Origin of the sequence: Streptomyces sp. NBC_00045 (genome assembly GCF_045041095.1) — a bacterium.
Classification (GTDB): domain Bacteria; phylum Actinomycetota; class Actinomycetes; order Streptomycetales; family Streptomycetaceae; genus Streptomyces.
Map to the genome: position 1 here is coordinate 224236 of NZ_CP108271.1, position 911876 is coordinate 1136111.

The 911876-nt window shown below is 72.1% G+C and carries 795 protein-coding genes, 1 tRNA gene and 42 pseudogenes (2 of these 838 only partly in view); 408 read left to right on the forward strand and 430 right to left on the reverse strand.

Going from position 1 to position 911876, the window contains the following annotated elements; genetic code table 11:
* Both OHA65_RS01260 and OHA65_RS01265 read right to left on the reverse strand, forming a co-directional pair.
* A protein-coding gene (locus OHA65_RS01260) for a hypothetical protein (RefSeq protein ID WP_327281177.1) crosses the window boundary here: on the reverse strand, positions 1 to 332 show its 5' portion. It extends 67 nt beyond the left edge of the window; the window shows 332 of its 399 coding nt (coding positions 1-332); the start codon lies at positions 330 to 332; the stop codon falls past the left edge of the window.
* Between the two features lie 312 nt (positions 333 to 644).
* Positions 645 to 1484, reverse strand: coding sequence for an SDR family oxidoreductase (locus tag OHA65_RS01265; RefSeq protein WP_405760807.1), 840 nt, complete (start codon positions 1482 to 1484; stop codon positions 645 to 647).
* A 92-nt stretch (positions 1485 to 1576) separates the two neighbouring features.
* Between OHA65_RS01265 and OHA65_RS01270 the strand changes: the two genes are divergently transcribed.
* Entirely contained in the window at positions 1577 to 1960 is a 384-nt protein-coding gene (locus tag OHA65_RS01270; RefSeq protein WP_405760810.1) for a winged helix-turn-helix transcriptional regulator, read from the forward strand.
* A gap of 762 nt (positions 1961 to 2722) precedes the next feature.
* Positions 2723 to 4168, forward strand: a complete 1446-nt coding sequence (locus tag OHA65_RS01275) for an RICIN domain-containing protein (protein ID WP_405760812.1) — start codon at positions 2723 to 2725, stop codon at positions 4166 to 4168.
* 220 nt (positions 4169 to 4388) lie between these two features.
* Here OHA65_RS01275 and OHA65_RS01280 read toward each other — a convergent pair whose 3' ends face one another.
* The 4 genes and pseudogenes from OHA65_RS01280 to OHA65_RS01295 all read right to left on the reverse strand — a co-directional run bounded on the left by OHA65_RS01280 (position 4389) and on the right by OHA65_RS01295 (position 6357).
* Positions 4389 to 4571, reverse strand: coding sequence for a hypothetical protein (locus OHA65_RS01280; RefSeq protein ID WP_405763491.1), 183 nt, complete (start codon positions 4569 to 4571; stop codon positions 4389 to 4391).
* A 49-nt stretch (positions 4572 to 4620) separates the two neighbouring features.
* Positions 4621 to 5051: pseudogene (locus OHA65_RS01285) on the reverse strand (GNAT family N-acetyltransferase); the annotation flags it as partial.
* Between the two features lie 62 nt (positions 5052 to 5113).
* The gene (locus OHA65_RS01290; RefSeq protein WP_405760815.1) at positions 5114 to 5872 is read right to left on the reverse strand and encodes a hypothetical protein; all 759 of its coding nucleotides are present in this window, start codon (positions 5870 to 5872) and stop codon (positions 5114 to 5116) included.
* Positions 5869 to 6357 (reverse strand): GNAT family N-acetyltransferase, encoded by a 489-nt coding sequence (locus OHA65_RS01295; protein WP_328761157.1) that lies wholly within the window; start codon positions 6355 to 6357, stop codon positions 5869 to 5871. Before OHA65_RS01295 ends, OHA65_RS01290 begins: the two co-directional genes overlap by 4 nt.
* A 148-nt stretch (positions 6358 to 6505) precedes the next feature.
* On the opposite strand from OHA65_RS01295, the pseudogene OHA65_RS01300 reads away from it, so the two are divergent.
* Positions 6506 to 7006 (forward strand): annotated as a pseudogene (locus tag OHA65_RS01300) (transposase); the annotation flags it as partial.
* 42 nt (positions 7007 to 7048) lie between these two features.
* A complete protein-coding gene (locus OHA65_RS01305; RefSeq protein WP_405760817.1) occupies positions 7049 to 8032 on the forward strand; it encodes a GNAT family N-acetyltransferase in 984 nt (327 codons plus the stop codon).
* A gap of 388 nt (positions 8033 to 8420) precedes the next feature.
* Here the strand turns inward: OHA65_RS01305 and OHA65_RS01310 are convergent, their stop codons facing one another.
* A complete protein-coding gene (locus OHA65_RS01310; RefSeq protein ID WP_405760819.1) occupies positions 8421 to 9578 on the reverse strand; it encodes a magnesium and cobalt transport protein CorA in 1158 nt (385 codons plus the stop codon).
* A gap of 278 nt (positions 9579 to 9856) precedes the next feature.
* Between OHA65_RS01310 and OHA65_RS01315 the strand changes: the two genes are divergently transcribed.
* On the forward strand, positions 9857 to 11353 hold the full coding sequence (locus OHA65_RS01315) for an IMP dehydrogenase (RefSeq protein ID WP_405760822.1): 1497 nt from the start codon (positions 9857 to 9859) through the stop codon (positions 11351 to 11353).
* 1092 nt (positions 11354 to 12445) lie between these two features.
* Here OHA65_RS01315 and OHA65_RS01320 read toward each other — a convergent pair.
* The 7 genes from OHA65_RS01320 to OHA65_RS01350 form a co-directional block, all read right to left on the reverse strand.
* On the reverse strand, positions 12446 to 15511 hold the full coding sequence (locus OHA65_RS01320) for a condensation domain-containing protein (protein WP_405760824.1): 3066 nt from the start codon (positions 15509 to 15511) through the stop codon (positions 12446 to 12448).
* Positions 15501 to 17405 carry a non-ribosomal peptide synthetase gene (locus OHA65_RS01325; protein WP_328761163.1) on the reverse strand — a complete coding sequence of 635 codons (1905 nt, stop codon included), beginning with the start codon at positions 17403 to 17405 and terminating at the stop codon, positions 15501 to 15503. Before OHA65_RS01325 ends, OHA65_RS01320 begins: the two co-directional genes overlap by 11 nt.
* A 1-nt stretch (position 17406) precedes the next feature.
* Positions 17407 to 19443, reverse strand: a complete 2037-nt coding sequence (locus tag OHA65_RS01330) for a non-ribosomal peptide synthetase (RefSeq protein ID WP_405760826.1) — start codon at positions 19441 to 19443, stop codon at positions 17407 to 17409.
* Positions 19443 to 22649 (reverse strand): non-ribosomal peptide synthetase, encoded by a 3207-nt coding sequence (locus tag OHA65_RS01335; RefSeq protein WP_405760828.1) that lies wholly within the window; start codon positions 22647 to 22649, stop codon positions 19443 to 19445. The genes OHA65_RS01330 and OHA65_RS01335 overlap by 1 nt, the downstream gene beginning before the upstream one ends.
* A gap of 335 nt (positions 22650 to 22984) precedes the next feature.
* The gene (locus tag OHA65_RS01340; RefSeq protein ID WP_327281191.1) at positions 22985 to 24277 is read right to left on the reverse strand and encodes a condensation domain-containing protein; all 1293 of its coding nucleotides are present in this window, start codon (positions 24275 to 24277) and stop codon (positions 22985 to 22987) included.
* A gap of 108 nt (positions 24278 to 24385) precedes the next feature.
* Positions 24386 to 25723 carry an MFS transporter gene (locus tag OHA65_RS01345; protein ID WP_327281192.1) on the reverse strand — a complete coding sequence of 446 codons (1338 nt, stop codon included), beginning with the start codon at positions 25721 to 25723 and terminating at the stop codon, positions 24386 to 24388.
* A gap of 444 nt (positions 25724 to 26167) precedes the next feature.
* A complete protein-coding gene (locus OHA65_RS01350) occupies positions 26168 to 26308 on the reverse strand; it encodes a hypothetical protein (RefSeq protein WP_405760831.1) in 141 nt (46 codons plus the stop codon).
* A gap of 106 nt (positions 26309 to 26414) precedes the next feature.
* Here OHA65_RS01350 and OHA65_RS01355 point away from each other — a divergent pair.
* Together OHA65_RS01355 and OHA65_RS01360 are read left to right on the forward strand one after the other, a co-directional pair.
* Positions 26415 to 27123, forward strand: a pseudogene (locus tag OHA65_RS01355) (DDE-type integrase/transposase/recombinase); the annotation flags it as partial.
* 178 nt (positions 27124 to 27301) lie between these two features.
* A complete protein-coding gene (locus OHA65_RS01360; protein ID WP_405760834.1) occupies positions 27302 to 29071 on the forward strand; it encodes a serine/threonine-protein kinase in 1770 nt (589 codons plus the stop codon).
* 323 nt (positions 29072 to 29394) lie between these two features.
* On the opposite strand, the gene OHA65_RS01365 is transcribed toward OHA65_RS01360, so the two are convergent.
* The gene (locus OHA65_RS01365; protein ID WP_327281194.1) at positions 29395 to 29928 is read right to left on the reverse strand and encodes a GNAT family N-acetyltransferase; all 534 of its coding nucleotides are present in this window, start codon (positions 29926 to 29928) and stop codon (positions 29395 to 29397) included.
* Between the two features lie 179 nt (positions 29929 to 30107).
* Positions 30108 to 30482 carry a hypothetical protein gene (locus tag OHA65_RS01370; protein WP_329312290.1) on the reverse strand — a complete coding sequence of 125 codons (375 nt, stop codon included), beginning with the start codon at positions 30480 to 30482 and terminating at the stop codon, positions 30108 to 30110.
* Between the two features lie 719 nt (positions 30483 to 31201).
* On the opposite strand from OHA65_RS01370, the gene OHA65_RS01375 reads away from it, so the two are divergent.
* On the forward strand, positions 31202 to 32452 hold the full coding sequence (locus OHA65_RS01375; protein ID WP_327281196.1) for a hypothetical protein: 1251 nt from the start codon (positions 31202 to 31204) through the stop codon (positions 32450 to 32452).
* 344 nt (positions 32453 to 32796) lie between these two features.
* Here OHA65_RS01375 and OHA65_RS01380 read toward each other — a convergent pair whose 3' ends face one another.
* Positions 32797 to 33303: a TspO/MBR family protein gene (locus OHA65_RS01380; protein WP_327281197.1), complete on the reverse strand. Its 507-nt coding sequence runs from the start codon at positions 33301 to 33303 to the stop codon at positions 32797 to 32799.
* Positions 33304 to 34326: 1023 nt separating this feature from the next.
* The gene (locus OHA65_RS01385; protein ID WP_327281198.1) at positions 34327 to 34716 is read right to left on the reverse strand and encodes a helix-turn-helix domain-containing protein; all 390 of its coding nucleotides are present in this window, start codon (positions 34714 to 34716) and stop codon (positions 34327 to 34329) included.
* 122 nt (positions 34717 to 34838) lie between these two features.
* Between OHA65_RS01385 and OHA65_RS01390 the strand changes: the two genes are divergently transcribed.
* The 3 genes from OHA65_RS01390 to OHA65_RS01400 all read left to right on the forward strand — a co-directional run bounded on the left by OHA65_RS01390 (position 34839) and on the right by OHA65_RS01400 (position 37190).
* On the forward strand, positions 34839 to 35672 hold the full coding sequence (locus OHA65_RS01390; RefSeq protein ID WP_405760839.1) for an enoyl-CoA hydratase/isomerase family protein: 834 nt from the start codon (positions 34839 to 34841) through the stop codon (positions 35670 to 35672).
* A 709-nt stretch (positions 35673 to 36381) separates the two neighbouring features.
* Positions 36382 to 36606 (forward strand): UBP-type zinc finger domain-containing protein, encoded by a 225-nt coding sequence (locus OHA65_RS01395; protein WP_327285961.1) that lies wholly within the window; start codon positions 36382 to 36384, stop codon positions 36604 to 36606.
* A gap of 86 nt (positions 36607 to 36692) precedes the next feature.
* Positions 36693 to 37190: a DUF427 domain-containing protein gene (locus tag OHA65_RS01400; protein ID WP_405760842.1), complete on the forward strand. Its 498-nt coding sequence runs from the start codon at positions 36693 to 36695 to the stop codon at positions 37188 to 37190.
* 160 nt (positions 37191 to 37350) lie between these two features.
* Here the strand turns inward: OHA65_RS01400 and OHA65_RS01405 are convergent, their stop codons facing one another.
* The gene (locus tag OHA65_RS01405) at positions 37351 to 39471 is read right to left on the reverse strand and encodes an MMPL family transporter (protein ID WP_329312291.1); all 2121 of its coding nucleotides are present in this window, start codon (positions 39469 to 39471) and stop codon (positions 37351 to 37353) included.
* Positions 39472 to 39535: 64 nt separating this feature from the next.
* Here OHA65_RS01405 and OHA65_RS01410 point away from each other — a divergent pair, with 64 nt between their 5' ends.
* Together OHA65_RS01410 and OHA65_RS01415 are read left to right on the forward strand one after the other, a co-directional pair.
* Entirely contained in the window at positions 39536 to 40033 is a 498-nt protein-coding gene (locus tag OHA65_RS01410; protein ID WP_405760845.1) for a MarR family winged helix-turn-helix transcriptional regulator, read from the forward strand.
* A gap of 73 nt (positions 40034 to 40106) precedes the next feature.
* Positions 40107 to 40193 (forward strand): annotated as a pseudogene (locus OHA65_RS01415) (carbonic anhydrase); the annotation flags it as partial.
* Positions 40194 to 40373: 180 nt separating this feature from the next.
* Here OHA65_RS01415 and OHA65_RS01420 read toward each other — a convergent pair.
* Positions 40374 to 40803, reverse strand: a pseudogene (locus OHA65_RS01420) (Sua5 family C-terminal domain-containing protein); the annotation flags it as partial.
* A gap of 34 nt (positions 40804 to 40837) precedes the next feature.
* Here OHA65_RS01420 and OHA65_RS01425 point away from each other — a divergent pair.
* Entirely contained in the window at positions 40838 to 40984 is a 147-nt protein-coding gene (locus tag OHA65_RS01425; RefSeq protein WP_405760848.1) for a hypothetical protein, read from the forward strand.
* Between the two features lie 415 nt (positions 40985 to 41399).
* On the opposite strand, the gene OHA65_RS01430 is transcribed toward OHA65_RS01425, so the two are convergent.
* A complete protein-coding gene (locus tag OHA65_RS01430; RefSeq protein WP_405760851.1) occupies positions 41400 to 42215 on the reverse strand; it encodes a hypothetical protein in 816 nt (271 codons plus the stop codon).
* Positions 42216 to 42650: 435 nt separating this feature from the next.
* On the opposite strand from OHA65_RS01430, the gene OHA65_RS01435 reads away from it, so the two are divergent.
* Positions 42651 to 42917, forward strand: coding sequence for a hypothetical protein (locus OHA65_RS01435; RefSeq protein WP_327281206.1), 267 nt, complete (start codon positions 42651 to 42653; stop codon positions 42915 to 42917).
* Here OHA65_RS01435 and OHA65_RS01440 read toward each other — a convergent pair.
* From OHA65_RS01440 to OHA65_RS01470, 7 genes and pseudogenes are all read right to left on the reverse strand, one after another.
* Positions 42877 to 43293: a nuclear transport factor 2 family protein gene (locus OHA65_RS01440; protein WP_405760854.1), complete on the reverse strand. Its 417-nt coding sequence runs from the start codon at positions 43291 to 43293 to the stop codon at positions 42877 to 42879. The two genes, OHA65_RS01435 and OHA65_RS01440, sit on opposite strands and share 41 nt — an antisense overlap.
* Positions 43294 to 44129: 836 nt before the next feature.
* Complete coding sequence (locus tag OHA65_RS01445) at positions 44130 to 44774, reverse strand: fasciclin domain-containing protein (RefSeq protein WP_405760856.1); 645 nt, start codon at positions 44772 to 44774, stop codon at positions 44130 to 44132.
* A 90-nt stretch (positions 44775 to 44864) separates the two neighbouring features.
* The gene (locus tag OHA65_RS01450) at positions 44865 to 46445 is read right to left on the reverse strand and encodes a molybdopterin-dependent oxidoreductase (RefSeq protein ID WP_405760859.1); all 1581 of its coding nucleotides are present in this window, start codon (positions 46443 to 46445) and stop codon (positions 44865 to 44867) included.
* A gap of 266 nt (positions 46446 to 46711) precedes the next feature.
* Positions 46712 to 47190, reverse strand: a pseudogene (locus OHA65_RS01455) (sigma factor-like helix-turn-helix DNA-binding protein); the annotation flags it as partial.
* 372 nt (positions 47191 to 47562) lie between these two features.
* A complete protein-coding gene (locus tag OHA65_RS01460) occupies positions 47563 to 47955 on the reverse strand; it encodes a hypothetical protein (protein WP_327281212.1) in 393 nt (130 codons plus the stop codon).
* A 120-nt stretch (positions 47956 to 48075) separates the two neighbouring features.
* Entirely contained in the window at positions 48076 to 48489 is a 414-nt protein-coding gene (locus tag OHA65_RS01465; protein ID WP_405760863.1) for a hypothetical protein, read from the reverse strand.
* Between the two features lie 111 nt (positions 48490 to 48600).
* Positions 48601 to 49044 (reverse strand): transglycosylase SLT domain-containing protein, encoded by a 444-nt coding sequence (locus tag OHA65_RS01470; protein ID WP_329312305.1) that lies wholly within the window; start codon positions 49042 to 49044, stop codon positions 48601 to 48603.
* Positions 49045 to 49586: 542 nt separating this feature from the next.
* On the opposite strand from OHA65_RS01470, the gene OHA65_RS01475 reads away from it, so the two are divergent.
* Positions 49587 to 50246, forward strand: a complete 660-nt coding sequence (locus tag OHA65_RS01475; RefSeq protein WP_327281215.1) for an MSMEG_1061 family FMN-dependent PPOX-type flavoprotein — start codon at positions 49587 to 49589, stop codon at positions 50244 to 50246.
* Between the two features lie 516 nt (positions 50247 to 50762).
* Here the strand turns inward: OHA65_RS01475 and OHA65_RS01480 are convergent.
* Positions 50763 to 52127, reverse strand: coding sequence for a glycosyl hydrolase family 28-related protein (locus tag OHA65_RS01480; RefSeq protein ID WP_405760867.1), 1365 nt, complete (start codon positions 52125 to 52127; stop codon positions 50763 to 50765).
* Between the two features lie 358 nt (positions 52128 to 52485).
* Here OHA65_RS01480 and OHA65_RS01485 point away from each other — a divergent pair, with 358 nt between their 5' ends.
* On the forward strand, positions 52486 to 52836 hold the full coding sequence (locus OHA65_RS01485; protein ID WP_327281218.1) for a VOC family protein: 351 nt from the start codon (positions 52486 to 52488) through the stop codon (positions 52834 to 52836).
* Between the two features lie 317 nt (positions 52837 to 53153).
* Here the strand turns inward: OHA65_RS01485 and OHA65_RS01490 are convergent, their stop codons facing one another.
* Complete coding sequence (locus OHA65_RS01490; RefSeq protein ID WP_405760870.1) at positions 53154 to 55337, reverse strand: hypothetical protein; 2184 nt, start codon at positions 55335 to 55337, stop codon at positions 53154 to 53156.
* 367 nt (positions 55338 to 55704) lie between these two features.
* Here OHA65_RS01490 and OHA65_RS01495 point away from each other — a divergent pair, with 367 nt between their 5' ends.
* Together OHA65_RS01495 and OHA65_RS01500 are read left to right on the forward strand one after the other, a co-directional pair.
* The gene (locus tag OHA65_RS01495; protein WP_327281220.1) at positions 55705 to 56349 is read left to right on the forward strand and encodes a lysophospholipid acyltransferase family protein; all 645 of its coding nucleotides are present in this window, start codon (positions 55705 to 55707) and stop codon (positions 56347 to 56349) included.
* Positions 56350 to 56467: 118 nt separating this feature from the next.
* On the forward strand, positions 56468 to 56746 hold the full coding sequence (locus tag OHA65_RS01500; protein ID WP_327281221.1) for a hypothetical protein: 279 nt from the start codon (positions 56468 to 56470) through the stop codon (positions 56744 to 56746).
* A gap of 133 nt (positions 56747 to 56879) precedes the next feature.
* Here OHA65_RS01500 and OHA65_RS01505 read toward each other — a convergent pair whose 3' ends face one another.
* On the reverse strand, positions 56880 to 58544 hold the full coding sequence (locus tag OHA65_RS01505; RefSeq protein WP_328761200.1) for a M4 family metallopeptidase: 1665 nt from the start codon (positions 58542 to 58544) through the stop codon (positions 56880 to 56882).
* 575 nt (positions 58545 to 59119) lie between these two features.
* Here OHA65_RS01505 and OHA65_RS01510 point away from each other — a divergent pair.
* The gene (locus OHA65_RS01510; protein ID WP_328761201.1) at positions 59120 to 60232 is read left to right on the forward strand and encodes a C40 family peptidase; all 1113 of its coding nucleotides are present in this window, start codon (positions 59120 to 59122) and stop codon (positions 60230 to 60232) included.
* Between the two features lie 346 nt (positions 60233 to 60578).
* A pseudogene (locus tag OHA65_RS01515) lies at positions 60579 to 61182 on the forward strand (TOPRIM nucleotidyl transferase/hydrolase domain-containing protein); the annotation flags it as partial.
* Here the strand turns inward: OHA65_RS01515 and OHA65_RS01520 are convergent.
* From OHA65_RS01520 to OHA65_RS01530, 3 genes are all read right to left on the reverse strand, one after another.
* Complete coding sequence (locus tag OHA65_RS01520; protein WP_327281224.1) at positions 61172 to 61471, reverse strand: STAS domain-containing protein; 300 nt, start codon at positions 61469 to 61471, stop codon at positions 61172 to 61174. The pseudogene OHA65_RS01515 and the gene OHA65_RS01520 overlap by 11 nt on opposite strands.
* A 78-nt stretch (positions 61472 to 61549) precedes the next feature.
* The gene (locus OHA65_RS01525; protein WP_328761205.1) at positions 61550 to 61990 is read right to left on the reverse strand and encodes a VOC family protein; all 441 of its coding nucleotides are present in this window, start codon (positions 61988 to 61990) and stop codon (positions 61550 to 61552) included.
* Positions 61991 to 62724: 734 nt separating this feature from the next.
* Positions 62725 to 63093 (reverse strand): hypothetical protein, encoded by a 369-nt coding sequence (locus OHA65_RS01530; protein WP_329312315.1) that lies wholly within the window; start codon positions 63091 to 63093, stop codon positions 62725 to 62727.
* 808 nt (positions 63094 to 63901) lie between these two features.
* Between OHA65_RS01530 and OHA65_RS01535 the strand changes: the two are divergent.
* Positions 63902 to 64531, forward strand: a pseudogene (locus OHA65_RS01535) (transposase); the annotation flags it as partial.
* On the opposite strand, the gene OHA65_RS01540 reads toward OHA65_RS01535, so the two are convergent.
* From OHA65_RS01540 to OHA65_RS01550, 3 genes are read right to left on the reverse strand one after another with little or no spacing between them, the layout of a single operon-like run.
* Positions 64488 to 66140, reverse strand: a complete 1653-nt coding sequence (locus OHA65_RS01540; RefSeq protein WP_328761209.1) for a glycosyltransferase family 39 protein — start codon at positions 66138 to 66140, stop codon at positions 64488 to 64490. The pseudogene OHA65_RS01535 and the gene OHA65_RS01540 sit on opposite strands and share 44 nt — an antisense overlap.
* Positions 66137 to 67141 carry a glycosyl hydrolase gene (locus OHA65_RS01545; RefSeq protein WP_327281229.1) on the reverse strand — a complete coding sequence of 335 codons (1005 nt, stop codon included), beginning with the start codon at positions 67139 to 67141 and terminating at the stop codon, positions 66137 to 66139. The genes OHA65_RS01540 and OHA65_RS01545 overlap by 4 nt, the downstream gene beginning before the upstream one ends.
* A complete protein-coding gene (locus OHA65_RS01550; RefSeq protein WP_327285963.1) occupies positions 67141 to 68568 on the reverse strand; it encodes a cellulose synthase catalytic subunit in 1428 nt (475 codons plus the stop codon). The genes OHA65_RS01545 and OHA65_RS01550 overlap by 1 nt, the downstream gene beginning before the upstream one ends.
* A gap of 481 nt (positions 68569 to 69049) precedes the next feature.
* Here OHA65_RS01550 and OHA65_RS01555 point away from each other — a divergent pair.
* Positions 69050 to 69771 (forward strand): annotated as a pseudogene (locus OHA65_RS01555) (alkene reductase); the annotation flags it as partial.
* Positions 69772 to 70239: 468 nt separating this feature from the next.
* Here OHA65_RS01555 and OHA65_RS01560 read toward each other — a convergent pair.
* From OHA65_RS01560 to OHA65_RS01570, 3 genes are all read right to left on the reverse strand, one after another.
* On the reverse strand, positions 70240 to 71271 hold the full coding sequence (locus OHA65_RS01560; protein ID WP_329312317.1) for a hypothetical protein: 1032 nt from the start codon (positions 71269 to 71271) through the stop codon (positions 70240 to 70242).
* A 271-nt stretch (positions 71272 to 71542) separates the two neighbouring features.
* Complete coding sequence (locus OHA65_RS01565; RefSeq protein WP_328765109.1) at positions 71543 to 72112, reverse strand: GNAT family N-acetyltransferase; 570 nt, start codon at positions 72110 to 72112, stop codon at positions 71543 to 71545.
* A 522-nt stretch (positions 72113 to 72634) separates the two neighbouring features.
* A complete protein-coding gene (locus OHA65_RS01570; RefSeq protein ID WP_328761214.1) occupies positions 72635 to 73264 on the reverse strand; it encodes a hypothetical protein in 630 nt (209 codons plus the stop codon).
* A gap of 183 nt (positions 73265 to 73447) precedes the next feature.
* On the opposite strand from OHA65_RS01570, the gene OHA65_RS01575 reads away from it, so the two are divergent.
* The 4 genes from OHA65_RS01575 to OHA65_RS01590 all read left to right on the forward strand — a co-directional run bounded on the left by OHA65_RS01575 (position 73448) and on the right by OHA65_RS01590 (position 76968).
* Entirely contained in the window at positions 73448 to 74731 is a 1284-nt protein-coding gene (locus tag OHA65_RS01575) for a histidine kinase (protein ID WP_328761215.1), read from the forward strand.
* Entirely contained in the window at positions 74728 to 75426 is a 699-nt protein-coding gene (locus OHA65_RS01580; RefSeq protein WP_405760879.1) for a response regulator, read from the forward strand. The genes OHA65_RS01575 and OHA65_RS01580 overlap by 4 nt, the downstream gene beginning before the upstream one ends.
* A gap of 416 nt (positions 75427 to 75842) precedes the next feature.
* Positions 75843 to 76277 (forward strand): CU044_2847 family protein, encoded by a 435-nt coding sequence (locus OHA65_RS01585; protein WP_405760881.1) that lies wholly within the window; start codon positions 75843 to 75845, stop codon positions 76275 to 76277.
* 415 nt (positions 76278 to 76692) lie between these two features.
* On the forward strand, positions 76693 to 76968 hold the full coding sequence (locus OHA65_RS01590; RefSeq protein WP_327281235.1) for a hypothetical protein: 276 nt from the start codon (positions 76693 to 76695) through the stop codon (positions 76966 to 76968).
* Between the two features lie 110 nt (positions 76969 to 77078).
* On the opposite strand, the gene OHA65_RS01595 is transcribed toward OHA65_RS01590, so the two are convergent.
* Positions 77079 to 78230: an ISAs1 family transposase gene (locus tag OHA65_RS01595; protein ID WP_327286055.1), complete on the reverse strand. Its 1152-nt coding sequence runs from the start codon at positions 78228 to 78230 to the stop codon at positions 77079 to 77081.
* A 543-nt stretch (positions 78231 to 78773) separates the two neighbouring features.
* On the opposite strand from OHA65_RS01595, the gene OHA65_RS01600 reads away from it, so the two are divergent.
* The 3 genes and pseudogenes from OHA65_RS01600 to OHA65_RS01610 all read left to right on the forward strand — a co-directional run.
* Complete coding sequence (locus OHA65_RS01600) at positions 78774 to 79988, forward strand: M4 family metallopeptidase (protein WP_405760883.1); 1215 nt, start codon at positions 78774 to 78776, stop codon at positions 79986 to 79988.
* A 16-nt stretch (positions 79989 to 80004) separates the two neighbouring features.
* Complete coding sequence (locus OHA65_RS01605) at positions 80005 to 80310, forward strand: protealysin inhibitor emfourin (RefSeq protein ID WP_327281237.1); 306 nt, start codon at positions 80005 to 80007, stop codon at positions 80308 to 80310.
* 168 nt (positions 80311 to 80478) lie between these two features.
* A pseudogene (locus OHA65_RS01610) lies at positions 80479 to 80861 on the forward strand (transposase); the annotation flags it as partial.
* A gap of 728 nt (positions 80862 to 81589) precedes the next feature.
* Here the strand turns inward: OHA65_RS01610 and OHA65_RS01615 are convergent.
* The 5 genes from OHA65_RS01615 to OHA65_RS01635 all read right to left on the reverse strand — a co-directional run bounded on the left by OHA65_RS01615 (position 81590) and on the right by OHA65_RS01635 (position 85955).
* The gene (locus OHA65_RS01615) at positions 81590 to 81973 is read right to left on the reverse strand and encodes a hypothetical protein (RefSeq protein ID WP_327281238.1); all 384 of its coding nucleotides are present in this window, start codon (positions 81971 to 81973) and stop codon (positions 81590 to 81592) included.
* 272 nt (positions 81974 to 82245) lie between these two features.
* On the reverse strand, positions 82246 to 83205 hold the full coding sequence (locus OHA65_RS01620) for an NAD-dependent epimerase/dehydratase family protein (RefSeq protein ID WP_327281239.1): 960 nt from the start codon (positions 83203 to 83205) through the stop codon (positions 82246 to 82248).
* Complete coding sequence (locus OHA65_RS01625; protein WP_327281240.1) at positions 83205 to 83780, reverse strand: TIGR00730 family Rossman fold protein; 576 nt, start codon at positions 83778 to 83780, stop codon at positions 83205 to 83207. The genes OHA65_RS01620 and OHA65_RS01625 overlap by 1 nt, the downstream gene beginning before the upstream one ends.
* Before the next feature lie 25 nt (positions 83781 to 83805).
* Entirely contained in the window at positions 83806 to 84978 is a 1173-nt protein-coding gene (locus tag OHA65_RS01630) for a glycosyltransferase family 4 protein (RefSeq protein ID WP_327281241.1), read from the reverse strand.
* Entirely contained in the window at positions 84975 to 85955 is a 981-nt protein-coding gene (locus OHA65_RS01635; protein WP_327281242.1) for a glycosyltransferase, read from the reverse strand. The genes OHA65_RS01630 and OHA65_RS01635 overlap by 4 nt, the downstream gene beginning before the upstream one ends.
* A 220-nt stretch (positions 85956 to 86175) precedes the next feature.
* On the opposite strand from OHA65_RS01635, the gene OHA65_RS01640 reads away from it, so the two are divergent.
* The 5 genes from OHA65_RS01640 (at position 86176) to OHA65_RS01660 (ending at position 90818) form a co-directional block, all read left to right on the forward strand.
* Positions 86176 to 86934 (forward strand): class I SAM-dependent methyltransferase, encoded by a 759-nt coding sequence (locus OHA65_RS01640; RefSeq protein ID WP_328761222.1) that lies wholly within the window; start codon positions 86176 to 86178, stop codon positions 86932 to 86934.
* Positions 86931 to 87629, forward strand: a complete 699-nt coding sequence (locus OHA65_RS01645; RefSeq protein ID WP_327281244.1) for a hypothetical protein — start codon at positions 86931 to 86933, stop codon at positions 87627 to 87629. The genes OHA65_RS01640 and OHA65_RS01645 overlap by 4 nt, the downstream gene beginning before the upstream one ends.
* 80 nt (positions 87630 to 87709) lie before the next feature.
* Complete coding sequence (locus OHA65_RS01650; protein ID WP_405760889.1) at positions 87710 to 88798, forward strand: pentapeptide repeat-containing protein; 1089 nt, start codon at positions 87710 to 87712, stop codon at positions 88796 to 88798.
* Positions 88799 to 88810: 12 nt separating this feature from the next.
* Complete coding sequence (locus tag OHA65_RS01655; protein WP_328761225.1) at positions 88811 to 89923, forward strand: radical SAM protein; 1113 nt, start codon at positions 88811 to 88813, stop codon at positions 89921 to 89923.
* Between the two features lie 13 nt (positions 89924 to 89936).
* Entirely contained in the window at positions 89937 to 90818 is an 882-nt protein-coding gene (locus OHA65_RS01660) for an NAD(P)-dependent oxidoreductase (RefSeq protein ID WP_327281247.1), read from the forward strand.
* Between the two features lie 481 nt (positions 90819 to 91299).
* Here OHA65_RS01660 and OHA65_RS01665 read toward each other — a convergent pair whose 3' ends face one another.
* Complete coding sequence (locus OHA65_RS01665; RefSeq protein ID WP_328761227.1) at positions 91300 to 92154, reverse strand: hypothetical protein; 855 nt, start codon at positions 92152 to 92154, stop codon at positions 91300 to 91302.
* A 593-nt stretch (positions 92155 to 92747) separates the two neighbouring features.
* Positions 92748 to 93059, reverse strand: a complete 312-nt coding sequence (locus OHA65_RS01670) for a hypothetical protein (RefSeq protein WP_327281249.1) — start codon at positions 93057 to 93059, stop codon at positions 92748 to 92750.
* A gap of 306 nt (positions 93060 to 93365) precedes the next feature.
* Between OHA65_RS01670 and OHA65_RS01675 the strand changes: the two genes are divergently transcribed.
* The 3 genes from OHA65_RS01675 to OHA65_RS01685 all read left to right on the forward strand — a co-directional run bounded on the left by OHA65_RS01675 (position 93366) and on the right by OHA65_RS01685 (position 96680).
* A complete protein-coding gene (locus tag OHA65_RS01675; RefSeq protein ID WP_328761229.1) occupies positions 93366 to 93743 on the forward strand; it encodes a hypothetical protein in 378 nt (125 codons plus the stop codon).
* 1557 nt (positions 93744 to 95300) lie between these two features.
* The gene (locus OHA65_RS01680; protein ID WP_327281251.1) at positions 95301 to 95807 is read left to right on the forward strand and encodes a SigE family RNA polymerase sigma factor; all 507 of its coding nucleotides are present in this window, start codon (positions 95301 to 95303) and stop codon (positions 95805 to 95807) included.
* Between the two features lie 66 nt (positions 95808 to 95873).
* A complete protein-coding gene (locus OHA65_RS01685; RefSeq protein WP_327281252.1) occupies positions 95874 to 96680 on the forward strand; it encodes a hypothetical protein in 807 nt (268 codons plus the stop codon).
* 15 nt (positions 96681 to 96695) lie between these two features.
* Here OHA65_RS01685 and OHA65_RS01690 read toward each other — a convergent pair whose 3' ends face one another.
* Positions 96696 to 96872 carry a hypothetical protein gene (locus OHA65_RS01690; RefSeq protein ID WP_329312333.1) on the reverse strand — a complete coding sequence of 59 codons (177 nt, stop codon included), beginning with the start codon at positions 96870 to 96872 and terminating at the stop codon, positions 96696 to 96698.
* Positions 96873 to 96978: 106 nt separating this feature from the next.
* On the opposite strand from OHA65_RS01690, the gene OHA65_RS01695 reads away from it, so the two are divergent.
* The gene (locus OHA65_RS01695) at positions 96979 to 99849 is read left to right on the forward strand and encodes an AAA family ATPase (RefSeq protein WP_329312335.1); all 2871 of its coding nucleotides are present in this window, start codon (positions 96979 to 96981) and stop codon (positions 99847 to 99849) included.
* Between the two features lie 22 nt (positions 99850 to 99871).
* Here the strand turns inward: OHA65_RS01695 and OHA65_RS01700 are convergent, their stop codons facing one another.
* A complete protein-coding gene (locus tag OHA65_RS01700; RefSeq protein ID WP_329312337.1) occupies positions 99872 to 101527 on the reverse strand; it encodes a hypothetical protein in 1656 nt (551 codons plus the stop codon).
* 727 nt (positions 101528 to 102254) lie between these two features.
* Between OHA65_RS01700 and OHA65_RS01705 the strand changes: the two genes are divergently transcribed.
* The 5 genes from OHA65_RS01705 to OHA65_RS01725 all read left to right on the forward strand — a co-directional run bounded on the left by OHA65_RS01705 (position 102255) and on the right by OHA65_RS01725 (position 105949).
* The gene (locus OHA65_RS01705; protein ID WP_285341619.1) at positions 102255 to 102458 is read left to right on the forward strand and encodes a cold-shock protein; all 204 of its coding nucleotides are present in this window, start codon (positions 102255 to 102257) and stop codon (positions 102456 to 102458) included.
* 302 nt (positions 102459 to 102760) lie between these two features.
* A complete protein-coding gene (locus OHA65_RS01710) occupies positions 102761 to 104278 on the forward strand; it encodes a DEAD/DEAH box helicase (protein ID WP_327281256.1) in 1518 nt (505 codons plus the stop codon).
* 46 nt (positions 104279 to 104324) lie between these two features.
* The gene (locus tag OHA65_RS01715; protein ID WP_405754246.1) at positions 104325 to 104669 is read left to right on the forward strand and encodes a CBS domain-containing protein; all 345 of its coding nucleotides are present in this window, start codon (positions 104325 to 104327) and stop codon (positions 104667 to 104669) included.
* A 57-nt stretch (positions 104670 to 104726) separates the two neighbouring features.
* A complete protein-coding gene (locus OHA65_RS01720; protein ID WP_327281258.1) occupies positions 104727 to 105038 on the forward strand; it encodes an SCO5918 family protein in 312 nt (103 codons plus the stop codon).
* A 572-nt stretch (positions 105039 to 105610) separates the two neighbouring features.
* The gene (locus tag OHA65_RS01725) at positions 105611 to 105949 is read left to right on the forward strand and encodes a MerR family transcriptional regulator (RefSeq protein ID WP_328761236.1); all 339 of its coding nucleotides are present in this window, start codon (positions 105611 to 105613) and stop codon (positions 105947 to 105949) included.
* A 624-nt stretch (positions 105950 to 106573) separates the two neighbouring features.
* Here OHA65_RS01725 and eno read toward each other — a convergent pair.
* Positions 106574 to 106875: pseudogene (eno, locus tag OHA65_RS01730) on the reverse strand (phosphopyruvate hydratase); the annotation flags it as partial.
* Between the two features lie 154 nt (positions 106876 to 107029).
* Positions 107030 to 108325, reverse strand: a complete 1296-nt coding sequence (locus OHA65_RS01735; RefSeq protein WP_405760893.1) for a lipase — start codon at positions 108323 to 108325, stop codon at positions 107030 to 107032.
* A gap of 244 nt (positions 108326 to 108569) precedes the next feature.
* Between OHA65_RS01735 and OHA65_RS01740 the strand changes: the two genes are divergently transcribed.
* Positions 108570 to 109307: a VOC family protein gene (locus tag OHA65_RS01740; RefSeq protein ID WP_405760895.1), complete on the forward strand. Its 738-nt coding sequence runs from the start codon at positions 108570 to 108572 to the stop codon at positions 109305 to 109307.
* 809 nt (positions 109308 to 110116) lie between these two features.
* Here the strand turns inward: OHA65_RS01740 and OHA65_RS01745 are convergent.
* The gene (locus OHA65_RS01745; protein WP_328761239.1) at positions 110117 to 110713 is read right to left on the reverse strand and encodes a TetR/AcrR family transcriptional regulator; all 597 of its coding nucleotides are present in this window, start codon (positions 110711 to 110713) and stop codon (positions 110117 to 110119) included.
* 68 nt (positions 110714 to 110781) lie between these two features.
* On the opposite strand from OHA65_RS01745, the gene OHA65_RS01750 reads away from it, so the two are divergent.
* Positions 110782 to 111954: an FAD-dependent monooxygenase gene (locus OHA65_RS01750; protein ID WP_328761240.1), complete on the forward strand. Its 1173-nt coding sequence runs from the start codon at positions 110782 to 110784 to the stop codon at positions 111952 to 111954.
* 260 nt (positions 111955 to 112214) lie between these two features.
* Positions 112215 to 112467: pseudogene (locus OHA65_RS01755) on the forward strand (IS481 family transposase); the annotation flags it as partial.
* A 77-nt stretch (positions 112468 to 112544) separates the two neighbouring features.
* Here the strand turns inward: OHA65_RS01755 and OHA65_RS01760 are convergent.
* The 6 genes from OHA65_RS01760 to OHA65_RS01785 all read right to left on the reverse strand — a co-directional run bounded on the left by OHA65_RS01760 (position 112545) and on the right by OHA65_RS01785 (position 118931).
* Complete coding sequence (locus OHA65_RS01760; RefSeq protein WP_328761241.1) at positions 112545 to 113195, reverse strand: HAD family hydrolase; 651 nt, start codon at positions 113193 to 113195, stop codon at positions 112545 to 112547.
* Between the two features lie 172 nt (positions 113196 to 113367).
* Positions 113368 to 113529: a hydrophobic protein gene (locus OHA65_RS01765; protein ID WP_327281265.1), complete on the reverse strand. Its 162-nt coding sequence runs from the start codon at positions 113527 to 113529 to the stop codon at positions 113368 to 113370.
* Positions 113530 to 113710: 181 nt separating this feature from the next.
* Positions 113711 to 114697: a helix-turn-helix domain-containing protein gene (locus OHA65_RS01770; protein ID WP_327281266.1), complete on the reverse strand. Its 987-nt coding sequence runs from the start codon at positions 114695 to 114697 to the stop codon at positions 113711 to 113713.
* Positions 114697 to 115278, reverse strand: coding sequence for a hypothetical protein (locus OHA65_RS01775; protein ID WP_405760898.1), 582 nt, complete (start codon positions 115276 to 115278; stop codon positions 114697 to 114699). Before OHA65_RS01775 ends, OHA65_RS01770 begins: the two co-directional genes overlap by 1 nt.
* Positions 115279 to 117133: 1855 nt before the next feature.
* Entirely contained in the window at positions 117134 to 117538 is a 405-nt protein-coding gene (locus tag OHA65_RS01780; RefSeq protein WP_405763356.1) for a carboxymuconolactone decarboxylase family protein, read from the reverse strand.
* 16 nt (positions 117539 to 117554) lie between these two features.
* Entirely contained in the window at positions 117555 to 118931 is a 1377-nt protein-coding gene (locus tag OHA65_RS01785; RefSeq protein ID WP_329312345.1) for an MFS transporter, read from the reverse strand.
* A 56-nt stretch (positions 118932 to 118987) separates the two neighbouring features.
* On the opposite strand from OHA65_RS01785, the gene OHA65_RS01790 reads away from it, so the two are divergent.
* Both OHA65_RS01790 and OHA65_RS01795 read left to right on the forward strand, forming a co-directional pair.
* The gene (locus OHA65_RS01790) at positions 118988 to 120028 is read left to right on the forward strand and encodes an ArsR/SmtB family transcription factor (protein WP_405760901.1); all 1041 of its coding nucleotides are present in this window, start codon (positions 118988 to 118990) and stop codon (positions 120026 to 120028) included.
* Positions 120029 to 120355: 327 nt separating this feature from the next.
* Positions 120356 to 120688, forward strand: a pseudogene (locus OHA65_RS01795) (glycosyltransferase); the annotation flags it as partial.
* A 205-nt stretch (positions 120689 to 120893) separates the two neighbouring features.
* On the opposite strand, the gene OHA65_RS01800 reads toward OHA65_RS01795, so the two are convergent.
* Positions 120894 to 121037 carry a hypothetical protein gene (locus OHA65_RS01800; protein WP_327281270.1) on the reverse strand — a complete coding sequence of 48 codons (144 nt, stop codon included), beginning with the start codon at positions 121035 to 121037 and terminating at the stop codon, positions 120894 to 120896.
* A gap of 52 nt (positions 121038 to 121089) precedes the next feature.
* Between OHA65_RS01800 and OHA65_RS01805 the strand changes: the two genes are divergently transcribed.
* Positions 121090 to 121356, forward strand: coding sequence for a pentapeptide repeat-containing protein (locus OHA65_RS01805; protein WP_327281271.1), 267 nt, complete (start codon positions 121090 to 121092; stop codon positions 121354 to 121356).
* A gap of 160 nt (positions 121357 to 121516) precedes the next feature.
* Here OHA65_RS01805 and OHA65_RS01810 read toward each other — a convergent pair whose 3' ends face one another.
* Complete coding sequence (locus OHA65_RS01810) at positions 121517 to 123217, reverse strand: carboxylesterase family protein (RefSeq protein ID WP_327281272.1); 1701 nt, start codon at positions 123215 to 123217, stop codon at positions 121517 to 121519.
* A gap of 140 nt (positions 123218 to 123357) precedes the next feature.
* Here OHA65_RS01810 and OHA65_RS01815 point away from each other — a divergent pair, with 140 nt between their 5' ends.
* Positions 123358 to 124290 (forward strand): MerR family transcriptional regulator, encoded by a 933-nt coding sequence (locus OHA65_RS01815; protein ID WP_327281273.1) that lies wholly within the window; start codon positions 123358 to 123360, stop codon positions 124288 to 124290.
* Between the two features lie 468 nt (positions 124291 to 124758).
* Positions 124759 to 125277: a hypothetical protein gene (locus tag OHA65_RS01820; RefSeq protein ID WP_327281274.1), complete on the forward strand. Its 519-nt coding sequence runs from the start codon at positions 124759 to 124761 to the stop codon at positions 125275 to 125277.
* Between the two features lie 256 nt (positions 125278 to 125533).
* Here OHA65_RS01820 and OHA65_RS01825 read toward each other — a convergent pair whose 3' ends face one another.
* A complete protein-coding gene (locus OHA65_RS01825; protein WP_327281275.1) occupies positions 125534 to 126916 on the reverse strand; it encodes a S53 family peptidase in 1383 nt (460 codons plus the stop codon).
* 393 nt (positions 126917 to 127309) lie between these two features.
* On the opposite strand from OHA65_RS01825, the gene OHA65_RS01830 reads away from it, so the two are divergent.
* On the forward strand, positions 127310 to 129349 hold the full coding sequence (locus OHA65_RS01830) for a M4 family metallopeptidase (RefSeq protein WP_327281276.1): 2040 nt from the start codon (positions 127310 to 127312) through the stop codon (positions 129347 to 129349).
* A 263-nt stretch (positions 129350 to 129612) separates the two neighbouring features.
* Here OHA65_RS01830 and OHA65_RS01835 read toward each other — a convergent pair whose 3' ends face one another.
* Positions 129613 to 130932 carry a hypothetical protein gene (locus OHA65_RS01835; RefSeq protein WP_327281277.1) on the reverse strand — a complete coding sequence of 440 codons (1320 nt, stop codon included), beginning with the start codon at positions 130930 to 130932 and terminating at the stop codon, positions 129613 to 129615.
* A 620-nt stretch (positions 130933 to 131552) separates the two neighbouring features.
* Here OHA65_RS01835 and OHA65_RS01840 point away from each other — a divergent pair.
* From OHA65_RS01840 to OHA65_RS01860, 5 genes are all read left to right on the forward strand, one after another.
* Positions 131553 to 133817, forward strand: coding sequence for a nitrate- and nitrite sensing domain-containing protein (locus tag OHA65_RS01840; protein ID WP_327281278.1), 2265 nt, complete (start codon positions 131553 to 131555; stop codon positions 133815 to 133817).
* Positions 133814 to 134236, forward strand: a complete 423-nt coding sequence (locus OHA65_RS01845) for a roadblock/LC7 domain-containing protein (RefSeq protein WP_327281279.1) — start codon at positions 133814 to 133816, stop codon at positions 134234 to 134236. Before OHA65_RS01840 ends, OHA65_RS01845 begins: the two co-directional genes overlap by 4 nt.
* On the forward strand, positions 134236 to 134610 hold the full coding sequence (locus OHA65_RS01850; protein ID WP_327281280.1) for a DUF742 domain-containing protein: 375 nt from the start codon (positions 134236 to 134238) through the stop codon (positions 134608 to 134610). The genes OHA65_RS01845 and OHA65_RS01850 overlap by 1 nt, the downstream gene beginning before the upstream one ends.
* Positions 134597 to 135196 carry an ATP/GTP-binding protein gene (locus tag OHA65_RS01855; RefSeq protein ID WP_327281281.1) on the forward strand — a complete coding sequence of 200 codons (600 nt, stop codon included), beginning with the start codon at positions 134597 to 134599 and terminating at the stop codon, positions 135194 to 135196. Before OHA65_RS01850 ends, OHA65_RS01855 begins: the two co-directional genes overlap by 14 nt.
* A 140-nt stretch (positions 135197 to 135336) precedes the next feature.
* Positions 135337 to 137049: a protein kinase domain-containing protein gene (locus tag OHA65_RS01860; RefSeq protein WP_405760909.1), complete on the forward strand. Its 1713-nt coding sequence runs from the start codon at positions 135337 to 135339 to the stop codon at positions 137047 to 137049.
* A gap of 210 nt (positions 137050 to 137259) precedes the next feature.
* On the opposite strand, the gene OHA65_RS01865 is transcribed toward OHA65_RS01860, so the two are convergent.
* Positions 137260 to 137481 carry a hypothetical protein gene (locus OHA65_RS01865; protein ID WP_328761258.1) on the reverse strand — a complete coding sequence of 74 codons (222 nt, stop codon included), beginning with the start codon at positions 137479 to 137481 and terminating at the stop codon, positions 137260 to 137262.
* An 831-nt stretch (positions 137482 to 138312) separates the two neighbouring features.
* On the opposite strand from OHA65_RS01865, the gene OHA65_RS01870 reads away from it, so the two are divergent.
* From OHA65_RS01870 to OHA65_RS01880, 3 genes are all read left to right on the forward strand, one after another.
* Entirely contained in the window at positions 138313 to 138774 is a 462-nt protein-coding gene (locus OHA65_RS01870) for a hypothetical protein (RefSeq protein ID WP_328761260.1), read from the forward strand.
* Positions 138775 to 138855: 81 nt separating this feature from the next.
* Complete coding sequence (locus OHA65_RS01875) at positions 138856 to 140796, forward strand: S41 family peptidase (RefSeq protein ID WP_327281286.1); 1941 nt, start codon at positions 138856 to 138858, stop codon at positions 140794 to 140796.
* Positions 140797 to 141176: 380 nt separating this feature from the next.
* Positions 141177 to 141812 carry a hypothetical protein gene (locus OHA65_RS01880; RefSeq protein WP_405754270.1) on the forward strand — a complete coding sequence of 212 codons (636 nt, stop codon included), beginning with the start codon at positions 141177 to 141179 and terminating at the stop codon, positions 141810 to 141812.
* A gap of 81 nt (positions 141813 to 141893) precedes the next feature.
* On the opposite strand, the gene OHA65_RS01885 is transcribed toward OHA65_RS01880, so the two are convergent.
* Positions 141894 to 142724: a helix-turn-helix transcriptional regulator gene (locus OHA65_RS01885; RefSeq protein ID WP_405760913.1), complete on the reverse strand. Its 831-nt coding sequence runs from the start codon at positions 142722 to 142724 to the stop codon at positions 141894 to 141896.
* Between the two features lie 165 nt (positions 142725 to 142889).
* Between OHA65_RS01885 and OHA65_RS01890 the strand changes: the two genes are divergently transcribed.
* The 4 genes from OHA65_RS01890 to OHA65_RS01905 all read left to right on the forward strand — a co-directional run bounded on the left by OHA65_RS01890 (position 142890) and on the right by OHA65_RS01905 (position 145733).
* Positions 142890 to 143624, forward strand: coding sequence for an SDR family oxidoreductase (locus OHA65_RS01890; RefSeq protein WP_405760915.1), 735 nt, complete (start codon positions 142890 to 142892; stop codon positions 143622 to 143624).
* A gap of 104 nt (positions 143625 to 143728) precedes the next feature.
* Positions 143729 to 144361, forward strand: a complete 633-nt coding sequence (locus OHA65_RS01895) for a GNAT family N-acetyltransferase (RefSeq protein WP_405754272.1) — start codon at positions 143729 to 143731, stop codon at positions 144359 to 144361.
* Between the two features lie 196 nt (positions 144362 to 144557).
* Positions 144558 to 144779, forward strand: coding sequence for a hypothetical protein (locus tag OHA65_RS01900; protein WP_405760919.1), 222 nt, complete (start codon positions 144558 to 144560; stop codon positions 144777 to 144779).
* Positions 144780 to 145403: 624 nt separating this feature from the next.
* On the forward strand, positions 145404 to 145733 hold the full coding sequence (locus tag OHA65_RS01905; RefSeq protein ID WP_327281292.1) for a peptidase inhibitor family I36 protein: 330 nt from the start codon (positions 145404 to 145406) through the stop codon (positions 145731 to 145733).
* Between the two features lie 1009 nt (positions 145734 to 146742).
* Here OHA65_RS01905 and OHA65_RS01910 read toward each other — a convergent pair.
* Entirely contained in the window at positions 146743 to 146985 is a 243-nt protein-coding gene (locus OHA65_RS01910; RefSeq protein WP_327281293.1) for a hypothetical protein, read from the reverse strand.
* Between OHA65_RS01910 and OHA65_RS01915 the strand changes: the two genes are divergently transcribed.
* From OHA65_RS01915 to OHA65_RS01935, 5 genes are all read left to right on the forward strand, one after another.
* The gene (locus OHA65_RS01915; protein WP_329312373.1) at positions 146984 to 147352 is read left to right on the forward strand and encodes a hypothetical protein; all 369 of its coding nucleotides are present in this window, start codon (positions 146984 to 146986) and stop codon (positions 147350 to 147352) included. The two genes, OHA65_RS01910 and OHA65_RS01915, sit on opposite strands and share 2 nt — an antisense overlap.
* 746 nt (positions 147353 to 148098) lie before the next feature.
* Positions 148099 to 149610: a xanthine dehydrogenase small subunit gene (locus tag OHA65_RS01920; RefSeq protein ID WP_405760922.1), complete on the forward strand. Its 1512-nt coding sequence runs from the start codon at positions 148099 to 148101 to the stop codon at positions 149608 to 149610.
* Positions 149607 to 152006, forward strand: a complete 2400-nt coding sequence (gene xdhB / locus OHA65_RS01925; protein WP_405754276.1) for a xanthine dehydrogenase molybdopterin binding subunit — start codon at positions 149607 to 149609, stop codon at positions 152004 to 152006. Before OHA65_RS01920 ends, xdhB begins: the two co-directional genes overlap by 4 nt.
* A 1-nt stretch (position 152007) precedes the next feature.
* Complete coding sequence (gene xdhC / locus OHA65_RS01930; RefSeq protein ID WP_327285967.1) at positions 152008 to 152817, forward strand: xanthine dehydrogenase accessory protein XdhC; 810 nt, start codon at positions 152008 to 152010, stop codon at positions 152815 to 152817.
* Between the two features lie 201 nt (positions 152818 to 153018).
* Positions 153019 to 154434 (forward strand): amidase, encoded by a 1416-nt coding sequence (locus OHA65_RS01935; RefSeq protein ID WP_328761267.1) that lies wholly within the window; start codon positions 153019 to 153021, stop codon positions 154432 to 154434.
* An 87-nt stretch (positions 154435 to 154521) separates the two neighbouring features.
* Here OHA65_RS01935 and leuE read toward each other — a convergent pair whose 3' ends face one another.
* The 4 genes from leuE to OHA65_RS01955 form a co-directional block, all read right to left on the reverse strand.
* Entirely contained in the window at positions 154522 to 155178 is a 657-nt protein-coding gene (leuE, locus tag OHA65_RS01940; RefSeq protein WP_327281298.1) for a leucine efflux protein LeuE, read from the reverse strand.
* A gap of 61 nt (positions 155179 to 155239) precedes the next feature.
* A complete protein-coding gene (locus OHA65_RS01945) occupies positions 155240 to 156805 on the reverse strand; it encodes a B12-binding domain-containing radical SAM protein (RefSeq protein ID WP_405760924.1) in 1566 nt (521 codons plus the stop codon).
* 866 nt (positions 156806 to 157671) lie between these two features.
* Positions 157672 to 157803 carry a hypothetical protein gene (locus OHA65_RS01950; RefSeq protein WP_405760927.1) on the reverse strand — a complete coding sequence of 44 codons (132 nt, stop codon included), beginning with the start codon at positions 157801 to 157803 and terminating at the stop codon, positions 157672 to 157674.
* Positions 157800 to 158408 carry a TetR family transcriptional regulator gene (locus tag OHA65_RS01955; protein ID WP_329312379.1) on the reverse strand — a complete coding sequence of 203 codons (609 nt, stop codon included), beginning with the start codon at positions 158406 to 158408 and terminating at the stop codon, positions 157800 to 157802. Before OHA65_RS01955 ends, OHA65_RS01950 begins: the two co-directional genes overlap by 4 nt.
* Before the next feature lie 82 nt (positions 158409 to 158490).
* Here OHA65_RS01955 and OHA65_RS01960 point away from each other — a divergent pair, with 82 nt between their 5' ends.
* Positions 158491 to 159009, forward strand: a complete 519-nt coding sequence (locus OHA65_RS01960; protein WP_405760930.1) for a cupin domain-containing protein — start codon at positions 158491 to 158493, stop codon at positions 159007 to 159009.
* Between the two features lie 1064 nt (positions 159010 to 160073).
* Complete coding sequence (locus OHA65_RS01965) at positions 160074 to 161468, forward strand: alpha/beta hydrolase family protein (RefSeq protein WP_405760932.1); 1395 nt, start codon at positions 160074 to 160076, stop codon at positions 161466 to 161468.
* Here OHA65_RS01965 and OHA65_RS01970 read toward each other — a convergent pair.
* The 5 genes and pseudogenes from OHA65_RS01970 to OHA65_RS01990 form a co-directional block, all read right to left on the reverse strand.
* Positions 161465 to 162586, reverse strand: coding sequence for an IS630 family transposase (locus OHA65_RS01970; RefSeq protein ID WP_327280728.1), 1122 nt, complete (start codon positions 162584 to 162586; stop codon positions 161465 to 161467). The genes OHA65_RS01965 and OHA65_RS01970 overlap by 4 nt on opposite strands.
* A gap of 236 nt (positions 162587 to 162822) precedes the next feature.
* Positions 162823 to 163911, reverse strand: coding sequence for a chitinase (locus OHA65_RS01975; RefSeq protein ID WP_405763358.1), 1089 nt, complete (start codon positions 163909 to 163911; stop codon positions 162823 to 162825).
* Between the two features lie 42 nt (positions 163912 to 163953).
* Positions 163954 to 164571 (reverse strand): annotated as a pseudogene (locus OHA65_RS01980) (carbohydrate binding domain-containing protein); the annotation flags it as partial.
* 582 nt (positions 164572 to 165153) lie between these two features.
* Complete coding sequence (locus tag OHA65_RS01985; protein ID WP_327281304.1) at positions 165154 to 165801, reverse strand: DUF6082 family protein; 648 nt, start codon at positions 165799 to 165801, stop codon at positions 165154 to 165156.
* Between the two features lie 661 nt (positions 165802 to 166462).
* Positions 166463 to 167086, reverse strand: a complete 624-nt coding sequence (locus tag OHA65_RS01990) for a hypothetical protein (RefSeq protein ID WP_405760935.1) — start codon at positions 167084 to 167086, stop codon at positions 166463 to 166465.
* A gap of 645 nt (positions 167087 to 167731) precedes the next feature.
* Here OHA65_RS01990 and OHA65_RS01995 point away from each other — a divergent pair.
* A complete protein-coding gene (locus OHA65_RS01995; RefSeq protein WP_327281306.1) occupies positions 167732 to 169237 on the forward strand; it encodes a lipase family protein in 1506 nt (501 codons plus the stop codon).
* A 190-nt stretch (positions 169238 to 169427) separates the two neighbouring features.
* Here OHA65_RS01995 and OHA65_RS02000 read toward each other — a convergent pair whose 3' ends face one another.
* Positions 169428 to 172028 carry an NACHT domain-containing protein gene (locus tag OHA65_RS02000; protein WP_405760937.1) on the reverse strand — a complete coding sequence of 867 codons (2601 nt, stop codon included), beginning with the start codon at positions 172026 to 172028 and terminating at the stop codon, positions 169428 to 169430.
* 143 nt (positions 172029 to 172171) lie between these two features.
* On the opposite strand from OHA65_RS02000, the gene OHA65_RS02005 reads away from it, so the two are divergent.
* The gene (locus tag OHA65_RS02005; RefSeq protein ID WP_328761276.1) at positions 172172 to 172417 is read left to right on the forward strand and encodes a hypothetical protein; all 246 of its coding nucleotides are present in this window, start codon (positions 172172 to 172174) and stop codon (positions 172415 to 172417) included.
* Positions 172418 to 172589: 172 nt separating this feature from the next.
* Positions 172590 to 173642, forward strand: a complete 1053-nt coding sequence (locus tag OHA65_RS02010; RefSeq protein WP_405754283.1) for a serine/threonine-protein kinase — start codon at positions 172590 to 172592, stop codon at positions 173640 to 173642.
* Between the two features lie 44 nt (positions 173643 to 173686).
* On the opposite strand, the gene OHA65_RS02015 is transcribed toward OHA65_RS02010, so the two are convergent.
* The 8 genes from OHA65_RS02015 to OHA65_RS02050 form a co-directional block, all read right to left on the reverse strand.
* The gene (locus OHA65_RS02015; protein WP_327281310.1) at positions 173687 to 174265 is read right to left on the reverse strand and encodes a PspA-associated protein PspAB; all 579 of its coding nucleotides are present in this window, start codon (positions 174263 to 174265) and stop codon (positions 173687 to 173689) included.
* Between the two features lie 16 nt (positions 174266 to 174281).
* Positions 174282 to 175196: a zinc metalloprotease HtpX gene (gene htpX / locus OHA65_RS02020; RefSeq protein ID WP_327281311.1), complete on the reverse strand. Its 915-nt coding sequence runs from the start codon at positions 175194 to 175196 to the stop codon at positions 174282 to 174284.
* A 334-nt stretch (positions 175197 to 175530) separates the two neighbouring features.
* The gene (locus OHA65_RS02025) at positions 175531 to 175797 is read right to left on the reverse strand and encodes a metal-sensitive transcriptional regulator (RefSeq protein ID WP_327281312.1); all 267 of its coding nucleotides are present in this window, start codon (positions 175795 to 175797) and stop codon (positions 175531 to 175533) included.
* Between the two features lie 68 nt (positions 175798 to 175865).
* Positions 175866 to 176438, reverse strand: coding sequence for a rhodanese-like domain-containing protein (locus OHA65_RS02030; RefSeq protein ID WP_327281313.1), 573 nt, complete (start codon positions 176436 to 176438; stop codon positions 175866 to 175868).
* A gap of 95 nt (positions 176439 to 176533) precedes the next feature.
* Positions 176534 to 177280 carry a sulfite exporter TauE/SafE family protein gene (locus tag OHA65_RS02035; protein WP_327281314.1) on the reverse strand — a complete coding sequence of 249 codons (747 nt, stop codon included), beginning with the start codon at positions 177278 to 177280 and terminating at the stop codon, positions 176534 to 176536.
* Complete coding sequence (locus tag OHA65_RS02040; protein ID WP_405754289.1) at positions 177277 to 177636, reverse strand: rhodanese-like domain-containing protein; 360 nt, start codon at positions 177634 to 177636, stop codon at positions 177277 to 177279. The genes OHA65_RS02035 and OHA65_RS02040 overlap by 4 nt, the downstream gene beginning before the upstream one ends.
* A 45-nt stretch (positions 177637 to 177681) precedes the next feature.
* Positions 177682 to 179049 (reverse strand): rhodanese-like domain-containing protein, encoded by a 1368-nt coding sequence (locus OHA65_RS02045; RefSeq protein ID WP_405760940.1) that lies wholly within the window; start codon positions 179047 to 179049, stop codon positions 177682 to 177684.
* A 269-nt stretch (positions 179050 to 179318) separates the two neighbouring features.
* A complete protein-coding gene (locus tag OHA65_RS02050) occupies positions 179319 to 179756 on the reverse strand; it encodes an SDR family NAD(P)-dependent oxidoreductase (RefSeq protein WP_405760942.1) in 438 nt (145 codons plus the stop codon).
* A 45-nt stretch (positions 179757 to 179801) separates the two neighbouring features.
* Between OHA65_RS02050 and OHA65_RS02055 the strand changes: the two genes are divergently transcribed.
* From OHA65_RS02055 to OHA65_RS02095, 9 genes are all read left to right on the forward strand, one after another.
* On the forward strand, positions 179802 to 180410 hold the full coding sequence (locus OHA65_RS02055; protein ID WP_405760944.1) for a TetR/AcrR family transcriptional regulator: 609 nt from the start codon (positions 179802 to 179804) through the stop codon (positions 180408 to 180410).
* A gap of 1197 nt (positions 180411 to 181607) precedes the next feature.
* Entirely contained in the window at positions 181608 to 182459 is an 852-nt protein-coding gene (locus OHA65_RS02060) for a CAP domain-containing protein (RefSeq protein WP_405760946.1), read from the forward strand.
* 498 nt (positions 182460 to 182957) lie between these two features.
* A complete protein-coding gene (locus OHA65_RS02065; protein WP_405760949.1) occupies positions 182958 to 183206 on the forward strand; it encodes a hypothetical protein in 249 nt (82 codons plus the stop codon).
* 337 nt (positions 183207 to 183543) lie between these two features.
* On the forward strand, positions 183544 to 184305 hold the full coding sequence (locus OHA65_RS02070; protein ID WP_405754297.1) for a thioredoxin family protein: 762 nt from the start codon (positions 183544 to 183546) through the stop codon (positions 184303 to 184305).
* Positions 184302 to 184916: a TlpA disulfide reductase family protein gene (locus tag OHA65_RS02075; protein WP_327281322.1), complete on the forward strand. Its 615-nt coding sequence runs from the start codon at positions 184302 to 184304 to the stop codon at positions 184914 to 184916. Before OHA65_RS02070 ends, OHA65_RS02075 begins: the two co-directional genes overlap by 4 nt.
* Positions 184913 to 185677 (forward strand): cytochrome c biogenesis protein CcdA, encoded by a 765-nt coding sequence (locus OHA65_RS02080; RefSeq protein WP_327281323.1) that lies wholly within the window; start codon positions 184913 to 184915, stop codon positions 185675 to 185677. The genes OHA65_RS02075 and OHA65_RS02080 overlap by 4 nt, the downstream gene beginning before the upstream one ends.
* A 65-nt stretch (positions 185678 to 185742) precedes the next feature.
* On the forward strand, positions 185743 to 186309 hold the full coding sequence (locus OHA65_RS02085) for a hypothetical protein (protein ID WP_405760952.1): 567 nt from the start codon (positions 185743 to 185745) through the stop codon (positions 186307 to 186309).
* A 35-nt stretch (positions 186310 to 186344) separates the two neighbouring features.
* Positions 186345 to 187085, forward strand: coding sequence for a response regulator transcription factor (locus OHA65_RS02090; RefSeq protein ID WP_327281325.1), 741 nt, complete (start codon positions 186345 to 186347; stop codon positions 187083 to 187085).
* Positions 187082 to 188488, forward strand: a complete 1407-nt coding sequence (locus OHA65_RS02095) for an ATP-binding protein (RefSeq protein WP_405760954.1) — start codon at positions 187082 to 187084, stop codon at positions 188486 to 188488. Before OHA65_RS02090 ends, OHA65_RS02095 begins: the two co-directional genes overlap by 4 nt.
* A gap of 66 nt (positions 188489 to 188554) precedes the next feature.
* Here OHA65_RS02095 and OHA65_RS02100 read toward each other — a convergent pair whose 3' ends face one another.
* A complete protein-coding gene (locus OHA65_RS02100) occupies positions 188555 to 188989 on the reverse strand; it encodes a hypothetical protein (protein ID WP_327281327.1) in 435 nt (144 codons plus the stop codon).
* A 332-nt stretch (positions 188990 to 189321) separates the two neighbouring features.
* Here OHA65_RS02100 and OHA65_RS02105 point away from each other — a divergent pair, with 332 nt between their 5' ends.
* Together OHA65_RS02105 and OHA65_RS02110 are read left to right on the forward strand one after the other, a co-directional pair.
* A complete protein-coding gene (locus OHA65_RS02105) occupies positions 189322 to 189666 on the forward strand; it encodes an STAS domain-containing protein (protein WP_405760956.1) in 345 nt (114 codons plus the stop codon).
* A 5-nt stretch (positions 189667 to 189671) separates the two neighbouring features.
* A complete protein-coding gene (locus tag OHA65_RS02110) occupies positions 189672 to 189893 on the forward strand; it encodes a hypothetical protein (RefSeq protein ID WP_327281329.1) in 222 nt (73 codons plus the stop codon).
* A 61-nt stretch (positions 189894 to 189954) separates the two neighbouring features.
* On the opposite strand, the gene OHA65_RS02115 is transcribed toward OHA65_RS02110, so the two are convergent.
* Positions 189955 to 190566 (reverse strand): hypothetical protein, encoded by a 612-nt coding sequence (locus OHA65_RS02115; RefSeq protein ID WP_405760959.1) that lies wholly within the window; start codon positions 190564 to 190566, stop codon positions 189955 to 189957.
* Positions 190567 to 190868: 302 nt separating this feature from the next.
* On the opposite strand from OHA65_RS02115, the gene OHA65_RS02120 reads away from it, so the two are divergent.
* Both OHA65_RS02120 and OHA65_RS02125 read left to right on the forward strand, forming a co-directional pair.
* A complete protein-coding gene (locus OHA65_RS02120; protein WP_329312390.1) occupies positions 190869 to 191135 on the forward strand; it encodes a GlsB/YeaQ/YmgE family stress response membrane protein in 267 nt (88 codons plus the stop codon).
* A gap of 285 nt (positions 191136 to 191420) precedes the next feature.
* The gene (locus OHA65_RS02125; RefSeq protein ID WP_405760961.1) at positions 191421 to 191594 is read left to right on the forward strand and encodes a hypothetical protein; all 174 of its coding nucleotides are present in this window, start codon (positions 191421 to 191423) and stop codon (positions 191592 to 191594) included.
* A gap of 80 nt (positions 191595 to 191674) precedes the next feature.
* Here the strand turns inward: OHA65_RS02125 and OHA65_RS02130 are convergent, their stop codons facing one another.
* The 8 genes from OHA65_RS02130 to OHA65_RS02165 form a co-directional block, all read right to left on the reverse strand.
* Positions 191675 to 192079 (reverse strand): gas vesicle protein K, encoded by a 405-nt coding sequence (locus tag OHA65_RS02130; protein ID WP_327281333.1) that lies wholly within the window; start codon positions 192077 to 192079, stop codon positions 191675 to 191677.
* The gene (locus OHA65_RS02135; protein WP_327281334.1) at positions 192069 to 192290 is read right to left on the reverse strand and encodes a gas vesicle protein; all 222 of its coding nucleotides are present in this window, start codon (positions 192288 to 192290) and stop codon (positions 192069 to 192071) included. Before OHA65_RS02135 ends, OHA65_RS02130 begins: the two co-directional genes overlap by 11 nt.
* Entirely contained in the window at positions 192287 to 193159 is an 873-nt protein-coding gene (locus OHA65_RS02140; protein ID WP_405760964.1) for a GvpL/GvpF family gas vesicle protein, read from the reverse strand. Before OHA65_RS02140 ends, OHA65_RS02135 begins: the two co-directional genes overlap by 4 nt.
* Complete coding sequence (locus tag OHA65_RS02145; protein WP_327285969.1) at positions 193156 to 193524, reverse strand: gas vesicle protein; 369 nt, start codon at positions 193522 to 193524, stop codon at positions 193156 to 193158. Before OHA65_RS02145 ends, OHA65_RS02140 begins: the two co-directional genes overlap by 4 nt.
* Positions 193525 to 193597: 73 nt before the next feature.
* A complete protein-coding gene (locus OHA65_RS02150) occupies positions 193598 to 193843 on the reverse strand; it encodes a gas vesicle protein GvpG (protein ID WP_327281336.1) in 246 nt (81 codons plus the stop codon).
* 41 nt (positions 193844 to 193884) lie between these two features.
* The gene (locus OHA65_RS02155; RefSeq protein ID WP_327281337.1) at positions 193885 to 194604 is read right to left on the reverse strand and encodes a GvpL/GvpF family gas vesicle protein; all 720 of its coding nucleotides are present in this window, start codon (positions 194602 to 194604) and stop codon (positions 193885 to 193887) included.
* 3 nt (positions 194605 to 194607) lie between these two features.
* On the reverse strand, positions 194608 to 195075 hold the full coding sequence (locus OHA65_RS02160; RefSeq protein WP_327281338.1) for a gas vesicle structural protein GvpA: 468 nt from the start codon (positions 195073 to 195075) through the stop codon (positions 194608 to 194610).
* Between the two features lie 29 nt (positions 195076 to 195104).
* Positions 195105 to 195479 (reverse strand): gas vesicle protein, encoded by a 375-nt coding sequence (locus tag OHA65_RS02165; protein WP_329312394.1) that lies wholly within the window; start codon positions 195477 to 195479, stop codon positions 195105 to 195107.
* Between the two features lie 196 nt (positions 195480 to 195675).
* On the opposite strand from OHA65_RS02165, the gene OHA65_RS02170 reads away from it, so the two are divergent.
* Together OHA65_RS02170 and OHA65_RS02175 are read left to right on the forward strand one after the other, a co-directional pair.
* Complete coding sequence (locus OHA65_RS02170; RefSeq protein ID WP_328761290.1) at positions 195676 to 196704, forward strand: histone protein; 1029 nt, start codon at positions 195676 to 195678, stop codon at positions 196702 to 196704.
* A 3-nt stretch (positions 196705 to 196707) separates the two neighbouring features.
* Entirely contained in the window at positions 196708 to 197802 is a 1095-nt protein-coding gene (locus OHA65_RS02175) for an SRPBCC family protein (protein ID WP_327281341.1), read from the forward strand.
* 479 nt (positions 197803 to 198281) lie between these two features.
* Here OHA65_RS02175 and OHA65_RS02180 read toward each other — a convergent pair whose 3' ends face one another.
* On the reverse strand, positions 198282 to 198644 hold the full coding sequence (locus OHA65_RS02180) for a histidine phosphatase family protein (RefSeq protein WP_327281342.1): 363 nt from the start codon (positions 198642 to 198644) through the stop codon (positions 198282 to 198284).
* A 272-nt stretch (positions 198645 to 198916) separates the two neighbouring features.
* Here OHA65_RS02180 and OHA65_RS02185 point away from each other — a divergent pair, with 272 nt between their 5' ends.
* Positions 198917 to 199282, forward strand: coding sequence for a hypothetical protein (locus OHA65_RS02185; RefSeq protein ID WP_327281343.1), 366 nt, complete (start codon positions 198917 to 198919; stop codon positions 199280 to 199282).
* 338 nt (positions 199283 to 199620) lie between these two features.
* Complete coding sequence (locus OHA65_RS02190) at positions 199621 to 199896, forward strand: hypothetical protein (RefSeq protein WP_327281344.1); 276 nt, start codon at positions 199621 to 199623, stop codon at positions 199894 to 199896.
* A 268-nt stretch (positions 199897 to 200164) separates the two neighbouring features.
* Here the strand turns inward: OHA65_RS02190 and OHA65_RS02195 are convergent, their stop codons facing one another.
* Both OHA65_RS02195 and OHA65_RS02200 read right to left on the reverse strand, forming a co-directional pair.
* Positions 200165 to 200638, reverse strand: coding sequence for a lamin tail domain-containing protein (locus OHA65_RS02195; protein WP_327281345.1), 474 nt, complete (start codon positions 200636 to 200638; stop codon positions 200165 to 200167).
* 470 nt (positions 200639 to 201108) lie between these two features.
* The gene (locus tag OHA65_RS02200; RefSeq protein ID WP_328761291.1) at positions 201109 to 202344 is read right to left on the reverse strand and encodes an MFS transporter; all 1236 of its coding nucleotides are present in this window, start codon (positions 202342 to 202344) and stop codon (positions 201109 to 201111) included.
* Positions 202345 to 202577: 233 nt separating this feature from the next.
* Between OHA65_RS02200 and OHA65_RS02205 the strand changes: the two genes are divergently transcribed.
* Positions 202578 to 202961, forward strand: a complete 384-nt coding sequence (locus OHA65_RS02205) for a hypothetical protein (protein ID WP_329312400.1) — start codon at positions 202578 to 202580, stop codon at positions 202959 to 202961.
* Positions 202962 to 203119: 158 nt separating this feature from the next.
* Positions 203120 to 203425: a hypothetical protein gene (locus tag OHA65_RS02210; protein WP_329312402.1), complete on the forward strand. Its 306-nt coding sequence runs from the start codon at positions 203120 to 203122 to the stop codon at positions 203423 to 203425.
* A gap of 141 nt (positions 203426 to 203566) precedes the next feature.
* Here OHA65_RS02210 and OHA65_RS02215 read toward each other — a convergent pair whose 3' ends face one another.
* The 9 genes from OHA65_RS02215 to OHA65_RS02255 form a co-directional block, all read right to left on the reverse strand.
* Positions 203567 to 204211 (reverse strand): GAP family protein, encoded by a 645-nt coding sequence (locus OHA65_RS02215; RefSeq protein ID WP_405763359.1) that lies wholly within the window; start codon positions 204209 to 204211, stop codon positions 203567 to 203569.
* Positions 204212 to 204457: 246 nt separating this feature from the next.
* On the reverse strand, positions 204458 to 205834 hold the full coding sequence (locus OHA65_RS02220) for a chloride channel protein (RefSeq protein WP_328761296.1): 1377 nt from the start codon (positions 205832 to 205834) through the stop codon (positions 204458 to 204460).
* Positions 205835 to 206023: 189 nt separating this feature from the next.
* Entirely contained in the window at positions 206024 to 206170 is a 147-nt protein-coding gene (locus OHA65_RS02225) for a hypothetical protein (RefSeq protein WP_327281350.1), read from the reverse strand.
* A gap of 228 nt (positions 206171 to 206398) precedes the next feature.
* Entirely contained in the window at positions 206399 to 206767 is a 369-nt protein-coding gene (locus OHA65_RS02230; RefSeq protein WP_328761297.1) for a hypothetical protein, read from the reverse strand.
* Positions 206768 to 207975: 1208 nt separating this feature from the next.
* Positions 207976 to 208386 (reverse strand): hypothetical protein, encoded by a 411-nt coding sequence (locus OHA65_RS02235; protein WP_327281352.1) that lies wholly within the window; start codon positions 208384 to 208386, stop codon positions 207976 to 207978.
* A 143-nt stretch (positions 208387 to 208529) separates the two neighbouring features.
* Positions 208530 to 208814: a hypothetical protein gene (locus OHA65_RS02240; RefSeq protein WP_327281353.1), complete on the reverse strand. Its 285-nt coding sequence runs from the start codon at positions 208812 to 208814 to the stop codon at positions 208530 to 208532.
* Between the two features lie 209 nt (positions 208815 to 209023).
* Positions 209024 to 209371 (reverse strand): hypothetical protein, encoded by a 348-nt coding sequence (locus OHA65_RS02245; RefSeq protein ID WP_405754312.1) that lies wholly within the window; start codon positions 209369 to 209371, stop codon positions 209024 to 209026.
* Entirely contained in the window at positions 209323 to 210063 is a 741-nt protein-coding gene (locus OHA65_RS02250) for an esterase/lipase family protein (protein ID WP_405754314.1), read from the reverse strand. The genes OHA65_RS02245 and OHA65_RS02250 overlap by 49 nt, the downstream gene beginning before the upstream one ends.
* 116 nt (positions 210064 to 210179) lie before the next feature.
* Positions 210180 to 211529 (reverse strand): DUF2254 domain-containing protein, encoded by a 1350-nt coding sequence (locus tag OHA65_RS02255; protein WP_329312409.1) that lies wholly within the window; start codon positions 211527 to 211529, stop codon positions 210180 to 210182.
* Positions 211530 to 211633: 104 nt separating this feature from the next.
* On the opposite strand from OHA65_RS02255, the gene OHA65_RS02260 reads away from it, so the two are divergent.
* Complete coding sequence (locus OHA65_RS02260; RefSeq protein ID WP_327281356.1) at positions 211634 to 213475, forward strand: glycoside hydrolase family 15 protein; 1842 nt, start codon at positions 211634 to 211636, stop codon at positions 213473 to 213475.
* A 90-nt stretch (positions 213476 to 213565) separates the two neighbouring features.
* Here the strand turns inward: OHA65_RS02260 and OHA65_RS02265 are convergent, their stop codons facing one another.
* The 7 genes and pseudogenes from OHA65_RS02265 to OHA65_RS02295 all read right to left on the reverse strand — a co-directional run bounded on the left by OHA65_RS02265 (position 213566) and on the right by OHA65_RS02295 (position 219893).
* Positions 213566 to 214330, reverse strand: coding sequence for an SDR family oxidoreductase (locus OHA65_RS02265; protein WP_328765113.1), 765 nt, complete (start codon positions 214328 to 214330; stop codon positions 213566 to 213568).
* Positions 214307 to 215221: pseudogene (locus OHA65_RS02270) on the reverse strand (GMC oxidoreductase); the annotation flags it as partial. The gene OHA65_RS02265 and the pseudogene OHA65_RS02270, both read right to left, overlap by 24 nt.
* Positions 215222 to 215524: 303 nt before the next feature.
* Positions 215525 to 215830 (reverse strand): NAD(P)-binding protein, encoded by a 306-nt coding sequence (locus OHA65_RS02275; protein WP_328761305.1) that lies wholly within the window; start codon positions 215828 to 215830, stop codon positions 215525 to 215527.
* A 145-nt stretch (positions 215831 to 215975) separates the two neighbouring features.
* Positions 215976 to 216890, reverse strand: coding sequence for a cyclase family protein (locus OHA65_RS02280; RefSeq protein ID WP_327281357.1), 915 nt, complete (start codon positions 216888 to 216890; stop codon positions 215976 to 215978).
* 32 nt (positions 216891 to 216922) lie between these two features.
* Positions 216923 to 218518 carry a gluconokinase, GntK/IdnK-type gene (locus OHA65_RS02285; protein ID WP_327281358.1) on the reverse strand — a complete coding sequence of 532 codons (1596 nt, stop codon included), beginning with the start codon at positions 218516 to 218518 and terminating at the stop codon, positions 216923 to 216925.
* A gap of 216 nt (positions 218519 to 218734) precedes the next feature.
* Positions 218735 to 219019 (reverse strand): hypothetical protein, encoded by a 285-nt coding sequence (locus OHA65_RS02290; protein ID WP_327281359.1) that lies wholly within the window; start codon positions 219017 to 219019, stop codon positions 218735 to 218737.
* Positions 219020 to 219311: 292 nt separating this feature from the next.
* A complete protein-coding gene (locus OHA65_RS02295) occupies positions 219312 to 219893 on the reverse strand; it encodes a Tat pathway signal protein (RefSeq protein WP_327281360.1) in 582 nt (193 codons plus the stop codon).
* A gap of 190 nt (positions 219894 to 220083) precedes the next feature.
* Between OHA65_RS02295 and OHA65_RS02300 the strand changes: the two genes are divergently transcribed.
* The 4 genes from OHA65_RS02300 (at position 220084) to OHA65_RS02315 (ending at position 223077) form a co-directional block, all read left to right on the forward strand.
* Positions 220084 to 221286, forward strand: a complete 1203-nt coding sequence (locus OHA65_RS02300; RefSeq protein ID WP_405760970.1) for a hypothetical protein — start codon at positions 220084 to 220086, stop codon at positions 221284 to 221286.
* A gap of 132 nt (positions 221287 to 221418) precedes the next feature.
* Positions 221419 to 221889 (forward strand): hypothetical protein, encoded by a 471-nt coding sequence (locus tag OHA65_RS02305; RefSeq protein ID WP_405760973.1) that lies wholly within the window; start codon positions 221419 to 221421, stop codon positions 221887 to 221889.
* Between the two features lie 51 nt (positions 221890 to 221940).
* Complete coding sequence (locus OHA65_RS02310) at positions 221941 to 222465, forward strand: VOC family protein (protein ID WP_328761316.1); 525 nt, start codon at positions 221941 to 221943, stop codon at positions 222463 to 222465.
* A gap of 165 nt (positions 222466 to 222630) precedes the next feature.
* Positions 222631 to 223077: a hypothetical protein gene (locus OHA65_RS02315; RefSeq protein ID WP_327281364.1), complete on the forward strand. Its 447-nt coding sequence runs from the start codon at positions 222631 to 222633 to the stop codon at positions 223075 to 223077.
* Between the two features lie 86 nt (positions 223078 to 223163).
* Here OHA65_RS02315 and OHA65_RS02320 read toward each other — a convergent pair whose 3' ends face one another.
* Genes OHA65_RS02320 through OHA65_RS02345 form a run of 6 tightly spaced genes read right to left on the reverse strand, consistent with a single transcriptional unit; the run spans position 223164 to position 232147 of the window.
* Positions 223164 to 223853 (reverse strand): formyltransferase family protein, encoded by a 690-nt coding sequence (locus OHA65_RS02320; RefSeq protein WP_327281365.1) that lies wholly within the window; start codon positions 223851 to 223853, stop codon positions 223164 to 223166.
* On the reverse strand, positions 223850 to 227152 hold the full coding sequence (locus tag OHA65_RS02325; RefSeq protein WP_405760976.1) for an amino acid adenylation domain-containing protein: 3303 nt from the start codon (positions 227150 to 227152) through the stop codon (positions 223850 to 223852). The genes OHA65_RS02320 and OHA65_RS02325 overlap by 4 nt, the downstream gene beginning before the upstream one ends.
* A complete protein-coding gene (locus OHA65_RS02330) occupies positions 227149 to 228291 on the reverse strand; it encodes an NAD-dependent epimerase/dehydratase family protein (protein ID WP_405760978.1) in 1143 nt (380 codons plus the stop codon). Before OHA65_RS02330 ends, OHA65_RS02325 begins: the two co-directional genes overlap by 4 nt.
* Positions 228288 to 230156: a fatty acid CoA ligase family protein gene (locus OHA65_RS02335; RefSeq protein ID WP_405760981.1), complete on the reverse strand. Its 1869-nt coding sequence runs from the start codon at positions 230154 to 230156 to the stop codon at positions 228288 to 228290. The genes OHA65_RS02330 and OHA65_RS02335 overlap by 4 nt, the downstream gene beginning before the upstream one ends.
* 5 nt (positions 230157 to 230161) lie before the next feature.
* Complete coding sequence (locus OHA65_RS02340) at positions 230162 to 231085, reverse strand: hypothetical protein (protein ID WP_329312422.1); 924 nt, start codon at positions 231083 to 231085, stop codon at positions 230162 to 230164.
* Between the two features lie 3 nt (positions 231086 to 231088).
* The gene (locus OHA65_RS02345; RefSeq protein WP_327281370.1) at positions 231089 to 232147 is read right to left on the reverse strand and encodes a 3-oxoacyl-[acyl-carrier-protein] synthase III C-terminal domain-containing protein; all 1059 of its coding nucleotides are present in this window, start codon (positions 232145 to 232147) and stop codon (positions 231089 to 231091) included.
* Positions 232148 to 232590: 443 nt separating this feature from the next.
* Between OHA65_RS02345 and OHA65_RS02350 the strand changes: the two genes are divergently transcribed.
* Positions 232591 to 233151 carry an SUKH-4 family immunity protein gene (locus tag OHA65_RS02350; protein ID WP_327281371.1) on the forward strand — a complete coding sequence of 187 codons (561 nt, stop codon included), beginning with the start codon at positions 232591 to 232593 and terminating at the stop codon, positions 233149 to 233151.
* 85 nt (positions 233152 to 233236) lie between these two features.
* Here the strand turns inward: OHA65_RS02350 and OHA65_RS02355 are convergent, their stop codons facing one another.
* Positions 233237 to 233929, reverse strand: a complete 693-nt coding sequence (locus tag OHA65_RS02355; protein WP_328761325.1) for a hypothetical protein — start codon at positions 233927 to 233929, stop codon at positions 233237 to 233239.
* Positions 233930 to 234091: 162 nt separating this feature from the next.
* Between OHA65_RS02355 and OHA65_RS02360 the strand changes: the two genes are divergently transcribed.
* Positions 234092 to 234628, forward strand: a complete 537-nt coding sequence (locus OHA65_RS02360) for an NUDIX hydrolase family protein (RefSeq protein ID WP_327281373.1) — start codon at positions 234092 to 234094, stop codon at positions 234626 to 234628.
* Between the two features lie 83 nt (positions 234629 to 234711).
* On the opposite strand, the gene OHA65_RS02365 is transcribed toward OHA65_RS02360, so the two are convergent.
* The 4 genes from OHA65_RS02365 to OHA65_RS02380 all read right to left on the reverse strand — a co-directional run bounded on the left by OHA65_RS02365 (position 234712) and on the right by OHA65_RS02380 (position 239750).
* On the reverse strand, positions 234712 to 236052 hold the full coding sequence (locus OHA65_RS02365) for a phosphatase PAP2 family protein (RefSeq protein ID WP_327281374.1): 1341 nt from the start codon (positions 236050 to 236052) through the stop codon (positions 234712 to 234714).
* 210 nt (positions 236053 to 236262) lie between these two features.
* Positions 236263 to 238236: a WD40 repeat domain-containing protein gene (locus tag OHA65_RS02370; RefSeq protein WP_405760985.1), complete on the reverse strand. Its 1974-nt coding sequence runs from the start codon at positions 238234 to 238236 to the stop codon at positions 236263 to 236265.
* A 109-nt stretch (positions 238237 to 238345) separates the two neighbouring features.
* Positions 238346 to 238894 carry a hypothetical protein gene (locus OHA65_RS02375; protein WP_328761328.1) on the reverse strand — a complete coding sequence of 183 codons (549 nt, stop codon included), beginning with the start codon at positions 238892 to 238894 and terminating at the stop codon, positions 238346 to 238348.
* A 157-nt stretch (positions 238895 to 239051) separates the two neighbouring features.
* Complete coding sequence (locus OHA65_RS02380) at positions 239052 to 239750, reverse strand: nucleotidyltransferase domain-containing protein (protein WP_328761329.1); 699 nt, start codon at positions 239748 to 239750, stop codon at positions 239052 to 239054.
* A gap of 42 nt (positions 239751 to 239792) precedes the next feature.
* On the opposite strand from OHA65_RS02380, the pseudogene OHA65_RS02385 reads away from it, so the two are divergent.
* The 7 genes and pseudogenes from OHA65_RS02385 to OHA65_RS02415 form a co-directional block, all read left to right on the forward strand.
* Positions 239793 to 239993 (forward strand): annotated as a pseudogene (locus tag OHA65_RS02385) (TetR/AcrR family transcriptional regulator C-terminal domain-containing protein); the annotation flags it as partial.
* Positions 239906 to 240160, forward strand: a pseudogene (locus OHA65_RS02390) (DUF6204 family protein); the annotation flags it as partial. The pseudogenes OHA65_RS02385 and OHA65_RS02390, both read left to right, overlap by 88 nt.
* A gap of 146 nt (positions 240161 to 240306) precedes the next feature.
* Positions 240307 to 240627 (forward strand): CU044_2847 family protein, encoded by a 321-nt coding sequence (locus OHA65_RS02395; protein ID WP_327281378.1) that lies wholly within the window; start codon positions 240307 to 240309, stop codon positions 240625 to 240627.
* Positions 240628 to 240638: 11 nt separating this feature from the next.
* Positions 240639 to 244094: an ATP-binding protein gene (locus OHA65_RS02400; RefSeq protein WP_328761331.1), complete on the forward strand. Its 3456-nt coding sequence runs from the start codon at positions 240639 to 240641 to the stop codon at positions 244092 to 244094.
* A gap of 115 nt (positions 244095 to 244209) precedes the next feature.
* A complete protein-coding gene (locus tag OHA65_RS02405; protein WP_327281380.1) occupies positions 244210 to 244845 on the forward strand; it encodes a hypothetical protein in 636 nt (211 codons plus the stop codon).
* Positions 244846 to 244915: 70 nt separating this feature from the next.
* Complete coding sequence (locus tag OHA65_RS02410) at positions 244916 to 245134, forward strand: hypothetical protein (RefSeq protein ID WP_327281381.1); 219 nt, start codon at positions 244916 to 244918, stop codon at positions 245132 to 245134.
* A gap of 140 nt (positions 245135 to 245274) precedes the next feature.
* Positions 245275 to 245667 (forward strand): annotated as a pseudogene (locus OHA65_RS02415) (DUF4279 domain-containing protein); the annotation flags it as partial.
* 699 nt (positions 245668 to 246366) lie between these two features.
* Here OHA65_RS02415 and OHA65_RS02420 read toward each other — a convergent pair.
* The 3 genes from OHA65_RS02420 to OHA65_RS02430 all read right to left on the reverse strand — a co-directional run bounded on the left by OHA65_RS02420 (position 246367) and on the right by OHA65_RS02430 (position 249963).
* Entirely contained in the window at positions 246367 to 248013 is a 1647-nt protein-coding gene (locus tag OHA65_RS02420; RefSeq protein WP_327281383.1) for a sigma-70 family RNA polymerase sigma factor, read from the reverse strand.
* A 781-nt stretch (positions 248014 to 248794) separates the two neighbouring features.
* Positions 248795 to 249022 (reverse strand): hypothetical protein, encoded by a 228-nt coding sequence (locus OHA65_RS02425; RefSeq protein ID WP_327281384.1) that lies wholly within the window; start codon positions 249020 to 249022, stop codon positions 248795 to 248797.
* A gap of 494 nt (positions 249023 to 249516) precedes the next feature.
* Positions 249517 to 249963 (reverse strand): hypothetical protein, encoded by a 447-nt coding sequence (locus OHA65_RS02430; RefSeq protein WP_328761334.1) that lies wholly within the window; start codon positions 249961 to 249963, stop codon positions 249517 to 249519.
* 700 nt (positions 249964 to 250663) lie between these two features.
* Between OHA65_RS02430 and OHA65_RS02435 the strand changes: the two are divergent.
* Positions 250664 to 250980 (forward strand): annotated as a pseudogene (locus OHA65_RS02435) (IS5/IS1182 family transposase); the annotation flags it as partial.
* Here the strand turns inward: OHA65_RS02435 and OHA65_RS02440 are convergent.
* Complete coding sequence (locus tag OHA65_RS02440) at positions 250945 to 251316, reverse strand: helix-turn-helix domain-containing protein (RefSeq protein ID WP_328761335.1); 372 nt, start codon at positions 251314 to 251316, stop codon at positions 250945 to 250947. The pseudogene OHA65_RS02435 and the gene OHA65_RS02440 overlap by 36 nt on opposite strands.
* Positions 251317 to 251421: 105 nt before the next feature.
* Here OHA65_RS02440 and OHA65_RS02445 point away from each other — a divergent pair, with 105 nt between their 5' ends.
* The 6 genes from OHA65_RS02445 to OHA65_RS02470 all read left to right on the forward strand — a co-directional run bounded on the left by OHA65_RS02445 (position 251422) and on the right by OHA65_RS02470 (position 255725).
* On the forward strand, positions 251422 to 252303 hold the full coding sequence (locus OHA65_RS02445; protein ID WP_328761337.1) for an NAD(P)-binding domain-containing protein: 882 nt from the start codon (positions 251422 to 251424) through the stop codon (positions 252301 to 252303).
* A gap of 104 nt (positions 252304 to 252407) precedes the next feature.
* Positions 252408 to 253781, forward strand: coding sequence for a hypothetical protein (locus OHA65_RS02450; protein ID WP_328761338.1), 1374 nt, complete (start codon positions 252408 to 252410; stop codon positions 253779 to 253781).
* 68 nt (positions 253782 to 253849) lie between these two features.
* Positions 253850 to 253922, forward strand: a tRNA-Gln gene (locus tag OHA65_RS02455).
* Positions 253923 to 254087: 165 nt separating this feature from the next.
* Positions 254088 to 254345, forward strand: a complete 258-nt coding sequence (locus OHA65_RS02460) for a hypothetical protein (protein WP_328761339.1) — start codon at positions 254088 to 254090, stop codon at positions 254343 to 254345.
* Between the two features lie 175 nt (positions 254346 to 254520).
* Positions 254521 to 255225 carry a CPCC family cysteine-rich protein gene (locus tag OHA65_RS02465; RefSeq protein WP_327281390.1) on the forward strand — a complete coding sequence of 235 codons (705 nt, stop codon included), beginning with the start codon at positions 254521 to 254523 and terminating at the stop codon, positions 255223 to 255225.
* A complete protein-coding gene (locus tag OHA65_RS02470) occupies positions 255222 to 255725 on the forward strand; it encodes a hypothetical protein (RefSeq protein ID WP_328761340.1) in 504 nt (167 codons plus the stop codon). The genes OHA65_RS02465 and OHA65_RS02470 overlap by 4 nt, the downstream gene beginning before the upstream one ends.
* Before the next feature lie 250 nt (positions 255726 to 255975).
* Here OHA65_RS02470 and OHA65_RS02475 read toward each other — a convergent pair whose 3' ends face one another.
* On the reverse strand, positions 255976 to 257826 hold the full coding sequence (locus OHA65_RS02475) for an ABC transporter substrate-binding protein (RefSeq protein WP_405760993.1): 1851 nt from the start codon (positions 257824 to 257826) through the stop codon (positions 255976 to 255978).
* 17 nt (positions 257827 to 257843) lie between these two features.
* Positions 257844 to 258098, reverse strand: a complete 255-nt coding sequence (locus tag OHA65_RS02480) for a hypothetical protein (RefSeq protein WP_329312442.1) — start codon at positions 258096 to 258098, stop codon at positions 257844 to 257846.
* Positions 258099 to 259279: 1181 nt separating this feature from the next.
* On the opposite strand from OHA65_RS02480, the gene OHA65_RS02485 reads away from it, so the two are divergent.
* Positions 259280 to 259915, forward strand: coding sequence for a hypothetical protein (locus OHA65_RS02485; protein ID WP_405760996.1), 636 nt, complete (start codon positions 259280 to 259282; stop codon positions 259913 to 259915).
* Here the strand turns inward: OHA65_RS02485 and OHA65_RS02490 are convergent.
* Positions 259912 to 261033 carry an IS630 family transposase gene (locus OHA65_RS02490; protein ID WP_327280728.1) on the reverse strand — a complete coding sequence of 374 codons (1122 nt, stop codon included), beginning with the start codon at positions 261031 to 261033 and terminating at the stop codon, positions 259912 to 259914. The genes OHA65_RS02485 and OHA65_RS02490 overlap by 4 nt on opposite strands.
* A gap of 93 nt (positions 261034 to 261126) precedes the next feature.
* On the opposite strand from OHA65_RS02490, the pseudogene OHA65_RS02495 reads away from it, so the two are divergent.
* The 3 genes and pseudogenes from OHA65_RS02495 to OHA65_RS02505 all read left to right on the forward strand — a co-directional run.
* Positions 261127 to 262241, forward strand: a pseudogene (locus tag OHA65_RS02495) (IS701 family transposase).
* 199 nt (positions 262242 to 262440) lie between these two features.
* Entirely contained in the window at positions 262441 to 263421 is a 981-nt protein-coding gene (pip, locus tag OHA65_RS02500; RefSeq protein ID WP_327281396.1) for a prolyl aminopeptidase, read from the forward strand.
* Positions 263422 to 263503: 82 nt separating this feature from the next.
* A pseudogene (locus OHA65_RS02505) lies at positions 263504 to 263629 on the forward strand (N-acetyltransferase); the annotation flags it as partial.
* 109 nt (positions 263630 to 263738) lie between these two features.
* On the opposite strand, the gene OHA65_RS02510 reads toward OHA65_RS02505, so the two are convergent.
* Complete coding sequence (locus OHA65_RS02510; RefSeq protein WP_328761345.1) at positions 263739 to 264446, reverse strand: BTAD domain-containing putative transcriptional regulator; 708 nt, start codon at positions 264444 to 264446, stop codon at positions 263739 to 263741.
* Between the two features lie 319 nt (positions 264447 to 264765).
* Here OHA65_RS02510 and OHA65_RS02515 point away from each other — a divergent pair, with 319 nt between their 5' ends.
* The 9 genes from OHA65_RS02515 (at position 264766) to OHA65_RS02555 (ending at position 271682) form a co-directional block, all read left to right on the forward strand.
* Positions 264766 to 267339 (forward strand): S8 family serine peptidase, encoded by a 2574-nt coding sequence (locus OHA65_RS02515; protein ID WP_405760999.1) that lies wholly within the window; start codon positions 264766 to 264768, stop codon positions 267337 to 267339.
* 26 nt (positions 267340 to 267365) lie between these two features.
* Entirely contained in the window at positions 267366 to 267554 is a 189-nt protein-coding gene (locus OHA65_RS02520) for a hypothetical protein (RefSeq protein WP_327281399.1), read from the forward strand.
* 86 nt (positions 267555 to 267640) lie between these two features.
* Entirely contained in the window at positions 267641 to 267829 is a 189-nt protein-coding gene (locus OHA65_RS02525) for a hypothetical protein (RefSeq protein ID WP_327281400.1), read from the forward strand.
* A gap of 83 nt (positions 267830 to 267912) precedes the next feature.
* The gene (locus OHA65_RS02530) at positions 267913 to 268119 is read left to right on the forward strand and encodes a hypothetical protein (RefSeq protein WP_327281401.1); all 207 of its coding nucleotides are present in this window, start codon (positions 267913 to 267915) and stop codon (positions 268117 to 268119) included.
* Positions 268120 to 268150: 31 nt separating this feature from the next.
* Positions 268151 to 268336, forward strand: a complete 186-nt coding sequence (locus OHA65_RS02535) for a hypothetical protein (protein ID WP_327281402.1) — start codon at positions 268151 to 268153, stop codon at positions 268334 to 268336.
* Positions 268337 to 268393: 57 nt separating this feature from the next.
* On the forward strand, positions 268394 to 268681 hold the full coding sequence (locus OHA65_RS02540) for a hypothetical protein (protein WP_327281403.1): 288 nt from the start codon (positions 268394 to 268396) through the stop codon (positions 268679 to 268681).
* 426 nt (positions 268682 to 269107) lie between these two features.
* Complete coding sequence (locus OHA65_RS02545) at positions 269108 to 269719, forward strand: hypothetical protein (protein ID WP_405761002.1); 612 nt, start codon at positions 269108 to 269110, stop codon at positions 269717 to 269719.
* Positions 269720 to 270227: 508 nt separating this feature from the next.
* The gene (locus OHA65_RS02550; protein ID WP_327281405.1) at positions 270228 to 270569 is read left to right on the forward strand and encodes a hypothetical protein; all 342 of its coding nucleotides are present in this window, start codon (positions 270228 to 270230) and stop codon (positions 270567 to 270569) included.
* A gap of 324 nt (positions 270570 to 270893) precedes the next feature.
* The gene (locus OHA65_RS02555) at positions 270894 to 271682 is read left to right on the forward strand and encodes a VOC family protein (protein WP_329312452.1); all 789 of its coding nucleotides are present in this window, start codon (positions 270894 to 270896) and stop codon (positions 271680 to 271682) included.
* A 1932-nt stretch (positions 271683 to 273614) separates the two neighbouring features.
* On the opposite strand, the pseudogene OHA65_RS02560 reads toward OHA65_RS02555, so the two are convergent.
* Positions 273615 to 274527: pseudogene (locus OHA65_RS02560) on the reverse strand (helix-turn-helix domain-containing protein).
* 341 nt (positions 274528 to 274868) lie between these two features.
* Here OHA65_RS02560 and OHA65_RS02565 point away from each other — a divergent pair.
* The 8 genes from OHA65_RS02565 to OHA65_RS02600 all read left to right on the forward strand — a co-directional run bounded on the left by OHA65_RS02565 (position 274869) and on the right by OHA65_RS02600 (position 279257).
* Positions 274869 to 275702: a S1 RNA-binding domain-containing protein gene (locus OHA65_RS02565; protein ID WP_327281410.1), complete on the forward strand. Its 834-nt coding sequence runs from the start codon at positions 274869 to 274871 to the stop codon at positions 275700 to 275702.
* 167 nt (positions 275703 to 275869) lie between these two features.
* The gene (locus tag OHA65_RS02570) at positions 275870 to 276472 is read left to right on the forward strand and encodes a hypothetical protein (protein ID WP_327281411.1); all 603 of its coding nucleotides are present in this window, start codon (positions 275870 to 275872) and stop codon (positions 276470 to 276472) included.
* Positions 276473 to 276651: 179 nt separating this feature from the next.
* Entirely contained in the window at positions 276652 to 276846 is a 195-nt protein-coding gene (locus OHA65_RS02575) for a hypothetical protein (RefSeq protein WP_327281412.1), read from the forward strand.
* Positions 276847 to 276878: 32 nt separating this feature from the next.
* Positions 276879 to 277028, forward strand: coding sequence for a hypothetical protein (locus OHA65_RS02580; RefSeq protein WP_327281413.1), 150 nt, complete (start codon positions 276879 to 276881; stop codon positions 277026 to 277028).
* A gap of 91 nt (positions 277029 to 277119) precedes the next feature.
* Positions 277120 to 277341 (forward strand): hypothetical protein, encoded by a 222-nt coding sequence (locus tag OHA65_RS02585; RefSeq protein WP_327281414.1) that lies wholly within the window; start codon positions 277120 to 277122, stop codon positions 277339 to 277341.
* 12 nt (positions 277342 to 277353) lie between these two features.
* Complete coding sequence (locus OHA65_RS02590) at positions 277354 to 277578, forward strand: hypothetical protein (RefSeq protein WP_327281415.1); 225 nt, start codon at positions 277354 to 277356, stop codon at positions 277576 to 277578.
* Between the two features lie 135 nt (positions 277579 to 277713).
* Positions 277714 to 278631, forward strand: coding sequence for a DUF6891 domain-containing protein (locus OHA65_RS02595; protein WP_327281416.1), 918 nt, complete (start codon positions 277714 to 277716; stop codon positions 278629 to 278631).
* 176 nt (positions 278632 to 278807) lie between these two features.
* A complete protein-coding gene (locus tag OHA65_RS02600) occupies positions 278808 to 279257 on the forward strand; it encodes a hypothetical protein (RefSeq protein WP_327281417.1) in 450 nt (149 codons plus the stop codon).
* An 8-nt stretch (positions 279258 to 279265) separates the two neighbouring features.
* Here OHA65_RS02600 and OHA65_RS02605 read toward each other — a convergent pair whose 3' ends face one another.
* A complete protein-coding gene (locus tag OHA65_RS02605; protein ID WP_327281418.1) occupies positions 279266 to 280177 on the reverse strand; it encodes a LysR family transcriptional regulator in 912 nt (303 codons plus the stop codon).
* Between the two features lie 121 nt (positions 280178 to 280298).
* Between OHA65_RS02605 and OHA65_RS02610 the strand changes: the two genes are divergently transcribed.
* Positions 280299 to 280799 (forward strand): cupin domain-containing protein, encoded by a 501-nt coding sequence (locus OHA65_RS02610; RefSeq protein WP_327281419.1) that lies wholly within the window; start codon positions 280299 to 280301, stop codon positions 280797 to 280799.
* Positions 280800 to 280947: 148 nt separating this feature from the next.
* Here the strand turns inward: OHA65_RS02610 and OHA65_RS02615 are convergent, their stop codons facing one another.
* The 12 genes and pseudogenes from OHA65_RS02615 to puuE form a co-directional block, all read right to left on the reverse strand.
* The gene (locus tag OHA65_RS02615; RefSeq protein ID WP_327281420.1) at positions 280948 to 281169 is read right to left on the reverse strand and encodes a helix-turn-helix transcriptional regulator; all 222 of its coding nucleotides are present in this window, start codon (positions 281167 to 281169) and stop codon (positions 280948 to 280950) included.
* Positions 281169 to 281654, reverse strand: coding sequence for a DUF2975 domain-containing protein (locus OHA65_RS02620; protein WP_327281421.1), 486 nt, complete (start codon positions 281652 to 281654; stop codon positions 281169 to 281171). Before OHA65_RS02620 ends, OHA65_RS02615 begins: the two co-directional genes overlap by 1 nt.
* Before the next feature lie 74 nt (positions 281655 to 281728).
* Positions 281729 to 282187, reverse strand: coding sequence for a hypothetical protein (locus OHA65_RS02625; protein ID WP_405761009.1), 459 nt, complete (start codon positions 282185 to 282187; stop codon positions 281729 to 281731).
* Positions 282188 to 282306: 119 nt separating this feature from the next.
* Entirely contained in the window at positions 282307 to 282951 is a 645-nt protein-coding gene (locus tag OHA65_RS02630) for a response regulator transcription factor (protein ID WP_327281423.1), read from the reverse strand.
* On the reverse strand, positions 282915 to 284243 hold the full coding sequence (locus OHA65_RS02635; RefSeq protein ID WP_327281424.1) for a histidine kinase: 1329 nt from the start codon (positions 284241 to 284243) through the stop codon (positions 282915 to 282917). Before OHA65_RS02635 ends, OHA65_RS02630 begins: the two co-directional genes overlap by 37 nt.
* Entirely contained in the window at positions 284240 to 285148 is a 909-nt protein-coding gene (locus tag OHA65_RS02640; protein WP_327281425.1) for a CPBP family intramembrane glutamic endopeptidase, read from the reverse strand. Before OHA65_RS02640 ends, OHA65_RS02635 begins: the two co-directional genes overlap by 4 nt.
* A 149-nt stretch (positions 285149 to 285297) precedes the next feature.
* Entirely contained in the window at positions 285298 to 285873 is a 576-nt protein-coding gene (locus OHA65_RS02645; RefSeq protein WP_327281426.1) for an SMI1/KNR4 family protein, read from the reverse strand.
* A gap of 163 nt (positions 285874 to 286036) precedes the next feature.
* Entirely contained in the window at positions 286037 to 286582 is a 546-nt protein-coding gene (locus tag OHA65_RS02650) for a hypothetical protein (protein ID WP_405761014.1), read from the reverse strand.
* Between the two features lie 2 nt (positions 286583 to 286584).
* Positions 286585 to 287148, reverse strand: a complete 564-nt coding sequence (locus tag OHA65_RS02655) for a matrixin family metalloprotease (RefSeq protein WP_405761017.1) — start codon at positions 287146 to 287148, stop codon at positions 286585 to 286587.
* A gap of 91 nt (positions 287149 to 287239) precedes the next feature.
* Positions 287240 to 287641 (reverse strand): annotated as a pseudogene (locus tag OHA65_RS02660) (RNA polymerase subunit sigma-24); the annotation flags it as partial.
* Between the two features lie 10 nt (positions 287642 to 287651).
* Complete coding sequence (locus OHA65_RS02665) at positions 287652 to 288059, reverse strand: YciI family protein (RefSeq protein ID WP_327281429.1); 408 nt, start codon at positions 288057 to 288059, stop codon at positions 287652 to 287654.
* Between the two features lie 206 nt (positions 288060 to 288265).
* Positions 288266 to 289174 carry an allantoinase PuuE gene (gene puuE, locus OHA65_RS02670; protein WP_327281430.1) on the reverse strand — a complete coding sequence of 303 codons (909 nt, stop codon included), beginning with the start codon at positions 289172 to 289174 and terminating at the stop codon, positions 288266 to 288268.
* A 189-nt stretch (positions 289175 to 289363) separates the two neighbouring features.
* On the opposite strand from puuE, the gene OHA65_RS02675 reads away from it, so the two are divergent.
* Entirely contained in the window at positions 289364 to 290374 is a 1011-nt protein-coding gene (locus OHA65_RS02675) for a polysaccharide deacetylase family protein (protein ID WP_405761019.1), read from the forward strand.
* Here the strand turns inward: OHA65_RS02675 and OHA65_RS02680 are convergent.
* A complete protein-coding gene (locus OHA65_RS02680; protein ID WP_327281432.1) occupies positions 290315 to 291658 on the reverse strand; it encodes a DUF3533 domain-containing protein in 1344 nt (447 codons plus the stop codon). The genes OHA65_RS02675 and OHA65_RS02680 overlap by 60 nt on opposite strands.
* 134 nt (positions 291659 to 291792) lie before the next feature.
* Between OHA65_RS02680 and OHA65_RS02685 the strand changes: the two genes are divergently transcribed.
* Positions 291793 to 292464, forward strand: a complete 672-nt coding sequence (locus OHA65_RS02685) for a MerR family transcriptional regulator (protein WP_327281433.1) — start codon at positions 291793 to 291795, stop codon at positions 292462 to 292464.
* A gap of 38 nt (positions 292465 to 292502) precedes the next feature.
* Here OHA65_RS02685 and OHA65_RS02690 read toward each other — a convergent pair whose 3' ends face one another.
* Positions 292503 to 293096, reverse strand: a complete 594-nt coding sequence (locus OHA65_RS02690; protein WP_327281434.1) for a hypothetical protein — start codon at positions 293094 to 293096, stop codon at positions 292503 to 292505.
* Positions 293097 to 293443: 347 nt separating this feature from the next.
* Here OHA65_RS02690 and OHA65_RS02695 point away from each other — a divergent pair, with 347 nt between their 5' ends.
* Genes OHA65_RS02695 through OHA65_RS02710 form a run of 4 tightly spaced genes read left to right on the forward strand, consistent with a single transcriptional unit; the run spans position 293444 to position 306330 of the window.
* Positions 293444 to 294658 (forward strand): kelch repeat-containing protein, encoded by a 1215-nt coding sequence (locus OHA65_RS02695; RefSeq protein WP_327281435.1) that lies wholly within the window; start codon positions 293444 to 293446, stop codon positions 294656 to 294658.
* 39 nt (positions 294659 to 294697) lie between these two features.
* On the forward strand, positions 294698 to 295909 hold the full coding sequence (locus tag OHA65_RS02700) for a Kelch repeat-containing protein (RefSeq protein ID WP_405761022.1): 1212 nt from the start codon (positions 294698 to 294700) through the stop codon (positions 295907 to 295909).
* The gene (locus OHA65_RS02705) at positions 295906 to 297051 is read left to right on the forward strand and encodes a Kelch repeat-containing protein (RefSeq protein WP_405761025.1); all 1146 of its coding nucleotides are present in this window, start codon (positions 295906 to 295908) and stop codon (positions 297049 to 297051) included. The genes OHA65_RS02700 and OHA65_RS02705 overlap by 4 nt, the downstream gene beginning before the upstream one ends.
* A gap of 36 nt (positions 297052 to 297087) precedes the next feature.
* Entirely contained in the window at positions 297088 to 306330 is a 9243-nt protein-coding gene (locus OHA65_RS02710; RefSeq protein WP_405761028.1) for a neuraminidase-like domain-containing protein, read from the forward strand.
* A 45-nt stretch (positions 306331 to 306375) separates the two neighbouring features.
* Here the strand turns inward: OHA65_RS02710 and OHA65_RS02715 are convergent, their stop codons facing one another.
* The gene (locus OHA65_RS02715; RefSeq protein WP_405761031.1) at positions 306376 to 313998 is read right to left on the reverse strand and encodes a SpvB/TcaC N-terminal domain-containing protein; all 7623 of its coding nucleotides are present in this window, start codon (positions 313996 to 313998) and stop codon (positions 306376 to 306378) included.
* Between the two features lie 343 nt (positions 313999 to 314341).
* On the opposite strand from OHA65_RS02715, the gene OHA65_RS02720 reads away from it, so the two are divergent.
* Positions 314342 to 315157 (forward strand): DUF1826 domain-containing protein, encoded by an 816-nt coding sequence (locus OHA65_RS02720; RefSeq protein WP_328761376.1) that lies wholly within the window; start codon positions 314342 to 314344, stop codon positions 315155 to 315157.
* Here the strand turns inward: OHA65_RS02720 and OHA65_RS02725 are convergent.
* Positions 315108 to 316040, reverse strand: a complete 933-nt coding sequence (locus tag OHA65_RS02725) for a hypothetical protein (protein WP_328761377.1) — start codon at positions 316038 to 316040, stop codon at positions 315108 to 315110. The genes OHA65_RS02720 and OHA65_RS02725 overlap by 50 nt on opposite strands.
* A gap of 67 nt (positions 316041 to 316107) precedes the next feature.
* Here OHA65_RS02725 and OHA65_RS02730 point away from each other — a divergent pair, with 67 nt between their 5' ends.
* Both OHA65_RS02730 and OHA65_RS02735 read left to right on the forward strand, forming a co-directional pair.
* The gene (locus OHA65_RS02730) at positions 316108 to 317475 is read left to right on the forward strand and encodes a 2OG-Fe(II) oxygenase (protein ID WP_327281442.1); all 1368 of its coding nucleotides are present in this window, start codon (positions 316108 to 316110) and stop codon (positions 317473 to 317475) included.
* Complete coding sequence (locus OHA65_RS02735) at positions 317457 to 319628, forward strand: sulfotransferase (protein WP_327281443.1); 2172 nt, start codon at positions 317457 to 317459, stop codon at positions 319626 to 319628. Before OHA65_RS02730 ends, OHA65_RS02735 begins: the two co-directional genes overlap by 19 nt.
* Before the next feature lie 44 nt (positions 319629 to 319672).
* Here the strand turns inward: OHA65_RS02735 and OHA65_RS02740 are convergent, their stop codons facing one another.
* Positions 319673 to 320557, reverse strand: a complete 885-nt coding sequence (locus OHA65_RS02740) for an aspartyl/asparaginyl beta-hydroxylase domain-containing protein (RefSeq protein ID WP_328761381.1) — start codon at positions 320555 to 320557, stop codon at positions 319673 to 319675.
* A complete protein-coding gene (locus tag OHA65_RS02745; RefSeq protein WP_327281445.1) occupies positions 320554 to 321318 on the reverse strand; it encodes a polysaccharide pyruvyl transferase family protein in 765 nt (254 codons plus the stop codon). Before OHA65_RS02745 ends, OHA65_RS02740 begins: the two co-directional genes overlap by 4 nt.
* Positions 321319 to 321441: 123 nt before the next feature.
* On the opposite strand from OHA65_RS02745, the gene OHA65_RS02750 reads away from it, so the two are divergent.
* The gene (locus tag OHA65_RS02750) at positions 321442 to 322131 is read left to right on the forward strand and encodes a hypothetical protein (protein ID WP_327281446.1); all 690 of its coding nucleotides are present in this window, start codon (positions 321442 to 321444) and stop codon (positions 322129 to 322131) included.
* Positions 322132 to 322263: 132 nt separating this feature from the next.
* Here OHA65_RS02750 and OHA65_RS02755 read toward each other — a convergent pair whose 3' ends face one another.
* A complete protein-coding gene (locus tag OHA65_RS02755) occupies positions 322264 to 325149 on the reverse strand; it encodes an AAA family ATPase (protein WP_405754379.1) in 2886 nt (961 codons plus the stop codon).
* 326 nt (positions 325150 to 325475) lie between these two features.
* On the opposite strand from OHA65_RS02755, the gene OHA65_RS02760 reads away from it, so the two are divergent.
* From OHA65_RS02760 to OHA65_RS02770, 3 genes are all read left to right on the forward strand, one after another.
* Positions 325476 to 326135: a response regulator transcription factor gene (locus OHA65_RS02760; RefSeq protein WP_328765114.1), complete on the forward strand. Its 660-nt coding sequence runs from the start codon at positions 325476 to 325478 to the stop codon at positions 326133 to 326135.
* 165 nt (positions 326136 to 326300) lie between these two features.
* Positions 326301 to 327002 (forward strand): DUF4255 domain-containing protein, encoded by a 702-nt coding sequence (locus tag OHA65_RS02765; RefSeq protein ID WP_327281448.1) that lies wholly within the window; start codon positions 326301 to 326303, stop codon positions 327000 to 327002.
* Positions 326999 to 329074, forward strand: coding sequence for an ATP-binding protein (locus OHA65_RS02770; RefSeq protein WP_405754380.1), 2076 nt, complete (start codon positions 326999 to 327001; stop codon positions 329072 to 329074). The genes OHA65_RS02765 and OHA65_RS02770 overlap by 4 nt, the downstream gene beginning before the upstream one ends.
* 42 nt (positions 329075 to 329116) lie before the next feature.
* On the opposite strand, the gene OHA65_RS02775 is transcribed toward OHA65_RS02770, so the two are convergent.
* Positions 329117 to 330514, reverse strand: coding sequence for an RICIN domain-containing protein (locus OHA65_RS02775; protein WP_405761034.1), 1398 nt, complete (start codon positions 330512 to 330514; stop codon positions 329117 to 329119).
* Between the two features lie 113 nt (positions 330515 to 330627).
* Positions 330628 to 332295: a DUF4157 domain-containing protein gene (locus OHA65_RS02780; RefSeq protein ID WP_405761037.1), complete on the reverse strand. Its 1668-nt coding sequence runs from the start codon at positions 332293 to 332295 to the stop codon at positions 330628 to 330630.
* A gap of 237 nt (positions 332296 to 332532) precedes the next feature.
* Here OHA65_RS02780 and OHA65_RS02785 point away from each other — a divergent pair, with 237 nt between their 5' ends.
* The 12 genes from OHA65_RS02785 to OHA65_RS02840 all read left to right on the forward strand — a co-directional run bounded on the left by OHA65_RS02785 (position 332533) and on the right by OHA65_RS02840 (position 346563).
* Positions 332533 to 334137: a phage tail sheath subtilisin-like domain-containing protein gene (locus OHA65_RS02785; RefSeq protein WP_327281452.1), complete on the forward strand. Its 1605-nt coding sequence runs from the start codon at positions 332533 to 332535 to the stop codon at positions 334135 to 334137.
* Between the two features lie 72 nt (positions 334138 to 334209).
* Positions 334210 to 334653 carry a phage tail protein gene (locus OHA65_RS02790; protein ID WP_327281453.1) on the forward strand — a complete coding sequence of 148 codons (444 nt, stop codon included), beginning with the start codon at positions 334210 to 334212 and terminating at the stop codon, positions 334651 to 334653.
* Complete coding sequence (locus tag OHA65_RS02795; protein ID WP_327281454.1) at positions 334653 to 335165, forward strand: hypothetical protein; 513 nt, start codon at positions 334653 to 334655, stop codon at positions 335163 to 335165. The genes OHA65_RS02790 and OHA65_RS02795 overlap by 1 nt, the downstream gene beginning before the upstream one ends.
* Positions 335162 to 335320 (forward strand): DUF6760 family protein, encoded by a 159-nt coding sequence (locus OHA65_RS02800; protein WP_187743631.1) that lies wholly within the window; start codon positions 335162 to 335164, stop codon positions 335318 to 335320. The genes OHA65_RS02795 and OHA65_RS02800 overlap by 4 nt, the downstream gene beginning before the upstream one ends.
* A 3061-nt stretch (positions 335321 to 338381) precedes the next feature.
* Positions 338382 to 338798 (forward strand): hypothetical protein, encoded by a 417-nt coding sequence (locus tag OHA65_RS02805; protein ID WP_327281455.1) that lies wholly within the window; start codon positions 338382 to 338384, stop codon positions 338796 to 338798.
* 60 nt (positions 338799 to 338858) lie between these two features.
* Complete coding sequence (locus OHA65_RS02810) at positions 338859 to 339281, forward strand: phage tail protein (RefSeq protein WP_327281456.1); 423 nt, start codon at positions 338859 to 338861, stop codon at positions 339279 to 339281.
* 31 nt (positions 339282 to 339312) lie between these two features.
* Positions 339313 to 340035, forward strand: coding sequence for a LysM peptidoglycan-binding domain-containing protein (locus OHA65_RS02815; RefSeq protein ID WP_327281457.1), 723 nt, complete (start codon positions 339313 to 339315; stop codon positions 340033 to 340035).
* Positions 340035 to 341948 carry a VgrG-related protein gene (locus OHA65_RS02820; protein ID WP_327281458.1) on the forward strand — a complete coding sequence of 638 codons (1914 nt, stop codon included), beginning with the start codon at positions 340035 to 340037 and terminating at the stop codon, positions 341946 to 341948. The genes OHA65_RS02815 and OHA65_RS02820 overlap by 1 nt, the downstream gene beginning before the upstream one ends.
* 61 nt (positions 341949 to 342009) lie before the next feature.
* Positions 342010 to 342441: a GPW/gp25 family protein gene (locus tag OHA65_RS02825; protein ID WP_327281459.1), complete on the forward strand. Its 432-nt coding sequence runs from the start codon at positions 342010 to 342012 to the stop codon at positions 342439 to 342441.
* Complete coding sequence (locus tag OHA65_RS02830) at positions 342441 to 344399, forward strand: putative baseplate assembly protein (protein ID WP_405761039.1); 1959 nt, start codon at positions 342441 to 342443, stop codon at positions 344397 to 344399. Before OHA65_RS02825 ends, OHA65_RS02830 begins: the two co-directional genes overlap by 1 nt.
* Positions 344396 to 344968: a phage tail protein gene (locus tag OHA65_RS02835; protein WP_327281461.1), complete on the forward strand. Its 573-nt coding sequence runs from the start codon at positions 344396 to 344398 to the stop codon at positions 344966 to 344968. The genes OHA65_RS02830 and OHA65_RS02835 overlap by 4 nt, the downstream gene beginning before the upstream one ends.
* A complete protein-coding gene (locus OHA65_RS02840) occupies positions 344965 to 346563 on the forward strand; it encodes an NADase-type glycan-binding domain-containing protein (RefSeq protein ID WP_405761042.1) in 1599 nt (532 codons plus the stop codon). The genes OHA65_RS02835 and OHA65_RS02840 overlap by 4 nt, the downstream gene beginning before the upstream one ends.
* Positions 346564 to 346848: 285 nt before the next feature.
* On the opposite strand, the gene OHA65_RS02845 is transcribed toward OHA65_RS02840, so the two are convergent.
* The 8 genes from OHA65_RS02845 to OHA65_RS02880 all read right to left on the reverse strand — a co-directional run bounded on the left by OHA65_RS02845 (position 346849) and on the right by OHA65_RS02880 (position 354157).
* On the reverse strand, positions 346849 to 347094 hold the full coding sequence (locus tag OHA65_RS02845; protein ID WP_327281463.1) for a hypothetical protein: 246 nt from the start codon (positions 347092 to 347094) through the stop codon (positions 346849 to 346851).
* A gap of 193 nt (positions 347095 to 347287) precedes the next feature.
* The gene (locus OHA65_RS02850; RefSeq protein WP_328761398.1) at positions 347288 to 349072 is read right to left on the reverse strand and encodes a methyltransferase; all 1785 of its coding nucleotides are present in this window, start codon (positions 349070 to 349072) and stop codon (positions 347288 to 347290) included.
* Positions 349073 to 349214: 142 nt separating this feature from the next.
* Positions 349215 to 350384 carry a 4-hydroxybenzoate 3-monooxygenase gene (locus tag OHA65_RS02855; RefSeq protein ID WP_405754386.1) on the reverse strand — a complete coding sequence of 390 codons (1170 nt, stop codon included), beginning with the start codon at positions 350382 to 350384 and terminating at the stop codon, positions 349215 to 349217.
* Positions 350385 to 350621: 237 nt separating this feature from the next.
* A complete protein-coding gene (locus tag OHA65_RS02860) occupies positions 350622 to 350783 on the reverse strand; it encodes a hypothetical protein (RefSeq protein WP_327281466.1) in 162 nt (53 codons plus the stop codon).
* Between the two features lie 52 nt (positions 350784 to 350835).
* Positions 350836 to 351858: an alcohol dehydrogenase gene (locus tag OHA65_RS02865; protein ID WP_327281467.1), complete on the reverse strand. Its 1023-nt coding sequence runs from the start codon at positions 351856 to 351858 to the stop codon at positions 350836 to 350838.
* A 150-nt stretch (positions 351859 to 352008) separates the two neighbouring features.
* A complete protein-coding gene (locus OHA65_RS02870) occupies positions 352009 to 352650 on the reverse strand; it encodes an SRPBCC family protein (protein ID WP_327281468.1) in 642 nt (213 codons plus the stop codon).
* 214 nt (positions 352651 to 352864) lie between these two features.
* Entirely contained in the window at positions 352865 to 353215 is a 351-nt protein-coding gene (locus OHA65_RS02875) for a beta/gamma crystallin domain-containing protein (protein WP_327281469.1), read from the reverse strand.
* A 261-nt stretch (positions 353216 to 353476) separates the two neighbouring features.
* Entirely contained in the window at positions 353477 to 354157 is a 681-nt protein-coding gene (locus OHA65_RS02880; RefSeq protein WP_327281470.1) for a DUF4232 domain-containing protein, read from the reverse strand.
* A gap of 401 nt (positions 354158 to 354558) precedes the next feature.
* Between OHA65_RS02880 and OHA65_RS02885 the strand changes: the two genes are divergently transcribed.
* The 9 genes and pseudogenes from OHA65_RS02885 to OHA65_RS02925 all read left to right on the forward strand — a co-directional run.
* Entirely contained in the window at positions 354559 to 355446 is an 888-nt protein-coding gene (locus OHA65_RS02885; protein ID WP_327281471.1) for a DUF4436 family protein, read from the forward strand.
* Between the two features lie 278 nt (positions 355447 to 355724).
* A pseudogene (locus OHA65_RS02890) lies at positions 355725 to 356676 on the forward strand (amino acid ABC transporter permease).
* Positions 356673 to 357500, forward strand: a complete 828-nt coding sequence (locus OHA65_RS02895) for an amino acid ABC transporter ATP-binding protein (protein ID WP_405761045.1) — start codon at positions 356673 to 356675, stop codon at positions 357498 to 357500. The pseudogene OHA65_RS02890 and the gene OHA65_RS02895 overlap by 4 nt, the downstream one beginning before the upstream one ends.
* Positions 357501 to 357575: 75 nt before the next feature.
* Positions 357576 to 358592 carry a transporter substrate-binding domain-containing protein gene (locus OHA65_RS02900; RefSeq protein WP_405761048.1) on the forward strand — a complete coding sequence of 339 codons (1017 nt, stop codon included), beginning with the start codon at positions 357576 to 357578 and terminating at the stop codon, positions 358590 to 358592.
* 114 nt (positions 358593 to 358706) lie between these two features.
* Positions 358707 to 359891 (forward strand): LLM class flavin-dependent oxidoreductase, encoded by a 1185-nt coding sequence (locus tag OHA65_RS02905; protein ID WP_405761050.1) that lies wholly within the window; start codon positions 358707 to 358709, stop codon positions 359889 to 359891.
* A gap of 74 nt (positions 359892 to 359965) precedes the next feature.
* Positions 359966 to 361345 (forward strand): NtaA/DmoA family FMN-dependent monooxygenase, encoded by a 1380-nt coding sequence (locus OHA65_RS02910; protein WP_327281476.1) that lies wholly within the window; start codon positions 359966 to 359968, stop codon positions 361343 to 361345.
* On the forward strand, positions 361342 to 362388 hold the full coding sequence (locus OHA65_RS02915) for an LLM class flavin-dependent oxidoreductase (RefSeq protein ID WP_327281477.1): 1047 nt from the start codon (positions 361342 to 361344) through the stop codon (positions 362386 to 362388). Before OHA65_RS02910 ends, OHA65_RS02915 begins: the two co-directional genes overlap by 4 nt.
* Positions 362389 to 362398: 10 nt before the next feature.
* Positions 362399 to 363580 carry an LLM class flavin-dependent oxidoreductase gene (locus OHA65_RS02920; RefSeq protein WP_405761055.1) on the forward strand — a complete coding sequence of 394 codons (1182 nt, stop codon included), beginning with the start codon at positions 362399 to 362401 and terminating at the stop codon, positions 363578 to 363580.
* 190 nt (positions 363581 to 363770) lie between these two features.
* A pseudogene (locus OHA65_RS02925) lies at positions 363771 to 364097 on the forward strand (hypothetical protein); the annotation flags it as partial.
* Here the strand turns inward: OHA65_RS02925 and OHA65_RS02930 are convergent.
* Both OHA65_RS02930 and OHA65_RS02935 read right to left on the reverse strand, forming a co-directional pair.
* On the reverse strand, positions 364037 to 364312 hold the full coding sequence (locus OHA65_RS02930) for a hypothetical protein (RefSeq protein ID WP_329312503.1): 276 nt from the start codon (positions 364310 to 364312) through the stop codon (positions 364037 to 364039). The pseudogene OHA65_RS02925 and the gene OHA65_RS02930 sit on opposite strands and share 61 nt — an antisense overlap.
* 151 nt (positions 364313 to 364463) lie before the next feature.
* On the reverse strand, positions 364464 to 365261 hold the full coding sequence (locus tag OHA65_RS02935) for a hypothetical protein (protein WP_327281480.1): 798 nt from the start codon (positions 365259 to 365261) through the stop codon (positions 364464 to 364466).
* 174 nt (positions 365262 to 365435) lie between these two features.
* On the opposite strand from OHA65_RS02935, the gene OHA65_RS02940 reads away from it, so the two are divergent.
* Positions 365436 to 366047: a hypothetical protein gene (locus OHA65_RS02940; protein ID WP_327281481.1), complete on the forward strand. Its 612-nt coding sequence runs from the start codon at positions 365436 to 365438 to the stop codon at positions 366045 to 366047.
* A gap of 194 nt (positions 366048 to 366241) precedes the next feature.
* On the opposite strand, the gene OHA65_RS02945 is transcribed toward OHA65_RS02940, so the two are convergent.
* The gene (locus OHA65_RS02945; protein ID WP_327281483.1) at positions 366242 to 366745 is read right to left on the reverse strand and encodes a DUF4232 domain-containing protein; all 504 of its coding nucleotides are present in this window, start codon (positions 366743 to 366745) and stop codon (positions 366242 to 366244) included.
* A gap of 146 nt (positions 366746 to 366891) precedes the next feature.
* Here OHA65_RS02945 and OHA65_RS02950 point away from each other — a divergent pair, with 146 nt between their 5' ends.
* Positions 366892 to 367104: a hypothetical protein gene (locus tag OHA65_RS02950; RefSeq protein WP_327281484.1), complete on the forward strand. Its 213-nt coding sequence runs from the start codon at positions 366892 to 366894 to the stop codon at positions 367102 to 367104.
* A 142-nt stretch (positions 367105 to 367246) separates the two neighbouring features.
* Here OHA65_RS02950 and OHA65_RS02955 read toward each other — a convergent pair whose 3' ends face one another.
* Entirely contained in the window at positions 367247 to 367699 is a 453-nt protein-coding gene (locus OHA65_RS02955; RefSeq protein ID WP_327281485.1) for a transglycosylase SLT domain-containing protein, read from the reverse strand.
* Positions 367700 to 368118: 419 nt separating this feature from the next.
* Positions 368119 to 368565, reverse strand: coding sequence for a hypothetical protein (locus OHA65_RS02960; RefSeq protein WP_405754399.1), 447 nt, complete (start codon positions 368563 to 368565; stop codon positions 368119 to 368121).
* A gap of 155 nt (positions 368566 to 368720) precedes the next feature.
* On the opposite strand from OHA65_RS02960, the gene OHA65_RS02965 reads away from it, so the two are divergent.
* Complete coding sequence (locus OHA65_RS02965; protein ID WP_327281487.1) at positions 368721 to 369323, forward strand: TetR/AcrR family transcriptional regulator; 603 nt, start codon at positions 368721 to 368723, stop codon at positions 369321 to 369323.
* A 151-nt stretch (positions 369324 to 369474) separates the two neighbouring features.
* Here OHA65_RS02965 and OHA65_RS02970 read toward each other — a convergent pair whose 3' ends face one another.
* Both OHA65_RS02970 and OHA65_RS02975 read right to left on the reverse strand, forming a co-directional pair.
* Entirely contained in the window at positions 369475 to 370311 is an 837-nt protein-coding gene (locus OHA65_RS02970) for a hypothetical protein (protein WP_327281488.1), read from the reverse strand.
* Between the two features lie 94 nt (positions 370312 to 370405).
* Positions 370406 to 370852: an Lrp/AsnC family transcriptional regulator gene (locus tag OHA65_RS02975; RefSeq protein ID WP_327281489.1), complete on the reverse strand. Its 447-nt coding sequence runs from the start codon at positions 370850 to 370852 to the stop codon at positions 370406 to 370408.
* 93 nt (positions 370853 to 370945) lie between these two features.
* Between OHA65_RS02975 and OHA65_RS02980 the strand changes: the two genes are divergently transcribed.
* From OHA65_RS02980 to OHA65_RS02990, 3 genes are all read left to right on the forward strand, one after another.
* Entirely contained in the window at positions 370946 to 371764 is an 819-nt protein-coding gene (locus tag OHA65_RS02980) for an LLM class flavin-dependent oxidoreductase (protein WP_327281490.1), read from the forward strand.
* Positions 371761 to 372195 (forward strand): nucleoside deaminase, encoded by a 435-nt coding sequence (locus OHA65_RS02985; protein WP_328761415.1) that lies wholly within the window; start codon positions 371761 to 371763, stop codon positions 372193 to 372195. The genes OHA65_RS02980 and OHA65_RS02985 overlap by 4 nt, the downstream gene beginning before the upstream one ends.
* Positions 372196 to 372318: 123 nt before the next feature.
* Positions 372319 to 373266, forward strand: coding sequence for a nucleoside hydrolase (locus tag OHA65_RS02990; protein WP_405754402.1), 948 nt, complete (start codon positions 372319 to 372321; stop codon positions 373264 to 373266).
* Here the strand turns inward: OHA65_RS02990 and OHA65_RS02995 are convergent.
* Together OHA65_RS02995 and OHA65_RS03000 are read right to left on the reverse strand one after the other, a co-directional pair.
* Positions 373258 to 374097: a class II glutamine amidotransferase gene (locus OHA65_RS02995; RefSeq protein WP_327281493.1), complete on the reverse strand. Its 840-nt coding sequence runs from the start codon at positions 374095 to 374097 to the stop codon at positions 373258 to 373260. The genes OHA65_RS02990 and OHA65_RS02995 overlap by 9 nt on opposite strands.
* Positions 374098 to 374218: 121 nt before the next feature.
* Positions 374219 to 374608 (reverse strand): hypothetical protein, encoded by a 390-nt coding sequence (locus OHA65_RS03000; protein WP_327281494.1) that lies wholly within the window; start codon positions 374606 to 374608, stop codon positions 374219 to 374221.
* A 126-nt stretch (positions 374609 to 374734) separates the two neighbouring features.
* On the opposite strand from OHA65_RS03000, the gene sigJ reads away from it, so the two are divergent.
* Complete coding sequence (gene sigJ / locus OHA65_RS03005) at positions 374735 to 375709, forward strand: RNA polymerase sigma factor SigJ (RefSeq protein WP_327281495.1); 975 nt, start codon at positions 374735 to 374737, stop codon at positions 375707 to 375709.
* A 28-nt stretch (positions 375710 to 375737) separates the two neighbouring features.
* Here the strand turns inward: sigJ and OHA65_RS03010 are convergent, their stop codons facing one another.
* Both OHA65_RS03010 and OHA65_RS03015 read right to left on the reverse strand, forming a co-directional pair.
* Complete coding sequence (locus tag OHA65_RS03010; protein ID WP_405761059.1) at positions 375738 to 377234, reverse strand: class I adenylate-forming enzyme family protein; 1497 nt, start codon at positions 377232 to 377234, stop codon at positions 375738 to 375740.
* 51 nt (positions 377235 to 377285) lie between these two features.
* Complete coding sequence (locus OHA65_RS03015) at positions 377286 to 377879, reverse strand: helix-turn-helix domain-containing protein (protein ID WP_327281497.1); 594 nt, start codon at positions 377877 to 377879, stop codon at positions 377286 to 377288.
* A gap of 87 nt (positions 377880 to 377966) precedes the next feature.
* Between OHA65_RS03015 and OHA65_RS03020 the strand changes: the two genes are divergently transcribed.
* The 9 genes from OHA65_RS03020 to OHA65_RS03060 all read left to right on the forward strand — a co-directional run bounded on the left by OHA65_RS03020 (position 377967) and on the right by OHA65_RS03060 (position 389045).
* On the forward strand, positions 377967 to 378404 hold the full coding sequence (locus tag OHA65_RS03020) for a nuclear transport factor 2 family protein (protein ID WP_405754406.1): 438 nt from the start codon (positions 377967 to 377969) through the stop codon (positions 378402 to 378404).
* Entirely contained in the window at positions 378401 to 379261 is an 861-nt protein-coding gene (locus OHA65_RS03025; protein ID WP_327281499.1) for an NmrA family NAD(P)-binding protein, read from the forward strand. The genes OHA65_RS03020 and OHA65_RS03025 overlap by 4 nt, the downstream gene beginning before the upstream one ends.
* Positions 379262 to 379484: 223 nt before the next feature.
* Positions 379485 to 380327, forward strand: coding sequence for a class I SAM-dependent methyltransferase (locus OHA65_RS03030; protein ID WP_328761418.1), 843 nt, complete (start codon positions 379485 to 379487; stop codon positions 380325 to 380327).
* A gap of 244 nt (positions 380328 to 380571) precedes the next feature.
* Complete coding sequence (locus OHA65_RS03035; RefSeq protein WP_405761063.1) at positions 380572 to 381498, forward strand: DUF4344 domain-containing metallopeptidase; 927 nt, start codon at positions 380572 to 380574, stop codon at positions 381496 to 381498.
* A 178-nt stretch (positions 381499 to 381676) separates the two neighbouring features.
* Positions 381677 to 383161: an aldehyde dehydrogenase family protein gene (locus OHA65_RS03040; protein ID WP_327281502.1), complete on the forward strand. Its 1485-nt coding sequence runs from the start codon at positions 381677 to 381679 to the stop codon at positions 383159 to 383161.
* Between the two features lie 27 nt (positions 383162 to 383188).
* Positions 383189 to 384721, forward strand: a complete 1533-nt coding sequence (locus tag OHA65_RS03045) for a GMC oxidoreductase (protein ID WP_327281503.1) — start codon at positions 383189 to 383191, stop codon at positions 384719 to 384721.
* 5 nt (positions 384722 to 384726) lie between these two features.
* On the forward strand, positions 384727 to 385827 hold the full coding sequence (locus tag OHA65_RS03050) for a glycine betaine/L-proline ABC transporter ATP-binding protein (protein ID WP_405763362.1): 1101 nt from the start codon (positions 384727 to 384729) through the stop codon (positions 385825 to 385827).
* A gap of 52 nt (positions 385828 to 385879) precedes the next feature.
* On the forward strand, positions 385880 to 388006 hold the full coding sequence (locus tag OHA65_RS03055) for an ABC transporter permease subunit (protein ID WP_405761066.1): 2127 nt from the start codon (positions 385880 to 385882) through the stop codon (positions 388004 to 388006).
* A 157-nt stretch (positions 388007 to 388163) separates the two neighbouring features.
* On the forward strand, positions 388164 to 389045 hold the full coding sequence (locus OHA65_RS03060; RefSeq protein WP_327285974.1) for an ABC transporter substrate-binding protein: 882 nt from the start codon (positions 388164 to 388166) through the stop codon (positions 389043 to 389045).
* A gap of 77 nt (positions 389046 to 389122) precedes the next feature.
* Here OHA65_RS03060 and OHA65_RS03065 read toward each other — a convergent pair whose 3' ends face one another.
* Positions 389123 to 390244, reverse strand: coding sequence for an IS30 family transposase (locus tag OHA65_RS03065; protein WP_405759197.1), 1122 nt, complete (start codon positions 390242 to 390244; stop codon positions 389123 to 389125).
* A 222-nt stretch (positions 390245 to 390466) separates the two neighbouring features.
* Here OHA65_RS03065 and OHA65_RS03070 point away from each other — a divergent pair, with 222 nt between their 5' ends.
* A complete protein-coding gene (locus OHA65_RS03070) occupies positions 390467 to 391018 on the forward strand; it encodes a YciI family protein (RefSeq protein ID WP_327281505.1) in 552 nt (183 codons plus the stop codon).
* Positions 391019 to 391387: 369 nt separating this feature from the next.
* Complete coding sequence (locus tag OHA65_RS03075) at positions 391388 to 391717, forward strand: hypothetical protein (protein ID WP_327281506.1); 330 nt, start codon at positions 391388 to 391390, stop codon at positions 391715 to 391717.
* A gap of 67 nt (positions 391718 to 391784) precedes the next feature.
* On the opposite strand, the gene OHA65_RS03080 is transcribed toward OHA65_RS03075, so the two are convergent.
* Positions 391785 to 392906 (reverse strand): nucleotide disphospho-sugar-binding domain-containing protein, encoded by a 1122-nt coding sequence (locus OHA65_RS03080; RefSeq protein WP_405761070.1) that lies wholly within the window; start codon positions 392904 to 392906, stop codon positions 391785 to 391787.
* A gap of 278 nt (positions 392907 to 393184) precedes the next feature.
* Between OHA65_RS03080 and OHA65_RS03085 the strand changes: the two genes are divergently transcribed.
* The 4 genes from OHA65_RS03085 to OHA65_RS03100 all read left to right on the forward strand — a co-directional run bounded on the left by OHA65_RS03085 (position 393185) and on the right by OHA65_RS03100 (position 397952).
* A complete protein-coding gene (locus tag OHA65_RS03085) occupies positions 393185 to 394033 on the forward strand; it encodes a hypothetical protein (RefSeq protein WP_327281508.1) in 849 nt (282 codons plus the stop codon).
* Between the two features lie 258 nt (positions 394034 to 394291).
* Positions 394292 to 396187, forward strand: a complete 1896-nt coding sequence (locus OHA65_RS03090) for a multicopper oxidase domain-containing protein (protein WP_327281509.1) — start codon at positions 394292 to 394294, stop codon at positions 396185 to 396187.
* A 107-nt stretch (positions 396188 to 396294) separates the two neighbouring features.
* Entirely contained in the window at positions 396295 to 396729 is a 435-nt protein-coding gene (locus tag OHA65_RS03095) for a YciI family protein (protein WP_327281510.1), read from the forward strand.
* On the forward strand, positions 396726 to 397952 hold the full coding sequence (locus OHA65_RS03100; protein WP_328761428.1) for a sigma-70 family RNA polymerase sigma factor: 1227 nt from the start codon (positions 396726 to 396728) through the stop codon (positions 397950 to 397952). The genes OHA65_RS03095 and OHA65_RS03100 overlap by 4 nt, the downstream gene beginning before the upstream one ends.
* A gap of 166 nt (positions 397953 to 398118) precedes the next feature.
* Here OHA65_RS03100 and OHA65_RS03105 read toward each other — a convergent pair whose 3' ends face one another.
* Positions 398119 to 398703 (reverse strand): hypothetical protein, encoded by a 585-nt coding sequence (locus OHA65_RS03105; RefSeq protein WP_327281512.1) that lies wholly within the window; start codon positions 398701 to 398703, stop codon positions 398119 to 398121.
* Positions 398704 to 398886: 183 nt separating this feature from the next.
* Positions 398887 to 399090, reverse strand: a complete 204-nt coding sequence (locus OHA65_RS03110) for a cold-shock protein (protein ID WP_327281513.1) — start codon at positions 399088 to 399090, stop codon at positions 398887 to 398889.
* A 396-nt stretch (positions 399091 to 399486) separates the two neighbouring features.
* Here OHA65_RS03110 and OHA65_RS03115 point away from each other — a divergent pair, with 396 nt between their 5' ends.
* Positions 399487 to 400719, forward strand: coding sequence for a M20 family metallopeptidase (locus OHA65_RS03115; protein ID WP_329312516.1), 1233 nt, complete (start codon positions 399487 to 399489; stop codon positions 400717 to 400719).
* A gap of 23 nt (positions 400720 to 400742) precedes the next feature.
* On the opposite strand, the gene OHA65_RS03120 is transcribed toward OHA65_RS03115, so the two are convergent.
* Positions 400743 to 401306 carry a hypothetical protein gene (locus OHA65_RS03120; protein ID WP_405761073.1) on the reverse strand — a complete coding sequence of 188 codons (564 nt, stop codon included), beginning with the start codon at positions 401304 to 401306 and terminating at the stop codon, positions 400743 to 400745.
* 137 nt (positions 401307 to 401443) lie between these two features.
* Complete coding sequence (locus OHA65_RS03125; RefSeq protein ID WP_328761429.1) at positions 401444 to 401995, reverse strand: hypothetical protein; 552 nt, start codon at positions 401993 to 401995, stop codon at positions 401444 to 401446.
* A gap of 156 nt (positions 401996 to 402151) precedes the next feature.
* Here OHA65_RS03125 and OHA65_RS03130 point away from each other — a divergent pair, with 156 nt between their 5' ends.
* On the forward strand, positions 402152 to 402715 hold the full coding sequence (locus OHA65_RS03130) for a hemerythrin domain-containing protein (RefSeq protein WP_327281517.1): 564 nt from the start codon (positions 402152 to 402154) through the stop codon (positions 402713 to 402715).
* 60 nt (positions 402716 to 402775) lie between these two features.
* On the opposite strand, the gene OHA65_RS03135 is transcribed toward OHA65_RS03130, so the two are convergent.
* Both OHA65_RS03135 and OHA65_RS03140 read right to left on the reverse strand, forming a co-directional pair.
* Positions 402776 to 403792: an NAD-dependent epimerase/dehydratase family protein gene (locus tag OHA65_RS03135; RefSeq protein ID WP_328761431.1), complete on the reverse strand. Its 1017-nt coding sequence runs from the start codon at positions 403790 to 403792 to the stop codon at positions 402776 to 402778.
* Positions 403793 to 403817: 25 nt separating this feature from the next.
* Positions 403818 to 404498 carry an HAD family hydrolase gene (locus OHA65_RS03140; protein ID WP_327281518.1) on the reverse strand — a complete coding sequence of 227 codons (681 nt, stop codon included), beginning with the start codon at positions 404496 to 404498 and terminating at the stop codon, positions 403818 to 403820.
* 342 nt (positions 404499 to 404840) lie between these two features.
* On the opposite strand from OHA65_RS03140, the gene OHA65_RS03145 reads away from it, so the two are divergent.
* On the forward strand, positions 404841 to 405299 hold the full coding sequence (locus OHA65_RS03145; protein ID WP_405761077.1) for a subtilase-type protease inhibitor: 459 nt from the start codon (positions 404841 to 404843) through the stop codon (positions 405297 to 405299).
* Between the two features lie 27 nt (positions 405300 to 405326).
* On the opposite strand, the gene OHA65_RS03150 is transcribed toward OHA65_RS03145, so the two are convergent.
* Positions 405327 to 406967, reverse strand: a complete 1641-nt coding sequence (locus OHA65_RS03150) for an FAD-binding oxidoreductase (RefSeq protein WP_329312519.1) — start codon at positions 406965 to 406967, stop codon at positions 405327 to 405329.
* Between the two features lie 61 nt (positions 406968 to 407028).
* Between OHA65_RS03150 and OHA65_RS03155 the strand changes: the two genes are divergently transcribed.
* Positions 407029 to 407709, forward strand: a complete 681-nt coding sequence (locus OHA65_RS03155; protein WP_328761433.1) for a TetR/AcrR family transcriptional regulator — start codon at positions 407029 to 407031, stop codon at positions 407707 to 407709.
* 22 nt (positions 407710 to 407731) lie between these two features.
* On the opposite strand, the gene OHA65_RS03160 is transcribed toward OHA65_RS03155, so the two are convergent.
* Positions 407732 to 408766, reverse strand: a complete 1035-nt coding sequence (locus OHA65_RS03160) for an aldo/keto reductase (RefSeq protein ID WP_405761080.1) — start codon at positions 408764 to 408766, stop codon at positions 407732 to 407734.
* A 102-nt stretch (positions 408767 to 408868) separates the two neighbouring features.
* Between OHA65_RS03160 and OHA65_RS03165 the strand changes: the two genes are divergently transcribed.
* Positions 408869 to 409498, forward strand: coding sequence for a TetR/AcrR family transcriptional regulator (locus tag OHA65_RS03165; RefSeq protein ID WP_328761437.1), 630 nt, complete (start codon positions 408869 to 408871; stop codon positions 409496 to 409498).
* A 22-nt stretch (positions 409499 to 409520) separates the two neighbouring features.
* Here OHA65_RS03165 and OHA65_RS03170 read toward each other — a convergent pair whose 3' ends face one another.
* From OHA65_RS03170 to OHA65_RS03210, 9 genes and pseudogenes are all read right to left on the reverse strand, one after another.
* A complete protein-coding gene (locus OHA65_RS03170; RefSeq protein WP_327281526.1) occupies positions 409521 to 410297 on the reverse strand; it encodes a polysaccharide deacetylase family protein in 777 nt (258 codons plus the stop codon).
* 174 nt (positions 410298 to 410471) lie between these two features.
* Complete coding sequence (locus tag OHA65_RS03175; protein ID WP_405761083.1) at positions 410472 to 411251, reverse strand: hypothetical protein; 780 nt, start codon at positions 411249 to 411251, stop codon at positions 410472 to 410474.
* Positions 411252 to 411352: 101 nt separating this feature from the next.
* Complete coding sequence (locus OHA65_RS03180; RefSeq protein ID WP_405761086.1) at positions 411353 to 411571, reverse strand: SRPBCC domain-containing protein; 219 nt, start codon at positions 411569 to 411571, stop codon at positions 411353 to 411355.
* A gap of 116 nt (positions 411572 to 411687) precedes the next feature.
* Positions 411688 to 411855: pseudogene (locus OHA65_RS03185) on the reverse strand (hypothetical protein); the annotation flags it as partial.
* Positions 411852 to 412192 (reverse strand): annotated as a pseudogene (locus OHA65_RS03190) (ArsR/SmtB family transcription factor). The pseudogenes OHA65_RS03190 and OHA65_RS03185, both read right to left, overlap by 4 nt.
* Before the next feature lie 181 nt (positions 412193 to 412373).
* Positions 412374 to 413201: a class I SAM-dependent methyltransferase gene (locus OHA65_RS03195; RefSeq protein ID WP_328761444.1), complete on the reverse strand. Its 828-nt coding sequence runs from the start codon at positions 413199 to 413201 to the stop codon at positions 412374 to 412376.
* 144 nt (positions 413202 to 413345) lie between these two features.
* Entirely contained in the window at positions 413346 to 414263 is a 918-nt protein-coding gene (locus OHA65_RS03200) for a WD40 repeat domain-containing protein (protein ID WP_405761089.1), read from the reverse strand.
* Between the two features lie 83 nt (positions 414264 to 414346).
* Positions 414347 to 415789, reverse strand: coding sequence for a hypothetical protein (locus OHA65_RS03205; RefSeq protein ID WP_405761091.1), 1443 nt, complete (start codon positions 415787 to 415789; stop codon positions 414347 to 414349).
* Positions 415711 to 416325, reverse strand: a complete 615-nt coding sequence (locus OHA65_RS03210) for a serine/threonine-protein kinase (protein WP_405761094.1) — start codon at positions 416323 to 416325, stop codon at positions 415711 to 415713. Before OHA65_RS03210 ends, OHA65_RS03205 begins: the two co-directional genes overlap by 79 nt.
* 230 nt (positions 416326 to 416555) lie before the next feature.
* Here OHA65_RS03210 and OHA65_RS03215 point away from each other — a divergent pair, with 230 nt between their 5' ends.
* Both OHA65_RS03215 and OHA65_RS03220 read left to right on the forward strand, forming a co-directional pair.
* Positions 416556 to 417056: a VOC family protein gene (locus OHA65_RS03215; protein WP_327281533.1), complete on the forward strand. Its 501-nt coding sequence runs from the start codon at positions 416556 to 416558 to the stop codon at positions 417054 to 417056.
* A gap of 59 nt (positions 417057 to 417115) precedes the next feature.
* Positions 417116 to 418162, forward strand: coding sequence for a substrate-binding domain-containing protein (locus tag OHA65_RS03220; protein ID WP_327281534.1), 1047 nt, complete (start codon positions 417116 to 417118; stop codon positions 418160 to 418162).
* Here OHA65_RS03220 and OHA65_RS03225 read toward each other — a convergent pair.
* From OHA65_RS03225 to OHA65_RS03235, 3 genes are read right to left on the reverse strand one after another with little or no spacing between them, the layout of a single operon-like run.
* A complete protein-coding gene (locus OHA65_RS03225) occupies positions 418146 to 418856 on the reverse strand; it encodes a TSUP family transporter (RefSeq protein WP_405761097.1) in 711 nt (236 codons plus the stop codon). The two genes, OHA65_RS03220 and OHA65_RS03225, sit on opposite strands and share 17 nt — an antisense overlap.
* Entirely contained in the window at positions 418853 to 420253 is a 1401-nt protein-coding gene (locus OHA65_RS03230) for an amidohydrolase family protein (RefSeq protein WP_405761100.1), read from the reverse strand. The genes OHA65_RS03225 and OHA65_RS03230 overlap by 4 nt, the downstream gene beginning before the upstream one ends.
* On the reverse strand, positions 420250 to 421698 hold the full coding sequence (locus tag OHA65_RS03235) for a uracil-xanthine permease family protein (protein ID WP_405761102.1): 1449 nt from the start codon (positions 421696 to 421698) through the stop codon (positions 420250 to 420252). Before OHA65_RS03235 ends, OHA65_RS03230 begins: the two co-directional genes overlap by 4 nt.
* A 196-nt stretch (positions 421699 to 421894) precedes the next feature.
* Here OHA65_RS03235 and OHA65_RS03240 point away from each other — a divergent pair, with 196 nt between their 5' ends.
* Together OHA65_RS03240 and OHA65_RS03245 are read left to right on the forward strand one after the other, a co-directional pair.
* Positions 421895 to 424024, forward strand: a complete 2130-nt coding sequence (locus OHA65_RS03240; RefSeq protein WP_405761104.1) for a DUF4139 domain-containing protein — start codon at positions 421895 to 421897, stop codon at positions 424022 to 424024.
* Positions 424025 to 424030: 6 nt separating this feature from the next.
* Positions 424031 to 425590 (forward strand): mucoidy inhibitor MuiA family protein, encoded by a 1560-nt coding sequence (locus OHA65_RS03245; protein ID WP_405754433.1) that lies wholly within the window; start codon positions 424031 to 424033, stop codon positions 425588 to 425590.
* Positions 425591 to 425618: 28 nt separating this feature from the next.
* Here the strand turns inward: OHA65_RS03245 and OHA65_RS03250 are convergent, their stop codons facing one another.
* Together OHA65_RS03250 and OHA65_RS03255 are read right to left on the reverse strand one after the other, a co-directional pair.
* Positions 425619 to 428042, reverse strand: coding sequence for a SpoIIE family protein phosphatase (locus OHA65_RS03250; RefSeq protein ID WP_327281541.1), 2424 nt, complete (start codon positions 428040 to 428042; stop codon positions 425619 to 425621).
* A gap of 103 nt (positions 428043 to 428145) precedes the next feature.
* Complete coding sequence (locus OHA65_RS03255) at positions 428146 to 431613, reverse strand: HAMP domain-containing protein (protein ID WP_405761106.1); 3468 nt, start codon at positions 431611 to 431613, stop codon at positions 428146 to 428148.
* A gap of 181 nt (positions 431614 to 431794) precedes the next feature.
* On the opposite strand from OHA65_RS03255, the gene OHA65_RS03260 reads away from it, so the two are divergent.
* Positions 431795 to 432259: an ATP-binding protein gene (locus OHA65_RS03260; protein ID WP_327281543.1), complete on the forward strand. Its 465-nt coding sequence runs from the start codon at positions 431795 to 431797 to the stop codon at positions 432257 to 432259.
* Here OHA65_RS03260 and OHA65_RS03265 read toward each other — a convergent pair.
* Positions 432254 to 432601 (reverse strand): STAS domain-containing protein, encoded by a 348-nt coding sequence (locus tag OHA65_RS03265; protein ID WP_327281544.1) that lies wholly within the window; start codon positions 432599 to 432601, stop codon positions 432254 to 432256. The two genes, OHA65_RS03260 and OHA65_RS03265, sit on opposite strands and share 6 nt — an antisense overlap.
* A gap of 222 nt (positions 432602 to 432823) precedes the next feature.
* Between OHA65_RS03265 and OHA65_RS03270 the strand changes: the two genes are divergently transcribed.
* The 7 genes from OHA65_RS03270 (at position 432824) to OHA65_RS03300 (ending at position 438171) form a co-directional block, all read left to right on the forward strand.
* A complete protein-coding gene (locus OHA65_RS03270; protein WP_327281545.1) occupies positions 432824 to 433759 on the forward strand; it encodes a SigB/SigF/SigG family RNA polymerase sigma factor in 936 nt (311 codons plus the stop codon).
* Between the two features lie 8 nt (positions 433760 to 433767).
* A complete protein-coding gene (locus OHA65_RS03275) occupies positions 433768 to 434223 on the forward strand; it encodes an STAS domain-containing protein (protein WP_327281546.1) in 456 nt (151 codons plus the stop codon).
* A complete protein-coding gene (locus tag OHA65_RS03280) occupies positions 434220 to 435170 on the forward strand; it encodes a sensor histidine kinase (protein WP_327281547.1) in 951 nt (316 codons plus the stop codon). The genes OHA65_RS03275 and OHA65_RS03280 overlap by 4 nt, the downstream gene beginning before the upstream one ends.
* A gap of 173 nt (positions 435171 to 435343) precedes the next feature.
* The gene (locus OHA65_RS03285; RefSeq protein WP_327281548.1) at positions 435344 to 435808 is read left to right on the forward strand and encodes an ATP-binding protein; all 465 of its coding nucleotides are present in this window, start codon (positions 435344 to 435346) and stop codon (positions 435806 to 435808) included.
* A 64-nt stretch (positions 435809 to 435872) separates the two neighbouring features.
* Complete coding sequence (locus tag OHA65_RS03290) at positions 435873 to 435995, forward strand: hypothetical protein (RefSeq protein WP_327281549.1); 123 nt, start codon at positions 435873 to 435875, stop codon at positions 435993 to 435995.
* Positions 435996 to 436062: 67 nt separating this feature from the next.
* Positions 436063 to 437451: an NAD(P)/FAD-dependent oxidoreductase gene (locus OHA65_RS03295; RefSeq protein ID WP_405761109.1), complete on the forward strand. Its 1389-nt coding sequence runs from the start codon at positions 436063 to 436065 to the stop codon at positions 437449 to 437451.
* 123 nt (positions 437452 to 437574) lie between these two features.
* Positions 437575 to 438171 carry a DUF4230 domain-containing protein gene (locus tag OHA65_RS03300; RefSeq protein ID WP_405763364.1) on the forward strand — a complete coding sequence of 199 codons (597 nt, stop codon included), beginning with the start codon at positions 437575 to 437577 and terminating at the stop codon, positions 438169 to 438171.
* 34 nt (positions 438172 to 438205) lie between these two features.
* Here OHA65_RS03300 and OHA65_RS03305 read toward each other — a convergent pair whose 3' ends face one another.
* From OHA65_RS03305 to OHA65_RS03315, 3 genes are all read right to left on the reverse strand, one after another.
* Positions 438206 to 438631: a VOC family protein gene (locus OHA65_RS03305; RefSeq protein ID WP_405761111.1), complete on the reverse strand. Its 426-nt coding sequence runs from the start codon at positions 438629 to 438631 to the stop codon at positions 438206 to 438208.
* Positions 438632 to 438691: 60 nt separating this feature from the next.
* The gene (locus OHA65_RS03310; protein ID WP_405761114.1) at positions 438692 to 439822 is read right to left on the reverse strand and encodes a mechanosensitive ion channel family protein; all 1131 of its coding nucleotides are present in this window, start codon (positions 439820 to 439822) and stop codon (positions 438692 to 438694) included.
* Between the two features lie 188 nt (positions 439823 to 440010).
* Complete coding sequence (locus OHA65_RS03315; RefSeq protein ID WP_328761470.1) at positions 440011 to 440565, reverse strand: hemerythrin domain-containing protein; 555 nt, start codon at positions 440563 to 440565, stop codon at positions 440011 to 440013.
* A 211-nt stretch (positions 440566 to 440776) separates the two neighbouring features.
* Between OHA65_RS03315 and OHA65_RS03320 the strand changes: the two genes are divergently transcribed.
* From OHA65_RS03320 to OHA65_RS03330, 3 genes are all read left to right on the forward strand, one after another.
* Entirely contained in the window at positions 440777 to 441226 is a 450-nt protein-coding gene (locus tag OHA65_RS03320; protein WP_327281554.1) for an SRPBCC family protein, read from the forward strand.
* Between the two features lie 5 nt (positions 441227 to 441231).
* Positions 441232 to 442056, forward strand: coding sequence for a DUF1206 domain-containing protein (locus tag OHA65_RS03325; protein ID WP_329312534.1), 825 nt, complete (start codon positions 441232 to 441234; stop codon positions 442054 to 442056).
* Between the two features lie 195 nt (positions 442057 to 442251).
* Complete coding sequence (locus OHA65_RS03330; RefSeq protein ID WP_327281556.1) at positions 442252 to 442860, forward strand: response regulator transcription factor; 609 nt, start codon at positions 442252 to 442254, stop codon at positions 442858 to 442860.
* A 34-nt stretch (positions 442861 to 442894) separates the two neighbouring features.
* Here the strand turns inward: OHA65_RS03330 and OHA65_RS03335 are convergent, their stop codons facing one another.
* From OHA65_RS03335 to OHA65_RS03360, 6 genes are all read right to left on the reverse strand, one after another.
* The gene (locus OHA65_RS03335; protein ID WP_405761117.1) at positions 442895 to 444706 is read right to left on the reverse strand and encodes an ATP-binding cassette domain-containing protein; all 1812 of its coding nucleotides are present in this window, start codon (positions 444704 to 444706) and stop codon (positions 442895 to 442897) included.
* Positions 444703 to 446475 carry an ABC transporter ATP-binding protein gene (locus tag OHA65_RS03340; protein ID WP_327281558.1) on the reverse strand — a complete coding sequence of 591 codons (1773 nt, stop codon included), beginning with the start codon at positions 446473 to 446475 and terminating at the stop codon, positions 444703 to 444705. The genes OHA65_RS03335 and OHA65_RS03340 overlap by 4 nt, the downstream gene beginning before the upstream one ends.
* A 67-nt stretch (positions 446476 to 446542) precedes the next feature.
* A complete protein-coding gene (locus OHA65_RS03345; protein ID WP_328761476.1) occupies positions 446543 to 446677 on the reverse strand; it encodes a SapB/AmfS family lanthipeptide in 135 nt (44 codons plus the stop codon).
* Positions 446674 to 449307, reverse strand: coding sequence for a class III lanthionine synthetase LanKC (lanKC, locus tag OHA65_RS03350; protein WP_328765117.1), 2634 nt, complete (start codon positions 449305 to 449307; stop codon positions 446674 to 446676). The genes OHA65_RS03345 and lanKC overlap by 4 nt, the downstream gene beginning before the upstream one ends.
* Before the next feature lie 90 nt (positions 449308 to 449397).
* Entirely contained in the window at positions 449398 to 450048 is a 651-nt protein-coding gene (locus tag OHA65_RS03355; protein ID WP_405761119.1) for a VanZ family protein, read from the reverse strand.
* A 197-nt stretch (positions 450049 to 450245) separates the two neighbouring features.
* Complete coding sequence (locus OHA65_RS03360; protein ID WP_328761478.1) at positions 450246 to 450725, reverse strand: ATP-binding protein; 480 nt, start codon at positions 450723 to 450725, stop codon at positions 450246 to 450248.
* Between the two features lie 177 nt (positions 450726 to 450902).
* Here OHA65_RS03360 and OHA65_RS03365 point away from each other — a divergent pair, with 177 nt between their 5' ends.
* Positions 450903 to 451262, forward strand: coding sequence for an STAS domain-containing protein (locus tag OHA65_RS03365; protein WP_327281562.1), 360 nt, complete (start codon positions 450903 to 450905; stop codon positions 451260 to 451262).
* A gap of 22 nt (positions 451263 to 451284) precedes the next feature.
* Positions 451285 to 451746: an ATP-binding protein gene (locus OHA65_RS03370; RefSeq protein ID WP_327281563.1), complete on the forward strand. Its 462-nt coding sequence runs from the start codon at positions 451285 to 451287 to the stop codon at positions 451744 to 451746.
* A gap of 69 nt (positions 451747 to 451815) precedes the next feature.
* On the opposite strand, the gene OHA65_RS03375 is transcribed toward OHA65_RS03370, so the two are convergent.
* Positions 451816 to 451971: a DUF6131 family protein gene (locus tag OHA65_RS03375; protein ID WP_327281564.1), complete on the reverse strand. Its 156-nt coding sequence runs from the start codon at positions 451969 to 451971 to the stop codon at positions 451816 to 451818.
* Positions 451972 to 452157: 186 nt separating this feature from the next.
* On the opposite strand from OHA65_RS03375, the gene OHA65_RS03380 reads away from it, so the two are divergent.
* Both OHA65_RS03380 and OHA65_RS03385 read left to right on the forward strand, forming a co-directional pair.
* A complete protein-coding gene (locus tag OHA65_RS03380) occupies positions 452158 to 454011 on the forward strand; it encodes a SpoIIE family protein phosphatase (protein WP_405754444.1) in 1854 nt (617 codons plus the stop codon).
* Positions 454012 to 454118: 107 nt separating this feature from the next.
* Entirely contained in the window at positions 454119 to 454541 is a 423-nt protein-coding gene (locus OHA65_RS03385) for a YjbQ family protein (RefSeq protein ID WP_327281566.1), read from the forward strand.
* A 14-nt stretch (positions 454542 to 454555) separates the two neighbouring features.
* Here OHA65_RS03385 and OHA65_RS03390 read toward each other — a convergent pair whose 3' ends face one another.
* The 3 genes and pseudogenes from OHA65_RS03390 to OHA65_RS03400 form a co-directional block, all read right to left on the reverse strand.
* On the reverse strand, positions 454556 to 455701 hold the full coding sequence (locus OHA65_RS03390) for a glutamate--cysteine ligase (protein WP_327281567.1): 1146 nt from the start codon (positions 455699 to 455701) through the stop codon (positions 454556 to 454558).
* Between the two features lie 73 nt (positions 455702 to 455774).
* The gene (locus OHA65_RS03395; RefSeq protein WP_327281568.1) at positions 455775 to 456164 is read right to left on the reverse strand and encodes a respiratory nitrate reductase subunit gamma; all 390 of its coding nucleotides are present in this window, start codon (positions 456162 to 456164) and stop codon (positions 455775 to 455777) included.
* Between the two features lie 10 nt (positions 456165 to 456174).
* A pseudogene (locus OHA65_RS03400) lies at positions 456175 to 456819 on the reverse strand (molybdopterin-dependent oxidoreductase); the annotation flags it as partial.
* A 341-nt stretch (positions 456820 to 457160) separates the two neighbouring features.
* On the opposite strand from OHA65_RS03400, the gene OHA65_RS03405 reads away from it, so the two are divergent.
* The 3 genes from OHA65_RS03405 to OHA65_RS03415 all read left to right on the forward strand — a co-directional run bounded on the left by OHA65_RS03405 (position 457161) and on the right by OHA65_RS03415 (position 458360).
* The gene (locus OHA65_RS03405) at positions 457161 to 457400 is read left to right on the forward strand and encodes a DUF6213 family protein (protein WP_327281569.1); all 240 of its coding nucleotides are present in this window, start codon (positions 457161 to 457163) and stop codon (positions 457398 to 457400) included.
* Positions 457401 to 457453: 53 nt separating this feature from the next.
* Complete coding sequence (locus OHA65_RS03410) at positions 457454 to 457849, forward strand: TraR/DksA family transcriptional regulator (protein ID WP_405754447.1); 396 nt, start codon at positions 457454 to 457456, stop codon at positions 457847 to 457849.
* A 244-nt stretch (positions 457850 to 458093) separates the two neighbouring features.
* Positions 458094 to 458360 carry a protealysin inhibitor emfourin gene (locus OHA65_RS03415; protein ID WP_327281570.1) on the forward strand — a complete coding sequence of 89 codons (267 nt, stop codon included), beginning with the start codon at positions 458094 to 458096 and terminating at the stop codon, positions 458358 to 458360.
* A gap of 91 nt (positions 458361 to 458451) precedes the next feature.
* Here OHA65_RS03415 and OHA65_RS03420 read toward each other — a convergent pair whose 3' ends face one another.
* Both OHA65_RS03420 and OHA65_RS03425 read right to left on the reverse strand, forming a co-directional pair.
* Positions 458452 to 458679, reverse strand: a complete 228-nt coding sequence (locus OHA65_RS03420) for a DUF5133 domain-containing protein (protein ID WP_327285978.1) — start codon at positions 458677 to 458679, stop codon at positions 458452 to 458454.
* Between the two features lie 135 nt (positions 458680 to 458814).
* Positions 458815 to 459711: a patatin-like phospholipase family protein gene (locus tag OHA65_RS03425; protein ID WP_405754449.1), complete on the reverse strand. Its 897-nt coding sequence runs from the start codon at positions 459709 to 459711 to the stop codon at positions 458815 to 458817.
* 202 nt (positions 459712 to 459913) lie between these two features.
* Between OHA65_RS03425 and OHA65_RS03430 the strand changes: the two genes are divergently transcribed.
* Positions 459914 to 461098, forward strand: a complete 1185-nt coding sequence (locus OHA65_RS03430) for a zinc-dependent alcohol dehydrogenase (RefSeq protein WP_327281572.1) — start codon at positions 459914 to 459916, stop codon at positions 461096 to 461098.
* Positions 461099 to 461129: 31 nt separating this feature from the next.
* Here the strand turns inward: OHA65_RS03430 and OHA65_RS03435 are convergent, their stop codons facing one another.
* The 6 genes from OHA65_RS03435 to OHA65_RS03460 form a co-directional block, all read right to left on the reverse strand.
* Positions 461130 to 461396, reverse strand: a complete 267-nt coding sequence (locus tag OHA65_RS03435) for a DUF4235 domain-containing protein (RefSeq protein ID WP_327281573.1) — start codon at positions 461394 to 461396, stop codon at positions 461130 to 461132.
* Positions 461397 to 461500: 104 nt separating this feature from the next.
* Positions 461501 to 461707 carry a hypothetical protein gene (locus tag OHA65_RS03440; protein WP_405754451.1) on the reverse strand — a complete coding sequence of 69 codons (207 nt, stop codon included), beginning with the start codon at positions 461705 to 461707 and terminating at the stop codon, positions 461501 to 461503.
* A 55-nt stretch (positions 461708 to 461762) separates the two neighbouring features.
* Positions 461763 to 462131 (reverse strand): PRC-barrel domain-containing protein, encoded by a 369-nt coding sequence (locus OHA65_RS03445; protein WP_327281575.1) that lies wholly within the window; start codon positions 462129 to 462131, stop codon positions 461763 to 461765.
* Between the two features lie 240 nt (positions 462132 to 462371).
* On the reverse strand, positions 462372 to 463070 hold the full coding sequence (locus OHA65_RS03450; protein WP_327281576.1) for a ribonuclease H: 699 nt from the start codon (positions 463068 to 463070) through the stop codon (positions 462372 to 462374).
* Between the two features lie 40 nt (positions 463071 to 463110).
* Entirely contained in the window at positions 463111 to 464025 is a 915-nt protein-coding gene (locus OHA65_RS03455) for a Rieske (2Fe-2S) protein (protein WP_328761488.1), read from the reverse strand.
* A gap of 79 nt (positions 464026 to 464104) precedes the next feature.
* Positions 464105 to 464341, reverse strand: a complete 237-nt coding sequence (locus tag OHA65_RS03460) for a hypothetical protein (protein WP_327281578.1) — start codon at positions 464339 to 464341, stop codon at positions 464105 to 464107.
* Here OHA65_RS03460 and OHA65_RS03465 point away from each other — a divergent pair.
* From OHA65_RS03465 to OHA65_RS03485, 5 genes are all read left to right on the forward strand, one after another.
* The gene (locus OHA65_RS03465) at positions 464340 to 465026 is read left to right on the forward strand and encodes a hypothetical protein (RefSeq protein WP_327281579.1); all 687 of its coding nucleotides are present in this window, start codon (positions 464340 to 464342) and stop codon (positions 465024 to 465026) included. The two genes, OHA65_RS03460 and OHA65_RS03465, sit on opposite strands and share 2 nt — an antisense overlap.
* A gap of 69 nt (positions 465027 to 465095) precedes the next feature.
* On the forward strand, positions 465096 to 466460 hold the full coding sequence (locus OHA65_RS03470) for a pyridoxal phosphate-dependent decarboxylase family protein (protein ID WP_405761123.1): 1365 nt from the start codon (positions 465096 to 465098) through the stop codon (positions 466458 to 466460).
* 129 nt (positions 466461 to 466589) lie between these two features.
* Positions 466590 to 467810, forward strand: a complete 1221-nt coding sequence (locus OHA65_RS03475; RefSeq protein WP_405761126.1) for a hypothetical protein — start codon at positions 466590 to 466592, stop codon at positions 467808 to 467810.
* Between the two features lie 259 nt (positions 467811 to 468069).
* Positions 468070 to 469374, forward strand: a complete 1305-nt coding sequence (locus OHA65_RS03480; protein ID WP_327281582.1) for a ferredoxin reductase family protein — start codon at positions 468070 to 468072, stop codon at positions 469372 to 469374.
* 17 nt (positions 469375 to 469391) lie between these two features.
* On the forward strand, positions 469392 to 469622 hold the full coding sequence (locus OHA65_RS03485) for a hypothetical protein (RefSeq protein WP_405761129.1): 231 nt from the start codon (positions 469392 to 469394) through the stop codon (positions 469620 to 469622).
* A 134-nt stretch (positions 469623 to 469756) separates the two neighbouring features.
* On the opposite strand, the gene OHA65_RS03490 is transcribed toward OHA65_RS03485, so the two are convergent.
* From OHA65_RS03490 to OHA65_RS03500, 3 genes are read right to left on the reverse strand one after another with little or no spacing between them, the layout of a single operon-like run.
* A complete protein-coding gene (locus OHA65_RS03490) occupies positions 469757 to 472093 on the reverse strand; it encodes an FtsX-like permease family protein (RefSeq protein ID WP_327281584.1) in 2337 nt (778 codons plus the stop codon).
* Positions 472094 to 472095: 2 nt separating this feature from the next.
* Positions 472096 to 472875, reverse strand: coding sequence for an ABC transporter ATP-binding protein (locus tag OHA65_RS03495; RefSeq protein WP_327281585.1), 780 nt, complete (start codon positions 472873 to 472875; stop codon positions 472096 to 472098).
* Complete coding sequence (locus OHA65_RS03500; protein WP_030869259.1) at positions 472872 to 473378, reverse strand: PadR family transcriptional regulator; 507 nt, start codon at positions 473376 to 473378, stop codon at positions 472872 to 472874. The genes OHA65_RS03495 and OHA65_RS03500 overlap by 4 nt, the downstream gene beginning before the upstream one ends.
* A 195-nt stretch (positions 473379 to 473573) precedes the next feature.
* On the opposite strand from OHA65_RS03500, the gene OHA65_RS03505 reads away from it, so the two are divergent.
* The 7 genes from OHA65_RS03505 to helR all read left to right on the forward strand — a co-directional run bounded on the left by OHA65_RS03505 (position 473574) and on the right by helR (position 484494).
* Entirely contained in the window at positions 473574 to 474848 is a 1275-nt protein-coding gene (locus OHA65_RS03505) for an ABC transporter substrate-binding protein (protein WP_327281586.1), read from the forward strand.
* 219 nt (positions 474849 to 475067) lie between these two features.
* Positions 475068 to 476750 carry a glycoside hydrolase family 13 protein gene (locus OHA65_RS03510; protein ID WP_327281587.1) on the forward strand — a complete coding sequence of 561 codons (1683 nt, stop codon included), beginning with the start codon at positions 475068 to 475070 and terminating at the stop codon, positions 476748 to 476750.
* A 71-nt stretch (positions 476751 to 476821) separates the two neighbouring features.
* On the forward strand, positions 476822 to 478153 hold the full coding sequence (locus OHA65_RS03515; protein WP_327281588.1) for an ABC transporter substrate-binding protein: 1332 nt from the start codon (positions 476822 to 476824) through the stop codon (positions 478151 to 478153).
* Positions 478154 to 478164: 11 nt separating this feature from the next.
* Entirely contained in the window at positions 478165 to 479478 is a 1314-nt protein-coding gene (locus OHA65_RS03520; protein ID WP_327281589.1) for an ABC transporter permease subunit, read from the forward strand.
* A complete protein-coding gene (locus OHA65_RS03525) occupies positions 479475 to 480338 on the forward strand; it encodes a carbohydrate ABC transporter permease (protein WP_327281590.1) in 864 nt (287 codons plus the stop codon). The genes OHA65_RS03520 and OHA65_RS03525 overlap by 4 nt, the downstream gene beginning before the upstream one ends.
* A gap of 528 nt (positions 480339 to 480866) precedes the next feature.
* Entirely contained in the window at positions 480867 to 482078 is a 1212-nt protein-coding gene (locus OHA65_RS03530) for a serine hydrolase domain-containing protein (RefSeq protein ID WP_405761133.1), read from the forward strand.
* Between the two features lie 232 nt (positions 482079 to 482310).
* Complete coding sequence (gene helR / locus OHA65_RS03535; protein ID WP_327281593.1) at positions 482311 to 484494, forward strand: RNA polymerase recycling motor ATPase HelR; 2184 nt, start codon at positions 482311 to 482313, stop codon at positions 484492 to 484494.
* Positions 484495 to 484559: 65 nt separating this feature from the next.
* Here helR and OHA65_RS03540 read toward each other — a convergent pair whose 3' ends face one another.
* Positions 484560 to 485261: a hypothetical protein gene (locus OHA65_RS03540; protein WP_405761135.1), complete on the reverse strand. Its 702-nt coding sequence runs from the start codon at positions 485259 to 485261 to the stop codon at positions 484560 to 484562.
* 311 nt (positions 485262 to 485572) lie between these two features.
* Here OHA65_RS03540 and OHA65_RS03545 point away from each other — a divergent pair, with 311 nt between their 5' ends.
* On the forward strand, positions 485573 to 485809 hold the full coding sequence (locus OHA65_RS03545; RefSeq protein WP_405761138.1) for a hypothetical protein: 237 nt from the start codon (positions 485573 to 485575) through the stop codon (positions 485807 to 485809).
* An 8-nt stretch (positions 485810 to 485817) separates the two neighbouring features.
* Here the strand turns inward: OHA65_RS03545 and OHA65_RS03550 are convergent.
* A pseudogene (locus OHA65_RS03550) lies at positions 485818 to 486366 on the reverse strand (hypothetical protein); the annotation flags it as partial.
* Here OHA65_RS03550 and OHA65_RS03555 point away from each other — a divergent pair.
* Positions 486365 to 487531 carry a hypothetical protein gene (locus OHA65_RS03555; RefSeq protein WP_327281595.1) on the forward strand — a complete coding sequence of 389 codons (1167 nt, stop codon included), beginning with the start codon at positions 486365 to 486367 and terminating at the stop codon, positions 487529 to 487531. The pseudogene OHA65_RS03550 and the gene OHA65_RS03555 sit on opposite strands and share 2 nt — an antisense overlap.
* Here the strand turns inward: OHA65_RS03555 and OHA65_RS03560 are convergent.
* Together OHA65_RS03560 and OHA65_RS03565 are read right to left on the reverse strand one after the other, a co-directional pair.
* The gene (locus tag OHA65_RS03560; RefSeq protein WP_327281596.1) at positions 487528 to 488310 is read right to left on the reverse strand and encodes an ATP-grasp domain-containing protein; all 783 of its coding nucleotides are present in this window, start codon (positions 488308 to 488310) and stop codon (positions 487528 to 487530) included. The genes OHA65_RS03555 and OHA65_RS03560 overlap by 4 nt on opposite strands.
* Positions 488311 to 488368: 58 nt before the next feature.
* Entirely contained in the window at positions 488369 to 488716 is a 348-nt protein-coding gene (locus OHA65_RS03565; protein WP_405761141.1) for a hypothetical protein, read from the reverse strand.
* A gap of 162 nt (positions 488717 to 488878) precedes the next feature.
* Between OHA65_RS03565 and OHA65_RS03570 the strand changes: the two genes are divergently transcribed.
* A complete protein-coding gene (locus OHA65_RS03570; RefSeq protein WP_328761510.1) occupies positions 488879 to 489274 on the forward strand; it encodes a hypothetical protein in 396 nt (131 codons plus the stop codon).
* A gap of 407 nt (positions 489275 to 489681) precedes the next feature.
* A complete protein-coding gene (locus OHA65_RS03575) occupies positions 489682 to 490164 on the forward strand; it encodes a lamin tail domain-containing protein (RefSeq protein ID WP_329312562.1) in 483 nt (160 codons plus the stop codon).
* Positions 490165 to 490323: 159 nt separating this feature from the next.
* Here OHA65_RS03575 and OHA65_RS03580 read toward each other — a convergent pair whose 3' ends face one another.
* The gene (locus OHA65_RS03580) at positions 490324 to 491994 is read right to left on the reverse strand and encodes an alpha/beta hydrolase (protein WP_405761144.1); all 1671 of its coding nucleotides are present in this window, start codon (positions 491992 to 491994) and stop codon (positions 490324 to 490326) included.
* Positions 491995 to 492224: 230 nt separating this feature from the next.
* Entirely contained in the window at positions 492225 to 492860 is a 636-nt protein-coding gene (locus tag OHA65_RS03585; RefSeq protein ID WP_405761146.1) for a hypothetical protein, read from the reverse strand.
* Between the two features lie 266 nt (positions 492861 to 493126).
* Between OHA65_RS03585 and OHA65_RS03590 the strand changes: the two genes are divergently transcribed.
* The 6 genes from OHA65_RS03590 (at position 493127) to OHA65_RS03615 (ending at position 499731) form a co-directional block, all read left to right on the forward strand.
* Positions 493127 to 494500, forward strand: a complete 1374-nt coding sequence (locus tag OHA65_RS03590) for an HlyD family efflux transporter periplasmic adaptor subunit (RefSeq protein ID WP_328761514.1) — start codon at positions 493127 to 493129, stop codon at positions 494498 to 494500.
* Complete coding sequence (locus tag OHA65_RS03595) at positions 494497 to 495387, forward strand: ABC transporter ATP-binding protein (RefSeq protein WP_329312568.1); 891 nt, start codon at positions 494497 to 494499, stop codon at positions 495385 to 495387. Before OHA65_RS03590 ends, OHA65_RS03595 begins: the two co-directional genes overlap by 4 nt.
* Positions 495384 to 496601, forward strand: a complete 1218-nt coding sequence (locus OHA65_RS03600; protein ID WP_328761516.1) for an ABC transporter permease — start codon at positions 495384 to 495386, stop codon at positions 496599 to 496601. The genes OHA65_RS03595 and OHA65_RS03600 overlap by 4 nt, the downstream gene beginning before the upstream one ends.
* A gap of 32 nt (positions 496602 to 496633) precedes the next feature.
* Positions 496634 to 497458 (forward strand): DUF5666 domain-containing protein, encoded by an 825-nt coding sequence (locus tag OHA65_RS03605; protein ID WP_405761148.1) that lies wholly within the window; start codon positions 496634 to 496636, stop codon positions 497456 to 497458.
* A gap of 19 nt (positions 497459 to 497477) precedes the next feature.
* A complete protein-coding gene (locus tag OHA65_RS03610; protein ID WP_329312572.1) occupies positions 497478 to 498203 on the forward strand; it encodes a response regulator transcription factor in 726 nt (241 codons plus the stop codon).
* 118 nt (positions 498204 to 498321) lie between these two features.
* Entirely contained in the window at positions 498322 to 499731 is a 1410-nt protein-coding gene (locus OHA65_RS03615) for a sensor histidine kinase (protein WP_405759133.1), read from the forward strand.
* Between the two features lie 31 nt (positions 499732 to 499762).
* On the opposite strand, the gene OHA65_RS03620 is transcribed toward OHA65_RS03615, so the two are convergent.
* Together OHA65_RS03620 and OHA65_RS03625 are read right to left on the reverse strand one after the other, a co-directional pair.
* Positions 499763 to 500866 (reverse strand): substrate-binding domain-containing protein, encoded by a 1104-nt coding sequence (locus OHA65_RS03620; RefSeq protein ID WP_327281608.1) that lies wholly within the window; start codon positions 500864 to 500866, stop codon positions 499763 to 499765.
* A gap of 266 nt (positions 500867 to 501132) precedes the next feature.
* Entirely contained in the window at positions 501133 to 501750 is a 618-nt protein-coding gene (locus OHA65_RS03625) for a GNAT family N-acetyltransferase (protein WP_327281609.1), read from the reverse strand.
* 127 nt (positions 501751 to 501877) lie between these two features.
* On the opposite strand from OHA65_RS03625, the gene OHA65_RS03630 reads away from it, so the two are divergent.
* The 3 genes from OHA65_RS03630 to OHA65_RS03640 are packed head-to-tail and all read left to right on the forward strand — an operon-like array spanning position 501878 to position 504366.
* The gene (locus OHA65_RS03630; protein WP_329312574.1) at positions 501878 to 502744 is read left to right on the forward strand and encodes a class II aldolase/adducin family protein; all 867 of its coding nucleotides are present in this window, start codon (positions 501878 to 501880) and stop codon (positions 502742 to 502744) included.
* Positions 502745 to 502756: 12 nt separating this feature from the next.
* On the forward strand, positions 502757 to 503494 hold the full coding sequence (locus OHA65_RS03635; protein ID WP_328761519.1) for a TetR/AcrR family transcriptional regulator: 738 nt from the start codon (positions 502757 to 502759) through the stop codon (positions 503492 to 503494).
* The gene (locus OHA65_RS03640; protein ID WP_328761521.1) at positions 503491 to 504366 is read left to right on the forward strand and encodes an alpha/beta hydrolase; all 876 of its coding nucleotides are present in this window, start codon (positions 503491 to 503493) and stop codon (positions 504364 to 504366) included. Before OHA65_RS03635 ends, OHA65_RS03640 begins: the two co-directional genes overlap by 4 nt.
* A gap of 3 nt (positions 504367 to 504369) precedes the next feature.
* Here OHA65_RS03640 and OHA65_RS03645 read toward each other — a convergent pair whose 3' ends face one another.
* On the reverse strand, positions 504370 to 505950 hold the full coding sequence (locus tag OHA65_RS03645) for a serine/threonine-protein kinase (RefSeq protein WP_405761152.1): 1581 nt from the start codon (positions 505948 to 505950) through the stop codon (positions 504370 to 504372).
* 144 nt (positions 505951 to 506094) lie between these two features.
* Entirely contained in the window at positions 506095 to 508650 is a 2556-nt protein-coding gene (locus OHA65_RS03650) for a discoidin domain-containing protein (RefSeq protein ID WP_327281614.1), read from the reverse strand.
* A 238-nt stretch (positions 508651 to 508888) separates the two neighbouring features.
* Between OHA65_RS03650 and OHA65_RS03655 the strand changes: the two genes are divergently transcribed.
* From OHA65_RS03655 to OHA65_RS03675, 5 genes are all read left to right on the forward strand, one after another.
* Complete coding sequence (locus OHA65_RS03655) at positions 508889 to 509503, forward strand: hypothetical protein (RefSeq protein WP_327281615.1); 615 nt, start codon at positions 508889 to 508891, stop codon at positions 509501 to 509503.
* A gap of 124 nt (positions 509504 to 509627) precedes the next feature.
* A complete protein-coding gene (locus tag OHA65_RS03660; RefSeq protein WP_329312582.1) occupies positions 509628 to 510461 on the forward strand; it encodes a hypothetical protein in 834 nt (277 codons plus the stop codon).
* Positions 510458 to 511174, forward strand: a complete 717-nt coding sequence (locus tag OHA65_RS03665) for a class F sortase (RefSeq protein WP_327281617.1) — start codon at positions 510458 to 510460, stop codon at positions 511172 to 511174. The genes OHA65_RS03660 and OHA65_RS03665 overlap by 4 nt, the downstream gene beginning before the upstream one ends.
* A gap of 65 nt (positions 511175 to 511239) precedes the next feature.
* Positions 511240 to 511737, forward strand: a complete 498-nt coding sequence (locus OHA65_RS03670) for a pyridoxamine 5'-phosphate oxidase family protein (RefSeq protein WP_327285979.1) — start codon at positions 511240 to 511242, stop codon at positions 511735 to 511737.
* Positions 511738 to 511806: 69 nt separating this feature from the next.
* Positions 511807 to 512604, forward strand: coding sequence for a hypothetical protein (locus OHA65_RS03675; protein WP_327281618.1), 798 nt, complete (start codon positions 511807 to 511809; stop codon positions 512602 to 512604).
* 164 nt (positions 512605 to 512768) lie between these two features.
* Here OHA65_RS03675 and OHA65_RS03680 read toward each other — a convergent pair whose 3' ends face one another.
* From OHA65_RS03680 to OHA65_RS03695, 4 genes are all read right to left on the reverse strand, one after another.
* Complete coding sequence (locus OHA65_RS03680) at positions 512769 to 513989, reverse strand: cytochrome P450 (protein WP_327281619.1); 1221 nt, start codon at positions 513987 to 513989, stop codon at positions 512769 to 512771.
* An 85-nt stretch (positions 513990 to 514074) separates the two neighbouring features.
* Positions 514075 to 515307: an FAD-dependent oxidoreductase gene (locus OHA65_RS03685; protein WP_327281620.1), complete on the reverse strand. Its 1233-nt coding sequence runs from the start codon at positions 515305 to 515307 to the stop codon at positions 514075 to 514077.
* Between the two features lie 91 nt (positions 515308 to 515398).
* Positions 515399 to 516139 (reverse strand): class I SAM-dependent methyltransferase, encoded by a 741-nt coding sequence (locus tag OHA65_RS03690; protein ID WP_327281621.1) that lies wholly within the window; start codon positions 516137 to 516139, stop codon positions 515399 to 515401.
* A 62-nt stretch (positions 516140 to 516201) separates the two neighbouring features.
* Positions 516202 to 516540 carry a hypothetical protein gene (locus OHA65_RS03695; protein ID WP_327281622.1) on the reverse strand — a complete coding sequence of 113 codons (339 nt, stop codon included), beginning with the start codon at positions 516538 to 516540 and terminating at the stop codon, positions 516202 to 516204.
* Positions 516541 to 516689: 149 nt separating this feature from the next.
* Between OHA65_RS03695 and OHA65_RS03700 the strand changes: the two genes are divergently transcribed.
* Complete coding sequence (locus tag OHA65_RS03700; RefSeq protein WP_328765119.1) at positions 516690 to 517913, forward strand: glycosyltransferase; 1224 nt, start codon at positions 516690 to 516692, stop codon at positions 517911 to 517913.
* Positions 517914 to 517917: 4 nt separating this feature from the next.
* Here the strand turns inward: OHA65_RS03700 and OHA65_RS03705 are convergent, their stop codons facing one another.
* Positions 517918 to 518598, reverse strand: a complete 681-nt coding sequence (locus OHA65_RS03705) for a class I SAM-dependent methyltransferase (RefSeq protein ID WP_405761156.1) — start codon at positions 518596 to 518598, stop codon at positions 517918 to 517920.
* Positions 518599 to 518680: 82 nt separating this feature from the next.
* Here OHA65_RS03705 and thpR point away from each other — a divergent pair, with 82 nt between their 5' ends.
* The 6 genes from thpR to OHA65_RS03735 all read left to right on the forward strand — a co-directional run bounded on the left by thpR (position 518681) and on the right by OHA65_RS03735 (position 528013).
* Positions 518681 to 519289, forward strand: coding sequence for an RNA 2',3'-cyclic phosphodiesterase (gene thpR / locus OHA65_RS03710; RefSeq protein ID WP_405761159.1), 609 nt, complete (start codon positions 518681 to 518683; stop codon positions 519287 to 519289).
* 424 nt (positions 519290 to 519713) lie between these two features.
* Complete coding sequence (locus tag OHA65_RS03715; RefSeq protein WP_405759135.1) at positions 519714 to 520139, forward strand: C40 family peptidase; 426 nt, start codon at positions 519714 to 519716, stop codon at positions 520137 to 520139.
* Between the two features lie 98 nt (positions 520140 to 520237).
* Positions 520238 to 520786 carry a DinB family protein gene (locus tag OHA65_RS03720; protein WP_328761530.1) on the forward strand — a complete coding sequence of 183 codons (549 nt, stop codon included), beginning with the start codon at positions 520238 to 520240 and terminating at the stop codon, positions 520784 to 520786.
* 118 nt (positions 520787 to 520904) lie between these two features.
* The gene (locus tag OHA65_RS03725) at positions 520905 to 522467 is read left to right on the forward strand and encodes an FAD-dependent monooxygenase (RefSeq protein ID WP_328761532.1); all 1563 of its coding nucleotides are present in this window, start codon (positions 520905 to 520907) and stop codon (positions 522465 to 522467) included.
* Positions 522468 to 522659: 192 nt separating this feature from the next.
* Entirely contained in the window at positions 522660 to 526568 is a 3909-nt protein-coding gene (locus OHA65_RS03730; RefSeq protein ID WP_327281629.1) for a Pls/PosA family non-ribosomal peptide synthetase, read from the forward strand.
* A gap of 38 nt (positions 526569 to 526606) precedes the next feature.
* Positions 526607 to 528013 (forward strand): M1 family metallopeptidase, encoded by a 1407-nt coding sequence (locus OHA65_RS03735; RefSeq protein ID WP_328761535.1) that lies wholly within the window; start codon positions 526607 to 526609, stop codon positions 528011 to 528013.
* 33 nt (positions 528014 to 528046) lie between these two features.
* On the opposite strand, the gene OHA65_RS03740 is transcribed toward OHA65_RS03735, so the two are convergent.
* From OHA65_RS03740 to argG, 3 genes are all read right to left on the reverse strand, one after another.
* Positions 528047 to 529228 carry an epoxide hydrolase family protein gene (locus tag OHA65_RS03740; protein ID WP_405761164.1) on the reverse strand — a complete coding sequence of 394 codons (1182 nt, stop codon included), beginning with the start codon at positions 529226 to 529228 and terminating at the stop codon, positions 528047 to 528049.
* Between the two features lie 62 nt (positions 529229 to 529290).
* Entirely contained in the window at positions 529291 to 530937 is a 1647-nt protein-coding gene (locus tag OHA65_RS03745; protein ID WP_405761167.1) for a protein kinase domain-containing protein, read from the reverse strand.
* Between the two features lie 178 nt (positions 530938 to 531115).
* The gene (argG, locus tag OHA65_RS03750) at positions 531116 to 532564 is read right to left on the reverse strand and encodes an argininosuccinate synthase (RefSeq protein WP_327281632.1); all 1449 of its coding nucleotides are present in this window, start codon (positions 532562 to 532564) and stop codon (positions 531116 to 531118) included.
* 147 nt (positions 532565 to 532711) lie between these two features.
* On the opposite strand from argG, the gene OHA65_RS03755 reads away from it, so the two are divergent.
* From OHA65_RS03755 to OHA65_RS03770, 4 genes are all read left to right on the forward strand, one after another.
* Positions 532712 to 533443: a WHG domain-containing protein gene (locus OHA65_RS03755; RefSeq protein ID WP_327281633.1), complete on the forward strand. Its 732-nt coding sequence runs from the start codon at positions 532712 to 532714 to the stop codon at positions 533441 to 533443.
* Entirely contained in the window at positions 533440 to 534591 is a 1152-nt protein-coding gene (locus OHA65_RS03760) for an MAB_1171c family putative transporter (protein WP_405754486.1), read from the forward strand. The genes OHA65_RS03755 and OHA65_RS03760 overlap by 4 nt, the downstream gene beginning before the upstream one ends.
* A gap of 214 nt (positions 534592 to 534805) precedes the next feature.
* Complete coding sequence (locus OHA65_RS03765; RefSeq protein WP_405754488.1) at positions 534806 to 535282, forward strand: XRE family transcriptional regulator; 477 nt, start codon at positions 534806 to 534808, stop codon at positions 535280 to 535282.
* Positions 535279 to 535866, forward strand: a complete 588-nt coding sequence (locus OHA65_RS03770) for a toxin (RefSeq protein WP_327281636.1) — start codon at positions 535279 to 535281, stop codon at positions 535864 to 535866. The genes OHA65_RS03765 and OHA65_RS03770 overlap by 4 nt, the downstream gene beginning before the upstream one ends.
* Before the next feature lie 11 nt (positions 535867 to 535877).
* On the opposite strand, the gene OHA65_RS03775 is transcribed toward OHA65_RS03770, so the two are convergent.
* Both OHA65_RS03775 and OHA65_RS03780 read right to left on the reverse strand, forming a co-directional pair.
* The gene (locus OHA65_RS03775) at positions 535878 to 539360 is read right to left on the reverse strand and encodes an aminotransferase class I/II-fold pyridoxal phosphate-dependent enzyme (RefSeq protein ID WP_405761171.1); all 3483 of its coding nucleotides are present in this window, start codon (positions 539358 to 539360) and stop codon (positions 535878 to 535880) included.
* Complete coding sequence (locus OHA65_RS03780; protein ID WP_327281637.1) at positions 539330 to 540271, reverse strand: NAD-dependent epimerase/dehydratase family protein; 942 nt, start codon at positions 540269 to 540271, stop codon at positions 539330 to 539332. The genes OHA65_RS03775 and OHA65_RS03780 overlap by 31 nt, the downstream gene beginning before the upstream one ends.
* Positions 540272 to 540466: 195 nt before the next feature.
* Here OHA65_RS03780 and OHA65_RS03785 point away from each other — a divergent pair, with 195 nt between their 5' ends.
* Positions 540467 to 541258, forward strand: coding sequence for an SDR family NAD(P)-dependent oxidoreductase (locus tag OHA65_RS03785; protein WP_327281638.1), 792 nt, complete (start codon positions 540467 to 540469; stop codon positions 541256 to 541258).
* A 24-nt stretch (positions 541259 to 541282) separates the two neighbouring features.
* Here OHA65_RS03785 and OHA65_RS03790 read toward each other — a convergent pair whose 3' ends face one another.
* Positions 541283 to 542020, reverse strand: a complete 738-nt coding sequence (locus OHA65_RS03790; RefSeq protein WP_327281639.1) for a DUF2993 domain-containing protein — start codon at positions 542018 to 542020, stop codon at positions 541283 to 541285.
* Positions 542017 to 544245, reverse strand: coding sequence for an MMPL family transporter (locus tag OHA65_RS03795; protein ID WP_405761174.1), 2229 nt, complete (start codon positions 544243 to 544245; stop codon positions 542017 to 542019). The genes OHA65_RS03790 and OHA65_RS03795 overlap by 4 nt, the downstream gene beginning before the upstream one ends.
* Before the next feature lie 121 nt (positions 544246 to 544366).
* Between OHA65_RS03795 and OHA65_RS03800 the strand changes: the two genes are divergently transcribed.
* Entirely contained in the window at positions 544367 to 544987 is a 621-nt protein-coding gene (locus OHA65_RS03800) for a TetR/AcrR family transcriptional regulator (protein WP_327281641.1), read from the forward strand.
* Here the strand turns inward: OHA65_RS03800 and OHA65_RS03805 are convergent.
* Complete coding sequence (locus tag OHA65_RS03805; protein WP_327281642.1) at positions 544984 to 545466, reverse strand: hypothetical protein; 483 nt, start codon at positions 545464 to 545466, stop codon at positions 544984 to 544986. The genes OHA65_RS03800 and OHA65_RS03805 overlap by 4 nt on opposite strands.
* A 286-nt stretch (positions 545467 to 545752) precedes the next feature.
* Here OHA65_RS03805 and nadE point away from each other — a divergent pair, with 286 nt between their 5' ends.
* The 4 genes from nadE to OHA65_RS03825 all read left to right on the forward strand — a co-directional run bounded on the left by nadE (position 545753) and on the right by OHA65_RS03825 (position 549469).
* A complete protein-coding gene (gene nadE, locus OHA65_RS03810) occupies positions 545753 to 546589 on the forward strand; it encodes an ammonia-dependent NAD(+) synthetase (RefSeq protein ID WP_327281643.1) in 837 nt (278 codons plus the stop codon).
* Positions 546590 to 546853: 264 nt separating this feature from the next.
* Entirely contained in the window at positions 546854 to 548056 is a 1203-nt protein-coding gene (locus tag OHA65_RS03815; RefSeq protein ID WP_405761177.1) for a serine hydrolase domain-containing protein, read from the forward strand.
* Positions 548057 to 548156: 100 nt separating this feature from the next.
* The gene (locus OHA65_RS03820; RefSeq protein WP_327281645.1) at positions 548157 to 548873 is read left to right on the forward strand and encodes a hypothetical protein; all 717 of its coding nucleotides are present in this window, start codon (positions 548157 to 548159) and stop codon (positions 548871 to 548873) included.
* A gap of 116 nt (positions 548874 to 548989) precedes the next feature.
* The gene (locus OHA65_RS03825) at positions 548990 to 549469 is read left to right on the forward strand and encodes a hypothetical protein (protein WP_327281646.1); all 480 of its coding nucleotides are present in this window, start codon (positions 548990 to 548992) and stop codon (positions 549467 to 549469) included.
* Between the two features lie 67 nt (positions 549470 to 549536).
* Here OHA65_RS03825 and OHA65_RS03830 read toward each other — a convergent pair whose 3' ends face one another.
* Together OHA65_RS03830 and OHA65_RS03835 are read right to left on the reverse strand one after the other, a co-directional pair.
* Complete coding sequence (locus tag OHA65_RS03830) at positions 549537 to 549809, reverse strand: hypothetical protein (protein WP_328761551.1); 273 nt, start codon at positions 549807 to 549809, stop codon at positions 549537 to 549539.
* 75 nt (positions 549810 to 549884) lie between these two features.
* The gene (locus OHA65_RS03835) at positions 549885 to 550328 is read right to left on the reverse strand and encodes a MarR family transcriptional regulator (protein WP_327281648.1); all 444 of its coding nucleotides are present in this window, start codon (positions 550326 to 550328) and stop codon (positions 549885 to 549887) included.
* A 133-nt stretch (positions 550329 to 550461) separates the two neighbouring features.
* On the opposite strand from OHA65_RS03835, the gene OHA65_RS03840 reads away from it, so the two are divergent.
* Entirely contained in the window at positions 550462 to 552060 is a 1599-nt protein-coding gene (locus tag OHA65_RS03840; RefSeq protein ID WP_328761553.1) for an MFS transporter, read from the forward strand.
* A 105-nt stretch (positions 552061 to 552165) separates the two neighbouring features.
* Positions 552166 to 552690, forward strand: coding sequence for a hypothetical protein (locus tag OHA65_RS03845; RefSeq protein ID WP_327281650.1), 525 nt, complete (start codon positions 552166 to 552168; stop codon positions 552688 to 552690).
* Between the two features lie 57 nt (positions 552691 to 552747).
* On the opposite strand, the gene OHA65_RS03850 is transcribed toward OHA65_RS03845, so the two are convergent.
* The 3 genes from OHA65_RS03850 to OHA65_RS03860 all read right to left on the reverse strand — a co-directional run bounded on the left by OHA65_RS03850 (position 552748) and on the right by OHA65_RS03860 (position 557469).
* Positions 552748 to 553308, reverse strand: coding sequence for a hypothetical protein (locus OHA65_RS03850; protein WP_327281651.1), 561 nt, complete (start codon positions 553306 to 553308; stop codon positions 552748 to 552750).
* A 101-nt stretch (positions 553309 to 553409) separates the two neighbouring features.
* Positions 553410 to 553961 carry a DUF4232 domain-containing protein gene (locus OHA65_RS03855; protein WP_327281652.1) on the reverse strand — a complete coding sequence of 184 codons (552 nt, stop codon included), beginning with the start codon at positions 553959 to 553961 and terminating at the stop codon, positions 553410 to 553412.
* 163 nt (positions 553962 to 554124) lie between these two features.
* The gene (locus tag OHA65_RS03860) at positions 554125 to 557469 is read right to left on the reverse strand and encodes a CHAT domain-containing protein (RefSeq protein ID WP_405761181.1); all 3345 of its coding nucleotides are present in this window, start codon (positions 557467 to 557469) and stop codon (positions 554125 to 554127) included.
* 502 nt (positions 557470 to 557971) lie between these two features.
* Here OHA65_RS03860 and OHA65_RS03865 point away from each other — a divergent pair.
* Entirely contained in the window at positions 557972 to 558184 is a 213-nt protein-coding gene (locus OHA65_RS03865; RefSeq protein ID WP_405761184.1) for a hypothetical protein, read from the forward strand.
* Positions 558185 to 558556: 372 nt separating this feature from the next.
* Here OHA65_RS03865 and OHA65_RS03870 read toward each other — a convergent pair whose 3' ends face one another.
* The 3 genes from OHA65_RS03870 to OHA65_RS03880 form a co-directional block, all read right to left on the reverse strand.
* Positions 558557 to 559573 (reverse strand): zinc-binding alcohol dehydrogenase family protein, encoded by a 1017-nt coding sequence (locus OHA65_RS03870; RefSeq protein ID WP_327281654.1) that lies wholly within the window; start codon positions 559571 to 559573, stop codon positions 558557 to 558559.
* A 96-nt stretch (positions 559574 to 559669) separates the two neighbouring features.
* Positions 559670 to 560650, reverse strand: a complete 981-nt coding sequence (locus OHA65_RS03875; RefSeq protein WP_328761558.1) for a hypothetical protein — start codon at positions 560648 to 560650, stop codon at positions 559670 to 559672.
* Positions 560647 to 561942: a flavin-dependent oxidoreductase gene (locus OHA65_RS03880; RefSeq protein ID WP_371645735.1), complete on the reverse strand. Its 1296-nt coding sequence runs from the start codon at positions 561940 to 561942 to the stop codon at positions 560647 to 560649. The genes OHA65_RS03875 and OHA65_RS03880 overlap by 4 nt, the downstream gene beginning before the upstream one ends.
* A 374-nt stretch (positions 561943 to 562316) precedes the next feature.
* Here OHA65_RS03880 and OHA65_RS03885 point away from each other — a divergent pair, with 374 nt between their 5' ends.
* From OHA65_RS03885 to OHA65_RS03895, 3 genes are all read left to right on the forward strand, one after another.
* Positions 562317 to 562910, forward strand: coding sequence for a hypothetical protein (locus tag OHA65_RS03885; RefSeq protein WP_327281657.1), 594 nt, complete (start codon positions 562317 to 562319; stop codon positions 562908 to 562910).
* 163 nt (positions 562911 to 563073) lie between these two features.
* Complete coding sequence (locus OHA65_RS03890) at positions 563074 to 563502, forward strand: apotyrosinase chaperone MelC1 (RefSeq protein WP_327281658.1); 429 nt, start codon at positions 563074 to 563076, stop codon at positions 563500 to 563502.
* Positions 563499 to 564326 (forward strand): tyrosinase MelC2, encoded by an 828-nt coding sequence (locus OHA65_RS03895; RefSeq protein WP_327281659.1) that lies wholly within the window; start codon positions 563499 to 563501, stop codon positions 564324 to 564326. The genes OHA65_RS03890 and OHA65_RS03895 overlap by 4 nt, the downstream gene beginning before the upstream one ends.
* Positions 564327 to 564396: 70 nt before the next feature.
* Here OHA65_RS03895 and OHA65_RS03900 read toward each other — a convergent pair whose 3' ends face one another.
* On the reverse strand, positions 564397 to 566211 hold the full coding sequence (locus OHA65_RS03900) for a protein kinase domain-containing protein (protein ID WP_405761187.1): 1815 nt from the start codon (positions 566209 to 566211) through the stop codon (positions 564397 to 564399).
* Between the two features lie 100 nt (positions 566212 to 566311).
* Positions 566312 to 566950: a TetR family transcriptional regulator gene (locus OHA65_RS03905; RefSeq protein WP_327281661.1), complete on the reverse strand. Its 639-nt coding sequence runs from the start codon at positions 566948 to 566950 to the stop codon at positions 566312 to 566314.
* 93 nt (positions 566951 to 567043) lie between these two features.
* Between OHA65_RS03905 and OHA65_RS03910 the strand changes: the two genes are divergently transcribed.
* Both OHA65_RS03910 and OHA65_RS03915 read left to right on the forward strand, forming a co-directional pair.
* Positions 567044 to 567220: a hypothetical protein gene (locus OHA65_RS03910; RefSeq protein WP_327281662.1), complete on the forward strand. Its 177-nt coding sequence runs from the start codon at positions 567044 to 567046 to the stop codon at positions 567218 to 567220.
* A complete protein-coding gene (locus tag OHA65_RS03915; RefSeq protein WP_405761189.1) occupies positions 567217 to 567546 on the forward strand; it encodes a hypothetical protein in 330 nt (109 codons plus the stop codon). The genes OHA65_RS03910 and OHA65_RS03915 overlap by 4 nt, the downstream gene beginning before the upstream one ends.
* A gap of 36 nt (positions 567547 to 567582) precedes the next feature.
* Here OHA65_RS03915 and OHA65_RS03920 read toward each other — a convergent pair whose 3' ends face one another.
* From OHA65_RS03920 to OHA65_RS03935, 4 genes are all read right to left on the reverse strand, one after another.
* Complete coding sequence (locus tag OHA65_RS03920) at positions 567583 to 568542, reverse strand: aldo/keto reductase (protein WP_328761565.1); 960 nt, start codon at positions 568540 to 568542, stop codon at positions 567583 to 567585.
* Between the two features lie 9 nt (positions 568543 to 568551).
* A complete protein-coding gene (locus OHA65_RS03925; RefSeq protein ID WP_327281665.1) occupies positions 568552 to 568728 on the reverse strand; it encodes a hypothetical protein in 177 nt (58 codons plus the stop codon).
* Between the two features lie 121 nt (positions 568729 to 568849).
* Positions 568850 to 570571: an acyl-CoA dehydrogenase family protein gene (locus OHA65_RS03930; RefSeq protein ID WP_327281666.1), complete on the reverse strand. Its 1722-nt coding sequence runs from the start codon at positions 570569 to 570571 to the stop codon at positions 568850 to 568852.
* Positions 570572 to 570641: 70 nt separating this feature from the next.
* Positions 570642 to 571211, reverse strand: a complete 570-nt coding sequence (locus OHA65_RS03935) for a PadR family transcriptional regulator (RefSeq protein WP_327281667.1) — start codon at positions 571209 to 571211, stop codon at positions 570642 to 570644.
* Between the two features lie 248 nt (positions 571212 to 571459).
* Here OHA65_RS03935 and OHA65_RS03940 point away from each other — a divergent pair, with 248 nt between their 5' ends.
* From OHA65_RS03940 to OHA65_RS03950, 3 genes are all read left to right on the forward strand, one after another.
* Positions 571460 to 573484, forward strand: coding sequence for a CASTOR/POLLUX-related putative ion channel (locus OHA65_RS03940; protein ID WP_405761192.1), 2025 nt, complete (start codon positions 571460 to 571462; stop codon positions 573482 to 573484).
* A gap of 222 nt (positions 573485 to 573706) precedes the next feature.
* Positions 573707 to 575569 (forward strand): M1 family aminopeptidase, encoded by a 1863-nt coding sequence (locus OHA65_RS03945; protein ID WP_405761194.1) that lies wholly within the window; start codon positions 573707 to 573709, stop codon positions 575567 to 575569.
* A gap of 185 nt (positions 575570 to 575754) precedes the next feature.
* Complete coding sequence (locus OHA65_RS03950; protein WP_405761196.1) at positions 575755 to 578031, forward strand: immune inhibitor A domain-containing protein; 2277 nt, start codon at positions 575755 to 575757, stop codon at positions 578029 to 578031.
* Positions 578032 to 578087: 56 nt separating this feature from the next.
* On the opposite strand, the pseudogene OHA65_RS03955 reads toward OHA65_RS03950, so the two are convergent.
* The 10 genes and pseudogenes from OHA65_RS03955 to OHA65_RS04000 all read right to left on the reverse strand — a co-directional run.
* Positions 578088 to 578582, reverse strand: a pseudogene (locus tag OHA65_RS03955) (sensor histidine kinase); the annotation flags it as partial.
* Positions 578583 to 578590: 8 nt separating this feature from the next.
* Positions 578591 to 578686, reverse strand: a pseudogene (locus OHA65_RS03960) (response regulator transcription factor); the annotation flags it as partial.
* 144 nt (positions 578687 to 578830) lie between these two features.
* Positions 578831 to 580051, reverse strand: coding sequence for a GDSL-type esterase/lipase family protein (locus OHA65_RS03965; RefSeq protein ID WP_327281671.1), 1221 nt, complete (start codon positions 580049 to 580051; stop codon positions 578831 to 578833).
* A 58-nt stretch (positions 580052 to 580109) separates the two neighbouring features.
* Positions 580110 to 580952 (reverse strand): iron uptake transporter permease EfeU, encoded by an 843-nt coding sequence (efeU, locus tag OHA65_RS03970; RefSeq protein ID WP_327281672.1) that lies wholly within the window; start codon positions 580950 to 580952, stop codon positions 580110 to 580112.
* Positions 580953 to 580975: 23 nt separating this feature from the next.
* A complete protein-coding gene (efeB, locus tag OHA65_RS03975) occupies positions 580976 to 582295 on the reverse strand; it encodes an iron uptake transporter deferrochelatase/peroxidase subunit (RefSeq protein ID WP_328761571.1) in 1320 nt (439 codons plus the stop codon).
* Between the two features lie 76 nt (positions 582296 to 582371).
* The gene (locus OHA65_RS03980) at positions 582372 to 583091 is read right to left on the reverse strand and encodes a phosphatase PAP2 family protein (RefSeq protein ID WP_327281674.1); all 720 of its coding nucleotides are present in this window, start codon (positions 583089 to 583091) and stop codon (positions 582372 to 582374) included.
* Between the two features lie 49 nt (positions 583092 to 583140).
* Positions 583141 to 583830, reverse strand: coding sequence for a DedA family protein (locus tag OHA65_RS03985; protein ID WP_327281675.1), 690 nt, complete (start codon positions 583828 to 583830; stop codon positions 583141 to 583143).
* 182 nt (positions 583831 to 584012) lie between these two features.
* Positions 584013 to 585254, reverse strand: a complete 1242-nt coding sequence (locus OHA65_RS03990) for a DUF2201 family putative metallopeptidase (RefSeq protein WP_327281676.1) — start codon at positions 585252 to 585254, stop codon at positions 584013 to 584015.
* A complete protein-coding gene (locus tag OHA65_RS03995; protein WP_329312611.1) occupies positions 585251 to 586540 on the reverse strand; it encodes a MoxR family ATPase in 1290 nt (429 codons plus the stop codon). Before OHA65_RS03995 ends, OHA65_RS03990 begins: the two co-directional genes overlap by 4 nt.
* 38 nt (positions 586541 to 586578) lie before the next feature.
* On the reverse strand, positions 586579 to 588003 hold the full coding sequence (locus OHA65_RS04000; protein WP_405761202.1) for a hypothetical protein: 1425 nt from the start codon (positions 588001 to 588003) through the stop codon (positions 586579 to 586581).
* 298 nt (positions 588004 to 588301) lie between these two features.
* Between OHA65_RS04000 and OHA65_RS04005 the strand changes: the two genes are divergently transcribed.
* The 11 genes from OHA65_RS04005 to OHA65_RS04055 all read left to right on the forward strand — a co-directional run bounded on the left by OHA65_RS04005 (position 588302) and on the right by OHA65_RS04055 (position 600823).
* Entirely contained in the window at positions 588302 to 589423 is a 1122-nt protein-coding gene (locus OHA65_RS04005; protein WP_405759197.1) for an IS30 family transposase, read from the forward strand.
* 212 nt (positions 589424 to 589635) lie between these two features.
* A complete protein-coding gene (locus OHA65_RS04010) occupies positions 589636 to 591069 on the forward strand; it encodes a hypothetical protein (protein ID WP_327285983.1) in 1434 nt (477 codons plus the stop codon).
* A gap of 89 nt (positions 591070 to 591158) precedes the next feature.
* Complete coding sequence (locus OHA65_RS04015; RefSeq protein WP_327281679.1) at positions 591159 to 591758, forward strand: acyltransferase; 600 nt, start codon at positions 591159 to 591161, stop codon at positions 591756 to 591758.
* Positions 591759 to 592186: 428 nt separating this feature from the next.
* Positions 592187 to 593356, forward strand: coding sequence for a hypothetical protein (locus OHA65_RS04020; protein ID WP_327281680.1), 1170 nt, complete (start codon positions 592187 to 592189; stop codon positions 593354 to 593356).
* Positions 593353 to 594135: a WecB/TagA/CpsF family glycosyltransferase gene (locus tag OHA65_RS04025; RefSeq protein ID WP_371645750.1), complete on the forward strand. Its 783-nt coding sequence runs from the start codon at positions 593353 to 593355 to the stop codon at positions 594133 to 594135. Before OHA65_RS04020 ends, OHA65_RS04025 begins: the two co-directional genes overlap by 4 nt.
* Positions 594135 to 595391: a nucleotide sugar dehydrogenase gene (locus OHA65_RS04030; protein ID WP_327281682.1), complete on the forward strand. Its 1257-nt coding sequence runs from the start codon at positions 594135 to 594137 to the stop codon at positions 595389 to 595391. The genes OHA65_RS04025 and OHA65_RS04030 overlap by 1 nt, the downstream gene beginning before the upstream one ends.
* A 4-nt stretch (positions 595392 to 595395) precedes the next feature.
* Entirely contained in the window at positions 595396 to 596505 is a 1110-nt protein-coding gene (wecB, locus tag OHA65_RS04035; protein WP_329312614.1) for a non-hydrolyzing UDP-N-acetylglucosamine 2-epimerase, read from the forward strand.
* Between the two features lie 123 nt (positions 596506 to 596628).
* Positions 596629 to 597366, forward strand: a complete 738-nt coding sequence (locus tag OHA65_RS04040) for a chain length determinant protein (protein ID WP_327281684.1) — start codon at positions 596629 to 596631, stop codon at positions 597364 to 597366.
* Positions 597363 to 598859: an oligosaccharide flippase family protein gene (locus OHA65_RS04045; RefSeq protein ID WP_327281685.1), complete on the forward strand. Its 1497-nt coding sequence runs from the start codon at positions 597363 to 597365 to the stop codon at positions 598857 to 598859. Before OHA65_RS04040 ends, OHA65_RS04045 begins: the two co-directional genes overlap by 4 nt.
* Before the next feature lie 5 nt (positions 598860 to 598864).
* Positions 598865 to 599986: a hypothetical protein gene (locus OHA65_RS04050; protein ID WP_327281687.1), complete on the forward strand. Its 1122-nt coding sequence runs from the start codon at positions 598865 to 598867 to the stop codon at positions 599984 to 599986.
* 30 nt (positions 599987 to 600016) lie between these two features.
* A complete protein-coding gene (locus tag OHA65_RS04055) occupies positions 600017 to 600823 on the forward strand; it encodes a glycosyltransferase family A protein (RefSeq protein WP_328761581.1) in 807 nt (268 codons plus the stop codon).
* Positions 600824 to 600847: 24 nt separating this feature from the next.
* Here the strand turns inward: OHA65_RS04055 and OHA65_RS04060 are convergent, their stop codons facing one another.
* Together OHA65_RS04060 and OHA65_RS04065 are read right to left on the reverse strand one after the other, a co-directional pair.
* Positions 600848 to 601819: a glycosyltransferase family 2 protein gene (locus OHA65_RS04060; RefSeq protein ID WP_328761583.1), complete on the reverse strand. Its 972-nt coding sequence runs from the start codon at positions 601817 to 601819 to the stop codon at positions 600848 to 600850.
* On the reverse strand, positions 601762 to 603786 hold the full coding sequence (locus OHA65_RS04065; protein ID WP_405761206.1) for an O-antigen ligase family protein: 2025 nt from the start codon (positions 603784 to 603786) through the stop codon (positions 601762 to 601764). The genes OHA65_RS04060 and OHA65_RS04065 overlap by 58 nt, the downstream gene beginning before the upstream one ends.
* Before the next feature lie 95 nt (positions 603787 to 603881).
* Between OHA65_RS04065 and OHA65_RS04070 the strand changes: the two genes are divergently transcribed.
* Positions 603882 to 604568, forward strand: coding sequence for a hypothetical protein (locus OHA65_RS04070; RefSeq protein WP_405761208.1), 687 nt, complete (start codon positions 603882 to 603884; stop codon positions 604566 to 604568).
* A 68-nt stretch (positions 604569 to 604636) separates the two neighbouring features.
* On the opposite strand, the gene OHA65_RS04075 is transcribed toward OHA65_RS04070, so the two are convergent.
* The 7 genes from OHA65_RS04075 to OHA65_RS04105 form a co-directional block, all read right to left on the reverse strand.
* Positions 604637 to 605683, reverse strand: a complete 1047-nt coding sequence (locus tag OHA65_RS04075) for a glycosyltransferase (RefSeq protein ID WP_327281694.1) — start codon at positions 605681 to 605683, stop codon at positions 604637 to 604639.
* Positions 605680 to 608973 carry a DUF4082 domain-containing protein gene (locus tag OHA65_RS04080; protein WP_405761211.1) on the reverse strand — a complete coding sequence of 1098 codons (3294 nt, stop codon included), beginning with the start codon at positions 608971 to 608973 and terminating at the stop codon, positions 605680 to 605682. The genes OHA65_RS04075 and OHA65_RS04080 overlap by 4 nt, the downstream gene beginning before the upstream one ends.
* A gap of 21 nt (positions 608974 to 608994) precedes the next feature.
* Positions 608995 to 610110: a DegT/DnrJ/EryC1/StrS family aminotransferase gene (locus tag OHA65_RS04085; protein ID WP_327281696.1), complete on the reverse strand. Its 1116-nt coding sequence runs from the start codon at positions 610108 to 610110 to the stop codon at positions 608995 to 608997.
* A complete protein-coding gene (locus OHA65_RS04090; protein ID WP_405754532.1) occupies positions 610107 to 610895 on the reverse strand; it encodes a NeuD/PglB/VioB family sugar acetyltransferase in 789 nt (262 codons plus the stop codon). The genes OHA65_RS04085 and OHA65_RS04090 overlap by 4 nt, the downstream gene beginning before the upstream one ends.
* Positions 610892 to 612064 (reverse strand): DegT/DnrJ/EryC1/StrS family aminotransferase, encoded by a 1173-nt coding sequence (locus OHA65_RS04095; RefSeq protein WP_328761591.1) that lies wholly within the window; start codon positions 612062 to 612064, stop codon positions 610892 to 610894. Before OHA65_RS04095 ends, OHA65_RS04090 begins: the two co-directional genes overlap by 4 nt.
* Positions 612061 to 613065: an NAD-dependent epimerase/dehydratase family protein gene (locus tag OHA65_RS04100; RefSeq protein ID WP_327281699.1), complete on the reverse strand. Its 1005-nt coding sequence runs from the start codon at positions 613063 to 613065 to the stop codon at positions 612061 to 612063. Before OHA65_RS04100 ends, OHA65_RS04095 begins: the two co-directional genes overlap by 4 nt.
* 88 nt (positions 613066 to 613153) lie before the next feature.
* Positions 613154 to 614287, reverse strand: coding sequence for a Gfo/Idh/MocA family oxidoreductase (locus OHA65_RS04105; protein ID WP_327281700.1), 1134 nt, complete (start codon positions 614285 to 614287; stop codon positions 613154 to 613156).
* Positions 614288 to 614694: 407 nt separating this feature from the next.
* Here OHA65_RS04105 and OHA65_RS04110 point away from each other — a divergent pair, with 407 nt between their 5' ends.
* The 4 genes from OHA65_RS04110 to OHA65_RS04125 all read left to right on the forward strand — a co-directional run bounded on the left by OHA65_RS04110 (position 614695) and on the right by OHA65_RS04125 (position 619079).
* Positions 614695 to 615603 carry a glycosyltransferase gene (locus OHA65_RS04110; protein ID WP_405761214.1) on the forward strand — a complete coding sequence of 303 codons (909 nt, stop codon included), beginning with the start codon at positions 614695 to 614697 and terminating at the stop codon, positions 615601 to 615603.
* Positions 615604 to 615716: 113 nt separating this feature from the next.
* Positions 615717 to 617054, forward strand: a complete 1338-nt coding sequence (locus tag OHA65_RS04115) for an MFS transporter (RefSeq protein WP_327281702.1) — start codon at positions 615717 to 615719, stop codon at positions 617052 to 617054.
* Positions 617051 to 618064: a TolB-like translocation protein gene (locus tag OHA65_RS04120; RefSeq protein ID WP_327281703.1), complete on the forward strand. Its 1014-nt coding sequence runs from the start codon at positions 617051 to 617053 to the stop codon at positions 618062 to 618064. The genes OHA65_RS04115 and OHA65_RS04120 overlap by 4 nt, the downstream gene beginning before the upstream one ends.
* A gap of 196 nt (positions 618065 to 618260) precedes the next feature.
* Entirely contained in the window at positions 618261 to 619079 is an 819-nt protein-coding gene (locus OHA65_RS04125; RefSeq protein WP_327281704.1) for a hypothetical protein, read from the forward strand.
* Here OHA65_RS04125 and OHA65_RS04130 read toward each other — a convergent pair.
* The 4 genes from OHA65_RS04130 to OHA65_RS04145 form a co-directional block, all read right to left on the reverse strand.
* Positions 619072 to 623079, reverse strand: coding sequence for a tetratricopeptide repeat protein (locus OHA65_RS04130; RefSeq protein WP_405761218.1), 4008 nt, complete (start codon positions 623077 to 623079; stop codon positions 619072 to 619074). The genes OHA65_RS04125 and OHA65_RS04130 overlap by 8 nt on opposite strands.
* 34 nt (positions 623080 to 623113) lie before the next feature.
* Positions 623114 to 623443, reverse strand: a complete 330-nt coding sequence (locus OHA65_RS04135; protein ID WP_327281706.1) for a trypco2 family protein — start codon at positions 623441 to 623443, stop codon at positions 623114 to 623116.
* A gap of 178 nt (positions 623444 to 623621) precedes the next feature.
* Positions 623622 to 624170, reverse strand: a complete 549-nt coding sequence (locus OHA65_RS04140) for a TIGR04222 domain-containing membrane protein (protein ID WP_405761221.1) — start codon at positions 624168 to 624170, stop codon at positions 623622 to 623624.
* A 261-nt stretch (positions 624171 to 624431) separates the two neighbouring features.
* Positions 624432 to 624830, reverse strand: a complete 399-nt coding sequence (locus tag OHA65_RS04145) for an SHOCT domain-containing protein (protein ID WP_327281708.1) — start codon at positions 624828 to 624830, stop codon at positions 624432 to 624434.
* A 218-nt stretch (positions 624831 to 625048) separates the two neighbouring features.
* Between OHA65_RS04145 and OHA65_RS04150 the strand changes: the two genes are divergently transcribed.
* Positions 625049 to 626407, forward strand: coding sequence for a hypothetical protein (locus OHA65_RS04150; RefSeq protein WP_405754542.1), 1359 nt, complete (start codon positions 625049 to 625051; stop codon positions 626405 to 626407).
* A gap of 10 nt (positions 626408 to 626417) precedes the next feature.
* Here OHA65_RS04150 and OHA65_RS04155 read toward each other — a convergent pair whose 3' ends face one another.
* From OHA65_RS04155 to OHA65_RS04165, 3 genes are all read right to left on the reverse strand, one after another.
* Positions 626418 to 628043, reverse strand: a complete 1626-nt coding sequence (locus tag OHA65_RS04155; RefSeq protein WP_327281710.1) for an MFS transporter — start codon at positions 628041 to 628043, stop codon at positions 626418 to 626420.
* A 132-nt stretch (positions 628044 to 628175) separates the two neighbouring features.
* A complete protein-coding gene (locus OHA65_RS04160) occupies positions 628176 to 629597 on the reverse strand; it encodes a DUF2252 domain-containing protein (protein ID WP_405754544.1) in 1422 nt (473 codons plus the stop codon).
* A 96-nt stretch (positions 629598 to 629693) separates the two neighbouring features.
* Positions 629694 to 630611: a YhjD/YihY/BrkB family envelope integrity protein gene (locus OHA65_RS04165; RefSeq protein WP_327281712.1), complete on the reverse strand. Its 918-nt coding sequence runs from the start codon at positions 630609 to 630611 to the stop codon at positions 629694 to 629696.
* Positions 630612 to 630842: 231 nt separating this feature from the next.
* On the opposite strand from OHA65_RS04165, the gene OHA65_RS04170 reads away from it, so the two are divergent.
* The 5 genes from OHA65_RS04170 to OHA65_RS04190 all read left to right on the forward strand — a co-directional run bounded on the left by OHA65_RS04170 (position 630843) and on the right by OHA65_RS04190 (position 634879).
* Positions 630843 to 631550 carry a GAP family protein gene (locus OHA65_RS04170; protein WP_327281713.1) on the forward strand — a complete coding sequence of 236 codons (708 nt, stop codon included), beginning with the start codon at positions 630843 to 630845 and terminating at the stop codon, positions 631548 to 631550.
* 208 nt (positions 631551 to 631758) lie between these two features.
* Positions 631759 to 632232: a DUF6325 family protein gene (locus OHA65_RS04175; RefSeq protein ID WP_327281714.1), complete on the forward strand. Its 474-nt coding sequence runs from the start codon at positions 631759 to 631761 to the stop codon at positions 632230 to 632232.
* A gap of 55 nt (positions 632233 to 632287) precedes the next feature.
* Complete coding sequence (locus tag OHA65_RS04180) at positions 632288 to 632578, forward strand: SHOCT domain-containing protein (RefSeq protein ID WP_327281715.1); 291 nt, start codon at positions 632288 to 632290, stop codon at positions 632576 to 632578.
* Between the two features lie 58 nt (positions 632579 to 632636).
* A complete protein-coding gene (locus tag OHA65_RS04185; protein ID WP_405754547.1) occupies positions 632637 to 634064 on the forward strand; it encodes a chloride channel protein in 1428 nt (475 codons plus the stop codon).
* A 26-nt stretch (positions 634065 to 634090) separates the two neighbouring features.
* Entirely contained in the window at positions 634091 to 634879 is a 789-nt protein-coding gene (locus OHA65_RS04190) for an aminotransferase class IV (protein WP_328761608.1), read from the forward strand.
* Here the strand turns inward: OHA65_RS04190 and OHA65_RS04195 are convergent.
* Complete coding sequence (locus OHA65_RS04195; RefSeq protein WP_405761224.1) at positions 634849 to 635466, reverse strand: universal stress protein; 618 nt, start codon at positions 635464 to 635466, stop codon at positions 634849 to 634851. The genes OHA65_RS04190 and OHA65_RS04195 overlap by 31 nt on opposite strands.
* Positions 635467 to 635667: 201 nt before the next feature.
* On the opposite strand from OHA65_RS04195, the gene OHA65_RS04200 reads away from it, so the two are divergent.
* The 3 genes and pseudogenes from OHA65_RS04200 to OHA65_RS04210 all read left to right on the forward strand — a co-directional run bounded on the left by OHA65_RS04200 (position 635668) and on the right by OHA65_RS04210 (position 638743).
* The gene (locus tag OHA65_RS04200) at positions 635668 to 636321 is read left to right on the forward strand and encodes a histidine kinase (protein ID WP_327281719.1); all 654 of its coding nucleotides are present in this window, start codon (positions 635668 to 635670) and stop codon (positions 636319 to 636321) included.
* A gap of 18 nt (positions 636322 to 636339) precedes the next feature.
* A pseudogene (gene kdpB, locus OHA65_RS04205) lies at positions 636340 to 638058 on the forward strand (potassium-transporting ATPase subunit KdpB); the annotation flags it as partial.
* 6 nt (positions 638059 to 638064) lie between these two features.
* Positions 638065 to 638743: pseudogene (locus OHA65_RS04210) on the forward strand (potassium-transporting ATPase subunit C).
* Here the strand turns inward: OHA65_RS04210 and OHA65_RS04215 are convergent.
* From OHA65_RS04215 to OHA65_RS04235, 5 genes and pseudogenes are all read right to left on the reverse strand, one after another.
* Positions 638736 to 639027: pseudogene (locus OHA65_RS04215) on the reverse strand (cytochrome P450); the annotation flags it as partial. The pseudogenes OHA65_RS04210 and OHA65_RS04215 overlap by 8 nt on opposite strands.
* A 49-nt stretch (positions 639028 to 639076) precedes the next feature.
* Positions 639077 to 639457 (reverse strand): VOC family protein, encoded by a 381-nt coding sequence (locus OHA65_RS04220; protein ID WP_327281720.1) that lies wholly within the window; start codon positions 639455 to 639457, stop codon positions 639077 to 639079.
* A gap of 9 nt (positions 639458 to 639466) precedes the next feature.
* Positions 639467 to 640672, reverse strand: a complete 1206-nt coding sequence (locus OHA65_RS04225) for a PP2C family protein-serine/threonine phosphatase (RefSeq protein WP_327281721.1) — start codon at positions 640670 to 640672, stop codon at positions 639467 to 639469.
* A gap of 132 nt (positions 640673 to 640804) precedes the next feature.
* On the reverse strand, positions 640805 to 641194 hold the full coding sequence (locus OHA65_RS04230; protein ID WP_405761227.1) for a hypothetical protein: 390 nt from the start codon (positions 641192 to 641194) through the stop codon (positions 640805 to 640807).
* Between the two features lie 65 nt (positions 641195 to 641259).
* A complete protein-coding gene (locus tag OHA65_RS04235; protein WP_327281723.1) occupies positions 641260 to 641550 on the reverse strand; it encodes a hypothetical protein in 291 nt (96 codons plus the stop codon).
* A gap of 194 nt (positions 641551 to 641744) precedes the next feature.
* Between OHA65_RS04235 and OHA65_RS04240 the strand changes: the two genes are divergently transcribed.
* The gene (locus tag OHA65_RS04240) at positions 641745 to 642731 is read left to right on the forward strand and encodes an NAD-dependent epimerase/dehydratase family protein (RefSeq protein WP_329312643.1); all 987 of its coding nucleotides are present in this window, start codon (positions 641745 to 641747) and stop codon (positions 642729 to 642731) included.
* Between the two features lie 9 nt (positions 642732 to 642740).
* Here OHA65_RS04240 and OHA65_RS04245 read toward each other — a convergent pair whose 3' ends face one another.
* The 4 genes from OHA65_RS04245 to OHA65_RS04260 all read right to left on the reverse strand — a co-directional run bounded on the left by OHA65_RS04245 (position 642741) and on the right by OHA65_RS04260 (position 646624).
* Positions 642741 to 643106, reverse strand: coding sequence for an ArsR/SmtB family transcription factor (locus OHA65_RS04245; protein WP_371646750.1), 366 nt, complete (start codon positions 643104 to 643106; stop codon positions 642741 to 642743).
* Positions 643107 to 643334: 228 nt separating this feature from the next.
* Positions 643335 to 643709 (reverse strand): hypothetical protein, encoded by a 375-nt coding sequence (locus OHA65_RS04250; RefSeq protein WP_327281726.1) that lies wholly within the window; start codon positions 643707 to 643709, stop codon positions 643335 to 643337.
* A gap of 231 nt (positions 643710 to 643940) precedes the next feature.
* Positions 643941 to 644879, reverse strand: a complete 939-nt coding sequence (locus OHA65_RS04255; protein WP_327281727.1) for a virginiamycin B lyase — start codon at positions 644877 to 644879, stop codon at positions 643941 to 643943.
* 44 nt (positions 644880 to 644923) lie between these two features.
* Positions 644924 to 646624 (reverse strand): ABC-F family ATP-binding cassette domain-containing protein, encoded by a 1701-nt coding sequence (locus tag OHA65_RS04260; protein WP_405761230.1) that lies wholly within the window; start codon positions 646622 to 646624, stop codon positions 644924 to 644926.
* 118 nt (positions 646625 to 646742) lie between these two features.
* Here OHA65_RS04260 and OHA65_RS04265 point away from each other — a divergent pair, with 118 nt between their 5' ends.
* On the forward strand, positions 646743 to 647384 hold the full coding sequence (locus OHA65_RS04265; protein ID WP_327281729.1) for a TetR/AcrR family transcriptional regulator: 642 nt from the start codon (positions 646743 to 646745) through the stop codon (positions 647382 to 647384).
* 26 nt (positions 647385 to 647410) lie between these two features.
* Here OHA65_RS04265 and OHA65_RS04270 read toward each other — a convergent pair whose 3' ends face one another.
* Genes OHA65_RS04270 through OHA65_RS04290 form a run of 5 tightly spaced genes read right to left on the reverse strand, consistent with a single transcriptional unit; the run spans position 647411 to position 654870 of the window.
* The gene (locus OHA65_RS04270) at positions 647411 to 649951 is read right to left on the reverse strand and encodes an acyl-CoA reductase (RefSeq protein ID WP_328761620.1); all 2541 of its coding nucleotides are present in this window, start codon (positions 649949 to 649951) and stop codon (positions 647411 to 647413) included.
* On the reverse strand, positions 649948 to 651141 hold the full coding sequence (locus OHA65_RS04275) for an acyl-protein synthase (protein WP_327281731.1): 1194 nt from the start codon (positions 651139 to 651141) through the stop codon (positions 649948 to 649950). Before OHA65_RS04275 ends, OHA65_RS04270 begins: the two co-directional genes overlap by 4 nt.
* Positions 651138 to 652274 (reverse strand): GNAT family N-acetyltransferase, encoded by a 1137-nt coding sequence (locus OHA65_RS04280; RefSeq protein ID WP_405754555.1) that lies wholly within the window; start codon positions 652272 to 652274, stop codon positions 651138 to 651140. Before OHA65_RS04280 ends, OHA65_RS04275 begins: the two co-directional genes overlap by 4 nt.
* Complete coding sequence (locus OHA65_RS04285) at positions 652271 to 653605, reverse strand: MFS transporter (protein ID WP_405754556.1); 1335 nt, start codon at positions 653603 to 653605, stop codon at positions 652271 to 652273. The genes OHA65_RS04280 and OHA65_RS04285 overlap by 4 nt, the downstream gene beginning before the upstream one ends.
* The gene (locus tag OHA65_RS04290) at positions 653602 to 654870 is read right to left on the reverse strand and encodes an AMP-binding protein (protein ID WP_327281734.1); all 1269 of its coding nucleotides are present in this window, start codon (positions 654868 to 654870) and stop codon (positions 653602 to 653604) included. Before OHA65_RS04290 ends, OHA65_RS04285 begins: the two co-directional genes overlap by 4 nt.
* Before the next feature lie 655 nt (positions 654871 to 655525).
* Here OHA65_RS04290 and OHA65_RS04295 point away from each other — a divergent pair.
* A complete protein-coding gene (locus tag OHA65_RS04295; protein ID WP_327281735.1) occupies positions 655526 to 655843 on the forward strand; it encodes a hypothetical protein in 318 nt (105 codons plus the stop codon).
* 23 nt (positions 655844 to 655866) lie between these two features.
* Here the strand turns inward: OHA65_RS04295 and OHA65_RS04300 are convergent, their stop codons facing one another.
* Together OHA65_RS04300 and OHA65_RS04305 are read right to left on the reverse strand one after the other, a co-directional pair.
* Positions 655867 to 656856: an alpha/beta hydrolase gene (locus OHA65_RS04300; RefSeq protein WP_327281736.1), complete on the reverse strand. Its 990-nt coding sequence runs from the start codon at positions 656854 to 656856 to the stop codon at positions 655867 to 655869.
* A 210-nt stretch (positions 656857 to 657066) separates the two neighbouring features.
* Positions 657067 to 658518, reverse strand: a complete 1452-nt coding sequence (locus OHA65_RS04305) for an MFS transporter (RefSeq protein ID WP_405761234.1) — start codon at positions 658516 to 658518, stop codon at positions 657067 to 657069.
* A 140-nt stretch (positions 658519 to 658658) separates the two neighbouring features.
* Here OHA65_RS04305 and OHA65_RS04310 point away from each other — a divergent pair, with 140 nt between their 5' ends.
* The 3 genes from OHA65_RS04310 to OHA65_RS04320 all read left to right on the forward strand — a co-directional run bounded on the left by OHA65_RS04310 (position 658659) and on the right by OHA65_RS04320 (position 661954).
* A complete protein-coding gene (locus tag OHA65_RS04310) occupies positions 658659 to 659480 on the forward strand; it encodes a helix-turn-helix transcriptional regulator (RefSeq protein ID WP_405763366.1) in 822 nt (273 codons plus the stop codon).
* Between the two features lie 158 nt (positions 659481 to 659638).
* Positions 659639 to 661084, forward strand: coding sequence for a glyceraldehyde-3-phosphate dehydrogenase (locus OHA65_RS04315; protein WP_327281738.1), 1446 nt, complete (start codon positions 659639 to 659641; stop codon positions 661082 to 661084).
* Positions 661085 to 661222: 138 nt separating this feature from the next.
* Positions 661223 to 661954, forward strand: a complete 732-nt coding sequence (locus OHA65_RS04320) for a hypothetical protein (protein ID WP_327281739.1) — start codon at positions 661223 to 661225, stop codon at positions 661952 to 661954.
* Between the two features lie 423 nt (positions 661955 to 662377).
* Here OHA65_RS04320 and OHA65_RS04325 read toward each other — a convergent pair whose 3' ends face one another.
* The 12 genes and pseudogenes from OHA65_RS04325 to betA form a co-directional block, all read right to left on the reverse strand.
* Positions 662378 to 664627 carry a SpoIIE family protein phosphatase gene (locus OHA65_RS04325; RefSeq protein WP_405761237.1) on the reverse strand — a complete coding sequence of 750 codons (2250 nt, stop codon included), beginning with the start codon at positions 664625 to 664627 and terminating at the stop codon, positions 662378 to 662380.
* A 95-nt stretch (positions 664628 to 664722) separates the two neighbouring features.
* The gene (locus OHA65_RS04330; RefSeq protein WP_371646752.1) at positions 664723 to 665424 is read right to left on the reverse strand and encodes an NPP1 family protein; all 702 of its coding nucleotides are present in this window, start codon (positions 665422 to 665424) and stop codon (positions 664723 to 664725) included.
* 221 nt (positions 665425 to 665645) lie between these two features.
* Complete coding sequence (locus OHA65_RS04335; protein WP_405761240.1) at positions 665646 to 666272, reverse strand: sarcosine oxidase subunit gamma; 627 nt, start codon at positions 666270 to 666272, stop codon at positions 665646 to 665648.
* A pseudogene (locus OHA65_RS04340) lies at positions 666265 to 669383 on the reverse strand (sarcosine oxidase subunit delta family protein). Before OHA65_RS04340 ends, OHA65_RS04335 begins: the two are co-directional and overlap by 8 nt.
* A gap of 12 nt (positions 669384 to 669395) precedes the next feature.
* Positions 669396 to 670628 carry a sarcosine oxidase subunit beta family protein gene (locus tag OHA65_RS04345; RefSeq protein WP_327281742.1) on the reverse strand — a complete coding sequence of 411 codons (1233 nt, stop codon included), beginning with the start codon at positions 670626 to 670628 and terminating at the stop codon, positions 669396 to 669398.
* Positions 670625 to 673099 carry an FAD-dependent oxidoreductase gene (locus OHA65_RS04350; RefSeq protein WP_405761242.1) on the reverse strand — a complete coding sequence of 825 codons (2475 nt, stop codon included), beginning with the start codon at positions 673097 to 673099 and terminating at the stop codon, positions 670625 to 670627. Before OHA65_RS04350 ends, OHA65_RS04345 begins: the two co-directional genes overlap by 4 nt.
* A 248-nt stretch (positions 673100 to 673347) precedes the next feature.
* Positions 673348 to 674385 carry an ABC transporter substrate-binding protein gene (locus OHA65_RS04355; RefSeq protein WP_327281744.1) on the reverse strand — a complete coding sequence of 346 codons (1038 nt, stop codon included), beginning with the start codon at positions 674383 to 674385 and terminating at the stop codon, positions 673348 to 673350.
* A 22-nt stretch (positions 674386 to 674407) separates the two neighbouring features.
* Positions 674408 to 676387, reverse strand: coding sequence for an ABC transporter permease (locus OHA65_RS04360; RefSeq protein ID WP_405761245.1), 1980 nt, complete (start codon positions 676385 to 676387; stop codon positions 674408 to 674410).
* Positions 676387 to 677469: a glycine betaine/L-proline ABC transporter ATP-binding protein gene (locus OHA65_RS04365; protein WP_327281746.1), complete on the reverse strand. Its 1083-nt coding sequence runs from the start codon at positions 677467 to 677469 to the stop codon at positions 676387 to 676389. Before OHA65_RS04365 ends, OHA65_RS04360 begins: the two co-directional genes overlap by 1 nt.
* A 28-nt stretch (positions 677470 to 677497) precedes the next feature.
* Entirely contained in the window at positions 677498 to 678967 is a 1470-nt protein-coding gene (locus OHA65_RS04370; protein WP_329312662.1) for an aldehyde dehydrogenase family protein, read from the reverse strand.
* Positions 678968 to 679121: 154 nt separating this feature from the next.
* On the reverse strand, positions 679122 to 680009 hold the full coding sequence (locus tag OHA65_RS04375; protein WP_327281748.1) for a methylenetetrahydrofolate reductase: 888 nt from the start codon (positions 680007 to 680009) through the stop codon (positions 679122 to 679124).
* Positions 680010 to 680020: 11 nt separating this feature from the next.
* Entirely contained in the window at positions 680021 to 681715 is a 1695-nt protein-coding gene (betA, locus tag OHA65_RS04380) for a choline dehydrogenase (RefSeq protein WP_327281749.1), read from the reverse strand.
* A 168-nt stretch (positions 681716 to 681883) separates the two neighbouring features.
* On the opposite strand from betA, the gene OHA65_RS04385 reads away from it, so the two are divergent.
* Positions 681884 to 682681 carry an IclR family transcriptional regulator gene (locus tag OHA65_RS04385; RefSeq protein ID WP_329312664.1) on the forward strand — a complete coding sequence of 266 codons (798 nt, stop codon included), beginning with the start codon at positions 681884 to 681886 and terminating at the stop codon, positions 682679 to 682681.
* Here the strand turns inward: OHA65_RS04385 and OHA65_RS04390 are convergent.
* Genes OHA65_RS04390 through OHA65_RS04400 form a run of 3 tightly spaced genes read right to left on the reverse strand, consistent with a single transcriptional unit; the run spans position 682653 to position 685382 of the window.
* Complete coding sequence (locus OHA65_RS04390) at positions 682653 to 683792, reverse strand: aromatic ring-hydroxylating dioxygenase subunit alpha (protein ID WP_329312665.1); 1140 nt, start codon at positions 683790 to 683792, stop codon at positions 682653 to 682655. The two genes, OHA65_RS04385 and OHA65_RS04390, sit on opposite strands and share 29 nt — an antisense overlap.
* A 37-nt stretch (positions 683793 to 683829) precedes the next feature.
* On the reverse strand, positions 683830 to 685014 hold the full coding sequence (locus tag OHA65_RS04395; RefSeq protein WP_329312667.1) for an FAD-dependent oxidoreductase: 1185 nt from the start codon (positions 685012 to 685014) through the stop codon (positions 683830 to 683832).
* A complete protein-coding gene (locus tag OHA65_RS04400) occupies positions 685011 to 685382 on the reverse strand; it encodes a bifunctional 3-phenylpropionate/cinnamic acid dioxygenase ferredoxin subunit (RefSeq protein WP_327281753.1) in 372 nt (123 codons plus the stop codon). Before OHA65_RS04400 ends, OHA65_RS04395 begins: the two co-directional genes overlap by 4 nt.
* Positions 685383 to 685519: 137 nt before the next feature.
* Between OHA65_RS04400 and OHA65_RS04405 the strand changes: the two genes are divergently transcribed.
* From OHA65_RS04405 to OHA65_RS04425, 5 genes are all read left to right on the forward strand, one after another.
* Positions 685520 to 686437 (forward strand): DNA-binding protein, encoded by a 918-nt coding sequence (locus OHA65_RS04405; protein ID WP_329312669.1) that lies wholly within the window; start codon positions 685520 to 685522, stop codon positions 686435 to 686437.
* Positions 686438 to 686521: 84 nt separating this feature from the next.
* Entirely contained in the window at positions 686522 to 687235 is a 714-nt protein-coding gene (locus OHA65_RS04410) for a response regulator transcription factor (protein ID WP_327281755.1), read from the forward strand.
* A complete protein-coding gene (locus tag OHA65_RS04415) occupies positions 687232 to 688677 on the forward strand; it encodes a sensor histidine kinase (protein ID WP_405761250.1) in 1446 nt (481 codons plus the stop codon). Before OHA65_RS04410 ends, OHA65_RS04415 begins: the two co-directional genes overlap by 4 nt.
* 110 nt (positions 688678 to 688787) lie before the next feature.
* A complete protein-coding gene (locus OHA65_RS04420) occupies positions 688788 to 689201 on the forward strand; it encodes a hypothetical protein (protein ID WP_405761253.1) in 414 nt (137 codons plus the stop codon).
* Positions 689198 to 689416: a hypothetical protein gene (locus OHA65_RS04425; protein WP_327281758.1), complete on the forward strand. Its 219-nt coding sequence runs from the start codon at positions 689198 to 689200 to the stop codon at positions 689414 to 689416. Before OHA65_RS04420 ends, OHA65_RS04425 begins: the two co-directional genes overlap by 4 nt.
* A 59-nt stretch (positions 689417 to 689475) precedes the next feature.
* On the opposite strand, the gene OHA65_RS04430 is transcribed toward OHA65_RS04425, so the two are convergent.
* Positions 689476 to 690174 carry a TetR/AcrR family transcriptional regulator C-terminal domain-containing protein gene (locus OHA65_RS04430; protein ID WP_405761256.1) on the reverse strand — a complete coding sequence of 233 codons (699 nt, stop codon included), beginning with the start codon at positions 690172 to 690174 and terminating at the stop codon, positions 689476 to 689478.
* A gap of 63 nt (positions 690175 to 690237) precedes the next feature.
* On the opposite strand from OHA65_RS04430, the gene OHA65_RS04435 reads away from it, so the two are divergent.
* Complete coding sequence (locus OHA65_RS04435) at positions 690238 to 691785, forward strand: monooxygenase (protein WP_328761634.1); 1548 nt, start codon at positions 690238 to 690240, stop codon at positions 691783 to 691785.
* Positions 691786 to 691794: 9 nt separating this feature from the next.
* On the opposite strand, the gene polX is transcribed toward OHA65_RS04435, so the two are convergent.
* Entirely contained in the window at positions 691795 to 693528 is a 1734-nt protein-coding gene (polX, locus tag OHA65_RS04440; protein ID WP_329312672.1) for a DNA polymerase/3'-5' exonuclease PolX, read from the reverse strand.
* A gap of 177 nt (positions 693529 to 693705) precedes the next feature.
* Between polX and OHA65_RS04445 the strand changes: the two genes are divergently transcribed.
* Together OHA65_RS04445 and OHA65_RS04450 are read left to right on the forward strand one after the other, a co-directional pair.
* Complete coding sequence (locus tag OHA65_RS04445) at positions 693706 to 695079, forward strand: GH1 family beta-glucosidase (protein ID WP_327281762.1); 1374 nt, start codon at positions 693706 to 693708, stop codon at positions 695077 to 695079.
* The gene (locus tag OHA65_RS04450) at positions 695076 to 696329 is read left to right on the forward strand and encodes an MFS transporter (protein ID WP_328761636.1); all 1254 of its coding nucleotides are present in this window, start codon (positions 695076 to 695078) and stop codon (positions 696327 to 696329) included. The genes OHA65_RS04445 and OHA65_RS04450 overlap by 4 nt, the downstream gene beginning before the upstream one ends.
* A 76-nt stretch (positions 696330 to 696405) precedes the next feature.
* Here OHA65_RS04450 and OHA65_RS04455 read toward each other — a convergent pair whose 3' ends face one another.
* Positions 696406 to 696642 (reverse strand): chaplin, encoded by a 237-nt coding sequence (locus tag OHA65_RS04455; protein ID WP_327281764.1) that lies wholly within the window; start codon positions 696640 to 696642, stop codon positions 696406 to 696408.
* Positions 696643 to 697082: 440 nt separating this feature from the next.
* Between OHA65_RS04455 and OHA65_RS04460 the strand changes: the two genes are divergently transcribed.
* The 3 genes from OHA65_RS04460 (at position 697083) to OHA65_RS04470 (ending at position 701243) form a co-directional block, all read left to right on the forward strand.
* Positions 697083 to 698951, forward strand: a complete 1869-nt coding sequence (locus OHA65_RS04460) for an ABC transporter ATP-binding protein (protein ID WP_405761261.1) — start codon at positions 697083 to 697085, stop codon at positions 698949 to 698951.
* A complete protein-coding gene (locus tag OHA65_RS04465; protein WP_405761264.1) occupies positions 698948 to 699865 on the forward strand; it encodes a serine/threonine-protein kinase in 918 nt (305 codons plus the stop codon). Before OHA65_RS04460 ends, OHA65_RS04465 begins: the two co-directional genes overlap by 4 nt.
* Before the next feature lie 91 nt (positions 699866 to 699956).
* Positions 699957 to 701243 (forward strand): pyroglutamyl peptidase, encoded by a 1287-nt coding sequence (locus OHA65_RS04470; protein WP_328761640.1) that lies wholly within the window; start codon positions 699957 to 699959, stop codon positions 701241 to 701243.
* Here the strand turns inward: OHA65_RS04470 and OHA65_RS04475 are convergent.
* Positions 701194 to 701703, reverse strand: a pseudogene (locus tag OHA65_RS04475) (DUF885 family protein); the annotation flags it as partial. The gene OHA65_RS04470 and the pseudogene OHA65_RS04475 sit on opposite strands and share 50 nt — an antisense overlap.
* 63 nt (positions 701704 to 701766) lie before the next feature.
* Positions 701767 to 702018 (reverse strand): annotated as a pseudogene (locus tag OHA65_RS04480) (DUF885 family protein); the annotation flags it as partial.
* Between the two features lie 369 nt (positions 702019 to 702387).
* On the opposite strand from OHA65_RS04480, the gene OHA65_RS04485 reads away from it, so the two are divergent.
* The 3 genes from OHA65_RS04485 (at position 702388) to OHA65_RS04495 (ending at position 703840) form a co-directional block, all read left to right on the forward strand.
* A complete protein-coding gene (locus OHA65_RS04485; RefSeq protein ID WP_327281768.1) occupies positions 702388 to 702807 on the forward strand; it encodes a hypothetical protein in 420 nt (139 codons plus the stop codon).
* An 81-nt stretch (positions 702808 to 702888) separates the two neighbouring features.
* On the forward strand, positions 702889 to 703551 hold the full coding sequence (locus OHA65_RS04490; protein ID WP_327281769.1) for a hypothetical protein: 663 nt from the start codon (positions 702889 to 702891) through the stop codon (positions 703549 to 703551).
* A gap of 91 nt (positions 703552 to 703642) precedes the next feature.
* Positions 703643 to 703840, forward strand: a complete 198-nt coding sequence (locus tag OHA65_RS04495; protein ID WP_327281770.1) for a hypothetical protein — start codon at positions 703643 to 703645, stop codon at positions 703838 to 703840.
* Between the two features lie 29 nt (positions 703841 to 703869).
* Here OHA65_RS04495 and OHA65_RS04500 read toward each other — a convergent pair whose 3' ends face one another.
* The 8 genes from OHA65_RS04500 to OHA65_RS04535 form a co-directional block, all read right to left on the reverse strand.
* A complete protein-coding gene (locus tag OHA65_RS04500; RefSeq protein WP_328761648.1) occupies positions 703870 to 705174 on the reverse strand; it encodes an MFS transporter in 1305 nt (434 codons plus the stop codon).
* A 74-nt stretch (positions 705175 to 705248) separates the two neighbouring features.
* A complete protein-coding gene (locus tag OHA65_RS04505) occupies positions 705249 to 707264 on the reverse strand; it encodes a prolyl oligopeptidase family protein (RefSeq protein ID WP_405761268.1) in 2016 nt (671 codons plus the stop codon).
* 84 nt (positions 707265 to 707348) lie between these two features.
* Positions 707349 to 708971, reverse strand: coding sequence for a glutamate synthase small subunit (gltD, locus tag OHA65_RS04510; protein ID WP_329312678.1), 1623 nt, complete (start codon positions 708969 to 708971; stop codon positions 707349 to 707351).
* Between the two features lie 99 nt (positions 708972 to 709070).
* Positions 709071 to 709910 (reverse strand): alpha/beta hydrolase, encoded by an 840-nt coding sequence (locus OHA65_RS04515; RefSeq protein WP_327281774.1) that lies wholly within the window; start codon positions 709908 to 709910, stop codon positions 709071 to 709073.
* A gap of 139 nt (positions 709911 to 710049) precedes the next feature.
* Positions 710050 to 710826 (reverse strand): DUF4037 domain-containing protein, encoded by a 777-nt coding sequence (locus tag OHA65_RS04520; protein WP_327285986.1) that lies wholly within the window; start codon positions 710824 to 710826, stop codon positions 710050 to 710052.
* Entirely contained in the window at positions 710784 to 711536 is a 753-nt protein-coding gene (locus tag OHA65_RS04525; protein WP_371645830.1) for a MarR family transcriptional regulator, read from the reverse strand. The genes OHA65_RS04520 and OHA65_RS04525 overlap by 43 nt, the downstream gene beginning before the upstream one ends.
* Positions 711537 to 711668: 132 nt before the next feature.
* Positions 711669 to 711956 (reverse strand): DUF6225 family protein, encoded by a 288-nt coding sequence (locus OHA65_RS04530; RefSeq protein WP_327281775.1) that lies wholly within the window; start codon positions 711954 to 711956, stop codon positions 711669 to 711671.
* A gap of 74 nt (positions 711957 to 712030) precedes the next feature.
* Positions 712031 to 712633, reverse strand: a complete 603-nt coding sequence (locus OHA65_RS04535) for a TetR/AcrR family transcriptional regulator (RefSeq protein ID WP_327281776.1) — start codon at positions 712631 to 712633, stop codon at positions 712031 to 712033.
* A gap of 130 nt (positions 712634 to 712763) precedes the next feature.
* On the opposite strand from OHA65_RS04535, the gene OHA65_RS04540 reads away from it, so the two are divergent.
* Positions 712764 to 714179: an amidase gene (locus tag OHA65_RS04540; protein ID WP_405761272.1), complete on the forward strand. Its 1416-nt coding sequence runs from the start codon at positions 712764 to 712766 to the stop codon at positions 714177 to 714179.
* Positions 714180 to 714414: 235 nt separating this feature from the next.
* Here the strand turns inward: OHA65_RS04540 and OHA65_RS04545 are convergent, their stop codons facing one another.
* Together OHA65_RS04545 and OHA65_RS04550 are read right to left on the reverse strand one after the other, a co-directional pair.
* Positions 714415 to 715365 carry a S8 family peptidase gene (locus OHA65_RS04545; protein WP_327281778.1) on the reverse strand — a complete coding sequence of 317 codons (951 nt, stop codon included), beginning with the start codon at positions 715363 to 715365 and terminating at the stop codon, positions 714415 to 714417.
* Between the two features lie 289 nt (positions 715366 to 715654).
* On the reverse strand, positions 715655 to 716638 hold the full coding sequence (locus tag OHA65_RS04550) for an aldo/keto reductase (protein ID WP_327281779.1): 984 nt from the start codon (positions 716636 to 716638) through the stop codon (positions 715655 to 715657).
* Positions 716639 to 716738: 100 nt separating this feature from the next.
* Between OHA65_RS04550 and OHA65_RS04555 the strand changes: the two genes are divergently transcribed.
* Positions 716739 to 717329 (forward strand): TetR family transcriptional regulator, encoded by a 591-nt coding sequence (locus OHA65_RS04555; RefSeq protein ID WP_327281780.1) that lies wholly within the window; start codon positions 716739 to 716741, stop codon positions 717327 to 717329.
* Between the two features lie 43 nt (positions 717330 to 717372).
* Here OHA65_RS04555 and OHA65_RS04560 read toward each other — a convergent pair.
* The 3 genes and pseudogenes from OHA65_RS04560 to OHA65_RS04570 all read right to left on the reverse strand — a co-directional run.
* Positions 717373 to 717862, reverse strand: a pseudogene (locus OHA65_RS04560) (IS5 family transposase); the annotation flags it as partial.
* Between the two features lie 486 nt (positions 717863 to 718348).
* Entirely contained in the window at positions 718349 to 719104 is a 756-nt protein-coding gene (locus tag OHA65_RS04565; protein ID WP_329312681.1) for a class I SAM-dependent methyltransferase, read from the reverse strand.
* Between the two features lie 4 nt (positions 719105 to 719108).
* Positions 719109 to 719933: a DUF2182 domain-containing protein gene (locus OHA65_RS04570; RefSeq protein WP_327281783.1), complete on the reverse strand. Its 825-nt coding sequence runs from the start codon at positions 719931 to 719933 to the stop codon at positions 719109 to 719111.
* 188 nt (positions 719934 to 720121) lie between these two features.
* Here OHA65_RS04570 and OHA65_RS04575 point away from each other — a divergent pair, with 188 nt between their 5' ends.
* A complete protein-coding gene (locus OHA65_RS04575; RefSeq protein WP_327281784.1) occupies positions 720122 to 720775 on the forward strand; it encodes a DUF1326 domain-containing protein in 654 nt (217 codons plus the stop codon).
* A 60-nt stretch (positions 720776 to 720835) separates the two neighbouring features.
* Here the strand turns inward: OHA65_RS04575 and OHA65_RS04580 are convergent, their stop codons facing one another.
* The gene (locus OHA65_RS04580) at positions 720836 to 721423 is read right to left on the reverse strand and encodes a TetR/AcrR family transcriptional regulator (protein WP_327281785.1); all 588 of its coding nucleotides are present in this window, start codon (positions 721421 to 721423) and stop codon (positions 720836 to 720838) included.
* Between the two features lie 66 nt (positions 721424 to 721489).
* Between OHA65_RS04580 and OHA65_RS04585 the strand changes: the two genes are divergently transcribed.
* A complete protein-coding gene (locus tag OHA65_RS04585) occupies positions 721490 to 722014 on the forward strand; it encodes a DUF3995 domain-containing protein (RefSeq protein ID WP_327281786.1) in 525 nt (174 codons plus the stop codon).
* 40 nt (positions 722015 to 722054) lie between these two features.
* Here OHA65_RS04585 and OHA65_RS04590 read toward each other — a convergent pair whose 3' ends face one another.
* The 4 genes from OHA65_RS04590 to OHA65_RS04605 form a co-directional block, all read right to left on the reverse strand.
* The gene (locus OHA65_RS04590; protein WP_405761276.1) at positions 722055 to 723698 is read right to left on the reverse strand and encodes an isovaleryl-CoA dehydrogenase; all 1644 of its coding nucleotides are present in this window, start codon (positions 723696 to 723698) and stop codon (positions 722055 to 722057) included.
* Positions 723682 to 724296, reverse strand: a complete 615-nt coding sequence (locus OHA65_RS04595; RefSeq protein ID WP_405761279.1) for a TetR/AcrR family transcriptional regulator — start codon at positions 724294 to 724296, stop codon at positions 723682 to 723684. The genes OHA65_RS04590 and OHA65_RS04595 overlap by 17 nt, the downstream gene beginning before the upstream one ends.
* A gap of 89 nt (positions 724297 to 724385) precedes the next feature.
* Positions 724386 to 725708: a cytochrome P450 gene (locus OHA65_RS04600; protein WP_327281789.1), complete on the reverse strand. Its 1323-nt coding sequence runs from the start codon at positions 725706 to 725708 to the stop codon at positions 724386 to 724388.
* A 203-nt stretch (positions 725709 to 725911) separates the two neighbouring features.
* Positions 725912 to 727390: an MFS transporter gene (locus tag OHA65_RS04605; RefSeq protein ID WP_327281790.1), complete on the reverse strand. Its 1479-nt coding sequence runs from the start codon at positions 727388 to 727390 to the stop codon at positions 725912 to 725914.
* Positions 727391 to 727491: 101 nt separating this feature from the next.
* Here OHA65_RS04605 and OHA65_RS04610 point away from each other — a divergent pair, with 101 nt between their 5' ends.
* On the forward strand, positions 727492 to 728451 hold the full coding sequence (locus OHA65_RS04610; RefSeq protein ID WP_329312687.1) for a helix-turn-helix domain-containing protein: 960 nt from the start codon (positions 727492 to 727494) through the stop codon (positions 728449 to 728451).
* A 31-nt stretch (positions 728452 to 728482) separates the two neighbouring features.
* On the opposite strand, the gene OHA65_RS04615 is transcribed toward OHA65_RS04610, so the two are convergent.
* Positions 728483 to 730762 carry an ATP-binding domain-containing protein gene (locus OHA65_RS04615; protein ID WP_329316301.1) on the reverse strand — a complete coding sequence of 760 codons (2280 nt, stop codon included), beginning with the start codon at positions 730760 to 730762 and terminating at the stop codon, positions 728483 to 728485.
* Positions 730763 to 730920: 158 nt separating this feature from the next.
* Positions 730921 to 732057, reverse strand: a complete 1137-nt coding sequence (locus tag OHA65_RS04620; RefSeq protein ID WP_328761669.1) for a permease — start codon at positions 732055 to 732057, stop codon at positions 730921 to 730923.
* Positions 732058 to 732546: 489 nt separating this feature from the next.
* On the opposite strand from OHA65_RS04620, the gene OHA65_RS04625 reads away from it, so the two are divergent.
* Positions 732547 to 733242, forward strand: a complete 696-nt coding sequence (locus OHA65_RS04625; RefSeq protein WP_327281794.1) for an aspartate/glutamate racemase family protein — start codon at positions 732547 to 732549, stop codon at positions 733240 to 733242.
* Positions 733243 to 733414: 172 nt separating this feature from the next.
* Positions 733415 to 734686, forward strand: a complete 1272-nt coding sequence (locus tag OHA65_RS04630; RefSeq protein ID WP_327281795.1) for a low temperature requirement protein A — start codon at positions 733415 to 733417, stop codon at positions 734684 to 734686.
* A gap of 28 nt (positions 734687 to 734714) precedes the next feature.
* On the opposite strand, the gene OHA65_RS04635 is transcribed toward OHA65_RS04630, so the two are convergent.
* Positions 734715 to 735506, reverse strand: coding sequence for an SGNH/GDSL hydrolase family protein (locus OHA65_RS04635; protein WP_327281796.1), 792 nt, complete (start codon positions 735504 to 735506; stop codon positions 734715 to 734717).
* Positions 735493 to 736062 (reverse strand): PadR family transcriptional regulator, encoded by a 570-nt coding sequence (locus OHA65_RS04640; protein WP_327281797.1) that lies wholly within the window; start codon positions 736060 to 736062, stop codon positions 735493 to 735495. The genes OHA65_RS04635 and OHA65_RS04640 overlap by 14 nt, the downstream gene beginning before the upstream one ends.
* 116 nt (positions 736063 to 736178) lie before the next feature.
* On the opposite strand from OHA65_RS04640, the gene OHA65_RS04645 reads away from it, so the two are divergent.
* Together OHA65_RS04645 and OHA65_RS04650 are read left to right on the forward strand one after the other, a co-directional pair.
* Complete coding sequence (locus tag OHA65_RS04645; RefSeq protein ID WP_405754606.1) at positions 736179 to 736622, forward strand: nuclear transport factor 2 family protein; 444 nt, start codon at positions 736179 to 736181, stop codon at positions 736620 to 736622.
* 85 nt (positions 736623 to 736707) lie between these two features.
* Positions 736708 to 737583, forward strand: coding sequence for a RimK family alpha-L-glutamate ligase (locus tag OHA65_RS04650; RefSeq protein ID WP_405754607.1), 876 nt, complete (start codon positions 736708 to 736710; stop codon positions 737581 to 737583).
* A 2-nt stretch (positions 737584 to 737585) separates the two neighbouring features.
* On the opposite strand, the gene OHA65_RS04655 is transcribed toward OHA65_RS04650, so the two are convergent.
* Both OHA65_RS04655 and OHA65_RS04660 read right to left on the reverse strand, forming a co-directional pair.
* The gene (locus OHA65_RS04655; RefSeq protein WP_405754609.1) at positions 737586 to 738602 is read right to left on the reverse strand and encodes an endonuclease/exonuclease/phosphatase family protein; all 1017 of its coding nucleotides are present in this window, start codon (positions 738600 to 738602) and stop codon (positions 737586 to 737588) included.
* Between the two features lie 70 nt (positions 738603 to 738672).
* Positions 738673 to 740775 carry a SpoIIE family protein phosphatase gene (locus OHA65_RS04660; RefSeq protein ID WP_327281801.1) on the reverse strand — a complete coding sequence of 701 codons (2103 nt, stop codon included), beginning with the start codon at positions 740773 to 740775 and terminating at the stop codon, positions 738673 to 738675.
* A 348-nt stretch (positions 740776 to 741123) separates the two neighbouring features.
* On the opposite strand from OHA65_RS04660, the gene OHA65_RS04665 reads away from it, so the two are divergent.
* The 4 genes from OHA65_RS04665 to OHA65_RS04680 all read left to right on the forward strand — a co-directional run bounded on the left by OHA65_RS04665 (position 741124) and on the right by OHA65_RS04680 (position 747990).
* The gene (locus OHA65_RS04665; RefSeq protein WP_327285987.1) at positions 741124 to 741489 is read left to right on the forward strand and encodes a hypothetical protein; all 366 of its coding nucleotides are present in this window, start codon (positions 741124 to 741126) and stop codon (positions 741487 to 741489) included.
* 176 nt (positions 741490 to 741665) lie between these two features.
* Positions 741666 to 745550, forward strand: coding sequence for a helix-turn-helix domain-containing protein (locus OHA65_RS04670; protein WP_328761673.1), 3885 nt, complete (start codon positions 741666 to 741668; stop codon positions 745548 to 745550).
* Positions 745551 to 745728: 178 nt separating this feature from the next.
* The gene (locus tag OHA65_RS04675; RefSeq protein ID WP_371645852.1) at positions 745729 to 746571 is read left to right on the forward strand and encodes an NlpC/P60 family protein; all 843 of its coding nucleotides are present in this window, start codon (positions 745729 to 745731) and stop codon (positions 746569 to 746571) included.
* Positions 746572 to 746685: 114 nt separating this feature from the next.
* Entirely contained in the window at positions 746686 to 747990 is a 1305-nt protein-coding gene (locus tag OHA65_RS04680) for a serine hydrolase domain-containing protein (protein ID WP_328761677.1), read from the forward strand.
* A 48-nt stretch (positions 747991 to 748038) separates the two neighbouring features.
* Here OHA65_RS04680 and OHA65_RS04685 read toward each other — a convergent pair whose 3' ends face one another.
* Genes OHA65_RS04685 through OHA65_RS04700 form a run of 4 tightly spaced genes read right to left on the reverse strand, consistent with a single transcriptional unit; the run spans position 748039 to position 751181 of the window.
* Positions 748039 to 748812, reverse strand: coding sequence for a class I SAM-dependent methyltransferase (locus OHA65_RS04685; protein WP_328761678.1), 774 nt, complete (start codon positions 748810 to 748812; stop codon positions 748039 to 748041).
* A gap of 34 nt (positions 748813 to 748846) precedes the next feature.
* On the reverse strand, positions 748847 to 749791 hold the full coding sequence (locus tag OHA65_RS04690; RefSeq protein WP_371645854.1) for an ABC transporter permease subunit: 945 nt from the start codon (positions 749789 to 749791) through the stop codon (positions 748847 to 748849).
* Positions 749788 to 750747 carry an ABC transporter ATP-binding protein gene (locus tag OHA65_RS04695; protein ID WP_328761680.1) on the reverse strand — a complete coding sequence of 320 codons (960 nt, stop codon included), beginning with the start codon at positions 750745 to 750747 and terminating at the stop codon, positions 749788 to 749790. Before OHA65_RS04695 ends, OHA65_RS04690 begins: the two co-directional genes overlap by 4 nt.
* Complete coding sequence (locus tag OHA65_RS04700) at positions 750744 to 751181, reverse strand: GntR family transcriptional regulator (protein ID WP_327281808.1); 438 nt, start codon at positions 751179 to 751181, stop codon at positions 750744 to 750746. Before OHA65_RS04700 ends, OHA65_RS04695 begins: the two co-directional genes overlap by 4 nt.
* 148 nt (positions 751182 to 751329) lie before the next feature.
* On the opposite strand from OHA65_RS04700, the gene OHA65_RS04705 reads away from it, so the two are divergent.
* Positions 751330 to 751806 (forward strand): hypothetical protein, encoded by a 477-nt coding sequence (locus tag OHA65_RS04705; protein WP_328761682.1) that lies wholly within the window; start codon positions 751330 to 751332, stop codon positions 751804 to 751806.
* Here OHA65_RS04705 and OHA65_RS04710 read toward each other — a convergent pair.
* The 5 genes from OHA65_RS04710 to OHA65_RS04730 all read right to left on the reverse strand — a co-directional run bounded on the left by OHA65_RS04710 (position 751799) and on the right by OHA65_RS04730 (position 756029).
* Positions 751799 to 752617 (reverse strand): hypothetical protein, encoded by an 819-nt coding sequence (locus OHA65_RS04710; RefSeq protein WP_328761684.1) that lies wholly within the window; start codon positions 752615 to 752617, stop codon positions 751799 to 751801. The genes OHA65_RS04705 and OHA65_RS04710 overlap by 8 nt on opposite strands.
* Positions 752601 to 753527 carry a sigma-70 family RNA polymerase sigma factor gene (locus tag OHA65_RS04715; RefSeq protein WP_327281811.1) on the reverse strand — a complete coding sequence of 309 codons (927 nt, stop codon included), beginning with the start codon at positions 753525 to 753527 and terminating at the stop codon, positions 752601 to 752603. The genes OHA65_RS04710 and OHA65_RS04715 overlap by 17 nt, the downstream gene beginning before the upstream one ends.
* Positions 753524 to 753751 (reverse strand): hypothetical protein, encoded by a 228-nt coding sequence (locus tag OHA65_RS04720; RefSeq protein WP_327281812.1) that lies wholly within the window; start codon positions 753749 to 753751, stop codon positions 753524 to 753526. The genes OHA65_RS04715 and OHA65_RS04720 overlap by 4 nt, the downstream gene beginning before the upstream one ends.
* A 144-nt stretch (positions 753752 to 753895) precedes the next feature.
* Positions 753896 to 755269 (reverse strand): ATP-binding protein, encoded by a 1374-nt coding sequence (locus OHA65_RS04725; RefSeq protein WP_371646755.1) that lies wholly within the window; start codon positions 755267 to 755269, stop codon positions 753896 to 753898.
* Positions 755270 to 755351: 82 nt separating this feature from the next.
* Positions 755352 to 756029 carry a response regulator transcription factor gene (locus OHA65_RS04730; protein ID WP_327281814.1) on the reverse strand — a complete coding sequence of 226 codons (678 nt, stop codon included), beginning with the start codon at positions 756027 to 756029 and terminating at the stop codon, positions 755352 to 755354.
* Positions 756030 to 756162: 133 nt separating this feature from the next.
* Between OHA65_RS04730 and OHA65_RS04735 the strand changes: the two genes are divergently transcribed.
* Entirely contained in the window at positions 756163 to 756792 is a 630-nt protein-coding gene (locus OHA65_RS04735) for a hypothetical protein (RefSeq protein ID WP_328761687.1), read from the forward strand.
* Between the two features lie 84 nt (positions 756793 to 756876).
* Here the strand turns inward: OHA65_RS04735 and OHA65_RS04740 are convergent, their stop codons facing one another.
* Positions 756877 to 757782 (reverse strand): aldo/keto reductase, encoded by a 906-nt coding sequence (locus OHA65_RS04740; RefSeq protein WP_328761688.1) that lies wholly within the window; start codon positions 757780 to 757782, stop codon positions 756877 to 756879.
* A 112-nt stretch (positions 757783 to 757894) separates the two neighbouring features.
* Here OHA65_RS04740 and OHA65_RS04745 point away from each other — a divergent pair, with 112 nt between their 5' ends.
* On the forward strand, positions 757895 to 758842 hold the full coding sequence (locus OHA65_RS04745) for a DUF5937 family protein (RefSeq protein WP_327285989.1): 948 nt from the start codon (positions 757895 to 757897) through the stop codon (positions 758840 to 758842).
* 41 nt (positions 758843 to 758883) lie between these two features.
* On the opposite strand, the gene dnaN is transcribed toward OHA65_RS04745, so the two are convergent.
* The 3 genes from dnaN to OHA65_RS04760 all read right to left on the reverse strand — a co-directional run bounded on the left by dnaN (position 758884) and on the right by OHA65_RS04760 (position 761249).
* Complete coding sequence (dnaN, locus tag OHA65_RS04750) at positions 758884 to 760056, reverse strand: DNA polymerase III subunit beta (RefSeq protein ID WP_328761690.1); 1173 nt, start codon at positions 760054 to 760056, stop codon at positions 758884 to 758886.
* A 70-nt stretch (positions 760057 to 760126) separates the two neighbouring features.
* Positions 760127 to 760597 (reverse strand): cyanase, encoded by a 471-nt coding sequence (gene cynS, locus OHA65_RS04755; RefSeq protein WP_327281818.1) that lies wholly within the window; start codon positions 760595 to 760597, stop codon positions 760127 to 760129.
* A gap of 43 nt (positions 760598 to 760640) precedes the next feature.
* On the reverse strand, positions 760641 to 761249 hold the full coding sequence (locus tag OHA65_RS04760) for a carbonic anhydrase (RefSeq protein ID WP_327281819.1): 609 nt from the start codon (positions 761247 to 761249) through the stop codon (positions 760641 to 760643).
* 123 nt (positions 761250 to 761372) lie between these two features.
* Here OHA65_RS04760 and cynR point away from each other — a divergent pair, with 123 nt between their 5' ends.
* Positions 761373 to 762260: a transcriptional regulator CynR gene (cynR, locus tag OHA65_RS04765; RefSeq protein ID WP_328761691.1), complete on the forward strand. Its 888-nt coding sequence runs from the start codon at positions 761373 to 761375 to the stop codon at positions 762258 to 762260.
* A gap of 8 nt (positions 762261 to 762268) precedes the next feature.
* On the opposite strand, the gene OHA65_RS04770 is transcribed toward cynR, so the two are convergent.
* Positions 762269 to 762967, reverse strand: coding sequence for a hemerythrin domain-containing protein (locus tag OHA65_RS04770; RefSeq protein WP_328761692.1), 699 nt, complete (start codon positions 762965 to 762967; stop codon positions 762269 to 762271).
* A 128-nt stretch (positions 762968 to 763095) separates the two neighbouring features.
* Between OHA65_RS04770 and OHA65_RS04775 the strand changes: the two genes are divergently transcribed.
* A complete protein-coding gene (locus OHA65_RS04775; RefSeq protein ID WP_327281822.1) occupies positions 763096 to 763839 on the forward strand; it encodes an IclR family transcriptional regulator in 744 nt (247 codons plus the stop codon).
* A 94-nt stretch (positions 763840 to 763933) separates the two neighbouring features.
* Complete coding sequence (locus tag OHA65_RS04780) at positions 763934 to 764260, forward strand: putative quinol monooxygenase (RefSeq protein ID WP_327281823.1); 327 nt, start codon at positions 763934 to 763936, stop codon at positions 764258 to 764260.
* A 25-nt stretch (positions 764261 to 764285) separates the two neighbouring features.
* Here the strand turns inward: OHA65_RS04780 and OHA65_RS04785 are convergent, their stop codons facing one another.
* Together OHA65_RS04785 and OHA65_RS04790 are read right to left on the reverse strand one after the other, a co-directional pair.
* Entirely contained in the window at positions 764286 to 765998 is a 1713-nt protein-coding gene (locus OHA65_RS04785; protein ID WP_328761694.1) for an AMP-binding protein, read from the reverse strand.
* A gap of 57 nt (positions 765999 to 766055) precedes the next feature.
* The gene (locus OHA65_RS04790) at positions 766056 to 767879 is read right to left on the reverse strand and encodes a hypothetical protein (RefSeq protein WP_327281825.1); all 1824 of its coding nucleotides are present in this window, start codon (positions 767877 to 767879) and stop codon (positions 766056 to 766058) included.
* Positions 767880 to 768087: 208 nt separating this feature from the next.
* Here OHA65_RS04790 and OHA65_RS04795 point away from each other — a divergent pair, with 208 nt between their 5' ends.
* Together OHA65_RS04795 and OHA65_RS04800 are read left to right on the forward strand one after the other, a co-directional pair.
* The gene (locus OHA65_RS04795) at positions 768088 to 769302 is read left to right on the forward strand and encodes a serine hydrolase domain-containing protein (protein WP_328761695.1); all 1215 of its coding nucleotides are present in this window, start codon (positions 768088 to 768090) and stop codon (positions 769300 to 769302) included.
* 114 nt (positions 769303 to 769416) lie between these two features.
* Positions 769417 to 770964, forward strand: coding sequence for an alpha/beta hydrolase (locus tag OHA65_RS04800; RefSeq protein ID WP_328761696.1), 1548 nt, complete (start codon positions 769417 to 769419; stop codon positions 770962 to 770964).
* Between the two features lie 33 nt (positions 770965 to 770997).
* On the opposite strand, the gene OHA65_RS04805 is transcribed toward OHA65_RS04800, so the two are convergent.
* From OHA65_RS04805 to OHA65_RS04820, 4 genes are all read right to left on the reverse strand, one after another.
* Positions 770998 to 771690, reverse strand: a complete 693-nt coding sequence (locus OHA65_RS04805) for an RraA family protein (RefSeq protein ID WP_327281828.1) — start codon at positions 771688 to 771690, stop codon at positions 770998 to 771000.
* 107 nt (positions 771691 to 771797) lie between these two features.
* Complete coding sequence (locus OHA65_RS04810; protein WP_405761291.1) at positions 771798 to 772046, reverse strand: hypothetical protein; 249 nt, start codon at positions 772044 to 772046, stop codon at positions 771798 to 771800.
* Positions 772047 to 772268: 222 nt separating this feature from the next.
* Positions 772269 to 773501, reverse strand: coding sequence for a cytochrome P450 (locus OHA65_RS04815; RefSeq protein WP_405761294.1), 1233 nt, complete (start codon positions 773499 to 773501; stop codon positions 772269 to 772271).
* A gap of 81 nt (positions 773502 to 773582) precedes the next feature.
* A complete protein-coding gene (locus tag OHA65_RS04820) occupies positions 773583 to 774695 on the reverse strand; it encodes an alpha/beta hydrolase-fold protein (RefSeq protein ID WP_327281831.1) in 1113 nt (370 codons plus the stop codon).
* A 337-nt stretch (positions 774696 to 775032) separates the two neighbouring features.
* Here OHA65_RS04820 and OHA65_RS04825 point away from each other — a divergent pair, with 337 nt between their 5' ends.
* Positions 775033 to 775533 carry a hypothetical protein gene (locus OHA65_RS04825; protein WP_327281833.1) on the forward strand — a complete coding sequence of 167 codons (501 nt, stop codon included), beginning with the start codon at positions 775033 to 775035 and terminating at the stop codon, positions 775531 to 775533.
* 55 nt (positions 775534 to 775588) lie between these two features.
* Here the strand turns inward: OHA65_RS04825 and OHA65_RS04830 are convergent, their stop codons facing one another.
* On the reverse strand, positions 775589 to 777232 hold the full coding sequence (locus tag OHA65_RS04830; RefSeq protein WP_405761297.1) for a phospholipase: 1644 nt from the start codon (positions 777230 to 777232) through the stop codon (positions 775589 to 775591).
* Positions 777233 to 777561: 329 nt separating this feature from the next.
* Between OHA65_RS04830 and OHA65_RS04835 the strand changes: the two genes are divergently transcribed.
* On the forward strand, positions 777562 to 778203 hold the full coding sequence (locus OHA65_RS04835) for an RDD family protein (RefSeq protein WP_328761702.1): 642 nt from the start codon (positions 777562 to 777564) through the stop codon (positions 778201 to 778203).
* Between the two features lie 84 nt (positions 778204 to 778287).
* Here the strand turns inward: OHA65_RS04835 and OHA65_RS04840 are convergent, their stop codons facing one another.
* On the reverse strand, positions 778288 to 778809 hold the full coding sequence (locus tag OHA65_RS04840) for a DUF4188 domain-containing protein (protein WP_327281837.1): 522 nt from the start codon (positions 778807 to 778809) through the stop codon (positions 778288 to 778290).
* A gap of 82 nt (positions 778810 to 778891) precedes the next feature.
* On the opposite strand from OHA65_RS04840, the gene OHA65_RS04845 reads away from it, so the two are divergent.
* Positions 778892 to 779533: a MerR family transcriptional regulator gene (locus OHA65_RS04845; protein ID WP_405754630.1), complete on the forward strand. Its 642-nt coding sequence runs from the start codon at positions 778892 to 778894 to the stop codon at positions 779531 to 779533.
* Between the two features lie 28 nt (positions 779534 to 779561).
* Here the strand turns inward: OHA65_RS04845 and OHA65_RS04850 are convergent, their stop codons facing one another.
* From OHA65_RS04850 to OHA65_RS04860, 3 genes are all read right to left on the reverse strand, one after another.
* Positions 779562 to 782339 (reverse strand): DUF6493 family protein, encoded by a 2778-nt coding sequence (locus tag OHA65_RS04850; protein ID WP_405761300.1) that lies wholly within the window; start codon positions 782337 to 782339, stop codon positions 779562 to 779564.
* 427 nt (positions 782340 to 782766) lie between these two features.
* Positions 782767 to 783765 (reverse strand): MASE1 domain-containing protein, encoded by a 999-nt coding sequence (locus OHA65_RS04855; protein ID WP_328765121.1) that lies wholly within the window; start codon positions 783763 to 783765, stop codon positions 782767 to 782769.
* Positions 783766 to 783810: 45 nt separating this feature from the next.
* Positions 783811 to 784644: a PP2C family protein-serine/threonine phosphatase gene (locus tag OHA65_RS04860; RefSeq protein WP_328761706.1), complete on the reverse strand. Its 834-nt coding sequence runs from the start codon at positions 784642 to 784644 to the stop codon at positions 783811 to 783813.
* Positions 784645 to 784855: 211 nt separating this feature from the next.
* Here OHA65_RS04860 and OHA65_RS04865 point away from each other — a divergent pair, with 211 nt between their 5' ends.
* Both OHA65_RS04865 and OHA65_RS04870 read left to right on the forward strand, forming a co-directional pair.
* Positions 784856 to 785773 carry a MurR/RpiR family transcriptional regulator gene (locus tag OHA65_RS04865; protein ID WP_327281844.1) on the forward strand — a complete coding sequence of 306 codons (918 nt, stop codon included), beginning with the start codon at positions 784856 to 784858 and terminating at the stop codon, positions 785771 to 785773.
* Between the two features lie 325 nt (positions 785774 to 786098).
* Positions 786099 to 786461 carry a hypothetical protein gene (locus OHA65_RS04870; protein ID WP_327281845.1) on the forward strand — a complete coding sequence of 121 codons (363 nt, stop codon included), beginning with the start codon at positions 786099 to 786101 and terminating at the stop codon, positions 786459 to 786461.
* Positions 786462 to 786465: 4 nt separating this feature from the next.
* Here the strand turns inward: OHA65_RS04870 and OHA65_RS04875 are convergent, their stop codons facing one another.
* From OHA65_RS04875 to OHA65_RS04890, 4 genes are all read right to left on the reverse strand, one after another.
* A complete protein-coding gene (locus OHA65_RS04875) occupies positions 786466 to 787536 on the reverse strand; it encodes a serine protease (protein WP_327281846.1) in 1071 nt (356 codons plus the stop codon).
* 2 nt (positions 787537 to 787538) lie between these two features.
* The gene (locus tag OHA65_RS04880; protein WP_327281847.1) at positions 787539 to 788696 is read right to left on the reverse strand and encodes a trypsin-like peptidase domain-containing protein; all 1158 of its coding nucleotides are present in this window, start codon (positions 788694 to 788696) and stop codon (positions 787539 to 787541) included.
* Positions 788697 to 788702: 6 nt separating this feature from the next.
* The gene (locus tag OHA65_RS04885) at positions 788703 to 792821 is read right to left on the reverse strand and encodes an AAA family ATPase (RefSeq protein ID WP_405761303.1); all 4119 of its coding nucleotides are present in this window, start codon (positions 792819 to 792821) and stop codon (positions 788703 to 788705) included.
* 66 nt (positions 792822 to 792887) lie between these two features.
* Positions 792888 to 793877: a hypothetical protein gene (locus OHA65_RS04890; protein WP_328761709.1), complete on the reverse strand. Its 990-nt coding sequence runs from the start codon at positions 793875 to 793877 to the stop codon at positions 792888 to 792890.
* Positions 793878 to 794084: 207 nt separating this feature from the next.
* Here OHA65_RS04890 and OHA65_RS04895 point away from each other — a divergent pair, with 207 nt between their 5' ends.
* Together OHA65_RS04895 and OHA65_RS04900 are read left to right on the forward strand one after the other, a co-directional pair.
* Positions 794085 to 794885, forward strand: coding sequence for a caspase family protein (locus tag OHA65_RS04895; protein WP_327281851.1), 801 nt, complete (start codon positions 794085 to 794087; stop codon positions 794883 to 794885).
* Between the two features lie 36 nt (positions 794886 to 794921).
* Entirely contained in the window at positions 794922 to 795857 is a 936-nt protein-coding gene (locus tag OHA65_RS04900; protein WP_371645881.1) for a ketopantoate reductase family protein, read from the forward strand.
* A gap of 32 nt (positions 795858 to 795889) precedes the next feature.
* Here the strand turns inward: OHA65_RS04900 and OHA65_RS04905 are convergent, their stop codons facing one another.
* Positions 795890 to 796930 (reverse strand): LysR family transcriptional regulator, encoded by a 1041-nt coding sequence (locus OHA65_RS04905; protein ID WP_328761712.1) that lies wholly within the window; start codon positions 796928 to 796930, stop codon positions 795890 to 795892.
* A 107-nt stretch (positions 796931 to 797037) separates the two neighbouring features.
* Between OHA65_RS04905 and OHA65_RS04910 the strand changes: the two genes are divergently transcribed.
* From OHA65_RS04910 to OHA65_RS04930, 5 genes are all read left to right on the forward strand, one after another.
* Positions 797038 to 797931, forward strand: coding sequence for an NAD(P)H-binding protein (locus OHA65_RS04910; RefSeq protein WP_327281855.1), 894 nt, complete (start codon positions 797038 to 797040; stop codon positions 797929 to 797931).
* Positions 797932 to 798000: 69 nt separating this feature from the next.
* Entirely contained in the window at positions 798001 to 798366 is a 366-nt protein-coding gene (locus OHA65_RS04915) for a darcynin family protein (RefSeq protein ID WP_328761714.1), read from the forward strand.
* A gap of 135 nt (positions 798367 to 798501) precedes the next feature.
* Positions 798502 to 798693: a DUF5302 domain-containing protein gene (locus OHA65_RS04920; RefSeq protein ID WP_327281858.1), complete on the forward strand. Its 192-nt coding sequence runs from the start codon at positions 798502 to 798504 to the stop codon at positions 798691 to 798693.
* 224 nt (positions 798694 to 798917) lie between these two features.
* Positions 798918 to 799331, forward strand: a complete 414-nt coding sequence (locus tag OHA65_RS04925; protein WP_327281859.1) for a rodlin — start codon at positions 798918 to 798920, stop codon at positions 799329 to 799331.
* A gap of 172 nt (positions 799332 to 799503) precedes the next feature.
* Positions 799504 to 800418 carry a glycoside hydrolase family 19 protein gene (locus OHA65_RS04930; protein ID WP_328765122.1) on the forward strand — a complete coding sequence of 305 codons (915 nt, stop codon included), beginning with the start codon at positions 799504 to 799506 and terminating at the stop codon, positions 800416 to 800418.
* 27 nt (positions 800419 to 800445) lie between these two features.
* Here the strand turns inward: OHA65_RS04930 and OHA65_RS04935 are convergent, their stop codons facing one another.
* The 6 genes from OHA65_RS04935 to OHA65_RS04960 all read right to left on the reverse strand — a co-directional run bounded on the left by OHA65_RS04935 (position 800446) and on the right by OHA65_RS04960 (position 807548).
* On the reverse strand, positions 800446 to 803220 hold the full coding sequence (locus OHA65_RS04935) for an AAA family ATPase (protein WP_405761307.1): 2775 nt from the start codon (positions 803218 to 803220) through the stop codon (positions 800446 to 800448).
* Between the two features lie 189 nt (positions 803221 to 803409).
* Positions 803410 to 805191, reverse strand: a complete 1782-nt coding sequence (locus OHA65_RS04940; RefSeq protein WP_327285991.1) for a S8 family serine peptidase — start codon at positions 805189 to 805191, stop codon at positions 803410 to 803412.
* A 579-nt stretch (positions 805192 to 805770) separates the two neighbouring features.
* Complete coding sequence (locus tag OHA65_RS04945; RefSeq protein ID WP_329312716.1) at positions 805771 to 806268, reverse strand: hypothetical protein; 498 nt, start codon at positions 806266 to 806268, stop codon at positions 805771 to 805773.
* 5 nt (positions 806269 to 806273) lie between these two features.
* On the reverse strand, positions 806274 to 806441 hold the full coding sequence (locus tag OHA65_RS04950; protein ID WP_327281862.1) for a CU044_2847 family protein: 168 nt from the start codon (positions 806439 to 806441) through the stop codon (positions 806274 to 806276).
* Between the two features lie 47 nt (positions 806442 to 806488).
* Entirely contained in the window at positions 806489 to 806620 is a 132-nt protein-coding gene (locus tag OHA65_RS04955; protein WP_327281863.1) for a hypothetical protein, read from the reverse strand.
* Between the two features lie 178 nt (positions 806621 to 806798).
* Positions 806799 to 807548 carry a DUF1838 family protein gene (locus OHA65_RS04960; RefSeq protein ID WP_327281864.1) on the reverse strand — a complete coding sequence of 250 codons (750 nt, stop codon included), beginning with the start codon at positions 807546 to 807548 and terminating at the stop codon, positions 806799 to 806801.
* Positions 807549 to 807660: 112 nt separating this feature from the next.
* On the opposite strand from OHA65_RS04960, the gene OHA65_RS04965 reads away from it, so the two are divergent.
* The 10 genes from OHA65_RS04965 to OHA65_RS05010 all read left to right on the forward strand — a co-directional run bounded on the left by OHA65_RS04965 (position 807661) and on the right by OHA65_RS05010 (position 819262).
* Positions 807661 to 808653, forward strand: coding sequence for a DUF1996 domain-containing protein (locus OHA65_RS04965; RefSeq protein WP_405761310.1), 993 nt, complete (start codon positions 807661 to 807663; stop codon positions 808651 to 808653).
* 98 nt (positions 808654 to 808751) lie between these two features.
* Positions 808752 to 809348, forward strand: a complete 597-nt coding sequence (locus OHA65_RS04970; protein WP_054221182.1) for a sigma-70 family RNA polymerase sigma factor — start codon at positions 808752 to 808754, stop codon at positions 809346 to 809348.
* Complete coding sequence (locus OHA65_RS04975; RefSeq protein WP_327281867.1) at positions 809345 to 810073, forward strand: zf-HC2 domain-containing protein; 729 nt, start codon at positions 809345 to 809347, stop codon at positions 810071 to 810073. The genes OHA65_RS04970 and OHA65_RS04975 overlap by 4 nt, the downstream gene beginning before the upstream one ends.
* 119 nt (positions 810074 to 810192) lie before the next feature.
* Positions 810193 to 813564, forward strand: a complete 3372-nt coding sequence (locus OHA65_RS04980) for a hypothetical protein (RefSeq protein WP_405761313.1) — start codon at positions 810193 to 810195, stop codon at positions 813562 to 813564.
* Positions 813565 to 813694: 130 nt separating this feature from the next.
* Positions 813695 to 814684: a RimK family alpha-L-glutamate ligase gene (locus OHA65_RS04985; RefSeq protein ID WP_405761316.1), complete on the forward strand. Its 990-nt coding sequence runs from the start codon at positions 813695 to 813697 to the stop codon at positions 814682 to 814684.
* Positions 814681 to 815493, forward strand: a complete 813-nt coding sequence (locus tag OHA65_RS04990) for an alpha-L-glutamate ligase (RefSeq protein WP_327281870.1) — start codon at positions 814681 to 814683, stop codon at positions 815491 to 815493. The genes OHA65_RS04985 and OHA65_RS04990 overlap by 4 nt, the downstream gene beginning before the upstream one ends.
* Positions 815494 to 815844: 351 nt before the next feature.
* Positions 815845 to 816699: a DMT family transporter gene (locus OHA65_RS04995; RefSeq protein ID WP_327281871.1), complete on the forward strand. Its 855-nt coding sequence runs from the start codon at positions 815845 to 815847 to the stop codon at positions 816697 to 816699.
* Positions 816700 to 816748: 49 nt separating this feature from the next.
* Positions 816749 to 817801 carry a zinc-dependent alcohol dehydrogenase family protein gene (locus OHA65_RS05000; protein WP_328761722.1) on the forward strand — a complete coding sequence of 351 codons (1053 nt, stop codon included), beginning with the start codon at positions 816749 to 816751 and terminating at the stop codon, positions 817799 to 817801.
* 51 nt (positions 817802 to 817852) lie between these two features.
* Positions 817853 to 818263, forward strand: a complete 411-nt coding sequence (locus OHA65_RS05005; protein WP_327281873.1) for a hypothetical protein — start codon at positions 817853 to 817855, stop codon at positions 818261 to 818263.
* A 60-nt stretch (positions 818264 to 818323) separates the two neighbouring features.
* Positions 818324 to 819262: an NADP-dependent oxidoreductase gene (locus OHA65_RS05010; protein WP_405761320.1), complete on the forward strand. Its 939-nt coding sequence runs from the start codon at positions 818324 to 818326 to the stop codon at positions 819260 to 819262.
* Here OHA65_RS05010 and OHA65_RS05015 read toward each other — a convergent pair.
* From OHA65_RS05015 to OHA65_RS05055, 9 genes and pseudogenes are all read right to left on the reverse strand, one after another.
* Positions 819259 to 820092 carry a PaaX family transcriptional regulator C-terminal domain-containing protein gene (locus tag OHA65_RS05015; protein ID WP_328761724.1) on the reverse strand — a complete coding sequence of 278 codons (834 nt, stop codon included), beginning with the start codon at positions 820090 to 820092 and terminating at the stop codon, positions 819259 to 819261. The two genes, OHA65_RS05010 and OHA65_RS05015, sit on opposite strands and share 4 nt — an antisense overlap.
* A 102-nt stretch (positions 820093 to 820194) precedes the next feature.
* Positions 820195 to 820920, reverse strand: a complete 726-nt coding sequence (locus tag OHA65_RS05020) for an Asp/Glu racemase (protein ID WP_328765123.1) — start codon at positions 820918 to 820920, stop codon at positions 820195 to 820197.
* Positions 820921 to 821025: 105 nt separating this feature from the next.
* Positions 821026 to 821937 carry a fumarylacetoacetate hydrolase family protein gene (locus OHA65_RS05025; RefSeq protein WP_327281876.1) on the reverse strand — a complete coding sequence of 304 codons (912 nt, stop codon included), beginning with the start codon at positions 821935 to 821937 and terminating at the stop codon, positions 821026 to 821028.
* Between the two features lie 17 nt (positions 821938 to 821954).
* Complete coding sequence (locus tag OHA65_RS05030) at positions 821955 to 823091, reverse strand: cupin domain-containing protein (RefSeq protein WP_405761322.1); 1137 nt, start codon at positions 823089 to 823091, stop codon at positions 821955 to 821957.
* A complete protein-coding gene (locus tag OHA65_RS05035) occupies positions 823088 to 824107 on the reverse strand; it encodes a carbon-nitrogen hydrolase family protein (RefSeq protein ID WP_405754657.1) in 1020 nt (339 codons plus the stop codon). The genes OHA65_RS05030 and OHA65_RS05035 overlap by 4 nt, the downstream gene beginning before the upstream one ends.
* A gap of 8 nt (positions 824108 to 824115) precedes the next feature.
* Entirely contained in the window at positions 824116 to 826416 is a 2301-nt protein-coding gene (locus OHA65_RS05040; RefSeq protein ID WP_405761325.1) for an FAD-dependent monooxygenase, read from the reverse strand.
* A 52-nt stretch (positions 826417 to 826468) separates the two neighbouring features.
* Complete coding sequence (locus OHA65_RS05045; RefSeq protein ID WP_328765124.1) at positions 826469 to 827032, reverse strand: acyl-CoA thioesterase; 564 nt, start codon at positions 827030 to 827032, stop codon at positions 826469 to 826471.
* A gap of 27 nt (positions 827033 to 827059) precedes the next feature.
* Positions 827060 to 828691, reverse strand: a pseudogene (locus OHA65_RS05050) (AMP-binding protein); the annotation flags it as partial.
* A 138-nt stretch (positions 828692 to 828829) separates the two neighbouring features.
* Positions 828830 to 829381, reverse strand: a complete 552-nt coding sequence (locus OHA65_RS05055; protein ID WP_405761327.1) for an ATP-binding protein — start codon at positions 829379 to 829381, stop codon at positions 828830 to 828832.
* 244 nt (positions 829382 to 829625) lie between these two features.
* Between OHA65_RS05055 and OHA65_RS05060 the strand changes: the two genes are divergently transcribed.
* Entirely contained in the window at positions 829626 to 830588 is a 963-nt protein-coding gene (locus OHA65_RS05060) for an alpha/beta hydrolase (RefSeq protein WP_328761733.1), read from the forward strand.
* A gap of 87 nt (positions 830589 to 830675) precedes the next feature.
* On the forward strand, positions 830676 to 831389 hold the full coding sequence (locus tag OHA65_RS05065; RefSeq protein ID WP_405761330.1) for a phosphatase PAP2 family protein: 714 nt from the start codon (positions 830676 to 830678) through the stop codon (positions 831387 to 831389).
* A 46-nt stretch (positions 831390 to 831435) separates the two neighbouring features.
* On the opposite strand, the pseudogene OHA65_RS05070 reads toward OHA65_RS05065, so the two are convergent.
* The 4 genes and pseudogenes from OHA65_RS05070 to OHA65_RS05085 all read right to left on the reverse strand — a co-directional run bounded on the left by OHA65_RS05070 (position 831436) and on the right by OHA65_RS05085 (position 835679).
* Positions 831436 to 831915, reverse strand: a pseudogene (locus tag OHA65_RS05070) (hypothetical protein).
* Positions 831916 to 832204: 289 nt separating this feature from the next.
* Entirely contained in the window at positions 832205 to 833230 is a 1026-nt protein-coding gene (locus OHA65_RS05075) for a LacI family DNA-binding transcriptional regulator (RefSeq protein ID WP_327281886.1), read from the reverse strand.
* A gap of 58 nt (positions 833231 to 833288) precedes the next feature.
* Entirely contained in the window at positions 833289 to 834833 is a 1545-nt protein-coding gene (locus OHA65_RS05080) for a carboxylesterase family protein (protein ID WP_327281887.1), read from the reverse strand.
* 114 nt (positions 834834 to 834947) lie between these two features.
* Entirely contained in the window at positions 834948 to 835679 is a 732-nt protein-coding gene (locus OHA65_RS05085) for a phosphatase PAP2 family protein (protein ID WP_405761332.1), read from the reverse strand.
* Between the two features lie 259 nt (positions 835680 to 835938).
* Between OHA65_RS05085 and OHA65_RS05090 the strand changes: the two genes are divergently transcribed.
* From OHA65_RS05090 to OHA65_RS05100, 3 genes are all read left to right on the forward strand, one after another.
* Positions 835939 to 837186, forward strand: coding sequence for an MFS transporter (locus tag OHA65_RS05090; RefSeq protein ID WP_405761335.1), 1248 nt, complete (start codon positions 835939 to 835941; stop codon positions 837184 to 837186).
* A gap of 172 nt (positions 837187 to 837358) precedes the next feature.
* Positions 837359 to 838300: a 5'/3'-nucleotidase SurE gene (gene surE, locus OHA65_RS05095; RefSeq protein WP_405761337.1), complete on the forward strand. Its 942-nt coding sequence runs from the start codon at positions 837359 to 837361 to the stop codon at positions 838298 to 838300.
* On the forward strand, positions 838297 to 839907 hold the full coding sequence (locus tag OHA65_RS05100; RefSeq protein WP_405761339.1) for a carboxylesterase/lipase family protein: 1611 nt from the start codon (positions 838297 to 838299) through the stop codon (positions 839905 to 839907). Before surE ends, OHA65_RS05100 begins: the two co-directional genes overlap by 4 nt.
* A gap of 52 nt (positions 839908 to 839959) precedes the next feature.
* Here OHA65_RS05100 and OHA65_RS05105 read toward each other — a convergent pair whose 3' ends face one another.
* Positions 839960 to 841033 carry a DUF2330 domain-containing protein gene (locus OHA65_RS05105; RefSeq protein WP_371645897.1) on the reverse strand — a complete coding sequence of 358 codons (1074 nt, stop codon included), beginning with the start codon at positions 841031 to 841033 and terminating at the stop codon, positions 839960 to 839962.
* Between the two features lie 115 nt (positions 841034 to 841148).
* Here OHA65_RS05105 and OHA65_RS05110 point away from each other — a divergent pair, with 115 nt between their 5' ends.
* The gene (locus OHA65_RS05110) at positions 841149 to 841628 is read left to right on the forward strand and encodes a hypothetical protein (RefSeq protein WP_371645899.1); all 480 of its coding nucleotides are present in this window, start codon (positions 841149 to 841151) and stop codon (positions 841626 to 841628) included.
* Here the strand turns inward: OHA65_RS05110 and OHA65_RS05115 are convergent.
* Genes OHA65_RS05115 through OHA65_RS05135 form a run of 5 tightly spaced genes read right to left on the reverse strand, consistent with a single transcriptional unit; the run spans position 841586 to position 846417 of the window.
* On the reverse strand, positions 841586 to 842299 hold the full coding sequence (locus tag OHA65_RS05115) for an HAD family hydrolase (protein WP_371645901.1): 714 nt from the start codon (positions 842297 to 842299) through the stop codon (positions 841586 to 841588). The two genes, OHA65_RS05110 and OHA65_RS05115, sit on opposite strands and share 43 nt — an antisense overlap.
* Positions 842296 to 843402 (reverse strand): ABC transporter ATP-binding protein, encoded by a 1107-nt coding sequence (locus tag OHA65_RS05120; protein WP_371645903.1) that lies wholly within the window; start codon positions 843400 to 843402, stop codon positions 842296 to 842298. Before OHA65_RS05120 ends, OHA65_RS05115 begins: the two co-directional genes overlap by 4 nt.
* A 5-nt stretch (positions 843403 to 843407) precedes the next feature.
* Positions 843408 to 844358: an ABC transporter permease subunit gene (locus OHA65_RS05125; protein ID WP_328761743.1), complete on the reverse strand. Its 951-nt coding sequence runs from the start codon at positions 844356 to 844358 to the stop codon at positions 843408 to 843410.
* Positions 844346 to 845254, reverse strand: a complete 909-nt coding sequence (locus OHA65_RS05130) for an ABC transporter permease subunit (RefSeq protein WP_327281898.1) — start codon at positions 845252 to 845254, stop codon at positions 844346 to 844348. Before OHA65_RS05130 ends, OHA65_RS05125 begins: the two co-directional genes overlap by 13 nt.
* On the reverse strand, positions 845254 to 846417 hold the full coding sequence (locus OHA65_RS05135; protein ID WP_371645906.1) for an ABC transporter substrate-binding protein: 1164 nt from the start codon (positions 846415 to 846417) through the stop codon (positions 845254 to 845256). The genes OHA65_RS05130 and OHA65_RS05135 overlap by 1 nt, the downstream gene beginning before the upstream one ends.
* A 232-nt stretch (positions 846418 to 846649) precedes the next feature.
* On the opposite strand from OHA65_RS05135, the gene OHA65_RS05140 reads away from it, so the two are divergent.
* The 3 genes from OHA65_RS05140 to OHA65_RS05150 all read left to right on the forward strand — a co-directional run bounded on the left by OHA65_RS05140 (position 846650) and on the right by OHA65_RS05150 (position 849949).
* The gene (locus tag OHA65_RS05140) at positions 846650 to 847396 is read left to right on the forward strand and encodes a GntR family transcriptional regulator (protein ID WP_329316307.1); all 747 of its coding nucleotides are present in this window, start codon (positions 846650 to 846652) and stop codon (positions 847394 to 847396) included.
* A gap of 130 nt (positions 847397 to 847526) precedes the next feature.
* Complete coding sequence (locus OHA65_RS05145; RefSeq protein WP_327281901.1) at positions 847527 to 848411, forward strand: LysR family transcriptional regulator; 885 nt, start codon at positions 847527 to 847529, stop codon at positions 848409 to 848411.
* Positions 848408 to 849949: a hypothetical protein gene (locus OHA65_RS05150; protein ID WP_405761344.1), complete on the forward strand. Its 1542-nt coding sequence runs from the start codon at positions 848408 to 848410 to the stop codon at positions 849947 to 849949. Before OHA65_RS05145 ends, OHA65_RS05150 begins: the two co-directional genes overlap by 4 nt.
* Here OHA65_RS05150 and OHA65_RS05155 read toward each other — a convergent pair.
* Positions 849939 to 850748, reverse strand: a complete 810-nt coding sequence (locus tag OHA65_RS05155; RefSeq protein WP_405761347.1) for an ABC transporter ATP-binding protein — start codon at positions 850746 to 850748, stop codon at positions 849939 to 849941. The two genes, OHA65_RS05150 and OHA65_RS05155, sit on opposite strands and share 11 nt — an antisense overlap.
* 152 nt (positions 850749 to 850900) lie before the next feature.
* On the opposite strand from OHA65_RS05155, the gene OHA65_RS05160 reads away from it, so the two are divergent.
* The 4 genes from OHA65_RS05160 (at position 850901) to OHA65_RS05175 (ending at position 859578) form a co-directional block, all read left to right on the forward strand.
* On the forward strand, positions 850901 to 854203 hold the full coding sequence (locus tag OHA65_RS05160) for an FtsX-like permease family protein (protein ID WP_405761349.1): 3303 nt from the start codon (positions 850901 to 850903) through the stop codon (positions 854201 to 854203).
* Entirely contained in the window at positions 854200 to 857004 is a 2805-nt protein-coding gene (locus OHA65_RS05165) for a hypothetical protein (protein ID WP_371645913.1), read from the forward strand. Before OHA65_RS05160 ends, OHA65_RS05165 begins: the two co-directional genes overlap by 4 nt.
* Positions 857001 to 857966, forward strand: coding sequence for an ABC transporter ATP-binding protein (locus OHA65_RS05170; RefSeq protein ID WP_371645915.1), 966 nt, complete (start codon positions 857001 to 857003; stop codon positions 857964 to 857966). Before OHA65_RS05165 ends, OHA65_RS05170 begins: the two co-directional genes overlap by 4 nt.
* A 121-nt stretch (positions 857967 to 858087) precedes the next feature.
* Entirely contained in the window at positions 858088 to 859578 is a 1491-nt protein-coding gene (locus tag OHA65_RS05175; protein ID WP_327281908.1) for a condensation domain-containing protein, read from the forward strand.
* Positions 859579 to 859597: 19 nt separating this feature from the next.
* Here OHA65_RS05175 and OHA65_RS05180 read toward each other — a convergent pair whose 3' ends face one another.
* On the reverse strand, positions 859598 to 860818 hold the full coding sequence (locus OHA65_RS05180; protein WP_327285996.1) for an RNA polymerase sigma factor: 1221 nt from the start codon (positions 860816 to 860818) through the stop codon (positions 859598 to 859600).
* A gap of 57 nt (positions 860819 to 860875) precedes the next feature.
* Entirely contained in the window at positions 860876 to 861235 is a 360-nt protein-coding gene (locus OHA65_RS05185; protein WP_327281909.1) for a YciI family protein, read from the reverse strand.
* Positions 861236 to 861405: 170 nt separating this feature from the next.
* On the opposite strand from OHA65_RS05185, the gene OHA65_RS05190 reads away from it, so the two are divergent.
* Entirely contained in the window at positions 861406 to 861780 is a 375-nt protein-coding gene (locus OHA65_RS05190; protein WP_327281910.1) for a hypothetical protein, read from the forward strand.
* Between the two features lie 22 nt (positions 861781 to 861802).
* Here OHA65_RS05190 and OHA65_RS05195 read toward each other — a convergent pair whose 3' ends face one another.
* On the reverse strand, positions 861803 to 862072 hold the full coding sequence (locus OHA65_RS05195) for a hypothetical protein (RefSeq protein ID WP_327281911.1): 270 nt from the start codon (positions 862070 to 862072) through the stop codon (positions 861803 to 861805).
* 162 nt (positions 862073 to 862234) lie between these two features.
* On the opposite strand from OHA65_RS05195, the gene OHA65_RS05200 reads away from it, so the two are divergent.
* The 3 genes from OHA65_RS05200 to OHA65_RS05210 all read left to right on the forward strand — a co-directional run bounded on the left by OHA65_RS05200 (position 862235) and on the right by OHA65_RS05210 (position 864123).
* Positions 862235 to 862573, forward strand: a complete 339-nt coding sequence (locus OHA65_RS05200; protein WP_327281912.1) for a thioredoxin domain-containing protein — start codon at positions 862235 to 862237, stop codon at positions 862571 to 862573.
* Positions 862574 to 862708: 135 nt separating this feature from the next.
* Positions 862709 to 863896, forward strand: coding sequence for a cytochrome P450 (locus OHA65_RS05205; RefSeq protein WP_327281913.1), 1188 nt, complete (start codon positions 862709 to 862711; stop codon positions 863894 to 863896).
* 5 nt (positions 863897 to 863901) lie between these two features.
* The gene (locus tag OHA65_RS05210) at positions 863902 to 864123 is read left to right on the forward strand and encodes a ferredoxin (RefSeq protein ID WP_327281914.1); all 222 of its coding nucleotides are present in this window, start codon (positions 863902 to 863904) and stop codon (positions 864121 to 864123) included.
* 22 nt (positions 864124 to 864145) lie between these two features.
* On the opposite strand, the gene OHA65_RS05215 is transcribed toward OHA65_RS05210, so the two are convergent.
* Positions 864146 to 865150, reverse strand: a complete 1005-nt coding sequence (locus tag OHA65_RS05215; RefSeq protein WP_371645921.1) for a BtrH N-terminal domain-containing protein — start codon at positions 865148 to 865150, stop codon at positions 864146 to 864148.
* Between the two features lie 87 nt (positions 865151 to 865237).
* Here OHA65_RS05215 and OHA65_RS05220 point away from each other — a divergent pair, with 87 nt between their 5' ends.
* Both OHA65_RS05220 and OHA65_RS05225 read left to right on the forward strand, forming a co-directional pair.
* A complete protein-coding gene (locus tag OHA65_RS05220; protein ID WP_327281917.1) occupies positions 865238 to 865591 on the forward strand; it encodes a DUF1304 domain-containing protein in 354 nt (117 codons plus the stop codon).
* Positions 865588 to 866190, forward strand: a complete 603-nt coding sequence (locus tag OHA65_RS05225; RefSeq protein WP_327281918.1) for a TetR/AcrR family transcriptional regulator — start codon at positions 865588 to 865590, stop codon at positions 866188 to 866190. Before OHA65_RS05220 ends, OHA65_RS05225 begins: the two co-directional genes overlap by 4 nt.
* A gap of 67 nt (positions 866191 to 866257) precedes the next feature.
* On the opposite strand, the gene OHA65_RS05230 is transcribed toward OHA65_RS05225, so the two are convergent.
* Together OHA65_RS05230 and OHA65_RS05235 are read right to left on the reverse strand one after the other, a co-directional pair.
* Positions 866258 to 866464, reverse strand: coding sequence for a cold-shock protein (locus tag OHA65_RS05230; protein WP_327281919.1), 207 nt, complete (start codon positions 866462 to 866464; stop codon positions 866258 to 866260).
* Between the two features lie 117 nt (positions 866465 to 866581).
* Positions 866582 to 866935, reverse strand: a complete 354-nt coding sequence (locus OHA65_RS05235) for an HGxxPAAW family protein (protein ID WP_327281921.1) — start codon at positions 866933 to 866935, stop codon at positions 866582 to 866584.
* Positions 866936 to 867042: 107 nt separating this feature from the next.
* Between OHA65_RS05235 and OHA65_RS05240 the strand changes: the two genes are divergently transcribed.
* Both OHA65_RS05240 and OHA65_RS05245 read left to right on the forward strand, forming a co-directional pair.
* Positions 867043 to 867537 carry a MarR family transcriptional regulator gene (locus OHA65_RS05240; protein ID WP_327281922.1) on the forward strand — a complete coding sequence of 165 codons (495 nt, stop codon included), beginning with the start codon at positions 867043 to 867045 and terminating at the stop codon, positions 867535 to 867537.
* Positions 867538 to 867584: 47 nt separating this feature from the next.
* Positions 867585 to 869084 (forward strand): DEAD/DEAH box helicase, encoded by a 1500-nt coding sequence (locus tag OHA65_RS05245; RefSeq protein WP_371645924.1) that lies wholly within the window; start codon positions 867585 to 867587, stop codon positions 869082 to 869084.
* A 108-nt stretch (positions 869085 to 869192) separates the two neighbouring features.
* Here OHA65_RS05245 and OHA65_RS05250 read toward each other — a convergent pair whose 3' ends face one another.
* From OHA65_RS05250 to OHA65_RS05280, 7 genes are all read right to left on the reverse strand, one after another.
* Positions 869193 to 870137, reverse strand: a complete 945-nt coding sequence (locus OHA65_RS05250) for a class I SAM-dependent methyltransferase (protein WP_405754687.1) — start codon at positions 870135 to 870137, stop codon at positions 869193 to 869195.
* Between the two features lie 205 nt (positions 870138 to 870342).
* On the reverse strand, positions 870343 to 870867 hold the full coding sequence (locus OHA65_RS05255) for a hypothetical protein (protein WP_327281923.1): 525 nt from the start codon (positions 870865 to 870867) through the stop codon (positions 870343 to 870345).
* Positions 870868 to 870926: 59 nt separating this feature from the next.
* Complete coding sequence (locus OHA65_RS05260; RefSeq protein WP_327281924.1) at positions 870927 to 871598, reverse strand: GNAT family N-acetyltransferase; 672 nt, start codon at positions 871596 to 871598, stop codon at positions 870927 to 870929.
* Positions 871599 to 871617: 19 nt separating this feature from the next.
* Positions 871618 to 872352, reverse strand: coding sequence for an SDR family oxidoreductase (locus tag OHA65_RS05265; RefSeq protein ID WP_327281925.1), 735 nt, complete (start codon positions 872350 to 872352; stop codon positions 871618 to 871620).
* Positions 872353 to 872457: 105 nt separating this feature from the next.
* On the reverse strand, positions 872458 to 872988 hold the full coding sequence (locus OHA65_RS05270; RefSeq protein WP_327281926.1) for an SRPBCC family protein: 531 nt from the start codon (positions 872986 to 872988) through the stop codon (positions 872458 to 872460).
* Between the two features lie 149 nt (positions 872989 to 873137).
* Complete coding sequence (locus OHA65_RS05275) at positions 873138 to 873764, reverse strand: hypothetical protein (RefSeq protein ID WP_405761354.1); 627 nt, start codon at positions 873762 to 873764, stop codon at positions 873138 to 873140.
* Positions 873765 to 873811: 47 nt separating this feature from the next.
* Positions 873812 to 874825, reverse strand: a complete 1014-nt coding sequence (locus OHA65_RS05280; RefSeq protein WP_328761761.1) for an NUDIX domain-containing protein — start codon at positions 874823 to 874825, stop codon at positions 873812 to 873814.
* Between the two features lie 340 nt (positions 874826 to 875165).
* Here OHA65_RS05280 and OHA65_RS05285 point away from each other — a divergent pair, with 340 nt between their 5' ends.
* From OHA65_RS05285 to OHA65_RS05295, 3 genes are all read left to right on the forward strand, one after another.
* The gene (locus OHA65_RS05285; protein WP_327281929.1) at positions 875166 to 875426 is read left to right on the forward strand and encodes a hypothetical protein; all 261 of its coding nucleotides are present in this window, start codon (positions 875166 to 875168) and stop codon (positions 875424 to 875426) included.
* Positions 875427 to 875504: 78 nt separating this feature from the next.
* On the forward strand, positions 875505 to 875957 hold the full coding sequence (locus tag OHA65_RS05290; RefSeq protein WP_327281930.1) for a hypothetical protein: 453 nt from the start codon (positions 875505 to 875507) through the stop codon (positions 875955 to 875957).
* A 175-nt stretch (positions 875958 to 876132) separates the two neighbouring features.
* Complete coding sequence (locus OHA65_RS05295; RefSeq protein ID WP_327281931.1) at positions 876133 to 876783, forward strand: NAD(P)H-binding protein; 651 nt, start codon at positions 876133 to 876135, stop codon at positions 876781 to 876783.
* Here OHA65_RS05295 and OHA65_RS05300 read toward each other — a convergent pair.
* On the reverse strand, positions 876777 to 877739 hold the full coding sequence (locus tag OHA65_RS05300; RefSeq protein ID WP_327281932.1) for a WYL domain-containing protein: 963 nt from the start codon (positions 877737 to 877739) through the stop codon (positions 876777 to 876779). The genes OHA65_RS05295 and OHA65_RS05300 overlap by 7 nt on opposite strands.
* Before the next feature lie 115 nt (positions 877740 to 877854).
* On the opposite strand from OHA65_RS05300, the gene OHA65_RS05305 reads away from it, so the two are divergent.
* From OHA65_RS05305 to OHA65_RS05330, 6 genes and pseudogenes are all read left to right on the forward strand, one after another.
* A complete protein-coding gene (locus tag OHA65_RS05305) occupies positions 877855 to 878508 on the forward strand; it encodes a TIGR03086 family metal-binding protein (protein ID WP_327281933.1) in 654 nt (217 codons plus the stop codon).
* A 135-nt stretch (positions 878509 to 878643) separates the two neighbouring features.
* Entirely contained in the window at positions 878644 to 880437 is a 1794-nt protein-coding gene (locus OHA65_RS05310) for an RNA ligase family protein (protein WP_405763368.1), read from the forward strand.
* Complete coding sequence (locus tag OHA65_RS05315) at positions 880437 to 883361, forward strand: poly(A) polymerase (protein WP_405761357.1); 2925 nt, start codon at positions 880437 to 880439, stop codon at positions 883359 to 883361. The genes OHA65_RS05310 and OHA65_RS05315 overlap by 1 nt, the downstream gene beginning before the upstream one ends.
* Before the next feature lie 312 nt (positions 883362 to 883673).
* Complete coding sequence (locus OHA65_RS05320) at positions 883674 to 885830, forward strand: discoidin domain-containing protein (RefSeq protein WP_328761765.1); 2157 nt, start codon at positions 883674 to 883676, stop codon at positions 885828 to 885830.
* A gap of 135 nt (positions 885831 to 885965) precedes the next feature.
* Positions 885966 to 886658: pseudogene (locus OHA65_RS05325) on the forward strand (SPFH domain-containing protein); the annotation flags it as partial.
* Positions 886659 to 886784: 126 nt separating this feature from the next.
* A pseudogene (locus tag OHA65_RS05330) lies at positions 886785 to 887537 on the forward strand (serine/threonine-protein kinase); the annotation flags it as partial.
* 7 nt (positions 887538 to 887544) lie between these two features.
* Here OHA65_RS05330 and OHA65_RS05335 read toward each other — a convergent pair.
* The 5 genes from OHA65_RS05335 to OHA65_RS05355 form a co-directional block, all read right to left on the reverse strand.
* Positions 887545 to 888462: an NADP-dependent oxidoreductase gene (locus tag OHA65_RS05335; RefSeq protein ID WP_327286001.1), complete on the reverse strand. Its 918-nt coding sequence runs from the start codon at positions 888460 to 888462 to the stop codon at positions 887545 to 887547.
* A gap of 141 nt (positions 888463 to 888603) precedes the next feature.
* Positions 888604 to 889995 (reverse strand): GH1 family beta-glucosidase, encoded by a 1392-nt coding sequence (locus tag OHA65_RS05340; RefSeq protein ID WP_327281936.1) that lies wholly within the window; start codon positions 889993 to 889995, stop codon positions 888604 to 888606.
* Positions 889992 to 890852: a carbohydrate ABC transporter permease gene (locus tag OHA65_RS05345; protein WP_405761360.1), complete on the reverse strand. Its 861-nt coding sequence runs from the start codon at positions 890850 to 890852 to the stop codon at positions 889992 to 889994. Before OHA65_RS05345 ends, OHA65_RS05340 begins: the two co-directional genes overlap by 4 nt.
* A complete protein-coding gene (locus OHA65_RS05350) occupies positions 890845 to 891774 on the reverse strand; it encodes a carbohydrate ABC transporter permease (RefSeq protein ID WP_405761363.1) in 930 nt (309 codons plus the stop codon). The genes OHA65_RS05345 and OHA65_RS05350 overlap by 8 nt, the downstream gene beginning before the upstream one ends.
* A 10-nt stretch (positions 891775 to 891784) precedes the next feature.
* Positions 891785 to 893107, reverse strand: coding sequence for a sugar ABC transporter substrate-binding protein (locus OHA65_RS05355; protein ID WP_327281939.1), 1323 nt, complete (start codon positions 893105 to 893107; stop codon positions 891785 to 891787).
* Positions 893108 to 893289: 182 nt separating this feature from the next.
* On the opposite strand from OHA65_RS05355, the gene OHA65_RS05360 reads away from it, so the two are divergent.
* Positions 893290 to 894582, forward strand: coding sequence for an ROK family transcriptional regulator (locus tag OHA65_RS05360; RefSeq protein ID WP_328761766.1), 1293 nt, complete (start codon positions 893290 to 893292; stop codon positions 894580 to 894582).
* A 233-nt stretch (positions 894583 to 894815) separates the two neighbouring features.
* Here the strand turns inward: OHA65_RS05360 and OHA65_RS05365 are convergent, their stop codons facing one another.
* Complete coding sequence (locus tag OHA65_RS05365) at positions 894816 to 895892, reverse strand: RNA ligase (ATP) (RefSeq protein WP_327281941.1); 1077 nt, start codon at positions 895890 to 895892, stop codon at positions 894816 to 894818.
* Positions 895893 to 896041: 149 nt separating this feature from the next.
* Between OHA65_RS05365 and OHA65_RS05370 the strand changes: the two genes are divergently transcribed.
* Positions 896042 to 896785, forward strand: coding sequence for an SDR family oxidoreductase (locus OHA65_RS05370; RefSeq protein ID WP_327281942.1), 744 nt, complete (start codon positions 896042 to 896044; stop codon positions 896783 to 896785).
* Between the two features lie 35 nt (positions 896786 to 896820).
* On the opposite strand, the gene OHA65_RS05375 is transcribed toward OHA65_RS05370, so the two are convergent.
* Both OHA65_RS05375 and OHA65_RS05380 read right to left on the reverse strand, forming a co-directional pair.
* Entirely contained in the window at positions 896821 to 897630 is an 810-nt protein-coding gene (locus OHA65_RS05375; protein WP_327281943.1) for a peptidoglycan-binding domain-containing protein, read from the reverse strand.
* Positions 897631 to 897920: 290 nt separating this feature from the next.
* Complete coding sequence (locus tag OHA65_RS05380) at positions 897921 to 899153, reverse strand: MFS transporter (protein ID WP_405761368.1); 1233 nt, start codon at positions 899151 to 899153, stop codon at positions 897921 to 897923.
* Positions 899154 to 899448: 295 nt separating this feature from the next.
* Between OHA65_RS05380 and OHA65_RS05385 the strand changes: the two genes are divergently transcribed.
* Positions 899449 to 899796 carry a hypothetical protein gene (locus tag OHA65_RS05385; RefSeq protein WP_405761370.1) on the forward strand — a complete coding sequence of 116 codons (348 nt, stop codon included), beginning with the start codon at positions 899449 to 899451 and terminating at the stop codon, positions 899794 to 899796.
* Between the two features lie 226 nt (positions 899797 to 900022).
* Positions 900023 to 900862 (forward strand): MerR family transcriptional regulator, encoded by an 840-nt coding sequence (locus tag OHA65_RS05390; RefSeq protein ID WP_327281946.1) that lies wholly within the window; start codon positions 900023 to 900025, stop codon positions 900860 to 900862.
* Positions 900863 to 900872: 10 nt separating this feature from the next.
* Here OHA65_RS05390 and OHA65_RS05395 read toward each other — a convergent pair whose 3' ends face one another.
* Both OHA65_RS05395 and OHA65_RS05400 read right to left on the reverse strand, forming a co-directional pair.
* On the reverse strand, positions 900873 to 901439 hold the full coding sequence (locus OHA65_RS05395; RefSeq protein ID WP_327281947.1) for a DinB family protein: 567 nt from the start codon (positions 901437 to 901439) through the stop codon (positions 900873 to 900875).
* 39 nt (positions 901440 to 901478) lie between these two features.
* Positions 901479 to 901787 (reverse strand): hypothetical protein, encoded by a 309-nt coding sequence (locus tag OHA65_RS05400; protein ID WP_328761775.1) that lies wholly within the window; start codon positions 901785 to 901787, stop codon positions 901479 to 901481.
* Between the two features lie 62 nt (positions 901788 to 901849).
* Between OHA65_RS05400 and OHA65_RS05405 the strand changes: the two genes are divergently transcribed.
* The 3 genes from OHA65_RS05405 (at position 901850) to OHA65_RS05415 (ending at position 904445) form a co-directional block, all read left to right on the forward strand.
* A complete protein-coding gene (locus tag OHA65_RS05405; protein ID WP_327281949.1) occupies positions 901850 to 902341 on the forward strand; it encodes a hypothetical protein in 492 nt (163 codons plus the stop codon).
* A gap of 77 nt (positions 902342 to 902418) precedes the next feature.
* On the forward strand, positions 902419 to 902925 hold the full coding sequence (locus tag OHA65_RS05410) for a GNAT family N-acetyltransferase (RefSeq protein ID WP_405763372.1): 507 nt from the start codon (positions 902419 to 902421) through the stop codon (positions 902923 to 902925).
* A 131-nt stretch (positions 902926 to 903056) separates the two neighbouring features.
* Positions 903057 to 904445 carry an AMP-binding protein gene (locus tag OHA65_RS05415; RefSeq protein ID WP_328761776.1) on the forward strand — a complete coding sequence of 463 codons (1389 nt, stop codon included), beginning with the start codon at positions 903057 to 903059 and terminating at the stop codon, positions 904443 to 904445.
* 15 nt (positions 904446 to 904460) lie between these two features.
* On the opposite strand, the gene OHA65_RS05420 is transcribed toward OHA65_RS05415, so the two are convergent.
* A complete protein-coding gene (locus OHA65_RS05420) occupies positions 904461 to 905441 on the reverse strand; it encodes a transcriptional regulator (protein WP_327281951.1) in 981 nt (326 codons plus the stop codon).
* Between the two features lie 104 nt (positions 905442 to 905545).
* Here OHA65_RS05420 and OHA65_RS05425 point away from each other — a divergent pair, with 104 nt between their 5' ends.
* Positions 905546 to 905986, forward strand: a complete 441-nt coding sequence (locus OHA65_RS05425; protein ID WP_327281952.1) for a DUF3224 domain-containing protein — start codon at positions 905546 to 905548, stop codon at positions 905984 to 905986.
* A gap of 81 nt (positions 905987 to 906067) precedes the next feature.
* Here the strand turns inward: OHA65_RS05425 and OHA65_RS05430 are convergent, their stop codons facing one another.
* Positions 906068 to 908800, reverse strand: a complete 2733-nt coding sequence (locus OHA65_RS05430) for a DNRLRE domain-containing protein (protein WP_405761375.1) — start codon at positions 908798 to 908800, stop codon at positions 906068 to 906070.
* A gap of 167 nt (positions 908801 to 908967) precedes the next feature.
* Between OHA65_RS05430 and OHA65_RS05435 the strand changes: the two genes are divergently transcribed.
* Together OHA65_RS05435 and OHA65_RS05440 are read left to right on the forward strand one after the other, a co-directional pair.
* Positions 908968 to 909645, forward strand: coding sequence for an HAD family hydrolase (locus OHA65_RS05435; RefSeq protein WP_328761782.1), 678 nt, complete (start codon positions 908968 to 908970; stop codon positions 909643 to 909645).
* A 42-nt stretch (positions 909646 to 909687) separates the two neighbouring features.
* Positions 909688 to 910113 carry a hypothetical protein gene (locus OHA65_RS05440; protein WP_328761784.1) on the forward strand — a complete coding sequence of 142 codons (426 nt, stop codon included), beginning with the start codon at positions 909688 to 909690 and terminating at the stop codon, positions 910111 to 910113.
* Positions 910114 to 910192: 79 nt separating this feature from the next.
* Here the strand turns inward: OHA65_RS05440 and OHA65_RS05445 are convergent, their stop codons facing one another.
* On the reverse strand, positions 910193 to 911876 hold the 3' portion of the coding sequence (locus tag OHA65_RS05445) for a cellulase family glycosylhydrolase (protein WP_327281957.1). 227 nt of this gene lie beyond the right edge of the window; 1684 of the gene's 1911 nt are visible here — the last part of the coding sequence; the start codon falls outside the window, past its right edge — the gene reads right to left on this strand; the stop codon is at positions 910193 to 910195.

Here is a 911876-nt window from a genome sequence, read left to right on the forward strand (position 1 = left end):
GTGAGACGGAACCGGAACCTGCTCCAGTACTCCGCCCGCCGACCATCGGGAGTGTCGGTGCGCCAGACCGACGGGATGTCGACGCGACCTTCGGCGATAGCCGTCGCGGCCCGCCGCACGTCCCCGGGGTGATAGGAGTAATAGGTCGGCGCCGCCCCATAAGTGCCCCGGCTCTCCCCGCCGAACTGGCGGACGCGGACGTCGGCACGACCAGCGGCGCCCGGCAGCCAGTCCTCACGCACCGGCCACAGCTCGGCGACCTCCCGACCGTTCAGCCAGGGCTCCTCCTCGTGCGCTGGCTCGGGTGCTCCCGGATCTGGCGTGTGCGGCATGCTTCCCCCTCGATGCGGCAAGCCCCCAGTACACACCCGCCGACCCGCACGCCGACAGGGCACCTCCAGCGCAGCCACGCGCGCCATCGATGCAGCCCTCCGGGCCGGCAGGCGGCGCCCGACGCCGGCGCACCGCAGGACAGGAGGACTCCTCCGACCCGCCGCAAGGCGGTCGGCCGCGGCCGGCGGCCGATCGCCTTCGACTCACCCGAGCGAGGGGGACGCGAGTGGCACGCCGACCCCGCCCCCGTGACCCGGATCCTGCAGTCACTGTCGCGCGAGGCTGCCCGGCCGATTCAGCCGAGTTGTGGCTCAGCGAAAGGCAGCGATGCTACGGGCTACCCAGCTGTTGAAGGGGCGCGGGCCGCGGCCGAGGACCCGTTCCACGTCCGGGCTGATCCGCAGTTCGGCGGCGTTCGGGGCGGCGATGATGTCCAGGGTGTCGTCGGCGAGCTCCGGCAGAACGAACTGGGTCATCGCGGCCTTGGCCTCCTCGCGGGTGAGTTCGTGGAAGCGCACCGGCGCTCCGAGCGAGGCGGCGATGGCTTCCGCCTGCTGGCGCGGCGTGATCACCTCGGGCCCGGTCAGCTCGAAGACTCCGGCGGTATGCCGGTCGTCCAGCAGGCAGGCCGCCGCGACCTCGGCGATATCCGCCGGATCTACGATCGGAACCCCGACATCGCCGAAGGGCGCGGCGACCGTCCCTTGCGTGCGGACGGACTCCGCCCAGGCCAGTGCGTTGGAGGCGAAGCCACCCGGTCGCAGGACAGCCCAGTCCAGGCCTGACTCCCTCAACGCGTCCTCCACCGCACGCATCGCGATCCGCGACGGGCCGAGCGGCCTGGTGGCCACGCCCTGCGAGGACAGGAGGACGACCCGGCGGACCCCGCTGGCCACAGCCAGGTCGATCACTTCGGTCGGCCTGGCTTCGGGGGCGTGCAGGTCGCCGGACAGCAGGAGGAACAGCGCCTTCGCGCCCTCCAATACGGCGGCGAGAGCATGCGGCTCGGCCAAGTCGGCCGGCACGTGCCGGACCCCGTCCGGTACCGCCGCCGCGTGCCGCGACACCGCTGTCACCTGTTCGCCCGCCTCTGCCAGGGCCTGCGTCAAAGGCCGGCCCACATTCCCGGTAGCCCCGGTCACCACGATCATGTTCAACTCCTGGTCAGTAGTGCGCTGTGACAACTGACGCTAGGAGACGGACTTACTTTCCGTAAGGACATACCCAGAGGTAAGCTCCGGACATGAAGGAAGGCGCGCAGCTGACGCAGGCCGAAGCAACCAAACCGTATGAGGTGTTTCACACCGACTGCCCCGCACGCGACATGGTCGACCACGTGACCAGCAGGTGGGGCATCTGGGTTCTGATCTCCTTGCGGAGCAACAACCTTCGCTTTTTCGAGCTGCGCGACAGCATTCAGGGCATCAGCGAGAAGATGCTCGCTCAGACACTGCGCGCACTGGTCCAGGACGGCCTGGTCTGGCGGGAGGTCGAGCCGACGACGCCTCCCCAAGTCACCTACGGGGTGACCGAGTTCGGCCAGGACGTCGCCGAGCCATTGACGGACTTGTTCGACCGGATCACACAGCGGCTGCCGCCCAGCCAACGTCCGCCACGGACCGGCTGAGCGCAACAGGTCGGCGGAACGGCTGCCCGGAGCAATGAGCGTGGGTCGCGCCGGCTGCGCCCCACCCACACGCCCGCGGTTCTGATCACCCGCGGACCGCCCGGCCCTCAACCGGGCAAGATCGCGAGCCTTACCCCTGTCGACGAACGCCGCGAGGCGTTCCGGCCACTGGCGCGGTACTCGCAGCCGCGGACGAGCGGCTCCGCGCACTGTTCTGCTCTGACGGGTGCGGTCGCGGGTGGCACGGACTGCCCGTCGCCGACAGGCTCCCCGAACCGCTGGTGCAAGAAGCGCACGTCGCCACGGCCGGTGACCGCCCCGCCCCGCTCGCCGCGGACGGTCGCCGGATAGCGCCCCACCGTCTCCTCGGCGCCGGACTTTCGCCTGGTACGAACGCTGGCTCGACCACATGCGGGACGGCAGGGACAACCACGCCCTGGGTCTGACCTCCCAGCCGGTCGTCGCGAGCGCCCCCTGGGGCCCCGGGCCGGCCTCTCGTACGGGCGCCGGGCAGGGCCCCGGGGCTGCGGCCCCGTCCGGCAGAAGTTGGCCGGGGCCTACTTCTGCCGGTGGAACCGCATGGTCCTGCCCCGTGTCCGCCGTGTTGGCTCGACGTGGAACGGACGGCGGCGGCCGGTCCGCCGGGCATCACGGTGCCCCGGGCCGCCCACACCGCCGTCCGGCAACCGGTGCCGCACGCCCGCTCCGGTTCCAACGACCGTCTTGACCCTGGGGAACGACATGCTTGCAAGAGGCTTCCGCGTGCTGCGAAGGCTGTCCCTACCCGTCCTTTCGCTGCTCTTCCTGGCCGCGATGCTGCCCACCCCGACGCCCGCGGTGGCGGCGTCCGGGAGCAAGTACGGAGACGCCCGCCTCGACCAGTGGTCTTCGCTGACCACCCACAACTCCTACGCCAACTCGGGGGCGTTGCCGCCGCGGAACCAGTCGCGCAACATCTCCCGGCAGCTCGACGACGGCGTGCGCGGGCTGATGCTCGACACCTACGACATCGCCTACGACCAGGAGGGCAACGTCGACCTGATGATGTGCCACTCCACGTTCGCCTGCTTCGAAAGCTTTCGCAGCGGGCTCGGCACGGTGGTGGACTTCCTCAAGGCCCACCCGGACGAAGTGGTCACGGTCTTCCTGGAGAACTACGCCAGCCGCGCGTCGCTCACGGAGGCGGTCTCCGACGTGCTGGAGGCCAAGAACGCGAAGAACCTGCTGTTCTCACCCAACCAGTACGACATCGACAAGCGGAACTGGCCGCGGCTGCGCGACATGGTCTCCGACAACCGCCGCCTCGTGGTCTTCCAGGACAAGTGGGGAGATGACGTCCCGATCAAGTCCAGTGACGGGAGCAAGGAATACGGGCGCCTCATGTACACCTGGAACCGTACGGTGGAGACGCTCTACGACTACGACGGCCGGCCCAGCGGCTGCGCATCGCGCAACAGCAACCCGGTGGGGCAGAACCCCATGCCCGGCACGGCCCTGACGCCGCTGTTCACCATGAACCAGTTCGACTCCAGCGTGTTGAACCCCGAGGCCAAGGCGCCGGGCGACAACGGCTCGGCCCTGAAGAACCGCATCGACAAGGACTGCCGTCCCGCCGCGGGCCGTAACCCGAACTACGTCGCGGTGAACTTCTACGAGCAGAGCGACACCGGTGGCGTCACCCCGATGTCCGTGGTCAACGAGCTCAACCGCAACGCCCACATCTTCCCGCCGCACCCGGCACTGTGGACCGTCACCTCGAACAAGCAGTTCATCGGGCAGACCTACGAGACCACCGCCCCGAACCGCTGCATGGTGCGCGGCGAGGACTTCCCCGACGGCTCGGGCGGCGTGGTGACGCAGCGGGCCTGTGCGAGCCCGGCGCCCAGCAGCCAGCAGTGGGCGGGCACCCTGCCGCCCTACGACGGCAAGGGCTACTACTGGATCAAGGCGGGCAACGGCTACTGCCTCACCATGCCGTGGAACGGCGGCACGCCACCCGCCAACGGCACGCAGCTGTTTTGGTGGCCGTGCGAGGGCCGGTGGTTCTCGGGCAACCAGCTCTGGGAGATCATGCCGGCAGACCAGTACGGCGGCAGGCGCGCCTACTACTTCATCAACCAGTGGACCGGCAAGTGCCTGACCCTGGACCCCGCGACGACCGGCGGCAAGGCCGGCAAGGTCACCCAGGACGTCTGCCCGACCCGCTGACGGAACCCGACACCACCCGGCCGATCAATCTCCCGGATGGTGTCGTGCTTTCCGCATGGACATGCAGGCGGCGGAGCGGGAGACCGAGGCCGCCACCTACTCGCTCTGGGTGACCGCTCCGTCGGAGGCTCTGGTGCGGCGGGTGCGGCGGGTACGGCGGGTCCTGGAGGGCTCGGGGCCGGTGCGCGCGTCCGTGAAGGAACCGGCGTACCGGACCGCGCTACGGCTCCCGCCTGCACCCGGCACTCTTGCGCGGCCTCCGGCGAACTTCCACGACGTCTACGGCGACTTGGATCCGGCCGCCGTCCTGGCCCTCCTCGACCGGCTCGAACACCGCGCCGAACTGCGCCACGTCCTGGCCGCCGGCCACCGCGACCACCACCGCAGCCCCGGCGCCTGGCACCGCGCGGTCCGCGCACGTTCCCGGGGGGGCGGGACAGGTCAGGTGACGCGGGGCTGCGGCGTTCGACGAGGACGACGTCGCGCCGGGTGCCGTGGTGGCGGCCGATGCGTCCGCGGGTGCCGACGACGCGGAAGCCGGCCCGCCGGTGCAGGGCCAGACCGGTGGTGTTCTCGGGGAAGACGCCGGACTGCACCGCCCAGATGCCGGCGGCCTCGGTGGAGGCGAGCGCGTCGGTCGGCAGCGCGAGGCCGACGCCGCGGCTGCGGGCGTCGGGGGGGACGTAGACGGAGTGTTCGACGGCGCCGGCGTACGCGCACCGGCCGGAGACCGCGGTCACGGCGGCCCAGCCGAGCACGCGGCCGGCTCGGTCCAGGGCGACCAGGCGGTGGGCGGCCAGCCGGGCTGCGTCGAACGCCCGCCGGGCGGTGGTCTCGAAGGTGGCGTTGCTTCGTCGATGCCCGACTGGTCGATCGCCCGCACGAGAACGAGATGGTCTCAGAGGGCTTCTGAGCCGCTTTGCCTGATTCGAGTGTTGGCCCGGGTCAGGAGGGCTGGTGGGCCGGGGAGTCCGGGTGGGGCCGCATCAGTCGCAGGTCCTCGCCCCAGGCGTCCAGCACCGCCGCGTGGCCGGCGGCCCGGGCAGCTGCCTCGACCCGGGCGAAGAGCCCCTGCTGTGGGGCCACTTCGCCGGTCGCGGTGATCCGGGCGACGATGTCCAGCAGCGCGGCGCTGTCCCAGCCGGGCAGCGGAAAGCGGTCCAGCTCCCAGGCCAGGTACTTGTTGTAGGGGCGCGGTCGGCGGTCCAGGGCAAAGAGCAGGTCGAGCAGGAATCCGACACCGGCGGCTGCGTCGAGGTGGCCGGCGAGCGGGTTGCCATCGCGGTGGTTCTTGACCGAGCGGTAGAGGGAGTTGGCGTAGGCGTCCAGCAGGGCGGCGACGGACCGGAAGGCGTCCTCGGCGCCGAGCCGGCCCATCGCGGCGACGATCCGGGTGACCTCCCCGTCGCGGCGGTCGACGAGGACCCGGGAGCGGGCGATGGCGTACCGCTCCCAGTCGGCGGGCCGGCGGAAGCGTTCGAGCGTGGTGACGACCAGGTCGAGCCGCGCGGAGCGGTAGCCGTCGAGCGCAGCCAGCTCGCTCGCCGCGTCGTCGTCGGCGTCGTCGGCGAGGATGACGTAGAGGTCGTGGTCGGAGTGAGGGGTGGTCATGCCGTCGTGGGCCCGGGAGCCCTTGAGGACGAGTCCGGCGACGGCCGGGTCGGCCGTCGCCTCGGCGACGAACGCCGCGAAATCCAGCGTCACGCCAGGTCCTTGCACATCAGCGTGCACATCGTCTCGTACCGCTGGAGCGAGCCGTCCTCGGCCTCCACGTCCCAGGAGTCGAGCTCGCGACTGAAGGCCCGGTAGCCCAGACGTTCGTAGAGGGCGCGGGCGCGCGGGTTGCTCTCCTCGACGCCGAGTTCTGCGCGGGTCAGGCCCCGGGCGCCGATCCGCTGCTCGGCGGAGCGGATCAGCAGCGTGCCGATCCCGCAGGACTGCAGGGCTGGGTGGACGCCGAGTTGCCAGAGCGTGCCGGCGCCGGGCTTGACCGTGTAGTCGACGCCGCCGACCGCCACCGGGAGCCCGACCGGCGTGCACACCGCCAGGTAGTCGATCTCGCCCGCCTCGGCGCGGCGGATCTGGTGGACGAGCTCGCGCACGTGCTTGGCGGAGCCGGCCCAACTGCAGGACGGCAGGTCCGCTTCGGTGAGGCCGCGCACCGACAGGTGCAGCCTGATCTCGGTCATCGCCGCATCCCTTCGACTCCAACAGCGACCGTCTCCCATTTCAGCAAGCCGGTCCCCGTGCCGTCCAAGGGGTTTCGGACCGGCCCCGACGTCAGCCGCAAGGGGCTCGCGCTCGCTACCGAGGCCGCCGGCCTGTCGGCGGCGACCCCGTCTGACCCAGCAATGGCAGTCTGACCACGCCGCGTTCGGCGAGCGCGACCTGTACGGCAGCGACTACGTCTACGTCTGGGCCGACGCCATCCACCTGCGCATCCGCTTGCGCGAGGCCAAGTCCTGCGTGCTCGTGCTGATGGGCGTGCGCGCGGACGGCACCGAGGAGCTGATCACGATGAACGACGGCTACCGCGAATCATCCGACTCCTGTGCTGACCTGCTGCGCGACTGCCGGCGCCGCGGCATGCGCGCGCCCGTCCTGACCACCGGCGACGGCGACATCGAATCCACCTTCGCCTCGGTCCGCTTGCGGACCGAGGTGACCAAGGACGCCGGCAGCGCGGCGGCCGCGCTCGCCATGGTCTTCGAGCTCGTCGAGTCCGCCCAGGAGTGGTGGCGGGCCGTGAACGCACCCCACCTCGTCCCCCTGGTCCGGACCGGAGCCCGCTTCGAAGGAGGCCAGCTCGTCGAACGGCCGCAGACGACCGCGGCATGAATGGGGTGGCGAACCCGTCTCGAAGTTCGAGATGATCCGGCCATGTCGGATGGCGCACCAGGACAGGACCTTCCGGTCGGCTTCGGGTTCCGGCCGTATCGCGGCGACGAAGACCACGGCCCCATGGCCGCGGTGCGGCTGGGGTGTGCCGAACGGGACCGGGTCGACGCCCGTTCCGTTGTGGAAGGGCTCCCGACAGCGGCTGAGGTCGCCGAAGCCTCCGCCGAGCTGGAGGAGCCGTCCAAGAACCAGATCCTGGTGGTGCACGACGGGAGCGTCGTCGGCTACACGACGATCCGGTGGTGGCTAGAGCGGGACGACACGTGGCTGTACCTGCACCGCGGCTACCTCTTGCCCGAGCATCGCGGCCAGGGCATCGGCTCAGCCATGCTGAGCTGGGCCGAAGAGCGGATCGGCCAGCTCGCCGAACAGCATGGAACGGCGCGGACGGCAGTGATCGGCGCGAACGCCATGGCCTCCGAGCAGGACGCCACCGCGCTTCTGCTCGCAGCTGGCTACCGACGCGTCTTCAGCCTGGTCGAGCTGGAGCTGGGCGATCTGCAGCAGGTGCCCGAGCCGGGCAGCGAACTGCCGGCCGGGATACGGACCGGGCCGATCGGGCCAAGCCACTACCGCGCAGCCTGGAGGATGGTCGTCGATTCCTATGCAGACACCGGTCTCCATCAGAACTGGCCTTTCCAGGACTTCGTCGACACCGCCGACCCGGCCTGCTGGAGGGCTGCATGGCACGGGCAGGACATGGTCGGCGTCGCCCTCTGCTCCATCCGCCGTCACGACCACACCGTGGGCGAGGTCGAAGAGCTGAGTGTCCGGACGGACCAGCGCCGCCTCGGAATCGGTCGGGCCCTGCTGCTGGACGGGCTGCGAAGCCTGCGCGAGCAGGGGGCAACGACCGCCCGGCTGTTCACAGGCACGGCGAATCCGCACCGGTCCTACGATCTTTACGAGAGTGTGGGGTTCCGGCGGCAGAACGAGTACGTCCGATACCGCAAGCCGCTTGCTTGACCGACCGGTCATTGGGCTGTCCGGGCAGTCCACAGAACGTGACAATGCCGCGGTCAGCGCACGCAGTTGACAGAGCGTTGCATGGGATGGGCGTGATCCCGCCCCGGGGGTGGGGAACGTGCGGCGCCGGTCTTCGTCACACGTCGATGGGCGGGTCGCGGGCAGCGGGCCGGTGTGCGCCGGTGTGCGCCGGTGGCATGCTCCCGTCGTCAGCAGCGCGGAGCCCGCGGCCACCGGGCTCGCGCTCGTGTGCCCGTTCAGAACGGAGGGGCTGGTTCGATGGTGAACAGATCCGGAGGGTTGCCTGCCTGCGAGCCGGCGGCGGCTTGCCGCAACGCGACGTCAGGGCAGAGGGCGGCGCGGCTGGGGCGGCTCCTGGTGCCGGCTTCTACAGCCAGCCGTTGCGGCGGAAGGCGCGGTAGAGGGCGCCTGCCGCAAGTGCCATGAGGCCCAAGGCGAGCGGGTAGCCGTAGGCCCAGCCGAGTTCCGGCATGTGCTCGAAGTTCATGCCGTAGACGCCGGCGACCATCGTGGGGATCGCGAAGATCGCCGCCCACGCGGAGATGCGTCGCATGTCGTCGTTCTGCCAGGTGCCCACGCGAGCCTGCTGCGCACCGAGTGCCGAGTCCAGCAGTTCGTCCAGGGTCCGCACCTCGATGTCCGTGCGGTGCAGGTGATCGGCGACGTCACGGATGTACGGTGCGATCTTCGGCTGGCGGTCCTTCTCGGCCGGGCCGCCGGACAGCAGGCCTTGGACCACCGGAACGAGCGGCTGAACGGCGTCACGGAACTCGCGTACTTCCCGCTTGAGGGAGTAGATGCTCTCGGTGTGGTCGACGCGGGACGTCGAGAACACCTCGTCCTCAAGCCGGTTGAGCGTGGCGCGCACCCTTCGGGCGGCGTCGCTGTACGCGTCGACGGCGACATCCAGCACGGCGTGCAGCACCCCCCAGGGGCCATGGCTCAGCATGTCCGGATCGGCGTCCAGCCGGCGGGCGGCCTCGGTGCAGGGATCGATCGTTCCGTGGCTCACGGTGAGAACGCTGCGGGGTCCTACGAACATCATGATGTCGCCGGTCTCCACCGCCGTTTCTTCCTCCACATACCGGAGGGTCTTCAGCGCGACGGCCATCACGTCGCCAAAGCGCTCGTACTTCGGACGCTGGCGTCCATGGAGCGCGTCCTCGACGGCCAACGGGTGCAGGCCCAGCTCCTCGGCCAGCTGGAGCAGTGCGCCTTCGGAGGGGTCTGCCAGCCGGACCCAGGCGAACTCACCGTCGCCCAAGCTCCGCAACCGCTTGAGGGCATACTGACAGGCGTCGTCCGGCAGCTCGCACTCCACATGCTCCGACCGGCCCGAGCCCTGGTGGTAGATGACACATTCCATCTCCCGCGCATGCTTCACCAGCCCCATTTCATGCGCCCGCAGCCGGCTCTCGTCGTCCTGCGCCCTCCGTGTGGCGGGAGACACCGCAGTCGGCCAGCTGGTGTAGGCGCTGATCGGATGGTTGGTGCACGTCGTCGAGGCGTGCGGCGCACTGATCACTGGGCCGAGTACCTCGCAGCTCGGACCGAGGACCAGGAGGAGCCACCCGCGACCGGCGATCGCCGATGAAGTGGACGAGATTCGTGCAGCGGCGGGGCAATCGATAGGGTGTCAGGTCACGACCGCACCCGGTTCGACACGGGCTGGTCAGGGCTCTGCCGCAGTTCGTGGCACCTCCACAGCTGCAATGCCGGCACCTTCCTGCCCGGGGCCTTGGGACACGGGGCGGTCTTCACGGCCGGGCAGTCGGGCCCCGGTCGACGGGCCAGGAGGAACGAGTGGCACAGGTCATCGCCGAAGTCTCAAGGACGTTCAACGAGTTTCTGCTCTTGCCGAACCGGACCCGGACCGACTGCTCGCCCGCGACGGTCGACCTGCGCACGCCCCTGGTGCGGCACGTCGTCGGTGAGCGGTCGGCGATCGAACTCGGCTCCCCGTTCACGTCCGCGATCATGCAGGCCGTCAGCACACCGGAACTCGCGATCACGCTCGCGCGCAACGGCGGCCTGAGCTTCCTGCACCACAACCAGTCGATCCAGGACCAGGCCGCAGCCGTCCGCCAGGTGAAGAACTTCAAGGCCGGGTTCGTCACCAGCGACACCAACGTCCGCCCCGACGACAGCCTGAGCCATCTGGTCGCCGTCATGCAGCGCACCGGTCACAGCACCGCCGCGGTCACCCACGACGGCACCGCCACCGGCCGGCTGCTCGGTCTGGTGACCTCCCGTGACTTCCACCCCCAGCGCCACGACCTCGACGGGCCGGTGAGCGGTCGTATGACCGCCGTCGCCGACCTGCCCCACGCAGGGGCCGACACCACGCTCTCCGAGGCCAACGCTCGGCTGTGGGACCAGCGGCTGGACTGCCTCCCGGTGCTGGACGCCGAGGGCCACCTGCAGTATCTGGTGTTCCGGTCCGACTACGCGGACACCAAGCGCTTCCCGAACCAGGCCGTGGACACCGCCAAGCGCCTGCGCGTGGGCGCGGGCATCAACACCCACGACTACCAAGAGCGCGTCCCCGCGCTGCTGGAGGCAGGCGCGGACGCCCTGTGCTTCGACTCCTCCGACGGCTACAGCGACTGGCAGGCGCAAGCCCTGACCTGGGTGAAGAAGCACTACCCGGAGATCCCGACCGGCGGCGGCAACGTGGTCGACGGAGAGGCGTTCGCCTTCCTCGCCGAGGCCGGCGCGGACTTCGTCAAGGTCGGCGTGGGAGGCGGCTCCATCTGCATCACCCGCGATCAGAAGGGCATCGGCCGCGGCCAGGCCAGCGCGGTACTGGACGTCGCCGCGGCCCGGGACGCGTTCCGCGATCGCACCGGCGAGTACGTGCCGATCTGCTCCGACGGCGGCCTGGTGCACGATTACCACGTGGCCCTAGCGCTGGCGATGGGAGCCGACTTCGTCATGATGGGGCGTTACTTCGCCCGGTTCGACCAGGCGGCCGGCGCGAAGCTCCCCACCCGGGACGGCTTCGTGAAGGAGTACTGGGGCGAGGGCTCGAACCGTGCCCGCAACTGGCAACGCTACGGACAGGGCGGCCAGGGGCTGATCTTCGAGGAAGGCGTCGACGGCTACGTCCCCTACGCCGGCGACCTCAACGAAGGGCTCGCCCTGACCATCGCCAAGCTCAAGACCACGATGGTGTCCTGCGGCTCCACCACTCTTCCGGAGTTCCAGTCCACGGCCAGGCTGACCCTGGTCTCCGACCAGAGCTTCCAAGAGAGCCACGCCAACGTCACCGTGCGGGACACCCCGGCGACCGTCGTCTGAGAGGCTGCATAGAGCCACCGGCTACTGGCTACTGGCTGGAGGGGGAATGGTGCACGGTCGGAATATCCCCTCCGCCAGTAACCGAGCACCTGCGCCGCGCCGGCGTCACCGTCCAGCGCGACCCCATCGGGCGCATCTACCGCCACCACCCGCACGGCCTGGCCTTCAAGGGCGAGGCCCCGAAGGGACACCAGCGACCGGTCGTCACCGCCCCGGTGGCCCGCGCCGTCGCCGTCCTGGAGCGGCTTCAGCCGCCCGGGCAGGACTTCCTGTTCGCACCGCTTCCCAGCGCCGCCCGGCACCAGGTTGCCGAGCAGACCGACCGCGTCGCCGGGTACTACACCACCAACAAGCACTTGGCCGCGTACGTCACCTGGACCAACGACTACTGCACCACCCGGGGCCGGCACGACCTCGTGCCGGACGTCGGCGGGCGCCGCTTCCGCCTGACCACCCGGCAGTCCGCCGCAGGCTCGCCTGGTTCATCGCGCGCCGCCCCGGCGGAGCCATCGTCGGGCCCTGCAGCACCGCCGCCAGTCCATTCACCTGTTCGAAGGCTACGCGGGCACCAGCGACGCCGGATTCCGATGAAGTTGAAACCGAACAGGCCCTGGCCCGGCGCCGCTTCCTCGCCGACCTGGCCACCGGCGAGGACCGCATCGCCCTGACCGGGCCGGCAGCGGCGCCGACGCCGTTACGGGTGGTCGCGAGACCCGCCGCACACGGGCGCTGTGGGTTGCTGTGCCGACAGCCAGCCACAGCCGAACCGTCCGGCACGGCCCGATCACGCCGAAGGCGCGCCCCGAGCCGTGCGGCCGGCGGGTCACCGGGTGGGCAGGCCGGAACGGCTGGCGAAACGACCTCCCGAGGACTGGCATGCGATGCGATGGACACGCTCCCCCGCCACGGCCGGCGGGGGCGTTGCCGATGAGTCAGCCTGTACCCTTCGGCCCCGGACGCCCCGCCGGCCCCGGCCGCAGTGACCTCGCCTCGGTCTACAGGGGGTCGCCCACGTCGACGTACAGGCCTTCGCCGTCCTCTACGACGCCCCCGCGCCCACAGTCTTCGGGGGCTCCAGGCGCAGCCGGGGAGTCAGCCGGGGTCGGAGGTCATCGGGCCGATCATGTCTGCCAGTACGGTCCGCCGGTCCTCTCCGGGGCGCGCCCGGAGAGGACCGGCCAGGCGGGTGCTGCCGTAGTGCCAGCGGTGATCGAGGTCCTGCGGGACGGCTTCGGTCTCGTGCAAGTCCGCGCGGGTGCCGAGCAATTCCGTGAGGTCGCGTGCGAGGTCGTGCCACGACACGTGGCCGCTGCACGCGTTGGCGACTCCGTGTACGGGCTGGTCCAGGCACTCGACCACCGCGCGGGCCAAGGCGGCCGCGTGCACCCAGGCCGCTCCGTACCATGCGTGGCCGCCCGTACCGGGACGTGGCACTGCGATCGGCCGGCCCTGGCGGGCGGACTGGTAGAGGGTGCCGATGGCACCCCAGCGCAGCTGTTCGCGCAGCCGGTCGTGCGCGCCCCAGACGATCGGTGACCGCACGGCGCTCGCACCCCCGCGTCCCCCGGTCCCCGCCGCGCTCAGCACCATGGCCTCGCAGTCGAGTTTGGCCTTCCCGTACGGGTTGACGGGCTCGTGGGGCGGGGTCCTTTCGGTGACGTCGTCCGTACCGGGATGCCCGTAGGCGTCAACGCTGCTGACGAAGACGAACGGCCCTCGCCGCCAGGCGTCGACCATCGTCTCCATCGCGGCCAGGTCCACGTCGTGGCGGGTGAAGGTGCAGGCGGCGTGGACGACCGCGTCGGCCTGCGCGACGGCTGCCCGCAGCCCGGCCAGGTCGGCGAGGCCGCCTTCGATGACGTCGACGCCCTCGGTGGTGATCAGGTGGGCGGACTCGGGCCGGGCCAGTGCCAATACCGGGCGTCCCCGGGCGGCGAGTTCACGGAGGACGAACGCGCCCACGCCGCCCGTCGCGCCGGTGACCAGCACCGTGCCCGGGCGGACGTCCCGGGAGCGGGGGGCCGGCCGGCTCACGGCCTTCGCGGCGCTCTGCAGTGCCGCTCGTTCGTCGAGGAGCGCGGTCAGGGCCCTGGGCGTACGGGCCTGGAGCACGTCGAGGCCCGTGAGGGGCAGTCCGAGGTCCGTCCGCAGCCGTTCGGCGAGCTGCACGGCCTTGAGGGAGTGGCCGCCGAGGGCGAAGAAGTCGTCGTCCGGCGATGGGGCGGAACCGAGTACTCCGATGAAGGCCTCCCGGACCGCTTCGGCCCGGGGGCCGGACGGTGCGCTCGGCCTAGACGCTCCGGGCAGCCGCGCCCGGTCGAGCGACCCGCCAGCAGTACGCGGCAGCGCGTCGAGGAGCGTGACCGCAGCGGGTACGGACTCGGTCGCGAGCGATCGGCGCAGTAGGCCGAGCAGTTCGTGACCGGACGGACCGATGCTTTCGTTCAGGACGGCGTAGGCCACGGGCGGCCCCTGCGCGGGCTGGACCACGACGGCGTCGGCGACCTCCCGGTGGGACCGCAGGGCAAGCGCAGCCGGGTGGCGGTCGCCGGGATCCGGACTGCCGCTCACGTCGGCCGGCGTGGGCCCGGTGGCCGTGGGGGTCCGGTCCTCGGGCCCGGCCGGCGCTTCGGGCGCGCCGCCCGTGCCCTCCCGAAGGCCCTGGTCGTGGTGCGGTGACGGCAAGGGCAGGTCGGCCAGGACGAGTTCCGGGTCGGCCGCCACCGCGTGCAGCAGGGCCGCGTAGTCCCGTACGGCCGCTTCCGCCACGGTGTCGTCCAGCGTGTTCGCGTCGTACTGGACGAGAGCCTGGGGCTGTACGGCGGCGTCACCCGGACCCAGGCCGTACGACAGCGTGAACTTCGCTGCGTCGGAGGGGATGTCGACGTACTCGGCAGACGTACCGGGCAGCCGGAGTACCGTCGGCTCGCCGAGGAGGGTGGAGGTAACCCGTATCAGCGCGCTGCCGTCGGCACCGCGTGCCCGATGGCCGAGACGTTCGAGAACCAGGTCGAAGGGGATGTGCCGGTGGCGCTGGGCTTCGAGGAGGGCTTCGTTCACCCGTCGCAACAGTTGGGAGAAGGTCGGGGCGCCGGAGACGTCGACGCGTACGGGCAGGGTGTTGACGCACAGGCCGACCAGCGCGCGCATGGCGCTTCCGCTGCGGTGGGTGCTCGCCACGCCGATGACGAGGTCGTCGTCGCCGGTGAGGCGGTGCAGTGCGGCGAAGGCGGCGGTGAGCGACACGGCGAAGGGGGTGGCTTTGTGCTGTGCGCCCAGCGTCCGCAGGGCATCGGGCACGTCGGGCGCGAGGGGCGCGCTGCGTGCGGCCGCGGCGCGAGCGGAGGTGCGCGGCGCGGTCGCCGCCGGCTGGGGCAGGCGTGGCGGGGCCGCGCCGGCCAGCAGGTCGCTCCACCGTTTCAGTTCCGTCTCGTAGCCGGGCAGCGCGTCGTGTTCGCGGCGCGCGTGCTCGGCGTACTGCGGCGGTGGGGCGAGCGCGTGCGGGCTCGTTCCCTCGGCGACCTCGGCGTAGAGGACCGCGAGTTCGCCGGCCACCGTCTCCAGCGAGGCGCCGTCCATGGCGATGTGGTGGAACGTCAGCAGCAGGGTGTGGTCCTGTGGGCCGTGGCGCAGGACGAGCGCCCGTACGGCCTCGCCCGCCGCCAGGTCGAACGGCCGGGCCGTCTCGCGCCGCAGCAGCTCCGGGGTGTGTGTCGGGTCGGCATCGACGACCTGGACGGGGACCGTCAACGGCGTCGGGAGCACCTCCTGACAGGGCTCGCCGTCGCGCTCCAGGTAGCGGGTGCGGAGGATGCCGTGCCGGGCCACCAGCGAGGTGAGGGCGGCGGCGAAGGCGGCCACGTCGTACGGACCGCGAATGCGGGTGGCGAACGGTACGTGGTAGGAGTCGCCCGCGCCGCCGAGCCGCTCCATCAACCACATGCGGCGCTGAGCTCGGGAGAGGGGGACGCTTGCGGTCCGCGCGGCGGCGTCCTGGGGTGCGTCGCGGCCGTCGTGGCCGACACCCGCGTCTGCACCGGTGCGTGCGACGGGCTCGGCCTTCGCACGGTGGGCGGTTCCGGCGCGGGCCCGGCGCAGCAGTTCCCGCTGGAGTCGGTCGCGGCGGTCGTGGGCCGCGGAGTCGGCGTCAGTGGACATCGCTGTGCTCCAGGGTCTCGGGGTGCAGGTCTCGGTGGGCGTCCAGGAGGGCCCGTTCGACCAGCGCGGCCTGTGCGGCGACGCTCGCAGCGGCGAAGAAGTCCGCGAGGGAGATCTCCACGCCCAGTTCCTCGCGCAGGTCCTCGGTGACGACGAGGGCGAGGAGCGAATGGCCGCCGAGGAGGAAGAACTCGGCGTCGGCGCTGGTGACCTCGACGCCCAGTGCCTGGCTCCACACCTCGGCGACGGCCTGTTCCAGCGGCGTCATCAGCGCAGCGGGCTCGCCGGCGGGCCGCTTCTCGGCGGCCTGCGCGCGACCGGTGAGGGCGCGCCGGTCGACCTTGCCGGCCGGGGTGAGGGGCAGCCGCTCCAGCAGGGTGACCGTGTCGGGAACCAGATGGGCGGGCAGTACCGCGGCGAGCCGCTCGCGCAGCGCCGCGCCGGACTGCTCGGAGCCGTGGCCCGCAGCGACGACGAACGCGACCAAGCGCGCCTCGGGGGTGCCGACGCCGTCGACGGTGACGGCTGCGTCGTCCACGTGCGGCTGCTCGCGGAGGGCGTGTTCGACCTCGGCGGGTTCGATGCGGAAGCCGCGTACCTTCACCTGGTCGTCGTTGCGGCCGTGGAACTGGAGGATGCCGTCGGATCGGAGGGAGACGATGTCGCCCGTGCGGTAGAGCCGCCGGCCGTCGGCATGCTCGACGAACCGTTCGGCGGTGAGTTCGGGCAGGCCGGTGTACCCGTGGGCGAGCCTGCTGCCGCCGATCCACAGTTCGCCCCGGTCGCCGTCGGCCACCGCGCGGCCTTCGGCGTCCAGGACGTGCGCGGTGGCCCCGGCGATGGGCCTGCCGATCGGTATCTGCTCCCGGCAGTCCCGCTCGGTGACCCGGTGGGTGGTCGCGAAGGTGGTCGTCTCGGTCGGCCCGTAGCCGTTGACGAGCTCCAGCCAGGGGAAGGCGCTGAGCACCTCACGCGCCTGCACGGCGGCCATCGCCTCGCCTCCCACGACGACCGAGCGGAGCTGCGCGAAAACGCGGGAGCGGCGGGCGGCGAGCTGGTGGAAGAGGGCGGTGGTGAAGAACGCCACCGTCACGCCGTGCCGCTCGACGTGCCGGGCGAGGTCCTCCAGGGAGGGCCGTTGCTCGGTGCAGACGACGACCGCGGCGCCGTTGGCGAGCGCGACCCAGACTTCGAACGTCGAGGCGTCGAAGGTCATGGGCGAGTGGAACAGGACGCGGTCACGGCCGGTGAGGGTGACGTAGTCGGGCGCGGTGACCAGCTCGGCGATGGCGCGGTGCGGTACGAGGACGCCCTTGGGGCGGCCGGTCGAGCCGGAGGTGAACATGATGAACGCCGGGCTGTCCGGGTCGGACTCGTCGCCCGGTCGGCCGCTCGTGAGCGGCTCCTCGGGCAGGGCGAGGACGGGGCCGGGGAGTGTGGCCGCGTCCAGCAGCTTCGCGTCGCCGACGGTGAACGTCACCTGCGCGTCGGCAATCATCGCCTCGGTTCGCGGCCGGGGCTGGGCCGGATCGAGGGGCACGCACACGGCTCCGGCCAGCCAGAGCCCGAGCTGCGCCACGACGGTGCGGTACGACCGCGCCGTCAGCAGCGCCACTCGGTCGCCGCGGACCACTTCGTGTTCGCGCAGGCGAGCGGCGAGGGCGCGGCCGGACCGGAGGAGTTGCCCGTAGGTGAGGGTGGTGTCGCCGTCCACGACGGCGAGCGCGTCGGGAGTGTGTTCGGCGTGCCGGGCGACGAGTGCCGGCAAGGTGGTCGCTGGCGCCGGTGCGGGTGCGGTGTTGCGGGTGCTACGGGAGCCGGGAACCGGTTCCGGGGTGCCGTGGGCCGGGTCGGTGGGCTGCGGGGTGGTGGGCTGCGGGGTGGTGGACGTCATGTCAGGCTCCTTCCGGTCGCGGGGTACGGCGGCCGTCGATGAGGGCGGCGAGGACACGCAGGTCGGTGCTGCGCAGCACCTCCGGGGCGCGCAGGCGTACTCCGGTCTCGCCTTCGACGACGGCCAGCAATCGTGCGACGACGATGGAGGTGCCGCCGGCGTCGGTGAAGTTGTCGCCGAGGCCGATGCCGGACCGGCCGAGGAGGTCGCGCACGGTCGTCAGTACGAGCCGCTCGGTGGCTGTGGTGGCGGCGTCGGCGAGGTCGTCCGTGCCGGCGGCCCGCAGCGCCCCGGACGCCGGAGCCTGGTCCTGGTCCTGATCCTGGTCCTGATCCTGGTCCTGGTCCTGGGCGGCCAGGGCGGGCCGGTCCACCTTGCCGTTGGCGTCGAGCGGGAAGCCGTCGACGATCCGTACGGCGGTGGGAACGGCCTGCTCGGGGAGCCAGGAGCGGACGGCGTCGAGGAGCTCCGCGGGCGCGGGTTCGGCGCCGTTGGCGGTCCTTACGTGTGCGACGAGGCGCCCGTGGCCACTGCTGTCGCGCAGCACGGTGACGACGGCGGTACGCACGCGGGGGTCCTGCTCGAAGGCGGCTTCCACCTCGGCCGGTTCGATCCGCACGCCGCTGATCTTCACCTGGTCGTCGAGGCGGCCGAGGAAGTCCAGGCTGCCGTCGGGGTTCATCCGTACCCGGTCGCCGGTGCGGTAGAGGCGGTCGACGGCGGGCATCGCCAGGTTCGGCGGAGGCGGGGTGAACCGGCGTGCGGTGAGTTCGGCGTCGAGGTAGCCGAGCGCCAGGCAGTGGCCGCCGACGCGCAGTTCGCCGTCCTCCCCCCGGGCGACGGGGTGGCCTTCGGCGTCCGTGACGAGGAGGGTGACGCCCGGCAGCGCGGTGCCGATGGGCGGCGGGACCTGGTCGCCGGCTTCCGGGTCCGTGGCCCGCATGGCGTGGGCGGTGGTGAGGACGGTGGCTTCCGCGGGGCCGTAGGCGTTGTGGACGGTGGCGGTGACGTCGGCGCCGGGGCGGATGCGCATGCGGTCGCCGCCGACGACGAGGTGGCGCAGCTTCAGGCCCTGCGGCCACGGCCGGTCCAGCAGCGGTTCGACGGTGGGAGTGGCCGCCACGGCGTGGGTGAGGGCGGTGTCGCGCCACCAGTCGGTGAGTACCTGCGAGTCCCAGCGGGTGTCGTCCGGGGCCGGGACGAGGGCGGCTCCCGAAGTCAGGGCGGCCCACAGTTCCAGCAGATGCGGGTCGAAGGCGACACCGATGAGCAGGGACTGGCGGTCGCCCGGGGCAAGGCCGGTCTCGGCGCGATACCAGTCCAGGGCGACGGAGAGCGAGGGCTCCGCCACGGCCACCGCCTTGGGGCGGCCGGTGGAACCGGAGGTGAGGACGGCGTACAGGGCGCCTTCGGGTGTGCGCCGGGTGCCGCGGACGGAGTCGGCGAAAGCCGCGACTGCGGCAGCGGGCGCGTTGACGCCCTCGGTGGGCAGCAGCAGTGGCACGTGCTCCCCTCCCCGGTAGTCCTCGGGCAGGACACCGGGGTCGCCGATGAGGCAGGCGACATCGAGGTCTTCGGTGACGGCGCGGATACGGCGTTCGCCGGGGCGGGTGCCGAGCGGCAGGTAGACGGCGCCCAGCCGGGCGAGTGCGACGGCGGTCACCACCAGGGCGGTGGAACGGTCGAGGCAGACGCCGACCAGGTCACCGGGCCGGACGCGGTCGGCCAAGTCCTTGGCGGCCAGGGCGGCCGCCGCGTCGAGGTCCTGGTACGTCCAGATCCCCGTGTCGTCGATCACTGCCGGGGCCTTCGGGGTGCGCCGGGCCCAGTCCTCGAAGCGGGCGAGCACTCGCGTCGGTTCGGCGGCGGGGCCGTGGGCGACGCTCAGGGCGGTGCCGGTACCGGTGCCGGTGTTGTTGCTGGAGCTGGAGCTGGAGCCGGTACGGGTTGCGGTACGGGTGCTGCGCGCGGAGTCGGCGGCGGGGCCGGTGCCGAGGGGCGTGGCGGGGACGACGGGCGCGGTCGGGGGCTGGGTCATCACGACTCCGTGGAGGTGGAGGTTGAGGCGGCGGTGGTGGCGAGGGCCTCGGCCTGGTCGGCGAGGACGGGGTTGCGGAAGAGCACCCTCAACGGCGGGCGCGTGCCCAGCCGGGGCTCCAGCCAGGCAGCCAGCTCGGCGGCCAGCAGGGAATGGCCCCCGCTGTGGAAGAAGTGCGAGTGGGCGTCGAACCGGCTGTGGCCGAGGACCTTGCGCCAGCCTTGCGTGAGCAGAGCCGTCATCGGGTCGTCGGACACCGGGGTGGCCTCGGAACCGGCCTCGGAACCGGTCCCGGTGCCGTATTCGGGCTCGGTGCCGGTCCCGGTCTTTGGCCTCGCAGTGCCGTCGGGGTCGAGCGCCGCGGCTCGCTCGGACAGCGCCGCGCGGTCGGGCTTACCGCCGGCGAGGGTCGGCATGCTGTCCAGCCGTGCCCACCGGGCTGGCACGAGGGGGGCGGGCAGGCGGAGGCCCAGCTCGGCGTGCAGCGCCTTCTCGTCGAAGGCCGCGCCGCCGGGTCCGTCTTCGAGGAAGCCGACGAGCCGGGGCCCGCCGGGGCCCTCCCGGTCAAGGACGACGGCGCAGGAGCGGCCGCCCAGCACCGCGGACGCCGCCGCCTCGATCTCCTCCAGCTCGATGCGGTGACCGCGCAGCTTGATCTGGTTGTCGCGCCGGCCGAGGAAGTACAGCAGGCCGTCCAGCCCGCGGTAGCCGAGGTCGCCGGTGAGGTAGACCCGCTGCCCGTCAAGTGCGTCGACGGTGACGAACCGGGCGGCCGTCGCATCGGCGTTGCCCGCGTACCCTTCGGCGAGGCCGGGCCCGGCGACGGCGAGTTCACCGACCGCACCGGCCGGCAGGGGGCGGTGGTGGGCGTCCAGGACGAGGATCCGCTCGCCCGGGAACTCGGTGCCCAGGGGGACCTCGGTGCTTTCGGCGAGGGCGCTGCGGACGACCTCGTGAACGGTCGAGCTGATGGTGGCCTCCGTGACGCCGTACACGTTGAGCACGGTGGCGTCGGTGTCGGCGAGGACGCCGCGCAGGGCGTGGGCGGGAAGACGCTCGCCGCCGAGGACCAGGAGCCTGGGCGCCCAGCTCCCGTCACGCAGCGCGGGCCGCAGGTCCTCGCGGGTGGCGAGGAAGTAACTGGTGGGCAGGTTGGCGACGGTGACCCGGGCGGACACCAACAGTTCGGCGAGCTCCGCGCCCGTGGGCACCTCGTACGCCGGCAGGACCAGGCACGCGCCGGCGTGCAGGGTCGGCAGCACTTCTTCCAGCGCCACGTCGAAGGACGGCTGGGCGAACATCAGGACCCGGTCCGAGGCGGTGAGGCCGAACCGGTCGGCGGCCGACGTCATGTGGTGCACCAGCGCCGCGGGGCCGACGGCGACCGACTTCGGCGTCCCGGTGGATCCGGAGGTGTGGATGACGTACGCCGTGCCGGGAAGTACGGCGGTTCCGTGCGCGGGGGGCAGTACCGGGGCATCGATCAGGGCGGTCGGCAGCGCTTCCGGGAGTTCCGGTGCGCCGTCACCGGTGAGGACCAGCGCCGGGGAGAGCCGTTCCAGCAACAGAGCGAGCCGGGCCGGCGGATCCGACGGGGACAGCGGGCAGTAGACGGCGCCGATGCGCAGGCAGGCGAGCAGGGCGACGACCGAGTCGGACCCCCGGGGCAGTACTGCGGCCACCGGCCGGCCGGGTGTCACACCGGCAGTGCGCAGTCGCCGGGCGAGCGCGCCCACCTGCTCGTCGAGTTCGCCATGGGTGAGGTGGCGGGCGCCGCACTGCAGTGCGGGCAGCGACGGGTGGTGCGCGGCGACGGGGTCCAGCGGATCGCGGTCGGCCGGGACGGGCAGCGGCGCGGCGGCGGGCTCCACGGCGGTCGGTTCCAGATCGGCGAGCGGCATCTCGGGGTTGTCGAGGTAGGCGCGCAGCAGGTCCAGGAAGCGGCCGGCGAGCAGGCGTGCAACGTCTTCTCCGAAGAGGTCGGCGTCGTAGTCCCACACCAGGGTCATGCCGGGCGCGCCGTGGCGCGGGGTGACGCCGCGGCGGTCGTCCGGGAGCAGGACGACGTCGAGGTCGAAGCGGGTGGTGCCGGTGTTGAAGCCCTCGAAGAGGGTGACGTCGAGGCCGGGTATGTCGATCTCGGGCAGCGGTGCGTCGTGGGCGCTGAACATGACGGAGAAGAGGGGGTTGTCGGCGCCGGAAGTATGCATGCCGAGCGCCCGGGTCAGTTCCTGGACCGGCACGTCCTGGTGCGGCAGGGCCCGGATGAGGGTGTCGGTGACCTCGTCCATGGTGTCCTGGGCGGGGGCGGCTCCGTCCAGGGCGAGCGGAAGCGGGATGGTGTTGACGAACATGCCCACGGCGTTCTCGTAGCCGCGGGGGCGGTTGCCGACGGCGGTGCCGATGACCATCCGGGAGCGGCCGCTGTGCCGGCGCAGGAGCTCGGCGAACAGCCCGAGGAGCGTGGCGAAGGGCGTGAGGCCACGTGAACGGGTGTGCCCGCGCAGGCGGTCGGCGAGATCGGCGCCGATCGTCTGGCGCAGCTGGCCGCCGTTGTGCCTTCGGCGGGCACCGGGGCGGGCCAGGCCCGGCAGTGGCAGGTCGTGCTGCTGGTCGCGTAGTTCGGCCCGCCAGAAGTCGAGCGATTCGGGGGCGTACGCGGCCTCTGCCCGGGCCTGGGCCCGGACGTGGTCCGCGTACGACGGGGCGGGCGGGAGCTCCAGGGTCTCGCCGAGGACGTGGGCGCGGTAGACGCGGAAGACGTCGTCCAGCAGGATCGCGAACGAGTGTCCGTCGTGGATCAGGTGGTGCTCCACGTGGATCAGCCGGTGGTGTCGCTCGGCCAGTCGCACGAGCGTCCACCGGATCAGCGGTGCCTCGAAGGTGTCGAGCGCGCTCTCGGCTTCGGTCCGCAGGAGCCGGGCGAAAGCCGCCTCGGGGTCCTCCTCCGTGCTGAGGTCGACCGTGTGCAGTCTCGGCGCACACTGCGGCGCGACCCGCTGCGCCGGTACGGATCCGGTGGAGGCGACGAGTTCGAGCCGCAGACCGGGGTGGCGTGCCAAGGTGGCGGCGAGTCCGCGGCGGAGCGCATCGGTGTCGAGCGTGCCCCACAGGTCCAGTGAGGCGGTGAAGTTGTAGGCGCGACTGCCGGGCTGCATCTGCTCGTGCAGCCAGACGATCTCCTGCGAGGAGGAGAGGGGGAGCATGGGCGATCCCTGGGGTTGTCGGGTCGGTCTCTGTGCCGGTCACGGTCGTGTCGTGTCCGGTGGTCGTGCGGGCGGCTTCGCGGGTCGCGCGGTGCCGTGTTCTGCGTGGGGATGCCGTGGGGAGGCCGGTGTGCGCGGCGGGGCGGCGTGGGGCGCGCCGGCTCCGCGCGGTACGGGGAGACGTGGGTGCCGGTGCGCGCGGGGTCGCGGTCGGGCCCCTGACGCGCCGGGGGCGCCACGATCGGATCGGGTGCCGGGGGCGCAGGCGTCGTCGTCGCGGCATGCGGGTGGAGCCGCCCTGGGACTCGGGCCTGTGACGGCGTCCGGCTGCGGGGTCACTGCACGGCGTGGTCCCCGGCGCGCAGGGCGCGGGTGAGGGCGTCGAACGCACGGTGCGCGCTCTCGTCGTCGAATACCGCCCGGTCCCACACCATCCGCAGGCGGATCTCCGCTCCCTGGGTGACGGAGACGGCGAAGGGACCGCGGACCGGTCTTCCGTCGACGTGGACCTCCCGTCCCTCGACACCGGCCAGCCGCAGGGGCGGGCAACGCGTGTCGTCGTCCACGGTGAGCAGTCCGTCGAGGCCTCCGGTCCAGCCCGAGCCGGCGGCCCGCACGGCGGCCACGACCGCGTCGAACGGTACGTCGGCCCGGTCGAGGTCGTCCCACCACCCGTCGGCCGTCACCTGCGAGCCCGACCCGTGGCCGGTGTCGACCGGGCAGACGAGGGTGTTGAGGAAGCAGCCGACGACCGGCTCCGCTCCCGCGGGGCGCCCGCCCCACGGGTAGCCGAGCGGGACCGCGCGGTCGGGACCGTACAGCTCGCGGGCCGCGGAGCGGCAGGCGTCGAGCAGTCCGGGGAAGGACACGCCGCCGTCGTGCGCGGGCAGCCGGGCCTGCGCGGCGCCACTGGGCCTCGCCCCTTCGGGTACGCGTGCGGGGAGGGGTGCCGGAGCGTGGGCGTGCACCGCGTGCAGACGGCCCGTCCAGTACGCGGCGGCTTCGGGCGTCTCCGCCTTCTCCTCGGTGGCGAGTTGGCCGAGGACCGCGTCCCGGTAGGCGGCGAGTTCGGCTTCCGTCTCCTCGGGCGCGGGGCGGTCGTCGATGGCCTCCTCGCCGTAGGCGGCGCCGAGTTCGTCGACGATCCGCGCCAGTGAACGTCCGTCGCAGACGGCGTGGTCCAGGACGACGGCGAGGACGTCCTCCTTGCGCTCTTCGTCGTGTACGAGGAAGAGCCTCAGGGAGGGACCCTGCGCGTCCCAGGAGGCCAGTGCGCGACGGAGTGCTTCGGCGGGCGACTCCCCCGGTACGAGGGCGGGCCGGGTCACGCTGACGTCCGGGTCGGTGGTGACGGACAGGACGGGAGTGCCGCGGATGACGGTGGGGCGCGAGCGCAGGGCGGTGTGGCGCGCGGCGAGCCTGCGGGCGGCGGCCCGAAGGCGTTCGGGGTCGATGGTTCCGTGCGGGAACGCGAAGAACATCGGCACCAGGTCGGGGCGTCCCGACGGGTCCAGCGAACGCACCAGCACGAAGCGGCGCTGTGCTCCGGTGACCGGCAGCAGGCTGCCGGACCGGTCGCCGGCCAAACGTCGGTAGCGGGCCAGGTACTGACTGGTGATGCTGAGCACGTGGTCCTCTCTGTCATGGCCTTGGTAGGGGCCGTTGTCGCGCGAGGCGGTGTGCCGATGGGCGGTGCCCTCGCAGGGTTCGTCCCTGCGGCGCGCGTCGTGAGCTGATCAGCTGTTGAGTGCGGAGGCCGGGCGTTCGTCGCCGCCGGAGGATGCCGTCTCCCGCGGTGTTCCGTGGGCGGCGCCGTCGTCATCCTGCGGAGCGGGCAGGTCCCGCATCCGGCGCAGCGGCGAGAGCAGCAGCGGCAGCGGTACGGCGAGGATGCCCACGGCGCACCAGGCGAGCGCCGTACGCGACCCGTAGGACTCGGCGAGCGCTCCGCCCAGAAGCGCGCCGAGCGGCAGGGTGCCCCACATGAGGAAGCGCAGGGTGGCGTTCATCCGGCCGAGCAGTCGTGGCGGGCACATGCCTTGGCGGAAGCTGACCTGAGCGACGTTGTAGACGACGGCGCCGAAGGAGACGACCGCCGATCCGGCGGCGAAGAGGAGCGCCCCGGCGACACCGTGCCCGGACAGGGGCCACAGCAGCGCGAACGGGCCGGTGACCAGGGGGGACAGGAGTATGACCCTCGCCTGCCCCAGCCGGGCGGCGATGCGCCCGGCGCACAGCGCGCCCAGGAGCCCTCCCACGGCCGACGCGGACAGCACCAGCCCGAGGCCGCCCGCCTCCAGTCCGACGACGCGGACGAGGTGCACGGTCTGCGTCGCCATGAGGACGGCCGTACAGAAGTTGGCGAGGCCGGTGGTGAGGGCGATGACGCGGAGCAGCGGGTGGCCGAAGATGAAGCGGACGCCCTCGCCGATCTCCTTGCGCAGGGATCCCCCGGGGACGCGTTCGGGTGCCTCCTCGGTCTTCTCGACGCGCTGGAGGAACAGGGCGGAGAGTACGTAGCCGATGGCGTCGACGATGACCGCGAAGTGCGCTCCGACGAGCTGGACCAGGCCTCCGCCAAGACCGGGGCCGGTCACCTGGGCGGTGGACCGAACCGTCTCCAACGCTCCGTTGCCGGAGACGAGTTGCTCACGGGGCAGGATCTGCGGCAGGTAGCTCTGGTGGGCGACGTCGAAGAACACGGTCGCCACGCCGGTCACGAGCGCGACCGCGTAGAGCTGGGCCATGGTCAGGACGTCGGCGAGCGCGGCGGCGGGGATGCTCGCCATGGCCACGGCGCGCACCAGGTCCGCGCGGATCATCAGGGGCCGTTTGCGCATGCGGTCGGTGAGGGCCCCGGCGGGGAGCCCCACGAGTAGGAAGGCGGCGGTCTCCGCGGCCGTCAGGAGGCCCACCTGGAAGGCGGGCGCGTCGAGTTCGAGGACGGCCACGAGGGGCAACGCCACGAGCGTCACCTGGGCACCGAACTGCCCGGCGGCGGCTCCCGCGAGTAACAGTCGGAAGTCGCGTAAGCGCAGAAGGCTCCCGGTGACGACCTGGGATGTGTCGGACATGTGAAGAACCTTCACCGATCCGTCGATCAAGGTCAAAGCAAACCTGTCACTTTCGGACTTTATTTGCGGCTCTGTGGGCAGAGATCGGGAAATTCTTCGTGCTACCCGGGGTACGTCCGCGTGAATTCCTGCCGATGACGCACGCAGCGCGGGGCAGGTGAGGCAAGGGAGGACAGGGGGAACACGGAGGCGCCGAGCGACGTCCCTCACCCTGAGCAACCGCTTCCACCCTGACCGAAAACGGGCACGATCCCCGTCGTCCAACTCGGTGCGGTCTCGGCGAACGTCCGTGCGCGCACCGTCCCGCCCGGCTGTCGCACCTGCACGGAGCGCACCGCTCGTTGTGCGTCCTCCTTGGCGGCTCCCGCCCGCGGCGGGAGCCGCCAAGGACTGGAGCGAGGAACCACACCCGTGCGGGTGACCCGGTGGGTCGAGTCTCCGCGGTCAGAGCCCGGGCGGGGGCGTCAGATGGAACCGGGAGATGACGTCGGGCAGCCAGGTGGGCCGCCCGAGCGCGAGACCGCACTTGGCGGCGAGCACGGGCGAGGCGGCGCAATGTCCAGAGTCGGCTACCACGTGAGACACGCACTCGGCGGTGCCGGGCCGGGGGTGGCGGTGGCGGTGGCTGCAGTGCGGCGCAGGGTGTGGCTTTTCGCGTTGCAGGGGTGGCGGTTGGGGCGTCGGGTGGTTTGAGGAGCAGGTCCGGCCGCTGCGGCGCGAACACCGCATCGAACCACTACGACTGGCCGCCCGCGCCGGGATCGCACCCTCGACAGCCCACCGGATCCTCGTCCGCCACGGCCTGCCCTCGCTCGCGGCACTGGACCGGACCACCGGTACGCCAGTGCGCCGATACGAATGGGAACGGCCCGGCGAACTCGTCCACTTTGACGTCAAGAAACTCGGCCGGATCCCCGACGGCGGCGGCCACAAGGCCCTCGGCCGGGCTGAGGGCTGCCGCAACAAGACCGGCGCCGGCTGGCCCTACCTCCACGCCGCCCTCGACGACCGCACCCGCCTCGCCTACACCGAAGACCTCCCCGACGAGACCGCCCCCACCTGCGCCGACTTCCTGGCCCAGGCGACCGTCTGGTTTGCCGAACGAGGCATCACTGTCGAACGCGCGTCCTGACCGACAACGCCTGGGCCTACGCCAAGAACACCCGGCGCCAGACCTACCGCGATCGGGGCAACAGCCCACGCTGGACCAGGCCCTGGCGCCCCCAGACCAACGGCAAAATCGAACGCTTCCACCGCACCCTGCTCGAAGAACCTACACCTCAGACCGGCAACGCCAGGAAGCGTTCACCGACTGGATCGACTGCTACAGACCCCACACCGGCATCCGGGGCCAGACATCCGCCAGCCGCGTCACCAATCTCCCCGGACAACAAACCTAGGACGGAAAGGGACCTGCCCCGTGCCCGGGGTCACGACCCGGGGCGCGGGGCAGGCGACCGCCTCCGGACCGTCTCCCCGTCGACCTCCTTCCCGAAAGCCCGGCCGGTGGGAAGAGCTCCCGGGTGGCATACCGCAGAGGCCGAGGCACCGAGTCCACCGCTGCCCTAGCCTTGCGCCATGGGTGCGCCAGGGGACGTGATCGACGGACGGTTCGAGCTGGTTGACCGGCTCGGCAGCGGGGGGATGGGAACGGTCTGGCGAGCGCTGGACCTCGTCCTTCATCGTGAAGTGGCCGTCAAGGAAGTACGATCGGCGGCCGGGCGGGACGACCCGGAATTCCGGCGGGTGTTGCGCGAGCGGGTGTTGCGCGAGGCCCGCGCCCAGGCCCGGATCAGTCATCCGAACGTGGTCACCATCCACCACATCGTCGACGAGGGCGAGCACCCCTGGCTGGTGATGGAGCTGCTGCCCGGCCACTCCCTCGCCCGGCGACTGGAGCAGGGACCGCTGCCGCCCACCGAGGCGGCCCGGACCGGCCGCGAGGTGCTCGCCGGACTGCGGGCCGCGCACGCGGTCGGCATCCGTCACCGGGACGTCAAACCCGCCAACGTGCTGATGCGGGCCGATGGTTCGGCCGTGCTCACCGACTTCGGCATCGCCGCCCTCCAGGACGCCGCTTCGCTCACCATGACCGGGGAGGTCATCGGGACCCCCGAATACCTGGCGCCCGAGCGGATCCGCGGCGCCGACCTGCCCGCCTCCGACCTGTGGTCGCTGGGCATGATGCTGTACGTGTGCGTGGAAGGTGTCAGCCCGATGCGCCGCTCCACCACCTTGGCCACCCTGGCCGCAGTCCTCGACGAGCCGGTGCCGGTACCGCACCGGGCCGGACCGCTGGCCGCCGTACTGGCCGCGCTGCTGGTCCGCGACCCGGCCGAGCGGCCCTCGGCGGAGCGACTGGACCGGCTGCTGGCCGCCGTTGCCCGGGACACCGGCAGCGCCGTACCGCCGGACCCCACCCGCCTCGACCGGGCGCCCGCGTCCCCTCCCGATCTTTCCCCCGTGTCCGACCGACCGCCGTCCGCCGACCGGTTCGGCACGCCGCCGCCCCCGCCCCCGCCCCCGCTGCCGCCCGGCCCGGCCCCTCGCCCGGACCTGCCCGCGCCCACACCACTGCCCACTCCCGTGCCCTTCCCGCCGCACGCGGCGACGCCCCGGGACGCACTGCCCACCATCGGCCCCCTGAACGGCAGCGGCCCGCACGGGATCGGACCGGACCGCCGACGGAAGGCCACCGCGCTCGCCGCAGCGGCCGCCGTGACGGCCCTGGCGCTGCTCGGTATCGGCAGGTACGCCCTGTTCAAGCCGGGCACGGACGGACACAGCGACGGTAGGGGCACGGCCTCACCGACGGTCTTCGTGGTATCCACGGGCCCCGGTTCGCCCTCCGCGACTCCCCCACCCGGCCCCACTGGCACATCGCAGACGGACCCCGCCCCCACTCCCGGCACAACCGCGGGTACCACCGGCGCACCGGGCGCGACGGACACCCCGGCCGGTACGCAGCCGAGCACCCCGGCGGCCATCGTGCCCGGTGGTGACGATCCGGCACCCGGCGTCGGCCGCTGGATCGCCCAGCTCTACTCCGAGCCGGAGAGCACCGGCATCGCCGCCCGCGACCGGCGGTTGGCGGCGATCCACGCCGAGGTCCCGGAAGCCCAGGTGCTGCGCAGCGGGGACTACGCCTCCCTCAACCCCGGCTACTGGGTGGTCTACGCCCCCGGCCCGTTCGCCGACGGCCGGGCGGCCATCACCTTCTGCGCACAGAAGGGCCGGACCACCGCCAACGAGTGCATCGGCCGCTACCTCAGTGCCGACCAGGGCGACTACGGGTACCAGTGCACCCCGCCAGCCGACTCCCCCGGCGGCCGCTGCCGGCATACATGACCGGAGCGACCGCAGCGAGTCCGTGAAGCCCGGCCGTCCCATCGAGGAGACGCGTCCTGGCAGGCGGTTCGCTGCTGGTCGGTGCGGTGGGCGAAGGCGTGGTCGGCGCGGCGGCGAAAGATTTGAACCCGAACGGACCACTCAGTTCTGGTAGAGCGCTACTGACCTGGCCTCTTCCAAGGAGGACAGGTCGGCGCCGGCCGGCCAGCGGGCCACCACCAGCCGACCGGCGTCAAGTGGTCGCGCGCCTCGCGGTCCAAGGCCAGCGGGATGCCAGGGGCGGTGGCAGGGCCGGCGGCGGTGGACCGCCGCCGGCCCGGTGACTACTGCGCCATATGGTCCGGCAAGACGGTGAGCCTGAAGCGGACCACGCCCTCGACGGGACCGGCAGGGGTGTCCTCCCGCTCGAAGCCCGCCTTCTCCAGGACGCGGATGGAAGCCGGGTTGGATGATTCCGCGGCGGCGGCCACTGTGTGGACGCCGGGCACGGTGAGGGCCAAGGCGGAGAGCGCGCGGGTGGCCTCGGCGGCGTAGTCGCGGCCGCGCCGGGAGGCGACGACGCCGTACCCGATCTCCAGGACTCCCTCGGTGGGCGGCCAGAATAGGCCGATCGAGCCGACGAGGAGCCCGCTGTCGCGTTCGACGATCAGTCGGTGGCCGTACGGGCCGTACCAGGCCGGGTTGTCATCGAGGAGACCTGCGATGACGCGGTCGCCTTCCGCGGGGAAATCCTCGGCCCAGTCGGCCGGCCGGCTGCCGTCGCTGACTACTGCGGCGACCTCGGCGGCCGTCCAGCTGCGGAGCACGAGCCGCTCGGTGATCAGCTCGCCGAGCTCTTTCGAAGTGGTGGAATGCACGGATGTCTCCTGGTCATGGTGAACGACCCGGGCCGCATCGCGTCAGCGCGCGGACCGGAAAAGGGCATGATCAAGCGAGCCGTTGACGGGCATATTCATCAACCTCCCCGATCCGTCTCCGCGTTCACGCGACCACCGCGCTCGTGCGACGGTAACAGACGACCGCCGGAGCGCCCCGATCATGTGCGGCGGGCGGTCAACAGGGCGAACGAAAGGAACTCGCCGCGGCCCTCCGTCAGCATGTCGATCACCGACTGATTGGCCTTCGCGCCGTCCGGCCCCTGCTCGGCGCAGGCACGCACCCACAGCAGCCAGTCCCGCCAGGCATCCTTCTGGAGCCGCGCGGACGAGGCGATGGTCAGTTCACGGTGGCCGTCGCCGTCGAACTGGAGGGAGCCGGTGCCGCGGTGGAGGAGGATGTCCAGGTCGTGCGGGGTGAAGGCGAAGGCGCGTACGCAGGACGGGTCATCGTGGTTGCGGAAGAACTGCATAAGCCAGATGCCCGGCTTCAGCGCCTCCCAGGCGTACCCGATCAGGTCGGTTCCCGGTAGCAAGGCCGATGATGTCCGTAGAGGCCGGCGTCGTCGCCGCGCACCTGGCGGTCGCGGTCGACAACGCCGGTGATCTCTGCCATCGGCACCCGCTGGGGATGGCGGTCTCGTCGTTCGCCAGCAGCCAGGCGACCACCGCGCGCTGGTCGAACCCGGGATGCAGCTCCGTACCGCCCGCCGGGTCGGGGAAGTCGAAGTGCCGACGGCGCCAACACGCCACCGCGGCCGGCCCACCTGAGCAATCCGGGTCGCCTCGGCCAGGGTGCCGGTGACGGCGCCAATGATCGCTCCGGTGGTGTCTCAGCGGCGGATCTTGGTCCAGCCACGACACCCGGCCAGGTACCGGGTCGACATGTCCTTGACCACTACGACTTGGGCGAAAACGATCACCGACCGCTAAAACCCCCGCGCTGCCGGTCCTTCTGTACCGACGCGCACGACTGGCCGCCATGTGCCGGTAATGCCCGGGCGCGCAAAGCCGTCTCTCAGCCGTACTTCACGCCCCGCCGAATGCTCCCGGGTCTCGGGCCCGCATCATCGTTTCTTCCCTGCCAGCCCTGTGACCTGCATAGAAAGAGCACCGGGTCGAAAGAGTGACGTGGTCTGGATTCTCTGGCAGCGGGTTCTGAGCCTCGCCATCATTGGGTCCGCTTTCGACCTGAAAGTGGCGGCCTCACGGGTGGCGTAGCCCGGCCGCACCACGAGACGAAGGAGCTGGATTGATGTCCATGCCTGTTGTGAGCATCTGGGACAACGCCATGCCGGGCGCTCAGCCCGCATATCCGAGGACTTCCGCGTGGGACGCCACGTGGCCCCTAGAAGGGGGAACCGCCTGGGTGTTCTACAGCACGCCCGGCCAGAGCCGGGTCAGGAAGCCGGTGATCCTCTCTGACGGCTTCTCCGCCGGAAAGAGCGATCCCGACGCCCTGTGGAACGCCCTGGAGAACGGCGAATACCCCTTCGTCTCCCAGCTGCGGGAGGCCGGCTTCGACCTGGTTCTCCTCGGCTTCGACGAGCGGTCCGCTTCCATCATCGACAATGCCGGCGTGGCGATCCAGTGCATCCAGAAGGCGATCGCCGACCGCGAGGGAACCGCCCAGCTGACGGTCGGCGGTTTCAGCATGGGCGGGCTGGTCACGCGCTACGCCCTCGCCAAGATGCAGCACGACGGTGACGACCCCCAGACCTCGACCTACCTCTCCTACGACACCCCGCACCGCGGCGCCTGGCTGCCCATCGGGGTACAGGCGTTCGCGCACTGGGTGAAGGACAACTGGGGCTCGATGCCGGGGTTCGGCGAACTCCTCGGCAGTTTCTCCGTGCTGATCAACAGCTCGGCCGCCCGAGAACTGCTGCGCTGGCACATCGGTACCGTGGGCGCCGAAGCCCGCCAGGACCGTGCCCGATTCGACTTCCTCGCCGAACTCGAACGGGTTGGCGGGTGGCCCGAGGGCGTACGCCTGCTCGGTGTCGGAAACGGTACGGGAACCGGTGCCGGAAACAACATCCCGGCCGGCGTGACGGCGATGCGCACCGCCGGTCAGGAGCTGACGGGCACTTATCTGGACACGCAGAACACGGGAGAACAGATCGTCGCCGTCCTGAAGAAGGCCGGAGTCGCCGAGATCCCGATCACCACCAGCGGCCTGCCCGACATCGACGGCGCTCCCGGCGGCCTGTTCCCCGAAGCGCACAACCTCCCGGGCCGGCCCGGCAACTTCGGAACCGCCGCCTTCCTGGCCGGGCTCCTTGAAGGCGAGCCGGCAGAGCTCACCTACAACACGAGCACGTTCGTCCCGAGCGTCAGCGCCGTGGCGGCCGGCGACATCGACGACCGCGACACGCTCTACAGCAAGATCGACCCCGCCGACAGCGAGCTCGACGCCTTCATGTGCGCCAGTGACAACGAGGGGCACACGCTGATGACCGAGGAACTCGGCGAGTGGATCCTGACCAAGCTCCAGGGCGAATAGCCCACTGCCGCGACGATGACCGGATCCCGTTCCTGGCACGACCGGGCCCGGGATCCGGTCACCGAGCCGTCCGCTTGCCGTCACAACCACGCGGCCGTGCACACCAGTCCGGTGAGGGCTTGTTCTGGGGGCCGAGGATGGCGCGTTCCACGTGGGCCGGTACCAGACGTGTTACGGCCAGTCAGGACGTGATCCAGTTCGAGGGGACTGAGCCGCCAGCCGTCCTGACATTGCCCCAAGGGTCGCGTGTCGTGCGCTGAAGTGGCCACGTGGCCGGTCCGGCGCTGTCCGAGAACGACGTCGTTCGTCGGTGAGCAACGCCACCGGGAGGCGGCGGCCACCGCTCAGCCGTTCGCCCGCCAGATGGCGGCGTTGAGAACCGTCGCGAAGCAGACCCAGGCCAGGTAGGGCACAAGGAGAAATGCAGCGGCCCGGTACTCACGGTGGAAGAGGCGCATGGCGATGACCAGGGCCGTGACCAGCAGAAGGATGACCAGCAGGGCCAGGCCGTACTGGCGCGCCCCGAAGAACAGCGGGGTCCAGGCGAGATTGAAGGCCAGCTGGACGCCCCACCACGTCAGCGCCCGCCGCCTCGCACGGCCCGCAGCATGCCGCCACACGAGCCAGCCGGAGACGGCGATGGTGCCGTAGAGGACGGTCCAGACGGGGCCGAAGAGCCAGGCGGGCGGGGCCCACACAGGTCGCTCCAAGGCCGCGTAGACCTCGGGCGCGTCGGACGAGGCGAGCGCACCCACCCCCGCCACCGCGTAGGTGAGGACCACGAATCCCGCCAGGGCTACCCACGCCCAGACACCGCGTTCATTCGTGCTGCGTGCTACCGGTCCTGGCATCAGGGACTCCGAGGAAACAGGGACGTACGGACACACCGACTTCTGCACCGGACGCCTGCCCAGATGCACCCCGCCTCCATCCGGAGGCGCAGTCTGGTTCTCCGGCCTTCGAGGGCCCGCTCGCCGCCGCGGCCGGGGCCGTGGGGGACTAAGGGGAAAGATGTGCCGATAAGCCGGTTGAACAATCAAGGTACTGTTCCGCCGGGCCGGCAAGCCCGGGCGGGGAACGACTCACATGCAACCGGCCCACGAAATCCCGGCATACCGAGGCGGCAGCGGCAAGCCCGGGCGTCAGTGGGCGAGCCCCGCTCGCGAACGGCCCGGACAGCGGCCTGTTGTCCGCCGTTCAGGGCGGCATCTGCTGGTTGCCGCGCCGGTCCTGGCCGCACCTGCCCACGCCGCACCGTCGAACGTGACGGTGGGGTGTGCCAATACCGCGGCGCTCATCACAGCGGTCCGAAAACGGTGGCCGGCAACAGGGCCGGAAGGGCGGCGGCGGCATCGTCAACAACCAGCAGCAGATCGGTTCCCCCATCGCCCCGGTGCTGACGCTCAAGAGCGCGGTCGTCAAGGAGAACCTGGCCGGCGACGAAGGCGGCGGTATCAACAACGTGGCCCCGGCACTGTGCAGAGCGACAAGAGCGAGAGCACCGGGAACCGGCCCGGCAACTGCTCGGGCCACGTGCCGGGCTGCAACAGCCACTGACCCGACGGACCCCGAGCCGTCCCATGCGGGCAACCGTTGCTGGCTATGCTCCGCGACGACTCCCCAAGATCTGTGCCAGAACCGAGAAGTGATGGCACTGCCGGTCGCTCCCCGGCACCTACGCAACCCGGGAAACGACGGTACGGCCGGACGCATTCGACCCGCACCTGGGCGTCGAGTTCGTGGCCGCAGGGGAAGCGTCGGCCGCAACGTGAGATGCCCGCATCGGGGCCGCCAGCTTGGACGACCGGATACGCCAAAGCGGCGGCGGCCGGAGCGAGTCAGCTCAGGACAATGGGGTTCTTGGGCACGCCTTCTCAGCTCTGAACGCGTCGGTCGTAGTCCATTTGGTGCGCCCGGATTTCGTCCGCGTTGTTGACCGTCCAGTCGTACAACCGGCCGAACGGCTCCCGCAGGGATTCGCCGAGCGGGGTGAGGGAGTACTCGACCCCGACCGGCGAGGTTGGCAGCACGCGGCGCACCACCATCCCGTTGCGTTCCAGGCGGCGCAGGGTCTGGGTCAAGACCCGCTGGGTCACGCCCTCAAGGCGACGCCTGATCTCGTTGAACCGACGGGGCTCGTCAAGGACTGCCATCACCATCATCGACCACTTGTCAGCGATCTGGTCGAGGATCGGGCGGCTGGGGCAATCGGCCCGGTAGACGAGGTCGGTGCCAGCGCCAGTGCCGGTTTCAGAAAAGGCCATGTCGGTATCCTTCGCGATCCTTGAGATGCCGAAAGTGCGTTATTGACGCCGGTCGCCCACCACCGCACTGTAAGTATGCATCAGGAACCTAGATGCATACCGGGTACCGATCGGAGATCTCCATGAACCACGACGCCTACGCGACCCTGCGGGTGAGTCGCGAGGACGGCATCGCCCGCGTCACCCTCGACAACCCACCCGTCAACGTCCTGAACGTCGCCCTGATGGCCGACCTCCGGCACCTGCTGACCGCGCTGAGGGACGACGGATCGGTCCGGGTGATCGTGTTCGACAGCGCCAACCCGGAGTTCTTCATAGCCCACGTCGACATGTCGCTCGTCGACACGCCGGACGCCTTCGACCACCTCGCGGCAGACCTTCCCGACGGCGTCAACGTCTTCCAGGCTCTGGGGGAGTTGCTCCGGCACCAGCCCCAGGTGACCATCGTCAAGCTCGCCGGGATGGCGCGCGGCGGAGGGGCGGAGTTCGTCACGGCCGCGGACATGGCGTTCGCGGCGATCGGTCGCGCCGGGATCGGCCAAATCGAGGCTCTCATGGGCATCGTCCCCGGTGGAGGAGGCACGCAGTACCTCGCCAGCCGGGTCGGCCGCAGTCGCGCCCTGGAGGTGGTGCTGAGTGCCGACCTGTACGACGCCGAAACCGCAGAGCGCTACGGCTGGGTCAACCGGGCCGTCCCTGCAGACGAGCTCGACGACGTCGTCGACCGCCTCGCCCGTAACATCGCCGCCCTGCCCGAAGGTGTGATCGCGGCGGCCAAACGCGCCATCGTCCCCGATGACCTGGCCGAAGGTCTCCTGCGGGAGCACGACGCCTGGTCGGCCCAGATCATTCGCCCCGCGGCCGAGCAGGTCATCCGCGGCGGACTGGCCTACGGTGCCCAGACCCCCGACGGCGAGCGCGATCTGGAAGGACTGCTCCGGGGACTGGCGGGATAGGACCCAAACGAGGGCGCCGCGTACCCACCCGGTGTCCTGTCGATCGCGACCGCGTGCGGCTCGCTAGCCTCAGCGTCGAGCAGGCCCGCTCCCCCAAGGACACCGCCCCGAAAGCCTCCATCACCAGCCGACACCGCGTCGAGGCTCGCAGCCAGTGCGGCGACGACGACGTCCTGTCCGTTCCGCAACCGGCCGAAGAGCGTCGCACGACTCAGCGGGACGGGACGGTCAGCGAGAGGCGGCACGGGGCAGCGCTTCGCCCGCGTCGTCCGCAGGCCGGTCGACGTCCTTGCACAGGAACGGAGCGGCTGGCCGGGCCGTCCCCTTGAGACGGAAGGTCGCGCTGTGGGCCGGCCGGGGCGATCCTTCGGGTGGCGGCGTGAAGCGGAGGTCGTCCGTGACGACGACCACTGCACGGGCTGTACGTAGATCACCGGCTCACGCGCCGTCAGTGGCAAAGGCCCGCCCACCCCGCCCTGTCGATGCGCAGCCGCGGCTGGTGCCGGGCGGACCGTGACCGTTTCGGCCATAGACTGGACGGCAACACGGGACCACCGTCCCGAGCCGGAAGGAGCCCCTGATGGCACGTGCCGGCCGCGATGTCGAGGGCTTGCGGGGGCAGCCCTCCTCTTGGGCGGTGTCGCCTGATGGAGGGCGCCCCGAAGGTCGCGCCTGTTCCCACCTGGCGGCGCTGCCCGACTCGCCGGAGATGCCGGACGAGGTGTGCGGGTCATGCCATGCCCTCGGATCGTCCTGGGTTCGACTGCAGTGGTGCTCCACGTGCGGGCACGTCGGATGCTGCGACAGCTCCCGAGGTCGGCACGCCTACGCCCACCACGTTCGGACCGGACACCCCGTGGTCCTGTCGCTGGCCCCTGATGAGTCGTGGGCTTGGTGCTTCGTCGACGAGGTCTTCCTCGTCCGGGTGCCGTAGGGCACGGGCAGGTCTCCGGCCCCACAGGACGGTCCGCTGCATCCGCCACCGCGGGAATCACGGAAGGGCAGAGGGAGGTGCCTGCGATGAGTGATACCCCGCGCCCGCACGGACCGGTACCGACGGAATCCGTCTGGGACTATCCGCGACCGCCGCGTGTGGAGCCTGATGCCCGACGCGTGGTGGTCCGGCACCGGGGAGTGACGCTCGCCGACTCCTGGGCGTGCCAACGCGTCCTGGAGACGAGCCATCCTCCTGTCTTCTACGTGCCGCGCAACGACGTGCGCTTCGACTTGTTGTCACGGGCGCAGGGGGCGACCGTCTGCGAGTGGAAGGGCACGGCCTCCTACTGGACGCTGGTCATGGACGGGCACACCGTGCGCAACGTGGCTTGGAGCTACGAGGATCCCTCGCGGGAGTATCGGAGCATTGCCCACCACTTCGCCTTCTACCCGGGTCGAGTCGACCTCTGCCTGGTCGACGGGGAGCGCGTACGGGCTCAGCCCGGTGATTTCTACGGTGGCTGGATCACCGGCGAAATCCTGGGGCCCTTCAAAGGCGGTCCGGGCTCCAGCGGCTGGTGAGGATGGGCGGCCGCGAGACCGGTCGCCTGGACATGACGCTCAGGTCACGCTGGTGCGGCGAGGGAGGCGGGCTCGACGTGCGTCAGACGTCAGACCCCGCACGCCGGGCTTCCTCGCCGCCACCACGACCGGCGCGTCCGGCGCGTCCGGCCGGTTCTCGTCAGCGATCCTGCGGTACGGATACGGTCCGCAGCCCGGTACCCGTGCCGGTTCGGGACAGGGCGCTGGGCCACCAGGCCCGGGGGCCGATGTCGATGACCAGGGCCGGCACGAGCAGGGACCGTACGACGAGGGTGTCCAGCAGGACGCCGAAGGCGACGATGAAGGCGATCTGGACGAGGAAGGCCAGCGGGATCACCATCAGCGCGGCGAAGGTCGCCGCGAGCACCACGCCCGCGGAGGTGATCACGCCTCCCGTGGTGACCAGACCGCGCAGCACACCCTCCCTGGTGCCGTGGGAGAGGGATTCCTCGCGTACGCGTGACATGAGGAAGATGTTGTAGTCGACGCCCAAGGCGACCAGGAACACGAACCCGTACAGGGGCACGGAGGCGTCCGTGCCGCTGAAGCCCAGCAGGTGTTCGAAGACCAACGCGGACACCCCCAAGGTCGCCAGGAAGTTGAGGGCGACCGTCGCCACCAGCAGGACCGGCACGAGCACGGAACGCAGCAGCGCCACCAGGATCAGCAGGATGATGCCGAGGACGATCGGCACGATCACGGTGCGGTCGCGGGCCGCGGTCTGCTGGGTGTCGAACTGCTGCGCCGTGTACCCGCCGACGAGCGCATCGGCGCCCGGGACCGCGTGCACCCGTTCCCGCAGCCGCTGGACCGTCCCCTTCGCGGCGTCGCTGTCGGCCGCCGCATCGAGCGTGGCGTCCAGGCGTGTCCTTCCCTCGACGACGAGCGGCTCTCCGGCACCCGGCCGACCATCCGACGTGGCGGCGGTGACCGAGGCGACCCCGTCCGTTCCCTCGGCTGCCGCCCGCACCTCCGCCGCCCGGCCGGCATCGGTGATGATGACGGCCGGGTTTCCGGAGCCGCCGGGGAAGTGCCGGGCCAGGGTCTGCTGCGCGCCGACCGAAGGGGCGTCGTTGACGAAGATCTCGTCGAGCGGAACGCCCTTGGACGACAGGCCGGGCGAGAATGCGGCCAGGATCAGGAGCATCAGGGCTGAGGAAGCCCATACGCGCCGCGGTGACCGGTCGATCAGGCCGGCGATGCGGCGCCACACCGCGTGGCCGTCGTCGGTGGCGTCGGCGGGTTTGGGGGTGGCGGGCCAGTAGGCCGCCCGGCCGAGCAGGACCAGTGCGGCCGGCAGGAAGGTCAGGGCGGTCAGTGCCGCGCAGGCGATGCCGATCGCGCCGACCGGACCGAGGGCCCGGTTGTTGGTGAGGTCGCTGGCGAGCAGCGCGATGAGGCCGAGGGCCACGGTGGCCGCGCTGGCGGTGACGGCGCCCGCCGACCGGCGTACGGCGGCCAGCGCGGCTCCCGCTCGGTCGCCCCGGGCGGCGAGTTCCTCGCGGAAGCGGGCCGCGAGGAGCAGGGCGTAGTCGGTCGCGGCGCCGATCACCAGGATCGACAGAATTCCCTGGACCTGGCCGTCCACGCGGACCGCGCCCCGGTCGGCCAGCGCGTAGACCACCGCGCAGGCGAGGCCGAGGGCGAGGACGGCACTGAAGATGATCACCAGGGGCAGCAGGACGCTGCGGTAGACGAGCAGCAGGATCAGCAGGACCGCCCCGAGCGCGACCCCGAGCAGCAGGCCGTCGATGCCGCCGAACGCGTCAAGGAGGTCCGCCTGGGCTGCGGCGGGGCCGGCGATCTGCAGCGTGGTGCCCGGCACCTGCCCTGCCGCCTGCCGTACCTCGTCGAGTACGGCAGGGAGTTCCTTTCCGAGATCGGGTGCGAGGGGTACCACGGCCTGGACGGCCTGGCCGTCGTCGGAGAGGAGCGCCGGGGAGGGCGTCGCGGCGATCCCGGGCCGGCCGGCGAGAGCCCCTACCGACCGCGTGGCGGCCTCCTGCTGCGCACCGGTCACCCTTTCCCCGTCGGCCGTCCACACGAGGACGGCCGGGACGGAGGCCGAGGTCTCGAACGGCTTCCGGGCATCGACCACCCTCGTCGACTCGGCGCTGCGCGGCAGGAAGGCGGCCTGGTCGTTCGTGGCTACCTCGCCCAGCCGGCCGGCGTAAGGGCCGAGGGTCGCGCCCACTCCGAGCCAGACGAACAGAAGCAGGAGCGGCACGGCCCAAAAGGCCCAGCGCGGCGTCTTCCTCACTGCGGATCCCCATTTAGGTCAATGGTAAAGAATGTCAACGATCAAGATATCTTATGCTGAAGCCATGCGTGAGACGACCGAAGGCTGCACACCCGTACTTCCGGCAGACGACCCCATCGGGTTGCAGTCCTTCGCCGTTTTGCTGCGCCGCATGAACGCGGAGTTCAACCGCATTGCGCAGGAGTTCGCCGAGTCACAGGGACTCCACCTCACCGATGTACATGCACTGATCGCCGTACTGGACGCGGACAGCGACGACGACGCGGGGCCGATGACGCCCGGCAGGCTGCGAAAGCAGATGAACCTCACCTCCGGCGCGATGACCGCATGCCTGGACCGGCTGGAGAAGAGCGGACACATCCGCCGGGTCCGTGCGGCAGACGACCGGCGCGTGGTCCATCTGCACTACGAAGAGCGGGCCCGGCTGGTGGCACGGGAGTACTTCCGCCCGCTGGCCCACGGCACGGACGCCGCCCGCGCCGGTTTCAGTGACGGCGAACTGGCAGTGGTCGTCCGCTTCCTCAACGAGATGAATCACCAGCTGGCCCTCGTCAGACGATGAGGGCCCGATCATCCCGACCGGCGCCCAACCGGGAAGGTGCGGTCGAGGCGATGACGCCTGCCGGGGAAGAAGAATCCGTGACGTCGTCGAGCGGGTGACGCCGAGCGTCCTGGCTGCCCGGGCAGCCCGACGCGAAAGCACCGAGGAGATACTGGCCGAGGCCGAGCGGGTGCCGATGACAATGCCCCGCTGGTCGCCTCCCGCCATCTGAGCGGGGCCCTTCGCCTCCGCACGGTGAAATGCGCCGGCCGACCCGACCGGTGTGCAGCGTTGCCGCGAGCCGGAGACACCCGCCGGGGCCCGTACGGACGCCCCGACAGCAGATGACCGCGTCAGCGAGTCACGGCCGGGGCCCCGCGGCGCGGCGGAGCCGGTTCGCGACCGCCGGTCCAAGCCCCTCCCCCGCCGACAGGGAGGCGACCGGGAGCCCGGCGCAGGAGGCATGCAGAAGGACGCCCACCCGGTGCCCAGTTCCTGCGCGCGCTCCGCTTCGCCGACGATCCTCTCGGGTGCTACGAGGACCACGCGCGCACGCGACACGTAATGGGACCGACGCTGACCCGGCACCCGGACGTGGCTGCTCGATCGCGGGAACGGCACAGCTCCGGGGCTTCACGCAGCACCCCATCGGGCCGCAGGACGGTCGGGGCCTCGCCGGTGACGTCGACGATGGTGGACTCGGCACCGACCTCGCAGGGGTCGCCGTCCGGCACACGGTCGACAGCGTCACCGAGCTCCGCACTCACGTTGTTCGCGGTGGGGGGACTGACTCCATTCACCACGAGTGTGGTCATCCTGGCCGCTGTGCTGGCTGCTGCTGGCGCGGGCAAACTCGCCCGCCTGGAGGGCGCCACGTACCCCGCCGCGCTCAAGCAGGCCGCGATCGCGTTCACTGCGACGGTCACCCCTGCGGCCGCGCTGTCTGCCGCGCTCGCCGGGGTCCGTTCCTGATCGCGAGCTGCGACCGGCTGACCCTACTGCGCTTCCTCGACGGCCCTATCGGCCTACCGGTTCCCGACAGCCGCCTGACTGGCTGGCCGTCGGCAGAGCTGCTTCGGCGCCGCGCAGGTCCCGAAGACTTGGGCAGACGGCATGACGGTGGCCGGATGATCCACGACCCTTCCCAGTTCCCCGCCTGCGGCGGCCTCCGAACGGTCGGATCGGAACGCCACCCGTACGTGCCGGCCAGCGTCGGCAACAGGGCCACTGCTGTCGCCTTGGCTCCCGGTCCAGCCTCATGGGCCAAATCAGACCAGCACGCCGCGTTCGCACAGCCGAGACCCCCATCCCCTACGATTGAACTCACCGTTCCCCGGCCAAATTCCGTGAAGAGGACATCGGCCCATCCCACATGGAGAGACGCCAGTCAGACAGCGCCGGCTCCATCCCCTGCACCGCTGTCCCCTGCCGCATCACCTGTCACGTCGTCTGGATCTCGGGTGAGGCCGTGACCCCGGCGATGGAGGAGCACCAGTTCGACCGCGCTGAGGACGATGACCACAGCGAGCCCGGTGACTGCTAGGGGGTCCTTGAGGTTCTCAGGGGTGGCGATGACGCCACCGACGAACCGGTCGCCGACCACCGCCGCCCCCGCGACGAACGGGGCGGCCAGCGATGGCAAGGCCGGGTGCGCGTTGGCGGCGTTGAAAACGGTACCGCTGACGCTGAAGGGAACGAGCAGCAGGAACGCCCCGGCGGGCAGCAACACGATGCCGAAACTCACGACCCGGACGAAGCCGTTCTCGTACGCCTCAACGGCCTGCATGACCCAGACGAGGAATCCGGTGCTGGCGAGGACGAACAGCATCACCGCGAGAGGCCCAGGGACCTTGCAGCCGTCGGTCCGTACGACAACGAGGCGCCGGAGGCGGGCCCTTCGGGCGCCGAGGCGCCCGACTGCCACGTAGACCGCGCCCAGTAGCAGCAGGACGACGGTGGCGACAGCGCCCATGACGAGGTACTTGCGGATGATGCCGTCCGTTAAGGAAGAGAGACCGTCGGCGGCAAAGCCGTATCGGTAGGCGAGGGCAAGCACCACCCCGGCGATGGCGAGGGAACGGGCCAGGGCGAACGTGGAGAAGGAAGTGCGGAGAAAGAGCAGGATGAGACCGGTCCCGGCCAGGACCCAGGTTCCCACCATCTGCACCAGCCAGACCACTGTGGTCCCCAGGAAATCGAGCATGCGTCTCTTCACCCTCCGGACGGGCCCTGAAGGCTTCCGAGGACCTCCTGAGCCGGCGGACGCTTCCAGCAGCTCCGCCTGGATCGACTTCTATCACCGTGCCCGCCTCTCCGCGGACGCCGCCGGAATCTTCCACGACCTGACGAACCCCTCCTCGCTGCCAACCGGCAACGCCCAGCGCGAGACCGCCTGGAGCGCGTCGTGCCGGGGCAGCTCCTGCGACAGGCATGAGCGTGTCCGGGGTGACTACCGAGGCGCCGTCGGCGGGTACCTGGCGGACGGGTAGACCTGATAGCCGGGGCTGTGGGCAACCTGCGGGGCGGCCTCCGCCAGATCCAGTACTGCAGCCACGTCATCGACGGATGCCTCATCCCTCACCGGAAGAAGTCTCACGCTGACGACAGCACGGCTACGGACGCAGTAGCCTCGGCGACCGTGAACCAACGCCGCCGGAAGAAGCTTTCCCGTCACCTGTCTACAGCGATCATGCAGAGCAATGCCCTGCGGGTGCGTGCGGCGCTGCGCACCGGTGCCGACCCGCAAGGGGCTGACGCCGACGGCACCACCCCGCCGTACGAGGCGGCCGTATCCGGCAGGGCGGAGATCGTCCGTCTGCTGCTGGAGGCCGGCGCACCCCCGGACGGTGAAAGCCGGGGCGTGGTCAGGCGGACACGCCTCGGGCGGCTTCTGCCATCCGGATGAGGGGAGTGATGTCCTTGTCGAAGGTGAACTCGCGCACGAGAGTGGTCCAACCGCCGTCCTCCCACCGCCAGACGAAGTTGTAGAGCACCGGTACCCCCTCATTGATTCGGTGCATGACGATCGTTCCCTGGCCGCCGTACACCGTGGTTGCCAGGAACCGGACGTCGTCGACCCTCTCACCGATCCTCTGCCCCTGCTCCCGCAGGGCGCGAAAGCGCGCCATGAACTGGCCCTTGGTCAAGATCACCACCTGGCCGGCCTCGTCGCACCGGATGTTCTCGAAGTCCGGGTCGTACAGAGCATCCAGGGCTTCCACATCCATCGCCAGCCCAGCGTTCAGGTACTCCCGCATACGTTCCACGAGTGACTGATCCACGACCAACTCTCCCTTGATTCCGGTGCCCTACACAGGCGTCGAGGGCGGGCAAGCACACTTACTGGGCGCTGCCGACCACGTCTTCACCTCAAGGTCGCAACACCTGCCGACAGACCACCGACAGATGGCCGTCACCCGCCGACGGCCGTCCGACAACGCTGTGTCCGGCCACGGAAAGTAACTTCGTAACCGGCCGTACCGGGGGAAATCACCTACCGTTACTGCCGACCGGACGCCTCGGTGGGTGTCGCGGTCGACTCAACCATCGTCTGGAACGACGCGGCCCTCGCCGCGGCTTCCCGCACCGTGATCCTGGAGGCCGTCGGCAATCTCGCCAGGCAGTACGACTGCGAGGCATGAGGCCGGCGGCAGCGGGGGCAGTCGTCGTCCACCGGCCCCGCTGCACGCAGGCACTGCGGGAGGGCAAGGAAGCGCTGGGCCAGTTCTTCGGCGTTGCGCGGCGCAGCGAGACGTTCACTCCGCTCGCTGACAGCATGGACGGCGGCGGCCCCACCAGTAGAAGTGGAACCGCCGCCATTTCCGCTGGCAACGCTCCAGCCGGCCGGGTCAACCAGCAGCGACAGCCTGACGTTCTCGGTGTTTGGGGCCCGGCGGTGCTGAGCACTGGCCTGCGGCGGGCTCTCGCCGCGCACGGCCTTGCCGGGCGCCGGGTCCACCAGCTAGGCGCCCGACCGCGAGCTGCTGGCGGAGGAGCCCCTCGGCGCACCGTACGGGGCTGGTTCTGCTTCTGGTGCGGCGAGGGGCCTGGCGGGTTCTGTGCCGGCGGGCCGAAGCTGATGGCCCGCCGGCACGGAGGTCGAGGGAGACGGTGGCGGCTACTTCGGCATCAGGACGGTGTCGATGATGTAGACGTTGGCGTTGGAGGTGTTGACGTTGCCGCACACCACTGAGGCGGTGTCGTTGACGTTGTAGGACTGGTCCGAGCCCTGTGTGGTGACCTTGCTCTTTTGAAGGGTTTCGAAGGAGCCGTTCTCCAGCTGCTGGGGGGCGAGCTTCTGGCCGACGACGTGGTAGGTGAGGATCTTCGTCAGGGTGGCCTTGTCGGCCAGGACCTTGTCGAGATCGGCCTTCGGGATCTTGGCGAAGGCGTCGTTGGTGGGTGCGAAGACGGTGATGTCCTTGGCGCTGTTCAGGGTGTCGACGAGGCCGGCCTGCTTGACGGCGGCAACGAGGGTGGACAGGGCGGGGTTGTTGGAGGCGGCGGTGGCGACGGGGTCCTTGGCCATGCCGTCGAAGGAACCGGCGCCCTCCTTCGGGACACCCGCGCAGGCCGGCCCGAAGGGCTTGTCGCCCGTCATCGAGTCGTCCGTCGAGGTGCTGTCGCCGGACTTGTCCGTGCCGGCGGCGGGGGGTGCGGCCTTGGTGTCGCTTCCGGCATCGGAGCACGCGGCGAGGGAGAAGGGCATCAGGACGGCTGCTGTGACGGCGATCGCGGTGCGGCGGGCGTTCATGCTGTTCATGATCAATTGCTCCTTGAGTGTCTGACAGTGCTTTTGAAGGGGCGGGGCGGGGGTGGTGCTGCCGGGCCTGCCTGTGGGCGGACCGGTGGTCTAGGGGACGGTGACGAAGACGCTGTGCCAGCCGCTCGCGCCGTCGGGGATGGTTCCGGTGCGCCGTTCGGTCTGTACCTGGCCGGTGGCGTCGGTGGCGCGGACGGTGATCGTGTGTCCGCCGGGGGTTGCCTGCCAGGGGTGTGACCACTGGCGCCAGGTGTCGACGGTGTCCTGGGCGGCGAGGTCGGCGTCCTGCCAGGGCCCGTCGTCGACACGTACCTCGACGCGGGTGATACCGCGGTGCTGGGCCCAGGCGACGCCCGCGATCGTGACGGTGCCGGCGACGGGGCGGGCGAAGGGTTTGGGGGTGTCGATCCGGGACTGGGTCTTGATCGGCGCCCGCTTCGCCCACTTGCGCTTCACCCAGTAGGGGTCGTAGGTGTCGAAGGTGGTCAGTTCGATGTCGGTGATCCATTTACAGGCGGAGACGTACCCGTACAGGCCGGGGACGAGCATGCGGACGGGGAAGCCGTGCTCGAAGGGCAAGGCCTCGCCGTTCATGCCGACGGCGAGCATCGCGTCGCGTCCGTCCATCAGGTCCTCGACCGGGGAGCCCAGGGTCATGCCGTCCACGGACCGGGCCACCAGCTGGTCGGCCTGGCCGCCTTCCGAGGGAGGCCGGACACCGGCCTCGCGCAGCAGGTCGGCCAACAGCACGCCGAGCCAGCGGGCGGTGCCCAGGTAGGGGCCCCCGACCTCGTTGGACACGCAGGTCAAGGTGATGTCGCGTTCGATCAGCGGTCGGGCCAGGAGCTGGTCGAGGGTGTAGGTGCGGGGTCGGATTACACCCTTGCCGTGGATGCGCAGCCGCCAGGATCCGGCATCGACCTTGGGAGCGGTCAGGGCTGTGTCGACGCGGTAGAAGTCGCGGTTTGGTGTGGTGAAAGGGCTGATGGCGGGCGCTTTCAAGGAGGCACCGGCCAGGACTGGCTGGGCTGGGGAAGCAGGCTTGGGCAGGACGAGGCTCTCGCGGGAGGCGACCGCGCCCTGGCCCTGCCGGCCTGAGAGGAAGCGGCCGAGTACGCCTGCCGAGGTCGCCGCGGCAGCGCTCACCCCCGCCGCGGTGAGAAAGCCCCGCCTGGTCCAACCGCTTGCGCTGCTCTTGCGACCTTCAGGTGCCGGTGCGCCGGAAGGTGCTTGGGAGGCCAGGAAATAGAGGGTGAGAGCGCCTGCGACCGCTCCGGCGATTGAGGGGAGTGCGTCACCGGCGCCGGTGGAATCGGGCCGGCTCAGGGCAGCGGCCGCGCCGACGATCCCCAACAGCAGGACTCCTGCGGCGGCGGAACGCCGGTGGCGCAGACCGAGCCCGCCCAGGCCGATGGCCATGCCCGCCAGGACGGCGAGGATCCCGAGCTGCAGGATGCTCTTGTCGTCTTCCCCGAAGGTGCGGACCGCAAAGTCCTTCACCGCCGCCGGGGTCCGGTCGATCAACGCTCCACCCACCACCGCCACCGGCCCGGCGGCCGATCGGCTCAGACCAGCAACCAGCTCGGCCACAGCGAGCGCCGTCACAGCGGCCACAAGTCCGGCCAGGGCGCCCAGCCCGGCGCGGGAGGAGGTGTTGCGGAAGTTGCTCACACCCCGGCTTCGGCAGCCCCTACTCAGCGGATTGCTCCGCCACCCGGACGAGTGACCCGCTGGACCTTCGTACGCTCAAGGGGGCCACGCAGGCGGCAGCCCGGTCATCGTCGGCCGCCGGACCGGGGGCTGCACGTCGGACCCGGTCCGCCGAAACGCGGGTGGGCCAACGGGTGTGGTGGCCGACGTCGAGGGTCAGCGCGGCGGCGAGGAAGGGCCGCGACGAACCTCGACATCACGCCCAGTGGGCGAAGGTGGACGCCAACGAAGTCACCGCCCAGTGCGGCCGCGCACAACTGTTCGCGGCCGGGGCCCACCGGCCGGTGCGTGGCTTGGACCTTGCGGCGGGCACGGCTGGCGACCATTTTGGTGGCATCGGTGGTTTTGCCCAGGATCTGGCCGATCTCGCGGAACGGGACCGCGAACACGTCGTGCAGGACGAACGCCAGGCGCTCGCTCGGGGTGAGCGAGTCGAGCACGACGAGCAGGGCGAGACCGACCGAACCGGCCAGCACCACCTGCTCGTCGGGCGCGGCGTCGGCAGCAGGCGTCACCACGAGATCAGCAGCCTCTTGCCCGTAGGCGATTTCGCGGTGGCTCGGCGGGATCTCAGGACATCCAGACTGATTCGACCGACCAATGTGGTTGGCCAACCGGACAGGTTGTCGATGGCCGCTTCGTCGGCGTCGGCGTCGGCGTCGGCGTCGGCGTGCGAGCCCAACACGCGGTACGCGACGACGCGCAGCCGATCGGTCGGTCACGGTTTTCGCTGCTGACGGAGCGACGTCCGGTCGCCGTCCGGGTCCATCGCCTCGATACGCACCCCGAACGGATGGTCCACGGGTTGGGACTCTTCGAAGATGACGCCGCGCTGGCGCAGGAGGAGCGGAGCTCGTCGGGCAGCGCCGGATGCGTCATCCACGGCGCGTGACAGGCCAGCGCCCGGGTCAGCATTTCCCGTACGTAGAACTCAGGTTCGATGGCGCACCGCTCCACGAGCTTGTCGATGGCGCCCGGGTCGGGAGCATGCCGACCGCCACCGCCGGCGACTGCGTTGGTGAAGGCGGTACGAACTCCGCGCCCAACTGCGAAGCCTGACCTGCCGGATCGTCCGCCGTCATGCCCCTCGGCCTCGACCGTCGCGTATCACGTGCGCGACCAGGGCGGTAAGGGCGGAGCTCCCCGCGAGGGTGCCCACCGCGATCATGCCCACGCCGAGCGCGAAGAGACCGCTGGCATCGTCCGACCAGTCGTAGTACGAGGCGGCGGTCAGCCCGACCGTGGTGCCGAGCACCGCGCTTGCCGGGTGGCCCCGGAACGCCCCCCAAGCGACGAAGGCCGACAGGGTCAGCATCAGCCCGATCACCTGCCATGCCTCGTACGGGCCCGTCACCGAACCGTCGGGGTGCACGTCGCGGTGCTGGTCCCAGCCCAGCCAGGCGGCCCATGCCGCGGCCGCGACGAGGAAGTGGAGCAGAACAGGGATGACATCCAGTGGCTTCCGGCTCATGGTCCAAGCATCCGGACCGGCTCCGCCTCGGGGCAGAGCGCAGGTACTCACCTTTCCGTGAGTAGCTTCGGGATGTCGTCCAGGGCGGACATCGCCCGGGCAAGCCGCTCGGCTTGGCGGTCAGGGCATCTCGTCGGGGTCACAGCTCGCCCGGCGCAGCCCGATCGTGCGCAGGACCCGCATCAGGGCATCGGAGTCTCCCGCGCGCACGACGTGGACGGCTCCCTCGACCGCAAGGCCGGACAGCGAGCGGGGCACGCGGGCGGCAGCCGTACGCAGCACCACCCCGCTCGGAGGGTCCAGGGCGCGCACCCCGTGGAACACACGCAGGAGATCCGGGTCCGCATCGAGGCTTTCGAGCCCGGCCGGCAGGGACAGGACGGTGATGTCGGGCAAAAGGATACGGGCGTGCGCGAGAGCGACCACGGGATCGTGGGCATGCGACAGGACCCGGAAGTGTGGATTGCGCTGGATGCCCGAGCGCAGCAGCTCCAGCTGCTCACCTTCCGGCACTCCGACCACCAATACCGTCATCACCTCCACCATCCTGCGTTCCGGCACGCCCAGAGGCGACCCGGAACGCGAAAACGCCCGGCCGGGAGGTCCCGGTCGGGCGTTTTCGCGCGCCTGATGCCCGCTGATGGCTCAGTACCAGTGGTGGGTCTGCCAGAAGTTCCAGGCACCGACCGGGCTGCCGTAGCGGGAGTTCATGTAGTCCAGACCCCACTTGATCTGGGTGCGGGGGTTGGTCTTCCAGTCCGCGCCGGCCGAGGCCATCTTCGAGCCCGGCAGGGCCTGGACCAGGCCGTACGCACCCGAGGAAGCGTTGGTGGCGGTGTGGTTCCAGCCGCTCTCGCGGGAAACGATGTTGTTGAAGGCCGCGAACTGCGCCGGGTCCTTGATCATCTGCTGGGCGATCGCCTTGGCGCTCGTCGGGGCCGCCTGGGCGGGGACCGTGGCGAGCATGGAGCCGGCAACACCGAGGGCGACGACAGCGCCCGCGAGCGTCTTCTTCGAGGCGGCGATGCGGCGGATGACGGGGTTCGACACGGTCTGACCTTCCGAAGGGAACCAGGACGGTCGCGGCATGCCGAGGCATACGTGAGCCACTCACGCGACGGAGAGGGGTTCGTCGGCGGCGGGGTGTGCACCCGCACCGCCCGGCGACTGACCCAGTTCTACAGACGCCCGGGCCCCCGTGACAATGCCCGGTCCTACTACCGGCCCTCGCAGACGCGGGGTTGCGATCGCCGGCAAGCCCGGTGCGGTATTGGCCGTACGTCCCTACTAGCCGGGTTCGTATGTGATCTGCACCCTATGGGACGAGTCACCCCGGAGGTGCCGGAATCTCACCGTATGTAGCGAGTCGTCACGCTCGAAGCGTCGACCGGATGCCGGGAATGCCCTGGAATCTGGCTAAATGATCCCGACTGCCGTCCCTGTGGCCCACCACGGGGACGACAGCACCGGTTCTACGGGCTGCGGGGCGGACGCCCGCCACGAGCGCTGTGCGCAGGGCGGCCGCGCGGGACTGCTTGATCCTCACACACCCAACAACTCGCGAGGCTGTCTCCATGTCCCCCCACTTACCGACCAAGATCGATCGCAGGTCCGCACATTAGGGTCGGGGCATGACGCCACCCCTCGTGAGAAGCGCCTTCGACTCGCTCCGCCTCGACGCCGTGCCCGACCAGGAGGCGCTGCGCCGGGTCTACGAACTCCCCAGCGACGCAGCCGTGCGCAAGGAGATGACCGAACTCACCGAACAGACCCGGCGGCTGATCGAATGCTCATCGCTCGTCCTCGTCGCCAGCGCGGACACCGAGGGCAATTGTGACGTCTCCCCGCGCGGCGGTCCCGCCGGGTTCGTCGCAGTCCTGGACCCACGGACGTTGGCGATACCGGACGCTACCGGCAACAAGCGTCTGGACACCCTGCAGAACGTCATCGCCACCGGACGGGCCGGGCTGCTGTTCCTCATCCCGGGGCGCACCACGACGCTCAGGGTGAACGGCCGGGCCTGCGTCTCCACCCGCCCGGAGCTGCTGTCGCAGCTGACCTCCGTGGGCAAGCCGCCGGCCAGTGCGCTGGTGCTGGGGATCGAGGAGGTCTACCCCCACTGCCCCAAGTCGCTCCTGCGCAGCGCGGCCTGGAAGCCGGAGCAGTGGCTACCGGCGGACGCACAGCCGACCTCCGCCGAGGTGACGCTGGCTCAACTGCGGATGCCGGAGCTGACGATCGCCGACATCGAGCAGGCCGAGGCGGACTCGCTGAAGTACCGGTACGAGTAACGAGACGACCGCGATTGCTGGACCGCCGGCCGTCCGAACCCCCACAGCAGCACGCTCCGAGATCACTCGCGGCGTAGCTCGTAAGGTCTCCCCCGCCGCGGACCCGGCCGGCCCCACGCCACCAGCCAGCACCCCGTACGGCCCGGCAGGCGGGCGCTGCCGCTCGCCCGCCCACCCGAGCCGGCCTCCCGCCCCGCAGGCAGCCCGCGCTCCGGCCCCGCGCGCCCGCCGCTCACGGCATCCCGCCAGGACCAGCATGCCCGGCCGGCATCGCAGCGGCGGGCCGAAGGGCAGTACCGGCCGCGACGGGCCACCTCGTCGAAGCCTGCCGTACGCCCCGCCACGAAGCCAAAGGCCATGCCCCGGAAGGCAAGGCCCGGCCCCTGCCATGGCTGTGAGAGTGACGAGCCGTCCTGCCGGACTCCACCCCACGTCCCGCCATCGCATCCGGCTGGTGGACCCACACGTTCCGACTGTCCTGGGAGACGGCACGGCCAGTCGGTCAGCGGTTTCTGGTTACGCGTTGAGCGCCGACCAGAGCCACTGGCCGCCGACCCGGACGTAGAGCCGCTTGTTCGCCGAGTCCACGGCCATGGTGCCGTCCAGAGGCTGACGGGTGAAGGAGGCGTCGGAGACCGGGCCGGGCACCAGACGCAGGGGCGGGTTCGGCGCGTTCTTGACGGGAATCGTTCCGGTCGCCTGGGCGCCGAGGGTGCCGTAGCTGTTCTCCACCCGGAAGTCGCCGCTCGAAGACTGCTCGTAGTAGATGTGGGTGCCGGTGGGTGCGGTGCCGTAGAGCCCGACGACGTTGCGCAACACGGCGGTGGAGCCCTGGCCCGAGTAGAGCGCGACGCCCGCGTTGACGGTGGCCTTGTCCCGGTTGGCGATGACCACGTTCTCCAGCGCACTGGAGCTCGCCGCCCAGCTGATGATGTTCCGCGCGGTGGCCGGTGTCCCCGCCGCAAAGTCGCCGGCGTAACAGTAGATGTTGGTGGCGTAGACGTGCTTGCAGCCCGCGTCGGTCTTCAGGTGCGGGCCGCCCTGCATGCGGGAGGTCTCGAACTTGCAGTCGGTGATGTAGACGCCGTTGGGGTTGTTGGTCGTGACGGCGCCTTGGCCGACCCACAGCGCGCCGGTGCCGAAGGCCTCCAGGCGGCAGCCGGTGAAGTGGATCTGATTGATGTTGTCCTTGCTGTGGCCCCAGGCGCCGTCGGTGGCGGAGGAGGCATTGCGCAGCCAGATGTTGGGCTGGGTCGTGCTGGCGGTGGTGCCGGTGCAGTCCTCGATGACCAGGTTGTAGAAGCGGGAGTCCCAGAACTCCACGGCGTCGATGCACATGTCCTTGTTCGAGGTCATGAAGACGTCGCGGAAGTAGGAGTTGTTGTTGTAGTAGAGCTCCAGCAGCAGGCCGGTCTTGCCGTTGCCGTTGAAGCCGAGGTTCTCGACGGAGCAGTAGCGGCGGTGGGTGGAGCCGGTGGAATAGGCCGCTCCCGTGCCGGACATCCGGAGCAGGATGCCGTCTCCGCCCTTGATCAGCATGGAGGCCTTTGCCCCGGCGCCGGCCAGGCGGATGCCGTCGGCCTTGACGGCCAGCGCAGGTGCGCCGGCTGCGGGCTTGACCAGGTACTTCCCGACGGGGAGGTACACGGTGCCGCCGCCCGCCGCGGCCGCCGCGTCGAGTGCGCGCTGGATGGCGGCGGTGTCGTCGGCGTAGCCATCGCCGACCGCGCCGTGACTCTTGACGTCGAACCAGTCCGGCGTTACCGCGGCCGTGGCCGCCGCGGCGGCCGTACCGCCGCCGGATATCAGCGCGGTCCCAGTGAGCCCGGCCACTGCTCCGGTCAGCAATGCACGGCGGGCTGTCTTCAACTGTTCGGTCATGGTCTCCCCCTTGTGATGACGGACAACAGAGATGATCTTGTCACCCGGTGCCGACAGTTGAGGGGTTCCGCCCTCGTGGACGTGAAGGGCGCTCTCCGTCTGTTCCGGCATGCGTTCAGCCCGCAGGGCTTCGCTCGCTCCAGCATTCCGGACGGTCCGTCCGCGTGGCGGTACGGGACGCCGTCGGCGCGAGCTCCAGCACGCCGCGCGAACGCCGGAAGATCGTCGAGCCGGTACGCAACCCGCTGTCCGCTGGCCCGCTGGACGCGAAGCCCCGGGGAGTCGAGTCCGCCTTACCCGTGCGGATGCAGGCGTGTTCCCCTGATCTGCGGGACGCGGGGACGTAGAGTCGGGAGACGTGATCAACGGAGCGCACGTCATCCTCCACAGCCGCGATGCAGAAGCGGACCGCGCCTTCCTGCGGGACGTTCTCGGTGCGAAGAGCGTCGACGCCGGCGGTGGCTGGCTCATCCTCCAGCTGCCGCCCGCCGAGGTGGCCGTCCATCCGACAGACGCGGACCAGAAGCACGAGCTCTACTTCATGTGCGACGACGTCGAGGCGACCGTTGCCGAGCTGAAGGAGAAGGGCGTGGAGTTCACCACGCCGCTCAGCGAGCATCGGTGGGGCAGGCTCATCACCTTCAGGCTGCCCGGCGGCGGTGAGGTCGGGCTGTACGAGCCTCTACATCCGACCGCGTACGACCTCTAGAGGCGACCGTCCACCTTCACCGGGTTGTGCGATCGGCTACGCGCAGCGAGGCCGGTTCCGGCTGCCTGCCACGCCCGTGACGAAGTCGGCGAACGCCTGACCGTGGTCGACGAGATGGTGCTCCAAGGCGCCCGGAGCCGGGGCCCGCTGCCCAACCCGAGCCGGCTGGCCGGCCGTAGACGCGGGACGCGATGAAGCCGGGGTGCCCTGACGGCATCCCGGCTTCGTCGTCGACGGCGAGGAAAGCGGGGGGACTAGTTCAGTGGAGTGGTGAGAAGGAAGTCCGCCCATGGCCTCGCCGTGATCAACAGTAGCAGTCAGGCCGGGATCAGCGCGCGCAGATTCTCCGGCGTGATGACCAGCGAGTCCGGGTGGAGCCCTTCCGGGCGTTCCAAGCCGATGTACGTGACCGGGCCGTCCGGGACCCGGGCCTGGCTGCCGTCCCACGACGTGATGGCCGTGGCCTGATCGGCCATCAGGCTGACGAGGTGCCGCACCGTCAACTGGTCGCGTTCGACGATGCCCCGCACCAGCGTGGCGACCGACACCCGGTTCCCTTCGACCCGGTTGGCGTTCGGGTTGCCCTTCAGGTACAGGTGCAGCCACTTTGCTCGCCACCCGCCGTCGTCCCCACGCAGGAACACCAGCGGCAGGGCGACCCTGCCCGTCCCCCGCATCTCCGACTTCATGCGCACCGTACGCGGCTCGAAGGGGCGGCCCTGCTGCTCGGCGTCGCGCACCATGAAACCGAAGAACGACTCCGCGACCTCCTCGAACCCCTCCCCGGAGAAGATGTTGACCTGCGGGACGATGAAATCGCCGCGTACGACGCCCAGGCGCAGGTTGATGAACTCCGAGGCGCCATCGGGTGCGGGAGCATCGGTGATGTCGCCCGAATGCTCGCCCTCAAGGTCCTGGAGGGCCGTGTACGACAGCCACGTCACGGTCTCGTACGACCCGTCCAGTATCAGCGCCGACAAGTCGAAGTCGGTGGTTCGCTGCGCCTGCCGCCAGTGGACGAAGAACCGCAGCAGCTCCCCGTCGACGGTGGAGAGGGACCCACGGGGCAGTACGCCGAACCCCGCGGCCGTCGCCTTGCCGCTGAGCGGAAGCGCGACGTCGAGGACCGCGGGGTCGACCAGTAGGTGCCCCGGCTCCGGGAGCCGGCGCCGCGTCTCCGCGTCCAGGGCTGCGACCAGCCGCTTGATGTCGGGTTCCGGTACGGGCGGACGGGTGTCGGTGGCGACCCAGGCACGGCCCCCACGGTTGACGAAGAAGCGGCGCCGCACCGCCTCCTGCGTCCGGTTGTGGAAGTGCTCGCGCAACGACAGCAGGACCCGGCCGGAAACGTGGGGGGCGGCCTCCTCAGCAGCGGCCGCGACCTCGTCGCGCCCCTCCTGATCGGGGCACGCGCGCAGCAGCCGGTCCAGCGAGCGCAGCAGCTTGCCCGGGGCGGCGGCCGCCAGCAGCCGCGCCGCGCCCGTGACGTCGTCGGAGCCGAGCAGTTCCTCGACGCGGCTGTCGAGGGTCCGGGCCGCCTTCTCACCGCGGGCGACGGCGAACACGTCGGCGGCATGCGGCCAGCGCGGGTACTCGTGCGGGTGGAGGCGCTCGCCGAGGCGCTTGAACGCCTCGCGGTGGGAGGCGACATCGGCCAGCTTGGCGGGGGACGCGGCGACCGCGTCGAGGCCGGCGAGGAGGGCACGGCGGACCGGCCGGGACAGCGAACGGAAACGGGTCGGCTCGGCGAGGGTCACGTCGCCGTCCGACAGGGCGCAGGCCAGGCGCAGGACGTCGGTGACGGTGTCCAGCAGCAGGTCCGCGCCGCGGTCGAGGCGGGCGCGGTTGACGACGGCGCGGTTCTCCCGGACCGGGATATCCTCGGGCTGGGGGCCGTCGGCGCAGTGCCCGGCGAGCACGGCGAGGTCGCGCAGGCCGTCCTCGCCCAGTGGTGTGGCACTGCCCGCCAGGGCCAGGTACAGGGCGGTGACCTCGTCGTCCGGGGTGCCGCCCGCGTGCAGGACGGTCATGCGGTCGCCTGCGGCGGCGATCAGCTCGTCGTGCGCGGCGAGCATCTCCTCGTACGTGTGCTGGTAGGTGCCGTACGTCGGGAGGGTGAGCAGGTCAACGATGCCGGACCGGAGCTGGTCGACGATCCCCGCGCGCGAAACGTCGTCGACGAGCGCCTCGCGGATGCACTGCATCCAGAACTCAAGCGTGTCCGGCACGTTGGCCGGGAAGTCGACGAAGTAGACGTTGTGCTGGACGTGATCGCCGACCATCGCGCGCACGGTTTCCAGCGTGCGCGACGCGGTGTCGAGGACGACCCCTTCGGCCAGGCCCGAGAGGTGCTCCAGCAGTTCCCCGGAGAGCTTGAAGCCCACGGACAGCAGTGCGGCGTCGAACTGCCGTGCCGCGGCTCCGCCTTGCCCAGCGGGCCCGGAAGGGTTGGGAAGGCGGTGGGTGTGCCTGATGACCAGGGGTTCAAGAGGATGGGCCATCGGGACATGATCCCAGAACACCCGAACGGCCCGCACCCGAGTTTACGACTACCGAGGCGAACCGGCCCAGCTGCCCGAGTCTGGCCTGTCCGGCTCGGAGTGGTGCTCCAGGGCGGCGGTGCTCAGCATGATGCAGCAGGTCCGAGCAGCCTCCACCGTCGCCCGCTCCCACTCGTGCTGCCGCTGAGGCCGCGCGCACCCAACGGTCGGCGCGCACGCCCGCAGGGGCGTCCTTCGGCACGTCCGGTCCTACCCATCAGCTCTGGGGACGGCAGCGCTGAGGGATGAGTACGGCAACTCATGACCGACACTCGGCAGCGGCCGACGATGAGGGCGTCAGCTCAGCGCCAGAAGAACGAGGCCGTCCATGCTCAGCCGAATCGCCGCGGCAGTCGTCCCCATTGCCGGGAGCCTGACCGTCAGCTCCGAAGCCGCATCGGGTCCCGGCGTCGGCAGCATCCTGGTGGCCAACCACACCTCGCTCGCCGATCCGGCCGTCGTGATCGCAGCGCTACGACGGTACGGAATCGAGCCCGTCGTCATGGCCACTGCCGGGCTGTGGCGGCTGCCGCTGCTCGGAGCGGCGCTGCGCCGCGAGGGGCACATCCCGGTCCGGCGCGGCACCGCCCGCGCCGGCGAATGCCTTGACGCCGCAGCCGCCGCCCTTGCGGCCGGGCGCTGCGTGCTGCTCTACGGCGAAGGCCGTTTGCCCGAACGCACCGATGCGGGCGAAGCCCCGCCGGGGCCCTTCCGCAGCGGCCCGGCTCGGCTGGCCGGTATGACCGGAGCGCCGCTCGTGCCGGTGGGCCAGGCCGGCGCCCGCCGCCTGTGCTCAGGCGGGGCGGTCAAACAACTCGCCGGAGCCGTGACCGCGCCGCTACGACGGCCGGACCTGCACGTGCACATCGGCGCACCGCTGCACCTTCGCGGCGCCGTCCCGGAAACGACGCTGCACATCCAGGCCGCCGTCAACGCCGCATGGAAGAACGCGAGCCGCGCCCTGAGCCGGTAACACCGCGTCCGGGGCCGCGGTGGGAGCCCATCAGGCGGCCTCGTGACAGAGCTGGAGCGGTATCCCGGTCCCCCGCGCCTGCCGGTACGGGGCCGCAGGGCGGACGGAGGTCACCCAGGTGGCTGCGAACCGTCCGCCGCCGGGCCGCCGGGGCTGCTGGGGCCGCCGTACGGGCGTCGACGAAGTTCGCAGCGTCTTCGACACGCTCGGCAGGGCCGGCTTCCAGGCCGAGCCGATCTTCTTCGGCAGCAACGACGACTACGTCGTGGACATCCACTGCGGCTCGACGACCAAGGGCACCGGCAAGGTCGACGACCTGAGTGGTGACCAGCACCAGATGGACGGCTTCATCTGGGACGACTCCACCCTCGCACCGCTGCCCGACCGCCTCGCCTGATCCCCACAGCGAGCCCCTGCTCCGCCCGAGCGACGGGCCGGCGGAGCAGACGAGGTCACCAGGATCGCGACCGGCGCAAGCGCGGCAGCGCCGCACCGGCTTCACTCCGGTGCGGCGCTGCGTGCTTCAGGGATCAGGCCTTGACGTTGACTCCGGCCCAGGCGGCGTTCACCGCCTTGGCTTCGGCACTGTTCGCGCCGTAGAGGTCGGTGGCCGCCTTCAAGGTGCCCTCACGGGCACCGTGGTAGTCGGTGGTGGACGTGAAGTACGCGGTCAGTGCCTTGTACCAGATCTGAACCGCCTTGTCGCGGCCGATGCCGGTGACAGCGGAGCCGTCCGCGGTCGGGCTGTCGTAGTGCACGCCGTTGATGTCCTTCGCGCCGCTGCCCTCGGACAGCAGGTAGAAGAAGTGGTTGGCGACGCCGGAGGAGTAGTGCACGTCGAGATCGCCGACGCCGGCGCTCCAGTAGTCGGCCGAACCCCGTCCGTCCTTGCTCGGCTTGTCCTGGTAGCGCAGCGGCTTGCCGTTGCCGAAGATGTCGATCTTCTCGCCGAGCAGGTAGTCGCCCCGGTCCTGGGCATTGTTCGCGTTCCACTCCACCGCGGTGCCCAAGATGTCCGAGGTGGCCTCGTTCAGACCACCGGACTCGCCGGAGTACTGCAGGTTCGCGGTGGCGGAGGTGACGCCGTGGCTGAACTCGTGGCCGGCCACGTCGAGCTGGGTGAGTGGGCGCTGGTTGTTCGCCCCGTCACCGTAGGTGATGGCGAAGGACTGGTCGTCCCAGAAGGCGTTCTGGTAGGCGTTGCCGTAGTGGACCCGGGACACCGGAGCCCGCCCGTCGTTCTTGATGCCGTTGCGGTGCAGGACGTTCTTGTAGAAGTCCCAGGTCTGGGCGGCCCCGTAGGCGGCGTCGACGGCGGCGGTCTGGTTGTTGGCCGGGCTGCCGTTGCCCCATGCGTTGTCCGCGTCGGCAAAGACGGTGCCCGTGCCGCCCGTGCGGTGCTTGAGGTCGACGGTGCTGGATCCGCCGCGCACGCTGTCGACGAGGTCGTAGCCCTTCGACGACTTGGTGGTGTTGAGGCTGACGCTGCCGCTGTACTGGCTTGCGCCGGTGCCGACCGCCCCGGCCTGGGCGCCGGCCGGCTTGGCGGCCTCGGAACCGCCGTTGGCGGTGATGCCGTCGGCTATGTCGTCGATCAACTGGATCTCGTACAGCTTCTCGCCCGTGTCGGCGTCGGTGATGACGCGCAGTCGGCTCGGGGTGACCCCGTCGTGCTGGGTACCGGTGACGACCGTCTCGTAGGCGAGGACGGGCTTGCCGTCGGCGGCCCAGATGACCTTGCGCGGGGCGTCACCGGTGGCGGCACCCGTGGTCTGCGCGGCCTCGGCAGCCTGGACCGCAGCGGACTTGGCGGCGGTCGGGGTCTGCTTCGGGGTGAGTGAGGCGACCTTGATGCTGGTCTGGATGGCCTTGGTGACGGCCTTGACGGCGCCGTCGGCGCCGCGGTGGACGACGAGGTCTCCGCCGAGGACGGGAAGACCGGCGTAGGTGCGGTCGTAGCGGGTGTGGACAGTGCCGTCGGCATCCTTGATGACGTCCTTGACGACCAGCTCCTCCTCGGAACCGAGGCCGAGCGAAAGAGCGGTAGCCGCGACGGAGGTGTCGTCATGCTGCGGAACAGCACCCGCTGATGCACCGGAGGCACCGGCAGCGAGCAGGGTGCCGGTGAGGACGGCGGCGCCGGACACGATGGCGACACGGCGTGCCCTACCGCCGGCGGGGGAAGACGAAAACATGCGTTTCTCCAGAGAGTCGTGGGGAGTTGGACGGGATCGCCGTCCACCTCTGCAAGGAGGAATGCCTTGATGGGTAGGGAGACTCTCAGTAAGCCGTGGACATGTCATGGGGCGCAAAGGGTGGTTCGACCGCTCATGTCGGATTCGCCGCCCGCCTCTTCACGGGAAGGACAAGGCTCCGAAACACGCCGACACAGATGACACGGGAATCCGCAACACGGATGACAAGAAGTCCCCACGGTCCCTACGAGAGCCCCGCGCCGATCGTCCCCTGCAGCGGCATCCCACGGGGCCCGCGCCACCCCCGTCGGTTGGGCCCTCGAAGCCGACCGAAGCGCAGGTGGGCCGGCCAGGCGTCCCGCCGGCGATCGCCCGGCACCCAGTTGAGCGCGCAGGAAACAGCCGCACGGTCCAGGAGTCGTCGAGGCGACGTCGTCGATGACCCGGACGGCTCGACGGAGCATGCGGCCCACGACGCCGGGGACCGGTTGGCGAGGTCAAGTCGATCCCCCGCCCCCGGGGGCCGGCCGGGCCGGAAGGGTTCGCAGGGGCGCTGCCGTGGACAGGATCGACGCATGTATTCCGTGAAGACCGTCCTGACGGCCACCGCCACAGCGCTCCTCGCCCTCGCCGCTCCGGCAGCCGCGGTCTCCGCGGCTCCGACCGCCCCGGCCCGCCCCTCCGTGTCCGCCGCGCCACGTCCCTGCGGGGGCGCCGCGACCTGCTACGTCAGCGTGACGGTCGCTCAGGTTTGGGTGAGCCCCGAACAGGTCCGGCCCGTGGACGCTCCCGCGACCACCAATCCCGCTGACATCCGCGGCTGGTTGACGACCATGTCCCTGGACGAGCGGCGTGAGGTCGCCGGGGAGACGCAGGCTCTCCACGGCGTCCGGGTGAGCATCGACCGCACCGAGTGGCACGGCGGTCTGCTTTGGGACCACGTATGGGTGCACGGCCAGCCCACCCCCAGGGACCAGGCAGGACGGGGCGCCTACCCCGGCTGGATTCCCGACCGGCAGCTGACCACGGAGCACCGGCGCCCGCCCGGCGGCACCCACGAGGAACGCGTTGCCCGCCCCACGGCCCGCGGCTTCGCCACTGCCCGGGCCGCGCTCGCCGGCCGCGAATCCGGGCCGGCGGGCGAGTACTCGTACAACACTTCCTTCCCGGTGGAGGCAGGTCCGCTGCCCGGAGTCGTCACCGCCTACTCTGGCAGCGGTGGCCGGCTGTTCTTCCGGGCTGACGACCTGGCGAAGGTGTCGGACGCAGCGAGCGGCGCGGACGTGGTCGCCGCCGCACGCGCCTTCCTGGGTCTGCCCTACCTGTGGTCGGGCACCTCCGGATTCGGCTACGACTGCTCCGGCCTCACCAGCCAGGTCTACTCCGCCCTCGGCGTGACGATCCCCCGGGACGCGCAGCCGCAGTTCGACGCGGGCGGCGGGCAGGTACCCGCCGGCTCGGCCGCGGGGGTGCGGATCACCGGTACGCAGGACCTCAGGCCCGGCGACATCGTCGCCTTCCGCCCTGCCACCGGCACCGAAGTCACCCACGTCGGCATCTATTCGGGGACGAGGAACGGCGAACCCATGATGATCAACTCGCCTCGGACCGGCGACCCGGTCAAGGAAGAGCCCATCGGTTCCACCGGCCGCGTCTACGTGGGCGCCACCCGCTTCCTCACCCGCTGACATGCGTGGGCACTGCCGTGCGGCGACCCCCCGCCACCACTCCGCCGTCGGGGACGGGTAGGGAGCCTGTGGTACCCGTGCTCGGACGGCGAGGGAGCGGTTGGTGCCGCGCAGCATGCGGAGCGCTGGGCGCTGGGCGAGGCGGGTTCGCTTTGCCGAACGCACTGCGCTTGAGGGCATGCAGGTCGTTGACGTGGCCTGCGAGGGGCCTGGAGCACCATGTGGTGTTGATGCCGAAGACGATGGCGGCAACAGACCACCCCTCCCGAGATGCGTACCGGCCGGGGCCGGTTCGACCGCGGGGTAGGTGCCCGAATGCTCGCGGACGGGCAGACTCGCCCTCGTGTTGGACGGTGATACGCAGGCGCTTCGGAACGCAATCGGAGACCGGGTGACGGGTGGTCCGGACGGCCCGGCCCGCGATCTGGCCGCCCGAACGGGGGTGCGGACGGCGGTGCTGCTGGAAGGGCCGAGCGACCTCGCCGCCGTGCAGGCCCTGGCCGAGCGGCGGCGTCGGGACCTGCCCGCCGAGGGAGTGTGCGTCCTACTGATGGGCGGGACGATGAACATCGGCCGCTTCGCAGCCCTCCTCGGACCGCCCGGCCTCGGGCTGCGCCCGGCAGTTTTGTGCGACGAGCGCGAGCGGCCGTTCTACGAGCGCGGCCTGCAGCAAGCAGGGGCGCCGAACCACCACTTCTTCGTGTGCCTGTGGGACCTGGAGGACGAACTGATCCGCGCGCCGGGCACCACGGAGGTCGAAGAGATCATCCGGGCGGACGGCGATCCCCACCCGGGCAGACGTTCCTGCGGCAACCCGCACAGCACGGCCGGGCCCGACGGGAGCAACTGCGGCGCTTCCTCGCCGCAAGATCCGCTACGCCCGCCTCCTCACCGAGGCGCTCGGCCCCCAAACAGGCACCGCCCCCCTCGACGGCCTCATCACGAACCTGTGGCTCCCGGCGGTGCGGCGCCGTGCCGGCCGCGACGGTGGTTCGGCAAAGGCCCCGCCAGCACCATCGGGCGGGAGTTGCGTAGGCGGATCAGCACGCTCAGGAACGCCGAGTCGGCGAACGCGACGCCGGCAACGTCCAGGGCGAGAAGCTTCGCGCCCGCGGCCTCGGTCCGGCAGGCCTCCGAAAGGCTGCCGACCGAGTCCCGGTCGAACTCGCCCGTACACACGACCACCACCGCGCCCCGGCCGCCGAGCGCGGGCGCGGTGCACAGCGGCGCGCGGTGCACAGCGGCGCGCGGTGACTGTCGTTCTCCAGACTTCGCCGTGCCTCGTGAGACACGGCGGTGGGTGGCCGCGAAGGGCCGTCAGTTGATCTGTTCGGCCAGGGCGAGGATGATGCCTGAGGGGCCGCGGAGGTAGCAGAGGCGGTAGATGTCCTCGTACTGCGCCACCTCGCCGATGAGTTCGGCGCCATGGGGGCGCAGGCGGGCGATGGTGTCGTCGATGTCGTCGACGGCGAACATGACCCGGTGCAGGCCCAGCGTGTTCGGCGGCGCGTTGTGCGATCCGTCCCCGATCGCCGCGGGCGTGTGGTACTGGGCGAGCTCCAGCTTGCCGTGGCCGTCCGGGGTCCGCATCATCGCGATGTCGCTGCGGACTCCGTCGAGTCCGACGGCCTGATCCGCGAAGAGGCCCTCGATCTGCGCCTTGCCTTCGACCTCCATGCCCAGTTCGGTGAAGAAGGCGATGGCGGCGTCCAGGTCTTCGACGACGATGCCGACGTTGTCCATCCGCTGAAGCGTCATGACGGCTCTCCCTCTGCGTTGCGCGGCCCTTTGAGGCCACCGGTATACCCAGGACGGAGCCAGCGGCCCGTTCTCGACACCCGCAAAACGGGCTGAGTTCCGCAGGCCCGCTCCTGGCCCCGCCCCGGGTGCCCCGATCGCCGAACGAGCACCCGCCCATAGGGCGTCCGAATGAAACACCCCGAGGGGTCCGGAGGACCGTGAACTTCGGCTCATGCGCCACCCCGGCACGCAGCGCAGCCTTGCCCGGCACGGCTTCCGCGGCCTGCGCCAGCATCGGCTCGACCGGTGGTCTGAGCACCGTCCCCGGAGCCGCTTTCACGGCTGGTCCCTCTTCCGAGGTCGGCCGGTCCGGCTCCACGCGGCCCGGCAAGGCAGCCGTGGATCATCCATCCGAGGGGCCCGGCGGGGACGTCAGGAGCGGTGCCGGCAGCGACTGCGGCACGGTGGCGGCACACGCCGCTGCTCCCCTGCCCCTCCCCCGCCTGCCCGAGCCACCCACCGCGCCCGAGGACGACCGCGCTCCCGCCCTGCGCGCGGCGGGGCCCGCGAGGCATCCGACGAAAGCCGACACAACAGGCCGGCACCGCTTGAACGATCTCGAAAACCGTCGGGGAAGCGATGTCACCGAGGGTTCGAATCCCACCGCCTCCGTTCTCACGCCCAGCGACCGTGACCGTCCGGTGTTCCCCACAGGTTCCCGTCCTGTCGGGCACGGATGAGGCACGGGGTTTTCAGCAGTTGGTTGCGCCGGGCTGTCCGCGGCTGGGGTTCATGCAGGCGTTGTGGCCCGGGCCGCCGTCGGCGGCGTTCCCGTTGATGGCATCGTTGCCGCCGAGACCGAAGATCGCGTCGGGTCCGGGGGTTCCGTTGAGGATGTCGGAGCGGCTGGTGCCAACGATGACGTTGAGCCCTTGTGGGTTGGCCGGGGTGGCGTTCGCGCACGTCGACACGGGCAGTCCGGAGGTGACGGTCGCCCGAGCCGGGTCGGCGGCGGATCCGGAGGTGCCACCGGGCGGGACGTGGTTCGAACCGCCACCGCCGGAGCCTCCGATAGGCCCCTGCTGGATGCGGTCGGGCGCCGTCCGGGCAGACGTGGCCAAGGGCACCACCACGGCCACGGGCAGCGCCGCCGTAGCCAGCAGGGCAGCGGCACGCCGGGCAGGCCCTCGCAGGCACTCACCCCGCACTGCGGTACCAGGTCGGTCGGAAAGCGCAGGGCGCCGGGTCAGTCTCACGGTCAGGCTGCTCGGCAACGGCCACGGGCGCCCCTGGCGCTCAAGCCTTCGATGGATGCTCCGGTCCCGATTGGGGTCACTTGTCTCATCGACCACGCCCACGCCGTGCGTCCGCTCCAGACACACCGTCAACCGCACTGCGATCCGCCGTCCGCCGTATGCCCGCGTGGGCCGTTCGGGCGCGGCCTGACCTTCACACGTCCACCGATCCCATCCCTGCTTTCTTCTCTGGCGCAGCCGTTGGGGATCGGCTCCCAGCCATGCTCCACCCACCCCTGACCCCGGCGCCCCGCCGGAGGCACCGTTTGGGCCGCCGCGTACGCGGTGATCGCTCACGGCCTCCAGCCCCATCCCCCCAGTGGCCGCGCGTCGGCGCAGCGCGGGCGGAGCGGGCCGCAGGCAGGAGCATCCTCAGCGGAATGCGGAAGCGCTGAATCCCTGAAGCGCGCCCAGTGGAGCGGAGCACAGCCGGGGCTTGATCCGCGCGGCCGTCGCGGGCCCGCCGAACGCATCCTCGGCCGCTCCCGCACCGGCGGCAGGCCCTCCCCCGAGTTCCTCGCACCAGCGGACCGGGACGACGCCGCCTGCACACTCCCTGCGCCCGGGCCGGCCGGCTCAGATCCCGGGTCTCTGAGACGGAAGGACGGAAGGACGGAAGACGGAGCCGACGGCCGCGGTCATCGACTCGCAGTCGCTTCGGGCGGCCGACAAGGTCGCCGCTGGTTCACGGGGCTGGGACGGCGGGAAGAAGGTCGGCGGCCGCAAACGCCACCTGGCGGTGGACTGCGCAGCGCTGCTCCTGGTCGTTCACGTCACCCCGGCGGCCGTCCAGGACCGCGGTGCGGCCGTTCCAGTTTTGAGCCGGCTTCGTGAACTCCACCGCAAAACCGCTCCGGTCTGGGCCGACGGCGGTTACGCCGGCGGACTCGGCGTCTGGGCGAGGAACGCTCCCGACCTCGCGCTCACGGTCGTCAAACGCAGCGACGGCCGGCCCGGGGTCGTGGTCCTGCCCCGCCGGTGGGTCGTCGAGCGGACACTGGCCCGGCTGATGCACCGCCGACGCCTGGTCCGCGACTACGAACGCGTGCCCGCACACCCACGAGGCGTGGTCGTGGGACGGCGCCTCGCACGGCGGCCGGGCTCACTCTGCAGCCGCAGGCGTCCCCTGACCCGATTGGCCCTGTGGGGCGGGCTGCTCAGCGGGTCCGCCCGTAGGTGTCGTCCGGTGCGGGCGGCGGCGTCCGGAGCCGGCGGTGGGGTCATTGCTTCACCCAGATCCGGTAGCGGCCGCCGTACTCGCTGAACAGCGCAGATCGCAGGAGGCTGTCCGCACGGTCGTGGCTGGGGTTGCCGAACGGCAGGTGGGCAAGGAGCCGGTAGTGCGGGTTCCCCTTCAGCGCCCTCGAAATGACACGGTCTACCTGCGGGTTGGTGAACCCGTCGAGGACGATCAGGTCGAACTCGCCGTCGCGCAGGGCCGCGCGGTAGGCCGCGTCGCCGGTGTGGCGGATGTGGTTCCGGTCGGTGTAAGCCATACCGAAGACGCTCCGCCACTGCCAGTGCGCGGTTCTTTCCCGCAGGTAATAGGCGGGTACTTCGGGGGTCGAGCTGAGGTAGTGGCCGTTGCCGTTCACGTCGGAGGAGATCGTCCGGATCATCCGGGAGGAATCCGGCCAGCTGCCGAACCTTCCGTCCGCCTGCGCGATGCCCAGGCACAGCGCCGCCGCCCACAGCGCGATGCCCAGGTGGGGGTGGCGGAAGTGTGCACCCACAAGCCGGGTCAGGCCGACGCCCGCCAGGGGCGCGGCAAAGAGCAGACCGTAGCCGATGTGCTTGAACAGCGACACCATGGTCCCCAGGTGCACCTGGTAAGCGGGCGCGAACAGCGCCGTGGTGCACAGCAGCGAGCCCAGCAGCACCCGCGTGCGGCGGCTCGGATCGCGGAGCCGCCACGTGAGCGGCGACTCCCCCATGCGGCTTCGCCGGACGTACGAGATCGCGCCGCCGACGGCGGTGAGGAACATCAGGCCGCCCCACTGGGCCGACTGCCAGAGCAGGAACCCGGCCCCGTCGGAACCGTGATCCCGATGGGTCGTGGTCCGTCGCACACCGGCCAGTAGATCGGTGCCGTGCATGCCGAGCGCGAGGAGCCCGGCCGTGCCGAGGGCGAGCAGCAGGGCCCGCGCGATTGCCTTGGCGCCCTGGTGGGGCCACGCGGTGAGCAGTGCGAGCCCGACCAGGGTCGGCAGGTAGAGGCCGGCCGCGTACTTGACGCCGACCGCGAGGACCGCGACGGGCACGGCGACGAGCACGGCGGTCGCGGGTGCGCGGTCGGTGCGCACGATGATCCAGGTGGCCAGCGCGAGGAGGAACAGGGCGGGCGCGTCGTGGGTGGCGAAGTACCCCATGACCACGGTCGACTGCATGACGGCGAACAGCGCGGCGGCCGCCAGCCCGGCGCGCTCGTTGAACAGACGCCGGGTGAAGGAGTACAGCAGCCCGGTGGTGCCCAGCATGAAGAGCAGGCTCAGCGTTCGAGCGCCGGAGAGCCCGAAGCGGCTGTCCACGGCGGCGGCGAGCACCGGGTACAGATGCGGCGAGCCGGAGAAGTACGCGGCGTAGTCGACCGCCGATGGAGTGCCCTGCAGCAGGTGGGCCAGTTCGGCGTGGCCGGCCGTCAAGTACAGGGCCTCGTCCTGGAAGGCCGTGTTGGACAGCCGCAGGGACAGCGCGGATTGGAGGGCCAGCAGCAGCAGGAGGACCGCCCGGCTGACCCAGGTGCGGCGTCGACAACCGGCAGGACTCCACGCCGCCGGAGGCGTCTTCGGCAGGCGGTAGGTCGGCGCCCGCTGCTCTCCCGGCCGGGTCGGAGCCGGGGGGACGGTCCGGGTGGCGCGCTCCGTCGATGTCATCGGGCACTCCGCACGTCGAAACCGTAGAGGTCGTTGGCGGAGAGGCGCCGGAACTCGGCGACGCCCTCCGGGTTCGCGGCAAGCCGCCAGTCGGCTCGCGCCTTGTGGTCGAACCAGGCGAATCCAATGATGTCGCGGGCGGCCGTGACGCCGTCGAAAAGGGTGCGCACGTCTTCCTTGCGATGTCGGCCGGGCATCGCGCCCGTTTCCAGGATGAGCCGCGGCTTCTGGGTGAACCGCTTGATCTCGCTCAGGGTCGACCCGAACAGTCCGGTGAACGAGTGCGGGTCCCAGTCGGTGAAGTAGCCGACCAGCCCGACCCAGTCGACGTAGCTGTCGCCGGGGTAGTAGGCGCTCAAGTCCTGGTGGGTGCCCGGTCGGAGGATGTTGGGGGACCAGGTCCAGATCACGTTGGTGGCGCCGGCGTCCTGGAAGGCGTCGTGGATGTGTCGCCAGGCCCTGACGTACTCCTTGGGCGTGGTCCCGGTGGTCCCCCACTGCTCCCAGTCGCCGTTCATCTCGTCGGCGAAGCTGATCGCCAGGGGGAAGCTCAGGGCGCGGACCGCTTTCGCGCACCCCCGGATGTACTCGTCGAAGGCTCCGTCGGCGATCCGGGTGAGGGTGGTGTCGTGCGGCTCCCAGGACATCACGGTCAGTGCGCCCGAGTTCCAGGCGTCGCGCATCCCCTTCGCGTCGAAACCGTCGCCCCAGCCCGCGTAATAGGCGATCAGGTTCGGCCGCTTGCCGACCATCCTGGCCCAGTCGTGCACCGGCTCCATGGAGTGCGGGGCTCCGGGGCGGAAGACGCCGAAGTACTTCTTCGGCGGGTGCAGCAGCGGGCGTACGTCGTAGGGTCGGTGCGGGGCGGTGGCTGCGGTGCGGTAGGCCGTGAAGGAGGGCGCGCAGGCGGTCAACGCGAGGGTGAGGGCGGCGAGCGGCAGGAGCACGGCCGCCGTGACACGTGTGACGTGCGTGATGCGTGGACCGCGTGTGGCGTGCATCAGTGGGCTCCCATCGCACGGGGCGGCAGCAGGACCCGCGCGACGATCAGCGCGTAGAAGAGTCCGGAGGAGAGGAGGAGGAAGAAGTCGGCGGGGTCGAGCGTGAGCGCGCGCCATGCCGCGGCGCCCACCCAGAGCAGCGCGGTGCCACCGCCCCACAGCCCCACACCGGCCAGGCGCCCCTTGGTGCCGCTCCGCTTCGCCGCGGAGGAACCGGTGGCCTGCCAACCCAGGCTCCGGCCGTGCAGGATGTCGCGGATCGCGAAGGCGTGCGCCCAGCCGTACATCATGCGCGCGGCCCAGGCCTCCAGACGGTAGGGCACCCGGTGCCACATCGAGAACACCGTGGTGGTGTAGAGGATGCTGGGGAGGACCAGCCACAGGTTCTCGACAGCGACCTTGTCGGGGAGGAAAAGCAGCAGGAGGATCGGTACCAGGGGCGCGGCGAAGGTGAACAGGGCCGTGTGGGCGTAGTAAAGGAAGCCCGACAGGTAGCAGAGCCTGCTGGAGATCCGGAGCCTGGCCTGCCAGAACTTGGCGCTGCCCAGCAAGCTCATCGACCCGGCGCACCAGCGGTACTGCTGGTTGAAGAAGGCGTCGGCGTCGTCAGGGCACACGCCCGTCGACAGCGCCAGCGGTACGTAGCGCAGGTCCCAGCCCAGGCAGCGCAGGTCGAAGCCGGTGTGCACGTCCTCCGAGTGCTCGATGAGGGTCGTTCCGCCGTTCTCCTCCAGCGCGGTGCGCCGGTACACGGCGCAGCTGCCGACGCAGATCGCCGCGTTCCTGTGCTGCCGGGAGACCTGGACGGTCCGGTAGAAGAGCTCCTGGACGGCGCCGGCGCCGCGCTCGATCCAGTTCTGTGCGTCGAGCACCCGGAAGAACTGCGGTGACTGGACGATGGCGAGCCGCTCGTCCGCCTCCAGGTACGGGAGCAGTTCGTGGAGCAGATCCGGGCGGGGAGCGAAGTCGGCGTCGAGGACGAGGATGTACGTACCGTCGGTGCGGTCGAAGCCGTAGTGCAGATTGCCGGCCTTCTTGAACCAGCCGCGGTTGGGGCGGGTGGCGTAGCGGAAGCCGAAGTCGGCCGCCATCGCGCATAGTTCGGGGTTGGCGGAGTCGTCCAGGACGAACGGCACGCAGCGGCCCGGGTAGTGGTCGGCGAGGGCGCGCACGTGCGTCCAGGTGTTGTGCAGCACCTGGATCGGCTCGCCACACACCGGCAGGAAGATGTCGACCCGGGGGTGGACTCCGGGGCGCCAGTCCAGCACGAGCTGCCGGTGCCGCGCGAGATCGAAGTCATGGGTGAACAGGTTCACCCAGAGCGAGGTCAGGTAGTAGAACACGGTGAACGCGAGCAACGGGGCGCACAGCCACAGCAGGGGTGCGGAGGAGATCAGCCGGTACTGACTCACCAGCAGGCAGCCCATGCTCAGGAGCGAAGCGGTGGTCAGCACCCACTGGCGGCGTTCGGTGTAGGCGTATTTCTCGGCGTCCGAGGGTGGTGCCGGCAGCAGGCCGGGGGCGACGGGCCCGGCCTGCTGCTGCCCGGGCCCTCGCTTTCGTGTACCTGGACGCACCACACGGGCGGCCTCAACTGAACTCACAAGGATCTCCCGGGCCACCTGCCCCGCGCGGATCGAGGCGACATGCGAGGAAACATAGAACGGAGTCCAGGAGCCGGTGCGCTGACGCGATCAACTATCGCCACATTTAACCCGAAATAACGCATCTCCGGCACGAATTACCACATCAGAGCATTTATCGTATGCATGGTTCTCTCGGAGCGTGGAGTGGTGACCCGCTAAGGATTTGAAGGTGGGGAAGCGGCCTCGTTACGACGCCGAGTTCCCGCAATGGGGGCCGTGCGGCCGGACAGGCTGGGCGGCGGAGTCCGGCGCGGGCCTGTTGGAGGACGCCGCCGTCCCGCGCGAGATGACCCTCGACGAGATCCGGTCCACCGTGGCCGACTTCGCCGCCGCCGCCCGTCACGCCGTTGCCGCGGGCTTCGCCGGAGTGGAGGTGCACGCCGCAAACGGCTTCCTGCTCCACCAATTCCTGGCCCAGGGCAGCAACCGGCGCACGGACGCCTACGGCGGCCCGGTGCCCACCGCATCCGGTTCGTCGTCGAGGTGGTCCAGGCCGTAGCGGAGGCGATCGGCCCCGGGCGGGTGGGCGTGCGCATCGCGCCGGGGCTCACCGTCAACGGCATCGAGGAGGGCGATACCGAGGACATCTACCCGACGCTGATCGACGCCCTGGCGGACTGGAGCCTCGCCTACGTCCACGTCGTCTTCGCCGACCCGGACCAGCCCCTCTTCCAGCGGATCCGCAAGATGTGGCCCGGCACGCTCATCGCCAACCCGGTGCTCGGTTGGGGGCAGCCGCTGCCCGCCGACGGCGGCCGGGAAGCGGCCGAGCGGCTCCTCACCGCGGGAGCAGACCTGATCTCCCTGGGCCGGCCGTTCCTCGCCAACCCGGACCTGGTCGAGCGGCTCCGTACCGGCGCACCGGTCAACCAAGTGCGCGACGAGGCCCTCTTCTACACGGGCGGGGCGGACGGGTACACCGACTACCCCACGCTCGACACCGCCGGCCGGGGAACAGAGGCCTCCACGCGGGTCGTACGGTGATCGCGCGACGCCAGTGTGCACCGCCTCGATGTGGCGGGCGGACGCTGGCGTCATGCACCGCCTGGACGAAGGCGCGCAGCCGGGCACTCTCGCCCGAAGTGGGCCAGCCGAGCGACCACTCCGTGTCCGGGGCGTCCGATCGTCAGAGCGCGGTGTTCAGCGCCACCGGACGCCTGAGGGACCTGCCCGTTCAGTGGGAAGCTGGAAGCACCGCCCTGAGCAGCCTGGCTCGCCGGGACTGCGGCGCACCGGGACGATGTCCGAGGTCGCCCACCGCTCCTCCAGCGCGGCCGTGGCGGCCCGGACGGTGTCCATGTCCCCGCCGGAGCCCTTCGCGGCCGTACTGCTCGCAGGCGGGCACCCACGACCTGTGGCCTCCCGCACCGGCGGCGCGGCGGCGGGAACGGCGTGCCAGAAGCCGAGGGCAGCGTCACCGACGGCGAGGACGGGCGCACGGATCCCGCGCCATTACTTGGGCCTCTCCGTTGCCGTGGCGCTGGCACAGACGGGGTGGGTGCGGGCGGCATAGGAGCGGGCGGCCACAAGGAGGCCGATGCCCAGACCGGCGAATGCCAGGCCGCCGAACTCGACCATCCAAGTGATCCCCGAGCGGGTGGTGAACGGCGGGGACGGCTTGGTCTTGGGCAGCACCCCGACGGCCATGAGCGGGGCCGTGACGACGAGGACGGCCCCGTACATCGTCAGGGGGATGCCGGTCAGCCAGGCCGGGATCAACGGCAGCAGGCGCGGGACCCGCCGTCCGGACAGGACCACCGTCCAGCGGGGGAACACCTGCCCCCACGCGTACAGCAACCCCAGCAGCAGGAAGACCCCGACCATCGCGGCCAACACGGTCACGTCGATCCCCGCCGTTGCGGCCGCCTGCGACGGCCCCGACGCGCCGACGCGCGTCGTCCTCTGCCAGTCATCGCCCGCGACGCCGAGCGCGTTGCCGCCCAGCGTCCAGATGGTCTTGGCTCCCGCCCACGGCAGAAGTCCGCCCATGAGCAGGTACACCGCGACGCAGGTCCGCCTCGGGGCTCGGGACGCGGCCGGGTGCGCAAGCGGGCCGTCGGCTGCGCCGGCGTGCGGCCGCCCGCATCGAGGGCAGTTTCCACGCAGCCGTCGGCGGTACGACAAACCGACGAGGAGCAGGATGGCCGCACCGGCCGTGTTCAACAGCACCTGAGCCAGCCCGGTGGCGCTCTCCACCCCCGAGAGCGTCGCAATTGCCACGAAATGGATCGGCAGCCCGACCATTCCCAGGACGAACACCGGGAGCGCCACGATCAGCGCCGTCGCCACCGCAACCCCGCCTAGCTTGGAGAGAGTTCGGGTGCTGGCCAGACAGGCGCCGCCGGCCAGGAGCGCGAGGGCCGCGAGGAAGAGCTGGACTCCCGGCGCGTACGCGGAGTGCGCCTTCCATTGCACGATGGTGCCCGTCACCGCCCAGGTGACCTCGACAGCGGCGTACAACACACCCCACACTGCGGCGACCATGGGCGCCCACACAGGCCACCGCCGCCACCACAACACCCGCCCCGGGCTTGCGGTCGGCGGCTTGGGAACGCCGCCTACCTCCGAGTTCGCAGGAACAACCACCGTGACCCCCGTATATCCGCATTGCCGACGCTCCAAGATTCCGCGTCACCCGCGCCGATCACATCCATCCCACGGATCATCCGGCTTCCCCCGCACAGGGGAAGCCGGATAGTGAGTGTCAGCCCGGCCGGAGGATTACGGTGCGGGGCGCCGACCGTTGTCGTAACGATCAGGGCCCTTTCACCGGTCGCGTGGTGTAGGCCGCATGCTTCTCAGCGGTGGTTCGGTACAGCACGCACTGGCGCAGCGGACCCGCGGGCACGCTCGGATCCTCGAAGTCGTCAGCTCCGTCCCGGGTCATGCCGATCCGGCGCATCACTGCCTGGGAACGAACGTTGGTGATGGTCGTCGACGCGACGACCTCCGGCAGTCCCAGAACCTCGAATCCGAAGGCCAGACAGGCCGAGGCGGCCTCGGTGGCGTAACCGTGCCCCCACGCCGAACGGACCAACCGCCAACCGATGTCCACTCCCTCGAAGGGCAGGTCCTCGTGGACCTCGTCCAAGCCGGCACGGCCGATGAACTCGCCGGTCTGCCGTGCTTCCAGCGCCCACCATCCGAAACCTCGGTTGTCGAACTCCGCCTGCATGAGTGCCGCCGCGGCATCGCTTTGATCGCGTGTCAGCAGCTCCCCCAGGTGTTCTCGAACCTCAGGGTCCGCATTCATCGCCGCCCACGGCTCAAGGTCGGACTCCCGCCACGGTCGGAGGAGGAGACGGTCGGTAAGCAGTTCTGACATGCGGCCAGCCAACCTGATCCAGATCAGGGTGTCGATCGGTTAGCGAGGCGTACAACTGCGCAACTGCATCGGGTCGACCGGCGACGGGTACACCTTCGACCCGGCCGTCACCTCCGACTGGGACCACTTCCCACAACTGGCCCCGCGCGGTCAGGCTGCCGGCCCCGCCGGCGTTACAGATCTGGAAACGGCGAGGGGGCTGGTCCGCGGCCCACCGTTCGACGGCCGGACTCTGGCCTCCGCCGACCTCGTCATCCAAGACATGCTGTCCCGGATCACCGACACCTCCCACACCCTAGCCCGCTGACACGCCGACGGCCCGCCCCCGACCTCGACCCCGCCCGCCACACCGTCGGTCAAGCCCTGGACATCCGGGAGCGGCTGGCCTGATTGGCATACGGCGCCGAAACGGGAGCAACGGGGCGCCAGATCCTGGTCGTTCTATCGGGCGAGGCGGTCCCGGGTGATGGCGGCGAAGAGCAAGCCGAAGTCGCGCAGGGCCGTGCTGTCCGTTTTGCGCCGTCATCGGCCCTCGCCGGACTGCCATCCGGTCGGCAGCGCGGGCAGGTCCCCGTGCGTGACCTTGAATCCTCCTTCGGTGACCGGGGCGAAGGGAGCAGGGGCCATGCACGTGCCGACCCTGGGCGCGATGAGCTTGCCATCGACGACGTCCACGTTGGAGACGCCCCAGCTGAAGGCGAACCGGCCGCGGCCCGGGCCCCCGCTCTTGACGCTGAACCCGTAACGCGTGCCGATCTCTTCGGGGTCGGCCGATTTGGTGATCACGGCGGTGAGCGTTGCGGTGTCGCCTCCGGTGACCAGGCAGTCCACGGCGGCCTCCGCCGTCCGGGTCTCCTTCGTCCTGGCGACCCAGTGGGAGAAGGTGACCTTGCCGCGGGCGTCGGTGGGCATTCCCTTCGGCAACTGGTCAAGGGGACGACTGAAGGGCGCCGCGGTCGCGTCGACGGTGAAGCGGATCTCGTCGTCGGGCGAGTAGGCGTAGAAGATCCGTCCCTGTCCGCTGACCTTGGCGGGGCCGCTCGGCCTGTTCGCGGAGGCGGAGGACGGTCCGCTCAGCGTGGCGAGGACCGTCGTGGCGGCTATCGCCCCGACGGCGATCCGGCGGCGCGGGGTGGAGGGGATGCCGGACATGCGTGCTCCTTCGGTCGGTGGACCGCCGTCTCGGCGGCCGTGGTCTCGGTGACGGGCTCCACCCTCGCTCGGCAGCGGGGCTGGGGCCATCTGCCGATCAGCGGATCTCCCGCTCCGCCAGGCCGTTGTCCCTCTGCCGGTCGGCAGAGGGAGCGCGGCGGCACCTGCCCGTAGGATCAAGGAGTGGGAAAGATCGAGCACTTCGGGCGCAAAGATGTCGTCCTGGCCGCAGCCGCTGTTGTCGCCGGGTGTACGGCGCTCAGCGCCGTCGCCGCCGTGCACGGGGGCGTGTCGAAGCCCTACGGGGCGCCGTCGGCGGTCGCCGCCGCGACGACGCTGCTGTGGGCCCTGGCCTGTTGGCCCCGCTCACGCGAACGTCTCGCCCTGCCGCTCTCGTTCGCCGGAGCCCTGTCCATGGCCACCACTGCCCTCGCGACCCCGCCCACCGTTCCCAGTGCTTCATGGGCGCGACTCGTGGAAGTGGTCGTTCTGCTGGTACTGCTCGTCGTCGTGGCCCGCTGGTCTCCCCTGCGGCCAGCAGCGGGGACGGTCGTGCTGGTGGGTTCGGCGGTGGCGGCGTGGACACTGCCGCTGGTGCCTGAGGCCTCGCTGCTGTCGCTCGCGGGCGCGGCGGCGTTCTGGTCCCTGCCCGTACTGGGTGCAGCCGTCATTGGGGGCTACCCGCGGCTGATGGAACACCGCAGGCAGCGCCTGGTCGTCGAGACCCGGCGCTCCCAGCAGCTCGAACTCGCCCGCGACCTGCATGACTTCGTCGCCCACGACGTCAGCGGCATGGTGGCTCAGGCGCAGGCCGCGCGCTTCGTCGCGAAAACGGACCCCGGGCAGGCCCTGTCGGCCCTGGAACGCATCGAGGCGGCCGGGCTCAACGCGTTGGCGTCGATGGACCGGATGGTGAAGACGCTTCATGACGCGGACGGCGGCGACGCCCGGCCACCGGGAGCCGACGGTGTCGAGCCACTGCCCGGCGTGGACGCGCTGGCCCCTCTCGTCGCACGGTTCTCCTCTGCGGGGCCGGCCCCGGCGGCGAATCTGTACGTGACGCCCGGCGCCACGGACGGCCTCTCGCGGGCCGCCGGTTCGACGGCCTACCGGGTCGTCGTCGAAGCCCTCACCAACGTCCGCCGTCATGCCCCGGAGGCCTCTCAGGTCGAGGTGTCCCTCACCCCGACCCGTACGCCTGACGGCGCGCCCGCGCTCCGGGTCGAGGTGGCCGACGACGGCGCCGGTGGCCGTCCCGCCGACCGGGCTAACCCGCGTACGGCCGTGCGTCGGCTGGGGGACGGTCACGGCGGTCGGGGCCTGATCGGCCTGCACGAGCGCGTACGGGCCACGGGCGGCACGTTGACCTACGGGCGACGCAGCGAAGGCGGCTGGCGGCTCGTTGCGGTGCTGCCCGTGGCGTCGAAGTCGGCAGGCGCCCCCATTGCAATGGAGCGCTCCTCGTGAACCACGCACCCACCCGCATCCTGCTGGCCGACGACCAGGACGACGTCCGCAGCGGCTTCCGTCTCGTCCTGGACTCACAGCCCGACATGACCGTGGTCGGCGAAGCCGCCGACGGAGCCACGGCACTCGAACTGGCCCGGAGCCTGCGGCCCGACGTCGTCCTTGCCGACATCCGTATGCCGCGACTCGACGGCCTCGAACTCACGCGCCGCCTCGCCGGACCGGAGGCCGCGCCTCCCACCCGGGTCATCGTCGTAACCACCTTCGACCTCGACGAGTACGTGCACACCGCCCTCCACAACGGCGCCAGCGGTTTCCTCCTCAAGCGCTCCGGCCCCACCCTGCTGATCGAGGGCGTCCGAGCGGCCATGGCCGGCGACGCGCTCATCAGTCCGCAGATAACCGTCCGCCTCCTGCGCCGGCTCGCGTCGACGCCGTCGACGCCGTCGCCGTCGTCCGGCGCCTGCCCGCCGGCCGAGGCACGCGCGGCGGATCCGCTGACCGACCGCGAGCGCGAGATCGTGCGTCTCATAGCCCGCGGCCATACCAATGCTCGGATAGCCGCCGAACTCTTCATCTCGCCGGGAACGGCGAAGACCCACGTCGCCAACATCCAGACCAAGCTGAAGACCGCGAACCGGGTCGGCATCGCAGCATGGGCCTGGAAGACGGGGCTGGCCACCCCGGAGCCTTGAACCGGCCCGCACCACTGGTCTGCAAGGTTCTTGATTCGACCACCGCCGTCGTCTCACGGCAGACGCAGCAGGCGTCAACTCACCACCCGCATCTGTGACGGCGTGGCACTCCGAGCAGGACCAGATCTGCTCTTCCCCGGAACGAGAATCCAGTGGCGGATCAAGGCCCCTATGACGACCGCTGCTACCGCATTACTTCCAGGGCGAAGCGTCAGGGGCAGCGCGCGGCGCACGCCCTGCCGAACGGACCGAGGAGGCGCTGGCCGCGGGGCGCAGGCGCTGCGCGGGGTTCGTACCGGAGACTTCTGGCTCACCGGTGCTGAAGCCTCGCGTCATCACCCCGACTGGCGGCCCCGCTCGTGCATGCGGCCTATCCGAGGTTGCAGCGGCGTGCACCGTTGGCGACGCTGGCCAAGGTGCCTGAGCAGAACGGCTTGTCCTCACTGCCCGTCGGCATCTGCGGGGACGAATGCAGCAACCACAAGGAGGTCGTCTTGGCATCGGTGACCCGAATTCCGCTGGATGGCGGGGGCTGCATTCTGGTCGAGGACCCAGCGGGCGTGTTGGAGGGACCGGTTAAGGCCAGCCGCATCGGCGAGGCCATTGGCGAGCTGCCCAGGACGCTGCAAGAGGCACTTGTACCCGTCACGGAGGCGGCGCGCGCCACTCTCGACCAACTACGCAAGGCCCGTCCCGACGATATCGCGGTCGAGTTCGGTGTCGACCTCGCCGTCGCGGCCGGGGCAGTGATCACGAAGACCCAAGCGGCCTGCCACCTCAGAGTGACCATGTCGTGGAAGATGAAGGACGACACGGATCGTCCTCCTCGTACGGACGCAGGCGAAGGCTGAGGCGATGGCCAACGCAGCGAAGACACCGACAGCGGCTTGGCGTAGGGCCTGACCGCTGCGGTAGCACAGGCCCTCGGACCGGCAGCCGTCGGACATCTGGCAGGTGCTGGTCGACCTGCACGACGCTGTGGCTGGCTCGCCCGGACGGTGGGTGCCCCTGCCTCCCACCGTCATCCTCGCCCTGGGGCCAGCCCTGCGGGGAGCCCGGGGCAGGCCGCGGCCCCGTACGGCAGAGGCCGTTCCGCCTGCGCCCGCCGCACTGCCGGTGCCCAGCTGAACAGTCCTGGATCTGCGCCATCCGAGGATCGCCGACACGGCGCAGCGGGCCGTCACCCTTGCGGGGAAGAGCGAGGCCCTGCGCCGTGCCCATACCGCCCGTGCTGTCGTGCACGTACTGGAGAGACACCGGGTCGGCGTGCACAATGCACGGTCCGACGGTGAGGCCGAGCTCGCGGAGAAGGCGCTGGCGCCGGTGCTGGCGCTGTGCGAGGAAGAACGTGCCGCCATTCTCGCCGAGGGCACCTACGGCCCGGCCCCGCCCTCGACGGCCTTGCCTCCCTTCCCCCAGCTGGAAGGGACCCTCGCGCCGGCCCCTGACACCGTCCGTGCCGCGGTCTACGTCGCCCGCCACAGCGACAGCACCAGCACCTCCCCGTACCTGTTCGCCTCAACCCCGGAGCCTCTTCCGTGACGGGATGACCGAGGCCCACCGAATGCACTACCGATAATGGCGCGGACTTCCCTGATCAAGGTGCTGTGCCAGGGGCATTGCAAAGTCTGATGATCTTGTGAGCGGGCTGGTCAGGCGATGCCCAGGAGGTCAAGTGGGCGGGTGAACGGTTCGTAGGAGGCGTGTCGGAGGCCGGCGGCGACGTTTTGGTGCCCGGCTGTGCGGACGGTGTTGATCGCCAGGTTGCGCAGGGTTGCCATGTTCTCGGGGGCGTGGCCGGTTCGGATCTTCGAGGCGTCCTCGCGGAAGGTGGTGTCACGAACGAAGTGAAGCCGGTTCTCGATGGTCCACTGCGAGCGGGCGAGCCGGCCGAGCCGTTGCGGCGATGCCTGATGTGAGGTCAGGTCCGTGACCGCGTAAACGGTCTCGCGGCTGACCTTGCCGGTCGTCAGGTCGGTGCGGTGGCGCAGGATGCGCACGGCCTGGGCTGCGTGGGGGAAGTCCAGGCCGAGGTCGGTGACGGTGAGTGCCCTGGTCGCCCGGGTCTCCCGGCGGCCGTGGCCGGTCTCGCGGTCGTAGCGGCGCGAGGTGACGTCCTTCCATGGCAATGACCGCAGCCGGCGGTGCAGTTCGGGCTGGTTGGCCTTGACCACGAACAGGTAGTGGGCCTTCTTCTCCTCGACGAGGAAGCGGACGTGGCCGCGCTGGGTGTGGAGCGCGTCCGCTGTGATAGTGACCCCGGTCAGGTCGAAGGGCTCCAGCAGCGCCGCGAAGCAGGTGATCTCATTCGTCTTGTCGGGGACGCGTAGTTGGGTGACGGTCCGGCCGTCGCCGGTCATCGCGGCCAGGAGGTGGGCGGCGGGCGAGGTGCCGTGCCGGGAGCCGCGGGCGGCCTTGCCGTCGATGGCCAGTGATTCCGAGCCGGCGGGGTCAGCGCCGGTCAGATCGGCCAGGCCGCCGGGGCAGGCCATGCCGACGACCCGGCGGATTGTCGCGACACTCGGCGTGACCCGTACGCCGAGTGCCCCAACGACGCGGGCGCCCAGCCGGGCCAGGGCGTGCTGCGGGGCGTTCGCGGCCCACTGGCCGATGGCCGCGAACGACTGCGCGCCGCCGACGACGGCGGAGGCGGCAACCAGCAGCACGGCCACGAACGGGTGACGCACCCCTCGGCGCCGACGCGGATCGGGAAGCAGCCGCAGCCGCTCCACCAGCGACAGTCCCGCCACGTTGTCCAGGACCGGCGACTTGATCAGGCAGACGGTGGCAGACTTGCGGCACATCGAAGCTCCGGTGGTTCGAGGCGACTTGGAGGTCACCCCGTCCAACCGGAGCTTCGTTGCGTTCGTGACGGGCCAGTCCCGCCCCCTGCACAGCCGCGACCTGCGGACTCAAGCGCTTGCGGGGACTTTGAAACGCCCCTGGGTGCTGTGCCGCGTCGGGTGAGCGCCAGGTTCCACGGCTCCGGTGGGGTGTCAGTGCAACCGACGGCCCGTCACGAAGGATTGAGGTTGGCCCGCCGGATGGCCACGAGCCGCCCATTTTCTTGGCGTCCGGCGGTCCTCCGGGATAGATCTCCGCAAGCCTTCTTTACGCTTGCCAGTCGCTACGGACGGCAGGAGACTGGTGGTATCGGCGTGGCCCCGGGCTGGAATACGGACCGGCCGGGTCAAAACGCTGCTCCCGCTGCTGTCTCATCAGCCGGTACCGGCTGTTTCCTTGGCCTCTCCATGGCCGGGAACGAACTCGAAGCAGCGATCTGAGAACTTCCAAACATCAACTGATGAATGGTTGACCATTGGTCCTCTCGTCCAGTGAGGTGTCACATGAGCAGGACCCGCCCAATCAACTGCATCATTCCCCCGTACATCCTCGACAAGATGCTGGAGAGCGAAGACCGAGAGGTGCGCCAAGCCGCCATGGACACCCTGCTGACCACTGCGCGCCTGCGGGGCGAGCGAGCGGTCCGGGCCTCCCTCGCCGGCGCGGCCGCAACCGCAGGCAACGGCCTGCGCACCATCTTCGACTGCGAGCAGGGGGTTGCCCTCCCCAACGCCGTCCTGGCCAGACCGGAAGACGGACCGCAGTCCGAGGACCCGGCCGTCAACCAGGCGTTCGACAAACTCGGCCTGACGCGCGATTTCTACAAGGAGGTGTTCCAGCGCAATTCGATCGATGACCGGGGGATGCGGCTGGACGGATACGTCCACTTCGACGCGCAATTCAACAACGCATTCTGGGACGGAGGCCAGATGGTCTTCGGCGACGGGGACGGCAGGGAGTTCAGCAACCTCACGGGATCGCTGGACGTGATCGCCCACGAGCTGACGCACGGGGTCACCGAGAACACATCGGAATTCGAGTACCACAATCAGTCCGGGGCCCTGAACGAGTCGATTTCTGACGTCTTCGGGTCGCTGGTCAAGCAATGGTCGCTGAAGCAGACGGCCGAGGACGCGGACTGGCTGATCGGGTCTGATGTGTGGACCCCGGGAATCGCCGGTGACGCCCTGCGCTCGATGAAGTCGCCGGGGCAGGCGTACAACAATCCGCAGTTCGGAAAAGATCCCCAGCCCGACCGCATGAGCAAATTCATGCACCTGCCCGACACCCCAAGAGGCGACTTCGGCGGGGTGCACTTCAACTCCGGCATTCCGAACAAGGCGTTCTTCCTGGCGGCCGTGGGCATCGGCGGGTTCGCGTGGGAAAGCGCCGGAGCCATCTGGTACGAAGCGCTCAAATCCTCCAGCAGGGACGCCACTTTCCAGAATTTCGCGGACACCACCTTCCAGAAGGCCGGGGAACTCTTCGGCACCGGAAGCCCCGAGCAGTCGGCCGTGCTGGCGGCGTGGCAGGGCGTGGAGATCCAGGTCAGCGGGGTCCCAGCGGGGCTCGGCAGGGCGCGGAGCATGCCGATCAACGGGAACGGCAGCCTGGGCCGACAGGATGGCCTGGCGGCCCTGACCAGGCAGATCGGGGAACTGAACACTAAGGTGTCCGCGCTGGCCCAGGAAGTGGCCACACTGAGGGGAGCCAAGTGAACACCGGTCGCGCACGATGAGGGTGACCCTGGAGTCATACGGCGGCCTGGCGGCGGTGATCCGCCGCCGGCCCGAGGTGCTGGACACAGCGGCCATGCCCGAGAACGCCGCAGCGGAGCTGACCCAGCTGGTGGCGGCGGCCATCGCGATGTCCGTGGAGGACCAGGCTGACCGCGCCCGGGACGCGATGACCTACACCATCACGGTGGAGGACCACGACCGCGCTACGGTACTCGAACAGTCGGACGCCACCATGTCCCCGGCGTTCGCGACCCTGCTCACCTCACTCAAGGAGCACCTCGCACAACGGGACCAGCCCTAAAGAGGTCGTTTTAGCCTGGATCGCCGCGACATCAGGTGCTTCTTAGGGTGGGGTGGAATGCGCCTCGTCCCTGTCTCATCCCACGATGTCCGGTCTTCGGGGCCGCGTGCTTCCTTCGTCGCGGCTGTGCGCCTGGGCGCACTCGGTCGGTGGCGGTATGCCGGAAGCATGGCGAAGCGACGTCCCTATCCGAGCGATCTGTCCGACGCCCGCTGGGAGTTGATCGAGCCGGTGCTCTCGGCCTGGCGTTTCGAGCGTCGCGGCAGGGCCCTGGATTTCGGTCGGCCGCCCGAGCGCGATCTGCGCGAGATCATGGACGCGGTCTTGTACGTGGCCCGGACCGGGGTCCAGTGGCGCTACCTACCACACGACTTCCCCCCTGGAACACGGTCTACGGATACTTCGCCAAGTGGGCGGACGAGGGCGTGTTCGCCCAGCTCAACGGCCTGCTCAGGCAGCTCCTGCGGGAGGAAGAAGGCCGAGATGCCGAGCCGTCGGCCTGTGTGATCGACGCTCAGAGCGTCAAGACCTCCACCAGCGTCCCGGCCTCCAGTACGAGTACGCCGACACCCCTCGCCCTGGGCATCGCGTCAGGCGGCAACGGCGACTCAATGAAGGGCAGGACCTTCTCTACCAGCCCATGACCGAGGCTCTGGAGGCGTTCGGATCGAGTCCCGTCGTGAACGGAATGACCTGAGTGACGGCGTGGGCCGGGCCGCGGGCCCCTCTCGCTCCTCCATGTCCGGCCCGGCCCGGAGATGTCCGGTCCGGGTGGAGGTCCTCCCCGCCGTCTTCCACGGAGCCGGAAGCCTCCTTGGCCGGATCACAGCCGGCGCAAGGCTGAGCGCCTGCTGCCCATTTGCTCCTGCGCTGCCTCAGCGGGGCACTCGCAGGTGGTTTCACCATGCAGGTACTTGCTCTGTGGAGGCGTCTTCAGGCACCTCCGGGCTTCCGGCCGGCGGCTGGTGCCCTTCGATGATGCGTTCCCGGCTGGTGCGGCGCTGCTGGAACCCGCAGCTGCAGAGGCTTCGGTGTACCGGGGGCACTTGGCTTCGCTCACGGCCTCGCGCACCAGTCATCGTGGTCACACCGCACCTCTGACCCCGGCTCCGGGGAGGCCAGCCCTCCTCCCCCGCCTTCACCAGCCGCGACCGGACCCGCCTCGGCATCGAGCTGCCACGTCCACGTCACGCAGAGCTCTCCGGTCGGCCAGCCGCCGGAGTGGTGTCCCAAGTGTCCTCAGCTGTCCCGCGAACACGTTCTGCTGCCAACGCGGCCTTCAGCCGAAGAGCAGCGGCACTCGCACATCAACGCAAAACTGCAGGACTTCGGCCAGGTTGGAGGCGTCCTCAATGTGCTGGTGAAGAAGCGGGTCGTCGCTGCCCGTCGCCCACTCCTCGGCGATCGCTTCCATCCGGGGCAGCATCACCTTGCACTTGGCGGGCGAGAGTTCGTCACCTCCGACATCGGGATGATCGAGCAGGGGCTCCAGCACGGTGGACACATCGCTCCACGGCCGCTCGCCGCCGAAGCCCCACATCTCGCAGAGGTCGAACCCTTCGGATCGGGCCAGGCGCTGCCGAAACGAGTGGAAGCGCACGCAGGACCAAGTGGCGTCCGGACTGCTGTTGTCCCCATCACCCGGGAAGAGAATCAGCCCCATGCGCTCCCCCTGTTCTGCGTGCTGAACACACAGGATCGACGGGAAGGGCCCCCTCGGCAACTGAGTTGATCCCCAAGCTCCGTCAACACGATGTCGGAGCCCTCCTGGAACATGCGCGGCCCTCCAAGGCCCGACGCAACGCGGCCAAGGTGATCCAAGCGAGGGGGAGCTGTTAGCGTGCCCGCCCCCGCGAGTTGGTGGCCCAGGTCCTGGACGGTCATCGCGGTTGGGGCGTTCTCGGCAGGAGCGGCGCATGGACCACCCCTGCGCCCTCAGCACGGTCCGGGTCCGTGGCGCGAGCCGCCGGAGAAGCGTTCCCGCGCCACCATCTCGGCCAGCCCTTCGCTCAGGGTCACCTGCGGGGCGAAGCCGAACGCGTCGGCGGCGACCGAGATGTCTGCGCCCGTGTGCCGGATGTCTCCCGGCTGCGAGGCCGTCCGCCGGAGGTCGACCCGGCCGGTCATGGATTCCACGATGGCGATGGCCTCGTTCATGGAAGCGCGGCTCCCTCCACCGATGTTGGCGACTCCGGTGAACTCCGCGCGGGCGGCTGCGCGCATCGCGGTCACCGTGTCCGCCACGTACGTGAAGTCCCTGGTCTGCCCGCCGTCCCCGTACAGCGCGAAGGGCTCGTCGCGCACCGCGGCGGCCACGAGCCGGGCGAAGGCCATGTCGGGTCGCTGCCGGGGCCCGTAGACGGTGAAGAGGCGCAGTGACACGGTGGGCACGCCGAAGGCGGTGCGGTACAGCTCGCACAGGTGCTCGGCCGCCAGCTTGGTCACCCCGTAGGGGGAGACCGGCCGTGGGCAGAGGGTTTCGGTCGTGGGGAGGTGCGATGTGTGTCCGTACACGGACGAGCTGGAGGCGTAGACGAGCTTGCGCAACGGCATCCCTCGCGCGGCTTCCAGGAGAGCCTGAGTGGTCAGCACGTTGCGGCTGGTGTAGCGCGGGAACTCCCGTCCCCATGAAGGGCGTACGCCGGGCTCCCCGGCCAGGTGGTAGACCGCCTCGGCGCCGTCGAGAGCCCGGGCCAGGTCCGTTTCCAGGAGGTCGGCGAACCGGAAGTCGAAGCCGTCCGAGCGTCTCAGCACGTCCAGGTTGCGTTCCTTCAGTTTCGGATCGTAGGTGTCCGTGACCGCGTCGATGCCCACCACCTCGTCCCCGGCCGCGAGCAGGTGCGCGCAGAGGTGGGAGCCGATGAATCCGGCAGCGCCTGTGACGACGGCCCGCATCAGGCCGTGCCTCCGTGGGGGCGGGACCGCCGCGCCCATTCCCGCTCCGCCGTCTCCACCGCGGCCGGCGCGTCATCGGCGATCGAGAACAGGTCGCGCGCCTGCCCGTCGGCGAACCCGCGGTCGCGCATGTCGCGCACCAGCCGGACGAACTGCCGCCAGGCCCCGTCGACGTCGAGAAGGACCAGAGGCTTGTTCATGCGTCCCAGGTACGTCAAGGACATGACCTCGATGACCTCGTCGAGGGTCCCGTAGCCACCGGGCAGCGCGACGAAGGCATCCGAGCGTTCGAACATCTCGTGCTTGCGGTCGTGCATCGTGTCGGTCACGGTGAAGTCCTGGGGCGGCGCCTCGCCGGGCGCCTCCCGGCCGAAGAGGAAGCGGGGCATGACCCCTTCGATACGGGCGCCCGCGCGCGAAGCCGCCCAGGCGACCTCGCCCATGAGTCCGGAACCCGCCCCGCCGTAGACCAGCGTGTGTCCGCGCTCCGCCACGATGCGTCCGACCTGCCGCGCCGCACGCGCGTGCGCGGGTGAGCTGCCGGCCCGGGATCCGCAGAAGACACAGATGCGCATGCGGGGTCCTGGTGGCACCGTCACGTCAAGCCTCCTCGTCCCGGCGGCCGGGGCGAAGCTCGGTCGCGGCCACACCGTCGCTCTTTGCGTCCCACACGTTTCGGTACAGCTGGAGGTATCGCTCCGTCACGGTGGTGAGTGAGAACTCCGTCTCGGCGCGCTGCCGGGACTCCTCGCCCATGGCTTCCAGTTGTTCCCGCGCGGGCAGTTCCGCGAGAGCCGTGGCGAAGTCCGTGACGGCTGGCCGGACGAGCCACCCGTTCCGGCCGGCTTCGACGATTTCCCGGTGCCCGGGGATGTCCGACAGGAGCAGGGGCAGCCCGCTCGCCATGGCTTCGAGCCCGGAGTTGGGCATCCCCTCGGCGAGCGAGGTGGAGACGTAGACGTCGGCCAGGGCGTAGTGCCGCTCGGGATGCTTGGTGGTACCCAGCCAGGTGACCCCGGCGGGCAGCCCCCGGGGGTCGAACGCCGGTCCGTACGTCGCGTCGCTCGGGCCGACCAACAGCAGCCTCAGCCTTTCGGCGTTCGCCGCGGAAACGGCGTCGACCAGGAGGTCGACGCGTTTCTGCGAGGTCAGCCGCCCGACGAACAGGGCCACGGTCTCGTCGGGGCCCACGCCGTGGCGCGCCCGTGCGGCCGCGCGGGCCGCCCTGTCGCTGACGCGGAAACGTCGTGTGTCCACACCGTTGGGCAGGGAGACGACCCGGTGCGCTGGCACTCCCCCGTCCCTGATCTCCCGGTACGTGCCCGAGTTCAGGCAGATGAAGGCCGAGATGCTCGCCCGCGCGGCACTGAACTCTGCGGTCAGGTACCGCTGCGCATGGCCGCTGGTGGGCACCTTCAGAACGACCGGGCACCCCGTGCGGTGCGCCACCTCCTGGACCAGCCGTGCCTGTGCCTCGGGCCAGAAGTACGAGAAGCCCATCACGTGGAGGACGAAGGGGCCTTGCCCACGGGCCGCCAGCAGGTGGTCCCTGACGCCCTCGTAGTAGCCCGCGTCCCCGGCGACCGGAAATCGTCTGACGGGCACCGCCGGGTTGCCGTGGTCCTCGGTGTTGGACTCGGAGGTCAGGATCTCGACGGGAACGGTGGCGGACAACCGGTCGGTCAGCGCCGCCGTGTGGTTCTCCAGACCCCCCACACCGGGAAGCCAGTTGTCACCGAGGACGTACACGCGGGTGCCGGATCCGGTGGTCACGCCGACCTGGCTATGCCGATCCAGTAGGCCGTGTGCGCGACGAGCGCGTACCAGGCCGTGCCCGGGGAGGCGAGGGCGGGCCGGACGAAGTGACCCATGAGGTAGCGGCGCCCCAGCGCGGAAACGAGGCTGCCGTGTGGCGCGTAGAGGGAGCGGTAGGTCCCGTCCCGGCCGCGCAGGTAGTAGGTCGCGACCGTCTCCTTCACGGAACTGACCGGCTTGTGCCTGGCGGTCATGGCGTCGGAGTACCCCAGGGTCCGGCCCGCGCCGGACAGAGCCGCCCTCATCCGGTGGGAGGTCTGGCCGCTGACGCTCGGACCGCGCCCTTCGGTGAAGAACCGGTCACCGAGGAGGGACGCCGCGCCCGCCACCTCCAGCGACAGGTTCCGGCAGTCCAGGCGGGAGGAGGAGCCGGCCCGGCGGTCGACGTACCGGGTGAAGCTGTACCGCATCAGCTCCGATTCGCACAGGGTGACGTACCTGCTCCACAGCTTCTCGGACCGCCCGAACAGCCAACTGGGGCCTGCGACTCCGATGTGGTCCGGGTGCAGGGAGTAATGGTGCGCGATCGAGGAGAGCCAGTCGGGCGCCACGGTGCAGTCGGAGTCGGTGAACGCCACGTGGCTGGCCGGAGTGCGGCTGAGCGCGTGGTTCAAGGCGCCCGCCTGACCCGCCGTACCGCGGTTCGGTAAGATCACCAGCTGTTCCCGCAGGTCCCGTGGCAATTGCTCCACGAGCGGCGGCTCGGAATGGTCGTCCACCACCGTCAAAGTTGCCTTGTGCCAGCGATCGACGCCCTCCACCTCGTCCTGGTTGTGGCGAATGGCGCGCAGGACTGACTCTATGCAGGCTTTGAGTTCGGTCAGCCTGTCGAGCCGCAGCCCGGGCGGACCGGTGTGGCTGAGACGTACCGGAACGACGACTTCGATCGTGGGGTGGATCGTGCTTTCGGCGGGAGAGCTCGAATTTTCGTCCACCTGTTCACTCCTCGTCGTCCGTGGCGGCAGGCGGTGACAGGGCAAGAAGGTCATGCGGCTCGGCGGTCATTCTCACCGGCTTTCCGGAGCCGTGTCTACACCGCGTCCCGTCCCCCCGCTCTCGTTCACGGTGCCCTTCCCAACCCCCGTGGCAGCGGATACTGTCCGCAGCATGTCGCGGCCCGTCACGTTACGACGATGCAGACAGTGGACGTCCTTGGTGTCCGACCGGATCTTCGATCTGCGATCGGTGAACATCCCCATGGCTCCTGCGGAATTGCGCTCGCGCGTATCCGGGACCTCAAGAAAAGCCTGGTTCGACAAGTCCGGGAGGAATATCGCGGCGATCGTGCAGGATGAAGTCCCTCGACATCACCGTCCCGCGCGGGTACTCGACTTCGGGTGCGGATGCGGTCGGGTCCTGCGCCATCTCGCCACGTCCCCCGGTCTCGAACTGCATGCCGCGGAGATCCAGACCGACCTGCTGACCTGGTGCCGTGGGAACCTGCAACCCGTGCGGTACGTGAACAACCGCGTCGAGCCGCCCCTGCCCTACGAGGACGACACCTTCGACCTGATCTACGCCATCAGCGTCTTCACCCACCTCCCCGCACCGCTGCACACGCGCTGGCTCTGCGAACTGTCCAGGATCCTCGGACCGGACGGCCGCATCGTGATGACGGAGAGAGGAGAGGCGTACACGGGTCAGCTGAACCCGGAGGAGCTCCACCGGCTCGGGTCGGACGGGATCGCCGTACGCAACGAGCGGCTGCCGGGCACGAACGCGTGCGACACCTTCGTCACCCGGCCATGGATCGAACAGGAGATGCGCCGCGCCGGACTCCGTCTGGTGAGGAGCTACGCCGCGGATCCCCGGATCCGCCCCCGAGGACGCTCACGGCGGGACCACCCCGGCCAGGACCTGTTGATCGCAGAGGTGAACCAGCACCGCCAGGGCGCAACGGAGCGAAGCCGATGACGACGGACGCACCGGGGCTCGTGCCGTTGACGGACAGCGCCACGGCCGAACGCTGGGCGTCCGAGGTGCTTGCCGCGCGCGGACTCTGGCGGCGGCGCCATCCGCAACTGCCCTATTACTCACTCGGCTCGGCGGTCTTCCTCGACAGTGTCGGCGCCGACGGGACGCCCTACCGCGATGAGCTGCCGGCGGCCAACGCGTTCCTGATGGGACGGTTCGCGGGTCTGTACGAGCTGCTGTTCTCCCGTCTCGCCGAACTCCTGGGGTCCCCCACCGTACCCGCCGAGGGCCTGGCACTCCCGGGGTTCCAGATCATGGAGCCGCATGCCGACTTCACACGTCCTGTGGCAGCCATGCACCACGACCTGCAGTACCGCAAGCTGCGCTGGTGGAACGCGGCTGTGGACCGCCCTTGCGAGCAGGCGTCGTTCACGGTTCCGCTCCTCGTCCCCACCGGGGGCGCGGGCGTCGTCTTCTGGCTGCACTCCACCGGCCCTACGGGCGACCACCGGCTCGACGCGCTGCGCAGGGAGGCGATCGACTACGCCCCGGGGGCGATGCTGCTGCACTCGGGGCACGAGCTCCACCAGATCGCCCCGCTGCACCCGTCCTCGCTCCTCTCCCCCGACAGACCCCGGATCACGCTGCAAGGCCACGCCCTGAAGATCGACGACGTCTGGCAGTGCTACTGGTAGCGAAGGGAGCAAGCGTGCCGGAACCACCACGAGAATCACGCCGACAGTGGGCCGTCGACGGCCCCGCGTCGGCTCCGGGCGTGCTCCGCGGTGCGAACGCCGCGGGCTTGGACCTGTCCTACGCCAATCTGAGCGGCGGGAACCTCCGCGATGGTGAGGGCACGGCCGACCTGCGTGGCACCGACTTCTCCGGTGCCCGGCTGGTCGGTGCCAACCTGCGCGGGGCGCGGCTCAATGGAGCGAGGCTGGCCGGCGCCGACCTGCGGCGCACCGATCTGCGCTGGGCGGACCTGCGCCATGCCGACTTGCGGGAGGCGGACCTGCGCCACGCGGACCTGCGGGAGGCGGACGTCCGGGACTCGGTGCTGACCGGCGCGGTCCTCGCCGCCGCCGACCTGCGCGGAGCCCGTCTGCCGGACGACCTGTCGGCGACGGCGGAGCCTTCCCACCTGATCGGCCGGCTGGACCGGCAGCCGGACCAGGACGAGGTGGAGCGGTTCGCGGCGGAGGGGTTGCTGCGCTGGTCGGCGACGTCCGCCGGTGCGCGGCTCGCCGAGCTCGCTGCACTGGCCTGCCAGGGTCTTTTCGCGCTTCCCGCCGCCGAGAAGGAGGAGTGCTGGTCGGGTCTCGTCCGCAATCACGACCCCGGGTGGAGCGTCACACCCGGGGCGCCCCACACCCAGCGGTGGCACGTCAGCGCCGCGGAGCCCGATCTGAACTGGCCGCGCTCGCTGCGCAACGAACTCGCCGCAATGACCGAACTCATCACCCTCGCGTGCACCATGGTGGTGCCGCTCCTGGACGCGGTCGCTGCGCACCTGTCGCTCACCGGGGGAAGGGAACCGGGCATCGGCCTCGCTCGCGGCAGCATCACCGTCCGGCTGCTGCACTACACCGGCTCCGGACCGGGTGACCGTTTCCCCGAGCACCAGGACAGCGGGGTGGCCACCCTCCACATGTACGAGGATCCGCCGGGCCTGGACGTACGCGAAGGTGGCGGGTGGCGTGCGGCGGATCTACAGTCGGCGCCGCTCCTCGGTGCGGGACGGGCCCTCGGCCGGGTGTCCACCGTACGACCGCTGACCCATCGGGTGGGCCCTGGTGAGCGATCGAGGAACGCCGCCGCGATCTTCTTCCACGCGAGCACGGGTGTGCTCCGGACCGACTGAGCAGGTGATCTGATGAACAGGCCCGTACCCACGCTGAAGTACCTCACGATCAAGCCCAACATCCATTGCACCAGCGACTGTCCCTACTGCTCTTCCCGGCAGATGCTCTTCCAGGCGTCGAAGGACGTCCGGCTCGGCGTGGACGACTGGGCGAGGGTGATCAGAGAAGCGGACGAGCTGGGCGCGAGCTATCTCGACATCAGTGGCGGGGAACCCACCATCTACGCGGGCCTGCCCGCCGTCGTCTGGGAGGCGAAGCGTCTGGGCTGGTTCGTCTCGATCAATACCACCGGTTTCCAATTGGAGCAGCAGACAGACGAGTTGGCTGCGGCCGGGCTCGACCAGGCGTGCATATCGATCATGAGCCTCGATCCGGAAACCCACAACCGGCTCCGTGCATCCAGGGACGGATGGCAGCGGATGTTCGCCGGAATGCGAGCGGTCGCGGAAAGCCCGCTGCGGCTGGTGCTGCACTTCATCTTGAGCAGGCAGAACTTCCGCGAGTTACCGGAAGTGATCTCTTTCGCCTTCGATAACGGGGCGAACTCGCTGGCCTTCGTGTATCCGGAAAACGATCACATCGACCGGTCCCTGCTGATGACGCGGGACGACATATCCGAGTTCCGGGAAAAGGTTCTTCCGGAAGCCACCGAAAGGTACCGGGAACTGGGCCGGTTCGGTGAGGAGTTCCCGGTCATGTTCCCCGACGACCTCGTCGGGGCGGACTACGCGCTCGGCAAGTACTGGGCGTCCGTCGAGGAAGCACACGAGCGGTGCGACAAGCCCGACACCTTTCTCCTCGTCTACCCGAACGGATCCGTCCTGCCCTGCAACGGCATCGAGTACGCGCACGAGCCCATCATCGGCAACGTGTTGCGGCAGAGCCTGCGCGAGGTGTGGTCCGGGGAGAGCATGGAGGGGTTCCGGGACGGCCGCATCCCCTACTGCGAGCACTGCCCCATCAAACGGCACTGCTCAGTCTCGGTGGCGACCACGAACAACCCGCCCTACTACGCGGACGTGGTGAAGCGGGTTCCCGATCTCCTGGCGCCGACCCGCCCCGCGGTCCGCCGGGGCACCGGGGAGCGGCTGGTCCTTCCGATCGTCACTCGGGACCAGGTCTGACGGGAGGCGACGCATGGCTCGCGTATTCGTCACGGGCAGTCACGGGCTCATCGGTTCCGCCCTGTCCGAAAGGCTGCGTGCGGACGGCCACGAGGTCGTCGGCTACGACATCGCTGCCGACAGGCGTCACGACGTCGTCGATCCGCACGCCCTGGCATCCGCCATGGCGGGCTGCTCCGGCGTCGTGCACCTCGCCGCGGTCTCCCGGGTCATCTGGGGAGAACACGATCCCGGTGCGTGCCACGCGGTCAACGTCATCGGTACCCGCAACGTCCTCGCCGCCGCGTCCTCGCTCCGCGAGGTCCGCCCCTGGTTCCTCTTCGGCAGCAGTCGCGAGGTGTACGGACAGGCTCGACACCTTCCGGTCAGCGAGTCGGCGGGACTCGCGCCGCTGAACTGCTACGCACGGTCGAAACTGGACGCGGAACTCCTCGTCGAGCAGGCCCGGGCCGGCGGACTCAACACGGCCATCGTGCGGTTCTCCAGCGTGTACGGTTCCGTGGCCGACCACCCCGACCGGGTGGCGCCCGCCTTCGCCCGGCTCGCGGCAGAAGGCGGTGTGCTGCGTATCGACGGTGGCGACACCACACTCGACTTCACCCATGTGAGCGATGTCGCCGAGGCCCTCAGCCGGATGGTGGAGCGGCTGTCGTCGGGCAGCCGACTACCCGCGCTCCACCTGGTCTCGGGCCGCGCGACCTCCCTGTCCCGACTGGCGGACCTGGCCGTCCGCTGCGCTTCCGGTGGCACGATCAGGATGGCCGCGCCACGGCACTACGACGTGGGACGGTTCGTCGGCGACCCGGCACGCGCGGCGCGCGTCCTCGGGTGGCGGGCCACGACGGGCATCCAGGAAGGCATCGAACGCCTCGTCGAGGACTTCGCCAAGCGCTAGTGGGCTTGGGTCAGGTGGACAGATCGGCGGCGTGTCCGGATGTGCTTCGCGCGCGTTCCAAGCCGGCGACTGCCACTGCGGCAACTCTTCGGCTGCCCGTTCATAGCCGGGGGTGCCGGCGGCGGACGCGGGCCCGGCCGGCCGGGCCGATGCCGGTGGACGGGCCCGCGCCGTGGTGCTGCGCGACCGGGCGGCCGCGGGACTCGGATGATGTTCTTGTAGAGGTTCCAACCGGTGCCGAAATTCACCCGGGCGGCGAAGGTCGCGGTGCCGGCGTCGCCCGTCGAGGTGTACCGGGCGAGCAGGTCGGCCCGCCCGTCGCGGAGTAGTCGCCCGCGCCGACGAGCGCGTCGTAGCCGTTCCATCAGGTGCTGACCTTGATGCGCGCGGGCCCACACCGGCCTCGCTGGGCCCAACCGCGAGCCCTCCCGAAACCGTCGGCACACCGACCGCCCATGCAGGGCACGGGGCGTGATGGCACCTACGGTTGGGGCGGGGTGATGCGGGACAGCAGTGCGCGGATCGCCGCGGTGCGGGGGTGCTCCGGGTGGAGGTACCGCTCGCAGGCGGCCAGTGCCCGGCCGGCTTCCGCCCGGGCCTCGTCACTGCGTCCGAGGGCGTGCAGGGCGGTTGCCCTGTGGAGCTCCAGGTGCCCGGCGGCTTGGGGCAGCGGCTCGGGGAGGGTCTCCAGCGACTCTGCCAGTGCCTCCTCGTAGCGCCCCAGCCCTGACAGGCTGCGGCTCAGCAGGGTTCGAAGGGGGGGCACGACACCCTTGTCGGCCCGTGGCAGGTGTGCGCGGGCGATCGTCTCCGCCTCCTCGTGGTGTCCCTGCTCGCACAAGGCGTGTCCGAGACAGATCAGGGCGGACAGTTCGAACTTCTTGTCCGCAACGGGCTGTGCCCGCCGCGCCAGGGCACGCAAGACGTCTCGGGCTTCGGCCTCCGCTTCGGCGGGCCGTTCCTCGTCGATCAGCACCCACGCGCGGTTCAAGCGGGCGGGCAACAGGAGGTTGTGGTGGATGTCGTACGTCTGCTCGGCCTCTGTGATCAGTGCCTCGAACTCGGCCAGAAGTGACGGCTCTTGTCGTCCGTGGGCGCGTGCCGCGCGGGCGGCGACGTAGGCGGCCAGCCAGAGGGTGCCCGGCCGGCGGTCCCGTCCCCTCCGGCTCTTCCGGGCCGTGACGAGGGCGCCTGCCCGCGCCTCCGCTTCTTCGAACCGGCCCTCGTCCATCAGCGCGTAGGCCTCGTCGAGAGCAGCGAGATGCCACGGAGCCGGGGCCCCGCCCTTCCACGCCAGCCAGGATGTCGCCTGCCACATACGCCTGCGGTACGTCATGGCAGGTGAGGGTACGTGCCCACCGGGAATGCCCGATCGGCGGGCCCGCCGGCTCGCCTCCGGGCTCCAGCGAGAGTCCGGAACACGCACCGGAGGGGCCGGGCAGTTCTCCCCCCGAGTGCACGGCTTGCAGCCGCGCACTCGGGGCCACCGAAACACCCGAACGGCGTGGAGCTGCGTGGTTCATGCCCCGGGCGGCTCAGCTGGTCGATGCTGCGGTCAGCGGCGCCGCACGGGCCTGCTGCGCGATGGAACGCCTCCCTGCTGCCCGCAAACGCGTCGCCTCAAGGAGCACGTGAGCGGCACGACGTTGCTCATGTTCGTCGCGTCGGACCGTCATGGCCCCATGAGTCGGTCGCGGCGGTCGGATACTTCCCATCCAGCCCCGGCGGCAACCGGGGGGCATGGGCATCGGGCAGTTGATCCGCGAACTACGTAGCGTGGCACGGTTGGTCCCAGGCCGCCTGACCGACTAGATCAACACCCGTCACGAGACGACGCCGACCCGGGAGTACGCGGCCCGGTGGGAACTCAGGAAGATCACCCCGCGCCGGTTTTACCTAGGCGCTCCATCGCGGGCGCAGTACGTGCCGCTAGCCGTCCTGGAGGGTCCCGGGTCGGTCAAGGCCGCGGATGTTGCACCCGTGCCGCGCCGCTTCCTTCGTCCATGCGGGGACGGGGTCGACGAAGTACTGGACCTCACCGCGGCGGTAGGCGTCGAGGTCGCGCTGCAGGGCGGCGCACCGGCACGCATCGGGAGGTGCGGCAGTTGCCGCGGCAGGGGTGAGCAGAAGTCCGCCGAGGGCAGTGACGGTGGCGGTGGCGATGGCGGCGACACGAAGGCCACCACGGGGAGTGCGCTTCATCGAGTACGACATGTCGTCCGGGCCGGCCTCAGCCGGCACCGGCCTCCTTTCCGCAAGGCTGTGAGCGGGTGGCCACCGTACTCCGAGCCGGCCCTCTGCCTCCGCGGATGGGACACGAATGGCCGACTTGGGCCCCTCGTGCAGGGGAAGGCGCTCCCGTATCCCGGCGGGGCGATCAGAACTCCGCGGCCTTGTGAAATGCGTCCCGGGGGCCAGGTGGGTGGCCTCGCTCCCGGTTGGCCGATACCGGGTCGGCGTTGCGGCCGCGTCGTACAGAGGAGTCGGTGAGGGTGGTGGGATGGTTCGCGGCCCGCTGTGGGGCCACCGTCGCCGGGAGTGTGAGTCATGCACCGTTCTGTGCCCGTCCTGCTTGTTGCCGTCGCCGTTACCGGATCATTCGCTGCTCCTGCTGCCGCGGACGGCCCGACGCCGATCACCTCGCCCTACGTCCAGGCCGCCGCTGACGTCTCCGCCGACGGTGCACTGAAGCGGGCGAAGAACATCGACTGGGTACGCCACGTCGACACCGGCCGGTACTGCGTGAACGTCAGCGACCAGGTGAACGTTGCGTTCAGCGTGGTTCAGGTCGAGCTGCCCAACTCCAACCGGCGCAGCTTCAGCACTGCGCCCAATCCGGTCTGCGGCGCGAACACGGTCACGGTCTACACGTACGACCTCAAGGGGAGCTACGTCGACAACCCCTTCACGGTCGCGGTCCTGTGAGCGGGTCGCACGGGCACTCCCAGCCGGGTCGGTCCCAGCCACGGACGCCCCGCCCAGAGCACGGGCTGCGGGCGGGGCGGATGCGAGAGGCGTAAGAGCTCAAGCTCTCATGTTCCTCAAGTAGCGGGGCCCTCCTCCTCATGTTGATGACAATGGTGAGGAAACGGGGGTGGAAACATGGGATATCTCGTGGTCTTGGCGATCGCCTTGATCGTGATAGCCATCGCAGCGGTCCGCGGCAGGGGCAAGCCGTCGCGGAGGCGGAGCAACAGTTCTTGGGGCGACGGCGGAGGATTCGGCTGCGGCGGCGACTCGTCCTGCGGTGGCGGCTCGTCTTGCGGTGGCGGCGGAGGCGACTGACACCACGGGCCGCACTGCCCAGGTTGCCGCACGAACAGGGCCGACCTTCATACGGTCGGCTCTGTTTCACTTCTTGCCTGCGCCCGGTGCTCGCGCTGGAGCCGGCGCGGAAGCCGGTGGCGGATGCCGACCGGTTGTGGATCGTGGACGGCACCCTGGCCACGGTCCGCGACCGAACAGTCGGGGCCTCGTCGCGGAGCGCCAGGTGTCCCGGCTCCATCAGGGGTGGCTCCGGGGCGTCTCGGGGTCGGTCCCTGATGGCTGGTCAGTCATCCTTCGTCAGAGTCAGGGCATGACTTCAGAGAACACCCCGGCCGACCGCGCGACCGCCACCGTGAGGGGCCGTAGGAAGCGGTTGTCGCTGGCGGGGCTGGCCTGCACGGCCCTGACTGCAGTGGTCCTCAGCGCCGCCACCCCCGCTCTCGCCGCGCCGACCGCCAGCTCCGCAGCCGTCGTGGCGGCCTCCAAGACGGACCTCCCCAAGCTGAACGAGGCTGCCCTCCAAGCGGCGGTCGAAGGTTCCTCCGTCAGCGCGACGGCGATGCTGGCCCGGGTCAGCAGGATGGCTGGACAATGGACGGGAACCTCCGGGGTCGCCCGGCCCGGGCGGACTGCGGACGGTCCGCGTCAGCGGCCGACGATCCCGCTGTCACGGGCCGATGGCGGCCGACGCCGTGGGACTGAAGTCACGGTGAGGCCGCCAGCCACCGACTGGAGGGCGCGGCCTGCTCGGCGGGCTGGTCCCGCTGCCGCTGGCGGCGACGCTGTGCGTTGTGGTGGTCTTCGACGCACCGGGTGAACAACTTCGGGGGCCGTGACCTCCTCGGCATCGCCGAATTCGCCGTAGAGGCCGGCACCGGGCGAGACGGCATCGGCCTCCTACTTGATGGCGTCCGCGGGCTGCCGGGAGGAAGTGAGCCCAGGAGCCCGGCCCAGACACCAGCCGAGGAGTGCTGGCCCTTCTGCGCAGGCCGTGGGGACGCGGCTGAGGTCAGGCTGGGTGAGGTGGTTGGGAGGTATGGACAACGCGCCGCAGTCGGCCCCCACCGGGCCGGGCGTCGCTCCTCCGGCCACGAGGGGACCTGTTGACGCGGCGGTGGAAAAGAAGGTGCCTCTGCCGCGCGACATCCTGACGTCTCACGTAGTCAAGAAAGGTATGCACAGGGATCACAGAACAAGAGAACAGGCGGGGGCCGAGTGAAATCAGCACAGGAGGATGAGTACCTGGAGTTCGTGGCAGCGAGGGCGAAGGAGCTGTACCGCTCGGCGTACGTCCTCGCGGCCGGTGATACGCATCTTGCCGAAGACCTGGTCCAGGAAACCCTCGCCCGGGTGTACGTGCACTGGAAGCGGGTAGCCGGTGCGGACAGCCCGGCGGCCTACGCCCGGACGGTTCTGGTCCGCACCTTCCTCAGCCTGCGACGTCGGCGGAGCACCGGCGAGCGCCCCCTCGGGAACATGCCCGACAGCGCGACGTCCGGCCCGGACACTGCACTGCGGCTCGCCCTGATGGACGCGCTCGGCCAACTTCCGCCCCGCGACCGGGCGGTGCTTCTGCTGCGCTACTGGGAGGACCGCAGCATCGAGGAGACCGCGCAGATGCTCAGGCTGAGCAGGAGCGCGGTCCGCTCCCAGGGCACCCGGGCACTCGGCAGGCTGCGGGCGTTGCTCGGCGACAGCCTGCCCGACCTGGTTCCGCACTGAGCACCGGTGCTACCAGGTCGAACCCGCCGCAAAGCCCCCATCAGCAACAGAAAAGGTGACGCCAGCATGCCGTTCGAAGCAGACCTCGCACATGCCCTGGACCGCACGACCGACTCCCTCGAACCCGATCTCACCGCCCTTCTGAGCGGAGCCGTCGAGCGCGGACGACGCAGCCGTCGGCGCCGACGCAGTGTCGCCGTCATCACCGGGGTCGGCGCCTGCGCCGTGATTGCCGTAGCCGGCCTGGTCATCCCCGGCGCGCTCGCCGGAGCCCGACCCGCAGGATCTGACATCGAGGCGGTGGCGCTGGCGATGCCCCGTTCCGCGATCACCGGCACCCAGATGGTCGAGGCTCTGGAGAAGACGTTCCCCGGGAGCCGGTTCAGTGAAGCCGCCGGACAGAGCAACGACCCCTCGGACCCGTCCAGTGGGAAGGTTGCCAACGGTCGACTGCTCGTCGACGACGGCCAGGGCGCCGCCATGGTCGGTGTCTCGGCCGTGCGGCTCAAGCTGCCGCTCAGGGACGGCGACGGGTTGAGCTGCGAGCGTACGCCCGCCCGTGCCAAAGGCGACACGTGCAAACTGAGCGAGCTGCCGAGCAGCGCCGCGGTTCCCGGAGGGGCCGTGGTGATGTCGGAACGGAACGCGGCCGAGCACCCGGCCCGTACCGACACCGCTCACCGCTGGACGGTGACGGTGACCCTGAAGGCGACCGGCGCCCAGCTTCAAATGGTGCAGTGGAACAGCGCCGGCGGCGGCAGTGACGCCGACACACCGAAGCCGACCCGTACGGCTCCCCCGCTCTCCGAACAGCAGGTGGTGGCCGCACTCACCGGTGCCGTCTGGTCGCCGATCCTCGGTGCCGTTGGCTGACCCATTGCCATGCCGTCACAGGGGCGGAACGGGTGTCGGCCCAGCGCCGACCGCTGCGGAGGCCGGTGAGGCAGTCATCGACCGGATCGTCCTCACGGTCAAGTCGGTGACCACCCGGCCCTGCGGCACCTGTTGACCCGCATTGCCGATGTCGCGGTGCACAATGCGGCATTTACGGATGTCGATCAGCACGTCATCTGTCCAATGTGGTCCGAGGAGGTGATCGGCTGGGCGCCTGACGACGCGTGAGCCTCGATACCATCGCCTGGTCGCGGATGGAAAGTGAGTCGACGCCAGGATGACTGAAGAGGCAAAAGGGGAACCCCGCGGCGGATTTCCCGGCCGGGCGCGAGAAGTCGCGATCCTGCGCACGGTGCTGGCGGGCCAAGGCGGCACCTGGTGCGTCGCGGTCACCGGCGAACCGGGGATCGGCAAGAGCCGGCTGCTGACGGAGCTGGGGAAGCTCGCAGACGCAGCAGGACGAACGGTCCGCAGCGCACGCGCGGCGGAGTTCGAGACCCACATTCCGTTCGGTCTGTTCGTCACCGCGCTCGACGACCGGCTCGCCGAGCTGGGCCCGGAGCGTCTCGCCGCCCTCGGGCAACAGCAGCTCGCCCTTCTCGCGACCGTGTTCCCGGCGATACCCGCCCCCGGTCCCGCCGACCTGGTCGACGCCGAGCGGTACCGTTTGCACCGCGCGGTGCGCGCCTTGCTGGAGCTGGTCGCCGAGCCCTCCGGGCTGGTGCTCGTCTTCGACGATCTGCACTGGGCGGACGAGGGTTCGGTCGAGCTGCTCGACCACCTTTTGCGGCACCCGCCCCAGGCGCGGCTGACCCTGGCATTGGCGAGCAGGCCCCGGCAGACGTCGCTGCGGCTGTGGCACACGCTGTCCCGCGCCGCGTCCGACGGGGTGGCCGAGCTGCTGGAACTCGCGCCGCTGAGCCGAGCCGATGCCGGCCACGTCATGCCGGAAGGTCTGAGCCGTTCCCGGCGGGAAGAGCTTTACCGGGCCAGTGGCGGAAACCCGTTCTACCTGGAAGCCCTGGTGCGGGCCGATGAGCGGAGCATCGCCGTGGGCGATGCGGCGCTCCACCCCGACGCGGCGATCCCGGTGGCGGTCCACGCCGTGCTCGCTGCCGAGTTGGCCGCGTTGACACCGCAAGAGCGGGTCGTCGCGCACGCCGCCGCGGTCGTGGGTGACGACTTCGAGTCTGATTCGCTCGCCGAAACGGCGGCAATGGACGCCGGGGCCGTGCTCGCCGCGCTCGACCGGCTCGCCGAGCGTGACCTGGTGCGACTGGACGGCGCGAGCGGCCGGTTCCGGTACCGGCATCCGCTGGTGCGCAGCGTCGCCTACCAGGACGCCGGCCCTGGCTGGCGGCTGCAGGCGCACGGCCGGGCCGCGTCGGCACTCCGGAGCCGGGGCGCGCCGCCCGCCGAGTTCGCCCGGCACGTGGAGCGATCCGCCGTCCGTGGTGACCACGAGGCGGTCGCGGCGCTCACCGAGGCGGCCGAGGCGACGATGCACACCACGCCGGCGACCGCCGGGCACTTCCTGCGGGCGGCCATCCGGTTGCTCCCCGACTCGCAGTCGGCCACGCCGCAGCGCCTGACCCTGCTCGGCCGGCTGGCACACGCACTGGGCGCTACTGGCGATCTGCGGCAGGCCAGGGAAGCCATGCACGAGGTGCTGCGGCTCCTGCCTGCCGAACTCACCCAGATCCGGGCACAGACGGCGCGGGCCTGTGCGACGGTGGAGCAGATCCTCGGGCGCTACACCGAGGCCAGGGCGATGCTGCACAGCGAGTGGAAACGCGTCGAGGGCGTTGACGCACACTCGGCGGCCGTCCTGCTCGTCGCGCTCGTTGCCGGTGAAAGCGTCGAGCACGAGCGCGGACAGGACCGGGTGGCCGAGGCGATCGCCGCCGCGCGGGACGTCGGGGACCCGATGCTGCTGGTGACGGCATTGTCGGCCGCAACGCTCATCGACCGGCGGGCGGACCGGCTGGACGAGGCGGCCGCACTCCTGGACGCGCTGCCCGACAGCGACCTGGTCCGCGACATCGATGCGGCGTTCTGGCTGAGCTGGTCGGAAGTCTCCGCCGACCGGCTCACGGCGGCGAGCCGGCACATGAGCCGTGGCCTGCAACTGGCCCGCGTGAGCGGGCAGTCCCACAAGATCGCGCTGCTGACCGCGGTCCGCGGCATGGTGCATGCCTACCTCGGCGAGCTGGCGGCGGCGACGACCTGCTTCGACGACAGCCTGGATTCGGCGGAACTGACCGGCAGCGAGGAGCTGCGCGTCATGGCGTTGACCTTCGGGTGCTGGATCACCACCTGGCGCGGCGACCTGGCCGAGGCCATCCGCCTGGGTAAGGAGGCCATCGTCGTCAACAACCAGGCGACGGCGATGAGTTCCTGGCGCAGTGGCCAGGCCGAGGCGATGCTAGCGCAGGCGATGTTGCACTCGGGTGATCCGCACGCCTGCATCAAGCTGCTGCTCACCAGTAGCGGTGGGGCCGAACTGCCCGCAGTGGGCCTCCGGACCAGGCCATTGGTCTACCTGATGCTCACGGAGGCGGAGGTCGCGGCCGGCCGCGTTGCCGCGGCCACGGCATGGGCGGCCCGAGCGGAGGAAGTGGCCGGTCAGCTCCAGCTTCCGCTGCGCACCGCCATGGCGCAGCAGGCCCGCGCGATCGCCACGCTGCCAACGGATCCGGCGGCAGCCGCACTGCTCGCTGTCGCCGCTGCCAGCACGTTCGGCCGGATCGGGGCGGCCGTGGAGGCCGGGCGGGCGCACTTGCTCGCCGCGACGGCGTTCGGCGGCGGCGGGGCCATCGACCAGGCCCGTGCGCACCTCTTGTCCGCCCGCGCGCTGTTCACGCGGTGTGACGCGCAACTGTTCCTGCCGCAGGTCGCGCGCGAGGAGCGGCGTCTGAACGCGCGCGGCCCCCGGCCCGAAAGCGGCGCCGAACGGTTCGACTTGACCGCCCGTGAGGTCGAGATCGTCAACCTGGTCTCGGACGGCCTGACCAACCGTGACATCGGTCTGCGGCTGCACTTGAGTCCCAAGACCGTGGAAGTCCACCTGGGCCGGGTCTACGCGAAGGTCGGAGTCTCCGGCCGTGCTGCTCTGGCCGGCGTGTGGGCCGCCGCGGCGCGCGATTGAGGACGCCACGGCAGCCGACAACTCAGTTGCCGAGGTCGCGCACGTACAGGTTGAACTTCCGGCTGGTGCCGTCACCGCCCAGGGTCGTCGCGCTGGTCGTGAAGGCGACGTGGTGGCCGTCGGCCGAAATCGAGGGGCTGTAGCTGTACCCGTCGCTCTGCGAGCCGTCATTGGCGACGCTGACCCTGGTCGTGGTGGCCGTCACCCGGTCGCGCACGAACACGTCCCAGCTTGAGTTGGTGTCGCCCGTCACCAGCTTGTCCTCGCCGGACACGAACGCGATGTAGCGGCCGTCGGCGGAGAGCGTCGTCCGCTCCTGGCCGGGGGTTCTGCTGTCGCTCAGGCCGTCGGGGCCGAGGTTCACCTGCGTCGTCGTCCGGGTAACCCGGTCGTACAGGAAGAGGTCGGTGTCGTTCGGACCGCCGGTGTCACCCGCCACCAGATTCGACGCCGTGGATTCGAACGCGACGTAGCGGCCGTCGGCCGAGATGGTCGCCGTGCGACTGGCGGAATTGCCTTCGCCGCCGTCGGGACCGACGCTGATCCGGTCAGTGGACCCGGTCAGCTGATCGTGCACGAACACGTCGTCCGCATGGTTGGTGTCGGGGAACAGGGACAGCGTCTTCGCCCCGGAAGAGAAGGCGACGTAGCGCCCGTCTGCCGAAATCGACGGGAGTTGGCTGATGTCGTCGCCCTGTCGACCGTTCGAATCGACACTGGCCCTGGTGGTCTCACCGGTCTGCCGGTCGCGCACGAACACGTCGTGGATGTCGTTGGTGTCGCCGAACACGAGGTTCGATGCGAAGGAGTCGAACGCGACGAACCGGCCGTCGGCGGAGATCGACGGATGGGAACTCTCACTGTCGCTCTGCTCGCCGTGCCTTCCGACGCTGACCCTGGTCGTCTCACCGGTCTGCAGGTCGTGCACGAAAATGTCGCGGTAGCGGTTCGTGTCACCGTCCACCAGGTTCGTCGCGAAGGACTCGAAGGCGACGTAGCGGCCGTCCGCGGAGATCGACGGATTCCGGCTCACGTTGTTGGCCTGGATGCCTGCGGAGTCGACGCTGACCCTGGTGATGACACCGGTCTGCCGGTCGCGCACGAACACGTCGTCCGCTCGGTTGGTGTCCCCGGCGACCAAGTCCCGTGCCGGCGAAGCGAAAGCCACGTAGCGGCCGTCGGCGGAGATCGACGGCCCGCTGGCGGAGTTGCTGATCGGTGCCGTGCCTGCCGGCCCCGGCTCGGCATCCGAGGCGTGTGCGACGCCGACCGGTAGCAGCGCTGCGACGATGCCCGACACGAGCACTGCGTGCCTTGCGTTGCGGATTACGGAGAGACGTCTCATGGGTGTCCTTCTGTTCGGTTCGCCGCCACGGCGGCGTGTTGCCCGGATCAGCGTTCCGTGTCGGGCCGGCCGAAGCATGAGGGAACCCCCTACACCTTCGGCGTCGCGTTCTCCGCCCCGCTGTGGATGACGGGCGCCTCGTTCAGCTCCGGGCCGCGCCCTCAGCAGCCGGGAGCTCTGGTTCGACGCCGCCCACATGGTCGAACGCCTCCGGCTGTTCTTCGTCATCCTGCTCGGCGAAACCGTCCTCTGGCATGCCTGTGGGTGGCGTACCTCGGCGGCGGCGGTGACGTCACCTCCGCCGGCGCCGCCGGTCAGGGTGATGTTGCGCATGGAATCCGGACGGGCCGATCGGCCCCTGCTCGTACGGGGAGACGCCCGGGCGGTTGATGGTGCCGCCGTCCCGCACGGCGCTCAGGGCGGGGCCGAGGGCCTGGCGGGTGCCGACGGTCCATCGCGACGGCCTGCTGACCTGCCCGTACGCGCAGCACCGCCCGGCCGAGCACCCGCGCACCCGCGCACCCGGAACACACCGCCCAGCGCGACCGGCCCCCAGGCCCGGGGCTGGGGCCGCGGACATGAGCCAGCTTCACCGCGCTGCCCACGGTGTGACCAGCCCCGCCGTCAACGCGCTGTGCCACCAGACCTACGACCGCTGACACAGCACGCGCCCCGGCCCCTGGTCAGACCGGATGGCCCGCGGTCGTCCCGGGACAACTTCACGGCGCGCGGATGCACGCAGGCCCTCTTTCGAAACCCCTGCACTTGCGTTGCACAAATACCTGTGTTCGCGGCCTGAGAATTTAACAGCCCCGGCAGGGAGGGTTTTTGCCGGTAACACGCAGGGCTAAATATTCGACGTACACGATCCGCGACGGCGTGCTACTGTCGAAGTCGGTTGCAGTTTTGGTACCCAAAAAAACTTCAAGCGTCTCCAGTAGGCCTCCCGCCGCATGGAAGCGCTTCGTATTTCCGGTCATTTTTCCGGGCAGGGCATCATCGCGGCGACGCGGTATCCGTAAAATGCGGATACCGGTGTACTGCCCAAAGGAGATACAACATGGCTGCTGGCACCGTGAAGTGGTTCAACGCGGAAAAGGGCTTCGGCTTCATCGAGCAGGACGGTGGCGGCGCTGACGTGTTCGCCCACTTCTCGAACATCGCTGCCCAGGGCTTCCGCGAACTGCAGGAGGGCCAGAAGGTCACCTTCGACATCGCGCAGGGCCAGAAGGGCCCGACGGCCGAGAACATCGTTCCCGCCTGACGCTGACGCGCACATAGTAGCTGGGGCCCGCATCCCTCGGGGGTGCGGGCCCCAGCTGCACGCATTTCCGCAGAGTCTCACCTCAGGAAGCACGACTTTGAGGGACGCAGCCTCCTCGGAACCGGACCCATCGATGCCCCGGAATCATTCCAGGCATCATCCACCATTCTCGCCCGCGTCGCCACGGATTCCCCGTCGTCCACGCTCGCGTTCGCATTTCATTCGGTCCGTTCCAGTGATTCCTCGCGCTGCTCTTCGCCTGCGGAATTCCTCGATACGTGCCGTATCGAGGAAGGTTCTGCATGAACCCCGCCCGTACGAACAGCCGCTCCTCCCGCACCCGCCGCATCGGTGGCCCCGCTACCGGCTCCAGCACTGGTTCCGCTCGGGGCAATGGCTTCGGTCCGTCATCCACTCCGAGCCGCTCGGGTGCACCGAACCGCTCGGGCGGCTACCGCCGGCTGCCGACCGCGGTGCAGGGCGACTTCGCCCTGCCGAAGACGATCACTGCGGCGCTGCCTGCTGTCGAGGCGTTCGCCGACCTGGGCATGCCCGCCGAGCTTCTGGCCGAGCTCACCGCGCAGGGCGTATCCGTGCCGTTCCCCATCCAGGGTGCGACGCTGCCGAACTCCCTGGCTGGCCGCGACGTCCTGGGCCGCGGCCGGACCGGCTCCGGCAAAACCCTCGCATTCGGCTTGGCCCTGCTGGCCCGCACCGCCGGACAGCGCGCCGAGCCCCGCCAACCGCTGGCCCTGGTCCTGGTCCCCACCCGGGAACTCGCCCAGCAGGTAACCGACGCCCTCACCCCCTACGCGCGCGCCGTGAAGCTGCGCCTGGCAGCCGTCGTCGGCGGGATGCCGATCGGCAGGCAGGCGAGCGCCCTGCGGGGTGGTGCTGAAGTCGTCGTGGCCACCCCCGGACGGCTCAAGGACCTCATCGACCGCGGTGACTGCCGGCTGGACCAGGTCGCGATCACCGTCCTGGACGAGGCCGACCAGATGGCCGACATGGGCTTCATGCCGCAGGTCACCACGCTCCTGGACCAGGTCCGTACTGGGGGCCAGTGCCTGCTCTTCTCCGCGACCCTGGACCGCAACGTCGACCTCCTGGTCCGCCGCTACCTCGCCGACCCCGTCGTTCACTCCGTGGACCCCGCCCAGGGGGCGGTCACCACCATGGAACACCACGTCCTGCACGTGCACGGCGCGGACAAGCACCGGCTGACGACGGAGATCGCGGCACGCGAAGGCCGGGTGATCATGTTCCTGGACACCAAGCATGCCGTGGACCGCCTCACACAGGACCTCCTCGCAAGTGGCGTCCGGGCCGCCGCCCTGCACGGCGGGAAGTCACAGCCGCAGCGCACCCGCACCCTCGCCCACTTCAAGGCCGGGCACGTCGCCGTCCTCGTGGCGACGAACGTGGCGGCACGGGGCATCCACGTCGACGACCTCGACCTCGTCGTGAACGTCGACCCTCCGGCCGACCACAAGGACTACCTCCACCGTGGCGGCCGCACCGCGCGGGCCGGCGAGTCCGGCCGTGTCGTCACCCTGGTGACCTCCAACCAGCGCCGCGGCATGATCCACCTCATGGCCGCCGCCGGCATCACCCCCCAGACCACCCAGGTCCGCTCCGGCGAGGAAGCCCTCAGCCGGATCACCGGTGCCCGGACCCCCTCAGGCGTCCCAGTGACCATCACCGCTCCGGTCTCGGAGCGGTCCAAGCGCGAAGCCGCTTCCCGCGGTCGGCGCAGGTCTGTTCCGGCCGGCCGGCGCCTGAGCGTGCGGCCCCGGTCCTCCTTCGATGCGGCGGCCTGAGAGCTGCGTGGTCCGGACCCTGATCCATCTCCGCAGGAGGCACGTTGTGACGCTGGTCCACATGCAGTCCCACTCGGCAGACGCCAACCCTGCGCACCGGACGGCGGACGACGCGCTGGACGCGGCCGTCCCACAGGTCTGTGACGACATGACGGTCGAAGTGGCCCTGGCCGTCATGGCCAGCGCCCGCGCAGGTCATCTGCTCGTCAGTGACGAAGACGGCTCGTGCACCGGGCTGATCACCGAGGGTCGGCTCATCGCCATCCGCGACAGCGCGGCGTACACGGACCGGATCCGTCTTCGCGCTGTTCTCGGCGATCATGGGCCGTTCACCCTGCCCGTCGTCCATGAGCCGGGAAGCGCTCCGGGTGTCCTCGCCCATGCACGCTGATCCGCCTCACCGTGGCACTACCCTCCCCTACTCCTTTACTCCTTGCTGTGAGGCATCATGCGCTGTGTCATCGCTCGTTTCCCGTTCGACCTGACCAAGAGCGGTGTCCTGGAATCGATGAAGGGCGTCAAGCCCGAGCAGGTCGTCGGCGAATCCGTGATCATCGGGCGCCGTGCCTACCCCGTCAAGCAGGTGGGTCAGATCGTCACTCGCCAGGACCGCCGGGACTTCAGTGCCGGCGAAGTCCTGCGGGCCATGACCCGCCTCGGCTTCACTTGCCGTGGCCTTCCCGGAGCCGCCGCGCCCACGCGCGTCCTCGACCCGCTCCAGCACGCCTCCGCGATGCTCGGTACTTCGGTGGCCATCTGACCGACGGCTCGGCGCCAGTTGGCGCGAGTGGCACCCGAACAGCGAGAAGGGCCCGACCGGCAGGCGCCGGTCGGGCCCTTTCGCGTCCCCGCGTCCCCGCGTCCCGGGGGTGAGACCAGGGCAGGTGCGTCGGTGGCCGGCCGTCCCGCGGGCTCCGGTGGTCGCGCTACCGGGCGCGCAAGGCACTCACCGGCTTCCCGCCGGAGGCCCCCGTTGTGACCGCGGTCGCTCGGGCGAGGTGGTTGACCATGGGCCGGCCGAACGAACCGGCCGCCCTCCATCTCAAGGGTGCGTACACGCAGCGCGCGTGGGCGCGAGTCGTGGACGGCCACCTCAAGCCCTCCACGTGGGCCGTCACCTGCAGGGTGCAGGTCCCTCTGACGCGGTGCTTTCGCCGCGGGCTCGGAGACGACCCCATCGCGACCCCCGCACTCCGACAACATCTTGGTCGGGGCAGCGGAAACAGAAGGCCGGCGCAGTACCAGGGTCGGCGGATGGTGTAGTAGTTCCTTCGGGGGCCTTGGTGCCGTACGGCACCAAGGCCCCTCCACGCGTTCCATGAGAGAGGTTCAATGACAGCAGACGACTCGTTCGGCCGTCTCGACGACGACGACTATCCCGCCTACACCATGGGCCGGGCCGCCGAAATGCTCGGCACCAGCCAGGGGTTTCTGCGCGCCATCGGCGAAGCTCGTCTGATCACCCCGCTCCGCTCCGAGGGCGGCCACCGCCGTTACTCCCGCTACCAGCTGCGCATCGCCGCCCGCGCCCGCGAACTCGTCGATCAGGGCACCCCCATCGAGGCCGCCTGCCGCATCATCATCCTCGAAGACCAGCTTGAGGAAGCCCAGCGCATCAACGCCGAATACCGCCGCGCCGCCGAATCACCCACTCCGCCACCCTCGCCCTGAAACGAGCATCCCGTCGGTGTCGGCGGGCTCACGACGTTGAATCGCCGCGGGTGGCGGAAGCGTCCGCGCGAAGCAACTCGACGGCGTCCGGCCGAACCCAGCGCGGCGCGTGGAAGCCCACGGGTCAAGGTCAGCCGGCGATTTGGAGGGCACGGGGCACGTGCTGAGCTCGGCCAGGGGGCGGACAGGATGGGCCGCGTCGTTGTCGGCGAGCACCGGGTTCAGTTCGTCGACCGCGCCCTGGGCGCCGGCCGGCAGGCCGGTGAGGGCGGTGATCCGACCGGCCAGTCGACGCAAGTCGGCTGCGCTATCGCGGACCAGGAGGTCACCGTGCGGTCGACGGTGCGTGTGTCGCGGGTGGGTCGTACGCGCGGTTCACCGGCCACGAAAGGGAGGCCTTACACGCGGCGTCCTTGCCGGTGCTGGGCGTTCTCGGTCTCGCGCTGGCGGTGGCGGTGGCGAGGCGCACTGGCCAGGATCTTGCGGCTGCCGCCCACCCGGGTGCGAGTGATCCGGCAACCAGAGCTCGACGAGCTCGGTGATCGGTTCCGTGCGGCCACCGACGGGCGGCCGAATCGGGACGACGAGGCGCACCAGTGGCGGTGCAACGCATTCCACGGATTCTCGAATCTGCCCACACCCCGTGGCGACGGCCAGATCCGCAACGGTCGTGTCCTGCGTCTCACCGGAACGGTGGGCCATGCGCCGCCCATCCGGCCCGCCGCGCAGCGCCAACCGTTCCGCGCGCCTCGGTGAGCGTCCCGATCTGGTTGCCCTTGATCAGGACGGCGTTCCCCACCCCCGTACGCATGCGCTTCCGTACGAGTGCCTCGTCGGTGCAACGCGTCGTCTCCAGTCAGCTGGCCCCCGCCCCCGACCCGCGCCGTTGGCTCGCGCCATCCGTCGAGTTCGTCCTCGGCCCCCGGCCGAGCACTCCGGGGGCTGGGATTCGGTCCTCCACCGCACACATCAGCCGGCAACGCCTCGACGCGGTGTGTGGGGGGGAACCCGACACCACAGGTCGGTCGGTCAGGAACCATGACCCCGAGAAGCAGAGTTCGCGAAGCCGAGTCGTTCGCCTCACTGCTTGCGCAACTCACCGAACCACCGGACGATCGCCGAGGTGGCGGCGACATTGGACCCGAGGTGACGGGATCCGTGATGGTCGACTTCGGCGAGATCGACGATCGAAGCGTGCACGCCGTTCCTGAGCAGAGCCGCCCGGCAGTGTTCGGTGTTGGCGGTGACGGCCTGTTCGTCCCCGGTCGCCATGTAGAGCCGGACCGGAGCACGGGGAGCCCAGTCGGTGCATACGGCGTCGGTCGTGCGCAGCGCCGCTGCCAGCGGCCCCGTCGGGTGCGCGAGCATCTCGCGGCCCTGCTCGGTCAGCAGCTCCTCCAGAGTGCCCGGGGTCCCCCGCATCAGCTGCTCACCCGTGTGGGTGCCGTCGAAGAGCGCCTCGACGGTGCTGTCATAAGGGGCTCGGAAGACCTCGCCAGGGCTGTCGTAGATGTGGTGGAGCCGGTGGAAGGCCACCAGGGTGTACGCCGCGTACAGCACGCTGGACTTGGCTTCCAGCCTGCCGTCGAGCAGCGCGGGAAGCTCCGCGCCGCCGAAGTCGTACGCGCCGCTGACCGGTGCCAGCGCCCCCAGCCTGAACCACCGGTCCTCACCCGCCTCCAGAGCGCGGCCGAGACCCAGTGCGGCCGAGGCGCCCTGCGAGAAGCCGGTGACCATGACCTCGCGCTCCAGCAAGTGTCCCGTGCGGGGCGCGAAGGCGCGGGCCGCCCGCAGCATGTCCAGGGATGCCGTGGTCTCGGAGCCGATGTCCATCCAGGGGTGTAAGCCGGGCCCCTTCCCCATCCCCAGATAGTCGGGCGCGACCCCGGCGGCGCCGGCCGCCGCGTGCGCGATCACCGGAGCGGACACGAACTTGCCGCGCTGCATGGACGGGGAATCATCCTTGTGGCTGCCCGTTCCGTGCGTAAAGGAGACCGCCCGCAATCGTCCGCTGCTGTTGAGCGGCACTACGAACAGCCCACTCGCCGTGGTGGGCCGTCCGTACGCATCGACGGTCCGGTAGACCAGTCGGTACGCGACCACGCCGTGCCGGACGGTGTCGACTTCGAACCCGGCTGCGCCGAGCTCGACGGACACGGCCTGCGGGGTCGCGAGCGTGTACAGCTTCTCGGCGGAGACCAGCGTGCCCCGGCCGCGTTCATCTTGCTGCGCCTGGACTCCGCCGGCGGGCGAAGTGGCGGCGGCGGTGGCGACGGCGGGCGCGAACAGCAGCAGGCCGCAGCAGATGGCTGCCACTTTGAGACCGCCGCGGTACAGGGGCCTGCCGCGCGAGGATGAGGAGACGAAGACGGCCATGAGTTCCCCCAAATGTGTCTCGGCGAATGCCGGTTGAGCCTGTCAGTTCAGCCTCATGCGTTGCGATCTTCGGCACACTGGGGCAGACCCCCTGAAGCTTTCTGGTGGTTGCCCCCGTTCCGCGTTCATCGCCCGAAGACGGCCACCGCCACATCGGGTCCGGAAGTGCCGCTGCCCGGGTCGGCCATGCCGTTCGGGGCCGAAGCGGTCTGACCAGCAAACATCGAGCCCTAGGATCTGCGGCATGGCAACGCGACTTGTGCAGATCAACATGAAGGCCCAGGACGACTCCGTACTCGGCCGGTTCTGGGCGGAGGCACTCGGCTGGGGTGTCGACAGCGAGGGCCCCGGCGTGACCAACCTCGAACCGGTGGGGTTCGACTACCCCGACCCGGTGGCCGTCTGCATCGACATCGTCGCCCGCCCGGAACCAAAAACGGTCAAGAACCGGGTGCACCTTGATCTGGCCACCACTTCGACCGCCCATCAGGCGGAGTTGGTCACGCGCCTGAAGGACCTCGGTGCGACGCTCACCGACGTGGGTCAGGGCAACGTCCCCTGGACGGTCATGGCCGACCCGGAGGGCAACGAGTTCTGCGTCCTGGAGCCCCGCCCGATCTACCGGGACACCGGGCCGATCGCCGCGGTGGTGGTCGACTGCACCGACCCACGAGAGATGGCCCGGTTCTGGGGCGGCGCGATGGACTGGACCCTGCACGAGGTCACCGACGACCACGCGACCATGCGCTCCGCCAAAGGCGTCGGCCCCTACCTGGAATTCGTCCGCACCCCCGACGGCAAGAGCGTGTGGAACCGCGTCCACCTCGACGTCTGCCCCTACCCCGATGACGACCTGGCAGCAGAGGCAGCTCGACTGCGCGCCTTGGGAGCCACCGACCCCGGTATCGACCAGTCCGCCATCTCCTGGACGGTTCTGGCCGACCCGGAGGGCAACGAGTTCTGCCTCCTCACCCCTCGCTGACCCTGAGCAACGGCCCCGGCCGGTTTCGGGTCAGCGGCGCGGACCACGTGGCGTCAGCGCATGTCGCCGAAGGCGGGGATCGCCCCCGGAACGGGCTGTCCATCGGGCGGGCGCCCCTGTGACGCCTGGTCAGGTCAGGCCCGGCAATCACCGGGTTGCCGCAGGGCCCGACGCGCGGCGGCAACCCGTGCGACCCCGGACAGGGCAGGCCGGTATCCGACGTCCGGTCGAGTGCGAGGCCCGCTCCGCGGGCGTGTACCAATCCCGGACACGGCCGCCGCGACAAGAACGCTGGGGTCCGTTGCTCCTCTTCCCGGCTGGAGCCGCTCGTTTGCTCGAACGCCAGCGGCTCAAGCTCCGACCGGACCAGCCAGGGTGGGGCGTTGGCCCCCGCGCCGTGTGATGTCCGGCGGGGGCCAGCCCGGCGTGCGTCTCGCCACTCCTAGGCTCGCCGTGCTGACCAGCTCCAGCTTCCACGTCGGCGATCACTCCCGACCGGGCACCCGGCCCGTACGAAGCCGTCATCCGCCAGAGCGCCACCGCCCTCTACGGTGGCCTGCGCGACGTCAACGTCCGCCAGAGGGCGCCCACCCACGGGACTGCGGTTTGCTCCGGCACGGCTCAAATGGCGGGCCCTGCCAGGACGATGGTCACTGCCGCGGTAGCGCCGGACAGTTGTTCGACCGCCTCACCCCATCGACTACGCCCCGCGGAATCTGGTCGGGTCACGGCGGCGCCGACAACGCCGTCGAGGCGCTCTCGTGGGCCGGTCGGTTTGGGGCGCCAGCTGGGCCGCCTGCCTTGGTGTGTCAGGTGGAGGGAGGTGGGGTGAGACCGTCCAGTAGGACGGTGAGGTAAGCGTGGACGAGGTCAGGCGAGGACGGCTCGGCGCGGGCGACGGCCAAGGCCGTGGCGGCGATGAGGGCGGTGATCACTGTGGGGTCGAGGTCGGCGCGGACCTGCCCGTCACGGCGTGCGCCGTCGATCATTTCCTCGACGGCGCCGACCAGGCCGGCGCGCAGTGCGGTGGTGGCGGGCAGGTCCAGGCCGGTGAGCTGGTCGTTGATGGCGTGGTGTGCGCTCTGGAAGGCAATCAGCTCGCGCAGGAAGGTGCGCAAGGCCTGATAGGGCGTGGTCGCGGCGAGAAGATCGCGGGCGCGTTGGACGACGGGTTCGAGCAGCCGGGCGACAGCGGCGTCCAGCAGGGCGTCCTTGCCGCCGAACGCGCGCACGACGGTGGCGGCACCCAGTCCGGCGCGCTTCGCGATGACCTCGACGGTGAGGGACACACCGGGTTCGGCCAGTAGTGCCGTGGCGGCGTCCAGGACGAGGTCCCGGTTGCGCACGGCATCGGCGCGGCGTTTCTGGGTGGGCGTGGGGCCCGGCTGCTCCGAAGGCGTTGACAACTGAAATGCCCCTTCCACATAATCATCTGGAACGTGCGTTTCACTTAAGTCTAGCGGGAGGCGCATCCATGAACGAGCGGATCCTGATCTCCGGAGCCAGCATCGCCGGACTCACCTTGGCCCATTGGCTGGCCCGGCACGGCCTGCGGCCCACCATCGTCGAGCGCGCCCCCGAACTGCGCGCCGGCGGCAACGGGGTGGACGTGCGCGCCGACGCGGTCACCGTGGCCGAGCGGATGGGCCTCATGGACCGCATCCGCGAACTGGCCACCGACGTGCACGGCATGAAGTTCGTCGACGCCGCCAACCGCGCCGTCGCCCGGATCGACACCCGCGACGACGCTTCGGTCGAGATCATGCGGGGCGACCTGGTCGCACTGCTTCAGGAGACAGCCGGGGAAGCGGAGATCCTGTTCGGTGACTCGATCCGGGCCCTCAAGCAGGACGACCACGGCGTGACGGTCACCTTCGAGCACGCTCCCGCCCGCCGCTTCGACCTGGTGGTCGGCGCCGACGGAATGCACTCCCACCTGCGGCGGCTCGCCTTCGGCCCCGAGGACCGGTTCGTCCAGCACAAGGACCACTACTTCGCCTTCGCCAACGCCGACGGCAGGCTGGGCGAGGACCGCTGGGTGACGATGTTCAACACTCCGGGCAAGATGATCGGGATCTACCGGTCGGGCAACCACACCCAGGCCAAGGCGTACTTCATCTTCCGCTCCGAGCGGCTGAACTACGACCACCGCGACGTCGCCGAGCACAAGAGGCTGGTCACCGAAGCATTCGCCGACCAGCCGTGGCAGCCCGCCCGGGGCCTGTTGGAAGCGGCCCTGGCGGACCCCGACTTCTATTTCGACGCCCTCGGCCAGGTACAGATGGGCTCCTGGTCCAACGGCCGCATGGCGCTGGTCGGTGACGCGGCATGGTGCGCTTCCCCGGCCTCGGGCGCCGGCGCCGAACTGGCCATGGTCGGGGCGTACCGGCTGGCGGGAGAGCTGGCTGCGGCAGGCGGCAACCACCGGGGCGCCTTCGCCCGCTACGACGCCGTCCACCGGCCTCTGGTCGACCGCAAACAGCAGATCGGCCCGAACGTGCGCCTCATGGTGCCCAAGACCGAGGGCGGCCGCTGCGTGCGCGATGCGCTGGTCCGGCTGCCACTCATGAAGGCCGCGGGAGCGATCGAGCGCCGCCTGCAGGCCCGCGCCGCCGAGCCCCTGCCCCTCTACCACCGCGCCGCCTGAAGGAACCCCCACGGTCTCGGCCGATGACCTCCCCGGGAACACCCAGAGCGAGCCACGGCTCGCGGTACGGCGCAAGGGGCCCGACGTCGGCCCTGACACCGTGGATCGAAACGAAGGACCGTGCTCGCCGGGACAGTCCCTCGGGTATCGCGTCGCCGTGCAGGTTCAGATTCACGATCAGGACGGTACCGCCGCACGACCGGGACGCGTCCCGCGCCCGGTGTGGACTGCGACATCTCCACCTAGCCGAGGAGGCCCTCATGGTCCACCGCAGCGCCCCGCTGACCGAGACCGGTCGGCTTCGCCTGGCGCGCTGCGTCGTGGACGACGGCTGGCCGGTGCGGCAGGCCGCTGCCACTGGCCGCCCACACCGCGATCCCAGCCTCGACCGCCCACCGCGTCCTGGCCCGCCACCGGCTACCGCCGCTGGCCGTACTCGACCGGGCCACTGGCGAGCCCATCCGCCGGTACGAACGCGCCCGCCCGGGCGCACCGGTCCACATCGGCGTCAAAGACTCGGCCTGACCATCGAGCTCGGTGGTGACCTGTTCTGGTGGATGCTCAGCTAGAAGGGGCAGGGGACGGTGGATCTACTGATCGCCGATCAGGTGGGGGAGTTTGCGCATGTCGTGGAAGACGATGGTGCCCGGGCCTTCGAGTCGTTCGGCCTGGGTAAGCCCGCCTGCGTAGCCGAAGGCGCGCATCCCGGCGGCTCGGGCGGCCTGGACACCGGGGCGGCTGTCCTCGACCACGGCGCAGGCCGCGGGGTCGACGCCCATCTGCCGTGCCGCGTGCAGGAAGAGGTCAGGTGCCGGCTTGCCCCGGGAGACCTCGGTAGAACTGAAAATGTGGCCGGCGAACCGCTCGTAGAGTTCGGTGACACCCAGAGTGTGACGCATCTTCTCGTGGGAGCCGCTGGAGGCGACGCAGACCGGCAAGGTGATCTCGGCCAGCGCCTCGGGCAGCCCGTCCACGGCCTGGAGCCCGGCGTCAACCTCCTCCCGGTGGCGCTGAATCAGCTGCTTCCACCAGAAGGCGGCCGTCTCATCGCCCAGTCGCTGGGCGATCTGTTCACAGATGGATTCCCTGGAGCGCCCGATGAACCGGTCGATGACATCCGCCTGGGACAGCGGCCAGCCGAGTTCTGCCCCCAGCGCGATCTGGATGCGCACGGCGATGCGTTCGCTGTCGACCAGTACACCGTCGCAGTCGAATATGACGAGCTCGATCGGCTTGATCATTCCCGCAGCATACGGGCTTGCTCGGTCATGTGGCTGTGCCCCCGGCCGGGACGACCGTCGATCGTTGGAGGTGAGCAGGTTCCCTGCTGCGTCACGGCGACCGCCCCGGCTGTTGCCCCGGATACCCCCGGCGTCCGCTGTCACCCGGTACAGGCCCGCGCTGCGTGTACGGCTACCAGCGGTACCAGCGGCCACTGCTGCCCTTCGGGCGGGCAACGAAGCCGATCAGCCACAGGACCAGAACCGCGATGGCAACCCACCAAAGGACCTTCACCGCGAAACCGGCACCGAAAAGGACCAGGGCGAGTAGAAGAACAAGAAGCAGGGGAACCATAGTTGTCAACCTCCAAAGCGGCTTCTGCCCGGCCGCCTCCCGGCCATGCGTTCGATCTTTACGCGTTTCTTATCCGGCATGGTGGGCAGCAGATTTGGGCGCCGAGTGCCACGAGGGTCCTCAAGCCTGTGGGACCCGAGACCGGTGGCCTCGGGTCCCACAGGTGTGCGCAGCGGGTGGTTTATCGCAGGAGGAGGGGGAGGACTGCGACGAGGAGACTGACTGCGGCGATCATCAGGGGGACGACGCGGGCGTAGCCGTAGGGGATGGGCTGGAGCGCCGTCATGCGCGGTCGTCTGCTGGTCTTGCTGGGCGGGGTGTGCCGGCCTGCGTGTCGGACGTCGGCGATCTCCAGGCGGGCGCGGTGGTAGAGCCAGACGTCGATCTTGTCCTGGGGAACGGAAAGGGCGTCCAGGACGGCCGCGAGAACGTTGGGCGGGGGGAGCTGGTCGCTGCTCATGAGCCGGGACAGGGTCGTGCGGGAGAGGGACACGCCGTAGCCCTGGACGTCGCGTTCCATCCGGTCGAAGGTGGCGCCGGCGGTACTGCGGAGGGTGCGCAGGAGCTCCATGAGGTCGCGGGGCATGGTGCACAGCGAGAGAGCGCCCGTGACGGGGTCGACGTGGATGGGTGCGCTGGTGCGCTCGGCCGCCTCCACCGCTTCCAGGACGAGGCTGGCCATGTGGGTGTTGCCTGCACTGGGGGCGGCCGTGTGCGCGGTCGTGTCGGCTTCGCGGCGTGCGGTGCGGATCCGGGCGATCGACGGCAGCAGGGCTAGGGTGCGCCCGCTGTCAGGGGTGGCGGGGCTGTTGGGCGCGGGGCGTGTCAGTGATGCGGTTCCCGCTGGGCTGTTGCCGTCATCGTCGATGGTGGTCTTTCCGGCCTTCTTCTCGTTGATGGCGGCCTGGCGCAGGGCCAGCCAGCGGTCGGTGTCGTCGCTACGGCCGGTGGCCTGGGCGTATGCGGCGATGAGGTCGGCGGTGGGGATGTTGACGCCGGAAGTGACGCCGGACAGTGCGCTGACCGAGTAGTGGGAGCGCTTGGAGACCTCGGCGAGTGTCAGGCCGTCGCGGGCGGCGGCCATTTCGCCCACGAGCTGGGCCAGGCTCGGGGCGATTCGTTTCGGTAGCTGGCTGCGGGTCGGCCGGCCGGGTGGGCGGGTAGCCATCACCGCGCCCCGGCCTTGAGTGCGGATGTGCCGCCGAAGCCACCGAAGCCACCGAAGTGTCGCTCGCGAAGGTCGCGGAGGGCTTGTGCCGCGCGGAGGGTGGCATGCCGGGCTGAGCGGTGCAGGCGGAATGCGTAAGTGCTCACCTCGGCCTTGGCGCGGCGCATCGGTGCGGACAAGGCATGGACGAGGGTGACGGCGAGGTGGAGGGTGATCGCCATCGAGGTGACGCCGACGGCCACTGCCTCGGACAGGTGGCCGAACAGGAGGTGGAACGAAGCGCCGGCAGCGGCGCCGAGGGTGACGGCGAGCAGGGCAGGTGTGATGCGGTGGGTCAGGACACGGGCGGTGTGGGGGGTGGCGCGGACAAGGGGGGTGACCTCCATCGCCAGCTCGCCGAGGTGGAGGGCGATCTCGGTGGTGGTGACGGCAATGCCGACCGCCTGGGCGGGCTCGGCGAAGGCGTGCTGGAACAGCAGGCCGGCAGCGGTACCGAGGGCGAGAGCCGTGATCCCCCAGATCAGGCGCCACGGGCGGGTAGGGAGGCACAGCGATGCCTCGCGCGGGGCGTGCAACTGCATGACGATGAATCCGTTTCACTCGTGCTGTACGGCAGGTGATGTCTTGCGCCGGTCCCCCCGCACCGTGCGGTGCGGGGGTCCGAGCAGGCGGACCTGCTGTTTTGGCTGGACATCAGGTTTGGGAGTTCCGTCGCTCGGCCTGCAATGCCTCAAGCGCGACGGTTCCTTTTGCCTGGCCCAAACGAAAGCATGGCACCTAGCACGCCTCCAGGGAACATGACAGGGAGACCGCGAAAAACCCTCACACTTAAGCTGACTAACGGCTTACAAGGGGGCGCACGGCGGCGTGAACTGACTACCGCACATGTGTTCTTGGGGTGATGCAGATATATGCACGCGGCAGTTATGCATCCCGGTGGATCGAGTAGTTGCGGAGCCCCTGAAGCCGCCAGCCATGGCGGCCTGTTCCCGTCGCGAAGGCGTGCGGGACACCGCTCGGCGGGAACCGGGAGCGGGCAACGGCTAGCGGCCCTGGACGCGTTTCGCTACCGGGCGGCAGGCGGGCGCACGCCGGGGCGGAGGGAAAGGGCGCGAGGTGGCCTGCACCGGCGCACACAAGCGGAGGGGACGAATCCGCTACTTAACCGGAATCAAACTTCCCACGTTAGCGGCACCTCCAGGAAAGGCGTGAGGCGCGGGACAATGGGCACTCATGCACGATAACTCCTGGGGCTTATGCGCCGTTTGAGCTATGACTCACGTCACAATCGGGAGTCCGTTCGGGTGTGAAAAAACAGGTCTCTCCTCGTCATTGCTCCTGGCGGCGTGGCCGAATTCGCAGGTCAGGCCCGAATTGGCGGTTTTTCAGTTTTCCGAGACTCGTCTTGCGGAGCGCGTACCATAGACGGTGCGTCCATAGGCTCGTTTCATGGACGCAGGAGCCCGCTCGCCGGGCTCGGCATCCGAGCACTCGTCAGGCTGGACGTGCCCCTCGGATAAGGGATCCCCCGCGCTGCAATCGCGGGGGATCTTGCTTTGCCGAGGCCGCCCTCACACGGTCTCCACCCTTCAGAGCTCCGGCCCCTTCGCGCCGTCCTCTGCATACCTGCATCAACGATGTAAGCACGCGGGCTACGAGGCACGAACTCCGCCCCGACGCCCACGCGTTCGTCTTTCAGGCTGCCGCCCGTGGTAGCGCTTGGCGGCCGGGGAAACAGGCTGGTGGGAGACCGGGCCACGGTTGCCGCGGCGCGACAGCGGGCCGTGCCGATGCCGCCGCCCGTGACCTGAGCAGCGTCGCCGGGGCCGTAACCGAGGAGGCGGTGCAGGACCTCCACGTCGTAGGCCGGGCCGAGTTCCGCCCCGACCGGCAGCGGGTTCTCGGGCAAGCCGTCCCTCTTGACGTCGACGACGGCGACCCCGACGAGGTCGGTGCTCACGAGCTCGAACGAGCCCGGCGAGACTTCCGTCAGGGAGCAGCTGACGGCGGGAGCAGCTGGGGCGGGCGCGGTCGCGGACGCTGCGAAGGCGCCGGTGGCGGGTCCCAGGGCCAGCGCCGCGCAGACCGGTGCGGCCAGGAAAAGGGAGTGGCGACCCTTCATGACGGCCTCCAGAGGGGGAGCGGAGGAAGAACGTCGCCTCATTTCGAGGCTAGGCTCCCGTCCCGGGACCCGAACGCGCACGCGCACCGGGCAGGCGTATGGATCACTCGATAGGCTGTTCCGATGGGCACGGCGCCGAACCTGGGCCTGCCTGCGGGAGTGCCCTCGGGCCTCATCGGGACGCAGATCGGCGGCTACCGGATCGACCGGCACGGCCGCCTCTGTGACAGGGAAGTGTTCCTCGGTGGCCCGCGCCCCAGGCCGAGCCCCGACCCCCCGCCAAGTGACGTTCTTACAAGCGGGGTTTCAGCAGATCAAGATCGAGCTCCAGCTGATCGGTAGGCGGCAGGGGCGGCGAGCCGTCGAGTACCCGCGACCGTGAGGGTGGCCAGCACCTTCTCCGAGTAGTGCTCGGCCACCCGCCCGTACGCTCGCGTCACTGACCCGCTCCCCGGCCCCGGCCCCGGCCCGGCCGCGAACGGCAGCAGGCAGCATCGTCTCGACCAGCTCCAGCGCGATCCGCTCGGAGGCGCGCTGTGCCGCCGGGAGGCGGCCGCCGTCATGCGCTCCTCGGAGGCACCAGCCTTGCGCAGCAGGGTGGAGTGCATGACCGTCAGGTCGGTGTTACCGACGATCTGCGCGGCGCGGAGCTGGACCAGGTCGATCGTGGTCCGCGGTACGGGCCGGTTCCCGGTCGCCCGGGAGAGCAGCCCGGCCAGCTCCTTGAACTCGGGATCAGCGCGACCGGGTGGGACATCCGAGTCCGCGGGGCCCGGTGCCGGCGGGGATGTCGATGGCGGTCGGGGTGGCGGCTGTCTTCGCGCTCAGGAGGCGCTCGTCGGTCGTCTTCGCGTCATCCGGATCGGCTTCCTGTTTCTCTGACGGAGCCCCCGCACGAGTGTGACCGTTGCGGGAAGGGATCTCTGCCGGTCCGCTCCCGCGCCGCAGCCGCACGAGGGCCGCCCCCGCCATCAGCGCGATCAGTCCGCACACCGACCCCCACCCGAAAGCGGCGTACAACTGCACCGCCGCCCACGAACCCGCCGTCCCGCCCAGGTACGCGCACGTCATGTACGCGGTGCCCAGCCGGCTGCGCGCGTCCGGCCGCACTGCGTAAACCCGCGCCTGGTTGGCGACGCTCCCGCACTGCATCGCCACGTCCAGCAGCAGCGTCCCCGCGCCCAGCGCGACCAGCCCTCCGGTCCCGCCCGTCCCGCCCCCCGCCAGCACCGCGGCCGCGGCGAGGACCCCGAGCAGGCAGACCCCGTTCACCGGGCCCGGGCCGTGGCGGTCGACCAGCCGCCCCGCGTACGGGGTGCACAGCATCGTGACCGCCCCCACCAGCGCCAGCAGCCCCACCGCCGACGCCCCCAATCCGTACGCCGGCCCCGTCAGCAGCAGCGCCGCACCGGTCCACGCCGCCGAGAAGGCGCCGAAGGCCATGGCTTGGCAGAAGGACGACCGGCGCAGTTCCGGTTCCGTGCGCAGCAGCCGCAGCGGCTCCAGCAGGAACAGCCGGTACGGGACCCGCCCCGCCTGCGGCGACGGCCGCGTGACCGGCACCGCGTACGCCAACACCCCAGCAAGCAGCAGGGCCAGGGCCGCCGCCACCAGGTACGGGGCCCGCCACCCCAACCGGTCCCCCAGCACCCCGCCGAGCGTCCGGGACAGCAGCATTCCCCCGGTCGACCCGCTCAGCAGCGTCCCGAGGACCGCCCCGCGCCGCTCGGGCGCCACCATCCCGGCGGCCATCGGTGCGACGACCTGCGCGGCCACGGTGGTCAGCCCGACCAGCCCGCTCGCGGCGAGCAACGGCCCCAGCGCCGGTGCGCACCCCGCGGCCAGCAGCGCCAGCCCGGACAGCGACAGGAACACCACCAGCAGGGTCCGGTGCCGGATCCGGTCCCCGAGCGGCACCAGCAACACCATCCCCGCGGTGTAGCCGATCTGGGTGGCCGTCACCACGGACGCGGCCGCGGCCGCGTCCGTGCCGAGCCCCTCGGCGACCAGCGGCCCGACGGCCTGCGGAAAGTACAGGTTGCCCACGGCCACGGCGCAGGTCACCGCCAGGAGCAGCACCAGCCCCCGGCCCGGCTCACTTCGGGATGTCATGGCAGGCAGTCCACGACACGCCCAGCGCCGTGCCAATCGATGTAGTGTGCGGCTTAATGATCAGCTTCGAGCTCGGCGTCGAGGACCTCGCCGATACCCGGTTCGCCCTCTCGCCGCTCGGCGAGACCGTGTTGAGCCTGCGCATCCTGCGGGACCCGGGCATCTCGGCCCTCCACCTGCCCTGGTACCGCTCGGTCCTGCCCCGCCTCGGCGCACTCGATCGGGAGCTGCTGCGCGCCCTGGTCGCAGACCGGCTGACCCTCCCGGACTTCCTCACCCCGCGGCCCACCGTCTTCGAGCCGTCCTTCGCTGACGAACTCGCCGTCGTCCGCCGGACCCCGCCCTCGACCGTCACCCGCGACCTGCTCGCCGCCCACTCCCCGAACCCCCTCCCGCACACCCTGCTCACCGAGGAGCCGGCCGCCCTGCGCGACCGGATCTGCGCGCTCCTGGCGGCCTACTGGGAGCTCGCGGTCCGGCCCTTCTGGCCGCAGATTCGCCTGGTCGCCGAGGCCGACATGACCTACCGAGCCCGACAACTGGCCCGCGGCGGCGCCCGGATGCTCTTCGCCGACATGCATCCCCAGCTGCGCTGGGAGGACGACGGCTCCCGCGGCGTCCTGCGCATCCACCGCACGATCGGCGGCTACCACACCAAGGCTTCCGGCCGGGGACTCCTGCTCGCCCCCTCGGTCTTCTGTCACAAGCCAGCGCCGCCCGTCGGCCCGGACGAACCCCCCTGGCTGCTCTATCCGAGCCGCGGGGTCGCCACCCTGTGGAGCCCGACCCCCGACCCCACCGACGCGGCCCTCGTCCGGCTCCTCGGCGCACCCCGGGCTCGGCTGCTCACCCTCCTGGCGGAACCCCGGTCCACCGCCGAACTGGCCCGTCGACTGCGGGTCACGCCGAGCGCGGTCTCCCAGCACCTGCGCGTCCTGTACGACGCGGGCCTGGCCACCCGTGCCCGCCAGGGCCGCCATGTCCTCTACCGCCGCACCCCGTCGGCCGACGCTCTCACCGGCACCGGCACCGGCACCGGGCCCGGCGGCCCGGCCGGTCAGGGGGCTCCGAAGTCCCAGGCCTCGACGTCGCGGTAGCGGATCGGGCCCGGGCCGCGGCCGACACGGCGGCTCTGCGACCGCCGCTCTGCGGCTTCCCGACAGCCGCTTGGTCCGGGCCGTGGACGTCCCGCCGTGGTTACGGTCGGACTCGGCTGCGGTCGGACGCGGCTGCGGTGGGACGCGGTTTCGGTCGGACGCGCCGTGCTCGCCGGAACGGCTCTTCTGCCATGTCTGCGGCCGCGCGAAAACGCACGGCCTCGCCGTTCATCCACGGCTGGCCATACCCGTTGGTGGCCGTACTGAACACCAGCGCTGCGACGGTCCGGGACCGGCGCACCGCTCGCGCTCCCGGCCGAGTTGACCCTCCCCTTTGCCCTGCTGTTCCCGCGGCTCGCCGCCGTCGTTCACCACGCCGTCGCCGGGACCACGGCGGCAGCCCTGCGCGCCGGGATCCCGTCGGTCACCGTGCCCGTGGCCGCGGACCAGCCCTTCTGGGCCGCGCGGCTCGCCGCAACCGGCGCGGCTCCGGCCCCGATCCCCTTCCGCTCCCTGACGGCGGAACGCCTCGCCGACGCCCTCACGGCCGCCGTAAGGGAACCGTCGTACACAAAGGCGGCCATGGCCTGCGCGGGCCACATGGCCACCGATGACGGGGCAGCCGCCGTCGTGCGGGCCGTGCGACGGCTGGCGGACTGAGCACAGGGACGCGGGGTAGCCGTCGTCCGGTCCGGCGCGCCGATTTCTTCCGCCACACCCACCACACCGTCACCGCCGACCGCTTCGTGCGTGTCAGAACGGAGGCACCAGATCAATGCCGAACACCTCCCCCGCGCCGGTGATCTCCAGCAACGGAGTGAACTGCTCCCCTCTGCGCGGCGGGGAGAAATTCTGGAGTTTCGAGTCAGTCGGCGATGGCGACTCGGGCGTCCATGACCAGGGCGCCTGTGGCGGCCACGCCCTGGACGGCGTGCCCGGCCAGCGGATCGGATCCAAGGCCGACCGACGGCGGCATGTCCACCTTTGGCCTATACGCCGTGTATGTCATGACCTAAGTGCTATTGATGTATTTCAGTCACATCTCACCTTGGAGGTATGCAATGCGTACACGTCTTCTCCGTTTCACCGTCGTCCTGAGTGCCGCCGCGGCGCTCGGCCTGGCCGGAGCCGCGGCGGCCAGTGCCGACGGCGTCGGCAACTCGGGCATCGGGAACTCCGGAGTGGGGAACTCCGGTATCGGGAACACCGGTGTTGGGAACTCGGGCTTCGCCAACCTGGGCCTGGGCAACTCCGGCATCGCCAACTCCGGAATCGGCAGCTCGGGCATCGGCAACTCCGGGGTCGGCAGCTCGGGCATCGGCAACTAGCCCTCCAACGGACCTTCGCGGCGAGTCGCCCCCTCTTCGGCGGGGCACGGCCGGGCCACCGCCCCGCCGTGCCCGCGCCAGCTGGGACGACGAGACGGCCCCCGGAAGGGGGCGGGGACGGCCGGCTTCCTCCTTCCTCCTTCCTCCTCGGGCGACGCTCTCAACGGGGTTGGCGGTCCCAGAACTGGCAGTGATGCGCAGAGTCCGGGTCCACGGTGTGGATCGCACCCGGTCCGGGAGCCAGCGACTGCACCGGCTGCTGGCTCCGAGGCGACTCGGAGCGCAGGACAGGCCAGAGCGGGGCGTCAGGGGCATTCGGGGTGCCGGTGTGCGCGAAGTTCGTCCAGTAGTCGACCATCTGGTCGGACAAGGCATGCTGAGCGTCGGTCAACGGCTCCTCGGTCTGGACCGAGGAGAACAGGAACGGCAGCTCGAAGCCGTGAGCCGCTCCGTACGGGAAGTCCGGGTTCGCCGGCAGACCGGCGAGGGTCGGAGGATCCGGATCGCTGAACTCGTACCCGTAGAGAGGGAGGCCGGGGGCGTGGGCGGCGATGGCCCGGTCGGCCGCTAGCGTGGTGCAGGCAAGGGACCGGTCGGTCAGCACCGCGGCCCAGGCCAGTGCGGGCGTGGGGTGGTCTGCCACCGGGTACTGCGCCTCGACGGCAGGGGCGGTGGCCCCGAAGGCGTCCGCCAGGCGGCCACGGTAGTCCTCCTCGGTGCGGATCGGGAACGCAGCGAGCGACAGTCCGACGAACATCCGCATTTCATCGTGGTTGGTGCCCTGGATGAGCGGTACGTGGTGGAAGCGCCCCGTCCTCAGCGCCTCCTCCGGCGCCAGGGGCAGCAGTGCGTTACCGAAGGCGGGCCGGTTGAAGGACTGCATCAGCTGCGCGGTGGCGAGGTGATCCGTGCTTTCTCTGCGCAGGCACGCCAGCACCTCACTGGCGCCACCCGTCGTGCAACCCAGCTGCCGAGCGGCTTGCGCACCGGTCATCTCGACATCGCGCTGTGAGGCGAACGGCTCATATGCCGGTGTTGCGGGTCCAAGGGCGCCTTGCGGGAAGGACATGAAACAGGAACCGCTCTGGAGCACGGCCCGCTGGAAGAGCCCGGCTGCCGTCGGTGAGGTGAGGTGCGCACAGATGCTGAGGGCGCCCGCGGACTCGCCGAACAACGTGACGTTGTCCGGATCACCCCCGAAGTGTTCCGCGTTGGCCCGCACCCAGCGCAGGGCTGACTGCTGGTCTGCCAGACCGAACGGTGGGGCGGACCCCAGACCGGCATGGGCGAAGTAGCCGAAGATTCCCAGCCGGTAGTTGACGGTCACGACAACCGTGTCGCCCCTGACCGCGAGCTTTTCGGCGCTGTAGTCATTGCCGGAACCGCCGAGGAACGCTCCGCCATGCATCCACACCAGCACGGGCCGCTTGCCGCCGGCCCGCTTGGGAGTCGGCGTCGGCGTCGTGACGTTGAGGTAGAGACAGTCCTCCGCGCCGACTACGGTGACCGCGCCGGGCGCCGGCATCTGCACACAGCGCTCCCCCTTGACCGTCGCGTCCCGGACGCCACGCCACGTGGCGACGGGCCCCGGTGGCCGCCAGCGCAGCGATCCCGTCGGCGGCGCCGCGTAGGGGATACCGTCATAGGTGCTGTACGAGCCGTGTGAAACGCCACGTACCAGGCCATGGTCGGTACGTACGACGGAGCCGCCCTGTCCCGGCGGATGCGCGGAGTCGGACGGTGCGCCGGCCGCCGGTACGGCAGCGGCTGCAAGGACTGCGACCGCGCAGAACAAGGGGAAGAGCACCCCACGGATCCTGTTTCTTTGGCGTGTGGACCATGCGGTCAGGGCTGAAGACATACGGACAACACCCTTCTTCGTCGAATGGGGCCGCACGAGGCCGGTCAGGCCGCATCGAGCCATGACCTGCAGCACCGACATGGACCCGCGCGGTCAGCTCGTACGCTAAGAGCTCCCGCGCACTGGAGGTTCAAGAGTCTGTGACGCAAACCACGTGGAGCATCGGTGAACTCGCGGACGGAACGGGGGTACCGGTGAAGACCCTCCGCTACTACTCCGACAGCGGTCTGCTGCCCGTGGCCAGCCGTAGCACCGGCGGCCACCGGCGCTACGGCACTGACGCATGGGAGCGAATCCGTCTCATACGACGGCTACGCTCGCTGGACACTCCGATCGCGGCCATCACGCAGGTGGTCACCGGCGAGTCCTCCCTCGGCGAACTGGTGACGACCGAGCTCCAAGTGGTGCAGGAACGACTGACCGAACTGCGTTGGCGCCAGGCCACGCTCAAGGCCCTGGACGACTGCCCGAGCGAGGAGCGCCTCCGGCGTCTGGAGATCCTCGCTCGCGTGCAGGAGCTCCCGCAGGCGCATCGCACGCTCACCGATCACTGGAGTCGTGAGCTGTCCTCGAACATGCCCAAGCGACGCCTCGACATCATGGTCGCCATGCTGTCCCCCGAACCGCCGCAGGACCCCGCTCCCGGTACGGTCCTGGCCTACGCCGAGCTTCATCTGCTCATCAACACGCCCAGTTTCACTCGCTGGACCCAGGACCACGAGGAGGAGATGCGGAGCGCCCCGGCCTTCTACGGGGAGATAGACGAAGCTGCCGTCCTCACGGCCGCCGCGGTGTCCCAGGGTCTGCCGCCCCACGCCGGGGATGCGGTGGACGCCTTCGTATCCGCCCACGCGCGAGCTCGACGGGAGCCCGACACAACCGCCTTCCGCGCATTCCTGCACGGGCTGGTGTCGCGGTCGTCCGGCTTCGATCCCCGCCTGGAGCACTACTGGGCCCTGGTTGGCACGGTCACAGGGGGACGCGTGCTGAACATGACAGTGGCTCATAGATGGCTGACGGAGGGACTGTCGATTTCGATGGCCCACACTGCTCGGCCGAAGAAGCTGTTCTGAGCTGGTTGCTGCCCGGACCGTGGCGACCAGCCACCGCCCCTGCGCAGCGACATCACCACGCACCGCGTCACGCCCCTGACCTTCACCGGCGTACCGCGCGAACAGCCAGCCCAGGGCATGCGCGTACGCGGGGTGCGTCATGCGGCAGGTGCGGCATTCCCGGCTCATGCGGCGGCGGGGTCCCGAGTGCCCACGGAGGGTGAAAGGGCGCTCCCGAGGGCCGCAGCCGCAGCGCGTCGAACCGATCTCGCCCGCGGCGGCTTGCGGTCGGGACGTGCGCACCCGCGAGGAGAGCGTCGTATCGCCGTTGGACGTCGTGCTGACCAGTGTCGATCGAGTACGTGCCCGACGGTCCCCGGTTCCTCACGCTCCGCTGGCAGGCATGCGACGGCACCGCCGCACCCGACATCCCGTACGCCTGCGGGACATGGGACCAGGAACGTGGCCTGAGCACCGGGCGGCGCGGGCATGACCAGGGCGGTCGCGACGCTCACCGCGGGGGCCGAGGTGTGGAGCGGCTCCGCGGGTCAGGCCGCGCCGTCGGTCGCCGCGGTGGCGTCTCGCTTCGACGTGGCCGACGCGCCGCTCGCGCCCGGCACGCTCACGCTCACGCTGCGTCCGGCCGCGACCGACCCTCACGCCGTCTCCTCCGGGCCCGCCGCGGCGTACACGCACCCGCCCGCCGCCCTGGCGGCGGCGTACGACTCGGGCGACGCCGCGACCGGTCTCGGCTACACCGCCGTGCGCGCCCCGGTGGGCACCACCGGCCTCCGGTCCGCGGTCACCGTCCTCGCAGGCCGCTCACGCCTGGCCGGGTTCGAACGCGCCGACGTACCGGTGCCGCTGCACGCGTACCCGGTACCGCCGGTACTGCTCGGACAGGCGGCCGGCGCGACGTTCGTGCCGTTGCTGGCTGTGGGCATGCCGGTCGTGTGTCGCCCAGCAGGACGACACACGATCTCGGCCGGCTCATACCCAAGCCGGTGATCCGTCCCCCGGAAGAGTGACGGGACAGGCAGAGCAGCCCGGGTCAGGTCAGGTCAGGCAGGCAGGCAGGCAGGCAGGCAGGCAGGCAGGCAGGCAGGCAGGCAGGCAGGCAGGCCAAGCGAGTCATGAGCAACTCAACTGGTGCGGGTGAACCGCCGGTCACTTTCGCCCTGGTTCACGGATCGGACAGCAACGCCTACGGTTGGTCCCCCGTGGTGGCCGAACCGGACACGGCGACCGACGGCCCCGCCCTCCGTCAGCCGCGTCCTTCGCGGGCGAGGGCAGGCACGAAGCGGGCTGCGTCCAGGGTGCCGACGCCGGTGGCCATGTCGTAGCCGTTCACCGCCGTGTAGCCAGTGACGCCCTGGTAGCTGTTGTTCGTGCCGTCATTGACGTCGACGAGGCCGGTGGAACGGTCGTGCGCGGAGCGCCCGTACAGGCAGTACAGCGCCTCGTTGATGTTTCCCAGGCGCTTGCCCGCAGCCTGGTCGGCCAGGGCCACGATGCCGGAGAACAGCGGGCTGGACTCGCTGGTGCCGCCTGAGACGTCCCAGCCCGTGGCCGCCGGGTCGTAGCTGGAGTAGAGCCACGCACCGCCGTCGACCGCGGCGGCCATCGAGATGTCCGGGGTGCCGCGCTGCGCGCCAACGATGCCCTTGACCCCGTTCTGGAAGGCTGGACGCTTGAACACGTGCGACTGGCCTCCGCCGCCCGCGCCGTTGTCGTTGTAAACGCTTTCGGGGGCGGTCCGCTTGCCCGCGTCGTCCAGGTGCAGCTGGGTGCCGCCGATGGAGGTCACCAGCGGGTCCGAGGAGGGCCAGGAGTTGACGGGGTGGTCGTAGTAGGCACTGCCGTCGGCGTTGTAGTCGGTGGCTCCGCCGTCGCCGGAGGAGGCGAGCACGGTGACGTGGTTGCGCGCCGCGGCCTCGAAGGCGTAACGCAGCTTCCCGATGCTGGAGAAGTCACCCTTGTCGAAGCCGGGGAAGGTGTTCTCGGTCGCGCCGAAGCTCTGCGTGATCACATCGCCGATGCCGTGGTCGATCAGGGCCTTCTCGGCGTCCATCATCTCCGGCAGCCCGGTGGTGCCTTCGGTTTCCGCGACCGCGGTCTCCACCAGGACGATCTTCGCGTCCGGTGCCACCGCGTGCGCCATCTCCACGTCGAGGGTCGTCTCGCCGGCCCAGCCCAGCATGTCCTCGTTCTTGGGGTCCCACTTCGGGACGTTGCCCCACTTGACGACCTGCACCTTGGTGCTGGGTATCCCGAACTGCCTGCTGTAGACGTCCAGGTCGTGCTGGACGGTCGGCGAGCCGAAGGAGTCCACGATCACGATCGTGCGGCCCTTGCCGGTGATGCCCGCCTTGTACAGCGGGTTCAGGTCGTACGCCTCGCGGTACTGCAACGGGGTGTAGCACGCGATCTTCCACTTGGTCCGGCACTCCTCGATGGAGAGCGGGCTTCCCACGGCGCGGACCAGCTGGTGCCCGGCGACGGCCGGACGGGCCACGGTGCGCGGGACCGCCGAGGTGTGCGCGGAAGCGGTCACGGTCACGGGGGCGGCCGCCATCGCGGTGAGCGCGAGGCCGGCGGCGGCCGTGGTGGCCGCGGCGCGCGGCCACGTGCGACGAACTGAATGCATTGCGGACTCCCTTGGGGGGTGGCGCCGTTCGAAACGGCTCTCGCGATCACACCCGCCAAGTCATGTGCAGGACAAGACTGTTTGACGCTTGATGTCGAACGCTTTACCTGAATGCGCAAGACGGAGCCAAGTACCGGGTTCTGGTCAAATCCCGTCCCCTATATGACGTGTTGGGAGCATTCCAACGCATCTGCTCCGCCCTGCCGCGTCCGCTCATCGGACGCGACCCGATGAAATCCGGACGCGTTTCGGCCAATTCCTGACGCGTCCATGGCGATCACGGAGATCGCTGGCAACCTCTCCCCATCCCCAGCACTACCAGCTCCACACGCTCTACCCGGCCGGCCTCGTCCAGGCCGCCGGTTCAACCCCCCACACGCAGAAGGAGTCCGCGTGAAGTCCACGCACCGGCGCAATGCCACCGCCACCGGGGCCCTGCTCGCCGCCGCCCTGCTCGCCGTAGGCGTCCAGGCGGGTAGCGCCAGCGCGCAACCCGAAGCCCCTGCGAACGCAAACGCTCCCAAGGGCGAGCCCGTTCGCAACCCGGGCGCGCTGCCCGCCCAGCTCTCGCCGTCCCAGCGCGCCGAGCTCATAGCCAAGGCCCAGAGCACCACGGCCGCCACGGCCAAGGAACTCGGCCTCAGTCCCCAGGAGAAGCTCCTCGTCCACGATGTGGCCAAGGACCAGGACGGTACAACCCACACCCGGTACGAGCGGACGTACGAGGGACTCCCCGTCCTCGGTGGCGACCTGGTCGTCAACCGGACCGCGGCCGACCGGACGCAGAGCGTGAGCAAGGCGTCCACCGCCCAGCTGCAGGGCGTCTCCACCTCGGCCCCGACCGACGCTCCGGCCGCCGCCTCCGCGAAGGCCCTCGACGCCGCGAAGGCGATCGACTCCAAGGCCGACAAGGCCGACGCCGCGCCCCGCAAGGTCGTGTGGATGGCGAAGGGCGTGCCGACCCTGGCCTACGAGACCGTCATCGGCGGGCTCCAGGACGACGGCACCCCCAACCAGCTCCACGTCATCACCGATGCCAAGACCGGCGCGAAGCTCCACCAGTGGCAGGGCATCGAGACCGGTGTCGGCAACACCCACTACAGCGGCCAGGTCACCCTCGGCACGTCGAATTCCGGTTCGAACTTCACCCTGAACGACGCGGGCCGCGGCGGCCACAAGACGTACAACCTCAACCGCGGCACGTCCGGCACGGGCTCGCTCTTCACACAGTCCACCGACACCTGGGGCAACGGGGCCAACTCCAACGCCGCCACCGCGGGCGCCGACGCCGCCTACGGCGCCGGGGTCACCTGGGACTTCTACAAGAACGTCCTCGGCCGATCCGGAATCCGTGGCGACGGCGTCGCCGCCTACTCCCGGGTCCACTACGGGAACGCGTACGTCAACGCGTTCTGGGACGACGGCTGCTTCTGCATGACGTACGGCGACGGAACGGGCAACAACGACCCGCTGACCTCGCTGGACGTCGCCGGACACGAGATGACGCACGGCGTCACCTCCGCCACCGCCGGCCTCAACTACAGCGACGAGTCGGGCGGCCTGAACGAGGCGACCTCCGACATCATGGGCACGTCCGTCGAGTTCTACGCGAACAACCCCAGCGCGCCGGGCAACTACCTCATCGGCGAGCAGATCAACATCAACGGCGACGGTACCCCGCTGCGCTACATGGACAAGCCGAGCAAGGACGGCGGCTCCGCGGACGCGTGGTACTCCGGCGTCGGCAACCTCGACGTCCACTACTCCTCGGGCCCGGCCAACCACTGGTTCTACCTGGCCTCCGAGGGCTCCGGCGCGAAGACGGTCAACGGGGTCAGCTACGACTCGCCGACCTCCGACGGCCTGCCCGTCACCGGCATCGGCCGGGACAAGGCGCAGCTCATCTGGTACAAGGCGCTCACCACCAAGTTCAACTCCAGCACGGACTACGCGGGTGCCCGCGCCGGCACGATCGCCGCGGCGACCGAGCTGTACGGGGCCGGCAGCCCCGAGGTCAACGCGATCACCGACGCCTGGGCCGCCGTCAACGTGGGCGTCCGTTCCAACGGCGGCACCCCGACCCCGGGGAAGACGTTCGAGAGCACGTCCCGGGTGGCCATTCCGGACTCCCCCGGGCCCGCGGTCACCTCGTCGGTCGCCGTCAGCGGAATCACCGGTAACGCGCCGAGCGCCCTCAAGGTCGGTGTGAAGATCACCCACACCTACATCGGTGACCTCCAGATCGACCTGGTGGCCCCCAACGGGACCTCGTTCCGCCTGCAGAACTCCTCGTCCGACTCTACGGCGAACCTGGACAAGACCTACACGGTGAACGCCTCGGCCGTATCGGCCAACGGCACCTGGAAGCTGAAGGTCCAGGACAAGGGCGCCGCTGACGTCGGCACCATCACCGACTTCAAGCTCACCTTCTGACCAGCTGACCTTCTGATCAGCTGACCGGAAAGAGGGTGCCCGGAGCCTTGGAGGCTCCGGGCACCTTTGCATGCGCGTGCCGGAGGAGGTCGGGCGCCTCATCCGGCAGCGGTGTCGTCCGGGACCGAGGCCAGCCGGCTCGCCCCCAGACGGGATGGCGAGGGTGAGCAGGAGGCTCACGCAGCACGATGCATCGATCCGTCGCCAGAACCCAGACCTTCGTGCCTCCCCCGCCGGAGCCGAGGGATCGAGGTGGCGGATCGTCAGAGGTGGTTCACGGTAGCCGCGCTGTCCGACCAGAGCCAGTTCACGGGCGCGTACTGCTTCTTCAGTGCGGTGCGCTCGCGCCCGTATCCCTTCAGTGCGGCCTCCACCGCTACCCCCAGGTCGTCCAGGTCCTGCGGCACGGGCACGCGCAGCATCAGGTGCTGCTTGCGGTGCGCGAGGAGCAGCTCTCCTGCGGGTGTGCATTCCAGCAGGGCGAAGTGGACGAGGGGTTTGAACGGCTTCTCCGCAGTGGACATCCGGGCGCGGAGCTGGCCGTCGGCGCTCCAGGCGTACAGGCCGTAGCGGTTGAGATGGAACGCGCGGGCACGGTGCGGGTCGGCAACCACGGTGAAGTCGAAGCCGGTGAACGGGCTGTCCTCGCGCAGGTGCAAGCCTCCCAGCCTGCCTCGCACCGCCCCGCGTTCGTCGACGAGGGCGAAGCTGAACTCCTGCCCCCGGTTGGTCGAACGGTAGATCTTCCCGAAGACGGGGATGACGAACAGGTCGTCGCCGAGCGCTACCGGGCGGGTCATCTTGGAGTCCTGGTAGCCGTAGAGGCTGCCGCTGGTCCCGGTGAGCTCCGACAGGGCCTCGGTCAACGAGGGCGAGGGACGGTTGCCGCGCCCCACAGGCTCGTCGCCGTACCTCACATGCGCGTACGAGTCGGCGTCACTCTGGCGGTCGGTGCGCGCGTCCAGGGTCGCGATGGCGCGCAGCACGGGCTTGGAGCCCGGGCCGAGGCGGGTGCCGGGTTCGGAGACGGCGACGATGTTGGGGTGGGCGCCGGCCCAGTTGCTGAGCCCGTACTCGGAGGTCATGCACAGCAGCCGACCCGCGGGGGTGACGACGATCGACGCGGCGAACGGTTCGTCCCCGGGGCCCTGCTGCTTTTCCCAGACCCAGGACATCGGCCAGGAAGCGAGGACCTCGTCCAGGTCCGGGGACAGGAGGTGGGTGCTGCCGGGCTTGGAGCTGACGGCGATCGCGCCGTCCGGGAGGACGGCCAGGGTCGTCGTGTCGCCCTCCGGTATGGCCGACGGGCCACCGCCCGGCACCGCCTGTCCGAACACGGCGGTGGCGGTGGGCTTTCCGTCCGAGCCGTAGCGGGTGATCATCTGGTAGCCGAAATCCTGCTCGGCGGGGTCGGCCGAGCCGGCCGCCTGCGCGCGGTAGCGTCGCAGGCCGGTCAGCACGTAGGTGTCGCCGGCCGCCGTCGCCACGGCATGGTCAGCCCTGAAGCCCCATCCGGGGGCTTCGGGGTCGATGCGGTGGACGTCCAGCAGAGACGCGGGCGCGGTGATCGGCAGCAGTGTCATACCGGCATCCTCTCCCCCGCCGCTGACAGCGCCGCACGCCGGTGAGAGGGCGGGTGAACGGGCGGGGCGGGATCGAGGTCGTCGGACAGCGCCTCTCCGCAATGCTGTTGTTGCGACCGCTTCCGTCCACTGAGAGCCCCCGGCCCCCGCCGGCTACTCCACAGCCATCTCGCCCTCGACCCCGGTACCGGCACGGTGCACGCCTCCGACGCCGACGCCGACGAGGACCAGGACGAGGAGACGGTTTCAGGTACTGCGTACGGCAGCCGCTGCACGTCCGGAACCGACTTCGCCCCAACAACTGACCTGCCGGATTGCTCGCGGGTCGGTCGCGGCCGGCCGGACCGACGCGCCCGCAGCAGATGTGGTGGCCGGAGAGGTCGACACCCATACCACGCATGAGCAGCGAAGTAAGCTCTGCGTTTATTCGGAATGGCTGGATATGATCGATCGGCACCCTCACCCCACGGGGTCGCGCCTGCAGTTCCCCCATGCCCTCTCCCGAGGACTGCGCTCAGCCGTCAGTGGGACCCTCCCTGTTGCACCGCTCCCGAGGACCGATGTCTCCGATGGAACCCGAAGGTCCACCAAGCCCGCCGCCCCGTCGGCGGCGCCGCACCGTGCGCCTGCGTACGATGCTGGTCTGCCTGGCCGTCGTCCCGACCGTGGCGATGACCGCCCAGGTGACCGTGACCGCCCAGCGGTTGCTGGCCCAGGCCGAGCACCTGCGCTCCGATGTGGAAGCCGGCAAGCGCATCGGCGTACCGCTGGTCGGGCTCTTGACCCGGCTACAGGCAGAACGGGCGACGACGGCGGCGCGGTGGTCGGGCACCTCCGCCGTCGACGACGACCTCCGTGAGGAGCGGGCGGCAACGGATCGCGCGGCGGCGGCGCTCCGGCAGGTCTCGGGCAACGACGGCAGCGCTGCGCGGCCTGCCGGGGAGGCCGACGGGAGCCTCGACGAGGTGAGCGCCCGGCTTGACCAGCTGGCCGCGTTCCGCAAACGCGCGGACGCCCACAGCGGCAGCGCCGAACAGGTGGTCGACTACTACACCGGTGTGATCGGCGACATCATCCGGGCGTACCAGTATGAATTCAGCCACGCGGAGGACGCGGAACTCGCCCAAGAGAGCAGGCCCGCCATCGCGATGTTCTCCGCGGCGGAGATGGTCGCGCGCGAGGACACCTTCCTCGCTCTGGCCGGGCCGTCCAAGGAGCTGGCGTCCACCGGTTTCTCCGGGTTGCTCGATGCTCTCGGCACCCACCGGTACCTGTACGACACCTGGATCGTGCCGTACCTGTCACCCGCGGAACAGGCCTCGTACGACGAGCTCACCGCCTCGGACGCCTGGCGCACCAAGACCCGCATCGAAAATGCGGTCGTCAGCAGCCACCAGGACACCGCGTCCGGAGTGAAGCTGCCGGCCGATGTCTCCGGCTGGCGTGCCGCGCACGACGCGTTCGCACCGCAGTTGGCCGCCCTCAACGCGGACCGGTCGCGGAGCGTGCTCGCGCACGCCGATGCGAAGGCCTCCGAGCTGGAGACCGAGGTGTACTGGCTGGTCGGGGGGAGCGGCATCACCCTCCTTCTGGTCACCGGCGTCGTCGTCCTCACCACGCGGTCGGTGCTGCGCAGGCTGAGCCGCCTGCACACCCGTACGGTCGCCATCGCCGAGGAGACGCTGCCCGAGGTGGTGGCCCGGCTCCAACGCGATCAAGCCGTCGACACCCAAGCGTTGCCGGCCGTGGGCGGACACCAGGACGAGATCGGGCGGATCAGCGACGCCTTCGCCCGGGTCGTCGCCGTGTCCGTCGACGGACACCGGCAGCTCGCGGCCGAGCGGCACGGGTTCGGCCTCTTCGCCTCGGGCATCGCTTCACGCACCGGAAACCTCGTCACTCGCCAGCTGAGCCTGACCGAGGACCTCCAGGACGCCTTCGGCCACGACGAGGCGCTCCTGGCCCAGTTGATGCGGTCCGACCAGTTGACGGTGGGAATGCGGCGCCAGATCGAGAACCTCCTCATCCTCGCCGGAGGCGAGGTCCCGGACCCGCACACCGAGCCCATGCGCCTGGCCGACCTACTGCGAGAAGCCGCCGCGGAGGTCGAGGACTTCCGGCGGATCGAACGCCATGCGCTGGACGAGGCGAGCGTGCAGCCGCACGTGATCAGTCAGATCAGCCACCTCCTGGCCGAGCTGCTGGACAATGCGACCCGGTTCTCGCCGCCGCGCTCGAAGGTGGTCGTGCGCGCCGAACTGGCGGCGGACGGGCTCTCGATCGAGATCGAGGACCGCGGACCACGCGTGGCGGCCGACGGGTACGAGGAGATGAACCGGCGACTGCACACCGCGCCGCCGTACTCCGTCCTCGCAGAGAACGCGCACCGGCTCGGCCTCTTCGTGGTGGGCCACCTGGCCGACCAGCTCCAGGCCCAAGTGACGCTGCGGCGCTCGGTGTACGGGGGAACGGCGGCCGTGGTCATCCTGCCGAGCGAGCTGCTCGTACCGACCGAACGGGAGGGCGAGCGGGTGCCGGTTCCGGAGCCCGGGCAGGCATCCGACCGGGATCCGGAGCCCGCCACCGTAGTCACCCCCGTACGGGCACCCGCCCTCGAAGTCCGGCCGGCCTCCGCAGCCATGCCCGTGCGGCTGGGAACCGAGCGGGCGCTGCCCGCTCGCACCGGACACGGGGACGGCGCGCGGCCGCCCCTCCCCGAGCGCGTCCCGCAGACCCACCTCACCCGGCAACTCCGCGGGCCCCGCGCCCCGGAGCCGGACGCCGGCCAGGACACGGCGACACCCGAAGAGGTGGCCGACGCCTGGGCGGACTACGAAGAGGGGACCCAGAAAGTGGAAGCAGAGCTCAGACAGGATCAGCCATGACGACGACAGCCAACGACATGATCTACAGCGTCCTGGACAACAACCTGAGCAGGATCGCCGGCATCCAGGGGGCCGTGCTCCTGTCCAACGACGGGATCAAGCTCAGCGCCTACCTGCTCGAACGCGACCAGGCGGAGCGCATCGCGGCCGCGTCATCCGGGATCGCCGCCACGATGAAGGCGATATCGAGGGAGGTCAGCGGCGGCGGGGTCATCCGCCAGCTGGTGGAGATGAGCGACCGGTACCTCTGCATCGTCGGGTGCGGGGAGGGCAGCACGCTCATCGTCGTGACGTCCCGCAAGGCGCGGCTCGGGGAGTTGGGAGGCGAGGCGGTGCGAACCGCCCAGGCGCTCGGCGAGTGGCTGGGCACCTCCGACCGGACCCCGCTGTCGACGTCAACACCGACGTCGACGTCGTAATGCGGGACGAGCCGCAGCACCGCCGAAGCCTGCGCCGGACCCGGTTGTACGCATTGACCGACGGACGCACTGCCGCCGCTCCGCAGACCGTCCTCACCATGGACACCACGATCGCGGCGGCGGTCACGGACGACGACGCCCTCAGCGGGCTGCCCACCGAATGGCGCGCCATCCTTGCCATGTGCGCGCCATCGGGGGGACTGGCGGTCGCCGAGATCGCCGCGCGGATGCAGATGCGCCTCACTCCGATGACGCTTCTCCTCGGCGAACTCGCGGACCGGGGGCTCATCCGCCATCGGCCGCCCCTGGAGAGGGCCGAGACCACCAATGTCCACCTGCTCATGAAAATCAGGGACAACCTTGCCCGGATATGACACCTCCGACGCTCCTTCCCAAGAAGCGTCCCCCGTCAAGATCCTCGTTGCCGGCGGGTTCGGCGTCGGCAAGACGACTCTGGTCGAAGCGGTCTCCGAGATCGAGCCGCTGCGTACGGAGGAGCGTCTCACGAGTGCGGGAGTCGGTGTCGACGACCTCGACGGCATCGAGTCCAAGACACTGACCACCGTCGCGATGGACTTCGGCCGGATCACCCTCGCCGACGCCGGAGTCGTCCTCTACCTGTTCGGCACACCCGGCCAGGAGCGGTTCTGGTTCGTGTGGGACGACCTGTTGAACGGGGCCCTCGGTGCCCTCGTACTCGTCGATACGCGGCGCTTGGACCGCGGCTTCCCGGCCATCGACTTCTTCGAGAGCCGGGGACTGCCGTTCGTCGTCGGCGCGAACTGCTTCCACGGCGAACAGCCGTACACCGCAGAGGAGATCGCCGCCGCACTGCACCTGCGCGACCCGGCCACGCCCGTTCTCCTGCTCGACGCCCGCTCCCGTTCCGACGCCCGCGACGCCCTGCTGACGCTGCTCGACGTAGTCATCGCCGAGGCGCGGACCGCGGCGAGTGCCTGATCGGGCGTCAGGAGGAGCGCAGCCGAATCGCGGACCAGCCGGGCGCCGGCGCCGGCCGCGCGGCCGACCCGCCGATCATGCATCTACGCTTGTGCCCGGTCACATCGTCGCGAGTGACCGGTCGTGGAACGGAGCATGTGGTGCCAGCGGGGCAAGAGGGACAAGACAACGACGGGGACCTCGTCGGCAAGGTACTCGGCGGGCGCTACCGGGTGACCTCCGTGATCGGCCGCGGCGGCATGGGAGTAGTCGCGCGGGCCGTCGACGAACTGCTGGCCCGGGAGGTCGCCGTCAAGGTCCTGCGGGCCTTCACCGACGCGAGCGAGTCCGAACTGGCCGGCCTGCGCACCCGGATGGAGCGCGAGGCGCAGGCCGCCGCCCGGATCCGGCACGGCGGGGTGGTCACCGTGCACGACGTGACCCAGGAGCGGGGCCTCCCGGTCATCGTCATGGAACTCGTCGACGGATCCTCGCTCGACGACGTGGTGGCGCAGCGCGGCGCGCTCGACCCGTACGAGGCCGCCGCGATCGGGGCCAAGCTGATGGACGCGCTCGACGCCGCGCACCGGGCGGGCGTACTGCACCGGGACGTGAAGCCGGGCAACGTGCTGCTGGAGCCGGGCGGCCGGGTCGTGCTCACCGACTTCGGCATCGCCACCATGGAGGCCTCCGACGACGAGGCCATGGCGAAACTGACCCGCAGCGGTCAGCTGGTCGGCTCGCTCGACTACCTGCCGCCGGAGCGCGCGCAGGGAAGGGAGCCCGGCCCGGCATCGGACATCTGGTCGCTCGGGATGACCCTGTACGCGGCGGTGGAGGGCGTCTCGCCGTTCCGCCGCACTTCGGTGTGGTCCACGCTGGCCGCGATCGTCGCCGAACCACTCCCCGAGCCCCGGCGGGCGGGGCCGCTCGCCCCGGTATTGCTGGCCCTGATGGCGAAGGAGCCGGAGAGTCGGCCCACCGCCGACCAGGCCCGCGCGATGCTGGAGCGGGTGGCGGCGGGCGGGGCCGGAGCGCGGCTCGTGCAGCCGGGCCCCGCTGCCGTGGTGGCGCCGCCCGTCCAGCCGGTTCCTGCCGCCGAGGTGCCGACCCCGACGGGGCCGTCCGTCGTCGGACCGCCTGTCGGTTTCGGGCCGCCTCCGGTCATCAGTGGTGGGGTTGATGGCGGTGCGGGCGCCGTATCGTTCCTGCAACCCCATGTCCCATCTCCCTACGACGGATTCTCCCCGCCGGGCCGGCCGCCGGCCGCCGCGGGGAACCCCGGGGCCACGGACCGGGCGCGCCGCCGTAGCCGCGTCGTGATGACCGCGGCGGCCGTCGCAGTACTCGCAGCCGCCGGTGTCACCTACGCCGTGACCACAGGGGGCGGCGGGGGCGACCGGGTGCGGGCGGTGGCTCCGACGCCGGTTCCCGGTAGCGACTCCCCAGTGGCCGGCGGCCAGCCGGGCACGGACACCCCTGGGCCCTCTCCCTCCGGCTCCGGGTCCCGGGCCAAGCCGTCCGCCGCTGCGTCGAAGAAGCCGGCCACGGCGCCGCCCTCCTCGACGGCGTCCTCCCCCGCGCCGGCCCATCCGGGCCCCGTACCGACGGGGTGCGCAGGCTGGACCCACAAGGACCCGCAGCCGGGCACCTACGGCTACATTTCCGGCGACCACCACCTGCTTTCCGCGCCGTACCAGAACTGCCCCGCCGGTGCCCTGGTCAAGAGCGGTACGAAGCTCTGGTACCAGTGCTACGTCGTCAACTCGTACGGCAACCAATGGACGTACGTGCGTGTGGACGGGACGAACACCACCGGCTGGCTGTACAACCGCGACCTCACCGGCCAGAAGGGCTCGTCCCCCGCGTGTTAGCGTCGATCGCACAACGCCCCTCCCGCATCTCCACCGGTCATGCGCCCCGGCACCGCTGACCGATGAATCCTCGCCCAGCCCCGGACAACCCGAACGCGTCCGCTGGCGGTGGAACTCGATGACCCATCCGCCGACGAACAAATTCGAGCGGTTTGAACTCGCCTTTCCAGCAACGATTTCAAACGTGGAGCCGCTCGGCCGGTTCCGCGGCTATGCGGCCCGGATCGCGTCCGTCGGGATCTCGAAGACGAGAGCGATTCCAGGCGCGAAGCCCGGGACGCCGACGAGCTGGATTCCCAGCGCCTGCGGGCCGCCGAGGCCCGGGCTTTCGTCGAACGCCCCGGCGCCGGCACGATGCTCGTCCCCTGCCCGCTGCTGGGCTCGATCGCGTACCCGCGGTGAGGAGGGCCGGACCGGCGCGGTGGCCCACACCTACGATCACCACCGCGGCACACCACGCTCGCCGCACGACACCCGCCGGCCGCCTCGCCAACCTCACCGGTCAGAACACCTCAAGGGTGCTGCAGAAGGTCCGGCTCGGGGGGGGAGGGGTAGATCGGAGTCGCGCCGGACGCGGGCGTGGGCCTTGTCGCCCGGCGCGGGCCGTGCCGAGGCCATGACCAGGCCGGCGTCGTCGGCGTCGGCGCAGGCGCTGGCGCTGGCGCTGGCCTGCACGTTCACCGAGGACTGGTGGTGGTTGCCGCCGCTTCCGGTGGTCTCTGCCTCGGCCGCCGCACGCGCGGGTGCACCGTTCATCAGCACGGGTGCTTCAGCTCGGTGCCAGTTCTCCCCCCTCAGTCAACGCCCGCTTTGACGTACGTCGCCTGGCGGGGTCCCACGGAGTCGTGCGTGTGCGCCAGGCCGGTTCACCCGATGAGTCGACGGGTTCCGTCGGGGTGCCGATCGTTCCCAGAGTGCGCCGCGGCGGGTGACTCCTCCACGCCCGCCGGGGTCGAATCGCTCCACTGCGACCCTCCAGCAACTCGCGGAAACGTTCGATGGTCCGATCGGCCGTTCGGTCGCTCCCCACACATTCTCGCGCGCGCGTAACGCAAAGTATCGACACCGCACCCTATCGTCACGTTGAGCGACATCAACTCTGTTCCAGCGTGCGGGGAGCCGTACCGTCATGCCCATGCTGTTGATCAAGGGTTCGTACGAGATCGTGGGAACCCGACCCGACGGACCCGGGGTGCGGACCCCGACAACCGCTGCATCGCCTTCGCCGGGCTCGGCGCCCACCCCGCGGCCAGCGGTATCCATGTGCACGTCGACAGCACCCTGCTGCAGAGCAGCCTCAACTACCACCAGATCAGCACCGGGCTGGCCTACCCCATGTACTACCAGACGCTCTTCCACGAGCTGCGGGACGAACTGACGGTCGCGGTCCAGCAGGCGAAGAGGGCATCCGCCAAGGGCGTGTGGGCCGTCGACCAGAGCATGACCGGGGTTACCGTCACGGGACTGGACTCGATAGCCGAGACGGGCCCAGTCGCCGGCGGCGCAGTCATCCATCCCAAGCTGTTCCGCCGGCTGGTGGAGTACCTCAATCTCGGCGGTACGGACCTGTCCGGCTTTCCCGCCTTCCTCGCCCAGAAGGCCGACGAGTTCCTGGTCCTGTCCACCGGACAGTTCACCACCGGCCTCGACGCGGTCGTCGAGGTCTCCGGCACCACCGTGAAGATGACGCGCCCGCCCGAGGACCCGGTCTTCCAAGAGGCCTGAGAACGACTGACCGCAGTCGACGTCTGCCGCACCGCCGCCGGCCAGCCCTACCCCGACCCGATCCCGCCCGGGAGGCACACCATGGCACACCCCACCGACCGCTCCGCCCCGGATTTCGTCCCCCGCGCCGCCGAACCCGTACGGGCGCATCTGGCCGCGGCCACCGCGCTGCCCGCCTTCCTCGCGGGCGCCGGCACCCTGACGCTGGCCGAGCGCCGCCTCATCGTCGACCAGGCCCTGACCATGCTGGACCAGAACTACGTCCACCTGCCCCTCAAGTCCGCCATGTACGCGGTCAACCCGGTGCAGCGCCTACGGGTGCTGCACCGCCGGCTGGAGCGCCAGACCGAGGCGACCAAACCCCTGGAATGGCTGTTCCACGCCGAGCTGTCGGAGATCTTCCACTCGGTGCGGGACCTCCATACCAACTACCTGCTCCCGGCCCCCTACGCAGGCAAGATCGCCTTCCTGCCGTTCCTCATCGAGCGGTACGAGGACGCGCAGGGGGAACACTTCATGGTCACCCACGTGGCCGAGGGATTCTCCGCCCCGGGTTTCGCGCCCGGCGTCGAGATCACCCATTGGAGCGGGGTCCCCATCGCCAAGGCCGTCGACCTCAACGCAGCCCGCTTCGCCGGCAGCAACGCGGCCGCCCGCCGCAGCCGCGGCATCCAGTCGCTGACCCTGCGGCCGCTCGTCATGCACCTTCCCCCCTTCGAGGAGTGGGTGACCGTCAGCTACATCGACACCGACGGCACCGCACGCGAACTGCGCGAGAGCTGGCGGATCGTGGAGAACAACCTCCTCCCGACGTTCGTCCACGCGGCGGCGCCGACGGGAGCCGCGTTGGCCATGGGCCTGGACCTCGACATGGACGAGGCCAACCGTGCCAAGGTCATGCTGTTCGCGCCGAAGGTCGTCGCCCGGCAGCGAGCCCTCGATGCGGGCGAGGCCGCCCCCGAGGTGCGGGCCGGCGAGATCTCCTCCTCGATGCCCAAGGTGTTCCGGGCGCAGGAGGTGCAGACGGCCGCCGGCGCCTTCGGCTACATCCGGATCTTCACCTTCAACGAAACCAATGTGGAAGGGTTCATCAACGAATTCATCAGACTGCTCCGCCAGATGCCGGACCGTGGTCTCATCCTGGACGTCCGGGACAACGGCGGCGGCGTCATCTGGAACTCCGAACTCGCGCTGCAGACCCTCACCCCGCACCGCATCACCCCCGAGCCGACGCAGTTCATCAACAGCCCGCTCAACCTGCGGATCTGCCGCAAGAACCAGGAAGCCCTGGGCGCCTGGCTTCCCTCCATGGAGCAGGCCGTGGAGATCGGGGCCACCTACTCCAGCGCCGTGGCCCTCACACCCGGGGACGACGCCAACGCGATCGGCCAGCAGTACGTCGGCCCGGTCGTCCTCATCACCAGCGCCCGCTGCTACTCGGCCACCGACATCTTCGCCGCCGGCTTCCAGGACCACCAGATCGGCCCCGTCCTCGGCACCGACGAGAACACCGGTGCTGGAGGCGCCAACGTCTGGGAGCACAAGCACCTCGTCGAGCTCCTCACGGGCGATCCCGAGACGCCGTACCGGTCCCTACCGAAGGGCGCCGGCATGCGGGTGGCGATCCGCCGCAGCCTGCGGGTCGGCGCGAACTCCGGCACGCCGGTGGAGGACCTCGGCATCACCCCGGACGTCCCCTACCGGATGACCCGCCGGGACCTGATGGAAGGCAACACCGACCTGTTCGAGCGCGCCGGGGAGATCCTCAAGGGCCTCACGCCGCACGCCGTGAGCATCACGGACGCGGCCGCCGCTGCCGGCGGCGCACTGCGGATCAAGGTCAAGGCCACCAACATCGACAGGCTGGACGTCTACCTCGACCAGCGCCCACGTGCCTCCGTCGACCTGTCCGACGGCCAGGCCGACGTCACCGTCCCCGACGCGGCCGCCGCCCATTCGGCGCGTGTGGAGGGCTTCGCCGGCGGAGAACTCGTCGCCAGCAACACCGCGCAGCTCAACTGACGCTCCGGGCGCGGCCCGCCGCGTGTGCGGGGCCGCAGCACCGGTGCTCGATGCACCAGGCCCGCGCGGTCCGTGACCGTACTGGCCGACCCGGATCCCGCGCCGGACGGGCAGCAGTGGCTTCGCTCTGCGCAGCGTCCGCCCGGCTCGGGGAAGTCGCCGGGCCGTCCTGGTACCGGTCCCTCGTACCGGTCGCGCTGGATGCCGCCGAAGAGGCGGGAGACGGTGGCGGCCGGGGTGTCGGGCCGGTCCCGTTCGGCGACCAGTCACCGGTGGTGGCCGGCCGGCCGGCCGGGCCCCGGGCAGGACCAGGTGGGGTTCTCCGTCACAGACTGGTCACTGTGGCCACACCGTCACCCAGACCCGGCCACCATGACTCGATGCGCACACACCACGCCCAGACCGTCCTGCTCGCGGCCGCCGCAGCCCTCACCCTCACCGCCTGCAACCCGCAGACCGCCGACACCGGCAAGCCCCCGGCTCCCAGCACCGCCGCACCGAACACCCCGGCCCCCTCCGGCCCGGCGCGCGCCGCGAAGACCGCCACCCTTCCCAACCTCGTCGGAAAGGGACTCCAGACCGCTCAGGACGAGGCTCAGGCTGCCGGGTTCTTCCTCCTCAAGTCCCATGACGCACTCGGACGCGACCGGCTCCAGGCCCTGGACCGGAACTGGAAGGTGTGCTCGCAGCAGCCTGCCGCCGGTACGAGCATCGAAACCAGCACCACGGTCGACTTCGGAGCGGTGAAGCTCGAAGAGACCTGCCCTGCCGCGGACGCACCCGCGCCGAAGCCTGCCGGCGACACCATGCCGAGCTTCGTCGGGCAGGGCATGAAGGCAGTCCGTGCTGCCCTTCCCGGCAACGCCTCGATCACGGTGAAGGACGCGGTGCAGAGCCGCATGGTCCTGCAAGAGTCGAACTGGAAGGTGTGCACCCAGAACCCGGCCGCCGGAACCCCGCTCACCGGCCAGCCCGTCAGCTTCACCGTCGCCAAGACCGAAGAGACCTGCCCGTAGCCTTCTGCACCTCGTCGCAAAACCGGGACCTGCGCCGCATGCCTCATCCGCCGGTGGCCTTCGCGCCGGAGCGCCTCGGTGTCAGCGCCATCGGGTGGTGGCGTGGAGGGTACCGAGGAGGGTGAGGGCCTCGGAACTGGGCGAGGCGGGTTCGGCCTGGTAGACGACGAGTTGCTGGCCCGGTGTCTCCCGTACGTCGAAGGTCTGCGACCTGAGGGTCAGGGGGCCGACGTCCGGGTGGTGAAAGTCTTTCGCGTCCGAGGTCTTGCCCCGGACGGTGTGGGTGTTCCAGAGGCGGCTGAAGTCCGCGCTGTGCTCGTCGAGGTCACGGACGAGGCCGTGCAAGCGCGAGTTGTCGGGGTCGAGGCCGGCCGCCTGGCGCAGGTGGCCGACGACGGCTCGTGCCGTGTGGAGCCACCGGGTGTGGAATCGGGGCCCCGCGGAGTCCAGGAACACCATGCGGGCGAGGTTGTCCGCCGGCTCGAAGGGCGAGTACAGGGCTTCGGCGAGGGCGTTCGTCGCGAGAAGGTCCAGGGCCCGGTTGATGACGAACACCGGGGCGCCCGGAAAACCGTCCAGCAGTTGCCGCAGGGCGGGGCTCGTCTGGTCCAGGGGGGTGGGGGTGAGCGGGCGGGGTGGGGTCGTCCCTGCCAGTCGGTGCAAGTGCGCATGGGCGTCGGGATCAAGACGCAGGGCGCGGGCGAGCGCATCGAGGAGCTGCGCCGAGGGACGGCGTTCGCGTCCCTGTTCGAGGCGCGTGTAGTAGTCGGCGTTCATGCCGACCAGGACAGCGACTTCTTCCCGGCGCAGTCCGCTGACCCTGCGCATCCCATGGGTGGGCAGGGCGACGTCTTGGGGGTGCAAGCCCGCTCGGCGGGCACGGAGGAACTCTCCCAGCTGGTTGTCGGGCATGGGGTCAGGCTAGGCAACGACGACGGGCTGCTGCCTGGGTGCGGTGCACCCAGGCAGCAGCCGTCCTGGTCGGCGGCCTGCGGGGTGCGCAGACTCGCTGCTGCGAGCGGGGCCGACGTTCCTCGGCTCCGCTCGCCTTGCCCATCGCGGAGAGGATGAACGGGAATGACGAACGCAGCCAAGGTCGTGGCGATCACCGGAGCGAGCAGCGGCATAGGGGAGGCGACCGCCCGCCAGCTCGCCGCCGACGGGCACCACGTGTTCCTCGGTGCGCGCCGCACCGACCGCCTCGAAGCACTGACCCGCGACATCGCCACCGTCGGCGGCTGCGCGGCGTTCCGCCGCCTGGACGTGACGGACAGCGCGGACGTGCGCGAGTTCGTAGCCGCTGCCCGCGAGCGATACGGCCGCCTGGACGTGCTGGTCAACAACGCCGGCGTGATGCCCCTCTCGCCGCTGGACGCGCTGAAGGTCGACGAGTGGGACCAGACGATCGACGTGAACGTGCGCGGTGTCCTGCACGGAATCGCGGCCGCCTTGCCGGTGATGCGGGCCCAGGGCGGCGGGCACTTCGTGAACATCGCCTCGGTCGGCGCGTACGAGGTCTGTGCGACGGCCGCTGTGTACTGCGCCAGCAAGTTCGCCGTCCGCGCGATCTCCGAAGGGCTGCGCCAGGAGTCCCCGGACGGCAGCATCCGCGTCACCCTCGTCTCCCCCGGCGTGACCGAGTCCGAACTCGCCGACACCATCAGCGACCCGGTAGCCCGGGAAGCCATGAAGACGTACCGGGCCGTGGCGCTGCCCGCCTCCGCCGTCGCCCGGGCGATCGCGTACGCCATATCCCAGCCGGCACAGGTCGACGTCAACGAACTCGTGGTCAGGCCCACAGCCAGTGCCTAGTGACCTGCCCCCCCGTGACGTGTGTGCCGATCCGTCGATGGCCGTCACCATGCTTGTGTAATATCCGAATGCGGATATCGGTCATTACGCGAAGGGGTGTCTGAATGTGGGAGCTGGCGCGCTCGTGGGTCGACGGATGGACCGTCTCACGGCGGGTACCGAAGCCGGTGGACGTGCCGTGGGGGCTGAGCATCCAGGTCGGACTGCCGACCCAGGCGGTGCGTCACGTCCTCCTCGACGCCGATGTCGAGACCGCCCGCGGGCTCGTCGGCGCGATCACCGAGCCGACCACCTGTATCAAGGCCTTCCTGGAACCAGACGTCATGGCGCCGTGGTTCGGGCCCGAGTGGGAACCGACCGATCCCGGCTTCCTGATGGCCGTCGACCTGCGTCCGTCGGTCGTGCGCGCACCTGGCGGTTACACGGCCACCGTCGAGACCGCCGACGATGTCATCAGCGTGCGCATTCTGGCTGCCGCCGGGGAGCTCGCCGCGCGCGGTCAGATCGGTCTGACCGGTGCCGCCTGCGTCTTCGACCAGATCATCACCGAGCAGGCTCACCAGCGCCTCGGCCTCGGGACGGTCGTGATGGGCGCACTCACCAACGCGGCCATCGAGAACGGTGCGGCGACCGGCATCCTGGGCGCGACCGTCCAAGGCCGAGCGCTCTACGAAACGCTCGACTGGAAGGTCCTCGCACCGCTGACCGGCTTCATCTACGAACCCGTCGCTCCCTGAACCGCAACCCGGGTACCGAAACGGCGCCAAGCGCTGGGGACGCGGGGTGCGGCGGGGCGTTGGAGCCGCCGTTGATGTCCCGCGGGTGCCCGCACACCACGACGACGGCCCCGACCCGGACGCGGACCCCGGTCGGGGCCGTTGCGTCAGTGGCGGCGCCCGGCCAGGGCCGACACCGGCCTCGGGGCGGGGCCCGGTGGCACTGCGCCGGGTGTTCCGCGTGGACCCCGATGTCACCACGGCCGAGGCCGACCCCGCGCAGACGCATCACCGCGGGACCGTGCGACAGATCTGCGACCACCTCAAGGTGATGTGCGCGGCGGGGACCGGCGAGGTGCTCGTGGATCTCCAGTTGACGACGGACTCGCCCGAGGAGTTCCTCGACCTCGCGGCGGAGTTCATGGCCGAATTGGCCTAGACGCGCACGAGGATCTCTGCCGGGGAGCCGTCGAAGGCGGGCAGGACCGACGAGGTCTTGCGCGACGGCGCCGACGGTGGTGAGGGCGCCCGGAGCGGCTTCGGCCGCGTCTTCCGTCCACATCGGCGTGCGACATCACGTCCGGGCAGGCAGAGGGTGCGCTGGGGAGGTCGCTCGCCGCGCCGCCGCCGTCGGCCGGGTCCCCGTACGCGTACAGGCGGGGACGGCGGCGAGCTGTCGGCGCGGGGAACGTGCGGGCGGGAGCGTGTCACCGGCCATCGGCCCTCCCCCGGTGCGGCTCTGGGCCGCTCGTGCACCGCGGTCTGCTGTCGGGGGCTTCGAGCGGCTCGGTGATGAGCGGGTCGTCGTCGCCCACGGGCCTTCGTGGCGGGGTGTCGGCGATCTGCTCGTTGATCATGAGTGCGGCGGTACCGAGGGGCAGGGCGGCCTCCTGCCGTTCCGCACGACCGGGCACGGGGACGGCGGGCGGCGTTGCGCCGGACGAGTGGTCAGGTGCACGGCAGAAACGATCAAGCATGTGCCATCGTCATAGTCCGGCCGTCAAGGTGGGACGTTGGGGGTGCCCCGCCGGAACTGCCGGCGGGCGAGAGAGCGGAGTGAGTCGTGAGCAGCACCAAGGGACTGCCGCCGGGCGTCGTCGAGATCGCCCCCGAGGGATCGCCGTGCCCGCCGCAGACGCTGGGCCTCTGGCGCCATTACAACTGTGGGGGCGAGGGGTACGGCATCGGGGCCGGATTCGACGTCGACCTCAGCATGCTGCCCCTCCACGACGGCGGCAGCATGTCCAAGAACGTGTCGTCGTGGATCAACAACACGGACAGCGACGCGAAGCTGATCAGCAGAGCCGGTACGCGGATCCTGCGGGCCGGCGACAAGCTGGAGGAGCCCAAGCAGCACAACGACACCGTGGAGCAGGTCAGCTGGGAGCTCTGACGTGGCCGGCTGATCCGGGGGACAGCCGGTAACACCAAAGCGGGCGCCGGCGGCAGGCCGGCAAGGCCGGTCTGCGCGGCGTCCGCCCAGAGGGGCGAGTCCCATGCGGCCGCCACCCTCGCGGCTTCCAGGTAGTGGCGGCGGGCCCGTTCGGGGCGGTCCAGGAACCGGGCGAGTTCGCCCGGGGTCTGCGCGACGGGCCGGAAGACGAGGCTGAGGCTGCTCGCCCCGCCCGCCAGCCCCTGCAGCGGCAGCAGGTCCTCGTACAGCTCGACGGCCGCCTCCCCGTCGCGCAAGACGATGGCGGCCGCGCAGCCCGGCCAGGACGGGGAAGGCGAAGTCGCGCCGCAGCCGCACGCGCTGGCCGAAGATCTCCCGGGCCTCTTCGCAGCGGCCGCCGGCCAGCAGCGCGAGCGCGGTGAGGGCTTCGCTGTGCGGCTTGACTGTTCCCACACCGCGAGCAGTACGGGCAGCATCTCGGCGAGCCGACCCTGCTGCAGACGGATGCAGCCGACGCTCAGGGCGGCCAGCCCGCTGAGGTCCACCGCCCCGCGGGCCCGCAGTTCCGCCACCGCCGTCCCCAGGGCCTGCTCCGCCTCATCGAAACGGCCCTGTGCCATGGCGAGCACGGGATGGCGCAGCCGGGCCACCGCGCACGCGCCCTGGAGCTCGTACCTGCGGGCGATCTCGTCCGCCCGCACGAGGCACCGCCGGGTCGTTGTGGCCGGCGGCGATCCGGGCGGCGACGTAGGCGCTCGTCCAGGAGCACTCGGGGCTGTCCTGGCCGTCACCCAACTCGGCGAGTCCCGGTGGAGTTCCAGGTAGGCAGCGGGTTCGAGTTCGCCGTCGACCTTGCGTAGCAGCGACGTGAGGGTCAGGCCCAACAGACGGGGCTCGCCCACGACGCGGGCGAGTTCCACTGCCCGGCGCGCCTCGGCGACGGCGCGGGGATCGGTGTCGTCGAGCGCGTCGGACAGCTGGTCGAGGAGCAGGCAGCGCTGCCGGTCGGTCAGCCCCGGGTCCCCAACAGCCGACCGAGCTCCTCGACGGCCTCGGGGTCGGACGCCGCGTACGGGCGCACGCGCCAGGGCGTCGGCTCGGTCCACGTCGTGTAGGCGGCGGTCAGCAGGTCGGCCCGGCCCTCCACACGGGCCACCCGTACGGCCTGTTCCTGTGCCTCGCGGGCGGGTACCACGGCCCCCATCCGGATCCGGCCCTCCACCAGCTGCCCCAGCAGCATCACCCGCAACATGGGCCGCATCCTGGTCGGCGAAGGCGGCCGGATGGTCGGCGAGGAGGCCGAGGGCGGCGTTCAGCAGGGCCTCGGCGTTCTGCGGGGCGTAGCGGCGCACCGCCTGCTCGCACGCCAGCCGGGCGTGCCGGACCGCCGGCCCGCCGTCGGCGGTCACGACCGCGGCCGCCTGCAGGAGGTGGTGGGCGAAGGCGGCGACGTCGTCCGAGCCGAGGGCGATCAGGCCCCGGCCCAGGCGGGAATGCATGCGGGCCAGCCGCAGCCGCGTGAGGTCGCCCTCCAGGGCGTCCCGAACGAGCGCGTGGGTGAAGCGGACCGTACCTGGCGTCCGGCTCCAGGGCGAGGGCGTAGCCGTAGGGCGCGCTGATCAGCAGCCGCGCAGGCGTGCGCGGCGCGCGTTCCGGTTCGAGGACGCGCCGCAGACGCGCGATGTAGGCGTGCAGCGATGCCTGGGCACTCGACGGGATGCGGGTGGCCACAGCCGTTCGATTATCCGCTCCGTGGGCGCGGCCGCCCCACGGGCGACCAGCAGTTGGACCAGTACCATCCGGGCGAGCCGACCGCCCGCATCGACCGCGCGGCCGTCGATTTCGACCCGGAGCGAGCCGAGTACCTTCAATGTGACCATGACAAGAACATCGTAAGCGGCACACCACGACCGGCCCGGGGCGCTCCCGCCCCCTCTGTAGAGGCAGCTGGCAGCATCGCCGTCGTGAACGTGATGTCCTTCGCTCCTGAGCCGAATGGGTTCGGGGTCCGGTAACAGCAGCTTCTACCAGCTTGACCGATGGACCTGCAGCGACGTAACTTCTGGCAGACCGACTCGTGAGCTGATGGAAGGAGGCGAAACCGGATGTCGACCATCTCCGAAATTCGCCTCGCCCACCAGGTCGCCTGGACTCCGGGTCGTGTGGCACACGGCTGCTAGCAGCCCCCCTTCCGGTGTGCCCGATCGTGGCCCCGGCACCTTTCCATTTCTGTCACCGCCTGCGGCACGTGGTTGCGTGCTGACGTGCGCGCTCCGGGTTCTAGAGCTGCGCCACTGAAACAGAAAGCTCCTGAGATGGCGACTAGGACAATCAGTTCCACCGCGCACCGAAATGAGGATGCGCCATGGTAGCGGCGCGGATCACGATCAACGGGAAAGAAGCACCGATCGCACCCGCGAAGCCCCACACCACGGTGCTGGACTTTCTGCGCGAGCGTGGCCTCACCGGCACCAAGGAGGGGTGCGCCGAGGGTGAATGCGGGGCCTGTTCGGTCCTGGTGGCCCGTCCCGGGGTCAACAAGCCCACCGACTGGGTGGCGGTCAACGCCTGCCTCGTCCCGGTAGCGGCGCTCGACGGTCAGGAGATCGTCACCTCCGAAGGTCTCACCACTGCCGGCGAGCCCGGCACACCGCCCACGCTGCACCCGGTGCAGGAGGAGATGGCGGTCCGCGGGGGCTCCCAATGCGGTTACTGCACACCGGGATTCATCTGCAGCATGGCCGCCGAGTACTACCGACCCGACCGCTGCGCACAAGCGCACGCGGACCCGGACCCGGACCCGGACCTGGACCTGGACCTGGACCTGGACCCGGCCGACGGCAGTGACCCCGAGCACGGTCCGAACGGTTTCGACCTGCACGCGCTGAGCGGAAACCTGTGCCGCTGCACCGGCTACCGCCCGATCCGCGATGCCGCGTTCGCCGTCGGTACGCCCACCGAAGACGACCCCCTGGCGCAGCGTCGTGAGCAGTCCGCGCCCGCACCGGTCGCCACCGCATACACCCGGGACGACAGCGTGTTCCTGCGGCCGAGCACCCTGGCCGAGGCGCTGCGGCGGCTGGGCGAGCGTCCCGACGCGGTGGTGGTCGCGGGCAGCACCGACTGGGGCGTGGAGGTGAACATCCGTGCCCGCAGGGCGAATTGCGTGATCGCCATCGACCGGCTGCCCGAACTGCGTGAGCTGCACGTCGGATCCGACCGCATCGAGATCGGGGCGGCGATGACCTTCACCGAGATCGAACGCCGCCTCGACGGCAGCGTCCCGCTGCTGGCAAAGCTGTTCCCGCAGTTCGCGTCCCGGCTCATCCGCAACAGTGCCACCTTCGGCGGCAACCTCGGTACCGGCTCCCCCATCGGTGACAGCCCGCCCGTGCTGCTCGCGCTGGAGGCGTCGGTGGTACTCGCCGGCGAGGACGGAGAGCGGGAGGTACCCCTGTCCGACTACTTCACCGGCTACCGGCAGAGCGTACGCCGTCCCGGCGAGCTGATCCGCGCGGTGCGCATCCCGCTGCCGCTGTCGCCGGTCGCGGCCTTCCACAAGATCGCCAAGCGGCGCTTCGACGACATCTCCAGCGTGGCAGTCGCATTCGCGCTCGACGTCGAGGGCGGGATCGTCCGCAAGGCACGCATCGGCCTGGGCGGCGTGGCCGCCACTCCGATCCGCGCCCTCGCCACCGAGAAGGCCCTGGAGGGCAAGCCGTGGGCGGCGGAGACCGTCGAGGCCGCGGCCCGGGTGCTCAAGGCCGAGGGCACGCCGATGGACGACCACCGCGCCAGCGCCGAGTACCGCTCCGCGATGCTCGGGCAGAGCCTGTTGAAGCTGTACGCACAGACCACCGAGGCGGTGCCGTCATGAGCCATTTGTCCCAGCGCCCCGAAAAGCCCGTCGTCGGCGTTCCGTTGCCGCACGAGAGCGCCGGCCAGCACGTCACCGGCTCTGCGCTCTACACCGACGACCTGGTCCACCGCACCAAGGACGTGCTGCACGCGTACCCGGTCCAGGTCATGAAGGCCCACGGCAGGATCATCGCGCTGCGCACCGAGCCCGCCCTCGCCGTGCCCGGTGTGGTGCGCGTGCTGACCGGTGCCGACGTGCCCGGTGTCAACGACGCCGGAATGAAGCACGACGAACCGCTGTTCCCCGACGAGGTCATGTTCCACGGCCACGCTGTCGCCTGGGTGCTCGGCGAGACCTTGGAGGCGGCCCGTCTCGGTGCGGCGGCCGTCGAGGTGGAACTCGACGAACGACCCTCCCTGATCACGCTGCAGGAGGCGATCGCGGCCGGTAGTTTCCACGGCGCCCGGCCCGTGATGCTGACCGGTGATGTCGACGCCGGCTTCGCCGACTCCGCGCACGTGTTCACCGGCGAGTTCCAGTTCTCCGATCAGGAGCACTTCTACCTGGAGACGCATGCGGCGCTGGCCCTTGTCGACGAGGCCGAGCAGGTCTTCGTCCAGAGCAGCACCCAGCATCCTTCGGAGACGCAGGAGATCGTCGCGCACGTGCTCGGTCTGCACAGCCACGAGGTGACCGTGCAGTGCCTGCGGATGGGTGGCGGCTTCGGCGGCAAGGAGATGCAGCCGCACGGATTCGCGGCGGTCGCCGCGCTCGGCGCGAAGCTGACCGGTCGGCCGGTCCGGTTGCGGCTCAACCGGACTCAGGACCTGACCATGTCGGGCAAGCGGCACGGGTTCCACGCCACGTGGAAGATCGGCTTCGACGCCGAGGGCCGCATCCAGGCCTTGGACGCCACCTTGACCGCGGACGGTGGCTGGAGCCTGGACCTGTCCGAGCCGGTGGTGGCCCGCGCTCTGTGCCACATCGACAACACCTACTGGATTCCCCACGCGCGCGTCGCCGGCCGCGTCGCCAAGACCAACAAGGTCTCCAACACCGCCTTCCGCGGGTTCGGCGGACCGCAGGGCATGCTGGTGATCGAGGACATCATGGGCCGGTGCGCGCCGCTGCTCGGCCTGGATCCGACGGAATTGCGGGAGCGCAACTTCTACCGGCGGGGCCAGTTCACACCGTACGGACAGCAGGTCGCCCAGCCCGAACGGATCTCCGCCGTCTGGCAGCAGGTCAAGGACAACGGCCGTCTCGCCGATCGCCAGCGCGAGATCGCGGCCTTCAACGCCGCGCACCCGAACACCAAACGGGCCCTTGCGGTCACCGGTATCAAGTTCGGGATCTCGTTCAACCTCACCGCCTTCAACCAGGGCGGCGCGCTGGTGCTGATCTACAAGGACGGCTCGGTCCTGATCAACCACGGCGGCACCGAGATGGGCCAGGGCCTGCACACCAAGATGCTGCAGGTGGCCGCGACCACGCTGGGCATCCCGCTGCACAAGGTGCGTCTGGCCCCGACGCGCACCGACAAGGTGCCCAACACCTCTGCCACCGCCGCCAGTGCCGGCGCGGACCTCAACGGTGCGGCGGTGAAGAACGCCTGCGAGCAGTTGCGCGAGCGGCTGCTGCAGGTGGCCGGTACCCAGCTGGGCGCGAACGCCTCGGACGTGCGCATCGTCGAGGGCGTCGCGCGCGTCGTCGGCAACGACGAGGAGCTGGCCTGGGACGACCTGGTGCGCACCGCGTACTTGCAGCGGGTTCAGCTGTCGGCGGCCGGTTTCTACCGGACCGAGGGCCTGCACTGGGACGCGAAGGCGTTCAGGGGCTCGCCGTTCAAGTACTTCTCCTACGGCGCCGCCGCGACCGAGGTGGAGGTGGACGGCTTCACCGGGGCATACCGCATTCGGCGCGTGGACATCGTGCACGATGTCGGTGACAGCCTCTCCCCGTTGATCGACATCGGTCAGGTCGAGGGCGGCTTCGTACAGGGCGCGGGCTGGCTTACGCTTGAGGACATGCGCTGGGACAGCGGGGACGGGCCGAGCCGCGGTCGGCTGCTGACCCAGGCGGCGAGCACCTACAAGCTGCCGAGCTTCTCGGAGATGCCCGAGGAATTCAACGTCACCTTGCTGCAGAACGCCACCGAAGAGGGCGCGGTCTACGGGTCCAAGGCGGTGGGTGAGCCTCCGTTGATGCTGGCGTTCTCGGTGCGAGAAGCGTTGCGGCAGGGCGCAGCGGCCTTCGGGCCAGCCGGAGTCAGCGTGCAGCTGGCCTCGCCCGCGACGCCGGAGGCGGTGTACTGGGCGATCGAAGCAGCCCGCAGCGGCGACGTGCAGCACGACGGCCACGCCCGCAGGGGCAGCGATGTCCCCACCGACACAAACGCTTTGAGCAATGTCTGACATGAGCTGGATGGCCGCGGTCGCGCGGTTGCGGGCCCGCCGGGAACCCGGCGCGCTCGTGACCGTCGCGACCGTGCGCGGCCACGCGCCCCGCCGGGCCGGTGCCAAACTCGTCGTGGGGCGGACCGGGACCTGGGGTTCGATCGGCGGCGGCAACATCGAGGCCGTCGCCATCGACCGTGCCCGCGAGGTGATCGGGATGCCCGATCCGCAACCGGAGCTGATGGAGTTCGCCCTCAATGACAAGGTCACCGGCCGACACGGCGTGCAGTGCTGCGGCGGAACCGTCAGCGTACTGCTCGAACCGCTCCCGGTGGTCCCGGCGGTGGCGATCTTCGGCGTCGGGCACGTCGGCTGGGAGCTGGCACGCATCCTGGCCCGCCACGACCTCGATCTGCACCTGATCGACACCCGCCCCGACCAACTCACCGACGAACGGCTCGGTGTGCTCGCCGATGCGGTGGCGCAGATCCACGTGCACCACACACCGCTGCTTCCGGAGGACGCGCTCGCGGAGCTGGCACCCGGCACCCACGTCCTGATCATGACCCACGACCACGCCGAGGACGCCGCACTGTGCGACGCCGCGTTGCGCACCGCCGGGCTCGGCTCGATCGGATTGATCGGCTCGGCCGCCAAGGGTGCGCGGTTCCGGCAACGCCTGACCACCGAGGGTGGGCATGAGGCCGCAGCCATCGACCGGATCAAGACCCCGATCGGGATGACCGAGATCACCGGCAAGGAACCCGCCACGATCGCCGTGAGCGTCGCAGCGGACCTGCTGCGGACCTTCGAACGCGACAAACGATGAACGGTGGCGACCGCGGTAGCGCCGGAGCACGTACCCTCCCGTAGCCGAGGGCGCCTACGCGACCCACCGCGCTCCTCCGGCCGGCTCCGGAGCCGGCCGGAGGAGCGCGGTGTGATGATCGGGTGGCGAGACCCTCGCGTGTTACCCGGTGGTAAGGAATGATGGCGGCGACCATCCACGAGGCCGGGGGCTGAGACAGCGGTGACGACTTTCGACGAACGGGCCATCGTGCACGCCTTCTCGGACGACGCCCTGGGAGAGCACGACGCCGTCGGTCTCGCAGCGGCGATCCGGCGGGGCGAGGTTTCCGCCACCGAGGCCGCCCGGGCCGCCGGGGAGCGGGTACGGGCGGTCGAGGCACGGCTGGGCGCGGTCCAAGCGCACGCCGACGTCCCGGCGCACACCGGCGCAACGGGCGGTGCCTTCGCCGGGGTGCCGACCTTCGTCAAGGACAACACCGATTACCTCGGCCTGCCCACCGGCCACGGCAGCGCGGCGTTCCGCCCGAGGGCGGCGCGGCGGCACGCACCGTTCACCCGACAGTTCCTGAGCAGCGGCGTCACGGTGCTGGGCAAGAGCCGGCTGCCCGAGTTCGGCTTCAGTCCGACCACCGAGTACGAAGGCGCCGAACCGGTTCGCAACCCGTGGCACACGGGGTATTCGGCCGGCGGTTCGTCGGGCGGTAGCGCGGCGCTCGTCGCGGCCGGAGCGGTGCCGATCGCGCACGCCAACGACGGCGGTGGTTCGATCCGAATACCGGCCGCCTGCTGCGGACTGGTCGGCCTCAAGCCGACCCGGGGCCGGGTCGTCGCGAACGCCCAGAGCCGTCAACTGCCCCTCGACCTCGTCTCCGACGCGATCGTGAGCCGTTCCGTGCGGGACGCCGCCGCGTTCCTGGCCGCCGCCGAGAAGTACTGGCGGAGCCCCGAGCTGGCGCCCCTGGGCCTGGTCGAAGGACCTTCGACCAAACGGCTGCGCATCGGTTTCCTACTGGACTCGCCGAACGGAGTCCGCTCCGACGCCGCAACCCGCGCGGCGGTCACGCAGACCGTGACCACGCTCGAACGGCTCGGCCACACGGTGGAGCCCGTGGAGTTGGCCATCGATCCCAGCTTCACCGACGACTTCCTCGCGTACTGGGGGATGCTGTCCTTCCTCGTCGGCGTCACGGGCCGGACCCTCGGCGCGGACTTCGACCGGCGTCGCATGGACGGCCTCAGCCGGGGGCTGCGCGAGGAGTACCTGCGCAACTGGCGGCGCACTCCCGGCGTGCTGCGGAGGTTGAAGCGTACGAGAGAGGCGTACGCGGCCTCGTTCCGGGGGGTCGACCTCCTGCTGTCGCCCGTGCTCGCCCACACCACGCCGCCGATCGGTCACCTCAGCCCGACCGTTCCCTACCCGACCCTGATCGAACGGATCCTCGCCTACGTGGCGTTCACACCCGTCGACAACGTCGTCGGCACGCCCTCGATCTCGGTGCCCTCGGCGAGCGCCGCAGGGGGCGGGCTGCCCATCGGCGTCATGTTCTCCGGCCGCCCCGGTGGTGAGCGGAAGCTGCTGGAGGTCGCGTTCGAGCTGGAGGCCGACCGCCCGTTCCGGCGCATCCAGGACCTCTGACCTCGTTGTCCTCCACGCCCGCGCCGCCGCGAAGTTCACTGTCGCGCCGAGTGAGGGGGCGCGGGCGTGAGGACACCGCCGCCACGCTCAGTTGCTCGTCGTGGCCAGCTTCGCCGCGAAACCGAGGAACACCGCTCCGGCCGCCGTCGTGAGTCCCGCCGACAGCTTTCGGCGGCGGCGGAACTGCGAGGCGAGGTACGTACCACTGAAGATCAACACGGTGACGTACGCGATGCTGATGACCTGGTAGACGACTGCGAGCAGCGCGAAGGACAACCCCGGGTACGCGTACTGGGGATCGACGAACTGCACGAAGAACGAGATGAAGAACAAGATCGCCTTCGGGTTCAGAACGGTGATCACCAGGGACCGGCGGAACAGCTTTCCGCCCGTCGACGGGTCAGACACGGCTGCGGCATCCTCCGCGGTCCTCTCGTTGCGGCGTCGCCACATCGCCCACGCCCCGCGGATCATGCCGACCGCGATCCAGGTCAGGTAGCCGGCGCCGGCGTACTTCACGACGGCGAACACCAGCTCGTTGGCCTGCAGCAGCGAAGCGAGCCCGGCAGCCGTCGCGACCATCAGCAGGGTTTCACCCAGGAACATCCCGGCCGCGGCGCGATAGCCGGACCTGACCCCGAGTCGCGCGGCGACCGACAGCGTGAACAAAGAACTCGGCCCCGGGAGCAGAATGATCAGCAACGCCCCCAAGGCATAGGTCAGTAGATTCTGCACTCCTAGCATTCCGGCACCCTTCTACTCGCCCACCGGAGTCCGGCGGGCGACCGCACTCCAGGCGGCACAGCTATCCGACATTGTTTCCCGTGCGCACGTTGTGCGCGCTCACCATCTCATCGACCTCACCGATGCGCTCAAGGGCGTACCTCTCAGTGATGTGAGTGAAATTGTCCGCCCAGAAAGCGCCCAGCTCGTCGATGTCGAGCAAATCCTTTTCACCGAACCTGGCGAACATCTCCTCCCGGTCCTGCCGTGTCACGGTGATTCCCAGAGCGGTCAGGTAGCTGTCGATCTCTTCGCTGCTCTTGAAGAAGTTCGGCTGCTCGTAGTCGACCAGCAGATCCCACGCGGGACTGTTCGGCAATGGAATGAACCGTGAGAACTCCACCGAGGAGAGCTCCACCTCGCCGAGCATCTGCCGGATCCCGGCGATGGTGCGGTCCAGCGTCTCCGGCCGCTCCCCCGGAGCTCCGGCAATGTACGAGGCGTGAACCGAGATGCCCGCTTTGTTCAGCATGCGGATGGCTTCGAGGTTGGTTTCGCCGGTCGTCTTGTTCTTCCGTTGCGCCTCCAGCATTTCGGGGTCGGCGGCGTCCAGCCCGATGTTGGCCCGCGTGACGCCGAGCCGTCGGAGCTTGTCGACGTTGTTCCGCTTGGTCAGTCCGAGGGCGCGCGCGTAGACCATGACCTGCAGCTCGCCGTCGTCAATGCGACGCTTCAGGTGCGGTGGCGTGGAGTCGATGAGGGCGTCGACGTACCGGGGACTGGCGGTGAAGCTGTCGTAGACCTCGAAGAAGAGGTTGATGCCGTGCTCGCGGTTGTACTGGTCGATCGTCTTCCAGAACCCTCGGGGATCGCCCGTATTGACGGTCAGGTCCGCGATGGAGCAGTAGGTGCAGCGCTTGTAGCCGTTCTCGCAGCCGCGTGCGTTGTTCACCGTCACCGGCCGCACTTGGTGGCCGTGGAGGTGGCCGAACTGCTGGCGGTAATTGTCTGCGTAGACGTCGAGCACGTCGTCGATGAAGGACAGATCCGGAATCGTGTTGCGTAGCGAGAGCGCATACTTCGGCGCCGGATTGACATGGATCCTGCCATCCCGCCGGTAGGCGAGCGAGGAGACCTCGGATAATGATCCAGTGTCGTCGAGCAGCATGCGGATCAGTTCCACGAAGGGGATCTCGCCGCCGTCGTTGGCTATGACGTAGTCGATCTGCGGCCGGTTGCGCAGGATCATCTCGGGAAAGAAGATCGCATGGTCGTCACCGAGGACCACCTTGGCCCCGCACGCCTTGGCCGTCTCAGCTATTTTCAGAGCCTCCGAATAGGTCGGTGTCAGCGCGCTGATACCGACGACATCGGGCGCGAAATCCCGAACGGCCTGCTGGACGGTCTCGGTGTTGCTGATGCCTCCGTCGACGACTTGGATGTCAACGCGGTCGCCCAGCGCTTCTCGTGTCGCCGTGGCGAGCTGGACGATGCCTATGTGCGGGTAGCAAGCGTAGTTCGAGGCGTTCCTGTTGTCGGTGGGGTTCGGGGCATTCGCGAGCAGTACCTTCAACATCATTCCTTTGCCTGGCGCAGGGGGAGCCAAGCGGACGGCTGGCGGCAGCACATCCGCACGGATCATGAACATTTGCATACGGGATATGCATGTACCAGGCACCAATCGGCCAGCGTGGCACCTGAAACCGGACATCCTGATTCCGTTCGGCTGGAACACGCCCGGCTGATCGTCCGGCAGCCCTGACCGGGTCATCGATGTGGACGTGGGGCGGGGTGCGCTGAGTGGTGCCGAGAGGGCACGGCTGCGGCCGTTCCCTGCCGGCCCAGCAGCCGGCGTCGCGGCAGGCGGCGGAGCCACGGTCACGTGATCGACCGGCTTCGGCACCGTCTGCGGGACCGGCATGCGGTGGCAGGACCCGCCTGGACCGATCGGCTGCGGAAGACGGCCTGCGAACCGCACGACTGGAGTCGACTGATGGAGCCTCAGAACGCCTGCTCCGGGAGGTCCAGACCGACATCGATCAGACGGCCTCCTCCCCGACATCGAACCTGACGTCCGGTGCGAACCTGACGTCCGATGCGAACTTGGCGTCCGATGCAAACTTGGCGTCCCATGCGAAGGCGACGCCCTTGGACGACGGCACCGACCCGCGCCCCGCCACCGAGCGCCGGGCCCGGGACGGGCGTCATCGGCCTTCCAGCGGGGCGCGGTGCCGGCCGTCCAGCGGATCGCCAGGGAACGAGCACCGCTTCTCCCGCGTCTACCCAGAAGGGTTCACCCGTCGCGGGCGAACGCGCACCGGAGTCGATGAAGCTCGGCGCATGCGCGATGGGCCCGAAGGCCGCCCCCGCAGCGACCTCAACCCTGGTCAGTGCTCCGCGCTCAACGAGCTCAGTGGGAGAAGGCCAGCATTCGGAGGAATGCCTAGCCCGGACGTGATCGACATGCAGAGCGTCCACGCGGCGGTCAACACACGACCGGCGACCACTACTCGGCTACGGGAGCAGGCTGAAGTCTTCCCAGCCCAGGGTGCGCTGGGCCATGATCGACGTCATGGCGCGCCGGCTCACCGGCCGCTCCTGGAGCGGATCGACGCACAGAAGGGGGCCGTCCGGCAGGTCGTTCATGACCGTGTGCCGACCGCTTCCACCAACGTGACCATGACCTCGACTGCCTCGCGGTCCGTGAGCCCTTGCTCCCGACACAGGGAGTGCCACGTCGAAAAGGCCGCGGCATGGCCGATCACCGCCCGCCGGAGGGGGGCATCGTCCTCAGGCCAGGCACCGGCCAGCACCTCGACGTACTTCCGGGTCATCTCCTCCCGGGCCTCGCGGGTCGGCTCGGGTACGACGTGCTGGTCACGGATGACCAGAGCCAGCATCTGCTCGCCCGCGCGATAGAAGCGGTATATGTCAGCGAGCCCGGCCGTCAGCCGCTCGCGGGGGTCTTCGTTCGCGCCCCACCCCTCGGGCCGGGGCAGCCTCTGCCGCGAGAGCCAGTGTCCCGAGCACGCCTCGAACAACGCCGCCTCATCCGGAAAGTGCCGGTACACGGTCAAACGTGTGACGCCGGCGCGCTCGGCGATCGCTGCGATGCTCGTCGACGCCGGGCCCGCGGTGCCGTGCAGATGCACGGCGGCCTCGATGATGCGCTGCCGCGTCCGCCCCACGTCCTCCGCGCGTTTGCGCATCTCGTAGCCACGCGATTTCGTCGCACGCTTCTGTTCACTCACAACTTGACGCCCCGAGGTCTGCGGCGGAGACTTTTTAAGAGAACGCCAGTGTATCTCCAAATCCTGTCGAGGAGTGATCGCCATGACAGAGCCGCTGGCCCCGCCACTCACCATCGTTCGCCTCGGCGAGGGGACCGAGGGCTTCCTCGGCTCGATCGGGGTCGTCTTCAAGCTGTGGGGCGAGGACACCGGTGGCGCAGTCTCCGTCGTCGAGCACCCCTTCCCGGTGGGGGCATTGGTGCCGCCGCACCTGCACACCCGAGAGGACGAGTACTCGATCGTCACCGAGGGCGAGATCGGATTCCGTTCCGGCGACCGTGAAACCGTTCTGGGCTCCGGCGGCTACATCACCAAGCCGCGCGGGGAACTTCACACGATGTGGAACGCCGGCCCCGTCCCGGCCCGGATGATCGAAATCATCAGTCCGGCCGGATTCGAGCACTTCTTCCGCGAGCTGGCCGAGATGCTCGCCGACGGGCCGCCGCCGACAGAGGATGCCCTACCAGTGCTCGCCGCCAAGTACGGGCTTGAGTTCGGGCGGCCCACCTGGCTGCCCGACGTCATCTCCCGGTTCCATCTGACGCCCCCGCCCGGCCTCTGACCGAGCCCGGCCCAGCCCAGGCCGGCGGCGCCCAGGCCATTGCTGCCGAGGGCGCAGCCACGACCCTGCATGCCGAGCCGGGACGTCCGCAGTGCCGGACGCACCGAGCGGGAGCCGGCCAGCGTGCCCGATCCAGCGGCGATGTCACTGGGATGTTGCGCCCCGCTCACGTACATCGACTTCGCGAAGGCCGCGGTGGACCTGGGCAGCACCCGACGGACGGTCGCAGGGGCGCGCTGACGGGCGGGGCGGGGAACGGATCACCGATCGCGGCCGGGACCCGGTACGGGGCGGGGAGGCGCAGGGCCATCCCGAGGTCGCGCCGACAGAGTTCGCTCGCCTCAGCCGCGCCGATGGCCTCCCGTTGGCGGCCGGCCGCCTCAGCCCGGCCCGGGGCGGCAAGCCACTGGGCCCGCTCGGCCTCCGGCCCGGCTGCGGGCCTGTTCGTTGTTCCCGCGGTGGTCGTCGGTTCCGGCGGGTACAGCGCCGCCCACGATGCCCAGGGCGTGCAGCAACCGGGCAGACGCGTCACGCGGGAGAAGTCGGCCGCGGGTCCATGCCGCGCACGTCGACGGCGGACTACCCGTCCCGGAAGTTACGGCGCCAAGGTGTGGGCGGCGCGCACGGCCAAGGCGGTCTTGCGGTCTTGCCCAGGCCGGGCTGCCCGGAGACCAGGGCGATTGGGGGGCCGAAGCAACTGGCGGCCTCCGCCCGCCTCCCTGACGTGCCGATACTGCTCGGCCCCCTTGGCCGGACCAGGCCATCTCCTGCGCCTACGACCGTCCGCGTCGTCCGCGTACACCGCCCGCGCAGCGGTCCGTGACCGGTCGGAGGCGATGGAACGGGGCCGTGGTGGTGCCCGTGGGCCGGGCCCGGGCCTCGGGGGGCTCATGCGTGGCCCGGGGCGGATTCGCGCCGGGTCGCACGAACGGCGCAAGGCAGGTGGGGCGGGGTGTGGGGCTGCGATCCCCCTGTTCAGGGGCAGGTCGCAGGGGTGGTCGGCTCGCTCTGCGCGGGGCGGGCCGGGGTGCCGGGGTGCCGGGCCGGCTCTACGCTCCGGTGCCATGAGTCCCGTACACGGCGATCGGCACTCCGGACCCACGCGTCGCACCCTGTTCACCGCCGGGGTGGGAGCCGCGCTCCTGGCGGGCTGCGCCCGCGGCGGCGCCCCCGGCGCCCCGGCCGCGGCCTCCAGCAGCTCGGCCGCCGCTGCGGCTGGCGGCCTCACCCCGGGTGCCATGACGTTGTTCAAGGACCCCGCGTACAACTTCAACGGACTCCTCGCGCTCGGCGCCTCGGGTGCCGGCGCCGCGGAGGTCGGTGAGGTCCTGACGGCCGTGAACGCGATCAACGGAGCGGGTCTGACTGCGCAGTCGTACGTCAAGACGTTCCGCAGCCTCGGTGACCGGCTGGTGGCGGCGCCTCCGGGCGCCCCCGCCGACAGCCAGACCAGGCGGTTCCGCGCCCTGCGCGCTGCCCAGTACTACGGCCAGGCACTGTTCTTCGTCCTGGGTTCGAACGACCCCGGTAGCGAGGAACAGCTCTACAGGGCCGGACGCGCCGCCTGGGACATCTTCTGCAACCTGTGCGAGCCCGCCCCGGTGAAGGCGAACGTGCCCTACGGAACCACGCCGCTGCCCGTGTGGTTCTTCCGGCCAGACACGTCCGGCACTCCGCGCCCGACGGTGATCCTGACCAACGGCAGCGACGGCCAGAACGTCGACATGTGGACGTACGGGGTCGCCGCCGCGCTGGAACGGGGCTGGAACGCCCTCGTCTACGACGGACCGGGCCAGGGACAACTGCTCTTCGTGGACCGTGTGGTGTTCACTCCCACCTGGGAGCGGGTGGTAACGCCCCTCGTCGACTGGCTGACGGCCCGCTCGGATGTGAACTCCAGCAAGATCGCCCTGACGGGTCTGAGCATGGGCGGCGACCTCGCACCGCGGGCCGCGGCGTTCGAGACGCGCATCGCCGCGCTGGTGGCGATGCCGGGTTGCGTCGAGCCGTGGCTGGGCTTCCCGCCCGAGATACGGAAGATCCTCACGCCGGACGAGCAGCAGACGAACGACATCTGGAACAAGGAGGTCGTCCCCGAACTGCCCCCGGAGGCGGCGGCTGTGTTGAAGAAACGGTTCGAGCCGTTCTCGGCGGCCGCGATGCTCCAAGCACGCCAGGGCAAGCTGTTCACCGACTTCTACACCCCGGCCAGCCGCATCCAGGCCATGTCCATCACCAATGTCGTCGGCCGCATCAAGGCGCCGACCCTGGTGCTGGATTACGAGGGCGAGCAGTTCTACCCCGGCCAGCCGCGCCGTCTGTACGACGCCCTCACCTCCCCCAAGGACTACCTGAAGCTGACGGCGGCCCAGGGAGCGCAACTGCACTGCTCCCCCATGGCCCCACAACTGCACTGCGAGGTCGTCTTCGACTGGCTCGACAAGACGCTGGGTTCCTAGTGTCCTGCGCCGGAGATCCGTTGGCAGAAGCGGGCGAGTGAGTCGAGGATCTCTTCGGCTGTCTTGGTCCAGGTGAACGGGGTCGGGTTTTCGTTCCACTGCTTGACCCAGGCTCGGATGTCGGCTTCCAGGGAGCGCACACTCTTGTGGGCGCCACGGCGGATCTTCTGGTCCGCGAGGAAGCCGAACCATCGCTCAACCTGGTTGATCCAGGAGGAGCCGGTGGGTGTGAAGTGCAGGTGGAACCGTGGGTGTTTGGCCAGCCACGTCTTGATGGCCGGGGTTTTGTGGGTGCCGTAGTTGTCGCAGATCAGGTGGACCTGAAGGTGTTCGGGGACCTCTTTGTCGATCTTGATGAGGAACTTCTTGAACTCCGCGGCCCGGTGGCGACGGTGCAGTGAGGTGATGACTTCACCGGTCGCGACGTCGAAGGCCGCGAACAAGGTGGTCAGCCCGTTGCGAACATAGTCGTGAGTGCGGCGCTCGGGCATGCCGGGCATCATCGGCAGCACTGGCTGAGAGCGGTCAAGAGCCTGGATCTGGGACTTCTCGTCCACCGACAGCACCACCGCTCCTTCGGGCGGGTTGAAATACAGCCCCACCACGTCGTAGAGCTTCTCCACGAACAGCGGGTCCGTCGACAGCTTGAACGTGTCGCTCAAATGGGGCTTGAGCTGGAACTTCCGCCAGATCCGGCCCACTGTCGACTTCGACAGGCCACTGCGGGCGGCCATCGATGAACGCGACCAGTGAGTGGCGTTCTTCGGGATCTCCTCCAGCGTGCCGACCACTACCGCCTCCACCTGATCAACGCTGATGGTGGGTGGCCGGCCAGGCCGGGGCTCGTCGACCAGCCCGTCCAGCCGGGCCGCCAGGAACCGGCGACGCCACTTGCGGACCGTGTCGGCCGCGATATGCAACTCCCGTGCCACCACGACAATCGGCGGCACATCAGCACCGGCACACGCCAACACGATGCGGGCCCGCAAGGCCACCGCCTGCGCAGATGACGCCCTGCGGACCCAACGCTCCAACACCACACGCTCATCGGAAGACAACAACAACGGTTCCAACTTCGGACCACGACGAGGCACCGGCACATCCGCAGAAGCAGTCATACATAAACTAACGACGGATCTCCGGCGCAGGACACTAGCTCGCCGTAGCCGCGGCCGGCGGGCGGGTCCGCCGCTCCACCGTGACCGGCAGGCCGACGGACCCCGAACGGAACGGTCGATCACCCGCACCTCCCCCCGCACCCCGAGGGGGCCCGCACCCGGGGGTCAGGCAGCGCGGCCCGCGCCTCGAATCGAGCCCGAAGCGGTGCACCGGGGCGCGGGAAGTCAGCCGGACGTCATCGTCCCTGCGAGGACTTGACGTTGTCGCCGAAGGTCCAGCCCTTTGAGCCGTCCCAGTTGACCGACCAGGTCATGAGCCCCTTCAACGATCCGCCGAAGGCGTTCCACGACTGGCTGACCAGGGTCGGCGCCATGTAACCACCGCCCGCGCCGGGTTGGGCGGGCAGACCGGGCACCTGCTTGTCGTAGGGCACCTTGATGGTGGTGCCCTGGATGTTCAAGCCATTGTTCAGGCACGTGGTCTGCGCGGTGAAGCCCTGGACGGTGCCGGCCTGGTAGGAGTCGCCGGAGCAGCCGTACATGCTGCCGTTGTAGTACTGCATGTTCAGCCACCACAGGCGGCCGTTGTCGACGTACTTCTTGATGATCGGCAGGTAAGCGCCCCAGATCGACCCGTAGGTGACGCTTCCACCGGTGACGTACGCGGTTTCGGGGGCCATGGTGAGGCCGAAGCCGACCGGCATCTGCGCGAGGACGCCGTCGATGATGCGGATCAGGTTGGACTGGGAGGCGGACAACGTGTTGATGTTGCCGCTTCCGGTCAGGCCGGTCTCGATGTCTATGTCCATGCCGTCGAAGTTGTACTTCTTGAGGATCGGGACGACGGTCGCCACGAACGTGTCGGCGACGGTACTGGAGCTCAGGTCGATGCCGGCGGTGGCGCCGCCGATCGACATCAGCAGCGTCGCACCGGCCGCCTTGGCCCGGCACATCTCGGCGGGGGTGGAGACTTTGACGCCGGCGTCCATGCCGTCCTGCCACAGGACGGTGCCGTCGGAGAGGATCACCGGGAAGGCGGCATTGATGACGTTGTACCCGTGCGCGGCAATCCGGCTGTCCGTGATGGGGACCCAACCCATTCCGGGGTGGACACCGTTGGAGGCGCCGTCCCAGTTCTCCCAGTAGCCCTGGAGGACCTTGCCTGACGGCCTGGGCTTGGTCGGGCAGGTGTCGCCCGGCGGGGCGGTGGTCGGCGGGGCCGTGGTGGGCGGGGCGGTGGTCGGTGGGGCCGTGGTGGGCGGGGCGGTGGTCGGTGGGGTGGTCGTCGGCGGGGGGTCGGTGTCGCCGGAGCCGCTGAGCGACACGTCGTCCGCGTAGTACGCGGGCTGCCCGTACCAGCCGTGCAGGTAGATCGTCACCGAGGTGGTGTCCGGACCGGTCGTGAAGCCGACGCCGAGCTGGCTGTACGACGGGCTGTTCGGCGTCCACGTGGACGGGGCACCGGTGATGCCGGTACCGGTGACGCCGATGTAGACGTAGCTGCCTTGGACGTAGGCGCTCAGGGTGTACTGGGAGTTGGGCTGCACGCTGATGGTCTGGGTGCACCGGGCGTCGTCCTGACCGGTCGGTGCCGCCTTGAGCGCGGAGATGCCGGAGCGGACCGGACCCCCGACGGCTTCGGCGGTACCGCTGGGGCACGTCCAGTCGGACAGCCCCTTCTCGAAGCCGGAGTTGGCCACCAGGTTGGCGGTGGCGGCCCCGGCCGTGAAGGAGCCGGCCACCGCGAGTCCGGTAGCGATGACGGCGGCGGCGCTGACTCCGGCGAGGAGGCGCCTCAGGGCAGCCGGTCTGTGCTGGGTCCGGCCGGTCCGGATCACCCGCAACGCGTGCTCCACGCCCTCCCCGTACTGGCCGGGAGCCCCGAGCGGCCGGCTCCCGACCTCGCCGCCCTCAGGTAGGCCGGGATCGGGGCTGGGGTGGAGATCGCCCGACGGACGTGGAGTACGCGACCTTCGACGGAACATGCTGCGCTCCCTTCCCGCCGAGCGTCATGGGCATGACCGATGCGTGGGGATGTGAGGCCCGGCCTGGGTGAGATGGGGACATGTGGGGCTGTGCCGGACCGGATCGTAGGAGCGCCGACACGCCTCGTCAATAGGTCTGGACCATTGACCTGGGAGCCGTCGCCGACGCACACGGAGCGCACCTGGTCGACGGCGAGGATGCCGGCGTCGACTCCCGCGACGGACCGCGGCCAGGACCCGCACCCCGGTGCACGGCCCGTCCAAAGGATCTCGGTCCCACCAGAGACGGCTCACTGACCGAGGCGAGCCCCAGGCCCGATCTGCCGGAACGTCCCAACGTCGCAACGTCCCAAGCCGAACCAGGAGGGCGGGGGCGCAGGGCCTGTGTCAACGCGTCGTAGAAAGCCAGTGGCCTACAAGAGTCACCGGCACGCCCCCACCGCGTAAGCCAAGCCGAGGAGTGCCCGCCTGGCCAGCGCCCTCCCCCTCGGCCACCGCCGGCGACGCTTCCCCGCTTCGCCCGTGCGAGACTCCCCCGCTCACGGTTGCGGTCTACGGGTGGCTGCGCCTCCTCGACGGACCTCAGTCACCAGGAATGAAGAACTCTCGATCCATGACTGGTGGTCCTGTCTCCCCCGCATGGTGATACACCTCGTCCACTATCTCCACGAATCGGAGGCGACGCGGTTCTTCCAGCGCAGCCATGTGGTCACGCCACATGGAACCGCTGTTCTCCCAATGAGCTCGTGCCACCTCTCCTCGGAAATGTGCTCCGAGCACCACCCGCAGCGCGCCGTCGTTCAGACGTCCCAGGTGATGGTCACTGGCCCACATGCTCACGATCAAGTTCGTGACGATGAGCTGCTTCCACCTTGCTTCCGTCATCGGAATCCTCGGCGGTTCCCAACAACGCAGCAATGCCGAGTCCGTCAAGGTCAGCATCGTCAGCTCCCGATGGGCTGCACGGAACGTCTGCTCGCCTTCCAGTCGAGCCTGCTTGGCCTGGAATGCGATGGAAGTGACGACCCCCAGAAGGGCTGCAGCAGAGATCACAAGCGACACGGCACCGTAAGACTGACTTATGTCACTCAGGCGATTCCAGTCCAGGGTGTTGGGTGCGACGAGGTTCAGAACGAACGGGGTCACCGCTACTGCGCCGATGAAAGCGAGAAACCCCCCGCTCCATGCAAGAGCACGGAGAATCCTGCGTAACCTGGGATCCTCTGCCATCCAACGCCCCTTCACATGCTCCCGGCCGGCCTGCTCACTGAACTCCTCCAAACCTCCTTGAACCCAACTGGCTTGGCAAGAGGCTGGGTAAGAGATCGTCTCGCCGCCGACGTTCACCGATTGATCAAGTTGGGGAACACCGTGCCGGTGTGAGCTCCAGGCGTTCCCCGCATCGCAGGAACGGGCACCGGCAGCCGGTCGTGCCCTTCGACGTCGCCGGGTCATCCAGCCGGAAGTGCTGCGCACCGCCTCCCGGTGGCCGCGACCAACGGGGGCGGCGGGCGCCGCGGTGCATGTCCACCAGACAACAGTCGGAGGCAAGGCCCCGCGCGGAACCGTCAGGCTCGTGCGAGACGAGGGGAGAGGGACTCGGCGTTGCCTCGGTGGATCAAGTGGAGCTGCCCGTCAGCGGGCTACGCCGGGTGGTCTCGGCGGCAGCACACCGGGGGCGGCCCGGCGTGCGGGCCCGGCGTGCGGGCCCGGCGTGCGTGCCCGGCGTGCGGGCCCGGCGTGCGGGCCCGGCCCAGTCGCAGCCGTTGGGGCGACCCGTACCGGCCTCGGGCTCCGGCGGCCGAAGTCCCCTCGGCAGCCGGCCGACCGTTCGCCCTGCACGCCTCCACTGTCGGGGCATCCGAACCCCGGTGCAGCTGCGGCGTTCGAGTCAGCTGCGGCTGTGCGGCGCACCGTACCAGCGCCAGTCGGTCCGGCGGGGGCGATCGGGCGTCTCGATGCGGCCCGTCGCCCACAACAAGGTCGACCAGGGGGTGTCGAGGACGGCCACGTCGGGGAACAAGCGCGCGAGAGCCCGCTCGCTCAGTTCCTGTGCGGGCTCCCGGACCCGGTCCAGGCCCTGGGTGATGTCGTGGGTGTGGACCAGCGTCTCGACGACACCCATGGCTGCGAAACCCTCCGCGTCGGAGGCTCCGAACACGTGTGGGGCCAGAGTGGTTGCGGGCGCGGTGTCCACGGCGGCTGCGAGCAGTCCGCCGCAAGCCTCCACGATGGTCATGAGTCCCTCCGGCCCTGCCTCGTGGTCCCCGAAGATCACGTTGGCCGGGCCCTCGGGTCGATCGCTGGTTACGCGCAGCGGGACGCGCGCCACGCCCATGGGCTTCGCCAGTCCGAACCGCAGCGCGTAGGTGAGCAGGTCGTCCGCGAGGTGTTCGAGGGTTTCCCAGCGGGTCCACTCCAAGTCCCCGGCCCGGTCGTACCATTGGGCGGCTGGGACTCCTTCGAGGGCGTCGAGGCAGTGGGCGACGGCCTGGCGTACGTGTTTACCCGACACCGGCGTGCGGGGTTCTCTGGGCTGTGGCATACGAGGAGCCTACGCAACCGGGCCGAGCGTCTGAGCAGCGTGTAGCTCATGGCGGTTTCCCTCGTGGCCGCGTTCACGGTGGTCGGGGCCGCGCGTCGGGCGCCGTCCGGGCTCGGCCGCCGGCGCCAGGGCAAGGGCAGGGCACGGGCACGGGAATCGTCCGTGACGAGCTCGGTCCGGTCCGTCACCGGCCGGTCCAAAGACACGTCGGGCAGCGTGCCGTCGGTCCTGCGGACCCATGTGTGTGCCGGCCGGGCGCGGCGCGGTGGCGTGGTCCCTCAGCCGGGCGCGGTGACAGACCTGATCGAAGCAGCCGCGAACGCCGTGGCCGGCCAATAGCCCCCCGGTGCGGTGTCCACACCGGGCCCCGCACCCCCACGTACCCCACCAAGGCGTTGAGGGGAAGCGGACATTCGTTTACGCCGATACGGACCCGGGACACCTGCCCGGACTTCCGCCTTCAGCTGCGCAAGCCGCCGAGCAGGAACAGCCCCGGGGCCGGCTGGACCGATCGCGTGACCTCGGGCGGCGCCTCCCGCCGGGGTGACCCGGCGAAACCTACGTTGGACGCGAACCTGCTCCGGCCGGACCGGGTGATCCCCAGGAGGAGCGAGCATGGCGACCGACTCGAACCAGCCGACCGTCCCGCAGGTGACGATGACGCTCTCCGCGATCGCGGCGACCGCCGCCACCCCACGCCCCTCGGGCGAAACCCTCGCGGAACACAGCACCCGGATCATCCTCGGCATCAACCAGCAGCTGGCCGATGTCTCGCTCGCGACCGGGGGCAGCTGGGTCCTGTCCTGGCTCGGGGTGAGTCCGGGCAACGCCAACATGGCCTACCTCGCCAAGAACACCGACGGCTCCAACTCGTTCGCCGTGGTGATCCGCGGCACCGTCGGCAGCGAGACCGATCTGATGGAGGACCTCGACGTCGGCACGGTGGTCCCGTTCAACCTCGTCGGGATGCCGTCCCCGGTTCCGGTTGCCAAGGGTGCGATGAAGGCCTTCACCGAGGTCGTCACCATGAGCACGGCGGGTGTCACCCTCGCGCAGGCGCTCACCACCGCCCTGGGCCGGGCGCAGCCGAACCCGACGGTCTACGTGACCGGCCACAGCCTGGGCGGCTGCATCGCGACCATGGTCGCCCCTTACCTCCAGACGCTCACCTGGCCCAACGTGAAGCCGAACTTCGAGCTGCACACGTTCGCCGCCCCCACCGCCGGCGGAGCGGACTTCGCCGCCTACGTCGACTCCCTGGACTGGCAGGCGAACGAGCGCCACTACAACACCAACGACATGGTGCCGCAGGCCTGGAACAACCTGGAGGCGACCAAGCAGTGGTACCCCAGTCCGGGCCCGGCGGCGAACACCGACGTCAAAGCCGTCATCGGGACGCTCATCGGCCTCCCCGGTCCCAACGTCTACGTCCAGCCGGGCAAGGACGACCCGCTGAACGACGGCTACCAACCATTTGACCCGAACTTGGTGAAGGCGTCGGTCCAGGACTTCATGGGCCAGGTGGCGTTCCAGCACGCCAACTCCACCTATCTGGGCCTCCTCGGCGCGCCCGACGTGCCGTCGGGTCCGGTGGTGACCGTCGTGACCCCCGTCGGCACGGCCGGCGCCCCGGTCGAGATCGTCGGCAGCGGGTTCAGCCAGGGCGTAATGATCGACTTCGGCACGGCGCCGGCCTCCCGACAGCACGTCCTGCGCGACGACGTGATGGTCGCCTGGGCGCCCGAGGGCGTCGGCGTGGTCGACGTCCGGGCCACCAGCAATCTGGGCACCTCCCCGGCCGTCCCGCGCGGCCAGTTCGCCTACGGCGGGCCCGCCGCCGTGGTGGTCACCGGCATCAGCCCCGACAGCGGCCGGGCCATCGACAAGGTCCAAGTCCAAGTCAACGGGATCAACTTCGCCGCGGACGCCCAGGTCTACTTCGGCGACAATCTCGCCGAGCTCCTCGACTACGCCCCCGAACAACTGCTCGTCCAGGCACCCAGCCCAACCCTCGGATTGAACAAGTCCGCGACCATCAACGTCGCCGTCCTCTCGAACGGCTACTCGTCCCCCGCGAGCCCGGCGGACGAGTTCACCTACCTGGAGTGGCACCAGGACTGAACGACGAACGAGTGGTCCGGTCGTGCCGCATCCCGACGACCAGCAGGGGCTTCACGCTGCCCCCGAAACGCTGAGCGGTCGAACGGACCCGCGCATGGTGGATGCTCCACCGCCGCCTCACCAGTGAGAACACCACCTCCTGGCGCGCCCCGGTCGCTCCGGTCTTCTCCGCTGAGCCGAGGTCTCCCCTTCAGAAGGATTCTCGTTGCTCGGGCTCCTGTTGGGTCTGCCTGATCACTTCACGGCGCGCTCGTCTGCGGTGCCAGGGCTTCAGGGTGGGGTCGCCTGCCAGTTCCGAGTAGGTGCCGCTGGCGCGGTCGTCACGGAGTACCTTCAACAACTCTGCGGCCCCGAGCCGGTGAGTACCACGCCACGACGTGTCGCCGGCAAAGGAAACCAGCAGGTCTGCACCGTTCTCGCCGACCGCTGCAGTTACCCGGGCGGCGCTCTGCCGGGCTGCCGCGTCGGCCGCGCGGCGTTCGACGTCGGTCAGCCATGCCGCGGCCTCTGCTCGAAGCGTGCGTCGCGTGCCGGGGTCGCGGGCCAATTCCATCAGCAGTCGTGCGCCACGCTCATCGCCGTGCTCTGCCAAGAACCCGGCGGCCCTGACACGCTCGGCACCCTTCAGGCGTGGGTTCTGGGCCAAGTCGGCGAGCAGTTCTACGCCCCCTCGGTCACCGGATCTCGCGAGCCTGAAGGCGGCCCGTGCTCCGCACACGCCATCGGCATAGGGGGTACGGGCCAGTTCGTTCAGGGCTGCTCTACTACGGCCGTCGTCAAAGAGGTCCAAGAGCAAGGCCGCATTGACTCGATCGTCGATGGCGATCACCTCCGCCGAACGCCAGAGGATCCAATCGGGGCCCAGGGAGGCTTCCCCGTCGATTCCCAGGAGCTGCTGCGCTCTGGCCGCCCACCGTGCCGGATGGCTGAGGCGGGAGAGTTTGGCGAGCGTGTCGGCAGCCGCACGGGGCACCGACTGCGGAAGGGCGGTCCCGAGAAGGTGCTGAACGGCGAGGAAGGCGCACCCGTCCGCTCCGCACCGAGTGGCCAGGGCTCGCAGCTCCGATTCCACCTCAGAGGCGTCGCGGACGCCGTCGTCCAGGAGAAAGCTGTAGTAGGACGCCTCCTCCACCATGCGTGGCGGCCCGCCGCCCCACTGCCAAGTGACGAGGCGTGGGTCCGGCGGCCACTTCCAGCGCTGCCACCAGCGCTTCACCAGGAAGCGCAGTACCTGTGTCCGTTCCTGCTGGTTCGCATTGCGGGCAGCGCAGTACTCCAGCAGCGTCTGGTGCACGAAGTCGAAGTCGCCTTCGCGAAGCGTCAGGAGACCGCTGCGGAGCAGGGCCTCTTCCAGGAACGCCCTCCACTCGTCCGGCAGGACCGGCGTCGGCCGCTGGGCTGCGGGATGCGACTCCAGTGCCTTGAGAGCGGTCACGTGCTGGTTTCGGCGGCGCTCTGTGGCGAAGTGGGCAAGGAGCTCCGGAAGCTGCTCCAAGGTGCGTTCGGCATGGGCAAGAACATTGGCGCCGTAGGTGCGGTCCAAGCCGGCGAAGTGATCCCGGTGCGCTCCCGGAGGTACGGCGTATTGGCGTCTATGCAGGTGTTCAGTGAACTTTCGATAGATCTGCCCACGGCTGCCCGGAACATCCTCATCCGGTGCTTCGGCATGGAGCTGACAGAGCATCGCCGTCATCAGCGGGGTGCGAGCGAGTTCGGTGATCCGCGTGGACGCCAGGGTCCGGGCGAAGCGCTCGGCCATCTGCTCCGGATCGGGCAGTTCCAGATGTTCGAACCAGTTGCGGGCCAAACTCTGCACGTTCTCCGGGCTGAACGGCAGCAGTTCGTACCGCCGAACTCCGGCTCCTAGAACGTCCAGTGTGCCGGTGAGTAGCGGCCGGGTGGTGACGACGAACCGGTACAGGTGTGCGTGCTGGCCCTTCGCCAAGGACTCCAGGGTCTCAAGGACGTGCTCGCGGCCGGCGGGGTCGGCGACTTCGTCCAATCCGTCGACGAGGACGAGCCATCGCGTTCCCGACCGCGGTGCATCGGCGAAGAACTCGGCGGGGATGCTGCCGACGAGGCCGTGGGAGTGCAGTCGCGTGGTCACCGCTGCGGCCAGAGCTTCGCTGAAAGGACGCCCGGTCAGGGCCGGGGCGGGTACGAGTACCGGCACCTCTGTGGTGCGGCCTTCTGACCAACGGCTGAGCCCTTCGGTGAGGCAGGTACGGAAGAGACTGGATTTCCCACCGCCCGGACCGGCTACGACGATGCACGTCCGCTCCTCAGCCAGGATTTCCTCAACGGCCGGCCGTCCCCCTCCGGCACCTTCTGATTCCGTCGCAGCATGCCTGCCGAGTGCGTCCGGGTGGAGCGGGACGATGCGTTGCGGTCGGTAGATCTTGTCCAGCGGCGGCGCTACTGCGGGCGAGAATCCCGGGTACGGGTGCAGGCGCGCGGCCTTGTGGGCGGCGGCCACGTAGCCGTCGAGCTGCCGCCTGCGCGCTTCGTCCCGCGTCTGCGCGCGGTGGGAACGGGGGTCCGCCTGGTCGCGCAGCCGAGACCACTCCCGCCACTCCTCTTCCGGAACGTCCAGGGCATCGGCGATCTGTTGGACGGTGAGGAAGTTGGGCACCGCGTGGCCGCTCAGGGCATTGCTGAGGGCGCCGGCGGAGATGCCCGCCTTCGTCGCCAGTGCTGCGCGGGTCCCCTTTCGTGCAGCGACGGCCTCGTTCATGAGGTCCACCAGCCGCCTGTGCGCTTCCTGCGGCGCCGAACGATCCTGAGCCGCCATTCGCCACTCCGCGCTTCACTCTCGTTCACACCCACTGATGAACGCCCCCCGCAAAGCTACTAAGTCTCTGGCAGGCATCGCTCGGCCTTCCAGGAATTGGCGGGGCGAAGCGGTGCGCGATGCAGAACCAGAGGAGAACCGCCATGCACCTTTCACATGACAGCGCCTTGGCTCTCGGCCTCAGCGCACCGTTGGTCATCGCACTGCTGGGTCGTCTCGTCCGGCGCGGGACCAGGGGTCAGGTACTGCGTGACCTGCCCAGGGGACTGCGCGACCTACTGACGCTGCGCATGGTCTTGCGGGACACCAGTCCCGAGCAGCGTGCCGGACTGCTCGATGCGCACCGTGCCTGGCGCTGCGGCACCACCGACCGGCCCAGCAGCCGGTAGCAGGCGGGGAACCCGTCGGTGGCCTGCACCCGCTTGTCGGGTAGGTGCAGGCCACCGACGTGCGCACCGGATCTTTGGTGCGTCGCGGAAACCGAACTCCGCGAGAGCGGCGCGCCGAGAACTCCGGCGCTCTACGCTCTCGGGCATACGGACGCGCTGAGCGGGGGTCGCAGTGACGCAGCAGGCACGGGCGGGCGATGTCATCGGGGGCCGGTACCAGCTGATCGAATCGATTGGCACGGGCGGCATGGGCCGTGTCTGGAAGGCGTACGACGAGCGCCTGCGAACCGGTGTGGCCCTCAAGGAACTGTGGCTGACCGGGCCGATGGAGCCCAGGCAACGGGCTGCGCTCATCAGGCGTGCGGAGTTGGAGGCGATCAGCGCCGTCCGGCTACGCGACCACCCGAACATCGTCACGGTCCACGACGTGGTCGTCGAGCGCAACGTCCCCTGGATCGTGATGCAATTGGTCTCCGGCGGTACGCTCCAACAGCTGCTGAGGAACGGGCCGTTGAAGGTCTTCGAGGCCGGGCGTCTCGCCGCGGCGCTGCTGGGCGCGCTCAGCGCCGCGCACGCGCAGGGCATCGTGCACCGCGACATCAAGCCCGCCAACGTCATGATCACCGACGTCGGTGATGTCCTCCTCGCGGACTTCGGCATCGCCGCTCCCGAGACCGGCACCGGGCTCACCTCGACCGGGGTCGTCGTCGGCTCGGCCGCCTACCTCGCCCCGGAGCGGGTCGACGGCAAGCCCGGCAAGGCCAGCAGTGACCTGTTCTCACTGGGCGTGACGCTGTACGAGGCGGTGGAGGGCCTCTCTCCGTTCCAGCGAGACTCCTGGCTGGCCTCCGCTCACGCAGTCCGCTACGACCAGGCCCCACCGATGCGTCGCGCGGGCCACCTGGTCCCCCTGATCACGGCCCTCATGGCCAAGGACCCGGCGGCCCGTCCGACGATCGGTCGGGCACTCGCCATGGTTGACGCGTCCGCAGCACATGACGGCGACATGCCTCGTGACAAGGCGCCCGCGTCCAAGAACGCTCCGCTCGTGCGCAGGATGGCCGTGTATCTCGGCCTGATCGAAGGCGACCTCCGGCCCGCGTCAGGTGCCGGAGCTGAGTCTTACAGGCGGGACGACGGCACGTCACCCATGCGCAAGGTCGCCGTCTACCTGGGCCTGATCGAAGACGAAGGCCGGCGGCCGGATCCGCGGACGCGGGGTTGAAGCCAACTCGAAGGGCCGCGGGTCGCAGACGTCGTCGGCCCCCATCACAGGCCGGGGGCTCCCCACAGCGGGAACCAACGGCTCAGGTCCTCCTCGATGCGCAGTTCGTCCTTGATCACGGCCTTGACCTGGAGCTCCAGGGGGTTGTCCCGCATCTGTCCGGGGAGCGGTGCGAACGGGTAGAAGGTGCCTCGCTTGTAGAGGTAGACCAGGGCGAGGGGGCGCATCTCGGCGTCACGGAACGGGACGAGGGAGCACAGGAGCTGTGGTCCGAAGCCGCCGTCCTGCAAAGCGGTGTTCACGGCGTGCAGGTCGCCCACCAGCGCGGGCAGGTCGTCGGCGCCGCGGCGGGAGAGCAGCCACGAGTATCCGTATGCGTCACGGCTGAACTCCACGGACGCATGGGCCCGTTCGGAGTCGGCGTCCAGCAGGGCCCTCACCTCCTGCTGGACTTGTGTGAAGGCCCCTCCTTCGATGGAGGCGAAGCAGACCGATCCTGCTCCGGTCGGGGTGAAGGAGATGGCCGCCTGGAGGGTGAGGGCCGCCGAGGGCAGGCCGAAGAGTTGGTCCAGGTCGGGCTCGACCGGCTTGGACCGCCCGAGCAGCGAATCCCAGAAGCCCACGGAGCTCAGCTCCCTCTCACGGTGTCTCGCTGCCCGGCCCGCCGAGCTCGGCGGCGATCGCGGCGAGGGCGTCGAGGCGACGTTCGAGGGTGGGGTGGGTGGCGAACAGGTTGGCGACCACGGTGCCGGGGCCGCTGGCGGGGGTGAAGAAGAACGCGTTGAACGCCTGTGCGGTGCGCAGGTCCTGGGTCGGGATGCGGGCGATGTCCCCGCTGACCTTGGTCAGGGCGGAGGCGAGGGCGGAGGGCTTGCCCGTGAGCATGGCGCCGGCACGGTCGGCAGCCAGTTCGCGGTAGCGGGACAGGGTGCGGATCAGCAGGAAGCTGATCGCATAGACGAGGGCGGAGACGGCCATCACGGCCATGAAGACGACAGCGGTGTTCTGGTCGCGTCCCCGCCCGCCGAACAGCCCCGAGTAGAACGCGAACCGGACGGTGAGACCGGCTATCACGCCCAGGAACGAGGCGATGGTGATCACCGCGACGTCCCGGTGCGCGACGTGGGACAGCTCGTGTGCGAGGACGCCTTCGAGTTCTTCCACGGTCAGGCGGCGCTGCAGTCCGGTGGTGACGCACACCACGGCATGATCGGCGTTGCGGCCGGTGGCGAACGCATTGGGCAGGTCCATGTGCGAGACGGCGACCCGGGGCTTGGGCATGTCGGCCGTGGCGCACAGCCGGTCAATGACACCGTGCAGTTCCGGCTGCTCCTCGGGCGTGACGAGCTGGCCGTGCATGGCGTACAGGGCGACCCGGTCCGAGTACCAGTACTGCGCGCCCAGTAGTGCGGCAGCAATGACGAGCACCAGCACGGTGGACTTCAGCAGTACGATCAGCGCGGCGATGAACGCCACGTACACCAGCCCCAGCAGGAACATCGTCACCGCCATGCGGGCGGTCAGCTGCCGGTCGGGCTCGAAACGGTTGCGCACCGCCATCACCTCGCAATCGTGCCCTCGTCGGACGTCCGACGGCCCCTTCGACCCTCGGGCCCGCCCTTTCCCCGGTGCCCGACCAGACGCCCACCCATGACGCGCCTTGCGTATGCGGGACGTCTCCGCAGCAGGTCACAGAACCCATCGCGCTGGTTCCATTGTCCGCCCGTGACGGTTGACGAGGGCGGCTGCGGTGGCCACGGTCGCGACCGGACCAGCCCGGCCACCCAGCGGCGCGGCTCACGGCGGGTCGCGACGCCATGCCGTGGCCGGCGCGGGTACGCGTACGGCCCGGCTCGTGGTGGCGGCCGGGCCGTACGGGGTGCGGGCGTCAGGCGAGGGCGAGGAAGAGCTTTTCCAGTTCTTCCTCGGTCATGGGGGCCTGGTTCTGGTCCGCGCCGGTCATGCACTGGCGCATCCCGCTGGCGACGATCTTGAAGCCTGCGCGGTCCAGGGCTTTGGAGACGGCGGCGAGCTGGGTGACGACGTCCTTGCAGTCGCGGCCGGCCTCGATCATGGCGATCACGCCGGCGAGCTGTCCTTGGGCGCGGCGCAGGCGGTTGAGGACTGCCTTCACTGCGTCGTCGTCGACTTTCACCGGTTGCCTCCTGGCCTCGCGTGCTCTCCCACCCATGGTACCCCAGGGGGTATCAGGTCGGTTGATGGTCACCCGGCCCGGAGAGCGGCGAAGGTGGCGTCGAGGTCGCCCTGGTGAGGGCGGTTGTGAGGGAGTTTGGCAAGGAGGGCCGCCATGCCGCAGGTGTTGGTGAGGGAGGAGTAGACCAGCCCTCCGGCGATGCCTGCGGCGGCGAGGCGGAAGGCGGGGCGCAGACGGCCCAGCGCGAGGCCGCTCAGGACGACGGTGCCCGCGGTAAGGCGGACCTGGCGTTCCATGTTCCACGCGGTGCGCCGGGCGCCGTCGGGGTGGTGGAGGGAGTGGCCGTCCGCTGCCCAGGCTGCCGTGCCGCCGGTGAGGGTGGCGGTGGTGATGCCGTGGGCGGCGAGGATGCGGCCGGCGTTCTCGGAGCGTGCGCCGGAGGCGCAGACGACGAGGAGGTCGCCGCGCCGGGCTGCGCGGCGGATGTCGGGGAGGGCCCGTTCGAACTGGTCCAGGGGGATGTTCAGGGCGCCGGGGAGGTGGCCGGTGGCGTATTCGCCCGGGGTGCGGACGTCCAGGACGATCAGTTCGTGCAGGCGGGTGCGGGCCTGCGCCGTGTCGAGGGCGTGGGGGGTGGCCATGAGGCGGTGTTCCGTCCTTCTTGTCGACGGTGCCCGGTGGTGGACGCCTCGCCATTGACTGGCTGTGGGTCCCGATGCGGGCCATGGGCGGGTGGTCAGCGGAGGGCGTCGGTGAGCATGAGGGCGGCGACGGCCAGGAGCAAGATCGCGAAGATCCGCTGGAGGGTGGGGCCGGAGACTTTGGAGGCGAGGCGTTTGCCGTCCCAGGCTCCGAGCATCGCGGCGCCGGCGAAGGGGGCGATGACCGCCCAGTGCAAGGGCGTGGAGGTGCCCGCTCGGGCGGCGAGCGCGGCGAGGGAATTGATGGTGATGACCAGGAGGCTGGTGCCGACCGCGGCCCGCATGCGCAGTCCGAGGACGGAGACGAGGGCGGGGACGGCGAGGAAGCCTCCGCCGACGCCGAGGAGGCCGGTGACCGCGCCGAGTCCGGCGCCGACGCCGGCGGCCCTCGTCGGCCGGGCGGCCCTGGGCCGCTGGTGGGGGTCGGAGGGCCCCAGCATCCTGAGGGCGGCTAGGGCCGCGATCACGGCGAACGCGGCGGTCAGTACCGCCCCGGGCAGGCGTGCGGCGAGGGTGCCCGCGGCGATCGCGGGCACGATCCCTGCGGCCGCGAACAGCGCGCCGGTCTTCCAGCGGACGTTGCCCGAGGTCGCGTGGGTGTAGAGGGCGGTCGCGGAGGTGGCGGTGACGATGACCAGTGAGGCGGTGGTGGCGTCGGCCGGGGTGAAGCCGAGGAGGTAGATCAGGGAGGGGACGGCCAGTACGCTGCCACCGCCGCCGAGCGTCCCGAGGGCCAGGCCGATGACGGCCCCCGCGATGAGGGCGAGGAGGAGGGCACTCACGTTATCCCGCCGCTGTTTCCTCGTTCGTCGACGACTGCCAGCCCGGCCGACGCCCAGGCGTTCATGCCGCCCTTGACGTCGACGGCCTCGACCCCGCGGCCGGCCAGGAGTTCGACGGCCTGCCGGGAGCGGTGCCCGGAGCGGCAGATCACCACCAGCGGCCGGCCCTCGGCCGTGGCGGGCAGGCCGGCACCGGCGACCAGCCGGGAGAGCGGCAGGTGTACGGCGCCGGGAGCGTGGCCGACGTTCCACTCGGCCTTCTCCCGCACGTCGAGGAGGACGGCTTCGCCCTCGGTGGTGCGCCGGCGGGCCCGGTCGGGGGTGATGCGGGCGGTGAAGCGGCGGAAGAGGGACATCCGTGTTCCTTCCATGCTCGGGTGACAGGAGGCAGGGGCCGCAGGTCAGCTGCCGGTGCCCGCGGTGAGGGGCAGCCCGGCGTCGGTCGCCGCGTCGAAGGAGTCGTCGACGGCGACGACGTCGCGGCCTGCGGCGTCCAGCAGGGAGGCGGCGATACCCGCGCGCATTCCGCCCGCGCAGTGCACCCAGACCGTCCCGTCCGGTACGTCGGCCAGGCGGCGGTGGAGATGGTGGATCGGAATGTGTACGGAGCCGTCGATCCAGCCCGTGGCGCGCTCGGACTCCCGACGCACGTCGAGGACCACGTCCGGGCCGGGTTCCTGGGCGGCGAGGTCGGCGAAGGTCGCCCGGGGGAAGGCGCGCGGGGTGTGGCCGTCGGGTATCCAATCGCCGACGGTGCCGGTGGCCGCGGCGGCCGGGCGATCGATGCCGACGCGGGCCAGTTCGCGCTGGGCGGCGGCGAGCTGGGCGGATGACTCGGCGAGGAGGGTGACGGGCTTGCCCCAGGGGATCATCCAGGCGAGGTAGGTGGCGATCTTCCCCTCCGCCTCGAAGTTGAACGATCCCGCGACGTGGCCGTCGGCGAACGCGATCCGGTTGCGCAGGTCCACCACCCACTCGCCGGCGGCCAGCCGCTCCGCGATCTCAGCGGCGTCGGCCAGCGGGGGCGCGGTCAGGTCCACCGGCGCGGGGCCGTCGGAGTTGGCCGGGCCCATGTGGGCGTAGTAGGCGGGCACGTCCTCCAGGCCGCCCAGCAGGGCGGCGACGAAGGAGTCGACGTCCTTGAGCAGAGCGTCGTTGACCGTCCTTTCCTTACCGATGGTGGTGGCGCCGCCCTCGGACTGGGAGGAGGAACAGAAGCTCCCGAACCCGTGAGTGGGCAGCACCGGCGTCTCGTCGGGGAGCTGGGCGGCCAGCCGGTGCGCGGATGCGTGCTGGGCACGGGCCAGCTGCTCGGTCAGCCGCGGCTCGACCAGGTCGGGGCGGCCGACCGAGCCGATCAGAAGCGACCCGCCAGTGAACACCGCGGTCACCCTCCCCCGCTCGTGCAGGACGTAGGAAGTGTGGTGGGGGGTGTGTCCGGGTGTGGCCATCGCCCGCAGGGCGATCCCCTCGTCCACGCGCACCGTGTCGCCGTCGGCGACCGGTGTGCGGGCGAAGGCAACGCGGGCGGCGGCGGGCACGAGGTAGGCGGCGCCGGTGATGCGGGCCAGGTCCAGGCCGCCGGTGACGTAGTCGTTGTGGACGTGGGTCTCCACCACGTGCGATATGCGCACGCCCCGCGCGGCCGCCGCCACCAGGACCCGGTCGACGTCGCGGGGCGGGTCCACCACCACCGCGGTGTCCGCCCCGCCCGCCAGGTAGCTGCGGTTTCCGAGGCTCTCGGTCTCGATGGTGTCGATGAAGAACACGACGGCTCCTTTCGGCTCACGTTTACCCCCGGGGGTATATTTCGAGCCTAACATAGGTACCCCCGGGGGTATTTTTGGCCGCGTGGGGACCCGCTCGCCGCTCGCACGAGGCGGCCACAGCCGCCCGTCCACACATCCCCGACGGGGATGACGCCACCCGCTACGGGCGGCCCGCGACACCTGCGCGCCCGGCAGTCGCCGCCCGTGTCGACGCGGCCGGGCTACGGAACCGCATCACGGACGGGACGGTACGGGGGCGACATCCGGCGTCACCGTGCGCCTTCACCGGTCTCGGTGGCCCGGCGCCGGCGCGGTGAAGCGGACCTGGGTGAGCTGCTCGGAGAGGTCCCACAGCGCGCCTCGGGGATGGCCATGACGCCCGCGTTGTTGACGAGGACGTCCAGGGGGCGGTCCCAGGCTCGGGCGAAGGCCCGGACGGAGGACAGGTCGGCCAGGTCCAGGGGACGGACCTCGGTGCTGCCGGTCAGAGTGGCCGCGAGTCGTTCGCCGCGGGCCGGGTCGCGGACGGCGAGGACTACGCGTGCTCCGACACGCGCCAGTTCCTTGGCGGTGACGGCGCCCAGGCCGCTGGCGGCTCCGGTGACGACGACGGTTCGGCCGGCCAGGGAGGGGAGGTCGGCGGCGGTCCAGGGGGTGTGGTTCTTTGCGCTCAGATTCAGGCTGACAACCCTCCTCGATGTTGTCAATGGACACATAGTTTCCAGTGGAAACATTTGGGTAGGATGGGCGGCATGCAGGAGCGCGGCTATCACCACGGCAATCTAAGGACGGCCCTACTGGAGGAGGCGGAACGCTCTGTCATCGAGAACGGCGTCGCCGCCTTGTCCTTGCGCGAGCTCTCCCGAGGGCTCGGAGTCAGTCACACCGCGCCGCGGAGGCACTTCCCCGACCGGGCGGCCCTGCTGGACGCACTGGCGCAGCGGGGGTTCGACACCCTCACAGCGCGTCTGGCCGAGGCGATCTCCGGCGCCGGCCCGTCGTTCGAGGACAGGCTCCGGGCGATCGCCCACACCTACATCGCCTACACCGGGAAGCGGATGCCGCTCGTGGAGCTGATGTACGCGAGCAAGCACGGCGCGGAGACCCTGGCGGCACCGGGTGCCGCACGTGCCGCGTACGCGGTCCCCTACGCGGTGATCGAGGAAGCCCACCGTGCGGGCGAGCTTGCCGACGGACTGGACGCACAGGACGCGGCCCGTCTCGTCTTCTCCACGGTCCACGGACTCGCCGTCCTGCTCAGCACCGGCATGATTCCCTCCACCCATGCCCCGAAGACCGTGGACACCTCGATCGACGGCCTCCTCAAGGGCCTGGGCTCCCGCTCCGCACGGAACGCCTGACCGACCGGTACGGACTCGCCCGCACGCCGACCGGCGGTGCCGGCACCGAGGCGCTCGATCCGGTCGGACCTCCGAGCCGATCATGTAGGCATGACGCACACCTCCCGCCGCGCTCCGCTGTCGGCCATCGCTGCCGCCTCCGCCGTCGCTCCGCTCCCTGCGCTCGCCGCCGCCCCCGGCGCCCGGGCTAGCGAGGCCGCAGGCAGCTCGGGCGCGGGGGTCGCCGGAGGCGCCGCCACTACGGTGCCCCCCAACGGGCTCGCCGGACCCACGTCGTCCGTGACCATCGCACCCCTGGACGCCTCCTGGTTCACGCACGTCAACCTCGCCTCCCCGCCCGCCGCAACCGTCCGGCCCGGCACCCCGGCCCGCACCGAGGTCCGACGGCCGGCAAGAAGGTCCTCGGCAAGGCGTACTACAGCCCCGCCGACGCCTACGGCGAACGCAGGATCGGAGCCGACTTCCACGAGTTCATGGGCGTCGACCGACTCTTCCCGACCGGCAAGGTCACGGCGGACGCGTCCTTCGTGAACTCGCTCGACTGCTCCGGGTTCACGCGCATGGTGTACGGCCATCACACGGGTGTCACGTGGCCGAGCTCCACGACACCTCGCCGGCCCGGCTGCCGCGCACCTCGGCCCAGATGGCCGACCGCGCACCCGGAGTCCGCCTCGCCCGCACCACCGGCTCGACCGCCCAGGTCATCGCGATGCTCCACCCGGGCGATCTACTGCTCTGGGACACGGACAAGGACGAGGAAGTGGACCACGTCGGCATCCACTTGGGCACTGACGCGCTGGGCAAGGCACGCTTCGTATCCAGCCGCAAGACGGTCAACGGCACACGGTGCACCGCCTCTGACACCCCGCCGGCAGGCCGATCCACGTGGCGGCGACGACGTCGGGCAGGGTACGGCGCTCGGTGGCCGGAAGGGTGCCGGTGGGTCAGCAGGCGTACGGGTCGAGGCTCTTGGCCTGCCCGCGCGCCGGTGCGCGGGGCGGATGCGCCACGGCCACTTTCGGGGCCTTGCGCACTTTGTCATAGGTTGGCGTGATTGCCCGGATCGCCCCTGCGTCGATCCTGCGGGCTTCCTTAAGGGAAGCTGAAGAACCCCTCCAGAGCGCTCTTTTCACCTGGTCACCAGCCTAGGGTCGGACGGAGTCCCTTCCTCCCCTTGTCTTATGAGGTGTTACCGGCATGAGCCGCAGCCGAACTCCCGAAACCCCGTCCCGTGTTGAGGCGCGCCGGAGGAAGACGGTCCGCACCCGTATCGTGCTGTCCGTCACCGCGGCGGCCGCAGCGGTGGCGGTCGGGGTCGCGGTGGCCGACTCCGACGGCAGTGCGCACGGGGGCGGACGCGCCGACGGCGCCGCCGGTCCGACGTCCGGGAAGGCGGCCGACGGCGTCGGGACGCCGATCCCTGCCAGTTCCCTCCCCACCGGCGAGGCCTCGGCCACGGCGAGCCCGAGCCCGTCCGGTACGCCCGAGGCGTCGGCATCGGCCACTCCCACGCAGCCCGCGACGGCGGAGAGCAGCATTGCGGCCAAGTCCGCTTCGACCCAGGCGGACAAGCCCACCCGCAAGCCCACGACCACGGGCGGCAAATCCAACGGGTCGGGTGGCTCCGGTGGCTCCGGTGGCTCCAGTGGCTCCGGCACCGTCAACAGCGATGCCGAATCCGCTGTCCTCGCCCTGGTCAACAAGGAGCGGGCCGCTGCCGGGTGCGGCCCCCTGGCCTCGAACGGCAAGCTGAGCGCAGCGGCGCGGGCCTACAGCGACACGATGGCTCGAAGCGGCGTCATGTCGCACACCGGGCCCGACGGGTCCACCATGACCAGCCGGGTCGAAGCCGCCGGATACTCCTGGTCCAACCTGGGCGAGAACATAGCCCGCGGTCAGGCCGACCCCGACGCGGTGATGAACGCGTGGATGAACAGCCCCGGCCACCGTGCCAACATCCTCAACTGCGCCTTCAAGGAGATCGGCATAGGCGTGCACAAGGGCGACGGCGGCCCGTGGTGGACGCAGGACTTCGGCGCCTCAAGGTAGCGGACCCGGGCGGCAACCTCCCCCTGCCCGGCCTCCCCGCCCCTCCCCCACGTCCTCCGAACCCGTCCGCGGGTGCGGGGGACGTCGGCGTTCGCCCGCTCGGACCGGCTCCTCCGGTCACCGGCCCCCGGCCCCCGGGTAGCGCGGGGAGGGAGGCGGTGACGGGAGCGTCGGCGCGTCGGTCACTATGGGGCCGTGCCCCGACTTCCGCGTTACCTGCTCATATGGCTGTCGTGCACGGCTGCCAGCGTGACGGCCGTGCTCCTCACGGTCCAGTTCGTGGTGGGCTCTACCAGGCACACGCCGCCGGTCGCGCGGTCCGCCCCTACGGTCATCGAGACTCCGCCGGCATGGCAGGCGGGGACCCCGTCTCCGAGCGCGCCGTCCCCGACCGAGACCGCGAGCCCCTCGCCGACGCAACGGCCCTCTCCCTCGGCCGCGTCCCGCGCGCCCGTCAAGGCCTCGCCGGAAACCCCCCGGGTCGCGGCTCCGAAGACCGTGGACTGTGAGGGAGGCGGGGCGGGCCTGTACACCGTCCCCTCGCAGGGCGGCAAGGTCACGGTGCGGTACGGGAGCCGCGGCGTGTGCCTGATCTCCGCGGTCCCGGACCGCGGCTTCAAGACCAGCACCTCGCAGACCTCGGACGACACCATCACGGTCACGTTCAACAGTGCCGACCACCGGTCGGTCGTCACGGCGACGATCGAGCCGACGGCGAAGGCCACCGTCCACGAGTCGTCGTTCTGAGGCCCGCTCACGCCGGTTGCCGATCCCGGCCGGTTCACTCCGATCGATCACCCTTTACCCGTTCGTCCGATCGGATCCGCCAAGTCCCCTTCATCCGCAACTGGGCGGGGTCCGGCGAAGCGGAAGGTGAGCTGTTCCTTAGGGCATTCTCAAGATCGGGCGGAGCCGGTTCCGGCGGCCCGGAGCGGTCCTATGCTCGCCTCAGCCGAGCGGCCTTCGGCGCCGGGGCCTGACCCCCGGCGATCCGTCGTACCGCCGGATTCACCGTTCCGGGGGGCGCCCTGCCCTTCCCGTGTTCCGATCCGTGCCTTGGGGTGTCTTCGCCATGAGTTCTCGCATGCTCCGACCCGTTCGCGCCGACCTCCGTACGCAGCCTCCCCGCCCCGGCGCGCCCCGCGGGATGCGGTTGCCCCTGGTCGCCGCGGCCGTGGTGGCGGCGGGGCTGACCGCCGCCTGCGGGCCGTCCACCCAGCCCGTCGGATCCGCCGCGCCGTCGGCGGCCTCGCTGTCCCCGGAGTCCCTGCCCTCCGCAGCCTCCGCCACCGAGTCCGCCACCGCGTCACCCGCGGCGTCCCCGACCGCATCGGCCTCCGTGTCCGCTTCCAACACCCCCCGGCCCGGCTCCTCGCCCACCCGGACCGGGGCCGCCGCGGCCGGAGCGTCGACGAAGCCGTCCCGTACGGATACCGCGGCCAAGCCGGTCGCCGTACCCGGGCCCGGCTACGACAGTTCGGCCGACGCGCAGAAGCTCATCGACGCGGCCTTGCGCACGGCCAAGTCCGAGGGGCGGATGGTGCTGCTCGACTTCGGAGCGAACTGGTGCGGCAACTGCAAGGCCGCCGACAAGGTGTTCGCCCAGCCCCAGACCGCCGCGATCCTCGGGAACTCCTACCAGCTGGTCAAGATCGACATCGGCGGCAACAGCTCCGCCAACTCCGCGCTCCTGCGCAAGTACAGCCCGTCCGGCGGCACCTACACGATGCCCGTGCTGGTCGTCGTCTCCCCGTCCGGCACCGTACGCACCGACACCCACGTCACCGGCAACCCGTCCCTGACCGCGGAGGGCATCAACTCCTTCCTGCACCAGTGGGCGTCATGAGAGGACCGGTCCGGCGGTCCGCCCTCGCCCCGGCCGGGGTCGGACTCGCGGTCGCGGCCGCCCTGGTCCTCGCCGGCCTCGCCACGGACGGCGGCGGGGGCGGAGCCTCGGACGGGCAGGCGGGCACGGTCGTGGGAACCGCGGCCCGGGCCAGGGTCATGGACCCCGGCTCCAGACCGGACGCGCCCGTGCTGACCGGCGACGACCTGGACGGCAATCCGGTCAGCCTCGCCGGGCTGCGGGGCCACGTCGTCGTCCTCAACGTCTGGGGTTCCTGGTGCGGACCCTGCCGGGCGGAGGCCGACGACCTGGAGCGGCTCAGCCGCCAGACCAGGGCCGAGGGGGTCCGGTTCCTCGGGATCAACACCCGCGACCGGGACCCGGCCGCCGCCCGGTCCTTCGTACGCGCACACGCTCTGAGCTTCCCCAGCCTGCCCGACCCCACCGGCGAACTGCTGCTCCGCTTCCCGCCCGCGCTGCTGAACCCGCAGGCGGTCCCCGCGACCCTCGTGATCGACCGCCGCGGACGCATTGCCGCTGGCATCGGGGGCGCCGTCACCGAGGAGCAGCTGCGGCCCGTGCTCGCGCACGTCGTGGAGGAGGAGTCATGACGCCTGCCGCCGCGGACGCCCCCGCCCTCGTCAACGGAACGCTCCTGATCGCAGCCCCGGTGGCGCTCATCGCGGGACTCGTCTCCTTCCTCTCGCCGTGCGTGCTGCCGCTCGTACCGGGCTACCTCAGCTACGTGACCAGTCTGTCGGTCTCCGACCTGACGGACGCGCGCGGCGGGCGCCGCAGCCGCATGGCGACGGGAGCACTGCTGTTCGTCCTGGGCTTCACGGCGGTCCTGGTCTCCGGAGGCGCCCTGTTCGGCCACTTCGGCCGCGTCCTCCTCGCCCACCAGGAGGCGGTCACCCAGGTGGTCGGCGGGTTCACCGTGCTGATGGGGCTGTCCTTCATGGGGTTCCTGCCGGGCTTCGCACAGCGGGAGTTCCGCATCCACCGGCGCCCCGCGCTGGGGCTCGCCGGAGCCCCCGTGCTGGGGGCCGTGTTCGCGGTCGGCTGGACCCCGTGCATCGGCCCGACGCTGGCCGCCGTCCAGGCGCTGGCATGGACCGAGGCGAGTGCGGCCCGCGGAGCCCTGCTGATGGCCGCCTACTGCCTCGGGCTGGGCCTGCCGTTCGTCCTGGCCGCGCTGGCCTTCCGTCGCGCCCTGGACGCCTTCGGCCTGGTCAAACGCCACTACCCGTGGGTCCTGCGGACGGGCGGAGGTCTGCTCGTCCTCGTCGGCGTCCTGTTGGCCACCGGGGTGTGGAACGAGCTGGTGTACACGCTGCAGCTGTGGAGCGCGGACTTCACCACCGCCGTCTAGACCCCATCCGCCTGTTCCGATCCGCACACGCACAGACACACACATCCAGAGATGCAGAGACGCTCATGAACGTTTCGCTACACGTACGGCATTCCCGGACTGCCCGGATCGCGGCCGTCCTTGTCTCCTCCGTCGCCCTCGCGGCCTGCGGCGGTCAGCACTCCGAGGGCGCCCGCGACTTCGCACCCACGACGAGCTTCACCGAGCAAGGGGTCACGGTCACGCTCTCGGTGTCCGACTGGCACGCCTCGACGGGCACGCTCACCGCGGTCTTCACCCCCGAGCGCGCGGGTTTCCACCTCTACAGCACCGATCTGCCGGCCGGCGGCGTCGAGGGCGTGGGCAGGCCGACGGCGATGGCCGTCACCGGGGCCCTGGCGGCGGACGGCAGGCTGGCGGCCTCCGCGGAGGTACGGTCGATCACCGTGCCCGGTGTCGAAACCCCGGTGCCCGTCTACCCGGACGGCCCGGTCACCACCGCGCTGCCCGTCCGCGCCGACGGAAACGGGGACGCGACGGTGCTGATCGGTTACGCGAGCTGCAGCACCAGGGACGGCTGTACCATTCCGGTCTCCGACCGCCCCGTGCACCTGCATGTCGCCGGCGGCCGCACTACGTTCAGCCCCCACTAGCCGCAACTCACCCGGTCGAGCCTAAGGTGTCCCCCATGCCCAGCGTCCTGGTCGTGGAAGACGACCCCAGCATCCGCCAGTCACTGATCGAGGTCCTGGTGGAACACGGGTACGCCGTACGCAGCTCGGCCGACGGGTTCGGAGCCCTGCGGGAGGTCACCCAGACGCCCCTCGACGCGGTGGTCCTCGACCTGGGCCTGCCCGATCTGGACGGAGGAGACGCACTGCGCATGATCCGGGGCATCTCCTCCGTACCCGTCCTGGTCGCCACCGCCCGCGACGACGAGCGGGAGATCATCAGCCTCCTCAACGCGGGCGCCGACGACTACCTGGTCAAGCCCTTCTCCGGCGGCCAGCTCGTCGCCCGCCTCTCGGCCGTCCTGCGACGCACCACGCACGTTCCCGCCGCCGGACCCGCGCCGGGAGCACGGGGAGCACCGGTGGCACGGGTCGCTCCGGCGACCGACGCGCTGCGCCCCACCACCGTGGGCGAACTCGCGGTGGACCCGGGCGCGCGCACCGCGTACCTGGCCGGGGTGGAGCTGCGCCTCACCCGCCGGGAGTTCGACCTGCTCGCGTTCCTCGCCCGCCACCCCGGCCAGGTCGTCTCCAAGCGCCGTCTGCTGACCGAGGTCTGGCGCGAGCCGTACGTCGACGACCAGACCGTGGACGTCCACCTGTCGTCCCTGCGCCGCAAGCTCGGCGAACGGGCGGCGGCCCCGCGCTACCTGCTGACCGTCCGCGGCGTCGGCATCAAACTGGTGGCACCGCGTTGAGACGTTCCCTGGCCGGAGTGGCGCTCGCCGTGACCTCCATGGTCGCCCTCTCCTTCCTCATACCGTTGGCCGCGCTGGTGATGTCGCTGGTCAAGGCGCAGGCCGTCACCGCGGCCGAACAGCGCGCCGCCGCCCTGGCGCCCATCCTCACGCTGACCACGGATCCCTCCGCCCTACGGGAATCCGCCGCCAGCCTGGACCCGGCCCAGCAGCTGGTGGTGCACCTGCCGGCGGACGCCGGGGCCCTCGGCAGTTCCAAGGCGCCCGCCGCGCTGCTCGAACGGGCGCAGCAGGGGCGGGAGTCCATCTCCCAGGAGATCCCGGACGGCTGGATCTGCCTGCAGCCGGTGGTGCTCCCCGGCGACCGGGTCGCCGTGATCGAGAACTTCGTGCCCGAGGAGGAACTGACTCACGGGGTGACGGAATCGTGGGCGGTCATGTCCTTCCTCGCGGTGGCACTGATCGGCGGTTCCGTCCTGGTCGCCGACCGTCTCGGCGCGAAGGTCGTCAGGTCCTCGAAGAAACTCGCCCAGGCCTCGCGCGCACTCGGTCAGGGCGACCTGGACACCCGCGTGGATCCCGTGGGCCCCAAGGAACTGCGGGACGCGGGCGTGGCCTTCAATGCGATGGCGCACCGGATGACCGAGCTGCTCGCCGTCGAACGCGAACTCGTGGCCGATCTGTCCCACCGCCTGCGCACGCCGCTGACCGCACTGCACCTCGCTTCGGAGCGCATGGCGGGGACGCCCGAATCGGCCAGGGTCGAGGCGGCCGTCGGTGAACTGGAGGCGGAGCTGCAGGCCATCATCGCCGCGGCGCGCACCCCGCTCGCCGTCGGCCCCATGGGCCAGGGCATGCTCGGCACGGAAGCGCCCGCGGGCCACGAGGCCGTGGGGGGCGGGGCGTCCGGCCCTCGTTGCGAGGCCGCCGACGTGGTCCGGCGCCGTACCTCCTTCTGGTCGGTCCTGGCGGAGCAGCAGAACCGGTCCTGCTGCCTCGACCTGACCCAGGAACCGACGACCGTGGGCCTCTCCGACGACGACGTCGCCGCCGTGGTGGACGCGCTCATCGGCAACATCTTCCGCCACACGGCGCCCGGGACCGCGTTCGGCGTCGAGGTGGTGCGCACGGCCCAGGCCGTGGAGCTCGTCGTGGAGGACGGCGGGCCGGGCATCCCCGAACCGGACCTGGCCCTCTCCCGCGGGAGCAGCACCGGTTCCACCGGACTGGGTCTCGACATCGCGGGGCGGGCCGCGACCGCGACGGGCGGCTCGGTGCACATCGGACGCAGCTCCCTGGGAGGCGCCCGCATCACGGTGTCGTTCGCCCTCGCCCCGCAGGCCCCGTCCGGACGCAGGCCGCGCATCTCCCGCCGTCGGCCGGCCTGGCCGCACAAACGGTAGGGCCGAGGGCCGCACGCGTTCGACGGTACTGGCGTCACACGGCCGCGCTGCCCGTCGGCTGCCGCGTCACTCGCCGCTGGCGGGGCCGTCGGGGTCGTCGGGGTCGTTGGGGCCGGAGCCTTCCCCCTCGTCGGGCTCCTCGATGATGTGCATGGCCGCCTCTTCCGCCGGGGCCAGCCGCCCGGCCCGTACGGGACCGGGCTGCGGGCCCCCGCCGCCTTCGTCGGCGAACTCCGCCCACGCCGGTTCGTCGGGGTCGGGCTCGGGAACCTCGCGGGCGAGACGCTGGTCGAGGTTCTCCCCTGCGAGGCGGCCCTCCGCGGTGGTCGCGGGATCGTCGATCGCCAGCGGTCGCTCGGGCGGCGAGTACCCGGAATCGAGCGTCTCGTCGAGGTCGGGCTCGTCCAAGGCGTTGTCCATGTCGGGCCGCGTCTCGGCCGGGTCGTCGCTCTCTTGCGGTTGGTAGACCTCGTCACCGTACGACTCGGTGCTGCTGCTCATGGCGGCTCCCAGGTCAAAGGATCAGCACGAGGGCGCATGTGGGCGTCACACGAAGTTCGGGGTCCGGGTTGCTTACGAGACCGTTTCTCATCATATCTGGCGAATCCCCCTGATCGGCGATGTCATGCCCGCCCGAGCCCTTCCCCTGCACCGGGTGCACCGGGTGCACCGGGGTCACCGTCGAGCACGCGTCTTCCCGGAAGCCCGGCCCGCCAGGCATGCCCCGGGGGAACCCGGGCAGGATCGGTGCGTCCGATCCTGGTGCGTGCAACGGCAGCGGCGATCAATCCGCCGATCGCCATCGTTGCGTGCAGGGGCCAAGGAGGCTTGTCATGCCTGCCGAACGCGACGCGCGGCCCTCCCGGCCGGCCGACGAGGGCATCACCGGACGGAACGTCGTCCGCGTGGTCGGTGAGCTCGGCCTCGACCACGTCCGCGCCGTCGACGAAGCGCTCCTGGCCGTCCTCGCCGACGCTGACGGGCCGACCGAGATCGTCGTCGACCTGAGCAATTCCTCGTTCTGCGACTCGTCCGGGCTCAACGCCCTGCTGCGGGCACGTGAGCTCGGCCTCCGAGCCGGCCACACCCTCGTCGTCCTCGCGGCGCCCAGCCACCAGCTGCTGCGACTGCTCCACCTGACGGGCTCGGCGGACCTCTTCCCCGTCCGCTCCGCGTAGCGGTCATGGACACCTCCGACGAAGAGACCCGCCGCAACATCCATCTCGCCGAGGTCTCACTCGCCTCCAACGTCTACCCCCTCTCGACCGTTGCCGCCGCGCGGGCCGCCCTGGACACAGCTGGCCAGGCGCGGGCAGACGGTGACGGCGCAGCTGCTCTGGCGGCCTCGGAACTGGCTTTGCGCATCCTGGCGGACACCCTGCGTCAACCCCTCCCTCCGCCGTGACGCGAGAGGCGAGAGGCGAGAGGCGAGACGGACGACCGGAGGCTGGGGTGCAGGAATGGGGCTACGCGGCCCCCGACACGTACCGCCAGACGGCATGCTCCAACCCGCCCCGTTCGTGTCCGAGAAGTGCGGCGGCTTCCTCGTACACGGCTCGCAGTTGCTCGTACCCGAGGCCCGGGACACCGGCATCCGCGGCGAAGGTGCGCAGGTGTACGTCGACGGCGACCTGTGAACGGCCGACGAGGTTGCCGATGTAGTCGATGCTCTTCGGTCCCACTCCTTTCACTCCGCGCAGAGCGGCGCGATTGGCCTCGTGGTCGAGCCACGCGTGGAGATCGTCCCGGGTGTCGACTCCGTCGGCAGCCAGCAGATCGGTGATGGCGTGGGCCGTGGCGACCTTGCGCGAGTCGTTGAAGTCCATGGCCACGGCAAGGTCTTCCGAGGCGAGCCGTCGTTGGAAGCCGCGGACGGTCACCGCATCGGGCCAATGTGCTTGAAGTCGCAGGAGCCGCGGGCGGAGGGTCGCCTCGTACTTGCAGCGCGCGTGGAAGCTCCCGTCGCAGATGACAGCGCCCATGTGGGTCCATCCGCCGGGCTGGGGAAACGGGCCGTCGCCAAGGAGGCGCTGAATGCGGCCTGCGAGCCGCTGGGCAACGCTGTCTGCGGTCATCATGAAGGAATGATGGCGTTCCGGTCTGATGATCCGGGCGGAAAAGCTCGAAGCGCTTCGAACGGCGACTGCGCGAGGGACCGCCCGGCGGGACGGGGGCGCGCTGACAGCCGTCGATACCGCGCTCCTCCACCTCCCGACGTAGGCCATCTCGGTGGCGTGGCGCCCGGGACGTCGGCCAGGCAGACCTTTTCGTCGAAAGATTCTCTGTCCCGATATTCGGCATCCTAAATCTCGGCGTTTAAAATCCACCGAATGACGCAGAAGCCGTAACACAGGGTTCAAACGCTGGCGAAGGGCGCTCCATGAGCATCATCGGCTGGATTCTTCTCGGTCTGCTCGCCGGCATCATCGCGAAGACCTTGATGCCGGGCCGGGACCCCGGAGGATTCATTATCACGATATTGATCGGCATTGCTGGCGGCCTTCTGGGCGGATGGCTCGGAAAGGTGATTTTCGATGTCGACTCCATTGACGGCTTCTTCGATCTTTCCACGTGGATCGCGGCCGTTGTCGGTTCCCTCATCCTCCTGGCGATCTATCGCCTTGTGGCTGGCCGGCGACATTCGTGAAGTGCACCGTGGGCCGGCGTAGGCGCAGAAAGTGGGTCAGCAGCCGGGCATTTGCGCACTGGACGCCCCGGGCCGTCGTCCGCCGCATTCTGGTGCGGGCGGCGATAGGGGGCATGAAGCTGATGGCGGTGGGCGCGCTCGCGGCGTTCCGGCATGTGCTGCGCAATGCATTCCGGGCGACGACACCCAACGGACTTCACAGGCACCGCGGTTGGTGAACACGGGTTGGAGCGCGTGCCGGATCTGGCCCTCACCTCCGCGGACCCGACCGAAGGAGAGGTCACCGTGAGTACGAGCGAGAAGATCAAGGCCAGGGCCGAGCAACTCGTCGGGAAGGCGGTGAGGAAGACGGCTCATGCCGTGGGCAACAAGACCACCAAGGCCAAGGGGGCTGCCCTGGAGGCCCGCGGGAAGGCCCGGGCGGTGAAGGAGCACGGAAAGGACTACTTCGCGCACTGACTTCGTCGAGCGCGGCGGACGACCGCGGCGAGTCGGTACCGGGTTGCCGCGGTCCCCGGTCTCCCTGCCGATGTGGGAAGTCAGTCAGCGGGTGGGAGGAGAGGGCCGAGGGGGCCGAGGTCCAGGTTGAGGTCTTCGAGGGCGTAGCCGTGTTCGGCACACAGATCGGCGAGGGTGTCGTGGAGGGCCAGGAGCGTGGCGCCTAGCTCCTCTTCTTGCTCGTCGGTGAGATCGCCGGCGTCGACGCGGCGCAGGGCTTGACGTTCTATCAGCTGGCGCAGCAGCTCGACGAGGGTGAGGACGAGCTTGAGGAGGTCCTCGCCGACGGCTTCGGGGTTGGTGTGGATGCGCTGTGCGGGCCGGGAGGGCTGGTCGTGGCGGGCTGGGGGCGCCTGGATGAGGCGGAAGGCGCGGGAGAGGCTGTCGCCGACGTCTTGGAGATGGCCGCGGCCTGGTTGCGGGAGCGGATCTGGTTCATGGTTCATCGGAACCTCCGCCGTACACCCCGGTGGCAGTGGTCTCTGAGCTGACGGAGACGATGAGGGCGCGCAGCGAGATGCGGACGAGATCGATGTCGGCGATCGACAGGACTATGTCGCCGGTCAGGACGACTCCACCGCTCAGGAGCCGGTCGAGGAGGTCGACGAGGGCGACCTGGCGATCGGGCAGGGGCTCGTCGTGTCCGCTGAGGGTCATGGCGGCGGCTGGCGGGCGTCGGTGTCGTGGTGGGGACCGGGCGGGCCGTGGGGGTCGGGTGGTGGGGTGGCGAACGAGTACGGCGCCCAGGGGCCGGTGACCTCGATGCGGAGGTCGGGGAAGTCGCGGGCGGCGTCGGCGATCGCGGTCCGGAATTGGTCGGCCTGGTCGTCGGGGATGAGGTAGGCGTCGTTGAGGACGTTCTCCTGCGTGCCGGTGAGCGCGCCGCGCTGGGGCGCGTGGCGGACGCGCTGGGTGGTGTGGCGTGCGGCGATGGATTCGATCGTCCGGGCGGCGTGCTGGGCCTGTTGGTAGACGGCTTCGCGTGTGTGGTGCTGAACTCTGCGGGCGCGCAGGTAGGCCTTGCCCGGGCTGGTGGGCTGCCCGGGGCCGTCGGCGTCCGGCGGGTCGGCATCGGGGGCGGCGGAGGGCGTGAGGTAGATCTTGATCCCGTACTCGGTGTGGGCGCGGAGCTGGTCGATTCGCTGGGCGAAGGCGTGGCGCTGGGTGGTGAGGGCTTGGCCGGCGCGGTGGTCGTCCTGGTAGACGGTGGCCATGCGCAGCGGGATGACAGGGGCGTGGGCGGCGACGGCCTGGACGACGTCGTGGTGGGTGCGGGCCACGTATTCGAGCCACTCCAGTTCCTCGAAGTGGTTCTTGAGGGCAGTCTCGTTGAAGTCGCGTTCGGGTACGTCGCCGACGACGAACGCGAGCGCGACGCCCGTGGCGTCCGAGGCGGTGCCCGCGGTGGGAGACAGGAGCCGCAGAGGGGTTCCGCCGATGCCGTGAAGGGTGGGAAGGGCCTGCTGGAGGGAGCCGGTCGGCTGGGTCACGGCGTAGACGTAGGTGAGGGCGGCAGGGGTGCTCACGGTGCGCTCCGCCGGCGTCGGTCGGACGGCCGACCGCTCGACTCCTCGCCCGGTTCGGCTTCTTCGTCCTGCCCGGCGTGTCCGAGTTCTCCGCGGAGGGATTCGAGTTCGGCGCGCAGGCGGCGGTTTTCCACTTCCAGAGGACTGCCGGAGTGACGGGAGGACAGGGACGGGTCGTGTTCCCACCAGTCGATGCCCATCTCTTTGGCCTTGTCGACCGAGGCGATCAGGATGCGGAGCTTGATGGTCAACAGCTCGATGTCGAGGAGGTTGATCCGGATGTCGCCGGCGATGACGATGCCCTTGTCCAGGACCCGCTCAAGGATGTCGGCGAGGCTGGAGGTGGACGTCTGCCCGTACGGCATCGGCGCACGGGAGGCGAAGGATCCGGGTCTGCCGGGCAGGTTGTCGCTCACGGTGGCGTACCCCTCCTCACGGTCACGGCTGCTGGTGGAACTCGTTGATTTCCGCCAGCCTGTCGAGAAGTTCGTCTTCCTCGCGGTCGAAGGTCTCCTCGTCGATCTCGCCGCTCAGCAGCTGCTGCTCCAGTTCTGCGAGGCGATGCCACACGGGTGCGGGGTCGTAGTACAGCTCTTCGGCCTCGTCGACGACCCTTTGGGCGACCCAGGTGACAGCGCGTACCGGCGCCACGGGAAGCGTCAGCAGGTACGTCAGGAGTCCCATGGGACTGTCCTCCCTTCCCGCCTGGTGGACGGCGGTGCCGGTCAGTTAACGAAGCTGTAGGGGGGCAGGGGGCCGGAGAAGCGCATGTCGATGCCGCTGCCGATCTCGCGGGCGATCTGGCCCTCCGCGGTGCGCAGGCCCTCCTCGTCCTCCTCGGGTACGAGGAGGGAAAGGTTGAGGAAGTCGCTTCCCGAGGACGGGTGGGCAACGTGCTCCCGGGAGAAGCCGATGAGCGCCTCGATCAGGCCGGCTGCGAGGGCTTCCTGGCGGGCCTGTACCTCGTGGGCGACCATCTCGCCCAGGGCGAGCGGCAGGCTCGGGTCGCGGTCTCCGCCGAGGATCCGGTCGTTGAGGTCCCTCGCCTCGGGCAGATCCTGGAGGATCTGCTGGAGCAGGGGGGCGTCGTCCGCCTGGGAGACCCTCACGTGGTACTCGGCGCAGCCCTCCAGACGCTTCAGGGCCGACAGGTAGCCGTCCGCGTTGGACTCAAGGACCTGGCGGACCGCGAGGTCGTCGGAGGCGATGTAACCGAACTGCAGCGGCAGGACGGCACCGTCGGCCATCAGTCGCTCTTGGACCTCCTGGTGCGCGGTGAGGTCGCGGCGCTTGGGCCGGATCTCCTCGGAGATGTCGCTGACCACTGCACACAGTATCCCCTCGGTGACCGTACGCAGCGGGACCGTCTCGGAGCCCACGCCACGGACGCCGTCCAGGCGGCGGGGGTGGTCCTTGGCCGTGATCGAGTACACGTAGAGCGGCATCGGTTACTCCCTCTCCCGCCGTGCGGGGCGCCGGGCAGCGGGGCGACGCTTGCGGGGTGCTTCCTCCGCCTCTTCCTCGTCCGCATACTCCGGTTCCTGGGTCTCTGACGATTTCCCCGTAAGGCTTTCGGTCACGGCCTCGACGGCTCCGCTGAGGGCTCCCTTGCTCTTTCCGCGAGCACCGCCCTCCATGACCTTCCCCATGACGTCGGGCAGCTGGGCAGGGGCTTTGCGGCCGGCTTCGAGGTCGAGTCGATTGCAGGCTTCGGCGAAGCGGAGGTAGGTGTCGACGCTGGCCACCACGATCCGGGCATCGATCTTGATGAGTTCGATGCCCACCAGGGAAACCCGGACGAAGACGTCGATGACCAGCCCGCGGTCGAGGATGAGTTCCAGGACGTCGTAGAGGCTGCTCGTACCGCCCCCCTGCCCCCGCGCGACGGGGCTGCCGCCCTGCGGCACCATGGTCATGGCGCCTCCTTCCGCCGGCATGACCTTGCTCAGGTCAGCCGGTCGATCATGCCGCGACTGTAGCGGCGGGTTCGTTCGTAGGAGATCAGGTCACCCTGCTCGTCCAGCGCGACCCGGTAGCTGGCCATCACGCTCGTGGTGTCCGGTATGCGTTCCAGCTCCACCACCTCCACCTGCGCCACCCAGCCGTCCTCCGTCGGCTTGAGCGAGGAGACCGAATCGGGGAAGCGGCCGAGCAGCTCAGCGAGCTGCTCGGCCGCGGCCCGCATCGCATCCGCCGCTCCCTGCGCCCTGGGGCGGCGCCGGGGAGCTGCCCGCCGGGGCGCCTTCCTGTCCTGCTCTCCGTCCTCGCCACCGGCCCGCGAAGGGCGCCGGCGGGGGTGTGCAGGTTCCGCTGCGGCCATATACCGCTCCCTTGGAGAGACGGCTTCACGGAAACTAGAATGTCACCAAATGGGGGTATTAGTCCCGCGCTAGGGGCAGAAGCTTTTCGAGGCGGCCCCCACAGGACCCCCTTTCGCTCGGGCAGCACGTCTGTCGTGACCCGCTGTCCGCGGGCGGCACCACCCGACCCCGAAGCGCCCCGCAAAGGGGATGATCATGGACGACACCACCAAGATTGCGCTGGCCGCCGCCGTAGCCGGAGGCTACGTACTCGGCCGAACCAAGAAGGGCCGCCTCGCGTTCACCGTGGCGACCTACCTCGCCGGCCGCAGGTTCGGCCTCGAACCCGGGCAGTTGCTGAAGGAGGGCGCCTCGCGGCTCCAGGAGATGCCCCAGTTCGCCGAACTCGGCGAACAATTGCGTGGAGAAGCCCTCGACGCCGGCCGCCAGGCGCTGGCCATGGCGGCCAACCGCAAGCTCGCCGACCTCGCCGACGCCCTCCACGAGCGCACCCTCGAACTCACTCGCGGCAACGCAGGCCGCCGGGACGCAGACGACGAGGAGCAAGAGCCCTACGAGGACGAGGAATCCGAGGACTACGCGGACGAGGACGAGGAGGGCTACGCCGAGCCGGAAGGCGAAGAAGAAGGCGAAGAGGAGGAGGAAGCCGAGGAGGAGCCGGAGGAGGAAGCCGAGGAAGAGCCTGAAGAAGCCGAGGAGGAGCCGGAAGAGGGCGAGGAAGAGGAAGAAGAAGAGGAAGAGCCTCCCCCGCCGCCGCGCAGGACCCGCACGTCGACCCGCTCTCGCAGCGCCGCCCCCGCCCGGAGGGCAGAACGTCCGGCTGCTGCACGCAAGGCGCCACCAGCGAAGAGGACGGCGTCGAAGAAATCCGCGGCGCCCGCCAAACGGGCCCCGGCGAAAAAGGCTGCCCCTGCGAAGAAGGCACCGGCCAAGAAGGCCGCCCCGGCCAAGAAGACGGCGAAGAAGACTGCCAGTAGGCCTGCAGCCAAGGCCCCGTCGTCGGCGAAGAAGACGTCCGCGCCCAGGAGAGCTCCGTCCAAGGCGACCGCCAAGAAGACCAGCGCCCCGGGGCGCAAGAGCCCTGCCTCGGCCTCCCCCGCCAAGAAGTCCACCGGCCGCAGCCCGACCCGCAAGACGGACACCAAGAAGACCACCAGTCGCAGCTCGGCCCGCGGGACGGGCGCCAAGAAGACTGCGGCCCGCAAGCCGTCCTCGCGGAGGTAGGCCATGGCAACCTCAGACCGATCCAGCTCCTCACCAGCCCCGTCAGGGCTGGACCAGCTGATGAAGGAAGTGACCGGGTACCTCGGCGCCCAAGCCGACCAGCTCGCCGACAAGGCCACGGACAAACTCTCCGACCTCACCGGACAGCTCTACGACGTCGCCGACAACGGCGGCAGCCTCTCCGACGTCGCCGGCATCGGCGGCCGTCTCCTTCAGGGCGACTCCCCCCTGAAAGCGATCGCCGGCCAGAAACTCGGCGACCTCAAGGACAAGGTCACCGATGCCTTCGGTGGCGGCAAGGGCCGCGGCCGCAAGAGCAGCGGCGGAAAGATCGTCAACATCGTCGAGGCCCTGGACGTCGGCCTGCCTCTGCGTACGGTCTACGACCACTGGACGCAGTACGAGGACTTCAGCGGATTCACCAAAGGCGTCCGCGACGTCTCCCGCGACGACGACACCACCAGCGACTGGAAGGTCAAGGTAGGTCCCTCCACCCGGAGCTGGAAGGCAACCGTCCAGGAGCAGATCCCCGACGACCGCATCGTGTGGACCTCCGAAGGAGCCAAAGGCACTACCCGCGGCTGCGTCACCTTCCACGAACTCGCCCCGTCGCTGACCCGCATCGTCATGATCGTGGAGTACTACCCCTCCGGACTGTTCGAAAAGACCGGCAACCTGTGGCGGGCCCAGGGCCGCCGCCTGCGCCTGGACCTCAAGAACTTCCTGCGCCACGCGATGCTCACCACGGACGAACCGGAAGGCTGGCGCGGCGAGATCCGCGACGGCGAAGTCGTCCGAACCCACGAGGAAGCCCTGGAAGAGGAACAGGCCGAGCAGGGCGAGGAGGAGGACTACGAAGGCGAAGACGAAGCCGAAGACGGCGTCGCCGAGGAAGACGGGGAGGAGTACGCGGACTCGGACGAAGAACAAGGCGGAGAAGGAGACGAGGAGGCCGAGGAGGGCGAGGAGGAGGCTCAGTACGACGACGAGGAACCCGAAGAAGCGGAAGGAGAAGAGGAGCAATACGAAGAGGACGAGGAGGAGGACGAGGAGGAGCCTGCCCCACCGCGCCGACGTCGGCGCCGCCAGCCCGCGTAGTGCCGCGCCACCGCACTCGGTGCCGCAACGAATGACGCATGCACGAGAGCTGACGGTCCATCCCTTACCAGCCGTGTCCACGATGTCCGCAGACTCGACCACCTGGCCGAGCATGGTCGCCGTTCAGCGGGTAGTCGCCCAGAGCACCGGGTTGCGTGCAACGTCGCAATGGCCGGAAGGTGCCCGTGTACGACGTCCCGAGCACGTCGGCCCATACGGAAGACGACCGCGGAAGTCTCCCCAAGGACCACACCCAAGCCATCCTGGAGACGACCAAACGGGTCGCCTCGCTACTCAAGGCGTCCGGCCGCCCGTTCGCGCTCGCCGCGAGGTCGCCGACGAGATCGCCTCCTCCCTGGAGCACGGGGGGATCCGGATGCGGCAGGCCACCGAGGACTGGCTCGTCAAAGGGCATTCCGGGGGCGAGGAGATCAACCTGATCTTCGAACTGGCCCGCCGCCCCGTCGACGCCTCGATCCTCAACCGCGCCGAGGTACGGCTCGTGGACTCCGTACGGATGCCCGTGTTGGCCCCCACCGACCTGATGGACAGCCGCCTCGCGGCCCTGTGCGAGCACTACTGCGATTTCGGGGACCTACTGCCGATGGCCCGGATGCTGCGCGAGCGCATCGACCGGGACCGCCTGCGCGACCGGTACGGCCAGGAGCCCATGCCCGCTCGTCGTACACGACGGGCGGCGGGTCCTGCAGTGCCGGGACGGCGAGCTGCCAGGTCTGCCGCGTCCTGCGGGCCGGGGAACACAGCACCAGGTCGGGCTCGAAACCGGAGTCCGCGAGCCAGCGGCGCGTCCGGGGTGCGTCAGCCCTTCCGCGCTCGCTCAAAGGGGCGGTCGAAGTCGTCGATCGCCTCGTCCTTCCGCACGGATTTGGCGTGCCTCACCAGCAGCAGTCGGCATCCGGCCGCCCTGTCGGGGGCCGGGGAAGCCGGCCGGGCCCCGGGGTCGGGGAACACGGCCGTCTCCTTCCGGGTGGGTCGGTGGTCGGGGACCGCCTGCGGCCGGGGCCGGGTACACCGCCATGCTGCGGTCGGTCCACGGAGTGCGCATCCCCGTTCCCGGCGGCGCTACACGGCGCGCGGCGCTACGCTCCCGAAGATGGAACGCTCAGAGATACTCAAGCGGGTGATCGGCATCCTCACCGAGGCACAGGACATCCGCCGGGCCGTGGAGACCGGGCAGGACGACGCGGGCCCGGATGCCACGGCCGGAGTGGCCACGCTGCTGCTGAACGAGATGCTGCCACCGATCAAGGTCCCGGCCGACGCCTCGCCCCAGCAGGTGGCGACGGTGGTGGCGGAGGCGCTCGGCCCGGCCCTCCACACGATGGTCTCCGGATTCAGCCTGGCGTTCACCAGCCTCGCCATCGCACACGACAACGGGCACACGGAGATCTCCTCGGTCGAGGTCCTTCAGCAACTCGCCCTGGAAGTCGAGGCGGGCACCTACGACGAAGGTTCCTAGGCCGGCGGGGCGGCCCGCGGGATGTGGGAGCTTCCCAGCCGTCGGCCGCGCAGATAGTCCTGGTCGACGCGCCCCGTGCGGATGTCCTCGTGCTTCAGGGGCGTTCACCAACGTGATGTTCGTCCCTGCCCGTGGTGCCAGAGGGGCCGCGGCCCGGCGGCACCCGGGTCGGCCGGGGATCCGCACGGACCAACAGCGACGGGGCGGCACCTTCCACGGACGGCGGCTTCCGCGCCGCGGGGATCCGCGGCCCGCCACCTCGGCCGATCGCGGTGCACGGCAGCGCGGGACCGTCGGGAAGGGTTTGCGCAGCGCCGGTGCGGTGAAAACGCGAAGACGTGACCACTTCCGAGGGATCCCACCACCGCGCACCCGCGGAGCCCGCCGCCCCCGACCGGGCCGCGCGGCCCCGTGACCGGGTGCCACGGAGCCTGACGCTGCTGCCCGCCCCGCTCGCTGAAGGGGCGAGAGGCGTCACCCAGGCCGTACGCGGCAGCCTGAGCCGCCGGAATTGGACCGGGCTCCGCTCGCACGGAGCCCGGGCCGTAGGCGCCGCCGCCGGCGCTGCCGCGGTGGTGGCACTGGCCCGTGCCCGCCGCCGACGGGCGGCGTGACCACACGGCGGATCGTCCGCTCGTTCACCGGGGGCCCGCCGCTGACCGGTTCACCGGTGGTGGGGCCGGGTTGTCCCCCACTTCCCGCGCGTGTGGTTCCCGTTCCATCCGGTGACCGGCGACGAGCCTGCCGCCTCGTCGATCGCCTTCAGTGGCCGTCTCGACCACTTGCGCCGCCCGACCGGCCCTCACGATCTCCGAGAGCTCCCGCGCCTGAGGCGATCGGCGGCCACCCGCCGTCCAGGTGGCCGCCGGTACATTGCACCGGTCAGTGGTGGCGCCTGCCCCAGGACTCGGTGTCGACCGTGCGGCCACGGTCATCGCGCAGCGTCGCGGTGTCGGTGCGGTTGTCCCAGACGTAGTCGCGGCGGCCCTGGAACAGGTCGGTGCGGGTGTTGTGCCCGGTTCCGGTGTGGATGCGGATCGTGGCACGGCCGCCGATGCGGACGTTGTCGAAGCGGTAGCGGTTGCCGTCGGCGTTGCGCAGGGTCCAGCCGCGGAGGTTGACGGCGTCGCGGGTGGTGTTGGTGATCTCCACCCACTCCGCGTTCAGGGACCGGTTCGATCGGTCGTCGTGTCCGGGGCTGTCAGCCTGGACCCGGCTGATCTCCACCCGCGGGTGCTGCTGCTGGTGACGGGCACCGTCCTGCGCGGCTGCCGGCAACGCGGCAGCCCCGACCACGGCCCCGGCGGCCAGGACGGTGGCGGCGACACGACGGACGGAGGAAGAAACAGACGACATGGGTGACGCTCCTTCAAGAACGGCCCCCGCCAGTCGAACAAGCGGCGGTGACGGGTCTCGGATTCCCGGCCCGGAGTGGGCCGAGAGCCACACTCTCGACCCGACGCCCCGCCCCACCACAGCCCTTGCCGAGGCCGGTTACAAGACACGGACATTCCCGTCACACTCGCCTGCACACCCCACACACACCTGTCGGGCGTGGTCCTGACATCCGCTGACCGCTACACCCACCCGCCCTACGAGCGGCACTCGGGAACAGCATGCTCCGGCGCACCACCAGGCGCACTCCCGCGTCGCCTCACCCAACCGGAGCAGTTGGTCAGGTAACAACTGTTCTCCGGAATTCTTCGTACCCACGCTTGTAGCTCGAAGAGTTCTTCGCGCCCTACGACGGGCCGGAACGTCCGGTGACCGCGGTATCCACCGGCCGACCCGGCGGTTCGGGTCGGCCGGAGGAACGAGTCGCCCCTTCAGGCGGCCACCTGCTTCTGCGTGCTCTCGGGCTGCGGCTGCCTCCCGTACCGTTGGCGCTCCGCCCAGCGGACGGCGAGCGGGGCGGCCAGGCCCGTGAGGGCGAACAGGGCTCCCACGAGGTACCAACCGGGGCGTCCCCACGTGATGCACAGGGAGATGAGCAGCGCGGGCCCGACGGCCTCGGCCAGGCCGGCGCCGAGGCCGAAGACTCCCAGGTACTGGCCGGTGGCCCGCTGGGGCGCGAGGGCGAAGGAGATCTCGAACCCGGCGGCGGAATGCCAGAGTTCGCCGATCGTGTGGACGGCGACCGCGGCCAGCAGGAGCGTCACGGCCGCCCGGGTCGGAATGTCCGCGGACAGCGAGATCAGCACGCATGCCAGGAGGAAGGCGAACCCGGAACGGCGGTAGGCGAGCGCGCCGGCGGTGGGGGTGTCGATGCTGCGGCTGGCTCGCACCTGGCAGGCGACGACGACGACGGTGTTCAGCAGCATGGTGCCCGAGATGAGCCAGCGCGGGGCGGAGGTGGCTGCGATCAGCCAGAGGGGTACGGCGACGGTGAGCACCTTGAACTGGATGGCCATGATGCCGTCCAAGACGGTGAGGGCGAGGTAGGGCCGGTCCCGCAGGGCGATCCAGCGAGGACCGCTCACGACCGGCTCGGGCTTGACCGGGCGCAGGCGGAACACGATGGCCGCGGAGGCGGCGAAGGCTACCGCGTTCCCGATGACGAGGAGTTGGTAGGCACTGTGGGTGCCGACCTGTACGGCCCAGCCCGCCAGCACTGCGCCCAGGGAGATGCCGATGTTGGTCACGGCGCGCAGATGGGCGCGGAACTCCTGCGGTCGGTCCCCTCCGTGGTACCGGATGATCGGGCTGCGTGCGGCCAGCCCGGCCCCTTTCGCCGCGGTGGCCGCACACACCGCGAACACGAACGGCCAGAAGCTGTCCGCCAACAGGAAGCCTGCCGTGGCGAGCGCCTGGACGATGAGGGTGGCCACGTAAACCCCCCTTGCACCCAGCCTGTCGGCGAGGTGCCCGCCCGCGATGCCCGCCGCGAGCGCGAGAGCGCCCGCGATTCCGAGCCCGAGACCCACCTGCGGTGCCGGCAAGCGGACCGCCTGGGTGAAGTAGAGCACCCCCGCGGTCAGGTAGAGGCCACTGCCGACGGTGTAGACGAAGTTCGAGGCGGCGATGGTGCGCTGCGGACCGGAGTCCGGTAGCAGATGGGGCATGGTGTGCTCCGCATCCTGGGCAGGCGAGGGATAAGGGCCGACCAAAAATTATTGCAACTCATATGCAATAGCAAGAGACTTGCGAGTGATGCGGTCTCGGTCCCGAGCGTCGAATCCTTTCGGCCATGCCCGATGTCCCTTGCCGGGGCGGTCGAAGTCACCGACGATGCTCTGGGGCTCCCACCGCCCGGCCTCCACCGGACCCGGTCGAGACATCGCAGAACAGGGGAAACATGAAGAGGCACCATGCTGTGAAGACGTTCCCGATACCAGCGGCGGCGTCGGCGCTCTTGCCGGTCCTCGTACTGGCCGGATTGCTGCTGGGTCCTGCGGCGACCGCCTCGGCGGCCGCACCGGTCGTGCGGCAGGCGCCCGCGGCCTCGACGGCGCTCACGCCGGGCGGGCTCCCGGCAGCAGGTACCCACTCGACTGCGCTCGCCCGTACATCGGTGTCGTCCCCGGTAGAGGTCACCACCGGGGACAAGAAGCCCAAGAAGAAGAGCAAGAAGAAGAGCGGCGGGTTCGTCAAGAAGCTCGTGATCTTCGTGGTCGTCGCCATCCTGGTGCTCGTGGTCGTCTACGGTGTCGTCCGCTTCCTCCGCCGCAGGTCCGCGTAGCCGCGTGAGCGGTGGAGGGCCGCAGGGGGCGCGCGGGGCATCCGCACCGGCGCGCGCCGGTGACCGGCCGAGCGCGGAGTTGCCGTACCGGTCGGCCGGTGCTTGCTTGGACGGGGAGAGCTCCCGGCCTGCGGGGGCGCCCTGAACCAGGAGGACCCATGAAGTTCGCGCAGATCATCGACTTCGAGACCGAGCGCGCCGACGAGATGCGCGAACTCATCCGCCAGTACGAGAAGTCGGCACGGGCGGAAGGCCGCAAGCCGAGCCCCACGCACCGTACGCTGCTGCGCGACCGGGCCAATCCGAACCGCTACCTGGCCGTGGTCGAGTTCGACTCGTACGAGGACGCCATGGCCAACAGCAACGCGCCGGAGACGACCGAGCTCGCCAAGCAGCTCGCGGCCCTCTCCAAGCGGCCGCCCGTCTTCACGGACTGCGACGTGGCGGAGTCCGAGAAGCTGTGAAGCCGTAGCGGACAGCGCCTGCGGAGGGGCCCGCCGGTTCTGCGGGCCCCTCCGCGGCGCTCACCGCGGCGCGCAGGCGCGCGGCAACACGGCAACGCGGCACCCACAGGAGTCCACCCGCCCACGGGCACCGGCGAGCCGTCAGGCGACGAGTGCATAGATGCTGCTGCTGGTCAGCCACAGTCCGGCCAGCAGCGAGAGGGTGACGATCAGCTGGTCCTGGTGATGCTCAAGCCAGCTCCGCAGAGCGTTCAGCCGAGCCTGTGCGGCGCCCGGCGCCCAGACGGTGTAGAGCTCCATGACCAGAAGGCTGAGGGTGGCCAGCAGGCAGTAGCCAGTCAGGGCGAGCCAGTCGGCGACGGTGGAGAGGTCTGCGTCGACGGCTGTCGCGGCGCCGGCAGCGACCAGGGCCCACGGCTGGAGCAGCCAGGCGAGTGCGGCGGCGGTGCCGAGCGAGGCGCTGTCGATGCGGGCGGTCCAGCTCGGTGGCCGGTGCGGGCGGGGCGGCTGCCGGATCCGGTAGCTGCCGAACAGCACCAGGCCGACGCCGATCGCGAGCTTGGCGGCGACCGCGGCGGTCGACGGCGTGCTGAGGTGGACGGGCGGCGTCCCGCCGGTCAGCAGTACGACACAGGCGATCACGGCGACCAGGTCGGCCAGCCAGGACAGCAGGAAGGCGAGCCCCTTGCGCACACCGCGGCGCGACGCCAGCAGCAGGATGAAGGCGCTGTTGTGCAGCGGTCCGAGGGTGATGGCCGTACCGATCACGACCAGGTCGACGACCATCGGCACGACCACTCCCGGGGGTCAGAGCCGCCCGGCGTCCCCGGACGGGCGTGGTGCACGGGCGTGCCCGGCGGGCAGGGGTGCCGGCGCCGGCGTGGCGCCGCGGTCCGACTCTGCGGCTCCCGGCCCGACGGGTCAAGCGGGCCACGCCGACGCCCCCGAACGCCCCCGAAGCGAGGCCCTCTCCGCGCGGGGCGTTCCCCGGGCCCGGGTACAGCAGCAGCTCGGCGACCGCCGGGGCGGCGGCTACGCGGCGGGCGCTGTCGGCCGGGGTCGCGCTCCGGGCGGCGGCCCCGCGGGGAGCCGGGTGAGCCGGAGCGTGCCGACGTAGGCGACCACGACGGCGACGATCACCAGCGGCATCACGGTCAGACCGTCCGCGCCGAGGAGCAGGGTGGCCAGCATGACGGAGGTCAGCGGCAGTTTCAGCATCGCCACCGCCATCGCGCCGATCCCGAGGGCGAAACCGGCTGTGGTTCCCAGGCCGGGCAGGTGGGAGAGCGCGAGGCCGCCGACCGCGCCCGTGAACAGGGCGGGGAAGACCGGGCCGCCGCGGAAGGCGCTCATCGAGGCGCAGTAGGCCAGTGACTTGCACACCAGCAGGGCGATCAGGGTCGCCGCGGTGTAGCCGGCGCTGTCCGCCAGCAGCGGGGCGAGTGCGTCTTGCCCGGAGAACAGCACCCCGGTGGCCGGCTGCTCGGTGATCACCGCGTACAGCAGCGCGATCACGCCGACGGCGAGGCCCATCAGGACGGTGAGCGGCAGCCGGTGGCGCTCGACCCGGCCTTGCAGGGCGACCGAGGAACGGCGGATCGCTTCGCCGAGGAGTGCAGCGATGGCGCCCGCCACGATCGCCCAGGCGAACTCCGCGAGGGAGGGCCGGCCGGCGGCCGGCACATGGGTCAACGCCAGCGAGTAGGTGCCGAGACCGGTCCAGGCGCCGAGGCCGGTGAAGATCAGCGAGCCGACGCCCGCGGCGAGCAGGCCCGGCACCAGCACCACGCCCATCATCGGGCCGCCGATTCCTGTTGCCTCCATCAGCAGGAAGGCGCCGACCAGCGGTGAACCCAGCAGTTCGCTGATGGCCGCGAAGCTGCCGGCCGCGCCGATCAGGGCGGCGGCACTGGGCTGGGCATTGCGTTTGAGGAGTCTGACGGCGCCGACGGCGAGCCCGCCGCCGAGCGCGATCAGCGGGGCCTCCGGGCCGAGGACGACACCCAGGCTGAGCGAGGCGATCGCGGCGATCGCAACACCCGGCACCGCCGCGAACGATGGCGTGCCGCCGGTTTTGAGGCCCTCGGCCGGCTTGTGGCCGCCGCCGCCGGGCAGGTACCGGATCGTCAGTGCGACCAGTACACCGGCCACTCCGAGCAGCGGAATCGCCCACCAGTCGGGGGTGCCGTGGAAGCCGAAGCCCTTGGGCAGGTCTTTGTAGAGCAGCGACTGGAGTTCGGAGACCAGGGCGAGGAAGCCGAACGCGCAGGCCGAAATCGGGATGCCGAGCAGGGCCGAGATCACCAACACCGACACGTAACCGCGGCTGCGGACGATCGCCAGCGGGTCCTTCGGCGCTGTAGCGCCCTCGGCGCCTTCGGCGGGCTCGGCGGGCTGTCCGGCTGGCATGTGCATCGTCTCCTCGGAGTCCGGCCCGATCGGACCACCGGTCGCACGGGCTGGGGCTGGTGGTGGCACGGGCATCGGGCGGTCCATCCCCACCGACCGGACCACGACGTGGCACGTCCGACCTCAACGACCCACCCCTTCCGGCGGGGCAGGTCCGCGTCACCGCCTTGCCCCGGTGCCCGGCGGGCGCTACTCGGCTGCGCCGGTGCGCGGCGGGAAGGCGAGGCCGGTGAGGGCGGCGAGGCGCCGGGGAAGCCGCCGGGTCAGCCGCTGCCGGATCCGGCCGACAGGGGCCGGGGGCTCGGCTGCGTGCGACTCGGTCGTGGTGCGTTCCACGATTCACCCACCTGTTCCGGACCGGCCGGCCGTGTCTCGTGCCGGCCTGCTCCAGCCGACCTTAGGCAGTGGATGCGGGCGTCACGAGAGCCACGCCATCAACGGCGCCGCAGGCCACTCCGATGCACGGCTCAAGGCAGTGTGCGGAATCGATCGGTCCCGTCGGACGGCCGCGCCAGCCCCGGTCGCGCGACGACCGACCGCAGGGCGGGCGCGGCGAGTCGAGGGTCAGGAGACGCGCTTCAGGGTCCAGGCGTTGTTGTTGAAGCCGGAGTTCGGGAAGGCGACGCAGCTGTTGCTGTAGTACGAGGCGGTCTGGACCCAGCCGGCGGGGTAGTAGGTGGAGCCGCACGCCTGGACGACGGTGCCCACGGGCAGGCCGGTGAGCTGCTTGATCTGCTTGATGTTCGGGGAGAAGTTCTGGGTGCCGCAGCTCGCGCTGTAGCCCCAGTTGACATCGACGTAGCCGGCGGGGGTGGCGGTGTTCGCGCAGGTCGTGGTCACGTCTCCGGGGGCGGCCTGGGCGGGAGCGGCTGTGAATGCGAACATCGCCGCGGCACCGGCGAGAGCCATGGTGGTGGTACGCAAACGGGTCATAGTGGTCTCCTTGGTTCTGAAAACTGCATGTCGGGAACGGCAGCTCATTCCTACGGCTTGATCGAGGCCCCGTGACAGCGGGTTTCCGGCCGGGAAGATCACGCCACGCCGAACTCCGAAGTGCCGTCCGCCTCACCCCGCGTCGGTGCTCTCCGCGGCGGCGTGCGCGGTGGCCCGGCGGCCTTCGGCCCCCGCTGCGGACTCGCGGTCCCCGGTTGCGCCGAACAGCTCGGCGAGCCGGTAGGCCGTGCCGAGGGTGTTCGGAACAGGGCGGTGGCCTCCCTGGCCTCCCCGTGGCGGTGGTGCTGCCCCCGGCAGATCTCCACGTCCCCGGTGTGGGCCTCGACGGTCCGCTCGTACCGTCCCGTCGGGCTGAGCAACCTTCGTTCGTAGGCGCGGACGGCTGCCTCGGAGCGGTCCGCAGCGGCCGGCACCCGGCCGGGGTTGGTCGGCGCCGTGCCCTCCGAGCCGGGGTCGTCCGCGCAAGGTTCCGCGGCCTCGGTCAGTACCCCGACGACCCCGTCGAACCGGCGCAGGTCCGGCAGGGCCGGCCCGAGGGCGTTGAAGGCGTTTCCGCCGACGGGATGCTCCGGCAGCAGGCTGTGGGCGGCCAGCCCGGCCAGGGCCCGGCGGGCTCGCGGAGCGTGTACCCGGTCAGGACGGCAGCCGTCCCGGTGGAGAAGCCGGAGCCGGGGTTGACCGTGAGCGGAAGGAGCTTGCGGGCGAGGTCGGGGCGCGGCCGCCGGTAGGAGAGCTCGAAGGTCGCCCGTACGCCAGCGAGTCGCCCGCCCCACCCCCGTCCCTCCCGCCGTCCCCATCATTCCCGCCGTCGAAGACGAGCTGCGACAGCCGGCCGCGGTCATCGGCAAGCCCGGCTCGGAGGCAAGTAGCGCGGCGGCCACCCGCAGCGCCAGTGGCAGCCGCCCGTAGGCCGCCACGAGCGCGTCCACGCCCTCCGGCTCGGCGGCCGGCCGCGGATCGCCGGGCCGGGCCAGCCGGAGCACGCCCGTGATCAACCCGGGGTTCCAGGCGGCATCGAGTTCCGCGAGGGACGCAGCCAGGGCCTGCGGTGCCGGTCGGGGCGCCCCGCTGACCACGCAGAGGTCACCCGCCGGTACACCGAACTTCCTCCGGACGCCTGGGCCTTCTGCGGCACCTTCCGCCGCAGGGCCGGCGGTTCGCCCTGCCGGTCGCCAGCCTCGTCCCGGCTAGGGAATCCGATCGCCGCCCACCTGCCTGATCTTCGCCTGATCGGAGGCCTTCGCCTTCTGCGACACCTTCTTCCGGCCTGGGCGCCGATGCTGCGCGGCCTGCCGGCCCAGCGTGCCCGCGACCTGCTCCACCTCGGCTTCCCCGCCAGCCCGGGCCTGCTGCCGCACCGTTCCCTCGTCGGGGCCTGCGCCGGCCCCGCCCTGGGTTCCGCGGCCGGCCCACCACGCCGTCAGCCCGCCCACGGCTGCGGCCATGGCCCCCGCGAAGGCCCCGGCCACTGCCCAGCGGTCCGCTTCCGCCTTGGGCAGCCAGCCGAAGGACACGGCCCGGACCAGCCACAGGCACAGCCAGAACACGACGAACGCGGACCCGATTCCGACCGCCCAACGGCGAGCAGTTCCCCCCATGTCAACCTCCCCCTCGTCCCTTCCAACGGTTCCACCCGGGCGCGTGCCTCAACCCCCGGTACCGGCATTCCGCGAAGGCGCTCGCGTTCCGACGGGTCAGCGGAAGCCGTGCAGGCGGTGCGCTGCGCACGGGAGCCCGGGGGCTACGCGGCGGCCACGACCTCCCCGGCCAGGACCTGAGGAGGGGTCGGGAGCAGTGACGCGAGGTTGTCCCGCACGAAGTCCGCAGCCGTCGCGATCGACCCCTCGGCCCCGGCCCGGTCCTGGAAGACGCTGGTCGAGACCATCACGCCGTCGCCCGCATCGAGCCAGTAGTAGGCCACGAAGCCGGGGACCTCGCGCATGAGCGGCACGAAGCCCTCCCGCACGATGCGTGCCGCCTCGGCGGGATCGGTCACCCCTTCGTACCGCCGGACTGCTGCGTACATGCCTGACTCCTCTGTGGCTGCCGGGGGCGGTCGTTGCCGGGACGATCTACCCCCGCGGCGACCGCCACGATCGCAAGCAGCCCGACTTTCACCACCACGCGCGCCCGTCCCTGACCCGAACGGCGCCTTCCGGCACGCAGGCCCGGGGTGGGCGGGCCCGTCGGTGCGGCCCGCCCACCCCTACGGTCACCCGGTCGCGATGATCTCGTTCACATGTTCGCGGCGGCGACGGCGCTGATGCTGGGGATGAAGCAGGACGTGCGGATGACGTCCGGGTCCACGGTGTTGCCGAGAAGGGCCATGAGGAGACCGGCCGGGCCGAAGCTGCCCGGGTCGCCCTCAGGGGACGGCATGGTGAACAGGCCCCCGGGAGCGCCGTCGATGTCGGGCAGCCCGCTGGTGCGCACCGAGGTCGGGTCTTCGCCCGTCTTCTGCAGGTTGGCGACGACCTGCGCCCCGACCGCTTGGGTCTTGAGCCACGTGTCGTGCAGCGTTCCGCCTTCGCACTTCACCGCGGTCGCGCCGACCTGGACGCCGCTGCCGGCGCCGGTGGCCACTCCGTTGGCGACACCGATCTCGCGGACGTCGCGCGGCCATCCCCCCAGCTCGTCGAGCTTCTGGAGGAACTCCACCCGCTCCGGCGCCGCTGCGGGGCGTCGTCGGCCTTCTCGATGTGCCACCGGGCCATCTGCTTCGCGGCGGGGCTGTTGAGCAGTCCGGACAACACGCGGGTGGAGAAGTAGAGGGACGTCTCGTGGTCAGGGAGCCCGGGGTCGTGCTCCATCTTGGCGAGCGCGTAACGGGTGACCATTCCGCCCACGCTGAAGCCGCCCACGGCCAGCTTCGCCCGGCCCACCCGCTCGGCGACGGCCCGGCGGATGCAATCGACGGCGGTGTCGGCGTCGTCCGCGATCGACGCCGTCCGGTCGGCGTAGCCGAGGATGATCACGTCCCAGCCCGTCGCGTGGAGTTCGGAGACGAAGCGGTAGTCGCCGTTCTCCTCCAGGCCGTGCCACGGCTGGTCAAGGTTGCACGACCCGGCCGAGAAGCCGTCGGAGACGATGACGGGCCTGATGGGCTGCCTGCGGTTCAGCGGGCTGTAGTAGACGCAGGCGGTACCGCCTGCGAGGTTCCACTCGTCGTGCGGTTCCGGCGCGGGCGGGTACGAGGAGCGGGCCCCGGGGGCGACCGGGCCCCAGACGTCGACGACAGGGGTGGACGTGATCAGCTGACTCCTTGCGCAGTTCACGGGTTCACCGAACGGCCGGCGAGATCACGACCGCCCGAACACCCGTGGTTGCATAACGCGCGCACTCGTCTACTCAACGTACGCAGTGTTGCCCAACACCTTGCGCACCACTGCGATCAAGGGCCGGGGTGCCGCCCGCCGCCGAGGCCCTGCCGGTCGGTCGTGTTCGCCGCGGCGCGGCGCGCGGGGTCGGCGAACGTCCGCCGGACGGAATCGTCCAGGAGGGCGAGCTCCGCACGTAGCGCCGGCAGGTGTTCGGGCGGCTGGGATTCGAGCAGGCCCTCCAGCATCGCGCGGAGCCGCCTGCACACCTGCGGGGAGGTAGCCCCGTACTCACGGATCTCGGTGACCGCGAGCTGCAGGTAGTCCTCCCAGCCACGGCCCGGCACCACCAGCCGCGGCCGACCCTGGCTGTCGGCGAGGACGTACCGGGCACCGAGTCGGGCCTGTCCGACCACGTGCAGGAACGTGTCGATGTGGTTGAGCACTTGCACCGCGGTCGTGGGGTCGTTGACGGCGGGCGAGAGGGCCCGGATGGCGATGTCGACGAGGATGCGCAGGGCGAAGGCGGGGTCCTGTTCGATGGTGCGCTCGGTTCCGAGGGCGAACAGGCCCGCCACGCGCCGCGGGTCGGGCCGCGTGGGGCCGTGGACCTCCACGAGGGTGGTGCCGGGCGGAACGAAGTCGCCGACCTGGTGGGCCGTGACGAGGACGCAGTCGTGGCGCACGGCAGCGGCGACCAACCCCGCCACGTCGAACGCCTGGAGGACTCCGCCGGGTTCGCACCGGATGCGGGTCACCGGTCCACCGGACGGCAGCGAGGCCCCTTCGGCTGCCGCGGAGCGACGGATGCGTTCCGTCCCTTGGAGCACCACCTTCGCGCCCAGGCGTCCCACCAGGTCGGCGATGGCCACGGGCCGGAGGTTGTGGGTGAACCGGTTGAGGTAGATGAGCAGGAGCATGAGGCTGACGGAGACGGCCACGCCGGACAGGGTCACCCCGAGATCGGGTACGGAGTCCGATTCGATCTTCCGCAGCAGGGAGAAGGAGTAGGCGAAGGTTCCCGTGAACGTGGCCAGCACGGCCTTCTGCAGCCGGTCGCGGTACCACAGGCGCATGTAGCGCGGGGACAACGTGCCCGTCGCCTGCTGGATGACGAGGACACCGATGGTGACGACGAAACCCAGGAGCGCGATCATGGCTCCGACGACGGAACTGAGCACATTGCTCGCGGTCGTCGCTGAGTACTGCCAGTCGCCCGGCAGCCCGTCCGTTCCGTCCACGCCGGCGGCCCATTCGGCGAGCAACGCCCCCAGGAGGAGTCCGATGAGGGGGACGATCCACAGGCTGGCCTTGGCGTGCTGCCTCAACCGGAACCGTGCCGCCCAGGACATCATCATCGGCTCCCATGATTTCCCGGTGCGAAGCGGCTCAGCGGCCTGACCGTGCAGTTCACGCTTTCCCATGATAGAGCCGCTCCCCGGTGCCCGCAGGTGCGGCGGGGCGATCGACGGGCTCGGGAGGAATCCCGCACTTAAGCTGACTGGGTGGCGTCTGAAAGGGTTCTCCCATGACTGACTATCCGCTGATCGAAAACCATGGCCTGATCGGTGACCTGCAGACCGCGGCGCTGGTGACCACGGACGGAACGATCGACTGGTTCTGCTGTCCTCGTTTCGACTCCCCCAGCGTGTTCGGGGCTCTTCTCGACTGGGAGAAGGGCGGGCATTTCAGTGTCAGACCAACGGGAAGCGCTTATACCACGAAGCAGTTGTATTTGCCTGATACCGCAATTCTCGTGACGCGCTTCATGACCGAGTCCGGTGCGGGCGAGGTCGTCGACTTCATGCCGGTGACCGGGGAGACGGCCACCGACCGTCATTGCCTGGTCCGCATGCTCCGATGCGTTCGCGGCACCATCACCTTCCAGGTCGAGATCGCTCCGCGGTTCGATTACGGCCGCAAACAGCACTCCCTGAACATCACCGAGAACGGGGCGGTGTTCGCCTCGGACGACCTGCAACTCACTCTCAGCGTGGTGCGGGAGCCGCAGGACGAACACTTGGCGCACTCCGTCACCGGAGATCACGACCTGCGGCTGGACCTGTCACTGGAGGCGGGTCAACAGCGGGGCGTGGTCATGGAGTCGGCCGCAGTGGGGCCGCCGCGCGAAATCCGCGTCGCCGAGTTCCAGGAGCTGTTCGACGAGACCCGGCGCTACTGGCGGACGTGGCTGCGACAGTCCCGGTACACGGGTCGGTGGCGCGAAACGGTGGAGCGCTCGGCCGTGACGCTGAAGCTGATGACGTACGCCCCCAGCGGCGCCCTGGTGGCGGCTCCCACGGCCGGCCTGCCGGAGCAGTTGGGCGGCGAGCGGAACTGGGACTACCGGTTCACCTGGATCCGTGACGCGTCCTTCTCCGTGTACGCCCTGCTGGGCCTGGGATTCACGGAGGAGGCGAGGGCGTTCATCAACTGGCTGGGTGATCGCGTGAAGGAGCAGGCCGGCCGGGACACGGACACCGGGCCGCTCAACATCATGTACCGGGTGGACGGTTCCTCCGACCTCTACGAAGAGACGTTGGACCACTGGGAGGGCTACCAGGGGTCCGCCCCGGTCCGCATAGGCAACGGCGCGGCGACCCAGTTGCAGCTTGACATCTACGGCGAGGCGTTGGACAGCATGTCCTTCGCCCACCAGCACGGCATCCACCTCGACGTCCGGGGCTGGTCGGAACTGCGCACCCTGCTTGAGTGGCTCGTGGACCACTGGGACCAGGCCGACGAGGGGCTGTGGGAGACCCGCGGCGGGCGCCAGCACTTCACCTACGGCCGCGTGATGTCCTGGGTCGCGTTCGACCGGGCGCTGCGCCTGTCGGTCGCCCACGGCCGACCGGCGGAGAGCGATCGCTGGGCCGCCGAACGCGACAGCATCTACGAGCAGATCCTCGCCGAGGGGTGGGACCCCGAGCGCAAGGCCTTCGTCCAGCACTATGGGAGCGAGGTGCTCGACTCGGCGTTGTTGCGCATGCCGACGGTGGGTTTCATCACCCCCGACGACCCGATGTGGTCATCCACCTTGGACGCCATGGACCGGGAGTTGGTCACCGACAGCCTGGTCTACCGCTACAACCCCGAAGCTTCGCCCGACGGTCTGCGCGGCTCGGAAGGGACCTTCTCCCTGTGCACCTTCATGTACGTCGACGCCCTGGCCCGAGCCGGGCGGACCGACCAGGCCAGGCTCGTGCTGGAGAAGATGATGACGTACGCCAACCACTTGGGGTTGTACTCGGAGGAGATCGCGCTGACGGGAAGGCAACTCGGCAATTTCCCGCAGGCGTTCACCCATCTGGCGTTCATCGATGCGGCCATCACCCTGGACGACACCTTGAACCGTACGCAGCAGGACTGAGGCCGCCCGGACGCTTCGGTAAACGCCCAGGCCTCGACGCCGAACCCGATGCCGAAGACGTCACGCTCGGGGCGACGGGCCGGCGCAGGGTCAGCCGCCGGTGGCGAAGCCGGGGAACAGGGTCATCCCGCCGTCCACGAAGAGCGTGGTGCCCACCACGTAGTCCATGAGGTCCGAGGCGAGCAGCACGGCTGCGTGGGAGATGTCCTCGGGCTCGCCGATGCGGTCGTACGGGATCAGCCGGAGGAGGTCCGTGCGGGCCTCCGGCGCCTCCCAGGCGTTGCGGTTGATCGGCGTCTTGATGGCTCCGGGAGCGATCGCGTTCACGCGGATCTTCTTGGGGGCGAGTTCCTGGGCCAGGGCCTCCATCAACATCTGCACGCCGCCCTTGGAGGAGGCGTAGTTCACGTGACCCGCCCAGGGAATGACCTGGTGGACGGAGCTCATGCAGATGATCTTCCCCGCCGCGCGGGACACCTCCGGGACGACACCGCGCCGCACGAACTCCTTCGTCGCTTCCCTCGCGCAGAGGAACTGGCCGGTGAGGTTGACGTCCAGCACCTTCTGCCACTGGGCGAGCGTCATTTCCTCGAACGGGGCGTCCCGCTGCAGTCCTGCGTTGGCGACCAGGATGTCGATCGTGCCGAATTCCCGGACCATCCGGTCCATCATGGCCACGACCTGGTCTTCTTGGGAGACGTCCGACTCGTACGCGGCGGCTCGGACGCCGAACGAGGCGATCTCCTCGACCACCTTCGCCGCTTCGTCCGCGTCGGCAACGTAGTTCACGACCACGTCGGCCCCGGCCCGGCCCAGGTTCGCGATCGCTGTGAGGGACGGATTGACGGCGCCGATGCTCGGGAAGAAGCTCGTGTCGACCACGTACAGGTTGTCGAGATCGTGGGCCTTGCAGTTCACGTCCAGGGCGGAGGTGGCCGGGTCGTCACCGAACCGGACGGTGCCCGCCGTGTGTGCGGTGGCACCGATCGGCATGCCCTTGTGGAGGTAGATGCTGTGCGAGAGGAGCTGGTGCTCGTTCATGCCCAGGTGGCCCAGCATGTGCTGGAGCTTGTGCCGCAGCCGCTTCAGCCCCTCGATGTTGTTGCTCTCGTCGAGGACGAGTCGGATGCTGCCGTCGCCGTCGACGGTGACCCGGTTGTCGGGGAGCGGAAGGTCCTCGCCGCAGAGCCAGAAGTCGACGGCGTGGTGGGCCAGGACCTCGAAGGGCATGTCCGGGGTCACGGCGCCCGCCCAGCGGGGGGCTTCGCCGTGGATCTGTTCGGCGTCCGACTTGCCGAGCATCTGGATGCCGCCCAGGGGGTAGTCCCAGTCGTCGGCGCCCAGGTACCAGTCGTGCAGGGCCAGGGTCTTCTGGAACCTGGTGGGGTTGGGTTCCTTCGAGACCGCCATCAGGGCGAGATTGTTGTGCCGCATGTAGTGCCGGCCGACCACGTCGGAGCTGTTCGCCAGTCCGCGGGGATGGTGGTCGTCGGCCGAGGCCAAGAGGAGCGCCGCCGAGTTGACGGCGCCGCAGGCGACGACCACGATGTCCGCGGAGTAGGAGTCCTCGACCCCGTCCTCACCGCGGGTCACCACCCTGCTGACGCTGCGTCCGGTCGGGTCGGTCTCCAGTCGGACCACCCGGGCGTTGGTGATCATTTCGACGTTGGGGTGCTGCAGCGCCGGCTCCACGCAGATGACCTGGGCGTCCGACTTGCCGCGCACCAGGCAGGGGAAGCCGTCCACGCGGTCGCAGCGGATGCAGACGCTGGAATTGGTGGCCCGTCCGTCCTCGTCCTGCAACAGGTCGACGCCGATGGGCAGGTGGAACGGGTGCAGGCCCCGCTTTTCGAGGTCGTCGCTCAGTTGCTGGATCCGCGGCTCGTGCTTGACCGGAGGGTGGGCGTACTGGGCGCTCCACGGCCCCTCCCACGGGTCCTCGCCGTGGCGGCCGTGGACCTTGTAGAGGTGCTCGGCCTCGGTGTAGTACGGCTCCAGGTCCTCGTAGCGGATCGGCCAGGCCGGCGACAGCCCGCCGTGGTGGCGCAGCTACCCGAAGTCCTCGGGCCGCAGCCGGAAGAGGGCGGCGCCGTAGAACTTGGTGTTCCCGCCGACGTAGTAGTTCACCTCGGGCGGGAATTGGTTGCCGTGCTCGTCCAGCCAGAACTCCGGGGCACGGTACTTGGCCTTCACGAATACGGCGGTGGACTCCCAGTTGTCCCGCTCACGGGGGAGGTAGTCGCCCCGTTCGAGGATCAGCACCCGTTTGCCGGACGGAGCGAGCCGGTGCGCGAGCGTGCCGCCGCCGGCGCCGGAACCGATGGTGACGACGTCGTAGTGCGGGGAGTCGCCCACCGCGACCACCGTCCTTGCGCTCGTGGGCCGCGCCCCTTCGGCGGGCCTCTCTCTGCGCGCCGCCGCGACACGGCAGCCACCCCACCGTTTCGAACGTATCCTTCCTCGCCTCGAACGGCGACCGGACGGGGCTCCCGCACGGCCGTCACAGAACGGCAACCGGGTTCACGGGAGAGCCGGTGGCCGCCGGGAGCCTGAGCGGCGCGACCACGCACAGGAACGACCATCGGCCTGCACGGGCGCATGCCCGGGTCAGCTCCTCGAACTGCAGGTAGTCCATCAGGGGCAGTCCCATGGCGTGCATCGTCAGGACGTGCACGGGAAAGCCGATCCCCGCCACCGGGCTGGGGGCGGTGTCGTTGTTGCCGTCCGATCCCAGGACCGAGACCTGCCGCTCGGCGAGGTACCGTACGGCCGTGGGGTGGAGTCCGGCCCGGGCCCGGGCCGCCTCCCACGCGCCGCGCTCCTCGCGCCGAGGGCGGTGCCCCACCCTCACGAACAGCATGTCCCCCGACCGCACCCGCACCCCTTGGGCCTCCTCCGCCGCGGTCAGGTCACCGGCGCCCACGTGTTCCCCCGGCTCCAGCCACGGCACGCCCCGTAGCCGTGGGACGTCCAGGAGCACGCCACGGCCGACGACACCGTTCCGGAGGACTTCGACGGAGAGCTCGCGGGCGCCCTCGGGCGTCACGCTGCCGGCCGGCACGCCGTTGTAGAGCTCCCCGTCGAAGAGCACGTGGCACAACGCGTCGAGGTGACTGTCCGCGTCCCCGTGCACGTTCATCGCGAACCGGTCGCGTGCGAAGTGCAGCCCGTCGGCGGTGGCCCCACCGGCCACGGGGGCGATCATCGTATGGCGGGCGGGGTCGGGGTTGTCCGGTCCGGGCAGCGTTTCGATGGGCGCGGCCAGCGACACCGTGAGCCCGGAGCGGACTTCGGCGGTGGCGGCCACCACGCACTCGGGGGTCAGGTGGCCGAGCGTGCCGCGCCGGTCGTCGGGAGCGCGCGGGGTCCGCTCGCGCAGCTCCTCGTACAGGGCACGGAACTCGTCACCGGTCATGGGCCCGGGCGTCGACGGCCCTCCGCCCGGGCTCACCGGATGCCCCACGGGGCCAGGCCCCAGCGGAAGACGTGGGTGCCGCCCGGTTCCAGGACGGTGAGCGCCGTACCGCTGCGGAAGGCGTCGGCCGGGCAGGACATCGGCTCGATCGCGATGCCGCGCCGGCGCCGCCCGGGCTCCGCCAACGTGTCCCCGGTGTAGAGCTGCACGTACCGGACGCCCTCGACGAGGCGTACGTCGATGCCGTGCTGCCCGGACGGGTGCGCCAGGCGGACGACGCAGTGGCCGGCGGAGTCCCGGTCGAGGCCCGTGTACGCGGTGTCCAGTCGTTCCCCGCCGATGGGCCGGGCCTCTCGGAAGTCGTACGCCGTCCCTTCGACCGGCTCCTCCCCCGCCGGCAGTCCGTGCTCGTCGGTGCGCAGGCGCGAGCGGGCCGGCACGGTCACCAGCGCGGTGTCCACCACGTCGGTGCCCACGGTCAGGTAGGGGTGCTGGCCCACGCCGTAGGGCGCGGCCGTGTCCCCCGTGTTGGTGGCGGTGACGGTGGTTTCGAGCCCGTCCGGGCCGAGCCGGTACTCGGCGGTGACCTCCAGCCGGTACGGGTATCCGGGCTGCGGGAAGAGGGTGGTGCCCACCATGACCGCATCCTCGCCGCGGGCGAGCAGCCGCCATGGTACCCATCTCAGGAGTCCGTGGATCGCGTTGCCGTTCTCCGGCTCGGTCAGCGGGAGTTGCAGGTCCTCGCCCCCGAAGACGTAGCGTCCGGCTCCCACCCGGTTCGGCCAGGGCACGAGAAGCTGTCCCCGGCCTCCGGTGATGTGTTCGTGGGCGGCGAACCCGTCGAGCAGCGGCCACCCGCCCACTTCGTAGAGGCGCAGCGCGCCGCCCAGTTCGACCACCACCGCCTCGTGGGCGCCGTGGCGCAGCCGCCACTGTTCTCCGGACGCTGTGGGGGGCATGTACGGCTCCTCGGTGAGTGCGGTGGGGGCGACCTCCGTGCCGGCGGCGAGCCGGGCCACGACGGCGGAGACCAGGGTTTGGGGCGGCCGGTCGACGTCCACCACGCAGGCGTGTTCGTCGGGCTCCGGCTCCTGGAGATCGGCGAACTGGCTGTCGAGCAGCCGCGCGGGAAAGAAGTGGCCGTGTCTCGCCAGCAGCCGGGAGCGGATGAGCTCCCGTGAACCGTGCAGGTACACCAGCAGTACGTCGGTGCGCCCGTGGACCAGCTGGTCGCGGTAGGCGCGCTTGAGCGCGGAGCACGCGACGACGGCCGGTTTCCCCGCAGCGGTCCGCCGGTCGATCCATGCCGCGACCGCGGTGAGCCAGGGGCGTCTTTCCTCGTCCGTCAGGGCCTCCCCCGCCGCCATCCTGGCAAGGTCGGCCGGGGCGTGGAAGTCATCGGCGTCCTGGTAGGCCCAGCCGAGCCGGTCGGCCAGCAGGCGCGCCACCGTGGACTTGCCCGACCCCGCCACGCCCGTCACGAGGACCACGGTCGCGGGCACGGTCGCGGGCACGCCCGGCGAGGGGATCTCCGGCGCGCCACGACCGGAGGGGGCCGAGCGGCTCCCACCGTGCCGGTCGCCGCCCGATGGTCCCCGCCCGGCCTCCCCCGGCTGGTGTCGCGCCATGTGGCCTCCTTCGCGCGGTACCGCCGGCCCGCCGGTTCTACACTCGGTCCCTCCACTCTCGGCGCAGGCGATCCGCGGCGCACGTCGGCGCCGCGTGCCCGGAGGAACGGCGGCGCGCGCCCGACCCGCCCGGCGGCGGAGGTATGGACCATGCCGACCCCCTCGTACGACCGGCCGTGATGCCGGCGTACGAGGGGCACGGCAGTACGGGACTGCTCAGGGACGTATCTGCTCGACGAGCCGGATGTTGCAGGAAGCGTGGACCTTGCCGTTCGCGTTCCTCGGCAGGATCCAGAAGGACCCGTCCGCGTCACGCCAGGCCATGCGCGCGGTGGACCGCAAGGAGTCGGGTACGTGGCTCCGGGCCGCCTTGAACAGCTCGACGAGCGCCTCCTCCCTGGTCCTGTTTCCGCTGAGCGGGCGAACGGTCGTGACCTGCCGCGTCGTTGCCGACCCGTCGGTCGTGACCGTTTCCTCCATGAGGATCAGCCAGGTGGACATCGATGAACCTCCTTGTCGAGGGTGTGCAGGGGTGTCAGCAGGGGTGTGGGGGCGGGAAGGAGCCGGAGCGCCCTCCCGCCCGGTCGGCTGCGCTCAGCCGCGGCCGTCGCACGCCTTGCAGTCGCCGCTGCCCCGGCAGCTGTCACACTTGGCCCCGCTCCAGCCCCGGAATCCGGAGCCGCCGCAGGTGGTGCACTTGCCGTCGCCCTTGCATCGCTGGCACATGCCGGTCGTTCCTCTCGTGGTGGTCGTACGCACTGGTCGGTGGATGGACGGGTAGCGGCCGGGCGGCTCAGTAGGAGCGGACGGCCTCCCAGCCCCGCGCACCGTCCAGCGAGTTCTCGAAGTAGTCGTTGGGCGTGGTCCTGCCCTCGGGCAGCGAGGACCCGGTGAGTGCGGGCGCGAAGCTGCGGAAGATCTCCAGGGACTTGGTGAGGCAGTTGTTCGTCAACACGGCGTAGCCGTTGGCCTTCATCCGTCCGTACGTCTGCTGCGCGGCCTTGAGGTTCCCGCCGGCGGTGTTGGTGCACCGGTAGTTGTCGTAGCGGGCCAGGCTGATGCTGGCGCGCAACTGCTTCCAGGTACCGCCCTTGATCCAGCTGCCGTTCGAGGAGCCGGCCGGCACGTACGTGCCGTTGGCGGGCCCTTCGGTGGCGCCCCAGATCCAGTGGCCGGAGTCCTTCGGGTCACGGATGGCCCAGGCCACGTGGCCCGCTCCCCCGGCGCCCTCCCGGTCCTGGAACAGGCACACACGGCCGGGCGGCGCGGCCTCTGCCTGCGTGGCGGGCAGCAGAGCGGGGGTCAGGGCGCCGAGCAGCGCTGCAGCCAGGAAGGCCGAGCACGTGCGTCGATCGTGGATGCTCGATCCGATCATGACGTGTTCCTCTCTCGTGACTAAGGGAGTTGGGGATCACGGCGGGGTGGTCGCGCCGTCAGAATCACAGTGCCGGGCCCGATGAACGGGAGGCCAGGCGATCGGGGCGGGTGCATGTTGCAGGGCAACTTGCACCCGCCTGACCTGCGCGATCCGGCGTCGACGTGCAAGTGGGAGAGGGATCTACAGGGTGGGAAGCACGAACGAGGAACTCATCGCGGAGTTCGGGGACGCGCTGGACGAGTGGGCCGGGGCGGTCAGGGAGGCCTGCCGCGCCGCGGGAGTTCAGCACCAGCAGCTCGCCGGCAGGATGACCGAGCTGACGCGGCGGGGGACGGTTACCCCGTCCCGGGTCTCCAAGTGGCTGAGCGGCCGCAGGATCGTCACGAGCGGCGGTGCGGGCCTGCCGGGCCGGGGCGTCTCCCGCGACATCGTCCGGGCCCTGGGCCTGGAAGGCGCACGCGCCCAGCGGCTGATGCGCCTCGGTGAGCGGATCGATCTGGTTCAGGCCCAGTTGGAGCGGAGGTTTCCCGGCGGGTGGAGGGTCGCTGCCCAAGCACACCTGCTCGGGCAGTCCACAGCGGCCGCGACCGGTCGGGGGGTGAACGGAGCGGAGGCCGCGCTGCCCGAGACGGCGCTACCCGATGCCGCCTTGGCGGATGCCGCCCTACCGGATGCCGCCTTGGCGGATGCCGCCCTACCGGATGCCGCCTTGGCAGATGCCGCCTTACCCGAGGGCTCGCGGCCTGAGCGGCACGGGCCTTCGTGGCGCGGGCAGCCGGTGTGGGCGAAAGCCCTGGGTGGCGCGGCTGCCGTGGCCGCCACGGCGACCGTGCTCGCCACCGCAGCCCTGCTGCTCCCGGCCGACGAGCAGGGAGGTCCTGCGGCAGGATCCCGTTCCGGGACCGAACGCGCGTCCTCGAACGCTGCCGCTGTGGGTGGTCCGCCGGCAAGGCCGGAGGCGACCAAGATCCTGGACCTGGAGAAGGGGACCCTCGGGGAGGACAGCCGGTGCAGCTCCCCCTTCCCCGGCCCGGAGGCGATCACCTGGCGGGTGTGCACGCGGGTGGGACCGGAACGCATCTCCTTCGCCCTCAAGATCACGAATGGAGGCGGCACGGCATCCGCCGTCAGGATCCGCCTGGAGTACGCACGACTGTCCGCGTTCCACCCCTGTCCGCAGCAGCCGGGCACCCGCTCCCTGGACGTCCCGGCCGGAGGGGCCGTCATCACGGATCCCGAAGAGTGCACCGTCCCCCGGGACAAGACGCCCTTCGCGTACCAGGCGGTGGGTTGGGTGGTGGCGCAGGAGTCGAACGGGGGCTCGTACGAGCTCTCCCCCACGGCCCACGTCTATCCCGACCGCGTCATCTGGAAGCCGGACCTGGTGTAGGAGCGGGCCGCGACACCGCGCCGTCGCCCGCGGCGCGCCCGGCCCGACCACCGCGCCCGCTCGCCAGCGTGCGCCCTGTCGTCCTTGGTGCCGGGTTCGTCGGCGTTCCTGCAGAGCACGGCCGGAGCGGACGTGCCCGCTGCCTCGTGCAGCGTGTCGCAGAGCGCCAACGGGGTGTCGTTCGACGTCAAGGGGCGGGGCTTCAAGCCGGGAGAACCCTTGACGCTCTCGGTCAAGAGCGGCTCGGCCACGACAGTAGTGGGCGCGCAGGGCACGTTCACGGCCATAGCGAACTCCAACATCGGCCCGATCACCGCGAAGCAGGAGGGAGAGCCCCCGGTCACCTGTGGCACGGTCAAGGAGGCCGAGCAGAAGGACGCCCAGGCCCAGTACCGCAAGGGCTTCCGGCAGGGACTCGCCGACGCGAAGGAGGACTGCAAGAAGGAACCTCCGAAGCCGGGTGTCGCCGCCCCCTGGACCCGGAGTGCGAGAGGGGCTACAACGCCGGCGCGGCAGCCACCCTGGCATCGCAGCTCTGCAAGTCGGGCACGTGAGGCAGGGGCACCCCAGCTGATGGAGGAACTAGGACGGTACCTGACCTAGTCCGGTCGTACTGTGGCCACGTCAGCAAGAGCCGGCAGAGGGGACGTACTGATGAAGCACACCGCGCCCGAGGGCTACACCAGCGTTGCACCGTGGGTCGTCACCGACGACACCGGCGCACTGCTCGACTTCATCACCGCGGCGTTCGACGGCGAAGAGCTCGCCCGGGTGCCCGTCGAAGACGGCACCATCGGCCACGGCGAGATCCGCATCGGTGACACGGTCGTCCTGGCCTTCGACCGTCGGCCCGACTGGCCCGTGATGCCCGCGCTGCTGCGCCTCTACGTCCCCGACGCGGACGCCGCCATGGCCGCCGCCGTGGCGCACGGGGCGACGGTCGTCACCGAGGCCGCCGACAGTGCGTGGGGTGACCGGGGTGGGAGGGTGCGCGACCCGTTCGGCAACATCTGGTGGGTGATGAGCCGGGTCGAGGACATCGCGGCGGACCGCGCCTGGCAGCGGATGTCCCAGCCGAAGTACGCGGAATCGATGCGCATCGCCCAGGAAACCCTGGACTGCGAGCTCAGCGGGCGGGAGTCCGGGGTGGCCAGCGCCCCACGACACCCGACCCCCTGACCCCCTGACCCCCTTGCGCCACCGGGGCCGGCCGGGCTGGTGATCGCCGGCGGGCACCGGTCGTGCAGCCATTCGGGGGAAAAGGTCGACGGGACGTCGAATCCCGGAGCGAGCCGTGGTCTGTTCAAGGGAGACGGGCTCGAAGAGAGGTGTGGAACGTTGCACATGAGGCGTACGGGAACGGTCCTGGGAGCAGCCGTGCTGACCGTGCTGACGGTCCCGACCAACGCACACGCTGCAGCAGTCGCTTGTGGCGGAGGCGTGTCGACCGGCCGTGTGGCCATCAACGGCTGCATCAGTGCCCAGCGTGGATCCGTCGGCGAGTTCCCGACCCGGGAGATCACGGCGTACATCAAGGCGCGGAACACGGGACCGAAGGGACTGAACGTCTCTTACGAGGCGTTCTTCCGCGTGGTCGACGGGGGTCACTGGGAGAAAGTGGGCAGCGGTCGCTCCTACGTCCGGGCCGGCGAGGCCATCGGCCCCGTCGAGGTGGGGAGCACGACGAGGGTGTGCGGCCCCGTGAAGGTCGAAGTCCGCGTGCACGCTCGCGCCGACGGCGCTGCCTGGAGCGGCTGGTCCCCCGCATCCACGAGGCAATGCCAGACCTGAACGGCTGGGCGTTGCGGACCGACGGGTGGGGGCCCCGGATCCACCCCGGGGCCCCCACCGGAGTCACGCCCGCGGGCCGGAGTCCGTCAGGGTGACCGGGACGGCCGTAGCGCTCGGGCGAGCTCGTGGGCGTGGGCGGCGAAGGGGCCGAGGTCGGTGGCCCGGGCGTAGGCGGGGTGGTCTCGGTAGGCCGTGATCCGGTCCAGGGCGCGCCGGCCGTAGTAGGCGGACGGTCCCGCTCCCGCACCGGGTGCGGGTTGCGTCGTTCCGGCGGCTACGGCCGGGAGGATCTGCTCGAACAGCGTGTGGCAGGCCCGGATTCCGCGGAGCATGACCTGGTGGTAGCGGTCCTCGGGCCCGACGGGGAAGCGGTGTTCGGCCAGGACCGGACCGGTGTCGATGCCGGCGTCGACCTCGTGGGCGGTGGCACCGTACTCCGTGTCGCCGTTCAGCAGGGCGAACAGGACGGCTACGGACGGCAGGCCGCGGTGCCGGGGCAGCAGCCCGTTGTGGATGTTGAGGATGCGGAGGCCTTCGGCGCGGAGCAGCGGCTCCCGGAAGATCTGCCGGTTGTTGAGCGACCAGACGATTCCGTCGGTGCAGGCGCGGGCCAGCACGGCGGCGTGGGCGTTGATGTCCGCCACCGCCAGGTGGGGCGCGTCGGCGGCAGCGGCATCCAGCGGATCGGCGGAGCAGACCAGGTCGACCGGGTGGCCGCGCGTGGCGCAGTGGGTGACGGCGCGGCGCAGCAGGGCCCCCTCTCCGACGAAGATCATGCGGCGGCCCCCTCGCGGGCGACGGCCAGGTGGTCGCAGACCTGTTCGAGCGTCAGGTTCCGCACCAGGCAGTCCAGGCGGCGCGTGAACAGCTGGGCCTGGTCGGGGGTCAGCAGGTCCGAGGAGACGGCGGCGAGCATCTCGACGAGGGCCAGGGAATCGCCGCCGAGGGCGTGGAAGTCGGAGTCCGCCCTCAGCCGCGCTGCGTCGACGCCGAGGATCTCCGCCCAGTGGTGCCTGACGCGCCCCTCCAGAGTGACCGCCCAGGGTTCGACGGGAGAGGGTTCGTCGACGGGAGAGGGGTCGTCGACCGGGGAGGGTGCGCTCGACGTCGTGTGGGTGAAGGGGTCGGGGAGGGCGTCGAGATCCGTCTTCCCGCTGACCGTGCCGGGCAGCGCGTCGACCACGACGACGTGGGCGGGGACGAGGTGGACGGGCAGGTTCCGGGCGAGTTCGGCCCGCAGGGCACGGGCCAGGTCTGCGCCTGCTCCAAGGTGGCCGGGGTGCGGCACCACGTACGCGCACAGCACGGCCGACGCGGAGTGCGGGCGCCGGCGGGGCACGACGACGGCCCGGTGGACGGCGGTGTTGCCCTCCAGGGCGGCGACGACTTCGGCCGGTTCGACGCGGTGCCCGGCGATCTTGACCTGGTCGTCGATGCGCCCGGCGAACTCGATCGCGCCGTCGGCCAGCCGACGGCCGAGGTCACCTGTGCGATAGGCGCGGACGCCGTCGGGGCCGGTGGTGAAGGAAGAAGGCCGGCCGACGGATGGGGTGTCGACGGGGTCGAGGTAGCCGCGGGCCACTTGGATCCCGCGCACGACGATCTCGCCGGTGCGGCCGGTGTCGCCCGGACGACTGCCGATGGTCTCGCCGTCTTCGCCGACGAGGTCGACCCGGGCGTACGGCCCGGGGAGGCCGATCGGGACGGTGGCGCCACTCTCGCTGCCGTCCACGGTGTGGGCCAGTACGGCGACGGTCGCTTCGGTGGGCCCGTACACGTTGATCACACGGCATCCGGTCCCGAAGGCGGTGCGTGCGGACCGTACGGCGGCGGGGGTGAGCGGCTCGCCGCCCAGCAGGAGGGTGCGCAGGGAGCGCGCGGGGTGGCTGCTCGCAGACCCGAGGAGGGCGAGGTGGGAGGGCGTGAGCGCGAGGGTGTCCGCCCGGTGTTCGGTGACGAGCTCCCGCAGGACGGCGGGCGAGGGGGTGCCGGGCGCGAGGACGGTCGTACCGCCGGCCAGCAACGGTAGGAAGAGGGGGAAGCAGGAGATGTCGAAGGCGTAGGAGGAGGCGAAGCCGAAACGGGTGCGGTCGGTGACCCGGCCGACGCCGGTCATCCACCGGACGAAGCCCATGAGGCTGCCGTGCTCGATCTGCACGCCCTTGGGGCGACCGGTGGAACCGGAGGTGTGGATCACGTACGCCAGGTCCCCGGCGGTGGGCCGCACGTCCGCCGGCGCAGTGGGTCCCGCTTCACCGGCTGCGGCGGCGTCCAGCACGTCCGCGTCCGGGCCGGGACCGTCGAGGAGGTCGTCGACGGCGAGCAGGGGCCCGGGCACGAACGGGGCGAGTTCCTCGGCCAGGTGTCGCCGGGTCAGGCACAGCCCGGCGGCGCAGCTCTGGAGGATCTCCCTGATCCGGGCGCCGGGATGGGCCGGGTCGAGCGGTACGTAGGCGGCGCCCGCCTTGAGGACGCCCCACAGGGCGCACACTCCGGCGGGAGAGCGGTCGACGACCAGGCCGACCAGGTCCCCGCGTCCGATGCCGCGCCGCCCGAGCGCGACCGCGACCGCTTCGGAGCGCTGGTCGAGTTCGGCGTACGTGACCACGCCCTCGGGCCCGTCGAGAGCGGGCGCACCGGGGGTACGGGCGGCCCGGGCACGGAAGGCGTCCACGACGGTGGGCTCCGCGACGGCCGCATCCGATGGGGCCGCTGGCGGTGCGGGGCGGAGGGCCGCCACGTCCGGCCGGGCCCGGCGGGCCCCCGCCGGGGCTTCGAGGCCGGCCAGCGTCGCGTCCAGCAGCTCCGCCGCACGAGCCGCGAGGTCCGGGCCCGTGCCGCGGACGCCGAGCGTGATCTCGGTCGCCGTTGCGGTCTCCGTCGACGTTCCGGTCTCGGCGGCGACCAGGGAGAGCGGCACCAGCGGGGCGTGCACCGGCAGAGCGAAGGCCGCGGACGCCGTGAAACCACCGCCGGAGAACTCGGCGAGGTCCAGGCGGCCCAGGTGCGAGACGACCGCCGAGGCGAGGTGCCGGTCGGTGCGGAACGCCACGGCCTGGGCCGTGCGCAGCACACCGGCGGTGACGGCCGACGGTAGCCGCGCCAGGATCGTCTCGAATCCGGCGGCGAGCTCGCGGCCTTCGGCCAGGTCGGTCAGCAGGCGGGTGTGCGCGGCCGTCCAGTCGGCCCCGGGGCGCAGGTCCAGGAACAGCGGCAAGCTCAGGTTGCCCGTCGCCGCGATCCCGGGTCGGTGCCGGCGCAGGTCGACCGGCACCATGACGCGGGTGTCGAGCCGTGCGGCGTCGGTCAGGGCCTGGGCGAGGCGGGCGGTGAGCGCGGAATGACGCCCGGGCAGGGTACGGCGCAGCCACAGCGTCCGGGTCGGGCCGCTGCCGCCCACCGTGCCGAGCGGGGAACGCCGGGCGGGCCTCGGCGTGGCCCGCGGCCCGGTGCTGCCGAGCCGGCGCAGCAGCGCGGCGTCGGTGTCCGCATCGAGCGCGGCACGTGGGGCCTCGCCCCGCAGGGCGCGGAAGACCTCCCGTACCCAGGTCAGGGCGCCGTGACCGTCCATCACGGCGTGCGAGGCGCTGAAGACGACAGTGGTCGCGGTCCCGTCCGCGCCGGTGCCGGTGCCGGTGCCGCTGCCGCTGCTGCTGCTGCTGCCGGGCACGATCAGTACCTCGCAGCCGGGCGGCTCTGCTCGCTGCGAGGGCCCGGTGGGCAACACGACCGTCCGCCGCTTCGAGTCGGCGGGCCCACCGGCCCGTGGGTCGGCGTACCGCACCCGCGGCGGCGGCCCCTCGGCGCTCCACATCGAGCCGACGCGCGCGAGCGAGGACCCCGGGCATGCCTCGGCGGCCTGTGCCAGGGCTGCCTGGAACCGTCCGCGGTCGGGTATGCCGTCGCCCTCGACGACGATGCGCAGGGCCATGGCCCCCCGCGCGTCCCCGGCGGCGAGGTAGAGGCGCTCGGTGGGCGACACCGGGCGCCGGTAGCGGGTGGCGGAATCGGCCGCATTGGCCTCATGGGCCTCATGGGCCTCATGGGCCTCATTGACGGCCTGACGGGATGTCATGACGGGGTGTCCCCTTGTCCGGTGTGGTCGGGTGCGGTGCGCGGCGCGGGGCGGGCCGGCGCGAGGGAGCCGGTGGGGGCCGGCGGGCCGGCGGTCCAGGCGGCGACCCCGCCCCCCGCCGTCACCCACTCGTGCAGCGCGCGCAGTCCTTCGGCCCGGGTGCGCGGAGCCGTGTAACCGAGGTCGTACCGGGCGGCAGTGGTGTCGTACGTCGCCGACCGGGTCAGCAGCGCCAGCATGTAGCGGCTCAGCGGCGGCCCCGTGTCCGGCTCCCTGCCCCTGCCGACTGACCGGTGGTGCAGGTGCCAGCCCGCTTCGACCGCCGCGGCAACTCCGCGGCCGAGGCGGAGCGGGATGCGCGGGGAGGGCGGCCTGCAGCCGAAGAGGGCGCCGACCCGGGCCAAGAAGGGCCACAGGTCCGTCTCCTCGCGGTCCACGATGAAGTAGGCCTTGCCGCCGACCCGCCCGGCGGGGGCGACGGCGGCCCGCAGGCAGGCGTCCACCGCATTGTCGACGTGGCACAGCGACACCAGGACCCGCTTGCCGCCCGACAGGTCGGGCAGTCGGCCGCAGCGCATGGCGTCGACCATGCGCGGCAGGAATCCGGCGTGGTCGCGCGGCCCCCAGATGCCGCGCGGACGCACCGCGCAGGTGGTGAACTCCGGGCCGTCGGCCGCCCGTACGTACTGCTCGGCGATCGCCTTCGTCTCGCAGTAGTGGTTGAACCACCGCTGCGGGTACGGGGTGCTCTCGTCGATGCCGAGGCGATCGCCCTCCCGCACCCGCATCAGCGCGCTCGGGCTGGAGACGAACACGAACCGCCGCGCCCCCGCCGACCGCGCCACCGCCAGCAGCCGCAGCGTGCCGGTGACGTTGGCGGCCTCGAACTGCGCGCGGCTGCCGTGGTCGACGACACGTGCCGCGCTGTGCAGCACCGCCTCGCAGCCCTCTGCCGCCCGCCCCAGTGAGACGACGTCGGCGAGATCGCCGGTGACGACCTCGACACCGGCCAAGGAGCGCAGCCGTACGGCATCGCTGCCGGGCCGCACGAGGGCGCGGACCTGATGGCCTTGGCGCAGCGCGCCGTCGACCAAGTGCCCGCCCAGGAATCCGGATGCTCCGGTGACCAGGACCTTCACAGCGCCCGCCCCCGGCTCCCGAGCCCCGCGCGTGAGAACAGGGGGGCGGTCCCGACCTGCTGGCGCTCGGCCCAGCGGGCCAGCTCCTCGCGGCCGATCTTGGCGTTGTGCCGGATGTCCACGGGGAAACCGGGGTGGCGCAGGAACTCCCGGAGGCCGGTCGTCGCGGCGTGCGCCTCGGCCATCGCGCGCAGCTCGGCCACCAGCGCTCGCCACCCGCTGTCGTCGAGCGCTGCCTCCTGCGTCCCGGTCTCGATCTCCACGCAGACGATCGGCCGTTGTGCACCGGCCTGCCCTATGCCCACCAAGGCGGCGCGCCGGACGAGGGGATGGGCGTTGAAGACCCCCTCGCAGCGCACGGTGTGCAGGTCCCGGAAATCGGTGCGCACCCGCTGCGCGGCGCGGCCGCAGAACCACAGCCGCCCCTGGTCGTCGAGGCGACCGAGGTCACCGGTTCGGTGCCAGATGCGCGGGGCTTCGCCTCCGGGGCGCTCCTCGGCCGCCTTGTGCATGGCGTCGCACTGCGGTGCGCGGTGGTAACGCCGGCTGACGGAGTCGCCGTGGACCAGGATCTCGCCGACGCGCCCGGCCGGCAGGCCGTGTGCGGGGTCCAGGCGGGCGAGCGGGCCGTCGGTGACGGGGACGATGGTCACACGGGTGCCGGGGACCGGCCGGCCGACGCACGTTCCGTCGCCCGCGGCGGCCCGGGCCGCGGTACCGCCGCGTTCGCGGTCGCGGCCGTCGCCTTCGCCGAGGATCTCGGCCGCCTCGATCGAGGTGATCGGCAGCACCTCCGTGGCCCCGTACGTCACGTGGATCCGTGCCTCCTCTCGAAGTACCCGGCGCAGCGCGGCCACGACCGCGTCGGGCACCGGGGCCCCGCCGGATACGACGCAGCGCAGGTCGGGCAGCGGATGGCGACCCCGGGCGGCGCCGGTGAGGTGCCCGGCCAGGTTCCGCAGCAGAGCGGGCGAGGCGAACATGGTGGTGACGCGGAACCTTTCCAGCGCATCGACGAGCCGCACCGGGTCCGCCTGCGCGACCCGGCCGGGGGCCAGCGGCGCGAGCACCAGGGTGGAGCCGTAGACCAGGTCGAGCACCCCGTAGAAGGGCTGCGTGATCAAGGAGACGTCGTCACGGGTGCGGCCGTGGACCGCCTCGATCTGGCGGGCGATGGACAGAGCCATCCGATGGGTGTACTCGACTCCCTTGGCCGGGCCCGTGCTTCCGGTGGTGAAGCCGATCATCAGCAGGTCGTCCCCGCCCGTCGGCGCCCCGTCCGGGCGCGTGCCGCTCCCGGTGCCGGCTCCGGGCGCGGCGCGCAGTGCGGCCAGCGTGTGACCGCGGCCGAGCCGGAACCGTCCCAGGGTGACGGGGACCCGTACTCCGGCGAAGGTACGGCGGCCCAGGACGCGCACGAGCTGGGCGAGGGGCGGCCCGATGAACGCCTCGGCGCCCACGGCCCGGTAGCAGTGCAGCATGCGCCGCACACCCATGCCGGGATCCACGACGACGGGCACGGCCCCGACCCGGAACAGCGCGAAGACGAGCGCGAACAGCTCCGGGCCGGGTGGAGCCATCAGCACCGTCTTGGTGCCCCTGGTGATCCCGGCGCGCTCGAATCCGAGGGCCAGTTCCTCGGCCGTCTCCTGCAACTGCCCGTAGGAGACGGTGCCGTACCGGGAGCCGCGGCCGACGGGGTGGATCACGGCCGGCTTGTCGGGAAAGGCGCGGGCGTTGCGCTCCAGCCACCCGGGCACGCTGTCCGTGGCGCCGGCCGGGTGCTCCCCGGACCGGTCCGCGGGCTGCCCGGTCGGCTCCTCGCCCGTGTCGGTCCGTCCGGCGGACCGCCCCGTACGCCTCACCGGACTCACCACCCCTCGGGCCGGTAGACGGCGCACGCCGCGCTGGGTCCGGCGCCGACCGACACGAACAGGAACTGGTCGTAGTCGTCCCGGCGTACGCCGTCCATCGCCCGGAGGTAGCCGAGGACGGGCGCCGCGGTGTGCGGCTCTCCCCCGGCCCGGGCAGCATCCCCGGCCGTGTCCGCGGCAGTGGTCGCGGACGGGCCGATCACCAGGGTCCGGTCGAGGTCGACGCCGAACTCCTCCGCGTACTCGGTGACGACGCGCGCCGCGAGCTCGCTCAGCCGCGCCCGGTGGCCCGGCTCGTGCCTGACGGTGATCGCGGTCCGCCCCTGCGTGCCCATGGCGGCGGTGTCGAGGTAGCCCTCGACACCGGTGGGCCCGTCTGCGGTGTAGTGGCGCACGGGCCCGAACCCGGCACCGGGATCGGCACTGCGCTCCAGCAGGAAGGCGCCGGCAAGGTCCGCGTACGGGTAGCCGGGATCGCGGTCCGCGTCGCCCCCCGGGTGGACGTCGGCGGCCGTGATCAGCAGGCGCTCGGTGCTTCCGGTCGCCAGCAGTGCCTGCCCCACCTGGACCGCGTTGAGTACGCCGCAGGCCCCGTTCATCAGGTCGAACGAGAAGCCTGCGGCCGGCTCGGGGTCGGCGATGTAGTCGAGGTTGATGCCGATCTCCTTCTGTACCAGGGCCGCCATGGCCGGTTCGAAGGTGTTGTGCTCCCGGTAGACGCCGACGTTGACGAGCACGCCGATCGACGAGGCCGACACCCGGGCCCGGGCCAGACAACCTCGGGCGGCCCGGCCGGCGAGGTCCACGACGGACGCCGGGGCCTGGGCGGGCGCTCCCGGAACGGTGGTCGGGGCGGTCGCGGTGGTCGGGGCGGTCGGGGCGGGGACGGCTGTTTCGGCGGCGGTGATGACCATGCCCATGGCTCACACCCCCACGTTCGTGAAGGTCGCGGACAGGGCGCCGGTGACCACACCGGAGGCCGCGGGCACCAGCAGGAACCGGGCCCCCCGGCGGGCGGTCCCCGCCCTGAGGTGTTCGCGCAGCGTCAGGAAGTGCGACGTCGTGGCGGTGTTTCCGTAGCGTTCCACCACGGAGAGGGAGGTGGGCATGGGGGTGCCGAACTCGTCCTCGGCCATCTCGTTGGCGTAGTCGATGAAACGGGTGCCGACCTGGTGCTGGATGACGTAGTCGAACTCCTCGCCCGCGAACGACCGCCCGCTCTTGGCCAGAAGGTCCCCGTGGAACCGCGGCCACAGCCTGAGCCGGTCGCGGTTGTGCATCTTCTTGTTGTCCGTGTAGAGGGCGATGCCCCGGGTGCGGTCGCTCGGCATGCCCATGCACAGGTGGGAGTACTCCGAGCAGGTCATCAGCTCGACGTAGTGAACGCGGTCGCCCGGATCGGTGGACTCGTCCATGACGACCGCGGCCGCCGAGTCCCCGACGGAGAGCGAGGCGAACTGCGGGTCGTAGGAATCCGTCATCTCCCGTGCAGCGGTCTGCGCCACGCGGGTGGCCTGCTCGCCGCTGACGACCAGGCCCCGCCGCACGGTGCCGGAGCGGATCATCCGGTCGAGCAGCCAGACGCCGGTCATCATTCCGGCACAGGCGTTGGAGACGTCGAAATGGATGGCGGAGCGTGCGCCCAGCTCTCTCGCCAGCATGGCCGCGAAGGACGGCTCGAAGGTGAAGCGATCGCCCTGCTTGAAGCGGGTGATCGAAGCGGAGATGACGATGTCGAGGTCGGCGGCCCGGTAACGGGAGGACGCCAGCGCATCCTCGGCGGCGGCCAGGGCCATCCCGAACGAGTCCTCGCCGGCGGCCGGGTCGGGGTCGCACACGCGCCGCTCGGCGATCCCGGTGATCTTCTCGATGTCCACGTCGCCCAGACCCGGTACCTGGGCGGCGAGTTCGGCGTTGGTCTGGACTGCTGCGGGGAGCCGGACGCCTAAGGAGGCTATTCGGCTGTATGCGGTCGTGCTCATGTGTGTCGCTCTCCGTGGCGATCCGCCTTGGGGCATGGGGGTGCCGGGGCGGTGGATGGCAGAGGGATGCAGGGTGCGTCCGGGAATAACGGACAGCGAAGTTACCGTAACGTACGGACATCTCACCGACTGCGCCGAGATCCGCACATACGGGAGATACGGTCGAATACCGGCCAGCCGACCTCGCCGCGACACCGGGCAGGAGCAAGGCCTCCGCCCCTTCCGAGGCCGCACACGCGCTCGAAAACCTGTCCGGAAGCACCCGGTCCGCTCGGACCGCCCCCGCCCCCTCCCCCGTCGTCGAGACCGTCGCGCCCGCCCTCACAGCCCGACCCCGGCCGGGCACGGAGGACATCCGTGTTCTCCGGAACCGCTGGCCGGTTAGGATTCCGGCGATGTCAACGGATGGACCCGTGCGGGTGAATCCCGAAGGATGGTGACCGATGCTGGTCCGGGTTGACTGGCGCGTGATCACGGCGGAGGCCGTGCCGGGTGATCTTCTGAAGTTCCGACCTGAGACGGCAGCACGGATATGGCCGGACGGGGACGGCGCGAACTTCGCTACGGAGGTCGGAATCCCGCACTCGGGAGGGCTCTTCCGGATTCTGGAGGAGCTGGCGGACCGGGATCCGGCCACCCCCGACAGGGCCTTTGCCGAAGGGGTGACCTCCGAGCCGGTCGACACCCCGCACGGCAGACTGCAGCCGCTGGGGAAGCTCTTTCAAGCGGACGTCTTCGTCAGTCTCGACGACGGGACGATCTGGGTTTCGGATCCGGACTCCGAGATCGAGTACGAGCTGATCCACCAGGACCTCTCCTCGCTCAGCTACCTCGTCTACAAGTTCGCCGTGGAGCGGCCCGGCCCGGAGGAGGACCCGGACCCCTACGACTGGGCCGACGTCGAGGAGATCGTCCGCGAGGGCATGTCCCGTTGGGATCCTCTGCCGTTCGAGCGTGGGGCGCAGTTCTGGGAGTCGTTCCTCGACTCCTACCCCATGCTGTGAAGAGGCGGCGGCCGCCCGGCGCCGACGGCCGGCCCCGGTTCAAGGGGCCGGCGGTGCAGTCCTCCGCGTCCGCCACCCGCCTGCGTCAGCCGCGCGGGTGGCCCTGGTCGTAGCCGGGCTGGACGGGGGCGTACCCCTGCCAGGGCTGGTACCCCGGAGTGCCTTGTGCGGGCTGCTGGTAGGGGGCCGGCGCCGTGTGGTGGCGGCGCAGCAGCGCGTCGAAGCGGTCGTACACGTCGCGGGCCCGGTCGGGCGGGGGAACGTAGGCGGTGACGGATCCGTCGGTCTGCCGGACCGTCACCACCGTGCCGACGCGGGGGTCCGCGTGGTGCCAGACTCCGGAGAGGGCGGTACCGGGCACCCAGCCCGACTCGGCCTCCGCGCCGCCACCGCGCCACCGGCGCAGCACTGTTCGTCGGTAGCCCGGGATCAGCAGGGCCGGGAGTGAAATCACGACGAGCAGGAAGAGCACGGCGTTCGCGACCACTCCGGCGGTCCAGTGCAACAGTGCGAGGAGCGCCCCGTAGCAGACCGCGGCAATGAACACCCACATGCAGGCCGTGAGGGCGGCATCCGGCGCTCCGACCTTGCGGAGCAGACTGAAGACGCCCACCGACGCGAGCAGCACCAGTGCGGTGACGCACCCGGCTTCCTCACCGAGGAGTCTGTCGGCGACGCGGCCACCGCGCCGGTCCGGCTTGACGGCGAAGCCGTGCTCGTGGAACCGGAGGCTTATGCGTCCGCCTGGCGTGGCTCTCACGCCTTTGATCTCGTACATAACGATCACGCTAGCGTCGAGGTTCCCGCCCCGAGGGACTGCCCCCTCGTTTCAGGACCGTACGAACGCGCGCGTCGAAGCCGTCGTCGGTCTGCCCGCTCTCCCCCGGGCCGTCAGACACATGATCTGGGCGCGGGCCGCCCCGGACCGTATGATCAAGCGATGTCTGACATGACCGAAACCACGCCCGGTTGGCTGACCAGCGACGAGCTGGACATGGCCAGGGCACGGATGCCAATCCTGTATGTCGAGGCCGTCCCCGTACGCGTGGACGACACCGGCGAAGTCACCCGTATCGGGCTGCTCCTGCGGATCGGCACTGACGGAACGATCAGTCGCACTCTGGTGTCCGGCCGTGTCATGCACCACGAACGGGTCCGTGACGCGCTGCTGCGCCACTTGGAGAAGGACCTGGGGCCGGTGGCCCTGCCCCGCGTGCCCACTTCCCTACAGCCCTTCACGGTCGCCGAGTACTTCCCCACGGCCGGCATCACCGCCTACCACGACCCTCGCCAGCACGCGGTGTCACTGGCCTACGTCGTGCCGGTGGCGGGTGATTGCCGTCCCCGGCAGGACGCCCTGGACCTCGTCTGGTTCAGCCCTCAGGAGGCGGTCTCACCGGCCGTGCAGAACGAGATGCCGGGCGGCCATGCGGTGCTGCTGAAGCAGGCCCTCGCACATGTGGGACACGTGTACTGAGGCCGTGGCCGTCGGGGCCGGGCGCCTTGGCGGTGGGCCGTGCGGGCATGTCGACCGGGTCGGCACGCCCGCACGCACACGGCTCACACCAGTTCGGGCTCCCGCGCCCCACGCGGTTGCGGTACGTGCACCGGCGCGGCATCGCGTTCCCACTGCTTGGTGGTCCGGACGTAGCCGTAGACCACGGACGCCGTCGCCAGGACGAGCAGCGGTCCGAAGACCCACGGGTACGTGGCCATCTCCAGCGACAGGTAGCGGTACGACGCCAAGAGCCCGGCGAAGACCGCGGCGCCGTAGACGACCAGCCGGACTCCCGACCGGTCCCAGCCGCGGTCGAACGAGCGCAGCGCCGTCTCGATCGTGACGGTGAACACCACCCCGGCGATGATGTCCGCGCCGTAGTGGTAGCCGAAGCCGAGCGTCGCGCCGAGCGTCGCGATCAGCCACAACACGCCCGCGATGCGCAGGGCCCGCGGGCCCTTGCGGGAGTGGATGAAGATCGCGGTGGCCCACGCCGTGTGCAGACTGGGCATGCAATTGCGCGGGGTGACCCCGTCGAAGAGCATCGGGTGCGGGGTAGCGACCTGCGGGGGCGTGTGGGGCCACAGGTCGGCCACTGCCCACTGCCCCCCGTCTCCGCCGAAGGCGAAGATCGGTCCGACGACCGGGAAGAGCATGTAGATGCCGGGCCCGAGCAGGCCGATGACCAGGAAGGTGCGCACTAGGTGATGGCGCGGGAGGCGGCGCTCGACCGCCACGTTGCGCAGCTGGTAGAGCGCGACGACGACGGCCATCACCGCGAGCTGGATGTAGACGAACTCCAGGACGCGGAAGCCGACCGTGCCGGTGGCCTCGACGATCCGGCCCACCACCCACGACGGGTTGCCCAAGGCGTGATCGGCGGTCGCCACGTACTGGTCGAGCACCATCGGCCGCGTCTTCGACGTGATCAGCAGCCAGGTGTAGCCGGTCTTGCGGCCGGCCACCAGCAGGAGGGCCAGGGCGACGCCCTTCAGCAGCAGGACGCGCTCATTGCCGGTGCGGCGCGTGACGGCGATGACGGCGCAGGCCAAAGTCACCCACAACGCGCCGTTGCCGAACATCATCTCCGCGCCGACCAACCACCGCACGAGCCAGAAGACGAGGTCGATGCCGATCGCGGCACCGACCGCGATGAACCGTTGCCTCCAGCTGAGCACTACCATCATCAACGCCATGCCGGCGTACAGCACCGTCCCCGAGCGCGGCGCGAAGATCACCTCTCGCGCCTGACTGGTGACCGGTCCCGGAACCCCGTAGCGGCTGGCGGCGATCTCCAGTGCGACGAGGAACGCGAGGGCCAGCACGCTCACCGCAGCCCACAGCACGACCCTTGGTTGACGCCACGCAGCGGACTTGATGCCGCCGCCTATCCTCGAAAACACTCGCGATACCGTAGATGCCACTTCTTCAGCCGATATTCATATTTACACCTGATAACTGTTTGATCGAACATGGTATCGGAGCTGATTCGTTCCACTGGTCACGGGTGCCTCGAATCACAGCGATCGGCTCACCTGCGGCAGCGGCCGCGCGGGCACGAAGTACAGCGCCGCCTGCGCGGCCCCCGCATCACCGGTTCCCGAGCCCACTGCTCACTCCTCCCCCGGCCTCGGCGCACAGTGCTTCTCCAGCTCCGCTGCCGCCCAACGGATCGACGACAGCGGATCGTCGTGCAGGTGGCGGAGCATCGGCAGCACCGCCCGCACCGCTGCCCTGTTCTCCGCGCTGCTGCAGTCGGCTATGTCCGCGATGAGCAGCAGCAGGGTGGGACGGGCCTGGTTGGCGGGGTCGGTCATCAGCTCTGCCAGGAACGGCACCGCGGGTGCCGCCGCGGTCAGCGAAGAGCCCTTGGAGACCAGCAGCCGGTAGAGGTCGTGGACCGCACCCAGGGCGGTCTCCTTGTGGTCCGACGCCACCTTGCCGATCAGACCGCGCACCGCGTGGGCGGGACCACGTGCGGACCAGTAGGACCCCCAGTCGACGTCGTGCAGACGCAGCTGGAGCTCGCGGTGCGGCCAAAGCCCCTCCGCATCGAGGCGCAGCGCCACCTGGCCGGCCGGTCCCGTGACGTACAGCGTGCCGTCGCCCTCCAGGACCAGGTCCTCGATGCCCGTGCCGAGCCGCAGCCGGGCGACCGAGCCGGAGTCCAGGTCCCAGATGCGGACCAGCCCGTCCGCCCAGGCGCAGGCCAGCGCCGGGCCGGTGGCCAGTCCGGCGGCCGTGAGCGCGGTGACCGCAGTGCGCCGTCGGTCGAACGGCTGCGGTCGCGGGTCGCAGTCCGTCCGCCAGTAGCGCAGCACGCCGTGGGCGTCGCCGCTGACCACGGCCCGGTGGGCATCGTCGGGACGGAAACAGGCGAGGGCGGTCACCGGCGCCCGGTGCAGCGGCTTGCTGACGGCCTCGGCGGGCCCGTCGGCGGCGGCCTCGGCGGTGGATTCCCACAGGTGGACGCGGCCTTCGGCGTCGCCCGCGGCGGCCAGCGAGGCCTCCTCGTCGAGGGCGACGGCGGTGCGGTCCGGCAGGGCCCGCAGGGCGGAGGGGACCGTGACGGCGGCGGGGACGGTGCCGGTGGAGTCCACCCGCCAGCGCCCGTGGTCGTCGGCGTCGCCGTCGGTGAGTGCGAACGCGCCGAGCTCCTCCAGGGGCTCGGGGACCTCGCCGGGCGGCTGTACGTCCTCCTCGGTGCAGGCGAGCCCCAGCGTCTCGACGACCTGGAGCAGTGCCTCGCGGGTCCGGCCGTAGATCACCAGGTCGAAGCCGGCGCCCGACCCGCAGGCCCGGGATATGAGCGCGTCCGGCCCGCCGTACATCAGCGCATCGCACGCCAGCTCCTGCCACGGCAGCAGTCCCAGTTCCCCGTACGAGGCCGTCAGCCGATCCAGGACCGCCGGGGCGTCCTGGATGTCCGCGCCGCGCACCTTGAGGGTCCAGCCGTAGGTCCCGGGCAGCCGTTCCAGGGCCAGTTGGAGGAAGAACTCCGACAGCGACCGGCTCTGCAACTGCCAGCCACCGCCGGTGCTGACCAGCACCCGGGGGTCGGGGTGCGACGCTTCGGCAGCGAGATAGCCCCACTGGTTGCAGTACTGGTACTCGGACATGAAGATGCAGATCCGCCGGTCGGGGGCATCCGGCGGCAGGAGCGGGTGGCCCTCGGGCAGTCCGTCGGCCCGCGCCGGGTCCAGGCTCGCATCGTCCTCGACGTCCTCAGCGTCCTCGACGTCCTCGGCGTACGAGTCGTCGTAGGCGTCCTCGTCGGCGTCCTGCTCGCCGTACTCGTCGACCCAGATGCTCGGCGGCCACTGGGTGTGCGTCCAGTACAGCCGCGGCCGGAAGGAAAAGGAGTTGACCGGGGAGTCCCACCATTCGGCGAGCGCCGCGGGGACGGGCAGGCTCTCGTCGATGCCGTAACCCAGATTCTCCCCGTCCCAGCGGGAAGCGACCGGCTCGCCTCCCGGGTCCTCGTAGCCCCACTCGCGCTGTACCGCGTCGAGCAACTCCCAACGGGGCCGACCCTCTTGGCGCCGGAGCCGCTCTGCGAACTGTCCATAGTCGATGATCTCTGCCACGCAGGCATCGTACGGGTGTTCCCCGACGAGGCAGCCGGTCGTGCTCGGCGGCTCGGCAGGGGGGAGCCGGGGGCTGCCCGCCGCCCGGCGCCGGGCGCGTCTCGCCGCCTCAGTCCTCGTCCGTGGCGACGATGACCACGGCACGGCCATTGCCGATACCCACCACGGCCGCGTCGAAGGTGGCTTCGGTGACCGGCATCCAGGACACGTTCCCGTCCGCGCCCTCCCGGTACGCGGCACTGCCATTGGCGCGCCAGTCGGCCTCGGGCCCGAGCAGCGCCGCCAGTCCTTCGCCGATGGCGTCGGCCACGGGGCGCATCGGGCCGTCCACAGCGCCGTTCGTATGGGCGAGGGTGCGTATGAGCGTGGCGGCCGTCCAGGACGACACCTGGTGAGGAGGGATCCGCCTGTGCAGGGCGGAGTCCATCTGCCGTGGGCTCCGCGGGCCACCGTGTCCGTGCTCGCAGTGGCCACAGTGCGGTGCGAGCAACCCGGTGGACGCCAGTACGTCCCAGCACAGTTGCCCGTGGCTGCGGCCGTCGTCCGGGCCGAGGTGGACGATGCGGTCTGCGTACTCGCCCCACTCCGCCAGCCACATACCGAGGTCCGCATCCGGCCCCAGGTCGTACGCCGGGGGCGCCTCGAACGAAAGTCTCATGGTTCTCCCAACTACCGGACACGGCCGGCGAACACGCACGAACAGCAGGTCGCGACAGTACGTGGAGCAGATCCGCCAGCACAGGAACGGTCGCAGGAAGTTCAGTTGGCCCTGGATCGGGGGGGCGCTCCGACGGGCGTGATGCGCCCCGCCCGACTCATCGGATGGCGTACCCGTCCCACAGCGGGCCGCCGGCCAGTTCCAGGACCTCTCCCACGACTGCGGCGAAGACCTCCGTGTCCCCCGCGATCGCCTGCGCGGCAGCTTCGGACAACGCACGATGGACCCCGGGGTCGGCCGCGGCCAGCCGCCGCGACAGCCATTTGCCTCCGCCGAGCCACCGCCCGCCGACCAAGAGGACCAGCTCCGAGGCACGCTGCAGCAGGTGCGAGACCAAGTACAGCCGCTCTGCCGGGTCCGTACAGCCGCGCAGGTCATCGAGCAAGTCGGTCAGGACGTACCGCTGGTAGTCACGCTCATGGTCCGAGAGGGGCGGCGGGCCGGCAGCCCAACGCTTTCGCGCCTCGTCCTGGAGCGAAGCACCCAGCCCGTCCGTGTCCACCAGGAGCATGCCCTGGGCACACATGGCGAGCAGCGGCGAACTCCGCTTCGCGGTCTCCCGGTCGGCGAAGTCGCGCCAGACGGCCTCTGTCTGCACGAACAGCTCCACCGGCCAGCCGCGGTACACGAGGTTCTCCCGGCAGGGGGCGGGCGGCCCGTCCAGCAGGACCACGATGTCCAGATCGGATGTCGGCGTCCGGCGGTCGGTCAGCACGCTGCCGGCGAGGAAGGCCGCCCGGGCGGCGGGAAATCGGTCCCGCACCAGTGCGCGGGCGGTGAGCACGGGGTCGTCCATGATCGCAGCCTACGTGCCGACGCCGGTCGCCGCCGACACCTACTGGCCAGGCGCGACGCCGCCAAAGTCGTCACGGGCCGGCTCACCCCGGGCCCCTACCTGCTGCGCCTGATGGAGGACCAGCTCGGTCGCCTGCGGGAGGCCGGCTTCTCCGATTCCGACGCCGCCATGACCAATTACCTGCTCGGCGCGTTCGTCCAGGGCTTCGTGCTTACGACCGCGGGCTGCGCAACTTCACCTTCCGCTGCGTGGTCCGGCAGGCAGCCGACCTCGACGGTGCGGCGGCGGGCGGTGCGGCCTGCGACCGAGCGGCCGCGGCTCTCGCCGAACGCGGCATCCGCCACGGTGCGTTGCGCACCCAGGTCACCAGCGTGGACGACATGAAGATCCGGCGGCCCCGACGAGCGTGATCGTGCGGGGCGACGGAGCCGTCCTCGCCGCCGGCGCCGTGCGCCTGACGGATCCGTGCCGGTTCGCCTGCACGGAGGAGGACGCCTGTCCCAGAATGGAGCCTTCGGTGCGGGCCGTACCTTGCTGCCCGGCGGAGGGGGATTCGATGGACCATCTCGTCAGCATTCCACTGGACCACCAGGACGGTGGGGTCGCCGTCTTCGAAGTCTCGGGCGACCGTCAGGGTTCGGATCTCGAACTGGCTTCGGGAGGAGACCTGACCACCCGCGCACGCATCACGCTCCAGGAGGCGCTGGACCAGGTCAGGCCCACCCTGACGCGGGTGTCCGACATGGTGCGCGACCTCGGACCGCAGGAAGCCGAGATCGAGTTCGGCCTGAAGATCGGCGGCGAGACCGGGGTGGTGATCGCGAAGGGAACCACGGAGGTCAATTTCGCCGTCCGCCTCGTCTGGACCCGCAGCTGACCACCCGGGCCGTGCGACGCGAGGGCTTCGTCGTCAAGGTGCGCAGCAAGGCGTCGGAAGTCCCCGCCGGCGTGGGTTTCATGGTGGGCCCGAACCAGCTCGTGACATGTGCCCACGTGGTCAACGTCGCGTTGGGCCGTACGAAGGAAGACCGCACCAAACCGTCTGACCGGGCACGGATCCAGGTGGAGTTCGTACTGCTCGGGGACGCCGAGGGAGGGCCGCTCCGGAACTGTCGCATCGACGCCTGGGATCCACCGCCGGGCGGCGGATCGGCCGGCCGGGACGTCGCCGGCCTCACGATCGTGGGCGGTGACCTGGTTCCCGTCGGAGCGGGTGCGGCCCGGCTGCTCGACTCGCGGCTCGGGGACGCGGGTGGAGGCGAAGTAGCGATCTTCGGGTACCCGGGCGTTCCGCCCCGCGAGGTCAACGGCGCGTGGACCGCGTGTTTACTGCGGGGTGCGGTCGGCGGTGGTCTGATCCAGCTGGATTCCGGGGGCGAGTCCGCCCTGCGGGCCCAGCCCGGGTACAGCGGGACTCCGGTCATCACCTCCGACCGTTGGGGAGACGCCGTCGTGGGGATGCTGGCCGTGGCGAGCCACGACGGCGCCGAAGGCGACGCCTACGCAGTTCCGGTGGCCGAGGTGGTTGCGGCCTGGCCGGAGGTACTCGGTCGTAGCGCGCTGCCGGCCTGCCCGTACCGGGGATTGCAGGCGTTCACGGCGCAGGACGCCGAAGCCGGGTACTTCGTGGGCCGGGAACGAGAGGTCGACCGCCTGCGGGACATGGTGCGCGTTCAGCCCCTCGTGGTGGTGACCGGCCCTTCGGGAGTGGGAAAATCCTCCCTCGTGGCGGCCGGCCTCCAGCCCGCCCTGGCCGGCGACGGCTGGTCGGTCGCCACGTTCCGGCCGGGCAGCTCCGCCTTCGCGGCCGTGGCCCGGGCACTGCTCGTACTCGAACAGCCGGACACCGAGCACTCCCTCGACCAGTTGGAACAGCGCATCCGGGCGTTGCGTGTCGAAGGGTTCTGGGCGGTCGCCAACAAGGTCGCCCTCCTGGCCGGTCGTCGTATCGCCTTGGTCTGCGACCAGTTCGAGGAGGTGCTCAACGGCGGTCCCGCGAGCCACGAGCCCCTGGAGTTCCTCCAGGCGATGTTCCCGCCACCCGACACGGCGCAGAGCGAGCACGTACGCCTCGTCTGCACGCTACGGGCCGACTTCCTGCCCGACCTGCTCTCGATGCCCGATGTCGGACCGCGGCTCCAGGACCGGCAACTGAACGTGTCGCCCCTCGACGAAGAGGCATTGAGCCGTGTGATCATCGAGCCCGCTGCGATGAGCCGTGTCACCTTCACGCCGGGCCTCGCGGCGGCCATTGCCGCCGAGGCCGGCAGGTCCTCGGGAAGCCTTCCCTTGTTGGAGTTCGCCCTCACGGAGCTGTGGCCCCTGCAAGAGGACCGGCGGATCAGCTTCGACAGCTACTACAGCCTCGGAGGTGTCTCCGGAGCACTGAACCAGCATGCGGAGAAGGCGTACCACCTCCTGTCGGAACACGTGCCCGCGGCGCGCATCCGCCGCGTGCTGCTCGCGATGGTCCGGGCCCGCGGCGGGGCCAAGAGTGCCGTCCGGGTCACCGCGCAGCGTTCCCACCTGGGTGAGGACTGGTACGTGGCCCAGCTTCTGGCCGCTCCGGATATCCGGCTCGTCGTGATCGGGCCCGGCGGGCCGGCCACGGCCGAGATCGCGCACGAAGCACTGATCCGAGAGTGGCGGCGGCTTGCGACGTGGGTCGACGAGGACGCGGACTTCCAACAGTGGCTCGCCGTGCTGGAAGAGCGCGCCTCCGAAGGCGATCTGCTCTCCGCCACTCGGGTCGCCGAGGCGCAGCGCTGGCTCGGGGAGCGCAGACCCGACATCCCTCAGGCGGTCGTGAACCTCATCGAGCACAGCAGTTCAGTGATCCTGGAACAGCAGAAGACCCGCCGGCTCCTGAGCGAGTCACAAGAGATCACCGAGCAGCTGCGCGAGCGCTCCGCGGAGCTGGAGAGGCGGCAGCGGGACCTCCAAGTGGCCAACTCGACGCTTGAGGAGAAGGCCGAGCTGCTGGCGCAGGAGAACCGGAACATTGAGAGCCGGATCGAGCGGATCGAGGAAGCACGGCAGGTGTTGGAAGAGCGGGCGGAACAGCTTGCCGTGTCCATGAGGCACAAGAGCAATTTCGTGGCGACGATGTCGCACGAGCTGCGTACGCCTCTCAATTCGCTCCTGATCCTGGCGAGGTTGCTGGCCGAAAACCGAGAGGGCAACCTCTCGCCGAGGGAGGTGGACTTCTCCAAGACCATCCATCGGGCGGGGTCGGACCTGCTGCAACTGGTGAGCGACATTCTGGACCAGTCACGCATCGAGACCGGCCGCATGGACGTGACACCCACCCGGACGACGTTCGCCGAGGTCGTCGACTACGTGGTGTCCACCTTCGATCCGTTGGCCATGGAGAAGGGACTGAAGCTCTCCGCGCGGGTCACCCCCGGCACCCCCGCCGGTTTGTACACGGACGAAGGTCGACTGCTGCAGGTTCTGCGCAATTTGCTATCGAACGCGGTGACGTTCACCCCCGAGGGCTCCGTGGAACTGGTGATCCACACGGCTGCCGGGGACGTGCCGCCGGAAGTCAAACAGATGATGCTCGCGGCCGGATCGCTACGGGACGCCGATGAAGAGGTGATCGCATTCTCCGTCATCGACACCGGCATCGGGGTCGCGGAGGAACACATGGAAGCGATCTTCGAGGCTTTCAGGCAGGCCGACCGAACCGTCAGCCGGACGCACGGAGGCACGGGCTTGGGTCTCACACTGAGCAGGGAGATCGCCCGGCTCCTCGGCGGAGAGATCCACGCCGTGAGCCGACTCGGCGCCGGTTCCGCCTTCACGCTGTACCTGCCCTTCGGCTCGCTACCGGAAGAAGGGCGGTCGGCAGCCTCGACCACGGCGCTCCCGGCACCCGACGCTTCCCGTCCCCGTCGCCCGGAGCAGGCGGGTCGACACGTCGCAGACCCGCCGAGCACACCAACGGCGGCACCAGGAGCGGCACCAGGAGCGGCACGTACTCGCGCCGTACTCCTCGTCGACGACGACGTCCGGACCGCTTTCGCCCTGGTCTATCTGTTGGAGACCAGCGGGTACACCGTCCTCTTCGCGGAGAACGCCAAAGAGTGCATCCAGCTGCTGAACGACGGTCACGAGGTCGACGTCATCCTCATGGACGACTCCATACTGGCCATGGACGGGTACGCAACCATGAGCGCGATCCGGCAAACGCCCCACCTCTGCGCCACGCCCGTCGTTGCGCTCAGCAGCAAGTCCCTGCCGGGCGACCGGGAGAAGGCCCTGTCCGCCGGCGCAGCCGACTACCTCACCAAGCCGGTTGACGGCGGCCGCATCTTGTCGATCCTCGCTCGATCTCACTGAAGCCTGCCGCGTACATCGACGCCGAGGGGCGTCCGCCCCGGCAGCGCGAAGCCACTCCACCGAGGCCACCCGCCGTACGCCCCGCTACGCCCAGCTCATCGCCGGTTCCCTGCCGGTGTTCGACCCCTACGGTTGGCACCCGGAGGCAGGACTCGACGCCGCGATCGCGCTGTTGGGCTGGAGCTGTGAGCGCAGCGACGGCGGTACGCCGGCCGAGGCGCTGGAACGGTTGCAGACCGCCTGCTCGCCGGGGCCGGTCCTCGTCGGGCCGGTGGACATGGGCCTGCTGCTGTACCAGCCCGGCACACCGAACGCCGATGGCGGTGACCACTACGTCGTGGTGCTCGCGGTCGACCAGGACGGCATCGAACTCCACGACCCCCACGGCCACCCGGCTTCGTGCGCCATCGACGGGTCACTCCTGCCGACGCCCGTGCCGCCCGGCTCACTGCGTGGAGCCGCCGCCGAGGAACTCTCCGACATGGTCGCCCGGGGCACACCCCCCGGCATCCGCACGCTGCTCACCGCATTCGGCGTCCGCACGGGAGCACACCGTCTGAACGACGCGGCGACCTGCCTCGAACAGCTGGGACTGTCGCACGCGGCCTCCGTCGCGCAGCGCCGGGCCCGGATCCTGGGCGGTCTGCAATATCCGCTGGTGCACGATGACGACCGGGCCGCAGCAGCAGTAGCAAACGGCCGAGGTGGTCCGGACACCGGGCAGTCGCGTGATCAGCCGGACGAGTCATAGCCCATTTCAACGACCACACGCATACTTGAATCACGGCGATCGTTTCACGTCGATACGGGGAGGCAACACCATGGCGTTCATAGTGCTGTTCGGCGTTCTGGGGGGCACGGCGCTGCTGTTGATCATCACGCTCCTGCGTCGGAACGGGAAGCAGACGGAGACGGCTGAGGGACTTCGCATCGAAGAGCAGGCACGCGTGCAAGCGGCACTCGACCGCACCTCCTTCAACGCCATGTCCATGTACAACACACCGCCCACATCCAGCGACGCCCACCACCGCCGCCGCTAGGAGCGTCGTCAAAGCAGCGTCGGCCGCCCGAAGGGCGGGGCTGGCGGGGCCTGGTGCGTGCGATCGCAAGGCGGAGGAGGCGCACGGCCCCGGCTGGCGGCTCTGACCGGCCAGAGCCCCGCCGCGCTGCTCCACGCTCTGCCGTCCGCGGCAGCCGTTTCACGGAACCCGCGGTGAGACCCGTGAGCCACTCCTGGAAGATCGTGTGCCGAGAGCCGGGTTTGTGTGTCGACGAGCAGATCACCCGCGTCCTGGACAGGCTTCGGCCCCACACGGCACGGATCGCCGAACTCGCCGGTCGGCTGGCCGCAGAGGAAGGCCAACACGGCGGCGCAGTCCTGGAGGTCGTGCGCTACTTCAACGACACCGATCAGGAACAGCAGTCCCTCCAACCGGGGAGTCCGGATTGCCCGGATGGCCCCAACTTGTTCGGCTGGCATCTGGACCGCGACGTACTGGACTTCCTCACTGCTACCGGAGCCGTTCTCGATGTCGACGAGTACGGCATGACCCCGCATGAAGCGGGCGAGTGACCTGTGGTCAGCAGGTATTCGGTCCCCGAGCCGTCAGCCGTGCCGGTTCCCGAGGCCCCGGCCTGAAGTCCCGGCCCTTCAAGTCCCGCGCCCTCACCGGCAAGGAGCACGTGTCCCGCTTGCGAGTGGCGCTCTTTCGGCGCGCGGGCGTCCCTGGACGACCTCGTGGCCGGGCCAGACCGCCGTACGCAGACCCGCTCCGGGCCCGCCCCCGCGCCTGGGCCGGGCGCTGGGCTCCGCGCGGCTCAGCGCACTGTGGAGCGACCCGGACGGAGGTGAAGGCAATCCTGTCGCTGAACGTCGAGGACCTGGACCTGGACGACCGCCGGGCCCGCTCCGGCCGTACCCGGGTGAGCTGGCGCTCCGGCACCGCCGGCCTCCTGCCCCGGCTGCCGGCCTCCTGCCCCGGCTGCTGGCCGGCCGGACCCGTGGCCCGGATTCCTCTCCGCCCGGCGGCCCGGCCCGGCCCGGACGCCCGCGCCGGGCGACCTGCGCCCGGAAACGGGCCGGCGCCGGCTGTCGTACGAGCGGGCCGATTACCCCTTCGAGTCGACCACCGAACCCCTGGACCCGGCAGGCAACGGCTACACGCTGCGTCAGCTCAAGCCGCGTGCCGACCCCGGCCAAGACCCAGCCCCACGCCACAGGTGACGGCCTCTCACCAGCGGTGTGTCGCAGGGCACCGGCTCGCCCGTGCGCTCATCCCAGGGTGAAGAGGAAATTGACGGAGTTGTAATAGTTGGGCAGCTGTACCAGGTCCGAACCTCGGCGCGGAGGATCGGTCTTCGGCCAGTTCCGCGGGCCCAGCAGGTGGTCGCTGTAGTCGCTCTTCGAGACCGGCGGCACGAACCACAGCCGGAAGGCACCGGATCCTCCGACCGGCTCGGACCTCCACAGCTGCGTCGTACGGCCGGCGCCGGAGCGGCAGGTGCGCAAAGCGACGTCGACGGTGTTTCCGCCGGCGCTGGTTCCGTCGAGGCAGGTGCCGGTGCCCGTGTTCCGGAACTGGTACGCGCCCTGGCCGGCCGGCAGCCGCTGCCAGCCCTGGGAAGCGTCGCCGGTGCACGGCTGGAGCTCCAACGGCCCCTCGGACCCGCTGCCGGCGAAGCCGACGCACAGCCCCGAGCCAGTGTTGACGAAGCGCAGGCCGGTGGAGGTAGGGGTCGGCGAAGTCGACGCGGTCGACGCGGAGGACGGCTTGGGCGTGACGGGGGCCGACGGGGCGACGACGGCCGACATGGGGGCGCCGATGGACACGATCGGTGGCGACGCCGATTCCGTCGGGTAGGGAAGCAGGTACGGGTTCGGCTCCTCGCTCGGGCCGGGGATCGGGCTCGTGACCGTGGGCGCCGGTGCGGCTCGCTCGGGCCGGTCCTCGGCCGGCAGCAGGACGAACGCGGTCAACGTCGTACCCGCGACGGCCGCCGCCGCGGTCCACTTCCCCGCGCCGAACCGCGCCGCGGCCAGCTTGAGCCCCACCGCCTTGCCCGCCGCCAGGTGGTGGGCACCGTGCACGCCGGCGGACAGCGCAGAGGAGGCGGGGTGCCACAGTAGGACTCCGGCCGGCAGCACCGCGCCCAACCGGTTGTTGACGGCCCGCAAGTCACGCTCGGCCCGTCCGCAGCCATGGCACGCCTGTAGATGCCGTCCCAGGTCCTGGGTGACGCGCTTGCCCGGTCGGCGGAGCGCGGCGGCGAGCAGGCCGCCGTAGTGCCGGCACTCGTCGCTCGCGCTCTGGTCCAGGTGGGCGCGCAGGTACGCCTCGCGCAACCCCTCCCGGGCCCGCGCCGCCAAGGAGTTGACGCCTCCCGACGAGATCCCGAGGCGCCGGGCGGTCTCGGCTGCGGGCTCGGGATCGACGACCGCGTGCCACAGCACGGACTGCCAGCGCTCCGGCAGCGACCGGTACGCCCGCAGGATCAGCGAGCCCTCCTCCGCCGACAGGGCGGCGCCTTCGACGTCCTGGTCGCCGGACAGCTCAGCGGCCCACGTGTCGAAGTCGGCCGACAGCTGTGTGCGGGCGCCGCGGCGCGCCCATTCGGTTGCGACACGACGCACACAGGTCAGCAGGTACGGCCGCCAGGCGTACTCGGGGCCGGCTCCCCAGGCGACCGCCCGGTAGGTGCGGGCGAAGGCCTCTGCCGCGAGGTCACTGGCGGTGGCCAGGTCGCGGCAGCAGGTGCGGGCGTACGCACGTACGGCGTCGTGGTGACGGGCGAACACCTCGCCCATCACGTCGCTGACATCGGCACCCGATGCCGAGTCGCGCTCGCGGAGCAGCGCGCAGAGCTGTGCGTCGCTGAGGTCGTGGAGGTCCTGCTGGTGGGCAGTTCCCGATGTGCTCAACCTTGCTCCCGTTGACGTGCTGATGGCCGGCACGGCGAATGCCGCGCAGGTGGGCAGTGGGGTGCGACGCTGCGCCCGGCCGGAATTCGCGCAAGTGTGCACGTTCTCGGGGCTTGTGAGCAACCGGACTCCGCATCGCTGCGCGGTCTGATAGAACTTCGGTAAAGGCCTGGCAAAGTCGCGTGACCGCGCCGCGGTCACGCCCTCTCCCACGTGCGCAAGTACTGACGACAGACCAGGAGGCACGCGTGCCGCACCGTGGGACCCGACCATTGCGCCCGGCACGGCCATCGCCATCGCGGGGCAGCGAGGCGGCGGCAACGACCGGAGTGGCGCTGGGCGTTCCCGCTGACGGTCGTGCTGACTGTCAGCGGCTGTGCGCTGGAGCACGGTTGAGGTTGACCTCGGAGCAGGGTGGAAGGCCGGGTGAACGACGAGCAGGGCGAGAACGGGTCGACAGCGCAGGAATGCGCGAGCTGGGTCAGCGCGCCGAACCGCTCGTGAACACAGCCACGCGTCCGCGCTTGCTCCGGCGCTGCTGACGTCCACCTCAACCACGGCGGCGACCAGGTCGGCCCCTGGCAAGCCCTCGGCCGCGTCACGACTGGCTCCACCACCGACCGCAACCGGGTCCGGTTCGCCGACAACGACGGCGACGGCGACGGCAAAGCCGACTGCACGACCATCAACCCCGGAGCGGATGAGGAGCCGGGCACGGGGACCCGCAACTGTAGTCACGATCCCCGACGGTCGATTCGTCCAGGTCAGGGCTGGCTAGGGCTCACTCGTCGTTCAGGTACCACGGGGACCAGGGGCCGAAGGTCGTGCCCGCCACGATCTGCCACCGCAGCCTGCTGCCCCGGGACCCCCACTTGTTGGTGCTGGTGTTCTCGTAGAAGTCCTTGTTGCACGCTCCCCACTGGCCAGTGCGCAGTTTGTAGGCGCTGCAACTACCCAGGCGGTAGGTCTGCCACCGGTTGCCGTCCCACAGATCGTTCTCCCACCGCACCTCAAGACCGACCCTGGGAGAGTCCCAGTTCCGGACCCAGAACTGGTCGCCGTATTTCCTGAAGCATCCGTTCCCACTCGTAACGGACATGCATATGGCGTCTGGGGGAAAGGACCCCGGTACGGCGTATTCGAGGGGGTCCTCGGCCGGGGAGGCCCCGAGGGCCACGGGCAGAAGCGCGGCCGCGGCAACGAGGAGTGCGCGGGATTTCCTCAACGTGTCATCTCCTGTCCGGGGGCGACCGACCGTGCTAGGGGAGTGTGTCCGGCAGACGCCAGGCTGTCCACGACGAGGAGCCCTTTCCAGCCTGCCAAGGCTGAGGGAGAGGGTGCGGAACGGCTCGCACGAGGGCGGTGGTGCCTGCTCGCTCCCGTGTTGCCAACGCGCCTGTCGGTGCGCCTTGGGCGTTCCCGAACGCGATCAGGTCAACGGCGCAGCGACCACGGGATCTGCTCAGTCGGACCGGACCGGACCGAGCCGAGCCGGCCGGAGATCTACCCGATCCGCTCCAAGACCTTCTGCAGGTCTTCGAAGGCATACGCCCAGTTGTGACACTTGAAGCTGCGCAGATCCGTGATCGGATTGCGGCAACCGTGGCAGAGCAACCCGGCGATCGCCTCCGGGGCCTCGGTGTTCACGTATTTGTGCTCGCCCAAGATCACTTCTGCAATCATGGCGCGCTCGTGCGTGCTGTCCAGCGCCGAGGAAACGATGTCGAGCCAGCTCGGTTCCCGCCCGCATGCCCGGCACTGCCGCGAGTCGCCACTCACCCAGAGGGGGGCTCCGATCGTGCCCGCCTCCATGCCCAGGAGCTCCTCGACTTTCCGTACGTCCTCCTCCGGAGTGACCCACCGGTAGCAGCCGGGCAGCGAGGCAGGCGAGTCGTAGACGGCGCGGAAGACGGCATCGCTCACTTTGCGCGTCTCGCGTTGTGAGGTCATGGTGACTACCTTTCGCACGGGTCGTTCTGGCGGACTTGACGTACGACCGACGTGGTCCGGCGATGGACCGGTCCTTCGGTCGGTGTGTGCACTTGAGCTGTATGTGACCGGTGCATGGCCGGGCTGCACGTACTCGCCCCGGAGATCCACCGAGAGGATGGCCCCGGAGCACCACCTGGCGGACCCGGCCGCCAGACGAGGGGGCGTGAGCCCGTATCCCCTGGCCGAACTCAATCGAGGACGACCTACACGATCCGGACGCACGTGCCGAACGTCCGTACGTGGATGCCGGAGGACCAGCGGCCCGGCACCACCGAGGCGCGCGGGATGCTCGCCGCGTACCGCAACGGTGGGGCAAACGGAACCGTGTCCGCTGGGCCCTACCGATCACGGAGCCGATACTGCGCGCCATGGTCGACACCCGCGACCTGCGCACACCCGCTGGACTGCGGGACCGGTGCGCGCTCCCGGTGGGCCAGGTCGACCTCTGGATCGCCCACTCCAAAACGGCCCCAGAGGCAAAGGGCGAGAGCACGTTCATCCCGGCCGACCCGGCCGCCCAACCCTCTACGACCCGGTGTCGGCCGTACGGGACTGGCTGAGCTGCCTCCACCGGAGGGCATCCACGAATCCCCACTGGGAAGTCATCTCATACGGCGGTGACGAGTGGGCTGTTGCTCATCGTAGGGATCGTTGAGCGTCCGGTGCCCTCCAGCCCCTCGTCCGCGGCATCCCGCCGCTCCGGTCCCGCCGCGGACACGACGCCGCCGGCCCGGCAAACCCCACGGCGACAACGACTACGACCACCTCCACCTCCGCCTGCGGAGACGGCTGCGTGAACGCGGTATCCGCCACCGCATCGCCCGGACGGGTATCGAGCCGTCGAACCGACCCGGCCGGCACCGATGCGTTGTGGGGCGGACGGTGTCATGGCTCTCCGACTTCCGCAGACTCCGCCGCCACGAACCTCGGCGTCCCCGCTCAACAGGTCACGCCACGGCCCGGGCCCGGCGGCTCAGTGGTCGACTGCTCGCGTCCCCAGGCGGCCAGCGGCTGGAGTGCCTCGTTGAGGCGCGTGCCGTTCTCGGTCAGCGAGTACTCGACCCGGGGCGGCACCTCGTCGTAGGACACGCGGCGCACGACGCCGTCCGCTTCCATCTCGCGCAGGTGGGAGGCCAGCACCTTCTCGGTGATCCCCGGGAGGAGCCGCCGCAGCTCGCCGAAGCGCCGGCAGGGGTGCTCGTGCAGTGCCCAGAGAATCAGCACCTTCCACTTGCCGCCGATCACTTCCATCGCGGTGTCGATCCCGCAGACGTGTCCGTCTGGTGCGGCCGGCCGGTTCAGCGTCGTCATGCCCCACCCTTCGAACCCTGCTGACGTGCTTGCTCACCCCAGGGTAACCACCCACTCCGAAGTACGTACTTGATCACCTTTGGGCCGGTGGCCAGCATGTTCCACATGACACAGCACACTGTTGAGAAGATCCCCGTCACCCTGCTGGGCCTCGGCACGATGGGTACCGCGCTGGCCCGCACCTGGCTCGCCGCGGGCCACCCGCTCACCGTCTGGAACCGCACACCGGCACGCGCCGCCGTGCTCGCCGCCGAGGGCGCAAGGGTCGCGGACAGCGCCGCTGAGGCGGTCGCAGCGAACACGCTGATCGTTGCTTGCCTGTTGGACGACTCCTCGGTCGAGGAGGTGCTGGCCGGCACCGACCTGGCCGGCAAGGACCTGGTCAACCTGACCACGAGCACCCCGGCCCAGGCACGTGCCCGCGCCGAATGGGCCCGCGCGCGCCACGCTCGCTACCTGGACGGCGGGATCATGGCCGTCCCTCCGATGATCGGCGTCCCGGAAGCCGGTGGTTACGTCTTCTACAGCGGCTCGCCGCAGCTGTTCGAGCGGCACCGGAAGACCCTGGGCGTCCCGGTCGGCACCACCTACGTCGGCGAGGACGCGGGCTTCGCGGCCCTGCACGACGTGGCCCTGCTCAGCGCCATGTACGGAATGTTCGCCGGGGCCGCGCACGCCTTCGCCCTGATCCGCAAGGAGAACATCGACCCCATGTCGCTGGCCCCGCTGCTCGCCGACTGGCTCGTCGCGATGGCCCCGTCGGTCCACCAGACCGCTGAGCAACTGCGGAGCGACGACTACACCAAGGGGGTCGTCTCCCCTCTCGCCATGCAGGTGGCCGGTACGCCGACCTTCCTGAGCACCGCCGAACACCAGGGCGTCAGCACGGAACTGCTCAGCCCCTACTTCGATCTGATGCGCCGCCGCCTGGCCGAAGGCAAAGGCGAGGAGGACCTGACAGGGGTGATCGACCTGCTGGTGCACTGACCGGCCGCGTGCCCGCCTCGGTGGAGCCGGCCCGGCCCGGTCCCTGGCTGCGGCCCCTAGATATCCAGTTGGGCACGCGGTCGGGGAATGACAAGGTGAGGCTCATGCTGTCGCCCACCGTCGAAGAAATCCTCCGGGAACTGCACGCCTCGCTCGCACTGCGCAAGCGTCCGGAGGATGTGGCCCGGCTCATCCAGGATCTGTATGCGGCACGGGGCACCGAACTCGACGAGGTCACCGAGGCGGCCCTCGGCAAGGCCGCCGAACACTCGCTCCGCAACCTTTGGCACGGCTACACCTCCATGCGGGAGGAATTTGCCCGCCCGGTCGGCGCACAGCGCCAGCTCGCCCGAGTGGCAAGCCTGTTCACGGATGTGCCAGCGCTTCCGGACGGCGCCGGAGACGATCCGGACCAGATCGAGGCCGTGATCCGGCGTGCAGGTGAGTCCATCGGACGCGTGTACGGCCAGAACGACTTCGGCCTGGACCGTCTCGACCGGGCCGAGCGAACTGCTGCCGGCCTCGGCGAGGTCTCCAAGCGCCAGTACAACAAGCGCTTCCGCCTCCTGCGCCGCATGGAGGCCAAACTGGCGCGGCTGATCCACGAGCAACGCCGACGCGAGGTGACGATGACGGGCAAAGGAGCGTTCGCGCACGTTCTGCCGTACGGTCTCTTCGCCGCGGACCCGGACACGGCGGCCTTCATCGCGTACATCACGGCGCGGGGCTACATGCGCAGCGTTTTTACCAACGGCCGCCAGCGCCAGGCCTACGACGAGGTCGCCGAGGCGCTGTTCCGGCGCTTGCGCGCGCAGCCCGAGCGGACCTGCTGGTCTGCGGTCGCGCATGTGCATCCCACGTCGGAAGTGCTGGCCTCAGTCTCCGACGGGGACCTCACTCAACTACTGCTCCGATGGAACGGTTTCCTGCGCCAGGTCGCGGACCTGTTGGAGGACGCCTGGAACCGGCACCCTCTGGAACGCGAAACGATGATCGTGCGCCGCGGCGACGACTCGTCGACGTGGAACCAGGCCGCGCAGGCGTGGAACACGGCCCGGGCCCACTGGTTCGCGATCCTGTCCGAACTGGGCCAGGAGACGATTCTGGACCGGTTCTGCCCGGGCAAGGTTCCCCGCCTGATGGCTGCCGATGTGGCGTACTGGCACCGCATGAGCGGCGGCGGACTACACCCCGACACCTACATATGGGCAGAGCTGCCGCTGCCCTGGGAAGTGCTCCGGGGGGAGAAGGAATGCCCACGCTCGTTGGTCGAGGCAGTCTGCGCCCGGCATCGAAGGGATCCCGTCGCCAGCGCCTGGACCGCCTCCAGGCCGACGGCTGAGGCCGTCGCCTTCCGTCGGACGCCCGAACTCGTACACGGTGTGGCCGTGGCGGACCCTCTCATGGCCAGTGCGCTCCGGTCGGCAGGAGTGTTCTCCGGCAATGGCAAGCGCGCAGCAGCGAGGGAGTGGCTGTGACTGTTCGCCCCGGATCCCTGGGGAAATCGGTTGCCCGAGACGGCAGCCGCAGCCATGATCGACGTGGCGACGAGGAAGCTCTGCGGAGGAGCGCCCGGCTCTGCTCCCGGGTGGACGTAGGTTCGAATCCTGCCCTCGTCGCCGCTTCACTTGCCATCGCTCTTGTCAGACCTGCTCGCGGCCGCCGATGTGGTCGAGCCGCCTCGGAGACGGTACGTGCGCGAGCAAGGGAAGTCTGCACGATCGCGCCCCCCTGACCGGTGCTAATCTCCAGCGATCATCACACTGACCCGGGGGGGGAACTTCATGAGCCTGGCCTTCTTGCTGTTGACCATGGGGCTCGTCTGCCTCGTGGCGGGCGGCGCCCTCGCACTGAACGTTCGGGGATGTGCCCATGCCCTGGAACGGAAGGCCGCCGGCAACGCGGAGCTCGCCATGCACGCCCGAGGGGAACTCGGGCAGCCCCAGCTGATCATGTCAGCTCGGCTCTACCGTTGCCTGGGCACGGTCTTCGTCCTCTGTGGGATCGTCCTCACCCCCTACGGCTTCCTGGAACTCGCCTGACACACGACCGGAGCTCCGCCGCGGTCTTCCTTCCGGCACACGCCCCCGGAGCGGGGCCCTACGCCGGCGCGTGCCTCGACTCCGGTGGGGCGGAATCCCCTTCGCGGGGGCGGAACATCCATGCACGCCCATGCCCAGCACGATGGGGGTACGACGAACCACGTCTGGAGCAACAGTGGCCACAGGAGCCTTCCCCTGCATCGTCTGCGTGAGCCTGACCGTCCAGGTGGAGGGGCACCACGAGATCTGCCCCGTCTGCGGATGGCAGGACGACGGCGGGGACTATCGAGACCCCGATGACTACGTGGGCGGCCCCAACCACGTCACCCTGCGCATGGCCCGGGAGAACTACCGGGCTTTCGGTGCCAGTGAGCGGCGGCGCGTAGGCAGGGTCAGGCCCCCGCTCCCCGACGAGGTCCCGCCTCCGGTGCAGAAAGGGGCCGACGCGGTTGCGAGCTGGCTCGACTTCGTCGACAACCCGGAAGCGGTCCGGTTGGTCTACGGGGAGCAATCCGTGCCCGAACTCGACGGCGTCGTCGTGCGGGAGCTGCGCTGGCTCTGGGAGCACGGCCCGGAAATCCTGATCCGGTTCGATCTGCCGACCTATCCGGCCGACCCGTCGCAGGCGTGGTGCGAAGGCGGCTTCGACACGGTCCAGGTGCAGCTCCGACTCACCGGAGTGGCAGCGGCACTTGAGGCGGCCCACGACTGCCGTCCGACCGGCAGCATCACGCTCGGCGCAGGGGCTCGAACGCCGGTCGGCGCGAGGCTGGACGCCGGACGGTTCCGCGCCCGGGTGGATGCCGATCGCGCGGCCATCCACGAAGTGACCGCCTACGCCCGGGGAAGCCGGGACGACGAACTGGAGAATTGGCCGTGACCGGCATCGAATCCCTCTCCTCCTTCATCACGACCGGGCGCCTGCACGGCATCGGCATCGGTTCCACCCTCGGCGAGGTTGACCGCGCCCTGCGGCACCGCTGCGTCGACGTCGTCGACGAGGGCGGCGCCTCGCTGCGCCGCGACTACGGGTTCGTCGAGCTCTACTTCAACCCCGGGGAGGAGTGGGTGATGTCCGGCGGCTCGATCGAGCTGCAACGCCTCGCGCACGCCCCCGAGCTCGCGACGCGGTGGAGCGAGAGCACGGGCGTCGAGTTCGCCCGGTACACCGCCTGGGCGGACGTGCGAGAGGCGCTCTCCGGCGTCCCTTCGGCCCCGGAGTTCACCGTCACCGACCAGGGCGGCTTCCGGGACTACCGGGCGGAGAGGTCCTGCGTGTCCGTACTCGTCGTTGACGACGATGAGGAGGAGAGGGGCTACCGCGTGGGGCACGGGGACGTGTGGAGCGTCAGCCTCTGGGCGCCCGTACGTGTGAACTGACCCCGGTGCCCACCCGAGATGAAGGTGCCCGCGCCGGCTGACCTCCTTCGGTCGCTCGGAACGAGGCCACCGTCGGCACGGGATGGCGACCGCGGCGCCCGTGCCCCTGCCCATGGGGACGGGTGCCGCTGCATCGAGGGGCAGTGACGGCCCCGGTCGCCCCGGCCGTGCTGGACGGGGAGGGTATCGAACGCCGCTCGGCAAGCCGCCGCAGGAGCCGACAGGACCCCACAGGATCTACCAGGGCTGCTCAGCCACGGCCAGGGGTTCCCCTCCGAACGACCCGGGGGTCGTTGGTGCTTTGGCGGTTGCCGGTCTGCGGGTCGATGCGGAAGACACCGCCGGCCCCCTTGATGACGTTGGTGCTGGCGAACAGATAGAGCTGGTCTCCCACCGCGCGCAGGTTGGGCGGGGTCCGGGACGTTCCGGTGGCTTTGCGGACGGCCTGCTTCGCCGTGAGCACGGCGTCGTGCGCCATGACCGCCCAGCCGCTGGCCAGGTGGCTCTTGTCGAACTGCTGCCCGTAGTGGGTGGTGCTGAACTCGGTGGCGAAGTCCTGGTACAGGGTTTGGTCGGGGTTGGTGCTGTCTGCGAGCTGGTCGGGGTCGGCGAGCGGGACGTAGAGCACGGAGATGGGGGCGCCGGGGTCGTTCAGTTGCTTGAGCTCGGGGTTCAGGGTGGCTGCGTCGGAGCCGGTGACCACCGTGATCGGCGTGGTGCGGCACTGGCGGTCGTGCAGCTTCTCGATGAACTGCTGCAGGTACGTCGCGCGGCCCGCGTAGAACACCACGTCGGGGAAGACTTTGCCGCACAGGTTGTCGGCAATGGTGTTCAGGCTGCTGTCCTCGGCGCCCTGCTGGACCGTGAAGTTGAACGAGAGGCCGCCCGCCTGCAGGTAGGGCAGAAGTCCGATGTCCGGGTTGCGGATGGCAGCTTCCTGGGACTGCGTGTAGAAGTCGGGCTTTTCGTTCGGGGTGTACGGCGCGCTGACCAGGGCCGCGGTCTTCATCTCGGGATGCTTGCGCAGTTCCTGGGCAAGCGCCTTGAACTGCGTGCTGACGTTGGGCGCCACGCGCACCAGGCCTCGAATCTCGGCGCCGCGGTCGATCGCACCGCTCTTGTCGAAACCGTCCGCGGTGATCAGGTCACCGACCATCGGAATGTGCGCCTGCGACAGCGAGCGAGCGGCGTCGATCGACTCCTGCTGGCTCAGGCCCATCCCGGTCACCGCCACGAGCCGGTCGCTTCCGCCGGTCATCGTCTTGAGCCGGTCGACGACGTCGCGCCAACTCGACTCGTCGCTGCCCATGTTGGCCAGCACCAACCGGATCCTGGGGTAGGCCTTGTCCTTGTTCGCCTCGTGCTGGGCGATGAAGGCCCCCTCGACCTGATGCACGGCACGGTCGCCCGTCAGGCTCTTGCCGCCCTTGGTCAGCGGCGCCATCAGCGCCACCGTGACGTAGCCGCCGTCCTTCACCACCGCCCGGTTCTCGGCATCGATCGCGGCGAGGGCCGGCTGGAGACCCGGGCCGAAGACACCGTGCCCGTCGCCGCCGTCGGTAACCCCCGAACACTCACCGCCCGGCACGCTGAGCAGCGCCGGGTTCGTGGTGCCGCAGTGGGCGCTGTACCACCACAGCCCGCCGCCGCCGGCGGCGGCCGGGACGACGATCGCGGCCGCGGTCAGCGTGACCAGCCAGCGCCGGTGCATGAGCCGGGGAAGCCAATCACGCACGAACTGGGGAAGTCGAGCCGAACCCGAGGACCCGCCGGCTCCGGAGTCCTCCTCCTCGGTCAGAACCGGAGTGTAGGGCTTGGGGGGCTCGGCGTCCTGCGGCTCCCCGAGGGGGGCCCGGCCGTCTGCCACGGCTCGCCAGACCTCCTTCCACAGGACCTGGTCGACTGCGGTCACGCCACAGGCGGTCAAGTACCGTCCCACGAAATTGAGAGTCGGTAGCGTGTCCAGGCGCAATATCATCGCGACGGTGTCGGCCGTAAGGTCTCCCCCGGAAGCGATTTCGACTTCTTCGTACGACATGGGCACCTTGAGAGCCATCAGCTGCGCGCGGAACTGTCTCTGGTCGGCCACCGCACGGAGCACGTCCCCCCATTCGTGCATTACGCCGGCCCCCCGGAGAGAGAAGCGTCGGACTGGCCCGGCCACGAACTGATCCGGACGGCCGCGCCAGCTGCGACCGTCACGAGCCCGAACGCATCGAGCATCGAGGGGCCGGACTTCAGAAAGGCGACGACGACCGCCATCACGACCAGTAAGCCGACCACCCGAAGGCCGCCGGAGAGCACGCCCGTTGTACAGAACGGGGCGTCGGCAGCGGACCGGCTGTGACGCCGGGAAAATCGATGAACGGACACGAGAACGGCCTCCTGGGCGACGTGGCATGCGGATCAGGCCCGGGCGGTGCTTTACCGGAGCGCCGGGTCACGGGCCGTGATGGAGTCCAAGCCTGCTGTGATCGGCCAGCGCCTGGCAAGCATTTGGTCCCACCAGAACACGCAGCCTTCAAATCCGTTCGGGTAACGATCCGTTCCGTGCCCGAGCGACCAGGATTCCGGCCCGAATCGCCAGCACCCGACCGGTTCCGCGACCGGTCTGCCGGCATTCCGGACAGGGCACCACCGCCGTTCCGTCGAGGGACGCTGACCTGGCCATTCGGCATTCAGAACGCAGCGGAACGGTCATTCGATCTTGCCATTGGCAGCCGAACGCGGTGAGACTGAACGTAAGCAGCCGCCCCTCCGGGGTGGCCGTGACCGTGAACCCCCGTCAAGTCCTCCTGGGCCGGGCGCGGACACCCCCACGGAATGAGAGGGCCCCTGTTACCGGCGGGGGCCCTCTTCCGGACACAGGGAACAGGGGTACACACGGCCGTCCTCCCTCCCTGGGCGCACCCGGACCGGCGTCCTCCATGGCTTCCGGACTCCTGTGGGCCGCCTTCTTCTTCCGCTCGCGCGGGCGTCCTCGCCGGCCTGCTGATCCCGCAGCCCGTCGTCGATGCCGGCGAGCCCCCACGCCCCGGCGGTCGCGGACCGCTCGAAGCGGGCCCCGTACGACTCGGTCTGGCGGGCCCGGAGCCGGCCTTCGGCGATCTCGTCAACGAGGTGGGCGTAGCGGTGGAGGTCCTCACCGCCGGCCGCGATCGTGCGCCACACGCCGTCCGCGCACTTCGTGTCCGCCGATCGGGCCGAACGTCTCCACCTGCTCGGCCTGCCGGCCGTCCCCGTGTCGGCAGCGGTGCAGGACGCGCTCGCGGGTCGGGACGGGAGGCCTTCGCGCTGGCGGACGGGGCGGCGCAGTGCGACAGGTTCGGAGGAGCTTCCTCGCTCCTCCCGGAGAGGGAAGGCGCTCATGCTCATCACCTCTGACCTGGTGAAACTCTTGCCGGAGGACAAGTGCGCTGCTAGCTTCGAGCGATTTGATCACGCGGGGTGGGAGGCGCTCAGAGGTGACCAGTTCCGGGATCCGGTACGTGGCCGGGTTCGTGTTGCTCGTGTCGGTCGCAGGGTGTGGAAGTGCGACGGAGCCGCGCCCTTCGGTGGCGGCAACGCGGTCGGCACCGCTGTCGGCCGCCGAGTTGCGGACGCACCTCCTGCCCGCGGTCTTGCCGGGCGGCTGGACCTCCGTGGCCGAACCCCAGGACGAGAGCCCGAAGGGCGCCTCGGGCGCGCCGGCGACGCCCTCGTCCTGCGCGGAGCTGCTGGACGGGCAGAGTGTCGTGGACGCGAGTACGAAAGCGGCGTCCGCGTACGCGACAGCCATGTTCAGCGGTGGCCACTCCGTCGGGAACGGCGTGATCCCCGGTATGGAGAAGCTCTACTCGTTCCCGGACGACGGTGCACACCGGGCCATGGAGGACATGCGCGCCCTGGTGGCCCGGTGCCGGAGCCTGGAGTTGCCGCACGCGGCGTGGGAAGCCACCGAGACCGCCGGTTTCGCCATCGCCGAGGGTCCCCGGCTCGGGGATGAGAGCCTGGTCGTCCAGGCGATGGTGACGACGGGGGGTGAGGGCGGCACGGAACGCGCGGACGCGACCGTTGTCCGCGTGGGAAGTTCACTCGTCGTCATCAGCAGCGTCCTCTCGCTGACCCAGGCGGAGGCCGGTACCGTCGCGGGGTTCATGTCGACCGCCGTAGCGCAGGTCGCGTCGGACCATCCCGAGCCGGTCGGCTAGTGTCCTGCGCCGGAGATCCGTTGGCAGAAGCGGGCGAGTGAGTCGAGGATCTCTTCGGCTGTCTTGGTCCAGGTGAACGGGGTCGGGTTTTCGTTCCACTGCTTGACCCAGGCTCGGATGTCGGCTTCCAGGGAGCGCACACTCTTGTGGGCGCCACGGCGGATCTTCTGGTCCGCGAGGAAGCCGAACCATCGCTCAACCTGGTTGATCCAGGAGGAGCCGGTGGGTGTGAAGTGCAGGTGGAACCGTGGGTGTTTGGCCAGCCACGTCTTGATGGCCGGGGTTTTGTGGGTGCCGTAGTTGTCGCAGATCAGGTGGACCTGAAGGTGTTCGGGGACCTCTTTGTCGATCTTGATGAGGAACTTCTTGAACTCCGCGGCCCGGTGGCGACGGTGCAGTGAGGTGATGACTTCACCGGTCGCGACGTCGAAGGCCGCGAACAAGGTGGTCAGCCCGTTGCGAACATAGTCGTGAGTGCGGCGCTCGGGCATGCCGGGCATCATCGGCAGCACTGGCTGAGAGCGGTCAAGAGCCTGGATCTGGGACTTCTCGTCCACCGACAGCACCACCGCTCCTTCGGGCGGGTTGAAATACAGCCCCACCACGTCGTAGAGCTTCTCCACGAACAGCGGGTCCGTCGACAGCTTGAACGTGTCGCTCAAATGGGGCTTGAGCTGGAACTTCCGCCAGATCCGGCCCACTGTCGACTTCGACAGGCCACTGCGGGCGGCCATCGATGAACGCGACCAGTGAGTGGCGTTCTTCGGGATCTCCTCCAGCGTGCCGACCACTACCGCCTCCACCTGATCAACGCTGATGGTGGGTGGCCGGCCAGGCCGGGGCTCGTCGACCAGCCCGTCCAGCCGGGCCGCCAGGAACCGGCGACGCCACTTGCGGACCGTGTCGGCCGCGATATGCAACTCCCGTGCCACCACGACAATCGGCGGCACATCAGCACCGGCACACGCCAACACGATGCGGGCCCGCAAGGCCACCGCCTGCGCAGATGACGCCCTGCGGACCCAACGCTCCAACACCACACGCTCATCGGAAGACAACAACAACGGTTCCAACTTCGGACCACGACGAGGCACCGGCACATCCGCAGAAGCAGTCATACATAAACTAACGACGGATCTCCGGCGCAGGACACTAGTAGTGCTTTGTTAGCTGGTCTTGTCACGTTGGGTACCTGGTAGTTCGCTGCTCGTATGAGGGCTGGGGACCTTGCTGAGTGTCGGGTTCGGTTGGAGGAGTTCACCTCCGAGGTGTTCGCGCCGTTGGTGCGGCGGGACCGGCGTGAAAAGGGCGCCCTGTATTGCGGGCGCTACTGCTTGAAGGTCGGCGCAAGGCGATGCAGCCGATGGCCGAGCGGCTCGGTGTCGACCATCAGCAGTTGCAGCAGTTCATGACCTCCTCGACCTGGCCCATCGAGGAGGTCCGGGCCCGGCTCGCATGGCGGGCCGTGCGGGCGGTCCGCCCGCAGGTGTGGGTGGTCGACAACACCGGCTTCCGCAAGGACGGCAAGGCGTCCGCGGGGGTGGCCCGCCAGTACTCCGGCACTTGGGCAAGGTGGGCAACTGTCAGATCGGCGTCAGCGTCCACGCCGCTTCCGATACCGCTTCGTGCCCGCTGGCCTGGCGTTTGTTCCTGCCCGCAGCCTGGGACGGCCCGGAGGCGGCCGGCCGCCGGAAGGCCTGCCGGATCCCCGAGAACGAGCATCACCAGCCGAAATGGCGGCTCGCGCTGGACATGCTCGACGAACTCGCCGGCACCGGGCTTCGGCCCACAGCCCTGGTCGCGGACGCCGGCTACGGCGCGAACGCGGATTTCCGCCACGGCCTGGAAGACCGCTGACTGGGCTACGTCCTTCAGGTGAAGGGCGAGATGACCGCCCACGCACTGAGCGCCGAACCGCACCAGCCCGCCTATGGCGGTCTGGGGCCACGGCCGCTGCCGCGCTACCGCACCCGCCCGATCTCCTTACGCGAGCACGTGCTGGCCGCCGGACGGCAGCGAGGGCGATCCGTGGTTTTTTGGCGCAAGGACCTGGCTCATCGCCCAGTGGCTCGAAGGCGAGGACGAGCCGACCAAGTACTGGATCTCGAACCTGCCCGCCCACATCCCCGCGAAGGACCTGGTGCGTCTGGCGAAGTCACGCTGGCGGATCGAACACGACCACCGAGAGCTGAAGACGGCCCTGGGTCTCGACCACTTCGAGGGCCGCTCGTTCACCGGCTGGCACCGCCACGTCACCCTCGCCACCGCCGCCCACCTGTTCCTCACCGAGCAACGGAGGAACCCAAAAGTCCCTGCCAGGGCCTGACTCCCTACCAGGCCCTGGACCTCCTCCAACACCTCATCGCCACCTGGACCGGCACCTGCCCCGCCTGCCGACGAGCCGTGGTGCTCGGTAGTGCCAGTCCGCGCTCGGAGAGCATCCGCAGGCTGTACCGCGACATGGTCGGGCAGGATGTCGATGGTGTCCTCGTGTCTCAAGCATCCGGTTCTCAGGAGGTTTGGAAATGGGCGAGCTGTACCCGCCGATCGAGCCGTACGAGAAGGGCATGCTCGACGTTGGCGACGGTAACCTCGTGTACTGGGAGGCTTGCGGCAACCCGGACGGCAAACCGGCGCTCGTCGTTCACGGCGGCCCGGGATCGGGGTGCGGGCCCGGGGCGCGCCAGTACTTCGACCCGGACCGGTACCGGGTGGTCCTGTTCGACCAGCGCGGCTGCGGCCGCAGCACACCGCACGCCGGCGACCCCGAGACCGACATGCGGCACAACACCACCCGGCACCTCATCGCCGATGTGGAACGACTGCGGGAGCACCTGGGGATCGACCGCTGGCTGCTGTACGGCGGCTCGTGGGGCTCCACGCTGATCCTGGCCTACGCCGAGACCCACCCGGAGCGGGTTTCGGAGATCGTCATCGCCGCCGTCACGACCACTCGGCGCTCCGAGATCGACTGGCTCTACCGAGGTGCCGGTCGGTTCTTCCCCGAGCAGTGGGGACGCTTCCTCGAAGGAGCCGGCGGCACACCACGGGACGGTGACATCGTCGCGGCCTACGCGCGCCTCACGGAACACCCGGACCACGCAGTACGGGAGAAGGCCACGGCAGACTGGTGCGCCTGGGAGGACGCGGTCCTGTCCGGGGAAACGAACGGCGCCTCCAACCCGTACGGCGACCGCCCCGCAGCCGCGCAACTGGCCCTGGTCCGCATCTGCTCGCACTACTTCTCCCACGGCGCTTGGCTGGAGGAGGGCGCGCTCCTGCGCGATGCGCACCGCCTGGCCGGTATCCCGGGGGTGCTGGTCCACGGCAGGCTCGACCTGGCCGGCCCGCTCGATACCGCATGGGATCTTGCCCGCGTCTGGCCTGATGCCGAGCTGAGCGTCGTCGACGACGCAGGTCATCTGGGCAGCGACACGACCCGCGCCCGTGTACTCCAGGCCCTCGACCGATTCGCTCGCCGGGGACGAGGTCAGGCCGCCCGGTAGTCCAGAGAGTCACTGAAACCCCATGTGTCGCCGACCGCTGGCACAGCCATGTCGCCCGACATCGATGTCCCCCGTGCTCCCGGTCTCCGACCGGTGCGCGTACGCCGGCGTCGTCGAACACTTCGTCTCCGTCCACCCTCGCGCCCGCGGCCGCCTCGGGCTGGTACTGCTGACCGCGTTGCTCGCCCCCACCGAAGCGGCAGGCGTCGCCGAGGCCCCGAGACGCAGGAGTACCTCCGCTTCGACGCGCTGGATCGGGCCGCACGTACGCAGATCGAGTGGTCGGCGGCCCGCTGCATCTGTCTGATCGCCTACGCCTACGTTCGCGTCAGGTCACGGACGAGACGGGTCAGCTGGGGCGACGGGGCAACCTTCAACTCCATCTGCAGCAAACGCCGGTAGGCCTGGTACCGCTTGACCGCGCAGGCCACGTTGCCCTCGGCCAGATGGACCTCGACGGCAATCCGGTGGGGGGTTTCGCGGAACGGGTCGATGGAGACGGCTGCGAGCGACGCCTGCAACGCGGACAGATGGCGGCCCTCGGCCTGGAAGTGCTGGGCCAGTGCCTCCAGGGCGTACAGCCTTAGCTGGTCCCAGCGTTCGCGTGGGAGGAGCAGCCATTCGTCGTCCCAGCCGGGGAGCAGGACCTGGCTCAGGTCTGCCATCAATCGGTCCCCGTCTGGGAGCTTGCCGTCACCGGACACGAGGCGGTCGGCCGCGCCCCACGCCTCGTGGAAGTCGACCGAGCAGGAGGGTGCGAGCGCGAGGCTGTGATCGACGCTGTCGATGGCGGGGACCGGGCCGAGCCTTCTGCCCTGGCAGAGCGCGGATCGCAAATTGGCGGCAGCCCGGCAGGGGGTGCCGTCGGGCCACAACTGCTCGGCGACCGAACGCCTGTGCGCGCCCTCGCGGTGCAGGGCCAGGAAGGCCAGCAGCCGCTGAGCTGCGTGGGAGACGGCGACCTGCCGCCCTCCGCAGGTAACTTGGAAGGGCCGCAGGATTTCGAGATGGGCTCCTTGCGACACGATTCTCACTCTGCGCGACGGCAAATACGGCTGCAACCGGGCGGAGCGTATCGGCCGGCTGCCACTTGTGCCGAGCGTGAGCGGCCCCGAGGCCACCCATGTGCGCCAAACACGATGCAGGAACGTTTCTCCAACGTGTGCCGAGACCCTCCGAACGCCTCCACGACGCCCGTCGAACGCTTTCCACCGGACGGGGGAACGATCCCGAAATGCGCCCGTGGGACACCCTTCTCATGGCCCGGCGCGTCATACGCGACGGCCGGGCCGCATCGGACCGAATCAGTGCACGTCGAGATACTGCGGTACGCGGAGGTTCAGCATGGACATCCGGTCGGTGGTGCGCGGGATAGCCGGAGAGCGGGAGCTCCTCGGCAGCCCTGAGGTGCGCGTGGCGGTCCTCGACGGCCCGGTGGACCTGGCGCATCCCTGTTTCGCGGGATCGCACCTCACCCGGCTGCCCACCTTGGTGTCGGGCCCGGCCGGTCCGGGACCGATGTCGCTGCACGGCACACATGTCACGAGCCTGCTCTTCGGTCACGGTTCGTCGGTGTCCGGTCTCGTGCCGCGCTGCACGGGACTGCTGCTTCCGGTGTTCCGGGAGTCCCCGGACGGCCTGGTGACGCGCGTGCCGCAGCTGGACCTGGCCCGTGCCGTGGAACAGGCCGTGGAGGCGGGGGCCCACGTCATCAACATCAGCGGTGGGGAGCGGACCCCCGAGGGTGCGCCGGACAGCATGCTGGAGCGGGCGCTCCGCCTGTGCGAGGAGAACGGCGTGCTGGTGGTCGCAGCCGTCGGGAACGACGGGTGCGACTGCCTGCAGGCCCCTGCTGCCACGGCGTCCGTGCTCGCCGTGGGGGCGGCCGACGCCGCCGGAGCGCCGCTCGACATCAACAACTGGGGCGCCGCGTACCGGCTGAACGGAGTTCTGGCCCCCGGACAGAACATCCAGGGCGCCGCGCCCGGCGGCTTGCTCGCCTCGCTGACCGGCAGCAGCTTCGCCGCCCCGGCGGTGACCGGGGTCGTTGCGCTGCTGGTGGCACGGCAGCTGGCCGATGGTCGCAAGGCCGACCCGCTTGCCGCGGGCAGCGCCGTACGTGAGTCCGCGATCCGGCCGCCCTGCGGCCCGGACGACGCACCCGAGTGCCGCAGGCTGCTCGGCGGCCGGCTGAACGCCGCCGGCGCCTTCGCGTTGGTCAGCGGGATGGGAAGCACACCATCCGGCGCTCACGGCACGACGCACACCGAAGAGAAAGAGAGAGCCATCGTCATGGACACGCACGCCGTAAACGCGCAGGTCGAGGAACCGTACGAGCCCGTACCCGCAGCCATGTCCCAGGCGCCCGCGGGCGCTGGAACCCCGCTGCCCGCAGCGCAGACCGCGCCCGCACAGGTCGCACCGGCGCAGGCACCGGTCCCCGGTGAGGCGCCGGTTCCCGTGGCCCCGTCCTCGGACCCGTGGCCCGCGCCGCCTCCCCTGCCGCCCGCGCCTCCGGCGATGCAGCCCGGGGTGCAGGCCGGGGTGCAGGCCGGGGTCCAACCCGCCGCCGCACCTCCCGTCTACGCACCTCCCGCCTACGCGGCCCCCGCCGCACCTCCGGTCTACGCGGCACCCGCCGCACCCCCGGTCTACGCGGCACCCGCCGCGCCCGTCGCCTATGCGACGCCCGTGACCCATACGGCACCTGCCGCCTACCCGGCGAACACCGGCGTCTGCCCGTCGTGCGCCGGCTGCGGCGGTACCTGTGGGCATCCAGGCGCAGGCGGTGCCACACCGTCCGCCCCGGTGCCCTCCCCCGGGAAGCAGTTGATCTACGCGATCGGCACCATCGGGTTCGACTTCCAGACCGAGGCCCGCCGGGACAGTTTCCGCCAGCAGATGCCGAACATCGTCATTCCGGCGACGAAGGGTCAGGCTGAACAGGAAGTCCAGCCGAACATCTACGACCCCAAGCAACTGCACGCCTACCTGAGCAAGAACCCGTGGGCCTCGGACAAACTGACCTGGACGCTCAACGCGGACGCGACCCCGCTCTACGCCCTTGAGGCGGAGATGCCGGTCGGCATGGACTGGACCCGGCCGATCATCACGGACCCCAAGGCGTCAGCGGAGCAGGTGCACGGTCTCGCGGCCGGCGCTGCGGGTGATGCCAAGCAGCTCAGCGAACTCCTCGAAACCCTCTCGTACCCGCCGGTCTCCTTCGTCTACCGGACCTTCCGGGACGCGCTCCTCGGACAGGCCAAGGACAAGGAAGACCTCGACTTCGTCTCCCGGGTCTCGATTCCCGGAGTCCTCACGGACCGTACCGTCCGGCTGTTCTCGGGCCAGGTCGTCCCTGTGGTCGAGGTCAAGAGCCGCGGCCTGTTCACCTGGAACGAGGCGCTGCTGGTCAACGCCGTCTTCGCAGCAGTGGTCACCATCAAGGTGAGGGAGGCGCGCAAGGAGGCCGGTGGCAACGATCAGGCACAGGACGCTGCCGAGAAGCGGGTCCGCGATGAGTTCGCCGGGGAGAAGGGGAAGTTCCTCAAGAACACCGTGCGCGCCATGCTGGACAAGATCTACTGGAAGTTCCGCAACCTCGGCCAGAGTTCCGGCGACCGCGCGCTGAACGCAGCGGGCACCAACGCGTTCCTGGTCGGCGCGGAGATCCAGGACGGCATCCTCTCCGCGGAGCACGTCCCCGGCAAGAACGCCAACTTCTACGCGCTGGACACCGTCACCGTCACCAAGAGCCCCTTCTGCCGTCCCGGTTCGGACTGCCAGGACGTCACCCTGACCTTCTTCGACCCGGAGAACGACCAGCGGGCGCCGGTGTCGTACCTGTTCACGTTCGACGTGAGCGACGACCTGCCCGTAAGCCTCGCTCCGGTCCACACGTTCATCGGCAGCGTATGACTGCCGGCCCGAACCAAGGAGCCCCCATGGACAAGACCAGAACCCCGGTACCCCACTCGCTCCCCCTTCAGGCACCGCCGGTCTCCCGCGAACCGTCACAAGAGCCGCAGGAGCGGCACAACGGCTACGGCGTGGAGGCGGCCCGCTCGGGCTGCGCGGAGCTGTGGGGACCTGCACGGCAGATGTGTTACGCGCAGCGGGCGCAAGCGCTCTGAGTGCACCTCAGAGGGAGCAGTACGACGAGACGAGCCTCCGGCGGGAAACCGCCCGCCGGCCAGTCACCAGGTGAAAGGTGAGAAAGATGAACGAGCCATTTGCGCGGCGTGAGGAGAGGTCGGCTCCGTCCGGCACTCCGCTGACGCCGTTCCAGACCCCCGCCATCGACCGCGACCCGACCGGGCCCAAGGGCTCCGGCGAAGGCGTCGACGGTGTCGAGGCCAACTTCGGCCTGGGTGACATCTGGAACATCGCGAAGAAGGTCCTCTTCTAGGGACCGCCATGCAGCATCCGTCGCAGCGGTGGCGGGCGCGTGGGTCCCCCGCCACCGCTGCACCGTCCTGAGAGGACGCCGGGATGAACAGAGAGATCCGGCAGAGTGCAGCGTCGTCCGCCACCCCGCGGACGCCGTTCCAGGCGCCCGCGGTCGACCGGAGCCCCACCGCTCCGGCTCGCGCCGCCGCCGACACACCGGGTGCCGAGGCCAACTGGGAAGTTCCCTGGACACTCATCGGCCATGGAGCCAAGGGAATGTTGGACGCCTGGCTCTCCCGCAAGGACTAGTGCCTCCGCACCGCAAGGAAAGGACACGGACATGAACGAAGACTTCTCACCCCGAGCCGGCCCGCCGGCCGTCCTCCAGACACCCTTCCAGGCGCCCGCGGTCGACCGCACCGCCGCTGCCGCGCGTGCCGCGGGCACCGAGAGCGGCGGCGTCGAGGCGGACTTCGCCTGGCTGATCCCTCTGGCCGCGAAGGCCATCGGCTCCCTGTTCGGGTGAGGGCCTCGTGTCGGCGGCGGGTTCCACTGCCGCTGTCGGCGAGGGAAAGGAGGCAGCATGTACCACAAGTCCGAAGCGGGCGCCGCGGATCGCGGAACCCGGCTCAACCTCCCCGTGCTGGGGACGGTGGAGCGCCGTTGGGACACGTACCAGCCCTTCCTGAAGGCGGTGGGTGTCTACCACCTTGAGGAGGACCCCGACGAAGTGGGCTACCTGATGGAGGAGCCCCCGCCCAAGTCCATCTTCGGCTCCGCCGTTGCGGACCCGTCCGCCTCGGACGGTCTGGACGACCGGGGCTGGAGCTGCCCGCCGGCTGAACCCTGTACATGGTTCGGCCCGGTCTAGGGGGTTCCCCTCCCCGGCCGCCGCCCACTCGGCAGCGGCCGGGGAGACCGATGCCCGGACTGCTCCGCCCTCGGCGGGCCGGATGGCGCCGCGGATGTGGGAGCGGGGTCGTCCGTCCGGGCAGATTCCCCGAGGCCCGGGCCCGAGGTGCCACCGCAGTCACGGCGCTGCAGCCGGGCCGGGTGCGAGTCTCCTCTGACTCGGTTCAACGTCCACCGCCCTTCGCCACCTGGTCGACGACGCCCCTCGCGGTCACGGAAGGCAGTCCGTCGGGGCGGACGGCGCCACGCCACTCAACTGACTACGTGACGCAGCACACAGTCACGCGCTGGACCCCAACGGGGGTGGACACGGCATGGCCTTGGCGCGCCCGGTCTACGGATCGGCACCGGCCCCCGCAGCCGTCATGTCAGGAAGGTTCGGAACGTGCTTAAGCGACTCACATACCTGAAGGTGCTCGGCCAGCCACCAACGGACCTGAGCCCAGCGGCTCTGGTCCAGTGGCAGAAGGTCGAGCCGCACGAGCAGGCCTACCGCTTCCGGGTCAACGCGATGGTCGGCGCCCCCCACGTCGACGACGTCATGGCGAAGTCCCGGATCAACTGGCACCGGCACCTGCGCGCCCACGGGCCGGTCGCGGGCAGCCCGCTCGCCTACTTCGCCAAGATCTGCCACCACGAGGCACTGGACCACCTCGCCTCCATCAGGAAGCTCGCGCAGGACTACATCGAGGACAACAGCAAGGCCCTCGAAGACGCGTCCCAGCACGTGCACATCGCCACGAACGGCCTGTCGCTCGTCGAGGTCCGCGACGAGGTCGAGCGCGCCATGAAGGTCCTCCAGGAGGAATTCACCCCGCGCGAGCTGACGACGTGGCTCCTCACGGAGAAGTACCAGCTCGACAGCCGGACGATCGCGAACTTGACGAACTCCACGTCGAGCTCGGTCCGGCAGTCGGTGAAACGAGCCAGGGACAAGCTGGACAGCCCGCTTGTACAGAGCAGGCTCCGCGGCAACTTGGGGCTCGCGCCCGAGTAGTGGTACCTGCCCACGGTGCACGGGCAGGCCGCCGTCGTCTCCAGCCGGCCCGCGCACCCAAGGGAGGGACTACCTGCCTTCCGGTTCCGACTCGAAATGGAGAACTATCGAATGTCCAAGCTTTGGGGGGCACCGAACAACAGCCTGACGCTGTGGTTGACGTCGACGCTGCTCATCTTCATCGCCACGTTTCACCGCGCTCTCGATCACGTAGTGATGTCGGTCATCTCCGACCGGCGCAGCCGCGCCGTGCCGGACACTCTCGCTCGCACCGTCCGCCAGGCGCTCACGGGGTTGCTCCCGGGACACGACAGGCACACGCCCCTAATGGAGCGGCCGTCGCGTAACTAAGGAGTGAAACAGAACACACCAACTGGGCCGGGGCTCTCCTCACGGGAAGAGCCCCGGCCTAGGTGTTTCTTGATACCGGTTCAGACAGCCGGTCTCGCCCGCTCGTCCTCGGCTACCAACCGCGAGCGGGGAGTCCTTCGGCATCAAGGAAACCCTAATGAACAGCTTGCCGTCCAACGGCTTCAACCGCGAGACGAACCCCGACTTCGACACGATGAACACGACGTACGTCGAGATGCTCGACCAGTTCGAAGCCGACATCGACCTGCTGCGCCGCGCCGCGCGCCGCCGGCGAAAGGCCCTGCGCCGTCAGACCCGCCGCGAGGCCGTGGCGACCCTGGCCGTCTACGGCAAGCCGGCCATGGTGATGCTCGGCACCACCTTGTTCATGACCGGCATCGCCATGCTGATGGCCGGCCAGCCCGCGACCGCGATGGACATGTTCAACCTCGCCCTCACGGCCTGGAGCGGCGCCTTCTCCGTACCGTCGCAGCCGTAACGTCGGGCTCGTCACGCAAGGCCCCGCAGGGTGAGGACGGTGATCACCTCCTCGTCCCAGGCGGGGGCACTGGCAGCACCCGGAACGCAAGGAGCCCCTGCTCCAGCTCGACCATCGGTCGGCGGGAGCGGGGCCCTTTTGTCGTTCGCGTCGCCCAACACGGAGCCGGGCTGCGGCGGTGCTGGTCACGGCGGCGAGCGAATTCTCGCCGAATGGCTGAACCAAATCGTCCGGTGCGCCCCTCGGGGTGGCGTCCGCTGCCAGGCTGACGTCAGGCTGCCGGGCCGCCGGCCCGGAGAACGCCCCACGCGACAGGAGCACCTCATGCTGACCTCTACACAGGTTCCGGGCGGACTGAACTGGCTCGACCTGGGAACCCCCGACATCGACGCGGCCGTCGCCTTCTACCGGGGCGTGTTCGGCTGGGAGTTCGTCTCCGCGGGACCGGAGGCCGGGGGCTACGGGTTCCTGCGCAAGGACGGCCGGACGGTGGCGGCCGTCGGCCCGCTGGCCGAGGAGGGCACGAGCTCCACGTGGACGGTGTACTTCCGCACCGTGGACGCCGACGCCACCGCCAAGGCTGTCGAGCAGGCGGGCGGCTCGGTCCGCTTCCCGCCGACGGACGTCTTCACGGCAGGGCGGATGGCCGGCTTCACCGACCCGGAGGGCGGCGAGTTCGCCGTGTGGCAGGCAGGGGACACGGACGGCCTGGAGCTCGTCAACGAGCCCGGCAGCGTCAGCTGGATCGAGCTGTACACCACCGACGCTGCGGCGGCGAAGGAGTTCTACGGCAGCGTCCTGTCGTGGGAGACCCGGGACATGTCCATGGGCGAAGGCATCGTCTACACCATCGCCGGTCCCGCCGGCGGCGGCGCGCAGACCATGCACGGCGGCCTCATGCAGCTGCCCCAGGAGAACCTGGACGCCGGATCGACCTCCGAGTGGCACCCGTACTTCGAGGTCGAGGATTGCGACGCGACGCTCTCGCGGGCCTCGGAACTGGGCGCCACCGTCATCATCCCCACCATGGACGCCGAGGGCGTGGGACGCTTCGCGATGGTGCTCGACCCGTTCGGAGCCCCTTTCGCGATCATCACGAGCCCCACGGCCTAACCCGCCGACAGCCTGCCGGACCCACCCGGCAGGTCGCGTTCGACAGGTCGACGTTGGCGCCGTTACCCGTTGCCGACGGAGGCGCGGTGCCTCTCCTCAACCGAATGGTGACCCAAGTCCCGGCGGCAGAACCACCCTGTACCACTGACACCTGCCCGGCGCCCTGGCCAGCAGCGCGCTGGGGCTCCCGCCCCCTTGTCAGTCCCGCGTGAAAGGCTGGCAGCGATACCAGGACGTGGATCGGAGAGCAGCCGGGTGGGTTTCGAGGGTGAGGTCTGGCGACGAGCTGGCTCTGCTTCTGGCGCGGTACCGGCAGGCGCCGGGTGACGCGAGGCGCCTGGTGGGCGAGCTGCGGTTCAGCGCCGGGGCTCGCTACCGGGTTGAAGGCCTGGACTACTGGTTCCGATGGCGTCCGTGCGGGTGAGGCCGCCGTTGATCACTAGATTTTGGGTGGACAACCAATGATCATGCGGCGGCTTCGGACGCCCGTGTCGCACCTGCGCACTGGCGGGAGGCATAAGAGGGTGAGGCGGATTGCGGACCGGTTCGCCCGAGTTGAACCCCGCCGCCGGGTGCGGCGATTGGCTTCCGAGCTGCTGTCGGACCGCTGGTAAGTGCCTGACCGGGCTGGACGAGCACCAGCGCCGAGTGCTGCAAAGCAACCGTCGGTCTCGCCCCATTCCTGATGCGGACGTACAAGCCCCACCCTAGAAGGGTCGCTCTACGGAGTACCCGTCCTCGCGGAGCGGGGGACTCGGTCTTTGCGCCGGCAGCTCGCTGTTGGGAACGGCAGGTTCTCCTGTAGATGAGGCGCCGAGTCGAAGCGGTCCCAGGCCGTGGTGCGCTTGCGCAGGAGCATCAAGCGGGTCGGCCGGCACCGGGGAGGGCGGGCGGAGCGGGTTCTGCAGGATCGGGAGCCGGCTCACCCCATGCCACCGAAACGGGTCGGGCGAGCCTTGCGTAGGCCGATCACCGAAAGGTACTGGTCACCAACCTCGGCAAACAGGTCCTTGGAGGCCGCCAGCTCTTCCAGGATCCGCCTCCGCCGTAACTCCTGCTGCGGCGTACACGCGGGCAGCCGGCCCGATTCCTCCACAGGGGGGCGCTGCCGCGGCACCGGGACGCAGTCGACGACGCCATCGGCGGTGTGGGGGTTGTCCGGCGGCTATGTCGTTTCGAGCACCATGCACTTCAAGCAAAGCCTGGCCCGGCGCCTGCTCACAGGGGCACCTTCTGGATGTCCCGTATCAGGGCCTGCCTCTCACGCCCGGAGCCGAGCCGGACCCTACGTATGCCTGATCGGCATCGACTCCGGTCCACCCCGAACCCACCTGCGCCACACGGCCGGTGATCGGCTCCGGCATCTCGCGCCCGCGGTCCTGCGGGTCCACGTACGACGTACCCGAGACCAGATCGCCGACCCGGTACGGCGCGGTCCGACGCGGTCCGACCATGGTGATCACCGCCCCCCTCTGTGGCCTGGCGACCGGCGCACACCGGATGTCCTCGTGCGCTTGCACACTGGCCAGGAACCGGATCAAGCCTTCCACCTCCCGGGCCTGGAGTTCCCGGCTGGGCCCTCCCTGCGGGGACGGGAGCGAGGGGCTCCCGGTGTCATTCGCGCGGCTCACCCCGCCACCTCTCTGCCAGGGGCCTCTGTAGCGGGAGCAAGACTGGTCCGGTGAGCCGTCCAGTCCGCGCCGCCGCCTTGGGGCCTCAGGAGGTAGACGCGGGTGGCGGTTTCCTCTGGGAGGGACACCACCACTCCGGTGCGTCCGCAGGTGGTGTCGATGGCAAGGCCGCCGCGCTGGGGCCTCCAGTCGCCCGCCGCAGGTAAGGAGCGGCGTGACGCGGCCTGGTCGATGGTCGGTCGCTCAGGCATGAGCAGACCGTAAGGGCCCGTATGTGGGCCGATATGAATCCGGCGTATACCTACAGGTCATCCAGCGAAAATCGCTCCGCCATGCCCCGCAGCTTCTGCCGGGTCAGTTGCCGCTCTGCGTATACGAGCTGCCGGAGGGTGGCACGGGCAATGGGATGGTTGCGCACCAGTTGCGGGGCCAGAGTCTCCGCCCTCTCCAGCTCGACCAGGGCCTTGCGGCGGTTGCCGTCCCACAGCCATGCGTGGGCCAGGTCCATGTGGTGATGCCCCTGCCGGGATTTCGGCAGAGCGGCGATGTGGACCGGATGGGTGTCCCGGTTCAGGCGCAGGGCTTCGCGTTGGTTGGACATCTCCAATGCCACGCTGATCTCGTGGATCTGCACGTTCCCATGGAGAACGTGAGCGAGTGCCGGTCAAAGGGGGTGGGGCCCACGTGGGCATGGACCCGGTCGGCGGCCTCGACAGCGTGCCGCATCCGTATCCGGGTCTCCCCCGCATTCCCGTCCCGCGCGGCGGACACCGCCGACCGCAGCTGCAGCGAACCCCTCACCCGCAGGGCCAGCGGCTGCCCGTCGTCGTAGAGTTCCTGGATACCCGCCAAAGCCTTGTCCGCCAGAGCGAGGGCGTCGCCGTAGTCGGCAGTGGCCCACATGTCCCACACCCGCATCCAGTCCGCCACGGCCGGCAGGAGCGGATCCCCGGAACGCTGGGCCGCCCATACGACCCGCTCGCATGCCAGAGCCACCAACTCGGGCTGACCGAGGGCGTGCGCGGCGGTGTGAGTGAACTTGCAGGCCACGGCGTACACCGCGTGGCGCGGTCGAGCTCGATCTGACCCTTTTCGACTCGGGAAACCCAGGCCTGGGTCTTCCCGACCGCGGCTGCCAGATCGGCCTGTGTCTGGCCCACGCTCAAGCGCTGCCGGCGAATCCGCTGCCCGATGGCCTCTTGCTCCTCAAGCATCCGGAACTCCCTTCTCGGGTCGACACCTTGGACGGTACTCGCACGACTCCCTTGGCGGAGCATCACTTGGTGGAACGCGGCTTGGCAGCCTGCTGGCGTCCGACACCGCTACAAGACGATGGTTTCAGCTCCCCGGGCGGCCCGGAGACGGGGTCAGATTGAGTCCGCGGACAAAAGTCGGCCTCTTCAGGAAGCAGCGGCAGAGGCCTGGCCTGCAAGCGTTGCTCTTGCCCCACATCGCCGCCAGAAGGCTCCGCCTGTCAATCGCTGCCAGCCGATGCCTCCCGACCATGGCGATCTCCCGTACACGGGGCCGTGGCCCTCGTGAGAGGTTGGGCAGCATGAGCGCTGGGCTGGACGATCAGGCTGCACGGGAGTTCTTGGCATCGATCCGCGTCGGTGACCTCTACCGCGGGACGGTTGCAGAGGTCGGCCGATCGCGAGGGGTGGCGGTGACCCTGGACGGGTTCTCCACGCGCCCGCTGGGAAGGGTCAGCCCCTTGGAGGTGTCGTGGCGGCCGTACCCGGCCAGTCCTCTGCAGGCCGGTCAGAGGGTCACGGCAGAGGTGACCTCCGTTGATCTGGAGGAGAGGGTCGCCTGGTTGTCGATGGCGTCCGCCGAGAACCCTGAGCTCTGGGCTTTTCTGAAACCCCTTCGCCCTGGCGAGATCCTTTGCGGCACGGTCGCTGCCATCGAGCGGTTCGGAGTGTTCGTGGCGATGGACGAGGGCCCCGATCACCCGGTCTTCCCGGGCGTCGGATTCATCTCGATCCCCGAACTCTCCTGGCAGCGCTTCGAGGCGATATCGGACGTCATCCAGGTCGGGGAACGCGTCTCGTGCGAGTTCCTCTACTTCGACACGTGGAACGGGGAAGCCAGGCTGTCCCTGCGAGCGATGCAGCCGGACCCCTTCCAGACCTTCGCAGACAGCCACTCGGTGGGTCAGACGGTGCGCGGCCGGGTCACCAAGCTGGTCCCGTTCGGTGCTTTCGTTCGGGTCGCCGACGGCATTGAGGGACTGGTCGATCTCCGAGAGCTGGCGTCGACACCTGTGGAAGCTCCGGAGGAACTGGTTCAAGTTGGCGACGAGGTCTCGGTCGCCGTCATCGATGTCGACCGAGAACGGCGCAGGCTGTCCCTGTCCCGACGCCAGGCCGCGGCCGACCTCCGCTGAACCGGGCTCACGGGGACCGGCTCGACTTCCGCAACGGGTACTTTCGCGGCCGGCTTCGGGAGGACCTCGGGGATCCGACTTTTGTCCGCGGACAAGAGTCGGGCTGCAGCACGTGCGCGCCGGATCTCGTTCGACCGGGGTGGGCCGGGGCTGGCAGGGTGTCGACCATGTCTTCCGAGCCTCCGCGATCCCGACCGGTCCGCCACCACGACCACGGCCAGTGGCTCGGCCGGTTCACCGATCGGGTGCTTGTCGTCTGCCCGCGGTGCGGGGGCCGAGCGGTCGTCCTGCCCCTGCCCCATCTGGAGAACCCGAAGTACTTCAGCTCCCTCTCCTTTCAGCCCGGCCGCCTGACCTGTGCTGGTTGCGGCGCAATCGCCGCATGGGCGGCCGGCGAGCGGGGTGGCGCTCTGGCCGGTGTCGTCCCCGGCGGTACCAAGGATTCCTTCGTCCGGCAGCCGCTCTGGCTACAGACGCGATGCGCGGGACGGATCTTGTGGGCCTACAACGAGGAGCACGTCGAGGCCCTCGCTGCGTATGTGGGCGCCCAGCTCCGTGAGCGTTGCGCCTCCCCCACGATGGCGATGTTCGCCCGGCTTCCGGCCTGGATGAAGTCTGCGCAGCGCCGTGACGAGGTACTGGCTGGCCTCGCCGCCCTTGGGAACCTCGCCCAGCTCTCGGCCCCCGCCGACCGCTCCGACGCGGCCCACGAACGCGGTGGCCGCCCGCGCCACCACGGCGCTGCGCTCTTCCGCGGCGGCCCGTACTGAGGCGCTCCCCCGTACCGCCGCCGCGGGATTGGAGGACCGCCTTGCAGGTGTCGTGCCTGAGAAGGCTGCTCCCCCAACGACCTGAGCGCGGCGGCCACGGCTCGTGCTGTGCGAGATCATCCGCCAGGGTGGCCACACGGCAACAGCCCGGTGGACCGAGGGCATGGAGGTGGGGGATTGTGCGGTTCTTGCTGGCCGAGCTGGACCGAGATGCCGTCGACCGGTTCCTGTCGGCTGTCGACGTGGCGATGAACAGCAACACGTTGTTGTTGAAGGTCGACGCCGGCCATTCGCTGACTGGCGGCAATCGGCAGGAACTGCTGGACGCGTACCTACGAAGCGACCTGTTCGAGCAGATGATGCGCGAGGCGTGATGGGGCCCGAGCGGGGGTGGGCGTTCGCCTCTGTGGAGCCTGACTTCCTGCGCTCTACGGAGTACTACACGGAAGAGATTCCCCTGTACCCCGTGTACTTCGACGGCTCCGTGAGCGATACCGCCACGCTCTTCCACTGCGGGCCGGTCTTCTACCTGCTGCTGACGAACGGCTCACCTTAGCCATGGTCCGACTCTTGTCCGCGGACAAAGTCTGCCCGTCGTCGTTCACGGCATGGCAGCATGTGCCGCATGACTACGACTAGAAAGGTCCATGCCACGTAGACGGCCGGGACACCTCCGGGTGGCGTTCCCGCAGCAGCGCCGGACACACGCTTCGAGGCCGGGCATCGATGGTCTCTCCGGGCGGGCGGTGGCGGAGGTCGCACGCCTCGAACACACGCGGAACTACCTGGAGCCAGGAGACGTCATCCTGGCCCTGGACCGGTGGAAGCAGTACGTGCGCGGCCCCGAGCGCCGGCTGTGGGACGAATGAGAGTGGGGCAACGTGCACTGGTACTGCTGCGGCAACCCCCTGGAAGGCCGTGCGCTCCTCGACCGGGTGCTCCTGGCCATGACACCTCGGAGCGCCCGCGAACTCCGGGCAGTCCTCATCAAGTACGACGCGCTCTGGATCACCCCGTACCCCGGGCTCGTGGCCGGTGGCGCGATCACCGCCCACGCAGTGTCAGAAATCTCCCCATCCCTCACGACCGGAACGCCGATCCGATGATCGGAACCCCCAGAAGCTGCCGTCAGACCTCGGCCGCTGACCACCCGTGAACAGGGCTGGTCGAGCTGTCGCAGCAGCAGTTGCGTGCCTGGTCCTGGGACGTCCGCTGTCAGAAGGGTGTGTCAGAGTCTGCACATGCTGGAGATCGTGGTGAAGACGGAGAACTGGGAGCGGCACGTCCGTGTGTCCGCCGAGGAGCTGGCCGGGCTGGTCCGCCGGATCGGTGGTGATGGTGACCGGTTCTTGGTGGTTCAGCGGATACCCGACCTGCCTGACGTCTTCGCGCAGGTCTGGCACGAGGCCGGCGGCGACTACACGCTGGAGTACCGCGACGGTGCCCCTGACCGGCACTTCCAGGCGATGGCCGACGGTCCCGAGGCCGTGATTGCGGCGCTTACCGGATGGGCCCGCCAGGGGGCCGGATGGGACGGCGGTCTGGCCTGGTCGCTGCTGGACATGGGTCCCGCCCTTGAGGTGCCGCCGCTCGGCGTCGGTGAAGACGAGCGCGCGGAGTTGGAGAGGCGCGTCCGCGAAGCGCTGGCAGGCGGGTACGCCTCGCGCGCCGAACTGGCGGAGCTTGCTGAGGAGTACCTGGTCACCGAGGACCGTCGGCCCGTTTCGCGCGAGCAGGCTGTGGCGCTGGCCGACCGGTTGTGGCTGGAGATGGTCGCGGAGCAGGCCACGTGGGAGGGCGAGACCGACCCTGAGCGGCTGACCCGCGCGTTCACTGCCCTGCAGGATGCCGGGATCACCGCCCGTGAGAACTTCACCTGTTGCCGTAGCTGCGGCCAGTCCGAGATCGGTGGCGAAGGCGGTTCCGGCGCCCGGGGCTTCGTCTACTTCCACACCCAGTGCACGGACTCCGCCGCAGCCGGCCACGGACTGATGCTCCTCTACGGAGGGTTCGACGACTCGGCCGAGACCACTGCAGCCATCGGGCACGAGGTCGTGGCCGCCCTCGAAGTAGCCGGTCTCCACGCCGAGTGGGACCATGACCCCGCCCGGGCCATCACGATCACTCCCCTGGACTGGCGCCGCCGCCTGGTCGGCTAGGGACCTCCCCAGACAGCGCCGTGCAGACGACGGACTTCGATGAGACCGGCCAGGGGAGTGCGCTGAGGGCTCCTGAAACAGTTCGGCTGCCCAACAAGCTTGGAGTGCAGGACCGACCGCGGCTGCCAGTCCCTTCAGGCGTTGATCCGGCAGGCTCGCCCGGCCATGATCTAGGGGTGTTCGACGTGCTGCCGGGAACGGGTCTCGCTCTGCCGCATCGTGCCGGCGTGCTGCGGTTCGGCATGTCCGGGCAGGACGCCCAGTGGGCCGTTTCGACACTGGCGGATGTGCGCGAGACCTGGGTCTGCCGAGCCGGCTGGGCCTTCACGGCCGACTACGAAGGTCTGGAACTCCTCGTCTACGGCGACTGCACGGACCGCCTCGGCCGGACCGACCGTGACGACCACGGTCTCGCAGCCGTACACCTGCGCCGGTACGATTCGAAGCCGACCGGGCCGACCGGGCCGTCCGCCGTGCCCGTGGTCCTCCACGACGTCGACCTGTTCGGGTACCCGGCCGCCGAAGTGCTGGCAGCCCTGGATCCGGGCCCGTACGCCGGTGTGAGCCTGGCGCCCGCCCTGTCTCCGAGCGGCTACCTGCCGAAAGTGCGGCTCGCGGTCAGGTAGGAGCCGGGTCAAGGCCCGGGTGACCCCGTGGCGTCCCCGGGGTGGCCGGTGTCGGTCTGGGCGAGTGCCTGGAGCAGGTGGCGCAGTGGGGGTGCGGGTGGTCCGGGGAGTACGGCCAGGGACGTGGTGAGCGCGAGACCGGTCAACGGTCGTAGGGCTACTCGTGGGACCGGGGGCAGGCCGGCCACCTCGTAGAAGACCGTCCAGGAGGGCGGGCTGGTCCCGATCGCGGTGAGGGTCTCCTGGAAGGTGGTGAACGGCGGACCCAGGAGGGGTTCGCTTCCGGCGGCACGGAGGGCGTCGGTGATCAGGTCGTGGAACGGGGGATTTTTCTCCCGCGGCGCGAGCCTCAGCGGGAGGTGCGCCAGCTGTTCCAGGCTCAGGGCCGACTCGGTCGCCAGCGGATGGCCGTCAGGTAGGGCCACGTACAGCGGGTCGGTCCACACCGGCAGGAGTTCCAGCTCCGGCGCGGTGGGAAGGGCCCGTACGAGGGCGGCGTCCAGGTCGCCGGAACGTACGGCGACCAGCCGCTCGGCGAGGGGCAGGCGCCGAAGTCGGACGTGGAGCCGTGGGGCCGAGCCGGCGAGCGCGTCCAGGAGGCGGTAGATGCGGTCGCCGGGCCCCTGTACGGTGCCCAGGCGCAGGAGGCCCTCGTTGCCGGAGACGATGTCGGCGGCCACCTGCCGGGTGCGGTTGACCGCCCCGAGGACGGCGTGCGCTTCAGGGAGCAGCAGCCCGCCGGCACCGGACAGGTGCACGTGGCGGGTGGAGCGTTCGAACAGGGATACCCCGAGTTCCCGTTCCAGGCGGCGGATCTGCTGGCTCACCGCCGAGGGGACGATGCCGAGCCTCGCTGCGGCCCGGCCGAAGCCGCCCTCTTCTGCAACGGCCACGAAGTACTGGAGCTGCCGCAGTTCCATGCGCCCCCTCGATTGATCACGACTGGTGATTTCTGTAGGCGACAACTGCTTCTGGTCCGCGGCTTCTTCCCGGGCTGGAATGGAACCCGGCCCAGGAGACTCGAAAGACAGGAGCCAGAACATGATGCGGGACAGCGGTGAGGGTGCGGGGGCACTGATCGTTCGGGCCGAGGAGGCCGAGCACGTCCCCTTGCCGCACGGCGGCGGCTTCCGGTTGCTGGCCGACGCCGGCGCGACCGGCGGCGCGCTGGGCGCGAACAGCCTGGTCCTCGGCGAGGGCGCCGACGGTGCCGGGCCGCACTACCACGCACAGTCGTCGGAGCTGTTCTACGTACTGGGCGGCACGGTCCAGTTCTTCCTCGACGGTGAGATGGAGACGGTGGGGCCGGGTGGGCTGGTGGTCGTCCCGCCCCGGATGCCGCACGCCTTCGGCGCCGCTCCCGGTTCCACCGCTGAGCTGCTCGTGGTGCTGACTCCGGGGGTCGACCGGTTCGGCTACTTCCGTGCGCTGGGGCGCGTCCAGTACGGCCTGGACTCCTTCGACGGTCTCCGTGCCGAGCAGGACCGCTACGACGTGCACTTCCTCGATGCCTCGGCCTGGCGGTCGGCACGGACCGGCTGAAGGGGCCCGCCTCCTGTCCGAGGACGACGCGGGAGACGTCGGGGGCGCCGACCGTACCGTCCGGAAGCGGCCGGCGGGCAGGTGATCCGGTCGGTCTTCTCGCCAACGTCGAGTTGGGCCAGGACCGTGCCCGCCGGCCGGCGTGGGTTCATTCCTCCACGGTGTCGTCGGTCTCCCAGCGCAGCAGGTCGCCCGGCTGGCACTGGAGCACCTCGCAGAGCGCGGCGAGCGTCGCGAAGCGCACCGCCTTGGCGCGGCCGTTCTTGAGTACCGCCAGGTTGGCGGGCGTGATCCCTACGCGGTCCGCGAGCTCGCCCACGGACATCTTCCGCCTGGCCAGCATCACGTCGATGTCGACGGCGATCGGCATCAGATCACCTCGTCCAGTTCGGCCTTCATCTGCGCCGCTTCGACGTCGCGCGCGACGGCCTGGGCGAGCAGCATCCGCAGGACGAGCACGATGAGCGCGACCCCCAGGATGGCCAGGCCGATCCCGCCCATGATGACGGAGACGCCCGGGTCCTCCCGCTGGCCGGGCGCATTCAGGGCCGTGACCGTGAACCACAGGAGGGCGACCGCCACGATCGCGCCGATCACGCGGTCCACGTACCGGAAGGCTGCGTGGGAGAACACGGTTCCCCGGCGCACCATCGCCACCAGGCGCCATACGGAGACCAGGGCGACCTGGGCCGCCACCATGCCCAGGACCACGATCACGCGCATCGGGGTCAGCGGGAGCGACTCGTCTTTCGGGTGGGTGACCAACGCCCACACCATCGCTGCCTGTACCAACACGGTGCCGGTGAGCACCACCACGAGCACGGCTCGCAGCGCACCCACTGTCAGCTTTCCCATGACCCATCCCTCCATCGATCTACGATGGAAATCTATTGAATTTCGATAGGTATGGCAAGGAGTGGGTTCGCGCCCTAGCCGTACGGGTTGAGTGCACGGAAGCGGGCGGTGTCGCTGCGGCGATCGAACCACAGATGGGTGGAGTGGCCGCCGCCGTCGCGGTCCAGCTCCCGCGACCGGACCCACTGCGGGTTCTGCGGCCCCTCGCCCTTGAGCGACTTCTCGAACCACGAGGAGAAGTCGTCGGTCGGCCCCTCGGAGACGAAGGTGTGGGCCGCCGTCAGCTCGGCGAGTTTCCCCGGGGCCAGCCGGGCGAAGCCCGAGATCACCAGCTCCGGCGACGGGATGCCGCCCCGGTCGTTATCCCGGCTGCTCACCCACTTGGCGTCGCTGAGCGGGCCGAGCAGCGGGAACGCCTGCTCCAGCGGTGCGGTGTCGGTGTGCCAGTCCCCCTTGCCCCCGCTCGCCACCCGTTGCAGGAGCCACCAGGCGGGTAGGACCGCCAGCCCCAGCCCCATCCCCGTCCCGATCACCGTCCGTCGCTCCAACGCGATCCCCTCCCCTGCCCGACTTCGAGGGCACCCTATCCGGGTCGGGCGCACAAGGGGGTGGTGCCCGCTGGTCACCTCGGCCGGCCGAGACCGGCAAAGGCCTAGCGGCGCAGGTACGCGAGGACGGCCAGGACCCGGCGGTTGTCCTCGGTGGAGGGGGCGATGCCGAGTTTGGCGAAGATGCTCGCGGTGTGCTTGGCGACCGCGCTCTCGCTGAAGTGGAGGGTGGCCGCGACGGCGGCGTTCGAGCGGCCCTCCGCCATCAGTTCCAGGACGTCGCGTTCCCGTGGGGTGAGGGCGGCGATGGTGCCGCGGGCGTCGCCGCGCGACAGGAGCCGGCCGATCACCTGCGGGTCCAGGACGGTGCCGCCCGCGGCGACGCGCCGTACGGCGTCGACGAACTGGCCGGTGTCGGTGACCCGGTCCTTGAGCAGGTAGCCCACGCCTCCGTCGTCGCTCGCCAGGAGCTCGTTCGCGTAGAGCTGGTCGACGTACTGGGACAGGACGAGGACGGGCAGGCCGCGATGGTGCCGGCGGGCTTCGAGTGCGGCTTGGAGGCCCTCGTCGGTGAAGGTCGGAGGCAGGCGTACGTCGACGACCGCGACGTCGGGCTCCTCCTCCACCAGGGCGCGCAGCAGGGAGGGGCCGTTGTCGACGGCGGCGACGACGTCGAAGCCGTGCTCCCGCAGCGTGCGGACCAGGCCGTCCCTCAGGAGGAAGAGGTCTTCGGCAAGGACGACGCGCACGGGATCTCCAGGGTCACAGTGGTCGGTCCGCCCGGCGGGCTGTGCAGGGCGAGGCTCCCGTCGAAGGTAGCCAATCGGGCCCGGACGCCGAGCAGTCCGGTCCCCCGGGCGGGGTCCGCCCCGCCGCGTCCGTCGTCGGTGACGGTGACGCGCAGCCGGCCGCCGCCGTGTCCCGCGCCGTCACCGTGGTCGCGGCCGTGGGTGTGGGCAGGGGTGTGGGTGTGGGCAGGGGTGTGGGTGAGGACGATGTCGACGCGGTCGGCGCCGGAGTGTTTCGCCGCGTTGGCCAGCAGCTCGTTGACCGCGAAGTAGGCGGCGGACTCGACCGCGGCCGGCAGCCGTGCGGCCAGGCGGACCTCGACGTGCACGTCGAGGAAACTGTCGAGGGCCAGGGAGCGCACGGCGTCGCCCAGGCCCCGGTCGGTGAGGATCGGCGGCTGGATGCCCCGGACCAGATCGCGCAGGTCCTCCAGGGCCCGCGCGGACAGTTCGCGCACCTCCAGCAGGGCGGCGCGGGCGGCCGGCGGATCGTGCAGCAGGCGCGTCGCACTGTCGAGCCGCATCCCGAGGGCGACGAGCCGGGCCTGGGCCCCGTCGTGCAAATCCCGTTCGATGCGCCGGAGTTCGTCCGCCCGGCCGTCCAGGGCGACGGCCCGGGTGTCCGTCAGCTGCTCGATGCGGCGGACGAGCTCGGTGGTGCGGGGCGCGGCGAGGAGCAGCCGACTCAAGCGGGCGTGCAGACGCAGCACCGGAGCGGCCAGGAGGAGACCGGCGGCCGTGAACGCGAGGCCCAGGACCAAAGCCCCGACCGTGGCGGCGGTGCCGTCCACGAGGACGAACGCGTACCAGTTGCCGTCGCCCAGCAGCCGCCACACGAACGGTTGGACGAACGCCCCGAACGCCCCGTACACCACGAGCGACGGGGGTAGGGCGACCAGCAGACCACCGGCCAGCGGCTCCAGCCACGCCCAGCCCAGGTCCCGCCAGAACCCCGCGTCGGCCAGGACCGCGCGGGCGCCCGCCGCCCGCGGGAGCGGGGCGGGCGGGCTGACCGGCACCCCCGACGAGCGCGCTGCCCGTTCCCGGGCCAAGTCGGCGCAACGGCGCAGCACCCCCGCGGCGGGCGGCAGCAGCCGGTGGCCGAGGCCGACGGGCAGCAACAGCAACGCGCCCACGACGGCCGGCCCGACGAAGGCCACCACCAGACCCAGGAGTCCGGCCAGCTGGCAGCGGCCGACGGCGGTCAGGGCGCGCGCGGTCCCCGCTCTGGAGCGGGCGATGATCGAACTCATGTCCCGTGCAGGGTAGTCGGCGCGGATCCGGCCTCCGACGCGGGTACCGGTTCCGCTGCCCGGGCCGGTTTCGGGGCCGGTGCCGGTACCAGTGCCGGTGCCGGTGCCGACGCGCTGCGCGCCGCCCACGCCAGGGCCACCACCAGGCAGGAGAGCCCGAAGCAGAGCATCGGCGTGACCGCCCCCGACTCCTCGTCCATGAAGAGGAGCAGTCCGAGGTTGACGAGCGTGTGGAATCCGCCCGCGAGCAACAGCCGATGAGGACCGCCCGTACCGTCGAGAGCCACGCCCAGGACGACCGACATGGCCACGGTGGCGACGAGGAAGCCCGCGGCGTAGGCCGGGGCCTGCGCGAAGACCGGTACGTGCCAAGCCCCCCACGCCGAGCCCACCAACACTGACGAGATGATGGTCCCGAACCGGGTCCGCAGCAGCGGCTGGAGGAAGCAGCGCCAGCCGATCTCCTCCCCGCACGCCCCCACCAGCTGCGCAGCCGCGATCAGGACGAAGGGGTGGTGCAGGGCCCCCGGCGGCGTGAAGCCGACGCCCCCGCGGAACGCCCCGTACGCGATCACGGTGAGCGCGACGATCAAGACGGCCGAACCGAGGAGAGCCGCCGCACGCCCGCCGCCCCGGCCCCGACCCCGGCCCTCGCGCCCTCCCCCGCCCCGCAGCAGTTCGCGGGTCCGCCTCCACCGGTACAGGGCGACCGCACCCACCCCGGCAGCCGGCCCGAACTGGGTCAGCTGCACCACCTCGGCGGGCACACCGGTGGCCGGCTGCACCGCCCCCAGTGCCCCGGCCGCCACGAAGGCCACCGCGGTGAACACCCCCGCCGCACCCCACGGCCCGCCGCGCCCCGCGCGCTCCACCCGTTCCACCCCGTGCACCCGTGTCATGACCATCCCGCCCGTCCGTTCGTATCCCTACGCGGACGACGATGCCGGGCGGGGCGGCTCCGGGCACTGCACCCGGCCCCCGGGTCGGGGTGTACCCAGGTCCACCCCGACCGGTCACGGCCGGGGCCCCCGTCAACGAGAGCATCCGGACGGTGTCAGCGCCGGGACGCTCCGAGGATCTGGTCGGCCGTCGCGAAGCGGTGCTCCGTTGGCTTCAGCACTTCGTAGAGGTGGCCGAAATACGCCGTTTCGGCCGTTCCTGTGAGCACCGCCAGCAGGAAGGCCGAGCACCCCGTGTCGTGGTGCTCCCACATCGGGCCGCGCCCCTCGTTGTAGAGCACGGTCCACTCGTCGGGCTGCTGACCGGGTCGCGCCAGCCAGTACAGGAACGCTCCCGTTCCCTCCTCGAACGCCCACGGCAGGACCCGCGCCCCCGCCTCCAGCAGGCCGGCGGGCTTCTCCTCGCCCATCTCCCACAGGTCCGCCAGGATCTCGTCCCGTTCCGTCGTCTGCGCGTGCAGGTCGCACTCTCCGTAGGCGGAGTCGGGGACGAGCAGCCAGATCGTGTCGTCGAAGATGCCGTCGCCGTACGTCTCGACGAGCTGCTTGTAGTCGGCGGGCAGCGCCGCGCCCAGGACACGCTCGGCTCGCGTCCAGTCCACCGCCGGCGGTGGACCGGTGGGCGGCGGGCAGAGGCGGACGAGGGCGTCGACGGCACCGGGGGCGATCATGGAAGGGACGGTACGGGAACCCCGGCCGGTGCCCATGGGCGGGTCGGTGGGCAGGCAAAGACCCGCATCGGCTCCGGCCCGGCCCGGCCCGGCCCGGCCCGGACGGCTGACCCGGACCACCGCCCGCTCCCGCATGGCCTCCGGTAGAGGACGTGCTCCGGGATCAGCCCGCATACACCTCCTCGCAGCCGCTGTTCACAGCGGCCTCGGGCGCCTCGGCCAAGGCCTCCTGCCAGTGCGCCCGTTCCCCGGCGACGCCGCGCTGCACCGGCCGGGCGTACCACGCCCAGGCTTCCGTGTCCGCGGTTCCTGCCGTCGATCCGGACTGGACCGCGATGACGTACTGGCGGCCGGGCTCCAGCACCGCGTAGCGGTCCGGGTCCTCGGTGGCGTACCGGTGCGGGGTGCCACCGTTCTTCACGCCCTGCGTGACATGGAAGACGTCGCCGAATTCCCCCTTGAGCGTCTCCAGCGTCTTCACCCGGGTCGTGAGGTAGGCGCTCCCGCCGTCCTCCCGGTAGCGGGTGTTCTCGACGGCCTCGACGACGGCCATGCTCTGGGACTTCGCCGCGACGACGTCGTCGCGGCTCAGGTCAGGTCCGCAGACGGCGTGCGTGTCGGTCTCCTCGGGAGGGACGGTGAACCAGGCCGCACCGACCGCCAGCAGGCCGGCCGCGAGGCACCCTCCCACCCATGCCTTCGCGCTCATGATCAGCCCCACAGCCTCTTGTAGTTGGCTTTGTCAACGGCGGTCGGCGCATCGGGGTACCGGGCGACCTCCGGCCACATCACGGACTGCACGGCGTCCTTGCCGCTGCCCGATTTGTGGCACAGGCCGAGCGCGTGGCCGAGCTCGTGGGCGGCGACCATCCGACGGGTGGCCGCGTCGAAGGTGTCCATCCGCGCCTTGTTGAAGCGGATCAGGTCCGTCGCCGCCGGCCCTGGATGACGGGACCACACCCCCGCGGCTGCGCTCTTCGCGTCGGAGAAGTCCTCGTAGTTGAGGTCGTTGACGGTCGTCGCCGCATCCGGCGCAATCTTGACCTTCGCGCCGGAGTACGACCAGGCCCTGTTCGCGTGTTGGTACTCGGCCTTGTACTTCGTGCTCGCGGTCCACCGGATCTCACCGTCGTCGACCGAGCTGTCCTGCCGCGTCTCGGTGGCATCACTCCCGGACTTCGCGATGCACGGTGCCGCGCCGGCGGCACGGGTCGGGGCCGGCGCGATGACCAGTACGGCGGCAAAGGCCGCAAGTCCTGCGAGCAGATCCTGCACCCCATCAACGGTAGGGGAGCCGCGGGCGGGGACGATCGTTTCAGCGCGGCCGGCCGGCTGGAACGGGACCCGGTGCGCCTCGGGACCGGCTTCACGAGGGGCCGGCCGCCTCGGCGTTGAGGCGGGCCGCCTGCCGGGTGAGGTGGGTCCGCTCGGCCAGCGTCGGAGCCCGGTGGGCGGCCTCCGCGTAGAGCCGGGCAGCGCCGGCCCGGTCGCCGTCCCGGTCGTGCAGCCAGGCGGCGACGGCGGTGTACCGGGGCAGCTCCGGGTCGAGCCGGGCCAGCGCGGCGAGGCCTGCGCGCGGCCCGTCGGCCTCCCCGACGGCCACCGCCCGGTTCAGGCGGGCGACGGGGCTGTCGGTGAGGCCGACGAGTTCGTCGTACCACTCCACGATCTGCGGCCAGTCGGTCGCCTCGGCGGTGCGGGCGTCGGCGTGCGGGGCGGCGATGGCTGCCTGGGCCTGGTACTCGCCGAGCCGGTCGCGGGCCAGCGCGCCGTGCCGGTCACTCCGTGATCGTGGGCGGCTCGGCCATGAAGGGACGCAGTTCCAGCCACTCGTGGATGGGCCGGCCGCCGGCGCCGGGAGCCGCCGAAAGCTCGGCCGCGAGCTCCAGGGCCCGGTCGTAGGTGTCCACGTCGATCACCATCCAGCCGGCGATCAGGTCCTTGGTCTCGGCGAACGGGCCGTCGGTGACGGGCGGGCGCCCCTCGCCGTCGTACCGGACGAACGTGCCCTCCGGCGCCAGGGCCTGGGCGTCGACGAATTCGCCGGTCTGCTCCAGTTTCGCGGCGAAGTCTCGCATGTACTGGATGTGGGCCGAGACCTCCTGCGGGGTCCAGTGGTCCATGGGGACGTCGCTGCACGGGGCCGGGGCGCCGCGGTAGTGCTTGAGCAGCAGGTACTTGGCCATGACGGTTCTCCTCGATCCGGTCCGACGCGTCCATTCTGGCCGCGCTCACCCCTGGGACGGAGCCGACGCCGGATTCTCGACATCCCCGCAGAAAAATTCTTTGCGGGGCCGGATGAGCGCGCGGGTGGGAGCCGGGACGGCTCCATGGACGTAGCCGCGGATCCCCCAGCGGATCCGGAGGCGGCGGTACTCGTCGTGGGAACGGATCAGGACAGGGGCGGGTGCGTGGCGAGCCAGTGGCGTGCGATGGCTTCGCGGGTGGTGACCCACCCGCCACCGAGCTGCGCCACGTGCCTCAGGAAGCCGTCGAGCGCGCGGATCCGGCCGGGCCGGCCGGTGATCCGGCAGTGCAGGCCGACGCTCATCATGCGCGGGCGGTCGGCGCCTTCGGCGTGGAGGGTGTCGAAGGTGTCCACGAGGTACGTGAGCATGTCGTCGGCCGTCGTGAACCCGTGCACGATCAGGAACTTGAAATCGTTCGCGTCGAGGCTGTACGGGAGCACGAGGTGTGGGCGGCCTGCTGCCTCCACGTAGAACGGCAAGTCGTCCGAGTAGTCGTCGGAGTCGTAGAGGAAGCCCCCTTCCTCGGCCACCAGGCGCCGCGTGTGGGGACTCGTGCGGCCGGTGTACCAGCCCACCGGCCGGCGCCCGACGAGCCGTTCGATCGTCGCGGTCGCACGCGCGATGTCGGCGCGCTCCACGTCCTCGGGCACGTGCCGGTAGTCGATCCACCGCCGGCCGTGGCTCGCCACCTCCCACCCGGCGGCGCCCATCGCCCGCGCGGCGTCGGGGTTGCGCTCCAGCGCCTGCGCGACCGCGTACACGGTCAGCGGTGCCCCGTGCGCCGCGAGCGTGCGGTGGATGCGCCAGAACCCGGCGCGCGAACCGTAGGCGAACAGCGACTCGACGTTCAGGTCGCGCCCGCCCACCACCGGCGGTGCGCCCACGATCTCGTGGAGGTAGCCCTCCGACGTCGGGTCGCCTTCCAGAACGTTCCGCTCGCCGCCCTCCTCGTAGTTGAGGACGAGGCTCACGGCGACCCGGGCACCACCGGGCCAAGCGGCATGCGGTGGCTCGGCACCGTATCCGACGAGATCACGCTGCAGCTCAGACACGGGCCGGACACTACCGGCGGCCCGACGCCCGCCCCCGCAGGCCACGCCCCGCCGGATCTTCGTACACGTCGACGAGCGGGACCCCGGCTCCGCGCCGCCGTTCCGTCTTCCGGGCCGGTCCGGGAGGCCGGTGCGCCCTCCTGGTGGTACGGGCCCAAGGAGAGGCGCCGTCGGGCCGATGGCAGTGCCATGGAAACGCGTTCCCTCGCCGTCGTACGCGCTCTCGTCCACCGCCGGCTCCGCGGAGGGCTTGCCGGGCTGTGCGCCGCCCTTTGGGTGGTGGCGCCCGGGCCCACGGCCATGACGGCCGAGGCCGCCCCGCCGCGTCCGGCGGCGGCTGTGGAAGAGGAGGGCCTGCGGTCGCTGTTCGCATCGGAGAACGGCGGGATCCGCACGTCCGAGCGGGTGGTCGCGGTGCCGTTCAACGCGGCCTGGAACGACGCCGGGCTGGACGGCGTCCTCGACGAGCTCGCCCGCCGGCACGCGCCCGCCACGTTCTTCCTGACCGGCGACTTCGCCGACCGTTTCCCCGAGGTGGTCAAGCGCATCGCGGCTGCGGGAGACGGGCTGGGCAACCACTCCTACAGCCACCCCTCGTTCAAGGACCTGACCGCTGCTGGACGGAGCGGTGAAGTCCGGGCAGCGAACCGGGCCTTGCGGACGGCCGGTGCGGGAGAGGCCCTCACCCCCTACTTCCGGTTCCCTTACGGCAAGACCAGCCCCGCACACATCGCGGGAGTCAACGCACTCGGCTTCGCGGACATCGAGTTCACCACGGACACCAACGGATGGATGGGCACCGAGGGTGGCATGACCGTGGACCGGGCCGTGAGCAGGGCGCTCGACGCGCTGCGGCCGGGAGCGATCCTCCAGATGCACGTCGGCGCGTCCAGGACCGTACCGAGGTGCTCGACGCCCAGGCCCTGCCACACGTCCTCGAAGCGATCAGCGCCCGCGGCCACCGCCTCATCGACCTCCGCGCCCTCCTCACCACGCCACCGGGCCGCCCCGCACCGCTCAGCCCCGTGCCGTGACGGAGACGGCCCCGGTCCGCAGCCACGCGCTGCGGACCGGGGCCGTTCACCCAGTCGTCGTCTCCGCCCGCCTGGACGTCCCGGGCGGACGTCTCGGGCGGACGTCTCAGGCCGTGGCGTTCGCTGCGGCCCCGGAGGACTCGGGGGCTTCGGCCGGGTCCCCTGACTCGGCGGCCGGCCGCGGGATGCGGTGGAGCCCGCGGCGGTCATAGAGGCGGGTGACGGCGAAGCCGAAGACCAGCGCGGCGACGAGGGCCACCCCCATCGCGACCCACGCCCGGGTCAGGCCCGCGTCGGCCTGGGCGCCGTAGTAGAGGATGGCACGCATGCCCTCGGTGATCTGGCGCAGCGGCTCGAAGTGGGCGAGGGCGCGGAAGAACCCGGGCAGCGCCTGGAGCGGCACGGTCGCACCGGAGGAGGGGACGGCCATCGCGACGAAGACGATGGTGGCCAGCAGCATGCCGGGGGTGCCGAAGGCGGCGAACAGGGCGAGGCCGCCGATGCCGACGACGGCGATGGTGGCGACGGAGTAGAGCCACAGCAGGCCGAGGTGGGAGGCGTCCATGTCGAGGATCGTGACGGTGGCGACCTCGACCAGGGTGCCCATCACGAGCGACATGCCGAGCATGAGCGCGATGCCGATGGCCAGCGTACGGACGCGGCTGGTGTGCTGGACGGGCTCGCGCTTGCGGACCGGGCCGTAGTCGGTGTGCAGGTAGCCGAGGGCCGTGTCGACCTGGGAATTGACCAGGTTGGCGCCGAGCATGCCGCAGACGACGAGGACCAGCGCGTAGTAGAAGGCGCTCAGGCCCATGGCGCTGCGGGAGCCGACGGGGTGGCCGTCGGCGACGGTGACGGTCACGGGGTCGGCCAGCTTGAGCTGGGCGGCCGTCGGGAGCGGGGTCTTCTGGGCCGCGGCCTGCTTGAGGAGCTCCTGGCCGAGCTGGGCGGAGGCGGCGTGGGCGGCCTTCTGGGCGGCCTGGGAGGCCATGGAGGAGCCGATGCTGCCGGCGGACTGGTTGGTCAGCACGGTCAGCGTCGGCGGGGCGGCGGCCTTGCCCTGCGGAGTGGGCTGCGGGGCGGCGAGCGCGGTCACCGTGGCACTGAAGTCCCGGGGTATGACGAGGGCGCCGAAGAGCTTGCCCCGGCCCAGCCGCTCGTCGGCCTCCTCGCGGCTGATGACCTGCCAGTCGATGCTCTTGTCGCCCTTGGCGGCCTTCTGCATGCCCGCGACGATCTGCCCGCCCATGTTGACGTGGCGGCCGCCCGCGTCGGCGCCGGCGTCGGTGTTGACCAGGGCCACGGGCAGGTCACGCAGGTTGCCCTTGGGGTTGACGTTGCCGCCGACGTAGAGCAGGGCGAACAGCATCGAGACGACTGCGGCGATGAGTCCCGTTCCGATCCACAACTGGGGTCGGCGGAGCACGGAGGGGTGTGTGGACTGGGGCATCGATTCTCCGGTGCGGCGGCGTGTACTAGCTGGATACTGAAAGTATCCAGTCACTGGATAGTGGCAGTATCTTGTTGTGGTGTCCAATCGCCGATGACGGGTACCGGACCCCGTAACCAGCAGGGAAGCCGTAAATGAAGATCTCGGAGCTCAGCCGGCGGACCGGCGTCCCGGTCGCCAGCATCAAGTACTTTCGAAGGCAGGGCCTGCTGCCCGCGGGGCGGGCGACCGCTGCGACCCTGGCCGAGTACGGCGAGGAGCACGCGGAGCGGCTGCGGCTGATCAAGGCACTGACCACGCTCGGCGGCCTGTCGATCGCCGCCACCCGCGAGGTGCTCGGGGCCGTCGACCAGGCCGACACCTCGGAGGGCGCCCTCGGAGCGGTCAGCTACGCCCTTCCCGTGCCAGTGGCTGCCCAGAGCGCCACCGGCACCGAGGAGGAGGCCGAGGCCGAAGCAGCCGCCGGGACCGAGGTGGCGGAGCTGCTCGCGGCCCTGGACTGGCATGCACCCGACACCTCACCGCACGTGCAGGGGCTGGCGTCGGCGCTGAAGGAACTGCGACGGCTGGACGCCCGGTACGCCCCGGGAGAGCTCGCCGCTTACGCGAGGCTGGCCGAGTCGGTGGCCCGGCTCGACCTGGAGCGGGCAGCGGGCGTCGACGACCCGGTGGCCCTCGCCGAGCGGGCGGTCATCGTCTTCGCGATCTGCGCGCCCGTGTTCGAACTGCTGCGCCGCCTCGCCCAGGAGAACCAGGTGCGGCGCCGCGTCGCCGACGGCGGCGCCGAGTCCGCAGCGCCCCGGTAGCCCGCGCGGAGCCGCCGGATGCGCGCGAGCCCGGCGGATCAGGACGCGGTGTCCCCGTAGTGGTCCGCGTACGCCTGGAGGTGCGGAGGGAGGGGGCCGTCAGCGCCCGCGGAGTTCACCTGCGCCCACAGTTCGTTCTCGACGACGAAGCGGTACGCGAACTCCTCGAAGGTGTCGGCGCACCTCATCAACGAGGACGCCACCGCGACCCGGACCTCCTCCGCCGGCTCCCCGTCCGACCACCACCCGGCGGACTCCAGTTCCACGGGCGAGCAGACCACGAACGCCTCACCGGAGGGGCGCAGGTACAGGTACCAGATGACGCAGTCCTGCTGGTCCCGCAGGAACCGCACGAGACGGGCACCGTGCTCGGCCGGGCTGCGCAGCGGACGGGAGAGGTCACTCCAGCAGGCCGTCACCGAGACCTCGTCGAAGGACTGGCAGACGCGCTGACTGGCGTAGAAGGCGGCGAAGTCCGCGGGGAGCGTCAGCCCGACCGCCGCCAGGTCCCGCTCCACGGCCGCGAGGTGTTCGCCGTGCTCCGACCGCGGACCGTCGACCCCGCCCAGCCAGCCGAACGTGCCGTCGAACTGCACGGCGTCCAGCGGCGGCAGGCTGCCCAACGGGTACACCTCGTAAGTGGACGCGCACGACCGGAAACGCCCGAGGTCCGTAGCGCACCAGCCGGTGGGAAACCGGACGGACGCAACATCTGCTCCAGGATCAGAAACGACTACGGACACGGGAACCCCTCGAAGACATGGCCGGCTCATCGGTACGCCTCCATCCTCCCGACCACCACTGACAACAGCCCTCCGCGCCGTCCCCGACCACGCCGTCCCCGACCACGCCCGCCGCGCCTGCCGCGCGGGCGCCGTCGGCCGGGGTGATCGTTTCTTCCTACTCCGCATGGATGACGCCCCGTGTTCGCGCCCAACTCCTAGGGGAGTAAGGCCCCGACGAGATGAGGTGCGGCATCGTGTGGGAACGGATGCGCCCGCCGCGGGTCCGCGGCGTCCCCGAGGCGGCGGCGCGCGCCGCGACGGCAGTCACACCCGGCGAGTGGCGTCCGGCAACGGACATGCCGTACGCGGGGTTCTGGGCGCAGCCGGCCGATGCCGCGGCCGTACTCGGCGAGGACGCCGTGCTGATCGCGGGCGGTGAGGACGGGCGGCGGCTGCCGACCGACAGGAGCACGCTCCTCACCCCGTCGACCGGTGTCTGGAGGCCCACGCCACCGCTCGGGCAGGCCCGCCGGCTGCACACCGTGACGCGTCTGTTGAACGGCCAGGTGCTGGTGGTCGGCGGTATCGGCGCGGGCCCCGGCGCTCCCCCGACAGGGCTCGCCTCGGCCGAGCTGTACGACCCCGGAAGTGGTGGCTGGACGCCCGTCGGCGGGCTCGGCGAGGGCAGGTTCTCGCATTCGGCGACGACTCTCAAGGACGGGCGCGTTCTCGTCGCGGGCGGCTGCACGGCCCGCGACGACCACTCCCTGCGCACCCTGCGCACCGCCGAGTTGTACGACCCGGACAGGCGGCGGTGGACGCCGGTGCGCGCCCCGATGACGGACGCCCGGTTCGGACACCCGGCGGTGCGGACCGAGGACGGCCGCGTGCTCCTGGTCGGCGGGGCGCTCGCGGTGGGGCGGGGCAGCTACGCCGCACTCGGTCACTGCGAGCTGTTCCACCCCGCGGATTCGACCTGGACGCCCACCGGCACCCTGGCCACGGCCCGCAAGGGCCACCAGGCGACCCTGCTCCTAGACGGCGGCGTACTCGTCACGGGCGGGGACATGCGGGGCTTCCGGGACGAAGACTGGGCCTACGACCCGTACAGCCAGTGGACCACCGAGCGCTACGACCCGGCCGCGGGCAGCTGGAGCGCCGACGCCGACATGCCGTGGGGCCGCAGCCACCACCGGGCGCTGCGGCTGAAGTCGGGCGCCGTGCTCGTGCTCGGCGGCACGGACGACTCCTCGCTCGCCGTCGGCTACCAGAACGCCGTGCTGTACGACCCGGACGCCCGCTCCTGGTCGGCGGGGTTCCCGATGGCCGAGGGCCGCTGGGCTCCCGCGGCGCTCGCCCTGCCCGACGGGCGGGTCCTGGTCATGGGGGGTCTCACGTACTCCGGCGCGGCGGCCCCGGTGCCGGGCGAGGATCAGGTCACCGCCACCACCGAGACGTACACGCCCTGACCGGCCGCGCGGCCGGCGCACGGTGAGAAAGGAGTGGAATTGCGTGACCTACTCGCCGGCGGAGCGGGGGCCGGGGCGGAACCGGACCGGCACGCCGTGACCGTACGGGCCGCCGGGGGCGGCTGGACGGCCGTCGGGGAGCCACCGGTGCCCCTGGTCTACTGGCACGGCCAGTACGAGGGTCCGGTCACCCTCAAGGACGGCCGGGCCCTCGCCGCGGGCGGCGCGGGCCCCCTGCTGCTCTCCCTGGACGACTCCGCCGTGTACGACCCCGGTCCGGGCACGTGGACGGTGACCGGCCCCCTGCTCCAGGACCGGCGCCTGCACTCCCTGACCGCCCTCCGCGACGGCCGCGCGCTGGCTGCCGGAGGCACCCCGGGACGGCAGGCCTTTCCGCAGCCGACGCTCGGCCACGCCGAGCTGTTCGACCCCGGCAGCGGGACCTGGCGGGCCACGACGGAGATGACCGAGACCCGTAACGGGCACTCGGCTTCGGTGCTCGGCGACGGGCGGGTCCTCGTGGCGGGCGGTCAGCGTCCCCGCTCGCTCCAGGACATGCTCACCCTCACCACCGCCGAGATCTTCGATCCGGCCCGCGAGACCTGGATGACGACGGGCGCCATGACCGTGGCCCGTTGGGGCCATCTGGCGGTCCCGCTGCCCGGCGGCCGCGTCCTCGCCGTGGGCGGGCTGGTCAGCACCAAGCGGTACGGAGCCGGCACGGCGGTCGGCTCGTGCGAGGTGTACGACCCGGGGAGCGGGACCTGGGCGCAGACCGGCTCGCTGGGCGCCGCCCGTGCCGTGCACCAGGCCGTGCCCCTGCCCGACGGCTCCGTGCTCGCGATCGGCGGCGAACCCGGGATCGCCGCGGACGACGCACGCTTGCGCCTGCGGAGCCTGGCGAGCACGGAGATCTACGACGTCACGAGCGGCGAGTGGCGCCCGGGTCCTCCCCTGCCGTGGGGCCGCGCCTACCATCGCGCGGTGCCGACCGCGGACGGAGCGCTGGTCTTCGGCGGAACCGAAAGCGCCTGCCTGGACGTGGGGTTCGCGAGCACGCTGCGCTGGACGGTCGGTGCCCGGCACTGGTCGCCCGAGGGTCCGCTGGTCACCGGCCGCTGGGCGTTCGGGGCGACCGCCCTCGGCGACGGGCGGGTGCTCGCGACGGGAGGCGTCTCGCGCGCCGGCGCGGCCGCCGCGACGACCGGGGAGGGCGTCCCGTCCGGCGCGGCGGAGGTGTTCACGCCATGAGCCGAGGTCAGTGGGCACCGGCCGGCAAACTGCCGTGGGCACGGAACCTGTTCGGGTCGGTGAGCTCCGCCGTGCGGCTCGCGGACGGCCGCGTCATGATCGCGGGCGGTAGCGACGACCGGCTCACCGCCCAGGACGGGGCCGCGCTCTTCGACCCGCGCGTCGGGGCGTGGACCGGGGCCGCGCCGCTGCGGGAGGCCCGTGGGATGCACTCGACGACGGTGCTCGCCGACGGGCGCGTGCTGGTCGTCGGCGGCTGCGGCGGTCCGGTGAGCTATCCGGCCCGGGCGCTGGACAGCGCCGAGGTGTACGACCCGGTGGAGCGGAGCTGGTCGGACGCGGGGCGGATGGGGCAGGCACGGTGCGGACACTCCGCAACCCGGTTGCCCGACGGCCGGGTGCTCGTGGCCGGCGGAACCGCGACCCGCTCCCCGGACAGCGAGCGGTCCCTCACCTCGGCCGAGGTCTTCGACCCGGTGTCGGGGCGCTGGACCCCGACCGGCCCGATGTCCGACGCCCGCTCCTTCCACCCGGCGGTCGCACTGACCGGCGGCGGGGTGCTCGTCGCGGGCGGCTGGGCGGCGACGGGCCGCAACTGGCGGGGCGGCGTCGGACTCGCGTACTGCGAGCGGTACGACCCCGCGACCGGCCGCTGGACCCCGACGGGTGACTTCGTCGAGGCGCGTGCCGGGCACAGGCTGACGGCCCTGGCCGACGGAACGGTGCTCGCCACCGGCGGCGGCGACCCGGACGGGGGCACCCAGGGCCGCCTGGACCCCTACAGCCGCGCCACCACCGAGCGCTACGACCCCGCGACCGGTGCCTGGAGTCGGGAGGCGGACATGCCCCGTGGCCGGTCGCTGCACCACGCCGTGCGCCTGCCCACCGGGGAGGTTCTGGTCATGGGCGGCACGAACGACATCTTCGGGGAAGCCGGATACCGCAGCGCCGCGCGCTACGACCCGCGCTTCGGAACCTGGTCCGAGTGGCCGGGGATGGCGGTGGGGCGGATCTCCTTCGCCGCGACCCTCCTCGCCGACGGCCGGGTCCTGGTCGCGGGCGGCGCCGTACGGACCGGACCCGCGACGTCCTCGGCCTCTCCCTTCCAACTCACCGACACCAGTGAGCTGTTCACCGCCTAGCCCGTCACCACCCGCACCGCACAGAGGAGTTCCGTCATGACCCAAGCGACCGCGGGCCCGCCCGACTCCGCCCCACCACCGGTGCGGCACCTCGCCACCGGCACCGTCACCGACGACGGGCGGCCGGCCGCCGGAACCCGGGTCGAGCTCGTCTCCCGGCGGCTGCGGTCCACGAACCGGCTCGGGGAGACCCGGACGGGCAGCGACGGCCGCTACCGGCTGGAGTACGAGCCGCCGGCCGAGCCCGCCGCGCTGGTGGTGCGGGTGTCGTCCCCCGACGACAGGTCGGCCGAGGTCACCTGTCCGGTGCCCCGCGCCGAGGAGGTCCTGGACCTCGCCCTGCCCACCGACCCGCGCAGTGAGTACGCCCGGCTCCTCGCGGCGGTGACACCGCTGCTCGACGGTGCCGATCCGGCCGAACTGACCTCCGAGGAGGCGGGGTTCCTCGGCCACTCCGCCGGCAGTGACCCGGGGCGCGTCCGTCATCTCGCCGCGGCAGCCCGGCTCGCCGCCGCCACGGGGCGGTCGCCCGAGCCGTTCTACGGTCTGCTGCGCCGCGGCCTGCCGGAGGATCTCGGGGCCCTCGCCGTGCGGCGCACCAGTGCCGTACGGGACGCGCTCGCGGCGGCCGTCGAAGCCCGCCTGATCGACTCGGCGGACGGCGGCGAGGAGCTGGTCGCGTCCCTCCGCGCCCGCCATCTCGCCTCCGAAGGCAGCGACGGGAACGACGGGAACGACGGGAACGACCCCACCAACCGGTTCGGGGGCGGGACACCGCCGCCCGCCCTCGCCCGCCTCTTCACGATCACGATCGCGGACCCGGAGGTGCGGCAGCGGCTGTTCTCCGCCCACCTCGACCACGACGGCCCCGAGGACACCGCCCACGATGCCCTCCTCCTCGTCGACGCGCCGCCCGATGCGACCGCACGCCTGCGCCTCGCCCTTGAGCTGAGCCAGATCACCGACGGGCACCCCGAGCTGGTGGGCGCCCTCCTGGACCGCTTCGACAGCGGCGAGCTCGCCCATCCGCGCGAGCTCGCACGGCTCGACGGCCATTGGGAGGGTCTCGTCGCGGAGGCGGGCGGCCCGCCCCACGCCGGTCCGGCAGCGTTCTCCCCCGCCGAGTACGCCGACGAGCTGCGCTCCCGGGTCGAGCGGACCTACCCGACCGCGTACGTGGCCCACCGGCTCTCCGTCACGCCGGATCCGGCTGTCGCCCCGGCCGCCCGCTTCCTCAACGCGAACCCGGACTTCGACCTGGTGAGCACCCCGGTAGACGCCCGCAGCGTGCCCGACGAGGAGGCACGGCCCGAACTGGCCGCCCTCCAGAGGGTGTACCGGGTCGCCCCGCGCTTCGACGCGGTGCGGGCGCTGCGGGACCAGGGGTTCGACTCCTCCGCCTCCATCGCCGGGCTGGCCCGGGACACCTTCGCCGCGCGGATGGCGGAACACCTCGGCGAGGCGGAAGCGCACGCGGTGCACACGCGGGCGCTGCGGGTGCACGCCGCAGCCGTGAACCTGGTGGCGGACGTGCGGACGGCCGCGCAGTTCGACGTCCCGTGGCTGCCCCGGGTGGAGGCGCAGGCCGATCTGGTCCCGGACTGGGGGGAGCTGTTCGGCTCCGCCGACCAGTGCGCCTGCAAGGAGTGCCGCACCCTCTACAGTCAGCCCGCCTACCTGGTGGACCTGCTCTACTTCCTCAAGCGGGCCCACAGTTCGGGGACGATGGGCGAGCTGGGCGAGAGCCCGATGGCGGACACGCTGTACGCTCGGCGGCCCGACCTGTGGCACCTGAAGCTCAGCTGCGACAACACCAACCTCGTGCTCCCGTACATCGACCTCGTCAACGAGGTGCTGGAGAACGCCGTCGTCCAGAACCCCGCCACCGGGGACCAACTGCGACAGAGCAGCGGCGACTCGGCGCATCTGCGGATCCAGCCGCAGTGGACGAACCACAACGCCTACAACCGGCTGGCCAACGCCTCGTACCCGTGGACGCTGCCGTACGACCTCTGGGCCGACCGTGCCCGAACCTACCTCGGGCTGCTCGGAGTGCCGCGGGCGGAGCTCATGGCCACGCTGCACCCGGCCGGTGCGGACTCCATCGAGGTGGTCGCGGAGAGCCTGGGCATCACCATGGGCGGCCTGCGGATGATCACGCGGGAGACCACCGAGCCCGGCTATACGCTGCCCGCCTTCTACGGCAAGCCCTCCAGCATGCCGCCGGCCCAGCTCCTCGACTCCGTTTCGACGGTGCGAGCCATGCTCGACACCGCTCAACTGGACTATCCGGAGCTGGAGTCGGTGCTCGACACCCGCTTCGTCGACCCGGGCCGCACCCTGGTGATCGAGCCGACCGATCCCGACCACCCCTGCGACACACGGCTGCTGCGGATCAACGGCCTGAGCACGGACACCCTCGACCGGCTGCACCGCTTCGAGCGTTTGCGCAGGCTGCTCGACTGGCCGGCGCACCGGCTCGACCGGGTCATCGCCACCTGCACCCCGGGCGAGCTGACCGCCGCGACCCTGTTCTGCGTGGTCGCCGTACGACGCCTCTGCGACCGGCTCGGCCTGCCCGTGGAGCGGCTCCTGTGCCTGTACGGCCCGCTGGACACGCATGTGTACCGCACGGGCGACGACCTTCCGCTGTACGACCGCCTGTTCCTCGACGACGCGGTGATCGCCCCCGTGCCGGGCGGCCGCAACCCCTTCGTGCTGAACGCGTCCCGCACCGAGGTCGAGGCCACGGGTGATCTGCGGTCCTATCCCGTGTCGGCCGCCCTGCTCGGGAGCCTGGAGGTCACGGACGCCGAGCTGAACGCGCTCGTCCGTGGGCCGAGGGCCGTCGTGGCGGACTCGCAGCTGACGCTGGCCAACCTCGGAGCCCTGGTGCGGACGGTGACGCTGGCCCGCGCCGTCCGGCTGCCGATCGCCGACCTGCTCAGGCTGTTCGAACTGCGCGGCGGCGCTCCCTTGCGCCCCGGCACGGGGCCGGCGGGCGGTGACGGGACGGCGGCGCGGGACTGCGAGACGGAGCTGCCCGCCGGCCGGACCGTACGGCTCAGCCCCTCGCCGGCCGAGGACCCCGGACGCCGGGGGTCGTCGACCGGCGCCGGGGGTGCGCTGGGTGAGCCGCCGACGGCAGGGGGCTCCGCCGCCTCGGTGCGCGCGTCGCTCACGGAGACGGCCCGGTTCGCCGACGAGGTGGAGTCGATCCTGGCCGGCGGCCTGACCGTGGCCGAGGTTGACGCCGTACTGACCGCGACGACCGGCGCCGAGGGCTCGACCGTGCCGTCCGATTCCGCCCTCGGCTCGGTGCTCACCGGTCTGCGCTCGGCCCTGCGGGCCGTGTACGAGCAGACTGCGCAGACCGGCGACGACAAGGGTGTACTGACGAGCCGTCAACTGTCGCTGCTCGGCTGGGAACCGGCCCGGGTGGAGCAGGCGGTCGCCACCTTGCTCGGCTCCGCCGTGTACGGCGCCCCGGTCTCCAACGACGTCGGCTCCCGCCCGTACCCCGCGGATCTGCCGCTGCGCTTCGAGCCCGGTCCGGGCGGGCAGGGCATGCTCCGGTTCACCGGGCCGATGACGCTCGCCCAGAAGGAGCGGATGTACGGCCTGGGCTCCGGTGAGCTCTGGGGCGACACCGTACGAAGGCTGTTCTCGGCCCCTCGGCAGTTCGTGGCCACCCAGATGAACGCCTTCCGGATCCCGGTGTACCGGACGCCCCTGACGGCCATGCCGGCCGATCTCGTCCTGCCGCCCGAGCTCGCCGGCAAGGTGTTCCACGACCCGTCGGCCCAGACGCTGTGCTCCCACGGCTACTGCCGTCAGGACGAGATCGACGCGCTGATCGCCGCGTCCGGCGACAGCACCTTCCAGCAGGCGGTGCTCCTGCTCCAGGGTGCGCAGAACGAACCGGTGGAGAAGGAGAACCGGTTCCTGGACGAGTCGCACGCCGCCACCTTGTTCGACCAACCGTCGCCGCCCTCCGACCGCTTCCGCCTCGTGCTGTCGGTCCTTCTGCCGGAGCTGCGCCGGCGGCTCAGCGAGACGACCGTGAAGCTCCAGCTCGGCCAGGCGGCCGGTCTCGACGCCGCCGCGGCGGACGCCCTGCTCGGGACGTGGCTGCGGTCCCTGTCCGAGAGCGGTCCGCTCGTCCTGGACTTCCTCACGCCCGCGTTCGTCGGCAGCGACCAGGCGGTGTCCATCACCCGCACGGGTTTCCCCGTCCAGTTCACCGCCCTGGCGCTGCTGCACCGCGTCACCCTGGCCCTCTCGCGGCTGCGGGTCACGGGTGAGGAACTGCCCTGGGTGATCGGATGTGCTGCGGGCGCCGGCTGGCTGGATCTGGCGGCGGTGCCGCCGTCACGGATCGAGGGCGCTTCCCCGCTGTACCGGCCGTTCGTCCGGCTGCTCGATCTTCTCGCCCTGCGCGACACCGTACCCGGCGGCTCGGGCACTCTCGGGGCGGTACTCGCCGCGGGCCGCGGCCCGGGAGCCTCCGGGTACCGGGTGTTCGACACGTTGAGCGAGCGGACCGGGTGGAACAGGGACGACCTCGAAGTGCTGTGCGCGGGCGGCATGCTGGAGATCACCGTGCCCGGCGAACTCGCGGACGAGCGGGGCCTCGGCAAACTACGGGCGGGCGTCTCGCTGCTGCGCCGGCTGGGAGTGTCGGCGGCGCGCGCGGCCGCCTGGATCCCTTCGCTGCTGGCGATGGACATCGTGCAGTCGGTCATGATGGCCGCGAGGGCGCGGTTCTCGCCCGAGGACTGGCTGACCGCCGCCGTTCCGGTGGCGGACGCACTGCGCGAGCGGCAGCGGGCCGCACTGGTGTCCTATCTCGTTGCGTATCCGATGACCACCTCCGTCGGATTCCCGTTCTGGAAGGACGTCAACGGCCTGTTCGACCACTTCCTGCTCGACGTCGAGACGGGCGGCTGCCGGCTCACCACCCGGATGGCGCAGGCGATCAACACCGTCCAGCTCTTCGTCCAGCGGGTACTGCTCGGCCTGGAGGTCCGGGTGGTGCCCACTGACGACGAGACCTGGGAGCAGTGGGAGTGGATGAAGCGCTACCGGCTGTGGGAGGCGAACCAGAAGGTCTTCCTGTACCCGGAGAACTACTTCCAGCCCGATCTGCGTGCCGGCGCCTCCCCGTTCTTCACCAGTCTGCGCAACGAGCTGATGCAGAGGGAGGTGGTCGGCGACAACATGGAGGAGGTCTACCGCAACTACGTCGACCGGCTCGACTCGGTGGCCCGGCTCCACCCGTGCGGCATCTACCACGACTGGTCCACGGGCACGGAGGTGGCGCATCTGTTCGCGTGCACGGAGTCGGCGCCGCGCACCTTCCACCACCGCCGCTGGATCAAGAACCGGACCACCTGGACGCCCTGGGAGAAGATCGACCTCGACATCGACACCCCGGCGCTCGTTCCCGTGGTGTGGAACAGGCGCCTCCTCCTGATGTGGCCGACGTTCGTCAAGGTGGGCGACGCCAAGGCGATCACGACGCTGCCCGTCGAGGGCAGGGACGACACGGCGATCGATGCACCGTCCGCGTACTGGAAGATCCAGCTCAACTGGACCCAGTACGCCGGCGGTGCGTGGCAGCCGAAGCGGATCACGCAGGACACCATCACGACACTGAAGTGGCCGCAGAAGATCGTGGAGGACGAGACCGACCCCTTCCACGCCACGGGCCCCTACCGCTTCTACCCGCAGATCGACCCCGCCGGCGGGGAGCTGACGGTGTGGTGCGTCCACAACTTCGCCAGCTACGTCAACCCCGATCCCGCCCGCGGCACCGTGTCCGGGGCCTTCCGGTTCGGCCCGCGCACCGGCGCGGTGAGCACCGTGCCGACGCTCTTCGTCCACGAGGACGACCCGCAGCACAACACCAGGGGCCAGAGGTTCATCGCGCCGACGGACACCCAGAACATCAACAACGAGTTCGTCCAGCACCGTCTTTCGAACAGCCCGGACGGCTACCGCGAACGGGTCCACCTCCCCGAGCTGACCCAGTTCTGGGGCAGCGAGCTGGTCCTGGACAATCCGCTGGGCGGCCATCTCTTCCGGATCCAGCTGCCGGTCAGCTTCGCCTCGGCGACGGGCTGGTTCAAGGACTCCGCCACCGTCACCGACGGTGCCCGCAGTTACCACGTCACGGCGGACGTGCGGACCACTCAGCCCCGGTTCCGGTTCACGCCGATGTACCACCCGCAGGTCGATCTGTTCCTGAGCCTCCTCAACCAGGGCGGCACGAAAGCGCTGTTCGACCGGTCGGTCCAGCTCAACCCCGGCGCGCAGTGGCCCCTGTTCGACTTCGCCTCGTACGGCCCGCAGGTCAACGTGTCGCCGGAGCGCCCGTCCGAGGGCGACGTGGACTTCACGCCGGAGGGCACGTACGCCGACTACAACTGGGAGCTGTTCTTCCACATCCCGCTCCTCATGGCACAGCGGCTGAGCGCGAACCAGCGTTTCGCCGAGGCCCAGCAGTGGTTCCACAAGATCTTCGATCCGACCGCGCGGTCCGGCGGCGAGTCTCCCGCGCGCTACTGGATCACCAAGCCGTTCCGGCTGCAGAAGGACTACCAGCAGCAGCGGATCGAGGACATCCTGCAGCGCCTGGCGCAGGGCAATACGGACGAACAGCGCCGGGTCGAGGAGTGGCTGGCGAACCCGTTCCAGCCGGACGTGGTCGCCAAGTTCCGCACGACCGCCTACCAGAAGGCGGTGGTCATGCGGTACCTGGACAATCTGATCTCCTGGGGCGACCAACTCTTCCGCGAGGGGACCCTGGAGTCCGTCAACCTGGCGACCCAGATGTACGTGCTCGCCGTCGAACTCCTCGGGCCGCGCCCCGTGTCCGTACCGCCGCCGAACGAACCCGCGCCGCTCAGTTACGCCGAGCTGCGCGCGCTCAACGCGGCGGCGCCGGATCCGGTGACGGCGGCCGAGCACCTGGTCCCGGCGGGCGGGACGCAACCGCCGCCGACGCGGATCGCGCCCGGTCTCGGCCTCGGCTGGCTGACCTACTTCCGCATCCCGCCCAACGACAAGCTGCTCGGCTACTGGGACACGGTCGAGGACCGGCTGTACAAGATCCGGCACTGCCAGGACATCGAGGGAGTCCAGCGCGCGTTCGAGCTGTTCGGCGCACCGATCGATCCCGGTCTGCTCGTCGGAGCCGTGGCAGCGGGAGCCGACCTGGAGTCCGTACCCGAGGACCTGGGCGGGCCGCTCCCCCACTACCGCTTCACCACCATGGTCGCGAAGGCCCGGGAGTACACCGCCGAGGTCAAGTCCTTCGGCGCGCTGCTGCTCGCCGCACTGGAGAAGCGGGACACGGAAGCGCTCGCCCGGCTGCGCTCCAGCCACGAGACCGCGCTGCTCGACGCGGTACGGGAGGTGCGCAACGCCCAGGTCACCGAGGCCGCCCACACGGTGGCGGGGCTGCGGCAGGCGCGCGCCGGAGCGCAGAAGAAGCAGGAGTACTACGCGACGCGCGAGAAGATGAACGCCGGGGAGAAGGTGCACGAGGTCCTCAGCGGCATGGGCATCGGCACCCAGTTCATCGCGGCGGCCATCGACATGACGGTCAGCGTGATGCGGCTGCTGCCCGAGCTCAAGCTCGGTTCGCCGACCACGATCGGCGCGACCTGGGGCGGCACCAACCTCGGCGAGGCGCTCAAGGGGCTGTCGGGCTCGCTGTCGCAGATCGCCGGCACCTTCCACTCCGGGGCGGCGCTGGCCGCGACGCTCGCCGGATATGAACGGCGCACGCAGGAGTGGGAGTTCCAGAAGGGCCAGGCCGACTTTGAGATCGCGAGCCATGACGCCCAGATCGGGGCCGCGGTCGTCCGCCACGAGATCGCCCGGCGGGAACTCACCAATCACGACCTCCAGGCCGCCCACACCCGGGAGGCGGACCGCTTCCTGCACGACAAGTACACCGGCCAGGAGCTATTCGACTGGATGGTGGGGCAGCTGTCCACGTCCTACTTCCAGGCGTACCAGCTCGCGTACGAGACGGCGAAGCGGGCCGAGCAGGCCATGCGGTACGAGTTGGGCGCCGACGGACCGCCCCTCGTGCGTTTCGGCCACTGGGACACCCTCCGCAAGGGCCTCCTCGCGGGCGAGCGGCTCGCCGGCGACCTGAACCGGCTCGACGCCACGTATCTCGCCGCCAACGCACGGGAGTTCGAAATGTCGAAGTCGGTGTCGCTCGCCCAGCTGGACCCGACCGCCCTGTTGGCGCTCAAGGAGACCGGCAGCTGCTACGTGTCGCTGCCGGAGGCTCTGTTCGACCTGGACACGCCGGGCCACTATCTGCGGCGGATCAAGACGGTGGGCTTCACGGTGCCGTGCGTCAGCGGGCCTTACGGCAGCGTGAACCTGACGGCCACGCTGATGCGGAGCAGCGTGCGGACGGACCCCCGACTGCCCGGCAACCGCTATGCGCGGCAGACGCCGGACGCCCGCTTCCGGGACTACTCGGGGCCGGTCCAGTCGGTCGTGACCAGCACCGGGCAGGACGACAGCGGACTGTTCGAGACCAATCTGCGTGACGAGCGCTTCCTGCCCTTCGAGGGTGCGGGCGTGATCGGCGAGTGGCGGCTCAGTCTGCCGCAGGAGTTCCGGCAGTTCGACTACGAGTCGATCGCCGACGTCGTCATGCACCTGCGGTACACGGCGCGCGATGGCGGGGCCGAGTTCGCCGACCGGGCGGCCTTCGAGCTCCGCGACGGCTTGAACGGTTGGCTCCACGCGCACGGCGGCAAGGGCCTGCTGCGGGCGTTCAGCGCCCGGCGCGAGCTCGGCGACCAGTGGTACCGGTTCATGAGCGGGACGACCCCGGCGCTGAAGTTCGCGGTGTCCAAGCGTTGGTTCCCGCGCCTCTTCGGCGATGACGGCATCACCCTCGCGGATCCGCAGATCGTCCTGGTGCTCTCCACGGACCTCGCCCCGGACGGGACCAAGCGGTACGTGGACTGCTATGCGGGCGGGGCCGCCGATCTGACCGTGACGCTGACCTCCCCCCAGGGTCAGGCCACACCGGCCCCGCTCACCGCCGACCCGCAGCTCAAGGGCCAACCGCGGGCACGCTTCGACACCGACGGGCGGGTCGCCGAGCACGACGAGGACTGGCTGGTGACGATCCCGCTGGAGGGCATCGACCCGCGGCTGCGGAAGGACGGAGGCCTGAATCCGGACGCGGTGGTGGACCTGCTGCTGGTGTGGCAGTACGAGGTGACGCGGGTGTCGTGACGTCGCGGGCGGGGCGGCACCTCGGGAGGCGCCGCCCGGCCCGACTCACTTCCGGGTCACGAGCCTGTTCAGATACGTGTCCTTCTTCTGCACGTCCTTCTTCAGCAACTTCAGCGCGTCCGTGAGCGCCTTACGGTATTCGGGGGTGCACGTCGGTTTCCCGGCGACGGCGTCCTTGAGCCGAGTGAGGACGGCGTTGTGGTAGTCCACGCCGTGCGGCCCCTGGTGACCTTCGACCCTGACGATGTTTTCCTCGCTGTCGAGCGTCAAGTCGGGCAGTCCGGGAACACCGGCTCCTTCGAAGATCTCCTCGAACTGTGGCCTGAACGTCTTGTCCTTGTTCGTGGCCACGTGGTGCAACTCCGTCTCTGTCGAGATGTGTTGGACCGCACCGCCCGCGTCCAAGTACGTCCGGACGGCGTCATCGTCCGCCTCCTGCCGCTTCTCCTTCTCCCGGCGGCACTGGTCCAGCCAGCGGTTCGAAGGCTGGGGAGGGGATTTGCGCGCCGCACCAGACCGCTCGCCGGTACCGGAACCGGTCCGCTTTCCCGCGCCGCCGCTGGAGGTCTGGGGCTTCCCGGCCTGCGAGTCCTTCGGGACGGCGGGCACGAACTTCCCGTCCACCACCTTGCCGTGGATCCGCTCGACGCCGGGGTCCGGCTGTGTGGGCGGTGGCGGGACGACGACCGGCTTCGCCGGCGGCGGAGCGGGCGGAGGCGGTGCCCCGGGCGGGGTCACGGGCGGTGCGGGCGCCGGCGTGTTGGGCGCGCTCGGCTTCCCGTCTCCGAGCATGGAGAGGCCGATACCGAGCGCACCGACTGCGACGAGGACGGCGGCCCACGGCTTGAGGAACGGGGGAGCCGCCCCGACCGCGGGCGCGCCGTTCCGGAGTGCGGCGGCCGTGGCCGCCGCGGCCGCCGCGAACTTCCCGCCCTCGTCCACCAGCCGGCCGTCCGGATCGTGGAACCGGACCGGCCCGCACCGCGCGTAGGCGTAGCGGCACGGGCCGTCCGCGAGGCCCGCCGGGTCGCAGCTCGCCCAACGGCCTAGCCAGGGGGCGTAGTAGCGGGCGCCGTGGTAGGAGAGGCCGGTCTCGTCGTCGCGCTCCTTGCCGGTGTAGCGGTAGCGCTTGAGGCCGGTCTCGGCAGCGGTGCGGCCGGCCTGGAAGGCGCTGGTGCCGTAGGGGTGGTATTCCTCGTACCCCACCAGGGCGCCGTTCTCGTCGAGTTCGACGCAGGCCGACTCCTGGTGGTCGGCGAACCGGTAGCGGATCGCGGGCCGAGCCGCGGGGAGCGTGGTCGTCTCGACGAGGGCCACGCGCTCGCCGTCGTCACCGATGTGCAGGGTCTCACGTTCGAGGACGGTGCCGCCCGCGCCGTACTCGCGGTAGAGCTCGAAGCCACCGAGGTACCGGCGCTCGTTCTTGAGGGCCCCGTTCGCGGTGACGGTCACCTTGCGGACCCGCTCGCCGGTGGAGTCGTAGACGTAGTAGGTCGTCTCGGGCGTGCCGTCGTTCACCACCTGCCGTGCGGTGGCTGCCAGCCGGTCGCCGTGGTCCCAGCGCATCAGCGGCAGGTGCGGCATGCGTGTGATGCTGCCGTGCGCGTCGTGGCCGTACCGGGCGCCGTAGCCGCCCTCCGCCGCGTAGTCGGGCAGGCCGCCGCCCTCGCCGGGCAGGCTGGTGGCCAGGAGCCGGTTGCTGTCGAGGGCGTACTGGTGGTGACGCCGCCACACGACGGGGCCCGGTGCCTCGACGTCGGCGCCCGCGTGGTGGGCCAGGTGCATGAGGTTGCTGACCGCGTCGTACCGGAAGCGTTCGACGTAGCCTCGCAAGCCCTGGAGGTCGTTCGGGTGGACGCGGGCTCCGGCGAAGGGGTAGTCCCGGCGGCCGGCATCGGGCGGATCCAACAGGAAGCCCGTCTGGCCGGTGTGCTCGCGGCCGCTCGCCGCGACGAGGCGGTAGAGCGCGTCATGGGTGTGGTCACGGGCGGTTGCGGCGCCGGCGATCGTGGCGAGCGCGGTGTCCTCGATACGGGTGATGTTTCCGACCGGGTCGTAGGTGTAGTGCAGGTCCTGCACCACGGACGCGTTCGCGAACAACAGCGAGGCGTTGGTGTCGGGGTCGGCCGGCCGGGTCGTGCGCACGCCGGTCAGGCGGAAGGTGGAGGGGTCGTAGGTGTACGCGGTGCGAGCGCCGTTGCCGTGGGCGACGCGCGTGCGCCGGCCGTGGGCGTCGTAGTCGACGTCGGTGACGAACGCCGTGGCCGTCGCCGCCCCCCGCAGCCGCACCTCGATGCGCTCCGGCAGGCCCGCCTCGTTGTACGACCACCGGGTTTCGCTGCCGTCGGGGGCGGCGGCCCCGACCGGGCGGTCGAGGGCGTCGTACGCGGTGCTCGTCGTCAGCGCGGGGCCCGGTTCGAGCAGGGGTTCGGCGGCTTCGGCGATGTGGTCCGGGTCGGTGAGGGAGCCGAGGGCGGACCAGTCCGGTGCGCCGGTGTGGTCGTGCGCGAAGCGGCGGGCGGTGGCGAGCAGGTTGCCCTTGAAATCGTAGCGCTCGCTGGTCGTCACTCCGGCGCCGTCGTACACGCGGAAGGGCCGGCCGCGCAGGTTCCGGTCCGGCTCGGGATGCGTCTCGCCGTACACGCGGTACTCGACCAGTACCTCGGGTTGCGGTGGTGCCCCGGGGTCGCGCGGGGTACCGGAGAGCGTCGTGTCGCCGGTCGCGGTGACGTACGTGCCGACGGGGCGGCGCAGGGCGTCGTACGTCGTGCGGGTACGGAACCCGCGGCCGTTCCAGGTGAACATCAGCCCGTCCGCCGCGTCCCGGAGGGTCCAGCGGTCGCCGGAGTCGGGGCCGTGCTCGTACAGCGCGTGCCCGGTCAGGTCGTAGCCGGGACTGAACCCGCGCGGAGTCAGGTTCAGCGCGTCGTCGAAGGGGAACGCGCCGGGCGGCAGGGGCGGAACGGCGTGCTGGAGCACCCGGTTGCCGCGTGGGTCCTGGATCCACAGCGGGTTGCCCTCCACGTCCCGCCGGGTGAAGGTGATGTGCTTCTCGTCGACGCCGTCGACCCGGTTGTGGGCGATCGCCACGGCGGTGCGCCCGAGGCTGTCGAGCAGTGCGCGTGCGGGGGTGCCCGCGTGGGCGGCGGCCTGGCTCGCCGCACGGCGTTCGGCGGGCAGGGCGGAGGTGCTCATCCGCGCGTACCAGCCGTTGCCCGGTTCGAGGACGGTGTCGTTCGGGTCGTGGTCGGTGACGTGCCAGGGCGAGAAGTCGACACGGTGGTGGCTGCCGTCGGGCAAGTCGGTGCGGATCAGCCGCCCGATCGCGTCGTAGAAGAGCAGCGGGGTGACGCCGTGCTCGCCGGGCTCCTCGAAGCGGTGGCCGCTCTCGGGCGGGCTGAAGTACGGCTCGTACCGCTTGACCGGGTTCCCCTTGTTGTTGACCACGGTCTTGCCGTTGGCGACCCAGCGCGACGGGCCGCCCGGCTGGTCGGGTTCGGCCAGGACTTTGCTGACCAGGGCGTTGCCGAGGCCGTCCGCGTAGAGGAAAGCGGCCTGGAGGGGGCTGTCGGCCTGCTCGTCAGCGTGCCGTTCGCGGGTGAGTGCGGCGGTGCAGGGCGGATGCCGGGCCCAGACGACCTCACCGTCGCGCAGCTCCTCGCCGAAGTGGAGCAGCCATCGGCTGCTCGCGCCGACGAGCATCGTGCGGGCGCGCGCCCGGTCGTAGTCGTCGGTGACGAAGAAGGCGGTGAGGGCGGGGAGTTCGGGGTTGAGCGCAGCCGCGTCGAGGCCGCTGAGGTGATCGCCGGTGCCGTCCTTGCCGCTGCGCGCGGCGGCGGCCGGGAAGCCCAGGGCGTCGAAGCGGACCTCGTCATGGTTGCCGTTGATGTCGCGCGTCTTGCGGGGCGCCATGACCCGGTAGTCGTGGGCGAGCACCTCGGTGCGGTTGCCGAGGGCGTCGGTGCTCGCCTTCAGGAAAAGGCCGTACGGGTCGTGTTCGAGGCTGGTGGAGTTGCCGAACGGATCGGTCCACGTGGCGGGCAGGAAGAAGCGGCGCGGTGCGTCGGGGTCGTACTCCGGGCCTCCCGCACACCGCCAGTACCGGCCGGCGGCGTCCTCGCCGAGGAGCCGGACGGCGGCCGGCCCTCCGAGGTGGCCGCTGACCGCGCGGTCCGCCGCCGCGGCCCTGACCTCGGGGGTCGCCTTGTCTCCCAGGACGTCCGTCAGCATCGCGTCGGACCGTGCCATGGTGTACGTCCCGTACGGCAGGGCGCGGGCGGTCAGGCCGCCGAGGGGCAGGGCCGCTGCGAGCGCCTCGTCGTAGTAGAGCGTGCGGACGAGTCCGAGGAGGCGCTTCTGCGGTGTCGTCCGGTCGGGCAGCTGGTGGTGGTCGAGTTCGGCCACCGGTGTCCCGCCGGTCTGGTACCGCTCACCGAGCCGGAACCGGCGCAGCCCGGCCAGGGTCACCCACCGACCGTCGCCCGCCTCGGCGGGGCCGACCCCGGTCAGTTCGTACGTCCGCGTCTCGCAGGGCAGCGGGAGGCGGTGGTGGTCGGGGTCGGGAGGGAGCGGGTCGGTGGTGCGGATCTCGGTGTAGACGGCGTGGAACTCGCCCTGGACGGAGGCGACGAGGGTCTCGGTCCCGGGTGGCAGGAGGGGGTCGGCGAGGGGAGCCGGCCGGGTGCGCGGGTATGCGACGGCGACGGACTGGACGACGCTTCCGTAGGCGTCGACGGTGACGTTGAGGGTGTGGACGATCCTCGGGTCGGGCACGGTCGGCGGCACCGGAGGTGCGGGTGGTGCGGGAGGTGCGGATGCCGGGGTGCGCAGGTCGAGTTCGTAGTGGTGGGCGACGCTCTCGCTCTCGAAGGTGTGGAAGACGGCGTGTTGTCGCCCGGCTCGGGGCTGGACGATGCGGATGCGGTGGGCGTGCGAGGTGGCCGTGAGGACGCGGACCGGGGCCGGCGGGCGCTCGTCGCCCGTCGCGACGGTGAGGTCGAGTTCGTAGGTCTCCTCGCGGAGCAGTGCGCCGCTGAACGCGCGTACGGCCTCGCGGCGTTCGCCGGAATCCAGCGGCAGGGTGTCGAGGTCCGGACTCGGCGGGGCGTACTCGTCGGACGCTCGGAAGTATTCGTCCCGGAACGGGTGCAGCGGGTCCCGGCCCTCGACGGGCACCCCGGTGTGGTGCCAGGTGACCGTGCGCACGGGCGGCTGGTAGAGCCGGTGGTCGGCGGTGACGTAGGGGCTGTCCGCGTTGGCCGCCGTGAACGTGCCGTAGTCCTCGACGTCCGTCCGCTCCACGCGGGCGAAGCCGCGGAACTCGCGCTCGGTCCCGTCGAAGCAGCCGTGGTGGTAGTCGTAGCGGCTGGTGAAGGCCGTGCCGCGCCACTTGTCGCGGGAGGTGGTCCGCTCGACGACATGGACGGGGAAGGGCAGTTTCGTCGCCCAGGGGGTGCCGGACCGCCGGTCGCGCAGGCAGAAGGCGGTGGAGGGTGCGTAACCGATGTCGGTCTCGGCGCCGAGGTTGTTGCGCACCCGGGTGAGGAGGTGGGGCTTCACCCCGCCCATCAGGTCGAGGTAGCGCAGGGGGCGGCGGTCGTCCGCCGGCAGGGGTGAGGACCACACCAGGCAGGCCGTGCCGTTGCCGAGCAGGTCGAGGGCGAAGACGTCGCTGAGGGCATCCACCGGAGGGAGCGTCGACAGCGGTACGGACGGCGCGAAGTCGTTGCCGGACCGGTTGAAGTGGATCCGCGCGCCGTCGGGGTGCAGGTGGAGGACGTCGGTGGTGCCGGAGCCGTCGACGTCGGCGAGGAGGATGCGTCGTTGGTCGAACCGATCGGGGCGGTCGGACGGGGCACCCGCCATCACGATCTTCGGGCCGAAGCGGCCGTGGCCCAGGCTCGGCCAGTAGCAGAGCTCGCCGTTGCGGATGCGCACGAGGTCGGTGAGACCGTCCCCGCTCATGTCGGCGAGATGGACCGACTGCTCGGCGTCGGCGAAGACGAGCACCGGCCCGCGTTCCTCGTCCCGGGCGCGGGTCTCGCGCCGCTCTGGTCCGAAGCCGTCCTCGCCGAGCGAGGGATGCCAGACCAGGGCGTCGTCCTCGGTGACGAGGACATCGGCGAGCCCGTCGCCGTCGAGGTCGACGAACCGCAGGTTCGGATCCGCCCAGTCGCGGTCGGGCAGCGAGACGAAGGAGGTGTACGGCGCCCAGGTCCCATCGGCCGCGCGTTCCTGGAACCCGGGGTCGGGCCCTGCGAAGCGCACGAGGTCGGGACTCCCGTCTCCCGCGAGGTCGAGGAACCGGGCCCCGGTGGCCAGGGCGAGCGACGGACGGGACGGGACGGTCTCGGCCGGACCGAACCGGGCCTGGGTGGCCGGGGTGACGGCGAGCGGGCTGAGATTGCGCTTGTAGAACCAGCCGCCGCCCTGTTCGGTGAGGATGCCCGGCAGTCCGTCGCCGTCCAGGTCGACCCACTGGTGGCGGGTGCCGTCCAGGCCGGCGGGCAGTCCGTCCAGGCTCTCTTCCCGGAGCTCGCGGACGGTGTGGTCGACGACCGCCGCGGAGTAGCCGAACTCGACCGGGGGCAGGGAGCGGGCGCGATGGCCGTCGCCGTCGCGCTGGTAGCCGCGGTGGGTGACCGCCGTGAGGGTCGCGTGCACCCCGTACGCGTACCGCAGGTCCGTGGAGCGGACGAGGGCGTCGGCACCGACCTCCGGCTCGTCGGGGAAGTGATGGAACATCAGGATGCGTTGGCAGAGCCGGTGGGTCCGCACCTCGAAACCGGAGCGGAACGTGGAGAAGGGGTCGGGGCGGGCGCTCCAGGCTCCGGCGTCCCGTGGAGTGGGAGCGACCGGGTCGTGCTCGCCGTAGTCGAGGACGAGTTCGAAGTGCCACTGGTCGTCGGCGGGCAGCGGCCGCATGCCGGTGGCGGCGTCCAGGGAGGACGGCCAGGGCGTGCGGTTGCCGTAGCGGATCCGCTTGAGGTGGCGATTCGCGGCGCGCTGCCGGTGCCGCTCGTGGCCGGCGGTGGTGTCCACGCCCTCGTCGTCCTCGGGCTTGTAGCCGTACGCGACGAGATTGCCCCGGTCGTCGTGGCTCTCGCAGATCAGCCAGCCGAACACGCGTGAGGCGTCGGCCGGGTCGGCGATCCGGGACTCCGGGGTGCGCCCGTACCAGGTGGTGACGTCGTCACGGGAGATCGAGCGCCAGAACACGTCGGTCGGGTCCAGGGTGTTCGTCCAGCGCTCGATGCGGGCGAAGAGGCCCTCGACGCGGGGCCGGTAGCGCCGGACGGCGTAGCGGGCGGAGCCGATCGTGCGCGGCGCGAGCACCTCCGGTACCCAGCGGTCTCCGTCACGGACCAGTACGGGTACGAGGTCCTCGGCGCCGGAGAGGATGAACACGTCGGAATCGGCCGCGTCGTCGTACCGGGGTACGCCCCTGTCGGTCCTGCGGGTGATCGCGGGCAGCCCGAGGCTCCAGCCGAGCCCGAACGGGCCGTTGCCCGAGCCCGAGCCGTAGCCGAGCACCGGGTCGGGTCCGAAGCCCGACCGTCCGGGGGTGGCCGCGACCGGCACGGTCATGGCGCCGGCGCCGGTCACCGGGTTGGCCGCGAACTTCTCGCCGATGCCCTTGATCGCCCCGCCGCCCTTCGGCACGCTCACGGCGGGCGGATGCTGCGGCGCGGGTGCGGGTGCGGGTGTGCTCGTCGGGCCGGGGCCGCCGCCGTCCGCACTCGTCCAGGATTCGCTGCTGACGGCCACCACAACCCCCACGCGATCATCGGCCCGGGCATACAGAAGCTAGTACACCGATACCTTCCGGCGTATCCACGACATACACACCGTTCGAAGCACGCCCCTGGTCCCGCACGCCGAAGTGCGCCGCACGCGCCCCTCCGCGGTCCGGATCGTCGGGCCGGACGGACGGTGGGCCGAACGGGTTCTGCGGCCGTCGGCGCCGCCTGTCGGGGCGGGGATCGGCCGAGCACCGAGTACGTTGCGGTCCGTGGCCCCCGACTCCCGGAACACCGCGGTCGCCGGTGTCCTGCACGGGGCGACGGCAGACGACGTCGCCCGGTTCGCGGACGATCCCTCGCTGAGCGCGGTCGTCGTCCCCGACGGCCGGCCCGAAGCGTGGCTGCGGGGGCTGGCCGAGCTCGTCGTCGGGGGGCGGCTGGTCATCCCCCGCACCACCCTGGCGTCGGTCACCCGGGACGAGTTCACCGACTGGGCGCACACGGCGCTGGCTCATGCACCCGCCGCCGTCGCCGGCCCCCTCGTCGACGACATGGCCGCCGTCTTGACGCGGGTGGTGGACACGACGCGGACGGGCCGGGTGATGGTGCGCTTGTTCACCGAGGCTCCTACCCGGCGGTGCGGCTTCCACGTGGACACCGTGCCGCCGCAGAGCACGACGATCGGGGCCGTTCGGGTCTACAACGGTCCGACCACCGAGTACGTGGACGGCAAAGACGTCCTGGGCATGGGCGAGTTCTACGCCCATCTCGCGCGCCGCGAGCGGCTGTCGCGCCGGGCCCGGAGCACTGCTGGCGCGGGCGAGGCGGGCGGGCCCGGCGAGGGCGCGCTCGACGAGTTGTGCAGCATGGACGAGAAACCGTCGTTCCTGCGCCCGGGCGCCGTCGTCCGGCGGGTGCCGTCCGACGCGACCGTCTTCTTCCGCCACCTCGACGTACGCCGGCACTGGTCCGCGCATCCGGTGGCCGACGTCTGGATCCACCGCTCCCCCATGCACGGCCCGGCCCGGCTGGTCCTCAACGTGTCACCGGCACCGCGCGTGGCGGCGAGCCCCGGTCGGGGGTGAGCAGGACGTGGGTGAGGTGGTCGGGGAGGGAGCCGTCGAGGGTGCGCAGCAGGCCGAGGACCCGGGCCCCGGCCCGGGCCGGCCCGTGGTGCGCGCGGAACCAGGCGCGGGGCCGGAGCCGGGCGTCGAGCACGGCCCGTACCGCCGCCACCGCGTCGTCCTCCCCGTCGAAGAACGTCCCGGTGAAGGGGTTGACGTACTGCCATCCGCCGAGGATCGCCCGGTTGACGACGACCGGCACGTCGAGGCAGAGCGCTTCGGCCAGCACGCGCGGCGAGGCGTCGAGCACGGCCGGTACGAACAGGGCGCGCGCACCGGCGATGACGGCGAGCAGCTGCCGCCACGGCAGCGGTCCGACCAGTCGTACGCCGTGGATCGGATCGGCGCCGGCGGGCGCGTCGACCACGAGGATCCGCAGTCCGGTCTCCCGGGCCAGCTTGCGCAGGCAGCGCGCGGCGAGCGGCCAGTTCTTCGCCTGCTGCCGCCAAGGCTCCCGGCCGGACACGTGCACCACGTCGGCCCGGTGGACCTCGTTCGGGGCGGCTCCGCGCGCCGGATCCACACGCAGCGGATCCGTGAAGTCGGACTCGCTCGCCAGGAGTCGGGGACCGTTCGGCGGCAGGAAGCGGTCCGGATCGCGGAAGCAGTGCAGCCACGCCTCGCACAGCAGCCCGTAGTCGCGCTCGTCCCGCCACGGCCCGCTCGGAAACCCCAAGTAGCTGGTGGCGCCGGCGAACCGGGCCCCCGTACGGGTCAGTTCCGTCAGCCGCAGGTGGTGTGCGCGCGTCACGATCGGCGCACGGACCAGGACCCACGGCAGGTGTTCCCCGCCCGGCCCGGTCACCCGCAGGAAGGGCGAGTCGGCGGCAGGATCCGCGTCCATCACCCTCGTCCACCCACCCGAATCGGCACGGCGCCACGGCGCCACGGCGAGCAGCGAAGGAGAGGCCATGACCTTGACCCCGACCATCAGACGCGACTTCTACACGGATGGCAACGGCGGCACGCGGATCGAGATCTTCGACGAGCTGAGCGAGACCGCCAAGGCGGCCCTGTACACCTTCTTCCGGCGGGCCGGTGCACCCCACCTCATGGACGAGGTGGTGCTGCCGCTGTTCTGCGAGGGTGATTCGCAGATGTTCGTCGGGGTCCGTGACCGGCCGTGGCCGCCGTGGGGGCTGGGTGCCCGCAACATCGTCGCCGTCGTGCAGACCCACATGGTCGCCGACGGGTGCTGGGGGCTGAGCCCCGTGCACGTCGCCGACGAGGACCTGACGAACGTCGGCCTGTGCGCCGCCGTGTACAAGGAGGCCCTGGAGACCCTGGCCGTCGACCCCAACGCCGAGGTGCACTACCTCGTCGCCGAGGGGTCGCGGCTGGCGGACCTGACGCTGCGCCGCGTCGGCTTCGAGCGCACGGAGGACGTCTTCCTCACCGAGGCCGCGCGCTACCTCACGTACCGCGCCCCGGTCGGCGAGCTGCTGGACCGGCTGGGGCTGGCCGAGGCCGACACGGTCGACGTCCTCTCGGGCGCCCTCGACGACGAGACGTTCGGGCTCAACGCCGCGTTCCACAACACCGTGTACCTGGGTTCGCGCGCCGAATGGGTCGTGGACCGGCCCTCCGTCCCCTCCGAGATCGCCCGGCTGGTGCGCGGCGGCCACTACAGCAAGCCGGCCGGCGTGCCGACCGGCACCGGCCGGTACGAACGGGATCCGATCGCCGAGGTGGCGCAGGGCGTGAGGGAATTCCTCACCGATGCGGAACACGACGAGTTCCGCACGTACGTGTTGGGGCGGGAGTCCGACTTCAAACCGGCCACGGTCCGGATGTCCGGGACCACCGGGCCGGTGGTCGACGAACGGGTGCGCCGCAGTCTCGTCCTCCACGAACTGGGACCGTACGAGGCCCTGTTCACGGAGCGGATCAAGGAACACCTGCAGCAGATGTGCAGCCGTCTGAGCCTTCCGGCGTTCCCCCTGGGCCGCATCGAACTCCAGGTGACCGCCAACGGCGACCGGGACTACTTCGGGATGCACCGCGACAGCGACAACGGGGACGGCCGAGAGCTGACCTTCGTGTACTTCTTCTCCGGAGAACCCCGCCGCTTCTCCGGCGGAGAACTGAGGGTGTTCGAGACGGTGCTGGAGAACGGGCAGGTGGTACCCACCGACCGCAGCCAGACCATCGTGCCGCGCGCCAACCTCGCGATGTTCTTCCCCAGCCGGCACGACCACGAGGTGCTCCCGATCCGGGTGCCGAGCAAGGCGTTCGCGGACGGCCGCTTCAGCGTCACCGGATGGGTCCACCGTCAGTGAGCGGGAACGGTGACGGGAACGGGCGGGAGGCCGGGGCGACCGCCGCCGCCTGGGCCGTGATCGGTCACGTCGCACTCCCCTGCGAACTGGCCCGGCCCGCGGCGCGCGCCCTGCACCACACCACGTTCCCTGAGGTCGCGGGTCTGGTCGCGCGGGGCGTCCGGCCCGACGCCCACGGCGTACGCGCCCGGTACCTCTTCGAATCCGCGGCGTCGGCGTCGGCGTTCCGGGCCGCACAGGATCCGGGGCTGGCCCGTCTCGGTCCACCCGTCACCGGTGCCGTACGGGCCGTCCCGGCGGCGGCCGGCGCCGGCGCGGGCACCGCGCCCGTGATCATCATCTCGCCGCCGCGCTCGGGCAGCACGGCCCTGTTCGACGCCCTGGCCCGGCATCCCGGGCTGTGGACGGTCGGCGGGGAGAGCGAGAGCGTGATCGAAGGCGTACCCGGACTCCACCCGGCAGCCGGCGGTTACGCCTCGCACGCACTGGAGGCCGAGCACGCCGACCGGCACGGCGCGGCCGTACGCGCGGGATTCCTCGCCGAACTGCGCGACGCGCGGGGACGGAGCTGGCTGGACCTCGGCGGTCCGCAGGCCCCGCCCCCGAGACTGCTGGAGAAGACCCCGGAGAACTGCCTGAGGCTGCCCTTCCTGCTGCGGCTGTTCCCGGACGCCACCGTCGTCCACCTGCACCGCGACGCCCGCGACACCGTCGCCAGCATGGTGCGGGCCTGGACCCATCCGGCCTTCGTCAACATCCCTGACCTGCCCGGCTGGCCCCGACGGTCCTGGCATCTGCTGCTGCCGGCGGACTGGCGGCGGCTGTGCGGCGACGACCTGTCGCGGATCGCGGTCCACCAGTGGGCGGCCGCCGTGGACGCGGTACTGGACTGCCGTGCCGCTCGGCCGGCCGGCCGCTGGGTGGACGTCGACTACGCCGCGCTCAGTGCGGCACCGGCCCGGACGATCCGGTGGCTGGAGCGGGAACTCGGTCTGCCCGCCGGGCCGACCGGCCGGGACCTGCCGCTCTCGGCCACCACGATCACCCCGCCGAGGCCCGGCAAGTGGCGCAGCACACCCGGATTCGACCCGTCGGCGCTGGATGCCGTGTCGAGGACCCTGCGACGCGTCACGAAGGGACGCACCACGCCCGTGCCCCGACCACCCCGACCCACGTCATCCGATGCCCGCCGGCGCCCTTCCTTCGTGTGCTGGCTCGACGACGGCGGCGGCGTCGACGACGGCGGCCCGGACACCGACGGTGCTGCGAGCACCGGTCGCCTGCCCGACCCGGCCACGGCCCCGGTCCTCGACCCGGCCGTCGTCCTCCAAGGCGGTGTCACCATCCCCTTGGGCCTTCAACGCCGGGCCCGGTTCCGGGACCGGTTCCTGCCCGACCATCCGATCCTGTGGGCCGACGACCCCGGCACCGGTGCCCTCGCGCCGTTCTGGGTCTCCCCCGGGGACTTCCCGGCGCTGCGCGCGCTGGTCCCCGGGCGGCCCCTCCCGCCGGACCTGCCCCCACGTCTGTGCACCGCGCTCGCCCGGGCAGGCGCGCTGGGACCGGCCGGGGCGCGCGCCCTGGCGGCCGCCCGGGCCGACGCCACCGCGGCGGCCGCGACCGCGGACTTCGAGCGCACCGAGGTGTGCCGGATCGACCGCATGGTGCACCCACGCCACCGTGAGGCCCTGCTCGACTACTACGAACGGCTCATCGCCTCCGGCTCCTGGCCACTGGGAGACGCCCAGGTGGCCGGCCGCTACGGCTGGTACAACGAGTCGCTGGCCCGCTTCTTCCACCACCAGTTCCGCACCCTCGTGGGGCGCACCGTGGGCCGGCCGGTACGCCCGTCGTACGCGTACGTGTCGGCGTACCGGGGCGGCGCGGTCCTCGACCGCCACGTGGACCGCGAACAGTGCGAGTACACCGTCTCCCTGCTGCTCGGGGAGTCCGGCCCGGGAATCGAGGGCGGGTGGCCGCTGCACCTGGGCACCGCGCAAGGCGAGGTCTCCCTGGTCCAGCAGCCCGGGCAGGCCGTCCTGTTCAGGGGGACGCGCGTGCCCCACGGTCGCCCGCCGCTGCCCGACGGCAGCACCCACACCTCACTGCTGTTCCACTACGTCCCGGCCGAGTTCCGCAGGACCCTGTACTGAACGGGCTGCTGCTGGAGGAGCTGCCGCGCAACGGGCCGCTGGCCCTACTGCGCCGCGAGCAGGCCGACGCTCCGCGCCTCGGCTTCGCTGACGTGCGGTGCGATGCGCTCCCACCGCACCGCCCTACGCCGTCCTACGGGCGGTTCGGCGCGGTTGGCGGGACCGAGCCGGGTGAAACCGGCCGGCGCCCGGCCCCGTCCGAACATGGCGGCCGCGGCATCGGCCGTCAGCAGCATGTCCCACACGAGGTGGATGCGCTCGGCGGGTGCACGGTTCTCGGCTGCGTGCACACAACCGTGGTTGACGAGGTACACCGCGCCGGCCTCCAGGTGGTACACGTCCCCGTCGAGCGTCAGGGTCGCCTCCGGACGGGTGACCAGCGGCAGGTGGAAGCGGGCGCGGATGCCCACCTCTCCCGAACGCGCCCGTACCACGCTGTGCTCCTCGTGCGGGGACAGCGAGGCGCCCGGCCCCAGGACGTTGACCCGAAAGTTGACCAGGTGTGGCAGGGACCCGATCAGCTCGGCCAGGGCCGGGTGGCGGGCCGCGTGGTGGAAGCGCTTGCCGAAGCAGGACAGGTCGTGGTCGCGGGAGAAGTCCTCGCAGCGGCCGGAGGCGTTGAGCAGGCTGAACTGCTCGACCTGGCCGCGGGGGCCGGTCCATGCGGTCACATGACCGGGGTCGCCCGCCAGGGAAGGGCGCTGCCGGTCCCGCAGCGACGCCACCTCGGCGGCCAGTCGCGCGGCGGTTTCGGGACCTGCCTGCATCAGTCGCAGGCAACGGATGCCGGGGCGGTGGTAGTTGGCGTCGCGGATGCCGTCGAGGATCCGTTGCAGGGCGAGGGGCGGGTCCGGGTGGGGGCGCCGGCCGGGTTCCGCGTCGCGTTCGGGGCCGTGTTGCGGGGCGGTCGGCGGCTCGTGGGCTGTCAACGGAACGGGCACCTCTCCAGGAGCAGGTCGACGTCCGGGAGCCGCGAGGGGAGCGTCGCGAAGTCGGCGAGCCCCGCCGAATCCAGCCCCGCACCGGTCGGGCCGACGGAGACGGGCGGGGGAACCGGTACCCCGACCGAAAGGAAGTAGTCGTGGAACTTGCTCCCGTCGCCGCTGGGCAGGTCCCGGAAGCGGATCCACACCGCGGGGATCCCGTACGCGTGGCCGAGGATGATCCCGTGCAGGCTCGACGACGCGACCAGCGGGGCCCGTACGAGCTGCTCGACGACGTCCTCGACCGGCCGCTGCACGTCGACGAGCCGCCAGCCGGCCGGAGTGCCGAGCTGCGCCCGGGCCTTGTCGGCGAAGTGCGGGACGACCGCGGGCTGCCGCCCGGTGGCCCGGCCGCCGCGCGGCAGGAACCTGGGCACCAGCAGGGCGGGATCCCCGTACACGGGGGGACATGCCGCGCCGGAGCGCAGCGCCGCCTCCCGGGTGAGGGGGCCGCGTACGGCGACCAGCTCGGCACGGGGATCGATGTACTCGCCGGCGTGCATCACGCCGGCGCCCCAGACGACGGCCCCCGGCCCCGCGAGGGAGATCACGCTGCCGGTGACGAAGTGCTTGCGCTGCGGGGCGTGCGGCGCGGTCCACCGTGCCGGGGCGCCGCAGATCCGCCGGACCAGCCAGGGGGTGAGCCGGTCGCCGACGTTGCCCTGGCTGGGGGCCCGGCACCAGAAGGCGGGCACGGCCTCGACCACGCCGCCCACTGTAGTGAGCCGACGGCCCTGTTCATCCGCACCTACCACCGTGATGTCGCCTGGTTGCACTACGCGCTGGCCTCCGTCCGGCGGTGGTGCCGGGGCTTCGCGGAGGTGGTCGTCGTGACGCCGGGCACCGGGGCGGCCGCCGTGCGCCGGGCCGTGGGCGGGAGCGTTCGGCTGGAGGTGGGCCCCGACTACCCCGACGACTACCTGGGACAGCAGGTGAGCAAGCTGTACGCGGACGAGCTCACCGACGCCGGCCTCATCTGCCACGTCGACTCCGACATGGTCTTCTTCCGCCCCGTCTCCCCCGCCGACCTGCTCGTCGGAGGTCGGCCGTGGATCGTCCGCCGGGCCGTCGCCGAGCTCGGACGGCACCGACCGTGGATCGCCCCGACGGAAGGCTTCCTCGGGCGTGCGGTCGCGTACGACTTCATGCAGCAGCCTCCGTTCACGTACCCGCGCTGGTTGTACGGGGAGCTGCGCGCCCTGTGCCTGGAGCGCCACGGGATGTCGATGGAGCGGTACGTGGCGGGGCGGCCGCCGCGCGGGTTCTCCGAGTTCAACGTGCTCGGCGCACACGCGCACGCGCTTCACCGGACCTCGTTCGCCTGGCACGACGCAGGGGCCGGGGCGGTCCCGCCGCTGCTCTGCCGCTGGTACTGGAGCCGGGGCGGCATCGACGCCCGGCTGCGGCAGGAGCTGGACCTCGCGGTGGGCGGGACGGCTGCGGACCGGTCGGCCGCGCAGAAGCGGTCCGGGGGCGGACCGGCCGTGGCTGCGCCCTTCGGCCGGGGCCGGCCGGGGTAGCCGAGTGCTGGGGGTCGGCCACCGGTGCGAACGTGCCGGACGCGCGGCGCCCCGGGCCCGTGGGCGGTCGAGCGCGTACGCGTACGCCCGATCCCCCTCCCGGCAGGATGACGGTGGGTGCCCGGCCCGGTGTCAGGCCCGTTCCTGGGGCCGCGGGCGGCCCAGGGTGGCGGGGAGTTCAGCCCTGCGGCGTATGCCCAGTTTCCGGTAGGTGCTCGTCAGGTGGGTCTCCACGGTGCGGCGGGCCAAGTGCAGCAGGTCCGCGATCTCGGTGTTCGTCCGCCCCGCCGCGGCCAGTTCCGCGATGCGGCGCTCGCTGCCGGTCAAGGCCCCCGAGCCGGTCCGCGCCGCGGCCGGGACCCGGGCGCCGCCTTCGCGCAGGGCCTGCTCGGCCAGGGCGAGCAGCCGCAGGCCGCCCTTGCGTTCGGCCAGCTCCGCCGCCTCGCGCAGCCGGTCACGGGCACGTCCGCGTTCACCGGCGGCGAGGAGCTGGCGGCCCTGGGCGAGGAGGGCCTCGACCAGTTCCATTCCGGCATCGGCCGGCGCGTCCCTGAGGGTCTCCACCGCCTCCTCGGCGAGGAGCAGTCCGTGGCGGCCGCCCGTCGCGGTGCCGAGGACGCGCAGCGCGCGTCCCACCGTGCGCGGGGTGTTCCACACCCGGGCCAGCCGCAGCTCCTCGGTGGCCAGAACCAGGGCCTCCTGGCCGCCGCCGAGCGCAAGGCGGCACTGGGCGACCGCCGTCCGCCAGGGGGTGACGATCGGGCTGAGCACCTCCCGGGCGGTCTGGCGGCGGCCGCACTCCAGGAAGTCGTGGAGCGCGCCCGCCGGGTCGCCGGCGGCCAGGCGCTGCACTCCCCGCGCGTAGAGGAAGCGGTTCAGCTCCCACGATTCCGGGGCCCGGCTCAGGTCGAAGGCCTCGGCGAGCCGGCCGGCCTCCTCGGCGCGCCCCGTGTGGACGAGTGCCATCAGCACGTGGGCGTCCCGGTTGGAGGGGCCGCTGTGGGCGCGCGCGGCGACGGCGGCGCCGTCACCCCGCACGGCGATCAGCCGGGCGACGTCTCCGCGGGCCGCGGCGATGTCGGCGCGGGTGTTGAGCAGCGCGTGCTCCATGGGATGGAGCAGGGCGGGGTGCTGGCCGGCCAGACCGCGGTCCACGAGCCGCTCGGCCTCGTCGAGTTCGCCGGCCCATTCGGCGACCGCCGCCGCCGTCCCCAGCAGGAACGGCTCGGCCAGCGGGTCGGAGGGCTGTGCCAGCAGGGCCCGTACGCGGGTCATGGCCTCGCCGGCCGAGATCAGCCCGGCCGTCGCCTCGTACCGCACCAGCAGGGCCCGGCTGGCGGTGCCGACGAGTTCCGGCGCGCGGGCACCGCTCTCGGAGAGCTTGCGGTAGGTCTCCTGGCGGGTCGCGAGGTCGGCGTCGGCCAGGAGCGCGGTGGCGGTCTGCACGGTGCGGGTGAGTCCCGGATGTCCGTCCAGGCTGCCCTCGGTGCGCCGCAGCACCTCCAGCGCCGTGGTGACTTCGCCGCGGCCGACGAGGGCCGTGCCGAGGGCGACGGCCGCACTCACCCGGTCGCGGGGTGCGGCCGCCAGGTGCTGCGCCTCCGCCAGGCGCGCGATCGCCACCGCACCGTCGGCCGAGGCGTACTCCAGCGAGCCCAGCTCGGTCAGCAGCCGCTGGCGCCGGTCGTCGGAGAGCGGTTCGTCCAGGGCGCGGCGCAGATAGCCGGCGGCGTCGCCGGGGCGGGCGTCGTGCACCGCGACCGTCGCCGCGTCCCGCAACACGCGCAATGCCCAGGGCAGGCCGACGCCCCTGGCGCGCAGCAGATGGGCGGCGACCGCTTCGGCTCCTTCGCCGCGCCGCAGCATCGTCTCCGCCGCCACCCGGTGCGCCGTCTCCCGTCGTACCGTCGGCCAGCCGGTCAGCACGGCGTCCCGTAGCAGTCGGTGGGCGAAGCGGGGCCGGCCGGCGGAGTCCGGGCGCAGGAGTCCGATGCGGGTCATCGCGGTGAGCCAGCCCGCGACCCGTGCGGGATCCGCGCCGGCCGCCTCGGCCAGCAGCCCGGCCGTGTCCGCACCCACCGGGTCACCCGCGCCGACCCGGGTCCGCTGTTCCCCCGTCTGCCTCGTCTTCCCCGTCTCCCCCGTCTGCCTCGTCTCCCTCAGGTCCCTCGTCTCCTCCGGCCAGGCCTCCTCCAGGGCCGCCAGGCAGCGGGCCACCTCGGCCGTCGCCTCACCCGCGCTGCTCAGCCACCACGAGACGGCCGCCGGATAGCTCCCGGGATACAGCGCGGCGCAGGTGTCCGGGAGCGGCGGAACCCCGTCCGGTGCGGGGCCGGCCGGCCGCGCGCCGCCGAGGTCGTCGAGCAGGGCGTGGAGCAGCATCGGGCTGCCCGCGCCCGCCCGTGCGCACTCCGCCGTCCAGTCAGCGCCGGCCGCCGGGAAGGCGGAGCGGACGAGTTCCGCAGCGGCCCCGTCGCCGAGCGGGTCGATCGTGTGGGTGCGGACGAGGGACGGGGACAGGGACTGGGCGAGCCCGGCGCGGCGTGGGTCGATGTCGTACTGGCTGCGTTCGCTCGCCACGAGCAGTACCGGTAATTGGTCGATGTGGCGCACCGCCTCCCGCAGCCACCGGCGTGACGGGGCGTCGGCCAGGTGGACGTCGTCGACCGCGAGCAGGAGCGGGCCGTGGGCGGCGTACGCGCGCAGCAACCGCCACAGCCGGGCGGCGCTCCCCCGGTCGTCGTGGTCGGGAGCCAGTTCGGTGAAGTCCGAGACGGGTCCGAGGAGTTGCAGCACCGTGGCGAACGGCACCCCGGTGTCCTCCGGCGAGCACCGCACCTGCAGGACCCGCAGGCCCCGGCCCTCGGCGTCCCGGACGGCGGTCTCCAGCACGGAGGTGCGGCCGGTGCCGGTGGCCCCCTGGAGCAGCACCAGACGGCCGGAACCGGAGCGGGCCCGCTCCGTCTCGGCCGCGAGCAGCGCCCGGGCGCCGTCGCGTTCGCGGAGCGGTCCGGTCATCAGTGCCTCCTGTGGTGAGCGGGGTGGTTCCCCGCCGGTTGAGACGACGGGATCCGTGTCGGGGTGGTGGGAAGTGGCGTACCTCACTACGGTCCCCGCGCCCGCCCCAGATGCCGTGGGGACCCGCTGTGACCTGCGGTGACGCGCGCTGCGGCGGCCGGCCTCGTGGTGGTCGGCGCCACGGTCTCGTGGTGCGGCTCGTGGTGCTCCACGATTGCGGTCCCCACAGCGCCCGCAGAAGGGTTGAGCGTGCTCATCCGCCACCGGCCCGCGCTTCGCTGCGGGCCGCTGAACAGGGGAAACGGTTGTTCAACTCACCCCGGACCATGACCATGTCCTCGCCCGGCACGGGCCGCAGCCCCGGCCCCGTGGACCGACGCGTCCCCGTGGCGGTGTCCGCCCCGGACCCGATCAGCCACGAGGGCGCGGTCAGCCAGTTGCGCAGACACCCGGAGATCGAGCTGCGCGAGGAGTCCGGTCCGGGCACGGTGGCGTTGCTCGTGGAGGACGCGCTCGACGAGGCGGCTCTGACCCGGCTGCGCCGGATCGTGCGCAGCGAGGGGGCGCGCGCCGTGCTCGTGGTGGGCGCGATGCGGGAGAACGAACTGCTGGACGTGGTGGAGTGCGGTGTCGGCGCGATCGTCTGGCGCCACGAGGCCACCGCCGACCGGCTGGTGCAGGCGGTGCTGGCCGCGTCCCGCGGTGACGGCGATCTGCCCGCCGACCTGCTCGGCCGGCTCATCCACCAGGTGGGCTCGCTGCACCGGGGCGCGGCGGGCCGGACCGGCACGCCCCTCGGGCTCACGCCCCGCGAGGTGGACGTCCTGCGCCTGGTCTCCGAGGGCCTCGACACCGGTGAGATCGCGGGCAAGCTGTCCTACTCCGAACGGACCGTCAAGAACGTCATGCACGGACTCACCACACGCCTCCACCTGCGCAATCGCGCGCACGCCGTGGCATTTGCCCTTCGGGAAGGCTACATCTGACCGTCCGGGCAACCGAAGGCGGCCCGACGTGCCCGCGGGGGCAGGGCGCAGTGCCCGGCGGCCGTCCCCCGTGCCCCTGCTGCCGGGGTGGCCGCCCGGGGGACGATCGACGGTGGACGACGGACCGGGCGGAAACGGCCGTGCGGGCAGAGCGGGAGCGCAGGCGTGATCCACGAGGTGGACGAGATACTCAAGGGCCTCCTCGGCGGCGGGGCGTTGACGGGTTCGGGCATCGAGGTGTCCTTCGAGGCACCGACCCGTGACTGGGCGGCCCGGCGCAACGCCCCGGTGATCAACACCTATTTGTACGACATCCGGGAGGACGTGGCCCGGCGTCAGCGCGGCCACGTGGCGGTGCGGGACGAGCGCGACGTGGTCGTGCGGCGGAGCCAACCGCCGCGCTGGTTCCGGCTGTCGTACCTGGTGACGGCGTGGACGAAGACCCCGCAGGACGAGCACCGGCTGCTGTCCGCCGTGCTCGCGACACTGCTGCCCCGGGAGGTGCTGGCGCCGGACGAACTGCCGGGTTCGCTGCGGACACTGGGGCTTTCCGTGCCCCTGACGGTGGCCGGCATCCAGACGGAAGCACGGTCGCTCGCCGAGATCTGGTCCGCGCTCGGCGGCGAACTGAAGCCGTCCCTCGACCTGGTGGTGACCGCCCCCTTCCCGGCCTTCCCGGAGTACGACGCGGGGCCGCCGGTCACCGAGGGCGCGACGCTCCGGGTGGGCGGTCTGGACGGCGACCCCGCGGCGTCCGAGGGCCGTTCGCACCGTCCCCACCAGGTGGCGGCCGCCCGGGCGGCGCGGGCCGCCCACAAGGACGCGGCCCCCCGCAAGGAGACCTCCCGCGGCTCGGACGCCCGATGAGCGCCCCGTACGCCGGCTCGGCGCCGGGTCCGGACGCGGTCGGCGCCGGATCGCCGCCCGACGCCTCCGATGCCCCGGCCCGCGCGCTGCTCGCCCGTCTTCGCGAGCTGCGCGGGCGGGTGTCGACGCTGGTCGAACGGCGGGCCGTCGGCGATCCCACGGCCGATGACCCCCTGCGCGGCCTCTACCTGTCCGAGGAGGCGGTGCGCCATCTCCTCGTCACCTGGCCGGAGACGGCGGAGGGCCATGACGGTTCCGGGTCCGGCACCGGCGCCGGTCGGGCCGTCGGTGAGGAGCACGCGCCCGGGCCCGCCGACCGGCTGGCCCGGCTCGCCGGACGGGCGGGCCTGACCGCGCTCGACGTCGCCGTCGTGCTCATCGCCCTCGCTCCCGACGTCGACCGGGCCTTCGAACCGCTCTACGGCTATCTCAACGACGACGTGAGCAGGCGCCGGGCCACCGTCGGCCTCGCCCTCGACCTGTGCGGGGTGCCCGTGCAGTCCGCCGCGGCCCGGGCCCGGCTGCACGCCTCCGCGCCCCTTGCGGCCCTCGGGCTGCTGGAGGTCGAGGAGCCCGAACGTCCCTTCCTGACACGTTCGCTGCGCGTGCCCGACCGGCTGGTCGCACATCTCCTCGGCGACGACACGCCGGACGCGGCGCTGCTCGACCTGCTGCGCCCGATGCCGGACCCCCTGCCCTGCGACACGGCCGCCGAGCAGTTCTCCCACCAGCTCGCCGCCCTCCTGGAGTCCGGCCCCGCCACCGTCTACCTGCGGGAACAGCGCGAGGGCGACGGCCTGGCCGCGTACGCCGCCGCCCTGCGCGCCGCAGGCCTGGACGGGCTGTGCTGCGCCGTACCCGGTGAGCACGTCACCGAGCTGCTGCGCGAGGCCCGCCTCAGCGGCCGGGCCGTCGTCGTACCCGCGCTGCCCGAGCGGCCCGGCCCGCTGGTGCGGGCGCTCGCTGCCGCGCCGGACGTGACCGTGCTGCTGGCCGATCCCCGCCCGTACGATCCCCGCTGGTGCCCCGAGGACCCCCTGGTCCTGGACGCGCCGGGCCGCCGGGACGGGGGGACGGCCGCCTGGCGGGCCGCGTTGGGCCCGGACGCCGACGGCTTCGACCTGGCCGCGACGGTCGCCCCGTACCGCCTCGGCGGGGACCGCTTGGGGCGGGCCGCGCAGGCCGCACGGGCGCTGGCCGCCTTCGACGGCGGTCCGGTCACCGCCGCCCACGTGCGGCGCGCCGCGCGCCACCAGTCGGCCTCGGGGCTGGAGAGCCATACCCGCCGCATCCGGCCGGCCGTGGACTGGGGGGACCTGGTCCTGCCCGACGGGCCCCTCGGGCAACTGCGCGAACTGGCGCTGCGGGCCCGCCACCGCAACCGTGTGCTCGGCGACTGGCGGCTCAGCGCGGGCGGTGGGCGCGGCCGGGGCGTCCTCGGCCTGTTCGCCGGGGAGTCCGGCACCGGCAAGACGCTGTCGGCGGAGGTCGTCGCGGCCGACCTCGGTCTCGATCTGTACGTGGTCCAGCTGTCGTCCGTCGTGGACAAGTACGTCGGCGAGACCGAGAAGAACCTGGAGCGGATCTTCACGGAGGCGGACCGCACCGACGCGGTGCTGCTCTTCGACGAGGCCGACGCCGTCTTCGGCAAGCGCTCCGAGGTCAAGGGCGCGCACGACCGCTACGCCAACATGGAGAGCTCCTATCTGCTCCAGCGGCTGGAGTCGTTCGACGGCATCGCGCTGCTCACCACCAACCTGCGCGGGAACATCGACGCGGCGTTCACCCGGCGGCTGGACCTGGTGGTCGACTTCCCGTTCCCGGATGCCGGGCAGCGCCTCGCGCTGTGGCGGCACGGCCTGGCGCACGTGCCGTCCGCCGACGGCATCGACGCGGCCGCGCTGGCCCGGGACTTCGAGCTGGCGGGCGGTTCCATCCGCAGCGCGGTGGTCACCGCCGCCTATCTCGCCGCCGGGCGCGGCGGCGAGGTGACGGCGGACGACCTCCTGGAGGGCGCCCGGCGGGAGTACCGCAAGGCGGGACGGCTGGTGCCGGGCGAGGGCGGCTGGTGATCCGGCTGGGGACCGCGGTGACCGGACCGGCCGCCGCGGGCCTCAGTCGGCCTTGGGGTGGACGATCTTCCACTCCTGGTTGCCGGTGTTGCTGCAGTCGGAGATGTTCAGCCGGTCGCCGACGCTCGCCCCGCCGTTCACGTTCAGGCACTTGTTGTTGCTGGCGTAGTTGCGGATCCAGTAGTCGCCGCTCTCCTGCTTGGCGATCCACCACAGCTGGTTGTCCGCGGTGGTCCCGTCGCAGTGGAACTCGCCGATGCCGGTGCCCACGGGCCGGCCGCCGTACTCGCCGAGGTCCATGCAGAACTGGTCCTTGACGTTGCGGATCTGGAAGAGCGGCTGTCCGCCGGGGCCGAGCTTCGGGTACTTCACCTCCAGGTTCCACAGCTGGTTGTCCCCGTCGGTGCCGTCGCAGTCGCTCTGCTGGACGGCCATGTTGATCTGGCCCTTGTCGCGGCCCGGTAGTTCGGCGCACATGCGGGTGGCCGCGTTGCGCAGCAGGATCCTCTCGGCGGGGACCACGGGCGGCGGTCCCGCGGGCTTCGAGGGCTGCCCTCCGCCGCCGCCGGCGTCCTTGGGCTTCTCGGACTTCGACGGTTCGGGTTCGGGCGTCGGTGACGGCGGCGGGGCCAGCGGCGAGGGGGGCGGGCTGTTCGGCAGGACCGCTCCCGCCTGCTCGGTCTGTTCGGTGGCCGCGGTGCGGACCTGCGGCTTGTAGGCGATCCAGATCATCACGAACGCCACCGCGAGCGCCACGAAGATCCCGAAGGACGTCGCGAGCCACCGGGGCAGGAAGCCGCGCTGGACGTACTTCCCCTCGACCTCCAGCGGCTCGGTGCCGGAACGTCGCACCGCGAGGGTGTAGGGCCGCTCCTCCTTCGAGCCGAACCAGATGACCTGCCGGGGCCGCAGGGTCGTGTCGACGAACGCCGCGCGCCCGGGCTCGATCTGGACGTTCGCCGGCCGTATCTCGTAGGTGAGGTGGTCCCCGTTGTCGGAGCCCGTGATCGACGCCGTCACCCTGGTGTTGCCGAGGTTGTCGACCGCCAGTTTGGGGCGTCCGCGGAAACGGCCCTTGACGATCGGCGGCACGATCTCCGCGCGCACTTCGACGAAGGGGGTGATCGTCAGGTTCCCCTCCGGAACCGTCACGGCCTCGGGATGCTCGGTCGGCGTGATCCGCACCGCGTACGGGTTGGGCCCGGCCGTGGCGTCAGGGGTCCGGGGCGGCGCGAACGTCAGCTCGACCGTCCCGGTGGTGCCCGGGTACAACCGCAACGTCGCCGGCTCCACCGTCGTCCAGGGCGCCACGTCACCAACGGGCTCGAAGCGGTATTCGTCGACCACGTCACCGGTGTTGCGCACGCGCAGACGCACGCGGGTGCTGCTGCCGGGATCGACGGTGACGGAGGCGGGTTCCAGGGAAGTCCAGAGGCTCACCCCGGAACGCTAACCGCGCCCGCGCACCCGGACAGGAGCCACGGGGGCAGGGTCCGTTGCCCCGGGAGCCCCTCGGGTTGCCCGGGTGTGCGGACCGGGCGGCCCCGCGCGCGTCAGGTCCGGGGCATCCGCGCGCCGTTGGCGATCATGATGAACTGGGCGTAGGAGTCGGCGTTCATCAGCGCGCGCCGCCCCAAGGCGTACCAGTTCGGCTGCCGCTCGCCGTCGTTGTTCTTGCCGCTGTACTGCTCCGGATCCCGCACGGCACGCTTGCCGAGATTGCTCTTCTCCTGCGCCGCGGCGGCCTCGGCCAGGTCCGCGGGCATTTCGGTGACGTAGTCGTCCTGGGCCAGCTCCCCCTCGCGCGGGCTGTACTGGTAGTCCAGCGTGCCGGCGAACCGGTGGGTGGCCTCGTGGATGAAGTACCAGGCGATCTGGCCCTCCTTCGTCAGGTGGATCGGACCGGAGCGGTCCGTGTCCATGGGCGGCAGCTTCTCGCTCTTCTGCGGATGCGGCATGAGCTTCTCCTTCAGAGGCCAGTCGACCCAGCCCATGGCCGAGGGCGGGGCGCCGGCGCCCTCGCCGGCCAGGGCGATCTGCGCGCCCTGGGCGTCCAGGCCGACCTGGATGCGCCGCACGACCTCCGCGATGTGCGGCAGGAACTCCGCGATCTGCCGGGGCGGCGCGGCCCGGAAGGCGGGGAATCCGGACCGGAGCGCGGTCAGGAGCGCGCCGCTCGGGTCGTCTCCCGCCGACTTCAGCAGGGCGAGGGCCGACGCGATGTACCGCTTGGCCGTGACCAGTTCCCGGCGGGCCTTCGACTCGCGCTCGGGGTACTCGCGCTCCGGAATGGTGCCCTTCTTGGAGAAGGCCGCGTTCCCGCTGCTGTAGACCTTGCCCGTCTCGTCGTCGTAGACGTCCGTGTGGCGCGGTGCGGTCCCCGGGGGGACGCCCAGCTGGGCGGAGGTACGGATGTCGTGCGCGTCGTCGCTGTTGCGCCAGCGCGCCTCCTGCCCGTCGACGGCGTCCGTGAAGGTGCCGCCGTGCTCGAACTCCCAGAGCGTGCGCTGGACTGCCGGGGCGCCGGAGTCCACCGCGCCCTCCTCCTCGACGGCCGCCTGCTGGGCGACGGACGGGGCGGTGCCGCGCCCCGCCGCGAAGGCGGCCCCGTCGGCCGTCGCCGCGCGCTCGGAGCCCTGCCCGGGGTCGGTCACGGGCACGCCGGCGCCGTTGTCGTGGCCCGTCTCGCGGACGCCCCGGAGGTTCTTGTCGAGGTGGCTGGCCTCGTGCGCGAGGATCTCGGTGTTGCCGACGGCCTTGGGGCCGAGCAGGATGTGGCTGCCGACCGTCACGGCGTGGGCACCGAGGGCCGCGGTGGCGCGCTGGGCCGCCGCGTTGTCGTGGACGCGCCCGGCGCCCAGGTTGTCGTTGCGGTAGAACGCCTTCGCCCTGCTGAGGAAGGGATCGGGGAGCGGGCTGCTCGATGTGGCCAGCGCGGACCGCAGGAGGCTGAGCTGCGACTGCGGCCGAGTGTCCTCCACGCCCTCGTGGTCGTGGTCGTGGTCGTGGTGCACGGACTCCCTGCGCTGGACGGTCGCCTCCCCGTGCCCGCAGCCCGGGCCGTGCCGGTGCCGCTGCGCCTCGACGGCGCGGGCCACCGCCGCGTTGCCCGCCGCCAGATTGAGGTCGAGCATCCGCTGGACCGGCGCGCTCGGGGGAACCGGACGGCGGGAGGCCTCCCGTTCGTCCGACGACTGGTTCCGCTTACCGTGCGTGCGCATGAAGCTCCCTCTCGACTGTCCGGACGGCCGTCCAGCCTTACCCGAGCGCTCCCCCACCCCACAGGTCCGCGAGGGCAGACCTCGGGGCAGCCGGAGCGGACCCCTTGGACGGGTGCCCCCGGGGCTGCCCTTCCGGGCAACGACGGTGTCCCCGCTCCGGTACCGAGGGACGTTCCGCCGGGCGCGACGCGCGCGTCAAAGTGAGGTGTCCTGTCTCGTACCGGAGGAGAGCAGAGCATGCCGTCCTATCTGTCGCCCGGCGTCTACGTCGAGGAGGTGGCCAGCGGTTCGCGCCCGATCGAGGGTGTCGGCACGTCGGTGGCCGCCTTCGTCGGTCTGGCGCCGACCGGCCCGCTGAACGAGCCCACGCTGGTGACCAACTGGACCCAGTACGTGGCGGCCTTCGGCGATTTCACCGACGGCTACTACCTCGCGCACTCCGTCTACGGGTTCTTCAACAACGGCGGCTCGGCGGCGTACGTCGTGCGCGTCGGCGGCTCCGCCGAGGACTCCGCCGGCCAGGGGCAGGCGCCCGCGCCCGCCGCGGTCACCGGTGCCGCCGCACCGGCCGCGCTGCCCGCCGCCGAGCCCCGCCGACTCGGTACCTTCGCCGTGGCCGCCACCGCGGAGGGCCGCAGCGGCCCGCTGTCCGTGGAGGTCGCCGACGCCGAGGGCGAGGGGCCCGCCGAGCGCTTCAAGCTGATCGTCAAGGACGGCGACACGCCGGTCGAGTCCTTCGACGTGACCGCGAAGAAGGGCAGCCGCTCCTACGTCGTCACGCAGGTCAAGGAGCGTTCCCAGCTCATCGCCGTGACCGAGGCCGCGCCGTCAGCGCAACTGGCCCGTCCGGAGAACCAGACCGTGGCGCTGCCGACGCCCGCGCCCGCGCCCGTAGAGCCGGCCGCACCGGCCGGGCGCGCCGAGGGTTCGCACGCCGGCCCGGCGCAGTACCTCGGCGACTCGTCGGACCGCACGGGCTTCGGCGGCCTGGAGGCCGTCGACGAGATCTCCATGGTCGCCGTACCCGACCTGATGGCCGCCTACCAGCGCGGCGCGCTCGACCTGGAGGCCGTCAAGGCGGTCCAGCTCGGTCTGATCGCGCACTGCGAGCTGATGGGCGACCGGGTCGCGATCATCGACCCGCCGCCCGGCCTGAACGCCCGTGACATCCGGGTCTGGCGCCAGGAGACGGCCAACTACGACTCCAAGTACGCGGCCCTGTACTACCCCTGGATCAAGTCCTTCGACCCGGCGACCGGACAGTCGCGCCTGGTCCCGCCGAGCGGCCACGTCGCCGGCATCTGGGCCCGCAACGACTCCGAGCGCGGTGTGCACAAGGCCCCTGCCAACGAGGTCGTGCGCGGCGCCGTCGACCTCGAACTCCAGATCACCCGCGGTGAGCAGGACCTGCTCAACCCGATCGGCGTGAACTGCATCCGGGCCTTCCCCGGCCGCGGCATCCGCATCTGGGGCGCCCGCACCCTCTCCTCCGACCCGGCGTGGCGCTACCTGAACATCCGCCGGTACTTCAACTACCTGGAGGAGTCGATCCTGATCGGCACCCAGTGGGTGGTGTTCGAGCCGAACGACCACAACCTGTGGGCGCGCATCCGCCGCAACGTCTCCGCCTTCCTGGTCAACGAGTGGCGCAGCGGCGCCCTGTTCGGGCAGAGCCCCGATCAGGCGTACTACGTCAAGTGCGACGAGGAGACGAACCCGGCGGAGTCGGTCGACCTCGGACGGGTCATCTGCGAGATCGGCATCGCGCCGGTCAAGCCCGCCGAGTTCGTGATCTTCCGGCTGGCGCAGTTCTCCAGCGGCAACGGGGAGCTGGAGGAGTAACCGGGTGCGGAGCCCGCCTCCGCGCCCGTCGCCTCCCCGTGCCCCTCCCCTCTCCAGAAGGACAGCGAACACATGAGCCTCCAGCCGGGTGACGCCCTCACGTCACACAACTTCGGCCTCCAGATCGACGGAGTGATGGTCGAGTACCTCGCCGAGGTCAGCGGTCTCACCCTCGAACAGGACGTCATCACCTACCAGCAGAACAGCGCGCAGGGCCGGCCCGAGGTGGCACTGCTGCCGGGCGTGCAAAAGAACGGCCAGTGCACGGTCGTGCGCGGCATGACCCAGTCGACGTCGTTCACGCAGTGGATCAACGACTCGATCCGCGGCCAGATGAGTACGGCCCGCAAGAACGCCTCCATCATCATGATGGACTTCCAGGACAACCCGGTGAAGCGCTACAACCTGCGCAACGCCTGGTGCAGCAAGATCGAGACGAGCACGGTGAAGGCCGGCGAGGCGGCGGCACTGACCGAGTCCGTCACCATCGTGTTCGAAGAACTGGTCATCGAATAATGCGTCGTTCGGCTGCCAAGGCTCCGGCCTCGACGGTGCCCCAGACCGCGGCGGCGGGGGCGGGGCTCCCCCACCCTGCTCCCTCCGCCGCTCCCTCCACCGCACCCGCCGGCCCGCCCGCCGACCCGGCACCGCGGCAGTCGCTGATCACCGAGTTCCCCTTCGAGCTGCCGCGCGGGTACGTCGACGACGCGGGCACCGTGCACCGTGACGGTGTCATGCGGCTGTCCACGGCGCGCGACGAGCTGATCCCGCTGCGGGACGTGCGCGTGCAGGAGAACCCGGCGTACCTCTCGGTGGTGCTGCTCGGCCGGGTCATCACCCGGCTGGGCACTCTCCCGATGGTGCACGACGGGATCGTGGAGAACATGTTCGCGTCCGACCTGGCGTTCCTCCAGGACTTCTACCGCCAGATCAACGCGGAGGGCCACACCCGGGCGGCCGTGCAGTGCCCGCACTGCTCGGAGCCCTTCGAGGTGGAACTCGGCGGGAGCCGCCTGGGGGAATCGTGACGTACGCGACCGACCGGCTGCACGAGGAGATCGCGTACGTCGCCTACCACTTCCACTGGGGCCTGGACGCGATCCTCGACCTGGAGCACCAGGACCGGCGTCGGTACACCGAGCAGATCGCGTCCCTCGTGACGCGCGGCGCGACGGAGGGCTGAGCAGGTGGCATTCCTGGACCGGCTGCGGGGGCGGCGGGGCGACGACGGCGCGCCGGTGCCCGGCGACTCCCCCGCTCCGGGCGCCGGACCCGCGGGCACGGCGCCCGCAGAGGCCGCCGGGAGCACGGCTCCCGCGCCCACCGCGGCCCCGGTGGCCGTCGCCGCCTGGGTCGGCCTGCCGCCGCTGCGGCGGACGACGGGCGACGAACCGACGGGCGTCGCGGACGCCGGTTTCGGCGGGCGACTGCCGACCTGGCAGAACCCGTCGTTCAACCGGGCGCACTCCCCCGCAGTCCTGGACCCCGCGGCGGGCAGGGGTCTGCTCTCGGGTGCGCTGACCGAGTCCGCCCGCCCGGTCGCGGGACTCGAACGGCCTGCGCCGGGCCTGCCGTCGGGCCACCCGGCCGGCGCACCCGCCGTGCAGCGCATGCCGGTGGCGCCGCTCCGGGCGATCCCGGCGCACACGGGGTCCCCCGCGACGACCGGACCCCGGTCGATACGCACGGCCACCCGGCCCACCCCAGCCACGCCGGCGGCGCCCCCGACGTCTCCGGTACCGCGGCCGCGCGCCGACCGGACGGCCCTGCCGGGCACGAAGTCCCCCACGACGACCGGAACCCCCTCGGCACGCACGGCCGCCCGGCCCACCGCAGCCACGCCGGCGGTGCACGTGGCGCCGACGACTGCAGTGCAGCGCTCGCGCGCCGGCCAGACGATCCTGCCGGGGACGGAGTCCCACGCGACAACCGGAACCCCCTCGATACACACGGCCACCCGGCCCACGGGAGCCACGCCGGCGGTGCACGTGGCGCCGACGACTGCAGTGCAGCGCTCGCGCGCCGACCAGGCGGCTCCGTCTCGGGCGCGGACCCAGGCGGCGAACCGTGGTGTTCAGGTGACGCCCGTGCTGCCGGCTCGGCCCCGGAAGCAGCAACCCCTGACCAAGGCGCCGGCCGCGCCCGCGGCCGGCCGGCGGGCCCTGCCCTCGGCTCGCCGGACCAGCCTTGCGGTACCGGCGGCGGCGCCGACGGCACCGAGCCCGGCGTCCACTCCGGCCGACGCCGACCGGAGCGGCACCGGCACGTCTGCCGCCGCCCCGAGCGCGGCGCCCCCGGCGCAGCGGGCTGCGGCTCCCCGCCCCGGCAGGCCGCCCGCCTCCGGGAACGCTCCGTCCCCCGAAGACCCCGTCGTCGCGGCCCCGTCCACGGCCGAGCCGCCGCCGGTCGCGCGTCCCCTCCCGGACCGTCCCGTACGGGACGCCCCGCCCCGTCTCCCGTCTGCGCAGCGCACGGGTCCGGCCGTCAGGCGTACGGGACTTGGCGCGCCGGTGCAGCGAGAGGCGGTGCGCCGGCCCGAGGGTTCCGCGCCGCGCACCGACGTGCCGCGCGGAGCCGGCGGGTCCGGCTCGCCGGGGCCGTCGGCGTCCGAGGAGGCGTCCACCGTGCGGGGTGCGGTGCTCCGGAAGAGCACATCGCCCGCCCCGTCGGCGCCGCGAACGGGCACGCCCGGAGGCGCGCCGACGCCCACCCGGGCGCCTGCCCCCGCGCCTGCACCGCGGACGCCCGGGCGCGACGGAGCGACCGGCTCCTGGGCGACGGGCACGAACCCGTCCGGCGCGGGGTCCCCCGCATCCGGTGCCTCCGCCCCCGCGCGGAAGGTGGCACCGGCCTCCCCGGCACCGAGCACCGGAACCGGCGCGGCCGTTCAGCGAGCGGTGCCCGCGCCCGGAGCGACACCGTCCGTTCCGGCCGACGACCGTCGCTCGTCGGCCGTGCCCGACGGCACGTCTTCGATGCCCTCCGTCCAGCGGGCCGTCCGACCCCGCACGCCCACGCCTCCGCCCACGCCCACGCCCACGCTTGCCCAGATCAGTGCCCCTGCGACGGACACCGCTGCCCCGCAGGCACGCCCCACCGTCCGCACCGACCGGCCGACGGCCGCCCCGGCGACGCCCCGACCGGCTCAGCACACCACGCCCCGGTCCGACGCTCCCGAGCCGGCGCGCGTTCCCGGCACTGCGCCCGTCCAGCCCTCCGTTGCGGCCCCGGCCACCAACACCGTGGCGGCACCGCCGGCCGGACCCGTTCCCGCGTCCCCGCGCGCCGACCGGACCACCGGTTCCGGCCTCCCGCCCCGGACGGCACACGCGGAACACCCGCAGGGCGTCCGGACCCCCGCTGCTGCCCCGGCCACCCCGCCGCCCGCCGCCGGTCTCCCGGCCGCCGGTCCGGGCACGGCGACGCCCGTGCAACGCTCCACGACCCGCTCGCCCGCGCCTGCCGACACATCGATGCCCGTCATCCGCAGCGACGAGGCGGCCGTACCCCCGCCGCCCCCCGGCCGTACGGAGTCGACTCCCCGCCCCCGTACCTCCACGGGCTCCCCGCCCGTGGGCCCGGTGCAGCGCAGTGCCGCACCTCCCCGCGCGGGGCTCGGTGCGCCCTTGTCGTCCCCGGCGCACCCCGCTCCCACGCCCGCTCCCGCCCGCGCCCCGAGGGCCGTGTCACCGACGGCGCCGGCACCGGGTCCCGCCCACGGCACGGCCCCGAGCCCGGCATCCGGCCGCTCCCCCGACTCCCCGCACCCCTCTACTCCCACACCGGCCACCGGGCAGCGCCGCTCCCCGATCGGAGCCCCGCTCTCGGGCGTGCCCGCCCGGACGGTGCCGGTCGCCGCAACGGAGCACCGCAGTCCGCGTACCGGTGCTGCCGTTCCTGCACCGGCTCCGGCGGCCCCGCGGGCCCCGGCACGGACCGCACCGAGCGCGCCGACCGCAGCAACCTCAGCGGTCCCACCGGTCACGCCGGCCGCGGCCCTCCCGCCGGCGCCGCCCGAGACGGCCGTCGCCCGGCGCGCACCGGCCCCTCCCCGTACCGCCGCCGCCCTCCCCGTCCAACGGGCCTTCCCCGCCAGGGGCGTTCCCCTGCGCGGGGCCTTGCTGCCCGGCGCGGACGCCACCGCACGCGGTCCGCTCCCCGTGGCGCCGCTGAGCCCCCCGCCCGCGGCCGCGCCCCTGGCACTGCCCGCGGTCCCGGCGGCCGGGGCACCGTCCGGGGGTTCGATGCCATCAGCGCCCGCGGTCCAGCGCTTCCCCTCGTTCGGCTCCGGCTCCGGCCGGGCCATCGGCGCGCTCGCGGCCGCCGCGTCGGCCACCGTCTCCTCGACGCTGGAGCATCTGCGGGCGTCGTCGCAGCAAGCGCCGCCGGCCGAACCGCCGCCACCGCCGTACGAGCCGACCGCGGCGCACGGCGCGCCGCCCTCCGGCGGCCGTCCGGCGGCCGTGACCGCGGTCTCCCAGGAGGGCCCGCCGCCCGAGTACACCGCGATCCCCGTCGGCGCGTTCGATCCGCGTGATCTGACCGAGTTCCAGCTGGACGAGCTCGTCCACCGGATCATCGACCGGGTCACCCGCCTCGTCCGCGCCGAACTGCGCATGGACCGCGAACGGATCGGCAGGCTCCGCGATCCGCGCGCCTGACCGCTCGCCGCCCGGACCCGTACGCGCCACCCCGCAGAACGAAAGAAAGGCCCACCTCGGATGCCCCGCCAGGACCCCGGGTCCACCATCTGGTTCACCCTCACCATCGACGGCGAGAGCCTCGGTTACTTCAACGGGTGCGAAGGCCTGTCGTCCCAGGTGGAGGTCGAGCACCGCCAGGAGGGCGGCAACAACGGCTTCGTGTGGCACCTGCCCACCCGGGTCACGTTCTCCACCATCCGGCTCACCCGGCCGCTCACGCCGGACACCGCGAAGGTCGCCAAGTGGATCTCGTCGGTCCAGACGGGGATCAAGCGGCCCACCGCACAGATCGCGGCGCTGCGGGCCGACGGGTCGCTGGTGGCCCGGTGGGGGCTCATCGACGTCCTGCCCGTGAGCTGGCAGGGCCCCACCCTCGACCCCGCGAACCCCGCCGTGGCCACGGAGGTCCTGGAGATCGCCCACCACGGGTTCACGGACTGACGGCGCGGCAGAGCGGAGAGGAGGCACACCCATGGCCACGAGCAGCAGGGGCGCCGGCAAGAGCCTGGTGCGCGCGACACTGGCGATCCACGAGCCCCCGGTCGGGACGAGCACGACGCCCGGGGCGCTGATGCGGACGTTCGGCTTCGAGTTCAATCCGGCGCAGCTGTCCCTGAGTCAGCGCGCGCAGTGGAAGGCCACGCCGACGATGGCCGTGCGCGACGGCTCCAAGCCGGAGTTCATGGGCGCCGAGCCGCGCGAGATGACCCTGGAGATCTTCCTGGATTCCTCGACCGCACCGTCCGGCAACACGGTGCTGAAGAAGGTCGAGTCGCTGTTGGGCTGCTGTGAGGTGACGGCGAAGAGCATCGCCGCCGATCAGCCGTCGCCGCCGTGGGTGGTGTTCGAGTGGGGGTCGTTCTCCACGGCCCGCTTCGTCGCGTACGTGAGCTCCGTCGAGGCGTCGTACAGCCTCTTCGGCACTACGGGGGTGCCCATCCGTGCCACCTGTCAGGTGCACCTGGTGGAGATCCCGGGGAAGACCAAGGGCCAGAACCCGACCTCGGGCGCGCTCACCGCTCAGCGCGTGCACCGGGTCGTGGCCGGCGACTCGCTGCAGTCGCTGGCGTGGCGGGAGTACGGCACGGCCACCGTCTGGCGGGCGATCGCCGAGATCAACGGCATCGACGACCCGGCCCGGCTGCGGACGGGCACGGAACTGGTGCTTCCCTCGCCCGAGGAGGTGTCGCGCTGATGGTGCGGCCCGCGTTCTCCAGCATCATGCAGGTGCGGATCGGCTCCGCGAAGCTCCCCGACCACATCGCCCCGTTGCTCGTCGAGGGCTGGGTCGACCAGGGCGTCGGCGTGCCCGCCGCGTTCCGGCTGACCTTCCGCGACCCCTACCGTCTGGTCCTCGGCGAGCTCGGCGTCACCTTCGGCACGAGGGTGGTCCTGACCCCGATCGCCGACGGCCAGGGGGGCGGCAAGCCCCTGTTGACCGGCGAAGTCACCGCGCTGGAGGCCGACTACGACGGCACCGGAAGCTTCACCGTGGTCCGCGGCTACGACCTCGGGCACCGGATGATGCGCCGGCGCCGTGTCGCCGCCTACCGCAACCAGAAGGCCTCCGACATCGCCCGCAAGCTCGCCGCCCTGGACGGCGTACCGATCGGCCGGATCCAGCCGACGAAGGGCGCGTACGGGTTCATCAGCCAGGCCAACGTCACCGACTGGGACTTCCTCTCGCGGCTCGCCGACGAGAACAACATGGTGATGTCCCTCGACGCCGTGGGGAAGTTCCGGTTCGTCGCGCCGACCCCGTCGGCCGGGGCGCCGTCCCCGCAGACCGACGGCGACAAGAGCCCCTTCGTCCTCCAGGCGGGCCACGACATCCTGCGGCTGCGGGCGGCGGTCACCGCCGCCGACCAGGTCGGCACGGTCGAGTCGCGCGGCTGGAACGTCACCACCAAGAAGAAGATCGTCGAGACGGCCCCGGCCACCACCGACCCGGGCATCTCCATCGGCCTCACTCCCGGCCAGGCGGCCGGGAAGTTCGCGTCGGCGCAGCTCGTCGAGACCGGCACGCCGTACGACCGGCAGGACGAGGTCCAGTACGCAGCCAAGGCCCTCGCCGCCGACGTCACGTCGTCGTTCGCGGAGCTGGAGGTCGCGGTGTACGGCAATCCCCAGCTGCGGCCGGGCGTGCCCGTGGCCCTCGCAGACGTGGGCAAGCCCTTCGAGGGGAAGTACACCGTCACCTCCGTGCGGCACGTCTTCGGCGACGGCAAGCACTACGAGTCCTGGATTACGGTGAGCGGACGCCAGTGGCGCTCCCTCTACGGGCTTGCTTCGGGCGGGGGCGGCGCGGACGCCGCGAGCGCCACCCGGCTGCCCGGGGTCGCGAACGCCATCGTCACCGACGTGCAGGACCCGCTGAAGCAGGGACGGGTCAAGCTCCAGTTCCCGTGGCTGGACAACGCGTACGTCAGCGACTGGGCCCGCAGCGTGCAGTCCGGAGGGGTGGGCGGCGGCGGCGTCTTCCCGATGGACGTCGGCGACGAGGTGCTGGTCGCCTTCGACCGGGGCGCGCTGGACCACCCGTTCGTGATCGGCGGTCTCTACAACGGCCGGGACCTGCCGACCCGGGTCGACGACGTGCCCCTGCACGACGGGCTGAAGCGGAAGGCGGCCCGGCACACCCTGTCCGACCGGCAGGGCAACCGCGTCGACCTGCTCAGCCAGCGGACCGGCGGCCGCAAACAGGGCGTGCGCATCGCCAGCGGTGACGACCGGCTGACCATCAACCTCGACCGCACCCAGACGGAGATCACCGTCGACAGCAAGGGGGCGGTGACCATCAAGGGCGGCCGTTCGGTGTCCATCGAGGCCGGAACCGACCTGACGCTCAGCGCTCGGCGCCGGCTCACCATCAAGAGCGGCGGCCCCCTCGACATCCAGGGCAGCGGCTTGGTCAACATCAAGTCGCTGGGCGCCGTGACCATGGACGCGATGGGCGCGCTCAGCCTCAAGGCCCTGGGCGCCACCCTGATCACCTCCGGCGGCACGGTCCAGGTCAACTCCATCGCCAACGTCGGCATCCGCGCCGCCCGGCTCGACCTCCAGGGCTTCGTCTTCGTCAACACCGTGAAGTACCCCCTCCCCGCATGACCGGACGACCGCACCGGCGCGCCCGTTGCGCCGGCCGAAGGAAAAGGCAGGTGGCCCCCTGATGGCCGAACAGTTCGTCGGCTCCGGCTGGGCTTTCCCGATGCGCATCGGACCCACCGGGGGCATCGCGCTGGTCAGCGGCGAGCGCGAGGTCGAGGAGGCGATCCGGCTCGTCCTGGCCACCGCCCCGGGCGAGCGGCCGATGCGCCCGGAGTTCGGCTGCGCCATTCACGACCTGGTCTTCGCCCCGGTCAACGAGCAGACCGCGGGACGCATCCAGCACGAGGTGTACCAGAGCCTGGACCGCTGGGAACCGCGGATCGAGGTCCACGAGGTCGAGGTCTCCACCGGCACCGACCAGAGCGTCCTGTTCATCGACGTCCGGTACTCCATCCGCGGGACCAACAACCCGCGCAGCCTCGTCTTCCCCTTCTACGTCATCCCCTCCCACGACGAGCCGGGCGCGCCGGGCTCCTTGGAAAGCGACCGCTGATGTCCCTGCCCTCCCCCAACCTCGACGACCGGCGCTTCCAGCAGTTCGTCGACGACGCCAAGCGCTACATCCAGCAGCGCGCCCCGGAGTGGACCGACCACAACGTCTCCGACCCCGGTGTCACGCTCGTGGAGACGGTCGCGCACATGGCGGACCAGATCGTCTACCGGCTCAACCGCGTCCCGGAGAAGAACCACCTCGCCTTCCTCGACCTGGTCGGCATCACCCTCTTCCCGCCGTCCGCGGCGCGCACGGACGTCACCTTCTGGCTGTCCGCGCCCCAGGAGGACGTGATCCTGGTCCCAGCCGGTGCCGAGGTCGCCACGCTGCGCACCGAGCGGGAGGAGGCCGTCGTCTTCGCCACCGAGCACGACCTGGCCGTCGTCCCGTGCGCGCTGTCCCACCTGGTGGTGCAGCACCGCGGGCAGCCCGTCGCGGACCGCACCACGGATCTCGTCGAGGGCAAGGACGTGCTGTGCTTCTCCGAGGCCCCTAACCCCGGCGACTGCATGCTCATCGGTCTGACCGCGGCCGCTCCGCACTGTGCGCTCGCGCTGGAGATCGACAGCCGCGTCGACGGCGTCGGTGTCGATCCCCGCCAGCCGCCGCTCTCGTGGGAGGCGTGGACCGAGGACGGCTGGCAGCCCTGCGAGGTGGACCGGGACGGCACCGGCGGTCTCAACCGGCCCGGCGACGTCGTCCTGCACCTGCCCGGCGGTCACGTGCTGTCGCGGGGCGGAGGGCACGAGGCCGGCTGGGTCCGCTGCCGCGTCACCGATCCCGTGCCGGGCCAGCCCTTCTACACCACCTCGCCGAGCATCCGCTCCGTCGAGGCGTACACCGTCGGCGGCACCACGCGCGCCGTGCACGCCGAGACCGTCCACGACGAGGCCCTCGGCGAAGCCACCGGACTGCCCGGCCAGCGGCTGCGGCTCGCCCACGCCCCGGTCGTCGCCGACGACCCGCCGCTGCTCCTGCAGACCGCCGCCGACGACGGCTGGCAGGACTGGCTGGTGGTCCCGCACTTCGCCGCCTCCCGGCCCGCCGACCACCACGTCACCCTGGACGCCGCCACCGGCGAGATCGCCTTCGGCCCGGCCGTCCGCGAGCCGGACGGCACGCTGCGCCAGTACGGGGCGGTCGCCCCCAAGGGCGCCGTCGTCCGCGCCCACCGCTACCGCACCGGCGGCGGACGCGGCGGCAACGTGGCGCGCGGCGCCGTCCAGGTGCTGCGCACCTCGATCCCGTACGTCGCCGAGGTCGTCAACCGCGAGGCGGCGCGCGGCGGCGTCGACGGCGAGACCGTCGAGGAGGCCAAGCTGCGGGCGCCGATCACGCTCCGCGCCCAGGACCGCGCCGTCACCCTGCGCGACTACGAGGAACTCGCCCGCCGCGCCGCGCCCGAGACCGCGCGCATCACCTGCCTGGAGGGCGAGGAGGGCGCGCACGGCGCCTACGCGGTCCGCGTCCTCGTCGTCCCCCACGCCGTCCCCGATCCGGGCGGGCGGCTGCGGTTCGAGCAGCTCGTGCCCGGCGACGCCCTGCTGGGTCGGATCACCCGCCACCTCGACGAGCGCCGGCTCATCGGCACGCGGCTGGCCGTCGGGCCGCCGTACTACCAGGGCATCACCGTCGTCGCCACGGTGCACGCCTTCCGTGGCGTCGACACCGACCGGGTGCGCCGCCGGGCGCACGACGCGCTCTACCGCCACCTCGACCCGCTGACCGGCGGCGCGGACGGCCAGGGCTGGCCGTTCGGCCGACCCGTCCAGAGCGGCGAGGTGTTCGCGGTCCTGCAGCGGGTCCCCGGAGTGGAACTCGTCGACGAGGTGGTCCTGCACCCCGCCGACCCGCTCACCGGCAAGCGCGGCGACCCGACCGACCGCATCGACCTGGAGCGGCCCTCTCTGGTCTTCTCCTACGACCACCGCGTCCGGGTGATCGGGGACGGCGGATGACGGCCCCTCCCCACCGGGGCTCCGTCGACGGCCTCGGCTCCTCACTCCCCCTGGGCACGATGCTCCCCGCCGTCTTCGCCGACGACGACCTGGCCCAGCGGTTCGTCGGCGGACTCGACGACGTCCTCGCGCCCATCCTGAACGTCCTGGACTGTCTGGACACCTATTTCGACCCGGCGCTGACCCCGGCCGACTTCGCGCGGTGGCTCGGCACCTGGGTGGGCGCCGAGACCGACGGCGGCGAGTCCGAGCCCCGGCTGCGGGCCGCCGTCGCGGCGGCGGTCGCGCTGCACAGGGTCCGCGGCACCCGCCGCGGCCTCGCGGAGGCGGTACGACTGGCGTTCGGCGTCGCACCCGAGATCACCGAGAGCGGCGGCGCCGCCTGGAACGCCCGCCCGCTCGGCCCTTTCCCCGGCGCCCCGCGCCCCCGTCTGCACGTCACCCTCCGGCTGCCCGACCCGACTCCGGCCGACATGCACCGTCTGGACTCCCTCGTCGCCGCCGCCCGCCCCGCCCACATGCCCTACACGGTCGAAGTGACCGCCTCCGAAAGGACCCCGCAGACATGACCACGCAGAACTGCGCCGAGTGCGGGACGCCCGCAGAACCGGGCCAGTCCTTCTGCGACGCGTGCGGCGCCGTGCTCAGCTGGGACCAGGGAGCCCGCACCGCGCGGCCCGCCAGCTCGTCGTCGCAGGTGCGCGGACCCGCCGCGGACGCGGCGCGGACCCCGCACGAGGCCGCACGGCCGGCCGCGACCGCGCCCGACGCCCGGACGACGGGCGGCTCGGACGCCGGCACGCCCGCGCACGCCGGACAGGCCGCGGGCACCGTGGACGCCGCCCGGGCCGCCCGGGCCGCGCGGGCGGCACGCGCCGCCAGCTACGACACCGGGCCCGCCGCGATGCCGGCCTCCGGTGGTTCGCGGGGACCGGCGCCGGATCCGCAGGAGCCGAAGGGCCCGGGGAGCGCCAGGAGTTCGGAGGTCACGGGAGCGCCCGAAGCTGCCGGCGGTACGGGAACGTCCGGGGCCGCGGGAGCGTCCGGCGCGCCCGGGCGCTCCGAGTCGGACGGGTCCGGGCAGTGGATGCGGTCGGGCGGGTCGGAGGGCTCGGGGTCGGCGGGTCTGGCGCGGGCCGCCGACGGCGGGCAGCCTCCGGGGCCCGCTCCGGCGCGCCCGGGCACCCCCTCGCCGGAGGAGACCGCGCCCACCGCGCCCGTGCCCGCCTCCCCGGCTCCGCACGCGCTGAGCGACACCATGTCCCACCGGGCGCGCTCCCTCCTGGTGCCCGTGGCGGACCCCGACGAGGCGCCGCACCCCGCTCCGGCGGCCGCCGAGCCCGTCCTGCCCGGCCGGCCGGACGCCGCCCGGCCCGCCGTACGCGCCCCGGGACTGGAGCCCGGCATCGCGGGCGGCCCGCCGTGCCGGTGGTGTTCGACGCCGAACCGCCCCGACCGCCACTACTGCGTGCGCTGCGCGATGCCGCTGGCCGAGACCGGCGAGGCAGCCGCACCGGCACGGGCGCCGTGGTGGCGCCGCCTGTTCGGAGGGCGGCACCGCGAAACGCCGTGGGCGGGCGAGCGTCCCCGGCTGCGCCGCGTCTTCGACCGCATCGGCACCTGGATCACCCTCGCCGTCGTCGTCACCCTGGCGATCCTCGGCTCCGTGTACCTGCCCGACGGCGTCCAGGCCGCCCTGGACCACTTCGCCAAGCGCGCCCCGGTCTCCCCGGACCGGATCGCGGCCTCCCGCTCGTACCCCGGCCACCAGCCGGAGCTCGCCCTGGACAAGCGCAGCAACACCTGGTGGGGCCCCGGCGTATCGCAGTCCGGCCAAGGCGAGTGGATCGAGGCCACCTTCAGCGAGCCGACCCGGCTGCTGGACCTGATCATCACCCCGGGCGTCTCCGCGCGGGCCGACAAGAACGGCGAGTCCGCCCTGCCGCACCGCGTCACGGCGACGATCACCGGGAAGGACGGCAAGGTCACCACGCGCCGGCTGACCCTGGATCAGGGGGCGGGCGGCCAGCGGCGTCCGTTCGGCGTCGGCGAGGTCACGAAGGTCCGTTTCACCGTCGATTCGTCGCACGCGGCCTCCGCCGACAAACAGGTCGCCATCGCGGAGATCGAGTTCTTCGGCCCGTCGAACGCCAGCCGCTCCTGACCGGGCACTCCGGCACGGGCCGCAGTCCCGTGCGGACCCCGGGCCGGCAGGCCGGACCAGTCCGCCCCGGCACGGGCGTCGGGCTGCCGGCCGTCGATGCGGGTCCGGCCTCCGTCGTCGATGACGCGCGGCTCGCGGCCCAGCGACCGTCCCACAGCGCGTCGACCCGGTCGACCGGGCCCCGAGGAAGGAGCCGTCGTCTGCCGGCGGCCTTCGGGATGCGTGGACACCGCGGGGGCGGTCGACGTCGTCGTCGGGCAGCCCCCGCGGTACGGGCCGTTCGGGTCAGCTGGCGCCCAGGTGGGCGCCCTTGAGCCACTCGCTCTCGCCGCCCTTGGCGCAGTTCGAGGCGTAGATGGGGCCGAACTTCGCCGGGACGGCGGCGGTCGTGGAGCATTCGGACGCGAAGGCCTTGTGGCCGGCGGAGAACTGGTCGATGTCGACCCCGCCGCCGGCCAGGGCCGAACCGGCCCCGCCCAGCAGGATGCCGGCGGCCAGGAAGGAAGCGGTGACAGCAGAACGGATACGCATGATTCCCCTAAGGATCAGTGGAAAGACGCGCTGGTCTCAGTGCGCGTCGGCCGGTCCAACCGATCAAAGGCAGCGCGGGGAACGGCTGTTCACTCCAATGCCTCGGCCGTATCGTTTCAGCTGCTCCACGGCGACCGCGCCGCCGTCCACCAGCGGCGTCGTGGCCCGCCCCTGGTGAACGGCTGCGTGGCGGTCAGGCCCGCGACGGGCCTTGGGCGGTGGTCTTGCGGACGTGCAGGACGTGCGCGTCCAGCGGCAGGGGGGTGTGGCCGTGGAGGTGGAGGCCGACGTCGGCGAGCAGGCGCGCGTAGTGGTCGGCGCGCCGTTCGCGGCCTCCGACGTTGCACAGCATGTGCAGGTCCCAGGCGGTGGCCAGCGAGGGGGAACCGTCTGCGGGCAGGAGGCGTTCGACGATGAGCAGGTCTGCGTGAGCGGGCATCGCCCGGGCGCAGTGGCGAAGGATCTCGCGGCAGCGGTCGTCGTCCCAGTCGTGCAGGACGCGGGCGAGGACGTAGACGTCCCCTCCGGGCGGTACGTCGGCGAAGTCGCCCGCGAGGTAGTCGCAGCGCGCGCCGCAGCCAGCGGCATCGAGCAGGCGGCGGGCCGCGGCGACGGCGTGCGGACGTTCGAGGAGGACGCCGCGCAGGCTCGGGTGGGCGGTCAGGACGTGGCCCAGCAGCGCGCCGTTGCCTCCCGCGACGTCGATGACCGTCGCGGGCGCGGGTGCCTGGGCGGCGGCGGTGATGGCCGGGTGGGCGGGGAGCGGCTGGAACATGCGTGAGCTCGCGGCCATGGACCGGTCGAAGAGGTCGGCGAGGTCGGGGTCGCGGGCGAAGTGGTCGAAGTGGTTCTCGCCGAAGTGGTGGTCGAAGGCCGGCTGCCCGGTCCGCACGGCGTGGTCGAGGCCGCCGAAGGAGTGGTAGAACGGGCCTCCGTACATCAGGGCCAGGGGGCGCATCGATGCCGGCGCGTCCGCGCGCAGCAGGGCTCCGAGTTCGGTGAGGCGGAACCCGCCCTCCTGGTTCGGGCCGGGGCCGAGGTCCGGGACATGGTCGTCCTGGGCGATGACGCCGAGCATCACGAGGTACCGCAGGAGCGTGGCGAGGCTCCGGGGGTGGGTGCCCGTCAGCCGGGCGAGGTCCTCGGCGCGGTGTGCGGTGCGGGTGTCCATGGCGTCGGGGAGCCGCAGCCGGGCGAACGAGGCGAGGGCCTGCGTCGTCCACGCACCGGTGAGCATGTGAAGGAGCGTTTCGGCTGGCTGCGGCGCCCCGCGGCGGGGGCGGGGATACCCGTCGGAGTGGTCCAGGTGGGGGGCGAGGGCGTCATGGTGACCGCCGTGCGCATAGAGCTCCAGCCGCCGGTAGCCGCAGGCCGCGTCGGACGGGGTGGTGAAGTACAGGACCGTGCCGTCCTCGTGCGGGTTGTAGCCGCCTCCGTCGGGGCGCGCGCCGTGACGGGCGAGGATCGCGCACAGGTCCCGCAGCACCAGCGGGTCCGGGTGCTCGATCTCGAAGGCGAGGTGTGCCTCGTGCCGGCGGGTCCGTTCGTAGGCGGCGATCCGCTCCAGGCCGGAGTTCGGGGGAACGATCAGCGCGAACACTTCGACCGCGCGGCTTTCCCCGGCGGCGCCGTGCACCTGCGGGCGCAGGATCCGGACGTCGAGCTCGGCCGGATCACGCTGGTGGCGCCGGGCGAGGCGTTCCCGGACGACCACGCTGGGGTGGGAAGGGGTGTCCACCGCCATTCCGCAGTCGGCGAGTTGGGCCCGCAGGCCGTCCGTGTCCGGCGGGAAGAGCAGCACGCCGGCGTGGGCGAAGCGGCAGTGTTCGGCCAGCTCCTTCAGATCCGGGCCGCCGAGGCCGGGCAGCAGGAGCGGGAGCAGGGTGGCACTGTCGTGCTCGCGGACGAACGCGGCTGCTGCACGCAGGCGGTCCGCGTCGTCCAGCAGCATCGTTTCGTCGGGGAACGTGGTCGTCATCGTGGGAATGTCCTCGGGCCGGTACTGATCAGGGCAAGACAAGGCAGGACGGCAAGACAAGGCAGGGCAAGGCAGGGCGCGGCAGGGCAGGGCGAAACGGGACGGGACGGGGCGGGACGGGGGTGGTGCGGGGCAGCAGGGGTCAGACGCCGACGTAGTTCTCGGCGAACCAGTCCTGGTGGCTGCGCGAGGTGCGCAGCGAAGCGATGCGGGAGCGCCGCAGGGCGGCATGAAAGAACGATCCGGCATCCCGGTCACCGTCGGGTGCCGCGTGCAGCAGCCGGGTCATCCACCCGGTGAACTCCTGTGCCCGCCAGATGTGGGTCAGGCACCGGTCCGAGTACCCGTCGAGCCCCGCAGCATCACCCCGGGTGAGGGCGTCGATGAAAGCACCGGCCAGGAGATCGGCCTCCAGGACCGCGAGGTTGGCTCCCTTGGCGGCGGCCGGAGCGAGCAGGCTCGCCGCGTCGCCCGCTAGGAAGAGCGAGCCGTGGCGCAACGGTTCGACCACGTCACAGGTCAGGTCGAACAGCCCTCGTTCCACGAGCGTGCCCCGGTGCAGCGGTCCGTGTTCGGCTGCGCGCATCCGAAGGTCGAGCTCGTCCCAGATCTGCTGCTCGGGCCAAGCATCGGCGGGGACGCCGCGTTGCCACTGGAGGTAGTAGCGGGTCACCTCCGGGGTACGGGCCATGTGCCCGGCAAAGCCACGGTCGTGGATCGCGTAGCCGACGGCGTCGAGGCTCGGCGGGGCCTGGGCCAGCAGGCCGAGCCAGGTCACGCCGTGGTCGTGGCGGTGGTGGACGACGCCGGGCGGCAGGGCACGGCGGGCGGCGCCGTGTCGCCCGTCGCACCCGGCGACGTAGCGGGCCGCCCACCGGACGGGGCGACCGTCGGGCTCGCGCGCCATGACGGACGGCCGGGCGCCGTCGGCGTCGTGCACGGTGAGCGCCTCGGTGTGGAAGCTGATGCGTCCGCCGCGGTCGAGGTAGTGCCCCAGCAGGTCCGTGACCAGGTTCTGCTGCGGGTAGACGTGGTGCATTCCGCTCTGGCCGAGGGCCCCGTAGTCGAGACGGAACCGGCCCTCCCGCGTTCGGAACTCGCACGCGCCGTGCTGGCGGCCGTACCGGTGCAGGCCGTCGGCAAGGCCGTGCCGGTCCAGGACCCGCACCGTGTTCGGCGCGAGGAACCCTGCGCGGGCCCGGGTCTGGACGTGCGAGGAGGAGGCGCGTTCCAGGACGGCGCAGTCAATTCCGGCGGCGAGCAGGAGGTTTCCGAGCACGAGCCCGGCCGGACCGGCACCGAGGATGACCACGTCTGCTGATGCGCATAAAGCGCGAGGTGTCTGACTTTCCGTCATAGCGGGTGAAGCATAAGCACGCGAAGATCCACGAACCTACGCCGTCCATCCCTTAGCGGGAATAGAGTGACAATCAGCCTGAGCGCGCTCGGCCCGTATTGACGGGGCCGACAGCAGTCCTCTGCGGGCTGCCGGTGGTGCGTGCCGGGCGTGCGGGAGCGGGAACACGCGACCGCGCACCCCGCCCCGGGCCTATGCGGCGAGAAGCTTCCGGACACGGGCGGTACCGGAAGCGGAGAGGATCTCCGCCAGTGCCCGCCCGACCGGCCCCTTCGCCCGGTGGACCGCGGCGACGGCATGGGCCATGGCGCGGTGGGAGGGGGCGGCGTCCAAGATGCGCCTGATCAGTCCCACGGCCAGCTCCTCGTCCCGCCCCGGGGATGCGAGCAGGAAAGGCCGTTGGAGGTCAGCCGGTGAGCACCATGCGGAAGCGTGCCGCGCCCGAGAGCATCTTCTGGTAGGCCTCGTCGGCCTGTTCCAGCGGCACCTCCTCGACGGTCGGCCGGATCCCGTGCAGCGCGCTGAACGCCATGGTGTCCTGCACGTCCTGCGAGGTGCCGGACGGGTGGCCGCGGACGATCCGCCCGCTCATGAGCAACTGCATCGGGCTGATCTCCAGCGGCTCGGGAGCCGCGCCGATCACCACCAACTCACCGCGGTGCGCGAGGCCGTCGACGGTCGCGGTGATGGCACCGGAGTTGGCAGCCGTGGCCAGGACGACCTTGGCGCCGCCGAGGGCCCGTAGTGCGTCCGCCACTGCGGTGCCCGCTGTGCTGTCGACGTAGTGGTGAGCACCGAGTTGCTTGGCGAAGTCCGCCTTGTCGGCCCCGCGGGCGATGGCCACGGTCTCGAAGCCCATCGCCACCGCGTACTTCACGGCGAGGTGGCCGAGGCCACCGATGCCGAGTACGGCGACCAGATCACCCGGTCGCGCGGAACTGCGTCGCAGTCCGTTGAAGGTGGTCACTCCCGCGCAGGCCATGGGCGCCGCATCGGTGGCGGCCAGCGCGTCGGGGATCCGGGCCAGGGCGTCGGCCGGCGCGATCAGCGCCTCCGCGAAACCCCCGTCGTACGCCCAGCCCGGGACCTTGAGGTTCGCGCAGACGATGAAATCGCCCTGTCTGCAAGGTGTGCAGTGGCCGCAGCTGCCGCCGAACCAGCCGACGGCCACCCTGTCACCGAGCTGCCAGCCACGGTCCTGCACCCCTTCGCCCAGGGCTTCGACGCGTCCGGCGACCTCATGGCCGGGGACCAGCGGGAACCGGACGCCCGGCACCAGAGCGCCCACGAAGACGGCGTCGCTGTGACAGATCCCGCAGGCATCCACGGCGATGCGCACATGGCCGGGCCCCGGCTGCGGCACCTCGCGCTCGACGATCTCGAACCGTCCGCCGGGGGACGTGACCTGCGCGACTCGATAGGTACTCATCCGGCACTCCAAGAAACGGACACGACCCCCCGCATGTCCAGCAGACCAGTTCCCTCCCGATCTCGCGCGCCGAGTCGCAGCTGCCTGAATCCACCACCGCGAGGGGGCGGGCGGTCCTGCTCCGCCGAGAGCCGTACGCAGGGGGGCGGGTCAGTGCGGTCGCTGGTGGGCGTGGGCCTCGGCCGTGGCTTTCAGGTCGTTCAGCCACGCTTCGAGTCCCTGCCGGAGCATGGCGGTCGCGGTGGCGACGTCCGCGTCGACCTGAGGGCCGGTATGGGTCTCCTCGGTGCTCACCCTGACGCCACCCGGGGTCTCGGTGAAGGTCCACACGTGGACGCCGTCGATGTGCAGTCCTTCGCCGATCGCGGGGCCCGTCCAGCGGATGCAGGAGTCGTGCCGGAGCTGTGCGACGGTCGAGGTGATCTCCAAGCTGGTGGCCGGAGTCGGATTGGGGGGTACCGGAGTTGTCCACCGGAAGGCCGAACCCTGGCGGAGGGGGCCGTGATCGAGGCGTTCCGAGCTCGTCACGGGAGCCTGCCAGGACGGCCAGCGTTCGACGTCGGTCTGCAGCTTCCAGACCGTGCGCAGCGGCGCGTCTATGAGGATCTCGGCCCGGTGCCGGACGCGGGCGGCGGGGTCGACGCCGACCCCGCGGCAGGTGAGGGACATGGCGGGGCGGGGGCTGTGGGGGACGGCCGCTCCGGCGGGTAATGCGATGGCGCCGAGGAGGCCGACGGCGAGCGGGATGGCCAACAGAGCGGCGTGGCTGCCGGTGCGGCGGATGGCGGACATGGAGTTCTCCCCTGACGTTCAGCAGGCGGGCACCTCCCGAACGGCAGATGCTCAAGCGGTAGTTAGATGCTATAACCCACCCCGAGTGAGGGGCAATAGATAGCGTGAGACCTTCTAACCAGCGAGAGCGCCGCACCCCCCACAGGAGCCGTCCAAGGGCTCGACTCCTGCGAGGGCGGCCGTCAGGGCGTCAGGGCGTCAGGGCGTCAGGGCGTCACAGGATCTCGATGGAGTCGACCTTCGGCGGGCGGTTGGGGTACGTGATCTCGGTCCAGCGGTTGACCCGCACCGAGTCGCCGTTGGCGTCGTAATAGATCAGGTCGTTGTTTCCGGTGGAGATCTTGTCGACCCACCAGCCCCCGAACCCGATCCGCCCCTTATTCGCGTAGCAGTCCACGCTCTCCCGGCCGTCGCTGTGCGACCAGATCTTCAGGAAGTTCTCACCGCCCCGACACTCGACGTGATCGATGGCGAAGGCGTTGCCGGGGAAGGTCAGAGTGAGTGATGCTGCCGCGACGAACGCCACGGCAGCCGATCGGACGAGCCTGGTCGACTTCAAGAGCACGATCTCTCCTTCACGGGAATCGAGCGGGAAGGGTGGCCCCGCGCCCACGGGCACGCCGACCACCCACACCGCGACGGACCACTCAACGTCCTTCGCGGTCGCACATCGAGGTTCCCGCACAGTCGGTGCACTCTGCAATCAACTTGGCTGTGCGCGGCCGAAATCCGCGCCACGATGTCCCGATTTAAGCCCCCGTTGGGCAGTTGAAACATTTGAGCGGCTTGGCGTCTCTCGGCCGAGGCGTCACGATCCCCGGGCCGCTCAGTGGGAGGGAACGGCGTCCTTCGGGGAGGTGTGCCAGTTGGTGACGACCGGCTTGTCGACGGTGATGGTGCCGACCGGCAGGGAGACGGGGTTGGGGTCATCGTTGCCGATGGCGACGATGATGCTGTCCAGTTCCTTGCCGCCGTTCGCGCTGGTGCTCTTCGGGTTCACCCCGGCGTAAGCGGTGGTGCTACCGCTCAGCGTGATCTGCTTGCCGACGGCCTGCTCCGCGGGACCCGCCTGGGTGCCGTCGGAACCGAACGCCACGGTGGGAAGTGCGGCCGGCATAACGCAGGTGATCCCGGGCTTCGCCTTCGCGATGATCAGGATGTATCCGCCGGCCTGGGACTCGGACCGGGTGCTCCAGGAGATGTCGTTGGCGCCACAGGTCTGCCCGACCGGCTTTCGCCCGCCGTTGCCGCTGTCGGCGCCGGAGCCGGCCCCGCCGTTGGTTCCCTTGCCCGTGGTGCCGGACCCCTTGGCATCTCCCGCGGACGGCGAGCCGGACGGGGAAACCGGCTTGTCGGCCGAAGTCGCGGACGGCGAACCCTGCGGGGCAGCGGCACCGGCTCCGGCGGTGCCGGCCGCCGCGTCCGTGTCCTGGCATGCCGTCATCAACATGCCGCCGCACACGAGTGCTGCGGAGACGAGCAATGCCTTGCGACGGTTGCCGGACATGAAATCCCCTTTGGGTGAACAGTGGTTGCGGCCGATGCGGTGTCGGCTTCTGGGACTGGGTACTGGCGTACTGACGTACTGGGTCGATCACTACGCTCGATCACTATGAGGGAGCGGTGGGCCGAGGCGACACCGCCGTCTTCGTTCCAGGACAGCCTTGTCGCAGACCAGTTACATGATCACAACGGCTCCCGTCGGGGACGACACGCGTGCCCGGATGCGGGCGATCGTCGCCCCGGTCAACGAGGATCGCACCGCGGCCACCGGCCCGCGCCTCGGAGAAGCCGGCCGCCCTCGACGTGCGTGCCGGGCTTCGGCAGACCGCGCCGCACGGGCGCGGGGTCCGCTCGCGGCGCCGGGTCGGACGAGACCGTTGCCCTTCTCACCTCGTCGGAGTCACCATGGCCCCACCCTCGGACCCACCTCGCCCACGCCGCTCCGGGGCGTCGCTCCTACCGGTCCTCCTTCCCATCGCGCTCCTGATCGTGGTCGCGGTGTCGGTGGGGTCGTGGCTGCAGTTCACCGAGCGGCAGGCGATCGACACGGTCCACACGGTCGGATCCGACGCCGCCGACCGGGTGGACGTGGAGGCCACCGTCCAACACGTCGACGCGGCGGCCAGAGAGCTGCTGCTGCGGGTCCGGGTCACCCCGCTCGGGACCCTCGGTGAACAAGTGGGGAGCGCCCCGGTGGGCGATCTCAGCCTCCAGACGTCCGTGGCGACCCTCGGCGACCTGGAGTTCAAGGCGCACGAGCGGATCGCGATCAGAGACGTACAGGTCGCCATGACGGACGGATCGGTCAGCGACTACCCGTTCGACACCTACGAGACCGACATCGGGTTCCGGGCGCTGCTGGACGGCAAGCAAGTACCGGTACGGATGCTGTTCTCCAACAACGACACGCTCTTCTCGGTTTCCGTGACCCCCGGGCCCTCCCAGCAGGAGGCCGTTGCGGCACTGAAGCTCTCCCGATCGGGCAGCCTGGTCGTCTTCGCGGTCTTCATGATGGTCGTGATGTGGGCGCTGGCGGCGGCCGTACTCATCGGGACCTGGTACCTGACGACCCGCGGCGAGGGCCTCGTCTGGCCCGCCCTCGCCTGGATGGCAGCCACGCTGTTCGCCCTGGCGGCGTTTCGCAACACCGCCCCCGGCACACCGCCGATCGGCAGCGTGTTGGACTGGTTCGCCTTCCTGTGGGCCGAGACCGTCATCGCCCTCTGCCTGATCGCCGTGGTCCTCACGGGCGTCCGCACCGCCCTCCGGTCGGACGACCCCCACCGCATCTGATCTCTGACACGGTCGTACGCGCTCACGCGTCGGCCGATGCGGCGACGGCGTGGGCCCGGGGTCCTCCGCCGGGGCGCAGAACTCCGCCTTGAGGGCCTACCGTTACGCCTCCCCCGAGGCTCCCCGGCTGTGAACGCACGTCCCGTTTCATTGCAAGCGGAGGCGTTTTGTGTACGGGGCATGAAAAGCGAACACGCTTGTGTGGCCATCGATATGTGGACCGTTGACATCGATTCTCGACCCTATCGAAGCTGCTCTCGTGTCCTTGAGCGAAATCGATCGTCCGCGCCGCACCCGTCGGCCCGCCCGAGCCTGCGGGTCCGGCCGAGCGGGTGCTCCCGCTGCGCCGCCCCCGCCCGGTGGATCGGCGGCGCCCTCGTACTGGTCCTGGTCGCCCAGGCCGGCCACGGGCTGCTGACCAACCCCTTCTACCAGTGGGACCGGTTCGCGTACTGGTTCCTGCGGCCGGTCGTGCTGGAGGGGATGTGGATCACCCTCCAGGTCGCCGCCTACAGTGCGCTGCTGGGGCTGGCGGGCGGAGTCCTGCTCGCCCTCGGGCGGCTCTCCGCAAACCCGGTCCTGCGCTCGGTGAGCTGGACGTACGTGTGGCTGCTGCGCTCGGTCCCGCTGATCGTCGTGCTCCTCTTCCTGTACAACCTCAGCGCGCTCTACCCCACGCTGAGCCTCGGGGTGCCCTTCGGTCCCGCCTTCTTCACCTTCGACGAGTCCCGGCTGGCCACCGACATGGTCGTGGCGGTCGTCGGACTGAGCGCGGTCGAGGCGGCGTACGCGGCCGAGGTCGTCCGCGCCGGGCTGCTCTCCGTCGACCAGGGGCAGTACGAGGCCGCGGCCGCACTGGGTCTGCCCAAGCGGTACCAGTTCACCCGGATCGTCTTCCCGCAGGCGCTGCGCGTGATCGTCCCCGCCTACGTCAACCTGCTGATCGGGTTGGTCAAGGCCACCTCGCTGGTCTTCTACGTCTCCCTGCTCGACCTGTTCGGCACGGTCCAGGGCCTGGGCAGCACCTATCCCGGGGACGTGGTGCCGCTGCTGCTGGTGGCGACCGTCTGGTACGTGATCCTCACCAGCATCCTCTCGGCCGTGCAGTACCACGTCGAGCGGTACTACGCCCGCGGGGCCCTGCGCACCCTGGCGCCCACTCCCCTGCAGCGGGTCCGGGCGTGCCTGGGCGGGCTGCGCAGCCGCCACCGGAAGGAGACGGCGCGATGACCACCGCCGCCACCGCGCTCGCCGCGACCCCGCCTGCCGCCACCGCCAACGCGCCCGCGCCCGCGCCCGCCGCGATCGAGGTCCACGACGTGCACAAGTGGTTCGCCGGCCGACGGGTCCTGGACGGGGTGAACCTGACGGTACGGCCCGGCACGGTCACCGCGGTCCTGGGCCGCTCGGGCTCCGGCAAGTCCACGCTGCTGCGGGTCGTCAACCACCTGGAGAAGCCGGAGGCCGGATACGTCAGTGTCGGCGGCGAGCTGATCGGCGTGCAGCGGCACGGGAGCCGGCTGAGGGAGCTGAGCGAGCGGGCGATCCTCACGCAGCGCAGCCGGATCGGCTTCGTATTCCAGAACTTCAACCTCTTCCCGCACCTCACGGTGCTCGACAACGTCGCCGCGGCCCCGGTGGCCACCGGCCGGCTTCGCCGCGCCGAGGCCCGGGCGCTGGGGCGCGAGCTGCTGGAGCGGGTCGGGCTCGGCGACCGGACCGGCGCCTATCCGCGCCAGCTGTCCGGCGGCCAGCAGCAGCGGGTGGCCATCGCCAGGGCGCTCGCGCTGCGGCCCGGGGTCATCCTCTTCGACGAGCCCACCTCCGCCCTCGACCCCGAACTCGTGGGCGAGGTGCTGTCGGTCATCAAGGACCTGGCCACCGGCGGCACGACGCTGGTCATCGTCACGCACGAGATCGGCTTCGCTCGCGAGGTGGCCGACGAGGTCGTCTTCCTGCACGACGGCCGGATCGTCGAACAGGGTCCGCCCGAGCAGGTGCTGGACCGTCCCGTGCACCCCCGCACCCGCGAGTTCCTGAGCAGGGTCCTCTGAGCGCGGGCCCGTCGCTGCACCTCCACTTCCCCGTAGGCCCCTCGTCCGTCCCATCGTCGGAAAGGCACCATCACCATGCTGCGCCCGTCCCTGCGTCTGAGACTCGTCCGCGGCATCGGCGCCGCGACCGCCACCGTCGCCCTCGCCTCCGGCTTGACCGCATGCGGCGGCGACGCCGGGGCGACGGGGCCGGCGTCCTCCGACGAGGTCACCGTCGGCGCCGTCTCCAACGGCGCCGGCAGGCAGGCCGAAGTGACGGCTCCGGTCGTCGAGTCGCTGCGCGCCCAGCTGCCGGCGGAGGTCCGCGAACGCGGCGAACTCGTCATCGGGGTCGGCGCGCTGCCCGCCGGTTTCCCGCCGCTGGCGTACGTCGGCACCGACCAGAGGACGCTGACGGGGGCGGAGCCGGACCTCGGCCGGCTGGTGGCCGCCACGCTCGGTCTCAAACCCGTCGTCAAGAACTCCACCTGGGAGAACCTCTTCCTCGGCATCGACAGCGGCAAGGTCGACGTGGCCTTCACCAACGTCACCGTCACCGAGGAACGGAAGAAGAAGTACGAGTTCGCCTCGTACCGGCAGGACAACCTGGCGTTCGAGGTGCTCCGGGACGATCCCTGGAACTTCGGGGGCGACTACCGCAACCTCGCGGGCAGGACCGTCTCGGTCAGCTCCGGCACCAACCAGGAGAAGATCCTGCTGGAGTGGCAGAAGAAGCTCCGGGCCGAGGGCAAGGACATCACCGTCAAGTACTTCCCCGACGCCAACGCCGTCGCCCTCGCGCTGAGCGGCAAGAAGATCGACGCCAACTTCGGCCCCAACCCATCGATCGCTTACCACATCACGCAGACCGCGAGCACCAGCAGTCCCACCCGCAACGCCGGCTCCTTCTCGGGCGCGGGCGAATCGCTCCAGGGGCTGATCGCGGCGACCGCCAAGAAGGACGGGGGACTGGCGGAGCCGGTGGCCGGGGCAATCAACCACCTGATCAAGGAGGGCCAGTACGGGAAGCTGCTCGAAGCGTGGAACCTCTCCAACGAGGCCGTCACCACCTCCGAGGTGAACCCGCCCGGCCTACCGCTGACCAACTCCTGAACTCCTGAACACCGACGCCCCCTCGCCCCCTCGCCCCCTCGTTCATGCCGTACCGGCATGCGGGGCCGGGCACACGACGGTTTCCGCACGCCGATCAGGAAGGCGCGATTCACCATGCCCGTTTCCGGTTCCGCACCACTGCACCTCGCCGTTTCGCTGGACGGCGCGGGCCGACACCCGGCCGCCTGGCGCGAGCCGGGGGCCCGGCCCGGCGAGCTGTTCACCGCCCGCTACTGGGCCGGCCTCGTCGCGGAGGCCGAGGCCGGGCTGCTCGACTACGTCGCCTTCGAGGACGGGCTGGCCCTCCAGTCCTCCTCCCCCGCCGGCCACGACGAGCGCACGGACCGGGTCCGCGGCCGGCTCGACGCGGTCCTCACCGCCGCGCGGGTGGCACCGCTGACCCGCCGCATCGGGCTCGTGGGGGCCGTGACCACCACCCATACCGAGCCCTTCCACATCTCCAAGGCCGTGGCCACCCTCGACCACGTCAGCCGCGGGCGCGCCGGCCTGCACGTCCAGGTCTCCGGACTCCCCCACGAAGAGCGGCACTTCGGCCGCCGCACCGCACCGCTCGCGGAGGACGAGCTGCACGAAGAGGCCGCCGACCACGTCGAGGTCGTCCAGCGTCTGTGGGACAGCTGGGAGGACGACGCGGAGATCCGCGACGTCGCCACGGGCCGGTTCGTCGACCGCGACAAGCTGCACCACATCGACTTCGTAGGCCGCCACTTCAGCGTCCGCGGCCCGTCGATCACACCGCGCCCGCCCCAGGGACGGCCCGTCGTGAGCGCGCGCGCCGCGGACAGCGCGGCGTACGGGCTCATCGCGCGGTCCGTCGACATCGGCCACCTCGTCGCCCGCGACACCGAAGGGACGCGGGCGGCCGTCACCGCCGTCCGCGGACTGCGCGCCTCGGCGGGACTCGCCGACCGGCCGCTGCACCTCTTCGGGGAGCTGACCGTGTTCCTCGACGAGAGCGCCGGAGCGGCGACCGACCGCCGCGGCCGCCTCGACCAGGTCGCGCGCGACCCGTACGACGGTGACACCGCCGTGTTCGCCGGTAGCGCGGGACAGTTGGCCGATCTGCTCCAAGAGCGCCGGGAGGCGGGCCTGTCGGGCTTCCTGCTGCGGCCCGCCGTCATCGCCCACGACCTGCCCGCCATCACCCGCGCCCTGGTTCCGGAACTCCGGCGGCGGGGCCTGTTCCGCCAGGAGTACGAGGCGGACACCCTGCGCGGCCTGCTGGGCCTCGACCGGCCCGCCAACCGCTACGCCACGGCCACGCTCCCGGCTACCTGACGCACGCCACCCCACACCCCGCCCCGTTTCGCCACACCACGCCCCGCCCCGCCACGCCTCCGGAAGGACGACCCATGACCACCAAGCCGCTCAAGCAGATCCACCTCGCGGCCCACTTCCCGGGCGTCAACAACACCACCGTCTGGAGCGACCCGGCGGCCGGCAGCCACATCGACTTCGACTCCTTCGTCCACTTCGCCCGGACGGCGGAGCGCGCGAAGTTCGACTTCCTCTTCCTCGCCGAGGGACTGCGCCTGCGCGAACAGGGCGGCCAGATCTACGACCTGGACGTCGTCGGCCGGCCCGACACCTTCACCGTGCTGGCCGCCCTCGCGGCTGTCACCGACCGCCTCGGGCTGACCGGCACCATCAACTCCACCTTCAACGAGCCCTACGAGGTGGCCCGTCAGTTCGCCTCCCTGGACCACCTGTCGGACGGCCGGGCCGCCTGGAACGTGGTCACCTCCTGGGACGCCTTCACCGGTGAGAACTTCCGGCGCGGGGGCTTCCTGCCCCGCGAGGAGCGCTACGGCCGGGCCGAGGAGTTCCTGGCCACCGCGCACGAGCTGTTCGACTCCTGGAACGACAGCGCGATCGTCGCCGACGCCGGATCCGGCACCTTCCTGCGCGACGCCCGGGCCGGGGCCTTCGCCCACAAGGGCCCGCAGTTCGACATCGAGGGCCGGTTCAACGTGCCGCGCAGTCCGCAGGGCCGCCCCGTGATCTTCCAGGCGGGTGACTCCGACGAGGGCCGCGAGTTCGCCGCCTCCGACGCCGACGCGATCTTCGGCCGGTACGGGACCCTCCACGAGGGCCGGGAGTTCTATGCCGACGTCAAACGCCGCCTCGCGAAGTACGGGCGCACCCGGGACCAGTTGAAGATCCTGCCCGCGGCCACCTTCGTCCTCGGCGACACCGACGCCGAGGCCCGCGAGGCCGCCCACGAGGTGCGCCGCCTCCAGGTCAGCGGGCAGACCGCGATCAAGTACCTCGAACACGTCTGGAACCGGGACCTGTCCGGCTACGATCCCGACGGCCCCCTGCCCGACATCGACCCCGAGACCGGGGAGAACACCATCGCCCTCGGCCGGGCGAGCGTGCGCCAGTTCCGCGACCCGCTGGAGACCGCCCGGCAGTGGCGCGCGCTCGCCGCGGCCAAGAACCTCTCGATCCGGGAACTGGTCATCGCCACCACTGCCGGACAGACCTTCGTCGGCTCCGCCGCGACCGTCGCCGAGCAGATCGACACACTGGTGCAGGCGGACGCGGCCGACGGGTTCGTCCTGGTCCCGCACATCACCCCGGGAGGCCTCGACGCCTTCGCCGACACCGTCGTCCCGCTGCTCCAGGAACGCGGCGTCTTCCGCAGCGAGTACGAAGGCACCACCCTGCGCGACCACCTCGGCCTCGCGGCACCGCGGGCGGCCTCGGGCCGGCGGGCAGCGGCCTCGTGAAGTTCCTGGCCATCACCCTGATCACCGACAACGCGGACCCGGTGACGGGCGCCGCCGCCCCCACCCGGGAGCGGTTCCGCGAGGTCGTCGCGAGCGCGCTGCTCGCGGAGGAGCTCGGCTTCGACGGGTTCGGCGTCGGCGAGCGCCACGAGCGGCCGTTCCTGTCGTCCTCGCCGCCCGTGGTGCTCGGCCACATCGCGGCGCTGACGCGGCAGATCCGCCTGTTCACCGCCGTCACCACACTGAGCCTGTTGGACCCGGTGCGGGCGTACGAGGACTACGCGACCCTGGACCACCTCTGCGACGGCCGCCTCGAAATGATGATCGGCAAGGGCAACGGAACGGCGCAGCGCGAGCTGTTCCACGTGACCCCCGAAGAGCAGTGGGAGCGCAACTCCGAGAGCTACGAGCTGTTCCGACGGATCTGGCGCGAGGACGCGGTGACCGCCGAGCCGCGCTTCCGCCCCGCACTGACCGGCGCGGAGGTGCTGCCGCGCCCGTACCAGCGCACGCTGCGCGTCTGGCACGGCAGCGCGACGAGCCGGGAGTCGGTGGACCTCGCGGCACGCTGCGGCGACCCGTTGTTCTCGGCGAACGTCACCCGTCCCATCGCCCCGTACGCGGAACTGGTGCGGCACTACCGGGAGCGCTGGGAGCACTACGGACACGACCCGGCCCACGCCGTCGTGGGCGCGGGCACGGCCGGCTACCACGCGGCGCGCACCTCGCAGCGGGCCGTCGCCGCGTACCGGCCGGCCTTCGCCCGGTACCTCGCGGCGCACCGCGCCCAGGGCGTGGAACCGGTCTTCGCGACCCTGGAGGACTTCGTCGAGCGCAGCTCGGCGCTGATCGGCAGCCCCCAGCAGGTGATCGAGAAGGTCCACCGCTACCACGCGGAGTTCGGCCACACCGTCCTACACCTGCAGGCCGAGGCGGGCGGCCTCGGTGAAGCGGAGCACCGTGCCTCCCTCGAACTCTTCCAGTCGGAGATCGCCCCGGTGTTGCGCCGGGAGATACCCGACCCGTCCTTCCCCGACCTTTAAGGAGCCAGCCATGTCCGGAATCCCCCTCGGGGTCCTCGACCTCGTCCCGGTCGCGTCCGGCTCGACCGCCGCCGGGGCGCTCGCCAACAGCATCGACCTGGCGCGCCGTACCGAGGAGTTCGGCTACGCCCGCTACTGGTTCGCCGAGCACCACCTCAATCCGGGCGTGGCCGGGACCTCTCCGGCGGTCGTCCTGGCGCTGACCGCGTCCGCCACCAGCACCATCCGGCTCGGTTCCGGTGCCGTCCAACTCGGGCACCGCACCGCGCTGTCGACGGTGGAGGAGTTCGGCCTCATCGACGCGCTGCACCCCGGCCGTCTGGACCTGGGACTGGGCCGCTCGGCGGGGCCGCCGCATCGCCGGCGGCCCGAGGCCGCGGGCGCGGTGGTGGGGTCGGGCGCGGTGGTGGGAGCGGGCGAGCCCGCGCCGCCGGCCACCCCGGCGGTCACGGGCGGGTACACCTCGAACGGGCTGCGCATCCCGGACCGGTTCTCCTTCGCCCACCTGCTGGGACACCCGCGCGTGGCGCTCCAGCAGAAGCTGCTCAACCTGCCCGGCGCGCAGCCGCACGACTATTCCGAGCAGGTCGACGACGTCCTCGCGCTGCTTCGCGGCGAGTACCGGACGCCGGAGGGCGTGGAGGCGCACGCCGTCCCCGGAGAGGGGGCCGACGTGCAGGTCTGGATCCTGGGCAGCAGCGGTGGGGTGAGCGCGGAGACGGCGGGCCGCAACGGGCTGCGCTTCGCGGCGAACTACCACGTCAGTCCGGCCACGGTGCTGGAAGCGGCCGAAGGGTACCGGGCGGCGTTCAAGCCGTCCGCGGAGCTGGACCGGCCGTACGTGACGGTCTCCGCCGACGTGGTGGTCGCGGAGGACGACGAGACGGCCCGCGAGCTGGCCACCGGGTACGGGCCTTGGGTGCGCAGCATCCGTACGGCCGAGGGCGCGATCCCCTATCCCGCGCCTGCCGAGGCGCGCGCCCTTCCTTGGTCGCAGGAGGACCGCAGGCTGGTGGCGGACCGGTTGGAGACCCGGTTCGTGGGCTCGGCCCGCACCGTGGCCGACCACCTGGAGCGGCTGCAGGAGGCGACGGCCGCCGACGAACTGCTGATCACGACGATCACCCACCAGCACGCGGACCGGGTCCGCTCCTACCGCCTGCTGGCGGAGGAGTGGCAGCGGCGCGCCTGAGGGCGCGCTGCGGCGTCAGAACACCTGGGCCGGGTCCGCGAAGTCCCGCCCGACAACGGGTCCGAGAACGTCCCCGGACGCACCGGCGGGCATTCGGACTCTGCAGAACACGAACCGCTTTGGACGGCGCGGCGGCGGCGCGGTCAACCCGGAGGACGACGACGTCCCCACCTCCAGCGAGCTGCTCGCCATGCACGAGGAGCAGAACACCACTGACGTCGGGGTCACCTTCACCGACGACCCCGACCCGGTCGCGGCCGGAACGGACGTCATCTACACCGCTGTCGTCACCAACCACGGGTCCAGGCCCGCCGCCGCGGTGACACTGGTCGACACCCTGCCGTCGCAGGTTTCCTACGTCAGCGACGACGCGGCATGCCACCCGTCCGGTGCGACGGTGACGTGCGGCGTCGGCGACCTCGTCGCCGGTGGCACGCGCACCGCCACGATCACCGCTCATGTGCCGGCGGACCTCGTGTACGACGCCGGTGGCCCGGTCACCCTCACCAACCGGACGACGGTGGACAACCTCGCGGCTCCCGACCCGGTGGCGGACAACGACAGCGCCACCACCAGCACCAGGGTGGTCGCGGTCGCCGACCTCGCCGTCACGTCCTTCTCCGTCCCGGCACCGCCCACGCAGGTGCTCATCGGGCAGACCTTGGACGTCACGCTGAACACCGCTGTGGCGAGCAACGGGCCGTCCAGCCCGATGGACGCCGTGGTCGTCACCGCCGCCACGGCCGGCGCGGGCTCCGAACACCTGACTGCGTGCCTTGTCGACCTGACCCCGTGTGGTCATGCGCATCGTCGGCCCCCCGATCGGCAAGCTGTCACCCTACCGACGAGGAGCAACACGGTGGGGCGGTCGGGCCCGACCGCGTCAGGGCGCCCAGGGCAGTCGGACCGCTTCGATCTCGGGGTCGTCGAGCAGCGCTTCGATGAGAGCCGCAGGTCCCGACACCTTCGTGGCCCACAGGTCATAGTCCGTGCACAGGATCCACGAGCCGTCCTGTGGCCAGAGGTTGGAGGGACTGAAGTCAGCCACGGGGTTGTCGTAGAGGGTCACCGCGTCGGCGAGGCGGCCGACCTGCACGTGGAGGTTGTCGAAGTCGGCCGGCACGAGCATCAGGGGGTTGTAGTAGGCCAGGCAGGGAGCGTCCGGGCCCGCGGGACTGTTCTCCGTGAGGATCGTGATCAGCCGGTTCCACGTCTCCCGGTCGACGCTCCCCTCGGTGGGCGGGACGATGCCCAGCGGCCAGCTGCCGTTCTTCTTGGCCGAGGGGAAACAGCGGTGGGAGGGCAGTGCCCCCTCGGGCGCGATGGGATCGCCGGTGCGCCGGGCGAGTTCCGCCCAGCGCAACCGTCGCCAGCCGCGGCCGGGGTGCTCGGCGCGGCCCACGCCGCCTCCCGTGGCGATGGCCCTGCCGAGGTCGATGCCCAGGACGTCGTCGGGCTGCACGCTCCGGTCCGCGAGCCTCGCCCGCCGGTACTCGTGGTACGACATCTCGGCAGGCCCCTGCTCGTGCTCGTACATGGCGTGGAGCACCCAGACGGAATCGGGCATCGCAGGAGGCATGAAGCCGGTGACTCCGTCGCCGCACAGCTCCAGCAGCCAGTCGGTCGTGGCGGAGGGCGCGAGCGGCCACCTGCTTGGCAGCGGGGTCGTCTCATCGGGCATTGGTGCATGATCTCAGCCCGATCCCCGGATCCGTGTGCGGGGCCCCGCAGTACCGCCGCACGGCATGCCGTTCCGAAGGCCGGACCCGCTTCACGGTCGGGGCGTCGCGGAACCCGTGACACTGCCGGGAGCGCCGCCCGGTATGCGCCGTGTGTCGTGGGGTATGAGTGAGCCGTGGGATCCGAAAGGCTGGCGTTCGACGGCTGGATCGCTGCCGTCGGAACGGAGTCCGGTACGCGCTTGGTCGTGGGTCACTGGCCACGGTCACCCTTCGGGCCGTTCAGCGACGTGATGCTGGAGCGCGCCGACGGATGGCGCTCACTGCTGGCGCCCACCGCCCGGACGGCGGAATACGTCGCCGCCGTCTACCACTTCGACGAGGTCAGAACCAGCCCGGTGCGGGTGCACGCTCGCGACGGCGTGTGGGACGTCGCAGCGGGACCCCTGGACCTGTGCTTCCGGGTCGGACGTCGAGGAGCCCTCGGCTGGGCCCTGCGAACCGTCCCCCGACCACTTGCTCGACGGCCGCTGTGGGCGGCGATGGCCGACGCGCCTGCTCGCCTGATGACCGGCGTACGAACCCGGGGCAGCTCGCGCCCCGGGTGCCGCCAGTGGTACGCGGCCGGCGACCTGTGGCCGATCATCACGGCCCGGGCCTCCTTCGACGGGGCCGACCTCGGCCCACTGGCTCCCCTCGTCCCGCCCGTGCGCTTCGGCTTCGGATCGGCTCCCGCATCGCCGGCGCTGGTGCGGGTGGTCTCCACCGTCGAACGCGCCGTTCCCTGACCCGCAGGGGTCGGCGGCCAACCGCCGGTCGGTGAGGGCGCATCACTTGTCCACCCCCCGCGAACGGCATGTCCTCGCCCACCCGGTCCTGGCCGGAGCGGCCGACGAACTCGCCTCTCTCCCGTACCGTTTCGCCCTCCGCTGCGCGGAGCTCCCGGGCCGGGCCGGGCCGGTACGAGTTCGCGGGACGGACCTCATTCGGCGGCTTGCACCGGGCTGATCTCGAACGCTCCGCACACCCGCAGGTGGTACGGGATGTTCACGGCCTGGTAGCTGTTCGGCGGGTAGACCTTGACGTAGGTCGACATCGGCCGACAGCCTGCCCCCACGCCCGCGCTGTTCGTACGGAAGGTGGCGGTCACGCTCCTGCCGGGCCGGATCGAGACGGTGTCCACGGGCTCGCCGGTGCGCGTGGCGGAGGTGCCGATCTGGTGATGGCGGACGTCGATGACGCTGACGCCCGGGTATCCGCGCAACGCACAGGTACGGGTTGATGTGTTGGTGAACCGGATCGGGTAATAGAGCGACCCCGCGGCGCCGTCCGGCTCGCCGATGGACAGGTTCAAGTCGGCCACGCTGCAAGCCGGGGGCGGGGTGCCCGGCAGGGCGGATGCCTGGGAGGCGCTGAACGCAGCCCCCGTGGTTGCGAAGAGGACGGCGGAAGCGACGGTCGCCGCCCGGGTCAGGACGTTGCTCATGATGCCGACTCCTGTGCCAGCGAAGGGATCGTCCGCATTCGGCGCAGTGGGATCGCGGGATCCACGCGATGGGATCCGGGAAAGGCGGTGTACGGCGTGACGTATGCCGTCTGCGCGCGGGCCTGATGGCACCATTTTAACGGCTGGTGGTCCCGCCGACCTTTTGGCGGTGCCCGCACCGGCAGGGGATCGAGATCGCCCACGAACGTTTCGGCGCCCCGGACGCACCGCCAGCGCTGCTGATCGTCGGGGCCGACACCGTCGTCCCGCTCGACGCGTTCCATGTGGCTGCTGCCGCCGAGCGCGCCGGACGGGCCTTCGCTCGGGCGGCGACCTCGCTCCACGACTCTTGCGCGTGAGGATGCCGGATGTGCATCAACGCAAAACGCTCGGCCGGGGAATCTCGGCCGAGCGTCTTTCGTACTGTTTGCCGCCGCACGTCAATGAGCACGCGTCGCGGCGATCTCCTGGATCCAGGAGGCGGGCCACCGGGGTGGCGGCTTAGTACCAGTGGTTGGCCTGCCAGAAGTTCCAGGCGCCGACCGGGCTGCCGTAGCGGGAGTTCATGTAGTCCAGGCCCCACTTGATCTGGGTGCGGGGGTTGGTCTTCCAGTCGGCGCCGGCCGAGGCCATCTTCGAGCCCGGCAGGGCCTGGGCCAGGCCGTACGCGCCGGAGGAGGCGTTCGTGGCGGTGTGGTTCCAGCCGCTCTCGTGGGAGATGATCTTGTCGAAGGCGGCGAACTGGGCCGGGTCCTTGATCATCTGGTGCGCGATCGCCTTCGCGTCCATCGGGGCCGCCTGGGCGGGCACGGTGGCGAGCATGGTGCCGGCGACGCCCAGGGCGACGATGGAGCCGGCGAGGGTCTTCTTGGAGGCGGCGATGCGGCGGATGACGTTGGACACGGAGGAAACCTTCCGACGGGGACAAGGACTGTCGCGGCATGCCGAAGACATGCGTGAGCCACTCACGCAAAGGAGAGGGGTTCGTCGGGCGAGGGGCGAAGCGCCCCGCCGCCGTGGCGACATCACCAGTTAGCCAGGCCGCCCAGGGCCTGGCAACGACCCCTGCTACTAGCCGCCCTCGCAGCCGGGCCCCCCTACCCCACCCTCGGAGCGACGGCGCTCGGCCCGGGCGGGACGGGGTCGGGACGGGCTGACGACGGGAGGCGTCCGGGGCCGTGAGGGCTACGATCCGAGTTCGTATGTGACCTGCGTCCCGTGGGGCGGGTCACCTGGGGAGTGCCCGAATGTCACGCTCCGCCACCAGCCGTACCCGTCTCCACGCCCGTGCGACGCCGTTTCCCGGCGCCCCCTTTCACGGCGTGGGGTACTCGCGGCCCCGCCCGTACGACACCGACACCGACACCTGCTGCCTACTGGGCGGCGAGTTCGGCGTTCGCGCGGGCGGTGACATGGGCGAGCGCTCGGGCCGCGATCTCGCGCTCGGCTGCCGGAAGGTCTCCGTACAACCGACCGGTGAGCGCGGCCACGGCGTCCGTGAACCCCCGGTGGAGTCGGTCGCCCTTTTCGGTGAGCGAGGTTCCTGCACCGTCGAGCAGCCCTGCGTCGGCGAGCCCGTCGAGCAGGGCGTGCGCCTCAGATTCGGCGATCTTGAGCGTCGCGGTCACGCGGGCGACGGCACCGGCACGGTCGAGCCCGTCGGCGGCGGCCTTGAGCGCCACGGACTGGGGGAACGTGAGGCCCGAGGCCCCGAGGAGACGGTCCCGCACGGCGGCGATCGCGTGGTAGGCGATGCCGATCATCTGGCCGTTGAGGAGCGGGGTGGACGGGGAGGCTACGGAGGCGGCGGTGACAGTCATCGAGGGCTCTCCTTGTGGCGGGGGAAGCGGGATGCGGGCTTCGATCCCAACCGGAGAGTTCTCCGGTTCGGCTTGCCGCAAGCTTAAGCGGAGAGCTCTCCGATTCTCAAGGGATAACCGGAGGAGCCTCCGGTACGTCCGCTACGCTGCTCCCCGTGACCCCTCCCACCGAGCGCGCCGACGCCGTCCGCAACCGCCTCCGCATCCTCGGCGCCGCGCGGCGCCTACTCGCCGCCGACGGCTTCGCCGACCTGTCCCTGGACGCGGTGGCCAGGGAGGCCGGGGTCGGGGTCGGCACGGTCTATCGGCGCTTCCACAACCGGGCAGGGCTCGTCTACGCGCTGATCGAGGACAACGAGACCCGCTTCCAGGAGGCGTTCACGCGGTTCTGCGAGGACGGGACCCCGTCGGGACACGACCGGCTGCGCGCCTTTCTGCACGGCTTGACCGAACTCGTCGACGACAACAGGGAACTGCTGCTCCTGGCGGAAGCGAGCGCGCCGGCGGGTCGCTATCACAGCGCCCCCTTCCGCCGGCACCACGAGCAGATCGTCGGCATGGTCGCGGAGCTCGCCCCCGGCGTGGACGCCGCGTACGCGGCGGACCTGCTCCTCATGGCGTTCACGCCGGGCCTGTTCGCGTTCCAGCGCACCGAGCGCGGTTGGGACGTGGACCGCATCAAGCGCGGCCTCGACACTCTGATCGCCGGCCTCGGGGCATGCGGTCACGAGACCGACACCGAAGCCCCGACGCCGTAGGGGCCCCTCCCGCACGTCCCGTACACCGGGCACGTCCCGCACGTCCCGTAGGGATTGGCCCGACCGAGCAGTACCGCGCGGCTGATGAGAGTCGGACGACCGGCCGGGCCGTGCGGTCGTGGCCATCGGTTCCAGGCTGGGCGGCCGCTCCTCAGGGGCGCTCGAAGAGCTGGAGGATCCCCCCGACCGAGAAGCACAGAGCCCCCGTCAGGGTGCCCCAGTTGGCGATGTCCACGTTCACCAGACTTCCGGTCGCGGGACGGGTGAAGGCCGCCAGTGCCGAGACGAGGAAGAGGACGGATCCCAGCTGGTTGACCGCCACGATCCACCAGCTGAGCTCGCGGGCGCGAACGCCCGGCCGGCCGTGGCAGACCTCGACCAGCGCGAGGTGCCCCGAGATCAGGAACAGGATGCACCCGATCATGTCGGGGGCCCAGATCAGCCTGTTCACCTGCTGTAGCGAGAGTCCCTGCAGTAGGGAGCTCAGCAGGTTGACGCCGAACACGAGGGTGCCCACGAACAGGACGAAGGTACTCAGCCAGTCGATCCGGGACGGCTCGTAGCTCCACCACGCCCAGGGGCGTGCAGCCAGCGCACCCCCGCCGGTCTCCGGGCGGGGGGCGTTGATCGCCTGGAGGAGTGAGGTGTAGCCGCCCGTGTTGAAGAACAGGCCGCCGGCGAAATAGATCCAAGCGCCTGTCGCACCGCTTGAGCCGAACTGGGCGACCGCGGCTCCGAGCGCGAACAGGGCCCCGCCGACCGTGAACGCGAGCGCGGCGACGGTGTTCAGCCTGCGCAGGCGGCCGATCGACACACTGTCAGCACTGAGGGGGCGCGCGGCGGTTTCACCCTCGGCGCGGACGGTGAGCAGGCCGCGCTTGCGCGCCGTACGGGACTCCCAGACCGCGGTGCCCCCCTCCGCGGGGCGCCAGGCCAGCCGGGTGGTGAACGGTCCCGCTCCCCCGGTGCGCTCTTCGGTTCGGCTCACCTGGCGACCTTATCCCCCGATGTCCGGAAACAGCGGTCGCCGTGTACCTGTGTCCGCATCGGGAGGGGTAGCCCGGCCGGTCCGTTGCCGTCGGTCAGGGCCGGGTGGGGCCGCGGTAGGGCAGTGTCTGCCGGTAGACGACGCTCGTGGTCGTACTGCCGAAGCCGGCCAGTTCGTCCATGAGCGCCTCCAGGTGCTCCATGGAGGTCGCGGCCACCTTCAGGGTGTAGCAGTCCTCGCCGGTGGTGCGCAGGCACTCCAGGATCTCCCGCCGCTCGGCGAGGAGTCGGCGCAGCGGCTGGTGGCGGTTGCCCGGGTACTTCAACCGGACGAGGGCCAGTACGGGGTAGCCGACCTTGGAGAGGTCGACCACGGCGTGGTAGCCGGAGATGACGCCCATCGCCTCCAGGTTCCGCACCCGTTCCGTGGTGGCCGACGAGCTCAGGCTCACCCGCCGCCCCAACTCGCTGAGCGATATGCGTGCTTCCTGCTGCAACTGGTCGATGATTGCCCAGTCGATGTCGTCGAGATTGCCTGTCATATCGCGACCCTACCGGCAAGTTCATGGCAGAACGACGCCAGCACCAGGAGAAGTAGGTTCCGAATTCCTTGATCACCGAGATAGCCTCGGATCATGAAACTGGGCGTCAACATACCGAACTTCGGGCCCGGAACGGATCCCGGAATGCTGCGCGAGTGGGCGCGGACCGTGGAGGGGCTCGGCTTCGACCTCCTGATGGTGTCGGATCACGTGGCCGTCACCCCGGACCTGGCCGAGCGGTACCCCGAACCGTTCTACGAGCCGTTCACCTTGCTGTCCTGGATGGCCGGCATCACCACCACGCTGCGGTTGGGCACGACCGTGCTCGTACTTCCCTACCGGCATCCGCTGCTGGTGGCACGCATGGCCACCAACCTCGACCAGCTCAGCGGTGGCAGGTTCGTGCTCGGGGTGGGCGTCGGCTGGGCACGTCAGGAATTCGACGCGCTCGGCGTGCCGTTCGCCGCGCGCGGCAGGCTGACCGACGAATACCTGGACGTCCTGCGCAGCGCCTGGCGCGACGGGGCCGGCAACCGCACCACTTCGATCCCCGTCTGGGTCGGCGGCAGCAGCGACGCGGCGATCCGGCGCGCCATCAGGTTCGGCGACGCCTGGCACCCGCTGCGGCCCACCGTTGCGTGGCTCCGTTCGGTGGTGGCGAACCATGCGCTGCCGGGGTTCGCGCCACGCATCGCGCTGCGGCTGACCACCGCCCCGGTCGAGGACCCCGAGCGGCTCGCGGGCACCGGCACCATCGAACAGATCCTCGACGATCTCGACCAACTTCACCATCTCGGCGCCGAGACCGTGGTGCTCGATCCCTACCACGGAGATCCGCAGGCCACTCTTCGACCCGAGGAGGCCTGGCAGGCGCTGGCCGCCGTGACCGCACACTGGAGGACACCGTCATGATCACCACTGCCGACGAGGAGCTCCTGCGGCGCGCGATCGCGATCGCGGCCCGCGCCGTCGCCCTGGGCGACGCGCCCTACGGCACCCTGCTGGCCGGCGCGGACGGCACGGTTCTCGTAGAGGCCCACAACACGGTGCGGCGCGACAACGACATCACCGCCCACCCGGAGCTGAAACTCGCGCGCTGGGCGGCTCGTGAACTCGACCCCGCCACGGCCGCACGCACCACCATGTACACCAGCTGCCAGCCGTGCGGGATGTGCACCGGCGCCATCGTCCGCTCGGGACTCGGCCGTGTGGTCTACGCGCTCTCCACCGGGCAACTCATCGAACTCAACCCGCCGTCCGGTGCCTGGCCGACGGTGCCGCAGGACGGACCGGCCCTGTTCGACGAGGCCCGGGCCCCCATCGAGGAGTACTACCGGCAATGACGCAAGGGGGCGGACGGGAGCGGCGTACGTCGTGGAGTTTCCCGCGCCCCGCCCGAAAGCCTCCTCGCCACGGCGGTGCCGGAGCAGCACAATGGCGGGATCAGCGCCCCCGCAGGAGGGTACGTGCCCGTACCGATCATCGTCGACTGCGACCCTGGACACGACGACGCCCTCGCGATCATGCTGGCTGCGGGTGACCCCGCAGTCGACCTGCTGGCCATCACCACGGTCGCGGGCAACCAGACCCTCGCGAAGACCACGCTCAACGCGCGCCGGGTCTGCACGGTCGCGGGCATCACCGACGTGCCCATCGCGGCCGGCTGCACCAAACCCCTGGTGCAAGCCCTGAGCGTGGCGGACGACGTGCACGGCGCGTCCGGCCTCGACGGACCGCGATTCCCCGAACCCACCGTGGACGTGGCCGCCGAACACGCGGTCGACCTCATGCACCGGATCCTGACCGGACACCCGGAGCCGGTCACCCTCGTCCCCACGGGTCCGTTGACCAACATCGCCCTGCTGCTGACCCGGCATCCCGATGCCGCCTCCCGCATCCGGGAGATCGTCCTCATGGGCGGTTCGACGGAGCGGGGCAACCGGACCCCGGCCGCAGAGTTCAACGTCCAAGCGGACCCGGAAGCCGCGGACATCGTGTTCCGCAGTGGTGTTCAGGTCACCATGTGCGGCCTCAACGTCACGCACCAAGCGCTCGCCACAGCGGAGGTCGTCGCCCGCTTCGAGGCCTTGGACACCGATCTGGGACGCATCTGCGCCGAGCTGCTGACCTTCTTCGCGTCCAGCTACCGCAGGCTGTGGGGGTTCCGGGCCCCACCCCTGCACGATCCGGTCGCCGTCGCCCGGGTGATCGACCCGACCATCGTGCACTGCGTGGACGCGAACGTCGTCGTCGAACTGAACGGGCGGTACACACGGGGAGCCACCGTCGTGGACCTGCACCAGTACACGGGCCGACCGGTGAACGCGCAGGTTGCGCTCACACTGGACACCGGCCCGTTCTGGGACCGGATGGTCGCTGCCGTGACATCTCTGGGCGCCCGGCCGTCACGCTGACACGGGGGTGAACGGCCGGAGTTCGTCCAATCCTGCCCGCACCACGCCGTAGCTGTGTTCGGGCACCTCGTTCCACGCCCCCGGCAGATTGCCCAACGGCTCGGAAACGACGAGGCGGGTGTCGTCCGACAACTCCCGGAAGATCGGCATGTCGGGGTGGAGCGCGCGCAGCGAGTCGACCCTGGTGCTGTAGTAGAGCGACCGGGCGACGCCCGAGCTGGCGTAGCGGAAGGCCCAGACCGACAAGCCGTCGGTCACGGCGACGGTCATCTGCAGGGGCGAGGCGACGCCGTGCGCCTGGCCCGTGCGCTCCACCAGGCCCGCCATCCGGGCCACCGCCCCCGGAGGATCGGCGTCCAGACCGAAGGTCAGCGCGAGGAAGAACATCACTTCCGAGTCCGTGGATCCCTCAAGGTCGGCATACAGGACGGGGTCCACGGCCATGCAGAGTTCCCTGCGCAGCTTGTGGAATTCGGCGATGGAGCCGTTGTGCATCCACATCCACCGGCCGTGACGGAAGGGGTGGCAGTTCGTCTGCTGGACCGGTGTGCCCGTCGAGGCTCGTATGTGGGCGAAGAGCAGCGGGGACCTGACGTGTTGCGCGATCTCCCGCAGGTTGCGGTTGCTCCACACCGGGCCGATGTCGCGTACCACCGCGGGGGTGCCGGTGCTTGAGTCCTCCGCGTACCAGCCGATGCCGAATCCGTCCCCGTTCGTCGTCTCCACCCCGAGACGGGAGTGGAGACCCTGATCGATCAGGGAGTGTTCGGGCTTGTAGAGGATGGTCTCCAGAAGGAGCGGAGTGCCCGAATACGCGAGCCATCGACACATGGCCGTCACCCTTCCCGGGGAGCATTTCGACTACTCTTCGAGCGTACGAGCGTCACTCGTCCGCCGCATCACCACCCTGGGGGCTGAGGGACGGCCGCGATGGCCGACTCCCGCGACGGGGCTATCGTGGGTCGGCCCACGCCCTGAGCGCCCGGCCCAGCGCCAGCACGCTCAGGCCGAACATGAGCACGCCCAGCGGGACGTGGAGCGCCGATATGTGCGCGATGCCCAACACCACCTGGACCGAGGCGAGTACGAGGAAACCCGACGCGTGCAGGACGGGCCGGGGCGACCCGCCGCCCGGCCGCCACGCCAGGACCGCGGCGAGCACGTACAGCATCGACGCGCCGTACATCACGCGTGCTCCGACGCCGTGGAGCGTCTCGCCGTAGGACGTGGACAGCAACAGTCCGGCGGTGACCGCCTGGAAGAAGATGGCCAGGGTCTGTAGGGCGATCGCGACCTGCGGGAACGTGCGGCTGCGGTGTTCTGCCGTCGTCTGTGCGGCCATGGTGTGGTCCCCTCTTCTGCCTCACGGCGGTGGATCGGTACTGTCTCGGTAGTCCGACGAGACGGGCCCGCGAAACGTGAGGCGAAGAGCAGAAGTCGGCGACAGGAACAGGGAGCGGTCGCGACCATGAGCACCCCATCCGCGCCGGGGCTGGGCCGATCCGAGTCGTGGCACGGCCCGTCCGAGTCGGGCCCGGGCGAGATCGTCGGCGAGCGGCGCCATCTGATCAATCTCACCTACCGGCTGCTCGGTTCGCTGGCCGAGGCCGAGGACGCCGTACAGGAGGCCTACGCCCGGTGGTACGCGATGTCGCGGCAGCGGCAGCAGGCCATCGCGTCGCCCGGCGCCTGGCTGACGACCGTGGCCACGCGCATCTGCCTGGACCTGCTCGGCTCGGCTCGGGTCCGGCGCGAGCGCTACGTCGGCACGTGGATACCCGAGCCGCTGCCCGACCTCCTGGAGTGGATCGGCGGGCCGGCGGGCGGCGGCGGGGCCGAGCCGGCCGACCCCGCGGACCAGGTCACGCTGGACGAGTCGGTGAGCATGGCCTTCCTCGTCGTACTGGAGTCGATGACGCCGGCCGAACGCGTGGCGTTCGTCCTGCACGACGTCTTCCGGTACCCGTTCGCGGAGGTCGCCGAGATCGTCGGCCGGACACCGGCAGCCTGCCGCCAGCTGGCGTCATCGGCCCGTCGGCGCATCGCGGACGCGCAGGCCCCGACGGGGGCGAGGACCGGGCAGGCGGGTCTCGTACGGGAATTCAAAGAGGCGTGGGAGGCCAAGGACATCGGAGCCCTCGTCGGCCTCCTCGACCCCGGGGCCACGATGACCGCCGATGGTGGCGGACTGGTCGGCACCGTCCTGCGCCCGGTCGAGGGCAGCGACCGCATCGCCCAGTACCTGATCCACATCGCGGACAAGGCACCCGGGCTGACGCTCCTGGAGCGGACGGTCAACGGCCGGCCCGGCCTCGTCGCCCAGAGCTCGGGCGTCACCGTGACCGTGGCGGCCTTCGACCTCGCCGAGGGCCGCATCACTCGCATCTGGGCGGTCCGCAACCCGGAGAAACTCCGCTCGTGGACCGAGATCGGACCGCACTGACCCCGCTCCGACGACGTGCTTCGCCGCCCTATGCGGCTGCCCGCTTCCTCAGCGCGCGCTTGTCCGGCTTGCCCTGGTCGGTCAGCGGAAGGGCCGGCTCCCAGAAGACGGTGGTCGGCCGGTGGGCCGGTGAGAGAGCCTCGGCCACCTGCCGGCACGCCTCGGCGGCCGCCGCGCCCGTAGGTGCGCGGCCCGGCACGGGCACCAGGAAGGCGCACACCTCCTCGCCGGTGAGATCGCTCGGCCTGCCCACCACTGCGGCCTCGGCCACCGCGGGATGCCGGGTGAGGGCCGTCTCGACCGGACCGCAGTAGATGTTCACACCGTCCACGATCACGATGTCCTTGAGCCGGTCGTCGAGGTAGAGGTACCCGTCGGCGTCGAAGTGGCCGAGGTCCCCGGTCCTGAGCCAGCCGTCGCGCACCACCCGGGCCGTGAGGTCGGGCTGGTTCCAGTAGCCCGCCATCACCATCTTGGACCGCACCCACACCTCCCCCGTGCGTCCCGGCTCCGCCCGTGGTGACCCGTCCCGGTCGCGCACCTGAACGTCCACCCCGGGCGCGGGACGGCCGACGGATCCCAGGAGGTACGGCCGGTCGATCACTCCCGCGTCGTGGTCGGCCGCAGACAGCCGGCAGATCACCCCGGCCTCGTTCATCCCGTAGCCCTGCCGCCACCTCGGCTGCGGGCCCCAGCGCGTCAGAGCCTGGCGGAGCCGCTCCGGGTGGACCGGGGAGTTCCCGTACGACACCTGGACGAGACCCGGCACGCCGTCGGCGGTCTCCGGGTCGTCCAGCAGCCGGTACAGCATCGAGGGCGTCAGATACGTGGACACGGGCGCCAGCCGTCGGCAGGCGGCGGCGAACTCCCCCGCGTCGAAGGGCCCGAGGACCTCCACCCGACCGCCCTCGCGCAGGTGCTCCAGGCACCGGCCCCCGGAACGCTGCGCGAGCGAGGTGACGGACAGGTAGACGGACTCCGCAGGTCCACCCCCCGTGCCGCGGGTACCGGTCCGGTCCGCCATCGCGGCGAAGGTGGAGGCCACCCCCTTGGGCCTGCCCGTGGTGCTGCCGGTGTAGGTCACCCGCGCCACGTCGTCCTCGCGCGCCCGCAGGGGCACGGCCCGGCCTTCCCGGGCACGGGCGAGCCGCATCAGCTCCGCCATCGCGATGTGCGCGACCCCCGTCTCCGGCACCGGGGTGTCGTGCACCACCACGACCGGCGCGCAGTCCCTCAGCACGAAGTCCAAGCCGTGGGTGGCGGGGCCGACGATCACCTGGGTCAACCGCGCGCCCAGCACGTGCGCGGCCAATCGCACCAACAGCACCTCGGGCCGGTTCCCGCCCGTCACGCAGGCCAGCCCCGACCCGCGTCCGACCCCCAGCTCGGCAAGAGCGGCCGCCAGCCCGTACGTGTCGGCCAGCACCTCGGAGAACCCCATGACGACGGGTCCGGCCCCGATCGCGGGCCGTCCGGCGTTCCGCTCCAACGAACCGATCAGGTCTGCGACATACCGTGCACCCATCTGGACCGCCTCCGTTGCGTCCCGTTGTCGTGCCGGCCCGTTCCGCCCGCCCTACGGCGTGTGCGGGGCCACGACTCTTGCGACGTAGCCGGCCAGTTGGGCCCGCAGCCGTTCACGCTGCACGTCTTCCCGGCCGGCCAGCCGCTCGACCAGGTCGGCCCGGGTGGCGGCGAGCAGGGCGTGGGCGGTGAAGTCGGCCTCGGTCAGACCGGGGATCTGCTCCAGCACGGAGCGGAGCAGGCCGTGCCACCGCGCGTAGTGTTCGGCCTGGTACAGACCGTCACTCCCGCCCTCCTCCAGGGCCAGCGCCAGGCGACGGTTGTCGAGCTTGAAGCACAGGACCGCATCCAGCACGGCAAGTGCGCGCTCCTGCGGCGGGGTGGCGGGTCCGAGGGGCGGCGGGCCGGCTTCCACGGCTTCCCGGACCGGTTCGAGCCGTGCCTCGTACAGCGCGCGGAGCAGGCCTGCGCGGTCGCCGAAGGCCCGGAAGAGCGTGCCCTTCCCCACGCCGGCCGCTGCGGCGATGTCTGCCGTCGTGAGGTCCTCGGGGCTCTCGGAGCGCGCGAAGAGGGCGTCGGCGGCCTCCAGGACGGCTTGCCGGTTACGAGCCGCGTCCTTGCGGGGTTTGCGCTCGGGCTCGGGCACGGGGTTCCTCCAATTGAAAAACGGACCCGCAGTCCGTATTGTCGAAACCGGACCCAGGGTCCGCATTCTATGAGACGGAGGATACCCATGTCCGAAGCCGTATCACCCTCCCCAGACCAGCTGTACCGCCACGGCCTGCGCCTCCTGCTCGCCAAGGACGTGCCCGGCTGGGTCGCCCTGTGGGCCGAAGACGGGGTGATGGAGTTCCCGTTCGCACCCCCGGGCCGCCCCGCGCGGCTGGCCGGGCGGGCGGCGATCGCCGCATACATGCGCCCCTACCCCGACCACATCGATCTGCACGACTTCGCCGACGCAGACCTGCGGATCCACCGGACCGCCGATCCGCGGACCATCGTGGTCGAGATGCGGGGCGTCGGCCGGCTGGTGCGGACCGGCGACCCCTTCGACATGACGTACATCGCCGTCGTGACCGTCGAGAACGGGCGCTTCACGTCCTACCGCGACTACTGGAACCCACTCTCGCTACACGACCTCGGCACCGATTTCGCAGGGAGCTCCCGATGACCCGGGCCGACGGCGTCACCGCTGGCGCCGCCACCGCGCTCGTGATCGGTGCCACCGGGACCACCGGCAGCCGCACCGTCGCACTGTTGGCGGCCGCCGGTCACGCGGTCCGGGCGGCCAGCCGCAGGGGCACCCCGGTGGCGGGAGCCGAGCCGGTCCGCTTCGACTGGTACGACCCCGGCACCCACGCCGCCGCCCTCGACGGCGTCGACCGGACCTACGTGATCCCACCCGTGGGCGATCCCGACCCCGCGGCGGTCGTCCTGCCGTTCCTGCATCGGGCCCGGGCCGTCGGCGTACGGCGCGCGGTGCTCCTGAGCGCCTCCTCCATCCCGAAGGGCGGGCCGGCCGTGGGCCTGGTGCACCAAGCGCTGCCGGACGTCTTCGACGAGTGGGCGGTACTGCGGCCGTCCTGGTTCATGCAGAATTTCACGGGCGGCCATGAGCACGCCCGGAGCATCCGGGCGGACGGCCTCATCGTGACCGCCACCGGCCGCGGCCGGGTCGCCTTCGTCGACGCCGAGGACATCGCGGCCGTGGCCGTCCGCGCGCTGACCGACGTCCACGCCCCCAACACCGATCTCGTACTGACCGGACCGGAAGCCCTGAGCCACGACGACATCGCCGCCGTCGTATCGGAGGTGACCGGCCGCCCCGTGGTCCACCGCCCCATCGGCTACGACGAGATGCGCACCCGGCTCGCCGGGCTGATGCCCGAGAAGTTCGCCGCGATGCTGGCGGGCATGGAGCGGGCCATCTCCGAGGGAGCGGAGGACCGGGTCACCGACTCCGTCCGACGCATCACCGGACGTCCCGCGGGCAGCTTCCGAGCCGTTGCGGAGCGGGAGTTGCCCTAGGCGACCGATGTCGGGCCGGGCAGGCGGGTGGGCGGGGCGGGCGGGCGGGCCTGGGGGTGTCCGGGCACAGCGGGCCCCCTCGGGGCCGGCGCCCGGCGCGGCCGTCCGCACGCGTACGGGAGCCGCGCCCGCCGGCCGCCGCCGCTCGCCGGGCTGGGGGCCGGGCGGGTTCCTATGCTCGAAGGAGGTGGGGATCCGACACCAGGCGAAGGAGGCGGGCGGCATGACCGAGACGGCGGACGCGCGCGACGCTGACCGCGCGCTCAAGGCGAAGCACCGGACGATGTGGGCGCTCGGCGATTACTCGGCCGTCGCCAAGGAGGTCGTCGGGGCCCTCGGACCCGTCCTGGTCGAAGCCTGCGGGGTGAAGCGCGGCGACCGGGTGCTCGACATCGCCGCGGGGTCGGGGAACGCCGCCATTCCGGCCGCGCTGGCCGGCGGGGACGTGATCGCCTCCGACCTCACGCCCGAGCTGATGGACGTCGGGCAACGGGAGGCGGCGGCGCGCGGCGCCGAGCTGCGCTGGCAGGAGGCCGACGCCGAGGCGCTGCCCTTCGCCGACGGAGCGTTCGACACGGTGATGTCCTGCGTGGGGGTCATGTTCGCCCCGCACCACCAGGACACCGCCGACGAACTGCTGCGGGTCTGCCGGCCGGGCGGCACGATCGGGCTGATCAGCTGGACCCCGGAGGGGTTCATCGGACACATGTTCACCACCATGAAGCCTTACGCGCCGCCACCGCCGCCGGGGGCGCAGCCGCCGCCGCTGTGGGGGCGGGAGGAACACGTCCGTGAGCTCCTCGGTGACCGTGTCACGGGGGTCGAGGCGCGACGGCAGGCGGTCCGCGTGGACCGCTTCGCGGAGCCCGCGGACTTCCGCGCGTTCTTCAAGGCCACCTACGGGCCGACGATCGCGGTCTACCGGAACATCGCCGACGATCCCGAGAAGACCGCCGCCCTGGACCGGGCCCTCGACGAACTGGCGGGCGGCGCGCTCCAGGACGGGGTGATGGAGTGGGAGTACCTCCTGGTCACCGCCCGCCGGAGCGGCACCGCACCCGAATAGGTCCGGCCCGCGCGCGGTCCCGCGCCCGGTCGGTGCCGTGTCGCGCCGGGGCGCCGCGACCGTCGTGTCGCGGGCCGGCGACGGGGACCGACCGGAACAATGGGGTCGACCCTCTCCATGCCACTGGTCCGCGTGTCGGATGCGGGTGCTGCGTCCGCCGGCGGACCGTCCGTACGACCCCGCGACGCCGCTCGCCGGGAAGGGAGCCGACCGGGTGCTGAGCAATGGTGGCCACTCAAGCGCTGTGCGGACCGCCGTGGCGGGGGCGCTCTTCATCGTCGGCTTCACGGTCGTCTCGTGCACCAGCGACGACGGCAAGGACGACGCCAAGGGCAAGGTCACGGTCGTCTACGAAGACGACACGATCGAACCGAAGGACCGGCAGGCCGTAGAGGTGATCCGGAAGTCCCGCGTCCTGGAGCAGGCGGCCGATTGGATGAACAAGTCGGTCGCCCTCCCGCACGACCTGGCCGTGAAGGTCACCGGCAAGCTCCCGCCGGGCGTTACGGATGCGGTCGCCCAACCCGATGGCAGAACGATCTACGTGTCCCCGGCGTTCCTCACGCAGACCCGGGGACTCGCCGGCGACGTGGCCAAGACCGTCAAACGTCCCGCCCTGTTCCCCCAGGACAAGTACAACGCCGACGATCTGACCGCGCTGTCGACCCAGTTCGTCTTCGGCCACGAGTTGGGCCACGCCCTGCAACGTCAGCTCATGTTGCCGAACCTCGGTCTCGAAGAGGACGCCGCCGACGGGTTCGCATCGTTCTACACCGTCAACGAGGTCGGACCGGATCCGTCGCTGGCAGGGGCACTCGTCTTCGACGAAGCGGCCCGCAGGCAGGGCGAGCTGACCCTGGAAGGGCTCTCCAGCGACCACCCCGTCACGCAGCAGCGGGTCTTCAACTTCCTCTGCTCCCTCTACGGAAGCGATCCCAAGAAGTTCGGCGGCCCTCTGGTGGATACCGGCTACCTGCCGAAATCCCGCGCCCCGCTGTGTCCCCAGGCCTGGGCGATGCTCGACAACGGCTGGTGGACGCAGCTCCAGCCGCACTTCACGTCGGCGTTCAAGGACCAGGGCGACAAGAGGCAGGCGGACGCCCGCGCGCAGCTGATCGCGGAGACGAAGGCGTTCGCGGAGAAGCTCGACGAGATCCGCAGCCAGCAATAGACCTTCATCGCCACCAGCCGCCCGCCCGCCGACGCCGGGCGGGCCGCCTTTACGTGGCGTGACTCCCGTCACTTCCAGTGACCGATGTGGCATGTGTGGCGAGGCCCTGGGCAAGCGCGCCAAATGCAACATGCATCGCGGGTGAGCCGCGGTGTCGGAAGCGGAGGTACAGCGCGTCGTGTCGGAGCAGAGAACCATCCACATCGCAGGAACGTGGCGGTCCGCGGTCTCAGGAGCCACCCGTGAGGTCCTGGACCCGGCGGACGCCACCGTCCTCGCAGTCATCGCCGAGGGCGGCACCGCGGACACCGACGCCGCCGTCGGCGCCGCCCGGGCCGCCTTCGACGGCGGCGAGTGGCCGCAGACCCCGGTCACGGAGCGTGCCGCCCTACTGCGCCGCACCGCCGACCTGCTCCAGCGCGACCGCGAGCGCATCGCGCTGCTGGAGAGCCGGGACGCGGGCAAGACCCTGGAAGAGGGACGGGTCGACGTGGACTGCGTCTGCGACGCCTTCCGCTACTTCGCCGACCTGGTCACCGGCGAGAGCGCGGGACGCGTGGTCGACGCCGGCTCCCCCGACATCCACAGTGTCGTCGTCCACGAACCGGTCGGTGTCTGCGCGCTGATCACCCCCTGGAACTACCCGCTGCTCCAGGCCAGCTGGAAGATCGCCCCGGCCCTCGCCGCGGGCAACACGTTCGTCCTCAAGCCGAGCGAGATCACCCCGCTGTCCACGGTGGAACTCATCGGCCTGCTGGTCGAAGCCGGGCTGCCGGCCGGTGTCGCCAACGTGGTGACCGGTGCCGGTGACCCCGTCGGCGCACGCCTCTCCGCCCACCCCGATGTCGACCTCGTCTCCTTCACCGGCGGCCTCGCCAGCGGTACGAAGGTCATGCGTGCGGCGGCCGAATCCGTGAAGAAGGTCGCCCTCGAACTCGGCGGCAAGAACCCGAACGTCGTCTTCGCCGACGCCTGTGCAACGGACGAGGGATTCGACACCGCCGTCGACCAGGCGCTCAATGCCGCCTTCATGCACAGCGGCCAGGTCTGCTCCGCCGGCTCCCGCCTCATCATCGAGGAGAGCACCGCCCAGCGCTTCGTCGCCGAACTCGCCCGCCGGGCCGACCGGATCCGTCTCGGCCGCGGCACCGACCCCGGCGTCGAGTGCGGGCCCCTGGTCTCCGCGGCCCAGCTCGCGCGGACGCAGGAGTACGTGGCCTCCGCCCTCGCCGAGGGCGCGGTACTGCGCTCCGGCGGCTGCCGCCCGGACGGGCCCGGCTACTTCTACCGGCCGACCGTCCTGGACGGCTGCCACCGCGGGATGCGCGTCGTGCGGGAGGAGGTCTTCGGACCGGTCCTGACCGTCGAGACGTTCCGTACGGAGGCCGAAGCCGTCGCGCTCGCCAACGACACCGAGTACGGACTCGCCGGCGCCGTGTGGACCGCCGACCAGGGCCGTGCCCGCCGCGTCGCGGGCCGGCTGCGCCACGGCACCGTCTGGATCAACGACTTCCACCCCTACCTGCCGCAGGCGGAGTGGGGCGGCTTCGGCAAGTCCGGCATCGGGCGCGAGCTCGGCCCGGCGGGCCTGGCCGAGTACCGCGAGACCAAGCACGTGTACCAGAACCTCGCTCCGCGCCCCGTGCGTTGGTTCGCGGGCTGAAGGAGGAGGAGAACCATCGACACCGACATGAGCGTGCACGAATTCGACTACGTCGTCGTCGGCGGCGGAACCGCCGGCTCGGTCATCGCCTCGCGCCTGACCGAGGACCCCGGCACCACCGTCGCCGTGATCGAGGGCGGCCCCAGCGACGTCGACCGGCCCGAGGTGCTCACCCTGCGCCGCTGGATGGGCCTGCTGGGCGGCGAACTCGACTACGACTACCCCACCACCGAGCAGCCGCGCGGCAACTCCCACATCCGGCACAGCCGCGCCCGCGTCCTCGGCGGCTGTTCCTCGCACAACACCCTGATCGCCTTCAAGCCGCTGCCGTCCGACTGGGACGAGTGGTCGCAGGCCGGCGCCGAGGGCTGGCACGCCGCCGCCATGGAGCCCTACTTCGACAAGCTCCTCAACAACATCGTTCCGGTGGCCGAGAAGGACCGCAACGCCATCGCCCGCGACTTCGTCGACGCCGCGCAGTCGGCCCTGGGCGTACCGCTCGTCGAGGGCTTCAACCGCAAGCCGTTCCACGAGGGCGCCGGCTTCTTCGACCTCGCCTACCACCCGGAGGACAACAAGCGCTCCTCCGCTTCGGTCGCCTACCTCCACCCCGTACTGGACGAACGCCCCAACCTCCACCTCTTCCTGGAGACCTGGGCGCACCGCCTCGAACTCGAAGGCCCCCGGGTGCGCGGTGTCCACGTACGTGCCGGGGACGGCACGCAATCCCTGATCACCGCGCGCCGGGAGGTGCTCGTCTGCGCGGGCGCCGTCGACACACCGCGCCTGCTCCTGCACTCCGGCATAGGCCCCCGCGCCGACCTGGAAGCCCTCGGCATCCCGCCGGTGCACGACCTGCCCGGGGTGGGCGAGAACCTGCTCGACCACCCGGAGTCGGTGATCGTCTGGGAGACCGACGGTCCGATCCCGGAGAACTCGGCGATGGACAGCGACGCCGGCCTGTTCGTGCAGCGCGACCCGCAATCCCAGGGCCCCGACCTGATGTTCCACTTCTACCAGGTGCCCTTCACGGACAACCCGGAGCGCATCGGCTACGAACGCCCCGCGCACGGGGTGTCGATGACCCCCAACATCCCCAAGCCCCGCAGCCGCGGCCGCCTCTACCTGACCAGCGCGGACCCCGAGGTCAAACCCGCCCTGGACTTCCGGTACTTCACGGACGAAGAGGACTACGACGGCCGCACCCTCGTGGACGGCATCAAGCTCGCCCGTGAGATCGCCGCCACCGAACCGCTGGCCGGCTGGCTGAAGCGGGAGGTCTGTCCCGGCCCGGAGGTCACCGATGACGAGGCGCTGAGCGCGTACGCCCGCTCGGTCGCGCACACCGTCTACCACCCGGCGGGCACCTGCAAGATGGGCGCCGCCGACGATCCCACCGCCGTCGTGGGACCCGACCTCCGGGTGCGGGGCCTTCGGGGGATCCGCATCGCGGACGCCTCCGTCTTTCCGACGATGACCGCGGTGAACCCGATGATCGGAGTCCTCATGGTGGGCGAAAAGGCCGCCGAGCTGCTGGCCCTGGAAGGCGGTACCCGGTGAACGCCATGCCCGTCGCTCCTCCTGCACCTGACGTCCCCGCCACACCTGCCGAAGCTCCCGTCTTCTCGGTCAAGGGCCTCTGGAAGGTCTTCGGCCCCAAGGGCGCGGCGGCGAAGGTCCCCGGTTCCGAACACGCCGGGATGCCCGCCGCCGAGCTGCGCGAACGCACCGGCTGCACGGCGGCCGTCCGCGACGTCAGCTTCGACGTCCGTAAGGGCGAGGTCTTCGTCGTGATGGGTCTGTCCGGCTCGGGCAAGTCCACCCTCGTACGGTGCCTCACACGGCTGATCGAGCCCACGGCCGGGGCCCTCGCCCTCGACGGCGAGGACGTCCTCGCGATGGACTCCGGCCGGCTGCGCGAACTGCGCCGCCACCGGGCCGCCATGGTCTTCCAGCACTTCGGCCTGCTCCCGCACCGCAGCGTCCTGGACAACGTCGCCTACGGCCTGGAGATCCAGGGCATCGGCCGCGCCGAACGCCGTCGGAAGGCGGCCGAGATGGTCGAGAAGGTCGGCCTGGCCGGCCTCGAAGAGCGCCGTCCCGGTCAGCTGTCGGGCGGCCAGCAGCAGCGCGTCGGGCTCGCCCGGGCCCTCGCCGCCGACCCGGAAGTGCTGCTGTTCGACGAGCCGTTCAGCGCCCTCGACCCGCTCATCCGGCGCGAGATGCAGGACGAGGTCGCCCGGCTCCACCACGAGGAGGGCCGCACCATGGTCTTCATCACGCACGACCTCGCCGAGGCCCTGCGCCTGGGCGACCGCATCGCGCTGATGCGGGACGGCCGCATCGTGCAGTTGGGCACGCCGGAGGAGATCGTCGGCTCGCCCGCCGATGACTACGTACGGGACTTCGTCCGCGACGTCCCCCGCGAACAGGTCCTCACCGTGCGCAGCGCGATGCGCCCCGCCACGGCCGACACGGCCGGGCAGGGCCCCGCCCTGCCCCCCGCCACGACCGTGGCCGACGCCATCGAGGCCGTCGTCCGCAGCGGTGGCCCGGCCCGGGTCGTCGACCACGGCGGCCGGTGTCTCGGCGTCGTCGACGAGGCCGCGCTGCTCGCCGTGGTGGCCGGGATCCCGGCCGCGACCGGACGGGAGGTGGCGGCATGACCGGCATCGTCCGGCCCCCCGTCCCCGCCCGCGGCACCGGGCGGTGGTCCGGATGACCGCGGCCACGGCCCCCGCACGCGAACCGTCCCGGCCCGGCGCCCCGCAGTCGTCCGGCCGGCCCGGGGAGGCGGAGCGCCTCGCCGCGGGCCGCCCTGCGGCGGAGAGCCCCGCTGGGGGCCGCGGCACCGCAGGCCGCGGGGCGGACCGTGCCGGGGCCGGGACGGCGGACCGACCGCGCAGCGGCCCGTCCCTGTTCGGACGCCCCCTCGGCCGCGGGCTGCTCCTGCCCCTCGCGGTGGCCGCCGCCGTGCTGGTCCCGCTCGCCATCGTCTTTCCGGCCTCCGGCAGTTGGCCCTCGGCCCTGGCCGTGGACCTCTCGGGCCCGCTCGGCCGGGCCGGCGACTGGATCATCGACCACCGGGACAGCCACCCGCTGTTCCTCTACTTCTTCGGCCACATCAGCAACGCCGTGGTCGTGTCCGTCCGCGCCGTCTACGTCGTCCTGCTCGCCGCGGGATGGACCGGAGTCACCGCGCTGGCCGCCCTGGTGGCCTGGCGACTGGCCGGCGTCCGGCTCGCCCTGACCTGCGCCTGTGCCTTCGCCGCATGCGGGCTGCTCGGCATGTGGGTGCCGACCATGCAGACGCTCGCGCTGATGGTCGTCGCCGTCGCCGCCTCCGTCGCCGTCGGCGGGCTGCTCGGACTGGCGGCCGGGCTCTCCGCGCGCGCCGACCGCGTCCTGCGCCCCCTGCTCGACACCATGCAGATCCTGCCGGCGTTCGCGTACCTGCTGCCGATGGTGCTGGTCTTCGGCATCGGCGTACCCGCCGCCGTACTGGCCACCGTCGTCTACGCCGCCCCGCCGATGGCCCGCCTGACCGCCCTCGGCCTGCGCGAGGCCGACGCGGGAGTGCTGGAGGCGGCCGCCTCGCTCGGCGCCACCGGCCGCCAGCGGCTGTTGACCGCCCGGCTGCCGCTCGCCCGCCGGCAGCTGCTGCTCGGCGTCAACCAGGCCATCATGACCGGCCTTTCGATGGCCGTGATCGCCTCCGTGATCGGCGCGGGCGGCCTCGGCGACCGCGTCTACCAGGCCCTCGCGTCCGTCGACGTCGGTGCCGCCCTGGCCGCGGGCATCCCGATCGTGCTGCTCGCCGTGGTCCTCGACCGCACCGCCGACGCGGCGGGCCAGCGGATCGGCGCCCCCGAGACCCCCGGGAGCAGCGCACGGCAGCTACTGCTCCGCGTGTTCGACGGATGGTACGGATGGCTGCTCACCGTCCTCGTGGCGGTGGCCGTCGCCGTCGGCGGCCGCATCGGGGGCACGACGCTGTGGCCCACGTCCTGGACGGTGTCCATCGCCGGGCCCGTGAACGAGGCGGTCGCCTGGATGACCGCCCACCTGTACTCCGGTGTGCCCGTCGTCGGCGGCAGCGCCGACTGGGCCGCCCGTTTCACCGGCTGGATCCTCGACCCCCTGCGCAGCGGTCTCCAGGCCGCGCCCTGGTGGCTGCTCCTGCTGCTCGCCGCAGCGCTCGCCCTGCTCGTCGGCACCTGGCGCACCGCGCTCACGGCCGTCCTCGCCCTCGCCGCCGTCGGGGTGCTCGGCGTGTGGGACGCCTCCCTCGACACGCTCTCCCAGGTGCTCGCCGCCGTCGCCGTCACCCTCGCACTCGGCTTCGCGATCTCGGTGGGCGCCGCGCGCAGCGACCGCGCGCAGCGGGCGCTGCGCCCGGTGCTCGACGTGTGCCAGACCCTGCCGCAGTTCGTCTACCTCATTCCGGTGGTCGCGCTGTTCGGGGTCGGCCGGGCGCCGGCCGCGGCCGCCGCGGTCGTGTACGCGCTTCCGGCCGTCGTACGGATCACCACGCAGGGCCTGCGCGAGGTGAACCCGGCCGCGCTGGAATCCGCCCGGTCGCTGGGCGCTACCCGCTCGCAGCAGCTGTGGCAGGTCCAACTGCCACTGGCGCGGCCCGCGTTGCTGCTCGCCGTCAACCAGGCGGTGGTGCTGGTCCTCGCCGTCGTCATCATCGGCGGCCTGGTCGGCGGCGGCGCGCTCGGCTACGACGTCGTCCTCGGCCTCGCGCAGGGCGACCTGGCCACCGGCCTCGTGGCCGGCGCCGCGATCGTATGCCTCGGCCTGCTGCTCGACCGCGTCACCCAGCCCGCGAAGGAGGCCTGAGATGCGAAACCGACCCTTCCACGCAGGACGCGACGGACATGCCGGTGATGCCGCAGACGCAGGACGCGACAGACGCGGGCGCCTCGGCCGCCGGGGCTCCGCCCTGCTCGCGGCAGCGACCGGGCTCGCCGTACTCACCGGCTGCGGAGCGGCCGACATGACCCGCCAGGCCTCCCCGTACGCCGCCGCGCAGGGCGCGAAGACCGTCACCCTCTCCGTCCAGTCCTGGGTCGGCGCGCAGGCGAACACCGCCGTGGCCGCCTACCTCCTCGAACACGAGCTGGGCTACCGCGTGGACACCGTGCAGGTCGACGAGGTCCCCGCCTGGGACGCCCTCAGCCAGGGCCGTGTCGACGCGATCCTGGAGGACTGGGGCCACCCCGAGCAGGAGAAACGGTACGTCGAGGGCAAGAAGACGATCACCCGGGGCGGCGACCTGGGCGTGACGGGCCACATCGGCTGGTTCGTCCCGACCTACTTCGCCGAGGCCCACCCCGACGTCACCGACTGGAAGAACCTCGACAAGTACGCCGATCAGCTGCGCACCGCCGAGAGCCGCGGCAAGGGCCAGTTGATGGACGGCTCCCCGTCCTACGTCACGAACGACAAGGCGCTGGTGAAGAACCTGGGCCTCGACTTCGAGGTCGTCTTCGCCGGCTCCGAGGCGGCCCAGATCACCCAGATCAAGCAGTTCGCCAAGGAGGGCAAGCCCTTCCTGACGTACTGGTACAAGCCGCAGTGGCTGTTCGAGCGGGTCCCGATGACCGAGGTGAAGCTCCCCGAGTACACCGAGGGCTGCGCGGACGTCCCGGAGAAGGTGGCTTGCGCCTACCCGCACACGCCGCTGCAGAAGTACCTGAACACGCGCTTCGCCGAGTCGGGGGGCAAGGCGGCCGCGTTCTTGAAGAAGTTCCGCTGGACCACGGCGGAACAGAACGAGGTGGCCCTGATGATCGCCGAGGAGAAGCTCTCGCCGCAGCAGGCGGCGAAGAAGTGGGTCGAGCGCCACGAACAGGTCTGGCGGCCGTGGCTGGGCTGACCTTGCGCACGTCCCTTCCGGACGGCCCCCGCACGGTGGCGGTTTCTAGGGATCGTCGCAACACCTGGTTGGTTTGATCAGGCGGCAAGTAGTTTATGCAGGCGCTCGGCTGGGGTCTCCCAGCCGAGCGTTTTGCGTGGGCGCCCGTTGAGCTGGGCCGCGACGGCGTCGAGGTGGTCGCGTCCGTGGACGGACAGGTCGGTGCCCTTGGGGAAGTACTGCCGCAGCAGGCCGTTGGTGTTCTCGTTCGAGCCGCGCTGCCAAGGGCTGGCGGGGTCGCAGAAGTAGACCGGGATGTCGGTGGCATCGGTGAACGAGCCGTGCGCCGCCATTTCGCTGCCTTGATCCCAGGTCAGCGAGCGCACCAGGTGTGCGGGCAGCGTCTGAACCGTCTCGACGAGGGCGTCGCGGACGTGTTCCGCGCTGCGGCCGTCGGGCAGGTGCAGGAGCATCACGTAGCGGGTGGCGCGTTCGACGAGGGTGCCGATCGCGGAGCCGTTGTCTTTGCCGATGATCAGGTCGCCTTCCCAGTGGCCGGGCACGGCCCGGTCCTCGACCTCGGCCGGGCGTTCACTGATCATGACCATCGGGGTGGTGAAGCGGGGCTGGCGCTGCTGGGCCTGGCGGCGCGGTGTGCGGCGGGCGCGTCCCAAACGCAGGGCGCGGGCCAGCTCTCGGCGCAGTTCGCCGCGGCCCTGGACGTAGAGGGCCTGGTAGATCGTTTCGTGGACCACGTGCATCTCCGGCCGGTCGGGGAAAGTCCGGCGCAGACTCTCGCAGATCTGCTCCGGGCTCCACTTCAGGTCCAGGCCGTCCTGGACGAAGTCCTGCAGCACGGGGTTCTGGCCGATCTTCCCCGGCTTGGGGCGGGGCCGGCGGGCGTCGGCGCGGGCCTGGGCCGCGTGCGGCCGGTACTGGCCGTTACCCGGGTGCCGATTGCGGCGGATCTCCCGGCTGACCGTGGACGGGCTGCGGCCCAGCTCGGCCGCGATCGTACGGATGGCTGCCTTCTCGCGTAGCCGGTCGGCGATGTGGATCCGGTCCGCCTCGCGCAGAAAGCGCGAAGGACCGGACGAGGGCGCTACCGCTGTGAGCGGTAGCGCCCTTCCGGTCCTGCCGGACGGGGCGCGGCCGTTACGCCACCGCTTCCCCGTCCTGAGGTTGATACCGACGATCCGGCACGCTTCCCGACTGCTCACGCCTTGCTGCATGAGCTGAAGGTAGGCACGCCGTTCCTCGGTCAGCGAACGGCGTCCCCGGTTGACTGAACGGTCCCGGATCTCGAAGTCCATCGCACTCCCCGAATCGGGGTGTTGCGACGATCACTAGAACTCAAGGGTGGGGCGGGGGCCGTCCGGGTCGAGGCGGGGGGTGGGCCCTCGTGGCTCGACAAGATCGCCGCTGCCACGCATCCTCTCGGCATGGAATTCCTCGTCTACCACCGCGACCGGCCCGGTTCCCTGCGACTGCGCGAAGAACTGCTCGAAGAGCACTGGTCGTACATGGACCGGTACGCGAAGGAAATGATCGCCCGGGGGCCGACGTTCGGCGATGACGGCGAGACGCTCACCGGAAGCGTCCACGCCCTCGACCTCCCCGACCCCGCCGCAGCCCGCGCGTTCGCCTTCGACGAGCCGGGCTACCAGGCCGGCGCCTACCGCGACGTGCTCCTGCGCCGCTGGCGCAACACGCTCGGGCGCACCATGTGGGACTTCCCCGGCGACCGGACGGGCGGCAAGCAGTACCTCGTACTCGGGCTCGGCGAGGGGGCCGCGGCCGACCTGGAAGTGCCCGCGGACCGGGACGCGTTGATCGCCTACGGGCCGCTGCTGTCCGACGACGGCAGCGCATGGCTCGGCACGGCGGCGCTGCTGCGGGCAGCCTCCCCGATGACGGCACGCGCCGTCCTGACCACGCATCGGTACGCCGAAATCGAGGTGCACGACTGGGAGTTCGGTGGACGGCGATCATGAGCGGGCACGTCGCGCCGCGGCCAGCTCGCAGCGGACGAGTGGACGGACGGGGTTTGGCGGCCGGAATCGGGGATACACGCGCCGATGACGGTGGTACGCCTCCGCAGACGGGCGTCCACCGCAGCTGGTGACCGTAGGCGGCACCCCCCTCCCCCCGGGACGCCGCCTACGGCCCGCCGGCACCGCACCGCGCCCCTGCGTCGTCCCGTCGCAAGGCACGCCCCCACGGCCGCGGCCATGCCTCCCCGCAGCCCGGCCCGGGCAAAGCCCCCGGCGGCCGCTGACCACACAGCGGCCCCCGGGCCGGCGACGCGGGTGGACACGCCACCCCGTGTACGCCCAGCCCGGTGGACGAAGGAGGATGTGGGCATGGCACTGGTCAAGAAGGGCTCGCGGCTCATCACCGTGGACGGCACCACCTACCGGTGGCGACTCCGCAGACGGCCGACGTACGACCAGGGACTGGCCGTGTCACCGCTCGCCTACGCGGTCGAACACGCCGAGTCTCCCGGAACCACTTTGGTGGTCACCACCAACCAGCCGCACCCGAGCAACTGGTTCGGAACGCACGGCAGCCCCGTCCTACCGGCCCGGGTCGCGGACGACATCCGCACCGCTCTCACCGCCGGCTGGTCACCCGCGAGCCCGGGCGCACCGTTCCGCCTCGATCAGTCAGCGGGCTTCACCTCGACCCACTGACCCGCCCAGGACGGCCGGTGCCGGTGGCGGGGCGGTGAGCACCCCGCCACCGGCGGGTGGCCGTGCCTCAGGAGGTGACCAGGGATTCCAGGGCGGGGACCGTTTCGGCCGGGGTCGGCAGGGCGGCGTTTTCCGCCCGGAGGCGGGCGGCGGCCTCGCGCAGGGACGCGTCGGTGATGAGTCGCGCGAGGAGCGGGGTGTCGACGCCGTCGGAGGCCGAGCGCAGGGCCGCGCCCGTCGCGGTGAGGGCGTCGGCGTTGGTGAAGTGGTCGGCGCCCTGGGGCAGCAGGAGCTGGGGCAGGCCCGCCTGCAGGGCGGTGAGCAGGGTGCCGGAGCCGCCGTGGTGGATCAGGGCGTCGGAGGCGGTCAGGAGCTCGGCGAGCGGGACCCAGGGCAACGGGCGGACGTTGTCCGGGAGCGTACCGAGCGCGGTGAGGTCGGTGTCGCCGACGGCGAGCAGGAACTCGGCGTCCACCGATGCGGCGGCCTCGATCAGGCAGACGATGGAGCGGACGCCGTCCATCTCGGTGAGCACGGTGCCCAGCGTGACGGCGACGCGCGGGCGGGTGCCGCGGCGGAGCAGTTCGGCGGGGACGGTACCGCCGCCGTTGTACGGGAGGTAGCGCATGCGCAGGCCGCCCGGGTCGCCGCCGAGTGAGGCGGGGACGATGTTCAGCGCGGTGGCTCCGGCGGGCCCGGCCACCCCGTACGTCTCGTACGCCTCGCTGAAGTTGGCGGCGATCCGGCCGACCATGTCGATGCCGGACATGACACCGAAGTTCTGGATCACCGACGGGATCTTGAGCTTGGCCGCGACCAGCGGGGCGGAGGCCTGGAAGGAGTCGTAGACCAGCAGGTCGGCGCCCCAGTTCTCGGCGACGTCCAGCAGGCCGTCCACGGTGGAGCGGGAGACGAGGGCGAAGCCGAGGGCCGCCCTGTCGAGGATCTCGTCCGGGGTCAGGTCAGGCGTGACGTACTGCGACCCCTCACTGGTGGACTGCTCGAACACGTCCCGGATGGTGCGGCCGTCACCGATCTCGACGATCGGGAAACCCGCCTCGCGCAGCCGGTCCAGCGGCTGCGAGCCCGCGAACAGCACCTCGTGGCCGGCCGCACGCAGAGCCTGCGCGGTCGGGATCATCGGGAAGAGGTGGCCTGCCGCGGCCGGGCTGGTGAAGAGTATGCGCACGGTTTCTCCTTGCCAATGGTCTGCCGATCGAGGCCGAGGCGTGCGGGCCCGCCCCGGTTCCCTCCGGGGAACTGTCCTGGTGGCATGCCGTGTTCCCGGAGCAGGGGCGATAATCGGACGTTCTGGTAAGGGACTTGTCGGCCAAGGGCTCGCTGTCACCCCGAGTCGGGGCGATCCCACGGCCACGGCGGCCGGACGCCACAAAATCCGAAGGAGCGCATGAGTTCGAGGGGGTAGATTTCGCCTGGTTGAAAGACTGGACAAAGGGGCGGGGAAAAATGAAGTCAGGCAGGGCTGCCGCGGGCATCGCCGCAGCACTCGTCATCACGGCGGGCGCGAGCGGGTGCTCGGCGGCGACCGTGGGGAAGCGGGCGGCCGACTCGGCGGCGACCGTGGGGAAGCAGGCGGCCGACTCGGCGGAGACGCTGGTCGCAGCGCTCAGCAAGGCCTCCGACGAGGCCTCGAAGGCGGGCTCGGCGCAGGTCAAGATGACCGTGGCCTTGCCGGACACCGGTGGAAAGCCGGTGCAGATGAACGGCGTCTACTCCTGGGGCAACGGCCTCGCGATGGAAGCCGAAATGCCGGCCAAGGACCTTGAGATGGAGGACCTGGTCGCGGACGGCTCGGTCACGATGCGACTCGTCCAGGGTGCGTACTACTACGGCGTCGACCCCCTGCCGGACGGTCCGATGAAGGGAAAGAGCTGGCTGAAGCTCGATGCCTCCGCCGTCCTTGGCGAGAAGGGCGCGGCCAGCATGAATTCCGGCAGCAACGACCCGACCGCCGGGCTGAAGACGCTCAAGTGGGCCAGCAACGTCACGAAGCTCGGCAAGGAGGACGTCAACGGGCGCAGCGCGGTCCACTATCGCGCGGTGATCCCCGCGGACAAACTCGGTGACGCCGCCGCCGTGTTCGGCGCGGCGGGAGGCGGCGCCGGCGAGCTCGTCTCGGACATCTGGGTCGATGACAAGGGCATGCCCGCGCGGCTGAACCAGGCGTTCGGTTCCGCCAGTGTGAATGTGGACTTCCTGTCCTTCGGCATCGCGAAGGACATCGCCGTCCCGCCGGCGGACGAGACGGCCGACATGACCGAACTCGTCAAGAACGGTGGTGCCGGGCGGGCCTGAGTACGGGGAGCCGTGCGGTGTGCGGTCCGGCCGCGGGCGGACCGCACACCGCACACCGGCTTATATGTATTCAGATTGGCGCTGGTCATTAGAGCCATATTCCGACGTCTACCGAATTACGCCGGAGCTCGGCTCAATTGAGTGTCTTCCCGGATCGGAGCGGCGCGCTGCGGCGCGTCTACGAACTGTCGCTGTATCCCTGGGACGTTACGTGAGGAAACGGAAGGGGAGACGATGTTCGGGCGAAGGAAATTCCTCATGGCCGGAGCCACCGGGGGCGCGCTCGTGCTTCCACGGGGTGTTCTGGGAGCGCGGGCGTACGCGGCGTCGGGGCACGGGACCGAATCCGACACCACGGTTACGCACACCCCTGCGCTGAAGAAATACGTCGACCCCCTCCCCATCCCCAAGACGGCCATCGCGGATCCCTCCGCCTATCCCGGCGCCGACTACTACGAACTCACGATGCGGCAGGGCTCGTGGCGCTTCCATCGGGATCTCGCACCGGCAACCGTATGGGGTTATTGGGCCGCGAACCCGAACGATCCGCACAAGACGATCGGCATGGGCTATCTGGGGCCGACCATCAGCGTGGCCAAGGACCATCCGACGGTCATCAAATACCGGAACGAGCTGCCGACCACGCACCTGTTCCAGTTCGTGATCGACGAAATCCGCAAGGGAAACCCCCAGCTCACCCCGATCGCCCCGCCGCCCTACAAGACCAAACCGCCGTTCCCGCCGAACGTCAACGTGTGGAACGTCGTGCACCAGCACGGCGGTTTCACGCCTCCGCAGTCCGACGGCATGCCGCTGCAGTCGTTCAGCCCGGACGGGTTCCACGCCGAGTCCTACACCACCCTGGACCCGGACCGGGCCGAACCCAACGAGGCGATCTACGCCTACACCAACCGCGAGCGTTCGTGCCTGCTCTGGTATCACGATCACGGCATGGGGATGACCAGCGTCAACGTCTACGCGGGCCTCGCCGGTCTCTGGATCGTTCGCGACCCCGCCGACGAGCGGCTCGGGCTGCCGCAGGGCGAGTACGAGGTCCCCCTCATCCTGCAGGACCGGACCTTCAACGCGGACGGCTCGCTCGCCTACACCATGACCCTGCGGGAAGGCGAGGACACCCCGGTCGTCAACGGAAAGGCGTACCCGTTCCTCGCCGTCGAGCAGCGACGCTACCGGCTGCGCATCCTCAATGCCTCGAACGAGCGTTTCTGGCGGCTGAGGTTCGACACCCCCACGGACGTTCTGCCCCAGCCCACGCTGCCCTTCTGGCTGATCGGCACGGACGGCGGCTTCCGCGAACCGTTGCAGATGCTGAACTTCCTGATCGGCCCGGCAGAGCGGTACGACCTGATCGTCGACTTCAGCAAGATGCCCATGGGCACGAAGATCAAGCTGACGAACTACAACGCACCGGTCCACTATCCGGGAGGCGGTGGACCGGAAATCAAGGAAATCATGGAATTCCAGGTCACGAAACAGCTCTCCCGAGGCGGGGACAGGACGAGGCCGGGCAAGGAACTCAAGCTGCCGGAAGTCGCGGCCGTCGAGCTGCAACCGCACACCCGCCGGCGTGAATGGGTCCTGTACCAGCACAAGCTCTTCACCACCATGACGTTCAACGCCGTGCCGTTCATGGAGCCGTCCCAGGACTTCATCAAGGCGGGCTCGACCGAGATCTGGGAGTACATCAATCCCAATCACGACGCCCACCCGATGCACGTCCACCTCGTCAACTTCCAGGTGTTGAACAGGCAGCCGATCGACGCGACCGCCTACCAGGAGGACTACGAGAAGTGGCTTGACGGTGGCCGCAAGCCGCAGGACAGGCCGGTACTGGAGAACTACCTCACCGGCCCGCCGATTCCGCCGGACCCGGACGAAGCACGGTCCAGCAAGGACACGGTCAAGTCCTATCCGGAGACGGTGACCAGGATCATCATCCAGGAATTCGACCCGCCGACGGGCACGATCGCGTCGATTCCGGGCAGCGGCACCGAGCTCCCGGCGACGTACGTCCACCACTGCCACATCCTCGAACACGAGGACGACGACCTGATGCGGCCGTGGACGATCGTCGCCGACGACGACCACGGCGGCGGCGATCCCGTCGCCAGCCACGGCGGCCACGGCCACTGACGGGGGCGGGGGCGGTCGATCCCCCGGTGAGGTGTCGAGAAGGGGCGCCCGGCTCCGACGTCTCCTGTGCAAAGGCCCTGGAGGCGACGCACAGAGGAGAGAACGCAATGAAGTACCTGGTGATGGTGCAGGGTGCACAGGCCGACTACGACGCCATGAACGGCAAGGCGTCCGCGCACAGCCCGGCCTGGAGCGAGCAGGAGCTCAGGGCGATGTTCGCGTACATGAGCGCGATCAACGACGATCTCGCGGAGAGCGGGGAGTTCATCGACGGGCAGGGGCTCGTCGAGCCCGCGAAGACGCGGTTCGTGACCGCGGACGCGGAGGGGCGGCCGGTCGTCTCGGACGGGCCGTACGGAGAGACGAAGGAGGTGCTCGCCGGGTACTGGGTGCTCGACTGCGCGAGCCTGGAGCGGGTCACCGAGATCGCGGCGCGGGTCGCACAGTGTCCGGCGCCGGCCGGTGCACCGGTGTTCCCGGTCGTGATCCGGCCGATCGACGAGGCCGGCGGGAGCGAGCTCGGCGGTGGTGAGAACGCTTGACGGCGCCCACGACCGTCGAGGACCTGCTGCGCCTGCACGCGCCGCAGGTCCTCGGCGCGCTCGTGCGCCGCTACGGGCACTTCGATGCCGCCGAGGACGCCGTACAGGAGGCACTGCTCGCCGCTGCCGGGCAGTGGCCCCGGGACGGTGTGCCGGCCAATCCGCGGGGCTGGCTGATCCGGGTCGCGGCGCGGCGCCTCGCGGACGCGCTGCGGGCGCAGACGGCACGGACGCGGCGGGAGGAGACGGCCGTACGCCTCGAACCGCGCGAAGTACGTGCCGCACCCGCCGACGACGACACGCTCACCCTGCTGTTCCTGTGCTGCGACCCGGTGCTCGCACCCGCCGCCCGGATCGCGCTGACGCTGCGCGCGGTGGGCGGCCTGACGACGGCGGAGATCGCCCGTGCCCATCTCGTACCGGAGGCGACGGTCGCCCAGCGGGTCAGCCGTGCGAAGGCGAAGCTGCGCGCGGAAGGGGCGGACCGCCCCTTCCGTCCGCCGGACGCCCAGGACCGGGACGCGCGCCTCGGCTCCGTCCTCCAGGTGCTCTACCTGATGTTCAACGAGGGCTACACGGCCACCTCCGGGCCCGCCCTCCACCGCGCCGACCTCGCCCGCGAGGCGATCCGGCTGACCCGGGAGGCCCGGCGGCTGCTGCCCCGCGAGGGCGCGGTGACGGGCCTGCTGGCCCTGATACTGCTGACCGAAGCCCGCAGCGCGGCCCGGACGGGACCGGGCGGCGAGCTGGTCCCCCTCGACGAGCAGGACCGCGCGCTCTGGGACCGTGCGGCCATCGCCGAGGGCACCGCCCTGGTCGAGGAGGCCCTGGCGGAGGGCCCGCCCGGCCCGTACCAGCTCCAGGCCGCGATCGCCGCCCTCCACGACGAGGCCGCTGGCCCCGAGAGCACGGACTGGCCCCAGATCCTCGCCCTCTACGACGTCCTGGTGGCCCGCTCTCCGACACCCGACCCGATGGCGGAGCTCGGGCGCGTGGTCGCCCTCGCGATGGTCGAGGGTCCGGAGGCGGGGCTGGCCGCCCTCGCCGCCCTCGAACCCGGCTTCCCCCACTCCCACCGCCTCGACGCCGTCCGCGCCCACCTCCTCGAACGCACCGGCGCCCGCAAGGCCGCCGCCGACGCCTACCGTCTCGCCGCCCGCACCACCCTCAGCCTCCCGGAACGCCGCTACCTCCAGACCCGCGCCGCCCGCCTGGATCCCTGACCAACCGCCGGGGCCGGAGCCCGTCAGGGTTGCGCACCGCCCGGCCGTGGTGGATCGGATTGCCGTGCGGGGTGGGTCGTCGGAGGTCAGGCCGGGGCGTACGGCGCCGGCGACGCGGGCCCGTTCGAGCAGCTGTCCGCCGACCGACCACGGCATCCGCTTGAGGTCAGGGCGCCTCGTTACTCGACCGGGCCCGGTCCAGGGACCACGAGCCCACGCCCACCAACAGGGCCACCGCGGCTCCATAGACCGGCAGCCACAGGGTCGTGGTCGCGGACAGGCAATCGGCGACGGCGACATGGCTCTGGACCTCTTGCGTCTGCACCAGGGCGACGGGGTCGCGACCCGCGAGGTCCCCCAGCACCGCCCGCGTCCGGATGCGCTCGTACCTGCCCAGCGCGGGACATCGGTCACGAGTGCCCGGCATCGGGAACAGCCACGCCCAGCGCTGCATCATGGGGGCCACCATGATCGCTACGCACAGGCCGACGACCAGCGAATACGCCGCCAGGTTCCCCACGTAGGCGAACCGGACCCCGGGCCTCCATGTCGGCAGCCGGTAGAGGGTGAAGAGCACTGCCAGGAGCGTCACCCCGATGTACGTGGCGAACCACTGCCACGAACCCTGCGCGAGCACGGCCGTCAGCACGGCGCCCAGCGCGATGCCGATGACTCCCGGCTGGGCGGGAGCATCACTGCGCGTGCCGGTGGATGCAGGGCTCCGGGCTCCTTGGGGGCTGGGATCGTCCACGGGATCTCTCCTGCCTGGTCCGACCACCAGCATCCCGACACGGCACGCCCTCGACCCGCCGCCATGCCGGGCGGCTCGGAACTCCGGCCCGGTTGGCGGTCCACGACCGCCCTGCCGGCGGGGACAGAACGCACGAGGCTCCCGGAGCGTCCCGCTCCGGGAGCCTCGCGAAGAGGTCGGCGATCAGGCGATCGTGATGTTCTCCGCCTGCGGGCCCTTCTGGCCCTGCGTGACGTCGAAGGTCACGGCCTGGCCCTCCTGCAGCTCACGGTAGCCATTGGCGTTGATGTTGGAGTAGTGCGCGAAGACGTCCGGACCGCCGCCGTCCTGCTGGATGAAACCGAAGCCCTTTTCGGAGTTGAACCACTTCACGGTTCCGCTGGCCATGCTCGTGCCTCTCAGTCGATGTGGGGTCCGCACCGCGCGGCCCCGGGAGGTGATCGCCCTGGTCCGGCACTGCACAGCAGAATGCCCACGCCAGGGCGCGGGCAGGGACTGCGAACCACGACAGCTGTCGCAGACGCTACACGGCGGAACTGCCCCTCACCAGAGAGCAACGATCACTCGTTTGCGACGTGCCGTACGAATGGGCCCGTAACGGACGCAGCCCGTGGCCGTGGGCCGCCGCCGCGAGCACGGTTTGGCCCGAACGGGGCGCCGTCCGCGCGGCTCGGACGCCCCGGGGACGCTCTCCCCTACCCTCTGCCGTCAGAGGGGTACGCGATACGGACGAGGTGTGTGCGGCTTGGAACTGGGCCTGCCCCGGCACGGGGCGGTGGGTCGGTGACCGCGGCCCGGGAGGCACTCTCAGGTCTGCTCGAAGAGGCCCGCTCCCTCCTGCCCGACACCGTGGCCCTGCGCCGGAGCATCCACCGCCACCCGGAGCTGGGGACGGACCTGCCCCGCACCCAACGCGCCGTCCTGGACGCACTGGTCGGGCTCCGGCTGCACGTCACCACCGGCTCCGGCCTCAGTTCCGTCACCGCCGTCCTCGAAGGCGACCTACCCGGTCCCACGGTCCTGCTGCGCGCCGACATGGACGCCCTGCCGCTGGCGGAGGAGACCGGCCTGGACTTCGCCTCCCGGGCGCCGGGGGCCATGCACGCCTGCGGACACGACGCCCACACCGCCATGCTCGTCACGGCAGCGCGGATTCTGACGGCCCGGCGCTCGAAGCTGGCCGGGCGCGTCGTGTTCATGTTCCAGCCCGCGGAGGAGTCCGGAGGGGGCGCCCTGCGCATGATCGACGAGGGGGTGCTGAGGACGGCGGACGGAGGGAGCGTGGACTGCGCCTTCGCCCTGCACGTCACCACCCGCTTCGACAGCGGCACCCTGCACCTGCGGCCCGGACCGACGTTCGCGGCCTCCGACCTGCTCCGGGTGACCGTCCGCGGGAGCGGCGGGCACGCCTCCACCCCGCACCTGGGCCTGGACCCGGTGCCCGTCGCGTGCGAGATCGTCCAGGCCCTGCAGACGATGGTCACCCGTACCGTCGACGTCCACGATCCGGCGGTGGTCACCGTCGCCTCGGTCCACGCCGGTACGACGGCCAACGTCATCCCCGATACGGCGGAGATCGTCGGTACCTTCCGTACCCTCTCCCCCGCCACGCGCCAGCTCGTACGGGAGGGCATCACGCGTGTCGCCCACCACGTCGCCGCCGCCCACGCGGTCCGCGCCGAGGTCACGCTGACGGAGGGCTACCCGCCCGTCGTCAACGACCCCGCGCGCACCGCCGCCCTCCACGGCACCGCCCGTGCGCTCCTCGGACCCGAACGGGTCCACCAACTGCCCGCGCCGTTCATGTGGGCCGAGGACTTCTCGTACGTCCTTCAGCGGGTGCCGGGAGCGATGGCCTTCCTCGGGGCCCGTCCGCCCGGAACCCCGCCCGCGCAGGTCCCCGACCTGCACTCCGGCCGGGTCGTCTTCGACGAGGCGGCGCTGGCCACCGGGGCGGCCCTGCACGCGGCCGCAGCCCTGTGCCCCGGGGGCGCGCCCTCGGCGGAACACGGCTGAGCCGTCGTACGGTCGGCAGCCGTTCAAAAGGCTCCGCGGGGGCGGGGCTTGGCGCGGGCCGTCCTCGCAGCGCCGGCGTGTCCGGCGGTGAAGGCCCGTACGGCGCACCGGGTGCGCAGCTCTTCGAGCACGTCGGACTGTTCCTCAGCCCGTGCCAGGAGCCCCGCGAGCCGCGCGGCGTCGAGGCGCCGGTCGCTCGCGGCGAGGGTGTGCAGGGTGAGCCAGCAGGACCGCTTGCCCTGGACGCCCATCCGCATTGCCTCCAGTTCGAGGACGTCGCTGAGCGGGGACCTGGAGAAGAGGCGTCCGTTCAGCTTGAGGCGCCCCGCCTTCTCTCCCAGCCAGCCCAGGGCCGCCCTGGAGCGGCGTTCGGGCACGTCCAGGGTCCGCATGATGTCCTTGAGGGATTCGCGGTCCTGGGCGACCTCCCGTGCCAGCCGTTCCAGCGGGGGCCCGAAGGGGCTGCCGTGGTGGTTGTTGGCCGCACGGTTCAGGAGATCGACGCCGGCGGTGGAACCCGCCAGGTGATCGTTGAGGTAGAGACCGAGCAGGTACTGGGCATCGCCGTGTGCCGATGGCGTGTGCATGGCCGGACCTCCCGTGGATCGGATGCCGGGACGTTGCTCCCCCTGCGGCTACCCCCGCACCGCGGTCCCACTCGCGTGCGCGGCCGCGCCGGTCAGCCAGGTCAGCCAGGTCGGCCCGGTCAGCCAGGTCGGCCCGGTCAGCCCGCCGGGGCGGCGTCGACGCCCAGCACCTGCAGCAGTTCCGGCCGGTGCAGCTCGGCGACCGGGGCGAGGAGGTCCGGGTGGCGCAGCAGTGCGGCCGCACGGCGGTCGTTCTCCCCGGGTTCGTTCAGGCGGCGGAATCCGGCCGTCAGGGCGCCGGTGTGCTCGGTAGAAGCCAGGGCGTGCGCTGCGTCCGCGGCCAGGGCCGGGGTGCTCAGCAGACAGGCCGCCCAGCTGGCGACGACCTCGTCGACCCAGGTGCGCCAGGCGTTCTCGTGCTCGCCGTGCTCGTCGTCTCCGGGGAGCGCGGTGGCGGCGTCTGCTCCGGTGATCCAGTCGAGCCGGTCCGAGCCGCCCGGTCCCGAGAGCGCGACGAGCTGCGCGTCGAGGTCGGTCGGATACCGCAACCACGCCGCGACGGTGACGGCCTGCCGTGCCTGGGCTTCCGCCAAACCGCGCTGGAATGCGCCGCCGCCGCAGGGGTAGGCGCGGGTCAGCCAGTGTGCGGTCGCCGCTATGAGCGGTGAGAGAGCGGAGTCTGAGGGCATCGCTGACCATCCGGCACGTGCGGGAAGCGGGAGGAACGCCACGATAGCGGCGGTGCCACCGGCATTGGAACCGAACGGACCGGACGGTGGCGCAGAACACGGCCCGACATCCGACCGCTGGCCAGAGCGCGCACCCGATCGATCGAGGAGGCAGTCATGGGACACGGCGGTGACGTCATCGCGGAGCTGACCACCGACCACCGGGAGGTGGAGGAGTTCTTCGCCCACATCGAGTCGCTCCCGTCCGGGCACTCCGGCAGGAAGGACTACGCGGACAAGGCCACGATCGAGCTCGTACGGCATTCCGTCGCGGAAGAGGCGTACCTGTACCCGGCGGTACGTGAACACCTGCCCGACGGCGACGCCGTCGCGGACCGGGAGCTGGCGGACCACGCCGCCGCCGAACAGCTCATGAAGGACCTGGAGGGCTGCGACGCCGACGACCCGCGGTTCGACGGGCTGCTCGACAAGCTCATGGCCGACGTCCGAGAGCACATGGCCGACGAGGAGGACCACCTGTTCCCCCGGCTCCGTGCCGCGTGCCCGCCCGAGGTGCTCGGCGAGCTCGGCGACAAGGTGCGCACCGCCAAGAAGACCGCGCCGACCCGGCCGCACCCGTCGGCCCCGGACAAGCCGCCGGCCAACAAGATCCTCGCGCCCGGCATGGGGCTCGTCGACCGCCTCCGCGACATGATGAGCGGTCGGGGCAAGGACTCCTGAACCTCCCGGACCGAATCTGCTGAACCTCTGGTTCAGCCATTGGCTCGGCCTCCCGGCGGCTCACGCCGCCAGGGGGGCCGTTGCCATTCCGGCGCGCTCGCGCAGCCCGTCGATGAACTCCGCGACGGCCTCGACGGAGGTGTGCCGGGGCTCCCAGGCGAGTACCTCGTGGGCTCGGGAGGAGTCCATCAGGGGCAGCCGCAGCACCGCGTCGAAGAGGTCGGGGGACGCCCCCACGAGGTGCAGGCGCCATGCGGTGGCGAGCGCCGTCCGCACCGGCGCGGTCGGCATGCGCAGGGGCCGCGCGTCGAGCACGCCCGCCAGGGCCCGGGCGTCCAGTGGCGGGTCGGCGGCGAGGTTGAAGGCTCCTCTGACGGGGCGGACGGCGGCGGCCAGGTAGGCGGCCGCGGCATCGTCGGTGTGCAGGGCCTGGAATCGCAGGCCCTGGAGGTCGGGCACGGCGGGGATCAGGCCGGGCCGCACGAGCCGGGCCGGCAGGAGCCCTCCGCCGAAGATGCGGCGCTGCTCGGAGGCGGCCGCCCGCTTGAACAGGAATCCGGGGCGCATCCGCACGACCCGGATGCCGGGGTGGTCGCGTTCGAAGGTGTCGAGGAGCCGTTCGACGTACGCCTTCTCCCGGCAGTACGCGGCCCCGGGCCAGCCGTGCGTGGGCCAGGACTCGTCGACCGTGCGGTCCTTGGGACCGGGCGAGTATGCGCCGACCGAAGACGCCTGGACGAGGGCCGGTACGCCCGCTGCGGCGACGGCGTCGAAGACGCGGGCGCTACCGAGGACGTTGGTCCGCCAGGTCTCGGTGGGATCGTGCGTGGGCCGGAACTTCCACGCCAGGTGGATCACGACGTCGGCGCCGTCGAAGAGCGGTACGAGATCGTCTCCATAGGGTTCGATGTCCACGGCGCACCAGTCGGTCTTCTCCGGCTGCCAGTCGGGAGTCCGGCGGGCCAGGCCCAGGACGGACCCCACGGAGGGGTCGGCCGCCAGGGCACGCACCACGCTGGTTCCGACGTTGCCGGTGGCACCGACGACGACGATCCGCAGAGGTGGGACGTGTGTCATCGCATTGACTCCCTTCCGAGCGGGCTCACCGGTCCGCGCCTTCGGGCGCGTCGGCGAAGGGGCTGTCGTCCAGCTGTGCCAGGAGGTCGGCGGGGTCCCGGTACACCGCTCGGGCACCGGCGTCTTCGAGGTCGAGGCGCGGGATGCCTCCGCAGAGCAGGCCCACGCTGGTGACCCCGGCCCGGGCGCCGGCCTTCATGTCCCAGACGGTGTCGCCGACGAACACGGCGCCGTCCGCCGGCGCGTCGACGAGGGCGAGGGCGTGGTGGATGGGGTCGGGCGCGGGCTTGCCCTCGTCGACGTCGTCGGAGCTCGCGGTGGCGTCGATGGCGTCATCGGCATCGACGGCCCGCCTGAGCGCGCCGAGTTCCCCGCCGGCGGCGGAGGTGACGAGGACGACCCGCCAGCCGCGGCGGTCGAGCGTGCGCAGCAGTTCGTCCGCCGCGTCGATGCGGGGCAGCCTTTCGAAGAACGTGCCGAAGAGCGTGTCGTGCGCGGTGCTGAGCGCATCGTCCTCGCCGGTGTCCCGGCCGTCGCCCAGTAGGTGGGCGAGCAGGTCCTCGCCCGGCAGGCCGATCGCCCGGTGTATGGCGTGCATGGAGACGTCGTGGCCGGCTTGGCGCAGGGCCTCCCACCAGCACACCACGTGCAGATGATTGGTGTCGGCGAGCGTCCCGTCGACGTCGAACAGAGCGGCTCGGTTCATGGGCCGCGCCTACCCCCCTCCTCCTCCCGCAGTCCTTCCGCTGTCGTACGAGGCCCTTGGGGAAGCGGAGGACGCGGAACAGCACTATCCGGTCAGCCTGGATGGCCGTTCGGTGAACCGCGCACGGCCGACGGCAGGTCAACGGCCTGCGATCAGTGCGTCACACCCGGTGTCACCCTCCGTCCACGCGTGATCACGAAGGGCGCGCACGGGGCGTGAGCTGCCAGAACGACCGTTCGGTCGCCTGTAATCGAACGCCGTGTCCGTAAATCGGTCATCGATGTGCACACGCCCTTCGCACCAGAGAGACTCAACGTCGTCCAGCCGATACACCGCAGCCAAATGCTGCATCCATCCTTCGAATTGAAAGAGAGTACTGTCGTGCGTCACCGCATCGCTGCTGTCACCGCCGCCGCCCTCCTCCCCCTCGCCGGGGCCACCGGGATCGCGGAGGCTCAGCCCGCGAGCCTGTACGCCCCGTCCGCCGTGGTCCTCGCAGTCGCCCCCGGCGACGCGAGCGCGGCCGTCTCACGAGCGACCGCGCTCAGCTGTGCACCGACCGCCCAGGGCACGCACCCGGACCCCGGGGCGGCCTGCGCGGCCCTCACCGCCACCGCCGGCAACCTGGACGCGCTGCTGGCGGCCCCGGACCGCAACCGCGCCTGTCCGATGCACTACGACCCCGTCACCGTCACCGCGGACGGCGTCTGGAAGGGCAGCCGCATCTCCTGGAAGCACACCTTCTCCAACGCGTGCACCATGTCCGCGACCCTCAACGGGAACGCCGTCTTCGCGTTCTGACCGCCCCACCGCGGATGCGCCGTCCGCTCAGCTCCGCTCCCCGTCGAAGAGCACTCCGGGGTTGAGGATCCCCGCCGGGTCGAGCGCCTGCTTCGCGGCCCGCAGCGCCCGGGCGAACGGCTCCGGGCGCTGCCGGTCGTATCCGGGCCGGTGGTCACGGCCGACGGCGTGGTGGTGGGTGACGGTCGCCCCGTGCGCGCCGAGCACGTCCATCGCGGCGGACTTGATCTCGTCCCACATCGCGACCTCCGAGCCGCGCCGCGCCGGCGCCATGACGGTGAAGTAGGGGGCGGGGCCGTCGGGGTAGACGTGGGTGAAACGGCAGTTGATCATCCCCTCGGAGCTCGTGACCTTGCGCACGACGGCGCCGAGGTGCCGGTGCACGGCCTCGTACAGGGCGTCGACGCGGTCCCAGGTACAGGCCGTTTCGAAGGTTTCACTGATCACGCTCATCCGTGCGAGTCCGTCGCGCAGGTAGGGCATGCGCAGGAACGCGGAACGCCACGTGGCGGCCGCGGAGTCGTCGGCCGGGGGACCGGCGGGGTCACCGGCCGCGGGCGCGGTCACGGTCGGCGAACCGCCGTGATCGCGCGCCAGGGCGACCAGTTCGGCGAGCCGGTCGGCGACGGGGAAGTGCGCGGACTCCACCCCGAGGACGAGTACGCTCCGGCCGCCGCCGGCCACGCCCGCGAGCGCCGCCTCACCCGGGTCGAGCAGTCGACAGTTGGCCGGGTGCAGGCCCGACTGCGCGAGGGCGCGGACCGCGCCGACCGCGGCTTTGAAGTCATCGAACAGGACCGTGGCCGACGCCTTGTGGCGGGGCCGCTCCTGGAGCCGCATCCAGGCCTCGGTGATCACTCCGAGCGTGCCCTCCGATCCCAGGAACAGCCGGTCGGGGGACGGGCCCGCGCCCGAACCGGGAACGCGCAGCGACTCGTTGACGCCGACCGGGGTGACCACGCGCAGGGACTCGGTCAGGTCGTCCACGTGGGTGAGGAGGGTGGCGTAGTGGCCGCCGGCCCGGGTCGCCAGCCAGCCGCCGAGGGTGGAGAACTCGAAGCTCTGCGGAAAGTGGCGCAGGGTCAGACCGTGCGGCCGCAGCTGGGCTTCGAGGTCGGGCCCGAGGACGCCCGCCTGGATGCGTGCCGCCCTGCTGGCCGTGTCGATGTCGAGTACGCGGTCCAGGGCGGAGAGGTCCAGGGACACCACGCCGCGCCGCCGGTCCCCCCGGTATTCCACTCCCCCGACCACCGAACTGCCGGCCCCGTAGGGCACGACGACCACGTCCGCGCCCTGCGCCCAGTCCAGGACGTCCACGACGTCCTGCTCGGAGCGGGGGAAGGCGACCCGGTCCGGAGCCGCTCCGAGTTCGCCGTGCAGGGCGCGCACGACATCGCGGTAGGCCTTGCCGTAGGCGTGGGACGCCCGGTCCGGCGGGGTGTCGGACATCAAGTGGGCGAGGGAGGAGGGCGGGGCCGCCCGGGCCTTCGGCAGTTCGACGCGGCGAACGTCGGGTACCGGCAGCGGGGTGCCGGCCGCCCCGGGCACCAGCGCGCCGAGGGCGACGCACTGAGCGTCGGGGAGGGCCTGGTCATCGGTGCCCCAGCCCCACCAGGAGCGACGGCGCCGAGGCGGGGCGAGAGGGGCTTCGGGCACGGTCTCGGCCATGGCGATAGAACCCTTCGGTAATTTACCGCTTGGTAATTTACTCCACCGTATAGTTCGCTCCATGGACTCCACAAGCGCCGGCGCCGCACCGGCCACCCAGCCGACCACCCCGCCACCGCCCGGCAGGCGCCGGGGCAGGCCGGCGGGGACGAAGGGCGTTCCGCGCGCCGAGCGCGAGGAGCAGATCCTGGCCGCCGCGGCCGAGGAGTTCGGCCTGCACGGTCATGCGTCCGCATCGATGGCCGCGATCGCGCGGCGGGTGGGCGTGACGAAGCCGATGCTCTACGCCTACTTCGACTCGAAGGACGGGCTCTACCTCGCCTGCCTCGAACACATCGCCGACCGCGTCACCGCGGCCATCGACGCGGCGATGGCCGGCGGTCCGGCCGCCACCACCGAGGAACAGCTCCCCCACGCCGTCCTCACCGGACTCTTCACGGCCCTCGAAGAACGACGTCACTCCTGGTTCGTGCTGTACGACAGGACCCTGACCCCCGGATCCGAACTGCGCCTCGCCACCCAGCGACACCGCGAGGCCATCGACGCACTGGCCGCGACGGGCACCGCTGCGCTGCTGAGCGGCCGCGGCAACGAGGACCCCCTCGACGCCGATGCCCTCAAGCACGTGTGGACGGGCACCGTCAGCGCGCTGATGGGCTGGTGGATCGCCCATCCCGACCAATCCGCCCAGGACATGAGCGCCCGCTGCGCCCGCCTGCTCACGGCCGTACGCAACGCCTGACCCGGCCCCTCGATCAATGCGCCTACACCGTCGGGGGGTTGAGGCGGGCGAAGCCCGGCTGGCGGTGGTAGGGGAAGTAGGGATAGGGCACCGAGCGGGTGCTCGCCCGGTCGAGCACGGCCATCTGCTCCGGGGTGAGCGTCCAGCCCACGGCGCCGAGGTTCTGGCGCAGTTGCTCCTCGTTGCGCGCACCGATGATGACGGAGGACACGGTGGGCCGCTGCAACAGCCAGCGCAGGGCGATCTGCGGGACCGCCCTGCCGGTTTCCGCGGCGATCTCGTCCAGGGCGTCGACCACGCGGTAGAGGTGTTCGTCCACCACCGGCGGCGCGAAGTCCGCGGTGTCGTGCAGCCTGCTGCCGGCGGGCAGCGGTCGACCCCGGCGGATCTTGCCGGTGAGCCGCCCCCAGCCGAGGGGGCTCCAGACGATCGCACCGAGCCCCTGGTCGAGCCCGAGGGGCATCAGCTCCCATTCGTAGTCGCGGCCGATGAGGGAGTAGTAGACCTGGTGGGCGACGTAACGCTCCCGGCCGCGGCGGTCGGCCGTGGCGAGGGACTTCATCGTTTGCCAGCCGGAGAAGTTGGAGACGCCGAGGTGACGGATCTTCCCGGCCCGGACCAGGTCGTCCAGGGTGGAGACGACCTCCTCCACGGGGGTGCCGGCGTCGAAGGCGTGCAGCTGGAAGAGGTCGATGTAGTCGGTGTCGAGGCGGCGCAGCGCCTTGTCGACGGAAGCGATCAGGCGGGATCGCGAGGTGCCCGCGTCGCCGGGGACGTCGCTCGTGGGCAGGCCGGCCTTGGTGGAGATGAGCACCTGGTCGCGGCGGCCCTTGAGAGCGGCCCCCAGCACCTCCTCCGACGCGCCGTCGGAGTAGACGTCGGCGGTGTCGAACATGGTGATGCCGGCGTCGATGCAGATGTCCACGAGGCGACGCGCCTCTTCCACGCCCGTACGGCCCCAGGCGCCGAAGAGCGGTCCCCGCCCGCCGAAGGTGCCGGCGCCGAAGCTGAGCGCCGGAACCTGAAGTCCCGACGCACCCAGTCGCCTGTACTCCATGACGAATCCCCCTCTCACAAACCCCAGCTAATGGGGCTGTGGTTCCGTTAAGATGGCCCCAACATAGCAACGCGAGACGACTAATGGAACTGGAGTCCCGTTATGGAGTTCACGGAAGGCGAGGCCGACCCGGGGACCACGCGCCCCGGAGGGCGTACGGCGCGGGTGCGCTCGGCCGTGCTGGGTGCCACCGCGGACGTCCTGGCGGAACAGGGCTTCGCCCATCTCGACCTCGCCGACATCGCGCGCCGCGCAGAAGTCGGCAAGACGACCGTCTACCGCCGCTGGGGCACGGTCACCGGTCTCGTGGCCGACCTGCTGCTGGACATGGCACAGCAGTCCGTACCGCGCACGGAGACGGGCTCGCTGCTCGGGGACCTGACGGCCAACGCCCGGCTGGTGCAGCGAACGCTGGCCGACCCCCGGCAGGGGGCCCTGTTCAAGGCGGTGATCGCGGCGGCCGGCTGCGACCCGAAGGCCGCGGAGGCCCTGTACGGCTTCTACTCCGCACGCGTCGACGAATGGGCGCCCTGTGTGGAGCGGGCCGCCGCCCGTGGTGAGGTGCCCGAGGGCACGGACGCGCACGAGGTGATCCGCGCGACGTCCGCCCCGCTCTACTACCGCCTCCTGACCACCACCCTCCCGCTCGACGAGGCCGACGCCGATCGCGCCGCGAAGGCCGCGGCGGTGGCCGCGGGGGCGGGGGCGTACGTACGTGAGCCCGGGTCGTGAGCCCGAGGCGGGCGGGGACGCCCTACGGGGTGGTGCGGGCCGGGAACGTGAAGCCGTAACCCTTCGCACTGAGCCAGGGGAGGTACCGCTTGAGCGCCGCGACCGTCTCGCTGCGGTCGCCGCCGCCGTCGTGGAACAGGATGGTCGGCTGCTGGGGCAGCTTGCCCTCCAGGGCGGCGACGATCGCCGGCAGGCCCGGACGGCTCCAGTCCTTGGGATCCACGCTCCAGCCCAGCGGCCGCATCCCGCTCGCGACGGCTATCGCACGGCTGTCGGGGGTGAAGGCACCGCCCGGCGCACGGTAGTAGTTCACGGCGACGCCCGGCACGGCCTTCTCGATCATGGCTTTGGCGTCCAGGATCTGCTTCCGCTGGTAGGCGACGGGCTTGTGGTCCATCGTCACGTCATGGTCGACGGAGTGGTCGCACAGCTGGTGCCCCTCGGCGGCGACCTCGCGCACCAGGGCCGGGTACTTCTGCGCGCTGGTTCCGATCATGCAGAAGGTGGCTTTGACGTGGTTCTGCTTCAGCACCTTGAGGACCTGGGGGGTCCAGCGGGGGTCCGGACCGTCGTCGATGGTGATGGCGACGTCGCGACCCGGGCCCTGGGCCAGCCGGGAGATCCCCAGCGGGATCGTGGAGGCGCCGCGGGCCGGCTCGGAGCCGGCCGGAGACCGGCCCGCCGAGCCGTCCGTGGCGGCGACGGCCGGGGTGCCCGCGGTCGCCAGAAGGGCGAGGACGGCTCCCGCCACGGCGGATCCCGCCCGTCGACGACGCACGGAACTGATGGTGATGCCCATGGACGCGCTCTTCCTTTGCGCTCGGCCCCCGGAACTCGCGATTCCGATCCAGGGTAGGTCACGCGCAGACGGCCCCATTTCCCCCGTTCGGCCCATTCGTCCCACCCCGGGCCTTGAGGCAGAGCCGGCAGGCCCGGGGAAGCACCGCGTCGCGGCGCCCGCAGAACGGGCCGGTCAGGCGGTGGCCGGTGCCGGAGTGTTTTCCGTCTCCTTCTCGGCCGCCGCCTCGCCTGCGGCGGCGACCGGGGCCTCAACCGCCCCGCCGTGGTGCGGGAGGGCCGTGTAGTAGACCGTGGCGCCCTGCTTGACGCGCTCCGCCAGGCTGCGGGCCACCAATCGCTCGGTGGTCGTGCGCACCAGGTTGTCGCTGACGCTGCGGTCCGGGTGCGCGACCTTCAGGACCTGGGCGATCTCGCGGGCCGTCTTCGGCTCCGCCTGACCACTCAGGTGCCGGTGGATCAGCTCGGTCAGCGGGACCTGCTTCTCCTTGGAGGCGGCCTTCTCCTCGGAGGTGACGGCCGTCGCCTTCACGGGCTCCTTCGCCGCGGCCTTCACCGCGGTCGTCTTCCTACCGCTGGCCTTCTTCGCGGCCGCCTTCTTCGCGGGCGCGTTCTTCGCGGGCGCGTTCTTCGCGGGCGCGTTCTTCGCGGGCGCCTGCTTCGCGGGCGCGTTCTTCACGGCCGCCTGCTTCACGGGCGCCTGCTTCACGGCGGTGGCCGTCGCCGCCTTCTTACCGGCGCGCGGGGCGGGCACCGACACCGCGGCTGCGACGTCACCGAGGGCCGCCCGCATCCCGACGAGGAGTACGTGGTCCTGCTCCAGACCGGCCAGGCGCTCCTGGAGGGAGGCGATCTCCTCTCGGATGCGTTCCTGTTCGGCGGTGTTGAGGTCGAGGTCGGCGGTGACCTTCTCTGCGTACTGGGACTTGAGGGTGGGAATCTCCCGAGCGGACATGCGGGCTCCTCCGATGGACAGTGTTGCGTGCGGACTCTACCCAGGTGACCTGTGAGGTGTGTGGGTTTGGGCGGTACCAGGCCCAAAGGAGGCGCCTGCGGTCAGAGTTGCCCGACCACACGGTCCAGCGCGTCCATGATGTGGGTCCGCCAGCCGCTACCCATGATCTTCCGCGCCATCATCTGCAGGTCGTCGTCCGGGTCGAAGCCCTCGTGGACGAGGAAGAGGCAGGTTCCCCGCCCCTCCGGTGCGAGGGTCCAGGTGATGGTCCAGTCGGCACGGTTCGTGCCGGAGGCGTCCTGCCAGCGGACCGCGAGCATGCGGCCCGGTTCGAAGGCGAGGACTTCCGCGGCCGTGGTGCCGGAGAAGCCGGTGTTGGGCCGGGGCGCGGTGTCATCGTGTAGCGGTGGCCGACCTCCAGGCGGAAGTCACACGGCATGAGCCACTGGGCGATCAGCTCGGGCTCGGTCAGGGCCCGCCAGACCTTGCCGGGCGTGTGTGGCAGGAACTGGTCGACCCGTACGGTCGTCAGGTCTTCGGACTCGTAGGGCCCGGCGGTGTGTTCGGGATCGGGAGCGGGATCGGGTGCGCGCTCAGGGGTCATGTCTCATCGTCGGGCATGCGGTCCAGGAGCCGCCGAGGTCCTTGAGCCTGCCGCGCCAGTACCGCTCGTATGGATGCAGCCAGTCCTGGACATCGGCCAACGGGGCGGCTTCGAGCTGGTAGATCCTTTGCCGGCCGGCGCGTTCCTCGGATACGAGCCCGGCCTCCCGGAGCACTTTGAGGTGTTCCGAGAGACTGGGGCGGCGCATGTCGACATGGTCCGCGAGCGCCTGGACGGGCTGCGGGCCGCGCTCGCGCAGGAGGCGCAGCACTTCACGGCGGGTGCCGTTGACGAGGGCGGCGAACACCCGGTCTTCGTCGGCACCCGTCGTGACCACGGGGCTAGAAGCCTTCCTTCTCCGTGACCAGCATCAGGCTGTTGCCTGTTGCCGTCGGGGTCCCGGAAGCCGGCCATCCGCCCCCAGGGGGCGTCCTCCGGACCGGTCACCTCGACTCCGGCCGCGGCGAGCTGCGCACAGTCGGCGTCGACGTCAGCCGTGACCTATCACGGTGTGCGGTCTACGGGCGGGTGGCGGTGACCAGGTAGTAGTCCAGGATCTGCTGCTCCCAGGCGGCCAGGAAGTTGCGGGGCCAGGTGCCCGGCGCCCAGAGGCGCGCGAGCCAGCGGTCCCAGCCGGGCCAGACCTGCGGGCCGATCGAGGCGATGCGCACGTCGGCGAAACCGGCGTCCGCCAATGCTTCGTCGAGCCGGGAAACGGGCCGCGCGATGTCCAGGCCACTGGCGAACGAGTCCAGCAGCCCCGCGAGCCGTTCCGCGGGCGCGGGCGCGCCCTCGACGCTGAAGAAGCTGGCGACCGCCACCCGCCCGCCGGGGCGCAGGACCCGGGCCGCTTCGCGGGCGAACGCGGGCAGGTCCGGGAAGTGCTGCGCCGCCTCGACGCTGTACAGGCAGTCGAACTCGGCGTCGCCGAGCGGCAGGCTCTCCGCCGCCCCGAGCACGAAGCGCAGCCGGGGCGGCCGGGCTTCGAGGAGAGGCGAGTTGGCTTCGCGGGCCCGCTGGAGCTGCTGGGGGTGGATGTCCACCCCGGTCATCTCCGTGGGCCCGTATTCCTCCAGGGCGAGTGCGCACCCGAGGCCGAGACCGCAGCCGATCTCCACGGCCCGACCGCCCGCGGGGCCTACCGCGTCGAGTACGTGCCGGTAGAGGTCCTGCTCGCTGCGGATCCGGTCGCCCTGGGTCAGCGGCTCTTCGAGATCGACCTCCCGCCAGTAGCCGAAGTTGATGAACCCTCCGGCGAACACCGGCACGGCGCTGAGATCGGCCGGCCCGTACGTCTCCCACACTTCGGGCCGCACCACCGGAGCGGGCTGCTCTGCAGGGGTCACCGACGACACCCCACCACCTCCTCGTGACGGGGCGGGGCGCCCCGAAGTCTCCAGTGTGGCGCGCGGACCCCCGTCGCGACAGAGGACCCGCCCGGCCACGCCGGGGCGTGATGCGTGACGGGCCTGCGGACGGCCGACGGGCCGTCAGCAGGTCTTGCGGTAGGGGACGTCGGGGATGTGGGGTTTCCATTCCTGTTCGGTGAGGGGACCCGATGTGGCGCAGAGGTCCCTGACCAACCGTGCGGGGGCGAGGGTGTAGGTGAAGAACCTGCCGTACTCGTCCACGCCGGTCACGGCCGAGCCGTCGGGGGTGAACCCGATCACGCCGAATTCCCCCACGGCTCCGGTGGGCCCCGTCAGAGGCACCCCGATCTGTTGACGGGTGCGGCTGTCCCACACCTTGATCTGGTAGCCGGGCTGAGACTCGTGCACGGTGGCGAACAGCCGGCCGTCCGGGGAGACGGCGGTCGCCCTCTCGGGTGCGGACAGGGGCGGGTAGACCGGACCGGTGCTCAGGTCCTGGCCGACGGGCTGGAGCGTACGGGCGTCCCGGAGCCGGATGTAGGGGCGGAAGCCGCGGGGGTGGGTGTAGAGGGTCGTGCCGTCGTCGCTGATGGAGTCCACTTCCAGGCTCGGGGCGCCTTTGGTGATGACCTCGCCGGAGGGGAAGGCGACTCGGCCGAACATCGGCGCGGTGATGACGGACCGGCCGTCGGGCTGGAACACGACCGCCCCTCCGTTGGCCGGATAGCCGAGGTCGGCGGCCACCTTCCCGATCTGGCGCATGGTGGTCAGATCCCAGAAGGTGAGCGTGTTGACCTCGCCCTTCGTCACGACCTGGACGGCGAGCGACTTCCCGTCCGGCGAGAACGCGAAAGCCGTGGTCGCCCTGTCGCGCATCTGCGGGTCCAGGATCGACAGCGCGCCCAGGACGGGCTCCCTCTCCTTGGCCGTGTCCCAGATCTCGATCGTGGTGCCCATGAGCACGGCGGCCAGGCGCCCGTCACGGCTGAGTTCCGCCTTCTCCATGCCGCTTCCCGACGTGCCGGTGGGCGAGGTCACGGTGGCCCGCTTGGTGCCCGACTGCGGGGACCGGATGTCGAGGGAGGCGTCGTGGGGGAACGCGAGGGTCTGCCGGTCACCGCTCAGTACGCCCTCTTGGTAGTACTCGTCCTTGTCCGTAGACGGGGCGTTTCGACCGTCAAGTAGGTCCCGAGAGGGCTGAGCTTCATCGGCGGCCAGTAGCCGGTGGTTTGCTCGGGGGTGGGGAAGGCGTGTGCGTCGCGCGGCCGGGCGCCGGCGACGTCGAGCACGCGGGTGTATCCGTCGTCGGTGCTCACGGCGGCCGTCTTGCCGTCGTCGGAGAGGTCGACCCGGTGGATCCTGGCCGGAGCCGTGTAGGAACCGGTCCTCGTGCGGGTATCGACGTTCCAGAACTCGACGTTCGTGTCCGCGGCGGCCATGAGGGTCTGCCCGGTGGCGTCGAGGTCGGAGTTCGTCGCCACGAAGCCGGGCAGCTTGAGCACGTCGGCTTCCCACTGGTAGCGCAGGGCCAGCAGGGACGATCGCGACTCGGGGGTGTCGGCCAGGCTCGCCGAAGCGACCGCGAGCCGCCGGGCGAGCCGGGGATCGGTACGGCGGACGGACTGGGCCGTGCCCGCGACCTGGGCGGAGACGGCCCGGTCCCGCTGGCCGGTGGCCGTCTGGCGCTGGGTGAGGACGGTCTGGCGTTGGTCGAACGCGACGGCGGCCGCACCGACCGCGAGGACCAGCAGGACGGCCAGTACGGCGCTGAGCAGTACCCGCAAGCGGCCGCGGCGCCGGGTCAGCGCGGATCCGGCGTCGAGGAAGTCCCGCTCGGTGTGGTTGCGGGTGAGGTGACGGCGCCCCGCCGCGGCCCAGTCGCGGGTGCGTTCCAAAGCCGTGCCCTGGAGCAGGTCGTTGTTCCTGCGGCCGTTGCCCTCCCAGAGCCGGGCCCCTTCCGACCGGCGCTGGTGGACGCCCAGGCCCGGGCGCTCGGCATCCGCCCAGTCGCGGAGCCGGGGCCAGGCCCGGATCAGTGCGGCGCTGGACAAGGTGACCGAGTCGCCGTCCCAGACCAGGATCCCGGCCTCCGTGAACGCGGTCAGGACCTGGTCCAACACCTCCTGCGGGGTCCGGCCGTCGGCGAACTCGGACCGGTACGCCGAACGCAGCGTGTCCTCGGCGCGCTCCCCCGGGGCGACCAGGCGCAGCAGCACCTGGGAGACGACCTCCTGGGCAGCGGTGCCCGGGCCGGCGAAGACCGCCTCCGCCATCTCGGACCGGGACGGCTCGTCGGGCCCCGCCGGGCTGGTGGGAGCGACGCCCTTGACGGCGTCCGCGAGGTCCGCGCGGCCCACGAGCGACAACAGCAGCTGCTCGGACGCCGGCCGGCCCGCGGGGTCCTTGGACAACGCTGCCGACACCAGGGAGCGCAGGGGTTCCCGCAGCACCGACGTGTCGGACTCGTGGGTGGCGACCTGGTAGGTCAGCGCCCCGGCGCTGTCGCCGTCGAAGGCGTGCCGGCCCGTCGCGGCGTAGATGGAGGACGGCGCCCCCAGCCCCACACGTCGACCTTGGCGTCTCCGTTCTCGCCGCGGTAGCGCTCGGGCGGCATGTAGCGCAGCGTGCCCATGGGCAGGCCGGCGGTGGCGGTGCCTTCCATGATCCGGGCGATGCCGAAGTCGATCACGCGGGGGCCGTCGGGGCCGAGCAGGATGTTCTCGGGCTTGAGGTCCCGGTGCACCACGCCGGCCCGGTGGATGGCGACCAGGGCGGTGGCGACGCCGATCGCCGGTCGGCGCAGCTCCTCCGGGCCGTACGGCTCGTCGTGGGACACCGCGCGCCGCAGGTCCGGCCCGGCCACGTACTCGCTCACGACGAACGGGACGGACCCGTCGAGGTCGCAGTGGAGCACCTCGGTGGTGCAGAACGGCGCCACCCGGCGCCACGCCTGGACCTCTTTGCGGAGCCTGTCCCGGTCGCCGTCCTCCACCCGGTGCAGGGCCTTGACGGCGACCCGCCGGCCGTCGACGCCGTAGCCCTCGTCCACCACGCCCTGGCCGCCGGCGCCGAGGCGGCCGTCGAGGTAGAAGGTGCCCAACTGCCTTGGATCGCCGGGATGTAACGGTGTCGCTAAGACGAATCTTCCTGGACGCTTCCGAACGGAAAACTAAAAGAATCTTTTCAGTACGGGAAGGCGCCAGGGCCCGGCGGGCGACCGGTCGGGCGACCCTGTCCGGCGACGACACTTGCCAGTAGTTCGAATTTGAACGTTATGCTGGTACCTGCCAGATCGAGCCACCCCCTTCGAGCCATCGGGAGCGTCGCCCCATGTCCGTCCGCCGCCTCAACCACGCCGTGCTCTGGATCCGCGACGTCGAGCGCTCCGTCGCGTTCTACACCGATGTTTTCGGATTCCAGGTCGACCACCTGATCGCCGGCCGCGCCGCCTTCCTGAGCGCTCCCGGCAGCCTCAACGACCACGACCTCGGACTGTTCTCCGTCGGCGCGCAGGCGCCCGGTCCCGAACAGGGCCGGGTCGGCCTCTACCACCTGGCCTGGGAGGTCGGCACGCTCGGTGAGCTCGCCGAGCTGGGCCGCAAGCTCACCGACCGCGGCGCGCTGGTCGGCGCGACCGATCACCTGGTCTCGAAGTCCTTCTACGCCAAGGACCCGGACGGCAACGAGTTCGAGGTGATGTGGCGCGTCCCCCGCGAGGACTGGCCCGCCGAAGGCTCCGACCTGCGCCCGGGCGCGCTCGACCTGCCGGCCGCGATCGCACGCTGGGGCGCGGACCTCGCGACGGGTTCGGCTGCGGGCTCCGCCAGCTGAGGAACGGCCTGCGAGGATGGCGGGGCCACCCGTCCGCAACACGTGAGGAGCCCGCGCAGATGCCCGCGCCCGGTCCCGGCCCCAAGCCTCCGACGATCGCCGACGTCGCACGCGTCGCCGGGGTGTCGCGCACGACGGTCTCGCACGCCCTCAACGGGCTCGGCAAAGTCGACCCCCGCACCCGGGAACGGATCAAGCAGGTTGCCGTCGAGCTCGGATACCGGCCCAACCTCCGGGCCCAGCGGTTGCGGCACGGGCAGGCCAAGGCCATCGCGCTCGCGTCCTCGATGCCGTTCGCGGTGGCCGGCGGGCCGTCCCGGCTCGGGTTCTACATGGAGATCGCCGCCGCCGCTGCCGAGAGCGCCCTGCTGCACGACTACGCCCTCGTCCTCGTACCACCCGTCCAGTCCGGTTCCGGGCTGCACTCCGTCGACATCGACGGGGCCATCGTCGTCGAACCGGACGTGAACGACCCCGCGACGGCGCAGCTGCGCGAGCGCGGGCTGCCGTACGTGGCGCTCGGCAGGCCCGTCTCCCCCGACGAGGAGGCCCCGTACGTCGACCTGCGGGGCGGGCCCGTCGCCGAGATGCTCCTCACCCACCTGCACGAGCAGGGCGCCAGACGGCCCGCGCTGATCATCGGGTCCGGCGAACGGCACTCCTCCGTCGACGCGCTCGGAGCCTACGGGCGCCTGGCAGCGGAGCACGGCTGGGCGCCGATCGTCGCGACCGCCCCCGAGGCGGGCGGCGAGCAGGCCGGATACGAGCGCTGCGCGGCCCTGCTCGCCGAGCATCCCGGGATCGACGCCGTCTGCGCGCTGGTGGACGCCTTCGCGGTCGGCGCGGTCCGGGCCGTCCGGGACAGCGGGCGGACCGTACCGGACGACGTCATGGTCGTCACCCGGTACGACGGACTGCGCGCCCGTACCTGCGATCCGCTGCTCACCGCCGTCGACCTGCACCTGGACCGGGCGGCGGCCGACGCGGTGGAGCTGCTGCTGGGACGGCTGCGGGGCGGGGCGGCGCCCACCGTGTCGGTGGCGGCGCCGCCCGCGCCCCGGCTGGTCGTACGGGCGTCCTCGCTGCGGATCACGCCCCCAGCATGAGGACCACGCCGGAGACCAGGGCGAACAGCAGGACGAACACGCGCAGGCTGCGGGCGTCCAGGCGGTGGTGCACCAAGCGGCTCAGCCACGCCCCGGCGGCGGTCGCCGGAAGCAGCAGGATCGCCCAGCCCAGGTCCTGGACACGGCCCTGACCGGTGGCGAACAGCAGCACCAGCGAGGCCACTTCGCCGATGAGGAAGCAGACGGCGACGGTGGCGCGGAGCTCGGCGGGCGGCCGGTGCTGGTAGACCAGGGCGAGCGGCGGGCCGCCCACACCGGTCGCGGTCTCCGTCAGCCCCGTCACCGCGCCCGCCCCGACGTACGCGGCCCGGCCGGGGGTGAAAGCGGGTGCGGCCAGGCTCACCGCCGCCGCCAGGACGGTGGCGGCGCCCACGAACAGGCCGATGCTGCGGTCCGGAATCAGCCAGAGCAGTGCCAGCCCGCCGGGGGTCGCCGCGAGCCGGGCTCCGGTGATCCAGCCGGCGCCCCGCAGGTCCAGCGCGGCCCGCTCGCGCCAGGCGACGTACAGGTTCAGCGGGATCATCGACGCCAGGACGAACACCGGGAGCAGGCCGGGGTCGAGGATGCCCGCCACGGGGGCGACGATCAGGGCGAAGCCGAGCCCGCTGCTGCCCTGGACGAAGGCGGCGAGGGCCACGGTGAGGGCGAGCACCGTCAGCGTCCCGGGGCTCACCGGGCGGTGTTCCGCTCGCGGGCCGCCGCGGAGGTGGGGTGGACCCGGGTGATGGGGGCCCGTGCCACGACGGCGCGGGCCAGTTCGGCCGCTCGGCGTACGAGCGCGGGACCGTCCCATCCGGTGGGCCTTCCGCACCACAGGCGTATCCGGCCCGCGACGAACACGGCGGTGATCTGGTCGCGGTTGCCGCGCCGCACCAGCTCCCACGGCAGGTCCCAGGACAGCGCGAGTTCGGGGTTGGTGACGTCGACGAGGAGGAAGTCGGCGGCCAGACCCGCCGCGACGCTGCCGGTTCGGGCGCCGAGACCGACGGCGTCGGCGCCGCCCCGCGTGGCGTGTTCGAGCCAGGTCCACCCGGCGCCGCAGGAGGAGTCGCCGGTGGCGAGGCCGTACGCGATCCGTTGGGCGAACTCGGCCGCGTCGGCGAGCCGGAACCCGTCGCCGCGGGTTCCGTCGGTGCCGAGCCCGAAGCGGATGCCGCGCTCGGCCATGGCGGTGGCCGGGGCGACGGCGTTGCCCTTCCAGGCGCTGGCGACGGGGTTGTAGCTGACGGCGGTACCCGTGTCGGCGAGCAGGCTCATCTCGCGGGGCGTGAGCAGGGTGGTGTGTGCGGCGAGCAGCTGCGGGCCGAGCGCGCCGATGTGGTGCAGGTGCTCCAGAGGGCGCATGCCGCGCCGCACCAACGAACGTTCGACGCCGGCCAGGTGCTCGTTGACGTGGATCTGCACGGTGGCCCCGGCTTCCGCGGCGAGCCGGGCGGTGTCCCGGAGGGTGGCGTCGGAGGCCGCCTCGGGGACGGAGACGGCGAGGGAGGCGTGGACGAGCGGGTCGCCGTCGTACCGGGCCAAGTGCTCTCCCGCGCCGTCGAGTACGGAGTCGAGTACGCGGGGGTCGTCCGTCGCGGCGTCGTCGCAGACGAGTCCCAGGACGCAGCGGATGCCGGCGTCACGGGTGGCCGAAGCCACCACGTCGACGTCCACGCCGGTGCGGTTTCCGGCGTCGGCAACGGTGGTGAACCCGCCGCGCAGCGCTTCGAGCGCCGCCAGTTTCGCCGCCGTGTACGCCGACTCCTCGTCCAGGGCGCCCTCCAGCGGCACCCAGACCCGACGGAAGATCTCCGACGGTTCCCCGTAGGCGAGCGCCGAGCCGAAGCTCTGCGTGAGGTGGTGGTGGGCATCGACGAAGCCGGGCATCAGGAGGTGGCCGGGCAGTCCTACGGGGTCGAGGTGCGGATGGGTGCGCCGCAGCTCCTCGGCGGGGCCGACGGCCCGGAACGTGCCGTCGGCGACGACGACGGCCGTGCCGTCGGCGGGGCCTTCGGGCAGCAGCACGGCGTCGGGTACGAGGAGGAACGGGCCGGACCCGTCGAGGAGGTCGTGGACGAGCTGGTTCATCGGCTGCTTTCCGTACGGGCTGCGGCGACGCGCGCGACGACGCCGGGCCTGATGTGGTGGAACAGGAAATGGAGCACGGCGGCCACGAACGCGCCGACGGCGACGCCGCTCTCCAGGAGGATGCGGAGGTTCGGCGGGAAGCCCGCGTACACACCGGGGATGAGGATGGGCAGCAGGCCGAGGGCGAGGGCGACGGCGCAAACGAAGGTGTTGGTGTGCTGGTCAAGGTCCGCGCGGCCGAGCAGCTGCATGCCGAGCACCGTGATGACGGCGAAGACGGCCATGGCGGTGCCGCCGATGACTGCGGACGGGATGACGCTGATCGCGCGGGTCACCGGTGCGAGGAACCCGATGAGGACGAGGACCAGGCCGGCAGCGGCAGTGACGAAGCGGCTGCGGACGCCGGTGACGCGGACGATCCCGATGTTCTCGCCGCTCGTCACCATCAACGGCAGTCCGAGGAATCCGCCGGCGAGTGAGGTGAGCGCGTCACCCCTGATGGTCTTGGGGACGGCGGTGCGCCGGTCGATCTCCTTGCCGACGGCCTCGGCGTTGATGACGGTCTGCCCGGTGGCCTCCGCCATGGAGGCCAGGCTGTAGAGCATCAGCGGCAGCGCGGCGACGAGGTCGAACCGCGGTGAGCCGAACGGCAGTAGCTGCGGGGCGTTGAACAGGCCCCCGTCGGCGGCGCGGCCGAAGTCGACGGCGCCGAGGACCGCCGCCAGCACGGTGCCGGCGAGCAGGCCGAGCATGACGGCGAGCTGGCGCACGATGCCGCTGGACACCAGGTAGAAGAAGACGGTGAACCCGATCGTGGCCACGCCGAGTCCCAGGTGCGCGGGGTCGGCGAACCCCGGCTCGCCGGGACGGCCGGTGACGAGGACGGCGCCGACCTTCACCAGGTTGACGCCCACGATGACGATCATCGTGCCGATGACGAGGGCCGGGAAGAAGGCCAGCAGCCGCGAGAAGACGGGGAGGACGACGAAGGAGAAGAGCGCGGTGAGGATGACCGCCCCCGTGGCCGTCCGCAGGCCGTGCTGCTCGGCGATGGCGAGGAAGAGGATGAGGGGCGCGCCGCCCGGGAGCATCACGAACGGGAGCCGGGGGCCGAACTTCCAGGGCCCGAGCGACTGGATGAGGGAGCCGACGCCGGAGAGCACGAAGGCCGCGGAGAGCAGGTTGACGGTCAGGTGCGCGTCGAGGCGGAGGGTGGCGCTCATGAGGAAGATCGCCGAGATCGGTGTGGCCGCCATGACGAGGACGTGCTGGATGCCGAAGAGGAGGATCCGGCGGAGGGGGCGGGACTCGTCGACGGGGTGGACACCGTCGGGGCGGGTGTCCTCGGGGCCGGCCCCTTCGAGGCGGCCGGCGGTGCAGGAGCCGGGCTGCTGCGGCGTCGGCGGCTGGTGGGTACCGGGGGTGGTGGGGCGGGGACTTGACACGTTCGAGCTCCGATCGGCGTCCGACACGCATGAGTTCAGCCGCGATCCGGCCCTGGACGGGAGCCAAATCGATTTGGCCAAATCGATTTGGCCGCCAGTATGCGAGGGGCCCGGACGGCCGTCAAGGGTTCCGGCAACCGGCGCGCGGCCCTGGGCGTAGGCTTCGCTGGGCACGGGCACGACGGGGGCGGAGCACATGACGAACAAGACGGCACGGACGTGGGGGTCGACCCTCGATTCGGTCGTGGTGTACGCGCAAGGGGCGGTCTGCCGCCGCCTGGTTCGCGGCAACATGCCGCCGGACGCCCGGCTGCGGGTGACGGGACTGCCCCGTTCGTTGGACCCGGCTACCCTCCGGGCCCGCGTCCTGAACGCTCCCGGGGTGCGCGTCACCGAGGCCCGCGTCGAGGTCGAGGCCGAGCCGCTCGGCGCCGGCACACCCGACGCGTTGCGCCGCCAGGTCGTGCGGCTGCGCGAGGAGTGCGCGGCGGCGCAGGGCCGCCGGGAGCGGCAACTGGGCCTGATCGAGGAGGTCAGGGCGCTGCACCCGGTGCCACCGGAGCGCAGGCGCGGGGACCCGCACCGCCGCACTCCGGTCGACGCATGGCTGGAGCTCGCCGAGTTCGTCGACGCCCGGCTGACGCGGCTGCACGCGCGCCTGGTCGAACTGGAGGAGGCGCAGCGCCTCGCCGAGCACGAGCTCTCCGTCGCCGCTGACAGGCTCGCCCGCGCTTCCACCGACGCGCCGTCGGCACACGTGCAGACCACGGTCTCCGCGGTGCTGACCCTCGACGGCACCGCCGAAGAGGAGGAGCCGCAGCTGGAGCTGGAGCTGGAGTACGCGGTGCCGGGCGCCGTCTGGGTGCCGGCCTACCGTCTCACCCACCGGCAGGGTGACGGCGCCGGCCGCCTCCTCCTGCGCGCCTCGGTCGCCCAGCGCACCGGCGAGGACTGGACCGGCGTGCGCATCGCCCTGGCCACCGCCGACCTCCGGCGCCGCACCGACCTGCCGAAGCTGCGCTCGCTCCGGATCGGACGACGCCAGCCCGCCCGCGCGCCGTCCGGCTGGCGCGAGCCGCCGGCGGGGCTCGCCGACCTGTTCACCGGGTACGAGGCGGCCGGCCCCCGTCCCGCTCCGGCCGTCGGACCCACGACCGGGGCCCGTCGGGCTGACGGGGTCGGCTCCGCGCCCGGTCCCGTTCCACCACCGCCGCCTCCCGTACCCGTACCGGTCTCGGCGCCGCCGCAGGGTTACGGCGCACCGCCCGCCGCGCTCCCGGTACCCGGCGGCGCGGACGGCGCCGTTCTCCAGGGCTTCGGCGCCGTCGCGCCCGCCCCCGCACCACCGGCCCGGTCACGCGCCGCCGGCAGGCCGAGTGGCGGCGGGGGCTTCGCCGCACCCGCGCCCGCCCCGATGGCCTCTGCGCCGATGAGCCCCGCGGCTCCCGGCGGGGCCCCGCCACCGCCGCCTCCGGCACCGCCGTCCGGTCCGCCGCGGCCGAGCGGGGCCGAGCTCGACTACGCCGCCCTCGTCCTGTGCGGCCCCGACGAGCAGGGCGGCCGCCGGGGCCGGCTCTTCCCGGACTCCCCCTTCGACCCGGTCGCGGCCGAACACCGGCGCCGCGCCGAGGCGGTGTCCGCCCTGCCGCTGCCCGGACACGCCGTGCGTCCCCGCGAGTCGGCGGGTTCCTTCGACCACCGCTTCGATGCCGCCGCCCGCGCCGACATTCCCTCGGACGGCACCTGGCACACCGTCACCGTCGGCGAGATCCCGGTCGGTCTGCGCACCGAGTACCTCTGCGTGCCGTCCGTGGAGCAGACCGCGTACGCGACGCTGGTGCTCTCCAACGCCACCGACCAGGCCCTGCTGGCCGGCCCGGTGGAGGTCACCGTCGACGGCGAGTTCCTGCTGACCGCCGCCCTGCCGACGCTCGCTCCCGGCGGTGTCCGCCGGGTGGGGCTCGGGCCGGCCGAGGGCATCGGGGTCACCCGCCGTACGAACCTGCACGAGTCGACCGCGGGCCTGCGCGGCAACACCACCGTGCTCGACCACCGCGTCCACGTGGAGCTGGCCAACCGGCTCGCCGGGCCCGTCACGGTCGAGGTCCACGAGCGGGTACCGGTCACCACCGAACCGGACGTCCGGATCGAGGAACGGGCCGACTGGAGGGCACCCGAGGAGGGCGCGGGGCCCGAGCACCACGCACCGGGAACCCGCATCTGGCGGGTGGAGCTGCCCGCCGGCGCCACCACCGCCCTCAACGGCGGCTACGAGATCCGCATCCCGGCCGGCAAGGGCCTGGTCGGCGGCAACCGCAGGAGCTGACGCACCATGTCCACGGCCCCCACGCCGATCGCCCTCCCCGTCACCTCTGTCACCTGTATGGAGGACCGCGCCCACATCGAGCGGACCGCCGCGCTCGACCTCAAGGCCGGAGTCCAGCGGCTGCGTCTCGGGCCGGTCAGTGCGCTGGCCGTCGACCGCACCCTCCACGCCGAGCTGACCGCCGATCACCCGGCGACCGTGCTCGACGTGCGGATGGTGCGCACCTGGACGCCCGGCGGACCGCTGCCGTCCGCCGACGACTCCGCCCTGCGCCGCCGCGTGCACGAACTGGAAGGCGAGCGGCACGCCGTGGAGCAGCGCCGTGACCGGCTGCACGCCCGCCTCGGCGTGCTCGGCCGCCTCGCCGCCGATCTGCTGCGGGACATCGGCGAGGGCGCCGGTTCCGGGGAGAGCGACGGGCCCCGCTGGGCCGGTGAACTGGACCGGGTGGACGGTCAGCGCGACGAGTTCGGCGAACAACTCCGCCTCGTCGAAGCCCGGTTGGGCTCGATCAATGTCGAACTCGCCGAGGTCCGGCGGGCCATGGACCGCTCCGGGACGGAACCCGCCGAGCTGGTCGGTCATGTCGAGCTGACCGTGGACGCCGCTGCGGCCGGCCCGGTCCGGCTGCGGCTGAGCCACCTCACCCCGTGTGCGCTGTGGCGGCCCGCCTACCGGGCCGTGCTCGACGGCGACGCCCTGACGCTGGAGACCGACGCGATGGTCTGGCAGCGCACCGGCGAGGACTGGTCCGGCGTACGGCTGACGTTGTCGACGGCCCGGTCGGCGCTGGCCAGCGATCCGCCACGGCTCGGCGAGGACCGGCTGACGCTGGGCGACCGCACCCCCGCCGAACGCCGCACGGTCGACGTCGAGTTGCGCGAGGAGGCGATCGGGGACATCGGCCCGGCTCCGGTGCTCGGCCTGCCGGGGGTGGACGACGGCGGTGAGGCGCGGGTGCTGGTTTCTCCCGCCCCGGTCTCCGTACCCGGTGACGGGCGCGCCCACCGGGTGCCGCTGTCCGTCTTCACCGCCCCCGCGAGCAGCGAGTACGCCTGCTCTCCCGAGCTGTCCCCGCTGGTCACCCAGGTGGTGCGGTTCGACAACGGGTCCGGCCACGCACTGCTCGCCGGTCCCGTGGACCTGGTCCGCGCCAGCGGGTTCAGCGGCCGCGGCGCGCTGGACTTCACCGCGCCCGGCGCCCCGGTCGTACTGGCCTTCGGCAGCTGCGACGACCACGGCGTGGTCCGGGAGGCCGAGGAGTCCCGGACCACTGCCGGAATCACCCAGCGGACCGTGGTCACCCGCACGGTCCGCCTCCACCTGTCCCGGTTCTCCGCACCGGCGGAGCACGGCGAACGGGTGGTCGTCGTACGGGAGCGGGTCCCGGTCTCGGAGGTCTCGGCGGTGGAGGTGCGCCTGCTCAAGGAGGCCTGCTCCCCCGCGCCCGCGGCGGTCGACGCCGAAGGCATCGCGCGCTGGGACGTCAGGCTCCCGCCCGGCGGCCGCCGCACGGTCACCCTGGTCTACGAGCTGTCGGCGAGCGCCAAGGTCGCGGGGCTCTGACGCGCCGCACCGGACGGGGCCGCCGGCGTCAGCCGACCTGGATTCCGATGACGCAGGTGTCGTCGTCGGTGTCGGAGCGGCTCTCGGCGAGGAGGCGGTCCAACCGGTGGTCCAGGTCGCCGACCTCGGAAGCCGCCGCGCTCACGAGCTGGCCCAGGGAGTCCTCCACCGAGGAGTCCCGCCGCTCCACGAGCCCGTCGGTGAACATCAGCAGGGTGTCGTCCGGCTCCAGCTGGACCTCCCGTTCGATGTACGTGACGTCCGGCAGGGCTCCGAGGAGCAGGCCCTCGATGAGCGGGAAGGCTTCGGGCTCGCCGCCGCGGACGAGCACGGGCGGCAGGTGCCCGGCACGCGCCCAGCGCATCACCCGGGTACGGGGGTCGAAGATCCCGCAGACGGCGGTGGCCGTCACGTGCTTCGCGAGGTGGTGGGTGACCGTGTTGAGCCAGGACAGCAGCTGGGCGGGGCCCGCGCCGGTGACCGCGAGGCCGCGCAGGGCGTTGCGCAGGACGACCATGCCGGTGGCGGCCTCGATGCCGTGTCCGGCGACGTCTCCCACGGACAGCATGATCAGCCCGGAGGGCAGGACCACGGTGTCGTACCAGTCGCCGCCGACGAGCGATTCGGATTCGGCGGGCCGGTACCGGACGGCCACGCGCAGACCGGGGGCTTCGACGGCCGGCGGGGTGGGGGGCATGATGGCGTGCTGGAGCTGGAGGGTGAGGCGGTTGCGTTCGGCGGACTCGGCCGCGGTGTGGGCGAGCTGGTCCCGGGTCGCGGCCAGGGCGACTTCGGTCCAGTGCTGGGCGGAGATGTCCTGGTAGGCGCCGCGGACGGCGTGGAGGCGGCGGTGGGCGTCGAGGACGGGCTCGGCGACGACGCGGATGTGGCGGGTGATCCCGTCCGACCTCCGCAGCCTCAGATCGACGGATGCGGGGCGGCGGTGGCGCAGCACGGCCCGCAGGAAGCGGTCCAGGGCGGCGGAGTCGTCGGGATGGGCGTATCCGGGCAGTTCCCGCAGCGGTACGGGCGGGGCGCCGGTCGGTAGGCCGTGCAGCGCGTACAGCTGGGCGTTCCAGGTGATCCCGCCGGTGACGAGGTTCTCCTCGAAGCCGCCGATCCGGCCCAGGCGCTGGGCGTGCTGGAGGAGGTCGGCCAGTCGTGCCGTCTCGTCCTCGATCCGCCAGATCAGCAGGACGGCCGCGCCGTGCCGGCTGACGCTGATGTCCGCGACCGAGGTCAGCGGGATCTGGTCGACGAGCGCGGTCAGGCTCATGCGTTCGGCCCTGAAGGGTTCGCCGGTGGCGTGCACGCGCTCGATGATGTCGAACAGCCCGTTCTCGCCGGCGGCCATCGGATAGGCCTCCAGCAGGAGGGCGCCGTTCACGTCGGCGCGCTGCCGTCCCGCGGGATCGACGAAGCGGCTGCTGGCGTGGCGGATGCGGAAGTCGGTCAGCCGGCCGTCGGGATCGAGCACGGGGGTGAGGATGACGGCTGGGTCGTGCAGTCCCTCGGCGAGGTCGGTCAGCTCCGAGACGTCCGGGAGCACCGCTTCGGGGAGGGAGGGATCGCCCGGGGTCGAGGCGTCCATGGTGCGGGCGCAGAGTTCGGCGAGGGCCTCGACCTGGCGCTCGATCTGCGGGGGCTGTGGCGCCAGGGGCCCGGGCCAGCAGATTTCGAGGACGCCGTGGATGCGGCCGCCCGTCCCGGCCGGTACGGCCATCCGTCCGCCGTCGGGCCAGTGCAGGTGCGCGATCGAGGGCAGCCCTTCGCGTTGCAGGCGGGCGAGGGTGACCAGCCGGCGCTCGCGCAGCGCGAGGCGGGCGACGGTGGAGACGCCCGGGGGGACGTGGCGCCAGCGTGTGGCTTCCCCGGGCGGGAAGCCGGCGTACCCGGCGAGGGCCAGGGAGCCGTCGGGCGCCGCGGTCCACACGGCGACGGCGATCGCTCCCAGGGGTTTGAGGGCGTTCGTCAGGAGGGATTCGGCCACCGCCTGGGTGTCGTCCGCGGCAGCCAGCATCCCGCTCTCGGCAGTCCGCAGTCGGACCGCCACCCTCGTGGACGGCTTGGCCGGGCCGAGGGTGCCGGTGCGCTCGACGAACTCGGCGGCGACCTCGCTGACGTGGTCTCGGGCGGCCTGGTTGACGATGTCGGCGGCGAGGTCGAGCGGGGACAGCCCGGTCTCGCGGGACAGCTCGTCCAGCTGCCGTGCCGCCGCGGCGGGGGTGCAGCTCAATTGGCCGATCAGGATGCCCTTGGCCAGTTCGACCAGGGCCCTGCCGTCCGCGGCCGCGTGCGCCGCCTGCACCTCGCCGCGCAGGCGTTCGACGGTGGCGACGAGGCGACCCAAGGGGGTCGGGGGCTGGTGCGGGATCGTCTTGCGGGAAGGCTCCTCGGTGACCGCCTCCGGTGCCCGCGCATCGCCGTGCCACTGTGTGTCGGGGGTGCTCACGGTGTTTCCGGCTCCTTGCTGGGACGGTCCCGGTATCGGTCCCGGTGCTGACGGCCGGGCCGCGGCACGGCTGTGCGGGCGGACGGGGGCCGCGGGGCGGCGGTCACTGTGTGAGCCAGTGCCGGACGCGGGCGATGAGGTCGTCGGCGTCGACCGGCTTGGTCACGTAGTCGCTGGCTCCGGCGGCGAGGCTCTTCTCCCGGTCGCCGGGCATCGCCTTGGCGGTGACCGCGATGATGGGAAGGCCTGCGTGGGCCGGCATCCGCCGGATCTCGGCGGTCGCCGCGTACCCGTCGAGCTCGGGCATCATCACGTCCATCAGGATGAGGTCGACGCCCTGGTTGCGGGTGAGCATCTCGATGCCCTTGCGCCCGTCTTCCGCGTGGAGCACGCGGACGCCGTGCAGTTCGAGCACGCCGCTGAGGGCGTACAGGTTGCGCGCGTCGTCGTCGACCACGAGGACGGTGCGTCCGGCCAGGCCGTCGTCGAGCACGTGGGCGGGGGTCTGCGCGCGCTCCGAACCCGCGTGGACGAAGGGCAGGACGTCCCCCGGCTGGTCCGCGGACAGGTGCAGCACGATGCGTTCGCGGAGCTCGTCCAGACTGGACAGCAGCTCCAGGCGGCGCGACGCGGCCCGTTCCCGCAGCGCCGTCTCCTGCCCCCTGTTCAGGCGGGGGTTGTTGTGCGCGAGGACGGGGAGCGAGGAGAGCGCCGGGTCTCCGTCGAGGGCGTCGAGGAAGCGCAGGGCCTCGCCTTCGGGCATGTCGAGTTCGAGGACGACGCAGTGGAAGGAATCCGAAGCGAGGGCGGCGGCGGCTTCCCGCGAGCTCGTGACGCCGACGACCTGGATGCCCGCGGAGTCCCCGGCCGGCCGGTGACGGGGGGCGAAGTCCCGGTCGGCGCTCTCGGCGACGAGGGTGAGCAGGCCGCCCTGGCGTTCCTCGATGACCAGCAGGCGGCGTGCCTGGCGCTGCGCGGGAACGGCCGGCGCGCCCGACTGACCCGCTTCGGCGGGTCCGGCCGCCGCGTGTGGGGCGGGCGCCGGCACGTCGGGGAGCGGGTCCTTCTCGTACTCCGCCCGCCTGACCGGCAGGTAGAGGGTGAAGGTGCTGCCCTGTCCCGGTGTGCTCTCCGCGGTGACGGCGCCGCCGAGGAGCTGGGCGATCTCCCGGCTGATGGAGAGGCCGAGGCCGGTGCCGCCGTACTTGCGGCTGGTGGTGCCGTCGGCCTGCTGGAAGGCGCCGAAGACGGACGCCAGCTGCTGCTCGGGGATGCCGATGCCCGTGTCCCGTACCCGGAAGGCCACCACGGGCCCGCGGCCGGGCAGCCCGGCGGGAACCTCGGGCGCCGTCGCCGGTTCGATCCTGAGCTCGACGCCGCCGCGCTCGGTGAACTTGACGGCGTTGGACAGCAGGTTGCGCAGGACCTGCCGCAGCCGCGAGTCGTCGGTGTGCAGGGCGTCCGGGGCGTCGGGGGCGGTGGTGACGGTGAAGTCGAGGCTCTTTTGCGTGGTCATCGGCCGGAAGGTGGCGTCGACGTACTCCAGCAGCTGCGGCAGGGACACCGCCTCGGGGTTGATGTCCATCTTTCCGGCCTCGACCTTCGACAGGTCGAGGATGTCGTTGATCAGCTGGAGCAGATCGGATCCCGCCGAGTGGATGACGCCCGCGTACTCGACCTGCTTCGGGCTGAGGTTGCGGGTGGGGTTCTGGGCGAGCAGCTGGGCGAGGATCAGCAGGCTGTTGAGTGGGGTGCGCAGCTCGTGGCTCATGTTGGCGAGGAACTCTGACTTGTACTTCGAGGCCAGCGACAACTGTTGGGCACGGGCCTCCAGTTCCTGCCGCGCCTGTTCGATCTCCAGGTTCTTCGCCTCGATGTCGCGGTTCTGGCTGGCGAGGAGGGCCGCCTTCTCCTCCAGTTCGGCGTTGGAGCGCTGGAGTTCCTCCTGCTGCACCTGGAGCTCCGCCGAACGCGCCTGGAGTTCGCCGGTCAGCCGCTGGGACTCTCCGAGGAGCTCGTCCGTGCGGGCGTTGGCGACGATCGTGTTGACGTTGACGCCGATGGTCTCCATCAACTGGCCGAGGAAGTCGCGGTGTACGGGGGTGAACTCGGTGAAGGAGGCGAGTTCGATCACCCCGAGGACCTGGTCGTCCACCACGATCGGCAGGATGATCAGGCTGCCCGGGGTGGTGCGGCCCAGCCCCGAGGAGATGACGTAGTCGCCCGGGACCTGGTCGGTGGCGATGATGCGGTGGCTGCGCGCGGCCTGCCCGACCAGGGACTCCCCGAGGGCGAAGCTGGTGCCCCCGCCGGTGCCGGCGGGACGGCCGTAGGAGCCGACCAGGGTCAGCACGGTGGCGCCGGGACGGTCCTCGGCGAGGTAGAAGGCGCCGTACTGGGCGGCGACCAGCGGTGTCAGCTCGTCCATGACGAGTGCGGCGACGACGGAAAGGTCGCGGTGGCCCTGCATCAGGCCCGAGATCCGGGCCAGGTTGGACTTGAGCCAGTCCTGTTCCTGGTTGGCCCGGGTGGTCTCCCGCAGCGAGCCGACCATCGAGTTGATGTTGTCCTTGAGTTCGGCGACCTCGCCGGAGGCGTCGACGGTGATCGAGCGGGTCAGGTCGCCCTCGGCGACCGCGCTGGCGACCTCGGCGATGGCCCGGACCTGACGGGTGAGGTTCCCGGCCAGTTCGTTGACGTTCTGGGTCAGCCGCTTCCAGGTGCCGGAGACGCCCTCCACCTCGGCCTGACCACCGAGCCGGCCCTCGCTGCCCACCTCGCGGGCCACGCGCGTGACCTCGGCGGCGAACGCGGAGAGCTGGTCGACCATCGTGTTGATGGTCTCCTTCAGCTCCAAGATCTCTCCCCGCGCGTCCACCCGGATCTTCTGCGTCAGGTCGCCCTGGGCCACCGCCGTGGTGACCTGGGCGATCGAACGGACCTGTGCGGTCAGGTTGTCGGCCATGACGTTGACCGATTCCGTGAGGTCCTTCCACGTACCGGAGACGCCCTTGACGTCTGCCTGGCCGCCGAGCCGGCCCTCGGTGCCGACCTCGCGGGCCACCCGCGTGACCTCCCCGGCGAAGGCCGAAAGCTGGTCGACCATCGTGTTGATGGTCTCCTTCAGCTCCAGGATCTCCCCGCGCGCGGTGACGGTGATCTTCTGTGAGAGGTCGCCCTTGGCCACGGCGGTCGCGACCTGGGCGATCGAGCGCACTTGGTCGGTGAGGTTTCCGGCCATGAAGTTGACCGAATCGGTGAGGTCCAGCCAGGCACCGCCGACCCCGGGTACGTCGGCCTGGCCGCCCAGGGTCCCCTCGGTGCCCACCTCGCGGGCCACGCGCGTGACTTCCGACGTGACCAGCGACAACTGGTCGGCCATCCCGTTGAAGACCGTCGCGATCTCGCCGAGCAGTCCGTCCGACGTATCGGGCAGCCGGGTACGGAAGTCCCCGTCCCGCACGGCCGTCAGGCCGGCCAGCAGCCGGCGCAGCTCCGGTTCGCCGATCCCTTCGCCGTTTCCGGGATGCGGCGAACTGCTCAGTGGCTCCGGGCCAGTCCGCTCAGCCATCCGTCAACCCCTCGCCACACGACCGGTCGACGAAGGTTAACGCCGACCCGAAGGACCTTATGGCACGACCGATCACGCTGAAGCAGCGCTTCCGCACACGGACGCGGAAGCCGCGGGTGCGTGGGCGGGCACAGGGTAGACGAATCGGTGACGAACGACACAACGGACGAAATGGAATGGGGTGAGGACGTTGTCGGTCAAGGTCGTGGGCTGGGCACGCTCGTTTCCGGTATCGAGGGGAGTGCGGGCGGCACGGCAGTGGACCGCCGGGCACCTGGACTCGCTGCCGTGGGACGAGTCTGCCGCGGACACGGTGCACTCCGTGCTCCTCAGCGTCTCCGAACTCGTCACCAACGCCCACCTGCACGCGGCCGGCACCGCCCACCTCGTGCTCACGTGGGACGGCCGCTGTCTCCACGTCAGCGTCGCCGACTCCGACCCACGGCTGCCCGGTCCGCCCCGGGCGGACCGGGGTGCCGGCGCCACCTCCGGCCGGGGGCTGGGCATCGTCACCGCCCTGGCGGACTCCTGGGACATCCACGCCTGCCACGGCGGCAAGGCGATCACGGCCTGTTTCCGCCCCCACGGCGGAGCCGACCCCCACGCCGGCCCGCCGACCGCCGGGGGCGGGCCGCGCCGCTCATGAGCCGCCGACGGCGTCCTCGACGCTGGGGTACAGGGACAGGACCGTATCGGCGCCCGTCAGGGCGAAGAGGCGGCGGAGCTGCTCCCCGGGAGCGGCGATCCGCAGGGTCGTCAGACGGTGCACCCGCAGCAGCAGGTTCAGGAACGACGAGTCTCCGAAGGTGACGGAGCCCGCGTCCAGCACCACCAGCCGGTGCCGGTCGGCGGCGGCGGCCAGGGCCTCCTCCAAAGGTGCCAGCGTGTCCTGATCGAGCTCCCCGTGTGCAGCCACCACCCACCCGGTCCCGGCCGGGTAGCCGTCCCCGACCACGCCTTCGTGGTGCGTGTCCCCTGCTCCGGTCATGTCCGCCTCCCCGGATCGTCACCTGTACGGCCTCCGCAAGGGAGTATGCCTGCCCCTCGGCCGTACGGAAGCGCCGGGACCGCAGCACACCGCACCTGGTGGCCGACACTGCCGCCCCGGCGGACCGTCCGGCAAAAAGTTTTCGCGCGTGCCGTGTAAGAAGGAGAAGTCGGGGCATGAGCGCCCGGGCAGCCGTCAGTCAATCGGGAGGGAACGGCCACCATGTCTCGCTCGGCCACCGCCGTAAGCCCCATTCGTGCAACAGACGTGCAGATCACGCCCTCTGTACCCATCGACGGGACCGCGGGAGCCCCACCGCAGGACGTGGCACTGCCCGAGGTGAAGAACCCCCGGGAGGTGGCACCCGGCGACGCACGCGAGCTTTCGCGGCTCTTCTTCGGGAGGCTCCGCACCCTTGAGGAAGGCACGCGCGAGTACCAGTACACCCGCAACACCCTGATCGAGATGAACCTCTCCCTCGTGCAGTTCGCCGCGCGGCGCTTCCGCGCCCGGGTGCTGGGCGGGGGTCTGGACATCGAGGACATCATCCAGGTCGGCACCATCGGCCTCATCAAGGCCATCGACCGCTACGACCCCGAGCGCGAAGTCGAGTTCTCCACGCTCGCCCTCCCGTACATCACCGGTGAGATCAAGCGCTACTTCCGCGACACCACCTGGGCCGTGCACGTACCGCGCCGTCTCCAGGAGCTGCGTACCGAACTCGCCAAGGCCCAGGAGGCCCTCACCGACGTCCTGGGGCGGGCCCCGACGGTCAAGGAGGTCGCCCAGCACCTCGAACTGACCGAGGAGGAGGTCATCGACGGGCTGGTCGCCGCGAACGGCTACACCAGCGGCTCACTGGACACCGCCGGCGCCGACGGCGACGAGCCCGCGACGTCGACGAGCCGGACGACCCGGCCGCTCGCGGACCGCCTCGGTGACGTCGACCCCGCCATGGAGCTCTTCGAGGAGTTCCACACCCTCGCACCCCTGCTGGAGCAGTTGGACGAACGCGACCGGCTGATCCTCCAGTTGCGTTTCGGGCAGGAGAAGACCCAGGCCGAGATCGGCGCCGAGTTGGGCATCTCGCAGATGCAGGTCTCGCGCCTGCTGTCGCGGACGCTGGCCCGGCTGCGCTCCGGAATGCTCTCGGTGTAGGCAGCGGCATGCCACCGGCTCACCGGAACGACGGGTCCGTCCCCCCCGTCGGCGCGCAGGCGCTCTTCGACGACGTGATGTGGGCGGACGCCGTCGTACGGTGCGCGGACGCCGGGAACACCGGGAACACCGGGAACACCGGCACGGGCACGCAGCGGCCGCTCACCGCCCGGCCGCTGCGTGACCGTCCCGGTGCCCTGCTGCACGGCAGCTGCGACCTCGACACCCGGCCGATCCTGTCCGCGGCGCTCGGCGTCGTCACCCGGATCCCCGGCCCGGTCGTCCATCTCGACCTCTCCGGCGTGGCCTTCCTCGACGCCGCCGCCGTCGCCGCTCTGGTACAGGCCAACGCCACCGTCACGGGGCAGGGCCGTCGTCTGCTGCTCCACCACCCGCCATACTCGCTCCGCAAGGTAGTGGAGATGTTCCCGGACGAATGTGCCGCGCTGGAGGTCGCAGCATGATGAACGTATCTGCGTCCACCACCCCCGGGGACTTCGTCCACCCCGCCCTCTTCTACCAGGGTCAGGCGGAGTACGTGGCGGGAGTGGGCGGGTTCGTACGGGCCGCCCTCGCGGCCGACGAACCGGTGCTCGTGGCCGTGCCCGGCCCCCGCCTGGACGCCCTGCGCGAGAGCCTCGACGTCGCCGGGGCCGAGGTCACCTGGGCGGACATGGCGCAGCTGGGCCACAATCCCGGCCGCATCCTGGCCGCCCTGCAGGACTTCGCCGACCGGCAGGCGGACCGGCCGGCCCGAATCGTGGGCGAGCCGATCTGGCCCGGCCGCTCGCAGGCCGAGGTGCTGGAGGCCACGCGTCACGAGGCCCTCATCAACACCGCCTTCGCGGGGCGGCGGGCCACGGTCCTGTGCCCGTACGACGTCCTGGGCCTACCGGCAGCGGTGGTGTCCGATGCCCGGCGGACCCATCCCACCGTGATGACGGACGGCAAGAGCCTGCTCAGCCCGGAGTACGCCGACGCCGCGTCGGTCAGCGCCGACTGCGACCGCCCGCTACCCGAACCCGACGGGGGTGTGCCCCGGTTCGCCTACGCACTCGGGGAGCTGGGCGAGGTACGCGCGTACACCGAGGCCTGGGCCCGCGGCACGGCCCTGGGTGCGGCCCGGCGCGGCGATCTGATCCTCGCGGTCAGCGAGGCCGCCGCCAACTCCCTCGCCCACGGCGGCGGGAGCGGATCGCTGCGGCTGTGGAGCAGCGGCGGCGCCGGGGTCGTGGCCGAGATCCGCGACGCGGGCCGTCTGTCCGACCCGCTGGCGGGGCGCCGCCGCCCGTCCCTGGCATCGGTCAACGGGGGCCGCGGCCTGTGGATGATCCATCAGCTGTGCGACCTGGTCGAGGTCCGCGCCTGCGACAGCGGCCTCACTCTGAGGATGCACATGGCATGCTCCTGAGAGCGGCGGGTCCCCTAAACTGTCACGGGCATGCTCGGGTGGTGTCCCTTCAGGGGGACCCACGCGCAGTACGCGGCGCCGAGACCGCAGCATGCCGAGTGGGGGCCGATCGGGACCACAGGGGTCCCGGCGAGCAGAGAGACCAGTGTCAATGGTGGGGGTGAGGTACCACAGTGGAAACCATCGGACCGGGAACCGGCGATCCACTGCGCACCGGGCCTTCCGCCGTGGTGCAGCGCCGTCGCCTCGCCCTGTCCGGCGTCCGCGGCCACGTCGCCAAGGGCCGCGACTTCACCCGCGGGGCCTTGCAGGACTGGGGTTGGGACGGGACCGAAACCTCCGAGGACGCCCTGCTCCTCGTGTCCGAGCTGCTGACCAACGCATCGCTGCACGCGGGTGGTTGCGTCGAGCTCGTGGTCTCCGCCGGTGAGGTCCTGCGGATCGAGGTGTTCGACGGCTCGACGACGCTGCCGCGCCGCCACCCGTCCCCGCAGCGCGGCCTTCCGGGCGGACACGGCCTCTACATCGTGCAGCGCCTCTCGGATCGCTGGGGCACCCAGACCCATGAGCACGGCAAGGCCGTCTGGGCCGAGATAGCGGCGTCGCGGCTGACTTCGGGCAGGCCCACCAGCCGCTGACCCGGCCGGCCCGGTGTTCCCGTACGGGAGCGTCATTTGCGGGAGACGGGGGCAGGCGCGCGGTATGACATCGAATGCGCTCACCTCCCTGGCCCTGACCGCGACGCCCGGTCCCGCCTGGGTCCACCTGGTCGTCATCGCCTTCGCCCTCCTGGTCCTCGTCCGCACCCTGGCCCGCCACCGGTAGGAATCACGCCTCCGGGGCAGACGCGCAGGAGTCAGTGGACCCAGCAGGCCCGGGAAGGAACAACACCATGACATCCGTGGCAGCCGCGGCACGTCCGAGGATCCTGGTGGTGGGCGCCGGCTTCGCCGGTGTGGAGTGCGTACGCCGCCTGGAGCGGCGCCTCTCCCCCGCCGAGGCGGAGATCACCCTCGTCACCCCGTCCTCCTTCCAGCTGTACCTGCCGCTGCTACCGCAGGTCGCCGCCGGTGTGTTGACCCCACAGTCGATCGCCGTGTCCCTGCGCCGCAGCCGCCGGCACCGTACCCGCATCGTCCCCGGCGGCGCCGTCGGCGTGGACACCGGGGCGAAGGTGTGCGTCGTACGCAAGATCTCGGGCGAGACGGCGCCGCTGCCCTACGACCACCTGGTCCTGGCCCCGGGCAGCGTCACCCGCTCCTTCGACATCCCCGGGCTCGCCGAGCACGCCCGCGGCATGAAGACCCTCGCCGAGGCCGCCCACCTGCGCGATCACGTCATCGCGCAGCTCGATCTCGCCGATGCCTGCGAGGACGGGGCGGAGCGTACGTCCCGGCTCTGCTTCGTCGTCGTGGGCGGCGGCTACGCCGGCACCGAGACGGCGGCCTGCCTGCAGCGGCTCACCCACCACGCGGTCCGGCGCTACCCGCGTCTGGACCCGCGGCAGATCCGCTGGCACCTCGTGGACATCGCGCCGACGCTGATGCCCGAACTCGGCGAGGCCCTCGGGGCATCGGCTCTGGACGTGCTGAGGCGGCGCGGCATCGAGGTGTCGCTCGGTGTGTCCGTCGCCAAGGCCGGGCCGGACGAGGTGACGCTCACCGACGGCCGCGTCCTGCGCAGCCGCACCCTGATCTGGACCGCGGGGGTGGCCGCCAGCCCGCTGATCGCCACCCTGGAGGCCGACACCGATCGCGGGCGGCTCGTGGTCTCCCCCGACCTGACGGTGCCCGGCCTTCCCGGAGTCCTCGCGCTCGGCGACGCGGCCGCGGTGCCCGACCTCGCCGCGGGCCGGGACGGGGCCGTCTGTCCGCCGACGGCCCAGCACGCGCAGCGGCAGGGGCGCACGGCCGCGGACAACCTCATCGCGACGCTGCGGCACGGGCCGCTGCGACCGTACCGGCACGAGGACCTCGGGCTGGTGGTGGACCTCGGCGGACGCGACGGAGTCTCCAGGCCGCTCGGCATCGAGCTGCGCGGACTGCCCGCGCAGGCGGTGGCGCGGGGGTACCACTGGACGGCGCTGCGCACCCATGTGGCCAGGACGAGGGTGCTGACCAACTGGCTCCTCAACGCGGTTGCGGGCGACGACTTCGTGCGGACGGGCTTCCAGGCGTGGAAGCCGCCGACGCTGCGGGAGTTCGAACACGCCGACGCGTACCTGACGCCCGAACAGGTCCGGGAACATTCGGCTTCCCTTCGCGCGGGGCGCCTGCCGTAACCGGGGGGCGTGCCGGCTCCGCGGGCCGGGGTGGCGTTCGCGGGGTATCCGCGGGGCACGGAAACCTCTTCGGATCGGCCGGGTGGCTCGCGGCGCCCGTGGTGGGGGCGGATCGCCGTCGTGCTGGCGGTGGCCGCGGTGCCGGTCGTGCTCGTGGCGCGCTTCGGGCCGGCGGCGGGATTCGGCGGTCTCTTCGGCGAGGAGACCCGGGACCGCTCCGGCCCGGCCCTGCTCAAGTCCATCCAGGACACGCACCGTTACGAGGCGGCCGTCGGCAACTTCCAGGTGGTCGTGGACCTGGAGAAGGACGCGGCGTTCCTGCCGGACGCCATCCGCGGAACCCGCACCCTGTACGTGGACGCCGGCACGGTCAGCGGATACGTCGACCTGGGCGGGCCGGGCGAGCGGAACGTGTCCGTGAACGGCGATCGCACCACGGCGTCGATCCGCCTGCCGCACGCGGTGCTCGGCACGGCAGCCCTCGACCCGAACCGCTGGTACGCGGTGTCCAAGCAGCGGGGCCTGCTCGACCGGATCGGCGATCTGTTCTCCGACAACCGGGCCGGTGAGCAGGCCGTGCAGAAGCTCGCCGCGCAGCACATCGGCGAGGCGGCCCGCGACAGCGGCCTCGCGGAGCGCGCCGAGAAGAACACCACGGCAATGTTGGAGGGGCTCCTGCGTTCCCTCGGCTTCCGTGAGGTCACGCTCGCGTACGGCTGAGGGGTGCGGCCCGCTCCGGCGGGTCGCACCCGTTTCACCCTGCGGATCCCCCGGTGGCGGGGCCGTCGTGGACCGCGGCGATGACGAACGCATGCCCCGCGGGGTCGGCGTAACGGCGCACGGTGGTGCGGCTGTCCGGCCGGTGGCCGCCGTCCTCGGCGGCCACCGGGCGGGCCCCGAGGGCCACGGCCTCGCGCTCGGCCTCGTCGAGGCAGGATGCCGCCACGAGGATGCGCAGATGCGCCTGTCGGGAGTCCTCCGGAGGCGGCCAGCTCGGCGGGACGTGGTCGGGGTCGCGGCGGACGCCGAGTACCGCGCCGGCGGGGCCGGTGACGAGGAGGAGCTCCCCGTCGTCCGGGGCGGGTCCGGCCGTGGCGCCGAGCAGTTCGGCGTAGAACCGGGCCAGCAGCTCGGGCTCGGCACTGTCCAGGACGAGAACGGTCGTCTTCGATACGGTCATGCAGGCCGTTTGCCCTGGGCCCGCCCCCGTACACGGCGCGTGGACGGGCACCCGGGGGGGTCAGCGGCCCGGGGCGCGCCGGGACCCCGGCTCGTCCAAGGTCACTTCCCATCCGTTCGCGTCCTGACCGCTGTCCGCGGCGCGACCCGCGCCGGCCTTCGGCGACGGCGCGAGGACCAGGCGGGGCAGGGCGTCCGGGTGCTTCTCCGAGAGCCAGGCGACCAGCTGTTCCCGAACGGCGCAGCGCACCGTCCACAGGTCGTCGGCGTCCTTGGCCGTGACGATCGCGCGCACGACCATGGCGGAGGGAGTCGTCTCGGTGACGGCGACGTCCCAGCCACGGCCGTCCCACTGCGGGCAGTGGTGCAGGATCTCGTGCACCTTGTCGCGGATGAGGTCCACGGGAGCGCGGTGGTCGCAGTGGAGGAAGACGGTCCCGGTCATCTGGGCTCCGCCGCGGGACCAGTTCTCGAAGGGCCGGGTCGTGAAGTACGAGACGGGCATGGTGATGCGGCGCTCGTCCCAGGTCCGTACGGCGAGGAAGGTGAGAGTGATGTCTTCCACCACTCCCCACTCGCCGGCGACCACCACCGTGTCGCCGATGCGCACCATGTCGCCGAAGGCGATCTGGAAGCCGGCGAAGAGGTTCCCGAGGGTGGACTGGGCCGCGACGCCGGCCACGATTCCTATGATGCCGGCGGAGGCGAGCACGGACGTGCCGAGCGCGCGGAAGCTGGGGAAGGTGAGGAGCATCGCCGCGGCTGCGACGACGGCGACGACGACGGTCACGACCCGTGTGATCAGGGTGACCTGGGTGCGGACCCGGCGGAGCCTGGCCGGGTCACGAGTGCCGGCCGCGTAGCGGGCGTAGCCGGATTCGACGACGGCCGAGGCCACCCCCACGATCAGCCAGGCGCCGGCGCCGATCAGCGCGAGCGAGAGGGCGCGGCCGACGGCGGCCTCGTGCTCCTGCAGCGGGCGCCACGCGGTCTGCCGGTGGGCTCCCCTGAGCAGGGCGGCGAGCAGCACGATCTGTAGGGCGCGGCGGCAGCGGCGCAGCGAGTTCCACAGGGGTGTTTCCGGGTGGCGCGCGTCGGCCCGGCGCAGGAGCAGGTCGGCGGCCCATCCGGCCGCAGCGGTGAGGAGGAGCGAGCCTCCCAGGACGGTCAGCAAGCGAAGAGCGTGGTTCATGTCTCCTCGGCGGATGTAGGCGGCATGGACTTCCACGCGCATGCCCAGACGAGGAGGTGCGACACGCGGGACCTCCTGCGCAGCGAGTGCCGGCCGCACTGCGGCGTACGCAAGAGCCGCCGGTCCCGCCCCTGCGGACGGGGGTGGGACCGGCGGCGGCCGTCGGATGCGGCGGGCCTGCGGAGGGCCTACTCGCCGCGTCCGCTGAGGAAGTCCCGCGCACGGTCGACCAGTCCCGTGCCGGCGGACAGCAGCCGGTGGTGCGGCTGCGCGGCCAGGGCTCCGGGGTGCGGGCGGGTCGGCGCGAACCTCTTGGCCCGGCGCACCCGGTCGCCCAGCGTCTGGAGGGCCTCCGCTGAGCAGGCATGGCGGAGTCGGGGGAAAAGGTTCTGTTCCTCGTCGTACACGTGCGCGGTGACCTCCGCCCTCAAGACGGCGATCAGCCGGTCGAACTCCGGTCCCGCAGCGTCCAGCCCCTCCAGGTCCTTCAGCAGCTTCTCGACGCGCGCGTGGTCGGCGAGTTCCTTGTCCGCGATGAGGTCGCCGTCCGGGAAGTGCTCCCGGACCGCCGGATAGAGGTGTTCCTCCTCCGCAACCGAATGCCGCACCAGTTCGATGGTCAGCTGTTCGGCCGCCTTCTGCCGTTCGCCCGCCGGGGTGGTGTGCTCGATCCTGTCGAACAGCCGGTCCACCTCCCGGTGGTCGACGGTCAGTTCGGCGATGATGTCCCCTGCGTGTCCCATGCCGTTGTTCCTTCCCGTTCGGCCTCGGCCGGCGGTGCGCGCCGGTCGCTGCGCGCGTACCCGGGATGACGCAGCGCTAACGGGAGGCCGCCGGTCCGCGGCGGCCGCCGCATGGCGCGCCCGGGGGCGGGTAGCCGGGCCTTGAAAGGTCTGGAGACGGCGACCGGCACCCCCGCGGTGCCGGGCCGCCGGCGATACGGAAGGGGTACACGTGTCACACGTCGAGGAGTATGTCGAGGTCAACGTCCCCGTGCGCACGGCCTACAACCAGTGGACGCAGTTCGAGGACTTCCCGGTCTTCATGGAAGGGGTCGAGCGCATCGACCAGCGCACGGACACGCTGACCCACTGGGTGACGAACGTGAACGGTGTGCAGCGCGAGTTCGACGCGCAGATCACCGAACAGCTCCCGGACCGGCGCGTCGCGTGGATGACGGTGGACGGGGAGGCGCGCCAGGCGGGCCTGGTCGTCTTCCAGCCGATCGACGCGACCACCACCAAGGTCGTCCTGCACATGAACTGGGCGCCCGACGGCCTGGCCGAGACGGCCGCCGACAAGCTGGGCTTCGTCAAGCGCCAGGTGGCCGGCGATCTGAAGCGCTTCAAACTGTTCATCGAGGGGCGCGGGGTCGAGACGGGCGCTTGGCGGGGCGAGGTCTGACCGCGATGAGACGCGGGGACGGGGGCAAGGGCGTCCGGGCCGCGTCCCGCGGCGGCGGGCTCCGGGAGGTCACGGCCCGCTGTGGTCTGCTCGCGCGCGGGGTGCTGTACGTGCTGATCGGGATGCTGGCCCTGCGCGTGGCCTCCGGTGACCCCGCAGCCAAGGAGGCCGACCGCCAGGGTGCCCTCCAGGAGCTCGTGGAAAAGCCCTTCGGCAGCGTCCTCGTCTGGGCCGTCGGCATCGGGCTCGTCTGCATGATGCTGTGGCGCTCGTCGGAGGCGGTGTTCGGCGCGGCCGGGGCGGACGGTGACGAGCCCGTGAAGCGGCTGGCCTCGGCGGGCCGGACGGTCTTCTACGCGGTGGTCGCCTTCTCCGTCCTGTCGTTCGCCGCGGGCGGTGGCGGACGCTCCGGGGACGAGCAGTCGCGCGATGTGACGGCCAGGGCGCTGGACCTCCCCGCCGGCCAGTGGCTGGTGGGCGCGGCAGGGCTCGGGATCGCCCTTGCGGGCGTGGTCATCGCGGTGCAGGCAGCGCGACGCAGCTTCCGCAGGCACCTCGCCATGGGCGGGGTCCCCGCGTGGGGGCGCAGGGCCGTCGGTTTCCTCGGGGTGAGCGGCGGCCTGGCCCGGGGCGCCGTGTTCGCGGCGGCCGGCGGCTTCGTCGCGTACGCCGCGGTGCGCTACGACCCCGAGCAGGCGAAGGGCGTCGACGACACCCTGAGGTCGTTCGCCGCAACCGCGGCGGGGCCGTGGCTCCTGGTCGCGGTCGCCGTCGGGCTGATGCTCTTCGGGGTGTTCTCCTGGGCGATGGCCCGGTGGCGCGAGGTCTGAGACGGGCCCGTCGGCGGCGGTAGGACAGGACGGATGCGGCGGCTCAAGGGTGTTACCCGCCGAAGGGAAACGGAATCCGTGGGTATCTCGGCCAAGTTGCCCGTATGCCCCTGAGCGCCCCCCGCAGTGACGTTCCATCGGCCTGTATGGGGGCACCCGTGGTGCCGTTGGTCCGTCTACCGAGGAGCACACACGATGACGAAGGTCCTCGTCCTGCACAGCGTCAGCCTGGTCAGGTCCGCTCTGGCCGCCCTGCTGAGATCCGAAGGGCCCTTCGAAGTCACGTCGGCGGGCTGGCGGGCCGCGGCACGCCAGACCGAGTCGTTACGACCAGACGTGACGGTCGTCGACCTCGACTGTCCGGGGACGACGGCCGTCCTTGCCGGTACCCGGCGCACGGACCACCAGGTCCTCGCGCCCCCGTCCCCGGTCCTGGTGCTCGCGTCGACCGGCGCGCCCGGGCTGCTGCACCGGGCCTTCCGCGCCGAGGCGCGCGGCTACGTCGACAAGGACGGCTCGCCGGGACGGCTCGTCCGGGCGGTCCGGAAGGTCGCCGCGGGGGAACGGTTCATCGACGCCTCATTGGCTTCCGCGTTCATGGAGGCGGACCCCGTGCCGCTGAGCCCACGGGAACTCAGCGTGCTGACCCGGGCCGCGGAAGGCGATTCGATCGCCGAGATCGCCCTCACGCTGCACCTCGCGAGCGGGACGGTGCGCAACTACATGGCCGCGGCGACCCGCAAGACCGGCGCGCGCAACCTCATCGACGCCATCCGGATATCCCGGCGGGCCGGCTGGGTCTGATCCGCGGGCGCCGCGGACGCGCAGGATCGCCGTGTCACTCGTCCGCGGCCTGGTTCCACCTCCCCACCAGATCGCGGTACAGGGGTGACCTGGCGGGGAGTTCTTCATGGGTACCGCAGACGGCGCGGGTCCCGTCGAGGACGAGGACCCGGTCGGCGCGGGCCGCCGACGAGACGCGGTGGGCCACGACGACGAGGGTGCCGGGGCGGTCCGCAAGGGCCCGTTCGGCTCGCTCCTCGGCAGCCGGGTCCAGGTGGCAGGTGGCCTCGTCGAGCAGCAGCAGCGGAGCGGGCGAGAGGTAGGCGGCGGCCAGCGCGAGGTGCTGGCCCTCGCCCCGGGACAACTGCCGGGGGGACACCTCGCCGTCCAGCCCGCCGAGCCGTGCCACCAGCGCGTCCAGCCCGAGGACGCGGACGGCGTGCCGCACCCGGTCGTCGCCGGGCCCGGGGGTTCCCGGGGCCGAGGCGAGGTGGGTCAGGTTCTCCCGTACGGTGCCGCTGAACACGTAGGCCTGCTGCGGCAGCAGGGTCCGCCGCGGGTCCGGTCCGGTGGCCCCCGGTTCCCGGCGGGCGGCCGCGCCGTCGACCAGGACCGATCCCGCGTCGGGCGGCAGCATTCCGGCGAGCAGCGCGGTGAGCGTGGACTTGCCGATGCCGCTCGGACCGACCACCGCGAGGTGCTCCCCGGGGCGCACCACCAGGTCGAGGTCGTCGAGTACGGGAGCCGCGCCGGGGCCGTACGCGAAGGTGACGCCCCGGAGTTCGGCCGCGGCGACGGCCCGCCCGGGCGACTGCGACTGCGACTGCGACTGCGGAAGCGGCTGCGGAAGCGGCTGCGGCTGCGGCTGCGGCTGCGCAGGGCTGCGGCTGCCGGGGGCCGGCGGCGCCGCTCCGCTGAAGCGTTCGAGGACCACGAGCAGCCGGGTTCCGGCGGAACCCAGGGCGGTCATCAGGGAGTTGAGAGCGGGCAGGAGGGCCTGCACCAGGTACGTGAGCCCGCCGGCCAGCGTACCGGCGGTGATCCCGCGGCCCAGCAGCCAGGGCGTCGCGGCGAGGAGGGCGATCACGGGCAGCCGGCCCGCCGTGCCCAGGGCCAGGGTGCGCAGGGCCGCCCAGCCCGCGAGGGTGCGCGCCAGCCGCTCCTGGGTGGCGATCAGGGGATCCACCCGGGCTCGGACCGCGGCCTGTCCACCGCAGGCGACGATGTCGCGCAGGCCCTCGGCCAGCGCCCCGACCCGGTCGGCCAGCGCCTCGTCGGTGTCGAGGGACCGGCGTTGCACGGCGGCCATGGGGCGGAGCGTGGCCAGGAAGGCGGCCGTGCCCAGCAGCAGGGGCGGCAGCACGACCAGCAGCAGCACGGGCGCCAGGGCGGCCATGCCGGCGAAGGCGCCCACGGCGGTGAACACGAACGAACGTGCCGTCAGGACCAGCCCCGCGAAGGAGTCCCGGGCCATTTCCGTCTGCTGGGTCAGCCGGGACACGGCGCCGGTGTCGCCGGCGCCCGCCGGGTCGGCGATCGCCCGGTCCAGCGCCTGCCGCACCGCCCTGCGGACCAGGCCGTCCCGCAACGGCTCGACGAGGTCCGCGAGTCCGGCGAACACGCCGCGCAGCGCGAACCCGCCGAGCAGGGCCCCGACTCCGGCCGCAGCCAGCCAGCCGAGACCAGTGGCGGTGCGGCCGGCGAGGAAGCCATCGTCGAGGGCGCGGGCCACGCCGTAGCCGCCGAGGAAGGTGTGCGCGGACTCCAGGAGTGACCAGGCGGCCAGCCGTGCCACGGCGCTCTTGCGGCCGCGCAGGAACCGCCGGCCCTCGGTGGCCACCCCGCCGCGGGCCCCTCCCCCGGTCACCGCGCCGCCTCCCGCTGCGTGTCCCTGTCCGTGTCGGCGGCGAACACCGCCCGGTAGGCGGGGTCGCGCTGCCACAGCTCGCCGTGGGTGCCGGTCGCCCGTACCCGCCCGTCCTCCAGCCATACGACGAGGTCGGCGCGGGCGGCGGACGAGAGGCGGTGCGCGACCACGATCCGGGTGCCCGGCCGGATCTCGCGGGCGAGGGCCCGCTCCACCTCGCGTGCCGTGACGGTGTCGAGGCTGGAGGTGGCGTCGTCCAGTACGAGGAGCCGGCCCGCGTGACAGAACGCCCGGGCCAGTCCGAGGCGTTGGACCTCCCCGCCGGACATCGGTGCGTCGGCGAGGCGCGTGCCGTACCCGTGGGGCAGGCGCCGCACGAACAGGTCCGCCCCCGCGGCACGGCCCGCGGCGCGCACGGCTTCCGGGCCGGGGTCCGGGCCCGCGCCGAAGGCGATCGCATCGCCGACCGTGTCCCCGAGCAGCGAGGGCCGGTCGAAGGCGTACCCGACTTCGCGGCGCAGTGCTGCGGCGCTCACCTGCGGCAGGGGCACCCCGTCCAACAGCACCCGGCCCTCGTCGGGGTCGGCGAGCCTGCCGGCCACGGCCGCGAACAGCGATTTGCCGGAGCCCGAGCGGCCCACCACGGCCACCGTGGTGCCTCCGGGGATCACCAGGCTGATGTCGTGCAGGACCGTCGCTCCGCCGCGCACGACCCGGACGTCGCGCAGTTCCAGGGTCCCCGGGCCGCCTTCCGGCAGTTCCGCCCGGCCGTGGGCGAGTACGGGCAGGACCAGGAGCGCGGCGGTCCGTCGGGCCGCGGACCGGCCGCGGACCAGGGCCGCGAGTGCGCCGGTCACGGCGCCGATACCGGCCGCGAGGCCGGCGTACCGTACTGCGGCGAGGAGTTCACCGACCCCGATGGCTCCGGCCGACAGGCGGATGCCGCCGACGGCGAGGACCGCGTACAGGAGCATCGGCATGAGGGCCGCGGACCGGGCCGTGGTGCCGCCGTAGACCTGCCACATCCGCCTGCCCTCGGTGCCGAGCTCGGGCAACCGGGCGAGGATCCGTGCACGTTCGCGCTCCGCGGTGCCGGCAGCGGCGATCGTGCGCGCCCCGGCCAGCGCCTCGGTCAGGCGGCCGGCGGTCGCGAGTTGGACCTGCTGGTAGCGGGCGATGCTGGCGTGGGTGTCGCGGGCGAAGGCCCGCAGCAGGAGCACCAGGAACGGAACGCCGACGAGGAAGGCGAGGGCCGTCCACAGGTCGATGAGGAAGAGGGCGCTCACCGCGCCGAGCGGCGGCAGCAGTGCGGCGACGGCGTGCGCGACGGCGGCCGGGACCTTCCCGGCCTCGGTGGCGTGTGCGGTCAGCCGCGCGGAGGTTTCGCCGGGTGCGTGGCGGGCGGCGTGGTGCGGGGCCGTCCGCAGCAACCGGGCGAGCCCGAGCCTGCGCAGGCGGGCGGTGGAGCGGGCGTCGACCTCGCCGGTCAGCCGGGCGGCGGCCGCGTCCAGCGCCACTTCGGCCGCGATGACTGCGGCGCACAGCAGTGTCCAGGCGGGGCCCGCCGGGGCGCGGCGCAGGAGCAGGTCGAGGGTGTGGCCGAGGACCGCTGGTTCGGCGAGCGCCGCCCCGGCGGCGCTCAGGGTGCATCCGAGGACGGCGGCGCTGCGCCCGGCGCTGTGCCGGGCCGTTGCCATGAGGGCCCGGTCGGCGGTTCGTGCCACGGCCGCCGCCTGCGCCGTGCCGGCCGCCGCGTCGGGGTGGCTCATCGGTGGATGCCTCCGGTGGTGTGGTGCGGGCCCGGGCGGCGAACCGCCCGGGCCCGGGGTGACCTGGTCAGTTACAGGTCGTGATGCTCAGGCTGCTGTCGCCGCAGAGCAGCAGGCTGGCCCGGCTGCCGCCACCGGTCAGCGCAGCCTCGGTGACCTCTTCCTTGGGGGTCTCCATCGACTGCAGGTCGAGAAGCGTCATGTCAGATTCCTCTTCTGTCGGGTGGTGCGATGGGTCACGGCCCCGTGCGGGACCGGCTCTGGGGCCGCCGCGGTGGATCGCAGCGGCGGGAGGAACGGCAGGTGCGCGCGCCCGCCGGGCGCGGCGCTGCCGAGGGCGAGGAGGGCGCCTGCGGTGCCCGTGGCGAGGTCCATGGACAGGCGCATCATCTGCTCGCCGGGGAAGGCCAGATGCCCCTGGTACGGCACGGCGTGCCGGGCCAGCGCGTCGATCTGGCGGGCGATGTCCGCGGGGCCGGTGCCGGGGCCCGGCGTGGTGGTGCGGGCCAGGTGGAGGATCATCCCGGCGGCACCGCGCAGCAGCCCGGGCTGGGCGTAGAAGGTCGCCTGCGCCGCCCGTACGATCTCGCGCCGGGCCCGTTCGAAGCGCTCGTCCGGGGCGTGCTCCAGCCAGTCGTCGAGGACCATGCCGATGCCGACGCTGCCCTCGCCGAGGTACGGCATCGTGCGCCAGCCCTCGTTCACCTGGAGGGTGCCGTACGCGCTGGTGACGCAGCGGTCGAGGTCGCGGTGGAGCGCTCGGGCGGCCTGGAGCAGCAGTTCCTTGTCGCCGGTACGTTCGTACAGGCGCAGGAAGAGCAGGGCGGGGCCGGTGTTCCCGTACATCAGTCCGGCGCGGGCGGGCCGCTGCTCGGGCCGGGCGAGCAGTTCGGCGCAGCGCAGGGCTGCGGTGTGCAGCTCGCTCTCGCCGCTCGCGGCGCCGAGCGCGTCCAGCGCCAGGCCGATGCCGGCGAGTCCGCCGTGCAGGTCCGGGCCCGCGCTCTGCCACGGCTGGTGCAGGAGCCGCTCGGTGAGGGCGAGGGCGCGGTCCGGGTGACCGAGCCGGTGCAGGGTCCAGGCGGTGCCGGCGAGGCCGTCGTAGAAGCCGAGCGCGGTGCCGGAGGCCGGTTCCACGGTCTGTTCCAGCAGCCATTCCTCGGCTTCGGGCCAGGGCCCGGCGCCGGTCTCGGCGAGGGCGTGGAGCACGCCGGCGATCCCGTAGCCGAAGCCGATGCCTCCTCCGGCGGTGGCGAACTGGGCGATGTCGCCCGGCACGAAGCGGTCCTCGCGGTCCGGGGTGGCGCTCGCGCGCAGCGCCGCGGTCATCGAGGCACGTGCGGCCGGCCATTCCCCCGGCTCGACGGGCAGGTACGGGCCGGGCGGTGCGGGCAGGCGGCCGCCCGGTGCGCCCTGCGGTGCGCCGGACAGGATCTCTTCGACGGCTTCGTCGAGGAACTGGCGCGGTACGGGGAACTGCGCGGCGGCGATCGCGGCCAGATGGGCGGCCTTGGCCCGGTCCAGGACGAGCAGGCTGGTCAGCGGGAGGAACAGGGCGAGCCGCAGACAGGCGAGGGCGTAGCGGTCGACGGAGAACCCGCGGCGCTCGGCGGGGGCGACGAAGGCGGGGTTGGCCACGGTCTGCCGCAGTCCCTCGTCGACGTGCGCGGCGGCTTCGAAGTCCAGCAGGGCGACGGACGGTTCGCCGCTCTCGTCCTCCGCCACCATGATGTTGAAGAGGTGGAGGTCGTTGAAGACCACCCCGCGGGCGTGCACGGCTTCGACGGCTTCGGTGACGCGCCGGTGGATCGTCAGGGCCCACTCGGTGTACGAGGCGAGCTCCGCCGGGTCGGGGTCCGCCTCGATCAGCGGGTGGCGGCGCGCGAAGTAGGTGTTGAGCGGTTTGCCGGCGAGGTGCTGCAGCACCAGGAAGTGGTGGTCGCCGACCGTGAACGTGCCGCGGACCGCGGGCACGCAGTCCAGGCCCGCCAGCCGTTCCAGCGCGGCCCGTTCGCGGTGCAGCCGGGTCACGGCGTCGGCGCCGTCCGCGGCGAGCCCTGCGTACGGGCGGGCCTCCTTGAGGACCACGGCCTCGCCGGTGCGGCTGTCCTTGCCGACGTAGACGCCGCCGCCGTTGGAGAAGTGCAACGCCCGCTCCACCGTGAAGGGGATGCCGGTCAGGGTGGTCGCGGAGCGCGCTGCGAGGTGGGGCTGGAGGAAGTCCGGCAGTTCGAGCCACTCGGGCGGCTGGAACACCGGTCCGCGCGGGTCCGGTACGAGCCGCCCGTCGGGGGTCTCGATCGCCGGGACCAGTTCGCCGTGCTCGTCGTAGCAGTGCCGCAGGGTGAAACTGCCGTAGCGCAGGTGGACCGGACCGGCGCCCCAGCGCAGATCGCTGAGGATGTACGGGCCAGCCGCCCCGGCCAGCGCGGCGTCGAGGTCCTCGGCGATCCGCCGGCACTGCTGCTCGTCGGCCGGGTACACGGTGATGAACTTGCCGCTGGCCGCGCGGTCGGCGTACTTCGCGTTGCGCAGGTGCAGCAGGTACCGGCTCGGTATGAACTTGAACGCGATCCGTCGGGCGGTGCAGTACTCGTACACCGTCGTCAGCAGCGATTCGGCGTTGTCGAGCGTGGCCGAGACGTGGATCTTCCAGCCCTGCGCGGGCAGTTCGGCGTCGGCGGGGCGCAGTGCGAGCCAGTCGCCGGTGCGGTGCGAGCGCCACCCCGTCGGGACGGGGGCGAGCGCCGCCGGGTAGCTCTCACCGGCGCGCCGGTACGGCGCGTCGTAGAACCAGCGGTCGGCGTCGCAGAAGGCGGCGTACCCCTTGTTCACACCTGCTCCCTCGGTCGGCGGCAGACCGAAGGTGTCACGCCCGGCGGATGCGGCGACAGTCACGTCTGTCACCGACGGGGTGTGCAGTACTCACGAGTCACGAGGCACGGATCGCGTGTCACGGGGCTCCGCGGCACGTCGGGTCCACCAGTGTCGGCGGCGGGGGTGGACGGCCCGCCCGAGCCGGCGCCCGAGCAGCAGGTACCCGAGGAGCGCGCCGGCCGTGTTGAGGATGACGTCGTCGACGTCGAAGACGCGGCCCGTGACGAGGGCGCCCTGGACGAGCTCCACCAGCGTCATCAGGCAGGCCGTCACGGCGCCGACCCGCAGCAGCCCCCGCGCCGGGGGCAGCAGGACGGGCAGGAGCACCCCGAACGGCAGACCGAGCAGCAGGTTCCCGCCCAGTTGGTGCACCGCTGCGATGGTCGACGTCCCTTCCAGGTAGGCGCTGATCGAACGGCCGGGCCGGACGTTGGCGTGCACGAGGGCCGCCGAGGCGGCGGACGGTTCCAGCGTCAGCCGGGCCAGGACCACGCCGAACAGCACGGTCCCGGCGAAGGCCGTCACCATGGCCGACGCCCGGACCGCCGGATGGGCCGGGCGTCGGTGTCTGCTCCGGGCGGCCGGTAGGGCCCGCTCCGCCGGCGTGCGTTCCGTCGGCTTGCGTTCGGCCGGCTTGCGTTCGGCCGACTCCTGTTCCGTACGCTTCTCGGCGCTCCGCCGTGAGGACCTCCATGTCATGCGGGCGCGTTTACCCTGCGGGCCGACCGGTACGCGGCACCGCCGGCGCTCCCCCACGGGCCGCCCTGCGCATGTGGTCGCACTGCCTGGTACGCCGTCCCGGCGCTCTCCTCGTCGCCGCGCCCCCGCGCCCCCGCGAACCGGTCCGGCCGGGAGCCGGGGCACCCGCCGGAGCCTGCCCGGTGGCGTACTGGCCCCTATCCGCGGCTGGGGGCTTCGGGGCCCGGCGTCCGCCCTTCCAGCCGGGAGGCCTCGATCTCCGCCCAGACGCCCTTTCCTGCGCCGTGGGTGTAGGAGCCCCACCGGTCGGAGAGCCGCTGGACGATGTGCAGGCCGTGGCCACCGGGGACGCCGGGCCCCCGCCCGACCCGGGGGCACGGCGGTGAGGCCCCGCCGTCGAGCACGTCGATGCGCAGGGACTCCCCGGCGGTCAGTACGAGCTCGTGGCAGCCGCCGGCGTGCAGGGCGGCGTTCGTCACCAGCTCGGATACGAGGAGCAGGGCGTCCTCGGCGCTCTCGTGGCCGTCCCACCCCCACTCCCGCAGGGTCCGGCGCGTGAAGTCACGGCCCTTGCCGACCGCTCCCCGGACACTGAGCAGGGACAACCTGCGGCGCTGTCCCGTGACCGGCGCCCCCGCACTCCGGGGGTCGTCGGCGGCTGCTCCCGTCGTGTTCACCGTCGTCCTCACTCCGACCGTTGACCTTGACCTCGTCCCTGGAACCGCGTATGCCCGCCCTGCCAGCCCGGACACCAGGAAACGGCAGGCTCGGCAGTGCCCCGCGACCACACGGTTGGACACCCTGCACAGGGGTAGGCGTGATAGGCCCCGAACATCCGAAGAGGGGAGCAGTCGATGGCCACCCCCAGTGGAGAACGGTTCGGCGTCGAGGTGGAGTCCCTCCCGGGGGCCACGGTCGTGACCCTGACCGGGGAGCTCGACCACGACACCGCCGAACCCTTGCGTCAGGCTCTCGGCGCCCCGTTGCAAGCCGACGGCGGCGAGCGCCTGCTGGTCGACCTGAGCCGCCTGGACTTCTGCGATTCCACTGGATTGAACGTGCTGTTGCACGGTCGCCTCTCGGTCAACGAGACCGGTGGCTCCCTTGAGCTGGTCGGAGTGCACCCGCCGGTGGAGCGGATGTTCCACATCACGGGAGCAGACCGGCTCTTCCGGTTCCACACTGATGTGGAAGCCGCGCTGGCGACGCCTTGACGCCCGTGGCGGAGGAGCTCCCATGAACGAGCGCCGGTCACCCGAATTGACGCGGCGCTTGGCGATCCGCGGCGCCACGGACGTGGTCAGCCGCTGCCGTGACTTCACCCGCAGGGCCCTCACGGAGTGGTGCTGGCCGGGGGCCGGGTACGGGGCCGGGGCCAGGGCCGGGGAAACACCCGGGGCCGACGCCGCCGACGATGCCCTGCTCCTCGTTTCCGAGGTCGTCGGCAACGCGTGCCTGCACGCGGGTGGGGCCACGTCCCTGGTGCTGCGCTGTACGGATGCGTGGCTGAGGATCGAGGTGACGGACGAGAGCCCGGCCGCACCCCAGGTCAGGCACCGGTCCGACCTGTCCCGACCCGGCGGCCACGGGCTGCGCATCGTGGAGCGGCTGGGACGCGACTGGGGCTGGGACGCCGTGGTCGGCGACGGCAAGTGCGTGTGGGTGGAGATCGACTCCCCTCCGGGTCACCCGGGCTGAACACCGGGCAAGCCGGGCGGGCGGGTCCCCTGCGGGACCCGCCCGTTCCGTGTGCACCGCACGGTGCGGTCACCAGTAGTGGCGCCTGCCGCCGACCGCGTGCCCGACCGAGCCCAGGACCCACAGCACCGCACCCACCACCAGCAGGATGACGCCGATGGTCCACAGGATGGAAATTCCGGTCAGAAAACCGATGAGCAGGAGGATAAGCCCGATGAGAATCATGGTTCCCTCGTTCTCAGGTAGGGGATCGGCGGAACGGTTGGAACCGCCGTGGCGCCTCGGAGGCCGTCTACCCCCGAATCCCGTGCCTATCGGTGTCGTGCCCCCGCTCCGCTCTGCTCCGGTCATGCGCCGCGCGCTGTTCTACGATGCTGCTAGGAAGACTTCGGGGCCGGGACCGGAGGGCACATGGCGGAACGGGGCCGGGAGCCCTTGGAGGCCCTGGACAGCGCACGGCGGCGGGCCCTGCGGCTGGCCGGGCTGTCGGCCGCCGCCGATCCGGATATGGACCGGTTCGCCCGGCTGGTGGCGAGACTGCTCGGCGTACCCGCAGCCTTCGTCGCACTGATCGAGGAGGACCGGCAGATCCTGCCCGGCATGATCGGTCTGCCCGAGCCGTGGGCGGAGCGTCGGGCGCTGCCCGTGTCGCGCTCGCTCTGCCGGTACGTGGTGGACTCCGGGAAGCCCCTGGGCATCTCCGACACCCGCGCCGACGGGCGGCTGCGGGCCGGGCCCGACGTCAAGGACCTCGGGGCGGTCGCGTACGCCGCGGTACCGGTGACCGACGGCAGCGGGCTCGTACTGGGCGCTCTGTGCGCCATCGACCACACGCCCCGGAGCTGGGCCGGAGGGGGGCTCGCCGACCTGGAGGAGCTGGCCGCGGCCTGCTCCGGCGACCTGCGCCTGCGCATCCTGTCCGCGCAGCTCCAGGCCGCCCAGAGGGTGCTGGAGACCGCGCGGGCCGCCGCCGAGCGGGCCCGGGGCGACGCGGAGCGCCTGGAGCACGAGGCCCAGGCCGGCCTGGACCACGCCGAGCTGCTGCTGAGGGCCTCGGAGGAGCTGGCCCAGACCTCCGGGCTGGAGGACCTGCGACGGCGGTTGCGCGACCTCTTCGTCGGCGTCGGCAAGCCCTCGTACGTGGGCCTGCTCGTCGTCGACGAGGGAGAACTGCGCCGAATCCCTGACCCTGATGACGCGCACTCCGTCGAACGCGAACTCCTCACCCTGCCCGCGGACGCGGCGTTCCCGAGTGCCCGGGCCGTGCGGGAGCGGAGGACCGTGTTCGTCCCCGACCGAGACGCGCTCGTGGCCGGCTACGGCCCCGACGCTGTCGCCGTCTTCGACCGCATGGGCTTCAGCACGGTGCTGTGCCTGCCGCTCTGGGGCAGTCGCGGGCTACTGGGCGTCCTCGTGATCTGCTGGCCCAGGCCGCACGAGGTGAGCATCCCCGAGCGGGCCTCGCTCACCGCGGCTTCCGGGTACATCGCACAGGCGGCGGAGCGCGCCCTGTACCTGGACGAGCGCATCTCCGTCGCCCACCAGCTCCAGGCCGCCATGCTCACCGACCTCCCCCTGACCGAGGCCCTCGAAATCAGCGCCCTCTACCAGCCGGCCGCCGACGAGGCCATGATCGGCGGAGACTGGTACGACGCCTACCACCTGCCCCCGACCGGACCCGGCGAAAGCACCCCACTCATGATCACCGTGGGTGACATCGCGGGCCACGACATGCATGCCGCCACCGTGATGGGCCAGATCCGCAGCATGCTGCGCCAGGCCACCCTCGACCACCCACCGCACAGCCCTTCCGCCGCTCTGACCGCCCTCGAAGCGGCCTGCTCGGTCCTGCCCCTCGATGCCGGCGGCACCCTGGTCCATGCCCGCCTCGACCCCCTCGGCGACGCCGCCGGCTGGGCCCTGACCTGGTCCAATGCGGGCCACCCTCCCCCGCTGCTGCGCACTCCGGACGGCGCGGTCACCACCCTCGTGGAGCACGACGTACTCCTGCACCCGGCCCTCGATTCGATGGAACGCACCGAGTGCCGGCGCGAACTGCCCCCGGACTCGACCCTGTTGCTCTACACCGACGGGCTCGTCGAGCGGCGCGGCCACGACATCGACGCCGCCATCGCACAACTCGTCGCCCTGCTGGCCCGCCACGGGGACAGACCGCTGCCCGAACTGCTGCGCCGCATCAGCAGCCGGATGGCGGAACCGCCCCCGGGGGACGACGTCGTCCTCCTCGCCCTGCGCATCCCCTGACCGGCAGGGGCAGCCGGACGGCTCGGTGCAGGATGCCCACCCGCGGCGATGACGACGAGCAGGCGTCGCGGCGGCGCCGGTTCGCGCAGTCCGGTGAGGATGGGTGCATGACCGACACGTTCACCACACGGACCCTCGACGTGACGACGGGCTCCACGGAAACCGTCCACGACCTGACCGCGGCGTGCGCGGAGTTCCTGCGGGACGCCGCCCGGGGCCGGGACGGGCTGCTCAACGTGTTCACTCCGCACGCCACGGCCGGACTGGCCGTCATCGAGACGGGGGCCGGCAGTGACGACGACCTGCTGGACGCCCTGCACACGCTGCTGCCCGCCGACGACCGCTGGCGCCACCGGCACGGCTCCCCCGGCCACGGTCGCGACCACGTGCTCCCCGCCTTCGTACCGCCCCACGCCACCCTTCCGGTGGTGGGCGGCGAGCTGGCGCTCGGGACCTGGCAGTCGGTGGTGCTGGTGGACACCAACCGGGACAACCCCCGGCGCACGGTACGGCTGTCCTTCCTGGCCTGAACGGGCCCGGGACCTCAGCGGAACCGCGCGGGACCGATCCCGGCGCCGGCCTCGTCCGCGAGGGTGCGACGGGCACACTGGAGCACCACGGAGGCCAGGTCGCCGCCCGTGCGCAGTAGCTCCCGCTGGATCCGGGCGCCATTGCCGCGGGCCTGCAGCTCGGCCAGGCCCGCCTCGACGAAGTCGGCGTCCCCGTTGTCCTCCAGGGCCTCCCGCACGTGCTCGTACAGCCCGCGGACCACGATGTCGGCGGAGCCCTCGCGCAGGGTGGCCGGGTGGATCAGCGGTCCGTCGAGCCCGGACCGGGCCGCCCGCCAGGCGGCGAGCCTCAGCAGGCTCGTATCGACCGCGGGCGACGGCTCACCGGCGCGCCAGTCCCGGGCCGCGGTGTCCACCAGAGCGCGTACCAGGGCGGCCAGCAGCACGGCGGTCGAAGCGTCGAGGCAGACGTCCGCCACGCGGATCTCCACCGTCGGATAGGAGGCGGCCAGCCGCGCGTCGAAGTAGATCATCCCTTCGTCCCGGATGGCCCCCGTGGCGACCATGGCCCGCACCCGCTCGTGGTAGCGCTCGGGCGTGCCGAAGACGTCCACCGGGCCCGCCGAGGGCCAGCGGTTCCAGACCCTGCTGCGGTAGCTGCCGTACCCGGTGTCCTCGCCCTGCCAGAACGGTGAATTCGCACTCAGTGCGGCGAGGACGGACAGCCAGGGCCTGATCCGGTCGAGTACCGCCACGCCCTCCTCGTCGGAGTCCACCGCCACGTGCACGTGACAGCCGCACGTCAGCTGTTCCTGGGCGGGCAGGCCGAACTGTCGGGCGATCCACTGGTAGCGCTCGCCCACGCTCAGCGACGGTTCCACCGGCAGCGGGCAGGTGGCGAGGGCCGCCACCAGGACGCCGGCGGCCTGCGCGTGCCGCGCGGCCTCGGCCCGCCACCGGCGGATCTCCTGGTGGAGTTCGTCCATCCGGGTCAGCGGCCGGGTCGCGCACTCGACCTGTTCCTCGTGCAGTTCCTTCTCCAGGGGGATCTCCCCGCCGGCGCCCGCCGCCCGGCCTCCGGACCGCAGGGCCGATGCCAGCACCGCGCCGGCGGAGGCCGCGGGCTGCCCGGTCCGCGGATCGACCAGCAGCAGTTCTTCCTCGACGCCGACGCTGCGCATGCGGGACCTTTCGGTTGATCTCCGTGCCGTTCCCTCCGGCGTATGCCCGCTCCCGCGGCGGCCATCCGCGCTCTCAGGATGCCCGGCTCCGGCCCGGGGCGACGGCCGCGTCGGGGGCCGCGGTCCCGGCCGCTCCGCGGGAGCGGTAGACGACGTACGGCCGGAACAGGTAGCCGAGCGGTGCGGTGAAGGCGTGGACGAGGCGGCTGAACGGCCACAGGGCGAACAGGTCATGGCGAGCAGCGCGTGGAGCTGGTACGGCAGTGGGGCGTGGGGCCATGGCGGGGACGTCGGGGTCGAGGGCGAGCAGGGAACGGAACCAGACGGACACGCCCGTGCGGTAGTCATAGGGGTGCGGGACGAGGGTGGTGGCGGTGGCCGCGAGGCCGGCCAGCAGGACGGCGACCAGGACGGGGTAGACGGCGCGGTCGCTCCTGCTCGTGCCGACGCGCACCGCGGGCACCGTGAGCCGCCAGGTCCGCGTACCAGTCGTAGAACGACAGCATCGGCGCGCCGATCAGCGCGTGGAACCGGGCTCCGACGGCGTGCGAGGCCATCGACATCGCAGGGATCGGGGAGAACCCGGCGATCCGGTCGGGGCCGTGCGCCGCCAGGGTGTGGACGTGCGCGGCGGCGGCGATCTCCAGGGCCTCGTGCCAGCCGATGCGGACCAGGCCGCCCTTGCCGCGGGCCGCCTGGTAGCGCCGCCGCTTGTCCGGGTCCGAGGTGATCTCCGCCCAGGCGGCGACCGGGTCCCCGCCGAGGCGTTCCCTGGCCTCGCGGTACATCTCCACCAGCACGCCGCGGGCGTGCGGGTAGCGCACGCGGGTGGGCGAGTAGGTGTACCAGAAGAACGAGGCTCCGCGGGGACAGCCGCGCGGTTCGCACTCCGGCCGGTCGGGGCCCGTCGAGGGGTAGTCGGTCGCCTGCGTCTCCCAGGTGATCAGGCCGTCCTTGACGTACACCTGCCATGAGCAGGAGCCGGTGCAGTTCACGCCGTGCGTGGAGCGCACCACCTTGTCGTGGGCCCAGCGCTCGCGGTACGGCGTGTCGTTGACCCCCTGGTCGGTGCGGAACGCCGCCCGCCCGTCCGCCGTCCCGGCCGCTCCGGTGAGCATCCGGCCCGCCTGCAGCAACCGGTCGGCGATGGCGTCCGCCGCGCGTTCTGTCGTAGCCCTGGCCCTGCCGCGCTTCACGTGGTGGCCCCTTCCGGGAGACGGGTACGGCCGGTCCCAGCGGGATCCGGCTGACCGTGGGTGGTTCATGCACAGATTGCGCGCGCGGGCGCGTGTGACTCGGATCACTTGCCGCCGGTTGGATGTATCGAGAACGCATCTTGGTCAGCTCTTGGGGAGGGACCGCCGGCCCGCGAGAGCCGGTTGGACCCGCAGCGACGGGGTAGCCCTTCCAGAGAGGGGCGACCGTCGCGTCCGCACCGCAGGAGAGGAGGAGCGGGTCCATGCACTCGTTTGCGCTGCCGCTGATCCCCACGGAGGAGGGCGGACTGCTCATCCCGGCCGAACAGGTGACGGCCCTCCTGCGGGGCGTGGCCGACGACTGGGCCGCCGCGGTGGAGGCCGAGGCCCCCGAAGCCGATCCCGAGACGGTGCGCGCCATGACCGAGGCCCTCACCCAGCTCGCCGACCAGATCGACGCGGAGTGCATAGCCTGCGCCTCGCGGCCGGAACTGGGGAACTGAGGCCCTGGCGGCCCGCTCGGAATGTCGGGCTGCGCACCGGCGTTGCCGCACGTGTGAGCGAGTTTTCGGCCTCCGACGAGGCCGCGCCCGTCCGTGCGCGACTGGAGGTCTCGCGCGCTTCCACCTGCGCGCAGATCGCGGCTTTGCAGCGCGACTTCGACGGCATCGTCGAGGCGAACGCCCTGGTGGCGGTCGACGACGAGCACGATCCCGAAGGATCCAGTACCGCGTTCGAGCGAGCCCATGTCGCCGCCCTGCTGACCCTGGCGGCCGAGCATCTGGAGGAGCTCGACCGAGCCCTGGGCCGCCTGGAGCGGGGCGGGTACGGGTGGTGCGAGGCCTGCGGCGAACGCATCTCGGCGGCCCGCCTTGAGGCACGGCCCGAGGCGACCGCCTGCGTACGCTGCGCCGAGGCCCACCGCCGCCACGGCCACGGGGCCGGGGCGTAGCCGTAGCCGTAGCTTGGCCGGCGAGGCGTTCGCGGCCACTCGAACGGGTCCTTCGGCCCGACCGAGGCGGGAGCGGTCCGGCGGTCCCGGCGGCGGGCGGCTTTCGGACATTTAGCTGGCGATGACGGCCGCGGGGGCGCATGCGCGGTTTTCGGGGGCAGGCGAGAGGGTGCCCATCCGTGCGCCGCCCGAGCCGGCCGGTCCGGCCGGTCGTGGGCGGGGCTCGACCCAAGGAGGTTTCACGATGCTGATCACCGTCACCCGTACCGGCGGGTTCGCGGGCAGGGAACGGACCGCTTCCCTCGACACGGAGTACCGGAGCGACCGCTTCGAGCTGGAGCAGCTGGCCGAGCTGGCCCTGAGCGGCGAGTGCCCCGCGGGCCGGGAACCCGTCCCGGACGGTTTCGTTTACGTCATCCGCGTCGACGGAAAGCTGGTGGAGTTACGGGATCCGTACCTCACCGAGGAACAACGGCGGCTGATCACCGCGGTCCTGGGCGAGGGCGCCTGACGGTCCCGCCCGCCCTGGCTCGGCGGGGTGGTCGTACCGGGTCCGGGTGGGTCCGGTACGACACCGCGTGCCGGTCCGGGTCGAGCGGGCCTCAGGCCGCCGCCTCCGTGCCGCCCGCACCCGTGCGCGGGGCGGCGCCCATCCGTTCCCGGGCCGAGGCCAGCGCGGCGTCGACGTCCCGTGTCCCGGTCGACACGCACAGCGTGTAGACCACGTCCTCCAGCCGCTGCCGCAGCGCTTCCTGACGGCCTCCGGCCCGGAGCTGCGACACCGTCTCGTACTCCTCGACCAGACGCGCCAGCACCGCAGGGTGAGCCATCAGCACGATCTCGCTCCTTCACACGTAGCCTTCACGGGGCCGGACGCCACCTGCGCCCCGTGTGCCCCCGGCCGGCCGTCCCATGCGCCACACGCGTCGTCATGGCCGAGAGTGTGCGGTGACACCCCGTCCGGCTCAGATGCCGGTCGACCGCTCGGCGGACGCCTCGGCCGAGGCGGCCCGCCAGACGGAGCGGAGCCCTTCGGCAGCGGCTTCGGCTTGGGCAAGTCCCGCCCGGTAGGCCTGAGTCCACTTCGCCCGGTCGTTCAGGTCGGAGCCGAGCGCCCGCACCGCGTCCGGATCGGGGCCGATGGCCACCACGTTCCGCGCCCCGACGACCGCAGGCTCCTGTTCGAACTGCTCACGGGGGAACAGGTGCGCCATCGGCTCGATGACGACCAGGGTGCGGGCTCCGGCCGCGAGGTCCACGTTCGTCCCCGCCCGCAGCGCACCGTCCATGTACCACCGCCCCTCAAAGCCGACCGGCGGCTCCGCTCCAGGGAACGCGCTGCTCGCCGCCACGGCACGTACGAGCGGTATGCCGCTGGTGCGGTCCCACACGGCGGGCTCACCCGTTCCGGCGTCCACGGCGGTGAGGAGCAGCCGCTGCTGCGGCCAGGCGTCCGCGCCGATCAGCGCGCCCCGCTCCGCGATCAGCATGTGCTCGGCGTCGGGGTCGGCGTTGTCGAGCGCGATGCGTCCGACGCGCCGTCGGGCCTCGCCGGGGTCCAGTCCGGGCTCGCCGAGCACGGCGAACACGGAAGCGGTCAGGGCACCGTCCACCCTGCGCGCAGGAGCCTCCTCCCCCGACGGACGGGCCGGGGCGGCGAGCCGGTCGAAGTCCTGACCGGTGGTCAACAGGGCGCTCACGATCGCACCGGCGGAGGTGCCGATGGTCAGGTCGGCTTGGCCGAGATCCACCCCGATGCCGCGCAGTCCGCCGACGAGCCCGGCCATCCAGGCCGTGCCGAGCACGCCTCCCGGTCCCAGTACGAGTGCCCGGTCACATATGTCCGCGGTCCCGAGGGTCATGGTCCGTCTCCTGTCGTGAGGTGATGATCAAGAAGACCTCACGCTAGGACCTCGACGACGCTTGAGGTCAAGCGCCGCGCCGGACGGTGCCCCCCTACTGGTCGGCGCGATCGGGCCAGGCACATGACCGTGCGGTGTGTGCGGTGCCCGGAGCTGGGGAGGCGCGCAGAGAAGGACCCGGGAACCGGACGGAGGCACGGCGATGCGCGCACTGACCTGGCACGGCAGAGGGGACGTACGGGTGGACACGGTCGCGGATCCCCGGATCCAGGACGCCACCGACATCGTCGTCAAGGTGACGACCACCGGCATCTGCGGAAGCGATCTCCACCTCTACACCTTGATGGGACCGTTCCTCGACTCCGGTGACGTCCTGGGCCACGAGGCCATGGGGTACGTCGAGGAGACGGGCCCGGAAGTCACCACGCTCAAGCACGGGGACCGGGTGGTGGTCCCGTTCAACATCTCCTGCGGCAACTGCTTCATGTGCGACCAGGGCCTCCAGTCCCAGTGCGAGACCACCCAGGTGCGCGAGCAGGGCAAGGGCGCTGCCCTCTTCGGGTACACCAAGCTGTACGGGCAGGTGCCGGGCGGGCAGGCGGAGTACCTGCGGGTGCCGTTCGGCGACACCTTGCCGGTGAAGGTCCCGAAGGGGCCGCCGGACGAGCGCTTCGTGTACCTGTCCGACGTACTGCCGACGGCGTGGCAGGCCGTCGAGTACGCGTCGATCCCGCCCGGCGGATCCGTCACCGTCCTCGGCCTCGGGCCGATCGGGCTGATGGCTGCACGGATCGCGCTGCACCGCGGCGCCCGGCTGGTGGTCGGGGTCGATCTGGTGCCGGCGCGGCTGGCGCGGGCCCGGTCGTACGGTGTGCACGCGCTGGACCTCACGGCGTACGGCAAGGACCTGGTCGCGGCGATCCGCGACATGACGGACGGCAGGGGCACCGACTCGGTCATCGACGCGGTGGGCATGGAAGCCCACGGCGCTCCGCTGGCGTCGGCGGCGCAGCGCTTCACGACGATGCTGCCCGCCGCCCTCGCCCGGGCGCTCATGGACCGCGCCGGGGTCGACCGGCTGAAAGCGCTGCACACCGCCGTCGACGTGGTGCGGCGCGGCGGAACCGTGTCGGTGTCCGGGGTCTACGGCGGGGCGGCGGACCCGATGCCGCTGCTGACGATGTTCGACAAGCAGATCCAGCTGCGGATGGGACAGGCGAACGTACGGGCCTGGGTCGATGACATCCTGCCGCTGTTGGAGGCGGACGACCAGCTGGGCGTGGAGGGGTTCGCGACCCACACGATGCCGCTGGAGGACGCGCCCACGGCTTACGCCATGTTCCAGGCGAAGGACGACGGCATGATCAAGGCCCTGCTGCGGCCTTGAGGCCGGGAAGGGATCGTGGGCGGCCCGCGGTTCAGGCCGGCCAGGTGCCTGACACGCGCCGTACGGCGACGGCCCCGGACCGCTGGACGGCCGCCTTGATCAGGGCGAAGATCGCGCCCTGGATCGCGGCGGCGATCAGGATCTCGCGCCAGTGCCGTTCCTCGTCCGTGGCGTTCGGGGCGTCGTCCTCGTGCCCGACGAGTTTCCACACCTCTTTGAAGACCGCTCCGGCCAGCATGCCCGCCGCGGCTCCGAGAGCCAGCCCGACCGGTTTGTAGGCGACTTTCGATGCCTTCATCGCACCTCTCCGCTCTTCATCGCACCTGTCCGCCCTGCGTCGCGACGCGGCTCCCCGACGCCTCGGCGTCGAGGAGCCGCCTGCAGGGCCTGCCGCCGCGGGGGTCAGTTCCCGGAGCGGTCCCGCTCGCCCGCCCGGCGCTGGGCCTCGGCACTCGGGGGCAGCGCGTCGCCCGCCTCGCGGTCGTGACCGCCGGGCATGACCGCCTCTTCGGCCTCCTTGCGGGCTTCGCGGTCGCCGCTCTCCCCCGGCGCCTTCGAGGGCGGGGTCGTCAGCGTGCGCTTCTTGTCGTGCTCCTCGTGCTCAGTCACCGTGCTTGCTCCTTGCGTCGCGGACGGTGCCGTCCCCACGACGGCGCGCGCCGGATCAGATGGGGCTGCCGCCGAAGGGCCCGCCGATGCCGTAGTACGTACCGATCTCCGCGTGGTACCCCTCGTCCTGCAGGTGCTTGTCGCGGTGGAACTCGGGAGCGTTCTTGATCTGCTCCTTCGTCCGGTCGACGTAGATCTTCTCGTCGTCCACGTCGATGCGCGTGACGGTACCGGCCGGGAGGAGGACCTCCTTGCCGAAGATCCACGGACCGGTGTCCACCACGATGTAGGCGGAGCCGACCTCGTCGGAGTGCTTGTCCACCTTGCCGATGCCGCCGTCGGCGGCCTCGACCTTGAATCCGGTCAGGTCGACGCCCTGCGAACGGCCCGAGGTCTCGCGGTAGCCCCACACGTTCTCCGTCATGAAAATGCCCTCCATGGTGGTGGTTGGGTCGGACTCTCGTAACAGCGCGCCTGCCCCTCGTCCGCGGTCTCACACCCACCATCCGGATTCCGTGAATCCGCAGAGTGGGCGCCCGCGGCCCGGCTGGCGGGGGCTGCCGGACGAGCGGGCGACAGCGGCCCCCACACCACCACGGGCGTCGAAAGCTGACCCTCCGGCGGGCGGCCCGGGGAACCGCACGACGGGCGCCTCGCAGCCCCTCTACGCAGGGGCGTCGCTCGGTACGGGGCCGGCGCAGCCCGGGTGGCCCCAGCGGGTGCCGAGCTTGCTGATCTGGTCACCGGCCGCGTACGACTTTCCGCAGGGGCAGCTACCGGGGAACTTCGCCTTGATGGAGCCGCCCCGGCTGCGCGCGGGCTTCTTGGCTCCTGCCGCGGGCTTGGTGCGGGGCGCGGAAGCGCGGGCGGGAGCGGGTACGGGGAGCGCGGGGCTACCGAGGGCCGTGCCGGCCGCCTGCTGGCTGGTGGCGGCGTCACTCGCGGCCTGGTCGGCGATCGCGTTCAAGAGGTCGCCGTCCTCGCGGTGGGCCGGAACGTAGCGGAATTCGACGTCCCGCTCGGCCAGCAGCGCGTCGATCTGCTCGACGAGCTCCCGGTTTGCGACGGGTTTGCCGGCGGCGGTCTTCCACCCGTTGCGCTTCCAGGCCGGCAGCCACTGGGTCACCGCCTTCATGGCGTACTGGGAGTCCATCCGGACCTCGACGGCCGTTCCGGGCGCCAGGGACTCCAGCAGCCGCTGCAGGGCCGTGAGTTCGCCCACGTTGTTGGTGGCCCGGCCCAGGGGCCCGGCCTCCCAGCGCTCCGGGCGGCCCTGTGTGTCGGCGATGACCCACGCCCAGGCTGCCGGTCCGGGATTCCCCTTCGCCGCGCCGTCGCAGGCGGCAATGATGCGATCAGACATCCCCCGATCATGCACCACGGCCGGCCCTGCGCGAATTCGGCTACGAGCGTCGATCGTGGACGCGGCGCAGCCGGGCTTCGACGCTTCCGTCGGCGGTGGTGCGCGTGTCGAACGCAGGCTGGGGGGCGGTCGCCGGTCCCTCGACGTTCCAGCCGTCGGAGAGGCGGAACAGGCTGCCGTGCCAGGGGCAGCGGACGCAGCCGTCCGTGAGTTCCCCTTCCGACAGCGGGCCGGCCATGTGGGAGCAGCGCTCGGCCAGTACGCGGACCGCTCCGCCGCTCTCCCGTACGACGACCACGTCCACGCCGTCCACGGCGGCGCGTACGGCCCGGTCCACGGGGAAGTCGGACAGCCGTCCGACGGGGTGCCAGCCTTCCCCCACGAGGTGCGTCACGGCCTCGGCATGGTTCGCGCCGGCCGCCTGCCGGTAGGCCAGGTGTCCGCCCAGCGCACCGCCCGCGCCGACGGCGGCGAGCCCGGCCCAACCCAGTGCCTTGCCGGCGCGGACGCGGCCGCGCGTCCGTGCGAGGAACGAGCCCGCGTACAGCAGGACCCCGGTGGTGTTGGCGACGGCGTGCACGATCCCGGTCCGGGCCTGTTCGGGCGGCAGCTCGGCCCAGTCGGTCCATCCCGTCACCGCGGCCGGTCCGGCCGCGGCCAGTCCGGTGCCGACCAGGATGCGGGCGGCGCGCTGCTGGCCGGGCCACAGGTCCAGGGCCGCGGCCGAAAGCCAGGCCCCGAGGGGTACCTGCACGAGCAGGGGGTGGGCCGGGTGGCCGAGGGGCCGGCCGTGCAGTACGTCGCGTGCCGGCCCCAGGGGCACGGCCCGTACGGCCCTGCGGACCACGCCGATCAGAGCGTCCAGCTGCGTCGTCCGTTCCAGCCGCTCGACGGCCGCCAGCAGCGGCCCCGGGCCGCCGCCGCGGAGTTCCGGATCCATGCGCTGCGTGTCCATGGCCCGCGCCTACCCGTGGCCACCCGGCGCATGTGTCACGACGCCGGGTGTCGCACCGGCGCCGCCCCCGGCGCGCCGTCTAGTGCGGCGTCCAGGTGAACTTGCCGCCGCCGACCCACCGTACGACGTCCAGGTCGTCGAGGTCGTGGATCGGGATCCCGGCCTCTGCGGCGATCAGCAGCACGTCCGTCATCGACGACGCCCTGCCGACGAACTCTCCGTCGAGCTCCACGATGCGAAAAGCAGGGTTGCCGGGCTGCACGCCCAGTACGGTGATCCGCGCCGCGGAGATGTGAGGTGTCGAACCTTCGGTCATGGGCAGACGGTTCCACGCCGGGACCGTCAAGGGGCGCGGCGACACGCCCGCGCCGCGTTCGTGCCAACAGGTGGTCGCAGGTGCCGGGCCCTCCCTGCCGCGGTACGGGTACGTCATGGCGCAGAAGACGGACGAAGCGGGCGACGGGGCCAATAGCCGGCCGAAGCAGCGGGGAGCCGCCTCCGCGGCGCTCGCGGGGGCGCTGATCGGCGCACTGGCGGGTCTCACGGGGAGCACGCTCGCCTATTTCGAGGCCAAGGACACGCACCGCAGCGAGGCCGATGCGCGGCGGGCGGACATCCGGCGGGCGGCATACGTCGAACTCGCGGCGAGTACGAACCGGTACGTACAGCAGGCCACCCAGCTGCTGAGGGTGAGCCTCGACCCGGCCACGAGCGCGCAGGACAGGCAGCGCCGGTTCGAGGACTCGTACGCACCGGCCAACACGGATCTCGCTCGGGCCTACACGACGGTCCGGCTCGTGACGACGGACGAGGGCAGGCGGGACCTGGAGAGGATCGGCGCCCTCTCTACCCGCGTGGGAGAGATGGCGACGGACAGGCTCGCACGGGGCCCGGAGGGCGTCGACGTGAAGAAGACCGGCGTCGAGTTCACGGAGGCGGTGGAGCGGCAGCTGGCTGCGCTGCAGACCTTCATGGACAGGGCAGCCCACGAGGCGCTGTGACGGCGGCCCGCCCCGGACCGCCCGCTGCGCCGATTGCGCAACGGCGGCGCCGGTCCCATAGTCCGAGGTATGGACGCGCGTGAAGAGGCGCTCCGACGGGCGTACGGCCATGCCGCCCGGTGGCTGGCGAGCCTGGACGACCGTCCGGTTCCCGCCCGCGCTTCGGTCGACGAGATCGCGGACGCGCTGGGTGCCGAGCTGCCCGACGGTCCCAGTCCGCCGTCCGACGTCGTCGACCTGCTGGCCACGGCCTGTGAGCCGGGGCTGACCGCGTTTCCCAGCGGCCGCTTCTACGGATTCGTGGTCGGCGGCACCGAACCGGCCGCGCTGGCCGCGGACTGGCTGGTCAGCGCGTGGGACCAGAACTGTGTGATGCGCGCCGCGTCGCCCGCGTACGCGGCGGCGGAGGACGTGGCCGGCGTGTGGCTGCTCGACCTGCTCGGCCTTCCGCCCGCCAGCGCCGTCGGCTTCACCACCGGTGCCACGATGGCGAACTTCACCTGTCTCGCCGCCGGGCGCGACGCCGTGTTGCGTCGCGCGGGCCGGGACGTCGCACGCGAGGGACTCGCAGGTGGGCCCGCGGTCCGCGTCCTCGTCGGCGCGGACCGGCACATGGCCGTTGACCTGGCGCTGCGCTATCTCGGGCTGGGCAGCCCGGAGCCGGTGGCGGCGGACGGCCAGGGCCGTATGGTGCCGGAGGCGCTGCGGAGCGCCCTGGCGGCCGGCGGACGGAGCCCGACCATGGTGGTCCTCCAGGCGGGGGACATCCACTCCGGCGCGTTCGACCCCTTCGTGGAGACGATCCGTGCGGCGCGGGCGTCGGACGCATGGGTGCACGTCGACGGCGCCTTCGGGCTGTGGGCGGCCACCTCGACGCGGTACGCGCACCTGACGGCGGGCTGCGCGGAAGCCGACTCGTGGGCGACGGATGCCCACAAGACCCTGAACGTCCCCTACGACTGCGGGCTCGCCATCGTGCGCGACCCGTCCGCGCTCCGGGCCGCCATGGGTCTGCGCGGTGACTACCTCATCCACGACGAACACGGCGACCCGATCGACAAGGTCCCTGAACTGTCCCGGCGCGGCAGGGCCTTCACCGTGTGGGCCGCACTCAGGTCCCTCGGCCGGACGGGCGTGGCCGACCTCGTCGAGCGGCTCTGCGGGCACGCCTGCGCCTTCGCCACGGGCATCGCCGGGATCGACGGCGCGAGGGTCCTCAACGACGTGGTGTTCACTCAGGTGTGCGCCGAGTTCGGCAGCGACGAACGCACGGAACGGGTACTCGCCCGGCTGCTCGCCGACGGTACGGCGTGGATCAGCGGCTCGACCTGGCGCGGCCGTCGCGTCATGCGGATCTCCGTGAGCAACTGGTCGACGACGGAAGAGGACGTGACGCGCGCCCTCACCGCGATCCGTCGCGCCTGCGCGGGCTGAGAACTCCGATCGTCGGGCGTGGCGGGGCACGGCCGGTCGCCGGGCCTGGCGGGCCACACGGGGGACCCCGGGTGCGCCGGTCGGGGCGTCCGGGCGCGGCTCCCCGGCGGCTTCGCCAGACTGATCGAGATGATCTCCACGTCGGAAGCCGCCGGGCCGTCCCGCCGCGACCGGCGCCATGACCTGCTGCCCCCGCTCGCCGCGTGGCTGATCTCGAACCTGATCACCTGGCTGGTCGCAGCGGCGTCCGTCGCCGGCGACGGGTCCACGGTGGACTACTGGTCCCCGGAGAGCCGTCGGCGCTGGGATTCCGAGCACTATCTGTCCATCGCCAAGACCGGCTACGAAATGTTCCGGTGCCGGGAGCGCCACCCGGACTTTCCCGATGTCGTGTGCGGAAACGTCGCTTGGTTCCCCGGATACCCCATGGGAATCCGCGCGCTGTCCGCCACCGGCCTTTCCTATGAGACAGCGGCCGTCGTCATCGCCGAAGCGTCCCTGTTGGGCATGTTCGCGGTGCTGTGGTGGCTCCTCGGCGCCCGGCTCACCTGGGCCACCGGGCTCACGCTCGCCATCGGCGCGGTGTTCCCGGGCGGTGTCTACTTCCACGCGATGTTCCCGATCGCCACCGGCACGCTGGCGTTGCTCGTCTGTGTCGTCGGGGTCAAGCGCGGTTCCTGGGGCCTTGCCGCCGCCGGTGGCTTCGCGGCGACCGCCTGTCACCTCGTCGGCGCGGCGGCCGTCGCCATGCTGCTGCTCAGCGCGTTCTTCGCGTGGCGGGCAGACTCCTGGCCGGTCCGGTTCGCCAAGGCCGGGTGCTCGTCGGCTCTCGCCGCCTGCGGCGTGCTCTGGGCGAAATGGCTGATGTGGCAGGCGACGGGCCGCTGGAACGCGTACGAGATCATCCAGGCGTCCAGTTACCAGCAGGGCGGCCTGCGTCAGCCCTTCGCCGAAATGCGGAAGGCCTACGATTTCCCCTTCAAGGACTGGTACGCGCCCGAAGGGCACCTGCCGTGGCTGGTCGAGCACGCCCTCACCGCGCACAGGACCCAGCTCTGGCTCAACGTCGCCTTCATCCTGCTCGTCGTGGCCACCGCCGCGGTTCGGCTCCTTTGGCACCGCCGGCTCGAAACCGAGGAGTGGGCCGCTCTGATCTTGACGGTGGCGATCTTCCTGCTGCCGTTCCTCGCAGGCGCGGAAATGTCCTGGTACCGCAACCATGCGCAGATGTTCGTCGGCCTCGTCCTGGTCAAGCACGTGTCCCGATGGGTTCAGGTACCACTCCTTCTGCTCTGCTCGGCCCAGTACGCCCTCCTGGCGTCGATGTTCTTCGCTGGGGTGCTGGTGTAAAAGCGCAAAGAGTTCCCCAAGCCTGCGGTCGCGGGGCACCAGCACCCCCTCTCATTCGGGTGCATATGTCTTACATATCCGCAGATATAGGGCAAATCCTTCCGCGTGACGGACCTCATCCTGTGTGCATCGCCATTGCTCGACCCCATCAGGTTTGCCCATAGTTGCCGGTGCTACGCCCTTGCAGCATCGAGCGAAACGGACCTGGCATGACCCTCCCGCCCACTCCGCCATGCGCTCCCGGCCCGGGGCGGCGCAGATGAAGACCGCGTCCGAGCGGCTGCGCGCCGGGCTGGCCGCCGGTGCGGTCGTCGTCACCGTGCTGTGGGCCGCCCAGGTGCACCCCTCAGCCCGGCCCGACGAGCTCATCGGCGCCGCCGCACACCTCACCGGACTCCTCGCCGGTTACGGCATCCTCGTCATGCTGTTCCTGATGGCACGCGTACCGGCCGTCGAGCACGGCGTCGGCGCTGACCGCCTCGCCCGCTGGCACGCCTTCGGCGGCCGCTGGGTGCTGGTCCTGTGCGGCGGCCACGGACTGTTCGCCCTCGTCGTGTACGCCCTGCGCACCGGGACCGACCTGGTGACCGCCACCGGGGCCATGTTCCGCTACCCGGCCCTCATCGCCGCGTTCGCGGGCGCCGCCCTGCTGGCGGGTGTGGGCCTGTTCTCCGCCCGGACCGTACGCCGCCGGGTCCCGCACGAGGCGTGGCGCGGCATCCACCTGCTGACCTACCTCGCCGCAGCGCTGGGCTTCGTCCACCAGCTGGCCGGCCCCGACGTCGCCGTCACCACGTTCACCGCCTGGTTCTGGGCCCTGCTGCACACCGTCGTAGGCGTTCTGCTCGCCTGGTACCGCGGGATCGTCCCGGCCCGCCAGGCCCTGCGGCACGGGCTGCGCGTCGCCACCGTCGAAAACGAAGGCCCCGGCGTGGTGTCCGTCACCATCGAAGGCGACAGGCTCCGCGAGTTGCGGGCGGAGCCCGGCCAGTTCTTCCGCTGGCGGTTCCTGCGGGGCGGCCTGTGGCACACCGCCCTGCCGTTCTCGCTCTCCGCGCCCGCCCGTGACGACCGCCTCCGCATCACCGTGAAGGCGCTCGGCGGGCACTCCCGGCGGGTCCGCGGGCTGCGGCCCGGCACGAGGGTCCTGGCCACCGGCCCGTTCGGCGCACTCACCGAGCGGCGCCGCACCCGCCCCAAGGTCCTGCTGATCGCCGGCGGCATCGGCATCACGCCGATGCGCGCCCTCTTCGAGTCCCTGCCCGCGAGCCCCGGAGACCTCACCCTGCTCTACCGCGCGGGCGACGCCGACCAACTGGTCCTGCGCGACGAGCTGGAAGCCATCGCGGCGTCCCGCCAGGCCGCACTGCACTACCTGGTGGGCCGTTCCGACGCCGCGTACGATCCGCTCGCGCCCCAGGCCCTGCGTGCGCTCGTACCCGACCTGTCCGACCGTGACGTCTACCTCTGCGGGCCGCCGGGCATGGCGGACGCGACGACCGCGTCGCTGCTCAGGGCGGGCGTCCCGGCCGCACGCATCCACTCAGAGTGCTTCACCTACTGAGGACGCCGAATCCCCCGATGAACCAGTACTCCGCACCCCGTGAGCCCGTACGTCTCCCCGCGCCGGCTCCCGAGCCGCAGGCACGGGCCCGCCGGGCGAGCGCCCGGCACCGGAAGTCCTCACCGTCCCTCCGGCTCGTCGCCGGGCTCGCCCTGGCCAGCGCACTGACCGCAACGCTCGTCACGATGACGGTGGACCCGGCCGCACCGGCCCCGGACACCACACCGAGCGCGCAGCCCGCGCGCTGAGCGAGGCGATGTCGGCCGCCGGCCCGCCGGCCCGGCGGCACCGCAGTGCCGTTGCCGCTCAGGGAGGCGCTGTCCGCGGGTACCCGGACGCCGCCCCGCGACCCCGTACGGCCGGCAGTTCGCGCGGGGACCGGTCAGAGCGTTTCGCTCAGCGAGTCCGCCAGCCGGCGCCGGGCGGTCCGGGTCGCCGGCACCAGCGCCGCCACCACCGCTCCGAGCACCGCCGCGGTGACGACCGTCAGCAGGACGGGCGCCGAGGGAAGTCGGGCGATGCCCGCGCCGATCCCGCTCGACGCACCCTGGGCGTCCACCAGCCAGCTGCCGGAGAGCGCCCCCAATACCGTCCCCACCACGGCGGCTGCCAGCGCGGTCAGCGCGGCGGCCGTCACGATCATCGAGCCGATCTGCCGGGGTGTCAGCCCGATCGCCTTCAGTGCGAGCAGGTCCCGGCCCCGGTCGCGTACGCCCGTGCTGATCAGCGTCAACAGTTCCGTCAGTCCGATCAGCGCCAGCACCGCGATCAGGGCGGCGATCACTGCGCGCGCCGGCTCCAGCCGGTCGGCCGGGTTCGGGGTCTCCCGGACCTCCAGCGGTGCGCCCGGCGCCGTGGCGAGCGCGGCGCTCACCGCCCGGGGATCCGCTCCCTCGCGCAGTACCAGGGCGTGGAAATCGGGCCGCAGCCCCGGGTCGCGCTCGCGCAGTGCGTCGATGGTCGTGGTGATCACCCGGCCCCCCGATTCGGGTTCGATGGTGCGGCCGACGAGGTGCAGGATCTGCGGCCGTCCTTCGACGGTCATCCGCACCCATGCGCCGACGCGCACTCCGAGGAGATCGAGCAGACCCTGCCCGGCCACTGCTTCGTCCGGGCCTTCGACCGCGCGGCCCTCCACCACCTTGGAGGGGTACGGATGCCGGGCCGTGCCCAGCCCGCGGAGCGTGATGGTGCCGGTCTGACCCGGTACGAGCGCCGCCACCTCCGCGCCGGGGTGGACGGCGGCGACGTCCGGGACGGCCGCGAGGGTCTTCTCCAGTTCCGCGTCGGAGGCTCCCGCAGGTTGCTCGGCGCGTACGGTCAGTGCCGCGGGCAGCCCCATCTGTGCGGGCCGGCTGCGGAACTGGTCCAGCGTCGACCACGTGACGAGCGCGACGGTGATCAGCACCAGCGGCAGGGCGAGCCGTGCCACCGGTACGAGCGTGCGGCCGCGGCGCGGGAACGCCGCCCGCCATCCCAGCACCAGCGCGGGCGGCACCCGCAGGCCCAGGGCCCGCCTGCCGAGTGCGGTCATCGGCGCCGCGGACGGCAGCGCCGCTCGGGCCACCGGCACCGGCGGCACCCGTCCGGCCCGCCAGGCCGACAGCCCGGTGGCGGCCGCGATCAGCAGGACCGCGCCGCAGGGGACGCCGATCATGAGCGCGGTGTGGCCGGGCAGGTCGGGCCACACCGCTGCCGCCTCGCCGATCCGGCCGGGTATGCGGGCGCCGAGCAGGGCGATCGCCGTCGTTCCGAGGGTCACGCCGAAGAGTGCGAAGGCGAGGTGCTGTACGAGCAGTCCGCGGGTCACCTGGCCGGGGGTGAAGCCGACGGCCTTGAGGATCGCGATGTCGCGCAGCTGGCCGCGGACCCGGGCGCCGATGGCTCCGGCGGCGGCGAGCGCGGCAGCGAGCAGCGCCCCGAGGCCGAAGACGGCGAACACCTGCCCGAGGAGCCGGTCGTCGCCACCCGCCTCGGCGCGTGCCTGCTGCCACTTGGTGACCTGGGCCACGCGGTCGGCGCCGAGCACGGTCACGGCGCGCTGGACGATGAAGTCGGTGTCGTCGGGATCCTCCAGCCGCAGGCCGACGCTCTGCCCGGTGTCTGCGTGGGCGATCTCGTCGAGGGTGCCGGCGAGCACCCAGCCGATGCCGGGCCCGCCACCCGGGTGGTAGCGGGGTTCGGCCGCTTCGGCGATGCCGCTCACCCGCAGTGCGTGGGGGGCGCCGTCCGGTCCGGTGACGCCCACGGTGTCGCCCGGCTCGGCCCACAGCGCCCGCGCGACCGATGCTTCCAGTACGACGGCGCCGGCGTCCGCGCCGGTACGGGTGCCGGCGTCCGGCCGGGTGAGCCAGCTCCCGGCGGTCACCAGCGGCCGTCCGGTCTCCGGGGGCGTCACCGCGGCCCCGCGCAGCGTGACCGCGGCGCGCGCGCCGTGCGACTCGACGGTCGTCGCCGTCGTGCGGTAGGGGCCGGAGAGGGCCGCGACCCCGTCCAGGCCGGCCAGGGCGTTGGTGTCCGCCCCGGCGCGGGTGTGCAGCCAGATGTGCGCGCCGCGGGACTGGTTGAAGATCCGCTGCCAAGGGTTGGCGGCGTAGCCGAACAGTGCGCCGGCCAGCAGGAGCGAGGCGATGATCCCGGCGCTGGCCAGTACGACGAAGAGGGCTTCGCCCCGGTGTGCGCGGAAGTCGGCGTGTGCCCAGCGCAGAGTCGCCCGCACGGTCACTTCTTCGGTTCCAGTTCCAGGTCCAGTACGCCGGAGACCCCGCGGACCGGCCCGCGGCGCCCGCCGTCCAGGTGTGCGTCGTCGGCTATGCGCCCGTCGAAGAAGCTGATGACCCGGTCGGCGGCACTGGCCATCCGGGCGTCATGGGTGACCATCATGATCGTCTGGCCGCGCTGGTGGAACCGGGAGAGCAGTCGCAGTACCTCGCGGGTGCCCTTGCTGTCGAGGCTGCCGGCCGGTTCGTCGGCGAGCAGCAGCGTGGGGTGGTTGACGAGTGCGCGGGCCAGCGCGACGCGCTGCTGTTCGCCGCCGGACAGCTCCCCGGGCATCGACCGCTCGCGGCCTTCGAGGCCGAGTTCGGCGAGCAGTTCGGCGCGGGAGGCGCGGGCGGCTTTCGGGGAGGCGCCGGCGAGCAGGGCGGGCAGTTCGACGTTGTCGGCGACGGTGAGGTTGGAGACCAGGTTGAAGAACTGGAAGACGACGCCGATGCTGCGGCGCCTGAGGACCGCCCAGCGGGCCTCGCGGTACTCGTCGACGCGCTCCCCGCCGAGCCACAGTTTCCCGCTGTCGGGCCGCTGGAGTCCGCCGATCAAGTGCAGCAGCGTGGACTTGCCCGCTCCCGACGGTCCGGTGACCGCGACGAACTCGCCCGGCTGGACGGACAGGTCCACGCCGCGCACGGCGTGCACCGGCACGCCTTCGCCGTGGTGCGTCTTGGTCAGGCCTTCGGCCCGCACGATGGGCGCGGCAGGAGCCGAGGTGGCGTCGTCGCTCATTCCAGCTCCTCCTGACAGCGTTCCAACCAGTCGAGGTCGGCCTGCAGGTGCAGCATGGCGCCCTCGATCAGCAGTTGGGAGATCTTGTTGTCGCGGTCCTCGGCCGCGGCCAGCTTGGACAGGTCCCGCATGGTGTTGAGGTACTGCCGCCGCTGCTTGTTGATCAGGGCGATCGGGTCGGCCAGGCCCGACTGCGGGGCGAGTGCCAGCTTCATGAAGAACTCGTCCCGTACACGGGGTTCCTCGGCGGTTTCCTCGAACCAGGCCAGCACGGCCTCGCGCCCGGCGTCCGTCAGCCTGTAGGTGCGCTTGTTGGGCCGGCCCGACTGCTCGACGTCCTCGCCTTCGATGAGGCCGCTCTTCTCCAGCCGGCCGAGGGTGACGTAGATCTGGCCGACGTTGGGCTGAGGGTACGCGGCGCCCAGGAGCTTCTCAAGGTCCTGCTTCAGCTCGTAACCGTGCGCAGGGCTACGGGTGAGGAGCGCAAGGAGCGCCAGCCGCACTCGCTCCCCCTCCTTCCCGCTCCGTAGTCAACGGTTCACTCGGCCGTGGACCGAGAAGCGCCGCCGTCCGGCCCGTCTGCCTGGACGTCTAGTATCGCCCATGCCTAACGGGTATATATAGGCCAGGTGGTCGGCGGCGCAGCCGGATCGTGCACTGACCGGATCGTGCACCGAGTGGTGCGCTGGGAGGAATCTATGCGGTGGACTCGTGCCGCGGGTAGAGCTTTCCTGGTCGTGGCGGTGGTGCTGGCGGGATACGCCGGCTTCGGCGTCCGCTCCGACGCGGGCGCGGCCTCCGCGAGCCGAGGTCCCCTGACGCTCGTGACGGCGGGCGATCTGACCGACTACCTCCCGCCGCTCCTCGACGACTGGAACGACGCCCACCCTGACGAGCGCGTCACGCTCGTCGAGCTGCCCGACTCGGCCGACGAGACCCGCGCACAGATGATCAGCGAACTGCGTTCGGGCCGCGACCGGTTCGACGTACTGAACATCGACGTCGCCTGGACGTCCGAGTTCGCGGCGGCCGGCTGGATCTCCCCGCTCGACCGCGGCCGCTTCCCGCTGGACGCCTTCCTGCGTCCGGTCGTGGAGACCGCGACGTTCGACGGCCGTCTGTACGCGGTCCCGTACGTCACCAACGCGGGACTGCTCTACTACCGCAAGGACGTCCTGGACCTGGAGGGCGAACGGCCGCCGCGCACTTGGGCCGAGCTGGCCCGCATGGCACGCACCATCGCCCCGAAGTACGGACTGGACGGGTACGCGGGCCAGTTCCTTCCGTACGAGGGTCTCACCGTCAACGTCACCGAGGCCGTGCAGTCGGCAGGCGGTTCGATCCTGCGCGACGACGGCGCCAGGGTGACGGTGGACTCCGCCGCGGCGCGCACCGGACTGCGGTTCCTCGCGGACGGCGTACGGGACGGCTGGATCTCCCGTGACGCGCTCGGCTACAAGGAGGAGGAGTCGCGGCGGGCCTTCCAGGACGGCCGGCTGCTCTTCCTGCGGAACTGGCCGTACGTGTACGCGGACGCCGGGGCGAGCGGGTCGAAGGTGGCGGGCAGGTTCGGCGCCGTGCCGCTACCCGGACCCGACGGGCCCGGCACCAGTGTGCTGGGGGGCTCCAACCTCGCCGTGAGCAGCCATGCGCGCCATCCCGCGTCGGCGGCCGATCTGATCTCCTACCTCACCAGTGAACGGGTCCAGCGGCAGGTGCTGACGAAGGGCTCGCTGCCCCCGGTGCGTGCCGCGCTGTACGAGGACCCCGAGCTGATCCGCGCGTACCCGTACCTGCCCACGCTCCGCCAGAGCGTGCTGTCGGCGGTGCCGCGCCCCAAGAGTCCGCGTTACGACCAGGTGAGCCTCGCCGTGCAGGCCGTGGCGCAGGACGTGATGGCGCTGCGCCAGACGCCGGAGCAGGCCGCGGCGCGGCTCGCGCGCGAGCTCGGGCCACTCTCCCGCAAGGGCTGACCGACCCCTCCTCTTTCCGCTCTCCTCAAGGGCCTCTACTTACATGTTAAGTAGAGGCCCTTAGTCATGCATGCGCACGTTTAGGTACAAACCACCCCAGCTTTTCACTGTTTCTGGACACATCGTTGACACCTTCTAGTCGCTGCTACTTAACATGCATGCATAACAGCGCACCCGCTCTGGGGCGCTCTCGCATTCAGCAGAACAGGTCGACGCGAGATGCTCAGCACCCTTCCGGCCGACATCGGCCACCCCTCACGTACCACCACCGCAGCGGCCCCCTGGTGGCGCGACGCGGTGATCTACCAGGTCTACGTCCGCAGCTTCCTCGACAGCACCGGGGACGGCATCGGCGACCTGGCCGGCGTCCGGGCCGGACTCCCCTACCTGCGCAAGCTCGGCGTCGACGGCATCTGGCTCAGCCCGTTCTATCCGTCGCCGCAGCACGACCACGGCTACGACGTCGCCGACTACTGCGGTGTCGACCCCGTCTACGGCGACCTCGCCGAGTTCGACCGGCTCGTGGCCGATGCCCACCGCCTCGGGCTCAAGCTGCTGCTCGACATCGTCCCCAACCACTGTTCGAGCGAGCACCCGTGGTTCCGCGCCGCGCTCGCCGCGGCGCCGGGCAGCGCGCAGCGCTCCCGTTTCCACTTCGCCCCCGGCTGCGGCCCGTCCGGGGCCGAGCCGCCCAACAACTGGCGCGCGATGTTCGGCGGTCCCGCCTGGAGCCGCGTCCAGGAGCCCGACGGCACCCCCGGCGAGTGGTACCTGCACCTGTTCACACCCGAGCAGCCCGACCTGAACTGGCGTGACCCGGCCGTCGGCGACGACTTCGAGCAGGTGCTGCGCTTCTGGCTGGACCGCGGTGTCGACGGCTTCCGCATCGATGTCGCCGCCGGACTGTTCAAGCACCCCGAACTGCCGGACTCGGACGACCCCGGAGCCGACGAGCGCGCCCGCGACGCCGTCAACCAGCTGGCCTGGAACCGGCCCGAGGTGCACGGTGTGTGGCGCCGCTGGCGCGCGGTGTGCGAGGAGTACGCCGCCGGGGACGGCCGGGAGCGGCTGCTGGTCGGCGAGGTCTCCGTGCCGACCGCACGCGAACACGCCGAGTACGTCCGCCCCGACGAACTGCACCAGGCCTTCTTCTTCGACCTCCTCAGCGCACCCTGGGACGCCGACGCCTTCCGCGCGACGATCACCGAGGCGGTACGCGACATCGCCGGCACCGGCTCCACCGTCACCTGGGTGCTCAACAACCACGACCAGGTCCGTACGGTCACCCGCTACGCGGGCGAGCCCGGGGTGGAAGGCAGCGGCCTGGGAGCCGCCCGCGCCCGCGCCGCCGCTCTGCTGATGCTCGCACTGCCCGGCGCGGCCTACGTCTACCAGGGCGAGGAGCTCGGACTTCCCGAGGTCCTCGACCTGCCGGACGAGGTCCTCACCGATCCGATCTTCCACCGCACCGGCAGCCGCAAGCACGTCCGGGACGGCTGCCGCGTGCCGCTGCCCTGGTCGGGGCACGCCTCCCCGTTCGGCTTCAGCCAGGGCGTGCCCGACGCGAGGCCGTGGCTGCCGCAGCCCGAATGGTTCGCCGAGCACTCCACCGACCGGGCCCTGGCCGACACCCGTTCCTTCTGGCACCTGTACCGCGAAGGCCTCCAGCTGCGGCGCAGCCTGCCGCAGCTCGGCGAGGGCACCCTGCGCTGGCTGGACGCACCCGCACGGGTGCTCGCGATCGCCCGCGGCGACGGCCTGGTCTGCGCGGTCAACTTCGGCACGGAGCCGGTGCCGGCCCCCGTCGCCGGAACCCCGCTGCTCGCCAGCGGCCCCTGTCCCGACGGGGTGCTCCCCCCGGCGACCGCCGCCTGGTGGACGGCCGAGTGCCCGACGCCGTGAGCCGCGGCCCCCGACGGGCCGGACCGGCCCCGCAGTCCCCCTCCCTCCCCCGATCCGAAAAGGACCTCATCATGCGACGATCCGGCAAGACGACCCGGCGCACCGCGGCCACCGCATCGGCGGCCCTCGCCCTCGCCCTCGGCGCCACTGCCTGCGGCGGCACCACCGGTCCCGCGAGCGGCGGCGAACTGAGCGGCCAGACCGTCACCGTGGCCGGTGTCTGGACCGGCAGCGAGCAGAAGAACTTCAAGAAGGTCCTGGACGCCTTCACGACGAAGACCGGTGCCAAGACGGTCTTCGTCCCCTCCGGCGACAACGTCTCCACCTTCGTCGGCAGCAAGATCGAGGGCGGCAACGCACCCGACGTGGTGATGGTCCCCCAGGTCGGCGTGCTCCGGCAGTTCGCCAAGGAGGGCTGGCTCCAGCCGCTGTCCGACGAGGCCGCCAAGACGGCCGGCTCCTCCCTCGCCCCGGTGTGGAAGGACTACGGCAGCGTCGACGGCACGTACTACGGCCTGTACTTCAAGGCCGCCCACAAGTCGACGGTCTGGTACGCCCCCCAGGCCTTCACCCAGGCCGGCATCACCGAGCCCAAGAGCTACGCCGACCTGCTGAAGGCGGGCCGCACCCTCGCCGACTCCGGCCGCCCTGCCTTCGCCATAGCCGGCGAGGACGGCTGGACCCTCACCGACTGGTTCGAGAACATCTACCTCTCGCAGGCCGGACCGCAGAAGTACGACCAGCTCGCCCAGCACAAGCTCAAGTGGACCGACGACAGCGTCGTCAAGGCGCTGACCACGCTCGGCGAACTGTTCAAGGACAAGCAGCTCGTGGCCGGCGGCGCCCAGGGCGCCCTCGGCACCGACTTCCCCTCCTCGGTCGAGCAGGTCTTCGGCCCCGAGCCCAAGGCGGGCATGGTCTACGAGGGCGACTTCGTGGGCGGCGTCGCCAAGGACCAGTTCGGCAAGAAGCTCGGGGAGGACGCCAAGTTCTTCCCGTTCCCCGCGGTCGACGGCGGTACGGCACCGGTCGTCAGCGGCGGTGACGCGGCCGTCGTCCTCAAGTCCGGCAAGAACGGCAAGGCCGGCATGAAACTGCTCGAATTCCTGGCCGGACCCGAAGCCGCCGAGGTCTGGGCCGGCGCGGGCGGCTTCCTGTCCCCGAACACCAAGGTCAACCTCGCCGCGTACGGCGACGACACCACGCGCAGCACCGCCAAGTCACTGGTCGCGGCGGCCGATTCGGTCCGCTTCGACATGTCGGACCAGGCTCCGGCCGCGTTCGGCGGCACGAAGGGCGCGGGCGAGTGGAAGCTCCTGCAGGACTTCCTGCGCGACCCGTCGGACGCCCAGGGCACGGCCGCGAAACTCGAAGCCGAGGCCGCCAAGGCGTACGGGAACTGAGGCGGCCCGCCATGGCTGACACCTTGAACCCGCGGCGTCTGGCCCAACGGAGGAAACGCCGCCTCGCGATCGTCTTCGTACTTCCCGCCCTGCTGCTGCTCGGAGCGCTGGTCGTCTACCCGGTCGTCTTCTCCGTCGGTCGCAGCCTCTTCGACGCCGACGGCGACCGGTTCGTCGGCGTCGGCAACTACGCCGCGATCGTCCACGACCCGGCCACCCTCAAGGCGATCCGCAACAGCACCATCTGGGTCGTCGTCGCCCCGCTCCTCCTGACCGGGCTCGGGCTGATGCTGGCCGTGCTCACCGAGAAGGTGCGCTGGGCGACCGCGTTCAAGCTGGTGCTCTTCCTGCCGATGGCCGTGTCGTTCCTCGCCGCGGGCATCGTCTTCCGCCTCGCCTACGAACAGGACCCGAACCGGGGCGTGCTCAACGCGGTCGCCGTCGGCGTCCACGACGCCTTCGACGACACCGCCGCCTATCCGACCGCCCGTATCCGGGAGGGCCAGGGCCTGACCGGCCGGGCGGGCGGCCCGTACAGCACCGAGAAGACCGTACGGACGGGCGGCTCGGTCACCCTCGGGTTCGTCGGGGTGGCACCCGACGCGCTGCCCGGCGGCGCCAAGGCCGCCGCCCCCGCGCCCCCCGACGCGGACGGGATCGGGGGCGTCGTGTACCTCGACTTCGCCCCCGGCGGCGCCGGCACACCGGGCAGGGTCGACCCGGGCGAGAAGGGCCTGCCCGGCATGGCGGTGGAGGCGGTACGGGACGGCCGGGTGGCCGCGACCGCGACCGCCTCCGAAGACGGGTCGTTCCGTTTCACCGGGCTGGCCGGGGGCGAGTACACCGTACGGCTGCCCGCGGCCAACTTCGCGGCCCCCTACCAGGGCGTGAACTGGCTCGGCCCGGCGCTGGTGACGCCCGCCATCATCGGCGCCTACCTATGGGTGTGGACCGGCTTCGCGATGGTTCTGATCGGCGCCGGACTCGCGGCGATCCCGCGCGACGCCCTGGAGGCCGCGCGGATGGACGGCGCCAGCGAGGGACAGATCTTCCGCAGGATCACCGTCCCGCTGCTCGCACCGGTCCTCACGGTGGTGTTCGTGACCCTCCTGATCAACGTGATGAAGGTCTTCGACCTCGTCTACATCATCGCGCCGGGCCCGGTCCAGGAAGAAGCGAACGTCCTGGCCACCCGGATGTGGCTCGTCTCCTTCGGCGGCGGCAACGACCAGGGGCTCGGCAGCGCGCTGAGCGTGGTGCTCCTCCTCCTGGTCGTCCCGGCGATGGCCTTCAACATCCGGCGCTTCCGAAGGAGCGGAGCATGAGCAACCACGGCACCGTCGAACGACGCCGGGCGTCCCGCCTGTTGGGTAGTTCGGTCGTCCAGGGCCTGCTGATCCTGGTCGCCCTCGTATGGATCACCCCGCTGGCGGGCCTGTTCCTCTCCTCGATGCGCTCCGAGCGGGACAACGCCGCAGACGGCTGGTGGACCGCGCTGACCGATCCGTCGCAGCTGTCCCTGGACAACTACGGCGCCCTGCTGAAGGACTCGGGCATCGCGCAGGCCTTCGGGAACACCGTCCTGATCTCGGTTCCCACCACGGTCTTGGTCGTCGGCATCGCGGCACTCGCCGGATACGCCTTCGCCTGGCTGGACTTCCCCGGTCGCGACGGCATCTTCCTGGTGGTCGTCGGACTGTTGGTGGTGCCCGTACAGATCGGGCTGCTGCCCGTGGCCAAACTCTTCGGCGCGGTGGGGCTGTTCGGCACGATCGCCGGGGTCGTCCTCTTCCACGTCGCTTACGGGCTGCCGTTCGCGGTGTTCCTGCTGCGCAACTACTTCGCCGAGATCCCGCGCGAAATGCTGGAAGCCGCCCGGATGGACGGCGGGAGCGAGTGGCGGATCTTCTTCCGGCTCGTGCTGCCGCTCGGCCGGCCGGCCATCGCGAGTCTGGCCATCTTCCAGTTCCTCTGGGTCTGGAACGACATGCTCGTGGCGCTGCTGTTCGCGGACAGCGGGTCCCAGCCGCTCACGGTCGCGCTGCAGTCCCAGATGCGGCAGTTCGGAAGCAACATCGGCGTCCTCGCTCCGGGCGCCTTCCTGTCCCTCGTGGTCCCGCTCGTCGTCTTCTTCGCCTTCCAGCGGCACTTCGTCCAAGGGGTGATGGCGGGATCGGTGAAGTGACCGGCCCCGCCGCCGGGCGGCCCCGCGGTTGGCCGGGCCGCCCGGAACCCCGTACGGCGCACGTCGGTCCCCCACGAACGGCAGGACGCGGGCGGACCTCCGAAACCCCGCCCGAGCAGGGCTTTCTCTTGATCAAGTCGCCCGTGCGGGAACCGCGCCGCTAGCAGCGGAGCGGTTCGAGCCGCGTGGGGGAGCGCGTGGGGGCATCCGTTCCAGACGGGAGTCCGACCTCATGGCCACACCCCGCCGCATCGTCCGGATCGCTCGCGTCGTCGCCGCCGGCGCCCTGTCGACAGTCCTGCTGACCGCAGGGGGCCTCGCGACCGCAACCACGTCCACCGCCGCCGCGCGGCCCGCCCCTGCTCCGACGGCCTCCGCATCGGCAGCCGTACCTGCGCACCCGGCTTCGGGACCTGTGGCCGGGTGCACAGGCACGCCACCTGCACGAACGGCCCATCTCGCGGCCCCGGTGGTGCGGGCCTAGGCTTGATTCGTTGCCCGGGTCCTCGGACGGCAGGAGAGCATGCCGTGAAGCCAACCCACCTCCGGCTGCGCCGGGCCTGCGCGGCTGCTGCCGCGGCAGGCGTCCTGCTCGCCCCGGCGCTCACCGCGTCCGCGTACGCGGCTGCCGCCCCTTCCCCTTCCCCCTCCTCCCCTTCCCCCGCTCCCGACTTCGTGCAGCTCACACCGGCGGTCGCGGCGCAGCTGGACGCGGCCGTGCGCCAGGTCATGCGCAAGACGCAGGTACCGGGTGTGACCGTGGGGCTGTGGGCCCCCGGCAAGGGGAGCTACGTCAAGACGTTCGGTGTGGCGGACAAGGCGACCGGCGCACCCATGACGACCCCGCTCCACGTACGCATCGGCAGCGAGACCAAGACGTTCACGGTCACCGCGCTCCTCCAACTGGTCGACCGGAGCAAGGTCGCTCTGGACGACCCGATCGGCAAGTACGTCACGGGTGTGCCGAACGGTGACCGCATCACCCTGCGCGAACTGGCGGGCATGCGCAGCGGGCTCTTCAACTACAGCCTGGACGAGGACTTCATCAAGAAGCTCCAGGCCGATCCGGAACGGCCCATGACGCCGCGGCAGTTGTTGGACTACTCCTTCAAGCACCCCGTGCAGTTCCAGCCGGGCGCGGAGTTCGATTACTCCAACACCAACTTGATCCTGCTCGGTCTGGTCATCGAGAAGGTCACCGGACGCCCCTTGCACGACGTCATCACCAAGGACGTCCTGGGACCGGCCGGGCTGCACCACACGGTCTTCCCCACGAGCGCGGCCATGCCCCGACCCTACGCCCAGGGCTACACGAACCAGACGGCCTCGGGCAAGACCGAGAACTCGACCGCCTGGAACCCCTCCTGGGCCTGGGCCGCCGGAGAAATGGTCTCCGACCTGCAGGACCTGCGCAGCTGGGCGCACACCCTCGCGACCGGCAAGCTGCTGACGCCCGCGACCCAGGCCGAGCGCCTGGAGACCACCCCGATGAACCTCCAGGGCGACGGTTACGGGCTCGGCATCTTCAACGTCCAGGGCTGGATCGGCCACAACGGCTCGATCCCCGGTTACGAGGTCCTGCCCGTGTACCTGCCGCAGGCCCGGGCGACCATGGTGATCCTGCTCAACACCGATTCCCAGTACAAGGGCCAGGAGCCCAGCACCCTCTTGGGCCGGGCGGTCACGAGCATCGTGAGCCCGAACCACGTCTACCCCGGCGACAAGCCCCTGGTGCCCTGAGTCGACCGGGGTCGCGGCGGATGGAGGAGCGCGGGCGTGAGCGCGGGCGTGCGCTCGTCGTGCGCAAGGGGGAAAGGTTGTCCGAACGGGAGCGGACGATCATCGGAAGGAGGAGTACCCACTCCTTTCCACTCTCAAGTTATAACGCACAGGGGGCCTTGCGGCAAGGCCCCCGTGCTGCCGCAGAATCGCTCCTCGAAGCCACAAGCTGCGGAAACGGGAGACCAACCACGTGCGCACGAAGACCATCAACGCCTTCGACCTTCTCGGGCACCTCTCTGCCAAGGCCGATCCTGCGCTGATCGCCGACGACGAGCGGCACTTCGCGGCGCTCGCGGAGAGCCTGGAACAGACGATCGCCGAACTGGGCGGCCGTCTCGACGACTTGCGCAGGGCGCCCGGCGGCCTGGGGCGGGAGGCGATGGACCGTGACGCAGAGATCCATCGGGTGACCGCTCGCCTGCGCGCCCTGCGCCGCTTCGGCCTGGACCTGTGCCTCGGACGCATCGTGGGCGCCGACGACCCCGAGCCCGTGTACATCGGGCGGCTGGGTCTCACCGACGCCGAGGGCCGCCGGCTGCTCATCGACTGGCGCTCCCCCGCCGCCGAGCCGTTCTTCGCCGCGACCCACGCCAACCCGATGGGTCTGGCGAGCCGCCGCAGGTACCGCTGGACGCGCGGCCGGATCAACGACTACTGGGACGAAGTGTTCACGGCCGACGGGTTCGAGGGCCACGCCGCGCTCGACGACCAGTCCGCCTTCATCGCGAGTCTGGGCGGCAACCGGTCGCCCCGGATGCGTGACGTCCTCGGCACCATCCAGGCCGACCAGGACGCCATCATCCGGGCGGGTTCCCGCGGCGCCCTCGTCGTCGACGGCGGTCCGGGTACGGGAAAGACCGTCGTCGCCCTGCACCGCTCCGCGCACCTCCTCTACTCCGACCCCCGCCTCGGCCACCGTCGCGGCGGCGTGCTGTTCGTCGGCCCGCACCAGCCCTACCTGGCCTACGTATCCGACGTCCTGCCCAGCCTCGGGGAGGAGGGCGTGCAGACCTGCACCGTGCGGGACCTCGTCGCCGAAGGCGCCGGGGCGCCGGCCGAGACCGACCCGGACGTGGCCCTCCTGAAGTCGTCCGCGGACATGGTGAAGGCGATCGAGAAGGCCGTCAGGATCTACGAGGAGCCGCCCGCCGGGGGGTTGACGGTCTCGACCCCTTGGTCCGACGTCCGGCTCAGCGCCGACGACTGGGCCGAGGCGTTCCGGGCGGCGGCCGGCACTGCGCACAACGAGGCGCGCGAGCTGGTCCTGGAAGAGCTGCTCACGATCCTGTGGGACAAGCACGACGGCGAGGGCGACCACGACGAGGACCACGGCGTTTCGCCCGCGCTGTTCCGCCGGTCGGTGCTGGCGGACGGGGAGCTGACGGCGGCCCTGTACGGCGCGTGGCCGCTGCTCGACGCGGCCGACCTCGTCGCAGACCTGTGGACCGTCCCGGCCTATCTGCGGATGTGCGCTCCCTGGCTGAGCCGGGACGAGGTACGGAAGTTGCAGCGCGAGCAGGCCCAGGCCTGGACGGTGTCCGACCTGCCCCTGCTGGACGCCGCGCGGCAGCGGCTCGGGGATCCGCAGGCGGCCCGCCGCAAGCGCCGGCACGAAGCGGCCCTCGCCGCCGAACGCGAGCGCATGGCCGGCGTCATCGACGACATCCTCGCCGCCGATGACGACGGTGAGGGTGCCGTGACGATGCTGCGCGGGAAGGACCTCCAGAGCAGCCTGATCGACGAGGCCGCCCTGCCCGGCGCGGACCCGGACCGGCTCGCCGGACCGTTCGCGCACGTCGTCGTGGACGAGGCCCAGGAACTGACCGACGCGGAGTGGCAGATGCTGCTGCTGCGCTGCCCGTCCCGCAGCTTCACCATCGTCGGGGACCGCGCGCAAGCCAGGAGCGGATTCACGGAGTCGTGGCCGGAGCGGCTGGAGCGGATCGGGCTCGACCGGATCACGGTGGCCTCCCTGGGCATCAACTACCGGACGCCGGAGGAGGTCATGGCGGAGGCCGAGCCGGTCATCCGGACCGCGCTCCCCGACGCCAACGTGCCGAGTTCCGTCCGCAGCAGCGGCGTCCCCGTCGTGCACGGATCCGTTGCGGACCTGGACGCGGTCCTCGACGCCTGGCTCGCTGCGCACGACGAGGGGACCGCCTGTGTCATCGGCAGTGCCGACCGCGGGGCCGGTACGTTCCGGCAGTCGTCCCGGGTGCGGTCGCTGACCCCGGGCCTGTCGAAGGGACTTGAGTTCGACCTGGTCGTCCTCATCGACCCGGACGGGTTCGGCGAAGGCATCGAAGGGGCGGTCGACCGCTATGTCGCGATGACCCGGGCGACCCGGCAACTCGTCATCCTCACGAGCTCCTGACCTCGGGGCGGGGGCGTGGGCGTGGGCGGTGCGCTCGCCCCTGGTTTCCGCTTGCCCGAGGTGGATCAGTAGGCGTCGTACTGGCCGAACCAGTCGACGATGTAGTGGGCTTCCCGGCTGCTCTGGTTCCAGAGGTCGATGACCTCGTGCGGGCCCGGCTTCGCCTGGACCAGGTTCGGGACGTCCTTGCCCGCAGTCCAGTTCAGCGCCGAGGACACCGGACGCGGCGGCGGGGTCGGACGCCCGTTGCGGTAGGCGTCCATCGCGTACGGGTCCGGCGCCACCGAGAGGAAGCCGGGACCGGAGGTGCTGGTGACGGTGACGTTCAGTACGTAGGCCTCGACGGGAAGGCCACCGCGGTTGCCGGAGTCCATGTCCATGGGCATGTAGCCGCCGGCGAGGCACGGCCAGCCGCTCCAGCGGCGCGAGTCCAGGAGCCGCCAGGGGCCGCCCTCCGGGAGGCCGGGCGTCGTGCTGGTGAAGGCCGCCTTGCTGCCGGCGCCGTAATAGCCGACGACGTCGACGATGACGTCGGTCCCGGCCCATGCACCGTTGCGGACGTTGATCCGGCCGTCGGCGCCGACGGGCACTATGACGGAGTTCGCGACGGTCTGACCGGCCGTGAAGTTCAGATTGGACGTGGTGGGCGCCGCCTGCCCGCTCGGGAAGACCGTCAGGTGACCGGCTTCCCGCGGGTTGGTGACGGTCACGTTCAGCGCGACGGCGCTCACCCCGGCGGGGATCCCGCTCTTGCCCGTGATCTGCACACCGAACGTGCCCTGCCGGCAACCTGGCCGCGCGCCGCGCCAAGACCCTCGCGGGTGTCGACGAAACGGACCGGTTCAGCGAGGTGTAGCCGTCGTTCGCGGAGCGGTCGAAATAGCCGGTCACGTCCGCGATCAGGTCGACCGCGTTCCAGCCGCCGTTGTACAGCTCGACGTACCCGTCCTTGCTGACCGGCACGATCACCTGGTTCGGGACGGTCTGTCCGGCGACGTAGTTCATGTTCGAGGACTCGGGCCGCTTGCTGCCCGCCGGGTAGGCGGAGACGTGGCCCGCGGCGGTCGCGTTGGTGACCGTGACGTTGAGGACGACCGCGGCGACCCCGGCCGGGACCTTCCCCTTGCCCGCGATCTTCACCCACACCGAGGAGTACGCGCCGACCTTGGCCTTCGTCGCGCCCGTCCCGGCCCGGGTGTCGAGGAGCCGGGTGGGAGCGTGCGGAACGAAGAACGAACCGGCCGTCGAGAACGTGAGCTCGTTCACGGCCCGGACCTTGCTGACGCTGTCCGTGGCGGTCACGGTGACCGTGTAGTCCCCGGGCCGGGGGTAGGCGTGCCTGTTGTGCCGCAGCACCTCGCCCCCGAGGGCGGTGGCCGTGTCCGTAGTGCCGTCACCCCAGGCGATGGTCACCTCGTGCGGGACGGCCACCCCGTTGTAGAGGTTGACGTTCAGGTCGATCCCGCGCGCGGTGGTGATGTCGGCCGACATCGCGATTTCGAGGTTCGAAGCAGCGGCGGCGGTCTGTGCCGTCGCCTCGTCTTCTCCGCTGCCCGGCTGCGGCGTTCGCACCGTGTGCCCGGCCGGGCTCTGGAACGTCCCGGCCTCGTCGGCGGCCCTCTCGACAGGCGGAACGGACACCCCGGGCGCCGCGGGATCGTCGGCCTGCGCCACGCCCGGTATGAGACCCACGCTCGCCGCGATGGCTGCGGCTGAAACCACGAGTCGGCGACTGCGCACCGGCCCCCCATTCATCTCCGTTGCCGCTTGAACAAGATCGAAAGCCCGCTCAGAGTACAGACGGGTCCGGCAGCGCTGCAGGTGGGTTACGTTGTGGCTCCATTCGGGGGACGACGTACGGAGCTTGTGCATGACGCAGAACACAGGGTGGGGACCTACGGGAGCACCCGGACCGGGAGGCCACGGAGGCGGATGGGGCGGCGTCCCGCCGTGGGGCGGCTGGGCGCCGCCGGCGCCGCAGCCGGGGGTGATACCCCTGCGGCCGCTGGCTCTCGGGGACGTGCTCCGCGGATCGTTCGCGACCATCCGCAACCACTGGAAGCAGCTGGCCGGTGTCATGCTGACCGTGCAGGCCGTCATGCTGCCGGTCATGGCCCTCGCGGTCGTCATCGCCGTGGCCGCCGTGCACGAGCACTTCGAGCCGGTCTTCGACCCGCCCTACGGCGAGACGCCCGGGGCCGAGCACGTCGTCCCGCTGGTCGTCGCGGGAGGCACGCTGTTCGCGCTGCTCCTCGTCCTGGGCGTGCTGGGCACGGCGGTACTCGCCGCGCTCTGTCAGGCGGTGCTCAAGGAGGCCGTCATGGGCCGCCCCACCACCTTCCGGGCCATGCGGCGCGCCGCCCTCCGGCGGGCCCCCGCGGTGGCCGGCGCGTTGTTGCTGACGATGCTGATCGCCGGCTCCCCGATATGCGCCGTCATGGCCCTGTGGGTCCCACTGATGTTCTCCGTGGCCTCCGGGGACGGCGGCCCGGTGCTCCTCGGCCTCCTGCCGGTGCTCCTGTTCGCCGCCCTCCCCCTGTCCGTGTGGCTCAGCACCCGCCTCGGACTGGCCCCGGCCGTCGTGGTCCTTGAGGGAGCGAGCCCGGTCACCGCGCTGCGCCGCTCGGCCAAGCTGGTCCGGGGCGACTGGTGGCGGATCTTCGGCTTCACCCTCGTGGCCGCGATGGTCGCGGGGGCGGTCTCGTACGCGGTCCAGATGCCGTTCAACCTCATCGGCATGTTCGCGGTGATTCCCGCCGTGGCGGACCAGCCCGAGGGGGGCGCCCCCACGACCGGTCTGATCACCGCCCTGGTGCTCGCCCTCCTCGCCATGGTCCTCGGCACCACCGTGGGCCAGATGTTCCAGATCGGGTTCACCCAACTGGTCAGCGGGATGCTGTACGTCGACCAGCGCATGCGCCGCGAGGGCCTCGCCGACGCGATCCTCGCCGAACTCGCGGCGAGCCGACCCGCCGACCAGCCCGCCGAGCGTCCCGACACCCCGCCCGCCGGGTCCGCGGGGCCGACCGACGCCTAAGGGGTGTCGCCGACCCGCGCCGCGGTTGCTCGGAGGAACGGCAGGTCGCGCTCGCCCACCCGGGCGAGGGGGCCCGCGGCGCGCATCACGACGTCCAGGACGCGGTCGGGCTCGGCCGCATAACAGTGCGCGAACCACGGCATGTTGGCCTCGACGACCGCCCAGCCGCCGCCGACGAGCCGGCCGACGTCCACGCAGACGGCACTGGGCAGACCGCCTGCCGTGGCGGCGAGCACCTCACGGGCGAAGGCACGGGCGCCCGCGTCCAGCGGTGCGGGATCAGGGCGTCCGTGTACGGCGTAGCGACTGCCGGCCGCGACCTCCCCGTCGAGTACGAACAGCCGGTATTCGGCCGCGAACTCCACCACGCCGCTGACGAGAACGGGCGTGAGGGCGTCGAGACCGGCCGGCAGGGCGCTCGCGTCCTCGTACACCGCGGCGGGCAGCAGGTCGATCTTCGCGGAAGGCGGTTTCACGAAGGCACGTTCCTGCAGTGAGCGGGCTTCGGCGAGCGTCGTGAGCCGCACGGCACGCCGGAGAAGGGGGTGCGGCACCGTCGCCAGCCACTCGTCGGCCGGTTCGAGCAGCCCGAGACCGAGCCGCCCGGCCAACGCGTCGGCGGCGAGCGGGCCGCCGTACCAGTGCGTCTCGCGCCCCTCGGCCCGACCGGCGTGCGCGAGGACTTCGTAACCGCGCCAGGCCGCCGCCTGTGCGAGGAGTTCCGCGGTGCTGGTCCGGGGCGGGTTCAGCAACAGGGTGCGTACGGTGCGGGCTTCCATGGCGGCGAGGTTACAAGGCGGGGAGCCCGTGGAGCCCGCCGCGGCTGCCGAGGTAGGCCTACGTCGTGCGGTCGAGGCCGGAGGCGGCCCGGGGGGCTCGGACGGCGTGCAGGTTCTCGCGGGCGGTGAGCTGGCCCTGGACGAAGGGGTCGGACTCCGGGGCGTACGGACCGCTGTGGTCGGCGAGCAGCTCGGTGATGCGCTGCCATTCCGCTGCCGCGGCCAGGGCCTCCTCGTCGGCCCCGGCCCCGGCGGCGAGGGCTTCCTCGGCCGCCTCACGGGCCGCGGCCGCTTCGTGGTGGCTCATGCCGGCGGCTTCGTCCCGTACGCGGTCGCGCGTCGCGCGCTCCCGCTCGGTGGGCTCGTGGGGCTGCTGCTGCGGCTCGATCGCGTGCTGGTCGGCCATGCCGTACCTCTTCTCTCCCTCGGGTTTCCTCGCTCGTCTGCCCCGCCCGGCGGAGGTTAGCTCCTCCCCGGGGCGACCGTGCGGGCGCCCTGTTGCGACGGAACCGAACGTGCCACCGTGGATGGGTCGTGCAGTCACCCGATGCGGTTCGGAGGGGATCTCATGAAAGACGAGCGCCGGAACAGTGTTCGACCGGCGGCGCCCGCGCGGCGCCGGTGGGCGACGGTGTCGGCCGCCTTCGTCGCGGCGTCCGCGGTGGCGTTGGCGACCGCCACGCCCGCGAGCGCCGAGGTGAAGTACACGTGCGGGACGTACATCTGCGTGGCGACCGCCTACCAGGGGCGCGACTACGTCCAGGACATCACGGTCACGACCAAGGACGGACTGCCCGGGACGCTGCGGGCGTTCGTGGGCGACTACCGGAACAGCAGGGCCGGCGTGTCGCGGGCCCGGTTCGTCGTCAACCGCGAGATTAGGGCGTACCCGAGGCTGGCTGTCTGCGGTGGCCTGGACCGCGGTGGCAGGGTGATCGAGAACCACTGCGTACTGATCCCCTGACCGCGGTGGACGGTGCGCGTTCCCGGAACGTGCGGGGCCTTGCCCAGGCGTGCGCGAAAAACGTCCCGAGCGGCTGTTACACGACCCTGAACCCGTTCGGAGCAGCGCCGACGAGGGGCGCCGCGGCGGGCGTCCGGACCGGGAGGCCTCCGCCCCCAGGCCTCCCAAGGCCCGCTCCGCGCGCCGGCGCGGTCCGGGTCAGCACCGTGTTGACCCATGTCCGGTACAAGAGAGAGTCACGGATATGTCCGCATTCGGCAACATGCGGCAACACGCTCCGAATAAGTGGCTTTGGGTGGTGGCGGCGGGCCAGAGTGTGGCTCCTCGGCAGGACGCCGGGAACTGTTCGAAGCCCACCTCCCTTTCACGGGCAGGGTAGGGCTGCTGTCTGTGAAGGGGTCATCTCCATGTCTGCTTCTCTCGCCACCCGCCGGGTCGTCTCCGCGTTCCTGGCCGCAGGCGCCCTGGTCGGTGCCGCCGCCCTCCCGGCAGCCGCCGACGGCCACCAGCGCGGCCACCGCGCCCCGCAGTCCTCGATCGTCATCGGCGAAGTCCAGTACGACAGCCCCGGCCGCAACGACCGCTCCGCCCGCGCCCTGAACGGGGAGTGGGTCGAGGTGAGGAACACCGGCCGCCACGGCGTCAACCTGCGCGGCTACACCCTCACCGACCGGCAGGGCAACCGCTACCGCTTCAACGACTTCCGCCTGGACGGCCGTTCCAGCGTCAAAGTCCACACCGGCAAGGGCCGCGACACCAGCCGCGACGTCTACCAGGACCGCCGCGACCAGGTGTGGGACGAGCGCGACAGCGCCACGCTCCGCGACAACCGCGGCAACGTCCTCGACTCCAACTCGTGGAACGGCCGTCGCCACCACCGCAACCACTGACCCGAACCGGCCGGCCCTGACGGGCTGACCCGGCCGGCGGCCACGCAGACGAGAGCGTGAGCCGCCGGCCCCCGCGAACGGCGTGTCACGGCGATCCTGCCGTGACACGCCGCTCTCGCGTTTCCCGCCCCTCCCGTACCCTGCGGCGGTTTCCCTCCGTCAGCCCGCCCGGTGCGGCAGCCAGGCCGGCGGCCACGCCCGCAGCGCCCGGCCGTCCGGGAGGGGCACCACCGCCCGGGATGCCGGACTGGTCTGCGCGGTCGCCGTCGACGACTGCCCCGGGTGGGTGAACGGCGGGGTGTCCTGGGCGCACCGCGCCCCTTCCGGCGGCAGCGCCCCGGTCAGCACGTACCGCACCACGTGACGCTTCACGCAGGCACTCGGGTTGTCCAGTGCGGTGTGCCCGTAGCCGTCGAGCGTCAGCAGTCCGGCGCGCGCGAGCTGCGCGGCCATCGCCTGCCCGGCCCGGTACGGGGTGGCCGGGTCGTACACCGGATTGACCACCAACACCGGGTGCGCGGTGGTCCGGTTCCACGGACCCGTGTACGGATGGGCGGCCCGGGAGGGCCAGGCGGCGCACGGCTCGTTCGCCCACACCCACCACCGGGCGAGCGGGTCGGACTCCTCGACGGCCTGCCGCTCCAGTACGGGATAGCGCGCGGGCGCAGCGGGGTTGGGACTTTCGGCGCACAGGACCGCGTACAGCTGCTCGAACCCGGGGTAGTGGGCGGGCCCGGTCGGAGCGGGGGGCTCGGTCGGCGGCCGTCCTCGCCACAGCGTCTGGAGGATGTCGGCGGTCCTGGTCCAGCCCGGGTGCACCGTGTAGAGGCCACCCCGTACCTCGCTCACCGCACGGGCGTACGTCCACTTCCCGACCGGCTGAGCGGAGATGCGCTCCAGCAGGGTGTCGTACTTGGCCCGGGTGGCCGCCGCACTGCCGGCGGAAAAGGCGCAGCGGGACACCGGCGCGCGGCCGCAGTGGTCGAGGAACTGTCCGAGCGTTCCGGCGGATCCGCGGTGCGAGCCGAGGCGCAGGAAGGTGCTCCGCGCCGGCTCGGCGCCCTCGCCGTGGTCCACCCAGGCCTGCGGGTCGACGTTCCCGTCTACCACGAGTGCCCCGACCCGGTCCGGGAACAGGTTCGCGTACGTCGCTCCGAGCAGCGTGCCGTACGAGATGCCCCAGTAGCGCAGTCTGTCGTCGCCCGCTGCCCGGCGCAGCAGGTCGAGATCGCGTGCGGTGTCGGCGGTCGAGACGTGGCGCAGCAGCTCCGGGTCCCGCCGCTCGCACCGCTTCGCCAGATCGGTGTGCGCGGCGACGTACGCCCGCTGCTCCTGCCGGCCGACCGGGAACGGCGGGACCTTCTTCTGCCAGGCCTCCGCCTCGGCGGCGCTGTCGAAGCAACGCACCGCCGTGCTGTCGCCGATGCCGCGCGGGTCCCAGCTGACGATGTCGAAGCGGTCCCTGAGCTCCGCCGGGAACTTGCGGTACAGCCCGGGCAGTCCGATGGTCCCGGGGCCACCGGGCCCGCCCGGGTTGAAGAACAGCGATCCCTTGGCGCGCCCCGGGCCGGTCGCCCGGTGGCGGATCACCGCCAGGTCGATCGTCCGGCCCGAGGGGTCCGCATGGTCCAGGGGCACTTGTGCCACCGCGCATTCGAATTCCGCCCGTGCCTTCTGCGGGCACGGCCGCCAGTGCAGTACGACGCGTTCGTGGCCGCCGTCCGGGCCGCCGGCCGACGCGGGGGCGGCCGCCGACAGCAGCGCCAGAAGGGCTCCGGCCAGCGCACTGGCAGCGCCGCGCAACGGTGTCGATATGCCGGTCGTCCGCATCGCCGGCCCCTTCCGTGGGCGGGGGACGGCCCGCGCGGTGTCGGCAGGCCTCGTCTGCCATGACATCGGCGGCCGGCACTCCGGGCAACCGGCACGCGTCCGAACGGGTCCGGGTGTCCTCGGGACGCAGCCGCTCCGGGTGCGCCGATTGCGGTCATCGCCGTACGCATTCGGTGATCACGTACGGTACGCAGAGGGGTGCCGCGTCTCCCGGTCAGCGCGCCGCGGTCTCAGGCGGTCGGGCTCGCATCCGGCCGGGGGCTGCCCTGGCCGCCGCGTTGCGGCAGCAGGGCCTTGCAGGTCTCGAAGGCCTGCGCCGACTGCGGGTCCGAGGTGGGGACGCCCCGCGTGCCCGGAGCGTTCGGGGAGGCCGACGGCAGCACCACGCCGTGGTCCTTGAGGCAGCTGGTGAACGTCTTCATGGCACTGCCGTCGCCGCCGGGGCCGCCGCGCCCGTTGAACTGCGGGCGCAGGTCCGCGCACGCCTGCGTGGCCTCCCTGCGCTGCGGGTCGGCCGAAGGGCCGCGGCCGGCGCCTGCGGACGCGCCACCACCCCAGCCGCCGGGACCGCCCCCGGCACCGGGCCCCCGCGTCCCGTTGGACGGGCGGCCGCTCCCGCTCGGGCGCGGCGCCATCGTGACGCCGTGCTGGGCCAGGCACTGGCGGTACGCGTCCATCGCCTTGGCGTCCGGCGAGGCCGACGCCGAGGCGGATGCGGATGCACCGGCCGCCGCGTTCACCGCACCGGAACCGGAGGAGCAGCCCGCGAGCACCAGCCCGCACGCAGCGAGGACCAGGGCGCACACGGCCGCCCGGGACGCGACGTCAGTGCGCGCAGTGGCCGGCCGGGTCGTGGTCCAGGGCATGTCCGTTGTCTCCTCGGGGCGTCGGGCCGCCGGCGGCGTCGGCGCGCCGGCGACGAAGACTGAACCGCACGGAGATGGGGGCGACCGGGGCATCGGCTGGGAGTTCCCTGACAGTGCGCGGGCCACGGCACTCCTGCGGTACCGGGAGTCTGATCGATACGCCCCGTATCCCACGCTATGCCCGCTTCGGTGGAGCGTGCCGTTCCCAGGGAACTCCCAGGAACCTCCCAGAGCCTCCAAAGTGCGGGCGGCCAAGATCCTGCTCCATGAAGGTGCTCCCACGGCGGCGCAGGGCCGTCCTGATCAACTCGGTGCTCGGAGTGGCGGTCCTCGCGGGCGCCGGCGGCGCGTACGCGGCGGTGACGAGTGGCAGCGACGCTCCGGCGCGCGGCGGCGCGCGGACCGTGACGGTCGCCAAGGGCACCGTCCTCGCGACCGTGTCCGGCTCGGGGTCTCTGAGCTCACCCAGCGATGCCGGGGTGAACTTCACCACCGGCGGCCGGCTCACCGAGGTCGACGTCAAGCCGGGCGACAAGGTCACCAAGGGCCAGCTGCTCGGCAAGGTCGACTCGACCGCCGCGACGGAGTCGCTCACCCAGGCCCGGGCCGCGCTGACCGCGGCCCAGGCCAATGTCACCAAGGCCGAGGCCGGCCAGGCGGGTTCGGCGCCGAACACCGGCTCCTCGTCGTCCTCCTCGTCGTCGTCGAGGGGCGGCTCCGCGGCCGCTTCCGTACCGGCCGCCACACCGACCGTGGACCCGGCGCAGGTGGCCCAGGCCCACGCCCAGCTCACCCAGGCCCAGAACGCCGTCGACGCCGCGCAGCGCGCCGTCGACGGAACCGTGCTGAAGGCCCCGGCTGCGGGGACGGTCGCCTCCGTCTCGGCGAAGGTGGGTGACACCGTGTCCGGTACGAACGGCAGCGGCAGCGGCAGCGGTGGTACGGGCGGCGGCGGCAGTGGCGGTTCGAGCGGCAACTCCGCTTCCGCGAACGCCGGTTCCTCATCCGCCCTGTCCGGCTTCGTGGTGCTCACGAACCCGTCCGGCATGCAGGTGACGGCGAACTTCTCGGAGGCCGACGCCCTCAAGCTGAAGCCTGGCCAGGCGGCCACGGTCACGCTCAACGCGATGTCCGGCAAGACCCTCAATGCCCAGGTTCTGTCAGTCAGTTCGCTTCCCACGAGCAGCGGCTCGTCCTCCGGCGGCGGCAACTCGGGAGGCGGGAGCGCCGTGCAGTACGCGGCCACCCTCACCATCACGAGCCCCACCGACGACCTGCGCAGCGGCCTCAGCGCCGCCATCCAGGTCGTCGTCGGCGAGGCGTCCGGCGCCCTCTCGGTCCCGACCGCGGCCGTGTCCGGGACCGGTGCGAACCGTACCGTCACCGTCGTCAAGGCGGACGGCACCGCCGTGCGCACGCCGGTCACCGTCGGCCTCGAAGGCGACAGCACCGACCAGATCGTCAGCGGGCTGACCGAGGGCGAGCAGGTGCAGCTGGCCGCGGTGTCCTCGGCAGGGAACGGCGGTTTCCCGGGTGGTGCCTTCCCCGGCGGCGCCGGGGCGGGCGGGGCCGCCGGTGCCCGCAACCGCGGCGGGGGCAGTGGCTTCCGCACCGGCGGGGGCGGGGGTGGCCGCGGATGACGCCGCCGCTGTGGCCGCGCCGGGCGCCGTCCGGCGCACCGTCCGCGGCTCGGACCGGGGCGCCGGAAGCGGACGTACCGCGGCAGCCCGCGCCGCCGGTGATCGAGGTCCGTTCGCTGCTCAAGACGTACGGGCACGGCGACGCCGCCGTGCGTGCGCTCGGCGGACCGCACGATCCGGCCACGGGCCGCCAGCCCGGCGTCGAGCTCGTCGTGGAACAGGGTGATTTCGTCGCCGTCATGGGCAGCTCGGGCTCGGGCAAGTCGACCCTGATGAACATCCTCGGCTGCCTCGACGTCCCCACCTCGGGCCGCTACCTGCTCGACGGGATCGACGTGGGCGGGTTGGACGAGCACCAGCTCTCGCTGGTCCGCAACCGCAAGATCGGTTTCGTCTTCCAGTCGTTCAACCTGGTGCCCCGCACCAGCGCCGTCGCCCAGGTGGAACTGCCGCTGGCCTACGCCGGAGTGAAGGCCGCCGAGCGGCGTCGGCGCGCGGTGGCCGCGCTCACCCTGGTCGGCCTGTCCGAACGCCTGGACCACCGGCCCAACGAACTCTCCGGCGGCCAGCAGCAGCGCGTCGCCGTGGCCCGCGCGCTCGTCACCGCGCCCGCGATGCTGCTCGCCGACGAGCCGACCGGCAACCTGGACAGCCACAGCACCGAGGAGGTCCTGGCCCTCGTGGACCGGCTCAACGCCTCGGGACGCACCGTCGTCCTGATCACCCACGAGGACGAGGTGGCCCGGCACGCCAAACGGGTCCTGCGCCTGGTGGACGGGCAGATCGTCGAGGACGTACGGCAGGCGCCCGTGGCCGGTCCCCCGCCCGCGATGACCGGGGCGCACGCGCTGGCCGGCACCCACGCGGTGGCCGGAGGTCTGCGGTGAACCCGTTCCAGACGCTGCTCTTCGCCTTCGGCGGGCTCGCGGCCAACAAGGTGCGCTCCGCACTGACGATGCTGGGTGTGCTGATCGGCGTCGCGGCGGTGATCCTCCTCCTCGCCGTCGGCAACGGCTCCTCCCAGGCGGTGAAGGACTCCATCGAGAAGCTCGGCACCAACGCCCTGACCGTCTCCTCGGGCAGCGGATCCGGCGGCGGGCGCTCCGGCTCCGCCGGCGGTACGAAGCCGCTGACCGTCGAGGACGCGCGGGCGCTCGCCGACCCCTCGGCCGCGCCGCACATCGAGTCGGTGGCGCCCGAGGTCACCACCTCGCAGACCGCGCTGTACGAGGGCACCTCGCACTCGGTCGGCCAGGTCGTCGGCACGTACCCGGCCTACTTCAAGGCGTCCAACAGCAAGGTGGCCAAGGGCGACTACTTCAGCGGCGACGACGTACTGGCGTCCCGGAAGGTCGCCGTCATCGGCGCGACGACCGCCGCCGACCTGTTCGGCACGGCCGACCCGGTCGGCCGCAAGGTGGTCCTCGGCGGCACGCCGTTCACCGTGGTCGGGGTGCTCGCCGCCAAGGGCGGTACCGGTTTCCAGGACCCGGACGACGTGGTGGTCGCACCGCTGCCCACCGTGCAGAACGCCTTCACCGGCTTCGGCTCCGTCGGTCAGATCCTCGTCGAGGCCAAGTCCGCGGACGCGACGGCGGGGGCGCAGAGCGAGATCACCACGGTCCTGATGGCGCGGCACGGGATCAAGGACCCGGCCACCCTCGACTTCCGGGTGGCCAGCCAGGCCTCCCTGCTGACCACGCAGGCGGCGACGAACAAGACGTTCACGGTGCTGCTGGGCGCGGTCGCCGCGATCTCCCTGCTGGTCGGAGGGATCGGGATCACCAACATCATGCTGGTCACGGTGACCGAGCGGACCCGTGAGATCGGCATCCGCAAGGCGATCGGGGCGCCGCGGGGCGTCATCCTCGGCCAGTTCCTCGCCGAGTCGACCCTGCTCTCGCTGATCGGCGGCGGGCTCGGCGTCGCGGCCGGGCTGATCGGCTCGCACTTCACCATCGTCGGCATCAAGCCGGTCGTCATACCGGAGTCGGTCGTCGGCGCCTTCGCCATCGCCGTGGTGATCGGGCTGTTCTTCGGCGGCTACCCGGCCAACCGGGCCGCGAGCCTGCGGCCCATCGAAGCGCTGCGGCACGAGTGAGCCGGCACACGCAGGAACAGGGAGAAGCTGACATGGCACGACGCCGCACCGAACTGGAGAAGCAGCCCGAGGCGGGCGAGGACCGGTTCGCGCCGTTCGCCGAGGTGTTCACCGCCTCGGCCGCCGCGGACGCCGCCGCGGAAGCCGGCGGGGGCCCCGGCGGGGCGGGCCCGTCGGCGGGTGGATCCCCGGCGGATCCCGCGGCCGACCCCGAAGGGATCCTCTCCGAGCCGCCGGACACGCGGGACATCTCGGCGGAACTCGCCGCTCCGCCCCGGCCGCGGCTGCCCTGGCTGACGCTCCTGCTCTCCGGCGGGGTGGTGGCCGGTCTCGCGTTCACCGGGGGCGCCCTGGTCGAGAAGGGCCATCTCCAGGGGTCGGGAGGAGCCGGCGCCGCCGGCCGGAACTTCACCGCGGGAGCGGGCACCGGCCAGGGGCGCACGGGCTCGGGCCCGTCGGGCACCGGCTCCGGCGGCCAGCGGCAGGGAACCGCCGGCCAGGGCCAGGGTGCCACCGGCCAGGGGCGCACCGGGGCCGGGCAGAACGGCCAGCGGCAGGGCTTCGGGGCTGGGACGGGCGGAACGGGCGGCCCGGGCGCCGGGGCCGGCGTGACCACCGGTACGGTGAAGCTCGTCGACGGCACGACCCTCTACGTCACCGACGCCCAGGGCAACGTCGTCAAGATCACCACCGACACCAACACCCAGATCACCGAGGCCAAGACCGGCAAGGTGTCCGACCTCCAGCCGGGTCAGACCGTGACCGTGCGCGGCAGCCAGAACCCCTCCGGCGACGTCGCCGCGACGACCGTCGCCCAGGGCGGCGCGGGAGGGTTCTCGGGCGGCGGCCGGGGCTGAGCGCGAGAAGGAGGACCCCATGGACACGGCGACGCCCGAGGCGAGCCTGCTCGTCGTCGACGACGAGCCGAACATCCGGGAGCTGTTGTCCGCCTCGCTGCGGTTCGTCGGCTTCCGCGTCACCTCGGCGGCGAGCGGTGCCGACGCGCTGGCGGCGGTCGCCAAGGAGCGGCCCGACCTGGTGGTGCTCGACGTGATGCTGCCCGACATCAGCGGGTTCGCCGTGGTGCGCCGGCTGCGCGAGGTGGCCGGCAGCGGGGCTGGGGCCGATCACCTGCCGGTGCTGTTCCTCACCGCGAAGGACGGGGTCGACGACAAGGTCGGCGGGCTGACGGCCGGCGGCGACGACTACGTCACCAAGCCGTTCAGCCTGGAGGAGCTGATCGCCCGGATCCGGGCGATCCTACGGCGCACCGGCGCACCGACGGGCGAGGGCCGCCTCGTCGCCGGCGACCTCGAACTGGACCCGGTGGGCCACCAGGTGCTGCGCGGCGGCCGGCCCGTGTCCCTGTCCCCCACCGAGTTCAAACTGCTGGCGTACCTGATGACCCATGCCGATCGCGTCGTCTCCAAGATGCAGATCCTCGAACACGTGTGGGCGTACGACTTCGGCGGCGACCTCAGCATCGTCGAGTCGTACATCTCGTACGTGCGCCGCAAGGTGGACTCGGGCGCGGACGGCGCCCCCAAGCTCATCCACACCGTGCGCGGCATCGGGTACGTCCTGCGCCGCCCCCAGGCCTGACGTGGCGGGACGCCTTCGGCGGCCGGAGCGCGCACGGCTGCGGACGAAGCACGTCGCACACCGCTTCGCACGCCGGTTCGCGGGCCTGTCCCTGCGCTCGCGGCTCGTGCTGCTCTCCATGGCCCTGGTCGCCCTCGGGCTGACCGTCAGCGACACCGTCGTGCTCGGCTCGGTGCGCGCCCAGCTGGTGGGGCGGGTGGACCAGCAGCTCGAACGGTACGGGGACTCGGTGGCGTACCGGGTCCGGGCCGAGGGCACCCCGCAGCAGCACCTCGGCCGGACGGGCGGCCGGGCCTGGCTGCCGAGCCAGTACGTGGTGGCGTTCGCCGATGCCGACGGGAGGGTGTCGGACCAGTTCCGGCAGCCCGTGGCAGCGGGGGATCCGGGCCCGCTGTGGCCGACGATGGACGGGGCGCAGCTGCGGGCCAGGTTCGGGCGGCCGTTCGAGGTGCCGAGCGACCACGGGGGCGGCACCTGGTGGGTGCTGATCGTGCCGGTGGGCAGCGACGATCCGCAGCTGCCCTCGGGGGTGGTGGTCGCGGCTCCGCTGGACGACGTGTCCTCCACCCTCGACCACCTGGCCACCGCCTTCGAACTCATCGGCGTCGTGGTGTCGCTGCTGCTCGCCGCGGCCGGCTGGTTCGCCGTGCGGGCGGGGCTGCGTCCGCTGCGGCGGATCGAGGAGACCGCGGCGGAGATCTCCGCCGGCAGGCCGCTGTCGCACCGGATGCCGGACGCCTCGCCGCGCACCGAAACCGGGCGGCTGAGCAGCGCGCTCAACGGAATGCTCGCGCAGATCGAGTCGGCGTTCGCGGTCCGCGCCGCGTCGGAGGAGCAGATGCGGCGCTTCGTTGCCGATGCCAGCCACGAGCTGAGGACGCCACTGGCCGGCATCCGGGGCTTCGCCGAGCTGTACCGGATGGGAGCCCTCGCCGACGAGGCGGAGGTGAAGCGGACCATGGCCCGGATCGAGAGCGAGGCGGTACGGCTCAGCGGCCTGGTGGAGGACCTGCTGACCCTGGTCCGCATGGACGAACAGCGCCCGCTGGAGCTTGCGCCGATGGACCTGCGCACCCTCGCGGTGGACGCCCTGCACGACACCCGGGCGCTGGATCCGGCGCGGGAGGTGGTCCTGACGGGCCCGGGTGGCGTCGGCCTGCCGGGCCCCGCGCCGGTGGACGGGGACGAGGCGCGGCTGCGCCAGGTGGTCGCCAACCTGGTCGGCAACGCCGTTGCCCACACCCCCGCCGGTTCGCCGGTACGGATCGGGGTCGGCAGCGCGGACGGCCACGAGGTGATCGAGGTGGCCGACTCCGGGCCGGGCCTCACGCCGGAGCAAGCGGCCCGGGTCTTCGAGAGGTTCTACCGGGTGGACGCCTCCCGGAGCCGGCAGGCGGGCGGCGGGGCGGGCCTGGGCCTGGCGATCGCCTCCGCGCTCGTCCAGGCCCACGGGGGCGAACTGGAACTGGAGACCGCGCCGGGTGGCGGTGCGCTGTTCCGGGTCCGCCTGCGGTCCGCCGGGCACTGACGGGGTTGCCGGGCCGACGGCCCGGCCTCCGCTACTTCAGGCCGATCTCTTCACACGCGGCCCGGTACCTGTCGGTGCAGATCTCGGCGATGGTGTAGACGCCGTCCTCGACCACGGTGGACTTGACGTTGTTCCTGGTCAGCGCGACGCCCGGGACGAGTACCGAGGGCACGCCCTTGGTGGTCGGGCTGTCCACGATCTGGTTGATGAGTCCGTCGATCTTCTCGCCCTGCGCCAGGGCGACGGCCATCTCCGCGGCGGCCGCGGCCTCGGGGGCGTACTGCTTGTAGACGGACATGTACTGCTCGCCCGAGACGATGCGCTGCACGCCGGCGAGTTCGGCGTCCTGGCCGGTGACCGGGGGGAGGGGGGAGACCCCGGCGGCCTTGAGGGCGGTGATGATGCCGCCGGCCATGCCGTCGTTGGCGGAGTAGACGCCGACGATCTTTCCCTTGCCGAGCGCCGAGAGGGCGGCCGCCATGTTCGTGTTGGCGTTCTCCGGCTTCCAGTCGACGGTGTCGTACTCCTTGCCGACGGTCACCTTGCCGTCGAGGACGGAGTGCGCACCGGACTTGAACTGCTTGGCGTTCGGGTCGGTGACCGAGCCGTTCATCATGACGATCTGGCCCGCGTTGGCCTTGTCGCCCAGCGCCTCCACCAGGGCCTTGCCCTGGACCTTGCCGACGTCCTCGTTGTCGAAGGAGGTGTACGCGTCGATCGGGCCTTCCGCCAGGCGGTCATAGGCGATGACCGGGATTTTGGCGTCCTTGGCCTTCTTCACCGCCCCGCCAATGGCCTTGGCGTCGACCGCGTCGATGATCAGGACATCCACCTTGCGGGTGATCATCGCTTCGACCTGGGCATTCTGGGCGCCCGCATCCTGCTTGGCATTGGCGTAGACCACTTCGCCCTTACCGCGGGTGAATTTGGCGACCTGCTTCTCGATCAGCGGCTTGTCGAACTTCTCGTAGCGCGCGGTCTGGTTCTCCGGAAGCAGGAGGCCGACCTTGATCGCCTCCTTGGCGGAGCCGCTCGGTCTTCCGTCCGAGTCCTCCGAGCTACCGCACGCGGCCAGCGAGACGGTGATCGCGGAAGCAGCGACAGCGACGACGGCCCGACCGAGATGTGTGTTCACGACGTAAACCTCCCTGAACAGGCCGTGTCCTTCCGGCCGAGGTAAACGCAGTCAACTCGGCTACAAGACTGTCGTCAAGAAGTGAATTATTAACGTGATGGCAACGTTGCCATCACGCTCCGCTTTCACGCAATTCAGTCAATAACCAAGCTTTTCCGTACGATTAGCCCTGTGACGCTATTTCAACTTATGGAGAGGCGGTAAAGACTCCGACCGTCCGGGAGGCGTCGCGCCGCAGGCGTCGGCGCCTCCCGCGAGGAGGGTCCTCAGGCGTCGATCGGGCGACGCGGCGCACGGCGCATCGGCCACAGGGTCGGTCCGCCACCGGGCAGTTGGACCTCCCCGAGCACCGTGAAGCCGAAGTGCTCGTAGACGGGGAGGTTGGCCGGCTTGGAGGACTCCAGGTAGACGGGGAGGCCGGCCGCGTCGGCCTTGGCGAGGCCCGAGCGGAGCAGGGCGGCCCCGTGACCCTGCCCCTGCGCCGCCGGATCCGCGCCGACCACGGCGAGGTACCAGTGCGGCTCCTGGGGCCCGGCCCCGGCAGCCTCCTCCGCGGCCTGCCGGAACAGCGGAGCCCGGTCACCCAGGATCTCCGAGAGCTCCTCGACGGTCCCGGCGTCGGGCACGGCCTTCTCCTGCGCGCCCGGCGGAACCCAGAACGCGGCCGCCGCATCGGTGTGTTCACAGACGCCGTGGCGGACGTACTGCCGGGTGAACAGGGTGGTGAAGTAGCGGCCCAGCCCTTCCTCGCGCGAGGCGTCGGAGGGGAAGAACCAGCGCATCATCGGGTCGTCGCCGAAGGCGCGGGCCAGGATACGGCCGATCGACTCCGCGTCGTCGATCGTTGCCGTTTTCGGTGTGTTCGTCATCGACATACGGGTCATTCTGCATTTGATGATCTTGGACGGTGAACCCGGGGTATCCGGTTGCCGCCGGTCCGGGTCTTGTGCGATGCGTCCACTGGACGCAAGATATGCGTCCAACGGACGCACAACGGAGTGGGGCGGGGACATGGACCGGACGACGGGTACTGACGGCCACCACGGGGCAGACCCGGACACCGGCCCCGGACACGGCGGGGACCGGTGGCGCGCCAGCGCCTTCGTCCCCCGGCAGGAAGACCTCGAACTGCCCCTGCCGCCCGTGTTCACCGACTCCGAGCAGGAGCGCGAGCACCGCAAACAGCGGCTCGCCGGCGCCTGCCGCGTCTTCGGCCGCCTCGGCTTCTCCGAAGGGGTCGCGGGACACATCACCGTGCGGGACCCGGAATACCCGGACATGTTCTGGGTCAACCCGTTCGGCATGTCCTTCCGGCACGTCCGCGTCAGCGACCTGATCCTCGTGGACCACGAGGGACAGGTCCGCCACGGCAAGCGTCCCGTCAACCGGGCGGGATTCGTGATCCACTCCGCGATCCACGCCGCCCGCCCCGACGTGGTCGCCGCCTGCCACGCCCATGCCGTCCACGGCAAGGCCTTCTCCAGCCTCGGGCGCCCGCTGGACCCGATCACGCAGGACGCGTGCGCCGTGTACGAACAGCACACCGTGCACCGGGACGGCGCCGGCGCCGTGGTGGTCGAAGAGGAGGCCGGCCGGCAGCTCGCCGCGGGGCTCGGGCCGCACAAGGCCGTCATCCACCAGAACCACGGCATCTTCACCGTCGGCGAATCGGTCGACGAGGCGGCCTGGTGGTTCATCTCCATGGAACGCAGCGCCCAGGCGCAACTGCTGGCGGAGGCCGCGGGCACCCCGCACCTGATCGATCCCGAGTCCGCCCGGTACACCCGGGACCAGACCGGGTTCCCGCTCGCGGGCTGGTTCTCCTTCCAGCCCCTGTGGGAAGAGATCGTCCGCACGGAACCCGACCTCTTCGAGTAGGCCCCACCGCCCATGACGCTCCAGCACGAATCCGAGCCGGCCTCCGCGGAGCCCGGATCCCCCGCCTGGTGGCAGGCCCGGTACGCCGAGCGCGACCGGCGCAGGCCCCGCCAGGGCGGGCTGACGCTCGACCGGATCACCGCGGGCGCGCTCGAACTGGCCGACCGCGAGGGCCTGGACGCGCTCACGATGCGCCGGCTCGGCGACCACCTCCAGGTCCGCCACACCTCCCTCTACCGGCACGTCGCGAGCCGGGAGGAACTCCTGATCGAGACCGTCGACCACGTGCTGGGCGAGATCCGGCTGCCCTCGCTCGACGGGGACTGGCGGGCCGGCCTGGAGAACGGGGCCCGCGCGTTCCGCCGGGTCCTCGCGGCGCACCCGGCGGTCGTCCCGCTGCTGACCGCCGGGCAGCTACTGGGCCCCAACGCCCTGCGGGCCCGCGAGCACGCCCTCGGACAGCTCCTCGGCCACGGGTGGGAGCCGCGGTCGGCCGTCCACGTCTACCTCACGGTCACCCATTTCGTGATCGGCGCCGCCGTGCTCGACTCCGGGGGCGCCGCCCGTACCGCCGGACAGCGCGCCGCGATGGCCGAGCTGTTCACCTCCCTCTCCCCGCTCACCCACCCGGCCGTCCACCGCCATGCCGAACTCCTCAACTCCCTCGATTCTGAGGCCGAGTTCGAGTTCGGCCTGCGGACCCTGCTGTTCGGGCTGGAGCGCCGGCACGCCGAGGAGGCCCGCCCATGAGCGGCGAACGCGTCCTGCCTCCACTGCACCGCTGGACCGAAGGCGGCGCTGCGTCGGGGATCGGCGGGCACCGCGTCTTCGTACGCCAGGACGGGCCGCCGCACGGCCCGCCCGTCACCCTCGTCCACGGGTTCCCGACCTCCTCCCACGACTGGGCGGCCGTCGTCCCCGCGCTCGTCGCGGCCGGACTGCGCGTCACGACGCTGGACCTGCTCGGTTTCGGCGAGAGCGACAAGCCCCGCCGTCACCGCTACTCGGTGCTCGACCAGGCCTCGCTCGTCGAGGAGGTCTGGCGCCGTTACGGAATCGGCGCCACCGCCCTGGTCGCGCACGACTACGGGGTGAGCGTCGGCCAGGAGCTACTGGCCCGTGATCCGGCCCGGATTACCCGCACGGCCTGGCTCAACGGCGGCCTCTACCCCGATCTGCACCGCCCCGTGCCGGTCCAGCGCCTGCTGCACGGCCCTCTGGGCCCGCTGCTCGCGCCCTTCACCACGCAGCGGCGGTTCGCCGGGTCCCTGCGCGGCGTGCTGGGGCGGCCCCTGCCCGAGGAGGACCTCCACGACCTGTGGGCGGCCGCGTCCCGCGCCGACGGACACCGCCTCGCCCCGCGGCTGTTGCGCTACATCGACGAACGCCGCCTGCACGCCGGGCGCTGGGTCTCGGCCCTGGAGGACTACCCCGGGCCCGTGCTGTTCGTGTGGGGGCCCGCCGACCCGATCAGCGGGGCCCACGTACTGGTCCGGATCCGGGCGCGCATGCCGCGCGCCCGGGTCGTGGAACTGGCGGGGCCGCCCGCGGTCGGGCACTACCCGCAGTTGGAGGATCCCGAAGCGGTGGCTGCCGCGCTCACCGGGTTCCTGGCACCCTGAGGTTCAGTGGCTGCGGTTCAGGGCCGCCGGGGCTCCGGCGGACTGTGCGCCCTCCGATGCGAGCGTCAGCCGGTCCGGTGCCTCCAGGGTCAGCACGTAGAGGTTGCCCCGGGGGCAGTCGAAGGAGGCCGCGCGGTCGGTCGGATGGCTGGTCGCCGCCGCGAGGACCACGGTGTTCCCCTTGACCTGACGCAGCTCAAGGGCCTCGGTGCAGCCAAGGTCGCGCCCGCTGGAGACCTCCTTGACGTTGCTGATCTGGCGGCCCACGATCTCGCCCGCCTTCCCGGCGTCCAGGGTGACGGTGACCGCGAACTCACCGGTCCTCGCCAGGGTGATGCCGTCCGCGTCCGGTGTCCCGGGGCCGACGCCGGACCAGGTGCCGACCCACGACGCCGGCAACGTCCCCGCGGACGGGGGCGCGGACGACGATGCGGACGCCGGGGACGAGGCGGCGGGTGACCCCGCGTCGCGGTCGCCGCCGCCCCGGGGAAGCGTGAGCGCGAGCGTCAGCGCCACCGCGAGGACGGCCGCCCCGGCGGCCACGCCGATCACCGGGGACCGCCGGGCGGCCCACCCGCCCGGGCGCTCCTGCGGGGACGGCGGAGCGGACGGCGCAGTGGCGGGAACCGGGGGCGGCGCCGGCGCAGCGGGCACGGGCTCAGGCGCGACCGGGGGCTGCGGTGCGGTCAGGAGCCGGCGCAGTTCCGCTTCCCGGCGCGCGACCTCCGCGGCCAGGGCCGGTGGCACCGCGACACTCCACTCACCTTCGTCCGCGCTGCCGAGCCGTGCCCGGACCTCCTCGGCGGTCGGCCGCCGATCGGGGTCCTTGGCCAGGCACTCCCGGACCAGCGGCAGTAGAGATTCCGGCACGCCGTCGAGTAGGGGTTCGTCGTGCACGATCCGGTACAGGAGGGCGGGCAGTGACAGTTCCTCGGCGCCGGCCAGGAACGGCCCGCGGCCGGTTGCCGCGTACACGAGGACCGCGGCGAGGGAGAACACGTCGGCGGCCGCCGACGCCACGGCGCCCACCGCCTGCTCCGGGGCCAGGTAGCCGGGCGTGCCGATGACCGCCCCCGTCTGTGTCTGACGCGGGTCGCGCACGGCGCGGGCGATCCCGAAATCGATGAGGAACGGCCGTTCCGGACCGAGCAGCACGTTCGCGGGCTTGATGTCGCGGTGGACGACTCCCACGGCCCGTACGGCGACGAGCGCGGCCGACAGTTCCCTGGCCAGGCTGCGCAGGGCCGGTTCCGCCAGCGGGCCGTGACCGCGTACCCAGTCGCCCAGCGACGGCGCGGGGACGTACTCCGTCGCGAGCCACTGCGGCAGCGCCCCCGCTGGACTGAAGTCGACCACCGAGACCGTCCAGGGGCTGCGCACCCGGTCGTTGGTGCGTATCTCCCGGGTGAACCGTTCGGCGAAGTCCGGCTCCAGGCTCAGCTCCCGGTGCACGGTCTTCAGGGCGAGCGGTCGGCCGGAGGGCGTACGGGCGAGGAAGACCTCGCCCATTCCGCCCTCGCCGAGCCGCGCCAACAGGCGGTACCCGCCGATTTCCGGCCGGTCACCGGGCCGCAAAGACTCCACCGACTCCCCCGCCCCCCGTGGCAGTGAGGCGGCCCGCAGCGCGCGGACCGTCCGGTGGGCCAACTTATCGGACGTACTGCCCGGCCGGCGGGTCACCCGCGCGCGGTGTCCGGGCGGTTCGACGACCGGACACCGCGTGCGGGTTCAGGAGACGGTGACGAACTTCGCGATGCTCGGCACCCCTTGGGCGTCGAGGGCGAAGAGCATGTAGGTCCCGGGCAGGACCACACCGGTGTCGGCCGGTACCGAAACCGTGTACGTGCCGGTCCCGGTGGCCGTGGAGGCGAGGGGGACCCGGCGCTGGTCGTTGTCGGTGGAGTGGGTCGCGGCCGCGGCCCGCATCAGGACGAAGGACGCCACCGGGGCCTGGGTGCTCACCGTGAGCGAGCTGCCCGGAGCGGTCCTGGCGGGCACGCCCGCGGTGATGACGGGGCGCGGCTTCGGCGATCCGTCCGCGTTGAGCAGGTAGGGCGGCGTGAAGACGGCCCCGTCGGCGTGGTTGGTGGCACAGTCACCGCACAGGCCTCCACCGCCGGAGAAGATCCGCCCGTCCGGCAGCAGGTTGGCCACGCTGTGGTAGTTGCGCGGGATGGCCATGGTGGCCAGTGGGGTGAAGCTGCCGGTCGAGGGGTCCCACAGTTCGGGGGCCAGCACCGACGTCGCGTCGCTGAAGGGCACCGGGTAGGCCTGTCCGCCGAAGACGGCCACCTTGCCGTCGGGCAGGACGACGCTGTTGCTGAAGGCGCGGGCGTGCTCCATGTCTCCGGTACGGGCGGCCTGGACCTGGCTGCCCGAGATGCTCACGGTGTAGGCGCGTCGGGTGGCCGGGGTCTTCTCGTAGGCGGGCGCGCCGCCCAGGGTGAGCAGTTTGCCGATGTCGTACGAGACGGCGTTGCCCGTCATCGCGTCCTGGCTGTCGGCCCTGGTCCCGGCAGGGGTGATGCTGCCCCGGCCGCTGGTCGATATCCAGTTCATCTGCTTGCTCGGGCCCAGTTGGAGCACCTTGCCGCCCGAAGTGGCGTGCAGCCACATGTGGTTGTCGGCCCGGTACGGTCCGGCCGGGTCGGCGGTCAGGGCGGGGGTGGCCGGGACGCCCGGGAGGGCGCGCCAGGTGCGGGTGTCCGGCGACCAGGCCTCGCCGGCCTTGTCGCCCGCCGGTCCGCTCCAGGATCCGCCCAGGACGAAGGCCTCGCCGGTGGAGAGCAGGGTCATGGCCTGGTAGCCGCGGGCGATGTTCATGCTGCTGGTGGCGGACCAGGTGTCGGCGGCCGGGTCGTAGATGCTCGCCTTCTCGGCGTTGCTCCCCCCGGTGACCAGTACCCGGCCGTCGGCGAGCATCGCTATGCCCGGACAGAACATGTCGTGCCCGGTGTTGTCGATGCGGCGCTGGGTGACCTTGCCCGTCTTCAGGTCCAAGATCGCGGTCTGGGTGTAGCCGTTGCTACCGCCGAAGCGGTCGACCGCATACGCGGACCAGGCCAGCAGCTTGTCGCCGGGCAGGACGGCGGTCGCCACGGGCACCAGGGGGAATCCGGTGATCCGGTCCCAGGTTCCGTGGACGGCCGGGCTGGCCGGTCCGCTCAGGCGCACCTCTCCGGCCGAGGTCCAGGGCCCGCGGCCGCCGGCCTCCGTGGTCACGGTCAGCCGTACGTAGCGCGCCGTCTCGGTGCGGATGAAGGTGGCGGTCTTGACGGTGTCGTCGTCCCGCCAGGTGCCCGTGGCGACCGGCGCACCGAAGGCCGTGCCGTCGGTGCTGGTCGTGACCGTGTACGCGCCCGCCCGGCCGTTCGCATAGTCGAGGCGGGGGTGGTAGACGAGCGCGGAGACGGCGCTCGTGCGGTGCATGTCGATGGTGATGCTGTGCGGCAGGGGGGCGGGGGCACCTGCCCACCTGCTGTGCCAGATGGTGGCGGCGTTGCCGTCCAGGACGTTGGCCGCACGGCCGTCCTCGCCGCCGGTCTCCTCGTCGCTGGCCGTGGCCGTCCAGCCGGTCCGGGGCAGGTCGACGGTGGCTGCGGGGGTACCGGGGTCGCCCAGCAGGTTGATCTCGGCGGCTGAGGTCCAAGGGCCGCGGCCGCCGGCCTCGGTGAGCGCCGTCAGCCGTACGAACCGGGCCCCCTGCGGGGCGAACCCGAGCGTCTTGGCGCTGGCGTCGTCGGCGAGGGTGCCGGAGGCGACGGGACTCGCCCAGTTCTGCCCGTCCGCGCTGAGGCTGATGGCGTACTCGCCGACGCGCCCGTTGGCGCCGTCGGCGCGGGGGAGGTAGACGAGTGCCGAGACGACTGCCGTGCGGTGCATGTCGATGGTGATGCCGTGCGGCAGGGGGGCGGGGGTTCCGGCCCACTTGCTGTGCCAGATGGTGGTGGTGTTGCCGTCGAGGACGTTGGCCGCGCGGCCGTTCTCGCCGCTGGTCTCCTCGTCGGTCGCCGTCGCGGTCCAGCCGGTCCGGTCGAGGACCGGAGCCGTGGGTTCCATGGCGTTCGCGGGGGCGATGCCGTGGTGTGGTGACTGCTGTGCGGTCTGCTGGTCGAAGGGGACGGGGGCGGGGCGCGGCGTCGGCGCACGACCCGCCGCGGCCGGGCCCGCCACCCCGAACCACGGCATCACACCGATCAGCAGCGAGCCGAGGCCCAGGGCGATGAGCAGGTGGGAGCGGCGTAACGCGCGGGGAAAGGCGAGGGAGCGTCGCCTGTACTGCAATCTGACCTCCTGGGGCGAACCGGCGTATACCCCGTAGAACATAGGCCGGCACCGCCATAACTCACCTGCAACAAAGGAGAGTTGGCGTGAAGAGCACAGCCACCCCTGCACCGGATGACGCGTTCCCGACGTTTCCCTGACATTCGTCACTGTCCGCTCCCCCGGACTCGCTCGATGCTGGGCGGGGACGACGGAACGACGAGGCGGGGGGCGGATGTCCGTGACGGCGAGGGAGCGCATGACGGGGAGGGTGACGGCCGGGCCGACCACAGCAGGCATCGCACGGGTGTGGGCCGGATCCCTCGCAGCGGTGCTGCAGCGACGCCGGGCGCCGACGGGGCTGCGGCACTCGGCCGAGACGCGACAGGTGGTGCTGGTCCTCGCGGTGTCCGAGGCCGTCGCCGCCTTCCCGCTCTCGTCCGTGCTGCCGCCCGGGGTCCGCCCGGTGCACGCGGCGCTGGAGGTGCTGCTGGTCCTGGCCGGATTGGGCCTGGTGGCCGCTCTGGTCCGGCACCCGCACGAGGTGGACGTCGAACGGGTCCTCCTGCGGACCGGGTTCCTCGGGGAGTTGGCGCTGCCACGCGCGGCGGTCCGATCCTCGGCGGCGGTGGTCCGAACGGTCCCGGGCCGGGGGCCGCGGCCCGTGCCGGACGAGCCCGGGGCGGTGGCCTGTTCGGTCGGCGACTCGCTCAACGTGGCTCTGCGCCTGGACCCACCGGTCCGTCTCGACCTGGGCCCGGGCGGGGTGGTGGACGCGACGACCGTGTACGCCTCGACCGACTCCCCGCCCGCCCTCGCGGCAGCCCTGCACGCCGCCCCGCCCCCCTCCGCGGGCTTCCGCGAAATTATCTGAAGAAATCACCAATCCAAGCGCGTTGCCGCTCCGAAGAGGCAGCGAGACCCCCTCCCGGGGGCTCGCTTCACCCCCGACCGATCTGCGGTTCCCCAAGCCGGGAGACCGCGGAAGAGGAGCGAATGTGATGGTCAAGCGCACTGGTCGTCTCGTGGTGTCCGCCGCCGTGCCCGCCGCCGTGTTCCTGACTCTCGGCCTCTCCGGGCCGGCTCTCGCCGACGGCGGGAAGGCGTACCAGATCGACCTGGCGCAGCTCAATGACTCGGGTTCTCACGGTACGGCCATGCTGAGCCTCAAGGGCAACCAGCTGACCGTGCAGATAGAGTCCGAGGGCATGGTGCCCGGACAGCCCTCGGCCCAGCACCTGCACGGTTCCACCAACGGGCACGACTTCATGTGCCCGGACGCCACCGACGACACCAACCGTGACGGGATCCTCAGCAACACGGAGGCCACCGTCGACTACGGCAACATCAACATCTCGCTCACCACGTCCGGGGACACCAAGGCCACCAGCGGTCTCGCCGTCGAGCGCATGCCCGTCGCGAACAAGCAGGGCAAGGTCTCGTACAAGCGGACCATCACCGTCGCGCAGGACGTGGTCGACCACCTCAAGGACCTGCACATCGTGCAGCACGGCATCGACCGCAACAAGAACGGCAAGTACGACTTCGAGGGGGCCGGCAAGAGCGAGCTCGACCCGAAGCTGCCTCAGGAGGCCACGGCTCCGACCAACTGCGGGATGGTGATGGGCGCGTCCGTGGGTTCCCTTCCGGTCGGCGGCATCGAGACCGGCGGCGGCTCTCCGCAGAACGCCACGGCCACGGCGACGACGGCGGCCGGCGGGGCGATCACCGCGGCCGTGCTGACGGCCGGGGCGATGTCCGTCGTACGCAGGCGTGCCGCGTCGGCCGTCACCCGCAAGCAGGCCGTGCAGACCACCGGGGACGCCGCATGAGCCCCGTCGACGCCTGCGCACCGGCCCGCCCCGCCGCAGGGCCCCGCCGCCGGACCGCGAGCCCCCTGGCCGCCGCCCTCGCCTTCGCCACGCTGCTCCTGGCGGGGTGTTCGGGACAGAGCCCGGAGGCGTCGCCCCCCGCGAACGCGGGAGCCGCAGCCGCGCCTTCCGCGTCGGCGCCCGCCGGCGGCGGCAAGCAGGAGTCGCCCAAGCCCGGGGCGAAGGGCGGTTCGGGCGCGGCCCAGGCCCAGCCCGCCCTCGCCCGCTCGGAGCCTCAGAAGATCACCATTGCGTCCCTCGGCCTCTCCAGCTCCCTGGAGACGCTCCGGCAGAACGCCGACGGGAGCATGCAGACCCCGAAGGACCCCGCTCTGGCGGGCTGGTACGAGCCGGGCCCGACACCCGGATCCCAGGGGCCGGCGGTGATCGCCGGCCATGTCACCTGGAACGGGGCGGCGGCGGTGTTCGAGAAGCTGAAGACGATGAAGGCCGGTGACACCATCCAGGTGACCCGGCGCGACAACAAGACGGCCACGTTCACGGTGGACCGGGTGGCCGAGTACCCGAAGGCCGAGTTCCCCACGCTTGAGGTCTACAAGAACCTCGACTACGCGGGCCTGCGCCTGGTCACGTGCGGAGGCGACTTCGACCCGAAGAAGCACTACTACGACAGCAACGTGGTCGTGTTCGCCCGGATGACGAGTACCGCGTGAGAACGTCCTGTTCCTCCTAAGCTGGGGCGGTATTGACGAAGAAGCGTGGGAAGGCGGGTCCGACCGTGCAGCCGAGCGAGATCACCGAAGTCCTGAACCGTCCGACGAGTCGGGAACTCCTGGCGCGCGACATGACCCGCCTCGCCTACGTCGCCAAGGACGGCACGCCTCGGGTCATCCCGATCGGCTTCGTCTGGAACGGCTCGGAAATCGTCATGTGCACACCGAAGAACGCGCCGAAGCTGCCGTCCCTGCGCCACAACCCGACGGTTGCCCTGACGATCGACACCGAGGTCCATCCGCCGAAGATCCTGCTGCTGCGCGGCCGGGCCGAGCTGGACGTCGTCGAGGGCATCCCGGACGAGTTCTTCCAGTCGAGCGGCACGTACGCAATGACGCCCGAACAGCGGGTCGCATGGGAGGCCGAGGTCCGGGCGCTCTACGTCGGCATGGTCCGGATCGTCGTCACTCCGACGTGGGCCAAGCTGATCGACTTCGAAACGACCCTCCCGACCGCGGTCGAGGAACTGGTCCGGCAACGGGAGGAACGCGAACGCACCTGACGCAGTGTGCCGCGTGCCGCGTGCCGTGCCCGAATGGCTCGACGGGCCGGCCGCGCGCACCCTGGAGGGGTGAAGACCGAGGCGCCCACCGCGGCTCGCGGTGCCGTCGCCGGACTCCTGGAGAATCCGGTCGTCGGCATGGCCCCGTGGATCATCTTCTCGCTGCTGGTCGGACCGGGCAGGTTCGAGATCGCGGTCGTGCTCGCCCTGGCGACGACGGTCGTGCTGATCGCGGCCGGGCGGATCATCAACCGGGGCAGCTCGTGGAAGCTCCTGGAAATCGCCGACCTGGTCTTCTTCGCGGCCCTCGCCGTCGTCGGCCTCCTCGCCAGCGACAGCACCCGCAGCTGGCTGGAGACCTACGCCGGAGAGGTCTCCAACATCGCCCTCTTCGTGATCGCGTTCGGGTCCATGGCGATCCGCAAGCCCTTCACCCTCCAGTACGCGCGCGAGCAGGTCGATCCGGCGATCTGGCACACCCCCGCGTTCCTGCGGACGAACTACCTCATCACCGGGGTGTGGGGCCTGGCGTTCCTCGTCGCCGCCATCGCAGGTGCGTACGGCGACCTGGTGCTGCACGACCCGAACAACATCTGGACCGGATGGATCATTCAGATCCTGGCCATCGTCACGGCCCTGCGCTTCACCGCCTGGTACCCGGACGTCGCTCGCGCCCAGGCCCTGCGCAAGGCCGGGCTGCCCGGGCCGGAGCCCCCGCACCTCGCCGGCATGTTCCTGCCCCTGGCTGGGCTGCTGGTGCCGATCGGGATCGCCGTCCTGATCTTCGACAGCAACGTGTGGTGGCTGGGCGTGGCACTGATCGTGGGCGGCAGCCTGCTCACGACGGTCTTGAACGCACACGACTGATTCGCCCCGCCGGGGTCCGCCCCGCCGGGGTCCGCCCCGCCGGGGTCCGCCCCGCCGGGGTCCGCCCCGCCGGGGTCCGCCCCGCCGGGGTCCGCCCCGCCGGGGTCCGCCCCGCCGGAACTCGGCCCCGCCGGGAGGTCCGCAACGGGATCCGCCGGTCGGGCTCAGCCGCCGGGGGTGAAGGTCACCGGCAGGCTCTCGGGGCCGCGCAGGCCGCCCGCGCGGCGGCGGATCTCGTCCGCCGGTACGGCGAGGGAGAGCCCGGGGAGCCGGCGCAGAGCCGTACCGATGGCGATCTGCCCCTCCAGCCTGGCCAGCGGCGCACCCAGGCAGTAGTGGATGCCGTGCCCGAACGCGAGGTGCGCGTTGTCCTGCCGGGTGAGGTCCAGACGGTCGGGGTCCGGGAAGCGCGCCGGGTCGCGGTCGGCGATGGCCGAGCCGATCAAAACGGTCGCGCCACGCGGGATGCGCACGCCCGCGATCTCGGCGTCCTCGCGGGCGAACCGGGCGATGCCGGGGTTGACCGGGCCGTCGTAGCGGAGGAACTCCTCGATCGCGCCCGGCAGCAGTGCGGGGTCGGAACGCAGCAGGTCGAGCTGGCCGGGGTGGGCGAGCAGCGCGGCGATGCCGCCGCCGATGAGGTTGACCGTGGTGATGTAGCCGGCGACCAGCAGCAGGAACACCATGGCGACCAGTTCGTCCTCGGTCAGCCGCTGTTCCGCGTCCCGGGCGGTGACGAGGGCGCTGAGCAGGTCGTCTCCGGGCCGTGTCCGTTTGGCCCGGATGAGCTCGACCACGTAGGCGCGCATGTGCTGCCATGCCTCGTTCACCACGGCCGGGTCGGGCAGCTCCGCGCCGCGCCTGATCATGCGGTCGGTCCAGTGCTGGAAGTCGTGGTGGTCGTCCACCGGCACGCCGAGCAGTTCGCTGATCACGGTGACCGGGAGCGGCTGCGCGAAGTCCGCGACGAGGTCGGCCCGGCCCGCCGGGACGATCTCGTCGAGCAGCCGGTCGGCGATGGCCTGGATCCGGGGCCGCATCCCGGCGACCCGGTGGGCGGTGAACGCCCGGGAGACCAGTCGGCGCAGTCGGGTGTGGTCGGGCGGATCGCTGCGGAGCATGTTGCTCAGCATCGACTCGCGCTCCGTTTCGGGCAGCTGCAGCAGGAGCCGGGCGTCCGAAGCGTCGCGTACGTCGCTGCTGAGGCGGGAGTCGGACAGGGCCGCGAGTGCGTCCTCGTACCGGGTGACGATCCAGGCTTCGAGGCCGCCCGCGATGACGGCGCGGCGCACGGGGCCGTCCTCACGCAGCTGCCGGTACAGCGGGAAGGGGTCCGCGACGAAGGCCGGATCGGCGTAGGGCAGCAGGACGGGCCGCTCGTTCATGGTGCCTCCCGATGTACGTCGTCCTCACGTCCGAGGGTGAGGCACGCGCCCCCGTTTCCGGGGACACCACGCGAACGCGAACGGTTCAGCGGAGCGATTCCTTCGGGGGCCGCTCGCGCAGGGCTCCGTAGCCGATGAAGTAGGCCGGGAGCCGGTTCAGCCACCGCGAGTCGGTGACGAGCTCGGTCAGCCGTTTGGCCCGCCCGGGATCGCCGAACGCGACGCGGCCGGCCAGCAGCGGCTCGATGACCTGCCTGTGGGCCAGGCGTTGGAGGCCCTGGGTCACCACGGTCGTGGGCAGGCGGCGGTGCTGTACGCGGCGGACGTCCCGCAGTCCCACGGTGCCCTCCCGCAACGGGCGCACCAGGTAGCGGGCCGCGGCCACCGCGTCCTGCACGGCGAGGTTGATGCCGATGCCGAAGACCGGCGACATGGCGTGGGCGGCGTCGCCGATGCACAGCAACCCCGGGCGGTGCCAACGGCGCAGCCGGTCCAGCCGTACGTCGAGCAGTTTGACCTCGTCCCAGGAGGTGACGGTGTGGGCCCGGTCGGCCAGCCAGGGGACCGCCTGCGCGAACTGGGCCGTGAAGCGCTCCAGACCCTCGGCGCGGCGCTGGGCGTCGGTCCCCTTGGGGATGAGTCCCGCGCACTGCCAGTAGTCGCCGCGGTCGATGAGCGCGCTGAAGAACCTCTCTCCCAGCCCTCCCACGAGCCCGCTGGGGTCCTCCTCGCGGCGCGGTAGCCGGAACCACCACGCGTCCATGGGACAGGGGAAGTCTTCCAGCCCGAGTTCGGGAAGCGCCCTGGCCAGGGAACCGCGGCCGTCGCAGGCCACCGTCAGCGAGGCCCTGAGCTCACCGGTACCGCCGTCCGCGGTGCGGTACCGCACGCCCGTGACCCGTCCGCGTTCGACCAGGAACGACGTCGCCTCGGTGTTCATGCGCAGCCGGAAGGAAGGCTCCCGGCCCGCTTCGTCGGCGAGCAGGTCGAGCAGGTCCCACTGCGGCACCATCGCGATGTAGTTGTACTTTCCGTGCAGCGCCCCGATGTTGCCGACGGTCACGAGGGACCGGTCCGGCCCGATGGGCAGTTGCACCGAGGTCACCCGTCGCTGCGGCAGTCGGGCGAACCGTTCGGCGAGGCCGATGTCGTCCAGCAGCGACAGGGTGGACGGGTGGACGGTGTCGCCGCGGAAGTCGCGCAGGAAGTCGCCGTGCTTCTCCAGCACGGTCACCTCCACCCCGGCCCGGGCGAGCAGCAGGGCCAGCACCATCCCGGCAGGCCCTCCCCCGACCACACAGCACCCCGTTCGCTCCACGGCGACCACTCCCTTCGTCGGCATCGGGTGGCCCCGACAGGACGTATACCCCACCCCCGGCGGCGGGGCCGGCAACGCGGCCGGGCACTCCCTAGAGGTCGGGGGTCCGTCGCAGGACCAGGGAGACGAAGCCGAAGGTGTCCCGGTAGGTGTGGAGCCATTCGGAGCGGCGGGTGGTGGCCGTCTTGAGCACGTACGGGCTGTCCGGATCGGCAGGGCGGTCCAGGGCCCACGATGCCAGTGACCCCCAGCAGGACCATTCGTAGTCGTCCAGTTCGCGGCGCGTGCTGACGTGCCCGTCGACGGGGGTCCAGCCGTCGGCGACGACCCGGTCCACGGTGGTCGCGAGATCGGAGTAGTCGCCGAGCATTTCGGCGGCCTCCGGGGAAGGCGGGTGTTCCCAGAACCCTTCCCCGATGACGACACGGCCGCCGGGGGCCAGGTGCTCGCGCGCCGCCGCGAGGGTGGGGAGCAGTCCTCCGAACGCATGGGTGGCTCCGACGCTGAGCACCAGGTCGAAGGGGTGCGCAGGGGTGAAGTCCGCGGCCTGGGTCTGGTGGAGGGTCAGGCGCTGTTCGACGCCGAGGTCGCGCGCTGCCAGCCCCGCCTGCGCCAGGGCCTCCTCGGAGATGTCCACGCCCTCGGCGTGCACGCGCGGCCGCGTGGTCAGCGCGCGCAGCAGCCACTCTCCGCCGCCGCACCCGAGGTCGAGTACGCGCTCGTCGCCACGCGGGAGCCCGCGGTCCAGCAGCCGGCGTACGGAGTCGTCGTCGAGCGGTGCCTTGATGGGGTGTTCGGTATGGGCGATCTTGGAGATCTCTTCACGGTGCATCGGCGCAGCATGTCAACGACGCCTGTCTTCCGCACCTGGTTTTCCCGCCGCGCGCTGTTGGGTCAGGCGGGCTGCTTCACGCAGGTGCCGACCACGTAGCCGGTGACGCCGTGCTTCGTCACCTTGACCCAACGCGTGCTGGTGATACCGCACTTGGTGTACGAGCCGCCGTAGTACATCCGGCAGGGCGACGACGTGGTCTCCCCCTTGTTGAGCTGGGCGAGAGCCGTACCGGTGAGGCTCGTCCGGTCACGTATCACCACGGTCTCCAGTGCCAGGGCCGTACAACTCGCCGCGGCCGCGTTCGTCTGGGCGATGGCGGGGCTGCTGGCGATCAGCGTCGTCCCGACCAGGGCGGCGGACACCGTGGATGCACCAAGTAGGCGGCTGATACGCATCATTGACACTCCCTCGTTCTTCCGATGGGTGCGGGCCTGCCGCCCGCTCCGGTAGAAGTCAGCCTAGGTGCATGATCAGTTGAGGCGTGCGGTGGCGGACCATTGGGGTGTGCGGCAAAAGGCCGGACACCTGAGAAGCGGGGAATCACATGATGCGCGTGTTGTTGGTTGCGTTCGGGTCGCGAGGAGACGTCGAGCCGATGGTGGGACTCGCGGTGGAGCTGCGGGCGCTCGGCGCGGACGTGAGGATGTGCGCGCCGCCGGACTTCGCGGAGGTGCTCGACCGCGCGGGCATCCCGTTGGCTCCGATCGGCCAGCCGATACGCCCGGTGGTGAAGGCGGCGGTGACCGGCACGACTCCGATGCCGGCGGAGGGCTTGCCCGCGCGCGCCGCCGCGCTGGTGGCCACGACGTACGAAGCAGTCGCCCCGGCGGCCGAGGGGTGCGACGTGATGGTGGCGACCGGTCTGCTCCCGGCCGCGGCCGGTGCCCGGTCGGCGGCCGAGGAGCTGGGCATCCCCTACCGGTTCGTGGCGTACTTCCCGACCTACCTGCCGTCGCCGCACCACAGGCCGTTCGAGCGGCCGGGCCGGCCGTTCCCGCCGGAGGTGACCGACAACCGGGTGCTGTGGGACTTGGACACCGAGAACATGAACGTGCTGTTCGGGACGGGTTTGAACGCCCACCGCGCGACGGTGGACCTGCCGCCCGTGGACGATTTCCGCAGCTACGTCCTCACCGACCGGCCCCTGCTCGCTTCGGACCCGGTCCTAAGCCCGTGGGTGGAGCCGGCCGACCTCGACGCCGTGCAGACCGGCGCATGGTTCCGACCGGCGGATCAGCAGCTGCCGGCCGACGTGGAGGCGTTCCTGGAGGCCGGCACTCCCCCGGTGTACGTGGGCTTCGGGAGCATTCCCGTGCGCGACGCGCAGGACGTGGCCCGGGCGGCCATCGAGGCGGTTCGTGCGCAGGGCCGCCGCGTACTCGTCTCCGGCGGCTGGGCCGACCTCACCCTGGTCGACGACCAGGAGGACTGCTTCGCCGTCGGCGACGTCAACCACCACGTGCTGTTCCGCCGGGTGGCCGCCGTCGTGCACCACGGAGGCGCGGGCACGACGACGACCGCAGCCCGGGCGGGCGCTCCGCAGGTGGTGGTGGCGCAGATGGCGGACCAGCCGTACTGGGCGGGCCGGGTGGCCGAGCTGGGCATCGGCGTGGCGCACGAGGGGCCGACTCCGACCTTCGAGTCCCTGTCGACCGCCCTCAAGACCGCCCTGGCCCCCGACACCCTGGCACGCGCGAGGGCCGTGGCCGCGACGGTGCGTACCGATGGGGCGGCAGTGGCCGCGAAGCTGCTGCTCGACGCGGCCGGCTGACCTCTCAGATACGGGCGATCAACGCGTACCTCTCGTCGGTGACGGGTCCGCCCCACAGCTCGGGGTCGTCACTGAGCGCTTCGACGTGCAGGCCGGCGGCAAGCGGGCGAACGGCGGCGGCCAGCGCCTCGGCGGTGATCCCGCCGTGCCAGGGCAGGGCCTCGGCGCCGGCGACGTACGGCACGCCGCTCTGCCCGGCTTCCCGCCACCGGCCCTCGACCAGCACCAGCCGGCCACCGGGCCGCAGCAGGGAGACCCAGGCGCGGAGCGAGGCCTCGGGGTCGGGCAGGGTCCACAGCAGGTGGCGGGAGAGGACGACGTCGTAGCGCTGCTGCCCGGTCGGCGGCGCTGCGGCGTCACCGACGAGGAACCGGCCGGCGAGGCCCGCGGCCGCGAGCTTCGCCCGGGCCCGCTCGACCATCCGCGGCGCCAGGTCCACACCGGTGACCCGGTACCCCGCCTCGGCCAGCAGCAGGGACAGGGACCCGGTACCGCAGCCGACGTCGAGCACGTCGGCCGGTCCGGGGGGTACGCAGGACGCCAGGAGTCGGGCCCACGCGGCCCGGGTGGGCTCCTGGCGCAGGCCGTGGTCCGCTTCGTCGTCGAACGCCGCAGCGGCGGCGTCCCAGTACTCGGTGATGGCCGGCGCGGGATGCGGTACGGGACCGGGCACGTGATCGGGCATGGCGCCCATCATGCCCCCGCGGGAGGCGCGTGCCGGGGACCGGAGATGACTGGATCGCCGCGGGTACGGTACGAAGTCCCTCGTGAACGATCAGATCCAGCCCGCAGCAGCTCCCGGCTCCGCATCCGCAACCGTGCGCGTGTTCATCGCCCTCGCCCCGCCCGACGACGCCAAGGAGGAACTGGCACGGGAGCTGCGGCCCGCCTACCGCGCCTACCCGGGCTTGCGGTGGAACCGCATCGAGGACTGGCACATCACGCTGGCCTTCCTCGGTGAACTCCCCGTCGAAGCGGTTCCGCTCCTGCAGCCGCCGCTCGCCGCCCTCGCTGCGGCACACCAGCCCCTGGAGCTGGCCCTGCGGAGCAGTGGGCACTTCGACCACCGGGTGCTCTGGAGCGGGATCGCCGGCGAGGTCGAAGGGTTGCACCTGCTCACCTCCCGGGTGCGCACCGCCGTCAAGGACTGCGGCATCCCGTTCGAGGGCTGGCCGCTGCGGCCGCACCTGACGCTGGCCCGATCCCGCCGCAGCGACGCCTCCAGCACGGTGGAAGTCGCCGCCGCCCTCACCGGTTTCACGGGCCGCACGTGGCGGGCCGAGCGCCTCCACCTGGTCGGCAGCAACATAGGCCGCGGCCCCGGCCCGATCCACTACCGCGACATCCGGTCCTGGAAGTTCACCGGTGCGGGCTGATGCTCACCCCGCCAACATCCGCGCATTCAGCTGCACTTGCTGGTGCCGGCTCCAACTCCCCCACGCGGGAAGGCTGGACGTCCGGAAGGCGGAGGGCGATCCGGTCCGCTGCACCCGGTCCGTCACCCCGCCCGTCAGTCGACCAGCGTAACCGGCCATACGTTATTCCGGAAGATAATCCATCCCGATAAACTCGGACGATTTTACTCAACCGAGATGTGTGAAGCTGTGTCCGGTGGCTGAAAATTCGAGCCGATCAGAGAAAACTGGCGGCCGTCGAGAGCCAATACGCAATGTCACGGACGCAGAACCTCACTCGGTACTGTTTCAGCAACACAATGCGGAGGTATCACGATTGAGCTTCAACAGGACGGACAACCGAAAACGTTCAACCGACCACCTGTCAACCCGCCGTATCGCCACGGTGCTCACGTTCTCCCTGATAATCTCCCTCGCCAGCGCCACCGGCCCTGCCGCCCAAGCCGAGGCGGCGGCTTCCCCGTACGGCGCCAAGGCCGTCGAAATCGCCGCATCCAAGCGGGGTGCGCCGTATGTCTACGGAGCGACGGGGCCGCGGGAATTCGATTGCTCGGGCCTCACGCTGTACGCGTTCCGAGAGGCGGGCCGGACACTTCCCCGCACCGCCGACGAGCAGTACGTGCAAACCCGCCACATCCGACGCGTACAGCGCGTGCCGGGCGATCTCGTGTTCTTCCCCGCGGGTGCGACGATAGGACATGTGGGAATCTACGCCGGTCACGACAAGATCTGGCACGCCCCACGGCCGGGGACGCGCGTACGACTGGAGCGCATTTGGAGCGGAAACGTCCGCTACGCCCGAGCCACTTGATCAGGAGCCCGCCGGGCCGCGACGGACCGGCGCGGCGACCTCGACGGCCCCGGCCTCAGCTGTAAGACTCGTCCCTTCCTCGATCGGGAAGGCAGACGATGACCGGCTCACCCGCCCCCCAGCACTACGCACCCATATGGAGTGCCGACACCCGCCGCACCCCACCTGCCGTGGGCGGCGAACGGGAAACGCTGGACGCGGTCTTGGACTGGTACCGGGCCACCTTCGAGCTCAAGTGCGCCGGCCTGTCTTCGGAACAGCTGTCCGAACACGCCGTGCCGCCGTCCACGCTGTCCCTGCACGGCCTGGTGCGGCACCTGGCCGGTGTCGAGCGCTGGTGGTTCCGGATCCAGTTCGCCGGTGAGGACGTCCCGCTGCTCTACTACTCCGACGACGACCCCGACCAGGACTTCGACGACCTGGCCGGGGACGCCGCCGAAGCCTTCGCCGTGTGGCACGCGGAATGCGAACGGTCCCGGCAGATCACCGCGGCCGCGGCGTCGCTGGACGAGACCGGGATCCGCAAGAGCAGCGGCGAACCGATCTCACTGCGCAGGATCATCGTGGACATGATCGCGGAGTACGCCCGGCACAACGGTCATGCGGACCTCCTGCGCGAACGCATCGACGGCGCCACGGGAAGGTGACGGGCTCCGGGCGCGTGGTGTCCCTCACCTGCGCGGCCGGCTCGCCGGCTGAACCCGTTCGGGGGTACGCCGGCGTCCGGGGATTGCGGCGGGCCGCCGGGGGCGGAAGATTGATCTCGTGGCGGACGCCGAGGTGTCGGTACTGATCGTCGGAGGTGGGCCCGTCGGGCTCACCGCCCGCGCCCTGCTGGAACGCTGGGGCGTGCCGGCGTTGCTGGTCGAGAAGCACCTCGGGCTGTCGCCCTTCCCCCGCTCCCGGCTGGTCAACGTGCGCTCGATGGAGATCTTCCGCCAGTTGGGGTCGGCCTCCGAGATCGCGGCCGCCGCGTTCGCCCCCGAGTACGGCCGCGTCCGCTTCCGCGACACCCTGTACGACGACGACTTCGCCACGGCGGCGATGGTCGGGGTCAACGCGCCGGTGGCGGAAAGCCCCGCGATCGGCGTGGTCACCTCCCAGGACCGGTTGGAACCCGTCCTGCTCGGCGCCGCGGACGCGCCCGTGCGGTTCGGGACCGAGCTCATCGGCCTGACCGAGGAGCCCGAGGGTGTCGTGGCCGTGATCGTCGACCGCCGCAGCGGCAGGCGGAGCCGCGTCCGGGCGCGCTACGTGGTCGCCGCCGACGGGGCGAATTCCACCGTCCGGCGGCACCTGGCCATCGGCACGACCGGTCCGGGCTCGATGGGCGACTTCACCACCGTCGTGTTCGACGCGGACCTGCGGCGGTGGAGCGCGGAGCAGCCCGCCGGCCTCTACTTCACGGCGCACGGATCGTTCGGTCCGGTCCACCCGGAAGGCGGCTGGGTCTGGTTCGGTCCCTCGCCCGAGGACACCGCGCGCGCCGACTGGTCCGGCTTGGTCTCGCGCGCCCTCGGCCCCGGCGCGGACGTGCGGGTCGACGTTCTGCGGGTGCAGCACTGGGCGATGAACGCCTTCGTCGCCGAGCGCTTCCGGCACGGCCGGGTGCTGCTGGCGGGCGACGCCGCGCACGCGGTCCCCCCGATCGGCGGCCTGGGGATGAACGCCGGGGTGGCCGATGCGCACAACCTGTGCTGGAAGCTGGCGGGCGTCCTCCACGGGTGGGCGGGGCCGGGCCTGTTGGAGTCGTACGGGGCGGAACGCGAACCCGTCGCGCACCGGACCCTGCGCCAGGCGGTCGACAACGCCCGGCTCATGGTCCAGGTACTGGAACGGCGCCGCGACCAGCTCCGCACGGGCGGAGCGGCCCGGGCCCGGGTAGAGCTTCCCTGGTCGGAGCGGTACTTCGCACAACTCGGTCTGGTGCTCGGCGTCGCCTACCGCTCCGCCGCCGTCCTCACGGGAGGCGGCTGCGCACCCGGCCCGTCCGACCGGAGCACGGACTACGTGCCCACCGCGGAGCCGGGCCACCGCATGCCGCACCTCTGGATCACCGACGGCCGTTCCACGCTCGACGCCTTCGGCGAATGGTTCACCCTGCTCACCCCGGACCCCACCCACTGGGAGCGGCAGGCCGCCGCGTCGTGGCCCGTACGCGTCGAAACCCTTTCCCGGGAGCACGCCGGGCTCTGCGACCTGGGCCCTCACGGCGCGCTCCTGGTCCGACCCGACGGACACATCGGCGCCCGCTGGCACGACCGCTCACCCGGTGACAGCGCCCTTCAGCACGCCGTCACCGCGATCACGGACCGGGGAGGGTCCTGACCACCCGCACGGGACGGGACCGGCGGGCCCGAACGCACCGGCGCTTCTCCGCCACGGGGCAAGGCTTCAGCGAGAAAATTCTTGATGCCGCACTAGACTGGCAGGTTGTTCGACGCTGGACCGGAACAACCCGGGCGAACCCGGACTCCGCCAGCGACCCGGAAGTAACCCGGGAGCGAGACGCGAGGGCAGATGGCAGCCACATCTGAGCACGGTGACGTGACCCTGCTCGACGACGAGGACGTGCGCGAGGAGTCCGGCAAGTCCGCCCGGTTCTCCGCCGGGCCCGCCGCCCCGACGCGCACCCTCGTCGACGTCTTCGAGGCGTCCGTCCGGGCGTTCCCCGACGAGCTCGCCCTGGACGACGGGGCCTCCCGGTTGACCTACCGCGCGCTGGCCGTCGAGGTCGAACGCCGCAGGCGCGCGCTGGAGGCCGCCGGGGTGGGACTCGGCGACCGGGTCGGCGTTCGGGTGCCGTCCGGAACCAATGAGCTGTACGTGGCCATTCTCGCCGTACTCGCCGCGGGCGCCGCCTACGTGCCCGTCGACGCCGAGGACCCCGACGAGCGGGCCGAGCTGGTCTTCGGCGAGGCCGGAGTGCGGGCGGTCCTGGGCGGCGGACAGCTCATCGACGTCACCGCCCCGGCGGACTTCCCCGTGGCCGCCGTACGACCCGGCCCCGAGCACGACGCCTGGATCATCTTCACCTCCGGCTCCACCGGCAAGCCCAAGGGCGTCGCCGTCAGCCACCGCAGCGCCGCCGCGTTCGTCGACGCCGAGGCCGCACTGTTCCTCGCCGAGGAGCCGATCGGCCCCGGCGACCGGGTCATGGCCGGGCTGTCCGTCGCCTTCGACGCCTCCTGCGAGGAGATGTGGCTGGCCTGGCGGTACGGCGCCTGCCTCGTGCCCGTCCCCCGCTCGCAGGTGCGCAGCGGCGCCGACCTCGGCCCCTGGCTGGTGGAACAGGAGATCACCGTGGTCTCCACGGTGCCGACCCTGGCCGCGCTCTGGGAGCCAGAGACCCTCGACGAGGTCCGGCTGCTGATCTTCGGCGGCGAGGCGTGCCCGCCCGAGCTCACGCAGCGCCTGGTCACCGAGGGCCGCGAGGTCTGGAACACGTACGGCCCCACCGAGGCCACCGTCGTCGCCTGCGCGTCGCTGCTGACCGGCGAGGAACCGATCCGGATCGGCCTGCCGCTGAACGGCTGGGAGCTGGCCGTCGTCGACGAATCCGGCGAGCCGGTGCCGATGGGCGGCAGCGGCCAGCTCGTGATCGGCGGCGTCGGCCTGGCCCGCTACCTCGACCCCGAGAAGGACGCCGAGAAGTACGCCCCGCTGGAGTCCCTCGGCTGGGAGCGTGCGTACCGCAGCGGCGACCTCGTCCGCGCCGAACCCGAGGGACTGGTGTTCCTGGGCCGCGGCGACGAGCAGATCAAGCTCGGCGGCCGCCGGATCGAGCTGGGCGAGGTCGACGCCGCGCTCCAGGCGCTGCCCGCAGTGGCCGGGGCGGCCGCGGCCGTCCGCACGGCCCGCAGCGGCAACCAGCTGCTCGTCGGATACCTGGTCACCCAGGACGGGTGGGACCACGCGGCGGCCGTCGAGCGGCTGCGCGCCGAGCTGCCCGCGGCCCTCGTCCCGCTGCTCGCGCCGGTAGACGAGCTGCCGACCCGCACTTCCGGCAAGGTGGACCGCGACGCGCTGCCGTGGCCGCTGCCCGAACTGGAGACCAGCGGGCCCACGGAGCAGCTGTACGGCACCGAGGCCTGGCTGGCCGAGCAGTGGAGCGAGACCCTCGGTGTGGCGGTCTCCGGCGCCGCCGACGACTTCTTCGCGATCGGCGGCAACAGCCTCGCCGCGGCCCAGCTCACCACGCGCCTGCGCACCCGCTACCCGAGGGCGGCCGTCCTCGACATCTACCAGCAGCCCACCCTGCGCAAGCTGGCCCGGCGGCTGGAGAAGTCCGTACGGGACGACGACGCGGCCCGGATCGTCGCGCCCGTTCCGCTGCGGTCCAAGGTGGCACAGGTACTGCTGCTGCTCCCGCTGTTCACCCTGGTCGGCCTGCGCTGGACGGTGGCCTTGCTGGCGCTGGGCAACGCCCTGCACTGGCTCGGCCCGTACCCCTGGGCGCCGACGGCCTCGTGGTGGCTGGTCGCCGCCGGCGCCGTGCTCCTCTTCAGCCCGCCGGGCCGCCTCGCGATCGCGGCCGGCGGCGCGCGCCTACTGCTGCGCGGCGTGAAAGCGGGCCGCCACCCGCGCGGCGGAAGCGTGCACCTGAGGCTCTGGACGGCCGAACGGCTGGCCGAGTACGTCGGCGCGACCTCGCTCACCGGCTCCTGGCTGGAGCGGTACGCGCGGGCCCTGGGCGCCAAGGTCGCTCCCGAGGTGGACCTGCACTCGCTGCCCCCGGTCACGGGCATGCTCAAGCTCGGCCGCGGCTGCGCCGTGGAGTCCGAGGTGGACCTGTGCGGGCACTGGCTGGACGGCGACCGGCTCGTGATCGGCCCGGTCAAGGTCGGCGCGGGTGCGGTCGTCGGCACCCGCAGCATGCTGTTCCCGGGTGCACGGGTCGGCAAGCGGGCCGAGGTGGCCCCGGGGTCCGCCGTGGTCGGGCAGGTTCCGACCGGCCAGCGCTGGGCCGGGGCGCCCGCCGTCAAGCTCGGCAGGGCCAAGCACAACTGGCCCAAGGAACGCCCGCCGCGCGGGCTCCCCTGGCGGGCCGCTTATGGGGCGGCCGGCTTCGGCCTCACGGCACTGCCCGTGCTCGCCACGGTGCCCGCCCTGCTCGTGCTGAGCAGGTTCGTGCCCGCCGGCGCCGGACTGGTGGAGGCGCTGCGCGGAGCCCTGCTGGCGGTGGTGCCCGGGGCGCTCGCGTTCGGGTTCGCGTACGCGCTGCTGCTGCTGGTCTCCGTACGTCTGCTCAGCCTCGGGCTGCGCACCGGAACCCATCCGACGCACAGCAGGATCGGCTGGCAGGCCTGGACGGTCACCCAGCTGATGGACCTGTCCCGGGAGACGCTGTTCCCGCTGTACGCCGGGCTGATCACCCCGGTGTGGCTGCGGCTGCTCGGCATGAAGATCGGCAGGGGTGCGGAGGTGTCCACCGTGCTCGCGCTGCCCAGTCTCACCACCGTCGGAGAAGGCGCGTTCCTCGCCGACGACACCCTGACCGCGCCCTACGAACTGGGCGGCGGCTGGATGCGTATCGGACACTCCGAGATCGGCCGCAGGGCGTTCCTCGGCAATTCGGGCATGACCGCCCCGGGCCGTACGGTGCCGGAAGGCGGCCTGGTCGGCGTGCTCTCGGCGACCCCGAAGAAGGCCAAGAAGGGCAGCTCGTACCTGGGGCTGCCGCCGGTCCGGCTGCCGCGGTCCGCCGAGTCCGCCGACCAGAGCCGCACCTACGACCCGCCCGCGCGGCTGCTGTGGGCGCGGGGCCTGGTGGAGCTGTGCCGGCTCGTCCCGGTGTTCTGTTCGGCCGCGCTGGCCGTCCTGACCGTGGCCGCGCTCTGCGCGCTGGGCACGAGCCGCGGCGGCCCGGGCGTCTGGGGTACTGCGCTGCTGTCCGGAGCGGTGCTGCTCGCCGCCGGTGCGGCCGCGTGCGTGGTCTCGGTGGCCGCGAAGTGGCTGCTGGTGGGCCGGCACCGGGCGGGGGAGCACCCGCTGTGGAGCGGCTTCGTGTGGCGCAACGAGCTGGCCGACACCTTCGTCGAGGTACTGGCCGTGCCGTGGCTGGCCGGATCCGTACCCGGTACGCCGCTGCTGACCCTGTGGCTGCGCGCGCTCGGGGGCCGCATCGGCCGGGGCGTGTGGTGCGAGAGCTACTGGCTGCCGGAAACGGACCTGGTGGTACTGGGCGACGCGGTCAGCGTGAACCGCGGCTGCGTGTTGCAGACGCACCTCTTCCACGACCGGATCTTGAGGACGGATACTGTGGTCCTCCGCGAGGGCGCCACCCTGGGCCCGGGCGGCATCGTCCTGCCCGGAAGCACGGTCGGGGCCCACAGCACGCTGGGGCCCGCGTCTCTCGTGATGGCCGGGGAATCCGTCCCCGCCGACACCCGTTGGCTGGGCAACCCGATCGAGGCATGGCGGACCTGACAGGGCCCGAGCACAGCGCAGGGAGCGGAAGCGGCAAAATGAACGGCCAGAAGACAGCGGTATCGGACCCGTACTTTCCGGCCAACGGCGACTCCCGTTACCGCGTGCACCGGTACGAACTCGCTCTGGAGTACCGGCCCGGCCCCAACCGGCTGGCCGGCACCGCCCGACTGAGTGCGATCGCCGGGCGGGCGCCGCTCACCGAGTTCCAGCTGAACCTGGCCGAGTTCCGGATAGGTCGGGTCATGGTGAACGGCCGGGCCCCGCAGTACACCCACCGGGGCGGCAGGCTCCGGATCCGGCCGGCCAAGCCGCTGCCCGCCGGCGCCGCCTTCACCGTGGAGGTGCACTGGGCGGGCAACCCCAAGCCGGTCCGCAGCCCCTGGGGCGGCCTCGGCTGGGAGGAACTGGCCGACGGCGCACTGGTGGCCAGCCAGCCGGTCGGCGCACCCTCCTGGTACCCCTGCAACGACCGGCCCGCCGACAAGGCCTCGTACCAGATCTCGGTCAACACCCCGTCCGCCTACACCGTGGTGGCCGGCGGCCGGCTCCTCACGCGGACGACCAAGGCCAGCACGACCACCTGGGTGTACGAGCAGCCCGCACCGACCTCCAGCTACCTGGTCGGCCTGTCCATCGGCGTGTACCAGACGGTGCTGCTCGGCGACCCCGGGCTCGGCGGCGTTCCGCAGAGCGCCTACGTACCGGCGCACCTGCTGCCGCGGTTCTCCCGCGACTTCGCCCGGCAGCCCGCCATGATGCAGCTCTTCGAAGAGCTGTTCGGGCCCTACCCCTTCGCCGAGTACGCGGTGGTCGTCACCGAAGAGGAACTCGACGTCCCGGTGGAGGCCCAGGGCCTGTCCCTGTTCGGCGCCAACCACGTCGACGGCGCACGGGGCTCGGAACGCCTCGTCGCGCACGAGCTCGCCCACCAGTGGTTCGGCAACAGCGTGACCATCGCCGACTGGCGGCACATCTGGCTGAACGAGGGCTTCGCGAAGTACGCCGAATGGCTGTGGTCGGAGCGCTCCGGCGGCCGTACGGCGCACGCGCAGGCGGCGGCCGCACACCGGTTGCTGACCTCGCAGCCACAGGATCTGCGACTGGTCGACCCGGGCCGCAAACTGATGTTCGACGACCGCCTGTACCAGCGCGGCGGGCTCGCGGTGCACGCGGTCCGCTGCGCCCTGGGCGAGGAGGCGTTCTTCCGCATGCTGCGCGACTGGGCCACCGTGCACCGCCACGGCGTGGTGAGCACCGCCGGCTTCACCACCCATGTGGCCCGGTACGCGGCCGATCCGGTCGACGACCTGTTCTCGGCCTGGCTGTACGGGGCGTCCCTGCCGCCGCTGCCCTCACCGCCGCCGGCCGTACGACCGTCGGCGCCGGCGAAGCCCGGGTACCCGCCGACGAACGGCCGGCCGGCGGGCCGGTCCTCCGCCTGAGGCCCGGACGACGGGCCCCTTACGACGGGCCCCTTACGGCGGGGACGGCCGGTAGGGACGGAAGAAGGCACGGAGCTCCTCCGCGTACAGCTCGGGCTCCTCGAACGGTGCGAAGTGGCCGCCGCGCGGGGGCTCGGTCACGCGCACGACGTTCGCCGTGCGTTCCAGCCAGGCGCGCGGCGGGCGGACGACGTCGCCGTGGAAGAGCGAGAAGCCGGACGGCACCTCGACCCGGCGGGCGTGTTGTGCGGGCGGGATCGCGGCGTTCGCCCGGTACATGCGCATCGACGAGCCGATCGTCCGCGTGAGCCAGTACAGCGTGACGTTCGTGAGGATCTCGTCCTTCGTGAAGCGCCGTTCGATGTCGCCGTCGCAGTCGCTCCACGCCCGGAGCTTCTCGACGATCCACGCGGCGAGCCCGGCCGGCGAGTCGGTGAGGCCGAAGGCGGCCGTCTGGGGCTTCGTCCGCTGCACGGCGGCGTACGCGCCCTCGGCCGCACCCCATGCGGCGGCCTCCGCGAGCCAGGTGCGCTCCTCGGGTGCGAGGTCCGCCGGGTCGCCGGTGTAGAGCGGCAGGCCCGCGTCGGTGCGGTGGACGGCCACGACCCGGTCTGCGTGGTCGAGGCCGAGGTAGCGGCTGACGTGGCTGCCGAGGTCCCCGCCCGCCGCGCCGAACCGCTCGTAGCCGAGGACCCCCATGAGCTCGGCCCACAGCCCGGCGACGGCGATGGCGTCGAGGGGCGGGCCCGTGGGGCGGTCGGAGTATCCGTAGCCCGGCAGGTCGGGGACGACCACGTCGAACGCGTCGGCGGGATCGGCGCCGTGCGCACCGGGGTCGGTGAGGAGCGGGATCACCTTGGAGTAGCGCCAGAACGAGTCCGGCCAGCCGTGGCTGAGGACCAGCGGCAGGACGGTCCCGGCCGGCGTCGCGGCCCGGGCGTGCACGAAGTGGACCCTCAGCCCGGATCCGCCGTCGAGCGGCACCCGGAAGTGCGGGAGCCGGGCGAGCGCCGTCTCCTGCGCCGGCCAGTCGAAGCCGTCCGCCCAGTAGGCGACGAGCTCGCGCAGATAGTCAAGGTCGGTCCCGAGCGACCAGCCGGCGTCCTCGGGCGTGTCCGGCCACCGCGTCGCACGCAGCCGCGCGCGCAGGTCCCGTAGCTCCGCGGGGGCGGTCTGCGGGGTGAACGGCTCGGGGCGGGGAGGGGCGTCCGGCATGGAACGCATCCTAGGCCGTGGGGTTCGATCGGGGCCGGGTGCCGGCAGCGGGTCGCCGGGATTCAGCAGCGGGTCAACGGGCCGCTCTGGCGGGTCAGGTTGTCGTTCGACATCCATCCGGATGCGGCCGCGTCGGCGGCGCGGACGTAGGTCCACTTGTTGCCGTACGCATTGACGACATAGCACTGGTACTGGAGTTTCGTACCGGACTTGGCCATGGCCACGGCGGGGCACGACTGGTAGGGCCCGGTCGTGAGGTGGTAGCTGCCCGCCATGAAGCCGTAGGTTCCGGCGTTGCGGTCCTCGTGGTTCCAGCCGGTGCAACTCGTCGAGACGGGACCGGGTTCGGCCGTCGGCGATGTCGACGCCTGTGGGGCCGGGCCGCCGCTCTTGCCGCTCGGGGCCGGCTTGGGCGTGGCTGCGGGCGACTTGCCGGGCTTGCCGGCGTCCTTCCCCGGCTTCGGCGGCTTGGCGTCCTGCGGGAGGGAAGGCCTGCGGGTGGTCTGTGCCTGCCCGCCGCCCTTGCCTCCGTGCTCGCCCACGACGGCGTACGTGACGCCGCCCCCGACGAGTACGACGGCGACCGCCGCCGCGATGACGATGCGCCCGCGGGCCGCTCTTCCCGTGCCGGAGGCCTGGGGCGCGATGCGCGGGCCGGGCTGCGCGGCGGTCTCCGGCCGGCCGGGGTGGGGCGGCTGCGGGGAAGGCTGCGGGTGCGCGACCGGCGCGGCGCCGTAGCCGGGCGCGGGTACCGGGGCACCCGCGGGCACGGCCGATCCGCCCGCCGGCGGGGGCGTCGTCGGTGGGGTGGCTGCGGACTGCGGTACCGGCGCGGCGGCCGCGGGCGCGGTCCTGCCGTCGGCCACCGCTTGCAGCATCTCGCGCGCCTGGCCGGCGGTGGGCCTGCTCCCCGGCTCTTTCGCCATCAGCGCGTGCAGTACGGGCGTGAGTGCGCCGGCCCGGAGGGGCTGCGGCAGCGGCTCGGTGACGATCGCCGACAGCGTGGACCAGGCGGACGTACGGCGGAACGGTGACGTGCCCTCCACCGCGGAGTAGAGCGTCATGCCGAGCGACCAGATGTCCGACGCGGGGCCGGGCTCCCTGCCCTGGGCGCGCTCCGGCGGGAGGTAGTCCAGGGAGCCGATGATGTCGCCGCTGCGGGTCAGCTTGGTCATGTCCTCGTCACCCGAGGGCTCCAGGGTGGCGATGCCGAAGTCGGTGAGCACGACCCGTCCGTCCCGCTCCAGCAGCACGTTCGCCGGTTTGACGTCGCGGTGCAGGACCCCGGCGCGGTGTGCGGCGTCCAGCGCGTCCATCAGCCGGGCGCCGATCGCGGCGGCCTCGCGCGGCCCGAGCGGGCCGCGCTCGTCCAGTACGTCGTCGAGGGAGGGACCGTCGACGAGTTCCATCACGATGACCGGCAGGCCCTCTTCCTCGGTCACGTCGTGCACGGTGACCACGCCGGCGTGCCGGATGCGGGCGGCGGCCTGCGCTTCGCGCTGCATGCGGGTGCGCAGATCTGCCAGTTCGGCCGCGGAGGCATCGGTGTAGGCCCGCATGACCTTCACGGCGACTTCCCGGCCGAGCAGTTCATCGACCGCGCGGGCGACGACCCCCATGCCACCGCGTCCGATCATCGCGGTCACCCGGTACCGCCCGCCTAGCAACCTGTCGACCAGCTCCGCGCCGTACGCCTCCCCCGCCGTCACCACACGCTCCTTCCACAGCCGTTCGCCCACCCGCGTACCGAGAAGCCCCCAGCGTATGGCAGGGGCGTTCGAGCAAGCGCGTGTCCGGGACGGCGAGTTGCAGCGGGGCGGGGCGGACGGCCCCCGGGCGGTCCGCACGTCGTCGCGTGCCGGACCGCCCCGGGCGGCTGCCCACCGGTCAGTCGGTGCCGAACTCCATCGCGGCGCGGTCCAGCAGCTCGTCGTCTCCGGAGACCTCGCCGCGGGAGGCGATGGCCTCGGCGCCGCCCTCCGGCATCGCGCCGATCAGGCCGGTCGCCGCCGCCTGGGCTGCGCCGATCAGCTCGGGGTGGGCGGTGCCGACGATGCCGAGGCCCGCGTACTGCTCAAGCCGGGCGCGCGAGTCGGCGATGTCGAGGTTGCGCATGGTGAGCTGGCCGATCCGGTCGACCGGGCCGAACGCGGAGTCCTCGGTGCGCTCCATCGACAGCTTGTCCGGGTGGTAGCTGAAGGCCGGGCCGGTGGTGTTGAGGATCGAGTAGTCCTCGCCGCGCCGCAGCCGCAGGGTGACCTCGCCGGTGACCGCCGAGCCGACCCAGCGCTGCAGCGACTCGCGGACCATGAGGGCCTGCGGGTCCAGCCAGCGGCCCTCGTACATCAGTCGGCCGAGGCGCCGTCCCTCGTTGTGGTAGTGCGCGAGGGTGTCCTCGTTGTGGATCGCGTTGACCAGGCGCTCGTAGGCGGCGTGCAGCAGCGCCATGCCGGGCGCCTCGTAGATGCCGCGGCTCTTCGCCTCGATGATCCGGTTCTCGATCTGGTCCGACATGCCCATGCCGTGGCGGCCGCCGATGGCGTTCGCCTCCATGACCAGGTCGACCGCGGAGTGGAACTGCTTCCCGTTGATCGTCACGGGGCGGCCCTGGTCGAAGCCGATCGTGACGTCCTCGGTGGCGATCTCGACGGACGGGTCCCAGAACCGCACGCCCATGATCGGCTCCACCGTCTCCACGCCGGTGTCGAGGTGCTCCAGCGTCTTGGCCTCGTGGGTGGCGCCCCAGATGTTGGCGTCGGTGGAGTACGCCTTCTCGGCGCTGTCGCGGTACGGCAGCCCGTGGGCCACCAGCCACTCCGACATCTCCTTGCGCCCGCCCAGCTCGGTGACGAAGTCGGCGTCGAGCCACGGCTTGTAGATGCGCAGGTGGGGGTTGGCGAGCAGGCCGTAGCGGTAGAACCGCTCGATGTCGTTGCCCTTGAAGGTCGAGCCGTCGCCCCAGATCTGTACGTCGTCCTCAAGCATCGCCCGGACCAGCAGGGTGCCGGTGACGGCGCGGCCGAGCGGGGTGGTGTTGAAGTAGGCACGGCCGCCCGAGCGGATGTGGAACGCGCCGCAGGCGAGTGCGGCCAGGCCCTCCTCGACCAGCGCCGCCCGGCAGTCGACCAGGCGCGCGATCTCGGCACCGTAGGCCTTGGCACGGCCGGGCACCGACGCGATGTCGGGCTCGTCGTACTGGCCGATGTCGGCGGTGTAGGTGCAGGGGACGGCACCCTTGTCGCGCATCCACGCGACCGCGACGGAGGTGTCGAGGCCGCCCGAGAAGGCGATGCCGACGCGCTCGCCGGCAGGAAGGGAGGTGAGAACCTTAGACATGGGAAGAGTATGCACTTAAACGCATGTCTATGCAAACCCGGGCCGGGTGCCCGTCGGCGATCGACCCGTGGCCTGATCTCAACGTGTTCGTGGGGTGCTCCGGCGAATGGCCACGGAGCCCCGGTGACCGATGGGTACGGTGTGGCCATGGATTCCACTAGCGCCACCGATGAGAACGCCACGCGAGCCGGGGCCGTCAAGGCGACCGCCCGCCGCCTGCTCGTGGAACTGGGGGCCGCCGGACTGTCCCTGGAGGCCGTCGCCAAGGACAGCGGACTGGCCGTCGCCGACGTGGAGGACGCCTTCCCGCACCGCGACGACCTGTTGACCGCGCTCGTCATCGATGCCTACGACGACTCCGCCGCCGCGATGGAGCGGGCCGACCAGAGCGCCGTCGCCGCCGGTGCGTCGGCCGGGGTGCGGCTCCTCGCCGTAACGCGCGCGCTGCGGGACTGGTCCTTCGCCAACTCCCCCGAGTTCACGCTGATCTACGGCTCTCCCGTGCCCGGTTACCACGCCCCGCAGGACACCGTCCCGGCCGCCGCACGCACCCCCGCGGTACTGGCGGGCATCGTGCGGTCCGCGCTGGCGGACGGGGAACTCACCCCTCCCCGACGAGTGGTGCCCGGACCGCCGCTGCTCCTGCCCGAGGCCGTGGCGCTCTTCGGCGGCACTCCGCAGGCTCCGTTCTCGGACCTGATCGAGCGCGGCATCGCACTGTGGAGCAGCCTGATCGGCCTCCTCGTGTTCCAGGTCTTCAGCCGTACCCACGACAGCGTCCGGGACGAGTCCGCGTACTTCGACTTCGCCATCGCCGTGGCGGCCGAGGGCATCGGCCTGACGGTTCCGCTGGACGAGAAGACCCGCACCAGGCCGTGAACACCACCAGGACCCTCTGCTTCGCGATCGCGGCACTGTCGTCCTACGCCGCGCTCGCCTACCGGCTCTGCCAGGTGGGGCGCAGCTGGCGGGACAACGCCTACCGCGCCCTGGTCGTCACCCTGCTGCTCCAGTGCCTCACCTTCACGATGGGCGCCGTCGCCATGGGGGGCGAGAGCTTCCTGGGCGTCGGGAACCTCGCGATCCTGGTGATGCACGTATCGGCGGTCGCCTTCTGCGTCAGCGCGCAGATCATCCTGCTGCGCTGGGCGACGGCCACCGAGGAAGCGGTGCGCAGGGTGCGCTACTGGCTGGTGACCGGCGTCGCCCTCAGTGCGCTCCTGATCGCGCTCTTCTTCATCGCCGACGGTCCGGACCGCCCCGCCTCGGACTTCAACACGGGCAGCGGCCGGCCGCTGGTCCTCACGTACCTCCTGGTCTTCATCGTGTCCCAGGCGGTCCCGTGCGTGACCATCTTCCGCCAGTGCGGGCCGTACGCCCGGATGACGGGCAAGGCCTCGCTGCGGCAGGCACTGCGGCTGCTCTCGGTCGCCGCCGTGGTCCTCTTCCTGTACTGCCTGTGCCGGACGGTGAACATCCTCACCGCCGCGTGGGGGATCGACATCGGCGTCTGGCAGGTCGCGGCGTCCGTCTTCAGTGCGGCGGGCATCGTCGTGCTCTCCCTGAGCCTGACCATCTCCTCCTGGGAGTCGTCGGCGGCCAAGCTGCTGGAGTGGGTGCGCAGATACCGCTCGTACCGGGCCCTCTACCCGCTCTGGCGGGACCTGTACGAGGCCTCCCCGGACATCGTCCTGGAGCCGTCGGGCTCGGCCGCGGTCTCCGACCTGAACTACCGCCTGCACCGTCGGGTCATCGAAATACGGGACGGGTGGCGGGACTTGCGCCCGTACATCGACCGCTCCTCCCCCGCCGGCACCGGGGCGGCGGATCCAGGGGGAAGCGGCGAGTACCGGCAGGCGTTCGCCGAGGCGACGCAGATCAGGCAGGCCCTGCACGCCAAGCGCACCGGTACGGTCCCCGTCGACAGCAAGGACGCCGGCGACTTCGACGACCGCGATCCGGACAACTTCACCGCGGAGGTCGCCTGGCTCGCCCAGGTCGCTTCCGTCTACCGCAAGATCAGTTGAGCCCGGGCCGGCCCCCATCCCCCGAGGGCCGGCCCGGGCCCGGCCGATTCGACTGACGCCCCACTCGGCTACCCCCGTAAGCAAAGTTAGCTGTCAGCTATCGGCGAGCTCCCACGGTGGCGGACTCACGCCAGATTGTCAACTGACCGCTAATCTGCAAAACTGGAAAATAGCTGAGAGCAATACCGAGGAGGTGGGGGGAGGGAGATCCGCAGTGTCCGAGACTGACGACCGGCCCGTACTGGCAGTGCGTCTGGACAACCTCTTCAAGACGGTTCGTCCCAAGGGGAAGCACTGGACCAACGCCGAAGTGGCCGAGGAGCTGAAACGGGCCAACCCCGACCTCAAGGCGGGCGGGGTGTACCTGTCCCAGCTGCGGACGGGCAAGCGCTCCAACCCCTCACCGGAGCTACTGGCCGCCCTCGCCCGGTTCTTCGGCGTATCGGTCGCCTACTTCTTCGACGACAAGGTCGCCGAATCGGTGCTCGGCGAGGTCGCCGCCATCGAAGCCCTGCGGCAGGCGGGCGTCCGCTCCGTGGCGATGCGCGCGGCCGGCATGAAGAAGGAGAACCTCCAGGCCATCACGGCCATCATGGACCAGTACCGGCAGATGCAGGGCCTTCCCCCCGTCACCGACCCCGCGGACCCCGCAGACCCCTCGCACCGCGCGGACCCTTCGGACCCGGAGTGAGGGTCCCCGGCAAGGGACGGTCGGCCGACCAGGACCGCCGCAGCCGGCTCAAGAAGCTCCGCAAGGACGGCGCGCGCCGACTCGCCGCGCTGGACCTGCCGGAGGGAGCCGACGTCGCCGAGCTCTGCCGCTACCTCGGCGAGATCCGCGACCGGCCCATCACGCTGGTGCCCATGCCGATGCCCGCGTCACAGCCGTGCGGCATGTGGGTCGCCGCTCGCGACGAGGACCTCATCTTCTACGACGCCAACACCACCAGCGCGCATCAGGAGCACATCATCTTGCACGAGCTGGGACACATCATCTGCTGCCACCGCGGGGCGGGCCTCCTGGACGAGGCGAGCTCCCGCATCCTCTTCCCCAACCTCGACCCCGACCTCGTACGCGACATGCTCCTGCGAGCCACCTACGACGACGTCCAGGAACAGGAAGCGGAGGTCATCGCCTATCTGCTGTCCCAGCGGCTGGGCGGCGGCGCGGAACGCGACGCGATGCCGGCGACCGGCGGCGCGGACGCGTCCGCGGACGGGGAGGCAACCGGCGAGTCGGCCACGCTCGACCGCATCGAGCGCACGCTGTTCTGAATCACCCCCCATCACTCCCCTGTGGCCGCCACCTCCTCGGCCAGGACGGCCACGGCGTGGCGGATGTCGCCTTCGGTGTGTTCGCTGGTGATGAAGAACCGCAGCCGCGCGAGCCCCTCTTCCACTGCGGGGTGGAAGATCGGGTCCGCGATGACACCGCGGTCGAACAGCCGGTCCGCGACGCGCAGGGTCCGCTCGGAACCATCCAGCAGGCACGGCACGATCGGCGTACGGGCACTGGAGCCCGTCGCCAGACCGGCCTCGGCGGCCAGGCCGAGGAACAGCTCCGCGTTCCGCTGGAGCGTGCGCACCCGCTGCGGTTCTGCGGCGATCAGCTCGGCGGCGGCCAGCGCCGCGGCCGCGTTGGCGGGGGTCAGGCCGACGCTGTAGACGAAGCCGGGCAGCGTGTGCCGCAGCCACCGCACCGTCCGCGCCGAGCCTCCCAGGTAACCGCCACAGCTGGCGAAGGCCTTGGAGAGGGTGCCCATCCACAGGTCCGCTGCGGAGCGATCGACGCCGTAGAACTCGCTCACCCCGCGGCCGTGTTCGCCCACGGTGCCGATGCTGTGCGCCTCATCGACCAGCAGCAGGGCGCCGTAACGCTTCTTCAGCTCGACGACCGCAGGCAGGTCGACCATGTCGCCGTCCATGCTGTACGCGCCCTCGACGGCGATCAGTACCCGCCGGAAACGGGACCGGTTGACCCTCAACATGTGTTCCAGCCGGCCCATGTCGTTGTGGGCGAACGGACGCCGGGCCGCCCCGGACAGCGCGCATCCCTGGAGGATGCTGTCGTGGGCGAGCGCATCGTGGAGGACGAGGTCGCCCGCGCCGACGAGGTGCCCGATCGCGGTGACGTTGGTGGCGTGCCCGCTCACCAGCGCCAGGCAGTCCTCGACGCCGAGGAACTCGGCGAGCACCCGCTCCAGCCGTACGGTCAGGTCCCGCTCGCCGGACAGCATCCGACTCGCGGAGACCGAGGTCCCGTAGCGGTCCACCGCCCGGTGCGCGGCCTCGCTGACCACCGGATGGCCGGAGAGCCCCAGGTAGTTGTAGCTGCCGAAGGAGAGGTACGACCGGCCGCCGATCAGGGTCGTGTCACGGATGGTGCCCTCGTGGACGCGGAAGTACGGGAAGCCCGCGCCACTGGCGTCGATCGCGCGCACGCGCTCCTCGAACTGCCGCACTTCGGGGAAGTCGTCGACGCACGTGGTGGCGGTGTTCGGGTCCACGGTGTCGGGCCGCGGGGGCGGCGGCCCACCGGATGGCGGCGGATCGGTGGCGTGCGGGGCGACCAGCGTGATCAGCCGCTCGATGGTCAGTCCGGGGGCGTACAACTCGTCGGATGAGAAGCCGGGCACGCGCTGGCCCATGACGACTTCCAGCTCTTGCAGCATCAGGGAGTCGAAGCCGAGATCGGTCGTCAGCGTCATCCGTGTACTCAGGTCGGAGAGGGGGAAGACACCCGTCCGCGACACCGCTTCGAGTACGACGGACGCCGCGGACCCGCCTCCGTCGGCCCGCGCCGCCTCGGGCGCGGGCCCGGGCGGGCGCCCCGCGTCGGGCGGCTGCGCCACCTGGTCCGACACCTGGTCCGCCGGCTCGTCCCGTGCCTGGCCCGGCGCCTCGTCCGGTGCCTCGTCCGGTGCCTGGTCCGACGCCTCTCGGGCCGCCCCGTCCACCACCCAGTGGTGCCGCGGGGCGAGCGGACTCGGCGGCAGGGTGCACGGTGGTGTCCGCACGGTCGCCGCCGCGCCGGTGGTGACCGTGTCGTCCTGCGCCGGCGTCCGTCCGGGCCCGGAGTCTGCGGTGCGGCCCGCCGCCACGGTCTCGGCCGCCGCGGTCAGCCGGTCTACGGCGTCCCCGGGGTCCCGCACCACCAGGGCCAGCCGCTGCACGAGGGGAGTCCGGCGGGCCAGGGTTGCGGCCACCTCGGCCAGCGGCGGCCGGTCGACGGCGATGGTGTGCGCGAGTTCCCGGGCGTAGCGGGCCAGCCCGGGCCGGTCCCGGGCGCTCAGCACCAGGAGGTGCGGTCGCCCGTCCGGCGCCGGCGGGGCGGGGGCCGTGGCGCACTCCTCCACCACCAGATGGACGCCGGTGCCTCCGAATCCGAAGGCGCTCACCCCTGCCCGGCGGGGCTGCCCGGACTCCGGCCACGGGGTCGCCTGCGTCGGGATGGTCAACCGCGCCGCTTCGAGCCCGGTAGGGTCGGCCGGCTCTAACTCCGGCTGCGGCGGTATCACTCCCCGGTGCACGGCCAGAACGGTCTTGACGAGTCCGGCGATCCCCGCGGCGTTCAGCGAGTGCCCCACCACGGCCTTCACCGCACCGAGGAACGCGGGCGCGGCGTGGTCACCGCGCAGCTCGCGCAGGACGGCGACCTCGACCGGATCACCGACCCTCGTCCCGGTGCCGTGTGCCTCCAGGTACCCCACCGAGTCCGGGCCCAGTCCCGCGTCCCGGTAGGCCCGGCGCAGGGCCCGCAGCTGGCCGGCCGCTTCGGGGTGCATGCCGCCCTGCACGGTCCCGTCGTTGGCGGTGCCCACCCCGCGGATCACCGCGTAGACCCGGTCGTCCGCTGCCAGCGCGTCGGCCAGGGGTCGTAGCACGAGGACTCCTGCGCCCTCCCCCAGGACGAATCCGTCGGCCTGCGCACCGAAGGGCAGGCACCGGCCGCTGCGCGAGAGGGCGCCGATCCGGCTCAGCCCCACCAACAGGTCCGGAGCAAGGATCATTTGGGCGCCGCCGGCCAGTGCGATGCGGCTGCGGCCCGCGCGCAGGGCGAACACGGCGTTGGCCACGGCCATGAGCCCGCCGGAACACGCCGAGTCCAGCGCGTAGCTCTCGCCGTGCAGGTCGAAAACCGAACTGATCGTGTTGGGGCCCATGTTGAGGAGGAGCCCGGCCACGGACGTGCCGTGCAGCCCGTCCACCGCGCGGACCGTCTGCGCCCACCGCGGATCGGTAGCCCGCGCGCCGAACTCACCGCCGGCCAGCTGCCGCATCCGTATCTGCATGGTGCTGAGTTCCCGGTAGCCGCTCTCGGTGAGCGACGTGATCACCGAGGTCTCCTCGCGGTCGAAGCCGTCGGTCTCCCACCCCGCGTCCTGGATGGCCTCCCGCGCGAGGTCGATCAGCAGCCGGTGCTGGGGGTCCATCGATCTGGCCCGGCGGGGTGGGATGCCGTAGTGCGCCGCGTCGAAGTGGCCCACGTCCGGCAGCAGGGCCATGGTGTCGGTGTACGCGGAGGACGTGTCGCGGAGGTCGTCGGAGAGGAAGGCGGCGGAGCGCCACCGCTCGTCGGGGACGGTGGAGAACTGCGGCTGCGGGGCGGTGAGGAGCTGCCAGTACCGGTTGACGTTCGGCGCCCCCGGGAACCTGCAGGCCATCCCCACGATCGCGATGTCGTCGCGCCGCGCTCCCCCGGCCGGGCCCGCTGTGCCGCCGCCCTCGGCCGGGGGCGTCACCGGGGTGTGGCCAGTCGTTCGCGCCACCAGTCCACCGTCGCCTTGACCTGCTCGTCGACGGGGGTGGCGCGGACGGTGAACTCGGCTTCGTAGGCACTCGAATCGACGATGAAGGGCCGGTCGAACTGGTAGCGGATCTCTTTCAGTTCCCGGAGCAGCGGCGAGAAGAGCGCGGCTGCGCCGAACACTGCGGGCGGCAGCCGGCGCACCGCCACCGGCGCAGTTCCGGCCCGGGCCGCGAGGAGGCCCACCATCTCGCGGACGGACAGGGCGGGTTCCGTCGGAACGTGCCAGGCCCGCCCCCAGGCCCGTTCCTCGCCCGCGACTTCGACCATGGCCCGCGCCACGTCGGGGAGGTAGCTCCAGCTGTGCGGGGCGTCCGGGTCCCCGAGGGTGGAGACCGACTTTCCGCGCAGCAGCGGGGGCATGACCCGACCGGCCAAGTGTCCGCCGTCGGTCACACCTGGCCCGAAGAAGTCGCAGGCCCGTACCTCGACCGCTTTGATGCGGCCCTCCTCGTGCAGTGTGCGCGCCGCCTCCCAGCCGGCGGCGCGGACCCGCCCCTTGGGGCCGGTCGCCGCGAGGGGCCCCGCCTCGGTGATGGGGCCGTCCACGGGTCCGTAGCCGTAGAGGTTGCCCAGCATGACCAGGACGGCCCCGGTCGACTCCGCCGCCGCGCAGACGGACGAGATCAGCGGCGGCCATTGACGCGCCCAGTGGTGGTAGGGCGGGGCGGCGCACTGGTGGATGGCTGCCGCGCCCCGTGCGGCCGCGGCCAGGCGTCCACTGTCCGTCGCGTCGAGGGCGACGTGCTCGATACCGGGCTCCGCGCTGCGGCCCGATCTGGTCACGACCCGCACCGAATGGCCCTGCTCGACCAGAAGTCGGGCGGTGGCGGCCCCTGCGGGCCCGAATCCCATGACGACATGAAGGCTCACGGGCGAACACTAGCGCGAGCACCCGTCTCCCCAACGGGCTTTGGCCCCACCGGTCCCGCGGGGTTCTGCCGGGGGCCAGGGCATCATGACGGGGCCCACCGGACGCGCCCCGCGCCCGACCTAGGCGTTGGTCATGGACACGACACTCAGACCCTGACTACTGTTCGTTCGAACGAACAACAGGAGGGTATTGGGATGCGCATCACCGGATCAACCGTTCTCCTCACCGGGGTCACCGGCGGCATCGGCCTCACGCTGGCCCGCACGCTCGCCGCGAAGGGCGCGAAACTGGTGGTCACCGGGCGTCGCGAGGACGCCCTGAAGGCCGTGGCCGACGAACTCGGAGCGCGGGCCGTCCTCGCCGACCTCGCGGACGCGGCCGATGTCGCACGGCTGGCCGCGGAGTGCGCCGGGACCGACATCCTCATCGCCAATGCCGCCCTCCCGTCGAGCGGCGATCTGCTCGACTACACCCCCGAGCAGATCGACCGGTCCCTCGCCGTGAACCTGCGGGCGCCGATCATGCTGGCACGCTTGCTCGCCCCCCGGATGGTCGATGCGGGTCAGGGCCACATCGCGCTGATCGGCTCGATCTCCGGGAAGGCCGCCACCAAGTCGTCCTCCCTGTACAACGCGACGAAGTTCGGGCTGCGCGGCTTCGCGCTGGCGTTCCGTCAGGACCTGCACGGCACGGGCGTGGGGGTGTCGCTCATCCAGCCGGGATACGTCCGCGACGCCGGCATGTTCGCCGCGACCGGCGCGAAGACCCCCGCCGGCGCACGGACGGTGTCGCCCGTGCAGGTGGCGCGGGGCGTCATCCGGGCCGTCGAGCGCAACCAGTGCGAAGTCAACGTCGCACCCGCCGAGTTGAAGGCGCTCGTCGCGATCGCCGGGCAGTTCCCCGCCTTCTCCGAGCGGGTGCAGAGCCGTGCCGGGGTGGACGGCACGGTGCGCAGCATCGTCGAGGCGCAGCGCAAGAGCCGCTGACCGAGTGGCGGGGCCGCCTCCCGGTCATGTCCGGGCCGGGAGGGCGAGGTCCTTCGCCTCGCTGTGCACGGTCACGTCGCTTCCGTCGACGGAGATCGCCGACGGGGAGAGGCCGAGTGGCAGCTCCGGTATCTTGCGTTCCGCCGCCTTGAGCGCGGCCACGATCCGGGGGTTGGCCGGGTCGAGGGGACGGCCCGCCAGGGAGGCCGCGGTCGGTTCGAGCGTGACGGTGTCACCGGTGAGCGTGAGCGCGGCGGTCACGACGAGCGGTACCCCCATGACGGACCGGGTGATCTCCAACCGCCCGTCGTGCCCGGTCAGCCGGACGTCCGGGCCGCGTTTCGCCCCGAGCGCGTCGAGCGGGACCTTGAACTCGGCCCTCGCCGCGGCCGCCGAGTACCCGCCCGGCTTCTTGGACACGTCGCGCAGGTCGAAGGCGGCGGTGACGGGCAGTCCGTCCCGTGTCTCGGCGCGGCCCTCGACCTCCACTTGCGGGTAGGTGCCGGCCGCCGCGTGCCACAGGAAGGGGAAGCCGTCGATGGAGACGTTCGGCGCCGCCACCAGGGCGCTCTGCCGTGCGGCGATCCGGTCGGCCATGCGGCCCTCGGCGACGCCGGCGGCGACGCGGTCGGCGAGTACGAGGCCGACGAGCAGCCCGCTTGCGCCCGCGAGGGCCCAGCGCCGGGTTCGTCGCGGACGGCTCGCAGCCGTGCCGTGTCCGGCGGCGCGCGCGGGAGCTTCGGACGGAGCGGTGCGGTTCATGCGTTCCTCACGGGTTCGGGTACGGGTGTCTCGTCGCCGCCTTCGATGTGCATCTGCGGCAGCAGCCGGTCGAGCCATCGGGGCATCCACCAGTTGGCCTTGCCGAGCAGGACCATCGTGGTGGGGACGAGGAGCCCGCGGACGACGGTGGCGTCGAGCGCGACCGCGGTGGCGAGGCCGACCCCGAACATCTTGACGACGGGGTCGTCCCACAGGAGGTAGGCGAGGAAGACGCACACCATGATCAGCGCGGCCGAGGTGATGATCCTCCCGGTCCTGCCGAGGCCGGCGATCACCGAGCCGTGGTTGTCCCCGGTCGCCAGCCATGCCTCGCGGACGGCGCTCAGCAGGAAGACCTCGTAGTCCATGGACAGCCCGAACAGGACCGCGAACATCAGCAGCGGTACGTACCCGGGGACCGGCACGGGCCCCGGCAGGTCGAGCGGCGCCGCTCCCCAGCCCCACTGGAAGAGCGCGGTGAGCACACCGTAGGCGGCAGCCACCGAGAGGAGGTTCAGCACGGCCGCCTTGGCGGCGACCAGCGGGGAGCGGAAGGCCAGCAGGAGGAGCAGCGCGGCGATGGCGAGGACGAGCCCGATGACGGCGGGCAGGCGCTGCGCGAGCCGGTCGTTGAGGTCCAGCTGGGTCGCGGGGACGCCGCCGACGTGGGCTTCCCGGCCGGTGTTCCGGGTGACGGGCGGGAGGGTGCTGTCGCGCAGGCGGTGGACCAGGCCGGCGGTGTCCGGATCGCCGGGCGCAGTGGTGGGGGTGACCTGCCAGCGAACGGTCCTGCCGTCGCGGCTCAGCTGCGCCGGTCCGACCGCGGCGACCCCGCTGGTGTCCTTCAGTGCTTCGCCGACGGCCGTGACGGCCGGGTCCGTGGGTCCGGACGCCGGCTTCGGCAGCCGGTCGGTGACCTGGAGCGGTCCGTTGACGCCGGGGCCGAATGCGGCTTCGAGGCGGTCGTAGGCCGTACGGCCGGCCGTCCCGGGGGACTTGTCGCCGCCGTCGAGCTGGCCGAAGGACAGCTGCGCCGCGGCGAGTGCCGGCAGCACGAAGAAGGCGAGGCCCGCCAGCAGGTACCGCCAGGGCCGGTCGGCGACGTGCCGGGCGACGCGCGCCCAGCCGCGCGCCGGCAGCCGGGGGGCCTCCGGCAGGTCGGCGGCGTGCGGGGCGGTCGGGGTGTCCCGTGCGACCAGGGCGTCCCCTGCCACCGGGGCGGGGGCCAGGCGCCGTCCCAGCAGGGAGAGCAGCGCAGGCAGCAGGGTGAGGGTGGCCGCCATGGCGACCAGGACGGCTATGCCGGGTGCGAGCGCCAGTGCCCGGAGCAGGGGCAGGCCGCCGAGGGCCAGACTGGCGAGTGCCGCGATGACCGCGGCGCCAGCGAAGGCCACGGCCTTGCCCGAGGCCCCGGTCGTGAGGGCGGCGGCGTCCTCGATCCCCTTCCCGGTGGCGAGCAGTTCACGGAAGCGCGTGAGACAGAAGAGGCTGTAGTCGATGCCCACACCGAGCCCGATCATCGCGGCAATGGTGGCGCCGGCGGACGGCATGTCCATCAGGTGGCCGGTCAGGCCGATCACCGCGAGCGAGATGCCGACGCCCACGACGGCGACGGCCAGCGGCACCGCGGCCGCGATCGGCTTGCGGAATCCGAGGTACAGGACGGCGAAGGCCGCGACGAGCCCGATGATCTCGCTGCGCCGGGTGGACTTCTTGTCGGCCGCGGCGGCGAGGTTGCCACCGGGCGTGACCTCGATCCCGGCTGCTGCGGCCGGTTCGGCGGCGTCCACGAGGTCGTGGGCGATGTCCGCGGTGATGTCCCGGCCCGCCACGTCCAGTTCGACGGACAGGTAGGCGGTGTGTCCGTCGGGTGCGAGGGCCGCAGCTCCGGCCGGCTCGTACGGGGTGGTGACGGCGACCACGTGGTCGCGCCCGGCCAGGGCACGGGCCGCCTCCTGGACGGCGTCGCGCGCGCGGGCCGAGGTGAGCGGCACGCCGTCCGCGGGGGTGTGCAGGACGAGGGGCTGGCGGCCCGACGCGGAGTCGGCGAAGACGCGGGCGGCGTCCTGCGCGGCCTGACTGTCGCTGCCGGGTATGGAGACCGATTCGGTGGTGGCGCTGCCGAGCACGCCCACCGCCGCGGCCAGGCTCACCAGCAACAGGAGCCAGGCTGCGGCGACCCGCTTCGGTCGACGGGCGCACCAGCGCCCCAGGGTGACGAACATGCGGGCATCATTGCACTCGTAGTGCAATTAATTCAACGCGGGTGGGACGCGGCGAGCACCGGGGCGGGCACTGCGCCCCCATTTGCGACAATGGCGACGAGCGAGGCCGGGAGGGGTCAACGTGCAGCAGTCGGCTCAGCAGCCAGAGGAACGACTCACGGACGGCCGCGCCGAGCGCAGCCGACAGTCCCGCGTGAAGATCGCGGACGCGGTACTGGCCCTGCTCGACGAGGGGGAATCGCACTTCCCCGCGGAACGCGTCGCCGAGCGCGCCGGCGTTTCCCGCCGACTGGTCTTCCACCACTACGCCGACATGTCCCAGCTGGTCGAGACGGCCATCGCGAGGCGCCTGGAGCAGCTGATCGAGCAGATCAGGCCCCTACCGACGGACGGTCCGCGGGCCGCACGGGTCTCGGCGCTCACGGAGCAACGCGCACGGATCCTGGAATGGATCACACCGGCCCAGCTGACCCTGCTGCGCCTGGAGCAGCCCGGTGACCGGATCAGCGAGGTCAAGCGGGAAGTCCTGGACTTCGCACGGGCTCGGCTGGTCGAGATCTTCGGCGAGGAGCTCGACCGGGCGCCCGCCGGGCGCAGGACCGAACTGCTCCACGGGCTGGACGCCGTGACCACGTGGGGCGCCTGGTACCACTGGCGCAGCAGCGGCCTGAGCGTCGAGGCCGCAACCCGGACGATGGAAACGGCCGTGCACGCCCTGCTGGCCACCACGGACACGGCCTAGCCCCGACCCGCTCGCTCCCCGCCGACTCCGACGCCGGCGCCGGCTTCGGCCCGGGACAGCACCAGGACGTCCCGCGATCCGGGCTGCCGGGGCTGCGGGTGGTCGTTCCCGTCGCGCGAGAGTCGCCGGTGCAGGGCGGGGCCGCCCACCGCGATGGCCACGCACAGTAGGGCCGCGGTGATCGGGCTCGGCTCGGGGATCCACAGGCCGAGCAGGCCGTCGACGATCAGGGCCGCGGCGACCAGCAGTACCTTGCCCAGCAGCAGGCCGGAGTGCAGCCGGTGGTCCGCTGGCCGGCCGAGTCGGGCCCGACGGCGCTGGAGCAGGGCCATCGCCGCTCCGGCGCACACGACGAGGGCGAGGACGCGCAGGGCGTGTTCCCAGGCGGTGGTGTCCGAGCCCATGACCCAGACCGCGCCCATCACGATCCCCGCGAGGCCGTACGCCCGGTTTCGGATTCGGGTTCGGCTCTTCGGCATGACTGCCTCCTGCCCCCGGGACATACGGACCACAAACAACTTGCACTTCGAGTGTCATAACCTTGGGTGTCGTCCGTCAAGCCCCTCGAAGCCCCCTTTTTCGTCGACCCGGCCGGGCCGGTCGGCCCGACGGGGTCGGCAGGCGCCGATGCCTGCGCTGCTGGGGGACGGTCGCGGGCGCCGGAGCCCGTCACTGAACGGGCCGCCCGCTTTCGGGCCGCCCGCGGGCTTCGACTAGGGTCGGCAGGGCAGCGACCATGAACCACTTCGACCACGAGGAGCAGCCGTGAGCCGGCCGGCGTCCACCGTTCTGCAGCAGGAGATCGCCCGGGAACTCCAGGTGTCGGAGTCCTTCGACGCACACCGGGAGATCGAGCGCCGGGTGGCCTTCCTGGCGGAAGCCCTCACCTCGACGGGCCTGCGCTCCCTGGTGCTCGGGATCAGCGGCGGAGTGGACTCCACCACGGCCGGACGGCTGTGCCAGCTCGCCGTGGAGCGGGCCCGCGAAGCCGGGCACGGGGCGACGTTCCACGCGATGCGGCTGCCGTACGGTGTCCAGGCCGACGAGAAGGACGCCCAGCTCGCGCTCGGTTTCATCAACGCCGACCGGGTGCTGACGGTGGACGTCAAGCCCGCCAGCGACGCCGCGCTGGAGGCCGCCCTCGCCGGCGGCACCGTCTTCCGGGACGCCCACCACCAGGACTTCGTACAGGGCAACATCAAGGCCCGCCAGCGCATGATCGCCCAGTACGCGGTGGCCGGCGCCCACGACGGCCTGGTCGTCGGTACCGACCACGCGGCGGAGGCGGTGTCCGGCTTCTTCACGAAGTTCGGCGACGGCGCGGCCGACCTGGTCCCGCTGACCGGGCTGACCAAGCGCCGGGTGCGCGCCCTGGCCGACGTCCTGGGCGCCCCCGCCGAGCTGGTCTGGAAGACCCCCACGGCGGACCTGGAGACCCTGGACCCGGGCAAGGCCGACGAGGACGCGCTGGGTGTCACGTACGACGACATCGACGACTTCCTGGAGGGCAAGCCGGTCGACGAGCGCGCCTTCGACACGATCGTCCGCCGCTACCGCCTGACCGAACACAAGCGCCAACTCCCGATCGCCCCGACCCACTGATCGCGGCCGGGGCGGCGCCCCGCGCCGCCCCGTCCCCCACCACGCACTGCTGCGCCTGCGCCTACCGGCGGCTAGGCCGCCAGACCCAGGAACGCGGTTGCGCCGCGGTTGCCCTCGCGCAGGCCTCCGGAACCACGTGCAGCCAAGGCACGGTACGCGCCGCCCCCGACCGGGCAGGTCGGGGGCGGCGCTCCTACGATGGGTGGAGCACCTCGGGGGCTCGGGGACGCTCGTCTCGTCGACCCTGGGCAGAGGTGACCGATCATGGGCCGGTACCACCCGTTCCCCGGACGGCGGCGATCGCGCCGGACGACCGTACCCGCCGTCGCGGCCCTGCTGCTCGCCGCACTGTGCGCGGGCACCGACCCCGCCCGGCCCGCCGCCGCCTGCGCGCGCGAGAACTTCGATCCCGCGACCGTGCAGAAGCTGGACGCGGCGATCACGAAGATCATGAAGGAGGCCGGGGTCCCCGGCGTCAACATCGGCCTCTGGATGCCCGGCCGCGGCGTGTACGAGAAGTCCTTCGGCATCGCGGACAAGCAGACCGGCACGCCCATGAAGTCCGACCTGTACACCCGCATCGGCAGCGTCACCAAGACCTTCACCGTCACCGGGGTCCTCCAGCTGGTCGACCGGGGCGAGGTCCGCCTCGACGACCCCATCTCCCGGTACGTCTCCGGCGTTCCCGGCGGGGGCGCCGTCACGCTCCGCCAGCTGGCGGACATGCGCAGCGGTCTCTTCGACTACACGACGGACGAGGCATGGCTCGCGGGAATGCGCGCCGACCCGCACCGCTCGTACACCCCGCGCCAGCTCCTGGACGTCGCCTTCAGCCATCCCGCGAACTTCAAGCCCGGCGCCAAGTGGCAGTACAGCAACACCAACACCGTCCTGCTCGGGATGCTGGTCGAGAAGGTCAGCGGCCAGGGCCTGGGCGACTACCTCCGCGATCACGTGTTCACGCCGCTGAAGCTGCGCGGCACCTCGCTGCCCGGCGACAGCGCCATGCCCGACCCGCACGCCCACGGGTACACCGATTTCACCCCGAAGGGCGCCGTCGCCGACGCCACCAATTGGAACCCTTCCTGGGCCTGGGCCGCCGGCGGGGTCATCTCCGACCTGAACGACATGCACACCTGGGCCCCCGCGCTCGCGGACGGTCGGCTGCTGACCAGGAAGACGCAGGCGGAGCGGCTCAGGGCACTGCCGATCGGGAACGTTCCCGGCGCCTCGTACGGCCTCGGCATGCTCGACTTCAACGGCTGGCTCGGCCACAACGGCGAGCTGCCCGGCTACGAGACCATCGCCGCCCAGCTCCCCGCAGAGAAGGCCACCCTCGTCGTGTTCGTCAACAGCGACATGGACCACCACGGCAAGAACCTGTCCGGCCTGATCGGGAACGCGGTCACCTCGATCGTGACCCCCGATCACCTCTGGCCCGCGCCGGTGGCCGCTCCGCCGAAGTAGTCCCCGGGTCGGGCCTGCGGTGACGGGGCCGCACGTGGGCGGTGGATGCGGCCCGTGTGACCATGGCCCCTTTGGCACATCCGCACCTCATGGGGGGACCATGCGCACCCGTACCACCTTCCTCTCGACCGGCCTCGCCGCCGCTCTCGCCGCGTTGCTCGTGCTGACCGGCTGCACCACGTCCGGTGACGGCCCGCACGGGAAGGGCGCCAGCAGCGCCGCCGCTCCCGCTCCGGTCGCGCCGGGCGGCGGCGCCGGGTACGAGGGCCCCCGCCCGCAGGACCAGAACCTGCTCGCCTGGACCGGCGACCCCAACGACGCGGGCCACGTCACCGCCCAGTCCGCAGCCGGGGTCGGCGGCCGGGTCACGCTGGTGCGGATCGTGCTGCGCGAGCAGATCACCTGGTCCAACGTCTGGTTGGGGCTGGCCGGCATCGACCCGAACGCCCAGCTCTCCCAGTCCTACCTCGGCGTCTACGACGCCGGCGGCACCCTGCGCGCGTCGACCGCGGACATCTCGCCCCAGCTGATGACCGACGCGATCGCCAAGCCGCTGCCGCTCGCCAAGCCGTTCACCGCAGCCCCCGGCACCTACTTCATCGCCCTGCTCCTCAACGGCACCTGGGCCACCAACGCACTCACCCTCAAGTCCACGGGCGCCGGGATCTCGGTCAACGCGGGCCTGACCCCGCCGAACCTCCGCTACAGCACGGTCCTGACCGGCCAGACCTCCCTGCCGGCCACCGTGAACCTCGCCGAGCAGTCCACCAGCACCATCAACACCGGCTGGGCCAGCCAGTGGTACGCCGTCTCCTGAACCGGCCCACGGCGGCCGCGCCCCGGCCGGCCGCCGCAGCGGGTGCGGGGTGCGCCCGGATGGGGGAAGCTGGGCTGGACCCATGAGGGCGGGACCCGAGCCGCGAGGAGGGCTTCGTGGACGCTTCACAAGAGGGCGGGCTCGCTCCCGCACCCAGAGCCAGGATGCGGACGGTCACCCTGCTGTGCGCGGCCACGGCCCTCGTGGCCGGCGCCGTACCGGCATCCGCGCAGACCCGGGCCGCCCCCCGGGATCCCGACCCGGTCGTGGTCGTCGACTGCTTCTCCCGGGCCCGCGTGCGGCCCGAGGAGTACCTGCTGGCCTGCGGCGACGGAAACAACCGTCTCGTGGGGCTGCGCTGGGACTCCTGGGGCAAGCGGACCGCGACGGCCACCGGCACCGACATGGTGAACGACTGCACCCCGTACTGCGCGGCGGGCCGCTTCCGCCCGTACCCGGTCACGGTGACGCTGAGCCACCCGCAGCGCTGGCCCGAGCACCCCGACGTGCAGCGCTACACCACCATCCGGCTCCTCTACACCGACACCGCGCCGCACCCGGTCCCCAAGGACGTGACGTACAAGCTCGTCTACTGAGCGGGAGCCGGGACGGGAGCCGGGACGCGACCCGGCTCACGTCCCGGCTCGCGAGCCGACGCGACGCCTATGCGTCGCGGCGAGCGGTGATCAGGTAGTCGGCCTCCTCCAACAGCCGTGCCCGCCGCTCGTCTTCCCGGACACTCTCGACCTCTCCCCGCAACGCCAGCTCGCTGCGCAGAACGGTCGCCCGCGGCACCGGGATCCGCTGTCCGGGCTTCTCGGTGAAGGGCTGCAGCTCCGCTGCCGAGACCTGGGCGTCCTGCGACGAGCCGCGGCGGAGCGAGAGGAACACCCGGGCCAGCCAGTCGGCCGGGATCTGGACCATGAGATCAGTCATGTCCGGGAAACGACGGGCCGCCCGCACCGTGACCGCCCCTCCCCCGCCCGGCGCAGCGGCCGGCCGGGCGGGAGGTCAGCCGACCCCCGGCTCGTGACAGGCGGTGGAGATCGCCGACATCCATGCGAAGACCGCCTCGCGCTGATCCGGCGCCAGTCCCGCCTGCAGCTCGGCCTCCCGTCGTCGGACGGCCGGGAGCGCGTCCTCGTAGCGGGTCGCTCCGAGACCGGTGAGGTGCACCTGGTGCGTCCTGCGGTCGGTGGGGTGCGCGGAGCGGGTGATCAGCCCGTCGCGTTCGAGGGCCGCGAGCATCTCGTTGGCGGCCTGGCGGCTGCTCCCGACCGAACGGGCCAGCTGCGCGACCGACATGCCCGGGGACGACTTCACGATCATCAGGGTCGCGAACTGCGGCACGGTGAGGCCGAACTCCTCCAACTCGGCCCCGATCGCGGCCCGCATGCTGAGCCAGGTGTGGCGGACCAGGAAACTCAGCACGCGATCGTGGCTGTTCTCGCCCACGTGACGACCTCCGAACTCAGTTTGATTGACAGGAACTTGACGGGTTTGCCAGGATGGCGCGGCAGAACGTCAGGTACCTGTCGATTCTAGCGCGCGACAGCGCCGAACCCTCCCGAGCCGAAGGCAGTCACGCATGTCATCCGCCATCCACCCGCCGCCATCAAAGCCACAGTCGCAGCCACATCCACCGCGATCCCGTCAGCGGCTCATCCTGGGCGTTCTCGTCTTCGCCCAACTCCTCATCTGGCTCGACGGCACCATCCTGTCCACCGCCTTCGAGACGCTGAGCGACCCCGTGACCGGCCTGGGTGCCACGCCCGGCCAACTCCAGTGGGCCACGGGCGCCTACACGCTGGCCTTCGCCGGGCTGATGTTCACCGGGGGCGCCCTCGGCGACCGGTTCGGCCACCGCACCACCCTGCTCGCGGGCATGGCCCTGTTCGGCGCGGCGTCGGCCTTCGCCGCCTACGCCTCGACGTCCGGCCAACTCGTCGCGGCGCGGGCCGTGATGGGCGCCGGGGCCGCCTTACTCGTCCCGGCCACCATGGCGGTGGTGAGCTGGACGTTCGAGCCCGAGCAGCGACCGGCCGCCTTCGGCACGCTGTCGTCCTTCGCCGGGGTCGGCATCGCCGCGGGGCCGATCCTGGCCGGCGGGCTGCTCGCCCGGTTCTGGTGGGGTTCGGTGTTCCTCGTCAACGTGCCGGTGGTCCTCCTCGGCCTCGGGTTCATCGCGCGGTTCGTGCCGAACTCCCGCAGCCCGCAGGTCCGCCGCCTCGACCCGGCGGGGCTGATCCTGTCGACGGGCGGCCTGGGCCTGCTCGCGTACGGTCTGATCCGCGCCGGGCAGGACGCCTCCTTCACGCAGCCGCGCGTGTGGGGATGCACCGCCGCGGGCATCGCGCTGATCGCGGCGTTCGTCGTCACCGAACTGCGCATCTCCCAACCCAGTTTCGACCCCCGGTTGTTGGCGCAGCGCCGCTTCGCCACCGGGAACATCACTCTGATGACGGTCTTCCTGGCGATGACGGCGGGCTCCTTCTACCTCGCCTTCTACCTGCAGGGCGCGCGCCAGTACTCGGCGTTGGACGCCTCGTTCCTCGGGCTTCCGGGCGCGCTCGGCGTGATCGTCGGCTCGCCGATCGCCGTCCGGCTGACCCGTCGGACGTCGGTCCGCCTCGTCTGCACGACCGCGCTGGGCGTCGCGAGTCTGGCGATGGGCTCCTTGGCCCTGTTCGACGCGACCACGCCGATCGCCTGGTACTCGGTGGTCATGCTGGTGCAGGGCACTTCGATCGGGATGGTGATCGCTCCCGTCACGGGTGCCGTACTGGGCTCCCTGCCCCTGGAGCAGGCCGGCGCGGGCAGCGCGGTCAACAGCACGCTGCGCCAGACCGGCAGCGTGTTGGGGATCGCGGCCGGCGGTACGATCACGTCGCTCGCCTACCGCGCCTCGATCGAAGGCTCGCTGACGGGTCTTCCGGATCCGGTGCAGAGCCAGGCCCGCGTCTCGGCCGAGCTCGCCCGGCACGTGGCCGCCGCGACGCACGACCCCCGGCTGGCCGAAGCGGCCGACGCGGCGTTCATCCACGCCATGCACGTCGGAGCCCTCTGGACCGCGGGATTCGCACTGGTCGGCGCGGCGGTCCTGGCGTTCGGATTCCGCCCGCAGCGCCGCCCCGGGCAGGCGAACGGCCCCCGCCCGACCCTCGCGACGGGCCGGACGGCCTCCTGAACCCGAACCGGAGCGGCGCCGGGCCCGGCCTGATCCGGAAGACGGCCCGGGCTCGGCGCCACGCCCCCGATGGGTGCCGGCGGGCGTGGAGATAACCTGGCACTCATGCGATCGCTGATCACCGCCATCCGCGAACACGACGGGGCCGCCCAGTTCCTCGCCTGGCCGGCGGACTTCGACCTGGACCGGGACGATCACGTCGAGGAGGTCCACCTCGCCTCGGGCGCCGCGCTGGAGGGCTTCGCCGGCGATGGCTGCGGCGGCACCTTCTTCTTCTGCGGAGAAGGCGGCGAGGAACGTCCCGTCCTGTACGCGGACTCCGAAGGGGGCGCCGCGCTGGTCGCGATCGGCTTGCCCGAACTCCTGCGGCTGCTGCTGGTCGTCCCCTGGTGGCGGGACTGCGGCACGTTCACCGTGGAGGAGAGCCGGCAGATAGCGGACGACTACCTGGAGGACATGCCGGACCTGTTCGCGCAACGCGACCGGGCCGCAGCAGCCCTCGGCCTCGAACTTCCCGCCGAGGAGGACGTCCTGGCCCGTCTGCGTGAGGTGGCCGTCGTGGCCGGAGGGGACTTCGTCCTCGTCTTCACACCGGAGGACCAGCCCTACCGGTCCCTCTTCGGGAGTTGAGACGGCGCTCCGGGCCGCGGCCTCGTCCGGCCGCGGCCCGGAGCGGCGCCGCCCGGCTCAGCTCTTCTTGAGCTCGTCGATGCAGAGCACGAACTGCTTGCCCGAGCTGCGCCGGGAGCCCCTCATCTGCTCGTGGTAGCCGATGTCCGACTTGCCCTGGCACTGGCTCGTGTCGAGGGTGTCGGGGATCACCTTGACCACCTTGTAGCGGGCGGTGGCGCCACCGCACTCGACCACCTGGAGGTCGGGGCTCACGGTGGTCCCCTTGTTCGTCAGGCAGTCCCCGACCTCCGCCTTGTCGGCATCGTCCTGGCTGGCGAAGTAGCCCACCACGCACGCGATGACGACGATCACGCCGACGATGATCTTGAGGATCTTCATGACCCCCAGACCCCCGCTCCGGGCGGGCGGCGGGGGCGGGGCGAACTGCTGCTGCGGGAAGGGGTACTGCTGCTGCGGCTGTCCGTAGCCCGGCTGGGGCTGCTGTCCGTAGCCGGGCTGCTGCGGGTGCCCGTATCCCGGCTGGGGCGGGTATCCCTGCGGCGGCTGCTGGGCGTGCGGGACGGGCTGGCCGTAGGGGCCGGGGCCGCCGGGGCCCGGCTGTGGCGGGTAGGTCATGCGGGAAATCCCCCGTAAACGCGTGCGATTACATGTTTGACGTGCGCACGCTATATCAACCCACCGTCACCAGCCGCATCGCGGCGCCGGCCCGGGCAGTGTCAGGAGCCGGCCGCGCGGAAGGCGGTGGCGCGGACGGTGTTGCCGCAGAGCGCGAACTCACTGCCGTCCGCGGGCGCCAGCTGGTAGCGACCGCCGGCGACACCCACCACCATCGTCGGCGCGACGAAGGGGTCGGCGCCGGAGGCGCAGTAGCCGTCCGCCTCACCGAGCACCGGTGTGAACGAGAGCTGCGCGGAGGCCCGGCCTCCGGGCGCCAGCTGCACCGGGGCGGACCGCCCCTGGTTGAGCACCCGTAGGGGCTTGTTCTTGTCCGGCGAGCCCTGGCCCGCGAGGGCCACGCTGGGGAAGCCCGTCAGCACGCACGCCTTCGGACCCTTGTTGGTCACCGTGATCACCGCCCCGGACCCGGTCGACTGCGCACTGGTCGCGGCGATCTGCTTGCTGGTGCACGCGGCCGCCGGGGCGCGTGGGGCGTCCCCGGTGGCAGCTGTCCCGGACCCGGCACCCGCCATCAGGCCCCCGGCGACGAAACCCGCCACGAGCAGTACGGACGAGGCCTTGAGGGCGCCACTTCGCGTTGCGCATTTCATGGGTTGTCCTCCACGGTGAACGGCGCGGATCGCGGGCGGCCCGGAGCCCGGGCCGCCCGCAAGCGCCGGAGCGCTGCCCGGGAGCGTCACAAGGGCGGTCGACGCCTCTGCGCTCGGGGCCTGCCTCCTCCCAGCGTCCCACCAAACCGTCCCGTCGGCCGGTTCACGCCCCGGCGTGGAGGTGGGCCGCCCACAGGAGTGGGGCTCGTCTGCGGTCATGGCCGGGCGGCAGGTCGTCGCCGTCCCGGACCTGTCGGACGGCCGCGTGCAGGGCACGGGCGGCCCGGTCGGGGTCGACGGCCGCCGACTCCGTCCTGAGGCCGTCGTAGAAGGCCCGGGCGATGCCGACGGCGGTCTGGTCGTCGATCTCCCACAGCGTGCCGATGACGTGGGGGAAGCCCGCGAGCTGGAACGCGGAGCTGAGGTCGACGGCCTCGTCGAGGTGGACGGCCTCGTCGAGGAGGTCGGCGGTGTCGGTGGCCGCGGTGCGGCAGGCGGACAGGTAGGCCAGCCTGGCGTGGTCGAGTGCGACGGGGGCGAGGCTCTTGACGGTGAGCGGGTCGTCCGCGTGGTCGTGGAGCAGCAGCCGGCTCCGTGAGGGGTCTGTGGGATCGCTGGTGCCGTGGCAGGCGAAGTGTGCGATCGCGCAGAGCGGCAGGTGTGCCAGTACGTTGGCCTTCGTCGGGTCGGCGGCCGGTGCCGGACCGCTACGTGCGCCGGGCCGGCGGCTCTCCCTGAGGACGATGGGGCGGGGGAAGCGGGCCTCCAGCATCGCGGCCTCGGCGTCAACGAAGCGCAGCCGGCCTCCCCCGGGCAGTCCGGGCGTGGTCGGCATGGCGACGATCAGCGCCCGCCCGGCCGCTGCCGGGTCGTCGCGCCGGTGCCGGCCGCGCTCGCGGGCGTGGCGCAGTGCGCGCACGGTGGGGGTGTAGGAGGAGACGACCCGGTCCATCACCGTGCGCCGGCAGGGGTCGTGCGGCGCGTCGGTGTGGTGGCCGGCGGCGTGCAGCGGGAGGAGGCCCAGCAGTCCGCCCGGCGCCCACCACACACGGGGCAGGTCAGCGGTCCCCCCGGCTTCGGGCGGGGGCGGGCCCGGGAGTCCCAGGGCGTCCAGTACGGGCCCGGCTGCGGCGTCCCACAGCCACTCCAGCACGTCGACGAGCACGGCTTGTGCCTCCACGCTCCCGGCCGGGTCCGCCACGGCCAACGTCGTGTGCAGGGCCTGCCGGAAGGCGTTGACCCGGTCGATCACGGTGGTGCGGTCGAGTCGGGGCAAAGGGAGGCTGCGGATGCCCTCGGAGGTGAGGAGGAGCGCGTCGCTGCGGTGGGTACTGACGTTGAAGACCACGATCGGCCCGTGGACCGCCTCGGCCCTGAGTTCGTCGATGGTGGGCGGAAGGGCGAAGGAGGCGAAGCCCTCCCGGGCACGGATCTCGGCCAGGAGGTCGCTGAACTCCGCCGCCAGCCGGGGCCGTTCGTGCCTCACCGCGTCGTGGCGCGGCAATGGGGGCCCCGCGCCGTCGCCCGGGCCGGCCGCGGTGAGCGGGTTCGGGACCCGGTCGGGGCCGTCCCGCAACTCGGTGAACCGGCGCGCGAGTTCAGGATGGCGTTCGCGCAGCTCGGTGAGGTCGCTGCGGTCGTCCAGCGCCTGGCCTAGCAGTACGGCGCGGCCGACCTCCAACATCCCGAGGGCGCGCTCCGCCCGCTCCTGCGCCGTGCCGCCCGGGGCGGCGAGCGCGAGCGCGGCGGCGGTACCGGTCAGGCCCGCCACGTCGCCGATCGCGTGCTGCCGGTCCGGGCGCTCCGGTCTGCGCTGCGCCGTGCGGGGCAGCAGGCGCACCGCCGTGTCCGCTGCTCGCGCCGCCTCTTCCGCCTTGCCGGACCGCGCCAGCAGACGGGCCGCGGACATCCCCGCGTGGATCCGGACCGGCAGCGGGGACGACTCCGCCGCCGATGCCGTCGACCAGGCCTGCACGGCCGCCTCGCGGTCCGCGGCGGTCCGGTCGCGGTCGAACCGTACGAGCAGTGCGTCTGCGAGATTGTCGAGGTAGGTGGCACGCTCGCAGTGGTCGGCGGGAACGGCCTCCGACGCCAGCCGGCCCGCTGCGATCGCTTCGCCCAGGTCCGTGCGGTCTCCGGTCCGGCCGAAGCGGGTCCTCAGGGCGAGGCCGAGGTGGGACAGGTACCGCGCGCGGTCGGGGTGTTCGGCGGGTACGGCGTCGACCGCCTGCCGATGGCGGTCGACGGCGGCGTTCAGGTCCGCGAGGCCTCCGATCCGCTCGTACCGGGCCCGAAGGCCTCCGCCGAGGTGGGACAGGAACATCGCGCGGTCGGGATGGCCGGGGGCCGCCGCCTGCACGGCGCGGAGCCACGTCTCGATGGCGGCGTCCACGTCTTCGGGGAGGCCGGTCCACAGGAACCGGGCCTGGAGGGCGAGCCCGAGGTTCGACAGGAACGTCGGGAGCCCGGGGTGGCCGGCGGGCGCCGCGTCCACCGCCCGGCGGCCCGCCTCGACGGCCGCGTCGAGGTCCGTGACGGAGCCGGTCCGCTCGGACCTGATCCGCAGCGCGTTGCCGAGGCTGGACAGGCCCTCGGTCCGGCCGGGGTGACCTCCGGGGAACGCGTGCACCGCTTCCCGGTACCCGGCGATGGCGCCGTCCAGATCCGCCACCGCTCCGGCCCGCTCGAACCGGGCGAGCAGCGCTCTCGCGAGGGTCGTCAGGACGAGCCCCTGGTAGAGGCCGTCCTCCGGGGCGGCCTGTGCCGCCTGACGGAGCAGGCCGACCGCGCCGTCGAGATCCGCCGCCGCTCCGGCCCGTTGGGACCGGACGCGCAGTGCGTCTGCGAGGTTGAAGAGGTACATGGCGCGGCCGGGCCCGTCGGGGGCCGTCGACAGCGCCTCGCGGAAGCGGTCGATCGCGGTGTCGAGATCGGCCGGCGGGCCGCCCCGTCCGAACTTGATCCGCAGTACGTTGCCCAACGCGCTCAGGTGGACGGCGCGGTGGGGATGCCCGGCGGGGAGGGCCGCGACGATGCGCTGCCAAAGGTTCGCCACGGCGGCGAGCCGAACGGGGTCGTCCGACTCCCGCAGGTCCGCGAGGAGTTCGAAGGCGTACCCGGCGGCGCTCTCCGCGATGAGGGGCAGCAACGGTACGGGCAGATCGTCGTCGCCGGCGAGGAAACACGCGGTGAGGGCCCCCACGGCGGCGCGCAGATCCGGCTGGCCCCGGTCGTGTCCCTGGCCCTGGCCCTGATCCTGCTCGTGGCTCTGGTCCGCAGGTGCGGGTATCGCCTGGTGGCGGAACCAGTGGAACCAACCCAGCAGATGGCGGACGACGAGGTCGTCCTCGCCGGACAGCAGCTCCGCGAGCCGCTGCGCGTCGTCGAGGGCACCGGCTTCGACCACGGGGGTCAGGTCCCGGTGGAGCACGACCCGCTCCAGCCGTTCCTCCATCGCCTGCACCGCGGCCGGCCGTACGGTGCGCTCTGGGTCCCCCGCATCACTCACGTCGGGTGATGCTAGTGCCACGGTCCTTGCAGCGGCGGGTGGTTCCTCGGATACGCTCCGCGACGGAGACGGCGACGGCGGGCGCCGACCCGGGGGAACGGGGAACACGGCCGAGGTCGACGAGACCACGCGGCAGTTGGGGCTCGTATGCGCGAACGCGGACGCGATCCGCCGGCGCCTGCGCCGCGGTCCGGCCGGTGACGACGCCGTCTTGGCGGGGGTGTTCGCGGCGGCGCGGGGCCGTCGGGAGCGGGAGACGGCGCACGCGGTCGGCGTCGCTGCACTGCGTGCTCCAGGCTCTGGGCGACCCCCAGGGCCTCCACGCGTACAGCGGGAGCGCCGGGTTCATGCCGTCGGCCCGTCCGGTGAAGGGTCCGGCGAGTCGCGCCCGCCGTCCGCGGCATCGGCGGGGCGTGCCGCTGGCCGCGGTACTGGGCGGCGCCGCGGCCATCGGGGCATCGCGCAGGCCCCTCGGCTCCGCCGCGGACGAGCCCGCCGCCCCGTGCAGCGGATCACCTCCCGCCGGCGTGCGTCCGCCGAGGCCTGGCACCGGCACCAGCAGGAAGCCGCGGTCGCCCGCACACGCGGCGCCCGGGCGGCGATGGTCCGGACAAGCCCCGAGCGTGCGGGCCGGCCCACGTGGAGCGGCGACCGCATCCATGCCGCGTCCGTCCGGATCGACCGCGACGTGCGCCCCTACCTCGCCGCGCTGTGACCGCACCTGTGGCTGGTCCTGCCCGACACCACGCGCGGTGAGGTCACCGCCGCCCGTCCGGCCCTCGGCCGGGCCACCGCGCTGACCGCCTGCGCCGTGCTCCACCTGCCGCCCGCGCTGGGGCGGTGGCCGGCTCCCGCCCTGGCGGGCCGCCACCGCCCGCGTTCTGCCGCCTCCACCCACGCCACCCGCTCGGAGCCGCGACGCGCCTGCACGCCCGCGAGCTCGGCGGCCCGCTCGGCCCGGACCTGCCCGGTCCCCTCACCCGTGAGACCGGTGGGACCCTGGGCCTGTACCTGGCGCCGAGCCCACCGCCGCGGCCGCACGGCGGGGACCCGTCACGGGTGGGCCCGTCACGGGTGGGGGATCCGGTCAGACGGTTTCCCTGTCCTTGTGGGCTTCGCGCGCCGCGGAGGCCCGTTCGTCGGCGCCGCCGGGGACGAACACGAGCCGGGCCCCGGAGGACGTCGGGGAATCCCATGCGGTTTCGATCTCGGACATCGGCACGGTGACCACCTCGGTGGTCGGCGCCAGGGCGGGCAGCCGGGCGAGCAGTTCGCGCAGGGCGGCGGCGCGCCGGGCGCCGGAGATCGAGCCGAGCCCGCTGCCGCAGACGCTCACGTCGGCCTTGCGGAACCAGGCGGACGGCACGGTCATGTCGGGCCCGGCCGCGGATCCGACCTGCACCCACCGCAGGGTACGGGTGAGATCGGCACGGTGGCGCAGGATCCCGTCGAGCGCCAGCTCGGCAGGGCGGTCCCACAGGTAGTCGAGCACGATGTCCACGTCCGCGGCAGCCGCACCGAAGGCCGCCGCGATCTCCTCGTCCGAGCCCGTGAGCTGCACCGTCCGGTGAGCGCCCAGAGCTGCCGCGGCCCGCAGCGCCTGCGGATCGCGCCCGGCCGCCACGACCGCGCCCGCGCCCTGGTCGAGGGCGAGTTGGATGGCGGCCCGTCCGGCGTTGCCGGTGGCGCCGAGGACGAGCACCGACTCCCCTTCGCGCAGCCGGCCCCGCTCGCGCAGTGCGATCCAGGCCGAGGAGGCGGGGTTCATGACGGCGGCGACGGTGACCGGATCGAGCCCGCGCGGTACGGGCATGAGTGCGGCGGCCGGTACGGCGACACGCTCGGCCATGGTCCCGTGCGGGGGCTCCAGCACCGGGATGTAGACCAGTTCGCCGGCGGAGGTCCGGCCCACCCCGTCGAACCCGGGGACCAGCGGCAGCGCGTCGCCGCCGGTGTAGTGGCCGCCCGAGGCGAACGAGCGCACCAGCGGGTACAGCGCGGCCGCCAGTACCTCGACGACCACCTCGCCGGACGCGGGGACGGGCTCGGGCACGGACTCGTACCGGGGTGGCTGCCCCAGGGCGTGGACCACGGCTGCGTACATGAACTAGCCCCCAAATGGGTGATGAGGCGGCATGACGGACATTCCGATTGTGACGGCTGCCGGCCGGCCCGGCCGGCTGCGCCACGCTGCAGGGCTTCAGCGGACCGCCGTGGCGAGGCGGCGCGCCCCGCCGGAGTGGACGAACTCCGTCAGCGAGACCGTGTAGTCGCCCTCGCCGGGGCGGTACGCGGTGCAGTACTGCGTGGGGTACCAGCCGGGGATGCGCCATGCGGCCGGCTGGGGGATGGCCTCGCAGGTGCGGTGGGCGGGCGCGGTGCGGTGCCGCTGGAGGAAGTCCCTGGTGAGCATGGGCTCCATGAAGATGAGGTCGCCCCCGTACGCCCCGTAGATGAAGGTCTGGCCGCTGAGCGTGCCCGTGGTCGGCGGCCGGCTGTCGAGGTGGGCGCCCATGGCACCCTCCGCGGTCTGCGGGCTGCTCGCGGGGTAGCCCGCCGGCAGGTACGCGGCCGGGACGGGCCGGCCGGCTTCGGCCAGTTGGTCGCAGGCGATGAGCAGTGCGCAGCCGCCCGTCTTGATCGCCTCCCTGACGGTGCGGGGCACGAGGTAGAAGTGCACGTCGAAGTGGGCGACGTCGTAGCGGCCGTGCGGGTTGTGGCCCTTCGGGTTCCAGTTGAACAGGGCCCACTGGAAGGGCAGGCCGGCCGCGGCGGCCGGGGTTGCCGGGAGCGCGAGTTCCAGGCTGTGGCCGCCGACGCATTCGTGGCCCCCGTCGAGGTGTCCGTCGTCGTCCGCGTCATAGCAGTGCTTGCCGTCGGTGGCGGCGGCGGTGGGCAGCCCGGTGACGGCGGAGGCGGTCAGGGCTATGCCCAGGGCCTTGGGGATCCCGCCCTGGTACTCGCTGTACGTCCGGACGGTCCCGCCGCCCAGCCGGGCGGCGCGGCCGTACGTGGAGCAGGCCGCTCTGCCGGTGTCCTTGCCGCAGGCGGGCATGCGCGCGGCGGAACCGGAGGGCGGTGGTGGGACCGCCGGCCGGCCGATGGAGGACAGGAGCGCCGCCAGCAGTGCGGCGGAGCCGAGCGCGGCGACGGCGGTGGCGCGCGTGCGGGAGCCGTTCATACGGCGACGCTCCAGGAGGAACGCGCGTTGAGCGCGGTGGCGTCCACGCCGGTGACCTGGCGCGTACAGGACTTGATGCCGTCCAGCCGGTCCTCGGGCAGCACGTGACGGATGTCGTGGAAGCCGTCCGGGGCCAGGGCTTCCACCTGGCGGAGCACCGGGTCGGGTTCCAGCCGGCGGTGCGCGGCGAGGAGCCGGGTGGTCTGCGGCCGGCGGTCCGCCTCGTACCGGGCCAGCGCCTCGTCCACGCCGTGGTGGGCCAGTTCGTACGCCAGGACGCGGGCGTCGACGACCGCCTGCGAAGCACCGTTGGAGCCGGTCGGGTACAAGGGGTGCGCGGCGTCTCCGAGGAGGACGACCCGGCCGTCCGTCCAGGCCTGCAGCGGGTCGCGGTCGATCATCGGGTAGCGGCCGATGCGGGGTGCTGCGGCGATGATGCCGTGGAGGTCGAGGAAGTCGCTGCGCCAGCCTTCGAGGTGCTGGAGGACCTCTTCCGGGGGGACCGCGCGGTCCCAGTCGGCGCCCCGCGCGTCGTCCTCGCCGAGTCCGTCGGCGGTGCGGCTCTCGACGACCCAGTTGAGGAGGCAGCGGCCGCCTTTGCCGGGCCGGGAGACGGGATAGGCCACGGCCTTCACCCGTGCGTTGCAGCCGAGGATGACCATCGTGCGTCCGTCGAGGAAGGGAGGGGCTTCGGTCACCCCGCGCCACATGCATATCCCGTTGCCCAGCGGCGGCCCTTCGTGCGGGTTCATCGTCGCGCGCACGGCCGAGTTGATGCCGTCCGCGCCGATGAGCAGGTCGCAGGAGAGCGGGCCCGGCCGGTCCACCACGTACGCCCGAACGGTGGGCCGCTCGCGGTCCCGGTCCTGCTCGTAGCGTATGAGGCGGCCTCCGGTGACCAGCACCCCGGGGCCGAGCCGGTCCCGTACGGCCGACAGCAGGATGTCCTGGAGGTCGGCCCGGTGCACGGAGTACTGCGGCCAGTTGTAGCCGGCGGCGCGGCCGCGCGGTTCCGACCAGATCTTGCCGCCGTAGCGGTGGTGGTACTCCAACCGGGCAGTCGCGACGGCGACTTCGTCGAGCGCTTCCGCCAATCCGAGTTCGGTCAGCTCCCGCACGGCGGCGGGCTGGAGATTGATGCCCGCACCCACAGCGCGCAGGTTGGGGCACGCTTCGACGATGAGCACATCGTCCAGCCCTGCCGCGTGAAGACTCAAGGCCGTGGTCAATCCGCCAATTCCGGCACCGGCTATGACGATGCGCGGAGCATTCTTTCGGCCGTACGGAGACATGCCTTCTACCTCCTGGGAAAGACGCCTTCCGTTGAAAGTGCGGTACTTCACCGATGAGTACAACCACGGTTACATGAGGTCAAGATGCGCAGGTCAGCCATGTTCGTTCACCCGATCAGACCATGGCCGAGTGCCGCCTGATGGGTGACATGGCTTTAATCAAGTGTCGGCAACAGAAAGGCTGCGACATGCCTCAGGTGACGTTCGAACCGTGCGACGTCCAGCGCCTCCAGCATGCTGTTGACTACGCCCTCCACGCCTCCAAAAAGCCACTGGACGCACTCCTGCCACCGTGGATACCGGGCGATCTCAAACGGGAAATCAAGAGCCGATGCGTTGTATCGCATTGTGCAACGCTACTGTTCCCGGAAACAGTGGAATCCGCCCTCGCGTACTTCGAGGAAAACGGCTGGCCCGCTTCGACCACCATACCGAGCGTGCTGGTCAAGCGCCGTCTGGTGGAGCGTCACTGGCTCCCGGACGATGCGGACATACGGGTGACGCGGCTGCGCGTCACCGCCGGTCTGGCGCCGGAGGTCGAGGTCTTCCTCTTCCCGCGGTGCGGCCCCGGGTACACCGACGACGTGGGTGCGCAGGAGCGCGTCCACGGTTTCGAGAACCACGTCGGCCTGTTCATGGACCGGCCCGACGAGCGGACCCTCACCCGCCTGGCGGACCGGCTGGAGACCACCGGCCGAATGGTCTACGAGGGGTCGGCGCACAACCCGCACGAGAACACCACGATGCTGTACTTCGCCCCCAGTGCCGCCGTGGCCATGTCCCGGCGCCGCTTCCCCCGGTGGGAGCTGCAGTGCGCGGGCGATCTGACGGCCTGCGCGGACCGGCGGCAGGTCCGTACGCAGGCGCTGTGCAGCGCGTACGCGGCGCTCAAGGCGAACCACGTGGACGGCGGCGGCACGGCGCGGTCCCCCCGCCGGCCGGTTCCGGTGGCGGCGCGCGAAGGCTGACCGCCGCACCCGTACTCGGACTCCCCGCCCGCGTTCCCGGTTCCGGATGCGGCGGGGAGTCCTTGCGCGTTCCGCCGATGTGGAATGCAGGATCCGGAGGGGCCGAATTAGATGGGTGGGGCACTGATCGCGCGTTCCGGCCCTTCTGATACCTCTTCAGGCCATGAAGAAGATCACCCGCCGACAGGCTTTGGGTACTGCTGCCGGCGCGCTCGCCGCCGCAGGAGTGACCGCGGCCGTCATCAAGGTCTCCGGCTCGTCCTCGCCGGGCGGGGACCCGAAGGAGGCGGCCGCGGCGTCGTCGCCCGGCCCCATACCCACCGGCACCATCGACGAGGTCTACGAGGGCCGCCGCATCCAGATCACTTTCGGCGGGGGCGAGCACCAGGGCGGCCACCACTCCCCCGAGCTGCCCACCGTCCGCATCGACGGCAACGAGCTGCACGTGATGCGCAACGCCGACGGCAGCTGGGTCAGCGTCGTCAACCACTACCAGACGTTCCCCGACCCGGTCGCGGTCGTCCGCGCCGCCGTACGGGACCTCCAGGGCGCCGCACTCGCTCCGTTCGGCCCCACGGGAGGCACGTCATGACCGTCCGCAAGAACCAGGCCAAGCTCACCGCGGACGAGAAGCGCGCCTTCACGGGTGCGTTGCTCGAACTGAAGCGGAACGGTACGTACGACCGCTTCGCCGCCGTTCACAACACCTTCCTCATGACCGACAGCGACTTCGGCGACCGGGTCGGCCACCGGTCCCCCTCCTTCCTCCCCTGGCACCGCCGCTTCCTGCTGGACTTCGAAGCCGAGCTCCAGAAGGTGGACCCGAAGGTCTCGCTCCCCTACTGGGACTGGACGCAGGACCGCACCGCGGCCTCCTCGCTCTGGGCCGCCGATTTCCTGGGCGGCACCGGCCGCGACCGTGACGGGCAGGTCGTCGACGGCCCGTTCGCTTACGGAGGAGGCAAGTGGGCCGTCACCGTGGGGGTGGACAGGCGCACGTACCTGCGGCGCACCCTGGGCGGGGGCGGCACCCAGCTGCCGACCAAGGCCGAGGTGAACGCCGTGCTCGCCATGCCCGTGTACGATGCGGCCCCCTGGAACAGCGCCTCGGACGGCTTCCGCAACCACCTGGAGGGCTGGCGCGGCGCCAACCTCCACAACCGGGTCCACATGTGGATCGGCGGCCAGATGGCCAGCGCGGCCTCGCCCAACGACCCGGTGTTCTGGATGCACCACGCCTTCATCGACATGCTGTGGGCCGAGTGGCAGCGCCGGAACCCGAAGTCCGGATACCTGCCCACCGCGGCCACGCAGGACGTCGTCGACCTGCACAAGCCGATGAGGCCGTGGAACAACGTGACTCCGGCCGACCTGCTGGACCACCGGAAGTTCTACACGTTCGACACCGAGCACTGATGGCGGCGGCGCGCCGACCCCGGACCGGGGTCGGCGGGCCGGGCGCGGCGAAGGCCGCAGGGGGTGGCCCTCAGCCGAGCCGCCACTGCTGGGCCTTGCTCCCGGAGCAGGCGATGACCGTCAGCTGGTTCCCGGCGCCGTTGTCCGTCAGGCACCCGCCCTGGAACGAGATGTCCTTGATGTAGTAGGCACCCGACGAGGGGGCCGGCTCCAGGTTCCACCACACGTCGCCGGCGAACTGGCCGGCGAGTTCGACGCGCACGGTGTCACCGAACTGCGTCAGCGCCCGGGACATCGCGATACCGGACGGGCCGCACGTCTTGAAGCTGTCGTAGTTGCTCTTCTCGTGGAGCCACCCGAAAGCCGTGGTGCCGCCCATGACCACCTTCGCGCCGCCCTGCGGCGCGGCGCCGCTCACGCCGATCTTGAGCCCGTCACCGACGTTGGTGATGGCGCCCCACCCGGCGCCCCCGCAGCCCTGCGGCGCGCCGGTCCCGCCGTTGCCCGTCCCGCCGGGGGTCGAGCCCCCGCCTCCGGGCTTGGTCCCGCCCCCGGCGCCGCCGCCGCTCGGCCCGGAACCGGGCTGGCTCCCGCCGTTGCCGGAACCGCCTGCTGCCGTCGGGGGGTTCGCCGCCGGGGCCGCGCCGCCGACACCGCCCGCCGCAGCGCCCCCGCCGCCCTGCACACCCGGATTGTCGCCCGGAGCCGGAACCGCGGCATCCGGCGTCCCGGCCGCCGCACTCGCCGAGGGGGCCGCGCCGGGGCTCTGGCTCTGGCTCCCGCTGCCGGACGCCGGCGCGGAAATCGAGGCGGACGGCCGCTGTCCCGCCACGCTCGCGTCGGTCCGCCGGGCACCCGGGTCGATGTAGAAGACGGTGACGGCCACCGAGACCGTGATCGTCACGGTGACCCCGATCGCGAGCGGTGCGGAGACCTGCGCCGGGATGCGCAGCCGGTCCCACCAGGTCCGCCGCAGCTCTGCTCCCGCCACCGGATCCCGGCCTGTCCCGGAGACGACCGGTCCCGCCGGCGCGTCGAGCTCGCCGAGCGGCCGGCCGGCTGCCGCGCGCCGCGCCGCCGCGGCCATCACCGAGGCGTCTGCGTAGCGCTCCTCGGGCCGCTTGGCCAACGCCCTGGCGACGAAGGCGCGCACGGGCTCCGGAAATTCGGAGGGGAGGTCCGGCACCGGCTCCCGGATGTGCTTGAGCGCGATCTCGACCACTGACTCGCCGGTGAACGGCGGTTCCCCTGTGAGCAGTTCGTAGCAGACCACGCCCAAGGAGTAGAGGTCGGACGCTGCGACGGCGCCGAGCCCCTCCGCCTGCTCGGGGGCCATGTAGAGCGCCGTGCCCAGCACCGCGTGCGAGTCGGTGATGCCCGTACTGGCCGCGCTGGAACGGGCGATGCCGAAATCGGTGACGGTGACGCGGCCGTCGTCGCCGAGCATCAGGTTCGACGGCTTGATGTCGCGGTGCGTGACGCCCTGGAGGTGTGCGGCGTGCAGGGCGTCCAGGGCCTGCCCGGCGATGTCGAGTGCCCGTGCGGCCGGGAGGGGTCCGTCCTGCGCGCGGACCTCGGTCAGCGTCCGCCCCTCGACGAGCTCCATGACGATGTACGCGACCTGCTCACCGGATTCGATCCGGCTCTCGCCGTAGTCGTGCACGTCGACGATGCCCGGGTGGCTGAGCGAGGCGAGGACCGTGGCCTCGCGGCGGAACCGCGCGGCGAACGAGGGGTCGTCGAGCAGCGCGGGCAGCAGCACCTTCACCGCTACCTGCCGTCTGAGCACATCGTCGTCGGCTCGCCAGACCTCGCCCATGCCGCCACCGCCGATCCGCTCGGCCAGTGCGTACCGGTCCCCGAGAACCGTCCCCCGCCCCCACATGTCTGCCCCTCGTCGTCCGGTGTATCGGTGGTCAGCCAAATCCCGTCGGGCTGAGGATACTTGGGCGCCGCCGGACCGCCACGATCCCCTCGGCGGGGCGTCAGAGACGGTCTTGCGCGGCGGCCCAGTTCAGCCGTCCCGCGTGGATCAGCCGGAGCTGGCGGCGCGCGGTGCGCGTGACGGCAGCCCGCGCCACGTCGTCCGGGCCGGCGGCCAGGTAGGCGGACACCGTCATCACCATGTGGTCGACGTACAGCCGTGCCAGCATGAGCAGGTCGTCCGCGCTCCAGCCCGCACTCAGCGGATCGGCGCCCAGGCGATCGGCCACCTCACCCGCGAACGCGTCCAGCTGACCGGCCACCGCTTCGCGCACCCTGCGTACGCCGCCGTGCCGCTCGCGGACGATGAAGCGGATGTGCGCCGGGTACTCCCGTACGAGTTCGGCCATCAGATCCACGGTCGTGTCGATGCGCTGCGCGGCCTCGCCGGAGGCGGCGAGGGTCGAGCGGACGGCGGCGTGCAGGCTCTGCAGCGCCTCGTCGACCAGCGCGATCCCGAGTTCCTGGGTGTCCCGGAAGTGCCGGTAGAAGGCCGTCGGGGTCACCCCGGCCACCCGGGTCACCTCGCGCAGCCCGAGGCTGCCCAGGTTCTGCTCCTCCAACAGTGACAGGGCCGCGTCCAGCAAGGCCCTGCGGGTTTTGTGGCGTTGGGCCTGGCGTGCCCCGATGGTCTCACTCATGACGAAAAGTCAACCCCCGATTCCTCATATTCGCTCACTGCATTTAGACTGAGCAGTCAGTGCACAACTGTCTCCTGTTTTGGAGGAAGCACGATGCTCTTCCTGATAGCGGCCCTCATGCTGATGGGGATCGCCCTCGGAACCGTGGCCCACGTCCCCGTCCCCGTGTCACTCGCCGCCACCGCCGCGATCGGCTGCTGGCTGCTGGTCTTCGCGGTCCGCGAGCGGACGGCCCGCCACCACCGGCCGGCCGGCCGACGGGAGGGATGACCGTGAACGCCCCCGACACCGCGCTCCACACCCACGCCCACGCGCCCAAGCCCGGGCCCGCAGCCGCAGCCGCTCCCGCGCCCGCGGCGGCCGTCCGTCAGGCCGACGGGATGGCGGTGGCCTCCTTCGTGCTGGGCCTGGTCGGTCTCCTCGCGCTGAACCTGCTCCTCGGTCCGGCCTCGATCGTCCTCGCCGCGCTCGCACTGCACCGCGGTACGACCCGGGCCGGCCGCGCACGGCTCGGTCTCGCCCTCGGCATCGCGGACCTCGTCGTCCTCGTCTGTCTGGTCAGCGCGGACCAGACCTGGTCGTGGAGCATCGGCTGACCGCCGCGCCACCGACCCGTCCGCCCGCCCGCCCCGCTACGGCAGCGGGGCTCCGCGGGCGGTGAGCCACAGGTCGTACCACTCCTCGTGCGTGAGCTCCGGTTCGCGCAGCGCGGCGTCGCGGCAGGCCCGGATGCGCTCGGGACGCCCGCTCCCCACGACGGGGGCGATCCGGGCGGGGTGCCGCTGCAGCCACCACAGCAGGACCGTCTCGGGCGTCGTGCCCTTCACCTCGGCCAGTTCGCGCACGAGGCGGGCCGTCGCCCGCTCGGCGGGGCTCTCCTGGGCACCGGTGAAACGGCCCTGCGCCAGCGCGCCCCAGGCCTGGAGGCGGACACCGTTGTCCAGGCAGTACTCGACGGTCCCGGCCGGGAATCCGCTCGCCGCCGCCGCGGCCGTGTTGACGAGTACGCCGTCTTCCAGCCAGTCCCGCCGGTCCAGGCTCATCTCCAGCTGGTTGGCGACCAGCGGGAATTCGAGGTGCCGTTGGAGACGGGCGATCTGGGCGGCGTTCATGTTCGAGACACCGAAACTGTGGACCAGCCCCTGCGCGCGCAGCGAGGTGAGCGCCGCCGCGACGTCCTGCGGGTCGGCCAGCGGATCGGGCCGGTGCAGCAGCAGGACGTCGACGGCGTCGGTGCGCAGGCGCACCAGGCTCTCCTCGACCCGCCGCACGATGTTGGCGCCGCGCAGGTCGTAGATGCCGGGGCGGTCGCCTTCCGCGAGCCGGATCCCGCACTTGGTCTGGAGCACGATCCGCTCGCGCAGGCCCGGGGTACGGGACAGCACCTCCCCGAAGACGGCCTCCGCCTTGCCGCGGCGGTAGATGTCGGCATGGTCGAAGGTGTCGATGCCGCTCTCCAGCGCCGCCACGATCGCCGCCTCGGCCGCATCGATGTCGGCGGAGCCGTACGCATCGGTGTCCCAGCTGCCGCCGAGCGCCATGCAGCCGTACAGCAGCCGGGCGCCGTCCTTCTCCGGTGGTGTGATCGCCATCCCGCCACCCTACGAGGCCGCGGCGCGCCCCCGTACCAGGGCTCCGGGCGGGGACGTACGGGCCACCGGCTTCGTGGCGGGCCGCGGACGCGGGGCTTCCACGGGCTTCTTCTGCGGCGGGGGCGTCCTCGGCGGGTAGGAAGGCGGCACCTTGGGTCCGCTCGCACCGGTCGGCATCGTAGTCATGCGACCACGCTACGCGCACGAAGGGGCTCCCGGGCCCGGGTCCGCCACCTGGAGGCGGCAGCCCGCCACCACCGCGCGGGCGCCGCGGTGGTGGTGGGCCGGGGTGGTTGTCGCGGCGCCGTTACGGCGCCATCTCGTACGCCCCGGACAGCGCCTCGACCCGGTCCCAGACCCGGGCCGAGCGGGCTTCGTCCACGACGGGACGGCGCACCGCGCCGAGCGCCCAGCGCTGCTGCTCCTCGGTGGCGGAGTCCTTTCCGTGCAGCTCGACGGCGTGCGCGGAGAAGTCCCGTACGAGGACGGCGAACAGCTCGTCCAGGACGTCCTCGTCGAGGCCGGTCAGCCGCGCCTGCTCCAGGATCAGCTGGCCGTGGACGACGAGCGCGAAGAGCTGGCCGACGGCGAGCAGCAGGTCCAGGTCACGGCTCTGCTCCTCGTCGGGGGCTGCGGTGGTGACGAACTCGCACAGCGCGTCGGCCTGTTCGCGGAAGCGGGCGACGTTGGGCACGGCGGCGTACGCGTCGAAGGCGGGGCGCCAGTCGTGGAAGCGGACGGAACCGAGGCCGCGGGCGGGGCCCTGGCGGAAGAGGAAGTCGTCGTCGGCCGCGTCGAGGCGGGTCGGGACGGCCGGGTACTCGACCGGGTCCAGCAGGTGGTTGCGCATGAACTTGAGGATCAGCGCGAGGTTGACGTGGACCGTGCCCTCCAGCTTGGGCAGCCCGCGGATCTCGACGGCGGCTTGGGCGAAGTAGTTGTCCTTCTCGAAGCCCTTGGCGGCGATGACGTCCCACATCAGGTCGATGACCTTCTCGCCCTCCGTGGTCACCTTCATCTTCGTCATCGGGTTGAAGAGCAGGTAGCGGCGGTCGTCGGGGCCGGCGGAGCGGAAGTAGTCGACGGCACGGTCGCTGAACAGCTTCATCCCGACGAGGCGTACGTACGCGTCGGCCAGCTCGCGGCGCACGTGCGGGAAGGCGGTGACGGGGCGGCCGTAGAGGACGCGGTTGTGGGCGTGGGTGACGGCCTCGTACATCGCGTGTTCGCAGATGCCGATCGAGGCGGTGCAGAGGTTGAACTTGCCGACGTTGACGGTGTTCAGTGCGGCGTCGAAGGCGGCACGGCCCGTGTGCAGGACGTCTTCGGCGCCGACCGGGTAGTCCTCCAGGCGGAACTCGCTGACGTACTTCGAGGAGTCGACGACGTTCTTCACCAGGTGGTAAGCCGGGTGGCGGCTGTCGGCGGCGAAGAAGACGTACCCGTCCGGGCCTTCGATGTCGGTGCGGCGACCGAACACGGAGACGAGGCCGGCCGCGTTGCCGTTGCCGATGTAGTACTTGGAACCGGTGGCCCGGAAGCCGCCGTTGCCGTCGGACTCCAGCAGCATGTCGGTGGAGTAGATGTCGGCGCCGTGCGTCTTCTCCGACAGGCCGAACGCGAACACCTCGCCCTGTGAGAGGAGTTCGGCGGCGCGGGCGTGGGCATCGGTGTTCTCGCTCTGCCACACGGGCCCGAGACCGAGGATGGTCACCTGCCACGCGTACCAGTAGTCGAGGCCGTAGAACCCGAAGATCTCGTTGAGGGCGGCGATCCGGGCGGTGTCCCACCGCTTGTCCGGGTGCCCGTCAGCGGCGGGGGCCGGGGTGAGGAAGGTGGCAAACAGGCCTTCCTTGGCGGAGAAGGCGATGAAGTCGCCCAGCCAGGCGCGGGTGCGGTAGTCCTCGATCAGCCGGCGCTTGCCGCGCTCCTCGAACCAGTCGACGGTGGCGCGGAGCAGCCTGCGGGTCTCGGGGTCGAAGTGCTGCGGATCGTAGGTGCTCGGGTTGAACAGCAGGGAGTCGGCCATGGGGGTTCGCCTTCCGGGGTCGGGGTCGAGGGGTGAAGGTGCTGGTAGCGGCGCTGGTGGGGGGAGCGGCTCAGGCGACCGGGCGGGGCGGCGCGCCGAGCCGTTGGACGGTGGCGAGTACGTCGTCGAGCCAGGCGACCGTCATCCGTTCGTACGCGATGCCCCCGCGGAGCACGACGTGTTGCAGCTCCTGCCCCGCGTCGAGCGGTGCGGGGGCCTCGGGCCCGGTGAAGTCGCGCAGCTCTCCGGCGAGATAGTGGGCGAGTCGGTCGCTGTGCACCCGGCGGTGCCGTTCGACCTCACGGACCAGTGCGGCCGGGTCGTCGAAGGCCGCGCCGCGGATCTTGACGGCGAGGTCGTGGCGCAGGCTCTCGGGTTCGATCGGCTCGTGCAGCCACCGGGAGAGGGCGGCGCGGCCCGGGTCGGCGACGGAGTACTCCTTCTTGTCCGGCCGGCCCTGCTGCGCCACCTCGCGGACGGCGAGCATGCCCTCGCTCTCCATGCGCTTGAGGACGCGGTAGATCTGCTGGTGCGTGGCGGTCCAGAAGTAGCCGATGGAGCGGTCGAAGCGCCGGGCGAGCTCATAGCCTGAACCCGGCTTCTCCAGGAGCGAGACGAGGATCGCATGTTCGAGCGCCATACCCCGATCCTTCTATGCAACTCGTTGCATAGACAAGCCGCAGCGCCCGGTTGAGACGCGGCTCACCCCGCAGCCGCCGGCATCAGCACCCGAAAGCGGGTCCGAGTTGTCACGCGATGAGCGGACTCGGGGCTTCTGCCACCCTCCGTCCGGTCCCGACGCCCTAGCGTGGCTCGTGCACCAACCCACTGGTGCCGGTCGGGCACCGTCGTGCCGGCCCGGCCCGACAGCTGCCAGAGGAACCCCGGTTGACAGGTCGCAGGACGACGGATGAACCCCGCAGGACCGCCCTGCCGCGCGTGCGGTACTGGTTCGACACCGTCGTCGCCCGCGGGACACCGGTGCTCATCGGCTGGCTGACCCTGGTCTGCCTGGCCGTCGTGGTCCCGGCGAGCGTGGCGCTGGTCTGGGCGGACCGTCGAGCGCCCACCACGCGGTCGGAGCGGCTCGTGGCCGTCTGGGTCAGCGTCGGACAGACCCTGAAGATCGGCGGTGCGGTGGGCAGCCCGCTCTACGTGCTGTTCTCGGTACTGCTGGCCCTCGTGGCACTGCTGTTCGTCTCCACGCTCGTCAGCCTGATCACCACCGGCCTCAACGACAAGGTCCTGGCCCTGCGGCGCGGCCGGTCCACCGTGCTGGAGGAGCGGCACACCGTTCTACTGGGTTGGTCCGAGCAGGTCTTCCCGATCGTCTCCGAACTGGTCGTCGCCAACTCCAACCAGCGTCGGGCGGTCGTCGCCGTCCTCGGCCCGAAGGACAAGGCGGAGATGGAGGACGAGATCGCCCTCGCCGTCGGCCGGCTGGGCCGGACCCGGCTGATCTGCCGCAGCGGGGTGACCACGGACCCGGCGCTGGTCGCGCTCGTCCGCCCCGAGACGGCGCGCGCCGTCCTCGTCCTCACCCACGCAGGCGAGGACGGGGACGCCCACGTGGTGAAGACCCTGCTCGCCCTGGAGGCTGCCGTACGGGGGCGGGGCCTCCCCGGAGTCGTCGCCGCGGTCCGCGACGGCCGCCACCACCGGGCGGCGCAACTCGCCGCCGGACCGCGGGGCCGGGTGCTGAACATCGAGGACGTCACCGCCCGGCTCATCGCCCGGACCTCGCGCCAGCCCGGTCTGTCCCTCGTCCACCAAGAACTCCTGGACTTCGAGGGGGACGAGTTCTACACGGTCCACGAGCCCGAGCTCACGGGGTACGCCTTCGGCCGGCTGCTCCTCGCGTACGCCACGTCTTGCGTCGTCGGCATCCTGGGCAGCGCCGGCGACGTCGAACTCAACCCTGCGGCGGACAGGGTGCTGGGGGCGGACGACCGGATCGTCCTGGTCACGGAGGACGACGACACCGCCGTCCTGGCGGACGGGCCGCTGCCCGTGGACGAGGAGGCGATCGCGGTACCCGGGCCGTGCGCGCCGCCGGCCGAGCGCTTCCTCGTGCTCGGCTGGAACCACCGTGCTCCGCGCATCATCGAGCAGCTGGATCCGTGCGTACCCGAGGGGTCCGAGCTGGTGATCATGACGAACGGCGAGGAGGCGCTCCGGGACGCCGCACGCTGCGCGCGATCGCGCGCGGGCCGGATGCGGATCACGGTGCACGACGGGGACATCACCGACCCGCGGGCGCTCGCCGATCTGGACGTGGCGTCCTTCGACCGGGCCGTCGTCCTCGGCTACGACGACGCGGACGGCGGCGCCCCCGGTGCGCTCACCGGTGACGACCGGACCCTGGTGACCCTGCTCCACCTGCGCGCCCTGGAGAAGGCTTCGGGCCGGGAGCTGGCCGTCGTGATCGAGATGGCCGACGACCGCAACCGGCTGCTCGCGCCGGCCCGGGAGGGGGGCGACTTCATCGTCGGCGGCCGGCTCATCAGCCTGCTGATGACGCAGATCGCGGAGAACCCCCACCTCGCCGAGGTCTTCGACCGCCTGTTCTCGGCCGACGGCGACTCGCTCCACCTGAAGCCCGCGACGCACTACGTCCTGCCCGGCCGCGAGGTCACCTTCGCCACGGTCGTGGAGTCCGGTCGCCGGCAGGGGCATTGCGTCCTGGGGTACCGGCTGCACGAGAAGGCCCTGCACGGCCCTTCGTACGGGGTGCGCGTCAATCCGGACAAGCGGGACCGCGTACGGTTCGGCGCGCAGGACTCGGTGATCGTGCTGGCCCGGGAACCGGCGGCCCCGGCCGCCCCTTGCGCCACTCCCCTGTCCGAGGCCCTGCCCGGGCCCTTTCCCGGCGGCCGCAGCCGCGACGACATCAAGGCGACCGGCGGTCCCTGACGGAGACGAACACTTTACCCACCCCTGATGGCATGCCCAAGTCAAATCTGCCAGGCTCTTCCGGCAGTCGTCGCCCTGACCCAGGGGGACGCCGCACGACAGATCTCACCAAGCGATCGTGCAGACGATGCGCACAGTCCGCGGCTGCCCACCGGCGCACCCGAGCCGACCGGGCGGCCACCGAGCAGGCCGGGAATCCCGGCCGCCTCAAAGGAGTTACGTGTGAGAGCGACCCCCCACAAGGCCCTCGCAGCGAGCACCTTCACCCTCGCAGCGCTGGCCGCCGCCGCACTGTCCGTCACCCCGGCCGCCGCCGCACCGCTCAAGGCGCCGACGTCGACCGCCGCCTGCACCCCGGCCCAGGTGGTCACCAACGGTGGCTTCGAGAGCGGCACTTCGCCCTGGACCCAGTCGCAGACCGGCCTCATCACCAGCCGCGCCGGCCAGGCCGCCCATGGCGGCACCACCTTCGCCTGGCTGAACGGTGTCGGCCGCACGCACACCGACACGCTCTCCCAGAGCGTCGCGATCCCGTCCGGATGTTCCACCGCCACCCTCACCTTCTGGCTGCACATCGACACCGCCGAGACGACCAGCTCGACCAAGTACGACAAACTGACGGCCAAGATCGGCACCACGACGCTGGCCACCTACTCGAACCTCGACAAGAACACCGGCTACGTACAGAAGTCGTTCGACGTGTCGGCCTTCGCCGGCCAGACGGTCGCCGTCGCCTTCACCGGTACCGAGGACTCCAGCCTCCAGACGAGCTTCGTCGTCGACGACGTCGCGCTCGACACCTCCGGCGGCACCACGCCGCCCGGGGACTCCACCCGCACCCCGGCCTCCCCCTCGTACACCGTCAATCTCAGCAGCAACACGAGTGGCACCGGCTGGACCGGCCACGAGAGCGCGACCTTCACCAACGCCTCGCCGACCGCGCTCACCGAGGTCTACCTGCGGCTGTGGGACAACTACCACGGCACCTGCTCCGCCATGCCGATCACGGTTTCCAACGTCACGGGCGGCACCGCGGGCGCCCTGTCCGTCGGCTGCACCGCCCTGAAGATCGACCTGCCGACACCGCTGACGCAGGGCCAGAGCGCCACGATCGGCTTCGACCTGGGGATCACCGTGCCCAGCGGCGCCGACCGCTTCGGCTATGACGGCGCCTTCAGCATGCTCGGCAACGCCCTGCCCGTCCTCGCGGTCCGGGACGGGGCGGGCTGGCACCTCGACCCGTACACCAACAACGGCGAGTCCTTCTATTCGCTGGCCTCCGACTTCCGCGTGACCCTCGACCACCCGAGCAGCCTGCTCGTCCCGGCCACCGGCGCCTCGGTCGACACCCCCGGCACCAGCGGGCGCACGGTCACCACGGCCACCGCCACCAAGGTCCGCGACTTCGCCTGGGCGGCAGGCCCGTTCAGCAAGATCTCCGGCACCTCCGCGGCCGGCACCCCGATCAACGTCTACTCCGTCTCCGGCATCAGTTCGGCCGACGCGCAGTCGATGCTCACCACCGCCAAGTCCGCCGTGGACGCCCACTCGGGCCGGTTCGGCGCCTACCCGTACGGCGAACTCGACGCCGTGATCGACAACAACTACTGGTTCGGCGGGATGGAATACCCCGGGTTCGTCCTCGACCTGGTCAGCACCACCGCCCTCACCCACGAGATCGGCCACCAGTGGTGGTACGGCATCGTCGGCGACGACGAGTACGCGAGCCCCTGGCTCGACGAGGCCTTCACCGACTACGCCACCGACCTGGCCCTGAACAAGACCGGCGCGAACTGCTGGAACAGCGTCTCGTGGGCCTCGACCGCCGAGAAGATCACCAACTCCATGGGCTACTGGGACGCCCACTCGTCCCGGTACTCCACCGTCGTCTACGGCTACGGCAAGTGCGCCCTGCACGACCTGCGGCGCACCCTCGGGGACACGGCCATGGCCAAGCTCCTGAAGGACTACGCCACTTCGCACTGGTACGGCGTCTCCACGACCGCCGAGTTCAAGGCGGCCGCCCAGGCCGCCACGACCACGGACCTGAGCTCGTTCTGGACGCAGCACCGCATCGACGGCTGACCCGACTCCGCCCCGCACCGCTTCGCCGCGGTGGACGCCTCCCCGCGTCCACCGCGGCGAACCCATGTCCGGGGCCGGAATTGCACGCCTACCGCACCCTAGCCGTCACCTGTGACATGTGAAATATTACCTGCGCTCCGACCCAACTCCCCGAAAGGTCCGTCACGTTGCGCAGACTCCCCGCGGTGGTAGCGGCGATATCCCTCGCCCTCCTCGCCACCCCCGCGCTCGCCGCGCCCGAACCGCCGCCCCCCGTCGCGCGGCAGGCCCCCGAGCTGTCCCCCGCCCCGCCGCCCGCGCCGCTGGAGGTCCAGCGCCAGAGCCTGCGCCGGCAGGCCCTCGAAGGCGTCGCCGCCGGCACCACGCAGGCCGAGGCGGACGGAACGCTCCCGCGCCGCGCCGCGGTCGGCAAGCGGTACGTCGAACTCGCACAGGAACGCAAGGACAAGGTCTTCGTGATCCTGGCCGAGTTCGGCGACCAGGTGGACACCACCACGGAGTACGAGGGCAAGCCGCGCTTCGGCGGCACCCCCGGCCCCCGCCACGACACCATCGCCAAGCCCGCGAAGAGCGACAACCACACCCTGTGGCGCAAGGACTTCGGCCAGGCCTACTACCAGCAGCAGTTCTTCGGCACCGATCCCGGCGCCGTCACGCTCCGCAACTACTACCGGTTGCAGTCCTCCGGCCGCTACGACATGGACGGCCAGGTCAGCGACTGGGTACGGCTGCCGTGGAACGAGGCTCGCTACGGGACGGACAACTGCTCCGAGCCCGGCCAGTGCCGCACCAACTGGGACCTCGTACGAGACGCCACCAACGCCTGGTACCACACCGAGCGCGCCAAGGGCCGCACCCCGGAGGAGATCAAGGCCCAGCTGGCCGAGTACGACGTCTGGGACCGCTACGACGCCGACCACGACGGCAACTTCGACGAACCGGACGGCTACCTCGACCACCTCGTCATCGTCCACGCGGGCAAGGACCAGACGTGGGGCGGTGGCGACCAGGGCAAGGACGCCGTGTGGGCGCACCGCTGGTTCGCGTATTGGGACCAGGCGGGCAGCGCCGGTCCCGGGGACAACAAGGCGGGCGGCACCCCGGTCGGCGAATCCGGGATCTGGGCCGGCGACTACCTGACCGGTGGCGAGAACAGCGGAGTCGGCCTGTTCGCCCACGAGTTCGGGCACGACCTCGGGCTGCCGGACCTGTACAGCTCCGACGGCGACAACGCCGTCAACTTCTGGTCGCTGATGTCCACGGCCTCCTACCTCGGCAAGGGGCGCAACACCACCGGCGACTTCCCCGGCGACCTCGACCCGTGGAGCAAGCTGCAACTGGGCTGGCTGGAGTACACGGAGGCCGACGCGGGGCGCAAGACGCGCGCCGTACTCGGGGTCTCCGGCTACAACACCGAGGACCCACAAGCCCTGTTGGTGCACCTGCCACCCTCGCTGACCCGCACCGATCTGACCGACCCGTACGAGGGCGGCAGCCAGTGGTGGAGCGGCACCGGCGACTTCATGGACAACACCCTGACCCGGACGGTCGACCTGACCGGGGCGGCGTCGGCCCGGCTGGACGCCCGCGTCTGGTACGACGTCGAGCAGGACTTCGACTTCCTGACCGTCGAGGCCTCCACGGACGGCGGCACCACCTGGTCCGCCCTACCGGGCACGGTCGGCGGAGCCGCGATCCCACCGAAGGGAATCTCCGGCACGTCCGGCGGCTGGGCCGAACTCGGCGTTCCACTGGACGGGTTGGCGGGGCGCAGCATTCAACTGCGGCTGCGCGTCACCTCGGACGGCAACACGCACGGCAAGGGCGTCACCTTCGACGACGTACGGGTCACTGCGGACGGGCGCGAGCTGCTGCGCGACGGCGCCGAGTCGGGTGCCAACGGCTGGACGGCGCAACGCTGGTCGCGCACGGAGGGCCGGACGGGCAGCGCGGAGCACCCGCGTGCCTACCTGGTGGAGAACCGGCGCTACACCGGCTACGGGAGCTACCTCAAGACCGGGCCGTACAACTTCGGTTCGGGCAACGACACGGTGGAGTTCTACCCGTACCAGCAGGGGGTGCTCATCTGGCTCTGGGACACGGCGTACAGCGACAACACCACCAAGGCGCATCCGGGCGCGGGCCTGCTGCTGCCCGTCGACGCGCGGCCGGAGCCGCTGCGCAACGCCGACGGCACGCTGGTCAACGCGCGTGCGCAGACCTTCGACGCGACGTTCTCCACGCGCCCGAGCGACGAGATCGTGCTGCACAAGGCCGGCGTGCCGGTGCTGGTCCCGGCGCGGCCCGGGGTCCCGGTCTTCGACGACCACAAGGGCGGCTACTGGAACGCGGACCTGCCCCAGGTGGGCGTGAAGGTCCCGGACACCGGGACCCGGATCACGGTGGTGAAGGAGGCCTCCGGAGGGGCCCTGACCACGGTCCAGGTCACCCCCTCCCCCTGACCCCCGGCCGGTCCTCTCGGCGCGACGGGCGCCGAGGGGACCGCAACCGCGCCTTCCTACGGCGTGCAGGGAAGTCGAACGGTGACGAGGAGACCGCCGGCGGGGCGGGGGACGAGGTCGAGGGTCCCGTCGTGGGCGCGCACGATGCCGTGCACGATGGCGAGGCCGAGGCCGACGCCGGCGTGCTCGTCGGTGCGTACGCGTTCCGTTCCGCGCCGGAAGGGTTCGGTGCGGGTCGGTACCGGTTCCGGTGGCACGGGACGGCCCGTGTTCCCGACCCGCAGCACGCACCCGTCCTGCTGCGCTTCGGTGTGGACCGTCACGGTGCCGCCGGAGGGGAGGTTGTGGACGACGGCGTTCTGGACGAGGTTCGTCACCATCCGCAGCAGGAGCTCCGCGGAGCCACTGGTCCGTGTGGCTCCGCCGGTGACGTCGAGCGTGATCCCGCGCCGTTCGGCGAAGGGGAGCAGGGTTTCGGCGGCCCCTTCTGCGAGGGGGGAGAGGTCGACGCCCTCGCGGGTGAAGCTCCCGCGGTCGCTGCGGCCGAGCAGCGGGCGGATTCGCCGGCGATGCCGGCGGCGATCGCTTCCAGCCGGAGACCGTCACGGACGGCTTCGGCGAGGTACGGCTCGTCCTCCACGATCAGTACGCGCATGTCCGAAGCCCGAGCAACGCCACCGAGCGTGCCGCTGCCGGTGTGGGGCGGGGCCGGTGCGCCGGCGCCCCCGCCGCGCTGCGCCACCACCGGCGCGACGCCAGCCCGGCCAGCACGGCGCCGGCGGCGTTGACCAGTGGGCTTTCAGCGGGCGCGGGCCGGGGCGAAGGGGCCGCCTTCGCCGAAGGCCAGTGCGGCGAACCGGTCGCCGATGCGGCGGTGGGTGGCGGCGTCCGGGTGGAGCTGGTCGGGGAGCGGTAGCTCGGTGAAGTCCGCCTCGCCGTAGAGTTCGCGGCCGTCGAGGTAGTACAGGTGGGGGTCCTCGGCCGCGCGCTGCTTCACGATGCGGGACAGCTCGTCGCGGATGACGCCCAGCGTCAACTTCCCCGCGGCGCGCTCCGCGGGGTCGCCCGCGGCACGGAACTGGAGCTTCCCGGCGCTCAGGTTGCTGAAGTCCGGGACGCTGGGGCCGGGGGTGTCCTCGTGGATGGGGCACAGGACGGACGAGACGACCAGCAGGGGGGCGGTGGGATGCCCCTCCCGCAGGGTGTCGAGGAAACCGTGCACAGCCGGGGTGAAGGCGCGCAGGCGCATCAGGTCGGTGTTGACGAGGTTGATGCCGAACTTGACGCTGACCAGGTCGGCCGGGGTGTCCCGCATGGCCCGGGCGGTGAACGGGTCGAGCAGGGCGCTACCGCCGAAGCCCATGTTGATCAGGTCCACACCGCCGAGGGAGGCGGCCAGCGCCGGCCAGGTCCTGGAGGGGCCGGCGGCGTCCGAGCCGTGGCTGACCGAGCTGCCGTGGTGCAGCCACACCCTGCGGCTCCCCTGCGGTGCGGACTCGACGGGGGCGTCGGTGCGCAGGGAGACGAGCTCGGTGATCTCGTTGTACGGCAGCCAGATCTCGACGTCCTTCGGGCGGGCGGGCAGCCCCTCGAACCGGACGGTGCCGATGGGGCCGGGCCGGGTATCGACGGCCCCGGTGGTCATGTCGACCTCGCGGACGTTGCCACCGGTCACCGAGGCCTGACCGGCGAGGCGGCCGTCGACGAGGAGGTCGTACACGCCGTCGGGACGGGGCGGGGCGCCCACGTACGCCATCTTGGTGCGGAGCGTGTCCAGTTCGATGGTGGTGGCCGTGCTCCGGAACACCAGTCGTACGCCGGAGGGCTGGCCCTGCGCCATCGCCAGCTGCCCGTCCGCGTACTGCGCGCGGGCCCACGCCGGCAGCCGGTGCGGGAGCACACCGTGCTCCGTGCGCTCCAGGTCGAGCGCGCCGCGCAGGAGGTCCGCGGTGAGGGGGGTGGTGACGGTCGTGGTGGTCCGGTCGGCGGGGCCGGGTACGGAGGCATGCGGGTCGTTCATGACCCCAGACTGTCAACCGGACGCCGGATCCGCACATCACTTTCCGGGGGCAGCGGCTTCAGCCGGTCGGGGTGGAGCGGGCCGGATCGTCGGCCTCGGCGGTTCGGCGCTGCGGCGCGAGGAAGAGGGCCAGCGTCGGGAGGAGGTAGAGGCACCACACGATCGTCTGGAGCGCCGTCGGGTCGGGCTGGAAGTTGAACACGCCCTTGAGGAGGGTCCCGTACCAGCTGTCGGCGGGGACGGTGGTGCTGATGTCGAAGGCGAGGGTGTGCAGGCCCGGAAGGATGCCGGCCTCCTGGAGGTCGTGGAAGCCGTACGCGAGGACGCCGGCCGCCACGACGATCAGCATGGCGCCGGTCCAGGTGAAGAACCGGGCCAGGTTGATCTTCAGGGCGCCGCGGTAGAACAGCCAGCCCAGCACCACCGCGGTCAGGAGTCCGAGCAGCGCGCCGATGAGGGGTCGGATGCCGTCACCGGTGGCCTGGACCGCCGTCCAGATGAACAGCGAAGTCTCCAGTCCCTCCCGGCCGACCGCGACGAACGCGGTCAGGACCAGGGCGCCGGTGCCCACCGCGAGGGCGGCGTCCAGCCGGCCCTGCAGTTCGCTCTTCAGCTGGCGGGCGGTACGCCGCATCCAGAACACCATCCACGTCACGAGGCCCACCGACAGGACGGACAGGATGCCGCCGAGGGCCTCCTGGGCCTGGAAGGTGAGGGTGGAGGAGCCGAACTGGAGGGCGGCGCCGAAGCCCAGCGACAGGACGACGGCCAGCGCGACACCGGACCACACGGGCACCAGCTTGTCCTGTCGGCCGGTCTTGACCAGGTAGGCGACCAGGATGCAGACGACGAGGCTCGCTTCGAGTCCTTCGCGCAGACCGATCAGGTAGTTGCCGAACACGGCGTCGGATCCCTTCCGGTGGGTCAGGTGAACAAGGACCGGCCCCACCAGTCGTCCTGGTCGCGGACGCCCGGCGGGACGGCGAATACGGCCGAACCCACGTGCTGGACGTACTCGTTGAGCGAGTCGTGCGCGGCCAGGTTGCGCTGGAGGGGGACGAAGCCCTTGCGGATGTCGCGCTGGTAGGCGAGGAAGAACAGCCCGGCGTCGAGCCGGCCGAGGCCGTCGGTTCCGTCCGTGAAGGAGTAGCCGCGGCGCAGGATGGTGGCGCCGGCGTTGCTGTCGGGGTGGGCGAGGCGCACGTGCGCGTCCGCCTTCATGGCCTTCAGGAACGGCTCGTCGCGCTCCTTGGACCTGCCGGCGGGGGCGCCTTCGCCCTTGTCGCGGCCGATGATGTCCTCCTGCTCCAGGAGGGAGGTCCGGTCCCAGGTCTCGATGCGCATCCGGATGCGGCGGGCGACGAGGTAGGAGCCGCCTGTCAGCCAGTCGGCGCCGTCCCCGGCGCCGACCCACACGTGCGCGTCGAGGGCCTGGTCGTCGGTGCCGGAGATGTTCCGCGTGCCGTCCTTGAAACCCATCATGTTCCGCGGGGTCTGCGCGTCGGGGGTGGTGGAGGAGGTCTTGCCGAAGCCGAGCTGGGACCAGCGCACGGCGGTCCGGCCGAAGCCGATCCGGGCGAGGTTGCGGACGGCGTGCACGGCGATCTGCGGGTCGTCCGCGCAAGCTTGGACGCACAGGTCGCCGCCGCTCCTGACCGGGTCCAGGTTGTCGCCGGGGAACCGCTCCAGGTCCACGAGGGCGTCCGGGCGCCTGCCCTCCAGCCCGAAGCGGTCCGGGGCGAAGAGGCTCGGACCGAAGCCGATGGTGAGGGTGAGGCGGGAGGGTTCGAGGCCGAGGGCTTCGCCCGTGTCGTCCGGCGGGGCTTCGGGGAGGCCGCCGACGGCGCCCCCGCCGACGGGCCGGCCTTCGGCCATCAGCCGGGCGGCCCCGGTCCACTCCTTCAGCAGCCCGACCAGCTCCGCACGGTCCTTCGTCGTCACGTCGAAGGCCGCGAAGTGCAGGCGGTCCTGGACGGGACTCGCGATCCCGGCCTGGTGCTCGCCGTGGAACGGCACGGCCGTACCGCTCGCAGTGGGGTCGCCGGGGGCGGCATCGCCCCGGAAGACCGCCACCGCACCGCCGGCCGCGGCGGCGCCGAGCGCGAGCCCGGCACCGCCCCAGCCGAGCAGCGCGCGGCGCGAGGTCCCGCCGGCCGGCACGTCCGGGGCCGCGCCGTGGCCGTGGCCGTGGCCGTGGCCGTGGCCGTGGCCGTTGTGGCCGCTCTCCGGGTCCGCTTCGGACATCACCGCTCTCCCGCCTGCTTCAGGTCTGGGCGGCAAGGCCGCGACAGGCCCTGGTAAGGCAAGGCTACCCTTCCGTCTACGGAACTGTAGACGATGGCGGGCGATCCGTCCCACCCGGACGCGATCGGCCGCCGCCCCCCAAAACCGCGAGCACCGCCGTTGCGGCGGTCAGCCAGGTCAGCGCGTAGAGCCAGCCACCGAGGACATCGGTGGGCCAGTGCACACCGAGGTAGATCCGGCTCAGCCCGACGGCAACGGCCCAACATGCGACGAGGGCCCCGCAGAGCCGGGCCGCGGCCGGGGCCGCCCTACGCCATGCGGCCCAGGCCAGCAGCCCGGCCACCAGCGCCGAGGTGGTGGCGTGCCCGGACGGGAAGGCGAACCCGGAGGCCGGCGCGGCCCAGTCGGCGACCGGCGGGCGCGGCCGCGCCACGCCGTACATGACGGAGTACCGCACGCCCTGGACGAGCAGCAGGAAGCCCAGCGCCCCAGCGGCCGCGAGCATCCGGCCGCGCGGACCCCGGCCCGCGATGAGCCCGGCGGCGACGGCGCACACGTACGGGACGGGACCGCTTCCGGTGGCCGTGATGCCGCGTGCGAGGGCCACCGGGACCGGGGATCGGCGGCGCAGCGACCACCGGTGCCAGGCCTCGTCGAAGGCGTACGGGGCGCCGTGCCGCGCCAGGATCAGGGCGGTCAGCAGCGCGAACAGTGCAGCGCACGACGCTGCGGCCAGGGCCCGGCGAGTGGGTGACGGTCCGTTGCCGGTCCGCATCAAGGAGCGGTCCGCAGCCACGATGACCCCGCGCCCCGCCGTCGTACGGGGGAGGCCGCCGCGAGCCGCCTCAACGCGGGCCCTCGTTCGACGTGCGGCCGCCCCTGCGGCGGATCATTTCGACGGCCACGGGGGTGAGGGAGACCAAGACGACGAGGGCGACGATCGGCAGCAGGTAGCGGTCGACGTCGGGCACCGAGGAGCCGAGCGCGTAGCCGGCGAGCACGAGGCCCACGGTCCACACGAGACCGCCGACGACCTGCCACAGGGCGAAGACGCGGGCGGGTACGCCGAGGGCTCCGGCCAGCGGGTTCAGTACGGTGCGCACGATGGGGACGAACCGGGCGAGGACGATGGCCTTGGCGTGCCCGTAGCGGTCGAGGAACTCTTCGGCCCGCTCGGCGCCCTCGTGGAGTTTGCGGCTGCCGCTGCGGGCCAGTAGGGCCCGCCCGCCGCGCCGCCCGATGAGGTACCCGACCTGCGCCCCGAGCAGGGCTCCGGCCGCCGCCGAGCCGAGCACGAGGGGCAGCGAGAGGTGGACCGGGCCGTGCGCGCCCGGTACGCAGAACAGTCCGGCGGTGAAGAGGAGAGAGTCGCCGGGCAGGAAGAAGCCGATCAGCAGGCCGGTCTCGGCGAACATGACGACGGCGATGCCCAGCGCCCCGAAGGCCGCGAGCAGGGATCCGGCGTCCAGTAGGTCGACGGCCTGCGGGCCGGGGCCCGGTACCGCCGCCGCGAGGAGGAGGGGGAATGGGGCCACGGCGACAACTCCCGTACGTGAGGGGACGAGAGTCCAGGGCGACACCCGACCGGCGGCCGACTACAGCTCCGTAGACGGTCTACGGAACTGTAGACGATCGGAGCGCGCGGCGTGTTCCCCCGACGGGCGAGGACACGCGCACGGCAAGGACACGCGGACGACTCGCGGACCGGCCCGGAGCCCTACCCGATGTCGACCACGCGGGCCCAGGCGGGCGGCGTGTCCGGTACGTAGTCGGGATCGCCCTCGTCCCATGACCGGGACGCACGTCGTCCGGGAAACAGGCCGATCACCGTCCGGCACGGCGGCCGGGTGGCCGGCCAGGCCGTCTGGCCGTCGGTCAGGACCACGATGACGTCCGGCCGGGCCCCCGCCCGGAGCGCCGTGGCGAAGCCCGTACGCAGATCCGTACCGCCGCCGCCCAGCAGCGGTATCCCCTCGGCGCGGCACAGCGGGTGCGCGATCCGGGCCGCCGCGTCACACGGCACCACCGTGACCAGGTCCCGCCGGCCGCCCACCGCGCGGGAGATCGCGGCGACTTCGAGCAGCGCACTGCCCAGCTCCGCATCGCTGACCGACGCCGAGGTGTCGATGACCACCGAGACCCGGGGCGGCCTGCGCCGCAGGCTCGGCAGCACGACACCCGGCACCCCCGCCGAGCGCCGTGACGGGCGGCCGTACGAGTAGTCCTCGCCCGCACCCGAGCCGGAAGTCGCCGAACGGACCGCCGCTCCCAGCAACACCCGCCACGGCTGCGGCGGATGGAACGCCTCCTCCGCCCACCGCTTCCACCCGCTGGGGGTGCTTCCAGGACGCCCGGTGATGCCCTGCGCCACCCGGAAGCGCACCGCGTCCCGTTCCTGTTCAGTCAGCCCGTGCGCACCGTCCTCCCCGAGGTCCCACTCCCGTTCCAGCCCGTCGGCGCCGCTGCCGCAGTCCAGCCAGGCCATGTGCTGCGTACGCGGTCCGAGCCCGAACTGGCGCAGGTAGTCCTCCATGAGCTGCCCTTCGGGCAGCCCCACATCGGTCGGCCGGACGGCGCCGGCGGGGTGGACCAGCCCGTCTCCGAACACGTCGTCGTTGATCTCGAAGTCCGCCGCGATGTTCATCCGCAGCCGTTCCCCCGGCCCGTGCAGCCCTCGCTCCCGGGCCACCCGGTCGCCGCGCCCGTGGTGGTCGCGCAGCAGGTGCGACACCTCGTGCACCCACACTCCGGCCAGCTCCTCCACCGACGTCCGCTCCACGAACGACGGCGATGCGTAACACCGCCAGTGCCGGTCGACGGCCATCGTCGGGACCCGCCGCGACTCCACGACGTGCAGGGCGAACAACGCCGTCGCCAGGTACGGCCGGACCCGGGCGGCGTGGAGTCGGGCGGCGAACAGCTTGTCGAGGTCCAGTGCCCCCTCGGGTCCCCCGGTCATCGGCCGCCCCGCGTGGCCGCTGCGGCGCGCGCCGTCGCCCGGTCCGCCCGCAGGGACAGCGACACCGCACCGGCGAGCCCCTCGATCTCCGCCGGTACGTCCCACTCCGCGCGGCGCAGTGAGGCCAGCGCGGTCGCCGGCACGACCACCAGGTCCGGGGCCCCCGTCTCCAGCGCCCGCACCATGAGCGCCCACGCCGCGTCCCAGCGCGCCTGCTCCGGGCGTTTGCGGACCGCTTCCACCACGCCGTCGAGCACGGCCTGGCGCAGGTCGCCCCGTTCGGGCAACGCGGCGGCGGCCGGATCGGCGAGCAGGTCCTCGGGGTCCGGGAGGTCCATCCGGTCCAGGCCCGCCAGCAGTTCCAGGCCGGGGCCGTCCCCGACGGTGCCCCTGACCAGCAGGGAGAGTACGTCCCGCGAGGAGCCCGCCGCGGTCGCGAAGGCGATCAGGTGCAGGGTCATCTCCCAGCTCCGCGGCGACGGCCAGGGGCCGCCCCGGCGGGCTTCACCGCTGGGAAGCCGGTGTACGAGCGCGGGGCGGGCGGCGAGCAGTCCGCACACCGCGCGACGGGCGAAGTCCACGGCGGCCGGCAGCCTTTCCGGGTCGAGCCGCGGCAGTGTGGCCCGGGGCCATGTCCCGCCGAGGCCGCGTACCACGACGTCGTGGTCGTGCGTCCACTGGAGGTGGACGAACCGGTTGGCCAGCGGCGGACTCAGCTCCCAGCCGTCGGCCGCCGAGGACCGCGGGTTGGCGGCGGCCACGATCCGCACGCCGGGCGGCAACTGCAGCGCCCCGATCCGCCGTTCGAGCACGAGGCGCAGCAGAGCGGCCTGCACGGCCGGCGGCGCGGTGGACAGCTCGTCCAAGAACAGCAGCCCCCGGCCGGCTCGTACCAGTCGTACGGCCCAGTCCGGCGGGGCCATCGGGACACCCTGTTCCGCAGGGTCGTCCCCGATGACGGGCAGGCCCGAGAAGTCCGACGGCTCGTGCACGCTGGCGATCACGGTGGTCAGCGGCAGGTCCAGGGACGCCGCAAGCTGCGTCAGGGCGGCGGTCTTGCCGATCCCCGGCTCGCCCCACAGCAGTACGGGCAGGTCAGCGGCTACAGCCAGGGTCAGGGCCTCCAGTTGGCCGTCGGGGCGCGGTTCGGTGGTGGTGTCCCGGAGCAGGGCCAGCAACGCGCCGGCGACGTCGAGTTGGGAGGCGGTGCCGGGGGTGCCGGGGGCGGTGGGAGAGTCGGGAGAGTCGGGAGCAGTAAGCGGGGCAAACGAGGCATGTGAGGGCATGTGTGATCACCTTTTCGGGTTCGCAGGTCGCTCGCGGTTCAGCGAGCGGTGGTGTGGCGCGGGCGTGAGCGGTCCCGACGAGGCGCAGTGCGGGCGCCCGGGAGCAGATCACCCGGTCTGGGACGGGTGCCGGGACCGACCAGGTCCGCCCTGAACAGCCCGTACGTGATGCGGCGCAGCGCGGCCGCCTCCAGTTCGTCCCGCAGGGCGCCGTCGCGCAGCAGTGCGTCGGGACCCAGCAGGCCCTCGACGACGGCCAGCGCGCCGGCCGTGTCGCCGTGGTCGAGGCGTTCGCGCACGCCGGCGAGGCATTCCGGGCGGCGGTGCGCCTCGTCGATCGCCTGGAGGCAGGGCAGCGGGGTGCCGGACAGGGCAACCAGCAGTTCCTCCCGCCGGATCTCGGCCGGGTCGTGGTCGAGCGGGGCCAGCACCCCGTCGACCAGGCCGATCCGGTGCCGGGCTCCGCGGCAGTCGACAGGGTGCGGTTGCCGTTGACCCGGCCGGTCCGGAGTCGGCCGGGCTCCGGTCGGCGCGTGATCCGGTACGAGTGCCGCCGCGACCAGCGGGTGCAGTCGAGCGGGGTCGATCGAACCGGTGCGGACCAGCTCCAGGTCGGGCAGTTCCCAGGTCGCCGCGTCGGGCAGGACCGGGGGCGGCGCGGCACGTGCAGCGGCGGACGCCGCAGCGATCCGAACGGCGGGCGCCCCGCTGCCGTCCCCGTCCGCGACGAAGTCCAGGTCCAGCCGCTGCCGGGAGCCGAGCCGTACGGTGACGGTCCGGGTGGACAGCCCTTCCGCCCGGATCAGGATCCCCGCCTCGGCCGCCCAGCGGTCCACGGCGCAGCGACGCCCCTGCGGCACGAGCCCGAACAGGGCCGGGTCCGGCGCGGGGATGCCTGCGACGGGGCGCGGACCGGCCCCGGAGCGGATCCGGAGCTCCTCGGTCCGGCGCGCGTCCCAGAGGTGGCGGTGCAGGTCGAGGCGGAACCGGGGGTTGGGACGGGGGTGCGGATGGCGGCGGGCGGCGGGCTCGTCACGGGATCCGTCCCACAGCGCGAGACTGATCCTCTGACCGGCGTCCGCCCACGCCGGCGGAGTCCGCGCCACCAGGTGCAGCGGGCGCGCGTCGTCGCGCCCCGCGGGGTCGTACCGGGCCAAGGTGAGGGTCAGGCCCGGGCGCAGCAGTCCGTTCGGGGCGATCCTCGGCATGTGCCAGCGCAGCAGGTCGGGAGCCAGGTGGCGGAGGTCGGCCCGGAGCAGGGCGGCGAGTTCGCGCCCGTGGGTACGTGCCACGGAACGCAGATCGAAATCGACGTCGATGCCTGCGGCGGCGCATGCCGCGGCCCAGTCCCCGGCAAGGCGGCGGGCGGTCGCAGTCTCGATCATGGACGGCGGCACGGCGAACTCGCGCACGCGCAGCCAGAGGGCAAGGCGGGAATCCCCGTTCGCGGTGTGAGTGGTCATCAGCACTCACCTTGCGCGGACGGGACCCCCGATCTGTGAGGGGAAGGAGTCGTCATCGCGGTGATCATACGAACCCCCGACCTGATCCGCGAGCCGGTTTTCCAGGCAGCGGAGTTCCCTGCCGTCGACTGCGTGACGCGCTACGGCCCTCCCGTGGGGACTTGAGTTCTAGTGATCGTCGCAACACCCCGATTCGGGGAGTGCGATGGACTTCGAGATCCGGGACCGTTCAGTCAACCGGGGACGCCGTTCGTTGACCGAGGAACGGCGTGCCTACCTTCAGCTCATGCAGCAAGGCGTGAGCAGTCGGGAAGCGTGCCGGATCGTCGGTATCAACCTCAGGACGGGGAAGCGGTGGCGTAACGGCCGCGCCCCGTCCGGCAGGACCGGAAGGGCGCTACCGCTCACAGCGGTAGCGCCCTCGTCCGGTCCTTCGCGCTTTCTGCGCGAGGCGGACCGGATCCACATCGCCGACCGGCTACGCGAGAAGGCAGCCATCCGTACGATCGCGGCCGAGCTGGGCCGCAGCCCGTCCACGGTCAGCCGGGAGATCCGCCGCAATCGGCACCCGGGTAACGGCCAGTACCGGCCGCACGCGGCCCAGGCCCGCGCCGACGCCCGCCGGCCCCGCCCCAAGCCGGGGAAGATCGGCCAGAACCCCGTGCTGCAGGACTTCGTCCAGGACGGCCTGGACCTGAAGTGGAGCCCGGAGCAGATCTGCGAGAGTCTGCGCCGGACTTTCCCCGACCGGCCGGAGATGCACGTGGTCCACGAAACGATCTACCAGGCCCTCTACGTCCAGGGCCGCGGCGAACTGCGCCGAGAGCTGGCCCGCGCCCTGCGTTTGGGACGCGCCCGCCGCACACCGCGCCGCCAGGCCCAGCAGCGCCAGCCCCGCTTCACCACCCCGATGGTCATGATCAGTGAACGCCCGGCCGAGGTCGAGGACCGGGCCGTGCCCGGCCACTGGGAAGGCGACCTGATCATCGGCAAAGACAACGGCTCCGCGATCGGCACCCTCGTCGAACGCGCCACCCGCTACGTGATGCTCCTGCACCTGCCCGACGGCCGCAGCGCGGAACACGTCCGCGACGCCCTCGTCGAGACGGTTCAGACGCTGCCCGCACACCTGGTGCGCTCGCTGACCTGGGATCAAGGCAGCGAAATGGCGGCGCACGGCTCGTTCACCGATGCCACCGACATCCCGGTCTACTTCTGCGACCCCGCCAGCCCTTGGCAGCGCGGCTCGAACGAGAACACCAACGGCCTGCTGCGGCAGTACTTCCCCAAGGGCACCGACCTGTCCGTCCACGGACGCGACCACCTCGACGCCGTCGCGGCCCAGCTCAACGGGCGCCCACGCAAAACGCTCGGCTGGGAGACCCCAGCCGAGCGCCTGCATAAACTACTTGCCGCCTGATCAAACCAACCAGGTGTTGCGACGATCCCTAGAAACCGCCGGAGTGCGGGAGGGCCGTGTGCCCGGGATGGTCCGGAGCAACACCATATGCGCGGATACGCGCAACGCGACAGGCATATGACAAAAGAAATCCGACTCAGGTCGCAGGAGCGACCCGACCCGGGGGTGATGCCACCGGCCGGGCGGGCCCCGACCATGGCGACGTGAAGGTGATGAACCCGTGGGAATGGCTTTTGGTGCTCGGCGCCGTCGCGCTGGTCCTGGCGCGGTGGCTTCCGCCGCGCCCGCGGCGGCCCCTCACCTTCGCCGCGCCGGCCGTCGTCGCGCTGTCGGGGGCCGCGCTCGGCGTGCTCGGGATGCGGTGGCAGATGGTGCCGGTGCTGGTCGGCGCGGCCGTCGCCCTCCCGTTCGCGCTTTCGCCGCTGCTGCGGCAGCGCACGCGCAGGGCTCCGTGGTGGCTGGCGCTGCCGGCTTCGGTGGTGTGCCTCGCCCTGATCGCCGCCGGGCCGGCGGCGGCCTGGGCGCTGCCCACGCCGGTGTTCCCCGAGCCGTCCGGCCGGTTCGCGGTCGGCACCCACGTACTGGAGCTGACCGACCCCCAGCGCCCCGAGACCGCCACCCCCGCACCGGATGACCGCCGTACGGTCGTCGCCCAGTTCTGGTACCCCGCCCACCAGGCCCCCGCGGGCAGTCGGCGCGCCCCGTACCTCGGACGCACGGAACACGAGGCGCGCGTGGTCTCCGGCGCGCTCGCGAACTACGCCGGGCTTCCCGCCATGCTGCTGGACGGCCTGCCGCGCGCCCGGACGCACGCGGTGTACGACGCTGCGGTGGCCGGCGACGGGGCCGGCGACGGGGAGCGCTTCCCCGTCGTGCTGTTCTCCCCCGGGCTGGGCGGGGTACGGACCCAGAACACGGCCTGGGCGCAGGAGCTGGCGAGCCACGGCTACGTCGTCGTCGGCCTCGACCACCCCTACGACTCGGCCGCGGTCGTACTCGCCGACGGACGCACGGTCCGTACGGAGGTCTCGGCGACGGGCGACGACGCCGAGGACGAGAAGCGGGCGGCCGGGTGGACTGCCGTCCGCGCCGCTGATCTCCGCTTCGTGCGGGCCCAGTTGGGGCGCGTCCAGAGCGGCGAGATCGCCGGTCCGCTCGCCGGGCACCTCGACACCGGACGCGTCGCGGCGGCCGGCCACTCCCTCGGCGGCGGCGCGGCCCTGCAGGCGGCCCGCCAGGACCCCGGGTTCGCCGCCGTCATCGACCTGGACGGCTTCCCCCACGATCCGGACCCGCAGCCCTTCCGCCAGCCGGTGCTCGCGCTCACCCAAGCCGTCGGCCCGAACACCGACCCGGACTATCTCCCGCGCCTCACCCGTGTCCTCGGTCTCAGCAGTGCGACGAGCTACCGCCTCACCGTCCCCGGTACCGCACACCTCACCTTCACCGACGCCCCGCTCTACCTGCCGCCCCTCCCCTCACTCGTCGGCTCCCTGGACCGCACGGAGGGCCCGCGCATCACCGCCGCCGCGAGCATCGCCTTCCTCGACCGCACCCTCCGCGACGACCCGGGCGGCGCAGCCGACCCGGCCGCGGCCCTGTCGGCGTACGGCAGCCTCGTCGTCCACCCCAAGTCCGGTGCGTGAACAGTCGGTTGATCTCCCGGGTGGGCCGGCCGCGCCACGCATATGCTCCCCCCTTACGTCCGTACCTCAAGCCGTAAGGGGACCGCCGCGTGAGCATCCGAATTCAACCCTCCTCCCAGGTCGACGAGAGCGCCGAACTCGGGGAAGGGACCACGATCTGGGATCTGGCGCAGGTACGGGAGGACGCGCGGCTCGGCCGCGACTGCATCGTCGGGCGGGGGGCGTACGTGGGGCCGGGCGTACGGATCGGCGACAACGTGAAGCTCCAGAACCACGCCCTGGTCTACGAGCCCGCCGTACTCGGCGACGGCGTGTTCATCGGTCCGGCCGCAGTCCTCACCAACGACTTCTACCCGCGGGCGGTCGACCCGGACGGCAAGCTCAAGCGCGGCGGCGACTGGGAGGCCGCCGGCGTCGTGGTGGCCGAGGGGGCTTCGCTGGGAGCCCGGTCGGTGTGCGTGGCCGGGGTGCGCATCGGGCGGTGGGCCCTGGTCGCGGCCGGCGCGGTCGTGTCCCGGGACGTAGCGGACTTCGCACTGGTCGCAGGCGTACCGGCGCGCCGGATCGGATGGGTGGGCCGGGCCGGCGTCCGCCTGGTGGAACGCGAGGGCGAGCCGGGCGTGTGGGAGTGCCCGCGCACCGGCGCGGTGCACGACGAGAAGGACGGAAGCCTGCTGGAACGGAGCTGACGGTACGTCGGCAATTTGAGTCAGCGGCATTTCCTCAAAACCGCAATCAACGAACACCCTTGGGCATACCTTGTCCCTGTACACGGGATCTGAGCAGGCAACAGGCTTTGTTCAGTGGGGGGTTGTACACGACGAGGGCATCGCGGACCAGGTGACGGACAGGCGCAAAACGCGCCCGCCCGACGCTGCCGTTCGCGCGTGCTCAGGTCCGGGGCATCGCTGGGGGGTTCCAGTGGGCGGCCCCGGACGGTTCGTGCCATCGGGGGAACCACACCGCCGGCACGCGCGCCGTCATGCGCAGTCCCCTCCGCGGAACGACGACCGCCAGGTCAGTCCGAGGAGCGATCAGAGGGGGTAGGTGTGTTGGAGCCGTACAGCTCGAACATACGAGGTGCGCGCAGCACACGGGGAACCGGGGTGGGGACCCGGTGAACACCACACGATTAGAGGCACTGGCCCACGAGGAACCGTCGCTGCACGCGCTCGCCGAGCGACTGCTCGCGCTGGCCGAGGCGGGACTGCCCGAGATGTACCTGCCGGGCGCCGACACCTTCGTCTTCACCCGGGTGGGTACGGTCGCCTCCGACGGCGTCCGCCGTACCGAGGCCCGCGGAACCAGCACCCGGTACGCCGCCATCACCGCGCTGGGCGCGCGGTTCCTGCCCGAGGACCGGCAACGCCCGCTGTTCGGCGGACACACCGTCGAGGAGTACACGGGCCTGCTGGTGGAACAGCTGCCTGCGGTGACCAACCTCGGTGACGCGGCGCTGATCGCCTGGGCCGCCGCCGAGACCGGCCACCCCAAGCTGGCGGACGCCCTCGCCCGGGTGACCGCACTGGACGTCCCCGGACGGCCGCAGTACACCGTCGAGGCGGCCTGGGTGCTCTCCGCCCTGACCGCGGCCCGTACCGCGGTGGACGTGGAGGACCGCCTGGCAGCGGCCCGAGACCGCCTCCTCGCGGCCAGGACGGAGGGCGGTCCGCTGTTCCCGCACGCCACCGGGCCGGGGCTGGTCCCCGGATACCGCTCGCACGTGGCCTGCTTCGCCGACCAGACCTATCCCCTGCAGGCGCTGGCCCGGCTGCACGCGAGCGGCACCGACCCGGAGGCCCTCGCGGCCGCCGACGCCTGCGCCGCGCGGATCTGTGCACTGCAAGGAGACGGCGGACAGTGGTGGTGGCACTACGACGCCCGCACGGGCGGCGTCGTGGAGGGCTACCCCGTCTACAGCGTGCACCAGCACGCCATGGCCCCGACGGCGCTCTTCGACCTCGCCGACGCGGGCGGCACCGACTTCGGCGCCGCCATCCGCCGGGGGCTGCGCTGGATGACGGACGTGCCCGAGATCAGCGGGCCCGACGGGACCCCGCGCGAGCCGATGATCCTCGAAAAGTACGGCGTCACCTGGCGCAAGGTCTACCGCGGCGACCCCGCCAAGGCCGTCCGTGCCGCCCGCGGCCTCACCACCAAGGTGGCCCCGCAGGTCCGACTCGCCCCGCTCGACCGGTTGTTCCGCCCCGTCGTGATCGACCGCGAGTGCCGCCCGTACGAGTTCGGCTGGCTGCTCCACGCCTGGCTCGGGGGGCCGCGGAGATGACCGTGCGACCACCGACCCGCCAGACCCTGTTCGGGGTCGGCCTCGACGCCCTGACCATGGACGAGACCGTGCAGCGCTGCCTGGAGGCGGTACGGCGTGGCGAACAGATCGAGATCGGCATGGTCAACGCCGCCAAGCTGGTCAACATGCGCCGCGACCCGCGCCTCGCGGCGGCCGTCTCCGGCTGCGACCTCGTCCTGGCCGACGGCCAGGCCGTGGTGTGGGCCGGCCGGGTCCTCGGCGTACGGCTACCCGAACGGGTCGCGGGAATCGACCTGTTCATGCGGCTGCTGGCCGCCGCCGAAACCGCGGACGTCCCCGTCTACCTGCTCGGCGCCCGACAGGACGTACTGGACCTGATGCTCGGCCGGATCGCCGAGCGCTTCCCCGCCCTGCGCGTGGCCGGCAGCCGCAACGGCTACTTCGACGACGCCGACCAGGGCGCGATCGCCGACGCCGTCGCGCAGAGCGGTGCCCAGCTGCTGTTCCTCGGCATGACCTCGCCCAAGAAGGAGATCTTCACCGCCGGCTACGGCAAGCGCACCGGCGCCCACGTGGTGCACGGCGTCGGCGGCTCCTTCGACATCCTGGCCGGCATCACCAAGCGGGCCCCCGCCGTCTGGCAGCGCATGGGCCTCGAATGGTTCTACCGCACCCTCCAGGAGCCGCGCCGCCTCGGCAAGCGCTACCTCACCACCAACACCGCCTTCCTCCTCATGACGGTGCGGGAACTCATCCGCCGTACACCGTCTGCCGGTTCCGCGAACAGGAGTCACTGATGCGCGTCGTCGTCGTGGGACAGGGATACGTCGGTCTCCCGCTGGCCATCAGGGCCGCCGAGGTCGGACACCAAGTGATCGGGTACGACGTGGACGCCCGGCGGGTCAAGAGCCTTGCCGCCGGCGAGTCGTACGTGGAGGACGTCTCCTCCGAACGGCTGGCCCGGGCACTGGAGCGCGGCTCCTACGCGGCCAGTGAACTCGCCCGCGACTGCGGCGGCTTCGACGTCGCGGTCGTCACGGTCCCGACCCCGTTACAGGACGGTGCCCCCGACCTGCGCTACATCGAGGAGTCGGCGCACACGCTGGCCCGCTTCCTGCGGCCCGGTGCGACCGTCGTCCTGGAATCCACCACCTACCCGGGCACCACCGAGGAGCTGTTCGGCCCGATCCTGGAAGACGGCTCGGGCCTCACCGCCGGTGTCGACTTCCACCTCGGCTACAGCCCCGAGCGCATCGACCCGGGCAACACCGTCTGGGGATTCCAGCAGACGCCCAAGGTCGTCTCGGGCGTGGACGCCGGCTCGCTCAAGGCCGTGGAGTCCTTCTACGCGCAACTCGTCGACAAGACGGTGCCGGTGCGCTCCCCCAAGGAAGCCGAACTGGCGAAGCTGCTGGAGAACACCTTCCGGCACGTGAACATCGCCCTCGTCAACGAGATAGCCATGTTCGCCCGCCACCTCGACATCGACGTGTGGCAGACCATCGAGGCGGCCTCCAGCAAGCCGTTCGGCTTCATGAAGTTCACCCCGGGCCCCGGGGTCGGCGGCCACTGCCTGCCGATCGACCCGTCGTACCTGTCCTGGCGGGTCCAGCGCGAGCTCGGCCAGAGCTTCCGCTTCGTCGAGCTGGCCAACGACATCAACAGCCACATGCCCGAGTACGTGGCGCGCCGCGTGATGGACGCCCTCAACACGAAGCGCCGCTCGGTCAACGGATCCAAGATCCTGCTGCTCGGGCTCGCGTACAAGAAGAACACCGGCGACGCCCGGGAATCGCCGGCGGTCCGCGTCTCGCAACTGCTCCTGGACATGGGCGCCAAGGTGCGCGCGGCCGACCCCCACGTGGTGGAGGGCATCAAGGTCGACTCCCGCCTCGTACGGGTCGAACCGACCCGCAAGGAGCTGGCCGCGGCCGACGTGGTCGTCCTGCTCACCGATCACGACTCCTTCGACTACGCGATGGTGACCGAGCACGCCTCCTTCGTGCTCGACTGCCGCAACCGGCTCTCCGGTCCCACCGTGGAGGTGCTCTGACACCATGCCCAGGATCATCTGCGTGGCCGGAGCACGGCCCAACTACATGAAGATCAAACCGGTGATGGACGCGCTGGAGCGCCGCGGCGCCGAGGTGGTCCTCGTCCACACCGGGCAGCACTACGACGAGTCCATGAACGACGTGTTCTTCCGCGACCTCGGCATCCGTCCCCCGGACCGGTACCTGGGCGCCGGGTCCGGCACCCACGCCCAGCAGACCGGCCGGGTGATGGCGGCCTTCGAGCCGCTGGTCGACGAACTGGCCCCGGACGCGGTGGTGGTGGTCGGCGACATCAACTCCACACTGGCCTGCGCCCTGGTCACCGCGAAGGCCGGCCCACTGCTGGCCCACGTGGAGGCCGGGCTGCGGAGCCGGGACTGGAGCATGCCGGAGGAGGTCAACCGGGTCGCCACCGACCGGGTCAGCGACTACCTGCTGGCGCCCTCGCCCGACGCCGCCGCGAACCTGCGGTCGGAGGGGTACCGGGAGGACCAGATCCACGTCGTCGGCAACGTCATGATCGACACCCTGTTCGCCAACCTCGACCGGGCCAGGGCCTCGGACGTCCTGGACCGGTACGGGCTCGCCCGGGGCGGATACGGCCTGGTCACCCTGCACCGGCCGGCCAACGTGGACGACCCTGCGGCGCTGCGCGGACTGCTGAAGGCGCTGGGTGAGATCTCCGACCGCTGTCCGCTGCTGCTGCCCGTGCACCCGCGGGCGGCGGAGCGGCTGGCCGAGATCGGGGTCCCCGGCGGGATCCGGATGGTCCCGGCCGCCGGGTACCTGGACTTCATCGCCCTGCAGGACTCCGCCCGCGTCGTGCTCACCGACTCCGGGGGCGTCCAGGAGGAGACCACCGCGCTCGGTGTGCCTTGCGTGACGCTGCGGGAGAACACCGAGCGGCCCATCACCGTCGAGGAGGGCACGAACGTACTGGCGGGCACCGATCCGGAGCGCATCACGGCCACGGTGAACCGGGTTCTCGACGATCCGCCGGCTCCGCGCTGCCCCGCGCTGTGGGACGGTCGCGCGAGCGAGCGGATCGCCGGGGTCCTGCTGGACGGCGGGACCGCGCGGAGCCGGCCGCGGCCCACCGACCTCGCCCCGTAGCACCGGCGACGAAGCAAGAACGCAAGAACGCAAGAACGCAAGAACGCAAGCAACAACCGTAATCACCGCAATGAATGAGCGGCGGCGCGTGCAGGACACGACGCCGCCGCGAGGGGGAAGACCATGGATCTCGCGGAGATCTGGCGGGTCATGCGCAGGCGCTGGTACGTGCTGCTGCCCGGACTGCTGCTCACGGCCGCGCTCGTCGCAGGCGTCTACCTGCTGGTCCCGGTGGAGTACCGGTCGCAGAGCACGGTGACGCTCCTGAACTCGAAGAAGGCCACGGTGGCCTTCGACGGCAACCCCTACCTGAGCACCCAGGCCTCGCTCACCGGCATGGCCGACGGCCTGGCCCGCAACCTCAACTCCGACGACTCCCGGGCCGACCTCAAGTCCCAGGGCGTCACGCAGGAGTACGAGGCGAAGATCGCCGACAACGCCCAGGGCCCCTTCATGTGGCTGAGCGTCACCGGGACCGATCCGGCCGCCGTCCTGAAGTCGGACCAGGTCTTCACGGCCTACGCCGAGAAGCGGCTCCAGGAGTTCCAGGCCCAGCAGTCGGTGACTCCGGAGGCCATGATCCGCATGGCGACGATCGTCCCGCCGCAAAAGCCGGAGGCGCAGACCAAGACCCGGCTGCAATACCTGATCATGGCTGGGGCGCTGGGCTTCGTACTCAGCCTGGTGGCGACCTTCTTCGTGGAGGCCCGGCGCCGCAGGTCGGACAAGCCGGGCCGGCACCGGCCCGCCCCGTCCGAGGCGGCGACACCCGAACCGGCCGGGCCCGCCGCCCTGCCCGACGCCGCGGACTCCGGGGCGGGCACCCCCCGTACCGCCCGGGCTTCCGCGGGATCGCCGTGACCGGCCCGGGAACCGGAACGGGGACCGCGACCGGGACCGGCGCCGGCGTCCAGGCCCCGCCCGAGGCGCCGTCGCTGAGCCGCAAGGTCGGCTCCGCCGCCCGGTGGAGCCTGGTCAACACCGTGGTCATGCGGCTCGGCAACTTCGTCACCGGCATCGTCCTCGCCCGCTTCTTCCTCGGTCCCGAGGCCTGGGGCGTGTACGGGATCGCCCAGACGGTGCTGCTGGTCCTGCTCTCCGCGAACGAGCTCGGCGTCTCCCTCGCCATCGTGCGCTGGGAGGGCGACCCGCGCCGCTTCGCCCCGACCGTGCTCACGCTGAGCGTCTCCTCCAGCCTCCTGCTGTACGCCGTCCTGTTCACGGCGGCCCCGGCGGTGGCCCGGGTGCTCGGCTCGCCCGAAGCCTCCGGCATCCTGCGGGTGATGTGCGTGTGCGTGGTCCTCGACGGCCTCTCGCAGGTGCCCGCCGGGTTCCTCACCCGGGAGTTCGCCCAGGGCCGGCGGATGGCCATCGACGCCGTCAACTTCCTCCTCAGCACGAGTGTGACCCTGCTGCTCGCCGTCGAGGGACGGGGCGCGATGAGCTTCGCCTGGGGCTCCGTCGCCGGCAACGCGGCCGCCCTCGCCGGATGCTGCCTCGCCGCGCCCGGCACGCTGAGGTTCGGCTGGGACCGGGAGCAGGCCCGGGCGCTACTGCGGTTCGGACTCCCCCTCGCCGGGGCCAGCATGCTGGCCCTCGGCGTCGTCAACGTGGACACGATGGTGGTGGGCTCCGCCCTCGACCAGCTGGCCCTCGGCTTCTACGTGCTCGCCTTCAACATCTCCGGCTGGCCCGTGCGGATCATCTCCGAGGCGGCCCGCCGGGTCTCGTTCGCCGGGTTCTCCCGGCTGGCCGACTCGCCGCGGGCACTGGCCGGCGGGTTCGGGCGCGCCCTGGGCGTGGTGATGACCGGCACCGTCCCGCTCTGCGTCCTGCTGGCCGCCCTCGCCTCTCCGATCATCGGGCTCGTGTACGGGGACCGCTGGCTGCCCGCGGCCGCTGCGCTGCCCTGGCTGATGGCGCTCGGCCTGGTCCGGATCGGCTGCGAACTGGCCTACGACTGTCTGGTGGCCATCGGGCGGCGCCGCTCCCTCATCGGCGTCCAGGGGCTCTGGCTCGTCATCCTGATCCCCGTGCTGGTGATCGGTGCGGGGGCCGGCGGGATCGTGGGCGTGGCCCAGGGGCACGTCCTGGTCGCCTGCGCCGTCGTGGTGCCGGTGTTCCTCGTCGCGCTGCACCGCGGCGGCGTCGGGCTGGGGACCGTGGCGCGGGCCTGCGCCTGGCCGTTCCTCGGCGGCGCCGTGATGGCCGCCGTGGTCCTCGGCCTGGAGCGGCTCCTCGGTGACGGGGTGCTCGCGCTCCTCGCGACGGGAGCCGCCGGAACCCTCTGCTACGTCCTGTGCGTCCTGCCCAGCCGCGGCTTCCTGCGCGGTTCCCCGCAGGCAGAGGGGTAGCCGCAGTGGCACGCGACCGAAGGCGCCTGAGGGCCTGGCTGCTGGCAGGGCTCGTCCTGGCCGTCGTACTGGCCCTGTACGAGGCCGACCGGACCGGCGTGGGGGAGGCGTCGGCCGGGCCGTGCCCGGACAGCGCCTTGCAGTGCCCCGAGCCCGGCCACCGCCCCGGACCGCACCCCGCGCCCATGCCCTCGTCCTCCGCTGCTCCGTCCGCTCCGGGCAGCCCGAGCCCCTCCGGGAGCCCGGCACCGCCCTCCCCCTCCTCCACGCCCTCGCCGGGGACGAGCGGGGCGCCCCCCACGGGCCCCTGCTCCTCGCCCGGCGCCTGCGGGTTCCCCGACGCGCGCACCACCGGCCCGCGGACCGGGCTGGAACGGCACGACACGGGCAACATGTCCGTGAAGACCGACGGCACGGTCATCAAGGGCTGGGACATCCGCGGTTCGCTCGACGTCTACGCCAACGACGTCACGATCATCGACAGCCGGATCACCTCCACGAACTGGTGGGGGATCAACCTGCGCCCCGGATACAGCGGCCTGCGGGTGCTGCACACCACCATCACCGCCGTACCGGGCAAGGGTCCGGACAACGGCGGAGTCGACTACGCGGTCTCCAACATGGGCGTCAGCTCGATCGAGGTCGGCTGGTGCGACATCTCGGTGTTCGGCAACGCATTGTCGATGGGCCAGGGCGACCTGCACGACAACTACGTGCACGACATCGTCGCCTTCCGCAACCAGGGCGGCGAATGGCAGCACACCGACGCCGTCATCAGCGGCGGCGGCAACAAGGGCCGGTTGACCGTCCGCCACAACACCTTGCTGAACCCCGTCCCCGTGGACCGGGGCGCCAGTGCGGCCGTCGGGCTCTTCGCGGACACCGGCAGCGTCTCCTCCGTGGTCGTGGACGGCAACTGGCTGGCCGGCGGAGCGTACGCCCTCTACGGCGGCGGGCCCGGCGCCACCGGCATCCAGGTCACGGACAACGTGTTCTCCACCCAGTACCACGTCAACGGCGGCGTCTACGGGCATGTCACCGCCTGGAACGCGGGCGGCGCCGGGAACGTGTGGCGCGGCAACCGCACGTCCGACGGCCGGCCCGTCGTCCCCGAGCCCACCTCCTGAAGACCGAGCCCCTGACGACGGAAGGACATCATGCGCCGCATCGCCCGGGCCCCCTGGGAGCTGCTCAAGCGGACCTTCGGCTGGCTGGTGCTCTTCGAGGCCAGGAACAAGGTCCTGCTCGCGCCCTCGGCGGTGCGGCTGCGCCGCTTCGAGGACGCGGAGACCGCCCGGCTCGCCGCCTCGCTGGGCAGCCCGCCGAACGCCCTGGTGGCCACGGTGATCGCCACTCACCGGCGCCCCGACGCGCTGCGCGCGGCCATCCGCTCGGCCTTGGCGCAGACCGTGACCGATCAGGTGGTCATCGTCGTCGACGACGGCGCGGGCCTCCCCGAACTACCGGCGGATCCCAGGTTGTTCGCGGTCTCTCTGGCCCGCAACACGGCCACGGCCGGGGTCGTGCGCAACGTGGGGATACGGCTGACCCGCTCGCGGTACGTGGCCTTCCTGGACGACGACAACCTGTGGGAACCCGACCACCTGGAGCAGGCCCTCGCGGTGCTGGAACCGGGCGGCGGGCCCGACGCCGTGTACACCGCCCTGCGCCGGGTGCTCCCCGACGGATCCGAACGGGACGTCCTGTCGGTGCCGTTCGACCGCCGTCGGGCCGCCCACGAGGCCTTCCTCGACACCAACGCCTTCGTCGCGCGCCGCACCCGGTCCCTGTACTTCAGCCGGCTGCGGCGCACCCCGGAAGTGCTGCCGCGCGAGGACTGGGAACTCGTACGCCGCTACGCCCGCCGCCACGAGGTCCACCACGTGCCCCGCCCCACGGTCCGCTACCTGGTCAACCCGGAGAGCTTCTACACCGCCTGGGACGGTCCGGCGCCCTCCGGGTGACGGGAGTGGGCCGCCCGCGTCCGGTCAGGGCCCGGGGGTAGCGCGCAGTGCGGACGGGGTGGCCAGGGCCCGGGCCGCCGCCAGGCTCGCCGGCCGGCCGAGCGCCGCCCGCGAGGTCTCCCGCAGCAGGACGGCCCCCCGGAAGGCCGCGGTCGCCGCCGCCCCGTGCCGGCGGCGGTAGAGCCGTACCCGGTTGAGGGTCAGGAGGGTCCACAGGCGTGGCGAGACCTGCGAGTCGCCGCCGAGGTGGACGGCCGAGGCGGCGGGTTCGAGACGGGTCGCGAAGCCGCGGTCCCGGGCCCGCAGGCAGTACTCGGTCTCCTCCGAGTACAGGAAGAAGGATTCGTCCCAGGCCCCGCAGGCATCCAGGCAGTCCCGGGAGAGAGCCATCAGCGCGCCGGTCGCCCAGTCGGCGACGGTCGCCCGCCCGTACGCCTCCGGGTCGGTGACCAGCTCGCTCCACCGCGGGAAGCGTCCGGCCCGCCGGTTGCCGATCACCGCCTCGCCCAGGGCGCGCGTCACGCGCGACTCCCGGCGCAGCGAGTGCTGGAGCGCCCCGTCCTCCTCGTACAGCAGCGGGACGCTGATCCCGACGCGACGGCCGCCGGCCAGGGGGGCGTCGAGCGCGTCGACGAGGAGCGCGGCGCAGCCCCGCCGCATCCGGATGTCCGGATTGCTCACGAGGGCGGCGCGGAAGCCGCCCTCCCACGTGGCTGCGGCCTCCAGGGCGGCGTTCACCCCGGCCGCGTACCCGGCGTTGCGGCCGGTCTGGACGACCGTCGCGTCGGGGGCCAGCGAGCGGAGCAGGCCGACGGTGTCGTCGGCGGAGTCGTTGTCGGCGACGACCAGACGCCAGTCGAGCCCGGCCATGCCCTCCGGTAGGGAGGCGAGGAACTCGGGCAGGACCCGGGCGCTGTTCCACGTGACGACGACGACGGCTACGGGACCGGCTGCGCGACTTCGGTCCTGCGGGGCCGGGTGGCGGCGGGAGGGCATGGGGACTCCACGGTGAGGGGCTTCGGCGCACCGCGCCGGATGAAGCCGAGGTAACTGCCTCCGGCGGCGATCGTCAGGAAGAACATCCCGGCGAACATCGGGAAGCTGAGGGCGTCGAAGGTGGCGCTGCTGACGAGGGCGACGAGCGCCGAGGCGAAGAACGCCTGGCCGAGTTCCCGGTCGGACTCGTCGGTGGCGAGGCGGCGGATGGCACCGCCCTGGTGGATTCCGATGAGGAACAGCGCCATGAGGGCGAGCAGGCCGCACAGGCCCATCTCCGCCAGGGTGAGCATGTACTGGTTGTCGGTGAAGAAGTAGAGGTCGGGGGTGAAGGTTCCCAGGCCGCGCCCGAAGAGGGGTCGTTCCTCCAGGTAGGGGACGATCGCGCTGTACTTCACGGTACGGGCCTGGGTGCTGCTGTCGGAGTTCGACAGGAAGGACCCGAACAGTGTGGTGATGGTGCCGATCAGGCCGGGGACGAGGACCTTGAAGCAGGCCACCGACCCCATCAGCAGGCCGATCGTGGTCCAGCGCCGCTGCGGTTTCCAACGGGGCACCATCACGAGTACGACGATGAGCGCCCCGATGATGGAGGTCCGCGACACCGTCAGCGGCAGGGCGCCGCCCATCAGGACCACCGGGCCCCAGCGCCGCCACCGGCTGAGGTGGCTGCGGACCGGGTCGAAGGCCTGCTGTACGGCGAAGGGCAGCAGCAGGGCGAGCATGCCGCCGAACTCCAGTGGCTGGGCCGTGGTGGAGCGCGGCCTGGTGAACGCCCCGCGGTCGAGCGTGGTGATCTGCGCGACGCTTGAGTGGAGTCCGGGGATGCTGATGTGTTCGGCGATGTTCGTCGCGGTGAAGAAGTCGTAGTAGCCGATGGCGGCCACCACCGAGGCCATCACCACGGCCCGCCGCAGCAGGGTGTCGAGGCGGGCCCGGTCCTGGATGCCGGCCGAGACCAGCACCACGATGGACACCCAGACGAGCAGTCCGATCAGCCCGCGGTCGGCGCCGAGCACCTCCTTGTGGGTGCTGCCCCGGGTGGCGTTGGCGAGGTACGAGGCGAGGACCGAGACGGCGAGCAGCCACATCACGACGCGGGGCAGCCGGGTGCCGGTGGCCGCCCGGATCCGGCCGGTCAGCCAGGTCGCCAGGTACCAGAACAGGCCCAGGAGGGCGAAGACGTTGGCCGGTGTACCGACCCCACCCATGCCCGGCAGGGTCAGGTTCGACGGGATGAAGAAGGCCAGGCCGAGGTAGCCGCTGAGCAGTGCGGCGGCGTCCGGCGCGCGGCCCGGCAGCCTCCTGCGCACGCGCGCCTTCGCCGCGCCGGCCAGGGCGGCGGCTTCGCGCCTGCGGCGGCGGGCCACCAGCAGGGTCTCCGTGACGAAGGAGAGGGTGAAGCCGGCGGTCACGCCGGCGATGACGACGCCCAGCACTTGCTGGTAGCGGGACTTGAGCTGCGGCACCGGTGTCTGCGGGAGCACGACGGGCGCCGTCTGCACGAAGTACGCGGGCTGTACCTTGGCGGCTGCCTGGAGGGCGTTGAGCTGCTCGCCGGCGAACGTCGTCAGGGTGCTGGTCTCCTTGAGGACCTTCGCCCGGTCGGTGCCCGTGACGGTCAGGGTCAGCATCGGGCCCGAGGTGTTCGCGGCGAAGCCGACCGTGTAGGGGTCGCTCACCCCGAGGCCCTGCAGGTCGCGCGCCGCGTCGGCTCCGGACAGGGTCCTGATCAGCACGTCGGCGGTCACCACCAGTGAACCTCCCGCGTTCGAGATGGGGTTGCCGAAGGCGGGGGCCAGTTCGGCCACCGCAGTGGAGTCGAGCAGCGCCACCGAGCTCTGCGACTGGTACGCCACGGGCACCGACCGGTACAGGTGCAGGCCCGCGAGGAGTCCGAGCACCGTCAGGGGCACCATGACGTACCAGCGGCGCCGCAGCACGGCCGCCATCTCACCGATGCTCACGAACGCCCCCTCCTGACTGGCGGAACCGATGGCGGGCCGACCCGCGTCCTGGAAAGATCGAACGCGACGGAAGGAATGCTGTGTCGCCTGGTGAGTTGTTCCGCACGCTTCGCCGCCGCTGGTACGTCCTGGTCCTGGTGGCGGTGCTCGCGGCCGCCGGGGCCGTGCAGGTGCTCCGCCCCGAACAGACCTACGTGAGCTCGGCGATCGTCGTGCTCAAGCCGCCGGTGACGGGCAGCCAGCCCAACCAGCTCGCCAATCTCCAGCCGCCGCTCGCCGCGGTGTCCTACGCGGCGGTCCAACAGCTCGAATCGCCTGCGGGGGCGGCCGAGTTGCACGCCGCGGGGGTGAGCGGCGGCACCTACCGGCTGATCCCGCGCAACAGCGGCACCAGCGTCACCCCCCGCTATCTGATCCCCTCGCTCCAGGTGCAGGCGGAGCACGCGGAGCCGGCCGCGGCCAACCTGGCCGTGCTGAAGGTCGTCGAGGCCTATACGAAGCACCTCGCGGCCATGCAGGCCGAGCAGCAGATCCCGGAGCGGGCACGGATGAGCGTGACCCTTCTGGTGCCGCCGACCGCGGTGGCCCAGACCGGGACCAAGAGCCGCGCACTGGCCGGGACGGTGCTGCTCGCCGGGGTGTGCGCCGTGGCCGCGGCCCTGTGGACCGATCAGCTCGTGACGCGCCGGAACCGGCGCCGGCGCGAGGGCGCCGACACCGGTCCGGTGAGTGACGGGGCCGGGAGCCGGGTGCCCGCGGCCGTGGCCGCGGCGGCCCGCTGAGGAAGCGGGCCGCCGGGCCGGCGGTGCCCCGAGGACGGGGCGGTGGTGCTGTTGGTGCTGCTGGTTCATCAAATCCCTCGGCGTTTCCAGGACTGCCACCACAGCCACTCGCGCCCCCGGTCAACGACGGCGGAGAGCACCAGCGGCTGGAGGTACGGCATCACGCGGGCCCCGACCCGCCGGCGCCTGCGCAGCGCCCGGTACTCGGCGAGCGAGGCGTAGCCCGGCAGGCACTCCGCGGCGAACGCCTCCAGCTCGTCGACCGGCACCACGCCGGTGCGGCCCCGGTCGTACGCGCGGTAGGCGCGGCGCAGCGCGTACCGGGCGAGCCGGGTCCGCGCGAGGTCCGACAGCCGGCCGGCCTCCGGGAGCAGGCCGCCGCACTTCTCCAGTACCGAGTCGAAGGCGACGAGGCGCTGGCGCAGGTCGTCGAGCTGGCCGCCGAAGTCCGTGGTGGACATGTTGTTGCCGTGGACGCGGTAGAAGGCCTGGTCGGCCCCGCGGACGTAGCCGACGTCGGCGTGCGCCGCGAGCCGCATCCACATCTCGATGTCGCCCGCGTGCGGGAGGTCCGGGTCGTAGCCTCCGACCTTGCGCTGGAGGCTGGTGCGGACGACCACCTCGGGCGAGGTGATGCACCCGGTGCCCTCCCGGAAGCGGCGTTCCAGCCACCACCGTCCGGGGTAGACCACGGAGCCGGTGCCGTGGGTCCGGGCGGCGGGGAGCGGTCCCCCGTGCCGGAACCGCAGCGGCCGGCCGTAGGCGAAGCCGACCTCGGGGTGGGCGTCGAGCAGGGCCGCGGCGCGCACCAGGGCCCCGGGGACGAGCCGGTCGTCGGCCGAGAGGAGGGCCGTGTAGTCCCCGTCTGCCCATTCCAGCAGGCCTTCGTTGTAGGTGGCGATGTGGCCCTGGTTGCGCTCGTGGACCCGCACCTCGATCCGGGGGTCGGCGGCCGCGAGGGCGCGCGCGACGTCCGCGGAGTCGTCGGGCGAGGCGTCGTCGATGATCAGCACCCGTACGTCGACGCCGGGCTGCTCGTCCAGGACGCTCTTGACGCAGTCGGCCAGGAAGTGGCCGTACTTGTAGCAGGGGATCACCACGCTGACGGTGCTCACTGGGCGGCCACCTCCGTGGAACCCGACGCGGCGAGACCGGCCGGAGCCGTGGTGGTGAACACCGGACCGACCCAGTAGTTCACGGAGCCGAAGGTGTTGGTGGGGAAGGCGGCGGAAGCACCGTACTTGTAGAGGCCGTTGGCACCGCCGCTGCCGTCGGCCGGAGCGACCAGCGGGTAGGAGCGGTGTGCGGCGGTGAAGTAGCCGCCGTCCACGGCGTACTTGCCGTTCGGGGCGTGGTAGGACGCCACGTAGCTGGTGCCGGCGGTGATGGGCACCGGGGTAGTGAAGTGGAGCTGCTGCCAGCCGGACAGGGTTTCGCTGCCGAAGGTGCCGGTCGCGAGGAGCGTGCCGTTGGCCGACCACAGGCTGCCGGTGTGCGTGCCGGTGTTCCCGGGGCCCTTGTAGAAGGTGATGCCGGTGACGTAGCCGTTGGCCGCGGACTGGAAGCGGGTGCCCAGCTCGACGGAGTTGGTGTCGTCGGTGACGCTCGGGGTGCTGGGTACGGTGGAGGACCCCCACAGGATGCAGGGGCAGTTGACCGTGGGCGGGCTGGTGCTGGTGGTGAACGTCCAGGTGACGGGCGCCGCCATGGTGTTGCCCCACAGGTCGGCCGCTTGCACGGAGGCGGTGTACGTGGTGTTCAGCCCGAGTTCGGTGGACGGGGTGAAGGTGGCGCTGTTGGAGGCGCTGAGGACCTTGTTGCCGGGGACGGTGGCCCCGCTGGCGTCCTTGACGGTGAAGGCGAGCGTGTCGGCGTCGATGCCCTCGTTGAAGGTGGCGCCCAGCTGCGTGGTGATCGACGTGCCGACGGCCGCGGACTGCGGGGTGGTGGAGGTGACGGAGGGCGGTGTGGTGCTCGCGGCGGAGGTGTCCAGGACCGCGTCGACCCAGTAGTTGCTGCCGGACGACGCCGTGGAGGGGAACCCGCCCGTGGCGCTGTAGCGGTACACGCCGTTGCCTCCGTCGGTCCCGCTGCGCAGCGCGGTCAGCGGGGCGAGCCCGGCGTCGGCGGTGGCGAAGGTGTTGTCGAAGGAGTACCCGCCGTTGGGGGCGAAGTAGGAGGCGATGTAAGTGGTGTTGGCCTTGACCGGGACCAGTGAGGCGAAGTTCAGCTGTTGCCAGCCCGACGCCGTCTCGTTGGTGAAGGTTCCGGTGGCCAGGCGCTGGCCGCTGCTGCTCCACAGGCTGCCGGTGTGGGTGCCGGTGTTGGCCGGGGACTTGTAGAAGCGGACGCCCGTGATGGAGCCGGGCGTGGAGGAGCGGATCTTCACGCCGAGTTCGACGGCGCTCCCGTCGCCGGCGTTGACGGTGCCCGGTACGGCTGCGGCCGGCCAGACGGTGCAGGGGCACTGCTGGGGACCGACGGTGAGGGGGACGGTGGTGGTGGCGCCGATGTTGACGCTGTCGTCCACCGCACGGACCTTGAGCTGTACGGCTCCGGGGGCGGTCGGGGTCCACTTGTAGCTCCAGGAGCCGACCCCGGTGGTCGCCTTCCAGGTGGTGCCGCCGTCGGTGGAGACCTCGACGCGGGCCACGACGCCGCCGGTGTCCGTGGCGGTGCCGGTGATGGTCACCGGCCGCAGGGCGGGGACGGTGGCGCCCGCGGCGGGGCTGGTCACGGTGACGGCCGGTCCGGTGGTGTCCGTGGAGGCGGTCGTGGCGACCAGGTCGCTCTGCAGGGACTTGGGCTGGACGCCCATGTCGGCGAAGACGTTCACGGTGGCCTGCTGCATCCGCTTGTCGGCGGTGACCACGGTGTCGTCGGGGTTGCCCGTGGGCATGTTGGTCAGGCCCCAGGACCACTGCACGGTGCCCGCGCCGAAGACCAGGGCGTGCGAGGTCTGGTCGCGGAAGGCGACGAGGCTGTGGGTGGCGGTGCCGTTGCCGTAGGTGTTGCCGTAGTCGAGGCGCAGTTTGCCGTCGTTGATGTCCACGGTGGTGGACGACAGCTGGATCTGGCCGGGCGGGCGGGCCGCGTCCTCCACGTCGCTGTCCCATTCGTACCCGAGGGTGCCGACGGGGAACGTGGCGGTCTGGGAGGGGGTGAGGGAGGCGACCGTGGTGTTGCGCCACATCCGCATCCTGGCGAAGGAGCCGGGGACGGTGATGGCGTCGCTGCGGTAGCCGTTCACGCTGAACAGCGAGCCGGTCAGCTGGTTCTGCGGCTGGTAGGGCCGGCCGTTCGTGGAACTGGCCGGGTCCATGAAGGTGCCGGTCCAGATCCCGCTCGGGTCGGGAACGCCGTTGGGCTGGGGGAAGGAGAGCTTGGTCTCCTTGTAGCAGACCAGGGTCCGGTTCGCGGTGTTGGTGCCGTCGTTGCTGGGGGCCAGCCGGGTCTTCCAGAAGATCTCGTTGCCGCTGAAGTAGGTCTGGTTCACCCCGGCCCGGCGGGCGGTGAGGGCGTTGGTGAACTGGTCCTGCGTCCAGTACTCGTCGTGCCCGGAGGACATGAAGACCTTGTGGTTCTGCAGCGGGGCCGCGCCCCTGGTCGACATGTCGATGCCGGATGTGTAGCTGACGTCGTAGCCGTTGCGCTCCAGCCAGGAGAGCATCTGGTACTCGGAGCCGTAGATGCCGTTCTCGCCGCCGATGTCCATGGGCCGGTTGTAGCTGACCTCGTACGCCCGGCCGTCGGGGGCGGGCCCGCCGCCTCCGTAGAGGTCCTGGCCGCCGTAGTCGTTGTACGCCTGCCAGGTCTGGTCGCTGGTCTGGACGACGATGTCGGAGTGGCTGGAGTCGTTGCGGACGACGAACGGGTACGGCATGACCCCGTTGCCGTCGGCCTGGTCGAGGTTGGCGACGTACAGGCCGGACACGGCGTCGGACGGCACGCTCCACGTCGCGGTGACGGACCAGTTGCCGCAGTCCACCAGCCCGGTGGCGGGCTTGGTGGTGCAGCTGCGGGGGTTGCCGCCCGGCAGGAAGTTCGCCGGGTAGGTCTGGGCCGCCTGTACCGCGGTCGACATCAGGCGGGCCCCGTCGCCCCCGTAGTAGCCCAGCCGGTAGACCGAGACGTGGTACGGGGTCGACGACTGCACCTTGAACTGCACGGTGTCGCCCGCCTGGACGCTCATCTGGGCGCTGAAGCCCTTGATGTCGCCGTAGGCGCTGGGCGCGAACCAGTCGGACATCGGCGTGCCCGGTTTGGAGTTCTCGCACACGATCGCGTTGGTGCCGGGACCGCAGGGGTCCACGGCGCCCGCCACGGCCGGCGGTAAGAGCGCGGTCATGAGCGCCGCGACCACGGTGAAGAGGCCGTACCGGATCAGCCTTGTCCGTCTGTTCATCTGTACCTCATTTGTTCTGCGTCAGAGCAGGGCGCTCGTGAGGGCGTCCACGACCCGCTGCTGCTGGGCGGCGGTGATCTGCGGGAAGAGCGGGAGGGAGAGCATCCGGTCCGCGGCCCGCTCGGCGTGCGGGAAGTCCCCGCGGCCGTGACCGAGGTGGCCGAAGGCCGGGGTGAGGTGGACCGGGGCCGGATAGTGCACGCCGGCACCGATGCCTTCCGCGTTGAGCTTGCCGACGACCTCGTCGCGGTCGGCTCCGCTGACCCGGACGACGTACAGGTGCCACACGTGGACGTTGTCCGCCGCGGTGACGGGCAGGGTCAGGCGTCCGGCCGCCGCCAGGTCGGCGAGCAGTTCGTCGTAGCGGGCGGCGGCGGCGCGGCGGGCCGCGTTCCCGTCGGCGAGGCGGGCGAGCTTGGCCCGCAGCACGACGGCCTGGAGGCCGTCGAGCCGGCTGTTGAACCCGGCCACGTCGTGCCGGTACTTGGCGATGCCGCCGTGGTTGGCCAGGGCCCGAACGAGGTCGGCCGTCTCCTCGTCGTCGGTCACGACCGCGCCCGCGTCGCCGTACGCGCCCAGGTTCTTGCCCGGGTAGAAGCTGGTGGCGGCGATCCCGCCGCTGCCGGCCGTGCGGCCGGCGCGGGTGGCGCCCTGGCTCTGCGCGGCGTCCTCGACGACCTTGGCGTGCGCCGGCAGCTGCGCGGCCAGTTCCGCGGCTGCGGCGCACTGTCCGTACAGGTGGACCGGGACGACGGCCCGGGTGGCCCTGCCGACCGCGTCCAGCGCGGCCTGCGGGTCCATGAGCAGGGTGTCGGGCAGGCAGTCGACCAGGACCGGCCGGGCGCCGATCCGGGCGACGGCACCGGCGGTGGCGATGAACGTGTTGGCGGGCAGTACCACCTCGTCGCCGACGCCCACCCCACTGGCGCGCAGGGCCAGTTCGAGCGCGTCGGTGCCGTTGGCCACGCCGACGCAGTGCCCGACCCCGGCGAAGGCTGCGTATTCGCGCTCGAAGGCGCGGACCTCCTCACCGCCGATGAAGGCGGTGTCGGCCAGCACCCGGTCGAATCCTGCGCGTATCTCCTGCGCGACCTCGGCGTGCGCCGCCTGCAGGTCCACGAGCGGTATCCGGTTCATCCGACTGTGCTCCCCATCCGTGTCTCCGGCCTGCGGCCGGTCCGTTCGTCATCGGCCCGCAGCTCTTCGAGCGCCGGGCCACCCGCCTCGCGCAGCCGGCGGGCCGGGCTTCCGGCCCACACCTCGCCGGGCGGCACATCGGCCAGGACCGTGCTCCCCATGCCGGTCAGCGACCAGGCGCCGACCGTCGTGCCCTCCCGGACCAGGGCGCCCGCGCCCACGTACGCCCCGCGCCCCAGCCGGACCCCGCCGCCCAGGCGGACCCCCGAGGCGAGCGTGGCGAAGTCCCCGACCGTGTCGTCGTGGGTGAGGACCGCGTGCGGCATCACCGCCACGTGGGCCCCCACCCGTACGGCCGCGGTCAGCACGCAGTGCGCGAGCAGGACCGAGCCCGCACCGAGCACCGAGGACGCCGAGACGGCGGCCGTGGGGTGCACCACGGTCGCGTACCGGTCCTCGGGCAGGGCCAGGCGCCGCACGAGGCGGGCCCGTACGGCGTAGTCGCGCGGGCTGCCCACGCAGACCACGACCCGGGCCCCGGGGCGCCGGTGCACCAGGTCGCTGCCGCCCAGCACCGGCACCCCGTCCACGTCCCGGCCGTGCAGGGCCGGGTCGTCGTCCAGGTGCCCGGCGAGCCGCCACCGCGGTGCGCGGCCGCGCTCCCGGTCGGCGGCGGCCGCGTCCCGTACGGCCTGGGCGGTCTCGCGCGCGAATCCGCCCGCCCCGACGACCAGCAGGTCCTCGGTCGGCAGCGCCCCGGCGCCCGGGCGGTCGGGGGCGGTCATCCGGCGGCTCGTGCGCGCAGTGCCGCGACCACCCGGTCCTGCTGGTCGTGCGTCATCGTGTGGAACAGCGGCAGGATCAGCGAGTCGCGGCTGATCCGTTCGGTCACCGGCAGCGGCGCCGCTGCGTGCCCGGCGTACGCCGGTTCCAGGTGCGAGGCCATGATCCCGCGCCGGGCCGAGATCCCGGCCTCGGCCAGCACGGCGAGGAGCTCGTCGCGGCCGACGGGGTAGTCCTCGGTCAGCAGCACCCAGTACGACTGGAAGTTGCCTTCGCCGTGGCCGGGGTCGCGGACCGGGCGCAGACCGGGGATGCCGTCGAGCAACCGGCCGTACCGGGCGGCCAGTTCGCGGCGGCGGGCCACGATCGCGTCCAGTTTGCCGAGCTGCACCAGGCCGACCGCGGCCTGGATGTCGGTCATCCGGTAGTTGTAGCCGACCTCCAGATAGCTCTCGGCGATGGGCTTGCTGCTGGCGTGCCGTTGCGCCGCGGACACGTTCATGCCGTGCTCGCGCAGGCGGCGCAGGCGCTGCGCCCACTGGGCGTCGTCGGTGGTCACCATGCCGCCCTCACCGGTGGTGATCACCTTGCGGGGGTGGAAGGACCAGGCGGCGAGCAGGGCGCCGTGGCCCACCGACTTGCCGCCCACGGTCGCGCCGATCCCGCAGGCCGCGTCCTCGACGAGCGGGACGCCCCAGTCGGCGCACGCCGCGCGCAGGGCGTGCACGTCCGCCGGCACCCCGCCCTGGTGGACGGCGAGGACCGCCTTCGTCCGCGGGGTGCGTACGGCGTCCACGGTGTCGGGGGTCAGGTTCCCGGTGGCCTCCTCGACGTCCGCGAACACCGGGTGCGCGCCCACGTACCGCACCGCGTTGGCGGTGGCGATGAAGGACAGCGAGGGTACGACCACTTCGTCGCCCGGGCCGAGGTCGAGCGCGATCAGCGCCAGGTGCAGGGCGGTGGTGCACGAGCTCACGGCGATGCCGTGCTCGGCGCCCACCCGTTCGGCGAAGGCCCGCTCGAACTCGGTGACGCGGGGACCCTGGGCCACCCAGCCCGAGAGCACCGCGTCGGCGGCCGCCCGCGCCTCCTCTTCACCGAGCCACGGGACCATGACGGGGATGCGGCCGGGCGCGGGGGCCTGGGCGGGTACGGGGTCCTGGGCGCTCATCGGCGGCCCTCCGCGTCGGTGCCGGCCTCCGCGTCCGCCGCGCGCTCGGCCCGCCACCAGTCCACCAGGTCCCGCAGTCCGCGGCGCATGTCGATCTCGGTGGTGAAACCGAGGCGCTCCGAAGCCCGCGAGGTGTCGGCGAGGCGCCGGGTGACTCCGTTCACGGCGCGGGCCGGGCCGTGCTCCGGCACCATCCCCTCCGCGCCCATGGCCTCCAGCAGCCCGACCGCGAGGTCGCGCAGGCTGGTCTCGGACCCGCTGGCGACGTTGAACACCTCGTCGGTCAGGTCGGATTCGGCGGCGAGGAGGTTGGCCCGTGCGATGTCCCGGACGTCGGCGAAGTCCATCGTCTGGGTGCCGTCGCCGAGGATCAGCGGCGGCTCGCCCGCCGTGATCCGTTCCATCCAGCGGATGAGCACCTCGGTGTACAGCCCGTGGATGTCCATGCGGGGCCCGTACACGTTGAAGTAGCGCAGGGCGATGTAGTCCAGCCCGTACATGGCGTGGAAGCTGCGCAGCACGCCCTCGTTGAAGGCCTTCGCCGCCCCGTAGAAGGTGTCGTTGTTGTACGGGTGGTGGCGCTCCGTGGTGGGGAAGGTCTCGGCGAGGCCGTAGACCGAGGCCGAGGACGAGGCGATGACCTTGCCCACCCCGGCGGCGACTGCCGCCTCCAGTACGTTGAACGTGCCGTCGACCAGTACCTCGTTCGCCAGGCGCGGCTCCTCCGCGCACTGGGTGATCCGGATGGCGGCGAGGTGGAACACCAGCTCGGCGCCCTCGGTCGCCTTGCGGACGGCGGCCGTGTCGCGGATGTCTCCCTCGACGACGTCCACGACGCCGCTCTCCAGGGCACGGGCCAGGTTGGCGGTGCGCCCCCGGACGAAATTGTCGAGCACCACGACTTCGCGCGCCCCGTTGTCCACCAGCAGGTCGACCACGTGCGAACCTATGGTGCCCGCTCCGCCGGTGACCAGAATCCTCTTGCCTCGTACGCTGCTCAACGCCCTGCCCCTACTGAGTCGGTCATGGTGTTTCGTGCTGCGCCCGGCGCGGTGTGCGCGGCTGCGGGCGCGGTGGTGCCGCGAACGGTCAACGGCCGGTGCGCAGTCCGACGACCGCGCCGCGGAACTCCAGGCTGCGGGAGGCCGCTTCGAGGATGTCGAGGACCTGGAGGCCCGACCGGCCGTCGGTCAGTGCCGGTCGGCGTGTCCTGACGGCGGCGGCGAACTCCTCGACCATGCTGCGCAGGGCTTCCTTCTCGCCGAGCGCGGGGGCCACCATGTCGCCGCTGCGGTAGGAGACGAGCATGTCGCGGCGTTCGTCCGCGCCGATCTCCTGCGGAGCGGTCATGTCCACCCCGCGGTCGAACACGGCGATGCGCTGGGTGGGGTTGAGGTCGTCCCACACCAGGGTGCGCTTGGATCCGCCGACCATCGTGGTGCGGACCTTGACCGGGGACAGCCAGTTGACGTGCACGTGGGCGATGGCGCCGGTGTTGAGCGTGAGCGTCAGATAGGCGACGCAGGACTGGCCGGCGCCGATCGGGTCGGCCCCGTGCGCGGCGACGGCGACGGGCCGCACGTTCTCCGGGAGGATGAAGTCGAGGACCGACAGGTCGTGGGGGGCCAGGTCCCACAGGACGTCGACGTCCTTCTGGACGAGCCCCAGGTTGATCCTGACCGAGTCGAAGAACTGGATCTCGCCGAGGTCGCCCGCCCGGACCATCTCGCGGATGCGGCCGACGGCCGGCGTGTAGCAGTAGGTGTGGTCGCACATGAGGGTGAGGCCGCGCGCCTCCGCCTCGGTAACCAGGCGCAGACCGTCCTCGTACGTGGCCGCGAGGGGCTTCTCCACGAGGACGTGCTTGCCGGCGCGCAGGGCGGCCAGCGCCACGTCGAGGTGGGTGCCGGCCGGGGTGGCCACGGCGACGGCCTCGACGGCCGGGTCGGCAAGGACGGCCGCGTAGTCCGCGGTCGCCTGGACGGTGGAGTAGCCGCCGAGCACCTTCCGGGCCCGGTCGACGTTCAGATCGCAGAGCCAACGGAGCCGGAACTCCGGACTCGACTGGAAGTTGCGGACGAGATTGGGGCCCCAGTAGCCCGCGCCGACGACGGCGACGCCTAACCGCTCCATCCGTCGCGGACCCGCGGGACCTGCGGCTCCTGCGGTGCGCCCCGCGAATTTCACGGTGTCCTTCGCGGTGTCTTTCCCGGTGTCGTTCACAACGTTCCCCTTCCTTCCACGCACGCCCGCGGGCGTGTCGACAACCCATGGCGGGGACGCGTGCGAAGGAAGGGGGCGCCGCCGACGGCCGGCCGGGACGCCTGCGCGACCCGTGTATGCCTGCCCAACGGTGATGGCCCCCCACAACCGATGCCTACGTGTTTCGACGTACTTTCCGCCCCCCGGCCGCCCGGCGCCGCTCGCGCCGGTCCGGCCACGGGCAGGCGGCCTGTTCCCCCAAGCCGCCGAGCCCGTAATTCCCCAACTGCCTTGCTCTGACTGGATTTCAGCGTCGCCGAAGCACGCCGAATCCGGTCGGCTGGGTTCAATCTAGACCACCGCGCCTACCCCCGGGGGGAGTTGCAGGAAACGGTCGGTCCGGGTGTTCGAGCGTGCATACTTCCGGGGTGACCAGCATCGTGATCCCGGCCCACAACGAGGGCCGGGTCATCGGCCGGCTCCTCGACGCGCTCCTGGCGGATACCCCGGATTCCGGGCCCGACATCGTCGTGGTGTGCAACGGCTGTACGGACGACACCGCCTCGGTGGCGGGCGCGCGGGGCCCCCGCGTACGGGTGGTGGAGATACCGACTCCCTCCAAGCACACGGCACTTCGGGTCGGGGACGAGCACGCGCGGGGCTTCCCCCGGCTGTACGTCGACGCCGACGTCGTGTTCGGGGCGGCCGACGTACGGGCGCTGGCCGGAGCCCTCGCCTCCGGCCCCGGCCTCCTCGCCGCGGCGCCCGGACGGGACATCCCCCTCTCCGGGTGCGCCTGGCCGGTCCGCGCGTACTACCGCGTCTGGCAGCGGCTCCCGGCCGTCCGCGAGGGGCTGTTCGGACGGGGGGTCATCGCGGTGACCGAACCGGGGCACGCGCGTCTCGCCGCCCTGCCCCCACTGATGGCCGACGACCTGGCGGCGTCCCTCGCGTTCGCGCCGCAGGAGCGGCGCGTGGTCGAGGCGGCGCGGGTCGTGGTGCATCCGCCCCGCACCTGGGCGGACCTGATCAGGCGTCGGGTCAGGGCGGCGACGTCGTCCGCCGAGCTGGAGCGGTTCCAGGCATCGGCGGCGTCGAAGACACCGGGGGCGTCGGAGCGGTCCGGGTCCCGGGCGGGCGCCCAGGCGCGGACCGCACCGTCCGCGCGCACCGGAACGGGCGATCTGCGCGCACTGCTCCGGGCCCAGCCGAGCCTGCTGCCCGGGGTCGTGGTGTTCGTCGTGGCGGCCCTCGCCGCCCGCCGGGGATCCCGCAAGGCCATCCGCAGCGGGGACTTCTCCACATGGCTGCGCGACGAGAGCAGCCGGCAGGGCTGAGCCCGTGAGCGGGCCGAATCAGGGCGCACGCCGCCCAGTTGGCCCGTACACCCACTAGGGTTCCGTTCGTACGTACGAGTGACTCAGACCGTCGGCACCGGGAGCTCGGAACCATGTACCTCGCGGACCGCTCCGCGCCCGCCGGCGCGAAGACCGCACCGGACGGCGGGCCCGTCCGGGCCCCGGCGGTCGCTTCGGCCGTTCTCGCACTGGGCACGGTCAGCCTGATCACCGACGTCTCCTCCGAGATGGTCACCGCGGTGCTGCCGCTGTACCTGGTCGCCGGACTGGGTCTGAGCCCGCTCGGCTTCGGCGCGCTCGACGGCGTCTACAACGGCGTGAGCGCGCTGGTGCAGTTGACCGGCGGCCACCTCGCCGACCGGGTCCGCAACCACAAGCTGATCGCCGGGATCGGCTACGGCCTGTCCGCCCTGTGCAAGCCGCTGCTGCTGCTCGCGCACAGCCTCGGACCGGTGGGCGTGGTCCTCGCCTTGGAGCGGACCGGCAAGGGTCTGCGCACCGCCCCGCGCGACGCACTGATCTCCCTTTCCACACCTGCGGAGTTACAGGGGCGGGCGTTCGGCGTACACCGCGCCATGGACACGACCGGGGCCCTGCTCGGCCCGCCCACCGCCTTCTTCATCCTGAACATGGCGGTGGGCGGATACGACGCCGTGTTCGGTGTCAGCGCGTGCATCGCCGTGCTCGGCGTCGTGGTGCTGATGCTGTTCGTCCCGTCGGGAGCGGGCCCCGGCCCGACCGGCCCCGCCCCCGGCGCGGTGGATCCCGGTGGCGCGAGTCCCGGCCCGGCGAAGCCCGACGCGGTGAACGTGCGGGAGGCGCTGGCCCTGCTGCGCCAGCCCCGGCTGCGCGCCCTGACGGTCTGCGCCGCGCTGCTGGGCCTGACCACCGTCAGCGACGCCTTCCTCTACCTGCTGCTCCAGGACCGCAGCGGAATCCACGAGCAGTGGTTCCCGTTGCTCCCCCTCGGCACCGCCGCCGTGTTCCTGCTGCTGGCCGTGCCGGCCGGCGCCCTGGCCGACCGGATCGGGCGCCGTACCGTGTTCCTCACCGGGCACGCCCTCCTGCTGGCCGGCTACGGGCTGTTGCTGTGGGCCCCCCACTGGCCCGCCCTGCCCTGGCTGGTCCTCGTCCTGCACGGCATGTTCTACGCCGCGACCGACGGGGTGCTGCCCGCCGCCGTCGCCGCGACCGTCCCCGCGGAGCTGCGGGCCACCGGCATCGCCCTCGTCGGCACCGGCCGGGCGCTCGCCCGCTTCGGCTGCTCGCTCGCCATCGGCGCCGCTTGGACGCTCTGGGGCGCGGGCCCGGCGCTCGCCGCCGCCGCGGCCGGGCTGTGCTGCTGCACGGCCGTCGCCGGCTTCGTCCTGCGCCCGGACGCCCCGGGCTCCGCTCCGGACCCGGACCGACTCCCCCGAGGAACCCGATGACGCGCTCACGCCGGCTGCTCGTACTGGCGGTGGCCGTGCTGCTGCTCGGGGGCCTCGGTACCGCGCTGGTGCTGCGCGCCGCCGCCCGCGCCGAGCAGACGCAGGAGGGGGACCCGACGGTCGCCGCCGGCCGGGTCACGCTCGGGCGGCAGGACCGGCTGGCGTTCCTCAACGGCGCGCAGGGCCCGCACCGCGGAGCCCTCGTATCGGTCCCGGGGCAGGAGCCGCAGGCCGAGCGCACCGCCTCGGGCCTGACCTGTCAGCGCTTCCACGCTGCCGCCGGCACCGGCGTGTGCCTGAACTCCAGCCCGGGGGCGCTCGCGCAGGACAACCGGGCCCTGATCGTCGACTCGGATCTGCGCACCCTGCACGCCTTCCCGCTCGCCGGGACCCCGTCCCGGGCCCGGGTCTCACCGAGCGGCCACTTCGCCGCCTGGACGGTGTTCGTCTCCGGCGAGTCCTACGGCGCCGCGTTCTTCTCCACCCGTACGACGATCGTCGACACCCGTACCTGGGCGGTCGAACCGGATCTGGAGAAGTTCTCCATCGTGCTGGACGGGCGCCCCTACACCTCGGGCGACGTGAACTTCTGGGGCGTCACCTTCTCCAAGGACGACGACACCTTCTACGCCACCCTCGGTACGGCAGGTCAGACGTACCTGGTCAAGGGCTCGCTCGCGCGGCGCAGCGTCACCGCCCTCGCCCAGAACGTGGAGTGTCCGTCCCTGTCCCCGGACGAGACCCGCGTCGCGTACAAGAAGCGCGTCATGCGCGGCGCTTCGCTTTGGCGCGAGCACGTACTGGACCTGCGGACGCTGCGGGAGCAGCCGCTCGCCGAGAAGCGCAGCGTGGACGACCAGGCGCTCTGGCTCGACGACCGCACCCTGGCCTACGCCCTGCCCGCCGAGGGCGCTCCGGACACCACCGACCTCTGGACGGTCCCGGCGGACGGATCGGGCACCCCCCGCATCCTGACCCCGGCGGCCTCCTCCCCGACCCGGCTCGGCTGAACGCCGAACGCCGAACGCCCCCGTCAGCGTCTTGCACAGTGCGGAGGCCCTTCGGTCGTCGCCTTCGGGTCGGTGGACGAGGATCGCGCGAGCTCCGTCGACGTCGCCCTGCCGTGGCCTCCGGACGGCCGTGGTTCGGCGGACGCCGGGTAGGGGGCCGCAGGAGACGCGTGCGGGGGTGAAGTAGCGTTCGGGCATGAGCATGCCCCCTTCGTCCCCTTACTCCCCCGGCCCGTACGGGCCTGCGCAGCAGCCCGGTCCGTACGGCGGCGGCCAGTACCCGCCTCCTTCAGCGCACTCCCACCCTCCGCAGCCGTACCAGGCGCCGGGCGGCTGGGGGCAGCCGCCGATGGGCCCGCCCACGGGCGGCAGCCGGACCGGGAAGACCGTCGGGACCATCGCGGCCACGGTGGCGGGGCTCGTGGTCGCCGGGCTCGTGCTCAACCGGGTGAACGAGGTGGGTGCCCAGGCCACCGGGGCCGGGTTCCCCGAGGCCGAGTACCGGCTCACGGTGCCGAAAACCCTCGTGGACGGGACGTACGAACTCTCCGAGGACGCATCGCAGACCAAGGGCAAGGAAGTGATCAAGGACGCGTACGACCCGAAGATCCGCAACCCGCAGCCGGCCACCGCCCGGTACGCGTCCGGCTCGCCGACGGCACCGGGGGTCCTCGCCCTCTCCGGAATGTACGGCCAGTTCAAGGACCCGGCGGGTGCCCGCAGGAAGATGATCTCCGGGGCCGCGGAGGCCGACGGGGCGAAGACGGCGGTCCTCCCGCAGGACCTCACGCCGGCCGGCTCCGACATCACCGTGACGTGCCAGGTGCTGACCTCCGTCCAGGACGGAGAGACGACCACCCTGCCGATGTGCGCCTGGGCCGACGACAACACCGGTGCCGTGGTCGCCGTGGTCTCGGCCGAAACCGCGGGCCGGAGCCCCGGCTCCGTCGACCTCGACCAGCTGGCCAAGACGACCCTCAAGGTGCGCTCGGAGGCCCGGCAGCCGATCAACTGACCGGGCCGGCGCCGAGGATGGCGGCCCGCAGCTCCGAGCACTGATGGAGGGCGGCCTCGTACGTGCCGGGGCTGGCCCGGTCGAGGTCGGTCAGGAGGTCGATGGTCTCCCCGAGGGCGGCCAGCGCTTCGCTCCGGCGGTCGAGGAGCGACAGTTGCATGGTGTGGCGGTAGAGGCATTCGGCCAGCAGGGGGAGGGCGCGGGAGTCCTCTCCCGTGAGTCGTCGGGCGGCGTCGACGCCTTCGGCACCGGCTTCGAGCGCTTCGTCGTGGCGGCCGAGCACGGTGCTCAGGCCCCAGGCGTACGCCGTCAGGTTCGTGGCGTGGGTGGCGAGAAAGGCCGCGGAGTGTGCGACCGGTTTCCGGCCGGTGGTGACGGCCGCAGCGAGGGCCTCCAGTGCTTCGACGTGCCGGTCCAACCGACCGAGCAGGGTGGCCCGGTACGTCTGCGCCCGGAGCAGCTGGGGCAGGTACTCCCCGGGCTGCATTCGGGCCAGTGCGCCAAGCGTGTCGACGACTTCTCCCGCCGCCTCGGCCGCCGGCTCGTACCGTTCCTGCGCCGCCAGGCGCTCCATGCGCGTGTTGAAGCATTCGACGAGTTTGGGCAGGTACGCGTCGGGCCGTGTCTCCGAGAGTCCGCGGTAGATCTCCGTGGCCCGGTCCAGCAGCTTCCGTGCCTCCTCGGGCCGTTGCAACGCTTCCAGCGCGAGGTACTGGTTGGTGAGGCCGGTGGCGAGGTCGGGCAGATAGGCGTCGGGGAGCTGCGCGGCCAGTTCCCCGTACAGCTCGATCGCCTCGGCCCCGGCGGCGAGCCCCTCCGCATGCCGTCCCAAGTCACTGAGGCAGACGGCCCGGTTCATGAGGTTGCGGGCCAACTCCGGGCGGGCCACCTCCGGACGGGTGGCGGCCACTCGGCGGAGGATGTCCACCGTCTCGGTCGCCGCTCCCAGTGCCTCCTCGCCCCGGTCGGCGGCGCGCAGATCGGCGTACCGGTTGTTCAGGGCTGAGGCCAGGAGCGGCAGGAACGCCTCGGAGCGCTCGCTCAGCTCCCTCCCGAGATCGACCGACTCACCGCTCAACTCCAGGGCTTGCTCGTGGAGTCCGAGGGCGGCCAGTCGAGTGGACAGGCTGGCGACGGTGCCGGCCAGGTATTCCAGATAGCTGTTGCGCCGCTGCCGGGTGAGCTCACGGTAGACGTCCACGGCCTGCTGGTTGGCGCCACGTGCTTCTTCGGGCCGGTCGAGGGCTTCGAGGAGGTTGGCCAGGGTGGTGAGGCTCATGGCGAGGTCGGAGAGGTGCGCATCGGGCAGTCGGTCGGCCAGCTCGCGCCTGAGGCGCACGGACTCCGAGCTGGCGTCGAACGCCTCCTGGTGGCGTCCGGTCCGCCTGAGGGTGATGGCGAGGGTGTGCAACGCGTGGGCGAGCCCCGGCAGCTTTGCGTCACCATGGCGCCGGTACAGGTCACGATGGGCCGTCACCGCCTCGTTGCCGACGCGCAGCGCCTGGTCCAGCCGCCCGATACCGTCGAGCCTGATGGCGAAGCTGACCAGTCCGCCGGCGAGGTCTGCCAGATGGGCGTCGGGGTCCCGTCGGACGAGCTCCCTGCGGATCTCGACGGTCTCGGTGACCGTGGCCAGTGCTTCTTCGTCCCGGCCGGCACGCGCGAGCTGGCTGGCCAGATTGTTGAGGCTCGCGGAGAGGTCGGGGAGCGAAGCGTACGGGTGCAGCCGTGCCAGCTGCCTCCACAGCTGCACGGATTCCGCGGCCGCGGCCAGCGCCGACTCCTGTTCTCCCAAGTCCGAGAGGCGTACGGACTGGTTGTTGAGGCAGCGTGCGAGGCCGGCCTGCTGGCGCGCGTCGTCCGGTGGCCGCCGGCGGTACCGCTCGACGAGGAGCGCCGCGAGGTCCGCGGCCAAGGGCGCGAGGCGGTGGCTGGTCTTCGGCAGCCCTCGGTCGAGCCGGTGGAGTTCGTCCAGCGGGACGCCGGGGTCGGCGATCAGGCGCTGGAGTGCGTCGAGCAGCGGCTGTGGCGCACCGGCCCGGGTGGCGAGGTCGATGGCCGGCAGGGCCAGTTCGGCGCGGTGGCGGACGCACAGATCGCTCAGGATCCGGTCGAGCCGGCCGCGGAAGACGGGGTGGGCGGCGGCGCGCGTGCACAGGGTGAGGAGTTCGACTGCCTGGGCTTCGGTGGAGCCGTCGACCACGTGGTCGACGAGCCGGGCATCGGCCTCCAGCCGACGGCCGACGAGGCGTTCGCGGAGCCTGTCGGGCTGGAGGCTGCCCCACGGCCCCTCCTCGGCGGGCGGGTAGAGGGAGCCGATCCAGGAACGGACGCCGTTGCGGCGGTCTCGGAGCTGCCCCTGGAGGCTGGGCACCCGACGCAGCACTTCGTCGGCCTGGTCCTCGTCCGCGGCTCCGACCAGCTGGGCCGCGGTGAGTGCGTCCCGGAGCGCGGCGTGGCTCAGGTGTCCTTTGAGGTGCGGCACGGCATCGGCCGTCCGCCGCCAGTAGCGGCTTTCGTGGGCGAGGAGCCGGTCCTCCACTTCTTCCTCCGGCCGGCCGCCGGCGGCCGGGCCGGTCGGCGGGGAGGCTTCGGCGGGCCAAGGCGGCAGGGCCGCGTCGAGCAGGTCCGCCAGGGCGGTCATGTGCAGGGTCAGGGCATTGCCGAAACCGTCCCGTTCCAGGGCGGGAACGGGCACGCGGGCATGGACGCCGACCCAGTCGTGCCCCTCGTATCCGGGGAAGGTGGTCAGCGCGGCGGCCAGGGCGGCGCGGGCTGCGAGGTACGCGCCGAGCCGGCCGGCCGCGACGGGTTCCAGATCCGGCAGTTCGTGGACCCGGGTGTTGGCCAGCAGGACTTCGGCGAGGTGGTGTTCGGTCTGCGCCTCGGCCCACCAGTCCCCGGCCGTGCGGGCCAGCAGCAGCACCTTGAGCCGGGTCCTGCCCCGGTGTTCGGCGGCGGCTTCCAGCAGAGCGGCCAACTGGTCGGCGCGGGCTTCGGCGTAGTCGAGGACGATCAGCAGGGGTTTGACCGCGTCCCGTACGGCGTCCAGGCCGCCCGGTCCAGCGCGTGCCCGGGGCCACAGGGCGGCCCATTTCTCGCCGGCCAGCCGGGCCGTGAGCTGGTGGGCGAGGCGGGTCTTGCCCTGCCCGCCGGGGCCGTGGAGGAGGAACGCGCCGAAGCCGTCGTGCCCGCACCAATCGGTCAGCAGGTCGAGGCACGTGGCACGGCCGTGGAAGGGCACGACCTGGCGGTCGGCGCGCAGCAGGAACGCAGGGGAGCCGGATGCCTCGGCCTCGGCCGCGACGGGCGGGTCGATGTCCGCCAGGTGCTGGAACTCCACCGGCTCCAGCACCGGCACGCCCGCGCCGTGTTCCGCGCAGGCGGAGCGGAACACGGGGTCGCCGTGGAGCACGTACGAGGGGACGGCGACGAGTGCGCCGTGGCCGCAGTGGGCGGGGTCCGCGGCGATCACGCCGGTCAGGAGGCGTCCGCAGAACAGCGGGGCGCCGGACATCCCTCCCCAGGGCGAGGTGCCCTTCCCCTGGCCCCGCCAATCGGGTGGATGCTGCCCGAGGTCGAAGACGTACCGGTTGGTGACGCGGCCACTGCCCGGATTGACGTGCCCGGGCAGCTGCCTGGTGTCGACGGGCTGTCCGTTCCGCTGGGCCATCTCCGGTACGCCCCAGGTCTGGGCGGCCTGTTCGGGCCGGTGGGTGACGAAGCGTCCCCACCGTACGGACTCCCCGTCCACCGGCACCCATTGCGGGTCGTCGATGCGCACCAGGGCTGCGTCGTCCCTGCCGTCGGGACGGCCCCACCACACCACCCGGCCTTCGTACAGGTGCGTCCCTCCGGGGCGGAACACCTGGACGGGTGCAGTACGCTCCGCTTCCCGGGCGACGACGTGGGCGGAGGTCAGGACGAGCCGCGGCCCGATCACGTATCCCGAACCGGGCCCGCCCGCGCCGGTGACTGCCACCAGCCGTGCTTCGTCCACCGTGTGCCCCCTACACCCGTGCGGTCCGGGTCGCTCAGTCCTCGATGCGTCCGGATGTGTCGCCCGGGCCGGGCGCCCGCTCGGGAGCGCCGCTGACCAGCACGTCGTAGCCGTTGGCCCGCTGGGGAGTCAAGGTGAAGGCGACCCGGTGGGTGCGGCCTCGGGAGATCCCGGCTTCGGCGTCGACCGAGACCACCCACGCCCGGAAGCCGGTCTTCGCCTTGGCATCCGCTTGGAGGACGACCTCGAATTCCAGCTCCACCGGGCCCAGCGTGAACGTCACGTCCTGTCCCGCCCCGCGGTCGACCGCTTCCGCTATCTCTTCGCGCACCGCCGCCACCGCATCCGCAAGGCCGATCTTCATGGCTGGCTCTCCCCTCCGCGCGCCAACGACGTTGGCCCGTAGCTGAGTCACACCGTAGCCACGTGGCGCGGAATTCGAGGGCAATGTCATGGATTCGTCGGTGCCGGGCCACGGGGGGCGCGGCCCGAAACGATGCGTGGGGCCTGTGGGGTGCGTGGGGCCCAAGCCCTTGAGGCCGCTATCCCCCGCAGCTCGCGAACGCCTCCCCCTCACCGCCGTGCCGTTCCACGGGCTCCCTCGGCGGCCGCCCCAGCAGTCCGCTTTCGGCGGTGAAGCGAGGCAGGTTCTCGCGCAGCGCGCCCCTGCCGAACAGTGCGACGCTCCAGAGCAGTTCGTCAGGCTGCCGTCCTGTGGCCCGGCGAGCTGCGGCGTGCTCCCGGCGCAGCCGGGCGAGCAGCACGGCCCCGCGACGGGTGCGCCGCGTCCATGGCCACAGCAGTGCGGCGACGCCGTCCGCGAGGAGCGTGAGCAGGAGGGGCAGCAGCCCGGTCGGCGTCCCCCGCCCGGTGAGGGCCACGACCGGCGCGGCGGCGAACACCGGCAGCAGCGCGGTCCGCACCGCGAACAGTCGCCTGCGGGTCAGCAGCAGCCCCTCGCGCTCAAGCTGCCGGGCGAGTGCCGCGGTCGCGCGCCGGACGGTGTGCCGCCGGGCCGCCTCCACGGAGCCGGTCAGGTAGAGCTCCACGAGTGCGGTCCGCGCCGCGCCCCGTGCGCCCCCGTGCAACACAGCCCGCTTCCACGGGCTTCGGCGGATGCCGGACCGGGTCTCGGACCGCTCGCCGACCGGGCGGGAAACGCAGAACGGCAGCCGTTGGCAACAACAGCCGGGCCGCGACGAACGACACCTCGGTGATCACGACGCGCCGCCCGACCCCTCCCGGTCCGCCCCCTGCGGACCGGCTGCAGGCTACTTCCGGCGCACCCGCCGACCAGTACGCGCCACCCGGCGGGCCGGCTCGGGGTCCGACCCGCCGCCATGCGGCCGGGGTCAGGTCAGCAGCTTCGTCTTGGCCTGCTGGAACTCCTCCTCGGTGATCGCGCCCCGGGCCTTCAGGTCGGCGAGCTTGGCCAGCTCGTCCGCACCCGATCCGCCGGCCGGCTCGGTCCCTGCCGTCTGGCGGATGTAGTCCTGGAACGCTGCCTCGTTCTGCTTGGCCGCCTTGACGTCCCGCTGGGTCATGCCCTTCCCCCGGGCGATGACGTAGACGAAGACGCCGAGGAAGGGCAGCAGGATCACGAAGATCAGCCAACCCGCCTTGCCCCAGCCGCTCATCTCGTGGTCACGGAAGATATCCGTGATGATCTTGAACAGCAGGAACAGCCACATGATCCAAATGAAGAACCAGAACATGGACCAGAACACGTTGAGTGCGGGGTAGTCGTCCATGGATGCCTCCTTTGGGCGGGCCGAATGCCCGCGATCAGCAGTATTGGCCCGAGTACCGCATTCCGCATGTCGAGCGCAGCGGACGGCTCCAGCGGGTGCGCGTCCGGCCGGGGTACGGGCTGCGGGACGCGCCGAGGGGTCTCACCCGGTCGGCCCGCCTCCGCTCGCCGGATCCCGCTGGCCGGGATTGCCTGGGGTACGACCCGTAGGAGGGCTGTATGCCGGACGACGAAAATCAGGGCGAGCTCGCTGCGCTGCGGGCTCGGGTCGCCACACTGGAGTCGGAGTCCTCGAAGCGCCTGCCGCGCTGGCACCGACTGCGCGCGTTCCTGTCCGCACTGCTGATCGTCATCGGCTGCGTCCTGGCCCCACTGGGCATCGTCGCCGCCTGGACGTCCGACATCGTGGGTGACACCGACCGCTACGTGACCACGGTGGCCCCGCTCGCCTCCAACCCCGATGTGCAGGCGGCCGTCGCGAACCGGGTGACGGGCGCGGTCATGGAGCACATCGACCTGCCCAAGCTGCTCGAAGACGTGGCGCCGGACCAGCGGCCGCTGCTGCAGAAGGCGTTGGGGAAGCTGGGCAACGGGCTCGAAGGAGCGGTTCGGAGCTTCGTGCACGACAAGGCGGAGGACGTCGTCGCGTCGAAGGCCTTCGAGACCGTGTGGACCGAAGCGAACCGCACGATCCACACGGCGCTCGTCAAGGCCCTGACCGGCAGCGACAACGGAGCCGTACAGATCAACAACGACTCCGTGACCCTCGACCTCGCACCCGTGATCGACCAGGTGAAGACCCGGCTCGTGGACGCGGGGCTCGGCGTCGCCGCCAAGATCCCCCAGATCCACACCGACTTCACCATCCTCCGGTCGGATGACATCGGCCGGGTCAAGACCGGCTTCCGACTGCTCGAACTCGCGGGCCTGTGGCTGCCGGTCGTCGCCGTCGTGCTCGCGGCCGTCGGTGTCCTGCTCTCCGTCCACCGGCGGCGCACGCTGGTCGCGGCGGCCCTCGGCTTCGCCGTCGCCGCCCTCATCCTGGGCATCGCCTTGACGGTCTTCCGTACGGTCTACCTCAACGCGCTCCCCGACACCGTGTCACAGCCGGCCGCCGGTGCCGTATACGACGCGATGGTCAAGCTCCTGCGCACCACGGTCCGCATGGTCGTGGTCCTCGGCGTGGTGCTCGCGCTGGCCGCCTGGCTCTCGGGGCCGGGTCGGCACGCCACGGTGGTCCGCCAGATGTGGCACTCGGGCATCGCGGCCACCCGGGCCTCGGCCGACCGGGCGGGCCTGCGCACGGGCCCGGTCGGCGGCTTCGTGGGTCGCCACCGCACCTGGATCACCTGGATCTTGGTGGCGGCAGCCGTCCTCGCCTATGTCCTGTGGCCGCACCCGACCGGCTGGGTCGTCGTGGGGCTCGCCCTCGCGCTGCTCTTCGCCTTCGCGGTCACCGACTTCATCGCCGAGGATCCCGCGGAGGCCGGGGACGCCGGGGGTTCCGGGGGTTCCGGGGGTTCCGGGGGTTCCGGGACCGCCGCGACGACCGGGGGCGGTCCACGGACCCCCCTGTAGGCGGGCGGGCTCAGGGGCGCGCCGCCCCCGGCTGGGTGTCGGGGATGCGCTGGGTGAAGAAGAGCGCCACCAGCGCGGCGAGGGCGAGGATGCCGAGGGAGGCGCGCAGGCCGTCGATCCGGGCGGTGGCGTTCGCGTCGAGTGCCGCCTGGGTCACCTCGGATTTGGCACCCGCCTCTTCGAGCGCTTCGGTGAGCTGGACGTCCGACAGGAAGGGCGCACCTCCCACGAGTTTGACGTTCGCCTGGCTCTTGACCTCGGCGGGGACCGCCGGGCTCTGCTCGATGGCCGTGAGGAACGACGAGGTCAGCACGGTGATCAGGATGGAACCGGCGACCGCCGTGCCGATCGACGCGCCGAGGTTGGTGATGGTGTTCTGGATGCCGCCGATCTCGGCGCTCTGCTCGTCCGGGACCGCCGAGACGGTGACGGCCCCGAGCTGGGAGGCCAGCGCCCCCATCCCCAGTCCGATCAGCAGCAGCGGCACGGTGACGACGCCCGCCCCAGATTCCTCGTCCAGGGTGGCCAGCAGCACGACGGCGCCCGCGAGCATCAGCAGGACCCCGAGCCGCACCACGCGCCGCGGTGAGGCGTCGGGGCGGAACCGGGGGATCCCGATCGCGGCTGCCAGCAGGGAGATGGACAGCGGCAGGATCAGCACGCCCGTCTTGACGGCGGACAGGCCCAGCGCGACGGACAGGTAGAGCGGGACGACGAAGAACACGCCCATCTGTACGAGGTACTGGAAGAAGAACATCGTGAGGCCGCCGGTGAGCTGCCGGTTGCTCCCGAGGTCCGGATCGACCAGCGGTTCGGCCCCGCGTGCCGCCAGGCGCCTCTCCCAGCGGAAGAACAGCCAGATGAGGAAGAGGCCCGCCATCATCAGCCAGACGACCGGTGAGAGGTTGAACCAGGCCGGTGCGCCGGCCTTGGGCCGGAACCAGCCCCATTCGCTCGTGCGCAGCACGGCGAAGACGAACAGCCCGATGCCCAGCGCGGACACGATCGCGCCCAGGACGTCGATGTGCGGTCGGGGGCCGAGGGGCGCGTCGGCGACCCGGCGGCCGAACAGCAGGATGGCCAGCACGACCACGACCTCGCCGGCGAACACCCAGCGCCAGGAGAAGAACGTGGTCGCCACGCCGCCGATGAGCGGCCCCAGGGCGATCGCCACCGCTCCCGCGGCGGCGACCAGCCCGTACGCGGCCGGCCTGCGTTCCACGGAGAAGTTGGAGGCGACGAGCGCCACGATCGCCGGCATGATCAGTGCCGCGCCCACGCCCTCCAGGACCGACCAGCCCAGCAGCAGGACGGTGAGGTTCGGGGCGAGTGACGTGGTGAGGGAGCCACACCCGTAGATGACGCAGCCGATCATGAAGGCCCGTCTGCGGCCGACGAGCGCGCCGACCTTGCCACCGCTGATCATCAGCATCGCCATGACCAGGGTGTAGGCCGTGATCGCGCCCTGCAGACCGCTGACGGTGGTGCCGATGTCCTCCGCGACCGTCGCGATCGAGACGTTCATGACCGAACTGTCCAGGGCCATCAGGAACTGTCCGGCCGCCAGGGTCAGCAGGACGAGCCGTGCGTCCTTCGCCTTCCCGGCAGTGGGTGTCGGGTGTGCCTCGGCTGTCATGGACGGAGCCTCCCACGGCTGCGGGCGGCCACGTGTCGGCTCGCCGCGTGGGTCAGCCGACTGGCGCCGAGCGCCTTGCGGCCGTCGGGCGGGGCGACCCGCCGGCGGTCCCGCACCCGCTCACGCCCGCGCTCACGCCGACTCCGCCGCCACCCGGCCCGAGGCCACCGCGTCCACCAGCGCCCGGTGGTCACGCTCGTTGCGGTCGGCGTAGCTTTCCGCGAACCGCACCAGCGCCTGGTCGAAGACGTCGCTGCTGCCCAGGTAGGCGGCGATGGCGATCCGGTCGCCGGAGCGGGCGTGGGCGCGGGCCAGCGTGGCGCCGCACAGGTCCCCGTACGTCCGCATGCCGCGCGGCTCCATGAGCGCGGGCTCGACGCTCCCCTTCCAGTCCCGCAACTGCCGCACGTAGAAGTCCCGCTCGCGGCCGTCGATGCCGTGCGCCCGGTACCAGCCCAGGAAGATGTCGCTCGCTGCCTGCATCAGGCGCTGTCCGGCCACCACCCGCTCGCCCTGCATGGAGTGCTCACCGGCGCCGGCGTACGGGGCGAGGACGGATTCGCCTGCCTCTTTGGCCTGGAGGATCAACGGGTCGTCGCCGTCCCGGCCCACGAGCAGGATGATCCAGCACCGGGTCCCCACGCTTCCGACGCCCACCACCTTGCGCGCCATGTCGACGAGGGTGAACCGGCGCAGCAGGTGCCGCCGGTCCGAGGGGAGGGTCTGCCCGTAGTGTTCGATCATGTCGCGGATCTGGTCCTCCAACGTGCTGCGCTCCTCGTCCGGCAGCAGCTCCCACAGGGGCGTGACCAGGGGCGGCATCGATCGGAACTGGCGTTCCCCGCCGACCACCTCGGTGAGTTTCCCTGCGGCCTGGAGGCTGTCGCGTCCACGTGCCTTCAGCAGCGTCTCGTCGACCTGTTTGCGGCCGCGGGAGCGCAGTTCCGTCGCCGCGAGGGCGCGGAGCTGCTCCGCGTCGATGCGCGCGTACCAGACGTCGAGGTGGCTCATGCCCGCGTAGCGGCGCATCTGCTCGCGGTAGGACCTGCCTGCGGACTGGACGATCTCGGCGCGCTCGCGGTCGGTGAAACCGTTCTCCCGCCCCGCGATGGCCAGGCTCACGGTCAGCCGCTTGAGGTCCCATTCCCACGGCCCGGGCAGCGTCTCGTCGAAGTCGTTGATGTCGAACAGCAGGTTCCGCTCCGGGGAGCCGAGCAGCCCGTAGTTCAGCATGTGGGCGTCCCCGCAGAGCTGGACCCGTAGGCCCGATTCCGGGGTGTGGGCCAGGTCGCCCGCCATGACGGCGGCGGCGCCCCGGTAGAAGCGGAACGGAGACTCTGACATCCGCCCGTAGCGGATGGGCACCAGCTCCGGTACCCGGCCGGCCGACTGTCCTTCGAGCACGTCCACCGGATCCTGCCGGGGTGCGGGCGGTTCGAACTCCCCGTGCGCGGAGCGGGGTGTCCGGCGCCGGGCGGCGCGGCCGCGTTCGGCCCGCTCCTCGGCGGACAGCCAGCGTGTGCCGTTCTCCACCCCTGCGGCATCCCTTGCCATCGCTGCACCTCCAGGGCGCTCGGGCCCCCGCTGCCCAGCATGGCACTTCCGGCACGGCGGCGCCGTACGGTGCGGCCCGGTGCGAGAGCCGGGCCCTCAGCCCTGCTCCGCCCTCGACCGCTTGGGGGCCGGGCTGCCCAGCCGCCCGGCCAGGAACGGCTCCTGCGCCAGGACGGCGCCCGCCGTGACGCCGACGGCGACGGACACGCACACCACGATCAGCCATGACAGCAGGACGAAAACGGAGCCGGCGGGCCCGTATTCGCTCAGCGCCCGGTTAAGGGCGCGCGGCATGTAGAAGCGCGCGGCGACCGACAGGGCGGTGGCGCCCACGGCGGTGAGCACCGATCCCGGCAGGAGGGGGAGCCAGCCGACCAAGCCGCCCAGCAGGAGGTGCTGGGTCCACCACCACACCAGCGTCAGGAAGACGAGCGTGAGGGGAATGCCCAGCCACAGTCCGGCTCCGAACCCCTCGCGCACCGGTCCCTGCACGATCAGCACGCAGATCCAGACGGCGATCCAGGCGACCCAGCGCCAGATCGCGATCCGCACCCCCGACCGCGGGATCTCCCACGCCCGTTTGCACAGGCGCTGCATGGCACGGCTGACCGCGGTCGACGCCACCAGCACCATCAGGGCGCCCACCAGGCCCACCGCGTTCTGCAATTCCGGGTCGGAGCCGCTGGCGAAGATGTCGTTCAGTTGTTCGCTCGCCTCGCCACTGAGCCCGAACACCGTGCGCACGGATTCGGCCAGTTGCTCCTGTACTGCCTTCGGGGCGAACGACGCGACGGCGAAGACCAGCGGCACGGCGGTCAGGAAGCACTGTGCGGCGAGCCGCGTCGCGGAGTCGAAGATGTCCACCGACACCATGCGCTCCGCAATGTGGGTGATCACGGGGAAGCGGGTCTCCGCCTCGCGCTGGAGGCGCCGGGCCGTCTCCGCCGCGTTGCGCGACCGGGTCCGCCACCACGAGGGGTGCGGGGCGCCGCGCGCGCGTTTGCCGGAAGCCATCAGCGCACCGGGGAGGGGGACGGCGGAGAGGCGGGCGGAGGGCCGGACACCCGCGACGGCACCAGCGGAGCGGTCGTCGCCATGGGTCTCTCCTTCGTCTGCGTCCAGGTTGGAGGATGCGGCCGGGCGCGGCACCTCGAACCGGTCCCCGGCACCGCGCCGGGAAAAGGTGTCGCGGACGGGTTCCCTGCGTAGGGTCGACGTCGTACGCCGTCACACGCTGGGGGCGCCATGGTTCTCGACCTCATGCTGATCGCACTGGCCATCACGCTCGACCCGCTGCCGCTGATGGCGTTCGCACTCGTGGTGTCCTCCGCCAGGGGCGTGTGGAAGGGCCTGGCCTTCATTCTGGCCTGGCTCGCCTGCTTCGTCGCGGTGATCGCGGCCGTCCTCGCGCTGACCGACGGCGAGCCCCTGCCGCCGCGTTCCCCGCCCGGCGTGGCGGGGCTCGCGGCCAAGTTGGCCATCGGGATCGGGCTCGTGTTCTACGGGCTGCACCGCCGCCGCCTCATGCGGGGGAGCGACGCGGTCCGGGCGGGTGCTGCGGCGGATGGCGCGGCACCTCCCGCCCCGGAGGCCCACGAGGATTCGGCCGACAAGGTGGCCAAGGGCCTGGACGGGAGCTCGATCTGGGCGGTGGCGGGCCTGGCCGTGCTCGTCCAGCCGTGGGGCATGGTGGCGGCGGGTGCGACGACCGTGCTGGAGGCGAACACCTCGCACGCGTCCACCTACGCGGCCCTGTTCGGCTTCTGCCTGCTCGCGACCGCGAGCCTGCTGGCCGCCGAGCTCTACATCGTGTTCGCACCCGAGGTGGCCCAGGCCCGGCTGCTGCGCCTGCGCGGCTGGCTGAAGGACCACTCGCAGCAGGCGATCGTCGTGATCTGCCTGGTTCTCGGCCTGTACCTGACCGGCAAGAGCATCTACCAGCTGACCGGCTGAGCAGCTGCCCCCGGCCCGTCGGCCGTTCCGCCCGCCCGGCCCGCTCGGTCCTCCCGACAGGTGCGGTTCCGGATGTGCGAAGGTGCGGACGCGGTGCTGGAATGGTGGGGGTGATGTCCGGCCCGGCCTTTGGCTGGCGGAACCGGGCGCCCACGGACCAGGGGCCGGCTCGACGTCCCCTCCCTCCCCCAGCCCGACAGGAGCAGCCATGAGCAGCGAGGCCGAGGAATCCATCGGGGTCGGCGACATCGACGACATGGGCCCCGTGGACTACGTCGTGATCGAGTTTCCGGGCAACAAGATGACGGGCAAGGGACTCCCCCTCCTCGTCGATCTCGTCGATCGCGGCATCATCCGGATCTTCGACCTGGTCTTCGTCCGCAAGGACCTGGACGGCTCGGTGACGGCGGTGGAACTGCAGGACTTCGGCTCGGAGGTCGACCTGTCGGTCTTCGAGGGAGCCTCGTCCGGTCTGCTGGACCAGAGCGACATCGACGACGCCGGCATCGCCCTGGAGCCGGGGAACTCGGCGGGGATCATCGTGTACGAGAACACGTGGGCGGCGCCGTTCGCCCGTGAACTGCGTCGCGGAGGCGCCCAGCTCGTGGCGGCCGGCCGGATCCCCGTCCAAGCGCTGCTCGCGTCGCTGGACGCCATCGAGATCCCGTCCGACGACGGGTGAGGACGGCCGCAGTCCCGTTTGCACCTGCTTCGCCGCACCCCTGGAGATGAGCACCATGCCCGGACTTCTTCGCGGAGTCGCCCGTACCGCCGTCGTCGCCGGCACCGCCACCGCCGTGTCCAACCGGGTGTCCCGGCGGCAGGCCGGCCGATGGGCCGAGCAGGAGGCCCCGCAACCGGCCGAGGCCGCGCCCCCGCCGCCCCCGCCTCCCGCCCCCGCCCCGGCCCCCGCCGGCGACGACATGACCACCAAGATCGACCAGCTCAAGCAGCTCAGTACGCTCAAGGACCAGGGAGTGCTGACCGAAGAGGAATTCGCCGAACAGAAGCGCCGGCTCCTCGGCTGACCGAGCACCCGGCTCCGGACGCACCGGGCAGGGACGGGGGACGGGAAGGAACGGCCCCATGACGCAGCCGACGCAGCCGAGCCCACGGCCGCAGCCCGGGCAGCCGGGTTCGCCCTCGGGAGCCCCTCCGCCCGCCCGGGCCGCGACGGCGCAGCCGACGGAGGCCGAGAAGCTCCGCGAGCTGCTGCGGACTCCCGGCTACCTGAAGACCCTGCTGTTCTGCGGGCTCATCAGCATTCCGGTCTCGCTGGCCGCGTTCTGGTTCCTCGCCGGGCTCCAGGAACTGGAGCGCCTGGTGTGGGCGGACCTCCCCCGTGCCCTCGGCCACGACTCCCCGCCCTGGTGGTGGCCGCTTCCGCTGCTGCTGCTCTCGGGTGTCTGCGTCGGACAGATCGTCACCCGTTTCCCCGGGGCGGGCGGGCACGTCCCCGCCTCCGGCCTGCACCCGGGCGGTCCCGGAGCCGCCGCCCTGCCGGGAGTGGTCCTCGCGGCCGTGTTCAGCCTTCCGCTCGGCGCCACCCTCGGCCCCGAAGCCCCGCTCATCGCGCTGGGCGGCGGACTCGCGATCGCCTTCCGGCACCTCACCGGGACACCGGAAACACCGATGAGCACCGCGCTGCTGGGCGCGGCCGGCGCGGCCGCGGCGATCTCCGCCATCTTCGGGAATCCGCTGATCGCCGCCGTCCTGCTGATGGAAGTCGCGGGCGTGGGCGGCCCGCAACTGTTCGCCGTCATGCTGCCCGCACTGCTGTCGAGCGGCATCGGTTCGCTCGTCTTCACCGGCTTCGGCCGGTGGACCGGCCTGGAGACCGGGAGCCTGACGCTCAAGTCGGGCGTGGACTTCCCCCGTCTGGACGCCGGTGACGTGCTCTGGGCGATCGTTATCTCCGTGGCCCTCTCCGCCGCCGTGGCCCTCATCCAGTACGGCGGGCGGGTGACCTCCGTCCGCGTCGCCCGACGGCCCCTGATCGTGACGGCGCTGTGCGGGCTCGGCGCCGGTGTCTGCGCCGCCGCCTACGCCCTGGGCACCGGCCGTTCGCCCGCGGACGTGGCCTCCTCGGGCCAGGCCGCGCTGGCCGAGCTGGCCGGCGATCCGCAGGCCTGGGGGGTGGGCGCACTGATCGCCGTCCTCCTGTGCAAGGGCGCCGCCTTCTCCCTGTGCCTCGGCAGCCTGCGCGGTGGCCCGATCTTCCCGTCGCTGTTCCTCGGCGCCGCGGCGGGCGTCCTGCTGGCGCCGCTGCCCGGGCTGGGCATCGGCGCGGGACTGGCCGCCGGGCTGGCCGCCGCCACCACGACTGCGTTGCGGCTACCGGTCAGCAGCGTGCTCCTCGTGGTCCTGGTGCTCGGCAGCACCGCGGTGATGCCGGTGGCGATCCTGTCCGCCGTCGTCGCCTTCGTGACCTCGGGACTCCTGCCGGCCGGCCCCGCGGTCCCCCCGGTGGGCCGCATGCCCCGTCCCGCCCCGTCCGCCCCCACCGCCCCGTAGCAGTACGGGGCGTGCAGACTGCGGGTATGGCATCCCTGAACGGCTCCCCCGTCCCCCTCGCGGCCCTGCAGGCCCTCGCGCTCACCAATTACGGGCACTTCACCACCATGGCGGTGGAGGACGGGGCGGTGCGGGGGCTGGCGCTGCACCTCGACCGGCTGGTCGCGGACTGCCGTGCGGTGTTCGGCGCGGAGCTGGATCCCGAGTGGGTGCGGGAGTGCGTACGGAAGGAAGCAGGCGGGCGGGCAGGGGCGTTCATGGTGCGCGTCACGGTCTTCGACCCGGAGTTGGAGCTGACGGCTCCGGAGCGCGCGGGGCAGCCGTGCGTGCTGGTGACGACCCGGCCCGCGGCGGGCGCCGGCCGGCCGCTGCCCGCGCTGCGCGTACAGCGGATCGCCTTCCAGCGCGAGGCACCGTCGGTGAAACACGTGGCGCTGTTCGGACAGTTGCGGCTGCGGCGCGCGGCCCGGCTCGCCGGGTTCGACGACGTGCTGTTCGTCGGTACGGACGGGCAGGTCTGCGAAGGCTGCACCTGGAACATCGGCTTCGTCGACGAAGCCGGGACCGTTGTCTGGCCGCGGGCCGACGTGCTCCCCGGGATCACGATGCGACTGCTCCGGGCCGGCGGTGACCGCCATGTCACGGCGCCGGTGACGGACGGCCGACTGCGGTCCCTGCGGGCGGCGTTCGCGACGAGCACGGGCATCGGCGTTCGGGCGGTGGCCGCGATCGACGACATCGTGTTCCGCACCGACGACCCGGTGGTCGCTTCACTGCGCGAGGCCTATGCCGCCGTTCCCCCGGACCGCCTGTGAGGAGACACGGACCCGGGCGGGAGACCGGCGGTGTCGAGCGGCCGGCGCCACGCGATGCTCCGGCGCACGGCGTAGAGGTCGGCCTGGAGCGGGCTGGGCGGCACGGCAAGGACCGGGCAGGGGGCGTGTGCCAGGCAGTACCGGGCCACCGACGGCCGCAGCGCGCGCAGCAGCGGGCGCCGCGAGCCCGTACCGACGACGAGCAGGTCACCGGCATCGCGGACCGTCTCCAGCAGTGCGGCGCCCGGGGTGCCCCGGACGGCCAGTCCGGCCAGCGTCACGCCCGGCGCGCCCGTGCCGAAGGCACTTCCCAGAACGTCCCTCAGCCGCGACACCGCCGCGTCCCGGGATGCGGCGAGCAGCGGCGTACCGCCTGAGCCGCGCCGGGCGCCCGGTCCGTCCAGCGGCGGCTGCCAGGCCAGTACGACCCATAGTTCCGCGTCGCGTGCGCGGGCCTCGTCCCGTGCACGGTGCAATGCCGTGAAGCTTCCGGGGGATCCGCACGTACCCGCCACGATTCGTCCTGGCACCGTCCCGCCTTTCCTGCTCGGTTTCCGCGGGCCTCCGCAACGGCTCCGCGCGGGCACCGGACTGCGGTGCTGACGTCCTTCTGATGCCGGGGCGGGAAACCCTGACGGGTTCCTGATGCCGGGGGCCGCGGGTCCGCGGCGGAAACCGCACACCGTACGGAACCCGTCAAAAGGCCGTGCGGCCCCGATGCCGAGGCGGGCCGTGCGGGCATCGTGGAGACGGGGGGGGACACCACCGGCTCTGACGGGAGGCAGCACGTGTCCGGGTACCGATTCCACGACGACCGCACCGCGCTGACCACGGCCCTCGCGGCCTCCTTCCTGATGGCGCTCGCCCTCGGCCTCACCCTCGGCCTCGCCTTCGTGCTCGTGCTCGTGCTCGTGAGCGCGGGTCCGTCGGCGACGAGCGCCGCCCTGGTCCTGGCTCTGGCCGCGGTCCTCGGCCTGGTCGTCTGCCGGCTCGCGGTCCGCGCACACCGCCTGCGGGGTGCGGTGACCGCCGATGACTCGTACCTGGCCCGGCTGGAGGGAACGGCCCGGTTCGCCGAGGACGGGGCCTCCCCCGGAGCCGTCGTCGAGCGGGTGCGGCACGAGCTGGTCGGCCTGCTGGAGCTGCACGGCTGCCGCTTCGCGCACGGGTCGCTCAGCGGGCAGCTGCCCCGGCTGGAACACGACGGCAGCGTGTGGCTCGGCCACGGCGCCGGGGCCACCGAGGCCGTGTACTGGCCCGACCGGTGGCCCGACGGCGAAACCGAGCTCCGTGCCGTCGGCGGCGGCCACTGCCACGGGCGTTTCCTGCTCGACCCGGTGCCTGGCGCCCTTCCTCCGGAAGGGGCCCGCCTCGCCGCCGTGGCGCTGGCCGCGCAGGCCGGCGCGGCCCTGGACGCAGCCGGTCCGGCCCACCGCGGCTGAGCGGCCCACCGCAGCTCCGGCGAGGAGCAGGTCCCCGGCACGGACCTGCGGATCGGCGACCTGGTGGTGTGCGGGGCCGGGGACGTCATCCCGGGCGACGGGGACGTCGTGGAAGGCGTCGCCTCGGTCGACGAGTCCGCCATCACCGGCGAGTCCGCGCCCGTCATCCGGGAGTCCGGGGGCGACCGCTGCGCCGTCACGGGCGGTACGAAGGTCCTCTCGGACCGGATCGTCGTCAAGATCACGACGAAGCCGGGCGAGACCTTCATCGACCGGATGATCGCGCTCGTCGAGGGCGCGGCCCGGCAGAAGACGCCGAACGAGATCGCGCTGAACATCCTGCTCGCCTCGCTGACGATCGTCTTCCTGCTGGCCGTGGTCACCCTGCAGCCGTTCGCGATCTACGCCGGCGCCGAGCAGTCGATGATCGTGCTGACCGCGCTGCTGGTCTGCCTGATCCCGACGACCATCGGCGCCCTGCTCTCGGCGATCGGCATCGCGGGCATGGACCGGCTGGTCCAGCGCAACGTCCTGGCCATGTCCGGGCGGGCCGTCGAGGCCGCCGGCGACGTGTCGACGCTCCTGCTCGACAAGACGGGCACGATCACCCTCGGCAACCGGCAGGCCGCCGAGTTCGTCCCCGTCAAGGGCGTCAGCGAGGCCGAACTGGCCGACGCCGCGCAGCTGTCGTCGCTGGCCGACGAGACCCCCGAGGGTCGCTCCATCGTGGTCCTCGCCAAGGAGAAGTACGGGCTCCGCGAGCGCCACCAGGGCGAACTCGCCCACGCCGAGTGGATCGCCTTCACCGCCCAGACCCGCATGTCGGGTGTGGACGTGGACGGCCGCAAGACCCGCAAGGGCGCCGCCGGTTCGGTCATCACCTGGGTGAAGGAGCGGGGCGGCCGCGTCGCCGACGACGCGGACGTCCTCGCCGACCTGATCTCCGAAGCGGGCGGCACGCCACTGCTGGTCGCCGTCGAGGACGGCGGGGGCGCCCGCGTCCTGGGTGTCGTCCACCTCAAGGACGTCGTCAAGGCGGGCATGCGGGAGCGCTTCGACGAGTTGCGCCGCATGGGCATCAAGACGGTCATGATCACGGGTGACAACCCGCTGACCGCCAAGGCCATCGCGCAGGAGGCGGGCGTCGACGACTTCCTCGCCGAGGCCACGCCCGAGGACAAGATGGCCCTCATCAAACGGGAGCAGGCGGGCGGCAAGCTCGTCGCAATGACCGGCGACGGTACGAACGACGCACCGGCCCTGGCCCAGGCGGACGTTGGCGTGGCGATGAACACGGGCACCTCGGCCGCCAAGGAGGCCGGGAACATGGTGGACCTGGACTCCGACCCCACCAAGCTCATCGAGATCGTCGAAATCGGCAAGCAACTCCTGATCACCCGGGGCGCCTTGACGACCTTCTCGATCGCCAACGACGTCGCGAAGTACTTCGCGATCATCCCGGCCATGTTCGCCGTGGTCTACCCGGGGCTCGACGAGCTCAACATCATGGGCCTGCACTCGCCGAACTCCGCGATCCTGTCCGCCGTGATCTTCAACGCGCTGATCATCATCGCCCTGGTGCCGCTGGCCCTGAAGGGCGTCCGGTACCGGCCGACCAGCGCCGACAGGATGCTCCGCCGCAATCTGGGGATCTACGGGCTCGGCGGCCTGATCGCCCCCTTCATCGGCATCAAGATCATCGACATGCTCATCACCCTCATCCCGGGAATCGGCTGATCAGCTATGAACAACTCCATCGGCAACACCGTGCGGCTGACCGGCGCGGGCCTGCGGGCCCTGCTCGTCCTCACCGTCCTGTGCGGCGTCCTGTACCCCCTCGCCGTGACCGGCATCGCCCAGGTCTCCTTCGCGGACCGGGCCAACGGTTCCGAACTCAAGGACGAGAACGGCCGGGTCGTCGGCTCCTCCCTGATAGGACAGACCTACGACCTGACCGGGGCGAACCCCGACGATCCCGCGGAAGCGGCTCGGCCTGACCTGAAGTGGTTCCAGCCGCGCCCCTCCCACGGCCTCGGCTCCAATCAGCGTCAACCAGCAGTACTCGCTGCTCCTCTCCGGCGCCACCAACAAGGCCGGCGACAATCCGGACCTGGTCGAGCAGGTCACCGAGGCCAAGGCCGCCGTGATCGCGGACAACTCGACGGCCACGTACCGGGTCGGGCCGCAGGACGTGCCGGCCGACGCCGTCACCTCCTCCGGCTCCGGCCTCGACCCGCACATCTCCCCGGAGTACGCCCGGATCCAGGTGCACCGGGTCGCCGAGCGGAACCACCTCGACGCGGGACGGGTCGCGGAGCTCGTCAAGGACCACACCAGCGGCCGCACCCTCGGCTTCATGGGAGAGCCCCGCGTCAACGTCCTGGAGCTCAACACCGCGCTCAAGGCACTGACCGTCAGATGAGGGTGACCGGGTGCACCCCGTAGATGTTCATACCGGTACGCAGGGGCACGTCCTGTGCGGGGACGGCGAGGCGCAGCCCCGGGAACCGGGCGAGGAGCGAGGAGCGAGGGCAGGGCGACGCGCATCTCGACGCGCGCGAGTTGGGCCCCGAGGCACTGGTGGATGCCGTGCCCGAAGCCGAGCTGTCCGGTGGCCCTGCGGCGGACATCGAGCGCGTCGGGGTCGGCGAAGCGGAGCGGGTCGCGGTTGGCGGCCTCGACGGAGAGGGTGATGCTCTCGCCGGCCAGCCGATCCGCACGGATGGTCATGCAGACCGCAGACGACTCCGCACCCTCACGTCGTCTTGAGGTCACGACCCCGGCGGGAGGACAGGATGCAGAACTCGTTGCCCTCCGGGTCCGCGAGGACCACCCATGTCACGTCCTCGCCCTGGCCCACATCGGCGTGGCGGGCCCCGAGTTCGAGGAGGCGCTCGACTTCCGCCGCCTGGTCGACCGGGCGGAAGTCCAAGTGGAGGCGGTTCTTCGACCGCTCCGGCTTCGGCGCCGTCACCGGTTCGAAGATCAGCCCCGGCAGCCGGTCGGGGGCCGGGCGGATCTCGAACTCGTCCGGCGAGTCGTTCACGACGACCCACCCCAGCGCCCGTGCCCACCAACGGCCCAGAGCGGCCGGGTCCCGGGCGTCCACGACGGCCTGTTCCCACTCCAGCGGCATGCGGCGAGCCTACGCCCTGCGGCGGCGGATGCGGGCCGCGAGTACGGCGACGTCGTCCTCGGCATGGCGGGCGTCCAGGCCCGCCACCACCGCGTCCACCAGCTCCTCCACCGCCGCACCCACCGGCAGCCGCAGCCCCGCCAGCCGGGCCAGCGACAGGTCGATGTCCTCGCCCCGCCGCTCCACCAGCCCGTCGGTGAACATCAGCAGGGTCTCCTCGGTGGTGATGGCCCGGGTGATGCCCTCGTAGCCGCCGACACCGGTGCCCAGCGGCGGACCCACGGGGACCTCGACCAGCGCGGCCGTGCTGTCCGCTCCGAAGACCGCCGGCGGCAGATGGCCGGCGCTGGCGAAGTCCGCGACACCGCGCGTGGGGTCGACCCGTACCAGCAGACAGGTGGCCGGCCGGCGGGCCGGGTCCTCGGCCACCAGCGCGTCCAGCTGGCGCAGCACGCGGTGCGGGGCGAGGTCGGTGGCGGCCACGTCGCGCAGCGTCGAGCGGTAGGCGTTCATGTCCACCGCGGCAGCGAGCCCGTGGCCCATCACGTCCCCGACCACCAACAGGGTCCGGCCGAAGTGGAGCCGCACCGTCTCGAACCAGTCCCCGCCCACCAGGGCCCCGGTGCCGACCGGCAGATAGCGGCTGGCCATCTCCAGGTTGGGGTGCGGACGGCCCGGCTCGGACACCAGCGCCCGCTGCAGGTGCATCGCGGTGTCCTCGGTGGCGGCCAGCTCCCGGGCATGGCCCAGGTGCATCGCCGCGAGACGGGCCGTGAAGTGGATCGTCGCCGCTTCGTGGTCGCTGAAGCGGCCCTGCGCGCGTACGGCCACCACCTCGCCGTACACCCGGTTCCGGGCCGGCAGCGGCACGGACAGGAGGTGTACGGGAGTGCCGCTTGCGAGCACCGTCCACTCGGAGAGGGGGTGCCCGCCGTCCACGGCCCGTACGGAGGGCGACCCGCCGGGGCGCGCCGCCAGCAGGCCGACCGCCCCGGCCGCCGCGATGCGGTTCAGGCGGCCGTCCTCGGCCCGCAGGTCCACCGCGACGGCGTCGCAGAGGTTCCGGAAGAGGAATCCGGCCAGTTCCTCGCAGATGGCGGTCTCGTTGGGCCTCGTCCCGATCTGCTCGGCCGCGGCTTCCGTCGCGTGGAGCCGCGCGAGCAACGCCTCGTACTCCGCAGGGGGCCCGGCGGACCTCCCGTCATGCTCCGACAAGACACCTCCCCGGCCCGGCAGCCGAAGAGGCCATTCCACCAGCACCTCCCGCCGCCCGCACGCACGCCGCGCGCCTGCCGGCCGCACGGATCACCGCGGACGGGCCGCCGGGGAGCCACCGACCGCCGACCGTCACGGCACGGACTGCCCCCGACGCAGGCCCTCCGCCCTCGGCACGACCCCGCGCACGACCTCGACCCGCTCCGCGGCGATGAGGCAGGACACCGGCGCCGGGCCACCCCCATCAGCCTCGAAGGCAACCAGCACGGAGGGCTGTTCACCGAGCCCCTCGACGACCCGCCGCACCTCGTCGGCAGCCGGCTCCCGGAAGACCGGGTCCTGGAACATCGCCGGGCAGCTGACGTAGACGGGGTCGCCGAAGACGAGCTCCAAGCCGTGGGAGTACGTGAGGTCACGGCCGGCGGCCAGCCGGAGCTCCACGGGAGTCCAGGAGATCACTTCCCAGTCCCACCAGGAGCCCTCGGGCAGCCGGATCGCAGTGTGCCGGCGGTCGGTGTCCACCTTCAGGGCCCCATCCGTTCGAACGTGCCTTCAGGCTACACACGGGCCCGGCACTCGACCCCGGCTCAGGTGTCGGACAGTTGGGCCACCCAGCCGTACGGGAGTTCCGCGCCGTCGAGCGTCACCGCCTCGACGGTTCGGGTCTCGGGGTCGATGTCGGCCTGGACGCCCTCGCCCTCGTACCGCGGATAGCCCGAGGCCCCGTATTCGCCGGTGGCCACGACCAGTGCCGTACGCAGCACGCCCCGGCGGGGGGAGGCGGCGGCGCCGGGCTCGGTGAGGCCCGGGCGCAGGACGACGGTGTACCGGCCGGGGGTCGGTGTGGAGGCGGGGTCGGGCTCGACGGAGGGGTTCATGCAGCCCAGGCTAGCCACCGCCCGGCCGGCCGGCCGGTATCCCGATGCCGCGCCCCGTTCGCGTCCGCCGATCGCGTCAACCGTCGGCCGTCATCCGTCCGCCGTCGGCCTCCGCCATCCGCCGTGCGCCGTCCGCCGTCCGCCGTCCGCGAATCCGGCTGGATGTTCGAGCGCCCCGGTGCTTGGGTGGCGGTATGGAGATCTTGGTTCTGGGCGGGACGGCATGGGTGGGCCGGGAGCTGTCCCGGCAGGCGATCGCGCGCGGCCACCGGGTGACGTGCCTCGCCCGCGGCGAGAGCGGTGAAGTCGCCGACGGGGCACGGCTGGTGGCGGCCGACCGGCACGATCCCGCGGCGTACGAGCCGCTGCGGGGCCGCGACTGGGACGCGGTCGTCGAGGTGTCGTGGCAGCCGGGATTCGTCCGCGGCGCGCTCGACGCGCTGGGCGGCAGGGCCCGGCACTGGACGTACGTCTCGTCGGTCAGCGCCTACGCCTCCCACGCCGAAGCGGGCGCGGACGAATCCGCGGGCCTCCTCCCCCCGACGGACCGGAGCGAAGTGGACCGGGCACTGTACGGCGAGGCGAAGGTGGCATGCGAGCAGGCGTCGCAGACTGCCCTCGGCGAGCGCCTGCTCATCGCGCGCGCCGGGCTCATCGGCGGCCCGGGGGACCACAGCGGGCGCTCCGGTTACTGGGTGGCCCGCGCCGCGCGCGATCCGCACGGGCCGATGCTGGTTCCCGCCGTGCCGGCGGCCCCGACCCAGGTCATCGATGCACGGGACCTCAGTGCCTGGCTGCTCGACGCCGCGGAGCGGCAGTGCACGGGTACGTACGACGCGGTCGGTCCGGTCGTTGCGCTCCGGGAGTGGATCGAGCTGTCCCGCACGACGGGCGGGCACACCGGTCCGGTGGTCGGCGCCGACTCGGCGTGGCTGCTCGCGCACGGCGTGGCCCAGTACATGGGCGCCGAATCGCTGCCGATGTGGCTGGCCGAGACGGGCTGGGAGGGATGGTCGGCCCGGGACGGTTCCGCGGCTCGTGCCGCCGGGCTCCGGCACCGGCCGCGGGCGGAGCTGCTGGCCGACACGCTGGTGTGGGAGCGCGCGCAGGGTCTGGAGCGGGAACGGCGGGCCGGCCTCAGTGCCGGTCGCGAGCGCGTGCTCCTCGACGCGCTCGGCTGACGCGGCGGCTCAGCGGCCGGGCCCCGCACCGCTTCCCGCACTGTTTCCGGCGCCGCTTCCGGCACCGGTTCCCGCACGACCGGTTCGGGGTTCCACTTGCCGTAGTTCGGCGAGGAGTTCGCTCTGGCCCGCCAACAGCTCGGTCAGGATGCGGCGGGCCGCGCGCAGGAGTTCGGCGACGTCGCCCCCTGCGAGGGCGTAGTTGACCGTCGCGCCGTCGCGCGTGGAGACGACGATGCCGGAGCGGCGCAGGACCGCCAGTTGCTGGGACAGGTTGGACGGCTCGATGTCGATCTCGGCGAGGAGTTCGCGTACGGGCCTCGGACCGTTCTGCAGGAGTTCCAGAACACGGATCCTGACGGGGTGTCCGAGCATGCGGAAGAACTCGGCTTTCGCCTGGTACAGGGGTACCTGCTTGCCCACGAACGCTCCCGCCCTTGCTTCGACCCGTGTGTGCGGCCCGGGGCCGGTGAGTTGCCCGCCCGCCTGTACCCATCATTCCGCCCGATGGGCCCACGCGTGCCCCTGCTTGACCAATTTCGGATGTGCCGGATTGAAGAGTTCTTCAATTCGTGGGCATGCGTGGGCCCGAGATTGCGACGCCTAGATCTCCAAAGCGGATTCGATGCGCTTGAGCTGGTGTCGGGCCATGGCCAGATTGGAGTTCGCCTTGTTCAGTACCACGTACAGGAACAGCCCGTTGGTTCCCCGGCCCCGCAGCAGCCGGATCAGGTGGTACTGGTTCCCGAGGGTGATGAGCAGGTCTTCGATCTCGTCGTTCAGGCCGAGCATTTCCATGGCGCGGACCTTGGCCCGGATCACATCGGTGTTTCCCGCTGCCGCGACCGCCAGGTCGAGGTCTTTGCCACCACCGAGCACTCCCAGTGCCATTCCGCTGGTGTAGTCGACCAGGGCGACCCCCAGGGTGCCCTCGATCGAGGTCATCGTCTCCTTCAACGAGACTTCCACATTCGCCATCGGTGCGCGCTCCCTCATCTCCGCGTTCACGGCCGGCGCCGCTTGCGCTGCACACCGGACCACTTGTGAGGCTGACGCTACTGAGCGTGCGCGGCAACGTGAGAAGAACGGGAGATTTGACGAAAAACCTCCCCTCCTCCGTCTAAGATCCGCCCGGCACGCACGGCCGCGCTCGCGCCCGGACCCACTTCGGGCCGCGGGTCCGGACCCGCGGCCAGGCTCCACGTCCCGTCAGCCGTTCCCGGACCGGCCGACGTCGAACCGGGCGATCGCCCCGTGTTCCAGTGCCACGTACAGGGCGCCGTCCGGGCCGAAGGCCAGGCCGTGGGGCTCGCTGCCGGGCGGGTCGAGCGGGTACGAGTCGACCCGGCCCGCCGGGGTGATGCAGCCGATCCGGCCCGAGCCCCACTCGGTGAACCAGAGCCGGCCGTCGGGGCCGGAGGTGATCGCGTGGGGGCGGCAGACCGCGTCGGCGAGCGGAAACTCGGCGATCTCGCCGAGGGGCGTGATCCGGCCGATCCGGCCGGCCCCGATCTCGGTGAACCACATCGATCCGTCGGGGCCCGCGCAGATCCCCACGGGAGCGGCCTGCGCGGTGGGCAGAGGGTGCACGGTGACGTCGCCGTCCATGGCGATCCGCCCCATCGCGTGCGCCTGGTTGAGGGTGAACCACAGTCCACCGTCCTCCCCCGCCGCGATCATGGAGGGGAACGCGCCGGCCACGGGCAGCGGGAACTCCGTGACCTCGCCGTCCGTGGTGATCCGGCCGATCCTGTCGGCGTACAGCTGTGTGAACCAGAGGGCGCCGTCGGGGCCCGCGGTGATGCCGTACGGGCCGCTGCCGGGGCCGGGGACGGCGTACGAGCAGGCCTCGCCGCCGATCGTGATGCGGCCGATCCGGTGGTCCTGGGTGCGGGTGAACCAGAGGGCGCCGTCCGGTCCGGCGGTGATCAGCGACGGACCGCAGGAGGTCGAGTCCAGGGCGTACGTGGCCAGTTGCCCGTCGGGGGCCAGGCGGGCGACGGCGCCCGCGTGAACGAGGGTGCACCACAGCGCGCCGTCGGGGCCGGCGGTGAGCGCGTACGGACCCGAGGCCGGGTCCGGGACGGGGAACACGGTGGGCGCGGGTCGACCGGAGGGCTCGGGAGACGTCGCAGAAGGCACGGGCACGGAGGCCTCTTTCCGGGGGGAGGTGGGGCGTGGACGTGGGGGCGTCATGCGGCCGCCGGGGCCGCGGAGGCGTGCGCGTGCCCATGCGCGGGCGCGTGCGCGGGCGCGTGCGCGGGCGCGTGCAGCGCCAGCTGCCGGCCCCGCCACCGGGAGCGCAGCCTCCGGTCGTGGCTCACGAGGACGACAGCTCCCGGGAATCCGGCGAGGGCGGCTTCTAACTCCTCGATCAGGGCGGGTGAAAGGTGGTTGGTCGGCTCGTCCAGCAGCAGGACGTCGGCCGGTTCGCAGACCGTGCGGGCCAGCGCGAGCCGCTGCCGCTGCCCCGCGGAGAGGTCCGCGATCCGCACCTCCAGGCAGCTGCGGTCCAACAGCCCCAGGGCCAGCAGCCGTTCGGCGTGCTCTTCGGCGCTGCCCGCCCGCCCCCGCCCGAACGCGGCGAGCGCGCTGTGCCCGGCCGGACCGGGCTCGGGCAGCTGCGGCAGGTACACCGTCCGTACGCCGCCGGGGCGAACGACGTGCCCCCGGTCCGGGACGGCCGTGCCGGCCAAGACGTCCAACAGGGTGGTCTTCCCGACCCCGTTCGCACCCGTGATCAGGATGCGGTCACCTGCCGAGAGGCTCAGGCCCACGGGTGCCAGCCGACCCGCCACCGCGACCCCGGCCGCGTGGAGCAGCAGGCCGCGCGCACCGGCGCCGCGCAGCGTGGGTGAGAAGCGCAGCGGCTCCGCCGGCGCGGGCACCGGGTGGGCGAGGAGCCGGTCCAGGCGCTCCCGGGCGTTGCGGACCCGGGAGGCCAGCGAGGACTGGACCCGCCCCGCCGCACGGTCGTACGCCATCTTGTTGCCGTCCTTCATCACCCGGCCGGGTGCCACCCGGCGGGCGGTCACCGAAGCGGTCTCGCGCAGCCGGGCCACCTCGGCGCGCCAGGCGGCGTGGGCGTCGGCGCGGCGCTGCCGCTCTGCGGTCCTGGCGGCCAGGTAGCCGGCGTAGCCGTTGCCGTACCGGGTGACGAGGTGGCGGTCCGCATCCACCTCCCACAGTGCGGTGGTCACCCGGTCGAGGAACACGCGGTCGTGCGAGACGGCGACGGTCGTGCCGGCACGGCCCCGCAGGTGGTCTTCGAGCCAGCTCAGGGCGTTGTCGTCGAGGTGGTTGGTGGGTTCATCGAGGAGGAGCACCTCGGGCGCGGCCACGAGGAGGGAGGCGAGGCGCAGGCGGACCCGTTCCCCGCCCGAGAGGCGGCCTACGGTGCGGTCCCGGGGCAGCTTCACCAGGCCGAGGCCGTTCAGGGTGCGCTCGACGCGTGCGTCGGCGTCGTATCCGCCGCGCAGTTCGTACGCGGCCAGCAGGTCGGCGTACTCCGTGAGGACGGTGGGCCGGCCGGCTTCCCGTCCCGCCCCGTGCTCGATCCCGTCGGCCATGGCCGCTTCGAGCAGGCGCATCCGCCGCTCCATGGCGTGCAGTTCGCTCAGGGCGCGGTCGAGGATCCGCTGCACGGTGTGGTGGGCGGGGAGCTGCTCCTCCTGCGCGAGGTGGCCGATCCCGCCGTCGGCGTGCGCGAAGACCTCGCCGCGGTCGGGGACCTCCAGGCCGGCGAAGAGGCGGAGCAGCGTGGACTTGCCGGAGCCGTTCTCCCCGACCACGCCGAGGCGCCCTCCGGCGGGAACGGAGCAGGTGACGGATTCCAGGACGAGGCGGCCGTTGTAGGACTTGGTGACGTCAAGGGCGCTGAGCTGTGCGGTCATGGGGGTGTTCCGATCGGTCGCAGCGGTGGGTGGGTATGGAGGGGTGCGGGACGAACGCGCTGCTGTGGACCATGGGAACCACTCCCTAAAGAGACATTAGTTGCGTTAAAATCCTTGCATGGACTCTCCTCCCTCCGCAAGCGATCTTCCTGAACGGGTCGTCCGCAAGCGCACCGGCGGTCGCGGCGCCCGGATCCGCAGCCAAGTCCTCGCGGCAGTGGGCGAGCTGTTGGTCGAAGACGGCTACGACCGCCTCACCGTGGATGCGGTGGCGGCCCGCGCGGACGTGCACCGGACGACCGTCTACCGCCGATGGCGGGACGTGGGCGGGCTGCTCGTCGATCTGCTCGATTCCGCCTCGGACGACTCCTGGGGTCCGCCCGACACCGGATCGCTGGAGGGGGATCTCACGGCCCTGAACCAGGAGGTCTTCGACGCCCTGGCCGGCGACCCCACCCTCACCACGGCCCTGATCGCGGCGTCGTTCCGGTCCGAGGACGCAGCCCGGGCCCTGAGTGGCTTCTGGGACGACCGCTACGCACGCTCGGCTCCGGTCGTCACGCGGGCGGTGGCCCGGGGTGAAGCTCCCGCCGCCACCGACCCGCGCGCCGTCCTCGTCACCGCGACGGCCCCGCTCTACCACGAACTCCTGCTGCTCCGGGCCACAGCCGACCCCGCGCTCCCGCGCCGGGCCGCCCGCGCCGCGACCACGGCGGCGCGGGCGGGGGCCTTCGCCTGCCCTGCTCCCGCGGACGGGTAGCGGCCTGCCGCTCCGCCCGGCCGCCGCTAGCGCCTGCGGTCGACCACCGCCAGCAGCTTCCCGCTGGTGGCCGTACGGGCCAGGTCCGCTCCGTCCACCGCCTCGACCGTGAAGTCGAGCAGCTGCTCCGCCACCGCCGACCGCACCTCCGGGTACGCCGCCAGGAAGGCCTCGCGCGCCCGGTCCGGGTCCGGGGCGTGGGTGCTCTCCATCCGGAGGGTGAGGCCCTCGCGGGCAGCGCCCGCGGTCAGGACGGCCTGGAGCTCACCGCCGTACCCCAGCCGCTCCCCCGCGATGGACACGAAACGGCGGTAGTTGAGGAAGTACGTGGCCACGCGCATCACCTCTCCCAGCCGCCCCAGCAGTTCGAAGCGCGGGGCATGACTGCCGCAGGGGCAGCGCCCGGGCAGGGCGCGTCCGAGGTCACCGATGACGTACCGGTCGAGGTGCTGGCCGCGGCGCGCCCGGGTGGTGAAGACGAGCCGGCCGGTCTCCCCCGGTGCCACCGGGCGGTCCTCGTCGACGTCGACGATCTCCAGGGTGTGCAGGTCGGCGTGCAGGTGGTGGACGCTGCCGGCGCTGTGCGTGCACTGGTAGCCGAGGGGACCGAGGTCGGTGCTGCCGTAGGTGATGGAGTGGATGACCTCGATGCCGAACGTCTCGGTGAGGGTGCGGCGCTGCTCCTCGGTGAAGTGCTCGCCGCCGTAGTAGATCTTGCGGAGGCCGCCGTAGGAACGCAGGAGGCCGGCTTCCTCGTGCAGGAGCTGCCAGAGGTAGGAGGGCATGCCGAAGAGCGTGTCGACCTCGTACGCGGCGATCATCTCCGCGGTGGCCCGGTGGTCGGAGCCCGCCGCCATCGGCATCTGGACGCCACCGAGGCGCTCCAGGATGGAGAAGAAGCTGATGAACCCGCCGTACATGCCGCCGCAGTAGAAGAGGTTGGCGGTACGGTCGCGGGCCGGGTCGTAGCCGGCCGCGAGCAGGCCGCGGGCTGCGGCGCGCATCTGCGTGTCGTAGTCCTCGTACGTGAACAGCGACAGGGCGGGCGTACCGGTGCTGCCGCCGCTGCGGAAGTACAGCTCGGCGTCGCCCCGGTCGACCCCGCCGTTGAGCTCCTGGACGGCGGCCTTGTCCAGCAGCGGCCCGGTGGCCGGCGGGAAGACGGCCGGGCGGGCGAGGTCGTCGAGGCAGGCGGTGGTGGCGAACCGCTCGTCGGCCTGGACGGCGACGCGGCGGCTGTAGCGCTGGAGGGCGTAGACACCGTCGTGCGGTTCGCCGGCGTAGCCCGCCGTCATGGCGCCGACGGGGGTGACCCGGGTGGCCCCGGCGGCCAGGACCAGGCCGGAGAGCTCGGCGGTGTCGGTGCGGCTGCCCGCGATGCCCGCCGTCTGGAGGTAGCGGCGCATCGGGCGCAGCGTGCCCATGAGGTCCTTGCGGGGCAGCGGTTTGACCCAGACGCTGCGGTGCAGCGGTGACGCGGTGAGGGCCGGGCGGGTGTCGGCCATGACGCGCCAGGTGCCGTCGGGGGCGGCGAGGACGCGGGTGAGGCCGAGGTGCTCCTCCAGCCGGGCGAGGTGCTCGGTGGTGGTCAGTTCGGCGTACTCGGCCGGGTCGAGGTCCGCCTCGGCGGGGGCCGGCTGCGCGGCCAGGGCCGCGGCGAGGCGCTCGGCGAACGCGTGCAGTGCGTCGGTGTCCACGGTGTCGGTGTCGAGGTAGACGACCTGGGGGCTGGAGCAGGCCTGCTGCTCGAAGCGGCAGACGTCCTCGGCGAGGGCGGTCAGGGTCGCCCCGTCGGCCCAGGCGTCCCGGGTGAGGTAGGCGAAGGAGATCTTGTGGCCCCACTCCACCAGGCGACAGCCGGCCGGGACGTGGGCGGCGACGCCCTCGACGGCGCCCTCGCCGCCCCAGACCGCGACGGCGTCGGCGGGGGCGCACATCAGGCGCAGCCACTCCTGGCGGGAGGAGGGGAAGCGCAGCACGATGATCCGCTCGGCGAGGGCACCGGTCGGGTCCTGCGCGGCGAGTTCGGCGAGGAGGTGCTGGGCGAGGAAGGTGTCGGAGCTGCTGGTCTTGAGGACGTTGACGTTCCCGGCGAGGAGTCCCTCGATCAGGCTGAGCGGGGCGACGGTGGCGGCGTTGCCGGGGGCTATGTGGGCGACGAGACCGACGGGCGCCCAGGCCTCGTAGACCGTCTCCTTGGCGTCGGGGCGGTTCAGCCGCTGCGGGGCGGTGCCGCCGAGTTCGCGGCGCAGCTTGCGGGTGAGGGCACCGCGGCTGAGGAAGTCGGCGAGTTCGCCGAGGAGTTCGCCGGCGTCCGCTTCGCCGGCCGCGCCGTCGGCCCCGTCGCCGCCCGCCGGCAGGTGCGGGGCCAGCCGCTCCCGTACCCGGTGGCCGGGGTCGCGCAGCGCGCGGGAGAGCGCGTCGCAGGCGGCCAGGACGGTCTCGGTGTCCAGCGGCGCGGCGAGCGCGGCCTCGACGGCGGCGGGCAAGGTGGCCAGGCGGCGGGCGGCCTCCTCGTCCCCGATGAAGGTGCCCTGCCAGTAGTGGTGGTTGATGGTGTCGGTCATGACATTCCCTTCATCAGTTCGGCGGCGGCCACGGCACAGCTGCGGTTGCGGCTGACGCCGGCGCGGCCGTGGATCGTGAACCATTCGGTGGCCAGCTCGCAGCCGCACTCCTCACCCGGGTGCAGGGAGGCGAGGTCGCCCATGACGACGCTCTGCGCCGGTACGGAGGTGATGTACGGGGACACCAGGTGCAGATAGCCGCGTTCGCCGTACGGGAGGGGTTCGAGGGTGCGGGTGGAGCGGATGAAGACGCGGGACCAGACGGGTGCGTGGAGGTTGTGGTGCGAGCACTCGATGTACGGGATGCAGTGCTCGACTGAGCCGAAGGTGTCGCGGATGCGTTCCGAGGGGATGCCCAACTGCTCGGTGACGCGCGCGTACAGCTCGTGCTTGCCGATCTGCCGGTCGGTGTGGCCCTTCCAGCCGCCGCCGAGGATGATCAGCGAGCCTTCCGGCAGCTCCAGCGGGGGCAGGCCCATGGCCCGCATCCGTTCCAGGGTGAACCAGAGGAAGGCCGGGAAGCCGAGGATGCGGACGGGTACGTCGTCCTCGGCGAAGCGGCGCAGCGCGGCGACGCAGCCGAAGGGATCGAACTCGTGCCCGTTGCCGGTGTTGCGCAGGGCGTACTCGACCTGCCGGGCCGGCGCGAAGTCGCACAGGTAGTTGTCGGTGAACGAGGTGCCGAGGTTCAGGTCGCGGGCGGGCTCGTAGCTGTAGAGCAGGTAGTTGACCGGCTGGTCGGGAGTGATCCAGCCGTTGTGGTCGAAGATGCGGGCGACCATGCGCTGGGCGGACCGGATGGTCCACTCGTCGAAGAACATCTGCGACTTCTGTCCGGTGGTGCCGGAGGAGGTCAGGTGCAGGTGCACCTGTTCCTCGGGTACGGACAGGACCTCGTGGCGCTTGAAGAAGTTCGCGTGCACCAGGGGCGCCGCGTACGGGGTGTCCGGCCGCTCGCCGTCGTACAGGCTGCGGAAGAACGGGGAGCGGTCGCGGTGCCAGGCGTTGGTCTGCGCCATGGCTGCGGCGAACAGCTCTTCCTCGGCGGGGCCGTAGGTGTACGGCTCGGTCAGGTCGCACAGCTGCTGCACCCGGTCGAGGGCCGCGGCGTCGGGGACGTCGACGGGGGCGAGATGGGGTTTCGAGGGGGTCGTGGCAGGAGTCGCGGAGGGGGTCGTGGAAGGGGTCATGAAGCAGCCTCACGTACGGGCAGATGCGTCGACGCCCAGGCCGACACATAGGAATCGAGGAAGGGCCGGAGCGGCGGGTCGACGACCAGGCCGCGGAAATCGATGTGCTCGGCGGTGCGGGACATCACCACGTAGTCGTGGAACCCGTCCCCGTCGCGGCGCATGGCCGGGTACAGGGCCCCGGCGATGAAGCCCTGGGCGGCGAAGGCGGAGAGCGCGGCGTGGTGTTCCAGGGGTACGAGTGCCTCGACGTAGCCGGCGCCGGCGCGGGTCAGGGTCCGGGTCACCGGCTCCAGCCAGCCCGCGGCGGCTACCGGGTCGGGGTGGGCGGCGACCAGGGCGCAGTAGCCGCCGGTGCGGTTGAGGTAGGCGTACACCTCGAAACCGCCGTCGTCGGGGGTGAGGAGGACGTTGGGGGTGTGCAGCGGGTAGAACCAACGGCCGGTGTCGGGGAAGTGCTCGTGGAAGCGGCGGCGGACGAAGGCCGGCGCCTCGATCATCTCCAGCGGTCGTGCGGCGGTCCCGGCGGGCGCCGGCACCGGCGGGGTGGGCCGGGCGTCCGCGTAGCTGATGCCGAGGCTCGCCTCGGCGGTGCGCAGGAGCGGCAGCAGGGAGGCGGGCACCTCGGCGACGGGCACCCGTCGGTCCAGCACCCCGGGCGAGTGACGCGCGTAGAGTGCGAGGCTCTCGCGGCTGCTGAGGTCCACTGCGTTGGGCAGGATGCCGAGGGGGCGGAAACCGTTGCGGGCCACGACGCGCTGGGGTCCGGCGCTGACCGTCCGGACGGTGGCGTACACCGAGTCGAGCGTCCCGGCGTCGAGCGTGCCGGCGCAGACGGCCTCGGTCAGCTGCCCGGCGAGCCCGGATCCGCGCTGGTCGGGGTGGACGGCGAGCCCTTCGAGGCGGCCGATGCGGCTGCCGGGTTCGCTGTGGACCGCGGCCGATCCGGCGAGGACGCCGGTCCGGGGGCAGCGGGCGACGAGCCAGAGGGTGTGCGGGTCCTGGATGAGCCGGGACATCTCGGCTGGGTCGGTGCCGAGGGCCGTGGGGTAGTGCGGCCCGTAGACGGCGTAGTAGAGCTGGCGGAGATCGGCGATGTCGGCCGCGGTGGCCTGCTCGATCGCGGCGGTCATCGCGCGCCTCCTACGGGGGTCTGCGCCGGCGCGGGCGCGGAAGGGGTCGCGGCGGCGGTTCCGGCCGCCGAGCGCGAGTGGCCGGGCAGCAGGGCCAGGGCGAGGGCGGCGGGTACGAGTCCGGCCGCCTGGACCAGGCACAGCGTCTGCGCGCTGAGGTGGTCGCCGAGGAACCCGAAGAGCAGCGAGGCGACCGGGAAGGTCGAGCCGAGGACGGCCTGCATGACCGCGAAGAACGCGGGTTTGTCGGCGGCCGGGACCAGCCGTTGGAACAGGGCGACGAAGCGGACCCCGATCACCCCGACGCACCAGCCGGTCACGAGCAGGCTCCCTGCGATGACGGGCCGGGCGGCGATCAGGCCGGGGACGGCGAGGGCGGCGGCCATCGTGGCCAGGCAGGCGGTGCCGACGACGGCCGGCCGGCCGGGCACCCGTGCACCGGTGAAGGAACCGACGAGCGTGCCCACGCCGAGCGACGCCTCCAGGAGGGCGACGGTGGCGCCGTCGCCGTGCAGCACCGAGGCGGTGTACAGCGGCATGACGACGAAGACGGCCGTGGTGAACAGGTTGGCCGCGGTGAAGCAGAGCAGGATGCCGCGGACGTACGGCACGGCGCCCAGGATCTGGCGCAGGGTCCGGCGCGGAGCCCGCGATTCCGCCTCGGCCGCCTCGGCGACGGCGTCCGGGACGGGACCGGCAGCGGCAGCGGAGGCCGCAGTGCGGAAGCGTACGGTCGCGATGAGCAGGGCGGCCGTGACGTACGCGGCGGCGCAGCCCGCGGCGAGGCCGGCCACCCCGGCCCCGTCCACGACGAGGGCGCCGAGCAGGGCTCCGCCGAGGCTCGCCAGAGACTGGGTGGACAGCTCGAAGCCCGTCGCGGCCTCGATGTCCCCGTCGTCCACGAGCTCGGGCACGGAGGTGGTCAGGCACGGGTCGAAGAAGGCCTGGCAGGTCGCCAGGGCGAGGGCGGCGGCGTAGGCCGCGGCGACGGGCAGGTCGCTCGCGCAGGCCCAGACGGCGAGCGCGGCGGCGGCCGCCCCCGCGCCCCCGGCCGCCGTGCGCAGCAGCGAGCGGTGGGCGAAGCGGGCGATGGCGCGGGCCACGAGCGGCGCGAGGACGACGGCGGGCAGTGTGCTGACGGCCATGAACAGTCCGGCCGCGGAGCCGCCGGCTCCGGAAGCGGCGTCGCTGATGAGCCACCAGGAGACGCCCACCTGGAACATGCGCACGGCGGCCTGGGTGAGGACCTGGCCCAGCCATACGGTGCCGAAGGCGCGATTGCGCAGGACGAGGGGCAGTCGGCGGCCGGCGGGAACGGTCGGCGCGGTCATGCGGTGGGCCTCTCGTCGATGACGCGGACGAGCTTGCCGGAGCGGGTGTTGACCACCAGGTCGCGGTGGCGGGCCCATTCGACGTGCAGCGGGTGGACGAATCCGGCGGCCACGCTGTCGGGGTAGAGCGGCCGGGCGGTGTTCAGCCCGTTGACGACCTCCTTGGCGAGCACGTCCAGGACGGCCGGGTCCTGGCCGGGGGCGGTGGCCAGGCGCAGGACGAGGCCGTCGCGGCCCTCCCAGCGGCGGACGACGAGCTGCATGCCCGTGACACGGCCCTCGGTGTCGGCTTCGGCGACGCAGTCCGTGGCGTCCTGCCAGTACAGCGAGACGGGTCCGACGCGTACGCCTTCCTCGGCTCGGCCCAGGATCCGGAACGCGCCGCCTTCGGTGTCGGTCCACTCCGCGCGGTCGCCGGCGGGGTAGCGGATGACGGGCATGAGGCGGCGGAAGAGCTGGGTGACGACGACCCGTCCGGGGCGGCCCGGCTCTCGGATCGGCTCGCCGGTGCTCTCGTCGAGGATCTCGACGACGGTGTGCGGGGCGAACGGGCGGTGCGTGCGCGGGTCGGTCCCGGCCACCGGCCGGCCGAGCAGGCCGCCGTCGACGCTGGCGTAGCCGAGCGAACGGGGCGTGGCCTGCGGGAAGGCGGCCGCGAGGAGGCGGCGCTGATCGGCGAAGAGGGCTTCGCCACCGAAGAACAGGAACTCGACGCCGGGCAGTTGGCGGCCGGTGGAGGTCAGGTGCTCGGCGAGGCGGCACAGGGTGGTCGGTGTGCCGGCGACGACCTGGGCGGCGAAGTCCTCCAGTGTGGCAGCCGTCGAGTCCAGCGGGGCGCCGCCGCCTATGGGCAGCCGGACGTTGGCGACCGGAGCGTGGGCGAGCGAATCCAGGATGAACAGGAAGCTGGCGTAGAGCTCACCGGCGTAGAAGAGGTCGGCGACCCGGTGGCCGGGGCGCAGGCCGGCGTCGACCATCCCGGAGCCGAAGGCCGTGACGAACTCCCGCCATTCCTCGCGGGTGTAGCAGGAGAAGCGCGGGGTGCCCGTGGTGCCGCCCGTTTTGAACACGACGGCTTCCCCGAGGGGCGCGGTCAGGACGCCGTTGTCGTGCAGGGTGTTGGCGGCCCAGAACTTGTCCTGGTCCACGACGGGGACGTCGGTGATCCGGCTCACGTGCGGCGGCAGGTCCGCATAGAGGTCGGCATAGAAAGGGGAACGGTCGCGGGCGAAACGCACGAGGTCTGAAAACTGCTGGACGGGCATGCTGCCTTTACCTCGAAAGATGAAAGTGGAAAGAGACAGGACGCAGGCGACGCGTCGGGGAGTGGTGGAACTCACACCACTCTCATCCGTTGATCAGTCAACAATGCGTACGTTGCGCACAGTTGGCGAGCGTGGCCTCAACCTGATGTCTGTTCACATGATGAGACAAGAGGAACGCACCGCCAAATCGATCGAGGCCGCCCCCGGCCAACGACCACAGACTTTCGGCCCGCGGGGCCGAAACCGCGCCGACGATTGCGGAGCTCCGTCACGACAATGCCCGGAAACCCGCGGGGTTCCTTTCCCGGGAAATCAGCCGCATTGCAGATGACGCCTTCGGCCATATCGATCGGCACAAAAATCCGGCCGAACTCCCGCCGCGGGAGCGGACATTGACCACTCCGGCCGAGAACGCAACCAAGCGCGGCGTGTCAGCCAGTCGTCCGGATTCGGGGTCGTTCGACCGCCCTTCCCCGCGCCCGGGACAGAGCTGCTCGGCCGCGGCGGCGGGACGCGCCCCCCGTGGAGGCCTGCCCGCCGACGCCACAGCGCTTCCCGGCGCTCACCTCGGGGAATCCGCTCGCCTCCGGTCACCCGCTCACCCGGGCAGCCGCCCGTGCGTGTCCCCGCAGCCCAGGAAATCGTTTGCCCGGGCATGACGACGACGCGCTCCACGCTCACCACCACGGCGCGGCACCGGGCTGCGGATGACGGCGACCGCCTCCTCTACGTCCCCCGGCAGGCGACCCACGCGGCCGCGGCCGCCCCGCTGTTCGAGCAGCTCGCCCGGGAGTGGGCGGCCCGCGGGGCCACCGTGCCGGGGCGGCCGGACCCCGCCTGGCGGCGGCTGATCTCCTGGGAACACTTCGAACGCGAGACCGCCGCCACGGTCCGCGACCTGCACCTGCGCGGCCCGGAACCCGCGCCCGAACCCCTCTCCCCGGTGAACCCGCCCCGGTGGAGGCGGGTATGAGGCCGTGACCGGCGGCCGGACGGTCACCGTCCGGCGAGGGCCCGGCCGACGACCAGCCGGATCGCGCTGATCGTCAGGTCCGGGTCGTGCAGCTGTACGTAGTGGTCGCTTCCGGTGGCCAGGAGGTGCGGGGTCTGGTTCCCCAGCTCGACCAGGGCCTGCTGGACTTCGGGCCAGGCGCGCTCAAGCGGCGCGAGGACGGCCTCGGGGCTCCCCGCCGGGACCGCGAAGGGCTCCGTCTTGCTGAGCACCGCCATCGGGACCTTCGGCAGGGGCCTCGCCGCCTTCACCGCGGCGGCCGCGCCGTCGACGTCGACCTTCTCGAATGCCGGATCCGCGTCGAAGGGCGTACCGGGTTCGTTGAGCAACTTCAGGTACGCGGGCCACTGCGCGCCGAAGAACGGTTCCGCGTTCGTGCCGAACGCGTCGACGAAGACGAGGCCTGCGGTGTCGGCCGGGTGTTGCTGGGCGTACAGCCGGGTGATCATTGCGCCGAAGGAGTGGCCGACGAGCAGGTACGGGCCGGGCACGTGCGCCGCGGTCAGCAGCTCGTCGAGGTCCGAGGCCATGGCGGTGAGGGAGCGCGTGCCGGTGACGGGCGTGCTGCGGGTGGTGAGCGCCGGCGGGTTCGTGTAGCGGATGGTTCCGGGCCGGTCGTACGTGCACACCCGGGCGAAGGCCGCGACGCCCGGGAACACCGCCGGTGACTTCGGGACGGGCGGCCGGGTGTCGGTGAAGGTCCAGGTGTCGGACGAATCGTGCAGCCCCGGTTCCAGGACGACCGTGGGGCTGCCGCTCCCCTTGCAGCTCAGCCAGAGCTTTCGGCCGCCGCCGATGTCGATCCGGCCGGAGAAGTCCCGCGGCGCCCGGCCACCCGGCCCGGAGGCGGAGGCAGACGCGGAGGCGGACGCGGCCTGGGCGCCGCGGAGGGCCGTCGTGCTCGCGCACCCGGGGACCGCGGCCAGTGCGGTCGCGACCAGGGCGGCGATCAGGAGGGCAGTCCGCTGTCGCATCCGCTCTCTCCGTTGCTCGTGGGGCTCGCGGGGCTCGCGCGTGCCCGGCCGTGTCCGGCCGATCATCCGGTACGAGCGGCCCGATCCGCGGGACCGCCGCACGGCGCCGGCGCGACCGGAGGACGCCCCCACGACGCCGGACGGGGACCGGTGTGCGGTGGGTGGCCCCCCGCTACCGGTCCCCGGTCCCGATCTCGATCCACGTCCCGGTCAGGCCTTCTTCGTACCGCCCGTGCCCAGGCCCACGCCCACCAGCACCGCTGCCGCGACCACGATCGCCGCATCGATCGCCAGGACCGTGCGGACCCCGCCGAGGAGCGATGCCTGAGTGGTGGCGAGCACTCCGAGCAGCGGGATCCCGATGGTCAGGCCGACCTGCTGCGTCGTGGTGACCAGGCCGGTGGCCAGCCCCTGCTCCGCGTCGGGCACCCCGCTCGTGACGGTCAGCCCGTACGAGATGATCGCGCCGAGGTGGCACATGCTGGCCACCGAGACGGCGAGGGTCGCCACCAGCGCGCCGGACTCGGGCCCCACGGCCAGCAGCGCCGCGGTGAAGACGCCCTGGCCCAGCAGCGAGCCGATCAGCGTGCCCCGTGCCCCGAAGCGGCCGATGACCTTCGGCGCGTACGACCCGGCGAAGGCGGAGGCGATGCCCTGGACGCCGAAGACCAGACCCGTCCGGAAGGAGGACAGCTCCAGCGTCTCCTGGAGGTACAGGGTCAGGACGAAGACGACCGTCGACATCATCGAGAAGGTGATCAGACCGCCGACGTTGCCCCAGGCGATCGTGCGGCGCTTCAGCATCGGCAGCGAGACCAGCGGGGCCGGGGTCCTGGACTCCACGAGGGCGAAGGCGACGAGCAGGAGCAGTCCGGCGAGGAGCGTGCCCCGGACGTCCACGCCACCGAACCCGCGCTGGGCCGCCGTGGAGAGGGAGTAGATCAGCGCGAGCAGGCCGCCGGTGACGGTGATGGCGCCCGGTACGTCCAGGCGCGGCCGGTCGGTGGTCCGCGACTCGGGCAGCAGACCGGGGGCGAGGGCGAGCACGATCACTGCGGTCACCGAGAGCAGCCCCATCGTGGAGCGCCAGCCGAGGGTGTCGGTCATGACTCCGCCGAGGACCATGCCGGTGGTGAAGCCGAGGGAGAGCAGGGTGCCGGAGATGCCGACCGCCTTGTCGCGCAGCGGACCCTCGGGGAACGTGGTGGTCAGCAGGGACATGCCGGTCGGCACGATCACCGCCGCGCCGAGACCCTGCAGGGCCCGCCCCGCCAGGAACGACGCCGGGTCCCAGGCCAGGGTGGCCAGCAGCGAGGCGGCTCCGAAGAGGCCGAGGCCGACCAGGAACGTCTTCTTGCGTCCGTACAGATCGGCGATGCGGCCGAAGAGGAGGAGGAAGCCCCCGGAGGGGAGGGCGAAGGCGGTGACCGCCCATTGGAGGGCCGACCGGCTCAGGCCCAGGTCCTTGCCGAGCACCGGCAGGGCCACGTTCAGCACGGAGAAGTCGAGCGCCACCATGAACTGGGCGGCGCAGAGCACGAAGAGGACCAACTTGGCCCGGCCGGTGAGCCCGTCGGTCCCGGGGAGCGCGCTCCGGGATCCACCGTCCGGTGCCGGTGCCATCGTCGAGGTGGTGGTCGTCGTATGGGTGTCGATTGCCATGGCCACCACCCTGGTGGCCGGGGAATGCCCGTGGAGAGTGGGAACTTATCCTGTTGGTGGCACCACCAGGCAGCCGACAGGGGGAGTTCGTGGCTACACCGATCGACAAGCACCGGCGTTCGGAACTGCGCGAGTTCCTGATGAGCAGGCGGGCGCGGGTCACGCCCACCCAGGCCGGTCTGCCCGACGGCGGAGCCCGCCGGCGCACCCCGGGCCTGCGCCGGGAGGAGGTCGCCGTGCTCTCGGGCGTCGGGGTGTCGTGGTACCAGTGGCTGGAACAGGGCCGGGACATCACGGTGTCCCCGCAGGTCCTCGACTCGGTGGGCCGGGTCCTCAAGCTGTCCAGCGCCGAGCGGCGGCACCTGTACGTCCTGGCCGGACTCAATCCGCCCGCCCTCGAAGTGGCGCCCGCCGACCGGGATATGTGCCAGGGCCTGAAGCGGCTGATCGACGCCTGGATGCCGTTCCCCGCGCACATCATGGACGTGTACTGGAACACGGTGCTGTACAACGACGCGGCCGCCCTGGTCCTCGGCATGCGCCCGGAGATCGTGCAGAACTGTCTGATCGCGTTCTTCACCGACCCCATCTACCGGGCCCGTTCCAAGCACTGGGAGCAGATCGCCTGCAGCGTCGTCGCCCAGTACCGGGCGGCGTACTCGGAGTGGCCCGACGACGAGGGGTTCAGGGCCGTCATCGAGGAGGCGCGGGAGGTCAGCCCGGAGTTCGCCGTGCTGTGGGACCAGCGGGACATCCGGCCCGGCGGCCAGATGGAGAAGGAGCTGGAGCACCCGGTGGTGGGCACTTTGTTCGTCGAGTCGACCCAGCTGCGCGTGCCGGCCCGGCCCGACCTGTCGATCGTGCTGCACACTCCGGTGCCGTCCACCGACACGGCGGAGCGGCTGGAGTGGCTGACGTCCCCGGAAGGGCGGCGCGGGACCATGTACCCGATCGCCGGTTGACCCCGTCTCCTGCGCGGACACGAGGAAACCTCCTCAGAGGATCACACGAGAGCATTTCGGGCATATCGCAATGAAATAGCACCGCAACGGTCCCGCTTGAGCGGCCAAAGTGGCGTGGGGTTAGCATGTGAGCGCCGCCTAGCTCGAAAGATAAACCTGTGACTGTCAATGACGACTCGTTCACCAACTGGAAGAACCGCGAGGAGATCGCGGAGTCGATGATCCCGATCATCGGGAAGCTGCACCGGGAACAGGACGTCACGATCCTGCTCCACAGCCGCTCCTTGGTGAACAAGTCGGTGGTCAGCATCCTGAAGACCCACCGATTCGCCCGGCAGATAGCCGGCGGGGAACTCTCCGTCACCGAGACGCTGCCGTTCCTGCAGGCCCTGACCACGCTGGACCTGGGGCCGTCCCAGATCGACATCGGCATGCTGGCCACCACCTACAAGGCCGACGACCGCGGCCTGTCGGTGGAGGACTTCACCGCCCAGGCCGTCGCCGGCGCCACGGGTGCCAACAAGATCGAGCGCGGCGCCGGCCGCGACGTCGTGCTGTACGGCTTCGGCCGCATCGGCCGCCTCGTCGCCCGCCTGCTGATCGAGAAGGCCGGCTCCGGCAACGGGCTGCGCCTGCGCGCCATCGTCGTCCGCGGCGGAGGTGAGGCGGACCTCGTCAAGCGCGCCTCGCTGCTGCGCCGCGACTCGATCCACGGCCAGTTCAACGGCACGATCACCGTTGACGAGGCGAACAGCACGATCGTCGCCAACGGCAACTCGATCAAGGTGATCTACGCCAACGACCCGTCCGAGGTCGATTACACGGCGCACGGCATCAAGGACGCCATCCTCATCGACAACACCGGCAAGTGGCGCGACCGCGAGGGCCTCTCCAAGCACCTGCGCCCCGGTATCGACAAGGTCGTCCTGACCGCCCCGGGCAAGGGCGACGTCCCGAACATCGTCCACGGCGTCAACCACGACACGATCAAGCCGGACGAGCAGATCCTGTCCTGCGCGTCCTGCACGACCAACGCGATCGTCCCGCCGCTGAAGGCCATGGACGACGAGTTCGGCGTCCTGCGCGGTCACGTCGAGACCGTCCACTCGTTCACGAACGACCAGAACCTGCTGGACAACTACCACAAGGCCGACCGCCGAGGCCGCTCCGCGCCGCTCAACATGGTCATCACCGAGACCGGTGCCGCCTCCGCCGTCGCCAAGGCGCTGCCGGACCTCAAGGCCCCGATCACCGGCAGCTCGATCCGCGTCCCCGTCCCGGACGTCTCGATCGCCATCCTGAGCCTGCGGCTGGGCCGCGAGGCCACTCGCGACGAGGTCCTCGACTACCTCCGCGACGTCTCGCTGAACTCGCCGCTCAAGCGCCAGATCGACTTCACCACGGCTCCCGACGCCGTCTCCATGGACTTCGTCGGCTCGCGCCACGCCTCGATCGTCGACGCCGGTGCCACCAAGGTCGACGGCGACAACGCGATCCTCTACCTCTGGTACGACAACGAGTTCGGCTACTCGTGCCAGGTCATCCGGGTCGTCCAGCACGTCTCCGGCGTCGAGTACCCGACGTACCCGTCCCCGGCGGTCTGATCCCGTCGTAGGCGCGTCGCCCTCACGGCCCGTTCCACCGCCCATCCCGGGCGGCGGGGCGGGCCGCGCGCTTTCCCGTTGCAGGCCGTCGGCAAAACTCGGATGTGTACCGCACTGATGTGCTGTTAGGTTCCTCGTGTGCCGAAGTTGAATCAGATCATCGCAGTGGAGAAGGGCGTCAAGTCCAAGTCTCTCCAGGAACTGACCCAAGCCCATCAGGACGTCCAGAAGCCCGCGTTGCTCGCCGGCATCTCGCGGACGTACCAGCCCAAGGACGAGGAGGGCGAGCAGCTGCCGCCCGAGTCCACGCGGGTGCAGGTCAAGGCGGAGGACGTGCTGCGCGCGACGGCGGGTACGCTGACGCGGCTGTTCGACGTGACGGCGACGAAGGACTGGGCGAACCGCACGGCGGCCGCGGACGTCGTCGTCGACGGAACCGTCCTGCTGCCCCGGGTACCGGTCCCGTACCTGCTGTTCCTGGAGAAGCAGCTCACCGACCTCCACACGTTCGTCCGCAAGCTCCCGGTCCTCGACGCGTCGGAGGCGTGGAACCTCGACCCCTCGACCGACTCGTGGAAGACCGACCCGGTCCGCACGATCCGCACCAAGAAGGTGCCGCGCAACCACGTGAAGGCCGAGGCCACGGAGAAGCACCCGGCCCAGGTCGAGGTGTACTACGAGGACGTGCCCGTCGGCTACTGGACGACGGTGAAGTTCTCCGGCGCCCTGCCGGCCCGCCGGGTCAACGAGCTCCTCGACCGGGTCGAGAAGCTCCAGCAGGCCGTCAAGTACGCCCGCGAGGAGGCCAACGGCGCCGAGGTCGACGACCAGCGCGTCGGTGACGCGGTGTTCGGCTACCTGTTCCGGTAGCCTCAAGATCGCCCCCTTGTGCGAGCGGGGGGGTGCGCGCACAGCGCGCAAAAGCTGAAACTGATGTTGAAGCTGACCAAGGGGTGTCAATTGGGGGTTCGAATCCCTCCCCCGGCCCACGTGCCGGGGTGGCCCAAGCCGGCAGAGGCGGCCCCGTAAAACTCAGATTCTCGCTCCAGTCTCAGCATTCGCCGCCGAACGCCGGATCGACCGAGCGCGGACGATCATCGATGGATGGGGGTTCAAGTCCCCCCTGCGCCTCTCTCGTGGCGCGGTAGTTCAAAGGCAGAACACGTCGGTCTCAGAATGATCCGCGACTCTTAAACGCCGCCGGTGTGCGCAATTGGGTGGCAAACTGGAGCCCGGGAGCTGGATATGCTCCCGGGCTCCGTCACGTCCGCGGCTCCTCATGTTCGCGGCTCCTCACGTCCGCCGCTCCTCCTGGGCGAAGCGCAGCAGGAGCAGGGCGATGTCGTCCGTGCGGGGGGCGCCTGCGCGGGCGTGGTCGATGAGGTCGTCCGCCAGCGCCCTCACCGGGTGGCCGTCGGGGGTTGCGGTGATGCGGGCGGCGACGGCGGCGATGCCCTCCTCCAGGTCGTCACCGGGGACCTCGACCAGCCCGTCGGTGTAGAGCGTCAGCAGGGTGCCCGGCTCGAACGGGATCTCGACGGCCGTGTACGAGGCGTCCCGGTCGATACCGAGGAGCAGGCCGGGCGGCAGGTGGAGCATCTCGGCCGGGCCGCCGGCGTGGCGCAGCAGCGGCGGCGGGTGGCCGGCCGTGGCCAGGTGGGCGGTGCGGGCCGCGAGGTCGATGTGGGCGTACACGCAGCTCGTGAACAGTCCGGGTTCGAGGTCGGTCAGGAGCCGGTTGGTGCGGGCGAGGACCTCCGCCGGGGGCTCGCCGGCGGTGGCGTGGACGGCCGTGCGGACCTGGCCCATGAGGGCGGCGGCGTTCACGTTGTGGCCCTGGACGTCGCCGATGGCGGCCGCGACGGTGGTGTCGTCGATCCGGATCAGGTCGTAGAAGTCGCCGCCGATGTCGAGCCCGTGCGCCGCCGGGAGGTACCTGGCGGCCACTTCGAGGTGCGGGACACCGGGCAGGACGCGCGGCAGCAGGCCGGTCTGCAGGCTGTGGGCGAGCTGGTGGGTGGAGTCGTAGAGGCGGGCACGGTCCAGGGCCTGGGCGATGAGTCCGGCGAGGGAGGTCAGGATCGCCCGTTCCCCGGGGGCGAAGGCGTGGGGGCGGGCGTAGGCCAGGATGAGGGTGCCGATGGGCCGGCTGGACGCGATGAGGGGCAGGAACGCCCACGCGGCCATGCCGTCCCCGATCACGACGGCCGGGAAGGCGGTTGCGAGCTCGCCCGCGGACGCGAAGAACAGCGGCTCGCCCGTGCGCAGGCCGTGGGTGCTGGCCGTGTGGATGCCGAGGGGGATGCCGTCGTAGCGGGCCATGAGCTCGGCCGTGTAGCCGCGGTAGCCGACGATGCGCAGGCGCTGCTCCTCGGCCACCAGGAGGGCCAGGGCCTGGGCTCCGATCGCGGGGACGAGCAGGTCGGCGGCCTGATCGACGACGTCCCGGGCGTGGACGGCCTCCGTGAGGGCTGCGGCCAGGTGCATGAGCTGGTAGAGGGCGGTGGCCCGGCTGGGCGAGGGCTCCAGGGGGACGCCCGTCGGGGTGGCGGGCGCCGGGACGGGCTCGTCGGCGGCGACGGAGCTGATGCGGACGCTGATCCCGGTGTCGTCCGGGTAGAGGTCGAAGCGCAGGTACCGGCCGATCGGCGGCGCGGCGGTGAAGCTGCGGGGCTGCCTGCTGATCGCGGCGGCCCGGTAGTGGTCCTCGATGACGGGGGTGTCCATCCAGGGGAGGGCTTCCCAGGGCAGGGCTCCGCGGAGCCGGGAGACGGGTGCGCCCAGTAGCTCGGCCGCCTCGGGGGTGATGAAGGTGATCGTGCCGTTCAGATCGAGTGCGCAGTTGCCTCCGGGCAGCCGGCGGATGAAGGCCATGGCGGCGGCCGCCTCGACCGGTCCGGGCGTGGGAGGGGGAGGCGGTCGCAGCATGGCCGGGTCCGCCGGCGGACGGACGGGGTGGCCGGCCTCGGCGGCCCGGCGCAGGAAGTTCGCGAGACGGCCGCACGCGGAGTCCACGGCGGCGCGCTCCCGGTCGTTCAGGTGGGGCCCGTGGGAGCCGGGCCACAGGAGGACGAGACCGGCCCCGGTGGGGCCCGCCGGCTCGGGGGCCGGGTCGGGGACGAGCGGGGCGGCGGCGAGGGCGAAGTCGTACGGCAGGACGAGGCCGAGGCGCGGGTAGCGCCGGGCCGTTTCCTCCTGGCCGCCCAGCCAGACGAACCGCCGGTCGCGGACGGCGTCGGCCACCGGGATGACGTCGTCCAGAACGACGCGGGACCAGGGCAGCGCGAACTCGCGGGACAGGCCGACGGTCATCGCCAGGTGCAGGACGCGCCGGGCGGCGTCGGGCAGGTAGAGCATGCCGATGGACGCCCCCGCGGCCCCACAGGCCGTGACCAGGGCCTCGCCGAGCGCCCGCTGGTCGGCCTCCGCTGCGGGCCCGGCCCCTTCGGCAGTACCTGCCGCCTCGGGGTGCTCGGCCGCCTCGGGGTGCTCGGCCGGCCCGGGCTGCTCGGCCCCCTGGTCCCGCCCTGGAAGGTTTCGCACCCGTCCATGGTCCCCCCACACCCCGCCCGCGCGTCGGCATCCGCCCGCTCCGGCGAGCCCGTGCCGGGCGAAGTCCGACGCGCGGCTACCGAGCGTTACGCATAGGGGTCGAAGGGGATCGGGGGCTTCGAGGCGTTCAGGGCGTCGTTGAAGCGACTGTCGGTGATCTTGATCGTGGCGGAGCCGAAGTCGGCGTTCATCAGCTTGTCGCGCAGGCTCGCCGGGTAACCGTTCCAGCCGACGAGGCGCGGGTAGAACCAGTTGCCGGTGTGGTTCTCGGCGGGTTCGTCGTTGCCGTTGGCGAGGCGGTAGAAGTGCGTCGAGGCGCCGTCCTTGTGGTAGACGACCTTGGCGTGCGTCCCGTCGAAGCGGACCTGTGAGCGGGGGTACCACTTCCAGCCGCTGTGCTGCGAAGTCGACACGTACTGGACCTCGTTGTCCTTGATCCAGACCACCACGTGCTCGAAGTCGTGGCGGTGCCCGATGGCCAGGGGGCCGAGCGTGGCCTGGTCCTTCTCGAAGTAGCCGGCATACATGACCGCGCACCAGCCGTTGTTGCACTTCTCGCGGGAGTACGTGTTGGAGTTCTGCAGTTGCGCGTAGTCCCGGCAGTGGCCGTTCACCGCTCCGCCGGGCTTGAGCCCGGGGTTGAGGGTTCCGCTGCTGCTGATCGCGGCGGTGGCGTAGCAGCCGTCCCCGTCGTAGTCGAAGGCGGGCGAGAAGGTCTGTTCGAGGCCGTCCGCGTTCTGCGGCAGGGCCGGTATCACGTCGGCGACGGCGACGGCCGGAAGGACCATCACGAGCGCCGCCGCACCGAGGCCCGCGGTGGTGAGGGTCCGGCGTACCCCCGCCCACGGCCGGGGCAGGGGCCGGAGCCGGGGCCGGGAAGCCCCGGCCGCGGTGGCTTCGTTCGTCGTCCTCGTCGGTGACAGCAGGCTGCGCACATCATCTCCTTGACCTGACGGGTGGCTCCGGGCACGGGGAGCCGGGAACCGGGGGAACCCTAGCCCGGCCACGTTCAAGTCCGGTTCGAGTCAGGCGAATTCCAGGTGTACTCCGATGCGGCGTCGAGGAGCCACTCGGCGAGGTAGCCGGCGAACGAGGAGCGCACCAGGACCCTGAACCCGGGCCCGGCTTCTGCGCGCGCGAGCACCACCTGGGCCCGGGCCAGTGTGGTCTGGGCGCAGCGCCCGGCTCCGAAGGAGCGGGGGTGCAGGTCGAGGGAGCAGCCGTGTGCGAGGAGTTCGGCGGCCCGGGCCCCGCCGACGAGCAGGGTGGTGCGCTGCGCGGAGACGTCGACGACGGCCGCGTGCCGGTCTCCGACGGCCTCGCGCAGGCGGGCTTCGAGGTGCGTCCGGGTACCGGCCGGGCCGATGACGAGCCATTCGTCCGGGCCCAGCCACAGCGCCGCGAACTCGCCACCGCGGGCGAGCGTGTTCGGTTCCAGGGGCAGGGGGAAGCCGAGGGCGGGCCCGACGGCGTCGGAGGCCGGGCCCTTGGGGTCGAGGCGTACGTCGACCTGGGCCAGGAAGGGGAGTTCCGCGAGCCGCAGGGCTCCGCCCGAGGCTCGGGTGGCGGCGGCGAAGCGTTCGGCGTACCGCGACAGGGGGCTCGGCCCGTCGCGCCGGGCGGTGGTGTCAGCCATCGCGACGTGTCCCCTCGGGGTCGTAGAGCGGGGTGCTCGCGACGGTGACCGGGACCAGGGCGTCGCCCACGGGTGCGTACAGCCGGTCGCCGATGCGGTCCCGGCCGCCCTTGACGAGGGCGAGTGCGAAGGTCCGGCCGAGTGCCGCGCTGCGGTAGGCGGAGGTGACGTGGCCGAGCATCGGCACCGGCGGTTCGGGGAGCGCAGCGGTGGCGACCAGCTGGGTGCCTTCGGGCAGCAGGACGCCGGGGTCGTCCGGCAGCAGGCCGACGAGGTGCTTGCGGTCGGGCCGGGCGGTGTCGGTGCGGGCGTGGGAGCGTTTGCCTATGAAGTCGGGCTTCTTGCGGGAGACGATCCAGCCCATGCCGAGGTCCTGTGGGGTCACGGTGCCGTCGGTGTCCTGGCCGACGATCGGATAGCCCTTCTCGGCGCGCAGGACGTGCATGGTCTCGGTGCCGTACGGGGTGATGCCGAAGGGGCGGCCCGCCTCGTACAGCGCCTCCCACAACTCGGGCGCCTGCCAAGGCAGTACGTTGATCTCGTAGGCCAGTTCGCCGGAGAAGCTGATCCGGCACACGCGGGCCGGGACGGCGGCGACGGCCGTGTCCCGCCAGGCCATGAACGGGAAGTCAGCTGCTTCCACGGCGAGTTGGGGGGCGAGCTCGCGCAGGACGTCCCGGGAGCGGGGTCCGACGAGTGCGACGGTGGCCCACTGTTCGGTGACCGAGGTGCAGTGCACGCGCAGTTCGGGCCATTCGGTCTGGAGCCACTCCTCCATCCAGTCCAGTACGGCGGCGGCGCCGCCGGTCGTGGTGGTGACGAGGAAGCGGTCGTCGGCGAGGCGGATGGCGGTGCCGTCGTCGAAGACCATGCCGTCGGGGCGGCACATCACTCCGTAGCGGCACATGCCGGTCTTCAGCGTGCTCATCACGTTGGTGTAGAGCCGGTCCAGGAAGACCCCGGCGTCGGGCCCCTGCACGTCGATCTTGCCGAGGGTGGAGGCGTCCATGAAGGCCACGCCCTCGCGGGCGGCCCGGCACTCGCGCAGCACCGCGGCCGCCATGTCCTCGCCGGGCCGCGGGTAGTACCGCGGCCGTTTCCACTGGCCGACGTCCTCGAACTCGGCGCCGTGCGCGAGGTGCTGCTCGTGCAGGACGGTCACCCGTACGGGGTCGTGCAGCGGGCCCCGGTCGCGGCCGGCGAGCGCCGCGAAGGAGACCGGTGCGTACGGGGCGCGGAAGGTCGTCGTGCCCAGCTCGCCGATGTCGACGCCGAGCAGGTGTGCGACGACTCCGCTCGTGAGCACGCCGGAGGTCTTGCCCTGGTCGTTCGCGGTGCCGGCCGTGGTGTAGCGCTTGAGGTGCTCGGCCGAGCGCAGGCCCGCACCGGTCGCGCGGGCGAGGTCGGCGACGGTGACGTCGCGCTGGAGGTCGACGAAGCAGCGGGCGGGGTCCGCGCCGGGGACCACCCACAGGTGGCGGGCGGGGGTGCGGGGCTGCCGGGCGACGGCGGGGAGCGGGAGCGCCCCGTGCACGGCGAAGCCCTCGGCTTCGAGTGCCCGGGCTGCCGCTGCCCGGCCGTCGGCCAGGCAGCGGGAGAGGTCGTACTCTCCTCGTGCCGCTCCGGCGGCCTCCACCGCCTGTCGGCAGCCGTCGGGTACGAACGTGCCGAGCGCGGTGTCGTACCGCAGGCGCCCGCCGGCCTGGCTGAACAGGTGGACGACCGGGTTCCAGCCGCCGGAGACGAGCAGGACGTCGGCCGGGACCTCGCGGACGGCGCGGGCCTGGCGGACGGCGGAGCCTTCGCCGGGACCGGACACGGTCACCGAGGAGACCCGGGGTGCGCCCGCGGTGCCCGTGACCACGTGCCCGGCGAGCACGTCGATGCCGGCCTCGGCGGCGCGCACCGCCCACTGCCCCGGCTCGGGTCGGGCGTCGACGACCGCCGCGACGGCCACGCCGGCCGCGGCCAGGTCGAGGGCGGCGGGGTAGGCGCTGTCGTTCGTGGTGAAGACGACCGCGCGGTGGCCCGGTACGACGCCGAACCGGTGGAGGTACGTACGGGCGGCCCCGGCGAGCATCACCCCGGGGCGGTCGTTGTCGGCGAAGGCGAGGGAGCGTTCGTGGGCGCCGGTCGCGAGCACGACCCGGCGCGCCCGGATCCGCCATACCCGTTCGCGGGAGACGTGCGCGGGGGCCAGCGCGCCGAGGTGGTGGGTACGGCGCTCCACGGCGAGCACGTGGTTGTCGTCGTAGTGGCCGAAGACGGTGGTGCGCTGCAGTACGCGCACCTCGGGAGCGACTCGCAGTTCCGCGGCCGCCGCGGCCACCCATCCGGGCAGCTCGCCGGTGCCGAGCAGGCTGCCGCCGGGTTCGGGCCGGTCGTCGGCGACGACGACGCGCGCGCCGCTGCGGGCGGCGGCGGTCGCCGCTGCGAGACCGGCGGGGCCCGCGCCGACGACCAGCAGGTCGCAGTGGGCGTGCACGGCGTCGTAGCGGGCGGGGTCGGGTGTGGTGGCGAGCCGGCCCTGGCCGGGGAGGCTGCTCGCGACGAGCCCCTCGTACAGCTCGATGGTGGTGGCGGGCAGCATCGGCTCCGGGAAGGGCGCCTCGATCTGTACGACGGCGCCCGGCTCCTCGACTCCGGCCGTGAAGATGCCGCGCGGGCGGCCGAGCCTGATGCTGCTGCCCGCCCGGTGGACGCCGTGGGCGAGGAGCGCGGAGGCGAGGGTGTCGCCGCGGTAGCCCTCGTACTCGACGCCGTCGAAGCGGAAGAGCAGCGGCTGGTCGCGGTGGACGCGGCCCCGTTCGGGCAGCCGGTAGGGGTGTTCGGTCACGGGTTCACCGGCCTGGGCTCGCCGCTCCGGTAGACGGCCCGGATCTCGTTGGTCGCCGTGTCCCGGACGGCGTTGAACCAGCGGCGGCAGCCGTCGGCGTGGTGCCAGCGTTCGGCGAAGGGGCCCTTGGGGTTGTCGCGGAAGAAGAGGTAGCGGGCCCACGCCCCGTCGCTCAGGGCCGCGGGGTCCGCGGGGTAGGGCACGTGCGCCTGGCCTCCGTAATGGAATTCGGCCTCGTCACGTGGCCCGCACCAGGGGCAGGGGATGAGCAGCATCGTCTCGGCTCCTCAGTGGGCCACCGCGGCCGCGCCGTGCTCGTCGACGAGCGCGCCGGTGGTGAAGCGTTCGAGCGTGAAGGGGGCGGCCAGCGGGTGGGGGGCGTCGTGGGCGATGGTGTGCGCGAGGGCCCAGCCGACGCCGGGTGTGGCCTTGAAACCTCCGGTGCCCCAGCCGCAGTTGACGTACAGGTGCGACACGGGGGTGAGCCCGGTGATCGGTGAGGCGTCGGGGCTCACGTCGACGATTCCGCCCCAGGTGCGCAGGACGTGCGCGCGGGCGAAGACCGGGAAGAGTTCGAGGGCGGCCGCCATCTGGCGTTCGATGATGTGGAACGCGCCGCGTTGGGTGTAGGCGTTGTACGCGTCGATGCCGGCGCCCATGACCAGTTCGCCCTTGTGGGCCTGGCTGACGTACACGTGCACCGCGTTGGACATCACGACGGTCGGGTGCACGGGTTCCAGCAGTTCGGAGACCAATGCTTGCAGCGGGTGGCTCTGGAGGGGGAGTTCGAAGCCGGCCATCGCGGCGAGTACGGAGGAGTGGCCTGCCGCGCAGAGGGCGACGCGGCCGGCGGCGATCGGACCGAGCGAGGTCTGCACGCCGGTGACCCTGCCGTCCCGTACGTCGATGCCGGTGACCTCGCAGTTCTGGATCAGGTCGATGCCGGCGGCGTCGGCGGCGCGCGCGAGGCCCCAGGCGACGTGGTCGTGCTTGGCGATGCCCGCCCGCGGCTGGTGGGTGGCGCCCATCACCGGGTACCGCACGTCCGGTGAGGTGTCGACGATCGGGCAGACCTCCTTGACCTGCGCGGGGTCGAGCCATTCGGCGTCCACGCCGTTCAGCCGGTTGGCCTCGACGCGGCGCACGCCGTCGCGTACGTCCTGGAGGGTGTGGGCCAGGTTCAGTACGCCGCGCTGGGAGAACAGGAGCGGGTAGTCGAGGTCTTCTTCCAGTCCTTCCCACAGTCTGAGGGCGTGCTCGTAGATCCCGGCGCTCTCGTCCCACAGGTAGTTGGAGCGGATGATGGTGGTGTTGCGGGCCATGTTGCCGCCGCCGAGCCAGCCGCGTTCGAGGACGGCGACGTCGGTGATGCCGTGGTTCTTCGCGAGGTAGTGGGCGGTGGCCAGGCCGTGTCCGCCGCCGCCCACGATGAGCACCTCGTAGCCGCGCTCGGGCTGGGGGGTGCGCCACAGCCGTGCGGGGTGCTCGGGCAGTCCGGCCCCCGGGGTCCGCGGGCTCATCGGGCGGCTCCGGGCAGGCCGCGCAGTCGGCGCATCCCCGGGTCGAACAGCGGCTCGGCGGCGACGACCGCCGCGATGCGCCGGTCGAAGTAGCCGATGCGCAGGGCGCGGCCCGGTGTGGCGAGTTCCGCGGGCAGCCAGGCGTAGGCGATGCACTTGCCGATGGTGTATCCGTACGCGGCGCTGGTGACGTGGCCGACCGGTCGGTCCCCGTCGTACACGGGCTCCTTGCCCATGACGACGTCGGCCGGGTCGTCGATGGTCAGGCAGGTGAGGCGCCGCCGAACGTCCGCCGCGCGCCGCTCCAGTGCGGCCCGGCCGATGAAATCGCCCTTGCCCGGGTTCACGGCGAAGCCGAGGCCGGCCTCGTACGGGTCGTGTTCGTGGCTCATGTCGGTGCCGAAGGCCCGGTAGCCCTTTTCCAGGCGCAGGCTGTTGAAGGCGCCCCGGCCGGCCGCGATGCCGCCGTACGGTTGCGCGGCCTCCCAGAGGGTGTCCCACAGTTTCAGCCCCGTGTCGGCGGTGGTGTACAGCTCCCAGCCGAGCTCGCCGACGTAGCTCAGGCGCAGGGCGGTGACGGGGACGGCGCCGACGTGGGCGCTGCGGGCCCGGAAGTAGCGCAGGCCCTCGTTCGAGAAGTCGGCGTCGGCGAGCGGCTGGAGCACCTCGCGCGCCTTCGGCCCCCACAGGCCGATGCAGCAGGTGCCCGCGGTGATGTCCCGTACGGTCACGGAGCCGTCGTCGGGGAGGTGGCGGGTGAGCCAGTCGAGGTCGAGGTTGCCGTTGGCGCCGATCTGGAAGCGGTGGCGGGCGAGCCGGGCCACCGTGATGTCGCTGCGGATGCCGCCGTTCTCGTCCAGCATCAGCGTGTACGTGACCGAGCCGACGGACTTGTCGACGTCGGAGGTGGTCAGGCGCTGGAGGAAGGCCGCGGCTCCGCGGCCGGACACCTCCAGCCGTTTCAGGGCCGTCATGTCGTACAGGGCGACACCCTCCCGGGTGGCGAGGGCCTCGGCGCCGACGATCGGCGACCAGATCCGGGCGGCCCAGTCGTCGGGTGCCGGGACGTCCCACCGGTCCAGCAGGGGCGCGTTGGCCTCGTACCACTGGGGCCGTTCCCAGCCGGCGGCCTCCAGGAAGAAGGCGTCGAGCTCCCGCTGGCGGACGTGGAACGGGCTGGTGCGCAGCGGACGCGGCGCACCGGCCGGCTGGAGCGGGTGGAGGATGTCGTAGACCTCGACGAAGTTGCGGCAGTCGCGGGCGAGGACGTACGCGGGGGCGAGCTGGTGCTGTTCGAACCGGTTGACGTCGCAGCCGTGCAGGTCGAAGGAGGAGCAGTGGCCGTCCACGAGCCATTCGGCCATGGCTCGGCCGACTCCGGCGGAGTGGGTGACCCAGACGGCCTCGGCGACCCAGAAGCCCTTGACCTCGGATGATTCGCCGAGCAGGGGCATCCCGTCGGTGGTGAAGGAGAACAGCCCGTTGATCCCCTCCTCGATCTTGGTGTCGCGGGTGGCGGGCAGCAGGGACCGGGTCTCGGTCCAGGCGTCGGCGAAGTCTTCGGCCGTGAACGGCAGTACGGACGGCATCCGGGGGGAGGAGTCCGGCGGGGCGATGTCGTCGGCGGAGACCGGCATGGGGCGGTGGCCGTAGGAGCCGATGCCGAGCCGGTCGAAGCACTCGCGGTAGTAGAGGTCGGCGTCCTGGTGGCGCAGGACGGGGTGGACGGCCTCCTCGGTCCGCCCGGCGAGTGCGGGGACGGGGCCGGTCCATGCCAGCTGGTGGGCGAGCGGGGTCAGCGGCAGGCTCGTGCCCGCCATGCGGGCGACCTTGGGGCCCCAGATGCCGGCGCAGCACACGACGATGTCAGCGGGGATCTCGCCGTGGTCCGTGACGACGGCGGTGACGCGGTCGGCTCCGGTGGTGTCATCGGTTTCGGTACGGACGTCCAGGACCTGGTGGCGGTCGAGGACGCGTACGCCGCGGGCACGGGCGTCCCGGAGCTGCGCCTCGACGGCGAGCACCGACTTGGCCAGGCCGTCGGTGGGGACCAGCAGTCCGCCGAGGACGCGGTCGCGGTCGACGAGCGGGTGCAGGGCCGCGCATTCGTCCGGGCCCACGAGCCGGCCCTCGACGCCCCAGGAAGTGAGCCAGCCGTGGCGGCGGTGCAGGTCGGTGAGGCGTTCGGGGGTGGTGGCGAGTTCGAGTCCGCCGATCGGGAGGAAGCAGGGCTGCCCGTCGACGTCGAGGGTGGCGAGCTTCTCGACGGTGTAGCGGGCCAGTTCGGTCATGGTCTTCGAGGGGTTCGCCTGGAACACGAGGCCCGGGGCGTGGGAGGAGGAGCCGCCGGTGACGGGGAGGGGGCCCTGGTCGACCACGGTGATCCCGGTCCAGCCGCGCAGGGACAGTTCGTCCGCCAGCGCCGCGCCCACGACGCCCGCTCCGATGATGACCACGCGCGGTCCCGCCATCTCCGCCCCTCCGATTCGAAAGAAGTCGAGTTGCAGTTTCCGTACAGTCGCCGGGCAGTTGTCGAACAGTTGCCGTCAGCGCAACATGATGCAGGTTGCGCAACTCACAGTGCCGCCCGCCCAGGGTGGTGTCAAGAGCGGCGATCGGCCCCGCAACTCCCCTGTGCGCAGGGCGGGAACAGCCGTGCCCGGAGGGCTGCCGGAGCAGCCTTCCGGGCACGGTGCGGCGCGCGGGAACGGGGGCCGGATCAGCCCTTCTTCCCGAGCCAGGCGTCGACCTTCGCACGGTTGGCCCCCACCCATTTCGCGGCGGCGTCCTCCGGCGACATCTTGTCCTGCGCGATGTACTTCGCCACGAGGTTCTGGTCCTCGTTCGACCAGTTGAAGTTCTTCACGAGCCGGTAGGCCGGACCGTCGGCATCCGCGAACTTCTTGCTGACGATCTTGTCCAGGGCGTACACGGGGTAGTCGCAGGCGACCTTCTCCGGGTCGTCGTCGCAGCCCGCCTTGTACTCCGGCAGCTCCACCTTGACGAGCTTCAACTCGGAGAAGAGCCACTGTGGTTCGTAGAAGTAGCCGATGACGGGCGTCTTCTTGGCCTCGGCCTGGCGGAAGGCCTGGATCAGCGCGGCCTCGCTGCCCGAGTACACCACCTTGAAGTCGAGGTTCAGGTTCTTCACCAGCGCCCCGTCATTGGTGACGAACGACGGGTCCCCGTCGAGCAGTTGGCCCTTGTCGCCGGACTCAGAGGTCTTGAGTTGGTCCGCGTACTTGTTGAGGTTCTGCCACTTGGTGATGTCCGGGTACTTCTGCGCCAGCCACGGCGGGACGTACCAGCCGATGACCCCCTTGTTGCCGGTCTCCCCGGCTGCGACGGCCGTCTTTTGCTGTTCGACGTACTTCTTCTTCAGGTCCGCGTGGCCCCAGTTCTCGACGATCGCGTCGACCTCGCCCGTGCCGAACCCCTGCCAGGCGACCTCTTCCTTGAGGTCCTTCTTGGTCACCTCGCAGCCGAGGTCCTTCTTCGCGACGTACGCGATGACCGCCGCATTGGCCTCGTACCCGACCCACGGGTTGACGGCGAGGTTGAAGGAGCCGCACTTCCCCGCGCCGGCGCCACCGCCCGAGGACCCGGCGCCCGCCTCCCCCACCTTCGCGCCGCTGCACCCGCCGAGGGCGAGGGCCAGCGCCGACAGACCGGCCAGCGCGGCCAACCCGGCCGGGCGCCACCGCTGCGGGTGCGGCTGCCGCTGCGGGTGCGGTCCTGTATTGCCGATTCCTGCCATGTGTCCTGCCCCTTCTTCCGCCTCAGCGCCCGCCGGGGGCGTTCGCCGCCCGGTGCGCCGCCGCCTGGGTGATCCGGTCGAACATGACCCCGAGCAGCACGATGGCCAGGCCCGCGGCCAGCCCCTTGCCGTACAACTGGCCCTGAGAGAAACCCGCCACGACGTCGTAGCCGAGGGCGCCCGCCCCGACCAGCCCCCCGACCACGACCATGGACAGGACGTAGACCAGCCCCTGGTTCGTGGCGAGCGCGAGGGCACCGCGGGCCATCGGGAGCTGAACCTTCGTGATGATCTGCCAGGTGCCCGATCCGGCCGAAACCGCCGCCTCCACCGTGTCCTGCGGCACGCCCCGCACCCCGTCGGCGATGATCTTCACGGTCACCGGGGCCGCGTAGACGATCGCCGCCACGATCGCCGTGAACCGGCTCGCCCCGAACAGCGCCAGGAACGGCACCAGGTAGACGAACGCCGGCATCGTCTGCCCCGCGTCGAGAACGGGGCGGACGAGCCGGTCGGCCAGGGCGCTGCGCCCCATCCACACGCCCACCACGACACCGAGCGCCAGGACGATGACCGTGGCGACCAGGCTGGAGGCCAGCGTCGTCATGCTGTCCCGCCACAGGCCGGTGCCGACGATCAGCGCCACGCACGCCGCCGCGGTGGCCGCCACCCGCGGGCCGCCCGTCAGTGCGCCCAGGGCCACCACGACCGCGCCGACCAGCCACCAGGGGGAGTCGGTCAGCAGCGCCTCGAAGGGGTTGAGCAGCAGGGTCGTGACCAGGTCGCGCACCGCGCCCGTCACACCGGCGAAGCCGCCCTGCGCCCACGCGGTGGCGGAGTCCGCCGTACGCGCGATCGCCGCGCCGACACCGGAGTCGGCGGGGAACTGCGCCGCCCATACGTAGGTGTGGGAGAGCCAGACGCACCCGCCGGTGAGCACGGCGCCGGCGAGGACCAGGGGGCGGCGCCGGCGATCCCGGCGGCCCCCGCGCCGCCGCGCGTCCTCCTCGCTCGCCGCGGTGGTCACCCGGTCGAGCAGGACGGCCAGGACGACGATGGCGAGCCCGGCGTTGAACGCCGTGCCCACGTCGAGCGTCTCCAGTGCCTTGACCACGGTCTTGCCCAGCCCGGGGGCGTCGATGAGCGCGGCGATGGTGACCATGGAGAGCGCGGCCATGATGGTCTGGTTCACGCCCAGCACGACGGTCCGCTTCGACAGCGGCAGCAGTACGGTGGCGAGCGTCTGGCCGCGCGTCGCGCCGAGGGACTGCGCCGCCTCGACCGTGGCGGCCGGTACGGAGCGGATCGCGTGGGCGGTGATGCGCACGGCGGGCGGCGTCGCGAAGATCAGCGTGGCGATCGTGGCGGAGGCGGGGCCGATGAGGAAGAACAGCGTCAGCGGGGCCAGGTAGACGAAGGTCGGCATCGTCTGCATGAAGTCCAGCACCGGGGTCGCCAGCCGGTACACCCGGTCGGACAGCCCGGCCCAGACGCCGAGCGGAATGCCGATGAGCAGGGAGACGAGGACGGCCGCCAGGGTCAGGGCCAGCGTGTCCATGCTCTCGCGCCACAGTCCCTGGAGGCCGAAGAGGACGAACCCGGCGACGGCCAGCGCCGCCACCCGTACGTTCCCGAACACCCACGACGCGTATCCGACGAGGGCGACGACGCCCAGCCAGCCGACCAGGGGGACCGGGCGGCCGTAGGACGGCTGGGCGAAGAGCCCCTGGAGGAAGGTGACGAGGGTGTCGATGACCAGCCGGATCTCGTTGAAGACGTAGAGGAAGACCGGGTTGCTGTTGCGGCCGGCGCCGACGGCGTCGTTGATCTCGTTGAACCGCCGGTGGAGCGGCGTCAGTTCGGCCGTGCCGAGGGGAAGCGTGTGGACGCCGCGCAGCGCCGCCCACAGGACGAGCCACCCGACGAGGACCGCGGCCGCGACCACCGCGCGCCCGCCGCGCACCGGAGCCCTCCGCGCGGTCACCGCTGCCGGGACGGCCATCACGCACCGCCCTCCGGGCCGGCGACGACCGCGAGGACCTCCGCGTCGCCGACGACGCCCAGCAGCCGCCCGTTCTCCACGACCTTCACGGGCCGGTCCGCCGCGAGGACGGCCCGCGTCGCCTCGCGGACAACGATGTCGGGACCGAACTCCGGGCCGTCGAGCGCGTCGTCCGGGCGGGCCGGACGCATGATCCAGCGCAGGGTGAGCACCTGCGAGCGCGGCACGTCCGCGACGAAGTCCCGGACGTAGTCGTCGGCTGGCGCCCCGACCAGCTCGTCGCCCGTACCGCACTGGACCGTGCGGCCGTCGCGCATGATGAGGATGCGGTCGCCCAGCTTCAGCGCCTCGGACAGGTCGTGGGTGACGAACACCATCGTCTTGCCGACCTCCCGGTGCAGCCGCACGACCTCGTTCTGCATGTCCCGGCGGATCAGCGGGTCGAGTGCGGAGAACGGCTCGTCGAACAGGAGCACGTCCGGGTCCCCGGCGAGGGCGCGGGCGAGCCCGACGCGCTGCTGCATGCCACCGGAGAGCTGGTCGGGGTGGGAGTGCTCGTACCCGGCGAGGCCGACGAGCTCGATCACCTCCATGGCCCGCCGGGTCCGCTCGGCCCGGCCGGCGCCGCGGATCTCCAGGCCGTAGGCGACGTTGTCCAGGACCCGGCGGTGCGGCAGCAACCCGAAGTGCTGGAAGACCATCGCGAACTTGTGCCGCCGCAGCTCGCGCAGCCTCTTGCGGTCGGCGCCGCGGATGTCCTCGCCCTCGAAGAGGAGTTCGCCCGCCGTCGGCTCGATCAACCGGGTCAGACACCGCACGAGCGTCGACTTCCCGGAACCGGACAGGCCCATGACCACGAAGACCTCGCCGGGCGACACGTCGAAGCCCACGTCCCGCACGGCCGCGGTGCAGCCGGTGCGCTCCATCAGCTCGCGGCGGGAGAGGGCGCACAGCTCGGGCGAGTCCGGCACCCGCGCGGGCTTCGGCCCGAAGACCTTCCACAGGCCGCGGACGGAGATCACCGGGGTCCCGTCCCCGGGCGCGCCCCGCTGCGACGGCGGTTCTGTCTTCGTTGCGGTCACTGTCGGCCTCTCTTCGGATGGCAGCGGCTCAGCCGCGGAACCAGTGCTGCGCCCTGGGCTGGATGTTCTGCCAGATGTGCTTCGGTTCGCGGTACTCGTCCAGGCCCGTCGGGCCCAGCTCGCGGCCGACGCCCGAGTGCCCGAAGCCGCCCCACTCCGCCTGGGGGACGTAGGGGTGGTAGTCGTTGATCCAGACCGTGCCGTGCCGCAGCCGCCGGGCGACGCGCTGCGCCTTGCCCGCGTCCTGGGTCCACACCGCCCCGGCGAGCCCGTACTCCGTGTCGTTGGCGGTCCGTACGGCGTCGTCCTCGCCCGAGAACCGCTCCACGGTGAGCACGGGGCCGAAGGACTCCTCCCGTACGACGCGCATGTGAGGGCGGCAGTCGTCGAGCACGGTCGGCGGGTAGTAGAAGCCGCCGGCGAGCGCGGGGTCCTCGGGGCGCCGGCCGCCGCAGCGCAGTACGGCGCCCTGCGCGAGACCGGCGGCGACGTACTCCTCGACCTTGGCCCGGTGTCCGGCGGAGATCAGCGGCCCGGTCTCGGCGGCCGGGTCGAAGGGGCCGCCCAGTCGGATGGCACGGGCGCGGCGCACGAGCTCGTCGACGAAGGCGTCGTGCAGCGGGTCCTCGACGATCAGGCGGGCGCCGGCCGAGCAGACCTGTCCGGAGTGCAGGAAGACGGCGGTCAGGGCGAGGTCCACGGCCGCCTCGAAGTCGGCGTCGGCGAAGACCACGTTGGGGTTCTTGCCGCCCAGTTCGAGGGCGACCCTCTTCACTCCGGCCGCGGCGGCGGCCATGACCCGCCGGCCCGTCTCCAGGCCTCCGGTGAACGAGACCATGTCCACGCCCGGGTGTTCGGCGAGCGGCGCGCCGGCCTCGGGCCCCGCTCCCAGGACCAGGTTGGCCGCTCCGGCGGGCAGTCCGGCCTCCTCCAGCGCGCGCATCAGCAGGACCGAGGTGGACGGGGTGAGCTCGCTGGGCTTGAGGACGAGGGTGTTGCCGGCGACGAGGGCGGGCGCGACCTTCCAGGCGGCCTGGAGCAGGGGGTAGTTCCACGGGGTGATGAGGCCGCACACCCCGACCGGTTCGTACACGACCCGGCTCACGGCGTCCTCGCGGCCGGTGTCGACGACCCTGCCGGCGCTGGTGCCCGCGATCCCGCCGAAGTGGCGCAGGCACGCCACCACGTCGGCGATGTCGTACTCGCTCTCCACCAGGCGCTTGCCGGTGTCGAGGGATTCGGCGTGGGCGAACTCCTTCGCCCCGCGCTCGATCACCGCGGCGGTGCGCAGCAGGAGCGCGCCGCGCTCCCGTTCCGGTGTGCGCGGCCACGGCCCTTCGTCGAAGGCGTTGCGCGCAGCGGCGATCGCGGCTTCGGTGTCGGCGCGCGTGCCTTCGGACACGGTACGCACGAGGGTGCCGTCGGCCGGGCAGTGAATGTCCCGACGGCCGCCCGCCACCGCTTCGCGCCACTTCCCGCCGACGTACAGATCTGCCACGCGCGGAGCCCTCCATACGGGTAACACCGGTATGTGCGTTGCGTATTGTGCATCGTAGTGCTCGGAATGGAACGACACGATCGCCCACGGGGTGCGGTACGTCAAGGGGACGCACGGCCCGGCGGCCGGGTACGGAGGCTGCGCGGCGCCCCGTTCAGCCTTCGAGGCGCTCCAGCAGCGCGCGCCGCCAGCGTTCGGTCTCGGCTATCTGGTTGAAGGTGAACAGGTGCAGCCCGGCCACCGCGGACCCGGGCGCCGCCAGCGCGGGGGCGCTGCGGCGCAGCAGCCGCTGTGGGGAGTAGCCGCCGGGCGCCGCGAAGCGCAGGAACCACGAGGGGTGCCGGGTGAGGAACTTGGCCGACTCCCCCACCCCGATCTTCGTGGCCATGGACAGCAGCTTCGCGCGTTCGACGGGTCCGGCGACGCCGACGTGCACGGGCAGCACGATGCCGCGGCGGCGCACCTGCGCGAGCCAGCGGCGCAGGGTCGCCGGGTCGAAGCACAGGTTGCTGACGATGTACGACGCGTGCGGCTGCTTGTCCCACATCGCCCGGACGGTGACGTCGTCGTCGATGAGGGGATGGCTCTCCGGGTAGCCGGTGATGCCGACGTGCGCGAACGGGCTGCCGAGCTCGCCGAGGCGGCGTAGTACGGGCAGCGCCGCGTCGTACGTCCCGGCCGGCGGGTCGGCGTCGCCGGCCGGAACGAAGACGTCCTCGATTCCGGCGGCGACCAGCCGGTCCACGATCTCCGCGAGGTGCCCGGCGCCGGCGATCTGCCGGGCCGGGACGTGCGGGACGACCCGGTAGCCGTGCCCGGCCAGGCGGGTGGCGAGGTCCAGGGTCGGACCGAGGCCCTTGGCCGGGGAGGCAGTGACCGTGACGGGCACGTCCGCCGGGACGTGGGCCAGGACCTTGTCCTCGGTGGCCTTCGCCGGCAGGACCTCGTAGCGGACCCTGCGCAGGAGCTCCGCGAGGCCGCCCCCGGTGACCGGGGCCGGCACGGGGCGTTCGGGGTACGGCGTGGGCCGGGCGGCGGACATGCCGCTCCTCCTCAGGTGTGGCCGGGGTGCTGCCCCTGCTCTGCCTCGCTGCGGAGGCGGTGGTGCCGGTAGAACTCGACCTTGGACGGCGGCAGCGGCTCGTTGCCCAGGATGAGGTCGGCGGCCTTCTCGGCCACCATCATGACGGGTGCGTAGATGTTGCCGTTCGTCACGTAGGGCATCACGGACGCGTCCACGACGCGCAGCCCCTCCAGGCCGTGCACGCGCAGGCTCGCCGGATCGGTGACGGACCCGTCACCGGTGCCCATCCGGCAGGTGCAGGAGGGGTGCAGGGCGGTCTCGCCCTCCCTGGCCACCCAGTCGAGGATCTGCTCGTCGGTCTCGACGTCCGGCCCGGGCGAGATCTCACCGTCGTTGTACGGGGCCAGCCCGGGCTGCCCCAGGATGGTGCGCGCGGTGCGGACCGCCTCGACCCACTCGCGGCGGTCCTGCTCGGTGGAGAGGTAGTTGAACCGCAGGGCCGGGTGGACCCGCGGGTCCTTGCTCCTGATCTTCACCGAGCCCCTGGCGTCGGAGTACATGGGGCCGACGTGCACCTGGTAGCCGTGGCCCCCTGCGGGCGCGGAGCCGTCGTAGCGGACGGCGATCGGCAGGAAGTGGAACATCAGGTTGGGGTAGGCGACGTCCTCGTTGCTCCGCGCGAAGCCTCCGGCCTCGAAGTGGTTGGTCGCGCCGGGTCCCGTACGGAAGAGCCACTGGAGGCCGATCCAGGGGCGGTGGCGCCACTTCAGGTAGGGCTGCATCGAGACCGGCTGCTTGCAGGCGTACTGGACGTACACCTCCAGGTGGTCCTGGAGGTTCTCCCCCACTCCGGGCAGGTCGTGGACGACGTCGATGTCCAGGGCGCGCAGCTCGTCGGCGTTGCCGATGCCGGACAACTGGAGCAGCTGCGGGGAGTTGATCGCGCCGCCGGACAGGATCACCTCACCGGCCCGCACCTGCCGGGGCGCCCCGCGGCCGCGGCGGTACTCGACGCCGACGGCGCGCCCGCCCTCGAAGAGGATCCGGGTCACGAAGGCCCTGGTGCGCACGTGCAGGTTGGGCCGCCTCATGGCCGGGTGGAGGTAGGCCCGGGCCGCGGACAGGCGCCGCCCGCGGTGGAGGGTGCGGTCGAAGGCCGCGAAGCCCTCCTGGCGGTAGCCGTTGACGTCGTCGGTGAGCGGATGCCCGGCCTGCCGGACCGCCTCCAGGAAGGCGGGGAAGAGGGGGTTGGCGGCCGGTCCGCGCTCCAGGACGAGGGGGCCGAAGTGGCCGCGGAACTCGTCTTCCGGGTCCGCGGCCAGGCAGTTCTCCATCCGGTTGAAGTACGGGAGGCAGTGCGCGTAGTCCCAGTTCTCCATGCCCGGGTCGGCGCCCCAGCGTTCGTAGTCGAGGGGGTTGCCGCGTTGGAAGATCATGCCGTTGATGCTGCTCGACCCGCCGAGCACCTTGCCGCGGGCGTGGTGGATGCGCCGCCCGTTCATGTGCGGTTCGGGTTCCGACTCGTACTTCCAGTCGTAGAAGCGGCTGCCGATGGGGAAGGTCAGGGCGGCGGGCATGTGGATGAAGACGTCCCACGGGTAGTCGGGGCGGCCTGCTTCGAGGACCAGGACGCGGTTGCCGGAGTCCGCGGAGAGCCGGTTCGCCAGGGCGCTGCCGGCCGAGCCGCCGCCGACGATGACGAAGTCGTACTGCTGGGGCACCATCGGAGTGTCGTCCCTCCCCGTCGTCTGCGGCCGAGGGCTGCCCCCAGCCGTCAAGATGCGGCGCATGCTAGTACGGGTGCCGTCATGCGCACCAGGTTGCATTCAGCGCAACCTTTCGTCCTCGACCCGCTCCGACCTGCCGTTGGTGACGACGAGTATGGTTTCGCCATGAGCAACCACGAGGCAGCCACCGAAACAACGGGCGCCCCGGCGGGCGGGGTGCAGTCCGTCGACCGCGCCGTCAGCGTGCTGGAGATCCTCGCCCGGCGCGGCGAGGCGGGCGTCAGCGAGGTGGCGGCTGAGATCGACGTCCACAAGTCGACGGCGTTCCGGCTCCTCGGGGCGCTGGAGGCGCGCGGACTCGTCGAACAGGCCACGGAGCGCGGCAAGTACCGGCTCGGCTTCGGGATCGTACGGCTGGCGGGCGCCGTCACGGGAAGGATCGACATCACCCAGGTGGGCCGCCCCGTGTGCGAGCGGCTGGCCGAGGAACTCGGCGAGACGGTCAACATCGCCATCCTGGAGGAGCAGTACGCGATCAACCTCTGCCAGGTGCGCGGCCCGGCCGCGGTCACGGCGCACAACTGGGTCGGCCAGCTGACTCCGCTGCACGCCACCTCCAGCGGCAAGGTCCTCCTCGCCCACCTCCCGGCGAAGCGGCGCGTGCAGCTGCTGGCGGAAGCCGGCCTGAAGAAGTACACGCCGAGCACCCTGACGGCGAGGACGAAGCTGGAGAAGAACCTCGTAGAAGCGCTGGACCGCGGGTACGCAATGACCCTGGAGGAGTACGAGCTCGGGCTGCACGCCATGGCCGCCCCGATCCGAGACCGGGACGGCGTGGTCATCGCCGCGATCAGCGCCTCGGGGCCGAGCTACCGCTTCACCGAGGAGCGGATGCGCGAGCTCTCCCCCCTGCTGATCAAGGGAGCCCAGGAGATCAGCCACCGCATGGGTCACCTGGGCTGAGCCGGTCCCGGACCCAGGCGTGGAACGCCCCGATGTGGTGCTCGCTGGGCACGAGCACACCGCCCCCGGCGTACATGCGGGAACTCATCGCGGGCTGGCAGCGCTCGCAGGCCTCGAAGTCCTGCCGGTTGACCCGGTCGAAGAGCTCGACGGAGCGGCTGACGTCCTTTCCGCTCTCCACCACGTCCTTGAGGTACAGCCAGTCGCATTCGACGACGGTGCGGTCGGCCGCGACCGGGTACATCCGGTGGAAGACCACGTGGTCCGGCACGAGGTTGACGAAGACCTGCGGGCGCACGGTGATCGCGTAGTACTTGCGGTCCTGGTCCGGCGACACGGAGGGGATGCGGTCGAGGCCCTCCGAGCCGTCCACGGTGAAGCCCCGGATGCCCTCGCCGAAGGCGGCGCCGTGTCCGACGTAGTACTGGGCCGCGTAACCGCCGGCGAACTCCGGTAGCACTTCCGTGAGTTCGGGGTGGATCGTGGCGCAGTGGTAGCACTCCATGAAGTTCTCGATGATGAGCTTCCAGTTCGCCTTGACGTCGTAGACGATCCGCCGTCCGACCTCCAGGTCCGCGACGGCCCACCGCTCGATGGACTCCGCGTCGCCGAGCCGTTCGACGGCGGCGCCCATGACCTGCTCCTCGAAGGAGGGCGGGCTGTCCGCGAGGCAGACCCACACGTACCCGAGCCACTCGCGCACGGGCACGGGCGCCAGACCGAACTCGGTCCGGCCGACGTCCGGCATCTTCGCCAGGTTGGGCGCGGCGATCAGCCTGCCGTCGAGGTCGTACGTCCAGGCGTGGTACGGGCATTGGAAGGCCCGCCTGACCTCGCCGGTCTCCTGCGTGCACAGCTTCGCGCCCCGGTGGCGACACACGTTGAAGAAGGCGCGGACCGCGTGGTCGCGCGAACGCGTCACCAGGATGCTCTCGCGACCGACGTCCACGGTGCGGTAGGCGCCCGGCCCGGCCAGTTCCGACGAACGCCCCACGCAGAACCACATCGTCTCGAAGATGCGCTCCTGCTCCAGCCGGAAGACGGCCGGATCGGTGTAGTACGCGCCGGGAAGGGTGGCGATCAGGCTCTCCGGCAGGCTGCTCGATGTCACGTGCACTCCTCGCGGAACGTCGTGGTTCGGGATGTCGTCAGCCGGTGGTGCGGGACCCGGCGCCGGCCAGCCGGCGCCGCCACCGGGTGAACGGGCGCGGCCGGTCCAGCCCGAGCACCGCGACCGGCCGGCCCGCGCTGCGGTAGACCGCGAGGAAGCTGCGGTCGGCCGCCGCGCCCTCCTCGACCGTGACGCTGTCGGCGTGCGCGCAATGCCCGGCGAACTGAATGCGGGTTCCGTACTGGTCCGACCAGAAGTACGGGGGCCGCGGCGCCTGCGGAACGCCCCGGCCGCCGCAGAGCAGGGCGGCGACCGCCGCCGCCGGGCGTTCCCGCGCGCCCGTCCAGTGCTCGACCCGGCGGTGGGCCCCGATCGCGGGCTCGTACCAGGCCGCACAGTCCCCGACGGCGACGACGCCGGGGACGTTCGTACGGCCGGCCGCGTCGCACCGTACGCCGTCGGCCAGGTCCAGTCCGGACCCCGCCAGCCAGTCGGTGCACGGACGGGCGCCCACCCCGACGACCACGGTGTCGGCGGCGAGGCGCCGGCCGTCACCGAGCAGGACGGCCTCCACCCTGCCCCTACCGGCGAGGGCGCGGACGCCCGTCCCGCACAGCAGGCGGACGCCGTGGTCGGCGTGCAGCCGGGAGACGAGGGAGCCCATCTCCCTGCCGAGCGGGCCGGCCAGCGGTGTGGGCGCCGCCTCCACGACGGTGACGTCGAGGCCGAGCCGCCGGGCGGTGGAGGCGACCTCGGCCCCGATGAACCCGGCGCCGACGACCACCAGTCGCCCGCCGCGGGCCAGGTCCGCCCGGAGCGCGCGGGCGTCGTCCAGGCTGCGCAGGACGTGCACGCCGTCGAGTCCCCCGCTCCCGGGCAGGGTCCGGGGGGCGGCGCCGGTGGCGATCACGATGCCGTGGGCCCGGACCGACCGGCCGTCGGCGAGCCGTACGTGGTGCTCGGCCCGCGACCCGGTGTCGAGCCCGACGGCCCGCGCACCGAGTTCCCAGACGGCCGCGAGGTCCTCGCCCTCGGCTTCGAGGGCGAGCGCGTCCTCGTCGATCTCCCCGGCGAGGAACTCCTTCGACAACGGGGGCCTGTCGTAAGGGCGGTGGGGTTCGTCGCCGATGAGGACGAGGCGCCCGTCGTACCCCTGCTCGCGCAGTGAGCGGGCGGCCGACAGGCCGGCCAGCGAGGCGCCGACGACGGCCACGGTCTTCACGCGCGGCCTTCGACCCGGTGGACGGCGGCACCAGGCGGCTGGCGCGGCAGGCCGGTCGGCGCGTCCTGCGGCAGTACGTACACCGTCCCCTCTTCGACGAGGACCTGGTGGGTACGGACGGGGCGCTTCGCCGGCGGGGAGTCGACAGCGCCGGTGCGCAGGTCGAACTTCGAGGCGTGCAGCGGGCATTCGACCTCGCAGCCCTCCAGCCAGCCGTCGGAGAGCGAGGCGTCCTGGTGAGTGCACGTGTCGTCGATGGCGTACACCTCGCCGTCCTCGGTGTGGAACACCGCGATCGGGGGGTCGGAATCGAGTCGACAGGCCTCGCCCCGCGGGAGGTCCGCGAGTCGGCACACGGGAATCTTCATGACACCTCGGTGCGTATAGCGAAACGGATTGCGGTGAACGCAACGTCAGTTTGAGGGCGCCCCCATACCTTGTCAAGGAAGGGTTCACGACATCGGGAGGGTTCGTCACCGACCGTGGAAGGACGCAGGCTTGGACCATGGAACACGTCGCCGCACTGACCGCGCAGCTCCTCGAAACGGACCGTACGGTGGGAGCGCGCCGGGCCGCACCGGCCGCACTGCGCGCCGTCGCCTCCGTCGCCTCCGTCGCCTCCGTCGACTCCGACATCGCCGGCCGACCGCACCGCAGAGGCACGGGCGCGGGCGCGGCCGAACGGTCGGCGCTGATGGAGCTCTTCCAGGTCGCCGCCTGGATCCTCTTCGATGCGGAGCGGCACGGCACTTCGCGACGACTGGCCCGCCGGGCACTGGCCCTGGCCAGCACCCTGCCCCGGGAGAGCGGCTCCGTCGAACTGCTCGTCCTCTCCGTGCTGTGCCTACAGGAGGAACACCTCGGGCGCCCCGCCGAGTCACTGCGCATCTCGTCGTCCGTTCTGGCCGGCGAGCACCCGTCGGCACGGGTCGCCGCCATCTTCCACGTCCGCGAAGCGCGCGCCCGGGCCCGGCTCCGGCAGCGCCGCCGGGCGCTGCGGTCCCTGGCCGCGGCCCGGGAACTCCTGGCGGACGGGCCTTCGGAGCGCGATCCGTCCTGGACCTGGTGGTTCGACCGGTCGGAACTGGACGGGCACCACGGGCTCGCCCTGGCCGCCCTCGGGGACCTGGACGGGGCGGCGTCCCTCCTGTACGAGGCGACGGCGGCGCGCGGGGCGCCCGCCTACCGGTCGCTCTTCCCCGCCGAGCTGGCGTCCGTACTCGCCCGGGCCGGCGCCTGGCGCGAAACGGACACCCTGCTGTCGTCCCTCGTCGGATCGGTCCCGGACATCGGCTCCGTCCGCGCCCTCAACGCCCTCGCCCGCACGGCCCGCACCATCGAGGGCGGCCCCCGCGTACCGCGCGCCCTGCGGGACGCCAGCGGACACCTCGGCGAGACGCTGCGGAAGGAGGGCGCACGGTAGCACCGGGGCCCCGGCTTCCGGGCGGTCCGGCGGGCGTGAGAGGGTCGGCCCGGCCCGATACGGGCCGCGCGCGAGGAGGGCAGTGTGACCGGCAGCACATCCACCGGACTGGTACTGGTGGCGGACGACGACGCCGCCATCCGCCGCTCGCTGGAGCGCGGGCTGCGGCTGAGCGGCTTCACCGTGCTCCTCGCCGAGGACGGCCCCGGCGCGCTGGCCGTGCTCGCCGACCGGAGTCCGGACGTCCTCGTCCTGGACGTCTCGATGCCCGGGCTGACCGGCACCGACGTCTGCCGCAGCCTGCGCGTCCAGGGCGACGAGACCCCCGTGCTGATGCTGTCGGCCCTCGACGAGGTCGCGGACCGGATCGCCGGGCTGCAGGCCGGGGCCGACGACTACCTGGTCAAACCCTTCGCCCTGGAGGAGCTCGTCCTACGGCTGCACGCCCTGCTGCGCCGCCGGCCCGAGCGGGCCCCGTCGGACGTGCTGTGCGCCGGGCCGCTCGTGATCGACGAGGCGAGCCGGCAGGTTCGCCAGGAGGGCGCCGAAGTCCATCTCACCCGGCGCGAGTTCGAGCTGCTGGTGCAGCTCGTGCGCAACGCCGGGATCGTCCTCACCAGGGACCAGCTGCTCGACCGGGTGTGGGGGTACGACTTCGAGGTCCGCAGCGACGCCGTCGACACCTTCGTCAGCTACCTGCGCCGGAAGCTGGAGGAGGGCGGGCGCCCGCGCCTGATCCACACCGTGCGCGGCGTCGGATTCGTCCTGCGCGTCCCCGAGGCCCGGAGCGGGTCGTGAAGCTCTCCACCCGCATCGCGCTCTCGGTGACCGTGGTGGTGCCCCTGCTGGTGCTCGCGGCGGGCCTGCTGGTGCTCGGCCTGGTCAGCCGCGATCTGCACCAGCAGCAGGACACCCGGCTCCAGGACCGGGCCTCGGCCGTCCTCCCGGACGTCAAGACGATGCTGACGGCCGACCGGAACGGCAAGCCGAAGGTGGAGCAGAACCAGCACCGCAAGGTCCTCGGCGACGTCCTCGACGCGGGCATCCGGGTCCGGACGGCGGACGGCTCCGTCGTCCTGGAGGGCGGCCCGCAGCCTTCCGAGCCGGAGCGGTTGCCCGAGCAGACCCCGGACGGGCCGGTCACCGTGCGGACCAAGGGCCGCGCCTGGCGGGTGCTGACCGTCCCCGTGGCCGGGCCGGCGCCGGGCACGCTGTGGCTGTTCACCCCGGCCTCGGCCGCGGACCCGCAGGTCGTCGCCGTACGCCGCCGGGTCCTGCTGGTGGCCCTGCTCGCGGCGCCGGTCTCCGGGCTGCTCGCGTACGGGCTGGCCGGCCGCGCCACCGCCTCCGTACGGAAGCTGAGCCGACGGGCCGCCGAGCTCGACCCGGGGGCCGGCGCGGCCGCCTTCGCCGCCGCACCGTCGAACATCACCGAGGTGGACGAACTGTCCTCGGCCATCGCCCAGTTGCTGACCCGGTACGAGGAGCAGGCCGCCCGGACGGCGCAAGCACTGGACACCGCCCGCTCGTTCTCCTCGGCCGCCTCCCACGAGCTGCGCACGCCGCTGATGAGCATGCGCACCGACCTGGACGTCCTCGCCGCCCACCCCGACCTACCGCCCGCCGAACGGGCCGAGATCGTACGGGACCTACAGAGCGACCACGCCCGCCTGCTGGACCTGCTCACGGCCCTGCGGATGCTCGCCCGGGGCGATCTGGTGGAGGTGTCCGCCTTCGCCCCGCTCGACCTGTCCGAGCTGGTGGACACGGTGACCGGCGAGACCGCACGCCGCCATCCCTCGGCACGGCTGGACGTGGAACTCCCGGCGGAACTATGGGTGTTCGGCTGGGACGCGGGGCTGGCGATCCTGCTCGCCAACCTGCTAGGCAATGCGGTGGTGCACGGACACCTGCCGGACGAGCCGTCCGGGATCGCGGTACGGCTGCGCGCGGAGGGCGGGTACGCGGTGCTCACCGTGGACGACGCGGGGCCCGGCATCCCGCCCGGCGAGCGGGAAGCCGTCTTCCGGCGGTTCCACCACCGCCCGGGCAGCCCCGGCTCCGGGCTCGGGCTGACGCTCGTCGCCCAGCAGGCCGCGCTGCACCGGGGCACGGTCGCCATCGGGACACCGCCCGGCGGCGCGGGCACCCGCTTCGAGGTGCGCCTGCCCCTGTCGGCGGCGGACTCCCCGACGCTGCGACTGCCGAAGCGGCGGGACTGGATCTCCCGCGGCGACTGAGGCTCCTGCGGACCCACCCGGACTCACAAAGATTCCACAAAGAGGCCCCCTACCGTCCTGTCCGTCGGCCGCCAGTGAGCCGGCTCGCTCGTACCGAAGGGGATACAGCCATGCTCCCGATCCGTAGGACCGCCGCCGCGATCGGCGCCGTCGCGCTGGCCGGCGCCCTGTTCGCCGCCGCTCCCGCGCAGGCCGACACCGCCACTCCCGCCCCCGCCGCTCCGAAGACGGCCAAGTCCGCGCCGAAGGGCGACGGCGCCAAGGCGATCTGCAAGCGCCTGCCGAAGACCGAGACGCGGATCAGCACCGCGATCACCCGGCTGAACGGCGACGTCACCGTCCTCGGCTCCGTCGCGCGGCTGGAGCAGCGGGTCGCGAACGCCCAGACCGCCGGGCACACCGAGGTCCACACGTACCTGAACGACCGCCTGACCTTCCGCAAGAGCCTGCTGCCCACCCTCCAGAAGCGGCAGGACGACCTGAAGGCCGTCAGCACCTGGTGCTCGGCGCAGGGGTCCAAGTGACCGTCGCCCGCCGCGCCGCCGCCGGGCTCGTCGTCCTGGCCGCGGGGGCTGCGCTGTTGATCACCGGCTGCTCGCCGGGCGCGAGCGCCAAGCCGTCGGGCACTCAGTCCGTGAGCGGCGCCGACGACGCGACGGTCAAGGACATGCAGAAGAAGCTGGACGACGCCGAGAGCGCGGCCGCCGAGGCGGACTCGGACGCCACGCAGAACAACTGACCCGCGCCGCACGCACACGCCGGCCCGCCCCCGATCCACGGGGGCGGGCCGGACGCGTTTCAGCCGGTGGGCCCGGGCCGGTCCAGTGCGTGCAGGCCGTGGAGCAGCAGGCCCAGCCCGAACTCGAACTGGGCCGTGAAGTCGGTGCCGGTGAACACGGGCAGGGCCGCGGCGAGGTGCGGGTAGGACGCCGCCGCCACCGCCTCGCGGAGCCGGTCGGGGTCCGCGGGCCCCTGGTCGCCTGGCTGGAGGGCGGCCTGCTCCTCCAGTGTGTGGCCGACGGTGAAGTGGACGACCGTCAGTACGGCGCGCGCCGCCTCCTCGGGCCGGAAGCCGGCCTCGCACAGGACGCCGGTGAGGGTCTCGGCGAAGCCGAGCGTGTTCGCGCCGGTGGAATGGGTTCCCGCGTAGACGCGTGCCCCGTCGCGATGGGCGAGGAGCGCCGTCCGCATGCGGCGGGCGAGGGTGGTCAGGCGTCCGCTCCAGTCGGGCTCGGGCAGCGGGGCGGAGCAGCCGGCCAGCATCCGTTCGGCCATGGCGGTCAGCAGGTCCTGTTTGGTGGCGAAGTGGCGGTAGAGCGCCCCGGCTTGGACGCCGACCGCGTCGGCCAGCCGCCGCATGGTGAGCGCGTCCAGTCCGGCTTCGTCGAGCAGGTCCAGGGCCGCCGCGACGGTGCGGGCCTGGTCGAGCCGTGCTGGCCTGCCCCGGGCCGGGCGGGGGGCGCCGCCGGTGGGCGGCGGGGTTGACGGTGAGCTCATGCGCCCCACTATAGTGAACATCGTTCACGTGAACATTGTTCACTAAATAGGGAGGGGTGGCCGATGGACACCGATGTGATCGTCGTGGGCGCCGGACCGACCGGACTGATGCTCGCCTGCGAGCTCGCCCTGGCCGGCGTACGGACCAGGGTGGTGGAACGGCGTGAGGTCCCGCAGAGCGATTCCCGGGCGCTGAGCCTGCACCCGCGCAGTGTCGAGCTGATGGACCAGCGGGGGCTCGCCGACCGGTTCCTCGCGCTGGGCCGGACCGTGCCCGGCTGGCACTTCGCCGGCCTCGGCACACAGTTGGACTTCAGCGCACTGGACAGCCGCCACGGGTACACCCTGTTCCTGGCCCAGGCCCGCACGGAGGCGCTGCTGGAGGAGCGGGCCCGCGAGCTCGGCGTGGAGGTCCGGCGCGGACGCGAGACCACCGCAGTGCGCCAGGACCCGGAGGGCGTCGAGGTCGACGTCCGCGCCACCGGTGCGGGCGCCGGCGCCGACGCGGCGGCCGAGACCGTACGCGCCCGGTACGCGGTCGGCTGCGACGGTGCGCGCAGCATCGTGCGGCGGGAGGCCGGCATCGACTTCCCGGGAACCGTGGAGACGCTGACCGGGATGCTCGGCGACTTCGCGGCGGCCGACCCGGAGAGCCTCGGGCGGGCCCGGGCCCAGGGCGTCCTGGCCGTCCCGCTGGAGGGCGGCGTGACCCGGTTCGTCCTCATCGATCCGCAGCGGATGCGGACGCCGAGCACCGAAGCGGTCACCGCCGAGGAGTTCCGCGACGCGCTGGTACGGGCCTGCGGGATCGACTGCGGGATCGACCGGCCGCGCTGGCTGTCCCGGTTCGGCAATGCCACCCGACTCGCCGCGCGCTACCGGGCCGGCCGCCTGCTGTTGGCGGGCGACGCGGCGCACGTCCACTTCCCCGCGGCCGGCCAGGGGCTCAACACCGGGCTCCAGGACGCGGTGAACCTGGGCTGGAAGCTGGCCGCCGAGATCCACGGCTGGGCGCCGCCCGGGCTCCTGGACACCTACCACGGCGAGCGGCACCCGGTGGGCCGGGCGGTCACCGAGAACACCGAGGTCCAGGCACTGCTGGCCGAGTTGGCGCTCGTTCCCGCGTACCAGCGGCCCGCCGCGGCCCTGCGGGAGCTGCTCGACGGCCTGCTCGGCATCGACGAGGTCAACCGGCGCATCGCCGGACAGGTTTCCGCGCTCGGCGTCGGATACCCGTCCGCCGACCCCGGCGCCGATCCGCTGGTGGGCACCCGGATGCCCGACATCCCGCTGGGCGTCGCCGGGTCCACCGCTTCCCGGGTGTACGAACTGCTCCACGAGGGCCGCTTCGTCCTGCTGGACCTCGCGGGGGCGCAGCAGGAGCAGCAGGAGTGCGACGCGGACGGCCGGGCCGGCCGGGTCCTCGCGGTCAGCGCCGTGGGCCGGTCCGGCCGGTCCGGCCCCGACGGCGGCGGAGGCAGCCTCGACGGCGTGAGCGAAGTCCTCGTACGGCCCGACGGCCACATCGCCTGGGCCACCCGGAGCTGCGACCCCGCGACCCGTCGTACCGGGCGGTCCCGCGCGCTGGCCGCGTGGGCCGGTACCCCGTGAGGGGGCGCGTCAGACGCGTCCGGTCCGCTTCTCCCGCAGGAAGCGGTGCAGCCGGGCCCACGGCCAGGCGTTGACGACGTCGTCCTTCGTCAGCCAGCCGCGCTGCGCCGTGCCCACCCCGTAGCGCAGGTAGGGCAGGTGCGTGGTCGCGTGCGCGTCCGAGTTCACCGCGAACTTCACCCCGTGGCGTTTGGCCCGCAGGACGTCCTCGTCGCACAGGTCGAGCCGCTCCGGATGCGCGTTGATCTCCAGCGCGGTGCCCGTTCGCGCGCAGGCCTCGAAGACGGCGTCGAAGTCGGCGTCCACGCCGGGGCGCCGGCCGATCCGCCGCGTGGTGGGGTGGCCGATGACGGCGACGTTCGGGTTCTCGCAGGCCCGGATGAAGCGCCGGGTCATGTCCTGCCGGCTCTGGCCGAAGTGGGAGTGGACCGAAGCCACGCACAGGTCGAAGTCCGCGAGGAACGCGTCGGGCCAGTCCAGGCCGCCGTCCGGGCCGATGTTGAGTTCCGTGCCGTGCAGCAGCCGCATGCCGTGCACCGTGCGGTCCAGGGCCCGTACCCGCTCGCGCTGTGCCAGGACCTTCTCCTGCGTCATGCGCTGCATGGCGAGGTCCGGCGCGTGGTCGGTGACGGCGTAGTACGCGTGACCGCGGGCGGCAGCGGCGGCCACCATCTCCTCCAGGGAGGCGAGGCCGTCGGTGAGGTCGGTGTGGGTGTGCAGGTCGCCCCGGATGTCGCCCTCCGCCACGAGACCGGGCAGCTCGCCCCGCAGGGCGGCCGCGACCTCGCCGCGGTCCTCCCGCAACGGCGGTGCGATCCAGGGCAGTCCGAGCCGGGCGTAGACCTCCTCCTCGGTCTCCGAGGCGAGGTTCTCGCCGCTCTCGACGTCGAAGAGCCCGTACTCGGAGAGCTTGAGCCCCTGGCGCACGGCCAGCGCGCGGAGGCGGACGTTGTGCGCCTTGGAGCCGGTGAAGTACTGGAGTCCCGCTCCCCAGGAGGCGGGCGGCAGGACGCGCAGATCGATCTGGAGGCCGGCGCCGGTGCGGATGGAGGTCTTCTTCGCCCCGTGCACGATGACCTCGGCCGCGTGCGGGAGCTCGGCGAGGGCCGTCATGAACGGGGCGGACCGGTCGGCCGCCACCAGGACGTCGATGTCGCCGATGGTCTCCCGCATCCGGCGCAGCGACCCCGCGTACGCGCACCGCACGCACCCCGGGATCCGCTCCATCTCGGCGACGATCTGCTCGGCGACGTCCGTCGCGGCGCCGAGCAGGATGCGCCCGTCGGCGTTCCGGAGTACGGAGATCCCGTGGAGGATGTTCTGCTCGGTCTGCTCGCCGAACCCCTTCAGGTCGCGCAGCCGCTCCTGACGGACGGCCTCCTGCAACTGTTCGACGGACGAGATGCCCAGCTGCTCGTACAGCACGAGCGCCTTGCGGGGCCCGAGCCCGGGTATGGCCGTCAGCTCCCGCACCCCGGCGGGGACGGCGGCCCGGCTCGCCTCGATGTCCGGGACGCGGCCGGTGCCCAGGTATTCCACGATCTTGTCGGCGATGGACCTGCCCACGTGCGGGATCTCCCGCAGGGCCTTGGCGTCGAGCCCGGCGACATCGGCCGGGTGGCCGCCGACGGCGCGGGCGGCCTTCTCGTAGGCGCGCGCCTTGAAGGCGTCGCCGCCGCTGATCGCGATCAGGTCGGCGTACTCCTGCAGCAGCGCCTCGACCCGTTCGTTGGCCCTGGCCATGCCTCCAGGGTACGGGCCGCACGCACCGCGCGAAGAAGTAGAGGATTGTTCACTTTCCATTGACAGGGCGGGGCCCGGGGCCCAAAAGTGTGGCCGTCAGCGATGCCTCCAACAGCGGCTGCACGCCGCGCTGTTGGCGACCGCACCGTGCTGCCACCGCGACCGAAGCGAGCCCGAATGACTGCGCCCGTACCCCCGTTCCCCGCCGATTTCCTCTGGGGCGTCTCCGCCTCGGCGTTCCAGATCGAGGGCTCGCCCGCCGCCGGCGGCCGGGGCCCCTCCTCCTGGGACGCGTTCACCAAGGAGCCCGGCCGCATCAAGGACGGCTCGCACGCGGACGTGGCCACCGACCACTACCGCCGCTACCGCGAGGACGTGGCCCTGATGGCTGGACTCGGCGTCGGCGCCTACCGGTTCTCGGTGTCCTGGTCGCGGGTCCTGCCGGACGGCCACGGGCGGGTCAACCGCGAAGGGCTGGACTTCTACGACCGGCTGGTCGACGCGCTGTGCACCGCCGGGATCGCCCCCGTGCCCACGCTGTTCCACTGGGACACACCGCTGGCCCTGGAGGAGAAGGGCGGCTGGCTCAGCCGCGACACCGCCGAACGGTTCGCCGCGTACGCCTCGGTGGTCGCGGAGCGGCTCGCCGACCGCGTCCCCATGTGGATCACCATCAACGAGCCCGCCGAGGTCACCCTCCTCGGGTACGGGCTCGGCGAGCACGCCCCCGGCAGGCGCCTGGTCTTCGACGCCCTGCCCGCGGCCCACCACCAGCTCCTGGCCCACGGCCTCGGCGTACAGGCCCTGCGCGCCGCGGGCGCCCGCCGGATCGGCATCGCCGCCTCGCACAGTCCCGTGTGGGCCGCCGGCGAAGGCGAGGCCGACCGCGCCGCCGCCGAGCTGTACGACACCCTCACCAACCGCCTGTTCTCCGACCCGATCCTGACCGGCGCGTACCCCGACGAGGGCCTGGCCTCACTGCTGCCCGGCCCGGTGGCGGAGGACCTCAAGACGATCTCGGCCCCGCTGGACTGGTACGGCGTCAACTACTACAACCCCATGCTCGTCGGAGCCCCGCGCCCGAGCGGGCCCGCAGGAGAGTTCGGGGGCATCGAGATCCCGGCGGACCTCCCCTTCGACATCCGGCCGATCGAGGGGTACGAGCACACCGACTTCGGCTGGCCGGTGGTCCCGGACGGGCTGCGCGAACTGCTCGTCTCCCTGCGCGAGCGCTACGGCGACCGGCTGCCGCCGCTGTACGTCACCGAGAACGGCTGCTCGTACGCGGACGGGCCCGATCCCGTGACGGGCCGGATCTGCGATGCGCGCCGGATCGCGTACCACGCCGACCATCTCGCCGCCCTGCACCGGGCGATGGCGCAGGGCGTGGACGTCCGCGGCTACTTCATCTGGTCGATCCTCGACAACTTCGAGTGGGCCGAGGGGTACCGGCAGCGGTTCGGGCTGGTCCACGTCGACTACGAGACGCTGGAGCGGACTCCGAAGGACTCGTACGCCTGGTACCGCGACGTGGTCAAGGGCGGAAGATGACCGTCGGGCGCACCGCCGAGGACAGCGCCGGCCCGCTCGACGCCGGCCCGGTCGGCGGGCGGTGGATCAGCGCACTGTCCCTCGCCAATCTGGGCGTCTGGGTCGGCTGGTTCGGTCCGCTCCAACTGCTGCTCGCCCGCCAGGCGCAGCAGCTCGCCCCGGACCACAAGGCCTCCACGCTCGCGCTGGTGACGGGAGTGGGCGCGGCCGTTTCGATGGTCGCCAACCCGGTGTTCGGGGCCCTGTCGGACCGTACGACGGCATCGGTGGGCCGGCGGATCCCCTGGGTGGCGGCCGGTGTCGCGGGCGGGGCGGGCGGGCTGCTCGTCCTCGCGCGGGCTTCGAGCGTCGCCGTGGTGATCGCGGGCTGGTGCGTGGTCCAACTGGCCCTCAACGCGGCCTTCGCCGCGCTCACCGCGGCCGTGCCCGATCAGGTCCCGCCCCGTCGGCGCGGCCTGGTCGGCGGCTGGCTCGGCGTCGCGCAGGTCGGCGGCATCCTGGTCGGTACGGCGCTGGCCACCGTCGCGGGCGGCATCACGGCCGGGTACCTCGCGTGCGCGGCGTTCTCGGTGCTCGCGGCCGTCCCGTACGTGGTGATGCGGCGCGACACCCGGCTCTCCCCCGCGGCCCGGCCGCCCTTCCGGTGGCGGGCCTTCCTCACCGGTTTCTGGATCGACCCGCGCCGGTACCCCGACTTCGGCTGGGCCTGGCTGACGCGCTTCCTGATGAACCTGTCGTACTCCGTCAGCACCATGTACCTGCTGTACTACCTGACGGACGCGGTGCACTACGAGGACGACGCGGACACGGGCGTGCTGGTCCTGACGGCCCTCAACGCGCTCACCCTCCTGGCCACGGTGGTGGTCGGCGGCGTCCGGTCGGACCGTACGGGCCGGCGGAAGGTCTACGTCATCGGGTCGGGGCTGGTCATCTCCGCGGCGACGCTGCTGCTCGCCGTCTGGCAGACCTGGACCGGAGCGATCGTCGCCTCACTGGTCCTCGGGGTCGGCTTCGGCATCTACACGTCGGTGGACTTCGCCCTGCTGACGGACGTGCTGCCGACGGCGCAGGACCGGGGCCGGGACCTCGGCGTCATCAACATCGCCAACGCCCTGCCCCAAGTGCTGGCTCCGGTGATCGCCGCGCCGGTGGTCACGCATTTCGGCGGGTACACGGCGCTCTACGCGCTCGCGGGCGCCCTGGCGCTGGCGGGATCGGTGCTGGTCCGCCGGATCCGCGGGGTCCCGTAGCACCGGACGGGGGCGCCGTGGCACCTGGCGCCCGCGGTGCCACCGGACGGGCCGGTGACACCGCGGGCAGGGTGGGTCAGGTGTTGGTGCAGGTGTGGGCACCGGTCGGGTTCAGCGCCCCGAGGATGTTGATGCTGTTGCCACAGAGGTTGATCGGGATGTGGATCGGCACCTGGACGACGTTGCCCGAGAGGAAGCCCGGCGAACCGATGGCGTAGCCGTCGGCCGTCGCGTCGGCGGCAGCGCTGCCGATACCGCCGAGCGTCGCACCGACGACCAGACAGGCCGCAACGGCCAGGGTACGGATCTTCATGTGGATCTCCCATCGCATGAGGGTGTGCCGGGCCATCCCATACCAGTGGGGCCCGAACCTCCCCGATTCACCCGGTCGTGGGCGCTGTCCGCGCCGCGGTACCGGCGGCCGGGAGGGACGTGCGACCGAGAAATTTCCGCGAAGGGCAATCCCCCGAGCGCTCTGGAGCGTATGCCCCTGTGGAAGTCTCTCCAGGAAGGAAACTCATGGCGATCTTCACTCACCTCATCCCTGCAAAACACCGCCGTCACGGAAAGAGGGACATGACCTCGGGGACCCACGACAGCACCGAGAGGCGCCGTCACCGTCGCCGCCGTCACACTGACCACGGCAACAACGGAAACCACGGTCACGGCTGGTGACCGCCGAGGACGGCTGAGCGGATCCGCCCCCGCGGTCCGCCCGGCCGCCGATCGTTCAGGAACGCGACGATGAGACACGTGGCGCGGCATGCCGTGCGGCGGCTGCTGTCGGTGGCGGACGACCCCGACTCGGTCGTCGCCGCCGCCCCGCCCGTCACCCCGCGCGAGGCGTTCCGGCGGTTCTGGCCCTACACCCGTGGCGGCCGGCGCTGGCTCGTCCCGATCCTCCTCTTCAGCACGATCGGCCCGCTGATCGACGCGGCCGAGATCTGGCTCTTCAAGGTCGTGGTGGACGAGGTACTCGTTCCGCGCGATCTGCGCCCGTTCCTGTGGATCGCGCTGGCCTATCTGGGCCTGGTGCTCTTCTCGGGCGTTCTGGAGTTCGCCGACGACGTGATGTCCACGTGGGTCGGCGAGCGTTTTCTGCTGGCCCTGCGCGCGGACGTCTACCGGCACGTCCAGGGCCTCTCGCTCGGCTTCTTCGAGCGCCGGCGACTGGGAGACGTACTGTCCCGCATCACCGGCGACGTCGACGCGATCGAGACGTTCCTCCTGTCGGGCGTGGCCAACGGCCTTTACCACGTGATCCGGTTGGGCGTCTTCCTCGGCCTGCTCTTCTACCTGCGCTGGGACTTGACCCTCCTCGCGCTCGTGATCGTGCCGCTCTTCTGGGGCGCGGCCCGGCGCTTCTCCCGGCTGGTCAAGGCCGCGTCCCGCGAGCGGCGCCGGCGCAGCGGCTCGATCAGCGCGATAGCCGAGGAGTCGCTCGGCAACATCGCGCTGGTGCAGGCGTACAACCGACAGGGGACGGAGGAGGGCCGGTTCGCCCGCGAGAGCACGGGCCGGTTCCGGGCGGCGATGGTCTCGGCCCGCATCCGCTCCGTGTACGGCCCGATCGTCGAGGTGATCGAGCTGACCGGTGCGCTGGCCGTGCTGGCCCTGGGTACCTGGAAGCTGGCGCAGGGGCAGCTCACGCTGGGCGGACTGCTGGTCTTCGTCGCGCTGTTGGGCAAGCTCTACAGTCCGATCCGCGACCTGTCCCAGCTCACCAACACGTTCTACGCGGCGTCCGCGTCGGCCGAGCGGATCATCGAACTGCTCGACCAGCGTCCCCAGGTCGTCGAGGTGGAAGCCGCCCGTGCCCGGAGGATCGGGCGCGCCCGGGGCAATGTCGAGTTCCGCGGCGTCTCCTTCCGCTATCCGGGCACGGCGCGGTGGTCCCTGCGCGACGTGTCGTTCCGCGTCGAGCCGGGTGCCACGCTGGCGCTGGTCGGGGCGAGCGGCGCCGGCAAGTCCACGGTCGGCAAGCTGCAACTGCGCTTCTACGACCCGGACCGGGGGGCGGTGCTCCTCGACGGCACCGATCTGCGGGAACTGCGACTGTCCGAACTGCGGGAGAACGTCGCGGTGGTGCTCCAGGAGACGCTCGTCTTCCACGGCACGGTCCGGGAGAACATCGCGTACGGCCGGCCCGGCGCGACGGAGGCGGACATCGTCGCGGCCGCGCGTGCGGCCGATGCCGACGGGTTCATCCGGCTGCTCCCCGAGGGCTACGACACCGTCGTGGGCCAACGGGGCCGGACCCTGTCCGGCGGTCAGGCCCAGCGCCTGGCGATCGCCCGTGCGATGGTCCGGGACGCGCCCGTACTGCTCCTGGACGAACCGACCACCGGTCTGGACGCCGAGTCGGGCCGCCGGATCATGGAGCCGCTGCGCCGGCTGATGGCCGGCCGGACGACCATCGTGATCTCCCACAACCTGCTCACCGTCCGCGACGCGACGTCCACGGTGGTGCTGGACCGGGGCCGGGTGGCGCAGTCCGGCACGCACGAAGAGCTGCTCGTACGCGACGGCCCTTACGCCCGCCTGCACCGGGTGAACGGCGGCGCGCCCGGCCCCGGCCCCGGCCCCGCCAAGGCCGACTCCCCGCTGAAGGTGCTGTCATGAGCACTGCTGCCATCGCCCGGCCTCCCGCCCCGCTCCTCGCGCCCGGCACGGCCCCGGCGCCCGGGTACGAGGTCCTGGCGCACCTGGCCCGGACCGGCTGGCTCGACCTGTACGACGCCTGGAGCGAAGAGCGGGACTGCCGGTGCGTGGTGAAGGTGCTGCGCCCGGACCGCCGGGGCGAAGCACGGCTGGCCGACCGGCTCGTCCGCGAGGGCCGCTGGCTCCGGCGCTTCACGCATCCGCACCTGGTACGCGCGTACGAGACCTTGGAGTCGCCCGAGCCGCTGGTGGTGCTGGAGACGTTGACGGGCGAGACGCTGTCGCACCTCGTCGACCGGCTGCCGCGGCGGGCGGGCGCCGAGGACGTGGCCGTCCTCGGCGTGCAGTTGTGCTCCGCGGTGCACTACCTGCACGGGCAGGGGCTGCTGCACCTGGACCTCAAGCCGTCGAACGTCGTGGTGGACGGCGGTCACGCGAAGGTGCTCGACCTCAGCGTCGCCCGCGCTCCCGGCACCGCCCCCGCGGGGGTCGGCACGTTCGGCTACATGGCCCCCGAACAGGCGTGCGGGGGCCTGCTGTCGGCTGCGGCCGACGTCTGGGGCATCGGCGTCACGCTGTACGAAGTGGCCACCGGGGAGGTCCCGTTCGACCCCGGCGAGACCTTGGACACGAACACGGGCGCGGGCGGGGGCGGGGCCTCCGGGAGCCGGGACGCGGCCGACGACTGGTACCCGCAGCTCGAAGGACCGGCTCCGCCCGTCACCGCCCGGCGCCGGTTGCCCCGTGCCCTGGCGGCGGCCATCGACGGCTGCCTGCGCCCCGATCCCGCGGCCCGGCCCACGGTGTCCGAACTGTCCGCCGCGCTCGACGCGACGCTGCGCCGGCGGCGGCGCGACACCCCCGTGCCGGAGTGAGCGGGAGCGCCGTACCGGAGCGACCGGAACGGGCCATGGCCGTACGAGGGCGTCTGGTGGGGGTGACAGCGTCTATGTAATGTCACATTGCATGATGCTCTTACGACGCGCCGCGTCCGTCACGGCCCTCCTCACCACCGTCCTTCCCCTGGCCGTCACCGCGCCCGCGCACGCGGACGGGGCCACGCCGTGCCGCACCGCGGCCCCCGCACCCGCCCTCGCCACACCCCCCGACCCCGAGCAGGCGCGGCTCGCGGACGCCCGGACCACGGCGCTCGTCGAGCGCGCCGGATTCGGGGACTTCGTCCGGCGCTTCCCCGCCGCGCTGTGCACCGCCCGCAGCGCCGCCGAGGCCGGGCGGCTGCTCGACGACTGGGGCGGGGCCCTCTGGCAGGCCGCCGTGCGCCGCGCCCAGGGGCAGCGGCCCGGCGGTGACCTCGCCGCCGGGGACGACCGGCCGCTGTACTGGACCCGGCTGGCCATGACCACCGCGCTCGCCCGCTGGCAACCGGGGTTCCCCCTCGACGCCCCCGCGCTGCGCACCCGCTTCGAGGACGCTTCCCGCGGCCTCACGGACAACGCCTTCCGGCCGGCGCCGGGCGTACGGCGCGTCTTCATCAGCGGCTTCGACCCGTTCGGGCTCGACGGCGAACTGCGCCGCGCCAACCCCTCCGGTTCCGCCGCCCTCCAGCTCAACGGGCGCCGCATCACCCTCGCCGACGGCAGCCCCGCCGAGATCCGCGCCGTCGTCCTGCCCGTGCGGTACGCGGACTTCGACGCCGGCATCGTGGAGCGGGCCTTCACGCCGCGCCTGGCCGGCGGCCGCGGCGCGGCGGACGTCATCACCACCATCAGCCAGGGCTACCCCGGCATCTTCACCCTGGAGGCCTGGGCGGGCCGTTCCCGGTCGGCGGACCCGTACCCCGACAACACCGGCTCCCTCTCCGGCGGCACCCGCGAGCACCCGGTGACCGCTCCCGGCCTCGCCCCGGGCGCGGAGTTCATCCGGACCACGCTCCCGACCGACGCGGCGACCGGCGCCGTGCAGAGCCCGTACCCGGTGCTCCTCAACACCGCCGTCACCGAGATCCCGGCGGGCGCCACCGCCTCCGTGGACCGCTCCGACGGCCCGACGCCGGGTTCGCGGGCCGTGGCGGGCGGCGGGGGCGGCTACCTGTCCAACGAGGTGGCCTACCGCTCCAACCGCCTCCGCGGCGACCTCGCCCCGCAGCTGCCCGGCGGCCACCTGCACACCCCCGTCCTCACCGGCCTCCCGGCGGACCCGGCCCTGCTGACGGGCCCCGACTTCGAGCGCAACGAGAGCGCGATCACCGCGGAGGTCCGAACCGTCCTCGAACACACCGCGGCCCGCCCGTGATCCCCTGACCCGTGATCCGCCACCGTTTGAGGTCGAAACCCGCGCCCTGCCCGGCCCGGGCCCGCTCCCGCCCCTCCAGCCAGGCCCGTTCGCCGAGCTTGTACGAGACGGCCTGGCCGGGCCTACCCAGATAGCGGATCACCTCGCTGTCCAGACGGGCAGCGGGCCGGCTGGAGTAGCGGCCGAGGAACTCCCGCGCCAGTGCGGGCGTCCAGCGTTCTCCCGGCCGCAACGGCGAGCCGGCGGGGATGCGCAGCCGCAGGTGCATGCCGATGTCGACGATCACCCGCAGGGCGCGCACCATCTGGGCGTCGAGGTGGCCCAGCCGGTGCGCGGGGTCGGTGAGGAACCCCAGCTCGTCCATGAGGCGTTCGGCGTACAGGGCCCAGCCCTCGGTGGTGGCGCTCACCTTGGCGACCTTCGTCTGGTAGCGGGAGAGACCGTCCGCGAGGAACGTCCAGTGCTGGCGCGGCGCCGCGGCCGTTCCGCGGCCCACGCCCTCGGCGAGGGAGGCCCGGTGGCCGTCCGGGCATTCGGGCACGGCCCGCAGCCGCTGCGCGATCGCCGCCCAGTCCTCGGGCGTCCGGGTCGGCATCACCGCGAAGACCTTGCGCACCCGGTGCCGGGGCGAGGAGATGCTGTTCACCGCGCGCAGGTGTTCGCCGGCTTCGTACTGGGCGAGTTCCGCGTCGAGGCGCTCCCGCAGCAGCCGTGTGCACCGCCTTTCGACGTCGGCGGTGCCCGCGCCGGGCGGCCGTGGCGCGGCCTCGGCCACGGCGAGCCGTACGAGGGTCCCGCGCGCGGGCTCGGTTAGGTGCCGGTGATCGGGTCGAGCGCGACCAGGGCGTCGACGTGCGCGTCGGAGATCTGGCGGGGCAGCTCATGCTGCGGCCTCAACATGCCCGGGGTACTGCCCAGTGCCTCCCCCGGGCACGCCCCGGACCGGGTCTTTGGCCGGCCTCGCGCGGCCGCCGGCGGGCGCGCGAGGCCGCACACCGCCGCCCTCCCGTCCGCTCACGCTCTGCGCGCCGGGCCGTCACGCCCCGACGTGCGCCCCCACGGGAGTGGTGCGCTAAATGGTGTACGGGACCGACGTGACGTGACGTGCGGACCCGGGTCCCGCACCCGAGAGAGAGGCGGCGCGATGAGCAGCACGCCGAGTACCACGCCTCGCAGTACCAGCAGCGGCTGGGCGGCGGGCGGCACGATGTTCGCAGGTGTCCTGATGATCGTCGGCGGCGTGTTCGCCATCATCGAGGGCATCGTCGCCATTGCCAATGACGAGGTGTACCAGCACATCGGTAACTACACCTTCAAGTTCGACCTCACGACCTGGGGCTGGATCCACCTCATCGTCGGCATCCTCGTACTCGTGGCCGGTGCGGCGATCCTCAAGGGTTCGGAGGCGGGCCGGATCACCGGTATCGCACTGACCTGCCTGTACGTGATCTTCCACTTCATGTGGCTGCCGTACCAGCCGGTCTGGTCGATCATCGCCATCGCCATCGGCGTCTTCGTGGTGTGGGCCCTGTGCACCGACGTCCCGCGGACGACGAAGCCCTGACGGTGTGGCGGCGGCATCCTGACATCGCCGATACCCTCGTGCCGGTACGCGTACGTCACCGGCACGGGGAGCACGGACAGCATGACGATTCATCGGCCGGGCCGGCCCCAGGACCTGCCCGCAGCGGAACTCCTCTGGGCCCGCTGGGCGTTGGTCGCCGTACTTGAGGCGACGACGGCGGCGGAGGGCCGCGGGGTCCACCGCACCGGCCACTGGATCGACGCCGGCGCACTCCGTCTCGACGACGCCGGCTGCACGTGGTGGGCCCTGGCCCGGATGGGCCGGGGCCGCTTCGTGCTCTACGGCGAGGACGAGTCGAGCGGCGTCAAGTGGCACGAGCCCCGCGTGGACGTGCTGGCTCAGGGCCCGGACTGGCTCCCGTACGAGACGCTGCGCGAGCTGGTCGGGAGCTGGGAGCTGGGCTGCGTCTACTGGTACGAGAACGGCGCCTGGGCCCGCGCGCCGTATCCGGAAGACCTCTCGGACGACGGCTTGGACTGCGGTATGCACCGCTTCGCGGAACGCGGGGAGGTCCTCGACCTGCTGGCCGGACACGGCCGGGCCGCACAGGAGCTCCTGGACGCCGCCGAGGAGTACCGGCTGGCGCCGCGGGAGCTGGATTCGCTGGTCGCCGCCGCGGGCGCCGCCGGTGACGAGGACCGGGACGAGCCCTGGGACCTGCCCGCCATGCACCGCGCACTGGACCTGGCCGGCCTCTCGGCCGAGTCCGTCCCCGCCGCTTAGGACCGGTGGGCGCAGCGCCTTCAGGGAGTGCACGGGTTCGGGAAGTGCTCTAGCGTCGTAGGGAGCGAGCCTCCGAGCAGAGGTGGGAACAGTGGCAAGTCCGACTCCGGCCCAGTTCCGGGCCGTCCACGGCGACATGGGGCACTGGCAGGCCGTCGATTTCGAGATCTACGAGCACCTCGTCGAGAACCAGTACGTCGTGGGCCCGCCGTCCCGGCCGGAACCCGCCGACCGCCCGCCGGCCCGCCATGACCGCAACCCCTCGCCCGGGCACCGGCCGCCGGGCTAGGCGGCCGGTGCCCGGGCGCGGGTCGTTCCTCACGCGGCGGGTGCGGGGGTGGCGTCCGGGTGGTCCGCCCGCTTCGCCGCGCGGCGGCGCAGCGCGTCCTCGTCCGTCTCCGCGTCGTAGGTCACCAGTTTCGGCAGCAGCGCGGACAGGGCCGCGACCGCCGCCACGCACATCAGGCCGCCGCTCCAGAACGCCGGCCGGGTGCCCGTCCAGCCCGCGACGGTGCCCGCGCGGACCTGGCCCAGCTGCGGACCCACGCTGTACGACAGCACCTCGATGCCCGCCAGCCGCCCGCGCAGCTCCTCGGGGATGGTCTGGTTCCAGATCGTCGCCCGGCCCAGGCCGCTCAGCATGTCGCCGGCGCCCGCGACCGCCAGGCAGACGAGCACCACCCGGATGTCGGTGAACCAGCCGGCCGCCGCGATCGCCGCACCCCAGACCGCGGCTCCGCACACCACGAACAGCCCGTGCCGCCGTACCCGTGAGGTCCAGCCGCTGGTCATCCCGAGGACGAGGGAGCCCACGGCGCCCGCCGAGTACATCAGGCCCAGCGCCCACACGGCGTCCAGCTCGTCCGCGAGGAACGGGAAGATCGTGTTGGGGAAGGCGAAGAACATCGCCGCCAGGTCCACCGCGTAGGTGCCGAGGAGCACCGGCCGGCTCCACGCGTAGCGCGCGCCCTCGGCGATCGCGCGCAGCGAGGGCCGTTCCGAGTCGGGCGACGGAGGTGCCGGGGACAGCCTGGTGCACAGCGCGACGGACACTGCGAAGCCGCCGACGGTGACTCCGTAGGCGGCCGGGTAGCCGGCGTAGGCGACGACCAGGCCGGCGAGCGCCGGTCCGGCGATCGCACCGATCTGGTAGCGCAGCGCGTTGAGCGCGGCGGCCGCGGTCTGCTGCTCGTGCGGCACGATCCGGGCCATCATCGAGTCCAGGGCGGGGCGCTGCAGCCCGGCTAGCGCCGAGACGCCGGCCGCGACCACGTACAGGGGCCACAGCATCGGGCTCGGCAGCAGGGAGTTCACGAGCAGCACGAGGGCCAGCGCCCCGAGTCCGGCCTCGCTCAGCAGGATCAGCCGCCGCCGGTCGAGCGCGTCGGCGAGGGCCCCGCCGTACAGGCCGAAGACGACCAGCGGGACCAGTTCCACCGCACCCATCGCACCGACCGCGAGCGGCGAGTCCGTCAGGTGCTTGATCTGGAGCGGGAGGGCGATCATCGCCATGAAGGAGCCGAAGAACGTGACGGCGCCCTGGAAGAAGAGCAGCCGGAAATCACGGCTCGAACGCCACGGGGCGAGGTCGGGAAGCAGGCCGGACAGGCGGGTGGTACTCACGACGGATCATCGTGCGTGACCCGCCCGCGCCCGGGCAACGGGTTTTCCCGGTGCTCGGGCGCGGCCGGGTCCGGTCAGCTCGCGCCGGCGCCCAGGTGCTGCCAGAGGAAGGTGTAGGCGAGGGCGTGGTTGACGGCGGCCTGTTCGTTGTCGCTGGCTCCGCCGTGTCCGCCGCCGGTGTTCTCGTGGAAGAGCACCCGGTGGCCCAGTTCCCGCAGCCGGGCGGCCGTCTTGCGGGCGTGGCCGGGGTGGACGCGGTCGTCGCGGGTGGAGGTCATCAGCAGCAGGGGCGGGTAGGGCCGGTCCGCGGAGAGGTTGTGGTAGGGGGAGAGGTCTTCGAGGTGGGGCCGGTCGGCTTCGCTGTCGGGGTCCCCGTACTCGGCGACCCAGGAGGCCCCGGCGAGCAGGCGGTGGTAGCGGAGCATGTCCAGGAGCGGCACCTTCGCGACGACCGCACCGAAGAGCTCCGGGTGGCGGACGAGCATCGCGCCCATGAGGAGGCCGCCGTTGCTGGCGCCCGTGATGCCGAGCCGGTCGGGGGTGGTGATGCCCCGGGCGGTGAGGTCGGCGGCGACGGCGGCGAAGTCCTCGAAGGCCCGTACCCGGTTCGCGCCGAGGGCGGCCCGGTGCCAGGCGGGGCCGTACTCGGAGCCGCCGCGGATGTTGGCGACCGCGTACGTGCCTCCGCGGGCGAGCCAGGCGCGGCCGGTCAGCGCGTTGTAGCCGGGGGTCTGCTGGTCGCGGAAGCCGCCGTACCCGTAGAGGAGCGCGGGGCCGGGCTGGTCCTGGCCGGCGGGGCCGACGACGAAGTACGGGACCCGGGTGCCGTCGGCGGAGGTCGCGAAGAACTGGCGGACCGACAGTGCGCGGGCGTCGAACCGGGCGGGGGCCTGCTTGATCGGCTCGGAGTCGGCGCCGATGTGCCCGTACGCGAGGGTGGAGGGCTGCAGGTAGCCGTCGATGTCGAGGAAGTACTCGTCGCTGACGTCCGGGTCGGTGTCGGTGACGGTGGCCGAGGACAGCGCCGGCACGTCCGCCAGCGGACGGCGGCTCCAGCCCTCCGGGCCGGGGGTGAGGACCTCGATGCGGGTGGCGACGTCGGCCAGCGTCTCCAGGATCAGGTGGTGGCGGGTCCAGCTGTGGCCGGCCAGCGCGGTGCGCTCGTCCGGCGCGAACAGCACGTGCGCGGTGCGGTCCCCGGCGAGGAACGCGTCGAAGTCGAAGGCGAGGAGCGAGCCGGCCGGGTGTCCCAGCCAGGGGGTCTTCGGGGTGACGACCAGCCACTGCCGGTACGCGTACTTCCCGGCGTCGTCCGGCACGTCGATCCTGACGAGCCGGTCGCCGTCGGCGAGCAGGTACAGCTCGTGGTGGAAGAAGTCGGTGGAGCGGGAGACGAAGTCGCGCTCGTGGCCGGGGGTCGCGTCGTGCCAGCCGGCGGCGGACACGTCACCGGCCTCTGCCTCGAAGACGACCCCGGCGTCCGCGACGGGGGTGCCCCTGCGCCAGCGCCGGACCGTACGGGGGTAGCCGGAGGCGGTCAGCGAGCCCGCTCCGAAGTCGGTGCCGAGGAAGACCGTGTCCTCGTCGATCCAGCCGATCCGCGTCTTCGCCTCCGCGACCTCGAAGCCGCCCTCGACGAAGGCCCGCTCCGCGAGGTCGAACTCGCGGACCACGACGGCGTCGGATCCGTCCCGGGACAGCTGGACCAGCGCCCTGCGGTAGTCCGGGTACCGCACCCGGGCTCCGGCCCACACCCACTCCTCGCCCTCCTGCGCCGCGAGGGCGTCGACGTCGAGGAGCACCTCCCAGGCGGGATCGTCCTTGCGGTACTGCTCCAGCGTCGTACGCCGCCACACGCCCTTCGGGCGGTCCGCGTCGCGCCAGAAGTTGTAGAGGTGCGCGGCGCGGCGGACGGTGTACGGGATGCGGTCGGCGTCGTCGAGGACCTCGCGCAGTTCGTCGCGCAGCGCTTCGAAGCGCGGGTCGCCGGTGAGCGCGGCGGCGGTCTCGGCGTTGCGCTCCCCCACCCAGGCCAGCGCGGCCCCGCCCTCGACGTCTTCCAGCCACAGGAAAGGATCTTCAGCAGTCACCCCCCGATTGTGCCGCCCCGCGGGGCCCGCCGGAGCCGCTCCCGTCGAAGCGGGCGCGCCGGGCCCGCTCCCGGGGCGGGCCGGTCATGCGGACAGCGGCCGGTCGTGGGCGCCGACGGGGGCGGGCAGGGCCGTTGAGCCGGTGAGGTAGCGGTCCACGGCGGCGGCCGCGGCCCGGCCCTCCGCGATGGCCCACACCACCAGGGACTGGCCGCGCCCGGCGTCGCCGGCCACGAAGACCCCGTCGGGCCGGCGGAGCGGGGACCGGGCCGGTGGCGCGCCCCAGGCCGGTGGCACGCCCGCGGTCGGGGCCTCGGCCCAGGGCGGCGCCTTGGCGCACGGAGCCTGTGCGTGCGGGGGCGGCGGTTCCCCGGCACCCTGCGGCGGTGGCTCACCGAGGGCCGCGTAGTGCGCGTCCCGGGCGAAGTTCCCCCGGCCGTCGCGGGCGAGCCCGAGCTGTTCACCGAGGCGGCAGTTCCGCTCGGGGCCGGAGAAGCCGAGCGCCAGCAGGACCAGTTGGGCTTCGATCACCCGCTCGGTGCCCGGCATCGGCTGCCTCCCGGCGGGCTCCACCGCCGTCAGGTGCAGGGCCCGTACCCGGCCGGCCGGGTCGCCTTCGAAGTGCATGGTCGCGCTGGAGAAGACCCGGGGGTCGGAGCCGTGGCGGCCGCGCGCCTCCTCGTGGGCGTGGGAGATCCGGTACACCTGCGGGTGCACCAGCGGCCAGGGCTCGGCATCGGGCCGGTCGGGGCCCGGTTCCGGGCGGATGTCGAGCTGGACCACCGACAGCGCTCCCTGCCGCAGGGCGGTGCCCAAGCAGTCCGAGCCGGTGTCCCCGCCGCCGACGATCACCACGTGCCGGCCCTCGGCCGTGATCGCGGGCGCCGCGTGATCGCCCTCGCAGACCCGGTTCGCGCAGGTCAGGTAGTCCATGGCCTGGTGGATGCCGCGCAGCCCGCGGCCCGGTGCGGGCAGTTCCCGGCGCTCCGCGGCGCCGACGGCGACGACGACCGCGTCATGGCGCCGGCGCACGGCGGCCGCGTCCATGGCGCCACCGATGTCTGCGTCGGTGCGGAAGACGGTGCCTTCGGAGCGCATCTGGGCGATCCGCCGCTCCAGGTGCACCTTCTCCATCTTGAACGCGGGGATGCCGTAGCGCAGCAGGCCGCCGATCCGGTCGGCCCGCTCGTACACGACGACGGTGTGCCCGGCCCGGGTCAGTTGCTGGGCCGCGGCGAGCCCGGCCGGGCCGGATCCGATGACGGCGACGGTCTGCCCGCTGAGCCGGCCGGGCGGCGCCGGCGGCGTGTAGCCGCGTTCCCAGGCCTGGTCGGCGATGGTCTCCTCGACGTTCTTGATGGTCACCGGGTCGGCGTTGATCGCCAGTACGCAGGAGTCCTCGCAGGGCGCCGGACAGAGCCGGCCGGTGAACTCGGGGAAGTTGTTGGTGGCGTGCAGCCGCTCGGCTGCGGCCCGCCAGTCGCCGTGCGCGGCGTAAGCGTTCCACTCCGGGATGAGGTTGCCCAGGGGGCAGCCGCCGTGGCAGAACGGGACGCCGCAGTCCATGCAGCGGTTCGCCTGCTCGGACACCACGGGCAGCAGCGTCTGCCCGGCGTGCACCTCCCGCCAGTCGCCGAGCCGCTGGTCCGCGGGGCGCGACGGGACGGCGTTGCGGGGGGTCCTGAGGAACCCGTACGGATCGGTCATGCGCCGCCTCCCTGGTCACAGGCGGATACGGCGGTCAGACCAGGCTACGCCGCCTCGGGCGCGGCTTCCCGGCGGCGGCCGGGCTCCCCGTGGGCGGCCTCAGCCCAGGAAGGCGGAGGTGGCGGCCAGGAACCGTTCGGCGTCGTCGAGCCAGGGGGCGTGGCCGGCTCCGGGCTGGACGACGAGGCGGGCCCGCGGGAACAGCCCCGCGTACTCGGCCGCGGCGGACGGCGGCAGCGATACGTCGTACTCGCCCGCGAGCACGAGCACGGGTGCCCCGCACCCCGCGAGGGCGGTGCGGGTGGCGGCCGGGTCGAAGGCGCCCTCGGCGGCGTAGGCGGCCGCGGCCTCGCCGTTCTTCTGCAGGTCGTCGGCGGCCTCGAAGCGGCGGGCGGCGTCGTCCCAGCGCCCGTGGAGGAACGGGGCGATCGCCTGCCGGCTGTCCGCGGTCGCCCGGCCGGCGACGACGGCCTCCAGGGCCGCGTACGCCGCCGGGTACCAGGGCTCGTCCCCGCGCAGCCGCGCGGTGTCGAGCCGGGTCCCGCCGGTGATGGTGATGCCGACGGCCATGACGCTGGGAGTGAGCAGGACGAGGCTGGCGATCCGGTCCGGGTGGCGGCCGGCGTACAGGGCCGCGAGGTTCGCGCCGGCCGAGTGGGCGAGCAGGTCCATCCGGTCGAGGCCGAGGTGCTCGCGCAGGGCCTCGACGTCGTCGACCTGCCGGTCGCAGCGGTAGGTCGCGGTGTCGGCGGGTGTCTGCGACCGGCCGGTGCCCCGGAGGTCCAGGAGGATCAGCTGCCGGTGGGCGCCGAGCCCGCCGAGCCGTCCCAAGTAGGCGGCGTCGCGCATCGGCCCGCCGGGGAGGCAGACCAGCGGGGGTCCGTCCCCGGACACCCGATAGGCGAGCTCGGTTCCGTCGGAGGCGGTGAAGGTGGGCATGGGCCCCGACCTTGTCAGCGGTTTCCGGACCCGGCAACCGGGTTTTCCCCGCGGGCCGGCGGCCCGGGGGGAGCCGGCCCGCGGGGAGGCCGCGGGGCGGGGGCCTGCGGGGCGGGAGCCTGCGGGGCGGGCGCGCCGGTTACAGCGCGGCGCGGGTCTGCGCGACGAGGTCCCGCGCCCCGGCGACGGTCGCCGTCAGCGCCTCGCCGGTGGTGCCCGGCGCGCCCAGCAGCTCGCGGACGCGCCGGCCGAAGCCGGCGGGTGCGCCGGGCAGCGTCTCGGCGACGGCCAGTGCGCCCTTCTCGTTCAAGCACCAGCGGCGGTCCGCGGCGAACAGCGCCTGCACCAGGACGCCGACGGCCCGCGACAGGCACAGCGAGACGTACAGGGCGTCCCCCCGGGCAGCGCCCTTCGCCGCGCCCTCGACCAGGAACTCCGCCTCCCACGCCGCTGCCGTCAGCACGTCCCGCAGCGGTTCGGGGTATTCGGCGGTCTGGCGCCGAAGGTCCGTCAGCTCGCCCGTCGGATCGGCCAGCACCCGGCCGAGCGCCACCTCGCCCGCGTAGCAGGGCGACCAGAACCCGAGCGGGTGCCCGGCCTGGGTGCCGACCTCGTACCGGCCTTCGCGGCACTCCTCCCAGACCTGCCCGACGCGGTCCAGGTCCCGCAGGATCCAGTCGACGGCGCTCCCCTCGACCCGCAGCCACGCGCCGCCGTTGACCCAGGGGCCCCAGCCGCCGGGTGCGGCCACGTCCACCTCGGGCCCGGCCAGCGCGCGCAGTGCGGCGAGGTCGGGAGCGCCGCGGTAGTAGACCCCGAGGTCCCAGTCCGATCCGGGCCGGTGCTCGCCGCGGGCCCGGCTCCCGCCGAGCATCACACCGACCACGCCGGGTACCCCGGCCAGGCGGTGCGCCATGTCCTTGATGATCGTCTCCACGACGCGAGTCTCGCACCGGCCCCGGCGCCGGACCAGTGCTTTCCGGCCGGGCGCCCCGTCGGGAGGAGGGGCCCGCGCCCCCCACCGCTAGGAACTGGTCGGCTCGGGCCGCCTCGGCGGGCTCCGCGGCAGGCAGGCCCGCGGTCAAGTAGCTCTGCACGACGCCTAGTTCGGAGGCGGTGAATCCCCGGCCGTATCGACCGGGCCGCCGGCGAGCGGGCCGCCCGTGAGCGGGCCGAAGAAGGGCCGGCCCGGGTCGTTGGCCGCTGCTCCACCGTCAGCAGGACCCGGCGCCGGTCGCGATCGTCGCGGCGGCGGCGGACCAGGCCCAGCCGTTCCAGCCGGTCGGGCAGGGCGGTGGTGCCCGCCGAGTTGAGCTTGAGGGCTTCGCCGAACCGACCCGGAGTGACGGTTTCGCCCGCCCGGTCGGCGTCGGGCAGCTGCACCCGGGCCCGCAGGCCGGTCGGGTGGAGTCGGGCGTCCGGCGAACTCGACGCCACACAGGTGGAGTTCCACCGTGACCGCCCCTGCACGCGGCGCGGCTCGTCCACCGGCTGGTGCTCCTCGACCGACCCGACGCTTCGCCGGCTACGCCCCGGCCTCCTGCTGCGTTCGCTGCTCGTGCTGGTGCGCCCGACGACGGCCCGCGCGCCCGCCCACGTCGACCGCGGGGCGGCGGACACGGGCACCGATCCGGCCCGGAAGCGGCTCTTCGCCCCGGCGGCCTCGGACGTTGCGCACGGCAGGCTCGTCGTCGGCCGCCGCCCGGTCCTGGGCCGGCCCCGAAGGGGAGCCGGACGGGGGCATCGGCCTCGGGGAGGTCAGTCCAGGTCGAGGTGGTAGGCGCCGGCCACGGCATCGGCGAACAGCGTGAACTGGACCCGGGGGCCCGCCTCGCCGCCGTGGCCGCCCTCGGCGTCGGCCTCGCCTTCGAGGTCCACCTCGACCGGCTCGGCGTCCACGAGGACGTACTCCCCGTAGCCCTCGAAGTCCCCGGGGCCGTCTGCGACGCCGATGTGGATGGGGGTCTCGTCGGGCAGTGCCGCCAGCGCCTCGCGGAGCCGGCCGGCGGTCCACACCTGCGGATTGTGATCGAACGTGTCAGCCATGCGGCGACATTAGAGCGCGGAGGGTGCACCATGGCCACGGCACGCCGGTCGGTTTCCCGCATACGCGACGACACTCACCCGGAGTGCGTCCAGAGGCCGCCCAAGTGCGCGTGGAGCACGTCCTGCGCCTGCTGGGGGGTGAGGTGTCCGATGAGGACGTGTGCGGTGAGACCGTCCGCGAGGGCGAGGAGGGTGCGGGCCTCGCGCTGCGGATCGAGGGGTGCGGAGCGGCCGGAGTCCTCCGCGGCTTCTGCGATGAGCTGCGTGAACGACTCTTGCAGGGCCGCGTAGTTCGCCTTCAGCGTCTCGGCGAGCGGCTCGCTGACGGCCGCCTGCGCGACGAAGGCCAGCCAGACCCTGGCCTCGGCCCGGTGCTCCTCGCGCAGCAGGGAGACCTCCGTGGCCGCGTGGCCCAGTGCGGTGCCGGCCGACTGGGCCGGGCTCCGCACGAGCCGGGCGCGTACGCGCTCGCCGATGCGCTCACCGACGTAACCGAGGGCGAAGACGAGCATCTCGTCCTTGGTGCGGAAGCACCGCTGCACGGCGCCCATCGAGACCTGCGCGCGGGCGGCGACGTCGCGCAGGGTCACGCCTTCGAGACCGCTTTCGTCGGCGAGCCGGCAGACCGCCTCGGCGATGAGGCGGCGTCGGCCGTCGTGATCCACCTGCCTGGGCATCCCGGTCTCCTCCCACCCGCGGCAGGGCTTCCTGCCGTGCGGCTGAGTTTATTCGATGCATGCGCATCGGTTCTCGGGTTAATGTTCCGATGCAAGTGCATCGGAACAGGGAAGGGAGAGGGTTCGCGCCATGCCGGATCCTTTGTGGAAACTGTCGGCCGCCGCGCTGGCGCGGGCCGTACGCCGCGCGGACGTGTCGGCCGTCGAGCTGGTCGACAGCCACCTGGAGCGCATCGCCGAGGTCAACCCGCAGGTGAACGCGGTGACCCAGCTCCTGGCGGAGCGCGCACGTACGGCCGCCGCCCGCACCGACCGGCTGCGGGCCGAAGGGGCGCTGCTGGGGCCGCTCGCGGGTGTGCCGTTCACGGTGAAGGAGACCACCCCCGTCGAGGGCGCGGCGACCACCTTCGGCACCCCGCGCTTCCGCGATCTGGTGGCCCCGGCCGATGCGCCGCCGGTGGCTCGGCTGCGCGCGGCGGGGGCCATCCCGATCGGGCACGCCAACGTACCCACCCTGATCCTGGCCGGGATGCACACGCGCAGCGAGCTCTACGGCGACACGGTCAACCCGTGGGACCGCACCCGGACCCCGGGCGGCAGCAGCGGGGGTGACGCGGTGGCCGTCGCCACGGGCATGGCGGCGCTCGGCCTCGGCAACGACTCGGGCGGATCGGTGCGCATCCCGGCCCAGTTCTGCGGGGTGGCCGGGCTGAAGCCGTCCACGGGCCGCTTCCCGGCGGACCACCGCGTCCTCGGCCCGGACGACCCCGGCCCGGCGTCCCAGATGCTCGTCACCGACGGGCCGCTGGCGCGGTCGGTGGGCGACCTGCGGCTGGCGTACGAGGCACTGGCCGGCACCGATCCGCGCGACCCGCGGGCCGTGCCCGTGCCCGTGTACGGGGAACCCCTGCCCGGACCGGTGAAGGTCGCGGTGGTGGCCGATCCCGGCGGTCAGGGCGTCCACCCCGCGGTGCGCGCGGCCGTGGCGGCCGCCGCCGGGGCGCTGCGCGACGCGGGGTACGAGGTCCGCGAGGTGGCGGACGTACCGCGCATGGCCGAAGCCCTGGAGGCGTACGGCCGGATCACCGTGACCGAGTTCGCCCGGAGCTGGCCGGTGGTGCGCACGCTGCTCGGCGCGGGCGGGGACCGGTACGTGGCGATGATGATGGAGCAGACCCCGCCCGCGAGCAGCGACGAGCTCGTGGAACTGATGGGCCGTTGGCTGAACATCCGCCGCTCATGGGCGGAGTTCCTGCACGAGTACCCGCTGCTGCTCGGCCCCGTGTTCACCGAGCCGCCGGTCGAGCCGGGGCTGGAGTCGCGCGACCGGGCGGGCCGCGACCGGGTCGGGGCGGGCATGCGGCTGTGCACGGTGACCAGCTTCGTGGGCGTCCCGGCCGTGGCCGTGCCGACGGGGGTGGTCGACGGGCTTCCGTGCGGGGTTCAGATCGTCGGGCGCGCATTCCGGGAGGACCTGTGCCTGGACGCCGCCCAGGCGATCGAGGACCGGCTCGGGGTGCTCACGCCGGTGGACCCGCGGGGCTGAGACCGGAGCGGCCCGCAGCACCGGCGGCCCCCGGTGACCGTCACGGCCTGACGTCACGGCCCGGCGGCACGGCCCGGCGGCACGGCCCGGCGTCACGGCCCGGAGTCACGGCCCGGAGTCACGGCCCGGCGTCACGGCCCGGCGTCACGGCCCGGCGTCACGGCCCGGCGTCACGGCCCGGCGTCACGGCCCGGCGGCACGGCCTGCCGGCCCAGGCTGCCGGCACGGGCCACCGTCACAGGCCGCCGGTGTGGAGCAGCCGGTTCGGGGTGCCTGCCGGGACCCCGGTCAGGACGTCGCGGACGGCCTGTTCGGTGAGCCAGCTGCGGACCTGGGCGGGCGTCGCCGCGGGGTGTGCGCTCAGGTAGAGGGCGACGGCGCCGGTGACGTGCGGGGCGGCCCACGAGGTGGCGGCGGAGTCGCTGGTGGCGGTGGAGCCGCCCGCGACCGCGGAGGTGATCTTCTCCGCAGGGGCGTAGAGGTCCACGCAGGGGCCGTGGCCGGAGCCGAAGCTGCTCCCGTCGCTCCAGTGGCGGTCGTCGGCGGTCGCGGCGGCGACGACGATCGCGCCGTGGGCGCCGGCCGGGGAGTGGCCGCAGGAGTCGTCGTTGAAGTTCCCGGCCGCGACGACCGTGGTGATCCCCGCTTCGATCATGTGCTGGACGGCGGCGTCGAGGGCAGTGGAACGACCCTTGAGGTTGAGGGACATGTTCACCACGGCCGGTCGCTGCGCGTGGGCGGTCACCCACTCCACGGCCTTGACGACGGAATCCTCCGGCGCGGTGCCCGGGGTGACGTCCTTCGCGTGGGGGCCGCTGCCCTCCTCGCAGGCGATCGCCTGGACCCGCACGATGCCCGCCTTCGGGGCGACCCCGTACGTGCTGCCGCCGATGATGCCGGCGACGAACGTGCCGTGACCGAGTCCGCTGCCGTCGAAACAGTCACCGGCGTCCGGGTCCCCGACGAAATCGGCGCCGAGGACCGCCCGACCACCGAACTCCGCATGCTTGACGTCGAGTCCGGTGTCGATCACGTAGACGTGCACCCCGCTGCCGTCGGCCCGCGCGGTGAACTTACCGTCGAGCGGGCGGCTGCGCTGGTCGAGGCGATCGAGGTTCCACGGAACTCCGGTCCGTACGACGGGCTTTGCCCCCACCGGGCCGGACGGCATCGGGCTCGCGCTCACGCTCGCACTGGCCGAGGGAACGCCGCCGGACCCCGGAACACCGGACGGGCCCCCGGACGGCGATGCCGCGCCGGACCCCGGGGCGCCGCCGGGGCCGGGCACCTCGTGCGGCGAACACCCCGCGACCCCCATCGCCGCGACTGCCACGACCCCTACGAGCAGCACCCTGCTCTTGCGCCCGCGCTCCATGGCCCGCCCCCTGTCTCCCCGCGGCTCGGCGCCGCCGCGGACGAAGACGCCCGCCCCTCCCCCACCGGTTGCGGCCCGGCACGATCGGGGATCGCGGACGTCAGCCGTTCAGGGACGTCATCAGCTCAGGGGCGTAGCGGTCGCCCGAGACCACTCCGTGCGGGGCCACCGCGTCGATGGCGGCCAGGTCGGCGTCGGTGATCGCCACCGCGGTGGCGGCGATGTTCTCCTCCAGGTACCGGCGGCGCTTGGTGCCCGGGATCGGCACGGCACCCCGGCGCAGCGTCCAGGCCAGGGCCAGCTGTGAGGGGGTGACGCCCTTCTCCGCGGCGAGGCGGCGCACCTGCTCGACGACGGCCAGGTTGCGGGCGAAGTTCTCGCCCTGGAAGCGCGGGTCCGTACGGCGGAAGTCGTCCGCGGCGAAATCGTCCGGGGTGGTGATCGCGCCGGACAGGAAGCCCCGGCCGAGCGGCGAGTACGCGACGAGCCCGATGCCGAGCTCGCGCAGGGTGTCGAGGACGCCGTCGTGCTCGATGCCGCGCTCGAAGAGGCTGTATTCGGTCTGTACGGCGGCGAGCGGGTGCACGGCGTGCGCACGGGCGATGGTGGCGGGCGCGGCTTCGCACAGGCCGATGTGGCGGACCTTGCCGGCGGCGACGAGCTCGGCCAGGGCGCCGACGCTCTCCTCGATCGGGACGTCGGGGTCGACGCGGTGCAGGTAGTAGAGGTCGATGTGGTCGGTGCCGAGGTGGCGCAGGGAGCGGTCGGCCGAGCGGCGGATGTACTCGGGGGTCGCGTTGTGGCCGCGGAGGGCGCCCTCGTCGGTGAACTCGACGCCCGTCTTGGTGGCGACGACGGCGGCGTCCCGGCGGCCGGTCAGGGCCTTGCCGAGGAGCTGCTCGTTGAGGAAGGGGCCGTAGCCCTCGGCCGTGTCGAGCAGGGTGACGCCCAGCTCCAGGGCGCGGTCGATGGTGGCGAGGGATTCGGTCTCGTCGGTGGCTCCGTAGTGGGCGCTCATGCCCATCAGGCCGAGGCCTTCGGCGCCGACCTCAAGGCCCTGACCACCCAGTGCGCGGATCTCCATGGCGTGTTCTCCTCAGTAAGTAACTAACTGGATAGTTCGACTATGCACCCGACGCGCGCCGCATGTCAATAACCAGATAGTTACTTGCTAGGCTTCGCCCATGGCACGGGATTCCAGCGCGACCAAGGCACGCCTGCTCGACGCGGCGTTCTCCGAGTTCGCCGCGTACGGCATCGCCGGCGCGCGCGTCGACCGCATCGCCGAGGCCGCGCAGGCGAACAAACGGCTCATCTACGTCTACTACGGCAACAAGGAGCAGCTCTTCGACGCCGTGCTCCAGCGGGCGCTGGAGACGGGTGCGGAGTCGGTCCCCTTCAACGCCGGGGACCTGCCGGGTTACGCGGGCGCCGTCTTCGACCACCTGGTCGCACAGCCGTCCCTGATGCGGCTGATGCTGTGGAAGCAGCTGGAACGGCCCGGCGCCGCGGACCCGGTGGTGGCGGCGTCCTACCGCGGCAAGATCGAGGCCGTGGAGGAGGCGCAGAAGGCGGGCCACGTCGACGCCTCGATGGATCCGGCCGACGTCCTCACCTTGGTGACGGGCCTGGCCCAGGCCTGGTTCGGCGCGGTGGGCGGCCCTGCGGCGGGCGAGTCGGGCACCGGCTGGGAGCCCGGGCGCCAGGCCCGCCACCGCGCGGCGGTGACGGAAGCCGTACGCCGCGCCACGACTCCGCGCCGGGATCCGGCCTAGGCAGCGTTTTGTCGATCACTTGTCGAGCCAGACGAGGGTGCTGGGCGAGGGTGATCGCTGCCTGGTAGTGGGCGGGGTGCTTGTCGTAGCGGGTGGCGATGCCGCGCCACTGCTTGTGGGCGGTGGAAGCAGCGTTCGACGACGTTGCGGCGCCGGTAGACGGCCCGGTCGAAGCGGCAGGCCGGTTTCCGGCGCCGGGATCGGCCCGCGAGTTGGTCGGCCCGCTCCGGGATGGTCGCTTTGATCCCACGCCTGCGGAGGTAGGCGCGGCAGGTCCGGGACGAGTAGCCCTTGTCGGCGAAGACCCGCTCGGGCCTCACACGAGGTCGTCCCGCCCGCCGACGGCGACACGGATGAGGCCGATGACGGTCTCGGCCCGGGTGCAGCCGTTGCGGGTGCCCGCGGTCAGCACGAACGCCAGGGGCCGGCCGCGGTCGTCGCGGGCAAGGGGAATCTTGCTGGTCAGCCCCACCGCGGGAACCTCCAAGAACTCGTTCTTCGAGCCCCCTATGGCGGCGGTGTGCTGGCCGCTGGGAGGGTGCCCCGGGCGCCGGGCATCGCGAGGCGGAGGGGAGCCCGAGTACTGGACGTACTCGGGCTCCCCGACACCGCAGCGAGGTGCGGTGCCAGACTCCGCGGGCCAGGCGGGACTTTGATACCAGGGACAGAGCTCTCTTCCGGATCACGCCGGACGACCCGCACCCCGGGCCCAGGACGGGACGGGACGACGTCGGTCCCTGGCCGACCACGCGACGCCGCCAGTTCAGGGGGCTGATCGTCACGGCCCGGGCGGGGTCGTGGTCCCACTCCGTACGGAGGCCGATGTCGCAGCACTCGGCGGCGGCCTGCACCAGTCGACCACCGAGAGCCGACTACTGAGTCGGCAGCTGACCGAGCGTTCTGCCGTGGTCCGGCGGCTCCCCGAGCAGCGGCCCGACGTGACACCGCAACCGCCGGGCCGCCCGACCTCTCGCGCTGGGCGCTGTTTCCGTCGATCACGCTCGTGATCCGCCGACTGGCTACTCGTGCGGGTCCGCAGCCGACGGCGGTATCTCGACGACGAAGAACAGAAAGGTGGTCTTGCGCGAAAGGTCAGCGAAGTCGTCGGGGAACAGCTCACGGGCGGCGGGGTCGGGCTGCGGCTCGCTGATGACGGACAGGCGGAATCCGGCGGTGGTAAAGGCATCGGTCATCGCGTGCAACGGCTTGCGCCAGAACCTCATCGGGACGGACCGCCCGTTGAACGTCCAGTCGAAGTCATAGCTGGTGGTCGCGAAGTAGTCGGGCCGAGGGTCATGGATCGTATAGGCCACGAAGGGGTGGTCCACCGACGCGATCAGCCGACCGCCGGGCCTGAGCACTCGCCGCAACTCGGCCAGGGTCGGCCCCCAGTCCTCCAGGTAGTGCAGCACCAGCGACGCGACCACGTCGTCGAACGCATCGTCGGCGAACGGCAGGGGATCGCTCAGGTCGACCACGTGCAGGTCCGCGTCGTCACCGAGCCGCCGCCTGGCCAACGCCAACATCCCGGCGCTCACGTCGATGCCGGTGACGACGGCACCGCGGTCTCGTAGTGCAGCGGTCAGGGGGCCCGAGCCGCAGCCGGCGTCCAGGATCCGGCGACCGGCCACGTCTCCTACGAGGGCTAGCATCGCGGGCCGCTCGTAGTACGCGTTCACGAGGCTGTTCTCGTTCTCCGCCGCGTACGCCTCGGCGAAACCGTCGTAGTCGTTCGTCTGGGCGAGACTCTTGGGCACGTCGGTTAATCGGTCCATCGTCTCAGCCTAGAAGCATGTCCGTCATGGTTGATTGCGGGGTCTCCAGGCCGGGCAGCAGCCAGCTCTGGAACGGGGCCAGCACGGCGAGGGCCAGGAAGGCGACGCCGACGGCCTTCGAGAACACGGGGCCCAGCCGCCACAGCTTCTCCACGAAGATCACCACGGCCAGCGCCGCCATCGCCAGGATGTTCATGACGCCGAGCGGAATGAGAACGATCATCAGTCCCCAACAGCATCCGACGCAGTACAGCCCGTGGTGCATGCCGACCCGCAGGTCACGGGCGCGAGGGCGGAAGCCGGCGTAGCGGACGAGCTGGCCCAGCGGGCTCTGGCAGTGGCGCAGGCACACGTCCTTGAGCGGGCCGAGCTGCTGGAGTCCGGCGAGCAGGAAGGCGCCGGCCCCGATCCAGCGGCCGGCCGTGGGATGGTCCTGCACCAGGGCCCCGGTCGCGGCGAGGATCCCGTACGTGAGGAGGCCGAACGCCGTCCAGGCCAGCAGGTAGCCGCCCACGAACTGGGTGGTCCGGGCCGCCCGGACCACTCCGGTCGACTGGCGGCCGATGGCCCGTGCCCAGGTGATGGCCACCGGCGCCACGGACGGGAACATCATGGCGATCATCATGACCAGCCAGAAGGCCAGGAACAGTGGCACGCCCATGCCCATGGTCCCCGGCTCGACGCCCATGTCCCGGGCCTGGCCGACGACGAGGACCCAGCCGAGCAGCGCCAGCAGCGCCATGAGCAGCCAGGCGAGCGCGAGCTCCCGTACCGACAGCAGGTTCGCCGGCCTCAGGGGCGGTGGAAAGGCCTTCCGGTCGAGACGCACCCCTCCAGCACAGCACAGCGGCCGTTCGCGCACATGGTGACGCGGGCGGATGACACGCCGTGGTGTGGAGGGGGAGAATGGCGGAGGAGACCCGTGCGACCGGGAGTGCGCCGGTGATGCTTGTTCCCCGGGGGTTCGCCGACCTCAAGAGACCGCCGTCCGGTGCTGGGTCACGAGGAGGCGGCGAGATGTCAGAGACGACAGCGACGATTCCGAAGTGGCACGTCGTCGGAGACTGGTTCGATACGTGCAAGTGCAATGTGCCGTGCCCCTGCTCCTTCGCGCAGCCGCCCACCTTCGGTGATTGCGACGGCGTCCTGGTCTGGCACATCCGCGAGGGCCGCTACGGCGACGTGACGCTCGACGGCCTCAACGTGCTGATGCTCGCGTCCTTCGTCGGCAACCTGTGGACAGCCGAGCACTCGGACGCGTACGCGGCGGTGTTCCTCGACGAGAGTGCCGACGACGCACAGCGCGAGGCGCTCCAGATGATCTTCGGTGGGCAGGCGGGCAGCTGGCCCGTCGAGATGATGACCGCGCTCGGCGCCGAGATGCGGGGCATGGACTTCGCCCCCGTCGAGGTGGAGGTCGCGGACGACCTCTCCAGCTGGCGGGCCTCGATTCCCGGTCGGGTCGAGGCGAGCGCGGAGGCCCTGACCGGACCCACGACGCCGGAGGGCGCGCGCGTCCAGTCGACGAACCTGCCGGGGTCGGAGACCGGGCCCGGCCAGACCGCGACCTGGGGCCGGTCGACGGCGGACCGGGCCGATGCCTTCGGGTTCCAGTGGAGCCGGGAGGGCCAGTCCAGCAAGCACATCACCTTCGACTGGTCCGGGCCGTGACAGCTCTGCGTCCAGCGGACTGGTGTCTCGGCGGTACGGCACGGGCGCACGGGCGGCGGTCTACGCGGGCGACTGCGCAGGGGTCAGGATCATCGTGATGAAGTGGTCGAGTGCAGCCTCCGCACCCGGGCCGTCCGACAGTGCCTCGGGGGCCGTGTCGGGTGCGGTCCGGCGCAGTTCCAGCCAGCCCAGGTAGGCGGCGTACCCGGCGAGGGCGCGGTGGCGGGCCTCCTGTGGCCCGAAGCCCAGTCCGCCGAAGATCTCCGCCAGGAAGTCGAGCCGGGTCCGGGTGACCCGGGCGACGACCTCGGCGACCGCCGGGTGCGCGGTGTGCGCGACCAGCGCGGGTTCCAGCCCGGCGATCTCCTCGGTACCCAGCGCGACGGCGAACAGCATCCGCGCCCGCGCCCGCGGGTCCCCCTCCGCCCTGACGGCGGTGATGACCTCCGCGGTGGCGTGCCGCTCCCACGTCTCCAGGGCCGCCACGAGCAGGGCTTCGCGGTTCTCGAAGTGCCAGTAGAAACTGCCGCGAGACACCGCGAGTTCGCGGGCGAGGACGTCCACCGCCACCGCCGGGAGGCCGCCCCGGGCCAGTGCCCGCAGCGCCGCCATCGTCCAGTCGTCCTTGGTCACTCTCCCCTTGGCCATGTTCCATACAGTACTGTACGGAACATCCATACAGTGGTGTATGGAACTGGGGAGAGAGGTGACGGCATGAGCGCCATGACCAGGCTTTTCGGTGCGGCGGCGGGGAACGGAGTCGCGGAGGTACGCACCGGGCCGGTGGGCGCCGCGGTGCGCGGCGCGGCGGTGGCGGCGGGCGGGGGGCTGCTCGCTGCGGGGGCCCTGCACGTGGCGTGGGTGTTCTCGCCGTGGCCGCTGGACTCGCGGGCGGACTTCGCGTCCGTGGTGGTCGGGGTGGACGAGTCGCAACTGCCTTCCGGGCCGCTGACGTTCGCCGTGGCGGGCCTGCTGGGCGCCGCCGCGGGCATGGTGCTGACCGGTGCCCGGCCGACGAGCCGGATCGGCCGGTCCCGGCCGGTACGGGCCGGACTCTGGGTGGTGTCCGGCGTGCTCGCGGCACGAGGCATCGGCGGCCTCGCGGCTTCCGGGCTCGAACTGGGCTCCAAGCCGGCCGAGTTCCGGCACTGGGACCTGCGGCTTTATTCGCCGCTGTGCGTCACGCTCGGCGGGCTCACGGGGTACGTGGCCCTGCGCACCCGGCGGCGCCGCGCCTGACCGGGTGCGCCGCAGCCGAGCGCGCCGCCGCCGCGGTCGGTCAGCCTGCGCTCGCCCCGGCGGTCCGGGCCCGCTCCAGGATGGCCTCGGTGTCCACCCCCGTCGGCAGCGTCCCGTACGCGCCTCCGTGCTCGCCGCCCAGCCGGGAGGCGCAGAAGGCCTCGGCGACCGCGCCCGGGGCATGGCGCAGCAGCAGCGATGCCTGGAAGACCAGGGCCATCGTCTCGGTGAGCTGCCGGGCCCGGTACTCGGCCTCGGCGGGGTCGGCCAGGTGCTTGTGCAGTCCGGCCACCGCCGCGTCCAGGTGCCGGTCGGCGCCCGCCGCCCGCCCGACTTCCTCGAAGAGGGCTTCGACGGTCTCGGGTTGGCGGGCCATGGCCCGCAGCGAGTCGAGGGCGGCGACGTTCCCGGAGCCCTCCCAGATCGATGACAGCGGGGCCTCCCGGTAGAGGCGGGGCATGCCGGAGTCCTCGATGTAGCCGTTGCCGCCCAGGCATTCGAGGGCTTCCGCGGCATGCCCGGGGGCGCGCTTGCAGACCCAGTACTTGGTGACGGCCAGCCCCAGCCGGCGCAACAGCGCCTCGTCCTGCCTTCCCCGGGCGACGCGGTCCGTGGCGCCCGCGAGGCGCAGGGCCACGGCCGTCGCCGCCTCGGATTCGAGGGCGAGGTCGGCGAGGACGTTGCGCATCAGGGGCTGGTCGACGAGCGCCTTGCCGAACGCCCGCCGGTGGGTGGCGTGGTGGACGGCGCGTATGACACCGAGGCGCATGCCGGACGCCCCGCCGAGCACGCAGTCGAGGCGGGTCATGTTGACCATCTCGATGATGGTCGCGACGCCGCGGCCCTCCTCCCCCACCAGCCAACCGAACGCCTCGTCGTACTCGATCTCGGCGGAGGCGTTGGAGCGGTTTCCGAGCTTGTCCTTGAGCCGCTGGAGCAGCAGACGGTTGCGGCTGCCGTCCGGGAGCACCCGCGGCAGCAGGAAGCAGGACAGTCCGCCCGGGGCCTGCGCGAGGGTCAAGAAGACGTCCGACATGGGCGCGGAGGTGAACCACTTGTGCCCGGTCAGCCGGTAGCTGCCGTCCGGGGCCGGGACGGCCGTCGTGGTGTTGGCGCGTACGTCGGAGCCGCCCTGCTTCTCGGTCATCGACATGCCCGCGATCAGGCCCTGCTTGGTGTCGGGCCGGCGGAGTCCGAAGTCGTACGTGCGGGAGGCGAGCAGCGGCTCCAGCCAGGCGGCGAGTTCCGGGGTCGCGCGCAGCGCGGGCACCGCGGCGTACGTCATGGAGACGGGGCAGGAGTGGCCCGCCTCGACCTGGCCCCAGACGAGGAACTTCGCGGCCCGGGCGACGTGGGCGCCGGGCCGGTCTTGCGCCCAGGGCGCGGCGTGCAGCCCGTGGGAGACGGCGGTGCCCATCAGTTCGTGCCAGTACGGGTGGAACTCCACCTCGTCGATCCGGTGGCCGTAGCGGTCGTGGGTGCGCAGCACCGGCGGGTTCTCGTTGACGACGCGGCCCCACTCCGCGGCCCGCTCGGAACCGGCGAGGACGCCGAGGCGGTGGATCTCGGGTACCGCCCAGTCTGCGCCCTCGCGGGCGACCGCCTCCAGCAGGGCCGGGTCGGCGGCCGCGTCGTAACCGTGGTGCGGGGGCACCTGGTTGGTGACCTCATGCGTCTGCGGCATCGTGTCCTCCAAGGGCACGCAGGGTGAAGGTGATCAGGCCGGGGATGACGTCCCCGGGGGCCGCGTCTCCGTCCGCCAGTGGTCCGACGAGCGCTTCTGCGATCGCGCCGACGAGTGCGGCGGCCGTCAACTCGGGTGACTGCGGCGGGAGTTCCCCGGAGGCCACGCCGACTGCGATCTGTTCGGCGTACACGTCGCGGAACGCCCTCCGGAAGACGAGGCGTTCGGTGTCGACGGCCGGGTCGGCCGGCTCCGCGAGCAGGGCGAAGGCGCGGCGCGGCGCTTGCAGCGCCCGGTACGCGAAGGTCTCCACGGCGGCGGCCACCCGCTGGGCGGCGCCGCCCGGGCGTTGCGTCGCGGCGGTCACCGCCTCCAGCTCGCGGGCCACCAGGGTCCGGAAGAGGGCGGCGGCCAGCTCGGACTTCCCGGAGAACGACTGGTAGACGCTGCCGGTGGCGATGCCCGCTTCGGCCGCGATCGCGGCGACCGAGCATCCGCCGTACCCCTCTCGGGAGAGCAGGTGGACGGCGGCTTCCAGCACCTGGTCGCGCCGGGCGTCGAGGCGGGCCTGTACGGCGGGGGGACGACGGTAGGGCATGGAAGGATTGAAGCACCGATTCACTGCTTCATGCCAGACCTGGACCGGCCGGACCCGGACCGGCCCGGGTCTGGTGAGCGGGGTCCGGCCTAGGTGGTGAGGGTCGCCGGGACGGGGCCGTCGGGGCGGACGGTGATGCTGTACGCGGCCTTCGCGGGCACGGAGTGCAGGACCGGGCTGTGGGCGGGCAGCAGGTGTTCGAGGAGGACGGTCGACTCGCGCAGCGCGAACTGGAGGCCGAGGCAGGCACGGGGGCCGATGCCGAAGGGCAGGTAGGCCCCGGGGCGGGTCGGCCTGCCGTCGGGCCCGGTGAACCGCCCGGGGTCGAACCGCTCGGGCTCCGGCCACAGTTCGGGGTCGCGGTGCGTGAGGTACGGGCAGACCACCACGTCGGAGCCGGCTTCGACGGCGTGGCCGGCCAGGACGTCGTCCTCGACGGCGTAGCGGGGCAGGATCCATGCGGACGGGTAGAGCCGGAGCGTCTCGTGGACCAGGGCCTGGACGGCCCGGCGGCGCTGGGCCGAACCGGCCGGGCCCGCGGCAAGGGCTTCCCCGCGGGCCCCGGGGTGGCGGTCGAGCAGCAGGTAGAGCCAGGTCAGGGTGGTGGCGGTGGTCTCGTGGCCGGCCACGAGCAGCGTGATCAGCTCGTCGCGGATCAGCTTGTCGGTGTACTCGGGGTGCTCGGCGGCCGCATCGAGCAGGAGGTGCAGGAGGCCCGGGCCGTCGGGTCCCGCGGCGCCGCCGCGGGCGGCCTCGATGGCGAGGTGGGCGACGGCGTCGATCCTGGCGAGGTCGTCGGCGACGGCCTGCCGGGCGTCCACGGCATCGGCCGGGAGGGTCGGCAGGGCGGCCACCACTGTGGCGACGGCGTTCAGCTCGTGCTCGGTAGCGGCATCGAGGGGGTGTCCGGTGAGGGAGCGCCAGATGGTGTCCAGGGCGAAGCGGCGCATCTCCAGCCCGAGGTCGAACCTCTGCCCGGTACGGGCGTACCCGGCCCAGCGCTCGGCGGTGACCCGGGCGGCCTCCGCGATCCGCTGCTCGTAGCGGCGCATCCCGGTACCGGTGAACTGGGATTGCAGGAGCCGCCGTTGGCTCTTCCAGGCCTCGCCGGTGGCGGCGAGCACGCCGTCCCCGATCAGCAGGCGGGCACGGTGGGAGCGCTTGACGTACCGGTCCGGGTGCAGGGCCAGGACGTGCTGGACGGCCCGGGGGTCCGTGACCAGGACCGTGGGGCCCGGCCCGAGGCGGAACGCCGCTACGCCGCCGAGCCGTTCGCGCACCAGGGCCAACAGGTCGACCAGTTCGGCCCCGTCGGAGCGCCACCGCTCCACGAGGGCCGCGTCCAGTTCGGGGACCGGACGGCTCGTGGGGGCGGAGTGCGGGCGGGGGTCGAAGCCGGCTTCGGTGGCCACGGGTCTTCTCCTGTCCGGGTCTTCTCCTGTTCGACCGCTACCCCGGTCCCGGTCCTGACCCTGGCTCCCGGTGGAGCATTGACATCACGGACTGTACGGGAACGACAGCGTCTCGTGACACCCCACCTGACTGCCCGGCTGCGGCCGTCGGCGAACGCCGCGGGCCCCGGCAGGCCATGGCCCGCCGGGGCGCGGTGCGGGGCTCACCGCATGACCCGCGGAAGGCGCAGGCTCAGCAGTACCGTCACGGCGACCATGCCCAGCTGGACCAGCAGCGTGACGGCGAGTGCGTCGCGCATGCCCACCGCCGGGGCGAGGGCGAGGAAGAGGCTACCCAGGGTCGCGACGCCGAGGGCGAGCGCAGACTGCTGGGTGGTGACCATGACGCCGCCGCCCACGCCGGCCCGATCGGCCGGTACGTCCGAGAGCATCATCCGCATCAGCACGGGCAGTTGGAGTCCCTGGCCGAGACCCGCGACGGCCACACCGGGGGCGAGTGCGGCGAGCCCGAGGTCCGCCCAGCCGCGCAGGACCGCGAGGAGGATCAGGGCGATGCCAACGGCCTGGATGACGCCGCCGGCGGTGACGACCCGACTGCCGAACCGGCCGACCAGCCGCGGCCCGGCGAGCGAGGCCGCGAAGAAGGCCAGCGCCATCGGTACGAGGGCGAGCCCAGCGGCCACCGGGCCCATGCGCAGGCCCTGTTGCAGCACCACCGCGATGACGAACATGAATCCGCTGAAGCCGATCGAGAACGGCACCACCATGACCAGGCCCTGCCGCAGCGACTGGAGGCGCAGCAGGCTCGGCGGCACCAGCGGGGTGCGTCCGAGCCGGTCGGCGCGGCGCTCGGTCAGATAGAAGGCGGTGGCGGCGAACGGGAAGAGCGCGAGCGACAGCCACGTCCACAGCGGCCAGCCGGCGGCCCGGCCCTCGGTGAGCGGCAGCAGCAGGGAGACCAGGGACAGGGCGAGCAGGAGGGTTCCCGGGACGTCGACCGAGGCCGGCCGGTCGGAGCGGGTCTCCGGCACGGCCCGGGTGGCGAGCACCAGCCCGAGGAGCACCACCGGCACGTTCACCAGGAACACGGAGCGCCAGCCGAGGCCGGCCACGTCGGCGGCGACCAGGACGCCGCCCAGGATCTGCCCGGCGACCATGGACAGTCCGGCGGTGGCCCCGTACAGGCTCATCGCCCGGGCCCGGCGCGGCCCCTGGGTGGTCGCCTGGATGGTGGCGAGCACCTGCGGCAGCATCAGGGCGGCCGCGGCGCCCTGGGCCACCCGTGCCCCGACCAGGGTCCAGGCGGTGGGGGCCACGCCGCAGAAGAGCGAGGTGAGGCCGAAGGCGGCCATGCCGATCAGGAAGAGCCGGCGTCGTCCGGCCATGTCGCCGAGGCGCCCGCCGAGGACGAGGAGGACGGCGTACGTGACGCCGTAGCCGCCGACGATCAGTTCCAGCGTGGCGGGGCCGGCGCCGAGGTCGGTGTCGATGGCGGGCAGCGCCACATTGACGATGAAGAAGTCGATCAGGGGCAGGGCCGCACCGAGCAGGACGGTGAACAGTCCGAGCGGGCCGATCGCCGCCGGGTGCCGGGGGCCGGGTGCGGACGGGGTCGGCGCGGGGACCGGGCCGGCGGGGGTCGACGGGGAGTGGTGGGTGGTGCGTACCGTTGTTTCGCTCACACCGGAAACGATCGCCCCACTCCCAGCCTGGTACCAGAGTCTTCTTATCCTGGTACAAGGACTACCTGGCAACGGGATCAGCGGTAGGGCACCCTGGTTCCATGACCACTGTGGCCCCGGACAGCGACGTACGCCGGCACGAGCTGGCCGATTTCCTGCGCAGCCGCCGTGAGCGGATCACACCGGAGCAGGTGGGGCTGCCGCGCGGCCGCCGCCGGCGCACCCCGGGACTGCGCCGCGAGGAGGTCGCCCAGCTCTCCGCCGTCGGTGTCACCTGGTACACCTGGCTGGAACAGGCCCGGGAGATCCAGGTCTCCCCGCAGGTGCTGGACGCCTTGGCGCGCGCCCTGCTCTTGGACTCCAGTGAGCGCACCCACCTGTTCGCGCTGGCCGGCAGCCTCGATCCCACCCCGCACGCCCCGTGCCCGAGCGTGACCCCGGCGCTGCAGGCGGTGCTCGACCAGCTCGGGCCGATCCCGGCCTGCATCCAGAACAGCCGCTACGACATCCTCGCGTACAACGCGACGTACGGGCGGCTGCTGTGCGACCTGGACGCACTGCCGCCCGAGGACCGCAACTGCCTGTGGCTGGCGTTCACCAACGCGGACTGGCGGGCCTCCCTCGTCGAAGTCGCCGAAGTGAACCGCAACATCGCCGCCAAGTTCCGGGCGGCCATGGCGGAGCACCTCGCCGAACCCGCCTGGAAGGCCCTGCTGGCGCGGCTGGAGGCGGAGTCGGCGGAGTTCCGGGAGGTGTGGGCACGACACGAGGTGGTCGGCCAGGGCGGCCGGACCAAGTACATCCGCAACGCGCACGTCGGTCTGCTGCACCTGGAGCACACCAACCTGTGGCTCGGGCCGGCGGCGGGCCCGCGCCTGCTGACGATGGTGCCGCTCGACGAGGAGACCCGCGCCCGCCTGGAGCAGTTGGAACGCCTGGCCACGCGCCCGGTGCGCGCGGAGCACGAGCGGGTGGACGGCGAGCCGGTGGACGGCGGGCGAGTGGACGGCCAGCACGTGGACGGCGAGCGGGTGGAGCGCCTCTCGCCCGCCGCCGTCTGACGCGCCCCTCCCGCCCATCCTTCCCCCGCGGTTACGGCTGCCCGTCCAGCCCTTCCGGCAGCCGGCCCGTGTGCACCACGCCGAGGGTCTGGGTCGCCCGGGTCAGGGCGACGTACAGGTCGCTCGGTTCGTGGTCCGCGGGCTCCACGACGATCACCGAGTCGAACTCCAGCCCCTTGGCCTGCCGCGGGTCCAGCAGGACGACCGCCCGGGTCAGGTCCGGCTCCTCCCCCACCCGTACGCCGGGCAGCCCGGCGGCCAGCGCCTCGTGCAGCGGGCGCGGCGCGATCACCGCCAGCCGGCCGCTCCGCCCCCCATCGGTCCCGGCGGCGCTGCCCACCGCGTCCGCGACGGTACGGGCGAGGTCGTCCGTGGCCCGCACCCAGGGCCGCTGCCCCGTGGACCGCACCGAGCTCGGCGGCTCGAATCCGGGATGCCGGGCGCGGAGCACGGCGGCCGCGACGTCCATGATCTCCGCGGGCGTACGGTAGTTGACGCCGAGGCGGACCAGCTCGAAACGGTCCCCGACGTACGGGTCCAGGATCCGCTTCCACGATCCGCAGCCGGACTCGTCGCCGGTTTGGGCCGGGTCGCCCACCAGTGTCATGGAACGGGTGGGGCAGCGCCGCATCAGCAACCGCCAGGCCATCTCGGACAGTTCCTGCGCCTCGTCCACGATGACGTGTCCGAACGCCCACGCGCGGTCGGCGGCAGCCCGCTCGGCCGCACTGCGGTGGTCGGCTTCCTCGTGCCGCTCCGCCATGCGTTCCGCGTCGATGACGTCGTGCGCGGCGAGGAACTCGTTCTCCATGTCCTCGAATTCGTACGACTCGGATCCCTGCGACAGGTCCAGGACGCCCTGCGCGTACGCGATGCGCTCCTGCCGCTGCCGCTCCTCGGCGGCGCGCTGCGCACTGTCGTCGAACCCGAGCAGCTCGGCGGCCTCGTCGAGCAGCGGGACGTCGGCCGGCGTCCAGTCGTCCGTGGTGCGTCGGATCAAATCGGCTTCGCCGGAGGGCAGGTGCGTGGGGTCGGCGAGGAAGTCGGTGATGAACTGCCGGGGCGTGAGGGGCGGCCAGAGGCTGTCGATCGCGGAGTGCACCTCGGCACTGGTCGCGATCTCCTTGCCGAGCTGCGCGACGTCGTCGGCGCCCAGCAGGTTGGGGCCGCCGTACGGATCGGCTCCGAGCCGGTCGGCGAGCTGCCGCGTGAGGGCGTCGATGAGGTGGAACGCGAAGTACGGGCGGGCCAGGTTGTGCGGCAGTCCGGTGGCGCGCGCCCGGTCCCGGGCCTCGTGCGCCATGGTCCGGTCCAGCAGCAGGGTGCCGTAGTCGTCGTGGTCGATCTCCAGGGCCGGCTCCGGGAGCCGGGCGCTGTCCTCGCCGCTGCCCGCGGGTACGGTCTCGGGCAGTGCCTGCCGGTCGCGTACGACGCGCGCGAGGACCTCGGCCATCTCGGCGCGGCCCTTCACGGCCGCGGCGCCGGGGCGGTCGGTGCCGGTCGCCCGGATGCCGGGGAACAGCTCGCCGAGGGTGGAGAGCAGCACGCCGGTCTCCCCGAGGGAGGGCAGCACCTCGCCGATGTAGCCGAGGAAGGCCGGGTTGGGTCCGACGATCAGCACGCCGCGCTTGGCGAGCAGCTCGCGGTGGGCGTAGAGCAGGTAGGCGGCGCGGTGCAGGGCGACGGCCGTCTTCCCGGTGCCCGGACCGCCCTCCACCACCAGTACGCCGCGGTGGGGCGAGCGGATGATGCGGTCCTGTTCGGCCTGGATGGTCTGCACGATGTCGTGCATCCGGCCGGTGCGGGCGGCGTCGAGCGCGGCGAGCAGCACGGCGTCCGCGTCGGCCCCCTCGTGGCCCGTGCGCTCGGTGTCGGCGAGATCGAGGATCTCGTCGTGCAGGGCCGTGACCTCGCGCCCGCGGGTCGTGATGTGGCGGCGGCGTCGCAGCCCCATGGGGAAGTGCCCGGTCGCGAGGTAGAACGGGCGCGCCACCTCGGCCCGCCAGTCGAGGACCAGGGGGGTGCGGTCCGCGTCGTCCTGCCTGATTCCGATGCGGCCGATGTGGTGGTCCTGCCCGTCGGAGAACTCAAGCCGGCCGAAACACAGACCGGTCTCGCCCGCGTTCAGTGCGGAAAGCAGGCCGGTCTGCTCGGCGACGACCACATCCCGCTCCAGCCGCGCCTGAAACCCGCTCCCCGCGTCGGCCAGCGCGTGTTGTACGGCGTGTTCGGCCTGGTCACGCAGGTCGTCGAGGCGGGCATAGAGCTCGTCGATGAATTGCTGTTCATTACGGAATTCCACGGTTGACAATTCCACTCCCGACCCGATACGATGTCCCCGTAAAGCTTCTTCACGCCCTGCTTTCACCAAGGCGTGAAACATTAAATATACGCAGACGAATACCCCGGCCGTCAATTCGGTCGGGGTGCTTTTTTGTGTGCCGCCGCGTGAGCGTCGGCGGGCGCGCGTCAGCGGGTGGGAGCGCCACCCATCATGCGGAGCATCGACGTTCCGCCGGTGCGGAAGAACCTCCACAGCAGGGCTCCGGCGAGCAGCAGGAACACGATGTTCAGCCAGGTCGTGTAGTCCCAGCTCACCCCCTCCATCGGGATCTCCGCGTCCGCGCGGTCGGGAATGAGCCCCAGCGCCCCGAATCCGAACTCCACGACGTAGCCGGCGACCACCATGGCCGGATAGAAGGTGCCGAGCAGGAAGAGCATCGTTCGCGCACCGTAGTACTTCCGGTAGATGTTGAGGATCGGCAGGATCAGCAGGTCGGCGAAGATGAAGGCGACGACCCCGCCGAAGCTGATGCCCCCCTTCCAGAGCACCACCGCCAGCGGCACGTTGCCGATGGAGCAGACGAACGAGGCGATCGCGACCAGCGGGCCGATGAGCGGGCCCCACACCTTCGATGCGAGCGGGTGACCCTCGAAGAAGAAGGACTGCCAGAAGGAGTCCGGCACCCACGCGGCGATCGCTCCGGCGATGAGCAGGCCGATCACGAGGTCGCGCAGGATGGCGGCCCACTCCATGGCGAAGACGTGCGCGGTCGAGGTGAAGCCCTCCCCGGACAGCAGCCGCCCGGCGAACGAGCCCTCCCGCCGCACGGACATGTCCATCGCCGCATGCCCTTCCATCGATCCGGCCAGCCCGCGACCGGCCTGCTCGCGCGCCTCGCGCAGCAGCCCCTCGCGCAGGAACAGCCGGAACAGCACCGCCAGAACGATGATCATGATCGGGCCACCGACGAACTCCGCCAGGGTGAACTGCCAGCCCAGCAGCAGGGCCAGGATCACCCCGAGCTCGATGACCAGATTGGTGGACGCGATCTCGAAGGCCATCGCGGCGGTGAAGTCGGCACCCTTGCGCACCAGGGACCGCGCCAGCGCGACGGCGGCGTAGGAGCAGGAGGACGACGCCGAGCCGAGACCGGCGGCGATCGCGAGGGTGCGGGGCCGGTCGTCACCGAGCAGGGAGACGACGGTGGACTTCCGCACCACGGCCTGGACGACGGCGGACAGGGCGAACCCCAGGATCAGCGCCCAGGTGATCTGCCAGGTCATCGCACCAGTGATCGACAGTGCGTGCAAGATCGCGTGCATGCCCCTGAGTCCTTCTTCCGTGGCCGCGGGGCGCCACCCTAGGCCGAGCCGCGGCGCCGGGGCCGGCCGACGCGCGGGCCGGACGCGGGTCACCCGGACGGCTCACCCGTCAGGCTTGCGGCGCCGCGCACTGCTTTGGTGGGTACAAGAGCTGTCCACCACATGGAGCACTCTCATGTATGAAATGCAGGTCGGTGAGGCGGCCTCAGGGCCTGGCCTCGTATGGCACGTCGTCGCCCGGGACCGCCGGGCCACCCTCTGCGGCCGCCCCCTCCAGTCGGGTGGCAGCGCCGAAACGGACCACCACTGCATGGCGTGTATGACTGCCTTCCAGAACGTCATGCGGGAAGGGTCCGCAGAGTCCTGACACGCGCGCCCGCCGCCGGCTCCCCGGGAAACCGGGCGCAGGCGGCGGGCGCCTACAGGAGACGGGAGACAAGAACTCAAAGTCATCCTTATGGATGACAAGGGATGCTACTGTATCCGCTTATGAAGACGATCGGATTGCTCGGCGGAATGAGCTGGGAGTCGTCCGCCGAGTACTACCGGCTGCTGAACGAGCTCACCCGCGACCGGCTCGGGGGCCTACATTCGGCCCGCTGCGTGCTGTACTCCGTGGACTTCGCGGAGATCGAGCAGCTCCAGGCCGAGGGCCGGTGGGCGCAAGCCGGCGAACTGCTCGCGGCGGCGGCCCGGCGACTGGAAGCCGCCGGCGCGGACCTCGTGCTCATCTGCACGAACACCATGCACAAGGTCGCCGGCCACGTCCAGGCGGCCATCTCGGTACCTCTGCTGCACCTCGCCGATGCAACGGCCGATGCCGTGAAGACGGCCGGCCTGACCCGTGTCGGCCTGCTGGGCACCGCGTTCACGATGGAACAGGAGTTCTACCGTGGCCGACTCTCGACGGCCGGACTGGAGGTGTGCGTCCCGGACGCCGACGGGCGCGCACTCGTCCACCGGGTGATCTACGAGGAGCTGTGCCTGGGCATCGTCCGCGAGCAGTCGCGCGCCGCCTACCAGGGGGTCATCGCAGATCTCGTGGCCGCCGGCGCCCAGGGGATCATCCTCGGCTGCACCGAGATCGAGCTGCTGATCGGCGCCCCGGACAGCCCCGTGCCGGTCTTCCCCACCGCACGGATCCACGCCGAAGCCGCGGTCGAGGCGGCGCTGTCGGCCACGTAGCGGTGGGCGGGGATCCGTCGACGTACGGACCCGGCCGGTCCGTCCCGCCATTTCCCGCGCGACCCGGCCGCCGCGCGGATCGGCCGGCTCCGGGGAATCCGATCGGGACGGGGTCCCCGTCGCGGAGTCGGCCCCCTCGCCGCGTCACGCGCCCTCGACCAGCCCTACCGTGATGCCGTACGAAGAAGCAGGCCGCGAAGGCGGCGGCACGGACCCGGGCGGAGCCATGGGCACACCTCAGTCGGGCGCGGGCCCGGACGGCCAGGCGGCGGACGGCCACGCGGACGAGCACGCAGCGGAGGGCGAGGGCCGCCACGCCGACTGGCTCGAACTCTTCTTCGACCTGGTCTTCGTCGCCCTCGCCGCCCAGCTCTCGCACCGGCTCCACGGTGACCCCGACCTGCGCGACTTCGCCGTCTTCCTCGGACTCTACTTCCCGCCCTGGTGGCTGTGGATCAACCTGCTGGTCTCGACGAACCTGTTCGTCGACAACAGCGCCCGCCGCAGGCTGCTCATGCTGTCGGCCATGCTCTGCATCGCCGTCATGGCGTGCGCCGTACCCGAGGCCGACACGGACCGCGGCTCCGTCTACGCCCTCGGGTACGCCGGGACCCGGCTGGTGCTGCTCGGACTGTGGTGGCCGGCCACCCGGTACCCCGAACCCCAACGCGTCCCGCGCTGGCGACCCCTGAGCTACTGCCTGGCGTCCGGTCTGTTGTGGGCCGCCTCCGCGGCGGTGCCCGCACCGTGGCAGTACGCGGTGTGGGCCGTGCTCATCGCGGCCGAGATGGCGCTGCTGCTCACGGCGCGCGGCCGCGGGCTCCCCGGCCGGCTGGACACCGGGCACATCGTCGAGCGCGTCGGGTTGTTCGTCATCATCGTGCTCGGCGAATCCGTGATCGCGCTGGTGACCTCCGCCGACCATGCCTGGACGCCGCGGGCCGGGGTCGTCGGCGTCCTCGGGTTCGTGCTGCTCGCGGCGCTCTGGTGGTCGTACTTCGACTTCGGCTCGACCTCGGCCGAGCTGATGCTCGCCAAGGCCGATGACCGCCAGGCCTACCTTCTCGCCCGGGACGTCGACGGCTTCCTGCACTTCTTCGTGACCGCGGGCGTCCTGTGCATGGCCGCGGGCCTGGCCACCGCCGTCGAGGAGGCCGACCACGCCCGTCTTCCGACCGGTGCGGTGTGGGCCCTCGCCGGCGGCCTGGCCCTCTACCACGCGGCCCACGCCGGCATCGCGCTGCGCTACGGGCGTTCGCCGGCCTCGGTCGCCGTGTGGGCCGTTCCCGGTATCGGCTTTCCGCTGCTCGTCGTGTGGGCCGCCGGCCACCTGACGCCCTGGCTGGTCGTCATGCTCCTGGCCGCCGAGCCGATCGCGCACCTGCTCTACGCGCGCAGGATGCTCCGCCACCGGCTCGGGACGGCGGCCGCACCGCGGCCCTGACCCGCGCGCCGGAGCCGTTGCGGAGCGGCTACGGGAGGGCCGGCGTCACGGGGAGGAGGTCCGGGCGCTTGGCCGTACGGGAGTCGCCGGAGGAGCGCCCGCGCAAGCGTCTGCCCAGCCACGGGCCGAGGAACGCGGCGGCCCAGCGCAGTTCGGCGGCGAGGGTGGACGGGGCCGCCGGGTCGGGCGGCAGCGGGTGCGTCCAGGAGTCGTCGCTGCCCGGCAGGCCGAGGGCGTGGGCGAGCGAGGCGGCGATCCGTTCGTGGCCGAGCGGGCCTGCGTGCAGCCGGTCCGCGCTCCACAGGCGGGCGTCGGTGACCACCGGATGGTGTCCCGTTTCGACGAGGACCACGCCGTGGCGGTGGGCCGCCGTGCGGATCCGGTCGTTGAGGGCGGTCACGCGCGGGGCCAGCGGGCGGGCGAGCGGGGTGATCCGCGCGAGGTCCGGGAAGGTCAGCGTGGCGACGCGGACGCCCTGGGCGGTGAGCGCGCCGAACACCGCCTCCAGGTGGCCGGCGACCTCGTCGGCGTCGAACCGCGGCCGCAGTACGTCGTTGACCCCGGCGACCACGGTGGCCAGGTCGGGGCGCAGGGCGAGGGCGGGGCCGAGCTGCTCGGCGCGGACCTGCCCGGCCAGCTTGCCCCGGACGGCCAGGTTGGCGTACCGCAGGCCGGGGCTGTGGACCGCCAGGTGTTCGGCGAGGCGGTCGGCGAGCCCGCGCAGGCCGGTGGTGTCGTCACCGTCGCCGACGCCTTCGGTCTGGCTGTCACCCAGGGCGACGTACCGCAGGTACCGGTAGGGGTGCTCAGCGTCCGGCACGGGCCGCCTCCCGCTCCCGCAGGACCGCGATCGTGCGCTCGCACCAGTCGCGGTTGCCCTGCTCGAAGGCGAGACCGCGCAGGCAGGTCAGGTAGGGGCCGACGCGCTCGCCGTACCGTAGGAAGTCCTCCTCGGTGCGGTCGCCGCGCATGGTGCGCAGCAGGCCGCCGAACAGCTCGGCCTTGGCCCGGGCGAACGCGGCGCGTTCGGTGAGCCGGTCGATGAGGGTCGCGGTGTCGACGTGGTCGGCGGCCTGGACCTTGACGACGAGGTCGTCGCGGATGGAGGAGGGCTTGGCGGCTGAGGCGGTGAACTGCTCCAGCTCGGCGAGGCCCGCGTCGGTGACGGTGAACAGGCGCTTGTTGGGCCGGCCGTCCTGGACCACTTCGCGGCCCGTGACCAGCCCGTCCTTCTCCAGCCGGGTCAGTTCGGCGTAGAGCTGCTGCGGGAGCGCGTGCCAGAAGTTCGCCACGCCGAGGTCGAAGGCCTTGGCCAGTTGGTACCCGCTCAGTTCCCCGTCCAGCAGCGCCGCCAGTACGGCGTGGCGCAAAGCCATCGGATCGCCTCCTCCTCGTCGCTGCCGCCCCTGTGCACGGACACCCTGCGCATGATACTCAAGAATCTGACTAGTCACATTGATGAGTAGCGATAGTCGAACATCAGGGAGAAGCCGTGACCGCAGCAGACCGATTCCGCGCCGCCGTCGACAGCCGTGACCTCGCCGCCCTGGAGGACCTGTTCACCGAGGACGTACGCCTGTACAGCCCCGTGAAGTTCACCCCGTTCGAGGGCCGACCGATGGTCCTGGGGCTCTTCGGGGTGCTGCTGCGCACCTTCGAGGACTTCCGTTACGTCGGGCACTACGCGGGCAGCGCCGAGACGAGCGTCGACGGCGCCGTCTCCCCGTCGCAGATCCTGCTGTTCCGGGCGACGGTGAACGGCAAGGCGATCCACGGCATCGACCTGCTGCACCTCGCCGACGACGGCCGGATCAAGGAGTTCACGGTGATGGTCAGGCCCCAGTCCGCGGTGCACGCCCTGGGCGAGGCGGTGCTCGCCGGGCTGGTCGCCGACGGCCTGGCCCCGGCACCGGCCGAGGGGTCCGCGGCTCGTTAGGCTGCGGCCGAGAGGCCGGGGCCAGCGGGAACCGGCCGCGCAGCGCGCCCGCGGGCACCGCGGGCGCCGGGAGGGGGAACCGCGGATGACCGTCACCACCCGAGTGGCGCTGGCCACGTCGGACATGGGACTGGCCTGGGATGCCGACCTGCCGCTGATGCTCGAAGCGCTGCGTGCCCGCGGTGTCGATGCGCTGGCGGCGGCCTGGGACGCCCCGGACTTCGACTGGTCGGGGTGCGCAGCCGTGGTCATCCGGTCCACCTGGGGCTACCCGGAGCGGTGGCCGGAGTACCTGGCCTGGGCCGACGCGGTACAAGGCGTGACGCGGCTCGACAATCCGGCCGGGCTGCTGCGCTGGAACGCCGACAAGCGGTACCTCGGGGAGCTCGCGGCCGGCGGTGTCCCCGTCGTACCGACCCGGTTCATCGCCCCCGGCGAGGCCGTCGCCCTGCCCGCGCACGGCCAGTTCGTCGTCAAGCCGACCGTCTCGGCCGGTGCGCGCGACACCGCGCGGTACGCGGAGCACCACCACGACCTGGCGGCCGGGCACATCGCGGCCCTCCACACGGGCGGATCGACCGCGATGGTGCAGCCGTACCTGACCCGGATCGACGAGGGCGAACGGGCCCTCGTCTTCCTCGGCGGCACGTTCAGCCACGCGATCCGCAAGGGGCCGGTGCTCACTGACGTCGGAGTGGTGGACAACGACCGCGTACCGCATCCGGATCTGGTGCCGCACCGGCCGTCCGCGGCCGAACTGGCCCTGGCCGGGGCCGCGCTGGCGGCCGTCCCCGGGGCGGGGGCCCCGCTGTACGCGCGGGTCGACATCGCGTCGGCGGACGACGGGTCGCCGGTCGTGATGGAACTGGAGCTCGTGGAACCCAACCTCTTCATGGGCCACGGCGAGCACGGGCTGCGGCGCTTCACCGACCTCGTCCAGGAACGCGCCACCGCCGGCTGAGCTCAGCGGGAGCCGGGCCACCTGATGCGTGCGGCCACCGGCAGGTGGTCGCTGCCCGTCGCGGGCAGCGACCGGACCCGCGTGACGCTCGCCGAGCGGGTCATGACCTGGTCGATCCGGGCCAGCGGCAGCGACGCGGGCCAGCTGAACGCGAAGTCCGGGCCCGGCGGGTCCAGCCGCGAGGCGACCGGGTCCAGCCCCCGGTCGTCCACGGTGGCGTTGAGGTCCCCGAGCAGGATCAGCGGCCCGGCCGGCTCCGCGGCGATCGCGGCACCGAGCAGGCGCGCGCTCTCGTCGCGCCGTACGGAACCGAACCCGTGCGCCGGGCCGAGGCGTACCGAGGGCAGGTGCGCCACGTACACGGCGACCTCGCCGTGCGGCGTACGGGCGGTGGCCCGCAGTCCGCGGTTCCAGCCCTCCCCCACGCCCGACGGCCTGATGTCCACCAACCGCACCTGCGCCAGCGGATGCTTCGACCAGAGTCCGACCGTGCCCTCCACCGCGTGGTGGGGGTACCGGGGCGCCAGACCCGCCGCGTAGGCCGGCAGGGCGGTGGGCGTCAGCTCCTCCAGCGCGATGAGATCGGCCCCCGTCCCGGCCAGGGCGCGCGCGGTGCCCGCCGGATCGGGGTTCTCGTCGCTGACGTTGTGCTGGACGGCGAGGAGATCGGGTGCCCGGTCGTCGCCGGGGAGCAGGAAGCCGCCGAACAGGCCCAGCCAGGCCGCGGCGGGCAGCAGCACCGCGCACCCGGCCACGGCGGAACGGCGCAGCAGCGCCAGTGCCGCGAGGACCGGGACGGCCAGGCCGAGCCAGGGCAGGAACGTCTCCAGCAGGCTGCCGGGGCGGCCCGGCACGTCGGGCACCGCGCCGTGGAAGACCAGCAGGCAGGCGACGAGGACCGCGAGCCCGGCGGGCACGCGCCCCCGCCCGCGCCACGACCACCGCCAAGACCCCTGCCCGGGCCACCCCCACGACCACCGCTCGCCCACGCGCCCCTGCTCCCCCGACCGGCTCGGCATCCCCCACAGCGGGACCGACCGCACGACCTCGCCCGTACGACGACGCCCCGCGCGACGGTCCGGTTCCCGCTCAGGTCACCGGCCCGGTCGGCCCGGCAGGCGCGCGGCCGGGAACGGCGCTGAGCCGGGCGAGGACGAGGACCGTGTCGTCGGTCGCCGTCTCGGGCAGCAGGTTGGCGAGGATGCGGTCGGCCGCCTCCTCCAGCGAGCCCAGCGGTGCGCGCAGCTGGTCGCGCAACGCGTCCATGCCGGTGTCGATGTCCTGGCCGCGGGCCTCGATGAGGCCGTCGGTGTACAGGGCCACGACGGCGCCCTCGGGAAGTTCGACCTCGACCGACCGGTACGGTACGCCGCCCACTCCGAGCGGGACGCCGGGCTCGTCGCCGACGGTGTGCACGCTCCCGTCCCGGTGCCGTACCAGGGGCGGCGGGTGCCCGGCGTTGGCGATGCGGGCGCGGCCGGTGTGGGGGTCGTAGAGCAGGTACAGGCAGGTCGCCCACTCGATGCCGGCCTCCTGGGCGCAGGCGTCGAGTTCTTCGAGCAGGGCTTCGGGCTCCGGGGTGTTGCGGGCGAGCGTCTTCGCGGTGATCCGCAGCCGGCCCATGGCCGCTGCGGCAGGTACGCCGTGTCCCATCACGTCGCCGACGACAAGGGCCACCCGGTCGCCGGGCAGGGCGATCGCGTCGTACCAGTCGCCGCCGACCTCTGCGGCGCGGCTTCCGGGCAGGTAGCGGTGGCTGATGTCCACGTACGGGCCCGCCGCGGGGGCGCTCGGCAGCAGGGCCCGCTGGAGGGTGAGCGCAATGTCCTGGACCTTGCCGTACAGCCGGGCGTTGTCCAGGCACAGGGCGGCCCGGGAGGCCAGCTCGCCGGCGAGCCCGAGGTCCTCCTCGGCGAAGGCCGGGCGGGTGGCGGAGCGGCCGAACATGGCGATGCCCTGCACCGTGCCGCGGGCGATGAGCGGTGCCATGAGGATGCAGGCCAGGCCGCTGTCCAGCAGCAGCTGGGCGCGCTGCTGGTGCACGACGGTCCGGGTCACGAAGTCCTCGTCGACCGTGAAACAGAGGGGGCGACCCGTGCTGAGCATCTGGTGGATGTTGGATCCCGGCGGGTACGTGACCCGCTCCAGGCCGCTCACGAGCTCGACGGCGGGCTCGGCGAGGGTCGTGCCGGAGGCGATCCGGCGGGTGGTCACGGGCAGCGCCGGATCGAAGTCCTCGGTCTCGTCCATCCACTCGACGAGTTCGACGACGCTGGCGTCGCAGAATTCCGGGACCACCGCCTCGACCAGCTCCCGTGCGGTGGTGTTCAGGTCCAAGGTGGTGCCGATGCGGGCCGCGGCCCGGTCGAGCAGGGCGAGGCGCTGCCGGGCTGCCGTCGCCTCCAGGATGGCCCGCTCGCGGTCGGTGACGTCCAGCAGCAGTCCGCCCACGCCGCGCCGCGTGTCGCCGGTGCCGCTGAGCGGGAAGAAGCTGACGGAGCGGACCTGGTCGCGGTCGGGGTGACCGGGTGTGCGCAGCCCCACGAGGGTGCCGACCACGGTCCGGCCCTCGTGGGCCACGCTCCGCAGCATGCGCTGGTACTCCCCGCCGTCCGTGGTGATCATGACGTCCGCCATCCGGAGGCCCAGGTGTGCGTCGAGCGGGACGCCGTCCATGTCGGCCAGGGCCTGGTTGAGGTGGACGTAGCGCAGCTCCTCGTCCAGCATGACCAGGCCGATCGGGCACGTCTCGAAGAGGGCGTCGAGGAACGACAGGTTCGTCTTCACCCGGTCGAGTTCGTCGCCCCGGCTCGCCAGACCGATGACCACGGAGGCCCCTGAGGCCCCGGTCATCGGGAAGACCCGGAAACCGCAGTCGAACACGCTGCCGTCCCGGTGGAGCGCGGGCAGCCGTACGCGCCAGTAGCCGAGGGTCCGGGCCCGCTCCGCGAGGTGCGCGGCCGCGCCGGGCTCCTCGCCGGGGGTCAGTTCGGGGAAGAGCTGCGCGGCGGGCCGGGTCAGCACCGACGCCGCCTCGTGGCCGAAGAGGTTGTGTGCGCCGGGGCCCCAATAACAGATGCGGTCCTCGTCGTCGAAGCCGAAGACGGCCACCACCACGTGCTCCAGCAAGGACCCCGGTTCGGACCGGATCGGGCCGGGATCCGGCGCGCCCCCCAGCCGTTCCGATGGCATCGGCGGGCCCCCTTCTGCGCACGCCTGGCGCGCGTGGCTGACCGGCGCCCGCACGGCGGACACGGGCTGCCCCCTCAATTCTGCCCGCGATCGCAAAGGAGGACATCACGGCGGCGCACGGGAGCCGGCCGGTGACCACCGGTGACGGCCCGCGGTGGCGGGCCGGGCGCCGGTCTGCGCGGCCTCCGCCGGGTTGACCTCGCGCGGCCGGCCGGGCAGGTCGGGGGCGGTTTCCCGGTCCGCCCTCCGAGTGGGCAACAGGAAACCCGTCGACCACTTGCGGCGGCGGGGCAAGGCTGAAGTCGTCAACACGTCGACATCACCGAGGCAACCCAACAGGGGGACATGATGCGCAAGATGATCCGCGGCGCCGCCGCGCTCGCCACCGCCGCAGCGGCCGTCGTGGCACTGGGCGGCGCGGCCGACGCCAAGCCCGCCGACGACTGGGCCGGTTGTCCGTACGGGGCGGTCTGCATCTACCCGCAGAACCAGAACCCGGCCGTCAAGCCGAGCCAGATCTTCTACAGCTACGGAGCCCACAACCTGAGCAACCAGTACGGCAACCACTGGGTCCTGAACAACCAGTACGGCGGGGCGAGCGCGAGCCTGTGCACCGGCTCCAACGGTGCGGGCTGCGGGTCTCCCATCGCCGAGGGGGCGGGTGTCTACGCCGACCTCGGTCCGATCAACTCGATCACCCTCAACCGTCCGTAACCGAGCACCCGTTCGCAGCTTCCCGGATCCGCCGCTCCCCCGGCGGCTCCGGGAGGCTTCCGTGCTCGCGCGTTTCCCGCCGCGCGGGGACCGACGCGCGCTGCGCCGTCCGACCCCCGCGGTAGCCTGGGACCTTCCATCTCACGACCTGGGCTCGCTGTGCCATGGGGGATGCCGTGGGGAACCCGAACCGCGGACGCAACGCCGATCACCAGCACGATTCACCCGAGGCCGACAGAGCCGACGGCGCCACTGGGGCCGCCGAGCGCTCCGTCGCGTCCTTTCCCGTCCAGTTGCGGCGGCTGCGGGTGCAACGCGGCCTGTCACTGGCCGATCTGGCCCGCCGGACGCACTACAGCAAGGGCTACCTGAGCAAGATCGAGACCGGTGCCAAGCGCGTCACCCACGACGTCGCGCTGCGCTGCGACCGGGTGTTGGAGGCCGGGGGCGCCCTCTTGCAGCTGGTCCCGGATCCGGAAGTCCCGCGGGCCCGGTCGGGTTCCGGCGCGGATTCCGGGCCGTCGCATGGGCCGTCGCATGGGCCGTCGCACGGACCGCAGTCGGCGGGCGAGTGCCCCTACCGCGGCCTCGCCGCGTTCACCCCGCGCGACGCGGGCTGGTACTTCGGCCGCGAAGGGGTGACGGCCGCCCTCGCCGAGCGGGTCTTCGAACGGATCGGCAGCGGCCCGCTGATGCTCGTCGGCCGGTCGGGCGCCGGCAAGTCGTCCCTGCTCAGCGCCGGTCTCGTACCGGCCCTGCGGCGCACCGGAGGCTTCCCGATGGCGGGCGCCGACGGGTGGCCGGTCGTCCGGTTCACCCCGACCGCCCATCCGCTCCAAGAGCTGCTGGACTGCACCGCGAAGGCACTCGGCGGCGATCCGGGCATCACCGTACGGGAGTTGCGCGCCCGGCCGGAGTTGCTGCTCGAAGCCGTCCACGGCCTCGCGGACGACACCCCGGCGGGGGCCGGAGAGGGAGGGCGGCCCACCGTCCGGCCGGTTCTGATCGTCGACCAGTTCGAGGAACTCTTCACCCTCTGCTCCGACGAGGACGAGCGGCGCGGCTTCGTCCGCGTCCTGTGCGCCCTGGCCGCCGCGGGACCCGGGCCACGGGCGCACGACCCGGCCGTCGTGGTGCTCGGCGTACGGGCCGACTTCACCGGCAGCTGCCTCGACCTGCCCGAGCTGGCCCCGGTCCTCACCGACGGGCTGTTCGTCCTCCCCCCGATGTCCGTGGCGGAGCTGCGCGAGTCGATCACCCGCCCGGCGGAACTCGCTGGGCTAGCCCTCGAACCGGGGCTGGTCCCGCTGCTGCTGCGGGACGCGGGCCTGCGCGCGGAGCCCGGAACGGCCGCCCCCGCGGCCGGGCCCGGTGACACGCCGTCCGGTGCGCTGCCGCTGGTGTCGCACGCGCTGATGGCAACCTGGCAGCGGCGCGAGGGAGCCACGCTGACGGTGGCGGGGTACGAGGACACGGGCGGCATCCAGGGCGCGGTCGCGCACACCGCCGAGAGCGCGTTCGCCCGCCTGTACCCGGCCGAGCAGCGGACGATCCGGCGGATCCTGGTGGCGCTGGTCCATGTCGCCGACGACGCCGGGGCGACACGGCGGCGCACGGGCCGGACCGTGTTGATGGAGAGGTTCTCCGCTGCGGACCGGGCCGAGGCGGCCCTCGACGCCTTCGTCCGGGCGCGGCTGATCACGTTGGACAGCGACACCGTGGAAATCACTCACGAGGCCCTGCTGCACGCCTGGCCGCGGCTGCGCGGCTGGATCGACGCCGACCGGGACGGGCTGCTGGTCCACCGGCAACTGGCACGTGCGGCCGAGGAGTGGGAGCGCGAGGGCCGCGATCCGTCCGCCCTGTACCGCGGTGCCCGGCTGGAGGGCGCCCGGGCCTGGGCCGGCGAGCCGGACGGCAGGAGCCGGCTCGGCGCCGCGGAGGCGGCCTTCCTCCGCGCGAGCAGGGCCGCGGAGGACGCCCGCCGGGCCGGGGCCCGGCGTCAGGTCCGGCTGCAGCAGCGGATGCTGGCCATGCTCGTCGTCCTGCTGGCCCTGGCCCTGACCGCCGGGGCACTGGCGTACCGGCAGCGGGAGGGCGCCCTCGGCCAGGAGCGCACCGCCCGTTCGCAGGCCCTCGCCGTGCAGTCGACGTCCCTCGCCGCCGGCCAGCCCGAGGCCTCGATGCGGCTGGCCGAGGAGGCGTACCGCACCGCGGCGACGCCCGAGGCGCGGGGCGCCCTGCTGAGTACGCAGGCCCAGCCGTTCCTCGCCCGGTTGGGCGGGCACAGCGGTCCCGTGAACGCGGTGGCGTTCGCCCCGGGGAACAAGCTGCTGGCGAGCGCCGGTTCCGACGGGAAGGTGCTGCTGCGGCGGGTCGAGGACCGGCGGACCACGGTGGCCCTGACCATGCCGGGCCGGGTGCGCGCGGTCGCGTTCGCCCCCGACGGTCGGAGCCTCGCGGCGACGTCCACGGACGGTCCGGTACGGCTGTGGGGCACGGACGGACACGGCATCGCGGTGCTCCCCGCCCAGACGACGGACGCGCGGGCCGTGGCCTTCGCCCCCGACGGGCACGCGCTCGCCGTGGCGGGCGCCGACGGGACGGTCGGACTGTGGGATCCCGCGGGCGGCGGGGCTCCGGTCGCGGTGCTGGCCGGCCACACCGGGCGCGTCAACGCCCTGGCGTACGCGCCGGACGGCCGGACGCTGGTGTCGGCGGGCGACGACCGGACCGTACGGCTGTGGGATCCGGTGGCGGCCCGCCCGCTCGGCGAACTTCGAGGACACACCGGCGAGGTGCTGGGGGTGGCGTTCGCGCCGGACGGGCGGACGGTGGCCTCCGGGGGCGCCGACCGGACCGTGCGGCTGTGGGACGTGGCCGAACAGCGTACGACGGCGACGCTGACGGGGCACAACGACGACGTCAACGCGGTCGCCTTCACCCCGGACGCCGCTACGGTCATCAGCGCGGGCGGAGACGGCACCACCCGCCTGTGGGACGTGCGCAGCGGCCGGCTGGCCTCGACGCTGTCCGGGCACACCGACTACGTGCTCGCGGTCGCGGTGGACTCCGGCGGGACGATGCTGGCCACCGCGGCCTTCGACCAGTCGGTGGTGCTCTGGGACCTGCGCGGACCGGTGCTGGCCCCGCGCCCGTTCACCGAGATCTGGCACGCCGCGTACAGCCGGGACGGGAGGCTGTTGGCCACCGCGGACGCCGATCACACGGTCCTGCTCTGGGACGTGGCCGGGCGGCGGGTGGCGGCGACGTTCCCGGGTCACACGGAGACGGTGTTCTCGGTGGCGTTCTCCCCGGACGGGCGGACACTGGCCTCGGCGGGCTCCGACGGCACGGTCCGGCTGTGGGACGTGGCGTCCCGTACGGCCCTGGGCACGCTCACCGGTCACGACGGGACCGTGTTCTCGGTGGCCTTCTCGCCCGATGGGCGGATGCTGGCCTCGGCCGGTTCCGACCGTACGGTCCGGCTGTGGGACGTGGCGTCCCGTACCGCGGTGGACACGCTCACGGGCCATACGGACTTCGCGAACGACGTCGCGTTCAGCCCGGACGGCCGCACGCTGGCGAGCGCCGGCGACGATCTGACGGTACGTCTGTGGGACGTGGCCGGGCGGCGGCAGCTGGCCACGCTCACCGGCCATGCGGGCGCGGTCCGGGCCCTCGCCTTCGCCCCGGACGGCCGGACGCTGGCCAGCAGCGGCAACGACGGCACCGTACGGCTGTGGGACGCCCGGCGGTTCGAGGCCGGAGCCGTACTGACCGGGCACACCGGCTCCGCCCGCGCCGTCGCGTTCTCCCCCGACGGGCGGACGCTCGCCAGTAGCGGCAACGACCGTACGGTGCGGTTGTGGGACGTGGCCGGGCAGCGGCTGCGGGCCGCCCTGACGGGTCACACCAGCGCGGTGTGGGGCGTGGTCTTCTCCCCCGACGGGCGGACCGTGGCCAGCAGCAGCAACGACGGCACCGTACGGCTGTGGAACCCCGACGCCGGAGCGCGGCTGGCGGAGATCGGCCGGCTGCGCGCGGCGGAACGGCCCTGACGGGCGGGGGTTTCCCGGGGGTTTCCCGTTGCCCGTCCCGGTGGGGTGACGCCGGAGCCTCGACGCGGGCGCGCCGGGGCCCGCAGGCTCGTTCAGCAGCACTTCCCCCCTATCGCCCCCTCACACCCCGCTCCCACCCCGCGCCCCCACCCACGGCTACGAGAATCGAGGATCCCGCATGCTTCGCCGGTCCGGTCTCATCGGCACACTCATCGCACTCCTGGTCTGCCTCCTGTGGAGCCCCGCATCGGCGTCGGCCGCCGACGGTTCGTGCCGGGTCCTGGCCCCGGGGGCGTCCGCCGCCGCCGAGCGGGCGGTCGACGCCGCCTGCGCCCAGGTCTCGGCCGACGTCTGGTACACGTGGGGCGGCGGCCACGGTGCGCAGCCAGGCCCGACGTACGGGCAGGTGGACCCCACAGATCCGGCCAGCGAACACGATCCCGAGCGGCTCGGATTCGACTGCTCGGGGCTGGTGCGCCACGCCTACGCCCAGGCCACCGGCTCAGACATCCTGAACGGGGACGCGAGCGCCCAGTACTACACGCACCACGCGGCCGAACGCTTCACCGCGGCCCGGGGCACGGCCCCGCTGCTCCCCGGAGACCTGCTGGTGTGGGGCACCTCCCGGGACCTGCACCACATCGCGGTCTACCTGGGTGCGGGCAAGATGGCGGAGGCCCGGCAGTCCGGTACGAAACTGATGGTCAGCGACGTCCGGCTGGGCGGCGGTTACTACGGCGCGGTGCGGATCGACCCGGGGCCGGTGACCGGGCACGTGTTCCGGACTTGGGGCACCGGCGTCTGGACCAAGGCCGAGCCGTCCACCGCGGCCGCCCGGGTCTACGCCTTCCCGGGGCCGACGACGATCCGCGTCGAGTGCCAGAAGCACGCGGAGGAGGTCACGTCCGACGGCTACACCAACGACGCGTGGTCCTATCTGCCCGACTACGGGGCCTGGGTCACCAACATCTACGTCCAGGGCGCCGCGTGGCTGGAAAACGTCCCTACGTGCACCTCCTGAGGCGGTAGGCGGATCGGACCCCGCCCTACCAGCACGTACGATCGCAGGCCGCGGACTTGATCGCTTTTGCGGCGATGGGTCCGCGGCCGCGAAACCCTTTCCACCATCTCTTAGTTGAGGAACTACGTGCGCCTGCCTCTCGACCGTCGCCTGACTCTCAGCGCCGCCCTGCTCGCCGTGGTGGCCGGTGTGGTGCCGGCTACTGCCGCCCACGCGGCCGCGAGCCCCTTCGCCGGTCCCGCCGCACGGACCGCTGCGCCTGCACCCGCGCCCGCACCCGCGCCGACGCCCGATCTCGAAGCCGTGACGCAGGCGTTGAAGAACACCACCGCGGCGGGGGCGCCCGGAGCCATGGTCCGCATCACCGGTTCCGGCGCGCCGCTGACCAGCGCGGTGGGCGTGCAGGACCGGACCACGGGTGCGGCCATGGACCTGAACGGCCGTTTCCGGATCGGCAGCGTCACCAAGACGTTCTCCAGCGTCGTCCTGCTCCAGCTGGTGAACGAGGGGAAGCTGAGCCTGGACGCCCCGGTCAACCAGTACCTGCCCGGTCTGCTGCCGGACGACCGGATCACGGTGCGTCACCTGCTCACCCACCGCAGCGGGTTGGCGGACTACACGAACGTCATGTTCGACAAGACCGTGCCCGGCTTCGAGGCCGTACGGAACAAGGTCTTCACCTACCAGGAGCTGGTCGCCCTCTCGCTGCGCGAGCCGCGCACGACCGAGCCGGGCGTCTCGTACAACTACTCCAACACCAATTTCGTGGTCGTCGGCATGCTCATCGAGAAGGCCACCGGGCACGGCGTGGCCAAGGAGTACGACACCCGCATCATCAAGCCCCTGAAGCTGAAGAACACCTCGTACGTGCACCCCTCCACCAAGATCAAGGGTGCGCACCTCCACGGCTACCTCACCCCGGACGAGGCCGAGGCGCCGCTGGTGGACTCCACCGAGCAGACGGTCTCCTGGGCCCAGTCCGCCGGCGCGATGATTTCGAGCGCGGCCGATCTGAACACCTTCATGTCCGCACTGCTGGGCGGCAAGCTGCTGGCGCCCGCCATGCTGGACGCCATGCTCAACGTGACCCCGACCGACACCACGAACACCCGCTTCTACGGTCTGGGCCTGCGCCGCTACGACCTGTCGTGCGGTACCTCGGTGTACGGGCACACGGGCACCGTGCAGGGCTTCTACACGTACGCCTTCGCGACCCGCGACGGGAAGCGCAGCCTCGCCGCGGTGGCGAACACCTCGAACAGGGGCGCCGCGAACACGGCCCTGGGCGGCACGCTCGAAGGCGCGTTCTGCGGGAAGAAGGGGCCGACGGCCCCCACCGCCAAGCGCAGCTTCGCGCTGGTCCCGCCCCTGACCGCGGCCCCGGCCGAGCAGGACCTCCCGGAGCACGGCTCGCGCTGACCGAAGGGCAGGTGCCGCCCGGTGCTCCGCGCCGGGCGGCACCCCGCTTCAGGCGGTGACGCGGATCTTGGACTGGCCGTGACCGAACCGCTCCCAGTCGTCCATGAAGCGGGCCTTCAGGCCGTGCCGGGACGCGAGGTCGACCAACGTCTGGGTGCGGTAGTAGAAGTCCTCCCGCAGGACCTGGTGTTCGGAGCCCTCCGTGCGGTCGAAGGTGAAGTCGAAGTGGCCGCCCGGAGCCAGGATCCGCCCGACGTGCGCGAGGCATTCGTCGATGATTTCGATCGGCGAGTGGGAGAACACGCTGTGGGCGTGCACGACGTCGAAGTACGCGTCGGGCAGGAAGTCCAGCGTGAGGTCCTGGGTGAGGGTGAGGTGCGGCAGCTTGCCCTGGAGTTCCTGGCGGGCCAGCGTCTGCTTGGCGGATATGAGGATGTCGGGCGAGATGTCGATCCCGTAGTAGTGGCCGGGGTCGAGGTGCTCGATGAACCGCCAGCCCGCGCGGAGGTTGCCGCAGCCGATGTCGAGCATGGTGTGGTGCGGGGCGAGGCCGTGCTCCACGAGGTAGTCGAACTGCATCTTGCCGAGGGCCAGCCAGCGTTCGTGGGTCTGACTGCCGACGGCGGCCTCGGGGTTGCGCGCGGTGTCGGAGGCCATGACCGCGCGGTAGTAGCCGACGTGGTCGGGGTGCTTGAGCCGCAGCCAGCTGTCGCGGGCGGCCCGGCGGACGTACGGGCCGATGCGTGCGGGGTTGCGCGCCGCGTAGCGGACCTTGTGGGTGAGGGTGGTGCGGTTGGCGACGAGGTTCTTCTTGGTTGCCAAGGGAGGTTCCTCCGGAAGGAGCGGTGGGGGGCGCTCAGCCGAGGCGGCGGCGCAGCAGGCCGGCCGTCAGGGTGACGAGGGCCAGGGCGAGGAGGAGGTAGACCGTCGTGTCGATCGCCTGGAAGGTCCAGAAGTCCGAGCTGGGGTAGACCTTGTGGACCCGGCCCACGAAGCCGTGCTCGTCCATGCAGCGGCGCAGTTGTTCACCGGAGAACTCGCAGTTCTCCAGCGGGTGCTGGCGCCCGTCGGGGGTGAGGTAGCGGTATCCCGCGGACCAGGCACTGCCGATGAGCTGCTTGGGCGTCATCCCGGGGGTGGTCCGGTCGATGGGGGCCACGAAGTCCCGGTGGAAGAAGGTCAGTACGGCGGCCGTGCCGAGAACCAGGGCGAGGGTCACGCCCATCGCCGGGAGGGTGCGGCGGACCAGCAGGCCGATCGCGGTACCGGCGGCGAGCGCGAACAGGGCCCCGGCCACGGCCGAGGGGCCGGAGGCGCCCAGGACGTACGGGTCGTACCAGTAGACGCCGTCGATCATGTTGGAGATCGGCGCCCACCACCAGGCGATGAGACCGGCGACGGCGGTCGAGACGAGGACGGTGCTCAGCGCCGCGAGGCCGAACCGGGCGGCGAACCAGCTGCGGACGCCGGTGTTCTGGGTGAGGACGACCTTGATCGTGCCGCTCTCCAGCTCTCGACCGATGAGCGGGGCTCCCCAGAACATGCCGATGGCCGCCGGAAGGGCGAGGCCGATGGCGCCCAGGATCCGGATGCCCGTGTTGCTCTCGGACATGGCCCCGTACGCCTCGGGCGGACAGGTGCCGTTCCATCCCTTGCACTGTGAGAGGTCGTAGCCGTCGATGGCCCCGATCAGGTCCGCCCGCCGCAGGGCGACCCAGATCGTGCAGAGCGTGACGAGCAGGGCTCCGGTGAGGACGAGCAGGCGCTGCTGGCGCCAGGCGAGCCAGAGGGTGCCGGTCATGCCGCGACCTCCGCCCCGTCGGCGGACGCGGGGGCGGCCGTGGCGGGCGGGGCGCCGGGAGCCCCGGAGCGCAGGTGCGCGAGCAGCAGCTCTTCGAGGGAGGGCGTTGAGGTGATCCAACGCTCGTCGGCGCCCGAAGGGCGGGAGGAGCCGGGCGCGTTGCGGATCAGCGCGGTCAAGTGGCGGCCCCTGGTGGTGGCGTGGACGACGGCGTCGCGGTCGGCTCCGCGCGGCAGGCCGTCCGGGGTGTCGGGGTCGGCGCGGCCTGTGAGCCGGGTGTACGCCTCGCGCAGGTCCTGGGTGTCGCCGGCGAGGCGGATCCGTCCGTCCTGGAGGAGCAGGACGTGGTCGCAGACGTTCTCCAGCTCGGGCAGGACGTGCGAGGAGATCACGACCGTGATCCCCCGGTCGGCGGCCTCCGCCATGAGCAGCCCGGTCATCTCGTGGCGGACGAGCGGATCGAGGTCGGCGAGCGGCTCGTCCAGGAGGAGCAGGTCGGCCTGTTTGCCGAGGGCCAGGGCCAGGGCGACTCGGGTGCGTTTGCCTCCGGAGAGGGTGCCGATCCGGGTCTTCAGCGAGATCCGGCCGTCGTCCACGATGCGCTCGGCCTTCGCCTGGTCCCAGCGGCGGGGGTTGAGCCTGCGGCCCACGGTCAGCACGTCGGCGACGGTGAACTGCGGGTAGAGCGGCTTGTCCTGGCTGACGAACGCCGTCCGGGTGCGTGCGGCCCGGCTGCCGGGGACTGCGCCGAAGACGCGTATCTCCCCGCTGGTCGGTCGCAGCAGGCCGGCCATGAGGTGGAAAAGGGTGCTCTTGCCGGCCCCGTTGGGGCCGACGAGCGCCGAGATCCTGCCGGCCGGCAGCTCGAACTCGCAGTCGTGCAGGGCCCGGTTCTCCCGGAACCGCTGCCCCAGCCCTGTTGCCCGGAGCGCCGGTTCGGCGGTCGGGTCGTTCACGTGGTGTCCTCTCGTGACGGTCGTTCTGTGCCGGCCTGCGCGGAGCCCGTCCGCGCCTGCGCCGCCTCGACGAGCGCCGCCTCGACGAGCGCCAGGACGTCCTCGCGCCCCAGCCCCGCGTCGTGCGCCCGCGTCATCCACGCGACGAGGTCGCCGCGCAGTGGCGAATCGGCCGCGGCCTCGGGGCGGGAGAGCGAGCGGGTGACGAACGTGCCCTGACCCGGGCGTGGTTCGACGAGCCCCTCGCGCTCCAGCTCGCGGTAGGCCTTCAGCACGGTGTTGGGGTTGATGGCGGTGGCCTCCACCACGGCCCTGGCGGTCGGCAGCCGGTCCCCCGGTTCCAGTACGCCCAGCCTGAGCGCCTGTTTGACCTGGTTGACGAGCTGCAGGTACGTGGCGACACCGCTGTGCCGGTCCACCTGAAACTCGATCATGCGTCTGCCTCATTCCACTAATGCCTTAGTGGAATGATGCAGGGAAGGGTTACGGTCCGTCAAATCACTGGCCCGCGACTCGGTGTGGTTGGATCTCCGGACGTCGAAATCCCGTCACCGAGAGCACGGGAAGCAAGGAACGGGGAACATGCGCAAGACGGTTACCGGAGCGGCCCTGCTCGTCGCGGCGGCGCTGCTGACGGGGTGCGGAAGCGACAGCGGGAACGGGGACGGGAAGGCGAAGGCCTCGCCGAGCGCCGACAGCGCGAAGCCGTCGGCCGCGCAGAGCCCCTCGGCCTCGGCCGGCGCCGCCGGCGGAGTGAAGGGCGGGGCGACGCACGAGGTGACCCTGGAGGTCGAGGGCCAGGGCCGGACGCAGGTCATGTACCACGCCGACAGCACCGGGTTCGAGGAGCAGACCCTGCCGTGGAAGAAGACGGAGACGATCGAACTCACCGGCGCGGAGCAGAAGGTGGGCTACCTGGTGAACGTCCTCCCGGGTTCGGTGAAGGCCGCCGACGGCTCGCTCAAGCAGGCCCCGTGCACCATCACGGTGGACGGCAAGAAGGTCGCCGACAACGAGGGCGGCAAGAACCCTAAGGGCTGCTCCTTCCTGGTCAAGTAGCCCGCAGCCGGGCCGGGAGCCGGGGCGGGGTGCGTCGGCCCGGCCGCGGCGGCCGGGCGGCCGCGGCCGTCAGTGCGCGGATCCGGTCGGTGAAGTCCGGGTCCGGCAGGGGGAGTTCAAGGTCGTCGTCGACGTAGCTGACGGCGGCGGAGACGTACTCCATGACGGCTTTGACGGTGCCGGAGCCGCGCCTGGCCCCGGTCCCGCCGGGCCGCAGCGCCCGCAGGACGCGCAGGGTGGTGGGCAGGCTCGCATCGGCGGCGAGGTCCCGGGCGGCGCCCTCGAAGACCACCGTGGCCACGTCGGGCACGTCAGCCACGTCAGCCGCATCCGGGGTGTCCGGCTCGTCCAGTGCGTCCGCCTCGTGCCGGGGGGCGGGCGGCGCGCTCTGGCTCCGCCACCAGACGGCTTCGTGGTTCTCCCCCAGGGCGAGGTGGTGCAGGTACAGGCAGTACGAGGCGATCGAGTCCCCTGCGCCGGCGGCGTACTGCCACCAGAAGCGGGCCGAGTCCTCCGCGTCGGTCAGCAGCAGGATGCAACCGAGGACGCGGGCCCCCGAGGGCTGGGGCAGCTTGTGGGTGAGGAAGTCGCCCAGCCCGACGACGGCGGTGCGCGTGACGGCCGTCTCGCACAGGGCCTGGAGGTCGCGAGCGGCTCCCCGCCTGTCCCTCTGCGGTTCGCCGGCCGCCGCACCGGGCCCCCGTGCGCCCTGTGGGTGGGGTGCGCCGCCGGTGTCGGCGATGTCGGCGGGCGCGTACGGGGCGGTGTGGAGCCGGGCGCGGGCCAGCAGCTGGTCAATGGTCGAGGTCACCGGAGACCCCCTCCTCGGTGGTGCCGTGCGGGTACAGGGCGGCGTGCAGGTTGCGCTTGGCGTGCCGTGCGGTGGACCGTACGGAGGCGAGGGAGACGCCCAGTTCGTCCGCCGCCCGGGTGTCCTCCATTCCGCACAGGTACAGCAGGACCACGACGTCGCGCTGCACGGGCGCGAGCCCCCCGACGGCCCGGAACAGGGCCATGGACTCCTCGACCTGGCGCACAGGGTCAGGGGCGAGGTCAAGGGCGACCGTGTCGAAGGCCGCCTCGACGAGGGAGGGGCGGCCGTTCTCCTTCGGGGCGCGTTCGAGCACGGTCTGGCGCAGCATCGGCCAGGCGAAGCGCTCGGGGTTCTCACTGGCGAGGGCGTCGTGCCACAGCATCAGCAGCAGCGTGAAGACGTCGTCGACCGCCTTCTTCGAGAGGCCGGGGCGGCGCAGGAACGCCGAGGCGTAGCGGGTGTAGTGCGGGCGGTGCATCTGCTGGAAGGCCAGGAAGTCCAGCGGGACCGAGGCGGTCGCGGTGCGGTGGCGGGCGCCGCCCTCGTGGAGGCAGTCCTTGATCCACGAGGTGCGCTTGCCGACGTCCCGGGCCGCGAGCACCCAGCGCAGCCGCATCGCGTCGTAGGGCAGGCCGGGCCGGTCCAGCGCGAGGAGCACGGTACGGACGAAGACCCAGCGGGGGTAGCGGCCGACGGCCCGCAGCAACTCGGAGATGTGTCCTTTGGGGCGGCCGGTGCGCGCCTGGAGCTCGTCCAGGGTCACTCCCCTTCCGTGCACGGCGTCGCGCAGCGGCTCCAGCCAGGCGCGGTGCGCCGGCCCGGTGCCTTCGGCGATGGGTCCCAACCGGCGGCCCGCTTTGCCGCTGCGGCCCTGCGGGACGTCCTGTGGTGCCGAGTGGAGGTTCATCCCCGCGGCTCCTCGTCCCGGTCGGGCACCTGAGCGGTGGACCGCTCCCGGCGGCTCTCGGCCACCCCGGTGCCCGCCTGCACGATCTGCTGCACGCCCAGCGCGGCCGACGGGATCAGCGCGGTGACGGCTGCGACGGGCTGTCCCGCCACCACCATCACCACACTGAATGCGAAGATCGCTAAGAGCGCCACCACGGTGACGATCATCCGGTTGTTCTTCATCGCGCCGTCCTCTGGCTGCTTGCGCCTTGTTGGTGTCTGTCCGGGATCCGGCTCCTGGCGTTTTCGACGCCCCCCTTCAAGAGCCGAAGCAAGCATGGAGTGAACAGAGATGGACAGGTGCGAAAAAAGCAGAACGGGGAACAATCACAACCGCGTGCCCGCCTCTGTACGGGCGCGGTCCAGCGGCAGGCGCGCCACCAAGCGGGCGCCGGCCGGGGCGTCCTCGACCGTGAGGGAGCCGCCCAGGCGGGTGGCGATGTCACGGGCTATGGCCAGGCCCAGGCCCGTACCGCCCTCGTCGCGGCTGCGGGCGTCGTCGAGGCGGGTGAACCGCTCGAAGACCCGCTCCCGGTCCGCGGTCGGGATGCCCGGCCCGTCGTCGCGGACCTCCAGTACGGCGGTGCACCGGGCCCCGTCGACGCGCAGGACGAGCCGGACCCGCCGCTCGGCGTGGCGCTGGGCGTTGTCCAGCAGGTTGGTCACGAGCCGGGACAGCCACAGCGTGCTGCCGCGCACGACGGCCTCGGGAACGATCTCCATGTCGACGGGGATCCGGTCCTGCCGGCGCGATCCGGCGGCCTCGCGGGCGACGTCGGCCAGGTCCACCGCGGCGGCTGGCGGCGGCTCCCCGGTGTCCAGGCGGGCCAGCAGGAGCAGATCGGCGGCGAGGTCCTGCAGCCGTACGGTGTCCTCCAGGGCCCCACTGACCAACTCGCCCCACAGCGCCGGATCGGGATGGGCCTGCGCGACCTCCAACTGGGTGCGCAGCACCGTGATCGGGCTGCGGAGCTCGTGCGAGGCGTCGGCTATGAACTGCCGCTGGCGGATCCCGGCGGCTTCGAGCCGGTCCAGGGTGGTGTTCATGGTGACGGCGAGCCGGGCGATCTCGTCCTGACTGCGCGGCACCGGCACCCGGCGGTGCAGATCGCGGTCGCTGATCGCGGCGACCTCGGCGCGGATCGCCTCGACGGGCCGCAGCGCCCAGCCGGTCACCCGCCACGTGACCAGGGCCACCGTGAGCACGAGGAGCGGCACCACGACGACGAGCGCACCGGTGATGACGTCGTCGGCGGTGTCGGCCTCCCGCAGGGAGGTCCCCGCGTAGACGGTGACCAGTCCCTCCGAGGTGACGGTGGTGACCTGCACGACGCGGTGGCGGCGGTCGCCGCGCGCGGGGCCGTCCTTCCAGGTGCCGCGGACCGTGCCGGGTTTGCCCGGGCGGGCCGGGGAGAGGGCCGGGCGGCCGGCGAGGTTGGGGCTCGCCGCGAGGACCCGACCCTGCTCGTCGACGACCTGGACGAAGTCGGTGCCGCGCCCGGGGGTCAGTACGGTGTCGACCCGGCCCGCGGCGACCAGCCCGGCGGTGGACAGCGCCTGCCGCTCGGCGTCGGCCTGGGCGTTGCGCATCAGGTTGCCGTCGAGGACGCCGAGCAGGGCGAAGGAGGCGGCTCCGAGGGCCAGGGCCACCACCGTGGAGGCGCCGAGCGTGGCCCGGGCGCGGACGGACCGGGGGCGCAGGCGCCGCGCGAGGCCGCGGATCCGGCCGGGAACGCGCAGGGCGGCGCGGACGGGGGACCGGGCGGCGGTGCCGTTCTGCGGTTCAGCCACCGTCGGCCGCCAGCCGGTAGCCCGCGCCGCGGACGGTCTCCACCGCGGCCCGGCCGAACGGTGCGTCGATCTTCCGGCGCAGGGCGCTGACATGGACCTCGACGACGTTGAGGTCGCCCTCGTAGGCCGCGTCCCAGACGTTCTCCAGTATCTCCCGTTTCGGTACGACCTCCCCGGCCCGCCGGGCCAGGTGGACGAGGACCGCGAACTCGCGCGAGGTCAGCCGGGCCTCGATCCCGGCGCGCGTGCACCGCTGACCTGCCGGGTCGATCACCAGATCCCCGAACTCCATGATCTGCGGTCTGCGCCGGCCGGTGCGCCGGATGAGGGCGCGCAGCCGGGCGACCAGGACCACGTAGGAGAAGGGCTTGGAGAGGAAGTCGTCCGCGCCGGTGTCGAGGGCTTCCGCCTCGTCGTACTCGCCGTCCTTGGCGGTGAGCATCAAGATCCCCGACTCGCAGCCGCTCGCACGCAGCCGGCTGCAGACCCGGTAGCCGTTGAGGCCCGGCAGCATGATGTCGAGCACGATGGCGTCGTAGTCGTGCTCGGTGGCCAGCCACAGGCCCTGCGGGCCGTCGTGGGCGACGTCCACGGAGAAGCCCTCGGCCTGCAGACCCCGCTGGAGGGCAGCGGCGAGCCGCCTTTCGTCCTCGACCACCAGTACGCGCATGGGGACAAGGTTCTCAGGTCGCTCGGGCGGCTTGCTGAAGAGGTCTTCAGCCTGCTTCAGCAGAGCTTCAGCATCGGGCGCGCATGATCTGCCGAGCCGGGCGGAGTGCCCGGCGAACGCGAGGAGCATGTCGATGACTCAGTCCAGTCCCCAGCCCGCCGAGCCGTCCGCGGGCCCGGGCGAGGCCAAGGCCGACGCGACCGGTACGGCGGGGCGCCGCGGCCGGCTGGTCCGGCTGGCCCGTGGGGGGCGTACGCGATGGGTGGCCCTCGGCGCGGTCGTCGTGATCGGCGGCGGGGCTGCGGCGGTGGCGGTGGCCGAGCACGGCCACCGGGAGCACGAGCGGGGCGGCTTCGCCGTCAAGGTCCGCGACCACGGCCGCGGAGGGATGCCGGGCGACGGCCTGATGGGCCCGAAGCTGCGCAAGGGCGGCGGGCCCGACGCCGGCGGCGACCGCGGGCCCGGGAGCGGCCTGCCCGGGCGGGGGCCGGGAGGCCGCGGTCAGGGCGGCGGAGCGGCCAAGGGCGCCCCGGTGCCCCCGCCCGCGCTGCCGGCGGCCCAGGCCGTGGAGAAGGCGACGGCCGCCGTGGAGGGCGGCAAGCTCGAATCGCTGCGGACCGTGGCCCAGCAGGGCGGCGGCAGCAGCTGGCTGGCCGTGATCCTCGGTCCCGACGGTGTACGGCACGCCGTGACCCTTGCCGGCGCCGACGGCACGGTCACCGGCAACAACGTTGCAGGAAAGGGACCGGTCGGTCCCCGCTGACCGCGTACCCGCTCCGCTCCGCCGCCGTCGCGGCGGGGCGGGGCGGGGCAGTGCAGTGCGGTGCGGCTGGCCGCCCTCGACCGGTCAGTCGCAGGGGCGGACCGAGTCCAGTACGGCGAGGTCTTCGGCGGAGAGCTGCAGGGAGCCCGCAGCGACGTTTGCGGTGAGGTGGTCCGGATTCCCGGTTCCGGGGATGGCCAGGACGTGCGGTCCGAGGTGCAGGGTCCAGGCCAGCCGGATCTCGGCGGCGCCCACCCCGTGGGCGCGGGCCACGGCGAGCACCTCCTCGTGTTCGGCGCCGCCCGCGCCCGCTTCGCGTCCCGTCCCGGCGATCGAGTAGAACGGCACGAAGGCCACGCCCTGCTCGCCGCAGGTGTGCAGGAACGCCTCCTGCTCGGGCCCGATGCCGAGACCGAACCGGTTCTGTACGCAGACCACCGGCGCGATGGCCCGGGCTTCGGCGAGCTGGTGGGGCCGCACGTTGGACAGGCCGAGGTGGCGGATCAGCCCGGCCCCGCGCAGGTCGGCCAGGGCGCCGAAGCGCTCGGCGATCGAATCATTCCCGACGATGCGCAGGTTGACCACGTCGAGGTGGTCGCGGCCCAGCTGGCGCAGGTTCTCCTCTACCTGGCCGCGCAACTGCTCGGGGGTGGCGTGGGGCAGGAACTCGCCCGACAGGGACCGGCCGGGGCCGACCTTGGTGGTGATGACGAGGTCGTCCGGGTACGGGGCCAGAGCGGTGTTGATCAGCTCGTTGGCGGAGCGCAGCGGAGAGAAGTAGAACGCGGCGGTGTCGATGTGGTTCACGCCGAGCTCAACGGCGCGGCGCAGGACGCCGATCGCCCGGGCTCGGTCGCTGGGGGCGGCGTCGCGGGTGAACGCCGGGCCGTCCTGGGTCAGGCGCATCGCGCCGAAACCGAGGCGGTTCACTTGCAGGTCGCCGAGCTTCCACGTGCCGGAAGCGGTAGCGTTGACGGTCTGGGAGGTCATGCCGCGAATCATCTCCGCACGGTAGGGTCAGGGCCAATGATTCAGGTATGAGTGAATCCGAGGGGTGGTCCTCCTGGGGGAGTTGGCGTTCTCGGCCGGCGATCTGGCAGAGATGCGGTTCGCCGTCTCGCCGTCGTGGGAGGTGGTGACCAGCTTCCGGCGGCTGCTGACCGACGGTGCGACATCTGCCGTGTACCGGCCCTGGGCGGAACAGGTGCGGCCCCGACTGGCGGCCGCCGGGCTGGACCGGGGCTGGCTCGCCGAGCTGATCCCGCCCAAGGGTTACGTGCCCCACTTCCTCAACCCGGCGGCCGCCGGGCCGGCCCCCGCGCTGGCGGCGGAGCTGGCCGCCGTCATGGCCGCCCCCGCCGACACGGTCCGCCGCAACCTCGACCACCTGCGCTACCACCAGGGCCCGCTCGGCCCCCGCGCACGGTCCCTGTACGCGGATCCGCAGGCCCGGTTGCCGCGGCTGGCGCAGGAGGTCGAGGCGTACTGGGAGCTGGCGCTCGCCCCGTACTGGGCGCGGATCCGTGCGGTGCTGGACGCCGACGTCTTCCACCGGGCCCGGCAGGCCGCCGAGCAGGGCGCCGGGCACGTCATCAACGAGCTGCACAGTGCGGTGCGCTGGGACGACAACGCCCTGCGGCTGCTTCGCCGGACCCGGCCGCTGTCCCGGGAGACGGCGGGCCGGGGCCTGCTGCTGGTTCCGTCGGTGTTCCTCGGGCCTGGCCTGCTGACCCGGATGACGCCGCCGGATCCGCCGCAGCTCGCCTACCCGGCGCGCGGCGTCGGCTCGTTGTGGGCGTCCCGGCCGCCGACCGCGAAGGCGGAGGCCGTCGCCGCGGTGCTCGGCCGTTCACGGGCCCTGCTGTTGGCCGAGCTGGAGGCGCCGGCCTCCACTACCGAGCTGGCCGGTCGTACGGGGCTCTCGGCGGCCGGGGTGTCCCAGCACCTGACGGCGTTGCGCGATGCGGGCCTGGTCAGCGCGCACCGGGCGGGCCGCTCGGTGCTGTACGCCCGCACCACCGTCGCCGAGTCCCTCCTCGCCGCGTCCTGACCCGCAGCCTCGACTGCGGGTCGGGTCTGGCCGCAGCTCCGTCAGCTCAACTGCCGTACCGACATCAGCAGATGGCGGTGGTCCTCACGTGCCGCGCCATCGGCGTCGGCATCGGCATCGGCATCGGCATCGGGTGCGGCACTGAGCAGTGCCCGCTGACCGGGGCCCAGCAGTTCGAAGCGTACGTGCGGGGCGTCGAAGGAGTTGAGGGCTTCCAGCAGGTACCCGGGGTTGAAGGCGGCCGCCAGGTCATCGGCGCCGTCCAGGGTGGCCGTGACCTGCTGCGAGGCGACGTCGTCCCCGTAGCCCGCTTGGAGGATCAGGGTTCCCCGGGCGGAGAAGTCCAGCCGGACCGGGCTGTTCTGCTCCGCGACGACCGCGACGCGGCGGACGGCCTCGGCCAGTGCCTCCCGCTGTGTGACGGCGACCACCGGGCGCTCCAGGGCGAACAGCTTGCCGTAACGGGGCAGCCGTCCTTCCAACAGCCGCAGGGTCGTGCGCATGCCGTCCCCCTCGAAGGCGATCAAGCCGCCGCCCGGACCGTCCGGGCCACCCGGGCTGCTCAGCCCGATGCGGACGGCCCCGGTCTTCGCCAGCGACTTGGAGATCTCGGCCAGCCTGCGGCCGGGAACCACCACCTCCACCGCTTCGGAGCCCGCCGCCCACGGTTTCCACGGCACCGTACGCACCGCGTACCGGTACCGGTCCGATGCGGCCAAGGTCAGGGCGCCGTCCTCCAGCCGGAGCTGGATCCCGGTGAGCACCGGGAGCGAGTCGTCACGACCCGCGGCGATCGCGACCCGGGCGACGGCGTCGGCGAACTGCGCCGCGTCCACCGTTCCGCACGGGGCGGGCAGCTCGGGGAGCGCCGGGTACTCCTCCCTGGGCAGGATCGACAACCCGAAGCGCGCCCCTCCCCCTTCCAACGTGAAGCGCGTGCCCTCCGACCCGCACTCCACCGGGGCGTCCGGCAACACCCGGCAGATGTCCAGCAGTCGGCGCCCCGTCACGAGCACCTTCCCGACGGACGGGGTCTGCGCCGGGACCTCGATGCTCGCGGACGCCTCGTAGTCGAAACCCGAGATCCGCAGCCGCCCCCGTCCCGCGTCGAGCATCAGGCCGCCCAGCACGGGCACGGGCGACCGGGCGGGCAGTGACCTGGACGCCCACGCCACCGCCTCGACCAGAGCGTTTCGCTCGATCCGGAACTCCATCCGCGCATCCCCCATCACATCAAACCAGTAGGTCCGCGCAGGCTAGGGGGCGGCACTGACAACGGGCCGACTAGAAGGGCTTGGTGGGGAGGTACTTGCCGTCGAGGGTGATGACGGCGCGCTCTCCACCGTCGGGGTCCGCGACCTTCCTGACGTCCAGCTTGAAGTTGATCGCGCTGATGATGCCGTCGCCGCACTGCTCGTGGACCAGCGCCTTGAGGGTGGTGCCGTACACCTGGAGCATCTCGTAGAAGCGGTAGACGGTCGGGTCGGTCGGGACGCCTCCGGGGATGGAGCCCCGCATCGGGATGGTCTGGAGGAGTCGCTCGGCGTCTGCGTCGAGGCCGAGGAGGTCGGCGACGGCGTGGGCGGAGGCCGCCGGCAGGGGGTGCTGGCCCAGCACCGCGGCGGTGACGAACGCGACGGACAGGCCGGCCGCGTCGGCGATCTGCTGCCAGGTGAGGTCCTTGCGGGACTTGGCGTCGACGGCGGCGTTGGCCAGGGCCTGACGGGCGGTGGGGTCGAACTGGGCGTGGATCACGGGAGGTTCCTCTCAGGGGTGGAACGGGACGGTGCGGGCCGGGTCAGGCCGCGAGGGCGGCGCCGCGTCCGGGCGCGGGGGCGATCTGCTCGACCGCTCCGGTGGGGATGTCGTAGACCCAGCCGTGCAGGGTGACGGCTCCGGCGGCCAGGGCGCGGGCCACCGCGGGGTGGGTGGCGAGGTGGGCGAGCTGTACGGCGACGTTCTCCCGGATCAGGGCCTCGACCTCGGCCTGCGGCGCCCCGACGGGAGCCGCGTGCCGCAACCAGCGGGCGACGGCGGGGAGCTCCGCGAGGTCCTGGCCCGCGGCAAGTGCGGTCATGGCACCGCAGGCGGAGTGTCCGCAGACCACGATGTCGCGGACGCCCAGGACGGCGAGCGCGTACTCGATGCTCGCCGCCACGCCGTCGGAGCCGTCGGCGGTGTGGGAGCCGTCGGCGGTGTGGGCCGGTACGAGGTTGCCCGCGGTCCGGATGACGAACAGTTCCCCCGGCTCCCGCTGGGTGATCAGTTCCGGGACCACGCGTGCGTCGGAGCAGCCGACGAAGAGCGTGTGCGGCCGGTGGGTGGTCGCCAGGCGGGCGAAGAGCTCCGCCTTGGCCGGGAAGACGTCCTGCTGAAAGTGCGCGAGGCCCTCGACGAGGTCGTGCACGGTCACTCCCTTCAGTGGGGACTGCCCTGGTCGGGCTGACGAGATCCACCATGCATGACCTGTGGCTATAGCGTCCAAGACGTATTGAGCATGATCGTTATTGATCGGATCTATAGTTGGCTCATGCCTCTGGAACTGCGCCATCTCCGCTATCTGCTGGCCGTGGCCGACCACAGCAGCTTCACCCGCGCCGCCGAGGAGCTACGGATCTCACAGCCCACGCTGTCGCAGCAGATCAGGCAGCTGGAGCGGGCCGTGGGCGTGCAGCTGCTGGACCGTACGGGGCGCGCCGTGCGCGTGACCGACGCGGGCGCGGCCTTCGTCCCGTACGCCCGCCGCACCCTCCAGGACCTGGCCGCCGCCGAGCGGGCCGTACTGGACGTGGCGGACCTCTCGCGCGGCAGTCTGCGCCTCGCCATGACCCCGACCTTCACCGCGTACCTGCTGGGCCCGCTCGCCGCGGAGCTCCACGCCCGACACCCCGCGATCACGCTGAACGTCCGGGAGATGACGCAGGGGCGACTGGAGTCGGCGCTGCTGGACGACGCCGTTGATTTGGGCATCGCCTTCCAAGGCCCGCACCTGCCGGGCATCGGCGCCACCGGCCTGTTCACCGAGACCCTCGGCCTGGTGGTCGGCCCCGCCCACCCGCACGCCGGCCGCACCGAACCGCTGCCGGTCGCCGAACTCGCGGCGTGTCCCCTCGCGTTGCTCAGCGGGGACTTCGCCACCCGGACCCACATCGACGCGTACTTCCACCGGTACCGGGTCGAACCGCCGATCGCGGTGGAGGCCGACTCCATCAGCGCCCTCACCGAGATCGTCCGGCGCACCGGGCTCGCCACGGTGCTCCCCGACGCCCTCACCCGCGACCGGTCCCCGCTGCACCCCGTCCCCCTCGGCCCCGCCCTCCCCGAGCGGACCGTGGTCCTCCTGCGCCGCGAGAGCGCGTACGAGAGCGCCGCCGCCCGTGCCTTCGCCTCGCTCGCCCGGCACTGGGCCGGCGCCTGACGGCCGGATCAGTCCGCGAACACCGCCGACGCCTCGGCCTCGTACGCCCGCAGCAGAGGTTCCAGGGCGGCCGGATGCGCGGCGCCGGCCGGCAGCAGGCGGCGGGCCTCGGCCTCGGTGGCGTGGCTCAGCAGCCAGGCGCGGGCCCAGGCCGGGTCCGCGGAGCGGTCGGCGCCGCGCATGCGCGCCTCCACGGCGGCATAGGCGGTGCCGGGCACCCGGCCGGCGATGACCGGGAAGACGTGCTCCTCCTCGGCTTCGATGTGCTCGGCCAGCAGCTCCTGCTGACGGGCCAGGAGAGCGGCCAGCAGCCCCGCGTGGCGGCCCGGTTCAGCGGCGAAACGGGCCGCGGCCGCATCGCAGTCGGCCTGGAGCGCGTCGAGCGCCGCGTGGTCGTCGACGAAGCGCACGATGCCGGCCACCGCCTCGGCCGCGTCGGGCACGGCGTCCAGGACCACCGGCCACAGGATCTCGTCCTCGGCGCGGTGGTGGCCGCGTACGACGGCGTGGAAGCGGTGCACGTAACCGGCGATGGCCCGGGCCCGCGCGGGGCCGGCCGGCTGCGCGGCCGCGGCGAGACCGGCGAACAGCCGGGCCAGGCGCTCGATGTCCGCCAGGATCGCGCGGTGGGCGAGCCGGATGCCGGTGGGGTCCGCGGCCGCCGCGGGGTCGTACGGCCTTGCGGGGGTGTCGTGTTCGCTGTCCATACGGACGACTGTGCGCTCCCGGGCAATGCATCGGGTCAACGTTCGATGAACGTCGCCGGTCCGCCGGGACGTCCGCTGCGGCATAGGCTCGGGAGTCCGCCCCGTCACCACCTCGGGAGAACCGCACGATGCCGCCCACCGGTCCGCAGTCCGTCGACCGCGCGCTCGCGATCCTCGACGCCGTCGCCGACGCGTCCGGGCCCGTCGGCGCCAAGGCGCTGGCCCGCCGGCTGGAGTGTTCGCTGTCCACCGCCTACCACCTGCTGGCCCCGCTGACCGAACGCGGGTACCTCGTCCGCACCGCGCGGGGATACGCGCTGGGCCCCCGGATCCCCGGACTGCACCGGAGCCTGCTGCGCCATCTGGAACCCGCGCCGCGCATGGCCGACCTGCTGACCCGGCTGCGCCGGACCACCGGCGCCGAGGCGTACTACACCGCCTACCGGGGCGGACTGATCACCGTCGTCGACACCACCGCCCCGGTCACGGACGCCGCGAACCCGTTCGCTCCCGGGCGCGAGACGCGGGCGCACGCCACCGCGCACGGCAAGGCACTGCTCGCCGAACTGCCCCGGCCGCTGCGCCGGCGCTACCTCGCCGAGCACGGGATGGCCCGCCTGACCGGGGCCACCATCACCAGCGCCGAACTGCTGGAGGCGGAGCTGTCCCGGGTCCGCGGGCAGGGCTTCGCCGTGTCCGTCGGGGAGGCCGACCCCGCGTACACCTGCCTGGCCGTCGCCCTGCCGCGCGGGGACGACCACGACGGCGACGCGGTGCACGCCCTGTCGGTGTCGCTGCCGACCGGGGAGTTCCGGCGGCGCCCGACGCAGATCCGTACCGCCCTCGCGCAGGCCGCGGCGGACTGCGTGTGACGCCAGGGGCGCCCGGGCACCGGTTTTCCGGCGCTGCCGGAAATACGGTGCGATGGGGATGCGCGGCCCGCGGTGGCCTGCCAGTCTGGTCGGCATGATCTTCATCGCCGTCAGGTTCGACGTCCGTCCGGAGCACAGCGACAACTGGCTCACGCTCGTCGACGACTTCACCCGGGCCACCCGCAACGAGCCGGGCAACCTCTTCTACGACTGGTCGCGCAGCGTCGACGACCCCAACAAGTACACGCTCCTGGAAGCCTTCACCGACGCCGAGGCGGGCGCCGCGCACGTCGCGTCCGACCACTTCAAGGCCGGTATGGAGACCCTCGCCGACGCGATCGCCAGCACGCCGGAGATCATCCACGTCGAGGTGCCCGGCCAGGGCTGGAACGCCATGGCCGAGCTGTCCCCCCGTAACTGAACCGCCCGGTCGGCGGCCCCGGCGGCTAGGAGGAGAGCCCCAGCAGCCGGGCCGCCGACTCGCGCATCTCCACCTTGCGGATCTTGCCCGTCACCGTCATCGGGAACTCGTCCACGACGTGCACGTACCGCGGGATCTTGAAGTGGGCCAGCCGTCCGTCGCAGTACGCGCGGACGGCGTCCGCGGTCAGCGGCGGCGCCCCCTCGCGCATCCGCACCCACGCCATCAGCTCCTCCCCGTACCGGGCGTCGGGGACGCCGATGACCTGGACGTCCAGGACGTCCGGATGGGTGTGGAGGAACTCCTCGACCTCGCGCGGGTACACGTTCTCCCCGCCGCGGATCACCATGTCCTTGATGCGGCCCGTGATGCTCAGGTAGCCGTCCTCGTCCATCACCGCCAGGTCGCCGGTGTGCATCCAGCGCGCGGCGTCCACGGACTCGGCGGTCCGCTCCGGCTCGCCCCAGTAGCCGAGCATCACCGAGTAGCCGCGGGTACAGAGCTCCCCCGGCTCGCCGCGGGGCACGGTCCGGCCTGACTGCGGATCGACCACCTTGACCTCAAGGTGCGGTCCGACGCGGCCCACCGTGGACACCCGGCGCTCGATCGAGTCGTCGGCCCGGGTCTGCGTGGACACCGGGGAGGTCTCGGTCATCCCGTAGCAGATGGACACCTCGCGCATGCCCATCCGGTCGATGACCTCCTTCATCACCTCCGTCGGGCAGGGCGAGCCCGCCATGATCCCGGTACGCAGGCTGGACAGGTCGTACGTGCCGAAGCCGGGCGCGGCCAGTTCGGCGATGAACATCGTGGGGACCCCGTACAGGGAGGTGCACGACTCCGCCTGGACCGCGGCGAGGGTGGCCTCCGGATCGAACGACGGGGCCGGGATCACCATCGCCGCGCCGTGGCTGGTGCAGGCGAGGTTCCCCATGACCATGCCGAAGCAGTGGTAGAACGGGACCGGGATGCAGACCCGGTCCTCCTCGGTGTAGTGGCACAACTCCCCGACGAAGAAGCCGTTGTTGAGGATGTTGTGGTGGGAAAGGGTCGCCCCCTTGGGGAAGCCCGTGGTCCCCGAGGTGTACTGGATGTTGACCGGGTCGTCGGGGCTCAGCTCCGCCGCCGCCCGTACGAGGTCGGCCGGGTCACCGGCGCGGCCGCGTTCCAGCAGGGCGCTCCACTCCGGCCGCTCCAGCAGGACGGTGAACTCCAGGTCCGGGCAGCGCGGTCCGACCTCCTCGATCATCCCGGCGTAGTCGGAGGTCTTGAAGCGCTCCGCGGCGACGAGCAGCCGGATCCCCGCCTGGCGCAGCACGTACTCGACCTCGTGCGAGCGGTACGCCGGGTTGACGGTGACGAGGATCGCCCCGATCTTGGCGGTGGCGTACTGGACCAGCGTCCACTCGGCTCGGTTGGGGGCCCAGATGCCGACGCGGTCCCCCTTGGCCAGGCCCAGGTCCAGCAGGCCCAGCGCGAGGGCGTCGACATCGGCGGCGAGCTCCGCGTACGTCCACCGGCGCCCGGCCGCGAGGTCGACGAGCGCGTCGCGGTCGGGGAACCGGCGGACGGTCCGGTCCAGGTTCTCGCCGATCGTGTCGCCCAGCAGCGGCACGTCGAAGACGCCGGACGCGTAGCTCGACGACGCGGTGCTTCGAGATGCGGAACTCGACGCGGCAGACACACGTACCTCCTGGACTCGGTGGCGGGGCGGCGCCGGCGGGCCGGCGGCCTTCATGATCCTCTCCGGGCGGGGCCCCGGCCACCCTCCTGCCGCCTTTCCCTCGAAGGGGGTTCAGCGCAGGCAGCCGACGATCCTGACGGAGATCTCCGCGGTGCCGGTGAGCCCGGCGGCCGGATCGGTGGCGCTGAAGACGAGCTGGTACGTCCCGTCGGGCAGCAGGGGGACGAGGAAGCGGCCCGACGCGCCCGCGCCCAGCGTCACCGGTCCGGCGGGGCCGTTGATCTTCCAGGTCGTGTACTGCGGGTCGGTGACCGGCTGGTTGCCCGGGCGGGTCCGGGCCGTCCCGGCGAAGGACTCCTCGCAGCCGCGCCGCAGTTGGCCGCCGGCGGCGGGTTGCTGGATGTGCACGGTCGGGGTCTGCGGCTGCTGCCCGGTCGGCGAACCGCTCGGGGACGGGTTGCCCGGCCGGCTCGGCCGGCCCGTGGCCGGGGTGCCCGGGCTGTTGGGGCTGCCGGGCGTGGCCGACGTACCGGGCGAAGCCGTGGGGATCGTCGTGGGCGAGGCGCCGGGGGCCGAGGGGGAGGGCGAGGCGGAGCCCGGGGCGCCCGTACCGCCCGGCAACGGATCGAGTGCGTGCGGGAGTTCCGGGTGGATCACGACGGGCGGCGGGGCTGCCTTGGCGGGCTCGGTGGGCTTGGCGTCGATCCTGGCGCAGATCGCGCCGGCGACCATCTCCTGGCTGTCGGGTACCGGCAGGGCGCGCAGTGCCTGGTCGTCCGGCCCGCGGCCGTGCGTGTCGAAGTAGCCGTTGCCCGTGAACGTCTCCCGGTCGCTGTGCTCCATCCACACCGAGTTCTGGTAGTCGGTGCCCGCCTTCTGCTGGTTCCGGCCGGTGACGTGCCATGCCGTCACCTTGCTTCCCGAGGGCTCGCCCGCCGCCGGTGCGTCGGTCGGCGCGTACAGCCAGCCGTCGCCGAAGAACCGCGTGGGAGACGGATCGTCACCTTCCTCGTTCGCTGCGGGGAAACGGAAGCCCCCGCCGACCACGAGCTTGCCCTTCGGGCAGGACACGGCCGCGTCCGCGCTGCCGCCGGCCGCCACCGGCACCTTCGCGGTGACCACGGAGACGCCCTTCAGCAGGACACAGATCGCCCGGACCCCGACCGCGTAGTTCGCCTGCTGTGGCTGCGGGTCCTCGATCCGGGTCTGGTGCTCGATGAATTCGGACGTGTGGATCGGGAACGTGCCGGCGCTCAGCCGATCGCCCGGGTTGAGCGCGGCGAAGGTACCGGACTTGGCGTCGCCGGGCGGCCCCTCGGGTGTCAGGCTGTCGAGGGGGACCGGCGCGACGGGGCGGCCCGCGACGGTGCGCTCCGCCCGGAACTCGGTACCGACCGCAGTGAAATCGCCGTCGCATCCGGGCGTGGCGTCGTGGGCCCGGGCCACGGCCGCGAACGGCCCGTCGGTCGAGAGGTCGTGGATGATCCCGCCGCCGCTCGCCGAGGTCATCTTGTTCATGCGGTCGTGGTAGGCGTACGCCCGCTCCTTCCACCCGGTGGTTTCGAACTGCGGTTTCGCGTTGACGCACAGGGCGTACGAGGTGAGTGCGGCGGCCTCGCCGCCCGGGTTGTACGCGGACGCCAGCCAGGCGCCGCTCATGAACAGGCTGTTCGTGGCGAAGCCCGTGCCGGTGATCGCGTATCCGCCGCCGAGCGCGGTCTCGTGGGCCCGGCAGGCGGCGACGACGGCCTGTTCGCCGCCGGCCGCGACCGGCACCGTCACACTGCGCTGCACGACCGTCAGCTGCGGGCCGCCGGTAACCGCCCATACCCCGACCCCGACGGCGCCGGACACCACCAGGGCGCCCGCGGCCGCCACCGCGGCCGTCTTGGCGGTGATCGCACCGCCCAGCTTCGCGAAGACTCCAGAGCCCATCGCCGATGCCTCCCCCGCCTCACGGCCGCACCTCCCCGCGGTTACGGGGCGTGGGCAATGTAGCGCTGCGTGCGATACGCGTCACAGAGGCTTGAAGTATCGGTTCTGCTACGGACTCCCCGCCCGGAAGCAAAGCCGTCCCGGCCAGCGGGCGGCACGGGGTGCCCGCCGAACTGCCCCCCGGGACGAAGCGGCGCATAGTGAATCCATGAATCCGAGTCGCATCCGGACGGCGCTGGTGTGCGCTGCCGGCCTGTTCGCCGCCACCACCCTCCAGGCGACCGGTGCCACCTTCGCCGCCGACCGGGAGCCGCCCCCGGCATCGTGCGTCAGTTCCCCCACCCCCGCCGGCGGCCAGGCCCGGCAGGTCATGGACATCGCCCGGCAGGCACAGAAGGACCTCGGGCTGAACGCCGTGGTCCTGCGGGTCACCCGCGACGGGAAGGAGGTCGTCACCGGCGCGCTCGGCCAGTCGATGACCGGCGTTCCCGCCACGGCCGACATGCACTTCCGGTCCGGCTCGGTGGCCATCGCGTACATGGGCGACGTACTGCTCCAGCTCGTCGACGAGCACGAGGTCGGCCTCGACGACCCCGTCTCCCGCTGGCTGCCCGATCTGCCGCACGGCGACGAGATCACGCTGCGCATGCTGGCCGCTTCCACGTCGGGACTGCACGACTACGTCACCGACCCGAAGTTCGACGCGGCGCTGGAAGCCGCGCCCTTCCGTCAGTGGACCCCGAAGGAACTCGTCGCCTACTCCCTCGCCCACCCGCTCTGGTACGAGCCGGGCACGAACTGGAGCTACTCGCACGCCAATTTCGTCCTCCTCGGGTCCGCCCTGGAGAAGATCACCGGCACCCGGCTCGACCGGCTGCTCCAGGAGCGGGTCATGGACCCGCTGGGACTGCGCGACACCCACAACTCCTTCACCCCCGAGATCACCACGCCCGTCCTGCACGCCTTCACCTCCGAACGCGGCACGTACGAGGAGTCCACCTTCTGGAACCCCTCCTGGACCACCGCGCCCGGCGCGGTGCAGACCACCCACATCTGCGACATGGCCCGTTCCGCGGTCGCCATCGGCTCCGGTGAACTGCTCTCCCCCGCCGGCTACCGGGTGTCGCTCGACCCGGGCACCATCGGTCTGGGCAAGGCCACCGCGCAGTGCCCGAGCACGATCTGCCCGGCGATGACGCGGGAGCACCACTTCGGGCTCGGCCTCATCGTGCAGAACGGCTGGGTGGTGCAGAACCCGTCGTTCTCCGGCTACGCCGCCATCCAGGCCTACCTCCCGTCCGACCGCCTCGCCATCGCCGTCTCCACGACGGTCGGGCCCGACGGCGCCCAGGACAACACGGCCCAGACGATCGCGTACCGGATCGCCGACGCCCTCTCCCCCGGCCACCCGCTGGACCGCTAGCCGCCCGGGGTGGCACTAGTGCCACCCCGGATGCGGATGGCAGGGATATCGAGGGGCGTGGGGTCGGCGCGCGAGGATCGAGGAGACCTGCCGGACCCCAGGGGGAGTTCAAAGATGCACGTGTTCAACAAGCCCGCACGCTGGCTCGCGGCCGCCGCCTGCGGGCTGCTCGCCACAGCGGCCCTGCCCGTCGGCCCGGCGAGCGCCGCGGCCACGACCGCAGGCGCCACTGCCGCGAGCGCCGCGACCCCACCGATGCCGGGCCGGTTCCGGAACCAGAAGCTCGACTGGCAGCCGTGCGCGGGCGGTTCGCTGGAATGCGCCTCGATGTCCGTGCCGCGGGACTGGTACCACCCCGACTCCGGACCGGCGTTGACGGTCGCGGTCTCCCGGCACCGTGCGGCGGATCCGGCGAAGCGCCGTGGGGTGCTCATGATGGCGGCCGGCGGTCCCGGCGCCTCCGGGCTCCCCCGGCCGGCCCGGCTCGCCTCGTACAGCCCGAAGCTGGCGCAGGCGTACGACATCGTCAGCTTCGACCAGCGCGGCGTGGGAGCCAGTACGCGGGTGGTCTGCTCGGACCAGGACGAGGTCGACGCCATGTTCGGCGGTGCCGATCTGCGCGACCGCTCGGCGGCCGCCGTCCGGCGGACCTTCGACGGCGCCCGGGACTTCGTACGGGACTGCGAGCGCAACTCGGGCGGGCTGCTGCCGTACATCACCACCGATCAGGCCGTGCACGACATGGACCTGTACCGGGAGCTGCTCGGGGTGGAGAAGGTCTCGTACTACGGTCCCTCCTACGCCAGTTTCCTCGGGGCCTACTACGCCACCGAGTTCCCGCGGCGCGTGGAGCGGGTCGTCCTCGACAGCAACATCGACTTCACCGGGACCTGGCAGTCCTTCCTGACGGGGCAGCCGATGAGCTTCCAGCGCCGGTTCGAAGAGGATTTCCTGCCGTGGCTGGCGGCGAACGACGCCACGTACCACCAGGGGCGCACTCCCGAGGAGGCGAAGGCCTCGTTCGAGCGGCTGCGGGCCGCCCTGCACGACCGGCCGCTGGACGTCGAGGGGACGGTCATCACGCCCAACCACCTAGACGCGGCAACGACCAACGCCCTTTACAACGCCGACCAGTTCGCGGGCCTCGCCTCGCTCCTCGGCTTCCTGGAGCAGCCGGAGCAGGCGTCGGCGCAGACCAGGGCCGCCGTCGCCGGACAGCTGAAGCACGTCATGGGTGCGGACTTCATCGCCGACTTCTTCGCGGTCACCTGCGGCGACACCCCGTGGAACCGCGACACCCGGTACTGGGTGAAGGAGAGCGGCGAGGCCACGCGCACCTATCCGCTCGCCGGTGCAAGGGAGTTGACGTTCGCCTCGGTGTGCGCGAACTGGCCGCGGTCCAAGGCCCCGCGCATCAAGGTCACCGGTGAGGGCCTGCCTCCGGTGCTGATGCTCAACTCGAAGAACGACCCGGCGACGTACTACGAGGCCGCCGTGCGCGCCCACCGGGGGTTGGCCGGATCTCGCCTGGTGACCGTCGAGGGCGGCGACCACGTGCAGTTCCAGAACCACAACGCGTGCGTCGACGCCCGGGTCGAGGGCTATCTGCTGGAGGGCACCCTGCCGGCCGGTGACACCACGTGCCCGGCGGCGCAGCGGTGATCCGTCCCGCCGCCGGGTGAGGGGGCGGCGCCGTCACTCCTCGATGGCGCCGCCGATCCGGCGCAGGTGGCGGCGGAAGGTGTACGAGGGGTCGGCCTCGCGCAGGACCAGGTAGTCGGCGAAGGCCGTCTGGCTGCGCAGGGTCTCCCCGGAGCGGATCCGCCGGGCCTGTTCGCGCTCGGTCTCCCGGATCCGCAACGCGGCGTCCAGCACCTCTTCCACCTGGTCGGCGGCGACGAACAGCACACCGTCGGCATCACCGAAGACGAAGTCCCAGCCGGCCACCAGGTGCGGGCCGAACCGGGCCGTGAGCAGCGCCTCGGGTTCGCGTTCGTCCAGTCGTACCGGCCCGGCCGGGTGGCTGCCGTAGCTGAAGACGGGGAGGCCGATCTCGGCCAGTTCGGGCGTGTCGCGGTGCAGCCCCCACACCACGAGGCCCGACACGCCGGCCGTTGCGGCCTCAAGGGCGGAGAGGTCGCCCACGCAGGCCTCGTCCGTGCGTCCGCCGTTGTCGATGACCAGGACGTCCCCCGGTTCTGCGGATCCGTACGCCTCCAGGAACACGTCGACGCTGCCGTAGTGGCGCACCGGCAGCGCGCGGCCCGCGACCCGGTGACCGGGCAGCACCGCGCGGACGCCCGGCGGTGCCACGCGCAGCGGCACGCCGGTCCGGACGCAGGCATCGGCCACGAGCGGCGTGGACAGGTCGGTGAAGGCCTTCAACATGCCGACTTCCCCTTCTCTCCCGAACGGACGGCTTGGGTCAGCCACCGCCCCCCATGGTGCCTGCCCGGCCGCCCGGGCGCGGGGGATCGGGGGTTCGGGGCGCGGCGTCACGGAATGTCGGTGTCCGAGGGCTCCGCCTCGTAGCCGTGCGGATCGTCGCCCTGCCATTCGACGAGGTCCGAGTCGCCGAGGACCACGTCGTCGGGGTCGGGTACGCCGGCCCGGCGCAGGAACTCGATCACGTCGGCGTCGCTGCGGGCCAGGCCGAGGACCGTGTCCTGCCCGTCGGCGCGCAGCGAGATCCGGCGGCCGCCGGCCGGGGTGATCGGGTGGACGAGGATCGGCGCACGGTGCATGCGCCCAGCCTCCGCCGGTACCGCCTGAGCCGCATCCGCAGGGAGCGGGCCCGGCCGCCGTCCTGGCCGGCTTCGATCCGGAACGCAGGTCCTGAGGCGTGTCCGCAAGGAGGCGCCGGCCGCCCGAAGGGTGTCGTGGGACAGGCGGGACGGGCAGGCGGGACGGGCAGGCGGGACGGGCAGGGGGACGGGCAGGCGGGACTTTGACGACGGGGCCTAAATCTAAAGGTCCGCGGTGACGGGCAGGGCCCGGAGGGCATGGAAGCGGAAGGTGGTCGTCCAGGCGAGCTGGTCCACGGGGCGCGCCGGGCGCAGTCCGGGCAGCCGGTCGAGGAGCGCGCCCAGCGCGAGCGTGATCTGGAGGCGGGCGAGCGGGGCGCCGAGGCAGTAGTGCAGCCCGTGGCCGAGCGCGAGGTGGGCCTTGTCCTCCCGGTCGATGTCGAACCGGTCGGGGTCCGGGTACCGCTCGGGGTCGCGGTGGGCCGAGGCCAGGCAGAACAGGACCGTGTCGCCGGTCGGGATGCGGACGCCGCCGATCTCCACCGGCTCGGTCGGGAAGCGGCGGATCGCCGTCTGGTGGGGGCCGGTGTACCGCAGCAGTTCCTCGACGGCGTCGGGGAGCCGGGCCGGGTCGCCGCGGAGGACGGCGAGCTGGTCCGGGTGGGTGAGCAGGGTGAGCAGACCGCTGCCGATGACGTGCTGGACGGTCTCGCTGCCGGCCATCAGGATCAGGAAGGCGAGCGAGACCAGCTCGTCCTCGGTGAGCCGGTCCTCATCGTCACGGGCCGCGATCAGGCTCGACAGCATGTCGTCGCCGGGGCGGGCCCGCCGCTCCTCCACCAGTTCCACGAGGAAGCGGTGGACGTCGGCGACGGCCGCGACGAGGTCCTCCTTCGAACGCGGGGCGAGCATGGTGGCGACCCGGTCGGAGAACCGCTCCTGGTCGGCGGCGGGTACGCGCAGCAGTGCGCCGATGGTCCGCAGCGGCAGCGGCTTGGCGAAGCCGTCTACCAGGTCCGCCTCGCCGGAGCGGGCGATCTCGTCGGCGAGCCCGGTGACCAGCTCGTCGACGCAGTCCTGGACGCCGGCCCGCAGCAACTCGACGTGGCGTGCGGTGAACCCTCCGGAGACGAGGCGGCGCAGCCGCAGGTGGTCCTCCGGGTCGATGTTGAGGAGGTTGGCGTCGAGGGCCGGCGGCAGGCTGAAGCCGCTGAACCCGGTCGTCGAATGGCGCTTGTTGACGGAGTACCGGGCGCCGGCGAGCCCGGCCCGTACGTCCGACGCGCGGGTGACCAGCCACACCGGGGAGCCCTCGGGGAGCGCGACGCGGTGCACCGGACCGGCGGCGCGCAGGCGCGCGTGGACGGCGTAGGGGTCGCGTGCGAACGACTCGTCGAACGGGCACGGGAGGGCCGGGAGGGGGTGCGTGGGAGTGGTCGCTGCGTTCGGGGTCATGCCGTGAAGGGTTCCTTGTCTGGTGCCGGTGTCCGGTGGCGGCGTCCTGTGGCGCTGTCCGGTGACGGTGAGCGCGGGAGGTCATTCGGCGGTGATGCGCGCGCCGAGCCACACCATCGCGGGCGGGATCTCCCGCTTCCACGTGTTGAAGTTGTGCCCGCCGTGGTCGAGGGTGATCGACGAGACGCGCGCCGGCGCCTTCACCTTCTCGATGAACTTCTGCGTCGGCTTGTAGTTCCCCTCGCCCTGCAACGAGGTGGCCACCAGGAAGGAGGACTTCCCCTGGGGTAGGTTGTCCAGGCTCCACAGCAGGTCGGATCGTTTCTCCTCGGCGGTGTTCCCGTGGAAGAGATCACCGGAGTACTCGTCGACCTCCGGCTTGTAGTCCGCCGACAGGCCCACTCCGGCCGCGTAGCTCTCCGGGTGCTGCAACGCGACCTTCAGCGCGCAGTAGCCGCCGGTCGAATCCCCGATGACGCCCCAATTGGAGGCCGAGGTGCCGACGCGGTAGGCACCCGAGATCGCCTTGGGCAGGTCCGTGCCGAAGAAGGTCTCGCTCCGCGGGCCGCCCGGCACGTCGATGCACTGGGTGTTGCGGGTCGGCACCACCGAGGGCTGCATCATGACCAGGATCATCGGGGGCATCTTCTTCTGCTTGGCGAGCGTCCAGGCCGTCTTCGGATACGGCAGCGGCTTGAGCAGGTTCTCCGCCATGCCCGGGAATCCGGTGAGCACCACGGTGGCGGGGAACTTCCTGTTCTCGTTCCCCTTCTGGAAGTACTCCGGCGGCAGGTACACATAGGCCTGGACGACGGCCTTGGACCGCTCGCCCTGCACCGCGATCTTCTCGATCTCGCCGCCGACGTGCGGAGTTCCGCCGCCCCGCATCTCCGTCGGCTGCCGGCCGAGGAGTCGCACGGCCGAGCCCCCGGGCGCGTCCTGGCCCACGGAGGGCATCGTGCGCTCCTTTCCGGCCAGGTCCGCCCAGGAACCGTAGAGCAGGAAGGTCCGGTTGGCCGTGAGACCGATGGAGGCGAGCAGCAGCACCTGGAGCACCAGGATCACGCCGACCCGCCCGAGCGCCGGCCTCCCGCCCCGACGACCGAGCCGCGGCCAGAGCCACACGGCGGCCACGAAGGCCAGCACCGTGGCGATTACGACGACGGTCAGGAGCGTGCTGCTGGTCAGACTCACGGATCGGGACGACTCTCTACGCTGTGTCGGCACGGGCCTGCGGCCCGGCGGCGCCGCATGTGCCGGCGCACAGGGCAAGACTGCAACGGAACCCGATCCGTTCCACACCACTGCGACTCGGCCAGAACCCGTCGGTACCGGCGTCAGGACGGACTCCGGCCAATTCATTGACATGGGCCTGACATTTCAAGGTCCCTGTGGGACCTTCCCCAGCGTGTTCGCAAGCTCTCTCCCCCGGCCATGACGGAAACCGCCCCGGACGGCCGGCGCACGCCGGCGAGGCCCCCCAAGGCCCCGCTTCACACCCCACGAGGACGTGGCGAAGAGGAGCGACAGGATGAAGATCTCGACATGGCCGGGCACGACCGCCCTGGCAGCAGCAGTACTGATCGGCGGAGCGACGTCGGCGACGGCCCTGGGCCCCAGCGCCGACCAGCTGCTCGACGGCGTCATCGTCGTCGCCGGCAACACCTGCACCTGGACCAACGCGCACTCCAGCGCCAACCCCCCGAGCGCGCTGACGGTCGACAGGACGACCATCAACACACCGGGCGGCAACCTCGGCTGCAACGGCAGCATCACCGCCTCCCTCAACAACGACCCCGCGTTCACGTTCGACGACGCCGCCGGCCTCGCCAGGACGAACGCCATCGACATCACGGGCAAGCAGAGCTTCATCTCCTGCCGCTACAAGGCCACGAACATCACGTGGAACCGCGACGGGGTCACCCGCAAGTACGTCAACCAGGCCTTCACCGCGGCCAAGGTGTCGGGCAGCTTCCTCTGTCCCGGCTCGGTCACGACGGCGGCCGGTGACGCCTCGATGCTGTTCCACTGATCCGGCATCCACCGCGGCTGCCGCAGCCCACGACGGACTGCGGCAGCCGAGCGGATCAGGCCGGGCAGATGCCGCGTTCGTGGTCGACCGTGGCCGTCGCGCTGGAGAACTGCCACTGCGGGGCCAGGAGCTGGGTCTTCAGCTGACCGGCCGCCGCCGGGCTCTCCACCACGTAGCCGAAGTCCTGGAGCCACGCCGGGTAGAGGTTCTTGGAACCGATGTAGAAGGCCGAGTCGTCCACGGAGACCACCTTGTGGTGCTGCGCGTACGGGTGGCCGTCGGCCCACTTCGGGCTCTGGGAGCTGCGGAACGTGGCCAGCTGGAGGTTCGAGCACATCGTGGCCCTGGCCGTGCCCCGGTCGCCGGTCAGCAGGGCGAGGCGGTCGCGCAGCGTGTCGCTGATCTCCGAGAGCGACTTGATCTGCGAGTAGCCGCCGCTGCCCACGGCGCCGCGGTTGGCGGGGTCGCTGACGACGATGCGGACCTTCACGCCGGCGGCCATCCGTGCGGCGAGGGCGTCGTAGACGCGGATGTCGTAGCGGGGCAGCGGCGGGCAGGTCGCGTTGACGTCCTGCTGGGAGATCTCGATGTGCCGGGCCGCACTGGAGATCAGCGTCCGCAGGGCGCTCTCCTCCGGGTTGACCGTGTCGTAGTCGCGGTCGGCGTTGGTGTTGTCGTGCAGGCCCACGCCGCACTTGGTGTCGGCGGCGGTGGGCAGCGCGGGCCGGAAGGCCGAGGACGGATCGCTGCGCTTGATCCCGACGCCGAGGCCGCCGACGGCGATGGCCGGCACGTCGCCCGGGCTCGCCGGAGGCGTGGCGGGGTTGGTGTCCTTGGCCAGCGCGGGCATGCACGCGGCGCCGTTGGAGGAGGCGAACCAGACGCTGGCGATGTTGCTCTTGTTCTGGCAGGTCCAGGACCACAGTTCGTCGAGGTAGCGACCCGCGGACGCGGCGGCCGGACCGCGCAGGGCGAGGTCGACGTCGGCGACCGGGTGGGCGGTGTCCAGGTAGTCGTCCTTCCAGTCGTTGATGCCACCGGTGATCACGGACCGTCTATCGACCACGAGGATCTTCGAGTGGTTCCAGGAGAACGCCGTCTTCGAGGTCGTCATCGAGGCGACGTTCAGGTCGACGTTGCGGGCGTCCGCGCCGAGCTTGGCGACGAGTTCGTCCCGGTACTTCGAGGGCAGCACGTTCAGGTGGTAGACCGGAGCGGCGCCGACCAGCACGCGCACCTTCAGCTTGTTGCCGCGCGCCGCCGAGGACTTGAGACCGGCGACGACGGCGTCCTGGAACGCTCCGTTGGGGAACGGTGCGAGAGTCGATATGTCGACTGTCTGGGTCGCCTGGGAGATGTTCTCCGTCATCTTGGCGAGCAGCCGCTCGGTGCCCGGCCGGGCGGCGCAGGTGTCGTCGCCCCAGCAACCGGGGGTCTGCAGCAGCCAGTCGCCGCCGCCGGGCGTCGAGGCGTCGAGGACGTTGCCGGCGGTGCGTTCCCAGACCTGGCCTTCGAGGCCGGGGGACACCTGGCGGAGCGTCTGCTCCACCGCGTCGAGGTGGGGCGCCGGGGCGGCGGGCCCGGTGCCGGCCGCCGCGGCGGCGGAGGCCGGGCCGGCGGCGAACAGGGCCAGCACGACCGCCGGAACCGCGGCGCGGACGGCGGCGACGGACGGGCGATGAAGGGTATGGCGGTGCAATGTGACTTCCTTGCAGGAGGGATCGCGGGTCGCCGCGACGGGGGCGACCGGCAAGATCAACTCGCGGAAGTTACCACCCGGTCACAAGAGTGGGGAATTCGCGCACATCGATTCGGCCACGGCGGTGCGAGGGACTGTCGGTCGGATCGAAAAAGATCGAAAAGGAGCGAAAAGGGTCCTGGCGTGGCCGGATTGGACAAGTGGTCGATGGACCGACCACGATGATGCGCGCTAGATCACGGCAGCTCAGGGGGGCAAACCGGTCAGATGGTGATGTTCCTCCGGCCGATCTGCTACGTCCCCGTTTCCGACACCGGAGAGTTTTAGCCATGAGCTTCGGCGACCCGAACAACCCGTACGGCCAGCAGCCCCCGCAGGGTCAGCCCGGTTACCCGCAGCAGGCACCCCAGGGCGTGCCGCCGCAGTACGGCTACCCGCAGCAGCCTCCGCAGGGCGTCCCCCCGCAGTACGGCCACCCGCAGCAGACCCCGCCGCCGTACGGCGCCTACCCGCCGCCCGCGATGCCGGGCATGCCGGGCTCCGGCATGCCGCCGCTCGCCCACTGGGGCCAGCGCGTCGGCGCGTACCTGCTCGACGCCCTGATCATCGCGGGTCCGATGTACGCCCTCGGCTTCATCGACCTGGCCAACAGCGACGACCCCGCCAACGCCGGCCCCGGCATCTTCTTCACCATAGGCATCCTGTACGCGCTGGGCATGGGCCTCTTCCAGCTCTACAAGGAGGGCACCACCGGTCAGACGACCGGCAAGAAGGTCCTCGGCATCAGCCTGCGCCGCGAGGTCGACGGCGCCTTCCTCGGGTTCGGCATGGCGTTCGTCCGCAAGCTGGCCCACATCGTCGACGGCATCCCCTGCTACCTCGGCTGGCTGTGGCCGCTGTGGGACGAGAAGAAGCAGACCTTCGCCGACAAGATGTGCAACACCGTGGTCATCCAGGTGCCCAAGGGCTGAGGCCGCCCCTCTCCCCCTTCTTCCCACCCGGCAGCGGAGTTCGTCCGCTGCCGGGTGGCCGCGTTTGCGGCCGCGGCCGCGGACTCAGCCGCCGTGCGGCGGGCGGGCCGCGGCGGAGCGGTGGGCGAAGCGGTCGGCCGCCCGGCGGCCTCGGCGCTCCACCGGGAGGGTTCCGGTCGCCGCGGCCAGGCCGTACGGCGGCATGTCGAAGTAGATCGACTCGTACGAACCCTCGGGCGCGACGTACGCCTCGTGCCACAGGCCCACGTGTCCGCGCAGCTTCGACTCGCGCTCCTTCCGGTTGATCACGGCCCATGCGCGGTGGTGGAACATGTCCGGCGCCTTGGCGTACGCGTAGAGCTTCTCCTTGGACTCCCAGTACTGGACCACGTAGTACGTACGCGGCGAACCGGTGAGCAGGACGTGGCCGAGCAGTCCGCGGCCCTTGTCCCGGCCCAGTTCGCGCAGCATGCGCAGCATGGCCAGGAAGACCGGCACCCAGTGGTGCACGGCCCAGAAGTGGTTGATGCGCATTCCGATCAGCAGCACGGTGGCGTCACCCTCGACCGCCGCGGTGGTGTGGCCCGGTATCGGCTTGGCGAACACACTTCCTCCAGAACGCTGGTTGGATAGCGACACTGTCCAAGGTTGATTGGATAGTGGCACTCCCCCAGGAAGGGCACAAGAGATGCGGCTGGCAGAGCTGAGCGAGCGGAGCGGCGTCTCCACCGCGACGGTCAAGTACTACCTGCGGGAAGGGCTGTTGCCGCCGGGGCGCAGGGTCAGCGCGACCACGGCCGACTACGACGACGGCCACCTGCGCCGGCTGCGGCTGATCCGCGCGCTCCTCCAGGTCGGCGGGATCCCGGTGGCGACGGCCCGGGAGGTGCTCCGCCACGTCGACGACGACTCGCTCGGCCGCACGATCCGCCTCGGCGCCGCCCTGTGGGCCCTGCCCCAGGGGCCCGACCCGGACGACTCGGACGAAGCGGTGGCCACGGCGCGGCTGGAAGTCGACCGGCTGCTCGACATCCTGGGCTGGACGACGGCCCGGGAGCTCGGCGCCCTCTCCCCCGTCCACCGGTCGCTGGTGGTGGCGGTGGCCTCGCTCATCCGGCTCGGCTATCCCTGGCACGCCGAGCTGATGGCCCCGTACGCCGAGTTGATGCACCAGGCGGCGGTCCGCGACCTGGACTTCGTGGAGACGCACCCCTCCGAGGCCGAGAAGGTCGAGACCGCCGTGGCGGCGGCCGTGCTGTTCCAGCCGGTGATGAAGGCGCTCCACCGGCTGGCCCAGGAAGAGGAGTCGGCCCGGCGGTACGGGTTGTGAGCCGGTGACGGGCTCCCGGGCCCGTTCGTCACGAAGCCGCCGTCAGGGCCGCCCGTAGCCGCCGGGCCTGCCTGACCAACTGCGAGGAGCCGGACCGCGCGGCGGCCTCGGCCAGCCCGGCCGGGGCGGGCCCGCAGGCACCGCAGCGCTCCACGCAGTCCGCCGCGACCGCCAGCAGCTCCCCCGTGCCCCGCACCGCTGCGCCCCCGGCCGCCAGCAGCGGTGTCAGCGCCTGCGCGAGCACCGCCCAGGTGGTGGCGTACGCACCGGTGGCGGCGGCCGTGCGCGCCGCCTCGGCCAGCCGGTTGGGCTTCACCGTGCCCAGGGCGAGCAGTTCGGCCAGGTCCCGCCCGACCCTCGGGGCGTCCAGCTCGCCCCGGGCGGCGAGGAGAAGCAGCGCGTCCACGGCCGCGTGGCGGTCCTCGGCATGGCGGGCGCCCAGACCGGTGGCCACCGTCAGGTGCAGGGCGGGGCCCGCCGGTCCGCCCAGTTCCGCGAGCCGCGGCAGCGGAGCTCCGGCGCCGCCCTCCCGGGCCGTGGCGCCCGCGGTCACCTCGGGCAGCAGCCATGCCGCCTGCATCTCCCGGTCCTCGGGCAGGACGGACTGCTGGACGAGGCCGCCCGCGCAGCTGGGCGAACAGCCGCGGGCCGATTCGGTGTGCGCCCGGCCCAGGCCGCGGAAGGCGGCCGGGAACTCCTCGCGGACGACGCACCGCTCCGCGGTATCCAGCACGATCCGCCGGGGCGCCGCCGCCCGGGGCGGCCGGTCCCACCGGCGGGGGCCGGACTGCGGGTCCGGTGCGGCGGCCGGTGCGGCGGCCGGTCCGGTGAGCGGGGTGGTGAACGGGGCGGTGAACGGGGCGCGGTCCGGGGACGGCACCCGGAGCGGGTCCGGGAAGGGGTCCGTCACCCGGCGCCGTACCGCGGGCGGTTCGCCCGCGCCCGCGAGCCAGGCCGCCAGCCGGTCGCCCTCGGGGGTGCCAAGCGCGGCCGCCGCGGGCACGGCCCCGGGGCTGCGCCGCACCCGCAGCAGCGCCTGGGCGAAGTCGGCCGGGCCGGGCCCCGTTCCTAGCCGCCGGTAGGCGGCGAGCCGTACGACGAGCTCCTCGGGCTCCAGCGACCCCGTCTCCCAGGTGGGGGTGGCAAGGAGGAACGGCAGCGGGTCGGTGAGGACGCGGTGCGCGGCCTCCGCCAGCCGTGCGGCCGTTACGGCGCTCAGCGCCGCGTGGACGCAGTCCGGCCGGCAGCCGTCGCCGTGCGCCGTGCGCCCCGGCAACAGGTCGGGCGCGCGCACCCGATCGAGGACGGCCGCCACCACCAGTTCCAGTCCGGTCAGCTGCCCCGGGTCCACCGGACGCCCGCCCCCGGGATGCCACCGGAGGCCGCCGAGGGCCGCGCGCAGGGCCTCGGCCAGGGCGGCGCGGTCGTGGTGGGCGTGCCGGACCAGGCCGTCCAGGGCCGACTCGAACACGGCGGCGGTCGGTTCCCCGGCCGTGACGGAGGCCGCGACCAGGGCGACGGTCCCCGCGAGCGTCGGGGGCCCGGAGGCGAGGCGGCGGGGCACCGGCGCCGGGGGCAGGACCTCCGCGTACGCGGGCTCGGCACAGGCGCCGGCTGCGGGCGAGGCGGTGGACCCGAGGAGCTCCGCGGCGGCGCGCCGGTGGAGGGGACTCAACGCCTCGGCCCGGAGCGCGAGTTCCCGGCGCAGCTCGCGGTCGGCGGGCGGCAGGTACCTGACGGCCAGTCCGAGGGCGCGTTCCTGGAGGGTGGTGTCCTCGTGCCCGAACGCGACGGCGACGGCGGGGAGCAGGGTGTGCCGGGTCGCCGGATCGCGCCGCAAGGCCTGACCCAAGAGCCCCAGCTGGGCGCGCACGAGCTTCTTCTCCGGGCGGCGCAGGACCGCGCCCGACATCTGCGCGAGCCGCTGCGCGGGCAGCCCGCCCGCGTCGGCGAGCCGGACGAGCACCTGCTGTGCGTGGCCGGCGAGCGGCGACGGCGCTTCGGCGGCCAGCTCGATCCAGTCGGCGGTCCGCTCCCGTTCCTCGGTCGGGGTGAGTTCGAGGCGCGTCAGCATGGCGAGGAAGAACTTCAGCTGGTTCTGTCGGCCGCCGCGCCGCAGGCGGGCGACGCAGCCGTCGACCAGGACGCGCCGTTCGACGATCCCCTCCTGTGCGAGCGCGGCCAGTTCGGACGGCCAGTGGTTGGGGGCCGTCGGATCACTGCACCAGTGCAGTGCCTCGGGGGACTCGGTCGTCGTGAAGAGCAGGGGCACCAGTTCGCGTGCGTACGGATCCTGGCGCAGGACGATGGACAGGGGGCTGTGCGTGGAACGCGCGCGGTCCATGGTGAAGATGGACCGCACCCAGCCGTGGACGAACGCGTCGGTCGTGGGCACGGGGCAGTCGGCGATCCGCACCAGCTCCCGGACGAGCGGATAGTCCGCCTCGGCGGTCGCGGTGTTCTCGGCGAGGTGGTGGGCGAGCTCGCCGAGCCAGCCGGGGTCGCGGTCGGCGAGCAGGTCGAGCAGCGGTCCGGTGGGGAACTCCTGCCCCTCGCGCAGGTCGTGCGCGCCGATCCAGTCGGCCGCGGCGGTCGCGCCGGTGTGGCAACCGGCGCCGGCGACGAGCAGGGCGGAGCGGATGCGGTCGCGCTCGCGCCAGCGGCTCCAGTCCCAGCCGCGTATTTCGGCGCGCAGAAGGGCGAGTCGGGCGAGCAGTTCCTGGCGCTCGGGCGCCGTCAGCGGCTTGAGCAGGCCGGGGAGCTGGTCGGTGCGGCCTTCGCGGACCGCTTCGAGTATCGGGTTCATGGCGCCCTTCCGGTGGGGGGGGAGGCGGTGGTGGTGGGGCGGTTCGCTGGCGGCCGCACGCCGCGCCGGGCTCCGCGCGCGGCCCCGGCGGCCAAGGTAATCCGGCCTGGCCCCGGCCGGTGCAGGCTCGGGCCGCCGCTGGCCGATTCATGGCGCCGGGTCCGGTCCTGCGGCTCGGGCCGGCCCCGCGGCGTCCGGCTCCCCGGGCTGATCGAGCCCGGGGTGGCCTGGTCCGGCCTGGTCCGCAGGGCGGTACCTGGCGGGCGGGTTCGCCCGCGGACGTCGGCGGCGGTGGCGTCCGGGTCCGGGCGACCGCGCCCCTCGGTGGACGGGGCGCGGGCGGCGGGCCGCCGGGGTGCCGGCGTTCGGCGCGCCGGGAATCGTAGACCGGTTGCGGGAGGAACGCCCGCCGTCGACGGATACCCCGTCACCTGTCCGTCACTTCGGGGTCAGCCCGGTCCGGAGGAAGGGCCTCGTCGCCCGGCCTGCGGGGGGCCAGTCGGTCCACGACCTCGGCCAGGTCCTCGCACACCCGCTCGATCTCCTCGCGGATGTTGATCTGCTCGGTCACCAGTGCGGACAGGATCAGTGCGATCAGGGCCGCCGAGCCGTTGAGCGCCTGGACGTTGACCATGATCTCGAAGAGGGTGTGGCCGGCGAACGGTCCGGCGCCCTTGGTCGCCGCCCAGATCACCACGACGGACAGGACCAGGACGCAGGGCGCGCTGCCGGCCAGCTGGAAGCGCACGGCGGACCAGATCAGCAGCGGGAAGACGAGGAAGAGCAGCGACAGGGGGCTCTGGGTGGCCGCGAGGGCGACGACCCCGATGACGGCGGTGAGCGCCACCGCCTCGGCGACCTGATAGGCGTCGTGCGGCATCCGGACCGTGCGCAGGACGAGCAGGAGCGGGGTCACCACGAGCACCCCCATGGCGTCTCCGGCCCACCACGCCGACCACACCGGCCAGAAATCGCTCGGTGCCAGGTCTCCGGTGGCGACCAGCACCCCGGTGCCGATGGAGGCGCTGAGCAGCATCGGCAGCAGCCCGCCCAGGAAGACCAGGGCCAGGCCGTCGCGCAGCCGGTCGATCTGGGTGCGGAAGCCCACACGGCGCAGCAGCAGGTACGCGCACAGCGGTGCGAGGGTGTTCCCCAGGACGATGCCGGCGTCGGCGATCTGGAAGCTGCTGAGGTGCTCGATGGAGAGGTACGTTCCGAGGGCGATGCCGGGCCAGATCCGCGGGCCGCACCACAGCAGGGCGGCGACCGCGATGCCCGTGGGCAGCCACAGGGCCGTGACCACCGCGCCCTCGACCACCACGCGCAGCAGGAGGCCGATCCGGGCTGCGGCGTAGTAGGCGGCGGCGACGGCGAGGATCCCGAGAAGGGTTCCGGTCGGACGTCGCCATTCCTCGGTGCGCACCACAGCATCAGACAACAACCGCCGCCTCGGGGCGGGCCGTGACACGCGCTACCAGGTGCGGGGTCCTGCCGCGTCATGGCTGAGGACGAGCACCGCCGCGTCGTCCGCGTGGCCGGTGGAATCGGCCACCTTCATGATTTCCCCGGCGATCTCGTCGGGGTCGGCGCCGGCCGCCTCCCGGACCACCCGGGCCACGCGGGCCAGTCCGTCGTCGATCGGGAACGACGGTCCTTCGACCACGCCGTCGGTGAGCAGGACGATGGAGCCCGCCTGGTCCAGCCGGCGCCGGGTCACCGCGTACCCCGCGCCCGGCTCGACTCCGAGCGGCGGGCCGCCCTCGTCGTCGGTGATGCCGTAGCTGCCGTCGACCGTGGCCCAGACGGAGGGCACGTGGCCCGCCCGGGCGGATTCGAGCTCCCAGGTTTCGGGGTCGAAGCGCAGGAGGGTGCAGGTCGCGAAGAGTTCGCGGTCCATCGACAGCAGTACGTCGTTGGCCCGGCTCAGCACCTCGCCCGGGTCGAAGACGACGGCGGACACCGCGCGCAGGCCGACGCGTACCTGCCCCATGAAGGCGGCGGCCTCGACGTCATGCCCCTGGACGTCGCCGATGGAGAAGGCGAGCTCGCCTTCGGGCAGCCGGAAGCCGTCGTACCAGTCGCCGCCGATGTCCAGGCCGTGCCGGGCGGGTGCGTAGCGGGCCGCGCTGCGCAGGCCGGGCAGGGCGGGCAGGGAGGCCGGCAGCATCTCGCGCTGGAGGGCTTCGGCGAGCTCCACCCGCGCCTGCTGGAGTTCCGCTCCCGCGCGCGCCCGGTCCGTGAGCCGCCCCAGTTTGGTCAGCAGGTCGGCGGCGCTCACGACCTTCGGGGGACGGCGCGAGGTCACGGACCGCTCCCGGGTGCATCCATGTGTCCCTGCTCTCGGCTCTCGCTGCGCGCGGTGCGCCAAAGACCCGAGCACATCATATTTCCGGCCTCCGGGGGTCGCGACAGATACGGTCGGCGCAGCCGGGGACCGGCCCCGCCCGACGGGGGGCGGGCGACCACAGGGCGTGAGCTATGTTTGAAGACGAGTGACATGAGAGGGAGGCCCATCGGTGTCATCGGGGCAGCAGGCACGCGCACAGGCGGCTGCGATCACGCCGAGTGGGCAGACGCCGCCGGTACACGAGCGCGCTCCCGGAGACCGGGTCCGCGCGCTGTTCGACGGCCACCGGCTGTCACCCGGGCAGCGGCGGATCGCCCAGTACCTGATCGACCACCTCACCGAGGCCGCGTTCCTCTCGATCACCGAGCTCGCGGAGCGGGTGGGCGTCAGCCAGCCTTCGGTGACGCGTTTCGCCACCGCCCTCGGGTTCAGCGGCTACCCGGCCCTGCGCGACGCGCTCCAGCCGATGGCACTGAGCGCCGTCGCGGGTCCGGAGAGCCGCGAGCAGTTCCGCCACAACGAGCTCCAGGCGGCCGTGGACGCCGAGATCCTGAACCTGGAGAACGTCCGGCGGCTGCTCGCCGACACCGACCAGCTGCTCGACATCGGCCGTGAGCTGGCCCGCTCGGTGCCGCTGACGGTCCTCGGCCTGCGGATCTCGGTCTCGCTCGCGGAGTACTTCGCCTACGCGGCACGGCGCATCCATCCGGACGTCCGGCTGGTGACACGTGGAGGCAGCGTGGCTTATGACGCCCTGCTCCAGTCCCGGGAGGCCGGCGGGACCTGGGCGCTGGCGTTCGCCATGCCCCGGCACGCCAAGGAGACCCTGGCGGCGCTCCGGGCCGCCCGCAGCGCCGGGCTGAAGATCGTGCTGATCACCGACACCACCCTGGGTCCCCTCGTGGACGAGGCGGACGTGGTGCTGACCGCCGGGACCGGGGCCCGGCTGGTCTTCGACTCGTACGCGGCGCCGGGGATGCTGTCCGCGGCACTGCTCCAGGCGATGGCCGACGCGGATCCCGAGCGGACCCAGGCGCGGCTCGAAGGGTACGAGCAGGTCGCGGACCAGCACGGATTCTTCCTGTAAGGCCGACTTTCAACCGGTATGAGGCAGTCCACTTTCACGCCACTCCCACGTATGTAATTTTTCATTCTCTTGTTTACTCGACGGTATATATGTTTACTGAGCAGCGCGCCGGATCCACCAGACGCCAAGGAGAGCGACCCCACGCCCTCCCAGAACGAACATCCCGCGCGGGACGCTCCTCCTCACGCCCCGCCTCGCTGCCCGTTCCCGGCACTGGGATCCACCAGAGCGCTTGTGGCGGCCTCGGTCAACCCCTGGGCCGAGGCCGCCCACCAACGTCTCGATCAGAGTTCGACACCATTCGGAAGCGACGAGAATGCGCCAGATGGCCTCCACCACGCTCAGCCCGGACTGGCCCTGTCAGGTCAAGGCCCCCGGTACCCATGACTGGGAACGCACGGCCATGCGCTGGCTGCGGGATCTGCTCCCGGCCCGCTACGGCAGCTACTCGACGCTGACCCGCAGCCCCGTCCTCCTCACCCGGCACGCCCAGCTCCAGCTCCAGCACGAGATGCGGGCGGTCCGGGTCGCACTGGAGACCAGCCGGGCGGAACTGCCCTCGATGGGCGTGGCCGAGTCCGTCATCGAGAACTCGATCCGCATGTACGCCGTCGAGCTCCAGCAGCTGGGCCGGCTCTCCCGCGCCGTGCGCCTCGTCGGCGACGCGCTGCGCGTGTCACCCAGTTGACGCGTCACACCCAGTTGACCTGCGCACGGCCCAGCAGGGGGTCGTCCACCAACTCCCACAGCGGGACCGCGTAATTCCCGAATCCGTAGCGGCCCCCGTAGTGCAGGCCGAGGACGCGGTGGTCGACCAGGTCCAGGACCGGGGAGCCGCTGTTGCCGCCCAGGGTGGAGCAGTCGTGCTTCACCGTGAGCTCGCCGGGAACCAGCCCCGTCGTCGTACCGGGCTGGAGGCGCTTCACGTTGTAGACGTCCATGAAGATGCGGCGCATGGCCTCCGGTTCGTTGCGCCGGCCGTCCTCCGCCGGGTAGCCGATCACGTACACCGGCCGGCCGGGCACGTCCGCGGGCGGATCGGCCGCCACTGCCAGCGGCGTCGCCGGCGCCCGGCCGTCCCCGGCGGCGTCGATGCGCAACAGGGCCATGTCGAGGTCGGGGTGGATCCCCACCACCTCCGTGATCGTGAACTCCAGCGAGGCGTCGCCGGGCACGGCGGACAGCTCCTCGGCCAGGTCCAGCCGTGCGGCCATGCCCGGCCGGAACGACCAGCCGGCACCGTCGCCCTGGGCGAACTCGACGGCCACGTGGCGGTTCGTCATCACGACGTCGTGGCCCACGAGGAACGCGGTGCCCAGCCAGTCCAGGCTGGGGTGCCCGGTGACCTCCACGCGGCCCACCCGGGCGATCGACTCCCGGATGCCGGCGCGCTGGCCGTCGAGGACCGCCCAGTCGCCCTGCTGCGAAGGGAAGTCGCGGCCCTGGATCAGCAGGGCGGGCCGGCCTTCGAGGAGGACGATCGCCTCGACGCCGAAGTACTCGTCGTCGTTGACCTCGTCCGCCCGCCCGGCGGCGAGCTTCTCCAGTCCACTGACGCCCGCGGTCAGCACCCTGGCCCGCTCCTGCCGGGCGAACTCGCCGATCTGCCCGGCCGGGGCCCGGTCCGCTGGAAGGTCCTGCGAGGACTCGGGGATCTCCGCTTCCAGTCCCCGGCGTACCCGTTCGGCGACCTCGCGCAGGTCTCCGAAGACCTGCGCGGGCCCGGTCGCCACCGGTGATCCTCCGCTGCCACGCGTGCTCATGCTCATGCCACCTCCGCACCGTTGCGCTGCGCCAGCGCCGACTGCGCCGCCGCGATCTCGGCGTGGACCTCGGGGCTGTGCTCCTGCAGGTGTCGCATGACGCTGCTGATCTGGGTGCCCACGTTGACGAACGCGGTGGTCTTGCCCTGGAAGTTGACGTCCTCGACCCGGCGCGTCCCGCGGTGCAGCGCGACGACCTGCCAGTCGTCGGTGAAGACGGGCGAACCCGAGGAGCCGCCCCGGGTGTCGGTGAAGTAGCGGACGTCGTTCTCGGTCGCCTCGTACACGAGGTTGTTGCGCAGCGCGACCCGCTTGGGCTGTCCGCCGGGGTGCTGGATGATGTTGACCGCCACCGGCTGCTCCACGGTGACCGTCAACGGACCGGTCGCCACCCGCAGGGCGGGCCGCGGCGGCCGGCCGCTGAGCCGCAGGATCGCGTAGTCGAGCTCCTCGTCCCAGGCGACCAGTCCGCTGGCGGCCACCTCCTCGGTCTCCGTGTCGTCGGCTCCGTAGTCGAAGCGCGAGCGGGAGTTCTGCGCCTGGAGCTGGAGGTCCGCGGGGTCCACGACGCCGCGGTCGGTGGCGGTGCGGGTACGGGCGTTGACCACGTGGTGGTTGGTGACGAGCAGGTCCGGGGCGATGAGCCAGCCCGTCCCCGAGTGCGGGAAGCCGTTCGGCTGGAGCGGTGCGCCGGCCTGGTACGGCAGGACCTTGATCCGGGCGACCGAGGTACCTGCCACCTCACCCGCGCGCAGGAACTCGAAGGGCACCGTGTCGTCGAAGTGGACGATCTCCTCCTTGGTCTCCCCTGCGGTCAGCCCGGCCGGCACGTCCGGCTCGCCGGCGGCGTCGCGGGCGACCGCGTCCAGGGCCTTCTGAAAGACGGCGAGCGGCCCCGCCTCGGCGCTCTGGGCGACGGCGTTGCGCAGCCAGATCTCCAGCGGGACCGAACCGTCGATGAGCCGCTCCACCCGGTTCATCTCGTTGAGGTCCGAGCGCACCTGCATGCCGGGGGCCGCCATCAGCGGCAGTGTGCCCTGGTACTTGAGCATGATCCCGTCGAGCAGCAGCCGCCGTGCGGAGGGGTCGGCCAGCCCGGCCTCCTGCGTGGCCTCGACCAGCCGGCCGATGTCCTCGATGGGGAGATAGGCGTCGCTCATCCGGATTCAGGCCACGCGTGGGCCGTTCCTTTCGGGGGTGCGGACCGGTGCCGGCGGTGCCGGTCCGGGGGTCGCCGCGCCCATGGCCGCGGCGACGCCGGAAACGAGCTCGCCGCTGCGGTCGCGCAGCACGAGGAGCCGGCGGGCGAGCCCATCGAGGGTGCCCCGGCTGCGCGCCTCGCGCAGGATGCCGGCCATCCCGGTGTACGGGGCGCCGCTGGGCGCCCCGCCCTTCCGCGGCTCCGACGACGGCGGGGAAGAGGAGGGGGAAGGGGAAGGGGAAGGGGAAGGGGAAGGCGGCGGGGACGGCGGTACGGGGCCGACGGCGTTCTGGAGGATCTTCGCCAGGGCGAACCGCAGCTCGGGCTGGACCGCCAACACGCGCCCGATCGTCTGCGCGAGCGCGTCCAGGGCCCCGTCGTCGGTGTCCGGCAGGCCCACCACCTCCAGGGTGTGGCCGAGCGCGGCCGGATCCAGCCGGGACACCTCGGCCGCGACGGCCCGGACCAGGACCGGCTGTTCGGCCAGCGCCTCGTCGGGCAGCTGCCGCAGCCTCCGGGCCAGGCGCCGGTCGATCTCGGAGCCGCCCTCGGGCGCGGAGGCCAGCCGGGACCGCGCCAGCATGGCGCCCATCGCGTCGAAGTCGCGGCCCAGACCGGTCGCGATGTCCTCCGCTTCGGCGAGGTCGCGTTCGGCGTCGCGTACGTCGCCGTCCTCCTCCGCGAGGTGCGCAGCGAGCAACAGCAGGTCCAGCTGCGCATCCGCGTCGCCCGCCTCCTCAGCGCGGTCGACCGCCTCCTGGGCCGTGTCCCGCGCCTCCTCGCGCCGTCCGCTGCGGGCCAGGGTGGTGACGAGCAGCGCGTGCAGCGGGCTGCCCGGGGTCCAGGGGCGCCGCTCGGCGAGCCGGGCCGCCGCCTGGTCGGTGTAGCCCTGCGCCAGCAGGTCCTCGACCTCGCGTGCGGCGATCCGCTCCCAGTCCTCCTGGTCGGCGTCGAGCATCACCTGGTCCGGGATGTGCCCGCCGAGGCGGCCGGTCAGGAACGCGGCCGACCGGGACGCCATGTCCTGGTCCGCGCGGTCCAGGTAGCGCTCGACGCCGGGCTCCCAGCGCCGTTCCACCGAGCGCGGGCTCTCGTTCAGGCGCAGCCGGTGGTAGATCTCCTCCGCGCGGGCCTCCGCGCCGTTGCGCGCCGCGTAGTGCTCCACCGCGCGCTGCGCGACCGCGCGCATCAGGTCGGCGCGCGCCGTGTCCGACAGGCGCAGCATGATGGCCCGCAGGTCGGAGCGGTGGCGCAGGGCACCGGGGCCGGCGGGCTCCATCAGGTCGAGCCGGGCCAGCTGGCCGAAGAGCTGGTCGGCGCGCTCCCGGGAGTCCACGCGCAGTCCGCAGGCCACGGCGAGGACCTCCCCGATCAACTCGGGGGTGATGGTCCGCAGGGCCAGGCCCGCCTGGGCGAGGGCGCGTACCTGCTGGTCGGCGATGTGCTTGAGGATGCGGTCGTACAGGATGCCCTGGACGAGCATCTGGTCGACCGTGCGGTAGAGGTACCGGCGCCGTGCGGGCAGGCTCTCGACGAGCTCGCTCAGCGAACCGGCCTCCCGGCGGGCGAGCACGGCCGCGTGCGCGGCGAGCTTCAGGCTGAGCGGGTGCCCGCCGACCCGCTCGGCCAGGGCGCGGGCCACGCCCTCGTCCTCGACCCCGCAGGACATCAGGAGGTCCACGGCGGCGTCCGGTTCGAGGTCGCCGAGCGCGATCGTCCGCAGTTCCGCGGCCCGCGCCGGATGGTTCACGCTGGCCCGACCGGCGACGATGAACCGCAGCCGCGGATACACCTCCTGGAGGGCGGTCCACATGGCCCACATCCGGCCGAGCACGGGGTTCGCACGGTACTGGGCCTCCTCGAAGGAGTCGATCACGATCACCAGCGGCAGGCCGTCCCCGCCGGGGCCCGTGCCCGTGGCCGCCATCGCCTGGACGAGGCATGCGGCTACCCGCCGTACGAGGTCCGTCTCGCGGGCGCGCGCCAGGGCGTGGAACTGCTCCGCGGCTCCGCGCCCGGCACCCGAGCGGGTGGTGGAGAGCTGGTACAGCTCGTCAATGGTGTTCTGCTCCTCCCGCTGGGTGCGGGCGGTCTCCTCGCACTCGCCGGCCAGCGCGTCGAACGCGGCGCGGTGCCCGGGGTACTGGATGCCGAGCTGCCGGGCGATCTCGGCGACCAGGGTGACGGGCTCGTGGACGGACAGCGTGGGCCGCTCGAAGTCGATGTAGGCGAAGGGGAAGCCGGCGGGGGCCTCGACGAGGAACTTGGCGAGCAGGGTGCTCTTCCCCATGCCGCCCAGGCCGTGGATCAGCAGCGGGGGCTCCTTGACGGAGCCCGCGCCGCCCGCGGCGGTCGGGGAGGCGGCGGGCAGGCCGACGTACGCGCGCAGCTGGTCCAGCTCGCCGGCGCGCCCGCAGAACCGGTCCCGGACCAGGCGTTCGAGGGGTTGGCGCAGCCGGGCGCGCTCCAGCAGCCGCTGGACGTGCTCGGGGTCCGGAATGCCGACGGCGTGCGGGATCTGCGCGAGCCACAGCACCGCCTGGAGGATGTCGCTGAGCTCGTCGACGTCCTGTTCCTCCAGTACCGGCGGCATGCCGCAGAGGTAGGCGAGCGCGAACCGTTCCGTCCCGGGGCCCTCGGGGACCTCGCCGAGGTTGGCCTCCAGGCCCGGACGCGCGGCCTCGGGGCCGGTCAGGCCGCGCAGGGTCGCCTCGCGGACCTCGGGCTTGAGGACCCAGCTGGTGCGGGGCGCCTGGGCGAGGGTCGAACAGTCGTGGACGAGTTCCAGGGCCGCCCTCCCGCTGCTCGCGCCCTCTTCCGGGAGCCGCAGCCGCGTGGGATCGAATCCGGTGAGCAGGCAGGCGGCCTCCCGGTACCTGCTGCGGCTGTCCGCAACGGCCGGCGCGGGCCCACGCGCGGCGGTGAGCAGTTCCCCGCGCAGGCGGTCGGCGAAGTCCTCGCCGGACCGCAGCGAGCGGTACACCTGCACGGTCCGTTCGGCCGCGGTGCAGACCTTCCGCATGTAGCTCTCGTCGCCCGGGCCCCGTGCCGCGTCGAGGATCGTCGATACGGCCGTTTCGGCCAGTGCTTCGATCCCGGCCGGGTCGGGCTGCGCGTCCTTGGGCTGCGGCGCGTCCGCGAAGAACGTCCGGAAGAAGGTGCGCAGATCGTCGGGGCCGGCGAGCCGCGCGGTGTCGCGGCATTCGTTCTTGCGGATGTCGTACGGCAGCTGGCGCATCGTCGGGGAGTAGCCGAGCAGCACCAGTCGGGGCACGGTCTCCTCCTGCACCGGGGTGTACTCGTAGATGGCCAGGGCCAGCTGGCCGATGCAGTCCCAGACGTCGGAGTTGGCGTCGAGCGCGTCGCAGTCGTCGAGGACGAGCCAGAACTGCTCCTCCGCTGCCGTGGCGCGGCTGACGATCCGGTGCACGGCGTTGTCGACCTCCGACAGTGGATCGTTCAACTGTGTCGTGTTCAACGGTGTGGTGCCGGCGTCCGGGTCCCCGACGAACTCGGCCAGCCGGCGCACCACCTGGGCGGCGGTCGAGGTGCGCGACAGCGTCACCCGCACCGGCCGGAACCCGTAGTGCTGGCCGAGGTACCGGATCAGGTTGTACGTGTACGAGCGCCCGCTGTCGGCCTCGCCGTCGACCACCAGCACGGTCTTCTCCGGGTCGGCGAGGAATTCCCTCAGGCGCACGCGCAGCTCTGCGCGGTCGATGAAGACCTCGGTGCCGTTCTTGAGGACTCCGGCGAGGAAATGGTCCTGGTCGGAGGAGTGCACCGTCTCGTCCTCAAGCAGCCTGGCCCGGAACCTGACGGCTTCCGCACCGGCCGGCAGGCTACCCAGCCGGTCGAGGCCGACCAGGACGTCGAGCAGGCGGAGCTGCGCCGTGATGTCCTTGCGCGAGGCGTGCACCAGGGTGCCGGCGTTCTCCCCGCTCTTGTTGGTCAGCGCGAGGGCGCCGACGAACTCCGGCGGGAAGCCGTTCTGGGCGAGCCTGTCCTGCGGGTCCGGGGTGTCGAGCAAGTAGTCACGCACCCAGGTGGTGACGAGGCCCCATTCCGTATCGGTGAGCGGCATACGGCACCTACCCGGCCGCCCGTGGAGGGCGACAGACGGATGGACTGATTGCTATATGTCATCGTTTCACTCGGTCTGTTCGGTGGCAAGGCGGCCGAACAGCAGCCGCACGGGGTTGCGGACGGCTGCGGTCCCGAGGTACTCGCGGATTCCGTGGTGGTTCCTGCTGCCGTTGTGGACCAGGTGGTCGAAGACGAGGCGGGCCGGGGCGTACTCGGGCCGCAGGGTGTGGTCGAGGGCGACGAGGTCGCGGGGGTCGGAGGCGTTGTGCCAGGCGGCGACCCCGGTCGGGACCGCGGGCGGCGCGGCGAGGACGTTCTGGATCTCGGTGACGGCGAGCGGCGATCCGACGGTGACGAACAGGTCGGCCGCGCGCTCCTGCTCCCGCAGCACCTCGTACGCGATGACGCTGCCGAGGTTGTGGCCGATCACGACGAGCGGCCCGGGGTCCGGCTCGTCGTCGCGGGCGGCGTCGAAGGCGGCGTCGAGGGCGCTGCGGACCACGTCCCGCATGGCCGGTCCCGCCCCGCCGAAGAAGTACGCGTAGACGTCCTTGAAGGTGTGTTCCACCAGCAGCCGGAACAGCGGCGTACGGGCGATGCGCTGCCGCGGAACGGCCTCCGGCGACATCTCGCCCTCGGCCCCGCCCTCGGCCAGCGCGTCGGCGAGGTACGCCATGTCCCGCAGCCAGTTGCCGAGCGCCGCTTCGGCCGGGCCGTCCGCCTGCGCGACGCCCTCGGCGGGGTCCGCGGCGGCCTCTCCGCGCGCCTCTGCGAACACCCGTACCGCGAACTCCTCGGACGACTCGTCCGCCGCCGCACCGGGAGCCGGCGACTCCTCGAAGGCCACCACCTCGCCCGCCTCGCCCGCCTCGCCGTCTAGCGGGTCGGGGCCGGCGTCGGGCAGCGGCGCCGGGTAGCGCAGCGGCGCCCAGTAGGCCATGTGCGAGGCCCCGCCCAGGCCGACCCCGAAGAGGGCGGTGTCCCACCGGGACTTGAGCAGGCTCTCGCGGACCTTGTTGCCGTTTCCGTGGACGTAGACGACCCGGGCTCCCATGGCACCTCCCGCGCCGCAGCACGGTTGCCGGTCACCGCCAGTATTGGCCGCCCCCGACGGAGCCCGCCAGTCGGTCGGGGGCGTTGCTCCGCCCGCCACGCCCGATCGGGCGTCGCTGCGCGCCGTGCGGTTCGGCGGGCTCTCCACCGCGGAACGCATCCCCGAGGCACCGCCCGGTGCGGTGCCCCCGTACCCGAGGAGGACCCCATGTCCGCAGGCCTGTCCATCCACGTCGGACTCAACAACGTCGACCCACACAAGTACGACGGCTGGGACGGTCAGCTCGTGGCGTGCGAGAACGACGCCCGTGACATGGCCGAACTGGCCCGCGGCGTCGGGTTCGACGACACCGTGATCCTGACCGGGGACGCCACGGTCGACACCATCACGGGCGAACTCCGCAAGGCGGCGAAGCAGCTCAAGGCCGGTGACATCCTGCTCCTCACCTACTCGGGCCACGGCGGCCAGATGCCCGACACCGACGGCGACGAACCGGACGAGCTCGACGAGACCCTCGTCTTCTTCGACCGTCAGTTCCTCGACGACGAGCTCCACCGGGAGCTGCGGCGCTTCCAGCCGGACGTCCGGATCGTCACCGTGCTCGACTGCTGCCACAGCGGCACCTCCACCGAGATGCCCGGTACTCCCGCCCCGGGCGGGGCGGCGCGGGTCATGCCGGTGCTCAAGCAGCAGCAGATCTTCGAGCGGGACAAGGCGTTCTTCCAAGAGCTCCAGCGCGAGCTCAGGAGTACCGACGGCAACGGTGGGGAACCGGACGTCCTGCTCATCTCCGCCTGCCAGGACGACCAGGTCGCCATGGACGGCCGGGTCAACGGCAAGTTCACCGAGACCCTGCTGCGGGTCTGGAACGGCGGGGCGTTCAGCGGCGGCTACGAGGCCTTCCACCACGACATCAGGAAGCGGATGCCGGCCACCCAGGTCCCGAACTTCTTCACGACGGGCCGGCCCGACCCCGTGTTCCTCGGCCAGAAGCCCTTCACGATCTGAACCTTCGGGCCGGCCGCCACGCATAGGCTCTCCGGTATGAGAATCCTGGCAGTGGGTGCCGGAGCCACGGGCGGCTGGTTCGGCGCGCGCCTCGCCCGGGCCGGGCAGGACGTCACCTTCCTGGTGCGCCCCGGGCGGGCCGCCGTGCTGCGCGAGCGCGGGCTGCGGGTGACGGGCCTCGGCGAAGACCTCATCCTCACCCCGCGGCTGGTGACCGCCGATGCACTGTCACACCCGTACGACCTCGTGCTGCTCTCGGTGAAGTCCACTGCGCTCGGCCGCGCGACGAAGGACCTGGCCCCGGCGGTCGGCTCGCGGACCGCGATCGTGCCGCTGCTCAACGGCATGGCCCATCTCGATCACCTCGTGGGCCACTTCGGTGCCGGGCCGGTCCTCGGCGGCGTCGCCAAAGTGGTCACCACCTTGAACGAGCACGGCGACGTCGTGCGCTTGGCCCCGCCGTCCACCCTGGTCACGGGTGAGGTCGACGGCAGGGCCTCCGACCGGGTGGACGCCGTACGCGCCCTGCTGACCGGGGCCGGCATCGACAGCCCCGAGACGCCGGACGTCGTCGCCTCGATGTGGCACAAGTGGGTCTTCATCACCACCCTGGCGGCCGTGACCTGTCTGGCGCGCGGCTCCGTCGGCGAGGCAGTCGCCGTGCCCGGCGGCGCGGAACTCGGGCGGGCCGTCCTCGCGGAGGCGGCGGCCGTCTCGGCCGCCGCCGGCCGCCCCGTGCCGGACGCCGAACTCGATTTCACCGCACGGACGGTGACCGCACCCGGCTCCCCGCTCACCCCGTCGCTCTACCGGGACCTGGTGGCCGGCCGGCCGACGGAGGTCGAGCACCTCTTCGGAGACCTGATCGCCCGTGCCCGCGCGCTCGCCGTGCCCACTCCGCTGCTGGACCTCGCCACCCTGCAGCTGCGGGTGCAGCAGAGGCGTGCGGAACGCGATCAGAACGGCGGGTGACCTTCGGCGCGGTCCGTCGTTGAACACGGCGGTCAAGCGAAGTGCACCAGCGAAGTCCCGGGACTCCCCGCGAGTCCCGGGACTTCGTGTATCTGCTCGGGGTCGGTCGCGTCCGCCGCCGAGGTCCCCGAAGCTGCTGTCGGTGCGCAGAGGGTCCGGCGGACGGCGCTGCGGAGCCAGTGGTGGGCTCCGTCGGCCGTGTGCCGGGGGTGCCAGGCCATGCCGATGGTCAGCGGTGGCAGCGCCAGGGGGATGTCGAGGAGGTGCAGTCCGAGGGCGACGGCGTCGTGAGTGAGGGACGAGGGGGCGGCGCCGGGGAGTGCGGCGGGTACGAGGCAGACGATGTCGCTACGGGCGGCGAGGGTCATCGCGGCCAGGTGGCTGGGAAGGACGATGCCGACCCGTCGGTGGAGGTTCCGCTCGGCCAGGGCGGTGTCGAGGGGGCCGGTGAACCGGCCGCGGCGGCTCACCGCGACGTGGGGGGCTGCAGCGAGCCGGGCAGGGGTCAGCGGCCCTTCGGTGAGCGGATGGCCGGGCCGGACGGCCGCCACCATGCGCAGGCTGACCAGTTCTTCGATCCGCGTTTCGGGGTCCACGTGATCGATGGATCCGATCTCCAGGTCGATCCGCCCGTCGCGCAGGGCGGGCCCCGCCTCCAGTTCTTCGGCGAGGATCCGGAAGGAGACCCCCGGCGCCTCCCGCTGGGCCTCTTGCAACAGTCCGGGGGCCAGCACCGCGCCGACCAGGTCGGCGGCTTGGAGGGTGAAGGTGCTGCTGAGGCTGGCGGGGTCGACGCTCGCGCCAGGACTGAGCAGCGCACCGAGGCTGCGCACCACTGCGGCGGCTTCCTCGCGCAGGGCCTGGGCGCGCGGGGTGGGAACCATGCTCTGCCCGGCCCGGACCAGGAGGGGGTCCTGGAGGATGCGGCGCAGACGGGCGAGGGTGCGGCTCATGGCAGCGGGCGAAGTGTGTAGACGTGCGGCGGCGCGGGTCACGCTGTGCTCGGCCAGCAGAGCATCCAGCGCGATGGCGAGATTGGCGTCGATGACCCGATCCGGGCTGCTCACCAGCATTATTCCATTTCAGTCAATGATTGCGTGCTGAAGTTCCCATTGTGGCATCACGGAGATCCTCAGCAGGATGACGGACGTACCGAAACCGCACGGCCAATGAGGTTTTCATGATCGTCATCACTGCCCCCACCGGGAACATCGGGCGTCACCTGCTCTCCGGGCTCCTGGAGTCCGCCCCCGCCGCGGGCGAGGAACTGCGCGTGATCGTGCGCGATCCCGCCCGGCTTCCGGACGCGGCGCGCGGACGCGTCGAGGTGGTCACCGGCTCCCACGCAGAAGCCGAGGTCCTCGACCGGGCGTTCGAGGGCGCGGACGCCGTCTTCTGGCTCGTCCCCCCGAACGCCTCCGTGACCCCGCAGGACGGCTTCAGCGGTTTCACCCGCCCCGCCGTCGAGGCGCTCGCCGCCCACGGCGTCGGCCACGTCGTCGGCGTCTCCGCGCTCGGTCGCGGCACCCCGCTCGCCGACCGGGCCGGCCTCGTCACCGCCTCCCTCGCCATGGACGACCTGATCGCCGGGTCCGGTGTCGCCTACCGGGCCCTGGCGAACCCGTCCTTCTTCGAGAACCTCCTGGAGGAGGCCGACTCGATCCGCGAGAACGGCGTGTTCACCGACTCGGTCGATGCCGACCGCAAGGCCCCCTTGGTCGCCGTCGCCGACATCGCGGCCGCCGCCGCCCGCCTGCTGCTGGACCGCTCGTGGACCGGGACCGGAAGCGTCCCCGTCCTCGGACCGCAGGACCTGTCCCCCAACGACCTGGCCCGCATCATGACCGAACAGCTCGGCCGTCCCGTCCGCTTCGAACGCCAGCCGCTCGACGAGCTGTACACCACCCTCGTCGGCTACGGCCTCAACGAGACGTTCGTCCAGGGCATCGTCGACATGAAGCGGGCCAAGGACGAGGGTCTCGACGCCGGCATCACCCGCACCCCGGACACCTCCTCCCCCACCACCTTCGCGCAATGGTGCGCCCAGACCCTCAAGCCCGCCGTCCTCGCCTGAAGACCAGCACCGACGCCGTAACGCACGGAGCCCGGCGAACCGACCACCTGCCACGTTGGAGGCACCCCGATGCCAGCTGAACACACCGAACCGCCGGTCACGGCGTTCATGCTCGTCAAGACCACACCCGAGTGGCTCGCCCTGACCGTCCAGGAACGCGTGCACGCCTTCACCACCCAGGTCCTGCCGGCCATCGAGGCCAAGACCACCGGCGTCCGGTCACGCTTCTACGACACGGAGTTCTACTCCGTGCGCGTCACCGACGTCTGGGTGTGGGAAGCCGAAGACCACCACGCCTACCAGCTCCTCATCGACGCACTGCGCGAGACCCCGTTCTGGGACCGCTATTTCGAGGTCGTCGACCTCCTCGTCGGCACCGAGAACGGCTACGCCCGAACCTACGGCCTCGAACCAGTCGCCACGATCAGCGCGTGACACCGGGTCCCGTTGCGGCTTGCTCCCGGACGGGCGCCGAACGGGCGCCGCGGGGGTCGTCGGTGCGGAACTCGCTGGTCAGGGGGGACGGCGGGTGGCAGACTGGGTCGGCTTCAGGTCAACCCAGGAGGACACATGGCAGAAGAGTCGGACACCCCGCAGGGCGAATCGCCGGCCGAGGAGGCCAAGCGCAAGTTCCGGGAGGCCCTTGAGCGCAACGCCCGCAGCGCCCACGCACAGCAGGCTCACCAGAGCCGGGCGAAGATCCAGGGCGCCAGCGGTGGCGCGGGCGGCAAGAACAAGAAGACCCGCCGCAAGACGGGCTGACCGCCGCCACGGTCTCCACGGCGATGCCCTGAAGAGGTCGGACAGGGGGCCGCCTCCCGCTCGACGAGCGGGAGGCGGCCCCCTTCGCGTGTCCCCGGGTCGCCGGCGGTGCACTGGGCCACTCGGGTGACACGCAATAACCAAGCGCGCCGTTGGCAGTTGATCAGCTCGTCCCGCCGGGGGCAGCCATCCCATTGCAACAGTGCGACAGAAGGAACCACCTCATGCTGAAGAAGTTCATGGCCACCACTGCGGTCACCGCCTCCGTGCTGGGCTTCGGCGCCGCGGTAGCCGCCCCGGCGATGGCGATCGGCAACGACAACGGCATCAACACGATCAACGGCAACGATGCGGCGCAGATCTACGGCAACCAGGAGACCGAGGGTGCGATGAGCCCCCAGCTCAGCCTGGTCCAGGGCTCGCTCAACAAGCTCTGCGTCGGCCTGCCGGCGAAGGTCAACGCCCAGTCGCTGCTGGCGGTCATCGCCAACGTCGGCGTCCAGGACATCAACGTCCTGCACAACCCGATGAACCAGCAGTGCACCGAGAACTCCACCCAGGCCAAGGGCGACGACTCGGCCTCGCACATCCTCAGCAACATCCCGGTCCTCTCCGGCAACCTCTCCGCCGGCAGCTGACCGCTCCTGGACGACCGGCAGGGCCCGTACGCGCGATGGCGCGTACGGGCCCTGCCCGTTTGTCCGGACGCAATGAATGCTGGTCTAGACCTTGACAGGTCCAGACCAGTTCGATTCAGTGGCGGTACTCGCCCCCCACGGCAACTCCCCCCACTGAAGGAGCAATTACGTGATGCGTGCGCTTCGCCGCCGTGCACTCGCCCTGGCCGCAGCCGCAGCCGCCACCTTCGGCCTCGCGGTCGCCCTCCCCGCCTCCCCCGCGTCCGCGGCCGCGGCCTGCGTCACCCCGTGGGCCTCGTCCGCCGTCTACACCAACGGCATGAGTGCCTCGTACAGCGGGCACAACTGGCAGGCCAAGTGGTGGACCCAGGGCGAGACGCCCGGCACCACCGGGCAGTGGGGCGTCTGGTCCGACCTCGGCGCCTGCGGCGGTGGTGGCGGCCAGGACCCCGACCCCGGCACGCCGTCCGGATTCGTGGTGTCCGAGGCCCAGTTCAACCGGATGTTCCCGAACCGGAACTCCTTCTACACGTACAACGGGCTGGTCTCGGCCCTCTCGGCCTACCCCGCCTTCGCCAACACCGGCGACGACACCGTCAAGCGGCGGGAGGCGGCCGCATTCCTGGCGAACGTCTCGCACGAAACGGGCGGGCTCGTCTACATCGTCGAGCAGAACACCGCCAACTACCCCCACTACTGCGACGCGAGCCAGCCGTACGGCTGCCCCGCCGGGCAGGCCGCCTACTACGGGCGCGGTCCGATCCAGCTGAGCTGGAACTTCAACTACAAGGCGGCCGGCGACGCCCTCGGCATCAACCTGCTCGCCAACCCGTACCTCGTCGAGCAGGATCCGGCCGTCGCCATGAAGACCGCCCTGTGGTACTGGAACACCCAGAACGGCCCCGGCACGATGACCGCCCACGCCGCCATGGTCAACGGAGCGGGCTTCGGCGAGACGATCCGCTCCATCAACGGGTCCCTGGAGTGCAACGGCGGCAACCCCGCCCAGGTCCAGAGTCGGGTGAACGCCTACCAGAGCTTCACGCAGATCCTGGGCGTGACGCCGGGCAACAACCTCAGCTGCTGACCGGCCGGGCCACCGCCCGGCGCTCCCTCAAAGGGTGCGCAGGGTGGTGGCCAGCTGCGCCCGGGAGCGTACGCGGAGCTTCTGGTAGATCCGGGTCAGCCGGGCCTCGACGGTCTTGACGCTGACGAAGAGCTTCGCGGCGGCCTCCTGGTTGCTGGCGCCCTCGGCGACGAGAAGGGCCAGGCGGGTCTCCGCCTCGGTCAGGGCCGCCAGGACCACGGCCGCGCCGCCCGCGGCGGCGGGGAGCGGCTCCCGGTTCTCCTCGGCGAGTTCGGCCCAGGGCTTCGCGCCGGCCGCGGCGAACACTTCGGCCGCGGCGCGCAGCGCGGCGCGGGCGGGTGCGCGCCGGCGCCGGCGCCGCTCCACCCGGGCCAGGGCGAGCAGCGTACGACCGTGTTCCACTGGCAGCTGGAGCGCGGCGAAACGATCCGCCGTGGCCGCCAGCAGGTCGACGGCCGCGTCGGCTTCGCCGTGCGCGGACAGGCACAGGCCGCGGGCCCGGTCGAGCGCGGGGAGCACCGCGGTGCGTCCGAGCCGGAGGGCGACCGTACGGACGCCGACGAGCAGTTCGGCGGCCTCGTCGGGCGCGTCGGCGGCCACCAGCGCCTCGGCCAGTTCGCCGTGCCAGCGCAGGATCGACGGGTCGACGACCTGCTGGGCCTCCTCCAGTTCGGCCACCCGGCGCAGGGTGGCCACGGCGCCCGCGGCCTCCCCCGTCGCGAGCTCGGTCAGGCCGAGCGCGTACAGGCTGCGCGAGAGGAACACCTGGTCGTGTTCCTCCTCGGAGGCCTGGATGCCGCGCCGGGCGTATGCGGCGGCGCGCGCGAAGCTGCCGCCCGTGGCCTCGGCCATCGCGGCGGCGTACCAGGCGGGGCCGGGCGAGAGGCCCGCCTCTATGGTCAGTTCGAGGGCGCGGCGGGCGTGCGCGGACGCGATCGCGCAACGTCCGCGCCGCAGTTCGACCTCGGTGAGGCTGCGCAGGACCTCGAAGACGTCTTCCGCGGACCCCGTGCGCCGGACGGCCGGGAGCAGGAGGAGCAACTGGTGGCGGGCGTCGGCGAGGCGGTCGTCGAACAGGGCGTGCCGTACGGCGAGGTACTGCGGCGCGTTGCGCATGCCCAGCGGCACCTCGGGGGCGGGCAGGGCCAGGGCCTCGGCCAGGATGTCCTCGGCGTCGGGGTCCCCCAGGATGCGGCCCATCCGGGCACGTACGGTCAGCGCCATGGCCTCGGCGACCTGGTCGCCGCCACGGGCGGCGAGCCGTCCGGCCTCGGCGGCGGCGTCGCGGGAGCGGACGGGGTCGCCGTCGCTCAGGTTGTGCTTCCAGGCGATCCGCAGTTGCACGGCCGCTTGGAGGGCGGGGTCCGCGGCTGCGTCGTCCATGGCGTGCGCGAAGGTCTCGTCCAGGGCTGCGAGGGCCTGCCCGGCGGCGTCCATCACGGCGAGGCGGGCCCGTACCCGGTCGGCGGGCGAGGCGTCGCGCGCCAGTACGGCGCGGGTGGCACGGCGCGCGAGGTCGGCGCGTCCGGCCCAGCCCGCGTCCTCGGCGGCGGTGACGAGGCGGGCCAGTTCGTCCCCGGGCCGGTTGCTCGGCGTGCGTTCGGCCGCGAGCAGGCCGAGTTCGGCGGCCAGGGCGCGCTGGCCGCGCCTGCGGCAGGCCGCGGCGGCCTCGGTGATCTCGGCGGCGAGCCACTCGTCGGGGGTGTCCACGGCCAGGGCACGGTGGCGTACGGCCTGCACGGGGTCGTCGACGGCGGCGGCCAGCGCGGCGTGCCCAGCGGCGCGTTCCGGCCAGCCGGCGTCGGCGGTCAGGGCCATGGGCAGGGCGCCGGCGGTGAACACGACGGCGCCGTCCTCCCCGACGGTGACGAGCGCGGCCCGTTCCGCCTCGGCGAGTTCGGCCTCGGCGTCGGGGCGGCCGGCCCGGCGCAGCAGGGCGGTCGTCGGACGGGCCGCGAGGGCGGCGAGGAGCAGGGTGCGGCGGGCCGGGGCCGGGGCTTCGGCGAGGAGCCGGCGGGCGACTTCGCGGGCCTGGCCGGACAGGGGCAGCGGGTCCGCGTGGTGGGCGCTGGCGTCGCGGGCCTCGGCGGCTTCGGCGAGGGAGTGGCCGAGGGCGAGGGCGAGGCGGGGGTTTCCGCCGCTGGCCTGGTGGATGCGGCCGGCGAGGCGGGCGGGGAGGCCGTGGCGGGCGAGGAGTTCGGCTATCTCGTCGGCGCCGAGCGCGGGGACGCGGATGGCGGGGGTGCCGGGGCCGCACAGGAGCCCGCCGACGGGGGCGCCGCCCTGGACGCATTCGGCCACGAGGACCCGCACGCGGGGCGGGGTCAGGCGCAGGGCGAAGCGGAGCAGATCGGTGCTTTCCGCATCCAGCCACTGGGCGTTGTCGAGGACGAGCAGGACGGGGGCGTCGGCGGCGAGGGTGCGGAGCACCTCGACGACGGCGAGGCGCAGTGCGACGTGGTCGCGGCCGGCGCGGGGCGCGTCGGTCTCGCGGCGCAGCAGGGCGATGGCGGTGCGCTGGGGTCCGGAGAGCCGCTCCAGCGCGGCGCAGGGGACGGAGGCGAGGAGTGCGGCGGCGGAGGCTTCCGGAATCCATTGGTCCGTGGCTTCGGGGGCGAGGCGGAGCACGGTCTCGTGGCGGGTCGCGGCGGCGACCGCGACCGCGCCGAGCGCCTCGGTCTTGCCCGCGCCGGCGGGTCCGGTGAGCAGCGCCCGCCCGTGCGTGCTCAGCGCGCGGTCGACCGCCTTGATCAGTTCACCGTGCCCGACGGTCGTGTCAGCGTTCCCCGTCGCCGCCACCACGCACAGCCACCAGCCTCTCGGTCCCCACTCTGTGCCTCTCCTGTGAGAGGCGACAATACGAGGTCGGATGCCGGGTGGACACGGATTGTGACGCAGAATTCAGTCAGCTGTCAGGAAACGGCTGCGGACCTGCCGGTACGAGGTGTACCAACAGGTCCGCGGGGCTCAATGGTCCGTACTATCGGGCCTTCAGAAGCCGAGGCTCCAGGCGTCGATGTAGCCGGTGTCGCCGCCGGCGTTGTCGTTGACGCGGAGCTTCCAGGTGCCGTTGGCGACCTCGGAGGAGGCGTTCACGGTGTACTGCTGGTTGATGTTGTCGGTGCCGCCGCCGGCGCGGTTGTGCAGCGTGTAGACGCTGCCGTCGGGGGCCACCAGGTCGACCTTCAGGTCACCGATGTAGGTGTGCTTGATGTCGACGTTGACCTTGAGCGCGGCCGGGGCGTTGCCCGCGACTCCGCTGACCGTGATCGGGCTCTCGACGGTCGTGTTGTCGAGGATGTTCACGTTCGTGGTGTTCTCGAAGCCCGGGACGGGCGCCGAGGTCACGGCGGTGATGGTCGCGGCCGCGTCGGCGATGCCGGAGCCGCAGCCACCGGTGCAGGTGCCGGGGAGCGGGCGGGCGTTGGCCTTGATGGCTGCCTCGACCTGCGCCGGGGTCAGCGAGGGCTTGGCGGCGACGACGAGGGCGGCGAGACCCGCGATGTGCGGGGCGGCCATGCTGGTGCCCTGGTAGGGCTTGTAGATCTCCGAGCCCGGGGTGGTGGCGCCGCTGTTCAGCGTGGACAGGATGCCGTTCTCGGGGGTGGTGACGGTGCCGGGCGTGTCGGTGGCGCGGCGGGTCTCACCGCCCGGCGCGGCGACGTCGACCTTGGCGCCGTAGTTGGAGTAGAACGAGCGGTCACCGGTGCGGTTGGTGGCGGCCACGGAGACCACGTTGTTGCAGCTGGCGGGCGAGAAGCCGGCAGCGTCCGCGTTGCTGTTGCCGGCGGCGACCACGACCGTGGTGCCGCGGGCGACGGCCGCGTTGATCGCGTTCTGGTAGCTGGCGGTGCAGGCGCCGGAGCCGCCGAGGCTCATGTTGATGACCTTGGCGGGGGTGGCGTTCGCCGGGATGCCCGAGACGGTGCCGCCGGAGGCCCAGGTGATGGCGTCGACGATGTCGGACGTGGTGCCACCGCACTTGCCCAGCACGCGGACGGGCTGGATCTTCGCGTTGTACGCGATGCCCGCGACGCCCTTGGCGTTGTTGGTGGCGGCGGCGATGGTGCCCGCGACGTGGGTGCCGTGCCAGGAGGAGCCGCTGGCCGTGGAGCCGGTGCCGCACTCGCCGGCCGCGCTCCAGTCGCCCTCGTCGGCCGGGTTGTTGTCACGGCCGTTGCCGTCACGGGCGGCGGTCGAGTCGGAGATGAAGTCGTAGCCGGCGACGATGTTCGGGGCCACGTCGGAGTGGGCCACGTAGCCGGTGTCGATCACCGCGACGGTGACGCCGGAACCGGTGGTCTTGTCCCAGGCCGCCGGAACGTTCATGCCGCCGGTGGGCTCGAAGAGGTCCCACTGCTTGGTGTACTCGGTGTCGTTCGGGGCGGCCATCGCGTAGGCGCGGGCGTCCGCCTCGACGTACGCGACGTCCGGGTCGGCACGGAACTGGGCCATCACGTTCGCCGCGTCGGCCGGGGCGGTCGCACCACCCAGGTTGACGAGAGCGGCACCGGTGCCCAGGCGACGGTCGAACTTCGCCTTCTTGCCGGCCTTCTTGCCCTTGGCGGCGGCGTCGTCCGCGGCCGCCTTGTTGGAACTGGCCTCGGTGGCGGTGGACTTGTAGCCGACGATCAGGTTCTGCACCGGCGCGGCGGCGGGGGCCGCGGGCGCACCGGCGGCCGGGAGGGTCGCGGCGGACGGGGCCGGCGCGGGCTCCGCGCCGGCCAGGGCCACGGAAGCCGTGGCGGAGCCGGCGAGCAGGGTGACGGACATCGCCGCCACGGATATGAGCCTGCGTCTCGTTGCGTGCACGGTGTTCCCTTTCGCGGGCCGTTTCCGGGCAAGCCGGAGCGGGCGGATGGAGCTGTGTGGGAGGTGAACCGGCGACTACGGGGCCGGGGACGGGTTGGTCACGCCCGTCCCGGCCACCGCTGCTCGCCGCGTCGTCCCGGCCGCTTCGGCGGGGCCGGGGCAACGGCGGTGCGGGCGATCCACCCGACCGCACGGCTTCACACCATGTGGGGTTGGTGCGGGGTCCGTTCGGAGCGGGAGAGATCGCCGGTGGGCAGACAGTAGGCAACGCGGGGATGAACCCGATACGGGGAAAACCCTTGTCCGCACCCCTGCCGCCCCCCTACGCCTCCCCCGGACCCTACCCCCCGCCCCCACCTGCACCGCCCCCAGGGGTGCCCTGTCGCGAGCACCCGCACACCCCGCCTTTCGCACCTCCCGCCAAACCCCCAGAACCCGGGCATCCGGCCACCCCGACAGCACGGCACGGCACGGCCCGTCCCGGGCTACGGGTCGGGCCGTGCAGGAGAGCACTTGCTCAACGTGTGGAGCTTCGAAGCATCAACGGGACGTGCACACGGCCCCGACCGACTGGCCGGGCAGGTAGGCAGCGCGCTCCTCCGGCGTGAGGTCCCGGTGGACGGACCGGCAGATCTTTCGGATCGCCTCCGCGGGCTGGGGAAGGACGTCCCACAACCGCACCGTGTCGTCGGCGCTGCCGGCGCGCTCGATCTCCGCCAACAGATCCTGCCGCGGGCGGGCGACGACCGGCAGCCACCGGTCGCTACCGGGCAGTTCACCCGCGGCCAGCGCGGGCAGAACACCCGCTTCCACCAGGGACGACTTGCCCGAACCGGACGGCCCCAGCAGCAGGGTCAGCCTCTGTTGCCGGGCCAGGTTCGCCAGCACCTGCCGAACGGCGTCCTTCCGGCCCACGAACCAGCGGGCCTCCTCCGCGGTGAACGGCTCCAGTCCCCGGTAGGGGCACACCTCCTGCTCGGCCAGGTCGGGCCATAGCTCCCGCAGTACCCCCACCGGGGTGACGTAGGCGTTGTCCATGCGGATCAGCCCACGCTCTCGTCCGGGCCCGCGCGGCCGCCGCCGGACGCCTTCCGCGCCACGATCACCTTCAGGTGGCAGGCGGCGCCGCTCCTGGTGATCACGGCCCCTGCCTCGACCGCGAGGTCGACGCCGAACTCGATGACGACCTCGTCGGGGCACGCCCTGGGCAATGGGTCGAGGGTGGCTCGCGCCGCCTCCGTGACCGGGCCAGGGCTTCTTACAGGCCCCACGGCAGCTCGCGAATGGCGGCGCCGACGCGGCCGGCCTTCACCGGACCGTCGATGCCGGCCGGGGCCTCGATCAGGAGAGCGCCCCCGGCGTCGAGCGGGATCCGAGCCAGAGGTGCCACAACTCCTCCTCCGTGCACGCCGTCCGCCCGAGACCGCACACCGACGGGAGCGGGGGCGTCGGAGTGGCGGCAGATGCGATCGACGCTCGCGTGCAGGACCGCTGCCGGGTCCTGCCCATCGTCATCACCCCTCGCATGCGCCGCACCCCGGGCTACGCCGTCCGGGCGCCGGACCCCGCTAGGGGCGGGGCTCGGGGGCGCCGTGGTGGGTGCGGAAGTAGGTCCAGCTCGTCTCGTTCGGTCCGGTCCACTTCTCCGGGGCGTGGGCGTACTCGGGGTGGCGGGCCGCGACGTACGTACGGGTGCGTTCCGGGACTTCGGCGTGGGAGCCCAGCTTGCGGCCCCGGCAGTGGAAGGTGAGCCCGCCCGGGCGCTGCCCCTGCTCCATCCACGGGAGCCACGGCGACATCCGCATCCAGGACATGGTGCACGGGACGCTGGGCTCGTCGGTGGTGAGCACCGTGCCCGGCGCGAAGAACTGGAAGAGCTCCAGGGCCCTGTACGTGTCGTCGGCGGAGTTCAGCGGGTACTGGGCGACCGGCAGCGGCGAGGGGTAGGCGAGCGGGACCTCCAGGCTGAAGCAGACCTGGTCGCCGAGTTCGGTCACGGGTACCGGGAACGGCCGCAGTCGCAGGTTGGCCGGATCGTTCCAGACGTGGACCACCGGCTTGCCCTCCCAGGTGTCCAGGATCTCCCGGGTCCGCGGGTCCAGGTAGAACGCGGCCTCCCTGTTGAGCAGCTGGAAGCCGCCGCCTTCCTCGTCCCCGACGAGGCGGGCGACGTTGAGGCCTTCGAATCCGAAGAGGTGCCGGTAGGGCTCGTCGGGTGCCCAGGAGTAGATGTCCCCGGTCCACCAGAAGGTCACCTCGGCGCCGTCGAGCGAGGCGCGGGTGCGGGCGAACGCGTGCAGGAGCTCAGCGGGTGTCATGCCGGGTACTGTGCGCGGTCCCGCGCCGGCCCGGCAAGCCGCCGGGCAGCGGCCTGGCCGACATGTGGATGCCAGGTTGACGCTGCGGCGCGCACCGGCGACCGTGACCCGCATGCGCAACGAACGTCGACTGCTCACCCTGCTCGTCTGCCTGGTGCTCGGCATCGGGCTGACGGCCGCCGCGCTGGGCGCCACCCGGCTGGCGAGCCCCGACGGGAAGCCGCATTCCGGGATGAACACCCGTGACTACGTGGACATACGGGATGTACCGCCCGGACCCGGCGAGCTGTCGGCCGGGCCCGACGCCTCGACGGGCCGCGTGACGGTGGACTGCGGGCGCAACGAGGAGCACCACTACAACGAGGACAACCTGGTGGTGTCGCCGGGGCTGCGCGCGGGCGCCCACCACACCCACGCGTACGTCGGAAACCTGTCCACGAACGCGATGTCGACCGATGCCTCGCTGGCCGCCGCCGCGACCAGCTGCCGCGGCGGGGACCGGTCCACGTACTACTGGCCGGTCCTGCGCCGACCGGACCGGGCGGGCGGCCACCCGCAGGAGAGCTCCGCGGGGCACGGCAACGCGGGCGAGATCCTGCCCGAGGCCGCGGTGTCCGTGGAGTTCCGCGGCAGTCCCGTGGGCAAGGTCGTGCCGATGCCGCGTTTCCTGCGTGCGATGACCGGCGACGCGGTGGCCTACACCGCGGCGAGCGACGGCGACGTCCGTGCCCGCTGGGGCTGTTCCGGCTCCCCCGACCGGTTCACCACCCGCTACCCGCGCTGCCCCGCCGGCGAGCGCCTCACCCGTACGCTCGTCTTCCCCAGTTGCTGGAACGGACTGGACACCGAGAGCCCCGGCCACCGCTCGCACCTCGTCTTCCCCGCGTCCAACGGCGTCTGCCCGCAGGGCACCTTCGCCGTGCCCCAGCTGCGCATCTCCCTCGCGTACGAGGTGTCGCCGGGGGTGCTGGTCGCCGTGGACTCCTTCCCCGAGCAGCGGCACAGCCCGAAGACGGACCACGCGATGTTCGTGGACGCCATGACGGACGCACAGATGGCCTCGGTCGTCGCCTGTCTGAACGACGGGCGCACCTGCCGCACCTGAGCACCGCGACACCGCAGTGACGCAGGTCACATGAACCGCGCGCTCCGCAGGAGCGTGTTCTGTCCGCACCAGATGGGCGAGGAAGACGGAGAGGTGAGATGGCCGGACCACTGTGGCCCCGCACGCGGCGGGGCTCGACCGATGAGGCACTGATCAGGTCGGTGTACGAGGAGCACGGCCACGCCCTGCTCGCCTACGCCACCCGACTGACCGGAGACCGGGCCACCGCCGAAGACGTCGTTCAGGAAACCCTCATCCGGGCCTGGCGGCATTCCGAGGTCCTGGTCAACGGGAAGGGCTCGGTGCGCGGCTGGCTGCTGACGGTGGCCCGCAACATCATCACCGACCGCTACCGGGCCAAGGCGGCGCGCCCCGCGGAGGTTTCGGGGGCGGCCGCCGCTCCGCCGGTCGAGCTGGACCACGCCGATTCCATCGTGGACACGATGACCGTGCTGGGGGCCCTGGACCAGCTGTCCCCCGAACACCGGGACGTGTTGAAGGAGCTGTACTACCGCCAGCTGAGCGTGGCCGAGGCGGCCGACAGCCTCGGCATTCCGGCGGGCACGGTCAAATCCCGCGCGCACTACGCGCTCAAGGCGTTGCGCGAGGTGTTCCGACAAGGAAGTACCAAGGAGGGCAATCGAATGGGCAGGCCGCCCCAGCGGCCCGCCGGACTGCGTGAGGTGGTGGCATGAACCGGCAGCGGCACGAGGAGGAACTGCTCGGCCCGTACGTTCTCGGCGTCCTGGAGGCGGAGGACGTCCGCCGGGTCGAGGAACACATGAGCGGCTGCGTGCAGTGCCGTGAGGAGGTGGCCGCGTTGCGCGAGATGGAAGCGGCGTTGGGAGAGGTGCCTGTGGAGGCCTTCTTCGACGGGCCGCCGCAGGGCGGTGACCTGCTGCTCCAGCGCACGCTGCGGCAGGTGCGGGGCGAGGCGGCCGGGGAGCGACGCCGGCGCTGGGGCGTCGCGGGACTGGCCGCGGCGGCCTCGCTGGCCGCCGTGTTCTGGGCCGGGGCGCAGCTGGGCTCCGCGGACGGCGGGGTGGTGGCACAGCCTCCGCAGCCCACGCCCACGGTCACGGCGGCGCCGTCACCCCCGGTGGCCGGCACGAAGGTGGCCGCGGCGACCGATGCGACTACCGGTGCGCGGATGACCGTTCAGGTCACGCCCGCCGCCAAGTGGGTCCGGGTGCACGCGGCCGTGGCGGGGATTCCGCCGGGCGAGCGCTGCATGCTGGTCGTGGTCGGGCGGGACGGCAAGCGCACGCCGGCCGGCAGCTGGGTCGTCGGCAGCCAGAACGGCGAGGGCAAGGGCGCTTCGCTGGACGGGTCGGCGGCGGTGGACCCCGCCAACGTGAAGGAGGTCCTGGTCGAGAACGACTCGGGCAAGCGGTTCGTGTCCGTGCCCATGCCGGTGTAGCCGGCGGGCGCTTCGAGGAGCCCGGGCGGCCGTGGGTCGGCTGCCCGGGCTCTCGCCCGTAAGCGGGTCGCCGGGAAACCGGTTTCCGCCCCGTCGGCCCCGGTGGGCACACTGTCCGCATGCCGCACCCTGCCGAACGCCTGCTCGCCGACCTCGATCCGCTCCCGTACACCGACCGGCTGCGGCTGCTCACGGCCACCGCCCGCGATCTCGCCCGCACCGGCGAACTGTCCGGCGTACTGGACGGGCTGGCCGGACTCGGCCGCTACGAGCAGCGGCTGGCCGCACTCGCGGCGCTCGCGGCACAACAGACGGAGTACCTGGCGCAGCGGCTGGCCGACCCGGACCCGTTGGTGCGCTCCCACGCCCTGCGGGCCGTACACACCCTGCCCGTGCCGGACGGGGCGATCGAGGCGGCGTACGACGACGCCTCCGCCGAAATCCGCGGGGACCTGGCCCTCGCCGTGCTGCGGGGTGAGCGCCGGGAGCTCGCGGAACGTCTGACTCCCGTCCTGCGGGCCCAGTGGGGCGACGGCGAGGCCGCCGCCCTCCTCCCGGCCTGCGGACCGGAGTTCGCTTCCCGGCTGCTGCCGCAGCTGGCGCACGCCGTCACCCGGTGGGCGCGGCTGGGCCGCAGTCATCCCGGCCCGGTGCTGGACCAGGCGGCGAGCGAACTCGCGGAACTGCCGGAGGGCCTGCGCGAAAGCTGGTGGCACCGCCGGGCTCCGGGCGTGGCCGCGGCCCTGCCCGCCGCGCCGGAGCGCGTGCTCGCGCTGCTGGAGCAGTACGGTCCGGTGCGGCTGCCCCGGCCCCTGGAGGACCGGGCCCGGCACCTGGTCGCGGTGGACGCCGAGCGGTTCGTACGCTGGCTGACCGCGCCCGCACGCGGGACCGGGCACTACGAACACCTCCTTCCGCAGCCCCTGCTGCGGCGGCTCGTCCTGGCCGATCCCCCGTCCCTGCCCGCCCTCGGCCGCCGCTGGGCGGGCCGCCCCGCGCACCTGGCCGCGCTGGTGAAGGCGCTGCCCGCGGACCGGCGCGAGGCGTTCCACGACGCGGCCACCGAGCACGCGCCCGCTCCCGACGGGCTGATCCCCGACGCGGTCCTGGCCGTGCTCCCCCGCGAGCGCCGCCAGCGCGAGGCGCGGTGCCGCGCGGAGCGTGCCCGCCGCGACGCGTGGCCGGTGGAGCGGCTGCTCGAAGCGGCCTCGCACCTTCCGGTCGAGGAGGCCCGGCCGGAACTCCTTGCCGCGACGCGGAGCTCCGACGCCGACACCCGCCGGGTGGCCTGGGTCCGGCTCGTCGAGAACGCGGTCCACGCGCACGACGCCGAAGCCCTGGCCGACGTGCTCGGACCGATGGCGGGCCGGCTGCGCAACGACCGCGACCCCGTGCGCGCCGGCGTCCTCGCGGCGCTGGCCGGGGTGCCGGTGCCGCTGCTGGCCCCCGAGGCGTCCGTCGCCCACCTGGACCGGATCGCCGTGGACGCCCTGGAAGCCCGGGACTGCTCCGCCGAGACGCGCCGGGCCCTGGACCGCCTGGTGTTCAACGTGCTGGAGGGCCAGGCCGCCGGCCCCGCACCACTCGGCTGGGCGCTGCGCACCCTCCGCGAAGTCACCGTCCGCACCGGGCGCCTCGTACTCGGCGCGCCGGGCCGCGATCTGCCGCGCGGCCGGGAGCAGCGGATCTTCGAAGCCGTGCGGCCCTGGCTCGACGTCCGCGCGGGCGAGGGCGACCACCAGCCGCTGCTCGCTCTCGCGGGCTACCTCGGGGACCGGTGCCGCCGCATGCCGGAGCTCCAGCGGATGCTCGGCGAGGCCCGCGGGCGGTGCACCGACGGGGTGTTCCCCCAGCTCGTCCGGGTGTGGCTCGCGGACCCGGCGACGCGCCGCGAGCGGGTGGCCGAGCTGCTGGAGCAGGAACCCTCGGCGGTCGCGCTGGCGCCGGTACTGGAGGTCCTCTCCGCGCACCGCACCGATCTGCTGGACCGCGTACTCGCCGCGCGCCCGCCGTACGGCCGGTTCTTGCAGGAGGGCACCGCCCGGCCCCTCCCCCGGTTCGAGCGTGCGGACCGGTGGGTGCCGCGCCAGCAGGAGGAGGCCGCCTGGCTGGCCGAGGTCGCCGTCGGCGACGAGTCCAGGGCGGTCTACGACCGGGCCATCGTCCTGCGGGACGCCGCGCGGATACCCGACCACGGGCCGGAGCTCGTACGACGGTACGCACGCTCGGCGGACACGCTGCTCGCGCAGACCGCGCTCGCCGCCTCGGCCCGGACGGCGGAACCGGCCGCCTTCCTGCCCGAACTGCTCGCGCACGCGGGCGACGACCACGCCCACGTCGCGGTGTACGCCGCCGGGCGGGCCGCGGCGGGCACCGCGCCGGCCCGGCTCGCGGAGCTGCTGGACGGGCTGTTGGGCGGCTCGTCGGGCGTCAAGGTGACCAGCCGCAAGGAGGCGGCCCGGCTGACCGTACGGTTCCTGCCGCCCCACCGGGCCGCGGCGCTACTGGGGCGGCTCGCCGGCGACGCGGACTGCCACCCCGACGTAGTGACCGCGGCCGTGAGCCTCGCGATCGGGCTGCTGGAGACCGGGGAGGCCTGGAACCTGCTGGAGACGGCGGCGGCGAGCGGCACCGAGGAGGCCGGGGCGGTGATCGCGCAGGTCCCGCCGCTGCGGGTGGCGGACCACCACCGGCCCCGCTACGCCCGCCTGGTGGCGCTCCTCGCCTCCTCCTCCCACCGGTCCGTGGCCGGACGGGCGGTCGCCGCGCTGCCGGGCTGGGTGGCGTACGCGCCCGAGGCGGCGGACCCCGTACGGCTGGCGGTCTGCGACCTGACGCCGCACCCCGGCTGGAAGGCAGCGGCGGCGGCGCTGGAGGGGATCGCGGGTTCGGGACTGCCGCACCCGGTCGGCGGCGGCGAGCCCGGAAGCCAGTTCCACCGCGCCGTGGACGAACTGCTGGCCGTCGTACGGTCCGGTGGTGACCCGGAGGCCGAGGCGGAGCGGGATCTGCCGGCCCTGCAGCGGTTGCGGTTCCTGAGCCAGGGCCTCGCCCAGGAACACCGCGGGCGGCGTGCGGCCCTGGTGCGCCAGCTCGCCGGCGAACCCGCCCTGGCCACGGCCCGCGTGGCGCTGCTGCGGCGCTCGGTCGACCTGCGCGCGGAGCTCCCGGCGCTGCGGGCGGCCCTGGACGACCTGGTCGCGGCCCACGAGGGCCGGCCCGGGCTGGCCGTGTCGACGGCGAACGCGCTGCGCGACGGGAACCTGCACGGCGACCGGGTCGGGGACCCGGAGGTGGTCCTGGCGGCCGTAGGCGCTCTCGCACGGGACGGGGCGCGGGTACCGGGGATGTTCGCGGTCGCCCTCACCGCTACCCTGGGCCGACGCCTCGGCTGGCCGCCGGAGTGGCGCGCGCTGCTGCGGGGGCTGAGGCGGCACGCGGAACCGGAGGTGCGGGACGCGGCACTCGTGGCGGTCACGCACCACGAGTGACGTGCGCCCGGCGGTTGCGCGGTCTCCATCCCCATCCGGACCGATCATCACATTGCGGTCCATGACATCCTGTGACGTCACAACTCGCCGGACGGGATCGGCGGACGTCCGGGGAATATGGGGAAGGTCGATGAGGCTCAGCTTCCTGGTGGAGGAGCACTACCGCCACGACGGCATGCCGAACGAGGTGATCCGGCAACTCAATGCATGGGGACACCGGGTGGACGTCGTGCGGCCGGGTGGTTCGCTGCTGCGCATGAGCGAGGTCATGGGCTCGGGCACGCACGACGCCTGGGTGCTCAAAACCGTGTCGGGCGGGCCCGGGCTGACCCTGCTCGAAGCCGCGGCCGCGGCCGGGATGACCACCGTAAACGACGCCCGGTCGATCCGCGGCGTACGGGACAAGGCGCTGGCCGCGGCCATCGGGCGGACCCGGGGGCTCCCGATGCCGCCGACGTACGCCGCGGCGCAGCCGGAACTGCTGCGGGAGGTACCGGCGGCGGAGTACCCGCTCGTCGTCAAGCCCGCGGACGGCAGCTCCGGGCGGGCCGTGCACCTGGTGTCCTCGCCCGCCGAGCTCGAAGCCTTGCTCCCGCGGCTGGCGGGCGAGCACATGCTCATCGCGCAGCCCTACGTAACCAACTCGGGCACCGACATCAAGGTGTACGGGGTCGGCGGGGAGCTGTTCGCCACCGAGCGCTGCTCTCCCCTGCATCCCGATCCGGCGGTGCGGGAACGGCGCGTGCCGCTGTCGGCCGAGGTGGCGGCGATCGCCGCACAGGTGGGCGCGGTGTACGGGCTCGACCTGTACGGGGTGGACGTGCTGCTGGGTCCGGACGGGCCCGTGGTGGTGGACGTGAACGACTTCCCGAGCTTCCGTCAGGTCCCCGACGCTGCGGCCCGGGTGGCACGGGCCGTGCTGGGGCTGGCGCGGGCGGGCAGCCCGACGGCACAGCCGGCGGCCGGCGGCCGCCCGCGGACCCACGGCCTGCCGCTGCCGATCCCGGCCCAGGGGTCTCCCCTGCAGGCATCCTCCGCCCCCGGGACTCCGGTACAAGCGGGCCCCGTGCAGGCAGGCCCCGTGCAGTCGCCCGCGCGGGCCGGCGAGGCGGCGCTGTGAGGATCTGCCTCGTCACGCCGGAGCCCGGCCATCCGCTGCTCGCCGCCGCGACGGCGCTGCTCGAAGCCGCCGGGCACCGGGTGGATTCATTGGATCCGGGCGCGGAGGGGGACGCCCCCGAGGACCTGGCCGACGCGTACCTGCTCAAGTCGCGGACACCGCGGGCGCTGGACCTCGCACGGGAGCTGGAGCGGCGCGGGGCCCCGGTGCTGAACTCGGCGGCTGCGACCACGCTCTGCCAGGACCGCACCGAGATGGCGGAGCTCGCCCTGCGCGCCGGTCTGCCGTTCGCGGGCACCCGTACGTACGACTCCCTCGCGACCTGGGCGGCCGGCGCGCCGCTCGGCGGCCCGCCCCTGGTCGTCAAGAGCCGGCACAGCCGCAGGCACGACCTCGTCGCCCGGGTCGACGACGCGGCCCGGCTGCACGCGCTGGCCGAAGCCTGGCCGCAGGAGCCCGTCGTGGTCCAGGAGTTCGCGCCGAACAGCGGCTGGGACCACAAGCTGTGGGCCATCGGGGACCGGATCTTCGCCGCCCTGCGCCGCTCCGAGCTCGCACCGGGGGGCCGGGGTCCAACGCGGCCGCTCGCCCTGGCCGAACTGCCGCCCGGCTGGGCGGACGTGGTCCGCCGGACCGGCGAGGTGTTCGCGCTCGACGTCTACGGGGTGGACCTCATCGACACCGGCGACGGCACCCCGCTGATCGTCGACGTCAACGCCTTCCCCGGCATCCGCGGCCAGGCCGGCGCGCCGGAGGCCCTCGCGGCCCTGGCCCTGCACCGGGCCGCCGCAGGCCGGGACGGCCGCTAGACCATGTGGCGCCGTGCCTCGCGCGGCGGAGGGCCGCCCGCCTACCGAACGTACTGGGGCGCGCCCGACAACGCAGCGAGGTGCGGTGCCCTGGGCATCTCCCAACGGTAGCCGGGAGAACGCCGCGGGGCGGGCGGGACCGTGCGGACCCGGCTGCCCGGGGCCCCTGGCCGATCGCGTTCGCGACGGCGCTCGCCGTCGCAGCGACGACGGTGACACCGGCGGCGAACGTGCCCGCTGCCCGGCCCAACGCCTGCGGGTACGAGGCACCGTCACGGCGGGCGGGGGAATCCGCGCCGGCGGGGCGTGTCGGCGGCGGGTGGGTGTGGCGGGCGCCGTGAGGATCGGCGGATGGGCGTCGTGGTGCCGGTCCTCTTCGCGCTGTTCGCGGCGCTCAGCAATGCGCTGGCCACCGTGCTCCAGCGGCGGGCCGCGCTCACCGTGCCGCAGAGCAAGGGCTTCCGTTTCGGCCTCGTCCTCGACCTGCTGCACAGGCCCGTGTGGATCGCCGGGATCCTGGCCGTGATCGCGGCCGGGGTGGGCCAGGCCGCGGCGCTGGCCACCGGCGCGCTGGTCCTCGTACAACCGCTGTTCGTACTGGAACTGCCGCTCGCGCTGCTGATCGCCTCGTTGCTGGCCCGGCGGCGGCTGCCCGGTGCGCTGTGGCTGGCCGTGGCGGGGGTGGTGGCCGGGCTCGGGGTGGCACTGGCCGCGGCCTCCCCGGCCGGGAACCGGACGCACGTGCCGATCGACCGGTGGATCCCGGCGCTCGCGGTGTGCGCGGCCGTCGTCGCGGGCCTGGCCGCGGCCGGGCTGCGCCGCCCGCCGGGGCGCGCCCGGGCCGGCTGCCTCGGCGCGGCCACCGCCGTCTGCTACGCGCTCACGGCCGCCCTGATGAAGCACTCCGTGTACGTGCTGACCGAGAACGGGATCGGCGCGTTCCTGACGGCATGGCAGACGTACGCGTTCGCCTCGACCGGGATCTGCGCCGTGCTGCTGCTCGAACACGCCGTGCAGGGCGGGCCGCTGGTGGCCTCGCAGCCCGCCCTGACGCTGGGCGACGCGAGTGTCAGCATCGCGCTGGGCGTGACCCTGTACGAGGAGCACCTGCGGGCCGGCTGGTGGGTGCTGCCGCAACTGCTGGGCGTGGCGCTGATCTGCGGGGGTGTCGTGGCGCTCGCCCGGGCCGGTACGGGCGCCCCCTGACAGCCCGGCCGCGGGGTAGCGTGCGGGCAGTCGAGTGGAAGGCGGTCCCATGCGCGCGGTGGTGTTCGAGGAGTACGGCCGGCCGGCCGAGGTCCGCGAAGTGCCCGATCCGAGTCCGTCCCCGGGCGGGGTCGTGGTGCGCGTCGAGGCGACGGGGCTGTGCCGCAGCGACTGGCACGGGTGGATGGGGCACGATCCGGACGTCGTGCTGCCGCACGTGCCCGGACACGAACTCGCCGGTGTGGTGGAGGCGGTGGGCTCCGGGGTCGTCGCCTGGCGGCCCGGGGACCGGGTCACCGTGCCGTTCGTCTGCGCCTGCGGGAGCTGCGCGGACTGCGCGGCCGGCGACCAGCAGGTGTGCGCGCGGCAGACGCAGCCGGGGTTCACGCACTGGGGGTCCTTCGCGCAGTACGTGGCCCTGGAGCATGCCGACGTCAATCTCGTGGCCGTGCCGGAGGAGCTTTCGTACGCGACGGCCGCCGGGCTCGGCTGCCGGTTCGCGACGGCGTTCCGGGCCGTGGTGGCGCGGGGGCGGGTGGCGCCGGGCGAGTGGGTCGCCGTGCACGGTTGCGGCGGGGTGGGGTTGTCGGCCGTGATGGTCGCCGTGGCGGCCGGAGCCCGGGTCGTCGCCGTGGACACGGCGCCGGGGGCGCTGGAATTGGCGCGGGAGTTCGGGGCGGCGCACTGCGTGGACGCGCGGGCGGGCGGTACGGCCGACGCGGTTCGGGAGGTGACGGACGGCGGCGCGCACCTCTCGCTCGACGCCCTGGGCTCGCCGGTGACCGCGGCGGCGTCGGTGGCGGGGCTGCGCCGGCGGGGCCGGCACGTGCAGGTGGGGTTGCTGCCGGCAGCGGGAGGGGAAACGGTCCTGCCGATGGAGCGGGTGATCGGCTGGGAGTTGGAGGTCCTCGGCAGCCACGGCATGGCGGCGCACGCGTACCCGCCGCTGCTGGAGCTGGTCCGGTCCGGGACGCTGCGGCCCGACCTGTTGATCACCCGGACGATCTCCCTCGACGCGGCTCCGGCAGCCCTGGCAGCGATGGGCACGGCGCCCGGGCCCGGCGTGACCATCATCCGACCGGGGGCGTTCGCTCAGGCCTGAGCTACGATCTCGGCGCACTGACCAGATCATCATCGTCCCAGGAGGTGGCCGGTGGGCGTCAGCCCTCGCGGCGCGATACCGGGGGCCGTGACCGCACTGCTGGCGGCCGGCCTGCTGCTCACCGGTTGTTCCGGCGGCGCGTCCCCGGCGCGGCCGGACCCGCACCCGCCGGCACCTGGCGCGAGCCCGACGCCGCCCCCACCCACCGCGACGTCCCCGACTCCCACGCCGACGCCCGCCGCCTCCACGGAGCCGGACGAGACCCCGGACCCCGCGGCCACCCCCGGCGCCCGTCCGAAGTCCCCGCCCCCACCGCGCACCTCGCAGATCCCGCAGAACCCCAACCGCGGCCCCCACCCGCCGTCGGCGCCGACGCACGTCCCGATGCCGGAGTGGACGCCGTGGAAGCCGGGACCCGGCGACCCGTCGGTCCCGACGTACACCATCGCGCCGCTGCCCTAGGAATTGCGGACCGGGCCAATCCGGTTTCGATCCATGATCGTTAGGGTCAGACTGATCCGCATGACGACGACGCGCGTGATCACACAGCAGACACTCGGCAGCTCCGACGTGCTGGAACTCGCCGAGGTTCCCCTCCCCTCCCCGGGCCCCGGCGAGGTCCTGGTCCGGGTCCGGGCCGCCGGCATGAACCCCGCGGACTGGAAGGTCCGCACCGGCAAGGTGGACTTCTTCGGGCCGCCGCCGTTCGTGCTCGGCCACGAGTTCAGCGGCACCGTGGAGGGCGTCGGCGAGGGAGCGGTCCGCTTCTCGGTGGGCGAGGAGGTCTACGGCTGGACCGTCCCGCCGCACGGCAGCCACGCCGACCACGTGGTGGTCACCGAGGACCGCATCGCGCCCAAGCCGCGCACCCTCGACCACGTCGGCGCCGCCGCCCTGCCGATCTCCGGCTTCACCGCCCACCAGGCTCTGGTGACCCTTTCGGACGTACGGCCCGGCCAGCGGGTGCTGATCCACGGCGCGGCCGGCGGGGTCGGCCACCTCGGCGTGCAGATCGCCAAGGCCCGGGGCGCGTACGTCATCGGCACGGCCCGCTCCGCCAAGCACGACTACCTGCGCGGACTCGGCGCCGACGAGCTGATCGACTACACGGTGGAGGACTTTTCGGCGCTGCGCGGCATCGACGCGGTGCTGGACACCGTCAGCAACGACTACGGCCCGCGCAGCCTGCCCACCCTCAAGCCGGGCGGCATCCTCGTCGACGTCGTCGGCGTCGGCGTGGACCGCACCGAGGTGACGGCGCGCGCCGCCGAACTCGGCGTACGGTTCGTGGAGTTCTTCCTGGAGCCCACCCCCGCCGTGCTGACCGCCTTCGCCGAACTCGTCGACACCCACGGCGTGCGCCCCACGATCGCCGGGGCCTTCCCGCTCGCCGAGGCCGCGAAGGCCCACGAGCTCAGCGAAACCGGCCGGGTACAGGGCAAGATCGTCCTCGTGCCCTAGGGGGTGGCCTCCTGCAGGCCCGTGACCTCCTGGACGTGGTGGAGGCTGGGGGTCTGGAGGATCGCGTGGAGCTGCTGGAAGAGCCGGCGGGCCGCCACCGCGTTCCAATCGGGCGGCAGGAGTTCGGTCGGCAGGCCCGGGTCGAGGTAGGGGAGGCGGCGCCACTGCGTGAGCAGGGGTACGTAGTGGCGGAACGCCTCGGCGGGGCCGGGTTCGCCTTCCGCCGCGAGGCGTGCGGCGACGGGGGCGTTGGTGTCGGTGAAGGCCGCGTACTGCGTCTGGATCGCCGGGAAGTCCCACCAGTCGCCGACCGTCTGCTTCAGGTCGCTGAAGGCGGCGTAGTCGGCGGCGAACAGATGCACGTACTCGCTGAGGCCCAGCCGTACGAGCATTCCGCGGGCGTCGTCGAGGAGCCGTCCCGGGGCCAGCCACACGCCGGGGGCGATGTTGCCGAAGCCGAGCCAGGTCAGCCGGGTGCGCAGCTGGTAGCGGTGGGAGCGCTCGGACTCCGGTACGGAGAACACCGCCATGGCCCAGCCGTCGGCCAGGTCGGCGGGTTCGAGACTGGCGAAGATGCGGCGGTCGCCCTCGTCGAAGACGGGGTGCACGGCCGAGCTGAGCCGGTACCCGGTGGCACCCCGGCGCTCCGGTTCGAGGACGCCGCGCTTCTTGAGGCGCGAGATCGCCGACCGCACCGCCGGTCCGTCGACGTCCAGCTCGCCCATCAGCGTGATCAGGTCGGCGATGGAGATCCAGCCGCCGAGGCGGCGCAGGAACGCCCCGTAGACCGTGTTGATCAACGAGCTGGGCCTGAGGGGACTGTCCGACATGATCGCCTTCCGTTGTGAGCGGTCGCGATCATATCGAGCCCTCCCCCGCGAGCCCTCCCCCGTGGCCCCTCCCCCGTGGCCCCTGCCCCGCCGCCCCGTCCGCTACCGCGGCAGCGGCGCCTCCGCGTACGCCCCGGAGAGCAGGTGACCCGCCCCGGGCGCCACCGCCGGCAGGCCCAGGGCGCGCAGCATCTGGTGGGCTGTGCAGACCGCCGCGGACACCACCGGCTTGCCCAGGAGCTGTTCGGCCTCCTCGATGGCGCCCAGGGAGGGCATCTGCACGCAGGCGGAGAGCACGACCGCGTCGGCGTCCGCGTAGTCCAGCGCGCGGGCGAGTCCGGGCAGCCGGGCCGGATCGTGGGCGGCGACGTCGAGGTTGTCCGGGATTTCGAGGGCCGTGTAGTCGAGGACCTCGATGCCCTCGTGGGCGAGGTAGTCCACGACGGTCCCGGTGAGCGGGCGCATGTACGGGGCGAGCAGGGCGATCTTGCGGGCGCCGATGGTGTGCAGTCCGTGGACGAGGGCGCCCGCGCTGGTGACGACGGGTGCGGCGGCGCCGTTCTCGGCCGTACGGGTGTGCAGCCGCTGCTGCGCGCTGCGGTGGTAGCCGAGGCCCATGCTCATGATCGCGACCAGGCAGGCGTAGCCGAGCACGTCGACGCGCGCGTCGGAGAGTTCCACGGCGCAGCGGTCGGAGTCGGCGTCCATGGCCTTGAGCTGTTCCGGGGTCACATGGGTCATGCGCATCCGGCTGGAGTGGAAGGTGAACCTCTCGTCGGGCAGGACCGTCTGACGGGCGCGCAGGATGGCGGGCACCTCGGTCTCCATGGTCACGTTCGAGCTCGGCACGATCTGGCCGATGCGGTAGGTGCGGGGTGGCACGGGTGCTCCTCGGTGGTGCGGCGCGGGCGGGGCGGGCGGTGGGGCGGACTGTCAGCGGGCGTCGGTGACGGGGTTGGCCAGGGTGCCGATGCGTTCGACGGTGGCCTCGACCGTGTCACCCGGGACCAGGAACTCCGGCGGCACCATGCCGGCGCCGACGCCGGAGGGTGATCCGGTCGCGATGACGTCGCCGGGCTCCAAGGTCACGCCGGAGCTGATGTCGGCGATGAGGCGGGCGATCGGGAACAGCATGTGCCGTGTGTTCGACTTCTGCTTGGTGACGCCGTTCACGCGTAGCGAGAGGTCCAGGGCCATGGGGTCGGGGATCTCGTCGGCCGTGACCACGACCGGGCCGAACGGCGCGTACGAGTCCTGCCCCTTGGAGAAGAACCACTGGCCGGAGCGGCGCTGGTCGCGGGCGCTGATGTCGTTGACGATGCTGTAGCCGAAGACGTACTCGTACGCGTCCTCCTCGCTCACCCGGAACGCGGTGCGGCCGATGACGACGGCGAGTTCGCACTCCCAGTCGAGCTGCTGGGTGAGGCCCGCGTTGTGCAGGATCGGCGCGCCCGGGCCGGTGACGGCAGTGGCGGGCTTGCTGAACAGGACGGGGCGGGGCGGGAGTTCCTTGTCGGTGTCCAAGCTGCGGCTGGACTCCTCGACGTGCTCGACGTAGTTGAGGCCGACCCCGATGATCTTGCCGGGGCGCAGCGGCGCGGCCAGGGTGACGTCTTCGAGCCGGTGGACGGCCCCGGCCGGGCGGGCGGCGGGATCGGCGTCGAGGAGGCGCCGGGCGGCTTCCTGCGCGGCGGGGCCCGCCTGGACGAACGAGAGCAGGTCGCGCGGGATGTCCACTGCGGCGTGGTCGGCCAGGACCCCGAGGTCGAGGACGAGGCCGTCGACGTCGGCGCCGAGGCGCGGGACTCCGTCGCCGGTGGTGGTGGTGAAGGTGAGCAGACGCATGGTGGGGCTCCTCGGGGTCAGGCGGTGGCGGTCGGGGTGGCAGCCGGCACCGGCTGGTGGCCGTCGTTGTCGGGGTACACCTCTTCGCGGTAGAAGCCGAGCGAGCGCATGACGGGGAAGTCGTTGAAGGAGAAGAGGCAGGCGTCCTCGGTGGGATCGAGGTTCGCGTGCTCGTGCCAGGCCCAGGAGGGGACGCAGAAGATGTCGCCCTGCTGCCAGTCGTAGTGCTTTCCGGCGATGACCGAATAGCCGCGGCCCTTGGCCGCCGTGTAGATCACCGAGCCTGTGTGGCGGTGGGCGCGGGTGGCCTGCCCGGGGCGCAGCAGCTGCATGTGGGCGCCCATGGTGGGCATCACGGAGCCGCCGGTGACGGGGTTGGTGTACTCGGCGATGATCCCGTCGTAGGGGGAGCCCTCGCTCGCCTTCGCGAGGCCGAGCAGGGCCTGGTACGTGGGCTCCCAGGGCCAGGCGAGCAGCGGCGAGTACGGGCGGGTCCACTGGTCCGCCCCGTAGGGGAGCAGGTTCGCGCCGTAGCTGAGCACCGAGGAGTTGACCACCTTCCCGGGCGTCTGGTGCAGCTCGGGGTGGACCTCGTAGAAGCCTGCGTCGAGGGCGTTGACCAGGGGAATGTCCAGTCCGTCCTGCCAGATGACGGGGACGTCGTCGGACTCGTTGCCGTGTTCGTGCCACGTGCCGCCCGGGGTGATCGCGAAATCGCGGGGGCCGACCCTGAGCTTCTGGCCGTCCACGATCGTCCAGGCGCCGGTTCCCTCGTGGACGAAGCGCAGGGCGGCGGCCTGGTGGCGGTGGGCGGTCATGGCCTCGCCCGGGCCCATGATCTGCAGGCCGGTGTAGAGGAGCCCGACCGCGGCGCTGACGTCCCGGCGGCCGGGGTTGACCAGCATCACCACGCGGCGGCCCGCGTCATCGGCCTTGACCAGCGGCAGCGCCTTGTGGACGAGGGGCCGCAGCTCCTCGTAGCGCCACAGCACCGGAACCGACTTGGGCTGCGGGTACCAGGGCTCGATGTCGTTGGCGACGGTCCACAGGGCCCCTGCATCCAGGGCGTCGAGTTCGCCGTAGTAGGCGGTGAGCTCCGGGGTGTCGGTGACGCGGGCGCGGCCGAGTGCGGTGTCGTCCTGGGCGGCGGTCATGAGTCCTCCTCAGCGTTGGTGGCAAGGGGTCCCGCGGGCGGCGCGGTGAAGGTCACCGGTAGGCGCGGGCGGTTGTCGACTTCGAGGCGGAAGATGTCGAAGCGGTTGTAGTGGCCGGTGATGTCGTGCATCTGCTTGGGCTGGATGCACCGGCCGAGGTCGATCTCGCCGTACACGATGCCCTCTTCGTCGACGAGGGGTTCGGTGACCGGGCGGCCGTCGGGGCCGAAGATCCCGGACAGGGCGCTGCGGGGGCGCTGGAACATCGCGCGCAGGTCCTCGTCGTCCCCGGCGAGCAGGTCGACGATCTCCGGGGAGACGGTGGAGCAGGCGACGACGGAGAAGACCTTGCCCTCGAAGCTGTGGGCGGCGGTGCGGACGGCGATGGCGTCGGCCATGTCGTAGTCGGCCGGGGCCACGGGAAGTGCGATGTAGCAGGAGGCGTGGACGAGTTCGCCCTGTGCGAGCAGGGCGAAGCGGGCGAGCGTGTTGGTGTTCTCGCCGCAGGCGAGGGCGCCGAGCGGGCCGACGGCGGTGGAGTGCACGCGCAGGGAGCTGCCGTCGCCGCCGGTCCAGGTGAGCTTCTCGGCCCACGTCGGCACCAGTTTGCGGTGCACTCCGAGGAGTTCGCCGTCGGAGCCGATGGTGAGCAGGGTGTTGTAGAGGACGCCGAGGCTGTGCGCGGCGCGCTCGTTGACGCCGATGACGAGGACGACCCCGTATTGGCGGGCCGCCGCGCGCAGGGCGTCGACGTACGGGCCGGGTACGTCGACCGAGGCCCGCTGGAGGCGCTCGAACCAGGGCGAGCCCTGGACGGGGTTCATCGTCCAGTTCCAGTAGGGGTAGCCGGGGACGAACACCTCGGGGAAGACGACGAGCTCGGCGCCCACCGCGGCGGCCTCGGCAATCAGGGCGACGGCCTTGTCGACGGTCGCGGCGGGGTCGAGGTAGACGGGCGAGGCCTGGACGGCCGCCGCCGTGAAGCGGGGCAAGTGGTGCAGGGGCGGGGTCTCCATGGGGCTCCTCAGTGGGCCGGGGTGGCGGCGGGGCGCGGCAGCCAGCGCTGGTGCACCGGGGCGGCAGGCTGCCGCAGCAGGTCCAGGCGCGGCGGGACCCGATCGGTGCGGGCGGCGGGCGGTCTGCCGCTGCCCGCCCTCCAAGCGGGTGCCCAGGGCGCGGCGGGGCCCTGGTAGCCCTGGGCGGCCGCGGCGTGCAGGGTCCACAGGGGGTCGTGCAGCTGGGCGCGGCCCACCCCGCAGAGGTCGGCCCGGCCGGCCAGGACGATCGAGTTCACGTCGTCGTACGTGGAGATCGCACCGACGGCGATGGTGGGCACTGCGGTGGCGTTGCGGATCAGGTCGGCGTACGGGGTCTGGTAGCTGCGGCCGTAGCGGGGCCGCTCGTGGGCGACGACCTCGCCGGTGGAGACGTCGATCCCGTCGGCGCCGGATTCGGCGAGGGCCCGGGCGACGGCCACGGCATCGGCCTCGCTCAGGCCGCCCTCGGCCCAGTCGGCCGCGGAGATCCGCACGAGCAGTGCCTTGCCGGCGGGCCACACCTCCCGTACTGCGGCCAACACTTCGAGCGGGAAGCGCAGCCGCCCGGCGAGGCCGCCGCCGTACTCGTCGGTGCGCAGGTTGGTCAGCGGCGAGAGGAACCCGGAGAGCAGCTGGCCGTGCCCGTACTGGAGTTCCAGTACGTCGAAGCCCGCCCGGTCGGCGCGCCGGGCCGCCCGGACGAAGTCCCGTACGAGGAGGTCCATGTCGGCGCGGGTGGCCTCGCGCGGTACCGGGCTCCGCTCGTCCCAGGCCAGCGCGGACGCGGCGATCGGAGGCTCCTCCCCGGCTTCGGCCCGGCGGCCGGCGTGGGTGAGCTGGATGCCGAGGCAGGTGTCGGACTGGCCGTGGACGAAGTCGGTGATCCGCCGCCAGGCGGCCTCCTGTTCGTCGGTGTAGAGGCCGGGGCAGCCGGGGGTGGCCCGGCCGGCGGCGCTGACCGCGGTCATCCCGGCGAGGACCAGTCCACTGCCGCCGACGGCCCGGGTGCTCAGGTGGACGAGGTCGAAGTCCCCCGGGACGCCGTCCCGCGCCGTGCCGAGTGCGGTGGGCGGGGCCACGACCCGGTTGCGCAGGAGCAGCCCGCCGAGCGGGAAGGGGCGGAACATCGGGGGCACGGGAGCGGAGGAGTTGACGGCGGAGGTGAACTCCTCGTCGCGCTCGCGCAGGTTGTCGTAGGTGACGCGGCGGCTGCGGGTCAGCAGGTTGAAGGCGAACTGGGGCGGTTCCTGGCCGGTGTAGCGGCCGATGTTCTCGAACCATTCGAGGCTGGCCTGGGCGGCGCGCTGGGTGGATTCCACGACCGGGCGGCGCTCGTCCTCGTACGCGGCGAGCGCTCCGGGCACGTCCGGGTGCTCGTGCAGGCAGGCGGCCAGGGCGAGGGCGTCCTCCATGGCGAGCTTGGTGCCGGAGCCGATGGAGAAGTGGGCGGTGTGCGCGGCGTCGCCAAGGAGTACCACGTTCTCGTGCCGCCACGTGCGGTTGCGCACGGTGGTGAAGCGCAGCCACTTGGAGTTGTTGGGGAGCAGCCGGTGTCCGTCCAGGTGGCCGGCGAACAGTTCCTCGCAGCGATGGATGCTGTCGAGGTCGCTGGTGCCGGGCGGGTGGTCGCGGTCGGCGAACTCCGCGAAGCCCGCGCGCCGCCACGCGGCCTCGTCCATCTCCACGATGAAGGTGGAGCGGGTGGAGTCGTAGGGGTAGGCGTGCACCTGGAGGGTGCCGAAGTCCCGCTCCTCCACGAGGAAGGTGAAGGCTTCGAAGACCTTGTCGGTGCCGAGCCACATGTAGCGGCCGGAGCGTTCGTCCAGGTCGGGCTCGAAGACGTCCGCGTAGGCGGCCCGGGTGGCGGAGCGCACGCCGTCACAGGCGACGACCAGGTCGTACGCAGCGGCCAGCTCGGCGGCGGGCGGGGCCTGGGTGCGGTAGCGGACGTCGACGTCGAGGGCGGCGCAGCGTTCCTGGAGGATCCGCAGCAGCTGCCGGCGGCCGAGGGCGGCGAAGCCGTGGCCGCCGGAGGTGAGGGTGCGGCCGCGGTGGGTGACGTCGATGTCGCTCCAGCGGGCGAACTCCGCCGACATGGCCCCGTAGATCCCGGGATCGGCCTGCGCGATGCCGTCGAGGGTCTCGTCGGAGAAGACGACACCGAAGCCGAACGTGTCGTCGGGGGCGTTGCGCTCCCAGACGGTGACGTCCCAGTGGGGGGAGAGCTGCTTGGCCAGGGCCGCGAAGTACAGGCCGCCGGGCCCCCCTCCGATGACTGCTACGCGCACGGCGTACCTCCTCGTGGTTCCGGAACAACATATGGTGCTGATTTTGCGGTCGTCAACAATGCTCTACATCTCTCGCGAGGAGTTCAGGTGCCTGCGGGCCCGACTTCGTCAGCACCTCGCGCACGTCTGCGGGCCAGGGCGTGGTCCCGGTCGCGCGGGACGCGGAGTGGGCGATGACCATCCGCCCGGAGGCGGCCTCCACGCCCTCCTCGCCGTGGACCGTGAACACGTAGTGCAGGGAGCTGGCGCCGACCTTGGCGACGCTCAGCTCGATGCGCACGGCCTCGCCGAACCAGAGCCGGGCCCGGTAGTCGGCCTCGAAGTGGACGCGCGGGGTACTGCCGAAGAGGTGGGCCAGGCCCAAACGGCGCAGCAGCACGGCTTCGGCCGCCTCTACCCAGCGCACGACGGTCGAGTGGTGGTAGTGCCCGGCGGCGTCGGTGTCGGGCCACTCCACGCGGCGTTCGATGACCACGCCGGGCAGGTGCGGGACGAGGGCCTCGGGGCACCCCGCGGCGCAGCCTCCGTCGGCGTCGGGCGAGGCGGACCGCCCCGGGGCGGACGGCACCACGGCGGGTTGCTCCGGAGCGGGTTGCTCCGGAGCGGGCGGCACCACGGCGGATCGCGCCGGGGCGGGCGGTGCCGGGACCGAGGCCCTGGCTCGATCCCGCAGTTCGCCGCGCTGGAGCTTGCCGGTACCGGTGCGCGGGAGCCGCTCGACGAACTCGACGGCCCGCGGGTACTTGTACGGGGCGATGGACGCCTTCACGTGGGCCTGGAGCTCCCGGACCGTCGCCTCGTCGGCCGGGACCCCGGCGCCGAGCACCACGTACGCCTTGACCACCATGCCGCGCCGCTCGTCGGGGGCGCCGACGACCCCGCACTCCTCGACGTACGGATGCGCGGCGAGGGCCTTCTCGACCTCGGGGCCGGCGATGTTGTAGCCGGAGGAGACGATCATGTCGTCGCTGCGGGCGACGTACCAGAAGTACCCGTCCGCATCGCGGACGAAGGTGTCACCGGTGATGTTCCAGCCGTTCCTGACGTACACCGTCTGCCGCGGATCCGCGAGGTAGCGGCAACCTGTGGGCCCGGTGACCGCGAGCAGGCCGGGCTGTCCGTCGGGGACGGGGTCGCCGCGCTGGTCCACCACGGCGGCGCGGTAGCCGGGCACGGCCCGGCCGGTGGCGCCGGGCCGGATGTCCTCGTCGGCCGCGGAGATGAACACGTGCAGCATCTCGGTGGCGCCGATGCCGTCGATGATCCGCAGTCCGGTCGCGGCGTGGAACTCCTCCCACACCGCGGCGGGCAGCGCCTCTCCGGCGGACACGCAGCGGCGCAGCCCGGCCAGTCGGTCCACCGCGCCGACGGCCATGATCGCCTTGTAGGCGGTGGGCGCGGTGAACAGGACGGTCACGTCGTGCGCGGCGACGAGCTCTGCCAGTTGCTCCGGGGTCGCCTGCTCGACCAGCAGGGTCGCGGCCCCGGCGTGCAGCGGGAAGACCACGAGCCCACCGAGACCGAAGGTGAAGGCGAGCGGCGGCGTACCCGTGAACACGTCGTCGGGTCGGGGCTTGAGGACGTGCCGGGAGAACGTGTCGGCGTTGGCGAGGACGTCGCGGTGGAAGTGCAGGGTCGCCTTGGGGCGGCCGGTCGTACCGGAGGTGAAGGCGATCAGCGCCACGTCGTCGGCGGCGGTGGCGACCGTGAGGAAGCGTCCGCCCTTGGCCGCGCAGCGCGCGGTCAGGTCCGTGCCCTCGGGGCCGCCGTAGGCGAGGACCGGCAGTGTGCCGTCACCGGGGCCGACCATGTCGGCGAGCTCGCCGGTGTAGCGGTGGTCGCAGACGGCGACGGTCGGGAGGCTGATCTCGCACAGCTCGGCGAGTTCGGCGGCGCGCAGCAGCGGCATCGTCGTGACGGCGACGCCGCCCGCCTTGAGGACGCCGAGCCAGGCGGCCACGAGCCAGGGGTTGTTCGGGGCGCGCAGCAGGACCCGGTTGCCGGGCACGAGGCCGAAGTCCTCGGTGAGCACTTGGGCGACCTGGTTGGCGCGCTGCTGGAGCTCGCCGTAGGTCCAGCGTTCGGTCGGGGTCAGTAGACAGGGGCGGTCGGGACCCCAGCGCTCGACGGCTTCGTCGAGCAGGCGTCCGGCGCAGTTGAGGCGGTCGGGGTAGGCCAACTCGGGTAGTTCGAAGTTGAGTTCGGGCCAGAGGGAGAAGGCCGGCAGCCGGTCTCTGCAGAAGGAGTCGGCATGCGCGGAAGGGGAGAGCTCCATGGGGCGGCACCTCGATCGGGGAGCAGCAGGGGGAGATGCGGTGCAAGTTATCCCGAAAATTTCGCGACCGTCAACATTGCTCGATATTTCGGGAACGCAGAGCGGCCGGGATCGCTACCGCGCCGCCCTCGAACCGGTTCAGCCGGCCGGCAGGACCACCCGGACGGACGTGCCGAAGTCGCCGGTCGCGACGGAGAGTTCGCCGCCCGCCTCGGCGGCCAGCAGCTGGATGATCAGCAACCCGCGGCCGCTTTCGGATTCGGGGTCGACCCCCGCGGCGGCATGCGGCAGCCGCAGCGGACGGACCCCCTGATCGGCGACCTCCAGCCGCAGCCATCCCCCGTCGAAGACCATCGCGACCCGCATCCGCCCGTTGGTGGCGGCGTGCTGGACCACGTTGCCGGCGAGCTCGCTGACGGCCAGCAGCAGGACGTCCACCACCTCGGCGGCGACCCGCCAGCCCTCCAGCACGACCCGGACCCGGGTCCGCACCAGCGGGACGGCGGCCACGGTGGGCTCGACCGCCCAGCGGGCGACGCCACGGCCCCGGACCGGAGCCCGGACCGGCTCCGGCGCCGAAGCCGGAGCCGGAGCGGGACCTCCGTGCCGCGTGGGGCAAGCGGGCCGCGCGGGGCTGGCGGGCTGCCCGGGGAGGGCGGGGAGAGTGGCGGTCGAAGCGGTGGTGAGCATGACGTGCTCCCAAAGGGGGAAGGCGACGCCACCGCGGAGTATCTCGTGTAACTACCCCGGAATGCGGATGTCCCGTGGGCTTGTGGTCAGCGGAAATACGTCGCTAGAGTCGTGATTACACGTGTAACACGCTAAGACTCCCCGGTGCCCCGCGCAAGCATTTCGGACAAACGTTACGAAGCCTGGACCGCCGCACCGGATCCGCCGGCCGCCGAGGCCGCACCACGACACGGGAAGAGCCCTGATGACGCAATCTCCCCCGGCCGAGTTCGACGTCGCCGACATGACCTGGCCGCCCCCGCCGTACCAGCAGCCCGTCACGCCCGTGACCGGCGCGGACGGCACACGCCGCTTCGACGGGATCACGTACGCGACCACCCCCGGCTACCGCCCCCGCCTCCTCGACGTCCAGCTCCCCGCGGGCGAGGGCCCCTTCCCGGCGGTCGTCTGGATCCACGGCGGCGGCTGGCTGGACGGCGACCGGCGCTACCCGCCGCCGACCGTGCCCGCCGCCCTGCTGCACGGCGCCGTCCTGGGCGCCGGGCTCGCGCTCGTCTCCATCGACTACCGGCACAGCCTCGAAGCCCCCTTCCCGGCGCAGCTGCACGACGTCAAGGCCGCCATCCGCTACGTCCGGCGGTTCGCCGCCGCCCTCGACATCGACCCGGACCGGATCGGCGTCTGGGGCGAGTCGGCGGGAGGCCACCTGGCCGCGCTCGCCGGCCTCGTCCGCCCCGGCAGCACCGACGCCGCCACGCTGGAGTCGCTGGAGGGCGCCCACGGCGTCGGCTCCGGCGACACCGACGTCCTCGCCGTCGTCGACTGGTACGGGGTCCACGACCTGATCGCCCTGGCCGCACACCCGCTGCCGATGCCGACCGGCGCCGAGTTCCCCAACCCGTACGACGCCCTGCTGGGCGTTCCCGCGGCCGAACAGGCGGAGCCGGCCCGGGCCGCGAGTCCCGTCACGTACGCCGTGCCCGGCGCGAACCCGCCCCCGTTCCTGCTGGTGCACGGCACCCGGGACGGCCTCGTCCCGTACAGCCAGAGCGAGGCCCTGGCCGAGAAGCTGACGGGCGCCGGGGGCGACGTCGCGCTGCGCCCCGTCGAGGACGCCGACCACATCTTCCTCGGCTCCCCCGACATCCCCGCGATCGTCGCGGAGAGCGTCGCGTTCCTGGTCCGCCACCTGGGCGCGCAGGCCTGAGCGAACCCGGACGCACCGCTTCACAGACCCGTTCCACCGTGGGGGCGCGGCCCGGCCGCGCCCCCACGCGCACGTCGAAAGGCAGTCATGTCCAGACCCACTCTCGCTCCGGCTCCCCGCGCCGCGGTCCGGCCGGAGCCGGACCGGCGCCACCGCGGCACCCTGCTGCTGGCCGTCGTACTGCTGGCCGCCCCCGCGGTCCTCGCCCTCGTCGTCCGCGCGGACGCCGCGAACCCGCCCTTCCAGGGCGCGGACGACCGCTGGCTGGACTGGATGGGCGGCCCCCACCAGGGGGTCCCCGCAGCCCTCGCAGCCGTCCTCAACCTGTTCGGCGGCCCGCCGGGCATCGTCGTCCCGCTCGCCCTGCTGGCCTTCCTGCTCATCCGCAGGCGCTGGGTGTCGGCGGGCTTCCTCCTCGGGGTCTACCTCGCCGGCAGCATGCTCGTGGTGCAGGGACTCAAGCACCTGGTGGACCGCCCGCGCCCGGAGCACCCGCTGGTCCGCGTCGACCACGGCTCCTTCCCGTCGGGCCATGCGGCGGGGGCGGCTCTGCTCGTCGTACTGGTCGGGGTCCTGCTGGTCCCGGCGGCCCGGCGGCGCACTTGGTGGGCCGGCGGCACGGTCTTCACGGCGGCCATGATGTGGAGCCGCACGTGGCTGCACGCCCACTGGCTCAGCGACACAGTGGCGGGAGCGGCGGCCGGCGCCGGCACCGCCCTGCTGGCGTGGTGGGCCTTCGCGCCCGCGCTCACCCGAGAGGGCGACCGCCTGCGACGGTCGGCCGCGCGGCGATCGGTCTAGGACCCGTCCTTCGCACCGCGGGCCCGACCCGATCCGCACGACGCGCCTAGCCTTCGGCGCGCCCCGCTCCCGCCATGAACCGCCAGACCAGGGCGTGTCCCAGGACGATCAGTCCGATCAGCATCAGGGCTTCGGCCTGGATGGGGCGCAGGCCGACGTGGCCGGCGAGTTCGGGGAAGGCGCCGACGACGGCGATGACGGCGTAGAGCAGTGCGACGCCGGCCTGCTGGCACGTGACGAAGCGGTCGCCCCGGGCGCGGCCCAGCAGGCGCAGGGTGCACGCACAGCCGACCAGGGCGAGGACGACGAAGGCCGCGCGCCAGATCTGCGGCTGCTCGGTACCCCCGACCTGCGCGAAGAGACCCATCAGGGCGGGCAGCAGGAAGGACAGTTAGATCCCGCCGACGAGGCGCCGCAGGGCGGGGTCGCGCATCCAGTCCGCATGGCTCTGGACGACGTTCCACCACAGGCCGACCAGAGTGAAGCAGGTGGCGGAGAAGAGGGCGTAGAAGGTGCTGACATCCATGGACGCCGAGCGTGGCAGCGAGTCGGGGCGCGGCTGGCGCTACACGCCCTGAGGCCGGCGCGTCCCCGCCGGGACGGCTTACACGGCAGCGCGTGGGCCGGGCTCCGTGCGCCCGGACTGCGCCACCCGATGGGACCGCCCGTGCCGGGCCGCGCACACGGGCGCGCCCGCGGCGCGGCGGCGAGGGGCGTGGGAGCCGCAGGGGCGGCACTCGTCGCCCGGCCGCCCAGCGTGCTCGGCCCGTCCTTCGCCCGCCGCGGTCGCCGGCGGCAGCGGGCGCGCGGGTCCATCAGGAGGTGTCGCGGTGGACGAGGAGGGCCTCGACGGCAGGGAGCGCGGGGGGCTTCCCCGTCTCGATCAGCTCGTGCAGGGCGTCGGCGACGCCGGCCGGCGAGGGCAGGTCCAGGCTGACCGTGGTGAGGGCAGGCCGCTGGAGGGCGGAGAGGACCAGGTCGTCGGAGCCGACGATCGCGACCTGGTCCGGTACCGCGATGCCCTCGGCCTGGAAGGCGTGCAGGAGCAGCGCCGCGTACTCGTCGTTGTAGGCGAAGACGGCGTCCAGGCCCAGGCTCGGCCAGCGCCGGGCGAGCGCCGTCGCGGACTCGCCGGTGTACGCGAGTTCCACCGGGGTCACCGTCGCCATGTGCCGGGCGGCGACCGACTCGGCCCCGGCGAGGCGCGGGCCGGCGAGGGTAGCCAGACCGCGTTCGAGCGGCAGGACCACGCCGATCCGGGTCCGGCCGCGGGCGATGAGGTGCTCGGCGGCGGTGGCGCCGATGTCCGCGTGGTCGAAGCCGATGGTGTGGACGCCGGGCACCGGGCGGGCGGCGAAGGCGAGCAGGCCGCGCACCCCGGCGCGGCTGAGCAGCTCGGCGGCCCCGGCGGTGAAGCGGTCGCCGTCGATGGCGATGACGGCGGCCGGGCGCAGCTCGGCCCAGGCGCGGGCCGCGTCGAGGGGGTCGGCGAAGCGGCCGGCGTGCAGGACGGCCGTGTAGCCGCGCCGGTCGAGCTCGCTGTGCAGGTCGTCCACCCAGTCGCTGACGAGGCGGCCGATCGCGGAGATCGAGGCGGGCATCAGGACGAGGTTGCTGCGGCCGGCGCGCAGGGAGCGGGCCGCGGCGTGCGGTACGTAGCCGAGCTGCCGGGCCGCGTCGAGGACGCGGCTGCGGGTGCCCTCGCTGACGCGGTGGCCGGGGGTGTCGTTCAGGACGAACGACACGGTGGCGCGTGACACCCCGGCCAGCCGGGCCACGTCGGCGCTGGTGATGGACACGGGCGACGGGGTGGTGCTCGTGTGCTTGGGCTCCCTGGGCATGGTCCTCGGTGCTCCTTGGGTCGACCGTCACCTCTCTCCCCAGGTTACACGAGTTAGATCATTGGGCTCCGCGGGCTTCGTGCATGCGGCGCGAGGGCCCGGCAAGGTCGTCCAGGGCGGTGACGACCGAGTCGAAGCGCATCGTGGTCCGCGCCTGCGCTACGTACGGCTGCCACTGCGGCATGCCGGAGTGGTTCGGGTCGCCGGTGCGGACGAAGGCGATCCAGGCCCGGTGCATGGTCCGCGCGAGGCCGTCGCGGACGGCGGGAGCGATCCCGGCGACGAAGGGCGCGTGCGCCCAGTGCTCGAAATTGTCGAAGACGAAAGGGAGTTCGAGGCAGTGTGCGGCGCCGAGCCGGCCTTCGTAGGCGGCTGCCTGGAGGTCGAACTGGTAGGCCCAGACGGGGCGGCCCGCACCGGCCCGGGCCTCGGCCAGGCTCACGGAGGGGACGCGGAAGAGCTCGTCGGTGATCAGGTCCATGAGGACGTCGGCGGGGCGGGCTCCGGGGCGAGCCGCTTCGTACGCGGCGTAGACCTCGGGGGCGGCCCCGGATCCGAAGGTCTCCTCGATCCGGCCGATCACCTGCTCCCTGGTGGCGGCCGCGTACCCCTCGTCGAGGGCGAAGCCGAAGTTGGCCTCCTCACGGGTCCAGCCGATCATGACGTCGATGTCGGCCGCGGCGCCGTGCAGCAGCGCCCGCGCGGGGTGGCGCGGGAGGGACTCCCCGTCGATGACGGGCAGGAACGGCGTCGGCCAGTAGCCCCACCGCACCGTGCGGGCGAACAGACCCCCGCCCGCGCCGATCAGGGCCTGCCAGGGCAGTGCGCGCAGTTCCTGCGCCGTCTTGGCGCCGGCGAGTTCCCGGTAGGCGGCGGTCCGCTCCCGGTACGCGTCGGGGTCGGGGAGGTCCAGTCCGAAGGGCGGGCTCTGCAGGATCACCCGGCGGATCAGCCCGGCGGCCCGCGGGTGCCCGGCGAGGGCGGCGGTGGAGACGGCTCCGCCGGACTGGCCGGCGACGGTGATGCTCTGCGGGTCGCCGCCGAAGGAGGAGATGTTCTCCTTCACCCAGTGCAGGGCGGCGAGCTGGTCGGAGAGCCAGGGGTTGGCGGCCTCGTCGTGCGCGTCGTCCTCCGGGGAGAGGTAACCGAGCGGCCCGATGCGGTAGTTGATGCCGACGAACACGAGGTCGCCGTCGCGCGCGAAGGTCTCTCCGCCGTAGCCGGGCATGGAGCCCGATCCGGAGACGAAGCCGCCGCCGTGGATCCACACCAGCACCGGGCGGCGGGCGTCGTCGGCCGCGGGCGTCCATACGTTGAGGGTGAGGCAGTCCTCGTCGAACGGGGGCGCTCCGTGGCCGCCGAGGACCGGGTCGCCGCCTTCGACGTACATCTGCGGGGCGCTGGGCCCGTCGGTGCTCGCGTCGCGGGTTCCGCTCCAGCCGCGGTGCGGGCGGGCGGGCCGCCAGCGCTGGTCTGCGACGGGGGGTTCGGCGTAGGGGACCGCCCGGAAGACGCAGAGTCCGTCTTCGATCGCGCCGCGCAGCCGGCCCGCGGGGAGGTCGACCACGGGGGGCTGCGGAGTGCCGTGCTCTGTGGGTGCCATGGGCCCTTCTTTCGTCGCTCCGGGGAGCCGGCGGCGCATCGGGCGCACGCCGACCCCGGAACGACGGTATGTTGATTCTTGTACGACCGTCAATAATTCTCGATATTTAGGCACTCACAGCCACAGGCTGCCGGCGGCGACCCGTTCCGCCTCGGTCCGCAGCAGCGGCTCGAACGCCCTCCACAGCAGCATGCAGGCACCGGCGCCGGCGAGCGCGCCGGCGAAGGTGTCGCTGAGCCACTGGGCGTGCAGCCAGGTGCGGCTGCCCATCATGGCGACGACGTACAGGCCGCCGAAGCCCCACCACCAGCGGCGCGCCCGCGGCGGGAACACCAGGACGGCCGCCACGAACACCAGCGCCACGGCGCTGAACACCTGGCCGGAGGGGTACGAGCCGTCGTTGACCAGGACCCACGGATGCGGCGGGCGGGGACGGTCGACGAACTGCTTGAGCGGGAGCACCACGAGGACGTTCGCGGCGATGCCGGCGGTGAAGGCGTAGAGCCCCGACCGCCAGCGCCCGTAGACGCAGAGGCAGCCGATCAGGCCGAGCGGCAGGACCGTGCCGAGCGGGCCGCCGAGCCGGTCGAAAACGATGGCGAAGCCGGTCAGGTCGTCGCGCGAGCTGTTCACGGACGCGGCCCAGTGGTCGTCGAGCCCCTGGAAGAAGGGCCGTTCACCGACGGAGAGCAGCAGCCCGATCAGCAGCGCCCCGCACAGCAGACCCACCCCGACGGCCGCCGCATGGCGCGGCGGCGCGGCCGGGAGATGGTGCCGGGGGGCGGGAATCGCGAACGGGGGCGCCGAACGCCCGGAAGGGGGCACGGCGGAGGGGGAAAGCGGCATGGCGGGCCTTTCACGGGGGCCTCGCCGCATCTCAACCCCTAGCGAGGCCCTGAAATGGGTGCTACACAGTGTCCAAGCGGCGTAGGTGACACGTGTAACAACATCATGTGAACCGTGGCTGCCTGCCCGCCCGAAGCGTCTCCATCCGCATCCCCTGGCGCCCTCCACAGCGCACAGCAGGCCGCATGCCGCCAGCGCTGCGCCGCTCCCCGCGCCGAGCCTCCGCACCCCTTCTCGCTCCGTCCCCCGAGGAGTCGTCATGGCCCAGAACGAACTGATCGATCCGCCCGCCCACGCTGATCCGGAACCGCCCCGCCAGCGCGCGCTCCTGCCCCTGCTGCTGGTCGCCAACTCCGCGATGCTGGCGGTCTACATGGGCGTCGGATCGATTCTGCTGCCCACTCAGGTCGCCGCGCTCGACCCCGCCCACAAGGTCGCCGTCCTCGGCGTGATCGGCGGGGTCAGCGCGGTCTTCGCGACCGCCTTCAACCCGATAGCCGGCGCCCTCTCCGACCGCAGCGGCCGCCGCAACCCCTGGGTGCTCGGCGGCGCGCTCGCCTCGCTGGTCGCCCTGGCCTCCCTCGGCTACGCCACCACCGCGCTGCTCCTCGGCATCGGCTGGTGCCTGGTGCAGGCGACCATGAACGTCTTCCAGGCCGCGGTCACCGCGATCGTCCCCGACCGCGTGCCCGTGGCCCGGCGCGGCACCGCATCCGCGCTGGTGGGGCTGGGCCTCCCGATCGGCGGCACGGTCGGCGTGCTGATCGCCTCCCGGACCGCGGAGCACCTGCGCACCGGGTACCTCGTCTTCGGCGCGATCGTCGCCGCCTCGGCCCTGCTGCTCACGCTCACGTGCCGGGACGTCCCGCGCACCGGCCCCGCCCCGGCCGCCGTGCCCAAGCGGGCCCAACTGGCCGCGTTCCTTTCGGCGCTGGCGAACCACGACTTCCGCTGGGCGTTCATCGGCCGGGCCCTGATGGTCCTCGGCTACTTCTCCGTCGTCGGCTACCAGCTGTACGTCCTGGACGACCACATCAGCCTCCCGGCCGGGCTGACCCCGCCCGCCGCGATGGCGGTGCTCACCCCCGTGTCGATGGTCGCGATGGCCCTGTCGACCGTGGTGGGCGGGTTGCTGTCCGACCGGTGGGACCGCCGCAAGGTGTTCGTCGGCGTCTCGGCCGCCCTCGCCGGGCTCGTCATGGTGGTTCCCGTGGTGAGCCCGACCTGGACGGGCATGCTCGTGTTCAGCGCGCTCAACGGCCTGGCGTTCGGCTGTTTCATGGCCGTCGACACCGCGCTGGTCACCCTGGTCCTGCCCCGGGCCGAGGACGCCGCCCGCGACATGGGCGTCCTCAACATCGCCAACGCCGGGCCGCAGATCATCGCCCCGTTCGTCGCCTCGGCCGTCGTGACCGGCTTCGGCGGATACACCCCGCTCTTCCTCGTCGGCGGGGCCCTCTCGCTGATCGGCGCACTCGCCATCCTCCCGATCCGCGGCGTGCGCTGATCCCCGCCGGGCCGCCGCTTCCCGGATCGCGGCGGCCCGGTCCGCACTCCGGCGGGCGCATGCCGAGGGTCGTGCGCCCGCCGGTGCCCTGCGCGGCGGCCTTCCCCCCGCCCCGGGCGATCACACCGCACCACCCTCACCTCCCACCCCACCGTTTTCGAAGGAGCCCCCTGTGAGAAGCAAGCGAGTCCTGCCGCCGGCCGTGCTGATCCTGTGCACGGCGGCCCTCACGGGTACGGCGCCCGCGGTCGCCTCGCCGCAGAACGCGCCGCAGGCCGCTCCCGCGGCAGCGCCCACGGCAACGCCCGCCGCCCCGCTGCGGATCCTGCTCACGAACGACGACGGCTACAACGGGCCGGGCATCCGCAAGGCGTTCGAGCGGCTGACCACCGCCGGGTACGACGTCACCATCGTCGCGCCGCTCACCAACCAGAGCGGCACCGGCACGAAGCTGGCCGGCGCGCCCACGATCGCGGTGAAGCACCCCGAGCCGAAGGTGTGGGCCGTGGACGGCACGCCCGGTGACGCCGTGTCCTTCGGCCTCGCCGAGGTCTTCGAGGGGCACGCCCCCGACCTGGTGGTCTCCGGCACCAACTTCGGCCCGAACGTGGCCGGCCTGGCCACCCACTCCGGTACGGTCGGCGGCGCCGTCGTCGCCCTGGAGAGCGGCGTCCCGGCCATCGCGCTGAGCACCGGCGGCCTGGCCGTTCCCGACCCGACGGCCACGGTCAACGCGATGGGCCCCACCGTCGACTTCGCGGTCAAGCTGATCGACCGGCTGCGCGACCGGGCGCGGTCCGGACCGCTGCTGCCGAAGGGCGTCGGCCTGAACGTCAACCACCCGGTCGTCGGCGCGGACGGCAAGGGCGCCGCCGCCGGCGTCGCCGCGACCTTCCAGGACCCGCAGGCCCCGCTGCAGCCGGACTACACCGACGCCGGGGACGGGACCTGGAAGGTGAACGTGCAGTTCCGCCCGCAGCCGCCCGTCAGGGGCGGTGACGTGGAGGCCGTGAACGCCGGCAAGATCGCCATCAGCCCGATGAACGCCGACTGGAACGCCGGGCCCGCCGAGTTCGCGGTCGCCTCCGCCCTGATCGCGGGGCTACGCCCGTGAGGCGACCTCGTACGGCACGGTCGCTGCTCGGCGCCGCGTGCGCGCTCGCGGCCCTGCTCACCGCGGCGCCCCCCGCGTCGGCCACGAAGGCGGCTCCGCCCAGCGGCACCGCGCACCCCCAAGTCAACGTGGCGCAAGGCGTGCTGCGCGGGCAGGAGCACGACGGCGCCCAGGAGTTCCTGGGTGTCCCCTACGCCGCTCCCCCGGTCGGGGACGCCAGGCTGCGCCCGCCGCAGGAGCCGGGCCGCTGGACCGGGGTCCGCGAAGCCGGCCGGCAGGCCCCGGCGTGCCTGCAGTTCTCGCCGCACGGCCTGCGCGATCCGCAGGACGTCAGCGAAGACTGTCTGTACCTCGACGTGTACCGGCCCCGAACGGCCCGTGCCGGAGCCCGGCTTCCGGTGATCGTGTGGCTGCACGGGGGTGCGTTCAGCCAGGGCACGGGGACGCAGTTCGTCGGCCGCACCATGGCCGATCTCACCGGTACCGTCGTCGTCAGCATCAACTACCGCCTGGGGCAGCTCGGATACCTCGGACTGCCCGAGATCGCCGGGCAGAACGCGCAGCGTTCCGGTTCTTTCGGGCTGATGGACCAGATGGCGGCGCTGCGCTGGACCCGGGAGAACATCGCCGCGTTCGGCGGGAACCCGGGCAACGTGACGGTGGCGGGGCAGTCTGCGGGCAGCGCTTCCGTCTGTGCGCTGCTGGCGGCGCCTTCGGCCGCCGGGCTGTTCCACCGGGCCGTGCTGCAGAGCGGGCCGTGCACGCTGATCCGCACGCCGGACGGTGCGCGGGCCGAGGCGCAGGCGCGGGCCTTCGCCGCGCATGCGGGCTGTAGGGAACCGGGAACGCTGGTCGAGTGCTTGCGGGCCGCTTCCGGGACGGTGCTGGTCGAGGCGGCCCGTACGGTGCCCACCTCGGGTCCGGCGTCCGGCGACGGACTGCTGCCGGTCGATCCGGCGGAGGCCATCGGGAGCGGGCACTGGAACAAGGTGCCGGTGCTGATCGGGAGCAACCGCTCGGAGGCGCGCTTCTTCGTCGCGCTCACGCAGCCGTACCTGACGCAGGAGCAGTACACCGCGCAGGTCCTGGCGGGGTACGGGGCCGCGGGCCCGCAGGTGCTGGCCCGGTACCCGGTGTCGGCGTACGGGTCCCCGTACCTGGCGCTGTCGGCGGTCATGACGGACGCGACGTTCGCCTGCCAGACGCAGTGGACGGCGCAGCTGTTCGCCGGGCAAGTGCCGACGTACGTCTACGAGTTCGACGACCCTGACTCGCCGACCCTGGCCGGGGCGCAGGTGCCCGGCCTGGACGAGTCGAACGCGCACAGTGCGGAGTTGGCGTACCTGTACGACTTCACCATGACCGAGCGCCCGTTGACCGCGGGCCAGGTCGCGTTCGCGGCGCGCATGAAGCGCTACTGGGGTGCGTTCGCGCGCTACGGCGCGCCCGTGGTGCCGGGGCAGCCGCTGTGGCCGGCGGGCGGGTCCGGGGCCGGGCCCGCCCAGGTGCTGGCCCTCAATCCGGCGGCGATCCGGGCGGGCACCTCGTTCGGGGCGGACCACCAGTGCGCCTTCTGGCGGACCCGGCCGCCCGGGCCGCCGGTGTGATCGGCTGAACGCGGCTCCGGCCCGGCCCGGGGGGGGGCCGGGCCGGGGTCGGTCAGCCGGTCCTCGTACCCGAGTGGCGGCGGCGCAGGATGAACACGGCCGCCGCCACGAGGGCGACGAGGACGGACCCGAGGGTCAGCAGCCAGGCGGGGACGCCTCCGACGGTGAGCAGTTCGCCGTGGTAGATGACCTTCCGGTACGGGGTGTCGGCGGCCGTGGCGCGCAGTTCGTGGTCGGCGTCGATGCGGCCCGGTTCCGGGAACTCCTGCTCGATCGCCGTCAGGAAGGCGGGCTTGCCGCCGGTGAGCGTGGCGAGGGCGCCCTCCGGGGTGACCTCGCCCGCGAAGGTGATCTTCGGGTCGGCGCCGCCGATCGGGGAGGCGGGTTCCATCCGGTGGTCGGCGAGGACGTACAGGCCGAGGGACTGGGGGGTCTTGGCCAGCCGGGACAGCCGCATCGGGTAGACCAGCCGGTTGCTGTCGAAGCGGATCTTCAAGGGGTCGAGGGTGCCCTTCAGGGTCTTGCCCGGTTCCCGGGGGGCGAGGCGTACGGCGACGTACTCCCACTTCTGGTCGACGTACGGCTTCAGTTCGGCGGCGAGGCCGTCGGGCAGTTTGAAGCCGTTGGTCTCCAGCCAGTTGCGCAGCGCGTCGGGGTCGGTCGCGGTGAGGCGCGCGACGTCGAAGTCGCCGAGCTGTTCGCGGCCGACGACGCCGACCGAGGGCGCGCCCGCGCCGGGCGCCGCGTCGCCCACGGAACGGGACGAGCCCGAGGAGAAGGGCCAGTCCCGGTCACGGGGCCAGAAGTAGCTGCGGGTCTTGAACTCGGGCCGGGTGAGCCAGGTCAGCTGTTGGAACACGTCCCCGTCGCCCAGCTCGACCGACGCCCGTCCGGGCACCGGCATGATCCAGGCCGCCCGCGGGGCGTCCCCGCGGACGACGAACCGCATCACGATCTGTTCCGTGCGCCCGTCGAAGCGCACGACGGAGGTCTCGCGTTCGACGCCGATCCGGGCGTACCCCTCGGGGATCATGGCGCCGCAGCCGCAGGCGTACGCCGGGCTGATCAGCGATCCCAGCTGTGTCGCGAGCAGGGCCAGCAGCAGGGCGGTGATTCTTCGTTTCATCCACACGGGGTCTCAGACGAGAGCCCCGGTGTTCCGGTTCCGGCCACGGTCACAGGGCCGTTCCGACTGGCGGAACCCCCTGGTCAGGCTGGTTCCCGATGCCCATACTGCTCGCATGAGAGGGACGGACAAGCCGCGCAGCAGCCCCTTGGTGCCGGACGCGGTGGGGGTAGAGATCGGCCGGCACGACTGGGAGGCCGTGACGTGCGGCTGCGGCCGCAGCGCGGGGCACCTCGTGGACACGCTGTGGGCGGCGGCCGAGGGGCACCCGGCCGCCTTCCGGGCGCTGGAGGGCCACGCCTTCCTGTCCGGACGCCTGCACCCGCCCGCGCCCGGGGTGTGCGGGGTGCTGATGGGCGTGTGGTCGGCGGGCCCGCCGCGGCTGGCCACCCGCGAGGCGCTGCTGTGGACGCTGCTGTCCCTGCTCGGCGCCGAGGACGACGGGTCCTCGTACGAGGCCGGGCTGTACGGGCAGTGCGCGGCGTTCGTCCGCGCCGGTCTGCCCTCGCTGCGCCGCGCGGCGGCCGCCGCGCCGGGCACCGCGACGGCCGCCTACGTGGACGGCGTCGTGGAGCTGCTCGGCCTGGTTTCCTGACGGTCCTGGCGCGGGACGCCGTCCGCGAGGCACCGCCGCAGCAGGTCCGGGGTGACGTCTTCCAGGGAGTGCGCGAAGGTGCGCGCCGGCGAGGCCGGCACCTCCAGCAGCGACGGGACGACCAGCACCCCGCATCCGGCGGCCTCGGCGGAGGCGGCGCCGTCGGGCGAGTCCTCCACGGCCACGCAGTCCCCCGCCGTGGCGTCGAGCCGTTCGGCGGCCGTCCGGTACGGCTCCGGGTGCGGTTTCGTGCGGTCCGTGTCGTCGGCGGACAGGGTGAACGCGAACGGGACATGGGCCAGCGAGCCGCCGACCACCGAGTCCACGACGAGCCGCGGCGAGGCGCTGACCAGGGCGAAGGGCACGCCTTCCGTCTCCAGCGCGGTCAGCAGCCGCTGGGCGCCGGGCCGCATCGGCGCCCCGGCCTCCACCCGGCGGAAGAAGTCCGCGGTCAGGGACTGCGCCACCGCGGACGGGTCTCCCCCACCCGAGACCCGTACGAGGTGGGCTGCGGTGTCCTCGACGGCGCGGCCGACGACCTCGGGGGCGTCCGCGTCGGTGAGTTCGTGGCCGAGGCCCTGGGCGATGCGCTCGGTGGTCCGCCACCACAGCACCTCGGTGTCGACCAGGGTGCCGTCCATGTCGAACAGGACGGCGGCGAGGGCGCTCACGCGGACCGGGCCACGACGAGGACCGGACGCTCGGCCAGCCCGACGGCGGCCCGCGCGCCCGGCGCGAGTTCGCCGGCGTCCCGCGAGGGCAGGTCCGCCTTGACGGTGGTGCCGCCGGGCAGTTCGAGGTGGAGCCGGGTCACCGCGCCGAAGAAGGACGCGGAGACGACGGTCGCGGTGCCTTCGGGGTCGGCGCTCGCGGTGACGTTCTCGGGCCGGACCAGCACCTCCACGTCCCGCGTCGCCTTGGGGACCGGGCCGTCGACGGGCAGCCGGGCACCGGCCACCTCCACCAGGCCGGCGTCGGTCAGGCGGCCCGGCAGCCGGTTCATGGTGCCGACGAACTCGGCGACGAACGGCGTCGCGGGGCGCTCGTACAGCTCGGCGGGGGAAGCGCACTGCTCCAGGCGGCCGGCGTTCAGGACGGCGACCCGGTCGGCCATCGACAGCGCCTCCTCCTGGTCGTGCGTGACGAACACGGTGGTGATGCCGAGGGAGAGCTGGAGTCGTCGGATCTCGTCGCGCAGGTTGGCCCGCACCTTGGCGTCCAGCGCGGAGAGCGGTTCGTCGAGCAGCAGCACGCGGGGGCGCAGCGCCAGGGCGCGGGCGAGTGCGACGCGCTGCTGCTGGCCGCCGGACATCTGGTGCGGGTAGCGGTCACCGTGGTCCGGCAGGCCGACCAGGTCGAGGAGTTCGGCGGCCCGCTCGCGGCGCCGGGCGGCCGCGACCTTGCGCACCCGCAGGCCGAAGGCGACGTTGTCGCGGGCGCTGAGGTTCGGGAAGAGGCTGTACGACTGGAAGACCATCCCGGCGTCGCGCCGGTTGGCCGGTACGCGGGTGATGTCCTCGCCGTCGACCAGGACCTCACCGGAGTCGGGCTGCTCGAAGCCCGCGACCACGCGCAGCGCGGTGGTCTTTCCGCAGCCCGACGGGCCGAGCAGGGCGACGAGTTCGCCCGGCTCGATGGTCAGGTCGAGCCCGTCGAGGGCGATGGTCGAGCCGAACGCCCGCCGCAGGCCGCGGAATTCGACGCGTGCGCCCGCGGGGGTCGCGCCGTCATCGGGGCCCTCGGGCTTCCTGGCCGCGGGAAGGGTGGTGGACATGTCGGTCAGGACTCCTTGCGGGAGGTGGAGGTACTGGGGGCGGAGGACACCGTGGCGGGGTTGGTCCCGGCCCGCGAGAGGACGAGCAGCAGCAGCCACGTGATGAGGAGGCTGAGGATGGAGACGGCCACCGACATCCGGGCGTGGGCTCCGGAGATCGTGACGATCCACACGGCGAAGGGCCGGAAGCCCAGGAGGGAGGCGATGGTGAACTCGCCGAGGACCAGGGCCAGGGTGAGGAAGGCCGCTCCGGCGAGCGAGGCCCGCAGGTTGGGCAGGAGCACGCGCAGGACCACGTACGGCCAGCTCGCGCCGCAGCTGCGGGCGGCTTCGACCAGGGTCGGCACGTCGATGGCGCGCAGGCCCGCGTCGAGGGAGCGGTAGACGAAGGGCAGCGCCAGTACCGTGTACGCGAGGACCAGGACGACGGGGAACTGCTCGTTCTGCACGGCCAGGAAGGTCTGGTAGAGCGGGGTCCGCGACAGGTGCTCGGGTCCCCAGCGCAGCACGGTGGTGATACCGGTGACCAGTGCGATCGGCGGGACCACCAGCGGCAGCATGCACATCACCTCCACGACCGGGCGCAGTCGCGGCGAACCGAGCCGTACGGCGACCAGAGCGGGCACTGCGAGCAGCAGTGACGTCGCGATGGTCGCGGCGGCCAGCCCGAGGGAGAGCAGCATGCTCTCGGTGAACCCGTCGGCGGAGAGCAGCTGTGTGTACGCCTCGAAGCTGATGCCCTGCCCGGGCACGTGCACGGTGAACACGAAGGAGGCGATCAGCGGGACGAGGAAGTACGCGCCCGCCAGCAGGAGTACGGCTCCGCGCCAGACCCGCGGACGGGGGCGGCGGCGCGGCCGGGCCGCCGTGCCGGGTGCGGCGGGGCCGGCCGGCGCTGTCGCGCCCGTCCCTGCGTGCGGGGCGGTCGATGCGGGCGTCGGGGTCATCGCAGCCATCGGGCGCTCCGTCGCTGGAGGGGCAGGTAGACCGCCATGACGAGGCCGGCGATCAGGATCATGTCGAGGCCGAGGGCGAGCGCCACGTTCTCCTGTCCGGTCAGTACGTTTCCGGACAGCGCGTCGGCGATCTTCAGCGTGACCAGCGGTACGGAGCCGCCGACGAGGGCCGCGGCCGTGGCGTGCGCGGCGAAGGCGGTGCCGAAGAGCAGCACGAACCCGCCGAGCAAGGAGGGAGCCAGGACGGGCAGTCCGACGTGGCGCCAGAACTGCCATCCGGTGGCCCCGTTGTTGTGGGCGGCTTCGCGCCACTGCGGCCGCAGTCCGTCCAACGCCGGGGCGATCACGAGCACCATCAGCGGGATCAGGAAGTACAGGTAGACCACGGTGAGACCGGTGAAGGAGTACAGGTTCCAGCCGAGTCCCGTGAGATGGGCGAGCTGGGTGACGACTCCGGAGATGCCCACGGTGGCGATGAACGCGAACGCCAGCGGGACGCCGCCGAAGTTGGCGAGGACGCCGGAGGCGGTCAGCGCGGCGCTGCGCAGGGCGCGGGACCGGGAGGTGACCACGGCCTGGGCGATGAGGACCCCGAGCACGCCGCCCACGGTCGCGGTGAGGGCGGAGAGCTGGACGCTGCCGATGAGCGAGCCGAGGTAGGGGCCCTGGAGCGAGCGCGCGAGGTGCTCTCCGGTCAGCCGGGTGGCGCCGGTCGCCGGGTCGGTCTGCGTGACGGCGCCGAAGGCGATGGCGCCGAGCGGGATGCCGAAGCAGAGCCCGGTGAAGGCGAGGAGCGGGAGGGCGGCGAGCCAGGTGCGCGGGCCGCGCCGCCGGCGGCGGCTGGTGCTGCCGCCGGCGGTCCCCTCCGGGTGGGAGGTGGGGGTGGAGGGGGACATCAGGAGAGCGCCTTGTCCCACTTCTCGGCGAGGGTGGCCTTGGCCTTGTCCAGCTCCGCGGAGGCGGGGAAGGTCGGGGTGCCCTGGATCTGCGGGAGCTTGGCGGCCGCGTCCTTGTCGGCGGTGCCGTCCTGGGTCATGACGGGGAGCAGGACCGGGCGGGCGTGGCCCTTCAGCCACAGGTTCTGGCCCTCGGCGCTGTAGAGGAACTCCATCCACAGGCGGGCGGCCGCCGGGTTCGGGGCCTCCTTGTTGACGGCCTGCGAGTAGTACTGGGCGTAGACGCCGTCGGTGGGGACGGCGACCTTCCAGTCGACGCCCTTGCCCTTGAACTGCTCGGCGTAGCCGGCGTTCAGGTAGTCCCAGTCGATGGAGATGGGCGTCTCGCCCTTCTCGACGGTGGCCGGGGTGGACTCGACCGGGATGAAGTTGCCGCTCTTGCGCAGCTGTCCGAAGAAGTCGATGCCGGGCTGGATGTCGGCGAAGGAGCCCTTGTTGGCGAGGGCGGCCGCGTAGACGCCGCCGAAGGCGGAGCCGGACTTGGTCGGGTTGCCGTTGAGGGCGACCTTGCCCTTGTACTCGGGCTTGAGCAGGTCCGCGAAGGTGGCGGGGCAGTTCGGGATCTTGGCGGCGTCGCAGCCGATGGAGACGTAGCCGCCGTAGTCGTTGTACCAGCGGCCGTCGGCGTCCTTCTGGCCGGCCGGGATCTTGTCCCAGGCGGTGACCTTGTACGGGGCGAACAGGTTCTCGTCGGCTCCGCTGCGCGCGAAGGCGATGCCGAGGTCCATCACGTCGGGGGCGCGCTTCTGGCCCTTGCGGGACTTCACGGCGGCGATCTCGTCGGAGCTGGAGGCGTCCGGGTTCTCGCTGCTGACCTTGATCTTGTACTTGGCCTCGAAGGCCTTGATGATCTCGCCGTAGTTCGCCCAGTCCGGCGGCAGCGCGATGACGTTCAGCTGGCCTTCCTTCTGGGCGGCCGCGACGAGGGCGTCCATGCCGCCGAGGTCGGCGACCGAGGTCGCGGCGCCCGGCTGCACCTGGGACTTGCCGTCGGCAGCGGTACCGGCGGCCTGGTCCGGAGCGGCGCCACACGCACTGAGCGTGGTGAGGACGGCGGCGCTGAGCAGTACGGCTGCACCACGGCGGGCGGAGGAACTGAGCACGGTCTCTCCCGGAGACGGGTTCCTGACGGGGGTCTACTTGTCTGAACAAGTTGGCTCCAGTTCGCCCGGCTTCACTGTACGGACGGTGAACGGGGGCTGGACCGCGGGGCACGACTCGACGAAGAGACGAGAATGACCGAAAGCAGCCGTGACAGGACCGGTGTAATGATCTTCAAGGCCTAGGGTGGCGGAACACGTACACGGCTGCGACGACGACAGGGGGCGGCACGGCATGGGCACGGTCCGGTATCTGGAGATCGCCGAGGCGCTGCGCACGGCGATCCTCTCCGGCGAGTACGCGGTGGGCGCCCAACTACCATCGGAGAGCGATCTGGCCACCCGCTGGTCCGCGTCCCGCGGAACCGTCCGCCAGGCCGTGGCCACGCTCGCCGCGGAGGGGCTGATCGGTTCCCGCCAGGGCGCCCGCAGGATCGTCCTGCGCCACGAGCGCCGGCACAGCTTCGGCGAACTGAACAGCTTCGCCCAGTGGGCCGACGGGCTCGGCCAAGAAGTCACCAGCCGTTTCCTCACCCGGACCCGCCGGCCGGCCACCGCCGAGGAGGCCGACCGGCTCGCGCTCGCGCCGGGCACCGAGATCCTGGCCGTGCTGCGACTGCGGCTCCTGGACGGGGAGCCGACCATGGTGGAGCGGACCGCGTACGCGGACTGGGTCGCGGGCGCGGTCGAGGCGATGCCGGACGACGTCGGCTCGGTGATGGACGGCCTCGCGAATGGCTCCGGGATCGTCGCCCACTACGGCGAGCACCTGATCGACGCCCTGGGGGCCGGCAGCGAGGACGCCCGGCTGCTGGAGATCCGGCGCGGGAGCCCGCTGCTGCGCCAGCGACACGTATCGGCCACCGCCACCGGTCGCCCGATCGAGTGGAGCGACGACCGCTACCGTGCCGGCAGCGTCACCTTCAGCGTGAGCAACTCCGCGGTAGCCACTCCCTTGGAGCGCCGCACGGGCGAGGGATGAGGGCTCGGCGCGCAGCCGCACCATCCGGCCGGTCGACCGACCGACCCGACGGTCGGGGACGGCGCCGCTGTATCGTCCCGGCAGAACGATCAGCTGCCGAACGGGTACGAAACCGCATGAAGGAAAACCGATGATCGATGTGCAGCGGCTGCGCATCCTGCGGGCCGTCGCCGAGCACGGCAGCTTCAACAAGGCGGCCGGTGCACTGCTGCTGACCCCGTCCGCCGTCTCGCAACACATCGCGTCGCTGGAACGGAGCCTGGGCCACCCGGTGGCGGTGCGCAGCACCCGCGGGGTCACCCTGACCGAGCCGGGACGGCTGCTGGTGGAGGCGGCGGAGACGATCTCCGCCGAGCTGGACCAGGTCCGCCACGCGATCGACCGGCTGACGGCCGACCGACCACGGCTCACGATCGCCACGTTCACCAGCGGCGGACGCCGGCTGCTGCCCGGGGCGCTGGCCCGGTTCGTGGCCGCGCACCCCGATGTCGAGCTGACCGTGCGGGAGGCCGAACCCGAGGACGCGGTCCCGATGGTGCGCGGCGGCCGCGCCGACCTCGCCCTGGCCTACCACTTCGACGGGCCGCTGCCCCTGCGGGCCGGGCTCGACTGGACGCCGCTGACGGACGATCCGCTGTGGCTGGTCCTGCCGCGCGAACACCGGCTCGCCGGCCGTGCCTCGATCGGTCTCGCCGAACTGGCAGAGGACCGCTGGGTGCTCGGCTGCCTCAAGACGGAGGCCTTCCTGCACCGGTACGCGGGGCTCGCCGGATTCGACCTGCGGGTGGCGGCCTCCACGACCGACTGGTTCTTCGCACAGACCCTGGTCGCCGCGGGTGTGGGCGTCTCGCTGATCCCGCACGTGTCGCTGGCCCCGGAGGCGTCCCTCGCGGTCGTACGGGTCGAGCCGCCGCGCCCCGCCCGGCACATCGGGGTGGTCACCCCGCGCCTGCGCCACCCGCACCCGTACGCCGAGGCGCTGACCGCGGCGCTGGCCGAGGCGGTGGAGCGGTGACCGGACACCTGCTGTGCGGGCTCGCGGACAATCCGGCGCTGCCGGGCGCGCTGCTCGACCGGCTGGTCGAGCGTGCCGTCGCGGACGACGCAGAGGGGGCGGAGCTCGCCGATGCGCTGAGCGAGCGCCCGGACCTCGGGCCCGTCCGGGCGGCGGCGCTGGCCGCGCGCGACGAACACGTCGCGATCCGGCTCGCCCGCTCGGGCCGGCTGGACGCCGCCGACGTGGACCCGGCGGCCCGGCCCGCGGTGGCCCTGGCCCTGCTGGACGAGGGCGTCGCACCGCCCGGCTGGGCCCGTCTGCTGGCGGCCCATCCGGACCGGGGGATCCGCGAGACCCTGGCCTCCCGGCCCGGCCTGCCCCTCGACGTCGTGGAGACGCTCGCCGCCGATCCGGATGTCGCAGTGGTCGCGGAGCTGGCCCTGTGGACGACGGAGCCGTCGATCGCCGCGCGCCTGGCGGCGCACCCGCATGCCGAGGTGCGCCGGGGGGCCGCGTTCAACGAGGCGGTGCCGCCGGTCGCGCTGGCCGCGCTGATCACCGGCGAAGGGCTCGCTCCGGCCCGCTCCTGCCTGGTCTGCGACCGTGAGGAGATCCCCTTCACCCACGATCCGTACTGCCCGCGGACGGACTGCGAGCTGCGCGGCGGCGCCGCCTGCGCGGGCGGGCACGAGTCCACCGTCCACGAGATCAGGGAGCAGGCCGCGCGGAACCCGGCGACTCCCGCCGCGGCCGCGGCCTCCCTCGTCGGCGACCCGTCCATGCTGATCCGCTGGGCGCTGGCCGAACGCGCCGACCTGCCGCAGGAGTTGTACGCGCGGCTCGCATTCGACCCGGTACTGGGGGTCCGCGCGACGGCGGCCGGAAATCCCGCGATCGGCGAACCCCTGATCCGCGCACTGGCCGCCGGGGGCGGCGGGGACGAGGTGGCGCGCAGCCTCGCCCGGCACCCGCGGGTGCCGCTCGACGTGCTCGCGCAGCTGGCCGCGGCGACCCGGATCGGCCCCACCCTGCTGCCGAGGATCGCCACCGCCACACCCGCCGAACTCGCGGAGGCTGCCGGGGCGGCGGATGCCCGCGTACGGATGCTGGTGGCCGAGCGGCGCGATCTGGAGCCGGAGTTGCGCGACCGTCTGGCCGCCGATCCGGACGCCGCGGTGGTCCGGTCCGTAGCCCCGCACCCGGGCCTGTCCGAGGAGCGGCTGCGCGCCGTGGTCGCGCGCCACGGCGCACTGGTCCTCGCACGGGTGGCGGCCAATCCGGACGCCCCGCCGGACCTGCTGGAGGAGCTGGCCCGGCACGATCCGCCGGTGCGGCGGGCGCTGCGCGAGATCGCCGGTCACCGCAACGCGACGGCCGAGGCGCTCTCGCCCTGCCTCGCCGACGCGAAGGCCCGGCCCCGCGCCGGCGGTCACCCGGCGCTGCCCCCGGAGGTCATCGTCGACCTGCTCGCGGACGCCGATCCCGCGGTGGGCCGAGCTGCGGCCGCCAACCCCGCGCTGCCCGTCGGGGTGATGGCGCGCCTGCTCAGGAGCTGACGAGGCCCTGTGCGGACGGCGGCGCGTCCGGGGTGTCCGGGGTATCCGGGGTATCCGGGGTATCCGGGGTATCCGGGGTGTCCGGGGGCTGCGGTGACTCCGCGTGGATGCGGCCGTCGCGCAACTCCACCACCCGGTCCGCGAGTTCGATCAGCGCCGGGTCGTGGGTGGCGACCAGGACGGTGACTCCTTCGCTGCGGACCACCGCGCGCAGGAGCTGCATGATCGAGTGGCCCGTCTCGGAGTCGAGCTGGCCGGTGGGTTCGTCGGCGATGATCAGGGCCGGCTCGTTGGCCAGGGCGCGGGCCACGGCGACCCGCTGCTGCTGACCGCCGGAAAGCTCGCCGGGGCGCTGCTCGGCGTGCTCGGCCAGACCGACCAGGGCGAGGAGGGTGCGGGCGCGTTCCTCCCGCTGCTTCGCCGGGATCCCCCGCATCCGCATCGGGACGCCGACGTTCTCGACCGCGGTCAGGACGGGGAGCAGGCCGAAGGACTGGAAGACGAAGCCGATCCGGTCGCGGCGCAGGGCGAGCAGGCCCGGTTCGTCCAGTGCGGCGAGATCGGTGCCGTCGAGCACGACGGTGCCGCCGCTCGGGGTGTCCAGTCCGCCGACCAGGTTGAGCAGGGTGGTCTTGCCGGAGCCGGAGCGGCCCTTGAGGGCGGTGAGCACGCCGCGTTCCACCTCGAACGACACCCCGCGCAGGGCGTGTACGGCGCGCTTGCCGCTGCCGAAACTGCGGTGGAGGCCGTCCACCACGAGCATGGGCGTCGCCGCCGCGTCGTCCTGATCCTGCGTCATGGTGTGGACTCCCCCTGGAATCTCAATCGCTTCATTTCGAATTTGCTCATCCGTCCCGCCCTTCGCGCAAGACCCTTCCGTCGCGCGTTCGAATCTGACAGCATTGTCCGCTATCCGGTGCCAACGGTCCGGATGGGGGAGGAACACGGCACATGCTCGGCTTCGTCGTGCGCCGGCTGCGCGGGCGGGTGCCGCTCGCCGCCGCCGTGCTGCTGACCGTACTGATCACCACGACGGTACTCACCGCACTGTCCGCGTTCACCCGCGACGTGGGCGAGGCCGGGCTGCGTCAGGCCCTCCAGGGCCCGGACCGGGCCCGGACCACCGTCCTCGTCACCGGCGAGCACGCCGCGGCCGACCGCGGCACGGACGACGAGGCCGTACGCGCCTTCGCCGAAGGGCTGTTCGGCCGGCTGCCAGTCGCCGTCGAGAGCGTCGCGCGCAGCCGTTCGTTCGGGCTGCCGGGTGCACGCACCCCGGGCAAGGACGCCGATCTGACGCTGCTCGCCGCCTTCGACCAGAAACACGTACGGCTGCTCGCGGGGGCGTGGCCGCAGCCGGTCACCGCACCCGGCGGCCGGCTGCCGGTGGCCGTTCCGCGGGCGGCACTGACCCGGCTCGGGCTGAGCCCGCAGGCCCTGCCCGCCGAGGTGCGGCTCGACGACCGGTACGGCGGCGCCCCGCTGACCGTGCTGGTCACCGGCGTGTACCGGACGGCCGACCCCGACGCGCCCTACTGGCGGCTCGACCCGCTCGGCGGCCGGGAACTCCAGGTCGGCAGCTTCACCACGTACGGCCCGCTGCTCGTGGACGACACGGCCTTCACCGCGGGCGGGCTGGTGCAGAACAACCGCGGCTCGCTCCTCACCCCGGACTTCGCCGGCGCCCGCAGCTCCGACACGGAGGCCGTGCGGGACCGTACGACCGCAGCCGCCGACGCGCTGAAGCGCACCAAGTCCCTGCAGGCCAAGACCGAACTGCCGGAGTTCCTCGGTGAACTGGCATCCGCGCAGCTCGTCGCCCGCTCGACCCTGCTCATCGGTGCGCTGCAGCTCGCCGTCCTGGCCGGGGCCGCCCTGCTGCTCGTCGCACACCTCCTGACGGAGCGCCAGGAGGGCGAGCGCGTCCTGCTCACCGCGCGCGGCGCGTCCCGTCGCCGGCTCGGCGTGCTGAGCGCGGCCGAATCGCTGCTGCTCGCCCTGCCCGCCGCCGTCCTCGCACCGCTGCTCACCCCGGCGCTGCTGCGCCTGCTCGGCGGGTTCGGGCCGCTCGCCCGGGTGCCGATGCGCCCCACCGGGACCTGGCTGCTCTGGCCGGTCGCGGCGGGCTGCGCGCTCGCCTGCGTACTGCTGGCCGCGCTGCCCGCCGTACTGCGCGGCGCCGCGGCCGCGGCCCTGCGCCGCACTGGACGCCGCCAGGCCCTGGTCGCCGGAGCCGCCCGTTCGGGCGCCGACCTGGCACTGCTGGCCCTCGCCGCGCTCGCCTACCAGCAGCTGGCCCAACACGGCGAGGACGGACTCACCGCCGGTACGTCGGCTCCCGGCGGCCGCCTCGGCGTGGATCCGGTGCTGGTGGCCGCGCCGACGCTGGCCCTGTGCGCGGGCACGCTCCTGGTACTGCGACTGCTGCCGCTCGCCGCGCGGCTGGGCGGGCGGATCGCCGCGCGGGGCCGCGGCCTTGGCCCGGCACTCGTGGGCTGGCAGCTCGCGCGCCGGCCCGGGCGGGCCACCGGACCCGTGCTGCTGCTCGTACTCGCCGTCTCCAGCGGGGTCCTGGCCCTCGGACAGCACACGGCCTGGTCGGCTTCCCAGCGCGACCAGGCCGAGTTCGCCACCGCCGGGGGGCTGCGGATCTCCGGCAGCGACCTCGCAGCGATGGGCCAGGGCGGCCGGTACGCGGCGCTGCCCGGCGGCGGGGCGGTGATACCGGTGATCCGCAAGCCGCAGGAGCTGCCGGGCGGGCGGGTCGCCCAGGTACTCGCGCTGGACGCGGCCGGGGTGGCCGAACGGGTGCCGCTGCGGGCCGACTTGCGCGACGGGCGCGGGATGGGCGAGTTGTTCGCCCCCCTGTCCGCGCCGACCGCCTCCCGGGCGGCCGGCATCGTCCTGCCCGGGCGGCCGCAGCGCATCGACCTCGACGTGGAACTTCGGGTGTCGGGCGGCGACAACGGTCACGTCGGGCTCGGGCTGCTGCTGCGCGACCGGTTCGGGCTCACCTATCGGGCACCGATGGCCCAGCTGCCCACGGGCGGTGCGACGACCGTCTCGGTGGACCTGGGCGCGCTGACCGGCGCCCCGCTGGGTTCGGCCGCGGCGCCGCTGACCCTCGCCGGGATCGCGGTGTCGTACGTCCCGGGCGAGAACGGCGCCTCGGACTTCGCCGTGCCCGAGCCGCCGGACGCCGGCGGCGAGTTGACCGTACGCCGGCTGTCCGTCGCCGACGCTCCGGCCGGCCGGGCCGAACCGGTGCCGACCCCGGCCACGGCTGGCGCGGGCGGCTGGACGCTGACCGCTCCCGCGCTGACCGGCGGCTCCCCCGCCGCGGAACTGCTGCCGGGCGCACAGGACGGTGCGGAGCTGGTACGGCTGCGCTACCGGGGTGGCAGCAAGGCCGCGGGCGGGATCCAGCTGGCGCTGGCCCCGCCGGGCGTGCAGACCATCGCCGAGGTGCCGGGCATCGCCACCCGCGCCTATCTCGCCGGGGTCGGCGCGGCCGTCGGCGACCTGGTCCCCGTCCCGCTGGGCGGCGCATCGGTGCCGGTGCGGATCACGGCCGCGATCGGCTCGCTGCCCGTCGCCGGGGACACCGCGCTCGCTGTCGACCTGGACGCCGTGGGACGCCTGCTGGCGGCCGGCGGCGCACGGGAACTGCCCGCGCCCACCGAGTGGTGGCTGCCCGCGAAGTCCGCCGACGACACCGCGCCCGCCCGCGCCGCCGCCGAACTGCGGGCCGGCGCCGGGGTGCAGCAGGTACGGCTGCGCGGGGAGGTCGCCGCCGGGCTGCTGGACGACCCGCTGAGCGCAGGCCCGCAGAGCGCGCTGGCCGCCCTCGCCGCGGCCTGCGCGGTGCTCGCGGCCATCGGATTCGCGGCCTCCGCGGCGGCGGGCGCCCGGGAGCGGGCCCGGGATTCGGCGGTACTGATGGCGCTCGGGGCGTCCCGGCGGAGCTTGGCCCGGACGGCGGCGGCCGAGAGCTGCCTGCTGGTCGGGCTCGGCAGCGCCGTCGGGGTCGGGCTGGGCGCCGCGATCGTCCATCTGGTGGTGCCGCTGGTGGTGCTGACGCCCGCCGCGCGCCGCCCCGTGCCGCAGGTGCTGGTCGACCTGCCCGGCGGCATGACCCTGCTGCTGACCGCCGCGGTCGCCGCGGTACCGCTGCTGTCGGCGGTGCTCGGCGGCCGCCGCGACCGGAACGTCTCGAACGCGGCCGCCCGGCTGCGGCACGTGGAGGAGATGTGACCAGGCCCGCAGAGACACCGGACGGCCCGCCGGGCCACGCGGCCGCGGACGGCCGGAGAACCGGGGACGGGCGGGGAACCGGGGACCGGTCGGCGCCGTGGGTCCGGACCCGGCTGCGGTCGGCGCCGTCGAGCGCCGTGCTCGCCGCGGCGCTCGCCTTCGTCGCCGTCCTGCTGGCGGCCGCCCTGCCGCGCGCGGTGGACCGGGGCGCCGATCAGGCGCTTCGCTCGTTCCTCCACGACCGGGGGCCCGCCGCGACGAGTCTGCTCGCGACCTCCGAGGCGAGGTACGGCAAGCAGTCCGTCGAGGAGCTGGACTCCGTTCGGGCCGCGCTGGTCGCCCGTACCGGCGTCGGCTTCGCCGTCGCCCCCTCGGGGCCGGTCCACGGCTCCCAGGCGGTCAAGGCGCGCGCCCTCGGCAATCCCGAACTGCCCCGCCCCGAAGGTGTTTCGCCCAAGCTGGACCTGCTGCACCTGCGGGAGGCCGCCGCGCACACCGAGCTGGTCGCCGGGCGCTGGCCCGGCGGCGGCGTCCCGGACGGGCCCGTGCCCGTCGCGCTGTCCCAGCAGGCCGCGCAGACCCTGGGCGTCCGGATCGGCACGGTGCTGGAGGCCGTGGCGAGCGGCTCCGCCCCGCCGATGAGCGCCGAGGTGGTCGGCCTCTACCGGGCCACTGACGAGGCCGACGTCTACTGGGCCGGGCTGCCCTGTCTCACCCATGCCTGCGAGAAGACCACCCCCGCCGTTCCGCCCCAGCGGTACTGGCAGACCGCCGCCCTCGTGGGGCCCGACGGGCTCGACCGGCTCGGGCAATGGGGCGAGGGCTCCGAGGACTTCTGGCGGATCCCCGTGGACACCGGCCGGCTGCGCGCCGACCGGTTGCCCGACGTCGCCGCCGAGATCGCCGCGTACGTGAGCGGCCCGACCACCACCGATCTGCGGCGCGCCACCCTGCGGGGCGACCTGCGGATCACCTCGCGGCTGCCGGAGCTGTTCAAGCAGGCCCGGGCCCGGCAGGAGGCGGCCGCGCCGCTCGCCGCGATCGGGCCGGCGGGCGTCGCCGGCGTGGCCGCCGTGGTGTTCTGCTTGGCCGCCGCCCTCACCGCGGACCGGCGGGAGTCGGAACTGCGCCTGTTGCTGGCCCGGGGCGGCTCGCCGGGCGGCATCGTCGGCCGGCTGCTCGGCGAGGGCGCCGTGACCGTCCTGCCCGCCGCCTCGCTCGCGACCGGGCTCGCGACATGGCTGCTGCCGACCCCCCGGTGGACCGCCACCCTGCTCGCGGCGGGCGCCGTCACCCTGCTGGCCCTGCTGGCCTTCCCGGTACGGGCCGCCGTACTGCTGTCCGCCCGGCGCCTCGGGCCGGCGCCGCGCCGCCGGCTGGTCGCCGAACTGCTGGTCGTCGCAGCCACCGCCGCGGCCGTGTTCGAAGTCCGCAGTCGCGGGGTCGCCCCCGCCGGTGAGGGCCTGGACCCGCTGCTCGTCGCCGCCCCGCTGCTGCTCGCCCTGTGCGGCGGCCTGGTCCTGGCCCGGCTCCAGCCCGTCCTCGTGGGGGCACTGGCCCGGGCGGCCGGGCGGCGGCCCGGTCTGGTCGGCTTCCTCGGTCTGGCGCGCGCCGCCCGGGGCACCGGCGGCCGGGCCCGGCCCTCGGTGCTGCCGCTGATCGCCCTGCTGCTGGCCGTCACCACGGGCGGGTTCGGGGCCACGGTGCTGGAGGCGGTGGACGCCGGCCGGCTGCAGGTGGCCCGCCTCACCGTCGGCGGTGACGTCCAGATCACGGCGCCGTACGGGGGCGCCGTGCCCCAGTCGATGGCGGGGGCCGCTGCCGCGCTGCCGGGCGTCCGGACGTCGGTCGGGGTGTGGACGGACGACCAGGCGTTCGTGTTCGGCACCGACCAGGGCTCGACCCAGGTCACGGTGATCGTCGCAGAACCCGTGGCGTACGCGGAACTGGCCCGGACCATCGGGCGCGGGCAGTTCGACCCGGCTCTGCTCTCGGGCGCCGGCAGTGCGGACTCCGCCGACGCCCCGCTGCCCGCCCTGTTCAGCAGCGCCCTGGCCAAGGTGGCGGCGAGCGGCACCTACCGGCTGAGCCTCGGCGGCGGCGGCGAACTGCGGATCGGCTCGGTCGGCGTGGTCGACGGGACCCCGGCCAGGGCCGGGACGGGCGGTGCCGTCGTCGTCCTGCCGGCCGGGCCCACCACCGCGCGGGTGCCCCGGACCGGGGAACCCGACCGGTGGTTCGCGACCGGGGAGGTCGACGGGGCCCGGCTGCGGGAGGCCGTCCGGGCGAACGCCCCGGCCGGGACGGCCGGGCGGTATTCCGTCCGTACCAGCGCCACCGTGGCCGCCGAGCTGGGCAGCGATCCGCTCCAGCGTGCGGCGGGCCGGCTGTTCTGGGCTTCCGTGGCAGGGGCCGCGGGCTTCGCCCTGCTGGCCGTGCTGCTCACGCTGGTACGGGCGGCGCCCGAACGGGCCGCGCTGCTGGCGCGCCTGCGCACGATGGGCCTGCGGCCCCGGGACGGCTTCCGGTTGATCCTGACGGAGGCACTGCCCCAGGCGCTGGCCGCCACCCTCGGCGGCGCACTCGTCGCGGCCGCGGCCGTCGCCCTGCTGGGACCGGCCATGGACCTGTCCGCCCTGGTCGGCTCGACGGTGCCCGCGGGGCTCCGGCTGACGGCGCTGCCCGTACTGACCCAGGCGCTGGGGCTGGCCGTCCTGGTCACCGCGGCCGTGCTCGCCGAAGCGGGGATATCCGGACGGCGTCAGATCACCACCGAGTTGAGAGCGGGAGACCAGCGTTGAACAGCGACCAGCCGACCTTCGAGGAGCTGCGCCGGCAGGCCCTGGCCGCCTCGGGACCGCGCACCCAGCGGGCGGACACCGCCATCGCCTGTGACCGCCTGGTCCGCATCTTCAGCGCGGACGGAGTCGAGGTACAGGCACTGCAGGGCCTGGAACTGACCGTGGAACGGGGTGACCTGGTCGCCCTGGTCGGTGCTTCCGGCAGCGGCAAGTCCACTCTGCTGGGCGTTCTGGCGGGGCTGGACGTGCCCACGGCCGGTTCGGCCACCGTCGAGGGCTACGACCTGCTGGCGATGTCCGCCAAGGACCGGCTGCGCTACCGGCGCGAGGCGGTGGGCTTCGTCTGGCAGCAGACCGCGCGCAATCTCCTGCCCTTCCTGACGGCAGCTCAGAACATCGCCCTGCCCATGCAGTTGCGGGGGCGGGGCGGCCGCGGCACGGCCGGCCGCCGGGCGGCTCAGGTGACCCGTCTCCTGGAGGCCCTGGAGATCGCCGATCTCGCGGACCGGCGGCCCGCCGAGCTCTCCGGCGGCCAGCAGCAGCGGGTGGCCATCGCCGTGGCCATGGCGAACGACCCGGCGGTCCTGCTCGCCGACGAACCCACCGGCGAGCTCGACTCCGAAACGGGAGCGGCGATCTTCGAGGCCTTCCGCACCGTCAACCGGGAGCTCGGCGCCACCGTGGTCATCGTGACGCACGACCCGCTCGTCGCGGGCGAGGTCCGCCGTACGGTGGCGATCCGCGACGGCCGCACCAGCAGCGAGGTGCTGCGCCGCACCGTGACGGACGAGCACGGCGCGGAGTCGGTGAGCGAGCGCGAGTACGTGATGCTGGACCGGACGGGCCGCGTGCAGCTCCCGTACAAGTTCCTCCAGGCGCTGGGCATGGAGCACCGCGTGGCGGTCGACCTGGCCGCGGACCACATCGAGGTCCGCCCCGACTCCGCGGAGGACCCCGCCTGACGCCGGCGCCGCCGCGGCCCGCGCACCGCCACGACCGGTGGACGAACTGGTGGGCGTCACTTCCGTGGGGCGGGTGTCGTTAGGGCCTCGGGGTTGACTTTGGGGGCGAAGGGATGACGGAATGCGGCAGTTTCCTCTGGAGACGCACGACATGGCACCGGGACGGGTCGTCGAATGGCGGCTGCGGTCCACGGCCGCCGCGGCGGCGGACACCGACGGCGCGGGCGACGCGGCGGGCAGGAGGGCTTCGTTCAACCAGGACAAGCACTTCACCGTCGCGGAGGAGAGCCGCGGCGCGGACGATCCCGTAGCGTCCTGGATCGCGGTCACCTTCGAGGTCGCGGGCGTGCTGGACGAGCAGGCCCTGACCCGGGCCCTGCTGGCCTTCGTACGCCGCCACGAGGTGCTGCGGTGCGAGTTCCGGCGCCTCGCGGGCGAGTTGGCGTGCGAACCGATCGCCGCTTGCGAACTCGCCCTCGACACGGTGCCCGTGGCTGCGTTCGACTCCTCCGAGGCTCTGCGCGGCTTCCTCGTCGACCGGTTCAAGCGCAGCATCGACACGCTCTCCTGGCCGCTGTTCACCATGGGCGCCGTCCTGCGCGAGGATTCGGCGACCGTCTACCTGGCCTTCGACCACATCGTGTGTGACGGCCTGTCGATGCCGATCGTGGTCCACGAGGTGCAGAGCGCGTACGAGGCCCTGCGGCGCGGCGAGGACATCGACCTGCCGGCCGCGCCGAGCTACCTGGACTTCGCCGAGGAGCAGCGCCGGCGCTACCTCTCCATCGACGCCGACGACGAACGCCTCGGCTACTGGAAGTCGTTCATGGCGCGCGGCGAGGGCGAGTTCTTCCCCCGGTTCCCGCTCGAACTCGGCGTGGAGCCGGACCGGATGTACCCGATCGTCAACGAGGCCTCGCCGTTGCTGGACGCGGCCGAGGCGGAGGTGTTCGAGAAGGCCTGCCGGGCGGTGGGCGGCAAGCCGTTCATGGGGGTGCTCGCGGCCGTCGCGGTCTGTCTGCGCGAGGCCGGCGGGCCCGGCGTGTACCGGGGGTTCATGCCGGTCAGCGAGCGCGGCCGGGCCGGCTGGGAGAACTCGGTGGGGTGGTTCGTCAACACCATGCCGATCGAGTTCGACGCATCGCCCGGGCGGGACTTCGCCCAGGTCATGGCGGCGGTCCGGGCCGGTTTCGGCGAGATGATGGAGCACATCGACGTGCCGTTCGTCCGGGCCTGGGAGTTGCTGGCCCCCGCCGAGTTCGCCGCCCGCTCCTGGCCCTACCCGGTGAACTTCTTCTCGTACATCGACGTCCGCAAGTGCCCAGGCGCCGAGCGGCACGAGGACTGGCGGCCGACCTCCCACGTGTGGTCGGCGCGCGCCAACGGCGCCTGCTCCTGGTTCCAGCGGGACACCGACGGCCTGCACATGAACTCGATCTACGTGGACACCGCCCCCGCGCGCCGCACCATGGCCGACTTCCAGGAGGCGCTGCGGCAGACGGTCCGGGAGATCGCCCGGCACGGTTCGCTGCGCCGCCCCGTCGCGCTCGCCGGGCCGCGCCGTCCCGTCGACTCACCGCTCGACACCGCCCCGTACGCCCGCCGTTCCTGACGGCGCCGGCCGCCCGTGCTCACGCGCGGGCGGCACGCCCGAGCAGCAGGGCCCGTTCCCGGGCGTTGCGGGTGAGCGAGGCGGCGCGTTCGAACTCCGCGCGGGCCTCCTCCTTGCGACCCAGCCGCTCCAGCAGGTCGCCCCGTACGCTCGGCAGCAGGTGGTAGCTGCGCAGGGCCGGCTCCCGGGCGAGGGCGTCGACCAGCGGGAGCGCCACCTGCGGGCCCTCGGCCATGGAGACGGCGACGGCCCGGTTGAGTTCCACGACCGGTGACGGGACCAGCTCGACGAGCCGTCCGTAGAGGGTGGCGATCGTCGCCCAGTCCGTGTCCTCGTAGCGGACGGCCTCCGCGTGGCAGCCGGCGATCGCGGCCTGGACGGAGTACGGGCCGCTTCCCGCGTGCTGCATGGCCAGGGCGCCGCGGCGGATCAGCATCCGGTTCCACTTGGACCGGTTCTGGTCGGCGAGCAGCACCGGTTCACCGTCGGGTCCGGTGCGGGAAGAGATCCGGGACGCCTGGAACTCCAGCAGCGCCGCCAGCCCGTGCACCTCGGGCTCCTCGGGCATCAGGGCGGCCAGTACCCGGGCGAGGCGCAGGGCGTCCTCGCACAGGGCGGGGCGTACGAGGTCGTCGCCGGCGGTCGCAGAATAGCCCTCGTTGAAGATCAGGTAGATCACCTCCAGGACGGAGGCGAGCCGCTCCTCGCGGTCGGCGCCGTACGGGACTTCGAAGGGCACGCCCGCCTTGGCCAGGGCTCGCTTGGCCCGGACGATGCGTTGGGCGACGGTCGGCTCGGAGGTGAGGAAGGCGCGGGCGATCTCCTGGGTGGTCAGCCCGCCCATCAGGCGCAGGGTGAGCGCGATCCGGGCCTCGGTGGCCAGGACGGGATGGCAAGCGGTGAAGATCAGCCGCAGCAGGTCGTCGTCGATGTCGTCCGGGGCCGCCGGCTCGGCGGGCGGCGGCACGTCCTCCAGGGTCCGGCCGACCTCGGCGAGCTTGCGGGCGTACGTCTCCTTGCGGCGGACGAGGTCGATCGCGCGGTGTTTGGCGGTGGCCGTGAGCCAGGCGCCCGGTTGGTCCGGGACACCCGACTGCGGCCACCGTTCCAGTGCGGCGACCAGCGCGTCCTGTGCGATCTCCTCGGCGATCCCGACGTCGCGCACGATGCGCGCGACGGCGGCGATGATCCGCGCCGACTCGATCCGGAACACCGTTTCGACCGCCTGGGCCGTATTCACTGCCGTCACGGCCACCCATCAGAGCAGCCGTGACGAGGCAGGGCAAACGCGGCGCCGTCAGCCCTCGTCGATCTGGCGCAGCTCGGCGCCGACCGTCCACTCCACGGGGTGGATCTCCAGGAACCGCTTGGTCCACTCCAGTGCTTCGGCCTTGTCCTTGGCCTGGAGGATGGCGTAGCCGCCGACGACCTCCTTGGTTTCGGTGAACGGCCCGTCGGTGTAGCTCAGCTTGCCGGCGGACCAGGTCACGCGGGTCCCCTGGGCGGTGGGGAGCAGCCCGGCGGTGTCGAGCATCACCCCGGCCTTGGTGATCTCCTCCATCAGGGCGCCCATGCGCTGCCCGAACTCCGGCGGGAACTCGGTGTCGGCGGGAAGGCTCTGCTCGTCAATACGGATCAGGGAAAGGAAGCGCGGCACGGTGACTCCTCGGTCGGACGGGCGGGGGTTGTCCCCGCCTCTCACTCCTGCGTCGAACGGGAGACGTCCGGATCGACAGCTCCCCGGATGTTTCTTCGAGGAATCTTCCGGACCGATCCCTACCCGGGAGTAGGATCGCGGGCTCCTGTTGCTGAGAGAGGACGTTTCCGATGCTGCGCACTCCTTCTTCCCCCTTGCTGCTCGCCGGCCTGCTGGCCGGGGCGGGCGTGGCGCACGCGCTCGTGCCGAAGCAGTTCGACGCGACCGTCCCGAGCGCCCTGCCCGGCACCGCCCGGCAGTGGACGTACGCGAGCGGCGCGGCCGAGCTGGCGCTCGCCGCCGGTGTCGCCCATCCGCGGACGCGCCGGGTGGCGGCGCTGGCCGCGGCGGCGTTCTTCGTCGGGGTGTTCCCCGCGAACGTGAAGATGGCCGTCGATGCGCGGCGCCGCTCCCCCGCCACCTGGGCCGTGACGATCGCCCGGCTGCCGCTTCAGCTCCCGCTGGTGCTGTGGGCCCGGAACGTCAGCCGGGGAGCGACCGGCTGACGCCCCGCCACACCTGTCGCGGTCACGGGCTGTCGCCCGACCAGTCCCAGCGGTCCGGGTCGGCCGCGCGACGGCGGTAGTGGGTGCGGCCCCCGGCTCCGTAGCGCCCTATCTCGGTGGGGAGCCGGGCTTCCTCGGCGAGCCGGCGCGGGCTCCAGCCCGTGATGTCCAGGAGGAGCCCGTCCAGCGGGCCGCCCACGAGCTCGCCGTAGACATGGCCGGGGCGCGGGCCGGGATCGGGGTCGTCGTGGTCGGCGCCGTAGACCCGGCGCCGGAGCATCCTGTCGTCCATGCAGCCCAGCTTCACAGGCGCCACTGACAACGGGTCCCGGGGGCAGCGGGACGCGGCCCGGCGGGGACGCCCGGCGGCCGGGAATTCGGGGCCGGTGGAGCCGGCGGCGATGATGGGGGCCCACATGCGCAGCACCCGGAACACGAAGCAGGAGCACCGCCCATGGCACGTCGGGTACACCAGCCACTGGAGAACCAGGAGTTCGACTTCATCCTCGCGATGGCCGAGGGGCCGGTTCTCGCCTACTTCATCGGGACGTGGCCCAAGGCGCTCGAAGCCTGCCGGGCGATGGACGCGCTCGTGGCCGAGGCGGCCGAGGAGTACGGCGCCCGGCTGACGGTCGTCCGCACCGACATGACCCGTTGCCCCGAGCCCACCCAGCGCTTCGGCGTGGCCGGCGCACCCACCGTGGTCCTCGTGGAGGAAGGCGGCGCCGTGGCGAGCCGTGCCGGGGCGATGAGCCGCGCGGAGCTCCGGGAGTTCCTGGAGGCCCATCTCTGATCGTCCGGGCGACCCTCGGCCGGGCGGTCCAAAGTGGGCTATCTGGCCGAAACTGGCGTAGGTCAGATAGGTGCCTAGGGCATGTAATGGATTCCGGCGATACGGACCCACGGAATCATGCTTACGAGGTGCTGCATGTCAGAGACCGTTGCCTTCCCCCAGGACCGAACCTGCCCCTACCACCCGCCGACCGCCTACGATCCCCTCCGCGAGGGCCGGCCGCTCTCCCGGGTCACCCTCTTCGACGGCCGCTCGGTCTGGGTGGTCACCGGGCACCCCGAGGCGCGCGCCCTGCTCTCCGACGGGCGGCTCTCCGCCAACCGGCAGAACGAGGCCTTCCCCAATCCCACGAAGCGGTTCAAGGGCCTGCAGAACCGCCGCACGGCGCTGCTCGGCGTCGACGACCCCGAACACAACGTCCAGCGCCGCATGCTCATCCCGAGCTTCACCCTGAAACGGACCGCGGCCCTGCGGCCCGCGATCCAGCAGACCGTGGACCGGCTGATCGACGAGATGGTCGCCCGGGGTCCGCAGGCCGAACTGGTCAACGACTTCGCCCTGCCCGTCCCGTCGATGGTGATCTGCGCCCTGCTCGGAGTCCCCTACGGGGACCACGAGTTCTTCGAGGCGCAGTCGCGGCGGCTGCTGCGCGGGCCGGAGCTCGCCGACGTGGAGGACGCGCGGGATCAGATCAACGGCTACCTGGCCGATCTGATCGAGCGCAAGCGGACCCATCCGGGCGAGGGGCTGCTGGACGAGCTCGTCGCGAGCCGCCTGGAGACCGGTGAGACCGACGTCGAGGAGCTGGTCTCCCTGGCCGCGATCCTGCTGATCGCGGGCCACGAGACCACGGCGAACATGATCTCGCTCGGTACGTTCACCCTGTTGCGGCACCCGGAGCAGCTGGCCGAGCTGCGCGCCGACCCTTCGCTGATCACGGTGGCCGTTGAGGAGTTGATGCGCTTCCTGTCCATCGCGGACGGAATGCTGCGGGTGGCCACCGAGGACATCGAGATCGGCGGGGTGACGATCCGTGCGGATGACGGGGTGGTCTTCTCCACCTCCGTCATCAACCGGGACGCGGCGGTGTTCGCGGAGCCGGACGCACTGGACTGGCACCGCTCCGCCCGCCACCACGTCGCGTTCGGTTTCGGCATCCACCAGTGCCTCGGGCAGAACCTGGCCCGGGCCGAGATGGAGATCGCCCTGGGGACGCTGTTCGCCCGGCTGCCCGGGCTCCGGCTGGCCGCCGAGCCGGACCGCATCCCGTTCCGGCCCGGGGACACCATCCAGGGCATGGTCGAACTCCCCGTGGCATGGTGAGGGGCATGTCGCCACAGCGAATCGACATCGACACGAGCGTCTGCATCGGCGCCGGGCAGTGCGCCCTGACGGCGCCGGACGTGTTCACCCAGGACGACGACGGCTTCAGCCAGGTCCTCCCGGGCCGTGAGGACGGCAACGGCAGCCCACTGCTGCGCGAGGCCGCCCGTGCCTGCCCGGTCGCCGCCATCAGCATCCGCGAGGGGCAACCGGGGCAACAGGAGTAACCGCTGCACGAACCCGTACGGCTCAGAGCAGGGCGACGGCCCGGCGCTCCAGTTCCAGCGAGCGGTCCACCTGTTCGGCGCACTCGTCGAACAGGGCCCGCCGCTGAGCCGCGTCGGAGTCCGGCTCTGCCGTACGGGCCAAGTCCGCCAGCCGGGACCAGTGGCCGGCGGAGTCCCTCAGGAGCGCGGCCGCCTCCGGCCTCCCGGCGAGGTCGAGGAAGTCGGCGTACAGCGGTCGGGTGGCGCCGGGGGCGGTCCATTCCTCCTCCAGGCAGGCGTACAGCCGCCCGGTGCCGGCGCGGAAGTGCTCCGCGGAACCGCCGAAGCGGCGCTCCCAGCCCGTCCTGGTGGTCCCGTCGCGCAGCTGCGCGGCCAGCTTCTCCATTCCGGTGAAGCCGAAGTTGACGTCGAAGTGGTTGCCGAGCACCGGCCCGGTGAGGCGGGTGACGGTCGCCGCGATCGCCCCGTCGACGTCCGGCTCGCCCTCGGGCGGCCCGGTGGGCACTATCAGCTGGTGGCGGCCCTTGCGGTGCGCGGTCCAGGCCGCACCGAACTCCTCGCGGTCGATCCGGTACGGGGCCTCGGCGCCGTCCTCGATCAACAGGTCATCGCCGTCGTACCCGGCGATGACGACGGTGTGCGGGTCGGCGCCGATCATCTCCGCGTCGCCGTCGGCGTCGGCCCCGTGCCAGGGCAGTGAGGCCCGGTCGACGACACAGAAGGCGGGCTGACCGCCGTCGAGCGCGGCGCGCACCCTGCCCCAGCGGGGTTTGGTGGCGCGCGTGGCGTCGTACGGGACGTGCAGGCGCCGGAGCGTGACCTGCACCCACGGTTCGGGATGGGCCTGCGCGACGATCGTCGCGATGGGCGCCCGGCCGGAGTACTCGAACACGAAGTACATGAAGCCGATCCCGCCGGCCAGGCCCGCGATCAGCTCCTCGTCGTGGGCGCTGCCCAGGGCGTGGCGGATCAAGGAGGCCTCACGGTGGCGTCCGGTCCCGAAGTCTTCGTACACGAGCACAGTCATGCGGTCAGCCTAGCCGCGGGCGCACCATGGACCTGACAGCAACTTCCTGTACAGTTGTCCAGGAAATCCAAACAAGGGAGGTTGATCGTGCACACGGTCGCCCAGGTCCTCATCGGCGTCGTCGCCGCCCTGCACGTGTACTTCCTGGTACTGGAGATGTTCCTGTGGCAGCGGCCGGCCGGGCGGGCCCTGTCGGGCTTCGACGAGGACCTCGCCCGCCGCACCGCGCCCCTCGCCGCCAACCAGGGCCTCTACAACGGCTTCCTGGCCGCCGGCCTGATCTGGTCGCTGATCATCGACTCGCTCGCCACGCAGGTCTTCTTCCTCGTCTGCGTGATCGTCGCCGGGGTCTACGGGGCCGCGACCGCCAACCGCCGCATCCTGATCGCCCAGGCCCTGCCCGGCGCCCTCGCCCTGGGCGCGGCGCTGCTGGCCGCGTGAGCCCCGAGGACCCGCGGACCGCCCGCACCAAGGCCCGGCTGCGCGAGAGCCTCCTCGCCGAGTGCGCGGACCGGCCGCTGGGGGAGGTCAGCGTCTCGGCGGTGGTCCGGCGGGCCTCCGTCGGCCGCGCCACCTTCTACCTGCACTACGAGGACCTCACGGCACTGGCCGTCGACGCCTGCGCCGACGTGGTGCACGCGGCGGTCGACGCCCTGCACGCCTGGCAGACGCGGCCGGGGGCGCAAGCCCCGGCCCGCCCCCCGGGCGCACTGGCCGACTTCCTCACCGACGCCGCCGGGCACACGCCCCTCTACCGCACCCTGCTCCTGCCGGGCGGCGGCGGCCCGCTCGGCGAGCGCCTCCACCGGGAACTTCGCGCCCGCGCCCGCGCCGAACGCGCGGCGGCCGGCGCCCCGCACGCCGACCTGGTCGCCTCGGCGGTGGCCGCCACGTTCACCAGCATCCTGGCCGACTGGCTGCACGAGAGCGTCCCGGGCTCCCCGACGGAGCTGGCGGAGCACCTCTGGCCGCTGCTGCTGGCCCTGCACCGCGCGGGCTCCCGACCTCCCGCCCCCCAATCGCCTCCGCCACAGCAATGAGCCCCGCCGGACCGACCGGCGGGGCTCATGTCACGGGCTGGGCTCGTGAAGTGGCGTCACAGCGGCTTCACCGCAGGGTGACCACGTTTTCCGCCTGCGGACCCTTGGGGCCCTGAGTGACGTCGAACTCGACCGCCGCGCCTTCCGCCAGCTCCTTGAAGCCGGTGGTCTGGATGGCGGAGAAGTGCACGAACACGTCGGGCCCGCCGCCGTCCTGCTGGATGAAGCCGAACCCCTTCTCAGAGTTGAACCACTTCACGGTGCCTGTTGCCATCAGTACTGATCCTTCTCAACGTTCCACGCGGACCGCACGTGCGGTGCAGCCGGTTCCATCCTGCCCGTACGTGACGCCCACCACACCTCAGGCGCGGCCGATCGGGGGCGGTTCGCACTACTGACCGCTCGACACGGCGGGCCGGGTCGACGGGGTCGCGGTCGCGGCGCGGCGGGGCGCGCTCATCCGGCAGCCCAGGCAGTGCGCGTGCCCGGCCCGGGCGGCGGTGTCCCGGGTGCGCCAGTCCCACTCGGCGCGGGGGCGGGGGCCGCTGGGCTTGCCCCAGCCGGCCAGGTGCAGGGCCCATGTGACCAGCGCCGCCACCGCGACGAGGGCCAGGCCGAGCCAGACGCCGGGGCTCCAGGCGGCGCACACGGCGAGGCCGGCTCCGGCACAGCCCAACAGGGCCAGGGCGGTACCGGTCCAGCCGGCGACGGTGTGGCCGAGGTCGACGTCTCCGTGGGCGCTCATGGTTCTCCTCGCAGGGGCGGGCGACGCTAGGCTTCGGACAGGGATGCCTTAGTGAGCAAGATAAGCATCTCACGAACTAAGTTACTTAGATGCTAAGGAGTATGTGCGTGCAGGGCAAGCCCCGCCCCGCGGCCACGGCCCAGGAGGCGCTGTCGCGCATGGACCGGTACGTCGCGCTGGGCCTGATCGGCCAGCAGGAAGTGGCGCAGCTGCTGGGGCTGAACGTCACCGACCTGACCTGTCTCGGCCACGTCCTGGGAGCCGCAGACGCCCCGCTGGCCGCCGGCGACCTCGCCGAGCTGACGAACCTGACCACCGGGGCCGTGACCGGCGTCCTCAACCGCCTGGAACGGGCCGGATACGCCCGCAGGCAGCCCGATCCCGCGGACCGGCGCCGGGTGCGCGTGGTGGCCGACCCGGCGGCGGCCGCCCGGGTCTTCGCCGTCTACGAACCCTTCTACGCGCGGCTCGGCACGGTGTTCGCGCAGTACTCCCCCGACGAGATCGCGGTCATCGCGGACTGGTTCGCGCGGGCGACGGTCGAGATGGGCGCCCATCTCGCCGAGGTACGGTCCGGGAAGATCGGCCCCGTGACCTCGTAGCCCCCGATGGTAAAATTTCCCTTTTCACGTCTCACGGAAGGTTCTGCATGAAGAACCCGTCGGTTCACGGGCGCTTCGGCATCAAGGCCGGAGCCAAGGCAGGCCCCAAGGGCGGTGCGAAGCCGGGCGGCAAGGCGCCCCGGACCGCACCCCTGCAGGGCGAGTTCGCGATGCCCAAGACGGTGGAGCCGGCGCTACCGCCGGTCGCGGCGTTCTCCGAGCTCGACCTGCCCCGTGAGCTGGTGCAGACGATGACCGACCTGGGGGTGACGCAGCCCTTCCCCATCCAGGCCGCCACCCTCCCCAACTCCCTGGCCGGGCGCGACATCCTCGGCCGCGGGCGGACCGGCTCCGGCAAGACCCTGGCCTTCGGCCTGGCCCTGCTGGCGCGCACGGCGGGCCGCAAGGCCGATCCGAAGCGACCGCTCGCGCTGGTCCTCGTACCGACGCGCGAGCTGGCGCAGCAGGTGACCGAGGCGCTCACTCCGTACGCGCAGGCCCTCGGCCTGCGGATGGCCACGGTCGTCGGAGGACTGTCGATCGGCAAGCAGGTGAGCGCGCTGCGCACCGGGGCCGAGGTCGTGGTGGCCACCCCCGGACGCCTCAGCGATCTGGTCGGGCGGCGCGACGTCCACCTGGAGCGGGTGAAGACCACCGTCCTCGACGAGGCCGACCAGATGTGCGACATGGGCTTCATGCCGCAGGTCACCGAGATCCTGGACCAGGTGCACCACGCCGGGCAGCGGATGCTGTTCTCGGCCACCCTGGACCGCAACGTCGACCAGCTGGTGCGCAGCTACCTGAAGGACCCGGTCTCGCACTCCGTCGACCCGTCGGCGGCCTCAGTGAGCACCATGGACCACCACGTGCTCCACATCCACTCCGCGGACAAGTACTCGGCGGCCACCGAGATCGCGGCGCGCGAGGGCCGGGTGCTGATGTTCCTGGACACCAAGCACGGCGTGGACCAGTTCGTGAAGCACCTGCGGGCCATGGGCGTACGGGCGGAAGGGCTGCACAGCGGCAAATCGCAGCCGCAGCGCACGCGCACCCTCGCGCAGTTCAAGAGCGGAGCCGTCACGGTCCTCGTCGCGACGAACGTCGCCGCGCGCGGCATCCACATCGACGACCTCGACCTCGTCGTGAACGTGGACCCGCCGGCCGACCACAAGGACTACCTGCACCGCGGCGGCCGTACCGCCCGCGCGGGCGAGTCCGGCAAGGTCGTCACCCTGGTCACGCCGAACCAGCGCCGCGACATGGTCCGGCTGATGTCCGACGCCCGGATCCGCCCGACCACCACCCAGGTCCGCTCCGGGGAGACCGCACTGAGCCGGATCACCGGGGCCAAGGCGCCGTCCGGGGTGCCGCTGGCGGGCGCCGAGCCGACCGACGCGAAGGGCCGGCCCTCGGGCTCGGACCTCGGTTTCCGCGGAATGGGCACGCGCCCGGGCCGGCCGGGTGCGGGCAAGGAGTCCCGCAAGACCGCGGAGGCCCGGCAGCTCGCCGAGGCCCGCCGCGCGGCCCGGGTCCGCAAGGGCGGCTGACGCCGGAGCACGGCCACGGGCACGGGCACGGCCCCGACGCGACGGTGCCGGCCCCCGGACACGGGGGCCGGCACCGTTCGTGCACAAGGGCGCGGGCGCGGCGGGACGTCAGCCGCGGCGGCGCCGTCGCCAGGCCACGATCGCGCGGGTGACGACCGGCGGGAGCAGGTCCTTGGCCAGCCTGCGCCACGCGGCCCCGGCCCGCGGGCGGGGACCGGGCTGGTGCCCGGCCGGTACGGGCGCGGCGACGGGCTCGGGCGCCGGACGCAGCGGCTGCGGCGGCGCCGGCGCAACGACCCCCTCGTCACCGATGCGGACCAGCGACTGGCCGGCGACGAGGTCCACCCCGTGCCACAGGTCCTCCCGGCCCTCCAGCCAGGTGAGCAGCTCCGCCTGGTAGGGCGCCGGGTCGTCCCAGGTCGCGTACAGCTTCGACGACGACACGCAGATCAGGTGCAGCTCGCCGGTGGCCACCGCGCCCCAGACCGCCGCGGCGACGCCGGGGCAGTGTTCGGAGCGGTAGTCGTCGAAGACGACGACGGCGCCCGGAGCGGCCACGACGCGGGAGGAGGCGATGTCCTGGACGACGTGCTCGTAGAGGTGCGAGGCGTCGATGTGGACGAACCGGCAGCTCGCCGGGCGCACCCGGTCACCGACCACGAACGTCGGCGCCTGGATGATCGTGGGGAGCGCCTCGCGGAAGGCCAGGTAGTTCGTCTCGAACCCGCGGCGGGTGAGCGTGGGGTACGAGTCCTGCATCTCGGCGAGGTTGGAGTCGTCCGGCGCGGGCGAGTCGAAGAGGTCACAGACGGTGAACTCCTCGCCCTCCCGCAGATACCCCCCGAGGAAGATCGCGCTCTTCCCCATGAACGCGCCGAGCTCCAGAAGATCGCCCGGCTGGTCCTCTCTGCCGGTCCGGCCTGTCAGGAACCAGTCGAAGAGCACCTGGTCATAGTCCGAGAACCAACCCTTGACCTGGCTGTACGCGGTGGGTTCGGGCGGAGCCGGCTCGCCGTCGGGGGTGGTGACGGGAGCTTGGGAAACGTGCGACACGGAGAGCAGCCTCCAGTGGAACGGCATCGGATCAACGCTGATACCCGGCCAGGTAGGCAGACTTTAAGCCCCCGAACAGCCGTATGACGAGACTTTGTGCCCAGCGGACAGAAGGACTGCCGCCGATTTCCCGTCTTGATCAGGATCGACCCTTTGTTCCCACCGGTTGTTCCCACCGGCTGCGGGCCGCCCGTCTGGCGCCCGCTCAGCCCTTGATGTTGCGGCGGCCCAAGCGCTGGGCGGCGGTGTTGCGCACGCGGCGGGTACGCCCCGCGGCGGCGAGCAGGTCCAGCGCCTCGTGCGAGCCCAGCGACAGGACGGCGGTGCGCTGGCACCAGTCGGAGGCGGCGGTGAGCTCGGCCGCCGACCACGGCCCGCCGTCGGTGATCGCCTTGAGCAGGGTCCACTCGCGCAGCCGGCGGGCCGGGAAGGGGCGGGCCCCGATCGCGGCGCCCATGGCCCGGGCCCAGTCGGGAAAGCCCGGGTCGGTCAGCAGGTGGGCGGCGCGGCGGCCGAGGTGGGTGACCACCGCGCTCTCGGCCATCACCGGGTCGCGATCGCGCAGAACGGCGGCAACGGCGCCCGCCTCGGCCCCGATGGCCTCACCGGCCGCGGCGGCCAGGGTGTCGAGGTGACGGGCGTAGCGCCAGTGGTCGGGCGCGGTGGCCGTGCCCTCCGCCCGGCGCGCCGGGCTGCCCCCCTGGCGTATGTGGTTCTCGCTTCTCCCCATGCAACCCATTCCACACGACCGCGGTGACGGGCCGGCGCGCAGGGGTGCCTCGGAGGACTTCAGCCGACGTACGAGGACTGCGTCAGGGGCGCGCGGGGCGCCAGCAGGGCCTCCGAGCCCACCGGGCGGTATCCGGCGGCCTGGAAGGCCCGGATGCTGCGGGCGTTGCCCGCGGCCTGCTGGGACCAGACCGGTGCGCCGTCGGGGACGAGGTGGCGGGCGGCGAGGGCCAGGTCCCGGCCCAGGCCCCGGTGGCGGACCCCCTCGTCCACCTCGATCGCCGTCTCCCAGCGGCCCGCGACACCGCGGCCGAGTACGAGCACTCCCCCGTCGGCCGCCCAGACCCGTACGTCGTCGCGGCGGCGCAGGGCCCGGCGCACCCGCGGGTGGTCGGGGTCGCGGACCTCGCGCAGCTCCAGCGGCGGGTCACCGGGCAGCGCACCGGCGACGGTGAGCAGGTCGATGGTGTCGGTGGTGCGGGCGGTGCGGTCCAGCAGGGCGCCCAGGAAGCGCGGGTGCATGGAGGCCGCCAGGGAGTCGCATTCGACGGCTGCGAGGGTGGCGTGCACCCACTGCGGGTCCTCGTCCGTGAACACCACGGAGTGCGCGGTGAACGCGATCACGCCCGCGTCGCGCCGGCTCGGCTGCGGTACGACGGTGGTGCCGCCGTCGGCCGGCGGGAACTGCCCGCGGGCCACCGCGTCCAGGATCTCTGCGAGGGTGTCGCCCATGTCTCCTACTCCGCTTCCGTCAGACCTGTTCGAAGGTGAAGGACTTGATGAAACAGTCCCGGGGCTGGCCGATGGCGAAGAAGACGCAGTCCACCAGTGATTGTGCGGTGAGCGGGTCCTTCGCCGTGCGCGGGGCGCCCTCCCACTGCGGGGACAGCGGGTCGTGGTTGTCGAAGTCCGGCGGGTAGAGGGAGATGACGCGCACGCCCTGGTCACGCAGCCGGCGGGACAGGATCTCGGTGAATCCGGACTGGGCGGACTTGGCGGCGTAGAAGGCGTCGTGGGCGTCGGAGCGGTGGTGGCCGGTTTCGCCACAGCTGGAGATCATCGTCACGATGTCGGGCTTGCCGGAGTTCAGCAGCAGCGGGAGGAAGGCTTTCGTGACGAGGACGGTGCCGGTGGCGCCGGAGGCCAGGGTCTCGGTCACGTCCTCGTCGGAGGCGCGGAGCAGGTCGCGGCCGTGCTGGTAGCGGGAGCCGTTGTTCAGGAGTACGTCGATGTGGTCGGTGCGGGCGGCCACCGCTGCGGCGAACTCCCGTACGGAGGCGGGGTCGGTGAGATCGCACGCGTACGCGTGGACGCGGTCGGCGTCGTGCCCCTGCGCGAGGATCTCCTCGCGGACGCGTCGCGCGGCTTCGAGGGTGCGCGCCGAGAGGTGGACCTCAGCGCCCCGGGCGGCGAACCGGAGGGCGAGGGTACGCCCGAAGTCGCGGCCGGCGGCGGTGATGACGACGCCGTGGTGCTCGAAGTCCATACAACGCTCCCGGTCAGGTGGTCGTTACACATGATCTCAGGCGCGGCGTACGGCCGTTCGGCGGGGTGGGCGGCCGGGGCGGCCCCGGCCGCCGGTCGGCCGGGTTCAGTCCCCGTGGGCTTCGTGCCCGCCGTGCCCCTGGTTCGAGCCGTGCCCCGGCTCGGGCAGCGGGGCCCCGGTCTCCAGCAGGGTCTTGAGGCTGGAGGCGAGCATCGGCCAGGCCCGGCCGCACATGCCGATCAGGGTGCCGCCCGGTTCGAAGTCCTCGTGGAGGATGGTCAGCCGCGCGAGGGTGTCCCCGACGGGCTCGATCTCGTACGTCACCTTCGTGCGCCGCTCCTGCGCCAGTTCGGCCCGCAGTTCCTCGGCGATCCCGACCGAGGCCGCCCACTGCGGGGTGAAGGTGTGCCAGGTGTAGGAGAGGCGGCGGTCGGGGACGCAGTCGAGGACCACCTGCTCGGGATCACTGGTCCGGGCCCCGCGCTCCACCCAGTCCATCCTCGATCCCACCGCCCAGTCGGTCTCGAAGCTCAGCCCCCAGTACCGCCGGGTGAGGGCGGGCTCGGTGAGGGCCTGCCAGACCCGGGCGGGATCGGCCTGGATGTAGAGGGTGTAGGTGATCGCGCTGTCGCTCATGCCCCCATGCTGCGGGCCCGGGCCCCGCGGACGCAGGATTTGCCGGGCCGCGCCGGGACTGAGGTCCGGGGCCGGGGCCTGGTGGCGGGTCCGCGGTCCGCGGTCCGGCCGGGTCCTGGGGTCCGGGTCCGGGTCCGGGTCCGGCGTGGTCAGTCGACGTGCAGGGCGACCGCGCAGAGGCCGCGGCCCGCCGCCGCCGCGGTCCGCCAGATGCGCAGGGGGCCGTCGGTGACGGGTTCGTCGCGGGCGCCGTAGTCCAGCCAGTCCCGGTCGCCGACGCGGGCCCGTTCCCCGGGGGTGAAGGTCAGCGCCCGTTCCACGTCCGGCAGCGTCCGGCGGACCTCGGCGGCGGTGAGGAGCACGTTCCCGCACCAGCCCGGCAATAGGGCGGCCCGGTCCGGGCCGATGGCGTGGAACAGGGCGGCGACCGCGTAGTCCTTGCGGTGCACGGAGACGAACATGTCCGCCGCCTCCGGTTCGGGCTCCCAGACGTCCTCCATCACATGGAACGCGCGGTCGGTGATGCCGTTGCAGACCTCGTCGACGTGCCCGCCGGGCCGGGTCAGGGTCAAGAAGGAGTCGATGGCCCCGTCGTGCGCCCGGTCGCGGTACCAGGTGCGGTGGTCCGGCAGCGGGGCACACCGCCAGGTCTCCCAGCGGCGGCGGCCCGCCGGCTGCGTACGGTCGGCTTCGAGGGCCGGAGCGAGGTGGGGCGTGAGCTCCGCGATGACGGAGTCGGGGTGGCTGCTGACCGACCAGGCGCTGGTGAATCCCATGACGATCACGCTACGGGGCGCCACTGACAGCGCACGGCGCGGCGCGATCACCGGCGCAGGCCCTCCTCGGGGAGTTCGGTGAGCGGGGTGCGGAGAGGGGCCGGCAGGCCGAGGCGGGTGCGGGCCGCGTGGACCGCGGCGAGTTCGGCGTGGCCGGCCGGTCCCCAGTCGGCGAGTTCGCGGACCTGCTCAGCCGTGGCCAGCAGGCGCGCGTACTCCGGGTCCGCGGCCGGGGGCGGGCCGGTGAGACGGTCCGCCGTACGGGGATGGGCGGCCCCGTCGGCGCAGCGGTAGCCGAACGGGACGGAGCCTGCCGTCGGGGGCGGGAGGTGCGCGGCGCCGGTGGCGCGGGAGACCAGCAGCAGGACCCGGCCGTCGGGGGCGAACAGCCAGGCACCGGGCTCCCGTACGGGTAGCGCCGCGGGCACCGGGCCGGGGTGCCAGGTGCCGTGGAGGGGGGTGCGGCGGGTGCGCAGCACGCCGAGGCGGTCCAGGGCGGTCGGCACGGTGGGACGGCCGTCCTCCAGCAGGGCGGGGCCGCCGCCGTTGATGCGGGCGCGCAGTGCCGACAGGGCGCGGCGGGCGTCTCCCGGGTCCATCAGGGCGGGCAGGTCGGCCGGTTCGGCGAACTGGATGCCGGTGATCTCCTGGGCGGGGAGGCGGATCGCGTCGATTCGGTCCGCGGTCCAGGTACCGCCGTCGTACACGTACAGGATCTCGCCCGGGAAGCGCATCTCGGGCGGGAAGCCGGGGATGTCGGCCGGGATCCAGTCCACCGCGAGCCCGTGCGGGTAGCTGCCGTCGATGCCGAGTTCCTCCCGCACCTCGCGGGCCGCGGCGGCGGCCGGGGCCTCGCCTGCGTCCACCGCGCCGCCGGGCAGCAGCCGGTCGGGGCGGTAGTCGACGCTCTGGACGAGGACCCGGCCGTCGGTGTCGGTGACCAGGACCACGGCTCCGGTCCAGAGCGCGGCCCGCGAAGCCCCGTACTCCTGCGGGGTCATCCACGTGCCCGGCCGGCCGCCGTCATCGTCCGTCACGGCCTCGCCGGTCAGCTGCGACATGGGAACTCCGTTCACCGTGGATGGGCCTCCGCCCGTGCAAACAGCCGGTACGGCCTGCTGGTTACGCCGGTCGCCCCTCCCCGCCCACTGACCACCGCTTTGCTGCCCCTATACCTTCTTATTACCTTGTTACGCCCTCGCTGGTACGTTCGCGTCGCGGACTGGCGGCCTGAGAACCGCCGGTCCGACCAGCTCGCCCTCGCCCAGCGCGCAGATGCCGGCCCGCCAGCCCGTGATGGCGTTGTTCAGGTCGGAATGAACGCGGCCAGGGCCGCATCCCTGCGAGCCGGACCCGGCACCCACCAGCTAGAAGAAGCCGAACCTTGCCCAGGGTGACGCCGTGCGTGTCAGTGGCGTGCTCGGCTGCTGCGGCCGCCGGCTGCGCTCGGCGCGACGCCGCTCGGCGCGTACGTCCTGCGTGCGCTGGTGCTGGCCGGACGGCGCACGGGGCCCGCGTCCTGGGGTGCACCGGCCGGCTTCGCCGGGGGTGACGCTGGTGGCGGCCTGGACCTGGCAGCCGTTCTGGGCGCACGGTCCGCTGCGCCGGGGGCCGCTGGAACACCTGCTCCGGCTGGTCGCGCAGGGGCGCCGGGCGGTGTAGCCCCCGCACCGTTCCCCCGTCACTCGTTCGCGTGACGGTGCATAGGTTCCGTCCGCTCTCGTACGGCAGGGTGGGTGGATGCAGTTACGCCGGGTGGCCGTACCCCTGCCCCTGATCCTCGCCTCGCTGGCGCTGACCGCCGGGTGCGTATCCGTACGACCGGGCGGACCGCCGCAGCCGGCCCGCCCGGCTCCGGCGGCGGACCGGACGACGACGGGCGCGGAATCGGCGGTCGAAGCCCTGCCGTTGGGCCGACTGCCGGCGTCGGAGCCCCCGTCGGCGGCGCCGGAGGAGCCGGAACCGGAACCTCCGGCGCCGCCCGCGGAACACCGGTCGCCGCGGCGCCCCGGCGACCGCACACCCGCCGGGGCGGCGCACACCGTGCACCCCGCCCCGGGGGCCCGGCCGCGCCAACGCCCGCCCGTACGGCCGAAACCGCGGCCCGCTCCGCCGCGTCCGTACGACATGACCTCCCTGTGCGAGGCGGCCAAGGGCACGATCTCCCCGTCCATCGTCGCCCTGTGCCACTAGGCAGTGTCGTGCGGGAGTCGTTCGGATGTCGTTACGTAGGTCGTTCGGAAGGGGCCCGGGCCGGATCATCCGAGTGGACCCGGCCCGGCTGCCGGGTGTCGGCGGGCGGGTTCGCTTGGATGGTCGACGCGGGCCCGACCTCGGGCCCGTACCTCCTCGACCCCACGGAGTCTCCATGGCGAAGATCGCCCTGTTCGGCGCGACCGGCACCATCGGATCCCTCGTGCTGCGCGAAGCGCTCGGCCGTGGCCACGAGGTCACCGCGGTCGTCCGCGACCCCGCGAAGCTCGCGGATTCCGCGGCCGAGGTGACGCACGGCGACGTCCTCGACCCGCACTCCGTCGCCGGCGCCGCCGCCGGCCGGGACGTGGTCGTCAGCGCCGTCGGCCCCGGGTCCGGGGACCCGGGCGTTATCGTAACCGCCGCCAAGTCCCTGATCGGCGGCGTCTGCACGCTCGCCCCGGACACCCCCCGGCCCCGCGTGCTCGTCGTGGGCGGGGCGGGCTCGCTGCGCACCCCCGCGGGCCCGCTGGTCTGGGACGCGGCGGACGTCCCGGAACCGGTCCGGGCCGTCATGCACGCCCACGGGGAGGCGCTGGACTTCCTGCGCACCGTGCCCGTCGAGGAGGTGCGCTGGAGCTGCCTGAGTCCCGCCGCGCAGATGGCGCCGGGCGAGCGCACGGGCACGTACCGACTGGCCCTCGACGACCTGGTCGTGGACGAGGACGGCCGCAGCCACATCTCGGCCGAGGACTACGCGGTGGCCCTGGTCGACGAGATCGAGCGCGATGCACATACGGGCAAGCGGTTCACCATCGGCTACTGACCGGCCGGCACGTCCGCCGCGTACGTCGCCGTGAGCTCGGCGCCCAGCCGGGCCAGCCACTGCCGTACCTCCGGAGGCTCCAGCACCTCCACTCCCGCCCCCAGCCCGGCCAGGTGCCCGGCCAGGGCCTTGGGGGCCGGGCCGTCGATCCACACCTCGGTCCAGCCGTCGGGCAGCGGACCGCCGACGCGCACCCGACCGCCGAGCAGCCGTTGCAGCAGGGCCAGCGCGTCGGAATGGACGCGGGCCCGCGCGGTCACCGCGTTCATGCCCTCCTGGAAGGCCCCGGACAACTCCCGCCAGACCGTGGCCAGGTCGAAGCCCGGCGGCCGGACCACTGGTTCGCCGGTCGGCACGACGGAACTGACCCGGCTGAGCCGGAAGGTGCGCAGACCCTTGTCCGTACCCGCGACCAGGTAGTCGACCCCCGCCTTGGCGACGATCCCGAGGGGGTCGACCGTGCGCTCTCCGGCCGGTTTGCCCACGCCCGCATACCCGAGGCGGACGCGGATCCCGTCCACGACGGCCCCCTGGAGCGCGGAGCGGTGCACACCATCGGCGGTGACGGCGTTGCGGCACCAGTCCGTGGCGTCGACGACTCCGGCGCGGGTGGCGGCCTGGGCCTGCTCCCGCAGGGCGGGCGGCAGGGCGCGGACCAGCTTGCGCAGGGTGGTGCGCAGTTCGGGAGTGGCCGTCAGCGGCCCGGTGACGAGGAAGAGCGCCCGGATCTCCTCGGCGGTCAGCCCCGTGAGGTTGGTGCGGGCCCCGCCGACGAGGGTCCAGCCGCCGCCGCGGCCCCGCTGCGAGTAGACGGGTATGCCCGATGCGGCCAGTGCCTCCAGATCGCGGCGGGCGGTGCGCTCGGACACCTCCAGTTCGGTGGCCACTTCGCAGACCGTGACCCGGCCGCGTTCCTGGAGGAACAACAAGGTCGCCACCAGCCGGTCCGCTCTCATCCGCCCGTTCCTCCCGCCCCGGCGCGTACGCCGTTCCCGTTTCCGTTTCCGTTTCCGTTCATTCTCTTCGGTAAACAGGCCAGAAGGTGGCCAGTTTGGCTTCCAGGATGAACTCATGACTAAGAACACGCAGCTCACCGAAACCCCGTCCGCCTCCACCGACACCGCTACCACCACCTCCACCTCCGGCGCCGGCTCCTCCTGGGACCCCCGGCTCGACCTCGCCGCGGCCGTCGAACTGGCGGGCCGCACCCTGGCCGCCGTCCGGCCCGAGCAGTACGACGCCCCGACCCCGTGTGACGACTTCGACGTACGACGGCTCTCCAGCCACCTCGTCGCCGTCGTCCGCCGGATCTCGGTGATCGGGCGCGGCGAGGACCCGTTCAGCGTCCCGTCCTTCGCCGACGAGATCGCCGACGGCGGATGGGCGGCGGCCTGGGAGCCGGGCGCCCGTGACGTCGCGCAGGTGTGGGCGGACCCGGAGATCCTCGGCCGTCGGCTGCGCCTGCCGATGGGCGTCCTGCCGGGTGCGGCCGCCGCGGCCGTCTACACGCACGAACTCGTCGTGCACACCTGGGACCTGGCCAGGGCCACGGGCCAGCACCCGGAGTGGGACCCGGCCCTGATCGAGCGGGTGCTCGCCGTCGTACGCACGGCACTGCCGGCCGAAACCCGCGGCGGGCGGATCCCGTTCGCCGAGGTCGTGGCCGTGGACGCCGACGCCGCGGCCATCGAGCGGCTGGTCGCCTGGGCCGGGCGCCGACCCTGAGCGCCGAGGCCCTGAGGGACCGGGGGACCAAGGCTCCGAGGGGCTGAGGGACTGCTGGCGGGGGTTATTGGGTGGCTGCCCCCGCTCCGGATACCTAGAGTGACGATGCACCACGTCGTCGAGCAGGAGCCGTTCATGCGCACGCACTATCCCCGCACCCCGCATCTGCCCTGGTCACCCGGGGCCGCGGCGGACGACGTGCGTGCCGTGGGGCTCCCCGGGCTGGCCGGGCGCGAGGTCGTGGTCACCGAGAAGCTCGACGGGGAGAACACCACCCTGTACGCGGACGGCCTCCACGCGCGCTCGCTGGATTCCGGCCACCATCCCTCACGGGCGTGGGTCAAGGGTCTCCAGAGCCGGATCGGCGCCGGCATACCGGCGGGGTGGCGGGTGTGCGGGGAGAACCTGTACGCCCGCCACTCCCTGCCCTACGAGGACCTGGACAGTTGGTTCTACGGGTTCTCGGTGTGGGACGGCGAGCACTGCCTGGACTGGGACCGGACCGTGGGCTTCCTGCGCGGCGTCGGGGTGCCCACCCCCCGGGTGCTCTGGCGGGGCGTGTTCGACGAGCGCGCGCTGCGCAAACTGCGGCTCGACACCGCACGGCAGGAGGGCTACGTCGTCCGGACGGTGGCCGGCTTCGCGCGGGCGGACTTCGGGCGGAGCGTCGCCAAGTGGGTGCGCGGCGGCCACGTTCAGACCGATGCGCACTGGATGTACGCGCAGGTGGTGCCGAACGGGCTCGGTCCGCGGGCTCCGCTGTGGGCGGTGCGGTCGGGCTCCGAGCCGGACGCGGCGCAGCTGTCGGCCGCCCTCGGCCTGGATCCCGTGCCGGGCGCCGCAGTCGAGCCGGTCGTCGCCGAGGTGGCGGGCCGGCTCGACGCGTCGGGCCGCAGCGGGGAAGCCCGGCTGGCCGGCGTACTGGCCGCCGTACTGCACCGCGCGCCGCGCGCCGGGATCGGGGCGCGGCTGGGGGCGGGGCCGCTCGGGATGCCGCTCGCCCGGCGGGTCGCCGACCTGGTCGGGCTGTACCCGTCTCTGCAGCGGCCGTTCCCGGACGAGGGCCGGCGGGCCGGGCTGGTCCGGATGGCCGTCGCCGCCGACCTCGGCGTGCTGCACGCACTCGCCGGGGCGGCCGCCGCGGGGGACGCCGCAGCGCGGGAGTGCGTGGAGTGGTCCGCGCTGTACGCCGAGGAGGCGGGGCTGCTCGGCCCCGACCCGCTCGGTCCGCTGCGCGCCGGGCTGCGGGAGGGCCTCTCGGGCCTCGGCGCGGACGCGGCGGACCGGTGCTGGGCACAGGCCCGGGAGGCGTTCGCGCGGGGCGGGATCTCCACTGCCGAGGAGGCGGTGGCCGCGACCTGGCGGTGGCGCGACGGAAGCTTCCCGCGGCTGGTGCAGCTGTGCGGGCCCTCGGGCAGCGGGAAGAGCACGTACGCCCGGCGTCTGCCGGGCGTGTCCGCATACATCAGCCTGGACGATCTGCGCACGGCCCGTGGTTCGCGCGCCGACCAGCGGGCCAATGCCGACGTGCTGCGCGAGGGCCTGGACCGGTTGGACGCGGCGCTGGCCGCCGGCGGCACGGTGGTGTGGGACGCCACCTCCCTCACCGAGCAGCAGCGGGGCCTCGCCGGGGCGGTCGCGCAGCGCCGCGACGCGCTCGTCACCCAGGCCGTGGTGCTGGTCGAGGAGGCGGAGCTGGTCCGGCGCAACGCCGTCCGCCCCCATCCCGTACCGGCGCAGGTGCTGACCGCGCAGCTGCACCGGTTCAGTCCGCCGTATCCCGGGCAGGGGCCGGCGCACCGTACCTGGTACATCGGCGCGGGCGGGACCGTCGAGGACACCGCGGGCACCATCGGGGCGGCTGCGGCGCACCCGGCAGGGGCGACGGCGCAAGCGCCGGTAGCGGCGGCAGTGGGCGAGGACGGCTGATGCGTACCAGTGAGGAGCTCTACCACCAGGTCCGCTGGGACCCCCGGTTCGATCCGGCGCGGTTCGTGTTCGGGCTGCACCAGCGCGGGGCGCCGCCGAAGAGGATCCCGCTGCACTCGTTCGTGCCCGGCGGCGACGTCCCCTGGCACCGGGTGCTGTTCGTCGAGGCGGACGGCGAGCTCGTATGGGACCGGGCGAGCGGTGTGGACCGGATCGACTCCACCGCGGCCGGGCGGGTCCGTGAACCGCGGCTGCTGCGGGCCCCGTTCTTCACCGCCCGGACCCCGTACGCATGGGATCCGGCGGGCGGCGCCTGGCGGCCGGCTCCGGCCCCGGTCGGCGGGGCCGCGTCGACCGGCCGGGAGCCTGCGCGGGTACGGCTGTTGACCTGGAACACGCTGTGGGACCGGTACGACGCCCCGCGCATCGACACCGCCCGCCGCAGGCCGATGCTGCTGGCCGACCTGGCGGCCGCCGACGCCGACGTGATCGCCCTCCAAGAGGTCGAACCGGCGCTGCTCGGCATGCTGTTGGAGGAGCCGTGGGTGCGCGCCGGGTACACGGTGGGCACCGATCCGCGCGGCAAGGACGTCGCCGCCGGCGGGCTATTGGTACTGAGCCGGCTTCCCGTCCGGGAGGCGGGGCTGCACCTGCTGGGGCCGCACAAGGCGGTCGCCGCCGTCACGGTGGACACCGCGAGCGGGCCGCTCGTCGTGGCCTGCGTCCATCTGACGAGCGATCACACGGAGGACGGCGCCGTGCGGCGCACTACCGAACTCGCCCGGATCGCCGATGGCTTGAGCGGCATCGATGCGGATGTGGCGCTGCTCGGCGACTTCAACGACGGCCGATCCGGAGCGCTGGGGCCGGCGGCCGCGGTGGGCATGCGCGATGCCTGGAGCGAGGTGCACGGGGTGCAGGACGCCACACCGACCTTCGATCCGGTGGCCAATCCACTGGCCGCGGTGGGCTCGCTGTCGGGGCGGGCCGCCCGACTGGACCGGGTCCTGCTGCGGTCGGCGGACGCACGGGTTCGGGAGGCCGCACTGCGCGGCAACGCCCCCGGCCCGGAAGGGCTGTTCATCTCCGACCACTTCGGAGTGGAGGCGGTCGTGGACTTCGGGGAGCGGGGCGACGAGCGCCCGGTGCTCGGCGTACGGGCGACCGCGCGGACGGCGGTGGCGTGGCTGCCGCCGCACGACCCGGCGGTCGAGGAGCTGCGTCGCGCGCACGACCCGGCGGTCCTCCGCTGGCCGGCGCACGTGAACCTGCTGTTCGGCTTCGTACCGGAGTCCTCGTTCGAGGCGGCGCTGCCGCTGCTGGCCGAAGCCGCCGCGCAGACGGCGCCGTTCACGGCGCGGTTGGCCGGCGTGCACAGTTTCGGGCACCGGGAGGACGCCACGCTGTGGCTGGACCCGGCGGCGGACGGAGACGCACCGTGGCAACAGCTGCGGGGGCGCCTCGTGGAGCGGTTCCCGGGATGCCGGGGGCGCGACGGCTTCACGCCGCACCTGACGCTGGGGCGCAGCCGCGATCCGCAGCGGGCACTGACGGAGTCCACCGCGCGCCTCGGGGGCACCGGGGCGGGGACCACGGCCCGGGTCGGGGAGCTCGCGGTGCTGTCGCGGCGCGGGGACGAGCCGATGCGGGTCCGGGCGACGGTGGAACTCGGCACCGGCAGGTGGCGGTGGGTCCCCGAACTGCAGACGCCCCTGGCTCCCGAAGCCGAACCTGAAACAGAAGCCGAAACAGAAACCGAAACAGAAACCGACGCCGAGGGCGTGCGGGCACGGATCGCGAAGGCGCTCGGCGACGGGGTGGTGCACCTCGTCGGATCGCGGCGGACGGGCTGCGCCCTGCCCGGGGCGGACCTCGATCTGGTCGCGGCCCTGCCGGGGGCGCCCGGGATCGGGGAGGTACGGGAGCGGGTCGGGGCAGCGCTGCCGGAGGCCGAGCGGGTGCGGGAGGTCGTCGGCGCCCGGGTGCCGGGGCTGCGGCTGCGCGTGGCCGGACTGGACGTGGACCTGGTGGTCGTCGCCACGGGCGCGGTGGATCCGGCGCGGGCGGTGCAGCGGCGGGCGGAGCTCGGCGAGGCCGCCTCGATCGCCCTGAGCGCGGTGAGCGACGCCGATGCGGTACGGGACTTCGTCGGCTCCGGGCGGCAGGCGGAGTTCGCCCGCCTGGCCCGGGAGGTCAAGGCGTGGGCCCGGGCCCGGGGGCTGGACTCGGCGCCGTTCGGCGGACTGCCGGGCCTGGCCTGGGCGGTGCTGGCGGCTCGTACGGTCCGCGACGCCGTCGACCTGTCCCCCGCGGCCCTGCTGCGGGAGTTCTTCGGGACCTGGGCCGCATGGGACTGGCGCGACCCGGTCGCCCTGACGCCGCCGACCCCGGGCCCCGGACCCGGCCCTGACCCCGTCACGGTCCTCACCCCCTCCGCTCCGGTCCGCAGCTGCACGGCCCAGGTCGGCCCGGGGCTGCTCGACCTGCTGGTGCGGGAGCTGTACTGCACGTGGGAGCTCCTGGAGGCGGGAGCCGGTCCCGAAGCCGCGCCGCTGCACCGTCGGCACGCGGCCTGGGCCGTGGTGACCGTACGGGGGTCCGGGCCACGGGAGTTCGAGGAAAACCTGGGCCGGGCCCGGGGCCGGATGCGCGCACTGCTCGGTGCACTGGCGGAGGCCGGTGTCCGCGGCGCGCACGCCTGGCCGCGACCCTCCGCGGTGTCCGCCGCCTCGGCCCGGTACGCGATCGGGCTCGGCTCGGCCCCGCCGGACACGGCCGCCCTCGCCGCGCTCGCGGGCCGCTGGTCCGCCGACCTCCCGGGCGTCGAGGTCGTCCGGGCGGACTGCGGCGCGGTTCCCACCCTCACGGTTCCCTCCCTCGCCGTTCCCTCCCTCGCCGTTCCCACCCTCCCCGGCGCCAAGTAACGAACACATGGCGGTGCCGCCCCTCCCATCGAGGCCACTCTCCGAACACTGACGGGTTGCGACACGCTCTGCCCCACCCAGCGGGCGCGGCAGGACAGAGCGGTCACGAGTCCCAGTAGAGTCCGGCCACCTTTTTTTCGTCAACACTTTTCACAAGGATTGAAGAAACCCCGAGTTCACAGGCCTCAACGGCAATTGACGCCCCCTCACGCCTTCATTTCATGAACGCTGGAACCCTTGACGCTCCACCTGACGGGCAGTTCACTCACGCTTCGATCCCCCGGATCGATCCCCGATGTCAGGAGAGCCCCCATGCCCCGCCTCTCGGACCATCCCCCGCGACTGACGGTCGCCGCCCTCGCCGCCGCGCTGGTCGCGGCCCTTCTCGTCCTGCTGCCGGGTACCGCCGCCCAGGCCGCGCCCGTACTCCTCTCCCAGGGCAGGCCCGCCACCGCCTCCAGCCAGGAGAACGGCGGCACCCCCGCCTCCGCCGCCGTCGACGGCGACACCACCACCCGCTGGTCGAGCCAGTTCGCCGACCCGCAGTGGATTCAGGTCGACCTGGGCGCCCCCGCCCAGATCAGCCAGGTCGTGCTGCGCTGGGAGACCGCGTACGCGACGGCGTACCGGATCGAGCTGTCCGACGACGGCACCCACTGGAGCACCGCCTACTCCACGACCGCCGCCACCGGCGGGCTCCTGACCCACGACATCACCGGCACGGCCCGCTTCGTCCGGGTCCATGGCACCCGGCGTGCCACCCAGTGGGGCTACTCGCTCTACGAGTTCCAGGTCTTCGGCACGACCGGCGGCGGCCCCACCCTCCCCGGTGGCGGCGACCTCGGGCCCAATGTGATCGTCTTCGACCCGTCGACGCCGGGCATCCAGGCCAAGCTCGACGAGGTGTTCCGGCAGCAGGAATCGGCCCAGTTCGGTACCGGTCGCTACCAGTTCCTGTTCAAGCCGGGCACGTACAACGGCCTCAATGCCCAGATCGGCTTCTACACCTCCATCTCGGGACTGGGCCTGCGCCCCGACGACACCACGATCAACGGCGACGTGACGGTCGACGCCGGCTGGTTCGGCGGCAACGCCACCCAGAACTTCTGGCGTTCGGCCGAGAACCTCGCGCTCGACCCGGTGAACGGCACCGACCGCTGGGCGGTCTCCCAGGCCGCGCCGTTCCGTCGGATGCACGTCAAGGGCGGCCTCAACCTCGCGCCCGACGGATTCGGCTGGGCCTCCGGCGGCTACATCGCCGACTCGCAGATCGACGGCCAGGTCGGCAACTACTCGCAGCAGCAGTGGTACACCCGCGACAGTGCGATCGGCGGTTGGGGCAACGGCGTCTGGAACCAGGTCTTCTCCGGAGTGCAGGGTGCGCCCGCCCAGTCCTTCCCGAACCCGCCGTACACCACGCTCGACTCCACGCCCGTCTCGCGGGAGAAGCCGTTCCTCTACCTGGACGGGAGCGAGTACAAGGTCTTCGTCCCGGCCAAGCGGGTGAACGCCCGCGGCACCTCCTGGGGCAGCGGCGCGCCGCAGGGAACCTCTCTGCCGCTGAGCCGGTTCTACGTGGTGAAGCCGGGCACCACCGCGGCGACGATGAACCAGGCGCTGGCCCAGGGCCTGCACCTGCTCTTCACCCCGGGCGTCTACCACGTCGACCGGACGATCCGGGTGGACCGCGCGGACACGGTCGTGCTGGGCCTCGGGCTGGCCACGATCGTCCCGGACAACGGGGTGACCGCGATGAAGGTCGCCGACGTCGACGGGGTGCGGCTCGCCGGATTCCTGATCGATGCGGGGCCGGTCAACTCACCGAGCCTGCTGGAGGTCGGTCCGGCCGGTACGACCACGGACCACGGCGGCAACCCGACGACCGTGCAGGACGTGTTCATCCGGGTCGGCGGCGCCGGTCCCGGCAAGTCCACGGTCGGCATGGTGATCAACAACCACGACACGATCGTCGACCACACCTGGATCTGGCGCGCCGACCACGGCGACGGGGTGGGCTGGGAGACCAACCGCGCCGACTACGGCTTCCGCGTCAACGGTGACGACGTACTCGCCACCGGGCTGTTCGTCGAGCACTTCAACAAGTACGACGTGGAGTGGAACGGGGAGCGCGGCCGCACGGTCTTCTTCCAGAACGAGAAGGCGTACGACGCCCCCGACCAGGCGGCCGTCCAGAACGGCTCCACCAAGGGCTACGCGGCCTACAAGGTGTCCGATTCGGTGAGCACCCACGAGGGCTGGGGCCTTGGCAGCTACTGCTACTACAACGTGGACCCCACGATCCGTCAGGACCACGGCTTCCAGGCGCCGGTGAAGCCGGGCGTGAGGTTCCACGACCTGCTCGTCGTCTCCCTCGGCGGCAAGGGCCAGTACGAACACGTCATCAACACGACGGGCGCCCCCACCTCGGGGACGTCGACGACCCCGTCCACGGTGGTCTCGTACCCCTGATCCACCGCAGGCCCCGGCCGTCCCGCACCCGGGCGGCCGGGGCAACATCGGCCAACTGGTGTGCGCGGCAACGGTGTTCTGCGAAACTCCGCTCAACGGGGCAGCGCAGAGAGCCGGAAGGGCACGGGGAGCCGCATGCAGCCGATCATCATCGTCCTGATCATCCTGGTGGTTCTGTTATTCATCGCACTGGTCAAGGCGATCCACGTGATCCCGCAGGCCGGCACCGCCATCGTCGAACGCTTCGGCCGCTACACGCGGACCCTCAACGCGGGCCTCAACATCGTCGTCCCGTTCATCGACAGGGTCCGCAACCGCATCGACCTGCGCGAGCAGGTCGTGCCGCTCCCGCCGCAGCCGGTCATCACTCGGGACCACCTGGTCGTCAACATGGACATGGTGATCAACTTCCAAGTGACCGACCCGCGGGCCGCGACGTACGCGGTCGCCAGCTACATCCAGGCCATCGAGCAGCTCACCGTCACTACCCTGCGCAACATCATCGGCGGCATGAACCTGGAACGGACCCTGACCTCCCGCGAGGAGATCAACGCCGCCCTGCGCGGAGTCCTCGACGAGGCCACCGGCAAGTGGGGCATCCGCGTCAACCGCGTCGAGCTCAAGGCGATCGACCCGCCGACCTCCATCTTGGCCGCGATGGAAAGGCAGGTCACCGCCGACCGCGACAAGCGCGCCGCGATCCTCCTGGCCGAAGGCGCCCGGCAGTCCGAGATGCTGCGCGCCGAGGGCGAGAAGCATTCCTTCATTCTGCGCGCGGAGGGCGAAGCCAGGGCCGCCGTCCTCAAGGCCGAGGCGGGGACGCCGGCCGGGGTGCCCCCACGGCCTGTCAAGCACGATCCGCTGCTGCCGGACGACCCGCGACAGGTCGGACGCTACCGGCTCACCGCGCGGCTCGGCGAGGGCGGGATGGGCACGGTCTACCTGGGGCTGTCGCCCGGTGAGCGGCGTGTCGCGGTGAAGGTCGTACGGGCCGAACTGGCGGCGGACCCCGGGTTCCGGAAGCGGTTCGCGCGGGAGATCGACTCGATGCGCCGGGTGGGCGGCTTCCACACGGCACAGGTGGTGGACGCCTCTCCCGAGGGAGAGCGTCCGTGGCTGGTGACGGAGTACATTCCGGGCCCGTCCCTGCACACCGTCCTTCAGGAGCTCGGACCGCTGCCCGCCCGGACGCTGCGCGCCCTCGCGCTGGGGGTGGCCGAGGCGCTGGAGGGGATCCACGCCTGCGGGATCATCCACCGGGACCTGAAGCCCGGCAACGTCATCATCGCGGAGGCGGGTGCGCGGGTGATCGACTTCGGGATCGCCCGGGCGGTGGATGCCACCGCCCTGACCAGGACGGACTTCCTCATCGGCACGCGGGGCTTCCTCGCCCCCGAGCAGCTGACAGGGGCGCCACTCACGCCGGCCGTCGACGCGTACGCCTTCGGGATGGTGCTGGCCCATGCCTGCGGGGCCGCGCCCTTCCCGGCGGGAGCGGAGCTGGAGTCGGCCCTGCGGATGCTGCCCGCGGACCTGTCGGCGATCGTGACGGCCTGCCTCTCCTCCCGGCCGACCGCCCGGCCGACCCCGGAGCAGATCCTGGAGCACCTGGGCGGCGGGACCGCGGGGCGGGCCGGGGACTGGCTGCCCCCGGCCGTCCGCACGATGGTGGGCCTGCACAACGTGCCGACCATTACGGCGAGCTGACGGAACCTCACACTTCGATAATGATCTTGCCGGCAGTGCGCCCGGTCTGGCTAAGCTCGAACGCCGCCGCGAGCTCAGCCAGCGGGAAGGTCTTCGCGACGGTCACCTTGAGCTGCCCGCTCTCGGCGAGGCGGCCCAGTTCGGCCAGGCCCTCCGCGTCCGGCCTGACCCACATCCACTGGCCTCCCGCGCCGAGCACGGTGTGGTCGGCGATGGAGGCGTGTCGGCCGCCCTTCGCCAGGACCGCCTGGGTGACGTCGAGGACGCCCCCGACGAAGTCCGCCACGACGGTGACCCCGTCGGGGGCGAGCGCGCGCACCCGGTCGACCAGGCCGTCCCCGTACGCGACGGGTTCACAGCCGAGTTCGCGCAGCCGGTCGTGGTTGCGCGGGGAGGCGGTGCCGATGACCCGGGCTCCCAGCGCGCGGGCGATCTGCACGCCGAAGGAGCCGACGCCGCCCGCGGCGCCGTGGATGAGGACGATGTCGTCCATGCCGGTGGCCAGCCGGGTGAGCAACTGGTACGCGGTGAGCCCGGCCAGCGGCAGCCCGGCCGCCTCGTGCCAGCTGAGCGAGGCGGGCTTGGTCGCGGCGGCCCGGACGGGGACGCTGACGTACTCGGCGAAGGTCCCCCCGTGCACGTAGTCCTTGCGGGCGTAGGCCATGACTTCGTCGCCGACCGAGAACTCGGGCACGTCGATGCCGACCCGCTCGACGGTGCCGGCCACGTCCCAGCCGGGGACGACCGGGTACGTGACGTCCATCAGGCCGTCGAGACCGCCTGCCATGATCTTCCAGTCGACGGGGTTGACCCCGGCGCACTTGACCCGGACGAGGATCTCGCCGGGAGCCAACTTGGGCATCGGCAGGCGGGTCTCGGTGAGCACCTCCGTCCCGCCGTACGTCTCGTACGCCATCGCCCGCATGGTGTCCTCGGACATCTACCGACCTCTCCGTGAGCCGTGTGCCGTGAGCTGCTGAAGCACTCCCCCACCCATCCCATCACGAAGGGCCGTGCCCGCCCCGAGAAGCGGGGCGGGCACGGCGCGGCGCGGTGGCCCGCGCTCTCACAGGGCCCCGTGGGCGGCGATCACCTCGGCGTAGCGGCGGCCGCTGGTCTTGACCGTGCGGCGCTGGGTGGCGTAGTCGACGCGGACGAGGCCGAAGCGCTTGTCGTAGCCGTAGGCCCACTCGAAGTTGTCCAGCAGGGACCAGGCGTAGTACCCGGCCAGCGGTGCGCCGCGGCGGGCGGCGCGGGCACAGGCCGCCAGGTGCCCGGTCAGGTACCGGGCCCGTTCGGGGTCGTGCACGCTGCCGTCGGCGGCGACGGTGTCGGGGTACGAGGAGCCGTTCTCGGTGACGTGGATGCGGCGGGCCCCGTACTCCTCGGTCAGCCGCATGAGCAGGACCTCCAGGCCGTTCGCGTCGACCTCCCAGTCCATCCCGGTGCGCGGGACGCCGGGCCGGTCGATCTGGCGGGCGTACGGGGCCGGGCCCGCCGGGTCGTCGGTGACGATCTGCGGGAAGTAGTAGTTCAGCCCCGTCCAGTCGAGCGGGGTGGCGATGGCCTCCGCGTCGCCGGGGTGTTCGGGGAGGTCCACGGCGTAGACCTCGCGCATGTCGGCGGGGAAGCCCCGGCCGTGGACTGGGTCGAGCCACCACCGGTTGACGTGCCCGTCCATGCGGCGGGCCGCCGCCCGGTCGGCTTCGGCGTCGGTGGCGGGCTCGACGGTGGAGAGGTTGTTGACGATGCCGATCCGTGCGCCGGGGGCCGCGGCCCGCACGGCCCGGGTGGCGAGGCCGTGGCCGAGCAGCAGGTGGTAGGAGGCGCGCACCGCGGCGGTGAGGTCGGTCCAGCCGGGGGCCATCCGGCCCTCCAGGTGGCCGATCCACGCCGAGCACAGCGGTTCGTTGAGCGTGGCCCACTGGGTGACCCGGTCCCCGAGGCGTGCGGCGACGAGCCCGGCGTACTCGGCGAAGTGCTCGGCGGTCTCCCGCTCGGGCCAGCCGCCCCGGTCCTGGAGGACCTGGGGCAGGTCCCAGTGGTAGAGGGTGACGGAGGGGGTGATCCCGGCCGCGAGCAGTGCGTCGACGAGCCGGTCGTAGAACGCGAGGCCCTTGGCGTTGACGGGGCCGTCGCCACCGGGGACCACCCGTGGCCAGGCGACCGACAGCCGATAGGCGTTGGTGCCGAGCTCCCGCATCAGGGCGATGTCCTCGCGCCAGCGGTGGTAGTGGTCGCAGGCGGTGTCGCCGGTGTGGCCGCCGTCGACGGCGCCGGGGGTGTGGGAGAAGGTGTCCCAGATGGAGGGGGCCCGGCCGTCCTCGGCGACCGCTCCCTCGATCTGGTAGGCGGAGGTCGCGGTGCCCCAGGCGAAGTCGCGGGGCAGGGCGGCCAGGTCGATGCCGTCGCCGGGGGTGCCGGGGGCGGTGTCGAAACGCGTTCCGGAAAGGGTCATTTGACGGCTCCTGCCGTGAGTCCGGCCACCAAGTACCGCTGGAGCAGCAGGAATCCGGCGACGACGGGGATGCTGACGACGAGCGAGGCGGCCATGATCTGGTTCCAGTAGACGTCGGTCTGCGTGGAGTAGCCCTGCAGTCCGACGGCGAGGGTGCGGGTGGTGTCGTTCGTCATGACGGAGGCGAAGAGCACCTCGCCCCAGGCGGTCATGAAGGCGTACACGGCGACGGCGACGATGCCGGGGGCCGCGGCCGGGACCACGACGCGCAGCAGGGCTCCGAGGGGGCCGCAGCCGTCGACGGTGGCCGCCTCGTCGAGCTCGCGGGGCACCGAGTCGAAGTAGCCGATCAGCATCCAGATGGAGAAGGGGAGGGAGAAGGTCAGGTACGTGAGGATCAGCGCGCCGCGGGAGCCGTAGAGGGCGGTCCCGGTGGCGTTGCCGATGTTCACGAAGATCAGGAACAGCGGGAGGAGGAAGAGGATCCCGGGGAACATCTGGGTGGAGAGCACGGTGACGGTGAACAGTCGCCTGCCGCGGAAGCGGTGGCGGCTGACCGCGTAGGCCGCGAAGACGGCGATGACCACGGAGGCGGCGGTGGCCGCGCCCGCCACGATCAGGGAGTTCACGAAGTACTCGGCGAGCGGGACGGTGTGCCAGATGTCGATGTAGGGGCGGACGGTGAGCCCGCTGGGGATCCATCGGAAGCGGCCGGCGACGTCCTGGAGCGGCTTGAGAGAGCTGGTGACCATCACGTAGACGGGCAGCAGCACGAAGCCGGTGAGCAGGGTGAGGAAGACGGCGCGGACCACCCTGAAGGAGGTGGGCGGATCCAGCGGTGACCGGTGGTCAGACACGCTCGTGCCTCCGTCCGCGTGTGGTGACGAGGAGGTACGCGGAGGTGACGAGGAGCAGGAAGAGCAGCAGCAGGACGGACATGGCCGATCCGGTGCCGAAGTTCCAGGTGACGAAACTGGCCTGGTAGATGTGCAAGGAGATCAGGTCGGCGGCTTCCGGGGCGGATTTGCCGAACAGCACGAACGGCGTGTTGAAGTCGTTGAAGGTCCACAGGAACAGCACCAGGACCAGGACCTGGTTGACGGCGCCGACCGAGGGCAGGGTGATCCGGCGGATCTGCTGCCAGGTGCCGGCGCCGTCCAGCGCGGCCGCCTCGTACAGCTCCCCGGGGACGTTCTGGAGCGCGGCCGTCACGATGAGGAAGGCGAACGGCCAGCCCTTCCACACGGAGACGGTCAGCAGGGCCCAGAAGCTGTTGTCGCCGAGCAGCCAGAAGGTGTGCTCGGCGCCGCCCAGACCCAGCTGGTCGTGGAGGACGTGGTTCACCAGGCCGTTGTCCCGCTGGAACATGAACGCCCAAGTGATGACGGCCGCGTACACGGGCAGCGCGTACGGGACGAGGAACAGGGCCCGCAGGACGCCGCGGCCACGGAAGCCCTCCTGCGTGAACACCGCTGCGGCGGTGCCCAGCAGCCAGCACAGGCCGACGGAGAGCAGGGTGAAGAGGCAGGTGGTGAGGAAGGAGCGCAGGAGGGCCTCGCCGACGGGCCGGTCGACGTCGAGGACCAGTTCGTAGTTGGCCCATCCCGTCCAGGGGGCGCGGGACCAGTCTCGGATGAAGAACTGGGTCAGCTGTCGGAAGCTCATCAGGATGCCCATCACCATCGGGACGAGGTGGATGAGCAGTTCGAGGAGTAGGGCGGGCAGGAGCAGCAGGTAGGGCAGGGCACTGCGGCGCAGGCGTGCGGTCTTGGGGCTCATGGGGCCGGACTCAGCTCGCCATCTGCTGCTGCGCCTTGGTGAGCCTGGCCTTGACCGACTCGGTGGTCACGGGACGGCCGGCGGCGGCGTCGGCGAAGAGCTCCTTGACGGCGGTGCCGACGGCGGTCTCGAACTGGGACTCCTGCGGGACCTGCGGGAGCGGGGCGGCGCTGGTTCCCAGGGTGGTGCGGAGCACGGAGAGGTCCTCGCCGGCGAAGGCGGGGTCGCCCTGGGCTGCCTTGACGGGCGGGACGGAGCCGTAGGCCTTGTTGAGGATCTTCTGCTCCTCCTCGCTGGTCATGAACTTCACGAACGTGAGGGAGCCGTCGATGTTGTCGGTGTTCTTGAAGACGGCGAGGTTGATGCCGGCGACCATGGAGTTGGTGCCCCGGCCGGTGCCGGGCGTGCCGCCCGCGGGAACCGGGACCGGGGCCACGCCCCAGTCGCCCTCCTTCATGCCGTGGCTCTTGAAGGAGGAGGCGGCGCTCTGCCACAGGACCATGGCGGTCTTGCCGTTGGCGAAGTCCTGGAGCGACTGGTTCTGGGCGTACTCGGCGTTGCCCGGCGCGATGATCTCGTCCTTGGCCATGAGGTCGACGTACTGCTTGACGGCGTCGACGGCGCCCGGGGAGTCGAAGGCGGGCTTGCCGGCCGCGTCGAAGAAGTCCGCCCCGTGCTGCTTGGCGAGGACGAAGGCCTGGTGGATGTTGTTGGCGAGGTTGGCGCCCTCCGCGCCGAGGGCCCACTTGCCGTCCTTGGACAGCTGCCGGCCGATGGTGACCATCTCGTCCCAGGTGGCCGGGGGCTTCGCTATGCCCGCCTCCTGGAACATCTTCTTGTTGTAGTAGAGCGCGTAGGCCATCGAGTAGAGCGGGACGGCGGCCGGGTCCTGGCCGGCGGCACCCGCCGAGCCGATGGCCGACTCCACGAAGCGGTCCTTGCCGCCGATCGCTGCGAAGTGCCCTGCGTCCCAAGGGAGCAGGGCTCCGGTGGCCTGGAGGGAGGCGGACCAGGTGTTGCCGATGTTGAGGACGTCGGGGCCCTGCCCGGAGGCGGTGGCGGCGAGGATCCGGTTGAGCAGGTCGGACCAGGGGACGACTTCGAGCTTCACCTTGATGCCGGTCCGCTCCTCGAACTTCTTCAGCTCCGGGCCGAGCGTCGCCCGGTCCGCCGCGAGGTCGGGGCCCTGGTTGGAGGCCCAATAGGTCAGCTCCTTCGGGGCGGCGTTGGAGCCGCCCCCGCCGTTCGTGGTGCCGCCGCCGCAGGCCGTGGCGGTGGTGGCGAGGAGGGAGACGGTGAGCGCGGTCGTGGCGGCGGCTGGGATTCTGCGCATGGCGGATCGGCCCCTTTCGGCAGGGTCGGGGGAAGGCCGGCAGGCGGTCCCGGCCGTGGCACCTCATCGGCGCCCATTGGTCCAGGCCTTAATTTAGGACGTGAGTTAAGCCTCGTGAAAGGGTCGCGTCAAGAGCTCGCGCAGGGGTATGTTGCGACCAACTGCAGTGCGGGAGGAGCCAGATGACGACAGGGCGTGGCGGCCGGACGGTACGGGACCTGCGGCGCGGCAACCGCAGCGCCGTGCTCCAGCGGCTGTACTTCGGCGGGCCGATGAGCCGCCAGGAACTGGGCCCCGCGACCGGGCTGAGTTCCGGATCCGTCAGCAACGTCGTCGGCGAACTCATCGCGGACGGGCTGCTGGAGGAGGCCGGCATCGTGGATTCGGACGGCGGCCGCCCGCGCACCCTGCTGCGCGTGGCCCCCGGCAGCGCCCACCTGATCGGGGTCGACGTCGGCGAGACCCGCGTCCGCGTCGAGCTGTTCGATCTGACCCTGAACGAACTCGCCCGTACCGAGCTGCCGTTGCTGCCGCGCGGCTGCTACGACGTCGGCCCGATCGTGGACCACGTCCGCACCGGGATCAAGGCGGTGCTCGCCCGGGCCGGGGTCGGAACGGACCGGCTGCTCGGCGTGGGGGTGGGGGTCCCCGGCATCGTGGACCGCGGGGCCCCCGGCGGAGCGGTCGTGCACGGGCAGACGATCGGCTGGGACGCGGTGCCGCTGGAGGCCCTGCTGCGCGCGACCGGGGCACTACCGCAGGAGGTCCCGTACCTCATCGACAACGGCGCGCGGACGCTCGGCCAGGCCGAGATGTGGTTCGGGGCGGGGCGGGGGGCGCGGGACGCCGTCGTCGTCCTGTTCGGGTCCGGGGTCGGCGCGAGCCGGATCACGGACGGCTCGCCGGACGGCGGCAGCACCGAGGGAACCCCCCTGGAGTGGGGCCACTTGACGGTCTCGGTCCGCGGCCGGCGCTGCCGGTGCGGGGCACTGGGCTGCCTGGAGGCGTACACGGGGGCGGAGTCACTGCTGGCGCGCTGGGCGGAGCGCGGCGGGGGCCGCCTCGCCCCGGCGGCGGACGAGGAAGAGGCCCTCGCCGCCCTGCTGGCGGCGGCCGTCGGGGACGACGCGGTGGCCCGGGAACTCCTCGCCGAGACCGCGGAGTACCTCGGCGCGGGCCTGTCGGACGTGATCAACCTGTTCCGTCCGGAGCGGATCCTCATCGGCGGCTGGGCGGGGCTGCTGCTGGGCCCGTACATCCTCCCGGCGGTACGGGAGCACGCGACGCGCTACTCGCTGCGCCACCCGGCCGCCCGTGTCTCCATCGACCTGGGCTCCCTCGGCCCGGACGCGGTCACGGTGGGAGCGGCCACGCTCCCCCTCTCGGCCTTCTTCACCACGGGCGGCCGCCGCCCGGCCCCGCCCGCCGCCCCGCAACGACCGGGCTGGCAGACGTCCTTGACCCAACGCGGCTAGGTCCTGCCGTCGAAGCAGCGCCGGTCAGGCCCGCGGTGTTCCCCCGGCTACCGCTGGGAGGTGCGCCCGGGCGCCGTGCATCGCAAGGCGGAGGGGCGCCCGCGTACTGGACGTACTCGGGCGCCCCGACAACGCAGCGAGGTGCAGTGCCGGGCGCCGCAGGCCGGGCGGGACTTTGACGACAGGGCCGGGGCCCGGGGCCTCCAGGCCCGCCGGAGCGCCGGAGCGCCGGGTCACTCGTACTCCGTGCCCCCCTTGCGGGTCAGGTACGCCGGACTGACCGCCTTGGCGATGGCGCGGCCGCCGACGACCGGACTGTGGCGCTCCGCGGCCGGGCGGATCACGACGCCCTCGCGCAGGTGCACGGCCCGGCCGGACACCGTCTCCCGGCCACTGGCCAGCTCCAGCACCGTGTCGAGCGCGTACGGGCCCTCGAACAGCCGTGGTACGAGCGGCAGCTCGCCGTCCGGGAACAGCTCCTGCGGATCCAGCCACCGCACCTGCCCGTCGATCTCGGCGGACACGTCGAAGACGGCGTATCCCGGACCCTTGGCGGCCGTACGCGCATCGGTTCCGTACCCGAGGTCCTGGACTCCCGCGCCGTACACCTCGCCGAACACGCCGATCCGGGTGGCGCCCAGCCGGGCGGCGGCCTTCGCGGCCGCCTCCGGTACGCCGTGACCCCGTACGGCCCGCCAGTACAGGTTGCGCTCCTCCTCCTTCAGCGCCAGCCCCCTGGACCCGAAGCCCTTGGAGGACACCAGCACGCGCTCGCCGTCCGCGACGTACGTCAGCAGGCAGGCCGTGCCGTGCAGTTTCTCGGTGAGGACGACCGGCTCACCCGGCTCGAAGAGGTCCGGGTAGCGCTGGAGGTTCTCGATGTCCACCCACGGCAGCAGGTCGGGCGCGGCCTCCACCTCCCCGTTCATCGTCGTCGGAACGGGCGGCGCCCATTTGGTGATCCCGAGCCGCTCGGCGAAGTCCGTGCCCTCCTCGGCCGCCCGCGCCAGGTCCACGCCGGCCAGCTCGCTCGGCCGGCACACCAGCCCCTGCGACAGCTCACCGCGCAGCCGGACGGCCTTGACCCGGTCGGCGGCGCCGCCCGCGAGGCGCCCGGTCAGGCCGAGCTCCTCGATCAAGCCCGCGGGCAGCACGGCCTGTTCGGGTATGTAGACGGCGAACTCGCCGGTGCGGTACGCGCCCTTGGCGACCACGGCGCGGTAGAGACCCACCTGAGCCAGCTCCAGCGCGTCGGCGTTCGGGTGCTCGTGGACGGTCAGCTCTTCGGCGGTGACCCGCAAGGTCGACATGGCGCAACTCCTGGGACGTGACGTTGCCGTGCGTGACGGCGTCGTGTTCAACGGCGTCCACTCTGCGGCCCGGCATTTGTGCTGGTCCAGCCGAAATCGCGGTGTTAGCCTGACCCGCCCTCGCCTTCCCGCCGTCCCTGGAGGTCCCCGTGTCCCGTCGTCCGGTCACCGTCGTCACCGGAGGCAGCCGGGGCATCGGCGCCGCGACCTGTGTGCGACTGGCCGCGGAAGGCCATGACCTCGTGCTCGGCTACCTCCGGGACGATGCGGCGGCCGGGGCCGTCGCGGAGCGGGTACGGGCGGCCGGCGCGCGCTGCGTGACCGTGCGGGGCGACACTTCCGAGGAGTGCGGGGTGGAGCGGCTCTTCGACATCGCGGGGGCCGAGTTCGGCGCGGTGACCGGGCTGGTGAACAACGCCGGGGTGACCGGACCGCTCGGCCGGCTCGCCGACGCCTCGACCGAGGACCTGCGGCGCGTGGTCGAGGTCAACCTGCTCGGGTACCTGCTGTCCTGCCGCCGCGCCGCCCGGGACATGGCACAGGCCGGCGGCGGGGCCATCGTGAACGTTTCCTCGACGGCCGCCGGCCTCGGCAGCCCCGGCGAGTACGTTCACTACGCGGCGACCAAGGCCGCCACCGACGCCCTGACCGTGGGACTGTCCAAGGAGCTCGGCCCGGACGGCATCCGGGTCAACGGGGTGGCGCCCGGCATCATCGAGACCGACATGCACGCGGCGATGGGTGACCCCGACCGGCCGGCCCGCGCGGCTGCCGGGATTCCGCTCGGGCGGCCCGGGCAGCCCGAGGAGGTCGCCGGGGCCATCGCCTGGCTGCTGTCCCCGGACGCCTCGTACACGACGGGTGCCGTCCTGCGGGTCTCCGGCGGCCGCTGACGCCGCGGTCTCCGGGGCCGCGCCCCGACCGGGCGTCAGCTGCCGAACGCCGCCTGCGTGGCCGGGCCGTACACCCCCGGCTGGTCGCCCTTGATGTCGCGGTCGCGCTGGAGCTGCGCGACCCCCCGCTTGGTCTGGCTGTCGTACACGCCGGTGACCGAGACGTACGTGAACCCCTGCCCCTGGAGCCTCTGCTGGAGGGCGCTCACCTCCGGCCCGCGGTCTCCCATCCGCAGCGTCCCGGAAGGCGCCGACGGCGGCCCGGCCGACGCGCTGGGCGGGGGCGTCGGCTTGGGACTCGCGGCAGGGGACGTCCCGGCCGAGGACGCCGGTGCGGCCGCCGGGAGCGCGGAGGCCCGTACGGACCGTTCGGGCGAGGGCTCGTCGCCGTCGGACCCGGCACCGGGGCGCGCCGGAAGCACCGGAACAGACAGATCCGGCCGGACCACGGCCCGGTCGGGCCGCGGGTCGGGGCCGCTCAGCAGCCACACCAGCGAACCGGCCGCCCCGAGCGCGAGCAGGGCGAGGACCGCCAGCGGGAGCCGGCCGCCGCGGTCCCGCCGGGCGGCGCGGGCACCGTTCGCGGCGGCCCCGCCGGCGGCGACGGCGAAACTCGTGACACCTGCTCCGCCTGCGCCGCCCCCGGCGTCCAACGGCTCCGCGCCGGGAGCGCGCCCGGGGTCGGCGTGCCGGCCCCCGGGCGCGCCGAAGGGGTCGGAGACGGGTCCGGCGTCCGGCCAAGCAGGTGCCGTCGACCGGATCGGCGGCCCGGAGGGGGCGACGTAGGGGCGTACGAGCAGGCGGTCGTCGGGGACGCCGGCGCTCTCATCGGAGTGGTGGGACACGGTTGTCTCCCTGCGGGGATGGGGACCGGCGCGGCGGTGCGGTGCCGGCCCCCACCCGGCCGGTCAGGCCCTCCGCTGCCGCGCGACCGGGACCGCGCCCGTCACGGCGCCCGGTACGAGGGCACCTGCGGTGGTCATGGGGCCAAGCGAAGAGCGGACCGATATGAACATATGAGATGTCTCCGAAGTGCAGCTCATGAGGTGGTTCTTGAGTGCTTGATCGGGCGCACTCTTGCCTCCCGGGATGGCCCGGGTCAAGCCGGGTGTCCGAACTGCCCGATCCATCCGGTCTACTGGTCGGCCGCGGTAGCCCTCGGCATCCGGACCGTGACGGTGAGGGTGACCGTGACCGCCGCCAGGAGCATCAGCGCGGCCCCCATGAGCGGGGCCGCCGGGGCCCCGATCCCGTCGACCGCGAACCCGCCCGCCAATGCACCCGCCGCGATGGCCAGGTTGAACATGGCCACCATCAGCGAGGTGGCGGCTTCGGCGGCGATCGGCGCCGCCTTGATCATCCAGCCCTGGACGCTCACGGACACACCCCCGTACGCGAGCCCCCAGGCGAGCAGCAGCGCGGTCCCGGCGACCGCGCCCGGCAGGGTCGCGATCAGCCCGAGGACCACGGTCAGGGCGGTGCTGATCACGAGGACCGCCCGGTAGGCATCGCGCGCGCCGGCCAGGAAGTTCCCCACGACGCCGGCCACCCCGTAACCGAGGAGCAGGGTACTCACGTACGCCGCGTCGATGCCGGACACGTCCTGCAGGACGGGCCGTACGAACGTGTAGGCCGCGAACTGACCGGTGACCACCAGGAAGGTGACGACCACCCCGGCCCGGACCCCCCGGTTCCCGCTCAGCAGGGCGGGGAGTGCACGGAAGGTGACCTCCCGGGTCGGCGGCAGCGGGGGCAGCAGCAGGATCAGCGCGGCCAGCGCGAGGAGGCCGAGGACCCCGACCGCACCGAAGGCGACCCGCCACCCGGCGAGTTCGCCGAGCAGCGTGCCGGCGGGAACGCCGAGCACCGAGGCGGTGGGGACGCCGCCGAAGACGAGCGCGGTGGCCCGGCCCACGTCCCGCTGCGGAACGAGCCGTACGGCGAGCCCGCCCGCCAGCGCCCAGAAGCCGCCGACGCCGACCCCGACGAGCAGGCGCGCGGCCAGCAGCACGGCGAAGCCCGGGGCGAGGGCGGCGGCCAGGTTGGCGGCCGCCGTCAGGGCGATCAGCGCGCACAGGACGAGGCGCCGGTCGAGCCGGCCGGCGCCGACGGTGACGAGCGGGGCGCAGAGGCCGGCGACGAGCCCGGGCACGGTCACCATCAGCCCGGCGGTGCCGTCGGAGACCCTGAAGGCGTCCCCGACGGGGGTGAGCAGGCCGACGGGCAGCAGTTCGGAAGTGATCAGGCAGAAGATCGCGAGCGCGACGGCCAGGACGGCCGCCCAGCCCTTCCAGGGCGCGCGCTGCGGGGTGGTCGGGGATGCGTCGGGAAGCGCCGCGGGGTCGCCGGGCGCGTCGGCTGCGGTCATGGATCGGTACTCCGTACGGTCCGTCGGGATGCGAAGGCGGGGCAGCGCGGGGTACCGGGAGGTCGCGCCACCCCCGGCGTTCGCACTGTCGTTCCCGTCCTCCGGCAGACTACGGAAAATCCCGGTCCCGGCAATCGTTTCGGCAGCCGGGGGCCCGAGGAGGCCCCGAGGACCAGCGAAGACCCCCGGCCCGAGCCCGGCTGCGGGCCGGGTTCCGGCCCGGACCCGGGGCCGCGTCACCCGGACGCGTGAGCGCGGGGACCCGGCCGGCCGTCCGGTACGGCATGGTGGTCGGATGCAGTTACGCCGGGCCCTGCCCCTGTCCCTCCTCGCGCTGCTCGCGAGCAGCGGCTGCGTCTCCACGGGCCCGGAAGGCGCCCCGGCCCCGTCGCGCGGCAGCTCGGTGCCCGCGAACGCCCAGGACGCGCAGGACACGCAGGACACGCAGCAGCACACCGGGGGCCCGGGGAGCATGCCGGACCCGGGGGACACGCACGTTGCCCCGGGTGCGCGGGGCGCATCCGGGGCGCCCGGTGCGCCGCCCTCGGCCGCCGCCCCCGGCCAGCCGCCCGCTCCCCGGCCCCGAACACCCCGGCGCGGCTCCCCGCCGGCTCCGTCCGGCCGCCCGCCGCGCGCAGCATGAAACCGCCGGTGGCGCCCCACCGGGCGCGCCCGGCCAATCCCGTGCCGCCGCGCACGGCCCGGCAGCCGGCCCCGCCGGCCCGGCCCGACGAGCCGTGCCCGGCGGCCGAGGGTTCCGTACCGCCGTCCATCGTGGACCTGTGCATCCGGCAGTATGGGCGCTGACCAGCGGATACCGCTCAGGACTTGACCCTCCCACCGTGTCAGGGCCTGCACTGGAAGGCGTCATGTACACCATCGGAGACTTCGCCAAGCACGGCCGGGTATCGGTCCGCATGCTGCGCCACTACGACGCCATCGGACTGCTGCGCCCGGCACGTGTCGACCCGACCAGCAGCTACCGCTACTACGAGGCCGAACAGCTCGCCCGCCTCAACCGTGTCATCGCGCTCAAAGAGCTCGGCTTCAGCCTGGACCAGGTGGGGTCGATCCTCGACGAACGGCTGGACGCGGACGAGTTGCGCGGCATGCTGCGGCTGCGCCGGGCGGAGCTGGAGTCGGCCATGGCCGCCGCGGCGGCCCGGCTGAACCAGGTCGAGGCGAGGCTGCGGACCATCGAGAGCGAGGGATCCATGTCCACCGTCGACATCGTCGTGAAAAGCCTTCCGCCCGTCCGGCTCGTCGAACTGACCGGGGTCGCGGGGAGCTATGAGCCGCAGGACATCGGGCCGGTCATCGGCCCGCTCTACGACGAGCTCTGCCGCCGGATCGAGGCCGCCGGGGTGGTTGCGACCGGCCCGGGGATCGCGTACTACGAGGACGCGCCGGGGGCCGAGGCCGGAGCCGTTCTCGTCCACGCCGGGCTGCCGGTGGGGGCCTCGGTGCGCGCCGAGGACCTCGGGGGCACGGTCCGGGTGGTGGAGCTGCCCGGGGTCGAACGGGCCGCGACCGTGGTGCACCGGGGTTCGATGGACGGCGTCCTGCCGACCGCCCAGGCGCTGGCGCGGTGGATCGACGCGAACGGCCACCGCTCGGCGGGGTACGCGCGCGAGCTGACCCTGGCCTGCCCGCAGGACCGTGACCAGTGGGTCACGGAACTGCAGGAACCTCTCGCGCCCGCCGGCTAGACCTCGGCCGTCACTGGCCCACCCTTCCGTCGACGCACTCGCGCAGCAGGTCGGCGTGTCCGCAGTGGCGGGCGTACTCGTCGATCCGGTGCACCATCAGCTCCCGGATCGCGATCCGCTCCTTGCCCGCCCGTTCACCCAGGTCCGCGTGGCCGGCCAGGGCGGCGTCGGTCGCCGCCTGCTCGCGTTCCAGATCGGCGTACGCGGAGTCGACCACGGCCTGGTCGGCGACGGCTCCGGCGAAGTCGGCGTCCTTCTCGCCGTACAGCTTCGGCAGCGGGTCGCCGTCGGTGATCCAGTTGCGCCAGTCGCGTTCCACCTCGGCGATGTGGCGGAGCAGGCCGAGCAGCGACATCGTCGACGGCGGCACCGACCGCCGGGCCAGCTGCTCCGGGTCGAGGCCCTCGCACTTCATCCGCAAGGTGATGCGGTAGTTCGTCAGGAAGTCCAGCAGGGTGGCGAGCTCGCCGTCCGGGCTGTCCTCGTTGTTGCGGGGGTCGTCGGCCGGGTCGGCCCACATGTCGGGGTACACGGTTGCCTGGGTCCATCGCGCGGGTTGATCGCTCATGCGTTGCATGGTGTGCCGCGATCGCCCCGGTCCGCCACCGAGTTCTCGTCAGGACGCGGGGCGGCGGCGGGCGCGGACCGAGGCACAGCGGCGGGCCGTGTGCAGACGCGCGGTGCGCAGCCGTCGCACCGTGTCGTGGCCGCGCCGCCGCCACTCGGCCCGGGGCAGGCCCGCCCGCTGGCCGCCGCCGGTGATGAGGGCGTTGACGGGGGTGTGCGGGTCGGTGGCCATGCCCTTGGCCACCAGGACCCCGACCACGAGCGGAACCAGGGCCACGGCCAGGGCGGAGCCGGCGGTGGTCACGTGCTGCATGCGGCGCGGGCGGTGCGCGGTGCGGGCGGTGGCCTCGGAGGTCATGCCCCTCATTCGATCAGCGGCGCGCCAGCGGGGAATCGGGACGGATACTCAGGTCGTTGGGTGTGAGGTACTCAGACCGAGGGTGGGTGGTGGCGGTGACGGCTCCGGGGCAGGGCTTCGAGCCCGCGACCGGGGACGGACCACAGCGGCCCGCCACGGCGGCGCGGGCGGCCGAGGTCCGGACGGCGTACGAGGGGCTGTTGCAGATCCGCCGCCTGGTGAACGGCCGGGCGGGCACGGCGGTTCCCGCCCCGTGGGAGCTGCGGCAGATGCCGCGCGCGGTGGCCCTCGTACTGGAGGCGGCGGGCCTCACCCCGTCGGCGCTCGACCCGGAGGGCCGGCGTACGCGGACGGGGTACCGGGTGACGCCCGGCCCGTCGGAGGAGGGACGGGTCGAGGTGACCTGGGTCGGCCCGCCGGGCGGCGGCGCGGCCGAGGCGGAGCACGAACGCCTCAAGGCCTGCGCGTCCGCACTGGAACCCCTGGGCTGGGGCTGCCTCCTCTACCGGGGGCCGCGCCACCGCCGCTTCCTGGAGGTGGAACCTCCCGACTGAGCCGCGGCACCGCGCCGACCGACCACGCAGGGCGCTACCCGAAACCCGCCCCGAACAGGCACACTCAGCCGATGAGCATGCGTACCGTCCGTGCCGGGGAGATCGCCACCGGCCGGCTTGAGCTGTTGCCGTTGCGGGCCGAGTACGCCGTGGAGATGGCCCGGGTGCTGGGCGATCCCGTGCTGCACGAGTTCATCGGTGGTGCCCCGCTCGGGGCCGATGCGTTGCTGGAGCGGTACGCACGGCTGGCGGCCGGGGCTCCCGACCCGGAGGTCGTGTGGTGCAACTGGGTACTGCGGCTGCGCGGGGAGGGGCGGCTGGTGGGGACCGTGCAGGCCACCGTCACCCCCGCTTCGGACACGGCCGAGCTGGCCTGGGTGGTCGGGACGCCGTGGCAGGGCCGGGGGTTCGCCACCGAGGCGGCTCGGGCCGTCACGGCGTGGCTGGCGGAGCTGCCCGTGGGCCGGCTGCTCGCGCACGTGCACCCGGAACACCACGCCTCGGCGGCGGTCGCCGCGGCCTGCGGTTTCGCTCCCACCCCGCACCGCGAGGACGGCGAGGTCCGCTGGGAGTACCGCCCCTGACGGTCCGTGGCGCTCATTGGACTTTCCGCTGAGGGAGTCCAACGGCCATGGTTCGGACAGCACATTGCGTGCGGGGCACCGAAAGATTTGGATCTACCAAGGTCAGGACGGTGACACTGGGGGGGTAACACATGGGATCCATGCTCGACGGCTGTACGCCCTGGCCCGAGGCGTTCGTCGACCGCTACTGGGCCGCCGGCCACTGGCGCGGCAACACGCTGGACAACCTGCTGCGCGACCGGGCCCTCGCGTACGGGCCGCGGACCGCGCTCGTCCACGGTGCCACCCGCCTCACGTACGCGGCGCTGAACCGGCGTGTGGACCGCATGGCCGCCGGGTTCCGGCTGCTCGCCCTGCGGCCCGGGCAGCGGGTCGTCGTCCAGCTGCCGAACGTGCCCGAGTTCGTCACCGTCGTGTTCGCACTGATGCGCGTCGGCGTGGTCCCCGTACTCTGCCCGCTCTCGCACCGCGCGGCGCAGGTGTCCCACCTCGTACGGGTCACCGAGGCCCGTGGCTACGTCGGTCCTTCCACCCACCAGGGCTTCGACCACACGGCGATGGCCGCCGGCATCGCGGCCGGCGGGCCCTTCCTGCGGCGGGTGTTCACCCTGGAGGCGCCGGGTGCCCCGTCCCCGTACGGCGGCTTCACGACGGACCCGGCGGGCTGCCACTACTTCCCGCTGGGCTCCATCGACGCCCCGCCCGCGCCGGCGCTCGCGCAGAGCGCCGACCAGGTCGCGTTCTTCCTGCTGTCCGAAGGTGGCGCGGCAGCGCCACGGCTGGTTCCGCGCACCCACAACGACTACGCCTACCAGGCCCGGGCCGCCGCCGAGCTGGTGTCGCTGACCGAGGACGACGTGTACCTCGCCGCGCTGCCCGCAGCGTCCGGCTTCGCCTTCGGCTGCCCCGGCATCATCGGCACCCTCTCCGTCGGCGCCACCGTCGTCCTGGCCGACGGACCGGGGCCCGCCGAGTGCCTCCCGGTCATCGAACGGGAGCGGATCACCGTCACTTCGGTGGAGCCCGCCACCGCCCGGCTCTGGCTCGACGCACTTCCCACGGTCGGCGCCGACGTGAGCAGTCTGCGGCTCCTCCAGGTCGGCGGCGCTCCCCTGCCGCGGGCGACCGCCGGACGGGTCGGCCCCGAACTGGGCTGTCGTCTGCAGCAGGTCTTCGGCCGGGCCGAGGGGCCGGTCACGCTCACGCGCCCGGCCGATCCGGACGAGACGGTGCTCGGCACGCAGGGCCGCCCGCTCTCGCCCGACGACGAGATCCGCATCGTCGACGCCCGCGGCGAGGACGTGCCCGAGGGCGAGCCCGGCGAACTCCTCGCCCGCGGCCCCTACACCGTGCGCGGTTACTACCGGGCGCCCGAGGAGAACGCCCGTTCGTTCACCACCGGCGGCTGGTTGCGCACCGGCGACCTCGCGCGGCGCACCCCGGACGGCGACCTGGTGGTGACCGGTCGTGTCGACGAAGTCCCGCGGCGTGCCGGGCACGGTGATCCGTCCGGAACGTGACGGGCGACGGTCGCTTCAGCCGTACCGCTCGGCCAGTGCGGCGACGGTGTCGGCGAGGGCCTGGCGGAGCTCGGGCGGGCCGATCACCTCGGCCTCGGTCCCGAGCCGGAGCAGGTCGCCGACCGCCACGGCCGGCGATTCGACATCGAGGTCGACGCGGATCCAGCCGTCCGGGTCCGCGGGGCCGGCCGGTACGGCTCCGGCGAGGGCGCGTGCGCCGGCCGCGCCGAACTGCATCGGTAGCAGCCGGCGGCCGCGCGGGGACAGCAGGAGCCGGGCCGTCTGCTGCCGGCACGCCTCCTCCATCCGGCGGGCGGACTGCGCCCAGTACGCGGCCAGTTCGAAGCCGTCGGGGCGTTCGAAGCCCTCCTCGGCGGTGTCCACCGCGAGGAACCGCGAGACCCGGTAGCTGCGTACGCGCTCGTCGGTGGCCCGGGCCGCCAGGTACCAGATGCCGCCCTTGAGGACGAGGCCGAGGGGGTGAAGGGGGCGCCCGGCCCGCTCCTCGCCGTTCCAGCGGCGGTAGTGGGTGAGCAGTACGCGCTGGTCCCAGACCGCCTGGGCGATCCGTGCGAGGTGCGGGACGGGGTCGGCGTCGCGGAACCAGGCCGGGGCGTCCAGGTGGAAGCGGTCCTGGAGGCGGCGGGCCCGTTCGGCGAGGGCGGCGGGCAGCGCGGCCTGGAGCTTGAGCTGGGCGGCGGCCAGATCGGCTCCGAGGCCCAGCTCCTGCGCGGGGCCCGGCGCACCGGCGAGGAAGAGCGAGCCCGCCTGGGCGTCGGTGAGGCCGGTGAGCCGGGTGCGGTAGCCGTCCATGAGCCGGTAGCCGCCGGCGGGGCCGCGGTCGGCGTGGACGGGGACGCCGGAGGCGCCGAGGGCTTCGATGTCGCGGTAGACGGTGCGGATCGACACCTCCAGTTCGGCGGCCAGTTCGGGTGCGGTCATCCGGCCGCGGTTCTGCAGCAGGAGGAGCAGGGAGAGGAGCCGGTCAGCGCGCATGGGGACATTGTCCGGGATACCTGACAGAGGGTGTCAGGTATCCCGGACAGGCTGTTCTCGCGCCGCGGGACCGAGCCCGCCGGCCGTGACACAGGAGGTCCGCCATGTCCGCCCGCACCACCAGCCCCTCTCTTCCCGGCAGCTCCGCCCGTACCACCGGCCGTTTCACGTTCGCCGACTGGCAGGAACAGTCGGTCGGTCCGGCCGACTCCCTGCCTCGCCTCGCCCGCTCGACGGTCGTCAACTCCTTCGCGGGCGGGATCGAGGCCCGGGCGACCAACGCCGGGTACACCTTCACGTACACCGGGGAGGGCGTCGGGTCCTACACCGGTATGGAGCTGCTGTCGGGCGCCGTCGACGGCCGCGAGGGGACGTTCGTCCTGGAGCAGCGGGGCACGTTCGACGCCTCGGGCACCCGGTGCGCGTTCGAGGTGGTCCCCGGTTCGGCGACGGGCGAGCTGGCCGGCCTGTCGGGCTCCGGCGCGTTCACGTACCGCAAGGGCGACACGTCCGTCGCGTACGAGTTCACGTACACGATCGCCTAGGCGGCGGGGCCGTTCCACGAAAGGGGGCGCGGACCTCAACGGCCCGCACCCCCTTTCGCGTTCGCCCGCCGGCCCCGGCGCTTACGGCGCGCCGAAGGTCAGCGTGAGCTGCGGCGTTCCTTCGTTCGCCGGGGCTTCGGAGGACCACAGCCACAGCGCGTCCGTACCCGGGCTGGTCAGCGCCAGGCCGTAGCTCGTGCTGAGCGCGCCCGCGAGGGCGGCCGTGTTCAGCCCGGTGGTGTGCACCGCCGAGCCGTCCGGGACGCCGGCGAAGCTGCCGAGTGCCACAGTGCTGGTGGCGGGGCGGCTGTTGTACGTGGTCCCGGCCTCGGTCCAGGTGCCGGTGACGGGGACCACCGAGACGGTGTCCGCCGTACCGGCTCCGCTCATCGTGCTGGTCTTCACGCTGAGGGCCGCGGACTTCAGTACGGTGCCCGCGGGTGCGGCGGGCAGGTTGAAGCGCAGGTAGCTTGTGTACAGCGAGGTGCCGCGTACGGCGAGCGAGGACGAGGTGCCGTAATTGCCCTCCGGGGCACCCGCATTGGCGTACGTGTCCTCGGCGGCCGGTACCTGCACGACCGAGTCGGCGGGGGCCGAGGCCAGGGCGTAGTGGTTCTGCACCTGCGCCGTGCTCAGGACGGTCGGGTAGACGGCGGTCTCGTCGAGCTGGCCCGCCCAGAACTCGCTGGTCGGGCGGTCGGGCCAGCCGCCGAGGCTGTCGCCGCCGGCATGCCAGTAGCCGGCGTAGTTCTCGTGCGTGGTGACGGCGAGGGTCCCCTTCTGGGCGCCGTCCACGTAGAGGACCATGCCGCCCGGTCCCTGGGTGGCGACGACGTGGTGCCACTGGTCGTCGTTGTACGCGGTGCCGGTGGTGATGGTGCGGGTGGCGCCGGTGTAGACGCCGTAGACGAGCCGCCCGTCATTGGTCATGTAGATGTGCTTGTCGTACTGATTGCTGCCACGGACCTGGTTGCTGCCGAAGCCGAAGAGCTTGCCGCCCCGGGTGGTGTTCGTCTTGAACCAGGTCTCGATGGTGTAGCTGCTGCCGATGCTCTGGCGCAGATCGCCGTAGACCCGGGTGTCCGTGCCGTTGAAGCCGATCGCCGTGCTCGCGCCCGTGACCGCGCCGGGAGTCTGGCGCAGGGCCGGGGCGTTCAGGTGCACGCCGTTCTGGTTCCCGCCGCCGGAGGAGTCGGCGACGTTCGGCAGGGCCGACTCGTCGTAGCGCCAGAACAGCTGGGCACCGTCCGTGCGGACCTGGTTCGGGTACGCGTCGACCGAGGTCGGGACCGTCACGCTCGCGGTCGCCGACAGGGCGCTGGTGTTGCCGGCCCCGTCGGTGGCCGTCACCCGGTACGTGTACGACTGGCCGGCGGTGACGGTGGTGTCGGTCCAGGAGGCCTGCGGGCGCTTGAAGAACAGCGAGTCGGCCGTGACGGTGGCGATCGGGGTCGCCGCGCCGTTGCGGTAGACCCGGTACGTCAGGGCGCTGTCGTCCAGGTCGAGGCTGGTGCGCCAGCGCACCTGCACCTCGCCCGGCTTGAAGCTCGCCGCGCTCGCGACGGGGACGGTGGGCGCACCCGTGTCACCGGTGGACGCGAACCGCGTCAGGCTCTGCTGCGCGGAGCCGTTGACGGTGGTGAACTCGCCGCCGACCCACAGGTACTGGACGCCGCCCTTGGAACCCACCGTCATCACCCGCGGGCCGATGCCCTCGCCGATGCCGTCGTTGGTGTCGGGGGCCCAACCCAGCTTGCCGACGCTGGTGGTCGGCTGCGCGAGCAGGTGGTGGCGCTGCCCGTCCGGGTACTCGCCCACACTGGAGCAGTCGTGTGCGTGCGAGGCGCTGTACAGCACGTTCTGGTACGGGAGCACGGCCTGCGTGGCACCGAGGCAGGTGTCGCGCCAGCGCTGGTTGAAGTCGCTCAGGTTGAGCGCGATCCGACCGTCGAAGACGCCGCCGCCGGTGCCTTCGTTGCCGGTGTAGAACCCCGTCGCGTCGGTCGCGATGTCCTTGACGACGGAGTTGGTCTCGATGAAGCCGGGGTAGCTCTTGGTGAGCGCGCCACTGGTGGAGTCGACGACGGCCAACGCGTGCGTGTTCGTGCCGTTGAGGGTGAAGAAGTCCCCGCCGAGAACGACGTTGGCCCCGTCGGGGGTGACCTCGACGGCGCGGCCCGGCTCGTCGGCGTCGGCCCGGAAGGGCCGCAGCGCGCCGTTCGCCGCGTCGACGGCGGCGAACCGTTCGCGCTGCTGACCGGCGACGGTGAGGAAGTCGCCCCCCGCGTAGACGGTGTCGTTCGTGACGGCCAGGGCGCGCACCGTGGCCGCGAAGGCCGGGCGGAAGGAGGTCTTGACCGTGCAGGTCGCCACGTCGATGGCGGCGAGGCTGGAGACCGCGGTGCCGTTGACGGCGCCGAAGTAGCCGCCCGCGTACAGGGTCTTCTTGTCCGGGGAGAGGGTGAGGGCGCGGACGGTGGCGGTGCCTCCGCCGACCGTGAAGGAGAGGTTGCAGGACGTCGGGGCGCCGGTCGCGGCGTCGAGCGCGGCGAAGTTCACCGCCTCCTGCTCCGTGCCGCCGGCGCCGTCGGGCGGCCGTACGGCGGAGAAGGTGCCACCGACGAACACCGTCCCGCCCGCCTCGGCGAGGGCCCAGACGACGCCGTTGGGCTGCCAGGACGGCAGCGCGTCGGCGGTGAAGACCACGGGCGCGGTGATGGCCGCCGCCTGCGGGACGAGGCCGAGGCCCATCGCCGCGCCGGTTCCGGCCAGGGACAGGGCGAGAGCGGCCGCCGGCCCTCGGGTTCTACGCATGAGCCCCCCAGTTCGGTGTCACTGTGCGTGGGTGGCCGAAAACAGACGTACAGCCGTTCGCGACCGTGCCTACGGGCGCACCCTAAGCCCGATTGCGGACCCACTCACCCCACTTGGCGCATCGGATGCCAAATTCTGCGGAGCCGGGGGCGCATATCCTTCCCGCCATGATCACTTCCACTGAACCGATCGAACTCGTCATATTCGACTGTGACGGGGTGCTCGTCGACACCGAGCGGATCGCGGCCCGGGTGAACGTCGCCCTGGGTTCGCAGCTCGGTTGGCCACTCACCGAGGAAGAGGCGATCCGCCTGTTCATCGGCCGTTCCAGCGCCTCGAACCGGGAGCTGGTCGCCGGCCGGCTCGGCGCGGAGGCGGCCCGGGAGTGGGAGGAGCGCTTCGTACGGATGCACGCGGAGGCGGTGGACGCCGGGGTCACCGCGGTCGACGGCCTGCCCGAGGCACTCGACGCGATCACCCTGCCGACCTGCGTCGCCTCCAGCGGAACCCACGAGAAGATGCGGCACACCCTGGGCCGCACCGGCCTGTACGAGCGGTTCGCGGGCCGCATCCACAGCGCCACCGAGGTCGAGCGCGGCAAGCCCGCACCGGACCTCTTCCTGTACGCCGCGTCCCGCATGGGCGTGGCCCCTTCGGCCTGCGTGGTGGTCGAGGACAGCCGCCCGGGCGTCGAGGCGGCCCGCGCTGCGGGCATGCGCTCCTTCGGCTACGCGGGCGGCCTGACGCCGGCCGCACGACTCGCCGGGCCGGGCACGGTCCTCTTCACCGACATGCGCGAACTCCCGGGACTGCTCGGCGAGGCCGTTGTCAGTGGCGGTCGCTAACGTCGTGGAGGACTGATCGAAGCACCGATCCACGGGGGAGACATGACGTACGCACGAGCGGCGGCGATGACGGCCGCGGCCTTGGCCACGGCAGTGGCGCTGGTCGGGGGCGGGGGTACCGCGCAGGCGGCCGACGGCGGGGAGCTGATGCCGTACCCGGGACCGGACGCGGTGGTGTGGATCTCCGAGCACACCGGGTCGGGCGGCCTGGTGAGCAGCGGCCTCAACGCACATCTGGGCACCGAGATCACGGTCGCCTGCGAGGGCGGCGGGAGCGTCGAGGTGGGCTTCACCTCCGACGCCACCGCGGGGTCCGCGCCCGTCACGTTCACGCTGGACTGCCCGGCCGGTGCGGCGGCACACAGGACCGTGCAGCTCGGGGAGGGGCTGTCCGGGTCGTTCGGCGTCCAGGTGGCCGCGTCGGACCCGGGCATACGGTGGGGCCTCGCCGTGCTCCAGCCCGAGTAGCCGCTTCGGCGGAGCGCCCGCCCCCGGGGATACCCGGCCGCAGGGCCGGGCGCTCCAGGGGCGGGCGCCCACCTGCGGGTCAGGCAGCCGGCAGGGGGCGGCACAGCAGCGCCGCCGGGCCCGGGCGGGAGGCCACCCGGGTGGTGAAGGCGATGCCCGCCGCGTACTCGGTGGGCAGGCACTGGCCCTTGTAGTCGCCGTACGCGAACTCGCCGCCGGGGGCGCCGGACGGCCGGTTGTCGCCGCGGTCGAACCAGAGCGTTCGGCCGCCCCCGGGCAGGGCCGTCCGGGCCGGCGCGCACAGGGCCGCCGAAACCCGCTCGCCCCGCAGGCTGTATCCGATCAGGAACTGGCCCGCCGGGCACTGGAACTTCGTGTAGCCGGTGGCCCAGTCGCCGCCCGCCGGGACGTACGCCTCGTCGCGGACCACGGTGTGCCCGCCCGTCGGGGCCCGCAGGTCGGAGGTGGTGCACAGGCCGCGCCCGCCGGTGTGGCCGAGTCCGGCCAGGCGTGCGCCGTCGGGGCAGACCGCCTTGCGGGCCCCACTGTCCCAGTCCCCGCCGGCCCGTGTGCGCAACGAGGCGTTGTGGTCGCGGTGGTCGGTGGTCAGCTGGTACCAGGAGGTGGTGGCGGGGACCTGGCCGGTGCGCCCGGCGGTGGCGGAGAGCGCCGTCCACGGTTGCGTACGCCAGTCGGCCCCGTCGAGCACGCCGGAGCGCCGGCCGGCCGCGTCGTAGCGCAGCAGTGCCCAGGTGTCGCCGCCCGGGGCTCCCTGCGCTGTGGTGCTCCAGCCGACGAGCGGCCAGTACGCGAAGTCCGCGTCGACGGCGCTCAGATAGCCGGTCAGGTTCTGGAACCAGGTGCGCGGCGCGGCGCCGCTCTCGTCGGCGCCGATGCCGAACTCGCTGACCCAGACCGGTGCGGTGAAGTGGGCGCCGCTCTCAGCGGAGACGTAGAAGGCCTGGTCGTAGAGGGTCTGTTCGAGCTCGGACCGGCTCATGTCCTGGTAGCGGAGGTCATGGGTCTCGCCCAGGCCGGTCGCGCCACTGTGCCGGGGGCCGGTGTACCCGTAGAAGTGGGCCGAATACACGAGCTTGTTGGAGACGACGAGGGTGTGGGACAGGGTGCGGACGGGGGCGAGGGTGGGGCGGCCGTGCGGGAAGCCGTCCACGGGGATCCCGGTCCAGTTGATGCCTTCCACCACGATCAGCAGGTTCGGGTTGGCCTCGGCGAGGATCCGGTCGCCGGCCTCCTGGGCGGCCGCCTGCCAGTCGTGGCCGTCGCCCAGGCCCCAGTTGGGGTCGTCGAAGGTGTCGCGGCGGACCTCGTTGTAGAGGTCGGCCCCGACCACGCGCGGGTTGTCGCGGTAGCGGCGGGCCAGGAACACCCAGTCGTCGGCCCACTGGGCGGTGGACCGACCGCTGTTCCAGCGCTCGTTGCCGTCGAGTCCGCAGCACCAGCGGGTGGTGACGGTGTGGTTGTTGAGGATGACGGCGAAGCCGGCGTCCGTGAGCGCGGCGACGACGGCGTCGTAGACCTGGAGCGGCGTACGGCCGCGCAGTGCCGGATTGGCTGCGACGGCCGCGTCGGGGACGGGGGCGGTGGTGCGGAGCATCTCGTTCGAGAAGGGCAGCCGGATGCTGTTGAGGCCGAGGGCCCGGAAGTCGGCCAGCAGGGTGGGCAGTGGCGCCCGGTCCAGGCCGATCGGGATGCCGGAGGAGTTCTGGCCCGCGTGGTGGGTGGCGGGGTCGTTGCGGTCGCCG

What these genes read in the sequence shown, in the direction of transcription:
- OHA65_RS04650 (WP_405754607.1), top strand. Translation starts at nt 736,708, where the DNA reads ATGACCGTCACCACCCGAGTGGCGCTGGCCACGTCGGACATGGGACTG.
- OHA65_RS02770 (WP_405754380.1), top strand. Translation starts at nt 326,999, where the DNA reads ATGAGCGCCCCGTACGCCGGCTCGGCGCCGGGTCCGGACGCGGTCGGC.
- OHA65_RS04245 (WP_371646750.1), bottom strand. Translation starts at nt 643,106, where the DNA reads ATGCTCGGACACCCCGTCAGGATCCGTGTTCTGGAACTCCTGCAGAAC.
- OHA65_RS05415 (WP_328761776.1), top strand. Translation starts at nt 903,057, where the DNA reads ATGGGATCCATGCTCGACGGCTGTACGCCCTGGCCCGAGGCGTTCGTC.
- OHA65_RS01895 (WP_405754272.1), top strand. Translation starts at nt 143,729, where the DNA reads ATGTGGGAGCTGGCGCGCTCGTGGGTCGACGGATGGACCGTCTCACGG.
- OHA65_RS04940 (WP_327285991.1), bottom strand. Translation starts at nt 805,191, where the DNA reads ATGTCCGTCACCCTGCTCGCCGGCTCCGCCACGGCTTCCGTGGCCCTG.
- OHA65_RS02570 (WP_327281411.1), top strand. Translation starts at nt 275,870, where the DNA reads ATGTCTTCCGAGCCTCCGCGATCCCGACCGGTCCGCCACCACGACCAC.
- OHA65_RS03790 (WP_327281639.1), bottom strand. Translation starts at nt 542,020, where the DNA reads ATGAACCGCACCGCTCCGTCCGAAGCTCCCGCGCGCGCCGCCGGACAC.
- OHA65_RS02840 (WP_405761042.1), top strand. Translation starts at nt 344,965, where the DNA reads ATGACCACGCAGAACTGCGCCGAGTGCGGGACGCCCGCAGAACCGGGC.
- OHA65_RS05145 (WP_327281901.1), top strand. Translation starts at nt 847,527, where the DNA reads ATGATCGATGTGCAGCGGCTGCGCATCCTGCGGGCCGTCGCCGAGCAC.
- OHA65_RS03875 (WP_328761558.1), bottom strand. Translation starts at nt 560,650, where the DNA reads ATGAACGGCTCCCGCACGCGCGCCACCGCCGTCGCCGCGCTCGGCTCC.
- OHA65_RS02845 (WP_327281463.1), bottom strand. Translation starts at nt 347,094, where the DNA reads ATGCGTATCCGTTCTGCTGTCACCGCTTCCTTCCTGGCCGCCGGCATC.
- OHA65_RS04660 (WP_327281801.1), bottom strand. Translation starts at nt 740,775, where the DNA reads ATGCCATCGGAACGGCTGGGGGGCGCGCCGGATCCCGGCCCGATCCGG.
- OHA65_RS03845 (WP_327281650.1), top strand. Translation starts at nt 552,166, where the DNA reads ATGCGATCGCTGATCACCGCCATCCGCGAACACGACGGGGCCGCCCAG.
- OHA65_RS01505 (WP_328761200.1), bottom strand. Translation starts at nt 58,544, where the DNA reads ATGTTTTCGTCTTCCCCCGCCGGCGGTAGGGCACGCCGTGTCGCCATC.
- OHA65_RS02170 (WP_328761290.1), top strand. Translation starts at nt 195,676, where the DNA reads ATGGACGACACCACCAAGATTGCGCTGGCCGCCGCCGTAGCCGGAGGC.
- OHA65_RS04630 (WP_327281795.1), top strand. Translation starts at nt 733,415, where the DNA reads ATGCCGTACGAAGAAGCAGGCCGCGAAGGCGGCGGCACGGACCCGGGC.
- OHA65_RS04785 (WP_328761694.1), bottom strand. Translation starts at nt 765,998, where the DNA reads ATGAAGGCCGCCGGCCCGCCGGCGCCGCCCCGCCACCGAGTCCAGGAG.
- OHA65_RS03370 (WP_327281563.1), top strand. Translation starts at nt 451,285, where the DNA reads ATGAACGAGCGCCGGTCACCCGAATTGACGCGGCGCTTGGCGATCCGC.
- OHA65_RS03050 (WP_405763362.1), top strand. Translation starts at nt 384,727, where the DNA reads ATGCCCGTCGCTCCTCCTGCACCTGACGTCCCCGCCACACCTGCCGAA.
- OHA65_RS04330 (WP_371646752.1), bottom strand. Translation starts at nt 665,424, where the DNA reads ATGGTCCTTCCGGCCGTCGCCGTCGCCGACGTGATACCGGCCCTGCCG.
- OHA65_RS04150 (WP_405754542.1), top strand. Translation starts at nt 625,049, where the DNA reads ATGCCGGACGACGAAAATCAGGGCGAGCTCGCTGCGCTGCGGGCTCGG.
- OHA65_RS01805 (WP_327281271.1), top strand. Translation starts at nt 121,090, where the DNA reads ATGCGTACACGTCTTCTCCGTTTCACCGTCGTCCTGAGTGCCGCCGCG.
- OHA65_RS03375 (WP_327281564.1), bottom strand. Translation starts at nt 451,971, where the DNA reads ATGATTCTCATCGGGCTTATCCTCCTGCTCATCGGTTTTCTGACCGGA.
- OHA65_RS03420 (WP_327285978.1), bottom strand. Translation starts at nt 458,679, where the DNA reads ATGGCTCACCCTGCGGTGCTGGCGCGTCTGGTCGAGGAGTACGAGACG.
- OHA65_RS04155 (WP_327281710.1), bottom strand. Translation starts at nt 628,043, where the DNA reads ATGACAGCCGAGGCACACCCGACACCCACTGCCGGGAAGGCGAAGGAC.
- OHA65_RS01890 (WP_405760915.1), top strand. Translation starts at nt 142,890, where the DNA reads ATGACGAACGCAGCCAAGGTCGTGGCGATCACCGGAGCGAGCAGCGGC.
- OHA65_RS04825 (WP_327281833.1), top strand. Translation starts at nt 775,033, where the DNA reads ATGAAGATCTCGACATGGCCGGGCACGACCGCCCTGGCAGCAGCAGTA.
- OHA65_RS04810 (WP_405761291.1), bottom strand. Translation starts at nt 772,046, where the DNA reads ATGCACCGTGCGCCGATCCTCGTCCACCCGATCACCCCGGCCGGCGGC.
- efeB (WP_328761571.1), bottom strand. Translation starts at nt 582,295, where the DNA reads ATGTCCGAAGCGGACCCGGAGAGCGGCCACAACGGCCACGGCCACGGC.
- OHA65_RS03735 (WP_328761535.1), top strand. Translation starts at nt 526,607, where the DNA reads ATGAACGGCCAGAAGACAGCGGTATCGGACCCGTACTTTCCGGCCAAC.
- OHA65_RS04905 (WP_328761712.1), bottom strand. Translation starts at nt 796,930, where the DNA reads ATGCTGGTGAGCAGCCCGGATCGGGTCATCGACGCCAATCTCGCCATC.
- OHA65_RS05015 (WP_328761724.1), bottom strand. Translation starts at nt 820,092, where the DNA reads ATGTCGGACAGTCCCCTCAGGCCCAGCTCGTTGATCAACACGGTCTAC.
- OHA65_RS02995 (WP_327281493.1), bottom strand. Translation starts at nt 374,097, where the DNA reads ATGTGTCGATGGCTCGCGTATTCGGGCACTCCGCTCCTTCTGGAGACC.
- OHA65_RS03495 (WP_327281585.1), bottom strand. Translation starts at nt 472,875, where the DNA reads ATGAGCGACGACGCCACCTCGGCTCCTGCCGCGCCCATCGTGCGGGCC.
- OHA65_RS04580 (WP_327281785.1), bottom strand. Translation starts at nt 721,423, where the DNA reads ATGGCCAAGGGGAGAGTGACCAAGGACGACTGGACGATGGCGGCGCTG.
- OHA65_RS04400 (WP_327281753.1), bottom strand. Translation starts at nt 685,382, where the DNA reads ATGAAGATTCCCGTGTGCCGACTCGCGGACCTCCCGCGGGGCGAGGCC.
- OHA65_RS04595 (WP_405761279.1), bottom strand. Translation starts at nt 724,296, where the DNA reads ATGCCCTACCGTCGTCCCCCCGCCGTACAGGCCCGCCTCGACGCCCGG.
- OHA65_RS03075 (WP_327281506.1), top strand. Translation starts at nt 391,388, where the DNA reads ATGGCACTGGTCAAGAAGGGCTCGCGGCTCATCACCGTGGACGGCACC.
- OHA65_RS02090 (WP_327281325.1), top strand. Translation starts at nt 186,345, where the DNA reads ATGCCCAGCGTCCTGGTCGTGGAAGACGACCCCAGCATCCGCCAGTCA.
- OHA65_RS03435 (WP_327281573.1), bottom strand. Translation starts at nt 461,396, where the DNA reads ATGAAGGCATCGAAAGTCGCCTACAAACCGGTCGGGCTGGCTCTCGGA.
- OHA65_RS05310 (WP_405763368.1), top strand. Translation starts at nt 878,644, where the DNA reads ATGCGCACGCACTATCCCCGCACCCCGCATCTGCCCTGGTCACCCGGG.
- OHA65_RS03995 (WP_329312611.1), bottom strand. Translation starts at nt 586,540, where the DNA reads ATGCCCTCACATGCCTCGTTTGCCCCGCTTACTGCTCCCGACTCTCCC.
- OHA65_RS04405 (WP_329312669.1), top strand. Translation starts at nt 685,520, where the DNA reads ATGGAACACGTCGCCGCACTGACCGCGCAGCTCCTCGAAACGGACCGT.
- OHA65_RS01465 (WP_405760863.1), bottom strand. Translation starts at nt 48,489, where the DNA reads ATGACGGTATTGGTGGTCGGAGTGCCGGAAGGTGAGCAGCTGGAGCTG.
- OHA65_RS01400 (WP_405760842.1), top strand. Translation starts at nt 36,693, where the DNA reads ATGAGTGATACCCCGCGCCCGCACGGACCGGTACCGACGGAATCCGTC.
- OHA65_RS02155 (WP_327281337.1), bottom strand. Translation starts at nt 194,604, where the DNA reads ATGCCGCTCTACGTGTACTCGATCACGGCCAAGGACCACCCCCGCCGC.
- OHA65_RS03680 (WP_327281619.1), bottom strand. Translation starts at nt 513,989, where the DNA reads ATGAACGAGCGGCCCGTCCTGCTGCCCTACGCCGATCCGGCCTTCGTC.
- OHA65_RS01950 (WP_405760927.1), bottom strand. Translation starts at nt 157,803, where the DNA reads ATGAACGACCTGCCGGACGGCCCCCTTCTGTGCGTCGATCCGCTCCAG.
- OHA65_RS03030 (WP_328761418.1), top strand. Translation starts at nt 379,485, where the DNA reads ATGACCGAGACGGCGGACGCGCGCGACGCTGACCGCGCGCTCAAGGCG.
- OHA65_RS05275 (WP_405761354.1), bottom strand. Translation starts at nt 873,764, where the DNA reads ATGGGATTCACCAGCGCCTGGTCGGTCAGCAGCCACCCCGACTCCGTC.
- OHA65_RS02150 (WP_327281336.1), bottom strand. Translation starts at nt 193,843, where the DNA reads ATGGGACTCCTGACGTACCTGCTGACGCTTCCCGTGGCGCCGGTACGC.
- OHA65_RS03850 (WP_327281651.1), bottom strand. Translation starts at nt 553,308, where the DNA reads ATGACCTACCCGCCACAGCCGGGCCCCGGCGGCCCCGGCCCCTACGGC.
- OHA65_RS04355 (WP_327281744.1), bottom strand. Translation starts at nt 674,385, where the DNA reads ATGGCAGGAATCGGCAATACAGGACCGCACCCGCAGCGGCAGCCGCAC.
- OHA65_RS04875 (WP_327281846.1), bottom strand. Translation starts at nt 787,536, where the DNA reads ATGAGCACGCGTGGCAGCGGAGGATCACCGGTGGCGACCGGGCCCGCG.
- OHA65_RS04895 (WP_327281851.1), top strand. Translation starts at nt 794,085, where the DNA reads ATGTCCGCAGGCCTGTCCATCCACGTCGGACTCAACAACGTCGACCCA.
- OHA65_RS02735 (WP_327281443.1), top strand. Translation starts at nt 317,457, where the DNA reads ATGGGTCCACCGTCAGTGAGCGGGAACGGTGACGGGAACGGGCGGGAG.
- OHA65_RS03060 (WP_327285974.1), top strand. Translation starts at nt 388,164, where the DNA reads ATGACCCGCCAGGCCTCCCCGTACGCCGCCGCGCAGGGCGCGAAGACC.
- OHA65_RS04435 (WP_328761634.1), top strand. Translation starts at nt 690,238, where the DNA reads ATGGACACCGATGTGATCGTCGTGGGCGCCGGACCGACCGGACTGATG.
- OHA65_RS04490 (WP_327281769.1), top strand. Translation starts at nt 702,889, where the DNA reads ATGACGATTCATCGGCCGGGCCGGCCCCAGGACCTGCCCGCAGCGGAA.
- OHA65_RS03890 (WP_327281658.1), top strand. Translation starts at nt 563,074, where the DNA reads ATGAAGAAGATCACCCGCCGACAGGCTTTGGGTACTGCTGCCGGCGCG.
- OHA65_RS04040 (WP_327281684.1), top strand. Translation starts at nt 596,629, where the DNA reads ATGGATCTCGCGGAGATCTGGCGGGTCATGCGCAGGCGCTGGTACGTG.
- OHA65_RS04445 (WP_327281762.1), top strand. Translation starts at nt 693,706, where the DNA reads ATGACTGCGCCCGTACCCCCGTTCCCCGCCGATTTCCTCTGGGGCGTC.
- OHA65_RS03170 (WP_327281526.1), bottom strand. Translation starts at nt 410,297, where the DNA reads ATGGGCATCACCATCAGTTCCGTGCGTCGTCGACGGGCGGGATCCGCC.
- OHA65_RS04790 (WP_327281825.1), bottom strand. Translation starts at nt 767,879, where the DNA reads ATGGGCTCTGGAGTCTTCGCGAAGCTGGGCGGTGCGATCACCGCCAAG.
- OHA65_RS04470 (WP_328761640.1), top strand. Translation starts at nt 699,957, where the DNA reads ATGATGCTCTTACGACGCGCCGCGTCCGTCACGGCCCTCCTCACCACC.
- OHA65_RS04870 (WP_327281845.1), top strand. Translation starts at nt 786,099, where the DNA reads ATGGCCTCCACCACGCTCAGCCCGGACTGGCCCTGTCAGGTCAAGGCC.
- OHA65_RS04705 (WP_328761682.1), top strand. Translation starts at nt 751,330, where the DNA reads ATGCGCAAGACGGTTACCGGAGCGGCCCTGCTCGTCGCGGCGGCGCTG.
- OHA65_RS04880 (WP_327281847.1), bottom strand. Translation starts at nt 788,696, where the DNA reads ATGAGCGACGCCTATCTCCCCATCGAGGACATCGGCCGGCTGGTCGAG.
- OHA65_RS03355 (WP_405761119.1), bottom strand. Translation starts at nt 450,048, where the DNA reads ATGACATGGAGGTCCTCACGGCGGAGCGCCGAGAAGCGTACGGAACAG.
- OHA65_RS04925 (WP_327281859.1), top strand. Translation starts at nt 798,918, where the DNA reads ATGCTGAAGAAGTTCATGGCCACCACTGCGGTCACCGCCTCCGTGCTG.
- OHA65_RS02865 (WP_327281467.1), bottom strand. Translation starts at nt 351,858, where the DNA reads ATGAGTACCTATCGAGTCGCGCAGGTCACGTCCCCCGGCGGACGGTTC.
- OHA65_RS01475 (WP_327281215.1), top strand. Translation starts at nt 49,587, where the DNA reads ATGACGCCACCCCTCGTGAGAAGCGCCTTCGACTCGCTCCGCCTCGAC.
- OHA65_RS02160 (WP_327281338.1), bottom strand. Translation starts at nt 195,075, where the DNA reads ATGACCATGGTGCCGCAGGGCGGCAGCCCCGTCGCGCGGGGGCAGGGG.
- OHA65_RS04795 (WP_328761695.1), top strand. Translation starts at nt 768,088, where the DNA reads ATGAATCCGAGTCGCATCCGGACGGCGCTGGTGTGCGCTGCCGGCCTG.
- OHA65_RS02585 (WP_327281414.1), top strand. Translation starts at nt 277,120, where the DNA reads ATGCCACGTAGACGGCCGGGACACCTCCGGGTGGCGTTCCCGCAGCAG.
- wecB (WP_329312614.1), top strand. Translation starts at nt 595,396, where the DNA reads ATGCCCAGGATCATCTGCGTGGCCGGAGCACGGCCCAACTACATGAAG.
- OHA65_RS02525 (WP_327281400.1), top strand. Translation starts at nt 267,641, where the DNA reads ATGAACGAGCCATTTGCGCGGCGTGAGGAGAGGTCGGCTCCGTCCGGC.
- OHA65_RS05140 (WP_329316307.1), top strand. Translation starts at nt 846,650, where the DNA reads ATGGGCACGGTCCGGTATCTGGAGATCGCCGAGGCGCTGCGCACGGCG.
- OHA65_RS02815 (WP_327281457.1), top strand. Translation starts at nt 339,313, where the DNA reads ATGGCCACGAGCAGCAGGGGCGCCGGCAAGAGCCTGGTGCGCGCGACA.
- OHA65_RS02445 (WP_328761337.1), top strand. Translation starts at nt 251,422, where the DNA reads ATGACACAGCACACTGTTGAGAAGATCCCCGTCACCCTGCTGGGCCTC.
- OHA65_RS01665 (WP_328761227.1), bottom strand. Translation starts at nt 92,154, where the DNA reads ATGACGTACCGCAGGCGTATGTGGCAGGCGACATCCTGGCTGGCGTGG.
- OHA65_RS04485 (WP_327281768.1), top strand. Translation starts at nt 702,388, where the DNA reads ATGAGCAGCACGCCGAGTACCACGCCTCGCAGTACCAGCAGCGGCTGG.
- OHA65_RS02960 (WP_405754399.1), bottom strand. Translation starts at nt 368,565, where the DNA reads ATGACTGTCACCGCCGCCTCCGTAGCCTCCCCGTCCACCCCGCTCCTC.
- OHA65_RS01825 (WP_327281275.1), bottom strand. Translation starts at nt 126,916, where the DNA reads ATGCATTCAGTTCGTCGCACGTGGCCGCGCGCCGCGGCCACCACGGCC.
- OHA65_RS02535 (WP_327281402.1), top strand. Translation starts at nt 268,151, where the DNA reads ATGAACGAAGACTTCTCACCCCGAGCCGGCCCGCCGGCCGTCCTCCAG.
- OHA65_RS02000 (WP_405760937.1), bottom strand. Translation starts at nt 172,028, where the DNA reads ATGGCGGCTCAGGATCGTTCGGCGCCGCAGGAAGCGCACAGGCGGCTG.
- OHA65_RS02070 (WP_405754297.1), top strand. Translation starts at nt 183,544, where the DNA reads ATGCTCCGACCCGTTCGCGCCGACCTCCGTACGCAGCCTCCCCGCCCC.
- OHA65_RS02195 (WP_327281345.1), bottom strand. Translation starts at nt 200,638, where the DNA reads ATGTCGTCTGTTTCTTCCTCCGTCCGTCGTGTCGCCGCCACCGTCCTG.
- OHA65_RS04080 (WP_405761211.1), bottom strand. Translation starts at nt 608,973, where the DNA reads ATGAACAGACGGACAAGGCTGATCCGGTACGGCCTCTTCACCGTGGTC.
- OHA65_RS01660 (WP_327281247.1), top strand. Translation starts at nt 89,937, where the DNA reads ATGGCTCGCGTATTCGTCACGGGCAGTCACGGGCTCATCGGTTCCGCC.
- OHA65_RS01820 (WP_327281274.1), top strand. Translation starts at nt 124,759, where the DNA reads ATGACCAGGGCGGTCGCGACGCTCACCGCGGGGGCCGAGGTGTGGAGC.
- OHA65_RS03385 (WP_327281566.1), top strand. Translation starts at nt 454,119, where the DNA reads ATGACCGACACGTTCACCACACGGACCCTCGACGTGACGACGGGCTCC.
- OHA65_RS04730 (WP_327281814.1), bottom strand. Translation starts at nt 756,029, where the DNA reads ATGCGCGTACTGGTGGTCGAGGACGAAAGGCGGCTCGCCGCTGCCCTC.
- OHA65_RS04115 (WP_327281702.1), top strand. Translation starts at nt 615,717, where the DNA reads ATGTACCTCGCGGACCGCTCCGCGCCCGCCGGCGCGAAGACCGCACCG.
- OHA65_RS03020 (WP_405754406.1), top strand. Translation starts at nt 377,967, where the DNA reads ATGTCCGAAGCCGTATCACCCTCCCCAGACCAGCTGTACCGCCACGGC.
- OHA65_RS02235 (WP_327281352.1), bottom strand. Translation starts at nt 208,386, where the DNA reads ATGGGGGGAACTGCTCGCCGTTGGGCGGTCGGAATCGGGTCCGCGTTC.
- OHA65_RS04620 (WP_328761669.1), bottom strand. Translation starts at nt 732,057, where the DNA reads ATGCACGCGATCTTGCACGCACTGTCGATCACTGGTGCGATGACCTGG.
- OHA65_RS01945 (WP_405760924.1), bottom strand. Translation starts at nt 156,805, where the DNA reads ATGTTCATGATCCGTGCGGATGTGCTGCCGCCAGCCGTCCGCTTGGCT.
- OHA65_RS04385 (WP_329312664.1), top strand. Translation starts at nt 681,884, where the DNA reads ATGAGCAACCACGAGGCAGCCACCGAAACAACGGGCGCCCCGGCGGGC.
- OHA65_RS03095 (WP_327281510.1), top strand. Translation starts at nt 396,295, where the DNA reads ATGAAGTACCTGGTGATGGTGCAGGGTGCACAGGCCGACTACGACGCC.
- OHA65_RS04430 (WP_405761256.1), bottom strand. Translation starts at nt 690,174, where the DNA reads ATGAGCTCACCGTCAACCCCGCCGCCCACCGGCGGCGCCCCCCGCCCG.
- OHA65_RS03470 (WP_405761123.1), top strand. Translation starts at nt 465,096, where the DNA reads ATGGACGCGCGTGAAGAGGCGCTCCGACGGGCGTACGGCCATGCCGCC.
- OHA65_RS05020 (WP_328765123.1), bottom strand. Translation starts at nt 820,920, where the DNA reads ATGGAGACCGAGGTGCCCGCCATCCTGCGCGCCCGTCAGACGGTCCTG.
- OHA65_RS03815 (WP_405761177.1), top strand. Translation starts at nt 546,854, where the DNA reads ATGGGCCGGTACCACCCGTTCCCCGGACGGCGGCGATCGCGCCGGACG.
- OHA65_RS03290 (WP_327281549.1), top strand. Translation starts at nt 435,873, where the DNA reads ATGACATCGAATGCGCTCACCTCCCTGGCCCTGACCGCGACGCCCGGT.
- OHA65_RS02645 (WP_327281426.1), bottom strand. Translation starts at nt 285,873, where the DNA reads ATGATCGCCCCCGGTGCCGTCGACGCCCTCGTCCGCCTCTGCCCGCCG.
- OHA65_RS03310 (WP_405761114.1), bottom strand. Translation starts at nt 439,822, where the DNA reads ATGAACCACGCTCTTCGCTTGCTGACCGTCCTGGGAGGCTCGCTCCTC.
- OHA65_RS02730 (WP_327281442.1), top strand. Translation starts at nt 316,108, where the DNA reads ATGACCTTGACCCCGACCATCAGACGCGACTTCTACACGGATGGCAAC.
- OHA65_RS05385 (WP_405761370.1), top strand. Translation starts at nt 899,449, where the DNA reads ATGCAGTTACGCCGGGCCCTGCCCCTGTCCCTCCTCGCGCTGCTCGCG.
- pip (WP_327281396.1), top strand. Translation starts at nt 262,441, where the DNA reads ATGGGCGAGCTGTACCCGCCGATCGAGCCGTACGAGAAGGGCATGCTC.
- OHA65_RS04090 (WP_405754532.1), bottom strand. Translation starts at nt 610,895, where the DNA reads ATGACCGCCCCCGACCGCCCGGGCGCCGGGGCGCTGCCGACCGAGGAC.
- OHA65_RS02675 (WP_405761019.1), top strand. Translation starts at nt 289,364, where the DNA reads ATGGAAACGCGTTCCCTCGCCGTCGTACGCGCTCTCGTCCACCGCCGG.
- OHA65_RS01995 (WP_327281306.1), top strand. Translation starts at nt 167,732, where the DNA reads ATGGCGACCGACTCGAACCAGCCGACCGTCCCGCAGGTGACGATGACG.
- OHA65_RS04780 (WP_327281823.1), top strand. Translation starts at nt 763,934, where the DNA reads ATGATCTTCATCGCCGTCAGGTTCGACGTCCGTCCGGAGCACAGCGAC.
- OHA65_RS02375 (WP_328761328.1), bottom strand. Translation starts at nt 238,894, where the DNA reads ATGAGACTTTCGTTCGAGGCGCCCCCGGCGTACGACCTGGGGCCGGAT.
- OHA65_RS03455 (WP_328761488.1), bottom strand. Translation starts at nt 464,025, where the DNA reads ATGGACACGCAGCGCATGGATCCGGAACTCCGCGGCGGCGGCCCGGGG.
- OHA65_RS02980 (WP_327281490.1), top strand. Translation starts at nt 370,946, where the DNA reads ATGAAACTGGGCGTCAACATACCGAACTTCGGGCCCGGAACGGATCCC.
- OHA65_RS03705 (WP_405761156.1), bottom strand. Translation starts at nt 518,598, where the DNA reads ATGCCCGATCACGTGCCCGGTCCCGTACCGCATCCCGCGCCGGCCATC.
- OHA65_RS04800 (WP_328761696.1), top strand. Translation starts at nt 769,417, where the DNA reads ATGCACGTGTTCAACAAGCCCGCACGCTGGCTCGCGGCCGCCGCCTGC.
- OHA65_RS01390 (WP_405760839.1), top strand. Translation starts at nt 34,839, where the DNA reads ATGAACCACGACGCCTACGCGACCCTGCGGGTGAGTCGCGAGGACGGC.
- OHA65_RS02110 (WP_327281329.1), top strand. Translation starts at nt 189,672, where the DNA reads ATGGACACCTCCGACGAAGAGACCCGCCGCAACATCCATCTCGCCGAG.
- OHA65_RS04360 (WP_405761245.1), bottom strand. Translation starts at nt 676,387, where the DNA reads ATGGCCGTCCCGGCAGCGGTGACCGCGCGGAGGGCTCCGGTGCGCGGC.
- OHA65_RS02640 (WP_327281425.1), bottom strand. Translation starts at nt 285,148, where the DNA reads ATGGTCATGACACGGGTGCACGGGGTGGAACGGGTGGAGCGCGCGGGG.
- OHA65_RS04915 (WP_328761714.1), top strand. Translation starts at nt 798,001, where the DNA reads ATGCCAGCTGAACACACCGAACCGCCGGTCACGGCGTTCATGCTCGTC.
- OHA65_RS01490 (WP_405760870.1), bottom strand. Translation starts at nt 55,337, where the DNA reads ATGGCCCATCCTCTTGAACCCCTGGTCATCAGGCACACCCACCGCCTT.
- OHA65_RS04690 (WP_371645854.1), bottom strand. Translation starts at nt 749,791, where the DNA reads ATGACCGGCACCCTCTGGCTCGCCTGGCGCCAGCAGCGCCTGCTCGTC.
- OHA65_RS02755 (WP_405754379.1), bottom strand. Translation starts at nt 325,149, where the DNA reads ATGACCGGACCGCTCCGCGAACGCGACGGCGCCCGGGCGCTGCTCGCG.
- OHA65_RS03920 (WP_328761565.1), bottom strand. Translation starts at nt 568,542, where the DNA reads ATGGCGATCACACCACCGGAGAAGGACGGCGCCCGGCTGCTGTACGGC.
- OHA65_RS01550 (WP_327285963.1), bottom strand. Translation starts at nt 68,568, where the DNA reads ATGGGCTGCCTGCTGGTGAGTCAGTACCGGCTGATCTCCTCCGCACCC.
- OHA65_RS02790 (WP_327281453.1), top strand. Translation starts at nt 334,210, where the DNA reads ATGAGCCTCCAGCCGGGTGACGCCCTCACGTCACACAACTTCGGCCTC.
- OHA65_RS01345 (WP_327281192.1), bottom strand. Translation starts at nt 25,723, where the DNA reads ATGTCCGACACATCCCAGGTCGTCACCGGGAGCCTTCTGCGCTTACGC.
- OHA65_RS05075 (WP_327281886.1), bottom strand. Translation starts at nt 833,230, where the DNA reads ATGCCCAGGGAGCCCAAGCACACGAGCACCACCCCGTCGCCCGTGTCC.
- OHA65_RS04240 (WP_329312643.1), top strand. Translation starts at nt 641,745, where the DNA reads ATGGAGATCTTGGTTCTGGGCGGGACGGCATGGGTGGGCCGGGAGCTG.
- OHA65_RS01595 (WP_327286055.1), bottom strand. Translation starts at nt 78,230, where the DNA reads ATGTGCCGCAAGTCTGCCACCGTCTGCCTGATCAAGTCGCCGGTCCTG.
- OHA65_RS03690 (WP_327281621.1), bottom strand. Translation starts at nt 516,139, where the DNA reads ATGCACCGTGAAGAGATCTCCAAGATCGCCCATACCGAACACCCCATC.
- OHA65_RS04310 (WP_405763366.1), top strand. Translation starts at nt 658,659, where the DNA reads ATGAGCAGGCGGGCGCGGGTCACGCCCACCCAGGCCGGTCTGCCCGAC.
- OHA65_RS04270 (WP_328761620.1), bottom strand. Translation starts at nt 649,951, where the DNA reads ATGACCGACACCATCAACCACCACTACTGGCAGGGCACCTTCATCGGG.
- OHA65_RS05280 (WP_328761761.1), bottom strand. Translation starts at nt 874,825, where the DNA reads ATGTCGCAGCTGACCGGCGAGGCCGTGACGGACGATGACGGCGGCCGG.
- OHA65_RS02320 (WP_327281365.1), bottom strand. Translation starts at nt 223,853, where the DNA reads ATGATCTTCGTCGGAGAGGGGGCCCTGCTGCGCCGCGCCGTCACCCAC.
- OHA65_RS04565 (WP_329312681.1), bottom strand. Translation starts at nt 719,104, where the DNA reads ATGGACCGATTAACCGACGTGCCCAAGAGTCTCGCCCAGACGAACGAC.
- OHA65_RS05160 (WP_405761349.1), top strand. Translation starts at nt 850,901, where the DNA reads ATGCTCGGCTTCGTCGTGCGCCGGCTGCGCGGGCGGGTGCCGCTCGCC.
- OHA65_RS01525 (WP_328761205.1), bottom strand. Translation starts at nt 61,990, where the DNA reads ATGACGCTTCAGCGGATGGACAACGTCGGCATCGTCGTCGAAGACCTG.
- OHA65_RS01655 (WP_328761225.1), top strand. Translation starts at nt 88,811, where the DNA reads ATGAACAGGCCCGTACCCACGCTGAAGTACCTCACGATCAAGCCCAAC.
- OHA65_RS05320 (WP_328761765.1), top strand. Translation starts at nt 883,674, where the DNA reads ATGCCCCGCCTCTCGGACCATCCCCCGCGACTGACGGTCGCCGCCCTC.
- OHA65_RS04185 (WP_405754547.1), top strand. Translation starts at nt 632,637, where the DNA reads ATGACGCAGCCGACGCAGCCGAGCCCACGGCCGCAGCCCGGGCAGCCG.
- OHA65_RS02605 (WP_327281418.1), bottom strand. Translation starts at nt 280,177, where the DNA reads ATGGAACTGCGGCAGCTCCAGTACTTCGTGGCCGTTGCAGAAGAGGGC.
- OHA65_RS03475 (WP_405761126.1), top strand. Translation starts at nt 466,590, where the DNA reads ATGATCTCCACGTCGGAAGCCGCCGGGCCGTCCCGCCGCGACCGGCGC.
- OHA65_RS04815 (WP_405761294.1), bottom strand. Translation starts at nt 773,501, where the DNA reads ATGACCCCGAACGCAGCGACCACTCCCACGCACCCCCTCCCGGCCCTC.
- OHA65_RS03255 (WP_405761106.1), bottom strand. Translation starts at nt 431,613, where the DNA reads ATGGCTGAGCGGACTGGCCCGGAGCCACTGAGCAGTTCGCCGCATCCC.
- OHA65_RS02920 (WP_405761055.1), top strand. Translation starts at nt 362,399, where the DNA reads ATGTCCGGAATCCCCCTCGGGGTCCTCGACCTCGTCCCGGTCGCGTCC.
- OHA65_RS03965 (WP_327281671.1), bottom strand. Translation starts at nt 580,051, where the DNA reads ATGAACGACCCGCATGCCTCCGTACCCGGCCCCGCCGACCGGACCACC.
- OHA65_RS05030 (WP_405761322.1), bottom strand. Translation starts at nt 823,091, where the DNA reads ATGACCGCCGCCCAGGACGACACCGCACTCGGCCGCGCCCGCGTCACC.
- OHA65_RS04900 (WP_371645881.1), top strand. Translation starts at nt 794,922, where the DNA reads ATGAGAATCCTGGCAGTGGGTGCCGGAGCCACGGGCGGCTGGTTCGGC.
- OHA65_RS05080 (WP_327281887.1), bottom strand. Translation starts at nt 834,833, where the DNA reads ATGGCACCCACAGAGCACGGCACTCCGCAGCCCCCCGTGGTCGACCTC.
- OHA65_RS03755 (WP_327281633.1), top strand. Translation starts at nt 532,712, where the DNA reads ATGGATTCCACTAGCGCCACCGATGAGAACGCCACGCGAGCCGGGGCC.
- OHA65_RS01480 (WP_405760867.1), bottom strand. Translation starts at nt 52,127, where the DNA reads ATGACCGAACAGTTGAAGACAGCCCGCCGTGCATTGCTGACCGGAGCA.
- OHA65_RS01735 (WP_405760893.1), bottom strand. Translation starts at nt 108,325, where the DNA reads ATGGCCGTCTTCGTCTCCTCATCCTCGCGCGGCAGGCCCCTGTACCGC.
- OHA65_RS04740 (WP_328761688.1), bottom strand. Translation starts at nt 757,782, where the DNA reads ATGACCTCCCAGACCGTCAACGCTACCGCTTCCGGCACGTGGAAGCTC.
- OHA65_RS04720 (WP_327281812.1), bottom strand. Translation starts at nt 753,751, where the DNA reads ATGAAGAACAACCGGATGATCGTCACCGTGGTGGCGCTCTTAGCGATC.
- OHA65_RS03140 (WP_327281518.1), bottom strand. Translation starts at nt 404,498, where the DNA reads ATGAACCGAGCCGCTCTGTTCGACGTCGACGGGACGCTCGCCGACACC.
- OHA65_RS02145 (WP_327285969.1), bottom strand. Translation starts at nt 193,524, where the DNA reads ATGCCGTACGGGCAGACGTCCACCTCCAGCCTCGCCGACATCCTTGAG.
- OHA65_RS05365 (WP_327281941.1), bottom strand. Translation starts at nt 895,892, where the DNA reads ATGTCGACCTTGCGGGTCACCGCCGAAGAGCTGACCGTCCACGAGCAC.
- OHA65_RS02705 (WP_405761025.1), top strand. Translation starts at nt 295,906, where the DNA reads ATGAGCCGAGGTCAGTGGGCACCGGCCGGCAAACTGCCGTGGGCACGG.
- OHA65_RS04160 (WP_405754544.1), bottom strand. Translation starts at nt 629,597, where the DNA reads ATGGCAAGGGATGCCGCAGGGGTGGAGAACGGCACACGCTGGCTGTCC.
- OHA65_RS05380 (WP_405761368.1), bottom strand. Translation starts at nt 899,153, where the DNA reads ATGACCGCAGCCGACGCGCCCGGCGACCCCGCGGCGCTTCCCGACGCA.
- OHA65_RS01800 (WP_327281270.1), bottom strand. Translation starts at nt 121,037, where the DNA reads ATGACATACACGGCGTATAGGCCAAAGGTGGACATGCCGCCGTCGGTC.
- OHA65_RS02825 (WP_327281459.1), top strand. Translation starts at nt 342,010, where the DNA reads ATGGCCGAACAGTTCGTCGGCTCCGGCTGGGCTTTCCCGATGCGCATC.
- OHA65_RS01725 (WP_328761236.1), top strand. Translation starts at nt 105,611, where the DNA reads ATGACAGCAGACGACTCGTTCGGCCGTCTCGACGACGACGACTATCCC.
- OHA65_RS05265 (WP_327281925.1), bottom strand. Translation starts at nt 872,352, where the DNA reads ATGGACTTCGAGCACCACGGCGTCGTCATCACCGCCGCCGGCCGCGAC.
- OHA65_RS04295 (WP_327281735.1), top strand. Translation starts at nt 655,526, where the DNA reads ATGACGACGACGCGCTCCACGCTCACCACCACGGCGCGGCACCGGGCT.
- OHA65_RS05245 (WP_371645924.1), top strand. Translation starts at nt 867,585, where the DNA reads ATGAAGAACCCGTCGGTTCACGGGCGCTTCGGCATCAAGGCCGGAGCC.
- OHA65_RS04960 (WP_327281864.1), bottom strand. Translation starts at nt 807,548, where the DNA reads ATGACACCCGCTGAGCTCCTGCACGCGTTCGCCCGCACCCGCGCCTCG.
- OHA65_RS04715 (WP_327281811.1), bottom strand. Translation starts at nt 753,527, where the DNA reads ATGAACCTCCACTCGGCACCACAGGACGTCCCGCAGGGCCGCAGCGGC.
- OHA65_RS02340 (WP_329312422.1), bottom strand. Translation starts at nt 231,085, where the DNA reads ATGGGCATGGTCATCACCGCCGCCGAAACAGCCGTCCCCGCCCCGACC.
- OHA65_RS03575 (WP_329312562.1), top strand. Translation starts at nt 489,682, where the DNA reads ATGTCTGCTTCTCTCGCCACCCGCCGGGTCGTCTCCGCGTTCCTGGCC.
- OHA65_RS01625 (WP_327281240.1), bottom strand. Translation starts at nt 83,780, where the DNA reads ATGCGCATCTGTGTCTTCTGCGGATCCCGGGCCGGCAGCTCACCCGCG.
- OHA65_RS04190 (WP_328761608.1), top strand. Translation starts at nt 634,091, where the DNA reads ATGGCATCCCTGAACGGCTCCCCCGTCCCCCTCGCGGCCCTGCAGGCC.
- OHA65_RS03665 (WP_327281617.1), top strand. Translation starts at nt 510,458, where the DNA reads ATGAGCCCCGTCGACGCCTGCGCACCGGCCCGCCCCGCCGCAGGGCCC.
- OHA65_RS01270 (WP_405760810.1), top strand. Translation starts at nt 1,577, where the DNA reads ATGAAGGAAGGCGCGCAGCTGACGCAGGCCGAAGCAACCAAACCGTAT.
- OHA65_RS02620 (WP_327281421.1), bottom strand. Translation starts at nt 281,654, where the DNA reads ATGGGAAAGCTGACAGTGGGTGCGCTGCGAGCCGTGCTCGTGGTGGTG.
- OHA65_RS01385 (WP_327281198.1), bottom strand. Translation starts at nt 34,716, where the DNA reads ATGGCCTTTTCTGAAACCGGCACTGGCGCTGGCACCGACCTCGTCTAC.
- OHA65_RS03630 (WP_329312574.1), top strand. Translation starts at nt 501,878, where the DNA reads ATGGACCGGACGACGGGTACTGACGGCCACCACGGGGCAGACCCGGAC.
- OHA65_RS02895 (WP_405761045.1), top strand. Translation starts at nt 356,673, where the DNA reads ATGACCACCGCCGCCACCGCGCTCGCCGCGACCCCGCCTGCCGCCACC.
- OHA65_RS05295 (WP_327281931.1), top strand. Translation starts at nt 876,133, where the DNA reads ATGGCGAAGATCGCCCTGTTCGGCGCGACCGGCACCATCGGATCCCTC.
- OHA65_RS02460 (WP_328761339.1), top strand. Translation starts at nt 254,088, where the DNA reads ATGAGCCTGGCCTTCTTGCTGTTGACCATGGGGCTCGTCTGCCTCGTG.
- OHA65_RS03305 (WP_405761111.1), bottom strand. Translation starts at nt 438,631, where the DNA reads ATGACCGTATCGAAGACGACCGTTCTCGTCCTGGACAGTGCCGAGCCC.
- OHA65_RS03505 (WP_327281586.1), top strand. Translation starts at nt 473,574, where the DNA reads ATGCGGTGGACTCGTGCCGCGGGTAGAGCTTTCCTGGTCGTGGCGGTG.
- OHA65_RS04060 (WP_328761583.1), bottom strand. Translation starts at nt 601,819, where the DNA reads ATGCCCTCCCGCCGCCACCCGGCCCCGCAGGACCGAAGTCGCGCAGCC.
- OHA65_RS03445 (WP_327281575.1), bottom strand. Translation starts at nt 462,131, where the DNA reads ATGACGGAGAACGTGTGGGGCTACCGCGAGACCTCGGGCCGTTCGCAG.
- OHA65_RS04260 (WP_405761230.1), bottom strand. Translation starts at nt 646,624, where the DNA reads ATGACCGCACAGCTCAGCGCCCTTGACGTCACCAAGTCCTACAACGGC.
- OHA65_RS04450 (WP_328761636.1), top strand. Translation starts at nt 695,076, where the DNA reads ATGACCGTCGGGCGCACCGCCGAGGACAGCGCCGGCCCGCTCGACGCC.
- OHA65_RS03870 (WP_327281654.1), bottom strand. Translation starts at nt 559,573, where the DNA reads ATGTACGCAGCCGTGGTCCACGCCCTGGGGCAGCCACCCCGGTACGAG.
- OHA65_RS04885 (WP_405761303.1), bottom strand. Translation starts at nt 792,821, where the DNA reads ATGCCGCTCACCGATACGGAATGGGGCCTCGTCACCACCTGGGTGCGT.
- OHA65_RS04120 (WP_327281703.1), top strand. Translation starts at nt 617,051, where the DNA reads ATGACGCGCTCACGCCGGCTGCTCGTACTGGCGGTGGCCGTGCTGCTG.
- OHA65_RS03180 (WP_405761086.1), bottom strand. Translation starts at nt 411,571, where the DNA reads ATGCTCGCGGTCCGCTGGCAGGACGCCTCCGGCACGAACCGTGCCGAC.
- OHA65_RS03925 (WP_327281665.1), bottom strand. Translation starts at nt 568,728, where the DNA reads ATGACTACGATGCCGACCGGTGCGAGCGGACCCAAGGTGCCGCCTTCC.
- OHA65_RS03820 (WP_327281645.1), top strand. Translation starts at nt 548,157, where the DNA reads ATGCGCACCCGTACCACCTTCCTCTCGACCGGCCTCGCCGCCGCTCTC.
- OHA65_RS01645 (WP_327281244.1), top strand. Translation starts at nt 86,931, where the DNA reads ATGACGACGGACGCACCGGGGCTCGTGCCGTTGACGGACAGCGCCACG.
- OHA65_RS03330 (WP_327281556.1), top strand. Translation starts at nt 442,252, where the DNA reads ATGACGAAGGTCCTCGTCCTGCACAGCGTCAGCCTGGTCAGGTCCGCT.
- OHA65_RS01620 (WP_327281239.1), bottom strand. Translation starts at nt 83,205, where the DNA reads ATGCGGGCCGTCGTCACAGGCGCTGCCGGATTCATCGGCTCCCACCTC.
- OHA65_RS05230 (WP_327281919.1), bottom strand. Translation starts at nt 866,464, where the DNA reads ATGGCAACAGGCACCGTGAAGTGGTTCAACTCTGAGAAGGGGTTCGGC.
- OHA65_RS03275 (WP_327281546.1), top strand. Translation starts at nt 433,768, where the DNA reads ATGCCACCGGCTCACCGGAACGACGGGTCCGTCCCCCCCGTCGGCGCG.
- OHA65_RS04835 (WP_328761702.1), top strand. Translation starts at nt 777,562, where the DNA reads ATGAGCTTCGGCGACCCGAACAACCCGTACGGCCAGCAGCCCCCGCAG.
- OHA65_RS01605 (WP_327281237.1), top strand. Translation starts at nt 80,005, where the DNA reads ATGAGGGTGACCCTGGAGTCATACGGCGGCCTGGCGGCGGTGATCCGC.
- OHA65_RS04975 (WP_327281867.1), top strand. Translation starts at nt 809,345, where the DNA reads ATGAACCGGCAGCGGCACGAGGAGGAACTGCTCGGCCCGTACGTTCTC.
- OHA65_RS02410 (WP_327281381.1), top strand. Translation starts at nt 244,916, where the DNA reads ATGGCGTTCATAGTGCTGTTCGGCGTTCTGGGGGGCACGGCGCTGCTG.
- OHA65_RS04220 (WP_327281720.1), bottom strand. Translation starts at nt 639,457, where the DNA reads ATGCCGCTGGAGTGGGAACAGGCCGTCGTGGACGCCCGGGACCCGGCC.
- OHA65_RS02105 (WP_405760956.1), top strand. Translation starts at nt 189,322, where the DNA reads ATGCCTGCCGAACGCGACGCGCGGCCCTCCCGGCCGGCCGACGAGGGC.
- OHA65_RS03510 (WP_327281587.1), top strand. Translation starts at nt 475,068, where the DNA reads ATGCTCAGCACCCTTCCGGCCGACATCGGCCACCCCTCACGTACCACC.
- OHA65_RS02210 (WP_329312402.1), top strand. Translation starts at nt 203,120, where the DNA reads ATGAAGTTCGCGCAGATCATCGACTTCGAGACCGAGCGCGCCGACGAG.
- OHA65_RS03555 (WP_327281595.1), top strand. Translation starts at nt 486,365, where the DNA reads ATGACGCAGAACACAGGGTGGGGACCTACGGGAGCACCCGGACCGGGA.
- OHA65_RS01445 (WP_405760856.1), bottom strand. Translation starts at nt 44,774, where the DNA reads ATGAACAGCATGAACGCCCGCCGCACCGCGATCGCCGTCACAGCAGCC.
- OHA65_RS03345 (WP_328761476.1), bottom strand. Translation starts at nt 446,677, where the DNA reads ATGACGCTTCTCGACCTGCAGTCGATGGAGACCCCCAAGGAAGAGGTC.
- OHA65_RS04610 (WP_329312687.1), top strand. Translation starts at nt 727,492, where the DNA reads ATGACCACTGTGGCCCCGGACAGCGACGTACGCCGGCACGAGCTGGCC.
- OHA65_RS01885 (WP_405760913.1), bottom strand. Translation starts at nt 142,724, where the DNA reads ATGCCCGACAACCAGCTGGGAGAGTTCCTCCGTGCCCGCCGAGCGGGC.
- OHA65_RS01775 (WP_405760898.1), bottom strand. Translation starts at nt 115,278, where the DNA reads ATGCAGTTGCACGCCCCGCGCGAGGCATCGCTGTGCCTCCCTACCCGC.
- OHA65_RS01380 (WP_327281197.1), bottom strand. Translation starts at nt 33,303, where the DNA reads ATGCCAGGACCGGTAGCACGCAGCACGAATGAACGCGGTGTCTGGGCG.
- OHA65_RS04095 (WP_328761591.1), bottom strand. Translation starts at nt 612,064, where the DNA reads ATGAGCGCCCAGGACCCCGTACCCGCCCAGGCCCCCGCGCCCGGCCGC.
- OHA65_RS02290 (WP_327281359.1), bottom strand. Translation starts at nt 219,019, where the DNA reads ATGTCCACCTGGCTGATCCTCATGGAGGAAACGGTCACGACCGACGGG.
- OHA65_RS02005 (WP_328761276.1), top strand. Translation starts at nt 172,172, where the DNA reads ATGCACCTTTCACATGACAGCGCCTTGGCTCTCGGCCTCAGCGCACCG.
- OHA65_RS03425 (WP_405754449.1), bottom strand. Translation starts at nt 459,711, where the DNA reads ATGACCCTCGGGACCGCGGACATATGTGACCGGGCACTCGTACTGGGA.
- OHA65_RS02440 (WP_328761335.1), bottom strand. Translation starts at nt 251,316, where the DNA reads ATGACGACGCTGAACCGGCCGGCCGCACCAGACGGACACGTCTGCGGG.
- OHA65_RS02345 (WP_327281370.1), bottom strand. Translation starts at nt 232,147, where the DNA reads ATGAGCACGACCGCATACAGCCGAATAGCCTCCTTAGGCGTCCGGCTC.
- OHA65_RS03340 (WP_327281558.1), bottom strand. Translation starts at nt 446,475, where the DNA reads ATGAGCCACCCCGACGCGGCGGCCGGCACGGCGCAGGCGGCGGCCGTG.
- OHA65_RS04165 (WP_327281712.1), bottom strand. Translation starts at nt 630,611, where the DNA reads ATGGCTTCCGGCAAACGCGCGCGCGGCGCCCCGCACCCCTCGTGGTGG.
- OHA65_RS01330 (WP_405760826.1), bottom strand. Translation starts at nt 19,443, where the DNA reads ATGACCCAGCCCCCGACCGCGCCCGTCGTCCCCGCCACGCCCCTCGGC.
- OHA65_RS02115 (WP_405760959.1), bottom strand. Translation starts at nt 190,566, where the DNA reads ATGATGACCGCAGACAGCGTTGCCCAGCGGCTCGCAGGCCGCATTCAG.
- OHA65_RS02710 (WP_405761028.1), top strand. Translation starts at nt 297,088, where the DNA reads ATGACCCAAGCGACCGCGGGCCCGCCCGACTCCGCCCCACCACCGGTG.
- OHA65_RS03695 (WP_327281622.1), bottom strand. Translation starts at nt 516,540, where the DNA reads ATGATGCGTATCAGCCGCCTACTTGGTGCATCCACGGTGTCCGCCGCC.
- OHA65_RS04585 (WP_327281786.1), top strand. Translation starts at nt 721,490, where the DNA reads ATGAGCGCCATGACCAGGCTTTTCGGTGCGGCGGCGGGGAACGGAGTC.
- OHA65_RS01835 (WP_327281277.1), bottom strand. Translation starts at nt 130,932, where the DNA reads ATGACACTGCTGCCGATCACCGCGCCCGCGTCTCTGCTGGACGTCCAC.
- OHA65_RS01560 (WP_329312317.1), bottom strand. Translation starts at nt 71,271, where the DNA reads ATGGTCGCCGCAGTGTGGGGTGTGTTGTACGCCGCTGTCGAGGTCACC.
- OHA65_RS03215 (WP_327281533.1), top strand. Translation starts at nt 416,556, where the DNA reads ATGTCCGTCCGCCGCCTCAACCACGCCGTGCTCTGGATCCGCGACGTC.
- OHA65_RS05195 (WP_327281911.1), bottom strand. Translation starts at nt 862,072, where the DNA reads ATGGACGACAGGATGCTCCGGCGCCGGGTCTACGGCGCCGACCACGAC.
- OHA65_RS04125 (WP_327281704.1), top strand. Translation starts at nt 618,261, where the DNA reads ATGAGCATGCCCCCTTCGTCCCCTTACTCCCCCGGCCCGTACGGGCCT.
- OHA65_RS04735 (WP_328761687.1), top strand. Translation starts at nt 756,163, where the DNA reads ATGACTCAGTCCAGTCCCCAGCCCGCCGAGCCGTCCGCGGGCCCGGGC.
- OHA65_RS01395 (WP_327285961.1), top strand. Translation starts at nt 36,382, where the DNA reads ATGCCGGACGAGGTGTGCGGGTCATGCCATGCCCTCGGATCGTCCTGG.
- OHA65_RS02565 (WP_327281410.1), top strand. Translation starts at nt 274,869, where the DNA reads ATGAGCGCTGGGCTGGACGATCAGGCTGCACGGGAGTTCTTGGCATCG.
- OHA65_RS02595 (WP_327281416.1), top strand. Translation starts at nt 277,714, where the DNA reads ATGCTGGAGATCGTGGTGAAGACGGAGAACTGGGAGCGGCACGTCCGT.
- OHA65_RS02900 (WP_405761048.1), top strand. Translation starts at nt 357,576, where the DNA reads ATGCTGCGCCCGTCCCTGCGTCTGAGACTCGTCCGCGGCATCGGCGCC.
- OHA65_RS05355 (WP_327281939.1), bottom strand. Translation starts at nt 893,107, where the DNA reads ATGCGCAGAATCCCAGCCGCCGCCACGACCGCGCTCACCGTCTCCCTC.
- OHA65_RS03795 (WP_405761174.1), bottom strand. Translation starts at nt 544,245, where the DNA reads ATGTTCGTCACCCTGGGGCGCTGGTGCGCCCGTCGACCGAAGCGGGTC.
- OHA65_RS03895 (WP_327281659.1), top strand. Translation starts at nt 563,499, where the DNA reads ATGACCGTCCGCAAGAACCAGGCCAAGCTCACCGCGGACGAGAAGCGC.
- OHA65_RS01910 (WP_327281293.1), bottom strand. Translation starts at nt 146,985, where the DNA reads ATGTTGCGGGTGATGCTGCTGGGGCAGCTGGTGGAGGGCCGGATCCGG.
- OHA65_RS03380 (WP_405754444.1), top strand. Translation starts at nt 452,158, where the DNA reads ATGGCGGAACGGGGCCGGGAGCCCTTGGAGGCCCTGGACAGCGCACGG.
- OHA65_RS02230 (WP_328761297.1), bottom strand. Translation starts at nt 206,767, where the DNA reads ATGACCCGTTTGCGTACCACCACCATGGCTCTCGCCGGTGCCGCGGCG.
- OHA65_RS02555 (WP_329312452.1), top strand. Translation starts at nt 270,894, where the DNA reads ATGCTGACCTCTACACAGGTTCCGGGCGGACTGAACTGGCTCGACCTG.
- OHA65_RS02905 (WP_405761050.1), top strand. Translation starts at nt 358,707, where the DNA reads ATGCCCGTTTCCGGTTCCGCACCACTGCACCTCGCCGTTTCGCTGGAC.
- argG (WP_327281632.1), bottom strand. Translation starts at nt 532,564, where the DNA reads ATGTCTAAGGTTCTCACCTCCCTTCCTGCCGGCGAGCGCGTCGGCATC.
- OHA65_RS02395 (WP_327281378.1), top strand. Translation starts at nt 240,307, where the DNA reads ATGGACCATCTCGTCAGCATTCCACTGGACCACCAGGACGGTGGGGTC.
- OHA65_RS03905 (WP_327281661.1), bottom strand. Translation starts at nt 566,950, where the DNA reads ATGAGTGAGACCATCGGGGCACGCCAGGCCCAACGCCACAAAACCCGC.
- OHA65_RS02380 (WP_328761329.1), bottom strand. Translation starts at nt 239,750, where the DNA reads ATGGACGACCCCGTGCTCACCGCCCGCGCACTGGTGCGGGACCGATTT.
- OHA65_RS03110 (WP_327281513.1), bottom strand. Translation starts at nt 399,090, where the DNA reads ATGGCCAGCGGAACCGTGAAGTGGTTCAACTCCGAAAAGGGCTTCGGT.
- OHA65_RS04025 (WP_371645750.1), top strand. Translation starts at nt 593,353, where the DNA reads ATGACCGTGCGACCACCGACCCGCCAGACCCTGTTCGGGGTCGGCCTC.
- OHA65_RS04235 (WP_327281723.1), bottom strand. Translation starts at nt 641,550, where the DNA reads ATGAACCCCTCCGTCGAGCCCGACCCCGCCTCCACACCGACCCCCGGC.
- OHA65_RS04250 (WP_327281726.1), bottom strand. Translation starts at nt 643,709, where the DNA reads ATGGCGAATGTGGAAGTCTCGTTGAAGGAGACGATGACCTCGATCGAG.
- OHA65_RS05085 (WP_405761332.1), bottom strand. Translation starts at nt 835,679, where the DNA reads ATGCCGCTTTCCCCCTCCGCCGTGCCCCCTTCCGGGCGTTCGGCGCCC.
- OHA65_RS03085 (WP_327281508.1), top strand. Translation starts at nt 393,185, where the DNA reads ATGAAGTCAGGCAGGGCTGCCGCGGGCATCGCCGCAGCACTCGTCATC.
- OHA65_RS05215 (WP_371645921.1), bottom strand. Translation starts at nt 865,150, where the DNA reads ATGACTGTGCTCGTGTACGAAGACTTCGGGACCGGACGCCACCGTGAG.
- cynR (WP_328761691.1), top strand. Translation starts at nt 761,373, where the DNA reads ATGCCTCTGGAACTGCGCCATCTCCGCTATCTGCTGGCCGTGGCCGAC.
- OHA65_RS02820 (WP_327281458.1), top strand. Translation starts at nt 340,035, where the DNA reads ATGGTGCGGCCCGCGTTCTCCAGCATCATGCAGGTGCGGATCGGCTCC.
- OHA65_RS03220 (WP_327281534.1), top strand. Translation starts at nt 417,116, where the DNA reads ATGCCCGCGCCCGGTCCCGGCCCCAAGCCTCCGACGATCGCCGACGTC.
- OHA65_RS03265 (WP_327281544.1), bottom strand. Translation starts at nt 432,601, where the DNA reads ATGACCGGAGCAGGGGACACGCACCACGAAGGCGTGGTCGGGGACGGC.
- OHA65_RS02955 (WP_327281485.1), bottom strand. Translation starts at nt 367,699, where the DNA reads ATGTCTTCGGCATGCCGCGACAGTCCTTGTCCCCGTCGGAAGGTTTCC.
- OHA65_RS02805 (WP_327281455.1), top strand. Translation starts at nt 338,382, where the DNA reads ATGCCATCAGCGCCCGCGGTCCAGCGCTTCCCCTCGTTCGGCTCCGGC.
- OHA65_RS04590 (WP_405761276.1), bottom strand. Translation starts at nt 723,698, where the DNA reads ATGCCGCAGACGCATGAGGTCACCAACCAGGTGCCCCCGCACCACGGT.
- OHA65_RS02870 (WP_327281468.1), bottom strand. Translation starts at nt 352,650, where the DNA reads ATGTCCGCCATCCGCCGCACCGGCAGCCACGCCGCTCTGTTGGCCATC.
- OHA65_RS01565 (WP_328765109.1), bottom strand. Translation starts at nt 72,112, where the DNA reads ATGTCAGAACTGCTTACCGACCGTCTCCTCCTCCGACCGTGGCGGGAG.
- OHA65_RS04775 (WP_327281822.1), top strand. Translation starts at nt 763,096, where the DNA reads ATGCCGCCCACCGGTCCGCAGTCCGTCGACCGCGCGCTCGCGATCCTC.
- OHA65_RS02185 (WP_327281343.1), top strand. Translation starts at nt 198,917, where the DNA reads ATGGAACGCTCAGAGATACTCAAGCGGGTGATCGGCATCCTCACCGAG.
- OHA65_RS04530 (WP_327281775.1), bottom strand. Translation starts at nt 711,956, where the DNA reads ATGGCTGACACGTTCGATCACAATCCGCAGGTGTGGACCGCCGGCCGG.
- OHA65_RS01615 (WP_327281238.1), bottom strand. Translation starts at nt 81,973, where the DNA reads ATGGGGCTGATTCTCTTCCCGGGTGATGGGGACAACAGCAGTCCGGAC.
- OHA65_RS03245 (WP_405754433.1), top strand. Translation starts at nt 424,031, where the DNA reads ATGTCCACGGCCCCCACGCCGATCGCCCTCCCCGTCACCTCTGTCACC.
- OHA65_RS04175 (WP_327281714.1), top strand. Translation starts at nt 631,759, where the DNA reads ATGAGCAGCGAGGCCGAGGAATCCATCGGGGTCGGCGACATCGACGAC.
- OHA65_RS03585 (WP_405761146.1), bottom strand. Translation starts at nt 492,860, where the DNA reads ATGCCCTGGACCACGACCCGGCCGGCCACTGCGCGCACTGACGTCGCG.
- OHA65_RS02880 (WP_327281470.1), bottom strand. Translation starts at nt 354,157, where the DNA reads ATGTCCGGCAACCGTCGCAAGGCATTGCTCGTCTCCGCAGCACTCGTG.
- OHA65_RS03010 (WP_405761059.1), bottom strand. Translation starts at nt 377,234, where the DNA reads ATGGGTGCACGGTATGTCGCAGACCTGATCGGTTCGTTGGAGCGGAAC.
- OHA65_RS04465 (WP_405761264.1), top strand. Translation starts at nt 698,948, where the DNA reads ATGAGCACTGCTGCCATCGCCCGGCCTCCCGCCCCGCTCCTCGCGCCC.
- OHA65_RS03090 (WP_327281509.1), top strand. Translation starts at nt 394,292, where the DNA reads ATGGCCGGAGCCACCGGGGGCGCGCTCGTGCTTCCACGGGGTGTTCTG.
- OHA65_RS04305 (WP_405761234.1), bottom strand. Translation starts at nt 658,518, where the DNA reads ATGGCAATCGACACCCATACGACGACCACCACCTCGACGATGGCACCG.
- OHA65_RS05090 (WP_405761335.1), top strand. Translation starts at nt 835,939, where the DNA reads ATGGCCCAGAACGAACTGATCGATCCGCCCGCCCACGCTGATCCGGAA.
- OHA65_RS02520 (WP_327281399.1), top strand. Translation starts at nt 267,366, where the DNA reads ATGGACAAGACCAGAACCCCGGTACCCCACTCGCTCCCCCTTCAGGCA.
- OHA65_RS02780 (WP_405761037.1), bottom strand. Translation starts at nt 332,295, where the DNA reads ATGCGCACGCACGGTAAGCGGAACCAGTCGTCGGACGAACGGGAGGCC.
- OHA65_RS01540 (WP_328761209.1), bottom strand. Translation starts at nt 66,140, where the DNA reads ATGACATCGACGGAGCGCGCCACCCGGACCGTCCCCCCGGCTCCGACC.
- OHA65_RS02810 (WP_327281456.1), top strand. Translation starts at nt 338,859, where the DNA reads ATGCCCCGCCAGGACCCCGGGTCCACCATCTGGTTCACCCTCACCATC.
- OHA65_RS04265 (WP_327281729.1), top strand. Translation starts at nt 646,743, where the DNA reads ATGGACTCTCCTCCCTCCGCAAGCGATCTTCCTGAACGGGTCGTCCGC.
- OHA65_RS01675 (WP_328761229.1), top strand. Translation starts at nt 93,366, where the DNA reads ATGCACCGTTCTGTGCCCGTCCTGCTTGTTGCCGTCGCCGTTACCGGA.
- OHA65_RS03135 (WP_328761431.1), bottom strand. Translation starts at nt 403,792, where the DNA reads ATGACACACGTCCCACCTCTGCGGATCGTCGTCGTCGGTGCCACCGGC.
- OHA65_RS02795 (WP_327281454.1), top strand. Translation starts at nt 334,653, where the DNA reads ATGCGTCGTTCGGCTGCCAAGGCTCCGGCCTCGACGGTGCCCCAGACC.
- OHA65_RS02935 (WP_327281480.1), bottom strand. Translation starts at nt 365,261, where the DNA reads ATGCCCGATGAGACGACCCCGCTGCCAAGCAGGTGGCCGCTCGCGCCC.
- OHA65_RS01325 (WP_328761163.1), bottom strand. Translation starts at nt 17,405, where the DNA reads ATGACGTCCACCACCCCGCAGCCCACCACCCCGCAGCCCACCGACCCG.
- OHA65_RS02295 (WP_327281360.1), bottom strand. Translation starts at nt 219,893, where the DNA reads ATGATCGGATCGAGCATCCACGATCGACGCACGTGCTCGGCCTTCCTG.
- OHA65_RS05260 (WP_327281924.1), bottom strand. Translation starts at nt 871,598, where the DNA reads ATGGGCGACACCCTCGCAGAGATCCTGGACGCGGTGGCCCGCGGGCAG.
- OHA65_RS05010 (WP_405761320.1), top strand. Translation starts at nt 818,324, where the DNA reads ATGACGACGACGCGCGTGATCACACAGCAGACACTCGGCAGCTCCGAC.
- OHA65_RS04945 (WP_329312716.1), bottom strand. Translation starts at nt 806,268, where the DNA reads ATGGACAACGCCTACGTCACCCCGGTGGGGGTACTGCGGGAGCTATGG.
- OHA65_RS02430 (WP_328761334.1), bottom strand. Translation starts at nt 249,963, where the DNA reads ATGACCTCACAACGCGAGACGCGCAAAGTGAGCGATGCCGTCTTCCGC.
- OHA65_RS03935 (WP_327281667.1), bottom strand. Translation starts at nt 571,211, where the DNA reads ATGGCGCTCGAACATGCGATCCTCGTCTCGCTCCTGGAGAAGCCGGGT.
- OHA65_RS01375 (WP_327281196.1), top strand. Translation starts at nt 31,202, where the DNA reads ATGTCCATGCCTGTTGTGAGCATCTGGGACAACGCCATGCCGGGCGCT.
- OHA65_RS01740 (WP_405760895.1), top strand. Translation starts at nt 108,570, where the DNA reads ATGGCAACGCGACTTGTGCAGATCAACATGAAGGCCCAGGACGACTCC.
- OHA65_RS05435 (WP_328761782.1), top strand. Translation starts at nt 908,968, where the DNA reads ATGATCACTTCCACTGAACCGATCGAACTCGTCATATTCGACTGTGAC.
- OHA65_RS01510 (WP_328761201.1), top strand. Translation starts at nt 59,120, where the DNA reads ATGTATTCCGTGAAGACCGTCCTGACGGCCACCGCCACAGCGCTCCTC.
- OHA65_RS02075 (WP_327281322.1), top strand. Translation starts at nt 184,302, where the DNA reads ATGAGAGGACCGGTCCGGCGGTCCGCCCTCGCCCCGGCCGGGGTCGGA.
- OHA65_RS05440 (WP_328761784.1), top strand. Translation starts at nt 909,688, where the DNA reads ATGACGTACGCACGAGCGGCGGCGATGACGGCCGCGGCCTTGGCCACG.
- OHA65_RS02205 (WP_329312400.1), top strand. Translation starts at nt 202,578, where the DNA reads ATGAAGAGGCACCATGCTGTGAAGACGTTCCCGATACCAGCGGCGGCG.
- OHA65_RS03405 (WP_327281569.1), top strand. Translation starts at nt 457,161, where the DNA reads ATGCACTCGTTTGCGCTGCCGCTGATCCCCACGGAGGAGGGCGGACTG.
- OHA65_RS03125 (WP_328761429.1), bottom strand. Translation starts at nt 401,995, where the DNA reads ATGCCCTCAGACTCCGCTCTCTCACCGCTCATAGCGGCGACCGCACAC.
- OHA65_RS04170 (WP_327281713.1), top strand. Translation starts at nt 630,843, where the DNA reads ATGGTTCTCGACCTCATGCTGATCGCACTGGCCATCACGCTCGACCCG.
- OHA65_RS02685 (WP_327281433.1), top strand. Translation starts at nt 291,793, where the DNA reads ATGAAGATCTCGGAGCTCAGCCGGCGGACCGGCGTCCCGGTCGCCAGC.
- OHA65_RS03465 (WP_327281579.1), top strand. Translation starts at nt 464,340, where the DNA reads ATGGGCAGACGGTTCCACGCCGGGACCGTCAAGGGGCGCGGCGACACG.
- OHA65_RS05000 (WP_328761722.1), top strand. Translation starts at nt 816,749, where the DNA reads ATGCGCGCGGTGGTGTTCGAGGAGTACGGCCGGCCGGCCGAGGTCCGC.
- OHA65_RS03880 (WP_371645735.1), bottom strand. Translation starts at nt 561,942, where the DNA reads ATGTCTCCGTACGGCCGAAAGAATGCTCCGCGCATCGTCATAGCCGGT.
- OHA65_RS05315 (WP_405761357.1), top strand. Translation starts at nt 880,437, where the DNA reads ATGCGTACCAGTGAGGAGCTCTACCACCAGGTCCGCTGGGACCCCCGG.
- OHA65_RS03805 (WP_327281642.1), bottom strand. Translation starts at nt 545,466, where the DNA reads ATGCCGAAGAGCCGAACCCGAATCCGAAACCGGGCGTACGGCCTCGCG.
- OHA65_RS01850 (WP_327281280.1), top strand. Translation starts at nt 134,236, where the DNA reads ATGCGGGACGAGCCGCAGCACCGCCGAAGCCTGCGCCGGACCCGGTTG.
- OHA65_RS01970 (WP_327280728.1), bottom strand. Translation starts at nt 162,586, where the DNA reads ATGACTGCTTCTGCGGATGTGCCGGTGCCTCGTCGTGGTCCGAAGTTG.
- leuE (WP_327281298.1), bottom strand. Translation starts at nt 155,178, where the DNA reads ATGCTAGGAGTGCAGAATCTACTGACCTATGCCTTGGGGGCGTTGCTG.
- OHA65_RS03055 (WP_405761066.1), top strand. Translation starts at nt 385,880, where the DNA reads ATGACCGCGGCCACGGCCCCCGCACGCGAACCGTCCCGGCCCGGCGCC.
- OHA65_RS03315 (WP_328761470.1), bottom strand. Translation starts at nt 440,565, where the DNA reads ATGGGACACGCAGGGGACATCATCGCCGAACTGACCGTCGACCACCGG.
- OHA65_RS02220 (WP_328761296.1), bottom strand. Translation starts at nt 205,834, where the DNA reads ATGCCAGCCGGACAGCCCGCCGAGCCCGCCGAAGGCGCCGAGGGCGCT.
- OHA65_RS01710 (WP_327281256.1), top strand. Translation starts at nt 102,761, where the DNA reads ATGAACCCCGCCCGTACGAACAGCCGCTCCTCCCGCACCCGCCGCATC.
- OHA65_RS02285 (WP_327281358.1), bottom strand. Translation starts at nt 218,518, where the DNA reads ATGGCGCGACACCAGCCGGGGGAGGCCGGGCGGGGACCATCGGGCGGC.
- OHA65_RS05055 (WP_405761327.1), bottom strand. Translation starts at nt 829,381, where the DNA reads ATGCTCACCACCGCTTCGACCGCCACTCTCCCCGCCCTCCCCGGGCAG.
- OHA65_RS03990 (WP_327281676.1), bottom strand. Translation starts at nt 585,254, where the DNA reads ATGACCGGGGGACCCGAGGGGGCACTGGACCTCGACAAGCTGTTCGCC.
- OHA65_RS02135 (WP_327281334.1), bottom strand. Translation starts at nt 192,290, where the DNA reads ATGACCCTCAGCGGACACGACGAGCCCCTGCCCGATCGCCAGGTCGCC.
- OHA65_RS01785 (WP_329312345.1), bottom strand. Translation starts at nt 118,931, where the DNA reads ATGACATCCCGAAGTGAGCCGGGCCGGGGGCTGGTGCTGCTCCTGGCG.
- OHA65_RS04745 (WP_327285989.1), top strand. Translation starts at nt 757,895, where the DNA reads ATGCGGTTCGCCGTCTCGCCGTCGTGGGAGGTGGTGACCAGCTTCCGG.
- OHA65_RS03915 (WP_405761189.1), top strand. Translation starts at nt 567,217, where the DNA reads ATGACCGTGAACGCCCCCGACACCGCGCTCCACACCCACGCCCACGCG.
- OHA65_RS03560 (WP_327281596.1), bottom strand. Translation starts at nt 488,310, where the DNA reads ATGGAAGCCCGCACCGTACGCACCCTGTTGCTGAACCCGCCCCGGACC.
- OHA65_RS04655 (WP_405754609.1), bottom strand. Translation starts at nt 738,602, where the DNA reads ATGCCGAGCCGGTCGGGGGAGCAGGGGCGCGTGGGCGAGCGGTGGTCG.
- OHA65_RS04995 (WP_327281871.1), top strand. Translation starts at nt 815,845, where the DNA reads ATGGGCGTCGTGGTGCCGGTCCTCTTCGCGCTGTTCGCGGCGCTCAGC.
- OHA65_RS02835 (WP_327281461.1), top strand. Translation starts at nt 344,396, where the DNA reads ATGACGGCCCCTCCCCACCGGGGCTCCGTCGACGGCCTCGGCTCCTCA.
- OHA65_RS02910 (WP_327281476.1), top strand. Translation starts at nt 359,966, where the DNA reads ATGACCACCAAGCCGCTCAAGCAGATCCACCTCGCGGCCCACTTCCCG.
- OHA65_RS02760 (WP_328765114.1), top strand. Translation starts at nt 325,476, where the DNA reads ATGACCATGTCCTCGCCCGGCACGGGCCGCAGCCCCGGCCCCGTGGAC.
- OHA65_RS01430 (WP_405760851.1), bottom strand. Translation starts at nt 42,215, where the DNA reads ATGCTCGATTTCCTGGGGACCACAGTGGTCTGGCTGGTGCAGATGGTG.
- OHA65_RS04930 (WP_328765122.1), top strand. Translation starts at nt 799,504, where the DNA reads ATGCGTGCGCTTCGCCGCCGTGCACTCGCCCTGGCCGCAGCCGCAGCC.
- OHA65_RS05350 (WP_405761363.1), bottom strand. Translation starts at nt 891,774, where the DNA reads ATGAGCCCCAAGACCGCACGCCTGCGCCGCAGTGCCCTGCCCTACCTG.
- OHA65_RS05060 (WP_328761733.1), top strand. Translation starts at nt 829,626, where the DNA reads ATGACGCAATCTCCCCCGGCCGAGTTCGACGTCGCCGACATGACCTGG.
- OHA65_RS04850 (WP_405761300.1), bottom strand. Translation starts at nt 782,339, where the DNA reads ATGAACCCGATACTCGAAGCGGTCCGCGAAGGCCGCACCGACCAGCTC.
- OHA65_RS01705 (WP_285341619.1), top strand. Translation starts at nt 102,255, where the DNA reads ATGGCTGCTGGCACCGTGAAGTGGTTCAACGCGGAAAAGGGCTTCGGC.
- OHA65_RS04350 (WP_405761242.1), bottom strand. Translation starts at nt 673,099, where the DNA reads ATGGCGGGACCGCGCGTGGTCATCATCGGAGCGGGCGTCGTGGGCGCG.
- OHA65_RS03070 (WP_327281505.1), top strand. Translation starts at nt 390,467, where the DNA reads ATGGAATTCCTCGTCTACCACCGCGACCGGCCCGGTTCCCTGCGACTG.
- OHA65_RS05290 (WP_327281930.1), top strand. Translation starts at nt 875,505, where the DNA reads ATGCAGTTACGCCGGGTGGCCGTACCCCTGCCCCTGATCCTCGCCTCG.
- OHA65_RS03280 (WP_327281547.1), top strand. Translation starts at nt 434,220, where the DNA reads ATGATGAACGTATCTGCGTCCACCACCCCCGGGGACTTCGTCCACCCC.
- OHA65_RS03160 (WP_405761080.1), bottom strand. Translation starts at nt 408,766, where the DNA reads ATGGAGTACAGGCGACTGGGTGCGTCGGGACTTCAGGTTCCGGCGCTC.
- OHA65_RS02945 (WP_327281483.1), bottom strand. Translation starts at nt 366,745, where the DNA reads ATGAGCAACGTCCTGACCCGGGCGGCGACCGTCGCTTCCGCCGTCCTC.
- OHA65_RS02885 (WP_327281471.1), top strand. Translation starts at nt 354,559, where the DNA reads ATGGCCCCACCCTCGGACCCACCTCGCCCACGCCGCTCCGGGGCGTCG.
- OHA65_RS02310 (WP_328761316.1), top strand. Translation starts at nt 221,941, where the DNA reads ATGAAGCACACCGCGCCCGAGGGCTACACCAGCGTTGCACCGTGGGTC.
- OHA65_RS03230 (WP_405761100.1), bottom strand. Translation starts at nt 420,253, where the DNA reads ATGAACCAGCTCGTCCACGACCTCCTCGACGGGTCCGGCCCGTTCCTC.
- OHA65_RS04625 (WP_327281794.1), top strand. Translation starts at nt 732,547, where the DNA reads ATGAAGACGATCGGATTGCTCGGCGGAATGAGCTGGGAGTCGTCCGCC.
- OHA65_RS02665 (WP_327281429.1), bottom strand. Translation starts at nt 288,059, where the DNA reads ATGGCCAAGTACCTGCTGCTCAAGCACTACCGCGGCGCCCCGGCCCCG.
- OHA65_RS04675 (WP_371645852.1), top strand. Translation starts at nt 745,729, where the DNA reads ATGCTTCGCCGGTCCGGTCTCATCGGCACACTCATCGCACTCCTGGTC.
- OHA65_RS02165 (WP_329312394.1), bottom strand. Translation starts at nt 195,479, where the DNA reads ATGGCCGCAGCGGAACCTGCACACCCCCGCCGGCGCCCTTCGCGGGCC.
- OHA65_RS01295 (WP_328761157.1), bottom strand. Translation starts at nt 6,357, where the DNA reads ATGACCGAGATCAGGCTGCACCTGTCGGTGCGCGGCCTCACCGAAGCG.
- OHA65_RS03640 (WP_328761521.1), top strand. Translation starts at nt 503,491, where the DNA reads ATGAGCGGCGAACGCGTCCTGCCTCCACTGCACCGCTGGACCGAAGGC.
- OHA65_RS02850 (WP_328761398.1), bottom strand. Translation starts at nt 349,072, where the DNA reads ATGACGACCACGTTCCCCGACGAAACGATGCTGCTGGACGACGCGGAC.
- OHA65_RS03025 (WP_327281499.1), top strand. Translation starts at nt 378,401, where the DNA reads ATGACCCGGGCCGACGGCGTCACCGCTGGCGCCGCCACCGCGCTCGTG.
- OHA65_RS05175 (WP_327281908.1), top strand. Translation starts at nt 858,088, where the DNA reads ATGCGGCAGTTTCCTCTGGAGACGCACGACATGGCACCGGGACGGGTC.
- OHA65_RS05110 (WP_371645899.1), top strand. Translation starts at nt 841,149, where the DNA reads ATGAGAGGGACGGACAAGCCGCGCAGCAGCCCCTTGGTGCCGGACGCG.
- OHA65_RS01765 (WP_327281265.1), bottom strand. Translation starts at nt 113,529, where the DNA reads ATGGTTCCCCTGCTTCTTGTTCTTCTACTCGCCCTGGTCCTTTTCGGT.
- OHA65_RS02350 (WP_327281371.1), top strand. Translation starts at nt 232,591, where the DNA reads ATGCTGGTCCGGGTTGACTGGCGCGTGATCACGGCGGAGGCCGTGCCG.
- OHA65_RS04555 (WP_327281780.1), top strand. Translation starts at nt 716,739, where the DNA reads ATGGCACGGGATTCCAGCGCGACCAAGGCACGCCTGCTCGACGCGGCG.
- OHA65_RS05155 (WP_405761347.1), bottom strand. Translation starts at nt 850,748, where the DNA reads ATGACGCAGGATCAGGACGACGCGGCGGCGACGCCCATGCTCGTGGTG.
- OHA65_RS02325 (WP_405760976.1), bottom strand. Translation starts at nt 227,152, where the DNA reads ATGACATCCCGTCAGGCCGTCAATGAGGCCCATGAGGCCCATGAGGCC.
- OHA65_RS04700 (WP_327281808.1), bottom strand. Translation starts at nt 751,181, where the DNA reads ATGATCGAGTTTCAGGTGGACCGGCACAGCGGTGTCGCCACGTACCTG.
- OHA65_RS02610 (WP_327281419.1), top strand. Translation starts at nt 280,299, where the DNA reads ATGATGCGGGACAGCGGTGAGGGTGCGGGGGCACTGATCGTTCGGGCC.
- OHA65_RS02280 (WP_327281357.1), bottom strand. Translation starts at nt 216,890, where the DNA reads ATGACCGGTGACGAGTTCCGTGCCCTGTACGAGGAGCTGCGCGAGCGG.
- OHA65_RS01320 (WP_405760824.1), bottom strand. Translation starts at nt 15,511, where the DNA reads ATGTCCACTGACGCCGACTCCGCGGCCCACGACCGCCGCGACCGACTC.
- OHA65_RS05395 (WP_327281947.1), bottom strand. Translation starts at nt 901,439, where the DNA reads ATGCAACGCATGAGCGATCAACCCGCGCGATGGACCCAGGCAACCGTG.
- OHA65_RS04345 (WP_327281742.1), bottom strand. Translation starts at nt 670,628, where the DNA reads ATGAGCCCGCGGACCCCGGGGGCCGGACTGCCCGAGCACCCCGCACGG.
- OHA65_RS04910 (WP_327281855.1), top strand. Translation starts at nt 797,038, where the DNA reads ATGATCGTCATCACTGCCCCCACCGGGAACATCGGGCGTCACCTGCTC.
- OHA65_RS04520 (WP_327285986.1), bottom strand. Translation starts at nt 710,826, where the DNA reads ATGGCGCACCGCCTGGCCGGGGTACCCGGCGTGGTCGGTGTGATGCTC.
- OHA65_RS03515 (WP_327281588.1), top strand. Translation starts at nt 476,822, where the DNA reads ATGCGACGATCCGGCAAGACGACCCGGCGCACCGCGGCCACCGCATCG.
- OHA65_RS01360 (WP_405760834.1), top strand. Translation starts at nt 27,302, where the DNA reads ATGGGTGCGCCAGGGGACGTGATCGACGGACGGTTCGAGCTGGTTGAC.
- OHA65_RS02360 (WP_327281373.1), top strand. Translation starts at nt 234,092, where the DNA reads ATGTCTGACATGACCGAAACCACGCCCGGTTGGCTGACCAGCGACGAG.
- OHA65_RS01810 (WP_327281272.1), bottom strand. Translation starts at nt 123,217, where the DNA reads ATGTCTTCAGCCCTGACCGCATGGTCCACACGCCAAAGAAACAGGATC.
- OHA65_RS03740 (WP_405761164.1), bottom strand. Translation starts at nt 529,228, where the DNA reads ATGCCGGACGCCCCTCCCCGCCCCGAGCCGTTCACCCCGCAGACCGCC.
- OHA65_RS03700 (WP_328765119.1), top strand. Translation starts at nt 516,690, where the DNA reads ATGCGCGTGTTGTTGGTTGCGTTCGGGTCGCGAGGAGACGTCGAGCCG.
- OHA65_RS01470 (WP_329312305.1), bottom strand. Translation starts at nt 49,044, where the DNA reads ATGCCGCGACCGTCCTGGTTCCCTTCGGAAGGTCAGACCGTGTCGAAC.
- OHA65_RS03595 (WP_329312568.1), top strand. Translation starts at nt 494,497, where the DNA reads ATGACGCCGCCGCTGTGGCCGCGCCGGGCGCCGTCCGGCGCACCGTCC.
- OHA65_RS03175 (WP_405761083.1), bottom strand. Translation starts at nt 411,251, where the DNA reads ATGTCCGCTCGGGAGATTCCCACCCTCAAGTCCCAGTACGCAGAGAAG.
- OHA65_RS05360 (WP_328761766.1), top strand. Translation starts at nt 893,290, where the DNA reads ATGACGACAGGGCGTGGCGGCCGGACGGTACGGGACCTGCGGCGCGGC.
- OHA65_RS03150 (WP_329312519.1), bottom strand. Translation starts at nt 406,967, where the DNA reads ATGGCCGAGACCGTGCCCGAAGCCCCTCTCGCCCCGCCTCGGCGCCGT.
- OHA65_RS04030 (WP_327281682.1), top strand. Translation starts at nt 594,135, where the DNA reads ATGCGCGTCGTCGTCGTGGGACAGGGATACGTCGGTCTCCCGCTGGCC.
- OHA65_RS02080 (WP_327281323.1), top strand. Translation starts at nt 184,913, where the DNA reads ATGACGCCTGCCGCCGCGGACGCCCCCGCCCTCGTCAACGGAACGCTC.
- OHA65_RS01265 (WP_405760807.1), bottom strand. Translation starts at nt 1,484, where the DNA reads ATGATCGTGGTGACCGGGGCTACCGGGAATGTGGGCCGGCCTTTGACG.
- sigJ (WP_327281495.1), top strand. Translation starts at nt 374,735, where the DNA reads ATGAGCACCCCATCCGCGCCGGGGCTGGGCCGATCCGAGTCGTGGCAC.
- OHA65_RS03480 (WP_327281582.1), top strand. Translation starts at nt 468,070, where the DNA reads ATGAAGACCGCGTCCGAGCGGCTGCGCGCCGGGCTGGCCGCCGGTGCG.
- OHA65_RS02030 (WP_327281313.1), bottom strand. Translation starts at nt 176,438, where the DNA reads ATGGCCACCCCCCACGCCCTCGACACGGCGCAGGCCCGCACCCGCCTG.
- OHA65_RS03930 (WP_327281666.1), bottom strand. Translation starts at nt 570,571, where the DNA reads ATGGCCGACTCCCTGCTGTTCAACCCGAGCACCTACGATCCGCAGCAC.
- OHA65_RS01790 (WP_405760901.1), top strand. Translation starts at nt 118,988, where the DNA reads ATGATCAGCTTCGAGCTCGGCGTCGAGGACCTCGCCGATACCCGGTTC.
- OHA65_RS04420 (WP_405761253.1), top strand. Translation starts at nt 688,788, where the DNA reads ATGCTCCCGATCCGTAGGACCGCCGCCGCGATCGGCGCCGTCGCGCTG.
- OHA65_RS01750 (WP_328761240.1), top strand. Translation starts at nt 110,782, where the DNA reads ATGAACGAGCGGATCCTGATCTCCGGAGCCAGCATCGCCGGACTCACC.
- OHA65_RS01920 (WP_405760922.1), top strand. Translation starts at nt 148,099, where the DNA reads ATGGTAGCGGCGCGGATCACGATCAACGGGAAAGAAGCACCGATCGCA.
- OHA65_RS03390 (WP_327281567.1), bottom strand. Translation starts at nt 455,701, where the DNA reads ATGCGCAGCGTCGGCGTCGAGGAAGAACTGCTGCTGGTCGATCCGCGG.
- OHA65_RS02130 (WP_327281333.1), bottom strand. Translation starts at nt 192,079, where the DNA reads ATGAACCATGAACCAGATCCGCTCCCGCAACCAGGCCGCGGCCATCTC.
- OHA65_RS02635 (WP_327281424.1), bottom strand. Translation starts at nt 284,243, where the DNA reads ATGAGTTCGATCATCGCCCGCTCCAGAGCGGGGACCGCGCGCGCCCTG.
- OHA65_RS05420 (WP_327281951.1), bottom strand. Translation starts at nt 905,441, where the DNA reads ATGCGCGCTGACCGGCTCCTCTCCCTGCTCCTCCTGCTGCAGAACCGC.
- OHA65_RS04805 (WP_327281828.1), bottom strand. Translation starts at nt 771,690, where the DNA reads ATGTTGAAGGCCTTCACCGACCTGTCCACGCCGCTCGTGGCCGATGCC.
- OHA65_RS02615 (WP_327281420.1), bottom strand. Translation starts at nt 281,169, where the DNA reads ATGCCGATCGCCGTCGACATCGACGTGATGCTGGCCAGGCGGAAGATG.
- OHA65_RS05035 (WP_405754657.1), bottom strand. Translation starts at nt 824,107, where the DNA reads ATGGAGACCCCGCCCCTGCACCACTTGCCCCGCTTCACGGCGGCGGCC.
- OHA65_RS05120 (WP_371645903.1), bottom strand. Translation starts at nt 843,402, where the DNA reads ATGTCCACCACCCTTCCCGCGGCCAGGAAGCCCGAGGGCCCCGATGAC.
- OHA65_RS03570 (WP_328761510.1), top strand. Translation starts at nt 488,879, where the DNA reads ATGAAAGACGAGCGCCGGAACAGTGTTCGACCGGCGGCGCCCGCGCGG.
- OHA65_RS05125 (WP_328761743.1), bottom strand. Translation starts at nt 844,358, where the DNA reads ATGGCTGCGATGACCCCGACGCCCGCATCGACCGCCCCGCACGCAGGG.
- OHA65_RS02725 (WP_328761377.1), bottom strand. Translation starts at nt 316,040, where the DNA reads ATGGACGCGGATCCTGCCGCCGACTCGCCCTTCCTGCGGGTGACCGGG.
- OHA65_RS04455 (WP_327281764.1), bottom strand. Translation starts at nt 696,642, where the DNA reads ATGAAGATCCGTACCCTGGCCGTTGCGGCCTGTCTGGTCGTCGGTGCG.
- OHA65_RS02315 (WP_327281364.1), top strand. Translation starts at nt 222,631, where the DNA reads ATGAGGCGTACGGGAACGGTCCTGGGAGCAGCCGTGCTGACCGTGCTG.
- OHA65_RS02785 (WP_327281452.1), top strand. Translation starts at nt 332,533, where the DNA reads ATGCCGTCCTATCTGTCGCCCGGCGTCTACGTCGAGGAGGTGGCCAGC.
- OHA65_RS03565 (WP_405761141.1), bottom strand. Translation starts at nt 488,716, where the DNA reads ATGGCCGACCAGCACGCGATCGAGCCGCAGCAGCAGCCCCACGAGCCC.
- OHA65_RS05335 (WP_327286001.1), bottom strand. Translation starts at nt 888,462, where the DNA reads ATGCGGGCGATGGCGTACGAGACGTACGGCGGGACGGAGGTGCTCACC.
- OHA65_RS05065 (WP_405761330.1), top strand. Translation starts at nt 830,676, where the DNA reads ATGTCCAGACCCACTCTCGCTCCGGCTCCCCGCGCCGCGGTCCGGCCG.
- OHA65_RS04285 (WP_405754556.1), bottom strand. Translation starts at nt 653,605, where the DNA reads ATGACCGCGCCGACCGTTCCCGCCGGCCGCCGACTGCCCCTCGTCCTG.
- OHA65_RS05200 (WP_327281912.1), top strand. Translation starts at nt 862,235, where the DNA reads ATGGCACGTCGGGTACACCAGCCACTGGAGAACCAGGAGTTCGACTTC.
- OHA65_RS01460 (WP_327281212.1), bottom strand. Translation starts at nt 47,955, where the DNA reads ATGAGCCGGAAGCCACTGGATGTCATCCCTGTTCTGCTCCACTTCCTC.
- OHA65_RS03615 (WP_405759133.1), top strand. Translation starts at nt 498,322, where the DNA reads ATGGCCCTGGTCGCCCTCGGGCTGACCGTCAGCGACACCGTCGTGCTC.
- OHA65_RS03655 (WP_327281615.1), top strand. Translation starts at nt 508,889, where the DNA reads ATGACGGGGAGGGTGACGGCCGGGCCGACCACAGCAGGCATCGCACGG.
- OHA65_RS03325 (WP_329312534.1), top strand. Translation starts at nt 441,232, where the DNA reads ATGAGACGCGGGGACGGGGGCAAGGGCGTCCGGGCCGCGTCCCGCGGC.
- OHA65_RS05025 (WP_327281876.1), bottom strand. Translation starts at nt 821,937, where the DNA reads ATGCGTCTGCTCACCTTCACCACCACCACCGGCGACGGAGTCCCGCGC.
- OHA65_RS03485 (WP_405761129.1), top strand. Translation starts at nt 469,392, where the DNA reads ATGAACCAGTACTCCGCACCCCGTGAGCCCGTACGTCTCCCCGCGCCG.
- OHA65_RS02215 (WP_405763359.1), bottom strand. Translation starts at nt 204,211, where the DNA reads ATGGTCGTCGACCTGGTCGTGATCGGTACGGCCATCACCCTCGGACCG.
- OHA65_RS02530 (WP_327281401.1), top strand. Translation starts at nt 267,913, where the DNA reads ATGAACAGAGAGATCCGGCAGAGTGCAGCGTCGTCCGCCACCCCGCGG.
- OHA65_RS03295 (WP_405761109.1), top strand. Translation starts at nt 436,063, where the DNA reads ATGACATCCGTGGCAGCCGCGGCACGTCCGAGGATCCTGGTGGTGGGC.
- OHA65_RS03610 (WP_329312572.1), top strand. Translation starts at nt 497,478, where the DNA reads ATGGACACGGCGACGCCCGAGGCGAGCCTGCTCGTCGTCGACGACGAG.
- OHA65_RS04000 (WP_405761202.1), bottom strand. Translation starts at nt 588,003, where the DNA reads ATGACCACTCACACCGCGAACGGGGATTCCCGCCTTGCCCTCTGGCTG.
- OHA65_RS05130 (WP_327281898.1), bottom strand. Translation starts at nt 845,254, where the DNA reads ATGTCCCCCTCCACCCCCACCTCCCACCCGGAGGGGACCGCCGGCGGC.
- OHA65_RS05305 (WP_327281933.1), top strand. Translation starts at nt 877,855, where the DNA reads ATGACTAAGAACACGCAGCTCACCGAAACCCCGTCCGCCTCCACCGAC.
- OHA65_RS03590 (WP_328761514.1), top strand. Translation starts at nt 493,127, where the DNA reads ATGAAGGTGCTCCCACGGCGGCGCAGGGCCGTCCTGATCAACTCGGTG.
- OHA65_RS05400 (WP_328761775.1), bottom strand. Translation starts at nt 901,787, where the DNA reads ATGACCTCCGAGGCCACCGCCCGCACCGCGCACCGCCCGCGCCGCATG.
- OHA65_RS04890 (WP_328761709.1), bottom strand. Translation starts at nt 793,877, where the DNA reads ATGGGAGCCCGGGTCGTCTACGTCCACGGAAACGGCAACAAGGTCCGC.
- dnaN (WP_328761690.1), bottom strand. Translation starts at nt 760,056, where the DNA reads ATGGAGTTCCGGATCGAGCGAAACGCTCTGGTCGAGGCGGTGGCGTGG.
- OHA65_RS03730 (WP_327281629.1), top strand. Translation starts at nt 522,660, where the DNA reads ATGGCAGCCACATCTGAGCACGGTGACGTGACCCTGCTCGACGACGAG.
- OHA65_RS04535 (WP_327281776.1), bottom strand. Translation starts at nt 712,633, where the DNA reads ATGCCCAGGCAGGTGGATCACGACGGCCGACGCCGCCTCATCGCCGAG.
- OHA65_RS03430 (WP_327281572.1), top strand. Translation starts at nt 459,914, where the DNA reads ATGCGCGCACTGACCTGGCACGGCAGAGGGGACGTACGGGTGGACACG.
- OHA65_RS04275 (WP_327281731.1), bottom strand. Translation starts at nt 651,141, where the DNA reads ATGACCCCTTCCACGACCCCCTCCGCGACTCCTGCCACGACCCCCTCG.
- OHA65_RS03785 (WP_327281638.1), top strand. Translation starts at nt 540,467, where the DNA reads ATGCGCATCACCGGATCAACCGTTCTCCTCACCGGGGTCACCGGCGGC.
- OHA65_RS01700 (WP_329312337.1), bottom strand. Translation starts at nt 101,527, where the DNA reads ATGCGCAACATCACCCTGACCGGCGGCGCCGGCGGAGGTGACGTCACC.
- OHA65_RS03625 (WP_327281609.1), bottom strand. Translation starts at nt 501,750, where the DNA reads ATGACCCGTATGTCGATGACGAACACACCGAAAACGGCAACGATCGAC.
- OHA65_RS03450 (WP_327281576.1), bottom strand. Translation starts at nt 463,070, where the DNA reads ATGTCTGATCGCATCATTGCCGCCTGCGACGGCGCGGCGAAGGGGAAT.
- OHA65_RS04540 (WP_405761272.1), top strand. Translation starts at nt 712,764, where the DNA reads ATGCCGGATCCTTTGTGGAAACTGTCGGCCGCCGCGCTGGCGCGGGCC.
- OHA65_RS02515 (WP_405760999.1), top strand. Translation starts at nt 264,766, where the DNA reads ATGGACATCCGGTCGGTGGTGCGCGGGATAGCCGGAGAGCGGGAGCTC.
- OHA65_RS02255 (WP_329312409.1), bottom strand. Translation starts at nt 211,529, where the DNA reads ATGGGAAAGCGTGAACTGCACGGTCAGGCCGCTGAGCCGCTTCGCACC.
- OHA65_RS01880 (WP_405754270.1), top strand. Translation starts at nt 141,177, where the DNA reads ATGCGCACACACCACGCCCAGACCGTCCTGCTCGCGGCCGCCGCAGCC.
- OHA65_RS04010 (WP_327285983.1), top strand. Translation starts at nt 589,636, where the DNA reads ATGAACCCGTGGGAATGGCTTTTGGTGCTCGGCGCCGTCGCGCTGGTC.
- OHA65_RS04665 (WP_327285987.1), top strand. Translation starts at nt 741,124, where the DNA reads ATGCGCAAGATGATCCGCGGCGCCGCCGCGCTCGCCACCGCCGCAGCG.
- OHA65_RS04280 (WP_405754555.1), bottom strand. Translation starts at nt 652,274, where the DNA reads ATGACCGCCGCGATCGAGCAGGCCACCGCGGCCGACATCGCCGATCTC.
- OHA65_RS05235 (WP_327281921.1), bottom strand. Translation starts at nt 866,935, where the DNA reads ATGAGCGCCCACGGAGACGTCGACCTCGGCCACACCGTCGCCGGCTGG.
- OHA65_RS03900 (WP_405761187.1), bottom strand. Translation starts at nt 566,211, where the DNA reads ATGTGGGGGCGGGGGACGGTTCTCGGGGACCGGTACGCACTGGCCGAG.
- OHA65_RS01545 (WP_327281229.1), bottom strand. Translation starts at nt 67,141, where the DNA reads ATGCACGCCACACGCGGTCCACGCATCACGCACGTCACACGTGTCACG.
- OHA65_RS05430 (WP_405761375.1), bottom strand. Translation starts at nt 908,800, where the DNA reads ATGCGTAGAACCCGAGGGCCGGCGGCCGCTCTCGCCCTGTCCCTGGCC.
- OHA65_RS05105 (WP_371645897.1), bottom strand. Translation starts at nt 841,033, where the DNA reads ATGAAACGAAGAATCACCGCCCTGCTGCTGGCCCTGCTCGCGACACAG.
- OHA65_RS03145 (WP_405761077.1), top strand. Translation starts at nt 404,841, where the DNA reads ATGCTGCATCCATCCTTCGAATTGAAAGAGAGTACTGTCGTGCGTCAC.
- OHA65_RS01875 (WP_327281286.1), top strand. Translation starts at nt 138,856, where the DNA reads ATGGCACACCCCACCGACCGCTCCGCCCCGGATTTCGTCCCCCGCGCC.
- OHA65_RS02055 (WP_405760944.1), top strand. Translation starts at nt 179,802, where the DNA reads ATGCAGGAGCGCGGCTATCACCACGGCAATCTAAGGACGGCCCTACTG.
- OHA65_RS03270 (WP_327281545.1), top strand. Translation starts at nt 432,824, where the DNA reads ATGTCTCGCTCGGCCACCGCCGTAAGCCCCATTCGTGCAACAGACGTG.
- OHA65_RS04055 (WP_328761581.1), top strand. Translation starts at nt 600,017, where the DNA reads ATGCGCCGCATCGCCCGGGCCCCCTGGGAGCTGCTCAAGCGGACCTTC.
- OHA65_RS03365 (WP_327281562.1), top strand. Translation starts at nt 450,903, where the DNA reads ATGGCCACCCCCAGTGGAGAACGGTTCGGCGTCGAGGTGGAGTCCCTC.
- OHA65_RS04290 (WP_327281734.1), bottom strand. Translation starts at nt 654,870, where the DNA reads ATGCCCGTCCAGCAGTTTTCAGACCTCGTGCGTTTCGCCCGCGACCGT.
- OHA65_RS03045 (WP_327281503.1), top strand. Translation starts at nt 383,189, where the DNA reads ATGAGCGTGCACGAATTCGACTACGTCGTCGTCGGCGGCGGAACCGCC.
- OHA65_RS01410 (WP_405760845.1), top strand. Translation starts at nt 39,536, where the DNA reads ATGCGTGAGACGACCGAAGGCTGCACACCCGTACTTCCGGCAGACGAC.
- OHA65_RS04375 (WP_327281748.1), bottom strand. Translation starts at nt 680,009, where the DNA reads ATGTCCGCCGCCCGGCCCACGCCGTACCCCGAACGCCCCGTGCCGGCC.
- OHA65_RS02085 (WP_405760952.1), top strand. Translation starts at nt 185,743, where the DNA reads ATGAACGTTTCGCTACACGTACGGCATTCCCGGACTGCCCGGATCGCG.
- OHA65_RS01685 (WP_327281252.1), top strand. Translation starts at nt 95,874, where the DNA reads ATGCCGTTCGAAGCAGACCTCGCACATGCCCTGGACCGCACGACCGAC.
- OHA65_RS02985 (WP_328761415.1), top strand. Translation starts at nt 371,761, where the DNA reads ATGATCACCACTGCCGACGAGGAGCTCCTGCGGCGCGCGATCGCGATC.
- OHA65_RS05190 (WP_327281910.1), top strand. Translation starts at nt 861,406, where the DNA reads ATGCTGCGCACTCCTTCTTCCCCCTTGCTGCTCGCCGGCCTGCTGGCC.
- polX (WP_329312672.1), bottom strand. Translation starts at nt 693,528, where the DNA reads ATGGCCAGGGCCAACGAACGGGTCGAGGCGCTGCTGCAGGAGTACGCC.
- OHA65_RS01335 (WP_405760828.1), bottom strand. Translation starts at nt 22,649, where the DNA reads ATGCTCCCCCTCTCCTCCTCGCAGGAGATCGTCTGGCTGCACGAGCAG.
- OHA65_RS04920 (WP_327281858.1), top strand. Translation starts at nt 798,502, where the DNA reads ATGGCAGAAGAGTCGGACACCCCGCAGGGCGAATCGCCGGCCGAGGAG.
- OHA65_RS03525 (WP_327281590.1), top strand. Translation starts at nt 479,475, where the DNA reads ATGAGCAACCACGGCACCGTCGAACGACGCCGGGCGTCCCGCCTGTTG.
- OHA65_RS03855 (WP_327281652.1), bottom strand. Translation starts at nt 553,961, where the DNA reads ATGAAATGCGCAACGCGAAGTGGCGCCCTCAAGGCCTCGTCCGTACTG.
- OHA65_RS03000 (WP_327281494.1), bottom strand. Translation starts at nt 374,608, where the DNA reads ATGGCCGCACAGACGACGGCAGAACACCGCAGCCGCACGTTCCCGCAG.
- OHA65_RS01695 (WP_329312335.1), top strand. Translation starts at nt 96,979, where the DNA reads ATGACTGAAGAGGCAAAAGGGGAACCCCGCGGCGGATTTCCCGGCCGG.
- OHA65_RS02680 (WP_327281432.1), bottom strand. Translation starts at nt 291,658, where the DNA reads ATGCCCCAGTCCACACACCCCTCCGTGCTCCGCCGACCCCAGTTGTGG.
- OHA65_RS02540 (WP_327281403.1), top strand. Translation starts at nt 268,394, where the DNA reads ATGTACCACAAGTCCGAAGCGGGCGCCGCGGATCGCGGAACCCGGCTC.
- OHA65_RS02060 (WP_405760946.1), top strand. Translation starts at nt 181,608, where the DNA reads ATGAGCCGCAGCCGAACTCCCGAAACCCCGTCCCGTGTTGAGGCGCGC.
- OHA65_RS02830 (WP_405761039.1), top strand. Translation starts at nt 342,441, where the DNA reads ATGTCCCTGCCCTCCCCCAACCTCGACGACCGGCGCTTCCAGCAGTTC.
- OHA65_RS05390 (WP_327281946.1), top strand. Translation starts at nt 900,023, where the DNA reads ATGTACACCATCGGAGACTTCGCCAAGCACGGCCGGGTATCGGTCCGC.
- OHA65_RS04515 (WP_327281774.1), bottom strand. Translation starts at nt 709,910, where the DNA reads ATGCCCACCTTCACCGCCTCCGACGGAACCGAGCTCGCCTATCGGGTG.
- OHA65_RS03830 (WP_328761551.1), bottom strand. Translation starts at nt 549,809, where the DNA reads ATGACTGATCTCATGGTCCAGATCCCGGCCGACTGGCTGGCCCGGGTG.
- OHA65_RS03165 (WP_328761437.1), top strand. Translation starts at nt 408,869, where the DNA reads ATGGAGTTCACGGAAGGCGAGGCCGACCCGGGGACCACGCGCCCCGGA.
- OHA65_RS04085 (WP_327281696.1), bottom strand. Translation starts at nt 610,110, where the DNA reads ATGAACCGGATACCGCTCGTGGACCTGCAGGCGGCGCACGCCGAGGTC.
- OHA65_RS04985 (WP_405761316.1), top strand. Translation starts at nt 813,695, where the DNA reads ATGAGGCTCAGCTTCCTGGTGGAGGAGCACTACCGCCACGACGGCATG.
- OHA65_RS02175 (WP_327281341.1), top strand. Translation starts at nt 196,708, where the DNA reads ATGGCAACCTCAGACCGATCCAGCTCCTCACCAGCCCCGTCAGGGCTG.
- xdhB (WP_405754276.1), top strand. Translation starts at nt 149,607, where the DNA reads ATGAGCCATTTGTCCCAGCGCCCCGAAAAGCCCGTCGTCGGCGTTCCG.
- OHA65_RS01720 (WP_327281258.1), top strand. Translation starts at nt 104,727, where the DNA reads ATGCGCTGTGTCATCGCTCGTTTCCCGTTCGACCTGACCAAGAGCGGT.
- xdhC (WP_327285967.1), top strand. Translation starts at nt 152,008, where the DNA reads ATGAGCTGGATGGCCGCGGTCGCGCGGTTGCGGGCCCGCCGGGAACCC.
- OHA65_RS02650 (WP_405761014.1), bottom strand. Translation starts at nt 286,582, where the DNA reads ATGAGCGCGAAGGCATGGGTGGGAGGGTGCCTCGCGGCCGGCCTGCTG.
- OHA65_RS04135 (WP_327281706.1), bottom strand. Translation starts at nt 623,443, where the DNA reads ATGAAGATCGGCCTTGCGGATGCGGTGGCGGCGGTGCGCGAAGAGATA.
- OHA65_RS03120 (WP_405761073.1), bottom strand. Translation starts at nt 401,306, where the DNA reads ATGCACACGCCATCGGCACACGGCGATGCCCAGTACCTGCTCGGTCTC.
- OHA65_RS01915 (WP_329312373.1), top strand. Translation starts at nt 146,984, where the DNA reads ATGGGCCGCATCCTGGTCGGCGAAGGCGGCCGGATGGTCGGCGAGGAG.
- OHA65_RS04965 (WP_405761310.1), top strand. Translation starts at nt 807,661, where the DNA reads ATGCGCAACGAACGTCGACTGCTCACCCTGCTCGTCTGCCTGGTGCTC.
- OHA65_RS02450 (WP_328761338.1), top strand. Translation starts at nt 252,408, where the DNA reads ATGCTGTCGCCCACCGTCGAAGAAATCCTCCGGGAACTGCACGCCTCG.
- OHA65_RS04770 (WP_328761692.1), bottom strand. Translation starts at nt 762,967, where the DNA reads ATGGACAGCGAACACGACACCCCCGCAAGGCCGTACGACCCCGCGGCG.
- OHA65_RS01305 (WP_405760817.1), top strand. Translation starts at nt 7,049, where the DNA reads ATGTCGGATGGCGCACCAGGACAGGACCTTCCGGTCGGCTTCGGGTTC.
- OHA65_RS05255 (WP_327281923.1), bottom strand. Translation starts at nt 870,867, where the DNA reads ATGGGGAGAAGCGAGAACCACATACGCCAGGGGGGCAGCCCGGCGCGC.
- OHA65_RS03720 (WP_328761530.1), top strand. Translation starts at nt 520,238, where the DNA reads ATGACCGGCTCACCCGCCCCCCAGCACTACGCACCCATATGGAGTGCC.
- OHA65_RS04180 (WP_327281715.1), top strand. Translation starts at nt 632,288, where the DNA reads ATGCCCGGACTTCTTCGCGGAGTCGCCCGTACCGCCGTCGTCGCCGGC.
- OHA65_RS03840 (WP_328761553.1), top strand. Translation starts at nt 550,462, where the DNA reads ATGTCATCCGCCATCCACCCGCCGCCATCAAAGCCACAGTCGCAGCCA.
- OHA65_RS01985 (WP_327281304.1), bottom strand. Translation starts at nt 165,801, where the DNA reads ATGGCAGAGGATCCCAGGTTACGCAGGATTCTCCGTGCTCTTGCATGG.
- OHA65_RS05410 (WP_405763372.1), top strand. Translation starts at nt 902,419, where the DNA reads ATGCGTACCGTCCGTGCCGGGGAGATCGCCACCGGCCGGCTTGAGCTG.
- OHA65_RS04980 (WP_405761313.1), top strand. Translation starts at nt 810,193, where the DNA reads ATGCCGCACCCTGCCGAACGCCTGCTCGCCGACCTCGATCCGCTCCCG.
- OHA65_RS03240 (WP_405761104.1), top strand. Translation starts at nt 421,895, where the DNA reads ATGACGAACAAGACGGCACGGACGTGGGGGTCGACCCTCGATTCGGTC.
- OHA65_RS01845 (WP_327281279.1), top strand. Translation starts at nt 133,814, where the DNA reads ATGACGACGACAGCCAACGACATGATCTACAGCGTCCTGGACAACAAC.
- OHA65_RS05210 (WP_327281914.1), top strand. Translation starts at nt 863,902, where the DNA reads ATGTCGCCACAGCGAATCGACATCGACACGAGCGTCTGCATCGGCGCC.
- OHA65_RS01570 (WP_328761214.1), bottom strand. Translation starts at nt 73,264, where the DNA reads ATGTCCGGCATCCCCTCCACCCCGCGCCGCCGGATCGCCGTCGGGGCG.
- OHA65_RS03635 (WP_328761519.1), top strand. Translation starts at nt 502,757, where the DNA reads ATGACGCTCCAGCACGAATCCGAGCCGGCCTCCGCGGAGCCCGGATCC.
- OHA65_RS03460 (WP_327281578.1), bottom strand. Translation starts at nt 464,341, where the DNA reads ATGACCGAAGGTTCGACACCTCACATCTCCGCGGCGCGGATCACCGTA.
- OHA65_RS05340 (WP_327281936.1), bottom strand. Translation starts at nt 889,995, where the DNA reads ATGACCCTTTCCGGAACGCGTTTCGACACCGCCCCCGGCACCCCCGGC.
- OHA65_RS04845 (WP_405754630.1), top strand. Translation starts at nt 778,892, where the DNA reads ATGCGGCTGGCAGAGCTGAGCGAGCGGAGCGGCGTCTCCACCGCGACG.
- OHA65_RS02975 (WP_327281489.1), bottom strand. Translation starts at nt 370,852, where the DNA reads ATGACAGGCAATCTCGACGACATCGACTGGGCAATCATCGACCAGTTG.
- OHA65_RS02355 (WP_328761325.1), bottom strand. Translation starts at nt 233,929, where the DNA reads ATGTACGAGATCAAAGGCGTGAGAGCCACGCCAGGCGGACGCATAAGC.
- OHA65_RS02240 (WP_327281353.1), bottom strand. Translation starts at nt 208,814, where the DNA reads ATGTACGCAGCAGTCCGGCGGTACGAAGGGGTGACCGATCCCGCCGAG.
- OHA65_RS05205 (WP_327281913.1), top strand. Translation starts at nt 862,709, where the DNA reads ATGTCAGAGACCGTTGCCTTCCCCCAGGACCGAACCTGCCCCTACCAC.
- OHA65_RS04575 (WP_327281784.1), top strand. Translation starts at nt 720,122, where the DNA reads ATGTCAGAGACGACAGCGACGATTCCGAAGTGGCACGTCGTCGGAGAC.
- OHA65_RS04640 (WP_327281797.1), bottom strand. Translation starts at nt 736,062, where the DNA reads ATGGCTTTGCGCCACGCCGTACTGGCGGCGCTGCTGGACGGGGAACTG.
- gltD (WP_329312678.1), bottom strand. Translation starts at nt 708,971, where the DNA reads ATGACCGATCCGTACGGGTTCCTCAGGACCCCCCGCAACGCCGTCCCG.
- OHA65_RS04335 (WP_405761240.1), bottom strand. Translation starts at nt 666,272, where the DNA reads ATGGCTGACACCACCGCCCGGCGCGACGGGCCGAGCCCCCTGTCGCGG.
- OHA65_RS03580 (WP_405761144.1), bottom strand. Translation starts at nt 491,994, where the DNA reads ATGCGGACGACCGGCATATCGACACCGTTGCGCGGCGCTGCCAGTGCG.
- OHA65_RS03130 (WP_327281517.1), top strand. Translation starts at nt 402,152, where the DNA reads ATGGGACACGGCGGTGACGTCATCGCGGAGCTGACCACCGACCACCGG.
- OHA65_RS02120 (WP_329312390.1), top strand. Translation starts at nt 190,869, where the DNA reads ATGAGCATCATCGGCTGGATTCTTCTCGGTCTGCTCGCCGGCATCATC.
- OHA65_RS02490 (WP_327280728.1), bottom strand. Translation starts at nt 261,033, where the DNA reads ATGACTGCTTCTGCGGATGTGCCGGTGCCTCGTCGTGGTCCGAAGTTG.
- OHA65_RS02550 (WP_327281405.1), top strand. Translation starts at nt 270,228, where the DNA reads ATGAACAGCTTGCCGTCCAACGGCTTCAACCGCGAGACGAACCCCGAC.
- OHA65_RS03520 (WP_327281589.1), top strand. Translation starts at nt 478,165, where the DNA reads ATGGCTGACACCTTGAACCCGCGGCGTCTGGCCCAACGGAGGAAACGC.
- OHA65_RS04145 (WP_327281708.1), bottom strand. Translation starts at nt 624,830, where the DNA reads ATGGACGACTACCCCGCACTCAACGTGTTCTGGTCCATGTTCTGGTTC.
- OHA65_RS05270 (WP_327281926.1), bottom strand. Translation starts at nt 872,988, where the DNA reads ATGAGCGACAGCGCGATCACCTACACCCTCTACATCCAGGCCGATCCC.
- OHA65_RS05300 (WP_327281932.1), bottom strand. Translation starts at nt 877,739, where the DNA reads ATGAGAGCGGACCGGCTGGTGGCGACCTTGTTGTTCCTCCAGGAACGC.
- OHA65_RS01495 (WP_327281220.1), top strand. Translation starts at nt 55,705, where the DNA reads ATGCTCAGCCGAATCGCCGCGGCAGTCGTCCCCATTGCCGGGAGCCTG.
- OHA65_RS03415 (WP_327281570.1), top strand. Translation starts at nt 458,094, where the DNA reads ATGCTGATCACCGTCACCCGTACCGGCGGGTTCGCGGGCAGGGAACGG.
- OHA65_RS04550 (WP_327281779.1), bottom strand. Translation starts at nt 716,638, where the DNA reads ATGGAGATCCGCGCACTGGGTGGTCAGGGCCTTGAGGTCGGCGCCGAA.
- OHA65_RS02040 (WP_405754289.1), bottom strand. Translation starts at nt 177,636, where the DNA reads ATGTCCCTCTTCCGCCGCTTCACCGCCCGCATCACCCCCGACCGGGCC.
- OHA65_RS04300 (WP_327281736.1), bottom strand. Translation starts at nt 656,856, where the DNA reads ATGCGACAGCGGACTGCCCTCCTGATCGCCGCCCTGGTCGCGACCGCA.
- OHA65_RS02100 (WP_327281327.1), bottom strand. Translation starts at nt 188,989, where the DNA reads ATGAGCAGCAGCACCGAGTCGTACGGTGACGAGGTCTACCAACCGCAA.
- OHA65_RS04970 (WP_054221182.1), top strand. Translation starts at nt 808,752, where the DNA reads ATGGCCGGACCACTGTGGCCCCGCACGCGGCGGGGCTCGACCGATGAG.
- OHA65_RS01770 (WP_327281266.1), bottom strand. Translation starts at nt 114,697, where the DNA reads ATGGCTACCCGCCCACCCGGCCGGCCGACCCGCAGCCAGCTACCGAAA.
- OHA65_RS01760 (WP_328761241.1), bottom strand. Translation starts at nt 113,195, where the DNA reads ATGATCAAGCCGATCGAGCTCGTCATATTCGACTGCGACGGTGTACTG.
- OHA65_RS01960 (WP_405760930.1), top strand. Translation starts at nt 158,491, where the DNA reads ATGACAGAGCCGCTGGCCCCGCCACTCACCATCGTTCGCCTCGGCGAG.
- OHA65_RS03155 (WP_328761433.1), top strand. Translation starts at nt 407,029, where the DNA reads ATGGACTCCACAAGCGCCGGCGCCGCACCGGCCACCCAGCCGACCACC.
- OHA65_RS01965 (WP_405760932.1), top strand. Translation starts at nt 160,074, where the DNA reads ATGAGTCCCGTACACGGCGATCGGCACTCCGGACCCACGCGTCGCACC.
- betA (WP_327281749.1), bottom strand. Translation starts at nt 681,715, where the DNA reads ATGGTGCCCCAGCAGTACGACTTCGTCATCGTCGGCGGCGGCTCGGCC.
- OHA65_RS05425 (WP_327281952.1), top strand. Translation starts at nt 905,546, where the DNA reads ATGTCCGCCCGCACCACCAGCCCCTCTCTTCCCGGCAGCTCCGCCCGT.
- OHA65_RS01600 (WP_405760883.1), top strand. Translation starts at nt 78,774, where the DNA reads ATGAGCAGGACCCGCCCAATCAACTGCATCATTCCCCCGTACATCCTC.
- OHA65_RS03605 (WP_405761148.1), top strand. Translation starts at nt 496,634, where the DNA reads ATGGCACGACGCCGCACCGAACTGGAGAAGCAGCCCGAGGCGGGCGAG.
- OHA65_RS02260 (WP_327281356.1), top strand. Translation starts at nt 211,634, where the DNA reads ATGACTGACTATCCGCTGATCGAAAACCATGGCCTGATCGGTGACCTG.
- OHA65_RS02200 (WP_328761291.1), bottom strand. Translation starts at nt 202,344, where the DNA reads ATGCCCCATCTGCTACCGGACTCCGGTCCGCAGCGCACCATCGCCGCC.
- OHA65_RS03910 (WP_327281662.1), top strand. Translation starts at nt 567,044, where the DNA reads ATGCTCTTCCTGATAGCGGCCCTCATGCTGATGGGGATCGCCCTCGGA.